At 60.1% G+C, this 922,746-nt stretch carries 782 protein-coding genes, 13 tRNA genes, 24 pseudogenes and 2 riboswitches (2 of these 821 running past the window's edge); of the genes and pseudogenes, 454 read left to right on the forward strand and 365 right to left on the reverse strand.

Annotated features, from left to right (window positions below):
- Nucleotides 1-195, reverse strand: partial view of a pyoverdine-tailoring dipeptidase-like protein PvdM gene (pvdM, locus tag BW979_RS12255; RefSeq protein WP_076383892.1) — the 5' end (the start) only. The gene continues 1,176 nt to the left of window position 1, outside the view; 195 of the gene's 1,371 nt are visible here — the first part of the coding sequence; the start codon lies at nt 193-195; its stop codon lies beyond the left edge, outside the window.
- A gap of 314 nt (nt 196-509) precedes the next feature.
- Here pvdM and pvdP point away from each other — a divergent pair, with 314 nt between their 5' ends.
- On the forward strand, nt 510-2,126 hold the full coding sequence (gene pvdP / locus BW979_RS12260; protein ID WP_076383893.1) for a pyoverdine maturation tyrosinase PvdP: 1,617 nt from the start codon (nt 510-512) through the stop codon (nt 2,124-2,126).
- A 199-nt stretch (nt 2,127-2,325) separates the two neighbouring features.
- On the opposite strand, the gene BW979_RS27290 is transcribed toward pvdP, so the two are convergent.
- From BW979_RS27290 to BW979_RS12280, 4 genes are all read right to left on the reverse strand, one after another.
- Complete coding sequence (locus tag BW979_RS27290) at nt 2,326-2,631, reverse strand: DUF6124 family protein (protein WP_172833820.1); 306 nt, start codon at nt 2,629-2,631, stop codon at nt 2,326-2,328.
- A gap of 96 nt (nt 2,632-2,727) precedes the next feature.
- Entirely contained in the window at nt 2,728-4,122 is a 1,395-nt protein-coding gene (locus BW979_RS12270) for an efflux transporter outer membrane subunit (RefSeq protein ID WP_076383895.1), read from the reverse strand.
- Between the two features lie 10 nt (nt 4,123-4,132).
- Nucleotides 4,133-6,103 carry a MacB family efflux pump subunit gene (locus BW979_RS12275; protein ID WP_076383896.1) on the reverse strand — a complete coding sequence of 657 codons (1,971 nt, stop codon included), beginning with the start codon at nt 6,101-6,103 and terminating at the stop codon, nt 4,133-4,135.
- Nucleotides 6,104-7,255: an efflux RND transporter periplasmic adaptor subunit gene (locus BW979_RS12280; protein ID WP_076383897.1), complete on the reverse strand. Its 1,152-nt coding sequence runs from the start codon at nt 7,253-7,255 to the stop codon at nt 6,104-6,106.
- A gap of 122 nt (nt 7,256-7,377) precedes the next feature.
- Between BW979_RS12280 and BW979_RS27415 the strand changes: the two genes are divergently transcribed.
- The 9 genes from BW979_RS27415 (at nt 7,378) to BW979_RS12320 (ending at nt 17,682) form a co-directional block, all read left to right on the forward strand.
- Entirely contained in the window at nt 7,378-7,695 is a 318-nt protein-coding gene (locus BW979_RS27415; protein ID WP_155417191.1) for a hypothetical protein, read from the forward strand.
- A 27-nt stretch (nt 7,696-7,722) separates the two neighbouring features.
- The gene (locus BW979_RS12285; protein ID WP_076383898.1) at nt 7,723-8,205 is read left to right on the forward strand and encodes a sigma-70 family RNA polymerase sigma factor; all 483 of its coding nucleotides are present in this window, start codon (nt 7,723-7,725) and stop codon (nt 8,203-8,205) included.
- 145 nt (nt 8,206-8,350) lie between these two features.
- Nucleotides 8,351-9,685 carry a lysine N(6)-hydroxylase/L-ornithine N(5)-oxygenase family protein gene (locus BW979_RS12290; RefSeq protein ID WP_076383899.1) on the forward strand — a complete coding sequence of 445 codons (1,335 nt, stop codon included), beginning with the start codon at nt 8,351-8,353 and terminating at the stop codon, nt 9,683-9,685.
- A 197-nt stretch (nt 9,686-9,882) separates the two neighbouring features.
- On the forward strand, nt 9,883-13,167 hold the full coding sequence (locus tag BW979_RS12295) for a transporter substrate-binding domain-containing protein (protein ID WP_076386588.1): 3,285 nt from the start codon (nt 9,883-9,885) through the stop codon (nt 13,165-13,167).
- Between the two features lie 128 nt (nt 13,168-13,295).
- Complete coding sequence (locus BW979_RS12300) at nt 13,296-13,730, forward strand: chemotaxis protein CheY (RefSeq protein WP_047229284.1); 435 nt, start codon at nt 13,296-13,298, stop codon at nt 13,728-13,730.
- Between the two features lie 115 nt (nt 13,731-13,845).
- Nucleotides 13,846-14,460: a response regulator transcription factor gene (locus tag BW979_RS12305; RefSeq protein WP_047229283.1), complete on the forward strand. Its 615-nt coding sequence runs from the start codon at nt 13,846-13,848 to the stop codon at nt 14,458-14,460.
- 180 nt (nt 14,461-14,640) lie between these two features.
- Nucleotides 14,641-15,507 (forward strand): pirin family protein, encoded by an 867-nt coding sequence (locus BW979_RS12310; RefSeq protein ID WP_047229282.1) that lies wholly within the window; start codon nt 14,641-14,643, stop codon nt 15,505-15,507.
- Between the two features lie 180 nt (nt 15,508-15,687).
- Nucleotides 15,688-17,112, forward strand: a complete 1,425-nt coding sequence (locus tag BW979_RS12315; RefSeq protein WP_076383900.1) for a mechanosensitive ion channel family protein — start codon at nt 15,688-15,690, stop codon at nt 17,110-17,112.
- Nucleotides 17,113-17,241: 129 nt separating this feature from the next.
- Nucleotides 17,242-17,682, forward strand: coding sequence for a carboxymuconolactone decarboxylase family protein (locus BW979_RS12320; RefSeq protein ID WP_047229280.1), 441 nt, complete (start codon nt 17,242-17,244; stop codon nt 17,680-17,682).
- Nucleotides 17,683-17,694: 12 nt separating this feature from the next.
- Here the strand turns inward: BW979_RS12320 and BW979_RS12325 are convergent, their stop codons facing one another.
- Nucleotides 17,695-18,459: an AraC family transcriptional regulator gene (locus tag BW979_RS12325; protein WP_047229279.1), complete on the reverse strand. Its 765-nt coding sequence runs from the start codon at nt 18,457-18,459 to the stop codon at nt 17,695-17,697.
- Nucleotides 18,460-18,554: 95 nt separating this feature from the next.
- Here BW979_RS12325 and BW979_RS12330 point away from each other — a divergent pair, with 95 nt between their 5' ends.
- From BW979_RS12330 to BW979_RS12345, 4 genes are all read left to right on the forward strand, one after another.
- The gene (locus BW979_RS12330) at nt 18,555-19,697 is read left to right on the forward strand and encodes an MFS transporter (RefSeq protein WP_047229278.1); all 1,143 of its coding nucleotides are present in this window, start codon (nt 18,555-18,557) and stop codon (nt 19,695-19,697) included.
- 170 nt (nt 19,698-19,867) lie between these two features.
- Nucleotides 19,868-20,368 carry a sigma-70 family RNA polymerase sigma factor gene (locus BW979_RS12335; RefSeq protein ID WP_047229277.1) on the forward strand — a complete coding sequence of 167 codons (501 nt, stop codon included), beginning with the start codon at nt 19,868-19,870 and terminating at the stop codon, nt 20,366-20,368.
- A gap of 37 nt (nt 20,369-20,405) precedes the next feature.
- The gene (locus tag BW979_RS12340) at nt 20,406-21,389 is read left to right on the forward strand and encodes a FecR family protein (RefSeq protein WP_076383901.1); all 984 of its coding nucleotides are present in this window, start codon (nt 20,406-20,408) and stop codon (nt 21,387-21,389) included.
- Nucleotides 21,390-21,487: 98 nt separating this feature from the next.
- Nucleotides 21,488-23,926, forward strand: a complete 2,439-nt coding sequence (locus BW979_RS12345; RefSeq protein WP_076383902.1) for a TonB-dependent siderophore receptor — start codon at nt 21,488-21,490, stop codon at nt 23,924-23,926.
- A 194-nt stretch (nt 23,927-24,120) separates the two neighbouring features.
- Here the strand turns inward: BW979_RS12345 and BW979_RS12350 are convergent, their stop codons facing one another.
- Entirely contained in the window at nt 24,121-25,272 is a 1,152-nt protein-coding gene (locus tag BW979_RS12350; protein WP_047229274.1) for an MFS transporter, read from the reverse strand.
- Nucleotides 25,273-25,449: 177 nt separating this feature from the next.
- Here BW979_RS12350 and BW979_RS12355 point away from each other — a divergent pair, with 177 nt between their 5' ends.
- The gene (locus BW979_RS12355) at nt 25,450-26,442 is read left to right on the forward strand and encodes a diaminopimelate epimerase (protein ID WP_076383903.1); all 993 of its coding nucleotides are present in this window, start codon (nt 25,450-25,452) and stop codon (nt 26,440-26,442) included.
- A 125-nt stretch (nt 26,443-26,567) separates the two neighbouring features.
- Here the strand turns inward: BW979_RS12355 and codA are convergent, their stop codons facing one another.
- From codA to BW979_RS12380, 5 genes are all read right to left on the reverse strand, one after another.
- A complete protein-coding gene (gene codA, locus BW979_RS12360; RefSeq protein ID WP_076383904.1) occupies nt 26,568-27,815 on the reverse strand; it encodes a cytosine deaminase in 1,248 nt (415 codons plus the stop codon).
- Between the two features lie 14 nt (nt 27,816-27,829).
- Nucleotides 27,830-29,101 (reverse strand): cytosine permease, encoded by a 1,272-nt coding sequence (gene codB / locus BW979_RS12365; RefSeq protein WP_076383905.1) that lies wholly within the window; start codon nt 29,099-29,101, stop codon nt 27,830-27,832.
- Nucleotides 29,102-29,272: 171 nt separating this feature from the next.
- Nucleotides 29,273-30,103, reverse strand: coding sequence for an alpha/beta fold hydrolase (locus BW979_RS12370; protein ID WP_076383906.1), 831 nt, complete (start codon nt 30,101-30,103; stop codon nt 29,273-29,275).
- A 78-nt stretch (nt 30,104-30,181) separates the two neighbouring features.
- Entirely contained in the window at nt 30,182-30,538 is a 357-nt protein-coding gene (queD, locus tag BW979_RS12375) for a 6-carboxytetrahydropterin synthase QueD (RefSeq protein WP_047229269.1), read from the reverse strand.
- Nucleotides 30,539-30,621: 83 nt separating this feature from the next.
- On the reverse strand, nt 30,622-31,701 hold the full coding sequence (locus BW979_RS12380; protein ID WP_076383908.1) for a hypothetical protein: 1,080 nt from the start codon (nt 31,699-31,701) through the stop codon (nt 30,622-30,624).
- Between the two features lie 163 nt (nt 31,702-31,864).
- Here BW979_RS12380 and BW979_RS12385 point away from each other — a divergent pair, with 163 nt between their 5' ends.
- The 7 genes and pseudogenes from BW979_RS12385 (at nt 31,865) to BW979_RS28120 (ending at nt 37,923) form a co-directional block, all read left to right on the forward strand.
- The gene (locus tag BW979_RS12385) at nt 31,865-32,170 is read left to right on the forward strand and encodes a PepSY domain-containing protein (RefSeq protein ID WP_047229267.1); all 306 of its coding nucleotides are present in this window, start codon (nt 31,865-31,867) and stop codon (nt 32,168-32,170) included.
- Complete coding sequence (locus BW979_RS12390) at nt 32,170-32,481, forward strand: PepSY domain-containing protein (protein ID WP_047229266.1); 312 nt, start codon at nt 32,170-32,172, stop codon at nt 32,479-32,481. The genes BW979_RS12385 and BW979_RS12390 overlap by 1 nt, the downstream gene beginning before the upstream one ends.
- Nucleotides 32,481-33,149, forward strand: a complete 669-nt coding sequence (locus tag BW979_RS12395; protein WP_076383909.1) for a response regulator transcription factor — start codon at nt 32,481-32,483, stop codon at nt 33,147-33,149. Before BW979_RS12390 ends, BW979_RS12395 begins: the two co-directional genes overlap by 1 nt.
- Nucleotides 33,146-34,459 (forward strand): ATP-binding protein, encoded by a 1,314-nt coding sequence (locus BW979_RS12400; protein ID WP_047229264.1) that lies wholly within the window; start codon nt 33,146-33,148, stop codon nt 34,457-34,459. Before BW979_RS12395 ends, BW979_RS12400 begins: the two co-directional genes overlap by 4 nt.
- A 248-nt stretch (nt 34,460-34,707) precedes the next feature.
- Complete coding sequence (locus tag BW979_RS12405) at nt 34,708-36,024, forward strand: Na+/H+ antiporter family protein (protein ID WP_160891366.1); 1,317 nt, start codon at nt 34,708-34,710, stop codon at nt 36,022-36,024.
- Nucleotides 36,025-36,243: 219 nt separating this feature from the next.
- Nucleotides 36,244-37,065 (forward strand): annotated as a pseudogene (locus BW979_RS28115) (cache domain-containing protein); the annotation flags it as partial.
- Between the two features lie 102 nt (nt 37,066-37,167).
- Nucleotides 37,168-37,923, forward strand: coding sequence for a methyl-accepting chemotaxis protein (locus BW979_RS28120; protein WP_371264138.1), 756 nt, complete (start codon nt 37,168-37,170; stop codon nt 37,921-37,923).
- A gap of 269 nt (nt 37,924-38,192) precedes the next feature.
- On the opposite strand, the gene trhP is transcribed toward BW979_RS28120, so the two are convergent.
- Nucleotides 38,193-39,518, reverse strand: a complete 1,326-nt coding sequence (trhP, locus tag BW979_RS12415; RefSeq protein WP_076386590.1) for a prephenate-dependent tRNA uridine(34) hydroxylase TrhP — start codon at nt 39,516-39,518, stop codon at nt 38,193-38,195.
- 146 nt (nt 39,519-39,664) lie between these two features.
- Between trhP and BW979_RS12420 the strand changes: the two genes are divergently transcribed.
- On the forward strand, nt 39,665-40,726 hold the full coding sequence (locus tag BW979_RS12420) for an AI-2E family transporter (protein WP_047229261.1): 1,062 nt from the start codon (nt 39,665-39,667) through the stop codon (nt 40,724-40,726).
- On the opposite strand, the gene BW979_RS12425 is transcribed toward BW979_RS12420, so the two are convergent.
- The 3 genes from BW979_RS12425 to BW979_RS12440 form a co-directional block, all read right to left on the reverse strand.
- Nucleotides 40,723-40,905, reverse strand: a complete 183-nt coding sequence (locus BW979_RS12425; protein WP_047229260.1) for a hypothetical protein — start codon at nt 40,903-40,905, stop codon at nt 40,723-40,725. The two genes, BW979_RS12420 and BW979_RS12425, sit on opposite strands and share 4 nt — an antisense overlap.
- An 88-nt stretch (nt 40,906-40,993) precedes the next feature.
- Nucleotides 40,994-41,188 (reverse strand): hypothetical protein, encoded by a 195-nt coding sequence (locus tag BW979_RS12430; protein WP_047229259.1) that lies wholly within the window; start codon nt 41,186-41,188, stop codon nt 40,994-40,996.
- 245 nt (nt 41,189-41,433) lie between these two features.
- Nucleotides 41,434-41,509 (reverse strand) — tRNA-Asn (locus BW979_RS12440).
- A gap of 234 nt (nt 41,510-41,743) precedes the next feature.
- Here BW979_RS12440 and BW979_RS12445 point away from each other — a divergent pair.
- Nucleotides 41,744-41,971, forward strand: coding sequence for a hypothetical protein (locus BW979_RS12445; protein ID WP_047229257.1), 228 nt, complete (start codon nt 41,744-41,746; stop codon nt 41,969-41,971).
- 108 nt (nt 41,972-42,079) lie between these two features.
- Here the strand turns inward: BW979_RS12445 and BW979_RS12450 are convergent, their stop codons facing one another.
- Entirely contained in the window at nt 42,080-43,276 is a 1,197-nt protein-coding gene (locus BW979_RS12450; RefSeq protein ID WP_047229256.1) for an amino acid aminotransferase, read from the reverse strand.
- 332 nt (nt 43,277-43,608) lie between these two features.
- On the opposite strand from BW979_RS12450, the gene uvrB reads away from it, so the two are divergent.
- The 11 genes from uvrB (at nt 43,609) to BW979_RS12505 (ending at nt 51,891) form a co-directional block, all read left to right on the forward strand.
- Nucleotides 43,609-45,624: an excinuclease ABC subunit UvrB gene (gene uvrB / locus BW979_RS12455; protein ID WP_076383911.1), complete on the forward strand. Its 2,016-nt coding sequence runs from the start codon at nt 43,609-43,611 to the stop codon at nt 45,622-45,624.
- Between the two features lie 231 nt (nt 45,625-45,855).
- On the forward strand, nt 45,856-47,337 hold the full coding sequence (gene gltX, locus BW979_RS12460) for a glutamate--tRNA ligase (protein ID WP_076383912.1): 1,482 nt from the start codon (nt 45,856-45,858) through the stop codon (nt 47,335-47,337).
- A 146-nt stretch (nt 47,338-47,483) separates the two neighbouring features.
- Nucleotides 47,484-47,559: transfer RNA gene (locus BW979_RS12465), tRNA-Ala, on the forward strand.
- A 79-nt stretch (nt 47,560-47,638) separates the two neighbouring features.
- Nucleotides 47,639-47,714 (forward strand) — tRNA-Glu (locus BW979_RS12470).
- 53 nt (nt 47,715-47,767) lie between these two features.
- Nucleotides 47,768-47,843, forward strand: a tRNA-Ala gene (locus BW979_RS12475).
- Nucleotides 47,844-47,918: 75 nt separating this feature from the next.
- Nucleotides 47,919-47,994, forward strand: a tRNA-Glu gene (locus BW979_RS12480).
- 180 nt (nt 47,995-48,174) lie between these two features.
- Nucleotides 48,175-48,714, forward strand: coding sequence for a TetR/AcrR family transcriptional regulator (locus BW979_RS12485; protein WP_076383913.1), 540 nt, complete (start codon nt 48,175-48,177; stop codon nt 48,712-48,714).
- A 28-nt stretch (nt 48,715-48,742) separates the two neighbouring features.
- Nucleotides 48,743-49,576 (forward strand): alpha/beta fold hydrolase, encoded by an 834-nt coding sequence (locus tag BW979_RS12490; RefSeq protein WP_047229252.1) that lies wholly within the window; start codon nt 48,743-48,745, stop codon nt 49,574-49,576.
- 85 nt (nt 49,577-49,661) lie between these two features.
- Nucleotides 49,662-50,111 carry an acyl-CoA thioesterase gene (locus BW979_RS12495; RefSeq protein WP_047229251.1) on the forward strand — a complete coding sequence of 150 codons (450 nt, stop codon included), beginning with the start codon at nt 49,662-49,664 and terminating at the stop codon, nt 50,109-50,111.
- Between the two features lie 247 nt (nt 50,112-50,358).
- On the forward strand, nt 50,359-51,318 hold the full coding sequence (locus tag BW979_RS12500) for a tRNA dihydrouridine synthase (protein ID WP_076383914.1): 960 nt from the start codon (nt 50,359-50,361) through the stop codon (nt 51,316-51,318).
- A 120-nt stretch (nt 51,319-51,438) separates the two neighbouring features.
- Nucleotides 51,439-51,891, forward strand: coding sequence for an Hsp20 family protein (locus BW979_RS12505; RefSeq protein WP_047229249.1), 453 nt, complete (start codon nt 51,439-51,441; stop codon nt 51,889-51,891).
- Between the two features lie 75 nt (nt 51,892-51,966).
- On the opposite strand, the gene BW979_RS12510 is transcribed toward BW979_RS12505, so the two are convergent.
- Nucleotides 51,967-55,245, reverse strand: coding sequence for an EAL domain-containing protein (locus BW979_RS12510; RefSeq protein WP_047229248.1), 3,279 nt, complete (start codon nt 55,243-55,245; stop codon nt 51,967-51,969).
- Between the two features lie 69 nt (nt 55,246-55,314).
- Nucleotides 55,315-56,205 (reverse strand): LysR family transcriptional regulator, encoded by an 891-nt coding sequence (locus BW979_RS12515; protein ID WP_047229247.1) that lies wholly within the window; start codon nt 56,203-56,205, stop codon nt 55,315-55,317.
- A 156-nt stretch (nt 56,206-56,361) separates the two neighbouring features.
- Between BW979_RS12515 and leuC (BW979_RS12520) the strand changes: the two genes are divergently transcribed.
- The 19 genes from leuC (BW979_RS12520) (at nt 56,362) to BW979_RS12610 (ending at nt 75,352) form a co-directional block, all read left to right on the forward strand.
- Entirely contained in the window at nt 56,362-57,780 is a 1,419-nt protein-coding gene (gene leuC / locus BW979_RS12520; protein WP_076383915.1) for a 3-isopropylmalate dehydratase large subunit, read from the forward strand.
- An 11-nt stretch (nt 57,781-57,791) separates the two neighbouring features.
- Nucleotides 57,792-58,436 carry a 3-isopropylmalate dehydratase small subunit gene (gene leuD, locus BW979_RS12525; RefSeq protein WP_047229245.1) on the forward strand — a complete coding sequence of 215 codons (645 nt, stop codon included), beginning with the start codon at nt 57,792-57,794 and terminating at the stop codon, nt 58,434-58,436.
- Between the two features lie 135 nt (nt 58,437-58,571).
- Complete coding sequence (locus tag BW979_RS12530; RefSeq protein WP_076383916.1) at nt 58,572-59,336, forward strand: class I SAM-dependent methyltransferase; 765 nt, start codon at nt 58,572-58,574, stop codon at nt 59,334-59,336.
- Nucleotides 59,337-59,387: 51 nt separating this feature from the next.
- Nucleotides 59,388-60,470, forward strand: coding sequence for a 3-isopropylmalate dehydrogenase (gene leuB / locus BW979_RS12535; protein ID WP_047229243.1), 1,083 nt, complete (start codon nt 59,388-59,390; stop codon nt 60,468-60,470).
- Nucleotides 60,471-60,524: 54 nt separating this feature from the next.
- Nucleotides 60,525-61,637 carry an aspartate-semialdehyde dehydrogenase gene (gene asd / locus BW979_RS12540; RefSeq protein ID WP_047229242.1) on the forward strand — a complete coding sequence of 371 codons (1,113 nt, stop codon included), beginning with the start codon at nt 60,525-60,527 and terminating at the stop codon, nt 61,635-61,637.
- Between the two features lie 250 nt (nt 61,638-61,887).
- Nucleotides 61,888-62,898 carry an aspartate-semialdehyde dehydrogenase gene (locus BW979_RS12545; RefSeq protein ID WP_076383917.1) on the forward strand — a complete coding sequence of 337 codons (1,011 nt, stop codon included), beginning with the start codon at nt 61,888-61,890 and terminating at the stop codon, nt 62,896-62,898.
- Nucleotides 62,899-63,106: 208 nt separating this feature from the next.
- The gene (locus tag BW979_RS12550) at nt 63,107-65,671 is read left to right on the forward strand and encodes a FimV/HubP family polar landmark protein (protein WP_076383918.1); all 2,565 of its coding nucleotides are present in this window, start codon (nt 63,107-63,109) and stop codon (nt 65,669-65,671) included.
- A 304-nt stretch (nt 65,672-65,975) separates the two neighbouring features.
- Nucleotides 65,976-66,800, forward strand: coding sequence for a tRNA pseudouridine(38-40) synthase TruA (gene truA / locus BW979_RS12555; protein ID WP_047229296.1), 825 nt, complete (start codon nt 65,976-65,978; stop codon nt 66,798-66,800).
- A gap of 62 nt (nt 66,801-66,862) precedes the next feature.
- Nucleotides 66,863-67,486, forward strand: coding sequence for a phosphoribosylanthranilate isomerase (locus BW979_RS12560; protein WP_076383919.1), 624 nt, complete (start codon nt 66,863-66,865; stop codon nt 67,484-67,486).
- Nucleotides 67,487-67,751: 265 nt separating this feature from the next.
- Entirely contained in the window at nt 67,752-68,672 is a 921-nt protein-coding gene (gene accD / locus BW979_RS12565) for an acetyl-CoA carboxylase, carboxyltransferase subunit beta (protein WP_047229238.1), read from the forward strand.
- On the forward strand, nt 68,669-69,976 hold the full coding sequence (gene folC / locus BW979_RS12570; RefSeq protein WP_076383920.1) for a bifunctional tetrahydrofolate synthase/dihydrofolate synthase: 1,308 nt from the start codon (nt 68,669-68,671) through the stop codon (nt 69,974-69,976). The genes accD and folC overlap by 4 nt, the downstream gene beginning before the upstream one ends.
- The gene (locus BW979_RS12575; RefSeq protein WP_047229236.1) at nt 69,960-70,628 is read left to right on the forward strand and encodes an SPOR domain-containing protein; all 669 of its coding nucleotides are present in this window, start codon (nt 69,960-69,962) and stop codon (nt 70,626-70,628) included. Before folC ends, BW979_RS12575 begins: the two co-directional genes overlap by 17 nt.
- Nucleotides 70,629-70,727: 99 nt before the next feature.
- A complete protein-coding gene (locus BW979_RS12580) occupies nt 70,728-71,288 on the forward strand; it encodes a CvpA family protein (protein WP_039593931.1) in 561 nt (186 codons plus the stop codon).
- A gap of 41 nt (nt 71,289-71,329) precedes the next feature.
- The gene (gene purF / locus BW979_RS12585) at nt 71,330-72,835 is read left to right on the forward strand and encodes an amidophosphoribosyltransferase (RefSeq protein ID WP_047229235.1); all 1,506 of its coding nucleotides are present in this window, start codon (nt 71,330-71,332) and stop codon (nt 72,833-72,835) included.
- Between the two features lie 56 nt (nt 72,836-72,891).
- Nucleotides 72,892-74,103 carry an O-succinylhomoserine sulfhydrylase gene (locus BW979_RS12590; RefSeq protein ID WP_047229234.1) on the forward strand — a complete coding sequence of 404 codons (1,212 nt, stop codon included), beginning with the start codon at nt 72,892-72,894 and terminating at the stop codon, nt 74,101-74,103.
- A complete protein-coding gene (locus BW979_RS12595) occupies nt 74,100-74,873 on the forward strand; it encodes an SDR family oxidoreductase (RefSeq protein WP_047229233.1) in 774 nt (257 codons plus the stop codon). The genes BW979_RS12590 and BW979_RS12595 overlap by 4 nt, the downstream gene beginning before the upstream one ends.
- A 102-nt stretch (nt 74,874-74,975) precedes the next feature.
- Nucleotides 74,976-75,051: transfer RNA gene (locus BW979_RS12600), tRNA-Val, on the forward strand.
- Between the two features lie 58 nt (nt 75,052-75,109).
- Nucleotides 75,110-75,186, forward strand: a tRNA-Asp gene (locus BW979_RS12605).
- Between the two features lie 89 nt (nt 75,187-75,275).
- A tRNA-Asp gene (locus BW979_RS12610) sits at nt 75,276-75,352 on the forward strand.
- A gap of 206 nt (nt 75,353-75,558) precedes the next feature.
- On the opposite strand, the gene BW979_RS12615 is transcribed toward BW979_RS12610, so the two are convergent.
- A complete protein-coding gene (locus BW979_RS12615; RefSeq protein WP_076383921.1) occupies nt 75,559-76,842 on the reverse strand; it encodes an NAD(P)/FAD-dependent oxidoreductase in 1,284 nt (427 codons plus the stop codon).
- Nucleotides 76,843-77,025: 183 nt separating this feature from the next.
- Here BW979_RS12615 and BW979_RS12620 point away from each other — a divergent pair.
- From BW979_RS12620 to BW979_RS12650, 7 genes are all read left to right on the forward strand, one after another.
- Nucleotides 77,026-77,102, forward strand: a tRNA-Val gene (locus BW979_RS12620).
- A 255-nt stretch (nt 77,103-77,357) separates the two neighbouring features.
- Entirely contained in the window at nt 77,358-77,660 is a 303-nt protein-coding gene (locus BW979_RS12625) for a hypothetical protein (protein ID WP_076383922.1), read from the forward strand.
- Nucleotides 77,661-78,141: 481 nt separating this feature from the next.
- Complete coding sequence (locus tag BW979_RS12630) at nt 78,142-78,396, forward strand: hypothetical protein (RefSeq protein WP_076383923.1); 255 nt, start codon at nt 78,142-78,144, stop codon at nt 78,394-78,396.
- A 3-nt stretch (nt 78,397-78,399) separates the two neighbouring features.
- Nucleotides 78,400-78,672, forward strand: a complete 273-nt coding sequence (locus BW979_RS12635; protein ID WP_076383924.1) for a hypothetical protein — start codon at nt 78,400-78,402, stop codon at nt 78,670-78,672.
- A 622-nt stretch (nt 78,673-79,294) separates the two neighbouring features.
- Nucleotides 79,295-80,107, forward strand: coding sequence for a hypothetical protein (locus BW979_RS12640; protein WP_076383925.1), 813 nt, complete (start codon nt 79,295-79,297; stop codon nt 80,105-80,107).
- Nucleotides 80,100-80,834, forward strand: a complete 735-nt coding sequence (locus BW979_RS12645) for a hypothetical protein (RefSeq protein WP_076383926.1) — start codon at nt 80,100-80,102, stop codon at nt 80,832-80,834. The genes BW979_RS12640 and BW979_RS12645 overlap by 8 nt, the downstream gene beginning before the upstream one ends.
- A 132-nt stretch (nt 80,835-80,966) precedes the next feature.
- Entirely contained in the window at nt 80,967-83,381 is a 2,415-nt protein-coding gene (locus BW979_RS12650; protein ID WP_076383927.1) for an NACHT domain-containing protein, read from the forward strand.
- Between the two features lie 430 nt (nt 83,382-83,811).
- Here the strand turns inward: BW979_RS12650 and BW979_RS12655 are convergent, their stop codons facing one another.
- On the reverse strand, nt 83,812-84,591 hold the full coding sequence (locus BW979_RS12655) for a recombinase family protein (protein ID WP_083714384.1): 780 nt from the start codon (nt 84,589-84,591) through the stop codon (nt 83,812-83,814).
- A gap of 643 nt (nt 84,592-85,234) precedes the next feature.
- Nucleotides 85,235-85,486, reverse strand: a complete 252-nt coding sequence (locus BW979_RS12665) for a helix-turn-helix domain-containing protein (protein WP_076383928.1) — start codon at nt 85,484-85,486, stop codon at nt 85,235-85,237.
- A gap of 599 nt (nt 85,487-86,085) precedes the next feature.
- Between BW979_RS12665 and BW979_RS12675 the strand changes: the two genes are divergently transcribed.
- On the forward strand, nt 86,086-86,508 hold the full coding sequence (locus BW979_RS12675; protein ID WP_076383930.1) for a hypothetical protein: 423 nt from the start codon (nt 86,086-86,088) through the stop codon (nt 86,506-86,508).
- A 750-nt stretch (nt 86,509-87,258) separates the two neighbouring features.
- Here the strand turns inward: BW979_RS12675 and BW979_RS12680 are convergent.
- The 6 genes from BW979_RS12680 to BW979_RS12705 all read right to left on the reverse strand — a co-directional run bounded on the left by BW979_RS12680 (nt 87,259) and on the right by BW979_RS12705 (nt 91,281).
- On the reverse strand, nt 87,259-87,849 hold the full coding sequence (locus BW979_RS12680) for a hypothetical protein (protein ID WP_076383931.1): 591 nt from the start codon (nt 87,847-87,849) through the stop codon (nt 87,259-87,261).
- Between the two features lie 427 nt (nt 87,850-88,276).
- Nucleotides 88,277-88,759, reverse strand: a complete 483-nt coding sequence (locus tag BW979_RS12685; RefSeq protein WP_076383932.1) for a hypothetical protein — start codon at nt 88,757-88,759, stop codon at nt 88,277-88,279.
- Complete coding sequence (locus tag BW979_RS12690; RefSeq protein ID WP_076383933.1) at nt 88,760-88,984, reverse strand: hypothetical protein; 225 nt, start codon at nt 88,982-88,984, stop codon at nt 88,760-88,762.
- Nucleotides 88,985-89,144: 160 nt separating this feature from the next.
- Nucleotides 89,145-89,387 (reverse strand): hypothetical protein, encoded by a 243-nt coding sequence (locus tag BW979_RS27420; RefSeq protein WP_156893497.1) that lies wholly within the window; start codon nt 89,385-89,387, stop codon nt 89,145-89,147.
- A gap of 397 nt (nt 89,388-89,784) precedes the next feature.
- On the reverse strand, nt 89,785-90,741 hold the full coding sequence (locus BW979_RS12695) for a tyrosine-type recombinase/integrase (RefSeq protein ID WP_076383934.1): 957 nt from the start codon (nt 90,739-90,741) through the stop codon (nt 89,785-89,787).
- Between the two features lie 252 nt (nt 90,742-90,993).
- Nucleotides 90,994-91,281 carry an antitoxin gene (locus BW979_RS12705; RefSeq protein WP_076383935.1) on the reverse strand — a complete coding sequence of 96 codons (288 nt, stop codon included), beginning with the start codon at nt 91,279-91,281 and terminating at the stop codon, nt 90,994-90,996.
- 526 nt (nt 91,282-91,807) lie between these two features.
- Between BW979_RS12705 and BW979_RS12710 the strand changes: the two genes are divergently transcribed.
- From BW979_RS12710 to BW979_RS12750, 10 genes are all read left to right on the forward strand, one after another.
- Nucleotides 91,808-92,131, forward strand: coding sequence for a DUF2388 domain-containing protein (locus BW979_RS12710; protein ID WP_047230558.1), 324 nt, complete (start codon nt 91,808-91,810; stop codon nt 92,129-92,131).
- 71 nt (nt 92,132-92,202) lie between these two features.
- A complete protein-coding gene (locus BW979_RS12715; protein WP_076383936.1) occupies nt 92,203-92,484 on the forward strand; it encodes a hypothetical protein in 282 nt (93 codons plus the stop codon).
- Nucleotides 92,485-92,783: 299 nt separating this feature from the next.
- On the forward strand, nt 92,784-92,915 hold the full coding sequence (locus BW979_RS27425) for a YHYH domain-containing protein (RefSeq protein ID WP_107322247.1): 132 nt from the start codon (nt 92,784-92,786) through the stop codon (nt 92,913-92,915).
- A gap of 401 nt (nt 92,916-93,316) precedes the next feature.
- Entirely contained in the window at nt 93,317-93,805 is a 489-nt protein-coding gene (locus BW979_RS12720) for a papain-like cysteine protease family protein (protein WP_076383937.1), read from the forward strand.
- A 207-nt stretch (nt 93,806-94,012) separates the two neighbouring features.
- Entirely contained in the window at nt 94,013-94,213 is a 201-nt protein-coding gene (locus BW979_RS12725) for a hypothetical protein (protein WP_007895617.1), read from the forward strand.
- Nucleotides 94,214-94,325: 112 nt separating this feature from the next.
- Nucleotides 94,326-94,832: an AAA family ATPase gene (locus BW979_RS12730; protein ID WP_076383938.1), complete on the forward strand. Its 507-nt coding sequence runs from the start codon at nt 94,326-94,328 to the stop codon at nt 94,830-94,832.
- Between the two features lie 181 nt (nt 94,833-95,013).
- Complete coding sequence (locus tag BW979_RS12735) at nt 95,014-95,211, forward strand: hypothetical protein (protein WP_047228562.1); 198 nt, start codon at nt 95,014-95,016, stop codon at nt 95,209-95,211.
- Between the two features lie 205 nt (nt 95,212-95,416).
- Nucleotides 95,417-95,785 (forward strand): hypothetical protein, encoded by a 369-nt coding sequence (locus tag BW979_RS12740; protein WP_076383939.1) that lies wholly within the window; start codon nt 95,417-95,419, stop codon nt 95,783-95,785.
- Nucleotides 95,786-95,946: 161 nt separating this feature from the next.
- Nucleotides 95,947-96,657 carry an AzlC family ABC transporter permease gene (locus BW979_RS12745; protein ID WP_047228560.1) on the forward strand — a complete coding sequence of 237 codons (711 nt, stop codon included), beginning with the start codon at nt 95,947-95,949 and terminating at the stop codon, nt 96,655-96,657.
- Entirely contained in the window at nt 96,654-96,962 is a 309-nt protein-coding gene (locus tag BW979_RS12750; RefSeq protein WP_076383940.1) for an AzlD family protein, read from the forward strand. Before BW979_RS12745 ends, BW979_RS12750 begins: the two co-directional genes overlap by 4 nt.
- A 49-nt stretch (nt 96,963-97,011) precedes the next feature.
- Here the strand turns inward: BW979_RS12750 and BW979_RS12755 are convergent, their stop codons facing one another.
- Together BW979_RS12755 and BW979_RS12760 are read right to left on the reverse strand one after the other, a co-directional pair.
- Nucleotides 97,012-97,218, reverse strand: a complete 207-nt coding sequence (locus BW979_RS12755) for a hypothetical protein (protein WP_047228558.1) — start codon at nt 97,216-97,218, stop codon at nt 97,012-97,014.
- Nucleotides 97,219-97,422: 204 nt separating this feature from the next.
- The gene (locus BW979_RS12760; protein ID WP_076383941.1) at nt 97,423-98,637 is read right to left on the reverse strand and encodes an MFS transporter; all 1,215 of its coding nucleotides are present in this window, start codon (nt 98,635-98,637) and stop codon (nt 97,423-97,425) included.
- Nucleotides 98,638-98,762: 125 nt separating this feature from the next.
- Here BW979_RS12760 and BW979_RS12765 point away from each other — a divergent pair, with 125 nt between their 5' ends.
- Complete coding sequence (locus BW979_RS12765) at nt 98,763-99,287, forward strand: anti-virulence regulator CigR family protein (protein ID WP_047228556.1); 525 nt, start codon at nt 98,763-98,765, stop codon at nt 99,285-99,287.
- Between the two features lie 99 nt (nt 99,288-99,386).
- Here BW979_RS12765 and BW979_RS12770 read toward each other — a convergent pair whose 3' ends face one another.
- Nucleotides 99,387-101,231: a sigma-54-dependent Fis family transcriptional regulator gene (locus BW979_RS12770; RefSeq protein WP_076383942.1), complete on the reverse strand. Its 1,845-nt coding sequence runs from the start codon at nt 101,229-101,231 to the stop codon at nt 99,387-99,389.
- A 418-nt stretch (nt 101,232-101,649) separates the two neighbouring features.
- On the opposite strand from BW979_RS12770, the gene BW979_RS12775 reads away from it, so the two are divergent.
- Genes BW979_RS12775 through BW979_RS12800 form a run of 6 tightly spaced genes read left to right on the forward strand, consistent with a single transcriptional unit; the run spans nt 101,650 to nt 107,599 of the window.
- Nucleotides 101,650-102,744 (forward strand): ABC transporter ATP-binding protein, encoded by a 1,095-nt coding sequence (locus BW979_RS12775; RefSeq protein WP_047228554.1) that lies wholly within the window; start codon nt 101,650-101,652, stop codon nt 102,742-102,744.
- Nucleotides 102,744-103,853 carry an ABC transporter ATP-binding protein gene (locus tag BW979_RS12780; RefSeq protein WP_047228553.1) on the forward strand — a complete coding sequence of 370 codons (1,110 nt, stop codon included), beginning with the start codon at nt 102,744-102,746 and terminating at the stop codon, nt 103,851-103,853. Before BW979_RS12775 ends, BW979_RS12780 begins: the two co-directional genes overlap by 1 nt.
- Nucleotides 103,850-104,716: a carbohydrate ABC transporter permease gene (locus BW979_RS12785; RefSeq protein WP_047228552.1), complete on the forward strand. Its 867-nt coding sequence runs from the start codon at nt 103,850-103,852 to the stop codon at nt 104,714-104,716. The genes BW979_RS12780 and BW979_RS12785 overlap by 4 nt, the downstream gene beginning before the upstream one ends.
- A 10-nt stretch (nt 104,717-104,726) precedes the next feature.
- Nucleotides 104,727-105,527, forward strand: coding sequence for a carbohydrate ABC transporter permease (locus BW979_RS12790; protein ID WP_047228551.1), 801 nt, complete (start codon nt 104,727-104,729; stop codon nt 105,525-105,527).
- Between the two features lie 10 nt (nt 105,528-105,537).
- Complete coding sequence (locus BW979_RS12795) at nt 105,538-105,810, forward strand: DUF2160 domain-containing protein (protein WP_047228550.1); 273 nt, start codon at nt 105,538-105,540, stop codon at nt 105,808-105,810.
- Between the two features lie 46 nt (nt 105,811-105,856).
- Nucleotides 105,857-107,599: an ABC transporter substrate-binding protein gene (locus BW979_RS12800; protein WP_047228549.1), complete on the forward strand. Its 1,743-nt coding sequence runs from the start codon at nt 105,857-105,859 to the stop codon at nt 107,597-107,599.
- Nucleotides 107,600-107,788: 189 nt separating this feature from the next.
- On the opposite strand, the gene BW979_RS12805 is transcribed toward BW979_RS12800, so the two are convergent.
- From BW979_RS12805 to BW979_RS12890, 17 genes are all read right to left on the reverse strand, one after another.
- Nucleotides 107,789-108,730 carry an alpha/beta hydrolase gene (locus tag BW979_RS12805; RefSeq protein WP_076383943.1) on the reverse strand — a complete coding sequence of 314 codons (942 nt, stop codon included), beginning with the start codon at nt 108,728-108,730 and terminating at the stop codon, nt 107,789-107,791.
- 96 nt (nt 108,731-108,826) lie between these two features.
- On the reverse strand, nt 108,827-109,621 hold the full coding sequence (locus tag BW979_RS12810; RefSeq protein WP_047228569.1) for a ChbG/HpnK family deacetylase: 795 nt from the start codon (nt 109,619-109,621) through the stop codon (nt 108,827-108,829).
- The gene (locus BW979_RS12815; RefSeq protein WP_076386594.1) at nt 109,593-110,771 is read right to left on the reverse strand and encodes a GNAT family N-acetyltransferase; all 1,179 of its coding nucleotides are present in this window, start codon (nt 110,769-110,771) and stop codon (nt 109,593-109,595) included. The genes BW979_RS12810 and BW979_RS12815 overlap by 29 nt, the downstream gene beginning before the upstream one ends.
- Nucleotides 110,772-110,776: 5 nt before the next feature.
- Nucleotides 110,777-111,466, reverse strand: coding sequence for a hypothetical protein (locus BW979_RS12820; protein ID WP_047228547.1), 690 nt, complete (start codon nt 111,464-111,466; stop codon nt 110,777-110,779).
- 214 nt (nt 111,467-111,680) lie between these two features.
- Nucleotides 111,681-112,370, reverse strand: a complete 690-nt coding sequence (locus tag BW979_RS12830) for a GNAT family N-acetyltransferase (protein WP_076383944.1) — start codon at nt 112,368-112,370, stop codon at nt 111,681-111,683.
- Between the two features lie 239 nt (nt 112,371-112,609).
- A complete protein-coding gene (locus BW979_RS12835) occupies nt 112,610-113,914 on the reverse strand; it encodes a lipopolysaccharide biosynthesis protein (protein ID WP_076383945.1) in 1,305 nt (434 codons plus the stop codon).
- Complete coding sequence (locus BW979_RS12840) at nt 113,911-114,915, reverse strand: polysaccharide deacetylase family protein (RefSeq protein ID WP_076383946.1); 1,005 nt, start codon at nt 114,913-114,915, stop codon at nt 113,911-113,913. Before BW979_RS12840 ends, BW979_RS12835 begins: the two co-directional genes overlap by 4 nt.
- Nucleotides 114,916-114,926: 11 nt before the next feature.
- The gene (locus tag BW979_RS12845) at nt 114,927-116,063 is read right to left on the reverse strand and encodes a glycosyltransferase family 2 protein (RefSeq protein ID WP_076383947.1); all 1,137 of its coding nucleotides are present in this window, start codon (nt 116,061-116,063) and stop codon (nt 114,927-114,929) included.
- Nucleotides 116,056-117,012, reverse strand: coding sequence for a glycosyltransferase (locus BW979_RS12850; protein ID WP_047228541.1), 957 nt, complete (start codon nt 117,010-117,012; stop codon nt 116,056-116,058). The genes BW979_RS12845 and BW979_RS12850 overlap by 8 nt, the downstream gene beginning before the upstream one ends.
- Nucleotides 117,009-118,379, reverse strand: coding sequence for an O-antigen ligase family protein (locus BW979_RS12855; RefSeq protein WP_076383948.1), 1,371 nt, complete (start codon nt 118,377-118,379; stop codon nt 117,009-117,011). Before BW979_RS12855 ends, BW979_RS12850 begins: the two co-directional genes overlap by 4 nt.
- Nucleotides 118,376-119,479, reverse strand: coding sequence for a glycosyltransferase family 4 protein (locus BW979_RS12860; protein ID WP_076383949.1), 1,104 nt, complete (start codon nt 119,477-119,479; stop codon nt 118,376-118,378). Before BW979_RS12860 ends, BW979_RS12855 begins: the two co-directional genes overlap by 4 nt.
- Nucleotides 119,476-121,068 carry a GumC family protein gene (locus BW979_RS12865; RefSeq protein WP_047228538.1) on the reverse strand — a complete coding sequence of 531 codons (1,593 nt, stop codon included), beginning with the start codon at nt 121,066-121,068 and terminating at the stop codon, nt 119,476-119,478. Before BW979_RS12865 ends, BW979_RS12860 begins: the two co-directional genes overlap by 4 nt.
- Before the next feature lie 2 nt (nt 121,069-121,070).
- Complete coding sequence (locus tag BW979_RS12870; RefSeq protein ID WP_047228537.1) at nt 121,071-122,120, reverse strand: polysaccharide biosynthesis/export family protein; 1,050 nt, start codon at nt 122,118-122,120, stop codon at nt 121,071-121,073.
- A 21-nt stretch (nt 122,121-122,141) separates the two neighbouring features.
- Entirely contained in the window at nt 122,142-122,786 is a 645-nt protein-coding gene (locus BW979_RS12875) for a CpsD/CapB family tyrosine-protein kinase (RefSeq protein WP_047228536.1), read from the reverse strand.
- A complete protein-coding gene (locus tag BW979_RS12880) occupies nt 122,787-123,533 on the reverse strand; it encodes a sugar transferase (protein WP_047228535.1) in 747 nt (248 codons plus the stop codon).
- On the reverse strand, nt 123,530-124,600 hold the full coding sequence (locus BW979_RS12885) for an NAD-dependent epimerase (RefSeq protein ID WP_047228534.1): 1,071 nt from the start codon (nt 124,598-124,600) through the stop codon (nt 123,530-123,532). Before BW979_RS12885 ends, BW979_RS12880 begins: the two co-directional genes overlap by 4 nt.
- Nucleotides 124,597-125,961, reverse strand: coding sequence for a UDP-glucose dehydrogenase family protein (locus BW979_RS12890; RefSeq protein WP_076383950.1), 1,365 nt, complete (start codon nt 125,959-125,961; stop codon nt 124,597-124,599). Before BW979_RS12890 ends, BW979_RS12885 begins: the two co-directional genes overlap by 4 nt.
- Nucleotides 125,962-126,339: 378 nt before the next feature.
- Here BW979_RS12890 and BW979_RS12895 point away from each other — a divergent pair, with 378 nt between their 5' ends.
- Nucleotides 126,340-128,091 (forward strand): sulfatase-like hydrolase/transferase, encoded by a 1,752-nt coding sequence (locus BW979_RS12895; RefSeq protein WP_076383951.1) that lies wholly within the window; start codon nt 126,340-126,342, stop codon nt 128,089-128,091.
- A gap of 156 nt (nt 128,092-128,247) precedes the next feature.
- On the opposite strand, the gene BW979_RS12900 is transcribed toward BW979_RS12895, so the two are convergent.
- The gene (locus BW979_RS12900; RefSeq protein ID WP_047228531.1) at nt 128,248-130,167 is read right to left on the reverse strand and encodes an acyltransferase family protein; all 1,920 of its coding nucleotides are present in this window, start codon (nt 130,165-130,167) and stop codon (nt 128,248-128,250) included.
- A 247-nt stretch (nt 130,168-130,414) separates the two neighbouring features.
- Between BW979_RS12900 and BW979_RS12905 the strand changes: the two genes are divergently transcribed.
- The 5 genes from BW979_RS12905 (at nt 130,415) to BW979_RS27600 (ending at nt 135,124) form a co-directional block, all read left to right on the forward strand.
- Nucleotides 130,415-131,083 carry an ABC transporter ATP-binding protein gene (locus BW979_RS12905; protein WP_047228530.1) on the forward strand — a complete coding sequence of 223 codons (669 nt, stop codon included), beginning with the start codon at nt 130,415-130,417 and terminating at the stop codon, nt 131,081-131,083.
- Nucleotides 131,083-133,551: an ABC transporter permease gene (locus tag BW979_RS12910; RefSeq protein ID WP_083714386.1), complete on the forward strand. Its 2,469-nt coding sequence runs from the start codon at nt 131,083-131,085 to the stop codon at nt 133,549-133,551. Before BW979_RS12905 ends, BW979_RS12910 begins: the two co-directional genes overlap by 1 nt.
- Complete coding sequence (locus tag BW979_RS12915; protein WP_076383953.1) at nt 133,541-134,614, forward strand: lipocalin-like domain-containing protein; 1,074 nt, start codon at nt 133,541-133,543, stop codon at nt 134,612-134,614. The genes BW979_RS12910 and BW979_RS12915 overlap by 11 nt, the downstream gene beginning before the upstream one ends.
- Nucleotides 134,615-134,679: 65 nt before the next feature.
- Nucleotides 134,680-134,922: a hypothetical protein gene (locus BW979_RS12920; protein ID WP_047228527.1), complete on the forward strand. Its 243-nt coding sequence runs from the start codon at nt 134,680-134,682 to the stop codon at nt 134,920-134,922.
- Nucleotides 134,923-134,953: 31 nt separating this feature from the next.
- Complete coding sequence (locus BW979_RS27600; RefSeq protein WP_171061341.1) at nt 134,954-135,124, forward strand: hypothetical protein; 171 nt, start codon at nt 134,954-134,956, stop codon at nt 135,122-135,124.
- 313 nt (nt 135,125-135,437) lie between these two features.
- Here the strand turns inward: BW979_RS27600 and BW979_RS12925 are convergent, their stop codons facing one another.
- The 4 genes from BW979_RS12925 to BW979_RS12940 form a co-directional block, all read right to left on the reverse strand.
- Complete coding sequence (locus BW979_RS12925; RefSeq protein ID WP_047228526.1) at nt 135,438-135,956, reverse strand: Hcp family type VI secretion system effector; 519 nt, start codon at nt 135,954-135,956, stop codon at nt 135,438-135,440.
- 230 nt (nt 135,957-136,186) lie between these two features.
- Entirely contained in the window at nt 136,187-137,563 is a 1,377-nt protein-coding gene (gene hglS / locus BW979_RS12930; RefSeq protein WP_076383954.1) for a 2-oxoadipate dioxygenase/decarboxylase HglS, read from the reverse strand.
- Between the two features lie 156 nt (nt 137,564-137,719).
- The gene (locus BW979_RS12935; RefSeq protein WP_047228524.1) at nt 137,720-138,649 is read right to left on the reverse strand and encodes an alpha/beta fold hydrolase; all 930 of its coding nucleotides are present in this window, start codon (nt 138,647-138,649) and stop codon (nt 137,720-137,722) included.
- Between the two features lie 16 nt (nt 138,650-138,665).
- A complete protein-coding gene (locus BW979_RS12940; RefSeq protein ID WP_076383955.1) occupies nt 138,666-140,120 on the reverse strand; it encodes a flavin-containing monooxygenase in 1,455 nt (484 codons plus the stop codon).
- Nucleotides 140,121-140,302: 182 nt separating this feature from the next.
- Here BW979_RS12940 and BW979_RS12945 point away from each other — a divergent pair, with 182 nt between their 5' ends.
- The 3 genes from BW979_RS12945 to BW979_RS12955 all read left to right on the forward strand — a co-directional run bounded on the left by BW979_RS12945 (nt 140,303) and on the right by BW979_RS12955 (nt 143,091).
- Nucleotides 140,303-141,388, forward strand: a complete 1,086-nt coding sequence (locus tag BW979_RS12945) for a diguanylate cyclase (protein ID WP_076383956.1) — start codon at nt 140,303-140,305, stop codon at nt 141,386-141,388.
- 124 nt (nt 141,389-141,512) lie between these two features.
- Nucleotides 141,513-142,199 (forward strand): cysteine hydrolase family protein, encoded by a 687-nt coding sequence (locus BW979_RS12950; protein ID WP_076383957.1) that lies wholly within the window; start codon nt 141,513-141,515, stop codon nt 142,197-142,199.
- Between the two features lie 4 nt (nt 142,200-142,203).
- The gene (locus tag BW979_RS12955) at nt 142,204-143,091 is read left to right on the forward strand and encodes a LysR family transcriptional regulator (protein WP_076383958.1); all 888 of its coding nucleotides are present in this window, start codon (nt 142,204-142,206) and stop codon (nt 143,089-143,091) included.
- A gap of 122 nt (nt 143,092-143,213) precedes the next feature.
- On the opposite strand, the gene BW979_RS12960 is transcribed toward BW979_RS12955, so the two are convergent.
- Entirely contained in the window at nt 143,214-144,131 is a 918-nt protein-coding gene (locus BW979_RS12960; protein WP_076383959.1) for an AraC family transcriptional regulator, read from the reverse strand.
- 247 nt (nt 144,132-144,378) lie between these two features.
- On the opposite strand from BW979_RS12960, the gene BW979_RS12965 reads away from it, so the two are divergent.
- The 3 genes from BW979_RS12965 (at nt 144,379) to BW979_RS12975 (ending at nt 147,127) form a co-directional block, all read left to right on the forward strand.
- Nucleotides 144,379-145,401, forward strand: a complete 1,023-nt coding sequence (locus tag BW979_RS12965; protein ID WP_076386596.1) for an alpha/beta hydrolase — start codon at nt 144,379-144,381, stop codon at nt 145,399-145,401.
- Between the two features lie 121 nt (nt 145,402-145,522).
- A complete protein-coding gene (locus tag BW979_RS12970) occupies nt 145,523-146,743 on the forward strand; it encodes an MFS transporter (protein ID WP_076383960.1) in 1,221 nt (406 codons plus the stop codon).
- Between the two features lie 123 nt (nt 146,744-146,866).
- Entirely contained in the window at nt 146,867-147,127 is a 261-nt protein-coding gene (locus BW979_RS12975) for a hypothetical protein (protein ID WP_177345114.1), read from the forward strand.
- 75 nt (nt 147,128-147,202) lie between these two features.
- Here BW979_RS12975 and BW979_RS12980 read toward each other — a convergent pair whose 3' ends face one another.
- Nucleotides 147,203-148,354 (reverse strand): mechanosensitive ion channel family protein, encoded by a 1,152-nt coding sequence (locus BW979_RS12980; RefSeq protein ID WP_047228517.1) that lies wholly within the window; start codon nt 148,352-148,354, stop codon nt 147,203-147,205.
- A gap of 192 nt (nt 148,355-148,546) precedes the next feature.
- Here BW979_RS12980 and arsN2 point away from each other — a divergent pair, with 192 nt between their 5' ends.
- A complete protein-coding gene (arsN2, locus tag BW979_RS12985; protein WP_047228516.1) occupies nt 148,547-148,978 on the forward strand; it encodes an arsenic resistance N-acetyltransferase ArsN2 in 432 nt (143 codons plus the stop codon).
- Here the strand turns inward: arsN2 and chrA are convergent.
- Nucleotides 148,975-150,330: a chromate efflux transporter gene (gene chrA, locus BW979_RS12990; RefSeq protein ID WP_047228515.1), complete on the reverse strand. Its 1,356-nt coding sequence runs from the start codon at nt 150,328-150,330 to the stop codon at nt 148,975-148,977. The two genes, arsN2 and chrA, sit on opposite strands and share 4 nt — an antisense overlap.
- Nucleotides 150,331-150,629: 299 nt before the next feature.
- Here chrA and BW979_RS12995 point away from each other — a divergent pair, with 299 nt between their 5' ends.
- The 4 genes from BW979_RS12995 to BW979_RS13010 all read left to right on the forward strand — a co-directional run bounded on the left by BW979_RS12995 (nt 150,630) and on the right by BW979_RS13010 (nt 155,693).
- Nucleotides 150,630-152,201 carry a sensor domain-containing diguanylate cyclase gene (locus BW979_RS12995; RefSeq protein ID WP_047228514.1) on the forward strand — a complete coding sequence of 524 codons (1,572 nt, stop codon included), beginning with the start codon at nt 150,630-150,632 and terminating at the stop codon, nt 152,199-152,201.
- Between the two features lie 107 nt (nt 152,202-152,308).
- Complete coding sequence (gene xth / locus BW979_RS13000; RefSeq protein ID WP_047228513.1) at nt 152,309-153,103, forward strand: exodeoxyribonuclease III; 795 nt, start codon at nt 152,309-152,311, stop codon at nt 153,101-153,103.
- 110 nt (nt 153,104-153,213) lie between these two features.
- Complete coding sequence (locus BW979_RS13005) at nt 153,214-154,032, forward strand: arylamine N-acetyltransferase family protein (RefSeq protein WP_076383962.1); 819 nt, start codon at nt 153,214-153,216, stop codon at nt 154,030-154,032.
- Between the two features lie 140 nt (nt 154,033-154,172).
- A complete protein-coding gene (locus tag BW979_RS13010) occupies nt 154,173-155,693 on the forward strand; it encodes a nucleobase:cation symporter-2 family protein (RefSeq protein WP_047228511.1) in 1,521 nt (506 codons plus the stop codon).
- Between the two features lie 96 nt (nt 155,694-155,789).
- Here BW979_RS13010 and BW979_RS13015 read toward each other — a convergent pair whose 3' ends face one another.
- Nucleotides 155,790-156,140 carry a hypothetical protein gene (locus tag BW979_RS13015; protein WP_047228510.1) on the reverse strand — a complete coding sequence of 117 codons (351 nt, stop codon included), beginning with the start codon at nt 156,138-156,140 and terminating at the stop codon, nt 155,790-155,792.
- Nucleotides 156,141-156,301: 161 nt separating this feature from the next.
- Between BW979_RS13015 and BW979_RS13020 the strand changes: the two genes are divergently transcribed.
- Nucleotides 156,302-157,120 (forward strand): shikimate 5-dehydrogenase, encoded by an 819-nt coding sequence (locus tag BW979_RS13020; protein WP_076383963.1) that lies wholly within the window; start codon nt 156,302-156,304, stop codon nt 157,118-157,120.
- Here the strand turns inward: BW979_RS13020 and BW979_RS13025 are convergent, their stop codons facing one another.
- On the reverse strand, nt 157,121-157,768 hold the full coding sequence (locus BW979_RS13025; protein WP_047228508.1) for a YceH family protein: 648 nt from the start codon (nt 157,766-157,768) through the stop codon (nt 157,121-157,123).
- Nucleotides 157,769-157,898: 130 nt separating this feature from the next.
- Here BW979_RS13025 and BW979_RS13030 point away from each other — a divergent pair, with 130 nt between their 5' ends.
- Nucleotides 157,899-158,408 carry a DUF1993 domain-containing protein gene (locus BW979_RS13030; RefSeq protein ID WP_047228507.1) on the forward strand — a complete coding sequence of 170 codons (510 nt, stop codon included), beginning with the start codon at nt 157,899-157,901 and terminating at the stop codon, nt 158,406-158,408.
- Nucleotides 158,409-158,594: 186 nt separating this feature from the next.
- On the opposite strand, the gene sstT is transcribed toward BW979_RS13030, so the two are convergent.
- Nucleotides 158,595-159,827: a serine/threonine transporter SstT gene (gene sstT, locus BW979_RS13035; RefSeq protein ID WP_047228506.1), complete on the reverse strand. Its 1,233-nt coding sequence runs from the start codon at nt 159,825-159,827 to the stop codon at nt 158,595-158,597.
- A 283-nt stretch (nt 159,828-160,110) separates the two neighbouring features.
- Here sstT and BW979_RS13040 point away from each other — a divergent pair, with 283 nt between their 5' ends.
- A complete protein-coding gene (locus tag BW979_RS13040) occupies nt 160,111-161,268 on the forward strand; it encodes an MFS transporter (RefSeq protein WP_047228505.1) in 1,158 nt (385 codons plus the stop codon).
- Here the strand turns inward: BW979_RS13040 and nhaR are convergent.
- Complete coding sequence (nhaR, locus tag BW979_RS13045) at nt 161,265-162,161, reverse strand: transcriptional activator NhaR (protein WP_076383964.1); 897 nt, start codon at nt 162,159-162,161, stop codon at nt 161,265-161,267. The genes BW979_RS13040 and nhaR overlap by 4 nt on opposite strands.
- Nucleotides 162,162-162,297: 136 nt before the next feature.
- Here nhaR and BW979_RS13050 point away from each other — a divergent pair, with 136 nt between their 5' ends.
- Together BW979_RS13050 and BW979_RS13055 are read left to right on the forward strand one after the other, a co-directional pair.
- Entirely contained in the window at nt 162,298-162,549 is a 252-nt protein-coding gene (locus BW979_RS13050) for a hypothetical protein (protein WP_047228503.1), read from the forward strand.
- A gap of 28 nt (nt 162,550-162,577) precedes the next feature.
- Nucleotides 162,578-163,327: a TerC family protein gene (locus tag BW979_RS13055; RefSeq protein ID WP_047228502.1), complete on the forward strand. Its 750-nt coding sequence runs from the start codon at nt 162,578-162,580 to the stop codon at nt 163,325-163,327.
- 76 nt (nt 163,328-163,403) lie between these two features.
- Here BW979_RS13055 and BW979_RS27605 read toward each other — a convergent pair whose 3' ends face one another.
- Nucleotides 163,404-163,571 carry a hypothetical protein gene (locus tag BW979_RS27605; protein WP_171061342.1) on the reverse strand — a complete coding sequence of 56 codons (168 nt, stop codon included), beginning with the start codon at nt 163,569-163,571 and terminating at the stop codon, nt 163,404-163,406.
- Nucleotides 163,572-163,794: 223 nt separating this feature from the next.
- Between BW979_RS27605 and BW979_RS13060 the strand changes: the two genes are divergently transcribed.
- Together BW979_RS13060 and BW979_RS13065 are read left to right on the forward strand one after the other, a co-directional pair.
- The gene (locus BW979_RS13060) at nt 163,795-164,472 is read left to right on the forward strand and encodes a peptidase C39 family protein (protein WP_047228501.1); all 678 of its coding nucleotides are present in this window, start codon (nt 163,795-163,797) and stop codon (nt 164,470-164,472) included.
- Nucleotides 164,473-164,571: 99 nt separating this feature from the next.
- Nucleotides 164,572-164,775 carry a DUF6021 family protein gene (locus BW979_RS13065; protein ID WP_076383965.1) on the forward strand — a complete coding sequence of 68 codons (204 nt, stop codon included), beginning with the start codon at nt 164,572-164,574 and terminating at the stop codon, nt 164,773-164,775.
- A gap of 45 nt (nt 164,776-164,820) precedes the next feature.
- Here the strand turns inward: BW979_RS13065 and pbpG are convergent, their stop codons facing one another.
- Entirely contained in the window at nt 164,821-165,759 is a 939-nt protein-coding gene (gene pbpG / locus BW979_RS13070) for a D-alanyl-D-alanine endopeptidase (RefSeq protein WP_076386598.1), read from the reverse strand.
- A 269-nt stretch (nt 165,760-166,028) separates the two neighbouring features.
- Nucleotides 166,029-166,883, reverse strand: coding sequence for a bifunctional methylenetetrahydrofolate dehydrogenase/methenyltetrahydrofolate cyclohydrolase FolD (folD, locus tag BW979_RS13075; RefSeq protein WP_047228500.1), 855 nt, complete (start codon nt 166,881-166,883; stop codon nt 166,029-166,031).
- A gap of 281 nt (nt 166,884-167,164) precedes the next feature.
- Here folD and BW979_RS13080 point away from each other — a divergent pair.
- The 11 genes from BW979_RS13080 (at nt 167,165) to BW979_RS27610 (ending at nt 177,866) form a co-directional block, all read left to right on the forward strand.
- Nucleotides 167,165-167,241, forward strand: a tRNA-Arg gene (locus tag BW979_RS13080).
- A gap of 41 nt (nt 167,242-167,282) precedes the next feature.
- A tRNA-His gene (locus BW979_RS13085) sits at nt 167,283-167,358 on the forward strand.
- 57 nt (nt 167,359-167,415) lie between these two features.
- A tRNA-Leu gene (locus BW979_RS13090) sits at nt 167,416-167,500 on the forward strand.
- 415 nt (nt 167,501-167,915) lie between these two features.
- Nucleotides 167,916-169,226 carry a trigger factor gene (gene tig, locus BW979_RS13095; protein ID WP_076383966.1) on the forward strand — a complete coding sequence of 437 codons (1,311 nt, stop codon included), beginning with the start codon at nt 167,916-167,918 and terminating at the stop codon, nt 169,224-169,226.
- Nucleotides 169,227-169,319: 93 nt separating this feature from the next.
- Complete coding sequence (gene clpP, locus BW979_RS13100; RefSeq protein ID WP_003183177.1) at nt 169,320-169,961, forward strand: ATP-dependent Clp endopeptidase proteolytic subunit ClpP; 642 nt, start codon at nt 169,320-169,322, stop codon at nt 169,959-169,961.
- Between the two features lie 107 nt (nt 169,962-170,068).
- Nucleotides 170,069-171,352: an ATP-dependent Clp protease ATP-binding subunit ClpX gene (gene clpX / locus BW979_RS13105; RefSeq protein WP_047228498.1), complete on the forward strand. Its 1,284-nt coding sequence runs from the start codon at nt 170,069-170,071 to the stop codon at nt 171,350-171,352.
- 161 nt (nt 171,353-171,513) lie between these two features.
- Nucleotides 171,514-173,910: an endopeptidase La gene (gene lon, locus BW979_RS13110; protein ID WP_076383967.1), complete on the forward strand. Its 2,397-nt coding sequence runs from the start codon at nt 171,514-171,516 to the stop codon at nt 173,908-173,910.
- A 148-nt stretch (nt 173,911-174,058) separates the two neighbouring features.
- A complete protein-coding gene (locus BW979_RS13115; RefSeq protein WP_047228496.1) occupies nt 174,059-174,334 on the forward strand; it encodes an HU family DNA-binding protein in 276 nt (91 codons plus the stop codon).
- Nucleotides 174,335-174,559: 225 nt separating this feature from the next.
- Nucleotides 174,560-176,431, forward strand: coding sequence for a SurA N-terminal domain-containing protein (locus BW979_RS13125; RefSeq protein ID WP_076383968.1), 1,872 nt, complete (start codon nt 174,560-174,562; stop codon nt 176,429-176,431).
- A gap of 221 nt (nt 176,432-176,652) precedes the next feature.
- The gene (locus tag BW979_RS13130; protein WP_076383969.1) at nt 176,653-177,603 is read left to right on the forward strand and encodes a DUF2242 domain-containing protein; all 951 of its coding nucleotides are present in this window, start codon (nt 176,653-176,655) and stop codon (nt 177,601-177,603) included.
- 116 nt (nt 177,604-177,719) lie between these two features.
- On the forward strand, nt 177,720-177,866 hold the full coding sequence (locus BW979_RS27610; RefSeq protein ID WP_171061343.1) for a hypothetical protein: 147 nt from the start codon (nt 177,720-177,722) through the stop codon (nt 177,864-177,866).
- A gap of 41 nt (nt 177,867-177,907) precedes the next feature.
- Here the strand turns inward: BW979_RS27610 and BW979_RS13135 are convergent, their stop codons facing one another.
- Together BW979_RS13135 and BW979_RS13140 are read right to left on the reverse strand one after the other, a co-directional pair.
- The gene (locus BW979_RS13135; RefSeq protein ID WP_047228493.1) at nt 177,908-178,945 is read right to left on the reverse strand and encodes an AraC family transcriptional regulator; all 1,038 of its coding nucleotides are present in this window, start codon (nt 178,943-178,945) and stop codon (nt 177,908-177,910) included.
- Nucleotides 178,946-178,949: 4 nt separating this feature from the next.
- Nucleotides 178,950-180,080: a carbon-nitrogen hydrolase family protein gene (locus BW979_RS13140; protein ID WP_076383970.1), complete on the reverse strand. Its 1,131-nt coding sequence runs from the start codon at nt 180,078-180,080 to the stop codon at nt 178,950-178,952.
- A gap of 209 nt (nt 180,081-180,289) precedes the next feature.
- Between BW979_RS13140 and BW979_RS13145 the strand changes: the two genes are divergently transcribed.
- The gene (locus BW979_RS13145; protein WP_076383971.1) at nt 180,290-182,329 is read left to right on the forward strand and encodes an oxidoreductase; all 2,040 of its coding nucleotides are present in this window, start codon (nt 180,290-180,292) and stop codon (nt 182,327-182,329) included.
- A 200-nt stretch (nt 182,330-182,529) separates the two neighbouring features.
- On the forward strand, nt 182,530-183,438 hold the full coding sequence (locus BW979_RS13150) for a 1-aminocyclopropane-1-carboxylate deaminase/D-cysteine desulfhydrase (RefSeq protein ID WP_076383972.1): 909 nt from the start codon (nt 182,530-182,532) through the stop codon (nt 183,436-183,438).
- A gap of 6 nt (nt 183,439-183,444) precedes the next feature.
- On the opposite strand, the gene BW979_RS13155 is transcribed toward BW979_RS13150, so the two are convergent.
- Complete coding sequence (locus BW979_RS13155; RefSeq protein WP_076383973.1) at nt 183,445-183,993, reverse strand: cytochrome b; 549 nt, start codon at nt 183,991-183,993, stop codon at nt 183,445-183,447.
- A 189-nt stretch (nt 183,994-184,182) separates the two neighbouring features.
- Nucleotides 184,183-185,589, reverse strand: coding sequence for a type VI secretion system Vgr family protein (locus BW979_RS13160; protein WP_076383974.1), 1,407 nt, complete (start codon nt 185,587-185,589; stop codon nt 184,183-184,185).
- Nucleotides 185,590-185,809: 220 nt separating this feature from the next.
- Here BW979_RS13160 and BW979_RS13165 point away from each other — a divergent pair, with 220 nt between their 5' ends.
- Nucleotides 185,810-186,514 (forward strand): YebC/PmpR family DNA-binding transcriptional regulator, encoded by a 705-nt coding sequence (locus BW979_RS13165; RefSeq protein ID WP_047228487.1) that lies wholly within the window; start codon nt 185,810-185,812, stop codon nt 186,512-186,514.
- Here the strand turns inward: BW979_RS13165 and BW979_RS13170 are convergent.
- From BW979_RS13170 to BW979_RS13205, 8 genes are all read right to left on the reverse strand, one after another.
- A complete protein-coding gene (locus BW979_RS13170; RefSeq protein WP_076386600.1) occupies nt 186,511-187,866 on the reverse strand; it encodes a leucine-rich repeat-containing protein kinase family protein in 1,356 nt (451 codons plus the stop codon). The two genes, BW979_RS13165 and BW979_RS13170, sit on opposite strands and share 4 nt — an antisense overlap.
- A 151-nt stretch (nt 187,867-188,017) precedes the next feature.
- Nucleotides 188,018-189,079, reverse strand: a complete 1,062-nt coding sequence (locus BW979_RS13175; protein ID WP_076383975.1) for an ABC transporter substrate-binding protein — start codon at nt 189,077-189,079, stop codon at nt 188,018-188,020.
- An 18-nt stretch (nt 189,080-189,097) separates the two neighbouring features.
- Nucleotides 189,098-190,213: an NAD(P)/FAD-dependent oxidoreductase gene (locus tag BW979_RS13180; protein WP_047228485.1), complete on the reverse strand. Its 1,116-nt coding sequence runs from the start codon at nt 190,211-190,213 to the stop codon at nt 189,098-189,100.
- Nucleotides 190,210-191,565 carry an FAD/NAD(P)-dependent oxidoreductase gene (locus BW979_RS13185; protein WP_076383976.1) on the reverse strand — a complete coding sequence of 452 codons (1,356 nt, stop codon included), beginning with the start codon at nt 191,563-191,565 and terminating at the stop codon, nt 190,210-190,212. Before BW979_RS13185 ends, BW979_RS13180 begins: the two co-directional genes overlap by 4 nt.
- A gap of 154 nt (nt 191,566-191,719) precedes the next feature.
- A complete protein-coding gene (locus BW979_RS13190; RefSeq protein WP_047228483.1) occupies nt 191,720-192,010 on the reverse strand; it encodes a (2Fe-2S)-binding protein in 291 nt (96 codons plus the stop codon).
- Nucleotides 192,011-192,017: 7 nt separating this feature from the next.
- Complete coding sequence (locus tag BW979_RS13195) at nt 192,018-192,812, reverse strand: ABC transporter permease (protein ID WP_047228482.1); 795 nt, start codon at nt 192,810-192,812, stop codon at nt 192,018-192,020.
- Nucleotides 192,813-192,818: 6 nt separating this feature from the next.
- The gene (locus BW979_RS13200) at nt 192,819-193,688 is read right to left on the reverse strand and encodes an ABC transporter permease (RefSeq protein WP_047228481.1); all 870 of its coding nucleotides are present in this window, start codon (nt 193,686-193,688) and stop codon (nt 192,819-192,821) included.
- A complete protein-coding gene (locus BW979_RS13205; protein WP_076383977.1) occupies nt 193,685-194,710 on the reverse strand; it encodes an ABC transporter ATP-binding protein in 1,026 nt (341 codons plus the stop codon). The genes BW979_RS13200 and BW979_RS13205 overlap by 4 nt, the downstream gene beginning before the upstream one ends.
- Before the next feature lie 246 nt (nt 194,711-194,956).
- On the opposite strand from BW979_RS13205, the gene BW979_RS13210 reads away from it, so the two are divergent.
- A complete protein-coding gene (locus tag BW979_RS13210) occupies nt 194,957-195,793 on the forward strand; it encodes an IclR family transcriptional regulator (protein ID WP_076383978.1) in 837 nt (278 codons plus the stop codon).
- A 44-nt stretch (nt 195,794-195,837) separates the two neighbouring features.
- Here BW979_RS13210 and BW979_RS13215 read toward each other — a convergent pair whose 3' ends face one another.
- Both BW979_RS13215 and BW979_RS13220 read right to left on the reverse strand, forming a co-directional pair.
- A complete protein-coding gene (locus tag BW979_RS13215) occupies nt 195,838-196,590 on the reverse strand; it encodes an anti-sigma factor family protein (protein ID WP_076383979.1) in 753 nt (250 codons plus the stop codon).
- Nucleotides 196,587-197,093, reverse strand: coding sequence for a sigma-70 family RNA polymerase sigma factor (locus BW979_RS13220; protein ID WP_047228477.1), 507 nt, complete (start codon nt 197,091-197,093; stop codon nt 196,587-196,589). Before BW979_RS13220 ends, BW979_RS13215 begins: the two co-directional genes overlap by 4 nt.
- A 164-nt stretch (nt 197,094-197,257) precedes the next feature.
- Between BW979_RS13220 and BW979_RS13225 the strand changes: the two genes are divergently transcribed.
- Nucleotides 197,258-198,340, forward strand: coding sequence for a catalase family peroxidase (locus tag BW979_RS13225; protein WP_047228476.1), 1,083 nt, complete (start codon nt 197,258-197,260; stop codon nt 198,338-198,340).
- On the forward strand, nt 198,337-198,873 hold the full coding sequence (locus BW979_RS13230; RefSeq protein ID WP_047228475.1) for a cytochrome b: 537 nt from the start codon (nt 198,337-198,339) through the stop codon (nt 198,871-198,873). Before BW979_RS13225 ends, BW979_RS13230 begins: the two co-directional genes overlap by 4 nt.
- Before the next feature lie 98 nt (nt 198,874-198,971).
- On the opposite strand, the gene BW979_RS13235 is transcribed toward BW979_RS13230, so the two are convergent.
- Entirely contained in the window at nt 198,972-200,123 is a 1,152-nt protein-coding gene (locus BW979_RS13235; RefSeq protein ID WP_047228474.1) for a M14 family metallopeptidase, read from the reverse strand.
- A gap of 491 nt (nt 200,124-200,614) precedes the next feature.
- A complete protein-coding gene (locus BW979_RS13240) occupies nt 200,615-200,956 on the reverse strand; it encodes a DUF6124 family protein (protein ID WP_047228473.1) in 342 nt (113 codons plus the stop codon).
- A 129-nt stretch (nt 200,957-201,085) separates the two neighbouring features.
- Between BW979_RS13240 and BW979_RS13245 the strand changes: the two genes are divergently transcribed.
- The gene (locus tag BW979_RS13245) at nt 201,086-201,733 is read left to right on the forward strand and encodes a LexA family protein (RefSeq protein ID WP_047228472.1); all 648 of its coding nucleotides are present in this window, start codon (nt 201,086-201,088) and stop codon (nt 201,731-201,733) included.
- Nucleotides 201,734-201,763: 30 nt separating this feature from the next.
- Here the strand turns inward: BW979_RS13245 and BW979_RS13250 are convergent, their stop codons facing one another.
- Genes BW979_RS13250 through BW979_RS13265 form a run of 4 tightly spaced genes read right to left on the reverse strand, consistent with a single transcriptional unit; the run spans nt 201,764 to nt 207,325 of the window.
- Entirely contained in the window at nt 201,764-203,713 is a 1,950-nt protein-coding gene (locus BW979_RS13250) for an acetyl/propionyl/methylcrotonyl-CoA carboxylase subunit alpha (RefSeq protein ID WP_076383980.1), read from the reverse strand.
- Nucleotides 203,713-204,528, reverse strand: coding sequence for a gamma-carboxygeranoyl-CoA hydratase (locus BW979_RS13255; protein ID WP_047228470.1), 816 nt, complete (start codon nt 204,526-204,528; stop codon nt 203,713-203,715). The genes BW979_RS13250 and BW979_RS13255 overlap by 1 nt, the downstream gene beginning before the upstream one ends.
- Before the next feature lie 13 nt (nt 204,529-204,541).
- Nucleotides 204,542-206,149 (reverse strand): carboxyl transferase domain-containing protein, encoded by a 1,608-nt coding sequence (locus BW979_RS13260; protein WP_076383981.1) that lies wholly within the window; start codon nt 206,147-206,149, stop codon nt 204,542-204,544.
- A 12-nt stretch (nt 206,150-206,161) separates the two neighbouring features.
- Nucleotides 206,162-207,325, reverse strand: a complete 1,164-nt coding sequence (locus BW979_RS13265; RefSeq protein WP_047228468.1) for an isovaleryl-CoA dehydrogenase — start codon at nt 207,323-207,325, stop codon at nt 206,162-206,164.
- Nucleotides 207,326-207,510: 185 nt separating this feature from the next.
- Here BW979_RS13265 and BW979_RS13270 point away from each other — a divergent pair, with 185 nt between their 5' ends.
- Nucleotides 207,511-209,208, forward strand: coding sequence for an AMP-binding protein (locus BW979_RS13270; RefSeq protein WP_076383982.1), 1,698 nt, complete (start codon nt 207,511-207,513; stop codon nt 209,206-209,208).
- Nucleotides 209,209-209,836: 628 nt separating this feature from the next.
- On the opposite strand, the gene BW979_RS13275 is transcribed toward BW979_RS13270, so the two are convergent.
- From BW979_RS13275 to BW979_RS13285, 3 genes are all read right to left on the reverse strand, one after another.
- Complete coding sequence (locus BW979_RS13275; RefSeq protein WP_047228466.1) at nt 209,837-210,736, reverse strand: hydroxymethylglutaryl-CoA lyase; 900 nt, start codon at nt 210,734-210,736, stop codon at nt 209,837-209,839.
- Between the two features lie 47 nt (nt 210,737-210,783).
- A complete protein-coding gene (locus BW979_RS13280) occupies nt 210,784-211,185 on the reverse strand; it encodes a MerR family transcriptional regulator (RefSeq protein ID WP_047228465.1) in 402 nt (133 codons plus the stop codon).
- Nucleotides 211,186-211,377: 192 nt separating this feature from the next.
- Nucleotides 211,378-212,307, reverse strand: coding sequence for a LysR family transcriptional regulator (locus tag BW979_RS13285; RefSeq protein WP_047228464.1), 930 nt, complete (start codon nt 212,305-212,307; stop codon nt 211,378-211,380).
- A gap of 178 nt (nt 212,308-212,485) precedes the next feature.
- Here BW979_RS13285 and BW979_RS13290 point away from each other — a divergent pair, with 178 nt between their 5' ends.
- Nucleotides 212,486-213,715, forward strand: coding sequence for an acyl-CoA dehydrogenase (locus BW979_RS13290; protein ID WP_047228463.1), 1,230 nt, complete (start codon nt 212,486-212,488; stop codon nt 213,713-213,715).
- A gap of 74 nt (nt 213,716-213,789) precedes the next feature.
- Here the strand turns inward: BW979_RS13290 and BW979_RS13295 are convergent, their stop codons facing one another.
- The 8 genes from BW979_RS13295 to BW979_RS13330 form a co-directional block, all read right to left on the reverse strand.
- Complete coding sequence (locus BW979_RS13295; RefSeq protein WP_047228462.1) at nt 213,790-214,659, reverse strand: isocitrate lyase/PEP mutase family protein; 870 nt, start codon at nt 214,657-214,659, stop codon at nt 213,790-213,792.
- A 234-nt stretch (nt 214,660-214,893) separates the two neighbouring features.
- On the reverse strand, nt 214,894-215,928 hold the full coding sequence (astA, locus tag BW979_RS13300; protein ID WP_076383983.1) for an arginine N-succinyltransferase: 1,035 nt from the start codon (nt 215,926-215,928) through the stop codon (nt 214,894-214,896).
- Between the two features lie 61 nt (nt 215,929-215,989).
- Nucleotides 215,990-217,006, reverse strand: a complete 1,017-nt coding sequence (locus BW979_RS13305; protein ID WP_047228460.1) for an arginine N-succinyltransferase — start codon at nt 217,004-217,006, stop codon at nt 215,990-215,992.
- A gap of 111 nt (nt 217,007-217,117) precedes the next feature.
- Nucleotides 217,118-218,467 carry an APC family permease gene (locus BW979_RS13310; protein WP_076383984.1) on the reverse strand — a complete coding sequence of 450 codons (1,350 nt, stop codon included), beginning with the start codon at nt 218,465-218,467 and terminating at the stop codon, nt 217,118-217,120.
- 74 nt (nt 218,468-218,541) lie between these two features.
- Complete coding sequence (locus BW979_RS13315) at nt 218,542-219,294, reverse strand: N-formylglutamate amidohydrolase (RefSeq protein WP_047228458.1); 753 nt, start codon at nt 219,292-219,294, stop codon at nt 218,542-218,544.
- The gene (locus tag BW979_RS13320; RefSeq protein WP_076383985.1) at nt 219,278-220,630 is read right to left on the reverse strand and encodes a glutamine synthetase family protein; all 1,353 of its coding nucleotides are present in this window, start codon (nt 220,628-220,630) and stop codon (nt 219,278-219,280) included. The genes BW979_RS13315 and BW979_RS13320 overlap by 17 nt, the downstream gene beginning before the upstream one ends.
- Nucleotides 220,627-221,271 carry an isochorismatase family cysteine hydrolase gene (locus tag BW979_RS13325; RefSeq protein ID WP_076383986.1) on the reverse strand — a complete coding sequence of 215 codons (645 nt, stop codon included), beginning with the start codon at nt 221,269-221,271 and terminating at the stop codon, nt 220,627-220,629. Before BW979_RS13325 ends, BW979_RS13320 begins: the two co-directional genes overlap by 4 nt.
- 2 nt (nt 221,272-221,273) lie before the next feature.
- Nucleotides 221,274-222,128, reverse strand: a complete 855-nt coding sequence (locus tag BW979_RS13330; protein WP_047228455.1) for a MurR/RpiR family transcriptional regulator — start codon at nt 222,126-222,128, stop codon at nt 221,274-221,276.
- Between the two features lie 299 nt (nt 222,129-222,427).
- On the opposite strand from BW979_RS13330, the gene BW979_RS13335 reads away from it, so the two are divergent.
- Together BW979_RS13335 and cobF are read left to right on the forward strand one after the other, a co-directional pair.
- Nucleotides 222,428-223,006, forward strand: a complete 579-nt coding sequence (locus tag BW979_RS13335; protein WP_047228454.1) for a histidine phosphatase family protein — start codon at nt 222,428-222,430, stop codon at nt 223,004-223,006.
- On the forward strand, nt 223,003-223,758 hold the full coding sequence (gene cobF / locus BW979_RS13340; RefSeq protein ID WP_047228453.1) for a precorrin-6A synthase (deacetylating): 756 nt from the start codon (nt 223,003-223,005) through the stop codon (nt 223,756-223,758). Before BW979_RS13335 ends, cobF begins: the two co-directional genes overlap by 4 nt.
- Nucleotides 223,759-223,806: 48 nt before the next feature.
- On the opposite strand, the gene ftrA is transcribed toward cobF, so the two are convergent.
- Nucleotides 223,807-224,781: a transcriptional regulator FtrA gene (gene ftrA, locus BW979_RS13345; protein ID WP_076383987.1), complete on the reverse strand. Its 975-nt coding sequence runs from the start codon at nt 224,779-224,781 to the stop codon at nt 223,807-223,809.
- 104 nt (nt 224,782-224,885) lie between these two features.
- Between ftrA and BW979_RS13350 the strand changes: the two genes are divergently transcribed.
- From BW979_RS13350 to BW979_RS13365, 4 genes are all read left to right on the forward strand, one after another.
- Nucleotides 224,886-225,320, forward strand: a complete 435-nt coding sequence (locus BW979_RS13350) for a rhodanese-like domain-containing protein (protein ID WP_047228451.1) — start codon at nt 224,886-224,888, stop codon at nt 225,318-225,320.
- Between the two features lie 187 nt (nt 225,321-225,507).
- The gene (locus BW979_RS13355; protein WP_047228450.1) at nt 225,508-226,287 is read left to right on the forward strand and encodes an ABC transporter substrate-binding protein; all 780 of its coding nucleotides are present in this window, start codon (nt 225,508-225,510) and stop codon (nt 226,285-226,287) included.
- Nucleotides 226,288-226,391: 104 nt separating this feature from the next.
- Nucleotides 226,392-227,504, forward strand: coding sequence for a M14 family metallopeptidase (locus tag BW979_RS13360; protein ID WP_076383988.1), 1,113 nt, complete (start codon nt 226,392-226,394; stop codon nt 227,502-227,504).
- A 64-nt stretch (nt 227,505-227,568) separates the two neighbouring features.
- The gene (locus BW979_RS13365) at nt 227,569-228,285 is read left to right on the forward strand and encodes an alpha/beta hydrolase (RefSeq protein ID WP_047228448.1); all 717 of its coding nucleotides are present in this window, start codon (nt 227,569-227,571) and stop codon (nt 228,283-228,285) included.
- Nucleotides 228,286-228,499: 214 nt separating this feature from the next.
- Here BW979_RS13365 and BW979_RS13370 read toward each other — a convergent pair whose 3' ends face one another.
- The 3 genes from BW979_RS13370 to BW979_RS13380 all read right to left on the reverse strand — a co-directional run bounded on the left by BW979_RS13370 (nt 228,500) and on the right by BW979_RS13380 (nt 230,929).
- A complete protein-coding gene (locus BW979_RS13370; protein ID WP_076383989.1) occupies nt 228,500-229,087 on the reverse strand; it encodes a hypothetical protein in 588 nt (195 codons plus the stop codon).
- 70 nt (nt 229,088-229,157) lie between these two features.
- Nucleotides 229,158-229,943 carry a hypothetical protein gene (locus BW979_RS13375; protein ID WP_047228446.1) on the reverse strand — a complete coding sequence of 262 codons (786 nt, stop codon included), beginning with the start codon at nt 229,941-229,943 and terminating at the stop codon, nt 229,158-229,160.
- A 53-nt stretch (nt 229,944-229,996) separates the two neighbouring features.
- Entirely contained in the window at nt 229,997-230,929 is a 933-nt protein-coding gene (locus BW979_RS13380; RefSeq protein WP_047228445.1) for a LysR family transcriptional regulator, read from the reverse strand.
- Between the two features lie 111 nt (nt 230,930-231,040).
- Here BW979_RS13380 and BW979_RS13385 point away from each other — a divergent pair, with 111 nt between their 5' ends.
- On the forward strand, nt 231,041-231,535 hold the full coding sequence (locus BW979_RS13385) for a DMT family transporter (protein WP_047228444.1): 495 nt from the start codon (nt 231,041-231,043) through the stop codon (nt 231,533-231,535).
- Between the two features lie 2 nt (nt 231,536-231,537).
- Nucleotides 231,538-231,990, forward strand: a complete 453-nt coding sequence (locus tag BW979_RS13390) for a DMT family transporter (protein WP_076383990.1) — start codon at nt 231,538-231,540, stop codon at nt 231,988-231,990.
- A gap of 5 nt (nt 231,991-231,995) precedes the next feature.
- Here the strand turns inward: BW979_RS13390 and BW979_RS13395 are convergent, their stop codons facing one another.
- Complete coding sequence (locus BW979_RS13395) at nt 231,996-232,280, reverse strand: hypothetical protein (RefSeq protein ID WP_076383991.1); 285 nt, start codon at nt 232,278-232,280, stop codon at nt 231,996-231,998.
- A gap of 139 nt (nt 232,281-232,419) precedes the next feature.
- Between BW979_RS13395 and selD the strand changes: the two genes are divergently transcribed.
- Entirely contained in the window at nt 232,420-233,454 is a 1,035-nt protein-coding gene (selD, locus tag BW979_RS13400; RefSeq protein WP_047228441.1) for a selenide, water dikinase SelD, read from the forward strand.
- Entirely contained in the window at nt 233,454-234,557 is a 1,104-nt protein-coding gene (gene mnmH / locus BW979_RS13405) for a tRNA 2-selenouridine(34) synthase MnmH (protein ID WP_076383992.1), read from the forward strand. The genes selD and mnmH overlap by 1 nt, the downstream gene beginning before the upstream one ends.
- 104 nt (nt 234,558-234,661) lie before the next feature.
- On the opposite strand, the gene BW979_RS13410 is transcribed toward mnmH, so the two are convergent.
- On the reverse strand, nt 234,662-235,336 hold the full coding sequence (locus BW979_RS13410; protein WP_047228439.1) for a hypothetical protein: 675 nt from the start codon (nt 235,334-235,336) through the stop codon (nt 234,662-234,664).
- A gap of 368 nt (nt 235,337-235,704) precedes the next feature.
- Here BW979_RS13410 and BW979_RS13415 point away from each other — a divergent pair, with 368 nt between their 5' ends.
- The 6 genes from BW979_RS13415 to BW979_RS13440 all read left to right on the forward strand — a co-directional run bounded on the left by BW979_RS13415 (nt 235,705) and on the right by BW979_RS13440 (nt 245,200).
- Nucleotides 235,705-240,555, forward strand: coding sequence for an RHS repeat-associated core domain-containing protein (locus BW979_RS13415; protein ID WP_076383993.1), 4,851 nt, complete (start codon nt 235,705-235,707; stop codon nt 240,553-240,555).
- A 2-nt stretch (nt 240,556-240,557) separates the two neighbouring features.
- Nucleotides 240,558-240,956, forward strand: a complete 399-nt coding sequence (locus BW979_RS13420) for a hypothetical protein (RefSeq protein WP_076383994.1) — start codon at nt 240,558-240,560, stop codon at nt 240,954-240,956.
- Between the two features lie 71 nt (nt 240,957-241,027).
- Nucleotides 241,028-241,726, forward strand: coding sequence for a glutathione binding-like protein (locus tag BW979_RS13425; RefSeq protein WP_076383995.1), 699 nt, complete (start codon nt 241,028-241,030; stop codon nt 241,724-241,726).
- Between the two features lie 8 nt (nt 241,727-241,734).
- Complete coding sequence (locus tag BW979_RS13430) at nt 241,735-242,580, forward strand: PhzF family phenazine biosynthesis protein (protein WP_076383996.1); 846 nt, start codon at nt 241,735-241,737, stop codon at nt 242,578-242,580.
- Nucleotides 242,581-242,693: 113 nt separating this feature from the next.
- Nucleotides 242,694-243,668 carry a porphobilinogen synthase gene (hemB, locus tag BW979_RS13435; RefSeq protein WP_076383997.1) on the forward strand — a complete coding sequence of 325 codons (975 nt, stop codon included), beginning with the start codon at nt 242,694-242,696 and terminating at the stop codon, nt 243,666-243,668.
- 437 nt (nt 243,669-244,105) lie between these two features.
- Nucleotides 244,106-245,200 (forward strand): DUF1615 domain-containing protein, encoded by a 1,095-nt coding sequence (locus tag BW979_RS13440; protein WP_076383998.1) that lies wholly within the window; start codon nt 244,106-244,108, stop codon nt 245,198-245,200.
- Nucleotides 245,201-245,349: 149 nt separating this feature from the next.
- On the opposite strand, the gene BW979_RS13445 is transcribed toward BW979_RS13440, so the two are convergent.
- Nucleotides 245,350-245,901, reverse strand: a complete 552-nt coding sequence (locus tag BW979_RS13445; protein WP_076383999.1) for a phage infection protein — start codon at nt 245,899-245,901, stop codon at nt 245,350-245,352.
- Between the two features lie 263 nt (nt 245,902-246,164).
- On the opposite strand from BW979_RS13445, the gene BW979_RS13450 reads away from it, so the two are divergent.
- A complete protein-coding gene (locus BW979_RS13450) occupies nt 246,165-246,794 on the forward strand; it encodes a glutathione S-transferase family protein (protein WP_076384000.1) in 630 nt (209 codons plus the stop codon).
- Between the two features lie 105 nt (nt 246,795-246,899).
- On the opposite strand, the gene BW979_RS13455 is transcribed toward BW979_RS13450, so the two are convergent.
- The 5 genes from BW979_RS13455 to BW979_RS13475 form a co-directional block, all read right to left on the reverse strand.
- On the reverse strand, nt 246,900-247,436 hold the full coding sequence (locus tag BW979_RS13455; protein ID WP_076384001.1) for a PqiC family protein: 537 nt from the start codon (nt 247,434-247,436) through the stop codon (nt 246,900-246,902).
- A 17-nt stretch (nt 247,437-247,453) separates the two neighbouring features.
- Nucleotides 247,454-249,112 carry a PqiB family protein gene (locus tag BW979_RS13460; RefSeq protein WP_076384002.1) on the reverse strand — a complete coding sequence of 553 codons (1,659 nt, stop codon included), beginning with the start codon at nt 249,110-249,112 and terminating at the stop codon, nt 247,454-247,456.
- Nucleotides 249,093-249,752, reverse strand: a complete 660-nt coding sequence (locus BW979_RS13465; RefSeq protein WP_047227758.1) for a paraquat-inducible protein A — start codon at nt 249,750-249,752, stop codon at nt 249,093-249,095. The genes BW979_RS13460 and BW979_RS13465 overlap by 20 nt, the downstream gene beginning before the upstream one ends.
- Nucleotides 249,749-250,345 carry a paraquat-inducible protein A gene (locus BW979_RS13470; RefSeq protein ID WP_047227759.1) on the reverse strand — a complete coding sequence of 199 codons (597 nt, stop codon included), beginning with the start codon at nt 250,343-250,345 and terminating at the stop codon, nt 249,749-249,751. The genes BW979_RS13465 and BW979_RS13470 overlap by 4 nt, the downstream gene beginning before the upstream one ends.
- 69 nt (nt 250,346-250,414) lie before the next feature.
- Nucleotides 250,415-250,855 carry a CBS domain-containing protein gene (locus BW979_RS13475; RefSeq protein ID WP_047227760.1) on the reverse strand — a complete coding sequence of 147 codons (441 nt, stop codon included), beginning with the start codon at nt 250,853-250,855 and terminating at the stop codon, nt 250,415-250,417.
- 247 nt (nt 250,856-251,102) lie between these two features.
- On the opposite strand from BW979_RS13475, the gene BW979_RS13480 reads away from it, so the two are divergent.
- Nucleotides 251,103-253,466 (forward strand): DNA polymerase II, encoded by a 2,364-nt coding sequence (locus BW979_RS13480; RefSeq protein WP_076384003.1) that lies wholly within the window; start codon nt 251,103-251,105, stop codon nt 253,464-253,466.
- A 144-nt stretch (nt 253,467-253,610) separates the two neighbouring features.
- On the opposite strand, the gene BW979_RS13485 is transcribed toward BW979_RS13480, so the two are convergent.
- Together BW979_RS13485 and BW979_RS13490 are read right to left on the reverse strand one after the other, a co-directional pair.
- Nucleotides 253,611-254,432: an aldo/keto reductase gene (locus BW979_RS13485; RefSeq protein WP_076384004.1), complete on the reverse strand. Its 822-nt coding sequence runs from the start codon at nt 254,430-254,432 to the stop codon at nt 253,611-253,613.
- Between the two features lie 108 nt (nt 254,433-254,540).
- Nucleotides 254,541-255,692 carry an aldose epimerase family protein gene (locus BW979_RS13490; RefSeq protein WP_047227763.1) on the reverse strand — a complete coding sequence of 384 codons (1,152 nt, stop codon included), beginning with the start codon at nt 255,690-255,692 and terminating at the stop codon, nt 254,541-254,543.
- Nucleotides 255,693-255,987: 295 nt separating this feature from the next.
- Between BW979_RS13490 and BW979_RS13495 the strand changes: the two genes are divergently transcribed.
- The 3 genes from BW979_RS13495 (at nt 255,988) to BW979_RS13505 (ending at nt 258,454) form a co-directional block, all read left to right on the forward strand.
- Complete coding sequence (locus tag BW979_RS13495) at nt 255,988-256,737, forward strand: hypothetical protein (RefSeq protein WP_047227764.1); 750 nt, start codon at nt 255,988-255,990, stop codon at nt 256,735-256,737.
- Between the two features lie 102 nt (nt 256,738-256,839).
- Nucleotides 256,840-257,625, forward strand: a complete 786-nt coding sequence (locus BW979_RS13500) for a sulfite exporter TauE/SafE family protein (protein WP_047227884.1) — start codon at nt 256,840-256,842, stop codon at nt 257,623-257,625.
- 280 nt (nt 257,626-257,905) lie between these two features.
- Nucleotides 257,906-258,454 (forward strand): DUF4174 domain-containing protein, encoded by a 549-nt coding sequence (locus BW979_RS13505; protein WP_076384005.1) that lies wholly within the window; start codon nt 257,906-257,908, stop codon nt 258,452-258,454.
- A 67-nt stretch (nt 258,455-258,521) separates the two neighbouring features.
- Here the strand turns inward: BW979_RS13505 and ampC are convergent, their stop codons facing one another.
- A complete protein-coding gene (gene ampC, locus BW979_RS13510) occupies nt 258,522-259,670 on the reverse strand; it encodes a class C beta-lactamase (protein ID WP_076384006.1) in 1,149 nt (382 codons plus the stop codon).
- A 252-nt stretch (nt 259,671-259,922) separates the two neighbouring features.
- Between ampC and BW979_RS13515 the strand changes: the two genes are divergently transcribed.
- Together BW979_RS13515 and BW979_RS13520 are read left to right on the forward strand one after the other, a co-directional pair.
- A complete protein-coding gene (locus BW979_RS13515) occupies nt 259,923-260,801 on the forward strand; it encodes a Dyp-type peroxidase (protein WP_047227767.1) in 879 nt (292 codons plus the stop codon).
- A 91-nt stretch (nt 260,802-260,892) separates the two neighbouring features.
- Nucleotides 260,893-261,639 carry an SDR family oxidoreductase gene (locus BW979_RS13520; RefSeq protein WP_076384007.1) on the forward strand — a complete coding sequence of 249 codons (747 nt, stop codon included), beginning with the start codon at nt 260,893-260,895 and terminating at the stop codon, nt 261,637-261,639.
- Nucleotides 261,640-261,789: 150 nt separating this feature from the next.
- On the opposite strand, the gene mapR is transcribed toward BW979_RS13520, so the two are convergent.
- The 3 genes from mapR to BW979_RS13535 all read right to left on the reverse strand — a co-directional run bounded on the left by mapR (nt 261,790) and on the right by BW979_RS13535 (nt 265,261).
- Nucleotides 261,790-263,199 (reverse strand): GntR family transcriptional regulator MpaR, encoded by a 1,410-nt coding sequence (gene mapR, locus BW979_RS13525; RefSeq protein WP_076384008.1) that lies wholly within the window; start codon nt 263,197-263,199, stop codon nt 261,790-261,792.
- Nucleotides 263,200-263,363: 164 nt separating this feature from the next.
- Nucleotides 263,364-264,776, reverse strand: a complete 1,413-nt coding sequence (gene ccoG, locus BW979_RS13530) for a cytochrome c oxidase accessory protein CcoG (RefSeq protein ID WP_047227770.1) — start codon at nt 264,774-264,776, stop codon at nt 263,364-263,366.
- Nucleotides 264,777-265,024: 248 nt separating this feature from the next.
- Entirely contained in the window at nt 265,025-265,261 is a 237-nt protein-coding gene (locus BW979_RS13535; protein ID WP_076384009.1) for a DUF3203 family protein, read from the reverse strand.
- Nucleotides 265,262-265,397: 136 nt separating this feature from the next.
- Here BW979_RS13535 and BW979_RS13540 point away from each other — a divergent pair, with 136 nt between their 5' ends.
- Nucleotides 265,398-265,898, forward strand: a complete 501-nt coding sequence (locus BW979_RS13540; protein ID WP_076384010.1) for an MgtC/SapB family protein — start codon at nt 265,398-265,400, stop codon at nt 265,896-265,898.
- 87 nt (nt 265,899-265,985) lie between these two features.
- On the opposite strand, the gene BW979_RS27615 is transcribed toward BW979_RS13540, so the two are convergent.
- Nucleotides 265,986-266,147: a hypothetical protein gene (locus BW979_RS27615; protein ID WP_172833790.1), complete on the reverse strand. Its 162-nt coding sequence runs from the start codon at nt 266,145-266,147 to the stop codon at nt 265,986-265,988.
- 221 nt (nt 266,148-266,368) lie between these two features.
- Here BW979_RS27615 and BW979_RS13545 point away from each other — a divergent pair, with 221 nt between their 5' ends.
- The 3 genes from BW979_RS13545 to glgB all read left to right on the forward strand — a co-directional run bounded on the left by BW979_RS13545 (nt 266,369) and on the right by glgB (nt 274,150).
- Nucleotides 266,369-268,369: an alpha-1,4-glucan--maltose-1-phosphate maltosyltransferase gene (locus BW979_RS13545; protein WP_076384011.1), complete on the forward strand. Its 2,001-nt coding sequence runs from the start codon at nt 266,369-266,371 to the stop codon at nt 268,367-268,369.
- Nucleotides 268,370-268,559: 190 nt separating this feature from the next.
- Nucleotides 268,560-271,904 (forward strand): maltose alpha-D-glucosyltransferase, encoded by a 3,345-nt coding sequence (gene treS / locus BW979_RS13550; RefSeq protein ID WP_076384012.1) that lies wholly within the window; start codon nt 268,560-268,562, stop codon nt 271,902-271,904.
- An 11-nt stretch (nt 271,905-271,915) separates the two neighbouring features.
- Nucleotides 271,916-274,150: a 1,4-alpha-glucan branching protein GlgB gene (glgB, locus tag BW979_RS13555; RefSeq protein ID WP_076384013.1), complete on the forward strand. Its 2,235-nt coding sequence runs from the start codon at nt 271,916-271,918 to the stop codon at nt 274,148-274,150.
- Between the two features lie 131 nt (nt 274,151-274,281).
- Here glgB and gudD read toward each other — a convergent pair whose 3' ends face one another.
- Nucleotides 274,282-275,625, reverse strand: a complete 1,344-nt coding sequence (gene gudD, locus BW979_RS13560; protein ID WP_076384014.1) for a glucarate dehydratase — start codon at nt 275,623-275,625, stop codon at nt 274,282-274,284.
- Between the two features lie 304 nt (nt 275,626-275,929).
- Here gudD and BW979_RS13565 point away from each other — a divergent pair, with 304 nt between their 5' ends.
- Complete coding sequence (locus tag BW979_RS13565) at nt 275,930-276,643, forward strand: FadR/GntR family transcriptional regulator (RefSeq protein ID WP_047227777.1); 714 nt, start codon at nt 275,930-275,932, stop codon at nt 276,641-276,643.
- Nucleotides 276,644-277,028: 385 nt separating this feature from the next.
- Here the strand turns inward: BW979_RS13565 and BW979_RS13575 are convergent, their stop codons facing one another.
- The 3 genes from BW979_RS13575 to BW979_RS13585 are packed head-to-tail and all read right to left on the reverse strand — an operon-like array spanning nt 277,029 to nt 279,621.
- Nucleotides 277,029-278,210: an acetyl-CoA C-acetyltransferase gene (locus tag BW979_RS13575; RefSeq protein ID WP_047227778.1), complete on the reverse strand. Its 1,182-nt coding sequence runs from the start codon at nt 278,208-278,210 to the stop codon at nt 277,029-277,031.
- Between the two features lie 11 nt (nt 278,211-278,221).
- The gene (locus BW979_RS13580) at nt 278,222-278,887 is read right to left on the reverse strand and encodes a CoA transferase subunit B (RefSeq protein ID WP_003180355.1); all 666 of its coding nucleotides are present in this window, start codon (nt 278,885-278,887) and stop codon (nt 278,222-278,224) included.
- A 35-nt stretch (nt 278,888-278,922) separates the two neighbouring features.
- Nucleotides 278,923-279,621 (reverse strand): CoA transferase subunit A, encoded by a 699-nt coding sequence (locus BW979_RS13585; protein WP_047227779.1) that lies wholly within the window; start codon nt 279,619-279,621, stop codon nt 278,923-278,925.
- 167 nt (nt 279,622-279,788) lie between these two features.
- Here BW979_RS13585 and BW979_RS13590 point away from each other — a divergent pair, with 167 nt between their 5' ends.
- Nucleotides 279,789-280,691, forward strand: a complete 903-nt coding sequence (locus tag BW979_RS13590; RefSeq protein WP_076384016.1) for a LysR family transcriptional regulator — start codon at nt 279,789-279,791, stop codon at nt 280,689-280,691.
- Between the two features lie 120 nt (nt 280,692-280,811).
- Here the strand turns inward: BW979_RS13590 and BW979_RS13595 are convergent, their stop codons facing one another.
- Nucleotides 280,812-281,651, reverse strand: coding sequence for an NAD-dependent protein deacetylase (locus tag BW979_RS13595; protein ID WP_076384017.1), 840 nt, complete (start codon nt 281,649-281,651; stop codon nt 280,812-280,814).
- Between the two features lie 246 nt (nt 281,652-281,897).
- Between BW979_RS13595 and BW979_RS13600 the strand changes: the two genes are divergently transcribed.
- From BW979_RS13600 to BW979_RS13645, 10 genes are all read left to right on the forward strand, one after another.
- Nucleotides 281,898-282,161, forward strand: coding sequence for a hypothetical protein (locus tag BW979_RS13600; RefSeq protein WP_047227782.1), 264 nt, complete (start codon nt 281,898-281,900; stop codon nt 282,159-282,161).
- 41 nt (nt 282,162-282,202) lie between these two features.
- The gene (locus BW979_RS13605; protein WP_076384018.1) at nt 282,203-282,397 is read left to right on the forward strand and encodes a metallothionein; all 195 of its coding nucleotides are present in this window, start codon (nt 282,203-282,205) and stop codon (nt 282,395-282,397) included.
- Nucleotides 282,398-282,688: 291 nt separating this feature from the next.
- Nucleotides 282,689-283,003, forward strand: a complete 315-nt coding sequence (locus BW979_RS13610) for a general stress protein (RefSeq protein ID WP_047227784.1) — start codon at nt 282,689-282,691, stop codon at nt 283,001-283,003.
- A gap of 331 nt (nt 283,004-283,334) precedes the next feature.
- Nucleotides 283,335-284,216 (forward strand): manganese catalase family protein, encoded by an 882-nt coding sequence (locus BW979_RS13615; RefSeq protein WP_047227785.1) that lies wholly within the window; start codon nt 283,335-283,337, stop codon nt 284,214-284,216.
- Between the two features lie 109 nt (nt 284,217-284,325).
- Nucleotides 284,326-285,255, forward strand: coding sequence for a ZIP family metal transporter (locus BW979_RS13620; RefSeq protein WP_047227786.1), 930 nt, complete (start codon nt 284,326-284,328; stop codon nt 285,253-285,255).
- 249 nt (nt 285,256-285,504) lie between these two features.
- Nucleotides 285,505-286,161 carry a hypothetical protein gene (locus tag BW979_RS13625; RefSeq protein ID WP_076384019.1) on the forward strand — a complete coding sequence of 219 codons (657 nt, stop codon included), beginning with the start codon at nt 285,505-285,507 and terminating at the stop codon, nt 286,159-286,161.
- A complete protein-coding gene (locus tag BW979_RS13630) occupies nt 286,158-286,589 on the forward strand; it encodes a phage holin family protein (RefSeq protein WP_076384020.1) in 432 nt (143 codons plus the stop codon). Before BW979_RS13625 ends, BW979_RS13630 begins: the two co-directional genes overlap by 4 nt.
- Nucleotides 286,586-287,386 carry a DUF3618 domain-containing protein gene (locus BW979_RS13635; protein ID WP_047227789.1) on the forward strand — a complete coding sequence of 267 codons (801 nt, stop codon included), beginning with the start codon at nt 286,586-286,588 and terminating at the stop codon, nt 287,384-287,386. Before BW979_RS13630 ends, BW979_RS13635 begins: the two co-directional genes overlap by 4 nt.
- 126 nt (nt 287,387-287,512) lie before the next feature.
- Complete coding sequence (locus BW979_RS13640; RefSeq protein WP_076384021.1) at nt 287,513-288,919, forward strand: saccharopine dehydrogenase C-terminal domain-containing protein; 1,407 nt, start codon at nt 287,513-287,515, stop codon at nt 288,917-288,919.
- 116 nt (nt 288,920-289,035) lie between these two features.
- Nucleotides 289,036-290,055 carry a hypothetical protein gene (locus tag BW979_RS13645; RefSeq protein WP_076384022.1) on the forward strand — a complete coding sequence of 340 codons (1,020 nt, stop codon included), beginning with the start codon at nt 289,036-289,038 and terminating at the stop codon, nt 290,053-290,055.
- An 8-nt stretch (nt 290,056-290,063) separates the two neighbouring features.
- On the opposite strand, the gene BW979_RS13650 is transcribed toward BW979_RS13645, so the two are convergent.
- Nucleotides 290,064-290,258 carry a hypothetical protein gene (locus tag BW979_RS13650; protein ID WP_047227792.1) on the reverse strand — a complete coding sequence of 65 codons (195 nt, stop codon included), beginning with the start codon at nt 290,256-290,258 and terminating at the stop codon, nt 290,064-290,066.
- A 279-nt stretch (nt 290,259-290,537) separates the two neighbouring features.
- Here BW979_RS13650 and glsB point away from each other — a divergent pair, with 279 nt between their 5' ends.
- Nucleotides 290,538-291,446 (forward strand): glutaminase B, encoded by a 909-nt coding sequence (glsB, locus tag BW979_RS13655; RefSeq protein WP_047227793.1) that lies wholly within the window; start codon nt 290,538-290,540, stop codon nt 291,444-291,446.
- A 54-nt stretch (nt 291,447-291,500) separates the two neighbouring features.
- Here the strand turns inward: glsB and BW979_RS13660 are convergent, their stop codons facing one another.
- Together BW979_RS13660 and BW979_RS13665 are read right to left on the reverse strand one after the other, a co-directional pair.
- Nucleotides 291,501-291,830 carry a hypothetical protein gene (locus BW979_RS13660; protein WP_047227794.1) on the reverse strand — a complete coding sequence of 110 codons (330 nt, stop codon included), beginning with the start codon at nt 291,828-291,830 and terminating at the stop codon, nt 291,501-291,503.
- Nucleotides 291,831-292,479: 649 nt separating this feature from the next.
- The gene (locus BW979_RS13665; protein WP_076384023.1) at nt 292,480-294,426 is read right to left on the reverse strand and encodes a DNA topoisomerase III; all 1,947 of its coding nucleotides are present in this window, start codon (nt 294,424-294,426) and stop codon (nt 292,480-292,482) included.
- 241 nt (nt 294,427-294,667) lie between these two features.
- Between BW979_RS13665 and BW979_RS13670 the strand changes: the two genes are divergently transcribed.
- From BW979_RS13670 to BW979_RS13685, 4 genes are all read left to right on the forward strand, one after another.
- On the forward strand, nt 294,668-295,075 hold the full coding sequence (locus BW979_RS13670) for a response regulator (protein ID WP_047227796.1): 408 nt from the start codon (nt 294,668-294,670) through the stop codon (nt 295,073-295,075).
- 113 nt (nt 295,076-295,188) lie between these two features.
- The gene (locus tag BW979_RS13675; protein WP_047227797.1) at nt 295,189-295,710 is read left to right on the forward strand and encodes a sigma-70 family RNA polymerase sigma factor; all 522 of its coding nucleotides are present in this window, start codon (nt 295,189-295,191) and stop codon (nt 295,708-295,710) included.
- On the forward strand, nt 295,707-296,666 hold the full coding sequence (locus BW979_RS13680; RefSeq protein ID WP_076384024.1) for a FecR domain-containing protein: 960 nt from the start codon (nt 295,707-295,709) through the stop codon (nt 296,664-296,666). The genes BW979_RS13675 and BW979_RS13680 overlap by 4 nt, the downstream gene beginning before the upstream one ends.
- 101 nt (nt 296,667-296,767) lie before the next feature.
- Complete coding sequence (locus BW979_RS13685) at nt 296,768-299,245, forward strand: TonB-dependent siderophore receptor (protein ID WP_047227799.1); 2,478 nt, start codon at nt 296,768-296,770, stop codon at nt 299,243-299,245.
- A gap of 42 nt (nt 299,246-299,287) precedes the next feature.
- Here the strand turns inward: BW979_RS13685 and BW979_RS13690 are convergent, their stop codons facing one another.
- Nucleotides 299,288-300,910, reverse strand: coding sequence for an MFS transporter (locus BW979_RS13690; protein WP_047227800.1), 1,623 nt, complete (start codon nt 300,908-300,910; stop codon nt 299,288-299,290).
- Between the two features lie 207 nt (nt 300,911-301,117).
- Nucleotides 301,118-302,761 carry a GMC family oxidoreductase gene (locus BW979_RS13695; RefSeq protein ID WP_076384025.1) on the reverse strand — a complete coding sequence of 548 codons (1,644 nt, stop codon included), beginning with the start codon at nt 302,759-302,761 and terminating at the stop codon, nt 301,118-301,120.
- Between the two features lie 129 nt (nt 302,762-302,890).
- Here BW979_RS13695 and BW979_RS13700 point away from each other — a divergent pair, with 129 nt between their 5' ends.
- From BW979_RS13700 to BW979_RS13715, 4 genes are all read left to right on the forward strand, one after another.
- The gene (locus tag BW979_RS13700; RefSeq protein ID WP_047227802.1) at nt 302,891-303,775 is read left to right on the forward strand and encodes a LysR family transcriptional regulator; all 885 of its coding nucleotides are present in this window, start codon (nt 302,891-302,893) and stop codon (nt 303,773-303,775) included.
- Between the two features lie 159 nt (nt 303,776-303,934).
- Nucleotides 303,935-304,306: a c-type cytochrome gene (locus tag BW979_RS13705; protein WP_047227803.1), complete on the forward strand. Its 372-nt coding sequence runs from the start codon at nt 303,935-303,937 to the stop codon at nt 304,304-304,306.
- A gap of 115 nt (nt 304,307-304,421) precedes the next feature.
- Nucleotides 304,422-305,720, forward strand: a complete 1,299-nt coding sequence (locus BW979_RS13710; protein WP_172833821.1) for a D-arabinono-1,4-lactone oxidase — start codon at nt 304,422-304,424, stop codon at nt 305,718-305,720.
- A 74-nt stretch (nt 305,721-305,794) separates the two neighbouring features.
- The gene (locus BW979_RS13715; protein ID WP_172833822.1) at nt 305,795-307,003 is read left to right on the forward strand and encodes a DSD1 family PLP-dependent enzyme; all 1,209 of its coding nucleotides are present in this window, start codon (nt 305,795-305,797) and stop codon (nt 307,001-307,003) included.
- A gap of 139 nt (nt 307,004-307,142) precedes the next feature.
- Here BW979_RS13715 and BW979_RS13720 read toward each other — a convergent pair whose 3' ends face one another.
- On the reverse strand, nt 307,143-308,081 hold the full coding sequence (locus BW979_RS13720) for a SphA family protein (protein ID WP_047227806.1): 939 nt from the start codon (nt 308,079-308,081) through the stop codon (nt 307,143-307,145).
- A 206-nt stretch (nt 308,082-308,287) separates the two neighbouring features.
- On the opposite strand from BW979_RS13720, the gene BW979_RS13725 reads away from it, so the two are divergent.
- The 7 genes from BW979_RS13725 to BW979_RS13755 all read left to right on the forward strand — a co-directional run bounded on the left by BW979_RS13725 (nt 308,288) and on the right by BW979_RS13755 (nt 317,805).
- Nucleotides 308,288-309,328, forward strand: a complete 1,041-nt coding sequence (locus BW979_RS13725; RefSeq protein WP_047227807.1) for an AraC family transcriptional regulator — start codon at nt 308,288-308,290, stop codon at nt 309,326-309,328.
- Between the two features lie 76 nt (nt 309,329-309,404).
- Nucleotides 309,405-310,022, forward strand: a complete 618-nt coding sequence (lexA, locus tag BW979_RS13730) for a transcriptional repressor LexA (protein WP_076384028.1) — start codon at nt 309,405-309,407, stop codon at nt 310,020-310,022.
- A complete protein-coding gene (gene imuA / locus BW979_RS13735) occupies nt 310,022-310,654 on the forward strand; it encodes a translesion DNA synthesis-associated protein ImuA (protein ID WP_047227809.1) in 633 nt (210 codons plus the stop codon). Before lexA ends, imuA begins: the two co-directional genes overlap by 1 nt.
- Before the next feature lie 7 nt (nt 310,655-310,661).
- Nucleotides 310,662-312,083 carry a Y-family DNA polymerase gene (locus BW979_RS13740; protein ID WP_076384029.1) on the forward strand — a complete coding sequence of 474 codons (1,422 nt, stop codon included), beginning with the start codon at nt 310,662-310,664 and terminating at the stop codon, nt 312,081-312,083.
- Nucleotides 312,059-315,157 (forward strand): error-prone DNA polymerase, encoded by a 3,099-nt coding sequence (locus BW979_RS13745; protein ID WP_197685216.1) that lies wholly within the window; start codon nt 312,059-312,061, stop codon nt 315,155-315,157. The genes BW979_RS13740 and BW979_RS13745 overlap by 25 nt, the downstream gene beginning before the upstream one ends.
- Before the next feature lie 159 nt (nt 315,158-315,316).
- Nucleotides 315,317-317,428: a hybrid sensor histidine kinase/response regulator gene (locus BW979_RS13750; protein WP_076384031.1), complete on the forward strand. Its 2,112-nt coding sequence runs from the start codon at nt 315,317-315,319 to the stop codon at nt 317,426-317,428.
- Nucleotides 317,429-317,523: 95 nt separating this feature from the next.
- On the forward strand, nt 317,524-317,805 hold the full coding sequence (locus BW979_RS13755) for a hypothetical protein (RefSeq protein WP_076384032.1): 282 nt from the start codon (nt 317,524-317,526) through the stop codon (nt 317,803-317,805).
- A 53-nt stretch (nt 317,806-317,858) separates the two neighbouring features.
- Here BW979_RS13755 and BW979_RS13760 read toward each other — a convergent pair whose 3' ends face one another.
- The gene (locus tag BW979_RS13760; RefSeq protein ID WP_076384033.1) at nt 317,859-318,380 is read right to left on the reverse strand and encodes a DUF4142 domain-containing protein; all 522 of its coding nucleotides are present in this window, start codon (nt 318,378-318,380) and stop codon (nt 317,859-317,861) included.
- A 217-nt stretch (nt 318,381-318,597) separates the two neighbouring features.
- On the opposite strand from BW979_RS13760, the gene BW979_RS13765 reads away from it, so the two are divergent.
- On the forward strand, nt 318,598-318,834 hold the full coding sequence (locus tag BW979_RS13765; RefSeq protein ID WP_047227816.1) for a YdcH family protein: 237 nt from the start codon (nt 318,598-318,600) through the stop codon (nt 318,832-318,834).
- A gap of 64 nt (nt 318,835-318,898) precedes the next feature.
- Here BW979_RS13765 and BW979_RS13770 read toward each other — a convergent pair whose 3' ends face one another.
- The 3 genes from BW979_RS13770 to BW979_RS13780 all read right to left on the reverse strand — a co-directional run bounded on the left by BW979_RS13770 (nt 318,899) and on the right by BW979_RS13780 (nt 321,116).
- Entirely contained in the window at nt 318,899-319,762 is an 864-nt protein-coding gene (locus BW979_RS13770) for a LysR family transcriptional regulator (RefSeq protein WP_047227886.1), read from the reverse strand.
- Nucleotides 319,763-320,036: 274 nt separating this feature from the next.
- Complete coding sequence (locus tag BW979_RS13775; RefSeq protein ID WP_076384034.1) at nt 320,037-320,354, reverse strand: SCP2 sterol-binding domain-containing protein; 318 nt, start codon at nt 320,352-320,354, stop codon at nt 320,037-320,039.
- Nucleotides 320,355-320,405: 51 nt separating this feature from the next.
- A complete protein-coding gene (locus tag BW979_RS13780; protein ID WP_047227818.1) occupies nt 320,406-321,116 on the reverse strand; it encodes a histidine phosphatase family protein in 711 nt (236 codons plus the stop codon).
- Between the two features lie 229 nt (nt 321,117-321,345).
- Between BW979_RS13780 and sohB the strand changes: the two genes are divergently transcribed.
- The gene (sohB, locus tag BW979_RS13785) at nt 321,346-322,377 is read left to right on the forward strand and encodes a protease SohB (protein ID WP_047227819.1); all 1,032 of its coding nucleotides are present in this window, start codon (nt 321,346-321,348) and stop codon (nt 322,375-322,377) included.
- Nucleotides 322,378-322,578: 201 nt separating this feature from the next.
- Here sohB and BW979_RS13790 read toward each other — a convergent pair whose 3' ends face one another.
- From BW979_RS13790 to metH, 4 genes are all read right to left on the reverse strand, one after another.
- Nucleotides 322,579-323,073 (reverse strand): DUF934 domain-containing protein, encoded by a 495-nt coding sequence (locus BW979_RS13790; protein WP_076384035.1) that lies wholly within the window; start codon nt 323,071-323,073, stop codon nt 322,579-322,581.
- Nucleotides 323,057-324,715: a nitrite/sulfite reductase gene (locus tag BW979_RS13795; protein WP_047227821.1), complete on the reverse strand. Its 1,659-nt coding sequence runs from the start codon at nt 324,713-324,715 to the stop codon at nt 323,057-323,059. The genes BW979_RS13790 and BW979_RS13795 overlap by 17 nt, the downstream gene beginning before the upstream one ends.
- Nucleotides 324,716-325,253: 538 nt before the next feature.
- Nucleotides 325,254-325,472, reverse strand: coding sequence for a DUF2970 domain-containing protein (locus BW979_RS13800; protein WP_047227822.1), 219 nt, complete (start codon nt 325,470-325,472; stop codon nt 325,254-325,256).
- 113 nt (nt 325,473-325,585) lie between these two features.
- Nucleotides 325,586-329,296: a methionine synthase gene (metH, locus tag BW979_RS13805; RefSeq protein ID WP_047227823.1), complete on the reverse strand. Its 3,711-nt coding sequence runs from the start codon at nt 329,294-329,296 to the stop codon at nt 325,586-325,588.
- A 154-nt stretch (nt 329,297-329,450) separates the two neighbouring features.
- Here metH and BW979_RS13810 point away from each other — a divergent pair, with 154 nt between their 5' ends.
- Both BW979_RS13810 and nfuA read left to right on the forward strand, forming a co-directional pair.
- The gene (locus BW979_RS13810; RefSeq protein ID WP_076384036.1) at nt 329,451-331,742 is read left to right on the forward strand and encodes a fatty acid cis/trans isomerase; all 2,292 of its coding nucleotides are present in this window, start codon (nt 329,451-329,453) and stop codon (nt 331,740-331,742) included.
- 94 nt (nt 331,743-331,836) lie between these two features.
- On the forward strand, nt 331,837-332,421 hold the full coding sequence (gene nfuA / locus BW979_RS13815; RefSeq protein WP_003182850.1) for a Fe-S biogenesis protein NfuA: 585 nt from the start codon (nt 331,837-331,839) through the stop codon (nt 332,419-332,421).
- A 192-nt stretch (nt 332,422-332,613) separates the two neighbouring features.
- Here the strand turns inward: nfuA and cobM are convergent, their stop codons facing one another.
- The 4 genes from cobM to BW979_RS13835 form a co-directional block, all read right to left on the reverse strand.
- Nucleotides 332,614-333,360 carry a precorrin-4 C(11)-methyltransferase gene (gene cobM, locus BW979_RS13820; RefSeq protein WP_076384037.1) on the reverse strand — a complete coding sequence of 249 codons (747 nt, stop codon included), beginning with the start codon at nt 333,358-333,360 and terminating at the stop codon, nt 332,614-332,616.
- Nucleotides 333,361-333,435: 75 nt separating this feature from the next.
- Nucleotides 333,436-333,840, reverse strand: coding sequence for a cobalamin biosynthesis protein (locus tag BW979_RS13825; protein ID WP_076384038.1), 405 nt, complete (start codon nt 333,838-333,840; stop codon nt 333,436-333,438).
- The gene (locus BW979_RS13830) at nt 333,837-334,532 is read right to left on the reverse strand and encodes a CbtA family protein (protein WP_076384039.1); all 696 of its coding nucleotides are present in this window, start codon (nt 334,530-334,532) and stop codon (nt 333,837-333,839) included. Before BW979_RS13830 ends, BW979_RS13825 begins: the two co-directional genes overlap by 4 nt.
- Before the next feature lie 11 nt (nt 334,533-334,543).
- Nucleotides 334,544-334,732 (reverse strand): CbtB domain-containing protein, encoded by a 189-nt coding sequence (locus BW979_RS13835; RefSeq protein ID WP_047227828.1) that lies wholly within the window; start codon nt 334,730-334,732, stop codon nt 334,544-334,546.
- 102 nt (nt 334,733-334,834) lie between these two features.
- Nucleotides 334,835-335,057, reverse strand: a riboswitch (cobalamin riboswitch).
- A 200-nt stretch (nt 335,058-335,257) separates the two neighbouring features.
- A riboswitch (cobalamin riboswitch) is annotated at nt 335,258-335,471 on the forward strand.
- A 99-nt stretch (nt 335,472-335,570) separates the two neighbouring features.
- On the opposite strand from BW979_RS13835, the gene cobW reads away from it, so the two are divergent.
- The 5 genes from cobW to BW979_RS13860 all read left to right on the forward strand — a co-directional run bounded on the left by cobW (nt 335,571) and on the right by BW979_RS13860 (nt 344,096).
- Nucleotides 335,571-336,635, forward strand: coding sequence for a cobalamin biosynthesis protein CobW (cobW, locus tag BW979_RS13840; RefSeq protein ID WP_047227829.1), 1,065 nt, complete (start codon nt 335,571-335,573; stop codon nt 336,633-336,635).
- A 3-nt stretch (nt 336,636-336,638) separates the two neighbouring features.
- Complete coding sequence (gene cobN / locus BW979_RS13845; protein WP_076384040.1) at nt 336,639-340,400, forward strand: cobaltochelatase subunit CobN; 3,762 nt, start codon at nt 336,639-336,641, stop codon at nt 340,398-340,400.
- Between the two features lie 194 nt (nt 340,401-340,594).
- Nucleotides 340,595-341,596: an ATP-binding protein gene (locus tag BW979_RS13850; protein WP_076384041.1), complete on the forward strand. Its 1,002-nt coding sequence runs from the start codon at nt 340,595-340,597 to the stop codon at nt 341,594-341,596.
- 53 nt (nt 341,597-341,649) lie between these two features.
- On the forward strand, nt 341,650-342,273 hold the full coding sequence (locus tag BW979_RS13855) for a vWA domain-containing protein (RefSeq protein ID WP_442962057.1): 624 nt from the start codon (nt 341,650-341,652) through the stop codon (nt 342,271-342,273).
- Between the two features lie 176 nt (nt 342,274-342,449).
- The gene (locus BW979_RS13860; protein WP_076384042.1) at nt 342,450-344,096 is read left to right on the forward strand and encodes a phospholipase D-like domain-containing protein; all 1,647 of its coding nucleotides are present in this window, start codon (nt 342,450-342,452) and stop codon (nt 344,094-344,096) included.
- Between the two features lie 157 nt (nt 344,097-344,253).
- Here the strand turns inward: BW979_RS13860 and BW979_RS13865 are convergent, their stop codons facing one another.
- On the reverse strand, nt 344,254-344,700 hold the full coding sequence (locus BW979_RS13865) for a thioredoxin family protein (protein ID WP_076384043.1): 447 nt from the start codon (nt 344,698-344,700) through the stop codon (nt 344,254-344,256).
- A gap of 349 nt (nt 344,701-345,049) precedes the next feature.
- Between BW979_RS13865 and BW979_RS13870 the strand changes: the two genes are divergently transcribed.
- From BW979_RS13870 to BW979_RS13905, 8 genes are all read left to right on the forward strand, one after another.
- Nucleotides 345,050-345,898 (forward strand): transporter substrate-binding domain-containing protein, encoded by an 849-nt coding sequence (locus BW979_RS13870; protein ID WP_047227834.1) that lies wholly within the window; start codon nt 345,050-345,052, stop codon nt 345,896-345,898.
- A 53-nt stretch (nt 345,899-345,951) separates the two neighbouring features.
- A complete protein-coding gene (locus tag BW979_RS13875; RefSeq protein WP_076386604.1) occupies nt 345,952-346,614 on the forward strand; it encodes an amino acid ABC transporter permease in 663 nt (220 codons plus the stop codon).
- A gap of 9 nt (nt 346,615-346,623) precedes the next feature.
- Nucleotides 346,624-347,286 (forward strand): amino acid ABC transporter permease, encoded by a 663-nt coding sequence (locus BW979_RS13880; RefSeq protein ID WP_047227835.1) that lies wholly within the window; start codon nt 346,624-346,626, stop codon nt 347,284-347,286.
- Nucleotides 347,283-348,074, forward strand: a complete 792-nt coding sequence (locus tag BW979_RS13885; RefSeq protein ID WP_047227836.1) for an amino acid ABC transporter ATP-binding protein — start codon at nt 347,283-347,285, stop codon at nt 348,072-348,074. The genes BW979_RS13880 and BW979_RS13885 overlap by 4 nt, the downstream gene beginning before the upstream one ends.
- 42 nt (nt 348,075-348,116) lie before the next feature.
- The gene (locus BW979_RS13890; protein ID WP_047227837.1) at nt 348,117-348,506 is read left to right on the forward strand and encodes a RidA family protein; all 390 of its coding nucleotides are present in this window, start codon (nt 348,117-348,119) and stop codon (nt 348,504-348,506) included.
- A gap of 145 nt (nt 348,507-348,651) precedes the next feature.
- Nucleotides 348,652-349,416 carry an IclR family transcriptional regulator gene (locus BW979_RS13895; RefSeq protein WP_047227838.1) on the forward strand — a complete coding sequence of 255 codons (765 nt, stop codon included), beginning with the start codon at nt 348,652-348,654 and terminating at the stop codon, nt 349,414-349,416.
- Between the two features lie 29 nt (nt 349,417-349,445).
- Nucleotides 349,446-350,663, forward strand: coding sequence for an amino acid deaminase (locus BW979_RS13900; protein WP_047227839.1), 1,218 nt, complete (start codon nt 349,446-349,448; stop codon nt 350,661-350,663).
- Between the two features lie 153 nt (nt 350,664-350,816).
- Nucleotides 350,817-351,740: a sugar kinase gene (locus BW979_RS13905; RefSeq protein ID WP_076384044.1), complete on the forward strand. Its 924-nt coding sequence runs from the start codon at nt 350,817-350,819 to the stop codon at nt 351,738-351,740.
- A 37-nt stretch (nt 351,741-351,777) separates the two neighbouring features.
- On the opposite strand, the gene BW979_RS13910 is transcribed toward BW979_RS13905, so the two are convergent.
- Together BW979_RS13910 and BW979_RS13915 are read right to left on the reverse strand one after the other, a co-directional pair.
- Nucleotides 351,778-352,053, reverse strand: a complete 276-nt coding sequence (locus tag BW979_RS13910) for a peptidylprolyl isomerase (RefSeq protein ID WP_076384045.1) — start codon at nt 352,051-352,053, stop codon at nt 351,778-351,780.
- Nucleotides 352,054-352,101: 48 nt separating this feature from the next.
- Complete coding sequence (locus tag BW979_RS13915) at nt 352,102-354,639, reverse strand: PAS domain-containing protein (RefSeq protein WP_076384046.1); 2,538 nt, start codon at nt 354,637-354,639, stop codon at nt 352,102-352,104.
- A gap of 134 nt (nt 354,640-354,773) precedes the next feature.
- On the opposite strand from BW979_RS13915, the gene BW979_RS13920 reads away from it, so the two are divergent.
- The gene (locus BW979_RS13920) at nt 354,774-355,892 is read left to right on the forward strand and encodes a PilT/PilU family type 4a pilus ATPase (protein ID WP_047227842.1); all 1,119 of its coding nucleotides are present in this window, start codon (nt 354,774-354,776) and stop codon (nt 355,890-355,892) included.
- Between the two features lie 151 nt (nt 355,893-356,043).
- Here the strand turns inward: BW979_RS13920 and BW979_RS13925 are convergent, their stop codons facing one another.
- The 4 genes from BW979_RS13925 to BW979_RS13940 all read right to left on the reverse strand — a co-directional run bounded on the left by BW979_RS13925 (nt 356,044) and on the right by BW979_RS13940 (nt 362,096).
- Nucleotides 356,044-357,999: an acetoacetate--CoA ligase gene (locus tag BW979_RS13925; protein ID WP_076384047.1), complete on the reverse strand. Its 1,956-nt coding sequence runs from the start codon at nt 357,997-357,999 to the stop codon at nt 356,044-356,046.
- A gap of 203 nt (nt 358,000-358,202) precedes the next feature.
- Complete coding sequence (gene hbdH, locus BW979_RS13930; RefSeq protein ID WP_076384048.1) at nt 358,203-358,979, reverse strand: 3-hydroxybutyrate dehydrogenase; 777 nt, start codon at nt 358,977-358,979, stop codon at nt 358,203-358,205.
- Nucleotides 358,980-358,987: 8 nt separating this feature from the next.
- Nucleotides 358,988-360,379, reverse strand: a complete 1,392-nt coding sequence (locus tag BW979_RS13935) for a GntP family permease (protein WP_047227845.1) — start codon at nt 360,377-360,379, stop codon at nt 358,988-358,990.
- 301 nt (nt 360,380-360,680) lie between these two features.
- A complete protein-coding gene (locus tag BW979_RS13940) occupies nt 360,681-362,096 on the reverse strand; it encodes a sigma-54 interaction domain-containing protein (protein ID WP_047227846.1) in 1,416 nt (471 codons plus the stop codon).
- Nucleotides 362,097-362,318: 222 nt separating this feature from the next.
- On the opposite strand from BW979_RS13940, the gene BW979_RS13945 reads away from it, so the two are divergent.
- Both BW979_RS13945 and BW979_RS13950 read left to right on the forward strand, forming a co-directional pair.
- Nucleotides 362,319-362,534, forward strand: a complete 216-nt coding sequence (locus tag BW979_RS13945) for a TIGR02450 family Trp-rich protein (protein ID WP_047227847.1) — start codon at nt 362,319-362,321, stop codon at nt 362,532-362,534.
- A 167-nt stretch (nt 362,535-362,701) separates the two neighbouring features.
- A complete protein-coding gene (locus BW979_RS13950; protein WP_076384049.1) occupies nt 362,702-364,036 on the forward strand; it encodes a methyl-accepting chemotaxis protein in 1,335 nt (444 codons plus the stop codon).
- A gap of 12 nt (nt 364,037-364,048) precedes the next feature.
- Here BW979_RS13950 and BW979_RS13955 read toward each other — a convergent pair whose 3' ends face one another.
- From BW979_RS13955 to BW979_RS13980, 6 genes are all read right to left on the reverse strand, one after another.
- Nucleotides 364,049-365,623: an ABC transporter ATP-binding protein gene (locus BW979_RS13955; RefSeq protein ID WP_047227849.1), complete on the reverse strand. Its 1,575-nt coding sequence runs from the start codon at nt 365,621-365,623 to the stop codon at nt 364,049-364,051.
- Between the two features lie 27 nt (nt 365,624-365,650).
- Nucleotides 365,651-366,673, reverse strand: coding sequence for an ABC transporter permease (locus BW979_RS13960; RefSeq protein WP_047227850.1), 1,023 nt, complete (start codon nt 366,671-366,673; stop codon nt 365,651-365,653).
- Nucleotides 366,673-367,731, reverse strand: a complete 1,059-nt coding sequence (locus BW979_RS13965; RefSeq protein ID WP_047227851.1) for a microcin C ABC transporter permease YejB — start codon at nt 367,729-367,731, stop codon at nt 366,673-366,675. The genes BW979_RS13960 and BW979_RS13965 overlap by 1 nt, the downstream gene beginning before the upstream one ends.
- Nucleotides 367,731-369,599 (reverse strand): extracellular solute-binding protein, encoded by a 1,869-nt coding sequence (locus BW979_RS13970; protein WP_047227852.1) that lies wholly within the window; start codon nt 369,597-369,599, stop codon nt 367,731-367,733. Before BW979_RS13970 ends, BW979_RS13965 begins: the two co-directional genes overlap by 1 nt.
- Nucleotides 369,600-369,729: 130 nt before the next feature.
- Entirely contained in the window at nt 369,730-370,011 is a 282-nt protein-coding gene (locus BW979_RS13975) for a peptidylprolyl isomerase (RefSeq protein ID WP_007898306.1), read from the reverse strand.
- 96 nt (nt 370,012-370,107) lie between these two features.
- Nucleotides 370,108-370,986 carry an esterase/lipase family protein gene (locus BW979_RS13980; RefSeq protein ID WP_047227853.1) on the reverse strand — a complete coding sequence of 293 codons (879 nt, stop codon included), beginning with the start codon at nt 370,984-370,986 and terminating at the stop codon, nt 370,108-370,110.
- A 326-nt stretch (nt 370,987-371,312) separates the two neighbouring features.
- Here BW979_RS13980 and BW979_RS13985 point away from each other — a divergent pair, with 326 nt between their 5' ends.
- Nucleotides 371,313-372,374, forward strand: coding sequence for a hypothetical protein (locus BW979_RS13985; protein ID WP_076384050.1), 1,062 nt, complete (start codon nt 371,313-371,315; stop codon nt 372,372-372,374).
- Nucleotides 372,375-372,405: 31 nt separating this feature from the next.
- Here BW979_RS13985 and BW979_RS13990 read toward each other — a convergent pair whose 3' ends face one another.
- Entirely contained in the window at nt 372,406-373,473 is a 1,068-nt protein-coding gene (locus BW979_RS13990) for a 3-deoxy-7-phosphoheptulonate synthase (protein ID WP_076384051.1), read from the reverse strand.
- A gap of 691 nt (nt 373,474-374,164) precedes the next feature.
- Between BW979_RS13990 and BW979_RS13995 the strand changes: the two genes are divergently transcribed.
- The 6 genes and pseudogenes from BW979_RS13995 to BW979_RS14020 all read left to right on the forward strand — a co-directional run.
- The gene (locus tag BW979_RS13995; protein WP_076384052.1) at nt 374,165-374,599 is read left to right on the forward strand and encodes a GNAT family N-acetyltransferase; all 435 of its coding nucleotides are present in this window, start codon (nt 374,165-374,167) and stop codon (nt 374,597-374,599) included.
- Between the two features lie 127 nt (nt 374,600-374,726).
- A pseudogene (gene gacA / locus BW979_RS14000) lies at nt 374,727-375,368 on the forward strand (response regulator transcription factor GacA).
- A gap of 2 nt (nt 375,369-375,370) precedes the next feature.
- The gene (uvrC, locus tag BW979_RS14005) at nt 375,371-377,194 is read left to right on the forward strand and encodes an excinuclease ABC subunit UvrC (protein ID WP_047227858.1); all 1,824 of its coding nucleotides are present in this window, start codon (nt 375,371-375,373) and stop codon (nt 377,192-377,194) included.
- 32 nt (nt 377,195-377,226) lie between these two features.
- Nucleotides 377,227-377,787: a CDP-diacylglycerol--glycerol-3-phosphate 3-phosphatidyltransferase gene (gene pgsA, locus BW979_RS14010; RefSeq protein ID WP_047227859.1), complete on the forward strand. Its 561-nt coding sequence runs from the start codon at nt 377,227-377,229 to the stop codon at nt 377,785-377,787.
- A gap of 63 nt (nt 377,788-377,850) precedes the next feature.
- Nucleotides 377,851-377,926 (forward strand) — tRNA-Gly (locus tag BW979_RS14015).
- Nucleotides 377,927-378,148: 222 nt separating this feature from the next.
- A pseudogene (locus BW979_RS14020) lies at nt 378,149-378,355 on the forward strand (Arm DNA-binding domain-containing protein); the annotation flags it as partial.
- Here BW979_RS14020 and BW979_RS14025 read toward each other — a convergent pair.
- The 7 genes from BW979_RS14025 to BW979_RS28125 form a co-directional block, all read right to left on the reverse strand.
- Nucleotides 378,330-378,866, reverse strand: coding sequence for a hypothetical protein (locus tag BW979_RS14025; protein WP_177345113.1), 537 nt, complete (start codon nt 378,864-378,866; stop codon nt 378,330-378,332). The pseudogene BW979_RS14020 and the gene BW979_RS14025 overlap by 26 nt on opposite strands.
- Nucleotides 378,867-379,554: 688 nt before the next feature.
- The gene (locus BW979_RS14030) at nt 379,555-380,832 is read right to left on the reverse strand and encodes an O-acetylhomoserine aminocarboxypropyltransferase/cysteine synthase family protein (protein ID WP_054070336.1); all 1,278 of its coding nucleotides are present in this window, start codon (nt 380,830-380,832) and stop codon (nt 379,555-379,557) included.
- A 1,024-nt stretch (nt 380,833-381,856) separates the two neighbouring features.
- Nucleotides 381,857-382,819 (reverse strand): GlxA family transcriptional regulator, encoded by a 963-nt coding sequence (locus BW979_RS14040; protein WP_076384053.1) that lies wholly within the window; start codon nt 382,817-382,819, stop codon nt 381,857-381,859.
- Between the two features lie 486 nt (nt 382,820-383,305).
- Nucleotides 383,306-383,635, reverse strand: coding sequence for a carboxymuconolactone decarboxylase family protein (locus tag BW979_RS14045; RefSeq protein ID WP_076384054.1), 330 nt, complete (start codon nt 383,633-383,635; stop codon nt 383,306-383,308).
- A gap of 52 nt (nt 383,636-383,687) precedes the next feature.
- Nucleotides 383,688-385,367: an FUSC family protein gene (locus tag BW979_RS14050; protein WP_076384055.1), complete on the reverse strand. Its 1,680-nt coding sequence runs from the start codon at nt 385,365-385,367 to the stop codon at nt 383,688-383,690.
- Entirely contained in the window at nt 385,364-386,245 is an 882-nt protein-coding gene (locus BW979_RS14055; protein WP_076384056.1) for an efflux RND transporter periplasmic adaptor subunit, read from the reverse strand. Before BW979_RS14055 ends, BW979_RS14050 begins: the two co-directional genes overlap by 4 nt.
- Complete coding sequence (locus tag BW979_RS28125) at nt 386,242-386,451, reverse strand: DUF1656 domain-containing protein (protein WP_076384057.1); 210 nt, start codon at nt 386,449-386,451, stop codon at nt 386,242-386,244. The genes BW979_RS14055 and BW979_RS28125 overlap by 4 nt, the downstream gene beginning before the upstream one ends.
- Between BW979_RS28125 and BW979_RS14065 the strand changes: the two genes are divergently transcribed.
- A complete protein-coding gene (locus BW979_RS14065) occupies nt 386,354-387,325 on the forward strand; it encodes an IclR family transcriptional regulator (protein ID WP_231990568.1) in 972 nt (323 codons plus the stop codon). The two genes, BW979_RS28125 and BW979_RS14065, sit on opposite strands and share 98 nt — an antisense overlap.
- A gap of 146 nt (nt 387,326-387,471) precedes the next feature.
- On the opposite strand, the gene BW979_RS14070 is transcribed toward BW979_RS14065, so the two are convergent.
- Nucleotides 387,472-388,017, reverse strand: a complete 546-nt coding sequence (locus tag BW979_RS14070; RefSeq protein WP_076384058.1) for a cysteine hydrolase family protein — start codon at nt 388,015-388,017, stop codon at nt 387,472-387,474.
- 97 nt (nt 388,018-388,114) lie between these two features.
- Nucleotides 388,115-389,005, reverse strand: coding sequence for an MBL fold metallo-hydrolase (locus tag BW979_RS14075; RefSeq protein ID WP_054070329.1), 891 nt, complete (start codon nt 389,003-389,005; stop codon nt 388,115-388,117).
- Nucleotides 389,006-389,138: 133 nt separating this feature from the next.
- Between BW979_RS14075 and BW979_RS14080 the strand changes: the two genes are divergently transcribed.
- On the forward strand, nt 389,139-390,167 hold the full coding sequence (locus BW979_RS14080; protein ID WP_076384059.1) for a GlxA family transcriptional regulator: 1,029 nt from the start codon (nt 389,139-389,141) through the stop codon (nt 390,165-390,167).
- 14 nt (nt 390,168-390,181) lie between these two features.
- On the opposite strand, the pseudogene BW979_RS14085 reads toward BW979_RS14080, so the two are convergent.
- Nucleotides 390,182-390,871 (reverse strand): annotated as a pseudogene (locus tag BW979_RS14085) ((Fe-S)-binding protein); the annotation flags it as partial.
- 20 nt (nt 390,872-390,891) lie between these two features.
- Between BW979_RS14085 and BW979_RS27800 the strand changes: the two are divergent.
- The 5 genes and pseudogenes from BW979_RS27800 to qhpG form a co-directional block, all read left to right on the forward strand.
- Nucleotides 390,892-391,009, forward strand: a pseudogene (locus BW979_RS27800) (O-acetylserine/cysteine exporter); the annotation flags it as partial.
- A 301-nt stretch (nt 391,010-391,310) separates the two neighbouring features.
- The gene (locus BW979_RS14090; protein WP_076384060.1) at nt 391,311-393,215 is read left to right on the forward strand and encodes a sigma-54-dependent Fis family transcriptional regulator; all 1,905 of its coding nucleotides are present in this window, start codon (nt 391,311-391,313) and stop codon (nt 393,213-393,215) included.
- The gene (locus BW979_RS14095) at nt 393,215-394,933 is read left to right on the forward strand and encodes an ABC transporter ATP-binding protein (protein WP_054068830.1); all 1,719 of its coding nucleotides are present in this window, start codon (nt 393,215-393,217) and stop codon (nt 394,931-394,933) included. Before BW979_RS14090 ends, BW979_RS14095 begins: the two co-directional genes overlap by 1 nt.
- Nucleotides 394,923-395,600, forward strand: coding sequence for a subtilisin-like serine protease QhpE (gene qhpE, locus BW979_RS14100; RefSeq protein ID WP_054068831.1), 678 nt, complete (start codon nt 394,923-394,925; stop codon nt 395,598-395,600). Before BW979_RS14095 ends, qhpE begins: the two co-directional genes overlap by 11 nt.
- Nucleotides 395,597-396,892: a flavin-dependent monooxygenase QhpG gene (gene qhpG / locus BW979_RS14105; protein WP_076384061.1), complete on the forward strand. Its 1,296-nt coding sequence runs from the start codon at nt 395,597-395,599 to the stop codon at nt 396,890-396,892. Before qhpE ends, qhpG begins: the two co-directional genes overlap by 4 nt.
- A gap of 121 nt (nt 396,893-397,013) precedes the next feature.
- Here the strand turns inward: qhpG and BW979_RS14110 are convergent, their stop codons facing one another.
- A complete protein-coding gene (locus BW979_RS14110; protein WP_076384062.1) occupies nt 397,014-398,504 on the reverse strand; it encodes an aldehyde dehydrogenase family protein in 1,491 nt (496 codons plus the stop codon).
- Nucleotides 398,505-398,970: 466 nt separating this feature from the next.
- Here BW979_RS14110 and peaA point away from each other — a divergent pair, with 466 nt between their 5' ends.
- The 11 genes and pseudogenes from peaA (at nt 398,971) to ccmI (ending at nt 412,203) form a co-directional block, all read left to right on the forward strand.
- Complete coding sequence (gene peaA / locus BW979_RS14115; protein WP_054068834.1) at nt 398,971-400,551, forward strand: quinohemoprotein amine dehydrogenase subunit alpha; 1,581 nt, start codon at nt 398,971-398,973, stop codon at nt 400,549-400,551.
- 81 nt (nt 400,552-400,632) lie between these two features.
- The gene (peaB, locus tag BW979_RS14120) at nt 400,633-402,063 is read left to right on the forward strand and encodes a quinohemoprotein amine dehydrogenase maturation protein (RefSeq protein WP_054068835.1); all 1,431 of its coding nucleotides are present in this window, start codon (nt 400,633-400,635) and stop codon (nt 402,061-402,063) included.
- A 1-nt stretch (nt 402,064) separates the two neighbouring features.
- On the forward strand, nt 402,065-402,388 hold the full coding sequence (qhpC, locus tag BW979_RS14125; RefSeq protein WP_008016081.1) for a quinohemoprotein amine dehydrogenase subunit gamma: 324 nt from the start codon (nt 402,065-402,067) through the stop codon (nt 402,386-402,388).
- A gap of 24 nt (nt 402,389-402,412) precedes the next feature.
- Nucleotides 402,413-403,531, forward strand: coding sequence for a quinohemoprotein amine dehydrogenase subunit beta (peaD, locus tag BW979_RS14130; RefSeq protein WP_054068836.1), 1,119 nt, complete (start codon nt 402,413-402,415; stop codon nt 403,529-403,531).
- A gap of 79 nt (nt 403,532-403,610) precedes the next feature.
- On the forward strand, nt 403,611-405,293 hold the full coding sequence (locus tag BW979_RS14135) for an AMP-binding protein (protein WP_054068837.1): 1,683 nt from the start codon (nt 403,611-403,613) through the stop codon (nt 405,291-405,293).
- A 196-nt stretch (nt 405,294-405,489) separates the two neighbouring features.
- Nucleotides 405,490-407,652 (forward strand): methyl-accepting chemotaxis protein, encoded by a 2,163-nt coding sequence (locus BW979_RS14140; protein ID WP_054068838.1) that lies wholly within the window; start codon nt 405,490-405,492, stop codon nt 407,650-407,652.
- A gap of 127 nt (nt 407,653-407,779) precedes the next feature.
- On the forward strand, nt 407,780-408,535 hold the full coding sequence (locus BW979_RS14145; protein WP_054068839.1) for a heme ABC transporter permease: 756 nt from the start codon (nt 407,780-407,782) through the stop codon (nt 408,533-408,535).
- Nucleotides 408,532-408,708 carry a heme exporter protein CcmD gene (gene ccmD / locus BW979_RS14150; protein ID WP_007939192.1) on the forward strand — a complete coding sequence of 59 codons (177 nt, stop codon included), beginning with the start codon at nt 408,532-408,534 and terminating at the stop codon, nt 408,706-408,708. Before BW979_RS14145 ends, ccmD begins: the two co-directional genes overlap by 4 nt.
- On the forward strand, nt 408,705-409,160 hold the full coding sequence (ccmE, locus tag BW979_RS14155) for a cytochrome c maturation protein CcmE (RefSeq protein WP_054068840.1): 456 nt from the start codon (nt 408,705-408,707) through the stop codon (nt 409,158-409,160). The genes ccmD and ccmE overlap by 4 nt, the downstream gene beginning before the upstream one ends.
- Before the next feature lie 3 nt (nt 409,161-409,163).
- A complete protein-coding gene (locus tag BW979_RS14160) occupies nt 409,164-411,152 on the forward strand; it encodes a heme lyase CcmF/NrfE family subunit (protein WP_076384063.1) in 1,989 nt (662 codons plus the stop codon).
- Nucleotides 411,153-411,210: 58 nt separating this feature from the next.
- Nucleotides 411,211-412,203: pseudogene (gene ccmI, locus BW979_RS14165) on the forward strand (c-type cytochrome biogenesis protein CcmI).
- Between the two features lie 165 nt (nt 412,204-412,368).
- On the opposite strand, the gene BW979_RS14170 reads toward ccmI, so the two are convergent.
- A complete protein-coding gene (locus BW979_RS14170) occupies nt 412,369-413,220 on the reverse strand; it encodes a 3-hydroxybutyryl-CoA dehydrogenase (protein WP_054068841.1) in 852 nt (283 codons plus the stop codon).
- A gap of 180 nt (nt 413,221-413,400) precedes the next feature.
- Here BW979_RS14170 and BW979_RS14175 point away from each other — a divergent pair, with 180 nt between their 5' ends.
- The gene (locus tag BW979_RS14175) at nt 413,401-414,441 is read left to right on the forward strand and encodes an AraC family transcriptional regulator (protein WP_076384064.1); all 1,041 of its coding nucleotides are present in this window, start codon (nt 413,401-413,403) and stop codon (nt 414,439-414,441) included.
- Nucleotides 414,442-414,620: 179 nt separating this feature from the next.
- Here the strand turns inward: BW979_RS14175 and BW979_RS14180 are convergent.
- Nucleotides 414,621-415,936 (reverse strand): annotated as a pseudogene (locus BW979_RS14180) (TonB-dependent receptor); the annotation flags it as partial.
- Nucleotides 415,937-415,938: 2 nt separating this feature from the next.
- On the opposite strand from BW979_RS14180, the pseudogene BW979_RS27805 reads away from it, so the two are divergent.
- Nucleotides 415,939-416,088, forward strand: a pseudogene (locus tag BW979_RS27805) (GlxA family transcriptional regulator); the annotation flags it as partial.
- A gap of 35 nt (nt 416,089-416,123) precedes the next feature.
- Here BW979_RS27805 and BW979_RS14185 read toward each other — a convergent pair.
- Both BW979_RS14185 and BW979_RS14190 read right to left on the reverse strand, forming a co-directional pair.
- Complete coding sequence (locus BW979_RS14185) at nt 416,124-418,109, reverse strand: TonB-dependent receptor (RefSeq protein WP_038436690.1); 1,986 nt, start codon at nt 418,107-418,109, stop codon at nt 416,124-416,126.
- Between the two features lie 202 nt (nt 418,110-418,311).
- Complete coding sequence (locus BW979_RS14190) at nt 418,312-418,701, reverse strand: DUF2946 domain-containing protein (protein ID WP_054069742.1); 390 nt, start codon at nt 418,699-418,701, stop codon at nt 418,312-418,314.
- 175 nt (nt 418,702-418,876) lie between these two features.
- Here BW979_RS14190 and BW979_RS14195 point away from each other — a divergent pair, with 175 nt between their 5' ends.
- Nucleotides 418,877-419,761, forward strand: a complete 885-nt coding sequence (locus BW979_RS14195) for a LysR family transcriptional regulator (protein ID WP_054069741.1) — start codon at nt 418,877-418,879, stop codon at nt 419,759-419,761.
- A gap of 183 nt (nt 419,762-419,944) precedes the next feature.
- Nucleotides 419,945-420,871, forward strand: a complete 927-nt coding sequence (locus BW979_RS14200) for an AEC family transporter (RefSeq protein ID WP_025214441.1) — start codon at nt 419,945-419,947, stop codon at nt 420,869-420,871.
- Between the two features lie 298 nt (nt 420,872-421,169).
- On the opposite strand, the gene metC is transcribed toward BW979_RS14200, so the two are convergent.
- The gene (gene metC / locus BW979_RS14205) at nt 421,170-422,360 is read right to left on the reverse strand and encodes a cystathionine beta-lyase (RefSeq protein ID WP_025214440.1); all 1,191 of its coding nucleotides are present in this window, start codon (nt 422,358-422,360) and stop codon (nt 421,170-421,172) included.
- A gap of 376 nt (nt 422,361-422,736) precedes the next feature.
- On the opposite strand from metC, the gene BW979_RS14210 reads away from it, so the two are divergent.
- The 5 genes from BW979_RS14210 (at nt 422,737) to BW979_RS14230 (ending at nt 427,079) form a co-directional block, all read left to right on the forward strand.
- On the forward strand, nt 422,737-424,221 hold the full coding sequence (locus BW979_RS14210; protein ID WP_025214439.1) for an amino acid permease: 1,485 nt from the start codon (nt 422,737-422,739) through the stop codon (nt 424,219-424,221).
- Nucleotides 424,222-424,328: 107 nt separating this feature from the next.
- Nucleotides 424,329-424,892 carry a TetR/AcrR family transcriptional regulator gene (locus BW979_RS14215; RefSeq protein WP_025214438.1) on the forward strand — a complete coding sequence of 188 codons (564 nt, stop codon included), beginning with the start codon at nt 424,329-424,331 and terminating at the stop codon, nt 424,890-424,892.
- Nucleotides 424,893-425,255: 363 nt separating this feature from the next.
- Nucleotides 425,256-425,810 carry an OsmC family protein gene (locus BW979_RS14220; protein ID WP_025214437.1) on the forward strand — a complete coding sequence of 185 codons (555 nt, stop codon included), beginning with the start codon at nt 425,256-425,258 and terminating at the stop codon, nt 425,808-425,810.
- A 172-nt stretch (nt 425,811-425,982) separates the two neighbouring features.
- The gene (locus tag BW979_RS14225; RefSeq protein ID WP_076384065.1) at nt 425,983-426,678 is read left to right on the forward strand and encodes a DsbA family oxidoreductase; all 696 of its coding nucleotides are present in this window, start codon (nt 425,983-425,985) and stop codon (nt 426,676-426,678) included.
- 71 nt (nt 426,679-426,749) lie between these two features.
- The gene (locus BW979_RS14230; RefSeq protein ID WP_054069743.1) at nt 426,750-427,079 is read left to right on the forward strand and encodes a thioredoxin family protein; all 330 of its coding nucleotides are present in this window, start codon (nt 426,750-426,752) and stop codon (nt 427,077-427,079) included.
- 370 nt (nt 427,080-427,449) lie between these two features.
- Here BW979_RS14230 and BW979_RS14235 read toward each other — a convergent pair whose 3' ends face one another.
- The 10 genes from BW979_RS14235 to BW979_RS14280 all read right to left on the reverse strand — a co-directional run bounded on the left by BW979_RS14235 (nt 427,450) and on the right by BW979_RS14280 (nt 437,341).
- Nucleotides 427,450-427,782, reverse strand: a complete 333-nt coding sequence (locus tag BW979_RS14235; protein ID WP_025214435.1) for a carboxymuconolactone decarboxylase family protein — start codon at nt 427,780-427,782, stop codon at nt 427,450-427,452.
- A 474-nt stretch (nt 427,783-428,256) separates the two neighbouring features.
- Nucleotides 428,257-429,789, reverse strand: coding sequence for a histidine ammonia-lyase (gene hutH, locus BW979_RS14240; protein WP_076384066.1), 1,533 nt, complete (start codon nt 429,787-429,789; stop codon nt 428,257-428,259).
- On the reverse strand, nt 429,786-431,477 hold the full coding sequence (gene hutU, locus BW979_RS14245) for a urocanate hydratase (RefSeq protein WP_076384067.1): 1,692 nt from the start codon (nt 431,475-431,477) through the stop codon (nt 429,786-429,788). Before hutU ends, hutH begins: the two co-directional genes overlap by 4 nt.
- Nucleotides 431,478-431,850: 373 nt before the next feature.
- Complete coding sequence (locus BW979_RS14250) at nt 431,851-432,615, reverse strand: ABC transporter ATP-binding protein (RefSeq protein WP_025214432.1); 765 nt, start codon at nt 432,613-432,615, stop codon at nt 431,851-431,853.
- 16 nt (nt 432,616-432,631) lie between these two features.
- On the reverse strand, nt 432,632-433,342 hold the full coding sequence (locus BW979_RS14255; RefSeq protein ID WP_025214431.1) for an ABC transporter permease: 711 nt from the start codon (nt 433,340-433,342) through the stop codon (nt 432,632-432,634).
- Nucleotides 433,339-434,058, reverse strand: a complete 720-nt coding sequence (locus BW979_RS14260) for an ABC transporter permease (protein WP_025214430.1) — start codon at nt 434,056-434,058, stop codon at nt 433,339-433,341. The genes BW979_RS14255 and BW979_RS14260 overlap by 4 nt, the downstream gene beginning before the upstream one ends.
- A 55-nt stretch (nt 434,059-434,113) precedes the next feature.
- Entirely contained in the window at nt 434,114-434,896 is a 783-nt protein-coding gene (locus BW979_RS14265) for a transporter substrate-binding domain-containing protein (protein WP_025214429.1), read from the reverse strand.
- Nucleotides 434,897-435,264: 368 nt separating this feature from the next.
- Nucleotides 435,265-436,002, reverse strand: a complete 738-nt coding sequence (gene hutC, locus BW979_RS14270; protein WP_025214428.1) for a histidine utilization repressor — start codon at nt 436,000-436,002, stop codon at nt 435,265-435,267.
- On the reverse strand, nt 436,002-437,138 hold the full coding sequence (locus tag BW979_RS14275; protein ID WP_054070170.1) for an aminotransferase class I/II-fold pyridoxal phosphate-dependent enzyme: 1,137 nt from the start codon (nt 437,136-437,138) through the stop codon (nt 436,002-436,004). Before BW979_RS14275 ends, hutC begins: the two co-directional genes overlap by 1 nt.
- Nucleotides 437,135-437,341 carry a hypothetical protein gene (locus BW979_RS14280; RefSeq protein WP_025214426.1) on the reverse strand — a complete coding sequence of 69 codons (207 nt, stop codon included), beginning with the start codon at nt 437,339-437,341 and terminating at the stop codon, nt 437,135-437,137. Before BW979_RS14280 ends, BW979_RS14275 begins: the two co-directional genes overlap by 4 nt.
- A gap of 462 nt (nt 437,342-437,803) precedes the next feature.
- Here BW979_RS14280 and BW979_RS14285 point away from each other — a divergent pair, with 462 nt between their 5' ends.
- The 4 genes and pseudogenes from BW979_RS14285 (at nt 437,804) to BW979_RS28135 (ending at nt 441,524) form a co-directional block, all read left to right on the forward strand.
- Nucleotides 437,804-438,151: a RidA family protein gene (locus BW979_RS14285; RefSeq protein WP_025214425.1), complete on the forward strand. Its 348-nt coding sequence runs from the start codon at nt 437,804-437,806 to the stop codon at nt 438,149-438,151.
- Nucleotides 438,152-438,163: 12 nt separating this feature from the next.
- Nucleotides 438,164-439,399, forward strand: a complete 1,236-nt coding sequence (locus BW979_RS14290; protein WP_054070169.1) for an NAD(P)/FAD-dependent oxidoreductase — start codon at nt 438,164-438,166, stop codon at nt 439,397-439,399.
- Nucleotides 439,400-439,646: 247 nt separating this feature from the next.
- Nucleotides 439,647-440,660 (forward strand): annotated as a pseudogene (locus BW979_RS28130) (HAMP domain-containing protein); the annotation flags it as partial.
- A 96-nt stretch (nt 440,661-440,756) separates the two neighbouring features.
- Nucleotides 440,757-441,524 carry a methyl-accepting chemotaxis protein gene (locus BW979_RS28135; protein WP_374046025.1) on the forward strand — a complete coding sequence of 256 codons (768 nt, stop codon included), beginning with the start codon at nt 440,757-440,759 and terminating at the stop codon, nt 441,522-441,524.
- A 210-nt stretch (nt 441,525-441,734) separates the two neighbouring features.
- Here the strand turns inward: BW979_RS28135 and BW979_RS14300 are convergent, their stop codons facing one another.
- From BW979_RS14300 to BW979_RS14320, 5 genes are all read right to left on the reverse strand, one after another.
- A complete protein-coding gene (locus BW979_RS14300; protein WP_076384068.1) occupies nt 441,735-443,885 on the reverse strand; it encodes a TonB-dependent receptor in 2,151 nt (716 codons plus the stop codon).
- Nucleotides 443,886-443,957: 72 nt separating this feature from the next.
- A complete protein-coding gene (locus tag BW979_RS14305; protein WP_041020387.1) occupies nt 443,958-444,347 on the reverse strand; it encodes a DUF2946 family protein in 390 nt (129 codons plus the stop codon).
- A 61-nt stretch (nt 444,348-444,408) separates the two neighbouring features.
- Complete coding sequence (locus BW979_RS14310; RefSeq protein WP_052239506.1) at nt 444,409-444,984, reverse strand: c-type cytochrome; 576 nt, start codon at nt 444,982-444,984, stop codon at nt 444,409-444,411.
- A complete protein-coding gene (gene soxC / locus BW979_RS14315; RefSeq protein WP_231990569.1) occupies nt 444,971-446,278 on the reverse strand; it encodes a sulfite dehydrogenase in 1,308 nt (435 codons plus the stop codon). Before soxC ends, BW979_RS14310 begins: the two co-directional genes overlap by 14 nt.
- 186 nt (nt 446,279-446,464) lie before the next feature.
- Nucleotides 446,465-447,082: a TetR/AcrR family transcriptional regulator gene (locus BW979_RS14320; RefSeq protein ID WP_054069184.1), complete on the reverse strand. Its 618-nt coding sequence runs from the start codon at nt 447,080-447,082 to the stop codon at nt 446,465-446,467.
- A gap of 192 nt (nt 447,083-447,274) precedes the next feature.
- Between BW979_RS14320 and BW979_RS14325 the strand changes: the two genes are divergently transcribed.
- The 6 genes and pseudogenes from BW979_RS14325 to BW979_RS14350 form a co-directional block, all read left to right on the forward strand.
- Complete coding sequence (locus BW979_RS14325) at nt 447,275-448,156, forward strand: DMT family transporter (protein ID WP_054069183.1); 882 nt, start codon at nt 447,275-447,277, stop codon at nt 448,154-448,156.
- A 259-nt stretch (nt 448,157-448,415) separates the two neighbouring features.
- The gene (locus tag BW979_RS14330) at nt 448,416-449,195 is read left to right on the forward strand and encodes an enoyl-CoA hydratase (RefSeq protein ID WP_054069182.1); all 780 of its coding nucleotides are present in this window, start codon (nt 448,416-448,418) and stop codon (nt 449,193-449,195) included.
- Between the two features lie 345 nt (nt 449,196-449,540).
- The gene (locus BW979_RS14335; protein WP_054069181.1) at nt 449,541-450,341 is read left to right on the forward strand and encodes a helix-turn-helix domain-containing protein; all 801 of its coding nucleotides are present in this window, start codon (nt 449,541-449,543) and stop codon (nt 450,339-450,341) included.
- Nucleotides 450,342-450,398: 57 nt separating this feature from the next.
- Entirely contained in the window at nt 450,399-451,823 is a 1,425-nt protein-coding gene (locus BW979_RS14340; protein ID WP_025214415.1) for an NAD(P)/FAD-dependent oxidoreductase, read from the forward strand.
- The gene (locus tag BW979_RS14345; protein WP_025214414.1) at nt 451,820-452,161 is read left to right on the forward strand and encodes a cupin domain-containing protein; all 342 of its coding nucleotides are present in this window, start codon (nt 451,820-451,822) and stop codon (nt 452,159-452,161) included. Before BW979_RS14340 ends, BW979_RS14345 begins: the two co-directional genes overlap by 4 nt.
- Nucleotides 452,162-452,205: 44 nt before the next feature.
- A pseudogene (locus BW979_RS14350) lies at nt 452,206-453,267 on the forward strand (polyamine ABC transporter substrate-binding protein); the annotation flags it as partial.
- Nucleotides 453,268-453,676: 409 nt separating this feature from the next.
- On the opposite strand, the gene BW979_RS14355 reads toward BW979_RS14350, so the two are convergent.
- From BW979_RS14355 to BW979_RS14405, 11 genes are all read right to left on the reverse strand, one after another.
- Nucleotides 453,677-455,272, reverse strand: coding sequence for a gamma-glutamyltransferase family protein (locus tag BW979_RS14355; protein ID WP_076384069.1), 1,596 nt, complete (start codon nt 455,270-455,272; stop codon nt 453,677-453,679).
- A 25-nt stretch (nt 455,273-455,297) separates the two neighbouring features.
- Nucleotides 455,298-456,170 (reverse strand): ABC transporter permease, encoded by an 873-nt coding sequence (locus BW979_RS14360; RefSeq protein ID WP_076384070.1) that lies wholly within the window; start codon nt 456,168-456,170, stop codon nt 455,298-455,300.
- Complete coding sequence (locus BW979_RS14365) at nt 456,167-457,114, reverse strand: ABC transporter permease (protein ID WP_076384071.1); 948 nt, start codon at nt 457,112-457,114, stop codon at nt 456,167-456,169. Before BW979_RS14365 ends, BW979_RS14360 begins: the two co-directional genes overlap by 4 nt.
- A gap of 34 nt (nt 457,115-457,148) precedes the next feature.
- Entirely contained in the window at nt 457,149-458,651 is a 1,503-nt protein-coding gene (locus BW979_RS14370; RefSeq protein ID WP_076384072.1) for an ABC transporter substrate-binding protein, read from the reverse strand.
- Nucleotides 458,648-459,766, reverse strand: a complete 1,119-nt coding sequence (locus BW979_RS14375; protein ID WP_076384073.1) for an ABC transporter ATP-binding protein — start codon at nt 459,764-459,766, stop codon at nt 458,648-458,650. Before BW979_RS14375 ends, BW979_RS14370 begins: the two co-directional genes overlap by 4 nt.
- Complete coding sequence (locus BW979_RS14380) at nt 459,763-460,767, reverse strand: ABC transporter ATP-binding protein (RefSeq protein WP_076384074.1); 1,005 nt, start codon at nt 460,765-460,767, stop codon at nt 459,763-459,765. Before BW979_RS14380 ends, BW979_RS14375 begins: the two co-directional genes overlap by 4 nt.
- Nucleotides 460,764-461,501 (reverse strand): FadR/GntR family transcriptional regulator, encoded by a 738-nt coding sequence (locus tag BW979_RS14385; protein WP_076384075.1) that lies wholly within the window; start codon nt 461,499-461,501, stop codon nt 460,764-460,766. Before BW979_RS14385 ends, BW979_RS14380 begins: the two co-directional genes overlap by 4 nt.
- A gap of 701 nt (nt 461,502-462,202) precedes the next feature.
- Complete coding sequence (locus BW979_RS14390; RefSeq protein WP_076384076.1) at nt 462,203-464,593, reverse strand: TonB-dependent siderophore receptor; 2,391 nt, start codon at nt 464,591-464,593, stop codon at nt 462,203-462,205.
- Nucleotides 464,594-464,711: 118 nt separating this feature from the next.
- Nucleotides 464,712-465,692: a FecR domain-containing protein gene (locus BW979_RS14395; RefSeq protein ID WP_076384077.1), complete on the reverse strand. Its 981-nt coding sequence runs from the start codon at nt 465,690-465,692 to the stop codon at nt 464,712-464,714.
- The gene (locus tag BW979_RS14400; protein ID WP_047229725.1) at nt 465,679-466,194 is read right to left on the reverse strand and encodes a sigma-70 family RNA polymerase sigma factor; all 516 of its coding nucleotides are present in this window, start codon (nt 466,192-466,194) and stop codon (nt 465,679-465,681) included. Before BW979_RS14400 ends, BW979_RS14395 begins: the two co-directional genes overlap by 14 nt.
- 232 nt (nt 466,195-466,426) lie before the next feature.
- On the reverse strand, nt 466,427-467,395 hold the full coding sequence (locus BW979_RS14405; RefSeq protein WP_076384078.1) for an AraC family transcriptional regulator: 969 nt from the start codon (nt 467,393-467,395) through the stop codon (nt 466,427-466,429).
- A gap of 101 nt (nt 467,396-467,496) precedes the next feature.
- On the opposite strand from BW979_RS14405, the gene BW979_RS14410 reads away from it, so the two are divergent.
- The 10 genes from BW979_RS14410 to BW979_RS14450 all read left to right on the forward strand — a co-directional run bounded on the left by BW979_RS14410 (nt 467,497) and on the right by BW979_RS14450 (nt 479,975).
- Nucleotides 467,497-468,747 carry an MFS transporter gene (locus tag BW979_RS14410; RefSeq protein WP_076384079.1) on the forward strand — a complete coding sequence of 417 codons (1,251 nt, stop codon included), beginning with the start codon at nt 467,497-467,499 and terminating at the stop codon, nt 468,745-468,747.
- 47 nt (nt 468,748-468,794) lie between these two features.
- Nucleotides 468,795-468,989 (forward strand): hypothetical protein, encoded by a 195-nt coding sequence (locus BW979_RS14415; protein WP_047229710.1) that lies wholly within the window; start codon nt 468,795-468,797, stop codon nt 468,987-468,989.
- A gap of 806 nt (nt 468,990-469,795) precedes the next feature.
- Entirely contained in the window at nt 469,796-473,551 is a 3,756-nt protein-coding gene (locus BW979_RS14420) for a type III effector HrpK domain-containing protein (protein ID WP_231990571.1), read from the forward strand.
- Between the two features lie 592 nt (nt 473,552-474,143).
- Nucleotides 474,144-474,305, forward strand: coding sequence for a hypothetical protein (locus tag BW979_RS27620; protein WP_163006721.1), 162 nt, complete (start codon nt 474,144-474,146; stop codon nt 474,303-474,305).
- A 126-nt stretch (nt 474,306-474,431) separates the two neighbouring features.
- Nucleotides 474,432-475,376: a SctD/MshK family protein gene (locus BW979_RS14425; RefSeq protein WP_076384080.1), complete on the forward strand. Its 945-nt coding sequence runs from the start codon at nt 474,432-474,434 to the stop codon at nt 475,374-475,376.
- Nucleotides 475,373-475,735, forward strand: coding sequence for a hypothetical protein (locus BW979_RS14430; RefSeq protein ID WP_076384081.1), 363 nt, complete (start codon nt 475,373-475,375; stop codon nt 475,733-475,735). Before BW979_RS14425 ends, BW979_RS14430 begins: the two co-directional genes overlap by 4 nt.
- On the forward strand, nt 475,732-476,067 hold the full coding sequence (locus BW979_RS14435; protein ID WP_047229706.1) for a tetratricopeptide repeat protein: 336 nt from the start codon (nt 475,732-475,734) through the stop codon (nt 476,065-476,067). Before BW979_RS14430 ends, BW979_RS14435 begins: the two co-directional genes overlap by 4 nt.
- Nucleotides 476,064-478,202 carry a type III secretion system export apparatus subunit SctV gene (gene sctV, locus BW979_RS14440; protein WP_107323290.1) on the forward strand — a complete coding sequence of 713 codons (2,139 nt, stop codon included), beginning with the start codon at nt 476,064-476,066 and terminating at the stop codon, nt 478,200-478,202. Before BW979_RS14435 ends, sctV begins: the two co-directional genes overlap by 4 nt.
- The gene (locus BW979_RS14445) at nt 478,202-479,536 is read left to right on the forward strand and encodes a type II and III secretion system protein family protein (protein ID WP_076384082.1); all 1,335 of its coding nucleotides are present in this window, start codon (nt 478,202-478,204) and stop codon (nt 479,534-479,536) included. Before sctV ends, BW979_RS14445 begins: the two co-directional genes overlap by 1 nt.
- Before the next feature lie 13 nt (nt 479,537-479,549).
- Nucleotides 479,550-479,975: a hypothetical protein gene (locus BW979_RS14450; RefSeq protein ID WP_076384083.1), complete on the forward strand. Its 426-nt coding sequence runs from the start codon at nt 479,550-479,552 to the stop codon at nt 479,973-479,975.
- Between the two features lie 11 nt (nt 479,976-479,986).
- On the opposite strand, the gene BW979_RS14455 is transcribed toward BW979_RS14450, so the two are convergent.
- Complete coding sequence (locus BW979_RS14455; RefSeq protein WP_047229702.1) at nt 479,987-480,766, reverse strand: tetratricopeptide repeat protein; 780 nt, start codon at nt 480,764-480,766, stop codon at nt 479,987-479,989.
- A 166-nt stretch (nt 480,767-480,932) separates the two neighbouring features.
- Here BW979_RS14455 and BW979_RS14460 point away from each other — a divergent pair, with 166 nt between their 5' ends.
- From BW979_RS14460 to BW979_RS14525, 14 genes are all read left to right on the forward strand, one after another.
- A complete protein-coding gene (locus BW979_RS14460) occupies nt 480,933-481,541 on the forward strand; it encodes a type III secretion protein (protein WP_083714391.1) in 609 nt (202 codons plus the stop codon).
- 65 nt (nt 481,542-481,606) lie between these two features.
- Nucleotides 481,607-481,819: a hypothetical protein gene (locus BW979_RS14465; RefSeq protein ID WP_047229701.1), complete on the forward strand. Its 213-nt coding sequence runs from the start codon at nt 481,607-481,609 to the stop codon at nt 481,817-481,819.
- Nucleotides 481,820-481,828: 9 nt separating this feature from the next.
- The gene (locus BW979_RS14470; protein WP_047229700.1) at nt 481,829-482,278 is read left to right on the forward strand and encodes a hypothetical protein; all 450 of its coding nucleotides are present in this window, start codon (nt 481,829-481,831) and stop codon (nt 482,276-482,278) included.
- Nucleotides 482,279-482,282: 4 nt separating this feature from the next.
- Entirely contained in the window at nt 482,283-483,065 is a 783-nt protein-coding gene (gene sctJ, locus BW979_RS14475; RefSeq protein ID WP_047229699.1) for a type III secretion system inner membrane ring lipoprotein SctJ, read from the forward strand.
- Nucleotides 483,062-483,700, forward strand: a complete 639-nt coding sequence (locus tag BW979_RS14480; protein ID WP_076384084.1) for a type III secretion protein — start codon at nt 483,062-483,064, stop codon at nt 483,698-483,700. Before sctJ ends, BW979_RS14480 begins: the two co-directional genes overlap by 4 nt.
- A complete protein-coding gene (sctL, locus tag BW979_RS14485; RefSeq protein ID WP_047229697.1) occupies nt 483,697-484,290 on the forward strand; it encodes a type III secretion system stator protein SctL in 594 nt (197 codons plus the stop codon). The genes BW979_RS14480 and sctL overlap by 4 nt, the downstream gene beginning before the upstream one ends.
- A complete protein-coding gene (locus BW979_RS14490; RefSeq protein WP_047229696.1) occupies nt 484,287-485,609 on the forward strand; it encodes a FliI/YscN family ATPase in 1,323 nt (440 codons plus the stop codon). Before sctL ends, BW979_RS14490 begins: the two co-directional genes overlap by 4 nt.
- A 16-nt stretch (nt 485,610-485,625) precedes the next feature.
- Nucleotides 485,626-486,102 carry a hypothetical protein gene (locus BW979_RS14495; protein ID WP_047229695.1) on the forward strand — a complete coding sequence of 159 codons (477 nt, stop codon included), beginning with the start codon at nt 485,626-485,628 and terminating at the stop codon, nt 486,100-486,102.
- Nucleotides 486,099-487,157 carry a type III secretion system cytoplasmic ring protein SctQ gene (sctQ, locus tag BW979_RS14500; protein ID WP_052915348.1) on the forward strand — a complete coding sequence of 353 codons (1,059 nt, stop codon included), beginning with the start codon at nt 486,099-486,101 and terminating at the stop codon, nt 487,155-487,157. Before BW979_RS14495 ends, sctQ begins: the two co-directional genes overlap by 4 nt.
- On the forward strand, nt 487,154-487,813 hold the full coding sequence (gene sctR / locus BW979_RS14505) for a type III secretion system export apparatus subunit SctR (RefSeq protein ID WP_047229694.1): 660 nt from the start codon (nt 487,154-487,156) through the stop codon (nt 487,811-487,813). The genes sctQ and sctR overlap by 4 nt, the downstream gene beginning before the upstream one ends.
- Nucleotides 487,813-488,082, forward strand: coding sequence for a type III secretion system export apparatus subunit SctS (gene sctS / locus BW979_RS14510; RefSeq protein WP_047229693.1), 270 nt, complete (start codon nt 487,813-487,815; stop codon nt 488,080-488,082). The genes sctR and sctS overlap by 1 nt, the downstream gene beginning before the upstream one ends.
- Before the next feature lie 5 nt (nt 488,083-488,087).
- Nucleotides 488,088-488,900 (forward strand): type III secretion system export apparatus subunit SctT, encoded by an 813-nt coding sequence (gene sctT, locus BW979_RS14515; protein ID WP_076386610.1) that lies wholly within the window; start codon nt 488,088-488,090, stop codon nt 488,898-488,900.
- A 25-nt stretch (nt 488,901-488,925) separates the two neighbouring features.
- A complete protein-coding gene (locus tag BW979_RS14520) occupies nt 488,926-489,972 on the forward strand; it encodes an EscU/YscU/HrcU family type III secretion system export apparatus switch protein (protein ID WP_076384085.1) in 1,047 nt (348 codons plus the stop codon).
- A 215-nt stretch (nt 489,973-490,187) separates the two neighbouring features.
- Nucleotides 490,188-493,142 (forward strand): type III effector HrpK domain-containing protein, encoded by a 2,955-nt coding sequence (locus BW979_RS14525; protein WP_076384086.1) that lies wholly within the window; start codon nt 490,188-490,190, stop codon nt 493,140-493,142.
- Here BW979_RS14525 and BW979_RS27295 read toward each other — a convergent pair.
- Together BW979_RS27295 and BW979_RS14535 are read right to left on the reverse strand one after the other, a co-directional pair.
- Nucleotides 493,058-493,282 (reverse strand): annotated as a pseudogene (locus tag BW979_RS27295) (GMC oxidoreductase); the annotation flags it as partial. The gene BW979_RS14525 and the pseudogene BW979_RS27295 overlap by 85 nt on opposite strands.
- Nucleotides 493,273-493,691 (reverse strand): annotated as a pseudogene (locus BW979_RS14535) (alpha/beta fold hydrolase); the annotation flags it as partial. The pseudogenes BW979_RS14535 and BW979_RS27295, both read right to left, overlap by 10 nt.
- Nucleotides 493,692-493,779: 88 nt before the next feature.
- On the opposite strand from BW979_RS14535, the gene BW979_RS14540 reads away from it, so the two are divergent.
- Nucleotides 493,780-495,219, forward strand: a complete 1,440-nt coding sequence (locus tag BW979_RS14540; RefSeq protein WP_076384087.1) for an HD domain-containing phosphohydrolase — start codon at nt 493,780-493,782, stop codon at nt 495,217-495,219.
- Between the two features lie 23 nt (nt 495,220-495,242).
- On the opposite strand, the gene BW979_RS14545 is transcribed toward BW979_RS14540, so the two are convergent.
- Nucleotides 495,243-496,160, reverse strand: a complete 918-nt coding sequence (locus BW979_RS14545; RefSeq protein ID WP_076384088.1) for a LysR family transcriptional regulator — start codon at nt 496,158-496,160, stop codon at nt 495,243-495,245.
- Nucleotides 496,161-496,266: 106 nt separating this feature from the next.
- On the opposite strand from BW979_RS14545, the gene BW979_RS14550 reads away from it, so the two are divergent.
- The gene (locus tag BW979_RS14550) at nt 496,267-496,599 is read left to right on the forward strand and encodes a nuclear transport factor 2 family protein (RefSeq protein WP_076384089.1); all 333 of its coding nucleotides are present in this window, start codon (nt 496,267-496,269) and stop codon (nt 496,597-496,599) included.
- Nucleotides 496,593-497,369, forward strand: a complete 777-nt coding sequence (locus tag BW979_RS14555; protein WP_076384090.1) for an SDR family oxidoreductase — start codon at nt 496,593-496,595, stop codon at nt 497,367-497,369. Before BW979_RS14550 ends, BW979_RS14555 begins: the two co-directional genes overlap by 7 nt.
- Nucleotides 497,370-497,444: 75 nt before the next feature.
- Here BW979_RS14555 and BW979_RS14560 read toward each other — a convergent pair whose 3' ends face one another.
- Nucleotides 497,445-498,494: a LacI family DNA-binding transcriptional regulator gene (locus BW979_RS14560; RefSeq protein WP_076384091.1), complete on the reverse strand. Its 1,050-nt coding sequence runs from the start codon at nt 498,492-498,494 to the stop codon at nt 497,445-497,447.
- A 162-nt stretch (nt 498,495-498,656) separates the two neighbouring features.
- Here BW979_RS14560 and BW979_RS14565 point away from each other — a divergent pair, with 162 nt between their 5' ends.
- From BW979_RS14565 to BW979_RS14580, 4 genes are read left to right on the forward strand one after another with little or no spacing between them, the layout of a single operon-like run.
- On the forward strand, nt 498,657-499,745 hold the full coding sequence (locus BW979_RS14565) for a fatty acid desaturase family protein (protein ID WP_076384092.1): 1,089 nt from the start codon (nt 498,657-498,659) through the stop codon (nt 499,743-499,745).
- A gap of 36 nt (nt 499,746-499,781) precedes the next feature.
- The gene (locus BW979_RS14570; protein ID WP_076384093.1) at nt 499,782-500,102 is read left to right on the forward strand and encodes a MocE family 2Fe-2S type ferredoxin; all 321 of its coding nucleotides are present in this window, start codon (nt 499,782-499,784) and stop codon (nt 500,100-500,102) included.
- A gap of 18 nt (nt 500,103-500,120) precedes the next feature.
- Nucleotides 500,121-501,353, forward strand: coding sequence for an NAD(P)/FAD-dependent oxidoreductase (locus tag BW979_RS14575; protein ID WP_076384094.1), 1,233 nt, complete (start codon nt 500,121-500,123; stop codon nt 501,351-501,353).
- A 1-nt stretch (nt 501,354) separates the two neighbouring features.
- Complete coding sequence (locus BW979_RS14580) at nt 501,355-502,221, forward strand: sugar phosphate isomerase/epimerase family protein (protein WP_076384095.1); 867 nt, start codon at nt 501,355-501,357, stop codon at nt 502,219-502,221.
- Here the strand turns inward: BW979_RS14580 and BW979_RS14585 are convergent.
- The 3 genes and pseudogenes from BW979_RS14585 to BW979_RS14595 all read right to left on the reverse strand — a co-directional run.
- Nucleotides 502,204-503,895, reverse strand: coding sequence for a thiamine pyrophosphate-binding protein (locus BW979_RS14585; RefSeq protein WP_076384096.1), 1,692 nt, complete (start codon nt 503,893-503,895; stop codon nt 502,204-502,206). The two genes, BW979_RS14580 and BW979_RS14585, sit on opposite strands and share 18 nt — an antisense overlap.
- Before the next feature lie 29 nt (nt 503,896-503,924).
- A complete protein-coding gene (locus tag BW979_RS14590) occupies nt 503,925-504,677 on the reverse strand; it encodes a molybdopterin cofactor-binding domain-containing protein (RefSeq protein ID WP_172833792.1) in 753 nt (250 codons plus the stop codon).
- Nucleotides 504,678-505,001: 324 nt separating this feature from the next.
- Nucleotides 505,002-505,343: pseudogene (locus BW979_RS14595) on the reverse strand (MFS transporter); the annotation flags it as partial.
- Nucleotides 505,344-505,505: 162 nt separating this feature from the next.
- Here BW979_RS14595 and BW979_RS28140 point away from each other — a divergent pair.
- Nucleotides 505,506-505,667: pseudogene (locus tag BW979_RS28140) on the forward strand (TetR/AcrR family transcriptional regulator); the annotation flags it as partial.
- 588 nt (nt 505,668-506,255) lie between these two features.
- Entirely contained in the window at nt 506,256-506,621 is a 366-nt protein-coding gene (locus tag BW979_RS28145) for a MarR family winged helix-turn-helix transcriptional regulator (RefSeq protein ID WP_371517147.1), read from the forward strand.
- On the opposite strand, the pseudogene BW979_RS14610 reads toward BW979_RS28145, so the two are convergent.
- A pseudogene (locus tag BW979_RS14610) lies at nt 506,590-506,888 on the reverse strand (hypothetical protein); the annotation flags it as partial. The gene BW979_RS28145 and the pseudogene BW979_RS14610 overlap by 32 nt on opposite strands.
- A 71-nt stretch (nt 506,889-506,959) precedes the next feature.
- On the opposite strand from BW979_RS14610, the gene BW979_RS14615 reads away from it, so the two are divergent.
- The 8 genes from BW979_RS14615 to BW979_RS14655 all read left to right on the forward strand — a co-directional run bounded on the left by BW979_RS14615 (nt 506,960) and on the right by BW979_RS14655 (nt 514,350).
- The gene (locus BW979_RS14615) at nt 506,960-507,307 is read left to right on the forward strand and encodes a hypothetical protein (protein WP_076384097.1); all 348 of its coding nucleotides are present in this window, start codon (nt 506,960-506,962) and stop codon (nt 507,305-507,307) included.
- Between the two features lie 486 nt (nt 507,308-507,793).
- The gene (locus BW979_RS14625; protein ID WP_076384099.1) at nt 507,794-508,093 is read left to right on the forward strand and encodes a hypothetical protein; all 300 of its coding nucleotides are present in this window, start codon (nt 507,794-507,796) and stop codon (nt 508,091-508,093) included.
- Nucleotides 508,094-508,364: 271 nt separating this feature from the next.
- A complete protein-coding gene (locus BW979_RS14630) occupies nt 508,365-508,871 on the forward strand; it encodes an RNA polymerase sigma factor (RefSeq protein WP_076384100.1) in 507 nt (168 codons plus the stop codon).
- Nucleotides 508,868-509,794 carry a FecR family protein gene (locus tag BW979_RS14635; protein WP_076384101.1) on the forward strand — a complete coding sequence of 309 codons (927 nt, stop codon included), beginning with the start codon at nt 508,868-508,870 and terminating at the stop codon, nt 509,792-509,794. The genes BW979_RS14630 and BW979_RS14635 overlap by 4 nt, the downstream gene beginning before the upstream one ends.
- A 131-nt stretch (nt 509,795-509,925) precedes the next feature.
- Nucleotides 509,926-512,325: a TonB-dependent receptor gene (locus tag BW979_RS14640; RefSeq protein WP_076384102.1), complete on the forward strand. Its 2,400-nt coding sequence runs from the start codon at nt 509,926-509,928 to the stop codon at nt 512,323-512,325.
- Nucleotides 512,326-512,676: 351 nt separating this feature from the next.
- Nucleotides 512,677-512,979 carry an ArsR/SmtB family transcription factor gene (locus BW979_RS14645; protein ID WP_076384103.1) on the forward strand — a complete coding sequence of 101 codons (303 nt, stop codon included), beginning with the start codon at nt 512,677-512,679 and terminating at the stop codon, nt 512,977-512,979.
- A 62-nt stretch (nt 512,980-513,041) separates the two neighbouring features.
- The gene (locus BW979_RS14650) at nt 513,042-514,016 is read left to right on the forward strand and encodes a zinc-dependent alcohol dehydrogenase family protein (RefSeq protein WP_076384104.1); all 975 of its coding nucleotides are present in this window, start codon (nt 513,042-513,044) and stop codon (nt 514,014-514,016) included.
- Between the two features lie 40 nt (nt 514,017-514,056).
- Nucleotides 514,057-514,350 carry an antibiotic biosynthesis monooxygenase family protein gene (locus BW979_RS14655; protein WP_076384105.1) on the forward strand — a complete coding sequence of 98 codons (294 nt, stop codon included), beginning with the start codon at nt 514,057-514,059 and terminating at the stop codon, nt 514,348-514,350.
- Between the two features lie 279 nt (nt 514,351-514,629).
- Here the strand turns inward: BW979_RS14655 and BW979_RS14660 are convergent, their stop codons facing one another.
- Nucleotides 514,630-515,523: a LysR family transcriptional regulator gene (locus BW979_RS14660; protein ID WP_076384106.1), complete on the reverse strand. Its 894-nt coding sequence runs from the start codon at nt 515,521-515,523 to the stop codon at nt 514,630-514,632.
- A 94-nt stretch (nt 515,524-515,617) separates the two neighbouring features.
- Between BW979_RS14660 and BW979_RS14665 the strand changes: the two genes are divergently transcribed.
- From BW979_RS14665 to BW979_RS14700, 10 genes and pseudogenes are all read left to right on the forward strand, one after another.
- The gene (locus BW979_RS14665) at nt 515,618-516,784 is read left to right on the forward strand and encodes an MFS transporter (protein WP_076384107.1); all 1,167 of its coding nucleotides are present in this window, start codon (nt 515,618-515,620) and stop codon (nt 516,782-516,784) included.
- 150 nt (nt 516,785-516,934) lie between these two features.
- On the forward strand, nt 516,935-517,408 hold the full coding sequence (locus tag BW979_RS14670; protein WP_076384108.1) for a carboxymuconolactone decarboxylase family protein: 474 nt from the start codon (nt 516,935-516,937) through the stop codon (nt 517,406-517,408).
- Between the two features lie 46 nt (nt 517,409-517,454).
- Nucleotides 517,455-517,832, forward strand: a complete 378-nt coding sequence (locus BW979_RS14675) for a MerR family transcriptional regulator (RefSeq protein ID WP_076384109.1) — start codon at nt 517,455-517,457, stop codon at nt 517,830-517,832.
- 412 nt (nt 517,833-518,244) lie between these two features.
- Complete coding sequence (locus tag BW979_RS14680) at nt 518,245-519,345, forward strand: ABC transporter substrate-binding protein (RefSeq protein ID WP_231990572.1); 1,101 nt, start codon at nt 518,245-518,247, stop codon at nt 519,343-519,345.
- Nucleotides 519,346-520,633: 1,288 nt separating this feature from the next.
- Nucleotides 520,634-521,683 (forward strand): annotated as a pseudogene (locus BW979_RS28150) (sensor histidine kinase); the annotation flags it as partial.
- Nucleotides 521,684-521,896: 213 nt separating this feature from the next.
- Nucleotides 521,897-522,232 (forward strand): annotated as a pseudogene (locus BW979_RS28155) (response regulator transcription factor); the annotation flags it as partial.
- A 519-nt stretch (nt 522,233-522,751) separates the two neighbouring features.
- Nucleotides 522,752-523,090: pseudogene (locus BW979_RS28160) on the forward strand (ATP-binding protein); the annotation flags it as partial.
- A 184-nt stretch (nt 523,091-523,274) separates the two neighbouring features.
- Nucleotides 523,275-523,889, forward strand: coding sequence for a TetR/AcrR family transcriptional regulator (locus BW979_RS14690; protein ID WP_047230136.1), 615 nt, complete (start codon nt 523,275-523,277; stop codon nt 523,887-523,889).
- 280 nt (nt 523,890-524,169) lie between these two features.
- Nucleotides 524,170-524,949 (forward strand): thioesterase family protein, encoded by a 780-nt coding sequence (locus BW979_RS14695; RefSeq protein ID WP_076384112.1) that lies wholly within the window; start codon nt 524,170-524,172, stop codon nt 524,947-524,949.
- A 50-nt stretch (nt 524,950-524,999) separates the two neighbouring features.
- Entirely contained in the window at nt 525,000-526,271 is a 1,272-nt protein-coding gene (locus BW979_RS14700) for an OmpP1/FadL family transporter (RefSeq protein ID WP_076384114.1), read from the forward strand.
- A gap of 101 nt (nt 526,272-526,372) precedes the next feature.
- Here the strand turns inward: BW979_RS14700 and BW979_RS14705 are convergent, their stop codons facing one another.
- Both BW979_RS14705 and BW979_RS14710 read right to left on the reverse strand, forming a co-directional pair.
- Entirely contained in the window at nt 526,373-527,158 is a 786-nt protein-coding gene (locus BW979_RS14705; RefSeq protein ID WP_047230133.1) for an SDR family NAD(P)-dependent oxidoreductase, read from the reverse strand.
- Between the two features lie 69 nt (nt 527,159-527,227).
- Entirely contained in the window at nt 527,228-528,688 is a 1,461-nt protein-coding gene (locus BW979_RS14710; RefSeq protein ID WP_076384116.1) for an efflux transporter outer membrane subunit, read from the reverse strand.
- Between the two features lie 222 nt (nt 528,689-528,910).
- Between BW979_RS14710 and BW979_RS14715 the strand changes: the two genes are divergently transcribed.
- From BW979_RS14715 to fabF, 3 genes are read left to right on the forward strand one after another with little or no spacing between them, the layout of a single operon-like run.
- Nucleotides 528,911-530,020 (forward strand): efflux RND transporter periplasmic adaptor subunit, encoded by a 1,110-nt coding sequence (locus BW979_RS14715; protein WP_076384118.1) that lies wholly within the window; start codon nt 528,911-528,913, stop codon nt 530,018-530,020.
- Nucleotides 530,017-533,097 (forward strand): efflux RND transporter permease subunit, encoded by a 3,081-nt coding sequence (locus BW979_RS14720; protein ID WP_076384120.1) that lies wholly within the window; start codon nt 530,017-530,019, stop codon nt 533,095-533,097. The genes BW979_RS14715 and BW979_RS14720 overlap by 4 nt, the downstream gene beginning before the upstream one ends.
- Nucleotides 533,098-533,153: 56 nt before the next feature.
- Entirely contained in the window at nt 533,154-534,443 is a 1,290-nt protein-coding gene (gene fabF, locus BW979_RS14725; protein WP_076384122.1) for a beta-ketoacyl-ACP synthase II, read from the forward strand.
- A gap of 11 nt (nt 534,444-534,454) precedes the next feature.
- On the opposite strand, the gene BW979_RS14730 is transcribed toward fabF, so the two are convergent.
- Nucleotides 534,455-536,158: an ABC transporter ATP-binding protein/permease gene (locus BW979_RS14730; RefSeq protein ID WP_076384124.1), complete on the reverse strand. Its 1,704-nt coding sequence runs from the start codon at nt 536,156-536,158 to the stop codon at nt 534,455-534,457.
- Between the two features lie 199 nt (nt 536,159-536,357).
- Between BW979_RS14730 and fhuF the strand changes: the two genes are divergently transcribed.
- Nucleotides 536,358-537,041 carry a siderophore-iron reductase FhuF gene (gene fhuF, locus BW979_RS14735; protein ID WP_083714393.1) on the forward strand — a complete coding sequence of 228 codons (684 nt, stop codon included), beginning with the start codon at nt 536,358-536,360 and terminating at the stop codon, nt 537,039-537,041.
- A gap of 214 nt (nt 537,042-537,255) precedes the next feature.
- On the opposite strand, the gene BW979_RS14740 is transcribed toward fhuF, so the two are convergent.
- The 8 genes from BW979_RS14740 to BW979_RS14775 form a co-directional block, all read right to left on the reverse strand.
- Nucleotides 537,256-538,902 (reverse strand): cyclic peptide export ABC transporter, encoded by a 1,647-nt coding sequence (locus BW979_RS14740; protein ID WP_076384126.1) that lies wholly within the window; start codon nt 538,900-538,902, stop codon nt 537,256-537,258.
- 1 nt (nt 538,903) lies between these two features.
- Complete coding sequence (locus BW979_RS14745) at nt 538,904-542,740, reverse strand: non-ribosomal peptide synthetase (protein ID WP_076384128.1); 3,837 nt, start codon at nt 542,738-542,740, stop codon at nt 538,904-538,906.
- Nucleotides 542,737-552,942, reverse strand: coding sequence for a non-ribosomal peptide synthetase (locus tag BW979_RS14750; RefSeq protein WP_076384130.1), 10,206 nt, complete (start codon nt 552,940-552,942; stop codon nt 542,737-542,739). The genes BW979_RS14745 and BW979_RS14750 overlap by 4 nt, the downstream gene beginning before the upstream one ends.
- Nucleotides 552,943-553,035: 93 nt before the next feature.
- Nucleotides 553,036-566,982, reverse strand: coding sequence for a non-ribosomal peptide synthetase (locus tag BW979_RS14755; RefSeq protein WP_076384132.1), 13,947 nt, complete (start codon nt 566,980-566,982; stop codon nt 553,036-553,038).
- A gap of 58 nt (nt 566,983-567,040) precedes the next feature.
- A complete protein-coding gene (locus tag BW979_RS14760; RefSeq protein WP_047225520.1) occupies nt 567,041-570,103 on the reverse strand; it encodes a non-ribosomal peptide synthetase in 3,063 nt (1,020 codons plus the stop codon).
- A 111-nt stretch (nt 570,104-570,214) separates the two neighbouring features.
- The gene (locus tag BW979_RS14765) at nt 570,215-571,261 is read right to left on the reverse strand and encodes a TauD/TfdA family dioxygenase (protein WP_076384134.1); all 1,047 of its coding nucleotides are present in this window, start codon (nt 571,259-571,261) and stop codon (nt 570,215-570,217) included.
- A 17-nt stretch (nt 571,262-571,278) separates the two neighbouring features.
- Nucleotides 571,279-574,707 carry a condensation domain-containing protein gene (locus tag BW979_RS14770; protein ID WP_076384136.1) on the reverse strand — a complete coding sequence of 1,143 codons (3,429 nt, stop codon included), beginning with the start codon at nt 574,705-574,707 and terminating at the stop codon, nt 571,279-571,281.
- 7 nt (nt 574,708-574,714) lie between these two features.
- Nucleotides 574,715-575,692 carry a TauD/TfdA family dioxygenase gene (locus BW979_RS14775; RefSeq protein ID WP_080962841.1) on the reverse strand — a complete coding sequence of 326 codons (978 nt, stop codon included), beginning with the start codon at nt 575,690-575,692 and terminating at the stop codon, nt 574,715-574,717.
- Between the two features lie 248 nt (nt 575,693-575,940).
- On the opposite strand from BW979_RS14775, the gene BW979_RS14780 reads away from it, so the two are divergent.
- On the forward strand, nt 575,941-578,001 hold the full coding sequence (locus BW979_RS14780; protein WP_047225523.1) for a TonB-dependent receptor: 2,061 nt from the start codon (nt 575,941-575,943) through the stop codon (nt 577,999-578,001).
- 109 nt (nt 578,002-578,110) lie between these two features.
- On the forward strand, nt 578,111-579,532 hold the full coding sequence (locus BW979_RS14785; RefSeq protein WP_080962842.1) for a diaminobutyrate--2-oxoglutarate transaminase: 1,422 nt from the start codon (nt 578,111-578,113) through the stop codon (nt 579,530-579,532).
- A gap of 115 nt (nt 579,533-579,647) precedes the next feature.
- Here BW979_RS14785 and BW979_RS14790 read toward each other — a convergent pair whose 3' ends face one another.
- On the reverse strand, nt 579,648-580,388 hold the full coding sequence (locus BW979_RS14790) for an NADPH-dependent F420 reductase (RefSeq protein WP_260990089.1): 741 nt from the start codon (nt 580,386-580,388) through the stop codon (nt 579,648-579,650).
- Nucleotides 580,389-580,498: 110 nt separating this feature from the next.
- Nucleotides 580,499-581,257 (reverse strand): SDR family oxidoreductase, encoded by a 759-nt coding sequence (locus BW979_RS14795; protein WP_076384138.1) that lies wholly within the window; start codon nt 581,255-581,257, stop codon nt 580,499-580,501.
- Nucleotides 581,258-581,379: 122 nt separating this feature from the next.
- On the opposite strand from BW979_RS14795, the gene BW979_RS14800 reads away from it, so the two are divergent.
- Entirely contained in the window at nt 581,380-581,949 is a 570-nt protein-coding gene (locus tag BW979_RS14800; RefSeq protein ID WP_047225855.1) for a TetR/AcrR family transcriptional regulator, read from the forward strand.
- A 70-nt stretch (nt 581,950-582,019) separates the two neighbouring features.
- Here BW979_RS14800 and dctA read toward each other — a convergent pair whose 3' ends face one another.
- Nucleotides 582,020-583,327: a C4-dicarboxylate transporter DctA gene (gene dctA / locus BW979_RS14805; RefSeq protein WP_076384140.1), complete on the reverse strand. Its 1,308-nt coding sequence runs from the start codon at nt 583,325-583,327 to the stop codon at nt 582,020-582,022.
- A 102-nt stretch (nt 583,328-583,429) separates the two neighbouring features.
- On the reverse strand, nt 583,430-584,599 hold the full coding sequence (locus tag BW979_RS14810; RefSeq protein ID WP_076384142.1) for a mandelate racemase/muconate lactonizing enzyme family protein: 1,170 nt from the start codon (nt 584,597-584,599) through the stop codon (nt 583,430-583,432).
- Between the two features lie 99 nt (nt 584,600-584,698).
- On the opposite strand from BW979_RS14810, the gene BW979_RS14815 reads away from it, so the two are divergent.
- The gene (locus BW979_RS14815; RefSeq protein ID WP_047225528.1) at nt 584,699-585,574 is read left to right on the forward strand and encodes a LysR family transcriptional regulator; all 876 of its coding nucleotides are present in this window, start codon (nt 584,699-584,701) and stop codon (nt 585,572-585,574) included.
- Between the two features lie 103 nt (nt 585,575-585,677).
- Here the strand turns inward: BW979_RS14815 and BW979_RS14820 are convergent, their stop codons facing one another.
- The 3 genes from BW979_RS14820 to BW979_RS14830 form a co-directional block, all read right to left on the reverse strand.
- Complete coding sequence (locus BW979_RS14820; RefSeq protein WP_076384144.1) at nt 585,678-586,604, reverse strand: sugar ABC transporter substrate-binding protein; 927 nt, start codon at nt 586,602-586,604, stop codon at nt 585,678-585,680.
- Nucleotides 586,605-586,685: 81 nt separating this feature from the next.
- Nucleotides 586,686-587,477 (reverse strand): TIM barrel protein, encoded by a 792-nt coding sequence (locus BW979_RS14825; RefSeq protein ID WP_076384146.1) that lies wholly within the window; start codon nt 587,475-587,477, stop codon nt 586,686-586,688.
- Nucleotides 587,474-588,496, reverse strand: coding sequence for a Gfo/Idh/MocA family oxidoreductase (locus BW979_RS14830; protein WP_047225856.1), 1,023 nt, complete (start codon nt 588,494-588,496; stop codon nt 587,474-587,476). The genes BW979_RS14825 and BW979_RS14830 overlap by 4 nt, the downstream gene beginning before the upstream one ends.
- 194 nt (nt 588,497-588,690) lie before the next feature.
- Here BW979_RS14830 and BW979_RS14835 point away from each other — a divergent pair, with 194 nt between their 5' ends.
- A complete protein-coding gene (locus tag BW979_RS14835) occupies nt 588,691-590,682 on the forward strand; it encodes a sigma-54 interaction domain-containing protein (protein ID WP_076384148.1) in 1,992 nt (663 codons plus the stop codon).
- A gap of 118 nt (nt 590,683-590,800) precedes the next feature.
- Here BW979_RS14835 and BW979_RS14840 read toward each other — a convergent pair whose 3' ends face one another.
- A complete protein-coding gene (locus BW979_RS14840; RefSeq protein WP_047225532.1) occupies nt 590,801-591,058 on the reverse strand; it encodes an Atu4866 domain-containing protein in 258 nt (85 codons plus the stop codon).
- Nucleotides 591,059-591,385: 327 nt separating this feature from the next.
- Complete coding sequence (locus BW979_RS14845; protein ID WP_047225533.1) at nt 591,386-592,150, reverse strand: SDR family NAD(P)-dependent oxidoreductase; 765 nt, start codon at nt 592,148-592,150, stop codon at nt 591,386-591,388.
- Between the two features lie 243 nt (nt 592,151-592,393).
- Here BW979_RS14845 and BW979_RS14850 point away from each other — a divergent pair, with 243 nt between their 5' ends.
- The 4 genes from BW979_RS14850 (at nt 592,394) to BW979_RS14865 (ending at nt 595,244) form a co-directional block, all read left to right on the forward strand.
- Complete coding sequence (locus BW979_RS14850) at nt 592,394-593,335, forward strand: helix-turn-helix domain-containing protein (protein ID WP_076384150.1); 942 nt, start codon at nt 592,394-592,396, stop codon at nt 593,333-593,335.
- A 209-nt stretch (nt 593,336-593,544) separates the two neighbouring features.
- Nucleotides 593,545-593,970: a YciI family protein gene (locus tag BW979_RS14855; protein WP_047225535.1), complete on the forward strand. Its 426-nt coding sequence runs from the start codon at nt 593,545-593,547 to the stop codon at nt 593,968-593,970.
- Nucleotides 593,971-593,993: 23 nt separating this feature from the next.
- The gene (locus tag BW979_RS14860; RefSeq protein ID WP_076384152.1) at nt 593,994-594,401 is read left to right on the forward strand and encodes a VOC family protein; all 408 of its coding nucleotides are present in this window, start codon (nt 593,994-593,996) and stop codon (nt 594,399-594,401) included.
- Nucleotides 594,402-594,599: 198 nt separating this feature from the next.
- Nucleotides 594,600-595,244, forward strand: coding sequence for a hypothetical protein (locus BW979_RS14865; protein WP_052915277.1), 645 nt, complete (start codon nt 594,600-594,602; stop codon nt 595,242-595,244).
- On the opposite strand, the gene BW979_RS14870 is transcribed toward BW979_RS14865, so the two are convergent.
- The gene (locus BW979_RS14870) at nt 595,239-597,092 is read right to left on the reverse strand and encodes a protein Hnh (protein WP_223194322.1); all 1,854 of its coding nucleotides are present in this window, start codon (nt 597,090-597,092) and stop codon (nt 595,239-595,241) included. The genes BW979_RS14865 and BW979_RS14870 overlap by 6 nt on opposite strands.
- A gap of 56 nt (nt 597,093-597,148) precedes the next feature.
- Nucleotides 597,149-597,829 (reverse strand): peptidoglycan-binding domain-containing protein, encoded by a 681-nt coding sequence (locus tag BW979_RS14875; RefSeq protein ID WP_076384156.1) that lies wholly within the window; start codon nt 597,827-597,829, stop codon nt 597,149-597,151.
- A gap of 373 nt (nt 597,830-598,202) precedes the next feature.
- Here BW979_RS14875 and BW979_RS14880 point away from each other — a divergent pair, with 373 nt between their 5' ends.
- The 6 genes from BW979_RS14880 (at nt 598,203) to BW979_RS14905 (ending at nt 606,130) form a co-directional block, all read left to right on the forward strand.
- On the forward strand, nt 598,203-598,871 hold the full coding sequence (locus tag BW979_RS14880) for a GntR family transcriptional regulator (protein WP_047225539.1): 669 nt from the start codon (nt 598,203-598,205) through the stop codon (nt 598,869-598,871).
- A 76-nt stretch (nt 598,872-598,947) separates the two neighbouring features.
- Complete coding sequence (locus tag BW979_RS14885; protein ID WP_047225540.1) at nt 598,948-599,754, forward strand: ABC transporter substrate-binding protein; 807 nt, start codon at nt 598,948-598,950, stop codon at nt 599,752-599,754.
- An 11-nt stretch (nt 599,755-599,765) separates the two neighbouring features.
- Nucleotides 599,766-600,542, forward strand: coding sequence for an amino acid ABC transporter permease (locus BW979_RS14890; protein WP_047225541.1), 777 nt, complete (start codon nt 599,766-599,768; stop codon nt 600,540-600,542).
- A gap of 2 nt (nt 600,543-600,544) precedes the next feature.
- Nucleotides 600,545-601,324: an amino acid ABC transporter ATP-binding protein gene (locus BW979_RS14895; RefSeq protein WP_047225542.1), complete on the forward strand. Its 780-nt coding sequence runs from the start codon at nt 600,545-600,547 to the stop codon at nt 601,322-601,324.
- A gap of 61 nt (nt 601,325-601,385) precedes the next feature.
- On the forward strand, nt 601,386-602,996 hold the full coding sequence (locus tag BW979_RS14900; protein ID WP_047225543.1) for a gamma-glutamyltransferase family protein: 1,611 nt from the start codon (nt 601,386-601,388) through the stop codon (nt 602,994-602,996).
- Nucleotides 602,997-603,235: 239 nt separating this feature from the next.
- Nucleotides 603,236-606,130, forward strand: coding sequence for a bifunctional diguanylate cyclase/phosphodiesterase (locus tag BW979_RS14905; protein WP_076384158.1), 2,895 nt, complete (start codon nt 603,236-603,238; stop codon nt 606,128-606,130).
- A gap of 17 nt (nt 606,131-606,147) precedes the next feature.
- On the opposite strand, the gene BW979_RS14910 is transcribed toward BW979_RS14905, so the two are convergent.
- Nucleotides 606,148-606,774 (reverse strand): LysE family translocator, encoded by a 627-nt coding sequence (locus tag BW979_RS14910; protein ID WP_076384161.1) that lies wholly within the window; start codon nt 606,772-606,774, stop codon nt 606,148-606,150.
- 303 nt (nt 606,775-607,077) lie between these two features.
- On the opposite strand from BW979_RS14910, the gene BW979_RS14915 reads away from it, so the two are divergent.
- On the forward strand, nt 607,078-607,770 hold the full coding sequence (locus BW979_RS14915; protein WP_047225546.1) for a type 1 glutamine amidotransferase domain-containing protein: 693 nt from the start codon (nt 607,078-607,080) through the stop codon (nt 607,768-607,770).
- A gap of 110 nt (nt 607,771-607,880) precedes the next feature.
- Here BW979_RS14915 and BW979_RS14920 read toward each other — a convergent pair whose 3' ends face one another.
- Nucleotides 607,881-608,777, reverse strand: a complete 897-nt coding sequence (locus BW979_RS14920) for a LysR family transcriptional regulator (RefSeq protein ID WP_047225547.1) — start codon at nt 608,775-608,777, stop codon at nt 607,881-607,883.
- A gap of 111 nt (nt 608,778-608,888) precedes the next feature.
- Between BW979_RS14920 and BW979_RS14925 the strand changes: the two genes are divergently transcribed.
- Nucleotides 608,889-609,716 (forward strand): SDR family oxidoreductase, encoded by an 828-nt coding sequence (locus BW979_RS14925; protein WP_076384163.1) that lies wholly within the window; start codon nt 608,889-608,891, stop codon nt 609,714-609,716.
- Nucleotides 609,717-609,761: 45 nt separating this feature from the next.
- Here BW979_RS14925 and BW979_RS14930 read toward each other — a convergent pair whose 3' ends face one another.
- Nucleotides 609,762-610,652, reverse strand: coding sequence for a LysR family transcriptional regulator (locus tag BW979_RS14930; RefSeq protein ID WP_047225549.1), 891 nt, complete (start codon nt 610,650-610,652; stop codon nt 609,762-609,764).
- 168 nt (nt 610,653-610,820) lie between these two features.
- On the opposite strand from BW979_RS14930, the gene BW979_RS14935 reads away from it, so the two are divergent.
- The 7 genes from BW979_RS14935 (at nt 610,821) to BW979_RS14965 (ending at nt 618,832) form a co-directional block, all read left to right on the forward strand.
- Nucleotides 610,821-611,903, forward strand: coding sequence for a 4-oxalomesaconate tautomerase (locus BW979_RS14935; protein ID WP_047225550.1), 1,083 nt, complete (start codon nt 610,821-610,823; stop codon nt 611,901-611,903).
- Between the two features lie 41 nt (nt 611,904-611,944).
- The gene (locus tag BW979_RS14940; protein ID WP_047225551.1) at nt 611,945-613,270 is read left to right on the forward strand and encodes a dicarboxylate/amino acid:cation symporter; all 1,326 of its coding nucleotides are present in this window, start codon (nt 611,945-611,947) and stop codon (nt 613,268-613,270) included.
- Between the two features lie 140 nt (nt 613,271-613,410).
- A complete protein-coding gene (locus BW979_RS14945) occupies nt 613,411-614,715 on the forward strand; it encodes a CitMHS family transporter (RefSeq protein WP_047225552.1) in 1,305 nt (434 codons plus the stop codon).
- Nucleotides 614,716-614,803: 88 nt separating this feature from the next.
- A complete protein-coding gene (locus tag BW979_RS14950) occupies nt 614,804-616,057 on the forward strand; it encodes an OprD family porin (protein ID WP_076384165.1) in 1,254 nt (417 codons plus the stop codon).
- Nucleotides 616,058-616,289: 232 nt separating this feature from the next.
- Nucleotides 616,290-616,748: a hypothetical protein gene (locus tag BW979_RS14955; protein ID WP_076384167.1), complete on the forward strand. Its 459-nt coding sequence runs from the start codon at nt 616,290-616,292 to the stop codon at nt 616,746-616,748.
- Entirely contained in the window at nt 616,745-617,749 is a 1,005-nt protein-coding gene (locus BW979_RS14960; protein WP_083714395.1) for a universal stress protein, read from the forward strand. The genes BW979_RS14955 and BW979_RS14960 overlap by 4 nt, the downstream gene beginning before the upstream one ends.
- Before the next feature lie 198 nt (nt 617,750-617,947).
- The gene (locus BW979_RS14965) at nt 617,948-618,832 is read left to right on the forward strand and encodes a universal stress protein (protein ID WP_076384169.1); all 885 of its coding nucleotides are present in this window, start codon (nt 617,948-617,950) and stop codon (nt 618,830-618,832) included.
- On the opposite strand, the gene BW979_RS14970 is transcribed toward BW979_RS14965, so the two are convergent.
- Nucleotides 618,829-619,632 (reverse strand): helix-turn-helix domain-containing protein, encoded by an 804-nt coding sequence (locus BW979_RS14970; protein WP_076384171.1) that lies wholly within the window; start codon nt 619,630-619,632, stop codon nt 618,829-618,831. The two genes, BW979_RS14965 and BW979_RS14970, sit on opposite strands and share 4 nt — an antisense overlap.
- Before the next feature lie 97 nt (nt 619,633-619,729).
- On the opposite strand from BW979_RS14970, the gene BW979_RS14975 reads away from it, so the two are divergent.
- A complete protein-coding gene (locus BW979_RS14975; protein WP_076384173.1) occupies nt 619,730-620,686 on the forward strand; it encodes a threonine dehydratase in 957 nt (318 codons plus the stop codon).
- On the opposite strand, the gene BW979_RS14980 is transcribed toward BW979_RS14975, so the two are convergent.
- Complete coding sequence (locus BW979_RS14980; protein ID WP_076384175.1) at nt 620,683-620,874, reverse strand: hypothetical protein; 192 nt, start codon at nt 620,872-620,874, stop codon at nt 620,683-620,685. The genes BW979_RS14975 and BW979_RS14980 overlap by 4 nt on opposite strands.
- 156 nt (nt 620,875-621,030) lie before the next feature.
- Nucleotides 621,031-622,308 carry a 3-(3-hydroxy-phenyl)propionate transporter MhpT gene (gene mhpT, locus BW979_RS14985; RefSeq protein WP_076384177.1) on the reverse strand — a complete coding sequence of 426 codons (1,278 nt, stop codon included), beginning with the start codon at nt 622,306-622,308 and terminating at the stop codon, nt 621,031-621,033.
- Nucleotides 622,309-622,584: 276 nt separating this feature from the next.
- Here mhpT and BW979_RS14990 point away from each other — a divergent pair, with 276 nt between their 5' ends.
- Complete coding sequence (locus BW979_RS14990) at nt 622,585-623,895, forward strand: OprD family porin (protein WP_076384179.1); 1,311 nt, start codon at nt 622,585-622,587, stop codon at nt 623,893-623,895.
- A 103-nt stretch (nt 623,896-623,998) separates the two neighbouring features.
- Here BW979_RS14990 and BW979_RS14995 read toward each other — a convergent pair whose 3' ends face one another.
- From BW979_RS14995 to BW979_RS15010, 4 genes are all read right to left on the reverse strand, one after another.
- Complete coding sequence (locus BW979_RS14995) at nt 623,999-624,499, reverse strand: lipocalin-like domain-containing protein (RefSeq protein WP_076384181.1); 501 nt, start codon at nt 624,497-624,499, stop codon at nt 623,999-624,001.
- Nucleotides 624,500-624,550: 51 nt separating this feature from the next.
- A complete protein-coding gene (locus BW979_RS15000) occupies nt 624,551-625,939 on the reverse strand; it encodes a tripartite tricarboxylate transporter permease (protein WP_080962847.1) in 1,389 nt (462 codons plus the stop codon).
- The gene (locus tag BW979_RS15005) at nt 625,936-626,424 is read right to left on the reverse strand and encodes a hypothetical protein (RefSeq protein ID WP_047225563.1); all 489 of its coding nucleotides are present in this window, start codon (nt 626,422-626,424) and stop codon (nt 625,936-625,938) included. Before BW979_RS15005 ends, BW979_RS15000 begins: the two co-directional genes overlap by 4 nt.
- Nucleotides 626,425-626,493: 69 nt before the next feature.
- The gene (locus tag BW979_RS15010; RefSeq protein ID WP_076384183.1) at nt 626,494-627,792 is read right to left on the reverse strand and encodes a hydroxymethylglutaryl-CoA reductase, degradative; all 1,299 of its coding nucleotides are present in this window, start codon (nt 627,790-627,792) and stop codon (nt 626,494-626,496) included.
- A gap of 137 nt (nt 627,793-627,929) precedes the next feature.
- Between BW979_RS15010 and BW979_RS15015 the strand changes: the two genes are divergently transcribed.
- The 5 genes from BW979_RS15015 (at nt 627,930) to BW979_RS15035 (ending at nt 635,261) form a co-directional block, all read left to right on the forward strand.
- Nucleotides 627,930-629,300: an aminotransferase-like domain-containing protein gene (locus BW979_RS15015; RefSeq protein WP_076384185.1), complete on the forward strand. Its 1,371-nt coding sequence runs from the start codon at nt 627,930-627,932 to the stop codon at nt 629,298-629,300.
- Nucleotides 629,301-629,947: 647 nt separating this feature from the next.
- The gene (locus BW979_RS15020) at nt 629,948-630,643 is read left to right on the forward strand and encodes a tRNA (adenine(22)-N(1))-methyltransferase (protein WP_076386616.1); all 696 of its coding nucleotides are present in this window, start codon (nt 629,948-629,950) and stop codon (nt 630,641-630,643) included.
- A 193-nt stretch (nt 630,644-630,836) separates the two neighbouring features.
- Complete coding sequence (locus BW979_RS15025; protein ID WP_076384187.1) at nt 630,837-632,582, forward strand: OPT family oligopeptide transporter; 1,746 nt, start codon at nt 630,837-630,839, stop codon at nt 632,580-632,582.
- 67 nt (nt 632,583-632,649) lie between these two features.
- Entirely contained in the window at nt 632,650-633,936 is a 1,287-nt protein-coding gene (locus tag BW979_RS15030; protein ID WP_076384189.1) for a DUF2254 domain-containing protein, read from the forward strand.
- Between the two features lie 83 nt (nt 633,937-634,019).
- Nucleotides 634,020-635,261: a cation:proton antiporter gene (locus BW979_RS15035; protein ID WP_047225572.1), complete on the forward strand. Its 1,242-nt coding sequence runs from the start codon at nt 634,020-634,022 to the stop codon at nt 635,259-635,261.
- Nucleotides 635,262-635,330: 69 nt separating this feature from the next.
- On the opposite strand, the gene BW979_RS15040 is transcribed toward BW979_RS15035, so the two are convergent.
- The 7 genes from BW979_RS15040 to ilvD form a co-directional block, all read right to left on the reverse strand.
- Entirely contained in the window at nt 635,331-636,695 is a 1,365-nt protein-coding gene (locus BW979_RS15040) for an MFS transporter (protein WP_076384191.1), read from the reverse strand.
- 52 nt (nt 636,696-636,747) lie between these two features.
- Entirely contained in the window at nt 636,748-637,977 is a 1,230-nt protein-coding gene (locus BW979_RS15045) for an OprD family porin (protein WP_076384193.1), read from the reverse strand.
- A 119-nt stretch (nt 637,978-638,096) separates the two neighbouring features.
- Entirely contained in the window at nt 638,097-639,461 is a 1,365-nt protein-coding gene (locus tag BW979_RS15050; RefSeq protein WP_047225575.1) for an MFS transporter, read from the reverse strand.
- Nucleotides 639,462-639,542: 81 nt separating this feature from the next.
- A complete protein-coding gene (locus BW979_RS15055) occupies nt 639,543-640,820 on the reverse strand; it encodes an FAD-dependent oxidoreductase (protein ID WP_076384195.1) in 1,278 nt (425 codons plus the stop codon).
- A gap of 91 nt (nt 640,821-640,911) precedes the next feature.
- Nucleotides 640,912-641,394 (reverse strand): aconitase X swivel domain-containing protein, encoded by a 483-nt coding sequence (locus tag BW979_RS15060; protein WP_076384197.1) that lies wholly within the window; start codon nt 641,392-641,394, stop codon nt 640,912-640,914.
- Nucleotides 641,391-642,674, reverse strand: a complete 1,284-nt coding sequence (locus BW979_RS15065; protein ID WP_047225578.1) for an aconitase X — start codon at nt 642,672-642,674, stop codon at nt 641,391-641,393. The genes BW979_RS15060 and BW979_RS15065 overlap by 4 nt, the downstream gene beginning before the upstream one ends.
- Nucleotides 642,671-644,383 carry a dihydroxy-acid dehydratase gene (ilvD, locus tag BW979_RS15070; RefSeq protein WP_076384199.1) on the reverse strand — a complete coding sequence of 571 codons (1,713 nt, stop codon included), beginning with the start codon at nt 644,381-644,383 and terminating at the stop codon, nt 642,671-642,673. The genes BW979_RS15065 and ilvD overlap by 4 nt, the downstream gene beginning before the upstream one ends.
- A gap of 122 nt (nt 644,384-644,505) precedes the next feature.
- Here ilvD and BW979_RS15075 point away from each other — a divergent pair, with 122 nt between their 5' ends.
- The 3 genes from BW979_RS15075 to BW979_RS15085 all read left to right on the forward strand — a co-directional run bounded on the left by BW979_RS15075 (nt 644,506) and on the right by BW979_RS15085 (nt 648,594).
- Nucleotides 644,506-645,438: a LysR family transcriptional regulator gene (locus BW979_RS15075; RefSeq protein WP_047225580.1), complete on the forward strand. Its 933-nt coding sequence runs from the start codon at nt 644,506-644,508 to the stop codon at nt 645,436-645,438.
- Nucleotides 645,439-645,540: 102 nt separating this feature from the next.
- Nucleotides 645,541-646,782: a thiolase family protein gene (locus BW979_RS15080; RefSeq protein WP_076384201.1), complete on the forward strand. Its 1,242-nt coding sequence runs from the start codon at nt 645,541-645,543 to the stop codon at nt 646,780-646,782.
- 57 nt (nt 646,783-646,839) lie between these two features.
- Nucleotides 646,840-648,594, forward strand: coding sequence for an acyl-CoA dehydrogenase (locus BW979_RS15085; RefSeq protein WP_076384203.1), 1,755 nt, complete (start codon nt 646,840-646,842; stop codon nt 648,592-648,594).
- 36 nt (nt 648,595-648,630) lie between these two features.
- Here BW979_RS15085 and BW979_RS15090 read toward each other — a convergent pair whose 3' ends face one another.
- From BW979_RS15090 to BW979_RS15100, 3 genes are read right to left on the reverse strand one after another with little or no spacing between them, the layout of a single operon-like run.
- Nucleotides 648,631-650,025, reverse strand: coding sequence for a sensor histidine kinase (locus BW979_RS15090; protein ID WP_076384205.1), 1,395 nt, complete (start codon nt 650,023-650,025; stop codon nt 648,631-648,633).
- Nucleotides 649,994-650,680, reverse strand: coding sequence for a response regulator transcription factor (locus BW979_RS15095; protein ID WP_076384207.1), 687 nt, complete (start codon nt 650,678-650,680; stop codon nt 649,994-649,996). Before BW979_RS15095 ends, BW979_RS15090 begins: the two co-directional genes overlap by 32 nt.
- Nucleotides 650,680-651,495 (reverse strand): MipA/OmpV family protein, encoded by an 816-nt coding sequence (locus tag BW979_RS15100; RefSeq protein ID WP_076384209.1) that lies wholly within the window; start codon nt 651,493-651,495, stop codon nt 650,680-650,682. Before BW979_RS15100 ends, BW979_RS15095 begins: the two co-directional genes overlap by 1 nt.
- Nucleotides 651,496-651,826: 331 nt before the next feature.
- On the opposite strand from BW979_RS15100, the gene BW979_RS15105 reads away from it, so the two are divergent.
- The 8 genes from BW979_RS15105 (at nt 651,827) to BW979_RS15140 (ending at nt 660,291) form a co-directional block, all read left to right on the forward strand.
- Nucleotides 651,827-652,531 carry a heavy metal response regulator transcription factor gene (locus BW979_RS15105; RefSeq protein WP_047225586.1) on the forward strand — a complete coding sequence of 235 codons (705 nt, stop codon included), beginning with the start codon at nt 651,827-651,829 and terminating at the stop codon, nt 652,529-652,531.
- Nucleotides 652,531-653,904: a heavy metal sensor histidine kinase gene (locus BW979_RS15110; RefSeq protein WP_047225587.1), complete on the forward strand. Its 1,374-nt coding sequence runs from the start codon at nt 652,531-652,533 to the stop codon at nt 653,902-653,904. The genes BW979_RS15105 and BW979_RS15110 overlap by 1 nt, the downstream gene beginning before the upstream one ends.
- A gap of 134 nt (nt 653,905-654,038) precedes the next feature.
- On the forward strand, nt 654,039-654,299 hold the full coding sequence (locus BW979_RS15115) for a DUF2790 domain-containing protein (protein WP_083714399.1): 261 nt from the start codon (nt 654,039-654,041) through the stop codon (nt 654,297-654,299).
- A 44-nt stretch (nt 654,300-654,343) separates the two neighbouring features.
- A complete protein-coding gene (locus BW979_RS15120; protein WP_076384211.1) occupies nt 654,344-655,399 on the forward strand; it encodes an oxidoreductase in 1,056 nt (351 codons plus the stop codon).
- Between the two features lie 69 nt (nt 655,400-655,468).
- The gene (locus BW979_RS15125) at nt 655,469-656,788 is read left to right on the forward strand and encodes an NTP/NDP exchange transporter (protein WP_076384213.1); all 1,320 of its coding nucleotides are present in this window, start codon (nt 655,469-655,471) and stop codon (nt 656,786-656,788) included.
- 322 nt (nt 656,789-657,110) lie between these two features.
- Nucleotides 657,111-658,523 carry an acyclic terpene utilization AtuA family protein gene (locus BW979_RS15130; protein WP_076384215.1) on the forward strand — a complete coding sequence of 471 codons (1,413 nt, stop codon included), beginning with the start codon at nt 657,111-657,113 and terminating at the stop codon, nt 658,521-658,523.
- Nucleotides 658,523-658,831, forward strand: a complete 309-nt coding sequence (locus tag BW979_RS15135) for a DUF4387 domain-containing protein (protein WP_047225592.1) — start codon at nt 658,523-658,525, stop codon at nt 658,829-658,831. The genes BW979_RS15130 and BW979_RS15135 overlap by 1 nt, the downstream gene beginning before the upstream one ends.
- An 83-nt stretch (nt 658,832-658,914) precedes the next feature.
- A complete protein-coding gene (locus tag BW979_RS15140) occupies nt 658,915-660,291 on the forward strand; it encodes an MmgE/PrpD family protein (protein WP_172833793.1) in 1,377 nt (458 codons plus the stop codon).
- Here BW979_RS15140 and BW979_RS15145 read toward each other — a convergent pair.
- The gene (locus tag BW979_RS15145; RefSeq protein ID WP_076384217.1) at nt 660,288-661,487 is read right to left on the reverse strand and encodes a citrate synthase; all 1,200 of its coding nucleotides are present in this window, start codon (nt 661,485-661,487) and stop codon (nt 660,288-660,290) included. The genes BW979_RS15140 and BW979_RS15145 overlap by 4 nt on opposite strands.
- Nucleotides 661,488-661,823: 336 nt before the next feature.
- Here BW979_RS15145 and BW979_RS15150 point away from each other — a divergent pair, with 336 nt between their 5' ends.
- The 7 genes from BW979_RS15150 to BW979_RS15180 all read left to right on the forward strand — a co-directional run bounded on the left by BW979_RS15150 (nt 661,824) and on the right by BW979_RS15180 (nt 669,829).
- Nucleotides 661,824-663,113 (forward strand): CitMHS family transporter, encoded by a 1,290-nt coding sequence (locus tag BW979_RS15150; RefSeq protein WP_076384219.1) that lies wholly within the window; start codon nt 661,824-661,826, stop codon nt 663,111-663,113.
- A gap of 90 nt (nt 663,114-663,203) precedes the next feature.
- Nucleotides 663,204-664,601: an OprD family outer membrane porin gene (locus tag BW979_RS15155; RefSeq protein WP_076384221.1), complete on the forward strand. Its 1,398-nt coding sequence runs from the start codon at nt 663,204-663,206 to the stop codon at nt 664,599-664,601.
- A 53-nt stretch (nt 664,602-664,654) separates the two neighbouring features.
- Nucleotides 664,655-665,683 (forward strand): phosphoglycerate dehydrogenase, encoded by a 1,029-nt coding sequence (locus BW979_RS15160; protein WP_047225596.1) that lies wholly within the window; start codon nt 664,655-664,657, stop codon nt 665,681-665,683.
- A complete protein-coding gene (locus BW979_RS15165) occupies nt 665,680-667,047 on the forward strand; it encodes an acyclic terpene utilization AtuA family protein (RefSeq protein WP_047225597.1) in 1,368 nt (455 codons plus the stop codon). Before BW979_RS15160 ends, BW979_RS15165 begins: the two co-directional genes overlap by 4 nt.
- A gap of 1 nt (nt 667,048) precedes the next feature.
- A complete protein-coding gene (locus BW979_RS15170) occupies nt 667,049-667,366 on the forward strand; it encodes a DUF4387 family protein (protein WP_047225598.1) in 318 nt (105 codons plus the stop codon).
- A gap of 84 nt (nt 667,367-667,450) precedes the next feature.
- Nucleotides 667,451-668,455 carry an alpha/beta hydrolase fold domain-containing protein gene (locus tag BW979_RS15175; RefSeq protein WP_047225599.1) on the forward strand — a complete coding sequence of 335 codons (1,005 nt, stop codon included), beginning with the start codon at nt 667,451-667,453 and terminating at the stop codon, nt 668,453-668,455.
- 156 nt (nt 668,456-668,611) lie between these two features.
- Nucleotides 668,612-669,829: an alpha/beta fold hydrolase gene (locus BW979_RS15180; RefSeq protein WP_076386622.1), complete on the forward strand. Its 1,218-nt coding sequence runs from the start codon at nt 668,612-668,614 to the stop codon at nt 669,827-669,829.
- Nucleotides 669,830-669,913: 84 nt separating this feature from the next.
- Here the strand turns inward: BW979_RS15180 and BW979_RS15185 are convergent, their stop codons facing one another.
- A complete protein-coding gene (locus BW979_RS15185) occupies nt 669,914-670,408 on the reverse strand; it encodes a DoxX family protein (RefSeq protein ID WP_076384223.1) in 495 nt (164 codons plus the stop codon).
- A 231-nt stretch (nt 670,409-670,639) separates the two neighbouring features.
- Between BW979_RS15185 and BW979_RS15190 the strand changes: the two genes are divergently transcribed.
- Complete coding sequence (locus BW979_RS15190) at nt 670,640-671,548, forward strand: LysR family transcriptional regulator (RefSeq protein ID WP_076384225.1); 909 nt, start codon at nt 670,640-670,642, stop codon at nt 671,546-671,548.
- 11 nt (nt 671,549-671,559) lie between these two features.
- Here BW979_RS15190 and BW979_RS15195 read toward each other — a convergent pair whose 3' ends face one another.
- The 4 genes from BW979_RS15195 to BW979_RS15210 form a co-directional block, all read right to left on the reverse strand.
- Nucleotides 671,560-673,695: a xanthine dehydrogenase family protein molybdopterin-binding subunit gene (locus BW979_RS15195; protein ID WP_076384227.1), complete on the reverse strand. Its 2,136-nt coding sequence runs from the start codon at nt 673,693-673,695 to the stop codon at nt 671,560-671,562.
- 42 nt (nt 673,696-673,737) lie between these two features.
- Complete coding sequence (locus tag BW979_RS15200) at nt 673,738-674,193, reverse strand: (2Fe-2S)-binding protein (protein WP_076384229.1); 456 nt, start codon at nt 674,191-674,193, stop codon at nt 673,738-673,740.
- Between the two features lie 286 nt (nt 674,194-674,479).
- Nucleotides 674,480-675,394, reverse strand: a complete 915-nt coding sequence (locus BW979_RS15205; RefSeq protein ID WP_076384231.1) for a hydroxymethylglutaryl-CoA lyase — start codon at nt 675,392-675,394, stop codon at nt 674,480-674,482.
- A gap of 58 nt (nt 675,395-675,452) precedes the next feature.
- Nucleotides 675,453-676,655 (reverse strand): CaiB/BaiF CoA transferase family protein, encoded by a 1,203-nt coding sequence (locus BW979_RS15210; RefSeq protein ID WP_076384233.1) that lies wholly within the window; start codon nt 676,653-676,655, stop codon nt 675,453-675,455.
- Nucleotides 676,656-676,837: 182 nt separating this feature from the next.
- Between BW979_RS15210 and BW979_RS15215 the strand changes: the two genes are divergently transcribed.
- From BW979_RS15215 to BW979_RS15225, 3 genes are all read left to right on the forward strand, one after another.
- Complete coding sequence (locus BW979_RS15215; RefSeq protein ID WP_047225606.1) at nt 676,838-677,758, forward strand: LysR family transcriptional regulator; 921 nt, start codon at nt 676,838-676,840, stop codon at nt 677,756-677,758.
- 119 nt (nt 677,759-677,877) lie between these two features.
- Nucleotides 677,878-678,885 (forward strand): TRAP transporter substrate-binding protein, encoded by a 1,008-nt coding sequence (locus BW979_RS15220; RefSeq protein WP_047225607.1) that lies wholly within the window; start codon nt 677,878-677,880, stop codon nt 678,883-678,885.
- A gap of 194 nt (nt 678,886-679,079) precedes the next feature.
- Nucleotides 679,080-680,021 (forward strand): LysR substrate-binding domain-containing protein, encoded by a 942-nt coding sequence (locus tag BW979_RS15225; RefSeq protein WP_047225608.1) that lies wholly within the window; start codon nt 679,080-679,082, stop codon nt 680,019-680,021.
- Between the two features lie 58 nt (nt 680,022-680,079).
- Here BW979_RS15225 and leuD (BW979_RS15230) read toward each other — a convergent pair whose 3' ends face one another.
- From leuD (BW979_RS15230) to BW979_RS15255, 6 genes are all read right to left on the reverse strand, one after another.
- Complete coding sequence (leuD, locus tag BW979_RS15230) at nt 680,080-680,688, reverse strand: 3-isopropylmalate dehydratase small subunit (RefSeq protein WP_076384235.1); 609 nt, start codon at nt 680,686-680,688, stop codon at nt 680,080-680,082.
- 1 nt (nt 680,689) lies between these two features.
- Nucleotides 680,690-682,111, reverse strand: a complete 1,422-nt coding sequence (gene leuC / locus BW979_RS15235) for a 3-isopropylmalate dehydratase large subunit (protein WP_076384237.1) — start codon at nt 682,109-682,111, stop codon at nt 680,690-680,692.
- 229 nt (nt 682,112-682,340) lie between these two features.
- Nucleotides 682,341-683,180, reverse strand: coding sequence for a glutathione-dependent disulfide-bond oxidoreductase (gene yghU, locus BW979_RS15240; protein ID WP_047225611.1), 840 nt, complete (start codon nt 683,178-683,180; stop codon nt 682,341-682,343).
- Between the two features lie 129 nt (nt 683,181-683,309).
- Nucleotides 683,310-684,044 carry a substrate-binding periplasmic protein gene (locus BW979_RS15245; RefSeq protein WP_047225612.1) on the reverse strand — a complete coding sequence of 245 codons (735 nt, stop codon included), beginning with the start codon at nt 684,042-684,044 and terminating at the stop codon, nt 683,310-683,312.
- A gap of 25 nt (nt 684,045-684,069) precedes the next feature.
- Nucleotides 684,070-685,413, reverse strand: a complete 1,344-nt coding sequence (locus BW979_RS15250; RefSeq protein WP_047225613.1) for a diguanylate cyclase — start codon at nt 685,411-685,413, stop codon at nt 684,070-684,072.
- A 1-nt stretch (nt 685,414) separates the two neighbouring features.
- On the reverse strand, nt 685,415-686,185 hold the full coding sequence (locus BW979_RS15255; RefSeq protein WP_076384239.1) for a substrate-binding periplasmic protein: 771 nt from the start codon (nt 686,183-686,185) through the stop codon (nt 685,415-685,417).
- Between the two features lie 261 nt (nt 686,186-686,446).
- Between BW979_RS15255 and treA the strand changes: the two genes are divergently transcribed.
- Nucleotides 686,447-688,078, forward strand: coding sequence for an alpha,alpha-trehalase TreA (gene treA / locus BW979_RS15260; RefSeq protein WP_076386624.1), 1,632 nt, complete (start codon nt 686,447-686,449; stop codon nt 688,076-688,078).
- 66 nt (nt 688,079-688,144) lie between these two features.
- Here treA and BW979_RS15265 read toward each other — a convergent pair whose 3' ends face one another.
- Both BW979_RS15265 and denD read right to left on the reverse strand, forming a co-directional pair.
- On the reverse strand, nt 688,145-689,551 hold the full coding sequence (locus BW979_RS15265) for a GntP family permease (protein ID WP_076384241.1): 1,407 nt from the start codon (nt 689,549-689,551) through the stop codon (nt 688,145-688,147).
- A gap of 59 nt (nt 689,552-689,610) precedes the next feature.
- A complete protein-coding gene (denD, locus tag BW979_RS15270; protein WP_076384243.1) occupies nt 689,611-690,567 on the reverse strand; it encodes a D-erythronate dehydrogenase in 957 nt (318 codons plus the stop codon).
- Between the two features lie 191 nt (nt 690,568-690,758).
- On the opposite strand from denD, the gene BW979_RS15275 reads away from it, so the two are divergent.
- The 5 genes from BW979_RS15275 to otnI are packed head-to-tail and all read left to right on the forward strand — an operon-like array spanning nt 690,759 to nt 695,096.
- Complete coding sequence (locus BW979_RS15275) at nt 690,759-691,475, forward strand: FadR/GntR family transcriptional regulator (RefSeq protein ID WP_230682588.1); 717 nt, start codon at nt 690,759-690,761, stop codon at nt 691,473-691,475.
- 21 nt (nt 691,476-691,496) lie between these two features.
- On the forward strand, nt 691,497-692,405 hold the full coding sequence (gene ltnD, locus BW979_RS15280; RefSeq protein ID WP_076384245.1) for an L-threonate dehydrogenase: 909 nt from the start codon (nt 691,497-691,499) through the stop codon (nt 692,403-692,405).
- 2 nt (nt 692,406-692,407) lie between these two features.
- Entirely contained in the window at nt 692,408-693,679 is a 1,272-nt protein-coding gene (gene otnK / locus BW979_RS15285; protein WP_076384247.1) for a 3-oxo-tetronate kinase, read from the forward strand.
- The gene (gene otnC, locus BW979_RS15290) at nt 693,676-694,314 is read left to right on the forward strand and encodes a 3-oxo-tetronate 4-phosphate decarboxylase (protein WP_076384249.1); all 639 of its coding nucleotides are present in this window, start codon (nt 693,676-693,678) and stop codon (nt 694,312-694,314) included. The genes otnK and otnC overlap by 4 nt, the downstream gene beginning before the upstream one ends.
- Nucleotides 694,315-694,319: 5 nt before the next feature.
- Entirely contained in the window at nt 694,320-695,096 is a 777-nt protein-coding gene (gene otnI / locus BW979_RS15295; RefSeq protein WP_076384251.1) for a 2-oxo-tetronate isomerase, read from the forward strand.
- Nucleotides 695,097-695,181: 85 nt separating this feature from the next.
- Here otnI and BW979_RS15300 read toward each other — a convergent pair whose 3' ends face one another.
- From BW979_RS15300 to BW979_RS15310, 3 genes and pseudogenes are all read right to left on the reverse strand, one after another.
- Entirely contained in the window at nt 695,182-696,405 is a 1,224-nt protein-coding gene (locus BW979_RS15300; RefSeq protein ID WP_076384253.1) for a zinc-dependent alcohol dehydrogenase, read from the reverse strand.
- 99 nt (nt 696,406-696,504) lie between these two features.
- Nucleotides 696,505-697,458, reverse strand: a complete 954-nt coding sequence (locus BW979_RS15305) for a sensor domain-containing diguanylate cyclase (RefSeq protein ID WP_076384255.1) — start codon at nt 697,456-697,458, stop codon at nt 696,505-696,507.
- 3 nt (nt 697,459-697,461) lie between these two features.
- Nucleotides 697,462-698,473 (reverse strand): annotated as a pseudogene (locus tag BW979_RS15310) (response regulator).
- A gap of 115 nt (nt 698,474-698,588) precedes the next feature.
- Here BW979_RS15310 and BW979_RS15315 point away from each other — a divergent pair.
- The 4 genes from BW979_RS15315 (at nt 698,589) to BW979_RS15330 (ending at nt 702,224) form a co-directional block, all read left to right on the forward strand.
- Entirely contained in the window at nt 698,589-698,831 is a 243-nt protein-coding gene (locus BW979_RS15315) for a hypothetical protein (RefSeq protein ID WP_076384257.1), read from the forward strand.
- Nucleotides 698,832-699,119: 288 nt separating this feature from the next.
- Complete coding sequence (locus BW979_RS15320) at nt 699,120-700,562, forward strand: coniferyl aldehyde dehydrogenase (protein WP_076384259.1); 1,443 nt, start codon at nt 699,120-699,122, stop codon at nt 700,560-700,562.
- Between the two features lie 18 nt (nt 700,563-700,580).
- The gene (locus tag BW979_RS15325) at nt 700,581-701,486 is read left to right on the forward strand and encodes an alpha/beta hydrolase (protein WP_076384261.1); all 906 of its coding nucleotides are present in this window, start codon (nt 700,581-700,583) and stop codon (nt 701,484-701,486) included.
- Nucleotides 701,487-701,549: 63 nt separating this feature from the next.
- Nucleotides 701,550-702,224, forward strand: a complete 675-nt coding sequence (locus BW979_RS15330; protein WP_076384263.1) for a TetR/AcrR family transcriptional regulator — start codon at nt 701,550-701,552, stop codon at nt 702,222-702,224.
- Nucleotides 702,225-702,231: 7 nt separating this feature from the next.
- Here the strand turns inward: BW979_RS15330 and BW979_RS15335 are convergent, their stop codons facing one another.
- Nucleotides 702,232-704,061, reverse strand: coding sequence for a sigma-54-dependent Fis family transcriptional regulator (locus BW979_RS15335; protein WP_076384266.1), 1,830 nt, complete (start codon nt 704,059-704,061; stop codon nt 702,232-702,234).
- Between the two features lie 277 nt (nt 704,062-704,338).
- Between BW979_RS15335 and BW979_RS15340 the strand changes: the two genes are divergently transcribed.
- The 7 genes and pseudogenes from BW979_RS15340 to BW979_RS28170 form a co-directional block, all read left to right on the forward strand.
- On the forward strand, nt 704,339-705,106 hold the full coding sequence (locus BW979_RS15340; RefSeq protein WP_076384268.1) for a coniferyl-alcohol dehydrogenase: 768 nt from the start codon (nt 704,339-704,341) through the stop codon (nt 705,104-705,106).
- A 94-nt stretch (nt 705,107-705,200) separates the two neighbouring features.
- The gene (locus tag BW979_RS15345) at nt 705,201-706,847 is read left to right on the forward strand and encodes a DUF1302 domain-containing protein (protein WP_076384270.1); all 1,647 of its coding nucleotides are present in this window, start codon (nt 705,201-705,203) and stop codon (nt 706,845-706,847) included.
- Between the two features lie 18 nt (nt 706,848-706,865).
- Nucleotides 706,866-708,227 carry a DUF1329 domain-containing protein gene (locus BW979_RS15350; protein WP_076384272.1) on the forward strand — a complete coding sequence of 454 codons (1,362 nt, stop codon included), beginning with the start codon at nt 706,866-706,868 and terminating at the stop codon, nt 708,225-708,227.
- Nucleotides 708,228-708,313: 86 nt separating this feature from the next.
- Nucleotides 708,314-709,393: a WD40/YVTN/BNR-like repeat-containing protein gene (locus BW979_RS15355; protein WP_076384274.1), complete on the forward strand. Its 1,080-nt coding sequence runs from the start codon at nt 708,314-708,316 to the stop codon at nt 709,391-709,393.
- A 120-nt stretch (nt 709,394-709,513) separates the two neighbouring features.
- On the forward strand, nt 709,514-711,871 hold the full coding sequence (locus tag BW979_RS15360; RefSeq protein WP_231990622.1) for an efflux RND transporter permease subunit: 2,358 nt from the start codon (nt 709,514-709,516) through the stop codon (nt 711,869-711,871).
- Between the two features lie 308 nt (nt 711,872-712,179).
- Nucleotides 712,180-712,857, forward strand: a pseudogene (locus BW979_RS28165) (PAS domain-containing protein); the annotation flags it as partial.
- A 111-nt stretch (nt 712,858-712,968) separates the two neighbouring features.
- A pseudogene (locus tag BW979_RS28170) lies at nt 712,969-713,445 on the forward strand (methyl-accepting chemotaxis protein); the annotation flags it as partial.
- Nucleotides 713,446-713,469: 24 nt separating this feature from the next.
- Here BW979_RS28170 and BW979_RS15370 read toward each other — a convergent pair.
- Genes BW979_RS15370 through napE form a run of 5 tightly spaced genes read right to left on the reverse strand, consistent with a single transcriptional unit; the run spans nt 713,470 to nt 717,538 of the window.
- Nucleotides 713,470-714,066 carry a cytochrome c3 family protein gene (locus tag BW979_RS15370; RefSeq protein WP_013692861.1) on the reverse strand — a complete coding sequence of 199 codons (597 nt, stop codon included), beginning with the start codon at nt 714,064-714,066 and terminating at the stop codon, nt 713,470-713,472.
- A gap of 9 nt (nt 714,067-714,075) precedes the next feature.
- On the reverse strand, nt 714,076-714,561 hold the full coding sequence (locus BW979_RS15375; protein ID WP_047225631.1) for a nitrate reductase cytochrome c-type subunit: 486 nt from the start codon (nt 714,559-714,561) through the stop codon (nt 714,076-714,078).
- A gap of 11 nt (nt 714,562-714,572) precedes the next feature.
- A complete protein-coding gene (gene napA, locus BW979_RS15380; RefSeq protein ID WP_076384280.1) occupies nt 714,573-717,077 on the reverse strand; it encodes a nitrate reductase catalytic subunit NapA in 2,505 nt (834 codons plus the stop codon).
- Nucleotides 717,074-717,334 carry a chaperone NapD gene (locus BW979_RS15385; protein WP_076384282.1) on the reverse strand — a complete coding sequence of 87 codons (261 nt, stop codon included), beginning with the start codon at nt 717,332-717,334 and terminating at the stop codon, nt 717,074-717,076. The genes napA and BW979_RS15385 overlap by 4 nt, the downstream gene beginning before the upstream one ends.
- A gap of 36 nt (nt 717,335-717,370) precedes the next feature.
- Complete coding sequence (napE, locus tag BW979_RS15390) at nt 717,371-717,538, reverse strand: periplasmic nitrate reductase, NapE protein (RefSeq protein ID WP_076384284.1); 168 nt, start codon at nt 717,536-717,538, stop codon at nt 717,371-717,373.
- Nucleotides 717,539-717,792: 254 nt separating this feature from the next.
- On the opposite strand from napE, the gene BW979_RS15395 reads away from it, so the two are divergent.
- Complete coding sequence (locus BW979_RS15395; RefSeq protein ID WP_047225867.1) at nt 717,793-719,115, forward strand: APC family permease; 1,323 nt, start codon at nt 717,793-717,795, stop codon at nt 719,113-719,115.
- Nucleotides 719,116-719,251: 136 nt separating this feature from the next.
- Nucleotides 719,252-720,031 (forward strand): EAL domain-containing protein, encoded by a 780-nt coding sequence (locus tag BW979_RS15400; RefSeq protein WP_076384286.1) that lies wholly within the window; start codon nt 719,252-719,254, stop codon nt 720,029-720,031.
- 71 nt (nt 720,032-720,102) lie between these two features.
- Here BW979_RS15400 and BW979_RS15405 read toward each other — a convergent pair whose 3' ends face one another.
- Nucleotides 720,103-721,305, reverse strand: coding sequence for an MFS transporter (locus BW979_RS15405; RefSeq protein ID WP_076384288.1), 1,203 nt, complete (start codon nt 721,303-721,305; stop codon nt 720,103-720,105).
- Between the two features lie 145 nt (nt 721,306-721,450).
- Here BW979_RS15405 and BW979_RS15410 point away from each other — a divergent pair, with 145 nt between their 5' ends.
- A complete protein-coding gene (locus BW979_RS15410; RefSeq protein ID WP_076384290.1) occupies nt 721,451-722,395 on the forward strand; it encodes a LysR family transcriptional regulator in 945 nt (314 codons plus the stop codon).
- Here the strand turns inward: BW979_RS15410 and BW979_RS15415 are convergent.
- Nucleotides 722,392-722,787 (reverse strand): VOC family protein, encoded by a 396-nt coding sequence (locus BW979_RS15415; RefSeq protein ID WP_076384292.1) that lies wholly within the window; start codon nt 722,785-722,787, stop codon nt 722,392-722,394. The genes BW979_RS15410 and BW979_RS15415 overlap by 4 nt on opposite strands.
- 67 nt (nt 722,788-722,854) lie before the next feature.
- Nucleotides 722,855-723,847 (reverse strand): DMT family transporter, encoded by a 993-nt coding sequence (locus BW979_RS15420; protein ID WP_076384294.1) that lies wholly within the window; start codon nt 723,845-723,847, stop codon nt 722,855-722,857.
- 91 nt (nt 723,848-723,938) lie between these two features.
- On the opposite strand from BW979_RS15420, the gene BW979_RS15425 reads away from it, so the two are divergent.
- Both BW979_RS15425 and BW979_RS15430 read left to right on the forward strand, forming a co-directional pair.
- Nucleotides 723,939-724,847, forward strand: a complete 909-nt coding sequence (locus BW979_RS15425) for a LysR substrate-binding domain-containing protein (RefSeq protein WP_076386626.1) — start codon at nt 723,939-723,941, stop codon at nt 724,845-724,847.
- A 149-nt stretch (nt 724,848-724,996) separates the two neighbouring features.
- The gene (locus BW979_RS15430; RefSeq protein WP_230682590.1) at nt 724,997-725,476 is read left to right on the forward strand and encodes a DUF488 domain-containing protein; all 480 of its coding nucleotides are present in this window, start codon (nt 724,997-724,999) and stop codon (nt 725,474-725,476) included.
- A 6-nt stretch (nt 725,477-725,482) separates the two neighbouring features.
- On the opposite strand, the gene BW979_RS15435 is transcribed toward BW979_RS15430, so the two are convergent.
- Nucleotides 725,483-726,430: a DMT family transporter gene (locus BW979_RS15435; protein ID WP_076384298.1), complete on the reverse strand. Its 948-nt coding sequence runs from the start codon at nt 726,428-726,430 to the stop codon at nt 725,483-725,485.
- A 74-nt stretch (nt 726,431-726,504) separates the two neighbouring features.
- On the opposite strand from BW979_RS15435, the gene BW979_RS15440 reads away from it, so the two are divergent.
- Nucleotides 726,505-727,359 (forward strand): LysR family transcriptional regulator, encoded by an 855-nt coding sequence (locus tag BW979_RS15440; RefSeq protein ID WP_047225642.1) that lies wholly within the window; start codon nt 726,505-726,507, stop codon nt 727,357-727,359.
- A gap of 32 nt (nt 727,360-727,391) precedes the next feature.
- Here the strand turns inward: BW979_RS15440 and BW979_RS15445 are convergent, their stop codons facing one another.
- Nucleotides 727,392-729,107: an amidase gene (locus tag BW979_RS15445; protein ID WP_047225868.1), complete on the reverse strand. Its 1,716-nt coding sequence runs from the start codon at nt 729,105-729,107 to the stop codon at nt 727,392-727,394.
- A 266-nt stretch (nt 729,108-729,373) separates the two neighbouring features.
- Here BW979_RS15445 and nhaA point away from each other — a divergent pair, with 266 nt between their 5' ends.
- Entirely contained in the window at nt 729,374-730,567 is a 1,194-nt protein-coding gene (gene nhaA, locus BW979_RS15450; protein ID WP_047225643.1) for a Na+/H+ antiporter NhaA, read from the forward strand.
- Nucleotides 730,568-730,661: 94 nt separating this feature from the next.
- On the opposite strand, the gene arsB is transcribed toward nhaA, so the two are convergent.
- A complete protein-coding gene (arsB, locus tag BW979_RS15455) occupies nt 730,662-731,747 on the reverse strand; it encodes an ACR3 family arsenite efflux transporter (RefSeq protein ID WP_076384300.1) in 1,086 nt (361 codons plus the stop codon).
- Nucleotides 731,748-731,981: 234 nt separating this feature from the next.
- On the opposite strand from arsB, the gene BW979_RS15460 reads away from it, so the two are divergent.
- The 12 genes from BW979_RS15460 to BW979_RS15515 all read left to right on the forward strand — a co-directional run bounded on the left by BW979_RS15460 (nt 731,982) and on the right by BW979_RS15515 (nt 742,233).
- A complete protein-coding gene (locus tag BW979_RS15460; RefSeq protein WP_047225645.1) occupies nt 731,982-732,395 on the forward strand; it encodes an arsenate reductase ArsC in 414 nt (137 codons plus the stop codon).
- An 8-nt stretch (nt 732,396-732,403) separates the two neighbouring features.
- On the forward strand, nt 732,404-732,775 hold the full coding sequence (locus BW979_RS15465) for a metalloregulator ArsR/SmtB family transcription factor (RefSeq protein WP_047225646.1): 372 nt from the start codon (nt 732,404-732,406) through the stop codon (nt 732,773-732,775).
- 65 nt (nt 732,776-732,840) lie between these two features.
- The gene (gene arsH, locus BW979_RS15470; protein ID WP_047225647.1) at nt 732,841-733,557 is read left to right on the forward strand and encodes an arsenical resistance protein ArsH; all 717 of its coding nucleotides are present in this window, start codon (nt 732,841-732,843) and stop codon (nt 733,555-733,557) included.
- A gap of 68 nt (nt 733,558-733,625) precedes the next feature.
- Nucleotides 733,626-734,630 carry an ArsJ-associated glyceraldehyde-3-phosphate dehydrogenase gene (locus tag BW979_RS15475; RefSeq protein WP_076384302.1) on the forward strand — a complete coding sequence of 335 codons (1,005 nt, stop codon included), beginning with the start codon at nt 733,626-733,628 and terminating at the stop codon, nt 734,628-734,630.
- Nucleotides 734,631-734,639: 9 nt separating this feature from the next.
- Nucleotides 734,640-735,869 (forward strand): organoarsenical effux MFS transporter ArsJ, encoded by a 1,230-nt coding sequence (gene arsJ / locus BW979_RS15480; protein ID WP_076384304.1) that lies wholly within the window; start codon nt 734,640-734,642, stop codon nt 735,867-735,869.
- A 69-nt stretch (nt 735,870-735,938) separates the two neighbouring features.
- The gene (locus tag BW979_RS15485; protein WP_047225650.1) at nt 735,939-736,616 is read left to right on the forward strand and encodes a thermostable hemolysin; all 678 of its coding nucleotides are present in this window, start codon (nt 735,939-735,941) and stop codon (nt 736,614-736,616) included.
- Complete coding sequence (locus BW979_RS15490) at nt 736,606-738,087, forward strand: AMP-binding protein (protein WP_076384306.1); 1,482 nt, start codon at nt 736,606-736,608, stop codon at nt 738,085-738,087. Before BW979_RS15485 ends, BW979_RS15490 begins: the two co-directional genes overlap by 11 nt.
- A complete protein-coding gene (locus tag BW979_RS15495) occupies nt 738,084-738,758 on the forward strand; it encodes a TenA family transcriptional regulator (RefSeq protein WP_076384308.1) in 675 nt (224 codons plus the stop codon). Before BW979_RS15490 ends, BW979_RS15495 begins: the two co-directional genes overlap by 4 nt.
- Nucleotides 738,745-739,554, forward strand: coding sequence for an SDR family oxidoreductase (locus BW979_RS15500; protein WP_047225653.1), 810 nt, complete (start codon nt 738,745-738,747; stop codon nt 739,552-739,554). The genes BW979_RS15495 and BW979_RS15500 overlap by 14 nt, the downstream gene beginning before the upstream one ends.
- Nucleotides 739,551-740,195 (forward strand): tetratricopeptide repeat protein, encoded by a 645-nt coding sequence (locus BW979_RS15505; protein ID WP_076384310.1) that lies wholly within the window; start codon nt 739,551-739,553, stop codon nt 740,193-740,195. Before BW979_RS15500 ends, BW979_RS15505 begins: the two co-directional genes overlap by 4 nt.
- Before the next feature lie 11 nt (nt 740,196-740,206).
- Entirely contained in the window at nt 740,207-740,869 is a 663-nt protein-coding gene (locus tag BW979_RS15510; RefSeq protein ID WP_047225655.1) for a response regulator, read from the forward strand.
- On the forward strand, nt 740,866-742,233 hold the full coding sequence (locus BW979_RS15515; protein ID WP_047225656.1) for a sensor histidine kinase: 1,368 nt from the start codon (nt 740,866-740,868) through the stop codon (nt 742,231-742,233). Before BW979_RS15510 ends, BW979_RS15515 begins: the two co-directional genes overlap by 4 nt.
- Here the strand turns inward: BW979_RS15515 and BW979_RS15520 are convergent.
- From BW979_RS15520 to BW979_RS15550, 7 genes are all read right to left on the reverse strand, one after another.
- Complete coding sequence (locus BW979_RS15520) at nt 742,230-743,345, reverse strand: ArsO family NAD(P)H-dependent flavin-containing monooxygenase (protein ID WP_076384312.1); 1,116 nt, start codon at nt 743,343-743,345, stop codon at nt 742,230-742,232. The genes BW979_RS15515 and BW979_RS15520 overlap by 4 nt on opposite strands.
- 84 nt (nt 743,346-743,429) lie before the next feature.
- Nucleotides 743,430-743,618 (reverse strand): YgaP family membrane protein, encoded by a 189-nt coding sequence (locus BW979_RS15525; RefSeq protein ID WP_047225658.1) that lies wholly within the window; start codon nt 743,616-743,618, stop codon nt 743,430-743,432.
- 13 nt (nt 743,619-743,631) lie between these two features.
- Nucleotides 743,632-744,051, reverse strand: a complete 420-nt coding sequence (locus tag BW979_RS15530) for a DUF6691 family protein (RefSeq protein ID WP_047225659.1) — start codon at nt 744,049-744,051, stop codon at nt 743,632-743,634.
- A 2-nt stretch (nt 744,052-744,053) separates the two neighbouring features.
- The gene (locus tag BW979_RS15535) at nt 744,054-744,488 is read right to left on the reverse strand and encodes a YeeE/YedE family protein (RefSeq protein ID WP_047225660.1); all 435 of its coding nucleotides are present in this window, start codon (nt 744,486-744,488) and stop codon (nt 744,054-744,056) included.
- 43 nt (nt 744,489-744,531) lie between these two features.
- Nucleotides 744,532-745,335 carry a sulfite exporter TauE/SafE family protein gene (locus BW979_RS15540; RefSeq protein ID WP_076384314.1) on the reverse strand — a complete coding sequence of 268 codons (804 nt, stop codon included), beginning with the start codon at nt 745,333-745,335 and terminating at the stop codon, nt 744,532-744,534.
- Between the two features lie 28 nt (nt 745,336-745,363).
- Nucleotides 745,364-747,034 (reverse strand): bifunctional protein tyrosine phosphatase family protein/NAD(P)/FAD-dependent oxidoreductase, encoded by a 1,671-nt coding sequence (locus BW979_RS15545; RefSeq protein WP_076384316.1) that lies wholly within the window; start codon nt 747,032-747,034, stop codon nt 745,364-745,366.
- A gap of 42 nt (nt 747,035-747,076) precedes the next feature.
- A complete protein-coding gene (locus BW979_RS15550; protein WP_076384318.1) occupies nt 747,077-747,955 on the reverse strand; it encodes an MBL fold metallo-hydrolase in 879 nt (292 codons plus the stop codon).
- A gap of 226 nt (nt 747,956-748,181) precedes the next feature.
- On the opposite strand from BW979_RS15550, the gene BW979_RS15555 reads away from it, so the two are divergent.
- From BW979_RS15555 to BW979_RS15580, 6 genes are all read left to right on the forward strand, one after another.
- On the forward strand, nt 748,182-749,507 hold the full coding sequence (locus tag BW979_RS15555) for a sigma-54 interaction domain-containing protein (RefSeq protein ID WP_047225664.1): 1,326 nt from the start codon (nt 748,182-748,184) through the stop codon (nt 749,505-749,507).
- Between the two features lie 144 nt (nt 749,508-749,651).
- Entirely contained in the window at nt 749,652-749,852 is a 201-nt protein-coding gene (gene cydP, locus BW979_RS15560; RefSeq protein WP_052915280.1) for a cytochrome oxidase putative small subunit CydP, read from the forward strand.
- Nucleotides 749,849-751,420: a cytochrome ubiquinol oxidase subunit I gene (locus BW979_RS15565; protein WP_047225665.1), complete on the forward strand. Its 1,572-nt coding sequence runs from the start codon at nt 749,849-749,851 to the stop codon at nt 751,418-751,420. The genes cydP and BW979_RS15565 overlap by 4 nt, the downstream gene beginning before the upstream one ends.
- A complete protein-coding gene (gene cydB, locus BW979_RS15570; protein WP_076384320.1) occupies nt 751,413-752,549 on the forward strand; it encodes a cytochrome d ubiquinol oxidase subunit II in 1,137 nt (378 codons plus the stop codon). Before BW979_RS15565 ends, cydB begins: the two co-directional genes overlap by 8 nt.
- Before the next feature lie 22 nt (nt 752,550-752,571).
- Nucleotides 752,572-752,694, forward strand: a complete 123-nt coding sequence (cydX, locus tag BW979_RS15575; RefSeq protein WP_047225667.1) for a cytochrome bd-I oxidase subunit CydX — start codon at nt 752,572-752,574, stop codon at nt 752,692-752,694.
- Nucleotides 752,691-752,978, forward strand: a complete 288-nt coding sequence (locus BW979_RS15580; protein WP_076384322.1) for a cyd operon YbgE family protein — start codon at nt 752,691-752,693, stop codon at nt 752,976-752,978. The genes cydX and BW979_RS15580 overlap by 4 nt, the downstream gene beginning before the upstream one ends.
- A 61-nt stretch (nt 752,979-753,039) precedes the next feature.
- Here BW979_RS15580 and BW979_RS15585 read toward each other — a convergent pair whose 3' ends face one another.
- The 5 genes from BW979_RS15585 to BW979_RS15605 form a co-directional block, all read right to left on the reverse strand.
- Nucleotides 753,040-753,957 carry a c-type cytochrome gene (locus BW979_RS15585; protein WP_076384324.1) on the reverse strand — a complete coding sequence of 306 codons (918 nt, stop codon included), beginning with the start codon at nt 753,955-753,957 and terminating at the stop codon, nt 753,040-753,042.
- A 10-nt stretch (nt 753,958-753,967) separates the two neighbouring features.
- Entirely contained in the window at nt 753,968-754,603 is a 636-nt protein-coding gene (locus tag BW979_RS15590) for a c-type cytochrome (protein ID WP_047225670.1), read from the reverse strand.
- Nucleotides 754,604-754,671: 68 nt separating this feature from the next.
- Nucleotides 754,672-755,106 (reverse strand): universal stress protein, encoded by a 435-nt coding sequence (locus BW979_RS15595; RefSeq protein WP_076384326.1) that lies wholly within the window; start codon nt 755,104-755,106, stop codon nt 754,672-754,674.
- A gap of 60 nt (nt 755,107-755,166) precedes the next feature.
- Nucleotides 755,167-757,944 (reverse strand): cation-transporting P-type ATPase, encoded by a 2,778-nt coding sequence (locus BW979_RS15600; RefSeq protein ID WP_076384328.1) that lies wholly within the window; start codon nt 757,942-757,944, stop codon nt 755,167-755,169.
- Between the two features lie 45 nt (nt 757,945-757,989).
- The gene (locus tag BW979_RS15605) at nt 757,990-758,913 is read right to left on the reverse strand and encodes a universal stress protein (protein ID WP_076384330.1); all 924 of its coding nucleotides are present in this window, start codon (nt 758,911-758,913) and stop codon (nt 757,990-757,992) included.
- A 236-nt stretch (nt 758,914-759,149) separates the two neighbouring features.
- On the opposite strand from BW979_RS15605, the gene BW979_RS15610 reads away from it, so the two are divergent.
- Nucleotides 759,150-760,394 carry an MgtC/SapB family protein gene (locus tag BW979_RS15610; protein WP_076384332.1) on the forward strand — a complete coding sequence of 415 codons (1,245 nt, stop codon included), beginning with the start codon at nt 759,150-759,152 and terminating at the stop codon, nt 760,392-760,394.
- 106 nt (nt 760,395-760,500) lie between these two features.
- Nucleotides 760,501-761,412, forward strand: a complete 912-nt coding sequence (locus BW979_RS15615) for a universal stress protein (RefSeq protein ID WP_047225675.1) — start codon at nt 760,501-760,503, stop codon at nt 761,410-761,412.
- A gap of 55 nt (nt 761,413-761,467) precedes the next feature.
- On the opposite strand, the gene BW979_RS15620 is transcribed toward BW979_RS15615, so the two are convergent.
- Nucleotides 761,468-762,031 carry a GNAT family N-acetyltransferase gene (locus BW979_RS15620; protein ID WP_047225870.1) on the reverse strand — a complete coding sequence of 188 codons (564 nt, stop codon included), beginning with the start codon at nt 762,029-762,031 and terminating at the stop codon, nt 761,468-761,470.
- 306 nt (nt 762,032-762,337) lie between these two features.
- On the opposite strand from BW979_RS15620, the gene BW979_RS15630 reads away from it, so the two are divergent.
- The 4 genes from BW979_RS15630 (at nt 762,338) to BW979_RS15645 (ending at nt 768,149) form a co-directional block, all read left to right on the forward strand.
- Nucleotides 762,338-763,231: a universal stress protein gene (locus BW979_RS15630; RefSeq protein WP_076384336.1), complete on the forward strand. Its 894-nt coding sequence runs from the start codon at nt 762,338-762,340 to the stop codon at nt 763,229-763,231.
- Between the two features lie 136 nt (nt 763,232-763,367).
- The gene (locus BW979_RS15635) at nt 763,368-765,740 is read left to right on the forward strand and encodes a phosphoketolase family protein (protein ID WP_076384338.1); all 2,373 of its coding nucleotides are present in this window, start codon (nt 763,368-763,370) and stop codon (nt 765,738-765,740) included.
- Nucleotides 765,741-765,801: 61 nt separating this feature from the next.
- Nucleotides 765,802-766,692, forward strand: coding sequence for a universal stress protein (locus BW979_RS15640; protein ID WP_047225679.1), 891 nt, complete (start codon nt 765,802-765,804; stop codon nt 766,690-766,692).
- A gap of 101 nt (nt 766,693-766,793) precedes the next feature.
- A complete protein-coding gene (locus tag BW979_RS15645; RefSeq protein WP_047225680.1) occupies nt 766,794-768,149 on the forward strand; it encodes an MBL fold metallo-hydrolase RNA specificity domain-containing protein in 1,356 nt (451 codons plus the stop codon).
- A 187-nt stretch (nt 768,150-768,336) separates the two neighbouring features.
- Here BW979_RS15645 and BW979_RS15650 read toward each other — a convergent pair whose 3' ends face one another.
- On the reverse strand, nt 768,337-768,873 hold the full coding sequence (locus BW979_RS15650; protein WP_047225871.1) for an Hsp20/alpha crystallin family protein: 537 nt from the start codon (nt 768,871-768,873) through the stop codon (nt 768,337-768,339).
- A gap of 88 nt (nt 768,874-768,961) precedes the next feature.
- Nucleotides 768,962-770,455 (reverse strand): arginine-ornithine antiporter, encoded by a 1,494-nt coding sequence (arcD, locus tag BW979_RS15655; RefSeq protein WP_052915282.1) that lies wholly within the window; start codon nt 770,453-770,455, stop codon nt 768,962-768,964.
- A gap of 264 nt (nt 770,456-770,719) precedes the next feature.
- Here arcD and BW979_RS15660 point away from each other — a divergent pair, with 264 nt between their 5' ends.
- Entirely contained in the window at nt 770,720-771,409 is a 690-nt protein-coding gene (locus tag BW979_RS15660) for a phosphoribosyltransferase (protein WP_076384340.1), read from the forward strand.
- A 29-nt stretch (nt 771,410-771,438) separates the two neighbouring features.
- Here BW979_RS15660 and BW979_RS15665 read toward each other — a convergent pair whose 3' ends face one another.
- Nucleotides 771,439-772,086 (reverse strand): BON domain-containing protein, encoded by a 648-nt coding sequence (locus BW979_RS15665; RefSeq protein WP_076384342.1) that lies wholly within the window; start codon nt 772,084-772,086, stop codon nt 771,439-771,441.
- A 237-nt stretch (nt 772,087-772,323) separates the two neighbouring features.
- Complete coding sequence (gene fnr, locus BW979_RS15670) at nt 772,324-773,076, reverse strand: fumarate/nitrate reduction transcriptional regulator Fnr (RefSeq protein WP_076384344.1); 753 nt, start codon at nt 773,074-773,076, stop codon at nt 772,324-772,326.
- Between the two features lie 390 nt (nt 773,077-773,466).
- On the opposite strand from fnr, the gene BW979_RS15675 reads away from it, so the two are divergent.
- The 3 genes from BW979_RS15675 (at nt 773,467) to BW979_RS15685 (ending at nt 777,915) form a co-directional block, all read left to right on the forward strand.
- Complete coding sequence (locus BW979_RS15675) at nt 773,467-775,269, forward strand: sensor histidine kinase (protein ID WP_076384346.1); 1,803 nt, start codon at nt 773,467-773,469, stop codon at nt 775,267-775,269.
- Nucleotides 775,266-775,628 carry a response regulator gene (locus BW979_RS15680; RefSeq protein ID WP_076384348.1) on the forward strand — a complete coding sequence of 121 codons (363 nt, stop codon included), beginning with the start codon at nt 775,266-775,268 and terminating at the stop codon, nt 775,626-775,628. Before BW979_RS15675 ends, BW979_RS15680 begins: the two co-directional genes overlap by 4 nt.
- Before the next feature lie 235 nt (nt 775,629-775,863).
- A complete protein-coding gene (locus BW979_RS15685) occupies nt 775,864-777,915 on the forward strand; it encodes a 2Fe-2S iron-sulfur cluster-binding protein (protein ID WP_076384350.1) in 2,052 nt (683 codons plus the stop codon).
- Between the two features lie 194 nt (nt 777,916-778,109).
- Here the strand turns inward: BW979_RS15685 and BW979_RS15690 are convergent, their stop codons facing one another.
- Nucleotides 778,110-779,015 (reverse strand): AraC family transcriptional regulator, encoded by a 906-nt coding sequence (locus tag BW979_RS15690; RefSeq protein ID WP_076384352.1) that lies wholly within the window; start codon nt 779,013-779,015, stop codon nt 778,110-778,112.
- A 110-nt stretch (nt 779,016-779,125) separates the two neighbouring features.
- Here BW979_RS15690 and BW979_RS15695 point away from each other — a divergent pair, with 110 nt between their 5' ends.
- The gene (locus BW979_RS15695) at nt 779,126-779,473 is read left to right on the forward strand and encodes a carboxymuconolactone decarboxylase family protein (protein WP_047225688.1); all 348 of its coding nucleotides are present in this window, start codon (nt 779,126-779,128) and stop codon (nt 779,471-779,473) included.
- Nucleotides 779,474-779,624: 151 nt separating this feature from the next.
- The gene (locus BW979_RS15700) at nt 779,625-780,068 is read left to right on the forward strand and encodes an HIT family protein (RefSeq protein ID WP_076384354.1); all 444 of its coding nucleotides are present in this window, start codon (nt 779,625-779,627) and stop codon (nt 780,066-780,068) included.
- A 30-nt stretch (nt 780,069-780,098) separates the two neighbouring features.
- On the opposite strand, the gene BW979_RS15705 is transcribed toward BW979_RS15700, so the two are convergent.
- From BW979_RS15705 to BW979_RS15715, 3 genes are all read right to left on the reverse strand, one after another.
- Nucleotides 780,099-781,349, reverse strand: a complete 1,251-nt coding sequence (locus BW979_RS15705; RefSeq protein WP_076384356.1) for an MFS transporter — start codon at nt 781,347-781,349, stop codon at nt 780,099-780,101.
- 119 nt (nt 781,350-781,468) lie between these two features.
- Nucleotides 781,469-783,235: a S8/S53 family peptidase gene (locus tag BW979_RS15710; RefSeq protein ID WP_076384358.1), complete on the reverse strand. Its 1,767-nt coding sequence runs from the start codon at nt 783,233-783,235 to the stop codon at nt 781,469-781,471.
- Nucleotides 783,236-783,346: 111 nt separating this feature from the next.
- A complete protein-coding gene (locus BW979_RS15715) occupies nt 783,347-784,243 on the reverse strand; it encodes an AraC family transcriptional regulator (RefSeq protein WP_172833794.1) in 897 nt (298 codons plus the stop codon).
- A 143-nt stretch (nt 784,244-784,386) separates the two neighbouring features.
- Here BW979_RS15715 and BW979_RS27440 point away from each other — a divergent pair.
- From BW979_RS27440 to BW979_RS15725, 3 genes and pseudogenes are all read left to right on the forward strand, one after another.
- Nucleotides 784,387-784,467, forward strand: a pseudogene (locus BW979_RS27440) (3-oxoacyl-ACP reductase); the annotation flags it as partial.
- Between the two features lie 16 nt (nt 784,468-784,483).
- Nucleotides 784,484-784,885 carry a VOC family protein gene (locus tag BW979_RS15720; RefSeq protein WP_076384360.1) on the forward strand — a complete coding sequence of 134 codons (402 nt, stop codon included), beginning with the start codon at nt 784,484-784,486 and terminating at the stop codon, nt 784,883-784,885.
- Nucleotides 784,882-785,859 carry a saccharopine dehydrogenase family protein gene (locus BW979_RS15725; protein WP_076384362.1) on the forward strand — a complete coding sequence of 326 codons (978 nt, stop codon included), beginning with the start codon at nt 784,882-784,884 and terminating at the stop codon, nt 785,857-785,859. Before BW979_RS15720 ends, BW979_RS15725 begins: the two co-directional genes overlap by 4 nt.
- Nucleotides 785,860-785,881: 22 nt before the next feature.
- On the opposite strand, the gene BW979_RS15730 is transcribed toward BW979_RS15725, so the two are convergent.
- The gene (locus tag BW979_RS15730) at nt 785,882-786,805 is read right to left on the reverse strand and encodes a LysR substrate-binding domain-containing protein (RefSeq protein WP_047225695.1); all 924 of its coding nucleotides are present in this window, start codon (nt 786,803-786,805) and stop codon (nt 785,882-785,884) included.
- A gap of 113 nt (nt 786,806-786,918) precedes the next feature.
- Here BW979_RS15730 and BW979_RS15735 point away from each other — a divergent pair, with 113 nt between their 5' ends.
- Complete coding sequence (locus BW979_RS15735) at nt 786,919-788,166, forward strand: cation:dicarboxylate symporter family transporter (protein WP_171061357.1); 1,248 nt, start codon at nt 786,919-786,921, stop codon at nt 788,164-788,166.
- 3 nt (nt 788,167-788,169) lie between these two features.
- Here BW979_RS15735 and BW979_RS15740 read toward each other — a convergent pair whose 3' ends face one another.
- The 3 genes from BW979_RS15740 to BW979_RS15750 all read right to left on the reverse strand — a co-directional run bounded on the left by BW979_RS15740 (nt 788,170) and on the right by BW979_RS15750 (nt 791,905).
- On the reverse strand, nt 788,170-789,765 hold the full coding sequence (locus tag BW979_RS15740) for an argininosuccinate lyase (protein WP_047225696.1): 1,596 nt from the start codon (nt 789,763-789,765) through the stop codon (nt 788,170-788,172).
- A 62-nt stretch (nt 789,766-789,827) separates the two neighbouring features.
- Nucleotides 789,828-791,069, reverse strand: coding sequence for an OprD family porin (locus tag BW979_RS15745; RefSeq protein WP_076384365.1), 1,242 nt, complete (start codon nt 791,067-791,069; stop codon nt 789,828-789,830).
- A gap of 329 nt (nt 791,070-791,398) precedes the next feature.
- Nucleotides 791,399-791,905, reverse strand: a complete 507-nt coding sequence (locus BW979_RS15750) for a transporter suffix domain-containing protein (RefSeq protein ID WP_076384367.1) — start codon at nt 791,903-791,905, stop codon at nt 791,399-791,401.
- Between the two features lie 116 nt (nt 791,906-792,021).
- On the opposite strand from BW979_RS15750, the gene BW979_RS15755 reads away from it, so the two are divergent.
- From BW979_RS15755 to BW979_RS15765, 3 genes are read left to right on the forward strand one after another with little or no spacing between them, the layout of a single operon-like run.
- Nucleotides 792,022-793,548 carry a TolC family protein gene (locus BW979_RS15755; RefSeq protein WP_047225699.1) on the forward strand — a complete coding sequence of 509 codons (1,527 nt, stop codon included), beginning with the start codon at nt 792,022-792,024 and terminating at the stop codon, nt 793,546-793,548.
- A complete protein-coding gene (locus BW979_RS15760; protein ID WP_047225700.1) occupies nt 793,541-794,680 on the forward strand; it encodes an HlyD family secretion protein in 1,140 nt (379 codons plus the stop codon). The genes BW979_RS15755 and BW979_RS15760 overlap by 8 nt, the downstream gene beginning before the upstream one ends.
- Entirely contained in the window at nt 794,670-795,698 is a 1,029-nt protein-coding gene (locus tag BW979_RS15765) for a DUF2955 domain-containing protein (RefSeq protein WP_076384369.1), read from the forward strand. Before BW979_RS15760 ends, BW979_RS15765 begins: the two co-directional genes overlap by 11 nt.
- A gap of 72 nt (nt 795,699-795,770) precedes the next feature.
- On the opposite strand, the gene BW979_RS28175 is transcribed toward BW979_RS15765, so the two are convergent.
- From BW979_RS28175 to BW979_RS28180, 4 genes and pseudogenes are all read right to left on the reverse strand, one after another.
- Nucleotides 795,771-795,992 (reverse strand): transposase domain-containing protein, encoded by a 222-nt coding sequence (locus BW979_RS28175; RefSeq protein ID WP_083714403.1) that lies wholly within the window; start codon nt 795,990-795,992, stop codon nt 795,771-795,773.
- Nucleotides 795,993-795,998: 6 nt separating this feature from the next.
- Nucleotides 795,999-797,009, reverse strand: a complete 1,011-nt coding sequence (locus tag BW979_RS15775) for a zinc-dependent alcohol dehydrogenase family protein (RefSeq protein WP_047225703.1) — start codon at nt 797,007-797,009, stop codon at nt 795,999-796,001.
- A 55-nt stretch (nt 797,010-797,064) separates the two neighbouring features.
- A complete protein-coding gene (locus tag BW979_RS15780) occupies nt 797,065-797,361 on the reverse strand; it encodes an ArsR/SmtB family transcription factor (RefSeq protein WP_047225704.1) in 297 nt (98 codons plus the stop codon).
- A gap of 278 nt (nt 797,362-797,639) precedes the next feature.
- Nucleotides 797,640-797,794: pseudogene (locus BW979_RS28180) on the reverse strand (DUF6124 family protein); the annotation flags it as partial.
- A 164-nt stretch (nt 797,795-797,958) separates the two neighbouring features.
- On the opposite strand from BW979_RS28180, the gene BW979_RS15790 reads away from it, so the two are divergent.
- Nucleotides 797,959-798,360 carry a GFA family protein gene (locus tag BW979_RS15790; protein WP_076384371.1) on the forward strand — a complete coding sequence of 134 codons (402 nt, stop codon included), beginning with the start codon at nt 797,959-797,961 and terminating at the stop codon, nt 798,358-798,360.
- Between the two features lie 86 nt (nt 798,361-798,446).
- Here the strand turns inward: BW979_RS15790 and BW979_RS15795 are convergent.
- The 4 genes and pseudogenes from BW979_RS15795 to BW979_RS15810 all read right to left on the reverse strand — a co-directional run.
- A pseudogene (locus BW979_RS15795) lies at nt 798,447-798,683 on the reverse strand (nucleotidyltransferase family protein); the annotation flags it as partial.
- A gap of 372 nt (nt 798,684-799,055) precedes the next feature.
- On the reverse strand, nt 799,056-800,057 hold the full coding sequence (locus BW979_RS15800; protein ID WP_076384373.1) for an NAD(P)H-quinone oxidoreductase: 1,002 nt from the start codon (nt 800,055-800,057) through the stop codon (nt 799,056-799,058).
- Complete coding sequence (locus tag BW979_RS15805; protein WP_047225708.1) at nt 800,054-800,392, reverse strand: carboxymuconolactone decarboxylase family protein; 339 nt, start codon at nt 800,390-800,392, stop codon at nt 800,054-800,056. Before BW979_RS15805 ends, BW979_RS15800 begins: the two co-directional genes overlap by 4 nt.
- An 11-nt stretch (nt 800,393-800,403) precedes the next feature.
- Nucleotides 800,404-801,840, reverse strand: coding sequence for an NAD-dependent succinate-semialdehyde dehydrogenase (locus BW979_RS15810; protein WP_076384375.1), 1,437 nt, complete (start codon nt 801,838-801,840; stop codon nt 800,404-800,406).
- A 242-nt stretch (nt 801,841-802,082) separates the two neighbouring features.
- On the opposite strand from BW979_RS15810, the gene BW979_RS15815 reads away from it, so the two are divergent.
- The 5 genes from BW979_RS15815 (at nt 802,083) to BW979_RS15835 (ending at nt 808,522) form a co-directional block, all read left to right on the forward strand.
- The gene (locus tag BW979_RS15815) at nt 802,083-803,009 is read left to right on the forward strand and encodes a LysR family transcriptional regulator (protein WP_047225710.1); all 927 of its coding nucleotides are present in this window, start codon (nt 802,083-802,085) and stop codon (nt 803,007-803,009) included.
- 383 nt (nt 803,010-803,392) lie between these two features.
- A complete protein-coding gene (locus BW979_RS15820) occupies nt 803,393-803,875 on the forward strand; it encodes a formate dehydrogenase subunit gamma (RefSeq protein WP_047225711.1) in 483 nt (160 codons plus the stop codon).
- On the forward strand, nt 803,869-805,428 hold the full coding sequence (locus BW979_RS15825) for a formate dehydrogenase beta subunit (RefSeq protein WP_076384377.1): 1,560 nt from the start codon (nt 803,869-803,871) through the stop codon (nt 805,426-805,428). Before BW979_RS15820 ends, BW979_RS15825 begins: the two co-directional genes overlap by 7 nt.
- Nucleotides 805,425-808,301: a formate dehydrogenase subunit alpha gene (gene fdhF / locus BW979_RS15830; RefSeq protein ID WP_076384379.1), complete on the forward strand. Its 2,877-nt coding sequence runs from the start codon at nt 805,425-805,427 to the stop codon at nt 808,299-808,301. The genes BW979_RS15825 and fdhF overlap by 4 nt, the downstream gene beginning before the upstream one ends.
- Entirely contained in the window at nt 808,298-808,522 is a 225-nt protein-coding gene (locus BW979_RS15835) for a formate dehydrogenase subunit delta (RefSeq protein WP_076384381.1), read from the forward strand. The genes fdhF and BW979_RS15835 overlap by 4 nt, the downstream gene beginning before the upstream one ends.
- 98 nt (nt 808,523-808,620) lie before the next feature.
- On the opposite strand, the gene BW979_RS15840 is transcribed toward BW979_RS15835, so the two are convergent.
- The 8 genes from BW979_RS15840 to BW979_RS15875 all read right to left on the reverse strand — a co-directional run bounded on the left by BW979_RS15840 (nt 808,621) and on the right by BW979_RS15875 (nt 816,719).
- Nucleotides 808,621-809,139: an AidA/PixA family protein gene (locus tag BW979_RS15840; RefSeq protein ID WP_047225715.1), complete on the reverse strand. Its 519-nt coding sequence runs from the start codon at nt 809,137-809,139 to the stop codon at nt 808,621-808,623.
- 303 nt (nt 809,140-809,442) lie between these two features.
- Nucleotides 809,443-809,805 carry a Na+/H+ antiporter subunit G gene (locus BW979_RS15845; protein ID WP_076384383.1) on the reverse strand — a complete coding sequence of 121 codons (363 nt, stop codon included), beginning with the start codon at nt 809,803-809,805 and terminating at the stop codon, nt 809,443-809,445.
- The gene (locus tag BW979_RS15850) at nt 809,802-810,080 is read right to left on the reverse strand and encodes a K+/H+ antiporter subunit F (RefSeq protein ID WP_047225717.1); all 279 of its coding nucleotides are present in this window, start codon (nt 810,078-810,080) and stop codon (nt 809,802-809,804) included. The genes BW979_RS15845 and BW979_RS15850 overlap by 4 nt, the downstream gene beginning before the upstream one ends.
- Nucleotides 810,077-810,565 carry a Na+/H+ antiporter subunit E gene (locus BW979_RS15855; RefSeq protein ID WP_047225718.1) on the reverse strand — a complete coding sequence of 163 codons (489 nt, stop codon included), beginning with the start codon at nt 810,563-810,565 and terminating at the stop codon, nt 810,077-810,079. Before BW979_RS15855 ends, BW979_RS15850 begins: the two co-directional genes overlap by 4 nt.
- A complete protein-coding gene (locus tag BW979_RS15860) occupies nt 810,562-812,244 on the reverse strand; it encodes a monovalent cation/H+ antiporter subunit D (protein WP_047225719.1) in 1,683 nt (560 codons plus the stop codon). Before BW979_RS15860 ends, BW979_RS15855 begins: the two co-directional genes overlap by 4 nt.
- A complete protein-coding gene (locus tag BW979_RS15865; protein ID WP_047225720.1) occupies nt 812,241-812,585 on the reverse strand; it encodes a Na+/H+ antiporter subunit C in 345 nt (114 codons plus the stop codon). Before BW979_RS15865 ends, BW979_RS15860 begins: the two co-directional genes overlap by 4 nt.
- Nucleotides 812,585-815,512 carry a monovalent cation/H+ antiporter subunit A gene (locus tag BW979_RS15870; RefSeq protein WP_047225721.1) on the reverse strand — a complete coding sequence of 976 codons (2,928 nt, stop codon included), beginning with the start codon at nt 815,510-815,512 and terminating at the stop codon, nt 812,585-812,587. Before BW979_RS15870 ends, BW979_RS15865 begins: the two co-directional genes overlap by 1 nt.
- 181 nt (nt 815,513-815,693) lie before the next feature.
- A complete protein-coding gene (locus BW979_RS15875) occupies nt 815,694-816,719 on the reverse strand; it encodes a DMT family transporter (RefSeq protein WP_047225722.1) in 1,026 nt (341 codons plus the stop codon).
- Here BW979_RS15875 and BW979_RS15880 point away from each other — a divergent pair.
- Nucleotides 816,714-817,277, forward strand: a complete 564-nt coding sequence (locus BW979_RS15880) for a helix-turn-helix domain-containing protein (protein ID WP_047225723.1) — start codon at nt 816,714-816,716, stop codon at nt 817,275-817,277. The two genes, BW979_RS15875 and BW979_RS15880, sit on opposite strands and share 6 nt — an antisense overlap.
- A 15-nt stretch (nt 817,278-817,292) precedes the next feature.
- Nucleotides 817,293-818,732, forward strand: coding sequence for an FAD/NAD(P)-binding protein (locus tag BW979_RS15885; protein WP_076384385.1), 1,440 nt, complete (start codon nt 817,293-817,295; stop codon nt 818,730-818,732).
- 157 nt (nt 818,733-818,889) lie between these two features.
- On the opposite strand, the gene BW979_RS15890 is transcribed toward BW979_RS15885, so the two are convergent.
- The 3 genes from BW979_RS15890 to BW979_RS15900 all read right to left on the reverse strand — a co-directional run bounded on the left by BW979_RS15890 (nt 818,890) and on the right by BW979_RS15900 (nt 822,077).
- Nucleotides 818,890-820,002, reverse strand: coding sequence for a Gfo/Idh/MocA family protein (locus BW979_RS15890; RefSeq protein WP_047225725.1), 1,113 nt, complete (start codon nt 820,000-820,002; stop codon nt 818,890-818,892).
- Nucleotides 820,003-820,217: 215 nt separating this feature from the next.
- Nucleotides 820,218-820,985 carry an SDR family oxidoreductase gene (locus BW979_RS15895; protein WP_047225726.1) on the reverse strand — a complete coding sequence of 256 codons (768 nt, stop codon included), beginning with the start codon at nt 820,983-820,985 and terminating at the stop codon, nt 820,218-820,220.
- 24 nt (nt 820,986-821,009) lie between these two features.
- Nucleotides 821,010-822,077, reverse strand: a complete 1,068-nt coding sequence (locus BW979_RS15900) for a phosphotransferase family protein (RefSeq protein ID WP_076384387.1) — start codon at nt 822,075-822,077, stop codon at nt 821,010-821,012.
- A 180-nt stretch (nt 822,078-822,257) separates the two neighbouring features.
- On the opposite strand from BW979_RS15900, the gene BW979_RS15905 reads away from it, so the two are divergent.
- The gene (locus tag BW979_RS15905; protein ID WP_047225728.1) at nt 822,258-822,653 is read left to right on the forward strand and encodes a DUF4280 domain-containing protein; all 396 of its coding nucleotides are present in this window, start codon (nt 822,258-822,260) and stop codon (nt 822,651-822,653) included.
- A 144-nt stretch (nt 822,654-822,797) separates the two neighbouring features.
- Here the strand turns inward: BW979_RS15905 and BW979_RS15910 are convergent, their stop codons facing one another.
- The 10 genes from BW979_RS15910 to tssB all read right to left on the reverse strand — a co-directional run bounded on the left by BW979_RS15910 (nt 822,798) and on the right by tssB (nt 834,419).
- On the reverse strand, nt 822,798-823,340 hold the full coding sequence (locus tag BW979_RS15910; protein WP_076384389.1) for a toxin-antitoxin system YwqK family antitoxin: 543 nt from the start codon (nt 823,338-823,340) through the stop codon (nt 822,798-822,800).
- 13 nt (nt 823,341-823,353) lie between these two features.
- Complete coding sequence (gene tssI, locus BW979_RS15915; protein ID WP_047225730.1) at nt 823,354-825,363, reverse strand: type VI secretion system tip protein VgrG; 2,010 nt, start codon at nt 825,361-825,363, stop codon at nt 823,354-823,356.
- 18 nt (nt 825,364-825,381) lie between these two features.
- Nucleotides 825,382-825,825: a hypothetical protein gene (locus BW979_RS15920; RefSeq protein WP_047225731.1), complete on the reverse strand. Its 444-nt coding sequence runs from the start codon at nt 825,823-825,825 to the stop codon at nt 825,382-825,384.
- Nucleotides 825,826-825,880: 55 nt separating this feature from the next.
- On the reverse strand, nt 825,881-828,424 hold the full coding sequence (gene tssH, locus BW979_RS15925; RefSeq protein ID WP_047225732.1) for a type VI secretion system ATPase TssH: 2,544 nt from the start codon (nt 828,422-828,424) through the stop codon (nt 825,881-825,883).
- A 1-nt stretch (nt 828,425) separates the two neighbouring features.
- Nucleotides 828,426-829,451: a type VI secretion system baseplate subunit TssG gene (gene tssG, locus BW979_RS15930; protein ID WP_076384391.1), complete on the reverse strand. Its 1,026-nt coding sequence runs from the start codon at nt 829,449-829,451 to the stop codon at nt 828,426-828,428.
- On the reverse strand, nt 829,415-831,205 hold the full coding sequence (tssF, locus tag BW979_RS15935) for a type VI secretion system baseplate subunit TssF (protein ID WP_076384393.1): 1,791 nt from the start codon (nt 831,203-831,205) through the stop codon (nt 829,415-829,417). The genes tssG and tssF overlap by 37 nt, the downstream gene beginning before the upstream one ends.
- Nucleotides 831,189-831,632: a type VI secretion system baseplate subunit TssE gene (tssE, locus tag BW979_RS15940; RefSeq protein ID WP_047225735.1), complete on the reverse strand. Its 444-nt coding sequence runs from the start codon at nt 831,630-831,632 to the stop codon at nt 831,189-831,191. The genes tssF and tssE overlap by 17 nt, the downstream gene beginning before the upstream one ends.
- A 13-nt stretch (nt 831,633-831,645) precedes the next feature.
- The gene (locus BW979_RS15945) at nt 831,646-832,143 is read right to left on the reverse strand and encodes an Hcp family type VI secretion system effector (protein WP_047225736.1); all 498 of its coding nucleotides are present in this window, start codon (nt 832,141-832,143) and stop codon (nt 831,646-831,648) included.
- A gap of 206 nt (nt 832,144-832,349) precedes the next feature.
- Complete coding sequence (gene tssC, locus BW979_RS15950) at nt 832,350-833,831, reverse strand: type VI secretion system contractile sheath large subunit (protein WP_047225737.1); 1,482 nt, start codon at nt 833,829-833,831, stop codon at nt 832,350-832,352.
- A 30-nt stretch (nt 833,832-833,861) separates the two neighbouring features.
- A complete protein-coding gene (gene tssB, locus BW979_RS15955; protein ID WP_047225738.1) occupies nt 833,862-834,419 on the reverse strand; it encodes a type VI secretion system contractile sheath small subunit in 558 nt (185 codons plus the stop codon).
- Between the two features lie 223 nt (nt 834,420-834,642).
- Between tssB and BW979_RS15965 the strand changes: the two genes are divergently transcribed.
- From BW979_RS15965 to tssA, 5 genes are read left to right on the forward strand one after another with little or no spacing between them, the layout of a single operon-like run.
- The gene (locus BW979_RS15965) at nt 834,643-835,104 is read left to right on the forward strand and encodes a hypothetical protein (RefSeq protein ID WP_047225739.1); all 462 of its coding nucleotides are present in this window, start codon (nt 834,643-834,645) and stop codon (nt 835,102-835,104) included.
- Nucleotides 835,105-835,156: 52 nt separating this feature from the next.
- Nucleotides 835,157-836,488: a type VI secretion system baseplate subunit TssK gene (gene tssK / locus BW979_RS15970; protein WP_076384397.1), complete on the forward strand. Its 1,332-nt coding sequence runs from the start codon at nt 835,157-835,159 to the stop codon at nt 836,486-836,488.
- An 18-nt stretch (nt 836,489-836,506) separates the two neighbouring features.
- Nucleotides 836,507-837,268: a DotU family type IV/VI secretion system protein gene (locus tag BW979_RS15975; RefSeq protein WP_076384399.1), complete on the forward strand. Its 762-nt coding sequence runs from the start codon at nt 836,507-836,509 to the stop codon at nt 837,266-837,268.
- Nucleotides 837,265-841,086: a type VI secretion system protein gene (locus BW979_RS15980; protein ID WP_076384401.1), complete on the forward strand. Its 3,822-nt coding sequence runs from the start codon at nt 837,265-837,267 to the stop codon at nt 841,084-841,086. Before BW979_RS15975 ends, BW979_RS15980 begins: the two co-directional genes overlap by 4 nt.
- Nucleotides 841,083-842,171, forward strand: a complete 1,089-nt coding sequence (gene tssA, locus BW979_RS15985) for a type VI secretion system protein TssA (RefSeq protein WP_076384403.1) — start codon at nt 841,083-841,085, stop codon at nt 842,169-842,171. The genes BW979_RS15980 and tssA overlap by 4 nt, the downstream gene beginning before the upstream one ends.
- Here the strand turns inward: tssA and BW979_RS15990 are convergent.
- Nucleotides 842,168-843,121, reverse strand: coding sequence for a 2-hydroxyacid dehydrogenase (locus BW979_RS15990; protein ID WP_047225744.1), 954 nt, complete (start codon nt 843,119-843,121; stop codon nt 842,168-842,170). The two genes, tssA and BW979_RS15990, sit on opposite strands and share 4 nt — an antisense overlap.
- Before the next feature lie 401 nt (nt 843,122-843,522).
- On the opposite strand from BW979_RS15990, the gene BW979_RS15995 reads away from it, so the two are divergent.
- Nucleotides 843,523-844,803 carry a serine/threonine transporter gene (locus tag BW979_RS15995; protein ID WP_076384405.1) on the forward strand — a complete coding sequence of 427 codons (1,281 nt, stop codon included), beginning with the start codon at nt 843,523-843,525 and terminating at the stop codon, nt 844,801-844,803.
- 256 nt (nt 844,804-845,059) lie between these two features.
- Here the strand turns inward: BW979_RS15995 and acnB are convergent, their stop codons facing one another.
- Nucleotides 845,060-847,660 (reverse strand): bifunctional aconitate hydratase 2/2-methylisocitrate dehydratase, encoded by a 2,601-nt coding sequence (gene acnB / locus BW979_RS16000; protein WP_047225746.1) that lies wholly within the window; start codon nt 847,658-847,660, stop codon nt 845,060-845,062.
- A gap of 408 nt (nt 847,661-848,068) precedes the next feature.
- On the opposite strand from acnB, the gene BW979_RS16005 reads away from it, so the two are divergent.
- The gene (locus tag BW979_RS16005; protein WP_047225747.1) at nt 848,069-848,539 is read left to right on the forward strand and encodes a DUF1289 domain-containing protein; all 471 of its coding nucleotides are present in this window, start codon (nt 848,069-848,071) and stop codon (nt 848,537-848,539) included.
- A gap of 27 nt (nt 848,540-848,566) precedes the next feature.
- Here the strand turns inward: BW979_RS16005 and BW979_RS16010 are convergent, their stop codons facing one another.
- On the reverse strand, nt 848,567-849,430 hold the full coding sequence (locus BW979_RS16010) for a universal stress protein (RefSeq protein WP_047225748.1): 864 nt from the start codon (nt 849,428-849,430) through the stop codon (nt 848,567-848,569).
- Nucleotides 849,431-849,589: 159 nt separating this feature from the next.
- Here BW979_RS16010 and BW979_RS16015 point away from each other — a divergent pair, with 159 nt between their 5' ends.
- Nucleotides 849,590-850,195: a tRNA-(ms[2]io[6]A)-hydroxylase gene (locus BW979_RS16015; protein ID WP_076384407.1), complete on the forward strand. Its 606-nt coding sequence runs from the start codon at nt 849,590-849,592 to the stop codon at nt 850,193-850,195.
- 135 nt (nt 850,196-850,330) lie between these two features.
- Here the strand turns inward: BW979_RS16015 and BW979_RS16020 are convergent, their stop codons facing one another.
- The 3 genes from BW979_RS16020 to BW979_RS16030 form a co-directional block, all read right to left on the reverse strand.
- Nucleotides 850,331-850,819 carry a GFA family protein gene (locus tag BW979_RS16020; RefSeq protein ID WP_076384409.1) on the reverse strand — a complete coding sequence of 163 codons (489 nt, stop codon included), beginning with the start codon at nt 850,817-850,819 and terminating at the stop codon, nt 850,331-850,333.
- Nucleotides 850,820-851,010: 191 nt separating this feature from the next.
- Nucleotides 851,011-851,628 carry a DNA-3-methyladenine glycosylase family protein gene (locus tag BW979_RS16025; RefSeq protein ID WP_076384411.1) on the reverse strand — a complete coding sequence of 206 codons (618 nt, stop codon included), beginning with the start codon at nt 851,626-851,628 and terminating at the stop codon, nt 851,011-851,013.
- Between the two features lie 23 nt (nt 851,629-851,651).
- Nucleotides 851,652-852,734 (reverse strand): bifunctional transcriptional activator/DNA repair enzyme AdaA, encoded by a 1,083-nt coding sequence (locus BW979_RS16030; RefSeq protein WP_047225752.1) that lies wholly within the window; start codon nt 852,732-852,734, stop codon nt 851,652-851,654.
- Nucleotides 852,735-852,878: 144 nt separating this feature from the next.
- Between BW979_RS16030 and BW979_RS27625 the strand changes: the two genes are divergently transcribed.
- Nucleotides 852,879-853,343, forward strand: a complete 465-nt coding sequence (locus BW979_RS27625) for a hypothetical protein (RefSeq protein WP_047225753.1) — start codon at nt 852,879-852,881, stop codon at nt 853,341-853,343.
- Between the two features lie 79 nt (nt 853,344-853,422).
- On the opposite strand, the gene BW979_RS16040 is transcribed toward BW979_RS27625, so the two are convergent.
- A complete protein-coding gene (locus BW979_RS16040) occupies nt 853,423-854,877 on the reverse strand; it encodes a TrkH family potassium uptake protein (protein ID WP_076384415.1) in 1,455 nt (484 codons plus the stop codon).
- A gap of 202 nt (nt 854,878-855,079) precedes the next feature.
- Here BW979_RS16040 and BW979_RS16045 point away from each other — a divergent pair, with 202 nt between their 5' ends.
- A complete protein-coding gene (locus BW979_RS16045) occupies nt 855,080-855,667 on the forward strand; it encodes a LysE family translocator (RefSeq protein WP_047225755.1) in 588 nt (195 codons plus the stop codon).
- A gap of 28 nt (nt 855,668-855,695) precedes the next feature.
- On the opposite strand, the gene BW979_RS16050 is transcribed toward BW979_RS16045, so the two are convergent.
- On the reverse strand, nt 855,696-856,520 hold the full coding sequence (locus tag BW979_RS16050; protein WP_047225756.1) for a helix-turn-helix transcriptional regulator: 825 nt from the start codon (nt 856,518-856,520) through the stop codon (nt 855,696-855,698).
- Between the two features lie 137 nt (nt 856,521-856,657).
- Between BW979_RS16050 and BW979_RS16055 the strand changes: the two genes are divergently transcribed.
- A complete protein-coding gene (locus BW979_RS16055; RefSeq protein ID WP_047225757.1) occupies nt 856,658-857,620 on the forward strand; it encodes a sensor domain-containing diguanylate cyclase in 963 nt (320 codons plus the stop codon).
- 254 nt (nt 857,621-857,874) lie between these two features.
- Here BW979_RS16055 and fabI read toward each other — a convergent pair whose 3' ends face one another.
- From fabI to gloB, 8 genes are all read right to left on the reverse strand, one after another.
- Entirely contained in the window at nt 857,875-858,669 is a 795-nt protein-coding gene (fabI, locus tag BW979_RS16060) for an enoyl-ACP reductase FabI (RefSeq protein WP_003202751.1), read from the reverse strand.
- A gap of 19 nt (nt 858,670-858,688) precedes the next feature.
- Nucleotides 858,689-860,299: an ABC transporter ATP-binding protein gene (locus BW979_RS16065; protein ID WP_076384417.1), complete on the reverse strand. Its 1,611-nt coding sequence runs from the start codon at nt 860,297-860,299 to the stop codon at nt 858,689-858,691.
- Between the two features lies 1 nt (nt 860,300).
- Entirely contained in the window at nt 860,301-861,320 is a 1,020-nt protein-coding gene (locus BW979_RS16070; protein WP_047225759.1) for an ABC transporter permease, read from the reverse strand.
- Nucleotide 861,321: 1 nt separating this feature from the next.
- Nucleotides 861,322-862,395, reverse strand: a complete 1,074-nt coding sequence (locus BW979_RS16075) for a microcin C ABC transporter permease YejB (RefSeq protein ID WP_047225760.1) — start codon at nt 862,393-862,395, stop codon at nt 861,322-861,324.
- 3 nt (nt 862,396-862,398) lie between these two features.
- A complete protein-coding gene (locus tag BW979_RS16080; protein WP_047225761.1) occupies nt 862,399-864,252 on the reverse strand; it encodes an extracellular solute-binding protein in 1,854 nt (617 codons plus the stop codon).
- Nucleotides 864,249-866,081 (reverse strand): extracellular solute-binding protein, encoded by a 1,833-nt coding sequence (locus BW979_RS16085; protein WP_076384419.1) that lies wholly within the window; start codon nt 866,079-866,081, stop codon nt 864,249-864,251. Before BW979_RS16085 ends, BW979_RS16080 begins: the two co-directional genes overlap by 4 nt.
- Nucleotides 866,082-866,243: 162 nt before the next feature.
- Complete coding sequence (locus tag BW979_RS16090) at nt 866,244-867,674, reverse strand: transglycosylase SLT domain-containing protein (protein ID WP_076384421.1); 1,431 nt, start codon at nt 867,672-867,674, stop codon at nt 866,244-866,246.
- 99 nt (nt 867,675-867,773) lie between these two features.
- A complete protein-coding gene (gloB, locus tag BW979_RS16095; protein WP_076384423.1) occupies nt 867,774-868,541 on the reverse strand; it encodes a hydroxyacylglutathione hydrolase in 768 nt (255 codons plus the stop codon).
- A 65-nt stretch (nt 868,542-868,606) separates the two neighbouring features.
- Here gloB and BW979_RS16100 point away from each other — a divergent pair, with 65 nt between their 5' ends.
- The 4 genes from BW979_RS16100 to BW979_RS16115 all read left to right on the forward strand — a co-directional run bounded on the left by BW979_RS16100 (nt 868,607) and on the right by BW979_RS16115 (nt 871,793).
- Nucleotides 868,607-869,365: a class I SAM-dependent methyltransferase gene (locus BW979_RS16100; RefSeq protein WP_047225765.1), complete on the forward strand. Its 759-nt coding sequence runs from the start codon at nt 868,607-868,609 to the stop codon at nt 869,363-869,365.
- Nucleotides 869,366-869,452: 87 nt separating this feature from the next.
- Nucleotides 869,453-869,905, forward strand: coding sequence for a ribonuclease HI (gene rnhA / locus BW979_RS16105; protein WP_047225766.1), 453 nt, complete (start codon nt 869,453-869,455; stop codon nt 869,903-869,905).
- Between the two features lie 239 nt (nt 869,906-870,144).
- Nucleotides 870,145-870,906 carry a DNA polymerase III subunit epsilon gene (gene dnaQ, locus BW979_RS16110; RefSeq protein WP_047225767.1) on the forward strand — a complete coding sequence of 254 codons (762 nt, stop codon included), beginning with the start codon at nt 870,145-870,147 and terminating at the stop codon, nt 870,904-870,906.
- A gap of 272 nt (nt 870,907-871,178) precedes the next feature.
- Complete coding sequence (locus BW979_RS16115; protein WP_076384425.1) at nt 871,179-871,793, forward strand: GNAT family N-acetyltransferase; 615 nt, start codon at nt 871,179-871,181, stop codon at nt 871,791-871,793.
- Here the strand turns inward: BW979_RS16115 and BW979_RS16120 are convergent.
- Nucleotides 871,759-872,652 (reverse strand): LysR substrate-binding domain-containing protein, encoded by an 894-nt coding sequence (locus tag BW979_RS16120; protein WP_076384427.1) that lies wholly within the window; start codon nt 872,650-872,652, stop codon nt 871,759-871,761. The genes BW979_RS16115 and BW979_RS16120 overlap by 35 nt on opposite strands.
- Nucleotides 872,653-872,738: 86 nt before the next feature.
- On the reverse strand, nt 872,739-873,002 hold the full coding sequence (locus BW979_RS16125) for a hypothetical protein (protein ID WP_047225770.1): 264 nt from the start codon (nt 873,000-873,002) through the stop codon (nt 872,739-872,741).
- A 184-nt stretch (nt 873,003-873,186) separates the two neighbouring features.
- Between BW979_RS16125 and BW979_RS16130 the strand changes: the two genes are divergently transcribed.
- Together BW979_RS16130 and BW979_RS16135 are read left to right on the forward strand one after the other, a co-directional pair.
- Entirely contained in the window at nt 873,187-873,744 is a 558-nt protein-coding gene (locus BW979_RS16130; RefSeq protein WP_047225771.1) for an NADPH-dependent FMN reductase, read from the forward strand.
- Nucleotides 873,745-873,849: 105 nt separating this feature from the next.
- Nucleotides 873,850-875,133 carry an arsenic transporter gene (locus BW979_RS16135; RefSeq protein WP_076384429.1) on the forward strand — a complete coding sequence of 428 codons (1,284 nt, stop codon included), beginning with the start codon at nt 873,850-873,852 and terminating at the stop codon, nt 875,131-875,133.
- 124 nt (nt 875,134-875,257) lie between these two features.
- Here the strand turns inward: BW979_RS16135 and BW979_RS16140 are convergent, their stop codons facing one another.
- Complete coding sequence (locus tag BW979_RS16140; protein ID WP_047225773.1) at nt 875,258-876,223, reverse strand: DUF1853 family protein; 966 nt, start codon at nt 876,221-876,223, stop codon at nt 875,258-875,260.
- A 103-nt stretch (nt 876,224-876,326) separates the two neighbouring features.
- On the opposite strand from BW979_RS16140, the gene BW979_RS16145 reads away from it, so the two are divergent.
- The 8 genes from BW979_RS16145 to BW979_RS16180 all read left to right on the forward strand — a co-directional run bounded on the left by BW979_RS16145 (nt 876,327) and on the right by BW979_RS16180 (nt 886,744).
- Nucleotides 876,327-877,217 carry an NAD(+) kinase gene (locus BW979_RS16145; protein WP_003202709.1) on the forward strand — a complete coding sequence of 297 codons (891 nt, stop codon included), beginning with the start codon at nt 876,327-876,329 and terminating at the stop codon, nt 877,215-877,217.
- Nucleotides 877,214-878,188: a metallophosphoesterase gene (locus BW979_RS16150; RefSeq protein WP_171061363.1), complete on the forward strand. Its 975-nt coding sequence runs from the start codon at nt 877,214-877,216 to the stop codon at nt 878,186-878,188. The genes BW979_RS16145 and BW979_RS16150 overlap by 4 nt, the downstream gene beginning before the upstream one ends.
- A complete protein-coding gene (locus tag BW979_RS16155; RefSeq protein ID WP_076384433.1) occupies nt 878,185-879,057 on the forward strand; it encodes a rhomboid family intramembrane serine protease in 873 nt (290 codons plus the stop codon). The genes BW979_RS16150 and BW979_RS16155 overlap by 4 nt, the downstream gene beginning before the upstream one ends.
- A gap of 44 nt (nt 879,058-879,101) precedes the next feature.
- Nucleotides 879,102-879,362: a YeaC family protein gene (locus tag BW979_RS16160; protein WP_047225776.1), complete on the forward strand. Its 261-nt coding sequence runs from the start codon at nt 879,102-879,104 to the stop codon at nt 879,360-879,362.
- The gene (locus BW979_RS16165) at nt 879,359-880,189 is read left to right on the forward strand and encodes a DUF2797 domain-containing protein (RefSeq protein ID WP_076384435.1); all 831 of its coding nucleotides are present in this window, start codon (nt 879,359-879,361) and stop codon (nt 880,187-880,189) included. The genes BW979_RS16160 and BW979_RS16165 overlap by 4 nt, the downstream gene beginning before the upstream one ends.
- A 13-nt stretch (nt 880,190-880,202) precedes the next feature.
- Nucleotides 880,203-882,860, forward strand: a complete 2,658-nt coding sequence (pepN, locus tag BW979_RS16170) for an aminopeptidase N (protein WP_076384437.1) — start codon at nt 880,203-880,205, stop codon at nt 882,858-882,860.
- 412 nt (nt 882,861-883,272) lie between these two features.
- Nucleotides 883,273-884,325, forward strand: coding sequence for a WD40/YVTN/BNR-like repeat-containing protein (locus tag BW979_RS16175; protein ID WP_047225779.1), 1,053 nt, complete (start codon nt 883,273-883,275; stop codon nt 884,323-884,325).
- 43 nt (nt 884,326-884,368) lie between these two features.
- Entirely contained in the window at nt 884,369-886,744 is a 2,376-nt protein-coding gene (locus tag BW979_RS16180; protein ID WP_047225780.1) for an efflux RND transporter permease subunit, read from the forward strand.
- A 62-nt stretch (nt 886,745-886,806) separates the two neighbouring features.
- Here BW979_RS16180 and BW979_RS16185 read toward each other — a convergent pair whose 3' ends face one another.
- From BW979_RS16185 to BW979_RS16195, 3 genes are all read right to left on the reverse strand, one after another.
- Entirely contained in the window at nt 886,807-891,504 is a 4,698-nt protein-coding gene (locus BW979_RS16185) for a dermonecrotic toxin domain-containing protein (RefSeq protein WP_076384439.1), read from the reverse strand.
- 136 nt (nt 891,505-891,640) lie between these two features.
- Nucleotides 891,641-892,360 (reverse strand): FadR/GntR family transcriptional regulator, encoded by a 720-nt coding sequence (locus BW979_RS16190; protein WP_076384441.1) that lies wholly within the window; start codon nt 892,358-892,360, stop codon nt 891,641-891,643.
- A 239-nt stretch (nt 892,361-892,599) separates the two neighbouring features.
- Entirely contained in the window at nt 892,600-894,336 is a 1,737-nt protein-coding gene (locus BW979_RS16195; RefSeq protein ID WP_076384443.1) for an IlvD/Edd family dehydratase, read from the reverse strand.
- Between the two features lie 193 nt (nt 894,337-894,529).
- Here BW979_RS16195 and BW979_RS16200 point away from each other — a divergent pair, with 193 nt between their 5' ends.
- From BW979_RS16200 to BW979_RS16235, 9 genes are all read left to right on the forward strand, one after another.
- Nucleotides 894,530-895,852: an MFS transporter gene (locus BW979_RS16200; protein WP_047225784.1), complete on the forward strand. Its 1,323-nt coding sequence runs from the start codon at nt 894,530-894,532 to the stop codon at nt 895,850-895,852.
- Between the two features lie 147 nt (nt 895,853-895,999).
- Nucleotides 896,000-896,992, forward strand: a complete 993-nt coding sequence (gene araD1 / locus BW979_RS16205; RefSeq protein ID WP_076384445.1) for an AraD1 family protein — start codon at nt 896,000-896,002, stop codon at nt 896,990-896,992.
- A gap of 12 nt (nt 896,993-897,004) precedes the next feature.
- Entirely contained in the window at nt 897,005-898,585 is a 1,581-nt protein-coding gene (locus tag BW979_RS16210; RefSeq protein ID WP_076384447.1) for an aldehyde dehydrogenase (NADP(+)), read from the forward strand.
- 235 nt (nt 898,586-898,820) lie between these two features.
- Complete coding sequence (locus tag BW979_RS16215; RefSeq protein WP_047225875.1) at nt 898,821-899,117, forward strand: DUF5629 family protein; 297 nt, start codon at nt 898,821-898,823, stop codon at nt 899,115-899,117.
- Nucleotides 899,104-900,279, forward strand: coding sequence for a lactonase family protein (locus tag BW979_RS16220; RefSeq protein WP_076384449.1), 1,176 nt, complete (start codon nt 899,104-899,106; stop codon nt 900,277-900,279). The genes BW979_RS16215 and BW979_RS16220 overlap by 14 nt, the downstream gene beginning before the upstream one ends.
- Nucleotides 900,280-900,434: 155 nt before the next feature.
- Complete coding sequence (locus tag BW979_RS16225) at nt 900,435-900,614, forward strand: hypothetical protein (protein WP_047225788.1); 180 nt, start codon at nt 900,435-900,437, stop codon at nt 900,612-900,614.
- A gap of 162 nt (nt 900,615-900,776) precedes the next feature.
- A complete protein-coding gene (locus BW979_RS27960; protein WP_256676792.1) occupies nt 900,777-900,902 on the forward strand; it encodes a hypothetical protein in 126 nt (41 codons plus the stop codon).
- A 114-nt stretch (nt 900,903-901,016) separates the two neighbouring features.
- Nucleotides 901,017-901,229, forward strand: a complete 213-nt coding sequence (locus BW979_RS16230; protein ID WP_047225789.1) for a hypothetical protein — start codon at nt 901,017-901,019, stop codon at nt 901,227-901,229.
- The gene (locus tag BW979_RS16235; RefSeq protein WP_076384451.1) at nt 901,226-901,483 is read left to right on the forward strand and encodes a hypothetical protein; all 258 of its coding nucleotides are present in this window, start codon (nt 901,226-901,228) and stop codon (nt 901,481-901,483) included. The genes BW979_RS16230 and BW979_RS16235 overlap by 4 nt, the downstream gene beginning before the upstream one ends.
- 19 nt (nt 901,484-901,502) lie before the next feature.
- Here the strand turns inward: BW979_RS16235 and BW979_RS16240 are convergent, their stop codons facing one another.
- From BW979_RS16240 to BW979_RS16315, 16 genes are all read right to left on the reverse strand, one after another.
- Complete coding sequence (locus BW979_RS16240) at nt 901,503-902,120, reverse strand: glutathione S-transferase (RefSeq protein ID WP_076384453.1); 618 nt, start codon at nt 902,118-902,120, stop codon at nt 901,503-901,505.
- A complete protein-coding gene (locus BW979_RS16245) occupies nt 902,117-905,758 on the reverse strand; it encodes an AAA family ATPase (protein ID WP_076384455.1) in 3,642 nt (1,213 codons plus the stop codon). The genes BW979_RS16240 and BW979_RS16245 overlap by 4 nt, the downstream gene beginning before the upstream one ends.
- Nucleotides 905,755-906,999 carry an exonuclease SbcCD subunit D C-terminal domain-containing protein gene (locus BW979_RS16250; RefSeq protein ID WP_047225793.1) on the reverse strand — a complete coding sequence of 415 codons (1,245 nt, stop codon included), beginning with the start codon at nt 906,997-906,999 and terminating at the stop codon, nt 905,755-905,757. Before BW979_RS16250 ends, BW979_RS16245 begins: the two co-directional genes overlap by 4 nt.
- Before the next feature lie 157 nt (nt 907,000-907,156).
- Nucleotides 907,157-908,794: a BatD family protein gene (locus BW979_RS16255; RefSeq protein ID WP_076384457.1), complete on the reverse strand. Its 1,638-nt coding sequence runs from the start codon at nt 908,792-908,794 to the stop codon at nt 907,157-907,159.
- The gene (locus BW979_RS16260; RefSeq protein WP_076384459.1) at nt 908,791-910,527 is read right to left on the reverse strand and encodes a vWA domain-containing protein; all 1,737 of its coding nucleotides are present in this window, start codon (nt 910,525-910,527) and stop codon (nt 908,791-908,793) included. Before BW979_RS16260 ends, BW979_RS16255 begins: the two co-directional genes overlap by 4 nt.
- Entirely contained in the window at nt 910,524-911,603 is a 1,080-nt protein-coding gene (locus BW979_RS16265) for a vWA domain-containing protein (RefSeq protein WP_076384461.1), read from the reverse strand. The genes BW979_RS16260 and BW979_RS16265 overlap by 4 nt, the downstream gene beginning before the upstream one ends.
- Complete coding sequence (locus tag BW979_RS16270; RefSeq protein WP_047225797.1) at nt 911,596-912,090, reverse strand: DUF4381 domain-containing protein; 495 nt, start codon at nt 912,088-912,090, stop codon at nt 911,596-911,598. The genes BW979_RS16265 and BW979_RS16270 overlap by 8 nt, the downstream gene beginning before the upstream one ends.
- Nucleotides 912,087-913,031: a DUF58 domain-containing protein gene (locus tag BW979_RS16275; RefSeq protein WP_047225798.1), complete on the reverse strand. Its 945-nt coding sequence runs from the start codon at nt 913,029-913,031 to the stop codon at nt 912,087-912,089. Before BW979_RS16275 ends, BW979_RS16270 begins: the two co-directional genes overlap by 4 nt.
- A 10-nt stretch (nt 913,032-913,041) precedes the next feature.
- Nucleotides 913,042-914,001 carry an AAA family ATPase gene (locus tag BW979_RS16280; RefSeq protein WP_047225799.1) on the reverse strand — a complete coding sequence of 320 codons (960 nt, stop codon included), beginning with the start codon at nt 913,999-914,001 and terminating at the stop codon, nt 913,042-913,044.
- A 208-nt stretch (nt 914,002-914,209) separates the two neighbouring features.
- Nucleotides 914,210-915,943, reverse strand: coding sequence for an ATP-binding cassette domain-containing protein (locus BW979_RS16285; RefSeq protein ID WP_047225800.1), 1,734 nt, complete (start codon nt 915,941-915,943; stop codon nt 914,210-914,212).
- 35 nt (nt 915,944-915,978) lie between these two features.
- The gene (locus BW979_RS16290) at nt 915,979-917,154 is read right to left on the reverse strand and encodes a YcaO-like family protein (protein WP_223194324.1); all 1,176 of its coding nucleotides are present in this window, start codon (nt 917,152-917,154) and stop codon (nt 915,979-915,981) included.
- Nucleotides 917,155-917,728: 574 nt separating this feature from the next.
- The gene (locus BW979_RS16295; RefSeq protein WP_047225801.1) at nt 917,729-918,706 is read right to left on the reverse strand and encodes a 2-hydroxyacid dehydrogenase; all 978 of its coding nucleotides are present in this window, start codon (nt 918,704-918,706) and stop codon (nt 917,729-917,731) included.
- 12 nt (nt 918,707-918,718) lie between these two features.
- Nucleotides 918,719-920,017: an MFS transporter gene (locus tag BW979_RS16300; RefSeq protein WP_047225802.1), complete on the reverse strand. Its 1,299-nt coding sequence runs from the start codon at nt 920,015-920,017 to the stop codon at nt 918,719-918,721.
- Between the two features lie 56 nt (nt 920,018-920,073).
- Complete coding sequence (locus BW979_RS16305; RefSeq protein ID WP_047225803.1) at nt 920,074-921,084, reverse strand: sugar kinase; 1,011 nt, start codon at nt 921,082-921,084, stop codon at nt 920,074-920,076.
- Nucleotides 921,077-921,859, reverse strand: a complete 783-nt coding sequence (locus BW979_RS16310) for a TIM barrel protein (protein ID WP_076384463.1) — start codon at nt 921,857-921,859, stop codon at nt 921,077-921,079. Before BW979_RS16310 ends, BW979_RS16305 begins: the two co-directional genes overlap by 8 nt.
- Nucleotides 921,860-922,008: 149 nt before the next feature.
- A protein-coding gene (locus BW979_RS16315; RefSeq protein WP_076384465.1) for a LacI family DNA-binding transcriptional regulator crosses the window boundary here: on the reverse strand, nt 922,009-922,746 show its 3' portion. The gene runs 288 nt beyond the window's last position; 738 of the gene's 1,026 nt are visible here — the last part of the coding sequence; its start codon lies beyond the right edge, outside the window — the gene reads right to left on this strand; its stop codon occupies nt 922,009-922,011.

Below are 922,746 nucleotides of genomic sequence, written 5' to 3' on the forward strand. Positions count from 1 at the left end.
CAGTGGCACGGAGATGTGGCTGTCGAAGGACAGCAGGCGCTCGTGCAGTTCCCTGGCCTCTTTCATCACCTTGACCGGGTAGCCAGGGTTGTCCCGCCACCAGTGGTCCCAGGCCGCCAGGCCGCCGCCGACCGCCAGTGCAAGGGCCAGGGGCACGCCGATGAAGAGAGCTTTTTTCGAACGTGGTGTTGTCATTGCCGATCTCAGTCAGGTTCGCTGCGGGGGGCTTTGCTATCTGGGGAGAACGAGTGATCGGCGGGGAAATTTAGGTGCGGCCAATGGCCCTATCGCGAGCAGGCTCGCTCCCACATTGGAACGTGCTCACCTGTGGGAGCGAGCCTGCTCGCGATAGCGGTCTGACGGTCGACCGATCTCTCGCGGATGTACCAGATCCATTGTGGGAGCGAGCCTGCTCGCGATGAGGCCCTCACAGCCCCTATAAATTTGTCAGTCCCCCCATCGTTCTAGCTTGGATAAAGCCCGCTCCAGGGCCGAACACAGGTAAGGCAATGACGATTTCTCGACGATGGTTCATGGCGGGCCTGGCGCTGACCGGTGCCGCCGTGCCTGCGGTGTATTACGGGCATCGCGAACTGACCCGGCCGGACCCCACCATCACCCCCGGCGAGGCCTCATTCGATGTGGCGGACGTGGCGGGGCAGCGCCGGGCCGATACGCTGCGGGGTATCTGGACGATCCGTTTTTCAGGAAGCGACGCGGGCCTGGACGGTTTGCCCGGCGACGGTCTGCAAGTGTTCCTCGACATCGCCCACAAAGGCCGTGGGCTGGTGGGCTGTCTCGACACCGCCGAGCGGTTGCGCGCCGATGATGAGCCGCGTTATCGAGTGCTGGGCGACTTGGCGGGGGATGACAAGAAACAATTGAGCTGGCGCCTGATCGGGACCCGGCAGGACGCGCCGGTCTACGAATTCATCATGACCCTGGACGAAGTCTGGGCCGGCTTCGGCAATGCCGGCACTGCCACCCTCAGCGGTCGCGTGTTGCGCCTGGATCGCCCGCTGGCGCTGCCGGAACTCGACAATCAGTTCATCGCCCGCAAGCTGCCGTTCCCCGAAGCCCGGGAACGCACGCCGCTGAGCCCGCCATTGCTGGCCTGGCTGGTGTCGCCGGAGCATCGGTTGTTCCATCAGCTCTGGCACGCCTCGCGGGACAAATGGCACAGCCTGGACGAAGACAAGCGCAATGCCTTGCGAGGCATCGGCTGGCAGCCCGGCCCACGGGACCATGAACGTGACGCTCGTGGCAAGCGTAAGGATCGCAACGGCTCGGGCGTGGATTTCTTTTTCATGCACCGGCACATGCTCGGCACGGCCCGTTCGTTCCAGCCGCTGCCGTCGTGGCCGCGCTTCCCGTTGCCGCAACCGGAGCTGGAGCGTGATCGACTGGGCTTTGCCCGGTATTTCGATAACCACGATGGCACAGCTTTGCCGCCCACCTGGCTGGCCAGCGGCGACGAGCAGTACGCCCAATGGGTGAGTGACATCAAGACTGCCGAGACCTATCACAGCAACTTCCAGGTCTGGGAATCGCGCTACCGCGACCCGCGCTACCTGTCGAAACTGACCCTCGGCCAGTTTGGCTCGGAAGTGGAACTGGGCCTGCATGACTGGCTGCACATGCGCTGGGCTTCGGTGCCCCGCGATCCTTCCAACGGCCACCCGGTGCCCTTCGCCCGCGACCCGGCGGACTTCGCCCAGCGCTGGTACGAACCGGAAAACGATTTTCTCGGCGACCCGTTTTCCTCCCATGTGAACCCGGTGTTCTGGGCCTTCCACGGCTGGATCGACGACCGCCTCGAAGACTGGTTCCGCGCTCACGAACGTTTCCATCCGGGTGAAGTGAGCCGGCTGGAAGTCAACGGTGTGCCGTGGTTCGCCCCCGGCCGCTGGGTAGAAATCGCCGACCCCTGGCTGGGCCCGGTCACCCACGGCTGCAGCACCACACCGGGGCTGCAAGCTGGACGTTCGGTGGAAATGGACCCGGAAACCATGAAACTGGCCCTGCGCATCACCTTCGGCAGCGACGACAAAAAACTCTCCGAACTGTTCCGCCGCGTGCCGCAGCGGCCGTGGTATGCGCGTAATCTCAAGAGTAAGCCGGTGTAAAGCGTCGCTTCCCAAAGAAAACCAAAGCGAACGCTGTTGTGGCGAGGGGATTTATCCCCGCTGGGGTGCGAAGCAGCCCCTTTAGCCGGCACCTCGGTGAGTCAGTTGCTTTGAGTGCGCTGGTTTGGGGCTGCTTCGCAGCCCAGCGGGGATAAATCCCCTCGCCACAAATATCATTGGCTTGAGAGGGCATGCGCCTTTAACGCGGCACTGCGATGTCCAGGGCGCGGTTCGCCAGCAGCTCACTCAGCTCGACCATCTGCTGGATCCCCAAGGCAAAACTCCGTCGCGCGCCGTCCAAATCAAATGCCAGTTCGTTGGCCATGACATTGACTGACGCAAGGGTTTCGCTGAGGTTGGCCAGCAGGCATTCCAGGTCCGCGCCTTCCGCAACGGTGAACAACTGGCCCGGCGGTGGAGTGGGGTTTTCAGGTTTGGGGTCGAGGTAGTAGGAGAGGGCGCGGTCGGCGGCTTCATCGTTCCTACGCTCTGCGTGGGAATGCAGCCAGGGACGCTCCGCGTCCCAAAGAGCAGAACGCAGAGCGTCAGTAGAGGCATTCCTTTGCTGCGCGTGGGAACGATAGAAACGTGTGTTCGACGCTCACATCACCCGCCAACCCCCACCCAGCGCCCTGTACAACGCCACGCTCGCCTGCACCCGCGCCAATCGCAATTGCACGTTCATGTCCTGGGCGGCGTACAGCGTGCGTTGGGTTTCCAGCACCGTGAGCAAATCTTCGGCGCCGGCCTGATAACGGCTCTGGGCGATGTCGAAGGCGCTCTGGGCCTGGTGCAGTTCTTCGCTTTGCCATTGTCGCTGCTGGTCGAGCCCGTGGATGCCGTTCAGGGCTTTTTCGACGTCGGCGAAGCCGTTGATGATGGCGGCGCGGTAGAGCTCCAGCAGTTCTTCCTGGCGCGCGGTGGCTCGGTCGCGTTCGGCCTTGAGGCGGCCGTTGTTGAAGATCGGCGCGGCCAAACCTGCGGTGAGGTTGTAGACGTTGTTGCGCAGCAACTGCTCGGCAATGTCGGCGCCGGTGGCGAGGCTCAGGCCCAGGGTCACGGACGGCAACATCGCCGCGCGGGCTACGCTGATGTCGGCCTGGGCGGCGGCGAGGCGGGCTTCGGCGGCGGCGATGTCGGGGCGGCGACTGAGCAGGTCGCTGGGCACCCCGGCGTCGATGGCGGGCCAGTGCAATCGGTCGAAATTTTCATCGTCGAGTGTGACCGACTGCACCGGTTGCCCCAGCAGCGCCGCCAGGCTGATCAAGGCTTCCCGGGCCTGCTGCTGCACTTGAGGCAACCTGCGCTGTTGCGCCGCCACCAGGCTTTTTTGCTGGGACAACTCCAGGGCCGTGGCACTGCCGGCGTCGTAGCGGGTCTGCACCAGATCGAGTACACGTTGGGCGTTGTCCAGGTTCTGTTCGGCGATGCGCTGTTGCTCGCGCAGGGACAACGCCTGGGTGTAGCTGTTGGCGACGCCGCTGAGCAGGGTCAATTCCACGGTCGCCCGATCGAACTGGCTGGCTGACAGACTGCTCAGCGCGCTGTTCCGGGCCGCCCGTTTGCCGCCCCAGAAGTCCAGCTCATAGCTGGCGCTGAGGTGGGCGTCGTAATAGTCGATGGTGCGGTTGTCCCGATTGACGTCCAGTTGGCTGTAACCCTTGCCCCGCAACAACTCTTGACGAGTGCCGTTGAGCCCGGCTGTGACCGCTGGCAGCAGCGGCGCGCCGGCGATCACTGCGCTGGCCTCGGCCTGGCGCACCCGGGCCATGGCGGCAGCGAGGTCGTAACTTTCCCGGCGCGCCTGCTCGATCAAACGGTTCAATTGCGGACTACCAAAGTGCGTCCACCATTGCTGGTTATCGGTTCGAGCGGTGGCGGTGTCGAAACTTTGCCAGGCCGGTGGCGGCTGGATGCCGCTGTCCGGCGTCGGCGCGGGGGTGCCGCAGGCCGCCAGTAACAGGCCTGCGGCCAGGAGGGTCAGGTGCGCTTTCATAAGGTGAGGTTCATTCACTGGTGAGGGCCGCGACCGGGTCGAGGCGGGCCGCCTTGCGGGCCGGCATGAAACCGAAGACAACGCCGGTGACCAGGGCGCAGCCGAAAGCGCCGAACACCGCCAGCCATTCGAAGGCCACGGCGATCTTGCCTAGCAGCAACGCACCGCCCACCAGCAAGGCCAGGCCGATCCCGGCCAGCCCACCGACCACCGAGAGCATCACCGCTTCGGTGAGGAACTGGCGCAGGATGTCCCGCTGGCGCGCGCCGGTGGCCATGCGAATGCCGATCTCGCGGGTTCGCTCGCGCACGGTCATGAGCATGATGTTCATCACGCCGATGCCACCCACTAGCAGCGAAATCGCGGCAATGGCCCCGAGCATCAGCGACAGTGTGCCCTGGGTGCGCGCCTCGGCCTGGATCATCGCGGCGTTGTTGGTCAGTTCGAAATCCTGCTTGCCGTCATGCAGGCGCAACAGGGCGCGGGAGATGGCCTGTTCGGCCTCCCTGACCTTGCCCGCGTCCCGGGCGGCGATCACCACGTACTCGGGATGCCGGCTGCCAAACAAGCGCACGCTGGCGGCGGAGTAGGGCACGGCGATGCGGTTGTCGGCGTCCGAATCCCCGGAGCTGGCACCTTTTTCCGCCAGCACGCCGACCACCTGAAAGGGCACGTTCTCAATCAGGATGTAGCGACCGATGGGGTCGTCGACCTCCTTGAGCAGCTTGTGCCGGACCTTGTGACCGATCACTGCCACTGCCGCCGCGCTGCGTTCATCGGCATCGGTGAAGTAGCTGCCCTGGGCCACCGGCCAATTGAAGATGGTCGGGAAGTTCGTATCGTTGCCGCCGACGTAGCTGGTGTGGTCGAGGTTGCCGAAACGCACGCTGGCGTCGGCGCCGTTGACCGGCATGATGCGCTGCACCTCGGGCAGGGCGGCGAGGGCCGCCAGGTCGTGTTCGCTGATGATGCCCTTGGCGGCGCGCGGGGTGGGCGCGGTGCCGTTGAGGTAGATGATGTTGGAGCCGAAGGCGCCCATCTGGGCCATGACCTGACGTTTGCTGCCTTCGCCCACGGCCAGCATCACCACCACCGAGGCCACACCGATGACAATGCCCAGCAGCGTCAGGGCGGTGCGGAAGCGGTTGATCCACATCACCCGCCACGCCGCTTGCACGGCGTCGAGCAGTTCGCCTTTCCAGGCGCCGTTGTGTTCGCTGCCGGCGCTCAGGCGCTGGCGCAGGTCCACCGCTTGCAGTGCCTTCGGATTGGCTTGCACGTGGTGCGGCAAAGCGCCGGCGCTGTCGCTGATGATCAGTCCGTCGCGAATCTCAATGATGCGCTTGGCCCGCGCCGCCACCTCGCGGTCGTGGGTGATCAGGATCACCACATGACCCTGGCTCGCCAGTTCGTCGAGCAACGCCATGACCTCGATGCCGCTCTGGCTGTCGAGGGCGCCGGTGGGTTCGTCGGCGAGGATGATGTGGCCGCCGTTCATCAATGCCCGGGCAATCGACACCCGTTGCTGCTGGCCGCCGGACAGTTGATGAGGGCGATTGCCGGTGCGGCTGGCCAGACCCAGGCGTTCGAGCAGGGCGCTGGCCCGGGCGTGGCGTTCGGCGGCCGAAGTACCGGCGTAGATGGCTGGCATCTCGACGTTTTCCTGGGCGGTGCCGGACGGGATCAGGTGATAGCCCTGGAACACGAAGCCGAAGGCTTCGCGCCGCAGCCAGGCCAGTTCGTCACTGCCCAGGCCGGCGACGTCTTCGCCGGCAAACCGGTAATCGCCGCTGGTGGGGCGGTCGAGGCAGCCGAGGATGTTCATCAAGGTGGACTTGCCGGAGCCGGACGCTCCGACAATCGCCAGGAATTCCCCGGCGTGAATGGACAAGTCGATGCCGCGCAGTACCTCCACCCGAGGGCTGTCGCCACCGCCGTAAACCTTGCGAATGTCCCGCAGTTCGATCAGGGGCGCGTCCATTCAGCCTCCGCTGCCGACGGCCGGACCGATCAGCACCCGGTCGCCTTCGCTCAGGCCGTCGAGAATTTCGGTACGCAGCCGATCGCTGACGCCGGTGCGAACAGTGCGCGGCTGGACATCGCCATTGTCGGCCACCACCTGCACTTGCCTGGCGTTAGCCTGCAACGCAGCGCTGGGCACGGTCAGGACATCGCGTGCCTGGGCGGCAACAAAAAACACCTGGGCGGTCATTTCCGTCATCAGGGCGCGGTCGGCGTTATCCACATCCAGCAACACGGTATAGAGCACCACCCGTTCGCTGCCACTGCGCCCGCCCGTGAGGCTGCCGCCCTGGCTCGCTTCCAGCGGGCGCGGCGGCACCGGCAGGATCTGGCGCACGGTGCTGCTCCAGCGCCGGGCGCCGCCGGCCAGGGTGGTGAAGTAGGCGGTCATGCCCGGTTTGACGTGGCCGATGTCCGCTTCCGAGACTTCGGCCCAGACCGTCATTGGCGACAGGCGCGCGATGCGCAGAATCAACGGGGTTTGCTGCTGGGCGTTAAGAGTCTGGCCTTCCCGGGCACCGACGGCGACCACGGTGCCGCTCATGGGCGCGAAAATGCGCGTGTAACCCAGCTCGGCCTCGTCACTGCGCAGGTTGGCCTGGGCCTGGCGGATCTGGGCCTGGAACATGTCGATGCGCGCCTGGGTCGCCCGCACTTCGGCCTGGGCGGTCTGCACGTCTTCCTCGCGGGTGGCGCCGCCGGCCTTGAGTTGCTGCTGGCGGCGGAATTTCTGCTGGGCCAGATCGTGCTGGGCTCGTTGTTCCTGGAGCTGGGCCTTGAGGTTTTCAATGGAGAAGCGTCCGGCGTCCAGCTTGGCCTTTTGTGTGGAGGGATCGATCTCAACCAGCAATTGGCCTTCGCGAACTTCGTCGCCGGCTTCTACATGAATCTTGCGGATCTGCCCGGACGCCTGGGCGCCGACGTCCACGTAACGCCGCGGTTGCAGGGTGCCCAGGGCGGTGACGCTGTTTTCGATATCGCCACGGGTGACGGGGGCGGTAATAAGCGATTCACGGCTCGGGGCCACCGCTTGCCAGGCGGCAAAGGCCACGGCTGGAAGCAGGGCGAAGGTTAAAAGCCAGGCGCGTCGGGTAGGGCGGGGACGTTTCATGCAGGGTTCCGGCCGGTGGTGTCGGGCCCGTTCCATGAGGGGCAGGGACGGGAGGCTGTCTTGGTAAACGAGCGCTTCGGACGGGAATTTACTGTGTGAAACACTTGGTAGCAGGATGGCGGATGGGCAACGCAACAACCAAGACAGGTGATGTTGTGGCGAGGGGATTTATCCCCGCAGGGCTGCGCAGCAGCCCCAAAACCTGCTACTCAAAACATCTGGCACACCGAGTTGTTGGCTATGAGGGGCTGCTGTGCAGCCCAGCGGGGATAAATCCCCTCGCCACAACATCAGTGTCGGTGCCAGTAGAAATGAACGAATCAGCCTTGATACAAACCAAAGCTTTAAATCTATATGAGAATTACTATAAATTACGCGATGAAATCTGCCACTATCGTGCCATTGCCGATTTCAGGCACGCCGATCTGGCACAGGGATAGCTGTCGCAGCCATTGCGCAGGGGAGTCATGTTGGAAAACTACTATCGCGAGCTGGTGTGTTTCCTGAACGCCAGGCTAGGCAACCGCCAGGTGGCCGAGGATGTGGTGCATGACGCCTATGTGCGGGTACTTGAGCGCGCCAGTGACACGCCCATCGAACAACCTCGCGCGTTCCTGTACCGCACCGCATTGAACCTGGTGATCGACGGGCATCGGCGCAATACCCTGCGCCAGGTCGAATCCCTGGACGTGCTGGACAGCGAAGAGCGTTTCTTCACGCCATCGCCCCATACCAGCCTTGACCACGGTCAGCGCCTGGACCTGCTCCAGCGCGCCCTGGCCGAATTGCCACCGCTGTGCCGCGAGAGTTTCCTGCTGCGCAAGCTCGAAGGCCTGTCCCACCCGCAAATCGCCGAACGCCTGGGCATTTCCCGGGCGCTGGTGGAAAAGCACATCGTCAACGCCATGAAGCATTGCCGCACTCGTATGCGGCAGTGGGACGCGCATTAATCCGTCCACGCCGGTCGCATCGCGGTAAATTTTTTTTCACTGTCCTCGTTCCTCTCAACAGACGACTTGCCGGCTTGCCAAAGATCGGTCGGGTCACCCCAGGCTTTTCGCGCCCTGTTGAGGGGCCCTCCAGAGGACACTGGACATGACACAGGCAATTGCTTCGCCCAACGTTCACGACTTGATCGGTATCGGCTTCGGCCCCTCGAACCTGGCGCTGGCCATCGCGCTGCAGGAGCGGGGCCCGGTCCAGGGCGAACTGGATGTGCTGTTCCTCGACAAACAGGCCGACTACCGCTGGCATGGCAATACCCTGGTGACCCAGAGCGAGTTGCAGATTTCTTTCCTCAAGGATCTGGTAACCCTGCGCAACCCCACCAGCCCCTATTCGTTCGTCAATTACCTCAAGCATCACGGCCGCCTGGTGGACTTCATCAACCTTGGCACGTTCTACCCGTGCCGCATGGAGTACAACGACTACCTGCGCTGGGTGGCCGGGCAGTTCACCGGGCAGAGCCGCTACGGCGAAGAAGTGCTGCGCATCGAGCCGGTGTTGCACAACCAGCAGGTCGACGCCTTGCGGGTGATTTCCCGCGACAGCCAGGGCGAAGAGCTCGTGCGCAGCGCCCGCTCGGTGGTGGTCAGTGCTGGCGGTACGCCGCGTATCCCCGACGCGTTCACCGCCTTCAAGGAGGATGCTCGGGTGTTCCACCATTCCCAGTACCTGGAGCGCATGGCGACTCAGCCGTGCGTGAACGGCCAGCCCATGACCATCGCCATCATCGGCGGCGGGCAGAGCGCGGCGGAAGCCTTCATCGACCTCAACGACAGTTTTCCTTCGGTGCAGGTCGACATGATCCTGCGCGGCTCGGCCCTCAAGCCTGCCGATGACAGCCCGTTCGTCAACGAGGTGTTCTCCCCGGAATTCACCGATCTGGTGTTCCAGCAGCCCCACAGCGAACGCGAACGGCTGGTCAACGAGTACCACAACACCAACTATTCGGTGGTGGACATCGACCTGATCGAACGCATCTACGGGATTTTCTATCGCCAGAAAGTCTCGGGCATCGCCCGTCATGCCTTCCGTACCCTCACCACGGTGGAGAAAGCCACGGCCACCGATGCCGGCGTGGAGCTGGCGGTGCGCAACAACGCCACCGGCGAGTTGAGCGTGCGCCGTTATGACGCGGTGGTGCTGGCCACCGGTTACGAACGGCAGATGCACCGCACATTGCTGGCGCCACTTGAGCAATACCTGGGGAATTTCGAGGTAGATCGCAACTACAAATTGATCACCGACGAGCGCTGCAAAGCGGCGATCTACATGCAGGGCTTCTGCCAGGCCAGCCACGGCCTGAGCGATACCTTGTTGTCGATCCTGCCGGTGCGCGCCGATGAGATCGCCGGTTCGCTGTACGAGCACAGCAAACATCGCGGACAGAGCCGTTCGGTGCGCGACCTGAAGCTGGCCACGGCGTAAGCAATCGGCAGTCTCGCCAGGAAATTCTTCAGAAACTTCCTACACTCACCTCACGTGTCCTGTCTTTCAGGCAGGCGCGTTGACGGTTCGCTGTTCCCTCGCTTTGGCAGTCTGAACCCATCAGCCGGTCTCCCTGACTTGACGTGAAGTCGGGGGTGTTCCGGGCCGACTACGCCAAACGAAACAACCTGAGCCAAATGACGCTGTTCTTACGCACAGGCCTGGTGGCGCTGTTGCTGGGCTTATCAAGTGTGACGCCGCAGGTTGGCGCGGCACCTGAGTCGCTGCAAGTGCTCGGGCGCTCCAGTGTGAGCGACTATTCGGTATCCCTGGGGGAGGCCGACTGGAACTGGCTACGCGGCAAGGGAACGTTGCTGTTGGGGGCCTCGGCGCCGGATTACGCACCGTTCGGTATCACCAGCAATGGCCGCGACTATGAAGGCCTCACTGCTGACTATGCCCAGTTGCTGGGGCAGATGTTGCACGTCGATGTGCGGGTGCAGCGTTACGCGTCACGGGAGGCATCGCTCCAGGCGCTGCGCAGCGGTGAGATCGACATGCTCGGCACGGCCAACGGCTTCGAAGCCAGCGACCCGGCGTTGGCGATGTCCCAGGCCTATGCCGATGACCTGCCCACCCTGGTGGCCCGCGTCGCGGATAGCCAGGACTTGCCCACGGACCTGGCGGGCATGCGCGTGGCGATGCTGTATCACTATTTGCCCACCGAGACAGTCAAGGCGTTTTATCCGGATGCGGCCTTGCAGTTATACCCCTCGACCTTGAGCGCTATCGGCGCTGTGGCGTTTGGGCAGGCCGACGTTTACCTGGGGGATTCGATCAGCTCCAATTACCTGATCAGCAAGAACTACCTGAACAACGTCCAACTGGCTGATTTCTCACGCATGGAAGTACAGCCGTTCGCCTTTGCGGTCAGCCGCGAGAACGCACGCCTGCTGCGCATTATCAATGCCGCGCTACAAGCTATCCCCGCCAGTGAACGCATGAGCATCCTGCGGCGCTGGAGCGCTGGCGGTGCGAGCATACCCGGTCAGCAACCCCTGCATTTCAGCGTCAAGGAACAGCGTTGGCTGAATGCACATCCGCGGATCACAGTGGCCGTCAACCAGAACTTCCCGCCACTCACATTTATCGATGAACAAGGCCATTTGCGCGGTATCAGCGCCGATGTGCTGGCCCGGATCAGCCTGCGCACCGGCCTGAAGTTCGATATCCAGCGGGGTAACTCGCTTCATGATGTGATCGGGCGCGTCAGAAGCGGTCGGGCCGACGTACTGGCCGCCGCTCCACCGAGCACCGAGCTTGAGGGGGCGTTGCGTTTTACCCGGCCCTACCTGAGCAATCCGTTCGTGCTGGTGGCACCCTTGAGGGGCAAGGTCCCGTTGACGTTGGACCAGATGGAGGGCAAACGCCTGGCGCTGATCCGGGGCAATGTGCTGCGTGAGTATCTGCTGGAACAGTTTCCCCGGGTGCACCTGGTGCCGGCTGAAAACGCGGCGGATGCGATGTCCATGGTCGCCGCCGGCACAGTGGACGGCGCGGTCAATTCGCTGATCAGTGCCCGCTATATGATTTCCCGCCAGTACCGCGGCAAACTGCAAATCACCAGCACCGTGGGAACGTTTCCGGAGAGCGTGGCCCTGGCGACTCATCGTGATGCGCCGGAGCTGCATTCGATCCTGGACAAGGCGCTGCTGAGCATTTCTCCCGAAGAAATGGACGAGCTGACCAATCGTTGGCGCAGTGAAGTGGTGATCGACGACAACTACTGGTTGCGCAACCGCACCACTATCGTCCAGGGGTTCGCCATCGCCGCGCTGCTGTTGCTGCTGGCATTGGGGTGGGTCGTTTACCTGCGGCGTCTGCTGGAACAGCTGCGCGTGGCCAAGCAAAGCGCCGATGATGCCAACCGGGCCAAGACCACTTTCCTGGCGACCATGAGCCATGAAATCCGCACCCCCATGAACGCGGTGATCGGCATGCTGGAGCTGGCCCTGAAAAAAGCTGACCAGGGTGTCATGGACCGGTTCGCCATCGAAGTCGCGTCGGGCGCCGCTCGCGGCATGCTCGACTTGATCGGTGACATCCTCGACATCGCCCGCATCGAGTCCGGCAGGTTGTCGCTGACCCCGCAGCGGGCCAACCTGCGGGAACTGATCGAGTCGGTGGCACGGATCTTTGAAGGCCTGGCCTGGCAGAAACAACTGCACTTACAGCTTGAACTCGACGCCGCGATCAACCGCGACGTATTGGTTGATCCGTTGCGTTTCAAGCAGATCGTGTCGAACCTGCTGAGCAACGCCATCAAGTTCACCGACCAGGGGCAGGTGCGCTTGAGTGTGCGAGCCGCACCGGGCGATGACGCGCAGTGCCTGCCGATCCGCCTGCGCGTCGAAGACACCGGCTGTGGTATTTCGGCCGAGGATCAGCGCCGCTTGTTCAGCCCTTTTACCCAGGCCAGCAACAACACCCAGTCGGCCCGCAGCGGCTCCGGGTTGGGGCTGGTGATCAGCCGCACGCTCTGCGAAATGATGGGCGGCACCCTGACGTTGAGCAGCGTGCCGGGGGAGGGCACGCAGATTGAAGTTCTGCTGAGCCTGCCGGCGCTCGATGCCTTGGCTCAAGCGCCGTCGGCGCAAGTCGAGGCGCTGGCACCGGTGCGGGCGCTGAACATTCTGGTGGTGGACGACTACCCGGCCAACCGTTTGCTGCTGTCCCAGCAACTGAGCTATCTGGGCCATCGCGTCCGCGAAGCCGACGATGGTGTCCAGGGGTTGCGCGCCTGGCGTGCTGAACGATTCGATGTCGTCATTACCGACTGCAACATGCCGTTGATGAGCGGCTACGAACTGGCCCGGGCCATTCGCGAGGCGGAGCGGACCGAGGGTTTGTCGCCGGGGGTGATCCTGGGTTTCACGGCCAATGCCCAGCCCGAGGAAAAGGCCCGCTGTGTCGAGGCCGGCATGGACGATTGCCTGTTCAAACCCATCAGCCTCAAGGAACTGAACAGCTGCCTGGCTTCGGTCACGCAGGATTGCGCTGCAGTGCCCGATGAGCGGGTGCCTGCGCCGACCACCGGCGACATCGACTTGAGCAGCCTTGAACTATTGAGCGCAGGTGACACGGGCTCAATCAAAAAACTGCTAGTGGAAATGGTCAACAGCAATGCCGAAGACCTGGCGCAATTGATGCGTCTGCTCGCCCGACAAGACCTGCCAGGGCTGGCGGATCTGGCGCACCGGGTCAAGGGTGGCGCGCTGATGATCAGGGCCCAGCGCCTGATTGCCGCCTGCGAAGCCCTGGAAAGTGCCTGCCGTGGCGGCGACCGGTCGTTGCTCGCCGCCGCGGTGGATGACGTGCGCCAAGCCATGGAGCACCTGACTGAACGACTGGAGGCCTATGTGGCGGGGGAGCTTGCTCCCGCTGGGGCGCGAAGTGGTCCCCGCGGGTCTTCTCATGGATAAGCGAGCCGCGTAGTCATCCCGAAGCTACATGCGAAGTACCTTTTTCCTCCCTTTTTTGGGATTCGTCCTACAGCGCCTCTCAAAAGCTTCCTCTAGCCTGACGCCCCTTAACGATTGGGATGCCTGTCATGCCGAACAAAGCATTACGTATCATGATTGCCGACACGCAACATGCTCATCGAATGAGGCTTGAGCACCTGTTCAATCAACAGGGTTATTTTCGGATCGCCCCCGTGAGTGGCCTGCAGGAGCTGTTGACGCTGGTGGAATACGGCAGCGAGCCGTTCGACCTGGTCGTGGTCAATGCCGGCTTGGCCAACGGCGCGCTGAACCTGCACGATTTCATTCTCGATAACCCCCAGCTTCGTCACGCGATGATTTACAACACACCACAGGTCGGCCTGTCCTCGGCGGCGGTCGCGCGGCGGCCGGGCATGCACTTGAGCCCGGCCCAGTTGCCTGACCTTGCGTCACTGGCAAGTCTGATGGAGCGGATTGATCCCCAGGCCAGCGAGTTGACGCGACCCTGGCTTCGCCCTCTCAGGCAAGGTCACGCAGGGTGAAGCTGCACCGTTGGTCGGCACTGTCAGACCTGACAGGTGGCATGGCCCGGCGCCTGTGCAACAGTCCGAAGCAGTCATGGCATCGGCGCCGTTTGCATTTACGTGGGGAGTTGCCTTGAAAGACGTATTGATCGTGGATGACCACCCTGTCATACGAGGGGCATTGCGGCTCATTTGCCAGAACGAGGGGTTTACCGGAGTCAGGGACGCGAGCGGTGTCGCCGACGCCAGGGCGTTGATCAAGGAAAAGGCCCCAGACCTGGTGATTCTGGACCTGGTGATGAACGGATTCGATGGCATGGATCTGTTGGTCTGGATCATGACCCAGTTCCCAGAGTGCGGGGTGCTGGTATTCACTTCCCAGGACGCGCAGCACTTCTGCAACCGCTGCATCTCGGCCGGAGCCAGGGGCTTTGTGACCAAGAAAAGCGACCTGAAAGAACTGATCAAGGCCATTCATGCGCTGAAATCCGGCTACTCCTATTTCCCTCAAATGCCAGTCAGGCTGGATTTTCAACAACGCACTGAACAGCAGACCCTGGAAAGTCTCTCGACCCGCGAGCTATCCATTCTGCGAATGCTGGCCATGGGAATGCGCGGCAAGGACATCGCCGAGGCCTTGTTCCTGAGTCCGAAAACCGTCAGCACCTACAAGACCCGTCTGCTGGAAAAACTCGGACTCAAGACGCTGGTGGGTCTGTCGGATTTCGCCAAGCGCAATCATTTGTGATCCCTGTGTGCGGGCTCATTGCAGCCCCGTGCGATGGCATATCAGTGAAGTTGGGGGTCGATCGTTCTCTCTATAGAACGCTAAGACTGATTTTTGCAGTCTAGTGCGGCTGCGTTCGTGGTTTTAATCTGTGTCCATCGAATCGCAACGTCTGATTCGCAACACGATTGGAGCCACCGCATGAAAAACATCATCGGCGTCTACACCAGCCCCCGAGCCCATTGGGTCGGTGACGGCTTCCCGGTTCGCACGCTGTTTTCCTACGACAACCTGGGCAAGCACATCAGCCCGTTCCTGCTGCTGGACCACGCCGCTCCCACGCAATTCGAACCCACCGCCGAGCGTCGCGGTGTTGGCCAGCACCCTCATCGCGGTTTCGAAACCGTGACCATCGTCTACCAGGGCGAACTGGAACACCGGGATTCCACTGGCAGCGGCGGCAAGATCGGCCCTGGCGACGTGCAATGGATGACGGCCGCTTCCGGGATCATTCATGAAGAGTTCCACTCCGAGGACTTCGCCCGGCAAGGCGGGTTCATGGAGATGGTTCAGCTGTGGGTCAACCTGCCCGCCAAGGACAAAATGGCCCCGGCCGGCTACCAGACAATCCTCAAGAGCGACATTCCGAGCATCGACCTGAAGGACAACGCTGGCAGCCTGCGCTTGATTGCCGGCCGCTTCGAGGGGCATCAGGGCCCGGCGAAGACGTTTACGCCCATCGATGTCTGGGACATGCGCTTGAATGCCGGGAAAAACCTGACCCTCGACGTACACGAGGGCCACAACACCGCACTGGTGGTGCTGCGTGGCACGGTTCAGGTCAACGGTCGCGAGCGGGTCGAAGCCGGGCAGCTGGCGTTGTTCGACCGGGCCGGCGAGCAGTTGCACCTGCACGCCAATCACGACGCGGTGGTGTTGCTGCTCAGCGGCGAGCCCATCGACGAACCCATCGTCGGTCATGGCCCGTTCGTGATGAACAGCGAGCAGGAAATTCACCAGGCCTTCAACGATTTCCACTCCGGTCGTTTTGGCGCGATGGACGACTGACCAGAGACAAGTCCTGTGGGAGCGAGCCTGCTCGCGATAGCGGTCTGACAGTCGATGCATCATTGACGGATACGCCGCAATCGCGAGCAGGCTCGCTCCCACATGAGTTTCTGCGGTGCTCTCTACGCCGCGTTCAATTTGTGCCAATCTTCGCCCCATGACCTTCCTGGAGCTGTCGCGATGCTGTCTCTGATCTCCGATCACCCACTGCTGAGTGCCTTGGTGCTGTTGGTGCTCGACATTCTGCTGTGGCGGCTGGTCAGCGCTGATCGGACTTATTGGAAGATCGGCGGGCGGCTGCTGATTTTTTCGTTGTTCAGCGCGCTGCTGTTCAACGAAGGCCTCAACCCCCTGCAACCGGCGCAGTGGGTTGACGACGTGCCACGCCACTTGGCGGCCACCGGTTTACAAATTGCCTGGTGGCTGTTCGCTGCGCGGACCCTGACGGTGATGATCGGCGCGGTGATGATGCAACGGGTGGGTCATACCGGGCGGCTCTTGCAGGATCTGATCGGCGCGGTGATCTTCCTGATCGCCGTCATCGCTGCCCTGGCGTATGTGCTGGACTTGCCGGTCAAGGGCGTCCTGGCAACCTCCGGGGCGATGGCGATCATCGTCGGCCTGGCCTTGCAGAGTACCCTCAGTGACGTGTTCTCCGGGATCGTGCTCAACACCACCAAGCCCTATCAAGTCGATGACTGGATTTCCATCGATGGCACCGAAGGCCGGGTCACCGACATCGACTGGCGCGCCACGCGGTTGCAGACCGCCCAGGGCAGCATGGCGGTGATTCCCAACTCCTTGGCGGCCAAGGCCAAGATCGTCAACTTCAGCCGGCCCAGCGATGTCCACGGGTTATCCATCAGCATCCCGGTCAGCCCGCATGCACGGCCACAAACCGTGATCGATGCGCTGGAGCGGGCGATGATTGGTTGTCGTTCCCTGCTTGCCAGCCCGGCTCCCTGCGTGACACTCAAGAGCACCGGCAGCACCGGGGCGGAATATGAAATCAGCGGGTTCGTCGCGTCCATGGGCCAGAAGCGCGAGGTGCGCAATCAGTTGTTCGACCTGGCTTTCCGGCATTTGCAGGCATCGGGCGTAAGCCTGTTGTCCACCAGCGAAAGCGCGTCCACCAATGGCGTGTCGCGGCCCCGTGCGCTGCTGGAAAGCTCGAGCATTTTCTCCACCTTGCGCCAGGATGAGAAAGACACCTTCAGCCAGAACATGACCCTGCAGACCTTCCGCGCCGGCGACATGATCCTGCCGGCCGGGGAGGTCAGCGATCATTTGTTCATCATCGAGTCGGGGGTGGTCAGCGTGACCCTGTTTCGTAACGGCCAGCCGTTCGAGGCCGGACGCATGGGGCCGGGAGAGGTTATTGGCGAAGCCGGGATCGTTTCCGACCAGGCCGCGCTGGCGAACTTTTCCGCCAAGACCTTCTGCACCCTTTATCGCATCGAGAAGAGCTACCTCAAACCCTGCCTGGACGCTCGCCGCGACATCAACGACGCGATGAAAAACCTGCTGGACGTGCGCATGCACCTGGCCCAGAACCTGACCCGCGACGTCCCCAAACCGGTGGCCAAGAAGCGCTTCCTGCAATGATTGCGTAGTCGGGCCTGAGCAAGTATCAAGGGCGTGCATTGGCCCCCCGAACTTCCCAATAATTGGCTATTTGTACCGCGCCACCGCGAGGCTAACGTAGCGCCACACCCAATTGTTCTGGAGTTCACCATGCAACCGCGTATCGATTTCTACACTGCCTCCCCTGAAGCTTTCAAAGCCATGCTGGCGTTCGAAACCGCTGTTTCGAAACTGGGCCTGGAAAAATCCCTGCTGGAACTGGTCAAGCTGCGTTCCTCGCAAATCAACGGTTGCGCCTTCTGCATCGACATGCACACCGCCGATGCCCGCAAGGACGGCGAGACGGAGCGTCGCCTGTATGCCGTGACCGCCTGGCGCGAAGCCCCGTTTTTCACCCCTCGCGAACGCGCCGCGCTGGCCTGGACCGAAGCGCTGACCCGCTTGAGCGACACCCATGCGCCAGACGCCGACTACGAACTGCTGAACCAGCATTTCACGCCCAAGGAAATGGTCGACCTGACCGTGGCAATCAACGCCATCAATGGCTGGAACCGCTTGGCGGTGGGCTTTCGCAAGATGCCTGAGGCGTGAGTCCACCGGCAATCAATCCAGATAGGTCCTCGGTGTACGACCGGTCATGTGCTTGAAAAAGGCGATGAAAGCGCTGTCACTGGCAAAGCCCAGTTCAAAGGCGCTGTAGCTCAGGCTGCGACCAGTGGCGAGCAGTTCAATGGCGCGCATCAGGCGCCATTGCTGGCGCCACTGTTGATAACCCATGCCGGTTTCCCGTTGAAAGATCCGTCCGATGGTTCGGCCGCTGGCACCGATCTTTTGCTCCAGCACCGCCAATGTTGGTGGCAGGTGGTCCAGGGTTGTGAGCAAAGGCGCGAGGCGTTTGTCCTGAGGCAGCGGTAGCAGCATCGGCTGTTCTGCCGCCTCACGGATTTCGTTCAGGCACAACCCCAGCAAGTGCAGGTTGCGACCTTGGGTCCAGTCGCTGTCGAACGCCGCGTCGGTGATCGGCTCGAGTACAGCGTGCAGCAGCGGCGAGACCTCAATGACGCAAACGCGTGAAGGCAGGTCCGCGCACAGCGTCGCCGTCAGGTAGATCGATCGGTAATCCACGCTCTGCTGCATCACCGCCCGATGGGGCGTCAGCGGTGGAATCCAGGCAGCTCGCGACGGGGGCAGCAGGCACAGCTGTTGCGCCAGTGTGATGCGCGCGCAGCCCTGTCGCGTAAATAGCAGTTGCCCGCGTTGATGCTGGTGTAGGCCAGAATCGTGGTGCCCCAGCGTCGCTGCAATGCCGATGACCGGCGCGCTATGACAGTCGGGGTCGAACCGGGCGTGAGCGCCGAGCCAAGCCATAAGTTGTCCGATTTCAAGGATCAGTTGTCAGGCTTTGGATAATACGACAGTCCTGGCTTCGTAGACTGCTCGTCGTTTTTCTAACGAGCGTGCCCATGACTTCTCGTCCGTTCCTCGGCCTGGCGATTGCCTTGGTGATGTTTCCGCAAATTGCCCAGACCCTCTATAGCCCTGCATTGGCAGACATCAGCCTGACCTTTGCCGTCAGCGCCGAAATGGCGGCGCAGATGTTGTCCGTATTTTTCCTGGGATTCGCCTTGGGTGTGGTGGTGTGGGGGGGCGTCTGTGACCGCATCGGCCGAAGGCCCGCCATGCTGGGTGGGTTGGCGTTGTATGCGCTAGGGACGGTGCTGGGCCTGAACGTCGACACCTTCGACGCATTACTGGCCGTCCAGGCTCTGGCTGCGTTTGGTGCGGCGGTCGGTTCGGTGGTCACCCAGACGATTCTGCGTGATCGCTACCAGGGCGCGGAACTGGGCAAGGTTTTTTCGATGATTGGCATTCCCCTCGCGGCCAGCCCGGCGATCGGTTTGTTCAGCGGTGCCAGCCTGGTTCGCTTCTTTGGCTATCAAGGCACACTCGGTGGCCTGTTGATGCTGTCGCTGATTCTACTGTGGTGGAGCGCGCGATCCTTGCCCGAGACGCTTGAGGGCAGTGTCCCGCCGCAACCCTTGTTGACGACTCTGTGGCGCATGCTGAAGGACCCGGACATCTGGCGCTCGTCGTTTTTGGTGGCGGCATTCAACGTCGCCCTGTTCAGCTACTACAACCTCGCTCCGTTCCAGTTCGAACGGCTCGGGTTGAGCCCTGAGCTGTTCGGCTACAGCGGGGCGATTCTGGCGTTGGGTTCGGGTCTGGGGGCGTGGCTGAACAAGCGTCTGCTTGCACGGGGTTTCGACGGCTCTCAGTTATCGGCTGTTGCGGCGATCGTGCTGCTGATGGGGGGGATAAGCGTTCAGGGCCTGCTCGACAGCGCTGGTTTTGTTGTGGCGATGCTGTTGATTGTCCTGGCGTTTGGCATGGCGATACCCAACGTGCTCGGTGCGGCATTGGTACGCTACGGTGATTGCCTGGGCACCGCTGGCGCGCTGTTTGGCCTGTTCTATTACTTGCTGATAGGAGGCGCGTTGATGCTAGCAGCCTGGTTCCAGGCGCTGGGCTGGACCCTGATTCTGTGCGGCTCACTGGCGGTGTGCCTGACGGTTCACCTGATGTGGGAGCGAGCCTGCTCGCGATGACGGTGTATCAGTCAACATCAATGTTGAGGGTCAGTCCGCAATCGCGAGCAGGCTCGCTCCCACAGGATTGTCTTAAGTTTGAAAGCTTCGGACGACAGGCACTGCAATAGGTTTGCTTCGGCTTAATAGGAAGCATTACTATTCACGCCCCGTCCCTACAGCGCAGTGCGATGACCCCCAAGCCGCCCCGCAGACCTGGCTTTTTCGAGCATTACGAAGAGTTGATCGGCACCTGGACTCGTCGCCTGCGCAATCGCCAGCAGGCCGAGGACCTGGCTCACGATACTTTCGTGCGGGTGCTCGAGTCCGATTCGGCTGATGTCCAGCAGCCGCGGGCCTATTTGCACCAGACGGCGCGCAATATTGCGGTGGATGGCTATCGGCGCGAAGATCGGCGGGGCGCCATGGAGGAGGTGGCGCTCGATCACAGCCAGTCGCTTTCGGGCGACCCGGAGCACTACATGCACGCGATCCAGTTGGCGGACTCCATCGAAAGGGCACTGGCCGAGCTGCCGGCCAATTGCCGTACGGTGTTTGTCTGGCAGAAGATCGAAGGCTTGACCCAGGCGGAAATCGCCGAGCGCCTGGGCTTGTCAAAAAACATGGTGGAAAAGTATATGATCCGCACCCTGCGGCATCTGCGCGATCGTCTGGACGGGGCTGGCCAATGATCCGTCGTTATCTTCCACCTGAGCCACAGGACCTTCCATGATGGATAACCGTGAATGCCCGTGCGGGCAGAACCGGGTTCGCGACGAGGCGGCGCAATGGTTCGTACGCTTGCAAGCTCCCGTCATGGGTGTCGATGAGCGCCAGCGTTACGAGGCCTGGCTGGACGAGCATCCTAATCACCGCGACGAAATTCTACTTCTACAGGGGATCTGGAGCGCCACGGATCTGCTGCCCAAGGAACGTCTGCAAGCGTTGTGCGAACCACCCGCCAAACGTCCCCAGCGTCGACCGCTGCTGCGCTTCGCCGTGGCCGCCGGGCTGTTGGCGATGGCGGTCGGGCTGGGCTTGTTCAGCGGCTTGGGTGCTTCCAGCGATTACAGCGCTGAATTTGCCACGGCCCTGGGCGAGCGCCGGCACATCGCGCTGCCGGACGGTTCGGTGATCGACCTCAACAGCCGCAGCCGCGTGCGTGTTCAGTTCGTCCACCATCAACGGCGCGTGGAACTGGCCGAAGGCGAGGCGTTGTTTCGCGTCGAGCATGACGCTGGCCGGCCGTTTACGGTGGAGGCGGGCAACGGCCGGGTGACGGTGACCGGAACGCGCTTCGATGTGCGCCGCGATGCCGACTCAACCCGGGTGGCGGTGGAGCAGGGCAGTGTCAAGGTTCAGGGGCGCGACGCGGCGCAGGCCGAGTTCGTCAGCCTCACGGCCGGCCTTGGCACCCGTATCGATGCGCAGGGCAAGGTCGCCGCACCTTATGGCATCAACGCCGATGAACTCACCGCCTGGCGCCACGGCAAACTGGTGTTCAACAACGCTCCCTTGAGCGAAGTCGTCCAGGAGGTTTCCCGTTATCGCGCTAAACCCCTGCGCGTCGGCAGCGCGGCGGTGGGCAACTTGCGCCTGACCAGCGTGTTTCGTGCCGATAACCCCGAGGCGCTGCTCAAGGCTTTGCCCAACATCCTGCCGGTGGCCGTGCGCACCCTGGATGACGGCAGCCAGGAAATAATTGCGCGGTAAATTCAGGTTTTTTTCGAGTTCTTCGTCTTCTTGTCCAACTGCAACTGGTTTGCATTAACAGACGCGTATTCTTGCGATTCAACAGGACAAGGTTCGACGTGAAAACCACCTTCAAAAACAACAACCGCGCCCCCGCCCGCTGGCTGCCGCTGGCCCTGACCCTGGCCGTCAGTGCCGCATTGCCCCAGGCCTTCGCCGATCAGGCGGCCACGTCCATTCACATCCAGGCGCAGCCGCTGGGCCAGGCCTTGAGCCAGCTCGGCCAGCAGACTTCTTTGCAGGTGTTCTTCAGCCCGGAGCTGGTGGCCGGCAAGCAAGCCCCGGCGGTGGACGGCAACTTGTCCCCAGAAGCGGCCCTGGGCCAACTGCTGCAAGGCAGCGGCCTGCAATACCAGATCAATGAAGGTTCGGTGACCGTGCTGCCGGCGCCCTCGGCGTCCACTGGCGGCCCGCTGGAACTGGGGGCCACCGACATCCAGGTGGTCGGTGACTGGCTCGGCGATGCCAATGCCGAAGTGGTGCAGAACCATGCCGGCGCGCGCACGGTAATCCGCCGCGAAGCGATGGTGGAGCAGGGGGCCATGAACGTCGGCGATGTGCTGCGGCGCGTGCCGGGGGTGCAGGTGCAGGATGCCAATGGCACCGGCGGCAGCGACATCTCCCTGAACGTCGGCGTGCGCGGTCTCACTTCGCGCCTGTCGCCCCGTTCCACGGTGCTGATCGACGGCGTGCCGGCGGCGTTTGCGCCTTATGGTCAGCCGCAACTGTCCATGGCGCCGATTTCTGCGGGCAACTTGGACAGCATCGACGTGGTGCGCGGCGCCGGGTCCGTGCGTTACGGGCCGCAGAACGTCGGCGGCGTGATCAACTTCGTGACCCGCGCGATTCCGGAAAAAGCCACCGGTGAAATCGGCACCACCCTGGAAACCTCCCAGCGCGGCGGCTGGAAGCACATCGACAGCGCTTTTCTCGGCGGCACGGCCGATAACGGCATGGGCGTTGCGCTCCTGTATTCGGGGGGCAACGGTAATGGCTATCGCCGCAGCAACAACGACAATGACATCGACGACGTCATCCTCAAGACCCATTGGGCGCCCACCGAGGTGGATGATTTCTCGCTGAACTTCCATTACTACGACGCCAAGGCTGACATGCCCGGCGGCCTGACCCAGGCGCAATACGACGCGGACCCGTATCAGTCCGACCGTGACTGGGACAACTTTGCCGGCCGGCGCAAGGACGTGTCGTTCAAGTGGATCCGCGAGATCAGCGAACGCACCCAGGCCGAAGTGCTGACCTATTATTCCGACAGCTACCGTGGCAGCACCATCGCCTCCCGGGACCAGCGCAACCTGGCGTCCTACCCGCGTACTTACTACACCTTCGGCATCGAACCGCGGGTGTCCCATGTGTTTGACCTGGGCTCGACCACCCAGGAAGCCAGCGTCGGTTATCGCTACCTCAAGGAAGGCATGCACGAAGAGGCCAGTCGCCTGGCGCTGCGCGATAACCAGCCGGTGGTGCGGCCGGGGTCCGATGGTCACGTCTATCAGGACCGCACTGGTGGCACCGAAGCCCATGCGGTCTACATCGATGACAAGATTGATGTCGGCAAGTGGACCATCACCCCGGGCATCCGTTTCGAACGCATCAGCACCCAATGGCACGACCGCCCGGTGCTCGACACCGACGGCAGTCCGGTACAGGAAAAACGCCGCAGCATCGACAGCAACGAACCGCTGCCGGCCTTGAGCGTGATGTATCACCTGTCCGATGCCTGGAAGCTGTTCGCCAACTACGAGACATCGTTCGGCAGCCTGCAATATTTCCAGCTCGGCCAGGGCGGCGACGGCAACAACACCGCCAACGGCCTGAACCCGGAAAAAGCCAAGACCTACGAGATCGGTACGCGCTACAACGATGACGTGTGGGGCGGGGAAGTGACGCTGTTCTACATCGACTTCGACGACGAGTTGCAGTACATCAGCAACGATGTGGGCTGGACCAACATGGGCGCCACCAAGCACCAGGGCCTGGAAGCCTCGGTGCGCTACGACATGGCCGCGCTGGACCCACGCCTGGAAGGCCTGAGCGCCAATGCCGGTTTCACCTACACCCGCGCAACTTATGAAGGTGATATTCCAAGCTTCAAGGGCCGTGACCTGCCGTTCTACTCGCGTCAGGTGGCGAACCTGGGGTTGCGTTATGAGATCAATCGCTGGACTTACAACCTCGATGCCTTTGCCCAGTCCAAGCAACGCTCACCCGGCAACAGCGTGAACCCCGACGGCAGCTTCAGCGACGATTACATCACCGACGGCAGCGCCGATGGACGCTACGGTGACATGCCGGGTTACGTGCTCTGGAACGTGCGCGCTGGCTACGACTTCGGATCGCAACTATCGAACCTGAAGGTCGGCGCCGGGGTGAAGAACCTGTTCGACCATCAGTACTACACCCGCTCCAGCGACAACAACTCGGGCATCTACGTCGGCGCACCGCGTACGTTCTTCGTGCAGGCGAGCGTGGGGTTCTGATGAAAAACCAGGATTGACGCGTACTCCTGTGGCGAGGGGATTTATCCCCGTTGGGCTGCGCAGCAGACCCAAAGCGGCAGACTCAATCTGCCTGACACACCGAGTTGGTGATTTTAGGGCTGCTTCGCAGCCCAACGGGGATAAATCCCCTCGCCACAGATAAATCTCCTTTCCACAGAGAGGGGTGTAACGCCTCAAACCTTCAACACTTTCCCACTGACCGCCACCGCCACCAACGACAGCGCGATCAACCCGAACGCAAAGCTCAGGCTGCTGCCATGGGCGACGAATCCGATCAGCGCCGGGCCTGCGAGGATGCCGGCGTAGCCGATGGTGGTGATGGCCGGTACGGCGATCGCTTCAGGCATCAGCGTCTGCTTGCCGACCGCGGTGTACAACACCGGCACGATGTTCGAACACCCGGCCCCGACCAACGCATACCCCAACAGCGCCGCCTGCCACATCGGTGCCAGGGTCGCCAGCAGGAACCCGGCCGCAGCGGTCGCGCCGCCGTAGATAATCACGCGTCTGGCGCCCAGGCGATGCACCACCGAATCCCCCGTCAAGCGGCCAACGGTCATGGTCAGCGCGAACGCGGCATAACCGAGCCCGGCATAGGCGGTTTCCACTCCACGCTCGGCCGTCAGAAATACCGCGCTCCAGTCCAGCACCGCGCCTTCGGCAAGGAATACGATGAAACACAAGATGCCGATAAACAGCACCACGCCGTGGGGAATGGCAAACGCCGGGCCCGAACTTTCACTGCCATAGGGCAGCAGATGCGGCGCCGCTTTGAACAGCGCCACCAGCAACAATGCATTGACCACCAGCGTCGCCCCCAGGGGCGAAAGGCCGAGGCCGAGCAGCGCGCTCACACCGGCCGCGCCAATGATCCCGCCGAGGCTGAACATGCCGTGAAAACCCGACATCATGGTCTTACCGCTGGCCCGCTCGACGATCACCGCCTGCAGGTTGACGGTCGAGTCCACGGTGCCGAGGCCGGCGCCAAACAAGAACAAGGCTGCCACCAGCCAGGGCAAAGACGTCATCGTTGCCAGCGCGGGCAAGGCCAGGCAGATCAGAATCGTGCCGCCACTGAGCACCCGCCGGCAGCCAAATCGCGCCGCCAGTGCGCCGGAAATCGGCATCGCCAGAATCGACCCCACCCCAAGGCACAACAGCAGCAACCCGAGAGTGCCTTCGTCCAGGTTCGCCCGCACCTTGGCGTACGGCACCAGCGGCGCCCAGGCCGCGATCCCGACACCGGCGATGAGATAGGCAATGCGGGTGGACATCTGTTCCAGGCGTCCAGGGATGAAGGTTGGCGGTGGCGTAATGGCAGTCATGAAACGTCCTTGGTTTGGCGAGGCGATGGTGCGGGCGGGCCCTATGCTTGCACATCCACTGACCGCGCCGCGACCTCAAGGTGCCGAAGAGGTGCGTGGGTGGCAAGCACGCTTTGCCTGCACAGCCTTGGCCGGAATAAAGTACCGGCTTTCGCTGGCTGAATCCGGGTCTGGTCCATGACGCAGTTCTATGATGCACGGGGCAATATTTATGGCGTGGTCTCACCGCAGCAGGTCCGTGCCCAAGGCATTGACCTGCCGCCGACAGCCGCCCAGGCTGCCCAGGCCCGCCAGGCCTGGACCCGCGCCGCAGTGCAGGCCTTCTGTAGTTGGGCGCCGCGTCAGGCGCCGCCGGATGCCAAGGCCCATTGCAGCGATGGTCTGCTGATCGGCCCGTTCCAGAATGAGCCACCTTTTGACCTGTTGATCGTCAACACCGATGGGACCCTGGCCGAGCGCAGCGGCAATGGCCTGACGATTTTCTCCCAGGCGCTCAAAGAGCAAGGTTTGATGCCGAGCGACGGCGAATGTGTGCTACAGGTTCATCACGACAAACGTGAAGGCGTGTCACCGCTGCAAACGGCGGTCCGCGTAGCGGAGTTCGAAGGTCTCTCGGGTTTCTGGCTGGACTTGGGAAAACCACTTTTCGGCCCCGGCGCTGTCGCGGCTCAAGGCGTGCAAAGCGTGATCGTCAACCAGCGCGAAGTCAGCCGTGTGGCTGCGCTTCATGCTTTGAATCCGGCCTGGGGCAGCAGTCAGTTCGTGAACATTGGCAACCCGCACTGCGTGACCCTGGTGGACAGCGCCGAGGCGTTGCCAAGTAACCCGCAGATGCGTGCCCCAGCGTTGGCCCAAAGCCTGACGCGCATTGCCTATGCGCCGCCCGGTGGGTCCGGGATTCCCTGCCCGGCGGGGGTGAATCTGCAGTGGGCCTGGCGCCAGGCCGAAGCAAGCATTGCCGCGCGGATTTTTGAACGAGGGGAAGGTCCCACCGCTTCTTCGGGCACCAGTGCCAGTGCGGTGGCGTGCGCCGCGTGGCGAGTGGGTTGGGTGACGGCGGGGGCGGTGAGTGTGGTGATGCCGGGTGGCACTGCACCGATTCTGCTGGAGGAGCAGGCGGGTGAGCTGCTGCGGGTCAGGTTGTTTGGTGTTGCGCGGTCTGTGTCATAGACGATCTGCGCCGCAGCCAATGACGCCATCGCGAGCAGGCTCGCTCCCACATTCGATCTTCAGCGGGCACAAAAATGCGCGTACGGCGCCGCTCCACTGTGGGAGCGAGCCTGCTCGCGATGACCTCAACCTGGCTGAACCGCAAACTCCACCATCGGCATCTGCCGCTTCATCAGCACTTCGCCATTGCGAATGGAGTAAAGCGGTAGGCCCTGGCTACGGATCACTTCGTAGTCACTGTCGGCCGAGAGGATCAGCAGATTCGCCGGACGCCCGGCTTCCAGGCCGTAGCGCTCGCCCAGGGCCATGGCCTTGGCGCTGTTATCAGTGACCAGGTCCAGGGCGCTTTGCAGGTTGCGGTAACCCAGCATGTGGCAGATGTGCAGGCCAGCTTCCAGCACCCGCAGGATATTGCCGTTGCCTAGGGGATACCACGGGTCGACGATGGAGTCCTGGCCGAAGCACACGTTCATCCCCGCTTCGAGCAATTCGTTGACCCGGGTGACGCCGCGGCGTTTAGGGAAGTTATCGAAACGTCCTTGCAGGTGGATGCTTTCGGTGGGACAGGAAACGAAGCTGATGCCCGAGTGCCCGAGCAGGCGAAACAGCTTGGCGCAGTAGGCATTGTCATAGGAGCCCATGGCCGTGGTGTGGCTGGCGGTGACGCGGGCGCCCATGTCGCGGCTGCGGGCTTCTTCGGCCAGCACTTCGAGAAAGCGCGAGTGCGGGTCGTCGGTCTCGTCGCAATGCACGTCCACCAGGCAACCGGTGCGCTCGGCCAGGTCCATCAGGAATTTCACCGAGCTTACGCCTTGATCCCGGGTGTACTCGAAATGCGGAATGCCGCCCACCACGTCGGCACCCATTCGAATTGCTTCCTCCATCAGTTCGCGGCCGTTGCGGTAGGACTCGATGCCTTCCTGGGGAAACGCGACGATCTGCAGGTCGATCAGGTGACGACTTTCCTCACGCACTTCAAGCATGGCTTTGAGGGCGGTGAGGTCAGGATCGGTGACATCGACATGGGTGCGCACATGCTGGATGCCATGGGCGGCCAATGCCTGGATGGTTTTTTTGGCGCGGGTCTTGGTGTCTTCCTGGGTGATGGTGGCCTTGCGCTCGCCCCAGCACTCGATGCCCTCGAACAGCGTCCCGCTCATGTTCCAGCGGGGTTCGCCGGCGGTGAGGGTGGCATCCAGATGAATGTGCGGTTCGACGAAAGGCGGCACCACCAGATTACCGCCGGCGTCGAGGTCTTGCGGGCCGAGGCTCGGGGCTTCGGTCTGGCGTGCAATGCTGGCGATCAGGCCGTTTTCCAGGTGCAGTTCATGCAAGCCTTCGCGGTTGCGCAGGCGGGCGTTGATGATGTGCATCAAGCGAGTCCTTCTCAAAGATCTTGGAGGGGGGTATCGGTGGCGCGAATTCCCAATAGGCCGATCAATATCACATACGTTAGCGCGCCGGTGGCGATTCCTACCAGTGGCGCAACCCAAGGCGAAGTGAACGCCGCGAGGGTGCCTGCGCCGTACGCAAACAGCCCCGGCCAGTTGAAGGCCGGCAGCTGCGCTTGGGCCAGACGCGGATAGCGGCCGCGCCAGCGGAAGAAGAAATCGGCCATGATCACTCCGCCAATCGGCGGGATCACCGTGCCCAGCAAAATCAGGTAAGGCACCAGCAGATCGTACATGCCCAGCAGGGCCAGCAGTGTGCCGATCGCCGCGCCGCCCAGGGTCACGGTTTTGCGCCGACGGGTGCGCAGCAGGTTGCAGCCGGCCACGGCAAAGTTATAGATGGTGTTGTCCTGGGTGCTCCAGATGTTGAGCAGCAGCATCGCCATCGCCGCCATGGCGAAGCCTTGCAACAGCAGAACTTCCACTACGTCCGGCTGCTGATAGACGATGGCTCCGTAGGCGCCGATCAATACCATCAGGCCGTTGCCGATGAAAAAGCCGATCAGGCTCGCCAGCACCGCGATCTTCGCCGAGCGGGAAAACCGCGTCCAGTTGGTCGCCTGGGTGGCACCGCTGACGAACGTGCCGAACACCAGCGTGATGGCGGTGGACCAATCGAGGCTGCCCGTCGGCACCACCGCCAGCAACCCATCCAGGCCACCGACCTTTACCGTCGCGACCCACATCGACAACATCAGCAACAACATCATGGCTGGCACGGCGATGTACGACAGGATCTCCAGCCCGCGATAACCGATGTAGGCGGTGACGCAGAACCCCAGGCCGAACAGCACCATCAGCCCCAGCACGGTGCCTTCGTTCAAATGAAAATACTTGCCCAGTACCACCGCCGCCGTCGCCGTGCCCCAGGCGTACCAGCCGATCTGGGTGAAACCCAGGATCAAGTCGCTGAGCTTGCTGCCCACCTCACCGAAACAGAAGCGACCCATCAGCACCGAATTGAGCCCGCTCTTGAAGGCGATATAACCCAGGCCGGCGGCGTACAGGCCCAACAGCAGATTGCCGATCACGATGACCGTGAGCATTTCGGCAAAACCGAACGCTACCCCCAGCTTGCCACCGGCAAACATCGTGGCGGTGAAAAAGGTGAAGCCCAGCAGCACCATGGCCGTGGAGGCCAGGCCCTTGCGGGCATGCATCGGGACTTCGCTCAAGGGATAGTCGTTGCCCGGATCGTTTTGAGTCATGTGGAGGTCCTTGCGCAGGAGGAAGATGTCGCAAGCGTGCAGCGCCCGTGCCAAGCGAGTGATCGCGAGGTTATTTATAGCCAATCCGTGGTATTGGGTAAGTGAAGAGAACGAAAGCGGTGCGGCGGTGGTTCAAGTTGGAACACAGTTTCCACTGCCTATGCGGTTTCTTCAGGTGGGAGAGTGCAGCGCTAGAAACCGCAACACTGCCGCGACGATGGCCTCCGGCGCGTCTTCCTGGACCAAATGCCCGGCATTGGGAATGGGATGAAACTGTGCGCCCGGTATCATCCGTTGCAACGCACGACCGCGTTCGATGGGGATCCACTGATCGTCTTCTCCCCAAAGGATCTGCGTCGGGCAGCGCACGGTTGCATACAGCGGTTCGACCTCGCGGGTATAGCGTTCGTCCATCTGCGCGATCTGCCGATAGAGCGCGGCCTGGCCGGTCTCGCCAAGCCAGGGCTGCACGTACGGCGCCAGTTCTTCATCTGGGATCTGCCTGTTGATCGCAGCCCGGATATAGGTCGGTACGATGGCCCGCTGAATGTAATCGGGCAGGCCGCTGAACGCCGCTTCGTACTGGCGCACATGCTGGACAAAAGGCGAACCCCAGGGCGACAGCGCCACCGGATCGATCAGGGTCAGGCTGCGGTAGTGCTTGCCGTTGAGCAGGTGCGTGCGCAGGGCGGTTGCGCCACCAAAATCGTGGGCCACCACGTCCGGGCAATCCAGGCCCCAGTGGTCCAGCAACTGTGCGAGCAACTGGTTTTGCACACCGAGGGAAACGTCGGCGTCCGGTTGTGCGGATTGGCCGTAACCCAGCAGGTCAAAGTAATGCACCTTGCGAGTGGCAAAGAACAGCGGGGCGATTCGGTGCCACACGTAGGAAGAGAAGGGCGTGCCGTGGACAAACACCAGCGGCGGGCCGTCGCCGTGGACGGCGTAACGGATGCGGTGTCCGTTGAAGTCGTATTCGTGATCCAGGGGCCAGTGGCTCATGGTCGCGTCCTCTTGGCATGTTCGAGCCAAAAAGCATAGACACAAAAAAAGCCAATGCCACAGGTCCCTGTGGCCCGCTTACTCGCCGCGGTAGATGCAACCGCTGGTGCAGGTCTCATGGATGCGAATGGCACTGAGTTCCGGCAACAATGGCTTCAACTGTTCCCAGATCCACTTGGCCAGGACTTCGCTGGTGGGGTTTTCCAGGCCGGGGATGTCGTTGAGGTAGTTGTGGTCCAGGCGCTCGTAGAGCGGCTTGAAGATCGCCTTGATCTCCGAGAAGTCCCGAATCCAGCCGGTGTGCGGGTCGATGTCGCCGCTCAGGTGAATCGCCACTTTGAACGAGTGGCCGTGCAGGCGGCCGCACTTGTGACCGTCTGGCACGTGGGGCAGGCGGTGGGCGGATTCGAAGGTGAATTCTTTGAAAATTTCCACAGGTTCAGGCTCTTTAAGGTAGCGGTCGCGAGGCAGGCGGCGGAGTTTATCAGTTTGGTTCCGGCGTTGCGCGACCGTGCTGACTAAAGGGTCAGCAAACGCCCGCCCAGCCCACCGTTGGCCGCCAGTTCAAGGAACTCGTCACCGAGCCGGCGGCTTTCGTCCATCGCCGTGCGCCAGTATTTGCGGCGGCTGGTGTCATCGCCCATGAAACGCTTGAAGTCGTTACGGTCCGGCAGCTTGCCGAAGGGCAGGCGCGCCAGGTATTCACGGGACGGCGCCAGTAACAGCACGTCCTGCAGGCGCTCGACGTTCCCCCGGCGCCATGGCAGGCCCTTGTCGAACCAGCCGGGAATGACCCGGTCGGTGAAGTGCGGATACAGCACGATGTCTTCGCCGCTGTAGGGCAGGTCCAGGTGGTAGTCCAACAGGCCGCCGTCGCGGTAGGTGCCAACGCCGGCGCCGGGTAGGTCGCGCACGCCCTCCATCACCATCGGGATCGAGCCGGATGCCAGCAGCGCCTGGCGCAGATTACCGGCCTCCAGCGGGACGAAGCGTGACGGAAAGTCGTTCAACGGGTGCAACGGCGGCGCCCGGCGTGGGTCGTGGACGATCAGCCGTTCGAAATGCCGCGACAGGCGCGCTCGGCCCCGCAGGTTGTCGGCGATCACCGACGACAATCCCAGGCCGAGTCGCCCGCGATGATCCTGGGCCAGCCAGCCGTGACTTTTGACCACCATGATGTTGAGTCGGTAATGCGGGTTGTCGAGGATCGACGTGTCGCGGCCCTGGAGCAGATCATCGAGCATGCGCTGCGAACTCTGGCTGACCCCGGCCATGGTCACGCCTTTGGCAAAGCTTTGCTCGTTGTACAGGGTGCCCAGGCGCCGGATCCCCTCGGCGGCATCCGGCAGGCAGGCGCTGGCGAAGCGCCAGGAGCCCACCGAAGCACCGATCAGCGAGCGCTCCCGGGGCGCGGCGGGCAGCCACTCGCCAAACAGCGCCAGGTCCAGCCCCTGAATGCCCAAGGCCTTGGGGCCACCAGCGGCGCCCGGCAGAATGCCGACATCGGCAGCGTTCAGGCCAGCCTGGCGAATGCGTGCCAGAGCACGAGGGCCGGCCTTGAGGGTCAGGGCAGGGAACTTGATGTGGATGGCGGTCATACCGGTCTCGAATGGTGCAACGGATAATTTAACGGCGTCAGCCCTGTGGCAGCGAACAGGTTCGCTCCCACATTGATCTGTGTTCAATGATGGCAATTCAGTTTCAGTTAAGTTCGCCCCGATACAGTTCCCCGGTGAAGATTACAAAAAAAGGAGACAACCCATGAACCGCCTGACTGCCTTTTTCATCGTTACCCTGATGGCCATCAGTGGCCTGGCCAGCGCACGAGACCTCACGGCCGACGAAGCCCAAAAGCTGCAGGACGCTGGTACCATTCTGTCGGTTGAAAAACTCAACGCCACTGCCTTGTCCAAACACCCTGGCGCCACCTTGACCGATACCGAGCTGGAGCAAGAATACGGCAAGTACATCTATCAGGTGGACTTGCGCGATGCCCAGGGCGTTGACTGGGAACTTGAATTGGACGCGGTTGACGGCAAGGTACTCAAGAATCATCAGGATCTGTAATGAAGCTTAATTTACGCCCCCGCAGCCGTTGGGGGCTGGCGCTGCTGGTGTTCTGTTCACTGGCCGTCGCTCGAGACCTGGACCAGGATGAGGCCCTGCAATTGCGGCAGCAAGGCGTGATCCTGCCCCTGGAACATTTGCTGCAACAGGCGCTGGATCGCCACCCCGGCGCCAAATTGCTGGAGGCCGAGCTGGAAGAAAAACACGGCGTCTATATTTACGAAGTCGAATTGCTGGCTACCGACGGCGTCGTGCGCGAACTGGACCTGGAGGCCGCGACCGGCCGTTTACTCAAAGATGAGGAAGACTGATGCGCCTGCTTCTGGTGGAAGATCATGTTCCCCTGGCCGACGAAGTGATGGCCGGGCTGACGCGGCAGGGTTACGCCGTCGACTGGCTCGCCGATGGTCGCGACGCGGTTTATCAGGGCAGCAGCGAGCCTTATGACCTGATCGTCCTCGATCTCGGCTTGCCGGGGGTGCCGGGGCTTGAAGTGTTGGCCCAATGGCGCGCGGGCGGCCTGAGCACGCCTGTGCTGATCCTGACCGCCCGCGGTTCCTGGGCCGAACGCATCGAAGGCCTCAAGGCCGGGGCCGACGATTACCTGACCAAACCCTTTCATCCCGAAGAGCTGCACCTGCGGATCCAGGCATTGCTGCGCCGCTCCCATGGCCAGGCCAACCAGCCGACCCTCCAGGCGGCCGGGCTGCATCTGGATGAAGGTCGCCAGTGTGTGAGCCGCGACGGCACCGAAATCCAACTGACCGCGGCCGAATTTCGCCTGCTGCGCTACTTCATGCTTCATCCCGAGCAAATCCTTTCCAAGAGCCATCTCGCTGAACACCTGTATGACGGTGAAACCGAGCGCGATTCCAATGTGCTGGAAGTCCATGTCAATCACTTGCGGCGCAAGCTGGGCCGCAGCGTGATCGAAACCCGTCGCGGCCAGGGTTACCTGTTCGGCGGGCAGGCGCAGTGAGATCGATCCAGCGGCGTCTGAGCCTGGGCCTGATCGGTGTGATGGTGGTGGTCGGCCTGGTTCTGGCGCAGACCAGTCTGTGGTTGTTCGAGCTGGGTCTGCAGCGGTATCTGGAGGCGGGGCTGCGCAACGACAGCGAGAACCTGCTGGTGGCCCTGGTGCGTGGTCCGCAAGGCCTGCAACTGGATGAGCGACGCTTGTCGCCGGCTTATCTGCGACCGTTTTCCGGGCATTATTTCCGCATCGATTTTGCCGATACGCATTGGCGCTCCCGCTCCCTGTGGGACCAGGAGTTGCCCCATCTCGACCATCCGGGGCTGCACAGCAACCTGCAATTGGGGCCTGAAGGTCAGAAGCTGCTGGTCCTGCGCACCGACTATCGGCGTCTGGGCCAGGCGATTTCCATCAGCGTGGCCCAGGACTACACGCCCGTGCGGGACACTTTCCTGCGCATGCAGCAGATCGGCCTCGGCCTTGGGTTGGCGGGGTTGCTGTTGATTCTGTTGTTGCAACGCATCACGGTGCACCGCGCCTTGCGCCCGCTGGACAAAGCCCGGGAGCAGATCGCCCAGTTGCAGCGCGGGCAGCGTTCGCAACTCGACGAACAGGTGCCGCGGGAACTGGAACCGCTGGTGGCGCAGATCAACCATCTGCTGGCCCATACCGAGGACAGCCTCAAACGTTCCCGCAACGCCCTGGGCAACCTGGGGCATGCCCTGAAAACCCCGCTGGCGGTGCTGCAAAGCCTGGCCTCGAATGAAAAACTCGACCCTTACCCCGAGCTGCGCAAGCTGTTGCTCGAACAACTGGAGCAGGTCCGTCAGCGCCTGAACCGCGAACTCAACCGCGCCCGACTGTCCGGCGATGCCTTGCCCGGTGCCCATCTTGACTGCGACGCGGAACTGCCGGCGTTGCTGGCCACGCTGAACATGATCCATGGTGAGCACTTGCACTTGGCTTACGTCGCGCCGCCCGGCCTGCACCTGCCCTGGGATCGTGAAGATCTGCTGGAACTGCTGGGCAACCTGCTGGACAACGCCTGCAAATGGGCCGACGCGCAAGTGCGCCTGACCGTGAGCGAGACAGCCGAAGGGTTCAGCCTGGCGGTGGAAGACGATGGGCCAGGCATTCCCGCAGACCGCCGCGATCAAGTCTTCAGTCGGGGCACGCGGCTCGATGAGCAGACCGACGGCCACGGTCTGGGGCTGGGCATCGTGCGGGACATCGTCGACACCTGGGGCGGGACGCTGGCGCTGGGCGACAGCGAGTGGGGCGGGCTGAAGGTCACGATCGGATTGCCTAAGCGCTGATCTCTGGTGGGAGCGAGCCTGCTCGCGATAGCGCCGGGTCAGCCACTTCAATATCAACTGACAGACCGCCATCGCGAGCAGGCTCGCTCCCACATTGTTTTGGGGCTGGACTCAAGATATCGGTGCGTTCCCGCTCTCATGCGGATATAAAACCCGCCGCATGACCCTTGCAGCTTCTCGCCGCTTCCTGCAAAGTCGCGACCTTTTTGTCCGGTGGCTCTCCATCGCTGTGCTTTGAGGTAATGATGATAAATGCAGTAATTGCCGCGGTTGGCGTGATGCTGGTGCTCAGTCTGTCCCGCGTGCATGTGGTGATCGCGCTGATTATCGGCGCTCTGGTGGGCGGTCTGACTGGCGGCCTGGGCATCGACGCCACGCTCAAGGCGTTCAATGCCGGCCTCGGGGGCGGGGCAACCGTGGCGTTGTCCTACGCTTTGCTGGGTGCTTTCGCCGTAGCGATTGCCAAGTCCGGCATGGCTCACGCCCTGGCCGACAAAGCCCTGGCCATGGTGGATCGCCAGGACGTCGCCGGTGGCTCGGGGGTCAAATGGGTCCTGATCGGCTTGCTGGGAACGGTAGCGGTCGCCTCCCAGAATATTCTGCCGATCCACATCGCCTTTATCCCGCTGTTGGTACCGCCGCTTCTTTATGTACTGACCAAGCTGCAGCTGGACCGCCGGTTGATTGCCTGCGTCATGACTTTTGGCTTGATCACGCCCTACATGTTCTTGCCGGTGGGCTTTGGCAACATCTTCCTCAACGAGATCCTGCTGGCCAACGTCGCCCGCAGCGGCGTGGACGTCAGTGACATCAACATCACCCATGCCATGGGCATTCCGGCGCTGGGCATGGTGTTTGGTTTGGTCATGGCGTTTTTCACGTATCGCAAAAAACGCATCTACGACCTGAAAACAATCGCCAGGGCCGAACAGGTGACCGTGCGCTACAACCCGTTGAGCCTGTTGGTGGCGGGACTGGCGATCGCGGCGGCGTTTGCCATTCAGCTCCTGCTGGATTCGATGATCATCGGTGCCCTGGTCGGGTTCCTGATTTTCTCGGTATCGGGGGTGGTGCGCTGGCGTGAAACCGACGACCTGTTCACCGAAGGCATGAAGATGATGGCGATGATCGGTTTCATCATGATCGCCGCCTCAGGCTTTGCCGAAGTGATGAAGGCAACAGGTGAAGTCCAGAGCCTGGTGGAAACCTCGGCGGCCTGGATCGGCCACAACAAGGGCATCGGCGCCCTGTTGATGTTGCTGGTGGGCTTGCTGGTGACCATGGGCATCGGTTCATCGTTCTCCACGGTGCCGATCCTGGCGACGATCTTCGTGCCGCTGTGCCTGCAATTGGGTTTCAGCCCGCTGGCGATCGTTTGCATCGTCGGCACCGCCGGAGCCCTGGGCGATGCCGGCTCGCCCGCTTCGGACTCGACCCTGGGCCCGACCTCCGGGCTGAACATCGATGGCCAGCACCACCACATCTGGGACACCGTGGTCCCGACCTTCATCCATTACAACTTGCCGCTGCTGGTGTTTGGCTGGGTGGCGGCGATGGTGTTGTAATTCGGGACCCAGTCGCCTTCATCGCGAGCAGGCTCGCTCCCACAGGGGTGTTCACAGAATATCCAATGTGAGAGCGAGCCTGCTCGCGATAAGGCCCCCAAAATCCAGCACCTCTTTAGCTGACCACTCGGCGCAAGCCCTTCACCTTGTCCTACAGTTTTCCCGCGCCGTGCCGTTAACACAGTTAACCACGCCATAAAACCGATAAGAGTGAACAGTATGCGCCTGAGCCTGAAGGCTAAAGTTCTGTCCTTGGCAATACTGCCTGTATTGCTATCCGCCGCTATTATCAGCCTGACCACGGCCTTCATCCTGAAGGAGCAGGCCGGCAAAGAGGTTCAGCAAACCCGCGAGCGCTTGCTCAGCGACGCTAAGGCCACCCTGCAGAATTACGTCGCGGTGGGGCTTACTGCCATCAAGCCGTTGTACGACGCGTCGGCGCCGGGGGATAACGCCGCGCGGGCCGAGGCTATCAAGCTGCTGTCGAACGTCACCTACGGCAAGGACGGCTATTTCTTCGGTTACGACTCCGAAACTGTTCGTCTCTTCAAGGCCAACAGCCCCGACGGTGTGGGCAAAAACTTCAAGGACAACCGCGATCCCAACGGTGTCTATGTCAACCGTGACCTGGTGAAAGTCGCCAAGGACGGAACCCACTATCTGGAATACAGCTCGCCACTGCCAAACAGCAAGGAACTGGTGCCAAAGCTCGGCTACACCGACTACTTGCCCAAGTGGGACATGGCGGTCGGCAGCTCGGTCAACCTGGACGGCATTGAAGCTCAGGTAGCACTGGTTGAGGCCAAGGTTCAAGAACGTCTGCAAGGCGTTCTGCTGAGCATCGTGGGTATTGCTGTCGTGGTATTGCTGGTGATTGCGGTGGTGGGCATGTTGCTGGCCAATGCCATCCTGCGGCCGCTGCACCTGATGAAAGACAACCTCGATGACATCGCGGCGGGCGAGGGCGACCTGACTCGCCGCCTGGCGATCACCAGCCAGGACGAACTCGGCCAACTGGCCGGCTCGTTCAACCGTTTTGTCGACAAGATCCACGGTCTGGTACGGCAGATCACCGAAATGACCTCGCAGCTGACTGGGCTGGTGGCGCAGGTTTCCGAGCAGGCACAGCGCTCCGAGCAGGCCATGGAGCGTCAGCGTCACGAAACCGACCAGGTCGCCACGGCGATCAACGAGATGTCTTCGGCCGCCCAGGAAGTGGCTCGTAGTGCCCAGGGTGCCGCCGTCGCGGCCCAGCAGACCGACGAAGAAGGCCAGTCCGCCAAGCGAGTGGTGGCCGGCAGCATCCAGCAGATTCATGCACTGGTGAACGATATTCGCAGCAGCGGCTTGTCCCTGGACAGTTTGCAACAGGACGTGGCTTCGATTGTCAGCGTGTTGGGGGTGATTCGCTCGATCGCCGAGCAGACCAACCTGTTGGCGCTGAACGCCGCCATCGAGGCCGCTCGCGCCGGGGAAGCGGGCCGCGGTTTTGCCGTGGTGGCTGATGAAGTGCGGGCCCTGGCCAGTCGGACCCAGCAAAGTACCCAGGAAATCCAGGGCATGATTGATCGCTTGCAGTCGGGCACCCACGCAGCGGTAGAAGCGATGCGCCGCTCCAGCGAAGCGGGCGATGGCACGTCGGTGCAGGCCAACGAGGCCGGGGCGTCCCTGGACACCATGGCGCAGTTGATCGGCACCATCAATTCGATGAACGCCCAGATCGCCAGCGCTGCTGAAGAACAGACCGCCGTGGCCGAGGAAATCAACCGCAGCGTGCACCAGATCGCCGTGGCGGTGGACAGCGTCGCCGATGAAACCCAACTCGGTGCCCAGACCTCCCGCAGCTTGGCCGATCTGGGCCAACGCCTGGGCAAACTGGTGGGGCAGTTCCGCATCTGAGTCGTGCAGCAGGAGCTGCCGAAGGCTGCGATCTTTCGTGCTCGATCCGGATGTTTCGCCTGGGCAACCGGGCCCTATCGGGAAAGGAGGATCGCAGCCTTCGGCAGTTCTTGCCGGACGCAGGCAAACACGACCTTGTGGGAGCGAGCCTGCTCGCGATGGCGGTAGATCAGTCAATAACGATGTTGACTGTGAAGGCGCTATCGCGAGCAGGCTCGCTCCCACAATTGTTTGGCGGTGTCTGCATTATTGGGGAGGCCGTGCAGGTGCTACGCTTCTCGCACATCCCGCATCAACAACCCAAACCGCAAATCCACCGCATCCGGAATCGGCACGTACACCACATGCCCGTCTCCCGGTGCCACGTCGATGCCCTGGCCGTTGACGTTCTGCAGTTGATGCAGGTCGAAGTGAAAGTTGCCCTTGGGGGTCATCAATTCCATGTGATCGCCCAGGCCAAAGCGGTTCTTGACCCGGACTTCGGCCAGACGCTCGCGCCGCTGGCCGGTCAATTCACCGACGAACTGCTGGCGCTCCGACACTGAGCTGCCGTTCTGATAGTTCTGGTACTCATCATGAACATGCCGGCGTAGAAAACCCTCGGTGTAGCCGCGCTGGGCCAGGGATTCGAGGTCGGTCATCAGGCTGCGGTCAAACTCCCGGCCGGCCACGGCGTCGTCGATCGCCCGGCGATAGACCTGGGTGGTGCGTGCGCAATAAAAGTGCGACTTGGTCCGCCCTTCGATCTTCAAGGAATGCACGCCCATGCGGGCAAGCCGCTCCACGTGTTGCACGGCCCGCAGATCCTTGGCGTTCATGATGTAGGTGCCGTGCTCATCCTCGAAGGCCGGCATCGATTCCTCCGGGCGGTTCGCTTCCTGAAGCAGAAACACCTGGTCGGTGGGCGCGCCGAGGCCCAGGGTCGGTTCGGCTGGCCAGGTCTGCACGATATCGCCCACCGCGTTTTCCTGCGCCGGTTGCGCCGAATATTTCCAGCGACAGGCGTTGGTGCAACTGCCCTGGTTGGCGTCGCGCCGGTTCAAATAGCCCGACAGCAGGCAACGTCCGGAATAGGCCATGCACAGCGCCCCGTGAACGAACACTTCCAGTTCCATGGCCGGCACCTGCTCACGGATTTCGGCGATCTCCTCCAAGGACAGCTCCCGGGACAGGATGATGCGGCTCAAGCCCTGCTGTTGCCAGAACTCGACGCTGGCCCAGTTCACGGTGTTGGCCTGCACCGACAGATGAATCGGCATCTGCGGGAAATGCCGGCGCACCAGCATGATCAAGCCGGGGTCGGACATGATCAGCGCGTCCGGTGCCATGGCAATCACAGGCTCCAGGTCTTTGAGGAAGGTCCGCAGCTTGGCGTTGTGGGGCGCTATGTTCACCACCACATAGAAGCGCTTGCCCATGGCCTGGGCCTCGCCAATGCCCAAGGCCAGGTTGGCGTGGTCGAACTCGTTGTTACGCACACGCAGGCTGTAGCGCGGTTGGCCGGCGTACACCGCGTCGGCGCCGTAGGCGAAGGCATAACGCATGTTTTTCAGGGTGCCGGCGGGGGCGAGCAGTTCGGGGGCAACGAAGGGCATGGTGGCGTCGGATCGCAAAAAGCGCCGAGAGTACGCCACGACGGGTACCGTGCAGTTGATCTGGATCAACACCGGATGCAAAGGGAAAGGCACTCCGGCGAATCCTGGCTGACTAACGTTTATCGCGCCAAGGATATGGAAAAGAAATGAACCGAAAGACCCTGCAAGACAAGTCCCAGATGCTGATGTTGATTCTGGTCACCATCGCTTTCATCTGGATCCTCCTGCCGTTTTATGGCGCCGTGTTCTGGGCAGTAATCCTAGGGATCGTCTTTGCCCCGATGCAGCGCCGTCTGCAACTGAAACTCGGCTGGCAGCGCAACCTCACTTCGCTGCTTACATTGAGTATTTGCGTGGTGATCGCGATCTTGCCGGTGATCGTCATCAGTACGTTGCTGGTCCAGGAAGGGGCGGCGTTGTACAAGAGCCTGGAAAGCGGAGAGTTGGACATTGCCGATTACCTGGCCCGCTTCCGGGATGCCTTGCCGCCTTACTTCCAGAACCTGCTCGACCGTTTTGGCCTGGGTAACCTGAACGGGCTGCGAGAGCGAATCGTCAAAGGCGCGATGCAAGGCAGCCAATTCTTCGCCACCCAGGCGTTCAGCTTCGGCCAGGGCACGTTTCAGTTCCTGGTGAGCTTCTTCGTCATGATTTATCTGTTGTTCTTTTTCCTGCGTGACGGCCCTGAGCTGGTGCGCAAGGTCCGTACCGCCGTTCCCCTGGCGGAGTACCAGAAACGTCGCCTGCAGTTGAAGTTCAACCGTGTGGTGCGAGCGACCGTGAAGGGAAACCTGCTGGTGGCCATCACCCAAGGGGCGTTGGGTGGGCTGATTTTCTGGATCCTGGGGATTCCCACGGTGTTGCTCTGGGCGGTGCTGATGGCCTTTCTGTCGCTGTTGCCGGCGGTGGGCGCGGGCCTGGTCTGGGCGCCGGTGGCAGTGTATTTCCTGCTCTCCGGGGCCATCTGGCAGGGCGTGGTATTGACCCTGTTCGGGATATTCGTCATTGGCCTGGTGGACAATTTCCTGCGCCCCATCCTGGTGGGCAAGGATACGAAGATGCCCGACTACATGGTGCTGGTCTCGACCTTGGGCGGGCTGGCGGTGTTCGGGCTGAACGGATTTGTGATCGGCCCGCTGATCGCCGCGCTGTTCATGTCGTGTTGGGCGCTGTTCGTCGAAAGCAAGCCGCGGGTGCGGTTGCCCTAGGCGGTCAGCAGATAAGGGCCGATGCGTTGTGACAGGGCTTGGGCGGCGGGCAGAGAAGTCAGCGGACCGCTGATGGTGACGCCGTCCTGCACCAGATACCAGCAGGCCAACAGACCACGCTCCCTGAGCGGGGCGGGCACGGCGCTGCCAATGACAGACATGATTTGAACCTTGGGCATGGGAACCTCCATCAATCGATGGAGTTACCTTACGACTCAGCAGGGGGGAGGAAAAATCAACCGCTTCAATAGTAGGAATCGATGCTGCTCAATCGACGACCAGATCGAGCATGTGCACCACTTCCTGCTCGTTGAGCAAGCCCTTGCGCACCAGGTGTTGCGTCAGCAGCGAAAGGAATTTGGCGCTGCGGTGGCCTTCCAGGTGCTTGAGTTCAGTCAGCGCGGTGTACACCTTGCTGGAGGTACACAGATCATTGTTGCGGTGCGGGTGTTGCGTGGGCATGTCTTCGTCCTTGTTGTTATGGAGATGTTTGTTGGCGGACAACGCCAGTTTGCGACGTCCTCATGACGTGCACGTGACGGTCGGGCCTGGCAAATTCAAGCAGGATTCAGACCATGATGCCTGTTCGGGCCTGACTGATTGTTCCGCCAGCGACATCGGCAAGCCTTTTCAATCAATCAGCCCTTTCTTTCGCCCACAAAAAAGCCCCTGAATCTTTCGATTCAGGGGCTTGATTTGCTGCTGTCTGGCTCCACGACCTGGACTCGAACCAGGGACCCAGTGATTAACAGTCACTTGCTCTACCAACTGAGCTATCGCGGAATGACGCGTATGTTACTGATTGGAAAAGAGAAGTCAAGCTTCTCTTGCCGGCCGGCACATTCCTCAGGTCCGTTGGCGATTAATCGGCGATTGGCGGTTACCGCAACGGCAGGAGAGGGCTACCATGGTCCCCCGGAAGTGGCTGAACGCGCTACCGGCCATTCGCCAAACAAAGGTTTGCGCCATGAATCATCTGTTACCGCTTCACACAGGCAACCACACTGAGGTGCGCCTATGAGTACCGCCCAGATCAGCTTGCCCAAGGGCGTGGGACCGCACGCGGAGAAACTCTACGATGCCATCACCCAGGCCAGCACCGCTGACGAACTGAACCGTGCCGGTGGCAAGGCCGAGGGTTTTGTCCTGGGGCTGGAAAGCACCAAGGCCATCAAGAGTCAGATTGCCGAGTCGTTGTATGTGATCTACGACGATGCCGCGAGTCAGCGGGCGACGGAGCTGTAATTTCGACGAGTTGCTTTTGTGGCGAGGGAGCTTGCTCCCTCGCCACGGGGTCAGTGTGAACGCAAAAAAAGGGAAGCCTTGGCTTCCCTTTTTTCATTCCGGCGGCCTTCAGATCACCTGAACAATGGCCTTGGTCACTGCATCGATGTTGTTCTGGTTCAGCGCGGCCACGCAGATGCGGCCGGTGTCCAGGGCATAGATGCCGAACTCGTTGCGCAGGCGCGTCACCTGTTCAACGGTCAGGCCGGAGTAGGAAAACATCCCGCGCTGGCGTGCGACGAAGCTGAAATCCCGGTGCGGAGCGGCTTTAGCCAGCATGTCCACCATCTGGTTGCGCATGCCGCGAATCCGCAGACGCATTTCGGCCAGTTCCGCTTCCCATTGGGCCCGCAGTTCCGGGCTGTTGAGCACTGCTGCGACAATACTGGCGCCGTGGGTCGGCGGGTTGGAGTAGTTGGTGCGGATCACACGCTTGACCTGGGACAGTACCCGGGCACTTTCCTCTTTCGATTCGCTGACGATCGACAGGGCGCCAACGCGCTCGCCGTACAGCGAGAACGATTTGGAGAACGAGCTGGACGCAAAGAAAGTCAGGCCCGACTCGGCGAACAGGCGCACGGCGGCGGCGTCTTCGTCGATACCGTCGCCAAAGCCCTGATAAGCCATGTCCAAAAATGGAACGTGGTTCTTGGCCTTGACCACGTCCAGTACGTTTTTCCAGTCTTGCGGGCTCAGGTCCACGCCGGTGGGGTTATGGCAGCAGGCGTGCAGCACGACGATCGAGCGGTCGGGCAGGGCGTTGAGGTCTTCCAGCAGGCCGCTGCGGTTCACGTCATGGGTGGCGGCGTCGTAGTAGCGGTAGTTCTGCACCGGGAAACCGGCGGTTTCGAACAGCGCGCGGTGGTTTTCCCAGCTTGGATCGCTGATGGCCACGACGGCGTCAGGCAGCAGTTGCTTGAGGAAGTCGGCGCCGATCTTCAGTGCGCCAGTGCCGCCCACGGCCTGGGTGGTGATGACGCGGCCGGAGGCGATCAACGGCGAGTCCTTGCCGAACAGCAGGGTCTGGACCGCCTGGTCGTAGGCGGCAATGCCGTCGATCGGCAGGTAACCACGGGAAACGTGTTGGGCCACGCGGATCGTCTCGGCTTCGACAACGGCGCGCAGAAGTGGAATGCGCCCCTCCTCGTTGCAGTAAACACCCACGCCCAAGTTGACCTTATTGGTACGGGTGTCGGCGTTGAATGCTTCGTTGAGGCCCAGGATGGGGTCGCGTGGTGCCAATTCGACAGCGGAAAACAGGCTCATTATTGCGCGGCTCTGAATGGAGTGTGAGGGGACGTGTAGCGCTCCAGCCGAATGCACTAGAGCGGTGCACAAACGGGGAGCTAGTATAGAGGCCATCACCGGGCGCGGCGACAGGCGATTCGGTTTTTAAGGCAAGTATTTTCGTTTTTTTTCGACCGTTAGTCCCCTGGCGGCGTCAAAGACTTCAAGGCGTGTAGGACGTTCGTCTTGAAAGCGAAGGCATTCACCTCCACATTGTATGCATCCCAGTTTTTTCCTCGGGCGACATCAGTCGTTTCGGTCTTTCTCGTTCCTGTTGGCTGGCCGACAGGGGTGAACCCAGAGGTTATGTTATGTCTGAATTCCAGCTAGTCACCCGATTCCAGCCCGCCGGCGACCAGCCGGAAGCCATTCGCCTGATGGTCGAAGGCATCGAGGCCGGACTGGCGCACCAGACGCTGCTCGGTGTGACAGGCTCGGGCAAGACTTTCAGCATCGCCAACGTGATTGCCCAGGTGCAGCGCCCGACCCTGGTGCTGGCACCGAACAAGACCCTGGCGGCGCAGCTGTATGGCGAGTTCAAGGCGTTTTTCCCCAATAACGCGGTGGAGTACTTCGTCTCCTATTACGACTACTACCAACCCGAGGCCTACGTACCGTCGTCGGACACCTTCATCGAGAAGGATGCTTCGATCAACGATCACATCGAACAGATGCGGCTCTCGGCCACCAAGGCATTGCTCGAACGCAAGGACGCGATCATCGTCACCACGGTGTCGTGCATCTATGGTCTGGGTAGCCCGGAAACGTACCTGAAGATGGTCTTGCACGTTGATCGCGGCGACAAGCTCGACCAGCGAGCCTTGCTGCGCCGCCTGGCGGACCTGCAATACACCCGCAACGACATGGATTTCGCCCGGGCAACGTTCCGGGTCCGTGGCGACGTGATCGACATCTACCCGGCGGAATCGGACCTGGAGGCGATCCGCATCGAGCTGTTCGATGACGAAGTGGAGAGTCTTTCGGCGTTCGATCCGCTGACCGGCGAGGTGATCCGCAAGCTGCCGCGCTTCACCTTCTACCCCAAGAGCCACTACGTTACGCCCCGGGAAACCCTGCTGGGCGCTATCGAGGGGATCAAGGTTGAATTGCAGGAGCGCCTGGAATACTTGCGGTCGAACAACAAACTGGTGGAAGCCCAGCGGCTGGAGCAGCGGACCCGATTCGACCTGGAGATGATCCTGGAGCTGGGTTACTGCAACGGCATCGAAAACTACTCGCGCTACCTGTCGGGTCGCCCGGCGGGCGCGCCACCGCCTACGTTGTATGACTATCTGCCGGCCGATGCCTTGCTGGTGATCGACGAATCCCACGTCAGCGTGCCCCAGGTCGGCGCCATGTACAAAGGCGACCGGTCTCGCAAGGAAACCCTGGTGGAATACGGCTTCCGTCTGCCTTCGGCCCTGGATAACCGGCCGATGCGTTTTGACGAATGGGAAAGTGTGAGTCCGCAGACGATTTTCGTCTCCGCCACCCCCGGCAACTACGAGGCCGAGCATGCCGGCCGGGTGGTCGAGCAGGTGGTGCGACCCACCGGGCTGGTCGATCCGCAGGTTGAAGTGCGCCCGGCGCTGACTCAGGTCGATGATCTGCTCTCGGAAATCTCCAAGCGTGTGGCGGTGGAGGAGCGGGTGCTGGTCACCACGCTGACCAAGCGCATGGCCGAAGACCTGACTGATTATCTGGCCGACCACGGTGTGCGGGTGCGCTACCTGCACTCGGACATCGACACGGTGGAGCGGGTCGAGATCATCCGCGACCTGCGCCTGGGTACGTTCGACGTGTTGGTGGGGATCAACCTGCTGCGCGAAGGCCTGGACATGCCGGAGGTGTCACTGGTGGCGATTCTGGACGCCGACAAGGAAGGTTTCCTGCGCTCCGAGCGTTCGTTGATCCAGACCATCGGTCGGGCGGCGCGTAACCTCAACGGCCGGGCGATTCTTTATGCCGATCGCATCACCGGTTCCATGGAACGGGCTATCGGCGAGACCGAGCGTCGTCGCGATAAACAGATTGCCTTCAACCTGGCCAACGGCATCACCCCGAAAGGGGTGTTCAAGGACGTCGCCGACATCATGGAAGGCGCCACTGTGCCCGGCTCGCGCAGCAAGAAGCGCAAGGGCATGGCCAAGGCCGCCGAAGAGAGCGCCCGTTACGAAGCCGAACTGCGCTCGCCGAGCGAAATCAGCAAACGTATCCGTCAGTTGGAAGAAAAAATGTACCAGCTGGCCCGGGACCTGGAGTTCGAAGCCGCTGCGCAGTTGCGTGACGAGATTGGCAAGCTGCGCGAGCGGTTGCTGACTGTCTGAGGTTGTGTGGCCACGGTAATGGCCTTATCGCGAGCAGGCTCGCTCCCACAATGGACCGCGTCCAGTCCGGACAACTCGGTTCTCTGTGGGAGCGAGCCTGCTCGCGATTGAAGGTGCCTCGGTCTGACAGGTGCCACTCAAATCCCCCTCTCACTGGAGCCCGCCCACCATCGCCTGTTACCATTCGCCCCCTGTTTCATCTTCGTTTTTATATTCTTTCCGAGACATGCCATGACCACCGTCCGCACCCGCATCGCGCCTTCGCCCACTGGCGATCCCCATGTCGGCACCGCTTACATCGCTTTGTTCAACTATTGCTTTGCCAAGCAGCACGGCGGTGAGTTCATCCTGCGGATCGAGGACACCGACCAGCTGCGTTCGACCCGCGAGTCCGAACAGCAGATCTTCGACGCCCTGCGCTGGCTGGGCATCGACTGGAGCGAAGGTCCGGACGTTGGCGGCCCGCACGGTCCTTACCGCCAGAGCGAGCGCGGTGACATCTATCAGCAGTACTGTCAGCAACTGGTAGACATGGGGCACGCCTTCCCGTGCTTCTGTACCGCCGAAGAGCTGGACCAGATGCGCGCCGAGCAGATCGCTCGCGGCGAAACCCCGCGCTACGACGGCCGGGCACTGCTGCTGTCCAAGGAAGAAGTCGCCCGCCGACTGGCCGCCGGCGAGCCCCATGTGATCCGCATGAAGGTGCCGAGCGAAGGCGTCTGCGTGGTGCCGGACATGCTGCGCGGCGATGTCGAGATCCCGTGGGATCGCATGGACATGCAAGTGCTGATGAAGACCGACGGCCTGCCGACGTATTTCCTGGCGAACGTGGTCGACGATCACCTGATGGGCATCACCCACGTCTTGCGCGGTGAAGAGTGGCTGCCGTCGGCGCCGAAACTGATCCTGCTCTACGAATACTTCGGCTGGGAACAACCGCAGCTGTGCTACATGCCGCTGCTGCGTAACCCGGACAAAAGCAAGTTGTCCAAGCGCAAGAACCCGACGTCGGTGACCTTCTACGAACGCATGGGCTTCATGCCTGAGGCGATGCTCAACTACCTGGGGCGCATGGGCTGGTCGATGCCGGACGAGCGCGAGAAGTTCTCGCTGCAGGAAATGGTCGAGCACTTCGACCTGTCGCGGGTGTCGCTGGGTGGTCCGATCTTCGATGTCGAGAAACTCTCCTGGCTCAACGGTCAGTGGTTGCGTGACCTGCCGGTGGAGGAGTTTGCTGCGCGTGTACAGAAGTGGGCATTCAACCCTGAGTACATGATGAAAATCGCTCCCCATGTGCAGGGCAGGGTGGAGACGTTCAGCCAGATCGCACCCCTGGCCGGCTTCTTCTTTGCCGGCGGCGTGACCCCGGATGCGAAGCTGTTCGAGTCCAAGAAGCTTTCCGGTGATCAGGTGCGCCAATTGATGCAACTGATCCTGTGGAAGCTCGAAAGTCTGCGTCAGTGGGAAAAGGACAGCATCACCGCGACCATCCAGGCCGTGGTCGAATCGCTGGAGCTGAAACTGCGTGATGCCATGCCGCTGATGTTCGCCGCCATTACTGGCCAGGCCAGCTCGGTGTCGGTGCTCGATGCCATGGAGATCCTTGGCCCGGACCTGACCCGTTTCCGTCTGCGCCAGGCCATCGATCTGCTCGGTGGTGTGTCGAAGAAGGAGAACAAGGAGTGGGAAAAACTGCTGGGCGCGATTGCCTGAGTGCTCGATGAGGCAGGACATACCCCGGTTTTCCGGGGTTTGTCGGTAAGTGATTGTTATCCCGGCAAAAAACTTTCAAATTTGTTGAAAATAAATTTGACAGCCCTCGGATACGCCCTTAAGATTCGCCCCGTCCTCAGCGATGAGGGGCTATAGCTCAGCTGGGAGAGCGCTTGCATGGCATGCAAGAGGTCGACGGTTCGATCCCGTCTAGCTCCACCAATTTACACTTCAAGGCCTGGCCACACCGGTCTTGAAGCGATCAACACTCAGCGTTGATCAGTTGTATAGAAGGGTTTGCGTCCCCTTCGTCTAGTGGCCTAGGACACCGCCCTTTCACGGCGGTAACAGGGGTTCGAGTCCCCTAGGGGACGCCAGTTTTACAGAAGCGATGTTGCAAGATGTCGCTCCGCCGCGAGGCGAAAAATCCGGGGCTATAGCTCAGCTGGGAGAGCGCTTGCATGGCATGCAAGAGGTCGACGGTTCGATCCCGTCTAGCTCCACCAATTACAGGTTCAAGGTTTGGCCACACCGACCTTGAATCGATCAGTTCTCAGCGCTGATCAAGTTAGAAGGTTTGTGTCCCCTTCGTCTAGTGGCCTAGGACACCGCCCTTTCACGGCGGTAACAGGGGTTCGAGTCCCCTAGGGGACGCCACGATTACCCGCTCTGCGGGATTTTATAAGGGTCATTCAATTCTTGAATGGCCCTTTTGTTTGTCTGGCGTTCGGCCAATCTTCAATTCCTTTAACGATGCTTCTGACCAGCGGTCAAAATTTCCGCTTGCGGAAAATTATTACATGGATAATATTTCAGTCGTAATATTCGGAGGTAACGATGAGCGATAAAAAAGCGCAAACCCGCGAACGCATACTCAAGGCCGCCAGTGCTGCGCTGATTCAGCGGGGTCCGGCCGAGCCGAGTGTCGGCGAAGTGATGGGCGCCGCCGGGCTGACAGTGGGCGGCTTCTATGCCCACTTCGAAAGCAAGGATGCCTTGATGCTCGAGGCATTCAAGCAACTGCTCAGCCAGCGTCGTGGCTTGATCGCTGACATGGATGCCGAGCTGAGCGGTGAGGAGCGGCGAACCCTGGCAGCCGCGTTCTACCTGTCGCGCAAGCACCGTGATACCACCGATCTGGCCTGCCCGATCCCGGCATCGGTCGGCGAGCTCGGGCGGCTGCCGGATGAGTTTCGTGAGGTGCTCAATGAGCATATTGAGCTGATGGTTGCGCAGTTGGCGGCCAGCCCGGAAGACGCCGACAAGGCCTTGGCTGACATTGCCCTGATGGTCGGCGGCCTGGCCTTGGCGCGAGCGTTGGGCCCGGGAGAGTTATCGGATCGGTTGCTGCGCGCTGCCAAGTCGGCGGTGCGATGAGCTAAGGCGCAAGCCCTGGAGATGAGCGATGAACAGGTTTAGCTGGATTCGTGGCGTCAATGGCACGCTGGGATGGGTGGCTCCGGGCCTGGTGGCGAAGAAGATGCGATCGCTGTTCATGCGTCCCCGGGACTTGCCGCCAAGGGATTGGGAGCTGCCATTGCTGGCGACCTCCGAGCGCATCACCTTACGCTTCGGTCTGTCCGCCTTGCGTTGGGGCAAAGGTCCGACCGTCTTGTTGATGCATGGCTGGGAAGGGCGACCCACGCAATTTGCCGCGCTGATCACGGCGCTGGTAGGTGCCGGCTACACGGTGGTGGCGTTGGACGGCCCGGCCCATGGCCGCTCACCTGGGCGCGAGGCCAATGTCCTGCTGTTTGCCAGGGCCATGCTCGAAGCCGCGGCGGAGTTACCACCTCTGCAAGCCGTGGTTGGGCATTCCATGGGTGGTGCCAGTGCCATGCTCGCGGTTCAGCTGGGGTTGCGGACCGAGACTCTGGTCAGCATTGCGGCGCCTGCGCGCATTCTTGGCGTGCTGCGTGGGTTCGCCCGGATGATGGGGCTGCCGCCCAAGGCGCGATCGGCCTTCATTCGCCAAGTGGAAAACGATGTGGGCATGCCGGCTTCGAGGATGGATGTCGCCCATTACCAACTGGACGTGCCCGGGCTGATTGTCCATGCCGAGGACGACACCTTCGTTTCGGTCAAGGAATCGCAACTGATTCACGAAGCCTGGTTCGACAGCCGCTTGCTGCGCTTGCCGCAGGGCGGCCACCAGCGGGTGCTGGCCGATCCTCGCGTCATTGATGGCGTGTTATCCCTGCTGGCCGGGCGCAGTCTGCAAGCACGGCAATCGGCTTGATCTGTGGGAGCAAGGCTTGGCCGCGATGGCGGTCAAGCTCGGATCCGTTACACTGGCCCCCACCAAATTCGACTGGGAGAGGGGCATGGGCTGGGATCGGGCAACGCCGTTCATTATTGATCTTCAAGTAAATGCTGAAGACATCGACGGGCTGGGCCACGCCAATAACGCGGTATACGTCACCTGGCTTGAGCGCTGTGCCTGGCGCCATTCCCAGCGCCTGGGGCTGGATCTGGTGGAGTATCGGCGGCTGGACCGGGCCATGGCGGTTGTGCGTCATGAGATCGATTACCTGGCGGCGGCCTACGAAGGTGACGAGTTGCAACTGGCTACCTGGATCGTCGACTGGGATCAGCGATTGAAGATGAATCGGCATTTCCAGCTGATTCGCCCCAGCGACAACACCACGTTATTGCGGGCCCAGACCACATTTGTCTGCATTGAACTGTCCACCGGCAGGCCCAAGCGCATGCCGCCGGAGTTCATCGAGGGTTATGGTCCTGCGCTGATGACATCCGGCATTCTCATAGACTGACCCAGCGCTATCGCGAGCAAGCTCGCTCCCACAGGGATCTGTGGTGGATGCAGAATCTGTGAACACGCGGGATCCAGTGTGGGAGCCGAGCTTGCTCGCGATGACGGCCGCACATTCGGTATCAATGCAAGCTGACCCAGCGCTATCACGAGCAAGCTCAACTCCCACAGGGGATTGGTGGTGAATTCCGATGTTGTGGGCAAAATCCGGTAAACTGCCGCACGTTTTTCGTTGAGTGTGTTTTTCCATGCAAATTGCCCTGGCGCCCATGGAGGGGTTGGTTGACAACATCCTGCGGGACGTTCTGACCCGTGTTGGCGGTATCGACTGGTGCGTGACCGAGTTCATTCGCATCAATGACCGTCTGCTCACACCGGCCTATTTCCACAAGCTTGCCCCTGAGCTGCTGACCGGTGCCCGGACCGCTGCCGGCGTACCGCTGCGGGTGCAATTGCTGGGTTCCGATCCGGTGTGCCTGGCGGAGAACGCCGCATTGGCCTGCGAGCTGGGTTCGCAGGTTATCGACCTGAACTTCGGCTGTCCGGCCAAGACTGTGAATAAATCACGGGGTGGGGCGGTGTTGCTCAAAGAGCCGGAGCTGCTCAACGAAATTGTCGAGCACGTGCGCCGCGCGGTGCCCAGGCACATTCCCGTTACCGCCAAGATGCGCCTGGGTTTCGACAGCCCGGATGGGGCGTTGGTCTGTGCCACGGCATTGGCCGAAGGTGGCGCGGCGCACATTGTGGTGCATGCGCGGACCAAGACCGACGGCTATAAACCACCGGCCCACTGGGAGTGGATCCCACGGGTTCAGGATGTGGTCAAGGTCCCGGTATTCGCCAACGGCGATATCTGGAGCGTTGAAGACTGGCGCCGGTGCCGCGAGATCAGTGGTGTGGAAGACATCATGCTCGGTCGCGGCCTCGTTTCCCGTCCTGATCTGGCCCGGCAGATCGCTGCGGCCAGGGCCGGTGAAGAGGTGATCGAGCTGTCCTGGGCCGAATTGCAACCGATGCTCCAGGACTTCTGGGTGCAGGTGGTCGAGCAATTGACCCCACGCCAGGCGCCCGGCCGGTTGAAGCAGTGGCTGGCGATGCTGACTCGCAATTATCCCGAAGCGGTAGAGCTGTTTACCGCCCTGCGCCGGGAAACCGACCTGGACGCGGTAGGCCATTTGCTGGGCGTGCAGCGCACCGAAGCGGCCTGAAAAAAATTTCAAAACAACCTCTTGAAAAGTTTTTGGCGGTCCCTAGATAGGGATTACGCGATGCCGAATTCGGGTCGCGGAGACAAAAAACCTTGCTGAACTTTTCAGGAGATTTGAATCATGAGTACTGCATTTTCCCTGGCCCCTCTGTTCCGTTCCTCGGTGGGCTTCGACCGTTTCAACGACCTGTTCGAAACCGCCTTGCGCAACGAACCGGGCAGTAGCTATCCACCCTACAACGTGGAAAAACATGGCGATGACGAGTATCGCATCGTGGTTGCCGCCGCCGGGTTCCAGGAAGACGACCTGGACCTGCAAGTGGAAAAAGGTGTGCTGACCATCAGCGGTGGTAAGCGCGAAGCGAGCAACGACAGCGTGACCTACCTGCACCAGGGTATCGCCCAGCGTGCGTTCAAGCTGTCCTTCCGGTTGGCCGATCATATCGAGATCAAATCCGCCGGCCTGAGCAACGGTCTGTTGAGCATCGACCTGTTGCGAGTGATCCCGGAAGAGGCGAAAGCCAAGCGCATCCCGATCAACGGGGCGCAGCAACAACCCGCGCTGCAAAACTGATGCATCGCAACTAATGAAGAAGGGCGCCATTGGCGCCCTTTTTCATTTGTGGAGCCCTCATTGCGGGCTCCTTTGTCAGGGCAACAGTCGCTCAAACGCGTCTAGCGGCAACGGCCGACTGTGCAGGTAGCCCTGGTACAAATGGCAACCCAGCCCCTGCAGGAAACTCAGTTGTTCCGGGGTTTCGACACCTTCGGCGATCACCTCCAGCTCAAGGCTGCGGGCCATGGCGACGATGGCGCGGATGATTTCGGTATCGTTGGGGTCGCTGGTGGCGTCGCGCACGAATGACTGATCGATTTTCAAGGTGTCCACCGGCAGACGTTTAAGGTAGGTCAGCGACGAATAACCGGTCCCGAAATCGTCCATGGCGAAGCTCACTCCCAATTTTTTCAGGCGACGCATCTTGGCGATGGTGTCGTCCAGATTCTGGATCACGATGCCCTCAGTGATTTCCAGCTTGAGCATGGCGTAAGGCAGGCCATAGGTGGCGAGGCAGCTTTCGATGCGCTCGACGAAGTCGCTCTGGCGGAACTGCCGTGGGCTGATATTCACGCACAGGCTGAATTGCAGCGGATCGATCTTGCCCTTGGCGATCAGTTGTTTGAAGCCGTTGCAGGCTTCATCGAGAATCCAGGTGCCAACTTCCAGAATCAGCCCGCTGTCCTCCAGCACTTTGATGAATTCATTCGGCGATTGGGCGCCCAATTCGGGGTGATGCCAGCGCACCAGCGTTTCGGCGCCGATGATGCGGTTGTCCCGGGCGTCGACCTGAGGTTGGAAATGTACGCTGAACTCCCCGCGAGCCAAGGCCTGGCGCAGGTCGGTTTCCATGCGCAGCCGTTCGCTGGCGGCTTTTTGCATGGTGGTGTGGAACATCTGCGAGGTGTTGCGCCCCGAATCCTTGGCGCGGTACAGCGCAATGTCGGCGCGCTTGAGCAGGTCGGTGGGGGTGGAGCCATGGTCGGGAATCAGCGCCATGCCGATGCTCGGCGTGACCTGCAACCGTTGGCCATCGAGAAACATCGGCTCCGACAGTAATTCGCGCAGAGTGTCGGCCAGGTTCTGTACCTGTTGGCTGACTGCGCTGCGGGTGCCTTCCAAGCCGCTGAGCAGCACCACGAATTCGTCGCCGCCCAGCCTCGCCACGGTGTCTTCCAGGCGCACGCTGGCTTCCAGGCGTGCGGTGATGATTTTCAGCACCGTGTCGCCCACCGGGTGGCCCAGGGAGTCGTTGATGTGCTTGAAGTGGTCCAGGTCCAGAAACAGCAGAGCGCCCCGCAGGTTATGGCGCTTGAGCAAGGCGATCTGCTGGCTCAGCCGATCCATCAGTAAGGCGCGGTTGGGCAGGTTGGTCAGCGGATCGTGATAGGCCAGGTGGCGGATCTGTGCTTCGGCATTGCGCAACAGGCTCACGTCCCGGGCGGTCAGCAGCAGGCAGGCCGTCTCATTGAGCATGATCGGTTCGACCGAGACCTCCACCGTGAGGATCTCTCCGCGTTTATTGCGCCCGAGCATTTCCTGGTGATGCACCCGGCCCTTGAGCTCCAGTTCGGCCAGCAATGCCATGCGTTGTTTTTCTTCGGCCCAGATACCGACCTCGTAGACCGTATGCCCGATCACTTCGTCGGCGCGGTAGCCGGTCAGGCGGCAGAAGCCGTCATTGACTTCGAGGTAGCGGCCGCTGTCGCGTTCGGTGATGGTGATGGCGTCAGGGCTGGAATGGAAAGCCTTGGCGAATTTCTCCTCGCTGGCCTTGAGGGCCGCTTCAGAGCGCTGCTGCTGGGAGATATCCCGCAGGGTGGTGACAATGCAGGGCTGGTTGCCGACGTTGATCTGGCGACTGGAAATCACGCATGTCAGCGGCTGGCCGTTTTTATGGTGGACGACGACGGCCACGTTGTTCAGGGAGCGCTCGCGTATCACCCTTTCGATGCGTTGCAGGCTGCTCCCCGAGGCGTCCCACAGGCCGATTTCGTCGGCGCTCAGGCCGATCACGTCGGTGGCTGACCAGCCGAAGGTCTGGGTGAAGCTGGAATTGATTTCGAGGAACCGGCCACTATCCTGATGAGTTACGCAGATCGGGTCGGGGCTGACCTGGAACAGGGTGGCGAATTTTTCTTCCGACGCCGCCAGGCTCTGTTCGCGTTCTACCTGGTCAGTGATGTCCAGCAAGGTACCGGCCATGCGCAGCGGGCTGCCGTCGTCATTGCGATAGAGACGTGCGCGGCTTTCCAGGTATCGGGCGCTGCCGTCCGGCATTTGTACGCGGTAGGTCAGTTGATAATTCCCCGCCGGGCCTTCCCGCAGGCTGCGGTAGGCGTTGCGCATGTTGTTGCGCTCGTCATCGGGCACCCCTTCGAAAAACGCATCGAACGACTCGTGGAACGGCTTGGGCTCCAGGCCATGCAACTGCGCCGCCCGGGCCGAGCCGTAGAGCATGCCGCTGGGAATATGCCAGTCCCAGGTGCCCAGTTGCGCCGAATCGAGGGCCAGATCAAGGCGTTCCTGGCTGTCCTTGAGGGCCTGTTCGGCGAGTTTGCGTTCGGTGGTATCGAGGAAGGTGCTCAGCAGATAAGGTTGGCCTTCCAGCTCGACCTTCTGGGCGCTGAGCAGGCCGCTGTGGATCTGACCATTGCTGGCCTGCAGTTCCACCTCCATGCTCGCCATTTCGCCGTTGGCCTTGATGATCTCCACCAGTTTTGCCCGCTGTCCGGGGTCGACCCATAGGCCCAGTTCCAGCGTCGTGCGGCCGATGATGTCGTGCAGCGGCCAGCCAAACAGACTTTCGAAATACTGGTTGGCCTCGATGATCAGCCCGTCTTCCTGGCGGGTCAGCAACACCATATTCGGACATAGGTGAAAGAGCGTGGCGAAGCGTTTTTCCGAGTTGCGCAGTGCCTGCTCCCGTTCGCGCTGGTGCGTGATCTCCCGGATTACTCCGATCATCCGCGGGCGGCCGTGTTTGTCGGGTAATACGCTGCCGTTGATTTCCAGCCAGTGCAGGCTGCCGTCGGGCCAGACGATGCGATGGTGCATGGCCTGTTCCAGCGGCGCACCGGCCACAGCCGCATGAAAGGCGCGGATGGCCTTTGCTCGGTCTTGGGGGAGCAACAGGTCCAGATAGTCCACATCCGCCGGCAATGGCTGGCGCGGATCGAAGCCGAACAGCGCCTGGGTGCCCCGTGACCAACTGATCCGCCCGGTATCAATGTCCCACGACCAGGCTCCCAGGCGCGCGCCGTTCAAGGCGGCCAGCAACTGGGGGGCGCTGTCCCAGCTTTGCTCGGACCGTTTCGGGTCTAGCGCCTGAATGCGCGGCAGGGGCGGGAATTGGTCAGCGGATTTGGGCATTATCTCGCGAGCCTTGGGCAATTTGGGGCGTTGGGCGCAGGCGTTTCGGCTCTATAGGAGTAGCACAACCTATGCCCTTTTCCCTGGCAGATCGATTTGTGCGTCCAGTAAGGACATGAAAGCCCGTGCAGCATTCGACAGCGTCCGTTCGGTGTGCAAGATATAGCCTAGCTGGCGACTGAGCTGTATGCCCGGCAAAGGAATGCGTGCCACCTGTTCATCGAGCATGGTGCGCGGCAGGACGCTCCAGGCCAGGCCGATGGAGACCATCATTTTTATGGTTTCCAGATAATTCGTGCTCATGGCGATGTTCGGCGTCAGGCCCTGGGCTTCGAACAGGCGTTGAACAATGTGGTGGGTAAAGGTATTGCCGCCGGGGAAAACCGCCGGATGCAAGGCGATGTCTGCCAGGCTGACCGGGCCGTTGTCCAACAGCGCGTGTTCCGGCGCCACCACGAAATCCAGGGGGTCGTCCCACACCGGCGTGGCGCGTACCAGCGTGTGCGGTTCCGGGGCCAGGGTGATGACCGCCAGCTCCGCCCGGCCGTGGAGAATTTCTTCGTAGGCCACTTCCGAATCGAGGAACTGAATATCCAGCGCCACCTCAGGGTAGCGTCGGGTGAACTCCCTCAATAGAGGTGGCAGCCGATGCAGGCCGATATGGTGGCTGGTGGCGAGCGTCAGGCGTCCGGTCACTTCGCCGGTCAGGTTGGTCAGGGCGCGGCGGGTGTCATCCAGCACGTTCAGAATCTGATAGGCCCGTGGCAGAAGGGCTCGGCCAGCCTCGGTCAGGCCGACTTCTCGACCGAGCCGATCGAACAGACGCACTTTGAGCTGTTGCTCCAGCCCGGCGATACGCTTGCTGATGGCCGGCTGGGTCAGGTGCAGGCGTTCACCGGCGCCGGAGAAACTGCCGGTCTCGGCGATGGCGATAAAGGCGTTAAGGCTGGCGAGGTCCATGGTCGTCCTGGTCGAATTCCAAATGGTTATGCAAAGCATGAAAAATATGAATTTGAGTTATTTAATGTAGCCTCATAAGATCAGCCTCACAAGCCAAGGGGTTATTGATTCACTCAAGACCCGGGGCATAGAAACAAGCTGATGAGGAACCGTCTGATGGCCGGCAAAACGCTCTACGACAAGCTCTGGGATTCGCATTTGGTCAAGCAGCGCGACGATGGTTCGGCGCTGATCTACATCGACCGTCACATCATCCATGAAGTGACTTCGCCGCAAGCCTTCGAAGGCCTGCGTCTGGCCGGGCGCAAGCCGTGGCGCATCGATGCCAATATCGCGACCCCGGACCACAACGTGCCGACCACACCGGAGCGCAAGGGCGGCATCGAAGCCATTGCCGATCAGGTGTCGCGCTTGCAGGTGCAGACCCTTGACGATAACTGTGACGAGTACGGCATCGTTGAATTCAAGATGAATGACGTGCGCCAGGGTATCGTCCACGTCATTGGCCCGGAGCAGGGCGCGACCTTGCCCGGCATGACCGTGGTCTGCGGCGACTCCCATACTTCCACCCATGGTGCGTTTGGCGCCTTGGCCCACGGCATCGGCACCTCCGAGGTCGAGCACGTGCTCGCTACCCAGTGCCTGGTCGCCAAGAAAATGAAAAACATGCTGGTGCGCGTCGAGGGCAAGCTGCCGTTTGGCGTGACCGCCAAAGACATCGTCCTGGCCGTGATCGGCAAGATCGGCACTGCCGGTGGTAACGGCCACGCCATCGAGTTCGCCGGCAGCGCCATCCGCGATTTGTCCGTGGAAGGGCGCATGACCATCTGCAACATGTCCATCGAAGCCGGCGCTCGTGTCGGGCTGGTGGCCGCCGATGAAAAAACCGTGGAGTACGTCAAGGGCCGTCCGTTCGCCCCCAAGGGCGCCGAGTGGGACATGGCGGTGCAAGCCTGGAAAGACCTGGTTTCCGATGCCGACGCGCAGTTCGACACCGTGGTCGAACTCGACGCGACGCAAATCAAGCCGCAAGTCAGCTGGGGCACTTCCCCGGAAATGGTCCTGGCCGTGGACCAGAACGTGCCCGATCCTGCCAAGGAGATGGATCTGGTCAAGCGAGACTCCATCGTCCGCGCCCTGAAATACATGGGTTTGAGCGCCAACCAGGCGATCACCGACATTCAGCTGGACCGTGTGTTCATTGGCTCCTGCACCAACTCGCGGATCGAAGACCTGCGCGCAGCGGCGGTGATCGCCAAGGGCCGCAAAGTCGCCTCGACCATCAAGCAGGCCATCGTGGTGCCAGGCTCGGGCCTGGTGAAGGCCCAGGCCGAAGCCGAAGGTCTGGACAAGATTTTCCTCGAGGCCGGTTTCGAATGGCGTGAGCCTGGGTGCTCGATGTGCCTGGCGATGAACCCGGACCGTTTGGAGTCGGGCGAGCATTGCGCCTCCACCTCCAACCGTAACTTCGAAGGCCGTCAGGGCGCCGGTGGCCGTACGCATCTGGTCAGCCCGGCCATGGCCGCCGCCGCCGCCGTCAACGGCCGTTTCGTCGACGTCCGTGAATTGATCTGAAGGAGCGCAGCATGAAAGCTTTTACCCAGCACACTGGTCTTGTCGCGCCTTTGGATCGTGCCAACGTCGACACCGACCAGATCATCCCCAAGCAGTTTTTGAAGTCGATCAAGCGCACCGGCTTCGGCCCGAACCTGTTTGACGAGTGGCGCTACCTGGATGTGGGCCAGCCCTACCAGGACAACTCCAAGCGCCCGTTGAACAAGGATTTCGTCCTCAACGCCGAACGTTACCAAGGCGCCAGCGTGTTGCTGGCCCGCGAAAACTTCGGCTGCGGCTCCAGTCGCGAACACGCGCCATGGGCCCTTGAAGAGTACGGCTTTCGCAGCATCATTGCGCCGAGCTACGCCGACATCTTCTTCAACAACAGCTTCAAGAACGGCTTGTTGCCGATCATCCTGAGCGACGCTGAAGTCGATGAGTTGTTCCAGCAGGTCGAGGCCAACCCCGGCTATCAACTGCAGATCGACCTGGCGGCCCAGACCGTGACCCGTCCTGACGGCAAGGTGTTGCGTTTCGAGATCGATGCATTCCGTAAGCACTGCCTGCTCAACGGTCTGGACGACATCGGCCTGACCTTGCAGGACGGCGAGGCGATTGCCACGTTCGAGGCCAAGCACCGGGCGAGCCAGCCTTGGTTGTTTCGGGATGCTTGATCTTGTGTAAGGCGTGAAGATGCCATCGCGAGCAGGCTCGCTCCCACATTGGATTTGCGGCGCTGACAAAATCCCTTGTGGGAGCGAGCCTGCTCGCGATGACGCCAGAACAGACCCAGCCAAAAGGAAGTCCCCATGACTAGCACCGCCCACAGTCAGGTCGTACAAAAGCAATTCGGTGAACAGGCTTCGGCCTATCTGAGCAGTGCCGTGCACGCCCAGGGCACTGAGTTCGCCCTGCTGCAGGCTGAGCTTGCCGGGCGCGGCGAGGCCCGTGTGCTGGACCTGGGCTGCGGCGCTGGGCACGTGAGTTTCCATGTGGCGCCGCTGGCCGGTGAAGTGGTGGCCTACGACCTGTCCCAGCCAATGCTTGACGTTGTAGCTACGGCGGCAGCGGATCGTGGCCTGAGTAACATCACCACGGTGTGCGGCGCCGCCGAACGCCTGCCGTTCGCTGACGCTGAGTTCGACTTCGTGTTCAGCCGCTATTCGGCGCATCATTGGAGCGACCTGGGCTTGGCGCTGCGGGAAGTGCGCCGGGTGCTCAAGCCGGGTGGAGTGGCGGCGTTCATTGATGTCCTGTCACCCGGCATGCCGTTGTTGGACACGTACCTGCAAAGCGTTGAGGTGCTGCGTGACACCAGCCATGTTCGCGATTATTCGGCCGGCGAGTGGTTGCGCCAGGTCAGCGAGGCGGGGTTGCATACCCGCAGCACCACGCGCCAGCGTCTGCGCCTGGAGTACCAGTCGTGGGTCGAGCGCATGCGCACCCCCGAAGTGATGCGTGGGGCGATCCGTGAGCTGCAGCGATCGATGGGTGTTGAGGTGCGTGAATATTTTGAGATTGAGGCCGATGGTTCGTTCAGTACAGACGTACTGGTGCTGTGGGCCGAGCGATAGCACTTTTTCCGGCCAGTCCAAGCGCGGGCCGACAGAGCAAACGAGGAAAACATGAGCAAGCAGATTCTGATTCTCCCAGGCGACGGTATTGGCCCGGAAATCATGGCCGAAGCGGTCAAGGTCCTAGAGCTGGCGAACGACAAGTACGGCCTGGGCTTTGAACTCAGCCACGATGTGATCGGCGGCGCTGCGATCGACAAGCATGGCGTCCCCCTGGCCGATGAAACCCTGGATCGCGCGCGTGCCGCCGATGCCGTACTGCTGGGCGCCGTGGGCGGCCCGAAATGGGACAAGATCGAACGCGACATCCGTCCTGAGCGCGGCCTGCTGAAGATCCGTGCGCAACTGGGCCTGTTCGGCAATCTGCGTCCGGCAATCCTCTACCCGCAACTGGCCGACGCTTCGAGCCTGAAGCCGGAAATCGTTTCGGGCCTGGACATCCTCATCGTCCGTGAACTGACCGGCGGTATCTACTTCGGCGCCCCGCGTGGCACCCGTGAGCTGGATAATGGCGAGCGTCAGGCCTACGACACCTTGCCGTACAGCGAGAGCGAAATCCGCCGTATCGCCCGGGTCGGTTTTGATATGGCGCGGGTGCGCGGCAAAAAACTGTGCTCGGTGGACAAGGCCAACGTCCTGGCTTCCAGCCAACTGTGGCGCGAAGTGGTCGAGCAGGTGGCCAAGGATTACCCGGACATCGAACTGAGCCACATGTACGTCGATAACGCTGCCATGCAACTGGTGCGCGCGCCCAAGCAGTTCGACGTGATCGTCACCGACAATATGTTCGGTGACATCCTGTCCGATGAAGCCTCGATGCTCACCGGCTCCATCGGCATGCTGCCGTCGGCCTCCCTGGATGCCAACAACAAAGGCATGTACGAGCCATGCCACGGTTCGGCGCCGGACATTGCCGGGCAGGGCATTGCCAACCCGTTGGCAACCATCCTGTCGGTGTCGATGATGCTGCGCTACAGCTTCAGTCTCAATGACGCGGCTGATGCCATCGAGAAGGCGGTCAGTGTGGTATTGGATCAAGGTTTGCGCACGGGCGACATCTGGTCGACCGGTTGTACCAAAGTCGGTACGCAGCAAATGGGCGATGCAGTAGTCGCCGCGTTGCGTAATCTGTAATCTTTGCGGCCCACCGCTTCGACGGTGGCCCACTTTTGTATAGGTGTAGTTGCGATGAAACGTGTAGGTCTGATCGGTTGGCGCGGCATGGTCGGTTCCGTGCTCATGCAGCGAATGCTGGAAGAGCAGGATTTCGATCTCATTGAACCGGTGTTTTTCACCACCTCCAATGTCGGTGGCCAGGGCCCGTCCGTGGGCAAGGACACCGGTGCGCTCAAGGATGCCTACAGCATTGACGAGCTCAAGACTCTCGACGTGATCCTGACCTGTCAGGGTGGCGACTACACCAGCGAAGTCTTCCCAAAACTGCGTGAAGCCGGCTGGCAGGGTTACTGGATCGACGCCGCCTCCAGCCTGCGCATGCAGGACGACGCCGTGATCATTCTCGACCCGGTGAACCGCAAGGTCATCGACCAGCAACTGGACGCGGGCACCAAGAACTACATTGGCGGCAACTGCACCGTCAGCCTTATGCTGATGGGCCTGGGCGGCCTGTTCGAGGCCGGTCTGGTGGAGTGGATGAGTGCCATGACCTATCAGGCGGCCTCCGGGGCCGGCGCGCAGAACATGCGTGAACTGATCAAGCAAATGGGTGCGACCCACGCCGCTGTCGCCGATGACCTGGCCAACCCGGCCAGTGCCATCCTGGACATCGATCGCAAGGTCGCCGAGGCGATGCGCAGCGATGCGTACCCGACCGAGAACTTTGGCGTGCCGTTGGCCGGCAGCCTGATCCCGTGGATCGACAAGGAACTGCCGAACGGCCAGAGCCGTGAAGAGTGGAAGGCCCAGGCCGAAACCAACAAGATCCTCGGTCGCTTCAAGAGCCCGATCCCGGTGGACGGCATCTGCGTGCGTATCGGTGCCATGCGCTGCCACAGCCAGGCGCTGACCATCAAGTTGAACAAAGACGTGCCGATCGCCGACATCGAAGGGCTGATCAGCCAGCACAACCCTTGGGTCAAGCTGGTGCCGAACAACCGCGAAATCAGCATGCAGGAGCTGAGCCCGACCAAGGTCACCGGCACCTTGAACGTACCGGTGGGTCGTCTGCGCAAGTTGAACATGGGCTCGCAATTCGTCGGTGCCTTCACCGTCGGCGACCAGTTGCTGTGGGGCGCGGCCGAACCGCTGCGTCGCATGCTGCGGATTCTGCTCGAGCGTTGATCGGTCTCTGCTGTGAAAGAGCCCGTGCCTTGTGAGAGGTGCGGGTTTTTTTATGGGAACGGTGTCGTCCGTGACATCGTCATCGCGAGCAAGCTCGCTCCCACAGTGGATCTTCAGTGGCCACAACACCTGTGGGAGCGAGCTTGCTCGCGATGGGGCCAGTACAACCACTGCAAACTCCCCTGCCAATTGCCTGCATACCCCCCACCCGGTAAAGTGCCGCTCCCCACGTTTTACCTGAGGTAGACCCATGAGCCAGTCCTTTGATATTGCCGTGATCGGCGCCACCGGTACTGTCGGCGAAACCCTTGTCCAGATTCTCGAAGAACGTGACTTCCCGATCGGCAACCTGCACCTGCTGGCCAGCAGCGAGTCGGCAGGAAGCTCGGTGATGTTTCGCGGCAAAAATGTGCGGGTGCGCGAAGTCGACGAATTTGATTTCGGCAAAGTCCAACTGGTGTTTTTTGCCGCCGGCCCGGCGGTGACCCTGAGCTTCGCCCCGCGTGCCACGGCGGCCGGTTGCGCGTTGATTGACCTGTCCGGCGCCCTGCCGCCTGAGCAGGCGCCGCAGATCGTGCCGGAAGCCAACGCCGGGCTGCTGGCGGGTCTGAGCAAGCCGTTTCAAGTCAGCAGTCCCAGTGCGTCGGCGACCGCGCTGGCCGTGGTGCTGGCGCCGCTGCGCCAATGCCTGGCGTTGCAGCGTATCAGCCTGACCGCCAGTCTCGCTGTGTCCGCTCAGGGCCGCGCCGCCGTCAGTGAGCTGGCCCGTCAGACTGCCGAGTTGCTCAATGCACGTCCCCTTGAGCCGAAATTTTTCGATCGGCAAATGGCGTTCAACCTGCTGGCTCAGGTGGGTACCCCGGACGAGCAGGGTCACACGCTGCTGGAAAAGCGTCTGGTGCGTGAATTGCGTCAGGTGCTGGAACAGCCTTCGTTAAAGATTTCCGTCACTTGCATTCAAGCCCCGGTGTTTTTTGGCGATAGCTTTAGCGTGACTGTGCAGGCAGCCGGCGCCGTCGACCTGGCGAAAGTCAACGCAGCCTTGGAGGCGGCACCCGGCATCGAGCTGGTGGAGGCGGGCGATTACCCGACCCCGGTGGGCGATGCGGTAGGGCAGGATGTAGTCTACGTTGGACGTGTGCGCGGGGGGATCGATGACCCGGCGGAACTAAATATGTGGCTGACGTCAGATAACGTACGCAAGGGCGCGGCGCTCAATGCTGTGCAAGTGGCTGAGTTGTTGATAAAAGACCTGCTGTAAAAGATACTTGGCAACAATTTGTCGAATGATTCTAGCTGGGCGCTATGCTTGGCCAGAGTGCTGAAGGCGAACCTCCCTCTCGGGGCTTTCCCCGAGCATGAGTGAAACGATCGCGCGCGCCGTTGCTTCGGGGGGCGCGCAATGCCTTACGGCAGCGGCATCAACACCTTCTCGCTGGCCGAGGAATGTTCAAACAAAGGAAGAGGCTATGGTTCAAGTTCGCAAACTGGTGTTAGCAATAGCGGCCGCCTCGGCGCTGTCCTCCGGTATGGCGCAAGCACTCGGGCTCGGGGAATTGACCCTGAAGTCGCCGCCGAACCAGCCTCTGGTCGCCGAGATCGAGCTGCTCGACGTCCAGCAATTGACCGCCGCCGAAGTCGTGCCGAGCCTGGCCTCGCCCGAGGAGTTTGCCAAGGCCGGAATCGACCGCCAGGCGTTTCTCAATGACCTGACCTTCACCCCGGTAATCAATGCCAATGGCAAGAGCGTCTTGCGGGTGACTTCCAGCCAGCCGCTGTCGGAGCCGATGGTCAAGTTTCTGGTGCAGGTGATGTGGCCCAATGGCCGTCTGCTGCGCGACTACAGCGTGTTGATCGACCCTTCCAAATTCTCCCCCCAGGCGGCTGACGCCGCCCGGACGAAGCCGTCCCAGGTCGTCTCCACGCCGGTGACGGGCGCCACCAAGCCTTCCCAATACACCACCACGCCGCGCGATACACTTTGGGAAATTGCTGCCAAGGTGCGCAACGGCGGATCGATCCAGCAAACCATGCTGGCGATCCAGGCGTTGAACCCGGACGCATTCATCAACGGCAACATCAATTTGCTCAAGACCGGCAAGGTATTGCGTCTGCCGGACCCGGTGCAAAGCACCGCGTTGCCGCAGCCCCAGGCTATCGCTGAAGTGGCTGCGCAGAATGCCGCCTGGCGTCAGGGGCGGCGGGGCGTTGCGCGTTCCGGCCAGCAGCAGTTGGACGGTACCAAGCGTGGTGGCAGTCAAGCTGCACCGGCCCAGGCGGCCGGTCGCGATAATCTGAGTCTGGTCTCCGCCGAGGCTGCGAAGGCCGGCGCCAAAGGCGCTGCCGGCGATGCCCAAGCCCTGAGCAACCAGCTCGCGGTCACCCAGGAAAGCCTCGATTCGGCTCGCCGCGACAATGAAGAACTCAAAAGCCGCATGGCGGATCTGCAGAGCCAGCTGGACAAGCTGCAGCGCCTGATCGAGCTGAAGAACAATCAACTGGCCAAAATGCAGGCTGATGGTGTCGCCGTACCGCCGCTCGATGAGTCGGCCCCGGCGATGTCGGCAGAATTGACGCCGGACCCAACGGCGCAAGCCCCTGCGCCCGCACCTGAAGCGACGCCGCCCGTGACTCCCGTGGAGCCAGCCCCGGCAGCGTCCAGCGAACAAAAGTACAACGATTTGCTGACCAATCCGATCCTGTTGGGTCTGGTTGGCGGTGGCGCGTTGATCCTGCTGTTGTTGCTGCTGTTGCTGGCCCGTCGCCGCAAGGCGCAACAGGAAGCCGAGAAGCACTTGCGCATGGCCCGAGCCCTCGAGGAGGAGGCTGATTTCTCCCCGGAGCTCGATCTGCCCCCGAGCAGCTTCGAGGGCATTGAAGTTCCACCGCCAAGCGTAAAGCTCGAACCAAAACCCGCTCCCGCGCCAGCGCCCAAGCCAGCCCCGGTGATTGCGCCCGTGATCGTCACGCCGCCGATCGCCGCGCCATTGGTGGCTCCGGCTGCCGAGCGTTCCGACGATGTGCTGGGTCAGGCCCAGTCCCACATTGATCGTGGTCGTTTGAATCAGGCGGCCGATCTGCTTGAGCAGGGCATCAAGGCCGAGCCTCAGCGCAGCGACCTGCGCCTGAAACTGATGGAAGTCTACGGTCAGCAGGGCGACCGCGACGCCTTTGTTGCCCAAGAGCGCCAACTGGTGGCCAACGGCGAAAACTATGCCCAGGTCGAACAGCTCAAAAGCCGTTTCCCGGCCATGGTGGTCGCCACCACTGCCGGTCTGGCCGCCGCGGCAGTCGCTGCCGAGCTGGACGCCCAGTACGTCAAGGATTTGCTGGAAGATACGCCGCCCACCGATGAGGAGCTCGACAGCGCCTTCGACCTGAGCCTTGAGGATCTGGAAGCCGCACCGGCAACGCCTGAGCCAGAGCCTGTCGTCGAGCTGGATGCATTCCCGTCCGATGATGACCTGGACTTCGAATCGTTGCTCAAGCAGCAGACCGAGGCCAATGAAAGCCTGGATGACCTGTCGGAGTTCGACCTTGACCTGGGTGCCGACGCCCCGGCGCCGACGCCGGCCCTGGCCGACGAAGACTTCCTGCTGGACCTGGATGACGACCTCAAGGGCCTGGATGAGCCTGCCGTCCAAACCCCTGCGGTGGCCGACACCCCGTCTGACGACCTTGAGCTGCCGGAAGATTTCGACCTGTCCCTGGCCGATGAAATGGACGTGCAAGACAAACCCAAGGACGCCTTCGAGTCCGAACTGGACGATGTCAATGCCGAGCTTGAGCGCCTGTCCGACAGCCTCGCTCAGCCGACTTTCACTGCTGAAGACGCGTTGGCCAGTGCCGACGATGAGCCGGATTTCGACTTCCTCAGCGGTACCGATGAAGTGGCGACCAAGCTCGATCTGGCCCAGGCCTACATCGACATGGGTGACAACGATGGTGCCCGGGATATCCTCGGCGAAGTCCTCAGCGAAGGCGATGCCACGCAGAAGAGCGAGGCGCAGGAAATGTTGTCGCGCCTGGCCTGAGGTGATCGGGTAAACAAAAGCGGCAGCCGGTGAGGCTGCCGTTTTTGTTTGGGCTGGAGTTTAGGGTGGCTGGCGGGCCTCATCGCGAGCAGGCTCGCTCCCACAGAGGTTCTCGGGTATTCACAAATCCTGCGCCCAGCACAAATCCCTTGTGGGAGCGAGCCTGCTCGCGATGGCGCCAGTACATTCAACACATGACCACCGGTTGGACTGGCATCCCATCCCGCCGGCCTTATAATGCCCGCCTTTGCGTACTTCAGCAGGCTGTAATTCCTTGGCAAACATAGACAACCCGGCCGCCGAAATGGCGGCCGACGGCTTTTTCCGGATCGCCCTGGGCGTTGAATATAAGGGCTCGCGCTATCGCGGCTGGCAGCGCCAGGCCTCCGGTGTGGCGACGGTGCAGGAAACCCTCGAAAACGCACTGTCCAAAGTCGCTGATTCGCCCGTGTCGCTGCATTGTGCCGGCCGTACCGATGCCGGCGTGCACGCCTGCGGCCAGGTGGTGCATTTCGACACCCAGGTCGAGCGTTCGATGAAGGCCTGGGTCATGGGGGCCAACATCAACTTGCCTCACGACGTCAGTGTCAGCTGGGCCAAGGCAATGCCGGCGCATTTCCATGCACGCTTCAAGGCCATCGCCCGGCGTTATCGCTACGTGATCTACAACGACCAGATCCGCCCCGCGCATCTGAACGAAGAAATCACCTGGAACCACCGTCCGCTGGACGTCGAGCGCATGGCTGAAGCCGCGCAGTACCTGGTCGGTGTTCATGATTTCAGCGCCTTTCGCGCCGGCCAGTGCCAGGCCAAGTCACCGATCAAAGAGCTGCATCACCTGCGGGTGACCCGCCACGGCAAAATGATCGTGCTCGATATCCGCGCCAGCGCCTTCCTGCATCACATGGTGCGCAACATCGCGGGCGTGCTGATGACCATCGGTGCCGGTGAGCGGCCGGTGGAGTGGATCAAGGAAGTGCTCGAAAGCCGCATCCGGCGTTCCGGCGGCGTGACGGCGCACCCGTTTGGCCTGTACCTGGTGCAGGTCGAATACCACGATGAATTCGAGCTGCCGCAGCGTTACATCGGGCCACATTTCCTCACGGGCTTCTCGGAACTCGACGGCTGACGCCCTGCGCAGCATTTGCTACCATCCGGGACTTTCACGGATTTGCCTGAGGTTTTGACGACATGCCGGCCGTTCGCAGCAAGATTTGCGGGATCACCCGCGTCGAGGACGCGCTGGCGGCGGTGGAGGCTGGTGCCGATGCCATCGGGCTGGTGTTTTATGCCAAGAGCCCGCGCGCGGTGACGGTGCAGCAGGCGAGGGCGATCATCCGGGCCTTGCCTCCGTTCGTGACCCCCGTCGGCCTGTTCGTCAACGCCAGTCGTTGTGAGCTGGGCGAGATACTCGACGCGGTGCCGTTGGCCCTGTTGCAGTTTCACGGGGACGAGACGCCCGCCGATTGCGAGGGCTGGCATCGTCCGTACATCAAGGCGTTGCGGGTCAAGGCCGGTGATGACATCGCGGCCAGTTGCGATGCCTTTGCCGGTGCCAGTGGCATACTGCTGGACACCTATGTGGAAGGCGTTCCCGGTGGGACCGGTGAAGCATTCGACTGGTCGCTGGTGCCCCAGGGCCTGAGCAAACCGATTATCCTCGCCGGTGGGTTGACGGCGCAAAACGTGGCCGAAGCCATCCGTCAGGTTCGCCCTTACGCGGTCGATGTCAGCGGTGGGGTAGAGCAAAGCAAGGGCATCAAGGATCCGGCCAGGATTCGTGCGTTCATGGCCGCTGTACGCAGCAGCCAGTAGTCAATGTGACGGCTGGCAGACTGCCGCCGTCCATACCAGCACTGTACAAAGCAGGCAGGCGCCGCCTCCGGGTGGGCCGATAGCGTAGTGGTAGCCGCGGTGCCGCGGTTGCCGGGATGGCTGAGGAGGTTGGGCTGCACGCAGGTCATGCTTCGCGCTGATCGTGGTGGTCCCTCGACCCTCGCCGCACAATGAATTTAGCTCAAGGGCATACGCGGGACCGCGAACCAGAGCGTTCGGGTCACCGGTACTGGAGAAAGAAAGCATGAGCAACTGGTTGGTAGACAAACTGATCCCTTCGATCATGCGTTCCGAGGTGAAAAAAAGCTCGGTGCCTGAAGGTCTGTGGCACAAATGTCCATCCTGCGAAGCGGTGCTGTACCGCCCCGAGCTGGAAAAGACCCTGGACGTTTGCCCCAAGTGCAACCATCACATGCGCATCGGTGCGCGTGCCCGTATCGACATCTTCCTGGACGCCGAAGGCCGTGTTGAGCTGGGTGCCGACCTGGAGCCGGTGGACCGCCTGAAATTCCGCGACGGCAAGAAGTACAAGGATCGCCTGACCGCGGCCCAGAAGCAGACCGGCGAAAAAGACGCCCTGGTGTCCATGAGCGGCACCCTGCTGGGCATGCCGGTGGTGGTTTCGGCCTTCGAGTTCTCCTTCATGGGGGGCTCCATGGGGGCCATCGTCGGCGAGCGCTTCGTGCGTGCCGCCAACCATGCCCTGGAAAACCGTTGCCCGATGATCTGCTTTGCCGCTTCCGGTGGTGCGCGTATGCAGGAAGCGCTGATCTCCCTGATGCAAATGGCCAAGACCTCCGCGGTGCTGGCGCGTCTGCGTGAAGAAGGCATTCCGTTCATCTCGGTGTTGACCGACCCGGTCTACGGCGGCGTTTCCGCCAGCCTGGCGATGCTGGGCGATGTGATCGTTGGCGAGCCGAAGGCGCTGATCGGTTTTGCCGGCCCGCGCGTTATCGAGCAGACCGTGCGCGAAAAATTGCCGGAAGGCTTCCAGCGCAGTGAGTTCCTGCTGGAGCACGGCGCCATCGACATGATCATCCACCGCCAGGAATTGCGTCCGCGTCTGGGCAACCTGCTGGCGCAACTGATGGGCCTGCCGACCCCGAAATTCGTCGCCGCCCCTATCGAGCCGATCGTGGTTCCGCCGGTGCCAGCGAACATATGACCCAACGTACCCTGGGCGATTGGCTTGCCTACCTTGAGCAGTTGCATCCGTCAGCCATCGATATGGGGCTGGAGCGCTCGCAAGCGGTAATGTCCCGCATGGGACTGGCCAAGCCGGCGCCCCGGGTCATCACCGTTACCGGCACCAATGGCAAGGGTTCGACCTGCGCCTTCGTGGCCTCGCTGTTGCGGGCCCAGGGGTTGAGCGTAGGTGTCTACAGTTCGCCGCACCTGTTGCGCTACAACGAGCGGGTGCAGATCAACGGCGTCGAAGCCTCTGACGCCGAGTTGTGCGAAGCCTTTGCTGCGGTGGAAGCCGGGCGGGGTGAGATTTCCCTTACCTATTTCGAGATGGGCACCCTGGCGGCGTTCTGGCTGTTCGCGGGTGCCGGTCTTGATGCCGTGGTGCTTGAAGTCGGCCTGGGTGGCCGGCTCGATGCTGTCAATCTGGTGGATGCGGACGTTGCGCTGGTCACCAGCATCGGTGTGGACCATACCGATTACCTGGGTGACACCCGTGAGTCCGTCGCCTTCGAGAAAGCCGGCATCTTCCGCCCGGGCGCGCCTGCGCTCTGTGGTGACCTCAATCCCCCTCAACCGTTGCTGGACAAGGTCCGCGAGTTGGGCTGTCCGTTCTTTCTGCGCGGGCGGGATTTCGACCTGGCAATGACTGAGCAGCATTGGCAATGGCGGGGCAGTGACGCCCGGGGCAATCCGGTGGAGTTGCGCGATTTGCCGCTGCTGGAGCTGCCGATGGAGAACGCCGCGCTGGCGCTCCAGGCCTACCTGTTGCTGGACCTGCCATGGCATGCCGGGCAAATTATCGAAGCGTTGCAAGCGACTCGCGTCGTCGGTCGTCTCGATCGCCGCCAGTTCGATTGGCACGGCAAACGCCTGAATCTGCTGCTTGATGTCGGCCACAACCCTCATGCGGCGCAGTATCTGGCCGAGCGCTTGGCGCGGCGGCCGGTAGCCGGGCGCCGCCTGGCGGTGTTTGGGCTGCTTGGCGACAAGGATCTGGATGGCGTTGTCGATGCGTTGGGTGCTAGTGTCCAGCATTGGGCGGTAGCACCGCTGGATTCTCCGCGCTCGCGCCCGGCTGCCGAACTACGGGAAGCCTTGCAGTGTCGCGGCGCTTGCGTAGAGACTTATGACAGCGTGGCCGCAGCGCTGGAAGGGCAGTGCGCCCTGGCGACGGTCGACGATGAGATCCTGCTGTTCGGATCATTTTTTTGTGTTGCCGAGGCCCTTCAATGGCTGGCCCGGCGCTCCACGGAGGAAGCTGCAGATGGCATTGCTGGATAAAGCGTACAAGCAGCGCATGGTCGGGGCCCTGGTATTGGTGGCCTTGGCGGTGATTTTCCTGCCGATGCTGTTTTCTCGTCAGGATGAGCAGCGCCAGGTTACGGTCGACGCTCCGGCTGCCCCTCAGGCGCCGTCTGTTGCGCCCGTGCAGGTCGAGCCGGTGCTGGTGCCTGAACCTGAAGCGCTACCCCAGGAACCCGTTCCGAGCGACGAGGAGCTGGCCGAGCAACCTGCGCCTTCCCTGCCGATCGAGCCTGCGCCGGCGGCGCCCGCCACGGCAGCGCCGGCTCCGAGCAAGCCGGCAGTCGCTCCAGCCCCGGCAGCACCGGTGGCCAAGCCGGCCCCGACCCAACCGATTACCCCAGCCCCGGCCAAGCCGGATACCACGCAAAGCCGCGTGGACGCCAACGGTCTGTCGGTCAGTTGGTCCGTTCAGTTGGCCAGCCTGAGCAATCGTGAGAGTGCCGAAAAACTGCAGAAAACCCTGCGCAGCCAGGGCTACAACGCCTATATCCGCACCGCCGATGGCAAGAATCGCGTATTTGTGGGGCCGCTGATCGAGCGTGCCGAGGCCGATCGGCTGCGGGACCTGCTCAGCCGCCAGCAGAACCTCAAGGGTTTTGTGGTGCGTTTTCAGCCTGAGCGCGGTTGACGGCGGTTTGCCTGATTTGAATCACACTGACAATCGCAGCTTACCGACAGCTCTGGCCTCTGCTAAAATGCGCCGCCTTATCCGTCTGTAGGCTGCACCGTGCCATTTACCTGGGTTGACTGGGCGATCGTTGCAATCGTCGCCATCTCCGCATTGATCAGTCTGAGCCGCGGCTTCGTCAAGGAAGCCCTCTCGCTGCTGACCTGGATCATCGCGGGGGTCGTAGCCTGGATGTTTGGTGGTTCGTTGTCCCAGTACCTCGCCGGATACATTGAAACTCCGTCGGCCCGCGTGATCGCGGGCTGTGCCATCTTGTTTATCGCCACCTTGCTGGTCGGCGCAATGATCAACTACCTGATCGGCGAACTGATTCGCGTCACCGGGCTTTCCGGGACGGACCGGTTCCTGGGCATGGCCTTCGGCGCGGCGCGTGGCGCGTTGCTGGTGGTCGTGGCTGTCGGGCTATTGAGCCTGGGGCCGGTACAGCAGGATACGTGGTGGCAGGAGTCCCGGCTCGTGCCACAATTTCTATTGGTCGCAGACTGGTCCAAGAACCTGATCCTGGGTTGGAGCAGTCAGTGGCTTGCCAGCGGTATCAGCGTACCCGCTGAAATACCGTTCAAGGAACAACTCTTGCCGATGGCCAAAACGCCGCAGTGAGTGTTGTTCAGTTCAGATCCATTAAGTAGGGGTTGTGTCGCATGTGTGGCATCGTCGGTATCGTCGGTAAGTCGAACGTCAATCAGGCGCTGTATGACGCGCTAACCGTGCTCCAGCACCGCGGCCAGGACGCTGCCGGTATCGTGACCAGCCATGACGGCCGGTTATTCCTGCGCAAGGACAATGGACTGGTGCGTGACGTGTTCCATCAGCGTCACATGCAGCGCCTGGTTGGTCACATGGGCATTGGCCATGTGCGCTATCCAACAGCGGGCAGCTCGACTTCGGCCGAAGCCCAGCCGTTCTACGTCAACTCGCCGTACGGCATCACGTTGGCGCACAACGGCAACCTGACCAACGTCGAGCAGTTGGCCAAGGAGATCTACGAATCGGACCTGCGCCACGTCAATACCAACTCCGACTCGGAAGTGATGCTCAACGTCTTCGCCCATGAACTGGCCCAGCGCGGCAAGCTGCAGCCTACCGAAGAAGATGTGTTCGCCGCTGTGACCGACGTGCATAACCGCTGCGTCGGCGGCTACTCGGTCGTGGCGATGATCACCGGTTACGGCATCGTCGGTTTCCGCGACCCCCATGGCATCCGCCCGATCGTGTTCGGCCAGCGTCACACCGACGAAGGCGTCGAGTACATGATTGCCTCGGAAAGCGTGTCCCTGGACGTGCTGGGCTTCACCCTGATTCGCGACCTGGCCCCGGGCGAAGCGGTCTACATCACCGAAGACGGCAAGTTGTTCACCCGTCAGTGCGCGACCAACCCGAGCCTGACTCCGTGCATCTTCGAGCACGTCTACCTGGCGCGCCCGGACTCGATCATCGACGGCATCTCGGTCTATAAGGCCCGCCTGCGCATGGGCGAGAAACTGGCCGACAAGATCTTGCGCGAGCGGCCGGACCACGACATCGACGTGGTCATCCCGATCCCGGACACCAGCCGCACCGCGGCCCTGGAGCTGGCGAACCACCTGGGCGTCAAGTTCCGCGAAGGCTTCGTGAAGAACCGTTACATCGGCCGTACCTTCATCATGCCCGGCCAGGCCGCGCGGAAAAAATCGGTACGCCAGAAGCTCAACGCCATCGAACTGGAATTTCGCGGCAAGAACGTGATGCTGGTGGATGACTCCATCGTGCGCGGAACCACGTGCAAGCAGATCATCCAGATGGCCCGTGAAGCCGGTGCCAAGAACGTATACTTCTGCTCGGCGGCGCCGGCCGTGCGTTATCCGAACGTCTACGGCATCGACATGCCGAGCGCCCACGAGCTGATCGCCCACAATCGCACTACCCAGGAAGTGGCCGACCTGATCGGCGCCGACTGGCTGATCTATCAGGACCTGCCGGACCTGATAGAAGCGGTGGGTGGTGGCAAGATCAAGATCGAGCAGTTCGACTGCGCAGTGTTTGACGGCAAGTACGTCACCGGTGACGTCGATGAGGCCTACCTGAACAAGATCGAGAACGCTCGTAACGATGCGTCCAAGGCCAAGACCCAGGCGGTCAGCGCGATCATCGATCTGTACAACAACTGAGTGACAAGCCGGCCCTGAGGGGCCGGTTTGCGTTTAATGACTACAGGAGCGACAGCATGAGTCAGGATTGGGATGCCGGTCGGCTGGACAGCGACCTTGAGGGTGTAGCGTTCGATACCCTGGCGGTCCGCGCCGGTCAGCACCGCACGCCGGAAGCCGAGCATGGCGATCCGATGTTCTTCACGTCCAGCTACGTGTTCCGTACCGCTGCCGATGCGGCGGCACGGTTTGCCGGCGAGGTGCCGGGCAACGTCTACTCGCGCTACACCAACCCCACCGTGCGGGCTTTCGAAGAGCGCCTCGCTGCTCTGGAAGGTGCCGAGCAGGCTGTGGCCACCGCCACCGGCATGGCGGCGATCATGGCCGTGGTCATGAGCTTTTGCAGCGCTGGCGACCACGTGCTGGTGTCGCGCAGTGTCTTCGGCTCGACCATCAGCCTGTTCGAAAAGTACTTCAAGCGTTTCGGCGTGGAAGTCGATTACGTGCCCCTGGCGGACTTGTCCGGTTGGGATGCGGCAATCAAGCCCAATACCAAGATGCTGTTTGTCGAATCGCCGTCCAACCCCCTGGCCGAGCTGGTGGACATCGCCGCGTTGGCGGAAATCGCCCACGCCAAGGGCGCCATGCTGGTGGTCGATAACTGCTTCTGCACGCCGGCGTTGCAACAGCCACTGAAGCTGGGTGCCGACGTGGTGGTGCATTCGGCGACCAAGTTCATCGACGGCCAGGGTCGTTGCATGGGCGGCGTGGTGGCCGGTCGTGGCGAGCAGATGAAAGAAGTGGTGGGCTTCCTGCGCACCGCCGGGCCGACCTTGAGTCCGTTCAACGCCTGGATCTTCCTCAAAGGCCTGGAAACCCTGGGCCTGCGTATGAAAGCCCATTGCGCCAACGCCCAACTGCTGGCTGAGTGGCTGGAGCAGCAGGATGGCATCGAGAAAGTGCACTACGCCGGCCTCAAGAGCCATCCGCAACATGACCTGGCCGCGCGTCAGCAGCGCGGTTTCGGTGCGGTGGTGAGCTTCGAGGTCAAAGGGGGCAAGGAGGGCGCATGGCGCTTCATCGACGCCACCCGGTTGATTTCCATCACCGCCAACCTGGGTGACAGCAAAACCACCATCACTCACCCAAGCACCACCTCCCACGGTCGCCTGACGCCCCAGGAGCGTGAAGCAGCGGGCATCCGCGACAGCCTGATCCGCGTCGCGGTGGGTCTGGAGGACGTGGCTGACCTGCAAGCCGATCTGGCCCGTGGGTTGGCCGCCTTGTGATCGAGCTGGCAACGCCGCACGGCGGCACTCATGGCCGGGTAGCTCTGGTGACAGGCGCCGCGCGGGGTATCGGCCTGGGGATTGCTACCTGGCTGATCTGTGAGGGCTGGCAGGTGGTGCTGACTGACCTGGATCGTGAGCGCGGCTCCAAGGTCGCCAAGACGCTGGGGGAGAACGCCTGGTTCATCACCATGGATGTGGCGGATGAGACGCAAGTCGCCACGGGAATCGCCGAGGTGTTGGGCCAGTTTGGGCGGCTTGACGCGCTGGTGTGCAACGCGGCCATCGCCGATCCCCACAACATCACCCTGGAAAGCCTGGATCTGGCCTACTGGAATCGGGTCCTGGCGGTGAACCTGGGTGGTCCCATGCTGCTGGCCAAGCATTGTGCGCCTTACCTGCGTGCCCACAATGGCGCCATCGTCAACCTGGCCTCGACCCGTGCCGCACAATCAGAACCCGACACCGAAGCCTATGCGGCGAGCAAGGGCGGCTTGCTCGCCCTGACCCATGCCTTGGCGATCAGCCTTGGGCCGGAGATCCGGGTCAATGCTGTCAGCCCCGGCTGGATCGACGCACGGGACCCGTCCCAGCGTCGCGCGCAGCCGCTCAGCGATGCCGATCATGCTCAGCATCCGGCAGGCAGGGTAGGCACGGTGGAGGATGTAGCGGCGATGGTGGCGTGGCTGTTGTCGCGCAATGCCGGTTTTGTCACGGGCCAGGAGTTCGTGGTGGACGGCGGCATGACCAAGAAAATGATTTATGAGTGAGAGCGGTTGTGCGTGCCGCTTGAACTGTTTTGAAAAAACTTCAACCCTGCTATTGACTTAGCTTCGGTACCTGCGTAAATTTCGCGGCCTCAACGAAGCAAAGGGTGATTAGCTCAGCTGGGAGAGCGTCTGCCTTACAAGCAGAATGTCGGCGGTTCGATCCCGTCATCACCCACCATGTTTTACGAGAGTTTTGCGAAAGCAAGACGGAAGCTGTCAAAAGCCTCCACCGACGCGCAGCGGTAGTTCAGTCGGTTAGAATACCGGCCTGTCACGCCGGGGGTCGCGGGTTCGAGTCCCGTCCGCTGCGCCATATTTTCCGAAGCAGGTTCGCCTGGTTCGAGATCCAAGCCCAAGGGGTTGGATCAGACGAGTTAACTGGACGCAAGTCCATAGCGATACGCAGCGGTAGTTCAGTCGGTTAGAATACCGGCCTGTCACGCCGGGGGTCGCGGGTTCGAGTCCCGTCCGCTGCGCCATATCTGCTTCGAGGCCCACTGAACGCCTTGAAGCTAAGAAGAAAGCTGAAAAGCTACTTCTAGTCGATAGCAAAGACCCTGGTCGAAAGACCGGGGTTTTTTGTTTTCGGGATAATGACACTGAAAGGTTGGAACACGCCTGTGGCGAGGGAGCTTGCTCCCGCTGGGCTGCGCAGCAGCCCTTTTCTATGAAGTCGTCCGACGCGTCAGAATCCAAGCCTATCCCGCAGCCCGTAATACCAAGCCCCCATCGCCGCAAACGGCGTACGCAACAACTGACCGCCGGGGAAGGGGTAGTGGGGCAGGTCCGCAAACGCATCGAAACGCTCAGCCTGACCACGCAGCGCCTCGGCCAGGACCTTGCCCGCCAGGTGCGTATACGTCACGCCATGGCCGCTGCAGCCCTGGGAATAATAAATGTTGTCCCCCAGGCGCCCGACCTGCGGAAGGCGCGATAGCGTCAGCAGGAAGTTTCCGGTCCAGGCGTAGTCGATCTTCACGTCCTTGAGCTGCGGGAAGGCCTTGAGCATCTTCGGACGAATGATCGCCTCAATGTTTGCCGGATCCCTCGCGCCATACACCACGCCGCCGCCGAAAATCAGGCGCTTGTCGCCCGTGAGTCGGTAGTAATCGAGCAAGTAGTTGCAGTCTTCAACGCAATAGTCCTGAGGCAGCAGGCTGCGAGCCAGCTCATCGCCCAACGGTTCCGTGGCAATCACCTGGGTGCCGCAAGGCATGGATTTGGCTGCCAGTTCCGGCACCAAATTGCCCAGATAAGCATTACCCGCCACGATGATGAACTTGGCCCTGACCTTGCCCTGCGGTGTATGCACAACCGGGCTGGCGCCACGCTCAATGCGCACCGCCGGCGACTGCTCATAAATCACCCCGCCAAGAGACTCCACCGCCGCCGCCTCACCGAGGGCCAGGTTCAGCGGATGAATATGCCCACCGCTCATGTCCAGCATCCCGCCCACATACTCCTCGCAGGCCACCACCTCGCGAATACGCCGCTGATCGAGCAACTCAAGCTGGGTATGCCCGAAACGCTCCCACAAACGCTTCTGCGACTCCAGATGGCCCATTTGCTTGGCGGTAAGGGCAGCGAATACTCCGCCATCCTTCAAATCACACTGAATCTGATACTTCGCCACCCGCTCGCGAATGATCCGACCGCCCTCGAACGCCATATTGCCCAGCAACTGCGCCTGCCGAGGCCCGACACTGCGCTCGATCACGTCGATGTCGCGGCTGTAACTGTTAACGATCTGCCCGCCATTACGACCTGAAGCGCCAAAGCCAACCTTTGCCGCCTCAAGGACCGTGACCTTGAAACCGTTCTCCAGCAGAAACAGCGCAGAGGACAGGCCGGTGTAACCAGCGCCGATCACGCAAACATCCGTTTCGACATCATCCTGCAGGGCAGGGCGAGCTGGAACCGGATTGGCCGACGCGGCGTAATAAGATTCTGGATACGGTGTGTTCGCCATTCTGCAACCTCTGTTTTATATTTTTTACGAATGCGCCGATCCTACCCGAGATAAAAATCAGCCGCCAGCCACCGCCAAATCTTCGGCGCTTTGGCGAAATTAAATATTTTGCATATTCATAGGGTTAGGTGAAAAAAAGGTATTGACACCCCTTCGGAATTCCGTAGAATGCCGCCTCACAGCAGGCACGTAGCTCAGTTGGTTAGAGCACCACCTTGACATGGTGGGGGTCGTTGGTTCGAGTCCAATCGCGCCTACCAAACAAAATCCGCTCTGCTGGGCGGTCTAGAAGGGTCAACCGAGAGGTTGGCCCTTTTTTGTTGCTTCGGATTCAGGCAGAACGTTCACAAAATATCGGGTTCGTTCACACGGGGCAATGTGAACGCCACATTAGCGAGTTTGCCGAGGTCATTTCTCCCGTTCATTCCCGCCGAACCACCGTTCATCCCCCTTGTCTTGAGTGTCCTTCGCTGTACGGATACTGTTCATTTGTACAGTATTTTGGTGTGACAGCAATGCAAGACAATCTGATCGATGACAGTGGTTTTGAGCTTGGTCTACCTAGCTGTGAGGAAATGCTTAAGCATCAGGTGGACATACTCTGTTCAGACCTGGAGCTGACCCGCCGTAACCTCAGAGCAGCCCACAGGGAGCTTGCAGGGCTGATCGTCATGTACCGGGGTGCACTGAAAGAGATTGGGATATTGAAAGCTGAGAATGAGAGGCTGAGGTGGACGCTGAGTGACATTTACCTCAGACAAAGCCAAGAGGCGACTAAGAGGATGGGGTATGCCTATGGGGATCACGGAAAGAAATAACTAACCCCCTCGCAAAACATGACTTCTCTCCATATTTTTGACGCGTCCATCGCCTGGAATCGAAGATGTTTTCAAGTCATCGTAATTGTTGAAAAAAGGTCTGTTTAAGCTATCTCGTGGCCTACAGAGCAGTTCTACCTTTCACACACAATTTACGCACAGGCATATCCACAGGTAGCACGTTGCAACACCCCGGAAAACGCATTATCTTGTATCTCAGCGGCGAAAAAACCCTACATGTTGGGGTTTGCCGTTAGCTTCTGACCTCGAACGAGGTGCTTAGAAAAGTCTGCGAATGGTCGTGTTCTAGTTGTGGAGACCGAAGCACAACCATCCGCACCAACTAAAGCTAAACAGTAGCGATTACGTTAGCCCTAGGGGGACTGCATTGAGCCAAACATTGACGGGATCGTCAACAGCTCTCTGCTGGCCGGCAATCCTTGGGGCTGACATTCTATCCTTTGCTACACAGGTAAATGTTATGTCGAGTAATCCAAAGCAGTCCTCTACTAAGGTTGCCAAGCTGGCTTCCGAAACCCTCCGCGATCCTCGTGCCTCTGCAATCGCCAAGAGTCTCGCTGCGTCCACGTTGGCCCAAGCCAACACTGGTAAGCAAACCAGTGCTGAGATGGAAGCGAAAGCTGGCCGGGTGCTTCAGAGTGAGAAGTACAGCGACGAGACGAAGACCCTTGCTGGTTCGGTCGTCTCTCAAGCCAACAAAGCGCGGGGGAAATGAGTCATGACCATTTTTGTAACCTTAACGGTGGACTTGAACGGCAACGTAACTCAGTCAGCGAGAGCGAAGTTTTACGAGTATCTCAAGGGTCAAAACTATTCAAAGCACAAGCTCACAACCTTGTGGACTGCGTGGTTCCTTCCCGGTAACACGATAGACAGTGCGGTCACTTTCACGAAGGCAACGGTGGCGGCTGCTGCACGTGCTGCCGGCATCTCGAATTATGAGGCGTTGGTCATGCCGGGGGAGCAAGGGCCAACAGAATGGCGGCAGTAACAGTTTTGGAGGTCTTGATGTGATGGAAAGCCCCGCTTCGGCGGGGTTTTTGTATTGCGGTATCTGCCTTCAGCCTACTGATGATTTCGACGCAGCTTTTTAACGGCTGTGGTGATCGCATGTGCACTAAACTCTAGTGTCCTAACGAGGTGGTGATGTTGTCTGTCGGGTGTGGCTGGTGGGGTTGCCTCCATAACGCAAGTCCTTGAATTATCAAGGATTTCTCAGTAAAAAAACTCAAAGTGTGACAGCGTGCAGGTACACCTAAGTGGTGCATTCCCTTGTTGGATTATATTCCACGCAAGCTTAGCCACCAAGTCCTGCCAGATATTCCTTTTTCGTCGCTGAGGGTGGGTATGCCCTTGTGATGTGCGGTCACGTCTTTTTGCTGGCTATGTTGGGTTTTCCGCTATCGCACGTTATAGTGGCAATGTGCCTAGGCGTGCTTGTTAGTGTCGCTATGCGGGAAAGGAATTCATGCAGACTGCCGCGTTTATGGATGAACAATCAGTAATCCGTTTTCTATAAACACCGTTATCTTGTTTCAAGTCTTCCTCGTAAAGGTCGGTTGGTTTCCTCGTTTCGAATGGTGCCTGATTTAATTTATTGAGGTGACAATAGTATGCAAGGTAACATTGTGGTGCCACTGGAATTAACATTTGATTCTGGTGAAAGTAAGTTTCATGGTCTGAATCTTTACTATGGGGCGGATGCTATAGGTGGTCTCGCGGAGGCCGTGGCGTTAACGACTCATGCTATTGTTAATGACAGTATGGTGAAGCAAACGCCTTCTGTTAAAGGATTTAGTCTAAATTTTAAAAATTCTTTTGTAGGCTCGTTCAGGCAGAAGATGGAGTTAGAGTTTAATGGTGAGGAATCCATTAGAGTTATCAAGTATATCGGTATGGATGCATATATCGAGTTGCTTAAACTTCATTTGCGGATTCCGGTGGGGGGTAGTACCAAGCTTGAATTTCGAAAAGCGAATCAGTGGTACAGACAAATGAAGCATTCAGATGAGTTATTAGAGCGGTTAAAAAGGCCGCTGGAAAGAATTCATCATCCTGTAACAGGTCAGGGTTATAAAGTTACTCTGAGTAAGGCAAGAACTCCGCTTTTGTCTTTTGATAAAAGTACTGGTAACTATCTTTTTGCAGAGACTAAGAACCCTAATGTGAAAACTATTGAGGTTGCGGTTAGTCGATTCAATGCAAGAAGAGGAACGGGAAGGTTTATTGAGGAAGAAGACTCCGAGTCCATAAGTTTTTCTCCAAAAAGTATTAAGTTGATGCCGAGAGCGCAAAAAAATGCATTGGCGGACAGTCTGAAGCGGTTGGCTAATGATGATTTTTATAAGATAAAGGCGCTTGTTACTGAAGTGCTGGCATTTGATGGTCGTATAAAACACTATATTCTTCACTCAGTCGATGCGTAAGTATAATCCTATTGTACTGGCCGTCGCCTTTCTATTTATAGTTTGGGGTGTCTACTATTATGTCTTTGGTGGCGAGCTGTCGTCCGAGCAGGGGGTTTGGGGGACTTTTGGCGATTACACCGGAGGTATACTAAATCCCCTGTTGAACTTTATTACTATTTATCTTTTGATAAAAAGCTTTAGCTCTCAAGAAAAGGCTCTGGAACAGGCAATAGGTCAGGCCGAGCAAGCGAAAGCGGATTTGGCCGAGGCACGCTACAATGAGAGGCTTAGAGCGTTTGAGGGGTCGTTATTCAATTTTTCTGAAATGGCCTTAGCTGAGTATCGAAGCTTAAAGTTGAAAGTTGGGCCGGGGAAGGACGATTTTATCGAGGCTGGTGAGTCGGTAGGATTCGTACTGAGGGAAATCACACAGAAAAAAAGGTCTTTTAACGAGGCTTGTGAACTGATAAATGAATTGGATGAGCAGACTCATGGTTCACTATATTCTGTGGTTAAAGCCTTCTGCGCTTTGTTCAAGATTGTCAAAGATTTGTGCCCGGAGGAGGAGCATTCTAGGTACGTAGATATGATTACAATAATGCTACCAGTTAAGGTTCATCATCTGCTAGGGATGGCTGAAGCGTACTCAGAATGGGCCATTTTAAGCTATCCTCGGGACCTAGGTTTTTTTGAAAAAGAGTCAATAAAAAATATGACAGTTCAATTTCGCTCCGTGTTAAGTTGATCCTAATTTACGCGTTTTCAAACGATTAGTTTAGGGGATACAGGCATTCCATTGGAGATTCGGCGCGCTTTGAGTTCTATACATGCTCAAGGTTAATAGTTGGTTGCGTATTTAAATTTCTAGAGGTGGTCAGTGAGTACGGTCAAAAAGGGAGATGAACTTAGAGATTATGTTGCTAAGTTACTGCGCGCTGCTCAATACTTAAATGTTGAGGTGGAGCGTAGAATTGGCTCGAAAAAAGTTGATGTGTATTTTGAGAGTAGTGCATGGCGTCGGAGTCTGCGTACAGTGGTTGAATGCAAAAACTACTTAAAGCCGTTAACTAAGGAATATGTTAGGCGGCATGTTATACCAGACTACCAGCAGTTAATTTCAAATAATTATGTCGATAATGTTTACGTTATTGCTCCTCAAGAGATTAGTCCTGATACCAGAGTTTATTTGCAGGAGTATAAAATTGACTTTTTTACCATTGAGGAGTTTCAGTCGTCATTAATGGATTTTACGGGATATTTGAATGGCTTACGCGCGGCGTATGATGAGGGAGGGCTTCGTGATTATTATATGAAGCCTCATTACGATAAAGGGGTAGATTTAGAAAATGAGCTATCTGAGTGGGTGGGAAATTCTGACTATCAGCCCATAGCAATTCTAGCTGGCTACGGGATGGGTAAAACAAGCTTCGCAAAACATTTTTCATCTAAGCTGTCCGACGAATATGTGGCAGGAGCTACTAATCGAATTCCAATATATATAAGGCTTGGTGATATATCTTCTGAGCAAAGTCTTGAAGGTTTGCTTGGGAAAGTCCTTGCTTCCTCTAAAGGTGTGGTGAGATATAATTATGAGCTTTTTATGGAGCTTAATCGAGAAGGGTTGTTTGTAATATTGCTCGACGGCTTTGATGAGATGAAACATGCTCTTTCTTGGGATGAGTTTAAGTTTAATTTTGAAGAGCTAAAAAAGTTGCTGGAGGGGAAATCAAAAGTTGTAATGCTAGGACGGCCCTCAGCTTTTTTAAGCGATTATGAGTATTCGCTGGTAATAAAGGGTGTTAAGAGAATAAAAGATAAGGAACTCCGATCTTTTGAGTGGGTGAGTTATCGTGAAATTGATCTAGATATGTTTACTGTTGAAAGGGCTTATGAATTTATAGGGAAATATATCGGATACAATGTTTGTTCGGTTTCTCGATCGAAAAGTTTGTTAGGAGATGTGAGCGCTTCTGAGTTTTTGGCGGCCCGAATATTCGAAATAAAACAGCTGAAAGTTCAGGAGTTAATTCAGCGCCCGGTTCAGGCGAAGATGCTGGCTGATATTGCGGGGAACCCTAAAAATGAGCTATGGAACTATTCACGCTATGAACTATATAAGATTTTTTTAGACGATATAATCGATAGGGAGATGAAGAAGCCTTCTCGTCGTGTTTTTGGTGCCGAACAACGAAGGACATTTATTCGCGAGGTCGCTTGGTGGCTTTGGAACGATTCGGCTGCAAGTGGATTTGGTTCCGGAGAGCTACCTAGAAGCCTGCTGCAAAAATACTCAGAAGGAAAGGAATTTAAGAACGACGAGATATTGAGGGATCTTATATCCGGATCGATACTTGAAGCGAAAAATGCAGATAATTTTTATTTCCCACATCGATCATATCAGGAGTTTTTAGTCTCAGAGTTTATTTTGAATGCCCAATGGTCCTCATCGAATTTAACCGATGTTAGTAGTGCGGTTAGTCCGGAGGTCGTGGCGTTCCTGAAAGAATCCGTAGATGGAGACTTTATAACTTCTATGTGTGAGTCCTTATTAGACTTTAAAGGTGGGATAAAATTTTTATTTTTGGAATATGTGGCTTCGGGCTTGAGAAGTGTAGGGAAAGGTAAAATTTCGGTTGATTTTTATGAAAGTCCATGGGGGGTGGTGATATCCTATTTGGAAATTCTGAATGTGCAATCTCTTGGGCAAAGCGTAATTGAGGTTCAGGATTCTCTATTCAGGATCTTCCAGAAAACCCATTCTCGAGATGTGCGCTTGATGGGTCTATTATGTTTGATTCTCAGTTTTTCGTATATTAAACCGGAAGCTAAGATCTCGCTTAAAACCAGAATAGCTGCCCTTATCTTGGTGTGCTCGATAGAGGATCTTAATAAGATTGTAGCTTCTGGTAAGGGTAAGAAGAAGAATCAAATAGCTATCCCTGATGGTCGATCTGCGCCGCTCATTAGATTAATACTGGTTGCCTTCAAGGCTGACTTTAATTCGGGAGAGCTAGTTCTTGAAATTGACTTTTCAGCTATTTTTTCCGAGCTGCAAGCCATACTATCTCCAAACTACAAAATTTTTGGATTGGATAAGATTGAGCAAGAAAAAGTCGTAGCGGGATATAGAATGCTTTCTGGTTATCATGAAGAGCTAACTATATCTGAAAAGGGTGCATTGATAGTCAATTACTTTAAAGAGTATCATGATCCTGAAAATATGGTCCAGGTGTCTCATAAGCTAGTTAAGAGAACGGGGCCAAGATTTTTAAGGGAGGATCGTGATGATTAGTTTGGTGTATAGTTTAATCGTATGTGAGCTTAGTTTGAGCTCGACTGTTATGTTATATAGTGGTTCATAGCTGTTCAATAACGCGTTGCCTTACTGGTTCAGACTTGCGGGGTGCTTAAAGATTACCTAAAAGTGAACCACGTAATCATCGAGTTGTTCATACTGAGACAATTGTACGGTTTCTATGCAGAATAGGTGGCTCAAGCTTCTGTATTAATTTTATTCCTACAACCCTGCCACTAATAAAAAGTCGGCATTTGGTGAAAAATTGTATTTTGATGGTGATGGAATCCGTGGATATTGATCGGCTAGACTTAACGGCCCTGACTTCTGAGGCGAAGGGCGGGCGGCTTAAATCGCCAAATCCGATGGAAGCGGCCTGCCACCCTTCTTGAGCGATCCTATGCAGACACCGGGCGCATGCACACACTCAGCATTGACCGTTGCTTCTATAGGCTTGGAGAGCGATTTGTTTCAAAGGGAACTGGAACCCCAAGTTCTTCATTGCTCGACTTACTTGGATTGATGACCATTCACCGCCCCGGCTTGTGGTGACACCCTTAACATTTAGGCAATCAGCAACTTGTTGAAGTGTGCGACCACCTTTGCGTATGCATAGATCAATCGGATCACGCACGGATTCTTGCCAGTGGTTCACACGCTCTCGGATCGCTTCACCAGCCTTCGCCCGATTGGTAGCGGTACGACCTTTCTCTAGTGCCGCAGTACGGCGTGCAATCTTTTCAACAGACTGTACGTCACCATCATCAGCACGAGCCTGTAGGGCTGCCAGAGCTTCCTTGGTGCGAGTGGCAATGAAGGTTCTTTCCTGTTCAGCCAGCGCTGCAAACAAGTGAAGTTCAAATGTCTTGGCATGGGACATAGTTGCCACTTTGAACTCTGTCTGCTCCATCAGGCGGGCTATGTGGTGAACCGAGCGGGATAGGCGATCCAGCTTGGCGACTACCAGTTGTGCTTTCAGCTTCTTACACGCTGCCAGCGCCTTCTTGCCTTCGGGACGGTCCTCGATAGCCAACTTACCCGAAACAACATCCACGAACTCACCAACGATGTTCCAACCATTCTGTTGGGCAGCACGAGCAATGTACTCGCGTTGAGCTTCAAGACCCAACCCACTTTCTCCTTGTGCTTGACTGGATACACGACAGTAGCTAACTACGTCGATTTTGTTGGTGGAGGTGTTGGTCATGTTCGCGCCCTCTAAATTCCGTCTGAGAGCAGTTATAACAAATCTAGAATGGTCGTTCTAGGTTTGTTATGAGTGGTTTAAACCGTGCTCTATTGCCTCAGATTGAGAATCGCATTGGTGAGAGCCGACGCGTTCATGTCAATGGTTTCCAGTGCCGCGATCACGTTGCCATGCACTTCGGGTGAGCCTTTTGACCTGACCCACACGGCTAGTTCTTCAATTGCAGCAGCAATCGCGTGCTGGTTGTGCAGCAGAAGGGTCAGCGCGTTGTGTCGATGTGGGCATCTGTATTGTCTGGCATGTCTTCATCCTTGAGCGTTGAGGAGATGGGCTTCAAGGCTCTTGCTCCAGATGTGACGGATGAGCGCAGGCCGCTACGATTTGCTTACGTTTTTTCGAAGATTTACTACAAATTTGGGTTGTGAGGGCGAGAATGCAGTGCGCTTAGCCTAAAGGTACTTCAAGCCCAGGTTTAATCAGTGTTGCAGCTTGATCGCTACAAAACGCCGACGCACAGCCCCTGTTATTCCCCCCTGATACTAGCTCTGTTCAAACGCCTGAAACTACTCGTTTCTGACTGGCTGACCGTCGAGGGATTAGCTTGGAGATGCGGTAGAAGAGCAGTGGTCGGCAAAGGGCTGAATTAGTTAGAAACCGCGATAGCGTTCTCTAGCTCCTGTACAAATTCGCAGAGACTGATCCCAAGCACCTTGCACAGGTCTCGGAGCTGAATAATATCCAGCCGACGTGTTCCACTTTCTACGTCACTCATGAACGATTGAGGGCGGCTCAAAGCCTTTGAGCACTCAGCCTGTGTCAACTTGGCTGCATTCCTGTGCTTCTTCAAAAGTGATAGCAGTACGTCGTGTTCGGGTCTATAGATCGTTTTTGGCATGGGGGAGGCCGTTTCGCGAGATTCAGCCCAGCAAGCTATATCTGGTTTTCAGATATCTGAAATTCAGATATTCTCGCTATTCTGCTTCCTCCCAATATGGGAAGACGCAGTCATCGTTGACCCTCCTGAAACTCATCTGGGTGACTACAGGCAATGAATAATCGGAATGAAATCGTTATGAGCACTCTAAAGACGTCGGCTGCAACTTTGATCTTGAGCATTCTGTGTAGCTCAGGTCTACAGGCAGCTAACAAGGTGTCATCGGTGCAAGGCGCTACGGAGCTTTACGCTCTTAAACTTGAGCTTTGTACAGGAGATTTGAGTTTCTGCCAGGAATTTCCAGTAACCGAGAAAACAAACCGAATTTACATGCATGACATACTATCTTGTACTCAGACAGGGAAAGGATTGGCACTGATTAAGGCTAATGAAAGCTCTAAAGAAAACGAGCTTACTTATAAGGTTACTTGCTCGGGTAAGAACTATGACGCCCCGATAATTAACACCTATATACCCTCTAAAGATTTCATGTAGAAACGCAAATTTCCTCAAAACAATAGCACTCAAATCTTCATTTCACCTAAAACAAGGAAGAACTCATGCGACCAATGTTTGCCGTTGCTGCGATTGCGATTTTGAACGGCTGCGCGTCACCTCAATCTGCCGGGGATGCTATACCTGTACCTGCAAATCGATTGCTTGCCTACCAATCAGAAGACAAGGGACGCGATGCCAGCGTCACCGTTATCAGGGAGGGAGACGTGAATGGTGTGGGTTGTTTATTTGCTATTTCTATCGATGGCAAGCTTGTAGCGCGTATTGGTGGAGACGAGAAAGCTCGTTTTTATTTGAAGCCGGGTAGAAGGCTAATCGGCGTTGGGCCAGACCCTGAAGCAACCGGACGGTGTGGCGGCTCTAGTGCGTTCAGAAGAGAACTGGCAACATGGATACAGATTGGTGAGAGCCAAATATTCAGAGTTGTCTTCCAGCCAATGATGGACATTCGTGCATCCTCGTACTAACAGCCTACTGATACATACAATACGCCGTAGAAACCTCTGAGCGTCGCTGGGCGCTCAGGGGGGGGGCGCATATTGCTTTAAACATAAAGTCCCTCAAAAGCGATTGTGGAGCCTTACTGCTATCGCACACAGACTAGATGTTAATCAATCGTCTGAAAATCAATGATGACGTATCATGTTCACCGATGACTTTGTGAAGTGGATACCTGGTTTTTTTGATCCACCGCTCCTCTTCCCCTGAAGGCCAGCAAGTAAATATTCTGTGTGTGTTCACACAGGAACTTGCTGACATGCTGTGATTGAAAATCAGGAATGACTTATAGAACTTGTAAGTCCCTATACAATCAGTGTTAGCAGTGAGCGACGAAGGAGTGAATGCTCTTAGGGAGAAAGGGTAATAACCCCTCCCGCCCGTGATCTTAACTCTGTGTGATAACACAGAATATTGTAACCACTGTCGTATACGATAGAATACTTATTCCAAAGAGAAAGTTTTTTGATTTGAGAGGTCTAACCTCTCCTCTTTTCCGACTTCACTAATATATATCCTGTGTGTCCCACACAGAAGACTATACTAATCTCAAATTAACCTATTCAAAGCTTACGCTTTAACAGTCGCTCGCTTTGCTCTCTCTTTCCGACGTTAATTAAAAAATGATCAATCGTGACCAAGGCTGGCGTATTGGTCACGTACGCAGGGTGTTCACCCTGAAGAAAAAGCATCGTTCGCTTTGCTCTCTCTTTCCGACGTTAATCCGTTCGCCGGAAATCGCGTAAGGCTTTTCCATAGCCGTAGTAGTCGCCCTGTCGATAAAGCTCAACTATCTCATCGGGCACTGGTTTGAGAGGGCGATATCTCTCGAGTCTAGTGGTGTAATAAGAATGACTAACCTCAAGCTCAGCATCAGCATTGAGGCGCTCGAGAGTTTTTGGCTGGCTGCGTTCGAGGTATTTGATAATGCCGTTCGCTACGAAGCGGGCAGCCTTAATAACTCTTTCCGACTGACGTTTTTCATACCCGAGCTTTTGTAGCGACACTGTTTCAAAAGTGGGAAGCCAGAGAGCGGCACGCACGTCCTTCATCGAAACATTAGAAACGCTCCGAGATTGTCCTACAGCGGTGAGGATGCTACCAAACAGAATATCATCAAGCCACGCAGGTCTTTTTTTCTCTGCCAACAGAGAAGGTAGAATCACAGACACTGGATTGACTGTCACGATACGTGGGCGACCAACCCTACGCTTGGTTTTTTCATCACGGATTGCGCAGGCGTCGTTTGCTGCGGCTTGAAAAGCGTTGCACCCATGTGCCAATGAGTTCGATGTAGCTTGTTCTTGCATGGTAATTCTCCTTGGTTCGTTCAGTTCATAGGCATTTCCTCTCGGGTATTGCCGGTTGTTTTGGTTAAATCACAGGCGTAAAAACTCCGCATGATGCACTGAGTCGGAATCGACTAATGATCACCATGAGGTTTTGAGCGGTCTGTTTGAGGGGGGCATTATACCAGAGTAGATACCGCTCGTCAAAAAAACTTGACATTTTGCTTTTCTAAAAAATCGTCCCTCTTCATGAGCTTGTCATGAGTCAGCATTCATAACCGTGAGGTGGGAGCTGCTGTGTTAAATCTGAGTAAACAAAAAGCCCCGCACAGACTGGGTAATCTGTCGGGGCCATCGTTGGGTTGGCTTGCATTTGGAATGTGCTCTGAACACGTTGTAGGAGGTTCTAGTAGGCGTTGCCCACAGCGCCTGTCACTAGATCATTCGTTTACCCAGGAATGACCAACGGGGAAAATGTATTGCTCACTTCTTTGTCAATTTCTAACATTCGCTTGTTGCGAGCGTCATCGATCTTCTTTTGTTCTTTCGCTTCCGCTGCTTGAATAAGTTGTTGACGTAGCAAGTCTTGATATCGAACGTATTCACTTTGTAGGAATTCAACGTACTGAGATTTCACTCGGATACGAATGTCATCAATATCCCTCTTCTGTTTTTCGTCTGGCTTTATCATCCAGCAAGAATGATTTAGGGCTTCATGTGTAACACCTTGATTGCGAGCGACTGTATAGCCCTCTGCCACTTTCGAAGCTACCGATTCGAGGAAATCATGGGGCAGTGGCGACCGCACAAGCTCCATGCACTGGGTAGTGCCTCGATAAACATTTACCCATCCATCAACACGGGCTTCGAATTCCGCATCATTCCACTTAGGTGGAGTTCCGCTCACTACAATCTTAGTCTTCTCGCTCATTTAATTTCCCCTCTTGTGAATTAGTGCGATAATTTTCTGCACTACGGCGGCTTGATAGTTTTTAGTGATGTAGGTGCTTTTTGTATCGCTAGTATCTACACTGATCAATGCATCACTGTCACTATGAACCGTTTCTACGACTTGGGTGGCCTGTTGCTGTGCCTTTGCACGTCGTTCAAATGCTTTTGCAATTCCACGACTGAAATAATCCAGACTAGCACTCATGGCAATTCATCCTTGTTATTCAGTTTCTTCCGACCAGTGCCTCTTAGGTTGTTTGCAATCGTCGTAAGCATTACTTGGAGCGTATGTTGCTTATTTGTGTAACCAGTACGATCCATGATGAACTCAAGCTGTGCGACCGCCCTGTCGTTCAATTGCACTCTCATTGCTTACATTCTGCAATTGCTTGAGCCTGTAGATAATCACTTACCGACACACCAACAGCTTCAGCATTGCCTTTAATAAATTCATATCTCGTGACGCTAAACATCAACTTAACTGAAATCATTGCTGATTGTTTTGCATACCATACTCGCCAGCGGCAAGTATTTGAGCAAGTACGGGCGTGACTCCTTTTATTGGCTAGCGTTGTTCCACAACTGGAGCATTGTTTTGTTTTGGGCATAATAGACCCTCCATTGGATTGGTGGTAATAAAGGATTGGTGTCTGTTAATTAGTCTGTTTTCGAGACATTAAAAAAGGTCTAACCGTTGAGTAAGACATTTTTTAATTAGGGGGTAAGGAAATGGCTAAGCTTGATAAATGGTGCTCAGATAGGCGGTGTTTCCTCTCTCCTTATACGTACCATTTTACACTAACAAGCGCACTTTTGTCAATGCGTTGAGAAACTTTGTCAAGCGCTTTCTTCAACTATCTTTCAGTGTAAAAGTTGAGTTGATGTCGCTTGGCAGCGAAAGGTGTCCCAATGCTTCGACCATAGCTTTTATCGGGATACGGCTGCCGTAAACACCGGGGAGAGGCAGCCAACTCCTATCTCATCATGGCTGCCCGCCCTGTTTGATCAGTCGATCAGGTGCAGCACGTCCCTAACATTGAGGTGGGAGTATCGCGCCACGGATCGTGTATCTCTATGCCCTGACACAATCATGATCTGAGCATTGTTGAAGCCTTTCTTTGCGACGTTGGTGATTCTGGTGTGCCTGAGTTGATGTAGCCTGACACTGCTGTCTAAGCCGGCCTTCACACGTGCCAAGCGCACGGCTTGAGTAACGGCGTGCGGTGTAACGGTAAACACTTGACCGTTTGGGTGGCGTGCCACAATGGCACAAAGTTGGGCGAGTTCAAGAATCTCTACCGCACGGTGGGTGAGGGGAACTGACCGTGTACCATTCTTCCCGTCGATAACATCAGCGATACGGTCCTTGAGGTGGAGGCAGTCTTTTGTCAGCTTCAGAATTTCGGATCGTCTCATGGCAGTCTCATAAGCCAGTTCAACGATGAGCTTCATGGTGGGTGAGAGCTTCGCCAATAGTCGCTCAAGCTCGCTCGCTCGGATCACCTTGTCAGAAGATCGGTCTGGCTTCGGTAGGGCGATATCACTCACAGGGTTGTGAATGTTGATCAGCAATCCGCGTTTAGCGAACCTGTAGAAACGTGACATGAATGCAAGCTGCGTCCTGCACGTCGATGGCTTCACTTTCTTCAGTCGCATGATCTTGAAGTCGTTGATCATCTGAGGCGTGATTTCGTGAATGGGCTGGGTGAAGTGTCTGCCCAGATGCTCCACGATTTTCAGTGCGTGATCGTAGCTGCTTTTGCCCTTGAGCATGGTTTCGCAGTAGGTCATGCCCAGCGTATATATAGTGTGATGCTTGCGATCCGCCGTCACGGCTTCGATCTGTCTCGCCCATAGTTCTGCTTCGGCTTTCGTGCTGAAGGTTTTTGACTGGGGGGATTTACCTTTAACCCGTACCTGAGCGTTCCAGTTGCCGGATGGGAGTAAGCGAAAGTTAGCCATTTTTGACGCCTCATGATGTGAATGGGCGTTCTGAGAAATCCAAGAGCAGCAGGGCTCGGAGCTCGCTCCTAGCAGACCTTGACATGGTGGGGGTCGTTGGTTCGAGTCCAATCGCGCCTACCAAACAAAATCCGCTCTGCTGGGCGGTCTAGAAGGGTCAACCGAGAGGTTGGCCCTTTTTTGCGTCTGGGGTTTGGGGAGGCTTGTTATAGTGGAAGCCACTGATAGCCGATACGCGGGCTTTTTCGCTACTCAACGGCCATTGGCGATATCTGCTTCGGCCTCGCCAATCAGATCGTCGAGAGATACTCGAACAGGTGTTTCGTTGGCGTCGAGACGTGCCTTGACCAGGTGTACGAGTTCCAGTTCGTCCAGGCGCTCGACCATCGCCTCATAGACATTCGCCGGGACCATGTAGCCCACAACGCGGTTGTGGTTCAGCACGGCCACAGGTAAGCCATTGGTGCTGCTCAAGGCGGAAGATGGGTTCTTCATGAGTTCAGATACGCTGACGGCCACATCGGCAAGAATATTTTGCATGGATATGACTCCTGAATAGGTCTTTATTCTGGTCTTTTTATTCTGGAGTGACCACTGCCCAGAATCTCCATGCGAGGCCCAAGTCCAGTCAAACCACGGGACATCGATCAGTCCGTCGTGCGTATGCCGCTGGCGTATTTGCTCCGCTACCTTCTTCACCAGTGAGCATCCCGACGCTTAGTTTTCATCCTTGCTGATTTATGTCAAAAGCGGGCGACTTATGAGTCGCCCGCTTTTTGTAGGTCTCAGTTTCTAAAAGCAAGGACTCGGTCCGATTGTCTACCGCTTGCGCTGACATCAATCCGCAGTAGAAAAGGGGACAGATTTATTTTTACTTCGCTGCGCTGAGAGTTTTCATCGAATGGATTCGCTTGGATCAACTGGCAGCCGGCTAGAAAATAAATCTATCCCCTTTTAGCCCGTCCCCTTTCAGCCCTTCGCCCGGCCCAGCGCCGAGCTTCTTGTTTGTGGTGAGTACCTACTCTGCTATCGTGGTGCCCCTAGATCGAAATGGAAGCATCAAAGAATGGATTCATGGATGACTGTGGCCGTCGCCATCATGGTGTCGATCAGCGCTCAAGCGGTAGCGGAAGATAAGGGCTCGTATCAAAACTCGATGATGATGATAACGCTGGCACCTACCTTCCTTCTTGCAGGAACGACCGGGCTCTCTCTGCAGGCTACAAAGAACTTCAAGCCCGCCAAGGCTGATGCGCTCGCGTTTATGGGTTCAGATGGCGAGATCCGCGGTGCACAGTTCGAACAGGCTTGCCGATATTACCGCGCGACCTACACGTCACCTCTGATGTCTGATATGCAACTTGCTCAGGCAATCGCGACGTCCTATTGAAGAAAGATTGGGAAGAGCTGCACAGTTGTTTACTAAAGCGGACCTGGTTTCACTAACGATATGGAAATCTCATGAATAAAGTCATCACAATTTTCGCTATCTTCGCTCTTACCGGCTGTGCCTATCAGAAATCCCAGTACGTTCTGGACATAGAAAACGCGCCAGTGCCGACGACTCCTGAAGCAACGACCAGCGAGTGTGCTCGCATCTACGATGAAATCGATAAGAATAACCAAGCTATGGCTCGCAGCTACCAAGACGGTAGCTTCACCATGAAGGCTCAGAACGAAAAAGATGCGCGTAACGAGGCGTTATCCATTCGGACATTCAAGATAGGCTGCCCTCGACGGTAACGGCTTTCTCCTGAACCCCAGCTGTGAGGTGGAGGAAACGGGACATACCACGATTATGAATCGGGCCGATTACAAGAGGCCCCAAAACCGTGGCCTTTTCCCAGTTTTACCCCCGCCCCTATGGCAATGGCCAAGCCCCTTTTATGCGACTCGTAGTGGCGAAGTAATGGTGCTAAATTCTATGCATTCAGCATGTATGAATCGCCTGACGAGGCGGGGAGATATAGGCCCCACGATCTACTCGCGTCGGTCAGCCAAATCGGCACAACCCAGGAACTCGCAATCACAGGAAGTGGACCATGAAAATCATCACCCTAGTACTGGCAGCAATTATTGCAGTCACCTCTGTATCCGCAATTGCTCATGGTGGCCGTACGGACAAGCAGGGCTGTCATAACGACAAGAAAGCTGGAACACGCCACTGCCATTGACCCGAACAGCACCGGGATCTGAAGAGGCTGCGGTCTTCTCAAGTGGACGGGCTTCGATCTGATCCCGTCTGTCGCGCGAATGTCGGAAGCCGGGCAGGAAAGACGAGGCCAATTGGAAAAGGGGGGACAGATATATTTCGCCGCGCTTAAAGCCCTTTGTTTTGGTTGGTTCGGGAAAAAACTGGCTGCCGTTAAGTTTTCGGAAACCAGGCGGAAGACGGGACCCGCGAGTTGACCGCGACCGCTGTCAGTTTTCAAGAATTGTGCGTGCATCCTGCCTCCGGTATAGGAATCCTCGAGATTGTGGAAAAATGTGCATTGATCAACTACAAGTAAATAGTTGGGCAATTACGTTTAACGTATGGATTGATCGATTGGCTTTCCAATGAAAGGGAGTTCATATGGCATATGAAGGTGTCACTCGAGAAAAGTTTTTTTCTATTTTTCCTAAGCTTGAGATACAAAAGGTGAGTCATAGTTGCTGGGCTGCGAGCTTTTCAGTGCTTATGCGATTAAATGATGTTCAGGTCTCGGAGCAGGCTGTAATTGGTTTTTATCCTGAATGGGTTCACGACGGGATAACTTTTCATCAGTTAGAAGAGCTGGCCAAATATTACAATACCTATCACTTTTCAAAGGAAACTGGACTTGTGCATGGGGCAAGAGAGCTTAAAGCTTATGCAAAGCTGGAGCCTATTTTGCAGTATGCAAGCCAATATTCAGGATTCTTGGTATTTGTTGAATCTCACTACGTGGTCGTATTGGGATATGATGATTCTGCTAATACAATCGATTATTATGACCCTTGGTTGGGCGTTATTGAGACGTGTGCCCTAGGATATTTTTTGGCATGGGGTACTCAGCAAACATTAGTTGTTGCAAAAGATTGATTCTTTCGTAATTAAAGCGAATAACGGGGCAGGTCACGATTTGAGACAGGTGGGTGATCAGAGACGAAGAATTGTGGTCTGGCCCTCCAGTTCTCTCTCCTTCGCCAAGAGGTAGGAGCGGCAGTTCTCCATTTTGAAGCAGGTGTTCCGGTTGGCGAAGTATTCGCACTGAAGCTGATGCAACACGCCCTGAGGAAGGGTTAACCAATGCCAAAGAAACATCAGGAAAGCAAAGCAGCGACGGCTGCTGACATTGAACGCTCTATCCAGGCACTGAACAAAATGGCTGAACGCCTCTGGGGTGATGGTCGGGAAGCTGAGGCCAAAGCTCTGCTCGATGCCTTGGATGCTTTAAACCGGGCGCTCGATAGAATCAGGATTGGGGAGAGCCGCAGGGTTCTTCATTGAGGCGTGAAGGAAAATGGGATACCTCCCACAATATGAAACGGGACGATTCCAACGGTCCAAATTGTGGTCGGGCCGCGGTTTTCTACCTGACGCATTAATCGAAGGATATGGAATGCTCATCGTCTTCAGCGGCCTTCCCGGCACCGGAAAAACGACTATCGCCAATGATCTCGCCGCGACAACAGGCGCCATGTACCTGCGGATCGATACTATTGAGCAGGCGATTCGAAACTCGGGCGCTCTTGCGCAAGATGTGGGGCGCAGTGGTTACATGGTCGCCAATGAGCTTGCGCGGAGTAATCTTCGTTTGGGCCGCACGGTCATTGTTGATTGTGTCAATCCCGTCCTCGAAAGCCGGATCGCGTGGAGCGAAATCGCCTCACAGGCCAGTGTCCGATTAGCAAATATCCAAGTGGTCTGTTCCGATAAAGATGAACATCGACGCCGGGTCGAAACAAGGATGGTTGATGTTCCAGGGCTGACTCCACCAACCTGGCAATCGGTACTGGATCATGAATATGAGCCATGGGAGGAAGCTTCGTTTTGCATAGACACAGCCTTGGTCTCTCCCGTGCAAGCGGTCTCGATGATCATCGACCGATTCCTGTCCCGTGAGTAACGTCGGCGCGCGGCGCAGTCCACTCAGAACTCCGTGTCCAGCGCCAACATCCCCTGAATCCACCGATTCAAACTCCGTTTTTTCTGTACCTGCCGTTCATCCATTGCCCGGCACTTGCAGTTGCCCAGACATCTCTGATGTTTAAGCGTGGAAATCCCTCGCGTCAGAACGGAGAGCCAACATGGAAATCGACGAGAATGCCCCTGGGAACAAATCCCAGCAGGACGTAACCCGTGGCACGGATAATGAAACAGGCCACGATCCCAAGAAGGACGGCCCCGAGGTTCCATTGCCGGCGGATGATGAGGCTCCTGTCGAGGAGGATATGTCTGATGTGGAGGCCGCCGATTCGGTGGCCAGTGAGCATCCCGACGCTTAGCTTTTGTCCTTGCTGATTTATGTAAAAAGCGGGCGACTTATGAGTCGCCCGCTTTTTGTAGGTCTCAGTTTCTAAAAGCAAGGACTCGGTCCGATTGTCTACCGCTTGCGCTGACATCAATCCGGGGATCTGCTTGATCTTGCGCGAAAAAATGATGCTGGTATGGTGGCGCCTCGTTTAAATCAGCGTTCAAGAGGGATCTTCTATGCACTCATTTTTCGCCAAGACCTTTGGGGGTCTTACTACCAGCTATTACATCCGTCAGTTCCTTTTTGGGCTGGTGTTCGCTGTGATGATCATCTCTTTGGCGGCCAATGGCCCTGGAGGAATCGGTGCCAAGCCTGGGCTGATTGTGTTGGCGGTCATCAACTCATTGCTCTATCCGTATTCTCGGTTCGTCTACGAAAGCGTTGTTGGCTACATCATGGGTAACAACGTTTTTTTCGTGAATGCGCTGTTCATGCTGATGGTGAAGGTTTTCACCATGGCGATGTGCTGGTCGTTGGCGATTTTCATAGCGCCGGTGGGGCTGGCGTACCTGTTCTGGCGTAACAGCCGGTCGGCGGTTGAGTAAGTCAGCAGTTCAGTGCGCTCGCAGTGATAACTGACGAGAATGGCTAAAGGAAGCCCTACATTGAATCGTAGGGCTCCCAATGACTTCTTTGCTGACACGGTTCCTGTCTTGCGGCCCTGGGTTGTTCAAGTGACGCAGCAAATATTTTAAGAGGCCATCTCTTGTCGAACGTAGAATCTCGTCTGCATGAACTAAAGCTCCATCACATCTACGACGGCTTCAAACAGCTGCTCCCCATTTCTCTGTTCGTCGTTGTATTCGGCGTCGCCTTTGGCCTGGCCGCAGCGCAGTCGGGGTTGAGTGATGTTTCAGCCGTGCTCATGAGCACGCTGGTATTCGCCGGCGCTTCTCAATTTGCTGCGCTGGATCTGTGGGGCCAACAGGTCCCGGTCGTTCCGTTGATGATCACCGTCTTTGCCATCAACGCCCGGCACCTGTTGATGGGCGCCACGCTCTACCCATGGCTACGGGAGCTGCCGGTTGCCAAGCGTTATGGGGTGATGCTGGTGGTCTCGGACGCCAACTGGGCCATGGCGATGCAAGCGTTCAGCCGTGGAAAACCTGGGCTGGGGCTTTTATTTGGCGGTGGCATCGCGCTCTGGGTCGCCTGGATCCTGGGCAGTTGGCTGGGGCTGCACTTTGGCAGCGCCATTGAAGACCCGGTCAGTTTCGGGCTCGACATGGTGATGGGGTGTTTCCTGTTGGCGATGGTCGTGGGCGGGAAGAAGAACCTGCGCATGCTCATCATCTGGACGGTGGCGGCCTGTTCATCGCTGTTGGCCTACTGGTATCTGCCGGCTAACAGTCATGTCGTGGTGGGGGCTTTGGCGGGAGGTATTCTGGGCGCGTTGTGGATGGAGAAAAAACAATGAATATCGACACGGCGGGCCATGGCACCCTGATGATCATCCTGATCATGGCCATCGTGACGTTGGCGACCCGCTGGGGCGGTGTTTTCGTGATGTCGTTCGTGCCGATCAACTATCGGGTGCAGCAATTCATCACGGCAATGTCCGGCTCGGTATTGGTGGCCGTGCTTGCCCCGTTGGCGATCGAGGGTGACAACGGCGCGCGCCTGGCTTTGCTGAGCACCGCAATCATCATGGTGATCGTGAAGAAACCTCTGCCGGCGATTGCGGCCGGGATACTTGCAGCCGCTTTGGTCAGGCAGTTCTGAAACCATGTCGCCCGCTCACAAGCGGGCGATGAATTCCAAGTAACACAGGTCAGAAGTTCAGGGCCAATGCCTCCCCAAACGAGTGGTCCTGAACGCCGGCCATGAAGTGCAGTGGCATCTTCTGTTTCGCCTCGACCGGCGCAATGTCAAAACTACCGACTATTTGACTGTGAAGTGCACGTAGCCGTATCGACTCTTCTTCCTTTGCCTTTGCCATTCTCGCGTGGTTCGCTGCGATTTCATTGAGAGTTGACACGGTACATCTCCGGTGACTGACCAGCAGTGATAAGACGGCCGCCGCGTCAGGGTTACGTCGCCCTGGGGCTGCCATGACAAGTCGGTGCAAACCCTGAGCCAGACGTGGCGGCGAAATGCGCGTCACCTTCCATTAGCGACGAATGGTGGGCACCGGGAAACTCTAACCGCCCACAGATGAATATTTAAAGACGCGGGGGACTTCTCAAGCGTCTGTGTCGGCGCCATAGCCGGCCGGCATGCCTGCCGTCTTGCTGAAGAACGCGACCACGGTGATGCCGATCAGGCTGGTGGCAAGCGCCAGCAGCAGGATCACCTGCTGCGTTCCGACGGGCGCTGCCAGCAGCGCGACCAACAGCCCCGCCAAGGGCTGTGACAGGTTGTTGAGCAGGGTAATGACGCCGACAGTCTTGCCAAAATCCCTGGCTGGAATGACCTGCTGGCGAATGCTGCGCATGTAGACGTTGAACATCTTGTCGAAGCCGACGATCAGCAGAAATCCGACGATGTAACCCCATACTGTCGGGCTGAGTGCTGTGATGAAGGCGCCGGCGGCGATCAGCGTGTAAGACATGCTGCCCAAGACTCTCAAGGGCAAGGTCACCCGCGCCAGGAAGAACAGAATGATGATGGTGGTCACGGCCCCGGCTGCCTGTAACCAGGCGTAGTAGTCCTTGCCGGCGCTGTACTCGCCGATCACCATGGCCGCCGAGGTGGCGAGGGTGACGCCGATGATCAGGTTGACCCCTACGGCCAGGCCGATGATTTTTTTCAGCTCGGCCAGGTTGCGGATGTGACCGAAGGCAATGCGCAGCGGGTTCAGCCAGACGTCGTGATGTTGTTCGAAGGTTTCCAGCGTCACCGCGCTGGTCCGCTGCCAGAACAGCATCGCCAGGTCCGCCAGCAGGAACAGTACGGCAATCGCCAGCACCACCCAGTGCCAGGCCCATACCTCCAGCATCAGCGCGGCGATCAGCGGGCCTAGCACCAGCCCGGTCTGGTCGGCGATCTGCGAGTACGACAAGGTCTTGGTGTAGGTGTAATGCTTGAAGATGTAGGGCATCACCACCTCGCGAGCCATGATGCCCTGGGTGGTCAATACACCGCAGACCGCCGAGAGGGCGACGATCCAATAAATGCCGCCAAAAATCATGAAGAGCACCACGGCGGCGATGCACATCACGGCGCGATAAACCTGGCTGATGTGCAGGATTCGAATGGGCGAGAACTTGTCGCACAGCGCCCCGCAGATCGGGAACGATAGAAAGCGTGGCAGGGATTCGACGAAGAAAGCCAGGCCCGCCCAGGAGACGCTTTGGGTGGTCTGGAAAACAATCAGCGGGACGATGAACAGCAGTATCTGGTCGGCCAGCCGTGAGAGGAACATTGAAACGAAAAAGGCCAGGTAATCCTTGCGCATGGAGCTCCTTGAAAACGTCGTTGTACGGTATCGGGCCTTGCTGTCAGCGCGCAGTATGATATGGAACTAATATCACTGTTAGCCTCTATATTCACAGGGATGTTCCCTTTTCAGTGAGAACCACCATGTTCAAATCGCGCTCGTTGATTGTTGCGGTTACCTGCTTCGCCCTCGTGGCGGGTTCTACCGCTGTAGTGGCGAACCCGGGTAACGACAAAGGGAACGCCAAATTCGATCAAGGCCAGGGTCAAGGACAAGGAAACAAAGGCGGGCAGGGCAACAAGGGCGGTCAAGGCAACCCAGGTAGCAATCAGGGCGGCAAAGGTAACCAGGGCGGCAAGGGCAATCCATCGGGGGGTGGTGGCGATTGGCACAACGGCCCCAGCATCGACCGCGGCGGCATTCTCGGCCTGGTGAGCGGTCACCGTGATTATTGGAGCCCCGGTCCGCCACTGCCGCCGGGTATCCAGAAAAACCTCGCCCGAGGCAAGCCGTTGCCACCGGGTATTGCCAAGAAGCTGGATGGGCGTTTGTTGGGGCGCCTGCCGCACTATGACGGGTACGAATGGCAGCAGGTGGGCACGGACCTGATTCTGGTGGCGATTGCCACCGGCATCATCTATGAAGTGCTGAACGGTGCGTTCGACTAAAGCGCCAATGGAATAAACAGCAGCCTCATTCGGAGTGATGCCAGTCAGTTAAGCGAATCGCCTGTGGGAGTGAGCAAGCCCGCTCCCACAGGTTTTGCATCAGCTTTCAAGTTGTCGCAGGCGCTTGTACAAGGTGTTGCGGCTGACCCCCAGCCGCCGCGCCAGGTGCGAAATGTTCCCGCCCACCGCCTGCAACTGGCGGTTCAGGTCCTCGACATCGTTCAGGTCGACCATCAGCGGCTCCGGTGTTTCCACCGGCTCCATTTCAAGATCAATGAAGAAGTCGTCTGGCAGATGTTCCGGGCGGATCGGCTGCTCTTCGGCCATCGCCAGGGCCACTTGCAGCACGCTGCTGACCTGGCGCAGGTTGCCTGGCCATGGATGGCGTTCGAACAGATCCAGCACTTCGCGGCTCAGGCCGGCCCATTGTGTGGGTTCGCGGTGGTGTTCCCAAAGACGTTTGAACAGGGCCTGTTTGTCATTGCGTTCGCGCAGGGGCGGCAGTTCCAGGGTCAGGCCGCCGATGCGGTAGTACAGGTCTTCGCGGAACCGGCCCAGTTGCACCTGTTCGCGCAACGAGCGGTTGGTGGCGGAGATGATGCGAATGTCCACCGGGAACAGCTCGGCGCTGCCCACCGGTTGCACGCAACGCTCCTGCAACACTCGCAGCAATCGGGCCTGGGTCGGGAGGGGCATGTCACCGATCTCATCGAGGAACAGGGTGCCGCGGTCGGCCTTGCGGATCAGGCCGATACTGCCTTTTTGATTGGCGCCGGTGAAGGCGCCTTTTTCATAACCGAACAGTTCCGATTCCACCAGCTCGGCGGGAATCGCCGCGCAGTTGACCGCAATGAACGGCTGCTTGCTGCGGGAGCTGGCCTGGTGAAGGGCTTTGACGAACACTTCCTTGCCGACCCCGGTTTCGCCGTGGATCAGCAGTGGAATGTCCTTCTCCAGCAAGCGCTCGGCCTGGCGTACGGCTTTTTCCACGCGGCTGTCGCCGAAGTGCAGGGTATTGAGGCTGATCACGTTCGCGGCGGGGGCGGACGAGGGCGCTGGCTCGCTGAAGACCCGGGCCTTGACCATCACCTGTTGCGGGCGTCTGAGCAAACACTGGAAGCGATTGCTCCCCGACGCTTGCAGGGCGAACGGCAGGCCGTCGGGCTGGTTCAGCAGCTCCAGCAGCGAAACCTTGAACAGGCTTTCGATGCTCACCCGTGACAGGCGCAGGCCCAGCAGATTGTCGGCGCGGCGGTTGGCGGAAAGCACCTGGCCGGTTTCATCGAAAATCAGCAGCCCGGCCCATTGGCTGTCGAGGTTGTTCAATCCGGTGTTGAAGGTCAGTTGGAAATGCTCACCGCGAAACAGGTTGAGGATCAGCCGGTTTTCCACGGTCTGGCTCATCATCTTGACCATGCCCAGGGTGTGGGAGGGCGGCAGGTAGCTGTCGCTGGAAACGTCCAGCACTGCGATGACCTTGCGCTCGGCGTCGAAGATCGGCGCGGCGGAGCCGGTCATGAAGCGGTTGGCCTTGAGGAAGTGTTCATCGTGTTCGATGTGCACCGCCTGTTCACAGGCCAGGGCGGTGCCGATGGCATTGGTGCCGCTGCAGCGCTCCATCCAGCTCGCCCCGGCGCTGAAACCATGGGCCAGTTTCGGTTCGATAAAGCGCTGGGTCCCCCACGAGGTCAGCACCTGGCCCTGGTTGTCGGCCAGCATGATCAGGCAATTGGAGTTGCTCAGGATATTCTCGTAATACGGCAGGACTTCCTGGTGGGTGGTCTGCACCAGCGAATGCTGGCTTTCCAGCAACTGGGCAATGCCTTCGGCGGGCAATTGATCGAAGGCAGGCACACTCTGGTGATTCAGGCCAAAGGCGCGGCAGCGGGACCAGGAGGCCTGGATGATGGCTTCGTGGGACAAGGCTGGAGCAGGTGCGGCCATGGGGCACTCTCGCAGATGTTGTTTTTATTGTTGTGATAAGTCTCGCACATCCTCCTTGTGCTGGGGCATGCCTGAATGTCACTTGATACACGAAACCTGTGGGAGCGAGCCTGCTCGCGATAGCGTTTGATCAGTAGCATTGATGTGCCTGACACAAAGCTATCGCGAGCAGGCTCGCTCCCACAGGATCGAAGTCAGGCCGGCCGAAAACCTTTATTCAGTGTTGTTCAAAATTGTTCATTGTCAACCAGTAATCTGTTCAGTTGTTCAGTCAGGTTGTTCATTTTCGTTCATCAACGAACGTTCTTTTCTGAAGGATAAGAGAAAAAATCAACAGGATCATGAGCTTGTGATTTCTGGCACGGCTTTCGCTTTTAGACTCGGGTCGCTTGACTCCAAATAATAAAAAGGCCGAGCCATGTCATTAACGCTTGAGCACATTTGTCGCACCGTCGAAGGCCAGACCTGGATCGACGATGCCAACCTTAGTTTCGAACCCGGATCGTTCAACGTTCTGCTGGGCCGCACGCTGTCCGGCAAGACCAGCCTCATGCGCCTGATGGCCGGTCTGGACAAGCCCGACAGCGGTCGCATCCTGATGAACGGCGTCGATGTCACCCAGCGCCCGGTGCGCCTGCGCAACGTGTCGATGGTCTATCAACAGTTCATCAACTACCCGACCATGACGGTGTTCGAAAACATCGCCTCGCCGCTGCGCCAGGCCGGTGTGTCCAACGAGGTGATCCAGAGCAAGGTGCTGGAAACCGCGAAGATGCTGCGCATTGAGAAGTTCCTGCAGCGTCACCCGCTGGAGCTGTCCGGTGGCCAACAGCAGCGCACCGCCATGGCCCGGGCGCTGGTCAAGGACGCCGAACTGATCCTGTTCGACGAGCCCCTGGTGAACCTGGACTACAAGCTGCGTGAGGAACTTCGCCAGGAAATGCGCGAACTGTTCCAGGCCCGCCACACCATTGCCGTCTACGCCACCACCGAACCCAACGAAGCCCTGGCTTTGGGCGGCACCACGACGATTCTGCATGAGGGCCGGGTGATCCAGAGCGGCAAGTCGGCCTCGGTGTATCACCAGCCGCAAACCGTACTGGCCGCCGAGCTGTTCTCCGAGCCACCGATCAATCTCATGCCGGGCCGCATCGCCGGCAATGAAGTAAGTTTCGCCAATTTCGTGCACTTTCCGCTGAACGTCGATCTGCGGCCGGTGGGCGAGGGTGAGTTCCGCTTCGGTGTGCGGCCCAGTCATATTTCCCTGGTGCCGAGCAACGACGACGACCTGGAACTGGCGGTGACCGTCGAGGTGGCCGAGATCAGCGGTTCGGAGACATTCCTGCACGTGCGCAACGAGCATTTCCTGCTGGTGCTGCACTTGTCCGGCGTCCATGAATACGACGTGGATGAGCCGATCCGCATCTACATTCCGACCCACAAACTGTTTGTCTTCGATGCCCAGGGCAAGCTGGTCCAAGCCCCAGGCCAGCGTATTGCGAGGGTTGCCTGATGGCTGAAATTCGTTTGCAGAACCTCGCCCACAGCTACACCAGCACCCCAGCGGGCCCAGAGGATTACGCGATCCGCGAGATGAACCACATCTGGGAGCAGGGCGGCGCCTATGCGTTGCTCGGTCCATCGGGCTGCGGCAAATCCACCTTGCTCAATATCATTTCCGGACTGCTGAGCCCCTCTGAAGGCCAAGTGATGTTCGACAGCAAAGTCGTCAACGACCTGACCCCGGAGCGTCGCAACATTGCCCAGGTGTTCCAGTTTCCGGTGGTGTACGACACCATGACGGTGTTCGACAACTTGGCCTTCCCGCTGCGTAACCAGGGCATGGCGGAGGCGAAAATCCACACCAAGGTGCAGGAAATCGCCGAAGTCCTGGACCTGCAGAACCTGCTGGATAAAAAAGCCCGCAACCTCACCGCCGACGAAAAACAGAAGGTCTCCATGGGGCGCGGGCTGGTGCGCGACGATGTGTCGGCGATCCTCTTCGATGAACCGCTGACGGTGATCGACCCGCACCTGAAATGGAAACTGCGGCGCAAGCTCAAGCAGATCCACGAGCAGTTCAATATCACCATGGTCTACGTCACTCACGACCAGTTGGAAGCTTCTACCTTCGCCGACAAGATCGCGGTGATGTATGGCGGTCAGATCGTGCAGTTCGGTACGCCTCGGGAGTTGTTCGAGCGTCCGAGCCACACCTTTGTCGGCTATTTCATCGGCAGCCCGGGGATGAACCTGATCGAGGTCACGGCACAACCCGGCGGCGTCGGTTTCGCTTCCACCCACTTTCCGCTGTCCGAAACGTTGCAACGCGGTATTGCCCAGGCCGAAGGCAAAAGCCTGAAGGTCGGTATTCGTCCTGAATTTGTCCATGTCTGGGACGGGCCTTACGACGATGCGATGCGGGCCGATGTGGTCCACGTCGAGGACCTGGGCACCTACAAGATCCTCACCCTCAACCTCGATGGCGCGCCGATCAAGGTGCGCTTGGCCGAAGACAAACCGGTGCCCGAAGGCACTGCGTACATCAGCTTTCCGGGCCAATGGCTGATGGTGTATGCCGATGAATACTTGCTGGAACCGTTGAGCGAGGTGCAGCCATGAACAAGGTGCAGAACAACAAGGCCTGGTGGCTGGTGTTGCCGGTGTTCCTGCTGGTGGCGTTCAGTGCGGTGATCCCGATGATGACCGTGGTCAACTATTCGGTGCAGGATATCTTCGACCAGTCCAGTCGTTATTTCGTCGGTGCCGATTGGTACAGGCAGGTGCTGCTCGATCCGCGGCTGCACGACTCGTTGCTGCGCCAGTTCATCTATTCGGCGTGCGTACTGCTGATCGAGATTCCGTTGGGCATCGCCATCGCCCTGACCATGCCGACCAAGGGCAAATGGTCGTCCCTGGTGTTGATCATCCTGGCGATTCCGCTGCTGATTCCATGGAACGTGGTGGGCACCATCTGGCAGATTTTCGGCCGCGCCGACATCGGCCTGATGGGTTCCACGCTCAACGCCATGGGCATCAACTACAACTATGCGGCCAACACCATGGACGCCTGGGTCACGGTATTGGTGATGGACGTCTGGCATTGGACGTCCCTGGTGGCGCTGCTCTGCTATTCCGGGTTGCGGGCGATTCCGGACGTGTATTACCAGGCCGCGCGAATTGACCGAGCCTCCAACTGGGCGGTGTTCCGGCATATTCAGTTGCCGAAAATGAAGAGCGTGCTGCTGATCGCGGTGATGCTGCGTTTCATGGACAGCTTCATGATCTATACCGAGCCGTTCGTGCTCACCGGCGGCGGGCCGGGTAACGCCACCACGTTCCTGAGCCAGACCCTGACTCAGATGGCCATCGGTCAATTCGACCTGGGCCCGGCGGCTGCGTTTTCCCTGGTGTACTTCCTGATCATTCTGTTGGTGTCGTGGCTGTTCTATACGGCCATGACTCATTCCGACGCCAACCGTTGAGGCCCGCGCCATGAGCAAGAGAAAGCTGATTCCGTTGCTGATCTACATCCTGTTCCTGCTGGTGCCCATCTACTGGCTGCTGAACATGTCGTTCAAGAGCAACACCGAGATCCTCGGCACCCTGACGCTGTGGCCCCAGGATTTCACCTTCCAGAACTACAAGGTGATCTTCACCGACCCGAGCTGGTACACCGGTTACCTGAACTCGCTGTACTACGTCAGCCTGAACACGGTGATTTCCCTGGCTGTGGCGTTGCCGGCGGCCTATGCGTTTTCCCGCTACCGGTTCCTGGGGGACAAACACCTGTTCTTCTGGCTGCTGACCAACCGCATGGCGCCGCCAGCGGTGTTCCTGCTGCCGTTCTTCCAGCTGTACTCGTCCATCGGGCTGTTCGACACTCATATCGCTGTGGCCTTGGCCCATTGCTTGTTCAACGTGCCGCTGGCGGTGTGGATCCTCGAAGGGTTCATGTCCGGGGTGCCGAAAGAAATTGACGAGACTGCCTACATTGACGGCTACAGTTTCCCCAAGTTCTTCGCGAAGATCTTCATCCCGTTGATCGGCTCCGGCATCGGCGTCACGGCGTTTTTCTGCTTCATGTTTTCCTGGGTCGAACTGTTGCTGGCGCGCACCCTCACCTCGGTGAATGCCAAGCCGATCGCGGCGGTCATGACCCGTACGGTCTCGGCATCGGGTATCGACTGGGGCGTGCTGGCGGCGGCGGGGGTGTTGACTATCCTGCCAGGCATGCTGGTGATCTGGTTCGTACGCAACCATGTGGCCAAGGGCTTTGCCCTGGGCCGGGTCTGAGGAGACGATGATGGAATGGATGAACTGGACCGGCCCGACGGCGGCCTTCTTTGGTGTCATCGCCTTGCTGCTGGCAGGCATGACTACGTGGGAACTGCGTTCGCCGAGTATCCCTCGGCGCGGTTTCCTGCCGATTGCCACCACCCGTGGCGATCGGTTGTTTATCGGTCTTCTCGGTAGCGCCTACCTGCATCTGCTGGTGATCGGCGCCACCGACTGGAGCATCTGGATAGCGTTCGCGTTGTCTTTGGTGTGGCTGTTGGCAGTGATGCGGTGGGGCTAGTCGAAGGTTCGACGATCAGGCTCTTAAACCCAAACAGGAGGTCTCTATGTTCGATAAAAACAATAAGCTGCGACATAGCGTTTCATTGGCAGCCGTGCTGGCACTCAGCGGGTTGAGCGCTGCGGCCTGGGCCGACGCCTATGAAGACGCGGCGAAAAAATGGATTGGCAGTGAATTCAAGCCGTCTACCCTGACAGCCGAACAGCAGCTCGAAGAGCTCAAGTGGTTCATCAAGGCGTCCGAGCCATTTCGCGGCATGAAAATCAACGTGGTGTCGGAAACCATCGCCACCCACGAATATGAATCCAAGGTGCTGGCCAAGGCCTTCAGGGACATTACCGGGATCGAGCTGACCCACGACCTGTTGCAGGAAGGCGACGTGGTGGAGAAGCTGCAGACCCAGATGCAGTCGGACAAGAACATCTACGACGGTTGGGTCAATGACTCGGACCTGATCGGCACGCACTTTCGCTACGGCAAGACCGCATCGATCACTGATATGATGGCCAACGAAGGCAAGGCCTACACCTCGCCGACCCTGGACCTCAAGGACTTCATCGGCACTTCGTTCACCACCGCGCCGGACGGCAAGCTCTATCAACTGCCGGACCAGCAGTTCGCCAACCTGTACTGGTTCCGCGCCGACTGGTTCGAGCGGGCCGACCTGAAGGCCAAGTTCAAGGAAAAGTACGGCTACGAGCTGGGTGTACCGGTGAACTGGTCGGCTTATGAAGACATTGCCAAGTTCTTCACTGAAGACGTCAAGGAAATCGACGGTAAGCGCGTCTACGGTCACATGGATTACGGCAAGAAGGATCCGTCCCTGGGCTGGCGCTTTACCGATGCCTGGTTCTCCATGGCCGGTGGCGGTGACAAGGGCCTGCCCAACGGCTTGCCGGTGGACGAGTGGGGGATTCGCGTCGAGAATTGCCATCCGGTCGGCTCCAGCGTGACTCGTGGTGGCGACACCAACGGCCCCGCGGCTGTGTTCGCCACCACCAAATACGTGGACTGGATGAAGAAGTACGCGCCACCGGAAGCGGCGGGCATGACCTTCTCCGAATCCGGCCCGGTGCCGTCGCAAGGCAACATCGCCCAGCAGATCTTCTGGTACACCGCTTTTACGGCCGACATGACCAAACCGGGCCTGCCGGTGATGAACGCCGATGGCACGCCGAAATGGCGCATGGCGCCGTCGCCGCGCGGACCGTATTGGGAAGAGGGCATGAAGCTGGGCTATCAGGACGTGGGCTCCTGGACGTTCCTCAAGTCCACGCCTGAGAAGCAGAGGCTGGCCGCCTGGCTCTATGCGCAGTTCGTGACGTCCAAGACCGTATCGCTGAAGAAAACCATTGTAGGTTTGACGCCGATTCGTGAGTCGGACATCAACTCTCAGGCCTTGACCGATCTGGCGCCGAAACTCGGTGGGCTGGTTGAGTTCTATCGCAGCCCGGCCCGTGTGCAATGGACCCCGACCGGGACCAACGTGCCGGACTATCCACGCCTGGCTCAGCTGTGGTGGAGCCACATCGCCGAAGCCGCCAGCGGCGAGAAGACTCCGCAACAGGCACTCGACGGGTTGGCCAAGGATCAGGACGCAATCATGACCCGTCTGGAACGCTCCAAGGCCCAGGCCACCTGCGCCCCGAAAATGAACCCTGAGCGCGACGCGCAATACTGGTTCGACCAACCGGGCGCTCCGAAGCCGAAACTGGCCAACGAGAAGCCTAAGGGTGAAACCGTGAGCTACGCCGAGCTGCTGAAATCATGGGAGGCGGCGCGTAAATAAGCTGGACCTGCAATGAATGAACGGCACCGTAAGGTGCCGTTTTTTTTTGCGGCCGGCCCCTCGACGCGCAAAACGGTGGGAGCAAGGCTTGCCCGCGATGGCGGTGGCACATCCCGCATTAATGCCAACTGACCCGCCGCCATCGCGAGCAGGCTCGCTCCCACAGGGGGATTGGGTGGCGGATTTGAATCAGCCCGCCTTGGCCGGGCTGATAGGAGGGTGTCCGGCCACTGGCGATGGCCCGGCTTTCATCAGGGCCTCCAATGCTTGGCGGTAGGTGCTGCCCGCCAGATTCATGCTGTTGTTGTGGGTTGCGCCTGGCACCAGCAACAGACGCTTTGGCTCCAGGGCGGCGTTGAATAATTGTTCGCTCAAGCGTGGCGGGACGTAGCGGTCGGCGGCGCCGTGCACCACCAGCAACGGCATGTTGATCTCGCGGATCTTGTCGATGGAGTCGAACTTCTGCGACAGCAGCCAGCGCACCGGCAGGGAGGTGTTCGCCATGGCGGTGGCGACATCGCCCAGGGAGGTGAACGTGGATTCGATGACCAGACCTCGGGCGGGCACGAGGCTGCCGTCTTTCGCCGCCTTCTGGCCAAGCTCCGCGGCGAGGTCTACCGCGACGGCGCCACCCAGTGAATGGCCGTAGATCAGCCGCAGGGCCGGGTCCGGTTGCAGCACTTCAAGACGCTGCCAGGCAATGCGCGCATCTTCATAGACGCTGGCTTCCGACGGCAGATCGCCCTGGCTTTTGCCGAAACCACGGTAATCGATGGCCAGCACCGAAAAGCCCAGGGCCCTTAACTGCCGAATACGAAACAACTGACCGGTCAGGTTCCAGCGCACCCCGTGCAGGTACAGAATCGCCGGCGCGTTCTTGCGTTCGGCCGGCCACCACCAGCCGTGGATATTTTCCCCGGCCTTGAAGCTCTTGGGCTTGAGGTCGAACTCCTGCACGTCGCCCGGCAAGCCGCTGAACCAGGTTGCCGTACCTGGCTCGATCCGAAACACCAGTTCACGTTCCTTGTGCTGCAACACGCCACAGCCCACCGGCAGCCCGACCACCATCGCGCTCATGCACAGCAAAGCCAGCCAGCGTCGCCCAAGGCGGGAGAGAAGAGACGAAGACATCGATGCGATTCGCTACTCAAGGCATGAAGGTGCTTTTTATCAGATTCGCTGGAAGGGTGGAGGGATTTCGGATGGCTTGTTGTCGCGTATCCTAAATCACTGCACATCCCCATATTGGGTCAATATCAAAGCCTTCACCGCCGCGCCGTACGCCACCCTAGGTACGCCCGACAGGCGTTTATGCAACACTTGGGTCAGTGAGTCCCCTGGCATCAGGCTCGCGTCGCCAAAGTCTTCATCCAGGTGCAGTGGATGAACGATTACCTCAAGCGAGCCGTGACCTGGCGGCGCGGCGTGGTGCAGGTCGGCGGGTGTGCAGACGTAGTCGGCTGTCGCGCCGCACAGGCTGCGCAGGCGACGGTTGAGCATGGTCTTGAACAGGCGCTTGGGCAGGTTGAGATTCGCCCCCAGGTTACGCGCCAACCGAATCGGCACGCCGTGTCGGGCGGCAAAGCGGGCCACCAGCTCTCCAATGGGCCAGATGTTATGTACGTGTTGATGAGAATCGAGGTGGCTAGGCCGCAGGCCGTGGTCCAGACAGCGTTGCCATTGGGCATCAAGCTCTTCCTGTACCGCGCGGAGGTCCTTTGAACCAAGGCGCAGGCAGTAGCGCGAGAGGTTCAGGTCGAACTCGCCGTTCGTGTCGCAAAACGCCGGTCGCGAAGCAATGGTCTGGCTCAGCGGGCGGCCGAAGCTGAGATTGAAATGCAGGCCGATTCGGCCGTCGAGTAGCGGTTTGCGGGCCATTTCACAAGCTTGCTCGAAAGCCGGCATGTTGGCCATGGCCGTGGCCGAACTGATCACGCCAGCCTCGAAGGCCCGCAGAATCAGGGAGTTTTCGTTGAGATCGAGTCCGAAGTCGTCAGCGTTGACGATCACTTGGCGTGGCATTCACATTCTCCTGGCGCTTGGGGGTAGATGACGAAGTCGCTGTCGCGCTTTGCCCGGTCGGGCGCTTGCGCAGTAACGGTTTCAGGCTTTTCCATAACCGCAAGGCGAGCCCCAGTACCAGGCCATCGGGCTGCCATGAATAAAAACTCCAACGCCAGTGCTCCAGTTGTCCGGTCATGCGTTCATGCAGTTGATGGCTCGAGTTCTCCAGGCTGACCCGCGAGGCATCGATCCAGCGCCAGTTGTCATCCAGCCCCCAGCGAATCCACTCCTCGAGCAGAACCCGACCACTGCCCAGGTCGGCATGCTGTGGCAGGAACGCCAGGTTGTAGTCGTACAGTCGTCCCTGATCCAGCAGGCCGAGGCGATAACTGATGCAGCGACCGTCCAGTTCCAGTATCACCACCCGCACCATGCCCTCGGCGGCGAGCGCAGTGAAGGCGTGATTCATCCATTGCCGACGGCTGGGGTCGGCGAAAATGCCGACACCTTCTTCTCCTTTCCAACTGGCTGCCTCGACTTCGGCAAGGTCGTGCAGCAGCAGCCCCATGCTGATGGCATCGGGTGTCACCCGGCGGATTTGGGCACCGCATGCGGCGATCCGCTTGCGCGCCCGGCGTAACTTGTAGCGCGGATCACCGGATATCTCCTGGCGGTCGCTGTCGCTGATCAAATGCACCGGCACCCGGCAACTGAGTCGCCGTTCCCCGGTCGAGCTCAGGGCCATCCAGGCACTGAGGACGCTTCCTTCACCCACCGGTTCGGTCACTTCATTCAACTGTAGTAACGCATGGGGCAGATGTTGGCGGATCTGCATCAGCGCCTCTGCCATACCCTCGGCTTCCAGACGTATCAGCGGCGCGATGCGGTCAGCCAATGGATAGCCCAAGTGACGCAATACCCGGAAACGCAGCCCACAGATACGTTCGCGCCCCGAAATGAGCGGCAGACACAGGCACAGTGTCTGATCCTGCCAGCCAAGCAGTATGTTGAGCTGCTGATCTGGCAGCAGCGCAAATTCCGCCGCTTGCAGCCAGGCCAATGTGTTGAACGGTGTAGTGTCGGGCACCAGGGTTCGCAGCTGTTCATAAGCTGTTGCAGGGAACTGCGCCGCGCCCAAGGAACGGCACCATTGGAACCTGATCGCCATGGACATCAGGCCGCCGCAGTGGTGGCGGACGGCTGGGCCGGTTTGCGAAACGGGTCCAGTAGTGAGCCGCTATAGAACGTGTCGCGGAAAAAACGCCAGCGGCCAAACAGGCAATACACGTGGGTGATTTGTCCGCGCTCCTGATAGTCCATGCGCAGGTGCAGTTTTACGGCTGGAATGTTCTCCAGATCGCAGACGTCGACTACTTTGTCGCTGCCTTTGTCGGCCATGGTCTTCCAGAGATCCAATTGCACATCCACCGATAGCTGACTGCCCCAATAGGCGCGGATCATTTCACCGCCGAACTCGAAGAACTCGCCCGGCTTGACCGGGAACCAGCAACCATAGAAATGGCGGTCGAAATAGTCGCGTTGACTGCCCCAGATGAAAGCGACGGTGTTGCCCTTGTCGTCCAGATACATCAAGCCGGTGTGGCCTTCGGCTGCCAGCTCACGCATGGTCTCGACACGGTCGCCGAAGTGAGTGGCGAAAGCGTCGGCGTTGCTGGTAGTGATGACTTCCCTGCGCAAAAGTGGATAAGGCTTAAGTTTGCAAGGCCGCACAGGACTGACCAGATCCCGCTCCATCCATATCAGTTGGGAGTGAAAAAACACGTAGCGTCTGCACAGCTTTTTGAGCACGGTGCGCAGGCCTTTCTTCTGAATGCGATCACGCAATTTTTGCAGAACGTTCATAGTGCCTCCTGACGGGTGGCGGGTTGGGAAATGGCCCCCATCGCGAGCTGGCTCGCGATGGGGTTTTGGCTGACGAGCGCACTCATGCTGATGTCCCCATCAGCCTCCGGCGCATCGGCAGCCAGTCGCTGGGCAGGATGATCTGTGTCTGCCACGGCGCCACACCGCTGGGACGGCAAGGAGCGACACCATTTGAGCCGGATCGCCATGGACATCAGGCCGCCGCAGTCGATGCAACCGGCTGATCCGGTTTTTGAAAAGCGCCCAGTGCCGAGCCGCGGTAAAACGTGTCGCGGAAAAACCGCCAGTGACCGAACAGGCGATACACGTGGGTGATCTTGCCGCGCTCCTGGAAGCCCATGCGCAGGTGCATCTTGATCGCCGGGATGTTTTGCAAGTCGCAGACATCGACCATCGTGTCGCAACCTTTGTCAGCCATGATCTTCCAAATTTCCAACTGCATGTCCGCCGACATCCTGGAACCCCAATAGGCACGGATCATCTCGCCACCGAACTGAAAGTACTCGCCAGGCTGGATCGGGAAGTTGCAGCGATAGAAATGGCGGTCGAAATAGTCTCGCGTACTGCCCCAGGCGAAACCCACGGTGTCGCCTTGAGCATCCAGGTACATCAAGCCTGTGTAGCCCTCCGCCGCCAGCTCGCGCATGGTTTTGACGCGGTCGCCGAAGTGCCGGGCAAACGCGTCGGCATTGCTGACCGTGATGAACTCCAGGCGCATTGGTGGGTAGGGTTTGAGGTTATGCGGGGGAAGCGGGGTCCGCACATCGTGCTCCAGCCACACCAGTCGGGAGTGGAAATACGCGTAGCGCCTGAACAGCTGTTTGAGCACAGCGCGCAGGCCTTTCTTCTGGATGCGATCACGCAATTTTTGCAGGGACTTCATGGTGCCTCCTGACGGGTGGCGTGGTGGGAGAAACGAGGTGTGTTCCAGTCCATGGCAAAACAGGGTGTCCCCGGGCAGGAGATACCCGATCTGAGGGGTTTGCATAAGCTCCGGGCCGACCCCATCGCGAGCAGGCTCGCTCCCACATTGGAGGTGTAGCGGCCGCAGCTCTTGTGTTCGGCGGCGAGCCACTGTGGGAGCGAGCCTGCTCGCGATGACGATCTGCCTGACGACGGCGTTCATGCGGATTTCCCCATCAGCATCTGCCGCATTGGCAGCAGGTCACTGGGCAGGATGATCAGCGTCTGCCATAGCGCCACGCCACTGAGGCGGCAGTACATCGTCAGTAGCGCGACGGTCACGGCCATATAGGCGATCGAAGACGCCGCGGCGGCCCCGACGATGCCGTAACGCGGAATCAGGATCAGGTTCAATGCCAGGTTCAATAACGCTCCCACACCCATCAGCAGTGAAACCGTGCCGGGCCGGTTCTTGCCCAGCAGATCCAGGCGCAGGATGCTCGCGTAGCACAATCCGAACAGCCCCGGCAGCAGCGCCAGCAAGGCGGGATAGGCTGGTTGGTAGGCCGCGCCGAACAGCGTGACGATCAGCCATTCACCAATCAGTGCCATGCCCAGGCAGGCGCCGAGCATGACCGTGGCGGTCAGGCGCAGGGCCAGAGGCGTCAGGCGTTTCATGTCGGAGTCCTGCTGCAGCAAACGCTTCATCAGCGGCGTGGTGACCGCCTCAGGCACAATCAGCAGCAGTTCGGCGGCGGCGCTGGCCATGGCGTAATGGCCCAGGGCAGTGCTGCCCAGCAGGGCGCCGATGAACAGGTAGTCCGAGCGCAGTACCACTTGCTGGAACAGTAAATCGGGGTGGCTGCGGGCACCGTAGCGCAACAGCTCCTTCTGGTTGGAGCGATCCCATTGCAGGGTGAACCTGTGGTCCCGCCGCAGCCAGACCCAACCGGCCAATACCACCAGGCTCAGACCCGCCAGCCAACTGATCAGTGCGGCCTCCAGGGCGGTGTCTTTCCACATCCAGAACAGCGCCAGAAACAGCAACAGCGGCGCCAGGGATTCCATCAGCCGCAGGGCATTGAAGGCGCCAACGCCGCCGGACGCATTGTGCAGTGTCAGCAGGCCGCTCTTGAGCACGGTCAACGGCACGGCCAACAGCAGCAGCCACGCCAACAGTCCCAACTGTGTGGTGATGTCCAGTTCGCCGCCGAATTCGCGCACCAGTGCCACCACCAGCACCGTCAATAACCCGGCCAACAGGCAGCCGAAGACCAGCACCTGGCTGAGCAGCAGGCCCATCGAGCGTTGTTGAGCCGCTTGATAGCCCACGGCCGAATTCAAGCCGCCACTGGTGACGGCGCTGATCAGGTCCGGCAGGGTGCTCAGCAGGGCGAACAGCCCGCGTTCACTTGGCCCCAGGATCCGCGCCAGCAGCACATTGCGCAGCAGGCGCAGGCCGATCATCGCCAGGCGCGTGCCCATGCTCAGCGCCAAGTGCTTGAGGTAGTGGCCGCGGCTCATGGGCGTGTCCCCCGGCGAATGCGCCAGGCCAGCAATTCAGGGTGCTGGGCATTGCGTTGGCTGACGCCGAAGCGTGGCAGGTTCAATGGATCGCCGTCGGTGCGATACAAGCCGGTTTCGGTGCCCAGGGCAAATGGGAAACCGTGGGCTGCCACCTGTTGACGCACGCGCTCATCGTGATCGCCGTTGGGGTAGCAATACACCGGCAGCGGCTGGGCGCAACCGTTCTCCAGGGCCGCCCGACTGCGGCTCAGCTCTTCGTGCAGACGCTGATCATCCAGCGCGGTGAGAATCGCGTGGCTGGCACCGTGGGGGCCGAAGCGGATGAGCCCGGAGTCTTCCAGCATTCGTACCTGGAACCAGTCCAGGGCCTGGGGCTGGGCGCCCGTGGGACAGGCGTCGGTGAGGTCGTTCAAGACCTGCGGGTCAAGGCTCTTGAGGCTCTGTAGATAGTGCATCAGCGACAGGCTGCGGCGCTGCTCATCCAAGTCATCGAGCATCACCGGCAATGGCCGGCCGACGTGCTGCAAATGCTCGATCAACGAGTGTCGCGCCACTTGGCCATGGCTGCCCCACAGGGTTTCGCCGATGCTTTCCCACCAGAAGTGCTGGCGGCTGCCGATGAAGTCGGTGGACAGGAAAATACTCGCCGGCACCTGGTATTGGCGCAGCAAAGGAAAGGCATTCATCGCGTTGTCGCGCCAGCCGTCGTCGAAGGTCAGCGCCACTCGCGGGCGATTCGGGACGCTTTCAGGATCGGCCAGCAGCAGGCTCATCAAGGGCACGCATTCGAAATAGCGTTGCAGCCAGATCAGCAAGCGCTCGAAAGCCTCAGGTCCCACGCACAATTCGTTGCGATGGGGCAGCTCGGCGGCGCGGTCATTGTTAAGGACCCGGTGCAGCATCAGAATCACGCCGGCGCCACGCAACGGACCACGGCCCAGGGACGTGTTCAGGTACAGCCAGCCGCCGGTGCGCTTGCAGACTTGTTTGATGGACATGGGCCGTCTCCTTAGCGGTTCTGCTCGGGGTTCCATTGGCTATAACGATGACCTCGCAGAAACTGCCACAGCCCGATGCTCATGCCCGCCAGCGTCACCAGCACGAACGCCGCCAGGCGAAAGGGCCTGGGCAATCGGTGGCCTACGTCCAGTAAGCCGATCATTGCAATGGCGTAGCCGAGCAGTTGCGCCACCAGGCTCAGGCGATAGAACAGATGTTCATTCCACAGCCAGGCGTTGCTCAGCAGCAGCGGCAATAGCAACACCGGCGCCAGACGGCGGATCAGTTTGTGACTGATCAGGCCGATGGCGTAGAGCCCGTGACGAAGAGGGTTGAGCAACTGCCGACGCTGGGCCAGGCTTTGCAGGCCGCCAACGGTGACCCGCTGGCGACGGCGAAACTGTTTGTCGGCTTCGTCCACGCCTTGGTCGGTGACCCGGGCCAGTGGCGCATACACGATGGACTTGCCCGCCGCCGGCGCACAGGTGCTGAGGAAGAAGTCGTCGTTGACCTGCGCCGGTATGGGTTCAAACAGTTCGCGCCGCAGGGCCAGCAAGGCGCCGTCGGCCGAGACCATGCAACCTGTGCGGCTCTCTACCTGACGCAGCCAGCCTTCGTAGTGCCGATACAGGCTATCGCCCAGGCTCAGGCCCTTGCCCGGCACGGGGATTTCCATATGCCCGGCACAGGCGCCGACTTGCGGATCGCCCAGCGGGGCCAACAGGTGGCCAAGGGTATCGGCGGCCCATTGGTTGTCGGCGTCGGTGAACACCAGGATCTCTCCAGTGCTGTGGGCCACGCCGGTATTCAGGGCGGCGGCCTTGCCCTGGCGCGGCAGGTCGAGCACGGTGATGCGCGGGTCGATGACCCGCCGAGCGCAGGCCACTGTGTCGTCGGTGGAGCCGTCGCTGGCCAGGATGATTTGCAGCGAGCGCGCCTGGTAGTCCTGGGCCAGCAAGGTGCGCAGTTTCTCTTCGATGTGCCGTGCCTCGTTGTGGGCGGCAATGACAATGCTGACGTCCATCGGCAACGCCGGCCCGTAGCGCCGGAGCGGAAAAAGTGGCGCCAGCAGGCTCAGCATCAACGGATAACCGAGGTAGGCGTACACCGGCAGCAACAGGCACGACCAGTAAAGAAATTCAGCCACGGGCAGGTCTCCTGACGTTCCAATGACATAGGTTGAGAAGCAATGCGGCGCCGGTCAGGTGCAAGCGCACCCCGTGCAAGGCCCACAGTTGCAGCGTCAGGCGCAGGTCACGCCCGCTTTGACGCAGACTGAGGAACAACGCGGGCAGAGAGGTCAGCAACAGCAGCATCAGCGCGATGCGCGGCTGGCCCTGGAACAGAGCGACCAACGCCAGAAAGTCCAGGCCCCAGGCACCGATGGACAGCGCCGGAAAACGCAGCAGGCGCAGACTCGGACCATGGCTGCGCAGCAACTGCAAATGGCTGCCCTGGCGCCACAGTTCCTTGCTCATCCACTCCCGCCAACTGCCTTCGTAACCCCAATGCAGGGCCACGTTTTCATTGACCAGCAGCAACTGCGCCCCGGCGTTGCGCAGGCGCAGGGAAAAATCCTTGTCTTCGCCCGTGCGCAGGGTTTCGTCGAACCCCCCGACCTGCTCAAACCACTGGCGACGCAACAACAGGTTGGCGCTGGGCAGCCACTGCACCCGGTGCAAGGGACGCGAGCCTGGCCGTTGGCTGCGGCGTTGCCAGGCTTGAGCGAACCAAGGCGCCTGAGCGGGGGTGTCCAGGTCCAGGCCCAGCACATCGCCCTGGCCTTGGAGTTCCAGCAGCAGCTTGAGCCAGTTGGCCGGCATCTCGATGTCGGCGTCGATGAACGCCAGCCATTCCCCATGGGCGATGGCCGCACCGCGGTTGCGCAGGGCGCCGATGTGCACGCCGGGCACGATCAGCACGCGCGCCCCCAGTTCGTTGGCAATGCGCGGCCCATGATCGTCCGAGCCGTTGTCCACCACGATCAACTCACAGTCCAGTTGCGCCTGGCGAGCGGCTTCCTGCGCCGCCAGCAACGTACGGCCAATGTGTCGGGCCTCGTTGAACATCGGGATCACAATGCTGATGCGGCTCATGGACGGGCCTCCTGCGGTGTTGCCTGTTCGGCGTCGTAGCGCAACACGCTGGTGATGGCGAGCATGATCCACAGCAACTTATGGTTGGGGGCGCTGAGGAACATCAAAAACAGCGCCAGCGACAGGAAACTCATGCCCAGGTGCGTCAGCAGGTCCGCCTGCACCCAGTCCCGACGTTGCAACCAGAGCTGGCGGGCGCGCCACAGGTTGTAGAGGCCCAGGCCGATCATGCCGACGAACATCAGCCCGCCAGGGATGCCGATCTCGCTGAAGATTTCCAGGTAAGTGTTGTGGGCCCGGCGATACAGATCCCCCAGCTTGCGATTGGCCGAGAACGCCTTGGCGTAGCCCGTGGGGGCGTAGTGCAGCGGGAACGTGCCCGGGCCGCTGCCCAGCACCGGGTTCTCGCGGATCATTTTGCTGCCGACCACGATGTACGAGGCACGACGGCCCAGGGATTCGTCTTTGTGGGCACTGGCGCCGGCGCTGAGGATGCTCAGCGACTGGATGCGCGCCACGTAGCCGGCCGGCATCACCGCAATCACCAAGGGAATCATGATTGCCAGCCCGAGCATGGCGAAGCCCAGGTGTCGCGGGCGGATGCGCGGCATTTGGGCACGATAGTGATAGAGACCAATCACCAGGCTAAGCAACAGCACCACCAGCCCCGAGCGCGATTCGGTCTTGGTCATGCCGCCCAGCAGCAGGATGAAACAGCCACCCCAGAACAATCGGTGCAGCAGGTTCGGGCTGCGCAACACCAGCAACAACGCCATCGGCACGGTAAAGGCGATCAACAGGGCAAAGGCGTTCGGGTCTTCCAGCAGGCCGGATGCGCGGCCCTGGTCCTGGTATTTGACCGAAAACATTGCCAGCACGCAGGTGGTGGTCACGCTCAGGGTCATCAGTCGGCAGAACAGGTCCAGGTTCAGCTCGCGCCCGATCAGCAGGGTAATCACGAACAGAATCAGCCCTACCATCAGTTCGCGCAGATGGGTCATGGACAGGCCCAGGTTCTGCGACAGCATCAGGCTCAGGCCATAGAGCATCATGAAGGCGATCAGCGGCCGCCAGATATTGCTGCTCAAGCGTGATGAGGGAATCTGGCGCAGGGCCAGTTGCAGCATCAGGATCAGAATCAGCGCCACGCCGAAGAATTTGCTGCCCGAAAAAGCATTCTCCTTGAACAGACCTTCGAACGGCACCAGCGCCGCAATGCCCAGCAAGCCCCAGCCGGGTTTGCGGTATAGCACGGCGACGCCCACCAGGCCGAGCACCGCTCCCGGCGCCAGGAAGGGATAGGGGCTGGCCAGCAACGCCAGGCAAACCAGGCCCAGCAGACTGACGATCGAGAGCGGGACAATCATGGACGAGCCTCCCGTGCCGTGCGGATATAGAGCTGCGACCAGCGTTCGGCCAGGGCGCGCAGGTCATAACGGTCCCGTTGGGTACGGCGCGCGTTATCGGCCAGGATCCGCGCCAGGGGCGGTTCGCCAAACAGTGTTTCGATCTGCCGGGCCAGTTCGGCGCTGTCGGCCGGCGTCGCGAGCAGGCCGTTGTGACGGTCCTGCAGCACATCGGGAATGCCCCCCACACCGAACGCCACCACCGGCACTCCGGCCTGCATCGCTTCGAGCAGAATCATCGGCGTGCCTTCGGTGCGCGAACTGATCACCAGCGCGTCGAGCTGACTCCACCAGGGGTTCATGTCGGTCTGATAGCCGGGCAGCTCGATGCGAGTAGGCAGGCCCGCGTCGGCAATGCGCTTGAGCAAGGCCTGACGTTCCGGGCCGTCGCCGAGCATCACCGCGTGCAGCGATGCATGCCGCTGGCACAGGGGGATCATGGCGTCGAGGAACAGGTCCGGGCCTTTCTCGTGGCTCAAGCGACCGACGTAGCCGACCCGCCAGCGCAGCCGGTCGTCACGATGAGGCAGCGGTGCTGTGATCGACGGCAGGCCGTTGGGGATCACGTCGAGTTTTTCCGCGCGCACGCTGGCCTGGCGGTGCAGCACGGCAATGCTTTCGGCCACGCAGACCACGCGCTTGACCGAGGCGGTGCGGCACAGTTGCAGGCTCAGCCACGTGTAGAACCGTTGCTTGGTGCTGCGAGGCGTAAAGCCGTGCTGAGTGATGACCAGGGGCAAGCGCAGCAGCGTGGCCGCAGCCCAGCCGAACAGCAGGCCCTTGAAGTTATGGGTGTTGATCAGCGGCTGCTCGTCCCGTCGCTGGCGCAGGTGCTGCAACAGCTCGGCCCAACTGGCGCAGTGGCGGCAATCGACCCCGGCCTGGCGAAAGCGCGTGATCAAGGTCGGCGGCGCCGCCAGGAACAGCACTTGGTGCTGCCCTGGCGTGGCCAGGCAATGATCGAGCAACATCCGCTCGGCCCCGTAGAAGCCGCCGCTGTCGAGCAAATGAATGATCGGCAGGGCGCTGCTGCGGCAGGTCGGGCCAATCGGCGCGTTCAATTGCGCACCCAATGGACAAGGCTGGGCAGGCTCCAATTGCGGTGCGGGTTGACCTGTTCGGGGTTCTGCTCGTTGATCACCAGCAACACCGGTACATCCAGTTGCTGGGTAATCTGGGCAGGGTGCTTGAAGCGATGGTCGAAGAACTCACGCACATAGACCAGGGCGATCGCCAGGAGCAAGCCGCTGAACAGACCGAACGCAATAATCAGCATCGGCTTGGGAAACGCCGGGGCGGTCGGTTCGAACGGCGGGCTGAGGACGCGAGCATTGGACAGGTCGTTGTCCAGCGCGCGGGCGGTGCTGCTCTCGGCGAACCGCTGGGCGTAGGTGGAAAATGCCGCATGCAGGGCATTGATCTCGGTGTCCATCTGCCGCAGCTTGCTCTGGGTTTGCTGCAACTGATGGATACGCTCCTTGAACTCGGCGATGCGCGCGGTTTTCTGGTCGATCACCGAGCTGACGACTGCCAGGTCGTTGGTGCGTTCCTGGATGCGGTTGCTCACCACTTTGAGAAACTGCTGGCGGGTGCGCGCGATCTGCTCCCGAGTCAACAGCATCGGCTCGCTGCCGGGCTGGAAGATCGCCAGATCATTCATGTAGCGGCTGACCTGAGTGGTCAGTTGCTCGCCCAGTTGTTTGATTTCCCGGTCTTCGAAGGCGATGTTGTCCATGGTGGTGGTGAAGGTGAACGGGAAGGTGTAGTCGTTGAACCGTGAGTTGTTCGCCGCTGCCAGGCTGGTCTTGAGGTAATCCAGCCAGCGTTGGCTTTGCAGCAGACGATCGCGGTACAGGTTCAAGGCCTGTTCTTCGGTGTTGATGGCGTTCAGGCGGAAGGTGATCTCCTCTTTGGGATCGGAGGAGCTGACGTCTTCAAGCAGCGCCAGGCGGGTGCCCTCCAGTCCGTCGAGGCGAGTCTGGTACTGGGTTTTCTTCTGCTCATAGAAGGCTTGCGGCAGCTCGATCGATTGCAGGTCCTGGCGACCGGAGAGGTAGTTCTCCAGCAGTTGCGCCACGAACCGGGTGCCCTGGGCCGGGTCGCCGAAGCTGTAGACGATGGAGATGACGTTGGAGCCTGGCAGGGTTTCGATTTTCAGGTTGGCGATGGCTTCGTCGGTCAGCATGTCGAGCGTGGTATCTCGCACCGGATCGACTTCCAGCCCCAGGCCGTCGCGCAGCGGGTTGACGACGTACTCGCGCAGCGGCGTGGTGACATAGTGCTTGAGCGGCTCGCTCACCCATTTGTTGAAGATGCCGGGGCTAGGGGTGTACTCGCCCTGATCGCGCAGGGTGCTGATGGTCTGCCGGATCAGGGCCGGCGAGCGCAGGATATTGCTCTCGGTTTCCATGTCCGCCAGGGACGGTGGAATGAAGGTGGCGTCTTCCTGGTTCAGCGAGGTGGTGGCGTCGCCCTGGGAGAGTTTTTTCGACTGGACGATGACCTGGGCGGTGATGTCGAAGCTCTGTTTGAGCATCAACGGCAGCGCCAGGGCGATCACGGCGAAGATCAGGAAGACGCGCTTCACCCACTGCTTGTTGGCGAAGAAAATCCTGAAGAACTCATGCAGATAGTTTTCCTTGGGATTCATGATCAATTACCTGCTGCAGAAGTGTTGGACCTGCCGTTGTCGCCTTTGCTGTCAAGGCGGTAGCCGAAGCTGACTCCCATGCCCTGGAACAGCACCACGTCGGCCAGTTGCCGAGCCATTTCACCGGCTTTGGCCAGCCCGGTCTTGGGCACGAAAAGCATGTCTTCGGGCTGCAGGTAGGCGATCTGCGAGGCGTCACCGCTCAGGGCTTTTTCCACGTCATAGTGGCGGGCTTCGACCTGATTGCCGTTGCGGCGCATGATCACCACCGAGTCGAGTCGGGCCTTGACGTTGGTGCCACGGGCCAGGGTCAGGGCCTCGAGGACCGAGATCGGCCGGCGGATCGGGTAGGAACCGGGCTGGGCCACTTCCCCGAGGACATAGATCTCGTTGCCAGCGGTGGATTTGAGCAGCACATCGACGGACATGCGCCCCGGCAATTGGGCGTAGCGCTCGTTAAGGTAGGTTTCCAGTTGATTGACGGTCATGCCTTGCAGCGGCACGGCACCGATTTCGGGGAAGCTTGCGTAACCATCCCGGCCCACGGTGATCTCCCGACTCATGCCGGTGCCCGGGTGGGTCAGGGTGTTGCGCAGTTTTGTCTCGTTGCTCAACGGGCTGGTGACATGCACCGTCAATTGATTGCGGTTGGGCTGGAACAGCATTTTGCGGTCATAGGCACGCTGTACCTCCAGGCGTGCTTCATCCGTGGTCAGCCCGGCGATTTTTACCGAGGTGTTGGCCCCCGGCAGTTCGATACTGCCGTCGGGCATTACCTGTTGTGCGCCGTTGAGCTGGCTGGCGGCGGTGAAGTTCAAGGCCACCTGGTCACCCGGCTGGACCCGGTAGGCATCCGGCCCGCTGGTGCTGATGTGAAAGATCACATCCAGCACATCCTGGGGACGCAGGGTCTGTTCGACCCGGGGCATGTCGGTGGCCTGGGCGTTGGCCGGTGCCGCCGTAAGGATCTGCACCGGCATGGAGCGGGTTTCGGTGTGGCTGGTGCAACCGGCAAGCGGCAACAGCAGCAGGACAAGCAATCTGGCGTTCATCTCGTCATCCTTTTTGCAGGCTTACAGGTTGTTGTAGAGCCACTTGGGCATGTAGTACTTGCGGCGGTTGAACACGCTGCCCACCACCTTGGCGCCGGCCTGGGTCAGACGCAGGCGAGCGGCCTGGGCCACCTCCCAGCGGGTGTCTTCACCGCGCACCACCAGCACCACACCGTCCACCTGGGTGCTCATGACCAGGGTGTCGCAGGCCGAGTACACCGCGTCAGCGTCGATCACCACAAAGCGGTACTGCCCGGCCAGTTGCTTGAACAGCGGGCGAAGCTGCTCGGGGTTCAGGCGCTCGGCATTGCGCCCCAGACGACCGTTGGGCAGCACGTCGAAGGGCAAGCTGGAGGTCTGCACCACGCAGTCCTGCAACAAGGGCGGTGCGAGGCTGTTGAACAGCAGGTCGCTGAAGCCGCGCTCCTTGTGCAGCGACAATTGCTGGCTGAGGTTGCGCGGCGACTGGCTGGCGTCCACCAGCAGTACGCGGCCGCTGCTCATCTGCGCCAGTTGAGCGGCCAGGGCCATGGCACTGGTACTGGTTCCGGTGCCGGTGTTGGCGGCCGTCAGAAGCAGAATCCGTATGGATGGGTCAAGCACGGTTGAGGTCAGGTTGGTCTCGCTCGGGCTTGCGATGCTCAGGATATTGGTTGAACCGTCCATTTAACTCGCTCCGTGGCCGCTGAAAACTTTGAAAGGGGTGATCATCAGGATCTTCAAGTCCAGCAACAGGCTTTGTTCGGCGATGTAGCTGAGGTCCAGTTCCACGCGCTGGTCGAAGTCGATGTTGCTGCGCCCGGAGATCTGCCACAGGCCGGTCAAGCCGGGGTAGATGCTCAGGCGGACAAGATGGTTGTCCTTGTAGCGGTAGGCGTTGAACGAGGTCGGCCGCGGGCCGACCAGGCGCATGTCGCCGGTCACCACATTGATCAGGTTGGGTAACTCGTCGAGGCTGCTGCGTCGCAGGAACCGGCCGACGGGGGTGATGCGCGGGTCGTTGTCGATCTTGAAGTCGATGGCATCGGCGCCGTGCTTGTTGAGGTGGCGCAGTGATTCTTTGAGCGCCTCGGCATCAGCAACCATGGTGCGGAACTTGTACATGCCAAAGACCCGACCGCGGTATCCGGTGCGTTTCTGCACAAACAGCACTGGACCGGGGCTTGAGAACTTGATCAGCAGGGCCAGGCCCAGCAGCAGCGGGCTGAGCAGTACCAGGATCGACAGCGCGCCGAGACAGGCCACCACCCGATTGGTGCGCGAGACCGTCCAGGGTCGACCGCCGTCGCGACCAGTCAGCCAGCCGCGGCCCTGACGATGGATGGCCGCGTCCAGGCGTCGGCGGTGTTCGGGATCGACACGCTTGTCGCCCCCGCGGGCGGTGATAGGAATGCATTGCTCATGTCGGGTCATAGACTCCTCCGCTGAAGGTTGGTCGCATGCGTTGGGCTGCAAGCGGTGTCGGCGATAGGCAGGGCGTAGTAATCGAGGAACCAGGCAATGAAGCGCCCCAGGCCCTCGTCCAGCTCGATGCGCGGCTGAAAACCGGTGACCCGCGCCAGGCCGCTGGCATCGGCGCAGGTGTTCAACACGTCCCCTGGTTGCAGGGGCAGCAGTTCGATCCGGGCGGTTTGTCCCAAGTGCTTTTCCAGCAACGCCACATAGGTGCGCAGCGCTACCGGGTGCTGCCCGCCGATGTTGTAGATCCGCCAGGGCGCTGCGCTGGTGGCCGGGTCCGGTTGATCGCGATCCCACTGTGGCATGGCATGGGGCGGGCGTTCGATCAGCCGGGCGATGCTTTCGACGATGTCGTCGATGTAGGTGAAATCGCGCTGGTGCTCGCCATGGTTGAACAACTGCAACACGCGGCCTTCGGCGATGGCGCGGGCGAACTGGATCGGCGACATGTCCGGCCGGCCCCAGGGGCCGTACACCGTGAAAAACCGCAGGCCGGTGCATGGGATGCCAAACAGATGGCTGTAACTGTGGGCCATCAACTCGTTGGCTTTCTTGCTGGCCGCATACAGCGACAGCGGATGGTCCACGCCGTCCTGTACTGAGTAAGGTGTGCGCTGGTTGGCGCCATACACGGAGCTTGAGGAGGCGTAGATCAGGTGCTTGACCGGATGGCGACGGCAGCTTTCCAGAATGTTCAGGAACCCGCTGAGGTTGCTGTCGACGTAGGCCCGTGGATTCTCCAGGGAATAACGCACGCCGGCTTGGGCGGCGAGATGAATCACCACGTCGGGGCGGTGTGACTGGAACAACTCATCGATGGCCGAGGCGTCGGTCAGGTCCACCCGGGCCAACGCAAAGTCCCCCGCCTGATCCTTCACCCACGCCACGCGGTCGTGCTTGAGCTGCGGGTCGTAGTAGTCGTTGAAATTGTCCAGCCCCCACACCTGATGGCCGTCGCGCAGCAGCCGCAGCACGCAATGGGCGCCGATGAAACCGGCCGCGCCGGTCACCAGAATGTTCATGCCCGTGGCCCCTGGGTCAGGCTGCTGGGCACGGTGTGACGCAATCCGATGCCGCGATACAAGAGGCCGGCGGCGGCCAGATGTTCGGGGTTGTACAGGTTGCGGCCATCGATGATGACCCGGGCGCGCAACTTGTTGGCCAACAGAGCGAAATCCACGACCCGGAAGTTCTTCCACTCGGTGCAGATCACCAGGGCGTCTGCATCCTCCAGGGTGTCGTCGCGGGTGGCGCACAGGTTCAGGTCTTTGCGGTAGCCGTAGAGGCGGCGGCATTCGGACATGGCTTCCGGGTCGTAGGCATGGACCCGAGCGCCTTCGCGCCACAGCGCTTCCATCAGGTAGCGGCTGGGGGCTTCGCGCATGTCATCGGTGTTGGGTTTGAAAGCCAGGCCCCAAATCGCAATCGACTTGCCGGCCAGGCCGCCGGAGAACTGTTGCGTCAGTTTCTCGAAGAGAATGTGTCGCTGGCTGTCGTTGACGTCGGTGACACTGCGCAGCAGGCGCAGGGGCATGCCGCTTTGTTCGGCGGTATGCAGCAGGGCGCGCAGGTCCTTGGGAAAGCATGAACCGCCGAAGCCGCACCCGGGGTAGATGAAGTGATAGCCGATACGAGGGTCCGAACCGATGCCCTTGCGTACCGCTTCGATGTCGGCGCCCAGCCTTTCGGTGAGATTGGCCAGTTCGTTCATGAAGCTGATGCGGGTGGCGAGCATGGCGTTGGCCGCGTACTTGGTCAGTTCGGCGCTGCGGTTGTCCATGAACATCAGCTTTTCGCGGTTACGGCAAAAGGGCGCGTACAGCTCGCTCATCTGATCGCGGGCCAGCGGGTCGGCGGTGCCGATGATGATCCGGTCCGGGCGCATGCAGTCGGCCAGGGCGCTGCCTTCCTTGAGAAACTCGGGGTTGGACACCACTCGCACGTTCAGCTGTTTCAGGCCCCGGCGAGCCAATGCCTGATGGGCACATTCGGCGACCTTGTCGGCGGTGCCGACCGGCACCGTGGACTTGATGATCAAGGTGCGGTCGCTGTCCATGAAGTCCGCGATCTGGCGGGTGACCGCCAGTACATGGCTCAGGTCTGCCGAACCGTCTTCATCGGCTGGCGTGCCGACGGCGATGAAAATCAGTTCGCCGTGATTGACCGCATCGCTGGCCTGATCACTGAACAGCAGCCGGCCACTCTTGATGTTCTCTTCGAGCAGTTCGGACAACCCAGGCTCGCTGATCGGTGGCACCGCTTGCTGCAGCTGACGGATCTTGTTGGGGTCAATGTCGATGCACAAAACACGGTGACCGACGTCGGCCAACGCAGCCGCTTGAATCAATCCCACATACCCCGTACCAAATACGCTCACATCCATTTTTGGCGTGCCTCGCAAGACGGTTGATGTAACTCGGATGAAACTGTTTAGAGGGGTATAGCGCAGCTTCAGAAAAGCGTGTCAGCAAAATGACAGTTGTCACTGTTGGCAAACTCGACAGAACTTGGCCTTTTGATATCAAGTCATTGACTGGTTTAGAAAAGTGCCGTTTTTAAAGGGCTGTAACGGCTTTTAACTAGGCGATGAACGGTATTTATCCATAGGTTTTTACGTTTAACTGGCTTCAAGTGTGTCATTTTTGGGCTAACTTTTTTTTGACGCATTGGCCGTTCGTCCCTTTTCTTGCGCTTTGCAAAGCCGCTGCTAACGTGCAGAAAACGACCCTCTATCCAACGCCGCCCTATCGCCGAGAAACACATGCTCCGATACCTCAAGGAACTGTTGCTGGTGCTGTACTTGATCAGGGGATATGACTATTACCTTGATCGTCTGAATGCCTTGGGTTTGGGATTTGCCACGTTGCTGTTCGGCGCGATGTTCGTGGTGTTGGTGGTGGCGCTGTGGATGAGTGCGTACATCCGCCAGACCTCCGTGCGCCACCTGTTTGCCCTGGCGATGTTTGGTTCGGCGGTGTTTTTCGAGGTTTACACGAGGGTGACCGATAGCTATCTGACGTACAGCCAGTTTGTGTCGCTGGTGTATTCGGGTGGTTTTATCGGGGAGGCGGCTTCGCAGTACCGCGAAGTGATTGTCAGCGCCGCCACCGGTGGCCTGTTGCTGCTGCTGGGACTGGGTCTCAAGCCTCGGCGGTCGGTGTCATTGCCCGGTTATTTGCCAATCGCCGCACCTGTGGTGGGCGTGTTGTTGCTCAGTGGTGTTCTGTTCGTCCGGGCGGGCGAGGGCGCACGGGGGTTGCCGGTGATGTACACACCGCTGGCCTATCTGAATCTGTTCGTTTACGAAGCCCTGCACAACACCGTCGGTCCTCGGGAGCCGATCCGCCTGACGCGGCCAACATCGCCGATCGAGCATGATATTGTGCTGATTATCGATGAAAGCGTCGCTGGGAATTATCTGGATATCAATACGCCGTTCGGCGTGCACACCGGCCTCAAGACCCCGCCCGATGGGGTGCAGGTGGTCAATTTCGGTTACGCGGCTTCCATTGCCAACTGCAGCGCCGACACCAACGTCACCTTGCGTTACGGCGGCACCCGGGCCGATTACGTGCGCATCAACAGCACGTTGCCGTCGATCTGGCAGTATGCAAAAAACGCCGGGTTGCGCACGGTCTATATCGACGCCCAGCGTACCGGTGGTCACCTTCAGAACCTGATGACCGACACTGAAAAAAACGATATCGACGACTTCGTGCAGTTCGACCGCACCCCGGTGTTCGAGCGAGACATGGCGGTTGCCGCACAACTGATCGAGCGGTTGGGCAATGACCGGGCCGAGCTGGTGGTAGTGAACAAGCTCGGTGCGCATTTTCCCGTGCACGACAAATACCCGGATGAGTTCATGAGCTATCGTCCCGCACTGCCGCGTGGGCGCTTTCTCGAAGTCGCCGATACCGGCCAGCGTGACGGTTTTGATGGCCGGACCCATGACTGGGAGCTGTACCGCAATGCCTACCAGAACACTTTGCTGTGGAATGTCGGAGAGTTCTTCAGGCGGATCTTCCAGCAGGCCGATTTGGGCAACGCCGTGCTGATCTACACCTCCGACCACGGCCAGGACCTTCACGAGCGCGGCAACCCTGGGCTCAATACCCACTGCGGCGGTGACCCGGTGGCGGAGGAAGGGCTTGTGCCGCTGGTGGTCATAGAAGGCGCGCGCTTGCAGACCCTGGATTGGCAGCGGGCATGGGCACAGAACAAGGACCGCTCCAGCCACTACAACATCTTCCCGACGCTGTTGCAGTTGATGGGGTACGACCCGGCCGGTGTTGAAGCGACCTATGGGAAATCCCTGAGCCAGCCGACCGAAGACGCCTTTACCTTCAACTACCGCTTCAATGCGCGGCTGGGGGCGCTGCCTGAATGGAAACACATCGACCTCAAGCACATTGTCACACCAGGCCCGGTTCAGGCCGAGATGGCGGCGGGTCAGGCGGGATCGATGTTGAAAGTGCCGCCGTCATCGCGAGCAGGCTCGCTCCCACAGTAGTCCGAGTTGTCCGCAGGCCTTGCATACCCCCGCAAATCCCCTGTGGGAGCGAGCCTGCTCGCGAAGGCGGTGGGTGGGCTTGCAGCATAGAATCTCCCACAGTAGTCCGAGTTGTCCGCAGAACTTGCATACCCCACAAACCTGCGGGGAGGGGGCTCACTGGGTTGTGGCGATCGGGCCGAGTCGGGCCGGGTCGTGCAGTAGGGAGAATCCCAGCTCGCGCAATGTGCGGCCGATGAAGCGTGAGCCCACGTCATTCAAGTGTGCGTCATCGCGGTACAGCAACTGCCCGTCCATGATCGGGCTGCATAGCCCCGCTGGGCAGATCACTTGATTGGGGTCGATAAAGCGCACCTGGGGCAGTCTGGCGCGTATCCCCTCCCAATACGGCGCGGTGACGTCCAGCGGGGCCGAGCATGGGCGATCGGTGCCGAACATCAAGCGGCGCACGGGGCAGGTCGCTGCATTGTCGATGTTCTGGTTGCGCAGAATCACGATGACCTGGCCGGTGTTGTTCGCCACGTGCTTGATGCTCGCTTCGATAATGTGCGCGGCCGCCGCATCCTTGGGCCAGGCGCCGGCCAGCACGACGTATGGGTAGTGGTTCTGCTTGATCAGCTCGAACACCCGGTCGTTGCGCGCCATGCAACGGTCGCCATACGCCTCGGACACCTCGGTGGCATAGCCGAAAATCGGCGGGCAGGCGTCCAGTGTGTAGTCCATTAATCTGATGCCGTTGGGTTTGGCCAGGATATCGACCATGCCCGTGAAATGATTGGCGAACGAGTCACCCACCATCATTCCGTCCAGTTGCTCCTTGTGTGCACCGAGCTGGCAATCCGGATCAGGTTCGGCGCTGTACCGCGCACTGGGCATATGGCAACCGCTGCGAAGCCTGTTCGGTTTGCTCAGCGCCATGGCCTCGAGCCTCGACACTTCAGGCGCAAAACGCTGTGGGAAGCCGTTCCATTGCAGGCTCAAGGTCGCCAGGACGGCCAGCCCCAGGGCCGGGACTATGAATCGGCGGACCAGTACGCGGGGAAACTGCAATTGCGCGCCAGTGCGCCGAAAGGGAATTTCGACATGCCGCCAGGACCACCAGGACAACAGAATCGACACCAGCACCAGTGACATGCCCACAGAAAGGGTTATCTCGATGCCCAGGTAATTCAGGTAGGCAATCAACGGCCAGTGCCATAAATACAGCGAATAGGAAATCAGGCCTATGAACACCATGGGCTGGTTGGTCAGCAGGCGGGAGCGAGCTCCACCGCTGCCGGCCAGAATCAGCAGCGCCGCGCCCAGGCAAGGTATCAACGCATTGACGCCGGGGAAGGGGGTGTCCCGGCTCAGGGCAAACAAGGAAAAACCAATCAGCCCATACCCCGCCGCTGTATAAGCCAGCACTTCTATCCTGCCGAGTGTACGTGGCTGATAAAGATAGATACCCAGTGCTCCGCCCAGCATCAGCTCGAAAAACCGTGTGGGCAGCAGGTAATAGGAAGCCGTGACGAAGACGTTCGTGGCGTATTCAGAAAGCCCCACCGCCGCCACGATACCGACGGCCAGCACCGGCAGGACATAACGCGGCGTCAGGCGATAGAGCACCAGGATCAGCAGCGGCCAGATCACGTAGAACTGCTCTTCAATCCCCAGGGACCAGGTATGCAGCAGCGGCGCTTCGCTGGCATCGGCGGCGAAATAGTTGCCGTACTTCATCCAGATATAGATATTCGAGACCCCCAGCAGGGAGAACAGCGCACTGACGTTGAGCCGCGTCAGGTCGGCGGGGGAAAGGATGAAGGCCCCTGCGATCACGCTCGCCAACAACACAGTGACCAGTGCGGGCACGATGCGATTGATGCGCCGCTGATAAAAGCGCTTGAGCGAAAAGCTGTTGCCCTTGATCTCGGAAAACACCTGGGAAGTGATGAGGAAACCCGAGATGACGAAAAAAATATCGACCCCCACGAACCCGCCTGGCAGCAGGTCGGCGTTGAGGTGATGGATGAGTACGGCCAGCACTGCAATACAGCGAAGCCCATCGATATCGAGGCGATATTTTGTTTGAGGCATGTCGGCGATCGTCCTTGAATAGGAGGCAATCCAGGTGCGTCATGTTTATGACGAATTGGCCGACTGCATGTAAACGGCACGTATTAGTCATTGATTGATAGCTGGAAATTTATGCTTTGCAAGGCGTCGGGCAAAACAAGGCGGGGCAGACGACCAGCGGTGTTTGCCCGTCGCCTGAGCGCATCCTTGGTCTGCCCGTCACCCAACTCCGCTATCCTGAGCCTCACGTTTACCCATGAGCCTTTTCATGCTTGAAGTTCGCGACGTATTTAAGAGCTATGCCACGCCGCAAGGGCCATTGCCGGTGCTGCAGGGTATCGACCTGACGTTGGCCCCTGGCGACAGCCTGGCACTGATGGGTGAGTCCGGCAGCGGGAAAAGCACCTTGCTGCATCTGGTTGCCGGTCTGGACAAGGTCGACCGTGGCAGCATTCGCTTTGGCGAGCGCAGGCTCGACGGCATGAGCGAAAGCCAACTGGCAAGCTGGCGACGTACACAGATCGGCCTGGTGTTCCAGCAGTTCAACCTCATCAGTAGCTTGCCGGTGGAGGATAATCTGGCGTTCCAGGCGCGTCTGTGCGGTCGCTATGACCCTGCCTGGCAGACCCATCTGGTGCAACGGCTCGGCCTTTCGCAACTGCTGCACCGCTATCCCGAACAACTGTCCGGCGGCCAGCAGCAACGGGTGGCATTGGGGCGGGCACTGGCCTCCCGGCCGCCCTTGTTGCTGGCCGACGAACCCACCGGCAGCCTCGACGAAGCCACCAGCGACGAGGTGCTGCAACTGTTGCTGGAGTTGCTGGACGGCAGCCCGACGAGCCTGCTGATGGTGACCCACAGTCCCCGGGTGGCGGCCCGTCTGAGCCGTCGAGTGGTCTTGCAAGGCGGACGTCTGGCGCAGGTGGCCCAAGGGTGATGATCCTTCGCCAGACGCTCAAGGCCTTGCTTAGCCATTGGCGCCAGCACCCGGTGCAGTTTTTCAGCGTCCTGACCGGGCTCTGGCTCGCCACCAGCCTGCTCACTGGCGTGCAGGCGCTCAACAGTCAGGCCCGGGACAGTTACGCTCGAGCCAGCCAACTGATTGGTGGCGAACCCCAGGCCAGCCTCAGTGCGCCCGGCGGCGGCACCTTTACCCAACAATGGTTTGTCGATCTGCGTCGCCTGGGATGGCCGGTGTCTCCCGTGTTGCAGGCTCGGGTGACGCTGCAGGGGCACGAGGATCAGCGCCTGCAGTTAATGGGCATCGACCCGGTGTCTTTGCCCCCCGGAGCGGCAGTGGCGGGGCAGGTCCGGGAGATGGCAGACGTGGTGGAGTTTTTCACTGAGCCTGGCCGCACCTGGATCGCTGCGCAGACCTTGCAGGCCTTGGGGCTGAGCGAGGGTGACCGGCCCCGGACGGTCGATGGACAATCCCTGCCACCGTTGCTTGTCCAGGCGGACATGGCGCCCGGCGTGCTGCTGATGGACATCGGCTTCGCCCAGCAGGTGCTTGGACGGCCGGACCAGCTGTCGCGCTTGCTATTGCCTGCCACGTTCAACGCGCCCTTGCCGACGGCGTTCAACGGCCGGCTGCAGTTCAAGCACGCCGATGAAGAAAACAATCTGTCGCGCCTGACCGAAAGCTTTCACCTGAACCTCGACGCCTTGGGGGTGCTGTCCTTCGTGGTGGGGTTGTTCATCGTTCACGCCGCCATTGGCCTGGCGCTGGAACAACGCCGCAGCTTGCTGCGAACCCTGCGGGCCTGTGGCGTCAGTGCGCGGTTGCTGGTCACCAGTCTGGCCCTCGAACTGGGCGCCTTGGCCTTGCTCGGCGCAATCGCAGGAGTGCTCAGCGGCTACTGGCTGGCGAGTCTGTTGTTGCCCGATGTCGCGGCGAGCCTGCGCGGCTTGTACGGCGCCGAAGTGGCCGGCCACCTGAACCTCAGCCCGTGGTGGTGGCTCAGTGGCGTGGGCTTGGGCTTGCTCGGTGCGTTATTGGCCGGCGCCGACAGTTTGCTGCGGGCGGCGCGCCTGCCGCTGTTGGCGCTGGTCAATCCCCAGGCCTGGCATCAGGCCCATGCCCGCTGGCTGCGGCGCCAGGGGTGGGTGGCGACATTGGCGGGGTTGCTCGCGGTATCGGCGTTGATCTGGGGTGACAGCCTGGGCAGCGGTTTTGTCTTGATGACGGCGTTGTTGCTGGGCGCTGCCCTGGCTTTACCGGTGTTGCTCAGTGGCACGCTGAAGTTGCTGTTGCGCCGCAGTCGTTCGGTACTTGGGCAATGGTTTCTCGCCGACTGCCGTCAGCAATTGCCGACGCTGAGCCTGGCACTGATGGCGTTGCTACTGGCTCTGGCGGCGAATATCGGTGCCGGCAGCATGACCGCAGGTTTTCGCCAGACCTTCAGTAACTGGCTCGAGCAACGTCTGACCGCCGAGCTGTACATCAATCCGCAAACCCCGGCCCAGGCGGGCGAGCTGCACGTCTGGCTCAAGGAGCAGCCGGCGATCAGCACGATATTGCCCAACTGGCAGGTCTCGATTCCTTTGCAAGGCTGGCCGACGGACATCTACGGCATCATCGATCACAGCGCCTATCGTCAGCATTGGCCGTTGCTGGAGTCGGTTTCCGACAAGCCTTGGGAGCAACTGGCCGGGGGTGACACGTTGATGCTCAGCGAACAACTGGCCCGGCGTCTCAACGTGAATATTGGCGATCGATTGACGATCCCGACGCCCCAGGGACCCTGGACGCCGCGCCTCGTCGGGATCTATGCCGACTACGGCAACCCCAAGGGCCATGTGCTGGTCAATGCCGACCACTTGCTGCGGCATTGGCCGCAACTGACGCCGAACCGCTTCAACCTGCGCATCGAACCCTCCGCGATCCCTGCGTTGCTGACGGCGTTGCAGGCCCGGTTCAGCCTGGATGACAGCCGAATTGTCGATCAGGCGCGGCTCAAGGGCTGGTCGACGCAAGTATTCGAACGCACCTTCGCCGCCACCGCCGCCCTCAATAGCCTGACGCTGGCGGTGGCCGGGGTGGCGTTGTTCATCAGCCTGCTGACCCAGAGCCAAAGCCGCCTCGGCCAGTTGGCGCCGCTGTGGGCGCTGGGGGTAACGCGCCGGCAGTTGATGTTGCTCAATCTGGGCCAGACCTGGCTGTTGGCGCTATTGACCCTGGTACTGGCCTTGCCACTGGGCATCGCCTTGGCCTGGTGCCTGGACGCGGTAATCAATGTGCAGGCCTTCGGCTGGCGCCTGCCGTTGCGGGTATTCCCGTGGCAATTGGCGCAGTTGCTGGGCCTGGCGATGCTTGCCACGCTGCTGGCATCGGCCTGGCCGCTGTATGCGTTGTACCGCACGCAACCGGCGGATTTGCTGAGGACCTTTGCCCATGAAGATTAAACTGGGCTTGATGCTGATAGCGCTACTGCTCTGCGGTTGTGATAACCGGCAACCGCCGCCGAAGGGCTTCGCCGGCCTGGGTGAGCAGGCCGGCGCATTCACGCCCGTGGTGCCGGGGCGGGTATTCAGTTTTCCCGCCGATCATGGTGTTCATGAGGGGTTTCGCATCGAGTGGTGGTACGTCACTGCCAATCTCAAGGATGCCGAGGGCCGCGATTACGGTGTGCAATGGACGCTGTTTCGCAGCGCCCTGAACGCCGCGCCCCAGGCCAGCGGCTGGCGCAACCAGACGATCTGGCTCGGTCATGCCGCGGTCACTTCCAGCGCCGTCCACCATGCCGCCGAGCGCTATGCACGGGGCGCAGTGGGGCAGGCCGGGGTGCAGACGACTCCTTTCGACGCCTGGATCGATGACTGGCGGTTCGCTACACAAGCGTCGGGGGCCGATCCATTGGCGGACATGCAGCTCAAGGCCAGTGGCCCACACTTCAGTTATGAGTTGCGCCTCACGTCGACGCGTCCGCTGGTGCTACAGGGCGATAAGGGGTTCAGCCAGAAATCCGAACAGGGCCAGGCGTCGTACTACTACAGCCAACCGTTCTTCCAGGCCAGCGGCCACGTGGAAATCGATGGCCAGCGTTATACGGTCAGCGGCCCGGCCTGGCTCGACCGCGAATGGAGCAGCCAGCCACTGACTGCGAACCAGACGGGCTGGGACTGGTTTTCCCTGCACCTGGACAGCGGCGAGCATGTGATGCTCTACCGCATGCGCCACAAGGATGGGGCGCCATACCTCACGGGCACCTGGATCGATGCCCAAGGCCAGGCGCAGACCCTGCATGCCGGTCAGATCAGCCTTGAACCACTGGACACCGCCGAGGTTGCCGGGCGCTCGATGCCGGTGCGCTGGACGATCAGGATCCCCGGCAAGCGACTCGACATCACCACCGATGCCTTGAACCCCAACGCCTGGATGAACCTGCGCATTCCCTATTGGGAAGGGCCGGTGCACCTGAGCGGCAGCCACAGCGGCAACGGTTACCTGGAAATGACGGGCTACTGAGAATCGCCGGAACTCCCCGGGAACGTCGACCCTCATACCTTATGAATGCCTCTGAGGAGTCCGTCATGAGTGATGACCTCACACTTCCCTCGCTGGCCGACTGGCAGCGCTTGTTCGACGACAAGACCTACTGGCAGCAGTCGCCCGACGTCCATTTCACCGAGCTGATGCGGGTGGCCGATGACCTGTTCGGCCAGGGCGCTATCGACCTGGCACAGTGGCAGGAACTCAAGGCCAAGGCCGAACAACTGCACCATCGTTCACCCGACGCCAACGTCGCTGAAGAAGTCGCCGATCCTGACGCCTGACGCGCAGGCCCGAAAAACCAAGGAGTTCGCCATGAAACCCAGTGATCAAACGTCGCACAATCCAGACGAGCCGGCGATGCCGGGTGAGGTGGAGCGTGACAACGACGCCCTGCGCCCCAACGATCCGGCTAAACGCAAACAGCAGGAAGGCGATACTGAAGCGGGGGAGACGGATGCACAAAAGACCGCGCGACAGGGCTGAGGATTGATAGACCGCGCGGTCTTGAAAACGCATTTGTTAATGCTGCTTTACTTGCCCGGTCTTGTTCGGCGTAGCGGATATGTTTTTTTATACTGCTGTTGGATTTTGTATAGCTGTTTGTATAGCTGTTATTGATTGGGCGTTAATAATGACGACTAAAGATAAATAATTATTTAAACAAGCTCCCGGACATATTTTGCAAGTTCCACTATTATTATGCCCGTTCGCCCAGTGTCAGGCTCTTTACCAGTGCATGGAATGCCGAGGCCGTCGCACTGGGCGAACACCATCCTGAATCAATATCTATCGACGACTATCCGGCGACCGGTGAACGCCAGTCATCGGAGCCCGACGTGCCGCTGACTTCGTGGGTCCAGGTGATCTTGCGGTAGGTGAAGTGCACATCTTCCAGATGGGTGAAGTGCGCGTTCGCCGGGTCCTGGCAGTTGAGCATGTAGTCCTTGATATCGACGATGATCGCGTCCTCCAGAGTGGTGGTGTAGTAATGCTCCTGGGTGCCGGCCGCCGAGGTGCGGTACCACTGGATCTCGACTTTGGTCAGGCGTTCTCCGCAGGTCAGGGCCGCCAGCAGCAGCGGCGAGGCCTTGTCGAACACCTTGGTGATGACCAGGGGTTTATGCACGCGCTGGCCGGTTGGCTGACCCGACTGAGGATCGCGGGGGATGATGACCTGGTGCTCGAAGCCTTGCACCATGACTTGATCTTCATGACCTTCCTGGTAGGTGTTGCCCACCGAGTCGGCCGTAAAGGCGCCGGCAGTGATCAGACCTTGTTTGGTGCCTTCGATGGACATGTAAGCGGGGGTAGCCAATGGATGCTCTCCTTGCGGGATAACTAAAGGGACCTGGGAAGGGAATCGTCCCCAGGTGGCCTGACGGTTATCAAGAGCTATGCCATCTTCTATAAAAGATATGTATATCAATAAGTTAGGATCAGGCGTCGATCCATGAGCGCTCCGGGTACAGAGGAATGCGCGCGAGGAGTTGCGTAGTTGGCAAGCCGAATGCGCAATTTCTTACGCATTCGGCTTTCCGGTTTTTCCTACATTCCCAGGGCGGACATGCACTCATCCATCGAGCGCTGTTGCGTTTCGGCATACAACTGCAGCTCATCGATGGTCGGTTGTCCCAGCGCTTGCTCGAATGCCTGGCGATTGGACTGTCCGACGTAGTGAATTTGAGCGGCATCGCCGAGGTTCGACTGGAAGATGCCGGCGGCGCTCACTGGCAGGAAGTCCTCGTACACCAGGGGTTCGGCGCGCAGGTATTGCGCTTCCAGCAAGCGTTCCAGCGAGACCGGTTGCTTGATCGTGCCTTTGGCAGCGAGGCCCTTTGGCGTCACGAAATAGCGAAAGTACGCCAATGCCTGTCGACGCAGCTCATCGTGGTTATCAGGGAACTGGGCAAAATGTTCGGTCATCAGTGCGTTATAGCGTTCGGCGTTGGCTTCGTTGGGAAACTCCCCCAGCGCATCCCGAGCGGCGTTCAGCAACTGATCGTAGAGTGCGCGACCTTTCGGGGTGAGGGCGGCGCCCCGTTGCTCGATTTCGCCGAAGCGGGCGCTGTGGCTGCCTTGGGATTGGGGCTGGTCGGTGAACGCTACAGGTTCGTCGAGCGCCTTGAAGCTGGTCTGCCGCAGTAGGATCGGGCAATGCCGACGAGGCGGGCCCTCGACGACTGCCTTCGGGGTAATGCCGTGCACGGGCATCTGGGCCTGCACGATGTCGATGTCCAGGGTGCGTGGCGTCAGGTGATTGATGTGCGGGCCCTTGAAAGCCACCACGTCGGCGATCAGCCGATGCTGGGCGCTCAGTTGCCGATATTGCTCGGCCGTGACGGTGGCGCTGTGGTGCCAGCGAAAGGTTTCCAGGGCCTGCAGGACGAAGTCATCAGCCTGTGGTTCGGTCAGACCACCTTGGCGTTCGGCCAGGTCGATGAGCTGGAGCGCCTCGGAGGTGAAGATCTGGCGCTTGTTCAGTACCGATTCGGCAAAGGCCCGGAGCTCGGCGTTTTCGATCAGTTCCAGACGCAGCAACGAGGTAAACACCCGGAACGGGCTGACCTGCAAGGCGCTTTCATGCACGGCTCGAAATGCCGTGGAATGCACAGGCACCCCGGCGGGCGTGAGGTCGTAGTAGCCCACCGGGTGCATGCCCATGACCGCGAACAGACGCCCCAGGGTTGCCAGTTCTGCGGCGGTGCCGACACGGATCGCGCCGTGGCGCTCCAGGTCCAGACGCTGGAGTTCACCGGTACTGCGCAAGTGTTCGGCCAAGTGCGGGTCGTTGACCAGCACCTGGGCATTGGTCTGTTCCACCAGGTTCATCAGTGCCCCGTACAGCGGCACCTCGTCGCGGTACATGTCGGACATCGCCTTGGAGAAGCGTTGGCGGATCAGGTCGGGACTGACGAAGCTCATTGTGAGAATTCCTGGCGCAAGCTGTGGGAAAGTGGAAGGAAAGATCGCAGCCTTCACCAGCGTCGACAAACGAAGAATCTTCAGGACTTCATTCTGTCAGGGACTGATCCGCCCACTTCACCGTGGCTCAGGCAGCCTTGAAGAGCGGCATCAAGGTCACTGGCCCAGGCCCTTGAGAAAGTCGCGATACAGCGCGGCGGTTCTCCCGGGTCGCTCGACCATGGGCATATGGCCTACCCCCTCCCAGATTTCCACACGCAAGTCGGCGATGCCCTTGCTCCATACGGGCACACTGCTGACGTCAATCAGCCGGTCCTTGCGACCCCAGAGCAGCAGCGAAGGCGCGCGGATGTCGGGCAGGCGCGGCTCCATCGGCGGGCTGGCGCGAAAATCCACGAAGATCTCTTCCAGTTCATCCCGGCGTTGCTCATAACGCTCGGCCAGCGCCGCCAGCACCACACTCGGCACCCACGGCGGCGAGGCCATCGTCATCGCGTAGAAAGGAGCGAAGTCGTCCCGCGAGCGCACCAGAAACGGGTTGTGGCCGGCTGCCAGGTGCCGCTCCATGTCGCTGGGTTCGGGCGCGGTGACGCCGGCCGGGTCGATCAGGGCCAGGGTGAGTATCCGTTCCGGGGAGGTCGCCGCCAGCCAGGCGGCGAGATGACCGCCCATGGAGTTGCCGATCACATGGACCTTGTCCAGGCCGCAGGCATCCAGCAGTTCGATCACCCGTCGGGCCTGGGTCGGGATGTCATAACCGCCGCCGGCCTTGAAGCCGGTTTCGCCATGACCGGCCAGGTCAGGAATCACCACCCGATAGTCGCTGACAAAATGCCGGGCAAAACGCAGCCAGAGGTTCTTGTCGGCGCTGTAGCCGTGCAGCATCAATATGCTGCCGGACGCTTCGTAGGGCCCGCCTTGCCAGGTCGACACGGTCATCTCGCTGATGGGCACCGTGATCTTGTGCAGTCGGTACAGACGCGCTTCCAGGGCCATGCCCATGTCGTACAGCACATGGCCGATGCCTGGATACGTCAGCCAGCTCCAGGCGATAAACACGGCGAGGACTACCCACAACACCAACATGCTTTGCCCTCCAGGGTCAGGACAGAATGTGATCGGCCAACCGGAGCCGACGAGTCAGATAGTGATAAGTGAAGCTGAAACCGGGGAACATCGCGACGACGTGGCCGCTTTTGCTTTGATACCAGCTGTGACAGCCGCCGGATTTCCATACGGTGCGTTGCATTTCCCGGTGGATCATTTCGGTGTAGCGCTGTTCGGCGGCAGGCTGCACTTCGATGCTGCGCAGGTTTTGCCGGTTCAAGGTGCGGATGCAGTCCAGGATGTAGTTCATCTGCGACTCGATGATGAACAGTGCCGAGGTGTGACCGATGCCGGTGTTGGGGCCGGTCACGATGAACAGGTTGGGGAAGTCCGGCAGGCTGGTACCCAGGTAGGCGCGCGGGTATTGGGCCCAGACGTCGTGCAGTCGGGTGCCGTTGCGGCCGGTGACGGGATAGGAAATCACCCCGTCGGTGGCGTCAAAGCCTGTCGACCAGATGATCAGGTCCAGTGGGATGTGCTGGCCGTCCCGGGTGATGATGCCGGTTTCATCGAGGGCGGCGATGCCGTGCTCCTGGCCATGCACGCTGACGTTGGCCCGGCACAGGGCCGGATACAACGTACTGGACAGGATGACGCGCTTGCAGCCGATCAGGTAGTCAGGGGTCAAGCGACGACGCAGAACCGGATCCGGCACTTGGCGTTCAAGCATGTTCAGGGCCTGGCGCTGGACCATGCGAACCGCCGGCCGTGAATATTTGAACGCAATCACCCGGGTTTCGAATTGCCAGTAGATCGACCAGCGCAACAGGGTGCGCATCGGCGCCAGGCTCAGCAACCAACGTTCGAGACGGTTGAACGTGCGGTCGCGGCGTGGCAGTACCCAGTGGGGCGTACGCTGAAACACGTGCAGATGGGCGACTTCTGGCGCAATGGCCGGGATGACTTGGGCGGCGCTGGCGCCACTGCCGACGATGGCAACGCGTTTGTGGCGATAGTCGTAGGTGTGGTCCCAATCATTGGTGTGAAACGTCTTGCCCTGGAAGCGATCCCGGCCTTCGAAATCAGGGATCACCGGTTGGCTGAGGGGGCCTGTGGCATTGATCAGGAATTGCGCATGAAAGGTCCCTAGGCTGGCGGTGTCGACGATCCAATGTCGGGCATTGTCGTCCCATGCCACCCGCTGCACATTCGCGCCCAGTTGTACCTTGTCCTGCAGGGCGAAGCGTTCGATCACGTGCCGGGTGTAGCGGTGCAGCTCCTCCTGGCCGGCGAACATCCGGCTCCAGTCGTAAGCGGCGAATGAGAGCGAATACAAGGGCGACGGCACGTCTACCGCCGCGCCGGGGTAGGTGTTCTGGCACCAGGTGCCGCCGAAGAAATTCCGTCGCTCCAAGAGCAGGAAATCCTTTATGCCCTCTTTGAGGAGATTGATTGCCGCGCACTGGCCCCCGAACCCGCTGCCGATGATCAACACCTGATAGCTGCGCATGGGCCTCCTTTCTGGTGGTGGTTGCCGATTCCCTTTGTCATGTATAGCCAAAATCCGAGGGGAGCCGTGCATTTGATGGCGAATAAATACCCCTTCATTGATGGTGGCTATTTGATGCTGCCCTGATAGACTTCAAATAACCCTATCCCACAACCCGGGAAGCCCTCGGTGCAGAGGCCTCTATGCAAAGAACGGGACGAAAGGGACTGTCATTGGCCAGGAGGCTTTACACCTCACGAATCCTGGGCCTGATGCTAGGGTTGTTGTTGGTGAGTGTCGCTGTCTATCCCCTTGACCCGGCACCCTGGGTCTGGTGGGCCATGCTGTTCAACGGCTTGTTATGGCCGCATGTGGCCTATCAGTGGGCCCGTCGCGCGGCGCAGCCGTACCAGGCCGAACGCCGAAACTTGCTGATCGACGCCTTTCTTGGCGGTTTCTGGGTCGTTGCGATGCAATTCAATCCGCTGCCCACGGCCGTTACGCTGGCAATGATGGCGATGAACAACGTCTCCATCGGGGGCTTGCGTTTTCTGTTCGCCGGGGCGGCGGTCCAAGTGACGGGCATCGCCCTGGGCCTGGCGATCTTCCCGTTGACCAGTGTGCCGATGACCAGTTCGGCGCAGCTCTATGCCAGTTTGCCTCTGTTGTGCATATATCCGCTGGCGTTGGGCTGGATCTGTTTTCGCCAGACCGACATCCTGGGCCGGCAAAAGCGCGAGTTGTTGGCCCTGAGCCGTACCGACAGCCTGACCGGTCTGCTCAATCATGGGGCGTGGAAGGACCGGCTTAACGAGGAGTTCCAGCGCTGCCTGCGACAGCCACACGATGGGGCTGGTCACGGCGTGATTGCGCTGATGGACATCGACCACTTCAAAGCCATCAATGACACCTATGGCCATGGCGCTGGTGACATCGTGTTGCGTCAGCTGGGCAAGATGCTCAAGCAAAACCTGCGGGCCACCGACATTGTCGGACGTTATGGGGGGGACGAGTTCTGCGTGATTCTGCCGGACCTGACGTTGCACAATGCCGTGCTGGCCATGGAGGCCCTGCGTGAGCGGTTCGCCCTGCTCGGCTACGAGCAGGCCCCCGCGCTAAAGGGCAGTCTGAGCATTGGCCTGGCCGCCTTCAACCCGGCCTATGGCGACGCCACTCTCTGGCTCAACGACGCCGACCAGGCGCTTTACGAGGCCAAGACCGGCGGGCGCAACCGGGTTGTTTGCCATCGGCAGTGCCAGATGCTCGAGGAACCGGCGGTTTCTTTCTGACCCAACCGAGGAAGAGGGTTTATTTGTGCTAAACACAAACAAGTCCTGTTCCAGCCGCACTGTGTTCCGGCCTGAACTATCCCCCTAGGATTGCTTCACTCAACCACTTGTGAAGGAATCCCTCATGCAACGTTTTACCCGTCGTTTGCTCGCCGCTTGTGCGTTCTCCGGTATTGTCGCCAGCACCGGCGCATTGGCTGATGCCCATCCCACCATTCGAGCCATGGCTGGCGCGGAGCCGGTCAACCAACTCCCGGCCGGTAAAACCGCGTTACTGGTAATCGATTTCCAGAACGAATATTTCACCGGCAAAATGCCCATCCCTGACGGCGCTGCTGCGTTGGCCAATACTCGCGAACTGATTGATTTCGCCGATGATCACCACATGCCGGTGTTCCATATCCAGCACATTGCGCCGGCCGGTTCGGCGGTGTTTGCCGAGGGTGGCGAAACCGTGAAATTCCATCCGGACATGCAGCCCCGGGCCCAGGATGTTGTCTTGCAAAAGACCACTGTCAGCGTCTTCGGCAGTACCGACCTGGACAAGCGTTTGAAGAGCGCTGGTATCGAAAACCTGATCATCTCCGGCCTCATGACCCACGCGTGCGTGGCCGGTGCTGCCCGTGATGCGGCGCCGCTTGGCTACAATGTGTTGGTCGCCTCCGATGCATCGGCTACCCGTGCGATCACCCGGGTCAGTGGCGAAGCGATCGACAAGGACGCCTTGCACAAGGCCGCACTGGCCGAGGTCGAGGATACTTTCGGTGATGTGATGACCACCGCCCAAATCATCAAGCTGCCGGTACGCTGAAAATATGAATCAGATGCTCGCCATGCGCGTGTTTCGCTGCATCGTGGAGGCTCAGGGGTTTTCAGCCGCGGCCGAACGACTGGATACCACTCATTCGTCGGTGTCGCGCAACTTGCAGCAATTGGAGTCTGTGCTGGGCGTGCGTCTGATCAATCGCAATACCCGACGCATGAGCCTTACGGCAGCAGGCGAGCGATACTACGCCGCTTGCGTGGATATTCTGGATCGCGTTGATGCCGCGTCCCAGGCGGTGACCCTGGAACAGGAACGGCCCTCCGGACTGCTGCGCATCAGTACCCCGCTGGTGATCGGTACGCTGGAGCTGGCCCGTTGGTTGCCGGGGTTCCAGGAGCGCTATCCGGACATCCAGGTCGATCTGTCCTGCTCGGATCCGCTTATCGATCTGGTAGCCGATGGGGTCGATGTGGCGTTACGGATTTGCGGGCCGCTGGCCGACAGCAGTCTTGTCGCGCGCTTGCTCAGCGTTTCGCCGCTGGTTCTGGTGGCGGCACCGGCCTATGTCTTCAAGCGCGGGCTGCCTCGCGGCGTTGCTGAACTCAACGACCATCGGCTGCTGACGTATGCCTCGGCCACGCAGTGGGTGCTGGTGGGGGAAGCAGGGGAGTCGAGCACGGTGGATTGCGCCAGCAGCTTTCACACGGACACCATCACCGCCTTGCACGCCTGCGCTCTGGCGGGCGGGGGCATTGCCGCGTTTACCCTGGCGACGGTGCAGGATGACTTGCTGACGGGAAGACTGGTGCGGATTCTGCCTGAGTACACGCTTGGGCAGCGGCACTACTATGCGCTTTACCCGCATGCGCGGAATTTGCCGGCCAAGGTTCGAGTGTTTGTGGATTACATGGCGCAGTATTACGGCGCCAGGAACTGATGGACCTTGGACTGAACAGCGCCGGGGCCTGAAAAGCCCGGACAACGTTGCGACGATTTGAACGATGTAGCTGAGCCGTGGCGAGGGAGTTCCCTCGTCACAATGGGGCAAGCCACAATGAATCAAACAGCCTTGGTGTGATCGGCTGGCCCGCGCAACGTCGCAATATCCCGCTTGGGCGGCATGCCAAACAAACGGCCGTACTCACGGCTGAACTGCGAGGGGCTTTCATAGCCCACTTTGAAGGCCGCACTCGCCACGTCCATATGTTCATTGAGCATCAAGCGCTTCGCTTCGTTCAACCGTAGCCACTTCTGATACTGCAGCGGACTCATCGCGGTGAGCTGGCGGAAGTGATGGTGGAAGGTGGGGGGGCTCATCTGCACACGCGCCGCGAGGTCCTCTACGCGGATGTGTTCGGTGTAATTCAATTTCAGCCAGTCGATGGCTTTGGCGATCCGGTAGCCCTGGCTGTCCACGGAGGCGATCTGACGCAGCCGCGAAGCCTGGTCGCTCATCAACAACCGATAATGAATTTCCTGTTGGATCAGCGGCGCCAGTACAGGGATCGCGTCAGGCTCATCCAGCAGCGCCAACAAGCGTGCGAACGGCGCCAGAAGCTCAGGTGTTGCTGTACCAATGCCTGCGCCAATTCCGATGGGCCGGTCTCGATACGGCGTCATGCCGCTCTGGGCGACCAGATCGGCGACCATGCGCAAGTCGAGCTTGAAGACCAGGCCCAGGCAAGGTTGCTCCGGGCTTGCCACAATCACTTCAGAATTGGCGGGGATGTCCAGCGAAGTGATGAGAAATCGTGTGGTGTCGTATCCATACGCCTTGCCACCTACCCATACCTGTTTCACGCCTTGGGCCACGAGCACGATGCTCGGTTCGATCATGCAGATGACGGGACGCGCCGGGGCTTCACGTCGAAAGAAACTAAGGCCGGCCACCGGCATATCAAAGTCCCCCGTCTGTGGGGTCCGGGCGTCAATGATTCCGGCGAGCGTCTCTTGCAGGGATTTGCGTTGGGTGGTCATGGCGGGTTCGGGGGTTGTCCAGGGCTGATAGCTATAGGCAGAACAGTAACTCGCCAAGCGAAGCGCTGCCTACCCGAACTGGGTGAACTCATAGGATCGGGCAAGAAAAGCAGCGCAATGCGCTACCTGAAATCCGGGTTGAGCGCTGAAAATTTGATCCGACCTGACTCAGGAGATCATTACTCAATGCATGTTCGAGCCTACGCGGGCGACACCCCTCGAATCACTCAAACAGAAGGACTATCCAGTGAAAAGAATGCTGCTTGCCCTCGGTCTGCTTATCGTCTCTTGCTCATCCATGGGGGCTGATATGTCCAACGGTGCTGACAACTTCTACAAAAGTGACAAGGTGACAGTGGAAAAGGTCGCCTTCAAGAATCAATACGGGATGGAGGTGGCAGGTAATCTGTTTGTCCCAAAGGGACTGGACCCGAAGGCGAAGAGCGCCGCCATCATCGTGGGTCATCCCATGGGCGCGGTGAAGGAGCAGAGTTCCAATCTGTACGCGACCAAAATGGCCGAGCAGGGTTTTGTTACGCTCTCCCTGGATTTGTCGTTCTGGGGGGAGAGTGAGGGTACGCCGCGCAATGCGGTGTTGCCGGACATGTACGCAGAGGATTACAGCGCTGCGGTGGATTTTCTCGGCACCCGGCCGTTCGTCAATCGCGAGCGCATCGGCATCATTGGTATCTGCGGCAGCGGCGCTTTCGTCATCAGCGCAGCCAAGATCGACCCGCGCCTGAAGGCCATCGCGACGGTCAGCATGTACAACCATGGCGACTTGTACCGCAAAGGCCTGGGTAACTCGACAACGGCGGAACAGAAAAAACAGTTCCTGGCCACGGCAGCCGAGCAGCGCTATGTGGAGTTTATCGGTGGAAAAACCGCGTACACCTCTGGCTCACCGCTGAAATTGACGGGCGATGCCATCGCGGATGAGTTCTTTGACTTCTACCGGACCCCGCGTGGCGAAGTCACTCCCGCCGGCGCTTCGCCGCAGACCACGACCATGCCCACGCTGTCCAGCAACGTCAAGTTCATGAACTTCTACCCGTTCGATGACATTGAAAGCATCTCGCCGCGTCCTTTGCTGTTTATCACCGGCTCCGAGGCGCACTCGCGTGAGTACAGTGAAGATGCCTACAAGCGGTCTGCGCAACCCAAAGAGTTGCTCATCATCCCGGGAGCCAACCATGTGGACCTTTACGACCGGGTGAACCTGATCCCGTTCGACAAGTTGGCCGGGTTCTTTCGCAACAATCTGAAGTAACTCCCTCAATCACGCCATCACTTGGCACCTCTTGTCCTGCGGCAGCGATCTTCGTTGCCGCAGTTCGTCCCCTCGAGTCTTCAGTGGACCCGACGCTCAAGAAACACAGGATTCATATCCCATGACCGATAGCGTATTGCCCATATCCCAAGACCGCCCCACGTGGAGCGCGGTGCTTGCCATGTCCCTCGCTACGTTCGCCCTCGTTGCATCGGAGTTCATGCCGGTCAGCCTGCTCACGCCCATTGCGGCCGATCTACACATTAGCGAAGGGCAGGCCGGTCAAGGCATCGCCGTGTCTGGCGCCTTCGCCCTGATCACCAGCCTGTTCATTGCATCGATTGCCGCTAGGGTGGACCGTAAAAGTTTGCTCCTGCTGCTGACACTGTTGATGATCATTTCTGGAACCGTGGTCTCATTGGCACCCAATTACGCGGTATTCATGGCCGGACGCGCACTGATCGGCGTTGCGATTGGCGGCTTTTGGTCGTTGTCAGCCGCCACGGCCATGCGGCTGGTGCCGGATCACCAGATCCCACGGGCCTTGGCGATCGTCAATGGCGGCAACGCGTTGGCGACGGTGGTGGCGGCGCCGCTGGGCAGTTTTCTTGGGCAGATAATCGGTTGGCGTGGCGCGTTCTTTTGCATTGTGCCTGTCGCCGCCACCGCTTTGGTCTGGCTGCTGTTACGCCTGCCCTCCATGCCGGCACAGACGAAGCAGGGCAGCGCCAACGTGTTCAAATTGATGGCGCGGGGCCCCATAGCCTTGGGCATGCTGGCTGCCAGCGCATTCTTCATGGGTCAATTCATGTTGTTCACCTATCTACGACCGTTCCTTGAAACGGTGACGCAGATGAGCGTGTCTTTGCTTTCGTTTGCATTGCTGGTGATTGGCGTGGCCGGTTTGCTGGGTACCTTTGTGATCGGTGCGTTCTTGAAAAATGGCCTGTATCGGACGCTCATCGTCATCCCGTTGCTGATGGCAGCGATTGCACTTGCCCTGGTGGGGTTCGGGGCGTCGGCAACCATCACGATTATCCTGCTGGGGCTTTGGGGGTTAGTGGCCACCGCTGCCCCCGTCGGCTGGTGGACCTGGCTGGCGCGAACGCTGCCAGATGATGCCGAAGCAGGGGGCGGATTGATGGTCGCGATCATCCAGCTTGCGATTGCGGCGGGTGCCACGGTGGGCGGCATCCTTTTCGATCTGAGCGGCTATCAGGCGACTTTCGAAGCCAGCGCGGCTGTGCTGGGTGGTGCAGCCGTTCTCGGTATCCTGGCTGCACGGGCCGCGGTTCGGGATTGCCCAGACATCCGCGCCCGGGCGCAGGCCAAGGCCGTTTGAGCAGATGACCGTTGAGCGCCTGCGGTTGGTGGCACATTGATATATTGGTAGGCTAGGGGCTCGTTACCTATCGAGTGGGTCAGTGTGACTACCGAGCGAATTTTCCAGTTGGAGCAAGCCCTTATGGCCGTGATCGCTGCGGCGGGAAAGATGGGGGTCTGCAGTGATGAACTGTGCGCGCAGGCGGTGGGCGGGTTGATGTTTGAACACCATTGGAGCTGGACAAACGCACAGTACGCGCAAGGGGCGGCCGACGAGATCGACAACGCGTTGAGCCTTCTCGTAGGGAAACCGCCGGTGGAAAACAGGTCGCCGGCGATTGAGACCGGCGCCAATGCGTTGCTCAATCCGCCAGCTAATTCGCGGTCTGTCAGTTTTATTTGATACGAGTGTGCGCCCATTTGCGTGTGCGCCCTCATCGCGAGCAAGCTTTGCTCCCACAGGGTAAATGCTTGGAGGTTAATGCTGCGAGCGATACTCCGGCGCGGCTTCCAGCGAGGTCTTGTGAGCGTTTTCCTTGGACGTTTGCCCCTGCGTATCGGGTAGCGAGGCGACATGAACGGTACGGGCCGGGATCGCAAATCGCACACCGATTCTGGCGAATTCTTCCATCATGCCCAGGTTGATCGCCTGTTGGACATCCATGTAAACGTTGTAGCTGGGGTCCAGCACGATGTACACCGTTTCGAATTCCAGTGCGCTCTCGCCGAAACCGCGAAAGTGCGAGCGGTCGAAGCGGGTCTTTTCCTGAGCCTTGATGATGTTCTCGACGATGACCGGCACTTGCCTTAGCTGTTCTGTCGAGCAGTCATGGGGCAGGGCGAATTCAAAGACGATCCGTCGTTCCTGAAGCCGTTTGTAGTTCTGAATGGTGGTGCTGATCATTCCGGCATTGGCCATCACGATCTGCTCGCCACCCAGGCTACGGATCCGCGTGGTTTTCAAGCCGACATGTTCCACGGTGCCGGCCAGGGAACCCACGACAATGAAGTCGCCGACCTCGAACGGTTTGTCCACGGCGATGGACAGCGAGGCGAACAGATCACCGAGGATATTCTGCACCGCCAGCGCCACGGCGATACCACCGACCCCGAGGCTGGCGATAAAGGCGGTGATGTTCACGCCCAGGTTGGAGAGCATCGCCAGGAGCACCACGGCCCAGAGAAACACCTTCGCGCCCCACAGGCTCAGGGTGGCCAACGCGCTTTTCTGGTGGATGTCGGAGTGGCTGTGGCGGGCGAAATAGTGCAGCAACGCCAGGGCAATTGCCCGGTTGGCCCAGAGCCCCACCTGCAAGGCTGCGACCACGAACCAGAGGCTGCTGACCCGGTCAAGCCAACGCTCCGGCAGGTCCAGGACGCCGACGCCAATGAGGATGGAGGCCAGTAACAACAGCGTATTGCTGGTGCTGGACAGGACTTCGACGGCGATGTGGCTGACATACGCATCGGGTTTCTGTGCCCGGGCCTGCACTTTTCTCAACAGCAAGCCGATGCCGGCCCTGACGATGATAAAACTCACCACCATCACACCCAGGGCCAGGAGCCAGTTGGCGATGGAGATGCCGAGTAATTGGGTATCGGTAAGGAACTGAAGAGAGCTTGAGTCCATGTGAACGGTCACCTGTGCCATTGCTGTTCAGGTTTTGGCCCTTGCCGACTTTGGTGTGAGAACCTGGGCAGGGCATGAACCTGGTTAGTTCGCGCAAAGCACGGGCCGTTCAATTTTGTTCTGCGCGAGCAGTTGCGTAGGAGAGTGCTGGCGGCGTAGTTTCCTGGGCAGAACCTCTGTCAGAGCAATGCCATGCACATGACCGAACTGAGCAATGAGGAGTTGGAGCCGTTGCGCCAGGCGCTGATCCTGGCGGGTCTGCCTGTGGACGACCTGAACCAGCAGGGCCGACGTTTTTTCAGCTTCAGGCAAGCAGACGCTCAGACAGCGTTTGGCGGGATCGAGGGGGAGGGCGCGGACCGATTGTTACGCTCTCTGGTGGTCCCTGAGGGGCTGCGGGGGCGCGGCATAGGCGCAGCGATGCTGGTCGCTCTGGAAGAGTTTGCGAAAAACCAAGGCGTAGAACGCCTTCACCTGCTCACTGCCAGTGTTGCTAGCTTCTTTGTCGCCCAGGGGTATCAGCCGCGTGACCGGTCGCTGGCGCCGATGTCGATCAGCGAAACGGCCCAATTCAGATCATTGTGCCCGGCCTCGGCGGCCTACCTGAGCAAATGCCTCATCTAACGCAGTAGATGCACGGCCAGGCCGGTCAGTCCGCATCCCAGTAGCACCTGGATGACGCCGCGTTTGTAGCGAAACAGCGCAATGGCGGCGGCGAGCGCGATGATTGCCGACGGCCAGTCCAGCGCACCGGAAAAACCGCTGGGCCAAAGCACGTGGTAACCGAAGAAGCAGGCCAGGTTGAGGATCACCCCGACCACGGCGGCAGTAATCGCCGTCAGCGGTGCGGTGAATTTCAGCTCGTTATGCGTCGACTCCACCAATGGCCCACCCGCGAGGATGAACAGGAATGAGGGCAGGAACGTAAACCAGGTCACCAGCGTGGCTGCAACCGCGCCAGCGAGGAAGGCCTGTTCAGGGCCGAACACCTGCATCACGTAGCCACCGACGAAGCCGACGAAAGCGACCACCATGATCAACGGGCCGGGAGTGGTTTCGCCGAGGGCCAGACCATCGATCATCTGTGTCGGGGTCAGCCAGCCGAAATGTTCGACAGCGCCTTGATACACATAGGGCAGAACCGCATAGGCGCCACCAAACGTCAGCAAGGCCGCCTTGGTGAAGAACCAGGCCATTTGCGTCAGGGTGCCTTCCCAGCCGAACAACAGGGCCAACACACCCATCGGCAAGGCCCACAGCAGGGCGCCGATGATCGCCAGCCGGGCCAGTCGCAAGGCGCTGAAGCGGGCATGCTCCGGGGGCGGGGTGTCATCGTCGATCAATGCCGGGCCAAAGGACTGATGCGTGGCGTTGTGGCCGCCCAGGCTGAACTTTTCCGGTGCCCAGCGGCCGCCGAAGTACCCGATGACCGCCGCTCCCAGCACGATCAGCGGGAAGGGGAGATTGAAAGCGAATATCGCGGTGAACGAGCCGGCGGCGATGGCCCACAGCCAACTGTTCTTGAGCGCGCGCGAACCTATCCGGTGGGCGGCATGCACGACGATCGCGGTCACGGCTGGCTTGATGCCATAAAAAATCCCGGCCACCACCGGCACTTCGCCAAAGGCGACATACAGCCAGGACAATGTGATGAGAATGAACAGCGAAGGCAGCACGAACAGCGCCCCGGCAATGATCCCGCCCCAGCTGCGGTGCATCAGCCAGCCCAGGTACGTCGCCAATTGCTGCGCCTCGGGGCCTGGCAGCAGCATGCAGTAATTGAGGGCATGCAGAAAGCGTCGTTCGGAAATCCAGCGTCGGCGCTCCACCAGCTCCTGGTGCATGATCGAGATTTGTCCTGCCGGCCCACCGAAACTGATAAAGCCCAGCTTGAGCCAGAACCAGAACGCCTCGCGCAAGCTGATGGCCGAGGGGCTGGACAACGGGTCGTCGACGGTCGGGATGGGTTTATTCATGGTCGGCCGGTGCTTGAATGGCAAAGGCGACCTACGTTATGGGGCGTTACGCAATTTTGATAGCCCTGGCAAAGCGATTCATGAAAAAAACCGGCTTTCCGGGATTGTCGCCATTGGGGGGATTTCCCGGCCAGAACGGGTGAATTTGACAGGGCCATGCGCAGGATTTTGGATCCATTGAGCCACCCATCGGCTATGCCACACCGGCAAATTGCCGCCCCCCCAGGCGGTAGGCTAAGCTCACGAATATTGGGGGCTTTGAGGGTTTCGCTCATGCTTTGCCCCCCTCAGGAATTCGCTTGCCTATCCCCCATTTTGATCCGTTCCATGTCCCCGGCGGTGCCCTCAAGCGCCTGCCGTTGCTCAAGGCAGCGGTGGCGTTTATCGCGGCGGTCTGCCTGTGCCTGTGTGGCCTGCTTTTTTTGCAACTGGAACAGTCTCGTCGCTACGATCTGGAGTCGGCGCGCACCGCCTCAGCCAACCTCACCCGGGCCATGGCCCAACAGGCTCAGGACACGTTCCAGCAGACAGACCTGGTCCTGACCAGCCTGGCGGACTGGATAGAGAGCGACGGTTTCGATCCGGCGCTGCAACCACGTCTGCAGAAAACCTTTGCCCGGCGCGTGCAAGCACTGGAGCAATTGCATGGCCTGTTCCTGTTCGACAAGCACGGTCAATGGGTCATTACGTCCTTTGAACAACTGCACAGGGGCCCAGGGGTGGCAGATCGGGACTACTTTACGTTCCATCAGCAGAACACCGCCCTGATCGCTCATATCGGGCCGGCTATCCGCAGTCGACAAAATGGCGAGTGGATCATCCCGGTGTCGCGGCGCTTGAATGATCAGGACGGCAATTTCCAGGGCGTATTGTTGGCCGGGATCAAGATGTCGTACTTCGATCGATTCTTCGAAAGCTTCAGCCTCGCTGATCAAGACGAGATGGTCCTGGCCTTGTCCGACGGGACCTTGCTGGCCCGGCGCCCCTTCGACGAGGCGAAAATCGGTCGATCCCTGGCTGAGGAACCGGTCTTTCAGCATGAGTTGTACAGCGAAGGCGCCGGTACCGCGACCATCCGCTCCGCTGCCGATGGCGTCCTCAGGCTCTATGACCACCAGCATTTACAGGCCTATCCGCTGGTGGTGACCGCCGCGATGTCCGAACAGGCGATCCTGGCGGGTTGGCACGACAGAGCCTTCAAATCCAGTCTCATCGTAGCGGTGGTGGTATTAGGTATCTGCCTGTTCGGCTGGGTGTTCGTGCGTCAGGTGCGCAACAGCGAACGGATCGAAGCGGACCTGCGCAAGGCCCAGGAAGCGTTGGAGCTGATTGCCACCCATGACAGCCTGACTGGGCTTGCGAACCGTCGGCTGTTCGAGCGGGCCCTGGACATCGAGTTCGGCCGGGGCGCCCGCCAGCGCAGCCCCTTGAGCCTGATCATGCTCGATATCGATTTCTTCAAGCGTTACAACGACACCTACGGCCACGTGGCCGGGGATCATTGTCTGGCAGAAATGGCGAAGGTGCTCAAGGGTTGCTGTCATCGCAAGGCTGACCTTGCCGTGCGTTATGGCGGCGAGGAGTTCGCGGTGCTGCTGCCCGATACCAACCTGCAAGGGGCCTTGGCCCTGGCCGAGCAGATCCGCCGCAGCGTTATCGACCAACACATCACCCATGCCGGCTCTCCTACCGGCTACTTGACGGTGAGCCTGGGCTGCTACGCGTTTGTGCCCAGCAGTCTGGACAGTATTGAAGTGTTCCTCCAGCGGGCCGACGCGGCGCTTTATCAGGCCAAGCACAGCGGACGCAACCGAGTGGCGGCGTTATCGATGGAAGACGGGTTTGATACGCTGGCGCGCTCGGATCGTTGAGGTCGCAGAAATCATCAAAATCGATGGCCGGGAGATCGTAAGTCGTTGCAACCACCACGGTGGCTTGTCGGTCACAGCTAGTGTCCTGGATCTGGAGCCCTGGCCCGATGAAAAACCTGCGCATAGCGACCTTCAATATCAACGGCATCCGGGCCCGACTGCCCAATCTGCTGGAGTGGCTGGAGCGGGAGAAACCCGACATTGTCTGCTTGCAGGAACTCAAGGCAGCGGACAAGGATTTCCCCACAGCGCAGCTGGAATCGGTCGGTTACGGATCGCTCTGGCACGGCCAGGCGTCCTGGAATGGCGTTGCGATCCTGGCCCGTGATGCGCAACCGCTGGAGAGCCGCCGTGGTTTGCCCGGTGGTGACGATGACCGCCACAGTCGTTACCTGGAGGCTGCGGTGCATGGCGTGCTGGTGGGTTGTCTTTATCTGCCTAACGGCAACCCGCAACCTGGGCCCAAATTCGATTACAAACTGGCCTGGTTCGAACGGCTGATCGCTTATGCCCAGGGGCTGCAGGCCAGCGATCATCCGGTGGTGCTGGCGGGTGATTACAACGTGGTGCCCACCGACCTGGACATCTACAACCCGCGTTCCTGGCTCAAGGATGCCCTGCTGCAACCCGAAAGCCGCGAGTGTTACCAAAGGTTGCTCGACCAGGGTTGGACCGATTCGTTGCGCCATCTGTACCCGGACGAGCGGGTATACACCTTCTGGGATTATTTCCGTCAGCACTGGCAAAAGAACTCCGGGCTGCGCATCGATCACCTGCTGCTCAACCCGGCGGCCAGTCCTTACCTGAGCGAGGCGGGCGTGGACGCATGGGTCAGGAATCAACCACATCCCAGCGACCATGCTCCGACCTGGATCCGGCTCGCTTCGCGAAAACGTCGGTGAGGGAGCGAGGTCTGCGGTCGGTTATTGTCTCGCAAAGGCGAATGCCTTATATCTGCACCCCAGCAGCGGACTTTTTGTAAGCCCTGCACTGGACAGGAAAGGACATCCTCATGAGCCAAACCCGACTGAATGATTCGGGCCGTTATCTGCAACGCCTGGGCTTCGACACACCGCCAGCCCCGACCCTCGACACCTTGCGCCTGCTTCAACGACGCCACACCGCCGAGTTCCCCTTTGAAACCCTTTCGACGCTGCTGGGCCAACCCGTCCCCATCGACCTCGAATCAGTGGAGCGAAAAGTCTTCGAACAAGGCCGCGGCGGTTACTGCTATGAGCTCAATCAATTGTTCCTGGCGCTGCTGTTGGAACTGGGCTTCGAAGCCCGGGGCATCACCGGACGGGTGGTGATGAATGCCCCCGAGGGTGCCTGGCCCGCCCGCACCCACCGCCTCAGCCTGGTGACGCTTGACGGCGTGCGTTACACCACCGATGTCGGCTTCGGCGGCATGGTGCCTACTGCGCCGCTGCTGCTGGACAGCCGTGACACCCAGGCCACTCCCCACGAACCCTATCGCATCGAGGTTCACCCGGACGGCTATCTGCTGCGTGCCTGCGTGGCCGACGAATGGCGGCCGATGTACCTGTTCGATCTGCAGCGCCAGGAAGACATCGACTACACCGTCGGCAATTGGTACGTCAGCAACCACCCCGAGTCGCCATTCATGGGCCGGTTGATGGTGGCTCGCACTGGCGATGGATTGCGCAAGACCCTGAACGGCAACAGCTATGCCTTGCACCGGATAGGCGAGCAAAGCGAGCGCCGGACAATCACCGACGCCGACGAACTGATCGACCTGCTGGAAAACGAGTTTGGTCTGCGCGTACCGCCACGTGAGCTTTTACGGCCCGCCGTGGTTGGGCTTCTGTAACGAAGTGGGGTAGCAGGGGAAGCGCAAGGATCCGCGGGAGAGGATGGCTGTGCGCAACAAGTTGTATACAACTCTATGGACATTTGTCCTGAGTTTTGAATACAGTGTGCGCATAACAAAAAACAGGGAACTCCCGAACCATGAAAACGCCCCATGTTTCACTCCCACGGCCCGAGGACGAAAACCTTGGCGTCGGCGCGAATATGGCTTACGGCCTGCAACATGTGTTGACCATGTACGGTGGCATCGTCGCTGTGCCACTGATCATCGGTCAGGCCGCCGGTTTGTCACCGGCGGACATCGGCCTGTTGATCGCGGCGTCATTGTTCGCGGGGGGGCTTGCAACATTGTTGCAAACCCTTGGCCTGCCGTTTTTCGGCTGTCAGTTGCCTCTCGTGCAGGGCGTTTCGTTTTCCGGGGTCGCGACCATGGTGGCGATCGTCGGCAGCGGCGGAGAAGGGGGGTTCCAGGCCATCCTCGGAGCGGTGATCGCCGCGTCCTTGATCGGCTTGCTGATTACTCCGGTGTTCTCGCGAATCACCCGGTTCTTTCCGCCGCTGGTCACTGGCATCGTCATCACCACCATTGGCCTGACCTTGATGCCGGTAGCTGCTCGCTGGGCAATGGGCGGCAATAGCCATGCCGCCGATTTCGGCAGCATGGCCAATATCGGTTTGGCCGCCGTCACCCTGGTTCTGGTGCTGCTGCTGAGCAAAATGGGCAGCGCGACGATCTCGCGGCTGTCGATTCTGCTGGCAATGGTCATTGGCACGGTCATCGCCGTATTCCTGGGTATGGCGGACTTTTCATCCGTCAGCCAAGGCCCGATGTTCGGTTTCCCCACACCTTTCCACTTTGGCATGCCGACTTTTCATGTCGCGGCCATTCTGTCGATGTGCATCGTGATCATGGTGACATTGGTGGAAACGTCCGCCGATATCCTCGCGGTGGGCGAGATCATCGATACCAAAGTCGACTCCAGGCGGCTGGGTAACGGCTTGCGGGCCGACATGCTGTCGAGCATGATCGCGCCGATCTTTGGCTCTTTCACCCAGAGCGCCTTTGCCCAGAATGTCGGACTGGTGGCGGTGACGGGGATCAAGAGCCGTTTCGTGGTGGCAACTGGCGGGGTATTTCTGGTGGTACTCGGGCTGCTGCCGTTCATGGGCCGAGTGATCGCGGCGGTGCCGACTTCGGTGTTGGGCGGTGCCGGTATTGTGCTGTTCGGCACCGTGGCTGCCAGCGGCATCCGCACGCTGTCAAAAGTCGACTACCGCAACAACGTCAACCTGATCATCGTCGCCACCTCTATCGGTTTTGGCATGATTCCCATCGCCGCGCCGAATTTCTACGATCATTTCCCGAGCTGGTTCGCGACGATCTTCCATTCGGGCATCAGCTCTTCGGCGATCATGGCAATCGTGCTGAACCTGGCCTTCAATCACTTCACCCGGGGTAACTCGGATCAACAGTCTGTATTCGCCGCCGGTACCGAGCGGGTGTTGCGTTATCAGGACCTGGCGGCGCTGCGTGAAGGCGACTACTTCAGTGACGGCAAGCTGCACGACTGCGATGGTAACGAGATTCCGGTGGTGTCGGAGGCAGCCCATGCTCCGGTAGAGCATGGCCCGGTACGATTGAAAAGCAGCGAGCACGTCTAGCCTCGTGACGACGGCGCTTGCTCGGCTTTATGTCTCTTAATAAGGAAAGGCCTGTGATCGAGGATCACAGGCCTTTCCTTTTGCCTCAGAGACTGATCACCAGCGCCCGTAATGACCGCGCGGTGGGCCGTAGTAATAGCCCCGTGGTGGCCCGTAATACACCGGCGCCGGACGATAGTAGACAGGGCGCTCGATGTAGACCGGCTGTGGCTGGTAGTAGACCGGTGGCGGCTGCTGCACATAAACCGGTTGTGGCTGGACGTACACCGGTTGCTGCACGTAGACCGGACGATCACGGTTGATGATCGCTGAGCCGACGATGGCCGAACCAACGATTGCGCCAAACACGGCGGGCCCCTCCCAACCACCTCGACCATGGGCGGATGCCTGGCCGGTGACCGCGAGTGCCCCCATGAGCAGGGCGATGATGGGGAGTTGACGGTTCATAACGATTCCTCGTTTTGGCCCCGGCGCCTGTGGTCTGCAACAGACCCGAATGAGGGTCGCGGGGATACTTGCTCTGACAGCGATTTTTTCAGAATTTGCCGTGCCGTTGGGTAAATATTGTGTAAGGTCTGTAGCGGTTTCTTTACTGCAAGGAGTCACGCATGCAGATCAACCCCAACAAAGACACTCAACTGTGCATGTCACTATCGGCGCGCCCTGGGAACTTCGGCCTGCGCTTTCACAATCACCTGTATGAGCAACTGGGGCTGAATTTCTACTACAAGGCATTCAGCAGCCAGGACTTGCCCGGTGCTGTAGGCGGCATCCGCGCCTTGGGCATCCGCGGGTGCGGGGTGTCGATGCCGTTCAAGGAAGACTGCATCGCCCTGGTCGACGAACTCGATCCTTCCGCCGCCGCGATCCAGTCCATCAATACCATCGTCAACACCGATGGCCATTTAAAGGCCTACAACACCGACTACATCGCGATCGCCCAATTGCTGCAAACCCATGCGGTGCCCAAGGATTCAACCTTTGCTCTGCGCGGTAGCGGCGGCATGGCCAAGGCCGTGGCCAGCGCCTTGCGCGACGGTGGTTACTCAAACGGTTTGATCGTGGCCCGCAACGAAACCGCCGGGCGAGCCTTGGCCGGCTCCCTGGGTTACGAGTGGCAGGCTGAACTGGGGCAGCGACGGCCGCAGATGCTGATCAACGTCACGCCGATCGGCATGACCGGTGGCCCGGAAGCCGATCAACTGGCGTTCGAGCCCAACACCATCGCAGCGGCCGAGACGGTGTTCGATGTGGTGGCGATCCCGTCGCAAACGCCGCTGATCGTGCGCGCCAAGGCTGAGGGCAAACGGGTCATCACCGGGCTCGAAGTGATTGCGATCCAGGCCCTGGAGCAGTTTGTCCTGTACACAGGCGTGCGGCCCAGCGCGGAACAATTCAAGAAGGCCGTGGCGTTCGCTCGATCCTGATTACTCCAGTCGCGCCAGCCGTTCTTCCAACGCCGCGATCCGCGCTTCGAGTTCTTCGATGCGCTCCAGCGACACGCCGCTGCCGGCACCACGCTCCACGGGATGCTGGCGGGCGGCGAGGATCGCTTCGATATCCGCCGGGTCGCCCATGGCGTGCATGTAACGGTCTTCCCGCTGGCCGGGCTGGCGCGGCACCAACAGCGCCAAGCCACGGGCGATCAGCCGTTCAAGCTGATGCACCACCTGTTCGGTGTCTTCGAAATCGTGCATCCGCCCGCTACGGGTCAGCAGTTCATTGACTGTCTGCGGGCCGCGCAAGAACAGCAACCCCATCAGAATCACTTGGGCCGGCACCAGCTCCAGGGCCTTGTCGACCCGATGCTCCCAGCGGTCGGCGCGGCTGCCCATCACCAGTTTGGTAAAGCCGCGACCTTCCAGCGCACGCAGGCTCTGGCCGACCTGGCCCGGATTGAGGTTCATGACCGGCTCACGGCTGGTCTTCTGGTTGCAGGCCAGCACCAGGGCGTTGAGCGTCAGCGGGTAGGTCTCGGGGTTGGTGGCCTGCTTTTCGACCAGCGCGCCGAGAATGCGGATTTCCGTGCTGTTGAGCCGCGGTTCTTCGGCCGGGCTTTGTTCTTCGATACTCATCGCGCGTTCCCTATGCTGTGGAAGCCGCCTAGCCTAATCCTTGCGCAATAAAAGACAAGGTGCGCAACAAGGCGTGGCTATAATCGCACCCGTTTGATTTGTCCTTTCCTGCCACCTGCATGAGATCGCCATGACTATTTCCCTGTACGCCGCTTCCATCCCGGTTTTCAAGCAGATGCTCAACGCCCTGAGTGATGTCCTGAACAAGGCTGAAGCCCACGCCACTGCGAAAAACATCGACCCTAACGCGTTCCTGCAAGCCCGCCTGTACCCTGACATGTTCCCCCTGGTACGCCAGGTGCAGATCGCGGTGGACTTCGCCAAAGGCGTGTCCGCGCGTCTGGCCGAGCTTGAAGTGCCGAAATATGACGACAGCGAAACCACCTTTGCCGAACTGCAAGCCTTGATCACCAAGGTATTGGCGTTCATCGACGGCATCAGCCCCGAGCAGATCGACGGCAAGGAAGGCATCGAAATCGTCACCCGTCCGGGCACGCCGAAGGAAAAACGCTTCACCGGCCAGAACTACCTCCTGACCTATGGTCTGCCGCAGTTCTTCTTCCACGTCACCACCACCTATGCGCTGCTGCGCCACAATGGCGTGGAAGTGGGCAAACGCGACTACATGGGCGCGTTCTAAACCCGCCAGCATGAAAAAGCCCGGGACGGTGTGGGCCGTCCCGGGCTTTTTTGTGGCGGTCTGTTTACACGGTGGCTGTGCCATCGCTATCGCGAGCAGGCTCGCTCCCACATTGGATTTGTATCTGCCACAAACCCTGTGGGAGCGAGCCTGCTCGCGATGACGGTCATACCTCCAGCGCCGCTGTCAGGCCACGCGTTCGCGCTTCTCTTCCTCACCCAAGCAAGCCGCCGCGGTGAACAGCACATCGGTAGAGGAATTGAGCGCAGTCTCCGCCGAATCCTGCAGGACGCCGATAATGAAGCCCACGGCGACCACCTGCATGGCGATGTCGCTGGGAATACCGAACAGGCTGCATGCCAGGGGAATCAGCAACAGCGAACCACCGGCCACGCCGGACGCGCCGCAGGCACAAATGGCCGCGACGACGCTCAGCAGCACGGCGGTCGGCACGTCCACCACGATACCCAGGGTATGTACCGCCGCCAGGGTCAGTACGGTGATGGTAATGGCGGCGCCGGCCATGTTGATGGTCGCGCCCAGCGGGATCGATACCGAATAGGTGTCTTCGTGCAGGCCCAGGCGTTTGCTCAGTTCCAGGTTCACTGGGATATTCGCCGCCGAACTGCGGGTGAAGAACGCGGTAATGCCGCTCTCGCGCAGGCAGGTAAAGACCAGTGGGTACGGGTTGCGACGCAGCTTCCAGAACACGATGAGCGGGTTCATCACCAGCGCCACGAACAGCATGCAGCCAATCAGCACGGTCAACAGGTGAAGGTAGCCCAGCAACGCGCTGAAGCCTGAGGTTGCCAGGGTCGAGGCCACCAGGCCGAAGATCCCCAGCGGGGCGAAGCAGATGACCACGCGCACGATCACGGTCACGCCGTTGGACAGATCCCCGAGCACGGTACGGGTGGTTTCGCCAGCATGGCGAATGGCAATGCCCATGCCGATGGCCCAGGCCAGAATGCCGATGAAGTTGGCATTCATCAGGGCGCTGACCGGATTGTCCACCACGCTGAGCATCAAACTCTGCAGTACTTCGCCGATGCCGCCGGGGGCGGTGACGGCGACGTCATGGGACACCAGGACAAGGCTGGACGGAAACAGGGTACTGGCAACCACCGCGACCACTGCGGCGGCGAAAGTGCCGAGCAGGTACAGGAAGAGAATGGGCCGGATATGGGTTTCCTGACCGTGCTTGTGGTTGGCGATCGACGCCATGACCAGCACGAACACCAGGATCGGTGCCACGGCCTTGAGCGCTGACACAAAGACCTTACCGATGAAAGCGGTGGACTTGGCAAGGTCCGGTGCCAGCCACGCCAGGATGATGCCGGCGATCAGACCGATGACGATTTGCGTCACCAGGCCGGTGCGTTTGAGGCGGTGTAGAACGGAAGGAGACAAAGCAGTCATAACGGCATCTCTGATTTTTTTTGTGTGCAACGGTCGACCCCTCAGGGCAACAGGCGGGCAGGCCACGTGAGCGGGACCGAAAAGAAAGTACAGCGTTTGCAGGCCGCGGACTTTATCACAGCCCGCGGAAAAACCTGACGGACCTGTGACGATCCGTCGCTTGGGCGTTCACACGCGTTTGTCTGAGGGGCGCATTCTGTTAGGCTTTGGGCCAATCCCCTTTCTACTCTGCCAGCGACCCTTTTGGGCTGACGCTGGTGTCGTTGTTTTGCTGGAGTTCTGCATGTTGTCTGTTTTTCTGTTGTCGGCGGCTGGTTTTACAGTGCTGACCACCGAATTCATTATCGTCGGCCTGTTGCCATCCATCGCCCGCGACCTGCAAGTCACGATTGCCCAGGCCGGGCTGCTGGTGACGTTGTTTGCATTTACCGTGGCGGCATTCGGGCCGTTCCTGACCGCCTGGTTCGCCCGCTTTGAGCGGCGCAAGCTGTTTATCAGCGTGTTGGTGATGTTTGGTCTGGCCAACACACTGGCGGCGCTGGCCCCCAATATCGGCGTAATGGCCGTCGCCCGATTGATCCCAGCCTTGGGGCTACCGGTGTTCTGGGCATTGGCCAGCGAAACGGCAGTGGACATTGTCGGGCCGCAGTTTGCCGGGCGGGCCATCGCCCGGATCGGGTTCGGCATTGTCTGTGCCACGGTGTTCGGTATTCCGGTAGGCACGCTGATTTCTGATGCGTTCGGCTGGCGCAGCGCCTTTGCTATCCTGGCGTTCGTTGCGTTCGCCAAGGCCTTGCTGCTGTTTGTCTACCTGCCCAAAACCAATCTGCATCAGCACCAGGTCAGTTTGCGCTCGCAACTCAAGATATTGCGCAGCCCGTTGATGCAGGGCCATGTGCTGCTGTCGATCCTGGTGTTCAGCGGCATGTTCACCGCGTACACCTACCTGGCCGATATCCTCGAGCGCCTGGCCGGGTTCGACGGCACACTGGTGGGCTGGTGCCTGATGGGCTTCGGGGCCGTGGGGCTGGTGGGTAACTCTCTGGGCGGCCGCGCGGTGGACCGACACCCTTTGATCGCCTCGATGGTGTTTTGTCTGTTCCTGATCGGCGGCATGGTGGCGCTGGTGCCGAGCATTCATTCGACCGTCGGGCTGGCGGCAGCGATGGGCATCTGGGGAGTGACCCAGGCGGCCCTGTTCCTGGTCAGTCATGTACGACTGATGAAGGCCGCGCCTGAGGCTCCAGCCTTTGCCGCATCGCTGAACATCGCCGGGGCCAATCTGGGAATTGGCTTGGGGGCGATGGTCGGTGGGCGCGTCATCGATACCCTGGGCCTGGGCAGCGTTGGTTTTGCCGCGTCCGGGTTCATCCTCATATCGATCCTGCTGGCGTTATTGCTGATGACCTTCAAGCCCCGTGCCGCCTGCGCGCAGTCCTAAGCGCTGAACAGCTCGCGTCGGGCACCTTCGGCGATGGCGACGATGCCCGGATGGCTGACCTTGCGCTCCACGGAAATGGCATAGAACGACTCGCTGACCGCATCGGTCTGGCCGATCACCTGTACGCCGTACTGACGCTGAACTTCTTCGGCGATCACGCTCGGGCCGATGAAAATTCCGCTGCCTGATTGCCCGAAGGCCTGCATCAGCGCGCTGTCGTCGAATTCGCCGACGATGCGTGGCTGGATCTGTTGCTCGGCGAACCAGCGTTGCAAGCGGCTGCGTACCACGGTTTCGGCACCTGGAATCAGCAGCGGGGCGTCATTCAGGCTGCGGGGGAAATCCTGCCCATAGCGCTCGGCCAGCGCAGCGGTGGCAAAGAAGCTGATCCCGCACTCTCCCAACTTCTGGCTATAACCCTTGATGTCCAGGTGGGTCGGCATCGGGCTGTCGGAAATCACCAGGTCCAGGCGCTGGATCGCCAGGTCCGCCAACAGCCGCTCGAGTTTGTCTTCGCGGCAGGTGATGCGCAGCGGCTCACTCAGCTCCATGGTCGGCGCCAGCAGCCGATAGACGATGGACTTGGGCACCACATCTGCCACCCCGACCCGGAACAGCGTCTGCTGCTCATTGGGTTGGGCCCGGAGCATAAGCTCCAGTTCGCCACCCAACTGGAACATGTGTTCGGCATAGGGCAGCGTCTGGCGGCCAGCCTCGGTCAGTTCCAACTGTCGCCCGACGCGGCGAAACAACTTGATGTTAAAGGTTTGCTCAAGCAGCGAAATCTGCCCGCTGATGGTTTGTGGTGTCAGGTTCAGTTGCTCGCAGGCCCGCACGATGCTGCCGGTCTTGGCCACCACCCAGAAGTAATGCAACTGTCGGTAATTGAGCATAAGGTACACCGATTCGTAAAAATCGAAGTATAACCGCTGAAAATACGAATTTTCCTGAAGTATTCACCTCTCTAGAATGCCGGGCCATCGGTGAGCCACCTTTGGTGCTCTGTTTAACCCTGAGAGGCATTTATCCATGACGTACAAAACCCTGGGTTTGGCGGCCTTGTTGGCAGTGTCTTCAATCGCCCTTGTTGGCTGCGAACAGGCCGAAAAAAGTGCCCAGCAGTTGATGGGGCAAGCCGCGGAAACGGCCAAGCAGGCAATCGATGACACCCATAAGGCTGCCGAACAGGCGATCAGCGAGGCCACTGGCGGGTTGATCAGCCCCAAGAAGCAGCCGGCGGATGAGGCTGAAGAATCCGAAACCTCCACCCAAACCATTTAACCCCGTCATATCGAGTCAGGACTGACCCATGGATTATCTTTTACAACTCGCTGCCAGCCCCACTGCATGGATCGCGCTGGCGACTCTGGTCGTCATGGAAATCGTGCTCGGCATCGATAACCTGATCTTCATTTCGATCCTGACCAATAAACTGCCCGAACAGCACCGCGCCAAGGCGCGGCGTATCGGCATTGGCATGGCGCTGATCCTGCGCCTGGGCTTGTTGAGTACCATTGCTTTCATCGTGCAGTTGACTGAGCCGGTTATCGAAATCCTCGGTCAGGCATTCTCCTGGAAGGACATGATCCTGATCGCCGGCGGCCTGTTCCTGCTGTGGAAAGCCACCACCGAGATCCACCACAGCATGGACCCGGCACCGAATGATCCGAAATCCGCCACCTCCGGCGTGACCCTCGGATTTGCCGCCGCGATCGGTCAGATCCTGATGCTGGACCTGGTATTTTCCATCGACAGCATCATTACCGCCGTGGGCATGACCGAGCATCTGCCGATCATGATCATCGCCGTCGTGATCTCGGTGTTGGTGATGTTGCTGGCGGCCGAGCCGCTGGCCAAGTTCATCAACGACAACCCGACAGTGGTCATGTTGGCGCTGGGCTTCCTGATCATGATCGGCATGACGTTGATCGCCGAAGGCTTTGGTGCTCATGTGCCCAAGGGCTATATCTACGCAGCTATGGCGTTCTCGGCAGCGATCGAGGTGTTGAACATGATGTCGCGTCGTCGTCAGCAAAGGGCGTTGGCTGACAAAGCCTGATTACAGGCACTCAAAAGCCGCCCGGGTCCATGCCCGGGCGGCTTTTTTTTTGGATTTTTGAAGGGCGGCGGGACGGTCAGTGTGCGGCGGCGTGGCGCCTGGCCGGTTTTGGTGCTTTTTCCGCCCGCGCTGGTCGTGGCGCAGGATGATGGCGGCGTGCAATGCGCAAAACGCCCCACAGCATGGCTGTGGCGACGCTTAACCAGCCGAATATCAGCATCAGGATTGTTGTGGTCAGGCTCATCTGTGCCTCCTTCTGCCCAAGTTCAGGGCGACGCACTCGTTACAATGGACAGTCTAGTCGCTAAAGTGTTGCAGGGAATCGATCGGTATTGATGACAGACGGACCGCTTCGTTCTATCGCCGCGATGGGACTGCTGTTTAAGGCTATACCCACGTCTGTCTGCACCTTATGATCGACGGCCCTTGCCTGGCCCGATGTCGGGTGCCTTAACAAGAGAGTCCTAATGTTTCCGGTAATTTCCTCTTTTCGATCACTGGTACTGGTGACGGCCTGCCTGGCGGCCCTGGCGGGTTGCGCAGGCAGTGTGTCGCCGCAGATTCAGCGCCTGCCCGAGCGGGTGGAACTCAACAGCGTGCCGTTCTTTCGTGGCGAAATGTACCAGGGTGGCCCCCAGTCGCTGGCCAGCCTCTTGACGCTGCAAGGCACGGTAATCACCCCGGGGCTGCTGGAGAAGCCTCTGCATCTGCCGGAAGGCGAGGCTCATTTGCAGCAGAACCTGCAGACCCTGGCGCGAGAATATGGGCTGGTGGTGTACCCCCTCGACAGCGAACTGCCGGCACTGTTGGAGCAAGTCGCGGCAGGTTATCCCGTGTTGGTGCGCTATACGGAGGGGTCGGCTTTCTGGTCTGGGCCCAGGTACGGCATTCTCGTCGGTTATGACCGCCAAAAGCAGACGGTCTTGCTGCGATCAGGGATGAACCGGCGGCTGCTGATGAGCTTCAGTGGGTTTGAGTCGGCTCTCAAGGATGCTGGAGGCTGGGCGGTATTGGTCCAGCGACCTACGCAGCTCCCGGCCAAGGTAGACTCTCAGCGCTGGCTGAAAGCTGCGGGCGAACTGGCCGGGGCAGGGCAGGAGCAGGCAGCGGCCCGGGCGACTCAAGCCCTGAGCGGCGCACACTGATCTCACCCCCGTTCGTCACTTGTCGGGCACCACCCGCCATGCCAGAGGCTCCTAACCTCAGGGCCGGAATATCCGGCCCATGCTTGCGAGGAGAAAAGCATGGCACAGTCGAAAACACCTACGGGGCCACATTCTTCCGAACATTCTTCAGGCGATGATTTGGGATTTGATCCCGATTCGCCGGATCTCGGCGATCCTCAAGTCGATCCGATAGGCCCCGCCAAGGCGCCTCTGGACGAAGAGGATGAGCAGGAAGAGCCCGGTTCCAGAGCGTATGACCCGCTGGGTGATCTAAAACCTTGAATAAAACAAAGCCCCGATGAGTCGGGGCTTTGTTTGCCTGATTAATTAATTCGACGCTTCGACTACACCGGTTTGGCGGCTCTTGAGGTTCTTGGCCGCCTTGTATTGAAGGGCCGCGGCAGGGACGCTGGCGCTTTTGCCGGTTTCCACCCAGCTACGGATCCGGCTGGCATCGGCGAAGTGGGTGTATTTCCCAAACGCATCCAGCACCACCAAGGCCATCGGTCGATTGCTCATTTTCGTCACCAGTACCAGGCAGTGGCCGGCCTGATTGGTGAAGCCGGTCTTGGTCAGTTGGATGTCCCAGCCAGCCTTATGGACCAAGTGGTCGGTATTGCGAAAGCCCAGGCTATAAACCGGTTTGCGGAAGGTTACGGTCTTTTCCTTGGTGGTACTCAGTTCGCTCAGCAATGGATATTTGCGTGCCGCGATCAGCAGTTTGGTCAGGTCCCGGGCGGTGGATACGTTGTGAATCGACAGGCCTGTGGGCTCGACATAGTGGGTGCTGCTCATGCCCAGCGCCTTTGCCTTGGCGTTCATGGCCGCGATGAACGCTGCGTACCCGCCCGGGTAGTGGTGGGCGAGGCTGGCGGCGGCGCGGTTCTCCGACGACATCAGGGCAATCAGCAACACGTCCCGGCGTGACAGTTCGCTGTTGAGCTTGACCCGGGAAAATACCCCCTTCATCTCCGGTGTATTGGCGATGGTCATGGAGATGTATTCATTCAGATCCTGCTTGGCATCCAGCACGATCAGACCGGTCATCAATTTGGTCACCGAAGCGATGGGCACCACTACGTCGGGATTGCTGGCATAAACGACTTTATTCGTCTGCAAGTCCAGCAGTATCGCGCTGCCCGAGGCGACTTGCAGTTTTGAGGTGTCTCGCGGAGTGGCGATAGTTTCCTGCGCCTCGACATTCTGCGTGATAAAGGTACCTGTGAAAGCGAAGAACAGGCTGAGGATAGAAAGACGGATTTTCACGCGAGTAGACTCGATAGAGTTGAAGGTGCCGTGCAGCAATGGCTTGTTAAAAATGCGCTGCATTTTATGAGTATGGGCGACGACAGCGCCATATGCCTGTACCGCCGGAGCTTGCGATTAAATAAAGTTTAATGAAGGGCGCAAAAACTCCTGTGGGAGCGAGCCTGCTTGCGATAGCGGTGTGTCAGTCAGCATGGATGAAGGCTGAGACAAAGCTATCGCGAGCAGGCTCGCTCCCACAGGGATTGGAACTGCGCTGAAAAGGCGTATCAGCTATGCAGCGTTTCCGCCGCATACAAGGTGTTTTCCAGCAGACAGGCACGGGTCATCGGACCTACGCCGCCAGGGACTGGAGTGATCCAGCCTGCACGAGGCAGGGCGGTTTCGTAGATCACGTCACCGACCAGCTTGCCATCGTCCTGGCGGTTGATGCCCACGTCGATGACGATGGCGCCTTCCTTGATCCACTCGCCCTTCACCAGGCCAGGCTTGCCGGCGGCAACGACCACCAGGTCGGCGCGGCCGACGTGTCCAGCCAGGTCCTTGGTAAAGCGATGGGTCACGGTGACGGTGCAGCCGGCCAGCAGCAACTCCATGGCCATCGGACGGCCAACGATGTTGGACGCGCCAACCACCACGGCATCGAGACCGTACAGGTCCACGCCGGTGCTTTCCAGCAACGTCATGATGCCTTTGGGGGTGCAGGGGCGCAGCAGCGGGATACGCTGGGCCAGGCGACCGACATTATAAGGATGGAAGCCGTCGACATCTTTGTCCGGGCGGATACGCTCCAGCAGTTTGGAGGCGTCGAGGTGTTCAGGCAGAGGCAGTTGGAGCAGAACGCCATCGATGTTCGGGTCGTCGTTCAGGCGATCAATCAGATCAGCCAATGCTTGCTGAGTGGTTTCGGAAGGCAGGTCGTAGGCCTGGGAAAGGAAGCCGACCTCTTCACAGTCTTTACGCTTGTGCGAGACATAAACCTGAGAGGCAGGATCGCTGCCGACCAGGATCACCGCAAGGCCGGGCGTGCGCAGGCCTTGCTGGCGACGCTCGGTGACTCGTTGGGCGATCTGCTGGCGCAGGCTGGCGGCGATCGATTTGCCGTCGATAAGTTGTGCAGTCATTGCGCGTGGTTAACCATCGAGAGGGGAAAAAAAGAGAACGCATTCTCGCATGCCGAGGCGTGAGGGCAAAGGCGCTTGGTCTGCAAATTCCCCTAACCCCTTTAATTAAATGAATTTTTTTTAAAAAAGAGTTGACGACCTATCAGGCCGTCTATAACATTCGTCGCACTTGTCGGGCACAGCCTAGCACTGGTTAAGAAGGTGGAGCAGAGTTGGTTGTTTTAACTCGGTAACACTGAAAGCACTTAGTTTGTAATCGTCCAAGAATACAGATTAAAAAGGCGCCCGTAGCTCAGCTGGATAGAGCATCCGCCTTCTAAGCGGATGGTCGCAGGTTCGAGTCCTGCCGGGTGCGCCAATTAGGCAGCTTTGGCACAAGTAAGGCAACAAGGCAATATGGTGGGCGTAGCTCAGTTGGTAGAGCACGGGATTGTGACTCCCGTTGTCGTGGGTTCGATCCCCATCGTCCACCCCATATTCTAGAAAGGCGCCAGATTAACAGTCTGGCGCCTTTGCTTTAAAAGCTTGATACGCGGATGTGGTGGAATTGGTAGACACACTGGATTTAGGTTCCAGCGCCGCAAGGTGTGAGAGTTCGAGTCTCTCCGTCCGCACCATACAAGTCGCTATTTAAATAGCAGAGAACGGCGCAGTACCTGAAGAGGGCTGCGCCGTTTTTGTATTCATGATTTTTTGTCGTCGGCCCTGGTTCAGGGTTGTGCGGGGTGCCCGGGTCGTCACGATTGTGTTTCCTGATGATGCGCGGCATGCCCGTTGGTCTCCTCGCGAGACCGGATGCCGGGCGCGCGGGTTTGCTGCTCCTATATATAGAAGCATTGACCCAGAGCCTTGCAGTGATCGACTGTATTTGCAATCCGGGCGAGGCATGACCGTATGTCCGCTCCTAAATTCGGCGCCTGTTTCCAGCCCTTTTTCAGTAGGGTGACTTCTTGAGTTTGACCTACTAGAATGCATGCCCTTGATTCTGGGGTCGGAAACGCCCGGCCAACGTCTGTGCAACGAGGAATATCCATGCAAGTTTCTGTTGAAAATACTTCTGCTCTTGAGCGCCGCATGAGCATCACCGTGCCGGCTGAGCGCATCGAGACTCAGGTCAACAAGCGTCTGCAGCAGACTGCCCAAAAGGCCAAAATCCCAGGTTTCCGCCCAGGCAAAGTGCCAATGAGCGTGATCCGTCAGCGTTATGAAGCTGACGCACGCCAGGAAGCCGTGGGCGATGTGATCCAGTCTTCGTTCTACGAAGCGGTCGTCGAGCAGAAGCTGAACCCGGCCGGTGCTCCGTCCGTCGAGCCTAAAGTGCTGGAAAAGGGCAAGGACCTGGAGTTCATCGCCACGTTCGAAGTGTTCCCTGAGTTCACGGTTGCCGGTTTCGAGTCCATCTCCGTCGAGCGTCTGAGCGCCGATGTTTCGGATGCCGACCTGGACAAGATGCTGGACATCCTGCGCAAGCAGAACACCCGTTTCGAAGTGGCCGATCGTGCTGCCCAGAACGAAGATCAACTGAACATCGATTTCGTCGGCAAGGTCGACGGTGAAGTGTTCGCCGGTGGTTCCGCCAAGGCTACTCAGCTGGTGCTGGGCTCTGGCCGCATGATCCCTGGCTTCGAAGATGGCCTGGTTGGCGCCAAGGCCGGTGAAGAGCGCGTTCTGAACCTGACCTTCCCTGAGGATTATCAGAACCTGGACCTGGCTGGTAAATCCGCCGAGTTCAGCGTGACCGTCAACAGCGTTTCCGAGCCGAAACTGCCAGAGCTGAACGAAGAGTTCTTCGCCCAGTTCGGCATCAAGGAAACCGGTCTGGAAGGTTTCCGCGCCGAAGTTCGCAAGAACATGGAGCGTGAGCTGCGTCAGGCCATCAAGTCCAAGGTCAAGAACCAGGTCATGGACGGTCTGCTGGCCTCCAACCCGATCGAAGTGCCAAAGGCTCTGCTGGACAACGAAGTGAACCGTCTGCGTGTACAGGCTGTTCAACAGTTCGGCGGCAACATCAAGCCGGATCAACTGCCCGCTGAGCTGTTCGAAGAGCAAGCCAAGCGCCGCGTTGTGCTGGGCCTGATCGTTGCTGAAGTGGTCAAGCAGTTCGAACTCAAGCCTGACGAAGCCCGCGTTCGCGAGCTGATCCAGGAAATGGCTTCGGCCTATCAGGAGCCTGAGCAAGTCGTGTCCTGGTACTACAAGAACGACCAGCAACTGAACGAAGTCCGTTCGGTTGTGCTGGAAGAACAAGTTGTGGATACTGTTCTGCAGAAAGCTAGCGTGACCGATAAAGCGGTCTCTTACGAAGAAGCGGTCAAGCCGGTGGAAGCTCCACAAGCCGATTGATCGTTCTGCGGTAAGAAATACACACCCATAAGCCAGCCTTCGCGCTGGCTTATGCGTATTCAAGACATAACTATTTGGGAGTGACTGCGAGACATGTCCCGCAATTCTTTTTATCAGCAGAGCTCTGACATCCAAGCCGCAGGCGGCCTGGTCCCGATGGTTATCGAGCAGTCTGCCCGTGGCGAACGTGCCTATGACATCTACTCGCGTCTGCTCAAGGAACGCGTCATCTTCCTGATCGGCCCCGTTGAAGACTACATGGCCAACCTGGTTGCGGCGCAACTGCTGTTCCTTGAAGCGGAAAACCCGGACAAGGATATCCATCTGTACATCAACTCACCTGGTGGCTCGGTGACAGCAGGCATGTCGATCTACGACACCATGCAGTTCATCAAGCCTGACGTTTCCACCATCTGCATCGGCCAGGCCTGCAGCATGGGCGCATTCCTGCTCGCCGGTGGCGCAGCGGGCAAGCGTCACTGCCTGCCTAATTCGCGCATGATGATTCACCAGCCGTTGGGTGGTTTCCAGGGGCAGGCGTCGGATATCGACATCCATGCCAAGGAAATCCTCCACATTCGTTCGCGCCTGAACTCGCTGCTGGCCCATCACACCGGCCAAAGCCTCGAAACCATTGAGCGTGACACCGAGCGTGACAACTTCATGAGCGCTGAGCGTGCGGCCGAATATGGCCTGATCGACTCCGTGATCAACAAGCGTCAAATGCCTGCCTAAGCCGCTCAAAATGCAGGTGGTTGGGATGACCGGCCGCCTGCGGGCTTGAAAAAGCCCGCAATTGCCTTCATCTTGTGTTGCAAGCCTATCGGATTTGGATCGATCGAATGACTGACACCCGCAACGGCGAGGACAACGGCAAACTGCTTTATTGCTCCTTCTGTGGCAAAAGCCAGCATGAAGTACGCAAATTGATTGCCGGCCCCTCGGTCTTCATTTGCGACGAGTGCGTCGACCTGTGCAATGACATCATCCGCGAGGAGGTGCAGGAAGCCCAGGCCGAAAGCAGCGCGCATAAGTTGCCTTCGCCTAAAGAAATCAGCGGCATCCTTGATCAATATGTCATTGGTCAGGAGCGCGCGAAAAAGGTACTGGCCGTAGCGGTGTACAACCACTACAAGCGCCTGAACCAACGTGACAAAAAGAATGACGAGGTCGAGCTCGGCAAGAGCAACATCCTGCTGATCGGCCCGACAGGCTCGGGTAAAACCCTGCTTGCCGAAACCCTGGCCCGTTTGCTGAACGTTCCGTTCACCATCGCCGACGCAACCACCCTTACCGAGGCGGGTTATGTGGGTGAGGATGTCGAGAACATCATTCAGAAACTGCTGCAGAAGTGCGATTACGATGTGGAAAAGGCCCAGATGGGTATCGTCTACATCGACGAAATCGACAAGATTTCCCGCAAGTCCGACAACCCGTCCATCACCCGGGATGTTTCCGGCGAGGGCGTGCAGCAGGCCTTGCTCAAGCTGATCGAAGGTACCGTGGCTTCCGTTCCGCCTCAGGGTGGTCGCAAGCATCCGCAGCAGGAGTTCCTGCAGGTCGACACGCGTAACATTCTGTTCATCTGCGGTGGCGCGTTCTCCGGCCTGGAAAAGGTTATTCAAAACCGTTCCACCCGTGGCGGCATTGGTTTCAACGCCGAAGTGCGCAGTAAGGAAGAGGGTAAGAAGGTCGGTGAATCCCTGCGTGAAGTCGAACCTGATGATTTGGTCAAGTTCGGTCTGATCCCGGAATTCGTGGGTCGCTTGCCGGTCCTGGCGACACTGGACGAGTTGGATGAAGCTGCACTGATGCAGATTCTGACCGAGCCGAAGAATGCCCTGACCAAGCAATATGCCAAGCTGTTCGAAATGGAAGGTGTAGACCTGGAGTTCCGTTCCGACGCGCTGAAATCGGTTGCCAAACGAGCCCTGGAGCGTAAAACCGGTGCCCGTGGGTTGCGCTCGATTCTGGAAGGCGTATTGCTCGACACGATGTATGAGATCCCCTCGCAGTCTGAGGTGAGTAAAGTCGTGATCGATGAAAGCGTTATAGAAGGTAAGTCCAAGCCTTTGTATATCTACGAAAACAAAGAGCCGGCTGCCAAGGCCGCGCCGGACGCTTAAGCGTCCCGGTGCCGGAATAAAGAAGGGGCCTTCGGGCCCCTTTGCTTTTTGCGCGTTTTAGACGTGTCTTTGCGCTTGTTTTTTTTCAAGGCTGCCCCCATCTTGGTTTCAAGCTTACTTCCATCTGTTTCCGGCCTTGTGGCCGCCGTAGAGGCGAAATCATGAAGACAACCATCGAATTGCCTCTCCTGCCATTGCGTGATGTCGTGGTTTATCCGCACATGGTTATCCCGCTGTTCGTGGGGCGCGAGAAGTCTATCGAAGCCCTCGAGGCTGCGATGACGGGTGACAAGCAGATTCTTCTGTTGGCGCAGAGAAATCCTGCTGACGATGATCCCGGCGAAGACGCACTTTATCGCGTAGGCACAATTGCAACAGTTCTGCAGCTGCTCAAGCTGCCCGACGGCACCGTCAAGGTCCTGGTCGAAGGTGAGCAGCGTGGCACGGTCGAGCGTTTCAGCGAAGTGGACGGCCATTGCCGGGCCGAAGTGTCGCTGATCGACGAAGTGGACGCGCCCGAGCGTGAGTCTGAGGTGTTTGTCCGCAGTCTTCTGTCGCAGTTCGAACAATACGTGCAGTTGGGCAAGAAGGTGCCTGCTGAGGTCCTGTCGTCGCTTAACAGCATCGACGAACCTGGGCGGCTGGTCGATACGATGGCGGCCCACATGGCCCTCAAGATCGAGCAGAAGCAGGAAATTCTCGAAATCATCGATTTGTCTGCCCGTGTCGAACACGTGCTGGCACTGCTGGATGGCGAAATCGACCTACTGCAGGTCGAGAAGCGCATTCGTGGTCGCGTCAAGAAGCAGATGGAGCGTAGCCAGCGCGAGTACTACCTGAATGAGCAGATGAAGGCCATTCAGAAGGAACTTGGCGATGGTGACGAAGGGCACAACGAAATCGAAGAGCTGAAAAAGCGCATCGATGCTGCGGGCCTGCCCAAGGATGCACTTGCCAAGGCCCAGGCCGAGCTGAACAAGCTCAAGCAAATGTCGCCTATGTCTGCCGAAGCCACTGTGGTGCGCTCCTATATCGACTGGCTGGTTCAGGTGCCTTGGAAGGCGCAAAGCAAGGTCCGTCTGGACCTGGCCCGCGCCGAAGATATTCTCGATGCCGACCATTACGGTCTGGAAGAGGTCAAGGAACGTATCCTCGAATACCTCGCCGTGCAAAAACGCGTGAAGAAAATTCGCGGGCCGGTACTGTGCCTGGTGGGGCCTCCCGGGGTCGGTAAAACATCGCTGGCAGAGTCGATTGCCCACGCGACCAATCGTAAATTCGTGCGCATGGCCCTCGGTGGCGTGCGCGATGAAGCGGAAATTCGGGGGCATCGCCGCACTTATATCGGGTCGATGCCAGGAAGATTGATTCAAAAGATGACTAAGGTTGGCGTGCGCAATCCGCTGTTTCTTTTGGATGAAATCGACAAGATGGGCAGCGATATGCGCGGCGATCCCGCTTCTGCGCTGCTCGAAGTGCTCGATCCGGAGCAGAATCACAATTTCAACGATCACTATCTGGAGGTCGACTACGACCTGTCGGACGTGATGTTCCTCTGCACCTCCAACTCCATGAACATTCCGCCAGCACTGCTGGACCGGATGGAGGTGATCCGTCTGCCGGGCTACACCGAAGACGAGAAGATCAACATCGCCGTCAAATACCTTTCGCCCAAGCAGATCCAGGCCAACGGCCTGAAAAAAGGCGAGCTGGAATTTGACGAGGAAGCGATTCGCGACATTATCCGCTACTACACTCGCGAGGCGGGTGTGCGTGGTCTGGAGCGGCAAATTGCCAAGGTCTGCCGCAAGGCGGTCAAAGAGCATGCGCTGGAAAAACGCTTCGCGGTCAAGGTTACTTCGGACCTGCTGGAGCACTTCCTGGGTGTTCGCAAGTTCCGCTACGGCCTCGCCGAGCAGCAGGATCAGATTGGTCAGGTGACTGGCCTTGCGTGGACTCAGGTCGGTGGCGAGTTGCTGACTATCGAAGCGGCCGTAGTACCGGGCAAGGGTCAACTGATCAAGACCGGTTCGCTAGGCGATGTGATGGTCGAGTCGATCACCGCAGCGCTGACGGTCGTGCGCAGCCGCGCCCGGAGCCTGGGCATCCCCCTGGACTTCCACGAGAAGCGCGACACCCATATCCACATGCCTGAAGGGGCTACGCCCAAGGACGGCCCGAGCGCCGGCGTAGGCATGTGCACGGCCCTGGTATCCGCGCTGACCGGCATTCCTGTGCGCGCCGACGTCGCCATGACGGGTGAAATCACCCTGCGTGGCCAGGTATTGGCCATCGGCGGTCTGAAGGAAAAACTGCTGGCGGCTCACCGTGGCGGGATCAAGATCGTGATCATTCCCGAGGAGAATGTCCGCGATTTGAAGGAGATTCCTGACAACATTAAGCAGGATCTTCAGATCAAACCGGTTAAATGGATTGACGAGGTCCTGCAAATTGCGCTGCAATACGCGCCGGAGCCCTTGCCGGATGTGGCTCCGGAGATAGTCGCGAAGGAAGACAAGCGAGAGTCTGACTCTAAGGAAAGAATTAGCACGCATTAATACGCATTTGCCTGGGGGGCTTCCTTGACAGTTTTTTAGAGCCCTTGTTATAAAGCGGCTCTTAAGTGTCTGTAGGCCATTCAGCACTCGTTTTTGCTTTCACCAAAAAAACTTAGAATCATCTCAAATAGATATAAGGGGACTTAGAGTGAACAAGTCGGAACTGATTGATGCTATCGCTGCATCCGCTGATATCCCGAAAGCTGCTGCTGGCCGTGCGCTGGACGCTGTAATCGAATCCGTCACTGGCGCTCTCAAGGCCGGCGACTCCGTAGTTCTGGTTGGTTTCGGCACCTTCTCCGTGACTGATCGCCCAGCGCGTACCGGCCGCAACCCGCAGACCGGCCAAACGCTGGAAATCCCTGCTGCCAAAAAGCCTGGTTTCAAAGCTGGCAAGGCATTGAAAGAAGCTGTTAACGACTAAGGTTTCACCGAGTTTATCCGGGTCGGGGTCATGCCTGGCTTGGCAGCGGAGCGGTCATACAGCCGGTTTGTAGCCGGTGTGTCACGCCAGGACTCGCGGGTTTGAGTCCGGTCCGCTCCGCCAGTTACGAGAAGGCGCATCCTCGGATGCGCCTTTCTTCTATCCGGATTCTACCCACGCTCCACGGTTGCCTAAATTTGAAGTTCAACCGTTTCTGGGGGACGCATGCTGCAGAATATCAGGGACAATTCACAAGGCTGGATTGCCAAAACCATCATCGGGGTCATCGTCGTATTGATGGCGTTGACCGGTTTCGATGCCATTTTTCAAGCTACCACCAACAGTAATGACGCAGCCAAGGTCAACGGCGAAGAGATCAGCCAGAACGAGCTGAGCCAGGCGGTCGACATGCAACGCCGCCAGCTCATGCAACAGCTGGGCAAGGATTTCGACGCTTCGTTGCTGGACGAAAAAATGCTGCGCGACTCAGCGCTCAAAGGCCTGATCGATCGCAAGCTGTTGCTGCAAGGCGCGCAAGATTCGAAATTCGCTTTCTCCGAAGCGGCGCTGGATCAAGTGATCCTGCAAACGCCTGAGTTTCAGGTCGATGGCAAATTCAGCGCCGAGCGTTTCGATCAGGTGATCCGCCAGCTGGGTTACAGCCGCATGCAATTTCGTCAGATGCTGGCTCAGGAGATGCTGATCGGCCAGTTGCGCGCAGGTCTGGCGGGGAGTGGTTTTGTCACCGACGCCCAGGTGTTGGCCTTCGCCCGTCTGGAAAAACAGACCCGGGATTTCGCCACCTTGAATATCCAGGCCGACTCGTCGACGGTCAAACTGACCGATGATGAGGTCAAGGCTTACTACGATAAGCATGCCAAGGAATTCATGACGCCCGACCAGGTGGTCATCGACTACCTTGAGCTGAAGAAGGCTTCTTTCTTCGATCAGGTCAGCGTCAAGGATGAAGACCTGCAAGCGGCCTATCAGAAAGAAATCGCGAACCTGTCCGAACAGCGTCGTGCTGCGCACATCCTGATCGAAGTGAACGACAAGGTCACCGAAGCCCAGGCCAAGGCGAAGATCGAAGAGATTCAGGCTCGTTTGGCCAAAGGCGAATCGTTTGAGGCGTTGGCCAAGGAGTTCTCCCAGGACCCAGGTTCGGCGAACAGCGGCGGCGATCTCGGTTATGCCGGTCCGGGTGTCTACGATCCGGAGTTCGAAAAGGCTCTGTATGCGTTGAGCAAGGATCAGGTATCGGCACCGGTGCGTACCGATTTCGGTTTTCACCTGATCAAGTTGTTGGGAGTCGAAGCGCCTGAAGTGCCAACGTTTGCCAGCCTCAAGGACAAGCTTGTTCGCGAGCTGAAAACCCAGCAGGTTGAGCAGCGTTTCGTGGAGGCGACCAAGCAACTGGAGGATGCCTCTTTCGAAGCCTCCGACCTGGCACAGCCGGCTCAGGACCTGAAACTGACCGTCCACACTTCGGCGCCGTTCGGCCGTGAGGGTGGGGAGGGGATCGCGGCCAACCGCGCCGTGGTGAGCGCCGCGTTCAGCCCGGAGGTACTGGATGAGGGTGCAAACAGCACCGCCATCGAGCTGGACCCGGAAACCGTGGTGGTGCTGCGTGCCAAGGAGCACCGCAAGCCCGAGCAAATGCCACTGGAAAGCGTGGACGGGGCCATTCGCGCTCAACTGGCGAAGGAACATGCCAGTGCGGCGGCCAAGACCCGGGCCGAGGAGTTGATTGCCGGTTTGCGCGATGGCAAGACGGCCCTGGATCAACCTGTCGACGGTCAGAAATGGAAGGTCATCGAGGCGGCGACTCGAAGCCAGGAAGGGATTGATCCGGCGGTGTTGCAGGCATTGTTCCGGATGCCTAAACCCGAATCGAAAGACAAGCCGACGTTCAGCAGTGTGACGTTGCCCGATGGCAGTCTGGTCATCGTGCGCTTGAACGGCGTGAACGAAGCGGCGGCACCGAGCGATGAGGAGAAGGCGCAATACCGCCGTTATCTCGCTTCTCGTGTCGGCCAGCAGGACTTCGCTGCCTATCGCAAGCAGTTGGAGAGTGAGGCGGACATCGAGCGCTTCTAAGTGCTCTGATGGTTTGCCCCACAACGACCCGGCCGAAAGGCCGGGTTTTTTGTGTCTGCTTGTTGCATCGGGCAGTATCTTCGTCGCTCCACCGAATTCGCGTCTTTTTCCCGCAAATAACCCCCAGTAGACTTGTAACCCGTTTGAGACAAGATTAGCCACGCGGCCTGGCAGCGTTCTGTTGCACAATACGCCCCGGATCGTTTTCCTCAGGATGTTCAATGTTCAAATCATTCCCTATGCGCACCGTCGGGCTGGCACTGGTGCTGGCCGCTGCAGCCGGTTGCTCGTCGAAGAAAACAGCTATCTACGAGCATGGAAACTTCGATGACTCCGGTACGTTCTCGCGTTCCTATTCAGTGAATGATGCGGCGACCTGCGAAGCCGGGCGCCGGGCATTGCTCAGCCAGGGCTACATCATTACCAGTAGCGATCCGAAGCTGGTCAGCGGTCACAAGAGTTTTCAGCAGACCGGCGAAACCCATATGGAGATCAGCTTCAATCTGGTCTGTGCGCAAGACAGTGGTCCCGGACACCGTGCGACCATGTTTGCCAACGCCTTGCAGGACCGTTATGCGCTGAAGAAAACCAACAACTCCGCCAGCTTGGGCGTGGGGGTGCTGGGATCGGTGTCGATGCCGATCGGCTCGTCCGATGATTCGATGGTCAAGGTTGCCAGCGAAACCGTGTCGTCGGCGAAGTTCTATGAGCGTTTCTTTGCCCTCGTGGAGTTGTTCCTGCCTCCCGAGGCGAAGAAACCCGTGGAAGAAACCGAAAAACCCAAGGCTGAGCTTGGCGTTCCGGAACCCCAGGTCGAGCCGGCGGCGTTGTCACCGGTTTCTACTCCGGTGCCGACACCGATGCCTGTTCCTGCACCAGAGCCGGCACCGATTCCTGTACCTGCTCTAGCTCCAGAGCCGGAGCCGGCTCCCGAATCGGCTCCCGAACCGGCAGCAGCGCCAGTCGCGCCGGTGGAGGAGGCCACGCCCGCGCCTGCCGAGACTTCTCCGGCCAGTTCGGAGCCGGTCGCGCCGCCGGCAGAGCCCGCGCCCATCGCACCCAGCGAGCCTCAACTATCCGAGCCTGAGTCGTCGACGCAAGCCATTACACCGCCGCCCCCCAGCGCCTTGCCGGCCCCCTCTGAGCCGATCCAGCCGCTTCCCGCCTCTTGATGTTCAGTGGCAAGGGTGGAAATCCCTTGCCACACCTGCACGCAGTAATTTCCCAGCGCTGTGCTACGTTTAATTCATGAAGCTTTTGCTTCATGTTTTGTTCATAAAGCGGCTTTATGCTGATTCCAGCGCCATCAGGCATCGGTTTCAACGTTACGTTATGGGAAGGATTCAAGATGGATGATTATCAGGAAGAGCTGCTGGAATATCAGGCGTATGAGCTTGATCCCCTGGAACCCGCCGAGGATGCGACAGAGCTGTAAATCCGCTAAAAACGACACGTTATCAGCGGCAGGTTTGCAGCTTAACTGCTTCTACGGCTGCGCCGAAACTCGCCCGGAGTCTGGTTGTTCCAGCGCTTGAAGGCGCGTTGAAAGGCTTCGGCTGAGGCGAACCCCAGCAGGTATGCGATTTCACCGAACGCCAGTTCAGTGTCGCGAATGTAGGTCATGGCCAGGTCGCGGCGAGTGTCGTTGAGGATTGCGCGAAATTGCGTGCCTTCTTCGGCCAGTTTGCGACGCAGTGTCCAGGTCGGCAGCTTCAGACGCGCCGCCACTTCTTCCAGGTCGGGTTCCCGACCGCCGTTGAGCAAGGGCCCCAGCAGTTGGATGATGCGCTCGCGCAGGCTGCGGGTGCGCGTCAATTGCTCCAGTTCCCGTTCACACAACTGAACCAGGTGTCGCCAGGTGCCGGGGCAATGTTGGGGGTTGCGTTGGGCGAGACTGTCGAGTCCCAGGCGTAGCTGATTATGTTCGGCACCGAACTGGATCGGGCAGTCACCGAGCGCGCGATAGGCCTCCAGGTATGCCGGTGCTTCGAACTCGATTTCCACCCGTTCAGCCCTCAACGCGACAGCACTCACGCAGGACAGCTGCGCCAGCCAGCCGGCGATGATCGAATCCACGACGAAGCGGTTGTAGGCGTTATAGGGGCTGATGGAATAGAACCGCAGCCACGCGCCTCGGGCATCTTCATGAAAACTCGACTGACCGCGATAGTTGGAGCCGTACAGCGGCTCGAAGCGGATCATGCACCGCGCGGCTTCGCGCACCGTCGGTGCCTGGGCCGCCGTCACGCCTGCCAGCCCGGCCTGGCTCAAGCGGCTAAGTTGGCCCATGCGCAAACCCAAGGCAGGGTCCTGGGTCTGTTGGATGGCGGCGTGCCCCAGGCGCATGTAGCGCGGGATCGACAGACGAGCACCGGGCTCGGCCAGGCGTGCCGCATCCAGACCGTATTGTTCAAGCAAAGGCTGGGGGTCGTGGCCATGGCTGGCAACCGCGTCGGCCAGGCTATGGACGAAGCTGACTGACAAGTCTCCCAGTCGCATCGGTTGCGGTTTCATGGTGTTACAGCCACAGGTTCAGCAGACGGGCGCCACGAGCTTCACCGTCGGGAAAATGCTCGCCGTCATGGCTGATGAAACTCTGCCCGGCGTTACCGTTGTCCCAGAACTGACCTCGCAGGAAGACACTGACGCCGCCCCTGGCCTGGCTGCTGGGCGGCTGGCTGGTCAGTGTCAGGCGATGCCAGGCCTGGCCTTCACTCACTTCCCCAGGCTTGAGGCTGACTTCGCTCGGTGTGGACAGGCCCCTATAGCCACCCCAGGGTTTTTCCCAGGTATGGCGACCGTTGACAAAGGCAGGCACTGCCACCAATTGCGCCCCCTGTTCATTCAACTGCCGATAATGAACCGGGTACCAACTGTCGCTGCCGATCAGCACGCCCAGGCGACCGGCAGGGGTGTCGACGACGCTGATTGTGTCCGGATGGTCTGGCCCCAGCACGCCCTGTTGCTCGAACATGGGGTGCTGTTGGCGCTGTGGCTGGCCCAGCGGCCGACCGTCGCGGCCGAACACCACGCTACTGTTGTACAACGGGCCCCGGCCAACTTTCAGTTGGCCATCGCTGACGCTTGGCTCGGGCAGCACGATGGAGCCGGCCACCAGAGTCACGCCGAACTCCTTGGCGAGTCCGCCGAACAGTGCCTGGTAGTCACGGGCCATGGTGTCGGCTTTCATGCGCAGGTAAGCATCGTCCAGCCGGTTGTCACCTTTTGCGCTGACCAGCGCCTGGATGAACGCCAGCGGGTTGCTGACCGCCAGCCAGTTCATCGCTTCCTTCAACGTGGCGGCCTGATACAACTCGTCTTTTTCCCCGGCGATCATCAACCAGGTGCCAATGTGCTCGGGCAAGACCACCACGGTTTTGTCATTGAGCAAGCCCAGGTCACGAGCGGTTTGCAAATAGGCCGCCAGTTTGCGGTGCAGGCGTTCGGGGCTCTGGTAGTCGGTGGGGAACAGTTCGGGCTGGATGCCCAGCAAGTTGCCTTGATCGGCAGGGGTGCCCTGGTTCACCGCCAGGTTGATGCGAAGGTCTGACAGGTAATGACCCGCCGGACGATCCACCGTCCACAGTGCGTAGGTGATCAGGGCGGCAATCAAGGCCAGTGACAACAGCAAGTACAGAAATTTGCGCATGGGGAACAGTCAGCGGCCGTGTGCGGATTCACTGACTAGGGTAGGGCCCACGATGGGGTGTTGCCAAGGGGCGTTGCGCATTTGGATCATTAAGTTGTCAGTTACGGCCATTGAGCACGCAGCTTCCCGCTCTTAGGCTGTCTGGCATGACTGATGGAAGCCGCAGAGCCTCCGCATTTTTTCCGTGATCGCCCGTTGTGGAGTTATCGATGACCACCCCTCATTACCCGCACCTGCTGGCCCCGCTGGACCTGGGTTTTACCACGTTGCGCAATCGCACCCTGATGGGGTCGATGCACACGGGTCTTGAAGAAAAGCCCGGTGGTTTCGAGCGCATGGCGGCGTATTTTGCCGAGCGCGCTCGTGGCGGCGTGGGGCTGATGGTCACCGGCGGAATCGGGCCGAATGACGAGGGCGGCGTTTACTCCGGCGCGGCCAAGCTGACCACCGAGGAAGAAGCCCTCAAGCACCAGATTGTGACCCGTGCCGTACATGAGGCCGGCGGCAAGATCTGCATGCAGATTCTCCACGCCGGGCGCTATGCCTACAGCCCCAAGCAGGTGGCGCCGAGCGCGATCCAGGCACCGATCAACCCGTTCAAGCCCAAGGAGCTGGACGAAGAGGGCATCGAAAAGCAGATCAGTGATTTTGTCACCTGTTCGGTCCTGGCCCAGAAAGCCGAGTACGACGGTGTCGAGATCATGGGCTCGGAAGGTTATTTCATTAACCAGTTCCTGGCGGCCCATACCAACCACCGCACCGATCGCTGGGGCGGCAGCTATGAAAACCGCATGCGCCTGCCGGTGGAAATCGTGCGTCGGGTGCGTGAGGCGGTCGGCCCCAACTTCATCATTATCTTTCGCCTGTCGATGCTCGACCTGGTGGAAGGTGGCAGCAGTTGGGATGAAATCGTTCAGTTGGCCAAAGCCATCGAGCAGGCCGGGGCGACGATCATCAACACCGGTATCGGCTGGCACGAGGCGCGGATTCCTACCATCGCCACCAAGGTTCCGCGGGCGGCGTTCAGCAAGGTCACAGCCAAACTGCGCGGCTCAGTGAGTATTCCGCTGATCACCACCAACCGCATCAACACCCCGGAAGTGGCCGAGCAGATCCTGGCCGAAGGCGACGCCGATATGGTGTCCATGGCGCGGCCTTTCCTCGCCGATCCGGAGTTCGTCAACAAGGCTGCCGCCGGGCGCGCGGATGAAATCAATACCTGCATCGGCTGTAACCAGGCCTGTCTGGACCATACCTTTGGCGGCAAGCTCACCAGTTGCCTGGTGAACCCGCGGGCGTGCCATGAAACCGAGCTCAATTACTTGCCGGTCACCCAGGTGAAAAAAATCGCTGTGGTCGGTGCCGGTCCGGCCGGTTTGTCCGCTGCTACCGTGGCGGCCGAACGGGGTCATCAGGTGACGCTGTTCGATTCGGCCAGCGAAATTGGTGGCCAGTTCAATATCGCCAAGCGGGTGCCGGGCAAGGAAGAGTTCTTCGAAACCCTGCGTTATTTCAAGCGCAAATTGCAGACCAGCCACGTCGAGCTGTGTCTCAACACGCGGGTGGATGTGGCGCAATTGGTCGCGGGCGGTTTCGACGAGATCATCCTGGCCACCGGTATCGCACCGCGAGTGCCGGCGATTCCCGGGGTGGAGCATGCCAAGGTCCTCAGCTACCTGGATGTGATTCTGGAGCGCAAGCCAGTGGGTCACAGCGTCGCGGTGATCGGGGCCGGCGGTATCGGCTTCGACGTGTCGGAGTTCCTGGTCCATCAAGGGGTTGCCACCAGCCAGGACCGTGAAGCGTTCTGGAAAGAATGGGGGATCGATACCCTGCTCCAGGCGCGCGGCGGTGTGGCGGGTATCAAAGCCGAGCCCCATGCCCCGGCGCGGCAAGTGTTCCTGTTGCAGCGCAAGAAATCCAAGGTGGGCGACGGCCTGGGCAAGACCACCGGCTGGATTCACCGCACGGGCCTGAAGAACAAGCAGGTGCAAATGCTCAACAGCGTTGAGTACCTGAAAATCGATGACGAAGGCTTGCACATTCGCATCGGTGAAACCGGCGAGCCGCAGGTGCTGGCCGTGGACAACATCGTGATCTGCGCCGGCCAGGATCCGTTGCGCGAGTTGCAGCAAGGCCTGGAAGCCGCAGGGCAAACCGTCCACCTCATTGGCGGTGCCGACGTAGCGGCAGAACTGGATGCCAAGCGGGCGATCAATCAGGGTTCGCGATTGGCGGCGCAGTTGTAAAAGACCGAATCTGCGGGGGCTGAGCCCCTGTGGGAGCGAGCCTGCTCGCGATAGCGATGAGTCAGTTGCATGAGTGTTTACTGACCCACCGCCATCGCGAGCAGGCTCGCTCCCACAAGGGGTTGCAATGAACACAGACACTGAGGTCATCCGCGACCTAGCTGTTAAACTTGCGGCTCGTCCCGACTCGGCCTGCTGCAATGTTGCTTTCCTGCCTCGACTGGCACCCCCAACCCCGCCTGGAACTCCTTCATCTGGACTGGCTCGCCCGTGCCGGAGTTGAAGTGGCGGTGCTGCGTCTGGACCAGATTGACCCCCTGATCAGCGGCAACAAGTGGTTCAAGCTGGTTCACCATGTGCGCGCTGCCCATGAGGCCGGTGCCAAGGGGATCATGAGCCTGGGCGGTGTCTATTCCAACCATCTGCATGCGCTGGCAGCGGCTGGCAAGCGCTTCGGGTTCCCAACGGTCGGGCTGCTGCGCGGCCATCCCCAGGAAACGCCGACGGTCCTTGACCTCAAAGCGTTCGACATGGACCTGCACTGGCTGGGTTATGGCGGATACCGAGGGCGGCACGCCGCGGATTTCTGGCAACCCTGGCAGGCGCAATACCCGCACCTGCATCCGGTGCCTGAGGGCGGTTCAGGATTGTCCGGCGCGCAGGGTTGCATGGATTGGGTGGCCGGGGCCCGTGAACAATTGGCGGCGTTGGGCTGGGTGGATTACCACGGCTGGTGGCTGGCCTGCGGTACCGGAACCTCCCTGGCGGGGCTGGTATTGGCTGAAGCGGGGGAGCACCCGGTCTACGGCGTGTTGGCTGTGCCTGCGGATCACGGCGTGGCGCAGCAGGTCGAAAGCATCGTGGGGCAAGCAGGTCTTTGCAACCCGCGTTATGAGTTGTTCGACGGCAGCCGTGGCGGCTTTGCCCGGATCGACGCCGAACTCGTCGCCTTCATCCACGCCACTGGCGCCATCGAACTGGAGCCGCTGTATACCGGCAAGGCGTTGATGCTGCTCAAGGCCCGGGTCGAGGCCGGACAGTTTAGCCGCGGCACCCGCTTGATTTTCGTTCACACCGGCGGCTTGCAAGGCCGCCGAGGGTTTGAATAACGGGCGTCAGCCGCGTTTGGGCATCATCCGCAGCAGGGTGTTATCGCGCACGATGTAGTGGTGGTACAGACCCGCCAGGGCATGCAGGCCAATCAGCCAGTAGCCAATGGTGCCCCCCAACTCATGCCAGCCCTCCAGTTGTTTGGCAAAGTCTTTGTCCTGATCGATCAGCAGCGGCAAGTCGAAACCATAGAACATCACCTGATGCCCTTCGGCACTGGTGATCAGCCACCCCAGCAATGGCATGGCGATCATGAACAGGTACAACGCCCAGTGCATCAGGTGGGCAAGGAAGGTCTGCCAGGCAGGCGAGGCGGGAAAGATGGCTGGAGTCTTCCCCATGCTGCGGGCGAACAGGCGTAGCCAGACCAGCACAAACACGGTCAGGCCGAGCATGAAGTGAGCTTCTTTGATCAGGGTCCGGCCGTCACTGCCTTTGGGGAATATCCCTCGCAGTTCGATGCAGGCATAAACCACGGCCAGTAGAATCAGCATCAGCCAATGCAGGGCGACCGTGACGGTACTGTAGCGGTTTTCCGAGCTTTTCCAGGGCATGCAGGTATCTCCAGTCATCAGGTAGAGCACCGTCTTATGCGGCGTAGTGCTCCTACTGTAAGCCCGTTTTTTCGGGTTCGCTTGAGCCAGATCAGTTTCGCCAGTATGGACAACCCCGATCAATGCATTCACAGGATGGCGGCTGTTGCGCCGCCGCGCGGGAGTAAGCGCCCTGGTCACGCAAGGAGGTCAGGGTGTCAGGTCTGGCGGATTCAGGAGCCAGTCCAATAGCAGCCTTGTGTCATTTTGACCCTGCACCGGTTTCGTTTGTATGGCGGGCTGCCCACCGCCGACATCGCCTACCCCCAGGCATAGCACCGGTCGGTCGGGGTCACCATCGAGAAAGCTCACCAGCACTACGCTGCCGGTCCTCAGGGCGGGCCGCTCATTCAGCGTCAGGCGTGACACCGGCAGGGTGATGCCTTCGTTATCCGGGGTCCACAGGCTGACAGTGACACGGCCGCGGTGATCGGGGCGTGTCGGCTGATGGTCAGGGTCGAGTACGTACGCGAGGTGATAGCCGGGGATGCAGGGTCTTGGATGCTTGAGGGCAGGCCTGAATACGGTGGACCATGGGATGGCCGAAAACCGGTTACGGTAATCGCGGGTCGCCGGTGTGGGCGACAGATTGGTTTCAAGGATGGAAAATTGCCGCCCGCGATGCTGGATATCGGTGATCAGCCACTGGTCGTTGAAAGTGGACTCTGGATGTTCACTGATCTGCACGATATGACCGCTGCGCAGGAAGGGCTGGTGGCTCTGGCCCTGGATTTCCCGCTGTCGACAGCGCAGCCGCTCAAGTCTGCGGCGGCCGGCCTGGTAACGATGAGCCAACGTCGGATTGCTGCGTATCGTCTCGTGATTTTCACCTTCGAAGGCGTGATTGGCCGCGCTGTCTCCGGCTTGGCTTGTGTCGCGATCACTGAAACCGGCCGGCAGGCCATGGGTCATTGCGCAGTGTCGCTGGTACACTTGCCTGAGGGCTGGTTGCTGGCCGGGATCAGGGCGCAGGTTCAGTTCGACCGGACGGGCGGGAAAACTTTTCGGGTCTTCGGCGAACACCAGGACATGGCCATGAACGGTGTGTTCGAAGTGGTAATGAATGCCTTCTTCTTCACACAACCGGTGCAGCAACTCCAGATCGCTCTCCTCGTACTGGATACAGAACGGACGGCACGGGTACTGCCCATGGGGCAGTTCAAAGCGGTAGCTGTGGGCCGGCAGCGCATTGTCTTCCAGCAGTCGATGCAGGATCTGCACAGCGCTGAGCCGGTAGAAAACCCGTCGCCGTGGGCCCTGTTCCAGACGCTGGAGATACGGCACCAGCGTCAAGCGATAGCCGATGCGCTGTGGGGCATGGCTCGTCACGCCGACGCTGTGCACAACGCCATGCACACCGCATTCGCCATCGAGGCGCAGGAAGGCAGGCTGGTCCAGCAACGTGTCGGGATTGATCGGCGGCGACAGCCCGATCAATTCAAGGTCGAAACGGTATGGCTGGTTGAGCGCTTCGCGACCGTTAAACCTCAGGACTTGCAGGCGCAAATCGCTTTGCGTGAGGGTCAGGCTGAAAGGACTTTCCGATTCGTTGCGCATCGCGGTTCTTACTGGCTGGGGAGATAAGTTCACGAGAGTACGAAACCGCAGGAGGAAAGGGGGGGCCAAATCGCCATTTCAGAAACTCCCTACAGCACGTCGGGGAAATGTTGATTCATCGGCGGTGATTTTTTGGTCGATCAGCCGGTTTAGGCCGTATAAACTTGCGTCACAGCGCCGGCCAGCAGATGTCTCGGCGCGACAGACAAGAGAGTGAGTAATGGGCGCACAGTGGAAGGTTAAACACAAAGAAGCGGCTGCCAACGCCAAGGGCAAGATCTTCGGCAAGCTGGTGAAGGAAATCACCATTGCCGCGCGCAACGGCGCTGACACTGCCACCAATGCGCATCTGCGACTGGTGGTCGAACAGGCGAAAAAGGCCTCGATGCCCCGCGAGACCCTGGAGCGCGCGATCAAGAAAGGCTCCGGCCAGCTCGGCGAAACCGTGCAGTACCATCGTGTGACCTACGAAGGCTTCGCACCGCATCAGGTGCCGCTGATCGTCGAATGCGTGACCGATAACATCAACCGTACCGTCGCCGAGATTCGCGTTGCGTTTCGCAAGGGCCAACTGGGCGCCTCGGGTTCGGTCGCGTGGGACTTCAACCATGTCGGCATGATCGAAGCCGCCCCGGACAGCCCCGACGCTGATCCGGAAATGGCCGCCATCGAGGCCGGCGCCCAGGATTTCGAACCGGGCGAAGACGGCGCGACGCTGTTCCTCACTGATCCTTCAGACCTGGATGCGGTGCAGAAGGCGCTGCCGGAGCAAGGTTTCACCGTGCTGTCCGCCAAGCTCGGCTACCAGCCGAAAAACCCGGTCAGTGGCCTGACGGACGAGCAGATGGCCGAAGTCGAGGCGTTCCTGGAGGGCCTGGACAATCACGACGACGTGCAGGACATGTTTGTCGGGTTGGCCGGTTAAGCACCACAACCCCCTGTGGCGAGGGAGCCTGTTCCTTCGCCACAGTCGCGCAGTAAGCCTTCAATCTCCTCAAACCCCGGCCGCCCCAGCACCTGCGGCTGACAGCAGCGCGCCTGCAGATCCTGCAACGTTGCCAGTTCCTCAGCATTGAGCCCCGGTTCGATCCGCGCCAGCAATTCCCCCAACAGAATCCCATATGCTCGCACTTCGATGCGTTGTAACGCACGGGTTTGCACTGTGTCGGCAGTGGCGTGGAAAGACGCCGCGCCAAAGTCGCCCAACAGGCAGTCGCCCTGGTCATTGCACAGAATATTGTGCCCGTACAAATCGCCGTGGGTAATGCCCTGGCGGTGCAGGTGCGCCGCCACCGAGGCGATGCCCAGGGCGATGCGCAAGGCCACGGGAGCGCTGAAACGCAGTGCGTCGGCATACACGTCGCGGGTGCAGGACTCCAGGCTCGGCAGCCCCGCCAGGTTGCGGTAGCTGGGCGCGATCAGGTCCATCACCAGTCCGGCCTGTTGCTCGGGGTGCCCGTTGATCTGGCCCAGCACGTCGATAAGGTTCGGATGACGACCTGCGGTGATGCAGGCGTGCATTTCATGCAATGGCGAGCCGTCGCTGGTCATCTGGCCTTTGTACAGTTTGAGCGCGACGTGTCGCGCGACCTGACCCGGTGGTTGCCATAGCGCCTGATGAATCACCCCCGAAGCGCCTTCGCCTAATTGTTGATGCACGTTCAGTTGCGACCAGTCGATGGGCGTCGTCCTCGCCAGGAGGTCGGCGTTGGCCTGGGTTTCCAGCGGGTTGCCGGCATAGGCCAGCCAACTCAGGCTTGGCAACTCGAGCAACCATTGCGGCAGCTCGGTCAATTGGTTGGCGGCGATGCGCAGCAGTTCGAGACGATGGCACTGCCCCAGGCTCGTGGGCAACTGCTGTAATCGGTTGCCGGCCAGCATGAGCTTTTGCAAGTGCGGGCGTTGGCCGAGCTCTTGCGGCAACTGACTGATGCGGTTGTCCGTCAGGATCAGCCAACGCAATAGTGGCGGCAGGGCAGTGCCGGGCACGCGTTCGATGCGGTTAGCCTTGAAACCGACCATGGTCAATGCCGCGCAGCGGCCCAGGCATTCGGGCAATTCAATGAAGTGGTTGTCCGAGCAGAACAACACCCGCAGGTGGGGCAACCGATGCAGATCATCGGGCAGCGCAGTCAATTGGTTGCCGCTGAGATTGAGGACTTCGAGCGAGTCGGCCAGGTCGAAAATTTCCCGGGGGAACTGTGTCAGGCCGCAGGACAGATCCAGCCGTTTGATGCCCGACAGCTGGCCGGCGCGCAGTTGAGCGAGGGTGTGCATGAGAGGTTCGCTGCTGATCAAGGGGCGGGCATCAAGCCCGAAGCCGCACAGTTAACCAATAATCAGTTCAACACAACACCCTGTGGCGAAGGTTTTATCTGTGGGAGCAAGACTTGCCCCCACAAAGTCCCCTCGCCAGCGTCGAAGGTGTCTAGCGCTCGACGCTGCGGTTCCATCGTGCGTTCCAGGCCGGGCGTTGCTCGTTGACCTGGTCCCAATCCACTGCAATCGCCGTTTCCAGGTACTGCTTCATTGCCTCTACCTGGCCGCGGGTTTTGTCAGTGGTCGGTGTGGTGGGGTTGGACGGGATCTGGTCGCCTTCTTCCAGGGCGATGGCCTGGGCTTCGGGTGTCAGCAGGAAGGCGGCGAGCTTTTGCGCCAATTCAGGCTGGGTGTTCTGGGCAATGGCGCACTCAGCGACATTGAGCACCACCGCGCCTTCTTTGGGTTGCGCGTACTCGACCGGCATGCCCTTGAGTTTGAGCGCGGTCACTTGGGTCGGCGTCAACGGGAACAGCGCGGCTTCGTCGGTTTGCAGCATTTCGGAGATCTTCGCTGAGCTGGGGATGTATTCCAGCACGTTGCGTCCGACGGTGTTTGGCCAGGCCTTGAAGCCCGGTTCGACGTCAGTTTCGCTGCCGCCCTGGATCCGGTTGAACATCAGAAAACCGTGCAGGCCGAAGGTCGAGGAAGCCAGGGACTGGAACACCAGTTTGTCCTTGAAGCGCGGATCGGCCATGTCCATCCAGGAGGTGGGCGCACTCCAGCCATTTTCCTTGAACAACCGTGTGTTGTAGGCAAGTCCCGTGACACCGAGGCTGACGGCCACGGCTTGATCCTTGATGCGGCCCTTGGCCGGAATCTGGGCCAGGGGCGGGCTGTCTTCGAGCTTGTCGCACAGCCCCATGGCGATGGCGCGGTACATGATGCCGTCGTCGAGGAACATCACGTGCATTTGCGGGTTGCCTTTACTGGCCTGGACTTTCGCCAGGATGTCGGCGGAGGTGCCGGGCACGATCACCACTTTGACGTTGTTGGCTTTTTCGAAGGCCGGCAAGACCTTGTCGGCGTAAAGCCGCTCCATGGTCCCACCGTTCATGCCCAGATAAAGCGTCGGCTCGGCCATCGCCTGGCTGACGGGGAGCAGGGCGCCCAGGCAGGAGAAACCCAGCGAGCAGAAACCGAACAGTGCACTGCGTTTGACGTTATTCATTGGCGCGACCTTCCTCTATCAAGCAACGGAGATGGAGTGAAACCGGGTGATTGAAAACGCATCCAGCGACGTTTTTGACGCGCCGCAGCAGATGATCTCGGTGAGCGCCTGGCCCACCGCGGGACCGATCTGAAAACCTGCGCCGGCAAAGCCGAACGCATGCAACAGGCCGGGTTGGGTGCTGCTGTGGCCGATCACCGGTTGGCGATCGGGCAGGTAACCTTCGGTGCCGCTCCAGGTGCGAATCGCCTGGGCACCTTCCAAAAAAGGGTAGAGCTCGACGGCTTGGCGCAGGATGTCGACCACTGCGTTCTGGCCGGGGCGGGCGCGGGCATTGTCCAGGGCGAAACCTTGGCCGCCCCCCAGCACGCAATTGCCACGGGCGACCTGGCGGGCATAGATACCGCCGCCCTCCACGCCGGTGCTGGCATCCATCACCAAGGGTAATGGCTCAGTGACCAGCATCGCTGGATGCCCGGCGTGCATCGGCACCGCTTCGCCAAATTGCGCGGCAAAATGGCTCGCCCAGGCGCCCGCGCAGTTCAGCAGCCAGGGGGCCTGAAGCACCAGGCCCGTTTCGGTACGCACACTAAAGTGCTGACCGTCATGCTCCACATGGCTGACTGCGCATTGTTCAAAGACCTGTGCGCCATGCCTGCGGGCCGCCTGGGCAAATGCCGGGGACACCAGTCGCGGATTGGCGTGGCCGTCGTCCGGGCAGAGGGATGCTCCGACTGCAACTGCGCCGACCCATGGGAAGCGGGCGCGCAACTGGTCACGATCCAGCAGTTGCAGATCAAGGCCGAAGCCCTGGCTGTTGGCGGCATAGTCGTGCAGGGCTCGCAAGTCGTCGGGGCTGCGGGCCAATTTCAGGTGACCGCTGCGCTGGTACTCCCCGTCGATGCCGATCAACTGCGGCAACTGGCTCCAGATTTCATGGGCCCGTTGCGACAACGGCAGTTGTGACAACGGTCGACCCTGGCGCCGCACGCCGCCGTAGTTGACGCCGCTGGAGTGCGAGCCGCAGAAGTCTCGCTCCAGCAATGCCACCCGGCGTCCGGCCTTGCTCAGGAACAGCGCGGCCGAGGCCCCGACGATACCGCCGCCAATGATCACGACATCCACTTCGATCATGGCTCGACCTCCAGGCCAAACGGTACGGGTTTGACCGGTGCCTGTGCCCGCATCCGGCCGATTTCGCCGACCGGACGCCCGCTCTCGCTGGCAATGATTTCCGCCGCTGCCGCACCGCACATTCTCCCTTGGCAACGCCCCATGCCGACCCGGCAATGGGCCTTGACCCGGTTGATTTCCCAATGGCCTTCACCCACTACCTGGCGGATCTCGCCTGCGCTGACTTCTTCGCAGCGGCAGATCATCAGGTCGTCAGCGGCGTGGGCGGCCCAATCCGTGGGAAAGACAAAGGCGCGCTCCAGGCCCTGTCGGAAACGGCCGATGCGTTCCAGGGATTGTTCCAGTTGGGCGCAACGCTGCGGGTCGACCAGGTAGCCGAGGTCTTCGAGCAAGGCCAGGGCCGCACGTTCGCCGGCGATTTCCGCGGCGTCGGCACCCATGATTCCGGCCCCGTCGCCTGCCAAGTAGATCCCCGGCACGCTGCTGCGACCGGCAGGGTCACGCTGCGGCAGCCAGGCGCGGTTTAGGGGGCTCCAGGAAAATTCGCAGCCCAGCAGGTCAGCCAGTTGGGTTTCGCTGCGCAAGCCGTGGGCGAAGGCCACCGCGTCGCAGTCGAGCGATTGCAAGCCTTTTGTGTTGCGCCACTGCAATGACTGGACGCGTCGTTCTCCGTCGATACGCGACAGGCTCGCACCCTGATGCACAGCAATGCCGTGGCTGCTCAGCCAGGCGCGATAGTAGAGCCCCTTGGCCAGTGTGGCCGGTTGAGCCAGCAGGCCGGGCAGGGCGCGGGCCTGGGCGCTCAAGGGCGAGCTGTCGAGTACCGCGACCACCTTGGCGCCGGCCTTGGCGTATTGATAAGCCACCAGATAAAGCAAAGGGCCGCTGCCGGCGAACACCACCCGTTCGCCGATGGCGCAACCCTGGAACTTCAGGGCGATCTGCGCCGCGCCCAGGCTGTACACACCTGGCAGAGTCCATCCCGGAGCGGGAAGGATTCGGTCAGTGGCGCCCGTTGCGACGATCACGCTGGCGTACTCCAGGCGCGCGGCGCGGCCTTCATGCAAGGTATCCAGCAGGCCCGACTCGGCGTTCCACACCAGTGTGTCTGGCCGGTAATCGAGCTGTTCGCGCAACGCGTCGAAGGTTTGGTGCAGGGCGCTGGCTTTGTGCGCCTCAAAGCCATACAGCTTGGCCGGCGAGCGCTTGAAGTTGGCCGGTTGTTGCCGATAGATCTGTCCGCCACCGCGTGCGGCTTCGTCCAGCAGGACGGGGTATACGCCGTGGGCGACCAGGGTCTGGGCGGCGCGAATACCCGCCGGGCCGGCCCCGATGATGGCTACCGGTTTCATAGCCACCTCGCAGGCGATGCTGTGGGATTTATGCTGCTATCGCCGCCGCCATCGCGAGCAGGTTCGCTCCCACAGGGGGACGGTGGTGATGCTTGCTGCAAGTCCCCTGTGGCAGCGAGTCTGTTCGCGATGGGGCCATTCCAGACGGCATTGTTCATGGCTGGCGCCCCGGTTCGCGGGTGATCTGCTGGCCGGCTTCAAGTAGCGTCGAGCAGGCGCGCACGCGGCGGCCATCGCCCAGCCGGACCCAGCAATCCTGGCAGGCGCCCATCAGGCAAAAACCGGCCCGGGGCTCGGCGCTGAAGTCGCTGCCGCGCAAGTGTTCACTGCAGGTCAGCACAGCGGTAAGCAGGGTATCGCCCAGCAGACCGATGGCCGGTTTGCCGTCGAGGATAAAGTCCAATGCCGGGCGGTCGCCTTCGGCCAGTCGTTTCAACAGAGCCATGGCGCCCTCATTGTTTGCCCACCAGAACTCGATCCAGGCCATAGACCCGGTCGAGCAGAATCATGGTCAGCGCCGTGAGCGCGATGACCAGCGCCGACACCGCCGCCATCATCGGGTCGATGGATTCGGTGGCGTAGACATACATGCGCACCGGCAGGGTTTGCGTGGCCGGTGAAGTGACGAAGATCGACAAGGTGACCTCGTCGAAGCTGTTGATGAACGCCAGCAACCAGCCTCCGGCTACCCCGGGCAGGATCATCGGCAAGGTGATTTGCCGAAACAGCGTGAAGCGCCCGGCCCCTAGCGATTGCGCGGCCTGCTCGGCGCTGCGGTCCAGGCCGATGGCCGAGGCCAGCACCAGACGCAGTACATACGGTGTAATCACCAGCACATGGGCGAAGATCAGCCAGGTGAAGCTGCCGTTCACGCCCATCAGCGCAAACAGCCGCAGCAACGCCACACCCAGTACCAGGTGTGGAATGATGATCGGCGACAGGAACAGGCCATTGAAAAAATCCCGGCCAGGAAATTCGAGCCGTGTGATCGCCAGCGCCGCCGGCACTGCGATCAACGTCGCCAACGACGCCGCACTGAATGCCAGGATCAGGCTGTTGTAGAACGCATCGATAAAGTCGGCGCGTTCGAACACCGCACGGAACCAGCGCAGGGAAAACGCCGTGGTCGGCAGGCTCAGGGTATTTTCCGGGGTGAAGGCAACAAGACAGACCACCACCAGCGGCGCCATCATGAACACCACCACCAGGGCATGAAACAACAGGGCGAAAGGACCGTTCCTGGACATGACGAGTTACCCCAATGACTTCTTGTAGCGGCCTTCGATCATGCGGTTCCACGACAGCATGATCAGCAGGTTGAGCAGCAGCAGCGCGACGGCAATGGCCGCGCCCATCGGCCAGTTCAGCTCCGACAGGTACTGGTCGTAGATCAGCGTGGCGACCATTTTCAGGCGGCGCCCACCGAGCAGGCCGGGAATGGCGAAGGAACTGGCGGCGAGGCCGAACACGATGAGGGTGCCGGACAAGACGCCGGGCATGATCTGCGGCAGCACGACCTTGCGCATCACCGTCAACTGGCTCGCGCCCAAGGACAGCGCGGCCTGTTCGGCGGCCGGATCGAGCTTTTGCAGCGAGGTCCAGACCGGGATGATCATGAATGGCAGCATCACATGCACCAGGGCGATGACCACGGCAAACGGCGTATAGAGCAGCTTCATCGGTGAGCCGCCGAAGGCTTGCAGCGTCTGGTTGACCAGCCCGTCGGCACCCAGCAGCAGGCTCCAGCCGAAGGCCCGCACCACCACCGAAATCAGCAGCGGCGTGAGAATCAGAATGAGGAAGATCGAGCGCCACGGCGCGCCCATGCGGCTGAGGATATAAGCCTCGGGCACGCCGATCAGCACGCACAAAATAGTGGTGAGTGCGCTGATCCAGAATGTGCGCAAGAAAATCTCGTAATAGTACGGGTCGCTCAGCAGGCTGGCGTAGTGGTCGAGGGTGTAGGCGTCCCCGTCGATGCCCGTGCCGTAGTCGAAGACATTGAACGACAGCACCAACGTCAGCCCCAAGGGAATGACCAGCAGACCCAGGTACCAGGCCAGGGCGGGCGCGGACATCAGATAGCCTTGCCTTCCCCGGCGCATTGCATCGATCAGCTTCATGCCGGCACCTCGTCCACGCTCAGCACCCGCAGCAGCGCCGGATCCCAGTCAAGACCTACCGCCGTGCCTTCGGTCATCGGCGCGCAGCCGTCGTTGCGGCGCACCACGCTGAGCTCGCCCAGGTTGGTCGAGACGCCGTACAGCCATTGGCTGCCGAGAAAGAAGCGGCTGACGATGACGCCTTGCAACCGACCCGAGCCGGCTTGGCACAGATCGATTTTCTCTGGACGCAGGCTCAAGACCAGTGGGCCGTGGCCCTGGCTGCAAGCTTGAACATTGCCCTGGTCGTCGCGCTCGCCGGGCAGCAGGTTGGCTTTGCCGACGAAGCCGGAAATGAATTCGGTGCGCGGGTGTTCGTAGAGGGTGTACGGCGCGTCGATCTGAGTGATTCGCCCGGCCTGCATCACCACGACTCGGTCACTGATGGACAGTGCTTCGGATTGGTCGTGGGTCACCATCAATGTGGTGATGCCGACTTCCCGCTGAATGCGGCGGATTTCGTACTGCATCTCCTCGCGCAGGTTGGCGTCGAGATTGGACAGCGGTTCGTCGAGCAGCAGCACTGGTGGTTCGATCACCAGCGCCCGGGCCAGTGCCACGCGCTGGCGCTGGCCGCCCGAGAGTTCCCGCGGGTAGCGCTCGGCGTGCTGGTCCAGACGCACCAGCTTCAGCACCCGATCCACCCGTTGTTGCAGCTCGGCGCCGGGCACTTTGCGCATGCGCAGGCCGAAAGCGACGTTGTCCTTGACGGTCATGTGGGGGAACAGCGCATAGCTTTGGAACACGACGCCCAGGCCCCGACTGGCGGGCTTGGCATGGGTGATATCGCGACCGTCCAGCAGGATGCGCCCACTGCTGACTTCGACGAAGCCGGCGATCATTTGCAAAGTGGTGGTTTTGCCGCAGCCGGAGGGGCCCAGCAGCGAGACGAATTCGCCTTTTTCCACCGAGAGATGGGTGTCCACCACGGCATCGATGGCGCCGTAACGTTTGCCAAGTCCTTCAAGTTGCACAAAAGCCATGATTGCGCTCCACCTGAGATTGTTATGCGTCGCCACAAGGCGCGCTTTTTTGTATGGGCAGATACGAAGGGATGCTGCGGGGTGCGTTGGCGCTCGACGTCAAGTCGGCTGCCGCTGTTGTTCGAATCGCCCCTGTATGGACGCAGAGTAGGACGAAGAATAGGATGGGCTCAATGGACTATTTCACTGAGACGATGACTATTTTCATTTTCATTCGGTGAGTAAATTTAACCAGCGAGAAACTTCATGCCTGATTCCACTGATCGGAATAGCGAAAAAAACGAAGTCGGGGTCGGCGCGGTCTCTCGACTGTTTGCCGTGTTGCGCAGCCTGGGTGACACCGTCGAGGGCGGGGAGCGGGTCACGCAACTGGCTCAGCGCATCGGTCTGTCTCAACCCACCACACATCGCATGCTGCGCAGCCTGATGGACGAGGGCATGGTCGAGCAGGATGCGCGCAGCAAGCGCTATCGCCTGAGCCTGGACTTTTTTGCCTTGGCCGCGCGTGCCGGGAACACCGGCAACCTGCGTGAGTTGACGCGCCCTGCCATGCTGCGGCTGTCGGCGTCCCTGGGGGATTCGTTGTTTCTGCTGGCGCGCAGTGGTTTCGATGCGATCTGTCTGGACCGCAGTGAAGGTCCTTTCCCGATCCGCACATTCACCGGCGACATAGGCGGTCGCGTGGCGTTGGGCGTGGGGCAGGGCAGCCTGGCGATCCTGGCATTCCTGCCGGAAGAAGAGCGCGACACGGTGATCCAGTACAACCTGCCACGGCTCAAGGATTTTCATTTGTACGATGAAGTCTTCCTGCGCACGGAAGTGGAGAGCGTGCGCGCGCTGGGCTACGCCGGACGCAACACCGGGGTGTTGCAAGGCATGGCCGGGGTGGCTGTGCCAATCCTGGACCGGGAGGGCCGCGCCGTGGCGGCGTTGAGCGTGGCGACCGTGAGTGATCGACTGGGGCCCGACCGGCTGCCGACGGTGGTGGAAATGCTCAAGCGCGAGGCCGCCCTGATCGGACCGCGAGTCAACCCGTTCGACCCGCTGCTGCGCAGACCTTCGCAGGTGTTTGGGCAGGGTTGAATTTCACGGGCATCCCCGACCTCTGTGGGAGCGGGCTGCAGCGCTCAGAAATTCAGGGTTTGCTTGAGCTTTTGCGCCGCTGGCGTATCACTGGGTATGACCATCGCATAGTTGTATCCCGGTCCGGACCAATACTCGGCTTGCAACTCGCCGTCACGACGGCTGCCGCGCGGTAGCAGGAAATTTTTCGGGCCTGGCGGACGCACGTAGAAGCTGATCTTCTGGCCGCTCGGGTCCTGATAAACCACCATCGCCGCCGCCCCTTGCTCGGTGCTCAGCAATCGTCCGCTGACCGGCCTGAAACCTGCCGCCGACAGATCTGGCAGGCGGTCGGCCCGGGTGAAGTAACGGTCGAGCCAGCCTTGCATGGTGCTCTCATCGCCGCCTTGGTAATCGGCCGGCAGGATGCCTTGCTGGGCAAACAATCGATACGCCTGCAAGGCGTCGCTCATGGGCAGCATAGCGCTGACGAGCGTCATCTCCCGGGCCTTCCAGCCGCTCAAACCGCCGACACTGACGGCCAACACCAACACTGCCGCGCTGGCCAGATGGCGATGGAACCGATGTTTCAGGCGTTGGCGGATCGCTGTCGGGTCGAGGTCCGGATTAGGCGCGTGTTGCAGGCCTGCGTTCAGGGCCGCGCGCAAGTGTTGTGCGTCCTGTTGCCAGGCCTGGACCCGGGCGGCGACTTCCGGGTGATTGGCCAGGTAGTTTTCCATCAGACGCTGGTCGGCTTCGCTCAGTTGACGATCGACGAAAGCGTGCAGGTCGTTGTCGCTGGGGGGCATGCTGATCATTTGAGTATCCGCAGGGCAGGGCGGGTGATTTCGCCGTCGCTGAGTTGGCGCAGGGCCTGGCGGGCGCGGGATAGGCGCGACATCACGGTGCCGGTCGGCACGTCGAGGATGTCGGCCACTTGTTGGTAGCTCAAGCCTTCCACCGACACCCACAGCAACAGCGCACGTTGTTCGGTCGTCAGTCGATCGAAAGCCTCGAGGGACGATTGGGCGATCACGCTGCGCTCGGCTGAAGGGTGAGCATCATCGCGACCGGTGAAAAATTCCAGCATGCGTGCATAGCGTCGGGAACGACGATGGCTATCGAGAAACTGTCGATAAAGAATCGAAAACAGCCAGGCCCGAAGGTCACCATCGGCCCGTTTGTCATTCCATTTTGACAATGCCCGCTCCAGGCACGCTTGCACCAGGTCGTCAGCATTGCTGGGGTTGCGCGTCAACGACACGGCAAAACGCCGTAGTCGGGGGATGAGCGTGCGCAACTGTTCGTCGAGTTCGTTCATGGCTGTGCTTCTTTGGCAGTCACTGCGCCGGGAGTGGAAAGACGACTCGCGAACGAGATTATTCCAGCCTGGGAAAAATAAATACGAAGTGTGGGAATAAAACCCTCTGGCTTTCGTCTGACGGGTCCTTTAGTACAAACGGCCTTGGGCCTTGGAGCTTCGTCATGGTTGACCCTTCCTTTGAACCGAGCCGGCCGCCGTTGAGTGCCGCCAGCCTGGCGCTGCGCCTGACCGGCATTGCTGTGATTGTTGCCGCGTTGGCCGGGACATTTGCCTACGTCAACGGAACCCTTGACCCACAACGCCTGACACCGAATGCGCTGGTCAACGTGCTGGAAAAGAACAACGGTGTGCACCCGGGCTTTCGTCGCAATCACTCCAAAGGGGTTTGCGTTGCGGGCTATTTCCAAAGCAGCGGTGAGGCTCGCCCCTATTCCAGTGCCCAAGTCTTCCTGGAGGCGCGCACGCCGGTCGTCGGGCGGTTTGCCTTGCCCAGCGGCAACCCCTACGCGCCGGACAACAGCGTGCCGATCCGCAGCCTGGCGCTGCGCTTCACCCAAGCCAACGGGCAGCAGTGGCGTACCGGCATGAACAGCATGCCGGTGTTTCCGGTGGGCACGCCCGAAGCGTTCTATCAGTTGCAACAGGCACAATCGCCGGATCCGGCCACGGGCAAACCCAACCCTGCGGCCGTACCCGCCTTCTTTGCCGCGCACCCGGAAGCCAAACCGTTCCTGCAATGGATCAAGACGGCCAGGCCATCGGCCAGCTATGCCACCGAAACCTACAACGGCATCAATGCGTTCTATCTGGTCAATCCTGCGGGACAACGCCAGGCGGTGCGGTGGGGCGTGGTGCCAGTGGCTTCGGATGGCACGGACGTGACGCCACCCCAGGGCGCTGACTTTCTGGAACAGGATCTGGTCAAGCGCCTGGCTGCGGGGCCGTTGCGCTGGCAGCTGAATATCACGTTGGCCAATCCGGGCGATCCGGTAAACGATGCCAGCAAAGCCTGGCCCGAAGATCGAACGGTGCTCAACGCCGGTACGCTGGTGCTGGAGCGCACCCAGTCACAGGACGACGGCGAATGCCGCGACATCAACTATGACCCGCTGATTCTGCCGAGCGGCATCGAAGGTTCAGATGACCCGCTTTTGGCGGCGCGCTCTGCCGCGTATGCCAGTTCGTACTTGCGGCGCACCAGCGAAGTCAGTCAATTGCCCGCCAACCAGGAGTCCCGCCCATGAGCGCCCCTCGACACTTCGCACCGCTGGCTCGACTGCTGCACTGGTTGATGGCATTGATGGTCATTGCCATGCTCTTTATCGGCGCGGGCATGGTGGCCTCGGTGTCCGAGCGCCATGAATGGCTGCTTCAGTTGCACAAACCCTTGGGCATCGCGATTTTGCTGCTGGTGATCGTACGCCTGGTGGTGCGTTTTACGACACGCCAACCACCATTGCCGGCCGATCTGCCAGGCTGGCAGGCGTTGGCGGCCAAGGCGTCCCATGCTCTGTTGTATGCCTTGATGTTGATTCTGCCCCTGTTGGGCTGGGGCATGATTTCAGCGGCGGGAGACCCGGTGATGCTCAGCAGCTCCCTGCAATTGCCTTCCATCGTACCGGCGGATGCCCAGACTTTCGCACTGTTGCGCAAGGCCCACGGCTACCTGGCTTATCTATTGTTCCTGACCGTGCTGGTGCATCTGGCGGCGGCACTGTTTCATGGTTGGGTGCGTCGGGATGAGGTGTTGGACAGTATGTTGCGAGGACGGGATTGAAGTCCCCGCCACCTGTCGACAAACGATAACTTGTGGCGAGGGAATGAATCCCTCGCCACCGAGTGCCCACCACGGGGAGGGCGTTGGATGATGGAGCGTTAGCGCAGCTCGTCGACCATGTCCGCTATGGTGCTCAATACATCCTTGCCCAATTGCATCGAACGCTTGCCGGACCAGCCGGTGCGAGGATCCGGGTGGTCGTCATGATCCTTGAACGGCATCTCCAGGGTCAGGGACAGGCAGTCGTATTTCTGGCCGACCGCGTTACAAGCCAGGGTCATGTTGGCCAGGCCCGGTGCGTCGCGGGTGTAGCCGTGAGCGGTCTGAAAGTCTTTGGTCTGGTGCTTGAGATCGCTGCGAAAGCGCTCTTCGAGTTCGGCAATGCGTGGCGTGTAGCCGGGGTTGCCTTCGCAACCGGCAGTGAAGACGTGAGGGATTTCCTCGTCACCGTGAACGTCCAGGAACAAATCTACGCCGTACTTTTCCATTTGCTGCTGTACGAAAAATACCTCAGGACTGATTTCCGGACTGGCGTTCTGCCACGCGCGGTTGAGATCCTGACCCATGGCATTGGTACGCAGATGGCCGTGGAAGGCACCGTCAGGATTCATGTTGGGCACCAGATACAGATCGGCCTTGGCAAGCAGTCGGTTCAAGCGCGTGTCGTCCTGATGCTGCAGGCGTTCGATCACGCCCTCCATGAACCACTCGGCCATGTGCTCGCCGGGATGCTGCTGGGCGATGATCCAGACTTTGCGTCGACCTTCGGCACCGCTGCCCTTGCGCAGTAGTTGAATGTCGCGGCCTTCCACGCTTTTGCCGACGGCCAGCAGTTCGGTCCCGGCCTTGTGCAGTGCCTGCTCGATCAACCAGTCGTGACGACCACGGCTGTAGGGTTCGAAATAGGCAAACCAGGCATGGGACTGTTCGGCTTCCAGGTGAAAGCGCAGGGCGTCGCCTTCGAACTGTGTGGGAATACGGAACCAGTTGACGTGATCATAAGAGGCAACGGCCTGGTAACCCGTCCATGCCTTGTTGTAGGACGATTGACTGGCATTGAGCAAACGAAAGGAATATTCCTGGCCGACATGCAAGCCACTGGCCTTGAAGTGGAACCACTGGAAGTGGGCGCTACGGGTGTCGGGTCTGATCTTCAGCAGTGATTGCAAAGGATTGCTGATGTCGACGATCTCGATGTTACCGCTGTCGAAATTGGCGCTGATATCAAAGGAAGATTTAGCCACGGTCACGATTCCTGTGATGGATTTTATGACCGTTACTTTACACGCAAGGAGGAGGATGTCGGGACGATTTGCGTGACAGAAAAGAGGGGGCGTCCTCCCTGGACGCTATTGGAGCTTAGTGAGTCCGCGATTGATTCTCAAGTGCTGCCTGTCGATAGTTTTCGTCGGTATGGCGTGGAGTGCTTGAAAAGGGATATTCATTTGCTATCATCGCCGCCATCGAATGAGCGACACCCAAAAGACTTCATTAGCCTGAAGCCATAAGCCGAAAAATCGGCAAAAAAAGACCCGGCAAAAAGCCGGGTCAAAAACCGTGATTAGCCTGATGAGGAGATATTCCAGAAGTCCGACCTAAGGTCTTCTGGCCTATCGACTGATCTCGCGACCAGCTGATGCAATAATAATCATTATCATTTGCAAGTCAAATGTTTTTATCCTGCCTATTGGAAAATATTTTCCTGGTCCCGCATTCGCGGTGCCATTCCCAAGTGTTACGCCTAGCGAGTAGGGTAGCCATCTAGTGACCGGTCAAGCATCACCTTGACCAGATCAATCATATGCACCACTGAAAAAGCCAGGTCGCGGCTCGACCCTTGTAGTCGACTGGCGGATTCCTGGGCGGTGGCGGCCGCACAGCGCAGCAGGTCGCAAGCATGGACCAAGGCCTCTTCTGCGCTGATGTTGCGGTTTACGTCGAAGAAGCGATGTTCTGCAGGCGCTTCTGACATACCCGGTTTCAAGTAGTAGTCCAGAGCGCGTTGGGCCGCCGGGCAGTCCTTCAGCGAGGTGAGTGTACTGTCGAAAGGGCGGGTGGGCTCATCGTTGTTGAGTCTGTCCATGGTGTCTAGATTCTCCGTGTAGGGGCTGAAATCCTGAATCCAGAATAGTACCTATCGTAATTGTGACGATAATTTAAATACTACATTTTGTGTTTTGATGGTCGGAGCCAGCCAAGTATCGTGCCGCTCATGGATAAATGGATAGAGTTGGTCAAGGCCAAGATGAAGGAGCTGCGCATCACGCAAGTGGTGCTCGCAGAACGTTTGGGGATGTCCCAGGGCGGCGTCGGCCATTGGCTGACCAAGCGCCGGCAACCCAGTGTCGACGACATGAACCGGGTCCTGCGGGAGCTGGGGCTGGAGTTTCTGGAAGTGGCGATGGTGATCCGCGAGCCGGACACCTCCACCGAGGAAGGCATGGCCCTGGCGCAGAAGTACAATCCGTACTTCCGCTACCCGGTAAGTGATTGGAGCGAGGTAGGCGGGATTCGCGAAGGCGATCTGGCGTCCTACAGCCAGGCGCGCTATGAGCTGACGGACTATCACGCTCAGGGGGACGCATTCTGGCTCGTGGTGGTGGGAGATGCGATGACGTCACCCAGCGGGTTGAGCATTCCCGAGGGTATGTCGATCCTGGTGGACCCGGCCATTGACGCGGTGCCAGGCAAACTGGTGGTTGCCCAATTGCCTGACAGCAGTGACGCCACCTTTCGCAAGTTGATTGAAGAGAGCGGGCAGCCTTACCTGGTCCCGCTCAATCCCACCTACCCGAAAACCCTGTACACCGAGCAATGCCGCATCATCGGTGTGGTCGTGCAGGCCACCATCAGGTTCTGACTGGATCGGCCCGTGGGAGCGGGCCGATACTTACTCTTCGAACTCCACCAACGCGCAGCCCTCGCTGACCATTTCACCTTCCTGGCAATACAGTGCCTTGATCACACCGGCTTGGGGCGCGCGAATGCTGTGCTCCATTTTCATCGCCTCCAATACCACCAGTTGCGCCCCGGCTTCCACCGTCTGACCGGCGCTCACCAGCACCCGAACGATACTGCCGTTCATGGGGGCGGTCAGGCCGCCTTGGTGGCTGTGGCTGGCTTCGGCGGCGGCCAGCGGGTCGTACACGTCGACTCGGTGCAGGTCACCTTCCCATTGCAGATACAGGCTGTCGCCCTGGCGAATGGCGCGATGCCTGCGCCGCAGGCCATTGTGCTCGGTCACCAGTTGCTCACCCCGGAATTCTGTACGACCAGCCGTGACGTCCAGGGTCAATGCTCGATCCTGGCCCTCACAGCTAAGGTGCACAGTGGTCTGTCTTGGCAGCCCCAGACGCAGTCCGGCGGTGTTGGCCCAAGGTGAGTTGGCGTCATCGGACCGTGCATGCGGCGTCAGACTCAAGGCGAAGCCATGGGCCGCCGCGAGCCAGAAGTCGTCATCCAATTCGCCGGGCTCTGGCAATAGTTGCGTCTGGTAACGTGGGATAAATCCAGTGTCCAGCTCCGCCGCCGCAAAGGCGGGGTGGGCCACGATGCGTCGTAGAAATCCGATGTTGGTTTTCAGCCCGCCGATGGCAAACTCATCGAGCATGCTCAAAAGCCGCAACCGCGCCTGTTCACGATCCTCGCCCCAGGCAATCAGCTTGCCGAGCATTGGGTCGTAGAACGGTGAAATCTCATCGCCTTCCTCCACGCCGCTGTCGACCCGACGACCCGGTGCCGCACTCGACTCGCGATACAACGCCAGGCGCCCGGTAGCCGGCAGGAAGTCGTTGGCCGGGTCTTCGGCGTACAGGCGCACTTCGATAGCGTGGCCCAACAGGGGCACTTGCTCCTGTGTCATGGGAAGCCGCTCGCCACGTGCCACGCGAATCTGCCATGCCACCAGATCGAGGCCGGTAATGGCTTCGGTGACCGGGTGTTCGACTTGCAGGCGCGTGTTCATCTCCATGAAGAAGAACTCACCGCGTGCATCCAGCAAAAACTCCACGGTACCGGCACCGACATAACCGATGGCTTGAGCCGAGCGCACGGCGGCTTCACCCATGGCACGCCGCAGTTGTGGGGTGAGGCCGGGGGCAGGGGCTTCTTCCACCACTTTCTGATGCCGACGCTGGATCGAGCAATCACGCTCATTGAGGTACAGACAGTTGCCGTGCTGATCGGCAAAGATCTGGATTTCCACGTGCCGTGGCTTGAGCAGGTATTTTTCCACCAGCATCCGCGAATCGCCAAACGACGATTGCGCTTCACGCTGGGCCGAAGCCAGGGCTTCGGCCAGTTGGCTGACGTCCTCGACCACTTTCATGCCTTTGCCGCCGCCACCGGCAGTGGCCTTGAGCAGTACCGGATAGCCAATGCGTTCGCAGGCGTCGCGGAAGGTCTCCAGGTCCTGGGCTTCGCCGTGATAACCGGGCACCAGAGGCACTCCGGCGGTTTCCATGAGGGCTTTGGCGGCGGACTTGCTACCCATGGCATCAATGGCCGAGGCGGGCGGGCCGAGGAAGATCAAGCCGGCGTTTTCGATGGCCCGGGCGAATCCGGCATTTTCCGAAAGAAAACCATACCCGGGATGGATGGCCTGGGCGCCGCTGGTCTTGGCCGCGTCGATCAGTTTGTCGATTTGCAAATAGCTGTCAGCGGCCTTGCTACCGCCCAGGTCAACGCGGATATCGGCTTCACGGCTGTGACGGGCATCGCGGTCGGTGGCGCTGTGGACGGCCACTGTGGTCAGCCCCATGGCCTTGGCGGTGCGCATCACGCGACACGCGATTTCACCACGGTTGGCCACCAGCAACGTGGTGAGGATGGGGGCGCTCATCAACGCGGCTCCTTGTTGTTCGATTCGGCCTGCCAGCTGGGCGAGCGCTTTTGCAGGAACGCTCGTAAACCTTCCTGGCCTTGCGCACTGACGCGGATGCGGGCGATGGCGTTTTCGGTGTAGCGCCGCAATGCAGGTGTGAGGGCGCCGTTGCCGACTTCACGCAACAGTTCCTTGCTGGCGCGCATGGCCGCCGGACTGTTGAGCAACAGGTTGTCGACCCATTGTTCGACCTGTTGGTCCAGTGTTTCGGCCGGGTAACTTTCCGACAGCAGACCGATTTCTTTTGCCCGTTGTCCGTCGAAGCGTTCCGCGGTCAGGGCGTAACGCCGCGCGGCCCGCTCTCCGATGGCTTGCACCACGAACGGGCTGATCACCGCCGGCGCCAGGCCAATGCGTACTTCCGACAGACAGAACTGCGCTTGATCAGCGCCAATGGCCATGTCGCAGGCGCTGATCAACCCCAGCGCGCCGCCAAACGCTGCGCCCTGGACCACCGCCACGGTAGGAATTTTCAACTTGGCGAGGTTGTACATCAGCTCCGCCAGTTCCCGGGCGTCGTCCAGGTTGGTGTGGTAATCGAGTTCGGCCGACTGCTGCATCCAGGCCAGGTCGGCACCGGCGCTGAAGTGTTTACCGCGACCACGGATCAGCAGAAAACGCAGGTTCGGATCACTGCTGACATGGTCCAGGGCAAGGATCAGCTCGCGGATCATTTCGGCGTTGAACGCGTTGTTTTTCTGCTCACGGCTGAGCCACAAGGTCGCAAAGCCGCGGGGGTCGCTGAGCAGTTCGAGGGTATTGAAGTTATCCATGTGCATTCCCCGTTTACATCCGGAACACGCCGAAGCGGCTCGGTTCGATGGGCGCGTTCAACGACGCGGACAAGGCCAGGCCCAGTACATCGCGGGTCTGGGCGGGGTCGATGACCCCGTCGTCCCACAGCCTCGCGCTGGAATAGTAGGGGTGGCCCTGCTCTTCGTACTGATCGAGAATCGGTTGTTTGATCTCAGCTTCCTGGGCGGCGCTGAACGGATGGCCGCTACGTTCGGCCTGTTCGCGCTTGACCTGCACCAGTACGCCGGCGGCCTGTTCGGCACCCATCACGCCAATCCGCGCATTCGGCCACATCCACAGGAACCGTGGGTCGTAGGCGCGGCCGCACATGCCATAGTTGCCGGCACCAAAGCTACCGCCGATGATGACCGTGAATTTCGGCACCTTGGCGCAGGCCACCGCCGTCACCAGCTTCGCGCCGTGCTTGGCGATGCCGCCGGCTTCGTATTTCTGCCCGACCATGAACCCCGTGATGTTTTGCAGGAACAGCAGCGGGATACCGCGTTGACAGGCCAGCTCGATAAAGTGCGCGCCTTTTTGCGCGGCTTCGGCGAAGAGGATGCCATTGTTGGCGAGAATCGCGATCGGGTAGCCGTGCAAGTGAGCAAAACCGCAGACCAGCGTCGTCCCGAACAGCGCCTTGAACTCATCGAACACCGAACCGTCCACCAGCCGCGCAATCACTTCACGCACGTCAAACGGCTGCTTGGCGTCCGCCGAAACCACGCCGTACAGCTCGTCGCTCGAATACAGCGGGGCGATGGGGGCACGTTGCTGCACTTCGCCGAGCTTGTGCCAGTTGAGGTTGGCAATGCTGCGGCGGGCAATGGCCAGGGCGTGTTCATCGCTGTCGGCGTAGTGATCGGCGACGCCGGAGATCTTGCAGTGCACATCGGCACCGCCCAGGTCTTCAGCACTGACCACCTCTCCGGTGGCCGCTTTCACCAGCGGTGGGCCGGCCAGGAAGATCGTGGCTTGCTGGCGAACCATGATCGCTTCGTCGGCCATCGCCGGCACATAGGCGCCACCGGCGGTGCAGGAGCCCATGACCACGGCAATTTGTGGAATGCCCATGGCGCTCATGTTCGCCTGATTGAAGAAGATCCGCCCGAAGTGCTCACGGTCGGGAAACACTTCGTCCTGGCGCGGCAGGTTGGCGCCGCCGGAGTCCACCAGGTATATGCACGGCAAACGGTTCTGTTGAGCGATGGTCTGGGCGCGCAGGTGCTTTTTCACGGTCAGCGGGTAATACGAACCACCTTTTACGGTGGCATCGTTGGCGACAATCATGCACTCGACGCCTTCCACCCGGCCGATCCCGGCAATCACGCCAGCGGCCGGCACGTCTTCGCCATACACCTCGTAAGCTGCCAATTGGCTGATCTCGAGAAACGGCGAACCCGGATCGAGCAAGCGATTGATGCGCTCACGGGGCAGCAGTTTGCCCCGCGAGGTGTGGCGCTCCTGCGCCTTGGGGCCGCCACCTTGTTGAACCTGAGCGAGCAGGGTGTGCAAAGCGTCGACCTGTTTGAGCATCGCCTCGCGGTTGGCAATAAATTCCGCTGAGCGCGGATTGAGCTGGGTATGCAGCGTGGCCATGGACAGCTCCGTTTAGCGGGTTTCGTTGAACAGTTCACGACCGATCAACATCCGACGAATCTCACTGGTACCAGCACCGATTTCGTACAGCTTGGCGTCACGCAGCAGGCGACCGGCGGGGAATTCATTGATGTAGCCGTTACCCCCCAGAATCTGGATCGCGTCGAGGGCCATCTGCGTGGCGCGTTCGGCGCTGTAGAGGATGACCCCGGCGGCGTCCTTGCGGGTGGTTTCGCCGCGCTCGCAGGCTTGGGCCACGGCATAGAGATAGGCTCGGCTGGCGTTGAGCTGGGTGTACATGTCCGCGACTTTGCCCTGGATCAACTGGAATTCGCCGATGCTCTGGCCGAACTGCTTGCGGTCGTGGATGTACGGCACGATCAGGTCCATGCAGGCCTGCATGATCCCGGTAGGGCCGCCCGACAGCACGACGCGCTCGTAATCGAGGCCGCTCATCAACACTTTCACGCCGCCGTTGAGCACCCCGAGGATGTTTTCTTCCGGGACTTCGACGTCATCGAAAAACAACTCGCAGGTGTTGGAGCCGCGCATGCCGAGCTTGTCGAATTTGTTGCTGCGACTGAAGCCTTTCCAGTCGCGCTCGACGATGAAAGCAGTAATACCGTGGGGGCCTTTTTCCAGGTCAGTCTTGGCGTAGATCACGTAGGTGTTGGCGTCGGGACCGTTGGTGATCCAGGTCTTGCTACCGTTGAGCACGTAGTGGTCGCCGCGCTTGTCGGCCCGCAACTTCATCGACACCACGTCAGAGCCGGCGTTGGGTTCGCTCATGGCCAGTGCGCCGATGTGTTCGCCGCTGATCAGCTTGGGCAGGTACTTGGTTTTCTGTTCGTGATTGCCGTTGCGGTTGATCTGGTTGACGCAGAGGTTGGAGTGGGCGCCGTAGGAGAGGGCGACCGAGGCCGAGCCGCGGCTGATTTCTTCCATTGTCACCACGTGGGCCAGATAACCCAGGCCAGCGCCGCCATATTCTTCCGGGACGGTGATGCCCAGCAGGCCCATGTCGCCGAATTTGCGCCACATGTCGGCAGGGAACAGGTTGTCGATGTCTATCTGGGCGGCCCGTGGCGCTAGCTCAGCTTTGACGAAGGCCTGCACCTGATCACGGAGCATGTCGATGGTTTCGCCGAGGGCAAAGTTCAGGGATGGGTAGCTCATGGGACACCTTTTGGATTTTTTGTCGGGTGTGGAGAGGGGATTGGCTCTCACCTTTACGTTAACGTAAGCCTGTGACGAATGGCTGTCAATCACCCTTTACGTTAACGTCAACTTACGCCAAAGTAAGTGCGCTTGAGTCAGCAGGTTCACCGATACACCCACTAATAAAGACAAGAGGGGTCATCATGGATCAACCCGGTTCGCAATCGCAGCTCAGCTACACCCGCGGCTCCCAGGACAAGACTCTGCTGGCGCACACCATCGGCGAGGCCTTTGATCAGACTGTGGCCCGGTATCCCGATGGCGAGGCGTTGGTGGTTCGCCATCAATCGCTGCGTTATACCTGGCGCCAACTGGCCGAAGCCGTCGACTTGCATGCCCGAGCCCTGTTGGCGCTGGGCTTGAAAGCCGGCGACCGTCTTGGCGTGTGGGCCCCCAACTGTGCTCAGTGGTGCATCAGCCAGTTCGCCAGTGCGAAGATCGGTGTCATTCTGGTCAACATCAACCCGGCGTATCGCAGTTCCGAACTCGAATACGTGCTCAAGCAGTCAGGTTGCCAATGGCTGGTCTGCGCCGCAGCGTTCAAAACTTCGGATTATCACGCCATGGTGCAAGCGCTCGCGCCTGAACTGGCGGAGCAATCGATAGGCCAGTTGCACAGCGAGCGTCTGCCGCTGCTACGAGGCGTGATCAGTCTGGACGCCCAACCACCGTCAGGCTTTTTACCCTGGTCACAACTGGCAGCCCTTGGCGCTGCGGTTTTGCCTGAGCAACTGGTCGAGCGCCAGGCCAGCCTGCATCATGATGACCCGGTGAATATCCAGTACACCTCCGGCACCACCGGGTTCCCCAAGGGCGCGACCCTCAGCCATCACAACATCCTCAACAATGGTTACATGGTCGGCGAAAGCCTGGGTCTGACGGCGAGCGACCGGCTGGTGATCCCGGTACCGCTCTACCATTGTTTCGGCATGGTCATGGGCAATCTGGGCTGCATGACCCACGGCAGCACCATGATCTACCCCAACGACGCCTTCGATCCGTTGCTGACCCTGCGTACCGTGGCCGAAGAAAAAGCCACGGCGCTGTATGGCGTGCCCACCATGTTCATCGCCATGCTGGACCAGCCGCAACGAGGCGATTTTGATTTGTCCAGCCTGCGCACCGGGATCATGGCCGGGGCCACTTGCCCTATTGAGGTGATGCGCCGGGTCATCAACGAGATGCACATGGCCGAAGTGCAGATTGCCTACGGCATGACGGAAACCAGTCCTGTGTCGTTGCAGACCGGTCCTTCAGACGAACTGGAATTGCGCGTGACCACCGTTGGCCGTACCCAGCCGCAGTTGGAGAGCAAGATCGTCGACGAGGCCGGCAATATCGTTGCCCGTGGCACCATCGGCGAGTTGTGTACCCGTGGCTACAGCGTGATGCTCGGCTACTGGGACAACCCTAGCGGCACTGCTGACGCCATCGATCAGGACGGCTGGATGCACACTGGCGACCTGGCGACCATGAACGAACAGGGTTATGTCTGCATCGTCGGACGCAACAAGGACATGATCATCCGAGGCGGCGAGAACATTTACCCGCGTGAGCTGGAAGAATTTTTCTTCACCCACCCCGCAGTGGCTGATGTGCAAGTGATCGGCATTCCGTGCTCGCGCTACGGTGAAGAAATCGTCGCCTGGATCAAGTTCCATCCCGGCCACAGCGCCACCGAGCAAGCCTTGCAGGCTTGGTGCAAAGAGCGCATTGCCCACTTCAAGACGCCACGTCATTTCAAGTTCGTCGAGGAGTTCCCGATGACCGTGACCGGCAAGATCCAGAAGTTCCGCATGCGCGAAATCAGCATTGAAGAACTGCGCGAAAAGGAAAGCTGAGAAAAATCCCCTGTGGGAGCGGGCTTGCTCACGAATGCGGTGTGTCAACCAAGGTGATATGGCTGACACATCGCCCCGGAAAACCCAAATCCCAGATAGCACAAAGGGGAGCCGAAGCTCCCCTTTAATTTTGTCGTTACGTGCTCTTTTTTTATTATTGAGGGGCGGCCTGTTGTTGTTTTTAGTAGCCGTGACCCTTTACCGCTGTTTTGGTGATCCCCATCCGGGATCAAGAGCAAACGTATTTTTTTGAGCGCTGACCTGCTTTTTCGCTTCGCGATCCAACCGATTCGGGGGCTACCTGAAGGTAGTTTTATTGTTCTCTGCCCGGTTGCGGGTTGCTCCTGAAAGCACCCTGAAAAGCCCATCTTCTCCAAAAAAATCTGTTAGCTGCGCCTCTGTCGTGTTGTTTTTGTTATGTCAGAGTCGTTTCGTCTTGTTTTTATTGGGTGTATCGCATTTTTTATTTTTGTTATGCCAAAGGTATAGCAGAGTGCGTGCCAACTTTTATGAATGCTTTATAAATCAATGACTTGGGTTTTTTGTCGGAAATATCCGCCCGTCCAGACCTGACAAATTGTTTCCGTGTTACTCGTTTCGTAGCTATTACACCGGGAGCGGTAACACCTCACTGTGCGGCGCGCGCCTTGGCTACCCGCGAACCGGTAGGGCGACCCAGTACGTCACAGATCTGCCGGCCGGCACCTATAAGTGCGTCCAGGTCGACGCCGGTTTCAATGCCCAGGCCATTGAGCAGGTACAACACGTCTTCGGTGGCAACGTTACCGCTGGCGCCCTTGGCATACGGGCAACCGCCCAGGCCTGCGACAGAACTGTCGAACACGGCGATGCCTTCCAGCAGACTGGCGTAGACGTTGGCCATGGCTTGGCCGTAGGTATCGTGGAAGTGCCCGGCGAGCTTGTCCCTGGGCACTTCAGCCGAAACCACCTCGAACATCTTGCGTGTGGCGCCAGCGGTGCCGGTGCCGATGGTGTCCCCCAAGGACACCTCGTAGCAGCCCATTGCGTACAGTTCGCGGGCGACCCACGCCACTTGTTCGGGCTTGACTGCGCCTTCGTACGGGCAGCCCAGCACGCAGGAGACGTAACCGCGCACGCTGACACCGTTCTGCCGGGCGGCTTCCATGATCGGCGCAAAGCGCTCAAGGCTTTCCTTGATGGAACAGTTGATGTTGCGCTGGGAGAATGCTTCGGACGCGGCGGCGAACACGGCGACCTCTTTCACGCCGGCTGCCAGCGCGTCTTCAAAACCCCGCAGGTTCGGCGCCAGGGCGCCATAGGTGACGCCGGGTTTGCGCTGTATCTGCGCGAACACCTCGGCGGAGCCGGCCATTTGCGGCACCCACTTGGGCGAGACAAAACTGCCGACTTCGATATAACCCAGGCCGGCGGCGCTCAGGGCATCCACCAGGTGCACCTTGTCGGCGACACTGATGGGTTGTGCTTCATTCTGCAGGCCGTCGCGAGGGCCAACTTCAATCAGGCGTACAAAGGAGGGAAGGGACATGGGGATTGACCTGTAGTGGGCTGCCAGTATCAAGAGGATGACGATGATTACTGCACGGTTTCCTGACCTTTGATCGTCTGCTCCAGGGCCTGGATGCAGCGTTCTTCGGCGGTGTCGAGTTCCAGCTTCATCTGTTCGATGTCCAGCAGTTGCTGTTCGAGCTGTTCCCGACGTTCGGTGATCTTCGCCAGCATGCTGTGCAGTTGTTTCTGATTGCCGCTGGTGGGGTCGTAGAGTTCGATCAGTTCACGGCACTCGGCCAGGGAAAAACCGATGCGCTTGCCCCGCAGGATCAGCTTCAGGCTGACCTTGTCCCGAGGCGAATAAATGCGTTCCTGGCCACGTCGTTCCGGGCTCAGCAGGCCTTGCTCTTCATAGAAGCGGATGGCCCGGGTGGTGATATCCAGTTCGCGGGCGAGGTCGGAGATGCTGTAGGTCTGGCTGCTCATGGAAGCGCTCGAAACGAAAGGGGCTGGCGCTAAGCTAATGGCAGGTTGACGTTCACGTCAAGCAATCAGATCCCAATGCAGACACACCCCTTGTGGGAGCGAGCCTGCTCGCGATAGCGGTATACCTGTCAGCATTAATGTTGACTGACCCGGCGCCATCGCGAGCAGGCTCGCTCCCACAATTTTGATCGCCTAAACCTTGTCGAGCTTCTTCTCATGCGCCGTCACCTGCTGGCACAGCTCGATCATCTGTTCGCGCATCCAGCGATTGGCTGGGTCCTGGTCGGTGCTTTCATGCCAGTAGAGATGGGTTTCCACGGGGGGCACATCGTTGACCGGCAACACGAAGGCATGCAGATCGTGACGACGGGCAAAGCGCTCGGGGACGGTCATGACCATGTCGGTCTGTTGCAACACCTGGGACGCCATCAAGTAATGCTGGGAGCGTAGGGCGATCTTGCGCTGGATGCCCATCTTGCCCAGGGCCAGGTCGACATAACCCAGACCGTTACGGCGGCTGGAAATATGCACATGAGTCTGGGCCAGGTAATCATCGAGGCTGATTTTTTCCTTGCCCGCCAGTGGGTGCCCCTTGCGCATGGCGCACACGTACCGGTCTTCCATCAGCTTGACGTGGCGCACTTGCGGGTCGGTATTGAGTGGCGCGTCGACGGCGAAGTCGAGGCGACCGGCGGCCAGTTCCTTGGTGGTTTCACGGCGCTTGGACAGGAAGCTCTCGATGGCCACGGTCGGCGCCAGGCGTCGCAGGCGCTGGAACAACAGCGGCAGGATCACGCCTTCGGTGAGGTCGGTCATGCTGATGCGGTAGGTCTTGACCGCCTGCAGCGGATTGAAAATCCGGCTTTCCTGCACCGACACCCGCAGCAACGATAAGGCATTGCGCACCGGGCCAATGATGTTCTGGGCCATGGGCGTGGGCACCATGCCCTGGGCCGTGCGCACGAACAGCGGGTCATTGAAGGTCTCACGCAAACGCGCCAGGGCATTGGACACCGCCGGCTGAGTGATGCCGACGATCTGTCCGGCGCGGGTCAGGTTGGCTTCGGTGTAGATCGCGTCAAAAACGATAAAAAGGTTGAGGTCGACCTTGCTCAGATTCATGGCGCTGCACTCTTGTTCTTGGGCTTGTTGTGAGGTGCCGGGTGGCGATGCAAATCAGTGAACCATATATCGGTGATGAATGTTAATACACGCCGAGAATAGGTTAGGTAAATTTTCGTAGCTGAACTAGCATCGATTTCATGACCTAAAAACAACCTCTGCCAAGAAGGTGCTTCTCATGGATTTTGCGTATTCCCCCAAGGTTCAGGAACTGCGTGAACGTGTCACCGCGTTCATGGACGCCTACGTATACCCGGCTGAAGCAGTGTTCGAACGACAAGTGGCCGAAGGCGACCGCTGGCAGCCCACCGCCATCATGGAAGAGCTCAAGGCCAAGGCCAAAGCCGAAGGGCTGTGGAATCTGTTCCTGCCCGAGTCTGAGCTGGGCGCTGGCCTGACCAACCTCGAATACGCGCCGTTGGCAGAGATCATGGGCCGTTCGTTGCTGGGGCCGGAGCCGTTCAACTGCTCGGCGCCGGACACGGGCAACATGGAAGTGCTGGTGCGTTACGCCAATGAAGAACAGAAACAACGCTGGCTGGAACCGCTGCTGCGCGGCGAGATCCGCTCGGCCTTCGCCATGACCGAGCCGGACGTTGCTTCTTCGGACGCCACCAACATGGCCGCCCGCGCCGAGCGCGATGGCGACGAGTGGGTGATCAACGGCAAGAAGTGGTGGACCTCCGGGGCCTGTGATCCGCGCTGCAAGATTCTGATCTTCATGGGCCTGAGCAACCCCGACGCGCCGCGTCATGCCCAGCACTCGATGATTCTGGTGCCGGTGGACACGCCTGGGGTAAAAATCGTACGTCCGCTGCCGGTATTCGGCTACGACGATGCGCCCCACGGCCACGCCGAAGTGCTGTTCGACAATGTGCGGGTGCCGTACGAAAACGTCTTGCTGGGCGAAGGGCGCGGTTTTGAAATTGCCCAGGGTCGCCTCGGCCCGGGTCGGATCCACCACTGCATGCGTTCCATTGGCATGGCCGAGCGTGCATTGGAGTTGATGTGCAAACGTGCCGTCAGCCGCACCGCCTTCGGCCAGCCGTTGGCGCGCCTGGGCGGCAACGTCGACAAGATCGCCGATTCACGGATGGAAATCGACATGGCGCGCCTGCTGACCCTGAAAGCGGCGTACATGATGGACACCGTCGGTAATAAGGTCGCCAAGAGTGAGATCGCCCAGATCAAGGTCGTTGCGCCGAACGTGGCCTTGAAGGTTATCGACCGGGCCATCCAGATCCACGGCGGGGCAGGGGTTTCCAACGATTTCCCGCTGGCCTACATGTACGCCATGCAACGCACCTTGCGCCTGGCCGACGGCCCGGATGAAGTGCACCGCGCCGCCATCGGCAAGTTCGAGATCGGCAAGTACGTGCCCAAGGAGATGTTGCGCAGCGGGCGCTAGGAAGTTAGCCCACTACGAGCCTTTGTGGGAGCAAAGCTTGCTTCCACAGGCTCATCTTGTGGGGGTGAGCTCGCTTACTCCTTGACGCTCATATATTCCTCGGCCCAACGGATGTAATCCTCGGGCTGGGTGTAAGTGTGGGTCAGCTCGGTGGCGCTCAGGTCTGACGCCTGGGTGAAGATCTGCCGCTGTTCGCGCAGGCTGTCATAGGTGGCCTTGATCGCGGCGAAGTAGGCACCGTGACCATCGATGGTGACGCGCACGCCGAGTTCCGCCAGGCGTTTGTCGTCACGCAGCAACGGATTGCCATAGGTGACGAGCATCAACGGCACGCTCAGGTTTTCGCTGATCTGCGCCAGGTGGTCGAAGTCCTGCACACCCACCATGCAAATCCCGTCGGCGCCGGCACGTTCGTATTGCTGGGTCCGACTGATGATTTCCTGGACCGGTAGGATCCCGGCGTTGGTGCGGGCGATGATCGCCATTTCCGGGTCGACCCGGGCTTCCAGCGCTGCGCGAATCTTGCCGACACCTTCGGCGACGCCGATCAGGTCGGTGGATTTGCGCCCGAACTGGGCCGGCAGCAGCGTGTCTTCGATGGTCAGGGCCGCCACACCGGCGCGTTCGAGTTCGATGATGGTGCGCATCACGTTCAGGGCGTTGCCATAGCCGTGATCGGCGTCGGCAATTACCGGCAGTTGGGCTACGCGGCCAATGCGCGTGGCCTGCTCGGCGAATTCGCTGAGTGTGATCAGGGCAAAGTCCGGCGCCCCCAACACTTGCAGCGACGCGACTGAACCTCCCAGTATCCCTACTTCAAAACCCAGGTCGGCGGCGATGCGCGCTGACATCGGATCAAACACCGAGGCGGTGTGGTAGCAGGTTTCGCTCGCCAGCAGTTGGCGAAAGTTGCGACGCAAGTCTTGATGGGAAAGCCTGGGCATATGAGTTCCACCATTGGAATGGAAAGGCTTGAGCAAAAGTGTCAACGCCGAAAGATCCAAAGGCTATCACGCGCAAGGCTTAAAGATGATGACGAATGTGCATGGGCTATGTGTGTGCCGGATTGCAGAGGATCCCGACAGGCTGTCAGCGATGATCGAGCTGACCAAGGTGCAGGCAAAGGGGGCGGAGGTTAATGCGTGTCAGTGGGTAAGGTATTTGTGCTCGAACCCAGCCTATGCCGCCGCCGCTTGCCGCCCCTGTTGAAGCAACGCCACGGCGCGCACCGTGTCACCTGGTTGCATTTGCAGACGTTTGGCCGTGAGACGGTCCACCAGCAGGCTGTGACCGTGCTGGTGGGCTCGGGCACTGGTAACGCGGCAACTCGCCAGCCGTCGGTTATGGATCAGCCAGACCGGTGCCTTTTCGTCCGGTGTGCCGATGGCCAGGGTCAGCGACTGGCTGTCGCGCACGGTCCGGATTTTCGCCACTGGCGCTTCGATCACCGGGCCACCATCGAAAATGTCGATGTAGCCTTTATGGGTAAAACCCTCGGCGCCGAGGATTTTCAGGGCCGGCTCGGTATTCGGGTGGGCCCTGCCGATAGCCGCCTGGGCCTGTTCGGTGAGCAGGCAGGTGTACAGGGGCTGGCGCGGCATCAGCTCGGCGATGAAGGATTTGTTGCCCATGCCGGACAATTGGTCGGCGTAGCTGAAGTCTTTCTGGAAGAAGTGCCGGCCCAGGCTGTCCCAGAACGGTGAACAGCCGTGCTCGTCGGCGTGTCCTCGCAATTCGGCGATCAGTTTTTCACCGAACAGCTGGGAAAACTCGGCCACGAACAGCAAGCGCGCCAGGGACAGCAGGCGTCCGTTATGGCCGCGGCGGTGTTCAGGATGCAGGAACAAGGAGCAGATCTCCGATTGCCCGGTCATCTCATTGTTGAGGAACAGCGTGGGTATCTGTCGCTGGATGCCCAGTTCAGGCGCGGAGCTGACGGTGACCCCGACTCGATAGTTGTACCAGGGCTCACGCAGCCCGACCGCACCGGTCAGGGCGCTGATACCGACTACTTGCCGGTCATCGTCCTCGAGCACGAACAGGTAATCGGCATCGGCGCGTTCGACTTGTCCGGCAAAGGTGCGCTGGGCCCAGCGCACGCGATGGGCCAGGCGTTCTTCGTTGGCCGGTAGGCTGGTGAACCCGGGGCCCGCGCAATGGGCCAGGTCCAGCAAGGCGGGCAGATCCGTCAGAGCGACCGGGCGCACAATCATGATGCAGCTCCTTCATCGTGCCAATCGGGGCGCTGATGCCAGGTGAGGAATCGCGTCAGGTTCATAACGCAACCACCCGGGCCCGCTCGCCGTCGGTGATACCCAGTGCTGCCAGCATCTGCGGTGTCAGGGACACGGTGCCCTCGGCACTGACGTCAAGCTCGGCCACGATGGCCCGGTAATTCTCCAGGCCGTCGTTGCTCAGCAGGAAGCGGCCGCCGAGGTCAATGTCTGAGCATTGTCGGGCCGTGGCTATACGGCTTTGGGTGATCGAGCGGATGTTCGCCACACGAGCATGCAGCGTCGGCCCGCCGTCGAAGATATCCACGTAGCTGTTGGTTTCGAAACCCTCGCGCTCCAGGATGTCGAAGGCTTCCTGGCCGTCGGGATGCACCCGGCCGATACAGGCTTGGGCCGCCTGGGACAGCATGGGTACATAAATCGGGTATTGCGGCATCAGTTCGGCGAGAAAGGTGCGGCTCTGCAGACCGCACAAGCGTTCGGCTTCGGCGTAGGGCAGGTCGAAAAAATGCTGGCCGACGGCATCCCAGAACGGCGACTGACCGTCATCGCTGCTGAAGCCAACGATCTCGGTGATCACTGATTCGGCAAAGCGTTGCGGATGGGCGGCGATGAACATCAGCCGCGCCCGGGACAGCAACTCCGATTCCGGCGTGCGCACCCGTCCGGCGTCGATATGAAAACCGCGCAGCAGCGTCTGGCCATTGAGGTCCTGGCACAGCGACAGCGCGGGTACGCCGTGCTGGATGTTCAGTTCCCGGGACTCGCTGGTAAACGGGCGATGCCGCAGGCTGTAGAACGGTTCATTGCAGCCGGTGCTGGCGAGAATCTCGGAACAGCCGGTCAATTGCCCGGATGCCAGGTCCTCCAGGACGAAGAAATAATTCTCTGCGCCAGGGCTCTGCACGTCGGTCTCGAACGAGGCACATGAATCGAGGATTTTGTCCCTCAGGCGTTCGGTATCGTCGGGAAGCGATGTGACGCCCACCAGGCTGTCACGGGCCAGTTGCTGCAATTGCGGCAGGTCGCTTAATTGAACTGGACGTAAGGCCAGCATGGATTGCACTCCTTTTCCAAAGAGCCCGGTGACATGCACCGGGCTTGACGATCACTGTCGATGTCCACGCATTGTGACGACGGCTGGTCGAACCCCTTCGACCGCCGATCCTCACTGTCCCGCAGGGTCAGGCAGGGCAGTATCGGTGCCGAACTTATTGAGCACGGCCAGATAGACCAGGCCTGCGGCAATCCATATCAAGCCGAGCTTCTGCGCATCCACGCCCATGTTGTACATGATGGCCGCGACGATGGCGAAGCCGATCAAAGGGCAGATCAGGTGGCGAATCACTTGGCCGGACCGCTGGCGGCGCCAGTGATGGTTGATCACGGTGATATGCAACAACATGAAGCCGCTCAAGGCGCCGAAATTGACCAGGGAAGTCAGGGTGTCCACGGCATCGATGAACAGGTAGCAGATCAACAGCGACAGCACTGCTACCAGATAGATGCTCAAGTATGGGGTGTTGTGTTTCGGATGGACCTTGGCCAGCACCTTGGGGAGCTTGCCGTCCCGGGCCATGCCGAACAACAGGCGCGACACCGCCGCTTGCGAGGTAATCGCCACGGCCACGCCCCAGGCCAGCGCCGTGGCGACGGCGGTCAAAGTGGCCAGCCAACTGCCGGCCGCCAATTCGGCGATTTCATAAAACGCGGTATCGGCGGACTTGAAGCCCATGCCGGCCGCCAGGTCGGTGGCAATCCAGGTCTGCACGACGAAAATCACCCCCATCACCAGCAGTGTGATCAACGCCGCCTTGCCCACGCTGCGCCCCGGATCATTCTTGATTTCTTCGGCCAGGGTGGAAATGGCATCGAAGCCCAGGAACGACAACACGGCGATAGACACGGCCTGCATCAACAGCGCGAAATCAAAACGTTCCGGGCTGTACAGCGGCGCCAGGGTCAGTTGGCCGTTACCGGCGCCCCCCTGCAAGGCATTCCAGGCGTAGAACAGGAAAATGGCCAGCACCATCAGTTGCGCCAGCAGGAAAATGATATTCATCCGTGCGGTGAAGGTGATGCCCCGCAGGTTGACGAAGGTCGCGCTGACCAGGAATGCCAGAATGAAACCGACCTTGGGAACGTCCGGGTACAGATGGTTCAGCGCCATGGCGGCGTAGACATAGAGCAGGGGCGGGATCAGCAGGTAGTCCAGCAGCATCAGCCAACCGGCGATGAAGCCCACGTGTGGGTTAAGGCCCCGTTGCGCGTAGGAATAGACGGAGCCGGCCACCGGAAAAGCTCTGGCCATGCTGCCGTAGCTCAAGGCCGTGAAGAGCATCGCCACCATGCCGATGATATACGCCAACGGCACCATCCCCGGCGCCTCGGCGTTAACGTAGCCATACACGCCGAACGGTGCGATGGGGATCATGAAAATCATCCCGTACACCACCAGGTCCGTCAGCGACAGGCTGCGCTTCAATTCCTGTTTATAGCCAAATGCCTCGATACTCATAAGCCGTTCTCCTTCTCAGCTGTGTGGGTGTGCTCTTGCTTGTCGCTTGCCGCTCGAACCTTGCCGCTGCTTTCCTACAACAATGGCGCCAGGTAAGCGCTCCAGGCCTGCACCGCTGTCGGGCTGCGTAGCAGGTCGTTGCGCACTTCGATCAACACCGAATCCAGGCCGCGTCCATCGCCATGTACCGGAACCGTCATATCGGTCGAAGGGTTGATCTTGTACGGCTGGTTGCCGGCTACCCGCAGCGAGTGCCGGCTTAGCCCGTCGACGATGCGCTGGGCATAGTCCTTGGCCTCGCCGAACAGCACGCCCGCTTCCAGGGCGCGCGGTTGGCCGTAGAACACCGGCGTAAAACTGTGGATGCCCACCACCCGCACCGTCCGGTTGTCGGCCAGGCGCTGGTCGATCAACGCTCGCAGTCGATCATGGAAGGGATGGAACAGGCACCGCTGGCGATATTCACGGGTGGCCTCATCCAGGGACTGGTTGCCCGGAATCTGGTAGATCTCGCTCTGGTGCGGGATGCTGTCGGCGACGTGAAGGGGACGGTTCAGGTCGATCAGCAGCCGTGAATAGTTGGCCGCGAGCAAGGTCGCTCCAAGGGTTTCGGACAGTTGTTCGGCCAGCGCCAGGGCACCTATATCCCAGGCAATGTGCTCCTGGGCCGCCGTCTCATCCAGGCCAAGGTCGTTCAACGCGGCGGGGATAAAGCGGTCGGCGTGTTCACACACCAGGATCAACGGGTGTTCGGCGTCTTCCCGGATCAGGCGATAAGCCGGCCCGGTATAAAGGCCCGATTCAGCACATTCAATAGATTCGCGCATAGTGCTCACACAGCTCGGCAGGTGACAGCGCCTGGGTCAAGGCCAGCTCCTGGGCCTTCAAGGCGAAATAGGTTTCGACCAGCGGGCCGGGCAGGGCTTCGAACAGCGCCCCGCTGTGGCGCAGGCAATCCAGCGCCTGGGCCAGGGTCGTCGGCAGGGCGATAATGCCACGGGCACGACGGTGTTCTTCGTTCAATTCATCGGGTATTTCATCGGTGACCGCCGTGAGCGCCAGCCGTTGCTCGATGCCCAGTCGCCCGGCGATCAACAGCGCCGCCAGCGCCAGGTGCGGCGAAGCGGTGGCATCCATGGCGCGAAATTCCAGGTTGTACTGGGTCGCCACCGGTTTGCCGCTCACGCTCACCGTCGGGCAGATGCGCAGCGCCGCTTCGCGGTTACGTTGCCCCAGGCAGGCGTAGGACGCGCTCCAGTGATGGGGTTGCAGGCGTTCATAGGACACCGGTGTCGGCGCGGTGATCGCGCACAGGGCGGGCAGATAGTGCAGCACCCCGGCGGCCCAGTGCTGGCCCAGGTCCGACAGCCCGTTGGCGCCGCCAGCATCATGCAGCACGGGGACGCCGTCCAGGTCTTGCAGGCTCATGTGCAAATGCACGCCGTTGCACACGGCATGTTCCGAAGTCTTGGGGGCGAAACTCACATCCAGGCCCATCTGCCGGGCGATCTCCCGGGTGATTTCCCGCACGTTCACCGCACGGTCGGCGGCGGCCACGCCCAGGGTCGGGCGGCAGGTGATTTCATACTGATGCTTGCCGTATTCCGGCAGGAACATTTCCGGTTCCACGCCGCCTGCCCGCAATGCGCTGAGCAACCATCCGGCGAACCCGGCCTGCTGGCGCTGGGCCTGGAGGCTGAAGGCCAGGCGATCCGGTTGGGGTTGAGGGGTATCGAGGCTGAATTCATGCTCGAACGCGGCGAACACCTGCAAGCCCAGCTCGGCGCGATAACGTTGCACTTCGTCATGCAGCAAGGTGCGAGGGCAAGCGGCCCAGGGCCGACCATCGGTTTCCCGCACATCGCAATGAATGAAATCCAGGGCAGGCGCCTGGGCATCCGGGCCATTGTCGACAGTGACCCGGCTGGCCAGGTCCGGGATCAGTCGCAGGTCGCCATAGGCCCCCCAAGGGTTGACCGATGCAATGATGTCCTGGGGCGTCAGCGCACTGTTGGCCGGCACCCAGCCACAACCGGCGTCGACGTAGTGGGGCAGTTCATCACTGGGGAACGAGCGGCCGCGGGTCACGCCGATCAGGTCGGTGCAGACCAGCGTGGACACGGGCAGCGGGGCCAGCGGCGTTGCGGCATCGAGACGGCTCACGGCTGCATCTCCTGCAACCGACCGAGCACGGTGTCGGTATCGGTGATCCAGCAATAACCTTTGATCGCGTTCAGGCAGGCCAGATGACGTTGTTCGCTGTAAGTGGCGCAGGCATCTTCCACCAGCGTGACCAGGTAGCCGCGGTCGGCGGCGTCACGCACGGCCATGTCGACACACTGGTCGGTGACGATGCCGGCGATGATCAGATGACGGGTCTGCAGATTGCGCAGCACGTAGTCGATGTTGGTGGAGTTGAAGACCCCCGAAGACGTCTTGGGCAGCACGATCTCGTTTTCCCGCGGCGCCAGCTCGGCGATGATCTGGGCTTGCGGGCTGTCTTTGGGCAAATGCATGTCCGACAGCTTGTGGTCCAGCGAGCGATCGCGACCATCGGCAGTCAGGCTCTGGATGTGGGTGTGCAACACGTTTTGCTGCGCCGCCCGCACGGCTTCGAGCAGGCGCTGCTGATTGGGGATCACCTGTTGGCGGGCACGGCGGATGAAATAGTCGGCCTCGGGCGTGGCCAGGTGGGCATCGAATTGCGGTTCCAGCCAGGCGCGTTGCATGTCCACCAGCAGCAAGGCGGTATGGTCGCAGGTGAATGGCAAATCCCGAGGGGAGTGGTGAGGGAGCGAGAACATCCTTATTTTTCCTCCAGCAGGTGCGTGTTGAACGCCGTGCGCAAGGTGTCGATACCTTCCAGGCGCTCGGCCAGATCAGGGCATTGCAAGGTCAGGCAGGCGATAAGCGCTTCGACCTGGGCCAGCGCCGGCACCAGGCTGTCGAAGGCCGAGATCGATTCCACCGGAGCGCTGATGATCAGGTCGGCCAGTTCCCGTAGCGGTGAGGTGTAGACGTCGCTGAACAGTACGACCCGCGCGTGGCGCTCCTTGGCCGCGCTGGCCACGCGTTGGGCCTGGGCCTGGTAGCGACGATAATCGAAGATCAGCACCACATCCTGGCGCTGCACGTCGAACAACCGGTCGGGTAACTGGGCGTTGTCTTCCAGGGCAAAACAACCCGCACGCAGCAAGCGCAAGTGGTTGAGCAGGTATTGGGCGAGGAAGCTGCTGAAGCGCCCGCCAAAACAATGCACCTGATGCCGGCTGTCGAGCAGCCATTGCACGAGAATACGCACGTCTTCGGGTTGAGTCAGGGCCTGGGTGTCGGTGAGGATGCGCTGGCTGGTTGCCAGGTACTGGCTCCAGGTGTCGCCTTGCTGCAATTTGGCCCGCGGTTGCAACAGGGTGCGAGGGGAGCGCAGGCGATGGTCCATGTCACTGAGCAGCGCATCCTGGAATTCGGCATAACCGCCAAATCCGAGTTTTTTCACCAGCCGCACGATAGTCGGGTCGCTGACCCCGGCATGATCGGCCAGGCGCGACATCGGCCCGAGGCCGTTGCGCGGGTAATGATCGAGCAGGGCCCGTACGACCTTGCGTTCCGACGGCGTCAAAACCAAGCCCGGATCGGTAATCAGGTCTCGAAGAGGCGGCATCCGTGCTCCTTGCCTGGATGGGTGTTGGATTTCTTTCATAACTCCTGAAAATAGTATTTATGTAGCGGGTACTACATGTCCAGTGGTTTTTACGTTCTGTTTAAAATGCACGAAAGTAGTGCGAAAGCCTTGTAGGACGGGGACTTGATCGCATAGATCCGATATGTCAGTTGATGCCTCTGTCGGTGTAAGACATAACGCCTTTTTGTCTCAGTTATTTGATTTCATATAAGGTGCTGTACAAGAAAAAGCCGGAGTATCACCTCCATGAAACCCGTTCGACTGTCTGAGTACCGTGTGTGCAAGCCACTCGCCTGACCCTGATCTGCCATGCCCGCACCGTCGCCCAGAAGCAGGCGCGTTTTGGCCTGGATGAACCGCTGGATGCCGACTGGCTGGGCAAACGCCCGGAGCCGGGCCACGGCTACCGAAATGTCCGGCAGTTGCTCTGCGGGCCGGAGTTGCGCACCCGGCAGACTGCCGCCCTGTTCGGCGACGACGCCCAGGTGGTCGCTGACCTGGCCGATTGCGATCTGGGTCGCTGGCGTGGCTTGTCCATCGACCAGTTGCTCAAGGTCGAACCGCAACCCCTGCAAGCCTGGCTCGACGATCCCGATGCGGCTCCCCATGGCGGCGAATCCGTCACCCGCTTGTACCATCGTGTCAGCGACTGGTTGGCCAGCCTGGAAGGCCGGCCAGGGCATGTGTTGGCCGTCACTCATCCGTTCGTGATCCGCGCGGCCGTGGTGACCGTATTGGGCTGTCCGGCAGCTGCCTTCAACCGTCTCGACATCGAACCGCTGTCGACTGTCGAGTTGCGTTTCAACGGTGTGTGGCGATTGCGCACCGAGGGTCCCGGCCAGGAGTCACTCGAATGAAAAAACTGTCAGTCATCGGTATTGGTGCCGGCGATCCGGATTACCTGACGATCCAGGCAGTGAAAGCCTTGAATCGGGTGGATGTGTTCTTTCTCATGGACAAGGGGCCTGCCAAGCAGGCGTTAGTGGATCTGCGGCGGGAAATCTGCCAACGCTACATCGTTGATCGTACCTACCGTTTCGTCGAAGCCTACAGCCCCGAGCGACAACGCGGCGACGTGGACTACGCCGCCAGTGTCGAAGATCTGAACCGGGCGAAGCAGGCTACCTTCGAGCGGTTGATCGAAGAGCAGTTGTCTGACGGGCAGTGCGGCGGTTTCCTGGTCTGGGGCGATCCGTCGTTGTACGACAGCACCGTGCGTATCTTGCAGTCGATTCTCGACGCGGGTCGCTGCGCCTTCGAATTCGAGGTGATTGCGGGCATCACCAGCGTCCAGGCCCTCGCGGCGCAACATAAGGTGCCATTGAACAGCATTGGCGGTTCGCTGGAGATCACCACGGGCCGCCGGCTGGCGGCAGGGCAGGTCGGTGACTCGGCAAGCGTGGTGGTGATGCTCGATGCTGAAGATGCGTATCGCCAGGTATCCGATCCGGATACGCACATCTACTGGGGGGCCTATGTGGGCACACCGGATCAGATCCTGATCGCCGGTCGGCTGGAGGAGGTGGCTGAAAGCATCGAACGCACCCGCAAGGCCGCACGGCAGGCGAACGGATGGATCATGGATACTTATTTGTTGCGCAAACCTTGATAACTCAACCCTTGATACGTCAGACCCCAATGTTCGACAGTTTCCACGTCAACTGACCGCCTTCGCCCCACGTCCAAACCGCTCCCGGTACACCGACGGCGCCAGCCCCACCACACTGCGAAATGCCACGCGAAAGCTTTCCACCGAGCGGTAGCCGCACAGCTGGGCGATGTTGTCGGTGTTGTCTTCGGTGCTTTCCAGCAACTCGCGAGCCCGGGCCAGGCGCTCATGTTGCAGCCAGGCCTTGGGCGACAGGCCGCAGGCCTGGGTGAAGTGCCGCAGGAAGGTTCGCTCGCTCATGGCCGCCTGGCTGGCCAGTTCGCGCACACCGAGCGGTTCGTGCAGGCGTTCGCGGGCCCAGTGCATGACGCCGGACAAATCGCTGCGTGGCGTGCGGCTGACCGGTGAAGGAATGAACTGCGCCTGGCCGCCCGTGCGTTGTGGTGACATCACCAGTCGCCGCGCCACGGCGTTGGCAACCTGGGTACCGAAATCCCGCGCTACCAGGTGCAGGCAGGCATCAATGCCCGCGGCGCTGCCGGCCGAAGTAATGACTTGCCCCGAATCCACGTACAGCACATCCGGGTCTACCAGGATGGCGGGAAAACTTTTGGCCAGTTCATCGGTGTAGCGCCAGTGAGTGGTAGCGCCCAGTCCATCGAGCAAGCCGGCGGCGGCCAGCACGAATGCCCCGGAGCAGATCGACAGCAGGCGCGCGCCCCGGGCATGGGCGCAGCGCAATGCCTCAAGCAGCGCCGGCGGCGGTGGTTCGTCGCGACTGTGCCAGCCGGGCACCACGATGGTTTGCGCCGTTTGCAATAATTCCATGCCGCCATCGGCCAGGATCTGGAAGCCGCCCATGGCCCGCATCGGGCCGTCATCGACGGCAACGATCCGATGTTTGTACCAAGGGAAATCGAACTCAGGTCGGGCAAGGCCGAATATCTCGATGGCGATGCCGAATTCGAAGGTGCACAGGCCGTCGTAGGCGAGGATGGCGACCAGACCGGGATTGGGCTGCATATGGCGGAAAATTCCCACAGAGTGTCTTGTGCGCCACTGTAGCGGTAAGCATCGGCCGGATAAAGTCTGCTCACCCCCCTCATTTGTCTGTGGAGTACACACTCATGACCAGCCTGGTTCGCCAAGTGCCTGCTGCCCCGTCCGACCTAGCCCTGCAACATTTCAGCCGGCGTCTGACGTTCGAAACTGATTGCTCCGACGTTCACGCCAGCCAACAGGCTGGAGAAGTCGATTTCGTCCTGGTGGACGTGCGCGGGCCACTGGCTTTCGAGCGCGGGCATGTGCCCGGGGCGATCAACCTGCCAACCCGCTCGCTGACCGCCCAGGCGCTGGCGGCTTATCCCAAGACTGCGCTGTTTGTGGTCTATTGCGCGGGCCCGCATTGCAATGGCGCGAACAAAGCGGCAGTGCGTCTGGCGACCTTGGGTTATCCGGTCAAGGAAATGATTGGCGGTGTCATGGGCTGGCTGGACGAAGGCTTCCGTCTGACTGGCGCAGTGCAATGCGCGGCGGACCAGGCTGTCGGTTGCGACTGCTGATCCTTTCCAGCCAGCAGGGTGCAATCCCTGTGGCCTGGTTGTTTCTATAAATATTTGTCGCCTCAACACAATTCGCCTCCTGAGTGCCCCTCTAGACTGCCGGCCACTTCGGTTTTTAATGACCGAACGCTGCCTAAGAATCTGCCGATAACCCGCTAATAAAAAACCTGCGCACTCAGGAGCAAAAATGAACAAGCTAGCAATGTTTGGTGCCTTGGCACTGTCCGTGTTGTCCTTGTCGGCCGTGGCCGAAGACGCCAAGCCGATCCGCCTCGGAATCGAAGCCGGTTACCCGCCGTTCTCGATGAAAACCCCCGACGGCAAGCTGACGGGTTTCGATGTTGATATCGGCGACGCGCTGTGCGAACAGATGAAGGTCAAGTGCACTTGGGTCGAGCAGGAATTTGACGGCCTGATCCCAGCGCTGAAAGTGAAGAAAATCGACGCGATCCTGTCGTCCATGACCATCACCGATGATCGTAAGAAAAACGTCGACTTCACCATCAAGTACTACCACACCCCGGCGCGTTTCGTGATGAAGGAAGGCAGCGACGTCAAGGACCCGCTGACCGAACTCAAGGGCAAGAAAGTCGGTGTGCTGCGTGCCAGTACCCACGACCGTTTCGCCACCGAGGTGCTGGTGCCCGCCGGTATCAATCTGGTGCGTTACAGCTCCCAGCAAGAAGCCAACCTGGACATGGTCGCCGGTCGTCTCGACGCCATGCTCGCCGACTCGGTCAACCTCGACGACGGCTTCCTGAAAACGGATGCCGGCAAAGGTTTTGCCTTCGTGGGCCCGACCTATGAAGATGCCAAGTACTTTGGTGGCGGCGCCGGCATTGCGGTGCGCAAGGGGGATAAGGCCCTGGCCGAGAAATTCAACGACGCCATCACGCAAATCCGCGCCAACGGCACGTACAAGAAAGTGCAGGACAAGTACTTCGCTTTTGATGTCTACGGGCATTAATCGCTGAAACCAAGGTGGCCCGCCGTTGACCCGGTCGGCCACCTTTTTCATGGGCGAGTGTTTTACCCCAGCGCCCGTCGAAATACCGTTATTGGGAGTTCCTCATGCAACGCATCGACCATACCCTGCCATGGAGCCACCTGGGCACCGAGCGCCGGCTCAGTGTGTTTCGTTACGGCCACGGTCCACGCAAGGCGTATATCCAGGCCAGCCTGCACGCCGATGAATTGCCCGGCATGCGCACGGCATGGGAGCTGAAACAACGACTCAACGAGCTTGAGACCCAAGGCTTGCTCAACGGCGTGATTGAACTGGTGCCCGTGGCCAACCCCATCGGCCTGGACCAGCATCTGCAGAGCGCGCACCTGGGGCGTTTCGAACTGGGCAGCGGCAAGAACTTCAATCGGGCTTTCGTGGAACTCAGCGCGCCGGTGGCCCAACGCATCGGTGATCGCCTGGGCGACGACCCGGCCGCCAATATCACGCTGATCCGCCAGACCATGGTTCAGGTGCTGGACGATTTGCCGGCGCCGCCCTCACAACTCGAGGCCCTGCATCGCCTGCTGCTGCGCCATGCCTGCGACGCCGATGTCACCCTGGACCTGCATTGCGACTTCGAGGCGGCGATTCACCTGTACGCCTTGCCGCAACACTGGCCGCAGTGGCGCTCCCTGGCCGCGCGGTTGAAGGCGGGCGTGGCGTTGCTGTGCGAAGACTCTGGCGGCAGTTCGTTCGACGAGTCTTGTTCCTCGCCCTGGTTGCGTCTGGCCAAGACCTTCCCCGAGGCCGCGATCCCGCCGGCCAACCTGGCGACCACGCTGGAACTGGGCAGCATGGGCGACACTCGGGTGGATCAGGCCCAGGCCAATTGCGAAGCCATTCTCGGGTTCCTGGCCGAGCAGGGTTTCATCGGTGGTGACTGGCCGCCCGCGCCAGCGCACTGTTGTGAAGGTTTTCCGTTCGAAGGCACTGAGTACCTGTTCGCGCCGCATCATGGGGTGGTGAGCTTCCTGCGCGAGGCCGGTGAGTGGGTGGAGCAGGGCGATCCGTTGTTCGAAGTGGTCGATCCGTTGAACGATCGGGTTACTACTGTTCGGGCCGGCACCAGCGGCGTGTTGTTTGCGCTGGACCGTGGGCGCTATACCCAGCCTGGAATCTGGCAGGCGAAAGTGGCCGGGCGAGCGCCGATTCGCGCGGGGAAATTGATCAACGACTGATAACTGCTGTCTATCTCAGCGCACGCGCGTTGCCGTGCGGCTATCGAATGATGGAGGAAGACTGATGTTCAAAGCGCTCGCCCTGTTGCTGTTGGTAGTGTCTTGCGGTTTGCAGGCTCAGCCTGCGCTGCACACCGATTTGCCCCTCAATTACCTGGCCCATGCCGATGAGCAGGCCAGAAACCGGCCGCTGGTGATCTTCCTGCATGGCTCCGGCGGCAGCGAACAAGACCTGTTCGACCTCAAGAATGAGCTGCCCAGTGACTACAACTACCTATCGGTACGAGCGCCCAAGACCGTGGAGCGGGGCCAGTATCAATGGTTTGCCAAGAAGGGCGAGGGCGCCTACGACGGTGATACCGCGGACCTGAAGGCCAGCGGCCAGATGCTGTTGGATTTCATCGAGAAGGCCCGGGTCAAGTACCCGACCGATGCGAGCAACGTATACCTGGTCGGTTTCAGCCAGGGCGCGATGATGAGTTACGAGGTCGCCCTGCGCCATCCCGAGGCCGTCGGTGGCATTGCCGCGCTGGGCGGGCGGGTGCTGTCGGTACTGCGGGCCGAACTGACACCCGACGAGTCGCGCCGGACGCTGGCGGTATTTATCGGTCATGGTACGGCGGACTCGGTGATCCCATACCATGACGGCACCGAGGCAGACAGCTTCCTCAAGACCCTGGCCCTGGAGCCCGAATTCCATGCCTATCCGGGCGTTGGCCACAGCGTCAGTGCCATGCAGGTGCGGGATCTGCGCGCCTGGCTGGAGCGGCTTAATCCCTGATTCAGTGACAGAGGGGTTGAGTGTGCCGCCGCCATCGCGAGCAGGCTCGCTCCCACCTTTTTCCCGAGTCGCTCCCAGAAACGAGGTTGCTTCCAGTCCTGTTGGGGCAAAGATTGCTCGCGATGAATAGCAGATTGGATATCAAGATTCATGTCGCCCCAGAATCTCTGTGGGAGCGAGCCTGCTCGCGATGAAAACCACCCGGTCCATCAAGTCACTGACCAGCGACAATCTGCTTCACCAGCGCCTCATGCCCGGCCTTGTCGCTGGCCCGGGAAATGATCTGTACCACTGCCATGCGCGTGCCGGAAGCGCCCAGCAACGTGGTATCGAGGGTCGGCCCACCGCCTTGGGTCGCCTTGGTATCGAGCTGGCGCAGACCCAGGCCGGTACCTTTTTGGGTCAGGCTTTTCTCGCTCAGGATCTTGGCATCCGGCAGGGCCTTGATTTTCTGGACGGCGAAGTCGGCCATGGTGGCATCGAGGAATGTGCTGTCGTCGTCTTTCACATTCGAGCCATCGATGATGGTGTTTTCAGCCGTGATCACCACGGTTTTGCTGGTGGCATTGCTGTACATCGTCCCCTTCGCCCCCGCCGTGCCCTGAGCGGCATCGCCGGCCGGAAGCGGTGTGGCAGTGAAGCCCTTGGGCAGGGTGAAGTTGAACTTGCTTCCCAGCAGGGAAACCTTTTGTGCCGGTGCTGCGCCGCCGGTTTTGGGCTGGGCGGCATAGGCAGGCACCACCACCAGACTGGCGATGGCCGTCAGCACCAGGGCGGCGACTTGTTTACTTACCAATGACATTGAAACGCTCCACAAAGGGGTGTGCTTGAGCGCGATCATCCCATGGGCGTCCAACCGGCTCCAGCGTCGGTCACGAGTGCGCCACATCATTGGCCCGTGGGGCAGAGGCGCGCACCAGCAGGCGGCGGGTCACCAGCAGCATGACCACCGACACCGCGACACTCACGACAAAGGCCGGCATGCCGAGCAGCGGCAGGGTGAGGGCCAGGGTCAGGCAGAACGCGGTGAAGCAATACATGCCAGTGGCCGTGGCCCGCAGCAACGCGGCGGTGAAGGCCGCGCCACGGGTTTGCTGGGAGAACACTGCCATGACGCTGCCCAGCACCGGGAACACCGCCAGTAGCCCGCTCCAGCGTTCACCCACGGTGCTGGCCAGCAGCGTCACCGCCAGGGTCAACAGCGCGCCGGCGACCATGCGTAGCAGCAGCTTGTCGGATTTGGGAGCCGGGCCGCTCATCACCGGTCGAACTGTCGGGAACAGATAGGGCGCGGCCAGCAATGCCACAATGGCGATCACGCTCGACAGCGGCAGCGAGGCCGGCAACCAGGACAGCACCATCGCCACCAGCGCCCAGACACCCAACGCGATACCCAGCGCCCAAGGCCAGTCACGATGCTGGGCGACCCGGGCGTACACCACACAGAATGCAATCATTGCAAACATGGCCGACAGCGCCGCTGTCGCCGACTGAGCGGCAAACGCCTCGCCCTGTTCCAGGGCCAGGAACAACAGAATCGGACCCACCACCACCGGCAACCCCGACAGCCAACCGGCCACGCTCGGTCCCCAACGCCGGCCCGCCAGGGAAATCAGCAGCAGGAAAGCGGGAATCACCAATAATTTGAGGAGCAGCACGGGGTTATCCTTGTCAGGCGACGGGTCGACACGTTAGCACCGACCTCGCAGTTTCAGCGATCCCAGTAAGGTACTTCGCCAAAACACTGCAGGAAAAAGTCGATCACGGTACGCACTTTCACCGACAGACGTCGGCTGCCCGGCCAGAGAATGGCGATCTGCTGGGGCTCAAGGCTGTTGGAGGCTTCGTAGTCGCGCAATACCGGCACCAGGGTGCCGTTGCGCACGGCTTCGCCGATCAGCCACGACGGAAACATCACCAGCCCCAGGCCTTGTTCGGCCGCCTGGGTCAGGGTGTCGGCATGGTTGCCGGTGATCGGCCCTTTGACGCTGTAGGGTGTCCAGGCCTGACCCGGACGGCGGAAAAACCAGCGTTGCTGGCCGGCCACGCCTTTGTAGGCCAGACACTGATGGTTCGCCAGATCCTGGGGTTTGAGCGGTGTGCCGCAACGCGCCAGGTACGCGGGGCTGGCGGCGATCTGAAAGCGGTGCGGGGCGAGGATTCGCGCCTGCATGCCTGAATCGTGCAGCGGGCCGATGCGAAACAGCAGGTCCGCGCCTTCCTGCAGCGGGTCGACGTAGCTGTCGGTTTGCTGGATGTCCAGTTGCAGCTTCGGGTAGCGCTCACACAATGACCCCAGCCACGGCGTCAGATGGCGCTGGCCGAACACCACCGGGGCATTGATCCGCACCAGTCCAGCCGGTTCACTGTGTTGTTCCTGCAGCGCCTGTTCGGCTTCTTCGAGTTGCACCAGCAACAGGCGTGCATGATGACCCAGCAGGCGGCCGGCTTCAGTGGGCGAAACAGCGCGGGTGTGTCGATACAACAACTGCTGGTTGAGGGCCTGTTCCATCAACTGGATCTGCCGGGAAATCGACGACGGCGCCAGGCCTTCGCGCCGGGCCACCTCCGAGAAGCTGCCGTGGTCGAGCACGGCGACAAACAACCGCAGGGCCTTGAAGCCGAGTTCATTGAGACCGTGCATGGACTGCTCCGCTGTGCGAGTTGCGCAAAAGTGTTGTCTGGATGCTCCCATTTATCGCACAGCTGCGCCAGCCGATAATCCCGCTCATTGTTCTTCTCAGAGGTTCTGATCATGCAAGCGTCTTCACTCAACGCCGCCGCCCCGGCGGCTGCCTCCAAACCACGAGCGCTTTTGCGCTGGCTGTTGCTGCCCCTGGTGATCCTGGCTGGCATGGGCCTGTCGGTAGAGGCCGGTCTGCTGGGGCCGCTGGGGGTTCAAGTGGGGCATCTCTGGGCAACCCTGAGCATATTCGGCGTCGGTTCGGCGATTCTGTTTCTGCTGTTGCTGCTCAGTGGTCCGCAACAAGGCCCCGCCTTGAATGAGTTGCCGCGCTGGCAATTGATCGGCGGTTTCCTGGGGCCGATCTACGTGGTCGTGCTGACGCTTGCCACGCCCCACATCGGCATTGCCATGACCATGGTCGCAATCCTTTCCGGGCAAGTGGGTAAAAGCGTGCTGATCGACCACTTCGGCTGGTTCGGTGCAACCCGCAAGCGGGTCAACGGCGAGCGCTGGCTCGCCTTGGCGCTGATCGTCGTAGCCCTTGTCCTGATTGCCCGAGGTTGAATATGAATCTGTTTTTGCTATTGCTGCTGGTCGTTGTTGCCGGTGCGGTGTTGAGCGTGCAGGCGGCCATCAACGGTCGCCTGGGCCAGACGGTCGGTGTGCTGCGCAGCAGTCTGCTGACATTCGTGGTGGGCACGGTGGTCACCGGGTTACTGATCGTGTTTTTTGAACCCGCTCACGCCCTCAGCCTGCTGGACGTGCCGAAATGGCAACTTGGCGGTGCCTTGTTTGGTGTGGTGTACATGATGGTCATGGTCGGCGCGGTGCCAAGGGTCGGCACCGCCGTGGCGACCGTGGCAGTGATCCTCGGGCAGTTGGCCATGGGCATGCTGATCGACAATTTCGGCTGGTTGGGCAACCCCGCTATTGAGTTGTCCGGGAGTCGGGTCCTGGCAATGGCCTGCCTGGCGCTGGCGCTGGTATTCATGTATCGCAGCAGTGCACGGCAGGCCTGAGAACCTCAGTCGGGCTCGACTTCCAGTCGCAGGCTGCCATCGTCCAGACGCTTGGCAAGCCGGACAATACCGCCAATGTGCCGGCCTTCGGTGCTGAAGACCACGATCTGGGCTTTTTCCAGATCATCCGGCAGCGGTGGCTGAACGTGCAGGGCGAACCACACCGGTTCACCGTCATCCAGGCGTTGGACATCGTAGCGGCAATCGACGCTTTGGGTCTGGCGACCAAACAGCGTGTCGAGGCCATACTTAAGGTCGGTGCTGTCGTCGGCAGCGGGGGCGAGGGACATCGGCGGTCTCCTGGGATGAATGCTCGGCTGGTCTTCTAGTGATTCCTCTGGTGGGGGAAAATTCAATGGGTTCGCGCCGGCACTGAACCGGCGGCGTTGCTGCTAGAATCGCCCACCTTGACTTACGAGAGGTATGCCCATGAGCGAGCCGATTCGCCTGACCCAGTACAGCCACGGCGCCGGTTGCGGCTGCAAGATTTCGCCACAGGTGCTGGAAGTGATCCTGGCCGGCAGCGGTGCGCAGAACCTTGACCCCAAGTTGTGGGTTGGCAATGCCTCCCGGGACGACGCTGCGGTATACGCCATCGACGAGGAGCGCGGGGTGGTCTCTACCACCGATTTCTTCATGCCGATTGTCGACGATCCTTTTGATTTCGGTCGCATCGCCGCCACCAATGCCATCAGCGACATCTACGCCATGGGCGGTGATCCGTTGATGGCGATTGCGATTCTCGGCTGGCCGGTCAATGTACTGGCCCCGGAAATCGCTCGCGAAGTGATTCGCGGCGGTCGTTCGGTATGTGACGAAGCAGGCATTCCCCTGGCGGGCGGCCATTCGATCGACGCGCCCGAGCCGATTTTCGGCCTGGCGGTCACGGGCCTGGTGCAAAAGCGTCATATGAAGCGCAACGACACCGCCACCGCCGGTTGCCGCCTGTACCTGACCAAGCCCTTGGGCATCGGCATCCTCACCACCGCGGAAAAGAAAGGCAAGCTGCGCGCCGCCGATGTTGGCCTGGCCCGCGACTGGATGTGCACCCTCAACAAGCCGGGCAGCCGCTTCGGCAAGCTCGACGGCGTGGCGGCGATGACCGACGTCACCGGTTTCGGCCTGCTCGGGCATTTGGTGGAAATGGCCGATGGCAGCCAGTTGACGGCGCGTATCCGCTACGACGCGGTGCCGCGTCTGCCGGGCGTCGAGTATTACCTCGACCAAGGCTGCGTGCCGGGCGGTACGTTGCGCAACTACGACAGCTACGCCAGCAAGGTTGGGCGCGTGCAGGAACTGCACAAGCGAGTGCTGTGCGACCCGCAGACCAGCGGCGGACTGCTGATCGCCGTCACGCCCGAGGGCAACGAAGCGTTTCTGGCGGTCGCCGCTGAACTGGGGTTTGCACTGGAGCCGATCGGTGAACTGGTCGAGCGACAGACCTACGCGGTCGAGGTGTCTTGATGACCCATGACATCACCGATTACCGCGACATTTTTCTCAATGACCGACCGATGATGGACACCCGTGCCCCCGTCGAATTTCTCAAGGGCGCATTCCCCGGCGTGGTCAATCTGCCGTTGATGACCGACATCGAACGGCAACGGGTCGGTACTTGCTACAAGCAGCAGGGCCAGCAGGCGGCCATTGTCCTGGGGCACCAATTGGTGTCCGGCGACACCAAGGCGCAACGCATCCAGGCCTGGGCCGAGTTCGCAACGGCCCATCCTGACGGTGTGCTGTATTGCTTTAGAGGTGGCTTGCGCTCACAGATCGTCCAGCAATGGCTCAAGGACGAGGCGGGCATTGACTATCCCAGGGTCGGCGGCGGCTACAAGGCCATGCGTACATTCCTGCTCGACACCGTCGAGCAGGCGGTTGCCCAATGCGACCTGGTGTTGCTGGGCGGCATGACCGGCACCGGCAAGACAGAAGTGCTGACTCAACTGGGCAACAGCCTGGATCTGGAAGGTTACGCCAACCATCGCGGTTCGAGCTTCGGCAAGCGCGCCACCGGGCAGCCTTCCAATATCGATTTCGAGAACCTGCTGGCCGTGGATGTGCTGAAAAAACGTGCCGCTGGTATCGAACAGTTCGTGCTGGAAGATGAAAGCCGCATGGTCGGCAGTTGCGCCTTGCCGCTGTCTTTGTACCAGCGCATGCAACAGGTTCCGATGGTCTGGCTTGAGGACAGCCTGGAGCGGCGGGTCGAGCGGATTCTGCGCGATTACGTCATCAACCTGTGCGGCGAATTTGTCGCAGTCCATGGCGATGAAGGGTTCTCGCTGTTTTGCGAGCGGTTGCTGGCAAGCCTCAATAACATCCATAAGCGCCTGGGTGGCGACCGCCATCGACGTTTGCTCCAAATCATGGAAGCGGCCCTGGCCGAGCAGGCGACCAGCGGCGCCGTCGACTTGCATCGTGGCTGGATCGAAGGCCTGTTGCGTGAGTATTACGACCCGATGTACGTGTTCCAGCGCGAGAAGAAGGGCGGGCGGATCGAGTTCGCGGGTGAGCAGGTGGCGGTGCTGGAGTATCTGCGTGAGCGAGCGGCCCGCAAAGGGTGATCGCTGCCCACCGCCAATCCCCTGTGGGAGCGAGCCTGCTCGCGATAACGGTGGGGACCAGTGGCGGTGATTGAGGAAGTATTGTCGAAAGTAATGTCCGCAGCCTATGTCGGACAAGTTTCCTGCCCGTTGTCCAGGCCTTGCTTGTAGTTCTGGCTGGTGAGACTGGCCTTGCCGTTGTGCCACGTCAGGGTCAGCACGTACAGCGAATCGAAATCCCCCGATTCCCAATCATCGGTAATCGTCTGCTTCTTGCCCATCGCGTCGCTGGCGACCTGGTTGATCAGCTCCGGCAGGTAGCCGTGCGACCAAGCGGTGTAGATGGTCGAGTTGTGGTACTTGTCGTGCAGCAGTTCGTCAGCCAGGTCACTGGTGTCATTGGCTGAATACTCGATGTTCACCGGCAGCCCGAGCTTGATGGCACTGGGGCTTATGGTCATCAGTGGGCGGATGTAGCTGTAGGAATTGTCCAGCTCGCCCTCTTCGACGTTGCGGGTAGGGTTGGCCGCGAACACATAGTCGGCCTTGCCGAATTTCTCCGGTAGCAGGGTGGCCAGGTCGATGGCGCGATTCAGCCCCTGGCAATTGAGCTGGCCCAGGCCGCCGGCGGGTTTCTCGGCGTGGCGCAGGAACACCAAGGTCTGGATACCGTCGGCCGGTTGGGCGCGACTGACGCTCGACTCCAGCAACAGCGCCAGGCCACAAGCGACAAGCAGCGTAGGCAACATCAGCCACGGTCGGCGCTTGAAGCGTTTGGCGAAATTCAGTGGGTTCATCATTGAATAATATTCTTCGGCTCTCTCAAGTCAGGCTGACAAACCTGGGCACCAGGAAGTTTTTGGCTTCCGGTGTTTTCCTTGTCGTGATGCCGCTTCGATTTCTCGGGGCATTGCTCAGAGTCCTCTGGCGCCCTTTGGTTCGATACCGACCGATTCCGTGCACTGTAAGGCCTCCTGCCAGGAGGTAGGGCGAATGTTAGCGACAGGATGTTGCGAATTTAAGAATGAAGGGTGCGAGTTTCGTGACGCGTTCATTTGGGTTTTGTATTTAAAGAATCGCCTTACACCTGCCGTCTCCTCCTCTGACTTATTTTCCCTGCCGTCCTCGGCAAAGTCTCGCGTCCGTCCCCGCACCGCGAGATTTCCGCATGTTCGCCCCCGACAAACTCCTGGCTTTGAACAACGTCATCGGCTCGCTGGTGATTGCGGCCATGGACTCCGAGCAGCCGGACATCGAAGCGGTGCTGGCGGACTTCCGCACTTGCCTGAACGACTACGACGCCTGGGCTGAAAGTTTCTGGACCGGCTGGGCGCTGGATATCGAGCAGGTGTTCAAGGTCGGCAACGAAGTATCCCTGGCGGCACCGAAGGAGCTTGATCAACCTGTCAGCGCCACGGTGGTCGCTTGTCCGGCGGAGGGGCCGCTGACGCTGGTGCACATGTTCCAGGCGGCGCGCTTCGTGCCGATTGGCGACACACCGGTGATGCTGGAACCGGTCACCGGGGGCGAGCCGGGGAAAGAAACCTTCGGCGAACCGGTTCATCACGTGATCGGCCCCAGCGGCATTCTGGAAGTCCCCGACTGCTGGCGGGGCCAGCGTTATCGCATCACCTTTTTTCCCCATGTGACGGCCGAGCATGTCAAGGCGCTGTACGCGTCCTACCGTGACGTGATTGCTCAACTGGAAGGTTGGCTGCAAGCGGAGTGGGATGAATTTCAACCGCTGTGGTTGGAGTTTTCCGACAGCGGATTTCTCGAGCGCTACAGCGCATTGCAGCAAGCTGATTGGCGCGGGTTCACAAACGCCCTGCATCAGTTGTGGGACGACGTCAAACAGGTCTTCGAACTGCTGGCGGACCTGCAGGCCAACAGCGAGAAGTTGTTGGAGTACCTGACTCAAGCCGAGCTTGAGCAGCTACTGAAGGCGTCCTCCGAGGCAATCGCCAAAGGGTTGATGGTGTTGAGCGACGAGCCGTTGCTCTTCGTGCATATGGCGGCCTTCGCCAGTTGGCTACGGATGTTGCCGCCCCAGCACGTCGCTGAAGTCGTGGGCGAGATGCGCGCCTCGGTGCTGATCAACTTCCTGCTGATGCGTTTGACCGGGGGGCTGGGCCTGGGTCTGCGCATGAGCGGTAAGGTGCTGGGCCGGGTCCGCTCGGAGCGGGCCCGGAAGTGGTTGCTGGCGTCGAGCCTGAGATTGGGCCAACTCACCCCCGACCGGCTCGATCAACATGCCGATGTGCTCAAACCGTTGGTGGTCAGTCAGCGTGCGCCTTTAAAACCGACGCCTGTCGGACCTTTGCACATTACCCCTGAGAAATCTGCGCCAGTGTCCGTGAGCAATCCGGCCGCCGTGGCGCGGGAAAAATCCCAGCCTTCTACACGCCTGAGCGAACACGAACCCCACGACGACGCCCCCAGCCAATCGAAAAACCCCAACGGTGACAGCGCCGACACCGCGGCCCTGACCCAGACCAGCGGCTGCCCGGTGTCGATGGTCACTGGCGAGGAGCTGCTGACCCTGGACGACGGTACCCTCGATGGCCGGCTGCCGTTTGTCTTCACCCGCTTGTACCGCACCAGCGCGGTGGACCTGGACATCGGCCTGGGCCGCGGCTGGAGCCATGCCCTGGCGCATCGCCTGTTGCTTGAAGGCGAGCAGGTCATCTGGATCGACCAGGAAAACCGCCGTACGACGTTTCCGCTGCCCAGCGAGCAACGCCCGGCGATCCACAACAGCCTGGCCCGCGCGGCCATTTACCTCGGAGTGGAACCGGACGAACTGATCATCGCCCAGCCGGGCGAAGACGCGCCTTTCCTACACTTTCGCGACGGCCATCTGACCGCCCTCAGCGACCGCTACGCCAACCGCCTGACGATCAAGCGCAACATCCATGGCGACATCAGCCGCCTGGACAACGGCGCCGGACGCGCTCTGCGCTTGCGTTATGAGCAACGTCACCTGGTTGCCATCGACTACCAGAGCTTTCACCCGGCCATCACCCTCGACGAAGCCTGGCGCACTGAACAGACGTTGGTGTCCTACCGCTACGACGGACGTTTCCGACTGATCGAAGCCACCAATGCCGCCGGTGAAAGCGAACGCTACGACTACGACGACCAGCACGTCATCCTGCAACGGCAACTGGCCGGCGGTGCGAGTTTCTTCTGGGAGTGGCAAGGGGCAGGCCGCGCAGCCCGCTGCGTGCGGCACTGGGCCTCGTTTGCGCAGATGGACAGCCGCTACACCTGGGGCGAGGACGGGCAGGTCACGGTCCAGCATCTGGATGGCAGCCAGGAGGTGTACGTCCACGACGAGCGGGCACGGCTGGTGCGCAAGGTCGAGCCCGATGGCGGCGAGCACCTCAAGGCCTATGACCCCCAGGGCCGGCTGATCGCCGAACAGGACCCGCTGGGCGCCGTCACCGAATACCGCTACGACGAAGCCGGACGGCTGGTGGCGCTGATTCCGCCGGACGAGGAACCGACGTCCTACGAATACCGCCACGGTTTCCTGCACGCCCGCTCACGCGGCAAGGCCGTGTGGCAATACCGGCGCAACGCCCAGGGCGATGTGATCGAGGCCATCGATCCGCACGGCCAGAGCACCGGCTATGACTACGATGCCCAGGGGCAGTTGCTGGCGATCCGTTACCCCGACGGTAGCGAGCATCGGTTTACCCGCAATCAACTGGGCCAACTGACCGAAGAAACCCTGCCTGACACGGGGCGCCGGTGTTTTTCCTACGACGCCTTGGGGCGTTTGCTGACCCGCCAGGACGAACACGGCGCCCTCACGCACTACCAGTGGGACGCGGTGGGCCGCCTGCTCGAAACCACCTTGCCGGGTGGTGCGACCCGCGCCTGGCACTACAACGCCTACGGCAAGGTCACCGCCGAGCGCGATGAGCTGGGGCGGACCACCCGCTATGAATACGCCGACGACCTGCACCTGATCAGCCGTCGCCTCAACCCCGACGGCAGCGAACTGAAATATCGCTACGATTCGGCGCGGCTGTTGCTGACTGAAATCGAAAACGAATCCGGCGAAAAATATCAGCTGGACTACACGCCGAACGGATTGATCCGACAGCAGATCGGCTTTGACGGCCAACGCACCGCCTACGCCTACGACCTCAATGGCCACCTGCTGGAGAAAACCGAGCACGGCGCGGACGGCGCCCAATGGGTCACCCGCTACCAGCGCGACGGGGCCGGGCGGCTGCTGGTCAAGACCTTGCCCGACGGCCAGGCCATCGAATACCGCTACGACGGGCTGGGCCGGCTGGTCCACGTCAACGACGGCACCGCTCACCCGCTGGCCTTCGAATACGACGCCCAGGACCGGCTGATCAGCGAACACCAGGGCTGGGGCACCCTGCGTTATCGCTACGACGCCTGCGGACGCCTCAATCACCTGCGCCTGCCGGACAACAGCCAGCTCGACTACCACCACGCCCGGGGCGGCGCGCTGACGGCCATCGACCTGAACGGCTCGCGCCTCACCGAACACCAGCTCAGCGGCGGGCGCGAACGCCAGCGCCGCCAAGGCCTGCTGCTCAGCCAGTACGACTACGACGAACAAGGCCGGCTCAAGGCCCAGACGGTGTGGCAGAACCAGCAGCAACTGTTCTGGCGCGATTATGCCTACAGCGCCAATGGCAACCTGCAGTCGATTTCCGACAAGCGCAACCGCCGCCATTACCAGTACGACCCGCTGGATCGCCTGATCGGCATCGACTATTCCCACAGCGAGCCGCCGGAACACTTCGCCCACGACCCGGCCGGCAACCTGCTGATGCAAGACCGCCCCGGCCCGACGACCCTCAAGGGCAATCGCCTGCTGATGGAGGGCGACCGGCACTACGACTACGACGCCTTCGGCAACCTGATCCGCGAACGGCGCGGCAAGGCCCAGTGCCTCGTCAGCGAATACCGCTACGACAGCCAACACCGACTGATCGGCGTCACCACGGCGCACGGGCGCGAAACGTCCTACCGCTACGACGCCTTCGGCCGACGCATCAGCAAGACCGTGGACGGCCTGACCACGGAATTTTTCTGGCAGGGCGACCAGGTCGTCGCCGAAAGCAGCCCGCGCCACCACCGCAGCTACGTCTACGAACCGGGCACCTTCCGCCCACTGGCCCTGCTCGATGGCAAAGGCCCGAACGCCTGCCCGTTCTACTACCACCTCGACCACCTGGGCACACCCCAGGAACTGACCAACTACGGCGGCACAATCGTCTGGTCAGCACGCTACAGCGGCTACGGCAAAACCACCGAACTGGTCCACGGCGGCGGCGAACAGCTTGAACAACCGTTGCGCTTCCAGGGCCAATACTTCGACCCCGAAAGCGGCCTGCACTACAACCGGCACCGCTACTACAATCCGGAAACCGGCCGCTACCTGACGCCTGACCCGAGCAAACTGGCGGGTGGCCTCAACGGGTATCGCTACACCCTGAACCCGACGGGGTGGGTGGATCCGTTGGGGTTGGTGGATTGTCCGGGGAAGGGTGGGTGCCGGTCGGCGGTTGGTAGTCAGGATCCGGCGGCTAAGGTTGGGGTGGATGAGGGTGAGTCTAAGCTCCCTCAAACCAAGCCAAAAAATACCTATACGTATCGGGGTGACACAAGGGAACCTTGGGAAATTTTTGACGTAGGTTTCGAGCCGTTAGGCTTCAGTACGGATTTGTACTTGCACGCTCAGGATAATCGAAAGCCTCCGAGTATTTATGTAAGTACCACTACTTCAAAGTCAGAGGCGGTAAAGTTTGCTACGAGTTTTGGTTTTCGATCAGGGTATGTGTATGTGCTCGAAAATGTGAGAGGTATTGATGTTAATAAAAAACTCGGTGTGCTGTCGCCGCATCGAAAAGAGGTGGAAATAGCTGTGCCTGGAGGCATAGATAAGAAAGATATAGTCGGAGCGACGCCCGTGAATGATGATGGGTCGTATGTGGGCTACTCGATACCCAATTTTGATAGGTGGTGAAAATGGATACGCAGGAAGTGGCGGTTGAGGTTGGTGGCATTGTGAAGCATGCAGTTGTTGAGTGTGCACGAAGAACTATTGAGATGCGGATTACAATGCCGGATGGGGAGGTTCGGGTTTATACAGGACTGGATTATTACGTGTGTCTAGGGAAAGTGAGAGAGGATTTTCCTGATGTGAAATTTTTATGTAAAGGCGCCAAACTAAACGTCCATACATCTCGGATGACTTCGCAGATGTCTGGGGGGATAGTTGCATACGAAGTTCGTTGGGGGGAGCCGGCTGACGAAGGCGATATAGTGAATATATTTGATTATGAAGATCAAAATCTAACAAGCAATATCAGGGAGCAGGTTGAATATCATCAGCGCTGGCTGCAATCTGTGATCGCAGGATCATGACTTGGGATCCAAAATCTCCGTCATCTGATTTATGCTTCAGCTCTCTCTAGCTAATACTGGGAATTCGCCCGATGCCCAACCTAACCCCATTCCCCATCACCCAAAAATGGCCCGCCCAGTTCCCGGAGTGGATCCAGCTCTACTCCCTGCCGACCCCCAACGGCGTGAAAGTCTCGATCATGCTGGAAGAAATCGGCCTGCCCTACGAACCCCACAAAGTGGACTTCGGCAGCAATGACCAGCTATCCCCGGAGTTCCTCTCCTTGAACCCCAACAACAAGATCCCGGCGATTCTCGACCCTCATGGGCCGGGGGATCAGCCGTTGGCGTTGTTCGAGTCGGGGGCGATTCTGATTTATCTGGCGGACAAGAGCGGGCAGTTGCTGGCCCAGGAGTCGGCGGCGCGCTACGAGACGATTCAATGGCTGATGTTCCAGATGGGCGGGATCGGGCCGATGTTCGGGCAGTTGGGTTTCTTCAACAAGTTTGCGGGCAAGGACTATGAAGACAAGCGACCTCGTGATCGTTACGTCGAGGAAAGCAAGCGCCTGCTCAAGGTGCTTGATGGTCGTCTTGAAGGCCGGGACTGGATCATGGGCGAGCGCTACACCATCGCCGATATCGCCACGTTTCCCTGGGTGCGCAACTTGATCGGTTTTTATGAAGCGGGGGATCTGGTGGGTATCCAGAATTTCCCGAATGTAACGCGGGTGTTGGAGCGTTTCCTGGCGCGGCCGGCAGTGGCACGCGGGTTGAAAATTCCGGAATGAGTGGACTGATGACGAGCTGTTTCAATTTCAAGCAATTGGACGTGTTCAGCGAAGTGCCGCTCAAGGGGAATCCGCTGGCGGTGGTGCTCGGGGCGGACGAGATCAGTGACGAGCGCATGGCCGCTTTTGCCAACTGGACCAACCTCAGCGAAACCACTTTCCTGCTGGCGCCGCAGCATCCGGAGGCGGATTACCGGGTGCGCATTTTCACCACCTCGACTGAACTGCCGTTTGCCGGTCATCCGACTTTGGGCAGCTGCCATGCCTGGCTGGAGGCCGGAGGCGTGCCGAAAGGGCCGCAGATCGTGCAGGAATGTGGCGTTGGCCTGGTAAGAATTCGCCGCAGCGATTTCGGGTTGGCTTTTCAGGCGCCGCCCTTGCTCAAGTCCGGCCCGCTGGAGGCTCAAGTGCTGGAGCGAGTGCGCAAGGGACTGGGGTTGCAGGCCGAGGCGATTGTCGAGACGCAGTGGGTTGATAATGGTGCCGGCTGGCTGGCATTGATGCTCAAGAATCGCCAGCAAGTGTTGGCACTCAAGCCCGATTACCAGCAGTTGCGGGATCTGGCCGTGGGCGTCATCGCGCCGTGGGAACCGGCCGTGGATGGCGATGAGGCGCAATTTGAAGTGCGCGGTTTCATTGCCGGCGACGGCATGCCGGAGGATCCTGCCACCGGCAGCCTGAACGCCGGGCTGGCCCAGTGGATGCTGGCCAAGGGGCTGGCACCGTCGCGCTATGTGGTCAGCCAGGGCTTGACCATGGGGCGAGCGGGGCGGATTCATGTTGAGCAGGTGGGCGAGGACGTCTGGATTGGTGGTGCGGTGGTGACCTGCGTCAATGGCTCACTGACCTTGTAAGCCGATTATTGCCCGGCCGGTAACACTCTGTTTTCCGGTCGGCGTTTGTGCCCAGGCGGGTGAGGGCATAAGCTTTGGCCCCTGCGATCGAGCACCCATTTTTCAGGAGTCCCATGTCCAGTCAGTTCCCCGAAGCACGTCCACGCCGTCTGCGTCGCAATGCGAGCCTGCGCAGTCTGTTCCAGGAAACCGAGTTCACCCTGAACGACCTGGTGCTGCCGATTTTCGTCGAAGAAGAAATCGATGACTTTGTACCGATCAAGAGTATGCCGGGCGTGGCGCGCATTCCTGAATCGAAACTCGCCGGTGAGATCGAGCGGTATGCCCGTGCCGGTATCAAGTCAGTAATGACCTTTGGCGTGTCCCATCACCTGGACAGTGATGGCAGCGACACCTGGAGCGAGCGCGGCCTGGTGTCGCGCATGGCCGGGATCTGCAAGGACGCGGTGCCGGAAATGATCGTGATGTCTGACACCTGTTTTTGTGAGTACACCGATCACGGCCATTGCGGGGTGCTTCACGGGCATGAAGTGGACAATGACCGGACCTTGCTCAACCTGGGTAAACAGGCCGTGGCGGCGGCCCGTGCCGGGGCTGATGTGATCGCGCCGTCCGCCGCCATGGACGGGCAGGTCCAGGCCATTCGCAAAGCCCTGGACGAAGCCGGTTTCAGCCAGACGGCAATCATGGCGTATTCAACCAAGTTCGCTTCAGCGCTCTACGGTCCGTTCCGCGAGGCGGGCGGCAGTGCCTTGAAAGGCGACCGCAAAAGCTACCAGATGAACCCGATGAACCGCCGCGAAGCACTGCGCGAGTCCTTGCTTGATGAGCAGGAAGGGGCCGATGCACTGATGGTCAAACCTGCTGGCGCGTACCTGGATATCATCCGCGATATTCGCCAGGCTTCGAACCTGCCCCTGTCGGCCTATCAGGTCAGCGGCGAGTACGCGATGATCAAATTCGCCGCCCAGGCCGGCGCCATCGACGAAGCTCGCGTCGTGCGAGAAAGTCTCGGCGCGATAAAACGAGCAGGGGCGGACCTGATCTTCACCTATTTTGCGATGGATCTGGCGCTAAGCGGGATCTGATCGACGCTGGATTTCCTGTGGGAGCCTGCTCGCGATAGTGGGGGGCCAGTTGGTATCAATGTCGGATGTGCCGCCGTCATCGCGAGCAGGCTCGCTCCCACATGGGACTTGTGGCGTGGACTAAAACTGTGAGCATCCGCGGTCAACCCTGTGGGAGCGAGCTTGCTCGCGATAGTGGTAGGCCAGCTTGCATCAATGTCGGATGTGCCGCCGTCATCGCGGGCAAGCCTTGCTCCCACAGACACCCACCCAAAATCTACTGTGGAGTCTTGCTCCCACACTGATGGTGTTAGGCCACCCATCTCTCACGTCAGCTTTTTGCTGCTGTCGAGCCTTCTTTGCTCTCAAGACCCCTTTTGGCTCTGATGAACAGAACATAGCCTGTACCGGCTTTTGATCGTATGGTTGCTGCGCAATAACAGACTTGATGGAGCAACATGCAACTCAATCGATTGATGATCAGCCTCACCGCGTTGTTGACCCTGGCCGGTTGCGGCAGCCGTCAGACCCAGGAACCGGAACGCCAGCCTGCCGAGGTCAAGGCGCAGATTGTGCGGTTGTTGCCGGCCAAGACTGTGGATCGCGAGGGCTGGGCGACGGATATCTACGTGGCTTTTGCCGCTCAGCAAATCTCACCCACGACGCAGAATATCTGTTCCGTCCTGGCGGTGACCGAACAGGAATCGACGTTCCAGGCTGATCCGGCGGTACCGGGGTTGGGCAAGATCGCCCGGCAGGAAATCGATCGTCGCGCGGCAAAGATGCACATTCCGGGTCTGTTGATCAGCGGCGCCCTCCAGGTGCGTTCGCCCAATGGCAAAAGCTACAGTGATCGGCTCAATGCCGCGCGCAGCGAGAAGGAGTTGAGTGCGATTTTCGATGACTTCATTGGCATGGTGCCCTTGGGCAAGACACTGTTCGGCAGCTTCAACCCCGTGCACACCGGAGGGCCGATGCAGGTCAGCATCGCGTTTGCCCAGGCAAATGCCCGGGATTATCCCTATGCGGTGGATGGGTCGATTCGTCGGGAGGTGTTCAGTCGTCGCGGCGGGATGTATTTCGGTATTGCGCATCTGCTGGGGTATCCGGTGAGCTACACCGAACCGCTGTATCGTTTCGCCGATTTCAATGCCGGATGGTACGCCAGCCGCAACGCGGCATTCCAGCATGCAGTGAGTCGTGCCTCAGGCATTCCCCTGGCTCTGGACGGCGATTTGATCTTGCATGGTTCCATCATGCCAGGCAGCACCGAGTTGGCGGTGCGCACCTTGGGCAGGTCGCTGGGGATGCGCAACCCGACCATTCGCGACCAGTTGGAGCAGGGCGACAGCCTGGCGTTCGAGGACAGCAAACTGTACAAGCGGGTCTTCGAATTGGCTGAGAAGGCCGAGGGCAAGCAATTACCTCGGGCGGTGTTACCGGGAATCGTGCTCAAGAGCCCGAAAATCACGCGCAAGCTGACCACGGCGTGGTTCGCCAAGCGAGTGGATGAGCGTTACCGGCGTTGTATGACGCGGGCTGCGGGACGCTAGGCAATCGGTGGGCAATGAAAAAGCCCGGCGGATAAGGCCGGGCTTTCATGGTGATGCGTTAGGTTCCAGAGGTGTTTGAAGCATTGTGGCGAGGGGGCTCCTTCGCCACACATTGAGTTGGGTTTCGTCACGCATTTGGATTGAACAACTCATACACGGTTCTGAGTCAGACGATCGGAACCACCTTCAGCAACGCGGTTCTGTTGCAGGCGATCGGAACCACCTTCAGCAACGCGGTTCTGTTGCAGGCGATCGGAACCACCTTCAGCAACGCGGTTCTGTTGCAGGCGATCGGAACCACCTTCAGCAACGCGGTTCTGTTGCAGGCGATCGGAACCACCTTCAGCGACGCGATTCTGTTGCAGACGATCGGAGCCACCTTCGGCAACGCGGTTCTGTTGCAGACGATCGGAACCACCTTCAGCGACGCGATTCTGTTGCAGACGATCGGAACCACCTTCAGCAACGCGGTTCTGTTGCAGGCGATCGGAACCACCTTCAGCAACGCGGTTCTGGATCAGACGATCAGAGCCACCTTCGGCAACGCGGTTCTGGATCAGGCGATCGGAGCCGCCTTCGGCAACACGTTTTTCGATCAGTCGATCAGAACCACCTTCGGCAACGACCGGGTGGGAGGAGGCGGCGAATGCGTTGGCTGCCAGTACCGAGAAAGCGAGGCTGAGGATGATTTGGCGTTTCATGATTGTGTGCTCCGGGGATGCAGTGGGTTGGTGTGGAGCCATTGTTGTCCGGAGCGACAATCAAGAGAACTTCATTGGCCTGATGGTGAATATCGACGGCGGTGATACCTCGCCGAGCGGTTGGCAAGCAATATTGATGTTGACTGATCCGCCGACATCGCGGGCAGGCTCGCTTCCATGGAGAGTGCGTGTCGTCTGCCGGGTGGAACACTGGCGGGCCCGCGGGTTCTACCGGCTACCCCCCAAGCGCAGGAGGCAAGTTCATGTATCAGTTATTCGGCTACAGGCAATCCGGCTCTTCGGCTGTGGAGATCGCCCTGTGCCTGTGTGGCGTGCCTTATCGCCGTGTCGATGCCTATTCGACCGAAGACAACGAGGCGTCGAAAGAGCTACAGGCATTGAACCCTCAGAAGCAGGTCCCGACCTTGCAATTGCCGGACGGTTCGGTGCTGACCGAAGCCGCGGCGATTCTGATCCATCTCGGGCTGGTGTTTCCTGAATCGAAGTTGCTGCCGGACGATCCGACCCAACGTGCTCAAGCCATACGGGGCCTGGTCTATATCGTCGCCAATTGCTACACGCCCATCGGCATCATCGATTTTCCAGAGCGCTGGCTGGTCGACGCGGATGAAGCGACCCGGCAGCAATTGGTGTCGGGCACCCGACAGCGGCTACATCGCAACTGGGCGCTGTTTGCCGACCAGTTTGCGGCTCGTCCTTTTCTCAGCGGTGCCGAGCCGGGAGCGCTGGATATCCTGGCCGCCGTGGTCACGAAGTGGGAAGACACGCGGGAGGCCATGCTGAATGCCCGACCGCCGTTCTACGAGCTACTGGAGCGCATCGACCGCCATCCGCGCATTGCGCCGGTGCTGTCGCTGCACTGGCCCTTGTAGGCGCTGTCGAGCGCAGCGAGGCTGCGGTTTTTCTGAGTAGCAAACGAAAGATCAAAACAGAAAGATCGTCCAAACGCGGCCCGAGCCTTCGGCAGCGCCTACGGGTCAAGGGCATGTCATTTTGGTGGCGGCTTGCTCAACGAGGCCGACAAACTGCCGCACATTTTGCTGATGGGCCGTCACCAGCTCATCGATGCTGCTCCCCGCCGGCGTTTGCAGGCTGTTACGGCAGGTCAGGGTATGGGCTTCGTTGCCCAGGTCGCGCAGGCGCCACTGCACGTCCATGCGGGCATATTGGCCGGGGATCGAATCGAAGCGCTGCACATCCACCCGCAGCAATAACCTCGCTGCGCCTGGGTTGCTCAGTTGTTCGTCCAGGCTGCTGCGCAGTTCATCGGCCAGACTGGCGCCCCACCATTGTGTTTCCAGGATCGCCAGCCCGCTGTTGCCTTGGCGGATGACCATTTGCGCACGGTCCACCTGAGGCGGAACGCTCACCTGCTCGAGCTGGATGTCCATGTTCGTGCGTGGCTGGCCGGCAGGTTGAGCCGGGCTTAGGGTGTGGTACTGGATCGGATCGCCGCGGCAGGCAGCAAGCAGCAGCACCAAGGCAACCAGGGGGAGTTTCAGCATCAGCGGCATGGGGCGTGCTCCTGTGGTCATTCGTTCGCCGGCAATGTGAGGTTTTGCGCCGGTGCATCCTTGGGACGGCCGCGAAGCAGTGATTCGGGATGGCGGCTCAGGTAGTCGGACAGCTCGCGCAACGAACGCGACATGCGCCCAAGATCGTCCAGGGTCTGCGTCAGTTGTTCGCGTTGCGGCGAATCTTCGGCCAGGGTCGAGTTGGCCGATTGCAGGGTCTTGCTCACGTCCTGCAGCGTGTTTTGCACGCTTGGCAGGGTCTTGCTGTTGAACTGGGCCAGGCCTTTGCGCAATTCCACCAGGTTGCCATTCAGGTTGCTGGCAACGCTTTCCAGGGGCAGCTTGTTGATTCGCTCGACCATCGCCTGCAGTTGTTCCTGCAGTTGCTGGAGACTGCCCGGGATGGTCGGTATACGGACCGGGCGGGCGTTGGCGTCGAAAGTGACTTTTTCGGCCTTGGGGTAGAAGTCCAGCGAGATGTATAACTGCCCGGTCAGCAGGTTGCCGCTACGGGCCTGGGCACGCAGGCCGCGTTCGACGAAACTGCCGATCAGGCGAGCGCCGGCAGCTTCGTCATCCGGGTTGTGATTGAGCGCCTTGAGCAGTTTTTCATGGGCTTTGCCCAGGCGCTGAGGGTAGAACACCACGCCGACATTGACCGGGAAGCTGCGCAGCTTCTCGTCGAAATCCAGATTGATGGCGACGACCCTGCCCACTTCGACGCCCAGGAATTCGACCGGCGCTCCGACCCGCAATCCGCGCAATGCCTGATCGAAGCGTAAAGCCAGGTATTGCGCCTTGCCATCCGGCGGGGCCAGGGCGCTCTGCTGGTCGGCAAACAGCTCGAACGTCTTGTCCTCGCTAGCGGGGCTGTCGTTGGGGCTGTATTCCGGTGCCCGAAACGCGATGCCGCCCACCAGCAGCGCCGAGAGTGACTCGGTCTTGACCGCAAAGCCGTTGGCGCCGACGTTCACGTCCACGCCGCTGACGTTCCAGAACCGGGTGTTTTCGGTGACGTAGACATCGTTGGGCGCATTGACGAATACGTCGATGTTGACCCCTTTGCCATCGGCATCCAGTGCATAGGACACCACTTGGCCCACCGGAATCTTGCGCAGGTACACCGGCGAGCCGATGTCCAGTGAACCGAGGTCCTGGGAATGCAGGGTGAAGCGCTTGCCCGGTTCACCGTAGGTGATCGGTGGCGGGGCTTCCAGGCCGGTAAAGGACTTGGCACGAACCTTCGATTGACCGGCGTCGGCCCCGATGAAATCCCCTGACAGCAGGGTATCGATCCCGGAAATTCCGCCGGCTCCGATGCGCGGGCGTACGACCCAGAACACCGAGTCCTCGTGCGTGAAGGTCTCCGCCGTCTTGGCCAGCTTGACCGTGGCGGTGACGTTCTTCTGGTCGTCGCTCAATTGCACGTCGGTGACCTGGCCGATGACCACGTTGCGATATTTGACCGGTGTCTTGTTGGCGGTCAGGCCCTGGCCGGTCTTGAAGGTGATGGTGATGGTCGGACCTTCCTGCAGCCAGTTGTTGACCACCAGGGACAGCCCTACCAGCACCGCGATGATCGGCACTATCCATACCAGCGACACCGTCCAGCGGCGGCTGGTGACATGGGCGCGACCTGGTGCCGGTTGCTGCCCGTCAGTGGCTTGCGACTTCATCCATGGCCTCCTCGGATGGTTGGGTGTCCCAGATCAGGCGCGGGTCGAAGCTCATGGCCGACAGCATGGTGAACAGCACCACGAGGCCGAAAAACAGGATGCCCGGTCGCGGTTCGATATCGCTCAGTGCCTGGAATTTCACCAGCGCCGCGACCAGCGCCACCACCAGCACGTCGAGCATCGACCAGTAGCCGATGACTTCCACCAGCCGATACAGTTTCGCCCGCTGGACCTGGGCCCAGGTGCTGCGCCGCTGCACGGTGACCAACAGCAAGGTCAGTACCACGAACTTGATGCCTGGTACCGCGATGCTGGCGATGAAAATGATCAGGGCGATGTCCCAGGCGCCGCCCTGCCAGAATTCGATGACGCCACTGATGATGGTGCTGTCGGCGCCATCCCCGAGCATCTGGGTATTCATCACCGGCAGCAGGTTGGCCGGAATGTAGAACACCAATGCCGCCAGCATGTAGGCCCAGGTACGGGTGAGGGTGTCGGGTTTGCGCCGGTGCAACGGGGCGTCGCAGCGGGGGCAGGTCTCGGGCTCGTCGCTCATGTCACAGGCCAGGCCACAGCTGTGGCACAGGCACAGGTTCAGGTCGCGGGCCAAGGGCGGGGGAGGCAACGGTTCGCGGTTCATAGGTTGTCCCACAAATCGCGCACATCGCGTCCGGCGATGCGGATCATCAGCAGGCTCAGGGCGGCCAGGGCAAACAGGCCGATGCCCGGCAGCACGTCCAGCAGCCCGGCGAGTTTGATCACCGCCACCAGCGCACCCAACAGGCACACCTCCAGCATGCTCCACGGCCGCAGTGCTTCCAGGCTGCGCATGCACAGACTGAACCCCGGCGCCCGTTGATTGGCGTAGGCGTAGGCCAGCACCCAGATCAGCAATACCAACTGAAAGACCGGGGCAATGATGATCGCCACCGCGGCCACCAGGGCGATGAAGGTGATGGGGCCCTGGCTCAGGGCCACGATGGAATCCCACAGCGTCGCGCTGTTGCTCAGCCCCTGGAGACGGATGCTCATCACTGGATAGATGTTGGCGAAAGCCCACAACACCGCTGCCGTCACACTCAAGGCCAGGCGCTGTTCAATGGTCAGGCCGTTGTAGCGCTGAATCACCGCGCCACACCGCACGCACGAGGCTTTCTGATGCGCAGCGAGCACCATCGGCTCGTACACCGCATCACAATGTTCGCAAATGATCAGTCGGTCGGTATCGGCCATCGGGATGCTCGGCAGGACAACTCCTTCAATATAGAAGGAGGTTGGGATTGAGCAACCCGCCCGAACGGGTCATTCGCCGCGAATGTATTGCTCCAGTTGTCGGATCAGGTCCGCCTGCTCGGCAATCGCTTCCTTGACCAGGTCACCAATGGACAGCAGACCGACGAGTTTGCCGTCTTCGACCACCGGCAAATGCCGCAAATGTTTTTCGGTCATGATGCTCAGGCAGGTTTCGACATTCTGGTGGGGGTCTATCGTAATCACGGGTGACACCATGATGTCGCTCACTTTGGTGCCTACTGAGGAGCGGCCATGCAAGACCATTTTGCGCGCGTAGTCGCGCTCACTGATGATCCCCAGTACTTCGCCGTTCTTCACCACCAGCAGGGCACCGACGTTTTTCTCGGCCATGCGCATCAGGGCCTGCAGCACCATGTCGTCCGGTGAAATGGTGTGCACTTGCTGGTTTTTCTCGTCTTTGATCCGGAGCAACTGCGCGACGGTTTTCATGGGGAAGCCTCAGGTGTTGTTTTTGCAGGTGGTTTAAGAATCGTAGACCCAACGGCGCAGAGCAAGCGGTAAAGCGGCAGTCAGTCGTCCAAAAACGTCATTGTCGGTGAGTTCACCACCGAAGTGAGGCCATGCACTGTTGGGGCGAGGGATTTATCGCCACTGTGGGGGCAGGCCTTGCTCCCACAGATAAATCCCCTCACCACAGGTAGAATCGTCGCTTACGCAAAAAATCGAGGTTGCAGCGGTGGATCTACAGCAGGGCTTCGTCCTGACCCGGCATTGGCGCGATACCCCGGCCGGCACCGAAGTCGAATTCTGGCTGGCGACCGACACCGGCCCCCGGCGCGTGCGCTTGCCGGTGCAGCCGTCGGTGGCATTCGTGCCACAGATTCAGCGCGGTCAGGTCGAAGCCTTGCTGCAAGGGGAGAAGGACGTTGAATTGCGACCCCTGGACCTGCTGGATTTCGAGCATCGACCGGTGCTGGGCCTGTATTGCCGGCAACATGCCCAACTGATGCGCCTGGACACCACCTTGCGCCGTGCCGGCGTGGAGGTGTTCGAAGCTGACATCCGTCCACCGGAACGCTACCTGATGGAGCGTTTCATCACCGCGCCGGTCTGGTTCGGTGGCACAAAGGCCGCTGAGGGCCTGCTGCTGGACGCCCAGATGAAACCGGCGCCCGAGTATCGTCCGCCTTTGCGTCTGGTGTCCCTGGACATCGAAACCACCGCCCAGGGCGATTTGTACTCCATTGCCCTTGAAGGCTGCGGCGAGCGTCAGGTGTATATGCTCGGCCCGCCCAATGGCGACGATACTGCCGTGGATTTCCAGCTCGAATATTGTGAATCGCGCACTTTGCTGCTGAAGAAACTCAACGATTGGTTCGCCCGTTTCGACCCTGACGCGATCATTGGCTGGAACCTGGTGCAGTTCGATTTGCGCGTGCTGCATGAGCACGCCCGGCGCCTGGCCGTGCCGCTACGCCTGGGGCGAGGCGGGGAGGAGATGCAGTGGCGCGAGCATGGCGCGCGCAACAATCACTTTTTCGCCTCGGCGGCAGGCCGGCTGATCATCGACGGCATTGAGTCGCTGCGTTCGGCGACCTGGAGTTTCCCTTCGTTCAGCCTGGAAAATGTCGCCCAGACGTTGTTGGGAGAGGGTAAGTCCATCGACAACCCGTACCAGCGCATGGACGAGATCAATCGCATGTTTGCCGAGGACAAACCGGCCCTGGCTCGTTACAACCTCAAGGACTGTGAGCTGGTGACGCGGATCTTCGCCAAGACCGAGCTGCTCAAGTTCCTGCTGGAGCGGGCCAGCGTTACCGGTCTGCCGGCGGACCGCAGCGGTGGTTCGGTGGCGGCCTTCACACACTTGTACATGCCACTGATGCACCGCCAGGGTTTCGTTGCGCCGAACCTTGGCCAGCGCCCGCCCGAGGCCAGCCCGGGTGGTTTTGTCATGGATTCCCAGCCGGGACTCTACGAGTCGGTGCTGGTGCTGGACTACAAGAGCCTGTATCCGTCGATCATCCGCACCTTCCTGATCGACCCGGTGGGCTTGATCGAAGGCTTGCGCCACCCGGACGAAAGCCAGTCGGTGCCCGGTTTTCGCGGGGCACGTTTCTCCCGCACGCGGCATTGCCTGCCAGCCATCGTGGCGCGGGTGGCCGAAGGCCGGGAAACCGCCAAGCGGGAACACAATGCACCGCTGTCCCAGGCACTGAAAATCATCATGAACGCCTTCTATGGCGTACTCGGTTCCAGTGGCTGTCGTTTCTTCGATCCGCGGCTGGCGTCCTCCATCACCCTGCGGGGTCACCAGATCATGCAGCGTACCCGGCAGTTGGTCGAAGCCCGGGGGCATGTGGTGATTTACGGTGATACCGACTCCACGTTCGTCTGGTTGCGCCGGGCCCACGGCCAGGAAGAGGCGGCGTCCATCGGCCAGGAACTGGTGGCATACGTCAATCAGTGGTGGCGCGAACACGTGCGTGATGAGTTCGGGCTGGAGAGCGCACTGGAGTTGCAGTTCGAAACCCATTTCAAACGTTTTCTGATGCCCACCATTCGTGGCGCGGAAGAGGGCAGCAAGAAGCGCTATGCCGGGCTGGTAACCCGCGCCGACGGCAGCGACGAGATCGTCTATAAGGGCCTGGAAACCGTGCGCACCGACTGGTCGCCGCTGGCCCGGCAGTTCCAGCAGGAGCTGTATGGGCGGATCTTCCACCGCAAGCCTTACCAGGATTATGTGCGCGATTATGTGCACCAGACCCTGGCCGGAGCGTTCGATGATCGGCTGGTCTACCGCAAGCGCTTGCGCCGGCCTCTGGAAGACTACGAACGCAACGTACCGCCGCACGTGCGCGCCGCGCGGCTGGCTGACGAGTTCAACCAGCGCCAGGGCCGTGCGCGGCAATACCAGAACGGCGGGTGGATCAGCTACGTGATCACTGTCGCCGGCCCCGAGCCGCTGGAAACCCGCAGCGCACCGATCGATTACGACCATTACGTGACCAAACAGCTGCAACCGGTGGCGGACGCGATTCTGCCGTTTGTGGATGACGATTTCTCGACCCTGGTGGGGGGGCAGATGGGCTTGTTCTGACGGATGCGCCAGTGTTGCGGGCGGGAGGCTTTTGTGGCGAGGGAGCTTGCTCCCGCTCGGTTGCGCAGCAACCGCCAGAAGGGGCCGCTACGCGCCCCAGCGGGAGCAAGCTCCCTCGCCACAAAAGCGCTTTGCTCGTGAGAACTAGACCATCGCCAAGCGCTGCTTGCCTTCGGGCTGCGGGAATATCAAATCCAGCGCCGCCAGATCCTGGGGTGCGAGCTTCAGGTTGGCCGCTTCGGCGTTCAAGCGCACATGTTCAGTCTGAACGGCTTTGGGGATGGCAATGACATTGTCCTGACGCAACAGCCAGGCCAGGGCGATCTGCGCTGGGGTTGCGCCATGGCGTTCGGCGATCTGGCCCAAGGTGTGGTCCTTGAGCAGTTGCCCGCCCTGGCCGACCGGGCAGTAAGCCATGACTGGCATGCGCTGCTGTTGGCACCAGGGCAGCAGGTCGAATTCGATGCCACGCTCCTGCAGGTTGTACAGCACCTGGTTGGTGGCGCAGGCCGGTGAAGCCAGTTCTTCAAGGTCCGCGACATCAAAGTTCGACACGCCCCAGCGGCCGATCTTGCCTTCTTGGCGCAGGCGTTCGAACGCTTCGACGGTTTCTTCCAGCGGGTATTGCCCGCGCCAATGCAGCAGATAGAGATCGATGTAATCGGTGTCCAGTCGGCGCAAACTGCGTTCGCAGGCAAGCGCAATGCCTTTGCGGCTGGCATTGTGGGGATACACCTTGCTCACCAGGAAAACCTGGTCCCGCAGGCCGGTGATCGCTTCCCCAACGACCTCTTCGGCGCCGCCCTCGGCGTACATCTCCGCCGTGTCGATCAGCGTCATGCCCAATTCAATGCCCAGGCGCAGGGCCGCCACTTCCTTCTTGTGAAGGGACGGTTCTTCCCCCATGCGCCAGGTGCCCTGGCCAATCACCGGTACGGCCTCGCCAGCCAGTTCCAGAGTCCTCATGTCTACCTCCTGTTTGCAGAACATCAGACGTGTGGCAGCAGGATAGACCAGGTGTTCAAGGTTGATCGTCCCCACCGCCGTGGGAACGATCTTTTCGAAGGGCAGGATTTATTGCGCGGAGAACTTCAACACCATGGTCTGGGTGTAGGTCTGGCCGGGGTCAAGCCGGGTCGACGGGAAGTTCGGCTGGTTTGGCGAGTCGGGGTAGTGTTGGGTTTCCAGAGTGAACGCGCCCCAATGCGGATAGACCTTGCCGTGCTTGCCCTTGATCGTGCCGTCGAGGAAGTTGCTGGTATAGAACTGCACGCCAGGCTCGGTGGTGTAGAGCTCCAAGCGCCGTCCGGACTGTGGGTCGTAGACATCAGCGGCCAGTTTGCTCACGTCACCCTTGGCGTCAAGTGCCCAGTTGAAATCGAAACCGCCCTGTTTGGGTTCGGCGAATTTGAGCTGCGGGTGATCGGCCTTGATATGGGTGCCGATGGCGGTGGGCTTGGTGAAGTCCATCGGCGTACCGGCCACGGGGGCCAACTCACCGGTGGGGATAAGCTTGTCGGTCACCGGGGTGTAATGGGCGGCATGCAGGGTCGCGACCTGTTTGAGTATGTCGCCGTTACCGGCACCGGCGAGGTTGAAATAGCTGTGGTTGGTCAGGTTCAGCACCGTGGGTTTGTCGGTGGTGGCTTGGTACTCGATACGTAATTCGTTCCGTTCATTGAGGCTGTAGGTGACATCTGTTTTCAGTGCGCCTGGGAAACCCATCTCGCCATCCGCCGACAGGTAGGTCAGGGTCACGCCCACCGAGTCCTTGCCGTCATGGGGTTCGGCCTTCCAGACGCGCTTGTCGAAACCTTGCGGTCCGCCGTGCAGGGAGTTGCTCTTGTCGTTCTGCGGCACCTGGTAGCGCTTGCCGTCCAACTCGAATGCGCCGCCAGCCAGGCGATTGCCGAAGCGGCCAATGGTTGCGCCGAAATACACATTGCCGTTCTTCTGGTAACCCTGCACATCGTCGAAGCCCAGCACAACATCGGCGGCCATACCGTTCTTGTCCGGCACGATCAGTGACTGGAGGATCCCGCCGTACGTGATGACAGTAGCCTCCATGCCGTGGCTGTTGCGCAGGACGAATTTTTCCACCGCGGTACCGTCGCTGGTCTTGCCGAACGCTGCGCGTTCATTGCTCAGGCCGGCGGCCTGGGATGCAGAGGTGGCGATCATCAGAGACACTCCGAGAGCCGTGAGCAGATGTCTGGATTCAAGCATGGTGTGACCTTCCTTCCTGTCTTGTTGTTGTTTGGAACGCGGGTCGAGTCCGGTGTTTAGTCGGACAGCGATGAAGGTATATTCGGTTAGTAGTCTTTCTATTTGAAAGGCTAGAAGGGATATATAGCCATTAATCGCGATTAATCAATTAAAAAGTCATACTAATTGAGTGGGGCGGATCTTTCCCATCTGTGTGGTTTTCCCTCGTCCATCGCACTTTTACGTTTTTTGCCGCTCTATCCATGGCCAGGAAGCGGCGACCCCCACCGCCTCCCCAAGCCCAGACCGAGACTCGATGGCCGGTGTTTTTCATTTCGTGATGGTGTCGCGACGTCGCTGTTCAGCGCTGTTGGCCGGCGTGTTGATGTTGCTTGGCGGCGGTTGCAGTCATCAGCAGGGGCAAGACATGGTCACGCAGTTCAGCAACACCAGGCCTCAGGAACTGCTGCAGACCAGCGTTGACCGCATGGCCACACTGGCGATGCATGACAACCTGCAAAGCCTCTATCTGCTGATGAACAAGCTTTATCTGCGCAACCCTGAAGAGTTGCGCAAGTCCGGATTTCTCGACGCCCGTGCCGCGGAAAAGCAGGTGCGCCTGGCCATCGAGCAGCAACAGCCGTTACCGACCCTGGGCGGCAAGAAGGACCTGGCTGCCCTGAGCTATGCCATGAGCCCTGAGTTCCTGGGGGATCGGGTGGGGGCGTTCATTTACGCCATTGGCAGCATGCTGGTCACGGCCCATGGCAATCGTCTCGAGTTCTACATGACCGACGCGATCGACCCGCGCTTTGTCAGTAACGCGGCGCGCAACATCGAAAAAGCCACTTGGATACTCAGCCAACGACTGGACAAAGACGGCAAACCGCTGCTGTTTTCCAATGAGATTTCGGAGGAGGGCAGCAATCTCAGCTTTGCCGTGGAGTTTGGAAAAATCGTTGCGCGCCTGGACCTGCTGACCCAAATGCTGGACGAGCGCTACCGGCGGATCGGTCTGAACTATGCCCAGAGCCTGCTCTTTCTTAACTTCCTGCCGGTTCAGTAATGTCAGAGGAAAAGGGAATAAAGATAGATCACATTGGTATAGGTGGTTATAAGAAAAATCGCTATGCTCGCGACCAGATTTTATTTCATGCGGTCGCGCTTAATGGATTTCGGTAATGTCGGTTTAGTCATAGCGGGCTTGGTTGTCGGTTTTATCGTCGGGATGACCGGCGTGGGCGGCGGTTCGCTGATGACCCCCATTCTGTTGTGGTTTGGTATCAACCCTGCAACCGCAGTGGGTACCGATCTGCTGTACGCGGCGATTACCAAGTCCGGCGGTGTATTGGTTCACGCCAAGAACCGCAACATCGATTGGGCCATCACCGGCTGGCTGACCTTGGGCAGTGTGCCGGCGGTAGGATTGACGCTGTGGTTTCTGAGCAGTCTGCACAGTTCGCCCGACGCCATGAACGCGATCATCAAGCAAGCGCTGGGTTTTGTGCTGTTCGCCACCGCCCTGGCGATTCTGTTCAAGAAACGCCTCCTGCAATTTGCCCATGATCGTGCGGGCGGCCACTACAATCCCACCGGCTCGCGGCTCAATGTACTCACCGTCGTCACTGGCCTGATATTGGGCGTCATGGTCGCACTGACCTCCATTGGCGCTGGCGCACTGGGCACTGTCGCACTGTTCATTCTCTATCCATTCCTGGTCACCAAGCGCCTGGTGGGCACTGAAATCGCCCACGCCGTACCGCTGACCCTGGTCGCTGGCCTGGGCCACGCCAGCATGGGCAACATGGACTGGCACATCCTGGGTTACCTGCTGGTCGGCTCGTTGCCGGGCATCTACCTGGGCAGTCACTTGTCGGGCCGCATTTCTGATGAGGTGCTGCGCCCATGCCTGGCAGTGATGCTGGCGATGATCGGGTTCAAGTTGGCGTTCTAAATAACCTGCGCACCAATCAATGTGGGAGCGAGCCTGCTCGCGATGAGGCCGGTACAGCAGAACATCTGCTTGATTGACTGTGCGCCATCGCGAGCAGGCTCGCTCCCACATAAGTTGTGCCCGACTCCTGTCACGAAATTGTTCATCTCCCACGCCACGGTTGCGCAATGACCCCTCTGGCCTAAGCTTCAAGGCAGGCAGGCGCGGTATTGGGCGACTGTCGCGGAACAATCGCCGCCATGCGCAATCAGTACAGCGTAGATATCAAAAGGAGAGGCGCATGCTCATTCGGTCGTTGACCTTCGCTACCTTGTTGGCCATTGCAGGTCCCTTGTTCGCCGCGGATGGCGACTCACCCTTGGCCGCGGACAAGGGCAAATCCCGCCCCTTGATTGTCATCGCGCCGAGCACCGTCGATCCTGCATGGGTCAGCCTGAAAAAAGCATTGGAGGAACCGGCCGGCAAACAGGGTTTTTCCGAGCGCAACCTGGTGCTTTACACCGTGCTCAACACGATGGGGCAGCGCGATGGCAAAGACCTGGACCCGCAAAGCACCATGGCGCTGATCCGGTCACTCAGGTTGGGGGCCGGTGCCCAGACCAAGATCATCCTGGTGGGCAAGGACGGAGAAAAGAAGCTTGAGCACTCGGGAGCGATTGAGCTGAAGGACATCTTCGACACCGTCGATAAACTGCCCCCAGCAGAAAAGGAAGCGGCGGCGCCAGCCCCGACTCCCGCGCCTGAAGCTGCGCCGGCCCAGGAAGGCAAGGGTGCCAAGGCAGGCAAGACGGGCAAACCGGTGACTGCGCCGAAGCCGCTGGAGGATTGATCGGGCAGGCGATGAGCTCCCTTTGTGGCGAGGGAGCAAGCTTCCTCGCCACAGTAATTTGCGTAGCCTATCGTTTCTCCAGCGCCGTCAGGATCTTGTGCGCGGCCTTCACCCGTTCCTCGATCGGGTAGTTTTTGTTTGCCAGCATCACGATCCCCATATCCTTTCCAGGAACGAACGCCGCATAGGCACCAAAGCCACCGGTCGAGCCAGTCTTGTTGATCCAGCTGTCGGCCGGCGCAGGCAGGGGTGGGTTGAGCGGCTCCACTTTTTGTGGCATCAGGGCCATCTGCGGTGCATTGCCGGCCAATAGTGCGTCAAGCGTGACGGGGTAGGGGTAGAACTCCCAACCCAACCCTTGGGTCATGCCATTGGCCTTGTAGAACCCGGTATGCGTCGTGGCGATGGCCTGTCGCAGATCGGCGTCCAGCTTTTCAGGCCGCAGGTTAGCCTCGATGAAGCGGATCAGGTCCGATGAACTGGTTTTCACGCCATAGGCCTCGGCGTCCAGCGCTCCCGGTCCGACCCGCACTGGCTTGCCGTCCTTCGCGTAGCCTTGGGCGTAACGGCTCAATTGATCCTTGGGCACCCGTACATAACTGTGCTTGAGGCCTAATCCCGGCATCAGTGTCTGTTCCATCACCTCATCGAACGGTCGTTCCAGGCTGCGGGCCGCCAGGTAGCCGAACAGGCCGATGCTCGGGTTTGAATAGAGCCGCTGGGTACCGGCCGGATAGAGTGGTTTCCAGGTCTTGTAGTAACTGAACATCCGGTCCGGATGGTCCGCTTCGCCAGGAAACTGCAACGGCAGGCCACCCGGCGTGTAGGTGGCAAGGTTGAGCAGGCTGATGCCTTGCAGGGCGCTGCCGCTCAGCTCGGGGGCGAAGCGACCGGCCGGGTCCGACAGCGACAGCTTGCCTTGGGCCTGGGCGTAGGCACCGAGGGTGGCGGTGAAGGTCTTGCTGACCGAGCCGATTTCGAACAGCGTCTGGTCGGTCACTGCCTGCTTCGTGTCCTTGGAGGCCACCCCGTAATTGAAGTAATGACGTTCACCGTTGTGAGTGATTGCCACGGCCATGCCGGCGATGTCCTGTTGTTTCATCAAGGGCTGGATCACGGCATTGACGGTGTCTTCAACGCGCTCCTGGGCAAAGCCCGTTGTCGTGCCGCAGGCGATGAAAAAAGCGCCCGTAAGTATCGATTTGGCAATGTGCATGTCTGACCGTTCTCCATGAGTCCTGAGGGTGCCAGCCGCTCTGCCAGCAGCTTTGGGGGCACCCAATCTAGGGAGTTTTCCGATGTCCGGCAATCGGGATCCTTGCAGTTCGAACCGGGTTCCGAGTCATCTGACCGGGTTGCAAGAGACTTCCTACGAAAATCTTTAGCGTCCTGGCCTTCGACAGCCCATGGCAAACCACACAAACCACTGGTCGCCGGGTAAACTTGCGCTCTTTCTAAAGGAGTCCACATGAGCTACTACCAGCCCGGCATTCTCGCCACCCCTGTTCCGCCTCAGGCCCGTCACTTGTTTTTTGCCCTGGAATCGGTCGAGGCGCTGCCGGCTGCGATCGATAAGCTTTTGTTGCAAGTCGATGATCGAGTAGTGATCGGCCTGGGCGAGTCGCTGGTCCAGGCGCTGGGTGCGCAGGTCGAAGGCCTGCGGGCGTTTCCGGCCCTGGCCGGCGTGGGCGTGGACAACCCTTCGACCCAGCACGCGCTGTGGTGCTGGCTACACGGCGAAGACCGTGGCGAGCTGCTGCACCGCAGCCGTGCCATCGAGGCCGCTCTGGCCCCGGCGTTGCGCCTGGTGCAGATGAACGAAACTTTCCGTCATATGACCGGCCATGACCTGACCGGTTATGAAGACGGCACTGAGAACCCTCACGATGAAGCGGCCATCGCCGCTGCCCTGGCTCAAGGTGTCGATGGAGTGCGCGGTGGCAGTTTTGCGGCGATCCAGCAGTGGCAACACGATCTGGATGGTTTCGCCGCCATGCAACCCCATGAGCGCGACAACATCATGGGCCGGCGCCTGAGCGACAACGAGGAAATCGACGATGCCCCGGAGTCGGCCCACGTCAAACGCACCGCCCAGGAAAGCTTCGCCCCGGAAGCCTTCGTCGTACGCCGTTCCATGCCGTGGATTGAAGGGGATCGCGCAGGCCTGATGTTCCTGGCGTTCGGTTTCTCCCTCGACGCTTTCGAGGCTCAACTGCGGCGCATGAGCGGCCTGGAGGACGGTATCACCGACGGCCTGTATCGCATGAGCCGGCCGATCACGGGGGGCTACTACTGGTGCCCGCCGTTGCTGGATGGACGTCTGGATCTGCGGGCCTTGAGCCGCTGAGGCCGGCGCCACGCGCAACGGCTTGTGCAAAAGCGCAGCGTGAACGCTATTCTTGGGCCGGACGTCTATCCGTGCAATGGGGAGAGCAAACGTGGATAAAGTCATCGTTATCACCGGTGGCGGCCGCGGGATCGGGGCGGCCACGGCGCTGTTGGCTGCCGACCTGGGCTATCGGATCTGCATCAATTACCAGTCTGATGAAGGCGCCGCGCAGGATGTGCTCGGACAGGTCCGGGCCAAGGGCGCCCAGGCGATTGCCGTGCGGGCGGATGTCAGCATCGAAGACGAAGTGGTCGCGCTGTTCGATCGTGTGGACGCTGAGTTGGGTCGCGTCACCGCTTTGGTGAACAACGCCGGCACGGTCGCCCACAAGTCCCGACTCGACGAAATGTCCGAGTTCCGCATTCTCAAGATCATGAAGACCAACGTGCTGGGGCCAATCCTCTGCGCCAAGCACGCGGTGTTGCGCATGTCGCCCAGGCATGGCGGGCAAGGTGGCAGTATTGTGAACGTCTCCTCGGTGGCCGCCCGCCTGGGCGCGCCGGGCGAGTATGTCGACTACGCGGCCTCCAAAGGCGCGCTGGACACGTTCACCATTGGCCTGTCCAAGGAAGTCGCTGGAGAAGGTATCCGCGTCAATGCGGTTCGCCCAGGTTATATCTACACCGATTTTCATGCCCTCAGCGGCGACCCGGACCGGGTCAGCAAGCTGGAGTCGGCAATCCCCATGGCCCGTGGCGGCCGTCCCGATGAAGTGGCTGAAGCGATTATCTGGTTGCTGTCGGACAAGGCTTCGTATGCGACCGGGACGTTTGTGGATTTGGGGGGCGGGCGCTGAGCTTTGAAATATCAGTTGTCTGTTCTGCCGCCATCGCGAGCAGGCTCGCTCCCACATGAGATCTGCTGAGTAGCTGAGAGATTCGTCTCGCCGCAAACCCACTGTGGGAGCGAGCCTGCTCGCGATGGGGCAATAACAGACAACCCCATATCAAAACGACCGAATAATCCGCCCCAACGTCTCCATGGCTTTCTCCGACACTTCGGTCCACGGGCTGCCGTAGTTCAAACGGATGCAATTGCCGAAACGCCGGGTCGGTGAAAAGATCGGCCCAGGAGCGATGCTGATGCCTTGGGCCAAGGCCATCTGGAACAGTTTCAGCGAGTCCATCTGCTCCGGCAGTTCCAGCCACAGGAAATACCCACCCGCCGGCTGGCTGACGCGGGTCTGTGCGGGGAAGTAGCGGGCGATGGCGGCGAGCATGGCGCTTTGCTGTTCTTCCAGGGCGTAGCGCAGTTTGCGCAGATGACGATCATAACCACCGTGTTGCAGGTAATCGGCGATGGCCGCCTGGGCCGGCATCGAGGCGCACAGTGACGTCATGAGTTTGAGCCGTTCGATCTTCTGTGCGTAACGCCCGGCGGCGACCCAGCCGATGCGATAGCCCGGCGCCAGGCTCTTGGCGAACGAACCGCAATGCATCACCAGCCCTTCGGTGTCGAACGCCTTGGCCGGCTTAGGTGCCTGCTGGCCGTAATAGAGTTCTGCATACACGTCGTCCTCGATCAGCGGCACCTGATGACGGCGTAGCAACTCCACCAACGCCTGTTTTCTTTCCTCGGGCATGGTCGCGCCCATGGGGTTCTGGAAACTGGTCATGCACCAGCATGCTTTGATCGGGTGGCGCTCCAGCGTCTGCTCCAATACATCCAGATCGATGCCGTCGCGTGGGTGCACCGGAATTTCCACTGCCTTGAGCTTGAGCCGCTCCAGCACTTGCAGGCTGGCGTAGAACGCTGGCGCCTCGATGGCCACCAGGTCGCCGGGCTCGGTGACGGCTTGCAGGCACAGGTTCAAGGCTTCCAGGGCGCCATTGGTGACCAGCAGTTCTTCCATGGGCAGCATCAGCCCGCCGACCATGTAGCGCAGGGCGATCTGTCGGCGCAATTGCGGATTGCCCGGTGACATGTCCGTGACCACCATTCGGGGGTCCATATCCCGCGTTGCGCTGGACAGCGAGCGGGACAGTCGTTGCAGGGGAAACAGGGTCGGGCTGGGGAACGCCGAGCCGAACGGTACGGTGGCTGGATCCTTGATCGAGTCCAGCACCGAAAACACCAGCTCGCTGACGTCGACTTCGGTGCTGTCGTGCACCTGGGTGCTGATCACCGGCTCGGCGAACGGATTCGGTGCATGGGCGTTGACGAAGTAGCCGGAGCGCGGACGAGCCCGGATCAGGCCACGACGCTCCAGCAGGTAGTAGGCCTGGAACACCGTGGACGGGCTGACGCCGTAGGTCTGGCTGGCATAACGCACCGATGGCACACGCTGCCCTGGGCCCAGCACGCCGGAGCGGATCAGCTCAGCGATGTCGTCGGCGAATTTCTCGTAGCGTTTCATAGCGGGCCCGCTCTTGAACAATTCAGGGGGTAACGCACGGCTTGCGCAGTTACCTGTGGGAGCGAGCCTGCTCGCGATGGGGCCGGTACATTCAATGTTGATATTGTTTGACCGTCCGCCATCGCGAGCAGGCTCGCTCCCACAAAGGTTCGGCATCTTAAGCCTCAACGATTTATCGGCGCCACAAAGCGGCTCGTGGCCTCACTGAAAGTCCCAGGCTCGTCACTGTCGGCCACCTTGAAGACCATTTCCCGGGAGCCGCTACGGGGCCGTTCGCTGAGCATTGCCACCGACACCGGTACGTCGAGGATTTCCCCCGGCGCCAGGCTCAGTTGCGTTTTGCCCTGCAGGACAAAACCTTCGGCGTCCGCCAGGGACAGCTGATAATCCTGGCGCTGCTGGGTCTTGTTGATGATTTTCAGGCTGTAGATGTTCTCGATCTGGCCCAGGCTGTTTTCGCGGAACAGCCCACGGTCCTTGGTCACGTCCAGCGACACCATGGGGCGTTCTGCCAGCGCCACGGCCAAGGCCCCGATCATCACCAGCAGCACGGCGGTATAGCCAATCAACCGCGGTCGCAGCAGGCGAGTCCGGCCACCTTGCAACTGATGTTCAGAGGTGTACTTGATCAGGCCACGGGCATAACCCATCTTGTCCATGATCGAATCGCAGGCATCGATGCAGGCGGCGCACCCGATGCACTCCATTTGCAGGCCGTCGCGAATGTCGATGCCGGTGGGACAGACCTGCACGCACATCTGGCAATCGATGCAATCGCCCAAACCCACATTGGCCGGGTTCACTTCGCGCTTGCGCGGGCCCCGGATTTCGCCACGGGCGGTGTCATAGGAAATGGTCAGGGTGTCTTTATCGAACATCACGCTCTGAAACCGTGCATAGGGGCACATGTGCATGCACACCGCTTCACGCAGCCAGCCGGCGTTGAGGTAGGTGGCGCCGGTAAAGAACAGCACCCAGAACAGACTGACACCGGCCATTTGCAGGGTCAGAAGTTCTTCGGCCAGCGGGCGGATCGGCGTGAAATAACCGACAAAGGTCAAGCCGGTGAGCAGGCTGATTGCCAGCCACAACGTATGTTTGGCTGAGCGACGCAGCAGCTTGTTCAAGGTCCAGGGCGCCGCCTGCAGCTTGATCCGCTGGTGCCGTTCGCCTTCGGTGATTTTCTCGCACCACATGAAAATCCAGGTCCAGGAACTCTGCGGGCAGGTGTAGCCGCACCACACCCGACCGGCAAATACGGTGATCGCGAACAGGCCGAAGGCGGCGATGATCAGCAGTGCCGACAGCAGGATGAAATCCTGGGGCCAGAAGGTCGCGCCAAAAATGTGGAATTTGCTTTCGGCGAGGTCCCAGAGCACCGCCTGGCGGTCGCCCCAGTTCAGCCACACCGTACCGAAAAACAGCAGGAACAGAAGCCCTGCACCGCTGATGCGCAAAGTGCGGAACAAACCGGTGAAGCTGCGGGTGTGGATCAGGTTATCGGTGGTCCGGGCCTTTATCTTCGTCGGCGCGGGTTCGAAGTGCTGTATCAACTGGACGGGGATTCTTTCGCTCATGGTCGGTCGCTCCTCAGCCTGTAACTGGCCGGCGCACTATGACCATCGAACTGTTTTCATAACAGACTCAGGTATATCGATAAAAACCGGATCAGATGCCGTGAGGCCCTGGCCCTGCGACACTTTGATGCATCCAGATCAGGCGAACAGATCTCGTTGGCGAAGACCGCCGTGGGAGCAAGGCTTGCTCCCACGCAGCCTCTCTGCACAGAGGACGATTTTCTCTTCAATCAAAGGGACAAAGGGATTCAGATCACCGAATCGCTATCAGTCGCCTTGAGGTTCTTACGCCCATCGACCGCCCCGGCCACGGTCAGGGCATCGGCTTGCGCCTCGGTGATGTACACCCGGCCGCCGTTGAGATCCACCGCCGACATGGCTTTTTCCGCATCAGTGATAACGGTCAACTCGTTGGCGGGCCGCTGTTCGTTGAACTCTTCGGTGTCGAAGGTGCAGATTTGGTTGCTATCGATATTGAAACTCATGGTCAGGTTTCCTTCTGGATGTCCTGAACGTTAGGCGTCGGCCCGCAGCCGCGGTTCGTTGCGTCTGATCAGCGGTCGAGCGCACCTCTGGCCTGGCTTGCGGTCCATCGTTTATCGACCGGAAAGAGGACCGTTCATGGACGCCTGGTGGCATGAAGTCTGGATAACCCTGCAATCGGAATTCGCCGATATCACCGATGCGCAGCAGATGACGCGGGTAACCGTACGCCTGCTGATGGCTGCGTTGTTGGGCGGCATCCTGGGTTTTGAGCGTGAACACAAGGGCAAGGCCGCCGGGGTCCGGACCCATATGCTGGTGGCCTTGGGGGCGGCGCTGTTTGTGCTGGTGCCGCAGATGTCCGGCTCCGAGGCTGACGCCATGAGCCGTGTGGTGCAGGGTGTTATCGCCGGCATCGGTTTCCTGGGCGCGGGCACTATCCTCAAGGGCAACGATAGTGACGAAAGCCATGTAAAAGGCCTGACCACCGCCGCCGGCCTGTGGATGACCGCCGCCATCGGCGTCGCCGCCGGGCTGGGGCGCGAGTCCACGGCAGTGCTCAGTACGGTATTGGCGCTGGCGATCTTCAGCGTAATGCCGCTGATTGTCCGGGCGCTGGAGAAGGAGGAAAAGCCGTGACCGCGATCTCCAGCCAGAACACATAATCCTGTGTGGAGCGAGCAAGCCCGCTCCCACAGGTTTTTTGTTATCCACTAGGCTGTTGGTTCAAACCCGCTCCGGCGCCTCGCTCGGCGGGTCGCCCAGAGGAGGCTGGGGATCAAGCGGCGGGTCTTTTTCCGGGATCGGTTCCGGCTCGGGGCCGGGTGGCGGCAGGGTGGGGTCGTCAATGTTGGGGTCGGGTGTTTCAGCCGGGATGGGAATATTCATCAGGACGGGTCTCCGTGACGCACATGGCTTGAGTCGTGCTTAACCTTGTTGACCACCCTGCGCCTGGTTTGATCCCGCTGCCATCGGGGCAAATCACTCTGAACTTTTAACCGTCGGTTCGGTTCGGAGTTTAAGTGAGTTTTTTCAGGGATCCATCCTTTCAAGGACTACTGGGCCTTTACCGCCACAACGTCCATGGGGCGTAAAAGGAGCGATGCTCGATGACTGCTGAACAACACCCGACTGACCTGTCGTACAACCCGCATTTGCCATTGTCCCAGGCCCTGTTACTGCCGCGTATTGCCATTGAAAGCACCATGCCGGTCATCGAAGGCGGGCAATTCGCCGCCAAGGCCGTGGCCGGGCAGGACGTGACGGTGACCAGCAAAGTCTTCGCCGACGGTCATGACAAATTGGCCGTGCATATCCTTTGGCGCGCGCTGAAGGATGAGTCGTGGAACAGCGCGGTCATGACCGAGCTGGGCAATAACGGCTGGCTAGGCCAGTTCAATGTGCCCGAGCAGGGCTTCTATGTGTTCCGCATCGAGGCCTGGATCGACCAGTTCGCCAGTTTCCGCTACGAGCTGGAGAAAAAATTCGCGGCCGGCGTGCCCATCAGCCTGGAATTGCAGGAAGGACGCAATCAGGTGCAGATGGCGGCCGAGCGCAGCGAAGGTGAGCTGAGGGAGCAATTGACCGCGTTGCACCATGAGCTTTCCGGCCTGTTGCCAGCCGAGCAGGTGGCATTGTTCCTGGCGCCCCGCAGTGCCGGTCTCATGTCCCAGGCCGATCATCGCCCCTATTTGAGTATCAGCCCGCAGTACCCTCTGGACGTCGAACGCAAGTTGGCCGAGTTCGCCAGTTGGTACGAGCTTTTTCCCCGCTCGATCACCGATGATCCCAAGCGTCATGGCACCTTCAATGACGTGCATTCGCGTCTGGCGGTGATCCAGGACATGGGGTTCGATGTGCTGTACTTCCCGCCGATCCACCCCATCGGTCGCAGCTTTCGCAAGGGCCCGAACAACTCCCTCACCGCCGGTCCCGACGATCCGGGCAGCCCTTATGCCATCGGGAGCGAGGAGGGCGGTCACGAAGCGATTCACCCGCAGTTGGGCTCGCGCGAGGACTTTCGGCGTCTGGTGGCCGCGGCGGCCGACCATGGCCTGGAGATCGCGTTGGACTTTGCTATCCAGTGTTCCCAGGACCACCCGTGGCTCAAGCAGCATCCGGGCTGGTTCAGCTGGCGGCCGGACGGCACGATCAAATATGCGGAAAACCCGCCGAAGAAATACCAGGACATCGTCAACGTCGATTTCTACGCCGCGGATGCGATTCCCAGCCTGTGGCTGGAGCTGCGGGACGTGGTGGTGGGGTGGGTCAATGAGGGCGTGAAGATCTTCCGTGTCGACAATCCCCACACCAAGCCGTTGCCGTTCTGGCAGTGGTTGATTGCCGACGTGCGGGCCCAGCACCCTGAAGTGATGTTCCTCGCCGAAGCCTTCACCACGCCGGCCATGATGGCGCGCCTGGGCAAGGTCGGTTATTCCCAGAGCTACACCTATTTCACCTGGCGCAATACCAAGACCGAACTGGCGACGTATTTCACCGAGCTCAACGAATCTCCGTTACGCGAGTGCTACCGGCCGAACTTTTTCGTCAACACGCCGGACATCAACCCGGCGTTTCTCCATGAGTCGGGGCGCGCCGGGTTTCTGATCCGCGCGGCCCTGGCGACCATGGGCTCGGGCCTGTGGGGCATGTACTCGGGGTTTGAATTGTGCGAATCGGCGCCAGTGCCGGGCAAGGAGGAATACCTCGACTCGGAGAAGTATGAGATCCGCCCCCGGGACTTCACCGCTCCGGGCAACATCATTGCCGAAATCGCCCAGCTCAATCGCATCCGCCGGCAAAACCCGGCGCTGCATACGCACTTGGGCCTGACGATCTACAACGCCTGGAACGACAACATCCTGTACTTCGGCAAACGCACCGCCGATGGCAGCAATTTCATTCTGGTGGCAGTGAGTCTCGACCCGCATACCCCGCAGGAAGCCAATTTCGAGTTGCCGCTGTGGGAAATGGGGCTGCCGGACGATGCCCAGACCCAAGGCGAGGATTTGATGAGCGGGCATCGTTGGACGTGGTATGGCAAGTACCAGTTCATGCGTATCGATCCGGCCTACCAACCGTTCGGGATATGGCGGATCAGCGTGGCGTAAGGCTGTGGGAGCAAGGCTTGCCCGCGATGAAGTTGACGCGCTCTTCAGGGGAATCGAGGCGCCTGTATCGCGAGCAAGCTTTGCTCCCACAAAGTGAGGATAAATCCCCTCGCCACAAAAAGGCCCCACGACACAAAAAGACCTTACAAGCCTGTTTCAGCGGCTTTACAGAATTTCTCAGGAGTTGCAAATGGCGAAGAAACCCCGGTCTGCCACCTTTATCAAAGACCCGCTCTGGTACAAGGACGCGGTGATTTATCAGGTCCACGTCAAATCCTATTTCGATTCCAATAACGACGGGATCGGTGACTTTCCCGGATTGATCGAAAAGCTCGACTACATCGCCGATCTGGGCGTCAACACGATCTGGCTGCTGCCGTTCTATCCTTCGCCCAGGCGCGATGATGGCTACGACATCGCCGAGTACCGAGGTGTCAGCCCCGACTACGGCACCATGGCCGATGCGCGGCGTTTCATCGCCGAAGCCCACAAGCGTAATCTGCGGGTGATCACCGAGCTGGTCATCAACCACACCTCCGACCAGCATCCATGGTTCCAGCGCGCGCGCAAAGCCAAGCCGGGTTCGAAGGCGCGGGATTTCTACGTCTGGTCCGACGACGACCACAAGTACGATGGCACGCGGATCATTTTCCTCGACACCGAGAAATCCAACTGGACTTGGGATCCGGTAGCCGGCCAATACTTCTGGCACCGTTTCTATTCCCACCAGCCGGACCTCAACTTCGATAACCCCCAAGTGATCAAAGCCGTACTGTCGGTGATGCGTTACTGGCTGGACATGGGCATCGACGGCCTGCGCCTGGATGCGATCCCGTACCTGATCGAGCGCGACGGCACCAACAACGAGAACCTGCCCGAGACCCACGACGTCCTCAAGCAGATCCGTGCCGAGATCGATGCCAATTACCCCGACCGTATGCTGTTGGCCGAGGCCAACCAGTGGCCGGAAGACACCCAGCTGTACTTCGGCGATGTCGACGCCCAGGGTTTGAACGGTGACGAATGCCACATGGCATTCCACTTCCCGCTGATGCCGCGCATGTACATGGCGCTGGCCCAGGAAGACCGCTTCCCCATCACCGACATTCTCCGCCAGACCCCGGAAATTCCGGCCAATTGCCAGTGGGCGATTTTCCTGCGCAACCACGATGAGTTGACCCTGGAGATGGTCACCGACAAGGAGCGCGACTACCTGTGGAATTACTACGCGGCCGACCGTCGGGCGCGGATTAACCTGGGCATCCGCCGACGTCTGGCGCCGCTGATGGAGCGCGACCGCCGCCGTGTCGAGTTGCTCAACAGCCTGCTGCTGTCAATGCCCGGCACGCCGACCTTGTACTACGGCGATGAAATCGGCATGGGCGACAACATCTACCTGGGCGACCGCGACGGCGTGCGCACGCCGATGCAGTGGTCGATCGACCGCAACGGTGGTTTCTCCCGCGCCGACCCGGCCAGCCTGGTACTGCCGCCGATCATGGACCCGCAATACGGCTACCAGTCGGTCAACGTCGAGACCCAGGCCGGCGATCCTCATTCATTGCTGAACTGGACCCGGCGGATGCTGGCGGTGCGCAAGCAGTCCAAGGCCTTTGGTCGTGGCACGCTGAAGATGCTCTCGCCAAGCAACCGCCGGATCCTGGCTTATACCCGCGAATACACCGGCCCCGATGGCAAGCACGAAATCATCCTGTGCGTGGCCAACGTGTCCCGTAGCGCCCAGGCCGCCGAACTGGACCTGTCGGCCTATGCCGGGATGGTCCCGGTGGAAATGCTGGGGGGCAATGCCTTCCCGCCCATCGGCCAGCTGAATTTCCTGCTGACCTTGCCGCCGTACGGCTTCTACTGGTTTGCCCTGGCAACAGAAAACCAGATGCCGAGCTGGCATGTGGAGCCGGCCCAGAGCTTGCCGGACTTCACCACCCTGGTGCTGAAGAAACGCCTGGAAGAACTGCTTGAAGCACCGTCGCGCACCACGCTGGAGCAAACCATCCTGCCGAGCTGGCTGCAGAACCGTCGCTGGTTTGCCGGCAAAGACAGCGCGATCGAGAAGGTCAATATTGTCTATGGCGTGCGTTTCGGCGATCCGCAGCACCCGGTGCTGCTCAGCGAAATCGACGTCACCAGCGCTGGCCAGACACTGCGTTACCAACTGCCCTTCGGTCTGCTGGCCGAAGACCAGGTGGGCGCGGCGTTGCCGCAGCAATTGGCACTGTCTCGGGTTCGCCGGGTTCGTCAGGTCGGTTTGATCACCGATGCGTTCAGCCTGGAAAGTTTCGTGCGGGCGGTTCTGCAAAGTATGCAGGCCAATACGGTGCTGCCTTGCAGCGAAGGCGAGCTGCGGTTTGAACCCACCGAAGGCCTGGCCCCATTGAACTTGGGAGACGAGCCGGAGGTGCGTTACCTGTCCGCCGAGCAGTCCAACAGTTCGGTGGTGGTGGGCGGCAGTCTGGTGCTCAAACTGATCCGCAAAGTGGCGTCGGGCGTACACCCGGAGCTGGAAATGAGTGCCTACCTGACAGCCGCAGGTTTCAGCAATATTTCGCCGCTGCTCGGTTCGGTGATTCGCCGTGACACCGAGGGCGAAGATGCGCTGCTGATGATCGCCCAAGGCTACCTGAGCAATCAAGGCGACGCCTGGGAATGGACCCAGAACAACCTCGAACGCGCCCTGCGTGATGAGCTGGCCGATGCCGTGTCCGAGCAGGAACAGCACTACAACGCCTTGGGCGAACTCAAGGACTTCGCCGGCATGCTCGGCCAGCGCCTGGGGGAAATGCACGAGGTACTGGCTCAGGCCACCGATAACCCGGACTTCGCGCCCCAGGCCACCAACGCCAAGGAGGCCCAGGCCATCGGCAAGGATGTGGCCGCGCAGGTTGAGAACGCCTTGCGCCTGCTCAAGCAGAACCAGGGCCAATTGAACCCGGCGGACCAGGCCTTGGTCGCCCGCTTGCTGGAACACAAGAAGACCGTTCTGGCGCACATCCAGGAACTGGCCGGCAAGGCTGTCGGTGGCTTGCGCATCCGCGTCCACGGCGACCTGCACCTGGGGCAGGTACTGGTGATCAAGGGCGACGCCTACCTGATCGACTTCGAGGGCGAGCCGGCACGACCACTGCATGAGCGCCGCGGCAAGCACAGCCCGTACAAGGACGTCAGCGGCGTGCTGCGCTCCTTCGATTACGCAGCCGCCATGGCGATCCACCTGAACACCGTCGACAGCACCGCCGACGCCGACGCGGCACGGCAACGGGTGGCTGATCGTTATTTGAAAGAGGCCCGTCAGGCATTTGTTGAGGCATATCGGCTGGCGGCAGCTAGTCTTGCCCATGAGTGGAAGGATGCTGAAGGCGAAGACGCCGCACTGGCGTTGTTCGGCCTGGAGAAGGCGGCCTATGAAGTGGCCTATGAAGCCGAGAATCGCCCCGCCTGGCTGCCCGTGCCATTGCACGGTCTGTACGGGTTATTGAGCGGGCTGAAACCCTTTTCCGACATAGCCGGACCGATTTAGTGGAGAGAATCATGAGTGTCTCGAACAAAGAACCACAGGGGCAGGCCAAAGAGTCGTTGCTGCCGTCCCCCCATGACATCGACGCGCTGGTGCGCGCAGAACATCAGGACCCGTTTTCCATCCTTGGTCCCCACGGCGATGGTGCCGGCGGGCAGTTCATCCGGGCGTACCTGCCCGGCGCCTTGAGCGTGCAAGTGTTGGCCCGCGATGGCGACGAAGTCCTGGGCGATTTGCAGCTCAGCGAAACCCCGGGGCTGTTTGTCGGCCATTTCGACCGCGCCCAACCCTACCTGTTGCGCACCCGCTGGGCCGGCGGTGAGCAGGTGGCCGAAGACCCCTACAGCTTCGGGCCACTGCTGGGGGAAATGGACCTATATCTGTTTGCCGAAGGCAATCATCGCGACCTCAGTTCCTGTCTGGGGGCGCAGTTGACCACTGTCGATGGCGTCGACGGCGTGCGCTTTGCCGTATGGGCACCGAATGCGCGACGAGTCTCGGTGGTGGGCGATTTCAACGTCTGGGACGGGCGCCGGCATCCAATGCGCATCCGTTATCCGTCCGGGGTATGGGAGTTGTTCATCCCGCGGCTTGGCGCGGGCGAGGGTTACAAATATGAAATCCTCGGCGCCCACGGCATTTTGCCGCTCAAGGCTGACCCGGTGGCGCTGGCCACTCAAATGCCGCCGGATACCGCTTCCAAGGTCGCCGCGCCGCTGAAAATCGAGTGGCAGGATGGGCAATGGATGCAAGATCGTCGCGAGCGGCAGTTGCCTGGCGCACCGCTGTCGATCTACGAATTGCACGCCGGCTCCTGGCAGTGCGAAATCGACGAGGCGGGAGAAGTTGCCCGGCAATACACCTGGCACGAAATGGCCGAACGGCTGATTCCGTACGTCAAGGACCTGGGGTTCACCCACATCGAGCTGATGCCGATCATGGAGCATCCGTTCGGGGGTTCCTGGGGTTACCAGCCGCTTTCACAGTTTGCCCCGACGGCGCGTTTCGGCACGCCGGACGATTTCGCGGCGTTCGTCAATGCCTGTCACCAGGCCGACATCGGCGTGATTCTCGATTGGGTGCCGGCGCATTTCCCCACCGATACCCACGGTCTGGCCCAGTTCGACGGCACCGCGCTGTACGAATACGGCAACCCGCTGGAAGGCTTTCACCAGGATTGGGACACCCTGATCTACAACCTGGGACGCACCGAAGTCCATGGTTTCATGCTCGCTTCGGCGCTGCATTGGCTGAAGCACTTCCACATCGACGGCCTGCGTGTGGATGCCGTCGCCTCGATGTTGTATCGCGACTATTCACGCAAGGCCGGCGAATGGGTACCCAATCGCCACGGTGGACGGGAGAACCTGGAAGCCATCGACTTCCTGCGGCACCTCAATGACGTGGTGGCGCTGGAAACCCCCGGTGCGTTGGTTATCGCCGAAGAGTCCACCGCCTGGCCCGGCGTCAGTCAGAGCACGCAACAGGGCGGCCTGGGTTTTGCCTATAAGTGGAACATGGGCTGGATGCACGATTCGCTGCATTACATCCAGCAGGACCCGGTGTACCGCGCTCATCATCACAACGAGCTGAGTTTCGGCCTGATGTATGCGTGGTCCGAGCGCTTTGTCCTGCCGATCTCCCATGACGAAGTGGTGCATGGCAAACGCTCGCTGATCGACAAGATGCCGGGCGATCGCTGGCAGAAATTCGCCAACTTGCGGGCCTATCTGAGTTTCATGTGGGGCCATCCCGGCAAGAAGCTTCTGTTCATGGGCTGCGAGTTCGGCCAATGGCGCGAGTGGAACCACGACCAGCAGCTGGACTGGTACCTGTTGCAATACCCGGAGCACCGTGGGGTGCAGAAGCTGGTGAGCGACCTGAACCGTCTCTATCGCGAAGAGCCGGCGCTGCACGATCAGGACGACGCGCCTCAGGGGTTCCAGTGGCTGATTGGTGATGATGCGGTGAACAGCGTCTACGCCTGGTTGCGTTGGAGCAAGGAAGGTCGACCGGTGCTGGTGGTTGCCAACTTCACGCCCGTGCCGCGCGCGGCATACCGCATCGGCGTGCCGTTCGCCGGGCGCTGGGTGGAATTGCTCAACAGTGACGCCGACACCTATGCCGGTTCCAACTACGGTAACAGCGGCGGTGCCTTCACCGAAGAAGTGCCCAGCCATGGCCAGGCGCTGTCGCTGGAACTCAACTTGCCGCCATTGGCGGTGTTGATTCTGCGGCCGGAGGGTTAGGAGCAGGTCCTATCATGCACTAACCCTGTGGGAGCGAGCCTGCTCGCGATGCGGTTGCGATGTTGGATGTGCCGCCTTCATCGCGAGCAGGCTCGCTCCCACCTGGATAGGTGCTCAGCCAGAAGGTTCGTTCAGCGCACCAGGCACGGCTGCTTGTTGTTGAACGTCCAGCCCGGAATCAGATACTGCATTGCGACCGCATCATTACGTGCGCCAAGCCCCATCCCTTTGTACAGTTCATGAGCCTTGGCCAATTGGTCGGTGTCCAGCTCGATCCCCAGTCCCGGTTTTTTTGGCACCTGTACGCAGCCACCCTGGATCTGCAACGGAGCCTTGGTCAGCCGCTGGCCATCCTGCCAGATCCAGTGCGTGTCGATCGCCGTGATTTCACCCGGTGCGGCCGCCGCTACGTGGGTGAACATCGCCAGAGAAATGTCGAAGTGGTTGTTGGAGTGCGAACCCCAGGTCAGGCCCCATTCGTTGCACATCTGCGCCACTCGAACGGAACCTTGCATGGTCCAGAAGTGTGGGTCGGCCAGGGGAATGTCCACCGACTGCAAGGTGATGGCATGGCCCATTTCGCGCCAATCGGTGGCGATCATGTTAGTGGCGGTTTTAAGACCGGTGGCGCGGCGGAACTCGGCCATCACCTCACGGCCCGAATAACCGTTCTCGGCACCACAAGGATCTTCGGCGTATGCCAGGACCTTGTGCTGGTCCCGGCAGAGGCGGATGGCCTCCTTGAGTGACCAGGCGCCGTTCGGGTCCAGGGTGATACGTGCCTGAGGGAAGCGTTCGGCCAGGGCGGTGACGGCTTCGATTTCTTCGTCGCCCTTGAGCACGCCGCCCTTGAGCTTGAAGTCCTGGAAGCCGTAACGCGAATGAGCGGCTTCGGCCAGGCGCACCACGGCGTCGGCGTCCAGGGCTTTTTCGTGGCGTACGCGGAACCAGTCGTTGTCGGCGTCCGGTTCGCTGCGGTAGGGCAGGTCAGTTTGCTGGCGATCACCCACATAAAACAGATAACCGAGCATTTTCACTTCATCACGCTGCTGGCCTTCGCCGAGCAGTGCGGCTACCGGTACATCCAGGTGCTGGCCCAGCAGGTCCAGCAACGCCGCTTCCAGGCCGGTGACCGCGTGAATGGTGATGCGCAGGTCGAACGTCTGCAAGCCACGACCACCGGCATCCCGGTCGGCGAAGGCCTGGCGTACGGTGTTGAGAATCTTCTGATAGGTGCCGATGGGGCTGCCGACCACCAGCGAGCGGGCGTCTTCGAGGGTCTGGCGAATGCGCTCGCCGCCGGGCACTTCGCCCACGCCGGTGTGGCCGGCGTTGTCTTTGAGAATGACGATGTTGCGGGTAAAGAACGGGCCATGGGCGCCACTGAGATTCAGCAGCATGCCGTCATGACCGGCCACCGGCACGACCTGCATGCTGGTGATGATGGGGGCTTTGGTGGCTTCTTGGGTCTGCATGTTTTTCCCACTCGTTGTTTTTATGCGGGGCATCGCAGGAAGGCGATGTTGATAGACATCATACAACTTGATTTTTTTATCTTACAAGGGAGGCTGGTCGGTTTTTTTGGATGAATTGCCTTAAGAAACTCGGAAACACCTTAATTTGCTGGATTTTTTAGCAAAGAAAAGAAACATGGGGAAGATCAGTTTAGCGCTGGCGGAACCGTTCGATGACTGAGATGATTGCACTTGTCATACAAGCTAAGGGGCGTGGAGTTTTTACCTCACGACCCGTCTGCTCCGTTTCGAGGACCCACGGCCCATGCACCCAGACATCGAGGCAACGCCGCGCAAACGCACCCACAACCTGGCCCATGACCTGGTGGCGAAGCTGAGCCAGAGCATTTTGCTGGGGCAGTTGAAACCGGGGGAAAAACTGCCGTCGGAAGGTGCCATTGTGCAGGCCCATGGTGTCAGCCGCACGGTGGTGCGCGAGGCGATATCCAAGCTGCAGGCCTCGGGGCTGGTGGAAACTCGCCACGGCATCGGCACCTTTGTGCTGGAGCAGACCGGTGAGCCGGGCCTGAGGCTCAATGTCGACACCGCCGCAGGTGTGCGGGGGATCTTGGAACTGCGCCTGGGCCTGGAAACCCAGGCAGCGGCCCTGGCGGCCTTACGGCGCAACGAACGCCAACTGCAGCAGATGCGCCAGGCCCTGGATGATTACCAGCGGTTGCTCAGCAATAACGACAGTTGCGTCGACGCCGACCGGCGCTTTCATTTGCTCATCGCTGAAGCCACGGACAACACCTGTTTTGTCGAAATCATGCAGCATCTGGGCAGTGCGATGATTCCCCGAACCCGAGTGAACGTGGTCGAACGCGGTCAAGCGGACCTGGGGAAACTGGCGCAGTTGGCTAATCTGGAGCACGAGGCCATTTTCAATGCCATCAAACGCCAGGACCCGGACGCCGCCCGCGCCGCCATGTGGCTGCACCTGACCAACAGTCGCGACCGGTTTGGCGCGGGGGCCTGAAAGCTCATCGTCGCCTGACCCACCGCCATCGCGAGCAGGCTCGCTCCCACAGTGGATCGGTGGTGTTCTTCGATTTTGTGCTTAAAACCCAATCCCCTGTGGGAGCGGGCTTGCTCGCGAATGGGCCGGCACATTCAGCATCGATGCAAGCTGACCCACCACCATCGCGAGCAGGCTCGCTCCCACAATGGATCGGTGGTGGACGCCAATCTTGCAACCGCCCGAGATCCCTGTGGGAGCGAGCCTGCTCGCGATGAGGCCGGCAGATCATGCTCAAAACCAGCAGGCAAAAAAAACCGGCGCAACCCAGGTTGCGCCGGTTGTGTTGCCAGTGGATGGGCGGATGTTCGTGGGTCCGCTCAACCACTGTTGAACCCTTTGCCGGTTACGCTCGTTCCAGCGCCAAGGCCACGCCTTGACCGCCGCCGATGCACAGCGTGGCGAGGCCTTTCTTGGCGTCGCGCTTGATCATTTCATGGAGCAGCGACACCAGCACTCGGCAACCCGAAGCACCGATCGGGTGGCCCAGGGCGATGGCGCCGCCATTGACGTTGACCTTTTCCATGTCCCATTTCAGCTCTCTGGCCACGGCCAGTGACTGGGCGGCGAAGGCTTCGTTGGCTTCGATCAGGTCCAGTTGGTCCAAAGACCAGCCGGCCTTGTCCAGGCAGCGGCGGGTAGCCGACACCGGGCCGATGCCCATGATTGCCGGGTCTACCCCCGCATTGGCATAGGCGCTGATTTTCGCCAGTACCGGCAAGCCCAATGCCTTGGCTTTTTCCGCGCTCATCAGCAGCACGGCGGCGGCGCCATCGTTCAGCGACGAGGCATTGCCGGCGGTAACGCTGCCGTCCTTCTTGAACGCCGGCTTGAGCTTGCCCAGGGATTCAGCGGTGGTGCCGGCCCGGGGTTGTTCGTCGGTGGCGAAGGCCACAGGATCGCCTTTGCGCTGGGGAATCAGGATCGGCGTGATCTCATCAGCAAACCGGCCACCTTCAATCGCCGCCACGGCCTTCTGCTGGGAAGCGGCGGCAAAGGCGTCCTGCTCCTCGCGGCTGATCTCGTACTTGTCCACCAGGTTTTCGGCGGTGATGCCCATGTGGTAATCGTTGAACGCATCCCACAGACCATCGGTAATCATGCTATCGATCATCTGCGCATGGCCCATGCGCAGGCCAGTGCGGGCAGCCGGCAGTACGTACGGAGCCAGGCTCATGTTTTCCATGCCGCCGGCAATGATCACCTCGGCATCGCCACAGCGGATCGCCTGGGCACCCAGGTGCAAGGCCTTGAGCCCCGAGCCGCAGACCTTGTTCAGGGTCAGCGCCGGCACCGCGTGGGGCAGGCCGGCGAGGATCGACGCCTGGCGCGCCGGATTTTGTCCGGAACCTGCGGTCAGCACTTGGCCAAGAATCACTTCATCGACCTGCTCGCCGGACAAACCGGTCTGTTCCAGCAACCGACGAATCACCGCGGCACCGAGTTGCGGTGCGGGAATGGAGGCCAGCGAACCCTGGAAACTGCCAATGGCGGTACGGGTGGCGGCGACAATCACGACTTCTTGCATCGAATCTCTCCTCACTGGGCAGCGAACTGCATTTCAGGCACGTGGTCCGGCACGATCAGTTTGCCGGCAGTCTTGGCGACGATTTCCTCGACGCTGACGCCTGGGGCACGTTCTTTGAGAATGAAGGCGCCGTCCTGGATTTCCAGGTAGGCCAGGTCGGTCAGCACGCGCTTGATGCAACCGGCACCGGTCAGCGGCAGGCTGCACCGGGGCAGCAGTTTCGACTCACCGTCCTTGGACGCGTGAGTCATGGTGACGATGATGTTCTCGGCACCGGCCACCAGGTCCATCGCGCCGCCCATGCCCTTGACCAGCTTGCCAGGGATCATCCACGAGGCAATGTTACCTTCCACGTCTACCTCGAAGGCGCCCAGCACGGTCAGGTCGATGTGCCCGCCACGGATCATGGCAAAGGATTCTGCCGAAGAGAAGATCGAGGCGCCGATACGTGCGGTGACGGTCTGCTTGCCGGCGTTGATCATGTCGGCATCGACCTCGGCTTCGGTAGGGAACGCGCCCATGCCGAGCAGGCCGTTTTCCGACTGCAGCATGACTTCCATGCCTTCGGGGATGTAGTTGGCGACCAGGGTCGGAATGCCGATGCCCAGGTTCACGTAGTAGCCGTCCTGCATTTCGCGGGCGACGCGTTGAGCCATTTGTTCGCGGGAAAGTGCCATGTTGTTATTCCTTCATTCGGGCCGGGGGCAGGGGATCACTTACGCACGGTGCGCTGTTCGATGCGCTTTTCGAACGTGCCGCAAATGATCCGGTCGACGTAGATGCCTGGGGTATGGATCTGCGTCGGGTCCAGCTCGCCCGGTTCGACGATTTCTTCGACTTCAACCACGGTGATCTTGCCGGCTGTGGCCGCCAACGGGTTGAAATTCTGGGCAGTATGGCGATAGACCACGTTGCCGAAATGGTCGGCTTTCCAGCCTTTGACGATGGCGAAGTCGCCGGTGATGGATTCTTCCATCAGGTACTGGCGGCCATGGAATTCACGCACTTCCTTGCCTTCGGCCACTGGCGTGCCGACCCCGGTGGCGGTGAAGAAGGCCGGAATGCCCGCGCCGCCGGCGCGCATTTTTTCGGCGAGGGTGCCTTGCGGGGTGAGCACGACTTCGATTTCGCCGCTCAGCAGCTGCTTTTCGAAAAGAGCGTTTTCGCCGACGTAAGAGGCAACCACCTTGCGGATCTGCCGATCTTCCAGCAATACACCCAGACCGAAACCGTCGACGCCGCAGTTATTGGAAACCACGGTGAGGTCGCGGATACCCTTGCGCTTGATCTCGGCGATCAGGTTCTCCGGGATGCCGCAGAGGCCGAAGCCGCCAGCGATCACCGTCATGCCGTCTTGCAAGCCTTCCAGCGCTTCTTCGTAGCTACTCACACGTTTGTCGAAACCTGCCATAGACACCTCTTTTATTCTTGATGGGGTCGCAATGAAACGCAGTGTTGCGCCAAGTCATATATTTGTTAAGTTGATTTTTAGGTTGGATTGATTGATAAAACTCACTAATTGCCGATATCCGTTTGCGGCTTGAAACTGACCGCTTGCCGCCGGGAGCACAGCGACCCATGACCCTCAAGCAAATCCGCGCTTTTCTCGCCGTGGCCCAAAGCCTGAGCTTCGCCGTGGCCTGCGAGCGGCTGCACCTGTCCCAGTCGGCCCTGAGCCTGACCATCAAGGCCTTGGAAGAAGGCTTGGGCGGGCGTCTGTTCAGTCGCAATACTCGCAACGTGGCGCTGACGCCTGAAGGCGAATCGCTGCTGCCCCTGGCCCGGCGCCTGGTTGCCGATTGGGACAACGCCGAGGATGAAATGCGCCAACGCTTCACCTTGCAACGCGGCCGCGTCACCTTGGCGGCAATGCCGTCCTTTGCCGGCAACCTGCTGCCGCCGATCCTCAAGACCTTCCGCGCCCGCTATCCGAATGTCAACGTCACGGTCAACGATGTGATCAACGAACAGGTGCTGGAAATGGTTCGTGATCGGCACGTTGAACTGGGGGTCGCGTTCGAGCCGATGCAGAGCTCGTCGCTGGCCTTTACCCCGTTGTATCTGGACCGCTTTGTCGCGGTGGTGCCGCTGGACTCGCCACTGGCGCAGCGCCGTGAGATCCAGTGGCAGACGCTGCTGGAGCAGCCGTTTATCACGCTGCAAAGGCCCTCCACTGTGCGGGTGATGCTGGAGGAGCATTTGCAAAACCGAGGCATGAAACTGCCGGTGGAATTCGAGAGCCATCAGTTGGCGACAGTTGGACGGATGGTCGCCAGCGGGTTGGGGGTGAGTGCGGTCCCGGCGCTGTGTGTCGGGCAGATGCATGAGCTGGGCGCCCGCTGCATCACCCTCAGCGATCCAGTGATAGAACGGGCCATCGGTGTGCTGACCAAGCCGGGGCATGAACTGTCGGCGGCGGCGCAGGCGTTGTTCGATACGCTCAGGGATCAGGACATCGGTGCGCAGTTGACCACGCGGTAAACCACGGTTCCCTTGTGGGAGCGAGCCTGCTCGCGATAGCGGTGGTTCAGCTAGCCTTTATGCTGGATGTGCCGCCGCAATCGCGAGCAGGCTCGCTCCCACAGGGGGGCTGCGGTGCTGTTAGAACTGGCGTTGAGTCAGCAGCGGCAGCAGTTGCTCACAAGGCTCTTCAAGCTTGAGATCCAGCAACTCATCGGCCCGTGTCTTGCCCCGGTTGATCGCCAGCAGCGGCTTGCCCCGTTCCTTGATCGCCCGGCACAGGCGAAACGCCGACCACGCCATCAGCGACGAGCCCACCACCAGCAGGCCGTCCGCCTGTTCGACGGCTTGCATGGCGCGAGCGGCGGTGATGGCGGCGACGTTTTCGCCGAAAAACACCACGTCGGGTTTCAAGCGCTCGCCGTCGCAATGAGGGCAGCGGGGCACCTGGAAGCGCGCCTCGAACGCGGCATCCAGCAGGGTATCGCCGTCCGGCGCCTGAACCGCGTCGACACCGGCCAGGTAAGGATTCTGCGCTTGCATCAACAGCTGGATCTGCTGGCGCTCACTGCGCTGCTCGCAATCCAGACACAACACCCGATGCAGGCTTCCGTGAAGTTCGATCACGTCGTGGCTGCCAGCCTGGTCATGCAGGGTGTCGACATTCTGGGTGATCAGGCCGCTGATGCGTTGGTGCGCCTGCAACATCGCCAACGCCTCGTGGGCCACGTTCGGCCGGGCCTGACGGACCCGCGGCCAGCCCAGCATCGCCCGCGCCCAGTAGCGCCGCCGTGCTTCGGGTTTGGCGAGAAACTCCTGGTACATCATGGGTTGCCGACCCCGTCGCACACCCTCGCTGTCCCGGTAGTCGGGAATGCCCGACGGGGTGCTGATGCCGGCACCGGTGAGCACCAGAAAACGGCGCCCGGCCATATGCTCCAGCAATTGATCGATCGGTTGACGGTGAAAGTCGTCGGGCATAGATGTCGCTCCGCTGGCCTGGAGTCGTTGAGGTTAGCACCGTGGCTCGTCGAGAGGGCTGTGGGAATGCCTTTCGTCGCACTGCGTTGTTGTTTCTTCAAACTTTCCCCGGTTGCGCGACATCCACCTCTATGAACGGCACTCAAAACTGTCGTGTTGCAATGCTGTGTCGACCCCAAGCGCTGAGTGTGAAAAATGCTGCCGCTGACGTGCTTCGGCATCTAACGCACCGAGAAGAGGAGGCGTATGAAACAGACCACCGGTGAAGTACGGGCCATCAATCGACAGAGAGCAATGGTCGGTGTGTACGTCGAGGAAGAAGACAACCACACAGTCCTTGAGCTCGATTCCGCCAACGACATCGATATTGGTGACGTCATGGAGTGGGACAGTGGCAAGGCCTTGGGCACCCAGTCTTATCGCAACCTGACCAAAGGCTGGACCGCCGAGGTTTATGTGGCGAACCATGGCGTTGCGGCGGCGAACCTTGAGGTTCAATTGCTGGTGTGATCCTGACGACAGCTTTAAAACCGGAACCCAGGAGAACGAACATGAGCGAGTTAAAGTGCGGTTGCCCCGATTGCCAATGCGATGTGGACCCGCAACAGGTGTTCAATCGCGATGGCGAGGCCTATTGCAGTCAAGCCTGCGCCGACCAACATCCAAACGTTGAACCTTGTCCGGCACCGGATTGCCATTGCGAACGCAGCGGCAAGAATGGCGGGCCAGACATGGATGGCAATTAACGGGATGAAGCGCTGGAGGACACCTTTGCGCCCAGCTATCCCATTTCATCCTGAATATAAACCGAGATTGCGGCCCGCTAACGATGGGTATCGCTCAAGTTGAGTAGTTGAATTCATTATTGGGCGTCATTTCTTTGAAAGGCCGTTGTAACTCGACGCCGCAGTGAGAGTGTGGGATTGCATGAGCCGTTCGTCGCTGTTTTCAAGATGTGTTTAAAACCTTGTCGGCGCCAGACTTTCAGATTGTGAGGAGTCAGCAGGTTCGCAACATCAACTAACGAGGTGAATGAAATGGCTAACACAGGAAATAAGAATCCTGGCAATTTCGCTAACGATCGTGAAAAGGCATCGCAAGCGGGGAAGAAGGGCGGCCACGTGTCAGGTGGTAACTTCGCGAATGATCCGCAGCGCGCATCCGAGGCCGGGCGCAAGGGGGGGCAAGCTTCGGGCGGCAATTTTGCCAATGACCCGGAACGAGCCGCCGCCGCCGGCCGAAAAGGTGGCCAAGCCTCGGGTGGCAATTTTGCCAAAGACCCTGAGCGGGCCTCCGAGGCCGGTCGAAAGGGCGGTCAGGCATCCGGCGACAACGTTACCAGCGACCGCTAGACAGTTTCCGAAACAAGTCAAAAAGGCCCTGGAAACAGCCAGGATCATGGGCGCAACTCTGAATACTCAATGACGTTACGGGCCCTGTGTTAATCGCATGGGGCCTGTCGGATTTATATACAACGGGATCGCGGCAAGGAATGTCTTCAAGCGTGAGGGGAGGGTAAGTTGTTCAGTTACCTGGCATTTCTGCAAGTGCGCCTTACCGATTACCGTTCGTCTCGTTTATTAAATAAAAGATAAATTTTAACTGTTTAACTTCTTCAGATTTTCTGTGGGCCTGCCCCCGGCAGTGTCCCTTTGGCTTGTGTCCTGAACGAGGAGTTTCATCATGTTCTTACATAACAAAAGACTGCAGTACACCGTACGTGTCGCCGAGCCTAACCCAGGGCTGGCTAATCTGTTGCTTGAACAGTTCGGCGGTGCCCAGGGCGAGTTGGCGGCGGCGTCGCGCTACTTCACCCAGGCCCTGTCCGAGGATGATCCCGGCCGCAAGGATCTGTTGATGGACATTGCCACCGAAGAGCTCAGTCATCTAGAGGTGATCGGCTCGATCATTGTGATGCTCAATAAAGGCGCCAAGGGCCGAATGGCCGAGGGTGTGGAAAAGGAAGGTCAGCTGTACCGGGACATCAACGGTGCCGGCAACGACTCTCACATCACCAGCCTGCTTTATGGCGCCGGTTCCCCGCTGACCAATTCGGCCGGTGTACCTTGGACAGCCGCTTACGTCGACACCATAGGTGAGCCGACAGCGGACATGCGGTCCAACATCGCCGCCGAGGCACGGGCGAAAATCATCTATGAGCGCCTGATGAATCTCACCGATGATCCTGGGGTAAAAGAAGCGCTGGGCTTTTTGATGACCCGTGAAATCGCGCACCAGATGTCCTTCGAGAAAGCCCTGCACTCGATCCAGCCGAATTTCCCTCAAGGTAAACTGCCAGGCATGCCAGAGTTCACCAACGTGTACTTCAACATGTCCCAAGGCGAGCCTTCGGTGCGTGGCCCATGGAACCAGGGCGATGAGTGGGAATTCGTCGAGAACCCAACGCCGGCGGTGGATGGCGGCGATGGTCTGGCGAGTGTGCAACTGAGCAAGAAAGACGAAGCGCTGCTGATGGACATGAAGGCGCGGACCATGTCCAACCCGGAAAGCGACCCCATGACAGGTGCCGACTTGGGTTCAGGGATGCAAGGTGACAAACTGTAGGAAACCGGCGAGGGGGCCTGGCTCCTTCGCCTGAAAATTGCGTTTGAGCGGACCCCTCGTTGGGGGAACGATCAGACATGACCTGGCGCAAAACCAGTAAGGATATTCGATGGACCAGCCCACCTCCCGGATCCGATCGCCCTGGCGTACCTGGCTGGATCCTGTGCAAAACAACCTGCTGCTGGGGGTAAGCTTCTGGCTGGGGCTGGCGGTGATCGCCGCGCTGTTGCTCTACAGCGGTTACAACGCATTGGTGGGGGCCGACCGGCACAACCTGGGCTACGCCGTTCTGGGCGGCACCGCCGGTTTCGCCGCCACGGCGCTGGGCGCGTTGATGGCGGTAGTGCTGCGTGATATCTCCTCGCGGACCCAGGACATCATGCTCGGTTTTGCCGCGGGCATGATGCTCGCCGCCAGTTCGTTTTCGCTGATCCTGCCGGGTATCGAAGCGGCACAAAGTATCGTGGGCAATCAACTGCTCGCCGCGTTTGTCGTTGTGGTCGGCCTGGGTCTGGGCGTGCTCCTGATGATCGGCCTTGACCGTTTCGTGCCCCACGAACATGAAGTGAGTGGCCGGCGCGGTCCGCAATCGGAACGCATCAACCGTGTCTGGTTGTTCGTGCTGGCCATCACCTTGCACAATTTGCCCGAGGGCATGGCCATCGGCGTCAGTTTTGCTAACGGTGATCTGCGGGTCGGCATGCCCCTGACCACTGCCATTGCGATCCAGGACATCCCCGAAGGGCTTGCCATCGCCATGGCGCTGCGAGTCACCGGGATCAGTGCGCTGCGTGCCGCGCTGATCGCGGTGGGCTCGGGGCTGATGGAGCCACTGGGCGCGGTGATCGGGCTGGGCATGTCTTCGGGCGTGGCCGTGGCGTATCCCATTAGCCTGGGGCTGGCGGCGGGGGCCATGATCTTCGTGGTGTCCCACGAAGTGATTCCGGAAACCCACCGCAACGGCCACGAAACGCCAGCCACGCTGGGGTTGATGATGGGGTTTGCGGTGATGATGTTCCTCGACACGGCACTGGGTTAGCAGGCCGTCGAGCACTGAACCACGAAGGGTATCAGCAGGATCGAAATCGGGCCTGGCGAATGCGCCAGCGCCCGATTTTTTTGTGCCCGCAGACAAACCAGCGGCCTGTGATACCGCACGGCGTCCCGCAGTGAAACTCGTTTGAACTACGCCTCAACCTGCTCCGTCATCTGTACTGAGAGGCACGTAGTCGGGCACCCCTCGGGGCTTCCCGGTATCGAGTATTCATCACGGAGGCGATGGGCAGACATGACTATCCCGGACAACAACCCCGAGCGAGAAAACGGCACGGCGGGCCAGGCCCGACCCGAGGATCACCTGAACCACATCAAGGAGGACGTGAGCGAGGCCATCGGCAGCGCTCGTGAGCAGGCCGATGCGCATTTCGGCCAATACCGCGATACGGCAGCGGATCAGATCGATGCACTGGCGCGTGGTGCCAAGTCAGCCGTGTCGGAAATCGAAGCCAACGACACCCTGGGCCTGTCCCACTATTTGGCAGACATGGCCGATTCGATGAGCGGCCTGTCCAGCAAATTACGCCACATGAGCGCCGAGCAATTGCTGCACGATGGTTCTCGACTGGCTCGGGAAAACCCGGGTCTGTTCCTGGTCGGCAGCGTAGCGGTGGGGTTTGGCCTGTCGCGGTTTCTGAAGGCCGGCAGCTCGCCTGTCCCGGCCGAAGTAGTCGATCCCGCCGCCGGCCACTCAAGCCCGCCAAGCGGAGGATTTGCCGCCCGTGGACCCTTTGATCCGAACCCGGATCCTATCGCACCGGGCGTCAATTCTGCCGGCGGCCACGCCACCGCCAGCACTCCCGCTGCGTCCGGCACCCAGGACCAGCCCAGTGATGCCACTACCGGCTCGTTGCCCGGTTCGGCCAATACCCGAGGAGAATTGCAATGAACCGACCAGACCCAGATATTCAGCGTCCCGTCGGGACGTCGGTGCCCGATAACGATGCGTCAGTGATGGGGCTGTTAAAGCAATTGACCCATGAAGTCCCCTCGCTTTTTACCAAGGAGCTGGCACTGGCCAAGGCCGAATTCCAAGCGAGCCTGAACACTTTGAAAGCGGGTATCGCCGGGGTGGCCGGTGGCGCGATGGTGCTGCTGGCCGGTTTTATCATCTTGCTGATGGCGGTGGTCTATGGCTTGAGCACGATCATGCAGCCCTGGCTCGCGGCGTTGATCGTCGGCGCAGTGGTCATGATCATTGGTTTCATCATGGTGCAGTCGGGCAAGAAGCAATTCGAACCGTCCCACTTCAAGCCTGAGCGAACGCTCGATGCGTTGAACAAAGACCAGGAAGCCCTGCGGAGGAAAGTCTCATGAAGGATGAATTCAAAACCGAATCCCAGAAGAGCCCGGAAACCATCGAGCGCGAGATCGACGAGCAACGGGCCCACATCAGCCATATCGTCGACGCCCTGGGCAGCAAGTTCACGCCGGGGCAGATGCTCGACCAGGCGCTGACCCTGGCCAAAGGCAACGGGTCGCAGTTTTTTGGCAACCTGGGTACCACCGTGCGCAACAACCCAGTGCCCACCGTGCTGACCACCGTGGGGCTGTGCTGGCTGATGCTGGGTCAGAACCGTCCGCCACGGGTCGGTTATCGCGTCGGGCCGGACCAGGATGCCAGCGGCTGGAGCGAAGGGCTTGCCGGTGGCCTGGACAGTGCCAAGGAGCATCTGCACAGCACCACCGACTCGTTGCGCGACGGGTTTCATCATCTCAAGGACAAGGCTTCGCATCTGGCCGACGGTTTGGGCGCCAGCGCCAGCCATGCCCGGAGCAAAGCTCACGAGACGGGTGAGCGCGTGGCCCATGGCTCGCAGGACCTGGGTGATCAATTCAGCCGTCTGCTCAAGGAGCAACCGTTGATGATGGCGGCCGCGGGAATCGCGCTGGGCGCCATGCTCGGCGCCGCACTGCCCAGTACTGCCACTGAGCAGCGGGTGATGGGCAAGACCAGCGCCGATCTGGCCGACAAGGCCAGGCAAGCGGCACGCGAGGGGTATGCAACGGTGCGCGATAGCGTGAGCAAGACCACCGAGCATCGTGACGAAACTTCACCGCGTGCTCAGGCGCGTTCCGGTACGGACCTGTCTGAGGGGCTGGGCACGTCTTAAGTTGAACGCGGTCCACGGCGCAGGGCCGGCAACGCCTGCGCCGGGTGCCTGTCGAGCCTGACAGTAGCCAAAGTCCGGTGACCGGTATTTCATGGCTCCATCGTCAACGTTCCGGGGAGACTGCACATGAAGCACCGGGTCAGGTTTTCGGGCCATCTGATCTTCATCGGATTTGGCTCCATTACCCGGGCCACGCTGCCGCTGCTGTTGCGGCAGGATCACGTCCCGGTCAATCAGATCACGGTCATTGCGCCCGTGATCGAGAAAAATATCTGGTTCAAGGAGCGGGGCATTTGCTTTGTCCGCAAAGCGCTGACTGAACACACCTTCACGCAGACCCTGGACCGCTTCATCAAACCTGGCGACTTCATCGTCAACCTGTCGGTGGAAGTCAGTTCGCTGGCCCTGATGACTTATGCCTTCGGCAAGGGCGCGCTGTACCTGGATACCTGCATTGAGCCTTGGGCCGGCGGCTACGATGACCCTTCATTGGATTTATCGCATCGCACCAATTACGCGTTGCGCTACCAGATGCTGGGCCTGCGCAAAAAACTGGGCCATGGCCCGACCGCCGTCGTGGCCCATGGCGCCAACCCCGGTTTGATCACTCATCTGCTCAAGGCTGGCCTGGTGGAACTGGCCGTGCAATTGAACCATCGCTTGCCACAGAACCGCGAAGGCGTGGACTGGGCCAGGCTGTGCATGGAGACCGGCATCAAGGTGATTCATTTTGCCGAGCGCGACACTCAGCGCTCCAGCCGCCTCAAGCAGGACGATGAGTTCGTCAATACGTGGTCGGTGGAAGGCTTGATCAGCGAGGGCCACCAACCGGCCGAGTTGGGCTGGGGCACCCACGAGCGCACCTGGCCAACGTCTGCCAGGCGCCACCGCTTCGGCAGTCGCAATGCCATCTACCTCGAGCGCCCGAGCGCCACTGTGCCGGTCAAGACCTGGACACCGTTGGGCGGGCCGTGCCTGGGGCTGATGATCACCCATCACGAAACCGCCTCTACAGCGGATCTGCTAACACTCAAGGACCAGCAGAAACTGATCTATCGCCCCACACTGCATTACGCCTATCACCCGTGCAACGATGCTTTGCTGTCGATCCATGAGTTGATCGGTCGAGACTGGCAGAGCCAACAGCAGCAACGCATTCTCAACGGTGAAATCGACAGCATCGGAGCCGATGCGCTGGGCGTCTTGCTGATGGGGCATGAACTCAATGCCTACTGGTTCGGCTCGGTATTGACCATCGATGAAGCCCGGGCGCTCTTGCCCTTCAACAATGCCACCAGTTTGCAAGTGGCGGCGGGGGTTTTGTCGGGGATTGTCTGGGCGGTGGAAAACCCGGATCGCGGCATCGTCGAGCCAGAGCACATGGACTACGAACGTGTGCTGGAAGTGGCCAGGCCTTACCTCGGTACCTTGGTGGGCAAGCAGACCGACTGGAGACCGACCGGCGCGGTGCACACGTGTTCCCTGGACGGGGCGGCGGATGATTGGCAGTTCGAGCATTTCACGCGGTTTTGAGCCGCCATCGCGAGCAGGCTCGCTCCCACATGGGTTGTGTGTATTCCTTCTAAGCCCGTGTTCCTCGCGACCTATACTCAACCCCGTGGATGACTTGACCTCGGGATGGCGCAATCGTGCTGCGTTCACTGATGCTGGCCGTTTTGTTGGTTCTGGCGGGGTGCGCCACGTCGCCGCGCGAGCAGCAGGTCGCCACCGTGGCGGTTTCCCAGGATACCTGGCGGCAGGTTGACCGGCAGATCGTCGCCGCGTCGAAAAGCGCTATCGAACAGGCCGGGCTCTACGCTCGTGGTTCGATGGAGCATTGGCGCCGGCTCGTGTATGAACGGACCGAGATTCAATTCATCCCCTGGTTCAGCAGCTACTGGACCCAGGAATGGCTGGCGGTGAAGGTCAGTTGGTATGCCGCCAGTGCCGAAGGCGAAGAGGACTCCGCGGCCAGACGTCTGACCGTTTACCTGCAAGAGCAGTACCGCGAGCAGGTGCTGGCACCTGTGGCGGTGGAAATCGACCCCGAGGCGATCAGGGCCAACGCGACGGGCTACTACGTGCGCCTGCTCAATCAACAGGTCCAAGTGATTGCCCGCCAGCACCGAATCCCGCCGGAGCTGATGAGTCGGCGCCTGCACGGCATTCCTGCCATCAGCCTGGGGCCGCCAGCGGCGCGTAACGCTTCGTTGTATGAGATGGCGCATACCGAGCCCCTCAATACATTGCCGGCGTACGCCGCGCTGATCGACCACGTCAACAAAGCCGCTGTGACAGGTTCGGGGCCATCGGATGCGGTGATCGCCACGGTGGCACAACGCACCAGTGAAAAAATCGAAGCGCAATTTGCCACGCGAGGTGCGGCCGGGGCGGCGGCGGCCGTGGCCGGGAAAGCGGCGGGGGCGTTGATCTCAGTTGGCGTGGCGGGGATTCGCGCGATCATTCATGAGGGCGAGCGTCCGGAAATGGAGACTCAAATCCGCAAGAGCCTCAGCGCAGCGTTCGACGAAGCCTGGTTCCAGTCGCTCAAGCATCCCCTCAGCGGGGTGATGGCACCGGTGTACTACCTGGCCGAGGAAATCGAAGGCAGCCTGGTGGCGGCGGACCTGGCCAATCGCGCGGTGGAGTTGCCAGCCATCAAACCGTGACGGACGGTTCATTCTGCCCCGAGGGTGACGCGGCAACCCTTGCGATGACGGATCTGTTCGTCCGAGGGCCGCTCCTTGATGAATTCGAAGCGCGGCTCTCCTTCGCTGTAGATCACCAGCCAGCCCCATTCCAGCTCACTTTCATCTTGACCGGGTCTGGGGGGCGAGGCCCACCAGGGTTCCTTCTGCATGATCTGTCGCATCGATGTCTCCTGCCGATTGATCCCTTCAACTATAGACCGCTCGATTGGATGACAAGCGCCCATGAAATCTCTTGAATTCTGTGGGAGCAAGGCTTGCCCGCGAAGCAGGCGATTCGGTTCCAGAAAGACCGCGTGAGCTTGATCGCGAGCAAGCTTTGCTCCCACGGATCGCCTCGCAACAGATGTTGCTGGTCTATTGAGTGTGCTCTGATCGCACCCATCAGCGTCTAGCGTCTGTATCCCCGCACTCGAACGGGGAATGATTGGACCCATGCGCATATGCAAGCATTGTTGAACGAGATCCTCGATGCGGTTCGCCCCCTGATCGGTCAGGGCAAGGTGGCCGACTACATTCCCGCCCTTGGCACCGTTGCGGCCAACCAGTTGGGCATTGCCGTCTACGGCAACGATGGCGAAATGTATTGCTCAGGCGACGCTGAAACGCCGTTTTCGGTGCAGAGTATTTCCAAGGTTTTCAGCCTGGTGCAGGCCATCGGCCATTCCGGGGAGGCAATCTGGGAGCGACTGGGCCATGAGCCCTCCGGCCAGCCCTTCAATTCCCTGGTGCAGCTGGAATTCGAACGCGGTCGGCCGCGCAACCCGTTCATCAACGCCGGCGCCTTGGTGATCTGCGACATCAATCAGTCGCGTTTTGCCGCACCAGCGCTTTCGATGCGTGATTTCGTACGGCGCCTGTCGGGCAATCCACAGGTCATGGTGGACGGCAAGGTCGCTGAGTCGGAATACCAGCACCGCGCCCGCAATGCGGCGATGGCCTACCTGATGCAGTCCTTCGGTAATTTTCATAACGACGTGGAAGCGGTGCTGCGCAGCTATTTCAGTCACTGCGCGTTGCGCATGAGCTGCATCGATCTGGCCCGGGCGTTCTGCTTCCTGGCCAACGACGGCTTCTGCAAGCACAGTGGCGAACAGATCCTGAGCGCCCGCCAGACCCAGCAGGTCAACTCCATCATGGCCACCAGCGGGCTGTACGATGAAGCCGGCAATTTTGCCTATCGCGTTGGCCTACCGGGCAAGAGCGGGGTGGGCGGCGGGATTGTTGCCGTGGTGCCGGGGCGTTTCACGGTGTGCGTCTGGTCGCCGGAACTCAATGTCGCGGGCAATTCCCTAGCAGGCATGGCGGCGCTGGAATTGCTCAGCCAACGAATCGGCTGGTCGGTGTTCTAACGCCCAAAAAAAGGCCCGTTCCAATCAGGAACGGGCCCTTTGTTTTAAGCGCGATCAGCAGAGGCGGTCGATGACCCGAACTTCAGAGGTGTTCTGCATCGACTGCCACGCCTGGGTCAGCGTTTGCAGCACGCGACCCATGAAGTCTTTGTCGGCCGCGGCCTTCTTGCCGACGTAGCCCTGGCCACGACGGTACATCTTCAACCGGGCACACAGGTCCTGCTGATTCTTCTCGAATTCGTCTTCCTGGGTGAACGGCGACAGGCAGTCCATATGGACCTGGCCATTCTTGCTGATCCACAGGATATGGCTGTCCAGGGTGTCTTTGTGTGCTGCGAACATGCGAGCCAGTTCATCAATAGATGGTTGATTATTCAGATTCATGTGTAAGCCCCTTGACCATTTGGTTGATCTGTCTGGTGGTTCGCAAAAACTTCGCTTCTTTCGGTAAGTGCCTGTCCAGTGCTGCATGGCTAGCACCGAAACCAGGCCGTCAGCACCCGGCCGTCTGACTTCGACGGGGTCGTGCATCGGTTGTGTAGTGTTATCGAAGGGCTGCTACGCAAATGCGCTACAACGAAGAGAAACAGCGAAGAACCTTCAGGCATTGTCAACTTTCGAGGGTCGACCACGCGCGTCATGAGGATCGTCGCCGACGTTTCTCGTCCTTGTCACCGGACGGTCATGCCAGGTCAGCACCTTCAATCTGCCTTGTGGGCAGTCCCTTATCCAAAAAACAGCTCGGCGGTCAGACGAGCTTGCTCAAGCATTTACCTGTACTCCCGATCGGGGAGACGTCTGCATCATGCAAGGCCAAATCGGAGGCGTCAACGGTTTTGTAGTGATTATTTTTGGTCACTACATATTGTCGGACAAAATGGTTTTGTTATGAAAATTCTGGATCAGGGCAGATATCCCTGTGGGAGCGAGCCTGCTCGCGATGGCGGTGTATCAGTCGGTATCCATGGTGACTATCATAACGCTATCGCGAGCAGGCTCGCTCCCACAGGGCGACGCGTCGAACATGTATTTATCAGGTCGTCTTGGCTTTGCTCGCCTTGCGAGGTGTACCGCTGGCCTTGCGCTTGGCCGGCTTGCGTTTGCTTTTCCATGGGGTGGCTCCACGGCCGGCAGGGCTGGCCGGGCCGTTGATGGTCAGGCTCATGCCCTGGCAGCGGGCGATGTGCTTGCTCATCCAGGCGGCCTGGCGGGTCACGAACTCTTCCAGGCTCATCTCTCCGCTTTGCACCATGTCCAGCGCCTGCTCCCAGATGGCGGTAGTGCCTGGATCGGCGATGGCGCGGGGCACCGCATCGATCAGGCTGAAGGCCGCCGGTGTGGCGGACAGGGCCTTGCCGTTTTTCACCAGGTAACCGCGGTCGAGCAGGCCCTGGATGATCGAGGCCCGGGTCGCTTCGGTGCCGATGCCGGTGGTGTCCTTGAGCTTTTGCTTGAGCTGCGGATCCTCCACCAGCCGGGCAACGTTCTTCATCGCCTTGATCAGGTCGCCCTCGGTGAACGGTTTGGGGGGCTGGGTCCACAGGTCCTTGAGTTTGACCTCGTCCACGGCGCAGTCGCGACCTTCGACCAGGGCCGGCAAGGTTTGTGGTGCCGGTGCTTCACGGCCTCGTGCCGGAGCCAGCGCTTCGGGCAGGGCGCGTTTCCAGCCGGGTTCGACGATTTGCTTGCCAACGGCCCGCAATGCCTGGGCGGCGCAGTCGAAGTCGGCCTGGGTCCGGTCGTATTCGTGGTTGGGCAGGAACTGCGCCAGATATCGCGCCCGTATCAGCGTATAGACGGCCCGCTGCTTGCCGGCGAGCTTGTCGAGGTTCTTCGCCGCAGCGGTAGGGATGATGCCGTGGTGGGCGCTGACCTTGGCGTCGTTCCAGGCCCGGGATTTGCGTTGGGGCTGCAAGTGCTCGCGCAGCGGCGCCAGACCCGGGTCGGCCTGGGCGAGGGCGGCGAGGATGGCCGCAGCTTCGCTGTGCTGGCTCAAAGGCAGGAAACCGCAATCGCTGCGCGGATAGGTAATGAGCTTGTAGGTCTCATAGAGCGACTGGGCAATGTCCAGGGTTTCCTGGGCGCCGAGGCCGAGTTTCTTCGAGCAGACTTCCTGCAGGGTGCCCAGGTCGAACGGCAACGGCGCCGCTTCGCGCAAGCGCTCGGTGCGCACTTTCATCACCCGGGCGGTGGCAGCGTTGCCCATGGCTTGGGCGGCGTCCTGGGCGAGGGCCTGGTTCAAACAACGTTCCTGATCGTCGCAGGCATCCGGGTCGGCGCGCCACTGGGCGGTGAACACAGTGCCGTCGTGGCGCAGTTGCACGTCGATGGCCCAATAGGCGACCGGTACGAAATCCGCGATGCTGCGGTCGCGATCCACCACCAGGCGCAGGGTGGGGGTCTGCACGCGGCCCACCGGCAGCACGCCCTGATAACCGGACTGACGCCCCAGCAGCGTGAACAGGCGGCTCATGTTCATGCCGATCAGCCAGTCGGCCCGGGAGCGGCCGAGGGCCGAATGGTAGAGGTTGAAGGTTTCGGCGCCCGGCTTGAGTGCGGCCAGGGCCTTGCGGATCGACGCTTCGTCCAGGGCCGACAGCCATAGACGCTGGATCGGCCCACGGTAGCGGCAATGCTCCACCAGTTCCCGGGCAATCATTTCGCCTTCACGGTCGGCGTCGGTGGCGATGACCAGCGTCTTGGCTTCCCCCAACAGGCGCTTGACCGCCTTGTACTGGCCCGCGGTTTTCGGCTTGACCGTCATTTTCCACTGCGTCGGCACGATAGGCAGGTCTGCCAGTACCCAGCGCTTGTAGCGGGCATCGTAGGCGTCGGGCGGGGCGGTCTCCAGCAGATGGCCGATGCACCAGGTGACTGTGATGTTCGCGCCCAGCCAGCAACCGTCACCGCGGCGCGTGGCACCGAGCACGGCAGCGATGTCTTTGGCCTGGGACGGTTTTTCACACAGGTACAGCTGCATAGCGCCCTTTTCCTAAGCAGATTTCATGGGGCTGTAGCATGGTCATGGATGGGCGTCGGAGCAAGTTTTATCTGTATGGATATACAGATAAAACGTTGCGATGCGTTGCTCCAGGGCGGTTATCGCAACGTTTGGCGGTGTATTTGCACGCAGAATGAATTTCTCGCAAGGGCATCGCTCATAACTTGCAGAGCGGTTGAAACCGCAAAGAACGTTTATGGGGTCAAGGAGAGTCACTTACATGAATTCGATGCCAAAGGGCAACGGACAGGCGGCCGCGCGTTTGATTCTCGTCGTTGAAGATGATCAGACCATTCTGGAGTTCCTGTGTGAGATCCTGCAAGACGAGGGCTTTGCCGTGGAGCCCCGGGAAAGCGCCGACGCGGCGCTGGAATTCCTCAAGCAGAGCGCTGACGATGTGGACTTGTTACTCACCGATATCACCATGCCCGGCAAACTGAACGGCGCGGACCTGGCCAATTTGACCGGCGACCGGTGGCCACAGATACCCTTGTTGATCATGTCCGGTTTCGAAACCCCGGAAAGCGCCGGGATCAAGCATCACGCCTCGTTCATCGCCAAGCCCTGGGCGCTGGGGCAGATGCTGGATCTGGTGGAGAGCACGGTGAAAAATCACTCTGTGCACTGAGCAATGCCAAGAGGGTGAGGTGGCAGGCCTGGGACTGTGCAGGTTTGGGTTGCAAGCGGCGATGCGCTCCATGACAATGCGAGTCATTATCAGTCGCGAATTATTCCATTGCCATGCCCGCCAACGATCTGTCCTTACGCAGTGCCGTCGACGTTCTGTACAGTGATCATCACAGTTGGCTCCAAGGCTGGCTGCGCAAGCGTTTGGGCAATGCTTTCGATGCCGCGGACCTGACCCAGGATACCTTCGTGCGCGTCATCAAGGCTCGCTCCGCGTTGGATATTCGTGAGCCGCGACCGTACCTGTCGATGATCGCCAAGGGGCTGTTGATCGATCTGTTTCGCCGCCGTTCGTTGGAACAGTCCTACCTCGAAGCCTTGGCCGCCATGCCGCAAGAGCAGCACCCGTCGCTGGAAGAACAGGCCATCCTGCTCCAGGCCCTGATGGAGATCGACCGCTTGCTGCTGGGGTTGGGGCCGCGAGTCAGGCAGGCGTTCATCCTGTCGCAGTTCGACGGCCTGACCTACCCGCAAATTGCCGAGCGCCTGGGCGTCAGCGTACGTACGGTGAATAACCACATGGCCAAGGCCATGGAACATTGCTGCCTGATGCAGATTCAATTGCAACTTTCATGAACCTGCCAGCCGAAGAGTTGCAAGCCATCCGTGTGGCGGCGCAGTGGTACGCCCGGCTTCATTCCGGCATCACGACCGACGCGGATCGAGCCGGGTGGAATGCCTGGCTGAGCGCAGACCCGCTGCATAGCCAGGCCTGGCAACGAATGACAGCGGTGGCTGAACAGATGGCGAGTGTGCCGGGCCCCCTGGCGGCACCGACCTTGAGCGAACGCCACAATCGATCCCGTCGCCAGGTATTGCGCAGCGCCTTGTTGCTGACGTCCGCCAGCGGCCTGGGTTGGTTGGGCTGGCGCAGCCAGGCTACGCAGAACCTGCTTTGCGATTACCGCACCGCAGTGGGCGAGCGCCGCGAGTTTCAGCTGGCGGACGGCAGCACCGTGCTGCTCAACACCGACACCTCGGTCAATGTTCGTTTCGATGGGCGCCAGCGGCTACTGGAGCTGTTGTGGGGGGAGATCCTCGTCACGACGGCGATCGATCCCTTGCAGCGGCCTTTCAAGGTCATCACCGGTCATGTCGAAGTGCTTGCGCTGGGCACGCGTTTTATCGTCCGAGGCCAGGCGCGGGGCGGTGAGGTGGCGGTGCTTGAAAAAGCGGTCGAGGTGAGTCTCCCGACGATTGGCTCGAGGATGCGCGTCGAAGCCGGCCAGCGCCTGGATTTCAATGACCGGTCGCTGGGTACGCTGCGCGGCAACGATGTGTCGGTCGGTGCCTGGCAGAAGGGAAGCATCATCGCCATTGACCGTCCTCTGGCGGTGCTGCTGGATGAACTGTCGCGTTACCGCAACGGCGTGTTGCGTTGTGATCCGGCCATTGCCGACTTGAAGGTTTCCGGCGTGTTTCCCGTCGATAACACCGATCTCGCCCTGGCGGCGCTGGAGAGTGGCTTTTCGTTACGCGTGACCCGCTACAGCCGATTTTGGGTCCGGGTATCGAGCGGCGATCAGCGCTGACGTGGCGGCGCGATAAAAAAGAACACTGTCCTGCACTTTTTATCTCCATCGTTCGGCTCTTCCTCAGTGAGTTTTTATCGACCGTTTGGGGGAGGGGAAGCATGTCTTGGGTAAGCGCGCCAGGTCGTCTGGTGTTTGCAGTGAAAATCGGCTTGCTGGCAGCCGTGACCGGCAGCGTCGGGGTCGTGAATGCCAGTCCGGCTCCAGGTGCCTCGGCGCAGCAGCGTTCGGTGCAGGCCTACGATATCGGGGCCGGCAGCCTGGTGGATGTCCTGACCCGGTTCTCCAGTGCCGCCGGTGTCGCCATTTCGTTTGATGCCCGGCAACTCCAGGGCCTGCAATCGCCCGGCCTGAGAGGTTCGTTCGGCGTGGGCGATGGATTTGCCCGCATTCTTGGCGGTAGCGGCCTGCAAGCCGACCGCCAGGCCAACGGCACGTACGTGCTGCGCTCCGTGCCCGCCAACGGTTCGGCCATGCAACTGGGAGCAACCACCATCGAGGCGCAGATGCTCGGAGCGACCACCGAGAACAGTGGCTCCTACACGACGGGGGCGGTCACGATCGGCAAAGGCGAGCACTCCCTGCGCGAGACGCCGCAATCGGTGACAGTGATCACTCGCAAGATGCTCGATGACCAGAACCTGAACACCATTGATCAAGTGATGGAAAAAACGCCCGGCATTACCGTCTACGACTCGACCATGGGCGGCAAATATTTCTACTCCCGTGGGTTCCGGATGTCCGGTCAGTATCAATACGACGGTGTTCCGCTGGACATGGGCAACAGCTATGTCCAGGCCGACAGTTTCAGCAGTGACATGGCGTATTACGATCGGGTCGAAGTCCTGCGCGGTGCCGCCGGGATGATGAAGGGCGCCGGCGGCACGTCCGGTGGCGTCAATTTCGTCCGTAAACGCGGCCAGGCCACGGCCCAGACCGAACTCAGCCTCTCGGGCGGCACCTGGGACAACTACCGCGGGCAGGTCGATACCGGTGGCCCGCTGAATGATTCCGGCACCCTGCGGGGCAGGGCGGTGATCGCCGAACAGAGCCGGCATTATTTCTACGACGATGCTCGGCGCAAGGACCAGATTTACTACGGTGCCCTGGACTTCGACCTGACGCCCGACACCACCCTCGGCCTGGGCCTGGCCTATGAGGATGTCGATGCGAGTCCTTGCTGGGGCGGGCAGCCGCGCTACAGGGATGGCAGCGATTTGAAACTCAGTCGCTCTACTTGCCTGGATCCGTCGTGGAACACTTGGCGTAGCCAGCGGACCACGGTGTTCAGCGATCTCAAGCATCAACTCAATGACGACTGGGCCGTGAAGGTGGCCGGTGTCTATACGAAAAACACCCAGGACATCAAATACGCCTTTGCATCCGGCTCGGTGACGCCGGGTGTCTCGACCACCAATGTGCTGGGCAGCATGTACGACTATGACCAGGTCGATTACGGCCTCGACGCCTATCTGGACGGCAAGTTCGACGCCCTCGGGCAGCAGCATGAATTGATCGTCGGCTTCAACGCCAGCCGTTCGGACAAGGACGATTTTTTCTCGGTCGCCTTCCTGCCGCAGCAACAGAACGTATTCGATCCGGATCGACACATTCCGGAACCGGATGACAGTTACTTCATCGAGAACTCAACGCGCGGTGGCCCGGTGAAAACCGTCACCCGGCAACAAGGCCTGTATTCGACCCTGCGCCTGAAACTGGCGGACCCGTTGACGTTTGTCGTGGGCAGCCGGGTGAGTTGGTACAACTCCAAGACCGACTCGGTGTTCCTCACCGGCGGTTCGGAACACGCCAAGAGCACGGAGACAGGCCAGGTCACCCCGTTTGCCGCCGTGTTGCTGGATCTCAACGAACACCTGACGGCCTACGCCAGTTACTCGGACATTTTCACGCCCCAAGGCAACTACCGTTCCGAAAGCGGTTCGGCACTCAAGCCCCTGGTGGGTGAAAGCTATGAGCTGGGGATCAAGGGCGAATGGTTCGAGGGACGCCTGAACAGCGCCTTCAACCTGTTCCGCACGTTGCAGAAAGACCAGGCCCAGACCGACTACAACTCAAGCTGTGCGTCCTCGGACGGTTACTGCTACGAGAACGCCGGCAAGGTTCGCGCCCAGGGTTTCGAAGCCGAGATCAGCGGTGAAGTCATCGAGCGCCTGCAACTGCTTGCCGGTTACACCTACACCCAGACCAAGACCCTGAACGACATTGATACCAGCCTCAACGGCGGCTCGTTCAACAGCTATGTGCCGCGTCATGTGCTGCGTCTGTGGGGCGATTATGCCCTGGGTGGGGCGTTCGAACGGTTCAGCGTCGGTGCGGGGGTCAATGCCCAAAGCGACAATTTCCGGGTATCGCCGGCGACGGGGGAGAAGATCACCCAGGCCGGTTATGCCGTGTGGAATGGTCGCGTCGGCTACCGCATTGATGACACCTGGTCGCTGGCCCTCAACGGCAACAACCTGTTCGACAAGCGCTACTACAGCACCATCGGGACCGAGAGCTTCGGTAACTATTACGGTGAGCCGCGCAACCTCACCATGACTCTGAAGGCGCACTTCTGATCCGCTGGCGAGGGAACAAACGCCCTCGCCACGGTTTTGCCCTCAGTTTTTATCCAGGTCCACGTTCCGGGTTTCCCGCAGGCAAATCATGCCCACCACCAGGCTCACCCCGGTGATCATCACCGGGTACCACAGCCCGTAGAAAATGTCCCCGGTGTAGACCACCAGGGCAAACGACACGGTGGGCAGGAAACCGCCGAACCAGCCGTTGCCGATGTGGTAGGGCAGGGACATGGAGGTGTAGCGGATCCGAGTGGGAAACAGTTCGACCATCAGCGCCGCCAGTGGGCCGTAGCACATGGCTGAAATGATGATCAGCGCCACGATCAGTGCCACGATCATCGGCCGGTTGATCTGCTGGGCATCGGCCTGTTGTGGGTAGCCCGCCAGGGTCACCGCGCCGCGCAGGGCGGCTTCGTCGTAGCCTTCAAGCTTCACATCACCGACGCTGACCTGCACATCACTGCCGGCCGGCGCCGCGACACTGCTGTAGGGCAGGCCTTGCTTGACCAGGAAGGTCTTGACCTTGTCGCATGGGCTATCGAAACGGGCCTTGCCCACCGGGTCGAACTGGAAGGTGCACGTGGCCGGATCGGCGATCACGGTGATCGGCGCCTGACGGCTCGCCAGGTCAATGGCCGGGTTGGCGTAGTGGGCCAGTGTCTTGAAGATCGGAAAGTACAACGCCGTCGCCAGCAACAGGCCAATCATCAGTACCGGTTTGCGCCCGACCTTGTCCGACAGCCAGCCAAAAAAGATGAAGAACGGTGCGCCGATGACCACGCTAACGATCAGCAGGCTGTTGGCCAGGGCCGGATCCATCTTCAGGAACTGGGTGAGGAAAAACAGCACATAGAACTGCGCGGCATAGAAGGTCACCGCTTGCCCGGCGTTGATGCTGAACAGCGCGATCAGCACCACCTTGAGATTTTCCCACTTACCAAAGGATTCGCGGATCGGCGCCTTGCAGCACTTGCCTTCTTCTTTCATTTTCAAGAAGGACGGCGATTCATGCAGGCTCAGGCGGATCCAGGTGGAGATGCCCAGCAACACGATCGACAGCAGAAACGGAATGCGCCAGCCCCAGACTTCGAACTGATCGCCCGTGAAATAACGACAGCCCAGTACCACCAGCAGCGAAAGCAGCAGCCCGAGGGTGGCGGTGGACTGAATCCAGCTGGTGTGGAAACCGCGCTTGCCCATCGGCGCGTGTTCGGCGACGTAGGTGGCAGCACCGCCGTACTCACCGCCCAAGGCCAGGCCCTGGAGCATGCGCAGCACCACGAGGATGATGGGCGCGGCAATGCCGATGCTGGCGTAGTTGGGCAACAGGCCGACGCAGAACGTCGCCAGGCCCATGAGTACGATGGTGGCCAGGAAGGTGTATTTGCGTCCGATCATGTCTCCCAGCCGTCCGAATACCAGTGCGCCGAAAGGCCGCACGATAAAGCCGGCGGCGAATGCCATCAGGGCGAAGATGAATGCCGTGGTGTCGTTGACCCCGGCAAAGAACTGCTTGCTGATCACCGCCGCCAGGGCGCCATAGAGGAAAAAGTCATACCACTCGAACACCGTCCCCAAGGACGAGGCGAAGATGACTTTCTGGGTTTCCTGGCTGGTGCCGGCGCTGCGCGTGGCTTCCAGGGACTGAACATGTTCAGACATTTGGGTATCCCTCACAGTGATTGTTTTTGTTGTTCCACTGTCGACGCCGGTACAGCGTCTCCTGTTTTGCTGCATACCTTGAATTCAAAGGGTTCTCCTTGTGGGAGCGAGCCTGCTCGCGAAAGCGGTATGCCGGTCGACATCATCGTGAGCTGATACACCGCCTTCGCGAGCAGGCTCGCTCCCACAGGGGGATTCTGTTGTTCTTCAGACCGTGGCAGGTTCCTTTTGGGGCGTGGTGCTGCGGATGTCCGCCTCGAGGATCATCTGCGCCGCCTTCTCGGCAATCATCAGCGTGGGCGAGCAGGTGTTGCCCGAGGTGATGCGCGGCATGATCGAGGCGTCGGCGATGCGCAGGCCGTTGATGCCGTGAACCCGCAGTTGCGCATCCACCACCGCGTCGCGGTCCAGGCCCATGCGGCAGGTGCCCACCGGGTGGAAAATCGTCGTGCCTATACGGGCGGCGGCCTGGTGCAGTTCTTCCTCGGTTTGCAGGCTTGGTCCCGGCAGGTATTCCACCGGCTTGAAGGCGCTCAACGCCGGGGCGGCGACGATGCGTCGGGTCAGGCGGATGGCGTCGGCGGCGACCCGCAAGTCTTCGGGATGGCTCAGGTAGTTGGGCTGGATCAGCGGCGCCTCGTGCGGGTTGGCTGAGCGAATGTCCACCCGGCCACGGCTTTGCGGACGCAGGTCACAGACCGACGCAGTGAACGCCGGGAAACTGTGCAGTGGTTCGCCAAAGCGTTCCAGCGACAAGGGCTGCACGTGGTATTCGAGGTTGGCCGAGGTCTGTTCCGGCCCCGAGCGGGCGAACGCGCCGAGTTGGCTGGGGGCCATGGACAGCGGGCCGCTGCGATCATAGAGGTAGCGCAGCCCCATGCCCATCTTGCCCCATAAAGTGCCGGCGATCTGGTTCAGGGTACGGGCGTTTTCCAACTGGTAGATCAGCCGCAGTTGCAGGTGGTCCTGCAAGTTGCCGCCCACGCCGGGCAGCTCATGAACCACGCCAATGCCCAGGCGTTGCAACAGGTTGCGCGGACCGATTCCCGAGCGCTGCAAAATACCCGGCGAGCCGACGGCGCCGGCGCACAGCACGATTTCCTTGCGCGCCTTGAACGTCATGCCTTTGCCTTGCCAACGGGCGCTGACGGCGTGGGCCCGGTTGTCACGCAACAGCACGCGGTCGACTTCGATATCGGTCATTACCGTGAGGTTGGGGCGCTGACGAACCGGTTTGAGGAAGGCCTTGGCCGCGTTCCAGCGCACCCCGGCTTTCTGGTTGACCTGGAAATAGCCGCAGCCTTCGTTGTCGCCGCCGTTGAAGTCGTCCACGCTGGGGATACCGCTCTGCTCGGCGGCGGTGCGAAACGCATCGAGAATCGGCCATGACAGGCGCTGGCGTTCGACCCGCCATTCCCCGGCGGCGCCATGGAGCTCGGAGTCTCCGGCAAAGTGGTTTTCGCTCTGTCTGAACAACGGCAGCACGTCTTTCCAGGCCCAGCCAGGGTTGCCCTCGGCGGCCCAGCTGTCGTAATCCGCGGCCTGGCCGCGCATGTAGATCATGCCGTTGATGGAGGAGCAGCCACCCAGCACCTTGCCCCGTGGGTAACTCAGTGCGCGCCCTTGCAAACCCGCTTGCGCCTCGGTCTTGAAGCACCAGTCGGTGCGCGGGTTGCCGATGCAGAACAGGTAGCCGACCGGGATGTGAATCCACGGATAGTTGTCGCGCCCGCCCGCTTCAAGCAACAACACCCGGTGCTGCGCGTTGGCGCTAAGCCGGTTGGCCAGCAGGCATCCGGCAGGGCCGGCGCCCACGATCACGTAATCGTATTCATCGACGACAGATTGCATTCGCGACCTCATTTTTGTTCTTGTGGGATGCATCCTAGTTGTTAGGTTTCGTCAAAAGAATGTTAGTTTTTGCGCAACCACTGTGCGTTTTTAAACAGTCCTGCCTTCAGGCGTGTTCAAGGATGGCCCATGTTCGACTGGAATGACCTGCGCTACTTTCTGGAACTGCAACGCAGCGGCCGTTTGCTCACGGCCGCACGACGCCTGAACACCACCCATGCCACTGTGGCCCGGCACATCGAAGCCATCGAGAAAAGCCTGGGCACTGCGTTGTTTGTCCAGCATGCCCAGGGTTATGAACTGACCCCCGCGGGCGAATCGTTGCTCAAGCACGCCGAAGCCATGGAAAACGTGGCGCTACTGGCTCAGGAGGACATCACCCAGTCCAGCGCGCCCTTGGGCAAGATCCGCGTGGGGGTGACGGAAGGGCTGGGCATCATGTTTTTAGCCAGCCGCATGGAGGGTCTATTCCAGCGCTATCCGGGACTGGAGGTGGAGTTGGTGGCGGTGCCGCGTTTTGTCAGCATCCTCAACCGCGAAGTGGAAATCAGCATTCACCTCGAACGCCCGGTGGCCGACCTGCTGGTGACCCGCAAGCTCACCGACTACAGTCTGGCGCTCTACGCCAGCCAGGCCTACCTGGACCGCTCGCCACCGTTGCGCAGTCGCGAAGACCTGGCCCGCCATGCCTGGATCGGGTATGTCGACGACCTGCTGTTCAGCCAGGAACTGATGTTTCTCAACAGCTTTTGCCGCAACCCTCGGGTGGTGTTCCACAGCACCAGTGTCATCGCCCAGCAACAGGCTGCACGCTCGGGATTGGGGATTGCCGTACTGCCTTGCTACATGGCCAGCAGCGACCCGGCCCTGGTCCCCTTACTGCCCGATGAAACCCTCCGCCGCAGCTACTGGATCAGCACCCGTCGCGAACTGCACAAATCCGTGCGTCTGCGGGTGCTCTGGGATTATGTGGTGCAGTTGTGCGAGCGCGAGCAGGGGCTGCTGCTGCCCTGATCGCCAATGTCCCTGGCCATCGATCATCCAGCGCTGGCCGCCCAAGTCCCCTTTTATGGCCCCCAATGACCTCAAGCCAACGCGCGGGCGTGCCTTAGTGTGAGTCTGTCTGACCCAACACAATAAAGGCGTGCTCATTGCGCCACCAAGAGGGGCCCCATGTCGGTACCAACGTCTTCAGCCTGGACTCACGCCGCGGCGATTCTTTCGCTTGGCGTATTGCTCGCCGGTTGCGGCGAAGAGGCCAAAACGAGCCCGCCCAGGGCCTTAACGAGTGTGCCCGCCGACGGAGCGCTGGCACAAATCTACGACAGCAGTTGCAAGCTCTGCCACGCCAACCCCGGCGCCGGAGCGCCCCTGACCGGCGACGCCAACGCCTGGGCGCCGCGAGTGGCCCAGGGCAGCGACACCCTGCTTGATCACACGATCAACGGCTACAACGGCATGCCGCCGATGGGGCTGTGCATGCACTGTTCCGAAGAGCAGTTCCTGGCCCTGATCGGCTTCATGTCCGGCCAGCCATTGCAATGACCAACAGGGGAACGACGGCATGACCATGGACTATTCACGGCGCCAGTGGCTGCAACGGGCCGCCGCTGTCGCGGCCTTCACGGCGCTGGGCAGCCAGGGCGCCCTGGCCGAGTTGATGCGCGCCCCGCGACTGATTCCGTGGCGCAATTGGTCCGGTGCGCAAAGTTGCCTGCCGGGAGCGCGTCTGGCTCCCAAGAATCTGGATGAACTGGTGCAAATCGTGGCCCGCGCCGAAGGGCGGATTCGTCCGGTGGGTTCAGGCCATTCCTTCAGCGCCCTGGTGCCCACGGACGGGACTTTGCTGTCGCTGAGTTTTTTCAGCGGTCTGCTGGATCACGATGTCGCCAGCCTGCAGGCTGAGTTCGGTGGCGGCACGCCCATGTCGCGCATGGGCCCAGCGCTCAAGGCCATCGGTCAGGCGCTACCGAACATGGCCGACGTGGATTACCAGACCCTGGCCGGGGCCATCGCCACCTCGACCCACGGCACCGGCAAGGCATTCGGTTCGTATTCGGCGCAGGTGGTCGGGCTGCAACTGGTGACGGCCGGCGGCGAGGTGCTTGATTGCGATGCCAACCGCCATCCCGAAGTGTTCAAGGCCGGGCGGGTGTCACTGGGTGCGCTGGGGCTGGTGACCCGTGTGCGTTTGCAGAACCGTCCTGCTTATCGGCTGCGCGAGCGCCAGTGGGTGGCGAAAACCGAAGAGTTGCTCGAGGACCTGGACACCAACACTCGGGACAACCAGCATTGGGAAATGCAGGTGGTCACCCATTCCGACTATGCGTTGTCGATTGCCTTGAACGAAACCACCGATCCGGCCACTGCACCGGTGAGCCCCGAGGAGGAGGGTGGCAACGAATTCGTCACCCTGATCGAAAAGCTCGACAAGTATGGCAGCGACTTTCCGACGATCCGGCGCACGTTGCTCAACAGCCTGCGACTGGTGGCCGACTTCGAGGATCGGGTTGGCGATTCCCACGACATCTACGCCAATGCGCGCACCGTGCGCTTCAACGAGATGGAATATTCGGTGCCAGCTGAACACGGTCCGGCGTGCCTGCGGGAAATCCTCAAACTGATCCGCGACAAAGACCTGCGCACCTGGTTTCCCATCGAATACCGCTACGTGAAGGCCGACGACATCGCCCTGAGCATGTTCGAAGGCCGCGACAGTTGTTCGATCTCCGTGCACCAGCATTACCAGATGGACCATCACAATTTCTTCGCCGCCATCGAGCCGGTCTTCTGGAAATACCAGGGGCGCCCGCATTGGGGAAAACTGCATTCCTTGAACGCCAGGACGCTCCAGGCGCTCTACCCACGCTGGAATGAGTTTGCCCAGGTGCGCCAGGCCCTGGACCCTGGCGGAAAATTCCTCAACGGGCATCTTTCAACAATTCTGGGAGCGAGCTGATGGGTTTCAATCGTCGAGGGTTCCTGGCTGGGACGGTGGGCGCCGGACTGTTGCTGGCCGGCGTCGGTGCCTGGCTGCGACCGCGGGACCAGGGCGGGCCGTACAGCGATTATTTCCGCCAGTTGAACCGGGAACTCAAGGCCCACGGTCCCATGCGACCGGTGATGCTGATTGACCTGGACCGACTCGATCACAACATCGACGTGGTAATGGCCTCGGTCCGGCGCGCCGGCAAACAGCTGCGCTTGGTGGAGAAGTCCCTGCCATCGCCGGGGCTGTTGAACTACATTGGCCAGCGAGCCGAGACTCGACGGTTGATGTCGTTCCACCAACCGTTTCTCAACCACGATGCGTTGCAGTTTCCCACGGCTGATATTTTGCTGGGCAAACCTCTCCCAGTGCGCAGCGCCGCGTTGTTCTATGAGCTTCACAAAGGACCCTTCGATCCGTCACGCCAGTTGCAGTGGCTGCTGGACACACCTGAACGGCTTGAGCAATACCGGGCCCTGGCCCAGGGGCTTGGTACTCGCTTGCGGATCAATATCGAACTGGATGTAGGCCTGCACCGGGGCGGAGTAGCCGACGATGCCACGCTGGAGGCGATGCTCAAGCTGATCCGGGCGAACCCGACGCACTTGGAATTTGCCGGGTTCATGGGCTACGACCCGTTCGTGGGCATGGGCGTGCCCGAGCTGCTGGCAACCCCTCAGGAGCTGCTGGCGCGGGTCATGGCGATCTACACCGCACGGGTGGATTTCGTGCGTCTGCGCTACCCCGACCTCTGGCATCCTGGCCTGACCCTCAACACCGCCGGCAGCCCCAGCTATCGCTTGCACGAACGGGAGAAACTGAGCAGTGAAGTCTCGGTGGGCACGGCCATGCTCAAACCCAGCCACTACGACCTGCCATCGTTGAGCGAGCACGTTCCGGCGGCCTACATCGCCACGCCTGTCTTGAAGCGCACCGGCCCGGTCAACATCCCCGCGCTGGACGACAAGTCGCGGATTTTTTCCTGGTGGGACGTGAACCAGCGCGGGACTTTTTTCATCTACGGCGGCAACTGGATGGCCAATCTCGAATCACCCTCAGGCTTGAAGCACAACGACCTCTACGGTCGCAGCTCCAATCAGGAAATGGTCAATGGTTCTGAAACGGTGGGGCTGGCGGTGGAGGACCAGGTGTTCCTACGACCGACCCAGAGCGAGTCGGTGCTGTTGCAGTTCGGTGATCTGCTGGCCGTGCGCGGAGGGCGGATAGTCGAGATGTGGCCGGTCTATAACTGACGACGGATCCTGTGGGAGCGAGCCTGCTCGCGATGACGGCGGTACATTCAGCATCAATGTAGGCCGATCCACCGCTATCGCGAGCAGGCTCGCTCCCACAAGGGATTGCTGGTGAGCCTGCCGGAACCGAATAGAGCGTTCACAACGCAAACGGAATACTGATCTTGGCCCAGAGCATTTCGCCTTCGGGGCGGTTCTCTACGTTGAACTCCTTGGCCCAGCGGATCTCGGCGCTGGCGTATTTGAGAAAGGTCAGGTGCAGCGCCGGACCGATGGCGAACACCTGGCCGCGCACGCCGTCATCCACGTCCTGACCGGCGAACTGCACGGTGCGGCCGTATTGTTTGTCGTCGGTGGTCTGCTTGAGGTAGTAACCGTTGAGCCCCAGCATCACGTTGTCCGTCAGCCGGTAACTGGCGGAATAATCGAAGTGGAAAATCTGCCCTGAGCGGTAGTCGGTGTCCTTGTTCTCGCGATTGAAACTGTAAGTGCTTTTCATCGACACCTCGGTGTTTTCCGTGGGCAACCAGGTGAAGGAAAACAGCGGCTTGTAGGTGTAGAAATTGGTGCTGGTGTTGGCCAGGCGGTCGGTGCTGTATTCGCCGGTCGGCACGGTGATTTCCAGTGCGGCGGCCAGGGTCAGGTTTTTGCCCATGTCCCACAGCACGATGGGCGAAATGGTGGTGTCGCCCATGCCTTCGCGAGTGTCCTGCAGGCCGAACACCGAGATTTCCTGTTTGATCCAGGGCTGGCCAACGTAGATACCCAGGCGTCCACCGGCCACCCGCAAAGGGCTCAGGTAATCGATCCGGGGGACCACCGCCGTGGATTCGATTTCGACATCCGGGACTTCGCCGCCCAACGAACTGATGTTGAATTTCCTGGCCTTGTAATGGTTGTAGTAGAGGTTGAACGCAAACATGTGGTCGGGAAGGTTGTCGACGTCCAGCGGCAACACGAAGAAACCGTCGGTGCCGGTGCCGATGTTATCGACTCCGGTTTCGGTGGCCAGGGCCGGCAGGGCACAGGCCAGGCCGAGGGTCAGTTGCAAGGCGAATGTCGTGCGGGTCGGGTTCATGCGGGGGCTCATTATTATTGTTGGAAATGCACCAAAGGTCCGAGCCATACAAATAAGCCGTTCGCCGCCGGTAGGGCAGGGTATTGGCGGCCACACAGGGGACATGGGCGGCCAGATTTTTGTGCCCCTCTATACGCTGGGTCATGCTAACGTTTATGAAACAACCGGTTACAAAAACGCCGCCTAACGTACCCCGGAACCCGCCCATGCAGATGAAAGTCATCGACCCGACCTATGAACTGGCGCTGGTGTCGCCGTTTCTTTTGCAAACCTTGGCCGACGTGGTGGCAGACCAGGGTTTCGATGCCGCCAGCCTGTGTCGCGGCCTTGGTTTCGGGCTCGACGATCTGCAGGATCCTGCCCAGCGGATTTCCTATCGCCAGGCCGTGGTCATGATCCAGCGGGCGCTCAAGCTGTTGCCTGATCGGGGCCTGGGCTTGTGGGTTGGCGATCGCAATGTATTGGGTACCCTGGGCCTGCTGGGCCACGTGTTGTCGCTGTGCGAAACCCTGCGCGATGTCTTTGCCCTGGGGATTCGGTATCAACACACCACCGGCGGTATCGCAGTCTCGAGTGTTGAAGAGGCCAGTGACCGGATCATGGTCGAGGCGACTTGCCGCCTGCCTTTTGCCGAGGTCCAGGTCTTTGCGGTCGAAGAGTTTTTCGCCAGCCTGATGGTGTACGGCAGGGCGTTGGCAGGGCCTGACTTCAGGCCCCAGGCCGTGGAGTTCATGCACGCTGCGCCGTCTTATGCCCAGGAATACCAAAGGGTCCTGGGGCCGGATGTGCGTTTCGGTTGTCGTCACAATCGCATGCTGATCGATGCCTGCTGGCTCGGCGTACGCCTGCCCAACCATCACCCGCTGGCCTTGCGTCAGGCCCTGGCCTTGCTGGAACAGGAGGCCACTGAGGTCCATCGCAAGATCGATCTGATCCAGGCGGTGGAGCGGGCGATTGCCCGGGACCTGACCCGTGGCAGCCACATCGAGAAAATCGCCAGCGACCTCAACATGAGCAGCCGCACCCTGCGCCGACGCTTGACCGAGCACAACCTGACCTTCGAAGCCTTGCTGGAACAGGTGCGTCGTGGCCGGACCCTGAACCTGCTGGCCAACCCCGACTGGTCCATCGAGCGCATCACCGAAGAGGTCGGCTACAGCGATGTGCGCAGTTTCCGCCGGGCGTTCCGGCGCTGGACCGGGATGAGCCCGAGCGCGTTTCGGACCGAGGGGTCGACACCGGCTTAGCCGGGACGGTCAATGGTCGGCTCCCTGTGGTTGACTGACTGGCGGTGCTTGTCAGAAAAAACCGACAAGAGTACAAATGTACTCCATGACGACTCTCACCCCCCGCCGTACCGCCATCCTGACCTTCATCCGCGAACGCATCGCCGAGCAGGGCCAGCCCCCCAGCCTCGCTGAAATCAGCGAGGCGTTCGGTTTCGCCTCCCGCAGCGTGGCGCGCAAGCATGTGCTGGCGTTGACCGAAGCCGGTTTCATCGAAGTCAATCCGCATCAGGCCCGGGGTATCCGCTTGCTGAACCAGCCGCCGCGTCCCGAGCTGCTGGACGTACCGGTGCTGGGGCGGGTGGCCGCCGGCCTGCCGATCGGTGCGGATGCCGAGGTCCACAGTCGCCTGATGCTCGAGCCGGCGATGTTCACCAAGGCGCCGGATTACCTGCTACGGGTCCAGGGGGACTCGATGATCGAGGATGGCATTCTCGACGGCGACCTGGTGGGCGTGCAGCGTACGCCCCAGGCCTCCAACGGCCAGATCGTCGTGGCGCGCCTGGACGGTGAAGTCACCATCAAGCGCTTCGAGCGAATCGGCGAGCGGATACGTTTGCTGCCGCGCAACCCGGCCTACCAGCCGATCATTGTCGAAGCCGACCAGGACCTGGCCATCGAAGGCGTGTTCTGTGGCTTGCTGAGGCAAGGCTGATGGGCGCTGTCGTTGCGCTGGACACGCTGTTCAACGGTGGCCAGGTCTGGAAGGGCCGGCCCGCGCCCCCGGCTGCCAGCCCGCAGCCCACCGGTCATGCGGCCCTGGACGCGGCGTTGCCCAGCGGTGGCTGGCCGGAAGCGGCGTTGACGGAACTGCTGGTCGCCGCGCCGGGCGTGGGCGAGTTGCAACTGGTCTGGCCAACCTTGGCGCGACTGACGGCGGCGGGGGAGCGGATCGTGCTGGTGGCGCCGCCATTCGTGCCCTATCCGCAGGCCTGGCAGAACGCTGGGGTGGACCTGCGCCAGTTGTCAGTGATCCGGGCCGATGAGCGCGATGCCTTGTGGGCCGCCGAACAATGCCTGCGTTCGGGCAGTTGTGGCGCGGTGCTGTGCTGGCCCCGCCAGGCTGATGATCGCGCCCTGCGCCGCTTGCAAGTGGCGGCGGAAACCGGCCAGACCCTGGCGTTCGCCTGGCGCTCGATTCAGGAAGCCATCAACCCCTCGCCGGCGGCCCTGCGCATCGCCATCGATGGCCGGCCAGGGCAATTGCGGGTGCTCAAGTGCCGGGGCGGGCTGGCCCGTTCGACGCCGATTGCCTTCGCCACGCTCAGCACACCGACCGAGCATTGAGGTTGCGATGCGCTGGGTCTGCATACTCTTCCCGCAACTGGCGCTGGACGCCGCGCTGCGTCAGCGTCCCGATCCCGACGAGCCCTTGGCGCTGTTGACCGGTCCGGCCCAGCGCCGGGTCCTGCAAGCGGTCAATGACCCGGCACGGGCCCTGGGTTTGCGCCCCGGCCAGACCATGACGGCCGCCCAGGCCCTGAGCAAAGGGTTTGCCACGGCCGAATACGATGCGGCGCAGATCGAACACTGGCAACAGTTCCTGGCGGCCTGGGCCTACCGTTTCAGCTCCCAGGTCAGCGTGCATTACCCGCGCACGGTGGTGTTCGAGATCGAGTCGAGCCTGGGCCTGTTCGGCCCCTGGCCGGTGTTCGAGAAGCGCCTGCGGGCCGAGCTGACGCAACTGGGATTCCGGCATCGCATTGTCGCCGCCCCCAACCCGGTGGCGGCGCGGGTGTTGGCCAATGCCTACGACGCCCTGGTGGTGCCCGATATTGAAACCCTGCAAGCCTGCCTGGGGCAGATGCCGGTGGAGCGTATCGGCCTGGAACCCGACGTCGCCACGGCACTGTCACGCATGGGGTTGCGCCAGTTGAGCCAGGTCCAGGCCTTGCCCCGACACACCCTGGCGCGGCGTTTTGAGGCCCAGGTGCTCAAGCATCTTGATGCGCTGACGGGCTGCCGCACCCTGGCGCTGTCGTTTTACCTGCCGCCGGACCGTTTCGATGTGCGCATCGAGCTCAATTACGACGTGCAATCCCACCAGGCGTTGTTGTTTCCGTTGCGCCGGTTGACCGGTGATCTCTCGGCTTTCCTGTGCGGTCGCGACAGCGGCGTGCAACGCTTTGACCTGCACCTGGAACACGCCGGGTTGCCGGACACGCTGATCAAGGTCGGCTTGCTCAGCGCCGAGCGGGATCCTGCGATGCTTTTCGAACTGGCCCGTGGTCGGCTGGAACAGGTGCAGGTCGAGGCACCGGTACGTGGCTTTCGTTTGTGTGCCGAAGACCTGCCCAGTTTCGTGCCCCAACGCCTGGAGCTGTTCGACGAGCGTCCTCAACAGTCCTTGCCTTGGGAGCAATTGCGCGAGCGGCTGCGGGCCCGGTTGGGGGACGACGCAGTGCAGGGCCTGGGGTTTCGCGATGACCATCGGCCTGAATGTGCCTGGCAGATGACCTCTCAGCGCCAGCCCCAGGCATGTCCGGTGCGCGAGGGCGTCCGGCGTCCCGGCTGGCTGCTGGACGAACCCCAGGCCTTGCAGGAGAGCCAGGCGCGAATCCTCATGGGCCCGGAGCGCATCGAGTCCGGCTGGTGGGACGGCGCCGACGTGCGCCGTGATTACTATCTGATCGAAACCCGCGCGGGCCAACGGGGCTGGGCCTATCGACCGGTGGGCGAGGGTGGCCCGCTGTGGCTGCAGGGCTGGTTCGCATGAACATCGAATATGTCGAGCTGCATTGCCTGTCGAACTTCAGTTTCCAGCGCGGTGCCTCCAGCGCCCTGGAGCTGTGCCGTCGTGCGCAACAACAAGGTTACAAGGCCCTGGCAATCACCGATGAGTGCACCCTGGCCGGGATTGTCCGAGCCTGGCAGGCTGCCAGGGAGCTGGACCTGCACTTGATCGTCGGCAGTGAGATCCAGATCGAGAACGGTCCGAAACTGGTGCTGTTGGTGGAGAATCTGCAAGGCTATCAAGCCTTGTGCCGGCTGATCACCCGCGCCCGCCGCCGCAGCGAGAAAGGTCGCTATCGCATCGTGCGAGAAGACTTCGACGAGCCCTTGCCGGGATTGCTGGTGTTGTGGGTGCCCGGTGACAACGATTTCGACGAGCAGGGGCGCTGGTTGCGGAAGATATTCGCCGAGCGCTTGTGGCTGTCGGTCCAGTTGCATTGCGGGCAGGACGACCGGCGTCGGCTGGCGGACTTGCTGGCGCTGGCCGAGCGTTTGGACCTTCCAGCCGTGGCCACGGGAGACGTGCACATGCATGTGCGCGGCCGGCGCGCCCTGCAGGACACCATGACCGCCATTCGACACCACGTCACGGTGGCCGAGGCCGGCCAGCGCCTGCACCCCAACGGCGAGCGCCACCTGCGCAGTCTCCCGGCCCTGGCCGAAATCTACCCGCGCGCCTTGCTCGACGAAACGTTGAACATCGCCCGGCGCTGTACGTTCGACCTTGGCCAACTGCGTTATCAATACCCCCGTGAACTGGTGCCTGAGGGGCATGATCCAGCGTCCTGGCTGCGGGAATTGACCGAACGCGGTATGCGCGAGCGATGGGCCAAGGGTGTGGAAGACAAAGTACGGGTACAAATCGATAAAGAACTGACTCTGATCGCCGATCTGGGCTACGACAGCTATTTCCTCACCGTACAGGACATCGTCAGCTTCGCCCGCAGCCGCAATATTCTTTGTCAGGGGCGTGGCTCAGCGGCCAACTCGGCGGTGTGCTACGCCTTGGGGATCACCGAAATCGACCCGAGCCAGACCAGCATGCTGTTCGAGCGATTCCTGTCCCGGGAGCGCAACGAACCGCCGGACATCGACGTCGATTTTGAACACGAGCGTCGTGAAGAAGTGCTGCAGTACGTGTTCCAGCGCTACGGCCGCCATCGTGCGGCATTGACGGCAGTGGTCAGCAGCTACCACGGTGCCGGCGCGGTGCGGGACGTCGCCAAGGCCTTGGGCTTGCCGCCGGATCAGGTCAACGCGCTGGCCGACTGTTGTGGGCGCTGGAGTGACGAGGCGCCGCCAGTGGATCGCCTGCGCGAAGGTGGCTTCGACCCGGACAGCCCGGTGTTGCGCCGGGTCCTGAGCCTGACCCAACAACTGATCGGTTTTCCCCGGCATCTGTCCCAGCACCCTGGCGGCTTCGTGATCTCCGAACAGCCTCTGGACACTCTGGTGCCGGTGGAGAACGCCGCTATGGCCGAGCGCACCATCATCCAGTGGGACAAGGACGACCTGGACGCGGTCGGGTTGCTCAAGGTGGATATCCTGGCCTTGGGCATGCTCAGCGCAATTCGTCGATGTTTTGATCTGATCGCGCAGTACCGCGGCCAGCACTACACCTTGGCGACGTTGCCCAAGGACGACGCGGCCACTTACGAGATGATCACCCGCGCCGACACCATTGGCGTGTTCCAGATCGAGTCGCGCGCACAGATGGCGATGTTGCCTCGGCTCAAACCCGAGTCCTTTTATGACCTGGTTATTGAAGTGGCCATCGTGCGACCGGGGCCGATCCAAGGCGGGATGGTGCACCCGTATCTGCGGCGTAAAAATAAGGAAGAAGCGGTGACTTACCCCTCCAAAGCGTTGGAAGAAGTGCTCAAGCGCACCTTGGGCGTGCCCCTGTTTCAGGAGCAGGTCATGCAGATCGCCATCGTTGCGGCGGATTACAGCCCCGGCGAAGCTGACCAGCTGCGTCGTTCCATGGCGGCCTGGAAACGTCACGGCGGCCTGGAACCGCATCGGGAACGCCTGGCGGCGGGGATGGCGAAAAACGGCTACACAGCCGAATTCGCCGCGCAGATCTTTGAACAGATCAAGGGCTTCGGCAATTACGGTTTTCCCGAGTCCCATGCCGCCAGCTTCGCCTTGCTGACCTACGCCAGCAGTTGGCTCAAATGCCATGAACCGGCGGCGTTCGCCTGTGCCCTGATCAACAGCTGGCCCATGGGGTTCTACAGCCCGGACCAGATTCTGCAGGATGCCCGCCGGCATCAGTTGCAGATCCGCCCGGTGGACGTGCGCGCCAGTGACTGGGATTGCAGCCTCGAACCCATGGAAGGCCGACAACCGGCGCTTCGCCTGGGTTTGCGCATGATCAAGGGCTTTCGCCAAGAGGATGCCCATCGTATCGAAGCGGCCCGCCGGCATCGGCCCTTCAGTGACGTGGCCGACCTTGGCGAGCGCGCGCAACTCGATGCCCGGGCCCAGGCGCAACTGGCCGACGCCGGTGCCTTGCGGGGCTTGGCCGGTGATCGTCATCGCGCTCGCTGGGAGGTGGCCGGGGTACAGAAACAGCTGGGCTTGTTCGCCGGTTTGCCCAGCCAGGAAGAACCGCCCGTGGACCTGCCAAAACCTACGGTGGGGGAGAATCTGTTCGCCGATTACGCCAGCGTCGGTACGACACTGGGCCCCCATCCACTGGCTTTGCTGCGCCCCGAACTGCGCGCCCGGCGCTGTCGCAGCTCGCGGGAGCTGCAGGATGTGGAGCATGGCCGCAACGTCAGCGTCGCCGGGCTGGTCACCGGCCGCCAACGGCCAGGTACGGCCAGCGGCGTGACTTTTGTCACCCTGGAGGATGAGTTTGGCAACCTCAACGTGGTGGTCTGGCGCGATCTGGCCGAGCGCCAACGCAAAGCGTTGGTGGGTTCGCAATTGCTCAGGGTCGACGGGCGTTGGGAAAGTGTCGGTGAGGTTCGTCACCTGATCGCCGGCCGCCTGAGCGACCTGACCGAGTTGCTGGCGGGTATCCAGGTGCATAGCCGCGATTTCCGCTGAACCCGGCTGCCACACAGCAAGCATGTCGCCAGCCCGGACAGGTTTGCATCATGACCTGCCCATGAAACCAAACGCCAGCGCAGCGCTCGAAGCTCTGAGCACAAGGGACTTGTGGTATGCCGATTCCCTGCTGGCATTTTCGAGGTTCAGAATCGACTCATGCAGTTCTTATCCCAGAATCATGGATGCCCCGGTTGGGGCGGTGAAATGGCCGGGCGTATCCGGTCGTTCGATTGGAGCCAGACCGAACTGGGTGCCATCGAGCACTGGTCCGCCAGTCTGCGCAGCGCAGTCCAGGTGCTGCTGGCGTCGCCTTTGCCGATGGTCATGTTGTGGGGCCGTCAGGGCTTCATGATCTACAACGATGCTTATGCCGAGTTCGCCGGCGGGCGCCATCCGTACCTGCTGGGCTGCGCGGTAGAGTTGGGCTGGCCGGAAGTGGCCGAATTCAATCGTCACGTACTGGATGTCTGCCTGGCCGGTGGCACCTTGTCCTATCGCAGCAAAGAGCTGGTACTGCTACGCAATGGCAAGCCTGAAGATGTCTGGATGGACCTTTATTACAGCCCGGTGCCCGACGATGATCAGTCTCCGGGCGGCGTTTTGGCGATCGTCGTGGAAACCACCGAGCTTGTGCTGACCGAGCGTGCCCGCCAGGAGGCCGAACGCAGCTACCGCGCCGTCAACGAGCGCATTCAGTTGGCCCTCTCGGCCGGGCCACTGCTGGGGTCGTTTGTCTGGGATATCCAGAACGACACACTTTCCGGCGATGAGCGTTTTTCCCGCACGTTCAATTACCCGCCAGACACGCCTCTGGATGCACTGCCTGTCGAGATTGCCCGCCAGAACATCCACCCCGATGACCTGGAGGAGGTGAACCGGCGGGTCGAACTGACCTTGCGTACCGGAACCCCCTACAACGCTGAGTATCGGGTGCGTCGACTCGGCGGTGATTACCTGTGGGTGCTGGCCAGCGGCCGATGTGAATTCGATACGTTGGGCCGGCCGTTGCGTTTCCCCGGTGTGCTGATTGATATCAACGAACGCAAGGCGGCTGAAGCATCGCTGCTCAAGTTCACCCGTGATCTGGAGCAGCGTGTCGCCGAGGAAGTGCATGCGCGGTTGACGGCCGAAGAGCAGTTGCGCCAGTCGCAGAAACTCGAAGCCATTGGCGGACTCACCGGCGGTGTGGCTCATGACTTCAACAACTTGCTGCAGGTGATCGCCGGCAACCTGCACCTGTTGGCTCGCCACGAACCGCACAACGCCAATGTGCAGCGGCGGGTCAGTGCCTCCATCGAAGCGGTGGAACGGGGCGCCAAACTGTCCTCGCAATTGCTGGCGTTTGCCCGCCGCCAACCGTTGTCACCGGCGGTCTACAACCCACGACGAATCTTCGACGGTCTGGGCGAATTGTTGCAGCGGGCCTTGGGCGAAACCATCCAGATCGAAGTGACCTTGCCCGCCGAGCCCTGGTGCATCCACGTCGATCGCAATCAGCTTGAAAACGCTTTGCTGAACCTGGCGATCAATGCCCGCGATGCCATGTGTGGTGAGGGCACCATCGGCCTGATCGGCGAAAACATCGTGCTCGACGAATCGTCCTGCGCCGGTAAAGACATTCCGGCCGGTGACTATGTGCGCCTGTCGGTGATCGACCGCGGCGCGGGCATGCCACCCGATGTCCTGGACCATGTGTTCGAGCCGTTTTTCACCACCAAGACTGACGGCCAGGGCACCGGGCTTGGGTTGAGCATGGTGTTCGGGTTCGTCAAGCAAAGTGGCGGGCATATCGAGATTACCAGTGACGTGGGAGAGGGCACGCGAGCGCAGATGTATTTCCCCCGCAGTCGGCAACCTGAAACAGGTGAAGAGGCCCCTCACAGCCCGCTTCTGACCGGTGGGCAAGAGACGATTCTGGTGGTGGAGGATAACGAAGAGGTGCGCAGCGCGTCGGTGGAGCTGCTGGAACAGTCCGGTTATCGGACCCTCACGGCCGCCAATGGTGACGAGGCCATGAAACTGCTGCTGGAGGGTGTCGTGGTGGACCTGATCTTCACGGATGTGGTCATGCCCGGGCTGATCAAGAGTTCCGACCTGGCCGCTTGGGCTAAGGTGCAGTCACCACCGGTACCGGTGCTGTTTACCTCGGGCCACACCCGGGACATCATCTCCCGCAACCACCAGTTGAGCCCCGACACTCATTTGCTGAGCAAACCCTACGGCTCGGACGCGCTGACCCGGATGGTGGGAACCGTGTTGGGGCGCTGAGCGCGGCACCGTAAACAAATGGAACCGAAGCGGCCATGTCACCTTCAAATGACCATGACCGGTCATCAATCCGGCCTGTCATGAATGAGGTGCCTATGAACCAAGATCCTGCAAACACCCAGCAACAAGGCCAGACGCAGGCCCCGTCACCGCGCAATGATCCGGCGATCGATCCTCAGGTTTCCCCTGAGCCCGCTGGCACCCAGCCAGTCAGCCCGGCTGGGGCAGGCCAAGCCCAAAGCGCCGACAGCGAAGTCGATCAGAAGAATCACCACCAGGACAACGACAACACCTTCAGCCCTGGCTTCAAGCCTGACCCGGACCGCCCGGAATCCGGTGAGAGCACTGATGCCGATATCGACACCGATGGCGGCTAGCAGAGCCCAGGAAAAGCCCGACTCGATGGTCGGGCTTTTTCAGGTTTCAAGCTTTATTTGCTCGGATGGGCTGCCTGGAGTTTCTTGGCCATCTGCAGATGTTTTTCCAGGTCTGGAAGCATTTTCTGCGCGAACGCCTTCAGCTCGGTGTTGCCGGGCTTCTTGTCGTCAGTGACGGTCTCGGCTTCTTTCTTGAACAGGGCAATGGTTTCTTCGTGGGCCATCACCTGGTTGTTGGCGTAGGCCGCATCAAACGATTCCTCGCGCATATCGAGAATCTTGGCCTTGGCCTTTTTCACCAGCGTGGTTTCGTCCGGCACTTCGATATCGTGTTTTTTCGCCAGCGAGATCAACTCCTCGTTAGCTTTGGTGTGGTCGGAAATCATCATGTTGGCGAATTCCTTGACGTCCGCCGAACTGCTTTTTTCCAGGGCCAGTTTGCTGGTTTCGATTTCCGCGATACCACCGGCCGCCGCGTTGTCGACGAAGTCGCTGGAAGTCGCGGCCCAAGCCATTCCCATACTGGTGCTCAAGGCAACTGCCAGGCCGAGTTGACGCAGGTTGAATCCGTCCATAGGTAAGTCTCCACACAGGTTGTACAAGGGACTTGTGTCGTCCTGTTCAATGGAGAGCGGCGGGCGGACAAAGGTTTGATTGCAAAGCGGTGCGGTACGACGAACGGTCACCGCTGGTCGGATTGGCGGTCGACAGAACCCCGTCGGCGAGGCCATTCTGATAGTCGACGAGCGCCGTAGAAGGCGTTAGCCATCGTTCTACCAAAGGAGGTGTTCCATGCCGGTGATCCACGATTTGTGCCAGGATCTCAACTGCACAAAAGACGACATCCAGCAAAAGCGCAGCGAGAATCCCAGGCTCGACTCGTTACTTCTCAAGTATTCCCAAATAGATGCCGAAGTGGTCGACGCCGAGAAACCGTCCTCCGCGGCACTGTCCGATGTTGCCCTGAAGACGCTCAAGGAGAAACGTTTGCAGGTCAAGGACGAGATCGCGCAGTACTTGCAGGGATAGTCCTAGGGCCGGGCTGTCGGTGAGGAGCCCTCTGCTTGCAGGAGGGCTTTTTTCGGCAGACTCGTCAGGTCAGCGGGTCCCAGCGCTGGGACCAGTCGCTGCCGGTCGTGACGATCTGGCGCAGCACTTCGAACGCTTGCTGCAACGCCGCCGAATCCCGATCCCTGGAGTACACGAGGTAAGTCGGGTAGTTGAATTCCGGCGCCTTGGGCACCCGCTCCAGGATGCCGCTGTCCAGGTAGCTTTGCACCACTCGGGTCCGGAAGTAGCCGCTGCCGCCGTTCTCCAGGATGTACTGCAGGGCCAGGGGGCCGAGGTTGAAGGTCACAGCCGCCTTGGCCTTGTCCGGCAGCGCAGTGTCGTGCTGACGACGGAAGTCGGCACTCCAGTCGATGTACACGTAGGGCTCTGGACGGGTCGCCAGGCGCACCAGGATCAGTTTCTCTTCCAGCAACTGTTCCACTTGCAGCCTCGGCCAGTATTCGGGCTGATACACCACGGCGGCATCCAGCAGGCCCAGTTCCAGTTGTTGCAGCAGTTTTTCGCCATCGCGGATGTCCATGCGCAGGGCATGGCCGGGGATTTTATGGCGCAGTTCCTCGGCCCAGGCGAGCATCAAGGGGTTGCATAGACTGACCTCGCCACCGAGGTGCAAAACGTTGCGAAAGCCTTCGGGCAAGGGCAGGTCTCGGCGGGCCGCTTCCCAGGTCTGCACCAGTTGATTGGCATACACCACGAACGTTTCACCGTCGGCAGTCAGGCGCGCGCCGGCACGGTTGCGCACAAACAGCACGCAGCCAAGCTGGCTTTCAAGCTTCTGGACTCGCGCCGTGATAGCCGTCTGGGTGACGTGCAGCTTGTCGGCCGCGGCGGCGAGGCTGCCGTGGCGGACGATTTCCAGAAAGGTGCGGGCGAGGTCGATGTCCATGGTCAGGCCGATACGGGGAAAGCGGGGATTGTACGACACCTGTGAACTACCGCAGGGTCCTTTGCTGAATGTACCGGCGCTATCGCGAGCAGGCTCGCTCCCACAATTGCTCCGGGTGATGAGGATTGAGCGTCGCTCCAGATCCCCTGTGGGAGCGAGCCTGCTCGCGATAGCGATGGACCGGCCAGTGGAAATGCTCAAGTAAAAACACAAATCCCGCCACAGAGGCGGGATTCGTTTGCAGCCAGGGCGCCCGTAGAAAGGGCAAGCAGACTCAGGCCGGGAACAATTCGGACAGCTTCATCGACAGCATCATGTCGCCTTCGACGCGCAGCTTGCCGCCCATGAACGCTTGCATGCCGTCGGTATCGCCGCTGACGATGCCCTTGAGGGTTTCGCTGTCCATGATCAGCGTGCAGTTGGCGTTCTCATTTTCGCCTTCTTGCAGCTCACAGGTGCCATCCTTGACGATCAGGGCGTATTGCTTGTCTTCGTCGGTGATGTTGAAACCAAATACCAGGTCCAGGCCGGCAGCGGCGGCAGGGTTGAACTTGGCTTTCATGGCTTGTACGGCGTCGGCTACGGAGGTCATGGTTTCGATCCTTATTTGGGTTATACAGCAAGGGTCTACAGTGATCCGGACTCAGCGAAAGGTGATGAGGTCCGGGGCCTTCAGCAGTTGCAGGTGGGCATGACTGTTGAAGGAAGCCAGGGCCACCTCGCGGCCCCTGAATTTCAGGTGGTTGAGCGAGGTGTTGACGATTTGCCAGTTCAGTTCGAAGGCCTGCCGCGCAGGCATCTGGGTGATCAGGTGGAGCAGGGCGGTGATGGTCCCGCCGGAAGTGAACACGGCGATTTTCTGGGAATTGTCGGCTTGCTCCAGAATGCGCTGCAGGCCGGTCTGCACGCGTTCGACGAAACCCAACCAGCTTTCCAGTTCGGGCGGGTCGTACTGGCCGCTGAGCCAGCGCTCGATGATCAACGCGAAGATGCGCTGGAACTCGGCGCGGTTCTGTGCGGCATTGCGCAGGATGTACAGAGCTTCGGGTTCCTGGGGCAGCATGTCCGGCAACAGGGCGCGGATCACCGCGTCGGCGTCGAACTCATTGAACGCCGAATCGATCTCCAGCCCGGGAACCGGCAGCCCCGCGGCGGACATCTGGCCCAGCGCACCGGTGGCGGTATCCTGCTGACGACGCAGGTCGCCCGAGAGGCAGCGATCGAACACGACACCCAGTTCGGCCAGATGGCTGCCCAGCACTTGTGCCTGGCGTACACCGTTTGGCGAAAGGACATCGTAGTCGTCCGCACCAAAGGAGGCCTGGCCATGTCGAATCAGATAGATACTGCCCACGTCCGCGTCATCCCGGTACGTTGAAGGTTTGGCGAGGTTATGAGGATGGCGGTGAGCTGTCAATGAAAAAACATACGCTTGTTTGAAATGCCTGTTACAGCCTTGTCCAGCTGCGCTCCCGTTAAGGTAACCACAGGTTTCACGGCTGGTCGTGGCGCAGGCGCATGGGTATGCTGAACGTGTTGAGTGCCCGCCCTTGAGCGGCGTTTTGAATTTATTAGGAGCCATCGTGGAGTTTTTCATCGAATACGCCAGTTTCCTGGCCAAGACCGTGACGCTGGTGATCGCCATCCTGGTGGTGCTGGCCAGTTTTGCTGCCCTGCGCAGCAAGGGCCGGCGCAAGTCTGCCGGCCAGTTGCAGGTGAGCAAACTCAACGACTTCTACAAGGGACTGCGTGAGCGCCTGGAGCAGACGCTGCTGGATAAAGACCAGCTCAAGGCCCTGCGCAAGACCGAAGGCAAGGCTGAAAAGGCCGCCAAGAAACACAAGGACAAGCCGGCGGCCAAGCCTCGGGTATTCGTGCTGGATTTTGACGGTGACATCAAAGCCTCGGCCACCGAGAGCCTTCGTCATGAAATCACCGCGTTACTGACCCTGGCGACCCCGAAGGATGAAGTGGTGTTGCGCCTGGAAAGCGGTGGCGGCATGGTCCACAGCTACGGCCTGGCCTCCTCGCAACTGGCCCGGATCCGTCAGGCCGGCGTGCCGCTGACGGTGTGCATCGACAAGGTCGCGGCCAGCGGCGGCTACATGATGGCGTGCATCGGCGAGAAGATCATCAGCGCGCCTTTTGCCATTCTTGGCTCCATCGGCGTCGTGGCCCAGTTGCCAAACGTCAACCGTCTCCTGAAGAAGCACGACATCGATTTTGAAGTGCTGACGGCCGGTGAATACAAGCGCACGTTGACGGTGTTCGGCGAAAACACCGAGAAGGGTCGGGAGAAGTTCCAGGAAGACCTGGACATCACCCATGAGTTGTTCAAGAACTTCGTGTCCAACTACCGTCCGCAACTGGCCATTGATGAAGTGGCGACTGGCGAAGTCTGGCTGGGCGTCGCAGCACTGGACAAGCGCCTGGTGGACGAGCTGAAAACCAGCGATGAATACCTTGCCGAACGAGCCAAGAGTGCCGAGCTGTACCACTTACACTACGCCGAGCGCAAAAGTTTGCAGGAGCGTATTGGCATGGCGGCCAGCGGTTCGGTGGACCGGGTGCTGCTCAGTTGGTGGAGCCGCCTGACCCAGCAGCGGTTCTGGTAACGGCTAACCCTGTGGGAGCGAGCCTGCTCGCGATGACGGTGGCACATCCAGCATCACCTGCTCAGGCGAGCCGCTATCGCGAGCAGGCTCGCTCCCACATTGGGTTCAGGGTGGGCTGAAGATCAGGTTCCGCACCAATCATCCATCCATAAAAAAGCCCTGAACCGGAACACCCGGATCAGGGCTTTTTTGTATCAGGTTTCAGCGACGACGAAACAACGGCAACGGGTCGTCAGTGGCAGCCTGGTAGGTCACCGAGAAGTCCTTGAGGCTTTCGAGGGCTTCAAAGGGGTCCTTGTCGGCGCGCAAGGCAAAGGCGTCGAAACCGCAACGGCGCATGTAGAACAATTGGTCGCGCAGCACATCGCCAATCGCCCGCAATTCGCCCTTGAAGCCATAACGCTCACGCAGCAGGCGAGCGTTGGAGTAGCTGCGCCCGTCGGTGAAGGCCGGGAAGTTCAGGGCGATGACCTGGAACTGATTGGCGTCATCACCGATTTCCTCCGCCTCTTCGTCGGCGTCCAGCCACACACCCAGGCCGCCATCGCGGGCCTTGAGGGCGTGAGCATGATCGCGCCACAGGGCCAGGGGCACGATCAGGTCGTCGCAGTTGGAAATACCATCGAGGGTCGCGTCCTTGGGCAGCAGGTGCCAGGTTTCGTCGATAACCTCGTCGTTCTTAATTATTCGCTGCATAGACGCGTTCCTTGAAGAGGTCGATGCCGATACGTTGATAAGTGTCGATGAAACGCTCGTCTTCGGTACGTTGTTCGATGTAAACGTCGATCAGCTTCTCGATCACGTCAGGCATGTCGTCCTGGGCAAACGATGGGCCGAGGATCTTGCCCAGGCTGGCGTCGCGGCTACCGCTGCCGCCCAGGGAGACCTGGTAGAACTCCTCGCCTTTCTTGTCCACGCCCAGGATGCCGATGTGGCCGACGTGGTGGTGACCACAGGCGTTCATGCAACCGGAAATGTTCAGGTCCAGCTCGCCGATGTCGAACAGGTAGTCCAGGTCGTCGAAACGACGCTGGATCGACTCGGCGATAGGGATCGACTTGGCGTTGGCCAGGGAGCAGAAATCGCCGCCCGGGCAGCAGATTATGTCGGTCAGCAGGCCGATGTTCGGCGTGGCGAACCCTTGCTCGCGCAACTCGCCCCACAGGGTGAACAACTGGCTCTGTTCAACGTCCGCCAGGATGATGTTCTGTTCGTGGGAGGTGCGCAGTTGACCGAAGCTGTAGCGCTCAGCCAGGTCGGCCACGGCGTCCAGCTGCTTGTCGGTGATGTCGCCCGGCGCGACGCCGGTCGGCTTCAGGGACAGGGTCACCGCGACGTAGCCAGGCTTCTTGTGGGCCAGGGTGTTGCGGGTGCGCCAGCGGGCGAAGCCCGGATGTTCTTTGTCGAGCGCGGCCAGCTCGGCGTCCTGGTTGCTCAGGGCCTTATAGTCCGGGTCGACGAAATGCTTGGCTACGCGATGGACTTCGGCTTCGGTCAGGGTGGTCTGGCCGCCGCGCAGGTGAGCCATTTCGGCCTCGACCTTTTCGGCGAACACTTCTGGCGTAAGGGCCTTGACCAGGATCTTGATCCGCGCCTTGTACTTGTTGTCACGACGGCCGTAGCGGTTGTACACCCGCAGGATGGCGTCTAGGTAGCTCAGCAGGTCTTGCCATGGCAAGAACTCGTTGATGAACGCGCCGACCACCGGCGTACGGCCCAGGCCGCCGCCCACCAGCACACGGAAGCCCAGCTCGCCCGCGGCGTTGTAGACCGTCTCCAGGCCGATGTCGTGGACTTCAATGGCCGCACGGTCCGAGGTCGAGCCATTGATGGCGATCTTGAACTTGCGCGGCAGGTAGGCGAATTCCGGGTGGAAAGTGGTCCACTGGCGAACGATCTCGCACCAGGGGCGCGGGTCGATCAACTCATCGGCCGCGACACCGGCGAACTGGTCGGTGGTGACGTTGCGCAGGCAGTTGCCGCTGGTCTGGATCGCGTGCATCTGCACGGTGGCCAGTTCAGCCAGGATCTGGGGCACATCTTCCAGGGCCGGCCAGTTGTACTGGACGTTCTGGCGGGTACTGATGTGGGCATAGCCTTTGTCGTAGTCGCGGGCAATCTTGGCCAGCATGCGCACCTGACGCGAGGTCAGTTGGCCATAGGGCACCGCTACGCGCAGCATCGGGGCGAAGCGCTGGATATACAGGCCATTCTGCAAACGCAGAGGGCGGAATTCTTCTTCGCTCAGCTCGCCTGCCAGATAGCGTCGGGTCTGATCACGGAACTGCTTGACGCGGTCCTCGATGATCCGCTGATCGTACTCGTCATATACGTACATATAAGTCTCGTTCTCAGGCTTGGGCCGATCAGAAACAGCTGCGTGTTGGCTCGCTGGAATCGGATTCTGCCTCGGCAATTCTGCGCGCACGGCCGCGCACTCCTACAGGAGCCGGTGCAAGATACCTGTTTTGAGTTATGCGCAAAAGTGATGTTTGAGTATATGTAAAGAACCAAATCGACTAATGGGATTGATTATTGCCTAACCCACATTTGTCGTGCGGGCAATCATCGTCTTAACTGTGGTCGAGTCCCTATGCAATCACCTACAAAACCGACAAGAGGCGATGCAATGAGCAATCCGACCAAAGCAAGGAAAAGCGACAGTACTGTTGATGCCTGGGCCATTTTGTTCCTGATTATCCTGGTGGTGGGCACCGCGGTGTTCTGGGTCAGTCACCAATAGAGCGGTGGTGAAAAAACGGTGGGAGCGAGCCTGCTCGCGATAGCGGTGGTTCAGTCAATCATGAAGTGACTGACAAACCGCTATCGCGAGCAGGCTCGCTCCCACAGGGGGGGGATGTGTGTCGTAGACAGATTTACAACCCCGCCAGATGCACCACCAGCTTGACGATGCCAAACAGTGTCAGGGCGAAGATCACCGTGAAGGCGATGCCCAATACCACGAAGTGACTCGGCTTGCCGTGGGTGAAATCACGGGCGCGGTTCTTGCCGCTCTGCACGCCGAAGGCGGCAGCCAGCACACTGTGCACCATCTGCCACAGGGTCGGCGGCTTGTTGTCGATCGGATCGTCCATAAATCCCTCGTCTGCCATGGGTTTGGAACAAGCATAGACAAAAGATCGCAACCTGCGGCAGCCCCTACAGCAATACACAAAACCCTGTAGGAGCCTGCGATCCTTTAAGGCTCTTAGTTGTCGTAACCCAAATTCGGCGCCAACCAGCGCTCAGTCACGCTCAAGTCCTGGCCTTTGCGCGCGGTATAGCTCTGGACCTGATCCTTGTCGATCTTGCCCACGGCGAAGTATTGCGCCTGGGGATGGGCGAAATACCAGCCGCTGACGGCTGCCGCCGGGAACATGGCGTAATGCTCGGTGAGGAATACGCCGCTGCGTCCAGCTTTCAGTTCGCTGGCCTCGGGGTCGAGCAGGCGGAACAAGGTGGCCTTTTCGGTGTGATCCGGGCAGGCCGGGTAACCGGGGGCAGGGCGGATGCCGGTGTATTGCTCCTTGATCAGGGCGTCGTTGTCCAGGCTTTCGTCCTTGGCGTAGCCCCAATGCTCCTTGCGCACCTGCTGGTGCAGCCATTCGGCGCAGGCCTCGGCCAAGCGGTCGGCCAGGGCCTTGACCATGATCGAGTTGTAGTCGTCGCCGGCTTCCTGGTAGGCCTTGGCGACTTCTTCGGCGCCGATGCCGGCGGTGGTGATGAAGCCGCCCACGTAGTCGGTCACACCGCTGTCCTTGGGCGCGACGAAGTCGGCCAGGGAGAAGTTCGGCTTGCCGTCGGTCTTGATGATCTGCTGGCGCAGGTGATGCAGGCGGGCCAGTGGCTTGCCATCCTCGCCATAGACTTCCAGATCGTCGTCATGCACCTGGTTGGCCGGCCAGAAGCCGAACACGGCGCGGGCGCTGATGAGTTTCTCGTCGATGAGCTTGCGCAGCATCGCCCGGGCATCGGCGTACAGGGCAGTAGCCGCTTCTCCGACCACTTCGTCGGTCAGGATGCGCGGGTACTTGCCGGCCAGGTCCCAGGAAATGAAGAACGGTGTCCAGTCGATGTATTCGGCCAGGACGTTGAGGTCAATGTTGTCCAGCACCTTGGCGCCGGTAAAGGTCGGCTTGACCGGCTGGTAGCTGCTCCAGTCGAACTGCGGTTTTTTCGCCACGGCGGCCGGGTAGCTCAAGCGTTCGGTACGGGCGCTGCGGTTGGCGGTGCGCTCGCGAACGTCGATGTACTCCAGGCGGGTTTTCTCGACGAATGCCGGCTTGAGTTCCTTGGACAGCAACTGGGTGGCCACGCCCACGGCGCGCGAGGCGTCGGTGACGTAGATCACCGCGTCGTTGCTGTACTTGGGTTCGATTTTCACTGCCGTGTGGGCCTTGGAGGTCGTGGCGCCACCGATCATCAGGGGCAGGTGGAAATCCTGGCGCTGCATCTCGCGGGCCACATGCACCATCTCGTCCAGGGACGGAGTGATCAGGCCGGACAGCCCGATGATGTCGCACTTCTGCTCCTTGGCCACCTGCAGGATCTTCTCTGCCGGCACCATCACGCCCAGGTCGACCACGTCATAGCCGTTGCAACCGAGCACCACGCCGACGATATTCTTGCCGATGTCGTGGACGTCGCCCTTGACCGTGGCCATGAGAATCTTGCCCTTGGCTTCTGGCTTGTCGCCTTTTTCCGCCTCGATGAATGGAATCAGGTGGGCCACGGCCTGCTTCATCACCCGGGCGGACTTCACCACTTGGGGCAGGAACATTTTGCCGGCGCCGAACAGGTCGCCGACGATATTCATGCCGGCCATCAACGGGCCTTCGATGACTTCGATCGGCCGGGCGAACGACAGCCGCGATTCCTCGGTGTCTTCGACGATGTGCGTGGTGATGCCCTTGACCAGCGCGTGTTCCAGGCGCTTGTTCACTTCCCAGCCACGCCACTCTTCGGTTTCCGCTTCCTTGACGCTGCCGTCGCCCTTGTACTTGTCGGCGATGGCGAGCAGGGCGTCGGTGCCTTCAGGCGTGCGGTTGAGGATCACGTCTTCCACCGCGTCGCGCAGTTCCACCGGGATCTGGTCGTAGATCTCCAGTTGGCCGGCGTTGACGATGCCCATGGTCAGGCCCGAGCGGATTGCATAGAGCAGGAACACCGAATGAATCGCCTCGCGCACCGGGTTGTTGCCCCGGAACGAAAAGGACACGTTGGACACGCCACCCGAGGTCAGCGCATAAGGCAGTTCGTCGCGGATGTAGGCGCAGGCGTTGATGAAATCCACGGCATAGTTGTTGTGCTCTTCGATACCGGTGGCGACGGCGAAGATGTTCGGGTCGAAGATGATGTCTTCCGGCGGGAAGCCGACTTCATTGACCAGGATGTCGTAGGAGCGCTTGCAGATTTCCTTCTTGCGCGCTTCGGTATCGGCCTGGCCGGCTTCGTCGAAGGCCATCACCACCACGGCGGCGCCGTAGCGTTTGCACAGCTTGGCGTGATGGATGAACTGCTCGACGCCTTCCTTCATGCTGATGGAGTTGACGATGCCCTTGCCCTGGATGCACTTGAGGCCCGCTTCGATCACTTCCCACTTGGAGGAGTCGATCATGATCGGCACGCGGGAGATGTCCGGTTCGCCGGCAATCAGATTGAGGAAGGTCACCATGGCCTTCTTCGAATCGAGCATGCCCTCGTCCATGTTGATGTCGATCACCTGCGCGCCGGCCTCGACCTGCTGCAGGGCCACTTCCAGGGCTTCGGTGTAGTTGTCTTCGCGGATAAGGCGGGCGAACTTGGCAGAGCCGGTGATGTTGGTCCGCTCGCCGACGTTGACGAACAAGGAGCTGCGATCGATGGTGAACGGTTCCAGGCCCGACAGGCGGCAAGCCCGCGGGATCTCCGGAATCTGGCGCGGTGCGTAGCCGGCCACGGCCTTGGCGATGGCTTCGATGTGCGCCGGGGTGGTGCCACAGCAGCCGCCGACGATGTTCAGGAAGCCGCTTTGGGCAAACTCTTCGATGACTTTGGCGGTGTCCACCGGCAGTTCGTCGTATTCACCGAATTCATTGGGCAGACCGGCGTTCGGGTGCGCCGATACGTGGGTGCTGGCCTTGTTCGACAGTTCTTCGAGGTACGGGCGCAGTTCGCTGGCACCGAGGGCGCAGTTCAACCCAACGGAGATCGGCTTGGCGTGGGCGACGGAGTTCCAGAAGGCTTCGGTGGTCTGGCCGGACAGGGTGCGGCCGGACGCGTCGGTGATGGTGCCGGAGATCATGATCGGCAGTTCGACGCCTAATTCCTCATACACCCCTTGCACGGCGAAAATCGCTGCCTTGGCATTGAGCGTGTCGAAAATGGTTTCGATGAGGATCAGGTCGGCGCCGCCTTCGATCAGGCCCTTGGTGGCCTCGGTGTAATTCTCCACCAGCTCGTCGAAGGTCACGTTGCGGTAGCCGGGGTTGTTCACGTCTGGCGACAGCGAGCAGGTGCGGCTGGTCGGGCCCAGCACGCCGGCTACGAAGCGCGGCTTGTCCGGTGTTTCAAGGGTCTTGGCGTCGGCGACCTTGCGGGCCAGGCGCGCGCCTTCCAGGTTCAGCTCGTAGGCCAGGCCCTGCATGCCGTAGTCGGCCTGGGACACCTGGGTGGCGTTGAAGGTGTTGGTTTCCAGAATGTCTGCACCGGCATCCAGGTAGGCTTTTTCGATGGCGCCGATCACATCCGGACGGCTCAGGACCAACAAATCATTGTTGCCCTTGACGTCGCTCGGCCAGTCGGCGAAACGCTTGCCACGATAGTCCTGTTCCTCAAGCTTGTAGCTCTGGATCATCGTACCCATGCCGCCGTCGAGGATCAGAATGCGTTCCTTGAGGGCCTGCTGGAGAAGATAAAGGCGAGCGCTGCGATCGGACATAGGACTACCTGGAAAAAGACCATTACGAAGGCGGGGATGATAGCAAACCTGTACAGGATTTGATCATGGGTGGCTTTTGCATGAATCCTGCTCATGTTTGCATCGCGATGGCGGCCCGGTAGAATCGCCGGATTATCTCTTAGGGACCCGAGACATGCCGTACCGCGTCTTATTCGGCAGTCTGTTGCTGCTGTTGTCTTTTCACTCAGTGGCAAAGGATCCCGCCCCGGCGATTTCCTACACTCGCGATATCCAGCCGATCTTCACGGAAAAATGCGTCGCCTGCCACGCCTGCTATGACTCTGCGTGCCAATTGAACCTGGGCAGTGGCGAAGGCGTGTCCCGGGGCGCGAGCAAGCTGCCGGTCTATGACGGTGAACGACGCCAGGCTGCCGAACCCACCCGTTTGTTCTATGACGCCTCCGGCCAGCGGGCCTGGCAGCGCAAAGGCTTCTATTCCGTGCTGGACGCTCAAGGCAGTCAGGCCGCGCTGATGGCGCAGATGCTCGAACTGGGCCACAACACACCGTTGCAGCCCAACGCCAAGTTGCCCCAGGACATCGTGCTTGGGCTTGAGCGTGACAACAGCTGCCCGATGCCGGGGCAATTCGACGAGTACGCCGCCGCGCATCCCAAGGAAGGCATGCCTCTGGCGGTCACTGGCCTGACCGACCAGCAATATCAGACCTTGCAGCGCTGGCTGGCCGCGGGTGCACCCATCGATCAGCAAGCGCTGGCGCCGAGCGCCGCCGAAGCTTTGCAGGTGGTGCAGTGGGAAAACCTGCTCAACGCCCCCGGCGCCCGGGAAAGCCTGGTGGGCCGGTGGTTGTTCGAGCATTGGTTTCTGGCGCACATCTATTTCAAGGATGGCGAGCCGGGGCATTTCTTCCAGTGGGTACGTTCGCGCACGCCTACCGGCCAGCCAATCGATCTGATCAACACCCGCCGCCCGAACGATGACCCTGGCACCCGTGTGTATTACCGGCTCTGGCCGGTACAAGGGGTGATCGTGCACAAGACCCACATCACCTACGGGTTGAGCGCGGCGAAAATGGCGCGGATCAAGAGCCTGTTCTACAGCGGCAGATGGCAGGTCACTGCGTTGCCAGGGTACGGCCCGGAGCGCCGGGCCAACCCGTTTTCCACCTTCGAGGCGATCCCGGCCCAGGCCCGCTATCAGTTCATGCTCGATAACGCCGAGTATTTCGTGCGCACATTTATCCGCGGCCCGGTTTGCCGGGGCCAGATCGCCACGGACGTGATTCGCGACAACTTCTGGGCGTTGTTCCAGGCCCCGGAACATGATCTGTACATCACCGACCCCAATTACCGCGGCCAGGCCACACCGTTGCTGGCGATGCCGGGGCAGAATGACGACGTGGGCAGCGTCCTGAGCCTGTGGCTGGACTACCGGGACAAGCGCAACGAGTACGAAGCCTTGCGTCGCGACAACTACGCCGACCTGCCTGCGCCCAGTTGGTCGACGCTGTGGGCCGGCAACGACAATGCCTTGCTGAGCATTTTCCGGCATTTCGACAGTGCTTCGGTCACCAAGGGCCTGATTGGCGAGGTGCCGCAGACGATGTGGCTGTTCGACTTTCCATTGCTGGAGCGCACTTATTATCAGTTGGCGGTGAACTTCGACGTGTTCGGCAACGTGTCCCACCAGGCCCAGACGCGACTGTATTTCGACCTGATTCGCAACGGTGCGGAGCAGAACTTCCTGCGCCTGATGCCAGCCGATTCCCGCGAGGACTACCTCAACGATTGGTATCAGTCGGGCGGAAAATTCAAGATGTGGCTCGATTACGAGGCTATCGACGACGATAAACCCACCGCGCTCAAGCTTGACGAAGATGATCCCAAGCGCGATTTCGTCCAGCAATTGCTGGTTCGTTATGGCGACTTGAACGCGCGGCCCGATCCGATCAACCGGTGTAATGGCGCCTATTGCTCGCGTCCGAACATTGATCCGCCCTTACAGAACGCCGAACAGGCCCTCAGTCGCCTGTCTTCCCGACCGGCGGCGGGCCTGAGCGTCATCAACCAGTTGCCGGAAGCGACCATGTTGCGCGTCGAAACCGTCAGCGGTCGCCGTGAGGTCTACAGCCTGCTGCGCAACCGCGCTCACAGTAACGTGGCATTTTTGCTCGGCGAGGCGCTGCGATACCAACCGGGGCTGGACACCTTGACGGTCTTTCCGGGTGTGCTGAGCAGCTATCCGAACTTCATCTTCAACATCCCCGCCGAGCAAGTGCCGGCCTTTGTCGACGCCATGGAGGGCGCCCGGGACGGGCAGGCGTTCGAGCGGATTGTCGAGCGCTGGGGCATTCGGCGCAGTCACCCGCAGTTCTGGCAGTACTTCCATGACCTGAGCCACTACCTGCAGGAGACGCAGCCGCTGGAAAGTGGGGTGCTGGACATGAATCGCTACCAGAACCTCTGACCAGGATATTCGAGTGCTTTCCTGACAAAAATACTAGGACTTTGTCCGGCGCGATGATTGGCGTAAACTGCCGACAAGCCTGCGAGGAGTTTCCATGACCGCCATTACCATTACCGATGCCGCCCACGATTACCTGGCCGACCTGCTGTCCAAGCAGAACACCCCAGGTATCGGGATCCGCATCTTCATCACCCAGCCCGGCACCCAGTACGCTGAAACCTGCATTGCCTACTGCAAGCCGGGGGAAGAGAAACCTGAAGACACCGCGCTGGGGCTCAAGAGCTTCACCGCGTACATCGACTCGTTCAGCGAAGCGTTCCTGGACGACGCGGTGGTCGACTATGCCACCGACCGCATGGGCGGCCAGTTGACCATCAAGGCGCCGAACGCCAAGGTGCCGATGGTCAATGCCGACAGCCCGGTCAACGAGCGCATCAATTATTACCTGCAAACCGAAATCAACCCTGGGCTGGCCAGCCACGGCGGCCAGGTTTCGCTGATCGACGTGGTGGAAGACGGCATCGCCGTGCTCCAGTTCGGCGGCGGTTGCCAGGGCTGCGGCCAGGCCGACGTGACCTTGAAGGAAGGCATCGAGCGCACCTTGCTCGAGCGTATCCCGGAGCTCAAGGGCGTGCGCGACGTGACCGACCACACGCAGAAAGAAAACGCCTACTACTGATAGGTGTTCGCTGCGGATAGAAAAAACGGCGCCCGTGAGCGCCGTTTTTTTATGGGTGGATCCGACATCCGCGCAAGCTGATCCACCGCTATCGCGAGCAGGCTCGCTCCCACATTGGGGCGGCGGTGACGTTCGATTTTTTTAATCGCCGCAAATTCCTGTGGGAGCAAGCTCGCTCTCAAAGTTGTGTTTTCAGGGTCTGTAGAGATGCGCGTGCCCGGCGCGGTAGAGCGACGACTCACTGAACACATCATTACCCAGCACGCGTCCCACCAGGATCAGCGCCGTGCGTCGAAAGCCCTTGGCCTGGACCTTTCTGGCAATGTCAGCCAGCGTACCCACCACCCAATCCTGGTCCGGCCATGTCGCCCGGTGAATCACTGCGATCGGACAATCCGCGCCGTAGTGGGGCAGCAGTTCGTTGACGATTTTTTCCAGATGATTGACGCCCAAGTGAATCGCCATGCTCGCCCCGTGCTGCGCCAGGCTGCCCAGTTCTTCGCCGGCGGGCATCGCGGTTTTGTCTGCGTAGCGGGTGAGGATCAGGCTTTGGGACACGTCCGGCAAAGTCAGTTCGGCGCCCAGCAGGGCGGCGCAGGCGGAGGTCGCGGTCACGCCGGGGATGATCTCGAACGGGATGTCCAGTTCCCGCAGGCACCGAATCTGCTCGCCAATGGCGCCATACAGGCTCGGGTCGCCGGAGTGCACCCTGGCCACGTCCTGGCCCTTGAAGTGAGCGGCCTTGATCAGCTCGATAATCTGCTCCAGATGCAGTTCGGCGCTGTTGACCACCTGTTCGGCGCTGTGGCCTTCCAGCACGGCTGTGGGCACCAGGGAGCCGGCGTAGATGATCAGCGCGCAGCTGCGGATCAGTCGCTGACCTTTGACAGTGATCAGTTCCGGGTCGCCAGGGCCGGCGCCAATGAAATATACGGTCATGACCGGTTCCTAAAGGTGAGTCGGCGACCCTTTGAATGAAGATCGCTCATGATCCAGGGCGCGAATTATCGGGTTTTACGACGTCACCGCCAATGCCAGTGTGGCGCTTGGGGTCTTTTGGCGAGGAATCAACAGCGTCGCAGGTGTCGCGCCCAACCGGTCGGCCAGGGCCAGGGCAGCGCTTTCGGCGATGCCATAGCAACCGGTGCGTTCAAAAGCGATCTCGGAGCGGTGACTGAGCCGCTGCTGGTAGCTGGACAATTGCTCGGCATTGAAACAGGTCAGCGGCAACTCCAGTTGCTCGGCCAGCTCCAGCAGGCCCGGCTCGTCACGCTTGAGGTCGATACTGGCCAAGGCGCGAACCTCAGAGAGCTCGATGCCGTGTGCCCGCAAAGTCTGATCAAGCAGTTCTCGCAGCGTGCTGGCCGGGCAGCCGCGTTGACAGCCCAGGCCGACCACCAGGATCGGCCCGGTGCTCATGCGTCGTGCTGAGCCTGGTCGCCACGCAGGAACAACCATGCGCTGACCAGGCCCAAGGCCAGCCAGAACGCGACGTTGGTCACTTGCGAGGCGAGCTTGAACTGGCTTTCAAGTGCTTCGGGCGCCAGCATCGAGTGGACCTCAGGCTGCGGCGCACCGATGACATGGGGCACCAGCAAGGTCGCCACGCCCAACAGTTTGAGCAACCAATGCCTGCCGAAGACAATCAGGGCGATACCTACCGCAGTGGAGGCCGCCGTGCCGATCCACCACATCTGCCGTTGGGCCAGATCGGCCGCCGCCGTACCAGGCAGCTCCGGTGGCAGGCCGAGGGTGGGGGCCAGGACAAACGTGGCATAACCGGCCAAACCCCAAAGCAATCCCTGGGACGTGCGAGTCGGCGCCCGCAGCGTGTACAAGCCCGCCAACATCAGGGCGAAACCCACTGCGACCACCAGATTGCCGCCGGTGGTGGAGAGCAGTCGTTGCCAACCGTCTTCCGGCTCCCACGCTTGGGCATCATGGGAGTGAACGGCCCCAGCGGCGTGCTCATGGTGCTCGGTAGCCGGTGCGCTTTCGTAGGTTTCGGCCTGCAGAATCAGCGGCGATACCCAGAAACTCTGGAGGAGGGTCAGCAGCAGGGCGGCCAGCAACCCGCTGAAACCGGCGGTTTGCGCGATACGCTTGATCATGTCGTCAGGTCTCAATGGCACGGGAATGCGGCGCTGTGGCGGGTGTCGTGGGCCGCGTTGTGCACCGCTTCGATGTGGGAGAAACCGGCGAAATAGACCAGGCCTGCACCGAGGATCGAGGCGAAAATCGCCGCGCTCAGGCGCTGGCTCAGGGTCGTGGAGCTGCTGGCGGTACGGGCGGTGCTGCTGATGGTCGACATGGCGCTTCCCTATGGTCTCTTGTCATCGGGTGAAGCGAGCGCAATGAAACCCCGGGCGCAGGCCCGCCAAGGTTCGAACAGCGCCCGCCCACCGCGGGTTTGTTGATGCATGAGTCATGGGCCGGTCTCCGGGCTCGCGAGGGGCAGGGCTTGTGCCTGGCCGACAAGCGTCACCTTCCCATGCCGTGAGGCACAGTGGATCTGACGCTTCTCTCGCTTACCGTTGCGGGGGCAGCACCGGACTGACGTGGCCTTGAAGTAAAGCACACGATTCACCGGTTTCCCGTTTCACCCTGTGAAGGGCACCCGTAACTAGGCGCACAGGAGAGCATGGGCGGGGGCGGGGCGTCAATTGGCTGATACCCGTTGCGCCCATCGCGAGCAGGCTCGCTCCCACAGTTGAGCTTTGTTGAACATGAATTTTGTGATCGGCGAGATTTACTGTGGGAGCGAGCCTGCTCGCGATAGGGCCCGCAAGACACCACAGAACTCACCTGCGGACATTGACCCGCCCCCACACCCTGCGTAGCCTTGCGCCTTCGAGGTTCTTCGGCATTGGCCGAAGCTAAGAAGGGAACGCGGTCCAAGCCGCGGCTGCCCCCGCAACTGTGAACGGTGATGTTTCTGCAAGGCCACTGTGCATGCTCTTGACCAAGGGTGCACGGGAAGGCGCAGTCACTGCCAGTCGAATGACTGGCCCGCCGTCAGCCAGGAGACCTGCCTCGACACAGATTCTCACTACAACCGGGCGGGGTGATCCGGTGGCGAAATCTTCCGCGTGCGCCCATGCGTGCGGGTTGTCGTCCCGTTTGCCCGCCACCTTGCCAAAGGGCATCCGATGAAAACACTGGCCAAACTCCCTGTCACCATCGTCACCGGCTTCCTCGGCTCGGGTAAAACCACCTTGCTGCGGCACATGCTCGACAACGCCCAGGGCCGCCGCATCGCCGTGATCGTCAATGAGTTCGGCGAGCTGGGTATCGACGGCGAGATCCTCAAGCAGTGCTCGATCGGCTGCACCGAAGAAGAAGCCAACGGTCGCGTCTATGAACTGGCCAACGGTTGCCTGTGCTGCACCGTGCAGGAAGAGTTTTTCCCGGTGATGCGCGAGTTGGTGGCGCGGCGCGGTGACCTCGATCACATCCTTATCGAAACCTCGGGCCTGGCCCTGCCCAAACCGCTGGTCCAGGCTTTCCAGTGGCCGGAAATCCGCAGCGCCTGCACCGTCGATGCGGTCATCACCGTGGTCGACAGCCCGGCCGTGGCCGCCGGCACGTTCGCCGCGTTTCCGGACCAGGTCGATGCCCAGCGCAAACTTGACCCCAACCTGGACCACGAATCACCGCTGCACGAGCTGTTCGCCGATCAACTGGCGAGCGCCGACCTAGTGATCCTCAACAAAGCCGACCTGATCAGCCCTGAAGACCTGGCCAAGGTGCGCCTGGAAGTGGCCGAAGAACTGCCGCCGGCGGTCAAGGTCATCGAAGCCAGCAGCGGCCGCTTGCCTTTGGAAGTGTTGATCGGCCTGGGCGCCGGCTCCGAGGAGCACATCGACAGCCGCCACAGCCATCACGATCATCACCATGACGGCGACGATGACGACCATGATCATGACGCGTTCGACTCCATTTCCATCGAACTGCCCCAGGCCGACGAAAGCCTGCTGCTGGACGCGCTGACCCAACTGGTGGTCCAGCACGGCGTGCTGCGGGTCAAGGGGTTCGCGGCCATTCCTGGCAAGCCGATGCGTTTGCTGATCCAGGGCGTGGGCACGCGCTTCGACAAACATTTCGACCGGCAGTGGGGCGCCGATGAAGCGCGGGTGACCCGTCTGGTGCTGATCGGCCAGGCGCTGGATGCCGGGCTGCTCGAAGCGCAATTGCGCGCCGCCCTCAGCGTCTAAGCCATGCACCTGCTCAGGACCCAGCCCGGCGGTTTCGTGTCGGACGACAACATTGCCGATCTCGGACAAACCCCCGCCGAGCTGGTGATCCTGTGCAGCGGCGACTCCAGCCTGGCGCTGCTGGCCGAAGCGGCGCGGCAGTTGCCGGACGACTATCCGCAGTTTCGCCTCGCCAACCCGATGCAGGTGCAAAACCACGCCTCGGTGGATCTGTATTTCGACGACGTGTTGCGTCACGCCAAGGTCATCCTGCTTTCCCTGCATGGCGGTATCGGTTATTGGCGCTACGGCATTGAACGTCTTATGGAACTGGCCGGGCGCGGGGTGAAGCTGATCCTGGTGCCGGGGGACGATCGACCCGACCCGGAGCTCAGCGACCTGAGCAACGTGCCCAATGAGGATCGGGATCGGCTCTGGCAGTTCCTGCGCCAAGGCGGTTTGGGCAATGCCCTGGACCTGTTCCATAACCTGGCCAGCCAATGGTTCGGTCGCGACTATCCTTGGGGCGAACCGCAAACCCTGCCGCGCACGGCGATCTACCATCCGGAACGAACCAACGCCAGCCTGAGTGATTGGCAAAGCGACTGGCGGGCCGGGCAGCCGGTGGCGGCGGTGCTGTTTTATCGCTCCCACCTGCAAGCAGCGAACACGGCGTTCATCGACGTGTTTTGCCAGCGTCTGCAAGCGGCGGGGCTCAATCCCTTGCCCATTGCCGTGGCGAGCCTCAAGGAGCCTGCTTGCCTGGCCTTGGTTGAAGACTGGCTGGATGAGGTGGCGGCGGGGGTGATCCTCAACACCACCGGTTTCGCCCAATCGAGCCCCGAAGCGCCGCACTTGCGACCGTTTCGCCGCAATATCCCAGTGATCCAGGCGATCTGCGCCCAGGACAACGAGCCTGGCTGGCGCGCCAGTGAGCAGGGTCTGGGCCCGCGGGACCTGGCGATGCACATTGCCCTGCCAGAACTGGACGGGCGGATCATCAGTCGCCCCATCAGTTTCAAGGACCTGGCCTGGCGCAGCGAGCGCAGCCAGAGCGATGTGGTCTGCTACCGGGCCGTGCCCGAGCGCATGGATTTTGTCGCTGAGCTGGCGTGGCGCTGGACTACCCTGGCGTGCCTGCCTAACTCGCAAAAGCGCGTGGCGCTGATCCTCGCCAACTACCCGACCCGGGATGGGCGCATCGGTAACGGCGTCGGCCTGGACACCCCGGCGGCGGCAGTGAATATCCTGCGGGCCTTGCAGGCCGAGGGCTATCCGCTGCCGGCTGAACTGCCTGCGAGCGGCACCGCGCTGATCCAGCAGTTGCTCGGCGGGGTAAGCAACGACCTGGACAGTCTTGACCAACGGCCCTGTCACCAGAGCCTGGCGCTGGATGCTTACCGGGCCATGTTCGACGCATTGCCCGAGGCCAATCGCCAGGCGGTGCTGGAGCGCTGGGGCGCGCCCGAACAGGACCCGATGTTCCGCGATGGCCGGCTGATGATTGCTGGCGTGCGCCTGGGCCTGACGTTCGTCGGCATCCAGCCGGCTCGAGGCTATCAGGTCGATCCGAGCGCCGTGTACCACGACCCGGACCTGGTGCCGCCCCATGGCTACCTGGCGTTTTATTTCTGGCTGCGCAACACCTACGGGGTTCACGCGCTGATTCATGTCGGCAAGCACGGCAATCTCGAATGGTTGCCGGGCAAGGGCGTCGGGCTGTCGGAAAACTGCTGGCCGGATGCGCTGCTGGGACCGTTGCCGAACATCTATCCGTTCATCGTCAATGACCCGGGCGAGGGCGCCCAGGCCAAGCGTCGCACCCAGGCCGTGATTATCGATCACTTGATGCCGCCGCTGACCCGGGCCGAAACCTATGGGCCGCTGCGTAACCTTGAGCTGTTGGCTGACGAATACTACGAAGCGCAACTGCTCGACCCACGCCGCGCCCGGGAACTGCAGCGAGACATTCTGAATCTGGTGCGCGAGACCCACATCGACCGCGAGTTGCAACTGGACGGCGACGCTGACGTGGCAATCTGGCTGCCGCGCCTGGACACTTACCTGTGCGATCTGAAGGAGTCGCAGATCCGCGACGGCCTGCACATTTTTGGCGAGTCGCCCACACAACGGTTGCGCATCGACACCTTGCTGGCGTTGCTGCGCATTCCCCGGGGGGATGGCAAGGGCGCGCAGTCGAGTTTGCTGCGGGCGCTGGCCAAGGCCTTTGCGCTGGGTTTCGATCCGCTGGATTGTGTGCTGGCCGAACCCTGGACCGGCGCGTGCCCCGAAGCCTTGGGTCGGCTCAGCGACGAACCTTGGCGGACCGCTGGCGATACTCGTGAACGTTTGGAATTGTTCGCCGGGCAATTGATCGAGCAGGCCCTGGAGGGCGTGGTCGCGCAACTTGAGGCGCCGGGTTGGGAAACGGTGAACAGCATTATTGAAAACCTGCGCGGCGTCGTGGCTCCGCGTCTGGACGCTTGCGGTCCGGCGGAAATGCGCGGTTTGCTCGATGCCTTGAGCGGGCGTTTCGTGCCGGCCGGCCCCAGCGGTGCGCCCAGTCGCGGGCGCCTGGATGTGCTGCCCACCGGGCGCAACTTCTTCTCGGTGGACGTGCGCAACCTGCCGACTACCACCGCGTGGCGCATCGGTTTTCAGTCGGCGTCCCTGATCCTTGAGCGGCACTTGCAGGACCACGGTGATCACCTGCGTCAATTGGGGCTTTCGGTGTGGGGCACCGCCACCATGCGCACCGGCGGTGACGACATTGCCCAGGCCATGGCGTTGATGGGCGTGCGTCCGGTGTGGGCCACGGGCAGCCAGCGAGTCGACGATTTCGAGATCCTGCCGTTGAGTCTGCTGGACCGGCCTCGGGTCGATGTCACGCTGCGGGTCTCCGGGTTCTTCCGGGACGCCTTTGCCAATCTGATCCGCCTGTTCGATGCAGCGGTGCAGGCCGTCGCCGCCCTCGACGAACCGGACGACATGAACCCCTTGGCGGCGAAGGTGCGCAGCGAGCGCCAGGCCCTGTTGGAATCGGGCCTTGACCCTGAGGTCGCGGCCCGTCAGGCCGGGTGGCGGATCTTCGGCGCCAAGCCCGGCGCCTACGGCGCGGGTGTGCAGGGCGCCATCGACGGCCGCCTGTGGCAGAGCCGCGAAGACCTGGCGCAGGTCTACCTGAATTGGGGTGGCTACGCCTACGGCGCCGGCGATGAAGGCACTGCCGCCCGGGAGCAGTTCTCCCGGCGCCTTAGCCAGGTGCAGGCGGTGTTGCAGAACCAGGACAACCGCGAACACGACCTGCTCGATTCCAACGATTACTACCAATTCCAGGGCGGCATGCTGGCGGCGGTGGAGACCCTTGGCGGCGCAACGGCGGCCAGTTACCACGGCGATCACAGCCAGCCGGACTTGCCCAAGATCCGCACGTTGAAAGAAGAGCTCAACCGCGTCATTCGTTCCCGGGCGGCTAATCCGAAGTGGATCGACGGGATCAAGCGCCACGGCTATAAAGGTGCGTTTGAACTGGCGGCGACGGTGGACAACCTGTTCGCCTTCGACGCCACCACGCAGTTGATCGACGATCACCAGTACGCCTTGCTGGCCGAGGCTTATCTGCTCGACCCCGATACCCGCGATTTCGTTCGCCAGCACAACCCCGATGCTTTGCGCGACATGACCGAGCGCATGCTCGAAGCGCAGCAGCGCGGAATGTGGCAGGAGCCCGGGGAGTATCGTGAGGCGCTGGAGAACTTGTTGTTGGATATAGAAGAAGACAGCTGACTTGCCCATTCGACGGGCTATACACAACCCCTGTGATGGGTTGACCTGTGGTGAGGGGATTTATCCCCGCTGGGCTGCGAAGCGACCCTCTTGTCCACATTGGGAGGCCTGCTTTGCAGTCCAACGGGGATAAATCCCCTCGCCACAAGTACTCTTTTCACACTGACGTTACCGACCACCTTTGAGAATTAGATATGACCGACACCCCTCATTTCCCGCTCTGCGCCGTGGTCGGGGCCGATGACCTGAAACTTGCCCTGTGCCTGGCTGCGATCGATCCGAAAATCGGCGGTGTGCTCATCGAAGGCCCACGGGGCATGGCGAAGTCCACGCTGGCCCGGGGGCTGGCGGACCTGTTGGCCAGCGGCCAGTTTGTCACCTTGCCTTTGGGCGCCACTGAAGAGCGACTGGTGGGTACCCTGGATCTGGACGCGGCCCTGGGGGAGGGGCGCGCGCAGTTCTCTCCCGGCGTTTTGGCCAAGGCCGACGCCGGGGTGTTGTATGTCGATGAAGTGAACCTGCTGCCCGACCACCTGGTGGACCTGTTGCTGGACGTGGCTGCCAGCGGCACCAACCTGATCGAGCGTGACGGCATCTCACACCGGCATCCGGCACGTTTTGTATTGATCGGTACCATGAACCCGGAAGAGGGTGAATTGCGTCCGCAGTTGCTCGACCGTTTCGGCCTGAACGTGGCCCTGGACGGCCACACCGCACCGATTGAGCGCGGGCAGATTATTCGTCGGCGGCTGGATTTCGACAGCGATCCGGCGGCGTTCTGCGCAGAGTGGGAACCGACCCAGCAGCAGTTACGCGAACGCTGCCAACAGGCTCGCGACCGGTTGATGCAGATTCCTCTGGATGACCAGGCGCTGGCGCAGATCACCGAGCGTTGTTTTGCCGCTGGGGTCGATGGCTTGCGCGCGGACCTGGTCTGGCTGCGGGCCGCCCGCGCCCATGCTGCGTGGCGCGGGGCGGATGCCATTGCCGTTGAGGACATTGATGCGGTCGCCGAGTTTGCATTGCGTCATCGCAGGCGCGAGCCTTCGGCCCCTGCGCCGTCCCAGGCGCCGCCAGCCACCGCCGATCAAACCGCCAGGCCTGACGAAGGCCAGGGCCAGTGGGGTGACCTGCCGGCCCGGGCATTGCCCATCGGCACTCGGCGTGACGTGCCGAGCTGGCCAAAAAAGCCCTAGGCATTCGCCCCCGTTCGCCCGCGGGGGTGAATGCCAGACCCCGTGCGGGACGGTTGGACCAGGGGCGCCAGGGCCGCAGCAAAGCGGCGGCCAGCGGGGCGGTGAACTGGCCAGGCACGTTGCTCGCTGGCCGTCCACGCCTGCGTGAAGACCTGCGTTTTCAGCAACGCCATCGTTCGCCCCATGAACTGTGGCTGGTCATCATCGACGCCTCGGCCTCGACTCGTCGTCATCAAGCCTTGAGCGATGGCAAAGGCCTGCTGGCGCAACTGTTCGATGACGCCTACCGCCAACGCGCCCGGCTGGCCTTGCTGACGGCCAGCGGCAGCGCACCAGCCTGGCAGGTGCAAGGGCTCAAGGCCTCGGCCGGGCTACGGGACTGGCTCGACGGCCTGGGCGCCGGCGGCGGCACGCCGTTGCTGGCGGCGCTGAACGAGGCCGGACGCTGGTTGACGGCCCGGCGCAAGCGCTACCCGACCGAGCAACAGCGGGTGTTGCTGATGACCGACGGGCGAGTCAAACAGCAGCTGACACTGCCGCCCCTTGATTGCCCAAGCCTGTTGATCGACATCGAACGCGGACCGATTCGCCTGGGCCGGGCCCGGCAATTGGCGGGGCAGTTGGGGGCGCAGTATCGGCATATTGATGAAGGACTACCGGGCTCGGATGTTCGCTGACTGACATGGCCTCATCGCGAGCAGGCTCGCTCCCACATTTGTTCTGTGGTGAACACTCGATCGATGAATCCCCTGTGGGAGCGAGCCTGCTCGCGATAGCATCGCCCCGGTGTCAGATCCGCACGCTCAATAAGCATCGCTGTTCTATGCTCAGCCAGACCTCACAGGAGTGAACCATGCGCGTACTCGTCACCAACGCCCAGGACGATTTTCGGGTCAAGGCCTACGCTGGCACCAACGGTGTATTGCTCGCCATGGACCTGGCCGAACCCCGGCGCAAGGGCTTGCTCGGCTTTGCCATCGAGAAGCAGCACGGCGCCAAGCCCTGGCTGTTCCTGTTCAACAGCCTGACCTTCCCCGACAAGGTGCACACGTTCCCGCAATTTCGCGCTACGCCGAGCGATAAAGCACCGTTGCAGAAATTTCGCTGGGCCGACTACGCCATCAACCCAGGCGTGGCAATTCACTACCGTGTGCACCTGGCCTATGGCAGCCCTGACGCGCCGCAACTGGGGGAATCACTTGAGGTGTCAGTGACCAGTGACGATGGTCAGCCAAGCAACCAGATGGTCATTTTCAATCGTGCCGTGGCCGCGAGCCAGGCCTTCCAGCGCAAATTTCCCGAGCTGGATGCGCTGATCGACGCCAACAAAAATCTGTCCATCGATGCTTGGCCCGACGCGCCGCGCCGCTGGCTGGAAAACGGTTTGCTGGGGCGCTTGACCGGTTTTATCGACCGGGCCCTGAACGCCAGTTGGGCCCTGGACGTCGCCATCTATGAATATGAACTGCCGGTGATCGTCGAGGCTGTGAACGCCGCTTTCGCACGGGGGGCGCGGGTACGGGTGCTGTACCACGCTGAGCCGGGAGACGACGGCACATTGCGCAACGAAGCCAGTCTGGCAGCGCTGCCGGCGGCCAACAAGCGCGGGCGCGTCACGCACAATATTTTCCACGACAAGTTCATCGTGCTGAGCAAGGTCGACGACACCGGTTCATTTCACCCCGAGGCCGTGCTGTGCGGCAGCACCAATTTCACTGCCAACGGCGTCTACCGCCAGGCCAACGTTATTCATGTGCTGGACGACGCGCGGGTCAGCAACAGCTATCGGCAGGTGTTCGAGCAGATCTGGGCCGCACCCGAGGACGTCGAGGCCACGCGGCAGTGGATCAACCGGAACAACCCCATGGTCCCCGAGGAGCCATTGTTCACCGGGTTCTCGCCGCGTACGGGAGAGGGCGACTTGGATCGCTTCGTCGATATCATCAATGGCGCTCGCAAGGACCTGCTGTTCGTCACGGCCTTCGCCTTGCCCGACCGGATCCTCGATGCCTTGCTCGGTCAACCCAACGACGACGTGCTGCGTTACGGCCTGCAGAACACCACCAGCCGCATCACTGGCTTTCATGCCGACCGCACCGCCGAATTCGCCGCCACCGCGCTGCTCAATACCGGCCTGGAGGGCTGGCTCAGGGAAAACATGAAAGGCCAGAAAGGCAATCTGCTGGTGCACACCAAAGCCGTCGTCACCGACTTCACCAGCGACACGCCGACCATCATCAGCGGCAGCCACAACCTGAGTGCCGCGGCCAGCAGCGGCAACGACGAGAACTACCTGATCATTCAGGGCGACACCGACCTGGCCGACCGCTACGGGCTTGAGCTGCTGCGCTTCTATGAGCACTACCGCTTTCGCTATTTCGCGAAAAAACTGGCGCTCAAGCAGGTCAAGCCGCTGGCGGTGGATGACAGCTGGACGGACGATTATTACCGCGACGGGGATTTGCGGATGTTGTCCAGAGTGAGGTTTTGCGGGCGCTAGGTGCAGTAAGTTACCCAGTGATGGCATGGGGCTGTTTATCGGCCAGGAAGCTGTCATGAACCTCTGTCACGGAAGGTACAACACTGCCTGACACTCCGCCATCGCGAGCAGGCTCGCTCCCACAGGGTACTTATTTGCCATTCCAAGAAACACGCCGTTATCCAAGCGTTGCTCGCAACCTTACAAGCTCCCGTGCCCGGCGGGTGGTGCACAAGGTTCGCAGTTGCTCGTGCAACCAGTGCAAGTCACGGCGAGGCGAACGACGCGGCCGTCTGGGTTTGGTTCGGCCGATGTGTTCGGCAAAGTTCTGGGTCAGCGAGGCCTGATCACCGACGCCCTTGAGCTTGCGGCGTAACTTCCCATCCTTATAAAACAGCACCGTGGGTGTCCCGGTAACGTCCGGGTGTCGGGGCGATTCGCTGGTACTCAATTTGTAGATCACCGCCCGATCCTTGAATGTCTCGGCAACGCTGCAAAACAGCGGCTCGGCCCAGCTACAGGCGTAGCAGTGGGGGTGGCCGAAATAGAAGACTACCGGGCGCCAGGTCTTGAGAGCCGTGCGGTAGTCCTTCGATGAGGCGATGTGAGTGATGAACGAACTCATGGCGGGCTTCCCTTCATCGACAGAGCGAGTGTTTGCCACCATAAGCAACACGGCTGGGCATCGCTACTGTCAGAGTTGACAGTTGAACGGCTCCCTTTTGGTGCGCAAAAGCCTCGCTTGCTCCCTGTCTGGGGCCTTGCTACCCGAGGCTGTAGCCAACAGTAGCAGTCCCTGCGCAGATGCCCGCGTTCCTATTGAAACGTCTGGGCGTGCCATCCTTTTGATTTCATTGGTTTTCCATTTCCCTTATCCATACACCGCATGCCTGTGGCACACTTTCTGCTGTCTATTCCGTTGTTACATACTAAGTTCCGGTATAGCGGAATAAACTGACTCAGGAGTGCTTGCCATGCATCGCCGACCTTCCTTGTTCAAAGCGTGTGTTTTTATCTTCGCGGCCACGACGGCTGCCATGGGTGTCGCTCAGGCGGCGGACAGCAAGCTCGATAGCGTGCTGCAGCGCGGGAAATTGATCGTGGGCACGGGCAGCACCAATGCGCCGTGGCACTTCCAGGGAGCGGATGGCAAGTTGCAGGGTTTTGATATCGACATCGCACGGATGGTGGCCAAGGGTCTGTTCAATGACCCGGAGAAAGTCGAGTTTGTGGTGCAGTCGTCCGATGCACGCATTCCGAACCTGTTGACCGACAAGGTCGACATGAGCTGCCAGTTCATCACCGTCACCGCCAGTCGTGCCCAGCAAGTGGCGTTCACCCTGCCGTATTACCGCGAAGGCGTGGGCCTGCTGCTGCCGGCCAACAGCAAGTACAAGGAAATCGAAGACCTCAAGGCCGCCGGCGATGACGTCACCGTGGCTGTGCTGCAGAACGTCTACGCCGAGGAATTGGTGCACCAGGCGCTGCCCAAGGCCAAGGTCGATCAGTACGACAGTGTCGATCTGATGTATCAGGCGGTGAACTCCGGCCGCGCCGATGCGGCCGCCACCGACCAGTCTTCGGTCAAGTACCTGATGGTGCAGAACCCTGGTCGCTACCGCAGCCCGGCCTACGCCTGGAGCCCGCAAACCTATGCCTGCGCGGTCAAGCGCGGCGACCAGGACTGGCTGAACTTCGTCAACACCACCTTGCATGAAGCCATGACCGGCGTGGAATTCCCCACCTATGCGGCATCGTTCAAGCAATGGTTCGGCGTCGAGCTGCCGTCGCCGGCCATCGGTTTCCCCGTCGAATTCAAATGATCCCGTGAGCCCGGGGCGCCCTTGAGGGCGCCCCGTTGAAGGTACTGCCGACCATGAATTATCAGTTGAACTTTGCCGCCGTCTGGCGCGATTTCGACACCTTGCTGGCGGGGCTCGGCCTGGGGCTTTCCCTGGCGCTGGTGTCGATCGCCATCGGTTGCGTGATCGGCCTGGCGATGGCGTTCGCGCTGCTGAGCAAGCACCGCGTGTTGCGGGTGCTGGCCTCGGTGTATGTCACGGTGATCCGCAATACGCCGATCCTGGTGCTGATCCTGCTGATCTACTTCGCCTTGCCAAGCCTGGGTATTCGCCTGGACAAAATTCCCTCGTTCGTCATCACGCTCTCGCTGTACGCCGGGGCCTACCTGACCGAAGTGTTCCGCGGCGGGCTGTTGAGCATTCACAAGGGCCAGCGTGAAGCGGGGCTGGCCATCGGTTTGGGCGAGTGGCAAGTGAAGGCCTACGTCACCGTGCCGGTGATGCTGCGCAACGTGTTGCCGGCGTTGTCGAACAACTTCATTTCGCTGTTCAAGGACACCTCACTGGCGGCAGCGATCGCTGTGCCGGAGCTGACTTATTACGCCCGCAAGATCAACGTGGAGAGCTACCGGGTGATCGAAACCTGGCTGGTGACCACGGCCCTGTATGTCGCGGCCTGTTACCTCATTGCCATGCTGCTGCGTTATTTCGAGCAGCGTCTGGCGATCCGCCGTTAGGAGTCTTTCATGTACGAATCCCCCAGTTGGTTGCATGAGTTGTGGGTCGCCCGGGAGACGCTGTGGGCCGGGTTCCTGACCAGCGTGCAGTGCTCGGTACTGGCGATTTTGTTAGGCACGCTGATCGGCCTGTTCGCCGGGCTGGTGCTGACTTACGGTCGCTTCTGGATGCGCGCGCCGTTTCGTTTCTACGTCGACGTGATTCGCGGCACTCCGGTGTTTGTGTTGGTGCTGGCCTGTTTCTACATGGCCCCGGCCCTGGGCTGGCAAATCGGCGCATTCGAGGCCGGTGCCTTGGGCCTGACACTGTTTTGCGGCTCCCATGTGGCCGAGATCGTGCGCGGTGCCTTGCAGGCCTTGCCCCGTGGGCAGATGGAGGCAAGCCAGGCCATCGGCCTGACGTTCTTCCAGGCGCTGGGTTACGTGCTGTTGCCCCAGGCACTGCGGCAGATCTTGCCGACTTGGGTCAATTCCTCCACCGAAATCGTCAAGGCTTCGACCCTGTTGTCGGTGATCGGCGTTGCCGAACTGCTGCTCAGCACTCAGCAGATCATCGCCCGGACCTTCATGACCCTGGAGTTTTACCTGTTCGCCGGTTTTCTCTTTTTCATCATCAACTACGCCATCGAATTGCTCGGGCGGCACATTGAAAAGCGGGTGGCCTTGCCATGACTGATGTTTCGACCTCTACCAATGCTCAACCGCTGCTGGACATTCGCGGTCTGCGCAAACAATACGGCCCGGTGGAAGTGCTCAAGGGCGTGGACCTGAGCATGCAGCGCGGCAATGTCGTCACCCTGATCGGCTCCAGCGGCTCGGGCAAAACCACGTTGCTGCGTTGCGTGAACATGCTTGAGGAGTTCCAGGGCGGGCAGATCGTGCTCGATGGCGAGGCCATCGGCTATGACGAGGTGGGCGGCAAGCGCGTGCGCCACCCGGAAAAAGTCATCGCCCGGCACCGGGCCATGACCGGCATGGCCTTCCAGCAATTCAACCTGTTCCCGCATTTGACGGCGTTGCAGAACGTCACCCTGGGCCTGCTCAAGGTGAAAAAGCTACCCAAGGACGAAGCCGTGGCCCTGGCCGAGAAATGGCTGGAGCGGGTCGGCTTGCTGGAACGGCGCAATCATTTTCCCGGTCAGTTGTCCGGCGGTCAGCAGCAGCGTGTGGCGATCGCTCGGGCGATTGCCATGAACCCCAGCCTGATGCTGTTCGACGAAGTGACCTCGGCCCTGGACCCGGAATTGGTGGGTGAGGTGCTGAACGTGATCAAGGGGCTGGCCGAAGACGGCATGACCATGCTGCTGGTGACCCACGAAATGCGTTTTGCCTTCGAGGTGTCCGACAAGATCGTGTTCATGAACCAGGGCCGCATCGAAGAACAGGGCCCACCGAAAGAACTGTTCGAACGGCCACAGTCGCCACGACTGGCTGAGTTTCTCAAGAACACCCGTTTTTAATTTTATTGAACCTCTGATTGATACAGGCAAGGAGAAACACCCATGAGCATTACGCGCTACGGCACCGGCAGCACCGCAGGCGGCGGTCAGCCACGGCCCTTCGCCCGAGCCGTTGAGGCCGACGGCTGGCTGCACGTGTCCGGTCAGGTGCCGGCGGTCAACGGCGAGATTATTGTCGGCGGGATCGTCGAGCAGACCCACCAGACCATGAAGAACCTGATCGCGATTCTTGAAGAAGCCGGATACGGCCTTGAAGATGTGGTGCGCTGCGGGGTATGGCTGGAAGATCCGCGGGATTTCTGGAGTTTCAACAAAGTATTTGGTGAATACTTCAGCCCCGAACATGCCCCTGCCAGGGCTTGTGTGCAAGCGAACATGATGGTTGATTGCAAGGTTGAGATTGATTGCATCGCCTACAAGAAAAAGGCCTGAGTCACTGAGGACTCATCGCGGGCACGCCTTGCTCCCACAAGGCAATGCAAACTCCTGTGGGAGCAAGGCTTGCCTGCGATAGCAATCTATCAGGCGGTGCAGCACTCTGGTTAAACTCCCGGCCAATTGAATGGGAACCCAAGACATGACCGAAGACACCATCAAACGCCGGGCCCGAGGGTTGGACCGGGCGTTCGATATCCTCGACTTCCTCAAGGAAATCGGCCAGCCGTTGCGCCCCAATGACATCGCCAGCGGCATCGGCAGTCCCAAGTCCACGGTCTACGAGCTGGTGGCGTCGCTGCTGGAGCGACGCATCCTGGAGCCGGTGGGCAAGGACGGCCACGTCTATCTGGGCCGCCAGTTGTACTTTCTCGGGCAGGCGCACCTGCGGCATTTCGACCTGAGTCGCGAGGCCGATCACGCCTTGCAGGAAATCGTCAGCCAGACCCGGGAAACCGCCCAGATGTGCCTGCTCAACGGGCGCAAATACACGGTGGCGCTGATGAAGGAGGGGGAGCGGCATTTTCGCATTTCCTCGGACATCGGCGAGAACGCGCCGATTCCCTGGACCGCATCCGGACGCCTGCTGCTGGCGCATCTGAGTGACCAGCAGATCGTCGACCTGATCGACCCCGACGACTTCATCCTGCCGGACGGCGAGCGCCTGCCCCTGGAGCGGTTTCTTGCCGAGATCCGCCAGGCCGGGCTCGATGGATTTTTCTCCTTCGACAGTGTGGCCGACACCTTCACCCACTGCTTCGCCGCGCCGGTCAAAGACGCCAATGGCGTGGCCATCGCGACCCTGTGCATCGTCGCCCCACGGGCCGACGCCAAGAACAACTACGCCGACTACCGCCGGGTGCTGATCGAAAGCGCCAACAACCTGGCCCGTCGCATCAATGAATAGACAGCCGCGGCTGTGTGAGGAGTGTGAACATGTCTTCTGCCATTCATAACGCTGCCGTGGAGAAGGGGGCCGCCCAAGCGGGCGATCACCTGCTGCGCGACATCAGCCTGCCGGCGCTGGTGCTGCATCGCCAAGCGTTGGAGCACAACATTGACTGGATGCAAAAGTTCGTCACGGACAGTGGTGCCGAACTGGCGCCCCACGGCAAGACCAGCATGACCCCGGCGCTGTTTCGCCGCCAACTCGAGGCCGGCGCCTGGGGACTGACCCTGGCCACCGCAGTGCAGACCCGTGCCGCTTACGCCCATGGCGTGCGCCGGGTGCTGATGGCCAACCAATTGGTGGGCACGCCAAACATGGCGCTGATCGCGGATCTGCTGGCAGATCCAGCGTTCGAATTCCATTGCATGGTCGACCATCCCGACAACGTTGCCGAGCTGGGCGCGTTCTTTGCCTCTCGCGGCGCGAAGTTGAACGTGATGATCGAATACGGTGTGGTGGGTGGCCGGTGTGGCTGCCGGACCGAGGCCGAGGTGCTGGCCCTGGCCGAGGCGATCGGGGCGCAACCGGCGCTGGCGCTGACCGGTATCGAAGGCTACGAAGGCGTGATCCATGGTGACCACGCCATCAGTGGCATCCGTGCGTTTGCCGCATCCCTGGTGGGGCTGGCGGTGCAACTGCAGGACAACGGTGCGTTCGCCATCGACAAGCCGATCATCACCGCCTCGGGTTCAGCCTGGTACGACCTGATTGCCGAGTCTTTCGAGGCTCGGAACGCCCACGGACGTTTCCTCAGTGTGCTGCGTCCTGGCAGTTACGTGGCCCATGACCATGGCATCTACAAAGAGGCCCAGTGCTGCGTGCTGGAACGGCGTAGCGACCTGCACGAAGGTCTGCGCCCGGCCCTGGAAGTCTGGGCCCACGTGCAATCGCTGCCTGAACCCGGCTTTGCGGTGATCGCCCTGGGTAAACGCGACGTGGCCTATGACGCCGGGCTGCCGGTGCCGCTCAAGCGTTACCAACCCGGCTCCGACTCCATAGCGGGGCAGGACCTGGCCGGCTGCAAGGTCACGGCGGTGATGGACCAGCATGCGTTCATGACGGTGGCGACCGGGGTGGAACTGCGGGTAGGCGACATCATCTCGTTCGGTACGTCGCATCCGTGCCTGACTTTCGACAAGTGGCGGGTGGCGTGCCTGGTGGATGAGCAGTTGCGGGTGGTCGAGAGCATGGAGACTTGTTTCTAGCCTTGAAACCGAGTCGCGGCTATCGCGAGCAGGCTCGCTCCCACAGTGGGGGCGGTTGTGAACAGAGGGTTTATGTTCACCAATATCCCCTGTGGGAGCGAGCCTGCTCGCGATAGCGGCCTGGCAGACACTATCGAAATATCAGGATCGCCCATGAGCTACCCCAACCCAAAACCTCGCATCGCCCTGATCGGCGAGTGCATGATCGAACTGCAGCAGCGCGCCGATGGCAGTCTGCAACAAAGCTTCGGCGGCGACACCCTGAACACCGCTGTGTACCTGTCCCGCGCCCTGGGTGAGAAGGGCGCGGTGGATTACGTTACCGCCTTGGGCGACGACAGTTTCAGCGATGCCATGTGCCAGAGTTGGGCCGCCGAAAATATCGGCCTGGATCGGGTCCAGCGCCTGCCCGGTCGTTTGCCGGGTTTGTATTGCATCCAGACCGACGCGGCGGGTGAGCGGCGGTTTTTGTACTGGCGCAACGAGGCGGCGGTGCGTGATTGCTTCACCACCCCGGCCGCCGCACCGATTCTGGCGGCGCTGCCGGATTACGACGTGCTGTACTTCAGCGGCATCACCCTGGCCGTGCTCGGTGAGCAAGGTCGTGGCAAGCTCATCGAAACCCTGATCCAGGCCCGCCGGCGCGGGGCCGAGGTGGTGTTCGACAATAACTACCGGCCAAGGCTCTGGGCATCAGTGGATGCAGCCCGTGCGGCCTATCGCAGTGTATTGCCTTACGTGGAGCTGGCGCTGCTGACGGTGGACGACGAGCAGGCGCTGTTCGGTTATGCCGACAGCGCTGAGGTGTTCGCCGCGTACGCGCAGTTGGGCACGTCGGAAGTGGTGCTCAAGCGCGGTGCCGAGCCCTGTCTGATCTGTTGTGATGGTGAGTCTTTCGAGATTCCGGCCCAGCGAGTGGAGCGGGTGGTGGACACGACGGCGGCGGGGGATTCATTCAGTGCTGCTTACCTGGCAAGCCGCCTGCTCGGTGGCAGCCCGGTGGAGGCCGCCGAGGCTGGACATCTGTTGGCGAGCCGGGTCATCCAGGTGCCGGGGGCGTTGATGCCCAAGGACTGAAGGGGCCGGGAAGCACCTGTGGGAGCGGGCTCGATCATTAGTCCCGGTAGAACACCTGCACCAGGTGATAGCCGAACTTGCTCTTGATCGGCCCATGCACCACCCGCAGGGGCTTTTTGAAGATTACCGTATCGATCGCACCGACCATCTGCCCGGGCCGTACTTCACCCAGATCACCGCCGCGTTTGCCCGAGGGGCAGGTGGAGTATTTCTTGGCCAGTACATCGAAGGCTTCGCCTTTGGCGATGCGTTGCTTGAGCTGTTCGGCTTCTTCGGCGGTTTTCACCAGGATATGGCGGGCTTGGGCTTTCATTGCAGCAGTGACCTGAACGGTGCGACGGGGCGGCGATTATGCCTCAAGTCAGGCGCCATGGTTGATCATCGTCCGAATCTTGTTCGCCAGCAGATCGAGGCTGAAGGGCTTGGCAACCATATCCATGCCCTGCTCGAGAAAGCCCTGGCGCTCGGCGGCCTTCTGCGCATAACCGGTCATGAACAGCACCTTCAGATCGGGCCGATGCTGACGGGCGATTTCCGCCAGTTGCCGGCCATTCATGCCTGGCAGGCCGACATCGGTCACCAGCAAGTCGATGCGCTGGCTGGACTCCAGTAGCCCAAGGGCAGCCTTGGCGTCCTGGGCTTGAAGGGTGGTGTAACCCAGGGCGTCGAGCAGATCGAGCACCAGCATGCGCACGGCCGGTTCGTCTTCGACCAGCAACACGGTTTCACCGGCGACTGCGGCCGGTGCATCCAGCGCTACCGGCGCCGCAGTCTGCTGGACAGACGCGACGTACAGCCGCGGCAGGTACAACTGCACCCGCGTGCCCTGGTCCGGCACACTGTCCAGGCTCAGCAGGCCACCCGACTGTTGGGCAAACCCGTAGATCATCGACAAGCCCAAACCGGTGCCCTGGCCGATGGGTTTGGTGGTGAAGAACGGATCAAAGGCCTTGGCCAGCACGGATGGGGTCATGCCGCTGCCATTGTCGCTGACGGCAATCATCACGTAGTCACCGGCCTTGACCGGTTCCAGGGCACTGAGGTCATTCCCGTCGAGGTAGACGTTGGCGGTTTCGATGGTCAACTCGCCCCCCTCGGGCATGGCGTCCCGAGCGTTGATCACCAGATTGAGCAGGGCGTTTTCCAACTGGCTGGCATCGGTGCTGACCGGCCACAGTTCATCGGCCAACTGCAGGCGCAGCACGATGTGATCGCCGGTGGTTCGGCTCAGCAAGTCTTCAAGTGAACGCACCAGGTCATTGGGGTCCAGCGGTTTGCGGTCCAGCGACTGGCGGCGGGAAAACGCCAGCAGACGGTGGGTCAGGGCCGCCGCACGATTGGCCGAGGACACGGCCGCTTCGGTGAAACGACCGATCTCGGCGGTGCGACCGCTGGCAATGTAGCGCTGCATCAGGTCGAGACTGCCGAGAATGCCGGTGAGCATGTTGTTGAAGTCATGGGCAATGCCGCCAGTGAGTTGGCCCACGGCCTCCATTTTCTGGGCGTGGCGCAGCGCCTCCTCGGCACGTTCGCGTTCGAACATCTCGTTTTGCAGGCGGTGGTTGGCTTCGGCCAGTTGCTGGGTGCGGGCGATGACGCGTTCTTCGAGCGTTTCGTTGAGGTTGCGCAGGGCCTCTTCGGTTTTCTTGCGCTCGGTCTCGTCGATCACAAAGATGTAGAAACCGTTCACCGCACCATCGGCCCCACGGCGCGGCAGGTAGTTGATCAAGGCATGGCGGGGACGGCCGTCGCGGTGATCCGATTGCACGGTGAAGCTGCACGGCTTGCCTGCCAGGGCGTCGGCGATCTGCTCGGCGCGGGCGGCGTAGGCTGAATCGCCGAGCACTTCGCGAATGGTCTTGCCATATAGCTCTTGGGGCGTCAGGCCATACCAATCCAGATAGGCGCTGTTGTTGAGGCGAAAACGTTCTTCCCGGTCCACATAGCTGATAAGGACCGGCATGGCGTTGATGATCAGTTGCAGTTCGGTCTGGCTCTGGCGCAGGGCCTGCTCGGTACGCTTGCGATCGGTCAGGTCCAGGGCCGCGCCGAGAAAGCGTTTGGGCCGGCCATGGCGATCCTTGTAGCAACGACCGCGCACGAACACCCAGCGCAGTTCGCCGTCAGGCCGCAGGAGACGGTACTCCTCGGCGTATTCAGTGCTGTGGGTGATGCAATGCTTGATGCTGCGGGTGACCATGGCCCGGTCCTGGGGATGCACGCCTTCAAGGTAAGCGCTGATGGGCAACTGGCGCGACAGGTTCGGGTCGACGCCATGCAGCACCGCGAAGTGCTCGTCGGCAACAAAGCGGTCTTCGCTGATGTCCCAATCCCAGGTGCCTAGCGTATCGGCAGCGGCCAGGGCCAGTTGCAGGCGTTCCTCGCTTTCCTGCTGGGCCTTGAGGCTGGCTTCTGAGCGTCGCTCGAACTCCAGGGCCAGGCGTCGTCGTTCACCGGTCTCGATGGCTGTGACCAGAATACCGGCCACGGCGCCGTCTTCATCGCGCACGGGGCTGTAGGTCAGGTCCAGCCAGACATCGCAGAGGCGACCGGCGAAGGGCACCCGCCATTGCTGATCGCGACAGGTGTGCATGTGGCCTTGCAACACGCGGTGATAAATCGGCCCGCTCAGGTCTTTGAGTTCGGGCCATGCTGAATGGGTCGGCTGGCCGAACGCCTGGGGGTGTTTGTCGCCCGTCAGGCGGGTAAAGGCGTCGTTGTAGAAATGAATCAGCTGTGGCCCCCACAGCAGGGACATCGGCAGCGGCGAGTGGAGCACGATGTCCAGGGCGGTACGCAGGCTCTGGGGCCAGGTTTGGGCAGTGCCCAGCGGGCTGTTGGCCCAGTCACGTCGGGCGAACAGGCTTTGTATGTCAATGCCGGTGGGTGTTGCGTTCATCACGCAAACCCTGCAAATCGTGTCGCAGCCACGGTGTCTACTATCCTCTGAAGAAGGTAAGCGCGGGTTGGTCTGAAAAGTTTGCTCATCGGGTCAGCTTGTTTCATTGAAGTCTCGCGGAAGTCAATCAGGCCATGGAAATCGATCCCTTGTTACGCATCCTGGCGAGCCAGGATGGCTCCGACCTCTATATGTCCACCGGTGCGCCGCCGTGCGCGCGTTTCGAGGGGGTGCTCAAACCCTTGAGCAACCAGCCCTTCAAGGTGGGCGACATCGCCGGGCTCGCCGAGTCTTTGATGGACGCCGAACAGCGGCTTGAGTTCGATCGAGAACTGGAAATGAACCTGGCTATCTCCCTGGCTGGGGTCGGGCGGTTTCGCGTCAATATCTTCAAGCAGCGCAATGACGTGTCCATGGTGATCCGCAACGTCAAGCTCGACATCCCTCGGTTCGAGGACCTGAAACTGCCAAATGTGTTGCTGGACACCATCATGCAGAAACAGGGGCTGATGCTGTTCGTCGGCGCGACAGGGTCGGGCAAGTCGACTTCCCTGGCGGCGCTGATCGATTACCGTAATCGCAACAGCAGCGGCCATATCATCACCATTGAAGATCCGGTGGAGTATATCCATCGACACAAGAAATCGATCATCAATCAACGGGAAGTCGGTGTCGACACCCGCAGCTTTCATGCCGCCCTGAAGAACACCTTGCGCCAGGCACCAGACGTGGTACTGATCGGCGAAATTCGTGATCGCGAAACCATGGAACATGCCCTGGCCTTCGCCGACACCGGGCACCTGGTGATTTCCACCCTGCATGCTCACAATGCCAACCAGGCGCTGGACCGGGTGATCAATTTCTTCCCGGAAGAGCGCCGGCCGCAGCTGCTTAATGATCTGGGCAACAACCTCAAGGCGTTCGTGTCGCAACGCCTGGTGCGCACTCGCACCGGCCAGCGCCGGGCCGCGGTGGAGGTCATGCTGGGCTCGCCCACGGTGGCCGACCTGATCCGCCGCAATGAGTTCGGTGAGCTCAAGGGCATCATGGAGAAGTCAGAAGAACTCGGGATGCAAACCTTCGATCATGCCCTGTACAACCTGGTGGTGGAGGGCGCTATCGATGAGGAGGAAGCCCTGAAAAACGCCGACTCGGCGAACAACCTGCGGTTGCGCCTGAAGTTGCATGCCGAGTCGGGGGCAGCGGTGCCCCCGGCCGATCCGGCGGCGGGGGAGTGGGGGTTGATGGATTGATGGTTCTACAGGCATACCGCGTTGTCGTTTATCGCGAGCAGGCTCGCTCCCACAGGGAATCGATGGTGATTGCCAATCCTGTGTTCACCACCGACCAATGTGGGAGCGAGCCCGCTCGCGATGAGGCCAGATGGCCCATACGGCTTTAACCTCAGGTGGTCAGTTCCAGCCGATCCCTGAACTGCTCCAGCGCCTCGGGATTGGCCAGGGCATCGGTGTTTTTCACCACCTGCCCATGCACCACGTTGCGCACCGCCAGTTCCACCACCTTGCCGCTGATGGTCCGCGGGATGTCGCTGACTGCCAGGATCTTCGCCGGCACATGACGCGGTGTGGTATTGGCGCGGATCACCTGGCGGATCTGTTGCTCCAGGGCCTCATCCAGGGTCACGCCGTCGCGCAGGCGCACAAACAGTACCACGCGCACATCACCCTGCCATTGCTGGCCGATAGCAACGCTGTCCAGCACCTGCTCGACCTTTTCCACCTGCCGATAGATTTCCGCCGTGCCGATGCGCACGCCACCGGGGTTGAGCACTGCATCCGAACGCCCGTGGATCAAGAAACCGCCGTGAGGCAGTTCCTCGGCGTAGTCCCCCTGGGCCCACACACCGGGGAACTGGCTGAAGTAGGAGGCCCTTAGCTTTTCCTGCTGCGGATCATTCCACAGGCCAATGGGCATGGCCGGGAAGTGCCGGGTGCAGACCAGTTCACCTTTCTCACCGATGACCGCCTGGCCTGCCTCGTTCCAGACCTGCACCGCCATGCCCAGGCTCTTGCCCTGCATCTCGCCACGGCGAACGGCGGACAACGGATTGCCATTGACGAAGCACGACACAATGTCGGTGCCACCGGACATCGAGGCCAGGCACACCTGGGTCTTGAAGTCGCGATACACGTAGTCGTAGCTATGGGGCGCCAGGGCCGAGCCGGTGGACAGGATGGTTTTCAGGCTGCCCAGGTCATGGGTCTGTCGCGGTTTCAAACCCTGGCTTTCCAGGGCCGCCAGGTATTTGGGGCTGGTGCCGAATACGCTGATGCGCTGCTGGTCGATCAGGTCCAGCAGGCGCTTGGGGCCAGGGTGAAAGGGCGAGCCGTCGTAGAGCACCACCGCACTGCCGACGGCGAGGGCCGACACCAGCCAGTTCCACATCATCCAGCCACACGTGGTGTAGTAGAACAGGCGATCTTCGGGGCCAAGGTCTACATGCAGGCCATGTTCCTTGAGGTGTTGCAGCAATACGCCGCCGGTGCTGTGGACGATGCACTTCGGCACGCCGGTGGTGCCACTGGAATAGAGGATGTACAGCGGATGATCGAACGGCACGTCAACGAACGCCGGTTCGCCGCCACAGCGGTAGAAGTCGCTCCACAACGCGACGCTGGCCGTTGTCTTGAAGTCTTCGACGCGGGCGTCAGGGCATGCATAGGGCAGGATGATCAATTGCTGCAGCGAAGGCAGGCGCTCGAGGATTTCGTTGACCTTGGCTCGCTGGTCGATGACCTTGCCGGCGTAGCGGTAACCGGCGCAGGTAATCAGCACCTTGGGCTCGATCTGGCCGAACCGGTCGATGACCCCGTGGGTGCCGAAGTCAGGCGAGGAGCACGACCAGATCGCCCCCAGGCTGGTGGTGGCGAGCATGCCCGCCAGGGTCTGCCAGGTGTTGGGCATGCACGCGGCTACCCGGTCGCCCTTGCTCACACCTGCCGCTTGCAGGCTTTTTTGCAGGCCAGCGACGTGGGCGGCAAGTTCGGCCCAGGTCAGTTGTTCTTGCCCGCCACTTTCGTCGAGGGCAACCACGGCCACGGCGTCATCGCGCCGGCGCAGCAGGTGTTCGGCAAAATTCAGTGTCGCCCCGGGAAACCACCGGGCGCTGGGCATTTGCTCACCTTCGACCAGCACATCGCTGGGCGCCTGGTGAAAACGGATCTCGAAGAAGTCGACGATGGCCTGCCAGAAGGCTTCACGCTGGTCGATGCTCCAGGCGTGCAGCGCCGGATAATCGCTCAGTTGCAGCTGATGCCGTTCGTTGATGAACCGGCGAAAGGCGTCCATGCGTGACTGGGCGATGCGATCGGGGGTGGGTTGCCAGAGGATGTCGGACATGGGGTGCCTCTTTTTCTTTTATGTACACACAAACTATAGAGCGACCCAATCTTGTGGCGAGGGGATTTATCCCCGACTTGTGGGAGCAAGGCTTGCCCGCGATGAACGAAAACGCGGTTTAGCTGTTAAACCGCGGTGCGGCCATCGCGGGCAAGCCTTGCTCCCACAGATAAATCCCCTCGCCACAAGGGATCGCAAGAAATTTACTGAGCCAGCCACCCACCATCAATATTCCACGCCGCGCCACGTACCTGGCTGCCGGCTTCGCTGCACAGAAACAGCACCAGTTCCCCCAGTTGCGGCGGGGTGACGAATTCCAGGGAAGGCTGTTTTTCGGCCAGCAGGTCATGCTGTGCCTGTTGCGGGTCGATGCCCGTGGCAATGCGGTCGTCGATCTGTTTCTGCACCAGCGGTGTCAGCACCCAGCCAGGGCAGATGGCGTTGCACGTCACGTTACTGGTGGCGGTTTCCAGGCCGACCACTTTGGTCAGACCGATCACCCCGTGTTTGGCTGCGACGTAGGCGGCCTTGCCCACCGAGCCGACCTGGCCGTGCACCGAGGCAATGTTGATGATCCGCCCCCAGCCCTTGGCGCGCATGCCCGGCAGGCTCAAGCGCGTGGCATGGAACACCGAGGACAGGTTGATGGCGATGATCGAGTCCCAGCGCTCCACCGGAAAATCTTCCACGGCGGCCACATGCTGGATACCGGCGTTGTTCACCAGAATGTCCACGCCGCCGAACTCCCGTTCGGCGTAAGCGAGCATGTCGGCGATCTGCGCCGGATCACTGACATCGGCCGGATGATGGCCGACCTTGCCGCCGAACTGTTTCACCTCGGCGATCACCGTCGAGGCATCGCCGAAGCCGTTGAGGATCAGGTTGGCGCCGGCCTTGGCAAGGCTCAGGGCGATGCCCAGGCCGATGCCGCTGGTAGAGCCGGTGACCAGGGCGGTCTTGCCCGAAAGAGGGGTTGTCATGGGGAGCCTCACACAATGCCAGTGGCGTAGAACACAGCGATCACGAAGAACACCGCGAGGGTCTTGATCAGCGTAATGCAGAAAATGTCTTTGTAGGCTTCACGGTGGGTCAGACCGGTCACCGCCAGCAGGGTGATCACCGCGCCGTTGTGGGGCAGGGTGTCCATGCCGCCGCTGGCCATGGACGCGACCCGGTGCAGCACTTCCAGAGGAATGTTGGCGGCGTTGGCGGCGCTGATGAACGTTTCGGACATCGCCGCCAGGGCGATGCTCATGCCGCCCGAGGCTGAACCGGTGATGCCCGCCAGCAGCGTCACGGTCACGGCTTCATTGACCAGTGGATTGGGGATGTTCTTGAGCCAGTCGGCCAGCACCAGAAAACCCGGCAAGGACGCGATGACCGCGCCAAAACCGTATTCCGAAGCGGTGTTCATTGCCGCCAGCAGCGCACCGCCCACCGCGCTCTTGCTGCCTTCGGCCAGCTTGCTGCGAATGGTGCTGAAGGCGAACAGCAGCACCAGGACAATGCCCACCAGCAACGCGGCCTGCACGGCCCAGATCGCGGTGAGCTTGGCGATGTCGCTGGTCACGGGTGTGGTCATGCCCGGCAGCGCCAGGCTGTGGGTCTTGCCATACCACTGGGGAATCCACTGGGTGAACAGCAGGTTCATGATCCCGACCGCCAACAGCGGCGAAATGGCGAGCCAGGGATTGGGCAGTTTGATGTCTTCGGCAGTCTCCGGCTCGTTGCGCAGTTCGGTGCCGTAGCCTTCGCCTAGGCGCTGGGCCTTGTTGCGCTGGCGTTGCAGGAACAGCATGCCGAAGCTGAACACGAAGATCGTGCCGATCACACCCAGCCAGGGCGCGGCCCAGGCGGTGGTGTTGAAGAAGGTGCTGGGGATGATGTTCTGGATCTGCGGCGTGCCGGGCAGAGCGTCCATGGTGAACGAGAACGCGCCAAGGGCAATGGTGGCCGGGATCAGCCGCTTGGGAATATTGCTCTGGCGGAACATCTCGGCGGCGAACGGATACACCGCGAACACCACGACGAACAGCGACACGCCGCCATAGGTCAGCAAGGCGCAGACCAGCACGATCACCAACATGGCCTGGCGCGTGCCCAGCAGGCGAATCGCCGCCGCGACGATAGAGCGGGAGAAACCCGACAGCTCGATCAGTTTGCCGAACACCGCGCCGAGCAGGAACACCGGGAAATACAGTTTGATGAAGCCGACCATCTTCTCCATGAACACCCCGGTGAAAGCCGGCGCGACGGCGGAAGGGTCAGTGAGCAGGACGGCGCCGAGGGCGGCGATGGGGGCAAAAAGGATAACGCTGTAGCCACGGTAGGCGGCCACCATCAGCAGCGTGAGGGCTGCCAAGGCAATGATCACACTCATGGTGTGTCTCCTGGATTGTTATTTTTGTGGTGAAGCGGTGGGGAGGGCTTTAGCGAGATTTGTGCCAGGTATGTAATTTATTGAAATATAAGAGAATTATTGATTTTGGTGAGGGTGGCTCGAGAGTTTTGTCTCTGTTTTGAGATTTTCAGGGGCTGTGCTGGCCTCATCGCGAGCAGGCTCGCTCCCACAGGTTGACCGAGTTCGTCAGGAAAGTACGGTCCACTGTGGGAGCGAGCCTGCTCGCGATGAGCGCGAAGCGCTCAAAAGGAGCTGTCTATATCTAGAGATATGCGTCTCTTTATTGAGACTCGGCAATCCCCAGCGCCACCATTTTCTTATACAAGGTCGACCTCCCCAGCCCCAACCGCTCAGCCGCTTCAACTACCTTGCCGCCGCATTGCGCGAGGGTGGTTTCGATCAAGTGGCGGTCGAATCGTGCCCGGGCCTGGCTGAAGGTTTCTTGCGGCAGCGGCTCCTGATGTGGATTCAACGCACGGGTGACCGGCGTGAAAGTCCCAATGGCCGCTCGAATATCGGCGGCAGTGAGCAGCAGGTCGTCGCTGAGCAGCGCGGTTCGTTCCAGCACATTGCGCAACTCCCGGATGTTGCCCGGCCAGGCGTGTTGCCCCAGCAGGTCGAGTGCGTCGTGGTTCAGTTCGTGCTGGCTGCGCAGTTCTTCGAGGATCGCCTCGCTCAGGGCCGGTAAATCATCCAGGCGTTCGCGCAGCGGCGGGACCTGGATCGGCAACACATTGAGGCGGTAATACAGGTCGGCGCGAAATTCTCCGCGTTTGATCGCCGCTTCCAGATCCATGGAGGTGGCAGCGATGATCCGCACGTCGCTTTGCAGCACCTCGTTGGAGCCCACGGGTTCGTATTCTTTTTCCTGCAAGACCCGCAGCAGTTTGCTTTGCAGCGGCAGTGGCATGTCGCCAATTTCGTCCAGGAACAGTGTGCCGCCCTGGGCGATCTGCAGCTTGCCGGCGCGGCCTTTGCGGTCGGCGCCGGTGAAGGCGCCCGGGGCGGTGCCGAAAAACTCGGCTTCCAGCAGGGCCTCCGGGATCGCCGCGCTGTTGATGCTGACGAACGCCTTGTGCGCCCTCGGCGAAGCACCATGGATCGCTTGGGCCAGCAGTTCCTTGCCGGTCCCGGTTTCGCCGAGCAACAGCACCGGCGAATCGGCGCTGGCGCTGCGCCGGGCACGACGCTTGACCTCCAGGCTGGCGCTGCTGGTGCCGATGAAGTGGGCGAAGTTGTACCGAGTCTGCCGTGCCCGCAACAGCGAGCGGGTGGAGGCCAGTTCCTCCTGCATGCTCAGGTAGCGCTTGAGCATCGGCGACAGGCTGCGCAATTCATCGAACAGGGCAAAACCGATGGCGCCGATCACCGCGCCCGCGCTGTCGTGGATCGGCAGGCGCATCACCACCAGCGGCTCCTTGGGCGTGTCCTGCATGTCCAACAGAATCGGTCGGCCAGTACGTACCACTTCGCGCAGCAGGCTGCTGGGGATCACGCTCTCGCACGCCCGGCCGATGGCTTCTTGCGCTGAGTTCAGGCCGAAGCGCCGGGCGTAGCGTTCGTTCATCCAGACGATGTTCGCGTCACGGTCGACAATCACCGTGCCTTCGCTGGACTGTTCGATGATCTCGAACAACGAACGGATCGCCAGCGTGCGCACGCGCTTGTAATCCTTGAGGCTTTCGGTGGGGTTCATCGGGCATTTCCAGAAGGTGGGATTTGCCGGCATCCTCCGATCAAAGGGGTTGCCAAAGAGCGGCATTATGCCGGGAGGGGCCGGCCGAGCACTACTCCGCCCGCATCCTTTGCCGTGGCGTATCAATGGCAAACCCTAAGCCTTAGTGGATCTGCTCAGTGGTGGGCAGTCTGATAAACTTGTACAGTTTTCACTAATATGTACATTTTTCTGAGAGCGCTCATGAATAAATTCAACCCTCGCAAGCTGCAGCTCTCCAAATGGACGGCCTGTGCGCCGACTGATCGGGAAAAGCATTTTCTCGTCACCAAGCTGCTCTGTGATGAGGAGGGGACACCCATTAAGATTGAGCTTGAGGCTGTATACAGCGCTCGTGTGACGTTGCTCGACTGGCGCGAGTTGCGCGACAGCAAGCATTGGAAAATGGGCTGGTGCTGAATGGCTTGGGCTGTGCCATAGAGATCCGTATGACTTCTTATAGTTATACACAATCATAAAGTTGTACAAGTTTTCCTGCGATAGTGGCTTAATGCAGCTATCTAGCGATGGCATCTCTGCCTTCGTGTGGCTACAGCCACGCATTCACGCCTCCGGGAGCGCCACCCATGTTCATTCGTACTCGCAAGCATCAGGACGCCTTGCACGAAATCCAGGCCAGGCAGGCTATTCTCGAAGCCGAACGGACGGCCTTGCAGCAATGCATGGCGATCATCGAGTTCACCCCGACGGGCGAGGTGCTCGACGTCAGCCCGGTTTTTTTGAAAATGATGGGGTATTCACTCAGCGAAACCCTCGGTCAGCATCATTCGATGTTTTGTGAGCCTGCCTATTCACGCAGTGCCGAATGCTCGGCGTTATGGCGGCAGTTGGGGCAGGGTTCTCCAGCCGACAGCCAGTTTCTGCATTTGCGGCGTGATGGAAGCTGGCTGTGGGTGCACGCAAGCTACGTCCCTGTGCTGGATCACCATGCAAAGGTGCAGCGCATCATCCTGATTGTTCGCGATATCAACGAGCGGGTGTTGCGCGCCCAGGCCGAAACCAGTTTCATGCAAGCGATCGACCGTTCCATGGCGGTTATCGAATTTGATCTGAGCGGTCAGGTCGTGAATGCCAACGAGAATTTCATGAACGTCATGGGGTACCGCCTGCAAGAAATTCGGGGCCAGCATCACCGGATTTTCTGCAAACCCAGCGAGGTCCAGAGTGAGGCTTATCGTGGCTTCTGGGCCGGGCTCAATCGCGGTGAATACAGGACCGGCCTTTTCGAACGCGTCGACAATCGAGGCGCGACTGTCTGGCTGCAGGCTACCTACAACCCTCTCTACGATGCACGGGGGCGCTTGTATGGCGTGGTCAAGTTCGCCACTGACAGCACTCGCGAAGTCGAGCAACGCCAAAGTGAATCAAAAGCCGCCGGACTTGCTTTCGAGACGTCCCGGCAGACCGATGAGCAAACCCGGCTCGGCACGTGTGTGGTTCAGCAAACCGTTACGGTGGTGCAAAGCATCGCCGATGAGCTTCAGCAGGTGTCAGCCGGGATAGGTGCCCTGAGCGCGCAGTCCGAAGAAATCGGCAGCATCGTCGATGCCATCCGGGGTATTGCCGAACAGACCAATCTGCTTGCCCTCAATGCCGCCATCGAAGCGGCTCGCGCCGGGGAGCAGGGACGCGGCTTCGCGGTGGTGGCCGATGAGGTGCGCAATCTGGCGCGACGTACAAGTCAGTCAACCGTGGCCATTACTCAGGTCGTCGCCAAGAACCGTGAATTGGCCAGGCGAGCGGTGAGCAGCATGCAATCGAGCACGCTCAAGGCAGAGCAGGGCGTGAAACTGGCTAACCAGGCCGGCACTGTCATTCTGGATATTCATCGAGGCGCGCAGCAGGTGGTGGAGGTGATGGGTGAATTCGCTCAAGCGCTGGATCAACGACGTGGTGCCTGAGCGAGCCCGGGATTACTGCGGCTGCGCCGCCGCCAACAGCTCCTTGGTGTAGGGATGCTGGGGCGAGTCGAACACTTCATGGCTGGCGCCGTGCTCCACCACTTTACCGTCCTTGATCACGATCATGTCGTGGGCCAGGGCGCGGACCACCGCCAGGTCATGGCTGATGAACAGGTAAGTCAGGCCATGCTTTTCCTGAAGCTGGCGGAGCAGGGCGACCACTTGCTTTTGCACGGTGCGGTCCAGGGCTGAGGTCGGTTCGTCCAGCAGAATCAGGGCCGGCTTGAGCACCAGCGCCCGGGCGATGGCGATGCGTTGGCGCTGGCCACCGGAGAATTCGTGGGGGTAGCGGTGGCGGCTCTGCGGGTCGAGGCCGACTTCCTGCAGCGCCTGGATCACCTGCGCTTCACACTGCTCGGAACTGGACGAGCTGTGGACCTCAAGGCCTTCACTGATGATCTGCTGCACCGACATGCGAGGGCTGAGGCTGCCGAACGGGTCCTGGAACACCACCTGCATCTGCTTGCGCCACGGTCGCAGGTCTTTCTGCGACAGATGATCGAGGGCTTGTCCCTGGAAGTGGATGCTGCCTTCGGATTCGATCAATCGCAGGATCGCCTGGCCGAGGGTGGATTTGCCGGAACCGGATTCACCGACGATGCCCAGGGTCTTGCCGCGCTGGATCGTCAAGCTGATGCCGTCCACGGCGCGCAGGTATTCCTTGCGCCGGAACAGCCCGCCGCCCAGGGCAAAGCTGACGCGCAGATCCTGCACTTGCAAGACGTCTTCGCGTTCGTCACGGGGCAGGGCTTCGCCTTCCGGTTCGGCGTGCAGCAACTCGCAGCTGTAGGGATGCTTCGGCGCGCTGAAGAGCGTTTCGCACGGCGCCTGTTCGACGATTTCCCCGGCCTTCATCACGCACACCCGTTGCGCGATGCTGCGCACCAGGTTCAGGTCGTGGCTGATCAGCAGCAGTGACATGCCGAGTCGTTGCTGCAGGGACTTAAGCAGCAGCAGAATCTTGCGCTGCACCGTCACGTCGAGCGCGGTGGTCGGTTCGTCGGCAATCAACAGTTCAGGTTCGCAGGCCAGGGCCATGGCAATCATCACCCGCTGTCGTTGGCCGCCGGAGAGTTGATGCGGATAGGCCTTGAGGCGTTCGGTGGGTTTCTGGATGCCCACCAGGGCCAGCAACTCCAGAATGCGCTGGCGCGCGGCCTTGCCGCCCAGGCCCTTGTGCAGCATGAGGGTTTCGCCAATCTGCTTTTCGACGCTGTGCAGCGGGTTCAGCGAGGTCATGGGTTCCTGGAAGATCATCGCGATCCGGTCCCCGCGCAGTTCGCGCAGGACCCTGGCCTCGGCGCCCACCAGTTCCTGGCCGCGATAGCGAATGCTGCCGGTGGTACGGCTGCCGGTTTGCGGCAGCAGTTGCAGAATCGAATGGGCCGTTACCGACTTGCCGGAGCCTGACTCGCCCACCAGGGCCAGGCATTCACCGGGGCGGATATCCAGGCACAGGTTGCGCACCACGGTTTGGTCGTTGAAGGCCACGCTCAAGTCGCGGATTTCGATCAGGTTGTCGCTCATCTCAGGGTTCCGCTTCATGGCCGTGGATCAGGATCGGGGGTCGAATGCATCGCGCAACGCCTCGCCAATGAACACCAGCAGAGAAAGAATCAGCGCCAGGGTGAAGAACGCCGTCAGGCCCAGCCACGGCGCTTGCAGGTTCTGTTTGCCCTGGCCGATCAACTCGCCCAGCGACGCGCTGCCCGCCGGCATGCCGAAGCCGAGGAAGTCCAGGGCGGTGAGGGTGGAAATCGCCCCGGTGAGGATGAACGGCAGATAACTCAGGGTGGCGTTCATCGCATTGGGCAGGATATGCCGCACGATCACCTTGCGGTCGGACAGGCCCAGGGCTCTGGCGGCCTTGACGTATTCAAGGTTGCGCCCGCGCAGGAACTCGGCGCGCACCACATCCACCAGGGCCAGCCAGGAAAACAGCGCCATGATTCCCAGCAGCCACCAGAAATTCGGCTCGACAAAGCCGGACAGAATGATCAGCAGATAGAGCACCGGCAGCCCGGACCAGACCTCCAGCAGGCGTTGCCCCAGCAGGTCCACCCAGCCGCCGTAATACCCCTGCAAGGCACCGGCGCTGATGCCGATCAGCGCGCTGATGGCCGTCAGGGCCAGGGCGAACAGAATCGACACCCGTGCCCCGAAGATCACCCGGGCCAGCACGTCCCGGGCCTGATCATCAGTGCCCAGCCAGTTCACCGACGAGGGCGGGCTTGGGGTCGGCTGGTTCAGGTCGTAGTTGGGCGTGTCGTCGCTGAACGGGATCGGCGGGAACAACAGCCAGCCGCCGTCCTTGTGGATCAGATCCTGCACGTAGCTGCTGCGGTAATCGGCCTGGAACGGCAACTGCCCGCCAAACTCCTGTTCGGTGTAGCGCTTGAACACCGGGAAATACAGCGACCCCTGGTAACTCACCAGCAACGGCTTGTCGTTGGCGATCAATTCGCCGCCCAGGGTCAGCATGAACAGGCCGATGAACAGCCACAGCGACCACCAACCCCGGCGATTCTTCTTGAAACGCTCAAAACGCCGGCGGCCCAAGGGTGACAACTTGAACATCAGGCGTTCCTCGCGGCGAAGTCGATACGCGGGTCCACCAGGGTGTAGCACAGGTCGCCGATGAGTTTGATCAGCAAGCCGAACAGCGTGAAGATGAACAGCGAACCGAACACCACCGGATAGTCCCGGGACACCGCGGCTTCATAGCTCATGCGTCCCAGGCCATCGAGGGAGAAGATCACCTCGATCAGCAAGGAGCCGGCGAAAAACACGCTGATGAACGCCTGGGGAATCCCTGACACCACCAGCAGCATCGCATTGCGGAACACATGGCCATACAGCACGCGTCGTTCGCTCATACCCTTGGCTCGCGCGGTGACCACGTACTGGCGGGTGATTTCGTTGAGGAACGAGTTCTTGGTCAGGATCGTCAAGGTGGCGAAACCGCCAATCACCAGCGAAGTGACCGGCAGGACTAGGTGCCAGAAATAATCGGTGATCTTGCCCAGTGTCGACAGCGACTCGAAGTTGTCAGACACCAGCCCGCGCACCGGAAACCAGTTCAACGACGTGCCGCCGGCAAACATCACGATCAGGAACATGGCGAACAGAAATGCCGGCATGGCGTAGCCGATGATGATCGCCGTGCTGCTCCACACATCGAAGGCCGAGCCATGGCGCACCGCCTTGCGGATGCCCAGGGGAATCGACACCAGGTAGGTGATCAGCGTGGCCCAGAGCCCGAGGGAAATGGTCACCGGCATCTTCTCCAGGATCAGGTCGGTCACCGTGGCGCCGCGAAAGAAACTCTTGCCGAAGTCCAGTCGGGCGTAGCTGCTGAGCATCAACCACAAACGCTCATGGGCCGGTTTGTCGAAGCCGTATTGTTTTTCGATGTCCTTGATCAGCTGTGGATCGAGGCCGCGACTGGCTCGCGAACTGCCGGTCATGGCAGTGCCCGAACTGCCGACGCTGGCGCCGCCGATGCCTTGCAGTTGGGCGATGGCCTGTTCCACCGGCCCGCCCGGAGCGGCCTGCACGATGACGAAGTTCACCAACAGGATGATGACCAGCGTCGGAATGATCAGCAGCAAGCGCCGCGCGATATAGGCCCACATCAATGCCGCCCTCCAGGGGAGCCGCGTTTGAGGCGTTCGGCGGCCATCTGCTCGTTGGTCAGCGGTGTGGTGCTCATTTCCCACCAGCTTTCGATGGCTTCGTCATTGCTGGCCTGCACTTTGGGTCTGCCAAAGCGGTTCCACCAGACGGTCGAACTGCCCGGCGGGTAGTAGTTGGGGATCCAGTAGTAATTCCATTGCAGCACCCGGTCGAGGGCGTGGGCATGGCGGAGCATGTCGCGCTGGGTGGTGGCTTTGACCAGTCCGTCGATCAGGGTATCGACGGCCGGATTCTGCAAGGCCATGTAATTGTTGGCCCCTGGATCGTTGGCCGCCGCCGAGCCGAAATAGTTGTAGAGCTCCATGCCCGGCGAAGTGCTGACGGGATAGCCGGTGATGATCATGTCGTAGTCGCGACTCATCAGGCGATTGACGTATTGGGAGGCGTCGATGCGCCGGATGCTCATGTCGATGCCGATCTGTGCCAGGGTGCGCTTGTAGGGCAACAACAGCCGGTCGAGGCCGTTCTGGCTGATCAGGAACGTGAAGCTCAGCGCTTCCCCCTCGGCATTGACCAGGCGGTCGCCGTCGGGTTTCCAGCCGGCCTGTTGCAGCAGTGCCAGGGCTTGCAGTTGTTTGTCACGGATCACGCCGCTGCCGTCGGTTTTCGGTGCGTGGAAGACCTGGCTGAAGACTTCCTCTGGGACTTTGCCGCGCAACGGCTCGAGAATCGCCAGTTCGTCGGCATCGGGCAGTTGCCGGGCGGCCAGGTCGGTGTTGGAGAAAAAACTCTGCTGGCGCACATAGAGGTTGCGCATCATCTGGCGGTTGCTCCACTCGAAATCCCAGAGCATGGCCAGGGCTTGGCGGACACGCCGATCCTGGAACTGCGGTTTTTGCAGGTTGAACACGAAGCCTTGGGCCGTTTGGGGAGCCTCGGTGGCCAGGTGGGCCTTTTGCAGGCGACCGTCATGCAGGGCTGGGCTGTCATAGCCGATGGAATAACCGGTGGCGGAGAACTCGCGATTGTAGTCATAAGCGCCGCCACGCAAGACCTGCCGCGCCACATCGGTATCGCCGAAATACTCGATGCTGAAATGGTCGAAATTGTAGAGCCCGCGACTGACCGGCAGGTCCTTGCCCCACCAGTCGGGGTTGCGCTCGAAGGTGATGCTGCGTCCCGAGTCGATCCGGCCCACCCGATAGGGGCCACTGCCCAGCGGGGCTTCGTAGCCACCTCCACTGGCAAAGTCGCGGGTTTTCCACCAGTGCTCGGGAAAGACCGGCAGTGTGGCGATGTCCAGAGGCAGAGTACGGTTTTCGTTGTTCTTGAAGTCGAAGCGAACGGTGCGCTCGGATTCCACTTCGACGCCTTTGACGGCGGCGAACTGGGTGCGATACCGCAGGCTGCCCTGGGTCATCAACAGCTCGAAGGTGTAGCGCACGTCTTCGGCGGTGATGGGCTTGCCATCGGCAAACCTGGCCTTGGGATTGAGGTAGAAGCGCAAGGACAGGCCATCGTCGGCGCGTTCCATCTTTTGCGCCACCAGGCCATAGACGGTATAGGGCTCGTCCAGCGAGCGCTGAGCCAGCGGCGAATACAGCATTCCATCGATCTGGCTGACGCCGATGCCTTTGTCGATGTAGGGCAGGACGTGGTCGAAATGGCCGATCTCGATGGCCGAGCGGCGCATGGTGCCGCCTTTGGGGGCCTGGGGATTGGTATAGGCGAAGTGGCTGAAGCCCTGGGGGTACTTGGCCGGTTCGCCATACACCGTCAGGGCATGTTGCGGTGTGGCATCCACACCGGCGGCACCTGTCAGCAGGACCACGGCATTGAACAGCAGTGAAGGGAACGCCAGTCGCATTGTCAGCCTTAAAGCCGGGTGATAGATGACCACGATTTGTACGCGAGCTACGCCTTGATCGCTAGCCCCTTGGCCTGACACAAACACAACGGCCCACCGAAGGGCGGGCCGTTATGTCGATAAGCCGGGATCAGTCCTGGCGGCTGGTCACTTCCAGCAGGTGATAGCCGAACTGGGTCTTGACCGGACCCTGCACCACATTGATCGGGGCGCTGAATACCACGGTGTCGAATTCCTTGACCATCTGGCCTGGACCGAACGAACCCAGGTCGCCGCCCTGACGGCTGGACGGGCACGAGGAGTTGGCTTTGGCGACTTCAGCGAAATCGGCGCCGGCTTCGATCTGAGCCTTGAGTTCGTTGCACTTCTCTTCGCTGGAAACCAGGATGTGGCGGGCAGTGGCTTTGGCCATGGGTAAAATTCCTTTCAATAGCTTTAAAGGTGTTGAGCCTACCGGAATCACTGACCGGTTGTTGTCAAAAATGCGTCAAAACCTTGAGTCTGTCGATCAAAGGCCGGCTTTGCGCAGGCGTTCGGCGTGGCGCACGTAAAGCTCCACCGGGTCTGTACCCTTGCGGCTGCAACCGGCTGTCTGGTTGATGGCGTCCATGTGGTCCAGTGGATAGTCAGAGCGAATGACCTTGCCCAGGTGCGAGCTGAAGCGTCCCACCAGGCCGTCGTTCTGCCCGGCTTCGGTGATGAAATACTCGGAAAAGGCCCGGCAGAAACCCTGCAGTGGGTCCATCGCATTGCACGCTCCGTTCTCGGAGTCCGGCAACGTGCCGCTCCATGAGTAGTAGCGCACCCCGTTGACCCTTTGTGCTCCGTTGCCGCCCCAGTGTTTGGGCAGGCCTTGGGGGTATTTGTCATTGAACGCGCCTACGCCTTCGGTGGTCAGCGCCGCCAGTGCTGCGATGGCCGCGTGTGGCAGTTGCGCCTGGCCGCCCAGCAGCGAGATGAAGTCTGCAAAAAGCGTGGCGACTTTATCCGCCACATGCTCTGGCAGGCGCCCTGGGGTCAGGGCTTTGTAGAGGAAATCAATCAGTTCGGAGCCATGATTCGGGCCGCTGACCGAGGTCACCGAGGCCACCCTGTCGGGGGCAACAGCGCCGGCGTATCGGGCGGCCAGCGCGCCCTGGCTGTGACCGATCAGGTTGACCCTGGTGGCGCCGGTGCCGCTCAGGATCCGATCGATCTGTGCCAGCAGTTGTTCACCACGGGCTTCATTGGAATGTGTCGCTGACAAATAGGGGATGAACACCCGGGCACCGGCGGCGCGTAATGCCTGTTTGATCCCGTGGAAGAGTTCGAAGCCGCCGACCCTGTCAAACCCGAACAACCCATGGACCAGCAGGATGGGAAATTGAGTGGTTGCATTCCGTTGCATGTTCGTACCTTTTTCGAAGAGGTTCCTGTTGAATTCGCGACGTCACTCTAATGCAGGCTTGTGCTGGACGGTGTAGGAAGAAACCGCAGTGCTCTGCTGAAAACGGAATAGAAGAAGTGGGAAGGGTCGGACTGGAGCCGGACGGATCTGAGCGTATCGGGATACTTCCGATTGCCCTTGGCGCTTGCGGCTACAACTTCACCGGCACCAGGCCACTCCCGTGGTCGTCTTGTCTGACTGTGGGTTTGGGACGGTCGAGGTTTAATGGCTTCATCGGGTGCCGCGATATGAACGCGGTGCCTTTATCCAAGGACTGGAGCCTATGTATGACCACTTACCCATCTGCCCCGCGAGCCCGGCTCGCACCCCTGACGAAATTGCCGGCCCCGTTTCTGGCAGCGGCCACGGCAGGGGTGATCAACCCCGCTTGGCGCAAGGTCGTCATCACCGTCAAGCCATATCCAATGATGACGTGCGGAGATGAGGTGCTGCTGTTCTGGCACGGACTCAATTCAGACGCCGAACCCTATCGGCATGAAGTGCGAAGGTTCATCACTGAGCGACATGTGGGGCGAGATGTCGTTTTTGTTGTGCGCGAGCCGCATATCACCGAGCTGGACGGCGGCTCGCTGGAGATCAGCTACCAAGTGACGAGCAAACGGCTGCCGGCCACGCTGGTCTCCCAGCCTTTGCAACTGGATATCGGCGATGTTTCCTTGCAACTGCCGGCCGCCGTTGCCAACGATGCCGTGGGCGGCAGCCTGGACCCGGCGCGGGTGCCCGAAGGAACGTGCGTGACCATCAAACCCTATTCCAGAATGGCCGTCGGCGACCGGTTGATCCTGATTGCCAGCAACGATTCCAGGGCCGTTTGGCGCGATGTGCTGGATATCGAGGCTCATGCCGTCGGCCGCGAGGTAGCGTTCTGGATCGATCATTCGCTGATTGCCCCTCATGAGGGTCAAAGCCTGAGCCTGACCTATGTCGTCCGGCGCGGACATTCGGTGCGTCGCGCCGAGCCCATGTCGTTGCACCTGGGGCCTTTGCGACGTCCTGCTCTGAAAGCGCCGCGGATTGCGGGATTGAACGCGGGCGGGCTGGATGTCGACGGGTTACAGGAAGGGGTGAGTGTCGTCATCGACGATGCCGGGCTTGAGGCTGGCGAGCTGGTCTGGTTGCAGTGCAACGGCAGTTACGCGCATGTCGCCGAGCGCGAAATCACCGCGGCGACGGCAGGTCAAGCGCTAACCTTTGTAGTGCCTGCGGCGTTCTGGCAGGACCAGCGCGGCAGGTCGGTGCACTTGTTTTATCAGGTCGAGCGCCTGGACGATGTGAGCCAGCATTCGGAGTGGGTCACCGTCCAGGTTCGCTCCGAGACAAAAAGCTGAGCGCCCTCGCTGGGGAGGGCGCTTTCAGGATTCAGGCCGACACCAGTTGGCGATGGGCCTGACGCAGCAGTTGCTCGGTGGACGACCAACCCAGGCAGCCATCGGTCACCGATACGCCGTAACGCAGCGACGGGCCCAACGACTGGCAACCTTCGAACAGGTGGCTTTCCAGCATCATGCCGATGAGGGAGTGGTTTCCTTGCAGGCGCTGTTCCAGGACGTCGTTGAACACCTGAGGCTGGCGCAACGGATCTTTGCCGCTGTTGGCGTGGCTGCAATCCACCATGATCCGGGCCGGTATTTTCAGGCGGGTCAGGTCATTGTGTATCTGTGTGACGCTCTGGCGGTCATAGTTCGGCCCGCGATGGCCGCCGCGCAGCACCAGATGAGTGTCGGGGTTGCCCTGGGTCTGGATGATCGCCGGATGCCCCTGGCTGTCGACGCCGAAATGTCGATGAGGATGGGCTGCCGAGCGCATGGCATCGCAGGCGATGCCAACACCGCCGTCCGTGCCGTTCTTGAAACCGACCGGCATGCCCAGGCCGCTGGCCATTTCCCGGTGGATCTGCGATTCGGTGGTACGCGCGCCGATGGCGACCCAACTGAGCAGGTCATCGAAGTAGTTGGCGGCCATGGGTTGCAGCAGTTCAGTGGCCACCGGCAGGCCCAACTGGAGCATTTCGCGCATCAGTTCCCGGGACAGCGTCAGGCCGCCGGCCATGTCATCGCTGCCATCCAGGCCAGGGTCGTAAGCGAGGCCTTTCCAGCCTACCGTCGTGCGGGGTTTTTCCACGTAGGCGCGCATCACCAGCAGCATGCTGTCGCTGACTTCATGGGCCACGCGCGCCAGGTTGGCAGCGTATTCGAGGGCCGATTTCGGGTCGTGGATGGAGCAGGGGCCGACAACGACCAGCAGGCGGGAGTCCTCACCGTCGAGAATCGCGCGGATTGCCTGGCGATGGACATTGACCTGTTGGCTCAGCGCCGAGCTGAGGGGCAACTGTTGCTTGAGTTGCAATGAGCTGGGCAGACGCAGGGTCAGGGCTTCATTGGCGGGGTTGAGCGTGGACAGCGGCAAAGCAGAGACGGACGAATTCATGATCTGGTTTCCTGGGCGGGCAGCGGGTTCATTCCCGCGCGCCGGCCCTATTGGGGTGTTCGACAATTGGCCGTATTGGCCCGCAACTGAGGCTTGCCACCGGTAGGTGACCGATCGGAGGCGGCAGGCTGTCCCGAGCGGTGGCTGGTAAATCGCCAGGCGGAAAAACTGTCGTAACGGTAATAAGTGGCGTAGTTCATGGCTCAATCCTCAAGTTTGTCTGGTGTCGCAAAATGTGTGGGGCTGAAAAAACAAAACCCCCGGTCGGGAGGCCGACCGGGGGTTAGAAAACTCTGGAAGGCGACCCGTTTAAATTGGGCGCCGGTTGGGTATCAGGCGCGCCAGTGGCTAAACCAATACCCAAAATAAAAGCTGACCGGAGTCTGAACACTGTTCGCCCAGGCAGCCGCAACCGAGCGCTGGGCGCTGGCGGTTTGAAGCGATGCGAGGGCGTTGAACATGGTCTGTCTCCGATGAATGGCCCTGAGCTTACTAGAGCAGGGCGGGCCGGTTCAATCAGAAAATTCTATCGTGGGCATGTGATTGTTCATCCTGGCTTGAGTCCGGCGGGCTTTATGACAAACTTTGGGTTTGCACCTTCTCTCGATCTGGCTTTCGGCCTGAGCGAGTTGCGGTGCCCGACGGTTATCGGGCTCAGTCGTATGGGTGACCATGCTTTGAAGAGGTACACATGAGTTTCCAGTGGCGTGCGGCAACGGCCGAGGACATCGCCTTTGCCCGGCAACTGACGTGCATCAACATGCTTCCCTATTACTTGCACCATGATTTGTTATGGCAGGACGAAGCATTCGATCTGGCCTGGATCATTCGTCAGAACTGGATCATCTGCCGCGAGGGGCAAGCGTTGGGTTTTGTGAGCCTGAGTCGTGATGCCCGGGCGTTGTATATCCGGGAGCTACAGATTGCCGAGGCGTTTCGGGGGCAGGGCGCCGGCACCTGGGCGATCGGTCAGGTTTGGGACATGATGATGCAGGAGCGTCGCCCGGCGTTACGCCTGACGGTTTTCAAGAACAATCCGGCCAGGGTGCTCTACGAGCGCATGGGGCTGCAGGTGGTCGGCGAGGATGAATGTTTCCTGAGGATGGAACGGGCCGCCAGGGCTTGAGGCCTCGGATTGCGTGCCTGTGAAAGACGCGTTGTAACTTTTATATGTCCCTTTGCGCTAGGTCTGCCGGATGGTTTTTGCTAAGGTGTTGGGCAACCCAAATAAGACCAAATCGTGAGGTGTCTGCTTGATTAGGGTGTTAGTGGTCGACGACCATGATCTCGTCCGTACGGGCATTACACGAATGCTGGCTGATATCGACGGTCTGCAGGTGGTTGGTCAGGCTGAATCCGGGGAAGAGTCCCTTATCAAGGCGCGTGAACTGAAACCCGACGTGGTACTGATGGACGTCAAGATGCCAGGCATCGGCGGTCTTGAAGCCACGCGTAAACTGCTGCGCAGCCACCCGGACATCAAGGTGGTCGCGGTGACCGTGTGTGAAGAAGATCCGTTCCCGACTCGCTTGCTGCAGGCGGGCGCTGCGGGTTACCTCACCAAGGGCGCCGGCTTGAACGAGATGGTTCAGGCCATTCGCCTGGTATTTGCCGGTCAGCGTTACATCAGCCCGCAAATTGCCCAGCAGTTGGCAATCAAGTCGTTCCAGCCGACCAATGAATCGCCCTTCGATGCGCTGTCGGAGCGGGAAATTCAGATAGCCCTGATGATTGTCGGTTGCCAAAAGGTGTAGATCATCTCCGATAAGCTGTGCTTGTCGCCTAAAACCGTCAACACCTACCGTTACCGAATCTTCGAGAAGCTGTCGATCAGCAGCGATGTCGAGTTGACGCTGCTGGCGGTGCGCCACGGCATGGTCGATGCCAGCGCCTGATAATGACTGAACTGTTTGATCCAAGTGCTTTTCTGTCCACATGCAGCGGTCGCCCAGGCGTCTATCGCATGTTCGACAGCGATGCGCGTCTGCTTTACGTCGGTAAGGCCAAGAACCTCAAGAAGCGTCTGGCCAGCTACTTTCGTAAAACCGGCCTCGCGCCAAAGACCGCCGCCCTGGTGGGGCGCATCGCGCAAGTCGAAACCACCATCACCGCCAATGAAACCGAGGCCTTGCTGCTCGAGCAGACGCTGATCAAGGAATGGCGGCCGCCGTACAATATTCTGCTGCGTGACGATAAGTCCTACCCGTACGTGTTCCTGTCCGACGGGGCATTTCCGCGTCTGAGCATCCACCGCGGGGCCAAGAAGGCCAAAGGCCGGTATTTCGGCCCTTACCCCAGCGCCGGGGCGATCCGTGAAAGCCTGAGTCTGCTGCAGAAGACCTTCTTCGTTCGCCAATGCGAAGACAGCTATTACAAGAACCGTACCCGACCATGCCTGCAATATCAGATCAAACGCTGCAAGGCGCCTTGCGTCGGGTTCGTCGAACCCCAGGTCTACGCCGAAGACGTGCGCCACTCGGTGATGTTTCTTGAAGGTCGCAGCAATGCGTTGACCGACGAACTGTCGGCGGCGATGGAGGACGCGGCGGTCAATCTTGAGTTTGAGCGGGCTGCCGAGCTGCGTGACCAGATCGGGCTGCTGCGCCGCGTGCAGGATCAGCAGAGCATGGAAGGTGGCAGCGGCGACGTTGACGTGATCGCCGCGTTCATCAACCCGGGTGGCGCCTGCGTTCACCTGATCAGCGTGCGCGGCGGTCGGGTGCTGGGTAGCAAGAACTTCTTTCCCCAGGTGGGTATCGAGGAAGACGTGGCCGAAGTCATGGCGGCGTTTTTGGGCCAGTACTACATCAGCAGCCCGGAACGCGACCTGCCTGCCGAGTTGATCGTCAATGTGGTCCACGAAGACTTCCCAGCCCTGGTCGAGGCCATTGACAAGCTTCGTGGTCGTGAACTGACCATCAGCCATCGCGTGCGTGGCACCCGGGCGCGCTGGCAGCAACTGGCCGTGACCAACGCCGAACAGGCCCTTGGCGCACGCTTGGCCAACCGCCAGCATGTGGCGGCACGGTTCGATGCCTTGGCCGATGTCCTTAACCTGGACGAGCCGCCGCAGCGGCTGGAGTGCTACGACATCAGTCACTCCAGTGGCGAAGCGACCGTGGCCTCTTGTGTGGTGTTTGGTCCGGAGGGCCCGATCAAGTCCGATTACCGGCGCTACAACATTGAGGGCGTTACCCCGGGCGATGATTATGCGGCGATGCATCAGGCGCTGATGCGCCGGTTCGGCAAGCTCAAGGACGGGGAGGGCAAGCTGCCGGACATCCTGCTGGTGGACGGCGGCAAAGGCCAGCTGTCCATGGCCCGCGACGTATTGAACGAGCTGATGGTCCCCGACCTGATCCTGCTGGGCGTGGCCAAGGGCGCAACCCGCAAGGCCGGCTTCGAGACCTTGTACCTGAACGATGCGGCCCATGAGTTCACCCTGAAAGGGGATTCGCCGGCGCTGCACCTGATCCAGCAGATCCGTGACGAAGCACACCGTTTCGCCATTACCGGACACCGCGCCCGCCGGGGCAAGACCCGCCGTACATCGACGCTGGAAGGTGTGGCAGGGGTCGGGCCGACGCGACGTCGCGATCTATTGAAACATTTTGGTGGATTGCAGGAGCTGTCTCGTGCCAGCATCGAAGAGATAGCCAAAGCTCCCGGTATCAGTAAAAAGCTCGCTGAGTCGATTTATGCAAGCCTGCATAGCGAGTAGAATGCCCGTCAACCTCGCAGCCAGTTGTGCCGATGAATATCCCAAATCTGATTACCGTACTCCGCGTCCTGCTCATCCCGATCTTCATTTTGCTGTTCTATTTGCCGTACCACTGGAGCTATGTGGCCTCCGCCTCGGTCTTTGCCTTCGCCGCCGCCACCGACTGGCTGGACGGCTACCTGGCCCGACGCCTGGAGCAGAGCACGCCTTTCGGCGCCTTCCTGGACCCTGTGGCCGACAAGCTGATGGTCGCGGTCGCCTTGGTTCTGCTGGTGCAGGAGCACGGCAACCTCTGGCTGACCCTGCCGGCGGCGGTGATCATTGGCCGCGAGATCGTCGTATCGGCACTGCGCGAATGGATGGCCGAACTGGGCGCCCGTGCCCAGGTGGCGGTATCGAACCTGGGCAAATGGAAAACCGCCGCGCAGATGCTGGCGCTGGTGATCCTGCTGGGCAACCCGGCCAACTTCAATTTCTGGGTGCTGTTGGGCTATGCATTGCTGCTGATCTCCGCAGGCCTGACATTGTGGTCGATGGTTCAGTACCTGCGCGCCGCCTGGCCGCATCTGCGCACTGACGTAGACCCGAAATAAAAGTTTTTTGAATCAAAGGGTTGACGGCGTAATCTGAATCTATAGAATGCGCCACACCAAGACGCGGGAATAGCTCAGTTGGTAGAGCACGACCTTGCCAAGGTCGGGGTCGCGAGTTCGAGTCTCGTTTCCCGCTCCAAATATTGCGCTACAGAGTTCCACTGAATTCTGTAAGTGATTGAAATCAGGGCCTTTAGGCCCTTTTTTCGTTCCAGCGGGAACCACCGAAATCCAGCACTATCCGGTGCGTGTAAGTCCAGAATTGAGTCCAGGATTCTGACGAGCACTGAATCGGTTTAATGCTGGAGCAGATTGTGTAGCGAGATGAGCATCTGGCCCTGACTCTGTTCAGGAGCTAGCGATGGCACTCTCAGAAATGACAGTTCGGCATGCCCGAATCACCGGTAACGACTACACCCTCGGCGACAGTGATGGTCTCACACTCAATGTGACGGCCAGCGGCGGAAAAGTCTGGCTCTTCCGCTACTACTGGGCAGGCAAGCAGAAGCGCATGTCCTTGGGTTGTTACCCACAAATCTCCCTCAAAGAAGCGCGTACACGACGTGACAGTGATGTATGTTCTTTCTTTCTAGTCCAATGGCTTCTAGATCGCTAAGTAATTGCTCATGAGCTGCCTCCAAAGCCTTTAGTTTTACTTGCAATGCTTCTCGATCCGCTTGCAATTCTAAGTATGTTTCAATGCTAATGCCATTTTTTTGATGGAGGGGCTCCCCAAAGAGAAATTCTGGTCGTTGATCAGGATAATATCGCGACATCCAACATTTTAGATCAGTGTGACGGACGGTTATGTGGTCGTAATTAACGGGAGTGCCAATGGCCACCGGTACGCCGAAACATCCATAAGCGAGCTCCCCATGTTGAATGGCATCGAGAATTTTTTCCGTGTTTACATGCAGGCAGGGCCACTGCGGGAAATTAGTTTTGAGCCTGCTTGGACAGTGCTGAGCCACTTCGAGTATTTCTCTTTCATAGGTGGTCAAGTTGCACCAGCGCAAGGCTGCATCAACGGGTCTGTAAAAGAGTTTTGCATAAAGGTTACAGCTTTGGTTTGCGTACATAACGAATCACTCCATTGAGATGTTTTGCTCCTTAGCTTGCAAGTGAACGTATGGTTATTTGGTGTGCTGCGAATCCCGAGTCTTAAAGAGAGGGGGTTGTCGCCACGGTTGAGATACATGATGATCGTTTCGTAATGGTGTATTTATATTTTGTATGATTATAGAAGAGGTGATTTATTGGTGTGTTTGTGGGAGTTGTTGTTCGTCGTGTGAGTTCTCTTGAGCTTGGCAGAAAAAAAACAGGGGGTTGAGGTCCGCGGCGTTGACGGGTTGCAAGTTTTAAACCGCGAGGTTGTTTTTTTGTATAATGTTCTTATGGGCCAGATTTATCTGATATTATTATCAATAGATGAAATTTATAAAATAAAATTTCTATTTTTATCATGATGCTACGTTCGCTTCTCGCAAAAATGTCAAATTATTGATTTTTTACGCCATATTGTACTTCGGGCTCGCCATTATTAGGATTGGGTCGATGGTATCAGAGGAGGGCGACGGCGCCAGGTGCCCGAACTGTTTCTCCGGGACTTGGCGACGTTCGCGAAAAATTTAGAACAGTGAATATACGGCGATTGTAGTCAAGCAAAGGGCATCACCACACAGTACATCTGCGGCTTCGCAGAACCTATGGCCGCCTACTGAATGAGCAATGCGGATAGGATATAACGCCCTAGCCGACCTTCTCGCCTCACATTTGAGACGAGCCCAGCGCCTGGCTCAGATCGTCGATAAGGTCTTCAATCGCCTCGATGCCTACCGACAGACGAATCATTTCGGGCTTCACGCCAGCCTTTGCTTGTTCCTGCTGGTTCATTTGCCGATGGGTAGTGGAAGCCGGATGGCAGGCAAGAGACTTGGCGTCACCGATATTGACCAGCCGCTTGAAGATTTGCAGAGCATCATAGAAGCGCACGCCTGCGTCATAGCCGCCCTTCAAACCAAACGATAGGATCGCCGACGGTTTACCCTGCATGTATTTTTGTGCCAATGCGTGATGAGGATGGTCCGGGAGGCCGGCGTAGCTGACCCATTCCACTTCAGCATGGCTCTGCAGGAATAGCGCAACTTTCAGGGCGTTGTCAGTGTGACGCTCCATGCGCAGCGCGAGCGTTTCCAGGCCTTGCAGCAGCAGGAACGCGTTCATGGGTGCCAGTGCCGCGCCGGTGTTGCGCAATGGCACTGTGCGGGCGCGCGCGATGAAGGCGGCGGGCCCGAACTTCTCGGTATAAATCACATCATGGTACGCCGGCTCGGGCTGGTTAAGGCTGGGGAATTTTTCCGGGTATTGGGTCCAAGGGAAATTGCCGCTGTCGATGATCACACCGCCCAGGGAGTTGCCGTGTCCGCCGACGTACTTGGTCACGGAATGCACAACGATATCGGCCCCAAACTGAATCGGCTTACACAGGATTGGCGTAGCCACCGTGTTGTCGACCATCAGCGGTACGCCGCGTGTGTGAGCAGCGTCAGCCAGAGCTTCGAGGTCAATGATGTTACCCGCCGGGTTGCCGATGCTTTCGCAGTACACCAGCTTGGTGTTGTCGTCGATCAGTTCGGCGATAGCCTCGGCAGAGTCATCTCGGGCAAAACGCACATCCACGCCAAAGCTTGGCAACAGGTGTGCGAAGAGAGTGTAGGTGCCGCCATAGAGCTGTGGAGTGGTGACGATATTGTCACCTGCGCGGGTTAACGTTTGGATCGCATAATGGATTGCCGCGCTGCCGGCCGATACGGCCAGCCCTGCCACGCCGCCTTCGAGGGCGGCCATCCTTTGTTCCAGCACATCATTGGTGGGGTTCATGATTCTGGTGTAAATGTTTCCCGGCACGTCCAGGTTGAATAGGTCAGCACCGTGTTGGGCGTTATCGAATTCGAAAGCAACATTCTGATAAATAGGCACTGCGACAGCCTTGGTGGTCGGGTCCGACTTGAAGCCATGGTGCAGCGCGATGGTGGCGTCTTTCATGATTGGTATTGATCCCTTTAAATTGTTCCGGATTTTGCGGCACGAAGATTTTTGTCGAAGTCGATTATGCCGACTTTCGAGTGCTTTGACCCGGTAAGTCCAAATCTGCCGAAGGGGGGGCGCCCACAACGCTGCGCGCAGAATTTATGTGAAGGCGTTCCACCATTTCTGGTGATCACGCGTTCGCGGCATGACATTAAACGCAGATCAGACAGCACACAATCTCCAGACACGAGTCGCCGTCATGACTTTGCCAGGAGGTGCGGGCAACTGCTTCCTGCGACTGTTTAAGGATCGTCTTGGACTCATGCGCGAGTGCATATCAAATCGGGGCCGCGTACGAACTGTGGGTACATGCGGAGCTCGGAGGATTTTTGGATTTTGGTTTGTGGCAGCGCCTTCCCAGAGCCGCGGAGTAGTCTTACCCTTCAGTGTTCAAGGTTTTTTCAAAGTAAAGTTTCGTACATCTGGAAGTTAATAACGTTAGAAGGGTCTGCAATGATTCAGAGGAAAAGTGATTATGCATTGAGGCTGCATCAATCCAAGTGAATTTTATAATCCAGCTTTTGAGGTTTGTACTTTGCGTGAGATCGTACTCAACGCATTGTGGCGAAAGTCTTTTTATGTTTTTTAGTCGCGATAAGATCTCCATGTGCAGGTTGTTATCCATTTTTACTTGTAGCTCGATTGTGTTGATTGCCAGTTTGGACATGGGGGAGTCTCTGACGCTGAACATGAAGGAAGGTATCCAAGCGTGTTATCTATACGGTGTTAGATGCTAAGGTTTGATCTCCAAGTCTTCGTCTCTGTCGCCTCTGAACAGGCTATTTGAGGTGGGGTAATTTAAAGAAAATTTTTCATGAGGAAATGACAAAATATTGATCATGTCCGCCAGATTTTGGCGGATGTTGCTTCAAGGCGATCAAGCTATTTAGCTCTTTGCTATTGATAGGTGAGATGACGCTCAGGATTGGGGAAGGCGTTTTTTGCCAAAAATATCGCTGCGTTGTGAGCGTTGGCAACGTTATTCGGTCGAATTGAAGCGTGCGCGATGCTCCTTGGGGGTGATGCCAAAATTCTTCACAAACCTTCTGATGAGGGTTGATTCGCTACCTAGCCCGCAGTGCTGGGCTATGGTTTTGAGTGGTTTGTTTGAGCTTGTAAGCATATCGCGGGCAGCGTCTAGTCGGAGCAGTTCCACCATTTTGCTTGGTGTTTTTTGCATCGATTCCGAGTATTTGCGTATGAAGGTTCTTTCGCTCATATTCATGAAGTTTGCGAGCACTGGTACTGTTAAATCGGTGCTTAGGTTTTCACTAATCCATGCATGCAAATCTGAGAATTGACTGCTCTTCGATTGCAGGGTTAGGGAAGAGCTGAATTGATTCTGATCTCCAGGGCGTTTGAGGAACATTACCAGATATCGAGCAACCTCCAGCGCAACGGTATGTCCCAAATCTTTCTCGACGATCGATAATGCTAGATCAATCCCTGATGTCACACCTGCTGATGTCCATATGTGGTCATCATTAATAAATATTGGGCCTCGTTTAATTATTATTGATGGAAAGTTTCTTTCCAGTTCGTCGTACGCCGACCAGTGAGTGGTTGCTTTCCGGCCGTCAAGTTTTCCGGCGCAGGCTAGTGCGAATATACCAGTGCAAACAGAAATCAGGCGCTCGGCTTTGTCTACATGGTTTATGAAGTGTGTGACGAACTTCGGGTCTTTACAGAAATCATATATGCCTGGTCCGCCGGGTACAATTAAGGTGTGCGGTGAAGAGGTTTCTGCTTGCAGCGTTTCAGTGTTTATTGAGAAATTTGAGCATATCTCAGTGGTTGGATCTAACGCTAAAATGGAAATCGTATACGGTTGATGGTTTTGGCGGGAGAAGCGGTTGGCTGCCGTGAACACGTCGAGAGGCCCTGCCAAGTCAAGCAAACTTACGCTCGGGTAGGTGATGAACTGTATGGATTTGGGGCGCATAAACAGCTATTCCAAGAGGCAAAGACTGGACACGTTCACTGACGACTTACGGAGCAATTTTGAGCACTCGATCGCCCTCTCGCAATAGATATCTATGCGCTTTTTCGGAACATCGTCATGATTTTTTGATGGACGGATTGCCTGAGCGCTAAAACAAGGAATTGCCCTACCTCGAACGCAGGTTGAGAAGGCGCTGCCTGGCGGCAATAGGCGTGACATTTAGCTCGGCAACGGCTGCAGAGAGCTTCGATATCGCGACGGCTTAGAGAGTTCGCAACGCTCAAAGTCACCAGGATTGCGCCGTATTGCCAGTCGGTGCTGCTTGGCAGGGCGTCACTACTTTGGAAAAGAGAGATCAATTGTAACGAGCGTCGGCTGCGCTGCAGGTGGCGGCTCAACCTTAAGCTCGTACCCGATCTCTCTGACAATAGAGCCGCTTTGCCTCAATCGTTAGGTTTTCATGGTCTGGGCAAAGCTCTTCGGCCTCTACTTCGTTTCAGCGATGTTTTTCATTGCTTGCCAGCCATGGGTAATACCTCCACCAGCACGAAGGGCCGTCGCCACCATGATTGCTTCAGCCACATCTTGCTTCGACGCACCCGCGTTGACTGCTCGCTTGGCATGGTCGGCAATGCAGTAGGAACACTGTGTAGTGACGGCTACTCCCACGGCGATCAGCTCCCGTGTGGCTAGGTTAAGGCTGCCGACATCTTTGTTGAAGACAGCTTTATCGAAGTTGAAAAAAGCTGCGACCATCTCGGGAGCGGCGTCTTGCAGGTCGCCCATGTAGTTTGCGTCAGCTTGATGGTTGTGCATTTCGGAGTACCTTTGAGTTCGGTGTTAAGGAGTGGAGGTAAATTCGAAGCTTTCATTGTTCATCTGATGCGAGCTTCATGCGGTGGCCAGACTCGAGTAAGTTGAGCCCGCGCAGCGTCAATGCCCTGCCGGTCGGCGTTTGCGGCTCGTATGCAGCGAGACAGGAAAGACGCTCGGCTGCACGTTGGTTGAGCCAATCGGCTGATCGCCCCTTCTTACCCATCTCTTTCAGGTCTAAGTAGAGTGCTCTGATAACTCGTCGCTGAAGCCATGTATGTTTGGGCGGCCCTATAAGATCAAATCCTGCGTATAACAAGCCGAGGCCTGCTGCGATTCCCAATCCAGTGGACAGGCACTGATCGATTGCGAATGTCATGTAGTTGCTTGGCTGAACAAGCACCGCCAGGGTGAGGCAAAAACCGAGACCGTAAGGTGCGAGTGACGGTGAAGTCATGCTCATCAGCCCCAGAAAAAGAGGCGCAGAAAGCACCAGTATCAACATCTCGAAATCGCCCGAACCCTGCGCAAGCGAACTGAGTACAAACAGGATGGCAATAGGGATGGCAATCAAGGCTCCCCCCAGTAACTTGGCGGTTGCCACGCGCGGCACTGGGTGTGAGGAGAATGCCTGGGAGAGCAAGGCAGGTAGCACGATCATCATGATGAGTGCGGCTTGTTCGCCTGACAGAATCCATATGGCGATAGCGCTCAGGAAAACAAGTGAGCTTCGCAGCGCCGCTCTCAGTCCGACGAGCCAGTCACGATGTCGATTGAACCGTGGAAAGCGCTGCGTCCCGTGCGATCTTTCAGCGATTGAATCGCAGGCCCCATGCATCGCTGAAAGTGCCTCGGATACTTTCTTCAGGCTCTCTGCCTCGAGCGAGCTGCAGCCATGAGCGTCGTGATCGACGAAACGGGCCAGCATCTCCGATAAACGCTTTGGGTTATCACTCAATATGCGCTCGATGGTTTGTCCCCATGCAACGATGGTCAAGGCGTTGCTGGCGGCGAGTAGGGCTGCATCGATATTGCTTGCCAGTTCATAGCGTCCTGCATTGGCGTCATCGTTTATGGAAGTGGACAAGGCGATGATGCCTATGCGCTGCTGATGGACAGCTGCTGGATTTGATTGAGCGTGAAGAATCGCCGAGACGTGGGTGAGGCTCAAATCCCGTAGGCGATTCATACCCGTCTCCAGCACCTTCTGCACCTTGAAGGGATAAAGCAGGACGCTGGTGAGGATGGCACTGCTGGCTCCGACCAGAACTTCGCTCAACCGAGCTCGAATCACCATAAAGATCGATCCGCTGCTGGTATTTGCAGGATCGGCCAAGGCGAAAAGTACAATCAGAATCGCTGTGACACTCACTAATGACGTTGCGAATTCAAAATTGACATGCCGCATGGTCGAGGCGATTGTAGAAGTGACGGCAACGCACAGCGCGAGTGCTCCGATAGCTAACACAGGATATGGCGTCAAATTGTCCAAGATCAGTACCGCTATCACGGCGCCAACCGTTGATCCCAGAGCAAGGCATACCGCTTTTTCGATGACCAATCCGGCCTCGGGGCGAGCCTGGAGCATCATTGACGCCACCATCGCCCAGAATGGCTTGTCCAGATCCAGGCTCATCGAAATCGCTAGAGCGAGCGTAACGGCACACAGCCCCTTGCAAGCGAATACCAAGCTGCGCAAGTCAGGCGCCAAGTAGTGCTTCAGTGCGTCTCTCATGGTCTGCCCCTCTCAGTGGGGCGCTGATGAATCCTCACCGATGCGCTCATGCCAGCGATCAAGCGCGTGCTCACAGCGTTCGCCTCCAGCTTTATGTCGACCGGTATGCGTTGCGCCAGTCGCACCCAGTTGAATGCCTGCTGTACTTGAGGCAGCAACATTGGATCTGCTTGTGTGTTGGTATTGGCGACGCCTCTGGCGATGCTTTGGACGCGGCCACTAATCGAAGGCCCTCCGGACATGAACGACACCTCGGCCATATCCCCCTCACGTATATCGAGAAGCTTCGTTTCCTCGAAGTAGGCAGTCACGTAAAACGAATCGTTTTTGATGAGTGAGAAGGCGGGAGCTCCCTGGGCTACGTAGTTGCCTTCCTGCAGTCTGACGTTGGTGATCGTACCGTTAGCTGGCGCAACCACAGATGTGCGGGCGAGGTTGATCCTCGCGGTTTCCCACTGCGCCTTGTTGACCTCATATTGGGATTTGGCCAGCAAGACTTGGGAGTGGGCGTTATCCAAATCCTCAGCGCTGATGGCGTTGATCCTGGCCAATGGAACACGGCGGCTCTCCAGAAGTGCTGCAAGCTCCCAAGCGTGCTTTGAGTGTTCCATTCGGGCTTTCGACTCGTTCCGGAGGGAGCGATAACGGACGGGATCAATTTCAAAAAGCAGATCGCCTTTATTTACCACCTGGTTGTCTCGCACGTCGAGCCTGGTTACCCAGCCCGCTACATCGGGTGCTACGACCACTACATCGGCCCGAACTCGCCCATCTCGCGTCCAGGGTGAGAGTTGGTAGTGCTTCCATGTCCACGACCCCGCCAGCACCGCGCAACTTGAGACCAGTAACGTCACGCACACCCGAATTGCCGAATTCATTTCCATCCACCATCGAGAAAGGCGAGAGCGCTGGCGATGTAGAAGACGAATAGGGAAAGTCCCAGCCATGAGCGCTTCCAAATCCACTGCTGTATTGCCCATTGCGGAATGAGCACATACGTAATCCAGGTCAGAAATGCCGCAGCGCCAACGCAGATCACCATTGGGGTAATCAGCAGGCCTGCGACTGAAAATTCATGCAACATCGTCAGCCTCGCACTTGATCTGTATCGCAATGCGATAACTGTACCGCAAAATAATATCGTATCGCAATATGGTACAGTGACCGAAATAGTGGAGGTGTCTATGGGCGAGCGGGTTCAAGCAGGCGTCAGCGATGAGCGTAGTGGGGGTATTCAGGTCATTGCACGCGCGGCAAAAATTCTGAATGTATTGGGAAGAAGCGTTGGCGGGATGAGTTTGGGCGAAATAGCCCAAGCTGTAGATTTGCCTCGCTCAACGGTGCAACGCATCGTAGGAGCGCTCGAAGAGCAGGGAATGATTCGTACTGAAGGCGCTGGCGGAATCAGCCTTGGCGCGGGTTTGTTGAGGCTCGTCGCGAACGCCCATGTCGACCGTATGACCGTCGTCCGCCCGTGGCTGCATAAGCTGAGCGAGAGGGTTCAAGAGACGGTTGTCTTTTCTAGACCTGCCGGAATCCAACTGATCGTTGAGGATCGTGTAGTTGCTGATCGTGAGTTGCAGGTGATGCCACGCCTTGGCCAACTGGATACGCCACTCTATGGAACGTCTGCTGGACGGGCTCTTCTCGCTTTAGACCAAGATGAGGATGTGAAAGAGTTGTTTGCAACTGAAAGCGCTACCCAGGAAAACACGTCGGAATTCCAGAGTGTTTTCAATCAGCTGGCCGATATTCGGAAAACAGGGCTTTCAAGCGATCACGGCGAACTCATTGAGGGCATCACCACTACAGCAGTCGCGCTAGATACCGTGTTAGGCCGTTTCGCAATATCAATGCCCATCCCCACATTGCGTTTCGAAAGGAATCGCAGTGTTTACGTTGAGGAGTTATTGAGCTGCAAGCAAGGGTTGCTCAAAGAAATAGGTATAGACGGTTAACGCGCGAACGGAGAGTTCCGAGAGGTCAGCTTGACCGATCCCGAGGCCATGGAAGTGTGGAGCGTTGCCGCCGCCATCAACTTATTTATGCGTTTACGATGAAAGCCAGGGCCCAATGGGTCCCGGCAAGTTGTGTCGTCACGCGGTCAGGCCGAGAGGTAATCTTCCACCGACTTGACGGTGGCGTAACCGAACTCGAACGCTGCCATCATCGTGGCGTGTGCGTGAGCAGCAGGAACGTTAACACCACCAAATGTGAGATCCAGGGTGGCGCAGGCGTCATGCAGCACCGTAACGGGGTAGCCCATGTCTGCCGCCGCGCGCACTACGGCATCGATGCACATGTGGCTCATTGCACCGATTACCACGAGTTCCTCGATGTCCGCTGCTTCCAACTGCTGCTTAAGATCCGTTTCCCGGAAGGCGTTGATGTGTGCTTTTACAATCACAGGCTCATTACCCAGAGGTGCAACAGCAGGCTGGGTTTGCGCACCGTTCGAGCCTTTGACGAAGATTGGAACGCGTTCATCATTGGACTCATGCCGTATGTGAAAAACCGGAGTTCCTATATCGCGCGAGTGGCTGATCACTCGGACAGCATTCGCTACAGCAGCTACGATGCCGTCTAATGGCAGTTTGCCTGTGGGCAGGTATTCATTTTGCAGGTCAACTACTACAAGGCCACGTTTCATGAACGATCTCCGATCGAATTAACCGAGCTAAGCATGCGGCTTGAAGGTTGAAGTCGACAGATAGAACACCTGCATTTCCAACCTCAAAAAATTTATGTCAGAACTCCAGTGACGCGCCATCTTCGGGTATCTCTACGCGATTCTCGATGCCGTGATCTTTGACGTAGGTACGCAATTCCTTGCGGGTCAGGGACATATGGTTAACTGCGTCCATGTGCACGGCGACGATTTTCGCGTCTTTGGCTGCCTTAGAAGCGCGAAGTACATCTTCCTCGCCCATGATGATCGCACCCTCAAACCCGTTCACTTTCGCTTTCCCGGCATTGAGTACGATGACTTCAGGGTGATATTTCTCAATAGTTTGGTCTACCTCTTTACGCCAGATAGTGTCGCCGGCTAGGTAGAGAGTTTTGTAGCCTGGCGCTTGAAACACAACGCCCATGGCCTCGCCCAGAAGTTTCGCGAGTGGGGGAGCGGCATACATCTTGTCTGTGCCGTGCTGGCCACCCGTCTTGGTGATTTTCACGCCGCCGAATTCCCCTTCGTCAGTAAGAACGCGTACGTTCTTGAAGCCTTGTGAGCGAATCAACTTCGCGTCTTCCTCGTGCTGTGTGAACAGCGGTATGTCTTTCGGAAGCGCTCTCTGTGCGGCATCGTCCCAGTGGTCAAGATGCGTATGAGTGACGATGACAGCGTCTACTCCAGAGATCACTTTTTCGGGCGACTCAGTCAGATCAACCAAGGGATTGCGCAGGTCACTACGGTAGGTATTTTCAAATCCTGGGTAAGTTCCCTTTTTGGACAGCATCGGGTCGATCAGAAAGGTCGTGCCGCCGTAGGAGATTTTTACCGTTGCGTTGCGAACTTGCTGCAAGTCGATTTTATGGGCCGCGTCCGGGGAATTGGGAGTGTCGGAGCTCGCAAATGCGGATGAGGTCGCGGCAGTGCAGGCAAGGCTAAGGGCGATTGGAAGTGTTTTAAAGTTCATCTCGTTAATCCTGTTATTGCATCAGTGATTCTATTCTTGCCCAAAGCTCTGGGACTCAACAGTGGCCTGAATGACAGATTCCGATATAATCGGGCCACGATACCTGCGCTGTTCTCGAATATGAGGCTGACTTATGCAATCCACACGCGTTGCTGTTCTGGCTTTTGACGGTGTCAGCCTGTTTCATCTTTCCGTGCCTGGAATGGTGCTAGGAACAGCTCAATCCGCACCCGGTGAACCTCATTACGAGGTCAGTTACTATGCAGAAACGCCGGGAATGGTGATAAGCGACCAAGGCATAGGCTTAGCGGTCGATCATGGCCTGGAACTGATGGAGACATCCGACGTAATTGTCATTCCGGCGTGGGGCGATCATTCTGTCGCAGCGTCTGCGCAGCTTGTGCAAGCCTTACAGCGTGCAAATGCCCAAGACAAGCTCATCGTCGGGCTATGTCTGGGAGCATTCGTGCTCGGCGATGCAGGACTTCTTGATGGCAAAGAAGCAACCACTCACTGGGCAGTCAGAGATGAGTTTGGGCGACGGTTCCCAGAAGTTCGTTTCAGGCCTGAAGTGCTGTATGTCAGTGATGGCAACATCATTACCTCTGCGGGAACCGTGGCAGCAATTGATTGTTGTCTGCATCTAATACGTCAGCGACTCGGTGCTGATGTTGCCACTCGCACTGCGAAGATGCTGGTGACGCCGCCGCACAGGCAAGGAGGCCAGGCTCAGTACGTAGAACATCCTGTGCCGCAGCTGTCTAGCGAGACTCACTTGTCTAATGTACTGGCGTGGGCCCGAATGAACCTTGCGAGTGATCTGTCGCTCGATTTGCTGGCGGACATGGCGAAAATGAGTCGGCGTACTTTTACCAGGCGATTTAAGGAGGCGACCGGCAGCACCGTCTCAAAATGGTTGAATGCTGAGCGAGTCGCCAGAGCACAACAGCTGCTCGAAACGACCGACTTACCTATCGAGTGTGTCGCCGGTGAGGCGGGTTTCGGAACGCCTTTGTCGTTGAGACAACAGTTCGGCGTTCACCTTGGCACTTCACCCTCTGAGTATCGGCGAATGTTTTTCCGTGAAATGAAGCCAGGCCCGAAGGCCGGCGGCAATGAGCACACGGCCGAGTCATTTACCCATTCCCAGGTAAAAATTTAATCATGCCTCGTGGCTCAGGCAGCAAGATTCCTGACGACAGCGAGCAGCTCCTGCAGCGGATGTGAGACGGTTACTCCATCCTGTCGTTTCACCTGGCTTCGGCAAGAATATCCGTCGGCCACTAACCGGCCAGAAGCATTAAATCTTTTCACAAGCGGCGCCCAGGATTGTTTGTAGATCACTACAGAAGTTCTGGTGTTCTTCGTCTCATGCCCATAGGTGCCGGACATGCCGCAGCACCCGCTGGCTTGAACGCTCATTTTCAGTCCCATGCGCTCATAGACTTGTTGCCAAAGGTCGATGCTGTTTGGCTCATTTGTCTTTTCAGTGCAGTGGGGAAGGAAATGATAGGGATCGGCATCTTTCACAATCTGCGACTGTGGAAGCATATTGGCGAGCCACTCCTGCGGCAGTAGTACGGTAGGAACCTTGTGACTGCCAAGCGTCTTCGCATACTCCTGGCGATACACCAACGTCATCGCGGGATCGAGGCCCACCAGCGGTATCTCGTGCTTCTGAAGCTGGTGCAACGCTTCACCGTTGAAACGTGCGGCCTTTTCAAAAGCTTTGATGACGCCTTGTACCTGAAGTGGTTTGCCATTGGGTGCAAAGGGTGCGATGTAAACCTGATAGCCAAGCCTCGAGATTAGTTCGATCCAGTCGGCTAGTACGGGGGGTTCGAAGTATCGGGTAGAAGCGGTTTCTCTCTGCCTCTGCGTGCGGCAAAATTGGCAAAGTTAATCGGGTCGGTTTAGTGGTGTGGAACAGTCTGGTTCCCGATTCCGTTCCTGGCATTGTCCTGGTGGCTGGAAAGGCCACAGGTGATCGAGGCGGCTCTGCGGCGAACATTTCGCTCTTCATGGTCGAGCCCCTTGATCGGCTAAGGCAGCGTGGGATTTTGACGGTGATTGGCATTTCCTAACCAGCAATTGAATACGATTTCTAGCTCGTCTGTGAACTCTTGGGTTGCGTTTGAGGCAGGAGTTTTTTAGAGAGCCCTAACCAACCGTTCGCTCAGCATGCTGAGTCAGCAAAACATCAGAGCGCGCGACACTTGAATCCAGAGGGGGTTGGCGCGATGCTTGCTGAGCGTAGCGTCAGCAAGTGCACATAGGTGGACGGATTAGCTAGGAACTCGCCAACATGCTCAAGAAAACAATAATAGATAGCCTTCGACCCGAAGCTCACCTGGCTCGTGAAAAACTGCACCACGACGGCGCCATTCCTGACGGATTATTACGTGCTGAAATTGATGCTTCCTGGCGCCGTAGCATGGAGCATGGTGTGCTTTTCAATGCTGGATATGATGAGCTGGAGCAGCAGTCCCGTTTGAGTGTTGAAGCGTTGGCTGCTAGCAACCGATTACTGATTGATGCAGCGCTACCCGCGATCGACTTTCTAGCCGAACGGCAGGGTAAGACAGGCGTGATTATTCTTGCCAATGCTGATGCCACCATACTCACTGTCGAAGGGCGCGCCGACCGCCTCAAAAGCTTGGGAATGGAAGACATCACTCATGGCGCCTGCTGGAGCGAGGCTGCTCGTGGCACCAATGCGTTAGGCACCGCGCTGGTCGAAGCCCGTCCTACAATGATTGATTGCGGCGAGCATTTCCTAGATCGCCTGAATGGTATTTCCTGTGCATCGGTGCCGATCTACTGCCCTCAAGGCAATATGCTCGGTGTGCTTGATCTAACCCGTGAAGGCCCGCTTGGGCGCGTACAAGACAATACAGCACTGTTGAACATGGCAGTCAGCCAAATTGAGAGTCGGGTTTTTTATAGCAGCTACCCTGACGAAATAGTGTTGGCATTTCACAATCGTCGTCAGTATCTCGAATCGTCATGGCAGGGACTCATGGCGGTGAGCTTGGCAGGGAAAGTTCTTGCGGCTAGCGCCCAAGCCTGTCAATTGCTTGATACCCAGCGCTCGGCGGTGATTGGTAAAGATTGTGAAGAGTTTTTTGGCGTCGACGGCATGCAGTTTCTGCTGCAGTCGTATCATGCTGGAATGGGTAGCTTGCAGACTCCTAGAGGAGAGTTCTTTTACAAAGTTCTGCGTGCGCCACAACGTTCCCTCACCGTTAGCGTGCCGTCTAGAAGCACTGTCAAGGTCACTCATGCACAGCCCAAGCTTGAAACTCTGGCCGGCAGCAATGCGCGCTACGCCCGGGCTTTGCGCATGGCTCGTCAAGGTCTGGCTAATGAACTACCGGTTTTGCTGCTGGGCGAGACTGGGACCGGCAAAGAAGTCATCGCCCGCGCTCTGCACATGGCAGGGACGCGCTGCGAAAAACCATTCGTGGCGGTGAACTGCGCGGCGATTCCAGAAGGTTTGATTGAATCAGAATTGTTCGGGTACCGCGAAGGAGCCTTCACGGGCTCTCGCCGTGGCGGTATGGTCGGTCGATTGCAGCAGGCGCATGGTGGCACGTTGTTTTTGGACGAAATCGGCGATATGCCTCTGGCTTTGCAAGCGCGGCTTTTACGCGTTCTACAGGATCGCAAAGTAGCTCCCTTAGGGGCCGGCGAAGAGCAGAGCATTGACATAGCGCTGATTTGCGCCACTCACCGTGACCTCAAGCGCCAGGTGGAAGAAAAACAATTCCGCGAAGATTTGTTCTACCGAGTTAATGGTATTAGCGTCGTGCTACCAGCCTTGCGGGACCGCGACGATGTGGGGCTGCTGATAACTCAGTTGTTGGAGAAGCTTGGCTCTCCGAACGTATCATTAGACGAAGGGCTAAATCGCTTGTTACTTGACTATCATTGGCCGGGTAACATCCGCCAGTTGGATACTGTTCTACGCACAGCGCTTGCCATGCGCGAGCCGAGTGAGTGTGTTTTGAAACTAGAACACCTGCCGGACAGTATGCTGGATGAGCTGAGTGCTGGCGAACGGCAGCCGTCCGGTAGCATACGCGAAAATGAGCTAGAACTGATTCGCCAGTCCCTCGACACTCACAACGGAAACGTCTCAGCCGCTGCCGATACTTTAGGCATTAGCCGTGCGACGCTGTATCGTAAACTTAAACAGTTGCGCTCTTGATGCTGCGCTTAATAGCAAGGCTAATAGAAGGTCAAAGCCCGGCTGCGCTGCAGACCTCGTTGGGTTGGCTTTATAGCTTTGTCAGGCCACACAGGTGGGCAATAGCTGGTTTACTCGGCTTGTCGATCGGCGCGTCGATGCTGGTTCTGGTTCAGCCATGGCTGACCAAACTGCTGATTGATGATGGGCTTCTGGCACGGGACTTCTCCATGCTTGTGCGTATTGCCTGCCTGATGATCGTGGCAGGTTTGCTGGGAACTGCGCTTTCGGGAGTCAATCGTTACCTGCACACGCGATTGTCCGGACGAATCCTTTTTTCGTTGCGTGACGATGTTTATCAGCACTTGCAACGCCTATCACCGGGATTCTATGGGCAACGACGCATTGGTGATTTGATGTCGCGTCTCGACGGCGATGTCGCGGAGATTCAGCGCTTTGCCGTCGATTCGATGTTCTCTGCGGTGTCGAGCGTGATCGGTCTGGTGGTCGCCGTGGCGATGTTGGTGACCCTGTCGTGGCAACTCTCGCTGCTGGCCTTGGTGCTGATTCCACTCGACGTGCTTTGGCTACGCTGGATGCGGCGTAAGGTCGAGCGCGATGTGCGGCAGTTGCGCGAGCGTTCGGCGGATATGTCCTCGTTCATGGTTGAGACCTTGCCGGTGATGAAATTCATTCAGTCCGCCGGTCAGCAACAGCGCGAGGCGCGGCGACTGGAGACGTTGGGCCAAGGGTATATGAGTCAGCTCTTGCGCCTGCAGGTCACTGAGTTTTTCACCCAAGCGGTGCCCGGCACGCTGACATCGTTGTCGCGGGCCTGTGCGTTTTTGATTGGCGGGTACTGGGTGGTGCAAGGGACTTGGCAATTGGGCGCGTTGATCGCCTTTTCCACCTATCTGGGCATGGCTGTCGGCCCGGTCCAGAGCCTGCTAGGGCTCTACGTCGCGATTCAGCGGATGACCGTGAGCCTTGGGCGGGTCATGGAACTGCGCGGTGAAGAGCCAACCGTCCTCACTCCGGTTGCGCCGCAGCCGATGCCGGTCTCTGGCGAACTGCGTTTCGACAACGTGCACTTCAGCCATCCCGGTCGCCCGACCACCTTGCGTGGTATTCAAGCGCGAATTCCCTATGGGTTGAAAGTCGCCCTGAGCGGCGGCTCTGGTGTCGGTAAGTCGACCCTGATCGATCTGCTGCAGCGGCACCACGATCCGCAGTCCGGTCGGGTCTTGCTGGGGGAGGTCGATCTGCGGGAACTGGACCTGTTCCAGCTGCGTCGGCGGATAGCCGTAGTCAGTCAGGACATCGTGCTGTTTCGCGGCAGCCTCGCCGACAACCTGGCCTACGCGGTGCCCGACGCCAGTCGCGAAGCGATTGCCGAAGTGGCGCGGCTGGCGCAGCTCGACAACCTGGTCGAGTCACTGCCCGAAGGCCTCGACAGCCCTTTGGGCGAGCGTGGCCAGCAGTTGTCCGGCGGACAGAAACAGCGCATCGCCATCGCCCGGGCGCTGTTGCAGGATCCGTTGATCCTGGTGCTGGACGAAGCGACTTCGGCGGTCGACGAAGCCACCGAGCGCGAAGTGATCGCGGCCATCGACCGGTTGTTCGCCGGGCGTACGCGGATCCTGATCAGCCATCGCCCCTCGACCCTGGCCGATGCCGATCTGTGCTTTGAACTGCTGGATGGCGTGCTCACGTCAAGAACGGTGCAGCATGAGGCCTGAGCTGCGGATTGGGGTGGTGGACAGTGGTCATTCGCCGGCGCAACGGGGGCGAGTGATTGCCGGTCGGCGGTTCTCGCTACAGGAGGATGGACTGGCCGAAAGCGATCTACGCGACGATCCGCTGGGCCATGGTAGCGCGGTGATCGAGGCCATCAGCCGGCGTGCACCGACGGCGGTTTTTTGCGTAGCCCAGGTGTTCGACCAGCGTGGCGTCACCAGCGCCTTGCAGATCGCTACCGCCATCGATTGGCTGGTGGCGCAGGACGTGCGGTTGATCAATCTGAGCCTCGGGTTGCGGCAGGATCGTCACCTGTTGCGTGAAGCCTGTGCTGCGGCGGTGGCGCGGGGCATTTTGCTGTGTGCGTCCAGCCCGGCCCAGGGCGAGGGGGTGTTCCCGGCAAAGTATCCGCAGGTGCTGCGGGTCACCGGCGACGCTCGTTGCACCGAGCAGCAATGGTCGTGGCTCAACAGCGCCCAGGCGGATTTTGCCGCGTGTGTTCACGGTACCTACCCGGGGCAGTCGGGTGCGAGCCTCGGCTGTGCGGCATTGAGCGGGCACATTGTGGGTTTGCTCATCGAAAATCCCGAGGCGAGCAACGAACACGTTGTCGAGTGGCTGCAAAAGAACGCCCGTTATCACGGCCCTGAACGGCGCGTCGGTGCATGAAGCCGATTGTGATTCTTGGTGCGGGGCCTGCGGGGGCGGCGGTGGCCCTGGGGTTGCGACGGCTTGGGTATCCCGTGACATTGGTCAGTGAATGGCGGCGCTTCGCGGCACTGGAAGGGGTTTCCGTGCGGGTATTGGATGCCTTGCGCGGTGCGGGACTGCATCAAGCATTGACGGATGCGGCGCAGCCTTCCCAGCGACAGGTGTCCTGGAACGGTCAGCAGCATGCTCAGAACATCGAATTTTTGCTGGATCGCCCGAGCTTCGATCGCGGCTTGCGCGAGGATTTGCGCCTGGCGGGGGTTGAGTTGATCGAGGGCCGAGTGCTGACGGTGCAGCCACACGCTTCGGCACATCGAATCGAACTGCAAGGGCGTGACGCGCTGCTCGCGGATTTCCTGGTGGAGGCCCGCGGACGCCAGGCACCTGCCCTTGGCAAGGGCTTGCGTGGGCCGGAGACGGTCAGCTTGCTCAATCGCTGGCAAGGTGCGCCGGGTACCAACGCCAGTGCTGTGGAAAGCCTTGCGGACGGCTGGGCCTGGATGGCGCGCCGGGCCGACGGCCAGTGTTATTGGCAATGGACGGTGGACGTGGCCAGTGCCGAGTTGCCGGGCAAGGCGCTGTTGCTCGACTACTGCCGCCAGCGGTTCCAGCAGTCGGCATTGACCCAGGCGTTTTTCGGGGGTGAACCGCAAACCGATCTGCACCTGCATGCCCGCAGCAGTACGGCGATCTTGTGTCCGCAGGTCTGCGGCGATCATTGGATTCGTGTGGGCGACGCCGCCATGGCGGTGGATCCGCTGTCGGGTAATGGCATCTTCCAGTCGTTGTCTTCGGCGTTGCAAGCGCCTGCGGTGATCAACACGCTGTTGCGCAAACCTGAGCGGAGGTTGCTGGCACAGCGTTTTCATCAGCAACGGGTGGAGCAGTTGTTTTTACGCTTCGCGCGCATTGGCCGGGACTTTTATGCCGATGAGCAGCGTTGGTCCAACCAGCCGTTCTGGCAGGCGCGGCGGCAGTGGCCGGATGCAGAGGTCGCCCATGCCGGGGCGGATTTTTCCACTCTTAGGATTGAGCTGGCGCCGGTATTGCGCGATGGATTTGTGGATGAGGCCGAGGTGGTGATCACGGCGGATCAGCCGCTGGGGATCTGGCATGTGCAAGGGGTGGAGTTGGCACCGTTGGTGCGGCGGTTGCGCAGCGAGCCGGCCGAGCGGGTGTTGGCGGGGTTGACAGTGGAGCAGGGCAGGATGGTTCGGGGGTGGTTGTTGGCGCAGGGATTCAGGCCCTGACATTTGGGTTGTCTGGGCTGGCCTATCGCGAGCAAGCTCGCTCCCACATTGAATTTGTGTTCGACGAAAAACACTGTGGAAGAGAGCTTGCTCGCGATGGCTGTCTGAAAAGCGCCGCTAATTACAACTTGATCAACACCGATTTCAACTCGGTGTAATGCTCGATCGCCGCATACCCCATCTCACGGCCGACCCCCGACATCTTGTAGCCGCCAAACGGCAACGCCGGGTCCAAGGCGCTATGGCAGTTGACCCAAACCGAACCCGACTTGATTCTCGGAATCATCCGGTGCACCGCCGCCATGTCATTCGACCAAATGCTCGCCCCAAGGCCATAAGGGCTGTCATTGGCCATGCGTAACGCATCGGCTTCGTCATCGAACGGTATTGCCACCAGGACGGGGCCAAAAATTTCTTCTTGTACCAGCGAATGCTTCTGATCGACATCGACTATCACTGTGGGTTTGACGAAATAGCCGGGCCCGTACTGCTCGCCGCCACAGGCAATCGTTGCGCCACTTTCGCGACCTTTTTCGATATACCCGTAAACCAGACCCTGCTGGCGGGCAGAGATTAACGGCCCCATCTCGACGGTTGTATCCAGTCCGTTCCCCATCTTCATGGCGTTGGCGATATCAGCGATATCGGCTACAACATTGTCGAAGTGTTTGCGCTGAACATAAAGCCTTGAACCGGCGCAGCACACTTGACCCTGGTTGAAAAAAATGGCGCTTGCGGCGCCCGCTGCCGCAGCTTTCATCTCTGCATCGGCCATAACAATGGTCGGTGATTTTCCTCCCAGTTCCAAAGTGACTCGTGTCATTGTCTCCATGGCGACTTTGCCGATCTGTTTACCAACGGCAGTGGAACCCGTGAAGGTCAGCTTGTCTACCAGAGGGTTATGGGTGAGTGCCGAACCGGCGGTGATTCCTGTACCGGTGACGACGTTAAACACACCTTCCGGGTAACCGGCTTCCAATGCAAGTTCGGCCAGCTTAAGGACCGAGAGTGGTGTTTCATCTGCTGGTTTGAGCACCATCGTACAGCCGGTGGCCAAAGCTGGTCCAAGCTTCCAACATGCTAGCAACAGCGGGAAGTTCCAGGCGACGATTGCGCCCACTACTCCCACCGCTTCGCGACGGATAAAACTGTGGAACTGGTCGTGAGGCATAAGTGGTACTGAAACCTCGACCGTTGAACCTTCGATCTTGGTTGCCCAGCCTGCCATATAGCGCAGGAAATCAATGGATAGCTGAACATCCATGGCCCGGGCCACCGCTACGCTTTTGCCGTTATTCAGGCATTCCAGTTGGGCGAGAACGTCGGCGTCACGCTCCATCAGATCAGCTAGTTTCCACAGCAGATTCTGGCGTTCTCGGGGGCGGGTTCGGGTCCAGGCCGAGTCATCGAAAGCCTGGCGTGCAGCAAGCACCGCACGATCAACGTCGTCAGCTGTTGCGCGTGGCACAACGCAGAGTTCTTCCCCCGTGGCTGGATTGCGTAAGGACATGATTTGACCATCGGCCGCTTCGACCCATTGACCCCCGATAAGCATGCGCGGAGCTCGTTGGATAAACGCCGTGGTGTCTGGATGCAGGTTTGTGAACGACATGACATAACCTCTTTCGTTAATGTGAAGAGGTTCATGGCAATGGTTGTGCCAGTTACGCTACTCATAGCGAAAGGCACGATTTTCCAAGGGTAAGGCCGTTATGCAGATTTATTTTTGAATGGCTGAAGGTCGTATATTGAGACTGCTTGAGACTGCGTGAGACACAAGGTCCGATCTTTTATAACAACCACCTGATGTCTCGTGGGTGCCTGCACTGACAATAGTCTGCCTGTCTCAACTTAACACAGTCGTCGCGAAGTGAAACACCTAGCAGTGAGGCTGGAGTAGTTAAGTAGCGGGTGTTGTCAGCGATACTCCGCGTATTGAGCGAGATGTCCAAGGTTGGCACGGTCTGTGTATTGGTGACTCCAGGCGTGTTCTGTTTCCACCTGCCGCAGTTCGTTGAAACAGGAACCGTATCCACGAATGAAAAAAATAAGAATGCACCGTGCGAGGTTCGACGTTGATGAAGAGAAAACTCCGACTAGGCTTGAGTGCCAGCCTAATGTGTGTAGCCGCTGTTATGACGCTGCATTCACCTTCCAGTCTGGCTGCTCGAGACGCCAAGACTATCCTCAACGAAACCTGTCGAGGCTGCCACATACCTGAAGGTAGTGACGCCCTGAGTCGTATTAGTCATCAGCGTAAAACACCGGAAGGCTGGCTTATGACTATTGCAAGAATGCAGACCATGCATGGCTTGCAAATCAGCGATGAGGACCGTCGTACGCTGGTTAAGTACTTATCCGACACTCAAGGCTTGGCGCCTATTGAAACGGATGGCGTGCGTTACGCTTTAGAGCGTCGACTAAATACTGTCGAAAAATTCGACGTTCAAACCAGCCAGATGTGCGCGCGCTGCCACTCAGGTGCGCGAGTCGCTCTTCAACGTCGTCCTGCAAAGGAATGGGAGGAGTTGGTTAATTTCCATCTCGGACAGTGGCCGTCACTTGAATATCAGCTTCTTGCGCGCGATCGTGAGTGGTTTGATATCGCCCGCAAAGAAATGGTGCCACTGCTCGCTAAACGCTACCCGCTAGACAATCCAGCCTGGAATAAATGGCTCAGTACCTCACCGAAGGCCGAAGCCTTTGTCGGCGAGTGGAGCTTCAGTGGTCATATGCCAGGTAAAGGAGAGTTGAGTGGCGTCATGAGCGTGACGGCTGATGGCGTCGACACCTTCAAGGTCAACATCAAGGGCCAGTACGCCGATGGCACGCTATTCAACGGCGACGGCAGCGCAATTCTCTATACCGGCTACGAATGGCGCGGCAACGTCACCATTGACGGGGTGACGATGCGCCAGGTGTTCGCCGCCCAGGGTAATGCGATGCAAGGCAGGATGTTCGAGACCGACCACGACGAGCGAGGCCTGGATTTCGTCGCTGCCAAAGAGGGCAGCAGTCGTCTGCTGGCGGTGCAACCGGGTTACCTCAAGGCTGGCGGTGAAACCGAAGTGACCCTGATCGGTACCGGCCTGACCGGTGAGCCGAACTTTGGCAAAGGCGTGGAAGTGGTCCAAGTGCTGGAGCAAAGCTCCGAGCGTCTGCGGGTCAAACTCAAGGCCGCTGCCAATGCGCAGTCGGGCCTGCGCAACGTCACGGTCGGCACGCTGAAAGGCCCGACGCTGTCGGTCTACAGTAAGATCGCCGAAGTCAAAGTCGTGCCCGAGTTCTCGGTGGCGCGGATCGGCGAGGGCGGTGGCTCGACGCCGAAAGTCCAAGGCCGTTTCGATGCTGAAGCCTGGGGCAAGGGGGCTGACGGCAAGCCATACCGCATCGGCGTGTTCCCGGCGCAATGGAAAGTCGAAGCCTTCGACGACCGCGCCAAGGAAGACGAAGACGTGAAGTTCGCCGGCACCATGCAGGCCGACACCGGCGTGTTCACTCCGGGCGATGCCGGGCCGAACCCGGCACGCAAGATGTCCACCAACAATGCCGGCAACCTCAAGGTCATCGCCGCCGTCGACGATGCAGGGAAATCCCTGACGGGCGAAGGCCACATGATCGTTACCGTGCAACGCTGGAACAATCCACCCATTCCATAAGTTGGCTGTTTTTAGCGGTTTCAGACACCTTTCGGAATGATCGCAGGCCTCGTGAATCGGGGCTTGCACAGGAGGTTTGCAATGGGCGCTATTTTGAATCTGGTCGAACGCAATTTGCACGAAGTGCATGTCGACGCCGACCGCATGCTGTTCCATATTCCCAGCAGCTCGCTGTTCGCCAGCGACGAGCTGACGGGCACCATCATCGATACTTTGCGCGGTCCCGGCTGTTCATCGGACGACCTGATCCAGCGCTTGGCGGCGCGTTTCAACGGCGAGGAAATCACTGAGACCTTGCGTGAGCTGATGGCCCTGGAACTGGTCAGCGACGGCTCGCCGCTGACCCCGGACATCGCCACCAAGCGGGTCGAGCGCACGGCTATCAACACCGTGGTGCTCAACGTCAACACCGGTTGCAACCTCAGTTGCACCTACTGCTACAAGGAAGATCTCGACAAGCCGTCCGCGGGCAAGAAGATGGACGTCGAGACTGCCATCGCCTCGGTGGAAATGCTGCTGCGCGAATCCCCGGACGAAGAACGTTTCACTGTGGTGTTCTTCGGCGGCGAGCCGCTGAGCAATCGCAAGCTGATCGAGTACATGGTCGACTACTGCGAGAAACGCTTCCGCGAGGCCGGTAAATTCGTCGAGTTCGTCATGACCACCAATGCCACGCTGCTGACCGAGGAAACCGTGGACTACCTCAACGCCCACCGTTTCGGGCTGTCGGTGAGCATCGACGGGCCGAAGACCGTGCACGACCGCAACCGCATCACCGTGGGCGGGCAGGGCACCTATGACGTGGTGCGGCGCAAGGCCGAGATGCTGTTGTCACGTTACAACAGCCGTCCAGTGGGCGCACGGGTGACCTTGACCACGGGCGTTACCGATGTCGAGACCATCTGGGATCACCTGTTCAACGAGTTGGGCTTTGCCGAGGTTGGTTTTGCCCCGGTGACGTCCGGTGACATCAGTACTTTCAACCTCACGAGCGATGAACTGGTGCAGGTGTTCGCCAACATGAAGGCGCTGGGTCGTCGTTACCTGGAAGCGGCGCTGGAGCACCGCAACATCGGCTTCTCCAACCTGCACCAGTTGATCACCGATATCCACGAAGGCCACAAGAAAGCCTTGCCGTGCGGGGCGGGCCTGAAAATGCTGGCAGTGGATCACAAAGGTGAGCTGAACCTATGCCACCGCTTTACCGGTTCGAGCTTGCCCACGTTCGGCAATGTTCACAGCGGTGTGAAACAGGTCGAGTTGAACGACTTTTTGTCCCAACGCCTGGACCGCACCAATACCGGTTGCGAGGACTGCCAAATCCGCAATCTGTGCTCCGGCGGCTGCTACCACGAGAGCTACGCCCGTTATGGCGACCCTACCCATCCGACCTATCACTACTGCGAGTTGATGCGTGACTGGGTCGACTTCGGTATCGAGGTTTACACCCGGATCATGGCTAATAACCCTGCGTTCATCAGCAGTTACATCACTCCGCGCAAGGCTCACTGATATGAAACATCTCAAGGCAATCAATAACAAAGCGTTGAAGCTCGACCAGGCCGCGGACGAGAACCGCATTGAAGAGGTGGTGGCAATGAGCTCGGTGGCGGGTTGTGCCTCGACCACCGACCCGGGCTGGGAAATCGACGCGTTCGGCGGTGTGTCGTCGCTGTGTCAACCGATGGAAGCCGACCTTTACGGGTGCTCCGACCCGTGCTGGTGGCCGGCCCAGGTGCCCGACATGATGAGCACCTACCCGGACTGGAACAAGGATGCCCAGGCGTCCAACGACAACTGGCGCAACCTCGGCACTGTCTTTCCGAAAGACAAGTGATCAAATAACAAGAAGGATTCCAGCATGCACAGCATCAAAGCCTGCGGCTTGGCCGCGTTTGCCGTCCTGAGCGCCAGTTCGTTCGGTGTTTTGGCCGATGAAGCGACTCCTCTTAAATCGGGTCATGAGTACATGGTGACTCCCAATTATCCGAATAATCTGCACGTTATTGATCTGGCCACTGACACGTTGTTGAAGACATGCAGAATGCCCGACGCTTTCGGGCCTGGGACAGTACAGTTGTCGCCGGATCGCAAAATTGCTTATGTCCTCAACAACCACTACGCCGATGTCTACGGCGTGGAGCTGGACAGCTGCAAGCAGGTGTTCCACGCCAGCATTGGGCATCAACCTGGTGAAAGCGCCAAGTCGATGTTTGCCTTTACGGTCAGCCATGATGGCAAAGAGCTCTTCGCCGTCGCCAATCCAACCTTGAAACTCAACGACCGGTATGTAGTGCAACAACCTCGCCTTGATGTTTATTCCACGGACGCGGGAATGAATGCCAAACCCGTGCGCAGCTTTCCTGCGCCTCGGCAATTGACCATCATGCAAAGCGGTGACGACGGCACTCTGTATGTGGCCGGGGCGGACGTCTACAAGGTCGATGTAAAGACCGGCAAGTTCGATGTACTGATTCCCAGTCGGCACTGGAAACGCCCTAACTACAGCGCACCAGATGTGCTTTATGTGTGGAATCAGCAGACCTATCGGCGTGACTTCTCGCTGCTCTACACCGCGGCGAAATACAAGGACAAGAAACAGGACCCGGCCACCGCTGAGTACGTGTATGGCCAGTTCAGTATCGACCTGAAATCCGGCAAGACCGAAACCACTGATTTTGGCCCGCTGACGGAAATCTATTTCACTGGCATGCGTTCGCCGAAGGATCCAAACTTAATGTTCGGTGTGCTCAATCGCCTGGATAAGTACGACGTCAAACAGAAGAAAAGACTCCACTCGGCCACGCTTGATCATTCCTACTATTACGTTGCCTTCAACAAGGACGGTAGCAAGATTTATTTGTCGGGTACGCTCAATGACATCGCTATTTTTGACGCTGACAGTATGAAGAAGATTGGTAATATAAAACTGCCTGGAGGTGATATGGCGTTGAATTCATCGCAAATTTTTATTCGTTGAAATTTCTTTTCCAATAATAAAAGTTACGGGCGCCGTTGCGGTCAACCGCGATGGCTGTCCTGAGTAAAAAGGGTTTGATATGAATACTCCAAGCTACAGTGTTGGGCCGCAGACAACCCCTCTATTGCCTATGACCATCGGGGCAGCCTTCGACTTGGCTGTTGAGCGTTATCCCGAGCGCGAGGCTCTAGTGGTTCGGCACCAGCAGTTGCGTTACACCTGGCAGCAACTGGCGATAGAAGTGGATCGCTGCGCGCAAGGGCTGCTTGCTCTGGGAATTAAAGTGGGCGAGCGCGTAGGGATTTGGGCACCTAACTGTGCTCAGTGGTGTATTGTGCAGTTTGCGACCGCTAAAGTGGGTGTGGTGTTAGTCAATATCAATCCTGCTTATCGTCCCAGCGAAATCGAATATGCGCTGAAACAATCTGGTTGTAGCTGGTTGATTTGCAGTGATGTTTTTAAAAGTTCTAATTACCACGATATGCTTTATGCTCTTCTGCCAGAACTTAGCTGCTCTGAGATAGGCGCTGTCAAGAGCGATAGATTGCCGGAGTTGCGAGGAGTGATCACGCTCGGCGAACAGCCCGCAGTGGGTATGTTGTCTTGGGCGGAGCTGTTGGAACGTTCCGTGATGATTGATCGCGAGCAATTGGTCGAGTGTGGAAGACAATTGCAGTTCGATGACCCTATTAATATTCAATATACTTCAGGTACTACGGGGTCTCCTAAAGGTGCGACGCTCAGCCATTACAGTATTTTGAATAATGCCTATATGGTGTGTGAAAGTATGCGCCTTACTGAACAGGACCGATTGGTAATACCGGTTCCGCTCTACCATTGCTTCGGTATGGTCATGGGGAATCTCGGTTGCGTCACGCATGGTAGTGCAATGATATATCCCAGCGCCTCTTTTGAACCATTAGCAACGCTTCAAGCCGTTGCAGAAGAAAAAGCCACCGCTATGTTCGGTGTGCCTACGATGTTTATCGCTATGCTGGATCACCCCGAGCGCACAGCTCTGGATCTAAGCAGCTTGCGCACCGGTATCATGGCCGGTTCCACGTGTCCCATCGAGGTGATGCGGCGGGTGATTGAGGATATGCACCTTACAGAGATGCAAATAGCGTATGGCATGACAGAAACCAGCCCAATATCAACCCAGACCGGGCCTGATGACGATTTTATTCATCGTATAACCAGTGTTGGTCGCACCCAGCCACATTTGGAAAGCAAAATCATCGACGAGCATGGGCGAATTGTGGCGCGTGGACAAATCGGGGAGCTCTGCACGCGCGGATACAGTGTAATGTTGGGCTACTGGAACAATCCTCAAGCGACTACGGCAGCTATTGACGCAGCGGGGTGGATGCATACTGGCGATCTCGCCACGATGGATGGGGAGGGTTATATCAGTATCGTGGGACGCAACAAGGACATGATCATTCGTGGAGGGGAAAATGTATATCCGCGAGAAATAGAAGAGTTTTTGTTTACTCATCCTGCTGTTGCGGATGTACAAGTAATCGGTGTGCCGGATGAAACCTACGGAGAAGAAATTATAGCCTGGGTTAAATTACACCCTGACCATCAAGTTGACGCAGATTCTTTGCGCGAATATTGCAAGGATAGAATTGCCCATTTCAAAGTTCCGCGAAGCTTCAAAGTGGTTGACGAGTTTCCTATGACTATCAGCGGTAAGGTACAAAAATTTGTCATGCGAGAGGTGAGTATCGCCGAGCGACGTAGTTTGGCGAAAGCATAAAAAATAAGCATTTCTAGCCTGTCCAACATCCGATTCTACTGCAACTCTAACACTGCGTGACTGAGCGGCGACGCTGGAGTATACGATTTGCATCGTGTACTCCAGGCGCTGTATTGCTCCGATAATGGTTGCGCTAGGTGCGCAGGACTGGATTTAGTGGCTGCGTTACGCTGCTTCTATACAGAGGGCTTTTCCCTTGTTTCCGAACCGACTACCCATTTTATGGAAAGTGACTATTCTGACCGGGCTCTGTCTTTTGGGGGTCGTGGCTTCGCTCGCAGGACATTCGGTTTACCGAATGAGCGAAGATACATCTTTGGTGAAAGCGAGCGTGACTCAAATGTTGGAAGCGGCAGCTCGAGAGCGCATGGAAAAAGAAGTCGAAGTACAAGCACTCACGATCAAGAATTATTTAATGTCCTCCTATCAGGAGGGGGTGAATTTTTCGAGGCATGTTCTGCAACAAAAAAAACAGATGCAAGCACTGGGGCTCGAAGCACAGACCTTGCGTGAGGGCCTCCATCATCAAGTCGAGCAGACTTTGACGGCTAACCCGCAGTTGCTTAGTTTGTATTTGGTTTTCGATAGCAATGGCCTCGATGGCGCAGATACTTTGTTTTTCAATCGAAATGAGCTGGCCAGCAATGAGGTCGGACGTTTTGCATCTTATTGGGCGCAGAAAGACGGGCACGCTACTAGCCAAGTATTACCTGAGACTTTGATTTTAGACACCACGCCCATGCTGGATGGCTCTCCTTTTAATATCTGGTTTCGGTGTCCGCAAAAAAAACTTGAGCCGTGTCTGATAAACCCGTATTTCGATGATACCTCAGGTCGACGAATGCTGATTACAACGTTGGCTTTCCCGGTAATCGAGAACGGTAAAGTTCTAGCCGTCCTCGGCATGGACATCAGTCTGGATAAGCTTCAGCAACTTGCTACATCTGGAAGTCATGATTTGTATCATGGACTTGGCTCCGTCAGCATTGTTAGTCCTGCAGGGATCCTGGCAGCGCACAGTCGAGAAGCAAGTTTACTTGGCCAGAATCTGGCAAAGGCATACCCCGAGAACGCTCATGCTTTATTAGAGTTGCAGCAACTCGGAAAGGTGAGCGAGCAGCAAAGTCGAGGTAGCTTGCAGCTGGTTGCTCCAGTAGTGCCCATTCCTAATAGCAATCCTTGGGCCCTAATCCTTGATGTTCCAATGCAATCGCTTCTTGGGCCGGCGTTGTCGTTGCGACAAGACTTGGATAATCGAAATGCAAGAAGCGTGGTGATGGAGTTGGTGCTTGGCGTCGCCCTAGCAGCTATCGGGTTGATATTGGTTTGGTTAACGGCTTCGGGTGTGACCCGACCAATTTCACGTGTAGCCGCGATGCTCAAGGACATCGCTATCGGCGAAGGGGATCTTACACGCCGTTTGGTTTACACGCGTCAGGATGAGCTAGGCGAACTGGTCGGCTGGTTCAACCGCTTCCTCGATAAGCTTCAACCGGTGATCGCAGAGGTGAAGCGCTCGGTTCAGGAAACTCGTGACACAGCAGATCAATCTACCATCATCGCGAATCAAACCAGTTCTGGTATGCAGCTGCAATATAGGGAGGTGGATCTAGTTGCGACTGCGTCCCAAGAAATGACCGCTTCTGCTCACGAGGTAGCGCGAAGTGCCGCGCTAGCTGCCAATGCAGCACAAGGGGCTGACTCGGCAACCGTAGAGGGCCTTGAGGTCATAAGCAGTACATCGGCCGCCATCGAGCGTCTGTCTCTCGAGATGAATGCGTCTATGGAAGACATACAAGACTTGACCAGTCGAAGTGATCAAATCAGTTCAGTTCTAGATGTGATACGTGCCATAGCTGAACAGATTAATCTGCTCGCGTTAAACGCAGCCATTGAGGCCGCTCGGGCTGGTGATGCAGGACGGGGTTTTGCGGTCGTCGCTGATGAGGTAAGAAACTTGGCCCGACGCACTCAGCGGTCCGTCCAAGACGTCCGCTTGGTGATCGAAGGACTGCAACAGCGTACCAAGGATGTTGTCAGCTCAATGCACAGTAGCCATTGCAAAGCGCAAAGTAGCGTTGGACAGGTGGCGTTGGCTGTTGCAGCGTTGCAGCGCATCGGCGATTCGGTATCCATTATCACCAATATGAATTTGCAGATAGCTAGCGCAGCTGAGGAACAGAGCATTGTTGTTGAAGAAATTAATCGTAACGTCGAAGCGATTCGCGATGTAACTGAATCACTCTCCGCGCAGGCGCAGGAGTCAGCGAAAATCAGTCACACCCTGAATGGCCTTGCTAACAATCAGCAGGTACTCATGGATCAGTTCGTAGTGACTTCAAACACCGGCCCCGCATGACTCATATCAGGGTTGCTCTTAAAAGTCGTGGACGAGATTTTCAGGAGCGGGCATCCGGTCCGCTTTGATAGTTGTCGGATACCATCGACGATAGCATGTGGCGCGTGAACGAAAGATGGAAACAGCAATGAACTGGACCTGGTTTCACAAGCTCGGCTCACCCAAGTGGTTCTACGGCATCAGCGGCAAGATGCTGCCCTGGTTGAGCATCGCTGCGCTGTTGTTGATTGGTTCTGGCGTGGTCTGGGGCCTAGCCTTCGCACCGCCGGATTACCAGCAGGGCAACAGCTTCCGCATCATCTATATCCATGTGCCCACGGCGATGCTGGCCCAGTCGATCTACGTGATGCTGGCGGTGTGCGGTGTGGTCGGGCTGGTGTGGAAGATGAAACTGGCCGACGTCGCCTTGCAATGCGCCGCGCCCATCGGCGCCTGGATGACTGCCGTGGCGCTGGTCACCGGGGCGATCTGGGGCAAGCCGACCTGGGGCTCGTGGTGGGTCTGGGATGCACGACTGACGTCGATGCTGATCCTGCTGTTCCTGTACTTCGGTCTTATTGCGCTGGGCAACGCCATCAGCAATCGTGATAGCGCCGCCAAGGCCTGCGCGGTGCTGGCGATTGTCGGCGTGATCAACATCCCGATCATCAAATACTCGGTGCAATGGTGGAACACCTTGCACCAGGGCGCGACGTTCACCCTCACGGAAAAACCGGCGATGCCGGTGGAGATGTGGCTGCCGCTCTTGCTGACAGCGCTGGGTTTCTACTGTTTCTTCGGCGCGGTGCTGTTGCTGCGCATGCGCCTCGAAGTGCTCAAGCGCGAAGCCCGGGCCAGCTGGGTGAAGGCCGAAGTACAGAACAGCCTGGAGGCCGCTCGATGAGTTTCGCGTCATTCGGCGATTTCCTCGCCATGGGCCATCATGGCCTGTATGTCTGGTCAGCCTATGGCATTTGCCTGGCGGTGCTGGCCCTCAACGTGGCGGCGCCGATCCTGGCCCGCAAGCGGTATCTGCAACAAGAGGCGCGTCGTCTGCGCCGGGAGAACGGTCAGTGAATCCGCTGCGCAAAAAACGTCTTGTCATCATCCTTGCGATCCTCGTCGGGGTCGGCGCTGCGGTCGGCCTGGCCCTGAGCGCTTTGCAGCAGAACATCAACCTGTTCTACACGCCGACCCAGATTGCCAACGGCGAAGCGCCCGAGGACACCCGCATCCGCGCCGGCGGCATGGTGGAACAGGGCTCGTTGGTGCGCTCTGGCGATTCACTGGATGTGAAGTTCAACGTCACCGACTTCAACAAGACCGTGACCATCACCTATCGCGGGATCCTGCCGGACCTGTTCCGCGAAGGGCAGGGCATCGTCGCCCTGGGCAAGCTCAACGCTGACGGCGTAGTGGTCGCCGATGAAGTGCTGGCCAAGCACGATGAGAAATACATGCCGCCGGAAGTGACCAAGGCCCTGAAAGACAGCGGCCAGTCGGCACCCGCGCCTGTGAAGGAGGGCTGACCGATGACGGCTGGTATCTTTATTCCCGAGTTGGGCCACCTGGCGATGATCCTGGCCCTGTGTTTCTCCCTGGTCCAGGCCGTGGTGCCCCTGCTCGGTGCCTGGCGTGGCGACCGACTGTGGATGAGCCTGGCACAGCCGGCGGCATGGGGGCAGTTCGCGTTCCTGCTGTTCGCCTTCGGTTGCCTGACCTACGCGTTCATGGCTGACGATTTTTCCGTGGAGTACGTCGCCAGCAACTCCAACAGCGCCTTGCCCTGGTATTACAAGTTCAGCGCGGTGTGGGGCGCCCACGAAGGTTCGCTGTTGTTGTGGGCATTGATTCTCGCGGGCTGGACCTTCGCCGTCTCGGTGTTCTCCCGGCAACTGCCACGCGTGATGCTCGCCCGCGTACTGGCGATCATGGGCATGATCAGCACCGGTTTCCTGCTGTTCCTGATCGTCACGTCCAACCCGTTCGAGCGCATCCTGCCGCAGATGCCGATGGATGGCCGCGACCTCAACCCATTGCTACAAGACATCGGCCTGATCGTTCACCCGCCGATGCTCTACATGGGCTACGTCGGTTTTTCCGTGGCCTTCGCCTTCGCCATCGCCGCGTTGCTCGGCGGGCGTCTCGATGCCGCCTGGGCACGCTGGTCGCGCCCGTGGACCATCGTCGCCTGGGCCTTCCTCGGTGTCGGTATCACGTTGGGCTCCTGGTGGGCCTACTACGAACTGGGCTGGGGCGGCTGGTGGTTCTGGGATCCGGTGGAAAACGCATCCTTCATGCCTTGGCTGGTGGGTACCGCGCTGATTCACTCCCTCGCCGTCACGGAAAAGCGCGGTGTGTTCAAGAGCTGGACCGTGCTGCTGGCCATCGCGGCGTTCTCGTTGAGCCTGTTGGGCACGTTCCTGGTGCGTTCCGGCGTGCTGACGTCGGTGCATGCCTTTGCCTCGGACCCTGAACGTGGCGTGTTTATCCTGATGTTCCTGCTGTTCGTCGTTGGCGGTTCGCTGACGCTGTTCGCCCTGCGGGCGCCGGTGGTCAAGAGCCAGGTCGGCTTCAACCTCTGGTCGCGGGAAACCCTGTTGCTGGGCAACAACCTGGTGCTGGTGGTGGCGGCGTCGATGATCCTGCTGGGGACGTTGTACCCGCTGGTGCTCGATGCACTGTCCGGCGCCAAGCTGTCGGTGGGGCCGCCGTACTTCAACGCGTTGTTCATCCCGCTGATGGCGATCCTGATGGTGGTGATGGCCATCGGCATGCTGGTGCGCTGGAAAGACACCCCGGTCAAGTGGCTACTGGGCATGTTGACCCCGGTACTGCTGGGCACGGCCGCCCTGGCCGTGGTGGCCGGCGTGGCCTATGGCGACTTCAACTGGGCGGTACTGGCGACGTTCGTGCTGGCGGCCTGGGTGTTGCTGGCCGGCGTCCGGGACATTTTCGACAAGACCCGCCACAAAGGCCTGATCAAAGGCCTGCCATCCCTGACTCGCAGTTATTGGGGCATGCAGATCGCCCACTTGGGCATCGCCGTCTGCGCCTTGGGCGTGGTGCTGTCCAGCCAGAACAGTGCCGAGCGCGACCTGCGCCTGGCGCCGGGGGAATCCATGGACCTGGGGGGTTATCAGTTCGTGTTCGAAGGCGCCAAGCATTTCGAAGGGCCGAACTTCACCTCTGACAAAGGCATTGTGCGGGTCATTCGCAACGGCCAGGAAATCACCGTGCTGCACCCGGAAAAACGCCTCTACACCGTGCAGAACTCGGTCATGACCGAAGCCGGGATCGATGCCGGGTTCACTCGTGATCTCTACGTGGCCCTGGGCGAGTCCCTGGGCGACGGCGCGTGGGCGGTGCGCGTTCATGTCAAGCCGTTCGTGCGCTGGATCTGGTTCGGTGGCTTGCTCACCGGTCTGGGCGGGGTACTGGCGGCGCTGGATCGACGCTATCGAGTCAAGGTGAGAACCCGGGTGCGTGAAGCTCTGGGCGTGACGGGAGCCACTGCATGAAACGTTGGTTGATGGTGTTGCAGCCAGCACCTCGATCAACTATTGGATAAAACCAAGCATGATTAATTTTTGGCTCGCCGCAGGTCTGCTTCTTTTGGTTGCCCTGAGTTTTCTGTTGATCCCTGTACTGCGTGGTCGTCGTGCTCAGCGTGAAGAAGACCGCACCGCGCTCAACGTGGCGCTGTATCAGGAACGAGTGGCCGAATTGCAGGCCGAGCGGGAGGAGGGCGTGCTCAACGCTGCGCAATTGGACACCGGTCGCGCCGAAGCCGCCTGGGAACTGCTCGCCGACACCGAAGGCGCCGATGTACCGCTTGAATCCCGGTTGGGTAAGCCATTGCCGTTGCTCGTTGCCGTGCTGGTGCCAGTGTTGGGCTTGTCGCTGTACCTGCATTTCGGCGGCAGTGACAAGGTCGAGCTGACCCGTGAATTCGCCCAGGCGCCGCAGTCGATGGAGGAGATGACCCTGCGCCTGGAACGCGCGGTGGCGGCGCAGCCGGATAATACCGAGGGCCTGTTTTTCCTCGGTCGGACCTATATGGCCGAGGATCGGCCGGCGGACGCGGCGAGGATTTTCGGGCGCATCGTGGAGGTCGCGGGGCGCCAGCCGGAGCTGCTGGGCCAGTGGGCCCAGGCACAGTATTTTGCTGATGGCAAGAAATGGTCGGATAAGGTCCAGGCCTTGACCGACGAAGCGCTCAAGCTCGATCCCAAGGAGGTCACTAGCCTCGGCCTGTTGGGCATCGCCGCGTTTGAAGGCGAGCGCTATCAAGAGGCGATCGACTACTGGGGGCGTCTTCTCGCGCAGCTACCGGAAGGTGAAAAATCCCGTGAGGCGCTGCAGGGCGCCATAACCCGGGCCACCGAGAAGCTGCAGGCCAGTGGCGGCCGCAGTTGAAACTGTCGAACTTCCCCCGAAGTCCAATTGATGGCGCGCGGACCCCGAGCCGGTCAGCCGACCGTCGGTGAGTGGATCGGCCTTGGTGCACCGCTGCCAAGCGGCACTGGCAGGCTGCAAAAGCTGACGATTGACACGTCGGAACGGCAATAGGCGGGATGTGCGTATCAATACATGGAAGGAAACGAGGCACTCTGTCTCGAGTCCTCGTCGCGTCTGGCCTCACGACTTCAGCCATCTATTAGCTTTTCATTGAGTTTGTACCAAGGGGCTTCCTCTGAACTGGCGCATAGATTTGGCTTTAACCGCTGATAATTTTCAGACGTAAAGGTGAAAACCACGTCCTGTTTTGCGTCCTAGATAGCCAGCAGCGACCATTTCTTTTAGTAACGGAGCAGGCCGATATTTACTGTCGTTGAAGCCTTCACAGAAAGTCTCAAGGATGGCCAGCACAGTGTCCAGGCCGATCAGGTCCGCCAATGCCAGCGGGCCAATCGGCTGGTTACAGCCCAAGCGCATACCCGCGTCGATGTCTTCGGCACTGGCAAGACCTTCCTGAAAAACAAATATTGCTTCGTTGATCATGGGTACCAGAATTCTATTGACTACAAACCCCGGACGATTGCCCGTCGTGACAGCGGTTTTCCCTAGTGTTGAAGATATGTTGACTGCGTAAGCATGAGTGGCATCGTTGGTTTGCAATCCTCGAATTATTTCAATCAGGCCCATTGTCGGCACCGGATTAAAAAAGTGCAGGCCTATAAAGCGCTCGGGGTGGCTCACGCCAGTGGCGAGGCGGGTGATGGACAGTGATGACGTATTGGAGGCAATCACACAACTGGCATCAACTCGCTCGGCGACACGCTGTAGAATCTTCAGTTTCAATTCGAGGTTCTCGGTGGCAGCTTCGACCACGATTTGGCTGGCGTGCAGACAGCCGTAGTCAGTACTTGTGCGAATTTTTTGGAGAGCGACCACCGTTTGCTGAGTTGTTAAGGTGCCTTTGACAACTTGTCGATTCATGTTGTTTTCCACGTTGGACAGGGCTTTTTGCAGGGCACCTTTGGAGACATCTATCAACGTCACATTAAAGCCGGTCAATGCACATATTTGCGCAATACCGTTGCCCATGGTGCCGGCGCCGATAATGCCGATATTGACTTGACTCATGGTCTGTTCCTCGTAGTGAAAGCCGTTCTGCAAACGTCTGTGGGAAGGGAAAATGCGCTCTGAATGAGCTTTTTATTGAGCTCAAGTTTAGAATCGGTAACGTCTATCGACCTATGCCCAAACTGTCCAAGGGCATTGGCGCTTTTCGCCACATTTGGGATCTATGAAAGAGGCATTTGGATGCGCGAGACGGATTCGGTGGCGGCGTATTTTATGTATCCGATGCTCCATGCATTGCGTGATAATCCCGAGCAGCTGGAATCAGTGCTTAAGCAGGTGGGTATCGATCCGGCGCTGATAGATCAGCCCAAGGCAAGGGTGTCGGCAAAGGCTTTTTCTGCCCTGTGGTTGTTGCTTATCCGAGAGTTAGACGACGAATTTTTCAGGATGGACTCCCATGGCCTGCCGCTGGGTAGTTTCGCTTTAATCTGTCGTGCATTGATTCAAGAGCCCACACTGGAAAAAGCCATGCGGCGATGCCTGGCTAATTTCGCTTTGTTCTTGAAGGATTTTCGGGGCACGTTGGGGGTTCATGGCCAGCATGCAGTCATCAGTTTGCAAACTCGTACACAAAATGACGAACTTGGCCAATTAGGTGAGGAAACGTTTCTTGTGCTGGTGATCAGTCTGATGTGCTGGTTGGGTGGGCGTCGCATTCCCATCGAACGTACAGACTTTCATTATCGACGTTCGTCACTGCGTGACGATTCCCTGCTTTGGGGACCGAACCTTACCTTCGGAACTGAACGAACCGAAATCGAATTCGCCAGTCACTACCTGCAACAGCCGGTGGTGCAGGATCTTGTTTCGCTGAAAGAATTTTTACGCTCCGCACCGCAATGGCTTGTCATCCGGTTCCGAAATCAATATGGGCTTGCCTCTAAGGTATTTCAGCGCCTACGTGATTGTCATTACAGCGAATGGCCGACCCTGCAAGCTTTCGCTCTGGAGCAGCACTTGAGTGCCAGTACCGTTCGCCGAAAACTAAAACTTGGTGGCTTTTCATATCAAGAAATCAAGGACGAGGTGCGCCGAGGATTGGCATTTGGACTGCTGCGCCAGGGTAAGGCGAGCATCAGCGATATAGCTGCTCAACTAGGCTTCCAGGAACCCAGTGCCTTTCATCGTGCGTTTAAGAAATGGACTGGGGAGAGTCCCGGACAATATCGCCTGCGACTTCAAGCGTGTGCCGATGAATCTCAAAGTTCTGAACCGTCATGAAAAAGAACGGGGCTATCGGTTGTGATGGCTGGTCGGAAGACTAATTGATTCCACAAAGTAGTCCCGTATAAATATGGCGGTGACATGTAAGCGCTGCTAGCGGGCCGTTCGCGTGTAGAACGGCCAGCTAATTGCGTCATGTTCGACCATAGCGCTGCAGCGCTATGGCACTTTGCTCGTCAATAATTCCACTGCATAGCGACCTCCAGGCTGCGCGGCTCCCCCAGGTAATATTGGGTGTTGCTCTGGTGGATGAAACGGGCGTAGAGCTCGTCGGTCAGGTTACGTAGACGCGCGCTGAGCTGCACGTGTTTGTCCGGGTCATGGACAAACAATAGACGGTGTACGAAGGCACCCACGTCGTATTGGCGGTATTGGCGTAGACCGACGATACGTAGCGCACGTCGACCCCAAGTTGCCAGTCAGGAGCCACGTCATAAGTCAGCCAGAGATTGGCTACGCGGTCGGGAATGTTCACCGGATTCTTGCCTTTGCGCGAGAACACAACACCGACGATGGTTTCATTGAACTCGTCGTACTCAGCCCTTACCCAACTGAAGTTACCGGCCGCCAATAGCTTGGGCGTGATCTTGAATGAAGCGGCCAGCTCTATGCCGGTGGAGGTTTGTTGACCCGCTTGTTCGGTGGTGTTGGGCACCGTCGAGGAGGGGACGGAGATGTTCTTGCGCACGATGCGGTAGGCCGCGGCGGTGGCCGAGCCGCGACCGTCAAGAAAATCGAACTTGCTGCCCACCTCGAATTGGCGACCGGTGCTCAAGTCGAAGTCGCTCACCTGGGCAATGGAGGCGCTGGTAAGCGTCCCTCCCGGCGGCTCGGCCGAGGTACCGTATTGGGTATAAAGGCTGACATTCGACGTCAGGTCGTACACCAGGCCCAGGCGTCCCGTGATTGCATCCCAACGCTTGTCGAGCCTGGCCTGCGCCGCATGATCGACGATCTCGAAGTCGATATGGTCATAGCGCAGCGCAGTGATCAGCGCCAGTTGCTCGGTCAGGCGCGTGCGGTTCTCGACGAACGCCGACGAGGTATCGGTCCACGTGCTGCGATCTTTAGTGCGCGGTGCATCCATCCCCGGAATGTCCAGGAAGTGGCCCGGCTCGAAGCCATCTGGATCGATGGTGTCGAAGGCGCCTTTGGACAACGGGTAATTGGTTTGCTGGTTGGTGTTGTAATCCACGCCCAGCGCCCAATCGCTGGCCAGGCCGAACAGTTGAGCCTGGTGAGTCAACTCGATTCGGTCACCGTTGACCTCCTGGTCGTGCCGCTGGCGGTAACCGCCGGAGCGGGCGATGGCGCTGTTGTCGCTGTTATAGCGGTAGACCTCAAGGTTGCGGTAATCGCGCTGGCCATCGTAGTGGTAGAAGGTATTGCGCAACTGGGTATTGTCGTCCAGCTGGTAGTCCGTGATCGAGCGTATCCAGCGGGTGCGCTGCTCGTAGCGGCCATCCTCGACGTTGTAGTTGTTGAAGCGGTTGAGCAGGTTTTGGCACCACCTTATCCTTGAGGCAACAATTCGGCGTTCAGCTCGGCACCTCGCCTTCTGAGTACAGGCGAATGTTTTGTCGTGAAATGAGCCCGGTCCGAAAGACGAGCAACAGTGAGCACACTGCCGAACTGTCTAGCTAATGACTGGAACCGAAAAGCTTCAGTCATTATCGCCCCTAGAAATCTACGGTCACTCCGGTATAAAACGCGCGACCATCACCTGGCGAGTGGAGGGATGCCTGAGCACCGTCCGGGTCGTACCAGACGTATTCGTAATATCGGTTTGTGAGGTTCTTCAGTTGCAGATCGACGCTCACTGACCGCGTTACCTTGTAGGTTGCGCCAAGGTTCATCAGCACGTAGCCGCCATAAGTTCCCTTCGTGTTTTCCCGTTCAAGGTAGTAGTTAGTCTGACCGTTCATCCAGGCGGTCAGCTGTAATGCAGGTGTCGCGTCATAGCTGATGCCCACGTTGTATAGGTGATGCGGGATATGGTCGATTTCCTGACCTTCGCTGTTAGGCAGAGTGGCGCTCGGCTGGAGGATTTTCGAATACTGCCAGGAGTACGCCATCCATATTTCGGTGCGATCGTTTGGGTGCAGGTTCATCTGCAAGTCATAACCCCACCGCCGAGTTTCACCAACGTTGTCTGACTCACCACTCGGGTCGTTCAGCCGGCGACTGACTTCACCTGAAGCCTCTTGCTGCCAATAGGCAACACGCCCGTCCACCCAGTCAGCCGGCGTGAACTTGATTCCGGTTTCCCAGCCTTCGTTGATCGACGGTGCTAGGTCGGTATCCCTGGGCGGAATCTTATAAGCCGCAGCCCCGGTGCCCACTTGAAAGGTACGTCCCCAATTCGCGTAGAAGCTGGCCACATCCCACGGCGAATACACGACGTTGATTTTCGGCTGTTTGATCAACCCGTAGTCGTTGATGTCGTAGTCCATGCCGGTCATCTCATTGGTGAAATCGCCTTGGATCTTGTCGACCCGATAGGCCGGTATGATCTTCAGAGATTCAAGCGGTTTGATCTCGGCCTGGACATAAGCGCCATAGGTATCGAAGTCGAACTGCTGGTCGCGCGTAGTCGCCAGACGCGCACGGTCTTTGGTGCGATAGCGCTCACTTTTGTTTTGCTGCTGTTGTATGTCTGTACCACCTTCCAGGGCGAAATCGTAAAGCCAACTGACTTCCGGGCGCCAAGTCAGAGAGGTGAGCGCCCCATATTGCGTTTCGTAGTTGTCACGCTCCTGCTGCGAGCTCGAACTCCAGTATTGTGTCCAGCGCCTGTCATCGAAGGTGTTGACGTAGCTCTTCGCTGACCAGGCAAGGGTGTCAGCCAGGTCTGTATCGAAATGCAGACTGACCTGGTTCATGCGCCGGGTGCCCTTGTCGGTTGAGTTGAAGCTGTTAGTCATTTCCGGATGATGTCGGGCATCATCCTCAGCCAGATAACCTGGCTCCTGAGCCTCGGTTTCGTAATGACGAGTGACCAATCCGATGCGGTAGCTGCCGTCGTCCGGCATATAGAACCATTTGCCTGACATTGAGAACTTGTCTGCCTCGGCATGATCCCGGTAGCCATCGGATTTTTGATAGGCGAAGAAGTAATTCTGAGTCCAGTTGCTGCTCTCAAAGCCCTTGGCGATTTGGGCTTCCTGAGTATTGAAGCTGCCATAACGCAGCCGCGCCTTGTTGTAGTCGCCACCCGTGCGGGTCAGCATATTGACGTTGCCAGCAATGTTATTCAGTCCATAACGCGCATCACTGGTGCCACGCACCACCTCGATGCTGTCCAGCTCCATGGGGAAAATCATGTCCATGTACGGCATGTTGCCGTCATTGCTGTTGCTCGGAATGCCGTCGATCAGCAATTTGACCGCGTTCACTTCCCCTTCGCCATTGAAGCCTCGAAAGGAGATTTTGCCAGAGGTGGTGCCTTGATTGAACTCGGTCAGCATCACCCCAGGCGCGCGGCTGAACAGCTCCCAACTGTAGTTGACCGGCATCTTTTCAAGGATGTCAGCACCCAGAATATCAACTGAGCTAAGCACGCTACTTGTGCTTAACGGTCCGCTGGCGGAACCTTGAATGCTGACTGCACCCAGGGTCAGGGTCGAACTTTCGACTCTGCTGGCTTCAGCTAATGCCACTGACATCGGGCTCAACGTGAGCACGCCTATTGAAAACAGGGGCCATAGGGGACGGTGCACAGACAAACGCGTTGCGGGGCGCAAAGTAGTTGAAGCAGGCATAGCACGCACTTCCTGATGATCAAGAAACTTTAAGGGCGTTCAGCGTCCATCGCAGGTCGCTAAAGAATTTAAAGATGGCAGCACCGCACTGTTAGCGGTGTTGTGATCAGGCGAAGGGGGAGGCGCGTGGACTCAAGCTGGGCCAACGGATCCGCGGATGCAGCGTCGGCAATTCAGGGTTTTCGAGGGCAGCGTTGGAAGTGTACTGCGGGAGAAAATGCCGGTAGTAGTTGGACGGTAACGCTGCCAATCCTGCATGGCCGCAACAACAGTCGCCATGCTGCATGACAGGTTTCGACTGGGGCAGCTGCAAGGCATCAATCATCTTGCCGAGGTCTGCTGGCAAGGCCCTCAAGTTCCCGCCCGAACAAAAACCACCCCAAAGCATCAGGCGCACGTCCGGCGTCTGCATCGCACGACTCATCGGCATGGCGAACAGATTGAGTAGGACGGCCAGACAGGCAATCCAGGGACGAATGCGTTTCAACGAACCCATAGATGAAATCGCCGCGAAGGGGCGGCTATTTAGCCCGCTTTAATGACTGAAGTAAATTTTACCCGGGTGCGCCATATCGCCTCAGGTCATTGGAGAGGCAGGAGCGAGGCTCCATCCAAACCATGCGCCTGCCCCAACTGGTAAGCTCGGCCACCAATTTGCAGGATGAATGGCTATGTCATTACGCGCGCTTCGAACACTGCTTGCCATTGCCCAATACGGTTCTTTTGTTAGAGCAGCGGACGCCGTGCACCTGACCCAATCAGCTGTCAGCCTTCATGTTCGGTCTTTGGAGGAGGATTTCAATACACGCCTGTTTGACCGCTCACGACGGTTGCCGGTGCTGACGGATGCAGGCCATATTGCCGTTGAGCGCGCGCGAGAAATTCTAGCCCTATACGACGGGATCTCCTCCGAGATTGGAGGCGACACTGAGTTGCGCGGCAGGCTCAGAATCGGTGCCATTCATACAGCGCTGGCGAGCGCCTTGCCCATCGCGTTGTCGGCAATGCGTGCTGAGCATCCTCACCTGCGCATTACTGTTGCGTCGGGAATGTCCGCTGAGTTGGCCACGCGCGTGGAGGCGGGCGAGCTTGACGTTGCGATCACCACGGAGCCGGTGAAGCCACACCCTTATGGCCTGGCAAGCACGGTACTTTACGAGGAAGGGTTCTGGATCATCGCGCCGGTGTCTCATGCGCATGAGGACTTGAAGCTTCTACTCAAAAGCCAGCCGTTCATTCGATTTGATCGTCGCGCCTGGGCAGGTCGAACGATTGAGCGAGAGCTTCGCGCTATGCGGCTGCGCGTGCAGACCAGCATGGAACTGGATAGCCAGGATGCGATTATCCAGATGGTCTCAAGCGGACTGGGCGTATCCATCATTCCACTCTCTGGACATCAAGTCGCAAGCTTGAAAACACTGGCCGTTGGGCCGTTCGGCATGCCTCAAAAAACCAGGCGCGTGGTATTGCTGGAGCGCGAAGATCGTCCCCTTGGGCGACTGGCGGCAGCCCTGGCGAACGCGGTGAAAGCGCATATCTTGCACGATAAACCATGAGTAATACTTGTTGATTGCTGAAGTTTAAAACGTTTTTATTTTGGAGTCCGACCTCTTATCGTGGTCCTCGTACAAGTGAGTTCTTGAGGGCACCATGATCACTGGACCTGCCGTAGACATGCCGCTGATGAGCCGACTGATTGTGGGATGTGAACCGTCGGCACAAAAAACCAAGGCACGCGTATGACCCTTTCCTTGTTGACTGCCTTGTTGCCCATCGCACTACTGATCGTGCTGGGCGCGTGGCTCAAGCGTCGTCAATTTCTGACGGATACTTTTTGGGCACAGGCAGAGCGCCTGGCGTATTACGTGTTGCTGCCTTCTCTTTTCTTTCACGGACTGGCGACCGCCAACCTTGATGGCGTGCCCTTTCAAAGCATGGTTTCGGTGCTCGTATTCTCGACTGTGGTGGTATCGCTAATGTTGTTGGGCGCGAAGTCGCTGATCACCATGGACGATGCTGCGTTCACTTCGGTTTTTCAGGGTGGGATACGTTTCAATAACTACGTAGGCGTGTCGGCAGCCGCGGGCCTGTTCGGTGTGCAGGGTATAGCCCTGGCAGCGGTCGCGAACGCGGCCATAGTGCCCAGCGTGAACATCCTGTGCGTAATGGTATTCGCGAAGTACGGGTCAGCCGGCAGGATGCCATTTAGCAAAGTCCTCAAGCAGTTGGCATTGAACCCACTGATACTCGCGTGCTTCGCCGGCGGATTGATCCAGGTCTCGGGCTGGGGACTGCCTGTCGGTATTGAGCCGATGCTCAAGGCCTTGGGACAAGCGTCACTGCCGCTCGGATTGCTCTGCGTTGGTGCTGCGCTTGAGTTCGGAAGCATAAGACAATGGTTTCGCCCGGTGGGTTACTCGTCGCTGACCAAGTTTATAATCATGCCACTGGTTACGCTTTTGGCGTGCCACCTATTCGAACTTGAAGGAAAGGCCGCGGTTGCAGCACTTCTATTCCAGGCACTGCCCACAGCCTCATCCTCCTACATCATGGCAAGGCAATTAGGGGGAGACGCCCCCCTTATGGCTGGGATCATCGCTTGCCAGACCATGCTGGCAGGATTAGCACTTCCAGCGGTTATCCTCGTGATGGCCCAGTGGGTTTGAGTGTCAAGTGTTTACAAACATTGAGTAAAGTAAGACCGACAAGAAAGCGCCTCTGGTTCGATCGAGTGTGTCAGGTGTTACTCATTGACAAACGAGAGATGAGCAGACCACTTCAGGAAACTTTGCATCTGCCCCCCCTCGAACACCGTACTCCTGTTTGGAAAACGACTTTTGCTGCCGCGACACCGGGTCGAGTTATGAAGCGAGAACATGAGTTGGTGCCGGGCGGCCAAACCCTTCGGGTTGATCGCCTTCACGCGTTAGGCACAGCCCATAATGCGCTGTGCCTAACACAGTTTCATGAGTATTCGATAATCTGCTGGCTACGTAACATATTGAACCTCGCAAAGCCTTCTTCGAGATCGGAGATAAGATCAGATGGATCTTCAAGACCGATATGAAGCCGCACCAGGTGCCCGTCGACTTCCCAAGAGGTCGCACTTCTGACGGGTTTGGGGTCGGCAATCATCGCCAAGCTTTCAAAACCACCCCAAGAGTAACCAATTGAAAACAACGATAGGCTATCCAAAAGTGCATCTGCCGCTACTTGTGTTGAAGGTTTGGTCACGAAGGAGAGTAAACCGGACGCTCCTTTAAAATCCCTCTTCCATAACTGGTGCTGAGGGTGAGATTCTAATGCAGGATAATAAACCGCTTTCACCTCCTCGCGTGTCTCCAACCACTTGGCGACAATCGTAGCGTTTCTGTAATGACGCTCCAGTCGCACATCAAGTGTTCTCATGCCCCGGAGCGCCAGCGTCACGTCATCTGGACTCGCAAATAAGCCCATGCTGAAATGGAATCGTTTGAGGCTGTCCCACGCGCGCTTGGAGGCTGATACGGTGCCAAGAACCGCATCGGAGTGACCGACGATATATTTCGTAGCTGCCATGATGGACAGATCAACACCAAGTTCCAATGAAGGAAAGTAAAGCGGGGTGCCCCAAGTGTTGTCTGCAATAACTAGGATGTCATGATCATGTGCAACCTTGGCTATAGCAGGGAGGTCTTGTATTTCCAAAGTCAAGGAGCCAGGAGATTCGGTATAGATCGCTTTAGTGTTCGGCTTGAGCAAGTCAACGATTCCGGCTCCTATTGTCGGATCGTAAAACGAGACCTCAATCCCCAGCCGTTGACCCACCTGCTCACAAAAAGCCCTTATCGGCGCATACACATTGTCGGCAACTAGCAGATGATCCCCAGTTCCCACGACAGACAGTATGGCAGTCGTGCATGCCGAGAGCCCTGAAGGACAAAGAACCGTGCCTTCCGCTCCCTCCAACTGCTGGAGGGCCTGAGTCAATGCCTCTGTCGAAGGGTTATTCCACCGGCCATACGAATATTTTTGGCGACCCTCGCGCATCGATTCCGATGTAGGAAAAGCTACGGTGGAGCCCCGGTAAACCGGTGTATTCACGAAACCATGATGCTGATTGGGGTTGATAGAAGCATGGGCGAGCAGGGTTTGCACGGTTTTATATTTCTTCATACAGGCTGCCATTTCTTGAGTAGTGGGGGCGTGTCGTTGCGCGTGTCACTGAGATTAAAGTACTAAATTTATTAAATGTCTACCATTTGGTTTGCGTTTAGTAAAAAAGTCTTTAGAAACAGAGAGTTATCCTTGTATTATAAAATCTATTGCATGGCTACCGAGTAGATGGTAGGTTTTTCGTGCCTGATGGTTTCGGCCTTTTCGACCGAAATGTGATGCTTATGGCGCGCGAGGACATTTCTAGAGCGAGGCCTAATAACCGTAATGGTGAAGGCGCGGTGCGCTCTCTTTCTTCTCTTTGAAGCTGGGGAGGAAAGACTTAAGTTTGCAAGGGATAAGAAAAATAACTGCAAATTAATTGTTTGGGTGACACATGAAAAAGAAAAACGTACAGCCCGCTCCAGCCGTTCAGTGTGAAAGCGAATTGAGAGACAGATCGAACTGGCTTGACTCTCATGAAAGTGGCTACTCAAAACACCTAAAAAAACGCCATGTGCAGATGATGGCACTCGGCGGAGCTATCGGCACTGGGTTGTTCTTGGGAGCAGGGGCCAGACTTCAAATTGCCGGGCCTGCACTTGCGGTGGTGTATTTAGTGTGTGGAGTTTTCGCCTTTTTCATACTAAGAGCATTGGGTGAGCTGGTTATGCACCGCCCTAGCAGCGGGAGTTTTGTATCTTATACTAGAGAGTTTATGGGGGAGCGCGCCTCCTTTGTAGCGGGCTGGATGTACTTCTTGGTTTGGGCACTAACGGGTGTAGTTGACATAACAGCGATTGCGATATACATGAAATACTGGAGCGTTTTTTCGGACGTTCCACAGTGGATATTCGCGCTTAGCGCCTTGGGCGTTGTGACATTGATGAACATGGTTGGTGTCAAATGGTTTGGTGAAATGGAGTTTTGGTTTGCTGTTATTAAGGTGGCAGCTATCAGCATTTTTTTGATTGTCGGCTCGTTTTTTTTTGCAACTGGCCACGAGGTGGCGGGGCACATCCCGGGTCTGCATTTGATCTCGGATAATGGAGGTGTTTTTCCCCATGGCTTTCTGCCGGCGATTATTATCGTGCAAGGCGTAATTTTTGCTTATGCGAGTATAGAGTTGGTGGGAACCGCTGCTGGTGAGACGGCAGATGCCAAAAGGGTCATCCCTAAAGCAATCAATGGCGTGGTTTGGAGAATAGGGCTTTTTTACGTAGGCTCGGTATTCTTGCTAGTCACTGTATTGCCGTGGACGGCCTACAGCGCTAATGTCAGCCCTTTCGTGACGTTCTTTGAAGCGCTCGGCATTCCTGGAATTGGCTCCGTTATGAATATCGTTGTAATGACTGCCGCACTCTCTAGTCTGAACTCAGGCTTGTACGCAACGGGGCGGGTACTGAGATCGCTAGCCATGGGAGGATCTGCCCCCAAGATGTTTAAACGTATGAGCACCCAAGGGGTTCCCTATATGGGGATCTTAGTGACAATGGGGATCAACGTATTTGGCGTGCTATTGAATTTTCTAATTCCGTCCCAGCTATTTGAGCTGCTGCTTAATCTAGTTTCTCTGGGGATCCTTTCCACTTGGGCATTCATTGTACTTTCTCAAATAATGTATCGTCGTGCGGTGAAGAGAGGTGAAGCCGAGATGGTCTCGTTTAGAATGCCAGGTGCTCCGTTTACTTCTTGGCTGACCCTGGGTTTCTTGCTCGTAGTGCTGGTGCTATTGGGTTTCGATTATCCTAATGGAACATATACTGTTTTATCTATACCGGTAGTCGCTGGAGCTCTAATGCTGGGTTGGGCAAAGGCCGTCCGTTCCAAAGCCGTGCGCTCGGAAAAAATAGAGAACAGTTCGAGCCATGTAGGAGTATAGCTTAATGCCAATGAGAGCACGGTTTATGACGTGCTTTCATCGCTTTAAGTTGAATCGTGGCTGTAAAGCAGTTAATATGCGTGTGTCAATAATGCAAGGTAAGATTTATGAGTACTCGTTCTGACCTTTTAACCACTGCCGAGCTGTTGCTGCGTACCAAAGGGTACGCTGCATTTAGCTATGCCGATTTGGCTGACGAAATTGGTATAAAAAAGGCGAGTATTCATCATCACTTTCCTACAAAGGAAGGGCTTGGAATTGCCGTTATTGATAGCTATCTTTTTAGGTTTGTGAAGAGTCTAGAATTGATAAATGAAGAGAGTACCGACACGATCGTTCGGTTGAGAGAGTTTTCTAAGCTGTTTATTGATAGCTCAAAAAATGGAATGCTACCCTTATGTGGTGCGCTCGCTGCCGAACTTTCTGCTCTGCCGGACAGTCTTAAGGATTTGACTAGGAGGTTTTTTGAAATCCATATTGCTTGGTTGGAAAATAATCTCGCATTGGGTCAATCTGAAAAGGTTATAAAGGCGGATCTTAATCCCAGAACAGTTTCACGGGCGATATTGAGCTTGCTTGAGGGTAGCAGTTTTGTATCTTGGGCGCTCAATGATACAGTTGTTGATCAGTCTGGGTTTGATTTGATATTGAATAGTATTGTCGTTTCGTAATATACACTGAGAATCAGATTACCAAAATCAGTAGGAAGCCTTTCACGTTGTGTTTGCCCATCTTATTAGGTGGGCTTCATATTTCTACCCCCTCTGCAGTCCACCTCAACAGCTGATCTAATCCCACAAATAGGTTTTCTGTTCGCACACACCTTCCAAGCGTTTCTCCGCCTGTCAGATCGGACAGGCGGTACTTCGCCATAAGCTACGTTTAATTAGGGATAGGAGCTGATCGCACCGTTAGCACGTGGGAGGTGGGGTACCAGGTCAAAGAATTTTATTGCTAGCAAACCTACTAATAGGTAGGATTGCTGTGCGTAACATTTATCCAGCCAAAAAATGCGTTCAATAGAGGGTTTTTTAATGACAACTAATCTGAATGGTATTGATGTCGTAGCTCTGCAGCAGTTTGCTCAAGGTGTTGCGGAGGATGCGAATAAGCGTCACGCGAGCTTCAACGTCAATACCCAGTGGAAAGGCCAGACGCGCTCTGTGGCGAAAGTCAGCCGTTACAGCTTAGCCGGTGAAACCTATTCGCGTGATTTCGAAATCGTCGCCGATGAGCCAATTGAACTGTTAGGTCAGAACTCGGCGCCAAATCCTCAAGAGCTGCTGATGGCCGCGCTGAACGCCTGTATGGCGGTAGGTTACGCAGCTAACGCAGCCATGATGGGCATTAAAATCCACAGTCTGGAAATTGAGACCGACGGCACTCTCGATTTGCGTGGTTTTCTGGGCATCGACGAGAGCGTAAACCCAGGGTACGACCAAGTGCGGGTCGTAATCCGTCTTCACACCGATGCACCTCTTGAGCGTGTAGAAGAACTGCACAAAAATGTAATTAAAACATCAGTTAATTACGCGAATTTCTCCAAAGCCATCCGCATGGTGCCAACCCTCGAGGTTCGTGAGGACTGATAATTATCAGATCTTTCATCTTTACAACCTTGAGAGCGCCAGTAGGCAAGGCCTACTGGCGTTGCTACCTTTGCTATTGTAATTGAGCGCGTTGCTTTCTGTTTTTAAACGGTTTTTGAACTTTGCTCAATGGGTAGCAGCGTTTTTTATTTATTTTAATATAGAGGGGTGTATGAGCGCTATTTCGAAAAAGTTTGTAGTGGATATTTGGTCTGATTTCGTCTGTCCTTGGTGTTGGGTCGCCAAGCGTCGTTTTGAGAATGCGCTTGAGGACTTTCCGTACAAAGACGATGTTCAGGTAAACGTGAGAGCGTATCGTCTTGCCCCTAACCATACTGCTGAGCCTATGGTGAGAGCCCTTAAAGTCAAATTAGGTAGTTCAACCGCTGCTTTGAATATGATGAGTGCGGTAAAGCAATATGGCCAATCTTCAGGGCTTGATTACCGTTTTGAAACCATGATGTTTGGTGACACCGCGGATGCGCATGTCCTCGTCAAAGCGATTGACGATGAAGTATTGAAGACGCACTTGGTGGAGGCGCTCTATGAGCAAAGTACTACCCAGGGTAAGTCACTATTTGACCGAGGTAGTTTAGAGTCGATTGCAAAATCTGTAGGTGTTTCTGATGAGTCGATTCGACTCGCGTGGTCATCTAATGAATTGTTTCACCGGATGCAGGAAGACGAGCGTGCTATGGGCCAATTTCACTCGGGCGTCCCGTTTTTTGTTTTCAATAGTTCATTTTCTATTTCGGGGGCTCAGCCTCAAGAGATCTTTTCTCAAGCACTCAATCAAATGTATTTCGAACCAAGTGACGAACATGAGTCGTCCAGCAGTCAAGTTTGCGGGCTTGATGGATGTAATTAATACCAGAGATGCTTCGGCACTGTTGGTGCCGCAATTTCTGGGTTTGGAATGATGTTGTGGGTGAAGTGCAGATGAGCCGTATTGTAGACGTGAAAGCCGGAGAGTTCGCCCGATTCGTTGCAAAAGGTAACTGCGCTGTGCTGTTTTCGGCGTCCTGGTGCAAGCCCTGTCAAGAAATGAAACCGGTTTTTAATGAGCTGGCAGAAAAGCTGCAGTCGCGCGCCGCATTCGGGAAGATTGATGTGGCTGTTTCGCCCACGATCTCCCAGATGCATGGTGTCCGGTCGGTTCCATCCTTGGCGATTTTCTACGAAGGGCGATTACGTTTGGTTTTGGCTGGCTCTCGATCGGCTGCCGCGTTGAAGAAAGCAGTCTTAGCTGACTTAAAGGATGTTCTGTAGGTCGGACTAAAATTTCGATGCGCTCTCAAATTGACTGTCCGAATGAGTGTAGGAAGCGCGTCAGGATGTTGCTGGGCTAAGTGTCCGACTGGCGTATAGGCAAGCTAAGCTCCGCTTTGCGACCGGCCAGGCCATGTTTAGCCCAGCGTAGCCTTTGCTTGAATACAGTTACGCTTCAGCCGGAGTATCAGCGATAACGAAGTTCGGATAATGTAAAGACTTTGATTTCATCGGCAGGCCATCAGCACAACGACGTGGTTGGCTAATGGCATGCAGAACAGCTTATAGGGCTTTAGCGACTTCTCAGATTTAACTGGCGACGGGGGTAGCTAAGCCTCTACTATTATTGATCCTTCCGCACTGCTGGGTATCAAGATTTATCGAATGCATCCAAAACGTGAGTGCTGTAAACCAATGCAGCGCCAGCGTTCATATTAATCGCAACGCCCAAAGCTTCTGAGACCTCTTCAGTCGTTACGCCGAGCTTTTTGGCCTCAGCTGCGTGGAAAGCGATGCAGCCGTCGCAACGGGTGGTGACGGCAACTGCGAGTGAGATCAGTTCACGAGTCTTAGCGTCGAGGTGGTTTGTTCTTTCGCCGGCGCTCCCTAAAGAAGCCAAACCTTTCATGGTCTCTGGGGATAGGCCATTCAGTTGCACTAGGCGGGCGCTGACGTCTTTTCGAGTTTGCTTCCAATCTTGCATGGGATATTCCACTTTGGGCGCGGTGCCCTGTAGGTGTAGGGGAGGTGTGAAACTGATCAAAACATACCATCCAGTTGGTAGGTATGCAAGTGTGTCCTACAAATGGCTTGATCGTGCGGTCGACGTAGAAGGGGTGAGCTGGTGTGATGAGAGGGCATTGACGTTAATGCCTTATTTGTAGTGATGAGCTCTCCCGGCTCAGAACCAGGAGATACTTGAGCGGAGTTCGCATGATCAGGGAATGCTGCTGGTATCAGAATTTTGAGCGCATAAGGAGCCTTAGGGGTGTAATGCTGTTGTCAAGCTAATTTTCCCGCGCACTTACATAAGACTATTACTGGGAAGCAATAAAAAGCTCCACAGCCAAAACGAGAATCTATCGTCATAGCTGTGGAGCAAAAAACTGCCTGGGCATTTAACGCGTACGGGACTATCAGCTAGAATAACTCACGCGATCATGGCGGATATCATCTATCAGATGCTGGGCAACAATGTGTTCAATACCAAGTCGTTCAAGCAGCCGGAAGCCAATAATTCACTGGCCGCATTGATATCCGGCGCGAAGAAGCGATCCTTCTCGTAATAGGCCACTTTGCTTCGCAGACTCTTCCTGGCCAGTTCCAGCTTGGGCGACGTCTTCAAGCCGTCACGCAAGTCCAGACCTTGGCAGGCCGCTAGCCACTCCACAGCCAGGATTCCACGGGTGTTTTCAGCCATTTCCCACAACCGTTTGCCGGCGGCGGGTGCCATCGATACGTGATCTTCCTGATTGGCGGATGTGGGCAGGCTGTCTACGGAATGGGGGTGAGCTAGCGCCTTGTTCTCGCTGGCCAGCGCTGCTGCTGTCACCTGAGAAATCATGAAGCCCGAGTTCACGCCGCCATTGGCTACCAGGAACGGCGGCAGTTGTGACATGTGTTTGTCCATCATCAACGAAATGCGGCGCTCGCTCAGCGAGCCGATTTCAGCAATGGCCAATGCCATATTGTCTGCGGCCATGGCCACTGGCTCGGCGTGGAAGTTGCCGCCAGAGATCACATCACCTTCAACGGCAAAGACCAGTGGGTTATCGGATACGGCATTCGCTTCGACGACTAATACTTCCGCGGCCTGACGGAGCTGGGTCAGGCATGCGCCCATGACTTGAGGTTGGCAGCGTAGAGAGTAGGGATCTTGGACCTTGCCGCAGTCTTTGTGCGAATCGGCGACCTCACTGCTTTGGCCCAGCAGGTCGCGATAAGCAGTAGCTGTATCAATCTGGGCCTTCTGGCCGCGAGCGGCATGGATACGTGCGTCAAACGGCGAGCGGGAGCCCAAGACAGCTTCGACCGTCAACGCACCGATGGCCAAGGCGCCTGCAAACAGGTCTTCGCCCTCGAACAAACCGCGCAGAGCATAAGCAGTGGACACCTGGGTACCGTTGAGCAACGCCAAACCCTCTTTGGCAGCCAGCGTCAACGGCGCCAAACCGGCCACCTTCAGTGCTTCGGTGGCTTCCAGCCATTCGCCCTTATGACGGGCTTTGCCTTCTCCCAGCAGCACGAGGGACATGTGCGCCAAAGGTGCCAAGTCACCAGATGCGCCGACCGAACCTTTTAACGGAATATGCGGATACACCTCGGCGTTGATCAATGCTATCAGAGCATCGATCACCACGCGGCGTATGCCGGAGAAACCACGGCTGAGGCTATTGACCTTGAGCACCATGATCAACCGCACCAGCGCATCGCTGATCGGCTCACCCACACCAGCGGCGTGGGACAGTACTAGCGAACGTTGCAGATTTTCCAGATCTTCACTGGCGATACGAGTCGAGGCCAGCAGGCCGAAACCGGTATTGATACCGTAGGCGGTGCGGTTCTCGGCGAGGATCTGCTCCACGCAAGCGACACTGGCTTCAATTTGCGCAGAGGCACTGTTGTCGAGGGTGATTTTTACTGGGTGCTGGTAAACGGCACGCAGTTGGGCAAGGCTCAATTGGCCTGGGATAACGTTAAGTGTTTTCATGCTTTGGCTCCTTTAACAAGAGTGATCATTGGCAGGTTCAAGCCTTGCTCATTCGCGCAATCAATGGCGATCTGGTAACCGGCATCGGCATGGCGCATCACGCCGGTCGCCGGGTCGTTGTGCAGTACACGGGCAATCCGTTCGGCCGCTTCGTCAGTACCGTCGCAGACGATCACCATGCCCGAGTGCTGGGAAAAGCCCATGCCGACGCCACCACCGTGGTGCAGTGACACCCAGGTCGCGCCGCTGGCGGTGTTGAGCAAGGCATTGAGCAGCGGCCAGTCGGAAACGGCGTCTGAGCCGTCCTGCATGGATTCGGTTTCACGGTTGGGGCTGGCGACGGAGCCGGAGTCGAGATGGTCGCGACCGATGACGATCGGCGCCGACAACTCACCGCTGCGCACCATCTCGTTGAACGCCAGGCCCAACTTGGCGCGCTGGCCCAGGCCAACCCAGCAGATCCGTGCCGGCAAGCCCTGGAAGCTGATGCGCTCGCGGGCCATGTCCAACCAGTTATGCAGGTGAGCGTCGTCGGGGATCAGTTCCTTGACCTTGGCGTCGGTCTTGTAGATATCCTGCGGGTCACCGGATAGCGCCGCCCAGCGGAACGGGCCGATGCCGCGACAGAACAGCGAACGGATGTAGGCCGGGACGAAACCCGGGAAGTCGAAGGCATTCTCGACGCCTTCTTCCTGGGCCATCTGGCGAATGTTGTTGCCGTAGTCGAAGGTCGGCACACCCATTTTCTGGAAGGCCAACATGGCTTTGACGTGCACGGCCATCGATTGCTTGGCGGCCTTCACCACGGCGGCGGGCTCGGTCTTGGCGCGGGCACGGTATTCGTCCCAGGTCCAGCCGGCCGGCAGGTAGCCGTTGAGGGGGTCGTGGGCGCTGGTCTGGTCGGTGACCATGTCCGGACGCACACCACGACGGACCATTTCCGGCAGGATCTCGGCCGCGTTCCCACACAGCGCGATGGAAATCGCCTTGCCTTCGGCGGTGTATTTCTCGATGCGCGCCAGGGCGTCGTCGAGGTCTTTGGCCTGCTCGTCGACGTAGCGGGTTTTCAGGCGGAAATCGATGCTCACCTGCTGGCACTCGATGTTCAGCGAGCACGCACCGGCCAGGGTCGCGGCCAGTGGTTGCGCGCCACCCATGCCGCCCAGGCCGGCGGTCAGCACCCAACGGCCCTTGAGGTTGGAATCGTAATGCTGGCGACCAGCCTCGACGAAGGTTTCATACGTGCCCTGGACGATGCCCTGGCTGCCGATGTAGATCCAGCTGCCGGCGGTCATCTGGCCGTACATGGCCAGGCCCTTGGCGTCGAGTTCGTTGAAGTGTTCCCAACTGGCCCAGTGCGGCACCAGGTTGGAGTTGGCGATCAGGACGCGCGGGGCGTTGCTGTGGGTCTTGAACACGCCCACCGGCTTGCCGGATTGCACCAGCAGGGTTTCGTCGTCGTTCAGGTTGGTGAGGCTTTCGACGATCTTGTCGTAGCACACCCAGTTGCGCGCCGCGCGGCCGATGCCACCGTAGACCACCAACTCCTTGGGGTTCTCGGCCACTTCCGGATCGAGGTTGTTCATCAACATCCGCAGCGGCGCTTCGGTCAGCCAGCTCTTGGCGGTCAGCGTGTTACCGCGAGGGGCGCGGATTTCGATATTGCGGAAATGGAGTGGTTTGCTCACCGGTAATCCTCTCGAAATGACTTGCAGCTTATTGTTGGTTTTCGCTACATCGGGCGAGTAAATATAATCATGTATATACAAGCCTAATCAAGCAGATTTTTGACCGCTATTGTTGTCGGCATGATTATCTTCACGTGATTAGTTTTTTTCGTTCGAATGGCATTGATGCAGGTTTTGCCATCAAGCTTTGCGCACTGGGCGCGCCGTGACAGTTTCAGCCAGGGATCATGAGCTGAGCCATAGCAAGACGCTGGGATTGCTCTCGCACGGGGCTCTTCTAGTCAACAGAACGGCGAACCATTCCGGCCGCAATCGCGCGCCTGAAAACATTTTTCAGGCGCGGTAAGTGTCCAGTCGGCTTAAGGCACTTCGGTTATTTCAGATTGCCGCTGAGAAATTGCTGCAAACGCTCGCTCTTAGGGTTCCCCAGCACTTCCTCAGGCGGCCCTTGCTCTTCTACGAGCCCTTGGTGCAAGAACAACACCTGGTTCGATACCTTACGAGCGAAGCTCATTTCGTGCGTCACCATGATCATGGTTCTGCCTTCTTCGGCGAGGCCCTGAATGACCTTCAGCACTTCTCCCACGAGTTCAGGATCCAGGGCAGAAGTGGGTTCATCGAACAGCATGATTTCCGGTTCCATGGCCAGCGCCCGGGCTATCGCGACGCGCTGCTGCTGGCCGCCCGAGAGAAAGGCCGGGTATTGATCGGCAACTCGCGATGGTAAACCAACCTTGTCCAGGTAACGCCGAGCCAGCTCCTCTGCATCCTTCTTGCTGACCCCCAACACTCGGCGAGGGGCCATTGTGATGTTGTCGAGCACGGTCATGTGGCTCCACAGATTGAAATGCTGGAATACCATCGCCAGTCGCGTGCGCAGCCGCTGCAGTTCATCTGCATTTGCAACGCGCATGCCGTGGTGGTCATGGATCATGCGTATCGGCTGATTGTCGAGGCTCATGGCGCCGTTGCTAGGGATTTCCAGAAAGTTGATACAGCGCAAAAAGGTGCTTTTGCCCGACCCGCTGGCACCGATCAGGCTAATGACGTCGCCGGCCTTTGCGTTCAGTGAAACACCCTTGAGGACTTCGTGGTCGCCATAACTTTTATGCAGGTTTTCTACGGTCAGTTTGTACATATTCAAGCACCCTGAATTAATGAGCTGGGCCGAGGAATGACAGCCAACGGCGCTCAGCCAGACGGAACAGACCGACCAGAGAGAAAGTGATAACGAGGTAAATCGCTGCGGCGATGCCGAACGATTGGAAGGTCAGAAATGTTGCTGAATTGGCATCTCTGGCAACCTTGAGGATGTCCGGTACCGTGGCGGTGAAAGCGACCGTGGTGGAATGCAGCATCAGTATCACTTCGTTGCTGTAGTTCGGCAGTGAGCGACGCAATGCAGACGGCATGATGATATAGGTGTAAAGCTTCCATCCTCGAAGCCCAAAGGCCTTCGCTGCTTCGACTTCACCATGATTCATGTTGCGAATCGCCCCGGAGAAGATCTCCGTAGTGTAGGCGCAAGTGTTCAAGGCAAAGGCCAGAATGGTGCAGTTCAACGCATCGCGAAAGAATGCATCAAGAAGCGGTTGGGAGCGCACCGCAGCGAGGCTGTAGATGCCGGTGTAGCAGATCAGTAGCTGTATATACAGAGGTGTGCCACGGAACAAATAGGTATAGAACTGCACGGGCCAGCGCACGAAAAGGTTGCTCGATACCCTGGCAATCGACAGCGGGACCGCCATCAAGAAGCCGAAGAAGAGCGAGGCACTGAGCAGCCATAATGTCATCGCCAAGCCCGTGATGTGATAACCATCGTGGTACAGGAAGGGTTTCCAATATTCTTGCAATAGCTCGATCATCGCACGGCCTCCCGAGTGCCTGCGGCGTAAAAACTTTCCAGCCTGCGCAAGACATAGTTTGATGCGGTGGTGATAACCAAATAGATCAACGCTGCAAGGACCAGGAAGAAGAACAGTTGATAGGAACTCTTTCCTGCATCCTGGGCAACCTTGACCAGGTCAGCCAGACCAATGATCGAGACCAGTGCGGTCGCTTTCAGGATCACCATCCAGTTGTTGCCAATGCCCGGTAATGCAAAGCGCATCATTTGCGGGAAAAGCACCAGGCGGAATCGTTGGGCGCGGGTCAGGCCATAGGCCGTGGCTGCTTCTAATTGCCCCTTTGGAACGGCGAGAATCGCTCCGCGGAAGGTTTCGGTGAAATACGCACCGTAGATGAAGCCCAGGGTGATGACCCCTGCGCTGAACGGATTGATTTCGATATATTCCCAGCCAAAGGCATCGGTCAGATTCGTCAGCCACGTCTGAAGGCTATAGAAGATCAGCAGCATCAAGACCAGGTCGGGCACGCCGCGGATAAGCGTGGTGTAGGCTTGCGCAGGGATGCGTAGCAAGGCTGACTTCGAGAGTTTCGCGCTGGCACCGATCAATCCCAGGCCCACGCTCAGCAACAAGCACAGTGCGGATAATTTGACAGTCATCCAGGAGCCTTGCAGCAACAGCGGGCCGAAACCCTTTAGGCTGAAGCCTAGAGTCTGCAATAGGTTTTCTAGCATTGGACAGCCCTTCGTCAATCAAGAAAAACGCCCATCCGAAAATGGGCGCAGCGTGTTATTTACCGCTGTAGATATTCTGATCACCAAAGTGTTTTTTCTGGATGGCTACATAGCTGCCATCCTCATGCAGTGCCTTGATGCCTTTGTTTATCAGGGCCTTGAGATCGGCGTTGCCTTGGGCGAGACCTACCGCGGTTTTCGCGGGCAACAGTTCATGCTCGACTGCTTTACTTACCTCAAAATTCGCCCCTTGCGGCGACTTCAAGAAGCCCATTTCGGCTTGCAACATATTCTGGATCGAGGCATCGAGACGGCCAGTCACCAAGTCCGAATAGACCTGATCCTGGTTGGCATAGGCTTGGGTTTTGACCCCGGCCTTGTTCAGTACGGCTTTTGCATAAGCTTCCTCTGTGGTGCCTTGCTCATAACCAACCGTCTTGCCGACGAGCGTCTTGATATCTTCGGTCAGGCCGGAGCCTTTCTTGAAAACGAAGGAGGTAGGAACGGAGAACAGCTCATCGGAGAAGTCGATGACCTTTTCGCGCGAGGATGTCACGGTCATGGCGGAGATCACGCCGTCGAATTTGTTGGCTTTCAGGCCGGGAATCATGCCGTCAAAATCACTCTCGACCCATTTGCACTTCACTTTCAATTCAGCACAAATCGCATTGCCTAAGTCGATGTCAAAGCCCACCAGGCTACCGTCGGCAGCTTTGGACTCGAAAGGGGCATAAGAGGGGTCAACGCCGAACCGCAACTCCTTGTACTCCTTGGCCGAGGCAAAGCTGCCAGCCACACACAACGCCAGTACGGAGAGGGTCAAAATAGATTTTTTCATTGTTTTTATTCCTAAGGACCAAAGAGCGCTTGAGCGCACGGATGCGGTACGGAGCTCGTGTGTGTCGCTATGGGAGTGGTACACAGAGCCCATTTTTTGGTTTAAGCGTGTCGAGGTGACGGATCGACTTTACCGCGTAAATACATACTTGTACATACAGGCATAGCCAATCAAGCAGCCATTTATCTGCTCGGATGTGCATGGGTGGAAGAAGGGCTGGAAACGCTGAGGGGAGGGGGGTGATCAGTTTCGTTTTTCCGGTCACTACGGGCGTAGGGCCTGGGTCTATTGTGATGTATGAATCAGAAAGCGACCGACGCCCTTTGGAAGCGGCGCTGGTCAAGTTTTACGGCAGATGTGTCGAAGAGTCAGACGTCTCTGTGAGCTGCATTCATGGGTAAGCGACTACCCAGTCGATAGCGGGAGGAGGGGTGGACGAGCCGCACAAAGGTGACAATTTTGTTTTGGCTCCAAGTCCGGCGTATGAGGGCCAGGCAAGGTTCAGTTGCATCGATTTGCAGATGTTTGCTCTCCTCTGCGCTGGGGTGGCAGGCCTCTACGATATGTTCCATTTCGTCGGGCTTGATGACTTGCAAAAGGTATTTGGCCGGTTGCAGGTGTTCGCCGAATTTTTGTTTCAGGAACTCTGGCACCAGCTCGGGATTGACGTAACGATCCTCAAGCTGCACTGGCACGTCTTCTTCGCTGTGCGCACAAACCAGATGAAAAACCGAAGAGCCCGTGGGCAGGCCCAGGGCGGAAGCGACTGACATCGATGCGGATTCGCGTCCCAGGTGCAGGACGCGACAGCCGTAACTATGACCCCGAGCGAGAATCTCGTCAGCGATGTTGGTGATGCGCAACAGGTTCGATTGCGGCTTGCTTTCGGCTACGAATGTTCCAACACCTGAAATCCGCACCAATAGACCTTCTTCGGTCAGCTCGCGCAGGGCTCGATTGACGGTCATGCGCGAGATGCCCAGCTCTTGCACCAACTGGTTCTCTGAGTAGATCAGGTCGCCAGGTTTCCAAACGCCCGCTCGAAGTTGGTCCAGCACAAATTCCTTCGCGCGTCGGTAGAGCGCTTGTGGTGCATTTTTGATCATCAGTCGGTCCGTGTCTCTTGTGCGGCAAGGACTCTTGCCAAGGAATGGAGGAAAAGATCGTTATCCTCACAGCTTCCTATAGATACCCGCAAGTACTGAGTATATCCCGCTTCGCGCCAAGGCTTGATGATGACCCCTTCGCGCAGCAATGCCTGGTTGATGACTTCGGCAGGATAAGGGGTGCTGAAAAAAAGGAAGTTAGCCATGGAGGGGGCAGTTGTGATGCCTTGCTCTTGCAGTGCGATCTCCAGTCGTCGGCGTTCGCTGGCGACGTGGGAGAGGCCAGCATTCAGATGATTTTCATCGGCCAGCGCGGCGACCGCAGCGGCTTGGGCCACTCGGTTTACGTTGAAGGGGGTGCGCAGGCGATTGATCAAATCGGCCAGTAGCGGGTCGCTGACAATGCCATAGCCGATGCGTAAACCTGCCAATGAATAGGCCTTGGAGAAGGTTCGAAGCAGGATAAACGGCTTGCCGCTGGCCTGGATCAAGCCGAGGCAGTCTGGGTACTCAGGCTCCCATTGGGCGTATTCGTAATAGGCTTCGTCAAACACCAGCAAGCACTTCGGAGGTAATGCATCGAGCAATTGCTTCAATTCGATTGCGCTCAAGGTGCAGCCAACCGGATTGGAGGGGCAGGAAAACATCAGCACATGGGTATGCGGTGTAAGGGCGGAAATCATGGCCGCCACGTCAAAAGTGCCTTGGTCGGTCATGGGGACACCGGTTACCCGAGCGCCGGCTGCCACTGGAAAAATAAAATGCAAGCCGAAGGAGGGCACTACGGTAACCACTTCATCATCATGGTCCAGAAACACTCGGCTGATGACACTCAGCAAATCCTCAGAACCGTTGCCGAACACGAAGCGATCTTCCGGAACATCAAGTTTTTCCGAGAGTGCGGAGCGTAGTGCCTGGCAGCCAGAGTCGGGGTACAGCGCAATCTCATGGCAGGCTTGGGTGGTCGCGGCGTTGACAGCGGGGGCGGTGCCCATTGGGTTTTCATTGCTGCCCAATTTAGCGACGCGTGTCAGACCGAAGCGTTTGCGCACTGCATCAGCGGCGAGGCCGGCGTTGTAACTGGCCAATTCGCGTACTTCAGCGCGAGCAAGCAGGGTCAGGTCGTTGGCGTTCATACAAGGCTAACCTCTCGGGAATTTTGCTGGAAGGTATTGCGATCTGGATGGTGCCGCAGGGGACGCTGCGGGCTCGGCTGTTCAGCGCTTTGAAGGATTTCGTGCGGGAGGCTGTAGTGGAAGAGTGTCGCCAATTCGGCGATCCGGTCTGCGAGGCTCATCCCTTCGGTAGTCGCGGCAGTCATCTGGTGCAGTTTTTTCATTGATTACCTCTTAGGTGCAGGGCCACAAGGAAGTGGTGCTGTATGATCCTGTATATATATGTAACGCAATGTTCAGGCCAAGCCTTATCTTTTCTGTTGATCGCTGCTCGTAAATGCCTTCCAGGCCAGGGGGTGCTCACATGAATATTTTTTCAGGTGTAACTGAAGGTTGCATCGGAGTGTTTCCGGTATCTCATTGATGAGTCGAAAGGAAGCGCATGGTAAGGCTTTCTGCGGACAGTATTTTGGACAGAAGCAGTGCTCGATCCACTTCGGATCAGGGGTCTGAAGGGGGTCCTTGTCTAACAGGCACGTTAAATGCTTAGTCCTGTATATACTTATCCATCGATAAAGCTTGTAGACCGATTTCCGATCTGCTGTGACACGCTCGGTCGAGTCGATGGCTAAAAATGGCGCCTGTTATAGGCGCGTTCATAAGTCCGCTTAGAGAGAATCACCACAATGACGGTTAGCAATCTGCCCTTTTCAAAAGTCCGCCACAGCCAAGGTCTCGTGTTTTTGTCTGGAGAGTTGCCGTTCAATGAGGATGGCAGCTTCCCGGAGGGTATCGAGGCACAAACGCGCCTGACCTTGATGCGCATTGCTCAAACACTGGAAGCTGAGTCACTGTCGTTGGATGACGTTGTGAGCGTCACGGTGTACTTGACCGAGCGGAGTAACTTCGCCGAGTTCAACAGGATTTATGCTTCGTTTTTCACGGCCAATTTGCCTGTTCGCGCTACCGTCTGTGCCGGCCTCGTGGTGGATGCGTTGGTTGAAATCAGTGTCATCGCGCAGCAGCGTGCTTGAGTTGGAGGCAGCGTGAACGACAAACAAGTAGTAGTACTGGGTGCCGGCATCGTTGGTATAAGCACGGCCCTGCATCTGCAACGCCGGGGCTGTGCGGTGACCTTGGTAGACAAGGGGTCGCCCGGGCGCGAGACGTCATACGGTAATGCCGGGATCATCCAGCGCGAGGCCGTTGAACCGTACGGGTTCCCAAGGGACCTGGCGAGCCTGATGAGAGTGGTGACCAAGCGCGATATCGGCGTCAATTATCATCTGCGTGCGCTGCCGGAGTACATGCCTACGCTGACCAGGTATTGGGCCAACTCAGCGCCAAGGCATTACCAAGCTATTGCGGACGCCTTTCGGACCTTGGTCGAGCATTCAATCAGCGAGCACTCCGAGTTGATCGAGCAAAGCGAGGCCCAACACCTGATCGTGCGCAAAGGTTGGATTCAAGCTTTTCGAACCCCGGAAAAATATGAAAAGGCGATGGAGAGCGCCCAGCGTGTGAGTGCGCACGGTGTATTGTCGCAAGCGTTGGACGGCGCCGGGCTCAGGCTCGCAGAACCCGCTTTGGGTGAAGCTCTCGTTGGGGGGATTCACTGGCTTCAACCTTGGACCTGTGTTGATCCGGGAGAGCTGGTGCAACGCTATGCCGAGCTCTTCTTGCGTGAGGGCGGACAGTTTGAACGCGGCGATGCCCGTTCATTGCGCCAAGCGGGAGCTGGCTGGCGAGTCTCCACCGAGTCCGGGCCGGTCGAAGCATCACAGGTCGTCGTGGCGCTTGGTCCTTGGGCCCAAGAGTTGCTGAGGCCCATGGGTTACCGCATCCCGTTGTTTATCAAGCGTGGTTATCACGCCCATTTCGCCGACGGGGCAAACTTGAGTCGCCCGGTGCTTGATACCGAGCAAGGCTACATGTTGGCGCCGATGAAGCGTGGTGTGCGTCTATCAACGGGGGCCGAATTCGCCCGTCTCGATGCGCCTCTGACCCCAGTGCAGCTAGGGAAGGCCGAAAGCGCGGCCCGACAACTCTTGGCATTGGGATCTCAGGTTGAGCGGACGCCATGGAGCGGTGCGCGACCTTGTACCGTTGATATGAAACCGGTCATTGGTGCCGCGCCGTCGCATAAGGGGCTCTGGTTCAACTTCGGCCATGCTCATCAAGGTTTTACGCTAGGTCCGGTCAGTGGCCGGCTGCTTGCGGAATTAATGATGGGAGAAACACCAGTGGTCGAGCCGGCACCCTTCGCTCCTGGGCGTTTCTGAATTGACGATGCGTCGGCCTTCTCGTCCCTCCTCTTGAGAGGAGGGCAGGCATTATCTGAAAGAAAAATGACGACCGAGTTGTCTCGTTTCCACGTCGTGTGAGCAACGTTTACGGCACTCGCCGCGGGCGCTTTTACCCATGGGCGCCCACGTTCCATCTGCCTGCCCAGGAATACTCATGAACATCAAACAGAAACTCACGTGGGCGTTTGCCGCTATCGCCTGCGCGCCAGTCATATTGGTCGCAATGGTTGTCGTACTGAACTTGCGTAGCGCAGCGCAAGCCAGTTTCCTGGATAGCAGTGGCCGCGAAATCAGGCAGATTGACCGCGGGATGCGGCAGTTTTTCGACAGCATCCGCCAAAACGTCGAATACCTTGCCAAAGACCCTCGGATCGCCAACGTTCAGGGATTGAAGAACTATACGGCCGCTGACGCCCCGAAAACGCCTGTGACGAAGGTCGATCGACAGATCCAGGTGGTATTCGACAGTTTCGCAGAAACCCACCCAACCACGGCTTCCATTTCCCTTGGACTCAATGACGGAGGTTTTGCAGGTTGGCCCGATGACCAGACAATGGCCAGCTACGACCCACGGGTGCGACCTTGGTACAAGGCTGCCATGGAAGCCGCACGAGGCTCAACCGTAAGGACGGGCGCGTATTACTGGGCACCCGATGACATGGTGCTGGTCAGCACGGTCCGCACGATCAATGACGCGAGCGGTGCCGCGGTGGGCGTCGTTGGCGTGGACGTATCGCTCAAGCAACTGACTGAATTGGTCAAAGCCATCAAGTTGGGCAAGAGTGGTTACCTGATGTTGGTCGAGGCCAATGGCAATGTCTTGGTCGATCCCGCAAATGCCAAAAACAATTTCAAGCCGTTAGGTGAGCTAGGACCCGGCTATGCCGAATTGGCCAAAAGCGCTGATGGGGTGACTCAAGTCGAGATCGATGGTGTGCCATACATGGTCAACGTCCTGAGTTCCGATGGCCTGGGATGGCGTTTTATTGGCCTGATCAAGCGTGATGAAGTGATGGCCGACGCCATGAGCCTGACCTGGTTGATTGCAGCCATCGCTGTTGCATTGGCGGTGGTGTTCGCCATCGTTGGTGCTGGTTTTGCCAGCATGATCGTGCGCCCGATTCGTGGCGTGGCTGATGGGTTGCAAGAGATTGCCGAAGGTGAAGGTGACCTTACACGTCAACTCCAGGTACGGGGCAAGGACGAAACTGCCAACCTGGCCGGTTGGTTCAATCAGTTTCTAAGCATGATCGCTCAGTTGGTGAAGCGTATTGGCAATGCGTCGTCCGATCTGCAAGTCGCTGCCGCTGACACCAACGAAGTCGCTAATAACATGAACCTGGCTGCCGGCCGCCAACGTGAGGCGGTGGAATTGGTAAGCACCGCTTTCAATGAAATGCTCGCCACTGCCAATGAGGTCGCACGTTCCTGCAGTGCCGCGGCGTCGAGTGCTGATGAAGGCTACCGCGACGTGCACGATGGCCAGAAGCAAATCAGCGAAGCCACCGGCAGCGTGCTTAAGCTCAGTGAGGAGCTGCAGGTATCGACCCAGACCATGCAGCTGCTCGAGCAAGACAGCAATAACATCAATGCGATTCTCGACACCATTCGCTCGATTGCCGAGCAGACCAACTTGCTGGCGCTCAACGCCGCCATCGAAGCCGCCCGTGCGGGTGATCAAGGGCGTGGCTTTGCAGTGGTCGCGGATGAAGTTCGCGCCCTGGCTCGTCGCACCTCCGACTCTACCGGCGAAATAGACAGCCTACTGGGTAACCTCGCTCGCCGCACCCAGGAAGTCACCCAGCAGATGCAAGGCAGCCTGCAAGCGTCCCAGGCTAGCGTGCAGCGGATCCAGCGGGCCCGCGACAGCTTTGACAAGATCCGCGCTTCAGTGGACTCGATTCGCGACCAGAACACCCAGATCGCCACGGCGGCAGAGGAGCAGCATCAAGTGGCGGAGGAGATCAATCGGCACATCGCACAGATCCACGCCGATGCGCAGATGGTAGAGGAGTTCGCGCATTCAGCCCATGCCGGATCGGGGCGAATGACGGCCATTTCTGGCCAGCTTCAAGGATTGGTCGGGCGCTTCAAGTTTTAGTCCGTACGAACAATGGACGTTCAATTGCCGATTAGAGGGTAAGCCCCATGAGCGTTGAGCCCAGAGAAAAAACAGTGAAAGCCGCCGTCCCTGGCGGTCCCGTCCAGCGGGCCATTCAAACAGGCTGATCAACGCGGGAAGGACTGCGCTCCGAATCATGATTAGACCTGTCAGGTCGCCAGACCGTGTGCTGCATTCCGTTCGGGGTCGTCAGTACTTCCACTGCACAGCGATTTCCAGACTGCGCGGCTCGCCCACGTAATACTGGGTGTTGCTCTGGTGGATGAAACGGGCATAGACCTCGTCGGTCAGGTTGCGCAGGCGCGCGCTGACCTGTACGTGTTTGTCCAGATCATGGGTCATGGACAAACCATAGACAGTGTACGAGGGCACCCAGGTCGTATTGGCGGTGTTGGCGTAGACCGACGATACGTAGCGCACGTCAGCCCCGAGCTGCCAGTCAGGAGCCACGTCATAGGTCAGCCAGAGATTGGCTACGCGGTCGGGAATATTCACCGGATTCTTGCCTTTGCGCGAGAACACAACACCGGCGATGGTTTCATTGAACTCGTCGTACTCAGCCCTTACCCAACTGAAGTTACCGGCCGCCAATAGCTTGGGCGTGATCTTGAATGAAGCGGCCAGCTCTATGCCGGTGGAGGTTTGTTGACCCGCTTGTTCGGTGGTGTTGGGCACCGTCGAGGAGGGGACGGAGATGTTCTTGCGCACGATGCGGTAGGCCGCGGCGGTGGCCGAGCCGCGACCGTCAAGAAAATCGAACTTGCTGCCCACCTCGAATTGGCGACCGGTGCTCAAGTCGAAGTCGCTCACCTGGGCAATGGAGGCGCTGGTAAGCGTCCCTCCCGGCGGCTCGGCCGAGGTACTGTATTGGGTATAAAGGCTGACATTCGACGTCAGGTCGTACACCAGGCCCAGGCGTCCCGTGATTGCATCCCAACGCTTGTCGAGCCTGGCCTGCGCCGCATGATCGACCACCTCGAAATCGATATGGTCATAACGCAGCGCAGTGATCAGCGCCAGTTGCTCGGTCAGGCGCGTGCGGTTCTCGACGAACGCCGAAGAAGTATCAGTCCAAGTGCTGCGACCTTTACTGCGCGGTGCATCCATCCCCGGAATGTCCAGGAAGTGGCCCGGCTCGAAGCCATCTGGATCGATGGTGTCGAAGGCGCCTTTGGACAACGGGTAGTTGGTTTGCTGGTTGGTGTTGTAATCCACGCCCAGCGCCCAATCGCTAGCCAGGCCGAACAGTTGAGCCTGGTGAGTCAGCTCGATGCGGTCACCGTTGACCTCCTGGTCGTGCCGCTGGCGGTAACCGCCGGAGCGGGCGATGGCGCTGTTGTCGCTGTTGTAGCGGTAGACCTCAAGGTTGCGGTAATCGCGCTGGCCATCGTAGTGGTAGAAGGTATTGCGCAATTGGGTATTGTCGTCCAGCTGGTAGTCCGTGATCGAGCGTATCCAGCGGGTGCGCTGCTCGTAGCGACCGTCCTCGACGTTGTAGTTGTTGAAGCGGTTGCGCTTGTCGATCTGCAGCTTGCCGGTCAGCGGTTGCAGCACCGGCGTGCCCCAGTAGGGACTGTCTTCCTTCTCCTCCAGGTACTCGATCGCCAGCGTATGGGAGAGTCGGTCGTTGATGTCGCTGAGCAGCGAGAAGGCCAGGTTGCCCGCACCGTTCTCCTGGCGATCTATGTAGCCGTTGCTGCTGGTGTGGCTGTAGTCGAGGCGCGCATAGTGGCGCGGGCCATCGCCGCTGTTGAGCGCTTTATTGAAGCCGACCGCGGTTTCCCAGGTGTCGTAGCGACCGTAGCTCATCCGGCCTTCGAAGGTATCTTCCTCGCGGTTGGCAAGCTTGGTGATCACGTTCAGGCTGCCACCCACGGCACCGCTGCCGTTGAGGAACGAGGACGGGCCGCCGAGCAATTCCACCCGGTCATAAATCCAGGCGCCGACCGGACGTGCTGCGCCGCCGTATTGCAGATTGATGCCGTTGAACAACTGGCTGATCTGGGCGCCGTTGAAGCCGCGGTACGATACATAGCCGCCCCAGCCGGGCGGCGCAGAAGCGTTAACCCCAGGCAGAGCGTTCGCCGCGTCTTGAAAGTTGCGTGCGCCGATACGTTCCATCGTCTTGCGATCGGCCACGCTTACAGAGGCGGGATTTTCCCGGGCACTGAGATTCAGGCGCGACCCGCTTTCGATGGGGGTATCCAGGTCCAGGCGGGTGGCCGGTTTCGGCTGGTCGGCCGAGGCATTGATGTAACTGGTGGGTAAGTTCAGGGCAGTGTCTTGCGCCCACGCGCAGGTGCTGCCCGCGAGCAGCGCTAAAGTGGTCAAGCGAAACATGAAGAGCTTCCTGGCTTAATTCGATGAGCACACACCCCGCCGCGCTTGATGCAGCGGCGGGTGGTGAAGATGTCAGAGCGCGGGAAGCAAGGCGGGGGAGGCGCGAGGATTGATCAAGGGCCATCGCTGCCTGGGTAGGCAACGGGTCGGTTGTGCGGGCAAGGGCTTGGCTGGCTCGCCGGCAAGCAGGGCGAGCAGCCCGAAAAACGCCGCCAGCAGGATCGCACCGAACAGGCTCGCAATGACGCAATCAGCGACGACGGGCAGCGAAGGGGCGGGCACATCCTGCAGGCCCTCGAATATTGCCCCGCCGTCAGTAGAGCAAAACAGTCCGCCGTCCAAACCGCTCAATCGCAAGCCGGCCATTTGTCCATGGCCCATCGCGCACAGCAACGAACCGAACAGGATGCTGAAGTACAGCACCCAGGCAATCATCGATTTTTCGCGGCTGGCCAGCTTCATCAGCAAAGCTCGTTGAGAAGGAACGGTTTATCGGCGAGCGGATTTTACATTTTTTGATCCGTCAGTGAGCTTTTAAACAGTTCGACATACAGGCAACCGCCTTGCTGTCCGGTCTGTCGTCGGTATAAAAACCGTCTCGATTCGGCATCTTTACATCCGCCAAGGTCGATGCATCCACGGTCGCGTTGGCGTCCAGCAGCTTGTTCATGTGCAGGATGTAGCCGGTCACCGCATAGACTTGTTCGTTGGACAATGACTGTGGCGCCTGGAAGGGCATGGCTCTGCGGATGTAGTCGAAAAGCGTCGTTGCATAGGGCCAATAGCTGCCGACTGTCTTGAGCGGTTTGTCAGTCGTCAGCGTTCCTGCGCCCCCCGCCAACGCGGGGCCGATGCCACCTTCGAGCTTCACGCCATGGCAACTGACGCAGCTGCTCATGTAGACCTTTTCCCCATCAGCCACCGTTGCGCGCCCTGGAGGCAAGGCCTTGCCGTCGGGCGCCACGTCGATGTTCCAACTGGCGATCTGCGCTTCGGTAGCCTTGGTGCCCAAACCGTATTGGGATTGTGCCGAGGCATGAGTCAGCGCACAGGCGCACAGCAAACCGATGAGAAACGATCCACCTTTAAGCCCGTCCATTGGTCACCTCCCCATTGCTGGAAACACGCCACGGTTGCACCGAATTGTTGTGGTAGAAAGAGACCTTGCCACGTTCATCAATCAACTGTTCCAGCATCGGCTGAACATAGCCGGTCTCGTCGATGGCGCGGCTCATGATCATCAATTCCTGGCCGTTCCATTCGAAAGGCGCCCTGAAGACAGTCAGCGCCTTGGTCAGAATGGGTTCTTGTAATTTGGCTTGCGTCCAGTTATTGCCGCCGTCGACGGAGACATCGACACGGGTGATTTTTCCGTGGCCGCTCCAGGCAATGCCACGCATTTCATGCAGGCCTTTGCGCGTCAGTTTCTGGGTGCCGGAAGGGTAGGTCACCAGCGATTTGCACTCCATGACGAAGGAAAACTTCCGAGCCTTGCCGTCCGCCATCAAGTCGGTGTATTTGGCGGTTTCTTCCCGGCTGTAGGCGGGCGAATCGGTGACATGAAGTCGGCGTAGCCATTTGATGTGGGTATTGCCCTCGTAGCCGGGGACAAACAGGCGCAGCGGATAGCCCTGTTCCGGCCTGAGACGCTCGCCGTTCTGGCTGTAGACGACCATCACATCGTCCAGGCATTTCTCGATGGGAATGCTGCGCGTCATTGCGGCGCCGTCTGCCCCTTCGGCAATGATCCACTTGGCTTGGGGCTTGAGCCCGGCTTCATCCAGCAGGGTCTTCAGGGTAACGCCAGTCCATTCAGCGCAACTCACCAGGCCGCTCACTTCCGCTGCGGTTTTACCCCAGGGAGGAAGAAACGATGGGTTGCCCGAACACTCCATGAAGTGCACGCGTGACACGGCGGGGAACTGGCGTATCTCGTCCACGGTAAAGATCAAGGCGTTTTCGGTGAGGCCGTGAATTACCAACCGATGTTGTGCCGGATCGATTTGTGGGACGCCCGCGTGATGACGCTCATAGAACAGGCCGTTCGGGGTAATGATGCCGTCCAGCTCCTGAAGTGGCGAGGTGCTGTAGGCGGACATCGTGTCCTTCAGGCCGGGATACAGATTCCTGACGGCTTTGGTTTCGAACGTTGAAGGTTTGCCATAAGGGCTTGCCGTCGGGGCGCCAAGACTGCGGGTCCATTGCGGAACTTCAAGAGGCTGGCTCGGATCAATCGGGGCGATGTTGGTCGTCTCTGCGGTGACCAGATCGCTATTACCCAGCGCATAGGCAGCAGTACCGATAACGGCCCCGCTTTTAATCAAGAAATCCCGGCGAGCCAAAGCTGTTTGAGACGTGTCTTGCTGGGCGGGGACCATGGATTTTTTTGTCATTGTTGTTCCCTCTGGTTCTTTGTCGGGATGGACCCAACGGCAAGCCTGTAGACTGATCGGTCGGTCTGCAGTCAGCCTAGAACGAAAAACGCGCGTGGTCCAGTCGCAAGGACAACCATCGGTGATGGGACGTGAATGAGGAGGAGGTCGAGGGAGGCGGCGCATTTGAAGCGCCGCGGATGACAGTCAAGCCAGGCGTGGCTCAACCTTCAGTCCGGGCAGGAGGGTGTCGCAGAAAAACGTCGCGATGGATTCCGGCGAGCGTGGGCCTCCGGGTTTGATCCACAAGTAGCTGTAGTGATGAATACCAAGGATAGCCTTCACGGCCAACGAGTCCGATGTGCGGAAGGTCCCCTCGCTCACGCCAGCCTTGAGGATATTCGACCAGAGCTTTTCATACTGTCGGTGCAGGTCGAGCAACTCGGTCTGGCGCTCGCCAATGACCGAATACACTTCCCGGAAACACACCGTCATTTCGGCCAGGTGGGTGACAATCGTGCGCATCACGATGGCCGAGAACTGGCGAAATTTATCTTCCGCAGCCAAATCGCTCTCGCACAGAGGCGTGCCTTCTGCGATGAGCACCCGCAGATACCGGCTGGTGATTTCGAACAGCAATTCTTCCTTGCTGCCGATGTGGTAATACAGCGCGCCGCGAGCCAGGCCAGTGGCTTTCTCCAACTCAGCCATGCCGGTCGCGTGAAACCCGCGCGTCGAGAACAGCTGCGCAGCGATCTTCAGTATCCGCTCCTTAGTGCTTGTTTCAGCAGGTTCGGCGGCGACGACGGCGTTCTTTTTTCCCATGGGTCAATTCCAACCGGTTGAGCGCCAATCATACCCATGCGTGCGCGGTGAAGGATACAGACGGGCGAAGCTCATCCCATGGTTGCAGGAAGATAGTTGTATTGACCGATCGGTACAGAGACGTTTAACGTGTTTTTAAGGGCGCGGTGGCGTCAAGAGTTCTGAGAGCCTGCCTAGGCATTGGGATCGACCATGACAATAAGCAACCCCGTAACGAAGGCGTCCAGCTCGTCAGCCTCTGCAAGATTGATCGCGATGATCTGTTTCGCCATGCTCGCCTTTGCCGCGAACTCCTTGCTGTGCCGCCTGGCGCTTAAGCACACCGACATTGATGCTGCGAGTTTCAGCGTTGTCCGGCTGGCCAGCGGGGCCTTGGTGTTATGGCTGTTGTGTGCCTTGAGGCGGACCTCAACCATAGGCAAAGGCAGTTGGCAGGGGGCCGCTGCCTTGTTCGTTTACGTCTTCGCTTTTTCCTTCGCGTACCGTCATTTGGAGACCGGGACGGGGGCATTGCTGCTGTTTGGCGCGGTTCAGCTGAGCATGGTTCTGTACGGCATGTTCAAAGGTGAGCGGATGCGCACGCGGGCAATCGTTGGATTTGTGTTAGCGCTTGCTGGCTTGGTCAGCCTGTTGCTGCCAGGCGCGGCATCCCCCGATGCCCTTAGTGCGCTCACTATGTTGCTATCGGGACTGGCGTGGGGAATTTACTCACTGTTTGGCAAAGGGGGCGTCGACCCTCTGGCGACTACTGCCGGCAATTTCATCCGCTCCATCCCCTTGGTCCTGATTGCTAGCTTGCCGTTTCTGTCAGGGCTGCACTGGGATTCGCTGGGGATGCTTTACGCCCTTCTTTCCGGGGCGCTGGCGTCAGGCGTCGGTTACGCGGTCTGGTATATCGCCGTGCGTGATCTTGCAGCGTTTCAAGCGGCAACGGTGCAGTTAAGCGTGCCGATTCTAGCTTCACTGGCAGGCATCGTTTTGCTTGATGAAAGCCTGAGCTTAAGGATGGTGTTGGCGTCCGTAGGTGTGTTGGGGGGCGTTGCGTTGGTGCTGGGCAGCAAGCAGCGTGCGTAATTCAGAGCCCCTTGGATGTAAGGTGTCTGTTTCATATGAATTACTGATGTTGACGAAGAGGGAGCATCGGCTGATTAGCTAGATCCATAGGACTGCTTTAACGCGAAATTCCCATGAGACGCTATACTCTTGCACATGCATTTACTCAGTAATATGTCTTATAGAAAACTCTACGAGGATTGCTGCTGGATGTTAATCCTTAGTTTGTAACTCGATGCGCAGGTTGCTGCGCGTGTGTCAATTTAAAAGGTGAAAGGTGATGGAAGATTTAAATAATGTTGTTTTGTGGGAGCGTCGAAATGACGTTGTGACCTTATGGCTCAATCGGCCACTACAGTACAATGCGTTGTCGGAAGACATGCTTAACATATTGAATGACAAGCTTAATTTAGTTGCCTCTGATTCCAGCGTTCGTTGTGTCATCTTGGCAGCTAAAGGAAATGTATTTTGTGCGGGCCACGACTTGCGCGAAATGCAAAAAAAACAGGATATTACCTTTTATCAGCGTTTGTTCAATCTATGCAGTAAGGTCATGGTAAGAATTCAATCGCTGCCCGTTCCAGTGGTTGCCCGGGTACAAGGGGTAGCGACTGCAGCAGGCTGTCAGCTTGTAGCTAGCTGCGACTTGGCAGTAGCTACGAGGAATGCCCGCTTCGCTGTCTCGGGTATCAATCTTGGACTCTTTTGCTCCACACCGTCTGTTGCGCTGACCCGAAGCGTGGCCGCTAAGCGAGCCTTTGAAATGTTGTTTACTGGGAAATTTATCGATGCTGATACCGCTGTAGAATGGGGCTTGATAAACCAAGCCGTCCAAAACGAAGAGCTTGATATGGCTGTGGAGGCTTTGACAGCTTCGATAATCTCCAAGAGTGCTGCGGCGATTAGATATGGTAAGTCCATGTTTTATCGCCAACAGGGTATGCGCCTTGAGGATGCCTACTCGTATGCGGCGAACGTCATGTCCTGCAATGCGCTGGAGGAGGATGCTATCGAAGGGATTGCAGCGTTCTTGGACAAGCATTTGATTAACAACCATTAGCAGTTGCGTGTTCTCAAGTCGCAATACTTGAAATATTCAATTGCGCACCCAGCAGTCCGTCGTCGTTTTTCATGGCTACGATGTCGTGAGCGGTATGCTTCCCCTGAACGGATGATTGCTGCTGCCTTGATGAAACTCAACACATTGTCGTCCATGCTGAGCAGGGTAGCGAGTCCAGTGAAAGCATCGCAAATTACGGCGTTCGTCACCCCGGTGCCTGCGACTTCCCGCGTAATCGAGGTAGAGATCCTTTAGCTTTGATTCGGAATGTGAGCTGCCTGAATTTGTTCGCTCAACCTCTCAAGGACTAGACTGGTGCCGCCCAGTCATAAGGCCCGTCAACCCATGCTCCTCGTCCCGTCAGATACCGCCGAACAGACAAAGCTCACCCTTGAGGTGGTGCTGCGCTATCACATGGCCTGGAAGCACCGCGACCTGGAGGCGATACTCGCGCTCTATCACCCGCATGTGCAGTACAACGATTTTTTCCAGAATCGCAGCATGGGCCTGACCGAGCTGCGCGCCTACATCACTGGCACATTGCCGCGCCATCCCGATGAATATCTTGAGCACAATGACCGCATCCGCGCTGACGGCTGCACGGCATTCATCCAGTACCAGACCGCTCTGAAGGGCAGTGGCGAGCGGGTGGTCTTTCGCACCAGCGAAGCGATCATCGTATGTGAGGGTCAGATCCTGCGTGTCAACGAATACGCGTCACTCGTGCGCGACGGCGAGCCGCACGCCGGGCGTCGCGCCCCCGCCATCAGTAAGCTAGGGCTATCGGCGCGCCAGTTGAGCTTCATGGCGCGAGACTTGGCTGATTACTTTACCCGCCAGCAGCCATTCCTGGACCCTGACCTGGATCTTGCACGGATCGCCAGCGCCACCGGGTACAGCCGTAATCAGTTGTCTTACTTATTGAATCAAGTGCTCGGGCAAAGCTTCTATCGCTACGTGACTCAGGCTCGCTTGGCCTACCTCCTTGAACGCCTCGCCAGTTACGACGAAAACGCACCCATCGATGCCCTCGCAGTGGCTGCCGGATTCAATTCCACCTCTGCGTTCTACAAGGCTTTCCGCTGCCATACCGGCTGCACACCAAAAGTCTGGTTGAAGGCCAATTGCGCGCGTACCCGCAGATAACACAGGCCCCTTCGCTGCGCATTAAGCTCTGTCGGCAATCAAACGATGGAGCAGGTAATGGCTGGTTGGGGTGGTGTGAGTTTGTGGATGGAGCAAGTCGACGAGGCGCTGACGCCGCGTCCGACGTTGCATCAGGATCTGCGAGCCGATGTGGTGATCATCGGTGCCGGCTACAGCGGCCTTTGGACGGCCTATTACCTCAAGCAGCAAGCACCGCACCTGGATATCGTCATAGTTGAAGCACAGATTGCCGGTTTCGGCGCCTCCGGCCGCAATGGCGGCTGGTTGATGGGGAATCTGCTCGGCGAAGACCGACTCCTGGGGCCCTTGCCCGCCGCCCAACGTCATGCAGGATATCAACTGCTGCACGGAATCCCCGATGAAGTGGCGCGGGTGTGCCACGTCGAAAGCATCGATTGCGAACTGCGTAAAGGTGGCGTGCTGTACTGCGCGGCGCGGTATCCCGAGCAAGAACGGCGCCTGCGCGAACAACTCGCTGCCGCCCGTGCCCAAGGCCTGGGTGAGGACGATTATCGCTGGTTGAGCGCTCAGGCCTTGTGCGAACAATTGAATGTGGCCCAGGCGTACGGCGCCCTGTATTCACCTCACTGCGCGACCCTTCAACCTGCCCGGTTGGTACGGGGGCTAGCCGATGTCGTGGAACGCATGGGTGTGCGGATTTTCGAGCAAAGCGCTGTGCTCGACTGGACGGCAGGCCAAGTTCGAACCGAGCACGGTCGGGTGAGCGCCGATTGGGTGGTGCCGGCAGTCGAGGGATATGCCAGTGCCTTGCCCCCGTTAAACAAATATCAACTGGCCGCCCAGAGCCTGATCGTTGCAACTGAGCCGCTCCCGGCCGATGTGTGGGCCGAAATTGGACTTAGCCGTGGCCAGGCTTTCAGCGAAAACAGCCGACAGGTCACCTACGGTCAGCGCAGCCGCGATGACCGCTTGGTATTTGGTGCCCGCGGTGGCTATCGCTTTGGAGGTCGCCTGCGCAGTGACTTCAACCTCAGTCAGGCCGAACGTGAGTTGCGTCAGTACTTGTTTAGCGAACTATTCCCGATTTTGCGCAATGTTCGTCTGACTCATGCCTGGGGCGGCAACTTGGGCGTCGCGCGGCGCTTTCACCCGCACATGCTGGCCGACCGCCGCCAGAAAATTGCACTCGCCGGTGGCTATGGCGGCGAAGGCGTAGGCGCCAGCAACCTGGGTGGTCGCACCGTGGCCGCGCTGATTCTTGGTCAGGACAACGAACTGACCCGCCAGCCTTGGGTGTGGTCCGACCGTCCGCTGGCCTCGTTGCCGCGCTGGGAGCCAGAGCCCCTGCGCTGGCTGGGTTACAACGCCATTATCCAGAGCTTTGTTCACGAGGATCGGATACTGGCCAACCTCCATGTACCGCGCTGGCGTCGCCGGATGGCCGAGGGCCTGGCGGGTTGCATGGAACGTCTGATGAAGTCCAAGGAGCCGTTCCCATGAAGATCGATCATTTTCGCGACACCCCACGCTTGTCTCTCGTGGAATCGGGCGCTGTCGGTATACCGCTGGGTGAGCCGGTTTCACAGGTTGCCACGACAAGCGTTGAGCGCGATGACGGCGTCGAAGCCGGGGTGTGGGAATGCACCCCCGGCCGCTGGCGGCGCCAGATCGTGCAACAGGAGTTCTGCCATTTCATCCAGGGGCGCTGCACCTTCACCCCGGATGGCGGTGAGATCCTTCATATCCAGGCCGGCGACGCATTGATGTTGCCTGCGAACACTACGGGAGTCTGGGACATACAAGAAACCGTTCGCAAAAGCTATGTGCTGATTTTCTGAACTGCCTTCATCCATAACGCTTAGAACAAAGGTTGAGGTCTCGTATGTTGAAATCGATCGTTCCGCTACTGTTGATCGCGTCCACCGCTCAGGCGGCAGACACGGTCAGGATCTACAACTGGAGCAGTTACATTGCCCCCGATACCCTGCAAAATTTTACCACCCATACCGGGCACCCGACTCAGTATGACTTATACGACAGCAACGAGGTCCTCGACGCCAAACTGATGGCCGGCCGTTCCGGGTATGACGTGGTGTTTCCCTCCAACCACTTCATGGCCCGGCAGATCAAGGCCGGTGCGCTGAAACCGCTGGACCGTAGCAAACTGCCGAACTGGCAGAACCTCAACCCGACGCTGATGAAAGTTCTGGAGGCCAACGATCCGGGCAACCGATACGGTTTCCCGTACCTGTGGGGCAGCACCGGCATCGGCTACAACGTCGCCAAGGTCAAGGCAGTCCTGGGCGATGTACCGATAGACTCATGGGACATCATCTTCAAGCCGGAGAACATGAAAAAACTCGCCCGATGCGGCGTAGCCATGCTCGACAACGGCCCCGAGATCCTTCCCATCGCCTTGAACTACCTGGGGCTTGGGCATCACAGCAAGGACAAGGCCGACTACGAGAAGGCCCAGGCCCTGCTACTCAAAGTGCGACCCTATGTGAATTACTTCCACAACTCCAAGTACACCAGCGATCTTGCAACGGGAGACGTGTGTCTGGTCGTCGGGTTCTCTGGCGATGTGATGCAGGCGGCCGCCAGAGCCAATGAGGCCGGCAATGGCCAACAGATTGCCTACGCCATCCCCAAGGAAGGCTCACCCATGTGGTTCGACATGGTCGCCATGCCCGCCGATGCTCCGAATGAAGCGGCCGGTTACGCGTTTCTGAATTACCTGCTGGACCCCAACGTCATGGCTGACATCAGCAACCACGTGCACTATGCCAACGGCAATGCTGCCGCTGAAGGCATGGTCGACAAGGCCATTCTCAACGACCCGATGGTGTATCCGCCTGAAAGCGTGATGAAGAAACTCTTCGTTCTGGAAGCGATGCCGCTAGAGACCGACCGGCTGCGCACGCGTGTTTGGAGTCGGGTTAAAAAACGGGCAATAAAGTCAATCGCCGATGATGCGGGCAGCCCGGATCATCGGCGGCAGGTCCTCGGTGCGAAAGCATGCCTCACACTGGCACCATGACCGCTTGATGTGCTCTAGAAACAAGTCCAGAATCAAGTCTTTTCCTGCTCCGGCTAGAAAAGAAACCCCTTAAATTTCAACGAGTCGGACACCAGATACGAGTCTCGTTTCCCGCTCCAAGATTCAGAAAAAAGCCACTCAGATGAGTGGCTTTTTTTTGTGCCTGTGGAATACAGACCCAATGCAAGCTCGCCACAGTTCTGAGTCCTGGGCGGCAAAGCATGTTGGCAATAGCGTGCAGTGGGATGAGAATTAGCGGTTTTCAGAGAATAATCCTACGCGCAACTCAGTTGCGCCTAGGATCTTCGTACTTTCAGTACGCGGCCACCAGACCATCCTTCCGGGGATCAGTGCCACCCACGTAACCATGAGTGGTGCGCTGGATAATCTGCGCGCCGCCAAAGGCGAATACGCCGTTAGGTTCTTCGATAACTATGTCGTGGCCTTTGGCACGCAAGGCTTCGACCACCTGTGGGTCGAATGTACGTTCCACTGCGACTTTCAGGCCAGATTCGAGCCTCCAGCGCGGTGCGTCTGCGGCGGCTTGCGGGTTCTGTTTGTAGCGCAGGATACGCATCATCATCTGCAAGTGACCCTGTGCCTGCATCGGGCCGCCCATCAGGCCGAAGGACATCAACGGCGTGCCGTCGGCGTTCATCACAAAGCCGGGGATGATGGTGTGGAACGGACGTTTGCGCGGTGCAACGTAGTTGACGTGCTGCGGATCCAGGGAGAAGCCCGCGCCACGGTTTTGCAGGCTGATGCCGGTGCCAGGCACCACGACACCTGAGCCGAAGCCCATGTAATTGGACTGGATGAACGAGATCATCATGCCGCTTTCATCGGCCGCCGACAGGTAAACGGTGCCGCCCGGTTTAGGCGAACCATGCCCCGGATTGGCGGCCTTGTCGGTGACGAGACCGGCGCGCTCCATCAGGTAGGTTTTGTTCAGCAGATGTTCGGAAGGCACGCGCATGTGGTCGTTATCCGCCACGTGTTCGTCCAGGTCGGCAAGGGCCAGCTTCATGGCTTCCAACACTGGGTGCACGGTTTCCAGGCTGTCCACTGGATGCTCGCCGACGCCCAATGCTTCGAGCATAGTCAGGCCGGACAGGGTAGCGATGCCCTGGCCATTAGGTGGCAATTCATGAACCACGGCGCCGGCGTAGGGCACCGACAGGGTGTCGATCCAGTCCACAGTGTGGGTCGCCAGATCGTCGAGGCTCATGACGCTGCCATTGGCGTTGGCATGGGCGATGATGGCTTGGGCCAGTTCGCCGCGATAGAACGCTTCGCCTTTGGTTTGGGCGATCAGCTCCAGGGTGCGGGCGTGATCCTTGAGCCGGATTTTCTCCCCGGCCTGTGGTGCTTGGCCGTCGGGCAGGAAGCACTCGGCAAAACCCGGCTGATCCTTGAGCCGTTCAGCGCCGAGCTTCCATAGCTGGGCTATGATCGGGGTGACTTGGTAGCCATCCCGAGCATAGCCGATGGCCGGTTCAGCCAGGCTGGCGAAAGGCAGTTTTCCGTAACGCTCGGACAGCTCGACCCAGGCCGAAACCGCCCCCGGCACAGTCACCGCTGGCCAGCCGCGCTGGGGCATTTTGCTCTGCCCGGCGAAAAACTCAGGGGTCCAGGCTTGCGGTGCGCGACCCGAAGCATTCAGGCCCTGCAACTTGCTGCCGTCCCAGACGATAGCGAAAGCGTCGCTGCCGATCCCGCAACCGGTGGGCTCGACCACGGTCAGGACCATGGCGGCTGCGATGGCCGCGTCGACGGCGTTGCCGCCCTTGCGCAACATGTCCAGCCCGGCCTGGGCGGCCAATGGCTGGGAGCAGGCGACCATGCTACTGCCCATCACTGGCGAGCGTGCCGAAGCGTAGGGTTGGCTGTAATCCAGATCATCAAACATTAGCGTTTCTCTTTGACAGAAAAAGTTAGCCCTTAGGGTCCAGCGCATCACGCAAACCATCCCCCAGCAGGTTGAAACACAGGACCGTAATGTAGATCGCCACGCCAGGCGCAATCGACATCCAGGGTGCCTGCTCCATAAAGTTTTTCGCGGTGTTGAGCATCGATCCCCAGGAAGGCGAGGGCGGTTGCTGGCCCAGACCGAGGAACGACAGACTGGCTTCAGCCAGAATCGCCGAGGCGATGGTCAAGGTGGCTTGCACAACCAATGGCGACATCACGTTGGGCAGCACGTAGCGCAGGATGATCCAGCGATCCGGCAAGCCAATGGCACGAGCACCTTCCAGGTAATCTTCGTGTTTGATGGCCAGCACCTGACCACGGGTCAGTCGGGCAAAGATCGGCATGGCTGACAGGCCGATGGCGATCATTGCGTTGGTCAGGCTCGGGCCAAGGAAGGCGCCCAGCGCAATCGCCAATACCAGAAACGGGCAGGACAACAGCGCGTCCATGACACGGGAAATCATCGCTTCGAGTTTGCCGCCGAAATAACCGCCCAACAGGCCCAAAGGCACGCCGATGGCCATGGCGATGACCACCGAAACACCACCGGCCAGCAACGAACTGCGAGCGCCCCAGAGCAGGCGGGAAAACAGATCGCGACCCAGTTCGTCAGTGCCCATCCAGTAGATCAGCGATGGTGCCTTGCGGACCGCGAGAAAGTTGGCTTTCAGCGGGTCATGGGGCGCAATCCAGGGCGCCAGCAAGGCCGCCAGGATAAACAGCAGCAACACCGCCGCGCCGAGTACCGCGCCTTTGTTGGCGAGGAATTTCTTCACGAACGGCGAGCGACTGCGGGGTGCGATCACGCTATGAGGGAGGCTGGAAATAGCGGTCATGAAGCAGTCCTCAGACGCGGATTAATCATCCGGTACAGCACGTCGGCGAGCAGGTTCAGCAGCAGGAAGCCAATTGCGATGCACAGCACCACGCCTTGCACCACGGCGTAATCACGATTGAACACGGCGTCGACAATCATCTTGCCGAAGCCAGGGATGCTGAAGACTTGCTCGGTCAGCACTGCGCCGCCGAGCAGTTCACCAAACAGCAGGGTGGTCAGGGTCACAATAGGCATCAATGCATTGCGCAGGGCATGCTTGAGGATCACCGTGCGCGGGCGCAGGCCCTTGGCCCGGGCGGTGCGCACGTAGTCGGTGCGCAACACTTCAAGCATGGCGCTGCGGGTATGGCGCATGAGAATCCCCGACAACCCTGCGCCGAGCACGAAGGCCGGCAGGATCAAGGTCTTCAGGTTTTGCCCGAAGTCCTCGCCCACGGGCACGAAACCCGAGGCCGGCAGCCATTGCAGTTTCACGGCGAAGACCATGATCAGCAGGATCCCCAGCCAGAAGTGCGGAATCGAGATCCCCGACAGCGCGATGACATTGGCCCCGTAATCCACGACGGTGCCTTTGCGTACGGCTGAGATAATTCCAGTGGGGATGCCGATCAGCAGTGCGATCAACAAGGCCAGCACTGCCAGCTCCAGGGTCACCGGCAACTTGGACGCCAACAGCGTGGTCACCGGTTGTTCGGTGCGCAGCGAAGTGCCGAAGTCGCCGGTCAGCACATTGCCGACCCAGTTCAGGTACTGCACGGGGATCGGGTCGTTGAGCCGATACTTGTCGCGCAGGTATTCCATCACCGCCGGATCGCGCTCTTCACCGGCCATGGCCAGCACCGGGTCACCCGGCAACAGTTTCTGCAGGGTGAAGACGAAGAGCGAAACCAGGATCAGTGTCGGGATCGCACTGAGCAGGCGTCGCAGGATAAACATCAGCATGCCGGACCCTCGTTTTTGCGGCGATCATTCACAGTCATGGCTTGAACGCGACGTTGTTCAGACGAATCAGGCCATCCGGGCTCGGTACGAAACCAGTCACGTTGTTACGCATGGCCATGATTCGCGGATCGAAATACAGATACGCGGTCGGCACTTCGTCAGCCAGCAAACGCAGGGCTTCGTTGTACAGGGCCTGGCGCTGGGCAACATCGTTGACAGTGCGGGCCTTGTCCAACAGCTCGTCGAGTTTGGCGTTGCAGTATTTGCCGTCGTTCTGGCCGCCCTTGCAGGTCACGAACTGGTGAATGTCGCCATCCGGATCAGGACGGCCCGACCAGGCGCTCATGCCGATCTGGAAGTTGCCGCTTTGCTGTTCGCTAAGCATGGTGGCGTATTCAGTGGCAATCAGATTGACCTTGAAACCCGCTTCTTCAGCCATGGCCTGAATGATCTGCCCGACCTGTTGTGCTATAGGGTTGTTGGCGACTTTCAGGTCCACTGCCAGTGGTAGCTTCACGCCTGCTTCGGCCAGCAAGGTCTTGCTCTTTTCCACATCGCGGGTCGGGATCGGCAGATCCTTGTCGTAGTACGGGCTGTTTTTCGGAAATGGCTGGGCGCTCGGCGCAAACAGGCCTTCGAACACCACCTGGTTGATCGCATCACGGTCGATGGACAGCTCGAATGCCTTGCGCACGCGCTTGTCTTTGCCCATCGGCGAGTTAGCCTTTTCGCCGTTGTTAATGTTGAACATCAACTGCATGTAGCCAAGCCCTGGCGTGTTATAGACCGCCAGCTTGCTGTCCGCCTTGGCGGTTTTCACGTCGGTGGGGGCAACCCGTTCGATGATGTCCAGGTCGCCGGAACGCAGGTTGGCCAGACGCACCGAGGTGTCCGGAATCGGCAGGAAAATCACCTTGTCGAAGTGATAAGCCTGCTTGTTCCAATAGTTGTCGAAGCGCTCCAGCACAATGCGATCCTGCTGCACGCGCTGGACGAATTTGTAAGGGCCGGAGCACACCGGTTTGGAGGCGAACTCACCCTGGGCGGCCTTCGGCGCAAGCATCATTCCGGCGCGGTCCGAGAGTTGGGAGACCAGGGTGGCGTCCGCTTGCTTGAGTTTGATGGCAACGGTTTTGACGTCGATCACTTCAACACTGTCCACCGAGGCCAGCTCGCTCTTGCGCAGGGAGTCGGGCAGGGTGCGAGCGCGGTCCAGGTTGAACTTCACCGAGGCAGCATCGAACGCTTCGCCGTCGTGATAAGTCACGCCTTCGCGCAGAGTCATGGTCAGGGTCTTGCCGTCTTCGCTCCAGTTCCAGGCAGTGGCCAGTTGTGGGGCGTAGGTCAGGTCCGGGTTCACATCCACCAGCTTGTCGCACAGTGCGGTATAGACCAGGCGGCCCGCATAGGTACGCGAACGATGCGGGTCGAGCCCATCAGGATCGTCCTGAATGCCGATGCGCAGGGTGGATTCGGCAAAGGCGGCGTTGGCGGCCAGCAATAACAAGGTTCCTGTCATGACGCGTGCAATTTTCATGGCTGGCTCTCCACTGCAAGGGATTGATGGTTCTTGAACAGATTCAGGCGCTGGGTGTAGGCAGCGCTGGGTGTCGGCAAAATCAGGGTGCCTGCACCGGCATTGGCGATTTCACGCCAGAAGTGGCACGCCACCTGACGCTCGGCCTCGACGGTTTCCATCACCGGCACCACTTCTTTGCACAGCGCCCGGGCGTGCGGGCAGCGGGTATGGAAGCGGCAACCCGATGGCGGGCGGCTCGGGCTCGGCATGTCGCCGCCCAGCAATGGGCGCGGCCGGCGCAGGTCCGGGTGGCTGACCGGCACGGCGGCCATAAGCGCCTGGGTGTAAGGGTGCAGAGGGTTTTCAAACAGGCCGTTGACCGGCGCCAGTTCGACGATTTCCCCCAAATACATCACGGCTACTCGGTCGCTCATGTGGCGGATCACGGCGAGGCCGTGGGCGACAATCATCAGGGTCAGACCGAATTGATGCTTGAGGTCTTCCAGCAGGTTGACCACTTGCGCCTGCACCGAAACGTCCAGCGCGGACACGGGTTCGTCACCCAGAATCAAACGCGGGTCAGACGCCAGGGCCCTCGCAATGCCGATGCGCTGACGCTGGCCACCGGAGAACTCGTGAGGGTGGCGGCCGCCGTGCTCGGGCGCCAGGCCCACGGTGCGCAGCAACTCGGCGACTTTGGCCTGGCGGTCGCTGCGGCTGGCATCGCTGTGCAGCCAGATAGGCTCACCGACGATGGATTCCACAGTCATGCGCGGATTGAGCGAGGCAAACGGATCCTGAAAGATGATCTGCAAATCACGCCGCACCTGGCGCAGCTTTTCCGGGGTCAGATTGGCCAGGTTGCGGCCTTCATAAATGATGTCGCCCGCCGTAGGTTTGAGCAGGTTGAGCAGTAGACGGCCGAGGGTTGATTTACCCGAGCCGGACTCGCCCACCAGCGCCAGGGTTTCCCCTTTGCGCACCGACAGATTGACCTGATTGACCGCTTGAACCGGCGGCTTCTTGCGCTGGAACAAGCCGCTTTCCACCCCGAAGTGTTTGCTCAGGCCGATGCCGTCGAGAATGATTTTAGGGCTTGCACGCTTAACTATTTGGCGTTCAGAAAGGCTCACGCGCTGACTCCCATATGCTGTTCCAGTGGCGCACGAATGCACGCGGCGAAATGTCCGGGGGAAAGCTCAAGTAGCGGCGGGCGCGCCTCGCGACATGCCTGAATCGCAAAAGGGCAGCGTCCGGCGAATCGGCAACCGGTAGGCATTTGCGCAGGCGTCGGGACGCGACCATTGATGGTTGCCAGGCGACCTTCACGCGGGCCAATCGATGGCATCGAGCCCATCAGGCCGATGGTGTACGGGTGCTGCGGGTCATCGAACAGGGTTTTTACCGGGCCGCTTTCCACCACTCGCCCGGCGTACATCACCATCACGTCGTCAGCGACTTCGGCGACCACGCCCAGATCATGGGTGATCAAGATCATGGCCGTGCCGGTTTCAGCCTGCAGATTGGCGATCAGCGACAGGATCTGCACCTGAATGGTCACGTCCAGAGCAGTGGTGGGTTCGTCGGCAATGATCAGCGCCGGATCGTTGGCCAGGGCCATGGCAATCATTGCCCGCTGCCGCATGCCGCCGGACAGTTCATGGGGGTAGGCGTCCAGGCGTTGCGCAGCGTCAGGTACGCGGACCTTTTCGAGCATTTGCAGGGCGCGCTGACGGGCGTCCCTGGCTGACAGACCCTGATGGCGGATCACGCTTTCGGCGATCTGCTCGCCAATGGTGAAGACCGGGTTCAAGGAGGTCATGGGCTCTTGGAAAATCATCGCCATGCGGTTGCCGCGCACATCCAGCAAGCGCTCGTCGGGCATGCCCAGCAAGGCTTCATCGAGCAGGGCGGACATACGGGCGGCGATCTTGGCGGTGTCGGGTAGCAAGCCCATCAGCGCCATGGACGTAACGCTTTTACCACATCCAGACTCTCCGACGATGGCCAGGGTCTTGCCTCGCTGGACCGAGAACGAGACGCCGTCCACGACATTGGCGGGCGCGCCTGCAAAGCACACGGTCAAGTTGCTGACACTCAATACCGTGTCGGTGGCCTGAGTTGTGGTGCTCATAAACTTGCCTCCAGATCTTGATTGATGACGTTGTCCAGCGCTTGTTGCAGCGCGCGCAAATGGCCACGCATGGCCGTGGCGGCCTTGATCGGATCACGGTTTTCGATAGCGTCGACAATGTCGTTGTGGTCGTGGCTGTAGGTGTCGAGGCGATCGGCGTTGCGAGCCCGCTGACGCAGCTCACGCCAGGCCGGGTCGAGCCGGATCGCATCGAGCATTTCAAAGATATCCAGCATCAGGCGGTTACCTGCGGCCTCGGCGATCCCGCGATGCAGGGCGCTGTCCCACAGCTCAATGCCCTCGGCATCGGCAGGCTCGGCGGCCTGTTGGTGTCTGGTGCGTTCGGCAAGGCGGCGCAAAATTGCTATCTGGTCGCCGTTGGCTCGAACCGCCGCCAGGGACGCCAGTGCCGGTTCCAGATGCAGGCGCGCTTCCATAACCTCGCTGAAGTTGGTCCGCCCGGACAACCGGGCAAAGCTCATGGCCGCACTCGGTGGCGTAGGGCCGACGAAGGTTCCTTTGCCCTGGCGCCGCCAGATCTGCCCTTCGGCTTCCAGCACCGCCAGCGCCCGCCGGATGGCCCGGCGACTGAGGCCAAAATCGGCGGCCAGATCCCGCTCGGTCGGCAATGCCCGGTGCGGGAAGGCAGCATGTTGCGCAACCATCTGCCGCAAGGCATCCAGCGCTAGTTTCGAAGTGTTGTCGATGGGTGTGTCAGGGTCGAACCTTTGCATTGTGGTACTCGCGCCAGAGTATAAAAAACGGCTCCGAGCTGACTGTGTGCAGGAGATCGAGGCAAAAGGGTAAGTGCAAGCGCGATGCCAATTGAAATTGGTTCGCCTCGGGATTAGCGCTATGTGCTTAGCTATTACTCAGGGGCGGCGGCGGCGGGGGCCGATAAGCAAGGGTTCGTCGGGTTGGTTCAGGGGATTAAAGAGGATTGGTTCGTGGATGATTGAACCAATTTCCGCCGCTTATGCAGATTGTGCATCGATTCGTGCGTAGTGCGCCGGGGTGGTGCTTGGTATTGATCACGGTGTGCGGCTTAGGTCGGTTGCAGTTTCAGAATCAAGTTCATTTGAATGGGCGGATGATGCCTATGCCGTCTATGGCGGCAAGCCCTCAAACGTCGCAGCCAGCGTAATCGGCTTCAATGGTCACGCTACGGACGCCTTGCTGACCTCTACATACCTAGACCCAGAAATGCACATCCTTACCCTGAGAATCGCTTCGCGTCACACTCCCGAGGCAGGAGCCGTATGCGGTAGTTCCGCACGTACGGATCTGTGCGGGGGGCGGCAGGTAACTGCCGTCCCTACCGCGACCGAAAGTCGAACGCCCTTGTTTTTCATCTCGCACAATGATGGCCAAGTTGACGGTGCCCGCCGTATAGCGGGCACCGCTTCCTACATGGGGAAAAGGCTTAAACGCCTGCTTACCAGCTGTAACTCACTTTGGCGGTAATCTCGCGACCCGGGTTGTAGAAGTTCGCTGTGCCGGAACCGACCACGTGCTGCTCATCCAGCAGGTTGCTGACGTTCACCGCAAGGTCGGTGCCCTTGGCGATCTCGTAGTTGAAGGCGGCGTCGAACAGCGTGGTGCCATCGCTTTTGCCGGAGTTGGCTGCATCGAAGTAATAAGAGCCGACGTAGCGCGCACCCAAGCCAACGCTGACATCAGTGCCAGGCACGTCGTAATAACTCCAGAGCGAAGCGGAATGCTTGGGTGCCGTGGTGAACTCATTACCCTTCAAGGAGCTGCCGTCGTACAACGAACCGCGCAGTACCTCGGACTCCATATAGGAGTAGCCACCAATCAGGCTGAGGTTCCGCGTCACCTGCGCCTTGGCCTCCAGGTCGAGGCCACGCGCCCGCGATTCGCCCACCGTCTGTTGCTCAATGATGCCGCTCGGCAGCACTACGGCGATGGTGACGTTTTCCTGGGTCAAGTCATAAACGGCTGCGGAGAACAGTGCGTCCATTCCCATCGGCGCATACTTCACGCCCACTTCGTACTGCCTGCCCGTCTGCGGTGTTACGCCAACCTGAGGCGGCGAGACGGATTCCACCATGCTCACATAGGTGGACACCTCATCGTTGACGATATAGGTCAACGCACCTCGGTAGGAGGTTTCGGAGAAGTTGTCTTTCTCAGTGGATTGCAAGCCTTTGCTGGTAAGGTCCATCGAGTCGTTGCGCATACCCGCGGTGACGATGAAACGCTCGTAGAACGATAGGTTCTGCTGAAGGAACACGGCCTTGGTGGTCGCGTCTCGCTTGTTGACGGCATACGGTGTGATTGAGCGTGGAACGCCAGTAAACACGGGATTTGCAATGTCAATCGGGGTCGTCAGGGCGTAGACCGAGCTTTCCTTGGTGGTCGAATCGAGGTACTCCACGCCCACCAGGCTACTGCTGTCGATGTTCTCGAAGCGGGCATCGTATTGCAGCATCAGATTGCCGTTGAACTGGTCGGCCTCACTGTCCGTTCCAAACAGATACCGGTCAACGCTAGTACCGACACGTGCGGCGCTGTCGCTGATGTAAACGTAGCCAAAATCATCGGTCAATTTGCTGTAACGCAGGTTGCTGCGCAGTACGAAGCCGTTGTCGAAGTCATGGGTGACGTTACCGCTGAGGCTGGTGCGCTCGACATCGTGAAAGTTGTAGCTGGGTTCACCATAAAACTTGCTGCGGTCGTATTCCTTGTCCAGCGGATAGCCGCCACTGTTGGGCGAACTTTCAGTTTTCAGATAGTCCAGAATCATGGTGGCTGACGTGTAATCCGTGGGCGCCCAGGTGAGGCCACCCATCACCAACCGGTTGTCGTCCTGTGAGTGATCGTACTCGCGGTCGCTGTTTTGGCCTTTGGCAGTAAAGCGGCCAGCCAAGGTTTTCTCGTCGTTCAGCGCATCCCCCACATCGATGCCTGTCTCTACATGGTCAAACGAACCGTAGGTCACATAGCCTTGGCCAAACTGCTCGAAGCGCGGCTGTTTGGTCACGAAATTCACCGAACCGCCCGGGTCCGCTGGGCCAAACAGCGTGGAGTTGGCGCCACGCAGAATCTCTATGCGTTCATAGGCGAATGGATCTTCGCGTACGCCGCGCATCGAACTCAGGGTCAAGCCGTCACGGTAGGTAGTAGCCTGGAAGCCCCGGATCTGGAAATAGTCGTTGCGGTCATCCGTACCATAGAAGTCACTGACCACGCCCGGCGTGTATTGCAGCGCCTCTTCCGTGGTACTGACGCTGCGTTGCTCCATTTCCTTGTTGGTAACAACCGACACCGAGGCCGGTGTATTGAGAATGCTGGTTGCCACCTTGCCGCCAACCCAGAGCTCCTTGGCGACCACCGAGTTGGCGTCGTCGTCGGCACTGACCCTGACCTTGGCATTGATGATGAGGGGGGCAAGGCGGTAGTCCTCGACGTCTGTTGCGTCGAGCTCCAGCGGGCCGGCGGGCTTTGGTTGAGGGAACAGTAGGTAGGCATTCGGACCTTGCCGTTCGATTTGCAATTCGCTCCCCTGCAGCAACGATGACAGCGCTGCCGACGTATCGAGCGTGCCATTCACGCCAGCAGTGGTGCGATTCACTACACTCGACGCATCGAAGGAAAGACTGATGCCAGCCTCGCGCGCAAAGCGGTCAAGCGCCGGTGCCAGTGGGCCGGCAGCGATGTTCCACTGTTTCACTTGATTGCTGTGGTCAGCGCTCGACGTTTGCGCCAGCGATGGCAATGCGTAGCTGCTTACGATCAAACCCAAAATCGCACCGTGCAAGGCACGATTTAATGGATGGCGCTGTGAAACAGGGGACGAACTCATTTTCTCGCTCCAAGAAAGGACATCGGCAGACTGGCCTGTATTCCGGCCTTCCTTAGAGGTCGAACGAGAATGAGAAGCTACCTCATTATTTTTCAGGTAGCACAAAGTTCTGATGGGCTCAGGTGGCAGCGGTCACGGTCACCCAATAACGGGTCCGATAATCAATGTGCAAGTGCAGTGACTGCGCGATCAATGCCAGGACCTGATCGTTGTCGGCGAGCTGGAAGGTGCCGGAAACGGGACGATCAGCGACCCCTTCGGCGCAGCGCAGTACCCCGGGGCGATAACGCGACAACTCCGCGATGAAATCATTGAGGCGCATATTGCGCGCACTGATTACCCCGTCACCCCAGCTCCATAGATCAAGGCCGTTGTCCCTGAACATTCGGGCGCCACTTGATGTGAACAGCAGGTGATTTCCTGCCTGGACGCTGCGGCTCGCAGGAGTTTGATCGGAGCCGGGGAAAACCGTGACTGATCCTTCCTGAGCCGCGACCAGAGTGCCATCGTCCAGCTCGCGTGCCAGAAAGCGTGAACTCTGAGCGCGGATGAGCCCGTCACGTGATTGCACCCAGAACGGTCGTGCTCGAGGCGAGTGTTGATCCGCGCCGACATTCACGATGATTTCCCCACGTCGCAGGATTATCAGGCGTCGCTGGGCGTCGAAATCGCTGTCGACGGCGCTATCGCTGTTGAGCTGGATAAGGCTGCCATCATCGAGTTGGAAGCGTCGTTGCTCGCCGGTACTGCTGCGCTGCTGCGCAAGCATGGCGGGTACGGGTGTATAGTCCCGGCCGAGCCAGGCTGCAGCGCTAACAGTCGCCAATATGCCCAGTAGCTTCAGGCTTTCCCGCCGCCGCATTCCATGATTGGTGCCATTCAGGGTTTGTCGGGCCAATTGAGTTGGCACGCCTGCGAATTCATCCCCAAGCGTTTCCACACGCTGCCACGCCACCACATGCTCCGGGTGCTGCTGCAGCCAGTGCTCAAAAGTGCGCTGTGTCTGTTCATCGGCTTGATTGAAGCGAAGGCGCACCAGCCATTGGATTGCCTGCTCAACAATGGCCGGATTGAGCGCCTGCGGCTCACGCCTCGACATAACGCAAGCGATAGCAGTGTTGCAGGGCCGTGGCTAGGTCGCGTTCCACCGTCGCGCGGGAAACACCCAGTTTTTCGGCTATTTGCGCGCAGGTTAGACCGTCGAGTCGGGCAAATAAAAATGCCTGGCGAACTCTTGGTTTAAGCATACCGAGCATGCGGTCTATGCGCTCGAGCGCATCAAGAATCATCAGCCGGCTTTCTTCCGAGGGAACCTCATGTTGAGGCAGCAACGTGATGCTTTCCAAGTACGCACGTTCGAGTTCGCGACGACGATACTGATCAATCATCAGTCCGCGGGCGATACTGCTCAAATAGGCGCGTGGTTCGCGCAAGGGGCTGGACTGACGGGATTTGAGCAGGCGTACGAAAGTGTCCTGCGCCAAATCTGCAGCGTTGTCGCGACATCCTATGCGTCGGATTAGCCAGCCGTGTAACCACGAGTGGTGGGTTCGATAGAGCAGCCCTAGATCTGCAGTACCTAGTGTTTCATCGCTACGCATCGGAATCCCGGCAAATACATGATTGATAATTAATCGCATTCTACTCACGCGATAGGCCTTAGGCAAATACGTGGTGCTCTGTGTCCGCTTTTGGGTGAAGGCGATCATTCTGTAGAGGCTGCGAGTGAAAGAATGCATCCAGCGTTTGGAAGATTTGAACGCTAGCCACCGAGCACTTTTGAATTTCAAAGTGCTTTTATTCCGCCGGCTCCTCCACGACTCCCGCTCGGCTTCAGGAAACAGCAGACCGCCTCGACTGACGACTTAACCCAGGCGTCTTGCCCGTAATGCGCTTGAATGCGCGACTGAACGCGGCCTGAGAGGTATAGCCCAAGCGCTGCGCCACCTCTTCAATCGGCAGCCTTTCGAGCGTCAACCACTGGCTCGCAAGCCGCATCCGCAACTCAGTCACGTAGCGCAGTGGGGCCATGCCAATAGTCGCCTGGAAACGGTCTGCGAAGACCGAGCGAGAGGTATTGCATTGCTCCGCCAACTGCGCAACGGTCCAGTCGCGTCCCGGTTGTTGATGGAGCGCGAGAAGCGCGCTTGCCAAGCGTGGGTCGCGTAATGCAGCGACCAGGCCAGAGGCATTACCGCAGGCGCACTCCACCCAACCGCGAACGACCATGGCGGCCACCACATCGGCCAAACGCGCGAGGATTCCGGCGAAGCCGACACGGGCGGCGCTGACCTCGCGTTCCATGGTGGTCAGGATAGGCACGAGACCGGGGTAACGCTGGCCGCCGGCATCAATCAGCATCAGGCCCGGCATCAGCCTGCCAAGGCCATGAATACTGCCCAGTTCAAACTCCATGCAGCCACTGAACAAAATGGTGGTCGGCGTGGCGCTGGCATCGGTTCCGGTATCCACCGCGCTGACCGTATCACCGAGGGGGGCGCCGTCTAAACGGTCGATGTCCTGAACAGGCACGTCCGTATGGGAAAGCAGTTGATGGGCTGCGCCATGGGAGATGAATACGGCGTTGCCGGCAGACAGCGCGTACGTTGTCCCGTCCTCCATCCGCAGCACCGCATTGCCGATCGCCAGGAAGTGAAACCAGGCATGCCCAGGTTTGTCGGCGAAGCTCAGGCCAAAGGCTGGACCGGCTTGGATGCGCCGGTACTCGACGCCACGCAGGCGCATGCCGCGCAACAGTTCGTTGATGAGATCCGAGGAGAGGGCAAACTGATCGGTAGGCATTGTTCGGTGTTTTAGTCAAAAAAACGAGGTTCTCGATCATAGATCATCCAGCTTCTCGCGCCTAGACTGCGGGTCGCAATGAAGATTGGGAGATCCGTGCAATGAATGACTGTGTTTGTAATGCCATATCCCACAACCGTCCCGGCGCCGCGCTGGATATGGAACCTGCGGCCCCTGCGTGGATGGCAGTCTTCTCGTTGGCAATGGGCGTGTTTGGATTGCTCACCGCTGAGTACCTGCCGGCCAGCCTGCTGACGCCGATGGCTACCGATCTGGGGGTGTCCGAAGCGCTGGCTGGCCAGGCGGTAACGGTGACAGCGGTGGTGGCACTGTTCGCTGGCTTGTTGGTGCCAGGCCTGACCCGCGGTATCGACCGCCGCTGGGTGCTGCTGGGTTTTTCCACGTTGATGATCGCATCCAATCTTTTGGTCGCCGTTTCCTCCAGTTTCGCGGTGCTATTGGTAATGCGTATCTTGCTGGGCATTGCCCTTGGCGGGTTCTGGAGCATGGCGGCAGCGGTGGCGATGCGCTTGGTTCCGGGGGCTTTGTTGCCCCGAGCGCTCTCGATCATTTTCAGCGGCATTGCCGTCGGGACGGTGGTTGCGGTCCCGCTGGGCAGCTACTTAGGCGGCCTATATGGCTGGCGCAGCGCGTTCTTTGCAGCGGCGGCGGTAGGTCTGGTGACCCTGGCTTTCCAGTCGTTAACGCTGCCGCGCCTTGCGCCGCGCACGCCGGCACGCCTGCGCACCGTACTTGAGGTGTTGCAGCGCCCGGGCATCGCCATGGGGATGTTCGGTTGTGTGCTGGTGCACAGCGGTCACTTCGCGATGTTCACCTATGTTCGGCCATTCCTTGAGGGGACTACCGGCATTGGTCCGCAAGGGCTGTCGCTGATGCTGCTGGGTTTCGGTGTGGCGAACTTCGGCGGCACGCTGTTGGCCGGGTGGCTGCTTGAGCGTCACCCGCTGGCCACTCTGGTGTTGATGCCCGCACTGGTGGGCGTTGCAGCACTGGCGTTGGTGCTGTTGCCGGCCTCGGTGCCGGGGCAGGCGGTGCTGCTGGCGATCTGGGGCTTGGCCTTTGGCGGTGTGCCGGTGGCGTGGTCGAACTGGGTGGCCAGCACAATACCTGATCAAGCGGAAAGCGCCGGGGGCATGGTGGTGGCTTCTGTGCAGTCGGCCATCGCAACGGGCGCAGCCGCTGGCGGTGCGATGTTCAGCCTCGGTGGCAGCGCAGGCGTATTCGTAGCGGCGGCCGTGCTGATGCTGCTGGCCGCGTTGCTGATTGCGTTGCGTGTCCGGGTCCCTTCTGCCCATGGCAGTGCCCAGGCCGGGCAAGCGCTGCACCTTTGATCCGGCTCCCCAGCCGCCCCGATTCCATCCGTAACCCGGAGATAGACATGAACAATACGACGTCTCACCAAGGACGCCTGAAATCCTTGCGCGCGGCAGGTATAGGCAATGCGCTCGAGTGGTTCGACTGGACGCTGTACGCAACCGCCACGTGCGAATGGGTACATGGGCTTATGCAGGCAGACATTTACACCGTGATGATCACAAAAAACGTGCTCGATCGTTTCTTGCGCAATACGTAGAAGGTTCGCCGATGTCCATGATAGGCGGTTGATGCTTTGGAATAACGTCAAGCTGCGATGCTCTAGGATTTCTCCGTGCATCACCAAGCATGCTTGGCACTTGGTTAGGCGGCGTAGTACGGCGTGAACGCGTCCAGCAGCGAAGTGAAGTCGGCTCAAATCACTGAGCTGACCACCGTTGCCAAGACCGAGTTGGATTCGTCTAAGCAGCGTCCGCAGAACTGATTAAATGCTATCGGTCAGCCTGGCCCCTGCTGGCTGATCCCCTGCCTACCGTCCGCCTCCCTTTCGAGCGCATCCTGCCCTGACCAACAGCCCTGCAAAGGATGGGGGCGCACGCTCTATTGGAACACCATCAATGGCGGTTTATGTCAGTGCTAAGTCAAGGTTATACGTAACGAAGTCTGGTCTTCAGGCAAGTATTACATTGCAAGATACACGCAGGATATTGGCGGCATTGCATCTGGATGAGTGCGAGGGCAGGGGCTTATAAGTTCAATGCGAACGCTGAATAACTGATCTTAAGTAGGGGGGAGCCAATAATTATAAGATAGTGGTGTGCCGAGGCGGCATATTGATATCAATTTAAAAGTGCAGTGAAAGCGTCATGTAAACTTAATGTGAGCGTTTTTTCATGCTGTAACACTCTCCCGTGATACTCCTTTGATGATGCTGGCGTATGCAGAGCTAATCATCCAGTTAATACCAAACTAATGGCACCTCTAAGCAGGCGTATTTTTGCTGGCTGATCTGCTGCAGTTGTTCAGCCTCTGCGCTTGTCCATACCCTAGAAAAAGGAGTCTTTCATGTCCGTTCAAGATGTCAGTTTTGTAGGCATAACTTCTAAGCCGCAAGACCCTAAACTTGCCGAAGCCTGGGACCAGGCGATCAAGCAGGCCAAGGACGCGGGCATTGAATGGGAGCGGCCAAAAGGCGACGACCGCTCGGCCCAGGACATCATTAACGACACGCCGGTGCTCAAGAACCTGGGTAACCAGAGCGATGTGAAGGATAACCTCAAGGACCGTGTCGGCGATTTTGAGACTGACCCCGATGCGGCCTACCGTGCCAAGCAGGTGCTGGAGCACGTGGAAAAATATGATGAAGGTGGTGAACGGATCGCCAGCAAGGACATCGATAACGGCCGGGTCGACGGCTTCACAAAGGGCGGCGACGCCAAGCATGGCACTGAGGCGGGTCGCCTGCAGGACTTTGGCCGGCAAGGGTTCTCGCACCTCAAAGGCGAGCTCAAGGATCTGTCCAAGCCCGGCGATGATCCCAAGGTACGCGAACAAGCCGAGGCCTTGGGCATCAAGTGGGAGCGCCCTGAAGGCGATGATCGCTCCGCGCAGGACATCATCGATGGCAATGCCTTGCTCAAGAACCTCGGCAATCAGAGCAGTGTCAGGGACATGCTCAAGGAGCAGGTCGGCGATTTCGAAAATGATCCGGACGCCGCTTATCGGGCGACCCAGGTGCTTGAGCACATCGAGACCCTCAATGGCGAAGGAGGCAAGATTGCTGGCAAGGACGTAGGCAACGGTCGTGTCGATGGTTTCACCAAGAGCGGTGAAGCGAAGCATGACACCGAAGCCGGTCGCCTGCAGGACTTCGGCAAGATGGGGTTTTCTGCCCTCAAGGGTGAAATCAAGGATTCGTCGTCGGCGGGCGACAACAAGGAAGCCCGCGAGCAGGCGGAAAAGGTTGGCATCGTCTGGAAGCGTCCGGAAGAGGATAAGCGCTCGGCCCAAGACATCATTGAAGACAACCCGCTGCTCAAGAACCTGGGCAACCAGAGTGGCGTCAAGGACATGCTCAAGGAGCAGGTCGGCGATTTCGAAAATGATCCGGACGCCGCTTATCGGGCGACCCAGGTGCTCGAGCACATCGAGACCCTCAATGGCGAAGGAGGCAAGATTGCTGGCAAGGACGTAGGCAACGGTCGTGTCGATGGTTTCACCAAGAGCGGTGAAGCGAAGCATGACACCGAAGCCGGTCGCCTGCAGGACTTCGGCAAGATGGGGTTTTCTGCCCTCAAGGGTGAAATTAAGGATTCGTCGTCGGCGGGCGACAACAAGGAAGCCCGCGAGCAGGCGGAAAAGGTTGGCATCGTCTGGAAGCGTCCGGAAGAGGATAAGCGCTCGGCCCAAGACATCATTGAAGACAACCCGCTGCTCAAGAACCTGGGCAACCAGAGTGGCGTCAAGGACATGCTCAAGGACCAGGTCGGCGATTACGAGAACGACGCCGACGCCGCCTACCGGGCTGCGCAGGTCTTGGATCGCATTACGATGTTCGATGACAAGGGCAATGCCCAGTCCGGTGGTGATGTGTTCAACAGCAGCGTGGACGGTTTCACCAAAAGTGGCGAAGCCAAGCACGGCACCGAGGCGGGGCGGCTGCAGGACTTCGGCAAGGGAGGCTTTTCGACTCTGCCGGAACTCAAGAAGACCGATGATATCGCCAGCTACAAGGATTACCTCAAGACCAACAAAGATGCCGATCCGGCGTCGCAGCAGATCGCCAAGTACGCAGCGATCCTCGATGAAAACTTTGAGGCGATCAAGGGCAAGACCGGTGCGGGCAAGTACCTGACTGCCGACGACATCAAGGAGTACAGGAACCAGAATTCACAGCTGAGCGAGGAGACCAAGCAGGCACTGGATTTCTGGTCTCAGCCAGGTGCGTTCAAGGTCATCGATAACGCCAAGAACCCACTGGACAAGAATCCTGATGGTGAACTGAGCAGGGGTGATGTCCAGGGTTGGCTCAAGAGTGCCAACGTGCCCAAGGATGCGACCTCCGTGACCGCACTGCTTTCTGGTATCGCTGGCAACAATGCCTTGGCCAGGGTCGATACCGCAGGCTTGAACAAGGACGTGTTCGATCACCCGGAGAAATACTCGGCAGAGGAAAAAGCCGCTGTTCTTCAGGATCTCAAGGCCGCCCAGCAGTTGATCATCCAGGGCAGCGCCGCCGGGATGTGGAGGGATGACAAGTCGCAGGTCACTATTGCCAATAAGGTGCGCAGCCATCCCGATGCCCAGAAGCTGCTGGACGATGTCAACAAGCACATTGGTATCTTGGAAAGTGACCCTGCGGTCAGTCAATACATGAGCGAGCACGGCTCCAGTGAGCTGACCAAGCTGGTGGACGATAACAAGGGGCTCAAGGAGTCCCTGCAAAAAACCTACGATGACGAAATCAAGTCCGGCAAGTCACTCGATACCCTGTGGGAGACCAAGTCCAAGGATGGCAAGACGACTCACACGGAAATTCTTGCCGAGTTCTTCGGTACGGCGCAGACCCTCCAGGGCGCGCTGGGCATCAATAATGCCGGTGAGATCCAGGCCGCCGTCAAAGGCTCCAAGGCGAATGCGGAGTTGGAAAGCTTTTACGAGAAGTCGCTGGCTTCAGGCGATCGCCTGAATGAGTTGCTCAAGGAGCATACCCCTGACGAAGCCATGAGTGCCTTCAGCCTTGAAGTCGCGCTTTACAACTCGGCGCTGGACCCCGAGTTCACCGGCAAGTTCGACACACAGCTCAACGATAACTTCACCAGGATCGCCAAGGACAATGCCTTCAAGGATGCGTCCTTCGACGACATGAAGGCGGCCTTCGGCGTCAATGGCGGAAGTGAGCTGGACGAGGAGAAGGTCAAGAAAATCATTGAGCAGATCAGTAAGGAAAACCCGCAGATGCTGGTCAATGCCGACGGCACCGTCGCCACGCCAGACCAGATCCTTGCTAACTTCAGGGGCGACTGGGACCTGCTTCGCCAAGGCACCAAGACCCTGGATGCGTTGGATGTATTCAGCAAAGACTCCTCGATCAAGGACGCTGCCAACAAAGGCGTCCTACACGGTGTGAGTGGGCTGTTCATGGCCGGCGTTACCATCGCCAAAGGCGCCAACAACGCCGGTAAGCTGACCGAGCGGCAGATCGTCGACATCGCCACCGGCTCAGTGCAGGCCGCCACGCTTCTGGCTGAAGGGGGCCTGAAAAACTATCAGGATTACCTCAAGGATGTGAAAGGCAAGCTGACAGGTGATCGGCTCGGCGATCTGGGCAAAAAGCTGGACGATCCGCTCAAAAGCGTGACTGCCAACCTCAAGGGTATGGAAAACGCGGCTAAGGGGATCGGTGGCATTGCCGCTATCACTGCCGGTGCCTACGGCATCTTCGATGGCGTCAAGGCGCTCAGGAAAGGCGATACGGTATCGGGTGGCATGAATATCACGGCCGGTTCGCTGGGGATCATGGCGGGCTTGGCTTCGGTGGCTGAGGTGGGCGCCAGCGCGATGAGCGTTTCGGCGATTGCCGCTTCGCGTATCTCGATGATAGCCGGTGGCCTGGGCTTCGCGGCGGCGGGTGTGGCCGCGCTGGCACTGCTCGTCCCGGGCTTGATCGAGGAAGGCAAGCAGGAGACCCGGGTGGGAAAATTCTCGGATGCCTTGAGCGATTACCTGACCCAGTACGAAATCGACGGTGTGCCGCAAGGCGATATCTGGGATATCCCTTACGAGGAGTGGCCGGGCGAAGATAGCACCATCGCTTCATGACGCCGGGCCAGTCGACCGCTGATGCGGCATGACGTGTGGAATAACCCCCGGGCGATTGCCTCAAGGCATCGCTCGGGGCAATCAGGGCACTGGCGAGTGTGCGCGTGTAAAAGACCGGTGCTGTCCGGGCAGTAAAACGTAACTGAATTTGTGTGAAGTTGATTGCAACTGGCCATCAATGCTGAGTTGCGTGGTGTTTACTCGGAAAAAGTTCCGTAGATATTTATTTTATTTTATCTCGAGCTTTGAATGTCGGTGTAAACGCTGTTTATGCCGTCTGCGCAAAGCCTGTAAGTAGTTGTTCGCCAGAGGTGTCAGGTGGCGTACTGATTTGAGCGGTGGTGCGGTTTAGCCTAATTAATGCAGGGCTTGCGACAGTCTCTGCACGCCGTGATTTAACTTTCTTCTGCCAAGCAAAATATTCCCCAAGTGTGATGCAGTTCTTGTTTTTCATTCGGCCAATATAGTGAGGGGGGCTGAGATTAAAACACGTGTTAGACGTTGAACTGTAATGTTTGGCCCTTACTCTTCGCTTGGCAACATTAGTTGGCCGCTTGGCGGCTCAAATATTTCTTACGTTAGGAGAAACAACATGAGCACAACTCCCCCAGTAAGTTCCGGCAACGCTGATTCGGCTATCGCTAAGATGGAAGCCACCTTCAACATGGCGATCGAGAAATCGGCCAAGATCACCGAGCTGTCCACGGCCAAGAAAGCTGAGCTCGACGCTACCAAACAACGGCCTCAGAACTGATGCCGTCATGCAGGCAGCCCGACGGCTGCCTGCATGTTTGTTGGTTGCGGTGCTAAATCTGGAAAACGACAGCTTCACCTGTGCCTCACGGGTGCCTCTCCGCATGCCTTATTCCGGTAATACACCATGACAGCCCTGACTTTTTTCGCCACGACTCCAGTCGTCGCGGCCGCGGACAAGGCTCTGCCAGTGCTGAGTATCACCCACGGTTTACATCAGGGGGTTTGCCTGTCCCTGGAGAAGCCCGCCTATCTGCTTGGCAGCGCCGCCAGTGCTGATCTGCTGCTCAGCGACGCAGGCATTGTCGAGCGTCATGTGGCGCTACGTTTCACCGACGGCCAGGTGGCCGTTGAGGCAATGGGCGGCGATGTGTTCGTGCGTGGTCCCCATGCCCGGGAAATTCTGATTCCCACAGGCAAGGGGCATCGAGCGCACTTGCCCGTGGATATCCGCATCGGCAAGGCCCGCCTGACCCTCAGCCACGGCACCGCGAGCGTGGAGCCGATAGCGGCTGCGATCACATCGCCCCCCCAGCACAAGACACGGTGGTTCATCGCGTTGCTGCTGATGTTCCTGTGCGTGGGCGCTTTTGCTTTTCGGGACGAGTCGGTTTCGCCGTTGGCGTTGAGCACCGCCGACAAGGTCGCTCTGCCGACCGTGCACCCTGAATCGACGAACACCGTCGCGCAGGCCAGGGCTTGGCTCGAGCAGCAGCTTGGCACGTTGGGCCTGCGCCACATCAAGGTCGGCGAAATCGATGGTCAGCTCAGTGCCCATGGTTTTTATGGCCCGACCCAGAAGAGCCAGTGGCTGGGTCTGCAGCAAGCCTTCGATAGCCGCTTTGGCCAGAAGGTAATGTTGCTCCCCGAGGTGGTGGCACGTAAAGAAATCGCCAAGCCTCGCGTGCGTTTTCAAGCGGTGTGGTTCGGCGATAACCCTTACGTGATCAACGACAACGGTGAACGCCTGTATCCGGGGGCCGCCCTGACCGATAACTGGATGCTCGAACGCATCGAGAACCATGAGGTGGTTCTCGCCCGCGGTGAAGAAAGGTTCACGTTAACCTTATGAGAATTGATCCTGGTGCTCCCTTACCGGCAACCGCCGAAAGAACCGCTGCGGTAGAAAGCCTTCAGCCGGCCAAGGCGCGCCAGGATGGACGCTTCGATGCGGTGCTGGGCAAGCGCGCGGTGTCGGCACGTCGTTCGCTGCGTGCCGACATTGAACAGTCGGGCATCGTTGAGGGCATGACCGCAGAGTTGTTCGGCAGTCGCCGCTCGATGGAGATTCTCGAATACGTCTTGGACAACGTGATCCCCACCCTCGATGCGGAGCCCGAGATCAAAGCGTTGGCCCATGAGCTCATCAGCGAAGAAATCGACCTGCGTCGTTTACTCGAAGAACAACGTGCCCAGGTGATCGAGTCATGAATCGCCAGGAGCAGGACTGCGTCGATCTGCTCAAGGGCATGGGTGAGCTCTATCGCCGTAGTGGCCAGTCGCAGCGTGCCTTGGTGCTGCTGTTGATCGCCGTCCAGATGACGCCCGCCGACACTGCGCTGCTGCGCAATCTGGTCATGGCCTTTACCGACAGCGGCCAGGCCGAGCGTGCCCTGTCGGCGCTGGATCGCCTGCTCGAACTGGAAGGCGAGTCCAGCGGCCTGTTGCTGTTGCGCAGTCGTGCGCTGTGGAGCGGTGGCCGCAAAGATGAGGCGCGTCAGTGCTTCAAACGTTATCTGACCGCCCGCAGAGCCGCGCAATAATGTTCCTCGACCGCCTCAACGCATTGGCCCGCATGGCCGCCCAGCGCAGTGACGTGATCGTTGTCGCCTTCATGCTGATGGCCATCGTGATGATGATCATTCCACTGCCCACCTGGTTGGTGGATACGCTAATCGGCCTGAACATCTCGCTGAGCATCCTGATCCTCATCGTCGCCTTTTACATCAAGCACTCGGTGGAGTTCTCGGCGTTGCCGCCGTTGATTTTGCTAAGCACCTTGTTTCGCCTGTCCCTGTCGATCACCACCACGCGCCTGATTCTGCTCGATGGCAACGCCGGTCACATAGTCAAGGCGTTCGGCGATTTCGTCATCGCCGGCCAGGTCGTGGTCGGTCTGGTGGTATTTCTGATCATCACCGTGGCCCAGTTTGTGGTTATCACCAAAGGTGCCGAGCGCGTGGCCGAGGTCGCGGCGCGCTTCACTCTGGATGCGATGCCAGGCAAGCAGATGAGCATCGACAACGACTTGCGCAACGGTGATATCGATCAGCATGAAGCCCGCCGTCGACGCTCGCGTCTGGAGCGGGAAAGCCAGATGTTCGGCGCAATGGATGGCGCTATGAAATTCGTCAAGGGCGATGCGATTGCCAGCCTCGTTATTCTGGCGGTCAACCTGCTGGGTGGCATGATGATCGGCATGGTCGAGCGCAATATGTCGTTTGCCGATGCGGCGCACACCTATTCGCTTCTGACCGTCGGTGACGGCCTGATCGCGCAGATCCCGGCGCTGTTGATCTCGGTCGCGGCCGGTATGGTGGTGACTCGGGTCAACAGTGGCACGACCGAAGGCAACCTGGGCAACGAGATCTTCCATCAGTTGGGATACAGCCCCCAGGCGTTGGGTTTGACCGCGTTTATCCTGCTGGGCGTGGCGTTGTTACCGGGCTTTCCGGCCATCGTGTTCATCGGGCTGTCGGCCTTGCTGGGCGTTGCCGCGTTCATGATCTACCGCCGCGACAAAGCGCCCCGGGAAGAGGTGGTCGAAGGCGCCAGCGAAGTCGCGGCACTCGAAGACGAACCGCTCGAACAATACGAAACCCTGGCTAAGCCACTGGACAGCCGCGTGCTGCTGAGCATTGGCCTGGCGCTGGCCCAGGCTGCGCCAGAACTGCCGTTGCGCCAGCGCATCGAAGCCTTGTGCCATGAGATTCGCGGCGACCTGGGGATCGACGTGCCGGTGCCGGACATCTACATCGACCGCAGCCTGCCCGCCAACGGCTTTTCGGTCGAACTCGAAGGCGTGCCCATCAGCGAGGGCGAGATACCGGTTGATTGCCTGATGCTCAAGGACGATCTGGTGCACGTTCAACTGTTGGAGATTCATGCGTTGGAGGCGCCGTCGCCGTTGCACAGTCGCCCGGCGCAATGGATTGAACGCACTCACCAGCCGCTGCTGGAGGAGGCCGGTATCGGTTTTCTCAGCGCCGCTGAAGTCCTGCGGGCCATCCTCGAGCGCAGTCTGCGCCGCAATGCCGCGACCTTTCTGGGCATTCAGGAAACCCGCAGGATGCTGGAGCGCATGGAAGCCAGCTATGACGAGTTGGTCAAGGAAGTCGCGCGCAGCGTGCCCTTGCAGCGTCTGGCTGAAACCCTGCGTTTGTTGGTCGCCGAGGGTGTATCGATTCGCAACCAGCGTGCCTTGCTCGAAGCCATGGTCGAGTGGGGCGCCCGCGAGCCGGATGCGGCGCGCCTGGCCGACCACTTGCGCGCCAGTCTGGCGCGGCAGATCAGCCATCAGTACGCCGACCGCAACCGGGTCATCACCGCCTTCGTGCTGACCCCCGCGGTGGAAGAACAATTGCGTGCTTACCTGCGCCGTGCCGATAACCCTCGCGAGTTGCTCAATGAGCATGCCAGCCGTTCATTGCTGATCCAGTTGCGTGCCGTTTGCAAGGACTTGGCCGAGGGGGATCGCACCGTCCTGTTGGTGCATCCCGAGTTACGTCGCAGCCTGCGTCGACTGGTGGTGCGGGGCGAGCTGGAGCTGGCGGTGCTGTCATTCCGTGAGCTGGCCGGCGAATACAACCTGCAGGCCATCGGTTCCATCAGCCTGACTGAAACGACCGGCCGCCGGACAGCCGACGGCGCTTCCCTTACTTCAATGGCGACTGCTTGATGATGTGTTTTGCGCTGTTTCGCGTCCCTGTCTATGTCGGCTTCTGGATCGCTGCCGCGTCATTTGTACTGCTGGCGCAACAGGCCAGCGCACAGTCCATCGCTCCGGGCAGCCGGGCCACGCTGGACCTGGCCCAGGGCGAAGGGCGGATCCTGCATTTCCAGGATCCGGTCGAGTCGGTGCTGGTCGCAGACCCTGGCATCGCCGATCTTCGGGTGGTTTCGCCTGGCGTGATCTACGTGTTCGGCAAGGCGCCCGGACAAACCAACCTGATTGCCTTGAGCGCCGAGGGTGAGGAACTGGCCAGCCTGAGCCTGGCGATCAACAGCGGCACCCAGGCCGTGACGCGGTCCATGAAAGACCTGCACCCCGCAAGCAATGTCCAGGTGAGCGGTGCCGGCAATCGCATGGTGGCCAAGGGAATGGTCCAGAGTGTCGGTGAAGCCACCGACCTCAACAGTCTGCTCAACACCGAAGGCCAGGGCTTGGGCTCGGCCCTCAACACGGCCTCCTACGTGGGCTCGGCCCAGGTGAACCTGCGGGTGCGCTTCGCCGAAGTCTCGCGCTCGGAGTTGCTGCGCTACGGCGTGAATTGGAATGCCCTTTTCAACAACGGTACCTTTTCCTTTGGCCTGTTGACGGGCGGTGCCCTGGCCTCCAGTGCGGCGTCTGGTGCCTCCAATGTGGTTAGCGCCGGGCTGACCTCGGGCAATGTCAACATCGATGCGATGCTTGAAGCATTGCAAAGTAACGGCATTCTGGAAATCCTCGCCGAACCCAACATCACCGCCATGACCGGCCAGACAGCCAGCTTCCTGGCCGGAGGCGAGGTCGCGGTGCCTGTTCCGGTCAACCGCGACACTGTCGGGATCGAATACAAACCCTATGGTGTTTCGCTGCTGTTCAACCCGACCCTGCTACCCAACGGGCGCATCGCCCTGCAAGTGCGCCCGGAAGTCAGCAGTCTGATGGGCTCCAGCACTGTGGACGTGAGCGGCTACCAGGTGCCCTCATTCCGCGTGCGGCGTGCCGATACCCGCGTCGAGGTTGGCAGCGGCCAGACCTTCGCCATTGCCGGGTTGTTTCAGCGCGAGAGCACCCAGGACATCGAGAAAGTGCCGATGCTGGGCGAGATGCCCATCCTGGGCAATCTGTTTCGCTCCAAGCGCTTCCAGCGCAACGAAACCGAGCTGGTGATTCTGATCACGCCGTATCTGGTGGAACCGGTTCGCACCCGCAACGTGGCCACGCCGCTCGATGCTCAGCCCGAGGGCGCGACCCATGCGTCTGGTGGGCCGCGCAGCAGTGACATGTTCGGTTTCTACATCAATTGAGCCAGGAGCGAGCATGAACCCTAAATCGTCCCATCTGTCTCTGGTCGCTGTGGCGTTCGGCGCGCTCGTGCTGTTGACCGCATGCAACACCCAGCTTGAACCGGTGAGTTATTCACCGAACTACCAGGCGTTCACCCACGCCGATGGGCGGATTGAGTGGGTGCCGGTGGCTTGCTTAGAGCCGCCGGTCGGAGACAACTTCTATACCGATGATGCGCGTTACGTGCGCCGGCTGCCGCCCGGTTGTGCGAATAACCGGACGCTGCTGCAGATGGTGGAGCAGCGCTCGGATGTGATCGAGGGCCGGGCAACCGGCCCAACGATGGCCGCGCCGGTGGGCCGGGCGGCCCAGGTTTACATCGAAGGTTATGACCGTGAGGAGCTGCGTCGCCGGCTGGCCGAACAGCAGGCCAAGGCCGACAAGCAGGAGGGCCAATGAAACCTTTTGGCTCAGCGACTGCCGACCAACCCCAGCTCCCGGGCCTGCATCGCAGGGTCCCGAATGGCCTTGATGCGTCGGGCCTCTGTCAGCAACCGGGCGTATTGCTTGGGCGTGATGTCTTCCAGGTTTTGAGTCTTGAGGTCCTCTTCGCGGCCGGCCAGCACCATGACCAGCAGGGCGTTGCGTTGGTGACTGGCTTGGGCGCGGGGCGAGTCGCGAACCTCCTTGATGGTTTGCAGCGCCTGTTGCGACTGGCCGCCCAAAGCGTAGGCCAGTGCCAGGTTGCATTGAGTGTCCAGGTTGGTGGGCGCCAGGACCAGACTTTGGCTGAATGCCACCTGGGCCGCTGCTGGCTCACCCCGCAGCATCTGCGCCACACCCTGGCGATTGAACGCTTCGGGGTGGTTGCCCGCGCTGGCCTGGGTCAGGGAAGTCACCGCTCGATCCAGTTTGCCCTGGTGCAGTTGGGCAGTGCCCACACCGAGCAATGCCGCGGCATTGTCGGACTGGCGTTCCAGCGCTTGCTGGTAGGCGCGCTCGGCGGCCCGCGCATCGCCGCTGGCCAGGCGCGCTTCGCCCAGTTTCAACCAAGCGTCGATCCGGGCGTCCGGTTCCTGGGTGGCTTTTTCGTACAACGCTGCGGCAGATCCCGCATCACCACGCTTTTGCAGGTCGCCGGCCAGTTGCATGTAGCGCTGGTAGCTGCCATCGGAGGCCGGTTGGTGGGCGCAGGAAGCAAGGGTGATGCTGGCAAACAACAACGATGTGCAGGCAAAACGATTTGGCATGAACAGAGCTCTTTCGGCGAATTTTGCAGTGGGCAAAACCAAGGAGTGTTGACCACTCAGACCGGACAGGTTGACCGACGTTTAAGTCATCTTCTTGACATCATCCATAAGAGTGCCCGTTTTTTGTTCGGGGCGTGTCTTCAGGCCGGCGGCGGAGGGCGATTTCATGCATAAGGTGTCGCGGGCGGCGATCGGCGTGGCGCTGATGGTGATCGCGCTTAACCTGCTGGCCGCCAATCAAACGCAAGTCGACGATGCCAACCCGCAGCCGGACTGGTTCGTTCGGCCCTATGCCTATGTGCTGGTCGAGCAGGACGTACGCGCCGCGCTGCAAGAGTTTGGCCAAAACATGGGCCTGAGCGTCGTCATGTCGGACAAGGTACGCGGCAAATCGCGCAGCCGGATACGTGCCGAGTCCGCCGGCGACTTCCTGACGGCGCTGTGCGACTTCAACGGTTTGACGTGGTACTTCGACGGCAATGTGCTTTACCTCTCCGCCGACTCCGAAACCGATACGCGACTCTTCAAAGCCCAGGGCCGGCAGTTGGAGCAGTTGCAGGATTACGTCACCAGCCGGGATGTCTACGGCACGCATATGTCGGTGCGCACCGGACCCGATGGCGATGAGTTGTTCGTTTCCGGGCCGCCGGCCTGGCTGGCCATGATTGAGCAACACTTCGACCAGCAGCTTACGCCGACGCCGACGCCGATGGCGACGACGACTCGCGAGCGCGGCGTGCGTGTGTTCAGGGGCGGTGCAGTGACACAAGAGTGAAAGCACTCGCCTGTAGGCTCCATTAACCGATCGATCTGTCATCAACCCCGTCAAGGAGAACCACCATGTCAGTTACCCCCATCAGCGAAAATACCGCTGTCACTGCTCACTCCGAAGCGCAGTTCAATGCAGCGGTGGACAACGCCAAGAGCGAGCTGAGCGATGAAGAACTCACTGAGGCCCTGATCACTCAGGCCGTCACGATTGGTGGCCAGTTCATCATCATGCCTCGTGCCCAGGAAATCCTGAATGAAGCCCAGTCGGATGATGACGAATAGGCCCACGCCATGACTGTAAGTCTCGGAACAACAGCCACGGCGGCGCTGCCGCCGTCAGGAGGGCAGGTCGATTTGCAGGCCTCCCAGAACTTGTTCGAACACATGACAAACAGCGCCAAGGGCATGCCTGCCGGCGCCAGTCCGCACCAGATTGGCGAAGGCTTGATGGAGCGCCTGAACGGTTTCATCGACCGTTCGCAAAACTTCGCCAAGCGTGCCGATGCGCTGACCAATGGGCCGACGGCTGGCAACGTTGTGGCTCCTCCCGGCACGCAATCGCTCGCGTCACTTCCTGAGGGGGCGGCGGGCGAGTCGGGGAAAAAGGTCGGCGATCAGCAGGTCGACCAGATCGTCCAATCGTTGGGCCGCATGTTCGATTACTCCATTGAAACTCAGATGGTCGTTCGTGGCGCGACGCAGATTTCCGGCGCAGCCAACACGCTCTTGAAAGGTCAATAAAGCCATGTTCCGCCGTTGCCATGCCGTGCGCCTGATGATTGTCCTCGCCTTTGCCTGCATGCTGCAGGGCTGCGATATCGACCTGTACACCAACCTCAGCGAGCGTGAGGCCAATGCCATGGTTGCAGTGCTGCTGCGTGAGGGTGTGCCGGCCTCGCGCAAGGTCCAGGAAAACGGCCAACTCACCGTGGTGGTGGACGAAAAACGCTTTGCCGAGGCCATGAGCCTGCTCGACGAAGCTGGCTTGCCGGGCCAAACCTTTTCCAACATGGGCGCCGTGTTCAAGAGTGGTGGCCTGGTGTCTTCTCCCGTGCAGGAAAGGGCCCAGATGGTCTACGCGCTCAGTGAAGAACTCTCGCACAGCGTCTCGCTGATCGACGGTGTGGTTTCTGCCCGGGTACATGTGGTGCTGCCCGACAATGACCTGCTCAAACGGGTGATTTCCCCGTCGTCGGCTTCAGTGCTGGTGCGCTACGACCCCAATACCGACATCAACCCCCTGATCCCGCAGATCAAAACCCTGGTGGCCAACGGCATCTCCGGCTTGAGCTACGAAGGGGTGTCGGTCACGGTAATCAAGGCCGCCACCGGCAGCGGCCGGGCCAACGCACAGCCGCGCCTGGCCAGCTTCCTGGGCATATGGATGCTCGAAGACAACCTGCCCCGTGCCCGGATGCTGTTCGGCGTCCTGCTGCTGGCCGCGCTGTCGATGGTCGGTGTGTTGGGCTGGCAGTACTGGCAACGACGCGCCTCCCGCGCCTTGTATGAGCTGGAGGACGTGAAATGAGTGCCGCCGCTTTGCCGCAGTGGCAAAACCTGCTCGAGCAGCCGCTGGATTTCGTCGGCACGCAGCCTCTTGCGGCGTGCTTCCCCGAGACCTCCGGCAGTGCGCTAAGCGAATTGCGCAAACAGCCGCGCTTCCAGGCGCGATTGATACGCTTGTTGCTCAGCCGTCATGAGCTGCAGGCTCCCGGTAGCCTGCCACTGCCCGATGTCGACGATCTACCGGTTCTGATGCTGCCTCCCGAGGCCTTCAAGCGCCTGCCGCGTCTGTGTGGCGCGATTTTGCATAGCACCACCCTGAGTCGCGAGATCCGTGGCGATGTGGTCAACCAGTTGCGCTATTTGCTGGGCAGTGATGTGTTTGCCCTGGCCCTGGCAAACCGTGCCCTGGGCAGCGGTGCCGACTTGCTGCGCCAGCCGGTCGAACTGCTTGAAGCCATCGACCATGATGGCGCCCGCTGCATCACCGCTTGGCTGAGCGCCCAGCCAGCGCCACTTCGGCCCTGGCTGCGCCTGCGTTTTGCCGAGCTGCCAGTTGAGAGCGGACCGGTAAGTGCCACACCTGTGGCCAATGCCTTGGCCATCGTGCGCAGCGCCGCCTCGAACCTTCCACAGCTTGAGGAGCAGGGGACCCGATGAGCGAGCTTCCGACCCGTCCTGCCGCCCGTATTCTGCGTGCCGAACAGGCAGACCTGTGGATAGACGGCTACGCCTTCCTGCAGGCTGCCCGTGACGAGGCTGAGGCCATCAGGCAAGACAGTGAGCAGTGGCTGCAACAAGCCCATGCCGAAGGCTTTGAAAGCGGGCGCCGGGAGGGTGCCGAACAGGTCAGCGCACTGCTGGGCGAAACGTCGTTGAGGATCGATGCCTGGCTGGCCGGGCTGGAAACGTCCCTGGCCGATCTGGCGCTGGGCATTGTGCGCGAAATACTCGATGACATGGACGATGCCGAGCGCGTGATGCGTTGCGCCCGCAAGGCATTGGGGGCGTTCCGCCAGGATCAGGCCCTGACCCTGTTCGTCTCCCGTCAGGACGCCGAAGCGGTGCGTCAGCAACTCAAACTGCAAGAGGACGGCTTGCCGACGATTGCCGTGGAACCGGACGATCGGTTGCAAGGTGGTCAGGCACGGCTGAGCAGTCCGGTGGGTTCAGTGGAGCTGGGGCTTGAAGCCCAGTTGCTCAACCTGCGCCGCAACCTGCTGCCGTTTGCCGACGAGGCACAGCCATGATCACGATCCCCCACGACCTGCTGCCGCGCCTGACCGAACGTCTGGCCAATGCCCGACCGCGCCCCATGAAGGGCACCATCCGCAGTATCCGCGGAGTGCTGCTGCGCGCTAGCGTCGCCGGTGTGCACATCGGTGAACTGTGCCAGTTGCGCGAACCCGGCAGCGGCCGCAGCCTGGCTGCCGAAGTCATTGGTTTTGAAGATGACGAAGCGATCCTTTCGCCCATCGGTTCGATGGACGGCCTGTCGACCCGCACCGAAATCATCGCCACCGGCGAGACCCTGGGGGTAAGCGTCGGCGATGCGCAGCTGGGCCGGGTGATCAGCCCCATGGGCGAATTTCTCGATGGCAGCCCGCCGCTGGGCGTGTTGCAGCGTTACCCCTTGCATGCCGAGCCTCCAGCGCCGTTCAGCCGCCAACTGATTGCCCACCCGATGTCCTTGGGGGTGCGCAGCATCGACGGCCTGCTGACCTTGGCCCAGGGCCAGCGCATGGGCATCTTCGGTGAACCGGGAGTGGGTAAGTCTTCGCTGCTGGCGAGCATCGTGCGCAATACCAGTGCAGATGTCATCGTGATCGCCCTGATCGGTGAGCGCGGCCGTGAAGTGCGCGAGCTGCTCGATGTGCAGTTGGGCGCCGAGGCCCGGGCGCGTACCGTGGCCGTGGTCGCCACCTCCGACCGTCCGGCTGCCGAGCGGGTACGCGCCGCCTTTGTTGCCACTGCGCTGGCCGAATATCACCGCGACCAGGGCCGCAACGTGCTGCTGTTGATGGATAGCCTGACCCGCTTTGCCCGGGCCCAGCGTGAAATCGGCCTGGCGGTGGGCGAGCCGCCGACCCGTCGCGGTTACCCACCCTCCTTTTTCTCCGCCTTGCCGCGCCTGCTTGAACGCGCCGGCCCCGGCGAGACCGGCAGCATCACCGGGTTGTATACCGTGCTCACAGAAGGCGATGCCTCGATGGACCCGGTGGCTGAAGAAACCCGCTCAATCCTCGACGGGCACATCGTGCTCAGCGCCGAACTTGCGCAACGCAACTTTTTCCCGGCGGTGGATGTGCTGCAAAGCCGTAGCCGGTTGATGGACCAGGTGTGTGGCGACGAGCAACGCCACCTGGCCATGCGCATGCGCGAGCTGATGGCGCGGCGCAACGAGATCGAAATGCTCATCCGGGTCGGCGAATACGCCGCCGGGAGCGACCCACTGGCCGACGAGGCGATTGAGCGGCATGACGCCATTGAAGCGTTCTTGCGCCAAGGGGCCAACGAGCCAAGCAACCCCAACGAAACCCTGCAACACATGCGCAGGGTGATGGCATGACAACCATGGAGGTCTTATGAAAACCAGTGACATGCGTAGCCTTCAAGCGTTGCGCAAGTTGCGTGAGCAACGTGCGTCCAGCCAACTGGTCGCTCAGCAGCGACGCTGCCGGCAGACCAACGTGGCGCTGGATGACGCCAAGGAAAACCTGCGCCTGCATCGTGAGGCCCTGGCCCGTGAAGCCGAGCGCATCTACGGCTCGATCAGCGAAGGCATGTCGATCAGCGACTGGCGTATGGCCCAGGAGCATCTGGAGGAGCTGTACGAGGGCGGACAGCGAAAGCTGGAAGTGAGCGTCAGTGAAGTGGCGCGCACCCTGGAAATCCACGAGCACGAGCGCGAAGTGTTTCGGGTTGCCCATGTGGCTCGACAGCGCCGGGCGCAAGCCTGCGACACCTTGCTTGAAGGCCGCGAGCGCGTCGAGCGCCTTGTCGACGAACACCGTTTGGAGGCCGACGAAATTCCTCGCGCTGCTATCGGAGGCCGTGCGTGAGCTGTCACCAGGACCCACTCTGGACACCCTTTGCCGAACAATTGACGCCTGTCGACCCCCAATGGGTGGACCTGCACAATCGCCTGCATCGTAGCCGCGAAACCTGGAAGGGAGAATGCGCAGGCCAGGTGATTGGCGTGCGCTGGGGCTCCGTTGCCGAACCTGACGTCACGGCAGTTGAGCTGTTGCTGGGGCTGGGCGAGGAGGGCGACGCGTCGGCCATCAGGCTGCACCTGCCAGCGCAGGCGCTGCACGCCCTGGGTGTGCCCGTTGCCCTGGACTTTCAAACCTTGCCTGGCGCGATGCTGCTGGAGCTGGCCCTGCTGAGCCTGATCGAACCGTTGGAGCGCCTGACCGGGCAATCGATGCGTTTCATTGACCACGCCGACCCGGTTCACGCCGCCCTGGCCGCGCAACCTTGCCCGTTGCGCCTGGTCACCCAAGTCCAGCTCGACGGCTCGTCCATGCTCGTTGTGCTGCACTTGAGTGCCAACGCTGGCGAGCAGGTCGCGCAGTGGCTCGATCGGTATGCACCGCCGGCTCCCCATGCGCTAACAGACCTGCTCCTGTGGCTGGCGGTCGAGGCCGGCGAAGCCGAGCTGAGTGTCGGCGAGCTGCGCAGCCTCAATCCGGGCGATGTGGTGATGCTCGATCCTTGGCCCATGGGCCAGGTGCGGCTGGTGGTGAACCATCGTTTGCACGCCCGGGCCGGCCAGGACGGCACCAGGCTGACACTGCTTGAAACACCGATGAGCATCAATCTTTCCAAGGAATTTTCTGTGAACGAAGCACCCACCATGAGTGAAACCGCTGACGGGCGAAACCTGGATTCGCGCTTGGACGAACTGCCACTGAAAATGGTTTGCCAGGCCGGCAGTGTCGAGTTGACCCTGGCGCAGCTGCGCGAACTGGGGGAGGGCAGCCTGCTGTCGTTCACCGAGCAACGCCAGGACAGCGTCGACCTGATGATAAACGGGCGTCGCGTCGGCCAGGGGCAATTGGTCAGGATCGGTCCAGGCCTGGGCGTGCGCGTGTTGAGCATCGCCGCGTCATGAATGGCTACCAGCCCAACCTGATTGAAATCATTGTGGTCGTCGCCACCATCGGTCTTATTCCGCTGGCAGTGGTGACCCTGACCGGTTTCATGAAAATCTCCGTGGTGCTGTTCCTGATTCGCAACGCCCTGGGCGTGCAACAGACACCGCCCAACATGGTGCTGTACGGCATCGCCCTGATCCTGTCGGTCTACGTCACCACGCCGTTGCTGGGCGACATGTACCGGCAGGTGCAGGGCCGTGATCTCAACATCGAGAGCATCGAGCAACTTACTGCCTTCGGGGACGCACTGAGGCCGCCATTGCAGGCGCACCTTTCGCGTTTCGCCAACGAAAGCGAGCGTGGTTTTTTCATCCAGGCCACGGAGACCATCTGGTCTCCTGAAGCCCGGGCCGATCTGCGCGACGATGACTTGGTGGTGCTGGTGCCGGCGTTCGTCAGCTCCGAACTGACCCGGGCGTTCGAAATCGGTTTTCTGCTGTACGTTCCCTTTCTGGTGGTGGATTTGCTGGTGGCGAACGTATTGATGGCCATGGGCATGTCCATGGTTTCACCTACGCTGATTTCCATACCGCTGAAGCTCTTTCTGTTCGTCGCCTTGAGCGGCTGGTCGCGCTTGATGCATGGCCTGATTCTTAGCTATGGGGGCACCTGATGGGCCAGGATGTATTTCTTTCGTTGATGAATCAGGCGCTGATGACGGTGCTGCTGTTGTCCGCCCCGGCACTGGCTGTTGCGATCATCGTCGGCCTGGGAGTGGGGTTGCTGCAGGCACTCACCCAGATCCAGGACCAGACCCTGCCGCAGGCGGTCAAGCTGGTGGCGGTGCTGCTGACGATCGTGTTCGTGGGGCCGCTGCTGGCGAGCCAGGTGGTGGAACTGGGTAACCAGGTGCTGGACAACTTCCCGTTGTGGACGCGCTGAATGGCATGAATATCGAGCTTGCCAACCAGTTCATCGAAGTCGCCTATCCGGTCATCAGCTCGGCGGCACTGTCCGCCAGCCGCGCCATGGGCGTGGTGGTGATTACCCCAGCCTTCAACCGCCTGGGCCTGACCGGCATGATCCGCAGTTGCGTCGCGGTGTCCATTGCCATCCCCATGTTTGTTCCGGTGTATGGCGCTTTCACTGCACTGCCAGAACATGGTGGGTTCTTCCTGGCCGGCCTACTGATCAAGGAATTCCTGATCGGTATCCTCATCGGACTGCTGTTCGGCATCCCGTTCTGGGCGGCGGAAGTGGCCGGCGAGTTGGTCGATCTGCAACGCGGTTCGACCATGGCCCAGTTGGTGGATCCCTTGTCATCGGGCGAGTCCAGTGTCATGGCCACCTTGCTGACGGTGATGTTGATCGCCCTGTTCTTCATGTCCAGCGGCTTCATCATGATGGTCGACGGCTATTACCACAGCTACCTGTTATGGCCGGTGACCGAGTTCACACCGTTGTTTGCCAGTTCGGCGTTGATGGCGGTGTTGCGGATTCTCGACCAGGTGACCCGCATCGGCGTGATCATGGTCGGGCCGCTGATCATCTGCATGCTGGTCACTGACCTGATGCTCGCTTACCTGTCGCGCATGGCGCCCAACCTGCACATTTTCGATCTGTCACTGCCGGTGAAAAATCTGTTCTTCACTGTATTGATGGTGGTCTACATCAGCTTCCTGATTCCGGTGATGATCGAGCAACTCGGCGAATTCCGCGGTACGGTGGAGCTCCTGAAGACGCTGGCCGATTCGGTATGACTTCCCTGTTTCGGGCGAAGCGTCCATGAGCGATAGCAGCGAAGAGAAATCACAGCCGGCCACCAGCAAAAAGCTCAGCGAGGCGCGCAAGAAAGGCCAGGTGTCCAAGAGTCAGGACCTGGTCTCCGGCATGGTCATCCTGTTTTGCACGCTCTGTATCTCGATCATGGTGCCCAAGGCCCAGGCACAGATCACAGCGTTGCTGGACCTGATCGCGCTGATCTACATCGAACCTTTTCACACCGTCTGGCCACGGGTGCTGGACATCGCCGGGCAGTTGCTCATCAACCTCACCCTGCCGGTGGTGGCCGTGACGGTGGGGGCGGTGATCCTGACCAACATCATCAGCATGCGCGGCGTGGTGTTCTCGGTCGAACCCCTCAAACCGGACATCAAACGTATCAATCCGATCGATGGCTTCAAGCGCATTTTTTCGATGCGCAGTTTCGTTGAATTCCTCAAGGGCGTGATCAAGGTCGTACTGCTGGGGCTGGCGTTCTACGTGATCGGGCGTGGGGCGTTGCAGGCGCTGATGGAGTCGTCGCGCTGCGGCGCCGGCTGCATCGAATCAACTTTCTACCTGGTACTCAAGCCTCTGGTGTTCACCGTGCTGGCTGCCTTTCTGCTGGTCGGGGCGGCAGACGTGATGATGCAGCGCTGGCTGTTTGGCCGTGACATGAAAATGACCCGCAGCGAACAGAAGCGTGAGCGCAAGGACAGTGACGGCGATCCGGTGATCAAACAGGAACGCCAGCGTCAACGTCGGGAAATGCAAGCCCTGGCCACCAAGCTGGGCGTGGGGCGTGCATCGTTGATGGTCGGCTCCGACCCTGGTTGGGTGGTGGGTATACGTTATGTACGCGGCGAAACTCCGGTACCGGTGGTGGTGTGCAAGGCCGAGCGCGAGGACGCGGCGCAGTTGCTTGCGCAGGCCCGGGGCCTGGGGATTGCCCATAGCCTCGATACCGTCCTGGCCAAGGACATCGCCCGACGGGCAGTGCCGGGGGACCCTGTGCCGGATAACACCTTCCAGGCAGTGGCGGATATCCTGGTGGCCGCTCGGTTGATTTGAGCGTACCTGCTGGTGAGTGCCTCACAAATGGACGGAGCGAGTTTGAAAGTCCCTGTAAACCGGCATGACGTTTGGTAGTCCAGCCGCTCTCCCGATCCATCGGGTCTTTTGCGCGTTTAAGGTTGCGATTCGAGCCGAGTCATTCCCCTGCAATGTTCAATGGTCAAAGTTGATTCCTCTAGCGCTATCGGCGCCATTGTCAGGAGGACGTCCCCTTGCGAATCGACAGCAATGCCCGCCCCACAGATAGCCAATCCCCTGATTTTGAAGCGGGTCAGCGCTTTGAGAAAATGCTTGGCGCGGCCCGCATGCAAATCAGCGATAAAAAGCCTGACCCACGCGGTGCGGCAGACAAAGAAGTTTTGCCGTCCCTGCCTGAGAGCGTGCTCTTGGCGTTGCGAGAAGCGGGCGGCGCCATCGCAGAAACGCTGAAGCAGTCAGATGGACGTACGTTACGCAACGACGAAACCGTACCGCTCCAGGATCTCGAGATTTTCATGGGGTGGTGGGTGGATGGCGAGGTGACGGCGTACTCCGCGCGAGACAAAGAGGGCAATGAATTCACCATCAGCAAAGAGGCGACGCCTGATTACTTCGCCAAGGTTGATGCGTTGCAAAAAGGTAACGACGAAGGCTTTTTGTTGCGCGCAGATGGCGCACTTCTATCAGCAGAAACACTGGCGAGCGCAGAAATTTTGCCCCCGGATGAACACACAGGCTTTATCCGCCTGACGATCAATGGCGAAAAGATCCATGTCTCGAAGGACGTGACGCCCGACCTCTACAACCAGGTGGTCTGGAAACAGGAAGGCTACCAGAGCAAGTTTTACGAGCAGAACAGCGAGATCATCGACACGATCCGTGATCGATGGGATGACTGGAACGCCTCCGACAGCATTGTCAGTGACAAGGATTTGAGGAAGTACGCTGCCGATGAAAATCGAAGCGCAGAAGATCGCGAGGCGGCGCAGTTCCTGCTCGATAACAAAGGATTTTTTGACCTGCTTGATACCAAGGCACACAACAACAAGGCTGACGGCAAAATCAGCAGCAACGACCTGAATGCATGGCTACGACCTGTTGCTGTCAAAGCCGAAGACATCGGTGCCTATAACGACTTTCTGAAAGCCTCCCCGAATGCTGACGCGACCTCCCTGGAACTTGCGAAGCATTCGGCGCTGCTGCTGGAGAACTTCGACGAGATCAGCGATCGGACGGAGAGCGGTAAATACCTGACGCGTGAGTCCTTGCAGAAGTACCTGGATGAAAACCCGAACATCAGCGATGACTTGAAGCAAGCCCTGACTTTTTGGTCGCAGACGGGGGCGTTCGAAACGCTTGAAACCAGTGGGAAACCATTGGAGAGCAAACCCGATGGCGCGCTCGACAAGCGCGACATCCAGAATTGGTTGAAGGCCTCCAGCCCCAAAACCGCTGGAGACGCTCTGCTGTTCATCAACCAGGTAGCGAATGCCAGTGGGGTCTCCGGCATTGATACCGGTGACCTGGGCAAGGACGTCTTTGAAAACCCTGGCAACTATTCCGCCGAACAGCGGGCTGCGGTGTTACAGGATCTGCTCAAGGCGCGACAGTTGATCATCGACGGTGCGGCTGCCGGTCTGTGGAGTGATGACTACGGTAAGGTGTCCATCGCCAACGCTGTGCGCAGCCATCCAGATCCCAACAAGCTGCTTGCCGATGTCAACAGCCACATTGAGCAGCTACAAAGTGATCCCGAGGTGGTCAAGTTTCTTAATGAAACCACCTCGACGCAGATGGCCAATCTATTTGAGGCAGTTCCTGGGTTAAAGGATTCGGTGCAAAAAAACTACGATGACATCAAGTCCGGTGCAGCTCTTGATGCGCTATGGGAAAAGCATACGAAAGACGGCAGCACCGACCAACAGGCGGTGCTGGCCGAATACTTCTCGACGGCAACGCTTTATCAGGAAGCGCTCGGCATCAATGATCGGGCAGAAATTCAGAAGGGGCTCGCTGCCTCTCAGCATGCCCAGGCGTTCCAGGATTATTACGAGCAGTCGCTTGTTTCCGGGACGCGACTGGAAGAACTGATGAAAACGGGCACCTTCGAAGAAGCGGTCGGCACCTTCTCCGCGGAGGTCGCGCTCTACAACGCGGCGCTGGATCCCAGCGTCACCGCAGGTTTAGACCCGCAGTTGAACGACAATTTCAGCCGGATCGGGCGCGACAACGCCATGAAAGACGGCACTTTCGAGGATGTCAAGCAAGCCCTGGGTATCAATGGCGGTGACGAGCTTGACGAGGCAAAAGTCAGGACGATGGCCGAGACGCTTATCCAGTCCAATCCAGAACTCGTGACCAATCCGGATGGCACCGTCGCAACGGCCGATCAGATCGTCGCGGGTGTCCGTTCGAATTGGGACATCCTGCGCCAAGGCACAAAGTCGCTTGCGGAATTGAAGTCGTCCTGGCTCAACCCCGACCTCAAGAACTTGTCTGACAAAGGGGGACTGCATGGCGTTAGCGGCATCTTCATGGCTGGCGTGACGATCGCCAAAGGCGCTCAGAATGGCGCAAACCTGACCGAACGAAACATCATAGACATCACCACCGGATCGGTCATGACGACGACCCTGCTCACCGAGGGTGGTGCCAAGAACCTGAAAAGCTACCTGAAAAACAAAGGAAACATTGATCTTGATCCGAAAATCAGAGCCTTTTTCGACGACCCCATAAAATCTCTCACTGGCACTGCCGACAAGTTTGAAAGCGGTGCCAAGGGTATCGGCGGTTTGGCCGGCATGGTTGCGGGTGCGTACGGAATCTTTGATGGCGTTCAGTCGATTCGAAAGGGCGACCCCGTCAGTGGTGGTATCAGCATCACTTCAGGCGCACTGGCGTCATTGTCAGGCCTGGCATCAGCGATTGAGGGCGGCGCAGGCCTTTTTGGCCATCTGGCAGTCAGGGCGGCGATGGCCCCGCTGGCTGGAATCCTAGGCACCGTGGCGGCGGGCGTCGGCGCGGTTGCCCTGTTGCTTCCGGGCCTTATTGCGGAGGGCAAACGGCAGACTCAGCAAGACCACTTCGGCGACCTGCTTGGCGACTATCTGACACAGTATGAAATCGATGGCGTGGAGGGCGGTGATTTCAGTGACGTTCCCGACGAGGACTGGCCGCAAACCGATTGAGGGCTGTGCTGGCTTGCGGTAATTCGCGGCATGATCGAGGCATCAGCGATGCGCAGTTTATCGATGCCATATACGCGCAGTTGATGGTCGACCACCGATATCGTGTCTCGGCCCATTTTCGCGGAGCAGGACTGGTGCCAGGGGGCGCTGGCGCGCCTTTACCTTGTTCGCCGCTGGTTTGCCCGGCCTTTGGCGCGAAGGCGGCGACATACACCAGCGCGCTGACCTTCGGATCGCTACCGGCCTCGGTAATCACGGTGCCACCCCAAGAGTGCCCGACTAGAACCACCTTCCTGCTGGTTGTTCAAGGCGCGGCGCGTCGCGGCAACATCGTCGGCAAGCGAGGTGAGCGGGTTTTGCACAACCGTAACGGCCACCCCCTTGGGCTTGGAGCAGTGGCACCACTTTGGCCCAATCGGAGCCGTCGGCGAACGTGCCGTGTACGATCACCACGGAGGGCGTTGTATCCTGCGCGTGACTGGCGCTTGCGGTGAAGGTACCGGCCAGGGCAAAAGCGACGGTAGCGATTTTCGATTTGATTGTTTTCATTGGATGAGCTCCTGTTCGGGAGTTCAAATTCCGCTGACCGGCCTGCGATGTGGGCATCGGTCAATTAGCCGACCCCGGGACATTTTTCATGGATAGTGAGTTGCAACTGGACATCTCCCTGGGTGGGGCACTGGCGACGATCGCCCAGGTCGGTGACCTCAGCATGGGACAACCTCTCGGTCATTCCCGGCGCGTTGCCGCACTGGCGCGGATGCTTGCGCAGGCCCAGCACGGCGACGGTGAGCACCTGAGGGTAGCGGAACAGGTTGCCTTGCTGCGCTGGTCCGGTTGCACCGCCAATGCCGAAGGCTTTGCGGATCTGCTGGGCGACGACGTCGATGGCCGCCGCGCGATGCTCGATTTGACGCTGGGCAATGAGCAAATGAACGCGGTGCATCAGGCAACCCCGCTTGCCGTTGTGCACTGTGAGGTGTCTGGAGCCATCGCCAAAACCCTCCAGCTCGGTGCCGCCGTCGAGGCGGGCCTGTGTCGCGTGTTCGAAACCTACGACGGCACTGGCCGGCCGCTGGGTCTGACCCATGAGCACATTCCGGAGGTCGCCTATCAGGTAGTACTTGCAGGCGATCTGGATATTCTCAGTCGTGCACACGGTCTGGATGCGGCGCTACGCTGGATCAGAGAACAGTCGGATCGGCGCTATCCAGCGTCGCTGGTATCGTTGCTTCTGGACAACGCAAAGGACTGGCTGGCGGATCTGGAAACGCTGTGGAAAACCGTTGACCACGGGCATGAGCAGCGTTGCGTCTCACTGACGTTGGTGGGAGACATAATCGACTTGAAGCTGCCGTGGTTGGCAGGGCATTCGCGGCAGGTCGCGCATGTCGCCGTGGAAGCTGCACGCCTGTGGGGGCTGCGTGAACCGACTTTGACAGACATTGGCAAGTCCGCGCTCATCTACGGTCTCGGCCGGGCAGCCGTTTCGAACCACCTGTGGAATACCGCAGGAACGCTGCCATACAGCGCTGTGGAGCGGGTGCGCCTTGTCCCTTACTGGACGCAACAGGCGCTTAGACCTATCACTGAACTGGCTGTGCCCGCAGAGATTGCAGCCCATGCCTATGAACGGCTCAACGGCAGTGGCTATTTTCGAGGCGTGGCGGGTGATGCGCTGAGTGCCGAGCATCGCCTGTTCGCCACATCGGTAGCCTGGGTCGCGCTAAGGGAAGCCAGGCCATGGCGATCGGCTTACGGCGAAGCGGATGCAGCCAGGCTGCTCAAACAGGATGCTGGCAATGGCTTGTTCGACAACGATGTTTGCGAAGCAGTCATTGCCGCCGCAGGTGGCGAGCGGCGGATGCGGCAACCGAAGGCTTCGTTACTCACGTCTCGCGAGTGCCGCATCCTGCTGGAGATCAGCCGTGGCGCCAGCAACAAGGAGGTGGCGCGGCTGCTGGACATCAGTCCGAGCACGGTTCGCACGCATATGGAAAGCATCTTTCGCAAACTGGAATGCTCGACCCGGGCAGCCGCTACCTTGAAGGGGCTGACACTGGGGTTGATTGCCTGAGCCAGGTCAAGGTCAAGCCTGAATCAGGCGAGCCCGTCCAGTTTGGCTTGACTGGCGCGTGCCAGGTCGATGAATGCCTTGGCTGCCGCGCTGGGGTTGCGGCGGTTCGGGTAGTACAGGCACAGCTTGTCTCTGGGCGGTGTCCAGTCTTCGAGAGTCCGCACGAACTGTCCGGTGCGGATTTCGTTGTGAACGTCCTGCTCCATGAAAAAACCGAGCCCCATGCCTTCCTGCACCGCCACCTTGACCACGCTGGATTCATCCAGCGTAAGCGGCCCGTTCACATCGAGGCGAGTCACTTCCCCGTCCCGCTCGAAATGCCACGGGAAAATCGCTCCATTCGGTAGTCGAACGCGGATGCAGCGATGCTGGAGCAGCTCGGATGGCGTTCGCGGTTTACCGTGTTTTTCGAAGTACGCCGGCGAACCGACCACCGCGTACCGTTGCGGAGGGCCGAGCGGGACGACAATCACGTCGTTCGGAACGAGGCTTGCTGAGCGCACGCCGAAATCGAAGCCGTCAGCCACGATATCCACCAGACGGCCTTCGGTGACGAGGTCGATGTGTACTTGCGGATGATGCTGCAAGAACTCCATCACCAGTGGCAGGAGCGCCGATCGGGCAGCGCTGGCGAACGCATTGATACGCAGCGTACCCGAGGGCCCGGCGTTATGCGATCGCACTGCATCGAGTGCAGCACGCAGATCCTGCAAGGCTGGCCCCACCTGCTCCAGAAATATCCTGCCGGCTTCGGTGATGGCCACGCTACGGGTCGTGCGATTGAACAGCCGCGATTCGAGGCGGGTTTCCAGTTGCGCGATGGTGTTGCTCAGCGCGGTGGTGGAGACGTCGAGATCGATAGCGGCTTGCCGAAACGAGCCCCTGCGTGCGACCGCTATAACAGCGTCCAGCTCACTGAGGCCTAAACGATCGTGTGGCATGGATTGTCCTGAATTTCGGGATTGGTCATAAAGGTTTGTCCCAGTTGAACAAACTATCCGTCAGGCAGCAAGATCGCTCCAGGACATTCATCCAGGAGATCGGCAAATGACCCTTCAGCTTCCCGACGTCGTGCAGACGTACTTTGCAATCAGCAATGGTGGCGATACAGCGCAACTTGCGAGCTGCTTCCGCTCTGACGCCACGGTTTGCGATGAAAGAAAAACGTACGAAGGAACGGCTGCCATCGAAGCCTGGCAACAGGAGGCACGCAGAGCCTTCATCTATCAGGTCCAACCACTGCAAGCCCTGCAAGGGCAGGGCGAGCTGACGGTCATTGCGCGCCTTGTTGGGAATTTCCCCGGTAGCCCGGTTCAACTGAGTTACCTCTTCACACTGGAAGACGGTCTAATCCGTTCCCTGGAGATCACGCCATGCTGAATCTAGGTTTGACTGGCAAGCGGGTCCTCGTCACCGGTGGCACCAAAGGCATCGGCAAGGCTGTCGTCGAGTTGTTACTGGCCGAGGGTGCGAAGGTCATTACCTCGGCCAGGCAGGTGGACGTGGAAATGCCGGGCGCTCTTCTGATTGCGGCTGATCTTTCGACCCGGGAAGGTTGTGATGTACTGATCGCCGCGATCCAACAGCGGCTGGGTGGCGTGGACATCATGATCCACGTCCTGGGTGGTTCGTCGGCACCCGGCGGCGGTTTTGCTGCGCTGGACGAGGAACAGTGGCAACGAGAGCTCAACCTGAACCTGTTGCCGGCGGTGCGCCTCGATCGCGCCTTGCTCCCGGGTATGCTGGTGCGCAGGGAAGGGGTCGTCATCCACGTCACCTCCATCCAGAGTCGGCTGCCACTGCCGGAGGCTACAACAGCTTACGCGGCGGCCAAGGCCGCGCTTTCGACGTACAGCAAAAGTTTATCGAAAGAGGTTTCGCCCAGAGGCGTCCGCGTGGTTCGGGTTTCGCCGGGCTGGGTTGAAACCGAAGCGTCGGTCGCATTGGCCGAGCGACTCGCGCAGGAGGCAGGTACTGACTACCAAGGTGGCAAAGAGATCATCATGAAAGCACTTGGGGGTATCCCGCTCGGCCGCCCATCGACGCCTTGCGAAGTTGCTGACCTGATCGGTTTCCTGGCTTCGCCGCGAGCGGCATCTATCACGGGAAGTGAGTTTGTGATCGACGGCGGAACAGTACCAACGGTTTAGCTGTGACGTAGATCCGACAGGCATAAGCAGGAAGGCCGTGCCATCAAAGACCGAGCAGGTTGTACCGCCAGCCCATCAGCTTTGGGTATTTTCCGATGTCACAATCTGCAGCGGAATATGCACCCGGTGACGCACAGGATCGAACTGCTGCGCAGTCTGCAATTCCACCAGTAGATTCACCAGCGCCGTTGCGGTCTGGCGCGGCTGAGAGTCGATCACCACGTCGACCAAACCCTGGGCCAGGGCTTGGCGTGACAGCTCGGTGGACTCCTGCAAAATGCAGCACAGCGTCGGGCGCTTGGGCAGTTGCGCCAATGCGTTGATGATCCCGTCGCCACCGCCGCCTACCACGCACAACCCGCGCAAATCGTTATGCCGAACCAGCAGGTCGAGGGTTGCTTCTTCGGTGATGTCGCAGTTATCCAGATTGATCAGCGGCTCCAGCGGGCGCAATCCAGGTGCGTGTTCGGCCAAGTAGTTGTGCAAACCTTCGACCCGCTCCTGGTGGCCAAGAAAACGATGGCCACCGAGCAGAATGCCGATGCTGCCTTTGCGCGCACCACAGGTGCGGGCCAGCAGCCACCCCATCGTGCGCCCGACTACTTGATTGTCCTGGCCGACATAGGGCTCGGTCGCCGCCTCATGAATGCCCGACAGCAGTGCCACCACGGGCACTCCGGCCCCGCGAATCTGGGCAAGGGCGGCGTTGATCAGCGGGTGGGCGAAGCTGACCACCGCCAGGCCGTCGCATTGCACTGCCAACTGTTCGATCTGGGCAATGATGGCGCTGGGGGTGCGATCAAAAACGTATTCGAATTGGCAGGTCAGGTTGGCTCCGGCCTGGCGCTGCGCGGCCTCGGTGATGGCTTGGGCCAGGTTGGCGTAGAACGCCTGGGCGGTGCCCAGCAGCAGGATGCCGAAACGGTACGTGGGGCGACGTTCGAGAATGCGTTGGCCGATCAGCCGCGCGGCAAAATAACCCACGGCTTCGGCGGCCTGAAGCACCTGTTCGGCAGTGGCTGGATTAACCGGGGCGCGAGCGTTGAGCACGCGGTCGACGGTGGCGACACTTAAGCCTGCGTGTTCGGCGACCGTGGCGATGGTGGGGCGTTTATTGTTATTCATGATGAACCTTCAAAGCGTCTTGATAGAAAACTATCAAGCCCCGCACGAGCTGGATGATAGCTTGATAGGGAATGTATTCAAGACCTTGAGGGGGTCTTCCACGCTCTCTATATTTTCTTACGCAAAGCACCTGACACCTCACGCTTGCGGAGAACAATAACAATGTCTCAAGACAACACCGCCTCTACTCGGGACTATCGCCTGACCGGCCCTGAAGCCGCACGCGCGGCTGAAAAAGGCCTTGTATCGGCCAGTTGGTACCAGTCGCCCATCTCCCGTCAACGCATGAAGCAACTGATGCAGCGCCGCGACGGTCCGGCCTTGCTCGACACCGCCATCTGGCTGCTGGCCCTGCTGATCACCGGCTTCGGCGGCTACTGGTTCTGGGGCACTTGGGCTTGTGTGCCGTTTTTTCTAGCGTATGGCGTTCTGTACGCCACCGCCTCCAACCCGCGCTGGCATGAAACCGGCCACGGCACAGCTTTCAAGACTCGCTGGATGAATGACGCGCTCTACCAGGTGGCGAGCTTCATGTGCATGTTCGAGCCCCATGTGTGGCGCTGGAGCCATGCCCGGCACCATACCGACACCATCGTCGTTGGCCGCGATCCGGAAATCGTCGAACCGCGTCCACCGAGCTTGTTCATGATGCTGCTGAGCCTGTTCCAGATCCCGTTGCTGCTGAAGACGATGGGAGGCGTGTGCCGGCACGCGGTTGGCAAAATGGATGCCCAGGAACAGACCTTCATCCCTGAGTCCGAATGGTCCAAAGTGTTCCTGGCGGCCCGTATCTGGCTCGTGATTTACGCCGTTGTCTTTGGCGCGGCGCTTTACCTGCACAGCTGGTTGCCGCTGATGTATATCGGCCTGCCCATCCTGTATGGCGGCTGGTTGTCCTACCTGTTTGGCCTCACCCAACATGTGGGCCTGGCGGAAGACGTGCTGGACCACCGCAGCAACTGCCGCACCATCTATATGAACCGAGTGCTGCGCTTTCTGTACATGAACATGAATTATCACCTTGAGCACCACATGTACCCGATGGTGCCGTACCACGCCCTGGCGCAACTCCATGAAGAGATCCGCCACGATTGCCCGCCGCCTTACGCCAACATAGGCGAGGCCTTCAGGGAAATCATTCCGACCCTCTTGAAGCAGCGTAAGGACCCGACGTATTTCGTGCGACGCCCCGTCGGTAGCTCAAGGCCTGCCACCGACGCTCATCCACAGGCTGAAGCCACGCTGGGCTGACACCTTCCGGCTGTACCCCGAACAAGAGAAAACGCCATGAACGATCAATGGATCGATGTATGCGCCGTGGGCGAAATCAATGAAGAAGACGTCATTCGCTTCGACCACGGTCCGCATACCTATGCCATCTACCGCTCTGCTGACAACGAGTTTTTCGCCACTGCCGGCCTGTGTACTCACGAGTCGATCCACCTGGCTGACGGCCTGGTGATGGACCACGTCATCGAGTGCCCCAAGCACAACGGGCGCTTTGACTATCGCAACGGCAAAGCCCTGGGGGCGCCAGTGTGCGTCAATCTCAAGACCTATCCGGTACGGGTCGACGGGGGGCGGGTTCTGCTCGCCATTTCGGCTTGACCGCCAGGAGTGCACGCCATGAATGCTCCACTGATTATCGTCGGCGCCGGCCATGCCGGTGGCCGCGCGGCGCTGACCTTGCGCGAGCAGGGTTATACCGGTCGGCTGATCCTGATCGGCGATGAACTCCATTTGCCGTACGAGCGTCCTCCGCTGTCCAAGGGCTTGCTGCAGGGCACGATGGACCTGGACGATTGTCGCCTGTGGAGGGATAGCCGGCTCACTGAACTGAACATCGAACACCTGGCGGGCAACCCGGTAAAAAGCCTGGATCCGCAGCACCACCGCCTGCAATTGACCGACGGACGTTGGTTGCCCTACAGCCGATTACTGTTGGCGACCGGGGGCAGAGCGCGTCGCTTGTCCCTGGTGCCTGAACCTCTGGCCAACGTGCTTTACCTGCGCACCCATGACGAAGCCCTGGCCCTGCGCAGCGCATTGATACCCGGCACGCGCCTGGTGATCATCGGCGGTGGCTTTATCGGCCTCGAAGTCGCGGCAACGGCCCGAACCTTAGGCTGTCAGGTGACGTTGCTGGAAGCCGGGCCACGACTGGCCGGGCGAGTATTGCCTGAAGCTGTGTCCCAGGCCTTGTTGGAATTGCATCGGCAACAGGGCGTAGACGTGCGGCTGAACGTAGCGCTTGAAAGGGTACAAGGCATCGAACGCGCTGAGGCGGTGCAACTGGTGGACGGCCAGGTGCTGCCCTGTGACTGGGTGGTAGTCGGTATCGGCATGCAACCCAACATCGAATTGGCCGCGGCCGCGGGGCTTGAGGTGGGCCAGGGGATTCGAGTCGATGCCCAGTTGCGCACCAGCGCGCCAGACATCTTTGCTGCCGGCGATGTGTGTGAGTTTCGCCTGCACGCCGACGCGTTATTCCAGCGCCAGGAAACCTGGCGCAATGCCGAGACCCAGGGCCGTCACGCGGCATTGAATCTGTTGGGCGGCGAGCTGCCGTTCGAGGGTGTTCCCGGCTTCTGGTCTGATCAGTACGACTGGGGCTTACAGACGGTGGGCGTGATCCCACCGACGCCACCTTCGGCTGTTCGCACCTTGGCAGGCGGTGGTCTGCTGCTGTTCTACCTGGACACCGAGCAACGTTTGCAAGGCGCCTGCGGCTGGGGGCAGGGCAACAGCGTTGCCAAGGACATCAAGTTGTGTGAACGGCTGATTGCCAACTTGACCCCACTCTCTGTGGACGCATTGGCCGACGCCGATGTCTCGCTCAAACATCTGCTAAGGCCCTGACATGCGTGAATTCCTGGTATTTCAGTCCCTGTGGGCCATGCAAGATCACCGTGGTCAATGCGATCTTTGCCTGGAGGCGCAGGTGGAGAAGATTGCCGCTGCTGGCTTCGATGGGATCACCGACCATTTCTGGATCGCGCCACAGGCCGAGCGTCTGCATGCCGCTGCCAAGGCGCAAGGCCTGCAAATCGAAGGTCAACTGTTTCCCCGCACCGTGAATGACTTGGCGCAAGCGCTTGAGGTGGCCTCCCGTTACGGCTGCCACCACCTCACGCTGCAAGCCGACGTCCGGCCGCGCACGCTGGCACAGGCGATCACTCTGATCGAAGGCTGGCAGCGTCTGGCCGAGCAGGTGGACTTTCCGATCCTGCTGGAAACCCACCGCTATCGTCTCACCAGTGACCTGTTGTTCACCCTCGACTTGCTCGCGCAGATGCCCGACCTCAAGTTGTTGGCTGACTTGTCCCATTACGTCGTGGGCCGCGAATTGCCTGAGCCGGCCGCGGTCGAAGACGACGAACAGATTCACACCATCCTACGACACAGTTGGGGTTTTCACGGGCGAGTCGCTAATAGTGAGCAGGTCCAGGTGCCCTTGACCTTTGCCCAGCATCGCCCCTGGTTGGACCGGTTTCTGGGCTGGTGGCGCTACGGAATCAAGGATTGGCTCGCGCGACCGAACACACCCACGAGCCTGTCCTTCACCTGTGAACTTGGCCCGCCACCCTATGCGATCACAGGGAGTGATGGGCGCGACATAACGGATCGCTGGAGCGAGGCGCTGCTGCTGAAGGAACTGGTGCGGGGTGTTTGGGGTGAGTGTCAGCAGGGACCAGGTGCGCCCATTCCTTCAGGGTATGATCGGTAGTTCAATGAGATTCGGGCAGCCTGAGCGAATACCTTCTTCGACAGCTCCTGCAATATCGCCGGCGCGCTCGATCCTGCGGGAAGGGATCCCCATGGAAGAGGCGAGGGCCAGGAAATCGATCGCCGGGTCGCAGAGGTCCATGCCGATGAACCGGTGAGTGCTTGCACTCAGATAGTGCGCCTGGCTACGAGCGTAACTCTTCAAAATATTGTATTCGCCGTTGTTCATGACAACGAACGTGATCGGCAGCCGTTCATGCGCCGCCGTCCAGAGTGCTTGCGGTGAGTACATTGCCGAGCCATCACCGACCAGACAGACTACCGGACTGCGGTCCAGGCCAAGCGACGTACCGACAGCCGCCGGCATGCCCCAGCCCAGGATGGCGCTGCGGGTAAAAAGATACTGGCGGGCCGAATGGGAGTCCAGGCAGGCACGGACGTGAGGAATCGTGGCAGGTGCTTCGTCGACGATCCAGACGTCCGGCCCGATTGCCCGGATAGCCTCGTGGGCAGCCACGAAAGGCGTTGTCACCGGCGTGTTGAATTCGCGACTGACGTGAGCGACGACGTCGGCACGACGTGTATCGCGTTCTTGGCCTGCGACGTTTCGCAGCGTTGCGATTGCCTCGCTGTGTGGGACCAATTTCTTGTCCAGTATCGGCAACAGCGTTTGCAAGGAGAGTCTTAAATCTCCGATCAGCCCTAGCGCTGTCTCGTGGACTCTGCCTAATTGGTGTCCATCGCCGGTCAATTGGATAAGGCGACAGTGAGATGGAATAGCGGGGCCCTGGGAATATTGATAGCTGATCAACGAATGGCCGCCGAGCAGGAAGACTGCGTCGAAGTCAGAGAGCGTCTCTCTGATATCGGAAGCCTTCGCAGGCAGCGTTCCCCGCCACTGCGGATGAGCCGTCGGAAACGGAATATGCCCGGGCCAGGATGGCCCGTAGACCGGCGCGCCGAGTGCTTCGGCGAGCTTCACGGCTTCAACTTCCGCGCTCGACTGGAACACTTCCTCTCCAACGATAATCGCCAGACAACCGGGGGTAATTGCCGCTAAGGCAGCGGCCAATTCCTCAATCGCCCCGGTCACGGCACCGCGCTCGATTCGCGATGGCGGGCCGGCCGTTACATCCGTGTGTTGCTCCATCACGTTTATCGGCAGGGAAAGGAAAACCGGGCCGGCCGGCCCCGTGCGACAGTCCTGAAACGCACGACGCAGCAGCATCGGGATGTGTTCGGGATGATGAATTTCTTCCGCCCATTTGACGCTCGGTCGGGCGAGAGCGACGAGGTCTCCGTGGAGCAGCGGGTCGGTCACGCCATGTCGCGTGTCTTGTTGGCCCGCCGTGACGACAAGCGGCGTATTCGCCATCTTCGCGTTGAGAATTGCGCCCATTGCATTGCCGAGTCCACCGGCCGTATGGAGGTTGACGAAGCCGGGGCGACCGGATGCCTGCGCATAACCGTCGGCCATCGCTACGACTGAGGCCTCTTGGAGGCCGAGGATGTATTGGATGTCTGAGGCGCCTGAGAGGGCGTCGAGCAAAGGCAGTTCGGTTGTTCCCGGATTGCCGAAGACGTAACGTACCCCCTCGCTGCGAAGCACTTCTACGAACAGGTCCGCGCCGCGTTGCCCGCGGCTGTTGAAAAAAACATTGGATCCTGAAGGCATGGCGCAGAACCTCATCTGATCTGGAAGCTTTAATTTAGCTGGCTTGCTGTGGCGACGGTTAGCTGGCTCCGGACCGAACCGTTACCCGTGGCCTTCAAAATCGCATTGCACAAGGCCCGGGCGACAGGTGCGTAACTGGTCTGGCTGGGCTGGCCGGCTTCGGGAGCCCCGGTGGGATTGATCAGGTGCACCGCGATCTGTCCTGGCAGCCATGAGACGAGTGGCCAACGGGTGCGATAGGCAGGTTTAGGCCGGGTATCTCCGAGGGTCGGCTCAAAATCGCAGGATGTCACAAACGCTATCCCCATCATGAAAGCGCCTTCGAGCTGCGAGCGCACGCGACCAGGATTTTTCAAGAAACCCAAGTCCGCGACAACGACCGCGTCATGAATGATCAAGCGGCCTTCGTCGCTCACTTCGATATCGAGAACGACCGCCATGCAGGTCTGCGCGTCATAGTGGGCAGCGATGCCTTGCGCCCGACCATGTCTTGGGGGCTTGCCCCAATGAGCTTTCTTTGCCGCTTCGGTTATAACGCTCCGCATTCGATGGCCGTCGACGCTTGATGAGTGCCGAGTGCCATCGTTCACCGTCGATGCCGGATCAATCAGCGAAAGCAGATAGTCCCTGTGATCCAGCTTGCAGGTTCGCACCTGCGCGGCCATGAATCGCTGTTCGGCGAACAGGCGGAGCAACAGGCCTTTTCTGTCCAGATTGCTGTCGAGCGTCGATTGCCAAGTAAATGGATCAAGAGCACTGACGTGCGCATCAGGATGGCTCATTGCGTTTCTCCTTCCGGCGGATGGCAAGAGGTCCAGCTAAAGCGATGTGTCCTTGGTGCCTGTAACGCTGGCACCGTAGGGCAGTCATTGGGAGTACTTTAGGGGCAAGGATCTGACGTCAGAGTGACCGGAGGCTGACAGGAACATGTCAGGCGTTGGGCTGGTCGGCTTTGGTCCAGGCGTCGTTAGGAAACGCATGATAGACGTGCACCGGCGTCCCAGGTTCACGCACCAGGTCGATGTTAGTTCATGGATTTCTGAACTAACTATTTGCTACAGCCTATTCAATCATTTGTCACGATGGCCTTAGGATCCTCCACATGGGCGTCCTGCAATCAGCGTATCGAGGGTGTTGGCAAGGCCTGCGATGACGGTGCCCACCACGAAGATCGCGAGTCCGCCCAACACCAGCTTCTGGCGCCCATAGCGGTCAGCCAGTGGCCCGACCACCAACTGGCCCAGTGCGAAGGTGATGAAGAAGCTGGATAGCGTCAGGCCAAGCGCGCGGGCGTCCACTCCCAGGTCTTCACCGATGACGGGGAATGCCGGGAGGATGATGTTGGTGGAGAGCATACCGATAGCAGCCAGGCCAGCGAGCAGTGCCACGATTTTTCCGGTCAATGGCTGGATGGCCTGGACGGGGGCATTCACAAAAGTTGTCGTCATGGATTTACATCCCTTGGCGCTTATGGAAGCGGTAGTCGTGGAATTGGCCGTCAGGCGGAAGTCGGCCCGCACTCTGGCTACGGCGTATGATGGTTGTCATATTTTCAGCCAAGCATGATGATCATCATGTTATTCGTCAAGCATAAATATCGAGGTCCACCGATGAGATATCCTGCAAGCCAGACTGCAGAACGGCGCGAGAAAATCCTTGAGGAGGCCTCCCGGTTGTTTCGCGGCAAGGGCATCGCAGGGGCGAGCATTGCGCAGGTCATGAAGGCATCGGGCCTGACTCATGGCGCGTTCTATGCGCACTTCGATTCGAAGGATGCGCTGGCTTGTGCCAGCCTTGAGCATGCGATGGACCAGCTGGCGCTACGTCTGCGCGACACTGTCTCCAGCAGCGATACGCCCAAGCAAGCCTTTCTGGACAGGTACCTGAGTCAGGGTCACCGCGACCACCCGGAAGCAGGCTGCGCAATGCCTGCGTTGGCCATTGATGTCGCACGGGAACCGGGGATGCGGCGTTCGTTCACGGGCCGGGTCGCCGGAATGATCGAGTCGTTCAGCGCCAGTCTTCCCTGGCGGCGTGACCGATCCAGGGAAGACCAGGCGATCGGTTTCATGTCGGCGATAGTCGGCGCCATGGTGCTCGCCCGAGCGGTCGACGATCAACCGCTGTCCGACCGCATTCTTCAAGCGACACGTGACGAACTGCTTGCGGGTGAGCAGGCTGGGGCAGCAGCAGTACAGGCCTTGGACAATATCCCCGACATCAGCCGACCAGTAGCTCCGAAAATATCTAGTGAGCTAGATAATATTGGGCTAAAAAAGCGAGTTCCTGCCAAAAAGGCTGCAGTGCAGCGGGAAGTCGGAACCCAACTGTCCTTTGCTCTGTACGGTGCCGCCAATCGGATGATTCGCCTGCACAAACCCTTGCTGGAGCCCCTTGGGCTGACGTTCCCCCAGTACCTGGTCATGCTGGAACTGTTCACTGACGCGCCCAGGACCGTGGGCGATCTGGGGGCCGCACTTGGGATGGATACCGGGACGATCACGCCCTTGCTCAAGCGTCTTGAAGTGTCGGGCATGGTGACTCGAGCCCGCGACAAAAGCGACGAACGCCGCGTGCTGATTGCGCTTACCGACGCTGGGGAAGGCCTGCGCGAAGAGCTTTGGGCCGTCACGGACAAGATCAAGACCGCCTGTCAACTGACTGAGGATGGGTTGGAAGCTCTTCGCGGCACGCTTAAGGCCTTTGCGCGTCCCGCTGGCGAATGAGGGCAGCTCTTGCGAAGATAGGCGTCGATGCGGCAAGTGCATTCTTCACGTCCAACCGTTTAGGCAACAGCTTGTTGGCATAAAACAGATCTGCTGTGGCCTGCTGCGCTTCGATGATTTTTTCATCCATGGGCAGTACCGGTGACGGCTGCCGATTATCCACGTAACGAGCGATCACGGCTTCGGGCAGCCCCATGGATTGAGTCAGCACCCGAAGGCTTGCTTCTCGTTGCTGCGAGTCAGGGCTTCGGCTGCGGTAAGCTCATCGTTTCGCGGGTAACGCGATACCTAATTCAATGTGTCAAGATTCGGCCACCAAGGATGAGTACCCATCGAATATGCCTACTCTGACCTCCAATGCCGATTTCATGCAGCTTGCCCTTGCCCAAGGGCGCTTGGCCTTACCTGACTGCCTTCCAAACCCGCCAGTAGGTTGCGTGCTGGTAAACAGCGGGGTCGATAAAGTTTTTGTTGGATTGCTTGATCCCGATCCAAGAAACTCGGGAGCGGGCATAAGAATGCTACGAGATGCAGGCATTACAGTCGTTGTCGGCTTACTGGCGGAGGAAGCTGCTGAGGACTTAGCTGATTTTTTGGTAAGTAATTGCGGTGGATCTTTGGATCGCAATGATCAGCAAATCGTTAGTCCCTCAGCGCAAGGTGGGATGCTCGGACGGTTACATTGAAAAGTATGTGGCTGGCGACGATCGTTGCTTGCGTCATCAGTGTGAGCTTTTGGCTGGCGGCGTCATGGTTCGCCGGAGTGAATGAGCCTTGGGACGCGCAATGTTATTGGGCTGTTCTATATCCTGCGTCCCTGGCGCTGACATTGACGCTTGGTCTGCTGTTTCAAAAACGCGGATGGCTGGCAGGCCCTATCGTAATGTTCGGGCAGATTCCGTGTGTGATGATGACATCTGGAGCGGGGCCGCTACTGGCAGTTGGCATTTTGTATTGCATTTTGCTTTCGATCCCAGCAGTGATGCTGTCTTGGGGCACGTGCGCGATCTATCGGCGGCTCGCCGCTAGCTGATGCAGATCGAACCGTGGTGAGCGCGCGGGGCGCAATTGTCCAGACGAACCAGCGCATCCCCTTGTCTCGATTCTGCTGGGGAACGACCCCCTGTGCTTGTAAGTCTACCTGTATCTACTCATTGGTAAGGTACAGCGCAATGGATAAGGCAATCACCGTGGATCAACTGGCTACCACTGACCTTGGATCATTCAATGAGATATGGCTCGGCGGGACTCATACCCAGCTATGCCTGTGGCGTGGCGCCCAAGTCTTCACTCACGAAATGCTCAGCGAAGGCACTCACGATCAGAATGTCCGACGCCTGTGCTTGCAGTTGGTCAACCCTGACGATCAGGCCGCAGTGGCCAGCGTTGAGCTGATTGCGCGCGAACGGCTGAAAAAGATGGGGAAGGAAGGCGAGTTTTATCCGGCTGAGGAGGCGGACACCCATCAATAGTCGCTCTGCAGTTCCGATAAAAAAAAGGAATACCGGCTAGTCATGAGGGTCTCAGTACGTCACATGATTTAGTGGCTACTGCCCCAGCGACCATCGCTTCTGGCCTAGAGTGTGGTCTCTCAATAACGATCCCTATCGTAGTCTCCCGATTGGTTGCCCCTTATTGTTCCACTGTTGGTCATAACCAACGAAATGTCGCAAACGCCTCATTAATTGAAAGTCATTATCATTTGAGATAATCTCGCGGTTCTTCCTCGCTTGAGTCGCTTGCGTGTCCTGGCCACCTGATCCTCATTCCGCTGACGGCGAGTTCGAGAGCCATTCGAGCGAGCTGCTGCGCTTCCTCACGCGGCAGGTGAAGTGCGCAGAACTGGCAGCCGACCTGCGCCAGGAGACTTGGTTGCGCTTTCGCCGGCGCGAGTCCGGGAAGGAGATCGGCAATCTTCGTGCTTTCCTCTATCGCATCGCGCGCAACCTGATCATTGACTACCGCCGTCAGCAAAAATCGCGCCCTGTCGAAGAGGAGATATCCGTCGAATTGGTCAGTGCCCAGCCTGGTCCGGAGCGAGCGGCAAGCGACGCCCAGCGCCTGGAGCTATTGCAGCGCGTAGTCCAGGATTTGCCACCGCATCTGCGTCAGGCGTTGTTGTGGAATCGCCTGGACGGGCTGACCCAGCGTGAGATCGGCGAGCGCCTGGGTGTCTCGGAAAGCATGGCCGGACGTTATATTTTGAAGGCCCTCGAACACTGCCAGCAGCAGATGGACCCGCAGCCGTGACTCATCCTTCGCTTCTCGATCAGGCCCGGCAATGGCAGGTGTTGCTGCATTCTGGTCGCGCCACCGCTGCCGATCGCGAGGCCGCGCAGGCCTGGCGCCAGGCGGCGCCCGAGCACGAGCAAGCATTTCGTGAGGTGGAAGGGCTGTGGTCTTTGCTCGGCCAGATAGAACGTCCGGCCGAGCAGCCTCAGGTGCGCGTGGTGCGTCGCCATCGACGTTGGGCAACTCCACTGGTCTGCGCCGCGATGCTGTTGCTCGCTCTGTGGCTACCGCGTGGCACCTGGATTGGCCTGTATGCCGATATCAGCACCCAGCCGGGCGAGGTGCGCGAGTTGCGTCTGGCAGATGGTTCGCTGTTGACCCTCAACGGTGATTCGGCGCTGGACTGGCAGTTTGTCGACGGTCGCCGCGAGGTCAGGCTGTACCGCGGCGAGGCGGATTTCCAGGTAGCCCATGACCCGGCTCGGCCGTTCACTGTCACTGCCGGCGAGGCGCGTATACGCGTCACCGGCACGCGCTTTGATGTGCGTCTGGAGGAGGGCGGTGTCGACCTCGCGGTCAGCGAGGGCCGAGTGTTGGCCTCCAGCGAGGGGCGCGACCCGCTGCCGGTGCTCGGCGGGCAACAGGTGCAGTGGCGCGGCGGCGAACTGCAGGTGCCGCAGGCATTGGATGCGCGCCAGCGCTTGGGCTGGCAGCGCGGCAAGCTGATATTCCGTGACAGGCCACTGGAGCAAGTGTTCGCCGAACTTGAGCGCAGCCAGTCTGCGCGCGTGCTGTTTGTTGACGAAGCCGCTCGCAGGGTACAGGTGACCGGTGTGTTCGCCCTCGACGATCCACAGGCGGTGTTAAGTGCTGTTGAAACCACCTTGCCTGTGCGTCTGGTGCGCTTGCCGGGGTTGATTCTGGTCACGTCACGCCGCTGAGACTCGCGCCGCGCCTGGGCCTTCAAGAAAACAGAAAATATTTAGGCGGCGATGGTTCAGAAATCATCGGCCCCTTCGTCTTCTGTTCCTGCAAATGCGACTTCTTCGCATTGATAGCCAAGGACATCAGCATGCGGTCGACCCCCTTCCTCGCGGCGCTAGCCGTACTCCCCCTGGCCATGGCTGCCGCACAGGCGCAAGCCGTACAGCTCGACGTGCCCGCCCAGCGACTCGACGCGGCGCTCATCGACTTCGCCGAGCAGGCCGACGTGCGTCTGCTCTATGAGGCCGGCCTGACCCGTGGCAGTGGTGTGGCGCAGGCGCTCAAGGGCGACTATTCGGTGGTCGACGGCCTGCAGCGGTTGTTGGAGGGCAGTGGCCTGAGCTTCCAGACTGGCGACGACGGCACCATCACTCTGGTGCCGCTGCCCGAGCAAGGTGTGTTGGAGCTGGGCTCCACCACCATCAGCGGGATCGCCGACGGCCGTGTCGATCTGCCGGCCGAGTACGCCGGTGGGCAGACGGCGCGGGGTGCCCGCATCGGCGTGCTGGGCAACCAGGACATGCAAGATGTGCCCTTCGCCTTCTCCAGTTACACCTCCGAGCTGATTGAGACGCGCCAGGCGCAGACTCTGGCCGAGGTGCTGGCCAGCGATCCGGGCGTGCGTCAGTCATTCGGCTTCGGCAACTTCTCCCAGGTGTTCGTTGTGCGCGGGTTCCAGCTGTTCAGCGACGATATTGCCTTCAACGGGCTGTACGGTGTTCTGCCGCGACAGATCATCTCCACCGAGTCGGTCGAGCGGGTTGAGGTGTTCAAGGGGGCTAACGCCTTTGTGAATGGCGTGTCGCCGTCGGGCAGCGGTGTCGGCGGGGCGATCAATGTGGTCTCCAAGCGTGCCGAGGACAGCCCCACGCGCCGCGCCACCTTGGACTATGCCAGCGACAGCCGAGTGGGTGGGCACCTCGATCTGGGCCAGCGCTTCGGCGAGGAAAACCGCTTCGGCGTGCGGGTGAACCTGGCCCAGCGCGAGGGCGAGACAGCGGTGGACGAGGAGCACTCGCGCTTCAGTCTCGCCACCCTCGGCCTGGACTACCGCGGCGACCGTCTGCGACTGTCTGCGGATCTCGGTTACCAGAAGCAACGGGTCAACGAAGGGCGCTCGGTGGTCTATCTGACCACGACGGGGCCTACCAGCACTCTCAACGGCAAGACGCCGTCGGCACCCGACTCCGACCACAACTACGCGCAACCCTGGAGCTGGTCGCAACTCGAAGACACCTATGGCATGTTCAGCGCCGAGTACGACCTGTCGCCCACTTGGACGGCATACCTAAGTGCAGGCGGCAAATACACGCGGGAGAACGGTATCTACGCCTCCAACTACGTCTACGGCGCGAACGGCGACGCACGTATCGGTCGCCTCTATTCGCCGCTGGACCAGGAGACCCTGAGTGCCGTTACGGGGCTGCGCGGCGAACACACCACCGGGCCGGTCAGCCACCGCATCAACCTGGCCGCCAACGGCATCTGGCAGGAGAAGCGCAACGCGTTCGAGTCCACCGCGGCGGGCAGTCGCGGCTTCGGCAATCTGTATGAGGGCCAGCCCATCGTCGAGCCGCCGGCCACCAGCATCTCCGGCGATATTCACGACCCGGACACCACCGCCAAGGTGCAGAACCGCAGCCTGGCGGTGTCCGACACCCTGGGCTTGCTCGACGACCGCGTGCTGCTGACCCTGGGCGTACGTCGCCAATCCATCAGCTCCGATGCCTGGAGCACGGCCAGCGGTGCCCGCACCTCAAACTATCAGGAAAGCATCACCACGCCGGCCTATGGCCTTGTGATCAAGCCCACCGAGTTCCTGTCGCTCTATGCCAACCGCGTCGAGTCCCTGCAGCAGGGGCCGACCGCGCCGGGCGCCGCGCTCAACAGCGGCGAGATGTTCGCGCCCTATCGCTCCAAGCAGATCGAGATGGGCGCCAAGCTCGACTGGGGCACCTTCGGCGGCAGTCTCAGCCTGTTCCGCATCGAACAGCCGCAGGGCGTGCTCGGCGGCGACGGCTATTACCGGGTGGATGCCGAGCAGCGTAATCGCGGCGTGGAGCTGAGTCTGTTCGGCGAGCCGCTGGACGGCCTGCGCCTGCTGAGCGGCGCCACCTGGACCAAAGCCGAGCTGCGCGGCACAGCTGGCGGCCGCGACGATAGCAACCAGGCGGTGGGTGTGCCGCAGTTCCAGTTCAATCTGGGCGCCGACTGGGATGTGCCCGGCTTGCCCGGGTTGAGCCTGAACGGCCTGCTGCTGCGCACCGGCGGTCAGTTCGTCGACAGCGCCAACGAATACAGCATCCCCGCCTGGACCCGTGTCGACCTGGGCGCGCGCTATCGGACGCAACTGGAGGGCCGCGCGCTGACCTTCAACGCGATGCTAGAGAACGTCGCCGACGAGAACTACTGGGCTTCTGCCAACGGAGGATATCTGACCCAAGGTGCGCCGCGCACGCTCAAAGTGTCGGCCACCGTTGATTTCTGAAGTTACCCTCGATAAGGAGGGCGCCGTTTGCAAGCTGTGTGAATACGCTAAAGGCGATTTCACCTGACGCTCCGAGAGGCTGCATTCGCGGCCTCTGTCGTCGTTGCTGCGATCGCACCAGAACCAGTCATGGGTAGCGTCAAAGAGGGCGGTGAATTCGCCCTTGACGCTTTTGACCTGCTTGGCCTGTTATCGTGGTTTTTTTTAAAAAAGCCTTCACTCATGGCCACAGGCTGCTTTCGGCTAGAAGCAGGCACTCGCTCCAGCCTGTGAAACCGCTGGCAATTCGAACTCCAAAATTATTCTAATCCCTCGTATTGACATATCGGTAAATCTCGATATCCTGAGCGCATGGAACTGATCGAAATATTCAAAGCCCTCTCGAACCCTACGCGTCTTCAAATCCTGAAAGGTTTGAAGGATCCCGTAAAGAACTTCCCTCCGCAGGATGAGGGTGACGTTCTCACGGTCGGCGTCTGCGTCAGTAGTATTCAAGAGGGTATCGGGCTGTCGCAGTCAACGGTGTCTGGCTATCTTGCCACGTTGCAACGAGTGGGCCTGGTCGAAGTCAGGCGTATCGGTCAGTGGACCTACTACAAGCGCAATGAAGCAACCATCAGCGCGCTTGCCGAGATCATAGGGAAAGATTTGTAATTTTTTTACCGCAACATATCGATATATCTCGATATGCCATTTTATAGATATGAGGATTTACCATGAAAGCGATGATACTGAAGTCATTTGGCGGTCCTGAGTCGTTCGAACTCCGCGACGTGCCCAAGCCCGTGCCGGGCGCGGGACAGGTCCTGGTCCGGGTACACGCAACCTCGATCAACCCGTTGGATTATCAGGTTCGACGTGGCGACTATGTCGACCTGGTGCCACTGCCGGCCATTACCGGACACGACGTATCGGGCGTTGTCGAAGAAGTCGGGCCGGGTGTAACGAGCTTCGCTCCGGGAGACGAAGTCTGGTACACCCCGCAAATTTTCGACGGCCCAGGCAGTTATGCCGAGTACCACGTTGCGGCCGAAGGCATCATCGGGCGTAAGCCGCAATCACTGAGCCACCTTGAGGCAGCAAGTCTGACCCTGGTTGGCGGGACGGTGTGGGAAGCACTGACCGTGCGAGCGGCGCTCAGAGTGGGGGAGAGCATTCTGATACACGGCGGCGCGGGAGGCGTAGGGCATGTCGCGATCCAGGTGGCAAAAGCCATTGGAGCGCGGGTCTTCACGACCGTGCGCGAAGCAAACTTTGAGTTCGCACGCAGCCTGGGTGCCGATGTGCTCATCGACTACGAAAAGGAGGATTACGTCGACGCCATCATGCGCGAAACCGGTGGTCACGGCGTGGATGTGGTGTTCGACACCATCGGCGGCAACACACTGACGCGTAGCCCCGACGTGCTCGCCCAACTCGGCCGCCTAGTCTCGATTGTGGATATTGCCCAGCCGCAAAACCTTGTTCAGGCGTGGGGTAAGAACGCGAGTTATCACTTCGTTTTTACCCGACAAAACCGCGGCAAACTTGATGAGCTGAGCGCATTGGTCGAGCGCGGCCAACTGCGCCCGCACGTTGGCGCGGTCTATTCGCTGGCCGACATTGGGCTTGCCCACGCTCGACTGGAGAGCCCCAACAACGGCCTTCAGGGAAAAATCGCGATTGCAGTCGAGCCATCGCTCATCTCGTGAGTGCGTACTTTTAGTCAACTGAGCTTGTTGGAGGAATGCCATGATTTATGAAATCGCTCTGCTCCCCGTTCACAAAGAACGCATTGAAGCGTTCAGACACGCATTTGCCGAGGTCGCCCCTTTGCTCACCCGCGCAAAGGGTTACGGCGGCCACTTGCTAGCGCAAGGGATTGAAACCCCCCAGCAATTCAACCTGATCGTGCGCTGGGATTCACTCGAAGACCACACGCCGGGCTTCGAAGCGAGTGAAGACCATCGGCTATTCATGATGGGATTGGAGGAATATTTTTCAGAAGAACCGAAGGTCTACCATATTGAGGGGGGGAGCTTTTAGGATTGACGAACATGATGCTTCCAACAATGCCGTCGGCATGGATGCTGCCGGCGCCTTGAGGGGCTTGAACTGGGACTAGGTGCCGGGTTTGAAGTCTTCTATGAAAGGCCCTAGATGTTTAGATTTAGACGTTTGAGCTGACCACCGTCCGCTTCTAGCCGAAAGCCGCCTCTCACCAATCGCCACCGGCCAATCTCGGCTATAGCTCCCGATTGTTCCAGTCAGGTAAAACTCCCACAGCATTACGAGCATCCGGAAGGGGCAGGTGACGTTACCCGTTTACATCCGGTGATGTTCCAGCAAGAAGTCCACGAATAACCGCACCCGCGCCGGCATTGCCGAACCACCTACGAACACCGCATGAATCGGCTCCCGGTCTCCGGGGTTCCAGGCTTCCAGCAGCGGTACCAGATCGCCGCGCCGCAGGTCCTCGGCTACGGTGAAATCGCCGATACGCGCGATGCCAGCGCCTACCCGTGCGAGTTGTGCCAGCGCTTCACCACTGCTGCATTCGATGTTGCCGCTGACCTTCAGGGAAAACTCATTTCCCTCGCGGATGAACGGCCAGTTGGGTTCGGCACGCCGGAAGTTGAAGCGCAGGCAGTTGTGCCGTAGCAGGTCTTCCGGTTCCCGGGGGATGCCGTGGCGCTGCAGATACTCGGGCGATGCCACCACGACCTGGCCGGTGTCGCCGATCCTTCGTGCTGTCAGCGGGCTGTCGGGCAGATGGCCAAAGCGTACCGCCACGTCGGCCTGACCGCCGAGAATGTCGACCACTTCGTCGCCGAGGGTGAGGTCGACGACGATGTTCGGGTAGCGGGCGCTGAATGCTGCCACCAAGGGAACGATGGTCTGGCGCCCATGGCCGAGGGCGGCACTGACCCGCAAACGGCCCCGGGGCACGCCCTGGTCGGCGATGGCTTCTTCGACCTCGGCCATGTCGGCCAGGATACGGCGGGCGCCGCGCAGGTAAGCCTCGCCCTCGGCGGTGAAGGTGATCGCTCGGGTGGTGCGCAACAACAGGCGAGTGCCAAGACGTTGTTCAGTACGCGCGATGATCCGACTGACCGCCGAGGGGGTCAGCCCCAATGCACGCGCGGCGGCTGACAGGCTGCCTTCCTGCGCCACGGTGGCGAACACGCTCATTTCACCTGATCTGCCGTTGAAGTCCATTTGTGCTCCGTACGCAAAGGTGATTGCCAGAAATGCTATCTACCGCCTGAAAAAGTTGGATCGTAGCATTGGCGGCATAGATAAGGAGCCTTCCATGCGTATCAATCCACCGCTTGTCGCACTCGCCATTGGTGCCTTTGGCATCGGCGTTACCGAGTTCGCCCCCATGGGCATGTTGCCGGGCATCGCTGCGGATCTCGGCGTATCCATTCCCGCCGCAGGTTTGTTGGTCAGTGCCTACGCCTTGGGTGTATTGCTCGGCGCGCCGCTGATGACCCTGACCACCGGCAGGATTCCCCGGCGCTATCTGCTGATCGGACTCATGGCGATTTTTACCCTGGGTAATCTGATGTCAGCCCTGGCTACCGATTACTACAGCCTCATGGTCGCCAGAGTGGTGACCTCACTGAACCACGGCGCGTTTTTTGGCGTCGGCTCCATCGTCGCCGCTAGCGTGGTCGCCCCGGAGAAACGCGCCGGGGCGGTTGCGGCCATGTTCTTGGGCCTGACCCTGGCCACCATCGGCGGTGTGCCGCTGGCCGCCTGGTTTGGCGAACTGTTCGGCTGGCGCACCGCATTCTGGGGTATTACCGGACTCGGCGTGGTAACCATGGCCGCGTTGTGGTTCGCGCTACCGAACCTGCAGGCGCCACAAAGCGTCGGTGTAATGGCCGAAATTCGGGTGCTGGGTCGTGGACCGGTGCTGGGTGCATTGGCCCTGACCGTAGTCGGCTCGGGTGCAATGTTTACCGTCTTCACCTACATCGCGCCGATCCTCAGCAGCGAAACCCATGCATCCACCGCGTACATCACCGCCATGCTGGTGCTGTTCGGTGTGGGGTTGACGCTGGGCAACATGTGGGGCGGCAAGGCCGCCGACCGTTCGATAGATCGCACCCTGATCGTTTCGCTGAGCGCGCTGATTCTCGTCTTGTTGGCATTCACCGTATTGATGCGTTGGCCGCTGCCGGCCGCCGTTGCCATCCTGATATGGGGTGTCGCCAGCTTCGCCCTGGTGCCGCCGCTACAGATGCGCGTCATGGAAGCCGCCAAGGACGCACCCAATCTGGCCTCGGCGGTGAACATCGGCGCCTTCAACTTGGGTAACGCGATGGGTGCGGCGCTGGGCGGAGCGGTGATCAATACCGGGCTGGGTTATCCGGCGATTTCCCTGGCTGGAGCGGCAATGGCGGGTCTGGGGCTGTTGATGGTGTTGGCTTTTGCCTGGCGTTCCAGAACGGTTGCAACTGCGGTGGTGTGACGATGATGTGAGGGGGGCTCCCTTTAGCTGCGGGCCCTTTTAGCTGAAAGCAACTGGCGCTTGACTTAGAGCGCGCTCTAACCAATAGCCTCCTTGTTGCACCGCCAAAACGGCCAGGTCCGTTGCGCGGCTTAAACAAGGAGACAGGTCATGACATTAAAAAAACTGAGCGCTGTAACCGGGCTCGTGCTTTCAGCAATCGCAATTCCGGCGTCGGCAACTGAACCGGATAGTCGACGAGTGAAAGGGGTCGAGACCCTGGAAAGAATCACCGGGACCACCGGCAACAACGTGGTCAAGTCGCTTAGCGATATCTCGCCCGAGCTGGGTGAATGGATAGTCGATTTCGCCTATGGTGATGTGTTTTCCAGGCCTGGTGTTGCTCTGTGCACACGCGAGTTGGCAACCATCGCGGCCCTCACCGCATTGGGGAACGCGCAACCTCAACTCAAGGTGCATATAGAGGGGGCGCTGAATGTGGGTTGCAAACCTGAGGAGATCGTTGAAATCATCATCCAGATGGCGGTGTATGCTGGTTTTCCAAGCGCGTTGAATGGCATCAGCGCAGCGCGGGAAGTGTTTGCCAAACGAGGCATCAAAATTGTTGCCGCACCTCCCGAGTGAGCGGGACGGGTGCATTACCGAACACCGATGGCCAAGGATTGTGCTTATGAACGCCTACCAGACGATTGACCAGGTCGCCAAGCGCACTGGCCTTACGGCCTATACCCTGCGCTACTACGAACGCATCGGCCTGTTGGCGCCGGTCGCCCGTGCGGCCGGCGGGCAACGGCTTTATGCGCCGACTGATATGGCGTGGCTGGAGTTTTTGCTGCGTTTACGCACCACTCACATGACCATCGGCAAAATGCAAACATTCGCCAAGCTGCGCAGCGCTGGGAACTCAACGATTGCCGAACGCCGCCAGATGCTGGAGAGCCATTTACAGGATGTACAGGCCGAAGTTGCTGCCATGCAAAAGGCCGTTGCTGCACTGCAAGTCAAGATTGACCACTACCGTGCGCTTGAGTCCAAGGAGGAAGGTTAGGATCTGCTCTGTTGGTCGACTCCCGCCCATCACGACAAGCAGAGTCTCGCTGAAATCCTTCATGGCCGCGAGCGAAGTGGGCACCTTGAGACTATGCTCAGTGTCACTGCAGGCAATGTACTGATTTCGGTTTTCAGCCGCCAAGGAAAGGAGTCTGTATGTCTCTGGTTCTTCGTGCCCGGTTCTATGATTGGAATGACCGAATGAGCAATCCGGTAACCGGTGCCCAGGGGCGCAGCTTGATCAATGGGCAATATCTCCTCAGTTCGTGAGCGTTTGGGCGCTTCATTCACAGGGTCGACGATCTCCAATCTGAAGGCCGACTTCTCCAACCAGGTCGAGCAGTCGATCCAGACTGTCGGCAAATGCAGGTGGATTACTTTTGGTAAATCCCAAGGACATGGAGAGCCGCATGAACACTAAACCACTCCACAAAATCTTATGGCGCCTCGCCGGCTGCGTGACCGGGCTGGCGATGGTTGTCGCCAATCCAGCCCAAGCTGCCGATGGCGGCATCGCCGGCGGCCCTACCTCAAGCTATAGCATTGCCTTCAGCAACTCCTACGCGGGCAGTGATTTCCGCAAAGTGATGGTGCGCAACTGGCAGGAGGTGGCGGCCCAAGCACAAAAGGATGGCTTGGTCCGCGAGGCTCCGGTGGTCAGCGCCAATAACTCCGCAGCGGAACAGGCGGCCCATATCCAGGACATGATCGTCAAAGGCGTGAACGCCATCGTCATCCTGGCCGCGTCCGACACGGCCCTCAACGGGGTGATTCGCGATGCATGCAACGCTGGCATCGTGGTGGTCGTCATGGCCAGTCTGGTCACCGAAAGCTGCGTCTATACCGTGGACTACAACTGGTCCGCCATGGGCCGCGTGGAAATGGATTATATCGCCGAGCGTCTCAAGGGGAACGGAACACTGCTGGAGATCCGCGGCATTGCCGGCGATGCCACCGATAAAAACATCAGCGACGGCATTCGCAAGGCCGCCAGCGACTACCCGGGCCTGAAGTTCGCCAAGACCGTGTACGGGAACTGGACGGCGTCCGTCGCACGCAAGGAGGTGGCGCTGGCACTGCCGTCGCTTCCCAGCATTGATGCCGTCGCGACTCAGGGGGGCGACGGTTATGGCGCGGCCATGGCGTTCAAGGCGGCGGGGCGCCCTTTGCCGATTATTGTGATGGGGAACCGTCAGGACGAACTTGCCCTGTGGAAGCAGGAGCGCGATGCCAATGGCTACGAGACCGTCTCGGTCTCCGCCTCCCCAAGCGTTTCCCAGGTGGGGTTCTGGGTGGCCCAGCAGATTCTGGCGGGCAAGCAAGTGCCGAAGTTCGTCGAGGTGCCGCTGGTACGCATCGATGCGAAGGACCTGGACGCGTGGCTCGCCACTATGCCGGTGGGCGGCGCCGCCAATCCTTTCTACAGCCAGGCTTCCGTTGCGGCGATGATCGACGCGGCCGTCAACCATACGGCGCCGCCGACGCCTTTGCCGGAGGTGACGAAGCAGTAGTGGTGGGCGGGGAGCGAGGAGGCGAGGCGCGGTGCTGACATTCAGGCCCACCACAGACAGGCCCATTGCCGTCAGGATCGGGCTGGCAGTCGCCGCACTGGTGTTTCTGATGCTGGCGGTATCGCTAGTGAACCTCTATGGCCTGCGAGGCATGGTTCGTTCGGTGGATTCGGCCAGCCATTCCGCAGAAATTCTGGCCTCGGTCAACGGGGCCACCGAGCGGGTGGAAAACTTCATCGCCACCCGCGACCAGGAAAGCCTCTCCCAAGCCGAGGGCATGGTGGCGACCGCTATTGCCGGCCTTACCGCCATTGCGGTGGCAGAGGCGCAATCGCTCAAGGGCGGTCTGGACAGGCTCGCCGCGGCGATCGCCGCTTTGCGGGCGGCGACCCTGACCATGGATGGCGAAACGGAGAACATGACAGCCCACTACGGTCGGATGCGAGAGGCGACGATCCTGGTCGAACAGGGCATCGCCGATGGGCTGAAGGGGCTTGACGCCCGCACCGCTGAGCACCAGGCACAGGTGAGCAACATTGAAGGCGCCCATCGCATCCTGGATATCCTGCGCAACGGCGAACGGATCATCATCGCCAATGTGGCCAAGATGCTGGTGACCGGTGATGGGGCGGCCGCAGCGCGCAACGCCTGCGCGGCACTCCCGCCGGTGGTCGAGCAATTGCGCGAGGTGATGGGGGAGCCGCAGGAGAGAGAGCCCCTCGACCAGTTGGCAACAGCGGTCGTTGCTACCTGCGTGACGGTAGAGCACCTTGGCGAGGCGCCCAAGTTGCGGGGAGGCGAGGCGTTGCGGCAGCTCGCCGTCGTCGGGGATGTGGTCGAGCACCTCGAGGCAATGTTGAGTGAGGTGGATGGGCGCGTTGCTCATGATGCAAGCGACATTCAGGCAGCCACCGGCTTGCTGCACAATGCCGCCGCGTTGTCCAAGCGTTTCGCCGAGCGTGTTGCCACCCTGGAGGCGCAGACCCTGTCGTTTCGCCTGTCACCGTCAGCGGAGGTCGCCAGCTCTGTCGGCCACATCCTTGATGAACTTTCCCGTCTCGCGCGCGTTCTGCCTTCGTCCGTGGGGCCGCAAGCCAAGGCTACGCCTCTGACGGTCAGCGATCAGATTGCCGGCTACCGGGCGGCATTCGCCAGGTTCCATCAGGCAAGCAACGCTTTGAGCGATGCACGCGATCAGGTTCGCGACGAGGCTCGCAGCGCCGGCCAGTTGGTTGCGCGCTTCGCTGGAGAGGCGCGCTCCGACGCCTTGGTCCACAATGATCGCGGCATGCTTGCGACGATAATTGCAGGTACCGTCGCCATCCTGCTAGCCGGCGCCATCGCCTGGAGCACGTCGCGATTTATCGCACAGCCCATCGTGGCCCTGGCCTCGGTCATGCGCAGGCTTGCGGCCGGCGACCTGAACGCCGAGATCGCCAGCGCCGGACGCGGCGACGAGATTGGAATCATGACCCGCGCCGTACGGGTGTTCCAGGAGAATGCCCTGCGCATCCGGGTGCTGGAGGCTGAGGCTGAAGCCGAACGACAGCAAGTGCAGGCCTCCTTGGAGAGAATGGTCGCCGAACGGACCGACACGCTGCATCAACAGACCGAGGTGCTGGAGGCGCAGGCCGTCGAGCTCATTCAGGCGCGCAACCAGGCCGAGACGGCCAACCAGGCAAAGAGCGATTTCGTCGCCACGGTCAGCCACGAACTGCGCACCCCCCTGACCCTCATTCTCGCCCCCCTGGAGCAGCTCTCGGCGGCGACCATCCCGCCGGCGGACTGGCATGTGCAAATCGACCGCGCCCAACGCAACGCACTGCGCTTGATGAACCGGGTGAATGACATTCTCGATTTCTCCAAAGCCGAAGCGGGCAAGTTTGAGGTGTGTCCGGCGCCAATTGACTTGAACAAGATGGTGGGTGTGCTGGCCGAGGATGCCGCCATGGTGGCCGAGGGCAAAGGCTGCACTCTGACCAGCAGCATCGATCCTGCGCTCGGCACGGTGTTCCTGGACCCCCGACACTTCGAGAAGATTCTTCTCAACCTGGTGAGCAATGCTATCAAGTTCACGTCCGCTGGCGGCACCGTGCACCTGGCAGTGACGCTGATTGATGGCGAGCGTTTTGAACTCGCGGTGCAAGACTCGGGGATCGGCATTGCGCCTGACAAACTGCCGTTGCTGTTCCAGCGTTTTTCCCAGATCGACAACTCCGCCACGCGCCACTACAGCGGCACAGGCATCGGTCTGGCCCTGGTCAAGGATCTGGCCGAACTGATGGGGGGCGAAGTGGGCGTGAACAGCGAGCCTGGACGGGGTTCGTGCTTCTTTGTTCGACTTCCGCTGGGGGCCGAGCAAAACACCGTGCCGAGCGAAGCCAGCAATATGCAGGAGCGATCGTCATCGAGCACAACAAGCACTATTGAGCAGCGCCACTTGCGTTTCGACGACGGCCACCAAGGCAGTCGCAACGACCAAGTCGTGACGCAAGGCGCAGGTGACGAGCAGCACCCGGAACACGCCTTGCGATCCAGAGTGCTGGTGGTCGACGACAGCCCGGAAATGCTCAGCTATCTCAGAGAACTTTTGCAAAACGATTACATCGTCGCCACCGCAGTTGATGGCGAGCAGGCCTGGGCACTCCTGCAGCGTCGACCCATCGATGTGGTCGTTTCGGATGTGATGATGCCGAAACTCGATGGCTTTGGCCTGACAGCCAGAATCAAAGCCAGCGCCGGTTTTGCCCATTTACCGGTGATCCTGGTGACCGCCCGTGGCGGTAGCGAGGCCTGCGTCTCCGGGCTGGAGAGTGGCGCCGATGACTATATCGCCAAACCCTTCTCGCCGCTGGAGCTCATGGCTCGCGTGCGCGCGGCGCTCCGCATGAGTCACGTGCAAACCGAACTGCATGCAAAATCCCGTCAGGCGGGCATGGCCGAAATCGCTACGACTGTGCTGCACAACGTCGGCAACGTCCTTAACAGTGTGAACGTATCGGCAGAACTGGTCAGCAGCCTGATGCGCACCTCCAAAGCCCAGGGGCTGGGCAAGGTGGCTCAGATGATGAACGAACACGTCCATGACTTGAGCGATTTTCTCACCACAGACCACAAAGGAAAGATGCTGCCCGGCTACCTGCTCAAGCTGGCGGAGGTGGTGGCGATAGAGCAACAGGGCATTATCGAAGAGCTCGGGCAACTCACCAAGGGCATTGACCACATCAAAACCATTGTCGCTGCCCAGCAGTCCTATGCCGTTGCTGTCAGTATCGTCGAGACAGTACCGGTCCCGGAGTTGATCGATGATGCCTTGCGCATGAGTGCTGGATCACTGGCGCGCCAGGAGGTGACGGTGGTCAAGGACATTGCCGACTTGCCCTTGCTGCCGCTGGACCGGCACCGGATGCTGCTGATTCTGGTGAACCTGATCCGCAATGCCAAACAAGCAATGAACGGCGTGATCGATCGCAGCCCGTGCATCACGTTCAGCGCCTTGCTGGCTGACGGGCCAGCATTGCGTATCACGGTGACCGACAACGGCAATGGGATTGCACCAGAGCATCTGGCGCGGCTCTTTTCCCATGGCTTCACTACTCGCAAAGACGGTCACGGTTTCGGCCTGCACAGCTGCGCGCTGGCCGCACAGGAAATGGGGGGCAGCTTGACCGTGCACAGCGACGGGGCTGGACAGGGTGCAACCTTCATCCTTGATGTTCCGCTCGATGGTCCGCAGACGCAGTGATGAGCACCAGATGTCAGGAAATCATTTGGAAGCGAGTCCCAGATAGACCCAGTACAGCAGGGCAGTTGCGCCGATGGCAGCTCCTGACATGCAAACGGCTATCCAGCCAAATCGCCAGATATGTGACTTAATTACAATGTGGTCACAAGTTGTCAACCGCCTTTGAGGTGAGTAAGCTGACCGCATGAACCAGCCAATATCCCCCAGCGTCCGTGGCCCAGTCGACCATGACATCCGAGACCAGATTGTCGCGGCGGCCAATGAGCATTTCAGTCAATACGGTTACGGCAAGACCACGGTGTCCGACCTGGCCAAGGCCATCGGGTTTTCCAAGGCTTACATCTACAAGTTCTTTGATTCCAAGCAGGCAATCGGCGAAGCCATTTGCAAAAATTGTCTGGCGCAAATCGTTGCCGCCGTGGAGCAGGCCATCAACGTGGAAGGCCTCTCACCTACGGAGCGCTTTAGACGCATGGTCAAAACACTGATGGTCACGGGCGCGGACCTGTTCTTCAACGACCGCAAGCTTTATGACATCGCCGCGTTCTCGGCCTCGGAGCGTTGGCCAAGCTCGCAGGTTTATAATGCCCGGATCAAAGACTTTGTTCTGCAGATCGTACGAGAGGGGCGAGAACTCGGTGAGTTCGAGCGCAGGACGCCACTGGACGAGACGGTAGACGCGATACATCTGGCGCTCCAGCCTTTCGTCAATCCTTTGCTGTTGCAGTACAACCTCGATCGCATCGAGGATGCCCCAACGCTCACCTCCAATCTCATCCTGCGTAGCCTCATGCCCTGAGTTTCGGCTGAGGGCTGCATTGCCATTGCAACCTATTCCCGCGTGGTCCCTGCGATTTTACCTTCTGAATGAAGGTATCTATTTGTCTGGATTGTGACTGTTGACACAAATGGTCACATGAATAAGTATGGCGCATCTGTTCTCAAGAGATCGCCATGATCCAGCGCCGCCTTCAGCTTAGGTCTTCACCGATTCCATCCACCCGTTTCGATTGGGAGAGGGCGACGCCTGCGTGCTGCTTGGTGGGGATCACGACGGGTCAGTTCAGGGGAGCGTTGATATGACCAGCTTTGCCCAGATGCTGCAGCAATTCGATCCAGACTCACCTTTTATTGCACCACCCAACTGGCTACAGGGGCGCACTGTCTTTGGGGGCCTGTCTGCGGCGCTGTCGCTGCAAGCGGTTTTGCGTGAGTGTCCGACAGATTTCCCGCCGTTCAGGTCAGCCCAGGTGTCGTTCATTGGCCCTGTCACACAGGCCCAGACATTCGAAACCAGCGTGTTGCGTCAAGGGCGGTCAGTCACCTCGGTAGCGGTCGACTGTATGTCGGGCGATGACCTGGCGCTGCGCACCACGCTGTTATTCGCTCAGCCGCGCGAAAGCAAAATCAGCCACAACTCCTGGGGAAGACCGCTTGTAGAGGGGCCATCCAAATACTCCACGCTGGTTCTGGATAGCAACGTCGCACCGGCTTGCGCCCATAACTTCGAGATGCGCGCGGCGGGCGGTTCATTGCCAGTATCTGGCGCAGAAAATCCCGAACTGTTGATGTGGGTGCGCCACCTGGATGCACAGGGCGTGGACCCGGCCGTCGCCTTGGTTGCGCTCGCTGACAGTTTGCCGCCGGCCGCCATGACCTGCTTCACCGAGCCCGCCGCCATCAGCTCTGCGTCCTGGATGATTGATTTACCGCAGCCGGCCGTTGCTGGTGAATGGTTTCTCATCAGTTCTTTCAGCCAGCAGGCTCTGGAAGGTTACTCATTGCAAGATATGGAAATCTGGGACGAAAGCGGTCGACGAGTGCTTTGGGCGCGTCAGACCGTGGCAATTTTCACATAACACAACCACCCGCTTCATTCACCTCAGCTACTGCTGTAAGAGTTCTAATAATGAAAAAAATATGGCTCAAGACCCCGCTAGGTCTCGCTGTTGCGCTCGCCACTTCTCATGTGCTGGCGAGCGGTTTCGCGCTCAATGAGCAAAGCATCAGTGGGATGGGATCCGGGTTTGCCGGTCGCTCGTCTTCTGCTGAAGATGCGAGCACCGTTTTTGGCAATCCGGCGGGCATGTCTCGCTTGAAGAGGGAGCAGGTCAGTCTGGGGGCGGCGACGCTTTTCGCCAAGTCCGACATCAGCCAGACTCGCAGCACCTTCGGTGGCCAGCAGGACGGCGATATGGTGCCAGCGACCACGGTGCCGATGGGTTACTACGTCAAACCCATTGATGAGCACTGGGCGTTCGGTGTTGGTTTTTATGTTCCTTTCGGCCTGATTACCGACTATGGCAGCGGTTTCGCCGGGCGTTATTACGCCAACAAAAGCGAGGTCACGACCCTTACGTTCCAGCCCACTGTAAGCTATGCCTTTAACGACAAAGTGTCGATCGGGTTCGGTCCTACCATCAACCGTATCAGCGGTGAGTTGTCCGGGATGGTGCCCAACCCTCTCAGCCCTGGGCGCAATGATGGAAAACTCAAAAGCACCGGCGACGACACGGCCCTGGGTTTCAACGCGGGGATCCTGGTGCAGGCTACTGACCGAACCCGCTTAGGTCTGACGTACCACTCCAAAGTCAGTTACCACTTGGACGCCAAGACTAAGGTTACTGGTGGAGTCTTCAGCTTGCTGGGCGTCAGCGGCCAGAGCTATGACGCTTCGCTGGATGTGGATACACCGGAGTCGGTGGACTTCTCGGTGACTCATCAGCTCAACGATGACTGGACGCTTTATGCAGGGACCACCTGGACACGCTGGAGTCGCTTCAAGGAACTGGTCATCCAGAACTCGGGTTTGCCTCCTTTGCTCAGTGGCTCGCTGGGCACCGTTGCCGAAGAGCAGAACTGGCATGACACGTGGGCCCACGCCATCGGTACGGCGTACCGGTTGAACAACCAGTGGGTGCTTCGCGCAGGCTTGTCGGTCGACCAGTCGCCCGCCAACAACACCGACCGCGGGCCACGTATTCCTACGGGCGACCGGACGGTGATCAGCTTCGGTGCAGGCTGGACGCCGGTGGACGATGTCACGATCGACGTTGCCTATTCTTATCTGTGGGAAGAGAGCGTGCAGGTCAATCACACCTCAGCGACCCGGGGCGCCTACAGCTCCACGTATAAGAACAGTGCCAGCGGCCTCGGTGCTTCTGTCAGCTATCGCTTCTGATTGATTGCCGCTTTACGATAACGAAAAGGCCGGGGCACAGGTTGCCTCCGGCCTTTTTGTAGGCATTCCTTTCCCTTCGGGAAGGCCTTCACATCGCCCACTCAGACGCCCATGACGTGCGCCATGATGCCTTGGTGAAACCGGCGAGGCGTGGCCCAGGTCAAGACCGTAATCGCTTTGTTGCCAAAGCCTGGCACGACACTCATGCGTCCGGCTTGCAGCGCACGGATTCCCGCAGCGACAACGGGCTGGGGCTGCATCATCACCATTTTCAGGGCCGGTGTGAGCTTTTGCCTGGCGCTTTGTGCAAATCCGGTGTCCGACATCCCGGGGCAAAGTGCGGTCACGACGACGCCGTCGGTTTTGAGTTCACGATGAAGCGCGTCAGAGAAGCGAAGCACATAGGCCTTCGCGGCAGAGTAAACGGCGAAATTCTTCACGCCCTGGAAGGCCAGCAGGCTGGCAACCATCAGGATATGTCCGCGTTTTCGGGCCCGCATGTCAGTCGCGAAGAGGCGCGTCAGGGCTGTCAGGCTGGCGATGTCCAAATCGATCATGGCCAGGGATTGTTCTACGGATTGATCCAGAAAGGGCCCTTGCAAGCCATGACCGGCATTGTTGATGAGCACATCGATCACGACACCGCGCTCGCTCAGTCGCTGATACAGTTCGATGATCGCCGGAATCGAGGACAGGTCGACTTGCTCGACGAGCACCTCAACGCCGAAGCGTTCGCGCAACTGCGCCGACAGCGCCTGAAGTTTATCCAATCGGCGTGCTACCAGGACCAGCGATTTCCCTTGTGCTGCGTACTGCCGGGCAAACTCCTCGCCAAATCCGCTCGACGCGCCCGTGATGAGCACCCAAGAGTTATCGTTCGTTTTCATATTGCTGTTCTCTGCTGGTTTTAGCTGAAGGAGGAGGGCGCGCAGGTGGTGCCACGTCACCTGGTTACGTCATCGACTTGCCACAGGCTCGGCGTGAGCAGGCTGCCAGCCACCACCCAGTGCCCTGAACGCGGCGACCGCCGCTCGTGCCGATTCGGTTCGCGCTTGCGCTCGGGCATCGGAAGCTCGCAGCAGTGTTTCGTCGGCTTGCAGGACGTCGATGAGGCTGGCGGTGCCTTTCTCATAGGCAATGAACGAGGATTGACGAGCCTGAGTCAGAGCTGTCTCTGCTGCGGTGAGGGTGGTTGCCTGGGCTTCGCGATTGACCAACGAGGAGAACGCGTTCTCGACATCCTCGCTGGCGCGCAGCGCGGACTGGCGATAAGCGGCCAGGGCCTCGGCTTCCTGCCCCTTGGCTTGATCGATCTGTGCGTTGATACGGCCAAAGTCGAAGAGCCTCCAGCGCAGTCCCAATACACCCGCCGACTGGCTGGCGCCGCCGGTAAAAAGGTTGCCGGCGGATACGGCGGTGGCGCTACCGAGCAGCGCGCTGAGGGAGAATTTTGGATAGTACTCAGCAACGGCCTCTGCGATGCGTGCATTGGAGGCCGCTAGACGGCGCTCGGCCACGATGAGATCGGGCCGGCGGCGCAGCAGATCGGCAGGCGTTCCCATGGCGGTTATCTGGGGTGCCAGAGGAATGCTTCGCGCATTGGCCAGTTGTGTGCGATGCGTGCCGGGCGGCGTGCCGAGCATGATGTCCAGTGCGTTCATCGCAGCATCCAGGCCAATTTGCAGGACCGGCACTGTCGCTTGGACCTGTGCCAAGGCGCCCTCGGTCTGGCGAACCTGATAGCTGGCGGCGAGGCCCTTGCTGTAGAGCAGTTGGACCTTCTCCAGCAGTTCCTGTTGCGTTTTGACCTGTTGGTTCGCAATGCCCAAACGGGTCTGCAATCCGCGGACAGTGATGTAGATGTCGGCGGTCTGCGCAGCGACGGCCAGGCGGGTGGCCGTGGCGCCCGCTGCGGACGCCTGGTATTCGGCCAGGGCGGCCTCGCGTGACCGGCGCAGGCTGCCAAACAAATCGACCTCCCAGCTGGCCCCGAGGTTGAGTTCGTAAGCGCTTCCATACCGATCATAGCCAGGCGTTGAATTCAGCACCTGGCCGAGTGGGGTTTCGACTGACTGATAGGCGCGCGCGGCCTGGCCGCTGATATTGCCCGAGGGCAGCAAAGCAGCATCGGCCGCACCCAGGCCGGCCCGCGCCTGCGCGACGCGCGCCGAGGCCTGCGCCAGGTCCAGGTTCTGCTCAAGTGCCTTGGCGACGAATTCGGTCAGCGCTGGGTCATCAAAGCCTTCCCACCAAGCTACGAGACTGGCCGGCATCGTCGCGGGCCGCTGTTCGACAGAGGGCTGACCGAGGAAACGGTCCGATAGCGCAGTGTCCGGACGGTGATAGTCCGGACCAACGGCGCAGCCTGCCATCAAGCTGGCACTCAGTATCAGAGCAGCGGGGTGGAGTGGCGACATGGAGATTCCTGAAGTGGAGATTGATGTGTGACCATATTATATATTGGTCACTTTCTGTCAATGAACTCCTCATGGGTGGGTGCTCTCGCTGGGGGCTATGGTCGCAATAAGTGTTGAGAAAATTGTAATTTAGTCTCTGGTCGCAATGGTTGTGACCATTGACAGTAATGGTCACACGCCAGAGAATGTGACACCTGTTTCTATTCTTCAAGTAGGGAATCTATGCGCCGGCTTCGACCTGTCACCCTTGCCGCTTGCTTGTTGCCTCTCGTCCTGACGGCGTGTGGCGACTCTTCCACCGTCCAAGATCCGCGCACGCTCGCTCCTTTGGTGAGGGTCTCTGAAGTTCAGGATTCGTCCGGCCTCTGGCGTTCATTCACCGGAGTCGTGGCGGCTCGCGTCCAGAGTGACTTGGGTTTCCGAGTGTCGGGCAAAGTGCTTGAGCGTCTGGTCGATACCGGGCAGACCGTCAAGCGTGGTCAGCCGCTCATGCGTCTGGATCCCATCGACTTAGGCTTGCAAGCACGAGCGCAGCAAGAAGCGGTCACTGCCGCCAAAGCCCGTGCCAAACAGACCGCAGATGACGAGGCTCGTTATCGTGAGCTGGTGGCCGCAGGCGCCATTTCCGCATCGGGCTACGATCAGATCAAAGCCGCAGCCGATACCGCGAAGGCACAACTCAGCGCCGCGCAAGCTCAGGCTGACGTGGCCCGGAATGCGTCGGGCTATGCCGTACTGCTGGCAGACGCCGATGGCGTTGTCATGGAGACGCTCGCCGAACCCGGGCAGGTGGTCAGCCCTGGGCAGCCGGTGGTTCGACTGGCACGGGCCGGTCAGCGCGAAGCCATCGTGCAATTGCCAGAAACCTTGCGTCCGGCCGCAGGGTCCACCGCTCAGGCGACGCTTTACGGCAACACCTCGGCTGCTGTCACTGCCAAGCTGAGGCTGCTGTCGGATTCGGCTGACCCTGTGACACGCACCTTTGAGGCGCGGTATGTATTGGCGGGCGGGCTGGCCAATGCGCCGCTGGGTTCGACCGTCACCCTTCGGATCGCCGAAGACGCCGCGCAAGGGCCGGTCCTGCAAGTTCCGATCGCTGCCCTCTATGACCCGGGCAAGGGAACCGGTGTGTGGGTCATTGCCGGCGAACCGGCGAAAGTCAGCTGGCGGCCTGTTCAGGTCCTGGGCTTGAGTGACGACGCTGCCCGAGTTGCAGGTGAGCTCAAGGTTGGCGAGCGCATTGTCGCGCTGGGCGCGCATCTACTGCGCGATGGCGAGGAAGTGCGACTGAGCCCACAGGGTGACGTGAAGGTTGCCGGGGGCCGTCAATGAGTCTCAATTTATCGGCACTCGCCGTTCGCGAGCGCTCCATTACCGTGTTCCTGATCTTTCTGATTGCCGTCGCGGGTACCTTGGCGTTCTTCCAGTTGGGGCGTGCCGAGGACCCGCCGTTTACGGTCAAGCAGTTGACCGTCATCACTGCATGGCCGGGCGCGACTGCCCAGGAGATGCAGGACCAAGTCGCCGAGCCGCTGGAAAAGCGCCTGCAAGAACTGAAGTGGTACGACCGCACGGAAACCTACACCCGTCCAGGTCTGGCTTTCACCATGGTCTCGCTGGTCGATCGCACGCCACCCTCGCAAGTCCAGGAGGAGTTCTATCAGGCGCGCAAGAAACTCGACGATGAGGCCACTCGGCTGCCGGCGGGCGTCATTGGGCCGATGGTCAATGACGAGTATTCGGACGTTACCTTCGCGCTGTTCGCCCTGAAGGCCAAAGGCGAACCGCAGCGCCTGCTGGTGCGAGATGCCGAAGCGTTGCGCCAGCGCCTGTTGCATGTGGCGGGCGTGAAGAAGGTCAACATCATCGGTGAGCAGCCCGAGCGAATCTTTGTGTCGTTCTCCCATGATCGACTGGCGACCTTGGGCGTCTCGCCCCAGGATATCTTCGCCGCGCTGAACAGCCAGAATCTGCTCACGCCTGCTGGCTCGATCGAAACCAAAGGGCCGCAAGTCGTCCTGCGGGTGGACGGTGCCTTCGATAAATTGGCGAAAATTCGCGACACACCGCTTGCGATCCAGGGGCGCACGCTGAAGCTCTCGGACGTCGCGACAGTCGAGCGCGGATATGAAGATCCGGCCACTTTCCTGGTTCGCAATAACGGCGAAGAGGCGCTGCTGCTGGGGATCATAATGCGCGAGGGCTGGAACGGCCTGGACCTGGGCAAGGCACTGGACGCCGAGACGACCAAGATCAATGAAGGCATGCCACTGGGCATGACGCTGACCAAGGTCACCGATCAAGCCGTGAACATCGACTCGGCCGTCGGTGAGTTCATGGTCAAGTTTTTTGTCGCGCTGCTGGTTGTCATGCTCGTTTGCTTTCTCAGCATGGGCTGGCGTGTAGGCGTTGTGGTCGCAGCCGCCGTACCGTTGACGCTGGCGATAGTGTTTGTGGTGATGGCGGCCACCGAAAAGAACTTCGACCGGATTACCCTGGGTTCGCTGATCCTGGCGCTTGGGCTGTTGGTGGACGACGCGATCATCGCGATCGAAATGATGGTGGTAAAGATGGAGGAGGGCTACGACCGGATCAAAGCGTCCGCGTATGCCTGGAGCCACACCGCCGCGCCGATGCTGTCCGGTACGCTGGTGACGGCGATTGGCTTCATGCCCAACGGCTTTGCGCAATCGACCGCCGGCGAATACACCAGCAACATGTTCTGGATCGTCGGCATTGCCCTGATCGCCTCCTGGGTCGTCGCGGTGGCTTTTACCCCTTATCTTGGGGTGAAGCTATTGCCGGATATCAAGCCGGTCGAGGGCGGTCACGCGGCTATCTACAACACGCGTCATTACAATCGCTTTCGCCAGCTCCTGACCCGCGTCATCGCGCGCAAATGGTGGGTGGCCGGCACCGTGGTCGCGACATTTGTCGTGGCGATTCTCGGCATGAGCCTGGTCAAGAAGCAATTCTTCCCGACCTCAGACCGTCCCGAGGTATTGGTCGAGGTGCAGATGCCCTATGGAACCTCCATCGAGCAGACCAGTGCCGCCACGGCCAAGGTCGAGGCCTGGTTGCAAAAGCAGGATGAGGCGAAAATCGTCACCGCCTATATCGGTCAAGGTGCGCCACGCTTCTACCTGGCGATGGCGCCGGAACTCCCTGACCCGTCCTTCGCCAAGATTGTGGTGCTGACGACCAGCCAGGAGGCCCGTGAAACCCTCAAGTTCCGTCTTCGCGAAGCGGTCGCCGAAGGGCTTGCCCCGCAGGCGCGGGTGCGGGTGACTCAACTGGTGTTTGGTCCGTATTCGCCATTCCCCGTGGCTTACCGGGTGATGGGCCCCGATCCGTCAACGTTGCGCGAGATCGCCGGTCGGGTACAGGACGTCATGCAAGCGAGCCCGATGATGCGGACCGTCAATACCGACTGGGGGCCACTGACGCCGACGCTGCATTTCAGTCTTGATCAAGATCGTTTGCAGGCGGTGGGCCTGACCTCGAATGCCGTCGCCCAGCAGTTGCAGTTCCTGCTCACGGGGGTGCCGATTACGGCGGTTCGCGAGGACATCCGTTCGGTGCAAGTGGTTGGTCGCGCCGCAGGTGATATTCGACTCGATCCCGCCAAGATCGAAGGTTTTACCCTGGTGGGCACGGCGGGACAGCGTATTCCGCTGTCCCAGGTCGGCGAGGTGGATGTGCGCATGGAGGACCCAATCCTGCGGCGGCGTGATCGCACGCCGACCATTACCGTGCGCGGCGACATTGCCGAAGGCTTGCAGCCACCGGACGTATCGAGCGCAATCCTCAAACAACTGCAGCCGATCATGGACACCCTTCCTGACGGGTACCGGATCGAGCAGGCGGGGGCCATCGAGGAGTCGGGCAAGGCCGGCCAGGCGATCGTGCCGCTGCTGCCGATCATGGTTGCCCTGACGCTGCTGATCATCATCCTCCAGGTACGCTCGATCTCGGCGATGGTCATGGTGTTCTTCACCGCGCCGCTGGGATTGATTGGCGTGGTGCCGACCTTGCTGATCTTCCAGCAGCCGTTTGGAATCAACGCCCTGGTCGGCCTGATCGCGCTCTCGGGTATTTTGATGCGCAATACGCTGATTTTGATTGGGCAAATCCACCACAACGCGCAAGAAGGGCTGGACCCGTTCCACGCGGTGATCGAGGCCACCGTGCAACGGGCCCGGCCGGTGCTGCTGACGGCGCTGGCGGCCATCCTGGCATTCATCCCCCTGACACACTCCGTCTTCTGGGGGACGCTGGCCTACACGCTGATCGGAGGGACCTTCGTCGGCACCATCATGACGCTGGTATTTCTGCCGGCGATGTATTCCATCTGGTTCAAGATCCATCCTGACAAACAGGTCCAAACCGAAACGGCGAGGCTGGCGTAAGTCAGCAAACGCATGCTGCTGTCAGTGGATTTCGACTGAAAAATGAAGAGGTTTTTATGATGACTGCCGAAGGTCAAAAGCGAATCGTCGTCACAGGCATGGGCATTGTCAGCCCCCTGGGTTGTGCAGTGGAAGAAGTCTGGCTGAGGTTGCTGGCAGGACGTTCCGGTATCCGTAACCTGTCTGGCGATATCACCGAGGGTACCGGCGTTGCGGTGGGCGGTCAGGTGCCGTCTCTGCAAGAGGATGCCGTTGCGGGGTATGACCCCGAGCGCTTCATCTCGGTCAAGGATCGCAAGAAGATGGACCGTTTCATCGAGTTCGCCCTCGTTGCTGCCGATGAAGCCCTGGCGCAGGCAGGCTGGCATCCGACGCAAGCCTCAGACCAGGAACGCACCGCGACAATCATTTCATCGGGCGTCGGTGGCTTTGGCGCAATTGCCGACGCTGTACGCACCACCGATGCGCGTGGCCCGCGCCGCTTGTCGCCATTCACCGCGCCGGCCTTTCTCGCCAACATGGCGGCCGGGCACGTTTCCATCCGGCATGCGCTCAAGGGGCCTCTCGGTGCGCCTGTAACGGCTTGTGCCGCCGGGGTGCAAGCCATTGGAGATGCGGCCAGGCTCATCAGAAGCGGTGAGGCGGATATCGCCATATGTGGCGGTACTGAAGCGGCGATAGACCGTGTGACCCTGGGCTGTTTTGCCGCCGCCCGCGCACTGTCCACGGGCTTTGCCGAGCACCCTCAGGAGGCCTCGCGTCCCTTTGATCGCGACCGTGACGGTTTCGTCATGGCCGAAGGGGCCGGGCTGCTGGTGATCGAGTCGCTGGAGCATGCCCTGGCCCGTGGTGCCAAGCCCCTGGCCGAACTGGTTGGCTATGGCACCAGCGCTGATGCCTATCACCTGACCGCAGGCCCGGAAGACGGCAGCGGCGCACGGCGCGCCATGCAGCAGGCTCTGCGCCAGGCGGGGGTCAGCCCTGCCGACGTGCAGCATATCAATGCCCACGCGACCTCCACACAGGTGGGCGATAACGGGGAGTTGGCAGCGATTCGCTCGGTGTTCGGGGCTGACTCCGGCGTGGCTATCACCTCGACCAAGTCCGCTACCGGGCATCTTTTGGGGGCGGCGGGGGGCATTGAAGCGATCTTCACCGTGCTCGCGCTGCGTGATCAGGTCGTACCGCCGACGCTGAACCTGCTTCATCCCGATGAAGCCGCAGAAGGGCTCGATCTGGTCGCCCTCAATGCCCGGAAGATGCCGATCACCCATGCGCTCTCGAATGGATTCGGGTTCGGGGGAGTTAACGCCAGCGTCCTGTTTCGTCGTTGGGATGCAAAATAGAGACGGCGAACTCACACCGGTTGTGTCACCTTCCGATGCACCCATCGTGCTTCGCTTTGCAGCTCCAGGACCTGCCAATGGAAGCGCTCAAGCGAAGCATTGTGGCCGACGCTGATCAGGATCGTTTCTGGCAGCGTCTCTTTGAGCAGTTGATAGCAGCGCGCCTCGTTGGTTGAATCCAGTGCCGAACTGCTCTCGTCGAGGAACAGCACCGTCGGGCGGGCCAGCAAGGCCCTGACGAACGCACAGCGTTGCTGTTCGCCGACGCTGAGGGTCTGCGCCCAGTCCCGCTCTTGCTCCAACAGATCGCTCAGGTGCTGCAGGCCAACTTGCTCCATGGCCTGGCGCAGCGCGGCATCTTCTTCGCGACGGGGTGGGTTGGGGTACCACAGCGCTTCACGCAGACTGCCCAACGGCAGGTAGGGTTTCTGCGCAAGCGTCAGGGCACGCTCACGGTCATAACAGCTTGAGCCGCGAGCGTGATGCCAAAGTCCGGTAATCGTGCGGATCAGCGTTGATTTGCCGTAGCCGGACGGCGCGCGGATCATCAGGCTGTCACCGGGCTTGAGCGACAGATTGAAGTCTTTGAACAACGGCCGGCCGTTCGGCAGCCAGATGTCCAGGTCCTTGATGTCGAGACCGTCGGCCTGTTGTTCGAGCCTGACCTGGGACTTGACCTCAACGTTATCCAGGCGCTCCTGGAAGCCGATCAAGCGGTCGATCACCGACTTCCATTCCGACAGCTCCGGGAACACGCTCACCAGGTAGGCGATGGCGGCGTGCACTTCGCCGAAGGCCGCGCTTATCTGTGTCAGGCGGCCGAGGGGAAAGGCGCCGGCGAAGAACTGTGGCGCCATGATGAACATCGGGATGACCGTCGCGCTGCGCAAGTAGAAGGTCGAGTAGCCCATGATCAGTTTCTGTTTTTTCACCAGCGCCCAGAAGTTTTCCAGCGCCGCCTCCAGGCGGTGGTTGAAGCGTTCGTTCTCTACGACTTCGCCGCGGTATTGCGCTACCGAGTCAGCGTTCTCCCGCAGGCGGATGAGCGAAAAACGAAAATCCGCTTCACGTCGCTGCTGCATGAAATTCAGGCTGGGCAGCGCGCGTCCCAGCCAGAAGGCCAGGCCGGTGCCCAGGAGCGCATACACCAGGGCGACCCACACCAGCAGTCCCGGAATGATGATGGACTGGTCGTTGAACGGCACGCTGACCAGGCTTGAGGCCTGCCAGAGGATATGCAGGAAGGAAAACAGCGACACCACCGACGTCAACAGGCCCAGGCTCAACTTGAGCGACTTGACGATGAACAGGTCGATGTCTTCGGCGATCCGCTGATCGGGGTTGTCGACCTCGGTTTCGGTCAGCTTCAGCTTCTGGTAGCGCTGGCTGCCCAGCCATTGATCAAGCATGTTGCGGGTCGCCCAGCGCCGCCAGCGGATGGTCAGCTTCTGCTGGAAGTGGAACGCGCCCACGGTGAAGGCGGCCGTGCCGATCTGCAGCAGGATGAACTGCAGGCTGCCGATCAGGAAACCGTGGTAGTCCAGGGCCTGCAAGGCATTATAGAAATGCAGGTTCCAGAAGTTGGTGAGGATGTTGACCCCGACCAGGCACAGGGTCATCAGCACGGTGGCCAACAGCAGTAACAGGGCCGGGTACTTTTCCTCGGATGCCCAGAAAGGCCGCGCGAGACGCCAGAAATTGCGGAGTGTGTGCATGTGGTCTTGGTGAGCCTGGTCGCTAACGACGTTGAGTTTGCAGGGGAGGGAGGATAGGATCAGCCAATGCTAATCGTTTGCATTAATTAGGGAAAGCCACGGGAGCCCCGTTATCGAATTTCCAGAATGGCTTAACCAGGCCTGGCCGCCGATACAGCGGGTCATTCGGCAGGAACCTGGTGATCAGCCTGCCATCGCGTTGAGCCAGCTTGCCGACCCTGGCGTACTGCAACCCTTGCTGACCCGGTTTGCCTTGCGTTACCCAGGGGTGAACCGCGCCGCCGTGGTTTCGCAGTGGTCGATGAACTACATGAGTATCGTCCTGCCGGCCACCCTGGCCTGTGTGCTGACGCGTCGCTGCGCGATCGAGTTCTGGGGCGAGGAGGCATTGCTGTTGCACGACGATGGCCAACCTGCGGCGCTGGGCCTGGCCGCCGGACTGTCAGCCTTGGACGCGGATGGCCGTGCGGTGTACTGGTCGCGGTTGATCCACGAGCACCTGGCGCCGCTGTTCAGCACATTGGCCGCCGCCGGTGGCCTGGCCCCGAAAATATTGTGGGGCAACTTCGTTGCTATCTGGGACGGTGCCTTTGCCAGAATGGACCCTGACCTGTCCAAAGACGGTTTTGCCGAGGCGCACCAGTGGCTGGAGCAGGTCACGGTGAACAACGGGCGCTTGAAGCTGCGAGGCCTGCAACGCATGGTCGAATCACCAGCGCCGCAGATTTGCCCGTGCTTGCCATTGCGCCGGCATTGTTGCCTGCATTACCAACTGCACGAGCCGGTCGAAGGCCAACCGCCGGTGCTCTGCGAATCCTGCCCCAAGCTGCACCGTCTGCCGCTGGCGGAGCAGGTGAGCTATTTGCATTACATCTATGAGTAGGGTTGGGCGCAGGTTTTGAACAGCCGCGGCCAGAAGAGCCCCACATTGTGTGGCTTGCATGAGTTCTTGTGGCGAGGGAGCTTGCTCCCGCCCGGCTGCGCAGCAGTCGTAAAACCTGGCAACTGTTTTTCCTGACACACCGTGCTCAATGGTTTTGGGGCTGCTGCGCAGCCCAGCGGGAGCAAGCTCCCTCGCCACAGGGTTTAAAGTTTCCTCACGAAAGCATTTGCGCCAGGGGCGCGGCGTCAGCCTGGGGAGCGACTTCACTGAGCTTGCCATGTTCGATGCGGATCAGCCGGTCGGCCAGGCCGAAGTAGGCATCGTCGTGGGAGATGACGATCAGTAATTTGCCGCGTTCGCGCAGGTCCGGCAGGATCCGGGTGTAGAAGAAGTGCTTGAACACCGGGTCCTGGTCGGCCGCCCATTCGTCGAACAGGTAGCAGGGGCGATCATCCAGATACGCACTGAGCAGCGCCAGGCGCTTGCGTTGCCCGGTGGACAACGCCAGCGTCGTCAGTTTGCCGTCCTCGATTTGTACCTTGTGGTCCAGCTGCAGGTGCACCAGGTAGTCCTGTGCCTGTTTCACCAGGTGCGGATCGTCGCCATCGAACAGGTTTTCGAACAGGCAGAAGTCGGTGAAGATCGCTGAGAAGTGCTGTCGGTAATGGTGATTGTCATTGCTCGAGGACACTTGTTCGTCGAGCATGACGTCGCCGCTTTCCGGCCGGTACAGCCCGGTCAGCAACAGCGCCAGGGTGGTCTTGCCGCTGCCGTTGCCGCCGGTGATGAACACCACTTCGCCGGCATTGAGGGTGAGGTCGATGGGGCCCAGGGTGAAGTGACCGTCCTCGCGCTCGCGGTAGTAAGTGTGGGTGACCTGGCGGCACACCAGGCTGCGAACCTGGGTCGGCGAGATCGTCTCGACGGTTTCGTCGGCGGTTTGCATCTCGCCTTCCAGGGCGCGGATCTTGTTCAGGGCCACGCTGGCCCGACCGAGGGTCGGCAAGGCGTGCATCAACTCCGACAACGGCGTGATCATGTAGAGGATCGCCAGGATATAGCCGGTGACCAGGCTCGCGCTCAGGTCGATGAAATGCGGCGCGGCGAACAGCACCACACCGATCAGCATGTAGAACACCGCATTGCCCCAGTTCAGGACCAGGGCGTAGATGCTCATGCCCCGTACAAAATCGCGGCGGTATTGCTGGCTCACCGGTATCAGCAGGCGGGTGAAGAAGTGCTGCCGGCGCGGATGGTTGAGTTGCAGTTCCTTGCTGCCATCGGTGAGCAGGCGGTACTGATTGAACAACTGGTCCTTGAGCTCGCGAGCACGGGAGATCGAGGTCAGCGCCCGACGTTGCGGCCAGTGAAAGCTCAGGCTGCCCAGGACGATCAGCAGCAGCGTCAGGCCGAGCAATGGCATGCTGAGCCAACCCAGGTAGCCGAGGCACGCGGCGATGATCCCGACGTTGACCAGCAGGATCGGCACCAACTCCACCGCCTGGCTGATGGTCTGCGTATCGTCGGTGAGCATCGCCAGCAGGCGATGCTTGCCCAGGCGCTGCAATTGCGCGTAGGGCGTGTCGATCAGCTTGGCGCTCAGGTGCAGGCGCATGTCGTTGACCGCAGCCTGGCCCAGGCGCAACAGGCTGATGTCGGAGATGATCCGCGACACCGCGACCAACACCACCAGGCCAGCGAAGAGCAGGCCATCCACCGGGCGCAGCTTGTCGAACACCTCCAGGCTGTGGTTGATGTTGGCGATCAGGCCGGCAGCCGCGAGGCCGCAGATCAACCCCGTCAGGGTCGCCACCAGCAGTGCGCGCCAGGAGCGTTTAGCCATGAGTAACAACAGATCCATTTCAAACCGCTCCGTGTGTAGCAATGGCCGTGAGACGCGCCGCCAATTGTTCGTGCAAGGCGCGTTGCTCAAGGATGGTCAGGTGTTGCGCCGTGATGACCTCGCGGGTCAACGGCCCGCTGCTCAGGTCTTCCCAATGCGGGTCGGCGAAGTCGGCCTGGGCCAGGGTGTCGCTGGCCCACCAGACATGCACCGGGCAGCTTAGCCGGACAGGCTTGAAGGTCGCCAGCAGATGCTGCGTGTGCTGCTGGTAGCGCAGCCGCGTTTGCAAATGCTCCCAACTGTCGCCATCGAGTTGCAGGCCTTGCTGGCGTGCCCACTGCACCAGCTCCGGCAGGCGTGCCGCTGGGGGCAGGGCGTCCAGTTGCTCCAGCAATGCGGCCATGATCGGCGGCGGCAACTGGCGCAACACGCTCTGGCTGTCCGGTGTCAGTGCTTGGGAGGCTGACTCCAGCAGCGCCTCGACACTGTCTTCTGGCGCTTGATGCTGGTACTGCGAGTCGATGACACCGAGAAACGCCACTGCTTGGCCCTGGCTTTCCAGGCGCGCGGCCGCGGCAATCGCCAGCAGACCACCGAGGGAGAAGCCCAGCAGGTGGTACGGCCCCTGTGGTTGCTGTTGGCGCAGGTGCTCGACATAGAGCGCGGCGAGGCGCTCGATATCGCCGCCCAGCGTTGTGCTGTCGTCGCTCAGGTACGCCGCCTGCAAGCCCCACAGATGCCAGGCCGACAGCGGCGCCAGCAGCGTGCGGTAATCCTGCACGTGGCCGGTGGAGGGGTGGAAGCAGAACAGATTGGCGGCTTCGACAGCGTTTGGCGCCGACAACCGCACCAGTGGCGAGAGTTTGAGCTCGGCCTGCACCAATGCTGCAAATGCCGAGACGCTCGGGGCGTTGAACACCGCATTGACCGTCACTGGTGCCGACAGCGCGGTCTGCAGGCGACTGGCAAGCGTCACCGCCGCCAGGGAATGGCCGCCCAGCTCGAAGAAATCATCGTCGATGCCCACTCGCTCCAGGCCCAGCACCTGTGCCCAGACCTCGGCGAGCAAGGCTTCCAGCGGCGTGCGTGGCAAGGCACTGCCGACCGTGTCGAGGACTTTGTCAGCCCATTGCTGCAAGGTCTTGCGGTCGAGCTTGCCGTTGCCCATCAGGGGCAAGGCTTCGACGATCCGCAGGGTGGGCAGCATGTAGTCCGGCAAGCAATCCTGGGCCTGGCCATGCAGCCTGGCGACTGTGGTCGAATGCCCGGGCGCCAGGGTCATGAAGGCGAACAGTTGCTGGCCGAGCTCGCCGCGAGGGATGCATTCGACAGCGGCCTGGGCCACACCGGGAAGGTTGGTCAGCTGCGCCTGGATCTCGTCGAGTTCCACGCGGAACCCACGAATTTTCACCTGGCGGTCGGCCCGCCCGGTGATCTCCAGGCTGCCGTCATGGCGATAGCGGGCCATGTCGCCGGTGCGATAGAGGCGTTCGCCCGGCCGATGTGCCAGCTCGATAAAACGTCCGGCGCTTTGTTGCGTGTCCAGGTACCCGCGGGCCAGTTGCGGGCCGGCGATATACAGCTCGGCGCTTTGCCCTGGGGCGGCCAACGCTTGCTGCTCGTCGAGCAGGTACAGGCGCATGCCGTCGAGGCGGTCGCTGAGGGGCAGGCGACGATAATCCACGCTCGGATCGGCTTTGTGCATCACCACCCCAACGGTGGTTTCGGTCGGGCCGTAATGGTTGAAGACCGTTAGCGCCGGAGCAAGGCTGCGAATGCTTTGCAGCAGGCGCCGCGAGCAGCTTTCGCCACCGAGGATCAATTGTTTGCGCGGCAACACGGCAGCGCTTTGGGCATGAATCAACCAGGCGTCGAGCAACGACGGCACGATCTTCAGGTGATCGATCGGGTACTGCGCCTGCCAGGCTGCCCAAGCCTGGGCGTCCATGGCCGTTTCCTTGTCCAGCAGGTGCAATTCGCCGCCGCTGAGCAGGGCCGGGAACAGCAACGTGTAGCCCAGGTCGGCCGCCAGTGAGGTGACCACTGCACTGCGTTCGCCTGCGGCCAGTTGCAAGCGCCGGGATACGCTGGCGACATAACTGGCCAGCTGTCCGTGCTCGACGATGACGCCTTTGGGTGTACCGGTGCTGCCGGAAGTGAACAGCACGTAGGCCGCGTCCTGTCCTTGGATCTCGACGTTGGTTGCAGTCGTTGGCGCTTGCTGCCAGGCCGCTTCCTCGCGCAGGTCGAGGCTGCCGATGCCCGGCAACGCAGGGGCGCTGCCGGCCGAGCCGCTGAGTATGAAGGTCGGCTGGGCTTGTTGCATAATCGCCAGCGAGCGTTGCGCTGGTTGATGCACATCCAGGGGAACGAACGCCGCGCCGCTCTTGAGCACGGCGAGCATGGCCAGGACCATCTGTGCCGAGCGATCCAGGTACAGCGCCACGCGATCTTCGCGACCCACGCCCTGTGCGCGCAGGAAATGCGCCAGTTGGTTACTGCGGGCCTGCAGTTGGGCATAGCTCAACTGCCCATTGGGGTCGCGCAGGGCCAAATATTCGGGAAACTGCGCGGCACATTCATCGAAACTCGCCGGCACGCTGGTAAACGGCAGTGCCGCAGCGTCGGATGGCGCCTGCAGGGCGGTCAGCGTTGCGGTAAAACTCGGCGCCTGCACGGACAGTTCGGCCAGGGGCTTGCCTGGGTTGGCCAGGGCATCGAGCAGCAGCGATTGGAGTTGCTCCAGCAGCACCAGAGCGGCCTGTTCGCTGTAGCGGCCCGGCAGGTGGCAGAGGTTCAGGCGATAGCCGCCAGCGGTCGTTTCGGCCACCAACAGCAGCTCCATACCGGCGGGGATGGCCTGTGCGTCCAGCACCGTGAGCGTCGACGCCATGCTGCCCAAGGTGTCGAGCCGATCGGGCAACTGCCCACCCCACTGGAAGCCGTACTGCAAAGTGTCGGCCGGCAGCGCAGCGCTGACGCCGCAGTATTCCTGCCATTCGGTGGCTTGCTCGCAGAGCACCTGAAGGTTCGCCAGCGCCTGGGCAAAGTGGCTGTCCGCCGCCGCTTGCCAGCGCAGGGGCAAGGGCTTGGCGAACAATCCCCAGCAATCGGCGAGTTCTTCATAGTCGTCGCGGCAATCGTGGACCCAGTTCAAGGTCAGTGCCGGGCTGTCGCCGCTACTCAGGCGCTGCAACAGCACGCCCCAGGCCGTCATCAGCACTTGTTCGGGCGATGCGTCGTGACGCTGGCAAAAGCTTTCCAGGGCCATGCTCAACTGTGGGTTGGCGCTCAAGCGAGTGGTCACCGGGGCGTCGGAGCGGTCGCTGCGAACCTCACGGTAGAGCAACTCGCTGGCGGCCGCTTCGTCCAAGGCTTGGCTGGCCCAGAAACGCCGGCCAGGCTCGGCGTCTTCATCGGCCTGCAACTCGTAGAGCCAGGCGCTGTACTGGGTATATGTCATCGCCTCGTCATCCACCGATGGCGCCTCTATCGAGCCCAATGCCTGCGCCAGGCGCAGCAAGGTCCCGCGATCCGCGCTCAGCGCCGGCAGTTGCAGCGTGACCCGCTGCCGATCGCCGTCGACCGCTTGCACCTCGACGCTGATGGCGTCCGTGGCCATGACCGTGGATTCAACCACTTGCAAGGGCATCAGCAAGCCTGGCTCTGGCCGTACTCGCAGGCGCAGGGCCTCGTGACACACGCTCAGGGCGGCGAGTCGTTGGTGAAGACGCTCCAGGGCCAACGGGCCTTTTATTTCCAGTTCCAGGCGCGCCGCTGGCAATCCCGCCAACCACTGGCTGCGTTGTTGGGGCGAGAGGGCGAAGGCTTCTTCGCGAGTTTCAAAGGCGCTCATGCCTGCACCTCCGCAGCCAGCGGCGGCTGTGCTTCGGGCAGGCAACCGGTCAATTGTTCGCGACGCATCATCTGGCCCATGGCGACACAGATCTTGCGCTCACCCTCGAAGGGATCCCGAGCGTGGGCCACCAACATATTGTCCAGCATCACCATGTCACCCTTTTGCCAACTGAAACGTACCGCGCAGTCTTCATAAGCCTCGCCGATCACTTGCATCACTGCGTCTTCAATCACGCTGCCATCGCCGTAGTACACGTTACGTGGCAAATGTCCGGGGCCGAACAGGCTGATCAGGTTGCTGCGCACTTCCGGCTCCAGGCAGGCGGTGTGGTGCAGTTGCACCTGGTTGAAGAACGACAGTTCCAAGGTCTCGGGATGCTCGACGATGGCCGGGCAGTGCTGGGCGATCCGCAGGTTGTCGGCCCCCAGCCATTCCCAGCGCATGCCCGACGCCAGGCATTGGCGCTCGACTTCCTCACGCTGTTCGGTCTTGAAGAAGTCCTGCCAGCGCACATCCAGCTTGTCGGTGAAGTGCCGCACGTACAGCAGCCCCAGGGCCTTGAAGCGAGCGACGATGTCCTCGGGCAAGCGCGCCAGCACCTGCCGGCAATCGACGATGGGCGTGCAACCGCCCCGCGGCGCCGGCGTTTCGCAATAGAACCACTGCTTGCGTGGCCACTGCGGCAGATGGGAGCTCTCGTTGTGGAAGAGAATCATGTGCTGTTCCGGGTACGGCGTGGAGTGGTAGATGTTCTTGCCGGACTTGTTTTTCGGCAGGTCACCGTAGGTCCCGTAGAGGTCGGGTTCGATGGCCTGGGCGAACTGTTCGAAAGCGCTGGCATCCGGCAGGTTGAAACCCCGGAACAGCAGGCCGCCGTGGGTCAGCAGCTGTGCATTGATCCATTCCCGCGCTTGCAGCGCCCAGTGCACCGGGTCCAGGTCGCCGAGCAACGGCTCAATCACCAACGGCAAGGCTTGCCCGGCGCTGAGGGTGCGGGTACGGACCTGCTCATGGGCCACCTGGCTCACAGCGGTTGCACGGGTCTGCTTGAGCTTGCTCAATTTGGACTGCTTGCGCGCGCTGCGGGCCGTGGCTTCGTCGAGCGACGAATCCGCCAGGGACGCTGCGCTGGCGTTGCCACCCTCAAGGCGCCACGACCAATTGTCCAGCGCTTGTCCCGGGGCCGAGACGATCTGCTCCAACAGGCTCTCGAAGCCTTGTTCGAGGCGCTGGATGGTCGGCTCGTGCAACACGCTGGTGCGATACACCCAGCGCACATTCAGGCCTTGATCTTCGTCCTCTTCGACAAATACGGCGAGGTCGAACTTGCTGCTTTCCTGGCGTGATACCAGGTGTTCCACCTCAAGGTCCGGCAGGCTGGCATTGCCGCTGGGGGTGTTCTGCATGACGAACAGCACCTGGACCAGGGGATTGACCCCTGGTGTACGCGGCGGTTGCAGTTCCTCGACCAGTTTGTCAAACGGCACCTGCTGGTGCTGGAACGCCGACAGGCAATCCTCGCGCAAGCGTTGCAGACGGGCGTCAAAGCTTTCGCCCTCGCTCAGGCGGGCACGGATCGGCAGCACGTTGACGAAGAAGCCGATGAGATGCTCCAGGGCCGGATGTTCGCGGTTGGCCAGGTCGGTGCCGACGATAAAGTCGTTGGTCCCGGTGGCCCGTTGCAACAGGCTGTTGAAGGCATTGAGCAGGACCATGAACAGCGTCGCCCGCTGCTGTTGAGCATAGGCCTTGAGCACCTCGGCCTGGGCCGGTGTGAAGCGTTGTTCCAGGGCCGCCCCCTGATAGTCGGGACGCGCCGGGCGTGGCTGGTCAAGCGGTAGCGGGATCAGCGTTGGCGCGCCGTCGAGTTGGCGGCGCCAGTAGTCGATGGCCCGTGCCAGCAGGCGCTGTTGGGTTTCGCTGCGTTGCCAGTAGGCATAGTCGGCGAACTGGATCGGCAACACCGGCAGCACCGGTGTCGAACCGCTGGTACGAGCCTGGTACCCGACGATCAGCTCCTGCATGAGGATGCCCATGGACCACGCATCGGTGGCGATATGATGCAGCACCAATTGCAGCACATGATCGACGGCGCCCAGGCGCAGCAGACTGGCGCGCAACATCGGCGCCTGTTGCAGATCGAACGGGCGTGCCGCCTGTTCATCAATCAAGCGTTGCAGGGTTTGCGCTTGTTCCTCGTGGTCGAGGTGACTCAGCTCGGTCGGCGTCAGGTCAACCCGCGGTGCCGGGCTGATGACCTGGCAAGGCTGGTCGCCGTGGAGATGGAACGCCGTGCGCAAGGACTCATGGCGTTCGAACACGGCCTGCAACGCCGCTTGCAGCGCTGCGACGTCCAGCGCACCACGCAGCCTGATGGCGGTGGTCATGTTGTAGGCGGCGCTGGGGCCTTCGAAGCGATCCAGGAACCACAACCGTTGCTGGCTGTAGGACAGCGGCAATGGCTGGTTGCGTGGCGCCAGGGCAATCTCGCTGTTGCCGTCGGCCTCGGTCTGGGCGTCGCGTTGCTGATCGACCGCTTCGGCCAATTGTTCCAGGGTGCCACGCTCGAACAGCGTGCGCAGCGGCAGGTTCACGTTCAACCGTCGGCGAATCCTCGACAACACCTGGGTGGCCAGCAACGAGTGACCGCCGATGGCGAAGAAGTCGTCGTGCACACCGACGGTGTCCAGGCCGAGAATTTCCTGCCACAGCTCGGCCAGGACCTGCTCGGTCGGCGTGCGCGGTGCCAAGCATTGCGCCTGCGCCGTTTCGTCCTGGGGCACACCCAGGGCGGCGAGGGCGCGACGGTCGATCTTGCCATTGGCGTTCAGCGGCAATTGCGCAAGGGCCAGCCAACGGGCTGGAACCATGTAGCTTGCCAGCTGCTGGCCCAGGTAAGCGCTCAAGACCTGTTGCGCGGACTCGCCGCCCAGGTTGGCCGTGTCGTCGAGCACATACCAGGCCACCAGTTGTAACGCCCCGCGCGCGTCGGGCAGTGCCAGCACCGCCGCGCTGTCCACCGCTGGGTGTTGCATCAGGCGGTTTTCGATCTCGCCCAGTTCGATGCGGTGGCCACGAATCTTTACTTGCTGGTCGCGCCGCCCGAGGTATTCGATCACGCCATCGGCGCGCATCCGGCCGATATCACCGCTGCGATACAGACGCGCATCGGCCTGGAACGGGTGCGGAACAAAGGCTTCGCGGGTGCGTTGCGGGTCGCGCAGGTAGCCGCGACCGACGCCGACACCACCGATGCACAATTCGCCGGGTACACCGACAGGGACCAGGCGCAGCGCCGAGTCGAGAACGAACACCTGGTTATTGGCGGTCGGCTTGCCGATGGGCATGTGCAGGCAGTCGTCGGCGGGCGCTTCGGTGATGGGGTAGAAGGCAACGTCGTCCGAGCATTCGGCGGGACCGTAGGCGTTCATCAACGGGATCGCCGGGAAGCGGGCGAACCAGTCCCGCGCCAGGGCCGGCGGCAATGCCTCACCGGTGGGCAGGAGCCAGCGCAGGCTCGCCAGGGTGTGGTGCGCCTGGCTTTCCTGGAGCATGCCGCGAATCAGCGCCGGCACGGTTTCCAGCAGTGTCAGTTGCTGTTCCTGAGCCGCATCGAGCAGAGCCACAGGGTCGTGGGCCTGGGCATCGGGAAGGATGTGCACGGTGGCGCCGAACAGCGGCGCGGCGAGGAACTGCCACACGCTGATATCGAACGCCGCCGAAGCCGTCTGGGCAATCCGGTCGTGCTCACCCAGGCCCAGGCTCGGGACCTTGCCGAACATGTTGTTGAGCATCCCGCGTTGTTCAACCATCACGCCTTTTGGCGTGCCGGTGGAACCCGAGGTGAAGATCACGTAGGCCAGTTGATCCGGGTTGTGCGCATAGGTGACCGGCGGCTGTTCGCGGCCTTGCCAGAGCGCCTGGGCTATCAGGCAGGTGGGTTGCTGGCGCATCTGCGGCAGGACGTAGTCCAGCGTCGAGCTTGCGTGCTCGCAGACCAGCAACAGCGGTGCTTCGCCCAGGTCCAGCAGCTCCGCCAGGCGTGCGTGGGGCTGTTGGATGTCCAGGGCCTGGAACGCCGCGCCGACCTTGAGCGTGGCGATCATCATCGTCAGCAAGGCCAGGCCACGCTCAGCGAACAGCGCCACCAGGGTTTCCGGGCCGGCACCGGCCGCTTGCAGCGCATGGGCGATGCTGTTGGCGCGGCGGTCCAGTTCGGCGTAGGTCAGCGATTGCCCCTGGCATACGGCGGCGAGGTGTTGCGCACGGTTGCGCACTTGTTCGGCGAACAGCGCCGCATAGCCGCGCTCCAGCGGGAAGTCGACGTCGCTGCGGTTGCAGTCGATCTGCAACTGCCGGCGTTCCGCCTCGGGCAGCATGTGCAGGCTGCCCAGTGGCGCTTGCGGCGTCTCCAGCATGCCCGAAAGCAGCTGCACCAGATGGCCGAGCATGCGCTGCACGGTGTCAGTGCTGAAACGCATGCTGTCGTAGGACAGGCGAATGCCCAGGCGGTCGCCGGGGTACAGCACCACCGTCATCGGGAAGTTGGTGTGCACCCGGTCTTCATAGATGTCGATGCTGAAGGCATCCAGTTTCACGCTGCTGATATCCAGCGGCGCGTTCTCGAACACCACCAGGCTGTCGAACAACTGCTGGCCGCGCGGCACTTGGCTGCAACGCTGGATGTCCACCAGCGAAGCGCTTTCGTGTTCGCGCAATTGCGCGTTGTGGGACAGCAGCGCCTGCAACCAGTCGGCCACTGGCACCTCGGGATCGACATCGATGCGCAGAGGCAAGCTGTTGATGAACAGCCCGACCATTTCTTCTACGCCGGCAAGGTCAGTCGGGCGGCCGGCGACGGTCACGCCGAACAGCACATCGCGGTTGCCGCTGTAGCGCGACAGCAACAGCGCCCAGGCGCCCTGGATCCAGGTGTTGGGGGTCAGTTGGTATTGCTGGCACAGCTGCTGCAGCCGCTGGGTCTGGGCGATGCTCAGGGTCTGGTCGAAATCGCCAACCTGTTCCGGTGCCTGCTCCGGACGCGCCACGGGGCTGTCCACATGCAGCGGTGTCGGTTCGCTGAAACCGGCCATTTCGGCCTGCCAGAACGCATGGGCGGCGGCCATGTCATGGCGTTCCAGCCAGCTCATGTAGCCGCGGAAGGAGCGCAGGCGTGGACGGGCCACCGGCTCCTGGCGCACGATGGCCTGATAGATCGCCAGCAGGTCTTCCATCAGCAGGCCGAAGCACCAGGCGTCGGTCAGGATGTGGTGGAAACTGCGCACCACGGCGAAGCGTCGCTCATCGAGTTGGAACACCCGCAGGTGGGTCAGCGGCGCACAGGCCATGTCGAAACCTTGCAGGCGCTGTGCTTCGAGGGCCTGGTCCATCGCCAGGCGCTGCTGTTCTTCATCGAGGTGGCGCAGGTCCTGCCAGTCGAACGCCCGATGAGTTTGGCGGTATACGCATTGCAGCGGCTCATGATCGTCCTGCCACCAGAAGGCAGTGCGCATCATGGGGTGGCGCTCAAGGAACAACTGCCAGGCCGCTTCCATCGCCGGGCGCTGCAGTACCCCGTCCCAGCTGTAGCGTTGCTGCATCAGGTAGATGCCGCTGTGGGGTTGCAGCAGGGTGTGCAACAGCATGCCCTGTTGCATGGACGACAGCGGGTAGACGTCTTCGATGTTCGCCCAGTCCAGCGGTTCGGATGCCAGGGTCGCCGCTTGCTTGTGGCACAGCGCAAATGCCTGGCTGGCGGGGCGCAGGTCGGCTGCGCTGGCCAATCCGGCGAGTTCGCTCAAGCGTTGTGCAAGGCGCGGTGCCCAGTCGGCGGCGAGGGCGCCGTGGCTGCGCAGGTGCAGGCAGTCATCCTGCCACCAGGCGTCCAGGGTCAGCGGGCAAGTCGAAGCTGTCGCGGGGCTTGCGGCTTCGACCTGGGCCAGGATGCCACGCTCTTCGCGATGGCTGTCGAGGTTGCCGAGCCAGCGAATGGCCACCGATGCCGCCGGCAGATCACGCAGCGGTTCTTGCAGGTAGGTGTTGTCCGACAGGAAACGCAGGGCGCCATAGTCGACGCCGTGCTGCGGGTAGGCGCGCATTTGCGCGGTCAGGGCATGCAAGCGTTGCAGCAGGCTGTCGCCTTCGGGCTGGAGGAAGTACGGCACAGCCAGGGCCAATGGTCCCATGATGCGTGCCGGGTCGAGGTCGGCCACGGCAATCGGCGCATTTACCGGCAGGCGCTCGGCGCTTGGACGGGCATCGTGCACGCTCAGCGCAACCAGGCCATTGCCGCACAGTTCACGGCACTGTTCGACCACGGCAGCGGCCAACAGGCTGTTCCAGTCCAGTTGCAGCACTTCGCCCAAACGCTTGAGCTCACCTGAGGTGGCGGCCGGCAGGGTCTGCTCGACCACGCTGGCCGGCTGCTGGCTGTTCGGCAGTTGCAGCGTTTCCGTGCCGGCGTATTGCAGCCAGTGTTCCCAGGCGTCGTCCAGGGCATCGCCCTGTGCATGGGCCTGCTGGTGCCGCGTCCACTGAGTGAAATCGCCACCGGTGTAGGACAGGCGCACCGGCCGCTGATAGCGCAGTTGCGCCAGGGCCAGGTTGAGGTCAGTCAGCAGCAGCGACCAGGATGCCTCGTCCAGACACAGCGGATGAGCGGCCAGCAGCAGGGCGTGTTTGCCGTCCACCTCCAGCAGGCGGGCATGCAGGGTTTGGCCGGCGTCCAGTGCCAGCGCGTCGACACCGGCCTGGGCCAGGGCTTGCAGTTGCCCCGGCGTGCAGGTCTCCAGTTTCTCGGTGGCGATGACCGGGGCCTTGGCCGCGACCAGTACCCGTTGCTGCCACTGGCCCTCCGGCAGGGCCTTGAGCGCCAGGCGCAAGGCCTGGTGGTGTTGCTGCAAGGCGCAGATGGCCTGGGTCAGCAGCTCGCTATCGAGCGTCTGGCTCAGCGCCACGCAACGCCAGGTGGCGTGCAACGGCCCTTGTTGCAGGCGCGCCAGTTGCCCGGCGGCCAGCGGCAGGTCATAGCCATCGGCAATCTCGTGTGCCACGCCATGGCTGGCATCGGCGCCCAGCACCCGGGCGATATCGGCGATGGTGCGGTTCTCGAAGAGCTGGCGGGGCGTGAGTTTCAGCCCTTGCTGGTTGGCGCGGGCGATGATCTGCAAGTTGATGATCGAATCGCCGCCCAGGGCGAAGAAGTTGTCGTGCACGCCGACACGTTCCAGCTTCAGGACTTCCTGCCAGATGGCGGCCAGATGCGCTTCGACTTCATTGCGCGGCGCGACATGGGTGGCGCTGTCGTCCGTGGGTTTTTGCGGGAGCGGCAAGCGCTGGACATCGACCTTGCCGTTGCGGGTCAGAGGCAGTTCGTCGAGGGTGATGAAGTGCGCCGGCACCATGTAGTCCGGCACCCGCGCACCCAGGTCGTTACGCAGTTTCGTGGCGGACAGCGACTGGCTGGCGACCAGGTAGGCCACCAGGCGCAAACTGCCGTCCAGTTCCACGGCACGGACCAGCGCCTGTTCGATCAGCGGCGACAGGCGCTTGAGCTGCGCTTCGACTTCGCCCAGCTCCAGGCGGTTGCCGCGGATCTTGACCTGACTGTCGACCCGACCGAGGAACGCCAGTTGGCCGTCCACTTGCCAGCGCACGCGGTCGCCAGTGCGATACCAGCGTTGCTGATCGGCGTCGAGATGGAAGCGTTCGGCGGTCAGGTCCGGGCGGTGCAGGTAACCCCGGGCCAGGGCGCCGTTGATCAGCAGTTCGCCGGATACCCCGGTGGGCACCAGGCGGCCGTTGGCATCGACCACTTGCAGTTGACGGTTCGGCAGTGGCCGGCCGAGGGCGATGCTGCGCAGGCCCGCCGGCAACTCGGTGGCAATCGCCCCGACTGTCGCTTCGCTCGGCCCATAGTGGTTGAAAACCCTGAGCCCTGGCGCCAGGCGGTTGACCTGTTCCAGCAGCGCCGGGCTGAGGGCGTCGCCGCCGAAGACCAGCAGGGCGCGGGGCAGCAGGCGGGCATCGGGCAACGCCTGCAACAGGCCGGCCAGATGACTTGGGGTGATCTTCAGCACATCCACCGGGTGTTGGTCGAAGAGTTCGGCCAGTGCCAGGGGGCTGAAACCGCTGTCTTCATCCACCAGCAACAAGCTGGCGCCGCTGCACAGGGCGCCGAACAGTTGGGTGTGGCCCAGGTCGGCGGCGATGCTGGACAGCAAGCCGTAGCGAGCCGCCGGTGGCGGGTTGAGCACTGCGTGCACCGCCGTCAGGTAATCGACGATGGACTGGTGCTCGACCACCACGCCCTTGGGGGTGCCGGTGGAGCCCGAGGTGTAGATCACGTAGGCAGCATCGGTCGGGCTGTGGACCACGACCGGTGGCGTGTCTGGCTGGGAGGCGATGGCGTCGGTCTGTTCCGCCAACCACAGCGTCGGCGTGTGCTCGGCCAGGTCTTTGAGCAGGGGTGAAGCGGCGGCACCGATCAGCAGTGCGGCGCGGCTGTCCACCAGCACGTCGGCCAGGCGCCCGGCAGGCTGCTTGAGGTCCAGCGGCAGATAGGCGGCGCCGGCCTTGAGGGTGGCCAGCAGGGCGATCACGAACTCGGCGCTGCGTTCCAGGGCCAGTGCCACCACGCTGTCGTGGCCGATGCCCTGGGCACGCAAATACTGGCTGAGGCGGTTGGCCTGCTGATCCAGTTCACGGTAAGTCAGGGCGCTCTGGCGGTCGCGCACCGCCAGCTGTTGCGGGTGGGCGGCCACCTGTTGTTCGAAGCGCTGGTGCAGGCACGTAGCGGCTACCGGCAGTTGTACACCACGGCCCTGCACGAGCAATTGCTGGCGTTCTTCAGGGCTCAGCCATTCAAGCTCGCTGACCCGGCACTGCGCGTGCGCCGTCATCGCCAACAGGATCGCGCGCAATTGGGCCGACAACACCGCGACTTCGGCATCGCTGAAGCGACTGCGGTCGTAGCTGATCAGGTAGTGCAGTTGTTTGTCCGGCACCACGATCAGCGACAACGGGAAGTGGTTGCGGCCTTGGGTGTGGGTAATGCCATCGACCTGCTGGTCGCTGCTCGGGGCACTGAAACTCAAGCCACCGGTGTCCTGGTTAAGTGCGTCGGTGACCGGGAAGTTCTCGAACACCAGGATCGAGTCGAACAGCGCTTGTTCAGCGGCGATGCGCGTCATCGACTTGAGTTTGCCCAGTGGCAGGTAGGCGTGGTGGCGCAGATCGCTGTTGGCTTGCTGCAAGTGTTGCAGCCAGTCCACCAGGGTCGGCTCGTCGGCCCATTGCACGCGCAGCGGCAAGGTATTGATGAACAGCCCGACGGTGCTGTCTACCGCCGCCAAGTTCTCCGGACGCCCGGCGACTGTGACGCCATAGACCACGTCGTCACGCCCGGCGTGTTGGCCCAGCAGCAGTGCCCAGGCGCCCTGGATCAGCGTGTTGATGGTCAGGTCATGCTGACGGGCGAAGTGCGCCAGTTGCTCGGTTTCGCTGGCGGCCAGCAGGCTTTCCCGTTCGGCGAACGGTGCCCCCGCAGGCGCTGGCTGGCGTACGGCGAAGCTGGGCAGTGGGGTCGGCTCGCTGACGTCCTGCAACTGTTCGCGCCAGAAGCTTTCGGTGGCGGCCATGTCCTGTTCCGCCAGCCAGGCGATGTAGTCTCGATAAGGGCGGGTCGGCGCCAAGTGGGCGGGGCGGCCATGGGCTTGTTCGTAGTACAGCGCCAGCCACTCCTGCACGGCGATGCCGACGCTCCAGCCGTCCATGAGGATGTGATGGAAGGTCCAGATCAGATGCCAGCGCTCGGGGGCCAGGCGCACCAGGCACACGCGCATCAGCGGCGAGTCATTCAGCTCCAGGGGTTGTGCCCGTTGTTCCAGTGCCAACTGTTCCAGCGCGGCCTGCGGCTCGGCGCGGTCCTGCCAGTCCAGTTCAGTCAAGGGCAACTCAACGTCCTGTTGCACCACCTGATAGGCATCGTCCAGTTCCTCCCAGAGAAAAGCACTGCGCAGCACCGCGTGACGCTGCATCAGCGCCTGCCAGGCACCACGAAAAGCGCTCAATTGCAGCGGGCCGTTCATGTCCAGGCTCAACTGCTGGTAATACACCCGCGAATCCGGTTCGTAGACGCTGTGGAACAACAGGCCGTGCTGGGTCGGCGAAAGGGAGTAGATGTCTTCGATGTTGTTCATGCTTGTTTGGTCCATTTCAAAGTCTTGAAAACTCAAGTGAGTCGATCAGGGCGCCGCGCCGGTCCGAGACCTGCGCGGGCGCGGCGTCGCTCGCTAGCTTTGGGAATTGGGTTTGGTCTTGAGTTTGCCCAGCAGCTTGTCCAGGGACTTCTGGTTCAGCGCCTTGGCCAGCGGGAAATCCGCTGGCATCAGCGAACCGGCCTGCGGGTCGAGGCAGTGCTCGACCAGCGCCTGCAAGTGTTCCAGCAGACGAGCGGGCAAACGGCTGTCGGCGTTCGGCGTGACGCTGTGCCATTCGACACGCAACACGCCGTCCTCCAGCCAGGCCACTACTTCACGGGCATGGGTCACTCGGTTCACCGGGGCCACCTCCGGCGGCGGGGTCAGGCTGCTGGCGCGTAACCAGCCCTCTGGCGTTTGCTCATGCCCCAGGTAGTTGAACAGCACATCACCGTGGCTGGCCGGCAACTCGCCGCGCTGACGCAGCAAGCCGTAGCCAAGGCCTTGGCCGGGTACGTCACGCAAGGCTTGCTTGGCGTTGCGCACCTGCTCGCCCGCGGCACCGTGGGCGTTCACCCGCAGTGGGTACAGCGTGGTGAACCAGCCGACGGTGCGGCCGACGTCCAGCCCGGCAAACGGTGCGTCACGTCCGTGGCGCTCAAGGTCCACCACGATATCGCTGCGCTGTTCGACCTCGGCCAGGGTCGCGGCGAGGGCGGCGATCAGCAGTTCTTCCGGTTGCGTGCGGTACGCCGCGTGGGACTCGGTCAGCCATTGCTGCGTGCGGCTGGCATCCCAGCAGGCCGCCAGTGTCTGGCGCTCGGCGACCGTGGCCATTGGCGGCCGGTTCGTGCCGACCTGGGCACTCCAGTAGCGATGCTCGGTAGCAGCCTTCGCGGCATGGGCTTGCAGGTGTTCGGCCCATTGACGATACGAGGTGGTTTTTGCCGGCAACGCCGCGCTTTCGCCACGTTCCAGGGCGGGGTACAGCTGTTGGAAGTCTTCCAGCAGCGGCGTCCAGGACACCGCATCGACCACCAGGTGATGGGCCACCAGGTACAGGCGCTGCGGCGTGCCCTCCAACAGGGCTGCGGCAAACAACGGGCCGTGTTGCAGGTCCAGGCTCTGCGCGACGTGCAGCAGTTGTTCCGGGCGCTCGCAGCGGGTCAGTTTGGCCGGGGCCACCGGCGCGATGTGCGCCTGCCATTGCCCGTCGATGTTGCTGAAACGCAAGCGCAGGGCGTCGTGGTGGGCCACCAGCCGGTCCAGCGTGGCTTGCACGATGGCCGGTTCCAGGCGACGGTCGCTGTCGGCCAGAACCGATTGGTTCCAGTGGGCGGCCTGGACCTGCTGCTGGTCGAAGAACCACTGGTGCAACGGCATCAGCGGCATTGGCCCGGTCACGTCGCCTTGCTCGGCCTGGGTCAACAGAGTCGTGGTCACGTGGGCCAGCGCCGCCGGGGTCGGCGAACGGAACAGGTCCCGTGGCGTGAGCGAATAGCCCTGTTCACGCAGGCGCGAGATCAGTTTCAGGCCGAGGATCGAGTCACCACCCAGGGCAAAGAAACTGTCCGAGGTGCCGACTTCACGGCCGCCGGTCAAGGTGTCGCCGAGCAGTTCGCCGAACAACTGGCAGAGCAGGCGTTCCAGCTCGTTGCGCGGTGCCGCGTAGTCTTTCTGGGTGCTTGGCAGGGGCAGGGCAGCCAGGGCCTTGCGGTCGATCTTGCCGTTGGTGCTCAGGGGCAGGGCCGGGATTTGCACCCACACCGCCGGCACCATGTACGCCGGCAGTTCGGCCGCAAGCTGGGTGTCGAGGTCCGACTGCGCGGTGCTACTGCTGTAGAACGCCACCAGGCGGTTGTCGATGACCAGGGTGCAGGCGCCGGTGATGGCCGGCAGGTTAAGCAGCGCTGAGTCGATTTCCCCCAGCTCGATGCGCTGGCCGCGCAATTTCACCTGATGGTCGAGACGCCCCAGGTACTCGATGTTGCCATCAGCCAGGAAGCGGCAACGGTCACCGGTGCGGTACAGGCGATCACCGGCCACGAATGGACTGGTGAGGAAGCGTTCCTCGGTCAGGTCCGGGCGTTTCAGATAACCCCGGGCCACGCCAACGCCACCGATGTACAGCTCGCCGATGCTGCCAATCGGCAACGGTTGCATGGCCTCGTCGAGGATGTACAAACGCAGGTTGGCAATGGGCTTGCCGATCGGCACGATCACGTCGTTGGCCGAGCAACGCCAGACCGAGACGTCGATGGCCGCTTCGGTCGGGCCGTACAGGTTGATCAGGGCCGCTGGGTGCTGGCCCATGAAACGCCGCACCAGATCCACCGGCAGGGCTTCACCGCTGGCGAACACCTGGCGCAGGCTATGGCAGTTGATCAGGCTCGGTTCTTCGACAAAGGCACGGAGCATCGACGGTACGAAGTGCAAGGTCGTGACCCGCTCCTGCTGGATCAACTGACTGAGATAGGCCGGGTCGCGATGCCCGTCCGGGCGGGCGACCACCAGGGTCGCGCCGGTGATCAGCGGCCAGAAGAACTCCCACACCGACACGTCGAAGCTGTACGGGGTCTTTTGCAGAACACGGTCGTTCGGGCCAATCGGGAAGGCGTCCTGCATCCAGTGCAGGCGGTTCATCAAGGCGCCGTGTTCGTTCATCACGCCTTTGGGTTGGCCGGTGGAACCGGAGGTGTAGAGCACGTAGGCCAGGTCGTGAGCTTCAACGCTGATCGGCTCGAACGCTGGGGCCTGGGGCAGAGTGTCGAGGGTCCAGGCCTGATGCCCGGCGGGCAGGCGCGCCAGCCACTGCGCCTGGGTCAAGGTGACCTTGGCATCGGCGTCTTCGATCAGGAACGCCAGGCGTGCAGCCGGCAATTCCGGGTCCAGCGGCAACCACGCGGCGCCGGCATGGACGATGCCGAGCAAGGCCACGACCATCTCCACCGAACGCTCCATGCACAGCGGCACGATGCTGTCGGTGCCTACACCGGCGGCGCGCAGGGCCCGGGCAACGGTTTGCGCCCGTTGATCCAGTTCGGCATAGCTCAGGCGCTGGCCTTCGAACACCAGCGCTGGGGCGTTGGGGCTCAGAGCTGCCTGTTGACTGAGCGCGGTGTGCAGGTTGGTCGGGCCGCTGTAGTGACGTTCGGTGGCGTTCCAGCGATCCAGTTGCTGCTGATCCTGCTGTTGCGGGAACAGTTCGACCAGCGTGCGCCCAGGGGTTGCCACCAAGGCATCAAGCAGCGCACACCACTGCGCGCTCCAGCGTTGCATCGTCGTTTCGTCGAACAAGGCCGATTGGTATTCCAGCGCCAGCGTCATGTCGCTGCCATCGTCCTGGACTTCCCAGCTCTGTTCGAACTTGGCGTCGATCACCGGCAGCATCTGCTCTTCGACGTTCAGCCCCGGCCATTGGCTGCTGTCCACCCGGCCATAGTTGAGGGAGAACAGCACCTGGAACAGCGGTGTACGGTTCAGGTCGCGGTTTTGCGCGACAGCACCGACCAGGGTGGCGAAGGGCAGGTCGGCATGGGCCTGGGCTGCGCGCAGGTCGGCCTCAAGGCTGGTGAGCAATTGCTCGGCCGGAGCCCGTTGGTCGACGTCGCTGCGGATCACCAGGGTGTTGACCAGACAGGCCAGCAGTGTCTGGGCTTGCGGTTGATCACGCTGGTCCGCCGGGGTGCCGAAGCGAATCTCCCGTTGACCGCTGTAACGCGCCAGCAGCGCGCTCAAGGCCGTGGCGAGCACCACATAGGTGGTGGTGCCGCGCTGACGGGCGAACTGACGGATGGCTTCGGCGCGCTGGGTGCCGAGACGGAGGGTCAGTTGCCGAGCGCGACGATCTGCTTCGGCGCCACGCGGATGGTCGATGGGCAGGTCGAGTTGGTAGTCTTCCTGGCCCAGGTGGTTTTTCCAGTAGTCCAGGCTGTCACTGCGTCGGGCCTGGGTGTCCGGGTGCTGTTGCCACAGGGCGAAATCGACGTAGTCGATCTCCAGCGGCGTCCAGGCCGGCGACTGCCCGTTGAGGCCGGCGGCGTAGGCCTGGGTCAGTTCGTCGATGAGCAACTGCATGGCCCAACCGTCGGTGGCACTGTGGTGCAGGCACACCAGCAGCAGGTTTTCGTCGCTGCCCTGACGTTGCAGCAGATGCGCGCGCCAAGGTGCGGCGGCGGCCAGGTCGAACGCTGTCATCAGTTCGTCCTGGGCGTTGGCGCAGGCCGAGGCCCAGTCCTGGGTCGCGACTTCAGTGACCGCGAGCGCCGGTCCGTGGTCGTCGATCAGCAATTGCGGCTCGCCGTCGACTTCGACAATCCGGCTGCGCAGCACCAGATGGCGCTGGCTGAGCTGCTCAAAGGCCTCGCGCAAGACCTGGACCTGCAGCTCACCGCGCAAGGTCAGGGCAAACGGCATGTGGTACTCGCGGGATTCCGGCACCAGGCGACTGAGCATCCAGAATCGGCGCTGGGCCAGACCCAGGGGCAATTGCGCCGGGCGCGGTTGTGCGCTGATCGACTCACCGGGCATGGCCGCGCGCAGATGCTCGGCCAGGGCCGCGACCGTCGGTTGGGCGAACACCAGCGGCAAGGGCAGGGAAACCCCAAGGCGCTCACGGACCCGACTGACCAGGCGGGTGGCCAGCAAGGAGTGGCCGCCGAGTTGGAAGAAGTGATCTTCGATGCCGACTGGCGAACAACCCAGCACTTCGCCGAACAGTTCGCAGAGTACGCTTTCAGTGGCGTTGCGCGGTGCTGTGCGCGGCTGGTCGCTTTGGCTCTGTGGCAGCGGCGTGGCGGCCAATGCCTTGCGGTCGAGCTTGCCGTTGCTGTTGAGCGGCAGGCTGTCGAGCTGCACGAACAGGCTGGGCTGCATGTGCGCGGGCAGGCTGTCGCTCAACTCGGCACGCAGGGTCGCCTCATCGGCGTCTCCGCACCAGAAACTCACCAGGCGCTGGTCGAGCAACAAGGTAGCGGCATCGCGAACACCGGCCTGCGCGAGCAGTGCGGCGTCGATTTCCCCCAGCTCGATGCGCTGGCCGCGCAACTTCACCTGATGGTCGAGACGCCCCAGGTACTCGATGTTGCCATCGGCCAGGAAGCGGCAACGGTCGCCCGTGCGGTACAGGCGGTCACCGGCCACGAATGGACTGGCGAGGAAGCGTTCCTCGGTCAGGTCCGGACGTTTCAAGTAACCACGGGCCACGCCGACGCCACCGATGTACAGCTCGCCGATGCTGCCAATCGGCAACGGTTGCATGGCCTCGTCGAGGATGTACAAGCGCAGGTTGGCGATGGGCTTGCCGATCGGCACGATCACGTCGTTGGCCGAGCAACGCCAGACCGAGACGTCGATGGCCGCTTCGGTCGGGCCGTACAGGTTGATCAGGGCCGCTGGGTGCTGGCCCATGAAACGCCGCACCAGATCCACCGGCAGGGCTTCACCGCTGGCGAACACCTGGCGCAGGCTATGGCAGTTGATCAGGCTCGGTTCTTCGACAAAGGCACGGAGCATCGACGGTACGAAGTGCAAGGTCGTGACCCGCTCCTGCTGGATCAACTGGCTGAGATAGGCCGGGTCGCGATGCCCGTCCGGGCGGGCGACCACCAGGGTCGCGCCGGTGATCAGCGGCCAGAAGAACTCCCACACCGACACGTCGAAGCTGTACGGGGTCTTTTGCAGAACACGGTCGTTCGGGCCAATCGGGAAGGCGTCCTGCATCCAGTGCAGGCGGTTCATCAAGGCGCCGTGTTCGTTCATCACGCCTTTGGGTTGGCCGGTGGAACCGGAGGTGTAGAGCACGTAGGCCAGGTCATGAGCTTCGACGTTGATCGGCTCGAACGCTGGGGCCTGGGGCAGGGCGTCGAGGGTCCAGGCCTGATGCCCGGCGGGCAGGCGCGCCAGCCACTGCGCCTGGGTCAAGGTGACCTTGGCATCGGCGTCTTCGATCAGGAACGCCAGGCGTGCAGCCGGCAATTCCGGGTCCAGCGGCAACCACGCGGCGCCGGCATGGACGATGCCGAGCAAGGCCACAACCATTTCCACCGAACGCTCCATGCACAGCGGCACGATGCTGTCGCTGCCCACGCCGGCCGCACGCAGGGCCCGGGCAACGGTTTGCGCCCGTTGATCCAGCTCGGCATAGCTCAGGCGCTGGCCTTCGAACACCAATGCCGGGGCGTTAGGGCTCAGGGCGGCTTGTTGACTGAGCGCGGTGTGCAGGTCGGTCGGGCCGCTGTAGTTGCGCTCGGTGGCGTTCCATTCGACCAGTTGACGCTGACGTTCTGCCGCTGGCAACGGTGACCAGTCGCCGAGACGGGTCTGTGGTGCTTCGAGCATGGTTTCCAGCAGTTGTTGCCATTGTTCCAGCCAACGCCGGGCCGTGGTTTCGCTGAACAGCGCGGCGCGGTACTCCAGCAACACAGACAGCACCTCGCCGTCGTGCACTTCCCAGTTCAGGTCGTACTTGGTGGCCTGGGCGGTCACCGCCCGTTCGCTGACCTGCAACTGCGGCCATGGCTGGCTCGACGAATCGGCGTTCTGCATGGCGAACAGCACTTGGAAGAGCGGCGTCTGGCCGAGGCTGCGCGAAGGTTTCAGGTGTTCCACGACCTGGTCGAACGGCACGTCCTGATGCTGCTGGGCATCCAGCACACGGTTGCGCACCTGGCCCAGCAAACCTTCGAAATCCAGCGTCGGATCCAGATCGGCGCGCATGACCACGGTGTTGACGAAGCAGCCGATCAGCGGTTGCAGCTCGGCGAATGGACGCTGGGCCACCGGGCTGCCGACCCGTACGTCGCGCTGGTTGGCGTAGCGCCCCAAGAGCAACTGCGCCGCACCGAGCATGAGCATGTACAGCGTGGCGCCGCGTTGCTGGGCGAACTGCCGCAGGCGTGCCACCAGGGCAGACGGCAATTGCAGTTGCACTGCGCCGGCCGCTGGGGCGAGCTGGTTCGGACGGCCCTGTTCGGTCGGCAGGTCCAGCAGGTAGTCGCCGTCCTCCAGTTGGTTGCGCCAGTATTCCAGTTGGCTGCTGAACATGGTCTGTTGACTGGGCTCGCGCTGCCAGAGGGCATAATCGGGGTATTGCAGCGCCAGCGCCGGCAGTGCCGCCGGAGTGCCCTGGCACTGGGCGGTGTAGAACTGTCGCAGCTCATCCAGCAGGTTCTGGCTGGAGGCGTCATCGGTGGCGCAGTGGTGCAGGCTGAGCAACAGCAGCGACTGGGCGCCGCCGCTGCGTTGCAGCAGTGTGGCACGCACGGGCACTTCGGCGGCGAGGTCGAAACGGCGGCCAGTTTGCGCGTGGATCGCCGCGTCGGTCAGTTGTTGCCACTGCTCGTCGCTGGCGGCCTGCAGTGGCGTGACTTGCAAGGTGATAGCGACTTGCGGTTCGACGATCAGCGCCAACTCACCGTCGCTGTCGCGCACGATGCGGCTGCGCAGGATTTCGTGGCGTTGGACCACATTGTTCAGGGCCATTTGCAGGGCCTGGACATCGAGTTCGCCGTCCAGTTGCACGGCGCTGACCACGTTGTATTCACCACCGCCGGCGCTCAGTTGTTCGAGGAACCACAGGCGTTGCTGTTCGAACGACAGCGGCAGGCGTACCGGACGTGCCGGTGCAGCGAAGGTCGCCGCCGGGGCTTGCAGGGGATCGCCCAGCAGCGCGGCCAAGGCTTCAAGGGTTGGGTGTTCAAATACCGAGCGCAACGGTGGCACGCTGGTGAACTGTTGACGCAGGCGGGCAAACAGCGCCGCCGCCAGCAGCGAGTGGCCGCCGAGGTAGAAGAAGTGGCTGTCACGGCCGATCTGCGACGACGGCACGTTCAGCAACTCGGCCCACAGGGCGGCCAGTTGCTGTTCGGCGGCGCTGCGCGGTGGCTGCAGAGCGTCTGGCGCGGCTTGGATGTCCGGGGCCGGCAAAGCCTTGCGGTTGAGTTTGCCGTTGTCGGTCAGCGGCAACTCATCGAGCAGCACGAATGCCGAGGGCACCATGTAGTCGGGCAGGGCGGCGCCAATGGCTTTGCGCCAGGCGTGAATATCGGCCTGCTGGTCGCAGGTCACGTAGGCCACCAGGCGCTTGTCGCCGGGCACGTCTTCACGGGCCAATACCACGGCCTGGCGCACGCCCGGTTGGGCGCCGATCAGGGTTTCAATTTCTCCCAGTTCGACGCGGAAGCCACGAATCTTCACTTGATGATCCATGCGTCCCAGGTATTCGAGCTGGCCGTCGGGCAGCCAGCGCACCAGGTCGCCGGACTTGTACATCCGCGCGCCGGGCTGCGACGAGAACGGGTCTTCGATGAACACCTTCGCGGTCTGCTCGGCACGGTTGAGGTAGCCCAGGGTCACGCCGGCACCGCCGATGTGCAGTTCCCCCGGGACGCCCACCGGCATCGGGTTGAGGAAAGCATCGAGCACGTAAGTGCGCACGTTGGCGATCGGCCGGCCAATGATCGGCCGCAGCGGGAAGTCATCCACCGCGCAACCGGTTGCATCGACCGTGCATTCGGTCGGGCCGTAGGTGTTGAAGAAGCGGCTGCCGGCAATCGACGGCAAGCGCTGCCATAGCTGCGCATCCACCGCATCGCCACCGAACAGCACGAAGCGCGGCAGGTACACCTCGCCACGACGAACGCCGTCACTTTCAAGCAAGGCCTTGAGCTGTGCGGGGGTGCACTCGAAGGCTTCCAGACGGGTGTTGCGGAAGAACCCAGCCAAGGCCTCGGGGTCGTAGCGCACGTCTTCCGGGGTCAGGTACAGGCTGTGGCCGTCGAGCAGCAGGATCAGCTCGGCCACCGAGCTGTCGAAGGCGAACGAGTAGTTGAAGCTGGTGCGCATCGGCTGGTCGGTGTAGCGGCGATACAAGCCATGGATGCGCGCCCAGGCCAGGTTGACCACCGAGCCATTGGTCACCAGGGTGCCCTTGGGCTTACCGGTCGAGCCGGAGGTGTACATGATGTAGGCCAGGTCTTGCGGGCCGGCGAGCGGGGCAGGGTTGCTGTCCGGCTGGTTGGCGAACAGTGCTGCGTCGCTGTCCAGGCGCAAGCGTGGCAGTTCGGCGCCCAGCTGTTCCAGCAAACCCTGCTGGCCGAGGAACAGTGCCGGCTGCGCGTCTTCAAGCATATACGCCAGGCGATCCACCGGGTAGGTCGGGTCCAGCGGTACATAAGCGCCGCCGGACTTGAGAATGCCCAGCAGGCCGACCAGCAGTTCCAGCGAACGCTCGACACACAGCGCCACCGGGCGGTTGGCATTGACACCACAGCTGCGCAGGTAATGCGCCACCTGGTTGGCGCGCCGATTCAGTTCGCCGTAGCTCAGGCTGCGGCCTTCGAAACACAGGGCGTCGCGTTCCGGGGTGCGCTCGGCCTGTTGTTCAAACAACTGGGCAAAGGTCAGGTGCGTCGGCACCTGCATCTCGGTGCGGTTCCACTCGACCACGGTGCGTTGCCACTCCGCGTCCATTAGCAGCGGCAAGGCGGCGACCGGGCGCTGTGGCTCGGCGAGCATGTGTTCGAGCAGATGCTCCAGGCGCGCGAGAGTCTGGTGGGCGCTGTCGGCGACGAACAGGTCTAGGGCGAACATCAGCTCCAGCTGGATCGGCGCATTGGCCGGGCACAGCACGTGCAAGTCCAAGTCGCATTCGGAGTGCCGCAGCGGCGTGTCCAGGGCTTCGAATTCCAGCCCGGGGAAGCGCAACCGCGACTCCATGGCCAGTTGCTGGGCGACCATCACCTGGTACAGCGGTGCATGGCTGAGGCTGCGTGGCAGTTGCAGGCTGTCGACCAATTGTTCGAACGGCAGGTCCTGATGCAGCAAGCCATTGCGCATACGCTCGGCCACTTGTTTGACCAGGGCGGTGAAGTCGGCTTGCGGCTCGAAGTCGGCGCGGATCGCCAGGTTGTTCAGCAAGATGCCCAGCAGGCCTTCGGTGCCCGGCTGTTCCCGGTGGGTGACCGGGGTGCCGACCAGTACCGTGGCGTCGCCGCTCAAACGGTGCATCAGCACGGCAAAACCGGCGAACAGGACGGTGAACGGCGTGGTGCCGAGGCGACTGGCAAAGGCTTGCACTCGACCACTGAGGTCGGCGCTGAGTTCACGCTGCACGATCCCGGCGCGGTAGCTTTGCACCGACGGCCGAGGATGATCGGTGGGCAAGGCCAGCAGCGGGCTGGCGTCGCTGTCGCGACGGTCCAGGGTGGTGGTCCAGTAATCGAGTTGGCGCTTGAGTTCCGCGCCTTGCAGGTGTTCGCGCTGCCAGAGGGCGAAGTCAGCGTATTGCAGTGGCAGGGCCGGCAGGGCGGCGGGCGCGCCGTTGCAACGGGCTTCATAACCCAGGGCCAGCTCGCGCAGGGCGATGGTGGCCGACCAGGCGTCCGAGACCAGGTGATGCAGGGCGATGCCGAGCACATGCTCGTCCGGCGCCAGGCGCAGCAAGCGCGCCCGCAGCAACGGAGGGCAGGTCAGGTCGAACGGCTGCTCGAAGGTGTCTTGCAAGGCATTGAACTGCGCGCCGGCGCGGGCGGTGGCGGTCAGGCTCGACAAGTCTTCGAAGGGCAGCGAGATGTCCAGCGTTGGGCTGATGCGCTGGCAGGGCACGCCGTTGTTATTGTGGATGCCGGTACGCAGGATTTCGTGGCGCACCAGCAGATCGTTCAGGCTGGCGTGCAGCGCCTGGACGTTGAGTTCACCCTTGAGGTGCAGGGCGAACGGGATGTTGAACAGGGTGGTGCCCGGCGTCAGTTGTTCGATGAACCACAGACGCTGTTGCGAGAACGACAGCGGTAGCAGCGGCGGACGAGGCTGGGCCTTGGGCACGCTGAGCGCGTTGGCGTGTGGTGCGGCGGCCTTGGCCTGGCGGGCGGCGATGGCTTTGGCCAGCAAGGCCACGGTCGGCTGTTCGAACAACACCCGCAACGGCAGGTCGAGCTTGAATTGGGTGCGCAGGCGGGCCACGATCTGGGTCGCCAGTAGTGAATGCCCACCGAGGGTGAAGAAGTTGTCTTCCACGCCTACTGTGTCGCGCCCCAGGACCTCGGCCCAGACAGACGCCACGCTGGTTTCCAGCGCGTTGCGCGGGGCGATGCTGTGCTGGGTGTCGGCCTGCCAGTCCAGCTCACGGGCGGCGAGGGCTTTGCGATCGACCTTGCCGTTGTTGTTCAGGGGCAGCTTGTCCAGGCAGACGAAGGCCGCCGGCACCATGTACGGCGGCAGTTGCGCGCGCAGGTGCTCGCTCAGGTCGTCGCTGCCCAGGGCCTGGTCATGGGCCGCCCAGTACGCCACCAGCCAGGCTTCGCCGACGGTGTTTTCCCGCAGCAGGACCACGGCTTCCCGCACGTTCGGGTGCTGCGCGAGACGGTGTTCGATTTCCGTCAGCTCGATCCGGTGCCCGCGCAGTTTGACCTGCTGGTCGCGGCGGCCGAGGTATTCGATCACCCCGTCTGCACGCCAGCGCCCCAGGTCACCGGTGCGGTACAGGCGACCTTCGAGTTGAGGGTGGTCGATAAAGGCGTCAGCGGTGCGTTGCGGGTCGTGCAGGTAGCCGCGGCCGACGCCGACGCCCCCGACACAAATTTCCCCGGCCACGCCAACCGGCACCGGACGCAGGGCTTCGTCCAGCACGTACAGGCGGTTGTTGGCGGTCGGCTGGCCGATGGGCATGTGGCTGACTTCGACCCCCGGTGCTTCGAAGATCGGCTGGAAGGCCACGTCGTCGGCGCATTCGGCCGGCCCGTAGGCGTTCATCAAGGCAATGTCGGGGAACCGGGCGAACCAGTCGCGGGCCACGGTCGGCGGCAGGGCTTCACCGGTGGGCAATACCCAGCGCAGGTCCGGCAGTTGCAAATCGCATGGGCACAGTGCGAGCAAGGTGCGCATCAGGCTCGGGACGATTTCCAGCACGTTCAGGCGCTCGCTGGCGAGCACTTGCAGCAGGCGTTGCGGGTCGTGGGCGACCTCATCCGGAAGAATGTGCACGGTGGCACCGAGCACCGGCGCGGCGAGGAACTGCCACACCGAAATGTCGAACGCCACCGAGGCGGTCTGGGGTATCCGGTCGGCGGCGCTGAGGCCCAGGGCCGGTACTTTGCCGAAGATGTTGTTGAGCATGCCGCGCTGTTCGATCATCACACCCTTCGGAGTGCCGGTCGAACCGGAGGTGAACAGCACGTAGGCCAGGCTGTCCGGACCGGCGAGCACCGGCAGAGGCGCGTCGTTGCCCGACGTCCAGCAGGCCTCGGCGAACAGCGCCTCGGGCGCCCGGTCGAGGTCGCTGAGCAGTTGATCGAGCAGGCCGCTGCAGGCTTCGCTCGCCACCAGCAGAGGCGCGCGGGACAGCCCGAGGATTTCCCGCAGGCGCTCGGGCGGGTGATTGACCTCAAGGGGCAGCATCGCTGCGCCCGCCTTGAACACGGCCAGCATCATGGTCAACAGCGCCAGGCCACGAGGGGCCACCAGCGCGACCAGTTGATCTGCACCGACGCCGGCCTCGCGCAGGGCATGAGCCAGGCGCGTGGAACGCAGGTCCAGCTCGGCGTAGGTCAGTGACTCACCGGCGCAGATCGCGGCGACCTGATCACCGCGCTGGGCGACCTGGGCGGCAAACAGCTCGGCGTAGCTTTGATCCAGCGGGAAATCGTGGCGGTTGAGTGCCCACTCGCCCAGCAACTGTTGGCGCTCCTCGGTGGCCAGCAATTCGAAGCTGGCCAACGGCGCGTCGGGGGCGGCGAGCATGCTGCGCACCAGGCTGGCGATGTGGCCCAGCAGGCGCTGCACGGTGGCGGCCTCGAAACGTTCGCGGTCATACGACACGCGGATGCCCAGCTGTTCCCCCGGCAGGATCACCACGGTCAAGCCGTAGTGGGTGTGCACGCTGTGGTCCATACCTTCGAGGCTGAACTGGAAGCCGCCTTCGAGGATCTGTTCGTCGATGGGCGCGTTTTCGAATACCAGGATGCTGTCGAACAGGGTCTCGCCCCGGGGGAAATCGCTCCAGCCCTGGATGTCGGTCAACGGCGTGTGCTCGAAGTCGCGCATGTCGACGTTGAGCTTTTGCAGGTCGCCCAGCCAATTGCCGAGCGTGGCATTCGGGTCCACCGACACCCGCAGTGGCAGGGTGTTGATGAACAGGCCGATCATTTGCGCGACGCCGGTCAGGTCGGCCGGACGCCCGGCCACGGTGACGCCGAAGACCACGTCCTGTTGCCCGCTGTAGCGCGACAGCAGCAGTGACCAGACGCCCTGGAAAAACGTGTTCGGGGTGATCCGCCGATTGCGGCAGAACGCCGCCAGCGCCTGGGTTTCCTGCTCGTTCAGGTGAATCAGTTGGTCGTCCACCAGCACCGCATCGGTGTAGCGGTCGCGGGTCACGCCGTTGTCCACGGTCAGTGGTGTGGGCGCGTTTAGCCCTTGCAACTGGCCGCGCCAGAATTGCTCGGCCTTGCCCGCATCCTGGCGTTGCAGCCACTGGATGTAATCGCGAAACGGCCGAGGGCTTTTCAGCTCTGGCGTGCGGTCGTTGCACAGTGCTTCGTAGACTTTGAGGAAGTCCACGGTCACCAGGGAAATGCACCAGGCGTCCATCAGGATGTGGTGGAAGCTGCGAATGAATTCGTAGGACTCGTCAGCCAGGCGCACCAGTCGAAAGCGAATCAGCGGTGGCTTGGACAGGTTGAAGCCGACTTTCTGCTCGTCTTCCAGCAGGGTGCGGATCCGTGCTTCCTGCTCATGGGGGGCGAGCCCGCGCAAATCGAGGGTGTCCAGCGGTACCTTGACCTGACGATGGATCACCTGCACCGGTTGCTTCTGGCTTTTCCACTGGAAGCTGGCGCGCAGGGAAGGGTGCAGCGCTACCACCTGGCGCCACGATTCGAGGAACGCGCCTTCATCGATGGCCCCGCCGATGCGGTAGCGATCCTGCATCAGGTAGACACCGGAGTCTTCGTGCAGCAGGGAGTGGAACAGCATCCCTTGTTGCAGCGGCGACAGCGGGTAAATGTCTTCGATCGGGTTGCCGGTGGTTTTTTCGCTGGTCATTGAAAGGGTCCTGCGTAAATAGGGGCGACGGTGGTGGCGTGGTGACGAGAAGAACCGCTCACAGGTTGGCCTCGTCCAGTTCGGCCATCAGCGCTTGCATTTCGTCATCGGACAGGCCCGAGGCGCTGAATTCGGTGCTGTCGGCTTGCGGCTCGGCGGCGCTCGGATGCAGCGGTTGCGCGACCTCGGCCATGGCCGCGACGGTCTGGCGTTCGAAGACTTGCTTGGCCGACAGCGCGATGCCTTGCTCATGGGCCTGGGCCACCACTTGCAGGCTCAGGATCGAGTCGCCGCCGATGGCGAAGAAGTTGTCGGTGACACTCACTGTCGAGAGTTTCAAGACCTTGGCGACGATGGCTTGCAGGGTGGTTTCCATGGCGTTGCGCGGCGCCACGTGGGCGCTTTCGTCGAGCTGCTCCGGGTCGGGCAACTGGCGGGTGTCGAGCTTGCCGTTGGGCGTGCGCGGAAAGCTCGTCAGGGTCAGCACCAGGGCCGGCACCATGTACGACGGCAGACGCTCGCCGAGGAAACGCTTGATCGCCTCCGAGTCCGGTGCGTAGCCGTGGGCGGCCAGGACATAGGCGAGCAAGCGCTTGCCGGCGGCGTGTTCCTGGACGATCACCGCGGCTTCGCGCACATCGCTGTGGCTGCACAATTGGCGTTCGATTTCGCCCAGCTCGATGCGGTAGCCGCGCACCTTGACCTGATGGTCCTTGCGCCCCAGGAATGCCAGGCGCCCGTCGGCTAGCCAGCACGCCAGGTCGCCGGTGCGGTAGGCGCGAGTGCCGTCGGCCAGGGTGACGAAGGCCTTGGCGGTTTCTTCGGGTTTGTGGCGATAGCCGCGGGCCAGGGTGGGGCCGGCGAGGACGATTTCACCCGGTTCGCCAATGCCGCAAGCCGTGTCGAATTCATTCAGCAGGCGCAGGTCCATGCCGGCGATCGGACGGCCGATGCTGACGTTCCGGCTTGGGTCCAACACCTCATAGGTGGCCCAGACGGTGGCCTCAGTGGGACCGTATTCGTTCACCAGATGTGCGCGTGGCAGGGTCTTGCTGTGTTGCGCGATCAGCGATGGTGGGCAAGCCTCACCCGCGACGATCCAGCAGGCCAGGCTGTCGGTTCCCCCGCTGCGCTGCAATTGATCGAGCAGGGCCTGGTACAGCGACGGCAGCGACAGGCCGTGGCTGACCTGGTGCTGGGCAATCAACTGCGCCAGGCGGGCCATCTCCAGCTCTTCGCCTGGGGCGGGCAATACCAGGCGTCCGCCTTGGGCCAGGGTCCAGAAAATCCCGGCGACCGAACTGTCGAAGGCAAACGACGACAACAACAGGTAGGCGCGCACCGGGGTCTCATAGGCCGCCATGCGCACTTGGGTCGAGAAACTCAAGGCGCCGTGGCTGATTTCCACGGCTTTCGGCGCACCGGTAGAGCCGGAGGTGTAGATCAGGTAGGCGAGGTCGTTGGCGTCCGGCAAGGGCAGTGCCGGACAGTCGCCGAGGTCCTGTGTTGTCAGCTCATCCAGCACGAAGCGTTGCAGGTTGGCCGGCACGCTGTCGGCCAGTTCGGCGCTGACCACGATGTGGGCGATGGCGCTGTCGGTGAGCATGTAGGCGCGGCGGTCGGCCGGGTAGGTCGGATCGACGGGCACATAGGCGCCACCGGCTTTCAAGACCGCGAGCATGGCGACAATGGCTGCGTTGCTGCGGGCGAACAGGATGCCGACGGGCACCCCTGGACCGATGCCGGCGGCGACCAGTTGATGGGCCAGTTGCGTGGCGCAGGCGTCGAGGCGGCTGTAGCTCAGGTCACCGTCCTGGTCGCTGAGGGCGATGGCGTTCGGTTGTTGGCGAACCTGACGGGCAATCAATTCCACCAGCGTCACCGGTTCGATGGAGGGTGCGCTCGCGCCGGCGCCGATCAACTGCGCTTGCAGCGCGCCACCCAGGGGCAATTGGGCCCAGCCCCGTTGCGGTTCGGCCAGGGCGCCGTGCAGCAGTTGCAGCCATTGTTCGGCGAGGCAGCCCACAGCGTCGGCGCTGAGGACATGGCGGTCGTAGACAACCTGCGCGTGCAGGCTGTCGGGCAACTGGCGGACGTTCAGGCAAGCCTTCAACGGGTTCATGACCGCACTGGCGTGGCGCTCCCGGGCATCGCCGGAGCGCCAGGCAAAAGCGTATCCGGCGTGGTGGTCGCCGGTGTAATAGTCTTGCCAGCCAATCAGCCGTTCCAGGGTGGCGGCCACTTGCGTGCTTTGCTCCAGCAGAGTCGCCTGGGCATCCAGTTCGATGCTCACGGGCAGGCACTGTTCGAACAGGCCCAGGGTGTTCTCCAGTTCCGCGCCGCGACTTTCATGGATCAGAGTGAGTGGCACCTGTTGCTGGCCGGCCAGTCGTCCCAGGACCGCTGCCCATGCCGCCAGCAGCAGTTCCGGGGTCAGGGCCGGGTGACGGGCGAGGTCGGCCGGCAGCGTCAGCTCCAGTCGGGTCGGCGCAAATCCACCATCGAGGGGCGATTCCAGCGGCAGCTGCAAGGTGGCCTGTTCGGTGTCGCCCGCAGGTTTCCAGAAGCTCACGCCCGGATGATCCGGTGCGTCTTCCACCAGGCTCCAGCGCCATTCGGCGTAATCGGCGTACTGCAGGGTTTCGGACAGGTCCGTGGCAGTGTCTTGCAGCAATGCAGCGGCCAGCCATTTCAGGCTGGCGAGGTCGAAGTGGCTGCTGGCCGCCGCGAGGTCCAGCACGCCTTGCTCATCGGACAGGCGCACCAGGGTCACCCACAGCGGGGTTGTCCAGTCACGGGGCTGGGTGGCGAGCTGAGCCAGTGCGGCGTCCTGGTCGGCGCGGCTGTGCTGGCGCAGGTCCTGGAGGTTCACCGCCAGTGAGCCGGCTTCGTCAATCACCTGCACCGGGTGGCGCAGGCCTGGCACGGGCATCAGGCGTGTGCGCAGGATCTCGCTGCCGGCCACCAGTGCCTGCAGGCGGTTGTTCAGTGCATCGACGTCCAGCGGTTGTGACAGCGACCATTGCAAATGACAGCTGAACGGGTGCTGCGCTGCGCCGTGGGTGTGGGGGTAAACCGATGCCTGTTGCGGGGAAATACGAAAACCTTGAAGTCCGCTCATGTTCATCTCGACTGGAAAAGGGCTTGAGCCTGGATCACCGCACAGACGTCGGGGCTTGCTGGACTCGTGTCAGGCAAGCCGCCTGCGAACGGCGGGTGGACCCGTTGAATGTCAGACGGCAACGTCGCTCGACAGCAGGGCTTCAGCCATGCCGGTCATGATGGCGCGCTTGCCGGTAAAGGGTTCGCGACCGTGCACAGCGAGCATGTTGTCGATGAACAACACGTCCCCCTGCTGCCAGCTGAAGCGCACCAGCGAGTCGAGGTAGGCCGCGCGTAGCGATTCCAGGACCTGCGGCTCGATCGGTTCGCCATCGCCGTAAAAGGTGTTGGTGGGCAGGTCGAGGTCGTTGAAGTTGCTTTGCAGCGAATCGCGGATTCGCTCGGGCAGGGTGCTGATGTGGAAGAACGTGGCGTGGTTGAACCAGACCTCTTCGCCGGTGCGCGGGTGGCGCACCACGGCCGGCCCGCGTTGGCGGGTGCGCAGGCGATTGTTGTCTTTCCATTCCACTTCGATGCCGACGCTGGCGCAGTAGGCTTCCACTTCGCGGCGGTCTTCGGACTGGAACACGCTCTGCCACGGCAGGCCGAAACCGTCGCCGTAGTTGCGAACGTACAGCACGCCTTTTTCCCGGAACCGCGCTTCGATCTGCGGGCTGATCCTGGCCTTTACGGCGCGGGTCGAGCCGATCGGTGTTTCACCGCCGGTCTCGGACGGCAGTTGGCAGTAGAAGAACAACCGCAGCGGGAAGCGCGGCGAGTAGGAGTGCTCGTTGTGGGGGAAAATCATCTGGTCGGCCGGGTAGTCGGTCGAGGTGTAGATGTTGCCGCCGACCCGTGTCCGGGGGGACGCGCGGAACATGTATTCCAGCGCTCCGGGGGAGAGGGCGGCGATCACCTGGTCGAACTGCTCGACAGACGCGACGTTGAAGCCGCGAAACAGCAGGGCGCCGTACTGCAGCAGTTTTTTTTCCAGCGACTCGCGTTCCCGGGCGGCCCAGGCGATCAGGTCAACGCCGCTGACCGCCGGTTCGATCACCAGGGGCAGCGCGTGGTCTGGACTGAGCAGGCGCTCGGTGACCAACTGTTGTTCCGAGACGTTCATGGCTTTGCGACGCACGGCGCCAAGGGCACGTGGCGATGGGGGCACGATAGACATAACGGCATCCGACTCGGTTAAAGGGACAAGGAGCGACGTTTGGCTTGCATCATCTGGCTGCGACCGGCCAGCGCCTGGGACTGCTGTCGCTCCCGGGTAAAGGCCTGATCCCAGCTGTCGATGCGCTCGGCCACTGCCGGCAACGGCTCGTCCAGCAGGCTGTGCATCTGCTCCAGCAGGCGCGTCCACAGGTGTTGCAGGCGCAAGGCACGGTCCCGGTCGAAGTATTCGCCGCGATACTTGAGGGTCGCGGCGAGGCCTTCGTCGCCGTGCACCAGGTCGAGCACCAGGTGGAAATCCCCCGGTGCCTGGGCCACCTCCAGCGCGGACAACTGCGCGCCAGCGATGGCGGTCGGGGTCACCCGTGACGGTTGATAGTTGAGCTTGACCTGGAACAGCGGCGAGTGACCGGGGCGGCGCTGCGGCGCGAGTGCCGAGACCACCAGATCAAAAGGCAGGCCTTGATGGGCATAGGCCAGGCGCGACTCATCGCGAACCTGCTCAAGGAAACCGGCCAGGGTCGCTTCGCCGCGCAAGTCACAGCGCAGGGTCAACTGGTTGACGAAGAAACCGATGACGTCGTTGTGCTCTGCCAGCGGTCGGCCGCTGACGTCGGTGCCCAACAGGAACTGCGGCTGGCCGCCCAGTTGCTTGAGGACCAGTTGGTAGCTGGCCAGCAACAACATGAACAACGTCATGCCTTGTTCACGGGCCAGCGCTGCCAAGCGCTCACAGCCGGTCTGCGGCACGTTGAAGTCCAGGCTGTATTCGCCCGGGGCCTGGCCGCTGCCACCCAGTTCCAACGTTTGCGGCATGCCGGCCAGGTGTTCGCGCCAGAAGCCTTGCTCGGTGGCGATTCGCTGTTCGCTCCAGTGCAGGGCTTCCCATTGGGCGAAAGCCAGGTATTGCCCCGGCAGCGCGGCGTCCGCCGAACCCGCCAGTTCTGCCAACAATATTTGCGCCGAGCGTCCGTCGAAGGCGATGTGGTGCAGCGTCAACAGTAGGTCATGCTGTTGGTCATGGCGGCTGAGCAACTGCGCTCGCAGCACTGGGCCGGCTTGCAGATCGACCGGGGTGGCGTGTTCTTGGGCCAGGCGTTCGTCCAACGTCTGCTGTTGCTGCGCTTGGTTCTGCTCACGCACATCATGATGGACCAGCGCCACAGCCGTGGCCGGCAACACCTGTTGTTGCGGGCCATCGACACTGTCGCGGTACACCGTGCGCAACACGCCGTGACGCTCGACCAGCGTGTTCAGTCGCAGGGCCAACGTCTCGATGTCCAGCGGACCTTGCAGGCGCAGGTGCAGTACCAGGTTGTGGCGGGTGTCATCCGGGTTCAGTTGGCGCAGGAACCACAAGCGACGCTGGGCGAACGACTGATGCCCCTGACTGGGGTTGGTCTGCTCGGTGGGAGCATCGGCCGTTGGCGTTGGATCATTGAGGAAAGCGTGCAGGTCCAGCGCCCATTGCCCCAGGGTGGTTTCCCCGAACAGGCTTTGGGTATCGAGGTTCCAACCCAGGTCCCTGTGCAGGCGCGCGGCAAAGTCGGCCACGCCGATGGAATCCAGGCCCTGGCCGATCAGGCTGAGGTCGAAGTCGGCGGAAAAATACGGATTGACCGCGTGCAGCGTCTGTTCCAGCCATTGGCGGCAGGCGGCTTGGGCCTGTTGCGACGTTTCGGTCGCCAGGCTTTTGAGCTGGGCAAGGTCAAGGGGCTCGTCGTTCGAGGCCAGCGTTCCACCGCTCTGGGCGATGATGCTCAACGTGCCGGCGGCCAGTTGTTTGCGCGCACCTTGGCGGGCGATCTTGCCGCTGGTGGTCATCGGGATGGTGCCGGCTTGCACCAGCACAATCTGGTCGATGCCGCAGTCGGCGGCTTCGCGCACAGCGTTTTGCATCGACGCGAACAGCGCCGGATGATGCGCCGGGTCGACGAACTTGCGCTGCGGCTCGGCGACAATCACCAGTTTCTCGCGGCCCAGTGCCGGGTCCATTTGCGCGAAGGCGGCGATGCGTCCGGTACGGATGCCCGGCTCGGCGTCGGTAATGGCGAATTCGATGTCGTGGGGGTAAAGGTTGCGCCCATTGAGAATCAACAGGTCCTTGAGCCGCCCGCAGATCACCACCTGGCCTTCGTGCATGAAGCCCAGGTCGCCGGAGCGCAGGTAATGCTCCGATGAGCCGACAATCCGTGCCTCAAAGGCCTCACGAGTGGCTTCGGGATTCTTCCAGTAGGATTCGGCGTTGCTCGGGCCCTTGAGCCAGACTTCGCCGATGCGATCGGCGGCGCAGCGCTCGAAGGTGTGCGGGTCGACGATGGCGATGCTGTGCAAGGCTTGCGGATAACCGCAGGCGACGAACTCCACCGCGGCGGCATCGGCAGCGGCCAGGGCCACGCGACCGCTCTCCAGCACGGCTTTGTCCAGGCGCAGCACCACCGGCAGCGCATCGGCCGGCGTGGCGCTGACGCACAGCGTTGCTTCGGCCTGGCCATAACCGGGGCTGATGGCCAACGGGTTCAGGCCGCAGGCGGCAAAACGCTGGGCGAAGGCTTCCAGGGTGCCGGGATGGATCGGCTCTGCGCCGTTGATGGCGTGTTTCCAGTTGCTCAGGTCCAGCTGTGCGATCAGGTTGTCGCTGACCACGCGGTTGCACAGGGCATAGGCGAAGTTGGGGGCGAAGCTGGCGGTGGCCCGGTAGCGACTCAATGCCTGCAGCCAGGTCGACGGCGCATTGACGAAGGTCTGGGAAGCCATCAGGTAGCACGGCATGCCGCTGTAGAGCGGAGCCAGCATACCGCCGATCAGGCCCATGTCGTGATACAGCGGCAGCCAGTTGACCATGGCGCCGTGCTCGTCGAAATCGTACGCCTGGCGCATCAGTTCGACGTTGGCGATCAGGTTGCGCTGACGCACCTCGACGCCTTTTGGCGAGCCGGTCGAGCCCGAGGTGTATTGCAGGAAGGCTACGGTCGAACCGTCGATAGCCGGGCGTTGCCACTGGCTGGTCGGTGGTGTGCCCAGGTGCTGGACGGTCAGCACCTCGACGCGGCCCTCCACCAGTTCCTGCAGGCTTTCGCAATGATCCGCCGGTGCCAGAATCAGCGCCGGCTCGGCATCCACTACCACGTTGCGGACGCGGTCGAGGTGGCGCGGTTTGCGCGACGGTGGCGGAAACAACGGCACGGCAATCAGGCCCGCATATAGGCAGGCACAGAAGGCGCGGGCGTAGTCGAGGCTGCTGGGCAGCATCAACAGCACGCGATCACCCGGCGCATAACGCGCTTGCAGCGCGGCCGCCAGGGACTGGGACTGCTCGTGCAGTTGGGCAAAGGTCAGGGTTTCGCCGATGTTTACACCGTCCGGCAAGAAATGCAGGGCAGCACGCTGAGGGAAGTGCTGGGCGTTGGCTTCCAGCACCTCGATCCAATGTTTGAATGAAAACATGTGCAATTCACGCCATGGCCACGATGACTTTGCGGTCACCGGTGAAAGGATTGCGACCGTGTGCCACCAGTCGGTTGTCGAGCATCAGGATATCGCCCGGTTGCCAGGGGAAGCTGATGGCAGTCTCGCGGTAAACCTCGCGCACGGTGTCGAGCATGTCGTCGGCAATGGCCGAGCCGTCGCCGAAATAGACATGGCGCGGCAGGTTCTCTTCACCCACCGCTGCCAGCAGGCTGGCGCGTACGCTCGGTTCGATGGCCGAGACATGGAACAGGTGCGCCTGGTTGAACCAGACCCATTCACCGGTATCGGGATGCTGCTGCACGGCGGCGCAACGCTGGCGGGTGCGCAGGTCGCCATCGGCTTTCCATTCCCACTCGATGTCATTGTCCCGGCAGTAGCGTTCGACCTGGGCACGGTCCTGGGTGTTGAAGACTTTTTCCCAAGGCAGGTCCAGGGCGCCGCTGTAGTTGCGTACGTAGAGCAACTCGCGGCTGGCGAACAGCTCGCGGATCTCGGCGGGCATGCGCTGGTAGATCAGGCGGCTGTCGGCAATCGGGGTCTCGCCGCCGGTTTCACTGGCCTTGATGCAGTGAAACCAGATGCGCGAAGGCCAAGGGCGGGTGTAGGCCTGCTCGTTGTGCAAGGGTATGAATTGATGGGCCGGGTATTCCGTGGAGCTATAGACCCCGGCGAAGACCTTGCTGCGTGGCGTGGAGCCGAATTCGTAACTGGCCAGCGGTGTACCGAAGCTGGCGGCGAAGCGCTTGAAATCGATGGGCGTGGCGACGGTGAAACCGCGAAACAACACGCCGCCAACCGTGGTCAGGGCATGAGCCAGGCGGTCGCGAATCGAGGCGTCCAGATCGTGGATCGACTGTCCCGATGCCCCCTGCACCAGCAGGGGTAGCGACTGGGCGCTTGCATCCGTGGGCGCCATGGAAAAAAGCTCGGAACGCCCGTTCAGGTGTTCGATTGAGGTCATCCTTGTACATCCTCTTTTGTCTTCTTCGACCAGTCACAAGACCTTGAAAGCAGGGCAGCGGTCGGTTGTGTAGGACTCGTCTGTAATGTATTCAAATCAATACAAGACGTCATACTAGGTACAAATGAGATGGATTATCAATACTATTTATTTAATTTTTTTTTTGGATTAGACTCCGCTCCGCTGGCGCCACACAGCCTTCGGCCAGCTCAAAAAACCTAAAAATATCTGTCGCAGGGGAGCGGGGCGTGAATTTCAAAAAGAACACAATTGCGTTGGCTGTAGGGTCGGCCATAGGCCTGAGCAACGCTGCATGGGCGGCCGAAGAAGCCGGCACGATGGAGATTGCTCCGATCACCGTGACGGGTGAAAAAATCGACCGCACGCTTGAGCAGACCCAGTCCAGCGTCGTGGTCCTCACCGACAAGAATCTGCGAGAGCACGGCGACAAGGACCTGGTGGATGTATTCGCCCGCACGCCCGGTGTCTATAGCCAGGCCGGCAATGAAAACTGGGGTATCCGTGGTGTGCCGGTGTCCGGTTTTGACGATCAGGGCCCAGCGACCCTCAATGGTGCCGTATCCGTTTATGTCGACGGTGCCGTACAGCCGAACCGTGCGCTGACCCTCAGCCCGGTCCCGCTCTGGGATGCCGAGCAGGTCGAAGTATTCCTTGGCCCGCAATCCACCACCCAGGGCCGTAACTCCCTGGCCGGCGCGGTGGTTATCCGGACCAAGAACCCAACTTTCGAACCGAGCTTCTCGGCACAAACCAATGTGGGCAATTACGGCGAGCGCGGGGCGGCGGTGGCCGGTGGTGGTTCCATCGTCGACGACAAGATCGCCGGGCGTATCGCCGTGGACTATGGTGAAGGTGACGGCTACATCCGCAACACCACGCTCAATGACGACGCCAACCCGCGTCGCACCAGCAACACCCGCGGCAAATTGCTGATCCTGCCCAACGACGACACCGATGTCCTGCTGACCTACGCCCACAGCGAGCACCGCCAGGGCGACCGTTCGACCATGCGCGTCAACGGCAAGCCGAGCTATTACGATATCGCGTCCAACACCAAGGCTTTCGACAACCTCAAGCAGGACACCCTCAGCGCCAAGGTGGATTATCGTCTGAACGACGACTGGTCGCTGACGAGCATGACCGCCAATACCAGTACCGACTACAGCAACCGTCTGGACTTCGACCAGAATGCCGTGGACAACGAGGTCGTTCTGCGCAAGCAAGACGGTAACCTGTTCAGTCAGGAGCTGCGCTTGAATTACACCTCGGACACGGTGAAGAGCTTTGTGGGTGCGTACTACGGCCACAACAGCAACAACTTCCACGACCGGCTGTTTTTCGATGATGTGCTGTTCGGTACGGTCAAGGGCGATACCACGATCGAGAACAAGGCCGTGTTCGGTGAAGTCAACTGGACATTCGCACCGCGCTGGACCTTGATCACCGGCCTGCGTTACGACCACGAGACCAACGACACCGACGTCGAGCAGGACGATTTCTCCGAGCCCGCCAAAGTCAAAAAGTCATTTGACGCCGTGCTGCCGAAACTCGGCATCGACTATGAGCTGGCCGCGAACCAATACCTCGGTTTCATGGTGCAAAAAGGCTACCGCGGCGGTGGCGTCAACCTGCGTTCCGGTAGCGGTCACCAAGCCTACGATCCGGAATACACCACCAACTACGAGCTGTCCTACCGCGGTTCGTTCTTTGACCAGACCCTGCGTACCCGCGCCAACCTGTATTACACGGATTGGAAGGACCAGCAAGTCAGCGTGCGGCAGAGCGGAAGCTCCGTCATTGATGTCTTCAACGCCGGTCGCAGCGACATCAAGGGCATGGAAATCTTCGTAGAGAAGGACATCACCGAACAGCTGACCTTGAATGTCGGTGGCTCCGTTACCGATAGCAAATACAAGGACTTCGTCACAGGCAGCGGTCAGGACATGAGCGGTGAATCGTTCCTTTCCTCGCCGAAATACAAGATGTCGGTGGGCGGTGTCTATCGCTTCGACGATCGTCTGATATTCGGTACTGACGTTGTCTACCAAAGCACCGCGCCTTCGGAATATCAGTTCGATGCCAACGGCAAGGTCACCGGGGAGCGCCGCAGCGACAACTATGTATTGGTGAACTTCAACACCGAGTACAAAGTCACCAAGAACGTCGCGGTGTCTGCTTACGTGAAGAACGCCTTCGACAAGGAATACGTCACCAACAACCGCAGCGACGACATCATCGACGTCGGCGCGCCGCGCACGGTGGGGATGATTTTGCGCTACGACATGTAAAACCCAAAGGCGCGGGGAGGCAATCTCCTCGCGCCTGTCCTGCAACGTATCGGATGTTTGTTTCCAGGCTGTTCGTTCCCTTCCAAACCCAGCCTCCATGGAGGAAATCATGAGTGCTTTTTCGAATGTCACAGCGGGTGGCGCGCAACAGCTGCGCCTGTTGCACACCGGTCTGTCGAGTCCTTACTGCCTCGATTCGACCCCACTGCTGGACCGTCAGCAACAGCAGGAATCCAACGCCCGCAGTTACCCGCGACGCATTCCGCTGGTGCTTGAAAGAGCCCATGGCATTTATGTGCAGGACAGCCGGGGGCAAGTGTTTGTCGATTGCCTGGCCGGTGCCGGCACCCTGGCGCTGGGCCACAACCACCCGGTGATCATCGAGGCCATCACTCAGGTCATGGCAGCCGGTGTGCCGATGCACACCCTGGACCTCATGACGCCTGTGAAGGACGCATTTGTCCAAGAAATTTTCGCTTGCCTGCCTAGCGAGTTCGCTCGCCATGCACGCATCCAGTTCTGCGGCCCGAGTGGGGCCGATGCGGTCGAGGCCGCGCTCAAGCTGACCCGCACCGCCACTGGGCGGCATTCGGTCCTGGCGTTCGAAGGGGCCTATCACGGGATGACCCTGGGTACGCTGGCCATCAGCGGCAACCTGTCACCGAAAAATGCCCTCGGCGCATTGATGCCAGGTGTGCAGCGCCTGCCGTTCCCGCACGATTATCGTTGCCCGTTCGGGGTGGCCGGCGATCAGGCAGTCACGTTGAACGTGCGTTACCTGGAGCACTTGCTCAACGACCCTGAAAGCGGGGTGACCGCACCGGCGGCGCTGATCCTGGAGCCGATTCAAGGGGAGGGTGGGGTCATTGCCGCGCCGGACCGCTGGCTGCAGGAACTGCGCCGATTGACCCAGGCCCACGGCATCCCGCTGATCGTCGACGAGATCCAGTGCGGCATTGCCCGCAGTGGCCGGATGTTTGGCTTCGAGCAATCGGGTATCACGCCGGATGTCATCACCCTGTCCAAAGCCATCGGTGGCGGGTTGCCGATGTCGGTCATGGTCTACCACGAGTCGCTGGACGTCTGGCAGCCGGGTGCCCACGCCGGCACATTCCGCGGCAATCAGTTGGCGATGGCGGCCGGTACCGCGACCTTGCGTTTCATCCGCGATGAAGGCCTGGTCCAGCACGCTGAAAAGGTCGGCGCTTATCTGCAAAAACAACTGCAGGCGCTGCAAAACGAGTTCGCCTGGATCGGCGATGTACGGGGTCGCGGCCTGATGCTCGGGATGGAAATCGTCGACCCGCAGGGCACCCTTGATGTACAGGGCCATCCGCCGGTGGACACAGCCCGGGCCAAGGCCTTCCAGCAAGCTTGCCTGAAGCACGGCTTGATCGTCGAGCTTGGCGGGCGCCATGGGGCGACGGTGCGCTTCTTGCCGCCGCTGATCATCACTGAGCAGGAGATCGATTTTGTGGGGCAGATCCTGTTTCAGGCAGCAAGCACGCTCAGCGAAGGCTCCGCGCAATAATCATTTGATCCGCCGATGCGCGCCCGCCGTAACGGATTGTGCTTTGCCGGCGTTGAGATTGAGCGACGGCTACCGCCTAATCTGGCGGTGGCCGCGCGATTTAGCAGTTCGATAGTCAGGCTGTCATTGCACGATTCGTGGCAACAATTTGCTCATGTGTAAACTGACCACCGGGAGCCATGAATCTGGCCAGAAGTGCGTCCCGGTTTTGAGGCGCCCTGATTTTATCAGCCGCACACAAGGCCGATTTTAGCTCCGGCAGGGTTAGTTCGGTGCAGTATGCAGGCGTGCCTGGTTGCTGATGCCATGAACTCTCAAGGCTGCCAGCGGCAAGCGCGGTGAACCCGGTATCCTCGACAAGATCCTGCGCGATCGCCTCGGCATAGGGGTCATCCCCAGCCACGGGTAAGGCGATGCGTGTTGAAGACCCGGCTGGTTGGCCTTTGTCGGCAAGAGTCGCTGCGAGAACGGCGTTCCATGCCTTGACGACTGGGCGACCAATCTGCTCGCTTACCCAGATGCTCTCGGGCTTGCCGTCGTCTACCTCCTTGATCGCCCCGTCTCGTCCCGGATAGTAATTGGACGTGTCAATGACGACGACCTTCTCGGGAACATGACTTAACGTTTGGCGCAGATCGGGGTACTTCGCGAAGGGGATCGAGAGGATAACCGCATCCACATCCGACACAGCGTCTTCCTTGGTCACCGCCCGTACACCGATTTCGTTGGCGAGGTCCTGAATACTTTGAGGGTTCTTCGAGTTGGCCAGTTTCACTTCATGGCCGCATGCAGCGAGCTTACGGGCAAGAGTAGCCCCAATGTTGCCCGCGCCGATAATTCCGATTTTCATGTCAATAACCTCCTCGCATACAAACAATATTCAATTACCGTTGCCTGGGTGTGCGAGCGAATTAAGTGTGTGGCGAAGATCCAGCAATACTTCAGGTGTCATCCGCACGGTTGAGATCATTCTGCCGGTGGTTTGTATCCCGCAAGCATTTCGAGTACCTCAGCATGTGAACCGCTCGCTTCAGCAAACCGTAGTGGCTTGGCGCGCTCGACGACCAGTTCTTTTGGGGTCGGAGCGATCTCGAGCAGCTCGAAGATTTGATTCAGGAACTCGTCCAAGGGCATGGCGTGTTCGTCATTTTCCTGTCCAAGCAAAGTGGTACGCACTCCCGGTGGCGCAAGCTCGATGACCTCGACTGATGAGTTCTCCAGCTGCACTCGAAGACTTTGAGTGAATGAATGAACTGCCGCTTTGGTTGCGCTGTAGGTCGGTGTCGCAGGCAGCGGGACGAAGGCCAACGCCGAACTGACATTGATAATCGTGGCACTGGGCTGCTTGAGCAACTGGGGAGTAAATGCATACACCATGCGGATCGTGCCCAGTAAGTTCGTTGTCACGATATCTTCGGCTGTGCTCAGGTATTGGGCATCAGCCAGATCCTCCCAGTGCATGATGCCCGCGTTGTTTATGAGCACGTTCAGATTGGGGTGACTGAGCGCAAGCGCTTCGCTGGTGCGCTGGATGGATTGCGGATCGCAGACGTCCAGCACTACCGATTCAATGCCTGGATGTTCCGACACGATCTTGTCGAGCAGAGCCTTGCGCCGTCCCGCGATGATTACGTTGTTTCCCGCCTGGTGAAGCCTTAGCGCCAGACCAAGGCCTATGCCTGAGGTGCTGCCGGTAACCAGAATCGTGTTGCCCGTGCTGTTCATAGTAAACTCCAGTAAGAGAACAAAAGCGGACAGCTGTCCACTTGTGTTAAAAATTACCGGACAACTGTCCGCTTTGCAATGCAGCGAAGGAAATAACTTTGCCCAGGAATGACGAAGTGGCGATGCGTTCTGACGCCAAGAAAAATCGAGAACGAATTCTGAAGGTCGCTGTGGCAGAGCTGACGCTCGATCCTGCGGTCCCGCTGAGTGCGATTGCGAAGAAGGCTGGAGTGGGACAGGGCACGTTCTATCGCCATTTCGCCAACAGAGAGGCGCTGGTATTCGAGGTCTACCAATTCGAAATGCAGCAAGTGGCCTCGTTGGCCGAACAGTTACTCGCCACAAAACCCCCTAAGGAGGCCCTCCGAGAGTGGATGGACTGCCTCGTTGAATATGCAATGACCAAGGCGGGACTTGCGACCGCGATACGGCAAGCAGCCTCTACTTACGAATTTCCTGGGAAGTCGGGATACGCGCCGGTCCAGGCAGCCGCCGAGTTGCTTTTGAGGGCTAATGAAAAGGCCGGAACGATTCGTAGCGGGGTTACCCACGACGACTTTTTTCTAGCCACTGCTGGAATATGGCAAATAGATTCCCAGAGCGAATGGCGCCCACGTCTCGCCAGATTGATGGACTTGGTGATGGATGGTCTATGCGCAGGTAGCCCTGAAAGCCTGAAGAATAACGTGTAGCTTTCGTCCAAACGCAAACCACTACCGGTCATGCCGTGGTTTAAACGGAATGACCGGAGCGCCTTACGGATTATTTTTGCGCCAGCAATGCCTTTCTTGTCGCCTTTTGGTGTTTCATGGCGGCGATCTCACGCTCGCAGGCCTCGACATCGAACGAGTTGTCCCACTTGGCAATGGCGATGGTGCCGATACCGTTACCGATCAGGTTGGTCACGGCTCGCGCTTCGTTGAGGAACCGGTCAATGCCCAGGAGCAAAACGAGGCCGACCAGAGGAATGGAGTGAATGGTTGTGAGCGTTGCAGCCAGTGTCACAAACCCCGCACCCGCCACCCCAGCCGAGCCTTTTGAAGTCAGCAGGAACACGCCTAGCAGAATCATCTGATCCACAAAGGTCAGTGGCGTATTGGTCGCCTGTGCGATGAAGATGGCGGCCATGGTGAGATAGATACAGGTGCCGTCCGCATTGAAGGTGTACCCCGTAGGCAACACCATGCCCACTACCGATTTTTTGCAGCCAAGCTTTTCAAGTTTCACCATCATTCGTGGCAGCACGGCTTCGGTTGAGCAGGTGCCAAGGGTGATGAGGATTTCATCTTTGAAATAACGAAGAAATTGCAGAAGCGGCATGCCCGACCATCGAGCAACCGTACCCAGCACGACCACGATGAAAAACAAGGTCGTGATGTAGAGCGCGACCAGCAACTGGCCGAGTGACAGCAAGGTGCCAATCCCGTATTTGCCGATCGTGAAAGCCATGCCGGCACCCGCGCCAATCGGCGCCAAGCGCATGACCATTGCAACGATCTTGAACAGGCCTTGCAGGAACAGGTCAAGGGTGTTGATCAGTGGCTTGCTGGTTTCACCCATTTGAACCAGGGCGACACCCATCAATACCGAAAGCAGGATGACCTGAAGCATGACGCCATTGGAGAATGCGCCGATGAAGGTTTGCGGGATGATATTGAGAAAGAAATCAATGGTGCCGCCTTGCTCACTGGCAGCTTGGCTGTATTTGCTAATGGCACCTCCATCAAGCGCGCTGGCGTTGATGTTCATACCGACGCCAGGCTTCACGATGTTGACCACAATGAGGCCGACGACCAGGGCGATGGTTGAAAGAATCTCGAAGTAGATCAGCGCTTTCACGCCAATCCGGCCGACTTCTTTGATATTGCCCATCTTTGCGATACCCACAACGACCGTACCGAAAATAATGGGCGCCAACAGCATTTTGATCAGTTTGATGAAGCCATCGGCAAAGGGTTGCAGCTTGGCTCCGATATCAGGCACGAAGTAACCGATTGCTGCACCGATCACGATGCCGATCAGCACTTGCACATACAGCTGGCCATACCAGCGGGACTTGGAGATTTCCACGGAAGCACCTCATTTTATTGTTGTGATGGGCATGTGGCTCGGCGTCAGTGGGTGACGCCGGGGGCTGCGGCCTCTTTCAAAGAGACCGCAGATCGAGGTTGATCAGCCTTCGCCCAACTCACGCATCACTGCGTACAAAGCGGACTTGGCCTCGAAGCCAACACCTGGAATATCCGGCAGACCGACATAGCCGTTTTCCACGCGGATGCCGTCAGCGAAGCCGCCGAACGGCTGGAACACATCCGGGTAAGATTCGTTGCCGCCCAGGTGCAGACCCGCTGCGATGTTCAGGGACATCTGGTGACCGCCATGGGGCACTACGCGGCGGGAAGACCAACCCATTTCTTCCATCACCTTCAGGGTGCGCATGTACTCCACGAGCCCGTAGGACAGAGCGCAGTCGAACTGGAGGTAGTCGCGATCGGGGCGCATGCCACCGTGGCGCAGCAGGTTACGGGCATCCTGGTGAGAGAACAGGTTTTCACCGGTAGCCATGGGCAGTTCATAGTGATTGGCAAGCTCGGCCTGGAGTGCGTAGTCCAGCGGATCGCCAACCTCTTCGTACCAGAAGAGGTTGTACTTCTTGATGGCTTCAGCGTACGCAATACCGGTCTGAAGATCGAAACGACCATTGGCGTCGACCGCCAACCGACGGCCGTCGCCAACCACTTCAAGTACCGCTTCGATGCGACGGATATCTTCGTCCAGCGGTATCGCACCAATCTTCATCTTGACGACGTCGTAGCCACGATCCAGATAGCTCTGCATTTCTGCCTTGAGCTTGGTCTGGTCTTTGCCAGGGTAGTAGTAGCCGCCCGCTGCATAGACCCAGACCTTGTCATCGGCCACGCCGTTACGGTAACGGTCGGCCAGCAGGCGATACAGCGGTTTGCCTTCAATCTTGGCGACGGCATCCCATACCGCCATGTCGATGGTGCCAACGGCGACAGAGCGCTCGCCATGGCCGCCTGGCTTTTCGTTGGTCATCAAGGTTTTCCAGATGGCGAACGGATCCAGGTTGTTGTTTTCATGGTCGACGAGCGTGTCTGGATCCGCTTGCGTGATACGCGCCAGGAAACGATCACGCATCAGTGCGCCCTGGCCATAGCGACCATTGGAGTTGAAACCGTAGCCAATGACAGGCTTCCCATCACGAATTACATCAGTGATGACCGCGACAACCGAGCAGGTCATTTTCGAAAAATCGATGTAGGCGTTAGCGATTGGGGAGGCAATGGAAACAGTTTTTTCACGAATGTCTACGATGCGCATGACGGGGTCCTCTTGTTGTTTGTAGGCCCACGTTAGGCTTTGCGATGGCACCCGCCCAATGCTATTAATGCCGCACCCTATGCACAGGAGGCATGGCCCTTGGAACTCGTCTGGCTTGAAGATTTTTCAGCGCTTGCGGAGTACGGCAGCTTTGTTCGGGCGGCTGAAGCGCGGCACGTTACCCAGCCGGCATTCAGCCGCAGAGTGCGCTCGTTAGAGAGTTGGATGGGGGTGCAGTTGTTCGTTCGAACGCCTCAAGGAGCGACGCTTACTGAAGCCGGCAGGCAAATTTTGCCAAGTGCCCAAGAGGCTGCCAGGCGCTTGTACAGAATGCGCAACGAGGCTCAAGAGGTTGCTGGAATGGCCGCCAAGTCGCTTCAATTCGCGGCAACTCACTCCCTGTCGTTTACATTTTTTCCCAAGTGGCTGCGAAGCTCAGAGAACGGTGCCCCCATTGAGGCTGTGCAACTGCACTCAGACAGCATGGCTGCCTGTGAGCAAATGCTGATACATGGCCAGGTTCAGTTTCTGCTCTGCCACCGCCATCCCGATGTTCCACCGCTACTGGCCCCTGATCAGTTCATCGGCAAGAAGGTGGGTGAAGATGTTCTCGTTCCTCTTGCGAGTGCCTGCGCTAACTTCGGCACCTCGCCTGCGGCATTGCCGTACCTCGCTTACACCCATGAATCCGGTTTGGGGCGTATCGTCGCGCACAGACTGCGTGGCAAAGAAGATTACCTTCACCTCAAACCACTTTTTAGCAGCCACCTTGCAGCGGTGCTAATGTCCATGGCCCTGGAAAGCAAAGGCGTGGCCTGGTTGCCCAGGAGCCTCACCGAGCAAGAAATACTGGATGGGCGCCTGGTCAGAGCGCTCGACGAAAGCTGGGATATACCGCTGGAAATTCATCTGACCCGTCCAGTAGCGCCACTCAGTCCATCTGCCGAAGAATTCTGGGCCAGGGTGGGGCAGTGACTCGGCGGGTTTTATATGACGCGCTGTGTTGCTCAATAGGGTTTGGGGTTGTGAATCGCCGCTGATCCCTTACCGGGATCGCGGCGAAGTGTTGAGCTTTTCGCTACTTGTAATGTTGTTCAAACACCGCCAATTGCTCAGGCTTGATCAACTGAAAGGGTACCCAGACGTCCGTTTCCACCGGCTCTCCCTTGATCATCTTGAGTGCTGCTTGTACCGCGCTGCTCGCCTGGGCCTTGGGGTCCTGGAATACCGAGGCGACCAGCATCCCGCGCTTGATTGCCGCCAGACCGTCAGGCAAGCCGTCGATGCCGACAATCGCGATCTCGCCCTTGGCTTTGCCGGCCTGTTGCAGTGCCATGGCCGCACCGATGGCCATCTCGTCATTGTTGGCGACGATGGCATCGAAACGGCTCCCAGCCAGCAACCAGTTGCTGGTCAGGTCCATCCCTTTGCTGCGCTGCCACTCGGCACTTTGCTGCTCGACAATCTTGATCCCGGGATAATCCTTGAGCACCTGTTTGACGCCTTCGGTGCGGTCGTGGGTGGCGTTTTGCGCCAGGTCGCCCATGATGATCGCAAGGTTGCCCTTGCCTCCGAGCTTTTCGGCCAGATAGCGCATTTGCAGCTGTCCGGCCTCAATGTCATTGGACGCTACCGTGACCACTCCTTTGGGCAAGGTGCGCTCGTCCGGGTGACGGTTGACGTAGACCAGCGGCGTCTTCGCTTCGACCGCGGCGCGGGTGATGTTGGCCGTGGCGGAGGTGTCCACCGGCAGGACAATGACCGCATCCACTTTCTGGTTGATAAAGCCCTGGACCTGGTTGAGTTGGCGTACCACATCGCCTTGGGCGTCCTCGAATTGAATCTGCACGTTTTCCTTTTTCGCGGCCTCGTCCAGGCCGTTACGCACGTAGGTCATGAAGTTGTCGTCGACCCTGGCGATGCTGACGCCGATGCGATAGTCGGCGATGGCCCATTGGCTCAAGAGCAATAGCAGGGTGGCGAAAAGCAGTGTGCAACGACGCATGATGGTTTTCCTTTTGTTGTTATGAGTGGTACGTCACCAAGAGCTGAAAATCTGCCGCACGTATTGAGTTCGGCGCGGGCTTCATCCATCAAGCGTGAAGGCCTGCCGGAAACGCTCAAGGGCGATCTCGCTGTCACCGCTGGCCCAGCCTTCGAGGCCGACGACACCGCTGTATCCCATACCGAACAAGGCCCTGGCAATGGCGGGATAGTGGATTTCACCGGTGCCGGGTTCCATGCGGCCCGGGACGTCGGCGACCTGGATTTCGCCGATGGCGCTGCCGGCGCGCTGGATCAGTTCGATGAGGTTTCCTTCGCCGATCTGCGCGTGATAGAGGTCCAGGTTCATCTTCAGGTGCGGGCTGCCCACGGCCTCGATCAGTGCCAGGGTATCGTCGGCGCGGGCGAACGGCGTGCCCGGGTGGTCGACCTCGGTATTGAGGTTTTCCAGCAGGAACACTCGGCCCGCGTCTTCGCCCAGGCGGGCGATTTTTTCCAGTGTCTTGCAGGCGCTCAACCACATGCGGCCGGTGGTCTGGGCAACGGGTTTGACTGGCAATCCTTGATCACCCAGGCCGGTGCCGTGCAGGTTCAGGCTCGGGCAACCCAATTGGGCTGCGACGGCTAGAGATTCCTGGGCGCTGTCGAGCAATTGCTGGATACCCTCGGGATCGGTCAGGTTGCCCGAGATGTAGCCGGTCATGGAGGTGAAATCCGCGCCAGTCGCGACGAGAGCCTGGATGTCTTTGGTCGTCCAGTTCCATATCTCGACGCTGAAGCCCAGCGCATGGATGCGTTTGACCCGCTCGGTAAAGGGCAGGTCGAGAAAGACCATCTCGGCGCTGATCGCCAGTTTGAACGGTATGAAACTCATGAATGAGCTCCTTGTACGCGCACCGGTTTGCCCAGTTGGAAGGACTCGATACAAGCGCGAGCAATGGCCAGTGCCGCACGGGCGTCTTCACCGCTGGCCAGAGGTTTTTCGCCACTGCGTACGCAACTGACAAAGTGGTTGAGCTCAGCCACATAGGCATCACGCAGCAAGTCAGTGTCCATGCGCTGGGTGTCGGCCTGAACCCCATTGGCCAGGTAGCGCAGCAGGTCGGAGTCGTTGACGTTGCCCATGGTCAGCATGCCGGCGCTGCCGAACACTTCGCCGCGGACATCGTAGCCATATACGGCCTGGAAATTGGCCTCGGCCGTGGCGATGGCGCCATTGTCGAAACGGATCGTGACCACCGCGGTGTCGAGAAATCCTTTGTCTTTGTAGGCCGGTGCGATCAGGGCATCGGCCATCACAAAAACTTCAACCGCCTCGGCGCCCGGATTCAGGTAGCGCAGGGTATCGAAGTCATGGATCAAAGTTTCGAGGAAGATCACCCATTGCGGTGACGCGGCGGGGTTGTTCAGCGCCGGGTCGCGGGTCAGCGAGCGCAGCAGTTGTGGCGTACCGATCCGGCCGGCAACCACGTCCAGATGAGCGGTGCGGAAACTTCTGGCAAAGCGCCGATTGAAGCCGACCTGGAGTGTCACCCGTGCATCGGCAGCCGCAGCTATGGCGCGATCGGCTTCGTCCAGGGTGATCGCCATCGGTTTTTCACAGAACACACTTTTGCCGGCCCGGGCCGCACTGATCACCAGTTCGGCATGGCTGCGCGCCGGGGCGGCAATCAACACGGCGTCGATGTCCGGGTCATCAAGCAGTTGCTGTGGATCGGCATAGACCTTCTGCACGTCCAGTTCTGCCGCCAGGCGCGCGGCCTGGCCGGGAGTAGGGTCGGCGATGGCAGCGAGGCACGCGCCGGGGATGTGACGGGCGGCGGTGAGGCCGTGAAAACTGCCCATGCGGCCGGCGCCGATAAGGCCAAGGCGGATGATCCTGGATGTACTCATGAACATGACTCCCTTTATTGTTTTTACGACTCGGCGCTAAGAATGTCCTCGTCTGGATAAGCAGGGAGCAAGCGCTGTGCCAATAATCAACTCATTGATATTAAACAGATTTTATTCATTGTCGTTTGTATTCATGTTCATTTTGATTACATGTCTATACTGACATGTCGAAAATATGAACATATGGCCGAATAATGAATCAGCAACCTGCCGCCTTGAGCGCCGAAGACCGCGATTACCTCACCGCGCTTGGCCCAGCGTCGTTGAACGAAGGGCCCGGCACTGCGCTGGATGAGGCCTGGCGAGCGTGCTTGCAGGGGGTAATCGATCGCCCTGCCGGAATCAGGCGGGTGATTTGGGAGTCCTGGTTGCGCAGCGTCCATGCCGGCCTTGATCCAGAAGACGGTGAGTACCGTTTTGTCGCGCCCGACGACCTCGCCGCGACACTGGCAGCCAACCGGGTGCTGATCGCCGCGGCGGCGCAGGTCATGCGCGGTTTGCTCGCCTACAACCCCAAGGGCCATATCAATCTGACCGATACCCAAGGCACGACTTTGTACTTTTGTGGCCTGGACCTCACCCCCATAGGCAGTCGCCTGCTGGAGTCGGTACAGGGCACCAATTGCACCGGGCTGGCGATCGTTGAAGACCGTTTGGTCTATGTGCTGGCCGAGGAGAACTTCGGGCTTGGCCTGCGCCAGCGCCGCATGCATTGCGCCGCCGCGCCTATCCGGGATGCCCAGGGCCGAACCTTGGGTATGTTGACCTTGACGGCGGAGCCAGGCTGGTTTCATTTCCATACGCTGGGCACCGTCCAGGCCGCAGCCGAGGCGGTCTCGAGGCAGATGGCGCTGCAGGCCTTGCTGGAAGAGCAACAAACCGTGCTTGAAGTGCTCAACGAGGGCTTGGTGGTATTGGATGAGCAGGGCTGCATCAAGGCGCTCAACCATTACGCCCGGCAGTTGTTCCGCGTAGGCCATGACTTGCTCGGCAGTCCCTTCAAGAGCCTGGGACAAAGTGAGTTGACCGATGCCGTCCTGCTTGCCAGCGGGGAGGGCGTACGGGACCTGGATTGCACCTTTGAACTGCACGACCACAGTCATCTGGCCTGCCTGGTGTCGGTCTGCCCGCTGGAACAAGGCGGGCGGATTGTTTCGTTGCGCGAAAACCGACGCATTCGGGAAATCACCCGGCGGATCATGGGCACCCAGGCCAGCTACACCTTCGAAACCATCCTGGGCCATTCACGGGCGATTCAGGATGCAGTGCACCTGGCACGGATTGCCAGTCGCAGTGATTCGACCACGCTGATCCTCGGCGAGAGCGGCACAGGCAAGGAGCTGTTCGCCCAGGCGATCCATAATGCCAGCGACCGTTGTGGCGGTCCTTTCGTGGCGGTCAATTGCGGCGCCATTCCCCGTGACCTGGTGCAGAGCGAACTGTTCGGTCATGTCGAAGGCGCTTTCACCGGATCGGCTCGCGGTGGCTCGGCAGGCAAGTTCGAATTGGCCGATGGCGGGACGATTTTCCTCGACGAAATCGGTGACATGTCCTTTGATGCGCAGGTCAGCTTGCTGCGCGTCCTGCAGGAAGGCGAGGTGACACGGGTGGGGGCAAAAAAATCGCTGCGGGTCAACGTTCGCATCATTGCCGCCACTCACCGCAACCTGAGCCAGGCGGTGGCCGAGGGCGCCTTTCGTGAGGACCTTTACTACCGGCTCAACGTCCTGAACCTGACCGTGCCGCCACTGCGAATGCGCCGCGAAGACGTGCCGTTGCTGGCGCGGCATTTTCTCGCGCGTTGTGCCCGGTCGCTCCGCAAATCGACGCAGGACCTTTCTCCCGTGGCACTGGATATGCTTGGCGCCTACGATTGGCCGGGCAATGTTCGCGAGCTGGAAAACGTCATTGAACGGGCGACCAACCTGGCGATGAGCGAACTGATCCAGCCGAGCGATCTTGCGCTGGAGATCAGGCAGCGAGGGCGACTATCGACGTGGGCGAGCGTCCCTGAACCTCGGACGGCGCCGGACCTTGGCACCCATGAAATGAATGCAATCATTGCCGCCCTCACAGACACGCGCGGAAACATCCGCCTGGCGGCTCAACGGCTGAATGTGTCGCGTGGGGGGTTGTACAACAAGATGAGTCGGTATGGGCTCAAGGTTGATGCGTTTCGTTCTTAGCCGGTGGTGCAACGCTGGCGATGAAACGGACGACCAGTCTCCGCTCGAGGGTGGTTTTATGCATCCTTCATGCTGGCGAGACGAGAAACGCCCGGCCAAAAGGAGCCGGGCGTCTCTGTTACTTGCGATAGAGGACCATCCCGGCGTGGTAGAGGACGCCGTCCCGAAACGTTCCATCGGCAGTGAAGCCCGTGTCGTCCCAGTAGCGGATGTAATCGCCTTCCACCTCGTAACGCCCCTGATAAGCGCTTTCGCGATTTCCGCGAGCCTCGTCGTAGCGCCCATTTGGCAACAGCTCATGGCGAATATTCCCATCAGCGGTGATCCACATGCCGGTGTAGGGGTGACTGGCGGTAGTAGGTTGAATACGTTGCATGTTCCATTCTCCTTCTGCGGTTAGATCAGCCGAGACGACAACGGCGCTCAAAGCGGTACCGATCAACAATCGGCTGATGCTTTTCATGTTCTGCCCTCACATTTGAACAGCGAGTTCGGATGGCCCTGTCCGGGCCGTCCGGTGTCATCCGTTTCGTGAGTCCAGATTAGGGAGTGGATCCGCTTGGCCGTTATGTCAAAAATGTCGCGGGTTTGCCTGATCCTGTATGGCGTAACCGACACCGAACCGGCTTATCGATCAAGACCAAAGTCAACAGACGCCGGCCGAGGGCATCCTTGCCCCGGGGTGTGCAGCGACAACGCCGCATTAGCCCGCGGTGACGGTCATGCCGCCATCGGCCATAACCACCGAGCCGACCATGAAACTCGCGCGGTCCGAGGCGAGGAAGGCGACGATTTCGGCAATTTCCTCCGGCTGCGCAGCGCGGCCGATGGGTGCCGCTTCGCCGTGTTTGGCCAGAAAGCCGGGGCCGTCGTCGACCACGTCATTGAGGATGTTGGTCACCACATCGCCGACGCCGATGGCATTGACGCGGATGCCATGCTCGATCACTTCGAGCGCCAGCGTGCGGGTCAACTGGGCCAGCGCGCCCTTGGACGCGGTGTAGGCTGCGATCGTCGGAAAGGCAAAGTAGGATGCGTAAGAGGCGATGTTGACGATTGCCCCGGATCTGTTGGGCATCATCGCTTTCACCGCCTCGCGGCAATGCATGAAGGCCGCGGTGGCGTTGACTGCCTGAATGCGCTCCCAGTCTTCACGGGTCATGTCGATGACAAGCTTGTTGATGATGATCCCGGCGTTGTTGACCAGGATATCCAGCCGGCCGAACTGCTCGACGGCCAGGCCGACCGCGCGCTCGGCGGCTCCGTCTTCGCTGATGTCCGCCACCAGCGGCACCAGCCCGGGACGGGCGAGCTCTTCGACGGCGGGGTTCAGGTCTTCAGCAACGACCTTGGCGCCACGAGCGTGCAGCAACAGTGCGATGGCTTTGCCGATGCCACTGGCCGCGCCGGTGACCAGCGCGACTTTGCCTGCGACTTCGTGGGGGATGCTGTAGGTGATATCAGTCATGATGCTCTCCTGCGTTGCGAGCCGAGGAGACATTCGCCGGCTCCGCGCCCGTGAGGCGCTGTCGTTATCGACGGCTTCACTGTCTCTCAATGTGCATGTTCGGGCTTTCGCAGGCTTGCCTGGACTGTTGGGGTTTTGCTCCAGCATGCGAGGCTGCGGCGCACACGGTCTGTCGCGCAACCTTGCTCATGGCCGCCGCCGCGTTATCCTGTTGGCACCAGTCCTCGTCAGAGGGCTTTGTCGATGGAGCATCCTGTGCACCAACCCGATCCGCAAAACCTCGCCAGCGATGCTCAACGCATTACGGGCGAATCGATGCTGCACTATTTGCCGGGAACGCCGCAGACGTTACCGCCGCGCCCGCAGATGCAGGACGTGGTGATGTTGCGGTTCAGCCATCACAGCATCGTCGAGCCCATCCTGGTGCCCGCGGTGGTCGAGCCTCTGCTGGTGTGGGTGCTGGCGGGCGCGGCTCGGGTCGAGGAGCGCGTTCTGGGTGGGGAATGGGTCGCGTCCGACGTCAAGACCGGCGACTTCTTTCTCACCAACACTGGCGAACCCTACGAGATGCGCTGGCAGACCCAAGGCTGCGACGCTTTTGAGGTGATGCACCTGTATCTCGGCCTGCCATTGATTGATCAAGGCGCGCGCGAGGTACTGGGCGAACACGCCGACCCGGTCAGCTTCCTCGATGTTTCCGGTGACCGGGATGAACGAATCAGTTTCCTGTTGGAGCAACTGCGCCAGGAACTCATCGACGAGCGCCAGCCCAGCCCCTTGTTTGCCCACAGCCTGGCTCAGGCGCTGGCCGTGCATTTGGTGCGGCGCTACCTTGACCCAAACCGCAGTGCCCGGCGCAACAACGCGTTGCAGGCCTACAAACTGCGCCGCGTTATCGAGGCAATGACCGAGGGGCTTGCCGCCGATTTCAGCCTCGCGAACCTTGCGCGGGTTGCGCAACTGAGCGAGTACCACTTCAGCCGCATGTTCAAGCGCGCCACCGGGCTTTCACCCTCGCAGTACTTCATTCGCTTGCGCATGAGCCGCGCCCGGCATCTGCTGCTGGAGACGGACCGAAGCATCATCGATGTCGGGTTGGAGGTCGGCTATTCGAGCCCCAGCCATTTTTCCCAGGTGTTTCGCCGCGAAGTGGGGGTCACGCCCAGCGTCTATCGTCGGGCATGACGGCTGTTTAAGCGTTTCTGCGGTTTGCAGTGTTCATTCGGATGGTGTGAAAGGCTGCGCCGTTGGTCCGAGTGATCCATGGCTGAAGCCGCAACGGCCTGCCAAAAAAATAATTGCGTCAGGCTGTCGATTTCGACCCTTGCCATCCGATTAGTCCGTAGAGCCACCACAAGGGCGGCTTAATCCATCCACTCTCAGGAGACAAGCGCATGCGATTTATGGTGATCGTCAAAGCCAGCCCGGAATCGGAAGCCGGACAGATGCCCAGCGAAGAATTGCTCGCCGACATGGGCGCCTACAATGAAGAATTGCTCAAGGCCGGGGTGATGCTCGCCGGAGAAGGGCTGCATCCCAGTGCCAAGGGTGTGCGCGTGCAGTTTTCCGGCAAAAACCGGACCGTCGTCGAGGGGCCTTTTGCGCAAACCAGGGAATTGATTGCCGGCTTCTGGATCTTCCAGGTCCAGTCGCTGCAGGAAGCCATCGACTGGGTCAAACGCTGCCCGAACCCGATGATTAGTGACAGTGAAATCGAGATCCGCCAGATCTTCGAAGCCGAGGATTTTGGCGAGAGCTTTACCCCCGAGTTGCGCGAGCAGGAAGAGCGTCTGCGGGCGCAGTTGTCCAATCAATCGTGAAGCCGACTACAGGAGTTGCGAGCATGAAAATCATCCCTTACCTGACCTTCAACGGCCGCTGCAAGGAAGCCTTTGCGTTGTACAAGGACGTCCTTGGTGGCGAGCTGTTTTCCATGTCCTTTGCCGAGGCGCCGGAGGACGTCGGCATGCCCAAGGACGCCGACCTGATCATGCACACCTGCCTGATCGTGGGCAATTTCAGCCTGATGGCTTCCGACTGCCCGCCAGGCCAGCCGTATCGCCAGCCGCAAGGCGTGTCGGTTTCCCTCAACGTCGACAGCGTGGAAGAGGCCGAACGGCTGTTCAATGGCTTGAGTGCAGGTGGCACCGTGCAGATGCCCCTGGCGAAGACCTTTTGGGCGGAACGTTTTGCGATGTTCGAAGACCGTTTCGGGATTGCCTGGATGGTCAATTGCGAGGGGGGAAAATAAGCGGCTGTATCTCGCAGCGGTTTACTGGACATCTATCGGAAAAAGATCAGTACAAAGGTGCGCGCCATCCTGGACCGGAACTCCTGTCCGGTTGGCGCGGCATTCCGAATGGTCGCCGGGTTTCGCAACACACCCTGAGTTGGGATGCCTGGATCATCTACACTGCCTTTTCATCCTCCTGCCCGGGACTGGCAGCCTATGCGGATTTGTTTTTTTGACGGGGCCGATCGCATCGAGCTGGGTACTCGATCCAACCTTGCTGATGGCCAGTCCGTGCTGCGAGAGGGAAGCCCGGCGACCAGGATCGATGCGCGTGAACCATGGCAGGCAGAGCACTTTGTTCGCCGACATTTTGCCGGGGCCGGTGAAGTACCCCGTCTGCGCGGGCTATTGTCCGCCCAGGGGGTTCTGGTCCATCTGCTGGACGATGACGAGGTTCGTCATCAGGTCGCGGGCAAGCTGTCGAGTGGCGAGTTGTGTGCTTACCTATATCCACATCAACGACCGATGCCCGTTCGCGTACCGGCCTCGGTCGCTGTGGAAGCGGTTGTTGCACCGGTGTCCGCCGCGGCTCGCAAGCGTGCGCGGGTAAAAACCTCGTCCGAGTCCGTCAATCCACTTGAACCGGTTGCGCTGACCTTCGTGGAGATCGAGTTACTGGATATGCAGGGGCAGCCCGTCAGCGGGGAGCCCTACGTCATTGTGCTGCCCAATGGGACCCAGCGCAGCGGTGTGCTTGACGAACTCGGCCGGGCGAGAGCGGAAGGGGTTGATCCCGGCAACTGTCAGGTGACGTTTCCCAAACTCGATCAGCGTGCCGTCGAGCGATGCCGCGGCTCATGAATTGGATCGCAAACGAATGTGCTTCCACGCGGCGTCCAGGTCTTGGGGCATGCCGGCGCGCTTGCGCAGCCCGGTGGCCTTTGGCGTGATCCAGGGCTTCGGCGGGGCTGGCAATTCAAGTGGCGTCACTTCTCGGGGAATGTCGCCCGCTTTCAGCTTGGCGACGGCGTTGGCGATTTTCGTCAGCGTGGTGCGCATTTCAGTGGTGCTGTTGCTGGCATCTTCGTTCCCACAGGCTTGGCAACGGCGGTCGAGCTCAGCGGTAAGCTGTTCAGCATCCTGTCCTATCTTGACCACTTCGTTGCACCAGGGCGGTGTCTTAGTCAGGTTTCGATCCTGGTCGAACGCTTGCGTCACCACCTTGAGTCGGGCGACGACCTGATTGCAATGGGGCGTGAGGTCTTCTGCGAGATCCGGCCCGTATCTATTGAGGTTTCGCCTCATCGCGTCTATCGCATTGCTCCACGTACTCTTGTCGCACTCATAGGTTTCCAGGGCGTTGTAGACATCCAGGAAGTTGCGTTCGTGGGTCAGATAGCCGGCGACGAAAGCCGGGTCGTAACGGGTATAGTTCTTTTGCCACAGGAAAAATTGGGCGTGTTCAGCCATGACTTTTTCCAGGCGATCCCGGCAGACGTATTCGATGTGCGTTTGCTCAAAGCCGGCATTCCATAGCGGAGCATACACCTCAAGGGTGTCGCGCAATGCTTGCAGCGCCTTCATGTCCGCCTTGTAGGTAGCGAGGATGGTCGCATGCAGACTGAGCCGGGGGAGTTCGTGGACGCTGCGGGTGGCCGGGGCTATCCCGCTTTGTGCGGCCTGCAGCTGAGTGATGTGCTCGCGCAACTGCATCACGTGCCGAGCCAGTTCCAGGCTCCAGCAGGCAAAGGCGTCCATTGCCAATCCAGAGAACGGTGCCTGGGGCGTTGTCGAATAGAACAAAAACTCGATAGCGCAGCGCGTTGGATTGTCCGATACCTGATAAGCGTCGGGGTATTTCACCAGGTGGCGCAATGTCGGTTCCTGCAAGGTCTTGAACCACTCTTCTCCACGTTGCCATTTCAGGAATTCGATTGTCAGGTCGAGGCTGTGGGTCATCTCCAGAAAAACGCCTCGCAACATTGTCAGATGCCGCATGCGGGCGAACACAAGCTCCTTGCGGTTCAGACCGAGCACAAGGATATTCTTGCCACCCCTGTCGCTGGTGGGCTGCATTTGTTGGTTGAGGTCATTCAGAGGGGCGGGGATGGCCAGTCCTGTCGCGCAATTGAAGTTGATGTGCTCGCGGGGATTCTCGGTGACAGGATTGATCAACACCGGTTTCTCGGCGTTGTGCGGGTCGTCCCACGCGTCGTGGCGCGGTGGCCTAAACCGGCCCCATTCGCCAATGGCGTCCCAGAACTCATCCTCGGTGTTGAAGTCTTCCAGTCTCGGCGGCGGTTGCGCCAGGTTGTCCGGTATCACGTCAAAGTAGTTCTTCTTGTAGGTCTCGTTGCACTCCTTGCATGACCACAAGTGGTTGCTCCAGTCGTACACGTACTGAAAATAACCGAGGTTATCCATTGCCTTGTCGTTCACTGGAACGAAACCGTCGTGGCGTTTTTTCGGCCGGAAATGTTCAACATCCCCGCCTGCGGTGTCCATGAAGCGTGCCTCGCAAAAGGCGCACTTGCCATATTGGTCGACCTTGAGCAGCGCTTTGGCGTGGGGCGGTTTGTATTGGTCGTCATCGATGACGACCTTCACCGAGCCTTTGGGAACACTTTTTGTTTTGGCGGTGTTGGTGCCTTTGGTGCAGAGGACCACCGAAGCGCCAGCCTGGACAGCCTGCAGGACGTTGTTTTTCATGGCATCGTGCGAGCGCTGTAGCGCGGGAGGGGCCGTAGGCGTTTTGCGAACCCTGATCATACGGGGGCCTCGCCGTGGTAGCCGTGGAGCGCGGTGCGTACGGCATCGCCGAGTAAGTCATTGTCGTCGGGCAATCCGGCCTGCATCTTGAACGCACCGATGGCCACACGGGTCGCGTCATCCATCTGACCATCGCAGTCGCCGTTGAAGTAGCCAAGGCCACGCAGACGCTGCTGCACGCCTTTGAGGGTACTGATCGGGTCGAGCGCGCGCAGCCTCAGATGATAGTCGCGGGAGAAGCCGTCAAAGGTTACGCGCACGGTGATGTCGTCGGCGGTGGGCTCCAGAGGCCAGACGATATCGCCGTTGGCTTCGGCTTCGCCACTGCCCAGCAGCGTGTCACCGCGCAGTACCTGAAAGTGCCGGGCCAGGCCCTGTCCGGCGAGGGCATAAGGGCGAAACCTGAGCATGGCAGGGGTGTTCAGTACGCGGAAGGTGTGTCTTTGCCCGGTGGCGTTCTGTTCGAAGGTCGCTTTCACACGCGGCGGGACGAACAACGAATCACCCGCCGCGAGCGCCGTCCCGTCCGGGTGTTGACGGCGCAGATCGGCATTGCGCGGGTGATCCCAGAGTGTCTCGCGCGCATGCCCGTAGGCGTAGGCCACACTGTCGACGCTTTCGGTGGCCCCCAGTATAAGGACGATGCCGTCACCGCCCGGGTCCGATCTGGCATTCATACGGTTTCTCCTTCCCTGGAAGTCGCACGGTGGTCATCTGGGGGCGCAATCGCGCCGATTCAGCAGGCGATTAAAACCTTAGTAGGTTATGGCCGTTTTGGAAGGTCATTACCGAGCGCTGTTTGGTGAGTCACCTTCGGACACTCCCAGGGCTGGCTGATTGAGTGTTACCTGGCTACCACTGTGCACACTAATGGGCGTCGCTTGAGCCATTTGGTAGCACGTCTACCCAATTGACGCCGGGCCCATGCACGCCCCATAGCAAGACCCTTTCCTTCAAATCAATCACTTGCACATCGATCCATTCAGTTGGCACGCATTCTGCTTTTTGAATTTATGGATAATTGGATACAAAAATTCAAAAGGTGCTGCCATGCAATTCGCTCCGAGTTACGTTGGGCGCCCGTCGATGACGGCCGAGGAGGAGGCTTACAACTTCCTGCTGGACGCCATTTGCGGGGGACGATTGCGCAAGGGTGACCGGCTGATCGCTGAAGACATCGCCAGCGAGATCGGTATGAGCCGGATGCCGGTGCGCGAGGCGTTCCGTCGATTGGACGCCCAGGGCCTGGTGACCCTTAGACCCAATCGCGGGGCCGTTGTCAGTGGCCTGGATATCGATGAGCTGCACGAAGTCTTCGAGATGCGCAGCGTCCTCGAAGGCCTGGCGATCCGTGTCGCGGTAGCCAGGATAGGCGAGCGCCAATTGGCAGCCTTGGAGCGTCTGCTGGACGAGATGGACGATTACCGCGAGGAAAGCGCCGAGTGGGTCAGCCGGCATCGCGCCTTTCATGAATACCTGTGCAGCCTCAGCGGTCGTCCCCGGTTGCTGAAGCAGATCAGTGCCCTCTATTCCTTGATCGAGGCGCCCATGCGCCTATGGCTTGAGCACGTGGAAAAACCGCTGAGTGCGCGCCAGGAACACGCGGTGATTCTTGAGGCGATTCGTACTGGCGACGCCGATAAGGCCGAGGCAGTGGTGCGCGCGCACATCGAAGGCACCGTTCCTGAGTTGATCCAATTTCTGCAATCGAAAAAATAACCAGAGCGGGCCCCGAGCCTGCCGTTGTTTTGACTTTGAGTACTGCCCGTTACTAACTGAACTGGAGTGTCTGGTCATGCATAAGCCTCGCCTGTTGGTTGCCGCCCTATCCTTGGGATTCTGTGCTCAGTGGGCGGTTGCCGCGCCCGTTGTTCCGGAGCGCTTGCTCAAGGTCGAAAAACTCGTCTATTGCTCAGGCATGGATTCGCCGCCCCTGGTGTCCTTCGATGAAGCGCAGAAACCCAGGGGCTTGACCGTTGACCTGGGCCTGGAAATCGCCAAACGCCTGGGCGACAAGAAAGTCGAGTGGCGGGTGATTCCCTTTTCCGGGCTGCTCCCGGCTTTGCTCGCCAAGCAGTGCGACATGATCGTCGACCAGTTGTTTGACAAGCCCGAGCGCCGTGAGGTGATCGATATCGTCAACTACATGTACTCCAGCCAGGCGGTGGTCGTGCCCAAGGGTAATCCGAAGGCAATCAAGACGCTGTCGGACCTGTCCGGGCATAAAGTTGCGGTGCTCAATGGCTCCACCATCAAGACCCTGCTCGACGCCGAGAATGAAGCGCTGGCCAAGGCTGGCAAGCCTGGAATGAAACTGGTGGTCTACAACACCGACACCGATGCATTCCAGGCCTTGCGCATCAGCCAGGTCGATGCCTACGGCACCACGGTGGAAACCGCCGGTTATTACGCCACCATGGCCCCTGATTTGTTTGAGGAAGGGGTGCCTGCCTTCAGCCGGATTCTTACCGGACTGGGTATTCGCAAGGACGACACGCAACTGAGCGCCGCAGTGCAGCAGGTGATCAACGACATGCGCAGTGATGGCAGCTACAGCCAACTGCTCAGCAAATGGCATGTCGCCAGTGACACTCTTGATTGAGGTGAGCGTTGATGAACTTCAATTGGGATGTGTTTTGGCAGTACCTGTTGCAGCCCAGTGATGTTTACCTCACCGGGCTCTGGCTGACCTGCGTGATCAGTGTGTTGGCGATGCTGCTGGGCTGCTTCCTGGGACTGGCCGCGGCGTTGCTACGGTTGTCGAGCAATCCGTTGCTGCATTTACCGGTGCGTTTTTATGTGTGGCTGATGCGCGGCACGCCGTTGCTGGTGCAGATTGTCTTTCTCTATACAGCACTGGCGGCAGGGGGGATTTTCCGCTTCGAAGACATCGATCTGTTCGGCCTGGTGATTCCCGGCAATATCCAGGCGGCGATCATTGCCCTGGGGCTCAACGAAGGTGCCTATATGGCCGAGATCATCCGGGCCGGCATCGGCGCGGTGGACAAGGGCCAGTACGAAGCCGGGCGTTCCCTGGGCATGACGTTCGCCAAGCTGATGCGCCGCATTGTCTTGCCCCAGGCGTTCCGGGTCATCGTCCCGCCACTGGGCAACGAGTTCAACGTGATGCTCAAGAACACCACGTTGGTCAGTGTGATCGGCGTACAGGAGCTGTTGCTCAGTACCCAGATGGTCACGTCGGCGACGTTCCGGGTGTTCGAGTTGTACCTGGTGGTGGCGATCTATTTCCTCTTGTTGACCACTCTCTGGGGCTTTTTCCAGCGCTGGCTGGAAGCCCGTTTCGGCCAATCGGACCGACCCTCGTCACCACCGCCGGCGTCGACGCGGATGTTCGGACGCAGCACCCTGAACCTGCTGAGGGCACGTTAACCATGGCGCACAAAAGTGAAGAGCTGATCATCGAGGCGCTGGATGTGCACAAGTCCTTTGGCGAGCTGCAGATCCTCAAGGGCATATCCCTGCAAGTACGGCGCGGCGAAGTGGTGGTGCTGATCGGTGCCTCCGGCTCGGGCAAGACCACCTTTATCCGCTGCATCAATCTGCTGGAAGACATCCAGGGCGGGCGCATCCGCGTCAATGGCCGGGCCATGGGCTATCGCGAGCGGGCTGACGGCAGCCTGGTGCGTGAGTCGGAGCGCAACATCGCCCGCCAGCGCCGGGACATCGGCATGGTGTTTCAGCGCTTCAACCTGTTCCCCCACATGACGGCCCTGGAGAACATCATCGAGGCGCCGATCCAGGTGCTCGGGATGCCTCGCGCCGCGGCGCTGGAACAGGCCCGCAAGCTGCTGGAGCGGGTCGGTCTGGCGGACAAGGCCAACCACTACCCGTCGATGCTCTCCGGCGGCCAGCAGCAACGGGTGGCGATTGCCCGGGCCCTGGCGATGAAACCCCAGGCCATGCTGTTCGACGAACCCACCAGCGCCCTCGACCCGGAAACCGTTGGCGAGGTGCTGCAAGTGATGAAAGCGTTGGCAGAGGAAGGCATGACCATGGTCGTGGTCACCCATGAAATGGGCTTTGCCCGCGAAGTGGCAGACCGTGTGGTGGTGCTGGACCAAGGTGAACTCATTGAGCAAGGCCCGCCGGAGCAGATCTTCAGCCATCCCACGCACCCGCGAACTCGGGCTTTCCTCAGTCGCGTGTTATGACCGTTCCAGGGTGTTCGCCCTGAGTCCCGCCAATGAATCCTTGTGTTGAAGAGTCTTTGCCATGCTGAAATTTTCTGCTCACGAGTACCCTTATCCGTCGCAACGCCAGAGCGTTTTTGCCCGCCGGGGCATGGTCGCCGCGTCCCAGCCTCTGGCTGCCCAAGCGGGCATCGAGATCATGCAAAAGGGCGGCAACGCCATTGATGCGGCCATCGCCACGGCGGCGGCGCTGACGGTGGTCGAGCCCACGGGTTGTGGCATCGGTGGCGATGCTTTTGCCTTGGTCTGGTGCAAGGGTCAGTTACATGGCCTCAACGGCAACGGCCATGCACCGGCGGCCCTGAGTATCGAGGCGGTCAAGACGGCCGGTCATGAACAGATGCCGCTCTATGGCTGGACACCGGTAACCGTCCCGGGTTGCCCATCGGCCTGGGCCGAGTTGTCGCAACGCTTTGGCAAGCTGCCCTTTGCCGTGTTGCTGCAGCCGGCGATCAGCCTGGCGCGGGACGGTTTTGCGCTGTCGCCGGTGGTTGCCCATCAATGGCAGATCGCTTTGAACGAATTCACGCCTCATCGTGATCAGGTCCTGGATGCCTGGTTCCAGACCTTTCTGATTGACGGTCGCGCACCACGGGCCGGGGAGATTTTCCGCAACCCGGCCCAGGCCCGTACCCTTGAAGAATTGGCTGCCACCCGCTGCGAGAGCCTGTATCGCGGCGCCTTGGCCGAACGCCTGGATGCCCACTCCCGGGCCAGCGGCGGCTACCTTCGTGCCACGGACCTGCAGGATTATCGCGCCCAATGGGTGGCACCGATCCACGTCAACTATCGAGGCGTCGATGTCTGGGAAATCCCGCCGAGCGGACAGGGGCTGGTGGCCTTGATGGCGCTGAAAATACTGGAGGGCTTCAGCTTCGATCACCGCGACAGCCAGCAGACCTGGCATCGCCAACTGGAGGCCATGAAGTTGGCCTACAGCGACGGCCTGCACTACATCACCGACCCTCTGCACATGCGTGTGGCGGTGACTGACCTGTTGAGCGAGGAGTACAGCGCCTGCCGTCGCGCCCAGATCAGTGAACAGGCCCAGGCACCCAAACCCGGCGATCCCCACGCCAGCGGCACGGTGTACCTGGCGACCGCTGACGGGGAAGGCAACATGGTCTCGTTCATCCAGAGCAACTACCACGGATTTGGCTCTGGCGTGGTGCTGCCTGACAGCGGGATTGCCTTGCAGAATCGCGGACAGGAATTCAGCCTGGATCCGAGCCACGCCAATTGCCTGGTCCCGGGCAAGAAGACTTTTCACACCATCATCCCTGGTTTCCTCACCCAGAATGGCCAGGCCCTTGGCCCTTTCGGCGTGATGGGCGGTTACATGCAGCCCCAAGGCCATGTGCAGATGGTGATGAACCTGGTGGACTTCGGCCTGAACCCGCAAGCGGCGCTGGACGCTCCGCGCTGGCAGTGGCTTGGTGAGATGAAAGTTGGCATCGAGCAGGGTGCCTCCGGCGACTTGGCCAATGCCTTGGCGCGGCGCGGTCATGAAGTGCAGATCGCCAGTGACCGGACTGATTACGGACGAGGCCAGATCATTCTCCGCGACCCGGTCAGCGGTGTCCTGTGCGGCGGCACCGAGCCCAGGGCGGATTCTCATATTGCTGTGTGGTAGGCACGATGAACCGGCCGTGCTTGCAGGGACTCCCGGGGGCGTATGGTTGAGAACCCGGGAGGACGAGCGCCGCCGCAGGCAACACTCCATGACCGATGAAACACTCATTGCGTCGTGATAGCACTCAAGTGAATAAAAACGATTGAAAAAACCCTCTGGACGCTATACACCGAAGGCTCACTGGCATATTGCCCGGCAATCAGTCATTCAATCTCGCCACTGTGGCGCAGGGAGCGCTGATGAGTTTTCGCCCATTGAGCGATCCCCCGCAGCCATCGAACCATTACGGTGTGGCAATTCACCTGCAAGAAAACCCGGATGCGGCCGGCATGGCATACGTTGGCAAGGAAGACGCGATCGAACAATTGCTGGAATCAGCGCGCACCTGGGCCCACACCACCCAGTGGGTGGTTTATCGCGCCGGTGAACAACTGCATCTGCTGGGGCAGGGCGACCCAGGGCAACAGTGGCCGGCCAGCGTTGCGAACGCCGAGTTCGAGACCTTCTGCCGGACCAGACGGTTGTGCCGCTGGCCGACCGGTCGGGGCGAAAGTGTGCTGGGTTGGCTACTGGCGCCAGTCACCGATACCGAGGAGCCGGCCCTCGCCGAGTTTGCCCGATGCCTGGGCATCCAGGTACAGACCAATACCCTGGCCCGGGCCCAGATTACTCAGCGTGTGCTGTATGAAATTACCTACCTGGCCAGTTCCACCCGCGACCGCTCCGTGTTCCTGGTGGGGGTTCATCGGCTGCTCGCCAGCCTGATCGATGCCGAGAACTTTTATCTCGCGCTGTATGACCCCCACAGCGGAAAAATCGACTACCCGTACTACGTCGACATCATCGACGTCGATGCCGTGGAGTCCCAACACTACGAATACCTAGACCCTTCGCGTCTGTCGTTGACCGGCCAGGTGCTGACCTCGGGCCAGCCGTTGCTGATCGATGCCGCCGGCATTTGCGCCGCTCAGGCCGAGGGTCGTTTCTATTGCGTAGGTGATCGTCCCGAATTCTGGATGGGCGCTCCGCTGAAAAATGCCGCCGATGAAGTGTTTGGCATGCTTGCCATGCAGGTCTACGACGTTGCACGCACCTACAGCGCCGAAGACCGCGCGCTGTTTCTGGTGGTGGCCCGGCACGTGGCCATGGCGCTGGACCGGATTCTGCACCGTGAGGGCATGGAAGAGACGGTGATGCGTCGCACGCTGGAACTGTCGGCAGTCAATGACGCGCTGAGGCAGGAAGTGGCAGATCGAGAGCGCGCCGAACACCTGCAGAGTGCGCTATTTCAGATTGCAGAACTGTCGAGCCAGCCTGGCGACATGGCGGAGCTGTTCCAGACCTTGCATGGCATTGTCGGGGATCTGCTGTTCGCGGAGAACTTCTACATCGCGCTGTTCGACGACGCGATCGGTGAAGTGACCTTTCCGTATTATGTCGATGAGCGCAAAACCACCCTGCCTGAGGCACGCCGTGGGTGCCGGGGCCTGACTGAGTACGTTATCCGCCAGCGTCGTCCTTGCCTGATTGATCCTTTCGACGCGGATCGGTTGTCTGCACAGGGTGAACTCGAAGTGGCCTACGAGTCGGTCCGCTTCCATTCCTGGCTGGGCATTCCGTTGTTCGATGGCGATGTGGTACGGGGTGTGCTGGCGGTGCAAAGCTATACCTCCCAGGTGCGCTACACCTTGCGCGACCAGGAACTGCTGACGTTCGTGTCACGGCACATTGATACGGCATTGTCGCGCCGCACGGCCGCAGAAGCGATCCATGCCGCCAACCTCAAGCTCGAAGCCAGGGTGCAGGACCGCACCCGCGAACTGGATCACGCCAACGCCAAGCTGCAACACGAAAACGCCCATGATGCGCTGACCGGGCTGCCGAATCGCTCCTACCTGCAGCAGCGCCTCAATGTGGCCTGGGCGCGGTTCGAGAGCGAAGGCGGGCAACTGTCGGTGATGTTCATCGACCTCGACCGCTTCAAGATGGTCAACGACAGCTTCGGCCACCATTTTGGCGATTTGCTGTTGATGCAGGCCGCCCACCGCTTGCGCAGTTGCCTGCGTGACACCGACATGCTGGCCCGCCTGGGGGGCGATGAGTTTTCAGTGCTGGCGCCCGAGGCGACACTGGAGGCGGTGATCGAAATCGCCGAGCGGATTCTGTCGGTGTTCGACCTGCCGTTTCTCATCAATGGCCACGAAGTGTTTTCGTCTTGCAGCATCGGTATTGTCAGCGCCGACAGTCAGTTTCACCACGAACCCGCGGACTTGCTGCGCGATGCCGATGCGGCGATGTACCGGGTCAAGAATGCCGGGCGCGACAGTTACGCGGTGTTCAACCAGGAAGTGCGTCGTGAAGTCTCGGACCAGGTTGAGCGTGAAGGGCACCTGCGCAATGCGCTCAAGCGTACCGACGAACTGCTGCCGTATTTCCAGCCGATTGTCAGCGTCGAAAGCGGCGAGCTGGTGGCCCTTGAAGCGCTGATCCGCTGGCATCAACCGGGTGGCCGGATCATCGCGCCGGGCGAGTTTCTGCCCGATGTCGAGGGGTTGCGTCTGATCGGTCGACTGGATCTGTACATGCTCACCAGCATCGTGGCGATCCTCGCACTACCGCAACACGCCAATTGGCCACCGGTGCATGTCAATTGCTCCAGCTACAGCATGACGCGCCCGGATTTTGCCGATGATGTGCTGGCACTGTTGGCCCGTTACAACGTCGCGCCGTCGCGGATCTGCCTGGAGTTGACCGAAGGTGCGCTGGTGGCCGAGCCCGCCATTGCCCGACTGACCATGCAGCAATTGGCCGACAACGGCATGTCGGTGGTGCTCGATGACTTTGGCGCAGGATTTTCCTCCCTGAGCTATGTGCATCAATACCGTTTCAGCGGTTTGAAGATCGACAAGTCGTTCATTTTCGAACTGACCACCAGCCCCCGCAGTCGCGCGATCGTCCGGGCGATCGTGCGTATGGCCGAATCACTGGACCTTAGCGTGGTGGCCGAAGGTGTCGAAGATGAAGCGACGTTGCTCTTGCTGCGGGAGATGGGGGCAGGGCAGGCCCAAGGTTATTATTTCGCCAAGCCGATGGGGCTGGAGGCATTGCTGGCGACTTCGCTGGTTGGTGGCTAGGTGCGTGGAACGGGCGGTTATTTCTGCCTGAGGGCGGCGATGGACAGGCCTGAGACGATGAAGGTCAATCCCGCGCCCAGGTTCAGTCCGTTGGCAAGGCGAGGGCGCTGACAGATGTATTGCGACAGGCGCGTGGCGAAGACCCCCATCAACGAGAACCCCACGGCCGTCAGCAGGGCGAACCAGAACCCGTAGACCAGCATCTGTACGGTGACCGAGCCGAGCGCGGGGTTGATGAATTGAGGGATGAACGCCAGGACGAACAACCCGGGTTTGGGGTTTAGCGCCGCCGAAAGAAAGCCTGTAAGCAAAATGCTTCGCAGTGGCTGTCGTGCGGCGGGCGCGAAGGTTATCAGGCTTCTGGAGCGCAGCACCTTGATCCCGAGCCAGACCAGATAGGCCGCCCCTACCAATTTGACGACCCAGAAGGCAACCGTCGAGGTCTGGATCAACAGCGTCAGCCCCAACGAGGCGGTGGTGACGTGAAACAAAATGCCCAGCCCAGACGACAGGCCGGACACGATGGCGGCCAGGCGACCCTGGCTCAGCCCCCGTCCTATGGCCAGCAGATTGTCAGGACCGGGTGACAAGACCAGCAGCACGCAGGCTGCGGTGTAGGTGAACCAGATATCCATCGGAAACACGGTGAAGCTCCCTGTGAGGTATGAATGGGGTCAACGGATGATGTCCGCGAGGCTGTCCTGGATTGTGGCGCTGGCAGAGACAAGGCCAAGGTCTTTCATTTCTAGCAGCGGTGAACCGGTTCGGCAACTCAATAACGGGCCCCGAACTCCTCGGCAGCGGGGCTGATGGGGGGAGTAACGCTGGGATCAACGACCGTTTCATGAGGATTCGCTTCACCCACTTGAACGTCTGCTACCACGCGGCCTCTGACGTAATGCAGGGCGAACATACGCCGCTCATTCCGACTTGGAGGATAGGTTTACATGAACATTCTAATGGTCCTGACGTCCCACGATCAGTTGGGTGACACCGGCAAGAAAACGGGGTTTTGGCTGGAAGAATTCGCCGCGCCCTATTACGTGTTTGTCGACGCCAAAGTGACGGTTACGCTCGCCTCACCAAAGGGAGGGCAACCGCCGCTGGACCCCAAGAGCGACGAGGAACAGGCCCAGACGGACGCCACTCGCCGCTTCAGCGCCGATACCCGGGCCCAGGCAGCGTTGGCCGACACGGTGCCGCTGGGCGAAATTGATCCCTACGACTTCGATGCCGTGTTCTATCCCGGAGGTCATGGGCCGCTGTGGGATCTGGCCGAGGACACTGATTCCAAGACCCTCCTCGAAGCCTTTTACGCCGCGAATAAACCCATCGCGGCCGTCTGTCACGCGCCTGGGGTGCTCAAGAACGTCAACGCGCCGGATGGCCATCCAGTGGTCAAGGGCAAGAAAGTGACCGGGTTCACCAACTCTGAAGAAGAGGCCGTGGGATTGACCCAGGTGGTGCCATTTCTGGTGGAGGACATGCTCAAAGCCAGAGGTGGCGAGTATTCAAAGGCGGCAGACTGGGCGAGTTACGTGGTCGAGGATGGCCATCTGATCACCGGCCAGAACCCGGCTTCTTCCGAAGCCGCCGCCAACGCGCTGCTCAAGCGCTTGCAGCAAGAGCAGAAGGCTTGAGTCAGCTCAAACAAGGGCCGGATCGCAACCGACGCGTCGGCCTTGAGGCCGTCGCGCGTTCACCTCGCAAGGGCGCATGCCGTTATGTTCGAATGCACAGTCGCGGACAATCAATGAGACTCGCGCAAGACCTCGATGAAGGCCTGCAAGCCTGATGGGATATAGCGGTGCCCCGGATAATACAGAAACAGCCCAGGAATCCTGGGGCACCAATCCGCGAGGACCTCGACCAGACGGGCGTCTGCCAAAGGTTGCGATACCGTCTGCTCTGGCACGTAAGCGATGCCGAGCCCGGATATGGCTGCATCGACCATGATTTCGGCATTATCGAGGGTTAGCTGTCCTTTGGGCTCGATGACCAAGGATTGTCCGTTCCTGGAGAATTCCCATCTATAAGGTTTACCACTGGGCATCCGGATGCAGATGCATTGATGTCCTGGCAGATCATCCGGCGTAAGGGGGACAGGATGAGTCTTCAGGTATTGGGGGGACGCCACGGTAATAAATCGCGTATCCGTTCCTATCGGCACGGCGATCATGTCTTGGGGGATCGCTTCACCTAAACGGATACCGGCGTCGAAGCCCTCGGCTACGATATCGATCAGACGGCCCTCGGTCACGAGGTCAACCGACATCTGGGGGAAGCGTTCCAGGAATATCGGAAGGGCAGCTTTCATCAAAACGCGCGCGGCCTGTTCGCTGGCATTGATCCGTAAAGTGCCGCTGGGAAGATCCCGGTATTCATTGACTTCCTCAATCGCCAGCTCGAATTCGCGCAACACAGGCGCCAGTCGTCTTAGCAGACGCTCTCCCGCTGCCGTCGGTGAAACGCTGCGCGTGGTGCGGTGCAGCAAACGCACCCCAAGACCGGCCTCCAGCGTTTTCATCATATGACTCAGGGTAGAGGCTGACAGGCCCAACTCATCGGCCGCTTTACGAAAGCTGCGATGAGCAACGATGCGGGTCAGCGCGCGTAAATCGGCAAGCGAAAGGGGCAATTGATTCATGGCTATATTTCATTAGCTCATCCGAATTCTGCCCCATAGTAGCAGCAGTCCGGCTGACGTAGTTTGGTCTCACATCGATGGCAACTCACCCTTCATTCGGAGATCAAGCACATGAGCAAAACTTGGTTAGTGACTGGAAGTTCGTCCGGCATTGGTCTGGCGGTGGTCGAACAATTGCTGGAACGGGGGGACCGTGTGGCGGCTACTTTGCGTAAGCCTCAGGCCTTGAGTCACTTGAAGACACGCTACGGCGAGCAACTGTGGACAGCGTTGCTCGATGTAAACGACGCATTGGCCATCCGCGCTGTGGTTCATCAGGCGTTCACCGAGCTAGGACGTATTGATGTTGTGGTGAGCAGTGCGGGCTACGCGTTGTTTGGTGCGGCGGAGGAAGCCAGCGATGAACAGATCGACCAGCAGTTGCAAACGAATCTGCTCGGTTCTATTCAACTCATCCGTGCCTGCCTACCGTTTCTGCGCAAACAGGGGGGCGGTCGAATTCTTCAAGTGTCCTCGGAGGGCGGGCAGCTCGCTTACCCGAACTTCAGCCTTTACCACGCAAGCAAATGGGCCATTGAGGGATTCGTTGAGTCGGTCGCTCTGGAGGTTGCGCCTTTTGGGATCGAGTTCACCCTGGTAGAGCCGGGCCCGACACGAACTAATTTCGGCGCCGCGCTGGTTCGTCCGCCCGCGATGGCTGAGTACGAGCAAACGCCTGCCGGTGAAGTGCGTAAAGCAATCGCCGAGGGTACTTTCCCGCTTACCGGAGACCCGCAGAAAATGGCCAGGATCATGCTCGAGATTGTCGACGTCGATCCCGCACCCAGGCGTCTACTGCTAGGCAGCGGGGCTTACGAGCGTGTTCGCAATGCCCTGGTCCAACGGCTGGCTGAGCTGGAGCAATATCAAGCGCTTGCAATGAGCACGGAGGTTGACTGAGCTCGGCCCGTTTCTCATCCAGTCCTGATCATGGACCCCGAAAAATCAGTGTTCCCATTGTTCAAGCAATATCGAGACAAATTTTTCCGCGGCCGGGGAGAGCGATGCGCCCCTTCGATAGACCAGGCCCAGCGATCGGTTTACCACCGGATCAATCAACGGCACGCTGACCAATGTCGGGTGATCCTCGGCTGGCATTGCGAGGCTGGGCATGGCCGACACCCCGAGGCCGGCCTCGACCAACCCCAACGATGTAGACAAGTGCTGCACTTCGTAGAACCACTGCGGACGCCAGCTCAAACCCGACAAGGCGTGGTCCAGCAGCATTCGGTTGCCGCTGAGACGACCGACACCGATCAGTCGGTAATCGCTGAGCTCAGACCAGCTTACCGAGCTGCGTCTGGCCAGTTCATGGTCGCGTCGACAAGCTAAAACGAAAGGTTCGTTGACCAATGGCACGAACTCGATATCCGGGTGCTGGCCACTCATCATATTGATACCGAAATCGGCTTCGCCACGCAGTACCGCCTCGAGCCCTTCGTTTGCGCTGAGGTCGAGCAGGCGGATGCGGATTTTGGGGTAGCGCTCGTTATAGAGGCGGATCACCGAAGGCAGGAAATAGAAGGCCGCGGTGGGGATGCAGGCCAAGGTCACCCGACCGATCTGGCGCTCCGCCAGTTCGCGAATATTGAGAATCGAGTCGTCGAAATCATCCAGCAAGCGCCGCGCCTTGGGCAGGAAATCGCGCCCGACGCTCGTCAGGCTGACCTTGCGGGTGGTGCGATCCAGCAAGGCGGTCCCCAGGCCTTCCTCGAGTTTTTTCATGCGCCGGCTCAGGGCCGGTTGAGAGAGATGCAACGCATCGGCGGCTTCATGAAAACTGCCTAGTTCAGCGATTTTCACGAAAGATCGTATGTCCTGAAGCTCGTATTCCATGTTCTTTCTCACCGGGCAAGAGCGATGCGCTGGGAAATCATCGTAAATTAATTCATTCGTGAAACGCAATAATTGCTCTGATCTTTGCATTGGAAACACTTTTAGAACCCTGCCACTCTTGTGTCCAGAACATCAATTATCCAGATTGATCAACAAGAGTTAGTGTTCATGCAGCGAATTCCTTGTGTGCTGATGCGCGGTGGTACTTCCAAAGGGCCCGTATTTCTTGCCTGGGACCTGCCCAGTGCCATCGCCGAACGTGATGAGCTGCTGCTCAACCTGATGGGGTCCGGCCATGAGCTGGAAATCGACGGCATCGGTGGCGGCAGCCCGCAAACCAGCAAAGTGGCAATCGTCAGCCCATCGTTGCACCCGGACGCGGATGTCGACTATCTGTTCGTCCAGGTCATGGTTTCCCAGCGCCGGGTCGATACCGCGCCCAACTGCGGCAATATGCTGTGCGCCGTCGGCCCGTTCGCCATCGAGCAGGGGCTGGTCAAGCCTTCCGGCGATCTGACCCGCGTGCGGATCCGCAACCTCAATACCGGGACCTTCGTAAATTCAGAGGTGCAAACCCCTGAGGGCAAGGTCAGCTATGAAGGGGACACCGCCATCGACGGCGTGCCTGGCACGGCGGCTCCGGTGCAACTGACCTTTCTGGATGCGGCTGGCAGCAAGACCGGCAAGCTCTTCCCGACGGGGCAATCGCTGGACCTGATCGATGGTATCCCGGTGACCTGTATCGACATGGCGATGCCGATGCTGATCGTCGAGGCCAGTCAGCTTGGCAAGCGCGGCGATGAAAGCCCCGCTGAACTGGACGCCGATAAAGCGTTCCTGCAACGCCTGGAGTCCCTGCGACTCAAAGCCGGCCTGGCCATGGGCCTGGGTGATGTCAGTGACAAGGTCATCCCCAAGCCGGTGCTGGTGTCTCCTGCCAAGTCGGGCGGGACGGTCCAGGTGCGCTATTTCATGCCGCACAACTGTCATCGCGCCTTGGCGATCACCGGCTCCATCGGTCTGGCTACCGCTTGCGTGACTGAAGGCAGCGTAGTGGCGCAGTTGCTCGGCGGCATCAGCGAGCCGCGTCTGCAGCAGGTTCGTATTGAGCACCCAAGCGGCGGTATCGATGTCGTGCTGTCCTATACCGGCGAAAAGGGTGAGACCATTCGTGCCTCGGTGGTGCGTACCGCCCGCCGGCTTTTCTCAGGTTTCGTCTACGCCACCGCTTCACACCGGCTGGCCGGATAGTCCAGGCAGTCATTGTCGTTTGCATCAGAACAATTCTAAAAATGGGTGATGCCATGAAAGTTGTTAAATCGCTCTACTTCCAGATCATCTGCGCCGTGCTGCTGGGCGTGCTGGTCGGGCACTTCTGGTCGCAACAGGCGATTGCCTTGAAGCCGCTGGGTGATGCTTTCATCAAGTTGATCAAGATGATGATCGCGCCGGTGGTGTTCTGCACGATTGTCACCGGCATCGCCGGCATGAGTGACAAGCGCTCGCTGGGGCGCTTGTTGAGCAAGACCATGCTGCTGTTCCTGGCGCTGACGGTGATCAGCCTGATCATTGGCCTTGTGTCGGTCTACCTGTTCAAGCCCGGTGCAGGCATGAACATAGACCCGACCCAGTTGAGCACCCAGGGCCTGTCGCAATACACCGACTCCGCTGCGAAGCTGAGTGTGGTGGACTTCTTCATGCACATCATTCCCGACACCTTTATTGGCGCTTTCAATAAAGGCGAGGTGCTGCCGGTGCTGTTTATCGCAGTGCTCTGCGGCTTTGCCCTGTCGTCCTTGGGCGAGCGCGGCAAGCCAGTGCTGGATGTGCTGGAATCAGCTTCGCACATGGTGTTCAAGATATTCTCCTACCTGATGCGTTTTGCTCCGATCGGCGCTTTCGGAGCCTTGGCCTTCACTGTCGGGCAGTACGGCATCACGTCGCTGGGCTCGCTGGCCAAGCTGATCATGACCCTGTACGTCGCTTGCGCCTTCTTCGTCTTCGTTGTGTTGGGCAGCATTTGCCGTGCACACGGCTTCAGTTTGTGGAAGCTGTTGCGTTATCTGCGCGAGGAATTCCTGGTGGTGCTGGGCACTTCTTCGACTGAACCGGTGATGCCGCGGATGTTGGAAAAGCTCCAGGCCCTGGGTTGCAAGAAGGGAGTCGTGGGGCTGGTGCTGCCAACCGGTTACTCGTTCAACCTCGATGGCACGGCGATCTACCTGTCGCTGGCGGCCATTTTCATTGCACAGGCCTGCAACATCGACCTGACGCTGACCCAGGTCATCACCATGCTGGCGATCATGTTGCTGTCTTCCAAGGGCGCCGCAGGTGTTACCGGCAGCGGCTTTGTCGCGTTGGCCTCGACCCTGACCGTCATCCACGATATTCCTCTGGCCGGTTTGGCCCTGTTGATCGGGATCGACCGGTTCATGTCCGAGGCGCGGGCGCTGACCAGCCTGGCGAGCAACGCAGTGGCGACCGTGGTGATCTCCATCTCGGAGAATGCCTGCGACCGCGATGTGCTGTTGCAGACCCTGGATGGCAAACCCTCCCCGAGGCACATCCAGGCAACGGAGCACGCCTGGGACGACACAAAGGTCGCGAATCACATCTAACCGGTCACGGCTGACCCGACATCACCGCGTTATCTTCCTGAATACCTGCGCCAGGCAATCATTCGAGTGTCGCCTGGCGAGTGGGATGGCGTGCGCCTGAATGTCGGTCAAGCTACTCATAACAACAAGAGATCTGACTTATGCTCGCTTTACTTGGCTTGGCCATGGTGGTGGTCTTCACCTTCCTGATAATGACCAAACGTTTGTCACCGATCGTCGCCCTGACGGTGGTGCCAATAGTCTTCGCGGTGATCGGCGGGTTTGGCGGTACCACCGGCAAGATGATGCTGGACGGCTTGAAGATGGTCGCGCCGTCGGCGGCGCTGCTGTTGTTCGCAATTCTGTTTTTCGGCCTGATGATCGATGCCGGTCTGTTCGACCCGCTGATCCGCAAGATCCTCAAGCGAGTTAACGGTGATCCGATGAAAATCGCCGTGGGCACGGCGCTGCTGTCGCTGTTGGTGGCGCTGGACGGTGACGGCACGACCACGTACATGATCACCTGTGCAGCGATGTTGCCGCTGTACAAGCGCATCGGCATGAACCCGATGATCCTGGCGACCATTTCCATGCTCTCGTTGAGCATCATGAGCGGCATGACGCCCTGGGGCGGCCCGGCGACCCGTGCGATCGCAGCGCTGGGCCTGGATGCCGGTGAGTATTTTGTGCCTTTGCTGCCGACCATGATCGGCGGTGCGATGTGGGTGGTGTTCACGGCGTTTCTGCTGGGGCGTGCCGAACGCAAGCGCATCGGCAACACCCATCTGCAAAGCGGTGGGGGTAATTGCTACATCAAGGCGATTATTGAAGACACGCCGCACAAGCGCCCGAAACTGGCCTACGTCAACCTGCTGCTGGTGACGGCGGTGATGGTTGCGCTGGTCATGGGCCTCATGCACTCGGCGATCCTGTTCCTGATCGGTTTTGTCCTGGCGTTGATGATCAACTATCCGCAACTGGATATTCAGAAAGAACGAATTCTCGCTCATTCGGGCAACGCCATGACCGTGGTTCTGCTGGTGTTTGCCGCGGGTATCTTCGCCGGGATCTTCTCTGGGACGAAAATGGTCGATGCGCTGGCGCAAACCCTGGTCGACTGGATCCCGCCATCCTGGGGCCATTTGTTCCCGTTGGTGGTTGCCATTACCAGCATGCCGCTGACCTTCGTACTGTCCAACGATGCCTACTACTTCGGTGTCGTGCCGATCCTGGCCAACGCCGCAGCGGCCTATGGCATTGATCCGGTCGAGATTGCACGGGCCTCCATTCTCGGCCAACCGGTACACCTGATGAGTCCGCTGGTGGCCTCGACGCTGCTGCTGGTCGGCATGGTGGACCGTGATCTGGGCGACTTCCAGAAAGCCACCGTCAAATGGGCGGTGCTCACTTCCCTGGTCGTGACTGCGTTGGCCTTGCTGACTGGGGCAATCAGTCTGTTCTCCTGATTCTCCAAACCTCTTTGACACCTGACGCCCCATGCCAGTGGGGCGGACGGTCAGCTGCATTCCAAATAACAACAATGAGTAGTTTGATATGACCTCTGTTTATAACCGTGGAGCTTTATTGACTCTCCTGGCTTTGTTGCCGCTGGCCAATGCCAATGCGCAAGGCTTTATCGACGACAGCAAACTCAAGCTGCAATTGCGCAATGTTTACATCAATGAAAATTTCCGCGATGAACATGGCATGAGTGCGCGAGCGGCAACGACCGCCAAGAGCGAGCGCACCGAATGGGGCCAAGGCTTTTTGCTTGATTATCAGTCGGGATTCACGACCGGCAGCCTCGGTTTGGGTATTGATGCTTTGGGCCTGCTGGGGGTCAAGCTCGACTCCGGCCGCGGTCGTAGCGGCACCGGCCTGCTGCCTGTGCATGATGACGGTCGTGCCGCCGATGAATTTGCGAGCTTCGGGATGACCGCCAAGGCTCGATTTGCCAAGACCACCGTCAAGTACGGTACGTTGCTCCCTAAAACGCCGGTGCTCATTTACAACGATGCCCGACTGCTGCCTCAGACCTACCAGGGCGGCCAGTTCACTAGCACCGACATTGATAACCTTAGCCTGACGGGCGGCTATCTTGATCGTTTCAAGTTGCGAGATTCGAGCGACAGTATGCCCATCGTGCCAGACGGCTACAGTGGCGATAAGTCAGGGGACTTCAGTTACCTCGGTGCCGATTACAAGTTGGGCAAGACGATTCGCCTCAGCTACTTTCATGGTGAACTGGAGAACTTCTATCGGCAGAACTTTGCGGGTGTCCAACATGATCTGCCGCTCGGCCCAGGCGTGCTGACCAGTGATCTGCGCTACTTCCGCAGCGCTGATAGCGGTTCTGCCTATGGCGGTAAAATCGACAACCATATGCTCAGCGGCCAGCTGACTTACGCTATCGCAGGCCATACCGTAGGCGGCGGCTATCAAACACTGAAGGGCGACGCCGGGCTGCCCTACATCAGCGGCGCGTCCGTTTATTCTTTCAGCAACGCCGGCATAGGCAAGTTCGTAGAGGAAGACGAGAAGACATGGATGCTCAACTACGGCTACAACTTCGCGGCCCTGGGCGTCCCCGGCCTGACGTTCTCCACGCGTTACCTTAGCGGCGACGATGGAGAGTCCAACACCACCATCAAAGAGTGGGAGCGCGATGCTGAACTGGCTTATGTGGTGCAGCAAGGTTCCTTCAAAGGGTTGGGCGTGAAGCTGCGCAATTACGTCTACCGCTCTGAATTCTCGAGGGGACGGGACAGTAACCGGATCTACCTTACCTACGATATCGCCCTTTGGTGATCGTTCGTCGCCCGCCTGATGGCGGAGGGGTGGGCGGTCATCGTCGATTTTCCAGGGCCGGGCAGGGTGGCCCAGCAAGGGCCACCAAGCCTGCAACGGTCTACTCCTGAACGCCCACCGCGTGTTGCTGTAGCCAGAAAAATGGCAAACAGCAGCACGAGGTTGATCCAGATCAAACGGCATTCGTTGATCGGCGCCATTCTTTTGATAAGCATGGGGCAGAGATACGGTCATGACAAACAACAGACCCATCAGCGGGGCGCAGGTGGTTCAGGACCGGAGCAAATCCGCATTGCCCGGGTTTTTGCATCTTCGGGGCACACGCTCGAGAAAACGTCAGGCAGCCATTTTGCTGTCGATTCTGGCGGTGCTGACCTCGGGATATTTCACGGTGTCGTATTTCGCCACCCATGCGATGCAGGATCTGGCAGACACCTGTACCGAGCGTTATGAGCTTGAGCTGGAGAATGCCGATATAGGCCCGCTGCCAGACGCGCTGCCGCGCTCCTTGTGTGAATGTCTGGCAAGTTCGCTTCTCGACAAAAACGGAATCATGCGTCTGGCATTGGTCGACAGGGGCCTGCTTGAACCGCTGGCCCTTGAACCTGTGACGCAGAAGGACGCTTCGGCCTGCATTGATGCCCTGTGGGTGCCGAATGTCGAACTGGCCACGGGCTTACCCCATGAATGAAGTTCATCAGGACTAAAGAGCCGCTCTATGCGGCAACTGTCCACCCAAGCAGGAATGCGCAGGGACGCCATTTTTATCATCGGATGCCGAGGTGTGAAATGACTCATCCATTGCGTTTACTGTTTCTTGCCCCCCCTCAGGCAGCTCACTCTCCCGGATTGGAGTATGCTGGCGATCTGGCACGCGCCCTGGGCGTCCCACTGCACGTGGCGATGTTCACTGAGCCCCACGGTGTAGAGCCGCCCGGCCATGCAGTCACCGAGAGGCCCGACATCGTGCGCGATAACTTAATGTCGTCGCGTCGCAAATGGCTGGAAAGTGAAAGTGCGCACCTGCAGGAAAAAGGCGTGGATGTCCATCCAGAGCTGGTATGCGCCAGTTCCTCGGCAGTCGAATGCGTTGCCTATGCGCAGCGTGTTGAAGCGGACTTGATCATCAAGGACATCCAGGAACGCCCAGGCCTGGCGCAGCGCGGTTTGTCAGCACTGGACTGGGAACTCTTGAGCGTCAGCCCGATTGCCGTGCTTTATGTGTTGCCGGGCCCGATTCAGACACCCAGCAAGTTTCTGGTAGCGGTTGACATGGAGTCACAGGCGAAAGGAAACCGCGACAATCATTCGCTCATCGAGGCGGCCAGGCACTTGGCAAACGCCTGCGGTGCCTCATTGCACGTGATCAGCGTTTACGACTGTGCCGCTGCCAGCCACGGTGACCTGTCCCTCTATGAGGCCCAGGTACAGGCGTTCGATGCCTTGGCCAGCCAGCATGGTATTGCCAGCCAGCATCGGCACTTCATTCCCGGCGCTCCGGCGAATGCAATTCATGCTTATCTGCAGCGCAGTGCTTACAACCTGTTGGTCATCGGTGCGGCCGATCATCATACGCAGGCCTCTGATATCGGCTTGACAGCTGAAGGGATACTCGAAGACCCCATGTGCAGCGTCCTGATGATCAAGTTGCCAGCCGACGCAGCGCCGCAGCAGGCCAAACGATACGGTTAGACCGCTGCCTCTATGCCGCTGTGGCCTGCCGGCGGCGTGAAGAACGGCAGCCTTGCTCCGGTTGATATTTATCAACGTCAGGCACCTTCCGACGGCGCAGTCTGAAATGGCGCTGGTGCCCGATCCGGCGCAGATGTCACGGCTGAATGTGTAGCTGGCAGTGGCAGAGGTTGAGTTTCACCTGTCTGGAGGCAGATCATGGGCCGGTATCAACAGCTGTTACTCATCACCCACCTGGCCCTGCGCCATTCTCCGGTGATCGACCATGCCGCAGCGCTTGCCAAGGCCAGCGCTGCACGCTTGCATATAGCGGCGTTGATTCCTGCCTTGAACCTGTTGTCGCTGCTTGAAGAGGGTGACCGTGAAAAGACACGCGAGCGTTACCTGCAGGACCACCGCGACTGGTTGGGGGAACAGGCGAAAAAGCTACATGCCAGAGGGGTCGATGTGACCACCGAGCTGGCGTGGGCTGATGACATGGAAAAGGACATCCTGGACCACTTCAGCGAATTGCAGCCTGACCTGTTGATCAAGGAAATCCAACATGAGTCGGTGCTCAAGCGTGCTTTTTTCACCCCGTTGGACTGGCACCTGCTGCGTTACTCACCGGTACCGGTGTATCTGGTGGGCGGGGTTCGACCTGCCTTGCCGTGCAAGGTCGTGGCGGCGGTAGAGGCGTCGCTGGCCGAGCCTGGACAAAATGAACTCAATGATCGCGTTATTCGCCAGGCCTGCAGTCTCGCCGAACAGTGTGATGCTGAACTGCACTTGCTGTATGCCTACGACATATCCCAAGACTACCAGGCGTCAGACCCAGGCTTAACGCTGTCGGAGCTGACCCGATGGCAGCGCAAAGCGTTGGAACAATCGTTTCTGAAACTGGCCAGTCGATACAACGTTCCGCCTGGCCGCAGGCATTTCGTTCTGGGACACCCGGTTGCGGCGCTGAGTGAGTTTGCCAACACACATCACATGGATGTCATCGTGATGGGCAGAGTCCAGGATCCAGGCGGAGAGAAACTGCTTGGCAGCACCACCGAGCATATCTTGTATCAGGTGCCTTGCAGTGTTTTGGCGGTCTAGCGCAACTGCATCGGGCTCACCCCGAGCCGTTGCTTGAACGTGGTTGCCATGTGCGCCTGGGAATTGAACCCGCAGGCGAGGGCGATTTCCGACAGCCTGGCGGTGGAATCACGCATCAGTGCCCGGGCCTTGGCCAGACGCCGGTCGATCAGGTAGCTGTGCGGGCTTTTGCCCGTGGCGAGCTTGAAGGCCCGCATGAAATATCCTTCGGACAACCCCAGCAAACCTGCCATCGCTGACACGCCCAGCGGCCCTTCAAGATTTGCTTCGATAAACTCATCAAGCAGGCGCATGCGCCGGGGAGTGATAGCGCCTTGGTCCGGTGTCGACAACGCGCTATCACCGGTTGCCCGTTGCGCCAGCGCCAAGGCCCAGGTTTCCCAGTCATCTTCCACGCAGGCACGTAACAGCGCGCCGCGCATTCGCAGCGCGAGGTCAATGGCCTGTTGATCGATGTGATTGTTGAATGGGCGATCCCCGCTCAGGGGGATACCGTCGGTCCGCGTTACGCGCAGGTATTCACCGCCCATGAGCGACTCGGAGAACACGTCGCAGCCGGCGGGAACGAATGCCAGGCCGTTGGGCATGGCCTCGAAAGGATGCACCCGGTCGCTGCCCAAGGCGTGCAGGCCGCGCTGGCTGTCGAAGGCAAACCCGATGGAGGCCTGGGCCGCCACATAGCGGGTCGAGTAAGCGGCGCTGGGCAACAATTCGATCGCCCAGGGCCCAGTCTCGACACGGCGGACCGGTTCAGACAAGGGCGATGGCTGTAGGCGGTTTTGATGGTTCATGAGCGCCATAGTAGTGAAGAAGCGGCGCAAAAGTCAGGTCGGTTTTTTGAAAGCCGACCCACGGCGGCGATGCCTAGACTGGCTAACCACTCAGGGAGATAGCTTCATGTACCGACTGACTCGTGACGATATTGAACAGGCGGCTCGCCATGTGTACCAGGTGATGCCCGCCACCGCCCAGTATGCCTGGCCCTTGCTAGCTCAGCGGCTGGGCTGCACGGTGTGGGTCAAGCACGAGAACCACACTCCCACCGGCGCTTTCAAGATACGCGGCGGCATCACCTTCATGCATTGGCTCAAACGTGAACATCCCGGTGCGAAGGGCATCGTCACCGCCACCCGCGGCAATCATGGCCAGAGCCTGGCGCTGGCGGCGAGCGCGCTGGGTTTGAAGGCGTTGATTGTCGTGCCGCAGGGCAACTCGGTGGAAAAGAACAATGCCATGCGCGGCTTTGGCGGCGAAGTCATTGAGTGTGGGCGGGATTTTGATGAGGCCCGTGAAGAGGCCGCCCGTTTGGCGCAAGCGCATGACCTGTTCCTGGTGCCACCGTTTCACACGGAACTGGTCAAAGGCGTGGCCACTTACGCCCTGGAACTGTTCACTGCCGCGCCGCATCTCGATACCGTCTACGTGCCGATTGGCTGCGGATCGGGCATTTGTGGCGTGATCGCCGCCCGCGACGCGCTGGGTCTGAAAACCCAGGTGGTGGGCGTGGTGTCCAGTGAAGCCGCGGCGGCAAAGTTATCTTTTGAGGCGGGTCAAATACACGAAACCGCTTCGGCAAATACCTTCGCCGATGGCCTGGCCGTGCGCAAACCGATTCCCGCGGCCTTCGCCCTCTACGCAGCCGGGGCCGCACGGATCGTAGCGGTCAGCGAGCAGGAAATTGCCGAGGCCATGCGCGTCTATTACACCGACACCCATAACCTCGCCGAAGGAGCCGGAGCCGCCGCCTTGGCGGCGCTTATTCAGGAACGTGAAGCTCGGGCGGGGGAGGCAGTGGGGGTGATTCTGTCGGGTGGCAATGTCGATCGAACGGTGTATGCGGGCGTAATCGGTTAGTGGCCGTCAGCCACCTTGCGCTCTATCTCCGCGATTTTTCGACTGAGTTCCTCTGCTTCCTGCTCCTTGGTTTGAGTTGAGGGGGGCGTAGCGCTGTCCTCAAGATTCTTCTCGACCGGTTTGCCAGATGTGTCGGTCGGCGGGGTACTCGAGGTTGCTTCTGATTCGATGCCGTTATCGCTGTTCATAATCGCGTTACCTCTGTTGATCTACACATTAGAGGCAGGGGTATGGAATGAGTTCGAGATTATTGCAGACGATAAAGTCAGGAATTGACGCCTTTGAAACAGCTTCATCTTGAGCCCCCACAACAGCACCTGTTTACCTACGCCGCTCGGATGGCCTCAGGCCTTGGCCTTATTCATCGACACGTTCAACGAAGTCGAGCGGGCAATGACGCTGATGATCGTCAATGCTGCAATTACCAAACCGGGCGAGGTAGCCAGCAAGACACCGGTGGTGCCGGCTCCGGCCGCCAGAATCTGCCCGGCCGCCAAAGGCCCGGCCACCGAGCCCAAACGACCGATCGCTACCGCTGCGCCGACGCCGGTGGCGCGCACTGAAGTTGGGTAGGAAGGCGGGGCCAAGGCGTAAAGCACCAATTGCGCAGCCATCACAAACAACCCCGCGGCAAAACCGGCGATGGCCATGGGGATGATGCCCACGGACAGGCCAACCCCGCCCAGCGCTGCCAGCAAGCCGGTGTACACAAACAGCACCACCTTGATGCCGTTGCAGCGATCCAGCAACACTCCGCCGAGCAGGGAGCCGAGGGCGCCGCCGATATTGAAGAGCATCTGTACCAGGCCTGCCTGGGGTTTGCTGAAACCTTGTTCCAGCAGTAACGAGGGCAGCCAGTTGAGCAACATGTACATCACGGTCAGGGTGAAGAAGTAGCTCAACCATAACGCCAGGGTAACGCTGGCGCGGCCTTCGCCGAACAAGGCCTGGCCGGTTGAAGTGCGCGTCGGGTTGACGCTGTTTTGTTGTTGGCGAAAGGCGTTGGATTCAGGCAGCAGCACCATCATCAGTGGCACCACCAGCAATGGGACAAGGCCGCCGATGATGAAGGTCGTCTGCCAATGTTCGGGAAACAGCATGGCGACCACCGCCGCCAGTGCCCCACCCAATGGCACGCCGGCATACATGATGCTGATGGCCGTACCGCGACGTTGCTCTCCCACGGCTTCGGCACACAGGGCGATCAGGTTGGGCAGGGCGGCGCCCAGGCCCAGGCCAGTCATGAAACGCACCAGCAGCAGGCCGGAGAAAGAGCTGACGTAGGCGGTGCTGAGCGAGAACACGCCAAACAGCAGCACCGCTGCGATGAGGATTTTCTTGCGACCGATGCGATCGGCAATCCAGCCACCGAAGAAGGCGCCCGGCAGCAAACCGATGATGCCGGCACTGAACACCCAACCCATCATTTTCGGGTCCAGGGCAAAGGTCTGACGCAACCCTGCGGCGGCAGTGCCGGCCGCTTGCAGGTCAAAGCCTTCAATCAGAGCGACGATAAAACACAGGGCAATAGTCAGCGTCGTGCGACGTGATGGAGTGTCCATGGCAAACCTCTTTATTGTTTTTGTGAGTGTGCTGACGGGCGCACGCAGGCTTGCTCGCATCCAGCAATGCAAAGCCGCAATTAAGATTAACAAAGATAACTAAAAAGTGAACGCTAACGGAAAATGTCCAAATGCATCGACATAAACCTATTCAAATCAACAGGATGTCCTGTGTTTTTTAGGTTTTCTTGGAAATAGATACGAATATTAATGTTCGATTATCGGCCAGTGTGGATTGACGGCACCTCCGGCTTTTCCCACTCTCTGGCCCGAGATCGCGGCTGGATGGCTGGCGATCACGTTCAAAAAAACAACAACAATAAGTGGACATAGGACATGACGAATTCACCCCGGGGCGTCCTTGCGACGACCTCAGACTTACCTCTTTGCGCACGCGGTTTCGTCCTGTTGGGCTTATGTGCGGTCGCCACTCCAGCGCTGTCGGAAGGTTTCATCGACGATAGCCGCGGCACATTGACCTTACGCAATTTCTACCTGGACCGGGATTACAAGGATGAGGGGGCGAAAACCGCGGCCCGGGAGTGGGCTCAGGGTTTCATCATGAATGCGGAGTCGGGTTTTACCCCGGGCGCTGTCGGCTTCGGCCTGGACGCCCGTGCATTGATCGGGGTCAAGCTGGACTCGTCACCGGACCGCAGCGGCACCGAATTACTGCCGGTATCCAGCAGCGACAAGCGCGCGGCGGATGAATATTCGCGCCTGGCCATGACTGCCAAAATGCGCTTTGCCCAAACCACGGTGAAGACCGGCGATGTGTCGATTTTCCTGCCGTTCGCCTTTGCCAGCCCGTCGCGGTTGCTGCCGCAGACTTTTCGCGGCACCACGCTCAGTTCCAAGGACATCGACGGACTGACGCTCAATACCGGCTATATCGATCGCATCAACAGGCGTGACTCCACTAACTACCAGCCGATGAGCATCGCTTCGCCGAACGGGCGTTTCAACGGTGCGGCCACCTCATCGCACATGGCTTATGTCGGTGGCGATTATCAGGTAAACAAAGACCTCAGCCTGCGCGGCTACCACGCCGAAGTGGCCGACCTGTACCAGCAGAACACCCTGGCCTTGCTGCATAACATGCAAGTAGGCGAGGGCACGCTGACCACTGATCTGCGCAGTTTTTTCAGCGACGAAGATGGCAGTGCCAAGGCTGGCAAGGTGGACAACCGCAACCTGTCGGCGCTGTTCGGCTATCGCCTTGGCGGGCATCACCTGAGCCTGGGTTACATGCACGCCAGCGGCGACACAGCGACGCCTTATGTGTCAGGCACTGAGTTGATGGGCATGAGTGAATTGACCATGAGCTCGGACTTTCTCAATGCCAAGGAACGGACCTGGCAGGCAATCTACGACTATGACTTCGCCGCCGCCGGGGTGCCCGGCCTGAAGAGCCGGCTGCGTTACGTGCGCGGTGACAATATCGCGCTGGTGGCGCTCAATGCCGACGACCGCAAGGAGCGGGAGTTCCAGATGGAGCTGGGGTATGTGATCCAGAGCGGTCCGCTGAAGAATGTCGGGTTGATGGCGCGCAAGTCGATCTATCGCAACGACTTCCCGAGCGGCGCGGCATTTCGTGATGAAAACCAGACCCGCTTCCTGGTGCTCTACACGGTGCCGATCTGGTAAGCCGTGGGGCGAGTGGATATCAGCAGTGCGCAAGCGTGGGCTGAGCAGTGCTCAGCCCACTCATGAACTGAGTCGGCCCCGCAGGGCTGCTCGCGATGTAGAGTTACTTTACCCGCTCCCAGATGATGTGAACCTTCGTGCCATCGGGGCGCTGGAAGTTTTCCACCATCCGGTTGCCGTCGACTTTCAGTTGCAGGTCATCTTGAGTACGTGTCGCACCCACCCAATTCGGGAACGTAGATCCTTCGACGGTATTGCCGGTGAACTCGCCGTTCTGGTCGACGGTATATCGTCCGAAAAAACCGATGCTCCCAGCCATCGCTGCCCGGTTTTCCTCATCGGTTCCTTCGCCCCGAGCGTTGGATCGAAACGCGGGCACTCGCGGATCGGTGAGCACCTCGACGAACGTCAACTCTTCAGTGAACACCAGCCATCCATGTGGATTGGGGCCGTACGCATCCGATCTGGTGCCCTGGCGCTCAATGGTTGCGCTGACCATTTTCCATGTTCCGACCAGCGGGCTTTTCATGGCGGAAAACGCTGCCGTGCAAACCGAAAGGGCCATGATCGCACCTACCGTCAGTAGCGATATTTTCAGGGTCATTGGAATCACCGTTGTTGGTTATCTGAACACTGTTGTAGAGAGTTAAAAACATCACGCATTCATCAGGGCAACCAGGGCAGGCACAGACAGTACGGCTGTGTAATAGCCCATGAACTGCACACCGATGTTGAAACCCAAAAAGCGTGAGAGGAAACCGCCCAGCAGGCCGATGGTGACGATCACCAGCAACCCCAGCAGGCCACCTTCCCAGATGCCGATCACCAGGATCAGGCCAACAAAGGTCGAGATCACCGCTTCGTGACTGATCTTGCGCGACACGTAGGATGCGGCTCTGTGGGCGTAATTCATGGTGAAGGGGTAAGCGATCAGGATGGCCACGACCACCGCCAACACGCCGTAGCCAAAAAATTCCCAGGTGCTGAGCAATGAATGCAGGTTGTTCACCTGGCCTGTCGTCGCGTCGACGCTAAAGCGCGGCGGGGCGTTGAACAATGGCGCTGCCGGGCCTGCTGCGACAGGGCTCAGGGGCAGGCCGAAGGCGATCAGCGGGATCAATGCTTCGGCCAGGTAGGTTGACTCCGTAACGCCGTTTCGAGCGGTGATGACCGTGGTCAGGCGATGGTAGACATGCTTGACCCTCGAACCGACGAGCTCGCCCATGATCACGGTCATGGCCACCGGGCTGAACACAAAGGTCGCGCTGGAGATCACCGCCGTAATGGCCGTCCACATGCTCTGCTTGCTGTCCAGCACCTTGAGCGGATTAGGAAAGAATCCACCCCAGCTTTTTACGTCGGGCGACAGGGAAAACGTGCGCACTTGCTGGCGTCGCATGGTGTCCCGTTCGGCGGGCGCGAGCAGCGAGAACAGCGCGGCGATCAACGGGCCAATCGCGATGCCCAGAAAGTAACTGACACTGAGCTTGACGCCGAACTGCGCGGTCATGGTTTGCAGGCCAACAATGATCATGACGAACGGGATCAGCGTCAGCACGGCCGCCAGACGGCCTTTGGAGAACCACGCGATCGCCACCGCGGCAAGCAGGAACACCCAAGGCGCAGCCTGCTTGATCATGTCGCCGAACGGCGCGAGCATCAGCGCGAACAATACGGCCATTGGCACCGCGATCAACGCAGCAATGACCGCCCCGGAAATCATCTTGCGCAGGGCAATGTGGGGCACGCCCAGATTGCGCAGAAAATTGGCCTCGCGCATCAGTGGTGTCGCCATGGTGTCGCCAGGAATACCCAGTAGCGCCGTCGGTACGGCGTGGGTCATATGTTTGGCGACGGCGCCGGCGAGAAAGAATGTCAGCACGCCGGGGGCAGGTACGCCCAGCAGGACGACCAGCAAGGTCAAGGGGGCGAGGGTGGTGGTTTCATCGCTCCCTGAGATCAGCCCGATCCCGGCGAAAATCACCGCCCCCAGGATCCCCATGCCCAGTGCCATCAGGACCTGATCCATCAGTGGAACGATCATGATTGACCTCCATTGCCACTGACTGCGCGACTGACTGCACCGACGCCAACAGTGGGTGTTGCAGCCGGGCTTTTCTCAGGAGCGACAAGGCCTTTCTCGTAATCGGCGAACAGCTCATAAAGATCCATTTCCCGCAGTTCCGCGATCGTGGCCGGCGGCAGATCAGCCAGACTGCCCAGTGGGCCGTACTCGTTCTGCAACTCGATGAGGATTTTTGCGCGCCAGGCCGGATCAGCCAGATGTTCGATGACATTGCGCTTGGGTTTGAAAAGCAGCGCACTGATGGCGCCACCTGCCAGGCAGCCGACAATACCTACCAGCATCGCGTAGGCGCGGGCCATCTGCACGGAATCCACCCAGCCGACAAACAAGTGCTGGGCGATAAAAAAAGCGCCGAGGCTGACGGCTGCACCGATGCCTATGGAGTAGAGCAGGTGGCGACCGTCAACCGTGTCGCCCCATACTTCGAACAGTTCGGGTTTCATAAGGATTCTCCCACCTCCCCTGAGGGGTTTTATTGTTATGAACGTGAAGAGATGTGGTTGAGTTCGTGACTACGAGCCCGACTCCTGCGCGCGTTTTTGCTCAAGCAGCTCAGCGGCTTTGTCCGAGCGCACGTCCCGGGCTTCGACCATCTGCGCGACCAGCCAATTGACCTCGTCGCCCCTGGCCCCCGCTGAAAGCGCAATGTTGCGTGCATGCAAAGCCATGTGCCCGCGTTGTATCCCCTCGGTCGACAGCGCCCGCAATGCGCCCAGGTTTTGCGCGAGGCCGACCGCTACCGCTATCTCGGCAAGTTCCTGGGCGCTCTTCACTCTCAGGATGCGTAACGACAGTTGCGCCAGCGGGTGAGTCTTGGTCGCGCCGCCGACCAGGCCGACGGGCATGGGCATTTCCAGCGTTCCCACCAGATGGCCCTTGCAATCTTTTTCCCAGGTCGTCAGTGAACCGTAATGCCCGTTGCGACAGGCATAGGCGTGTGCCCCGGCTTCCACCGCGCGCCAGTCGTTGCCGGTGGCGACGATCAAAGGGTCGATGCCGTTCATGATGCCCTTGTTGTGAGTGGCTGCACGATAGGGATCGACGACCGCAAAGTTGTAAGCATCGAGGATGCCTTCAATGACGTCCTCGCCCTTGTAGGCCTTGGTGGTGAGATGTTCAGGTGCAATGCGGATCTGGGCCCGGGCAAGCCGCAGGTCGGCGAGGTTCGACAGAATGCGCAGCCGTACCTTGCCGCCGGTAATCTGCTCCATCAGCGGGGCCACCGCTTCAGCCATCGTGTTCACGGTATTGGCTCCCATCGCATCGCGTACATCCACGATAAGGTGGGCGACCAGCATGGGGCCGCGAGGGCTCTGGGCGAAGGTATGCACTTCGATGTCGCGGCAACCTCCACCTAGCTGGTTCAGCAGTTGATCCTTGCGGTTGGCCAGTTCGATGATTTCGTCCTTGCGGCGCAACAGACTCAAACGGGCATTGAAGGGATCGTCGATTTCCACGATCTGCACTTGCGCGCGCATCAGCGGCAGCGAGCTGGAGGTCTGAAAACCACCGGCTTCGCGCGCCAGTTTGGCCATGAACGAGGCGGCGGCGACCACCGAAGGCTCCTCGACGACCAACGGCACGATGACGTCGCGTCCATTGATCTGGAAGTTGCTCGCCACAGCGTAGGGCAACTCAAATTTTCCGATGACGTTCTCAATCATGCCATCGGCTATTTCCAGGGGCAGGGCGCCAGCGTCGCGGAGCAGGGCAACGTCATCTTCTGCAAGCTCAAGCAGTTGTTGCAAGTGGCTCAGGCGTTCGGCGGGCGACAGGCTGCGGAACATCGGGAGGCGGGAGTCGATACTCATGGTGGCAATCCAGTTGCAGTTATTGTTTTCGAATGCCTGCCACCCTATGCGTATGTGTCCTGGCAAAAAAGGTACAGTTTGGACAGACAGTACCTAAGCTGTACCCTCTGCGAATAATTCATCCAGGACTTCGTACAATGGCGCGACTGACGCTTGCCCAAGAGCTGACGGCCTCCTTGGTGACGCAGATCGGCAACGGTACCTACCGTGTGGGCGACCGTTTACCGTCCCTGCGCGAGTGCATGCGCTTGTTTGGTCATTCGAAAAACACAGTGATCAACGCTTATGAATCGCTGGCCTCCCAAGGACTGGTCGAGGCGCGTCACGGGCAGGGTTTCTTCGTGACACGAGGCGCCCCGAGCAGCAGCGAACCGGAAGAGCCGCTGCCCTTTACCCGGGCGATGGACACCATCTGGCTCATGCGCCAGCAATTTGTCCGTGAGCCGGGTCACTCGCCGCTTGGGGAAGGTTTTCCGCCCGTAGAGTGGCTGATGGATCTGCGATTGGACAAGTTCACCCGTCAGATCATGCGCATGGGGGTGACCACGCTCTTTCGCTACGGCAACCGGCTGGGCAATGCTGCACTTCGTCAACACCTGGTGCAAAAACTGGCGAGCTATTCGATTACCGCCAGTGCTCGGCAAATCGTCACGACCCATGGGGCCAATCACGCACTGGATCTGATCATCCGCCGCTTCATTGCCCCCGCAGATTACGTTTTCGTCGAAGACCCGGGTTATTACCCGCTGTTCGGCAAGCTGCAACTGCAAGGGGCGCGAATGTTATCCGTACCCCGATTGCCGGACGGGCCGGACCTGCAAGTGCTGGAGCAGCATCTTCTGTTGCACAAGCCGAAATTGTTCTTCCTCCAGTCGGTTGGGCACAATCCGACGGGCTCCGATATTTCCCCCGGCAAGGCTCATCGACTGGTGCAGTTGGCCCATGAGCACAACTTCATTCTGGTGGACGACGACGCTTTGGCAGATTTCAAACCCGCGTCGGCCATCAAGGTGTCTGCGCTGGATCAGTTGAGCCGATCACTGTACGTGGGCAGTTTTTCCAAATCGGTTTCTGCGGCATTGAGGGTGGGGTTTATCGCCGGGAGCAAGGAGGTCATCGATGAACTGGGTGATCTGAAAATGCTCCTGCATACCAGCACCTCGGAGCTGTGTGAGCGAACCATCGATGTCATCCTGACCGAGGGGCATTTTCTGCGACATCAGATCCGCCTCCAGGAGCGACTCAAGAGTGCCACTGCGGCAGGTTTGCAGATGCTCGATGAAATAGGCGCCGAGGTGTTCTTTCGGCCAGAGCAGAGTCTGTATTTGTGGGCCAGGTTCGCCCACATTGACGACGCCAGGGAGCTGACCCGGCAACTACTGCCGAAGGGATTCATGATTGCTCCCGGCCATATTTTTTCACCGGAGCAGTCGCGTATAAATCCCTGGACCAGATTGAATGTCGCCTACCTGAATGACCCGTTGCTTAAAGCCGAGTTGAGTGGCTGAGGGCTCACCACTCATGCTGCTAAGGCTGGGTTTGCGTTCCGGTCGAGACCACGCTTTCGTGCCGATTCACACCGCGCGCCTCAACAGGCACCCATAGGCGTTCACTGCGACATTTGAATTTCACGCCTTTGCGCGGCGCCATCGTCCTGGCTGAGTCCATGCACACAGCCCTGGACGCGTAAGTCGGCCCCGGCTTTCGCTCTTCTACACAACCTTCCACGCCGCTGCAGATAGCCATAACCACAAAATAAACAGTCATCATCCTGAATGCTCCTATAGAGCGATGCGATTAATACATCTGCGTCAGGCCTGAAAATGCTGGCTGTGACAGACGGATGATGAGCCTGCATTCAAATCCCCAGCAATGGCTTGCACGGGCCAATCGTCGGAAAAATGTCGTTAGTTCAGGTTTATTCAGATTTGGATTTTTCGACGCCAATTCGTTGGCGTTTTTTACCGCTTCAGTGGGTATTCCCTATGGGAAAAGCTGCGTGGCAAAGGAGCGTGGGCGGTAGCGCGGCTCACTCGAAAAGATTGAAATGGGAACAGTCCGAGTTTAAGGTGCGCGCGTGATTTTTGAGCGGTCACGCGCTCCAAGGCGAATACAAGACGGGACCGTGGGCAACGGTATTGAACAGGAGCAGCCGTTGAACGAACAGACATTGTCCCAGCGCCTGGAGCGTGTGGCCGCGCATATACCCGCAGGTGCGAGCCTGGCCGATATTGGCTCGGATCACGGCTACCTGCCGGTGGCATTGATGCGCCGTGGTGTGATCGCAGCGGCGGTGGCTGGCGAGGTGGCGTTGACGCCGTTTCGTTCGGCTGAACGCACCGTGCGCGAGAACGGTTTTACCCAGCAGGTCATTGTCCGCCTGGCCGACGGCCTGGCGGCGATCGAGCCAGGAGACGGGATCACGGCAGTCAGCCTGTGCGGCATGGGCGGCGAGACGATCCGCGACATTCTCGCTGGCGGCCAGGCGCACCTGAGCGGTGAGGAACGGCTGATCCTGCAGCCCAACGGCGGCGAGCAACCACTGCGTCAATGGCTGATGGAAAATGGTTATCGCATCTGCTTCGAAGAAGTGCTGCGGGAAAACCGCTTCTACTACGAAATCATCGTCGCCGAGCGCGCCGGGCCGGTGACGTACACCGCGCAGGAGCTGTACTTCGGGCCATTGCAGATGCGCGCCCGCAGCCCGGCGTTCCTGGCCAAGTGGCAGCGCATGCTGCGCCTCAAACAGCGGACCCTGACTCACTTCGCCCGGGCGCGACAAGCCGTGCCCGAGCAGAAGGTGCAGGACATCGCTTTGCAAACCCGCTGGATCACCGAGCTGCTGGCCTGAGTCCGGTACTCGGAAAATAACGAAGCAATCATCCCTCGTCGACCTCGTCACCGCCCCCGGAAAACTTCGATATGAGCGTTAAGCGCTCGCAAGGGCTTGCCCCTGTCATGTGAACCTTCCGCCCATGCAGCGCTCACTTGTTAAGTCGCCGCGTTGAGTGATCGCGCTGTCTCATTGCCGATAAGGAATTCGCATGCACCCAACCTCGCCAACCATCGCCCTGGATTACCCTGTCGAACGTGAGCTGAGCCTGCGAGCGGTCAGTACGGGAATCGTGATCGGTGTCCTGTTGACGCCTTCCAATGTGTACGCCGGCCTCAAGATTGGCTGGTCGTTCAACATGTCGATCATTGCCTTGCTGATCGGCTATGGCATCTGGCAAGGCCTGGCCAAGCGTTCGGCCGCTCAACAGCCCTGGACGCTGCACGAAAGCAACATCAACCAGACCGTGGCCTCGGCCGCAGCGTCAATCATTTCCGGTGGGCTGGTTGCGCCCATCCCGGCCTACACCTTATTGACCGGTCAACAGTTGGACGTCATCCCGATGATCGCCTGGGTGTTCTCGGTGAGCTTCCTGGGGATCTGGATCGCCTGGTACCTGCGACCCTCGCTGCTCAATGACAAAGCACTGAAATTCCCCGAAGGCATGGCGACCCTGGAGACCCTTCTGCACATATACAACCAGGGCCACGAAGCGGCGAAGCGCTTGAAGGTGCTGCTCAGCGCTGCGCTGCTGTCCGGGCTGGTCAAGTGGGTCGATACCTTCATCTGGGTTTTCCCGCGCTGGTCGCCGACCCCGCAGTTGGAACGCCTGACGTTTACCGCGGACCCTTCGCTGTTGTTGGTGGGTTTCGGCGGGATCATCGGGATTCGCGTTGGCCTGACCCTGCTGCTTGGCGCCTTGTTGGCGTGGGGTGGATTGGCGCCGTGGCTGCTGGAGCAAGGCTTGGTGCAACTGCCGCCGGACAGCAGTGGCCCGCAGTTCGCGGCGTTGGTGGAGTGGCTGCTGTGGCCGGGCGTGAGTCTGATGGTCTGCTCGACCCTGACCTCTTTGGCGATTCGCTTGTGGGCATTGCACAAGTCCACCAAGGCGGGCGGTGGCGCGACCTGGGTGGTGCCCAAGACCGGACCTGCCAGCGGTTTCCTGGTGGCGATCGTGTTGGTGGTGAGCCTGCAAGCGCTGTTGTTTGGTATCAACCCCTGGATGGCGTTGTTGACCATTCCCTTGGCCATCTGCCTGGCCGCCGTGGCCGCCCGGGTGGTGGGGGCCACGGGCATTGCGCCCATCGGCGCCATCGGACAATTGTCCCAACTGAGTTTTGGCATCGTCGCCCCGGGGCAGGTGCCGATCAATTTGATGAGCGCCAACACCGCGGGCGGTTCGGCTGGGCAATGCACGGACTTGATGAACGACTTCAAGGTGGGCCGGGCGATTGGCGCCACACCGCACAAGCAGTTGATCGCCCAGACCCTGGGGATTTTCGTTGGAAGCATCGTTGGGGTGTTGGCCTACCTGGCCCTGATCCCCGACCCACAATCGATGCTGCTCACGCAAGAGTGGCCGGCCCCGGCGGTCGCTACCTGGAAAGCCGTGGCGCAAACCCTGACCCTGGGGCTGGACTCGCTGTCAGCAAGCATTCGCTGGGCGGTCATCATCGGCGCCGTGGCCGGCTTGTTGCTGGGGATTCTCGACAGCGTACTGCCCACCCACCGGGCCCGTTATTTGCCAAGCACGGCGGCTTTGGGCCTGGCGTTCGTCTTGCCGGCCTCGGTGTCGCTGATGATGGCCTTCGGCGCGGTACTCACCTGGCTGGTGAGCTGCCGCTGGGCGAGCCTTACAGAACGCTTTGCCATCACCGCGGCGGCGGGGTTGATTGCCGGGGAGAGCATTACCGGGGTGGGGGCGTCGTTGTGGCAGATGGTTGGGAATGGCGGATGATCTCAAACCGGCACGCATGAATGAGCGGGTATTTTCCCGCCTGGAACCGTACTGAGAAGGAGACAACATGATTGCTCGCTGGCGCTGGCTGTTGACGCAGCTGACTAAACAGCTGTGGTTCAAGGCTACGTTGTTTTCGCTGCTGGGCGTGGTCACGGCGTTGCTGGCCATCGCGCTCAAGGAATGGATTCCGTTCTCCTTGTCTGCCCGGATAGGCGCCGATGCCGTCGACAACATCCTTGGCATCATCGCTTCCAGCATGCTCGCGGTGACCACCTTCTCTTTGAGCATCATGGTTGCGGCGTATGGCGCAGCAAGTACGGGCGCCACGCCCCGTGCCACAACGCTGGTGATTGAAGACACCACGACGCAGAACGCACTCGCCACTTTTATCGGCTCTTTCTTGTTCAGTCTGGTCGGCATTATCGCGCTGAGTACCGGCGCTTACGGCGGGCAAGGGCGCGTCTTGCTGTTCGCAGTGACGATCGGCGTGGTGATTCTGATCGTGTACATGCTTTTGCGCTGGATCAATCATCTGTCCAAACTGGGGCGGGTCGGCGAGACGATTGATCGCGTAGAGAAGGCGACCATCGCCGCGATCAACCATCGAGTTCGATGGCCGTTTCTTGGCGGTTGTGCATACCCCGACGGCTGGGTCATGCCGTCGTCTGCGCGGCCGGTCGTCAGTGGCACCACCGGTTATGTCCAGCATATCGATGTACAGGCACTCAATGAGGTTGCCAGGGGTTGCGAGGCGCAGTTATTTCTGGAGATCTTGCCCGGAAGTTTTGTCCACCCAGGTATGCCGCTTGTCCATATCGCGCGAGCCAGCGAGGAAGGGCTCGACGGGGACGACCCGCTTGCCAGTAAAGTTCTCGCCTGCCTGAGCATCGGCGTTCGACGAACCTTTGAACATGATCCGCGTTTCGGGCTGTCAGTGCTTTCGGAAATCGCCTCACGGGCTTTATCAAGTGCGGTCAACGACTCCGGAACGGCCATTGACGTGCTGGGCCGTGGTGTTCGCAGCCTGGCCTGCTGGGGCACGTTTGAGCTTCATGAAGCGGTAACGCAACCGGAATGTGACCGCGTGTTCCTGCATGGCCTGAACGTTGACGACCTGTTTGATGATTTTTTTGGTCCCATTGCCAGAGATGGCGCCGGCATTGTCGAAGTGGATATTCGGATGATGAAGGCGCTGATTGCTCTCAGCCAGATCAATCCTGGATTGTTCAGCGCAGCCGCGACCAGGCAGGCTGATCGCTTGCTCGCGCGAGCCGATGCCGCGTTGGTGCTCGATGAAGAGAAGCAGCGGCTCAGAGCGCTTGCCGCAAGGCTTGTTTGCGCAACGGCTTAGTTTTTTTGTCGGTGCCAGGCGCAGCGCTTTGTGAACGCAACGTTAGCCGCACTTGAAATGTACCCAATGGACCCCTCTGCCCAATGCTAGACATTATTGCAATATTCCTCTGCATCACAGCAGTACTCGCTTACCTCAATCGGCGCTACGTAGGGCTACCCCCGGCCATTGGCGTGATGGGTATTGCCTTGGGCTTATCGTTACTGAACATGGCCTCCGATGCGCTGGGCTTTCACTCCCTGCACACGCTCGAGCAATCACTGGTGGAGTCCATCGATTTCTCCGAGTTGCTGATGGAGGGCATGCTGTCATTGCTGCTGTTCGCGGGGGCCCTGCATGTCGACTTGTCGCAACTGCGCGCCTATCGATGGCAGGTGGCGTCCCTGGCTGTGGTTGGCACGACTGTGTCGACGCTGTTCATCGGCTTCGGGCTATGGTGGCTGCTGTCTTTTACCGACCTGGAGTTGCCGCTTGCCTACTGCCTGGTGTTCGGTGCGCTGATTTCACCCACCGATCCGATTGCGGTCATGGGCATTCTGAAATCCGCCGGTGCTCCAAGTAGCGTGGAACTGGTGATTTCCGGAGAGTCGCTGTTCAACGACGGGGTCAGCGTTGTGCTGTTTTCACTGATTCTGGCGATGATCGCCAGTGGCGACGCGCCCTCCGTTACTGGCGTTTCGCGGCTCTTGCTGGAGGAGGCGGGCGGCGGTGCGCTTTTAGGCGCGGTTGTTGGGTACGTCACGTTCCGCATGCTCAAGAGTATCGACAGCTATCAGGAGGAGGTGCTCATCACCCTGGCCGCTGTGCTCGGCGGATATGCCCTGGCCACTCATTTGCACGTGTCCGGCCCGTTGGCGATGGTGGTGATGGGGTTGATCGTCGGTAACCATGGACGCTCTTATGCCATGTCTGAGCAGACCGAGAAAAACCTGGACATGTTCTGGGAGTTGATTGACGAAATACTCAACGCGGTCCTGTTTGTACTGATCGGTCTGGAAGTGATTCTGATCCACTTCACCAGCCCGCTCATTGTCACGGGCTTGATGGTGATCGTGCTGACCTTGTTCTCGCGTCTGTTGACGGTAGGCGTCCCGATAGCGATCTTGGGGCAGCGTTTCCGTTTACCTGAAGGCTCCTGGAGCGTGCTGACGTGGGGTGGGTTGCGCGGCGGGATATCGGTGGCCCTGGCGTTGTCGTTGCCACCGGGGGATGCTCGCGATGTCGTGGTTGGCATGACCTACCTGGTCGTGGTGTTTTCGATTCTGATCCAGGGTATGACCATCGGTAAGCTGGTCAAGCGCGTGATCCCTTGCTCGGGCGAATAGCGCTCATGCAAGTCGTGGACGTGACTCCTTGACTTGCATGATCCTGCGTCGCTGCTGCGTTGAATGTTTCTAGGGCTGCGATGTGGTCAGAAGCTCGGCGCTCACGGTTGAGCGCCGATCAATGCGTGCCACGACATAGGCACACACTCCAAGTACCGCAGGGCATAGAGCCAGTACTGCGAAGCTTTTCACCACGGGCATGCCGCTGTTGAGCACGTAGGCCCCGAGTAACGGCCCGCATACAGAGCCGATCTTACCCATTGACGCTGCCCATCCGGCGCCGTTGCCGCGAATGGCACTTGGGTAGAAAACCCCGGCGATGCTGGTGATGCCGTAGTGGCTGCCTTTGACGAAAATAGCGCCCATCAGGCTCAGTGCAATAAAGGCGTCTCCTTGCAGTTCGCCAATGCCCAGGACCAGCAGAAAAGGTAATGACAGCAGGGGATAGATCATCACGGCGTAGGGCCCCCGGGTGTCGACCACTCGCATCAATACGAGCCCGGCCATGGCGCCGCTGAACGAGGCGAAGGAGCTCACCCATGATGCAGTCGCCCGGTCGAAACCGGCGTACTGGTACACCAGCGGGCTCCATGACGCGAGAAAATACATGGCCATGGAGCTTGCTCCAAAGCCAATCCAGATCATGGGAGTGATCCATTTCAGTTTGCCGATGAACAACTGTCCGACACGGAAAGGTCGGTGACCGATGTCGATTTCATCGGCAAGAAAATAGCGGTCCCCGGCGCGAAGATCGATGTCCGGATCCAGGCGCCTGAGGATCCGCGCCACGGTTTCGGGGCGTCTTTGCTTGCTCACCAGAAATCGCACCGATTCTGGCAGGGTGAAAAACAACAGCACACTGGAAAGCAACGTTGCGATGCCGCCCAGCGCGAACACACTGGCCCAGCCATAGTGGGGAGCCATCCACACGGTTAGAGGGCCGGCAACCGCGCCACCCAGGCTGAAGCCAACCATGATGATTGTGATCACGGTTGCACGGTAGCGCTTGGGCACAAACTCGATATTCAGCGCCCAACAGAGTGGCAACATGGCGCCCAAGGCAAAGCCATTGAGAAAGCGCAAGATCAGCAGCGAGGCGTAGCTATCGGCCAAGGTGAACAGCAACGTCATCAGGCCAAAGGCGCTGGTGGACAGGATGATGGTCGGGCGACGGCCGATCCGGTCACCCAGATAACCGAAAAAGAATCCACCCAACATCATGCCGAACAAACCTATGGAAAAGATGTTGCCCAGTTGCAACTTATCCAGGCCAATGTCCTCGGCCATGTAGGCGGCGGTGTGGGAGAGCATCAGCAAGTCGAAGCCATCGAGGAAGGTGATCAGCACCGACACACAGATGATCAGATAGTTGAAACTCGACAGTCTGCGCCCCTCAATCAAGGCGGCGAGGTCAATTGCGCGTGACGGGATCATGATTGCTCTCCGCACAGTAAGATCCAAGTGAGCGTGTTCCGGCTTGCCGGACTCACCACAGTTTCCAGGTGTAACCGACGATCAAGCGATTTTCATCGAGCTGCTGGGTCAGACCATCCCCAGAGCGGTACGTGACGTTGCGCCAGCGCAGGTTCAGGCCCTCCAGGGCACCGCTCTGGAAGACGTAGGTCAGGTCGGTGTCACGTTCCCACTCACTGCCGTCGTTGACCGTACGGGTGCGGATATCGCTGCCTTTCACATAACGGGTCATGAACGTCAGGCCCGGTATCCCAAGCGCGGCGAAGTCATATTCGTAACGCAGTTGCCAGGATTTTTCGTTGGCTTTGGTGAAGGAGTTGTAGGTGACGAGGTTCGCCACATACGGCGTACCGGTGTCGATCACGGGGAACACACTGTCTCCGGATAGGTGCTGGAACGCGGCGGCGAATCGCTGGGCCCCGACGGTCAAAGTGAACATGCCATTGAAGTTGCGGTTATCGATCTTCCCGGCTTTTGCCGCGCCTGTGTCGCTACTGTCGACGTAGCGCAAATCGGAGCGCAGGCTCATGCCTTCCCCCAGTGGCAGGACGTGAATCACTCCGGAAAAGTGCTGGCGGTAGATGTCCTGCAGCTCACCCTGGTGGTAGCGCAGGGTCAGGTTCTTGCCCAGCGTATAGTCGCCGCCGAGCAGGTCCAGATGATCGCTGCTCTGGCCGGCATAGCTGATGTCGTCATTACTGGAGGAGTCGCGACCGTTAGCCTCTGTCAATCTCGCTGCGGTGACGGTCAGGTTCTCGACTTCGCTCGACGTCAGGTAGGCACCGGTGAAGGTCGAGGGCAATAGTCGGGTGTCGCTGTAATACGCCAGCGGGTGAATCGGCATCAGGGTTCCTACCTTGAGCCGGGTCTGGGACAGACGCATTTTGGCGGTCAGCCCCAGTTCGCTGTACTCGTCGACAGGCTGGTTGCTGTCGGGCCCGTAGGGCAACAGTGCGGTGCCCCGTCGACCTCGGCCCGAGTCGAGCTTGATCCCCAGTTCACCCAAGGCGTCGAGACCAAATCCAACGGTACCTTCGGTGTAGCCAGACTGAAGTTCGGCGAAGAAACCTTGGGTCCATTCTTCGGCCTTGGCCTGGGGGGCGCCACTCTGGCGAAAGTCGCGATTGAGGTAAAAATTGCGCGTGGTCAACGTCGCGCTGCTGTCCTTGAGAAAGTCTGCCTGGGCGTAGCTGCCGTGGCAGAAGAGGGCAAATGCGGTGAAGATGGCTAGATTCCTGTTCATTTTTTTATTGCTCTCAGGAGAGGGAATACGATTATTCAGGGCGAGTTTTGCCTGACCGCGTCGGTGACGACGCGGCACAGCAGGCGTGGCTCAAGGTGTTGTGAATCAGAGGCAGGCGGTCACGTCTGTGACGGGGCGGGCAATGGATCCACCGCAAGGTCGTGGCGGGTCAGGTGACCGATTGCGAATGCACAGGCGGCCAGCATTGCCGGACATATGGCCAGGACCAGGAAGCTCTTGACCACTGGCATTCCGCTGTTCAGTACATAAGCGCCCAGCAATGGGCCGAGGATCGAGCCGATCTTGGCGATCGAGGTGGCCCAGCCCGCGCCATTGGCGCGGATAGCGCTGGGGTAGAAGACCCCGGCGATACTGAGGATTCCATAGTGGGAGCCTTTGACGAACACGGCCCCGACCAGGCTCAGCATCAGGAACGCGGTGCCCTGCATGCCGGTGATGCCCAATACCAGCAGGAAAGGCAATGCCAGCAGCGGATAGATCATCACCATGTAAGGGCCTCGGGTATCGACGAAACGCATCATCGCCAAGCCCGCCATTGCGCCGCTGAACGAGGCGATCGAACTGACCCACGAAGCTGTCGCGCGGTCAAAGCCTGCGTACTGATAGACCAGTGGACTCCACGAGGCGAGAAAGTACATGGCCATGGAACTGGCGGAGTAGCCCAGCCAGATCATCGGGGTAACCCATTTCAGGCGGCCGATAAACAGCTGGCTGACCCGAAATTCCTTGCGGCCCAGATCTGGTTCGTCCAGTAGGACGAAGCGGTCGCCAGGTCGCACATCCAGGCTTGAATCCATACGCTTGAGCGTTGCCGTGATTTTTTCCGGGCCTTTGCGTTTGCTGGCCAGAAACCGCACCGATTCGGGCAGGGTGAAAAACAGGAGCACGCTGGCGGCCAGGGTCAGTACACCGCCGAACACGAACACGCCCTGCCAACCGATATGCGGCGCCAGCCAGACGGTGATCGGGCCGGCCATCGCGCTGCCCAGGCTGAATCCGACCATGATGATGGTCACCACCGTCGAGCGATAACGCTTGGGTACGAACTCAATGTTCAAGGCCCAGCACAACGGCAGCATGGCACCTAGGGCGAAGCCGTTGAGAAAGCGCAGGACCATCAGCGATTCATAGCTGTTGGCCAAGGCAAACAGCAAGGTCAACACGCCAAATGAGCAGGTGGAAAGAAGAATGGTGGGACGCCGCCCGATTCGGTCACCCAGGTAGCCGAAGAAGAATCCACCGAGCATCATTCCCAGCAGGCCGATGGAGAAAATCTCACCCAGCTGGATCTTGTCCAGACCGACCTCATCGGCGATGTAGGAGGCCGTGTGCGACAGCACCAGCAAATCGAAACCATCGAGGAAGGTGATCAGAACCGAGACCAGAATCACCACGTAGTTGAAGCGTGAAAGTTTGCGACCTTCTATAAGCGCCGCTACGTCCAGGGTGCGGGACTGTGACATGTGCGTTCTCCACTGCATTTTTTATTTTTGTTGGAGTGGCGCCCCCCTATGGATGGTGGGCGCGTCGAACTGCTTTAAGCACTATTCCAGATTGAACGCCAGCCGCTCGCGCAATGCCGGGGCAGGTATATCACTCAACCTGCCATCGGGGCCCGCGAGGTCCAGCGCGTGGGCCGCAGCGGCCCCCATTGCGATACAGGGGCCCATCACCCGGACACTCGACAGCGCGGCCGCATCGGCGTCGATGCAGCGACCGGCCACGACCAGGTTATCGCTGCCTTGGGCAAGCATGCTGCGCAACGGCACACTGTGAACGTGATCGTCACCAAAGGGCTCCCACTGGTAACCGCTGGTATTGCCGTGCAATTCCACCGGCCAGGAGGTGCGAGCTACCGCATCCGGGAATATCGTTGCCGCCCGCACTTCGTCAGTCGTCAGATGGTGATGTCCGACGATCCAGCGGGTCTGGCGAATACCTGGCAGCGCGTACGCCCGTACCTTGGCCTTGCTGTAGGCCTCGGGGTATTCCGACTTGAGGAAGTTGATGACCTGGTCCACCTGCTGGCGTCCGGCGATCGCGACATGGGAAGCGGCCACCGGATCCAGAGGCGTTTCGATGTGAGTCATGTTGAAGGCTGCGGTGCCACGGCCGGGGAACTGAAAGAACAGTCCGTCGTCGCGTTCGATACCGTAGCTTTTGGCTTTTTGTTTGACCCGTTCGGTGAACTGCGCGCGGGTGGGCAAGTGCGCTTCATTGATATGCTCAAGGACGAACATCTGGGTGCCATAGATGGGTGTGTCTGGCTCGCGACAGGCAAGTCCGGCATTCCAGGCTAACGCCGCGTCTCCGCTGGCGTCGATAAAGCCGTTGGCTGCGACACGCACATCGCCGTAGCGGGTGGCCAGTTCCACTTCGCGGATCCGCGGACCTTCGCGCACGACATCGCGTAACACCGCACCGAGCACCACGGTGATCCCGGCGTCGAGCACTTTCTGGCCAATCCATCGACCCAAGGCAACTTCGTCGTAGTAAACAACAGTCGTCAGGGGGCCAATGGCCTGGTGCAAGTCCCCCGAGGCGCCCAGGTCACGAAGGATGTCGTCGGCGATTCCGTGGGTCAGCAACCGGCGGTTAGGACCATTGGAGAACAGCCCGCAGAAGGTCCCGATAATTGAGCCGACCGCCTGACCGCCGAGCATCGGCAGGGCATCGAACAGCACTACGCGTTTGCCGAGCGCAGCGGCCTCCAGAGCGGCGGAAATACCGGAAATACCCGCGCCGGCAATGCATACGTCGGCCTGCAAGCGTTGAGCGGTGGGGGCGCTGGTACGGCGTACCGTGCGAATGACATGAGCCATAAAACTACCTTTGAGATGTAAAAAGGGCAGCCGATCCCGAGCCCGATAACCAAGGGGCACGGGAGCGGTTGTTGCGGCTGGCAGATTCCGGTTACGACAGGTCTCGCCTTCGCTCCGACCCGGTCGGGTGTTGCGATACGAACTGATCGGTTTGCAGCTGACGCGGAGTCACTTCAACGGTCCCGGCGTCGGCGTCGACGCGAACCCAATCCCCGGTTTGAATCCAGCTCAACGGGTCTTCGGTGAAGTCGGTCATGGCGGGCGCACGGACGACCACGGCGCCAAGGCCCATTTTTGCGGTCATTTCGTTGAACAACATGGCGCCAGGGGCTACGCCGGCGAGACGGGCGATATGGAACTGCGAGGACCAGCCGGACGAACCTTTGGCGCCGGGAAACACCAGCACTTTGCCGGCGAAACTGATGCCCTTGAGTTCGTGACGGGTCTCGATGACGGTGCCGCTGCGCGGGTCGATACCGCCCCAGCCGGAGATGCGGTCCCGGGTCACCAGGGCCTCGCCTTCGAAACAGCCGCCGACGACCTTGCGGCCTTTGAGGGTGAAGGTTGTGCTCATCTCAATACTCCTTTCCAACGGCCCTCGATGGCGGCCTGGACGCAATCGGCGGTGCTACCGAACCACGCCTGGATACCCATGATCGCCGGCAGGTAGTGCGCCTGTTTGGCCGAATCGACTGCCGCCACCCGCGTGCCCGTGGGAAGTACCTTGCCAATGGCTGAGCAGGTATCGGTCATCAGATGCCCGCCGGCCTGTTCGATGATGCGGGTGTAGCCGGCGACGTCGGCCAGTTGTTTGATCGACGCCGCCGTAAATATCCAGAGCTCGGTATTCGGACTCAGGCGTTGGCCTTCCAGCAATTGGCAGACCTCCCAGATCTGTTCGAGGCTGTAGTGCGGGCAACCGAGCATCACGAAGTCAATCTCGTCATCGCGAGCGGTGATATTGACTTGCTCGTAGGCCCAGCGCCGTTCGGCCTCGCCGAAGCGCATTGCGGCCAGGGGAGGGGACGCGCCAAACGCCTGCTCGCTGGTTTGGGCTTCAGGCGTCACCCCAACCAGGTGATACATCTCCACCCCACCGCTGGAAGCCGCCGCCGCCCCGAAGTGCTTGAGGCGAGCCAGGTTGGGTTGGTGACTCACGCCTTGGATGACCGGGATGCGGTCCTGCACCTGCTCGCCGACCCAGTAGCCGAGCAATCCCCAGTCCGCCGTGGTACTCACGTCTATGTCCAGCTGGATCAGGTGGGTACCGCGACGGTTTTCCTCGATGTGCAGGCCCCAATAGGGGATCTTGCCGGTCAGCATCGCCGCGCCCGTGCTTTCCCGGCCTTCGGCATTGGTGCGGGCACCGAGTACCGAGTTGATATAGATCACCGCAGAGGATTCCATCCATGCGCAGTGTTCGCCTTTTACCGGCACGTTGCCAACTTGATAGGGCGTACAGGTATTCAGGGGTTGTACCCCCAGACCGCTGCTGTAAGCCTGACCTGTTTCATAGATGCGGACCACGTCTGGCGAGATGCCTTGGCGTACAGCATGCCGGGGGTCGATGCCTTGCTGCAGGTGGCTGCTCGGGACCTTGACCCGAGGAATCTTGACCAACTCGGCGCTGTCGAGGTTGAACTCGCTGAACACCGCATCCATGCCGCCATTTTGGTCTGCGTACTGACGCAGAAAGGGCGTGGTGGCTCCGATGGTACCGGCGACATTGCGCGTATCCACCAGACATTGCGCATCCAGGGCTTCGCCATAGCGCACCAGCAATTCCATGGCTTTTTGCACCGCCGGACCTTGATCGCCAGCGAGCATGGCTTTTTCGTCGTCGCGCAACTTCATTGCGGTTGCTCCCCGGGATGGGTGATATCCAGTGGCTTTATCAACACCGCACCGTGGTCCATGGAGGACACATTGTGGCGGTATATATCCAGCCAGCCACCACCGAACTGGGGGGCCGCAGGTATCCAGCGGGCGCGTCGGGCTTGCATTTGTGTTTCGCTGATATTGGCGTCAAGGGTGTTGAGATCCAGGTCGATGTCGATGATGTCCCCGTCTTCCACCAGTGCGAGGGGGCCACCGACGGCTGCCTCAGGAGCCACCTCCGCCACGACCAGGCCTTTGCACACCAGCCCCGAGAGGTGACCGTCGGTCAGCATTGCCACGTGGTCACCCAGCCCGGCCCCGTCAATGGCGAACACTACCTTCGAGGCGCCACCGCCCATGGCGGGCCCGCCCTGTACACCTGCGCCCCGCATGACCACGACATGGCCGGGCTGAATGCGTCCATCCTGCAACGCTTGGATGGCATCGGCGGAGCGCTCGAAGCAGATCGCGGGGCCCTTGAACTGGCGTGGCTTGCGCGGGTCGATGCCGTATTTGACGATGCCGGCCTGCGGGGCAATGTTGCCGCGCAGCATCACGATGGCCGGTTGCGTGGCAAAGGGAGCGTGCAACGGGCGGATCACCTCGTCGTCACTGACGGTCACCCCCTGCAGGTTTTGCGTCAGGGTTTTGCCGGTGACGGTCAGCACGTCACCGTGCAACAAAGGTTCAAGGCGCTTGAGCAGCCCACGGCCACCCCCCGCTGCTTCCATTTGCTCAATGCTGTGTTCGCCCACTGGTCGTACGCCGACCAGCACCGGTATCTTTTTTCCCAGTTTCCTGAAGAGTTGGTACACGTCCACGTCAATGCCACCTTCAGCCGCCACCGCCTGCATATGTTTGATGGTGTTGACCGAGCCTCCCGCAGCAAGAATTGTCGCAACGGCGTTGGCAAAGGCAGCAGGCGTCAGGATGTCGCGAGGTTTGAGATCTTCCTCGATCATTTCCACAATGCGCTTGCCTGCCTGGTGAACGAAATCGAACATCTGCGGGCTATTTGCTGCAATAGGGGAGCTACCGGGCAAGGCCATGCCCAAGGCTTCACATACCAGATGCATGGAGTTGGCGGTGCCCATGCCCGAACAGACCCCAGGCCCTCTGATGGCGTTGCGTGCCATGCCAGCCAGTTCCTCGACGGGCAGTTTGCCGGTGACCACGTGCATGGAGCTGATGAATACATCTTCGATATCGACGTGCTGGCCATTGTATTCGCCGCTTGGCTGATACCCGCACACTACGATCAACGTCGGGATGTTCAGCCGGGCAGCTGCCATCAACTGACCGGGTACTGTTTTGTCGCAAGAGGCCAGGCAGATCATGCCGTCGAGCTGAGCGCCTTCGACCGCGACTTCGATGTCATTGGTGATGAGGTCTCGGGCGGCGAGCATATAGGCGCCTCCCGCACCGGCACCGGTGATGAAGTCACTGGGCGCGGCCGTACGAATTTCGAAGGGCAGCGCACCGGCATCGCGTATCGATTGCTTGAGGCTGGCAGCGATACCATCCAGATGACTGAAGCAAATCGCCAGGTTCGAGGACGAGTTCACGATGGCGATTTTCGGTTTTTCCAGCTCGCTCTCCTCAATGCCCAAGGCGCGCCACTGGGCGGCGCGCACAGCCCACAAGTAGGATCCGTAGGGGAAATTACTGCGTAGCTTCTTGGGCATGATTCGCTCCGTTGTTTTTATTAGATGTCGATTCGGTTAATTACCTTAACGATCTTGTACCGAGTCTAGGCTTCGACCTAGAATCCGAAAACCTTATTTTACTTATAGATAAAATCCAAAATATGGATATCAAGGACGTCGATCTCAACCTGCTGAAAGTCTTCGATGCGCTGCGCAAAAAGCAAAGCGTGACCCTGGCCGGTGATCTCATGGGGCTTAGCCAGCCAGCCATGAGCTTCGCGTTGGCCAAGTTGCGCACGCTGTTCGATGACCCATTGTTCATTCGCACTTCACGTGGCATGCAACCTACGGCCAGGGCCCTGCAGATCGCTGAGCCGGTGCAACGGATTCTGGAGATGGTCAGCAGCGAGGTGTTGCCATCCACCGGTTTCGTTGCCGAACACTCCGAGCGACAACTGGTGCTGTGCATGTCGGATATCGGCGAAATGGTGTTCCTGCCCAGGTTGATGCGGATGCTCGACAGTAAGGCGCCCCAGTTAAGAATCCGTACCCTGGCGTTGTCCTCGGAGCAGTTGGAGGAGGGGCTGGATGCCGGCGAGGTGGACGCGGCAATCGGCTATTTTCCGCGCTTGCTCAATACCTCGATCCGGCATCGCGCGTTGTATCGCCATTCGTTTGTCTGCATCGTTCGTCGTGATCATCCCACCATCGGTGACAGCATGAGCGCCGAGCAATACCAGAGCGCAATGCATGTCGCGGTCCAGCCTGACGGGCGTGGAATGAGTGGACTGGATCGTGAGCTGGCGAGCCACGGCATCACCCGTCGAGTGCGTTTCAGCCTGCCACGGTTTATGGGCGTGCCATTTCTGGTGGCCGAGTCCGACATGATCGCCACTGTACCCTTGGCAGTCGGACGCAGGTTTGCCGACATCACGGATGTGCGCCTGGTGCCGCTGCCTTGGGATATTTGCGGATACGACATTCACCTTTACTGGCATACGCGGTTCCATCATGACCCGGCGAACCGCTGGTTGCGACAATCCTTCATTGAATTGCTCGATGACTTTTCTCCCGCAGACCAGATACAGATTTAATAGGTATCGGAAATAGTTAATTGACATAACTAATATGGCCGGTTAGTTTTTTGCTCACCTTCAAGTGCGCAACAAGAGAGCAGAAGCCATGGAACACAGGGCGTGAGCAGTGCAGGGCAATATTCAGCCTTTGTCGATGTAGCGATTTTCGATGCGGTGCGCACCCCCTGGGTTGATCTTGGTGGTGCCCTGGCCCAGGTTTCGCCTATCGATCTTGGGATCAAGGTTGCTCGTGAGGTGCTGGCCCGGGCCGGCATCGATCCTATGGCCGTAGACAGCGTGCTGGCCGGCTCCATGGCCCAAGCCAGCTTTGACGCCTATTTGTTGCCGCGGCACATCGGGTTGTACAGCGGCGTGGCGCAAACGGTTCCTGCGCTGGGGGTACAGCGCATCTGCGCCACCGGCTTTGAGCTGCTGCGCCAGTCTGCTGAACAGTTGCGCGATGACGTTCAGTTAGCCTTGTGCGTGGCCAGTGAATCGATGTCACGCAATCCGATCGCCGCCTACACCCACCGGAACGGGTTTCGTCTCGGTAGCGAGGTGCAATTCAAGGATTTTCTCTGGGAAGCCCTGTACGACCCGGCCCCCGGGGTGGATATGATCGCCACCGCCGACAACCTGGCGCGACGCTATGATCTGTGTCGCGAGGCGGTGGACCGTTATGCGTGCGACAGTCATCAGCGAGCCTTGCAGGCCCAGCGCGCAGGTGCCTGGTGTGAGGAAATCGTCCCCATCGATAACCAGGTGTTCGAACTGGAAGGCTATCAGCCAAGGGGCATCAGCCTGCCGCGCGGCACCGGTATCGTCACCCAGGACAGCCATCCACGACCTACTGACTTGTCGGCTCTATCGCGCCTGCGGGCGTTACATGTGGGGGGTGTACAAACCGCCGGTAATAGCTGCGCAGTCGTCGATGGTGCGGCGGCGGCCCTGGTAGGACGAGGCTCGGCCTGCACGCGTGTGCCCCTGGCTCGCTTGCTGGCCAGCGCGGTGGTCGGTGTGGCCCCGGAGTTCATGGGCATCGGCCCGGCACCAGCGATCCGTCTGTTGCTGCAACGCAGCGGATTGAGCCTTGATGACATTGCCCGTTTCGAGATCAACGAAGCCCAGGCAGCCCAGGTACTGGCTGTCGCGCAGGAGTTGGAGCTGGATCATACGAAGCTCAACGTCCAGGGGGGCTCTTTGGCCGTCGGGCATCCACTGGCTGCTACCGGCCTGCGGTTGGTCATGACCCTGGCCAGGCAGTTGCGCCAGCACAATCTGCGCTACGGGATAGCCGCAGCATGTGTCGGTGGTGGCCAGGGCATGGCGTTGTTGATCGAGAATCCGACCTGCCACACCTGAGTTTATGCCCGCCCGCAGTGGTGGGGCGGTCTGTTTTATATCCTGACGAGGTGACTTATGTGGAGCTACCAGGCGCCTCTGCGCGATATGCAATTTGTGTTTGAGCATTGGTTGCAGGCGCCCGCCACATGGCGTCGCTGTCAGGCGTTCGATGCGCTTGATCTGCCGTTGGCGATGCAGGTGCTGGAGGAGGCGGGGCGCTTCACTCAGAACGTGCTGGCCCCGTTGAACAGCAGTGGCGATCGCCAGGGTTGCCGTTGGAGGGCAGGCCATGTCAGTACCCCGGACGGCTTTGCCAGTGCCTATCAGGCCTACGTTGACGGTGGCTGGCCAGCGCTGGCTTGTGGCGAGGCGTTGGGTGGACAGGGGTTGCCGCAATTGCTCGATGCCGCGCTGCAAGAGATGCTCTATGCCAGCAACCATGCCTGGGCCATGTACACCGGCATCGTCTACGGTGCGTACCTGTGCCTCAAGAGCCATGGTGCTCCTTGGCTGCAAGAGCGCTATCTGCCCGAGATCGTCAGTGGCCTAACCCTGCCTACCATGTGTTTGACCGAGCCCCAGGCAGGCAGCGATGTCGGCCTGCTGCGCTGTCGCGCCGAGCCTGGCGTAGATGGCAGCTATCGCCTGCATGGTAACAAGCTGTTTATCTCCGGCGGCGAGCACGACCTTACGGAAAATATCCTGCACTTGGTCTTGGCACGCTTGCCCGATGCGCCGTCGGGCAGTCGCGGCATCTCTCTGTTTCTGGTGCCCAAGCGACTGGACGATGGCCAGGCCAACGGTGTGCGCTGCGACGGTCTTGAACACAAGATGGGTATCAAGGGAAGTGCTACTTGCTCCCTGGTGTTCGATGGCGCTCAAGGCTGGTTGATCGGCGAAGCCAATCAGGGCCTGGCGGCGATGTTCGTGATGATGAATTCGGCGCGCTTGCATGTCGGCCTGCAAGGCTTAGGGCATACCGAAGTGGCGTGGCAGAACGCGAGGAAATATGCCGCCGAGCGCTTGCAGATGCGCGCACCGCTGAGACCCGAAGGGGTGCAAGCGCAGGCTGCCGACCCGCTTCACTATCATCCGGCCATGCGCCGGGTGTTGCTGGAGTTGCGCGCTGCCAGCGAAGGCATGCGAGCCATCGGCTATTGGGCCGCCCATTTGCTGGATCAGGCCGAACATGCCGTGGATCCACAGACCCGACAGCATGCCAGTCAACTGGCGCAGCTGTTGACGCCGATCATCAAGGCGTTCTTTACCGAACAGGGTTTCCGCCAAGCCAGCAGCTCCTTGCAAGTGTTCGGCGGTTACGGCTATGTCACCGAGTTCGCCATTGAGCAGACCTTGCGTGATAGCCGCATTGCCATGATCTATGAGGGCAGCAACGAAATTCAGGCCAATGACCTACTGCTGCGCAAGGTGCTGGGAGACCATGGCCAGGCGTTTGGCTTGCTGCTGGCGCAGCTGCGCGAAGAGGCGCGGCTGGGTGGCGACTGGGTTGAGTGCCAAGGGTTCGCCGCGGCCCTGGAAAATCTCTGCAACTCGCTGGCGGCTGTGGTCGAGGACGTGGTCGAACGGACACGAGAAGACCGCGAATACCCCTATCGAATCGCAGGGGATTTCCTCCAGTTATGTGGCGTAACGCTGCTGGCCTTGTCCTGGGCGCGGGCAGCACGGGTCTCCAGGGCATTGCCTGAAACGGATCCGCTACGTGCCGGCAAGTTGCAAAGCGCGGGGTTCTTTTTTGACTACCTGCCGTCCAGGCTGGCACAGCATCTGGCTGCTATCGTTGATGCTCGGTCTACCCTGGCGTTTATCTGAGGGGCGAGGGCGGGGTGTTCGCCCGAGCGCGAGTACTCAAACCCGGATAGGGTCAACCAACCGCTGCGGCCAAGACAACTCAAACAGCAGGCCCGGCTCCGCGCGCTTTGCAGACAGCATCCAGCCATGGGCCCGGGCAATTTCCTGGCAGATCGTCAGGCCAAGCCCCGCGCCATGATCACGGCGATGTGGCCCACGCCAGAAGCGCGTGAACAGGTGCCGCAATTGCTCGCGATCAACGCCGGGGCCCCAATCGCGCACCCTGAGTGCGCCCGCGCTGACGTGCATCCTGACCTCAGTACCGCGGGGGGCGTGTTGAATGGCATTTTCCAGCAGGTTCTTGAGCAACGTGAAGAGCGCGCTTCGATCGGCCTGCCATTGGCCGCCTTCAGGCGTTTCGTCAACCAGAACAAGACGTACGTCGACGGCCTCGGCCATACGCTGCAGATAGCCGCAGGCTTCCCTGGCGACATCGGCTATTTCCACTGTGGCAAAACTGTAATTCTGAACCTCACTGGCTTCGGTCAGGAGCAGCAGTTGCTGGACTTGCCGTGTCATGTGCGCCACATCATCGAGCAGGGCATTGTGCGCGTGACTGTCTTGCATCAGTTCGATTTGCGCGCGAATCAGCGCCAGCGGTGTTTTCAACTCGTGCGCGGCGGTTGCAAGAAACTCCTGCTGGACACGATAACCTCGCTCCAGGCGCGCAAGCGCCTGGTTGAAGCTGGTGACCAGCGGCTCGACCTCGGACGGCACGGTTTTTACCTGCAACCGCGAGTGCAGGGAGCGAGGGGAGATGGCCGCCGCTGACTCCGACACTTCACGCAAGGGTTTGAGGGTGTAGCCCAACGTGAAATAAGCGCAGGCGCCGAAGACGAACAGCAGCACCAGGCTGAACAGCGCGATCCCGGCCCCCATGAATGGCAAGGCAAATCCCCCATGGAGCAAATCCATTAGCCTTTCGCTGGCGGCAAATTGCAGATACCAGGTCTTGCCTTGGTGCTCGACAGCCGCGGTGGCAGCGTACATGACGATGCCTTCACGTTCGAACTTGAATCTCGGTTGTTGCGATGGAGGATTCGATGCGACTGAAGACCAGAACGTCGCGTCGGTGGAGGTCAGGACCACATTGCCCGTTGAATCCAGCACGCGGTGGCCGATTTCCCGCCCCAGGCTATCGAAGGTCCAGACTCGGTCACCCTCGCTGCTGTCGAAGCCGTTGGGCCGGCCAGTGGCATCGAACTGGAGCTTGCCGGCCAGTTCATGGGTGCGCTCGGCGACGTCGGTGGTCAATAAAATATCGCTCTTTGAGGTGACGAGCGCGAGCACCCCTAATGCAATCAGCAGAATACTCAACCCCACGCCGACCACGTAGGCGAGCAGCACCTTGAAGCTGATGCTATTGCGCCACGTCCTCTTGACGAAGGGCATAACCGAGACCTCTGAGGTTGATGATTCGTTGGCGGGAGCCGATGGCAAGCAGCTTGCGGCGGATCCGGTGAAGGGCCACATCCAGTGCGTTAGGCGTCACGGCTTCGCTCAAGCCCCAGCCTGCCGCTTCTATCGCGGCGCGACGCACGATTTCTCCTGGCTTTCGCAACAGCAACAGCATGATCTGCATTTCCGCCGGCGCGAGAGGAATGCTTTGGCCGGCACAACACATGACGCCGGTATCGGGTTGCAGGCTCAGGTCACCATGACTCGGCGCGAGTGGACGACAGTCCACGGGACGCCTTAGCAACGCCCGCACACGCGCGACCATCTCATCCATGGCGAATGGCTTGGGCAGATAATCATCTGCTCCAGCATCCAGGCCTGCGACACGGTCGTGCAGCGCGTCGCGCGCCGTGAGAACAAGGCAGGGCAAGCCATGCCCGGCGTTGCGCAAGCGCTGCAACAAGACGAGCCCGTCGCCGTCCGGCAAGCCGCGATCAAGAATCAGCGCCTGGTAAGGGACCCGCCCGATAGCCGCCCACGCGCCATCGATGCGGTTGACCACATCGACGGCGATGCCGGCGCTCGCCAGGCCTTTGCACACCAAATGCGCCAATCGCTCGTGGTCTTCGACCAGCAGAATACGACTCATCAGAAGCGGTACAGGTAGCCGAAGAGCACGCTGTTTTCAGTAGAGCGGTCTACCAGCGGGCTGTCCTTGATCTCATCGGCGAGGCGGGTGGCCTTGACGTCAAGGAACACGGAATGATGGTCATCGAACATATAGTTTCCACGAACGCCAAGTTCGGTATTGAGGCCGGATTTTCCATCATAGGCCGCTCGATCAATGCGAGCTTCACTTTCGCGAACACCAAAATAATAATCAACGTACTTTTGGTCCTGCCATATCGCCGCCACTCGTGGCGTGAGGGTGAGGTGTTCACCCCATTGCCAGGATCTCTCAAGACCCAGGGTGAAGCGCTGGCCCTTGCTGTTGCCCGATACGTCCGTCAGCCACTGGGCGCTGACATCGGCCAGAGGGTTGCGCCACTGCACCTTGGCGCCGGCCCAGAAGCCACCTTTACGATCACTCATGCCATCCAGGAAGCGGGCATCGTCGTCGTCATAACCACTGAAGTCGTATTCACCGACGATGCTCAGATCCAGTTGCTGGGAGTCGTTGAGAGTGAAACCCGGCAGCTTGATCTCGGCGGTAGGGCCGAATACTCGTACGTAGTCATTTTTAAAGTAGATCAATGGTATGGCCTGAGTTTCACGGTCGACGCCCTTGTACGGCTGCTGGCTGCTGACCGCCCCGATGCCAACGCCCCAGGATGACGTCGACTCGGCGTTTGCCGACTCAGCGGCGAGCGCGACCATGGATGAGCACAGACCGAGCACCAAGGCTTGGGTGGTGGCAGTCAACCGGATCGCACTTGAAACGGTAGACAGGGGCGTGCAATGCATGGGGTTCTCCAGATCGATAGGATGAAAGCGACCCTATCGTCGAAAAGTTCTTCTTACTGGACACTTACCCATCAACCGACATCGATCCCTTCCTGGTAAGAGTCGCCAAGGATTCCCTATCCGATAGTGGGCACCGGTGCCCTGCAGCCCTTTGAATATGCTTGTCAGCCGATTCTGACAAGAATGTCAGCAAGCGGTCAGTTTGCGGACACCTTGATTGTCTAGACTGGTGGAGGGTAGCTACAGGCTACTTTGCAGGTCGTGTGCAAAAATTACCCAAACCTGGATCCCTGATTGCCCGGTTGTCCCGCTTCCCGAGAGGAGTTACCTGATGCGCTTGCTCATCGTCGAGGACGAAGAAAAGACGTCCTCCTATGTGCATCGTGGCCTGAGTGAGCTCGGCTACATTGTCGATGTGGCGAGTAACGGCATCGATGGGCTGCACTATGCGCTGGAAATGGACTATGACGTCGTGATCCTGGATGTCATGTTGCCGGGCAAGGACGGTTACAGCGTGCTGGAGGGTTTGCGCCAGCAGAAGAAAACCCCGGTCATCATGTTGTCGGCCAGGGGGACGGTGGATGATCGCGTTCGTGGGTTGCGCGAGGGCGCTGATGACTACCTTGGCAAACCTTTTTCCTTTGCCGAACTGGTCGCCCGCGTTCAGGCATTGATCCGTCGTCGCACCGCAGACACGGCTGACCTGACCCATCTGCGCATCGACGACCTGGAGGTCGACCTGCAAGCGCGCAAGGTGACCAGGGCCGGGCTGCGGCTGGATCTGACGGCCAAGGAGTTTTGTCTGTTGAGCCTTCTGGCGCGGCACCAGGGAGAGATTCTTTCCAAACTGATGATTGCCGAGCAGGTCTGGGACATGAATTTCGACAGTGACGCCAACGTGGTCGAGGTTGCGATCAAGCGCGTCCGGGCCAAGGTCGATGTGCCTTATTCGCGCAAACTGCTGCATACGGTCCGGGGCATGGGCTATGTACTGGAAAGTCGTGAAGCCGATGCCAGTCAAGGCAGTACCCGCTGATGAAGGGGTCGATAGCCAAGCGGCTGGCATTGATGTTTGCGCTGGCGGTCTTGCTGATCATCTCTATCAGCGCGACGCTGCTGCGCTGCTCATTGAAGACATCGCTCGAAGATCAGATGCAAAACGAGTTGATCCTGCGCCATTCCGTACTTGATCCCGTGCTCACAAAATACGATTCACCGGCATTCTGGGTCGGTTTGCGTGAAAAGCTCGATGGCCTGACGCCCACGGATCAGCGGGTGCGTTATTGGGTCCTGGTTGACGACCCGGCCTACAGCTATGGCGGAGCGATGCCGGACGGCCAGGATTGGTCGAAGCGCCCGGATGGATTTTTCAGCATGGCGATACCTGAACGGGATCGTCCCATGGTGCTGCAAGTCAAGACTATCTCTGCCATGGGTAACCGCCCGGAGTTGCGCTTTATCGTGGGGCTCGATTCAACGCCGTTCATGAAGACCCTGGACCATTTCACCAAGACGCTGATCCTGACTTCGGCGCTGGGCATCGTACTGGTCGCGCTGCTGGGTTACTGGATCGCGCGTTTCGGCCTGGGGCCGGTCAGGCGCCTGAGCCGTCAGGCCAACAGCCTGCCGCCGGGTGATTCAAAGCAGCGACTGGACACCGAGGCACTGCCCGACGAGTTACAGGAACTGGCGGTGTCGTTCAACGGGGCCCTGGCTCGCCAGGAGGCCGCCTGGTGCCAGCTCGAAGGGTTCAATGCCAATGTCGCCCATGAGCTGCGAACGCCGCTGACCAACCTGATCGGGCAGACCCAGGTCGCGTTGGCCCACGGGCGTGATGTGGCTGAGCTTCAGGATCTGCTGCAATCGAATCTGGAAGAGCTTGAGCGCATGGGCACCATCGTCAATGACATGCTGTTCCTGGCGGGCGCCGAAAGCGGGCAGCGTGCGACCGAGCTCAGTGATGTCTCGCTCTACGAGGAGGCGTCCAAGACGGTGGAATACCTGGAGCCTGTCTTGCACGACAAACAGTTGGACGTGGTGATCAAAGGCGACATGCGCGTATGCATCGACCGACGCCTTTTTCACCGCTCTTTGGCCAATCTGCTGCAAAACGCGGCGCGATACGCGGTGCCGCAGAGTACCATTACTGTAAGCCTGGAACGTCTTGGCGCGCAGGCCAAGGTAAGTGTTTCCAATGCGGGTGAGCCCATTGACGAGGTGCACCTGCAGCGCTTGTTCGAGCGTTTCTATCGCGCCGATGTCGCCCGGGCGCGAAGCGACGCACACCATGGCCTGGGGCTTTCCATTGTGCGGGCAGTAGCGTCCATGCACGGTGGCCGTGTGTTCGCCCATAGCAAGGATGGCTTCAATACCTTCGGATTCTCCCTCACCAGCCAGGCAGCCCGCTAGTCGCCGTCAACCGATGGCCGGCGTGGCTCGCCGGCGTTTGACATCTTCCTGTCAGTCAGCAGTCACCTTGACGTCAGTCACCTCCCCCTAGAGTGCTACGACCATCCCGGTAAAGGACAGTCGTGGAGTCCACTATGAACATTCAAAACGTGTCGATCGCCAGTCTTCTGGCATTCATCACTCTGAGCGGTTTGCCTCTGTTCGCCGAAGAGAAAGCGGATGTGCCTGCCTACGAATATGGCATGCCGCTGGATATCGCCAGGGTCATCCGCATTGAAGAACCGGAGTCGCGGGTGTGCGAGGTCGTGCGCGCAAAGATGACCTACGTGAATACACAAGGGGTCACAGAGCGCGTCAGCTTTCTGAAGCAGTCTGAGGTGTGCGTGCTCCAGTGACCGTTCGGCAGTGCTGGTTCTTCATCCAAATAGAGAGCTCAACCATGTGCATCAGAACAGCAGCAACCGAAACGGGCCTTTCAAATAACTTGAGCCGACTGGTGAAGCTGGCTCGAACACTGACCGTTGGCGCCGTGCTGCTAAGCGCGGTCAGTATCGATGCGTCCAGCCGCGTCGCGCCGAAACCGGACTGGTCGACCCGCGACATGCCTTCTCAGGAAGGTCGAATCGTCCTGATCACCGGCGGCACGAGCGGCATGGGGTACGAGGACGCACTGGCACTGGCCCGGGCCGGCGCCGACGTCATCATTGCTGCGCGCAACCCGGAGCGTGGCGCGCAGGCCATCGCGCAAATCAAAACATCCGTACCCGACGCCAAGGTGCAGTTCGAGGCCGTGGATCTGGCCAATCTTTCATCGGTGCGCAGCCTGGCCCAGCGTCTGAACCAGCGACTGCCGCGCCTGGATGTGTTGATCAATAATGCCGCCGTCATGGCGCCTCCTGAGCGGGGTACCTCCGCGGATGGCTTCGAGCTCCAGTTGGCGACCAACTACCTGGGGCACTTCGCACTGACCGGCCTGCTGGTGCCGTTGTTACGGCAAAGCCAGGACGCTCGCGTGGTGAGCCTTTCGAGCATCGCCGCGGCTCGCGGAACAATGAACTTCAACGACCTGCAGGCTGAGCAGCAGTACCAACCTTTGGCCGCCTACGCGCAGTCCAAGCTGGCCATCCTGCACTGGACCTTTGCCTTGCAGCAGCGCAGCGAGGCCGCAGGTTGGAACATTCGCAGCATCGCTGCGCATCCAGGCGTCGCCGTCACCGAGTTGGTCGCGCGTGGTCCGGGTCTGAACAGCGAGTTCGGCCAGCGATGGGCCAAGGATCGCGACGAATACCATTCAGCTGCCCAAGGGGCGCTGCCCACGCTGTATGCCGCCACCGCGCCTGAGGCGGTTGGCGGTGCCTACTACGGCCCCACCGGCGACGAGGAAAAGCGCGGCCCGTTGGGCTTCGCCAGGATGCCGCCGGCCGCCACCCATGAGGCGGATGCCGAACGGCTCTGGACCGTCTCCGAGCGACTGACCGGCGTCACCTACCGCTGATCATGCCTTGGGCACGGCAATCCGTTGCGTGCCCACTCTCTTGCCTGTTGTCGTCTTCCAGGAGTCTCCATGAGTGCGCCTTCCTACTTGCATCGACTGAGCCTTGCCGTGAACGCCCGTGATGATGAACTGCGTCCGGCGCTGTGCGGGTTCTTGTTGTTTCTCTGCCTCTTTACCGGCTACTTCATGCTGCGCCCGATACGTGAATCGATGGGCATCGCGGCGGGCGTGGAGAATCTGCAATGGCTGTTCACTGCCACGTTCCTGGTGATGCTGGCGGCCGTTCCGTTGTTTGCCTGGGTCAGTTCCCGGGTCCCGCGCCTGCGCCTCGTTGATTGGGTGTACGGCTTCTTCGGGATCAACTTGCTGATGTTCGTTGAATTGTTCGAGTTTCAATCGGACAGCGTCTGGCTCGCCCGTACTTTCTACGTATGGATATCGGTTTATAACCTTTTCGTGGTGTCCGTGGCCTGGAGCCTGATGGCGGATGTATTCGACAGTGAACAGGCCAAGCGGCTGTTTGCCTTCATCGCTGCCGGCGCCAGCATCGGCGGTCTGCTGGGGCCGGCCCTGAGCGCGGCGCTTATTGAGGCCATTGGTGCCTCGGGCTTGATGTTTCTGGCCGCGCTGTTGCTGGGTGTCACATTTGTATTGAAGCGGGCGCTGATGGGCTGGCGCGAAAAGGGCGGGGCTGGGCGGCCTGGTGCGGCACCGACGCAAAGCCCCGGGCAGCCACTGCAGGGCAATCCGTTCAGCGGTTTGACGGCGGTGCTCAGGTCACCCTACCTGTTGGGGATCGCCGGGTTCGTCGTGCTACTGGCGACGGTCACCACCTTTCTCTACTTCGAGCAGGCGCGCCTGGTGGCCGAACATTTTCCGAGTCGTGAGGCGCAGGTCCGGGTTTTCGGCACCATTGACTTCATCGTGCAGGCTGGCGCTCTGGTGTCTCAGCTGTTCATCACCGGGCGCATTGCGCCGAAGCTGGGGGTGCGTGCGTTACTGGCGATCGTGCCGCTGCTCATGTGCATCGGGTTCGTGGGTCTTGCGCTGGCCCCCGGCTTCGCACTGCTTGCCGCCCTGATGATCGTGCGGCGAATCGGTGAATACGCGTTCGTCCGGCCGGGCAGGGAAATGCTCTTCGCACCCTTGGATGCCGAGAGCAAGTACAAGGCCAAGAACTTCATCGACACCGTGGTTTATCGCGGCGGTGATGCGCTGAGCGGTTGGGCCAAGAGCCTGCTCGACATGCTGGGGCAGGGCACTGGCCTGGCGGCTCTGATCGGCGCGGGCTGCGCGCTGCTGTGGGCCTATCTGGGATGGCAATTGGGACAGCATGCCGATAACCAGCAGCAGGCACGGGGAGTGGGCGCCAGCGCCGTCGAAACATAACCCGGAGTACACAAAAGGCCACGCGGCGGGAGTGCGCGGGGTGGTTCATCATCGCATGAGTCCTGCCGGTCATCGCGTTCCCGGAATGCGCTGGAGATCAAAGTTTTATTCTGAAAAGTGTGCAGGCTCAGACGAACTTTCAGTGGTGTTGAACTTAATCGATAAAAGTATATTTCGGTCAGCGAATTAATGGAGGCGAATGCTCGGAAAGAATACCCGGCAACCCGTTGGGTAACGGGCCTATATTGATAATTTTTGTCCACTTGTCAACACGATTACAGCCCTTATTATTGCCTGACTGAGTGAATCGGAAGAGGGTTTTATGGGGCAGGTATTTGAAGGTTGCGTCAAAGTGATCGTTCCTTGTGGTTCATTAGGGGCGGGCGTTCGTGAAGAAGAAATTACTTATGGACTGGTGGCCGGTGCGCAAGCAATTGCCACGGACGCCGGTTCTACCGATAGCGGAGCAGCGTATCTCGCACTTGGAAAATCGAAGAATAACCGCGGGGCGGTCAAACGCGACTTGACGATATTAATGAAGGCGCAGGCCTGGTCCGGGGTGCCGATAATTGTCGGCACGGCAGGACAGGCCGGTGGCGATCTCAACCTGGACTGGACGCGCGATATAGTCCTGGAGGTTGCAGGAGAGTTGGGCGTCACACCAAAGATTGCGCTCATATATTGTGAACAGGACAGGGATACCGTTAAGCAACTGAACGCACAGGGGCGTATCAAACCGCTGCCGCCTCACGGTGAGCTCGATGACGCTACGGTGGACAGTTGTGAACACATTGTGGCGGCGCTGGGTGTAGAACCGTTCATTGCCGCGCTTGAAGCAGGCGCCGATATCATTTTGGCGGGTCGTTCGACCGACACGGCGGTCATTGCCTGTTATCCGATCTGGAAGGGCGCGCCCTGGGGGCCGTCCTGGCATGCCGGCAAAACGGGGGAGTGCGGTGTCCAGTGCGCCGTTAACCCGACATTGGGCTCGGGAATATTGCTCAGCGTTGATGCGCAGGGTTTCGACGTTGAGCCATTAAGTAAAGACAATCAGTGCACGCCCCATAGCGTCTCTGCACACATGCTTTATGAAAATAGCGACCCGTTTCGATTAGTGGAACCCGGCGGTATCCTGAACGTCGCACAAGCGCGCTACCAGAAGCTGAACGAGCGAGCCGTTCGTGTCGTAGGGTCTGAATGGGAGACGATGCCCTACACAATGAAGCTGGAGGGCGCCGCGGCCGGTCTCTATCAGACAATCATGTTAGTGGGTATCCAGGACCCTGATGTACTCAATGATATTGATGGGTTTCATGACCGCCTGCTGGAAGCCCTGTACACCCGGACCCGTCAATCCATCCCGCCGCAGGAGTTGGGAGAGTTTCATATCTCGCTGCGAATGTATGGCTGGAACGGCGTCACCGGCGTAAACCCCCCCGTTGGAACTTTGCCTCCGCCGGAAATAGGCATGCTATTTGTCGCCACAGCAGCGACTCAAGAAATGGCAAATACGATTGCCCAAGCATGCAATCCCTACTTTTTTCACTACCCCAGCGTAATGGGCAAGGAATTGCCTTCTTACGGCTTTGCTTTCACCCCGGCTGATATACCTCGCGGTCAGATTTATGAGTTCAAGTTAAATCACGTAGTGCAATTGGAGGACCCATTTGAGTTGGTGCGTATTCAATGGATCGATCTTTCCGAGTCAACGTTGGCTGTGAAGGAGTTGAGTTAATGGTTAAGTTGCGTGATGTATGCCGACATGTTCGATCCAAACAAGCCGGGCCGTTCTGGATTACCTTCGATATATTTTTTGACGGGCGTGAAAACTTTGAGCGTTACTCACAAAGTGCAGCACTTTCATCGGCGCAATTCGCAAGGCTCTATGGCACCGATCCGGCACGGGTGAAACATATTCCCGTTGCTGACCTGGAAATGGTCAAGATTTCCTACCCTCGCGCTACGCCGCAAGGCGGGATGGTGGAGCGCGACATGCATGCCGGCCAGCAATACGTACGTTTACTCGACGTCATTCTGGACTGAGAACCGCACGCGTCACCTGGCAACAGGTGATGCCGTCGCCGCCATCGGCGCAGACCCAACCCTGGTGCAGAACAGAGGCAACCATGAGCAATACGACTATTGCGCTGCAACTTGCAGAGTACGCGCATAAATTCAGGCATCAGCGACTGCCCGAAGAGATCATCGCGTTGGTGCGACAGCGCTTCATTGACAGTCTGGCGTGCATATTGGGGGCCTACGGAGCGGCGCCTGTGAATGCCGCTGTGTGTTATGCGGTTGCCAATCCCGCGCAGGCGTCCAGCGTGTTCGGAACAACTATCCAAACAACGCCAGAGATAGCGGCGTTTGCCAATGGCGTGATGGTCCGTTTCCTGGACTACAACGATGGCTATATGGGGCTGGAGCCGGGCCATCCGAGTGACAATATTCCGGCCTGCCTGGCGCTAGCAGAGGCCGAGGGGGCCACCGGGGCAGAACTCATTTCGGCCATTGTGCTGGCCTATGAGATCCAGATGCGACTGCAGGACGCGGCCAGCCTGAACAAGCGCGGCTGGGACCACGTCAATTACATAAATGTGGCGATGGCCGCGGCGGCTTCCAGTCTGATGAAGCTGGATGTGGCGCAGACCGCACAGGCAATCAATATAGCGTTGAGCGCTCATCTGGCCATGCGCCAGGTTCGCAGTGGATCCCTGTCGGACTGGAAGGGCTGCTCGGCCGCAAACGCTGCACGTAATGCGATCTTCGCTGCCCAGCTATCGCGTCACGGCATGACAGGCCCGTCGCCGGTGTTCGAGGGGGACATGGGGTTCTTTAAATTGGTCTCAGGCCCGTTCGACCTGGATACGGATCGTTTTGGTACGCCCGAGAATGGTGATTACGCTATACGGCGCTCCCTGACCAAGACCTTTCCCACCAACGGTGAGCTGCATACCGCGGTGTGGGCAGCCCTGGACATACGTGCCCGGATTGACGATCTCGATGATATCGCTTGCATCGTTATCCAAACGTCCGAGTTCAACCGTCGAGTGTTGGCTGACACCCCTGAAAAATGGTTGCCCAAAACGCGAGAGACGGCGGATCACAGCTTGCCCTACAACGTGGCCCGGGCGCTGCTCGACGGTGACATCACCATAGACTCTTATTCGCCGGAAAAAATGGCTGATCCCATGGTGGTTGCCCTGATGGGCAAGATCAGCGTGGTGGAGGATGGCGCGCTCACCGCGTTGTTTCCGCGTCATCTTGCCAACCGGGTCAGCGCCACGCTGGTGTCAGGCGAAATCGTCGTAAGCGAGATGATCAGCGGGCCGGGGTCCGTCGAAACACCGATGACCGATAGCGATTTTGAACGAAAATTCAGGAGGATGGCCTCACCTCATCTTGAAGAGTCGGCGCAGGCCAAGGTGCTTGGGTATGTGGCTGAACTTCAACACCAATCCGAATTCACATCGCTGTTTGCGGCCATGGTTGCTTCTGTCTAGTCACTGGCGAGGTGGGTCGCTCTTGGCAGAGTCCCCGTGTACCGAGCGCGGGGGCGAGCGTCATGATGCTGGTTGTATTGCTCGCTGGCGTGGGCTATCCAGCCGATCAATCTTCCGACACCCGCCAGTGCGATTTCCTGCCGATGCAACCCAAGCTTTCTACCGATGAAACTCACCAGGAGAATGAACTCCGGGGGGTATGCGACGAGTTCCGAGGCGACCGAAAAAGCTTTCTGCAGCTTGGCAAATTCGGGGTCGCCCTCGAAGGCAGCGGTCAACGCTTTCATCAGATTGGTAGCACGTGGGTCACTGACTGAGTGGACATTAGGTCCGAACCCGATGATGTGCCCCTCCTGACTGTACCGTTGCAATATCGGTTGGGTGGGATCGGTAGCTGTACAGATTTCCTCGATCATCCTGCTGGCGGCTTCGTTTCTGCCATAGGCGATCTTATGACCCCTGGCGGCCGCGAGTCCCGCGATCGCTGCGTAGTAGGGGGTGGCGCCGGTCGTGGCGGCAACGCGAACGCTGTGAGTGGCGTGGTCCAGTTCATGATCGACGCTGAGGATCAGAAGACGCCTGATCAGATCGGCGTGGGCTGGCGGGGCTGCGCAGGCCTGGGTAATGAATTCGTGCAAGGGTTGTGTGCTTGGTTGGGTCGCGCCCACGACCAACGCGGCAAACCATCTCACGACATCGGCGCCGGTGCGTGCATAGCTGTCGATGGAAAGATCGAAGGCTTTGGGGTTCTCCCTTTGAACCAGCGGGAAAAGCGCAATTGCCTTCTCCGGCGCTGACATGTGCTCATAGATCTTCAGCAGTTTGACGCTATCCTTCGGCGCGCGCGGCAGCGACGGTCCGAAGGCCGATGGCACCTGCCACATCAATCCGGCGACCTCCTCGACCGTGGCGTGGTCGGCGAGCTCGACGACGTCGTGCCCCCTGTAGAAGAGGCCGTCATCGGTGATCAATGTAATGGCGCTGTCCGATGACGACGAGCGCTTTGCAGCGTGCCCCGCGGGGCTTTTCACCAAGCGCTGGATGTCTTCGGCCCAATAGCGACGCTTGGGCGTATTGGCGATCTTGACGGACCGAATGTTCTTCCGGCTGACGTAGGCATAAAGGGTTGGAAGGCTGACCCCCAGCATTCCAGCCGCTTCTTCTGCCGAAAGGTAAAGGTCTTCTTGATCAGGCATGACGGATCCGAACAGGTTGATGGGGGGTTGTACATATTCATTAAATATACCTGCCTTGCGTCAATGTCTACCAGGATATCCATTTCGTCGTGTTTTCAAAGGGAGTCAGCAATGGACGGTCTACACAGAGGGACCGACGGACGCGGGCATCGAAATCCGACCAACTTCCCTGAGATATCTTTTAACGACCACGTTTGCCCCAGTATTTGCGGGATGTTGACGAAAAAAATCAAGATTTACAGGGTTTTCTCCCCTATGTAGATTCCTCGGGAGTGGCCGGTCGTTCACATTGATTTGCTACGACATTGATAAAAAAAACAAGAAAAGGTGATAGGCATGGCTTGGTTAGGTTTCGCAATGGTCATCACGTTTATGGCGTTGATCATCAGCAAGCGACTTTCTGCTGTGACGGCGCTCATCCTCATCCCGATCGCTTTCGGGCTGGCCAGCGGCGCCGGACCGGAGTTGGGCGGCATGGTGATGGAAGGCGTCCAGCAAGTGGCACCAACGGCATTGATGTTGATGTTTGCAATCCTGTATTTCGCAATCATGTTCGACGCCGGGCTGTTCGAACCCGCGGTTCGCCGGATTTTGCGTTATGTGGGAAACGACCCCCTTCGTGTGGTGCTCGGCACCGCTTTGCTGTCGTCGGTCATCTCCTTCGATGGGGATGGGGCTACGACGGTGCTGATCGTGACAACGGCGTTTTTGCCGCTTTACCTTCGCCTTGGGATGAACCCGCTCATCCTTGCACTGATGCTTCTATTGACCAATACGGTGGTTAACATCATCCCTTGGGGTGGGCCGGTAGCACGGGCTGCCAGCGCGCTGCATCTGGATGTCAGCGAGATATTCCTGGGCCTTGTACCCGCCATGTTTGCAGGTCTGGCCTACGCGTTCATCGTGGCAGTGTGGATAGGCCGCAAAGAGCGACGCCGTTTGGGGTGGACGCCCATGGCAAAGGACACTGTGTCTGAAGAGCTGCCTCTACCCCTTATCGAATCGGCCACGCAAAACCCCAGGCTGTTCTGGGTCAACCTGGCACTCACGGCCGCGCTGATGTACGCCATGGGTACAGGACTGGCACCGTTACCCCTGGTGATGATGGTGGGGTTTTCCCTGGCGTTGCTGATCAACTATCCACGTTTGGCGGACCAGAAAGCGAGAATCGCCGCTCATTCCGACAGTGTGTTGACGGTCATTGCCCTGATATTCGCTTCAGGGGTTTTCACTGGCATTCTATCCGGCACGGGAATGGTCGATGGGATGTCGGCGCGGATCGTGCAGATGATTCCTGATGGCGGCGGGCAGTACTTCAGCATCATTACCGCCCTTGTCGCGCTGCCGCTTAATTTCCTGCTTTCCAATGACGCGTTCTTCTTTGGGATCTTGCCGGTGCTTGGCGCGGCGGGCGCGGAATATGGCATAGACCCGATGCACATCGCCCGCGCCTCGGTGCTTGGGCAACCGGTTCACGCATTAAGTCCACTCGTTGCCGCTGTTTATCTCATCAGCGGGATTATCCAGCGGGACATGGGCGAGATGCAAAGATATTGCTTGTTGTGGGCAATCGGCAGCAGCCTCACGCTCATAGCAACCGCCATCGTTACAAGAGCAATTATTTAAAGATCCACCTGTATCCCTGCACTGCTTGTTTAAAGCAGTGCCAGCTCACGCCTGCTCATTGAGAAAATAAAAATAATAATTGAGGTGATCATGAAATCGACTAAAGCCGTCGCAATGACATATCTCGCTACGCTGTTTGCATCGGGCAGTTGTTTTTCTGCGAGTATCAGCTATCCGGATAGATTTCAGCATGAAGGCAAGTTGAATGCTTATCTTCGATCCATGTACATCAATACGCGAATATCCAACGACCTGATTGAGGACAGCTTCGGCGGGTTTTCGACTGGCTCCGAATTAGGTGGGGTAGGGGTCGGCGCGATCCTGGATTACAACTCTAACTACTGGGGCGGCGTCGTAGGCTTTGATGCATCCTTGTACGGTGTGGCAATGATCGATTCCGAGCAGGACAGCCGCGACCTGTTTGATAATGACGATGGTTCTAACGGTGGCTTTGCAAAAGTCGGGCAAAGTTACTTGAAGTTGCGCCACGTCGGCGAGGGATGGAACGCAGACTCACAAATAGGCCGAGGTCGATTTGACGCGGGCACCCTGGTCAGCAATGACACGCGACTCGTGCCGGGTTCCTATCAGGGCGCGCGTGCCCATTTCAACTTGACTGACGTGGGCATCGGCCCGCTACCCGGAACGATGGCTTTCGAAGCGGCTTATATCGATCGAAGTTCTCCGCGGGACAGGCAGGCGTTTGGAAAGCTGCTAAGCCAGTCGGGTGAGGACATAAGCAACGTCTTCACCTATGGGGTCAACTACGATCTAAAGGCCGTTGAGTTGAGCTATGCCCGTGGTGTGTCAAAGGACTTCAATGAAAATACCCGTTATGGCTTGACCCTGCAGGCACCTATCGGTGAAACGGCAGGGGTCATTTTAGACACCCAGTATTATCAGTTCCAAAAAGCGGGACGGCTGTGGGAGCAAGATTGGTCCGCCGGTGACGCGGCCTATGATAAAGAGGCCACGTGGTTAAACGTCAATCTTGGTTTATTGCTCGATAAGTTGCGCCTGGGTGTTTCTTTCTCCGAGACACACGCCGAACTGAGTAATGGCAACCTTGGCTACGCCTACTTCGATCACGCGGATAACGTGGACGGGAGAATGGATGCGTGGACCCGTTCCGGCAACGATTTCAACAATCATGGTGAAAGAACCTGGCAGCTAGGGGCCGAGTACGACCTGAGCGGTATTTCACTCTTGGGGGCGTCATTGGATGGGTTTAAAGTCATGGCGCTCTATAAGCAGGGAAACTTTGACGCCGTGAACCCGTTCAGTGGTCAGAAGACGGATGTTTGGGAAAGGCAAAACGAATACCGCGTTTATTATCGATTCGATGACAAAGAGTACGCCGGCCTTTCCGTTGGTTTGATTTATCTCGATTACAGAATCGACCAGGATTTTGTTGCGCTTGTTTCCGCCCAACCCAATAACGTTGTCAATGGCTCAGAAGCCCGGGTGTACCTGGATTATGCGTTTTGAGTGGAGTGTGCTCATGGAATACGGGTTATTTAAACTATGTCGGGAGGTGCGCGATGCCTAAAACTCGTCATCGGGTTGTCGTCACACAACGTTTTTTTGATTCGGCGACCCTTGATTTTCTCAAGCATTGCGGTTGTGAAGTCATCATCGCAGAACTTGCGCCGGGAGTTGCCGACGGAAGTTTGAGTGAGCGGCAATTGATCGACCTCCTGATTGACGCTGACGGGTGGATTTTAGGGCACGCGAATGTGACGGCCAGCCTGCTCGGTTCGCTCCCTCGGCTCAAGGTGATCTCCCGCCGTGGCGTGGGGTATGAGCGCATTGATACGGTGGCGGTGGAAGCGGCCGGAAAGGTCGCAACGATCGCCGTCGGTGGAAATGATGCAAGTGTCGCTGACCATACGATTGCGCTGATGCTCGCGGTGTGTCGCAAGCTAAAACAATGTCAGGCGGGGCTGTCTGCCAACGACTGGAGCATTCCCTTGGGCGGTGACCTGTATCGCAAAACGGTCGGAATCGTCGGATTGGGCAGAATCGGCAAAGGCGTCTTGCTGCGCCTCGCCGGGTTCGAAGTCAAACCCCTGATTTATGCCCCTCGCCCAGACAGTTCACAAAAAGCCAACGGGGGGCAGAGCTGCTTCGTAGATCTGGAGACCCTGTTTCAGGAAAGTGACTTCATTACGCTTCATGCCCCCCTTAACCCGCAGACCCGGGGAATGATTGACAGCCGCGCTTTAAAGTCGATGAAAGCTGGCGCCGTGCTGATCAATACCGCCCGAGGTGGCCTGGTGCGCGACGCGGATCTGTTGAAAGCCCTGCAACAGGAAGACATCGCCGGGGCAGGACTCGATGTGTTCGAAAGCGAGTCCGACCCTTCACTGTCGGCAGTGACAGAGCAGCTCATCAAACTTCCCAACGTGGTCGTGACCCCCCATGCCGGCGCCTCTACGGTGGAAGGCTTGAATCGCACCAATTTAATTGCAGCCCAGTGTGTGGTGGCGGTCCTGGAAGGGCGGAGCCCGCCTGGGCACTGTGTCATCGCAGACGGCCGTCGACATACCGTTGCAAAGGAAAATACATGAACGTCAAGATCAAGGTGCTTACGCCAACGGGTGCAATCGGCACCGGATTCCCGAGAGATGCGTTTGAGAAGGCGCTTCTGGAATGTCCCGATGTGATTGCAATGGATGCGGGGTCCACCGACTCGGGTCCGCACTATCTCGGTACTGGCACGACGAAGTCTTCTGCTTCGATATTGCGCGCAGAGCTTCGGGTCTTCATGCAGGCCCGGGAAAAGCTGGGGATCCCGCTCATCATTGGCAGCTGCGGAACCTGTGGTTCCGACGCGGGTGTCGATTTGATGCGCGGGCTCTGTGAGGAGGTCGCGGCAGAGCTGGGGCAGACCGTACGTATCGCGGGCATCTACAGCGAGCAGCCAGCAAGTTCTGTGAAAACAGCACTTTTGGAGAAGCGGATCAAACCGCTGCAGCTTGATTTTATTGATGATGCCTTGGTGGATCGCTGTTCTCGAATAGTCGCGCTCATGGGCGTGGAACCCTTCATTCATGCGCTCCAGGAAGGCGCGGACATCATCCTGGCCGGTCGCTCCACGGACACCGCCGTCATGGCGTCGCTCCCGATCATGCGAGGGGGGCATCCAGGGGCCGCCTGGCACGCCGGGAAGATTCTAGAATGTGGCGCATCCTGTACCACCACACCCGCCCAGGCCGTGGTCATGGCAACCATTGACGAAACGGGATTCACCATCGAGGCGATTGGTGAGGGTGCCCGGCTTACGCCACGATCGGTGATGGCTCACATGCTCTATGAGAACAGCAATCCCTACGTGCTCGTCGAGCCGGGTGGTGTGCTGGATGTCGAGGGGGCTGTGTACACCGCGATCGACGAGCGAACGGTGCGGGTAGAAGGCTCGATCTGGAAACCCAGTGAAGACTACACCGTCAAGCTGGAAGGTGCGGCGCCTTGCGGGTTTCAATCGGTTGTCATGAGTATTGTCCGGGACACCGAGTACCTTGAGCGCTTCGATGAATGGCTCGCCTGTCTCGATTCGGTGATGCGCCAGCGAATAGAAAAACATCTGAATATCGGATCGGGCGACTACGACCTGCAGTTTCGCGCGATTGGCAAGAACGCGGCGTTGGGGGATTTTGAATCGCGATCCGCCACCCCAGTGGAAATAGGCGTCATGGCCCTGGCGACTTCCGCAACTGCCGAACGCACGAAAGACATCGTCGCTTTGCTCAATCCTTACCTGTTGCACTTCCCGTTGCCAGGTGACAAAGACCTGCCCACCCATGCGTTTCCATTCTCTCCAGCCTCGATGGACCGGGGAGTGGTTTATGAGTTCGTGCTCAGCCATGTGATGGTCGTGGCGAATCCGTTGGCACCTTTTCGATTTGACATGAAAACCATTGAGGCGGCGTGAGATGAATACCATGGAAGCACTCGGCTACGAAATCCGCTCCAAGAACGCCGGCCCCTTTTCTTTGACCATTGATGTGTTTTGTCAGGACTCGGATGTTTTTGCCCAGCTGGCGGGCGAACCGAAACTGCAAGCGCCGGCCATTGCTCAGCTCTTTCGCCGGACCGTCGAGTCGATCAGCGTGTTTCGGATCGATGCATTGAATGTGATCAAGATCAGCCTGCCGCGTCCCGTGGTGCAGGGGGCTCTGCAGGATCGTGATATGCACGGCGCGCAATGGGCCTTCATGGTGAGGGACGCGATCCTGGAATCCGAACAATGACCAGCGCCAGCCATTCATCAAGGCAGGCTCTTAATGGCGCCGTTGTTCAACGTGGCGGCAGACAACCGATAATCAGAGGTGGCGATGTCCAGGCTCGGTGAGAAGTGCGACAACCCGAAAGTGGGCGGTGAGGGGACAGACGTGGTGCTCGTCGATCCTAACGAGGTTCATCCAGACCTGGTCAGCGTCGCGGCGACGTTACGCGAGCTGGGTCTGCTTCCTGTCGTCGAAGGAGAGATTCAGAAGGTTCGCGCGCAGTTGCAACGAATCAGCGCATGGGCGTCGCGACCCAGTGTGCCTTTGTCCTGCGAGCGCATGTTGGAGTTTTCGGTCAATTGTCGGGTTGTTCCGTGCAAGCTGTATTGGCCGGAAGACGATGAGACGCCCTTGCTGCTGTTCTATTGTCACGGCGGCGGGTTTCGACACGGAGCACTCGCCGATTGGGACGCTCCTCTGCGCCAGTTGGTGCGTGACAGCGGCTTGGCGGTGTTGTCCATCGGCTATGCCCTCTCGCCGGAATACCGTTTTCCAGTGGCGTTTAACGAGGTGGTGTCGATAGTCAGCAGGGTCATCAACCTGGGGACAATCACTCATTGTCCTGTGCGGGGGTATGCCCTGGGTGGGGACTCGGCGGGCGCCAATCTGGCCCTGGGCGCCGCCCTTGCGCTGCGCGACGCTGGAATGGATGCGGTGCGACAGCTGATGCTGTACTACGGCTCCTATTCCCGAGGCGTTTCTTCCGATTCGTGGCAGAGACTCGGTGGGTATGGCGGGCAAAACTTGTCTGCCAAAACGATGAGCGCTTATTGGGCGAGCTACCTGGCCGAGGATGAAGATGACTGGCGGGTGCAGCCGATCACCGCTGATCTGGCTGGGCTCCCGCCTGTGCGCTTGATCGTCGGAAAACTTGATCCGTTGTACGACGAAAACTGTGAGCTGGCGGATAAGTTGCACGCTGCCGGTGTGGCGACGCACCTGGAAGTCCTTGCGAACATGACCCACGGGTTCCTGCGATTCAATGAAGTTGCACCTGTCGTACGGGATGTGATTTTCACCCAAGCCACTGCGTTGCGTCAGGCACTGGCGTAGTGCGCCGTCCGGCCAGTCATCCTGATCCTGAACACTGACTCTCGTGGTCTCCAGACCATTGTGCTGGGGCCTTCTTCATCATGAGGCGAACGCTAAATGCTGATTCTTCGAACCCTTGCTTCTTCACTTGTGACGCGGATCTGTCTTGGGAGCATCATGACCCTTGCGTTCAACGCAATGGCTGCCGGTGAACTTCCGGTCGGGCGTGCCGCAGGTGATATGGAGCTTTCTGCGTTTTATCGCTGGCAGGATCCAATGCCCACTGTTTCCGGTGTCTTGCTGAGGAGCGAAACGCTCAAACCGCAGGAGCGGGTGCCAGCCGCGGCGCAAACCATACGCATGCTCTACAGTTCCACGGACCAGCGTTGGCACTCAGGCCAGGTGCCTGTCAGCGGCACGCTGTTCCTGCCGAGTGGTCCTGCTCCGTCTGAAGGTTGGCCGCTCTTGGCCTGGGCCCACGGTACGCTGGGGATCGCCGACATATGCGCGCCCTCGTGGACCGGGTTCAGAGCGCGTGACGCTGCGTACATCAATCGTTGGCTGGAGCGCGGATTCGCCGTCGTGGCAACTGACTATCAAGGTTTGGGGGGGCCAGGGCCTCACCCGTATACGGTCTGGCAGGCCGAAGGCAGCTCTGTCCTGGATGCAGTTCGTGCCGCTCGTGCACTCAAGCCCGGTGTGATTGCCAACCGCACGATCCTGGCGGGGCAGTCCCAGGGGGGCGGCGCCGCTCTGGGCGCGTCGATACTCGCCGCCAGCTATGCACCTGAACTCAATATTCTCGGTGCGGTTATCACAGCGCCCAATAGTACATTCCCCGACGGGCCCATCGCGCTTGAGGCGCGCCATTCCAATACGATCTTCCTGTCGTTGGCCACTGGCGGGTTACGCGACAACGCGCCCCGAATAGACGACCTACTGACGCCTGAAGGGCTGCAGCTTCTCGACGTTGCCCGGCAAAGCTGTACGCGGGAAATTGCCCTCAAGTCGCGGGAGCTGAAAATCGGTTCGTTTTCGCAGTTGCTGACCATCAGTGCGCAAGCGTTGAGCGCTCTGCGCACGCCCACGACCGATATGCCCCAGGCAACGATCGCTTTTCCATTGCTGATTGCCACCGGCCAGGCCGATGAGACCATCACCCCGGTACGACAGTATGCGGTGGCGGCGGCGCTGTGCGCGGCTGGAAACCAGGTCACCTGGAAAACCTATGAAGGATTGGGGCATGACGGGGTGATGCACGGCTCGTTGAATGAAGCGTTTGCGTTTGCACGCGCCCAACTCGAGGGGCAGGGCTATGATTCGAACTGCGCCACGATCCAGCGACCTGGGGCGCCGGGTGAAAGGGATCCGAGCGCTCCATTCAACGATGATTGAACACGGGTGAATCCTTCGCTCATCATCTAACCGCCATCCTTATCGACTGTCAGCCGATGCCGGTCGATAAGCGCTGCGAAGGCGTCAGAATTCACGCCCCCATAGGCGGTCCAGTGAGTGACGACCGGCCCCCTTGAAGGCGATATAAGTGAAAAGAAAGCCCATCAATACCGGGTATTCGATGCCACGGTCTATCCAGGGCCAGTTCGGGCCAAGGATGTAAGCGATCGCCGCCATCTGTATGGCCATCGCCACCGCCAATGGCCGGGTGGCCAACCCTAGCGCCAGCAGCAACCCACCCAAACCTTCAAGCCAGGCGACGAACAGACCCAATAGCGCGGGGAATGGCAAATGCAGCACGTTTGCGATCAAGTGAATCGAACCCGCCATGGGATCCGCCATCGAGCCGTGTGAAGTTCCCAACAGCTTGGGCAAGCCATGGGTCACCATGATGATCCCCAGGCATAACCTGAGCATTGCATAGGCGAGAGGCTCGCCCCATTGATAAAAAATACCCAGGGCCGGGATGACCAGCTTCGAGGGCTGTTCAGCATTGGGAGCATGAGATGTCGGTTTCATCTGAATGATGTCCTGGAGTCGTTTATCAAAAGGTTGACGGGGACAGTGTGGTGTCTTCCTGGCGATGGATAAATCGACGGGGCTGCCATGACCATTCACCTGCCATAAACAATCGGCCTACGCTGGACCTTGCACCGTCGTGAAAGTGATACTGGTTGCTTCGATGGGGTGGATTAGTCAGGCATCGCGGGTAAGACTGTTCATCTCTCACCAATAAAAGGGCGTCACACGATGGACAAATTCGATGCCTTGCAACTGTTCATTCGCATCATCGAGCAAGGTAGTTTTACTCGTGCAGCCAACGGTCTGAATATCCCGCGGGCCACAGCTACGCTGGCCATCAAGGAACTGGAGCGGCAACTCGGTGCGCGTCTGCTCGAGCGTACAACCCGGCGGGTGCGGCCGACACTCGACGGCCAGGCCTTCTATGAGCGATGCAAGGCTGTGCTCGCAGATCTGGAGGACGCCGAGTCTTCACTCAGCACGGTCGTGGCGAATCCGCGCGGCACTTTGCGTCTGGATTTGCACGGGACCCATGCGACTCGGATCATCCTGCCGAACATCCAGGATTTTCATCGGCGCTATCCCCAAATCAACCTGGTCATCAGCTGCGGCGACCGGCTGGTGGATCTGGTGAGCGAAGGCGTCGATTGCGTGGTCCGTGCAGGTAACCCGCGTGATTCTTCGCTGGTGGCCAAGCGGCTGGCGTTGATGCCTGAAGTGGTCTGTGCCAGCCCCGGCTATCTGGCCGAACACGGCACGCCTATGTTTCCACAGCAGCTTGCTGAACATCAGGCCGTGGGCTTCTTTGCCAGCAATCATGACATACGTTACCCGTTCACCTTTGTCATTGACGGCCAAGTGGTCGAGCTGGAGCCGGGGGGCTGGATTTCAGTGAATGACGCCGAGTCTTACTGCTGCTGTGCGTTGAACGGCTGTGGACTGATCCAGGTGCCGCGCTTTCGCGTGGAGCAATACCTGGCGTCAGGGGAGTTGGTCGAGGTTCTCGGTGACTGGCCCAGTCCAGGACTCCCGGTTTCGGTGTTGTATCCCTATCACCGCCAGCTCTCTCCACGACTCAAGGTGTTTGTCGAGTGGGTGGGTGCCCTGTATGCCGAACGCTTTGGCCCGCTGACCTGAAGGCCTTCGCTTCATGTACTGCTCGATGGACGCAACGGCAGTTCGCGCAAGCGTTGACCCGTCAGGGCGAAGACCGCGTTGGCCACCGCCGCAGCGATGGGGGGCGTTGCGGGTTCGCCTACACCGCCAGGGCTCTCGGTGCTGGGCAGCACATGCGCCTCGATCTGCGGCATTTCGTTGATGCGCAGCACCCGGTAATCGTGAAAGTTGGACTGTTGGATACGACCCTCCTTGATGCTCATCTGCCCGAACAGCGCTGCGCTGAGGCCGAAGACAATAGCGCTTTCCATCTGTGCCTTGATGTTGTCAGGGTTGACCGGGATGCCGCAGTCGATCGCGCACACCACGCGATGAACGCGGATATTCCCACCTTCGATGGAAACCTCCACCGCTTGAGCACAGTAGCTGCCAAATGATTGATGTACGGCGAGGCCGTGGCCGCGTCCCGGTGCTGGCGTGCGCCCCCAACCGAAGCGTTCGGCGGCAAGGTTCAACACGCCCAGGTGCCGTGGGTCCGATTCAAGCAGCAGGCGGCGATACGCCAGTGGGTCCTGTCCGGCGGCGTGTGCCAGCTCATCCACCGCGCTCTCCATGACGAAGGCGTTGTGGCTGTGTCCAACGGAGCGCCAATACCACACCGGAATGTTCGACCGAGGGGCGTGCGCTTCGACCCGATAGGCCGGGCTGCGCATGATGTAGGGCGAGTCGCTCATGCCTTCGACAGACGTCGGGTGAATGCCCGACGCATCCGGAAATATCGATTGCCCCGCCGTGGTTTGCGACCAGGCCACCGGTCGCCCGTCCGCCCCCAAGGCAACGCGCAGGTGTTGGGCGAAGGCTGCCCGGTAGTAACCACCCTGCATATCATCCTCGCGACTCCAGAGGGTTTTCACTGGCACATTCACAGCCTTGGCGACTTCCACCGCTTCGGCGATGAAATCCTGCAGGGCACGCCTGCCAAAACCACCGCCCAGGAAGGTGGTGTGAATACGGATTTGCTCAGGGGCAAGACCGGTGATCTTTGCCGCGGTTCGTTGATTGAACGTTTGCATCTGGCTGCCGACCCAGATGTCACAGCCATCGTCGCTGAGCTTCACGGTGCAGTTGAGTGGCTCCATTGTGGCGTGCGCGAGGTAGGGCACGCTGTACGCCATCTCGACTACCTTGCGGGCAGACTTCAGGGCTTGCTCCACCTCGCCGCGTTGCGTGACGACTTCACCCGGTGTGTGGGTCAGGGCGGTTAAATCCTGGCGTTGCTGGTCGCTGTCGAGGATGACGGTGCCGCTTGCAGCCTCCCATTGCACTTGCAGCGCATCGCGCCCGCGCTTGGCCGCCCAGTAGTGATCAGCGACGACCGCAATGCCGCTGGGGACCTGAACCACATGGCGTACGCCGGGCAGGGCCTTGGCCTGGGTCGCATCGAAGGCGCGGACGCTGCCGCCGAGCATCGGCGCCCGTGCAACCACGGCGCAGAGCAATCCTTCGAACTGGACGTCGATGCCATACTTCGCGCGACCGCTGATCTTTTCTGGCGAGTCCAGCCGTAGGGCGCCCTTGCCGATGAGCGTCCAGGCTGCCGGATCTTTCAGGGGCAGCGTCGCCGGATCCGGCACCGGGAGCGTGGCGGCCTGTTCGGCCAGTTCGCCATAGCGCAGACGGGTGTTGCCGGCGATGACCTCTCCATGTTCTGTGCGCAATGCGCTGGGGGCCTGGCCAAGACGAATGGCCGCTGCCTGGATCAACAGCGCCCGCGCCATTGCGCCCGCCCGGCGATAACGCTCGAACTCATCACGAATGCTGGAAGAGCCGACCGTGCCCTGAAACCCACGCCGCAGACTGGCATAGACGGCGGCGGCCGGCGCATGCTCGACCTTGAGTGTGTTCCAGTCAGCGTCCAGTTCTTCGGCGATGAGCAGGGTCAGGGTGGTCCAGACCCCCTGACCCATCTCGGAATGGGCCAGGAAAATGGTGATGCTGTCATCCGCGGCTATGCGCAGAAATGCATTGGGCGCGAATTCGGCGGACTCCAGGTCTTGCGCCATCAGGCGTCTGCCAGCGGGCACCGTGAAACCGACAATCAGGCCAGTGCCGAGCACGGTGCCAGACTTAAGAAAACTGCGACGAGAAGAGACAATCATGGCATTCATTGCAGAGCACTCCCTGGCTGAAAGGTGGCTGAGAGGATGGGGTCAGGCTTTGCTCAGTTCGGCGGCCCGGTGGATTGCCAAACGAATGCGCTGGTACGTACCGCAACGACATAGATTGCCGGCCATGGCCTGATCGATGTCGGCGTCGGTGGGGGCAGGGTTGCTGGTCAGCAATGCAGAGGCGGCCATGATCTGACCGGACTGGCAATAGCCGCACTGGACCACATCCAGTTCGGTCCAGGCACGCTGAACCGGATGGCTGATATCGGCTGACAGCCCTTCGATAGTGGTGATTTTTTTACCGGCCAGGGCACCGACCGGCGTGATGCAACTGCGCTGGGGCGAGCCGTCGATATGCACGGTGCAGGCGCCACATAGGCCCATACCGCAACCGAACTTGGTGCCGGTCATGTTCATGAGGTCTCGAATGACCCATAACAGCGGCATATCGGCGGGCGCATCCACCTCCAGTTCGCGTTCATTGACCTGTAGCTTCATCGTTGACTCCCAGTCTGCGAAGAGAAGATCCGTGGCGACATTGAAGACACCGATGGCGACGGATACCGGCGCGCTCAAACCGGATCGATGATCGGCAATCACTCACCGGCTTTGTCGCCAATGGGGATCGAGAGGGAGCTTACAAGGCAGCTGCTCCGGCTATAAAGCCAGCAGATTTGAATGGTCTGTGCAGGGCGCAATAACAATATCGGCCGATTCTGGAGGGGGCGGTGAGGCGCTCGACTATCGGCGCGGTAGCCTCGGCCCGAGGCTACCGGCTTGGTATCTATTGAGCTTTTGCATAGCGTCGGTCGGACTTGCCGGCCTTGAGAATTGCCCCTGGCACCGGGTGACCGACCAGCGTTGGCAGGGTGGCCGCCGCCGCCAGCAGTTTGTCCAGGTCGACACCGGTGTCCAGGCCCATGCGCTGGAACATGTGCACCAGATCCTCGCTGCAAATATTACCGCTGGCGCCAGGTGCATAGGGGCAGCCGCCCAGCCCTCCGAGCGAGGCATCGAAACGATCAATACCGGCGTCCAGTGCCGCCAGGGCATTGGCCAGTCCCATGCCTCGGGTGTTGTGAAAGTGTAGGGTAAACGGGGTCTGCGGCCAGCGCGCCAGGGCTTCACGGCAGATGCGCGCGACCTGCGCCGGATCGGCCATGCCAGTGGTGTCACACAAGGTCACGCCCTGCACGCCAATGTCCAGCAAGCGTTGGATCAGCCCGTGGACCCGCGCTTCGGCGACCTGACCTTCGAACGGGCAGCCGAAGGCGGTCGACAACGAGGCATTGATGAACACGCCGCTTCCCTGGCTGACGGCAATGATCTGGCGGAACTGCTCGAGCGATTGTTCGGCAGTCATGCGCAGGTTGGCCACGCCGTGGCTGTCGCTGGCCGACATCACCAGGTTGATCTCGTCAACCTCGCAGGCCAATGCCCGCTCACAGCCCTTCACATTGGGCACCAGCACGCTGTATTCCACCCCTGGCACGCGACGGATGCCGCGCATCACCGCTTCGGCATCGCGCAGGCTGGGAATCGCTTTGGGCGAGGTGAAGGAGGTGACTTCGATCTTCGCCAGACCGGTTTGTGCCAGGCGATCGATCAGGGCGATCTTGTCTTCGCTGGGGATGAACTGGGCTTCGCTCTGGAAGCCGTCGCGGGTGACGACTTCCTGGATGTACAGGCGTTTGCTCATGGGGCGGTTCTCCGGGTAACGGTGAGGAGCGCAAGCTGTTTTGCAGGCGCGTCCTTGTTCAGATGATGCCGCGCTCGCGCAGGCCGCGGACCTGTTCGCCGCTCAGGCCCAGACCGGCCAGCAGGTGGTCGGTGTGCTCGCCCAATTGCGGGCCGCCGGCGCCGAGACGCCCTGGGGTGCGGCTGAGTTTGGGCAGTACACCCGGCACTTTCAGCGCGCCGGCGCTGGTCTGCACGGTCTCGATCATCTGGCGCGCGAGGTAGTGCGGGTCCTTGACGATATCGGCGGCGGTGTAGGGGAAACCGGCCGGCACCAACGCCTGATTCAGTGCTTCCAGGACCTGGTCCCGGTCGCGTTGCCGGGTCCACTCGGCGATGGCAGCATCGATGCGCTCGGCATGTTCGCCGCGTCCGTCGTTATGCGCCAGGCGCGGGTCCTCGGCCAGATCCGGGCGGCCGATCAGGTGCATCAATCGTTTGTAGATACTGTCGCCATTGCCGGCAATCAGTACGAAATGCCCGTCGTTGCAGGGGTAGGAGTTGGACGGCGTGATACCCGGCAGAGCGCTGCCGGCGGGCTCGCGAATGTATCCGCAGGCGTCGTACTCCGGCACCAGGCTTTCCATCATCGCAAACACCGATTCGTACAGCGCCACGTCAATGAACTGGCCCATGCCGCTGTTCTGGCGCTCCTGCAAAGCGAGAAGCACGCCGATGACCCCATACAGGGAAGACAACGAATCGCCCAGGCTGATGCCGACCCGTACCGGTGCCTGACCCGGATAACCGGTGAGGTGACGCAGGCCGCCCATGGCCTCGCCGATGACACCGAAGCCGGGGCGGTCGCGATAGGGACCGGTCTGCCCGTAGCCGGAGATGCGCAGCATGATCAGGCGCGGGTTGATCTTCGACAGCGTGTCCCAGCCCAGTCCCCAACTTTCCAGGGTGCCGGGGCGAAAGTTCTCGACCAGTACATCGGCTTCGGCCACCAGCCGGCGAACAATCTCCTGACCTTCCGCTGCTTTCAGGTTGAGGGTCAACGACTGCTTGTTGCGTGACTGCACATGCCACCAGAGCGAGGTGCCGTCCTTGAGCTTGCGCCACTTGCGCAGCGGGTCGCCAACACCCGGCGGCTCGATCTTGATCACCTGGGCACCAAACTCACCGAGCATCTTGCTGGCGAACGGGCCGGCGATCAGTTGGCCCATCTCCAGGACCTTCAGGCCCTGCAGCGCCATGCTGCTTGCGTGTTGTTCTGTCATGTCTGCACCTTTGGGTCGTGCGCTGTTCTTTGTCAGGCAGGATGGCTCAGGCCCATGGACTGAACAATTGATCAATGACCAAGCCAGGCTTCGTATCCTGCGAAGTACCACCTGTGAGAACCTTGAAACTGTTCTTCATCGTGCTGCACGTCGTGATACACGACTGACAGGAGGCCGCGCCTATGCGTCGTATCGATTTCGTCACCCTCAAGCTGTTTGTCGCCATCGCCGATGAGCGCAGCCTGACCAAGGCCGCCGAGCGCGAGCACCTGGCCCTGGCGGCGGTGAGCAAACGGGTCAGCGACCTGGAAAACCAGCTGGGAATCGCCTTGCTCTACCGCCAGCCCAAGGGCGTCGAACTGACGCCGGCCGGGCATGCGCTGCTGCATCACGCGCGCAATATGATGGACAACCTTGCGCAGATGAATGCCGACCTCAGCGAGTTCAGCGAGGGGGTCAAGGGGCATGTGCGCATTCACGCCAACACCTCGGCGGTGATCGAATTCTTGCCCGAGGACCTCAGTGCTTTTACCCGTTTGCACCCGCAGGTCAAAATCGATCTGGAAGAGCGGGTCAGCAGCGAAGCCATCCGTGCGGTGCGCGAAGGGCTTACCGATATCGGCATTTTTGCCGGCCATGTGCCCGCCGATGAACTGCAGGTGTTCAACTACCGCCACGATCGGTTGGTGCTGGTCACTCCACGCGCGCATCCGCTGGCCGAGCGCAGCCGCATCAGCCTGCACGAAGCGGTCAGCTACGACTTCATCGGGTTGCAGCAGGACGCCTCGTTGCACGGCCTGCTGCAACAGGCAGCGCGTCATTTGGGTACGCCACTGCGCCTGCGTATCCAGGTGCGCAGCTTCGAAGCCATTTGCCGGATGATCCACACCGGCATGGGGATCGGCATCCTGCCGGAGCTTGCCGTGCGGACCTATCTGCCGGCGCTCGATGTGCAGGTCATTGCGCTGGACGATCCCTGGGCGCGTCGCGAGTTGAAGATTGCCGTGCGCAGCCTGGAAGCGCTGTCGATGACGGCACGCCAGATGCTCGAACACCTGATGAGCAGCGAACAACGGGAGGCTTCCATGGTCGAGCCTTCGTGAAAGCCGAAGGCAGCATTGTTCAAATATGAATTTCAGTGGCGTAGGGACGGGGGGTAGAGTCCAAACGGACTGAGGGGGATACGTCCCCAACGCTCGAACAAAAACAATAGGAGCTCACCATGAAGTATCCATCCGTGCGTCGTGGCCTGACCGGGGTGCTTGCCAGCTTTGCCCTGGTCGGTGCGTTGTCTGTCCAGGCCGCCGAGCCGATTCTGATCAAGTTCTCCCACATCACCGCCGACAGCACGCCCAAGGGGCAGGGCGCCCTGATGTTCAAGAAGTTGGTGGAGGAGCGCCTGCCGGGTAAAGTCGAAGTGCAGGTCTACTCCAATTCGTCGTTGTACGGCGATGGCAAGGAGATGGAAGCGTTGCTGCTGGGTGAGGTGCAGATGTTGGCGCCGGCACCCTCGAAACTGGAGCAGTACACCAAGCAATTGCAGTTGTTCGACTTGATGTTCCTGTTCGACGACGTGGCGGCAGCGCAGCGCTTTCAACAGTCGGACAAAGGCAAGGCGCTGCTCAGGTCAATGGAAGGCAAGGGCATCACCGGGCTGGCCTACTGGCTCAACGGTATGCGCCAGTTGACCGCGAACAAGCCGCTGGTCAAGCCAAGTGATGCCCGCGGGCAGAAGTTCCGCGTGCAGCCCTCTGACCTGCAGGCCGCGCAATACAGCGCATTGCGCGCAGTGCCGCGCAAGATGGCGTTCGCCGAGATCTACCAGGGCCTGCAGACGGGGGTGGTGAATGCTCAGGACAACCCCTGGTCGAACATCTATTCCCAGAAATACTATGAAGTGCAGAAGTACATGACCGAGTCCAACCATGCCATCGGCAACTACCTGCTGATCGCCAACACCAAATTCTGGAATGGTTTGCCGGCAGATGTACGCGATGAGCTGGAGCAGATCATCGATGAGGTCACTGTCGAAGTGAACAAGCAGGCCGAGGTGCTCAATCAGAAGGCCAAGCAGGGCATCATCGATTCGGGCAAGAGCGAGATCATCAGCCTGACCCCACAGCAACGTGATGCCTGGCGCAACGCCGTGCGTCCTGCCTGGAAAGCCTTCGAAACGCAGATCGGTACCGAACTGATCGAAGCGGCCCAGGCGGCCAACCAATCCAACTGAAGTTCCCCAGCCACGGTCGCCCGTTCGGGGTGGCCGAAGGCGTCTCTCGAAGTTTGCCTTGCTGCTGGTTCTGATCGTGATCACTGACATCCCGGCCATCTCCCTGGGGCTGCCGAACGGGTTGGGCATAAGCTGACGGGGGGCGGATCAGTAGATGCTATTCTTCGCAAAAAAGTGGAGCAGGCCGGGCAGTCATGACACCAGAAAACACATTTCGTGTTCAAACGCCTCTGCCGGAGGACCTTCGGGTCTTCCTGACCGTCATTCGCAAATCCAGCTTTGCCGGTGCCGCGGATGAGCTTGGGCTCTCGCCGGCCTTCGTGAGCAAACGGATTCGCGTGCTCGAGCAGACGTTGCGCACGCGGCTTTTGCATCGCACCACTCGACGCATTGCGCTGACTGAAGCGGGAGAAAAAACCCAGCGCTGGGCGATTCGCTTTCTCGACGACATGGATGATTTCGTTGGTGAGCTCACCGAGATTCGCCAAGCCCCTCGTGGCCTGCTGCACATTTGCAGCAGCTTCGGTTTTGGGCGCAATCATGTTGCCCCTGCGATTGCAGAGTTGTCATCGATCTACCCGGAACTGGAGGTGCGGCTGGATGTGTTCGACCGCGTGGTAGACATCGTTGCCGAAGGCTTTGATCTGGAGATCCGCGTGGGTGACGACTTGCCGGGCCATCACATCAGCCGCAAGCTGCTCAGTAACCACCGAGTGCTCTGTGCCACACCGGATTACCTGGAGCGGCGAGGGGTCCCGATCACTCTCAAGGATCTTGCTCATCATGATTGTCTGGTCCTGAAGGAGCGGAACAATCCATTCGGTGTGTGGCATTTGAATCAGGCCAACCGCGATGAGGTTGTACGGGTCAGCAGCAGATTGTCATCCAACAGCGGAGAAATCGTACTGCAATGGGCCTTGGCTGGGCGCGGGGTGCTTCTGCGGTCGTTGTGGGATGTTCAGCCACTGTTGGATCAAGGCAAGCTGGTCCGCGTGCTGCCCGATTACACCCAAAGCGCGAACGTCTGGGCGGTGTATCCGACCAGGCTGGCGGATTCGGCCAAACTTCGCGTGTGCGTGGAGTTTCTGGAGAGCTATTTGAAAAGGCTGCGGCTACCGGAGACGGCCCGCGCCTGACGGCAGTTCTGTCCGGCCCCGCAGGCCCGCAGGATGCAGGCCCTTGTTCGCTCGAGGCTCAGGCAAGCCAGGGGTTCAAACGATGGTGCAGTGCCTCGAAGTCGCGGATTCGTGACGTGTGCTCAAGCGTTGTACCAATCGCATCGAGACCTTCCAGCAGCGCTTTTTTACGTAAGGGGTCCATCTCGAACCCAATTATCTTTCCGCTCTGAAGGTGAATCTGCTGGGCATGCAGATCGATCGTGATCTGCGAGTTTTCAGGTGACCCAACGAGATGGCTGATCTCCTGCTGTTCTGACTCCTTCAACTGAATGAGCAGAACACCATTGCGCTGGCAGTTGTCGGAGAAAATACCAGCGAAACTCGTGCCGATCAGTGCGCGTATACCCAATTGCTTCAGCCCCCAGACCGCGTGCTCGCGGCTGGAACCACAACCGAAATTAGGTCCGGTGATCAGGAAACTGGCGTGATCCCAAGGGGCCTGATTGAGAATGAACGCCGGATTGGGGACGCCATCGGCCAGGAAACGCAAGTCAAAGAAGACCCCGCGGTCCAGCCCATTGCGATCGATGCCCTTGAGGAACTGCTTGGGCATGATGACGTCGGTGTCCACATTCGCGGCGGGCAGCGGTGCGGCGATACCGCGAACGATGGTGAATGGCTGCATTTCAGCTCTCCATGGACAGTTGACGAACGTCGGTGAGGTGGCCGCAAATCGCTGCGGCGGCGACCATCGCCGGGCTCATGAGGTGAGTTCTTGCTCCGGCGCCCTGACGGCCCTCGAAATTTCGGTTGGTACTGGAGGCACAGCGATCTCCCGGCGACAGCACATCATCATTCATCGCCAGGCACATCGAGCAGCCGGACTGGCGCCATTCGAAGCCGGCATCCTTGAAGATCTGCGCCAGCCCCTCCGCTTGTGCCTGATCACGCACCAGCGTGGAACCCGGTACGATCATCGCGCGCACGCTCGCCGCTACTTTGCGACCCCGAACGATGCGCGCGACATCGCGCAGATCCTCGATGCGCGCGTTGGTACAGGAGCCGATAAAGGCGTGACTGATCGGCACCCCGGCCAGTCGGGTTCCCGGCTCAAGGCCCATGTAGCGCAGTGCACGCTGCAGGTCCTGCCTGCGGATCAGGTCGCTCTCCAGGCGCGGATCCGGTACGCACTCACCAATCGGCGCGGCCTGGTCAGGGCTGGTTCCCCAAGTCACCATCGGCTCCAACGCGCTGGCATCGAGTTCGACTTCCTTGTCGAAATGCGCTCCAGGGTCGGAATAAAGCGTCTTCCATTTCTCGACAGCCTGCTCCCATAGCGCCCCTTTCGGGGCTCGCGGTTTGTCTTTGAGGTAGGCGTACACCTTTTCGTCCGGCGCCATGAAAGCCCCACGGGCACCGGCCTCTACGGCCATGTTGCAGATGGTCATGCGCGCTTCGACGCTGAGGGACTCAATGGTGGGGCCGGAGAATTCGATGGCGTAGCCCGTCGCACCGGACGCACCGATGTCGCGGATCAAGGCCATGATGATGTCTTTGGAGGTGACGCCTGCGCCCATCCGCCCGTGCACATTCACGCGCAGGGTCTTCAGACGTTTATAGACCAACGTCTGTGTGGCGAGCAGGTGTTCAATTTCCGAAGTGCCGATACCAAAACCAAAGGCGCCCAGCGCGCCATAGGTCGTTGTGTGGCTATCACCTGCGGCCACGACCATCCCGGGAAGAATGAAGCCTTGCTCAGGGGCAACCACGTGCTCAATGCCTTGTCGCTTGTCCAGGACATCGAACAACTCGATTCCGAAGTCTCGACAGTTCTGCTCGAAGTAAGAAACCTGAAGCGCGCCACCCGCATCCGGCATGGCCGCGACGCGATCAGGCGCGGTCGGGTTGACGTGATCGACCACGCACAACGTTGATGACGGGCGCCATACCGTTCTGTTCGCCTCTCTCAAGCCGCTGAAGGCCTGGGGGCTGGTGTATTCGTTGGCGACCTGGCGGTCGATGTAGAGCAACACATGGCCATGGTCGTCCAGCGTACAGACGGTGTGGGCATCTATATGCTTCTGGTAGAGCGTTCTGGGGCCTTTCATGACGGTTCTCGCGAGTGATCGGAAGGCGCGCCGGGAGGGCCTCACGATGCGCCGCGCTCAATGAGCAGTCATGCCAGCATAGGGAATGTGATTGCAGGTTCAATGGCTGAAAAGTCAATCATCGATTCACGATTCGTGTTTAATCCGCGCAGCGGTCAGCGATTCGGATAGCGCCCGGCCCACCGCGGTTGCTATCCGGTGCTGACAGGAAAAGACCGGCCCGGCCCCTTCAATCCAGATCCTCAGCCCGATGCCGCTCCGGCACTTGGCTCGCTTCATCACCCCACGTGCGGTTCACTCGTTGCCCCCGGATCACTGCCGGTCGATTGGCGATCTCCTCGGCCCAGCGTTGCACATGGGTATATTCGTGGGCAGCCAGGAACTCGGCAGCCGAGTACACGTTGTCGCGCACCAATTGACCATACCAGGGCCAGACCGCGATATCGGCGATGGTGTAGCTGTCTGCGGCCAGGTATTGGCTTTCGCCAAGACGGCGATTCAGGACGTCGAGCTGGCGTTTGGTTTCCATGGTGAAACGATTGATGGGGTATTCAAGTTTATCGGGCGCGTAAGCGTAGAAATGACCGAAGCCTCCACCCAGATAGGGGGCTGCGCCCATCTGCCAGAACAGCCAGTTCAGGGTTTCGGTGCGTCCGGCCGGGTCGGTGGGCAGGAAGGCGCCGAATTTTTCTGCCAGGTACAGCAGGATCGAACCGGACTCGAAAACCCGGATTGCAGGCTGTACGCTGCGATCAAGCAACGCCGGGATCTTCGAGTTCGGGTTGATCTGGACAAAGCCACTGGAGAACTGGTCGCCCTCGTTAATGCGAATCAGCCAGGCGTCATATTCGGCGCCGGTGTGCCCCAGCGCCAACAGCTCTTCCAGCAGGATGGTCACCTTCACGCCATTGGGCGTGGCCAGTGAATAGAGCTGCAGCGGATGTTCGCCCACTGGCAATACTTTTTCATGGGTCGGCCCGGCGATAGGGCGATTGATGTTGGCGAACTGGCCGCCAGACGGGGCGTTGTATTTCCAGACTCTGGGCGGTACATAGGGCGCTTTGCTCATGGGAGGGGCCTCATTGCCGACTTGCAGTGACCGCGTGAACCGCGGAAAAAAGCTCTGGCCCAAGCCTGCCATAGGAGGGTCAGCGTCAGCAAATCACCCCGCCTGCACGTACTGCATTAGGCTTACCCGCTAACGCTCTTCAGTCATGATCCGATCCACTTCGCCTGAAGCCTTGAGCTTCGCGAAAGCTTGTTGAGCCCGGGTGACGATTTCGTCTGGGGTGCTCAGGCTAAACGCCATGTGAACTCGGTGGGGTTGTTCATCCAGGGAAAAGACCTCCTCCAGAGTGGTGAAATCCACTTGGGCATCTTTGCTCATCAGGCGCGCAGTATTCTCGGGCATCGGCAGCAACTGAATCTGCTGATTCAACAGTTTCTGAAAGTTATCGTGGTTGTCCGCCGATACCACCAGCCGGGTAAAGCCTTTCTGCTGCAGGTAAACCTGCTTGGCGTCATTGCGCACCACGCCTATGGTGTACTGCTTGGCGTCTTCAAGGTTGTCAACGGCGATGCCGCCACGTCCACGCAGCTTGTAGAGCTTGGTCGTCGCCCGATGGATTTCACCCACCCACTTGAACATCTGCTCACGGGCCGGGGTGCGATCGAGCGGGAAGATCATCACATTGGGTTCATGCAGCGCTTTTTCGTAAGCGCGTGCCCATGGGTACAGCAACATGCGGTAATCGCTGATCCCTGCGCCTCTCAAGGTTTCGTCGGCTATTCGAGTGCCCGGGCCGACGAGCGCGCCTTCACGCAGGTAGGCGTATAACGAGTCTTCGGTCACGACTTCGATCGCCTCGGCGTGACTTTTCACGCTGATCAGGGCCAGGAGCAAGCAGGAGCAGAGCTTCAGACGGTAGTGCATACAGACCTCGCAGCACACGGTGGTTTTATAAAGCGACGCAATTGCGCCCCTGGCGTTTGGCCCGGTACAACGCCTGGTCGGCGCGTTGCAGCAGTTGATCGAAGTGATCCATGGTTTTGGTGTCCAGCTCGGCGACGCCGATGCTCAGGGTGACAAAAGGGGAAACCGCTGAGCCGCCATGGGGCAGTGCAAGTTCAGCCAGGCTTTCACGAAACCGCTGGGCTGCCTCGCATGCCTGGCTGGCGTTGATATTGGGCAATACCACGACAAACTCCTCACCCCCCAGGCGAGCAGTCAGTTCGCCGGAGCGGCCGAAGACACTGCGCAGGGTCCCGGCGATCTGTTTCAAGCACTCGTCCCCTTTGATATGGCCGTAGGTGTCGTTGTAGATCTTGAAGAAATCCACATCGCACATCAGCACGGCCAGCGGGGTGTTGTGGCGGATCGCACGGCGGAATTCGACATCCTTCAGTTCATCGAAGTAACGACGGTTGGCCAAGCCCGTCAAGGCATCGTGACGCGACAGCGCTTCGAGGGCCTGGTTGGCGGCCTTGAGTTCCGAAGTGCGCGCCTCGACCAGTTCGGCCAACTGGTCGCGACTGGCTGCAAGGGCCAGTTCGTCCGAGTGCTGGCGCTCCAGATGGGCGTGGAGGTTGTCTTGCAGTGCATTGACTTTGGATTCGAGCAGGCTCAACTCGTCCTGGCGCCGGACCGAACGTTGCAGCTTGAGGTGGGAGTTGAGTGTTTGTGGTGAGAGTTTCCCCAGATGCCGGGCGATATGGACAACGTGCACGGTCACCAGGCGGTTGAACATGGTCATGACCAGGCCGGCCAGCAGCAACGACTGGATCACCTGCGTGATGACGATGCTGCGGGCTTCGTCCCAGAGGCGTTCCCAAAGCAGGTTGTTATCGCCCTCGATGGTCAGTTCACCGACCTTTTCGTTGGCGCCGATGTAGGGCTGCGCGACGAGCTGGCGATGCAGCACCGGCGCCACGCTGGATGCATTGCTGGCATATCGATTGAACTCGATGATTTCTGGCGCCTGTCCGGGTCGCAGGATATTGAGTGCCACGCGTCCCACCGGCGCCGCATTCGCAACGCTGGTGATCTGCTTGTCCAACGATTCACGGTCCATTTCCCAAATGGCATGGGCCAGGGTGTTCTGGAACACCTGGTCGATCAGGACCAGCTCGGAATTCATCTGCGCCAGATTGTTTTCCCAGGCCTGCCAGGTACGCAGCGTGACCATCGCCAAGGTAAAGCACAGGCAGAACACCAGCGTGGCCAACACCAGACGCCGTCCCAGCGAGCTGAACGTCCTGGTTTTTGGCGGATGGATGGGGACAGTCCGAAAATCGTCGGCCATGTCATAACCACTTGCGCATGATGGCGTCGTAAACGCCATTACGGCGGATGGTCTCCAGGCCTGAGCGGAATTTCTCGACCGTCGCGGCCGGCGTCTTGCGACTGAACGCCATGCTCAAGCCATCCTGACTGCTCAATTCGGGAAGCGGCAGCGAGCGGATCAACACTTTATCCGGGTCTTCACCATTCTGGCGGGTCAGGTACAGCGCGTTGAGCTCGTTGGAAATCCATAGCTCCACGTGATCGACCTTGAGCTTGCGGTAGTTGTGTTCGTACTTGTTGCTCGACTGCAGGTCTGTACCAATGCGGAAACCCTTCGACACCAGGTATTGCTCACCCACGTCCTGATTGACGGTGGCAATCTGGTGACCGTGCGCATCGTCCAGCGAGTTGAGTTTTACCGGGCGCTCAGCCAGCGAATACATGTACCACTGGGTTGGGGCGATGGCCCCGACCCACTGGAAAAGTGATTCACGCGCAGGCGTTCGAACGATTGAATAGATCAACACGTTACTTTCATTGAGCGCCAGTTCGTAGGCCCGCGCCCAAGGCATGGGCTGGATGGACGCCTCTACGCCGACCTCCTTGAGCACCGCCTGGACCACCTCGGTGCTCATACCGGTCACTCGCCCGTTCTGCGTCATGTTATAAGGCGGCAGTTCTTCCGTAACGATGCGCAGCGCAGTCTCTGCGGCGGCGTTTGGCACGGCTGTGCTTGCAGCCAGGAACACCAGGACGCAGCTCATCAGCAGACGGTTAAACGGCAAAATCATCGAGAGTTACCCTATGCAACCAGCAGTGCCGGCGCGGCCTGGGGGCCGTTGACTTAATGTGTTATCGGCTGGGCCTATACGCGCTTGAGTGTCATCCGTCGAAACCGGGGGGCATTGAACCTGGGGCGGTCGGGCCAGACCCTGTGAAAATTTGAGTGTGGCCTCTCTTGTTCCAGCTGTCGATTCGGCGACATTTAATGAACCCGGGTTTGTTCGGCCGTGTCAGTCGTTTGTCAGGAACGACAAATGATGGAGCCGCTGATGCGACCACTGTATTTCACCAGCCTGTCCTTCGCCGCGTTGCTGTGCGCGGCTTGCTCAAGCCAACCGCCCGCGACCTGGGGCTACATGGATGCCAAGGAACGGGCCAATCTGCCGCCCGACCAGGCATATCCCGAGTTGTTCGAAGCCGTGCAGAACAACCAACTGTTCACCGACCAGAAGCATTTCGTCGACGCACTGCCCACCCGCGACCCCTCGAAAATCCGTGCCGAATACCTGGCTCGTCGCGACAACAGCGACTTCGATCTCGAAACCTTCGTGAAGGACAACTTCATCGAGTCCGGCGCAGCGCAAAGCCCGGCACCAAAACCGGGCGCGCCCATACAAGAGCACATCGACAGCCTTTGGCCCGTGTTAAGCCGTACCTATCGCCAAGTGCCGCCCTACAGCAGCCTGTTGCCCTTGCCACAACCCTATGTCGTTCCAGGCGGACGCTTTCGCGAGATGTACTACTGGGACTCCTACTTCACCATGCTCGGGCTTGAACAAAGCGGTGATCAGGCCCAGGTGCGCCAGATGACCGATAACTTTGCCTACATGATCGCCACGTACGGGCACATTCCCAATGGCAATCGCACCTACTACCTGAGCCGCTCACAACCGCCATTCTTCGCTTACATGGTGCAGTTGCAGGCGCACATCGAAGGTGACCAGGCGTTTGGGCGTTACCTTCCACAACTGCAGAAGGAATACGCCTATTGGATGCAGGGCGCCGAGGGGCTCAAACCGGGTGCCGCCGCGCAACACGTGGTCAAGCTCGTCGATGGCAGCGTGCTCAATCGCTATTGGGATGCCCGTTCGACGCCGCGACAGGAGTCCTGGCTGCAAGATGTCAAAACCGCTGAACAGGCCTCGAACAGATCCAGGCAAGAGGTCTGGCGTGATCTGCGTGCCGGGGCGGAGAGCGGTTGGGACTTCAGTTCGCGCTGGCTCGGCGACGGCCAGAACCTGGCAACCATACGCACCACATCCATTGTGCCCGTGGACCTGAACAGCCTGCTCTATCACCTGGAGCGCACCATCGCCAAGGCGTGTGAAACCGTGCAAAACACGCCATGCGTCCAGGCCTATGGTCAGCGCGCGGACCGGCGGCAGCGTGCCATTGAGCAACATTTGTGGAATGCCGATGCAGGGTTTTACGTGGACTACGACTGGCAGCAGCGCCGTCAACGCCCGCAACTGACAGCCGCCACGCTGTTTCCTCTTTACACCGGCCTTGCCTCCGCGGACCACGCCAATCGCACGGTCGAGGCAGTCCGTGATGGTCTGCTGCGCCCTGGCGGCATTGCCACCACGCAGGTCAGCAATGGCCAGCAGTGGGACGAACCCAACGGTTGGGCACCGCTGCAGTGGGTGGCGGTTGAGGGGCTGGATCGCTATGGGCACACCGCGCTGGCGCAGCAGATTGGCACTTGCTTCCTGCAACAGGTACACAATCTTTACCGCAAGGAAGACAAGCTGGTAGAGAAGTACGACGTATCCGGGCGAGGAGATGGCGGGGGAGGTGGCGAATATGAGTTGCAGGACGGTTTCGGCTGGACGAATGGCGTGACGCTGAAACTGTTGAGCAAATATGGCGAACATTCCTCCGCAACGACTGTGGGTGAATGAGCAGGCGCTAAGAGCAAGGGGCACCTGGGCAGGATTTATCAGTTCCTGCCCAGGTGCCCGGCACTGTTATCCGAGAATGGCGTTGAAGAGCAACAGGGTGAGCAGGGAGGTGAACCAGCCGATCGTGGTCGGAATCGACCAGGTCAGCATCTGATGCTTGGCGTTGGTGACCCCGAGCATGCGGTTGACTACCCAGAAATAGCTGTCGTTGAAGTAGCCAAAGACCATCGAGCCAATGGCCGCCGCCTGGGCGGCGAAGACCATGTTAACGTCGGGAATCGAGGCCAGGATCGGTGCCGAAATCGAGGCGCCGGTGATCATTGCCACGGTGCCGCTGCCCTGGATCAGGCGCACCAGGGACGCGATCACGAAGGGGATCAACACCGCCGGCAGCGGCAAGGTGGCGACCCATTCGCCCATGTACTGACCCGCACCGCTGTCGCGCAACACGGCACCCAATGCACCACCGGCACCGGTGACCAGCAGGATGATGCCGGCGCTTTCCACGCCTTTCTCCATGTGCGCGATGACTTCCTCACGCGGGCGCCGCGGTACCAGTCCATACAGTGCCGCCACCACCCCGAGGCCGACAGCGATGACCGGGTTGCCGACGAAAGCGATGGTCTGACCGAACAGGCTCTGGGTCAGGGTGCTGTCGCCGTTGAGTTTGCCGAGGGCGACGACCAGGGTGTTGGCGAAGATCAGCAGGATAGGCAGCACGATCGGCAGCATCGACAGCCACAGCGGCGGCAGTTCGGCCTCGCGGGCATCGGCGCGTTCGAGCACTTCACGATAGGCGGTGGCGGGTTCGACCGGTGTCTGGCCGCTTTGCGCGATCATCGCCTCGATGCGTGGGCCCATGAAGCGGGCGTAGGCCACCAGCACGAAGGTGCCGGGAATGGTGAATACCACGCCCCAGAAAATCATCAACCCCACGTCGATATTGAAAATCCCGGCAATCCCCAGTGGCCCTGGCGTCGGTGGAACCGCATGGTGGGTCAGCATCAGGCCGCTGGCCAGGGCAATACCCAGGGTCAGCATCGATTTGCCGCTGTTGCGCGCCAGTGCCCGGACCAACGGGTTGAGGATGACGAACGCCGAGTCGCAGAAGATCGGCACCGAGACGATGTAGCCGGTCACCATCATCGCCCACTCTTCGCGTTTGTTGCCCAGCCAGCGCACGAAGGTATAGGCCATCCGCTCGGCGGCGCCGGAGACTTCCAGCAGGCGGCCCATCATCACACCGAAACCGATGACCAGGCCGATGGTCGACAGCGTGGCACCGAAGCCGGTGGTGATGGATTTGACCAGCGCGTCGGGCGCCATGCCGCCACCCAGGCCGGCGATCGAGGCGGCGATGATCAGCGCCAGCAGGGCGTGGATGCGGGTCTTGAGAACCAGCACGATGAGGATGACGATGGCCAGGACCAGGCTCACCATCAGCTGTGGGCCGGCGATAGAAGTTGCGTCCATTGGGTAATCACTCTTGTTGTTATTGGATGGAACGACGGCACCGCACGGCGCCGCCTGGGTCAGCGATTCATGCTGTGCTGGTGCGCCCTTACCACGCTGTCGAAGTCGGCATCACCGCGAAAGCCCAATTGCAGCGGCCGCTGGATGTCGAAGTCGCCGGGCCAGCTGCAAACGATGCGCTGGATCCGCTCGTCCGGCTCAAAGCTGACCCGCGCGCGCGCCGCCTCGCCACCGACACGGGCGAGACTGTCGAGCATTTCGCTGACCCGCACGCTGATGCCGGGCAGGTTGAGGGTCCGCCGCAGGCCAAGCGCCTGGCCGTCCAGGCGCGCGGCATGGACCAGATTGTCGACCACGGTCTGCGGCGAAGACAGCCACATGCGGGTATCCAGTGGTACCGGACAGTTGCTCATCTCGCCGGCCAGGGGCTCGCGCAGGATGCCGCTGGCAAATGACGAGGCCGCTGCGTTGGGTTTGCCGGGGCGAACGGAAATGGTTGGCAGGCGACACACCCGGCCATCGATGAAGCCCTTGCGCGAGTAGTCATTGATCAGCAGTTCGGCCATGGCCTTCTGCGCGCCATAAGACGATTGCGGCAGCGGTGCGAGTTCTTCGGGTACCTGCTCGGGCATCGGCCCACCAAATACCGCCAGTGAACTGGCGAACACGAAACGCGGCGCCTGGGCCTGTTGGCGGCAGGCTTCGAGCAGGGCGCGGGTCGCATCGAAATTGACCCGCATGCCAAGGTCGAAGTCGGCTTCGGCCTGGCCACTGACAATCGCGGCCAAGTGATAGACCAGGCAGGTCTCTGGGCCGATCAGCGATTTGATAAAGGCCGGGTCGCAGATGTCGCCTGTGTGCGACACCACCCGAGGGTCATTGATGGGGCAGGGCGCCAAGTCGACCGAGACGAGGCTGGCACCGGGGGGCAGCAAGTCACTCGCAGTGGGCGCCAGCAGCGCTTCGATCAGGCGGGCGCCGAGAAAGCCAGCGCCGCCAGTTACCAGGATCTTCATGTATTGCACTCCGCTTAAGGAGAATATTCGGGGCAGGGTGCCGAACGCCCCGTATTCTTGTTATTTGACGAACCAGGTGACAAGTAGTTGTCATGTTGTATGATGAATTTAACGTGGACGCAACCGTTGCGTGTTTTCTTCTTGCCCACAGCGGGTGGCAAGGCAGCGCGACGATTGCCGGGAGAATTTGAGTGGACAGTCTGAACGACGTTACCCCCAAGCTGGCCGAACGGCTGGCCAAACGCCTGAGTGCAGCGGTCCATGACGGCCAGTTGGCCGCCGGGAACCGCCTGCCCACCGAGCAGGCATTGTGCGAGCAGTACGGTGTCAGCCGCACGGTGGTGCGCGAAGCGATTTCGATGCTCAAGCGCGAAGGCATGCTCACTTCGCGCCAGGGCAGCGGCACCTTCGTCGTGCCCAATCCCAGTGTCGCGCTGCGCCTGTCTCCACCCCAGGGCAACTTCGAGGCGGTGGTGGAGATCCTCGAATTGCGCAGCGCGCTGGAGATCAAGGCCGCCGAACTGGCTGCAGCGCGGCGCACCAATGCGCAATTGCGGGCGATGCAAAACGCCTTGGCCGAGCTTGACGAAGCGGTCGAGCGGGGTGAAGACGGCGTGCGCGAAGACCTCGCCTTCCACCGTTCGGTGGTGGCCGCCACCGGTAACCAGCACTTTCTCGAAACCATCGATTTTCTGCATCAGCTGCTGCAACAGGCGATCAGAGTGACCCGTCGCAACGAGGCGCGTAACGCCCAGTACATGTGTCAGGTCGATCAGGAGCACCACGCGCTGCTCGCCGCTATCGCCGCAGGTGACAGTGAGGCGGCACGTACCGCGGCCTCCTCGCATCTGCGCAACGCCGAAGTCCGCCTGCGCGAAGCGCGAAGCGAGGCCGACGCGTCCGGATAACAACCACAAGAGGATTCACCCGTGACAGCAATATCCAGTATTGGTGTGGTCGGCCTGGGCTCCATGGGCCTGGGCATGGCGCGCGCGCTTTTGCGCGCTGGTCTGCCCGTATGGGGCTACGACATCCGCGAGGACGTGCGCCAGGCCTTCATCGCCGAAGGTGGCCAGCCGGTCAGTGCCCTGAGTGACAGCGCCGCGCTCAGCGACCTGCTGTTCATCGTGGTGGTCAATGCCGCGCAAACCGAGCAATTGCTGTTCGGCGAGCAGGGTATTGCCGCGCGGTTGCGTCCGGGTTCCGTGGTCATTGCCTGTGCAACCATCTCGGCGGCGGCTGCGCGGCGCATCAGTGGGCGCTTGGCCGAGCATCAAGTGCTGATGCTCGATGCGCCCATTTCAGGCGGGGCGGTGCGCGCCGAAGCGGGCGAGTTGACCATCATGGCCTCGGGGCCGGAGGCCGCCTTCGAACGGGCGCAAACGGCACTTGCCGCCGTCGCCGCCAAGGTCTACCGGCTGGGTGAAGAGGCCGGGCAAGGTTCGCAGATCAAGCTGGTCAACCAGTTGCTCGCCGGGGTCCACATTGCCGCGGCGGCCGAAGCCATGGCCTATGGCATTCGTCAGGGCTGCGATCCCGAGGCGCTCTACGAGGTGATCAGTCACAGCGCCGGTAATTCCTGGATGTTCGAAAACCGCGTGCCGCATTTGCTGGCGGGTGATTATCGACCGCGCTCGGCGGTGGATATTTTCGTCAAGGATCTGGGCCTGGTGCTCGACAGCGCCCAGGAGGCGGTCTTCCCGCTGCCGCTGACCGCCAGCGCCCACCAGATGTTCAAGCAAGCGTCGGCTTCCGGGCTGGGGCGCGAGGATGATATCGCCGTGGTGAAGATATTCCCCGGTATCAACCTGCCTGCCGCCGCCAACGAGGAGATTTGACCATGCCCCTGATCGGATGCATCGCCGATGACTTCACCGGAGCGACCGACCTTGCCAGCATGCTCGTGCGCGGCGGCGCCCGTACTGTGCAGACCATTGGTGTCCCACACGGGCCCTTGGCGGTGGGCGACGCCGACGCCCTGGTGGTGGCGCTCAAGTCGCGCAACCTGGCGCCCGATGAAGCCGTCGCACAGTCGCTGCAGGCGCTGGAGTGGTTGCGCCAGCAGGGCTGCCGACAGTTCTACTTCAAGTATTGCTCGACGTTCGACTCCACCGCTGAGGGCAACATCGGCCCGGTCAGCGATGCACTGCTCCAAGCCCTGGGCAGCGACTTCACCGTGGCCTGTCCGGCCTTTCCGGAAAACCGCCGCAGCGTGTTCAACGGTTACCTGTTCGCCAATGACGTGCTGCTCAACGAAAGCGGGATGCAGGACCATCCACTCACGCCCATGCGCGACGCCAACCTGCTGCGCGTGTTGCAGCCGCAGACACGCCACCCGGTCGGCCTGATCGACTACCGGACCCTGCGCGCCGGCGTCGAGGCGACCCGTCAGCGGATCGCCGCGTTGCGCGCCGAGGGCGTGGGCATCGCTATCAGCGACGCTATCGATAATGAAGATTTGCAGGTGCTCGGCGCCGCCTGTGCCGATCTGCCGTTGGTCACGGCCGGCTCGGGGCTGGCGCTGGGCATGGCCCAGGATTGGCAGGCCAGAGGGCTGTTGCAGGCCAACGGCGAAGCCAGCCGGCTGGGGGCAGGGTGGGGGCGCCAGGCGATTCTCAGCGGTAGCTGTTCGCGAGCGACCCTCGGCCAGATCGAGCAGGCGGCAGCGGTCTATCCTGCCTTTCGTCTTGAGGCCGCCGAGCTGATGGCCCGCGGTGATGCACTGGTGGCCGAGGCCTTGGCCTGGGCTGCCGGCCACCAGGGTCCGGTGCTGATCTATGCCAGCAGTCCGGCCGACGAGGTACGCCGGGTGCAACAACAGTTCGGTGCGCAGCAGGTCGGTGAACGCATTGAATCGGCCCTGGCGGCGATTGCCCGTGCGCTGGTCGAACAGCAGGGCGTGGGCCAATTGCTGGTGGCCGGTGGCGAAACCTCCGGCGCAGTGGTCGGCGCGCTGGGTATCGAAGGTTTGCGCATCGGGCCGAGCATCGACCCCGGCGTGCCTTGGACCCAGACGCTCGGCCAATCCGGTCGGCCGCTGACGCTGGCGCTCAAGTCCGGTAACTTCGGTAGCGCCGATTTCATGATCAAGGCCTGGGAGATGCTGGCATGACAGAAAGCCAATTGCGCGAAGAGATCGTCGAGATCGGCCGTTCCCTCTACCTGCGTGGGCTCAGCCCCGGCTCCTCCGGGAATATCAGCGTGCGTCTGGGCGATGGCTGGCTGCTGACACCGACCAACGCCTGTCTCGGTCGCCTGGACCCGGCCGACATCGCCAAGCTCGACTGGCAAGGTAACCACCTGGCTGGCAAACCTGCCTCCAAGGAAGCATTCCTGCACCGTGCCGTCTATGAAGGCCGTGAAGATTCGGGTGCCATCGTGCACTTGCATTGCACGCACTCGGCGGCGGTCTCGTGCCTGGATTGCCTGGACGCAACGTCGTGCCTGCCACCGCTGACACCCTATTTCGTCATGCGTGTGGGACGCTTGCCGCTGATTCCGTACCACCGGCCCGGTGATCCGCGGCTGGGTGAGGCGATTCGCGGGCTGGTCGGGCAGCACAGCTCGGTGTTGCTGGCCAATCACGGGCCGGTCGTTTCAGGCAAGAGCCTGGAGGCGGCCACCTATGCCATCGAAGAGCTCGAAGAAACCGCCAAGCTCTACCTGTTGCTGCGCCAGCAGCCGGTACGGGCGCTGGACGACGAACAAATCGAAGAACTGCGCCAGACCTTCGGCGCCCAATGGTGACTGCAATGCCACGTTTCGCTGCCAACCTCAGCATGATGTTCAACGACGCACCTTTCCTGGATCGCTTCGGCCGAGCCGCCAAGGCCGGCTTCAAGGGCGTGGAATACCTGTTCCCTTATGAGTTCGCACCGGCCGAACTGGCCGGACGTTTGGCCGAGCACGGGCTTAGCCAAGTGCTGTTCAACCTGCCACCGGGGGATTTTGCCGCAGGCGAGCGCGGCATCGCGGCGTTGCCGGGGCGCGAGGCGGAATTTCGTGAAAGTGTCGACCGGGCCATCGAATACGCCCACGCCCTGGGCTGCCCCAAACTGCACGCAATGGCCGGACTGGTGAGTGACGAGAGCCAGCGTCCGCGCATGCGCGAGGTCTATCTGGAGAACCTGCGTTACGCCGCACGACGTTTGGCCGAGCACCAACTGACACTGTTGATCGAGCCGATCAACACCCGCTCGATTCCGGGTTACTTCATCAATCGCCAGACCGAGGGCCATGCAATTCTGGCCGAACTGGGCGAGCCGAATCTGCGTGTGCAACTGGACCTGTTCCATGCACAAATCATGGAAGGCGATCTGATTGCCGGTTTCCAGCGCTTCCAGGCCGGTGTCGGGCATATCCAGATTGCCGGCGTGCCGGATCGGCACGAACCGGACCTGGGAGAAGTGAACTACCCGTACCTGTTCAAACTGCTCGACGAGGCCGGCTACGATGGCTGGATCGGCTGCGAATACAACCCCCGCGGCCTGACCGAGGATGGCCTGGGCTGGTTTGCGCCCTGGCGTTGAGCTGAGATGGAGTAGGGCGCCCAGGAAGGGCGTGAGGGCATGCGATGAATACAAACCCTCTCGCCCCAGACGCCGGATAAGTCCCCTACGTACTTAGCAGAACGGCCTGGTCATCATTGACCGGTAAGGCAATATCGGGCTCGCCGGGTGTCAGGATGACTTTGCGGCAATCTTCCTGTTTTTTGTCGAATAGCTTGTAGCCCTCGGCGGCCTGTTCCAGGGACAGGCGATGGCTGATGATGACTTCAGGGCTAAGGCGACCGGTCTCGATATGGCCAAGCAGCTCGGGAAGGTATCGCTGCACGTGGGTCTGGCCCATTTTGAAGGTCAGGCCTTTGTCGAATGCGTCGCCGAACAGGAAGCCGTGGATGAAACCGGCATACACGCCCGGTACGCTTACGACCCCACCGCGCCTGACCGCCGCAATGCATTGGCGTAACGCCTTGCCGCTGCTGCCTTCGAGTTTAAGCGTAGCCAGCACTGTTTCGGTGGTGCTGCCTTTGGCTTCAAAACCCACGGCATCCACCACGCCGTCCACGCCCCGCATGCCCTTGGTCTGGCGAATGATCGTGTCCGCCGGGTCGTCGTCTTCATCAAAATTGATGGGAATAACGCCATAGGTTTTCTGTGCATAGGCCAGACGATAGGGGTGATGATCGACCATGAAGATCTGGTCGGCGCCCAACATCCGCGCGCAGGCGGCGCTCAGTAAACCGACCGGCCCGGCGCCATAGATGGCAATACTCGAGCCGTTGCCGATCCCGGCGTTGGTCACCGCTTGAAAGGCGGTTGGCAAGATGTCCGAGAGGAACAGCACCTTCTCGTCCGAGAGGGTTCCCGGCACTTTGAAAGGCCCGGTGTTGGCCTTTGGTACCCTTACATACTCAGCTTGTCCGCCAGGGATACCGCCGTACAAATGACTGAAACCGAACAGAGCTGCCCCGGGCGGGATTGCCTTCTTGTTCAGAATCGCGCCACGACCCGTGTTGGTCGTTTCGCAAGCGGCGAACAAATCCATCTGACAGAAGAAACAGCTGCCGCAGGCGATAACGAAAGGCACCACCACTCGATCGCCGGGTTGAACGGCGGTCACCGCTGAACCGGCCTCTTCAACGATTCCCATGAACTCATGGCCGAAGATGTCGCCATGTTCGACAGCGGGAATTTTTCCGCGATAAAGGTGCAGATCGGAACCACAAATCGCCGTTGCCGTGACACGCAGAATGATGTCGTCACTGTCCTCCAGGACCGGGTCGGGGACCGTGTCGACTTTCACACTGTGTGCACCGTGGTAAGTGAGTGCTCTCATGACTTCCTGCCTCTGGGTCGCGTGGTGATATAGGGCAGAGGCGGGAGGCTGGATGGAAGTTCAGAGCATTAGCGCGGGCACGTGACTGGCGGTCATCATCTACTCATGCACCGTCACCCGATTGCGCCCGGTTTTTTTGGACGTATACAACGCCTGGTCGGCCCGGGCGATCAGTTCGGAGTGGCCGGTCGAGGGCTGGCTCAGGTCTGCCACTCCAAGGCTGATGGTGAAACGGATGCTCTGGTCGTTGTACAGCACCTGCAGTTCTTCGACGGCCTTGCGCAGGCGCTCGGCGAACATCCGGGCACCGGTCTGGTCGGTGTCCGACAGCACCACGCCGAACTCCTCGCCGCCATAACGCCCGGCCACGTCGGAGTCGCGTACGTGTTCGTGCAGAAGCCTGGCGACCTGCTCGATGACCTTGTCCCCGGCCTGGTGGCCATAGGTGTCGTTGACCCGTTTGAAGTGGTCGATATCGAGCATCACCAGGCTCAAGGCATTGCCATAGCGCTGATGCCGCGCATAGGCAGCTTTCAGGTTCGCCTCCCAATGACCGCGGTTGTACAGCCCGGTCAGTCGATCGGTACTGGAGAGCTGCTGCAATTGCGCATTGGCGGCCTGTAGTTGATGCCGGTTGGTGGCGACGTCGGTGACGTCATAGATCACCAGGCAGATGTGACTGATCGTGTTGTCGGGCGAGCGCAGCGGTAACAGCGTGGTCTTCTGGTACATGAACTCTTCCTGGCCGGTGATCGGCTGGTAGCTCTTGAACCGCACCAGATAGGGACGCTGCTCCCAGACAGTGAACGCTGGGGTGCCCAGGGCAGCGACGCTTTCTACCTTGCGGCTGAACCACTGGCGATCGATTTCCGGGAACAGGCTGAAAAAATGCTGGTCGTGGGCGTCCTTTGGCTGCACCCCGGAGCGGTTCTCCATGAACGTGTTCCAGACCTGCACGCGGTAGTCGCGGTCCAGCACCACCACACCGACATCGATGCTCTGAACAATGGCCAGCAACCAGTGAAACTCGTTCAGATCAATGGAATCAGGCATGGCTCAGGTCATCAGGTAGGTGAGTTTTTGGGTCAGCCGCTCGATCGAGTCTTCCGTGAACAGTAACAATAGATCGAAACGAATATCGTGCCCTTCCAGGCTGTAGCTGATTTCCACCGCCAGGGTCTTTTTTCCAGTGCTTGCGGTTGACTTGAATCAGCTCCTCGATGGCCGCGTGCTGGCCGAGAATCTGCGGATGCCCCTGAGAAAACACCACGTCGATCTGTTCGGCAATGCTGCTCAGGCAAGCGCCGATCAGAACACTGGAGAGGTCCAGCAGCATTTCCAGGTCCGAATAGTCGCTGCTTTGGCGTTGCATCAGTTGCGCTATGTCAGCAATTTCCGACTCGTGAAATATCAGCAGGGCTTCGCCGGCAATCCCGCTGCCAATAAAGCCCTGGCAGATGGCGGTGAGTTGTTCAGAGCTACCGGCATCGTTCAGCGCCATGTGCAGCTCACCCACCTCAAGGATGTTCACGTTCGGTACCGGTAACTGCACAAACACACCCAGCACCTTGGCGATCAGGGCGGCGGCCTGGCCGATGGCAACGTTGACCGTCTCGCGAAACGCATCGTGAAAACTGATGGCCGTGTTCGTTGCCGGACGATTTTGCGGCGGCGTCTGGCCGGGTTTCGTCAGCAGGCCCAACTGGCTGAGCGTCTGGCGCAGTTCGTTTTCGTCGAAAGGTTTTTTCAGGAATGCCAATGCGCCCAGCTCAAGCACGCGGCGTACCGCCTGCTCCTGCACGTCACCGGAGATCACAATGACTTGCGTCTGCAAGCCTTCGGCGCGCAAGGCGCTCAACACCTGGTAACCATCCATCTCCGGCATGGTCAGGTCCAGCAGCACCACCTGGCCCAGCCCCTTGCGTATGGCGTCCATGGCCTGGCGACCATTGCTGGCCTCGGTGACCGAGACCGGCCAGTCCGCCGGCAGCGCCCGTAGCACCTGCTTACGGGCCATGTTGGAGTCGTCACATACCACTAAGGGAATCACTGACACTGGGGCGCCCATTTGAATTGAACGGCAGCCGAGGCCTTCAGGCAGGCCACGCATTGCATTGAACTAAAAACTGGACCAATAAGTCAGGCTAGTCAAATGCACTTCATCCATTTCGGGAGTCTGTCCAATGCGCAACTACACGGTGAATTACCTGTTCAACGACGCGCCTCGCACTCACGCGTTCGAGCTCAAGCAGCTTCAACTGCCCGTCCATGAAGCCGCGATGCACCTGCTCCAGCTGCATTTTGGAGATGCAGAGAACGGCCTGATCATGCCCGCCGCGGATGCGCCGCCTGCGCAGATCCTGGAGCAGGCCGAGCGGGTAGGGCTGACGCAAATCAGGGTTGTCGATCAGCACATAATTGATTAATTAAAATAACCAGTTGTTCTGGTTTTTTGATCGTGAACCGTGTTTTACCGCCCATGAAAAACACCCACTACGGGTTTCCTTCTTTGCTGGTCTGAACCGGATATTATCGGTACTTCCGTTTGTTTATAGGGCTTATAGCCTCGCGTCTGGATATTTGTAAATTAAGAAACCTAGTGGTTTCCTTTCTGTTGTTTTTTGGCATACTCACCCAGCGAGTCGACATAGATGTCTGCTCGAAATGGTATTTAGTGCTGTCTAATAACAATATAACCAGCAGGAACCCACGCCATGCACAGTCCCGATCACCACGCTACGCCAGTCGGCGCCGAACAACTCACTGCCACGCTCGCACGGATGAAACAGGCCCACTTGGTTGACGGACCGGCCAGCCTGGAGCTGCGCCGCGACCGCCTCGATCGGGCCATTGCGCTACTGCTGGACAATCGTGACGCCATCGTCGCAGCGGTGTCGGCGGACTTCGGCAATCGTAGCCGCGAGCAGACGCTGCTTTCCGATATCGGCGGTTCGGTGGCAAGCCTCAAGCATTGCCGTGAGCATCTGGCCGAGTGGATGCAAGCGCAATCGCATCCGTCACCCTTCCCCGGCAGCGAGGCGCGGGTCGAGTACCAGCCGTTGGGCGTGGTGGGCGTGATCAGCCCCTGGAATTTTCCCATCGTACTGGCGTTCGGGCCGCTGGCGAGTATCTTCGCCGCTGGTAACCGGGCCATGCTCAAACCCTCGGAACTGACCCCGCGCACCTCGGCATTGATGGGCGAATTGATCGCCCGATATTTTGACGAGAATGAACTCACCACGGTGCTGGGCGATGCCGAAGTCGGCGCGCTGTTCAGTGCCCAGCCGTTCGATCACCTGATCTTTACCGGTGGTACGGCGGTGGCTCGGCACATCATGCGTGCAGCCTCGGACAATCTGGTGCCGGTGACCCTGGAGCTGGGCGGCAAGTCGCCCGTGCTGGTGTCCCGTAGCGCCGATCTGGCGACGGTGGTGCAGCGGGTCATGACCGTGAAGACCTTCAACGCCGGGCAAATCTGCCTGGCCCCGGACTACGTGCTGCTGCCGGAAGAATGCCTGGAAGACTTTGTCGCCGAGGCGGTGCGCTTCGTCGGTGCCATGTACCCCTCCTTGCACAGCAACCCGGACTACACCTCCATCATCAACCCACGCAATTTCGACCGCCTGCAGGGTTATCTGGCCGATGCTCGCGCCAAAGGGGCGCGGCTGATCGAGATCAATCCGGCGCAGGAAGACCTGGGCGATCGCCAGACCCGCAAGATCGCTCCGACGCTAGTGCTGGATGCCACTGAACAGATGCAGGTGCTGCGCGAGGAAATCTTCGGCCCGCTGTTGCCGATCAAGACCTATCGCGATTTCGCCACGGCGATTGACTACGTCAACGGTCAACCTCGGCCCCTTGCCGCTTATTACTTCGGCGAGGACGCCGGTGAGCGCCAGCAGGTGCTGGAGCGCACGACTTCGGGCGGTGTGGTGATCAATGATGTCATGAGTCATGTGGTGTTCGAGGCGCTGCCGTTTGGCGGTGTCGGTCACTCGGGTATGGGGGCGTATCACGGTGTCTACGGTTTCCGTACGTTCAGCCATGCCAAGGCGGTGGTGGTGCAGAGCCCGCTCGGTGAGTCCAACCTGGCAATGCGCGCGCCTTACGGCGCAATGATCCATGGTTTGCTGGATCAATTGCTGACTGCCCACTGAGTCTTCAGGAGTTTGATCATGAACGTGTTGTCGACTCTCAAGGCCAAGCTGCTGCGTGCCTTTGCCAAGCGCATGAAAGCCAAGTTCACCTATGACGCGGCGCAGTATCCGTTGCGCCTGTTCGAGGAGAAGCTCATCCCCACGGCGTGGGGCCCGGCACGGGCCTTGTTCTATTGGCCCCAGGCGCCGTCCAGCGAACCTTTGCCCGTGTACCTGAACCTGCATGGCGGCGGTTTTGTGGCCGGGGTGCCGGAGCATGACGACAGCTATTGCCGGCGGTTGGCCCACAACCTGGGTTGCCTGGTGGTCAATCTGGATTATGTCCTGGCCCCCGAGTTTCCCTTTCCCGCCGGCTTGCGACAGAGCTTCGCGGTGCTTGAGTGGCTGGCCGACCAGGCCGCGACCCTGGGCATCGACCCACAACGCATCGCAGTCGGTGGGCACAGCGCCGGCGGTAACCTGGCCACCGGCGTGGCCAATCTGGCGCGGGAGCACCAACGGCTGCGGGTGGTGCATCAGGTCATCGACTATGCGGCCGTGGACTTAGCCGCGGATCCCGAACTCAAGCGCTCGACCTCTGACAAACCCTTGCTCGGCCCGGGCCTGATGCGCTTCTTCAATCGCTGTTACCTGAGCGATCCGGCGCATGCCCGCGACCCTCTGGCATCGCCGTTACTGGCGACGGTCGAGCAATTGCAGGGCATGCCCCCCGCGACGGTGATCACTGCCGAGTACGATATCCTGCTCGCCGAGGGGCAGGCCTACGCGCAGAAACTGCGTCAGGCCGGTGTGGCGGTGACCGAGAGAATGTTCACCGGGTGCGACCATATGTTCACTCACCTGGGACCGGATGCTTCGGCACAGCAGGCGTGGCAGCTCATCGAAGACTCCCTGCGCGAGGCGTTTTCGAGCAGGCTGCACTAAGCTGGGCACCTTTGTGAAACCACCATCAGGACACGCGCACCATGCCGTTCAACAGGACCCGTAATGCCTGAAACCGTAATGCCTGAAACCACTGCGCTGCCCACCCGGCGCGGTCGTCCGCCGGTGCGCAGCCGTCAGGAGCAGATGGCCTCGCTGTTGGATGCGGCGGCGCAGGCGCTTGGCAGCGGCAATTTTGCCAACGTCACCATGGATGCCATCGCCCGCGCCGCCGGGATCTCCAAGAAGACCCTGTACCTGTTGGTGCCGAGCAAGGAAGCGTTGCTCTCGCAACTGGTGGCCAGGGACTTGTCCACCCTTGAACTGCTGTTGGAAAGCGGCATCGACTGCGCCGAGGACCTGCTCAGCGAGTTGCGCATGTACCTGACGTTATGGGCGCGCCTGACCCTGTCGCCGTTGGCGCTGGGGCTCTACCTGTTGGCTGCCCAGGGACGCGAAACGGCGCCGGGCCTTGCCAGGATCTGGTATCAGGAAGGTGCCGGGCGCTGCCTGAGCTTGTTGCGCGGCTGGCTGGGCAAGGCCGCCGGCAAGGGATTGTTGGCACACGAAGATGTCGAGTCAGCGGTGGAGCTGATCGACTCGCTGTTGATTTCCCAGCCGCTCAAGCTGTTCACCCTTGGGGTCCAACAGGCCTGGTCCGACGAGCAGATCGAGCAGCGGGTCGAGGTGACCTTGGGCCTGTTCGGCCGCTGCTTTATCCATCGACCATCTACGCCATGAGATGCGCCTATTCGCTGGTCGAGCGACGCGACAGGCGATAGGACAACTGAGCACGGGTCAGACCCAGACGGCGGGCCGCTTCAGAGACGTTGCCTTTCACTTCGCCCAGGCAGTGGTCAATGATGGTGTCCTCGATCTCTTGCAACGACAGCCGGCTCGGATCCTTGCCGCCGAACAGTTTCAGACTCGCACCACTGCCGGTACTGGCTGCGGCGCTCGTTGCATGGCGGGCCGGCGGCGGGTCGTTGGGGCTCGCAGCCAGTTGGCCACGGGTGCCGATGGAGAACATGGGCTGGGCCAGGCGTTCACCACTGGTAAACAAGTGCGCCAGGTCGATGGCGCCGCCGTCCGGGGCGCTGATCACGCCGCGCTCCACCAGGTTCTGTAACTCGCGGATATTGCCCGGGAAGTCATAGGCCAGCAGCGTATCGGCCGTGCGCGGCGTGAAGCCGCTGATCTGCCGACCATGGCGCTGGGTGAAGCGATGCAGGAAGTGGGTCATCAGCAGCGGGATGTCTTCCTTGCGTTCGCGCAGCGGCGGCAGATGGATCGGAAATACATTCAAGCGAAAGAACAGATCTTCACGAAACTCGCCACGTTGCGCGGCGGCGCGAAGGTCGACGTTGGTCGCGGCGACCACCCGCACATCGACCTTCAACGTGCGGCTGCCACCGACTCGCTCGACTTCGCCCTCCTGCAAGGCGCGCAGCAGCTTGCCCTGGGCCACCAGGCTGAGGGTGGCGATCTCGTCAAGGAACAGGGTGCCGCCATCGGCGCGCTCGAAGCGCCCGGCGCGCGATTGAGTGGCACCGGTGTAGGCACCGCGCTCGACGCCGAACAGCTCCGACTCCATCAGGTTTTCCGGGATGGCAGCGCAGTTTATGGCGACGAAGGGTTCATCGTGGCGCGGGCTGATGCGGTGCAGCATCCGCGCAAACATTTCCTTGCCGACACCGGACTCGCCAGTGAACAGCACCGTTGCCTGGGTCGGCGCGACCCGTCGCAACATGTGGCAGGCGGCGTTGAAGGCCGAGGAAATCCCCACCATGTCGCTGTCTTGTGCCGGTGTGGGATCAACCAGCAAGCTCGTCGGCAGGGCGCCTTTATCGCTGCGGCTATGGGCTGTCACGCTGCGTCCGCCGGTGCTGACGAAAGGTTCGGCGTTCAGGTCGGCCAGGTCCGCTTCGGCGTCGTCCCATTCCTCCGCGGGTTTTCCTATCAGCCGGCAAATGCTGGAACCGGTGGAGCGGCATTCGACCTCGCGGTAGAGAATCAGCCGGCCGACCATCGCCGAGGTGTACCCGGTGGCATAGCCGGTCTGCATCCAGCAGGCCGGTTCGGTGCCGATGCCGTATTGGGCGATGTGCTCGTCGTCCTCGCTGGAGTGATGCCAGAGGAATTCGCCGTAATAGGAGCCCAGGTTCATGTCGAATTCGAAATGCACCGGCTCGACCTTCACCGCGCCTTCGATCGCATGAATGATCGGACCGGCGGCGAACAGCGCCAGGATGTCGGCCTCGGGGAAGCGCTCCTTGATCAGGGCGGCGTCCCGGGCGCCGCAATGGTAGCCGGTGCGCAACATGATGCCTCGGGCGCGGGCCAGGCCCATGCTTTCAATCAGTTCTCGGCGTAGCGCGCCGATGCCGCTGTTGTGGATCAGCAGCATGCGCGCGCCGTTCAACCAGATGCGGCCGTCGCCCGGACTGAACATCAGGCATTCAGTCAGGTCCTGCAGGGTAGGCGGCGCCCCTGGTGGCAACTGCTCGCTGGCACCCCGCACGGGTTTGTTTGGCGTTGCGCGAGAGAGTTCGGCCAGGGAAATCAGCTTGTTCGCCATCACAAATCCTTAAACGGGATAATCATAATCCGCATATTGCAGCATGAAATTGCTGAAATCATCACTTTTTTTACCCGCCTGAATCCCCCCTCCAGATACCCACATGCCTCTGTTTGCGCTGGATGCCGCGTGCTTGAGCGGTTGCCTTGCGATTACTCAGAGATGGCATATCGCTTGCTATAACTAGTTACCGAGATTAACTAATTCGGCAATAACAATATGGCTTGGCTGTCGCCGCCTTCGAGCAGGCAGTACAAGCAAGAATCGGGAAGCCCGTATGAAGTTGACCAACAAGAGGATAGTCGTGACCGGGGTTTCCTCGGGCATCGGCGCCGAAACCGCGAGGATCCTGCGTGCCCACGGGGCCATCGTCATCGGCATGGATCGCAATGAGCCCAACCTGAGCCTGGACGATTTCATCCAGGCTGATCTCAGCCACCCGGATGCCATCGATGCGGCCGTGCAGCAGTTGCCGCAGGCGCTCGACGGCCTGTGCAACATCGCAGGAGTCCCCGGTACCGCCGATCCGCAAGCGGTTGCCCAGGTCAATTACCTGGGGGTGCGCCATCTCTGTGGGGCGGTGCTGCCGCGCATTGTTGCCGGAGGCAGCATCGTCAATGTCGCCTCGATTCTTGGTGCGCAATGGCCGCAGCGCCTGGACCTGCACAAGGCCCTGGCCGATACCCAAAGCTTTGCCCATGGCCAGGCCTGGCTGGCCGAGCATCCGGTGCCTCGGGAGAGCTGCTACCAGTATTTCAAAGAGGCCTTGATCGTCTGGAATTACCAGCAGTCCCAACCCTGGTTCCTGCAGACCTCTGTGCGCATGAACTGCGTGGCGCCGGGCCCGGTGTTCACGCCCATCCTGGGTGATTTCGTCAGCATGCTCGGTCAAGAGCGCGTCGAGGCTGACGCTCATCGTATGAAGCGCCCGGCCTACGCCGATGAAGTGGCGGCTGCCATCGCCTTTCTGTGTGCCGACGAATCGCGCTGGATCAATGGCGTCAATCTGCCGGTCGATGGCGGCCTGGCGTCCACCTACATCTGAACGAGGAGCCCTGGGCGAGTGACCACCGGCCGACTACGAGCGAACGGCCAGTTCAAAAAACATGTTTCCAACAACAAGAACAATGAGGAACACCATGCACAACTCTCGATGCTATCCAGGCTTCAAGCGTTCAGCCCTGGCACTCTCGGTCTGCCTGGCCGGCTGGGCCTCCCAGCCCCAGGCTGCGCAAATAGACTTGGGCGACAGTCAATGGCGCCTGCGCTGGGATAACACCCTCAAGTACAGCCAGGCGTGGCGTCTGCAAGGGGCCGACGACAATCTGGTCAACGCGCCGACTGCGGGGGGCCTGTACCCCTCGATCCAGAGTCAGGGCGACAAGAACTTCAGCAGCGGCCTGGTCTCCAACCGCCTGGACCTGTTCAGTGAGATGGACCTGAGCCGGGAAAACTATGGCCTGCGCCTCAGCGGCGCAGCCTGGTACGACGATATCTACAACAAGAACACCGACAGCAGCGAGCAACGGCACTTTCTCGACGATACCCGCGAACTGCACGGGCGCGACGCCGAATTGCTCGATGCCTTCGTGTTTGTGCGGGGTGATGTCGGCGAGTCGAGCCAGGGCACCGTGCGGCTGGGCCGGCATAGCCTGATTTATGGCGAAAGCCTGTTCTACGGGGGCAACGGCATTGCCAATGCCCAGGGGCCGAGCGATATCGTCAAGCTGCTCAGCGTACCCGGCACCCAGTTCAAGGAAATCCTGCGTCCGGTCAATCAGGTGTCCGGGCAGTTGCAGATCAACCCGCAGTTGTCTGTGGGTGCCTACTATCAGTTCGAATGGGAGCGTTCCAACTTGCCGGGGGCGGGCAGCTACCTGAGTGACAACGATGGTATCGGCGAAGGTTCCGGCGACTGGACCCAGGTGTTTGGCAACACCACCGTGCATGCCTCCGATATCGAGGCCAGGAACTCCGGCCAAGGCGGCATGCAACTGCGCTACAAGCCCGAAGGCACCGAACTGGAACTGGGCTTCTACGCTGCCAAGTATCACGACAAGGCGCCGAGCGCGCTCTATGCCTATCTGGACGGTGCAGCGGCCGCGGCCACCGGGCTGCCGATCCTGGGGTCCTATCGCCAGGTTTACGCCGAAGACATCAAAACCCTCGGCGCCAGCTTCTCCACGGCTTATGGCCCGTTCAATTTCGCCGGCGAAACCTCGGTGCGCTGGGACGCACCGCTGGTGAGCAACCTGCAGGTGGTGACACCTGCCATGGCGGCGGACAACAACGGCGATGCGCTCTACGCCAAGGGCAAGACCGCCCACGTCAACCTCTCGACCATCTATCTGCTGTCGCCCGGCCCGCTGTGGGATGGTGGTTCGGTGCTCGCCGAACTGGCCTGGAACCGCACCCTCAGCGTCACCGACAACCGCGCGGCATTGGACGCCAACACCACCCGGGACGCCACGGCGCTGCGCGTGCTGGCCGAACCGGCTTATTTCCAGGTGGCCGATGGTCTCGACCTGAGCGTACCGATGGGTTTTGGCGTGGTCCTCGATGGGCGCTCCTCAGCGGTCAGCAAGGCCGGGTTCGGCAATACCCACGCAGGCGACTGGAGTGTCGGTGTCAAAGCCACTTACCTGCAACGCTGGGACTTCGGCATCAACTACGTGAACTTCTTCGGCAAGAAAGAGGCGGGGCTGCGCGAGGACGGCAACTTCAGCTACGGGCAATCGCTGGCCGACCGTGACTTTGTCTCCATGTACGTGAAAACCACATTCTAATAAGAGGTTTCATTCGTTATGCACAGTAACCTTTCCTTGCGTATTTCGGCCTTGGCCATTGCCTTGCTCAGTGCCGGCCTGGTGCACGCGGCCGTTTCCCCGGAGCAGGCCGCACGCCTGAACTCGGACCTCACCCCCCTTGGCGCCGAGCGCGCCGGCAACAAAGACGGCAGCATTCCGGAATGGACAGGTGGCTACACCACAGCACCGGCCGGCTACAAGAATGGCGATAAACGCGCTGATCCGTTCGCCGCCGACAAGCCGCTGTACTCGGTCAGCGCGTCCAACATGGCGCAGTACGCCGACCAATTGGCCGAAGGCACCAAAGCCCTGTTGCAGAAGTATCCCGCTTACCGTCTGGACGTCTATCCCACCCGGCGCAGTGCCGCGTCGCCTCAGTGGGTGTATGACAACACCCTGAAAAACGCTACCCGCGCGAACCTTGAGGTGGCCACCGAAAAGGTCAGCGGCGCCTATGGCGGGATCCCATTTCCATTGCCGCAAAACGGCGCCGAGGTGCTGTGGAACTACCGCCTGTCCTGGCAGGGAGGAGACACCTTCTATTCACCTTTTGACACCTGGCTGATGACCGCAGGCGGCAAGAAAATCCAGGCCACCCGCGCGCGTTTCTGGTACCAGCAACCCTACTATTTCAAGGAAGGCAGCCTGGAGACCTTCGCGGGCAAGTTTCTGATCGGCAAACTGGCCACGGAGCAACCGTCCTCCAAGGCCGGCGAGGGCCTGATGACCCACTGGGACATGGACCCCGGCAAACGTGCCGCCTGGCAGTACCTGGTCGGCCAGCGCCGGGTGCGTCGTGCGCCGAACGTTGCCTACGATACGCCGGACTTCGTCACCTCGGGCGTCGGTTTCTTCGACGAGGCCTTCATGATCTTCGGTCCGACCGACCGCCACGACCTCAAGCTGGTTGGCAAGAAAGAGTTGCTGGTGCCCTACAACAACAACCGCGCGGCAGCAGCGAGCAGCGACGAGTTGCTCAAGCCAGGTTTCCTCAACCCGGATCTGGTGCGGTGGGAGAAGCATCGGGTGTGGGTCGTGAGCGCGACACTCAAGGATGGCAAACGTCATGTGGTGCCCAAGCGCACCTATTACGTGGACGAGGACTCCTGGCAAGTGCTGCTGCTCGACGGCTATGACGCCCAAGGCAAGTTGGGGCGGCATAACTATTCGCTGACGTTGCTGGCGCCTGAAATGCCCGCGCTGACCGCTCAGATGATGTGGGGCAGCTACAACCTGGAGACCGGCGCCTACTTCCTGAACTCCTCGGCCAACGACCTGGATGTGCAGTACCAGAGCTATCCGCGTCCGCCGTCCGCGTTCTTCACCCCTGACGCCATGGCCAGCGACAGTATGCGCTAAGCAATTGTGCAAGGCGCCGGAGCCCAGGCATCGGCGCCTTGTGCGATCAGCGGTTGGATAATTCTTATGCGGCGGTTGGAGCGGACATGATCGGTAATTTTTCACTCATGCGGGCGCTACCGGTGGCCTTGCTGCTGGCTGCGTTATCAGTGTCAGGCTGGGCGACGGCCAGCCCGGGCATAGCACTACTCAACCAGCCGGCCTTGCAAAGTGCCAAGGCACCCCGTGCGGTACTGCTGGCGGTAACCCGGGCGGGCGATCGGCTGGTGGCGGTCGGCGAACGCGGCATCGTGCTGCTCTCTGATGACTCGGGCCAGAGTTGGCGCCAGGCCCGCGTGCCGGTCAGCGTCAGCCTGACGGCGGTGCAGTTCGTGGATGCCGAACGGGGCTGGGCTGTCGGTCATCTGGGCGTGATTCTTCACAGCACCGACGGTGGCGAAACCTGGGTCAAGCAACTCGATGGTGTCGCAGCGGCGCACCTGGCGCTGGTTTCGGCTCAACAAGGCAACGACGCCAAGCGGCTCAAGGATGCCGAGTGGCTGGTCGCCGATGGCCCGGACAAGCCGTTTCTCGACCTGTATTTCAGCGACCGTCGCAACGGCTATGTGGTCGGCGCCTATGGCCTGATTCTGCGTACCGCTGACGGTGGCGACAGTTGGCAGCCGTGGATGCAGCAGGTGGATAACCCCGAGGGCCTCAACCTGTACGGCATTCGCCCGGCGGGCAGTGCGCTGTTCATCGTCGGCGAACGCGGTCTGCTGCTGCGTTCAACTGACAACGGGAGCCGCTTCGAGGCCCTCGATTCACCCTATGACGGCAGTTTTTTCGGTGTGCAGGGCAGTTCGGCCGGGGAGTTGCTGGCCTTCGGTCTGCGCGGCAATGCTTATTGGTCGGGCGACCAGGGTGTCAGTTGGCGGCGGATCGAGACGGGGCTGGAAGTGGCCTTGTCGGCCGGCACTCGCTCGCCTGATGGCGCGTTGATCCTGGCCAGCCAGGCCGGCGATCTGCTGCTCAGCCTCGATCGAGGCCGCAGCTTGCGGCACTTGAAAGGACCGACCGGCACCTCGCTCGCCGGGCTGGTGGCCGCCCCGGACGGCAGCTTGATTGGTGTCGGCCTCAGTGGCGTGACCCGCCTCAAGCATGACCTTTACTCGGCGCAACGTTGAAACACTTGCCAGAGCCCTATGCGGCCGTATTCGGAGTCCGATGTGAACGACCATAATCCCGCCCTCGAACAGCAAGTGGTAATCGCCCGTCTGGAGGATTTCGATCCGCGTTCCGGAAACATGGGCGAGCGGGCGATTTTCAATCATCGCCCCTGGGTGATTCTGCTCTGCCTGCTGACCACCCTGGTGCTGGGTTACCAGGCCAGCAAGATCGGTCTCAATGCCAGTTTCGAAAAAACCATTCCGACGTCGCACCCTTACGTCGCCAATTTCCTTGAGCGACGCAGCGAATTGAGCGGCCTGGGTAACTCAGTGCGCATTGCCGTGGCGGTCAAGGACGGCAACATCTTCGACAAGGATTACCTCGACGTTCTCGCCAGGCTCAACGACGAGATCTATTTGCTGCCGGGTGTCGACAAGCCTTATATGAAGTCGCTCTGGACGCCGACCACGCGCTGGACGGCCGTGACAGAGGAGGGCCTTGATGGCGGCACGGTGATCCCGGACACCTATGACGGTTCCGCCGCCAGTCTGGAGCAGGTGCGCACCAACGTTGCCCGCTCCGGCGAGATCGGCCAACTGGTGGCGGGCAACTTCCAGTCCAGCGTGATATTCGTGCCGCTGCTGGAAATCAATCCCGTGACCGGCAAGGCGCTGGATGCCGGCGAATTTTCCCGGCAGCTGGAAGCTTTGCGCGACAAATACCAGAGCGATCGAATCCAGATCCACATCACCGGGTTCACCAAGATCATCGGCGACCTGATTGCCGGACTGGTCCAGGTCATGCTGTTTTTCGTGGTTGCCGTGCTGGTGACGGTCGTGGTGCTCTACTGGTACACCCGTTGTGCCCGCAGCACCGCGCTGGTGGTGCTCTGCTCCCTGGTGGCGGTGCTCTGGCAGGTCGGGCTGCTCGCCAGCCTTGGTTACGACCTGGATCCCTATTCGGCGTTGGTGCCTTTTCTGGTGTTCGCCATCGGCATGAGCCACGGCGCGCAGAAGATGAACGGCATCATGCAGGACATCGGTCGTGGCACGCACCGGGTGGTCGCCGCGCGTTATACCTTCCGCCGCTTGTTTGCCGCCGGCATGACCGCGTTGCTTTGTGATGCGGTGGGGTTCGCGGTGCTGATGGTGATCAAGATCCGCGTGATCCAGGACCTGGCGATTACCGCCAGCATCGGCGTGGCGGTGCTGATCTTCACCAACCTGATCCTGCTGCCGATTCTGCTCAGCTATATCGGTGTCGGCGCCAAGGCGGCCGAGCGCAGCTTGCGGGCCGAAACCGCTGAGTTGAAAGCAAACGTCAAGCATCCGCTCTGGAGCTTCCTCGACCTGTTCACCCGGCGCTCCTGGGCTTACGGCGCTTGCCTGGTGGGCCTGGCGCTGGCGGTCGGCGGTTTCGCCGTCAGCCTGCACCTGAAAATCGGCGATCTGGACCCAGGCGCTCCGGAGCTGCGTCCAGACTCGCGCTACAACCGCGATGCGGCTTTCATGACGCAGAACTACGCGGCCAGTTCGGACATTTTCGTGGTCATGGTCAAAACCCCGGAAGACCAATGCACCCGCTATCCGACCCTGGCGGCGGTGGATGCTTTGGCCTGGCAACTGGAGCAATTGCCGGGCGTCGAGTCGACCAACTCCATGGCGGCCCTGAGCAAGATCGCCGCCGCCGGGTATAACGAGGGCAACTTCAAATGGTACGAGTTGATTCCCAATGACGGGGCCCTCGGCGCGGTACAGACCCGTGCGCCGCGTGAGCTGTTCAACCAGGGCTGTTCGCTGCTCTCGCTTTACGTCTACCTGGCCGACCACAAGGCTGACACTCTGGAGCGGGTGGTGCAGACCAGCGAAGCCTTTATCGCCCAGCAGCAACTGCCGGACGTGAAGTTTATGCTCGCTGCGGGGAGCGCCGGCATCGAGGCGGCGACTAACATTGTGGTGAAGAAGGCCATGCGCGAGATGCTGTTCTGGGTCTACGGTGCCGTGATCCTGCTTTGCTGGGTGACCTTCCGTTCCTGGCGCGCGGTACTCGCCGCGGTGCTGCCGCTGATGCTCACCTCGATCCTCTGCGAGGCGCTGATGGTGGGTCTGGGCATGGGCGTGAAGGTGGCGACTTTGCCGGTGATCGCCCTCGGGGTGGGCATTGGGGTCGACTACGCGCTGTATGTGCTGAGCGTGATCCTGACCCACATGCGCGCCGGCGCCACGCTGTCCGAGGCCTATTACCGCGCGCTGCTGTTCACCGGCAAGGTGGTTCTGCTGACCGGCGTCACCCTGGCTATCGCCGTGGCGACCTGGGCTTTCTCGCCGATCAAGTTCCAGGCCGACATGGGCATCCTGCTGGCCTTCATGTTCCTGGTGAACATGCTCGGCGCGCTGATCCTGTTGCCTGCACTGGCGTACTTCCTGTTGCCACAAAGGCTGTTCGCAAAAAAGCCTGAGGCCGCCGGCGTGTTGCAGCCGGTCGGGGAGGGCTGACTGACGGTCCGCTGGCAACCGAAGGGCCAGACCAGGCAGGCCAATGCGGCTTGCCTGGTCTGGCCATTTCCACGATCCGATGGAGACAAGTCAAAACGGTTTTTCTGCCGTTTATCTGGCGTCAAAACATAATCTTTCACGCCGTATTTAGCCTTCAGCCAACTCGCCGATACCCTCAATAAGGTCCGATCGATTTGTGGGTTCGCCGAGGGTACGTCATGTTTAATTCAACGCTGAAAAGTGAATTGATGGCTAGGACAGCCGAATTGGCAACGTACAAAGGATTGGTGGGTGCTCTGGAGCGGTCGATGGCCGTTGTGGAGTTCAGCCCAGATGGCAAGGTACTGCGCACCAATGAGAATTTCTTGCATACGATGGGGCATCGGGCAGATCAACTGGCCGGTATGTCTCATCGGGATTTCTGCACGCCCGCGCTGGTCAGCAGCGCCGAGTATCGTCAGTTCTGGGACCGCCTGCGGTCCGGTCAATTCGTGTCCGGCACTTTTCAGCGAGTCAATGGCAAGGGTGGGAATGTCTGGCTGGAGGCCAGCTATAACCCGGTAGTGGACGAACAAGGCCGCGTTGTAAAAGTGGTCAAATATGCACTCGACGTCACCGCGCGGGTAGCAAACGAGGCGCAAACCCAAGGCAAGCTGGCCGCACTCGATCGCGCTATGGCGGTGATCGAATTCGATCTGAACGGCAACATCCTGACCGCTAACGACAACTTCCTCAGTGTCATGAATTACTCGCTGGCGGAACTCAAAGGCAAGCACCACCGGCTGTTCTGCGAGCAGGAGCTGGTGAGCAGCTCCGAATACAGCGATTTCTGGCGTCGCCTCAATAGCGGTGAATTTTTCAGTGGTCAATTCAAACGTCTGGGCAAGCACGGCAAGGTTGTCTGGTTGGAGGCCAGTTACAACCCGGTCTACGATGCCGAAGGCAAGCTGAGCAAAATCATCAAGTTCGCCAGTGACATCAGCGAACGAGTCGAGAAATTCGAAGAGGATTCGCGCGGCGCTTCCCGTGCCTACCACATCTCTGCCGAGACCGAGAAAGTCGCTGAACAGGGCTCGCAAGTGATTCAGCAGACGGCCAAGGAAATGCGCCAGATCGCTGACAATATCGGGGCCTCTGCACGATTGGTCGGCCAGTTGGGCGCGCGTTCTGAAGAGATCACGGCCATCGTCAATACCATTCGCGGCATCGCCGACCAGACCAACCTGCTTGCCCTTAACGCGGCCATCGAAGCGGCGCGGGCCGGCGATCAAGGGAGAGGGTTTGCGGTGGTCGCCGATGAAGTCCGGCAACTGGCCGGGCGCACCAGCCGTTCGACGGCCGAGATTGCCGAGATGATCGGCCTGATTCTGTCTGAAACCCGTGACGCCGTCGCCAGCATGACGGTGACCCAGGAGGGCGCCCTGCGTGGCGTAACCCTGGCCGATCAGGCCGGATCGGTTATTCTGCAGATCAGAACCGGTACCAGTGACGCACTCGAAGCGGTGAGCATGTTTGCCTCCAAACTCGATGAGTCCGAGGTCATCCCGAAAACGGCCATCGGCTGGGTAGGTTGATGCGTATGGGCGGCCCGAACCTCCTCACCAGCCTTTGACGCCGCTCATATCAGGCAACTTGTGAGCGATGCCCTTGTGGCAATCGATGCAGGTTGCCTCGCCATTGGCCAGTGAGGTCGAGTGCATGCTCGAGGCGCGCTTGCTTTGCCGGGTGAAGTCCATGAATTCGAAGTTGTGACAATTGCGGCATTCTCGCGAGTCGTTGGCCTTGAGTCGGGCCCATTCGTGCTCGGCCAGTTCACGTCGCAGGGCGAGGAATTTGTCGCGGGTGTCGATGGTACCGAAAATCTTGCCCCAGACCTCCTTGGAGGCCTGCATCTTGCGCGCGATCTTATGGGTCCACTCGTGTGGCACGTGACAGTCCGGACAACTGGCGCGTACGCCGGAGCGGTTGGTGTAGTGGATCGTGTCCTTGAGCTCGACAAACACGTTGTCACGCATTTCATGGCAGGACACGCAGAACGTCTCGGTATTGGTCGCCTCCAGTGCAGTGTTGAAGCCGCCCCAGAAAACGATACCGGCGATAAAGCCCCCAAGCGTCAGGAAACCCAGGCTGTAATACAGGCTCGGACGACGCAGGACGCCCCAGTAGTCCTTGAGCAAGGCGAACAGTGCTTTCATGTTGCCTCCTCAAGGTTTCTTCGTGGCGTTGGCGTTGTCTTGCAGCAGTTTGTCGATTGTCTCGAAATTGTTTCCCACCAAAGGCTTCACGTCCGCCTGCGGTACATGGCACTGGTTGCAGAAGTACCGACGTGGTGAGACGGCCGCCAGCGCTTGGCCATCGCGGTCCATGTAGTGGGTGATGCTGATCATCGTTGCCTGGGTCCGTGCGCTGTTGGCACGGCTGTGACAGGACAGGCACTTGTTGCCGTTCGCGTCGACCTGATAGCCACGGATGGTGTGGGGAATGGTCGGCGGCTGATCCGGGTAATTACGCTCGCGTTTGAGGTCTTTGTTTTCTTCATCGGTAATGGGCGGGGCGGGCATGTTCTGGGATAGAGTGCCGCCGGGGCGACGCCCATCCGGAGCTGGCGCGTCGAGCGGGTAGTTGATTTCAGCCGCGATCACCACGCCAATCGCGGCAAGCAGAAACAAGGGCAGCATTCGAAAAAGCATCAGGGTTCTCCTCAGGCCACGCTGACCAACTCGATGCGTATCGCGCACTTTTTGTAGTCGGTTTGCTTGGAGATCGGGTCGGTGGCATCGAGCGTGACCTTGTTGATCAGCTTGTTGGCGTCGAAAAACGGCACGAATACCAATCCTTGAGGCGGCTTGTTGCGCCCGCGGGTTTCGATGCGCGCACGGATCTCACCGCGTCGGCTGATCAGCTTCACTTCACTGCCGCGCCGTGCTTTCAAGGCCTTGGCATCCTCGGGATGCATGTACACCAGCGCATCCGGCACGGCTTTGTAGAGTTCTTCGACTCGCTGGGTCATGCTGCCCGTGTGCCAGTGTTCAAGAACGCGCCCGGTGCTCAGCCAGAACGGGTAGTCCGCATCCGGTGCCTCGGCCGGCGGTTCGTAGGGGAGGGCGAAAATGATCGCCTTCTTGTCCGGATAGCCATAGAACTGCACCTCGCTGCCTTTCTCCACATAGGGGTCCAGCCCCTCGCGATAACGCCAGCGGGTTTCCTTGCCATCCACCACCGGCCAGCGCAGGCCCCGTTCACTGTGGTAACGGTCAAATGCGGCAAGGTCATGTCCATGGCCGCGACCGAATTGGGCGTACTCCTCGAACAGCCCCTTCTGCGGGTAAAACCCAAAGGCCTTGGCTTCATCGTTTTTGTAGCCGGCTTCCAACTGCTCGACGGGGAACTGGTCCACCTGGCCATTTTTGAACAGCACCTCGAAGAGGGTCTTGCCCTTGAGCTCAGGTGCCTTGGCGAGCAATTCGGCGGGCCAGGTTTCATCGGTGGTGAAGCGCTTGGAAAATTCCATCAACTGCCACAGGTCCGACCGGGCGTCTCCCGGTGCCGTCACCAACTGATGCCAGAATTGCGTGCGTCGTTCAGCGTTACCGAAGGCGCCTTCCTTCTCCACCCACATGGCGCTGGGCAGAATCAGGTCGGCGGCCTGGGCGGAAACGGTGGGGTAGACGTCGGAGACAATCATGAAATTGTCGGGGTTGCGCCAACCCGGCAGGACTTCCTGCATGATGTTCGGTCCGGCCTGCATGTTGTTGCTGGCCTGGGTCCAGCACACGTTGAGCACACCGTCCTTGAGCATGCGGCTCTGTTCCACCGCGTGGAAGCCGGGCTTTTCCTGGATGGTGCCGGCGGGCAGCTTCCAGATTTTCTCGGCGGTGACGCGATGCTTGGGATTGGTGACCACCAGGTCGGCCGGTAGTCGGTGGGAAAAAGTCCCCACTTCACGTGCCGTGCCACAGGCCGACGGTTGACCGGTCAACGAGAACGGGCTATTGCCCGGCTCACTGATCTTGCCGGTAAGCAGGTGGATGTTGTAGATCAGGTTGTTGGCCCAGACGCCACGCGTGTGCTGGTTGAACCCCATGGTCCAGAACGACACGACCTTACGCTTGGGGTCGGCATACAACTGTGCCAGGCTTTTCAGTCGCTCAGGGGCAACCCCCGTCTCCCTGGCGGTTCGCTCCAGCGTGTAAGGCTTGACGAAGGCGGCGTACGCCTCGAAGTCAATATCCGTCCAGGTGTTGGCCTTGCCGGCATTCTTCGCGCTGGTTTCCCGTGGGTCGTCAGGACGCAGGCCGTAGCCGATGTCGTCGGCACCCCGGGCAAAGCGAGTGTGCTTGCTGATGAAATCCTGGTTCACCGCGCCGCTTTCAATGATGTGGTTGGCGATGTAGTTAAGAATCAGCAGGTCGGTTTGCGGCTTGAACACCATGGGGATGTCGGCCAACTCGAAACTGCGATGTTCGAAGGTGGACAGCACCGCCACTTTCACATGGGGCTGGCTCAGGCGGCGATCGGTGACCCGGCTCCAGAGCACCGGGTGCATCTCGGCCATGTTCGAGCCCCAGAGCACGAAGGCATCGGTGGCTTCGATGTCGTCATAACAACCCATGGGTTCATCGGCGCCAAAGGTGCGCATGAAACCCATCACCGCCGAGGCCATGCAATGGCGGGCGTTGGGGTCGATGTTGTTGGTGCGAAAGCCGGCCTTCATCAGTTTGTTGGCGGCGTAGCCTTCCCAGACCGTCCACTGTCCGGAGCCGAACATACCGACCGATTCCGGCCCCTTGCTTTTCAGGGCCTGCTTGAACTTCAGCTCCATGATGTCGAAGGCTTGCTCCCAACTGACCGGCTGGAATTCGCCCTGCTTGTCGTACTGACCGTTCTTCATGCGCAACAGCGGCTGGGTCAGGCGATCGACGCCATACATGATCTTTGAAAGAAAATAGCCTTTCACGCAGTTGAGCCCACGATTGACTTCGGCCTTCACGTCGCCATGGGTGGCGACCACCCGGTTATCCCGGGTCGCGACCATCACGCTGCACCCGGTGCCACAGAACCGGCAAGGCGCCTTGTTCCAGTCCAGGGTGACCATGTCCGCTTCGGTCACCAGGTTGCTGGCAGAGGTTACGATCGGCAGGCCCGCAGCGGCGGCTGCAATGGCGGCGGCCTGGGTCTTGACGAATGCACGGCGGGTCATGCTCATTCGATGTCTCCTTCGGGCTCGAGGAGTTCGTGATAGATCAACGCCGCGTTGAGTACGCCGGGCAGGTTGTTGATCTGGTCGATGCGTTGCAGGATCTGGTCTTCATGCACGGCTTCAAGCACTACCACCAGTTTTCCGGCGGCACTTTCCTGATGCAGCTCCAGGCCATCGAGCAGGCGCAGGTTGGCCTTGACCGTGTCGAACATCTCCGGTCGGGCAAGTACGACAAGACTGGCGATATGCAGGGTTTCGTCCATGAACGGGCTCCAATAGCCTCAAGAAAAAGCCACCGGTCAGTGGGGTGGGCCAGGAGGGCCATACAGCATCTGGAAAAACCAGACGAGGAAACCGTAGCCGCCGACGATGGCGACCGACAGCAGCGGAAAGAGGAACACGACAAGGAAGAGGAACAGCCGGGTTTCCTTGCGGCGTTCAGGTTTGCGTTCTTCAACCAACGACATTGGGGCTTCTCCAGCCGAACCTGCGTTGATACTAGATCACGATTGCTGGACTGGCCTGTGTGCCCGATTTGCTTTCGACCAACGGTCCCACCAAGGGCCAGTAAATGACTCTGACGATTGACCCGGACGGCGCGATGATGGGGAACATTTCTGAACTTTCACTGGGCAAATACTTCCACTACTCAGAGAGTCATACCACTGCCTGGCGCAACGCGAGGTACCCAACACGTGCATGTTTGAAGCAGAGCCAGAATATGAAAGTAACGCCCCCTAAATCCCGGACCTCCTTGCGCCGGGCGGTGACAGGACCGATGCTGTTTCTTTTCATTCTTGGCGATGTACTCGGCGCCGGTGTTTATGCGCTCGCCGGCACGATCGCGGGGGAGGTGGGCGGCGCGATCTGGATGCCGTTGCTGGTAGCATTATTCTTCGCAATGCTGACGGCCGGTTCGTATGCGGAGCTGGTCACCAAATACCCCCATGCGGGAGCGGCGTCGGTGTATGCCGAGAAGGCATTCAAGTCACCGCTTATTTCGTTTTTGGTCGGGTTCTGCATGCTGGCTGCGGCTGTCACAAGCGCTGCCGGTCTTTCGCTGGCTTTCGCGGGTGATTATCTGGGCGCATTTGTTCAGGTCTCACCGCACGTCGCGGCCCTGGTGTTTCTGGTGGTCATAGCGCTCTTGAATGCCAGGGGAATAAAAGAGTCTCTGGGGGCGAATCTGGTGATGACGCTCATAGAACTGTCAGGCCTGATTCTGGTCGTTGTGGCTGCCGCCTGGTTTTTCCGTTCCGGTGATGCTCACCTGGAAGCCGCGTTGCAATTCAAGCCGGGGGTCAGTCCGATGCTGGCGGTGTTGGGGGCGGCATTGCTGGCCTTCTATTCGTTTGTCGGCTTTGAAACATCCGCCAATCTGGCTGAGGAAATACGTGATGTTCGAAAGGTCTATCCGCGCGCCTTATTTGCGGCATTGTTGACCGCCGGGGTCGTCTACATGGCCGTTGGTGTCGCAGCCTCTTCAGTGCTGCCGATGGAGCAACTGGTCGCAACGTCGGCCCCGTTGCTGGAAGTCGTCCGGGCATCGGGATTGAACATTCCACCTCGCGTGTTTGCCTTTATCGCGCTCATCGCCGTGGCCAACGGAGCGTTGCTGACTCTGATCATGGCCAGTCGACTCGCCTATGGAATGGCGTGTCTGGGGCTGTTGCCGGAGGCCTTGGCGCAGGTACTGCCCAACAGACGTACGCCTTGGGTCGCTATCATCGCCACGACCCTTGTATCTATTGCGTTGACACTGACCGGCACCCTTGCTGCATTGGCCCAGACAGTTGTTCTGCTGTTGCTTTTCGTATTCCTCAGCACAAATCTGGCGGTATTGGTGTTAAGGCGTGACACGGTTGAGGAAGCGCATTTTCGGGTGCCAACCTGGGTGCCCGTTCTGGCTATCGTTTCGTGTTTGATATTGCTCAGTCAGCAAAGCCTGGAAACCTGGCTTCGCGGTGCAGCCTTGATGGTTGTCGGAATATTGCTTTACGCCTGCACGCGTATCGCGATGCCCGTGGCGATAAAGCCTGGCTAGCGGGCTGGAGGAGTCCCGTCGGTAATCATGGACTCAAACGTCCTCCAGAAAGCTCGGACTGTGCCGATTCAAACGGTGTCGACTACAGTTCCTTGCATGTGCAGGGGATGCCCCGTTAAGCAACGGAATACTGATCATGACCCAAGACTCCTCCGACCCAGCCTTCAAATCCCTCGGTTGCGCCGAATGCCGCAACCATGAGGCGCTGGGGTTCGACTTCACAATGGCCTTTCAACCCATCTTCAATGTACGAACGCGCACCGCGTTCGCTTATGAGGCGTTGGTGCGGGGCGTCAATGGCGAATCGGCAGGCTACATTCTTGGACTGGTCAATGACGGTAACCGCTACCGGTTCGACCAGGCGTGTCGCGTGAAGGCGATCGAGGAAGCCGCCCGGCTGGGCATTCTGGACATTGCCGATTGCCTGCTCAGCATCAATTTCCTGCCCAATGCCGTGTACAGGCCCGAGACCTGTATCCGGGCAACCCTGGAAGCCGCACGTAATACAAACTTCCCGCCAAACCGACTCATGTTCGAAGTAACGGAAGGCGAGAAGGTGGTAGATCCCGACCACCTCAAGTCGATTTTCGTGGAGTACGAGCGCCAGGGTTTCACCACCGCCATTGATGATTTCGGCTCCGGTTACTCAGGGCTCAATCTGCTGGCCATGTTTCAGCCGCAAGTGCTGAAGATTGATATGGCGTTGACCCGCACGATTGATCAAGACACCGTCAAGCAAGCGATTGTCGAGGGTATCGTCCTGGTCGCCAAACGCCTGGGCATTACCGTCGTAGCCGAGGGCATTGAGACGCGAGGGGAAAGCGCCGCGCTTCTGGAGCTGGGTATCGATCTGATGCAGGGATACCTGTTCGCAAGACCTGAGGTCGGTCGCCTCCCGCCTGGCAGTTTTGACTGAGGCGTACGGGCCGTTCAAGGAGTTTTCCAAAGACAGCTTTTTTGTTCGCTGGGTGAGATGGCAGAGGCTTTTCACGATTTTTGTCGGCCGTGGTTGAGCCAGCGGGAAGCGCCCAATATATAAAAGGCTCCTCCCGCGATAATAAAGAGCGCGAGCATGTAGAAAATGCTGTGGGGCGGTTGCGTGGCCAGGACCACGCCGCAGAGCAACGGCCCGGCTGCGGCCCCCAGGTTGCCGAGGTTCTGCGCGGCGTAGTACATGCCGCGCAGATGGTTGGGCGCGATGTTGTCGATGAACATGTATTCCGCGGGGAATACGATTATTTCCCCGACAGTGAATACAGCCATGGACATCACCCAGAACATCACCGAGTTGGACAGGGCGAAACCGGCCAGGCCCATGAGGAACATTCCCAGCCCGGCCAGCAGCCAAAGATTCAGATGCCGATGGGATATTTTCTTGCCGATGGAATATTGCAGGCTGATCACCATCAGCGCATTGGTCGTGACGATAGCGCTGATGATTCGGTAGGTGTCCTCCGGCGTGGTTGTAACCACCAGATACTGCGAGAGATAGGCGGTGAACTGGCCGAAGACCACGGCGCTGAGCAGGCCGCCGAGGGTGAAACACACCAACCGGTAATCCTGGAGCAGAACCTTGCCCACCGCCAGGAAAGGCACAGGCGTCTGGCCTGCGTCGACGGGGGCGGAATGTCTGTCGCCCCAAACGAAGTAAATGAGAAAGAAGCCGGCACCGAGCCCGGCAGACAATAGAAAGGGCAAGCTGATCCCTAGCTTGGCTATCCCCGCCCCGAGAAACGGTCCGACGGCATAGCCGATGTTGGTCAGCGTATATTTGATTGAGAACACTTCGCTGCGTTCGGCGGCGGGGAGCAAGCTGCCAAATCCCGCTTTGACCGCAATATCGATGACGGCATATGCCAGATTGATCAGCACCAGGCAGATGAAAAAAAGCCAGAGTTCGCGGGTCACGACTGCCCCAAGGAACCCCAGGCTGAACAACCCACTGAACCCAAGAATGAGTCGGTAGCTGGAGAGCCTGTCCACCAGGAAACCGCCATAGAGGCTCAATAGCGATCCAATGATCAGTGTGCTGCCGATGACCACTCCGATATCCGCCACACCCATGGCGAAGTTTTCGGACAGATAGATAACCAGATAGGGCAGCGTGATCGCTCGGCTCAACGTCAGTATCGAAGACGCGCAAAGCAGCAGGTTGACGGTCGTGGGGTAGTTTCTAAGGGTAGCGAGCATCCTTGCCTCTTTGTTCAATCGATCATTGCCAGGGGCGCAGCGTGGCGCAATACGCTCGCGGCAAGTTTACTGAGGAATCCAGTTCTGATTTATGATGGATTTTCCATTGCAGGTTGAACTCAATTCATCAATAACAGGACGCCTAATGTTTTCCTCCGAGCGATTGAAGGGGATCGATGTCTTTGTCTGCGTCGCCGAATCCGGCAGCTTCAAGGCCGCCGCAGAGCGGATGAGCCTCACGGGCTCGGCCATCAGCAAAAGCGTCGCCCGTCTGGAGAGCCGTCTTGGCGCTCGATTGTTCGATCGCACCACCCGGCGGGTATCGCTGACGGACGCTGGGACGGCGTTCTATCGCACCTGCACGGGGGTGCTTGCAGACCTTGAAGAGGCCGAGCTGTCGCTGCGTGCTGAAGACGCCGAGCCACAGGGTAGGGTCCGGCTTGACCTTCCGGCAGCCTTTGGTCGTTCGCAAGTGATGCCCATCATCTTGCGGTGTATCCAGGACTATCCGCGGCTGGTGCCGCACATCTCGTTCACGGATCGTTTCATCGACCCTCTCCAGGAAGGCGTGGATATCGTCGTCACCATTGGCGGCTCACAGGTTTGGCCTGACGCGCTGGGGCATCGTTACCTGGGTCGTGAATGGCATGTCTTCTGTGCCTCACCCATGTACTTGGCCAAGCATGGCATCCCCATGACCGATCGCGATCTGGAACATCACCAGTGCATCGCCTACGGCTGGCCGGACGGCAAGCTCAGTCCGTGGAATTTTGCCGGTGAGCGTCCCGGCGAGACGGTAAGAAAACAGGTGTCGCCAGCGTTGGTCGTGGGGGACGGTGAAGGGCTGGTTGCTGCGGTATCGGCCGGGTGCGGGATTGCACAGTTACCTTCATGGTTGATCCAGCGGCAGCTTGAGGAGGGCACGTTGATTGAGGTGCTTGCCCATCTGGCAACCGACGGAATGGTGATCAACCTTGCCTGGCAGAAAAGCCGTGAGAAGCTTCCCAAGGTCAGTGCCTTGCTGGAAGCACTTGCGGCCAATTTGTGTCAGCCGGTAGAAGGCAAACCCCGCAAAGCCGTGGACGTCTAACCCAGCGGATCATGGCAGCAGACACACAGCTTGTTGCCGTCGAGGTCGCGAAAATAGGCGCCGTAATAGTCGGGGTGGTAATGGGGCCTCAATCCAGGCGCTCCCTCACACGTTCCTCCCAGGGCCAGCGCCATTGCGTGGCTGCGTGCGACAAGCTCCCGGCTGGGTGCCAGCAGCGCCACCATCTGACCGTTACCGGGCGCGCTTGGGTTGCCGTCAAATGGTTTTCCAATCACGAAGATCGGCCGAGGCGAGCCCTCGCAAACCCAACCGGCCCAGCCTTTAGTGGCGTCGCAGAACTTCAACGTAAGGCCCAGCCCGGCCATTATCTTTGAATGGAAAGCGAACGCGCGGTCGAAATCGCCTATGCCTAGGAAAACGTGAGAGATCATGCTGGCTATCCTTGCGGTCAGGGAATCGAATGAGTCTGGCGCGAAACGATGATCAGTGAAAGATGCATCACCGGGTGCGCCTGGCGATGTTCTCCTCCTGTCGGGCGCGGTCGGTCGATTCGCTGGATGTCAGGATGATACGAACGGCCACAACCACGCCGACAAGAACACCGGCTAGCCCTGAGGTTTCCCAAAGAGTGGGCAGTCGCTGATGAAACATCAGGCCCAGTATCGTCGCGAAGAGTGACTCCAGGGATATCAGTTGCCCGCTAAGCACCATGGGCAGGCGACGGGACGCGGCATTCCACGCCCAGGCCCCGACGACCGATGACATCAGCGCGATAAAGAGCCCCCAGGCATACAACGGCCCAGCCACGGAAACACTGAAGCCCAGACTTGGCAGTTTCAGAAGATCAAGCACCAGTACGGCGGGTAAGGCGATCAAGGTGCCCAGCCCGGCGCCTGCCATCATCAAGCCGGTCCAGGCCCCTGATGCGTTGACGGCAAGTTTTTCCAGGCCCCTTTGATTCAACGCGGCGAATACGAGCCAGAGGATCACTGCGCTGATTGAAAAGAACAGCCCCTTGCGCCAGGCACTGTCGCCAGTTGGGAGGTGATTGAGACTGCCGACGTTCAACAGCAACAGCCCGCCTGTCATCAACGCCAGTGGTATCACGAGCTTGCGCCATTCGAGGGTTCTGCTCGTGGCGTTGCCGAGCACGGCCTGCAGAAGCGGCACCATGCCAATAAGTGCAGGGGTCAGTACCGGCCCTCCGTAAATCACTCCGGCGGCAATGCAAGTGCTATAGCCGAGGTACCCGATAATTCCCAGGCTTGCGCCAAGAAGCTGCTGTTCGCGGCTCAGGCGTCGAAGTCGAGCTCGATAGAACACCATGACGCCCATACCCAGCGTCCCGGCGATCAGAAACCGAACGATCATCAAGTCGTAGATCGAATAGGCACCGGTGACGTAGGGCGCTACGAAATTCAAGGCCCAACTCAGAGTGGCGACGACGGCGAGGGCCACGCCTGCGGTGGTGTTTGAGTCATTCCTGAGCATCGGTCTATCCATGAGATATTCAGCTCATGTTGCGCAGCGTCAGGGCTATGCTACAAACGAGTTCTCGGCCACGGATGCATTACCGGTGATTATGAATACGCTTGGAAAGTCTTTACCGCCGCTCGCCAGTTTATTGCCTTTTGAAGCGGCGGCGCGGCTGGAGAGTTTTTCGAAGGCCGCCGAGGAGCTGCACATTACCCAAGCGGCGATCAGTCGGCAGATACGGGGACTTGAAGAGAATCTTGGGCTAAAGCTCTTCAGTCGGCGCAACCGCGCAGTGTTTCTCACCCAGGAAGGACGCGAGCTAGGGCGTGTGGTGAGCAGCGCCTTGCGCAGTATCAGCGATGTCGCCGAGACCCTTCGCCAGGCGCCTGGCAAGAACCGTGTCGTTCTGCTGTGCCAATTGTGCGAGGCGTTCTACTGGCTGATGCCGCGCCTTTCGTCATTCCACCAGCAATACCCGGAGATCGAAATCCAGGTGGCCACTTCAACCCGGCCGCTGACTGAATTCAATGAGCATTTTGACGTGGCCTTGCAAAGCACCGGGCGCCCCAGTGGTGCACATGTTCTGGTCTTTACCGCTAGCGATGAGGTGTTTCCGGTGTGCAGTCCGCAATACCTCAATGTCCAAGCGCCCATGCAGGTCAGTGAGCTTGCTCGCCACACGCTTTTGCACTATCGCACTACGCCGCCTCACTGGATGCAGTGGGAGGGTTGGCTAAAAGCGTTTGGACAGATACCGGCTGTTGATCTTCAAGGCACTGTATTTGACAGCTACCCCTTGATGCTTCAGGCGGCGGTGGAGGGGCACGGAATTGCACTGGGATGGCGCCGCACCGCCGCAAGGCTGATTGAGCGTGGGGCTTTGGTGAGGCCTTGCGCGCAAAGTGTTCCCTTGCCTGAAGCGATATCGGTTTTCAGAAATTCGCACGCAGCAGATCGCGCTGAAGTGAGCGCACTGATCGAGTGGCTTGAGGGGGAGTTGGCAAGTGAGGGCTGACGGCTGTCACCCTGGCGGATTTGCGTGAATCCACTAGAACCTGGCTTGCTTGCACAGGTCATCTGAAAGAAATCAGGTGTGGATTAGTATTTATGCAAAGTGTCTGTGTTTACACAGTGGGTCATTCGACCCGAACCCTCGAACAGTTCGTGGAGATCGTCAGCGGTTTTGGTGTCGATACCATTGTCGATATCAGGACCGTCCCGCGATCACGGACAAATCCTCAATACAATCTGGATACGCTTGCACACCGACTGGCCGAATTCGATATCGGGCATCAACAGATTCCGGAGCTTGGCGGATTACGAAAAAAATCAAAGACCGTTGCCGATGAGGTCAACGCATTCTGGGTCAATCGAAGTTTCCATAACTACGCGGACTACGCCCTTTCGCAAGAATTTGAGGTCGGTCTGAATCGCCTCCTCGCGCTCAGCAAGACTCACCACTGCGCCATCATGTGTGCGGAGGCTGTTTGGTGGCGTTGCCATCGCAGGATCGTCGCCGACTATCTGTTGCTTCGCGGTGTAGAAGTCATCCATATCATGGACAAAGATAAAGCCAATACAGCGGTGTTGAGTCCGGCTGCGAAGGTTCACGGGCTGAAATTGACTTATCCCGCTGGAGAGTGAACAGGGCTACTGAGCTGTGTCGGCCACTGGCTGCCGAGCTTCGGTGCGCACCACCATCCAGATGCCGATCCCGGACACCGCCATGCCCGACACCATTTGCCAGGAAAGAGGTTCGTTGAACATCGCCCAGGCCCACAGCATCGTAACGGGGGGGCTGAGGTACAGGACGCTGGCGACCCGGGTGGCTGACGCGCGGCGCAGGCACAGCCAGTAGAGCCCATATCCGCCAATCGTAGACAAGCCCGCGGTCCACAGGACACTCAAGATAAAACCTGTGCTGGGTATCGGTGCGAGGCTGCCCTGTAAGCCCTCGACCAAAGCGAAGGCAAAGCCCGAAACACAGCATTGCAGCCATAGGTTGGGGAGTAGGCCCAAGGACTGCGATGGCGGGAGGTGCTTTTGCCACAATGTCGCGACGGCGAGTGAAAGCATGCCAAGCAGCGGCAGCGCATAAGCCCATAAGGGCGCATCGCCCCAGGCCAGCGCGCCATGTGTCACCAGCGCGGCCCCGATCAGGCCGATGACCAGGCCGGCCCAAACCGGCCAGGCCAGTCGCTGTCCCAGGACGCCCGCGGCCAATAAAGCCAGGCCCATGGGCAGAAGGTCGGCGAACAGGGCAGCGAGCCCGGCCGGTACGCCCAAGGCAATGCCTTGGGTAATACCCGCCAGATACCCCGCCATGGCCAGCAAACCGATGCCGGCGTTTTTCAGCAGCACGGCAGCCGAGGTTCGCCTCAAGTTCCTGGCGACAAACGGGAACAGAACGAGCGTGACCAGCACGCAGCGCCAGAACACGACCAGTAACGGTGGCGCGTAATCAAGCGAGAAGCGCGCGCCGATGAAGCCTGAACTCCAGCTCAACACCAGCGCCGCCTCGAGTAAGAACAGAGGTATCGCCTGGTGCCATTGAGGTTTGGAGAGAGCAGGGCATGAGATCGATCGGTATGCATTCATGCCCACAGGCTACGAAAGCAGGCTAATCTAATAAATCAAAATATAGTGCAGCAGTCATTCACAAAGGTTGAATTATGCCGGCCATACTCGATATCGAACTGATACGGACTTTTCATGCGGTGGCGCGCATCGGCAAATTCAGTGCGGCGGCGGAGCAACTGCACAAAAGCCCGGCAGCGGTGAGCGTGCACATCCAGCGGCTGGAAGCGGTCGCCGGTGGACGATTGCTCAACCGTGACAATCAGGCGGTTTCCCTGACCGCACTGGGCAAGCGTTTGCTCCTGTCTACCACCGAGTTGCTCAGTACCCACGACCGGGTCTTGGCCGATCTGCATGGCACCCGTCTGGCGGGGCGTATCACCTTGGGCGTGCCGGATGAATATGCGGACCATGTCATCCGCGACATCCTTCCGACATTCGCAGCCGCCTGGCCGAACGTGGTACTGGAGCTCAGGACGGCGCCAAGCTACGCGCTACGTGATCAGGTTCAACGTGAAAAACTCCAGGCTGCGATGATTGCCCGGCCGAAGGAGCTGCCGGACACAGAGTCGCTGCGGTTAACCTCCACGACACCTGTTTGGGTCGGCCCGATCAATAGCGTGATTGCCTCGACGCAGCCGCTGCCACTGGCCGTGCATGCGGCGCAGTGCCCTTATCGACAAGCCATGGTGGAAGCGCTGAAGCAATGCGCTCGCAAGTCGCGCATTGTCCTGGAAAGCCCCTCCACCCAGGCCGTCAAGGCGTGTGTGGAGGCCGGCTTGGCGATCAGTCTGATAGACCGGGCCCGGGTGACGGACAAGATGCAGATCCTCGATGATCTGCCCCGGGTGCCGGAGCACGAGGTGGTGTTCATTCGAGCGCAGGCGTCCCATGCCGATGAGGCGGTGAACCTGCTCTCCCGAGCCATGCAGCAATATTTTCGGCTTTGATGAAAGGGGCGGGGCAATCCCGCCCACCAGGTTTATTTTTTACTGCCCGACAACGGCGGCGTACGCGGTGGGACCACCCGTTTGGAGCCCAGCGACTCAAACGCCGAAGCCAGGCGCAACAGGGTCGAATCGTCATAGGCACGTCCGGCAAACGTCAGCCCTACAGGCATGCCAATGTCCGCCATCACGCCCATCGGCACAGTAACGGTGGGCACGCCCAGGTGCCGGATGGCCAGGTTGCCATTGGCGACCCAGACCCCGTTGCTCCAGGCGATATCGGCGGACGCCGGGTTGATATCTGCATCTGCGGGGCCAACGTCGGCGACTGTCGGGAATATCACCGCATCGAGCCCTAGCCGGTCCATCCAGTCTTCAAGATCGATTCGACGTGTCTGTTCAAGGCCCCGCAGTCCGTCCGCCAGGGTGGGGATCTGGTCCCACGGCGTAATGCCGCGTTCGGCCATCCTGACGTATTCATCCATGCCAGCGGCCAGGTCGTCCTCACGGTTGGGCAGGGTGCCCGGGTCGTGGGGGAATATCAGCGGTCCGTCAACATCGGCCAGGCGATTGAGTTTCGGATCACCGTTGGCCCGCAGAAAGTCATCGAACGCCCAGGCCGACAGGTCCCACAACTCATGGTGCAGGAACTCCTTGGACACCAGGCCCCGAGTGAATACGGTCGGCGCGCCCGGACGATCACCTTCGCAGTTGGACACCAGCGGGAAATCGACCTCAATCACTTGCGCGCCACAGGCTTGGAGCGCCTTGCGGGCGTCTTCCCACAGGGCCATGACCGAGGCTCGGGTGTTGATTCGCTGCCCCGTCGGCCCGCCAATGCCGGGAGCCTCAGCCGTGCCCGCTTCGGGATCGGCGTTGATGTACATGCGCGGAACTCCGAAGCGGACCCCAGCGAGTGCTTCCTTATGCGCGGCAAGGCCCGGGTATGAGGCGGGGCGAACCGAGTCGACAGGCGGGAGGGGCACCCAGGGTTGCATGCGCCACAGATCGCCCCGGGTATCAGGATCGTCCGCCACCACGACGTCGAGCACTTCGAGAAGATCCGCCATCGTCCTGGCATAGGGCACGACGACGTCCATTGTTGGCGTCAACGGCCAGTTGCCGCGTACCGAAATCACCCCGCGCGAAGGTGTATAGGCACACAATCCGTTGTTCGAGGCCGGGCCCCGGCCGCTCGACCAGGTTTCTTCGGCAAGGCCGAACGCGGCGAAACTGGCTGCCGTTGCAGTGCCTGCACCGTTCGAGGAGCCCGATGCGAAAGGGGCGGTGAGGTAGTCCGCGTTATAGGGGCTTTCAGCCCGGCCATAGACACCGCGCTGCATGCCGCCATTGGCCATGGGCGGCATGTTGGTCTTGCCCAGGCAGATCGCCCCGGCGGCGCGAAGCCGTTCGATGGTGAACGCATCGCGATAAGCGATCAGGTTCGCGAACGCCGGACTGCCAGAAGCCGCCGTGAGCCCCTTCACCAGATAACTGTCCTTGGCGGTATAGGGAATGCCATCGAGCGGACCGAGGGTTTGTCCCTTGGCCCGACGGGCATCGGACGCCTGTGCTTCTTCCAGGGCATCGGGGTTTCGCACGACCACAGCGTTGAGGGCGGTGGACGTGTCGGCGCCGTCATAGGCATCGATCCTGGCAAGGTAGGCCTGGACGAGTTCGACCGCGGTCGTCTGACCGGACTGGAGCGCTGCGCGCAGTTGTGCGATGGAGACTTCGGTAATTTCGATCATGCTGTTACCGTTGCGGCTGACTGGGGGTGTGACGCGCGGGGCCATTCAAACTGGGTCTTGGGCACTTCAGACATCTCAAAGTGGGTTCTCATGTCGGTTGCATGCACTTTACTACGGGATAACCGCCAGAGGGCCTAATTAGAAAACCGCCCACACTCGGGCAGTACCTTTTGTATAGAATACGGCCCAAGGGTGTCACCGCAAAACGCGGCAGGGCAGGTTTAATCAAGCGCAGGTCGGGCCGCCAGCGCGGAGTCGCTGTGCCTATGAGCCCGGAACCGTTGCGCCTGAATAATAAAAGTGAGTCACCTTCCGCCATGGCTTTCCTCTCCCGTTTTTTCGCCGCTGAATCCGCTGGCGGCCTGATTCTGATGGCTTCCGCCCTGGCCGCGCTGATCGTAGCCAATTCGCCCTGGTCAGAAGTGTACTTCTCCACGCTGCACATCAAAGCCCTGGGGCTTTCGGTGGGGCACTGGATCAATGATGGCCTGATGGCTCTGTTCTTTTTACTGGTCGGCCTTGAGATCAAGCGTGAAATGCTTGAAGGCCAGTTGTCGAGTTGGGGCCAACGAGCCCTTCCGGGATTTGCGGCGCTGGGCGGTATGCTGCTGCCGGGCTTGATCTACGTGGCGATCAACTGGGGTAATGCACAGACTTTGAGCGGCTGGGCGATTCCCACCGCAACTGACATCGCGTTTGCTTTGGGGGTGTTGTCGCTGCTGGGCAAGCGTGTGCCCATCTCCTTGAAAATCTTTCTCTCCGCGCTGGCGATTCTGGATGACCTTGGGGCCGTCCTCATCATCGCGATCTTCTACACCAGCGATTTGTCGACGAACATGCTGCTGGCGTCCCTGGGCGTTACGGCACTGCTGGTGGTACTCAACCGTTGCGGCGTCAAGCGGCTGTTTCCCTATGTGATAGCCGGTGCACTGCTCTGGTACTTCATGCTGCAATCGGGCATCCATGCGACCTTGGCCGGGGTCATTCTTGCCCTGTGTATCCCCCTTGGAGACTCCAACGAAGGCGGGTGGTCGCCACTGCTCTACCTCGAAGAAAAGATGCATCCATGGGTGGCTTTTGCGGTCGTGCCCATCTTCGGCTTCGCCAATGCCGGCGTGTCCCTGGCCGGTATTTCGCCGAATAATCTGCTTGATCCGGTACCGATGGGCGTGGCGATGGGGCTGTTGCTGGGCAAGCAGCTTGGGGTGTTCGGGTTGGCGGCGCTGGCCATTCGTTTCGGCTTGGCCAAACTGCCTGAGGGGGCCAGATGGTCGCAGATGTACGGCGTGGCGCTGTTGTGCGGGATCGGATTCACCATGAGCCTGTTCATCGGTGCGCTGGCATTTCCCAATGCGCCGCATCTGGTCGATGAGGTCAAAGTCGGTGTGCTGCTGGGCTCGACCCTGTCGGCCATCATCGGCGTCATGTTGCTGATGAAAGTAGGTCCCAAGAAAAACTGATGTGAGACGCGGCAGGGGCATTGTCCATGCCGCGTTATCCAGTTCGTCTCGCCTGGGTTAACCACAGTATTTCTCGTTCGCAGCGATGCTGTGGTCATGGTGAGGCGGTTGGCGTCATCTCTACGCCTTCTTTCGGGAACCAGGCCTGGGTCCGGTTGGCAAAAGCCACCAGCGACAGCATCACCGGCACTTCCACCAGCACCCCGACCACGGTGACCAGGGCCGCCCCGGAGTTAAGGCCGAACAAACCAATTGCCACCGCCACCGCCAGCTCGAAGAAATTCGAGGTGCCGATCAGGGCGCAGGGTGCCGCCACGTTAAAGGGTACTTTCCATAGCCGCGCCGCCGCGTAAGCAATGGCAAAAATGCCGTAGGACTGGATCAGCAAGGGCACGGCAATCAAAGCAATCAGCAGTGGTTTATCCAGAATGATCTGCCCCTGAAACCCGAAAAGCAGCACCACGGTGCCCAGCAGGCCGAGTATCGACAGGGGTTTGACCCGAGCGTTGAAGCGCGTGACCGCATACTCGGCCTCGCCGGCGTTTTGCGCCGAGGCACTGAGCTTCAGCCGGGTGAGTACCCCGGCAATCAGCGGGATCAACACATACAGCCCGACCGAAAGGATCAGGGTTGCCCAAGGCACCTCAATGTCAGTCACGCCGAGCAACAGCGCCACCAGCGGCGCGAAGGCGAAGATCATGATCACGTCATTCAGTGCCACCTGCGCCAGGGTGTAGGTGGCGTCGCCGCGTGTCAGCTGCGACCAGACGAACACCATGGCAGTACACGGCGCGGCACCGAGCAGGATCAGACCGGCGATGTACTGGCCGGCATCGCGAGGATCGATCAGGTCGATAAAGAAATAATGAAAGAACAACACCCCCAGCCCGGCCATGGTGAACGGTTTGATCAACCAGTTGACCACCAGGGTGATGATCAGCCCCTTGGGCCGTTCGTGAATGCGCTTGAGGCTGGAGAAGTCCACCGACACCATCATCGGATAGACCATCAGCCAGATCAGTACCGCGACAATGAAATTGACCGAACCGTATTCATAATCGGCCATGGTCTGGAACAGCCGTGGGAACAGACTGCCCAGACCAATGCCGGCGGCGATACAGAGGGCGACCCACACTGACAGGTAGCGCTCGAAAAAGCCGATGGGCTGGCGGGTGCTCATACTCAAACCTCTTCTTTGTACGTCTGCGCGCACAGGTTCCGGATGCAGAGCGTATATGGAAAAAAACATATATTTCTTAACTGAGCGCGATCCTGTTCAGAGAATACCCCCAAGAGGATTCTATCTCGTTCTGATTGTAGACGTTGCGTGGCAGGGAAAATAAACGGCGGGGGCTTTACCTTATATTCGGATAATCATATATTCGGTTTTCCGTATATTGGATGAGGCTTCATCATGACTGGCAAAGCCCGCGTTCTCTTCGTCTGCACCGCCAACGCTGCTCGTTCCCAGTTAGCCCAAGCGCTGCTCAGGCACACGGATTCGGAACATTTCGAGGCGTTCAGCGCCGGCACGGTTCCGACCGCGGTCGACCCGCGCACCTTCGAGGTCTTGTCGCACCTTGGAATCAGTACTGACGGGTTACGCAGCAAGTCGATTGATGAGTTTCAGGGAGAGCGTTTCGATTACGTGATTACCCTGTGCGATAAAGCAACTGCGCAGTGCCAGTCGCTCCCCGATGCTGGCGAGGCGTTGACCTGGAGCTTTGAAGATCCGGTCACCAGCACCAAGCCCGACGCGTTCCGTCACACGCTTCACGAAATTCATGAGCGCATCAAGATGTTTGTCTTGGTGAAAACCAAACACTGAGAACTGAAATGGCTGACCATCTGACCCCGACCACTGTCTTCAAATGCCTGGCCGACGACAATCGGGTGCGCATGATGCTGCTGATCACCCGAGAGGGGGAGTTGTGCGTCTGCGAGCTGACCTGTGCGTTGAACGAGAGTCAGCCCAAAGTCTCCAGGCACTTGGCGCAGTTGCGCACCTGCGGTTTGCTCTCGGACCGTCGGCAAGGTCAATGGGTTTACTACCGACTGCACCCCAATCTTCCTGACTGGGTGCTGCAGGTACTGACCGTGGTACTCGAAACCAACAAGCACTGGTTAAGCCCCGATGCCAAGCGTCTGGAAGCAATGGGGGACCGTCCTGAACGGGTCGCCATTTGTTGTGAGAGCAAAATTGCCTGACGAGCCCCGGTAGACGATGCCGCTGGCTCGATGATTCCCAAAGCGCCGTCGCGCAGGAAAAGACTATGTTTGATGACTCTATTCCCCAACTCGAAACCGAACTGGCCGATCTTCCGTCGACAGACAAACTCGGTATCGAAACCACATCCAGCCACAAGCCACGCATTTTGCTGCTGTACGGATCGACGCGCGAGCGTTCCTTCAGTCGCCTGCTGGTAGAGGAGGCCGCTCGGTTGTTGGAGCACTTCGGCGCCGAGGCGCGGATTTTCAATCCGTCGGGGCTGCCGCTGCCGGATGACGCGCCGGTCGATCATCCCCGGGTCCAGGAACTGCGCGAGCTGATGCAGTGGTCCGAAGGCCAGGTCTGGTGCTCGCCGGAACGCCACGGGTCCATGAGCGCGGTGTTCAAGGCGCAGATTGATTGGGTACCGCTGGCGATGGGCGCGGTACGCCCGACCCAGGGCAAAACCCTCGCTGTCATGCAGGTATGCGGTGGCTCGCAGTCATTCAACGTGGTCAATCAGCTGCGGGTGCTGGGACGCTGGATGCGCATGTTCACCATTCCCAACCAATCTTCCGTGCCGAAGGCCTATATGGAGTTTGACGACAGCGGCCGGATGAAGCCTTCACCGTTCTATGACCGCGTGGTGGATGTGATGGAGGAGTTGGTGAAGTTCACGCTGCTGCTTCGCGACCGCCAGGATTACCTGGTCGACCGCTATTCCGAGCGCAAGGAGTCGGCGCAAGAATTGATGAATCGCGTCAATCAGCGCTCCATCTGAGTCAAGCCCAACGCCTGGTTCGACCGGCAGTCGAACTCCATAGACACCAGCCACAGGAGCACAACAACATGACGATCAAAGTGGGTATCAACGGTTTTGGGCGTATTGGTCGCCTGGCATTGCGGGCCGCCTGGCATTGGCCGGAGTTCGACTTCGTGCAGATCAACGACCCGGCGGGTGACGCCGCGACCCATGCGCATCTGTTGAACTTCGATTCGGTGCATGGTCGCTGGAATGCAGAGGCTGGCTCCGAGGGCGACAACATCGTCATCGATGGCAAGCGGATCAAGGTCACGGCCAATAAAGCGATTGCCGACACCGATTGGTCGGGCTGCGATCTGGTGATCGAAGCCAGCGGAAAAATGAAGACGGTTGCCGTGCTTCAGGGTTATCTCGATCAGGGTGTGAAGCGCGTGGTGGTCAGCGCCCCGGTGAAGGAAAAAGGTGCATTGAACGTCGTCATGGGCGTCAATCATCAGCTGTTCAAACCCGACGACCATGCCATCGTCACCGCCGCTTCATGCACCACCAACTGCCTGGCGCCGGTGGTGAAAGTCATCCACGAGAAGCTTGGCATACGCCACGGTTCGATCACCACCATTCACGACCTGACCAACACCCAGAGCATCCTTGATCAACCCCACAAGGACCTGCGCCGTGCGCGGGCTTCGGGCATGAGTCTGATTCCCACCAGCACCGGCTCGGCCACCGCCATCGCGGAAATCTTCCCGGAGCTGCGCGGGCGCCTCAATGGTCACGCCGTGCGCGTGCCACTGGCCAACGCTTCGCTGACCGATTGTGTCTTCGAGGTCGAGCGAGCCACCACCGTCGAAGAAGTGAATCAGTTCCTCAAGGACGCTTCCGAGAACGAACTCAAAGACATCCTCGGTTTTGAAGAGCGCCCATTGGTGTCCATCGATTACCGAACCGACCCGCGCTCGTCGATCATTGATGCGCTGTCGACCATGGTTATCAATGGCACCCAGGTCAAACTCTACGCCTGGTACGACAATGAATGGGGCTATGCCAACCGCACCGTGGAACTGGCCCGGATGGTCGGTCGGACAGTCTGAGGAACGGTCATGAAAGCGTTGTCAGCCCTCGCTCCGCAAGTGCGGCAGTACCTGCTCGTCACCGGCAATTACTGGGCCTTCACCCTTACCGATGGCGCCTTGCGCATGTTGGTGGTGCTGCATTTTCATGCGTTGGGCTACAGCCCGCTGCAAATCGCCGCGCTGTTTTTGTTCTACGAAATCTTCGGTGTGATCACCAACCTGGTGGGCGGCTACCTCGGTGCCCGGCTTGGCCTGAACCGGACCATGAATATCGGCCTGGGGATGCAGGTCGTGGCGCTGTTGATGCTGACAGTTCCCTTGGCCTGGTTGACCATCCCCTGGGTGATGGGGGCTCAGGCGCTGTCCGGGATCGCCAAAGACCTGAACAAGATGAGCGCGAAAAGCTCGATCAAGCTGCTGGTTCCCGATGGTCAACAGGGGCAATTGTACAAGTGGGTGGCGATTCTCACCGGCTCCAAGAATGCCCTCAAGGGCGTTGGTTTCTTCCTGGGGGGCGCCTTGCTGGCCCTCATCGGCTTCAAAGGTGCGCTGCTGGCGATGGCCGGCGTACTGGCGTTGATCTGGATCGCCAGCCTGATCCTGTTGAAAAAGGATCTGGGTAAAGCGAAAGCCAAGCCCAGGTTTCGCGACATCCTCTCCAAGAGCCGCGCGATCAACATTTTGTCGGCGGCACGGATGTTCTTGTTCGGTGCCCGCGACGTCTGGTTCGTGGTGGCCCTGCCGGTTTACCTGAGCAGTGTTTTCGGTTGGGACTTCTGGAAGGTCGGCGGTTTCCTCGCGGCTTGGGTGATCGGCTACGGCATCGTGCAGTCTTTTGCGCCCAACATCACTGGCAAGAAACGTGGGCACGTGCCGGATGGTCGCGCGGCGTGTCTGTGGGCAATGGCATTGGCGGGTCTGCCCGCGGCCATTGCGCTAGGACTCGACAGCGGGTTGGCACCACAGACGGTGCTGCTGGGTGGGCTCATGGTCTTTGGAGCGCTGTTCGCGGTGAACTCTTCGTTGCACAGCTACTTGATCGTGTCTTACGCCAAGGAAGACGGCGTGTCGCTGGATGTGGGTTTTTACTACATGTCCAACGCCATGGGACGGCTGATCGGAACGGTGCTTTCTGGCTGGGTTTATCAAGTGTACGGGCTGCAGGCGTGCTTATGGATCTCCAGCGCCTTCGTGCTGCTCGCCGCTTTGATTTCCATTGGATTGCCTCGTCACGCCAGTCCGGCGGTCGATCTTTAACCACCTTCAGACTTCGTTAAGAAACGGCCTCGATACTTTCTCCCCATACCCAAGGGAGAACGTTGACCCATGCCCGATTCTGACTGGAACATCCATCTACCGCTGGCTTTCGGCAATGCCGGCCAGCCGGTTCGCCACTTGCACCGGGCTATGCCGGGAGAGCCCCGCCGGGATGAGTTCGAAGCCTTCATCCACCGGCGTTTCCACCAGGCGCACGGCGCCGAGATTCGTCACTTCATGCCCGAACTGTTCGGGCTCGATGATGCTGACGGCAGGCTTTGCGCCGTGGCAGGCGTGCGTCTGGCCGCCCAGGGACCGCTGTTTCTCGAGCATTATCTGGACGATCCCATCGAGCCTTTGATCAAGGCCGATGCAGACTGCGCAGTGGATCGCGCCGGCATTGTCGAAGTTGGCAATCTGGCCGCCAGCGACACCGGCAGCGCTCGCCTGAGCATTATCGCGATCACCTATCTGTTGGCGATGGGCGGGCTGGAGTGGGTGGCGTTCACCGGCAATATCGGCCTGGTCAACAGTTTCCATCGCCTTGGCCTCAAGCCCGTGACCCTGTGTCCGGCCGACCCGCAGCGCCTGGGGGAAGACCGTCACCTCTGGGGCCGCTACTACGAGAGTCAGCCATGGGTTCATGTCGGCAACATCCGTGCAGGCTTCGTTCATCTGCGCGACGCCGGTCTGTTCGACCGCCTGGGGTTCTCACAGACCTATGGGGAGGCGTGCCATGTTGCCTGAAGTGGAGCGCTTCAAACTCACCCTGCGTGAGCATGCCCAACGCAAGGGCTACGCCGTGGCGCTGTGGGGCGATAACTTGCGGCTGGACTACGCCACGCTTTATTCCGAAGTGGTGTACCGCCAGCAACGCCTGCGCGATGAACACATAAAGGTTGTTGCCCTGGCCCTGGATAACGGTGTCGAAGCCATGCTTTGGGACCTGGCGGCTTTGTTCGAAGGTCTGGCTTGCGTCATCCTGCCGGGTTTTTTCAGTCCGGCTCAACGCTTGCACTGCCTGGAGCAGAGCCAGGCGCAGCGGGTGATTGCCGAGCCGGGACTGGCAGACGAACTCCAGGCCGCCGGTTACCACTACAGCGGCGAGTTCTGGCACAAAGATTACCTCGGACCGAGCCACCTGCCGGCGGGCACCGCCAAGCTGACCTTTACCTCGGGCACCACCGGCACGCCAAAAGGTGTCTGCCTGAGTGCCGACAGCCTGCTGCGGGTCGCCCGTGAGCTGGAACAGGCCAGTCAGCCGGTCAACCCAAGGCATCATCTGGCGCTGCTGCCCCTGGCGGTGCTTCTGGAAAACCTCGGGTGCTACGCGGCGCTGTATGCCGGGGCGATGCTCAGCCTGCCTGGCCAGAAAACCCTTGGCATCCAGGGCGCCAGTGGCGTCGACCCGGCGCGCCTGTTGGCGTGCCTGACCGAGCGCCGGGCGCAGAGTCTGATCCTGGTTCCACAATTGTTGCTGATGCTGGTCACGGCCGCCGAGCAGAAAGCGTTCTACCCACACGCTTTGCGGTTCGCCGCCGTGGGCGGTGCGCGGGTATCCCATGATCTTCTGCAACGAGCCCAGCGTGCTGGCGTGCCGGTATTTGAAGGCTACGGACTGTCGGAATGCGCTTCGGTGGTGTGCCTCAACCGGCCACAGGCCAACCGCGCCGGCAGTGTCGGTCAGCCGTTGCCCCATGTGCAGGTTCGTCTGGCCGAAGACGGCGAGGTCATGATCAAGGGCTCGACCTTGCTCGGATACCTGGGGGAGCCTCCGCCGCCCGACGACTGGTGGCCCAGCGGCGACTTGGGGGAGTTCGACGCCGACGGGTTCCTGTACCTGCGCGGGCGCAAGAAGCACCAATTCGTCACCAGCTTCGGTCGTAACGTTAACCCTGAATGGGTCGAAGCCGAACTTACCCAAGGCGGCACCATCAGTCAGGCCTTCGTCTATGGCGAAGCCTTGCCGCACAACCATGCATTGCTGTGGCCCACCCGCGCTGACTGCTCTGATCAAGCGCTGGAGCTGGCGGTGAGCAAGGCCAACGAGGCGTTGCCCGATTACGCGCAGGTCCATCACTGGACGCGACTGGCGCACCCCTTCACCGCAGCCAACGGCCTGCTCACCGCCAACGGCCGACCGCGCCGTGAAGCGATTGTCGAGCATTACCGCGGGTTGTTCAGCGAATCCATTCTGTCCGAGGAATATCCGTCATGAGTTTTTTCGACACGTTGCAAGAAGCCACCCATCAGGAACGTCAAACGCTGTTTAATCTGCCGATTATCCGTGACGCCCTCGACGGCCAGGTCAGCCTGGCCAGTTACCGGGCGTTTCTGATCCAGGCCTACTACCACGTGCGCCACACCGTACCGTTGATGATGGCTTGCGGTGCACGCCTGCCAGCGCACTTGGAATGGCTGCGCAAAGCCGTGTGCGAGTACATCGACGAGGAATACGGTCATGAGCAATGGGTGCTGGATGACATCGCCGTGTGTGGAGGCGACAAGGATGCGGTGCGTGATGGTCAGCCGTCGCTGCCTATCGAATTGATGGTCAGTTACCTGTATGACTTGATCGCCCGGGGCAATCCGGTGGGGCTGTTCGGCATGGTCAATGTGCTCGAGGGCACCAGCATCGCTCTGGCGACCCACGCCGCCGACGCCATTCGTGAACACCTGGAACTGCCACCCACCGCTTTCAGCTACCTCAGCTCCCACGGCTCGCTGGATATCGAGCACATGCAGACCTATCGCGGCCTGATGAACAAGCTGGAGGATCCGGCCGACCAGGCGGCGGTGATCCACGCCTCCAAAGTGGTGTACACGCTCTACACCGAGATGTTCCGGGGCCTGCCCCGTGACAAGGGGGACCAGCATGCGCCTGTGTGACGCCCGGATCGTCTTGACCGGTGCCAGTGGCGGAATTGGCCTAGCCATCGCCCAGGCCCTATGCGCCAGTGGCGCTCGGGTGTTGGCCGTGGCCAGGCATCGCGAAGCGCTGGAACCCTTGATCGAACGCTACCCGCAGCAGTTGTACTGGGTTGGCGCAGACCTGACTGTGCCAGGTGATCGGCGCAAGGTGCTGGCCGCCGCCGAGGCCTTGGGCGGCATCAACCTGCTGATCAATGCCGCCGGTGTTAACCACTTTGCCATGCTCGAACAACTCGAGGACAGTGAGATCGACGCCATGCTGGCGTTGAACATCAGCGCGCCGATCTGTTTGAGCAAACTGTTGCTGCCACTGCTTAAACAGGCCGCCAGCGCCATGGTGGTCAATGTCGGCTCGACCTACGGCTCGATCGGCTACCCAGGCTACGCCAGTTACTGCGCCAGCAAGTTCGCCCTGCGCGGGTTCTCCGAAGCACTGCGCCGGGAGTTGGCGGACACCCGGGTCGGCGTGCTCTACGTGGCGCCCCGGGCTACGCGTACGTCGATGAACAGCCCGGCGGCCCAAGCCCTCAACCAGGCGCTTAAGGCCAACGTCGATGATCCGCACGCGGTGGCCTCGGCGGTCATACATGCCATTACCGGCGACCGTCGCGAGCTGTATCTGGGCTGGCCCGAGCGTTTTTTCGTCGGTCTCAACAGCCTGCTGCCCAACCTGGTGGACCGTGGCCTGCGCAAGCAACTGCCACTGGTTCGCCGTCTGAGCCATAAACCTGAGAACGAGCACCTCAAACCATGAAAAAAATTCTGATCTGTTTACTGTTCGGCGCCCTGGCTCAAAGCGCCTGGGCCTTGGATGACGCCGACCAGCAGCGTCTCACAGGCATCCAGCAAAGCTGGGCGCATATTCAATATGAGTTGCCTGAGGGGCAGCGTGCCGATGCCTTTGAAAAACTCGCCGCCCAGGCTTCGGCGTTCAAGCAGCAACGCCAGTCAGTGGCCGAGGCCTGGATCTGGTCGGGCATTGTCAAAAGCAGTTGGGCAGGGGCCGCAGGCGGGATCGGTGCGCTGGGCAAGGTCAAGGACGCCAAGGCCGATCTGGAACAGGCCCTGGCCCTGGATCCCAAAGCCTTGCAAGGCTCGGCCTACACCAGCCTCGGCGCACTCTATGATCGGGTTCCCGGCTGGCCCTTGGGGTTTGGCGACTCGGACAAGGCCGAGCAACTGCTCCAGCAGGCGCTGCAACTGAACCCAAACGGCATTGACAGTCTGTACTTCTGGGGCGATCACCTCTACCGTCAGAAACGCTACGCTGAAGCCCGGGTTGCCCTGCAAAAAGCCTTGCAGGCAGCGCCACGGCCCGGCCGGGAAACCGCTGACGCGGGGCGCCGCAAGGAAATCGAAGCGTTGCTGGTGGATGTGAACAAAAAACTTGGCTGAGAGGAGTGTGCGTGCGCTTATTACTGATCGAGGATGACGTGGCCCTGGGCGAAGGCATCCATCAGGCCCTGAGCCGCGAAGGCTATACCGTAGACTGGTTGAAGGACGGGAGCAGCGCCTTGCACGCACTGCTCAGCGAAACCTTTGACCTGGCTGTGCTTGACCTGGGCCTGCCACGGATGGACGGCCTGCAGGTGTTGCGTCGCTTGCGTGACAGCGGTTCCAACCTGCCGGTGCTGATCCTCACCGCCCGGGACGCCACCGAAGATCGCATTGCCGGGCTCGATGCCGGGGCCGACGACTACTTGATCAAACCCTTCGATCTGGCGGAACTCAAGGCCCGGTTGCGGGCCTTGTTGCGCCGCAGCGCCGGTCGTGCCCAGGCGCTGATCGAGCATGCCGGCATCAGCCTCAATCCGGGGACCCAGCAGGTCAGCTATCAGGGCAACCCGGTGGCGTTGACGCCCAAGGAGTATCAGTTGCTCCATGAATTGCTGTCGCCGCCGGGCCGGGTCATGACGCGCGATCATCTGATGCAATTGCTTTACGGCTGGAACGAGGAGGCCGAGAGCAACACCCTGGAAGTGCATATTCACCACCTGCGCAAGAAATTTTCCACCGACCTGATCCGTACCATTCGTGGCGTCGGGTATCTGGTGGAGGAGCGCCGATGACTTCAATCCGGCGGCGCACCCTCACGCTGATCCTGGGGCTTTTGTTCGTTGGCCTGTTGATCATCACCGTATTCAATCTGCATGACAGCAACCACGAGATCGCTGAAGTCTACGATGCTCAATTGGCCCAGAACGCCCGGCTGTTGCAGGGTGTCATGCGCATGCCCATGGCCAGCAAGGAACATGCGCAGTTGTATCAGGCATTCAATTCGGCCTTGGCGTCGGCGGTTCCCAAAGTCGATGGACATCCCTATGAGAGCAAAATCGCCTTTCAGGTCTGGGATTCAAAAGGTGCGTTGCTGGTTCACACCTCCAGTGCACCGACATTCACCTCACCGCCGATTGCTCCTGGTTTCAGCGACGTGATAGACCAAAAGGACCGTATGTGGCGGGCGTTCGTACTGGATGATACACAGTACGGCCTGAAAATCTGGGTAGGGGAGCGTGATGATGTGCGGTCCGATCTGGTCGATCGTATTGTCCGTCACACGGTGGTGCCTAATCTGATCGGCAGCCTGATTCTTGCCGCCGTGATCTGGTTGGCCATCGGCTGGGGGCTCAAGCCTCTGGTCGACATGGCAGCCAAGTTGCGTGCGCGGCATCCGGGCTCACTGGAGCCTCTGCAATTGGTGCCGCTGCCCAGCGAACTGGAGCCCATGCAAGCGGCGCTCAATCGGGTGCTGGCGCAGATTCAGGAGTTGATGGGCCGAGAACGGCGTTTTATTGCCGACGCAGCCCATGAGATGCGAACCCCCCTGGCGGTGCTCAGGGTTCATGCGCAGAACCTGATGGAGGCGGGGAATGAGCAGAGCCGGCGTGAGTCCCTGCAACACCTGATCGTCGGAGTGGATCGCACCACGCGCCTGGTCAATCAGTTGCTCACCATGGCACGCCTTGAACCGCAAGCCGGCGTGCCTGCACCCGCTGTGATCGATCTGCCCGCCACGGTGCGTGAAAGTCTGGTTCAGATGACTCCCTGGTTGCTCAGCAAGGGGCTGGAGCTGGTCCTGGACGTCAGTGATGACATTGACCCGGTGAGGATTGATCCGGTGTCCATCGATATTGCCTTGAACAACCTGGTGACCAATGCGGCCAACTTTTCTCCCCCCAACGGCTTGATCACGGTGCGACTGGCCCGACAGGGAGATCATTACGAGCTGGCGGTCGAGGATCAGGGGCCAGGCATAGACGAGGCCGAACGGGACCGGCTTTTTGAACGCTTCTACAGCCGCGGCAACGACCAGGGTGCCGGGTTGGGCTTGACGATCGTGCGGACCATCGCCAATCGGCTTGGCGGGCAGGTTCGGTTGGAGAATCGCCCCGAGGGAGGTCTGCGCGCCACGTTGCAGATGGGCCGTCTTTAACCTTGCTCGTCGCGTGCCGGTAGTGTTTGGGCATCGGATGGACCGACGAGGAAAGCGGCAATTTCGTTGACCGTGCTGCGGGCCGTGCGTGTTACGCCGATCAGCGTAGCGGAGGCCGCACCGGTCCATTCGCCATAGCCCACCAGCCATAGCCTGGGCTCTTGAATCGAATGAGTCCCGTCAACGTCCACGCGTCCTTCAGCGTTGAGCACACCCAGTGGCTCCAGATGCTGCAGGGCGGGTCGGAAGCCGGTACACCAGATCACCACGTCCACCGCAGACTCGCTCCCGTCGGCCCAGATTACGCCGTTGCGGGTGAAGCGTTCGAAAGGTCGGACTGATTTGAGCGCGTTGCGCGACCGGGCCTCGACAACGGGCGGTACCATGACGATGTCACCCAGCCCACCCACGGGCTGTTCGATGACGCGACCTTCCTGTTGCGCTTTCCAGCGCTGCGTGGCGCGCTCGAACAACACCTGCCCATCCACTTCATCAGGCAGGAACAGGGGTTCAACAGGTGTTACCCATGTGGTTTCGGCAACCCTGGAAACCTCGGCCAGAATCTGCGCCCCTGAATTGCCGCCACCGATGACCAGGACTTTTTTTTCGGTGAACGGCTGCGCTTGGAGGTAGTTTGCCGAGTGCAGCTGTTGACCGGCGAATAATCCCGCGCCGGGGTAGTGGGGGATGAACGGGGTACTCCAGGTGCCGGTGGCGCTGACCACAACCTTGGCGTCCCAATGTCTATCGTGCGCCTTAACCCGCAACCCGGTTTCTGTACGCTCTACAGAAGTGACGCGCACGGGACGCACGATGGGCAATTGATAGCGCTGTTCGTACTGCTTGAGGTAGTCGATCACATGGTCGCGTGATGGGTAGCCATCCTGCGTGGGCGGCATCATCCAGCCTGGGATCGAGCTCCAGGTGGCGGGGGAGAATAGACGCAAAGAGTTCCAGCCATGGCGCCAGGCACCTCCTGGCCCTTGCTCGGCATCGAGAATGACGAACGAAAGTCGGGTGCGCCGCAGGAAATACGCCACTGCCAAGGCGGATTGGCCTCCACCGACAATCACCACGTCATATTGACTGGCAGTGGCAGGCGAATGAGTCATGACGGTGGTCTCCGATTGAGGTGGGAAAACAAGCCGGTGTAATTGCTGACAGTACCGTCATTTGCAGGCGCGGCAGCACCCGCCTCAGCAGCGTTTGCAGGTCCTGATGCCCAGTAATGTATAGACCGGGCAGAAACGGAAGATCCCCGTCGCCAGCGGCACCAGGCCGATCCAGCCCCACAAGCCGATCACGCCGCTCAGGCTGAGGGCAATGAGGACAAGTCCCGCGGCAATACGCAAGCTACGGTCGATGGTTCCGATATTGGCTTTCATGACGATCTCCCGATCAGTGAGTGCGCCGGTTCTCCAGCGCGGTGAACAACAACATGCCAGCCAGCATGGCCGCCATGAATACGATGATTTGCCAGTGCCCGGTGAGCAGGATCGCCACGGCGGGCCCCGGACAGATACCGGCTATCCCCCAACCGATGCCAAACAGCAGGCTGCCGCCGATCAGGCGAGGGTCCAGCTCACGCTTGACCGGCAATTGCATCGGGTTTCCCAGCACCGAACGGGTCTGGCGGCGGGCCCAGGTCAGTGGGCCGATCGCGACACCAATCGCTGCGAGCATGACCAGGGCCAGGGAGGGGTCCCAAGTGCCGGTCACATCCAGGAACGCCAAGACTTTGCTCGGATTGGCCATGCCCGCCAGGAGCAGACCGAAGCCGAACACCAGACCGGCCATGAATGCAGTCAGTTTGAGCATGTTCAACCCTCCAACATATGACGCAGGACAAAGACCGTGGCGAAACCGCTGAACATGAAACATGCCGTGGCGATCATCGAACGCGGTGAAAGGCGCGACAGGCCACATACGCCGTGGCCGCTGGTACAGCCCGACCCGTAGCGGGTGCCGATGCCCACCAGCAGGCCGGCGACGCTGAGGCCGAGCCAGCCGCTCTGAAACTCGATCTGCGGCAACGCGGTGAATAGGCCCCATAGCAGCGGCGCAACGAGCAGCCCCAACAGAAACAGCGCTTTCTCGCTAACCCCCTCGCTACCACGCTGCAGCAGGCTGCCGAGTAAACCGCTGATGCCGGCGATACGCCCATTGGCGACAACGAAAAGGCTGGCAGCCAAACCAATCAACGCACCGCCGGCAAGGGCTGACCAGGGCGTGAAGTTGAGCCAGTCAATGTTCATGAGATTTCTCCGATACAAACCACGTTGAGACTCCAGCAGGCGATTAACCCAGGGCTTTTACAACCAATGCCAGGGCCACCAGCGCAGCCAGAATGGCGAAGCCTTTTTGCAGATAGGGCTCCGGCAGTCGGGCGGCGAGCAAGCGGCCGCCGGTCATTCCCAACAATGCGCCAAGGGTAAAAGGTACGGCAATCGCCCATTGCAAATGACCCGCCGCCGAGCTCGCCACCACGCCGGAAATTGAAACCAGGGCAATGACCGTCAGCGACGTGGCGAGCACCGATTGGGTGGTCAGATTGGTGTAGCGCTGGAGTGCCGGGACCATGACAAAACCGCCGCCCACACCCAGCAGGCCGGACAGCGCGCCGGCGACCATGCCGGAGACCGTCAGCGCCCAGGCACAGGGTGCGGTCCAATGGAGCTTGCCGCGGTTTTCGTCCAGTACACAAGGCGGGGGTTTGCGCTTCGACGTGGCTTTGCAATCGGCGCGCGAGGGCAATGATTTTTGAAAGGCTCGGAAGGCCACGTACATCAATAGAAGGGCAAACAGGAGCGCCAAAGGACGGTTAGGCGTGCGCTGAGCCAGCCAGATCCCCAGTGGAGAGCAGATGATGCCCGCGCCTGCGGTCAGCAGCGCAGCCTTATAGCGTACGGTGCCGTTTCTAAGGCCCATCACCGCACCCAGGGACGCGGCCAAACCCACCGCCATCAAGCCAATGGGCCCGGCTTCGGCCATGCTCAGGCCCGCGCCGAAGACCAGCAGGGGAACCGCCAGTATTCCCCCGCCAGCGCCGGTCAGCGCCAGAATCACACCCACGGTCAGGCCGAGCAGCAAGATGATGATCATCCCTCTCTCCTTGCCTTGAGGTCTGGTTTCATAGATCCGCCAACTCCGGTTTAGCCAGCCACTCATGTCCCTTGAGCATGCCCTTCCAATACAACGGAGGGAGAATCCGCTCCTTGAGTAGCCAGGCCAGCCGCGATGGCCGGGTACCGTCAATCAGCCAGGACGGGAAGCTGGGGGCGACGGTGCCGCCATAGGTGAACTCCGCCAGGACGATCTTGCCCCGTTCGACTGTCAGCGGACAGGAGCCGTAACCGTCGTAATGAGCGTTGCCCTTGGCTTTCCCCATGGCTGCCAGCACGTTATGGGCGACCACGGGCGCCTGCTTGCGAGCGGCCGCGGCGGTCTTGGCATTACTGGAGTTGGTGGCGTCGCCCAGTGCGTGAATATTCGCCCAGGTTTTATGGCGCAGCGTGTCGGGGTCGACATCAATCCAGCCGGCGGCATCGGCGAGTGGGCTGACGCGGATAAAGTCTGGCGCAATCTGTGGGGGCACCACATGCAGCAAATCGAAGTCGCGCGTGACAAGCTGGCGTGTGCCATCGGGCTGGGCGCAACTGAAGGTGGCGGTTCGCGCGGGCCCGTCAACGCTCGTCAGCGTGCTGCCGAAGTTCAGGTCGATGCCATAGGCGCGGATGTACTCCATCAGGGCCGGCACGTAATCGGGCACGCCGAACAGCACAGCTGCGGCACTGCAGAAATCGATCTTGATGTTGCCGAGTACCCCTTCACGCCGCCAGTGGTCGGCAGAGAGATACATGGCTTTTTGCGGCGCCCCGGCACATTTGATCGGCATCGGCGGTTGCGTGAAGATGGCCCGGCCACCGCGCAGTTGCTGCACGCACTCCCAGGTATAGGGGGCGAGGTGATACAGGTAGTTGGATGTAACGCCGTTGCGACCCAATGTCTGCGGCAGACCTTCAATGGCATTCCAGTTGAGTTTCAGGCCAGGGCATACGATCAGTTGTTGATACTTGACGACTCTGCACCCATCGAGAATGAGCGCATCTTTCTCGGGTTCAAAAGCGGCCACGGCGGCTTTGATCCAGTGCACGCCGCGAGGAATGGTCGAGCCCATCGTATGGGCGGTCCGGGGGGCATCGAAGACACCGCAACCGACCAGCGTCCAGCCGGGCTGGTAATAATGCACATCTGCCGGGTCAATGATGGCGATGTCGAGCCCCGGTTCCCTGGCCAATAAGCTGGATGCCGCCGCAATGCCCGCTGCGCCGCCCCCGATAATGACCACCGCATGTTCGGCCTCGGCCACTTCGATCGGGGTCTGCCCCTTGTTTGCAATCCGGCGGATAACGCCTTTCATGTCAAACCCGGCATCTTTGGCTGTTTCGACGATCTGCGGCAGAGGAAGCAGGTTCGCTTGTGACAGCGCCCACATCGTTGTCGAACGCATGCCGGAGCGGCAATACGCCAACACCGGTTTTGGCAGCGATTCAAATAGCCGGCCGAAGGCAACGCCTTGCTCGTCGGTGACCTTGCCCGATTCCGCGGGAAGATAGTGAGCTTCAATGCCCATCGCTTCAGCCGCGCGCTTGATTTCGGCAAACAAGGGTTGATCGCTGCCTTCGCCATCCGGGCGATTACACACGATGGCGCGAAAGCCGGTGTTTTTCAGTTCCGTCAATTGATCGGGGAAAATCTGCTCTGATACCGCTAAGCCTGGCGCAAGGTGGCGGATGTCCATGGTGGTCTCCGTGATGGGATTTTCTTATAGGGGGAGGGGACGTCAGAGCACGTTGAGCGGGATCTTCAGATAGCGTGTGCCGTTCGATTCCGGCTCAGGAAAGTGTCCGGCGCGCATGTTCACCTGAACCGATGGCAGGATCAGCGTGGGCATTTCCAACGTGCTGTCACGCTTGGTGCGCATGGCCACGAACTCTTCTTCACTGATGCCATTGCGCACATGGATATTGTCGGCGCGCTGCTCGGCAACGGTACTGGCGAACAGTACCTCGCGGTCGTCGGGCTGGTAGTCGTGGCACATGTACAGCACCGTATCGGCCGGCAGGCTCAGTACCTTGTTGATGGACCGGAACAAGGTGCGGGCATCGCCACCAGGAAAATCACAGCGCGCCGTACCGTAGTCGGGCATGAACAGGGTGTCGCCGACGAATGCCACCGTTTGCCTGGCGTCGCTGACGACGTACGTCATGCAGGCGGGTGTATGGCCCGGCGTATGCAGTGCGCGGCATTGCAGCGAACCAATGGAGAACGTGTATTCATTGACGAACAGATGATCGAACTGACTTCCATCCTGGGCCATGTCATCACCGGTATTGAACAGCGTGCCAAAGGCTTGCTGCACGGTGGTGATGCGACTGCCGATGCCGATCTTGCCTCCCAGCTTTTCTTTGAGGTAAGGCGCTGCCGTGAGGTGGTCGGCGTGGACATGGGTTTCAAGAATCCATTGAACCTTGGCGTCCAGCTCGGCCACCCTGGCGATCAACGTGTCGGCAGACGTCGTCGTGGTATGGCCGGACTTGGGATCGTAATCCAGTACGCTGTCCACGAGTGCGCAGTGGCGGGTCGCCTGATCAAGCACGATATAACTGACAGTATGAGTATCGGGATCGAAAAATCCTTCGACGTGCAGTGTAGCGGTCATGATCGGTCTCCTGGTCTTGTTGCCGACTGGTTTAACCTGACATAGCAATAAGTCTGCCATGGACCGAGTGAGCGAAAAATCAAAACTATCTATCTGAATTTGTTGTGTTTATTTTTGTAGGTTGGATGCGGCATTTTCACGCACACGAATAAACAACTGCCATTGGCAGTGTTTGTTGGCATAGTGGCAGTGTCGCTTGCGTCCGGATGAATCCACAGGAACCCCGATGAGCACTATCCTGCCAACCCCGAACAATTCGATCCCCCCGCCGGACCAGGTGCAGTCTCTGGTTTCGTTTCTCGAGCACGAGCCGCAGCCGATGATCGTGCTGGACCCGGACTACAACATTCTGGCGGCGAACACCGCCTATCGGCGCCAGTTCGGCAGTGCCGATCAACCGTTTATTGGTCATAAGTGCTATCGGATTTCCCACCATTACGATGTGCCTTGCGATCAGGCGGGGGAGAACTGCCCGATGAAGAAGGCCAGGGAAATGCGCGGCCCGGACCGGGTCCTGCACATTCACCACACCCCCCGCGGGCCTGAACATGTCGACGTGGAACTGCGGCCGATCCTCAATGACCATGGCGACATAACCGCGTATGTGGAGCGCCTTACCCTGGTACGCAGCGCCTCAGCACGGCCCAGCAACGAGGGCCTGGTGGGCAGCTCTCCGGCGTTCAACCGTGCACTGTCGGAACTGCAGCGGGTCGCGCCGTCCATGTTGCCGGTGCTGCTGTTGGGAGAGTCCGGTACGGGCAAGGAACTGTTTGCCCGTGCGGTCCATGAAACCAGCGAGCGGGCCAACGGGCCCTTTGTGGTAGTGGACTGTTCCGGGTTGACTGAAACGCTGTTTGAGAGCGAACTGTTCGGCCACGAGAAAGGCGCGTTCACCGGGGCCACCCTGCGCAAGCAGGGCCTGGTCGAAACAGCCCAGGGCGGTACGCTGTTTCTTGATGAAATCGGCGACGTTCCCCTGGCCATGCAGGTGAAACTGCTCAGGCTGATTGAATCGGGAACCTATCGCCGTGTTGGCGGCGTGGAAACCTTGCATGCAGATTTCCGATTGGTTGCCGCCACCCATAAGCCCTTGGAACAGATGATGGCCCAGGGTGAGTTCAGGCAAGACCTGTACTACCGCATCAGCGTATTTCCCATTCATTTACCGCCTCTGCGCAATCGCATGGAGGACATCGCGCTGCTGGTCAATTCGTTATTGCAACGTTCCGGTACGGGCAAGCGCCGGCTGACCATCGACGCCGATGCCTTGATGCAACTGCAGCGATACTCCTGGCCGGGCAATATCCGCGAGCTTCGTAATGTGCTGGAAAGAGCCAGCCTGTTTGCCGATGACGGGGTCATTCATTCCGTGCATTTACCCCAGGTCCCCGATGCGACAGCCCAACGACTGGCTAACCCGGCTGTTGCTGATGGCCACTCGTTGGCCCAGATCCTGTCTGCGTTCAAAGGGACCCGCAGTGAGCTGGCCCGGCACTTGGGTATCAGCGAACGGACTTTGTACCGGCGCTTGAAAGAGCAGGGTTTGGCCTGATCAGCCGCTATGACACCTGACTGCCAATCACTGCCGTCATGGCAGATTGGCAGGCTCTGAGGTTGGCGCAAAATCCCCCTTCTACCAGGTTACGTTCCTAATCTGCTGTTATTTAACGATAAAAACCTGACCCTGAGCCTTGGCATGGCGCGTGCTAACTGCACCGACATGACTATTTCCGACAAACGACTGCGCCGTCATCTGCTCACAGCAGTGCTTATCAAGCTGCTCGTGCTGGCAGTGCTGTGGTGGCTATTCATCCAGGATTTCCACGTCAGCGTCGATTCCAACGCGGTCGGCAACCGTTTCGGTGTACCCACCTCGGCTCAAGGGGCAAGCAAGTGATCTCAGAACAACTGGTGGATTTGTCGCGGCTGCAGTTCGCAGCCACGGCGCTTTATCACTTCCTTTTCGTACCGCTCACCGTTGGCATGGTGTGGCTGCTGGTCATCATGGAAAGCGTCTATGTGATGACCGGTAACGTCATCTGGAAAGACATGACGCGCTTCTGGGGCAAGCTATTTGGCATCAACTTCGCGCTGGGGGTGACCACCGGGATCACCCTGGAATTTCAGTTCGGCACCAACTGGGCCTACTACTCGCACTATGTCGGTGACATCTTCGGTGCACCGCTGGCAATAGAAGGCTTGATGGCGTTCTTCCTCGAATCGACCATGATCGGGCTGTTCTTTTTTGGTTGGGACCGTCTCAAGAGACAGCATCACTTGCTGGTCACGTTGTTGATGGCAATCGGCACAAACCTGTCGGCGCTGTGGATCCTGATCGCCAATGGCTGGATGCAGAACCCGGTGGGCTCAGAGTTCAGCTACATCACCATGCGCATGGAAATGGTCGATTTCTGGACGGTGGTGTTCAATCCGGTGGCCCAGGCCAAGTTTGTCCATACGGTTTCGGCCGGGTATGTCACCGGTTCGATGTTTGTGCTGTCGATCTCCAGTTGGTATTTACTCAAAAATCGTGATGTCGAGTTTGCCAAACGTAGCTTTCGGGTCGCCGCAGCGTTCGGCCTGGCCTCTGTGCTGAGCGTCATCGTACTGGGCGATGAGTCCGGTTACACGGTGGGGGAGGCGCAGCAGACCAAGCTGGCGGCCATGGAGGCCATGTGGGAAACAAAGCCCGCGCCGGCTGGCCTGACGCTGATCGCGAGCATCGATGAAGCTCAATCCCGAAATAATTGGGAGGTCGAGGTGCCATGGTTGATGGGCCTGATCGGGACCCGCTCGGTCAGCCAGCAGATTCCCGGCATTCATGAGATCAAGGAAAAGAACCGCGCCCGAATCATCCGCGGTATTAGCGCAGTCAATGCGCTGGAAGCACTGAGAGCCAATCGCAGCGATCCGGCGGCGTTCAAGACGTTCGAAGAATACAAAGCTGATCTGGGCTTCGGGTTGCTGCTCAAGCGCTATGTCGAGGACGTCAACCAAGCCACACCGGCCATGATCGAAACTGCGGTGAACGATACGGTTCCACGCGTGACGCCTATGTTTTGGGCGTTCCGGATCATGGTCGGCCTGGGTTTTGCGATGCTGATGCTCTTTGCACTGGCATTCTGGAGCACGCTGAAGTCGAACCGCACCCGCCATCGAGGGTTGTTGCGTTGGGCACTCTACATGCTGCCGGCGCCCTGGATCGCCTGTGAACTGGGCTGGTTTGTCGCCGAATACGGCCGTCAGCCCTGGACGATCTACGGCGTATTACCGACCCACATGAGCGTGTCCACGCTCAGCGTCAACAACCTGTATGGCTCGCTGGCCGGGTTCATCGTTTTCTACACCGTGTTGCTGGTGGTGGAAATGTTCCTGATGGTCAAGTTCGCCCGCCAAGGGCCTGGCAGCCTCGGTACAGGCCGTTATGTTCACGACGCTCATCTGAAGGAGCTTCACCATGCTTGATTACTTCACCCTGAAAATAATCTGGTGGGCGTTGGTCGGCGTCCTGCTGATCGGTTTTGCGATCATGGATGGTCATGACATGGGCGTCGGCACGCTGCTGCCATTCGTTGGCCGCAATGACCTGGAGCGGCGCGTTGTCATCAATACTGTCGGGCCGCATTGGGATGGTAATCAGGTCTGGTTCATCACCGCTGGCGGCGCCTTGTTCGCGGCCTGGCCTGTGGTCTACGCCACTGCCTTCAGTGGTTTCTACTGGGCGATGATTCTGGTGCTCTGGGCGTTGTTCTTCCGCCCGGTGGGGTTTGACTACCGTAGCAAGATCCACAACGCCACCTGGCGCAGCACCTGGGATTGGGGGCTCTTTATCGGAGGGGCGGTGCCTCCGCTGGTGTTCGGGATTGCGTTTGGCAACTTGCTGCTGGGCGTGCCGTTTCACTTCAATGACTATCTGGTGTCTACCTACACTGGCAGTTTCTGGCAACTGCTCAATCCTTTCGCGCTGCTGTCCGGTGTTGTGAGCAGTGCAATGATCACCCTGCAGGGCGGCACTTATCTGGCCCATCGCACTGAGGGGATTATCCAGTCCCGGGCAGTAAAAGGTGCGGTGGCGGCGGCGATCGTGCTGGTGTGCTCATTCATCGTGGCCGGCATTTGGCTGCAATGGATTGACGGCTACCGCATCACCTCGCTCGTTGATACCGCGGCGCTGCCGGACATCCTCAGCAAGACTGTGGTACGTGAACCTGGCGCCTGGATGGCCAACTACGAACGCTATCCATTGCTTTGGCTGCTGCCCGTCCTTGGATTGGGCGGGGCTGTAGCTGCCGCGTTCTTGTTGATGGTGCGCCGTACGCTGTCGGCGTTTGTCGCCTCATCGCTTGCGGTGATTGGCGTGATCAGCACGGCAGGCGTCTCAATGTTTCCGTTCATCATGCCTTCATCAACCATGCCCGCGGCAAGCCTGACGGTGTGGGACAGCGTCTCCAGCCACCTGAGCCTGGCGATCATGTTCTGGGCCACGTTGATCTTCATGCCCCTGATCGTGATTTATACCTCTTGGGCGTATCGCGTCATGAGCGGAAAAGTCACCGTTGCCCAGATCAAAGCCAACGAGCATTCGGCCTACTAGTGCCGGCAAAGGAGCAAAGAATATGTGGTATTTCGCCTGGATGTTGGGAGTCGGCTTTGCGCTGTTGCTGGCGATATTGAATGCAATGTGGGGGGAGAACGAAGCGAACCGGGCCTTGAGTGACAATGACGAGCAGCAGCGATGATTCAGCAACGCTCAGATGCCCAGCCGTCTTCACGCATTCATCTGGCGAGTCTGATGATTGCCATCACCATCATGCTTGCCTGCACACTGTACCCGCCGATGATGGCAACCCCGGAGGGTAAAGCTGATCACGCACTGGCGGGTGCTTTGTTTGCGGCGATGAGTGTGGCTTTCGTCAGGGGCGTGGGTTTTATCCCGCGCCGGTGGCTCTGGCGCTGGCTGTTTTCAGGTTGGACCTGCACTGCGGCATTGGTGCTGGCCGGATGGCTGATGTTCGTGCGGTAAAGGCGGGCTTACGTTCAATAACGCTGCACGAGAACGGCGCCAGTAGTATTGGCTGCGCCGTTCATTCAGTTCCCTGGCCAAGTATCACGCCGTTCACTTCTTTGCCATAAAGATTGATCCCGTCATTGGCATGGAATTTCAACCGGGTCTGCTCGATAGAACCGGCAATCATCCTGGGGTCTTTCGGCCGTTCGTGGCTGTTCATGTAGGCAGCAACGTGCCAGGCCTCATCGGCGGACAGGGTGGCGCCTTTACCTAATGGCATATTCGACTTTATGAACCCGGCTGCGGTATTGATGCGATGCATCCCCGCGCCCCAATTGAATGAGTCTTTGCCCCATAACGGTGGGAATACGTAATCGCCCCCGGCCTTTTGGCCTTCGCCCTCGTTGCCATGACACACCGCGCATTGCTGGGCGTAGATGACCTTGCCCTTGGCCAGATCGAAGCCTCCCGCCGGTTGCGGCACCTCAGGATAAGCTCGCCCGGGCAGTTCCTGGCCTAGCGGTGCTCCTGTTGCCAACCAGTAGGAAAAGGCAGTCAGGGCGGCGATGACCTGCCCGTCGGCCGGAGGCGGTTTTCCGTTCATGCTGAACTCAAAGCAGCCTTGTAGGCGCTCGGCGTAGGTATTGACCTTGTCGTTCTTTTTTCGATAAGCCGGGTACATCGTGTAAGCCGCCCAAAGGGGCGCCGAGTCGGCTTTTCTGCCTTGGTCCAAATGACAATTGGTGCAGTTCATCCCGTTTCCCACGAACTCGGGGGCGTTGGTTTTAGTATCGACAAAGATCGCATGCCCTTGCCGGACCAAACGGCCAAAGGCGTTATCAGGCAGCGTGTCCTCTGCTGGCGGAGTAAATGTCGCCGTCCGCTGTTGTGGGGCGTCTGGGCCGGGCGAAGGGGGCGATGCATCTGCCACATCAGCAGCGCCAGCCATCGATACCATATTCAAACTGATGAGTGCCGCGATGAATGATTTCATGGCCAGACCTCTATTGACTGAGCTCAGCGAAATACCGGGAAACAGCCTCGACCTCGGCTTCAGTGAGGGACCTCGCGATGTGGCCCATGAGATCGTCCGGATCATTTTTCCGGGTCTTCTGCCGCCAGGCATTCAGTTGCGAGACCAGGTACTGAGCCGATTGGCCCGCCAGCGGTGGAAAAGAGGCACCGACCCCGATTCCGCCAGGGCCATGACAGGAGACGCACTCGGGTATGTTTCGATCCCATGCGCCTCTCAATGCCAGGGTCTGCCCCAGGCCCTTGGCCGCCTGCGCACGATTGATGGGTTTGACAGGTGGGCCTGGCATGTTGGCGAGCATGCTGGCGAGGGCTTGTACCTCGTCCTCGCTCAATGCCTGGGCGATAGGAAGCATGATTGGGTTGGCCCTGGAGCCTGAGCGAAAATCCGCGATTTGTTTTGAGAAGTACTCAGCAGGTAACCCTGCAAGCCTTGGGAAGCCAGCCGCGGGCATCCCTGTACCGTCCGCACCATGACAGGTTGAACAGGCAATGGCGGCGGGGTTGGTCCCGCCCTGGGTGAAGGTCTTTTGCGCGTCCGCTGCATAAGCGGATGTTGCCAGCGCACCGGATAAAGCAAGGACTGATCCCCATCGCGACATACCCATCGTTCTGCCTCGCAGACGTTATGGGGGACAGGCCCCCTGGTGCGCCATCAACTGCAACTCACCCTCGGTTATTTGACCAAGGTAATCGGGATACTGGACAGCTGGATCACTTTGGCCGCGACAGAGCCCAGGAAAATGCCTTCGAGAAAACCACTGCCGTGCGAACCCAGGATGATGCTGTCGCACCCCAAGGATTTGGCGCACGCCACGATTCTGCTGGCCGCGTCGCCGTGCAGTGTATGGAAAGTAAAGGCGATGCCTTGCTGTTTCAGAAGAGTGATTGCCTTATTCGCATCTTCGGCACTTTTGCCGTCGTAGTAGCGGTCAAGTTCATCCTTGCTCATGGTTTGCGCGATGCGAGTGGGTAAAAATGACTGCACATTGACCAGGTGCACCTCCACGCTGCCTCCCAGCAATCCGCCGTCCTGGATCAGTCCAATGAGGTAATGCACCACACGTTCGGAGTGCTCTGAACCATCGACAGCGACCAATACTTTGTGCATTTTCCGAGTCCTCTTTCAGTAACATCCAGCGGCTGGTCGAACACCATGCCAGCCGCAGCGTCAGGGTGACTTCGGGGTCTGTCCCACTATGAGCGTAGCGCCCTTGGGGTCGGTTAACCGTAGCCGAATCTGTTTTTCAGTTTCGATGATCGCAAAGAGCGCGATGCCCACTGCGATAATCAATAGCCCATCCATAAAGGGGATCGCTTGAGTGGCAAACACCCTTTGCAGGGGCGGCGCGTAGGTGATGGCGAACTGAGCGAAGGTTACCACTGCAACGGTCAGCCACACGACCTTTGTACCTCTGACAGCCTCCCAAGTCAGTGACGTGCCATAAAGATTGCGAATGAAGAACAGGTGGAATATTTCCATCACCACCAGCGTGTTAACGGCGATGGTGCGGGCCAACTCCACCGGGTAGCCTCGGTCGAGTGCGTAGGTAAAAATGCCGTAGACACCGCAAAGAAACAGGATCGAAACCAGCACCATGTGCCAGATCAACGCGCCGCTTATCAACGGCTCGTGCCTTGAGCGCGGCGGCCTGCGCATGGTGTTTTCTTCGGTCGGCTCGAACGCCAGGGCGATACCCAGCGTGATCGCGGTAATCAGGTTGATCCACAAGATTTGAATCGGTGTCACCGGCAGGGTGAGGCCAAACAGCAGCGCGACAATGATGGTCATGGTTTCGCCCGCGTTGGTGGGCAACGTCCAGCTCAGCACTTTCTTGATGTTGTCGTAGACCGTCCGCCCTTCACGTACGGCGGCCACGATGGAGGCGAAGTTGTCATCGGCCAGTACCAGGTCCGCCGCCTCTTTTGCCGCCTCACTGCCTTTGTCACCCATGGCGATGCCGGCGTCGGCGCGTTTGAGCGCGGGTGCGTCGTTGACCCCGTCGCCGGTCATGGCCACGGTCATGCCGTTCGATTGCAGCAACATCACCAGCCGCAGCTTATGTTCAGGGCTGGTGCGGGCGAAGATATTCACGTCCTTGAGCGCTTCTTTGAGCGTGCCGTCGTTCATCGCGTCCAGGTCGACGCCCGTCAGCACCTTGTCGGGATTTTGCAGGCCGATTTGCGCGCCGATGGCGGCGGCGGTACCGGAGTGATCGCCGGTGATCATCTTGACTGCGATACCGGCAGCCTGGCATTGCTGGACCGCCTGGATCGTCTCGGGGCGAGGCGGGTCAATCATGCCTGTCATGCCAAGCAGGGTCAGCGAACCCTGCACGTCGCCAAACTCCAGAACGGTGTGCTCGGACGGCACGGGGCGGCTGGCAAACGCCAGCACGCGCTGACCTTTGCCGGCAATGGTGTTTGCCTGTTGGTGCCAGTAGTCAGCATTGAGCGGCTCCGTGGCGCCGGTACTGCCACGCTGCTGCGCGCACATGGCCAGGATCTGTTCCGGCGCGCCTTTTACATAGATTGACGCCTGTCGCTCATGGTTGTGGTGCAACGTCGCCATGAAGCGGTGTTTGGCGTCAAACGGAATCGCGTCGGTGCGGGGCCAGGTGCGTCGCTCTTCTTCGCCATCGATTCCAGCTTTCACGGAAAACGCCAGCAGTGCGCCCTCCATGGGATCGCCCTCGACCTTCCATGTGGCATCGTGCAGTCTCAACACCGCGTCATTGCAAAGCGCGGCGGCGCGTCCCAGTTCGGCTAACGTGGGGTGATTGGAGGTGTCGATCAACTGGTCAGCCAGGTTCATGTTTCCCGACGGCTGATAACCGGCACCGTCGACCGTGAACGTCAGATCACGGGTGACCACTGATGCGACCATCATTTCGTTGCGGGTGAGGGTGCCGGTCTTGTCCGTGCAGATGACCGAAACCGATCCCAGGGTTTCGATGGCGGGCAAGCGGCGTACGATGGCGTTGCGACGGGCCATCGCGCGAACCCCGACCGCCAGGGTAATGGTGAGAACGGCGGGCAGTCCTTCGGGGATGGCAGCGACCGACATGCCCACCACCACCATGAAGATTTCGTTGAATGCGTAATGGCCGACAAAATGACCGTAAACCAGTAGCAGCCCGGCGACGAGCAGAATCAGGATCGTCAGCCAGCGCGCGAAGACGTTCATTTGCTGGACCAATGGCGTGGTCAGTGTCTCGACTTCCGACAACAGATTGCTGATGCGCCCGATCTCGGCGGCGGTCGCGGTTGCAACGACAACCCCGGTGGCCTGCCCACAGGTCACCAGGGTTCCACTGAAGGCCATGCAGGCACGATCACCCAGGGGCGCTCCAAGGCGCACAGGTTCAGTGTGCTTTTCCACGGCGGCGGATTCACCGGTCAGGATGGCTTCCTGGATCTGCAGCCTGTTGGCGTGCAGCAAGCGAAGGTCTGCCGGGACTTTATCGCCGGCCTCCAACAAGACGATATCGCCGGGTACCAGCGCTTCACCCGCGATGCTCAAACGTTCACCAGCACGAATCACGGCGGCGCGGGGCGCCAGCATCTGCCGGATCGCGTCCATGGCTTTTTCCGCTTTGCCCTCCTGGACATAGCCAATGATGGCGTTGGCCACCACCACCGCCAGAATGACCACCGTATCCCAGAGGTGTTGCAGCAGCGCAGTGATCACCGCGGAGCCCAGCAGCACATAAATCAGGATATTGTGAAACTGCAACAGAAAACGCAGCCACGCCGGTCGCCGCGCCGATTCCGGCAGGCGATTGAAGCCTGTGCGCGCAAGCCGGGCTTGAACTTCTGCATCGTTCAGCCCGGTGTGCTCATTGACCTCCAGCCGTTCGAGCACCTGCTGCGCAGGCAACGTGTACCAAGCCTCGACATCTGTGGGAATCGGATCCCGCTCGGTCGGTGCGTTGCTCGCTCGGTTCATCAGGCCGCTATCCCTGCGCTCATTATGCTGTTGGTATTCATGCGTTCAATCGAACTGCTGCGGTGCAATCACCCACAAGCTGCACGGCATCTTGTACAGCAGGCCTTCCACGGTGCTGCCGATCAACTTGTCCAAACCTTTGTAGCGCACGCGCCCCATGACAATGACATCAATGTCATGGGATGCCGCGTAGCTGGCCAATACCTTGGCCGGGTCGCCCATGACCATGCGTCGTTGTTCCGGCGCGATGCCGTTGCGCTCGGCCAACGCGTCAAACGCCTCGCCCTGGGATTCATAGAGCTGCCGGGCCAGGGTGGAAGAAAAGAACATCGAGCCGCTGCCGAAACCATATTCGGAGGCGGTGATGGACGACAGGTCATAGGCGTAGATGACTTCCAGGCTCGCGTCGCAGGAGGTGGCCAGTTTGTTGGCTTCGCTCAGGATCCGGTCGTTGAGGCCTTCGTAGCGGCCGTCGAGATGAAAGGGGTCAATGGCCGCCAGAATCTTGCGCGGACGGGCGTGAGTGACTTTGTTGACGAAATGCAACGGCACTTCGCTTTCGCGCAGCAGGTGCACATCCAGCGGGGTGAACATCAGGCGCGAGAACCAGGATTCATGCTCCACCGTCTTGATCAGGGCATCCATCGGCTGCTCCTTGAGGTGGACCAGAATCTCCTGCAGCGGTCGCTCGACCCACGCCACTTCGGTCGTGACTTCAATGCCCAGCTTGCGCAGTGGCCGGGCCTGGTCTTCCAGCCAGTGGCGATGGCGTTCAACGTAACCCAGGCGCATCTGTTCCAGGGCCTGCTCATTGACCAGGCTAGCGGTGGCCAGGCCTTCGAGGTAGTCGAAGGCAACGATGTGCAGCGCGGCGCCTTCGGCCTTGGCCAGCGCCGCTGCCCGGTCGAAGGCCGGACTGTGTTCCATCAGCGGCGAGACGACCAACATCAAACGTGATTGCGTGGACATGACAAACCTCCCGAGCATGGACGTATGGGTACCCGACGGCCTTCGCGCCGCGTGGAGCCAGGGTTTGATCATGATCGTATCGGGCATCGGTCACTTGATTTGCATCAAGCTCATGCCAGAAGCGTGGCATCAATGCACACGGCGCCTGGCAATAGCGTTATGTTTGATCATGAAATCCTCCCAGGGACTACCCTGGACTCAGGTACAACCGGAACACTCAGTATAGAACCGAGGCCATGAGCGAAACCCTGGGCTTTGCCAATGCCGCCGCTGCGCTCGGAATCGGCTTGTTGATCGGGCTTGAACGCGAGCGACGCAAGGGCGAGGGCGCCCGGCGCGACTTCGCCGGCCTGCGTACCTTTGCCATTACCTCGTTGCTGGGGTATGTCACGGTCCAGGCTGGCGGAGTCTTGCTGCTCGGGTTCGTGGCGCTTGCGCTGGGGGCACTGGTCACGGCGGCGTATTGGCGAAACCTCGACCAGGACCCCGGTATCACCAGCGAAGTGGCGTTATTCGCGGCGTTGGCGTTGGGGGCGCTCTGCATGACCGCCCCGGCCCTGGCGATCGCGATTGGCGTGGTGATGGCCGGTCTGCTCGCCAGCCGCCAGGCGCTGCACCATTTTGCACGCAACCAATTGACCGCAGCGGAAATGCGTGACGGGCTGGTGCTGTTGATCGCCGCGCTGGTGGTGCTGCCGCTGGTGCCGGATCGCTTCCTCGGACCTTACGATGCGATCAACCTGCGCACCATCTGTATGTTGACGGTCATGTTGATGGCTGTGGGTGCGCTGGGGCATGTTGCGGTGCGGACCCTCGGCACTCACTACGGTTACGCCCTCAGCGCGGTTGCCTCGGGGTTCGCCTCGGCCACGCTGACCGTCGCCACCATGGGTAACATCGCCGCGAAAGAACCGGCCAATCTCAAGGTGCTGAGCGCCGCTGCCGTGTTGTCCAATCTGGCGACAGTGGCACAAATAGGGCTGATCCTCGGTGCCGTAGAACCGGCCCTGTTGCTTTGGATGTGGGGTCCGCTACTCTGTGGCCTGCTGACAACATTGATCTACGCCGGAATGCTGATGTTTCCCCGACCCAGGGCTCGGGCGGATGAACCGATCAAGCGCGGCGGGGCCTTCAACCTCAAACTGGCCTTGACGGTAGTCTTGGCGATGGCCGGTATCACGCTCCTGTCGTCGGCGATGCTTGCCGAGTTCGGCCAGACCGGGGTAACCGTAACGGCGGTTTTCAGCGGGCTGGTTGATGCTCATGCTTCAATTGCCTCTGTTGCTTCCCTGGCGAAGGCCGGATTGTTACCCCTGGATGGCATCGCCATACCGGTCTTGATGGCGATGAGCAGCAATTCCCTGAGTAAATGCGTAGTGGCCTGGCTCAGTGGCGGACGGCGTTTCGCCGGGTATTTCATCCCCGGCCAGGTGCTGGTGACGCTGGGAATGTGGGCCGGCGTTCTGCTCCCGAATCTGTGAGCCTGTGTGGTGGCAGTTTGATGAAGATCAAGTCCTGCCCGTGGCATACGTTCATTCTGGAACCCTCAATCCTTTAAGTGGCTGCCGCCACGTGCCGAGGTGTTCCATGTCCCAGACCCAACGTTTGTTGTTATTGGCACCCGATGCCATGACCCGTTCGCCTGCGTTCGACCGCGCCACCGAACTGGCCCTGGCGCTGGATCTGCCCCTGCACATCGTCGCCATCGATTATCTGGAGGTGCTCTCGGTGGCCGGTCTTTTTGCGCCAGAACAAGTCAAGAAGGCCCGTGACGGGTATCTGGAAACGCACCGGCACTGGTTGTGGCAACAGGCTGAGCTGGCGCGCCGCCATGGAGTGGAGGCGACGAGCGAGGTGGTCTGGGGCAAAGACGCTTATCAGGCCTTGCAGCAGTACGTCAAAGAGATGCCACTGGCGCTGATCATCAAGGACGCCGAGCCTGAACCGGCAATGAAGCGGATTTTCTTCACACCCATGGACTGGCGCCTGCTGCGCGACTGTCCGGTGCCGGTGCACCTGGTCACCGACGCGCGTCATCCGCGGCCCCGGCAGGTCCTGGCGATCGTCGATGTGCTGCGCAGCGAGGAGCAGGACCTGGTGTTCAACGACCGGATCGTCGATGCCGCCGTGAAACTGGCCGATCAATGCAACGCCCAGGTTGAGTTGTTGCACGCCTTCGACTGGACGGCGGTGTACGCCGCCGACATGGGCGTGGGTGCGCTCCCGCTCGCCACTGGGCTCTATGAAGCATTGGGGCAGGCGCAGCACGAAGTGTTTGAATCCCTGGCCGAGCGTCACGGCGTGCCGCCGCAGCAGCGTCACTTCATCGAAGGTGCGCCGCTGAGCAGCATCTGCACATTCGCCACCGATCATCAGTGCGACGTCATTGTCATGGGCACGACACAGCATCGAGGTCTGGACAAGCACTTGGGCAGTACTGCCGAGCAGGTGCTGCAACGGGCACCTTGCAGTATATGGGCAATCAAGCCGGGCGAGTGACGGCAGGGTGACCTTGCGCGGGGCCTGGCCCCGGGTCCCGCGCAATGCACTGTGGTTAAAGATAGAGCCGGTGGATGACCTGCCGGGCATCATCGGGGTCGGTGCGGGTATCAAACCCAAGGCTATGGGCCAGATCCCGCATAGGGGCGTTATCGGCGGCGTCGATGGAATACAGCTGGCGATAGCCGTTCTTGCGGGCCGCCTCTATCAAATGCTCCATCAACAACGTCCCCAGCCCCAGATGCTGCCATTGATCGGCCACGGTCACGGCGCACTCGCATTCGTGTTCACTGGTAGCGCAATAGCGGCTGACACCGATTTCGATCAGTTGGCCGTTGTCGTGGACCAGGGCGATGTAAGCCATGCGCGTCTTGCAGTCGACATCCATCAACTGGTCGAGCATGGCCGCGCCGGGCTCATTGATTTGCGCCAGGAAACGCATGTGCCGGGACTCCGGTGACAGACGCTTGATGAAGTCATACTCACGCTGGCGATCTTCTTCCTTCAGTGGCCTGATCAAAACGTGCCGGCCATCTCTGAGGGCCTGGATCCAGTGCTTGCCGCTGATGCTGGCATACAGGGCAGCGGCGCGTTCATTGTGGTCTTTGACGTTGAGCATGATGCGTTCCTCCATCGGGTGTGAACCTTCGGCGCGGCAAAGGCCGTGCATTCGCTACTGTTCTACGCCGGCGTGGCAGATCGATTCTGATCTGGATCAGTGCTCGCGAATCCGCTCGTCGATGATCAATGCCGGGGAGCAATTTCTGTGGGAGCCAAACCTGTGGGGGGCAAGCTTTGCTCCCACAGGTATGTGCATGCAGTTGATAAAGATCAAGCCGCCCCGGGGTGACAAGCGCAGGCTGTTGCACATGCCAGAGAGGGACCGCTGGGGACCGGATGGCCAACAGACCAGTGGAGGTGTGTAATGGGACAGTACCAACGTTTGCTATTGATCGTTGAAGCCGACCTGCATCCGTCTGCCGCGCTGCGTCGCGCCTGTGCCCTGGCCAGGGTCAGTGGCGCGGCCTTGCACCTGTGCGCATTCGTTCAACCACCGCCTCACACGCATTTGTGGGGCGAAAAGAACGATGAAGCGACAGCTCAGCGCTATATGCACCACTACCGTCGCTGGATGGTGGAGGAGGCGGCGCTGCTCAAGGAGCAAGGACTGGATGTGACGACCCATGTGGTCTGGACCACTCATCCATTACTGGACATCCTGCGCTACGTCGAGCAGTTTCAGCCCGATTTGCTGATCAAGGATGTGACCCTTGAGCCGCTGCTCAAGCGTGTTTTCGTGACGCCCCTGGACTGCCATCTGCTGCGCGATTGCCCGGTGCCGGTGCATCTGGTCAATCGCGCCACCCACAGCTTGCCGCGCCGGGTCGTGGCGGCGGTGGACCCCGCCAATCCGCAGGCCAACGCCTTGAACCAGCGCATTATCGAGGCCGCCGGGGCAATGGCCCTGCAATGCAATGCCCCGCTGCATCTGCTGCACGCCTGCGATCTGTCTCCGGCCTTCAACGGGGAGGCTTCGTTGGTGGCTGGGGCCTGGGATGAAGATTTTGCCGAGGCCTTGCGAGAGTCGCTGCATGCGGCGTTCATCAATTTGGCCGAGCGGTGGAGCATTCCACCCGAGCGCCGTCATTTCGTCATTGGCCTGCCGGTGCCGGTGATCCATGAGTTCCTCGATGAGTTCGAGGCTGATGTGGTGGTGATGGGCACCGAGCAACGCGCTGGGCTGGACCGTCTGATCGGTAGCACGACGGAACGGGCCCTGTATTCGGTGTCGGGCAGCTTGTTGGCAGTCAGGGTATGAGCAGGGCGCGTTGACTCTGATGTAAATCAAGTCGGGTTTGTTCAAGCGCTCCAGAATCAGTCGTGGCAGACCGTTCGATATCGGTTCAAGCGACCAGGGCAGTTCGCGGGTAATCCAGCCTCTTTGGGAGAATGTGATGAGTGATTTTCTTAGCCCCGACCAACTGGAAGGCATTGACGCCTATTGGCGTGCTTCCAATTATCTGGCTGTGGGGCAGATTTACCTCAAAGACAACCCATTGTTGCGCAAACCGCTGCTACTGGGCCACGTCAAGCCGCGCCTGTTGGGTCACTGGGGCACCACGCCGGGATTGAACCTGATTTACGTTCACCTCAATCACCTGATCAAGACCCACGACCTGAACATGATCCTGGTCACCGGCCCCGGACACGGCGGCCCGGCCATCGTCGCCCAGAGCTATCTGGAGGGCAGCTTCACCCAGTGTTATCCCTCGGTGGAACAGAACGAGAACGGGATGCTGCGCCTGTTCCGGCAGTTTTCCTGGCCCTACGGGTTGTCCAGTCATGTCTCGGCGCAGATCCCAGGGTCCATTCATGAAGGCGGGGAACTGGGGTATTGCCTGGCCCACGCCTACGGTGCGGCGTTCGACAACCCTGACCTGATCGTGGCCTGCGTTATCGGCGATGGTGAAGCCGAAACCGGTACGCTGGCGGCGAGCTGGCATTCCAACAAGTTCCTCAACCCCCGGCGTGACGGTGCGGTTCTGCCCATCCTTCACCTCAACGGCTTCAAGATCGCCAACCCCACGCTGCTTTCGCGTATCAGTGAAGACGAGCTGTCAGCCCTGATGTACGGGTATGGCTACGATCCTTATTTTGTCGAAGGCGACGACCCCCACAGCGTTCACCAGCAACTGGCGATGGTCCTGGACGCCATGCTGCTCAAGATCCGCGAAATCCAGCGTACGGCCCGTGCAGACTCGTCGGCACATGAACTGGAGCGGCCACTGTGGCCGATGTTGGTGCTGCGCACGCCCAAGGGCTGGACCGGTCCGAGATTCGTCGACGGTCAGCAGGTCGAGGGCACCTGGCGCGCCCATCAGGTGCCACTGAGTCATTTCGAGCAGCCCATGCATCTGACGCAACTGCAACAATGGCTCGAGAGTTACCGGCCACAGGAGCTGTTCGACGCCAGTGGTGCATTGCTGCCGGAGATTGCGGCGCTGGCGCCCACAGGGCATCGGCGTCTGGGCGCCAATCCCCATGCCAATGGCGGCTTGCTCCTCCAGTCACTTGAGCTGCCTCGATTTACCGATTACGCCGTGCAGTTCTCCGCGCCCGGCAGTGTGCAGGCGGAGTCCACCCGGGTGTTGGGCGGTTTTGTCCGGGACGTGATGAAGTACAACCTCAAGGCTGGCAACTTTCGCCTGTTCGGCCCCGACGAAACCGCCTCCAATCGCCTTGATGCGGTGTACGAGGTCAGTGGCAAGACCTGGATGGCGGCACTTGAAACGGGGGACACCAACCTGGCCTGCGAAGGCCGGGTGATGGAAATCCTCAGCGAGCAGGTGTGTGAAGGCTGGCTAGAGGGCTATCTACTGACGGGCCGTCATGGCCTGTTCTCCTGCTATGAGGCGTTCATCCATATCGTCGATTCGATGTTCAATCAGCACGCCAAGTGGCTCAAGACCGCTGCGCAGATTCCCTGGCGCGCGTCGATCGCTTCGCTCAACTACCTGCTCACATCCCACGTCTGGCGCCAGGACCACAATGGTTTCTCCCATCAGGATCCGGGATTTATCGATCATGTGGCGAACAAAAGTGCCGATGTGGTGCGTATCTACTTGCCGCCGGACGCCAATTGCCTGTTGTCGGTGGCCGATCACTGTCTCAAGAGCCGCGATTACATCAACGTGATCGTGGCCGGCAAGCAACCAGAGTGGCAATGGCTGGATATCGATTCGGCCATCAGGCACTGCTCCATTGGCATCGGTCGCTGGGCCTTCGCCTGCCAGAACGATGACGACCCGGATGTGGTGATGGCCTGCGCCGGTGATGTGCCAACCCTGGAAACCCTGGCCGCCGTGACACTGTTGCGCCAATACGTGCCGGATCTGCGCGTGCGGGTGGTGAACGTGGTGGACTTGATGGCCCTGCAACCGCCGCAACAGCATTGCCATGGTCTGCCGGATGCCGGGTTCGATGAGTTGTTCACCGTGGACAAACCGGTGATTTTCGCGTTCCACGGCTATCCTTCATTGATCCATCGTCTGGTCTACAAGCGCCATAACCATGACAATTTCCATGTGCGCGGTTTCATGGAGGAGGGGGCCACAACCACCCCGTTCGACATGGCGGTCATCAATCACTTGGATCGCTACCAACTGGCATTCGATGTCATCCAGCGAGTACCGCGCTTGCAACCGTTGGTGGAGGGCGCCCGGGACCGCTACTGGGCCACCATGGAGAAGCACCAGCTTTACCTGATCGAACATGGGCAGGACATGCCCGAGGTCTTGAACTGGCGCTGGACGCCGGCGCCGGGTTGACTGTCCGCCTTGTCACGACTTCGACATCGCGCCGTTCGCCCTGACTTTTTGGAGATCCATCATGAGCCAGTACCAGCGCTTACTGCTGATCCTCAACCCGGCACAGCGACACTCTCCGGCCCTTCATCACGCAGCGGCCCTGACGGCGGCCAGCGGGGCGCACTTGCATGTTTCTGCGTTGGTGCCGTCACTGGACATTCTCAAACTGTTGGAGCAGGAGCCCCGTGATGAAGCGCGTCAGAATTACCTGCAGGACCACCGTCACTGGCTGGAGGAGGAGGCCGACAAGATGCGGCGCCGAGGCCTGAGGGTCACCACGCAGGTGGATTGGGTCGACGGCATGGACGAGCAGATTCTGCAGCACGTTACGCAAATCCAGCCTGATCTGCTGATCAAGCAGGTGCAACACGAGCCCCTGCTCAAACGGGCCTTCCTTACTCCGCTGGACTGGCGTCTGTTGCGCCAGTGCCCGGTTCCCATGTACCTGGTGGGCGCCACCGGCCACGCCTTGCCGCGCAAAGTGGTTGCTGCGGTGGACCCTTCCAGCGACTTTGCGCAAAACAGTGGGCTCAACGACCGGATCATTCGCGAGGCAATCGGCTTGGCCTTGCAGTGCGACGCCGAGTTGCATCTGGTTCACGCCTATGAGGTTTCGTCGGTCTATCTCGGCGATGTCGGCGGAGGTGGCCTGACGCTTAAACAGCTCAGCAATGAACTGCGCAGGAGCCTGGAAAAAACATTCCTGGAGCTGGCCAACCTGTTCGGCGTGCCGGCCGAGCGCAGGCACTTCGTGCTGGGCCATCCGGTTTCAGCCTTGAGTGAGTTTGCCCTGGAGCATGAGGTCGATGTCGTGGTCATGGGGCGCTCGCAGAAGGGTGGTTCGCACGGGCTGTTGGGTAGCACCACGGAGCATATTTTGTATCAGGTGTCGTGCAGCGTACTGGCTGTGTGAAGAAACCGGTGCTCATGGCTGTGTCCTTGATGAAAATCAATGGCCCGCTGGGCGAATAGTGCGACCAATGGAACGCCAATCGATTGTTCAGGAGCACGCTCATGCGCATGACGTTTCTAGGGGCGGCCGGCACAGTCACCGGCAGCAAGTACCTGCTGGAGCATGACGATCAACGCATCCTGATCGACTGCGGGCTGTTTCAGGGCTACAAACAATTGCGCTTGCACAACTGGGACCCCTTCGAACTGCCAATGCGTGACCTGGACGCGATCGTGCTGACTCACGCACACCTGGACCACAGCGGTTACCTGCCAGTGCTGGTGCGAAACGGTTATCGCGGTCCGGTCTATGCCACGTCGGCCACCTGTGAACTGGTCAAGATCCTCTTGCTCGACAGCGCCCGCTTGCAGGAGGAAGAGGCCGAATACGCCAACCGCAAGGGGTTTTCCAAGCATGATCCTGCCATGCCGTTGTACACCCGGGAGCATGCCGAGCGGGCACTGAAACTGTTACGCCCGATAGCGTTCGATCATCCGGTGGATATCGCCCGTGGGGTGGGGATTGTGCTGCGCCGTGCGGGACACATCCTGGGCGCAGCCACGGTGCAGGTGCAGGCCGCTGGCGTTACGTTGGTGTGCTCCGGCGACCTGGGGCGCCCCGAGGACCCGGTGATGTTTGCCCCGCAAACCATCGAGCAGGCGGATTACCTATTGGTTGAGTCCACCTACGGCGACCGGAGGCACCCAAGCCAATCGCCCGAAGATCAACTGGCTGAAGTCATCACCCGCACCGCATTGCGCGGCGGCATCACCTTGGTGCCCTCGTTCACGGTCGGTCGGGCACAACTGCTGATGTATCACCTGTATCGCCTGAAACAGCGGATGGCGATCCCGGACATCCCCATCTACCTGAACAGCCCCATGGCCATTGATGTAACCCGCTTGTATCAACGCTTTGGCGATGAGCATCGTTTGTCCAGGGAGGAGTGTGAGGGCATGTGCCACATCGCGCACCCGGTGCGCTCGGCCAGGGATTCCATGAACCTGGACCTGCAACGCACCCCGGCGGTGATCATCGCCGCCAGTGGTATGGCTACCGGAGGGCGGGTGTTGTTTCACCTCAAGAGCCTGGCGCCCAACCCGATCAATACCTTGCTGATGCCAGGGTTCCAGGCCGGGGGGACGCGTGGCGCAAGGATCGTGGCGGGTGAGCCTGCGGTGCGCATCCATGGCAAGGACGTGCCAATCAACGCCGAAGTGGTGCCGATGCAAACATTGTCCGCCCATGCCGATGCCGATGAAATCATGCAATGGTTGCGCGGCTTCAAGACACCGCCCCGGCATACCTATGTCGTGCATGGCGAACCCAACGCGTCCGATGTCTTGCGCCATCGCATTCGCGATGAGTTGGGCTGGTCAGTATCGGTGCCGGAGTATCGCGACAGCGTAGAGCTTTGAGGCCTCCTTCGCGAGCAGGCTCGCTCCCACAAAGGTCCTGAGGTGTACGCGGTATTTGTGTTCATCATCGCCCCTGTGGGAGCGAGCCTGCTCGCGAAGCGGCCCATCAGCTTCAACAACACATCTAAATGCACAGGCAAAAAAAAAGCCCCTCGTCGTTGGCCGGCGAGGGGCAGGGTGCACAGCGTCAGTCAGCCTTGATCGGCACGACTTTTTCCGCTTTCAGCGCTTCCGGTTTTTTAGGCAGCGTCAGGGTCAGCACGCCTTTGCTGAACTGAGCTTCGATCTTGTCGCTATCGATGCCTTTTGGCAGGTTGAAAACCCGTTCGAAGGAGCCGTAATGGCGTTCGGACAGGTGATAACCTTTTTTCTTTTCTTCCTTGGCTTCTTTCTTCTCGCCCTTGATGATCAGGTTGCCATTGGCGAGCCGGATTTCGATGTCTTTCTGATCCATGCCGGGCAATTCGGCTGTGATTTCAAAGCTCTTTTCCTTCTCGCTGATGTCCACGGCCGGCAGGCTCGTGGAGAACTCCCTGCGCCAGAATGGCTCGACATCGAACAGTCCGCGACTGAAAGGAGAAAGACCTGTACCCCGGTTGAAGTCATCGAACAGGTGATCCACCTGCTGACGGAGTTTTTCCAGTGGATGCCAAAGGTCATTCTTGGCCGGATGTTGAGTGTTGTCTTGGGTATCGACCGGCATTTTTTTCACTGAATTGGACATTTGATTTTCCTCTTTGGTGATGTCCGGGCGGGACTTGGCATCATTGCCAGGGACCGGTTCCGGACGGGTCAATGCACGCTTGCAAGCCTTACAACGAGAGCTGGCCGGACCAGAGCATCCAGCCGGCGAAAATCGCCGCCACCCAGATCACCAGCAGCAACCCCCAGCCGAAACCATTGAGCGCATGCCCGGTCCTGGCCCGTTGGGCGCTGAGGTAAATCAGCGAACCGGGGGCATAGAGCAGGGCGCTGAGCAGCATGTAGCGAGGGCCAGCGGCGTAGAGCAGCCAAATGCAATAGGTGGTGGCGACCAAGGCGATGGCCATGTCGCGCAATTGCAGGGCGCGGTGCCCGGCGTAGGTCTGGCCTTGCCAGGTCATCTTCAGCGCGTATAGGCCGCTGAACAGATAAGGCAGCAGGATCATCGAGGTGGCGAGCGAGATCAGGGCCAGGTAGCTGGCGCTCGAATACAGCGTCAACAACAGGAACAGCTGAATGCAGCCGTTGGTGATCCACAGCGCGTTGGCCGGCGCGCCGTGCTGGTTTTCCGAGGCCAGCGCGCGGGGCATGACCTTTTCCCTGGCCGGCGTGAACACCGATTCCGCTGCCAGCAGGGTCCAGGCCAGCAACGCACCACCGACCGATACAATCAGGCCGATACTGATCAACACCGCACCCCAGGGACCGGCCACCGCCTCCAGAACACCTGCCATGGAGGGGTTCTTCAGGGCAGCCAGTTCAGGTTGTCTGAGGATCCCCAGAGACAGGAGCGACACGGCAATCAGCAGCAGCAACGTCAGGACGAAACCGATCACCGTGGCCCTGCCCACATCCGCCCGGTCGGCGGCACGGGCGGAAAACACGTTGGCACCTTCAATGCCGATAAAGACCCAGACCGTCACCAGCATGGTGCTCTTGACCTGATCCAGGGTACTACCCAATGCCGGCGTGCCCCAAAAGTCGACCATGAAGGTGTCTTTGGAGAATCCAGCGATCACCAGGCCGATGAACAGCAGCAAGGGCACGACTTTGGCCACAGTGGTCAGGGCGTTGGCCTTGGCCGCTGTGCGCATCCCGCGCAGGATCATCCAATGCAACGACCACAGCACCACCGACGCACCGGCAATCGCGGCCTTGTTATTGCCTTCGCCGAACAAGGGAAAAAAGTAACTGAGCGCCGCGAACAGAATCACCAGATAACTGACGTTGCCAATCCACGCACTGATCCAGTAGCCCCACGCCGAATTGAAGCCCAGGAACTCACCCCCAAGCGCACGAGCGTAGGCGAACACGCCATTATCGAGTTCCGGTTGACGATTGGAGAGGGTCTGATAGACCAGGGCCAGTGACAGCATACCCACGCCAGTGATCAGCCAGCCGATCAGGATAGCCCCGGCACCCGCGCTGGAGGCCATGTTCTGGGGCAGGCTGAAAATGCCGCTGCCGATCATCGAACCCACCACCAGCGCAACCAGCAGGCTCAATGACAGGCGTTTGGGTTCGACCTTTCGCAAACTGCCGGCCAAAGGATGAGGTTTGACGGCCGGGATGACCGGCTCAGTGCCTTGCAGGTGCGTTGCCATGATTGAAGCCTCCACGAGACGAAGGGGTCGACGACCTTCGCCGAAGCGAAGGTTCTAGCGCTGGTTATTAATCTCTGCGTGAAGAGGCTGGGTAGCATTGATTTAGATCAGAGGTTATGCAGGGCGTGCGTGCGTGAATTTCATAGGAGAAGGGCTGAGCTGCCTTGCAGGGAAATTGACATAAATCAACGCCGAGGCCGCTCTATCAGAGGACGCTGGATTGACGCTGAACGACGGGGCGCAACAGCCTGTGGAGGTTTTCCAATGAGTCAGAGTCCCTCAATGCAAACAGTGTGGAAGGACCGCAGCGCAGCGGGGCAAGGGCTGGTGGAACATTTGTTCAAATACGCCCATCGACCCGATGTCATCGTCCTGGCCTTGCCCCGCGGCGGAGTTCCAGTGGCTTATGAAGTGGTCACCGCTCTGCACGTGCGCCTTGATCTGATGCTGGTTCGCAAACTGGGTGTGCCGTCCAACCCTGAGTTCGCGATGGGTGCCATTGCCAGTGGTGGCATACAGATCCTCAATGACGACGCTCTTCGTGCCCATCCGATTGATCAGCCCAGTTTCGACGCCGTGGTTGCCCGGGAAACCCGGGAGCTGTTGCGTCGTGAGCAGGCGTATCGAGGCACTCGTGAGCCTGTACAACTCAAGGACCAGGTGGTCATCCTGATTGATGCCGGTCTGGCGACGGGGGCCTCGATGATGGCAGCGATCCACGCGGTCCGCACGCAAGGGCCTTCGCGCGTTGTGGTCGCCGTGCCGGTTGGGCCGCTTGAAACAGTGGAGGCGCTACGCAGTGAAGTGGATGAGGTGATTTGTCCGCTTATTCCTGACTGGCTGGTTTCCATAGGCTATTGGTACAAGGACTTCCCTCAGACATCCGATGAAATCGTCATCGATTTGCTGCAGCGAGCCTGGCAACGGGAGTCGACCGCCGCGTCTCAGGGGTAGAGCGGCGGGACTGCGAACGGGCCTGCGACTCAGACAAGCAACAGGTGATCGTCCACCTCTCTGACCCCCGGCACCGACCACGCCGCCCGTTCCGCGATTTTACGCTGGCGCCATAAATGGACTTTGCCTTCGAGCCTCACCACATCCCCATCGACCTTGACGTGAATGGCCTTGGCATCCACTTCGGCATTGCGTTTAAGGGCCTCTTCGATACGACGCTGGATGTTGCCAGCGTCCACTCGAGGGCGCAGGGTCAGCCGATTGTTCACGCCCACCACGCCGGACAGCTTGAACACGGACCGCTCCACGCTTTCTTTCTGGTATTGCCATTCCACTTCGCCTTCCAGGCTGACCCAGCCGTTCTGCACGATGACTTTTATGTCGCCTTCAGGAACGTCGCAGCTCCAGTTGATGATCTTCAAGGCGCGATTGGCAATGGTGTCGTCTGCGGTGCCGGCGTTTTTATTCAGTCGGACCTGGATTTCCTCAGCTACGGCGCGCACGCCCTCGATGCTTTTGACGGCGCGTTCGGCGCTGATCTTTTCTGCATAACTGCCGACATGACCGGAAAGGGTGACGACGCCATTGTCCACGGCCACGCCAATATGGGCTGCGTTGAGGTCGGGTTGGAATTCCAGTTCTTCCAGAATGGTCTTGCGCAGGGTCAAGTCGCTCATCGTGGCGTCCTCCAGGTAATGCGAAGCGGGCGGGGCTATCAGCGCCCGGTCTGCTTTTTCTACGCCTGGGTGATGCCGACACATTGAGCTAAATCAACAAGGGTGTAAGTGGGGCAACGCGCTGTCGGGGCAACGGCCTGTGATTTGATGAAAATCAGCAGGGCGGTCGACCGTGCCAGCGGAAGGGGCGATCAGGTGACGGCACGTGATCAGTGATGCAAGCGCCTCGAGAGGGTTTCACCGCTCTGAATGGCGATGGCAACCAGCCACTTTTTGCTTGAGACCGGGCAGGTCCAGGATGGTGACGTTGCGTCCGTGCATGTCCACCAGTTCCTCTTCTCGCAGGTGCGCGATACCCCTGCAGATCGTTTCCAGCCGCAGGCCCAGATAAGAGCCGATAGCCTCACGGCTCATGCGCAAGACGAATTCCCTGGAGGAGTAACCGCGCATGTTAAGTCGCTGAGACAGGTTCAGCAGAAACGCCGCAAGACGTTCATCGGCATTCATGTTGCCAAGCAACAGCAGCATGCTGTGGTCGCGCACGATCTCCTGGCTCAGGAGCTTGTTGAGGTTGTGCTGTAAAGAGGGCAAATCGTGGGCAAGTTTTTCCAGGTTGCTGAAAGGAATCGGGCAAACTTCGCTGTCTTCCAGCGCTATTGCATTACAGGCGTAATGATCGGTGCTGATGGCGTCCAGACCGAGCATTTCGCCTTGCATCTGGAAACCGGTGATTTGTTCGCGTCCGTCCATCGACAATACGCTGGTCTTGAAGAAACCCAGCCGCACCGCATACAGAGAGCGCAGCGGATCGCCGATGCGGTACAACGCCGCGCCTTTTTTGACCTTCACACGCTGTGAGATCAAGGTGTCCAGGCGCTCGACTTCGCCGCCCGTCAGCCCGATAGGCAGGCACAGCTCAAGCACGCTGCAGTTGGAGCAAGCGGTTTTAAGGGAATGCACGCGCAGAAGTCGTGCTTCTGATTCGCTCATCGGAATAAACTCCTTTGCTGGAGCAATCATAGAAGATCAAATCCGTTGCGCCTGTTCTTTGTCGTATATAGATAGACCGGCTGTCATGTTTCAATCTGCAAGCACAGGTCCTGAAGCGAATGGTTCGACAAACACGAGGCCGACTACACTCAATTGCTGCTCTTTAGCGCGCTAGAAAAGATCCCTGTCCAGGTTCAAACACCGAACCTGTTGAACTTTCATGAACTAGCGCGGTGAATAGGGATCTAGACCTCCAACACAACGGCTCTATGAAACATATCCGAACCCGCATTCAGAAGGATTATCCGAGCTGGAATCACCGACTCCGGCCATAAACCGGGGGCGATGGAGAGCGTGGGCGTTTCAGCCAGGCGGATTGAGGATTACCAGATGTCGAACATTGAAGAGCTTGCCGTGGAGGTTTGCGCTCCGAGCGAGTACCAGAGCCTGCTCACCCTGGGCGCGAGCGCGCTAGACGCCATACCGGGGGCGGTATACCTCTGTGATCACGAGGGTTGGCTCGTCAGGTACAACAGTGAAGCGGTCGAGCTATGGGGCAGGGCGCCCATTATCGGGAAAAACGGTGACCGCTTCTGCGGCTCGCACCGGCTTTTTTTACCGGATGGCACGCCGCTGGCTTTCGAAGACTGCCCCATGGCTTCGGTGCTTATTACCGGCGCTGCGACACGCAATCAGGAAGTGATCATTGAGCGTTCGGATGGAACGCGGCTTATGGCGCTGGTGAACATCCGGGCCCTCAGGGATCGGTGTGGGGTCATTGAAGGGGCGATCAACTGTTTTCAGGATGTCTCGGCGCGTCATGCGATGGCCGAAGAGCTTCGTCGCAAGAGTGCCGACCTCGAGGATTTTTTTGAAAACAGCGCGGTGGGGCTTCACATTGTCAGCAACGCGGGCATCATCCAGCGTGCCAACAAGGCCGAGCTGAACATGCTGGGCTATACGGCTGATGAATATATCGGTCGCCACATTACGGAGTTTCATGTGGATGAGCCCGTTATTGGTGACATCCTCAATAAACTGGGCAGCGGCGAAAGCCTGGACAGCTACCCGGCGCGGTTGAGGGCCAAAGACGGCACGATCCGGCATGTAGCGATTACCTCCAATGGGCGTTTCGAGGACGGTAAGCTCTTTCACACACGCTGTTTCACCATCGACGTCACGCTCGCCCAGCAAATGGAAAGCCAGATTCGCGAAAGCGAACGGCATATGCGCAATCTTCTCGAGGCTCTGCCCGCTGCGGTTTATACAACCGATGCACAAGGGCGCATCACCTTCTTCAATCGGGCGGCTGTCGAATTGTCTGGTCGAACCCCACAGTTGGGGGACATGTGGTGCGTGACCTGGAAAATATTCAATACCGATGGAAGCGCGCTTCCCCACGACCAGTGCCCGATGGCGGTGGCCTTGAAGGAAAACCGCCCGATACGTGGTGTCGAGGCCATTGCCGAGCGGCCGGATGGCACTCGTGTGCCGTTTGCGCCTTATCCCACACCGCTGCATGACGCCGATGGCAACCTGGTGGGCGCTATCAACATGCTGGTGGATATCACCGAGCGAAATCAGGCGCAGAACCGGCAGAAGACCCTGATCGACGAACTCAATCATCGGGTCAAGAACACCCTGGCCACTGTGCAATCCCTGGCGGCACAAACGGCGCGCAATGCCGAGGATGCGAACGACGGTTACAGGCGTTTCGAAGCCAGGCTGCTTGCGTTGTCCCGGGCTCACGATCTGTTGACCCGGCGCCATTGGGGCCATACCCCGCTGGGGTCCCTTGCCCATGAAGTGCTGATGCCGATATTTGGCCAGGAACCCAGTCGAATCGTGGTTGAGGGCGACCCTGTCGATGTCGGCACCCGCGTTGCGCTCAACCTCACCATGACCCTCAATGAACTGGCGATCAATGCACTGAAATACGGCGCGATGTCAGTAGAGACGGGCACGCTTTCAGTGAAGTGGGTTGTGCAACCACAATCCGATGGAATGCTACTGACCCTGGACTGGCGCGAGCAGGGCGGGCCACGGGTGGCCCAACCCAAGCGGGAAGGGTTGGGTTCGCGTTTGATGAAGCGCTGCATCGAGCGCGATTTGGGCGGGACATTTGACCTGACCTTCGACCCGAAGGGCGTTTGCTGCCGAATCTCGTTTCTGATCCAGGCGTCCAGCCCATGAGTTCGTTCCCCGGAGTCAGGGTGCTGCTGGTTGAGGACGAAGGCACCATCGCCATGCTGGTCGAGCAAATGCTGGAAGAGCTCGAATGCGTGGTGGTGGCGTCAGTGGCACGGCTCGCTACGGCCTGCGAAGTGGCGAATCGGGTGGCAATTGACCTGGCCATTCTCGATGTCAACCTGGCCGGTGAGCGGGTTTTTCCGGTTGCCGAAATTCTCCAGGCGCGCCAGATTCCGTTTTTGTTCAGCACCGGATACGGTGCCAGCGGGCTGCCGAATGAGTTCGCCCATCGTCCTGTGTTGCACAAGCCATTCTCCGAAAACGAGTTGCAACTGAAAATCGCTCTTGCGCTGGGGCGCTGACCTTCAGCGATGAGCGGGCACGCTGTCCGGCCCTGGTGATTCCCCGCAGGCGCCCTGGACGTGTTCATTCCAGTTTATGAAACAGTGGATTGCAGTTCGTGCGTATTCCTCCCCAATCCCTTTGGGAAGAAGATAACCCCACCTGCAATGCACCCTCGGCAAGAGGCGTAGCGCAGTCCCCCTGACCGTAGCGTCTTAACGCAGCCTGCAAGGCTGCGGGCGCGAGGAGTAGCTGATGGACGAAGCCGCGAAACCACAATCCTCACCCTGGCATGAAGGCGAACTGACCTTGCAACGCTCGGTCGGTGCGGTCGACATGATGACCAGCGTCGGCCAGCGACAATTGGCGCGCAACTGGATGCCGGACCAGCACCGGGAGTTCTACGCACAGTTGCCTTTCGTGGTATTGGGCGCCGTGGATCGGCAAGGTGACGTGTGGGCGACCTTGCGCACCGGCAAACCCGGTTTCATGAGCTCACCTGATCCGCAAACCTTGCAGATCAATCTCAAGCCACAACCCAGCGATCCGGCCCAGGAGGGCATGGGCGAGGGGGCTGCCATCGGCATGCTGGGTATCGAGTTGCACACCCGTCGGCGCAATCGCATGAACGGCAACATTCGCCGTTTGCTCGATCACGGGCTGGAGATTTCCGTCAGCCAGGCCTATGGCAATTGCCCTCGCTATATCAACCTGCGCCAATATTCCTTTGTCCGCGAACAGGCCGGTGACGTTCGGCACCTGGTGGCAACGGACCCATTGGCTCGACGCCTGATCACGGCGGCTGATTCGTTTTACATCGCCACCTATGTGGAGCGCGACGGCGAACGGCAGGTCGATGCGTCCCACCGCGGCGGCAAGCCAGGTTTTGTGCGCATGGACGAGGACGGCACGCTGACCATCCCGGACTTCTCTGGAAACCTGTTCTTCAACACCCTGGGCAACATCCTGCTCAATCCCCGCGCAGGCCTGATCTTCGTCGATTTCAAGACCGGCGATCTTCTGCAAATGACCGGTTCCGCCCAAGTATTGCTGGACGATCCCGAAATTGCCGCGTTCCAGGGCGCCGAGCGGCTGCTGCGCTTCAAGCCGCAGCGCGTGGTTTACCGCCAGGCCGCGATCCCGTTGCGCTGGAAGGACCAGAGCGCGGGTGACTCGCCCAATTCATTGATGACTGGCAGTTGGGAGCAGGCCGCCGAGCGCTTGCAGGCCGAAGCCCTGCGGACCCAATGGCGCCCATTGCGCGTGGTTCGTGTGGTGGATGAGAGCCACAACATTCGCTCCTTCTACCTGCAAGCAGCCGACGGAGCGGGCGTGCCCCGGTTTGACGCTGGCCAGCACTTGCCCGTGCGGATTTCGCTGGAGGGGCAGAAAACACCCTCGATTCGTACCTACAGCGTGTCCAGCGCACCGTCGGATGATTTCCTGCGCATTAGCGTCAAGCGCGAGGGCTTGGTCTCCTCGCATCTGCATGACCGGATTGAGGTGGCGCAGCAGATCGAGGCGCGAGCGCCCCAAGGGCATTTCACCGTTCAGGCCGCTGAGCGGCGGCCCTTGGTGCTGCTGGCGGCGGGCGTGGGTGTGACGCCGCTGTTGTCGATGTTGCGCGAGGTGGTTTATCAGGGCCTGCGCATGAGTCGGATGCGTCCGGTCTGGTTGGTGCAAAGCGCGCGCACGGTTGCCGACCTGGCATTTCGCGAGGAAATCAATGAGCTGGTCAAGCGTGCCGCAGGCAAGGTAAAGGTACTGCGCCTGGTCAGCCAGCCGCCTACGGAAGGTGTGGGGCAAGGCTACGACGCGACGGGCAGGATCGATGTGGAACTGCTCAAGCAACTGCTGGCGCTCGATGACTACGACTACTACCTGTGCGGGCCCGGCAGCTTCACCCAGTCGCTGTATGACGGGTTGCGCAAATTGCGCATTCCAGACGATCGCATTCATGCCGAAACCTTCGGCCCATCCACACTGGTACGCGACGCCGAAGTCAGCGTGCCAGCGGCCCCGCAAGTGCCTGCATCGAGCGAGTCGGTGAAGATCCTGTTCGCCAGCTCCGGCAAGGAGGCCCGTTGGGAGCCGGGCAGCGGGACCCTGCTGGAACTTGCCGAGGCCCGGGGCCTGAGCCCTGAGTTCAGCTGCCGCGGCGGTTCGTGCGGCACCTGTAAAACCCGGCTAAGCCAGGGGCAGGTGCATTATCTGAACAGTCCGGCCGAGCCGGTTGTCGAAGATGAGGTACTGATCTGTTGCGCAGTACCGGCACAGGGGAGTGAGACCGTGGTTCTGGACGTTTGAGCAGGTGCTACACCCTCGCCAAAAGAGCAGCTTTTTGATCGTTCCCACGCTCTGCGTGGGAATGCATCCCGTGACGCTCTGCGTCACCTTCCAGAAGCGGAACGCGGAGCGTCCCTGGCGACATTCCCACGCAGGAGCGTGGGAACGATCGAATCTCTGGCTCCAATCGCCCAGCCCAGCGCCCTTGCCACAGGCTATATCGTACGTCGCACTTTTCCTGGTGCTTGCCCATAAATCTCCTTGAACTTCTTGCTGAACGCCGCCTGGGATTGGTAACCGACCTGCACGGCAATATCGCTCAAGCCCAAATGTGAATGGCTCAGAAGACTGAACGCCAACTCCATGCGTATTTGCGTCAACAACACCCAAGGCGATACCCCGGCCACGCGAACGAACGTTCGCATGAAGTTCGCGCGGGACATGTTCGCGAGGTCCGCCAGGCCTTGAATCGTCCACTCGTAGGCCGGATTTGCGAGCATCGCCTGCCAGGCTCGGCCCAGACGTTTATCGCCCAACAGCGCCAGCGAGCCGCTGTCCTGGCCGTGATTTGCCAGATGCGCACGCAGAATAAGCGTGAACAATGCCTGGGAAAGCGCATCGAGCAGAAAACGGGCACCGACCTTGGCCTCATCGGCTTCCGCACGAATGACTTCCACCAGCGCGGGTAGCGGACCGTTGGCCGGCAACGCGCCGCTGGGGATGACCAGGTATTCGGGCAGGGAGGCAAACAGCAGTGAGGCCCGATTGAAGTGAAAGTCGCCACACAGCATGTCCAGTTCGGCACTGGCGTTGCCAATACGATGGACCGGCAGCGCGCCACCTGTGACGAGTTTCGGTGAAGTTGGCGCCACTGTTTTCCCAGGGCTGTGCATCAGGTGTCGCGCACCACGGGGCAGAAGCAGGATGTCACCTGCGCGCATGGGCAAACGCTGCCCATCGGGAAACTCCACCCGGCACTCTCCCGCCAACACGATGTGATAGGGCGCTCTGCCCAGGGCTTGCTGTTCATGATCCAGAGCCCAGTCACCCTGGAACTGACAGCGTAGATCCAGACTGCCGCGCACATTGGCCAGGCTGATGAGTCGATCGATCGCATTCATTTGAGAGCATCGCCAAAAAAACTGAGCGGATTGAACAAAATCGACCCGCGCCGGAGTGAAAAACTGAGGGCGTCGAAACAGTACACCCAACCCACTCAGGAGTTAATGCCATGTTCAATAACTGGTCTGAAATGTTGCCCACCATTCAAAAAGCCTTTGGCGCGCTGGGCAAGAGCAACCCGAAAATGGTCAAGGCCTACATGGCCCTTGGGGAGGCCGCCAGCGAAAACGACGTACTCGATGCCAAGACCCGCGAGCTGATTTCGATTGCCGTCGCGGTGACCACCCGCTGCGATGGCTGTATCGCCGCGCACACGGACTCGGCGATCAAGGCTGGGGCGAGCCGCGAGGAAGTGGCCGCCGCCCTGGCAACCGCGATCTCGCTGAATGCAGGCGCCGCGTACATCTACTCGCTGCGTTCGCTTGAAGCCTATGACACGTTGAAAAACCGCGCGTGACGCCACGCAACGTCAGGCCCCGGCACTGCAAAGTACCGGGGCTTTTGCCCGTTTTATGGAAAACAGCCAGTTGATTGTGCTAAACCTTCTGATCGTTCGATGCCGGCTTGCTGGCAGTCAACTGTCCTGACAACCGCTTAAGGGAATGATCATGAGCCTGCACGGCGATTACGATCCGCAGAACATCTTCGCGCTAATCCTTCGTGGCGACGCGCCGTGCTACAAGATTTACGAAGACGCCGATGTACTGGCTTTTCTGGATATCTTTCCTCAATCGCGCGGCCACGTCCTGGTGATTCCCAAAGCGTCCCAGGCCCGGAATATTCTTGATGTCGAGCCTGCGGCCCTCGGCGCGATGATGTCTGCCGTGCAGCGGCTCACACGGGTCATCGTGGACGAGCTGAAGCCCGATGGTGTGCAAATCGCGCAGTTCAACGGGGCTCCGGCCGGGCAGACGGTCTACCACATTCATGTACACATCGTCCCTCGCTGGGAGGGCGAGGAGGCGGGCATACATGGGCGGGGCAAGGCCGACCCCGAGGAGCTCAAAGTGCTGCAGGCACGTCTGGTCGAGCGCATCCGTGCAGGGGGCTAGCGCTGGCCCGATCCTGACGTAGGTAGCGAGTCAGTACACGGTTTTCTTGAAAGGGCGGGTGACCACGCCCGTGTAAAACGCCAGGATCGCGAGGCCTTGCACCACGACAGCGGCAATCACGATAGCGACGATGGCCTGGCTCGGTTCGGCAAAGACTGAACGGACTAGGCCGAAGAATGCTGGAGCGAAGGCATAGGTGGCTTGACTGATTGCGACCATCAGCGCAATCACCCTGGCGGTCTGTTCGCGGCTGAACTCAGTCTGGGCGATCAACGGCGGCAATGAAGTGGCGTTGCCGATTCCCGAACCGATCAACACCACCGCCACCCAGGCGACCGCCGGATGGATATCCAGGCCCAGGAGCATCAGTGTTCCAAGCATCTGAATCCCATAACCCAGGCAGGCCAGTTGACGGCGGTTGACGCCTTGGGTCATCAGGCGTGCGGCCACGTAACGCCCGCCCATGGCGCTGGCGGTGGCCAGGCCCATGGCGAATGAGGCGTCATGGGCGCCCATGCGTCCCGCCAGAATCGAATACAGGTGGGCGATCAAGCCTATTTGGGCGAACAACCCCAGGGACATGCCCGCTGCCAAGGAACGGAAACTGGCCGATTTGAGGGTTTGCGCCGCAGTCCAGGGTGTGGCGCTCGTGCCAGTCGCTATCGGTTCTGGTTGGTCGGCATTGTCCGGATGTTGGCCGAGGCTTTGAGGGCTTTTATTGAACACCAGAAAGGCGAAGCAGCCGAGCAGCACCACGGCTGCGAGGCTGATCACCAGCGCCGCCGTGGCAAAGCCAAAACGCTCGATCAGCAACACCCACAACGGCGAGAAAATCACCCCACCCATGCTGGCGCCGTTGTAAGCCTTGCCCAAGGCTTTGGGCCGCTCCTTGATATACCAGGGCGCGATCAGGGTGTTAACGGCAGCGGCGCCTAATGTCACCCAACCGATGCCCGAGCAGATGGCCCCGGCATACAGCACCCATAATTGGCTGGCCTGAGCCCAGATATTCACCCCGACCCCCAGCACCACGCTGCCCAGCAGGGTAATGGCCGGTACACCGAAGCGCGCGTAGAGCCTTGGTAGGTTGGCGATGACCAGCGTGCCGCTGAGAAAGTGCAGCGTAACGGCCGCCGACACCTGTGCCACCGGCCAGCCGGTGCGATCCATCACGGCCTGCATATAGATCGGCGGCCCATAGAAACCGACCCCCCATCCGATCATTGCCAGGATGAATGTGCAGGTCAGTACGGTCTTTCCAAAAAAGCGGGTGGGTTTCATTGCCATCTCCTCCATGTGGGCTCACAGGTTATGCACCTGAGGCATCGCTCACTTCGAGGAGGGTCAAACTATGGATGTCGCTGCTGCCAGTACTTTTTATCCCACACCCGATGCCAGGTTCAGCGCACGCGCGTGCGGCTCTGCTCCGCCAGGTCCAGCGCTTTTTGCATGTCCAGCCGCGCCGAACGCCCCACGTCCTTGTCGTTAAGCTGATAGCTGCGCTCCGACGGCAGGATAGGGGCGGTGAGGTCCTCGCCATCCATCCGTTCGAAGTCATGGTTTTCACCGATGGTCATGGCGCTGCGCCGTAGCAGCATGCGTAGTTGCTCGGGCTGAAGTTGCGGGTTGATGGACAGCATTGCCGCCAGCAAGCCCGCGACCATGGGCGTGGCATAGGATGTGCCGCAATGCACTGCGCCGTTTTCGCCGGCGCTGGTGGTCGAGGCGTGGGCGCAAGCGGCGGCGGTGATGTCCACGCGCATGTCGATATTCGAGGAGCTGCGCTTGACCGCATAGGCCGGATCGTCGACGGCAACCCCGGCGCGCTCGTTGCGCTGGTGCCCGCCGACCACCAGCAGTTGTTCGGTGATGAACGAAGAGGGCAGGCGGTATTCATCGGTGCCCGAGAACGAAGACCCATTGCCGGCGGAGTTCACCACCACCACGTCGGGATGCTCCTTGCGCAGCCACAGGAAAAACTCTTCCAGCAGTTCCTCGTAACCGCTCATGGCGATGCCTGAGCGCAACAGCGAGTCGACTTCATCGCCTTTGACGTTTTTCGCGCCAACGCGGTGAATGCCCCAGCTCCAGTTGAGCACCCGCACGCCGTCCTCCACAAGGTTGACCGAGGCGGCGATGTTGGCGGTGATCCCGGCATCGGAGTTGCGCTCGACAATGACTTCGAAACCACCGCTGGCTCTGTCCAGCCCCCGGAGAAAACCGGTGTTTCCACCGTCATCCCAGCGCGCGGCGAGAATGCCGGCGACGGTGGTGCCGTGGTTGTCTGGCGTACTCGCATCGCGCGCATAGACGCAGGTGCGCGGCATCGAGCAGCCGCCGAGGTAGTCGGCGAAATCGGCGGTGTCGAAATCCACGTTACGTTCGATCAGGCCAATGCGCACCGGTTGCGGCGGGGTGGGCGGTTGCCGCGCAGGAATGCGCCGCTGGTAGTAGTTCACCGCGTCGAGAAAACGGTTGGCGGCCCATTCATCGGAGTCCAGGGCCGGCTTCTTCGGCTCTTCGGGGTGAGCGCTGGTTTGCTCGGCCTCTTCTGCCGCCGACTCCTCGATCACCACGGCATCGACACTGGTCTCGCTGCCCATCCGTAGCACCAGCGCGTCGCGCTGCACCAGATCCTTGGCAGGTAGCCGAAGCTGATACAGGTTCAGGGGAGCAATACTGCCGACGACCTTGGCGCCGTATTTTTGGGCAAGACGCTCAGCTTCCTGGCGCCCATCGTGATTCTCCTCGATCAACAGGCTCACCAGATCGACGTAGGTGCTCAAGCCGTCCATGTTCTTCGCCACTTCGTCCGGCCCGGCGGCCAATACGTGTCTGTTGCGCAGGCTCAGCCAGGCTGCATTGCTGACGCGCTGCCCGTCTTCCAGCCAAATAGGGCCGCTCTGATAGGCGGCGCTGTCCAGGCGCACGCGCAGGTCTTGCCCTTCGCGCTGGACAATGAGCGCGGGTAGCGTTTTTTCACCGAGTTTCAGTTGTGGCGTTTGAGTATCCAAGCCGTGCACCGTCAGGCACCAGTCCTGATGCTGGCTTTGCAGCAGGTCACCACAGCGGTCCAGGCGTTCCAGGCGCAGCGGTTCTTGTGCGGCGGCCGCCGTGCTGGCGGCCAACGTGAGCAACGTAGCGAGGACAGCAGATCGTAAGGACATGAGTCAGGTTTCTTTGCCGAGGGGCCTGGTGTTCCGACTGCCCCGTGGCCTGTTTCGTTCAGCGCGAACAGCAACGGTGACTGACTCACAGCATCCGGGGGAAAAACCGTTTCATCTGATCTGTTCGCCGAGGATTTCACCCTGAATTCTTGCCGCATCGCGTGCTGGGGGCAGTCCGAATACTCGTGCGTAATCTCGACTGAACTGTGTAGCGCTTTCGTAACCGACCTCCAATGCCGCGCTGGTAACGCTTTTGGCATGGGCGACCAGGAGTGTCCGAGCCTGAAGCAAACGCACTCTTTTTTGGTACTGCAGAGGGCTCAGCGCGGTCACGGCTTTGAAGTGACGGTGAAAGGCCGAAACGCTCATCGCAGCGCGTTGTGCCAGCGCTTCCACGCGAATGGACTCGGCAAATTCCCGGCGAATGTACTGGATCGCGAGGCTGACCCGAGCCATGGCGCTATCGGGTGCTGCGATATCACGCAGCATCCAGCCGTGAGGGCCTTGTAACACCCGGTAGAGGATCTCTCGTTCGTAAACTGGGGCAAGGGCCGCAATGTCTTCAGGCCGGTTCATCAACCGCAGCATGCGGACCCAGGCATCCATCAACTCGGGCGTGACTGAGGCTACCGAAAAGCCCGCATCCTTTTCGTATTGGCCGACAGGCTTTGGCAGGTCGGCGAGCAAAGTTGCCAGGACCGTCGGGTCGAGTGTCAGGCTGACCGCCAGGTAAGGTTCGCCGGACGCAGCGGGATGGACTTGGCCGACCGCTGGCAATTCGATGGACATGACGAAATAGGTCGCAGGGTCATAGTCCAGCGTACGGTCGCCGATGGTCATTGACTTACTGCCTTGCAGAATCAGATTGATCATCGGTTCGTAAACGGCGGCCAGCAAATGCGCCGGGATTTCACCCTGGACCATGGCCAGGCGCGGTATGCCCGTTTCCGTGCGGCGGTTCTCGGCCCGAGCAGCCAGGGCGCGCAGTTCATTGAGTGGGTTGGTCATGGGGCCATCTGAACGCAGGCGGATGCGTCCACGCAAGCAAAAAGTAGAAACAGGCAGGATTCGAGCAGGAACGGCTGCGCTCGCTACCAAGGCGATGGTTACTGTGGTGACTCAACTCAGTGACAGTGGCGCAGCGAATGAGCGTGATCGCCATGCTGCTGTCCGAAGAAGGACGCTGGATCAATGCTCAGACGATCGAAGTCGCGGGCGGCTACAACATCTGAATAGCGAGGCTAGCGCATGCTTGATCATATTTTTATCTCAGTCAGCGACATTGAGCGTTCCATCCGTTTCTACACCGCGACACTGACCCCGCTGGGCATTACCGCGCGACTTGATTACGACGGCAAGGACGGACTGCCAGGCCACCCGGATCTCAAGGGCTTCGGCGCCAATGGGCGGATGTTCTTCTGGTTGCGCGAGGGCGTGGTCGAGGGTAGAGCCGTTCATGTTGGTTTCGTGGCGAGCAGCAAGGCCGAGGTCAACGCGGCGTATGCGGAGGCCATGGCCAGTGGCGACCGCGACAACGGCGCCCCCGGCGCACGTCTGCATTACGACCCCGATTACTACGCAGCCAATGTCCTTGACCCGGATGGCTACAGCCTCGAATTCGTCTACAAGAACTGGCAGCACAATCAATGAAAAAATTAATGATCTACGGCGCGACGGGCTACACCGGGCGCATGGCTGCCGAGCATGCCAAAGCGTTGGGGCTGGAATTTGTCATCGCCGGACGCAATGGCGAAAGGTTGCAGGCTCTGGCTGCTCAACTGAACGTCACGTACCGAGTGTTCAGCCCGGATATACACGCAGCACAATCCCTGGAAGGCATCAGCGTGCTGCTGAACTTCGCCGGGCCTTTTGCACAGACAGCGCACGCCCTGATGCAGACCTGCATCAAGGCTGGGGTCGACTACCTGGACATCACCGCCGAGATCAACGTCTATCGGCAGGCCGAACAGCTTGGCACACAGGCCGCCCAAGCGGGTGTCATGTTGCTGCCCGGCGTCGGCTGGGACGTGGTGCCGACAGACTGTCTGGCCATGCATGTCGCTCGCCGTGTACAGAATCCGCAGTCGCTGGAGGTGGCGCTGCAGGTCGCAGGTTCCATGTCCCGGGGATCGGCTTTGAGCGTCAGCGAGATTATCGGCGCAGGGCTCTTGGCGCGGGTGGACGGATTGCTGGTTGCAACCCCCGACGCGCAGCCCCGGCATTTCGATTTTGGCGATGGCCCGGCACTGTGCGCACCGCTGTCCTTCGGTGATCTGATCACCGGGTGGCATTCCACCGCAGTCCCGAATATCGCCATGTTCGTGAATATCACCGGTGATGCCTTTCCCGAAGGCGACCTGTCACAACTTCCCGACGGCCCAAGCGCTGCGCAACGTGAGGCCAACCGCGCCCGCGCCGTGGCAGAAGTCACAGGAGCTGACGGCACGGTGGCGTGTTCAATGATCGAGACGGTCAACGGCTATACCTACACCCCCCAGGCGGCCGTGGAGGCTGCGCGGCGGGTGCTGGACGGTGAGCGGCGGGCAGGCTTTGAAACCCCGGGCCGGATGTTCGGTGTCGGTTTCGCCGAGACGATTGCAGGGACGACAATCACTGATTTATAGGGCGCTATAGCGCTCCACACGATCACCCTACGGCCTGCTTGCGATATCCCTTCGCCAGGTCCCGAGCCAGCACGACGAAATTGCGCAATGCGGGCGATTCGTTGTCCTGGCGGCAGACCAGCGTCAGCGGTGCGACAAGGCGGGGGCGGGCGCCCAGGATGCGACGGTAGACGACACTTTCCCGGTGAATGTCGCGCATCGAGGCCGGCACGACCGAGACACCCTCACCAGCCGCAACCAGGCTGACATTGGTCAGCATTCTTTCCACTTCGAAAGCGACTCGCGGTTCGAAGCCGACCGCCTCGCAGGCGCGCAACAGATTGGCGTACATTCCCGGCGCGCCGGGCCGACGAACCAGGATAAAGGGCTCGTCACGTATGGCCCGCAGCTCTACGGCATCGGGGTGCTCGGCCAATGCGGGGTGGCCCACCGGCAACACCATCAATAATTCCTCCACCAGCAGGCGATGGAACTCGATCCCGTCTGGTCGGCTGACCGGCGCACGAAGGATGCTCACGTCCAACTGGCCGGCGCTGGCACGTTCGGTCAAGCGACCGGCGTTGCCTTCGGCGAGCGTGATTGCCACCGCCGGGTACTGTTCGCGAAAGGCACGGATGATGCGCGGGATCAGCGGGTGTGCCGCGGCTGACGAGGTGAAACCAATTGCTAATGTACCTTCCACGCCCTTGGCCACCCTTGCAGCCCGACGCGAACCGTCCTGCACGCGGGCCAGGATGGCTTTGGCCTCCTCCAGAAACACTGCGCCACCGGTGGTCAGGTCAGCGCCCTTGGGATGGCGTTTGAACAATTCGAATCCGAGTTCGGTTTCCAGCGCGCGGATCTGTTGGCTCAGCGGGGGTTGTTGCATGTTCAGGCGCGCGGCGGCGCGGGTGAAATGCCCTTCTTCGGCGACCATGACGAAATAGCGGAGATGGCGAAGTTCCATATAAACGGGAGTCCTGGTGGGGCGGGAGCAGACCGGTGGCGCAACTGCGGCTCTTGATCGGTTAGGATACGGGGCACTGAAGCGACTAAAACAACAATATTGCGCGACGGCCCATGATTTTAGCCAAGCTATACCGCAACGATACCCTGCTGATCCTGATCGCGATTGCCCTGGGCATATCGCTTGGTGTCGTGCAGCCGCAATGGGCGACGCGGATGAAGCCGCTGAGCGATGTTTTTCTCGGCGTGATCGGCCATGCGGTACCCCTGGTAATGTTCGTGCTGGTGTCTTCTGCGGTGGCGGGCTTCGGCGAACGCGGGCAAAAGACGCGGTGTGCCAGCCGCGTGCTGGCTTACTTCCTGCTGATGACCGTGCTGTCGCTGATCACCGGGGCGGCACTGGCGATATTGCTCGCGCCTGGCGTCGGCGGTGAGTCGCTCCCGGCTTCCATCGCGCGGCCGATCAGCGATCTGCCCTCGGCGGTGATGACCAGTCTGGCTCAGATAATGGCTCATACCGTCATTCTTCCCGTGTTGTTGGCTGCATTGGTGTTCGGCCTGGGGCTTGGCTATGCCGGTGATGCGGGCGAGCCGCTGCGGCGCAGGCTGGATGCGCTGGTCGGCTGGCTGCTGTGGGCGTTGCGCAAGGTGCTCAGATTCGCGCCGCTGGCCGCCTTCGGGGCGATGGCCTTCACGGTGGGGCGCTATGGGCCAGCATCCGCCTGGTCGCTGCTCAAGTTCGTGGGCACTGTCTACTGCGCCTGTTTGTTGTTTGTCACCCTGGTGCTGGGCCTGACGGCGCGGTGCACCGGCCTGGGGTTATGGCGTCTCATCGTCTATATCAAGGCCGAACTTTGTCTGGTGGCCTTTACCGGCGCTTCGGTGGCGGCGGTGCCAGGGCTGATCGAAAAGCTCGAGCGGGCCGGATGCGATCAGCGGGTGGTGCGGCTGGTGCTCAGCACTGGCTACACCTTCAATCTCACCGGCTCGAATATCTACCTGACCTGTGCCCTGGTGTTTCTCGCCCAGGCCGCTGGGGTAGTGCTGGATGGACCGCTTCTGGTAATGCTGTTGTTGGTGACGCTTGTGACCTCGATGGGCTCGACCAGCGCGGCTGGCTCTGCCTTTTTGACGCTTGCCGCCACGGTGGCCGGCCTGAATCTGGTGCCGCTGGAAAACCTCGGGCTCCTGCTCGGTGTCGAGCGATTGATGAAATGCCGATCACTGACCAATGTGATCGGCAACAGCCTGGCGTGTGTGGTGATCTCGGCCTGGAGTGGTGCGCTTGACCGCTTGGCCCTGCGCGAGGCGCTGATGCCTGGGAAGGCGACGCTTCCCGACGCTGTGGCCGGGAAGCGCTAGGGCTCAGTTTTTCAGCAGTGCGCCAAAGGCATTGCCCAGACTGGTCTCAGCCTTCGCCAGCCGCTCACGACGACCATTGGCCCAGTGCTGATCACCGGCCAGCGCGTCGTTCGCTTCCTTGAGCATGCGCTTGACCTCGGCTGGTTGCGGGCCGCCCGTACCGACGCGGGTCTTGACCATGTTCTGTGGCGATAGGGTAGCCCGCAAAGCCGACTCGCTCAGCGGCAGTGTATGGGTCTTCCAGTTGTACTTCTGCGCCGCTTTGGTGAACAGTTGCTGCGCCTCGGCGTAGGGGAAGTTGGCTGGCACGAAACCTTCCTTGCGCGCATGGCCTACCACCAGCGAGGCGAAACTGTGACCGATACGGAAGGGCACCTTGTGCTCGCGCTCCAGGGTGTCGGCCAGCTCCATCGAGGTTGTCCATTCGCCCTCCAGCTCCTCCAGCGCACGCTGCGGATTGATCACCAGCGCATCCAGGACCTGGCGCGTGCGGACGAACATCTGCTGCGCATTATCGAACAGCCCGAGTGCGTCGAAGGCGAACTTGTAGTCGGTCATGCCGGTGGTCACGTTGTGCGCACGCAGAGTGACGGTCTGGGCAAGACCGACCACATCAGTGGCCGATTCCCGCGCGCGCATGATCAGGCCCGGGTTGCGCTTCTGCGGCATGGCGCTGCTGGTGTAGGTGGCGCCTTCCTCAAGCAACAGCCAGGGCCGAATCTGATGATATTGCGTATGGATGTCGCCCAGCATCGCGCCGATACGAATCGCCGAGGATGAGGCAATCCCGGCCGCCTCAATAGGAATGTCATAGGTCGAGACCTGTCCGGCATCCAGCGAGTTTTCCCGGACGCCATCGAAACCGAGCAATTCGGCCAGGCGTTCACGGTTGAGTGGCCAGCCGGAATTGGCCAGCACCGCCGTGCCCATAGGGCTGAGATTCAGACGCTCATACAGCTCGCGTATACGCTGGGCGTCGCGCTCGAACGCGGCCTCATAAGCCAGCAGGTAATGGGCGTAGGTGATCGGCTGCGCCTGCACGCCATTGGTGTAGGCGGGGATCAGCGTATCGACATTGTCCTTCGCCAGCTTCAGCAGTTGCGCGCGAGTGTCATTCATTGCGTCGGTGTAATCCAGCAGTTGGCTGCGCAAGGTCGCGAGACGGTAGGTGGCGTACATGTCCTGGCGACTGCGGCCGGAGTGAATCAGCGAGGCCTGCGGGCCGATCTTGTCGATCATGATGCGCTCGATCTGTAGCACGTCGCTGGGCTTCTTGCCGTCGGGTTTGCCGGCCTGATCAATCACGTACTGAACGCCGCGGGCGATCTCTTGCCCTTGTTGGCGGCTGACGATGTCTTCTTCAGTCAGCATGACGATGGACGCCTTGTTGATCCGGTTGACCCAGGTGAACTGGTTGTCGTGCTTGCTGTGCTTGGCACCAGCACGATCGACCGTCGCGCCAATCTTCGCCGCCTCGGCCGCGCATTCGGCTGTGGTGCGGCAGGGCAGGTCGGCAGTGTCTGCCGCCTGTGCGCTCAGCTGGGTGGTGGCCAGGGCGCACGCCACGGCCAGGCAAAGCAGTGTTTTTCGCAAAGTCATGATCAATATCCTGTTCAGCAAAACCGTTGCCCGCTCGGGCAACGGTGCGGTGTGGGCGGGCGTTAGAGCAGCGACAATGTGTAGCTGAGGATGAAGCGGGTCTGATCGATGTCATTGCCCGTGCTTCGGTAGGTGCCGTTGCGCAGCTTCACGCCGAAGTTCTTCAGCGCGCCTTGCTGGAACACGTAGCCGATATCGGTATTGCGTTCCCACTCACGGCCGTCACGTCCGCCAGGGCCGTCGAAATCGTCGCCCCGCACATAGCGGGTCATGAAGCTCAACCCAGGCATGCCCACGGCCGCGAAGTCGTAGTCGTAGCGCAACTGCCAGGACTTCTCGCCGGGGCTGGCGAAGTCCGGCGAGATCATCACGTAGTTCACCAGATACGAATTGGTGCCATTGATATGCGGAAAACCCGTCTCGCCACTCATCTTCTGGTACGCCGCCCCGAACGCGTGACCGCCAAGCTCATAGGTGAACTTGGCGCCAAAGGCATCGTTGTCGACGTTGGTGTTTCCGGCCTCGGTGGAACGGGCGAAGCGCAGATCGCTCTTGAACGCCTGGTCCTCGCCCAGCGCCAGCACGTGCGCCAGGTTGAAGATGTGCTGCTTGTAGTTCTGATCCAGATGGCCGTAGTGATAGCCCGTGGTCAGTTTGGGCGTCCAACGATAACTGGCGCTGGCGAAATCGAACCGGTCACTGGCCTGACCGCCGCTGATGCCCTTGCCGGCCACCAGCATGTCCTCATTAGCGGGGGAGTTGCGCAGGCTGTTCTGGGTCAGGCGCCCCGCGTTCAGCGTCAGCCCGCTGATTTCCCGCGAGGTCAGCATCCCGCCGCGAAAAGTCTGCGGCAGCAGGCGCGAGTCGTTGGGCAGCACGGTCGGCAGCTTCGGCACCAACGTGCCGGCGTACAGCGTGCTTTTCGAATAACGCGCCTTGGCTGTCACGCCCAGCTGGCTGTACTCATCCGGTGCCTTGTCATCGCCGACCGGCAACAGGCCAGAGTTCTGCCGGTCCGGCCCCGAGTCGAGCTTTACCCCCAGCAGGCCAATCGCATCGATACCGAACCCCACCGGCCCTTCGGTGAATCCGGACTCGTAGTTCAATAGAAAGCCCTGCGCCCATTCTTCGCGTTTCGACTGGTTGGCGTCTTCCTGTCGGTAATCGGCGTTGAAGTAGAAATTGCGCAGTTCCAGCGATGCCTTGCTGTCCGCAAGAAAGTCGGCCATGACCACGCCCGGCAAACTCGCGCCCAGCGTAGCGGTCGCAATTGCCGCGGCGAGCGGCTTCGATGACCTGTGCATTGATGTCTCCTGATTATTTTTATTGGAGGTAGACGCCGCAGATAGAAGGCCACGCAGCGTCCGGGCGAATGCTAGTCACCGGTGCGAGGGAATTGAAAATATATGTTATGTACTGAGTTCAGATGTTTTGCGTATGGGTGGGGCGAGTTAGGGTTTTTTGCGGACTACTTACCGTGCTCAATGTTCATGTGTCGTTGGGGTTTGGGAAGCCAAGGACTGGCTTGCGAAGTCGCACCGCTGGACGTGCCAGCGATCGGGGGCGCCGGTCCTGATTGACGCTGGGCAGCTAACGTCCGCTAGGGTTGAAAGCCTTCGTTTCTATCGTCGACTCACGTCGCACTTGAGTCCGAGACACGTGCAGTTCGCACAAATAACGCGTGCACCTTCTCCCAGAAATTCCCCCCGAGTACAAAAAAGCTGCCAATCAGCATGACGTCACCCAGCAATTGGGCCTGCCAGAGGTTCGGTCTGAGACCTGGCCAGAAGGCATCGACGTAAGGCTCGAGGAATGAGGAGATCAACGGCAAGCAGAACATCACGATGCCGATTCGATGACGAACCGGGCCAACTTCGTCCTTCATGGAAGGCACAAGCCCGGACACGTAACCGACCAAGCTGCCCTTCAACTGCTGGAAGCCGGCCTTGCCCATGACGGCGATGACGAGAATCAGCAGGACTTTGTTGCTGATAAACAGGACCCCAGTCAGCGCTGCGATCTTTGATCCAGGCACATCGAGCGCCGCCGCGACTGGCACCATCAGCCAGGAGCCTAGCATCAGACAAATGATGGCTATACCCAGTTTGAAGCGCCATTTAGCGGTATGGGGGGAGTTCATGGCTGCCGTACCTTTTTGACGGGTCTTATCAAATATAACGATGCTGAAAAGCTTAGCAGTCTGCGGGCGATCAGGGCGTCTATGCTCCTGTAATCTTCCTTGACTGGAAAAAACGCATGCATCTGACGCGATCGGGCCAACTGCTAGTGTTTGGAGTGCTCGGCTTGAGCGGCTGCGTGCGCCTGGGGCCAGACTTTCAGTCACCGAGGGAGGCGTGGCCAGGACACTGGACTACTCCTGCCCTTGAGCAAGTCAGCCAACGCAGCCGGGCCCCGGACTTTCGTCAATGGTGGCAAGTTTTCGGCGATCCGGTTCTCAATCGTCTGATTGCCGAGGCGGATGCCAACAATTCAGACCTTAAAGTTGCCGGTCTGCGGGTGATTGAGGCGCGGGCCCAGTTGGGTATTGCCCAAAGCGGGCGTTACCCCCAACTGCAGCAAGCCAGCGCCGACAGTCTGTACTTCAACCGTCAGCAATCCGGCGGAAGTAGTCCGCAAAACAGTCATTTCTGGCAATACAGTGCGGGGTTCGACATTGGTTGGGAACTGGACTTCTGGGGGCGCTTCAGTCGCGCCATTGAATCATCCGATGCCAGTTACTTCGCCGCCCAGGCCAATTTCGAAGACGGGCTGGTTCTGCTGCGCGCCCAACTGGCCAGTACTTACTTTTCGCTGCGTACCACCGAAGCACGTTTGCGCGTGGCCAAGGAAAACGCCAAACAGCAAAAGCGTAACTTCGAGATAACCGAGAAGCTGTTCAAGAGCGGCCAGAATGCAGAGCTCGACCTGCAACAAGCCAGAACCCAATACCTGGGCACCCTCAGTACCATCCCCAACTTCGAGGATCAGGTTCTTCGTACCCGTAATTCGTTGGCGGTACTGATTGGACGGCCGCCCGGCGCTCTGCCGCAACTGGTCGAAAATGAAGGATGGATTCCGCTGGTGGACCGTACCGTGCTGCAGGATGTACCGGCCAACCTGCTGCTGCGCAGGCCCGACGTGCGTGCCGCAGAACTCAATGTCGCGGCCCAGTCGGCCCTGATCGGCGTGGCCGAAACCGATTTCTATCCGTCGCTGACCTTGCTGGGCAGCATCGTTTGGACGACTGATACGCTCAATGGCACCCCCAGGAGTCTGGACCTGATCGGTGGCCCGAGTCTGCGCTGGAATCTGTTCGACCATGGCCAGATCAGTAATAACGTGCGCGTGCAGGATGCGCGGTTGCAGCAACTGATCGAAGGGTACCGCGAAAAGGTGCGCCAAGCGGCACGCGAGGCAGATGACGCAGCCAATGGACTGATCAAGTCCTTGGAGCGCGAAGCAATCCTGCGTGAGGCCGAAGTCGCCGCCAAGCGATCACTGGTGCTGGCCAACGCCCTGTATCGGGAAGGGTACTCGGACTTCCAGCGGGTGCTCGACTCGCAACGCGCACTGCTGGAGCAACAGGACAATTACCTGGTCAGCCGAAGCAATGCCGTCAGCAATGTGATTGCCCTATACAAAGCGTTGGGCGGCGGTTGGTACAGCGTCCAACCGAAAGTCGCCCCGGCCACCCGCCAGCAAATGGAAGGGCGCACGGACTGGGGCAACTTGCTGGATGAGCCTTCAGCAGCGGAACCGAAAAAGGTCAACAATCATGAGTGAAGCCGCGCAGTCTTCCACCGATGCCTCTTCCCCCGAGGCGCCAGAACCGCCAGTTGAATCCGGCTCAAAAGGCATCAAGTGGGTACTGATCTTGATCACACTGAGTCTGGTCTGGTACTTGTTGGCGGACCGCTTCACGCCTTATACGCAACAGGCTCGAGTCGGTGCTTTTGTGATACCGGTGGCTGCGGAAGTGGCTGGTCGAGTCATCCGCGTCAACGTGCGTAACAATCAGGACGTCAAGGCGGGAGACGTGCTGTTCGAAGTGGATCCTCAGCCATATCAGATTGCCGTCGACCGTGCGCATGCAGATCTTGAGTCCACCCGTCGACAGATCGGTGCCAGCACCGCTGGCATAGCCGCGGCACAAGCCAATTTGCGAGCGGCCCAGGCGAATGAACTCAAGGCGCGGCAGGACAACCAGCGGCTCGAGGGTTTGTACCGCGAAGACCCAGGCACCATTTCCGTACGCTTGCTCGAAGTATCGCGCGCCAACTACCAACAAGCGCTCAGCCAGGTCGCCGCCGCCCGTGCCGAGGTCCAGCGCGCGCGCGAGCAAGAAGGTGGCAGTGCGGAAAACAACGCTTTGCTGCGCAGCGCCGCCACCGCGTTGTCGAAAGCTGAACTCGACCTGGCTAATACACAGATTCGCGCACGTTCGGCAGGTTTGATCACCGATCTACGCACCGACGCGGGGCAGTTCGCAGCCATCGGCAGCCCAGTCATGACCCTGATCGCCATCCATGATGTGTGGATCAGCGCAGACATGACCGAAAACAACCTCGGTCTGGTCAAGCCCCAGACACCGGTGGCGATCGTCCTGGATGCATTGCCAGGCGAAGTGTTCGACGGGCGTGTACGCAGTGTCGGCTACGGCGTCAGCGTGGGGCCGACGACAGCGCCCGGTACATTGCCAACTGTGCAGAACAGCCGGGACTGGCTTCGTCCGGCACAGCGTTTTCCGGTGATCATCGAATTTTCCGAGGATTCAATGGCCAGGCTGCGTGACACTCGCGCGATACGTGCCGGTGGCCAAGCCGAGGTCATGGCATTCCCCTCTCAAGGCAACCCGCTGAATCCACTGGGCCGCATATTTCTGAGGCTGATGAGTTGGCTGTCTTATGTCTACTAAGCGGACGCCGAGGACTCAGCGGGCGTTGCGCCTGGCTACAGGCACCGCGCTGTGCCTTGCGGTCAGCTTCGGCGTAGCCTTGCCGATTCCCTTTATCGCGCCCGTGCTTGCGGTACTTTTGATCGCCACCCTCAATCGTCCGTTGCAACTCAAGGCCGGACTGACACTGGCCCTGGTCGCGATGTTGACCACCGGTGTCGGCCTATTGCTTATCCCAATCCTGCGCTACTACCCGTTCAGCGGCGTTCTCCTGGTCGGCGTGAGCCTGTTCCTGGTTTTTCGATTGGGTCTGCGTGGCGGCAATAACCTGATCGTCACGTTTCTGGTGATTGGCCTGACCATGATCTCCTCAGCTGGCTTCGTCGATTTTGACTTGGCGATGATGATCATCGGTGCATTGGTTAAAGGCTTGATCCTCGCTGTCATCGTGCTGGCGATAAGTCATTGGCTGTTTCCCGAGTCAGCCAATACTCCGTCACCACCTGCGGCCCCGGCCTTGCGGGCGGAAGACGTCGACAGGGTTGCGCTACGGGCAGCGCTGATTGTATTGCCGGCGTTTCTGGTGGCCCTGATTGATCCGGCCACTTACCTGCCCATTGTCTTGAAAGCGGTCAGCCTGGGTCAGCAGAGTTCGACAACGACGTCGCGCAATGCCGCTCGAGAATTGATTGGCTCGACCTTGTTGGGAGGCCTACTGGCGGTATTGTTCTGGTGTGCACTGAGCCTCTTTGTACATCTATGGATGTTCTTCCTTTGGATGCTGCTGTTCGGCCTCGTGCTGGCGCGCAAGCTATATGGGCTAAGCCCTACACGGTTAAGCCCAGGGTTCTGGCTCAACAGCCTGATCACCCTGATTATTCTGCTGGGCCAGTCGGTTCAAGACAGCATTGCAGGCAAGGACGTCTACACGGCGTTTGCCGTACGCATGGGACTGTTCATTCTCGTGACGCTGTACGCCTGCCTGATGGTTCATATTCTGGATCAGCGACAACCAAGACGAGCTCAAGAATTAATCTGATGGATAGACCGCTTCATGGGCAATCCTTGCGATGAAATCCTCAGAAATCATGGCAAGGGGTGGCAAAAGCGTTTACTCACTTTGGGGCGATGCAGACTGCCGGTCGTGAAAGTCCACTATCGACTCATACTGTTTTAAACCGCAGGTCTTGAACTGCTCGGCGGTGTTTTCACACAGCCTGGACCCCTTGCTGCCGGTTGTGACAGGCAGCAAGGGGCCAATCTCTCTCGTGCGCTGCGTCGGCAGCCGTGGCAGCACATCTATGAGATAGGCATACGGATCATGCCCATGCATGCGTGCTTAGATATCCAGGCAAATTTTGCCGAAATGCTGGTTGGTTTCCTGATACTTGAACGCTTCGACAATCTCGCTCATAGGGAAATGACGATCAATAATCGGGCGCATGCCATTAGCATTGATGGCTCGGATCATGTCCTGCTGCTGGCTGCGGCTACCCACCAATACACCCTGCAGACGCACTTGCTTGATCAGTGCCGGTACAAAATTCATTGCACCGCTTACGCCACTCAATATGCCGATGACGGAGATGTGACCAGCAACCCGAATGGCACTCATCGATTGCTCAAGCGTCGCAGGGCCGCCGACTTCGATGATGTGGTCAACACCACGGCCACCCGTTAGCGCGCGTGCAGTTTCGCCCCAGTTGAGGTCTTTGCGGTAATTGATCACATGATCAGCGCCTAGCGCTTTCAGACGTTCAAGTTTTTCGTCGCTTGAAGAGGTCGCAATAACGGTAGCGCCGGCCATTTTAGCGAACTGCAGGGCGAAAATTGAAACGCCACCAGTGCCTTGGACGAGCACGGTGTCGCCCGGCTTGAGTGAGTCATCGGCCATCAGGGCGCGCCATGCAGTCAGGCCAGCGGTGGTAAGCGTCGACGCTTCAGCATGGCTGTAGCCAATAGGCGCGAGGGTGAACGATGTGGCGTTGGCCGTTACTTGCTCACGAGCGTAGCCGTCAATGCCATCACCTGGCACGCTGACAAAGCCTTCAACCAGTGGCGTACCGTTGATCCATTCCGGGAAGAAGGTGCTGACGACCGAGTCACCTACCTTGAATTCAGTGACATCTGGGCCGACAGCAATGACTTCACCTGCACCATCGGCCATGGGGATGCGTTTTTCGCTAGGGCCCCACATACCGCTGACCACCGCGAAGTCGTGGTAGTTGAGCGAGTTTGCATGAAGACGTACGGTGATTTCGCCACGCGCTGCGGCTCGGACTTCGCTGCTGCCAACCACAACCTTTTCATAGCCGCCACCGGGTTCAACGAAGATAGTTTTGCTGCTCATAGGGGTTCCCTCATGTTTTCTCATTACGCGAAATAACGAAATGAATGTTTAAAAATTACAATTCGATGATCAGCCTAGCCGCAAAGTCATTAATCGCCTGCTCATTGCGCCGGTAGTAAGTCCATTTTCCGATGCGGGTGGTCAGCACGAAGCCTGCACGTTGCAAGATAGCTAAATGTGCAGACGCAGTAGAAGGTGAAAGCCCCGCCTTGTGCTGCAAATGGGTGACGCACACGCCTATCGCAGGATCGCCATGATCCTGAGGGGGGAAATTACTGAGTGGGTCTTTGAGCCACTCCATCATTTGCATGCGAGTGTCATTGCCCAGGGCTTTGAGCTGTTCGAGTATCATGGGCGGCAATGTTACGCTTTTTTACGAAATGTTCAATAAGTCATCTATGGCCCAGCGCAAAGGGTTGAAATCAAAAAACGCATCCAGCCGAATCGACCCCGCTCCGGTAGACATCCCCGGTCTATGCCTGAACGACTGCTTCTGGCCGCAAGCCGCCTCTCGCAATCAACGGTTCTCGCTGTTTTTCACTCGCAGTTTGAGCAGAGTGACAGTGAGACGAAATGAAACAAACCCGAGATAAGATACCGGGTTTGTTTTATTAGCAGGATGCTCACCTGCTATCGCGGATCCACGTTTTCCAGCACCCGGTTCGCCAGCATCGCACTCAGTTCGATCAGTTGCTGAATGCCGAGGGCAGCGTGACGTCGTGAACCATCCAGCTCGAAGCCAGGTCGCTAACCATTGCATCGGCTGAGGCCAGGGTCTCGCTAAGCAACGAACCATGCTCCGAGGAACGCGTACATTTTCGTGGCGAAAGCTTGACCACGCTCGGAGACGCTGCGGTCGTAAGCCGGATGACCTCCGTTCAGAAATGGCCTGTCGACTGACTAGGCCTGGACAGTTACGCTGACGTTTTTCACCGGCACGGATGAACTTATGCCAGAGGTTTACCAAGGAAGCTGCCTGTGCGCAGCCGTCAGTTATGAACTGCTCGCCCCACCGAAAGCAGTGAGTCATTGTTATTGCAGTCAGTGTCGCAAAAGTCACGGAGCAGCGTTTGCTTCCTACGGCAGCGTTCCGCGTAACGCGCTTCGAATACTCAGTGGCGCCACCAGCATCAAAACCTATGCATCTTCACGGACGGTATTACGAGAGTTCTGCGTGCAGTGCGGTTCGACGCTGTTCTGGTCACGTTCTCAAGGGGAGTTTGCCAGCTGGGTTTCGGTAGCACTGGGTACCCTCGATACGCCTTTTCTGCCCCAAAAGCAGAAACACGTTCATTTCGATAGCGCAGCTCCTTGGTACACACTGTCGCAGGAACGCTTGGGCAGCCAGTAAAGTCATCAATATCGATATGTCTCACGCTGAGCAAAGGTGAGAGGGTTGCCGCTTTTGCTTGGCCGGGATATGCCAAGCGCTCCGATTCAACTTTGGGTTTCTACGATCCTGAGCCAAGGCCAGCGAGCCTGATAACTTTTCGCCTTCTGATCGAACAGATCTGGCTTGGGATTCTTTGGGTTGATGCGAAGGAGTCCTTGCTCAGTGTCGGCTAGGCCGTTGGGGGCATAAACTTCGCCGGTTTCTATATCCAAACCAATGCAGGTACCCGAAACCAGGTAGCGATCAACTCCGTCTTTAGCCGACTCAAGCTGGGGATAGTCCCATACCGTTAAAGCAACGACGAACAAAAGGGGCGGCGCTGCCAGAGGGCATGAAACAGTGGGCGGCTGCGTTGATGAGTTTGAAGTTCGATAGGGGTAAGAAATGGCGAATCAACCCGACCCCGAGTCATGCATGTTGCGCCATGAGGTGCAGGGGGAAGCCTCAACAGGGGAAACCTATGGGCCAGGAAATGAGCCGGGTAATCAGGAGTCCGGGATGCTGATGCTGTTATCCGAGTTACTGAGAAGGCGAATACGACCGTAGTACCTGAGAAACCATGGAACAACGGGCCTAGTCCTGTGAAGATGGTTTTTCATCCTGAAGGGTGCCCACCAGGGGCACCGTTTCAGTTCTATCGCAAGACGCCAGACTCAAGCCAAGTCTTCAGGCTGCATGGTCAAAATGATTTTCCCGACGCTCTTGCAAGATTCCATCCGGCGATGTGCATCGGCGGCACGTGATAACGGGAACGTGCTGTCAACGACAGGCTCGAGGCTTGCAGCGCCATCGAAGCGATCAAGCCAATGCTCACGGAAGCGCCTGATCATGTCGTGCTTCTCCGGCTGCGTGCGGGACTTCATGACCGTGCCAATGATTTGCAAGTGACGGTAGAGGATATGCTCCAGCTCTATAGTTACTTTGCCGCCACCGCCGAGGATGCCAACCTGAATCAGGCGGCCGCCATGCGCAAGGGACGCGACGTTGCGTGCGAAGTAGGGCTCGCCGACGAAGTCGATGATGATATCGACGCCTCGACCGTTGGTTTTATCGGCAATGACTTCGGCGAAGTCCTGTGTCTTGTAGTCAATCGCGACATCTGCCCCCAAGTGTTCGACGCGAGACAACTTGCTGCCTTCAGTTGTCGCATACACCGTGGCGCCTGTGGCGTAAGCCAGCTGCACGGCGGCAGACCCAACGCCTCCAGCAGCAGCGTGAATCAGCACCGAGTCGCTGGCCTTGAGCCGAGCCAGATGCATCATCGCTTCATGGGCGGTGACGAAGACCTCCGGAATTGCTGCCGCGTGCACATAGTCCAGTTGGGCAGGGATGTGCATGGCCATGCGGTAGTCGATTCGAGCCAGTTCGGCATAGGCGCCGCCTCCAACAACGCCCATCACTCGATCACCCACCTCAAATCCGATCACCTCACTGCCTGCCTCGATCACCTCTCCGGCGATCTCCAGCCCGATGATCAGGGAGTCACCGAAATTAGGATGGCCATAGCCACCCGTTCGATGAGTCAGATCCGCACGGTTTACCCCCGCGGCATAGACACGCACTAGCAGGTCGGTAGGACGCACTTCAGGAGTGGCAACCTCTGCGAGTTCCAGAACGTCTGCGGCACCAAATTCTCTGATGTTGATGGCTTTCATGCTTGGTTGTTCTCTGATTCGGTAAACGTGGCGTTGGCGATAGCAGACGCGGTAATGGCGCCAGGGAATCCCACGTAGAAAGCCAGGTGCGTGATCGCCGCTGCAATTTCGTCATGGTTAACGCCATTACCCACCGCCCGGCGTAAATGAGCGGGCAATTCTTCCGAGTGGCCCCCGGCGATCAATGCGGCCACGGTGATCAGGCTGCGGTCGCGGGGGGACAATGCCGGATCGCTCCAGATCTGCGGATAAAGCGTTGAGTCGACGAACTGCGACAGCTTGGGAGTGAATGCGCGCGCCGCCTCGCGGGGACTGCTGAAATTGATCTTGGACATGGGAATTACCCTTAAACCTGGCTGATGAATTTGTGGGTCAGATAGTGCTCGATGCCTTCAATGCCGCCTTCCGAGCCATGACCGCTTTCTTTCATGCCGCCGAACGGAAGCTCGGTGGCGACGATGCGGTATTGGTTGATCCCGATCATTCCGGCCTCCAATCCGTCAGCGACGTCAATCGCGGTTCGCGCACTGGATGTGAATGCGTACGCTGAGAGCCCGTAGGGCAGGCGGTTCGCTTCTTTCAGTCCATCCGCCAATTCATCGAACGGCATCAGCACTGCGATCGGGCCAAAGGGTTCTTCGTGCATGACTCGGGCGTTCAGCGGCACATCCGCCAGAACGGTGGGCTGGAAGAAGAAGCCTTCACGTGACAAGGCTTCGCCCCCGATCAATACCCGAGCACCTTTCTCGACGGCATCGGCCACCAGTTCTTCCATCTTTGCCAATTGCCTTGGGTTGGCCAAAGGGCCCACTTGAGTGTCTGGATGCAGGCCATCACCGATTCTCAGGGCTTTGGTTGCAGCGACAAAATGATCGACAAAAGCTTGATAGGCACCGCGCTGGATCAGAAAACGAGTGGATGAAATGCACACCTGTCCGGTCCCGCGAAACCGATTCGCGACACCTTCGGTTGCAGCCTTTTCAATATCTGCATCTGCGAATACGAGCACGGGGCCGTGCCCACCCAACTCAAGGGTGATGGGCTTAACGCCTTCGGCAGCTCGGGCAGATAGCAGGCGACCGATGGGCATTGAGCCGGTAAAGGTGACTTTGCGAATGATCGGTGAGGCGATCAGATGGCTGGACACTTGATCCGGTACGCCGAAGACCACCTGCAGCACCCCTTTGGGCAAGCCTGCGTCGTCGAGCGCACGAGCCAGGGCCAGCGCTGTGGAAGGACTTTCTTCACCTGGCTTGAGGATAACGCTGCACCCGGCGGCCAAGGCTGCCGAGAGCTTGCGGGCTGGAGTAATGGCCGGGAAGTTCCAGGGTGTGAACGCTGCCACTGGGCCGATGGCCTGGCGTTTGACCAGTTGCAGTACGCCAGGACGGTTGGCCGGTACCACGCGGCCATCAATACGCCGGGCACTCTCGGCGAACCACTCGAAGTATTCCGCCGCACGTATCACTTCATCCATGCTTTCACCCAGCGGCTTGCCTTCTTCCAGTGTCATTTGCGCGGCGATGTGCGGTGCTCGTTCAATGATCAGGTCGGCGGCCCGCTTGAGGATTTTTGCGCGTTTGTCAGGTACGGTCTGGCGCCATTGCTCGAAGCTCAGTCGAGCCACCTCAAGGGCGTTATCAAGGTCACCTGCGGTGGCGAGGGGGACGCGCCCGATCATCCGTCCGGTTGCCGGGTTAACGACAGCAGCAGTGTCGCGCCCTTGGTCACTGATCCATTCACCACCGATGAAAAGATAAAGCGGGTCGTAGGGAGTGTTCATGATGTGGCCTTCATTTGGTTGTCAGGGTTTGGTATGACGCTCGGCGCCTGAGTGGCTTTGCCGCAGGCCTGTTGAGGCGGCCTGTGCAACCAAGTCTATGGAAGGCGACACCGTTGATTTAGTCGGCCCAGAGGGAATCATTGTTGTCAGCAGAGGTAATATCGAGCATCGGGTCGAGCGTGTAGCATCATGGAAAAATGCGTGTTGTCACGGGTATGCGTCAGATCTGAAGGAAGGTCGCAATGGATAAGCTTTCGAACATGTCGGTCTACATAAAGGTTGTCGAGATGGGCAGTTTCACTGCCGTGGCAAATCATCTGGACTCCACAGTAGGTAACGTATCGCGTGCTGTTTCTGCGCTCGAAAATGTGCTCGATGCGCGTCTGTTGCAACGCTCGACCCGGCGCCTGTCGGTCACTGATGCGGGGCGGCGGTTCTATGAGCGGTGCACGAAAATTCTGGCTGATCTTGAGAGTGCGGAAGCCGAAGCAAGCAACGCGGCCTTGCAGCCCAGGGGAACACTCCGTGTGCATTGTGTACCCGGACTGGCTCGGCATCTGGTCACGGGGGCCGTGCTGGAATACCGCAAACATTTTCCGGATGTCACTGTGGATCTATTGCTTTCCCAGCGCATGCCTAACCTGCTTGAAGACCAGCTCGATGTCTCGATTCTGATTGCCCGAACGCTGCCTGATTCGGCGTATGTCAGCCAAAAGATCGGTGTCAGCCATTGCGTTCTGGTGGCGTCACCAGACTATCTGGCTCGACATGCGCCGCCCGTGACGCCGAAGGATCTCGATGATCACCAGTGTCTGCTGCTGGGCACCGTGGACTATGTCAGGGATGAGTGGCAACTGAAGAGCAAGGCGGGCGACGCGACATTTGTCCCTGCCGGGCCAAGTTTCAGCGTGAACGATATGGATGCGATGGCGGTGGCTATTCGGGAGGGGGCCGGAATTGGGTTGCTGGCCGGGTTTACGGCGGTCGAGGATTTGCGCTCCGGGAAGCTGGTGCGGGTTCTGCCTGACTTCCATACGTATGAGCGCAACGTCTATGCCATCTACAACTCACGACAATTTGTCGATGCAAAAATCACCCGCTTCATCGACACGTTAAAGGATCGGGTTGGTCGTCAATTGGCAGCCACCGCTCAGGAACTCATCCATTGAAATACCGCGAGTCATAAGTATTTGCACCTCGACAAGACAACTTTCGAGCAGTTCGCCTAAGCGCGAGGATATGTAGCCCCCCAAAAACCACCACCGGTAGCATCGACTGGCCAATACCCAATAGTGAATTAAGCTATGAGGGCTGACTGCTTCCCGGCTCAAGTCGCTTTCAGGATACGTTAAGTCGTCTGTGTGCAATCGCCGCCCCCCGGGAGTGGCAAGCTGTAACGATGCCCCGGACCTGGTGCGCCTAGACACTTGGCCGGAGAGCGAGAATGGTGACTGGATCAGCCACGCGTCCGTGACGTGGCCCGGCACCGCAGCCAAGACTCCGGACGGTCGTCGCGTTGCGGCGGTATCGTTCGAGATGCCGAGGTACGTTTATGCCTGATGAGACGCTTCACCTGCCTCTGATTCATAGCGTGTTGCAGCGCGAAAAGGACACTCCCGGTGCCTTGCTGCCGATTCTCCACGCTATCCAGGAAGGCTGCGGGTACGTTCCCGACGCCGCCGTCCCGGAGATTGCCCATGCCTTGAACCTCAGCCAGGCTGAAGTGCGCGGCGTAATCAGCTTCTACCACGACTTCCGTACCTCGCCGCCGGCGCGCCACACGCTACGTCTGTGCCGGGCCGAGTCCTGCCAGAGCATGGGGGCCGAAGGTCTGGCTGCGCAGTTGCGTGAGCAATTGGCGCTGGATGACCATGGCACCAGTGCCGATGGCAGCATCAGCCTGCGTCCCGTCTATTGCCTGGGTGCCTGCGTCTGTTCACCTGCTCTGGAACTGGACGGCGAGCTGCATGCACGGTTAACCCCCGAACGCTTGCGCGAGCTGGTGAAGGGCTGTCTGGAGGAGGGCGCATGCTGAAGCTCTGTATCCCCCGTGATTCAGTGGCCCGCGCCGTGGGGGCGGACAAGGTCGCCGTGGCGCTGGTGAGTGAGGCCGAGCGTCGACAACTGCCGCTTGAACTGCGCCGCACCAGCTCCCGTGGGCTCTACTGGCTGGAGCCGATGCTGGAGCTTGAAACCACCGAGGGTCGGCTGGGCTTTGGCCCGATCACGCCGCAAGACGTGCCGAGCCTGCTCGATGCCCTGGCGGGAGATCCCGCCAGTCATCCGTTGGCCTTGGGGCTGGTCGAGGAAATTCCGTACCTCAAAAGCCAGCAGCGTCTGCTGTTTGCGCGTGCCGGCATCACTCAACCGCTGTCCCTGGACGATTACCGTGCCCAAGGTGGCTTTCTTGGGCTTGCGCGGGCGATCCAGATGGACGGCGCCGACGTGGTCGCCAGCGTGCTCGATTCCGGCCTGCGCGGCCGCGGTGGCGCGGCGTTCCCGGCGGGCATCAAGTGGCGCACCGTTCGAGATGCGGTAGGCGCACAGAAGTATGTGGTGTGTAACGCCGATGAGGGCGACTCCGGCACGTTTGCCGACCGTATGCTGATGGAAGGCGATCCGTTCCTTTTGATCGAAGGCATGATTATCGCGGGTATCGCGGTCGGCGCGACCATGGGCTACATCTACGTGCGTTCGGAGTACCCGGACGCGGTAGCTACCCTCAATGCCGCCCTGGGCATCGCTCGCCAGGCGGGTTATCTGGGGACGAACGTGGGCGGCAGCGGGCGCGCGTTCGAGCTGGAAGTCCGGGTGGGCGCGGGGGCCTACATCTGTGGTGAGGAAACCGCCTTGCTGGAATCGCTGGAGGGCAAGCGCGGCACCGTTCGCGCCAAACCGCCATTGCCGGCGCTGCAAGGTTTGTTCGGGCTGCCGACACTGGTCCACAACGTGCTGACCCTGGCCTCGGTGCCCGTGATCCTGGAGAAGGGCGCACAGTTTTACCGTGATTTCGGCATGGGCCGTTCCTTGGGCACGATGCCTTTTCAACTGGCGGGCAACATCCGTCACGGCGGCCTGGTAGAGCGCGCCTTCGGTTTGAGCCTGCGTGAGCTGGTGGAAGGTTATGGGGGCGGTACCGCCAGTGGGCGGCCGCTCAAGGCCGCGCAAGTGGGCGGGCCGTTGGGTGCCTGGGTGCCGCCTTCGCAGTTCGACACGCCGCTGGACTACGAGGCATTCGCCGCCATGGGCGCCATGCTCGGCCACGGTGGTGTGGTGGTTGCCGACGACAGCCTGGACATGGCCCGGATGGCCCGTTTTGCCTTGCAGTTCTGCGCCGAGGAATCCTGCGGCAAGTGCACGCCGTGCCGGATCGGTTCCACCCGTGGCGTGGAAGTGGTGGACCGCTTGATCGCCAGCACCGATGCCGCTGCGCGCCAGGAGCAGGCACGGCTGCTGCAAGACCTTTGCGACACCATGCAGTACGGCTCGCTCTGCGCCCTGGGTGGGATGACTTCCTTTCCCGTCGGCAGCGCCCTCAAGCATTTTCCCGCCGACTTCGGTCTGGCGACCACGGAGGCCGACCAATGATCAATATCTTCGACCCAAGCAGCGATATCGACCTCGGCACCCCGGCGCGTGAAAGCGACGTGCAGGTCAGCCTGACCATTGATGGCCGCGAAATCAGCGTCGCCTCTGGCACCTCGGTGATGCGCGCGGCGGCCATGCTCGGCACCACCATTCCAAAACTCTGCGCCACCGACAGCCTGGAAGCCTTCGGCTCCTGCCGCATGTGCCTGGTGGAGATCGACGGTATGCGCGGCTACCCGGCCTCCTGCACCACGCCGGTGACACAAGGCATGGTGGTGCGCACCCAAACGTCCAGACTGGCCGATCTGCGGCGCAACGTGATGGAAATGTACATTTCCGATCACCCGCTGGACTGCCTGACGTGCGCCGCCAACGGCAACTGTGAATTGCAGACGGTGGCGGGGCAGGTGGGCCTGCGCGAGGTGCGCTACGGCTACGAGGGTGCCAATCACCTGGCCGAAGCCAAGGACGTCTCCAACCCTTATTTCGAGTATGACCCGAGCAAATGCATCGTCTGTAACCGTTGTGTGCGCGCCTGTGAGGAAATCCAGGGCACGTTTGCCCTGACCATCACCGGACGCGGCTTCGATTCCCGCGTGGCAGCGGCCGGCGGTGACAACTTCCTCGACTCCGAATGCGTCTCCTGCGGCGCCTGTGTCCAGGCCTGCCCGACGGCGACCCTGATCGACAAGAGCGTTGTGGAGATTGGCCAGCCGGAGCGCAGCGTCATCACCACCTGTGCCTATTGCGGTGTAGGCTGCTCCTTCCGCGCCGAAATGAAAGGCGAGCAACTGGTGCGCATGGTCCCGGACAAGAACGGCCAGGCCAACCATGGGCACTCCTGCGTCAAGGGCCGTTTCGCCTGGGGTTACGCCACCCACCCAGACCGCATCACCAAACCGATGATCCGCAAGCACATCAGCGACCCGTGGCAGGAAGTCAGCTGGGAAGAGGCGGTCAACTACGCGGCCAGCGAATTACGGCGTATCCAGCTCAAATACGGGCGCGACTCCATCGGTGGCATCACCTCCAGCCGCTGCACCAACGAAGAAACCTACCTGGTGCAGAAACTGGTGCGCACCGCTTTCGGCAACAACAACGTCGACACGTGCGCCCGGGTCTGCCATTCGCCCACCGGTTATGGCCTCAAGCAGACCTTGGGCGAATCCGCCGGCACCCAGAATTTCGACTCGGTGATGAAGGCCGACGTGATCCTGGTGATGGGTGCCAACCCCACCGACGCTCACCCGGTGTTCGGCTCCCAGCTCAAGCGTCGCTTGCGCCAGGGCGCACGGCTGATCGTCATCGACCCGCGTCGTATCGATCTGGTGGACTCCCCCCATGCCCGTGCCGAACTGCACTTGCAACTGCGTCCGGGGACCAACGTGGCCATGCTCAATGCGCTGGCCCATGTGATTGTCACTGAGGGGCTGGTCAACCAGCCTTTTGTCGAGGAGCGCTGCGAGGCGGCGGACTTCGCCCGGTGGCGCGACTTCGTCAGCCAGCCGGAAAACTCGCCCGAAGTCCTCGGACCGGTGTGTGGCGTGCCCGCCGAGCAGATCCGCGCCGCCGCGCGGCTTTACGCCAGCGTGGACAATGCCGCTATCTACTACGGCCTCGGTGTCACCGAACACAGTCAGGGCAGCACCTCGGTGATGGGTATCGCCAACCTGGCCATGGTCACCGGCAATATTGGCCGCGAAGGGGTCGGGGTGAATCCGCTGCGCGGGCAGAACAACGTCCAGGGTTCCTGCGACATGGGTTCTTTCCCCCACGAGCTGCCGGGCTATCGGCACATTTCCAACGAGACGGTACGCGCCCAGTTCGAACAGGCCTGGAACGTGACCCTGCAACCTGATCCAGGGCTGCGCATTCCCAATATGTTCGAAGCGGCCCTGGACGGGACCTTCAAGGCGCTTTACTGCCAGGGCGAGGATATCGCCCAGAGCGACCCGAACACCCAGCACGTGACCGCGGCCCTGTCGGCCATGGAATGCGTGGTGGTGCAGGATATCTTCCTCAACGAGACGGCCAAGTTCGCCCATGTGTTCCTGCCGGGCAGCTCGTTCCTTGAGAAGGACGGCACCTTCACCAACGCCGAGCGCCGCATTTCCCGGGTGCGCAAGGTGATGGAACCGCTGGCCGGTAAGGCCGACTGGGAAGCCACCGTGGCCCTGGCCGATGCCTTGGGCTACAAGATGCACTACAACCATCCTTCGCAGATCATGGACGAGATCGCTCGCCTGACCCCTACCTTCAGCCGCGTCAGCTACGCCGAACTGGATCGTCACGGCAGCCTGCAATGGCCGTGCAACGACGCCGCGCCCGACGGCACGCCGACCATGCACATCGAGCAGTTCGTGCGTGGCAAGGGACGCTTCATGCTCACCGGCTATGTACCCACCGAGGAGAAGGTCAACAGCCGTTATCCGTTGCTACTGACCACCGGGCGGATCCTTAGCCAGTACAACGTCGGCGCCCAGACCCGACGCACCGACAACGTGGCCTGGCACGAGGAAGACCGGCTGGAAATTCATCCGACTGACGCCGAAAACCGCGGCATCGTCGAAGGTGACTGGGTCGGTATCGGCAGTCGCGCCGGGCAGACCGTGCTGCGTGCGAAAGTCACCGAGCGGGTGGCGCCAGGGGTGGTCTACACCACCTTCCACTTCCCCGAATCGGGCGCCAACGTCATCACCACCGACAACTCCGACTGGGCCACCAACTGCCCGGAATACAAAGTGACGGCGGTCGAGATCGTGCGGGTCAGCCAGCCTTCCGAATGGCAGAAGCGCTACCAGGCCTTCAGTGATGAACAGGGACGTCTGCTCAGAGAGCGTCGCCATGCCGAGAAAGCCGAGGTGCGGCGATGAGTTCCGAAAGCCTGATCAAGATGGCCAACCAGATCGCGCAGTACTTCGCCAGTGAACCGGATCACGCACAGGCGGTGAACGGCGTGCGCCAACACATGAAGAACTTCTGGACGCCGGCCATGCGTCGCCAGCTGAGTGCTTGGCAAACCGAGCATCCAGGCGCAGTACTGCATCCTTTGGTGCTGGCGGCACTGACGGAAACGACAGAGGGGGCGGTCTAGCGGGGCCTGCGATGGCGGGAACGGGCACAGCCCTGGCCGGTTCATCGTCGAAGACGTATGACAAAACCGATCAGGGCTGTGGTCAACTCAGGGATCTGTCAGTTGACAGTGATGTAGGGGTCCCAGCTGTAGTTCGGACCAATCTGGTTCAGGTTCCGGTCCAGCAGAACGAAGGTAACGGTGTACCAGAGTTTTCCTGCGTTCAGGGCCGTGGACTGCCAGAAGGTGTAGGTCACGTCAGTTTTGGCGATGCCGTGGGGGGCGCCCTTGTCCAGGTACGGCACCGGGATATTCGGGATGTTGTAGGAGATCGGGGTCGACATGGAACCTGGGTAATCACCGCCCTGGTGAGGATTGCCTTGCTGGACGTTGGTGATCAGTGCGACGCGGTCGAAGTTGCGCGACAGGGTCGTTGCGCGCCAGCGGATGTTGTCGCCGGGGTTCACGTCGATCCACAACTCGTCGCCACCTTCGCCGGTGTTGCCGCTGGCTTGCTTGTCGACCGCATCGCGGCTCACCAGCATGGCCACTGCGCCGCCGACATCGCCAGGATGGGCGATCAGGTAATCGGCATCAATCGTGACAAGCACATCAATTGTTTGGGTCGCTCCAGACATTTTGTTGCTCCTTGATCGTAGTGACATCGACGACCGCGCCCTCAAAGGGCGTCCGGGCCACCCGGTCCCTGGGTGCGGTCTCGGGGGGAACGATAGAAGACGGCTTTATGGAGTCAAATTTCGATTTCTTGACGCTGAAAAAGCGCAGCGAAGCGCGACGGCGGCATGTCCTTGATTCGGTTCCGAACCGGACATTTTCGTAAGATGCATCGGGTGAAATTCTGGCGGCATGCGTAGGTGAAGGCGCACAGCGCATGTCTGTCTTTGCCTTCAATGCCGCCACGGACACGCCGCAGGAATTGGTCAGTCGCCGTGCTCGGTCCTGCGGCTGCTGACTTCCGCCGGTACGTCATCCCCGGCCATGCGTTTGCGAAACAACGCGGCGCGGGCCAGCAACAGGGTGGTCACCGGTACCGTGATGGACAGCAGGATCGGTATCAGCCAGGCATGCAGAACCGGCGCGGACTTGAGCGCTGAAAAATAGATGATCGAGGCCAGCGCCACGCACCAGGCGCCCAATGTTGAAGCCAGGGCCGGCGGGTGCATGCGCTGGAAATAATCCTTCAAACGCACCAGACCGATCGCTCCGGCCAGGGCGAACAGGCTGCTGAGCACCAGCAGGATCGCCACGGGAATTTCGACCCACATCGACAGTTCGCCGCTCATTCAATCACCTCGCCGCGCAACAGGAACTTGGCCAGGGCGAACGAGCCGACAAAGCCGAACAGGGCGATCATCAGCGCCGCCTCGAAATAGGTGTCACTGGCGTAACGAATGCCCAGCACCAGCATCATCAGCATCGCCACGATGTACAGATAGTCCAGGGCCAGTACCCGGTCTTGCGCTGACGGTCCCTTGAACAGGCGCAGCAAGGTCAGCACCATCGTCAGGGAGAACAGGAACAGGCTCAACAGGATCGCGTTGGACAGCAATGGGCTCATTCGAAAATCTCCATCAGCGGCCGCTCGAAGGTGGTCTTGAAGTGCGTAATGAATGCCGCTTCGTCTTCCAGATCGAACACGTGCAGCAGCAGGACGCTGCGATCCAGGGCCAGTTCCGACCAGACCGTGCCGGGAATCACTGTGGTGATCATCGACAGCGCCGCCAGGCCATTGGCATCGTGCAGGTCCAGCGGCACCTTGATGAACCGCGAGCGAGGTGGGTGGTGTCCAGCGTTGATCACACTCCAGGCCACGGCCAGATTGGACACCAGCACTTCGCGACCCACCAGCAGGAACAACCGCAGCACTGCCCAGGGCCGCCGAATATGGATGGGCCTGGGGCGCAACGGGCGCATCATTAAAGGTGCCAGCACGCCCAGTGCCGCTCCCAGCAGCAGATGCCCTGCACTGAGGGACAGGTTCAACAGCAGCCAGAGCAACCAGAGTGCCAGGGACAACCACGGAGCAGGAAACAGACGTTTCATGGTTGCACCTCTGTCAGTGTGCTGTCCGCTTTCGGGCCGGGGACGGGGCGGGTAGCGAGCACCGACATCACATAATGTTCGGGGGTGTTCAGCCCGGCGGCCGCCTCCTGGGTGTAGCGCAGCAGTGGCTCGGCCTTGAAGGTCAGCGCGATGCCCAACCCCAGGAGCACGATGATCGGCAGGCATTCGGAAGGTCGCAACAAGGGGGACGGTCGTTCTTGCGGCGTCCAGAAACGCTGGATACCCAGGCGCGAGAAAGCGATCAACGACGCCAGCCCCGACAGGATCAACAGCGCCAACAAGCCCCACGCCTGGTTCGACACCGGTTCCACACTGTCCCCAAACCCCTGAGGATTGAGCAATGCGCTCATGAGCCCCAGCTTGCCGATGAACCCCGAAAGTGGCGGCATGCCCACCACCAACAGCGTGCAGGCGATGAAACTCAAGCCGAGGAAGGCCATGGTCCAGGGAATGACTTGCCCGATGACGGCTTTCTGTTCGTCATCGAGGTTGATGCCCTTGGGCGGTTGCAAGGATTCCAGTGGCCGAGGCAGGACATCGAGATCGTCCTCCAGCGACGGTTCATTGGCCGAGCGCGAGCGTTCGATCAGCTCGGCCAGCAAGAACAACGCACAGAGTGCCAGGGTCGAGCTCACCAGATAAAACAGCGCCGCACCCACCAGGTTTGGCTGGGCAAAGCCGATGGCCGACAACAGGATTCCGGCGGACACCAGGATACTCAGGCTGGCCATGCGCTCCAGGCGCTGGGCCGCAAGAATGGCGATGGCGGCACAGATGATCGTCGCCATGCCGCCGTAGATCAGCCAGTCGCCGCCGAAATATGCCGAGGCACCGGCTTGGCCGGAGAACAGCAACGTCCACAGGCGCAGGATCGTGTAGACGCCCACCTTGGTCATGATCGCGAACAGGGCCGCCACCGGCGCACTGGCGGCGCTGTAGGCCGGCACCAGCCAGAAGTTCAGCGGCCACATGCCGGCCTTGGCCAGGAACGCCACCGCCAGGATGCCCGCCCCGGCGTGCAGCAAGCCCCGGTCGGCTTCCGGCACCAGGGGCACCTTCAACGCCAGGTCAGCCATGTTCAATGTGCCGGTGACGCCATAGATCAGCGCCGCGCCGATCAGGAACAGCGAGGAGGCCAGCAGGTTGATGGAAATGTAGTGCAACCCCGACGACACCCGCGCCCGGCCCGAGCCGTGCAGCATCAAACCGTACGAAGCTGCCAGCAGCACCTCGAAGAACACAAACAGATTGAACAGATCCGCGGTCAAGAAGGCCCCATAGAGGCCCATCAACTGGATCTGGAACAGCGCATGGAAACTCGCGCCGGCGCGATCCCAGCGGGCTGTGGCGAACAGCAAGGCACTGACGCCGATGATGCCGGTCAACACCAGCATCAACGCCGACAGACGATCGACCACCAATACGATGCCGAACGGCGCCTGCCAGTTGCCCGGCAGGTACACGCCGATGGAGGCGGGCAGGGCCTGGTCCTGGGTCCAATGCAACAACAGCATGGCGATGCCCAGGCCCAGCAGGCTGGAAAACAGATTGATCCGCGCTTTGAGCGGGCGATGCTTCTCACCCAGCATGAGCATCAGCGCAGCGGTCAAAAGCGGCAGCAGGATCGGCGCGGCGATCAAATGAGGCGTCAACATCATTCCTTGGGCTCCCGACCGTCCACATGGTCCGTGCCGGTCAAGCCCCGGGAAGCCAGCAGGACCACCAGGAACAGCGCGGTCATGGCGAAGCTGATCACAATCGCAGTGAGGACCAGCGCCTGGGGCAGTGGGTCGGTGTAATGCAGCAGGTCCTGGGGTATGCCGTCCTTGATGATCGGTTCCTTGCCGATGAACAGGCTGCCCATGCTGAAGATGAACAGATTGACGCCATAGGACAGCAGGCACAGGCCCATGACCACTTGGAACGTCCGTGGCCGCAGCACCAGCCAGACCCCGGAGGCGGCCAGCACGCCGATTGCTATTGCGATGACTTCTTCCATCAGGCCGCGCCTCCCGCTACCGGTTGTGCAATGGGTTTTGGATGCAGGCCAGGCTTGTGGGCCCGCACCGACTGGTGAGCCAGGGCGGTGAGAATCAACAGGGTCGAACCGACCACCACGGCGTAGACGCCGATGTCGAAGAACAGCGCGCTGGCCAAATGAATATCACCCAGCACCGGCAACTCGAAATGCCAGGTGTGGGTGGTCAGGAATGGATAACCCACGGCCATCGCTCCAAGCCCCGTGACCGTGGCGAACAACAGCCCCGTGCCCATCCAGCGCAGCGGACGCAGGCTCATTTGCGCTTCGACCCATTGGGTGCCGGCGACCATGTATTGCAGGATGAACGCCACCGACATCACCAGCCCGGCCACGAAACCGCCACCGGGTTGGTTGTGTCCGCGCATGAACAGGTAGAACGACACCACCAGGGAGATCGGCAGCAGCAAACGCACCAGCACCGACGGCACCATCATGAACCCCAGCGCGGTATCACTGGCGTGGCGCGGGTTGACCAGGTCAGTGACCACGTCGGGCGCCAGCAGACGCTGTTGGGCCGGTAGCTGCATGCTTTCCTTGGGTGGCCGGAAACGTCGCAGCAGGGCGAAGACCGCCAGGGCCACCGCCACCAGCACCGTGACCTCGCCAAGGGTGTCGAAGCCACGGAAATCCACCAGCATCACGTTCACCACGTTGCTGCCGCCGCCCTCGGGCAAGGCCCGGCTCAGGTAAAACGATGAAATATCGTTGGGTGTCTGACGGGTCAGCATTGCGTAGGACAGCAGCGCCATGCCGCCACCCACGGCGATGGACAGCAGTAAGTCCCGCAGGCGGCGGATGCGCGCGCGTCGTTCGCTGTTGGGTCGCGGCGCTGCATCCTCGATCCGCCGGGGCAACCAGCGCAGGCCCAGCAGGATCAGCACGGTGGTGACCACTTCCACGGCCAGTTGCGTCAGGGCCAGATCGGGGGCCGAGAACCAGACGAAGGTCACGCAGGTCATCAGGCCGCAGACGCTGACCATGGTCAGGGCCGCGAGCCGGTGATACTTGGCTTGCCAGGCCGCGCCCAGGGCACAGGCAATTGCCAGCAGCCACAGGGTCACGAACACGATGGAGCCAGGGATCTTCGGCCGGTCACCCCACACCAACGTGCTGTTGAGCATCGGGATCAGCCCGGCCAGTACGGCGGCCAGCACCAGCCAGAACAGCTGCGCTTGCAGGCGCCGGGTGCTGATCTTGCGCTCCAGCCGTCGGCCCTGGCGCATCATCAGCACCAGGCAGCGCTCGAACAGCCGCTTGCCGCTGAATCGGCCAATGAACGGTGGATGCTTGATGTGGCCCAGTTTGAACTGATTGCGCAGCAGCAGATAAAGCACGATGCCGCCGGACATCGCCACCAGGCTCATGATCATCGGCGCGTTCAGGCCATGCCAGATCGCCAGGCTGTACTCGGGCAACGGGCCGCCCACCACCGGCAACGCAGCGGCGGCCAGCAACGAGCCGACCACCTGGGCCGGGAAAATGCCCACCAGCAGACAGGCGAACACCAGCAACTCCACCGGTGCTCGCATCCAGCGTGGCGGTTCATGGGGGGTATGGGGCAGGTCGGTGGCCGGGGGGCCGAAGAACACGTCCACGGTAAAGCGCAGGGAGTAGGCGACGCTGAAGGTCCCGGCAATGGTGGCGATGATGGGTAGCGCCAGCTCGACCCAGGCCGTGGCGGAGATAAACACGGTTTCGGCGAAGAACATTTCCTTGGACAGGAACCCGTTGAGCAGCGGCACCCCGGCCATCGCCGCGCTGGCGACCATGGCCAGGGTGGCGGTGAACGGAATCAGCCGCACCAGGCCGCTGAGCCTTCGAATATCGCGGGTGCCGCTTTCGTGGTCGATGATCCCGGCGGCCATGAACAGCGAGGCTTTGAAGGTGGCGTGGTTAAGAATATGAAACACCGCCGCCACCGCCGCCAGCGGACTGTTGAGGCCCAGCAGCAGGGTGATCAACCCCAGATGGCTGATGGTGGAGTAGGCCAGCAGGCCCTTGAGATCGTTCTGAAACATCGCGCAGTAGGCGCCCAGCAACAACGTACAGGCCCCGGCGCCGCCGACGATGTAGAACCATTGTTCACTGCCCGACAGCGACGGCCACAACCGCGCCAGCAGGAATACGCCGGCCTTGACCATGGTGGCCGAATGCAGATACGCCGATACCGGAGTGGGCGCGGCCATGGCATGGGGAAGCCAGAAGTGGAAAGGGAACTGCGCGCTTTTGCTCAGCGCGCCGATCAGGATCAGCGGCAGCAGGATGGGGTAGAGGGCGTGGTCACGGATCACGTTGCCGGCAGCCAGGACCTTGTCCAGGTCATAGCTGCCCACCACATGGCCGAGGATCATCACGCCGGCCAACAGGCACAGCCCGCCGGCCCCGGTCACCATCAAGGCCATGTAGGCACCGCGTCGGGCATCGGCGCGGTGATGCCAATAGCCGATCAGCAGGAATGAGAACAGGCTGGTCAGTTCCCAGAAAAACACCATCTGGATCAGGTTGCCGGAAATCACCAGGCCAAGCATGGCGCCCATGAAGGCCAGGAAAAACGCAAAGAAACGCGGTACCGGATCGTCCGGCGACATGTAGTAGCGGGCATACAGCGACACCAGCGTGCCTATGCCCAGCACCAGCATCGCGAACAGCCAGGCGAAACCGTCCAGGCGCAGCACGACATTCAGGCCCAGGCTCGGTAGCCAGAAGTACTCCTCACGAATCACACCGCCGTCGGCGATTTGCGGGTACAGCAAAGCCACCTGAACGGTGCCGACCAAGGCCACGAGGCCTGCCAGCAAGGATTCGGCGTTACGGGCGTTATGCGGCAGCAGCGCCGCGACACAGCTGCCGATGAAGGGCAAAAGCAATAGAACTATCAGTGACATAGGCTTCTATTCGGCGGGAGTTTGTCAGGGATCATACGTGGCGAGCGTCCGATCACCAACCGCCAGCCTGTCGCAGAATCCTACAAGGCCGGTGGAGTTTTCCTATTTTGCGTGGGGTAGGAGCCGCCGAAGACGGCGATCTTCCTAGAGGCAAAACTTCTCGAAAGGTTTTTCGATTGCCTCAGCGTTCGCGCTCGAGCACCTCATCCGCCTCGTTGACAATTTTGCCGCGGGTTTTCAGTTCACTGACGATCACCGCCGCCACGATCAACACCGCACCTACCAGCGCAATCGCCGGCAACCGCTCGCCGGCCAGGCGCCCGGCGATACCGGCCCACACGGGCTCGCCGGCATAGATCAGCGTGGCGCGGGTGGGCGAGACGCTTTTCTGCGCCCAGTTCATCGCCACCTGGATCGCCGCGCTGGCCGCCCCCAGGCCCACGGCGCTGATCAGCAATAGCCAGGAAAAGTCCGGAATTCTTTCCTGGGTGGGCACGACCATCAAAAATGCCAGCACCGCCGTGCTTGCCAGTTGCACCACGGTTACCCGGCGCACATCGACCTGGCCGGCGTAGGCACTGATCAGGATGATTTCGGCGGCAATGGCGATGGCGCTGATCAGCGTGGCGATTTCACCGGGGCTGAAATTCAACGATGCCCCGGCCGGGCCCGACACCAGCATCAACCCGGTGAAGGCCAGCATGATGCCCAGGCTCGGCATCAAGCCGGGCCGACGGCCCAGCACCAGCCACTGCAACAGCGGCACGAACGGCACGTAAAGTGCGGTGATGAACGCCGATTGGCTGCTGGGAATGGTCTGCAGGCCGACGGTCTGCAAGCCATAGCCGAGCATGATCGCCACGCCGATGAAGCTCCCGGCCTTGAGTTCGAACAGGGTCAGGTCCCGCAGATGCCGCCACGAAAACAGCGCGACAAAGGCAGCAGCGGCGGCAAACCGCAGGCCCACGAAAAACATCGGCCCGCTGACCGTCATGGCGTGTTGCACCAGCAAGAAAGTCCCGCCCCAGATCATGGTGATCAGCACCAGCACGCATTCGGCCTTGCTGAACCTTGAGAAACGGGAGGAAGCTTGAGGGGAGTTCACCGATGCCATGACCTTGCGCGCCACTTGAGGCGGACGCACAATGCGCCCGAAGAAGGTGGGCAGTATAATGCGCAACCCCAGCAGATGAGCAATATAGTGCACAAAGAAAACGGCCAGCGGGCATCCGTCCTGCAACACGTCAGCCAGAACGTCCGCCGCCTGCGGCACGCCGCGCAGCTCAGTCAGACAACCCTGGCCGAACTTTCAGGGGTCAGCCGGCGCATGTTGGTGGCCATCGAGGCCGGCGAAAAGAACGTCAGCCTGACCACCCTTGACCGTGTCGCCGAAGCCCTCGACGTGGCCTTTAGCGACTTGATTCAGGCCCCCGATGCCCGCGACCCGAGTCGCATCAACGAACTGGCCTGGGCCGGTACCATCCCCGGCAGCAAAGCCGTGCTGCTGGCCAAGGCCACCGCCAGTCGCGAAGTCGAACTTTGGGAATGGCGCCTGGAGCCCGGTGAGCATTACCCATCCGAACCTGATGCCGATGGCTGGAGCGAGCAGCTCTATGTGTTCGAAGGCTGCCTGACCCTGACGCTGGGCAGCGCAGAGCACCAGATAGGCGCCGGTGAGTTTTTCATGTTTGCCAGCAACCAGCCCCATGCCTATCGCAATGAGGGTCCGGTGGCGACGAGATTCGTACGCAACGTGGTGATTTGATTCCTGGAGAGCGACATGCATACAGCGCTGGATCGACCTGGCAGCAGCATCACCCGCGAGGCCGATGTCCTGATCATCGGCGGTGGTCTGAGCGGAGCCATGCTGGCGGCGCAGCTACTGCGCCTGCCTGGCCGGCGCAACGTGCTGATCGTTGAGCCGCGCAGCGAGTTGGGCCGGGGCGAGGCCTACAGCGCCGTGGAGCTGGGCCACACCTTGAACGGCAACGCCGCGCGAATGAGCGTCGATCCGGACAACGCCGATGACTTGACTCAATGGCTCGCCGAATTCATCGAAGCCGGTGGTTGGCCCGAGTCGGATCAGCAGCATGTACCGGTCAGCGAGCTGTTCCCGCCCCGGGGAATCTTTGGTTTATATGTGCAGCAGCGTCTGGCCGAAGCCCGGGCGCTGGGAGCCCGCAATGGCTCTGTGGCGGAGCATGTGCGCGGGGAGGCCGTGGATCTGCAGGTCGCCGGTGATGCCGTGCTGCTGACGCTTGACGATGGCCAGACGTTGCGCGGACGTTGCGCGGTGCTCGCCACCGGCATGTTCCCGGCGGCGCGCACCCCGCAGACCGAATCCAGCGGCTTGAATGCCGCCGCGCTGGACCCTTGGGATGTAGCGGCGATGCGTCGGCTCGATCCGCAATCCACGGTGTTGATCATTGGCTCAGGGCTGACGATGGTGGATGCCGTGGTGTCCCTCGAGCAGGCCGGGCATCGCGGACCTATCGAAGTGTTTTCCCGCCATGGCCTGCTGCCCCATGTGCGTCGACAACCGCCTGAGTGGGTGGACTTTCTCGCCGCCGATCACAGCCTCCGCTCGCCACGCCAATTAATGCGCGCTCTGCGTGAGCAATGCCGTCAGGCCCAGGCCGAAGGCATCGACTGGCAGGCCCCTCTGGACACGGTGCGTGCGCACATCGGGCGCTTGTGGAGCCAGGCCAGCGAGGTGCAGCGCCGGCAATTCGTGCGGCATGTACGACCCTGGTGGGAGAGCCATCATCATCGTTCGCCGCCTTTGAGCGCTGAGCTGGTGGCGCGGTTGCACGAGGAAGGGCGGTTGCGGATCCAGGCAGCGTCGTTCAAGGGGCTGGCGCCGTCTGCCGAGGGAGCGGTGAACATCCGCATTCGCCGAAGGGGCGAGGCAGACCTGACGGTGGTGCAGGGGGCTGCGCTGATCAACTCCAGTGGCATTGAATACGATTGGCGCCGGGTTGCACGACCGTTGCCCCAACAACTGCTGGCTCGCGGATTGGTCCAGCCCGGCCCGCTGGCCCTGGGCATCGCCGCCCGTCCCGATGGCGCGGTGCTGGATGCCCAGGGCGAGCCTGCCAGTCGTCTGTTCGCCATGGGGCCACCGTTGCGCGGGATGTGGTGGGAAAGCACCGCCGTGACCGATGTGGCGAGCCAGGCCAAGGCGCTGGCGGCACGGTTGGTTCAGTTGCAATCAACCTGAACATTGTCCCCCGTGGCGAGGGGATTTATCCCCGCTGGGGTGCGAAGCGCCCCTAAAGCTGACGCCTCGGTGTATCAGGCAGATTTTTTGGGGCCGCTGCGCGACCCAGCGGGGATAAATCCCCTCGCCACAAAGGGCGGCACAAATCGGCAGTGTGTCAGCCAGTCACGGTCACCCAGCGCTGTTCCCTCGCCGCCAGGCGAATCGCCGCCGCCAGCCGCTCCACTTCCCAGGCTTCTGCAAAATCGGTCCCGTCGCCGCCTTGGCCAGCGAGGGCCATGATCAGTTCCTGGACTTCCAGGGTCTTCAATTCGTTGTACCCCAACTGATGCCCGGCCGCTGGGCTGAACGCGGCATAGCCCGGCAGATCCGGGCCGGCCAGCAGACGTTGGAAGCCCCCGTGGCCGACGCGGCACAGGCGCAGTTCATTCAGCCGTTCCTGATCGAACGCCAAGGTGCCGAGCGTGCCGCTGATCTCAAAACTCAGGTGATTCTTGTAGCCGTGCTTGAGCCAACTGCTGCTGACCGTGCCTCGGGCGCCGCTGGTGAAGCGCAGCAGGGCGTGGACCTGGTCATCCACGGCGATGGTGCGCTGCTCAGTGTTGCCGGCACTGGCGGGGCGTTGGCTGTGTACGGTCTGGCTGTCGGCACACACGGCCTCGACATCGCCCAATAAATGACGGGCCATGGCCAGCAAGTGACTGCCCAGGTCCGCCAATGCGCCGCCAGCGTGGGCGGCTTCGCAGCGCCATGACCATGGTGAGGTCGGATCGGCCATGAAGTCTTCGCTGAACTCGCCCTGGAAACTGATGATCTGCCCCAGTTCCCCGCGCCGGATCATGTCACGCGCCCGTTGAATGACTGGATTGTGCTGGTAGTTGTAGCCGACCCGCGTGACCACGCCGGCCGCCTTGGCTGCCCGTTGCATCTGGTCGGCCTGTTCCAGCGACACGGCCAGGGGCTTTTCACAATAAACCGGCTTGCCCGCTGCCAGCGCAGCCATGGCCATCGGGAAGTGCAAATGGTTGGGCGTGGTGATGGCGATCAGGCCGACCTTCGGGTCGTCGATCAGTTGTTGCCAGTCGCTGTGGGCCGTCTCGAACCCCCAGCTCTGGGCGCACTGCCGGGCACGCTGGGGATCGGCATCGGCCAGCGCCGCCAGTGTCAGGTTCAGGGGGAGGTCGAACACCGCTTTGGCATTGTGAAACGCCAAGGCATGGGCACGGCCCATAAAGCCAGTGCCAATCAGACCGATGCCGAGTTCGCGCATGAGAAAGAGCCCTTTGAGTTTTTATTTTCAGAAGGGCTCTTTATGGAATAAATATTCGCATATTGCAAATACTGGAATAAATATTCTTTTGTTGGCGCTCACTGCACCACCCCCTGTGGGAGCGAGCCTGCTCGCGATAGCGGTGGATCAGTGACATCAATGCTGGCTGATCCAACGTCATCGCGAGCAGGCTCGCTCCCACAGGGGAAACATCATCAGGAGAGGAAACCCCCATCCACATTCAGCGCCACACCGGTGGTATAGCTGGACGCATCACTGGCCAGGTACAGCACCGCGCCGGCCATTTCGCTTGGATCGGCCACGCGCTTGAGCGGGATCTGCGCCAGGGCGGTTTTCAGGATCGCGTCGTTCTTGACCAGCGCCGAGGCGAACTTGGTGTCGGTAAGGCCCGGCAGCAAGGCATTGCAGCGGATGCCGAATTGCGCGCATTCCTTGGCGAACACCTTGGTCATGTTGATGACCGCGGCCTTGGTCACCGAGTAGATGCCCTGGAAGATCCCCGGCGAGATGCCATTGATCGACGCCACGTTGATGATGCTGCCGCCACCGTTTTCGCGCATCAGCTTGCCGGCTTCGACCGACATGAAGAAATAGCCGCGAATGTTCACGTCGACGGTTTTCTGGAATGCCCCCAGGTCAGTGTCCAGCACGTTGCAGAACTGCGGGTTGGTGGCGGCGTTGTTCACCAGGATGTCCAGGCGCCCGAACTGCTCGCGGATACCGGCAAATACCTGGCTGATCTGTTCCATTTCACCGATGTGGCAGGCGATGGCGGTCGCTTTGCCGCCAGCGGCGATGATGGCATCGGCCACGTGCTGGCAACCCTCGAGTTTGCGGCTCGAGACGATCACATGGGCGCCTTGCTGGGCCAGCAGTTTGGCGATGGCCTCGCCGATGCCGCGGCTGGCGCCGGAAACGAAAGCGATTTTACCGTCGAGGTCGAACAACTGAGTCTTGGACATGCTGTTTCCTTGTTATAGATGCGCTCAGAGCGTGGATTTGCTGATGACCTGCAGGCTCATCTGCTCCAGCAGTTTGTTCATCTGAACGAACTGCGCGAAGCGTTTGTCCTGGGTCTGGCCATGGAAGAAGCGGTAGTAGATCTGTTGGACGATGCCGGCCAGACGGAACAGGCCGTAGGTGTAATAGAAGTCGAAATTGTCGATGCGGATCCCGGAGCGTTCGGCGTAGTAATCGACGAACTCGCGACGGGTCAGCATGCCCGGTGCATGGCTGGGCTGGCGGCGCATCAGTTGTACCGGGGCCGGATCGCCGGCTTCGATCCAGTAGGCGAGGCTGTTGCCCAGGTCCATCAGCGGGTCGCCAATGGTGGTCAGTTCCCAGTCCAGCACGCCGATGATCTGCATCGGGTTTTCTGGGTCGAGGATCACGTTGTCGAAGCGGTAGTCGTTGTGCACGATGCTGGAGGTGGGGTGGTCGGCAGGCATCTTCTCGTTGAGCCAAGCCTTGACCGCCTCCCATTTCGGCGCGTCCGGGGTCAGGGCTTTTTCGTAACGGTCGCTCCAGCCACGGATCTGCCGGGCCACGTAGCCTTCGGGCTTGCCCAGGTCGGCCAGGCCGCAGGCCTTGTAGTCAACCTGATGCAGTTCGACGAGGCGGTCGATGAAGCTCTTGCACAGGGCTTCGGTACGGGCAGCGTCAAAACCCAGTTCCGGCGGCAGGTCGGAGCGCAGGATGATGCCTTTGACCCGCTCCATCACGTAGAACTCGGCGCCCATCACCGACTCGTCGGTGCAGTGCACGTAGGCTTTCGGGCAATAGGGGAAACCTTCGCGCAACTGATTGAGGATGCGGAACTCACGACCCATGTCGTGGGCGGACTTGGCTTTATGGCCGAACGGCGGACGCCGCAGGACGAATTCCTGTTCAGGGTATTCCAGCAGGTAAGTCAGGTTCGAAGCACCACCGGGAAACTGGCTGATCTGCGGCGTACCGGTCAGGCCTGGAATGTGGGCCTTGAGGTACGGGTCGATCAGACTGGCATCGAGTTCTTCACCGTCGCGGACACGGGTGGACTGATCAGTAAACGCCATGCTTATCCCTTCTGCTTATTTTGGAGGCCATCGATCATTGGCTAATCTAATGGCAGGTGAGAGGCGTCACAAGCACGCCAGGGTCTTATAGGTTAGCGTGTTGCAGGATAATCAGCGGGCCTGATGCCGGGTGGATGAGCTATGGTTTCAGCGTCTGCCGCTTTTCAGGGAGCCATCGCGATGGGATGCCCGCAAGTCTGTGGCACCGCAACCTTGCAATGCAGTTTCGGCGCCGCCCCGGCGGTGCTCAATGTGCTGCCGGTCAATCGGCTGCTGACCGGCGGGATGCCGGCGGCGAATATCATGGATCACATTCCTCTGGTGAACATCACCACCTTCGGCATGTGTCAAAGCCTGGCTAACCCGACCGTCGCCGCTGCGACTGCCGCGGCATTGGGCGTGCTGACACCCATGCCGTGCATTCCTGCCACCGCTACGCCCTGGATCCCCGGCGGCCCACCGACCTTGCTGCTGGGCAACATGCCGGCCATCGATGCCAACAGCACCCTGATGTGTACCTGGGCCGGGGTGATCAAGATCGTCGTGCCGGGGCAGGTGCAGATGCTCATTCCTTGATTGGTTCGGACCTACAGGTAGGGAAGATTTCCTGTGGGAGCGAGCTTGCTCGCGATAGCGGCGGTTCAGTTGGTGGAGATGTTGGCTGTACCACCGTCATCGCGAGCAGGCTCGCTCCCACATGGGTAAGGGGAAAGATAATAATTATGCTTGCGCCGGATCACTCCAGCGCCTGAACCACCAGCGCACCCTGGAAATCGGCTTGCCCTCGGCGTCCAGTGGTCGGCCGTCTTCGGCATAAGCGTGTGCCGGTTCCAGCAGTTGGCCGTTGAGGTAGCGGGCGTCGACGGCGGGGTTGCCATTGGGGTGCATGCGTCGATAACGACCGTCACGCACACCGTCACGATAGAACTCGGACTCGGCCAGTTGCCCATCGGGGAAATAGTTGTTCGCTTCACCGTGCAGCAACCCACCCCGATAAGTGGCCTGGCGCTGCAGCCCGCCTTCGGCGGCGTAGAAGCTTGCCACGCCCTGCAGTTTGCCTTTGACGAAGGGCAACACCGCGGAGACTTTACCGTTGGGGTGATACAGCGTGCTGGTGCCTTGCAGCTCACCTTGCTGATAGTTGAGTTTCGCTTGCGGGCGCTGGGCCTCCTCAATCTGCAGCGGGCCGTCGAGGTGGCCGTCGACCAGTTGCCCGCTCAGGTGACTGTCGCCACGCTCCACGTCGAGTTTTTTCGAGGTCATCGGCGCGCTCCCGTCAGTTGACCTTCACCAGGCCGCCCTTGATGGTCAGCATGCCGCCGCCGTCCACGGTCTGTTCGGCGGCGGCCTTGTTCACCAGGCTGATGCCGGCGTCGTTGGTCAGGGTGGTGCCGGCCTTGTTTTCCAATGACGTACCGGCCTGGTTGCTCAGGGCGGTTCCAGCCTTTTGGCTGATGGACGTGCTGGCCTGGGCCGCCAGGTCGGCACCGCTCTTGATCGCGAAACTGCCGCCGCTTTGCAGGGTCAGGGTGCCACTGACCTTGATGGTCAGGTTGCCGTCCACCGTCAGTTCATAGTTACCGGTGACCTTGTGCGCGTAGTTGCCCCCGGTGCTGTGGTTCTGGTCCGAACCCACGGTCACGGTGCGAGTGTCCTTCACATCGAGGCTGTCGCTGCCGGTCTGGATGGTCACGCTGCGTTTGCCCTTTTCCAGGGTGACGGTTTCGTCGCCTTCCTTGACCGTGCGGGTGCGCGCGTTCTGCACCGTGAGGGTTTCATCGTGACCGACCGTGGCGGTGGTGTCGTTGAGCACGTTGATGTTGAAGTCTTTCTGGGCCTGGAGAAAAACCTCCTCGGCGTCCTTCTTGTCCTCGAAGCGCAATTCGTTGAAACCGCCGCCGCCCTTGGACGAGTTGGTCTTGATCCCGGACTGGGTCTGGTTGGCCGGCAGCGCGTAGGGCAGGGCGTTGTCGCCGTTGTAGACACAACCGGTCACCAGCGGCCGGTCGGGGTCGCCGTCGATGAAGGTGACGATGACCTCCTGGCCGATGCGCGGCACGAACTGCATGCCAAACCCCTTGCCGCTCCAGGGCAAAACCACACGAACCCAGCAGGATGAACTCTCGTCGTTCTTGCCGGTGCGGTCCCAGGGGAACTGCAACTTGATCCGCCCGTATTCGTCGGTCCAGATTTCTTCACCGGCCTTGCCCACCACCAGTGCCGTCTGGGTGTGCATGCGGGGTTTTTGCGTGGTGCGGGGCGGTCGATAAGTCGTGGCCTTGGGAATCGCCTCGAAGCGGTTTCGGTAGCTATCGTGGCTGGCTTCGTGGCTGACCGAGGTCACCACCCAATCGATATTCAGCGTCGAGTCTTCATGGCCGGCGAGGGTGAACCAATACCCCGGCACCAGCCAACGGCAGTCGCTTTCGCCGACAAACCGCTTCTCCTGACTGCGCAGGCCATCCACCCGTTGTTTGGTCAACGCATCGCCCTGGCCCTTGGCGTCATAGCCGCCCGGATGCTCGTATATCGAACTCGGCCCGGCGACGGCTTCGGCCTGGCTGTAGAGCGAAGTCGTTGGCGTGGTGAATTGGTAGTCGGTTGCCTGGTAGACCCCGGCCACCGCTTGCAGGCACACCTGGCCTGAGCGGATGCCATGCAGTTCCCGATCACCTATTTTCTGCCCGAGATAATTCACCGTCGGGCCATTGGGGATCGGCAAGAACGCATCATTGTTGTCAGCCAGCACCAGCGTGTGCGTGCCTTGTTCGTGGCTGAAAAACCAGAAGATTCCGTCTTCTTCCATCAACCGCGAAACAAAGGCCAGATCGGTTTCGCCGTATTGCACACAGTATTCGCGTGGTGTGTAGCTGCCGGTGAGTTTGAGCTGGAAATCGGTGAAACCATGGGCCTTGAAAATCGTGGTGACGATGTCCGAGGTGGCGAGGTTCTGAAACACCCGATTGTTGCTCGCCAGGGTCAGCCACCAAAGCCACGGGCGCAATAAAAGTTGATAGCGTTCGGCGGTGGCGTCGGCGGGGAGCTGGCGGATCTCCGCGACCAGAAAATCCAGCGGGCGCAACAAGGCGTCCTTGTGCAGCGTCATGGTGACATGGCTGGCGACAGCGCTGGTGAGGGTCAGCGAGGGGCCGTCGTTGATGCCGTTGAGGATGTGCGAGCCCAACGCATTGAGGCTCTCTTCGCCGGACAGCGATTCCGGATACAGCGCCGACAGCGTGGCCGCGGTGAGGGAGAGGGTGGTGTTGCTGTCGGTGGAGCGGGGCATTGATTGTCCTCAGCGCCTTTAAATATCGTCAGGAAATCCTTCGACCGGGCCTGCCCATAAACATGACTCAACCGGGAAAGGAACATTGTCCAGTTGATTGGTATTGACCCCAATGCGTTGAGCGCAAATTTTGTCAGGCTCGCCAACTTTTTTAATCTTGATGAATCCGCTATTTACGTAATCATCCACTTTCTTCATCTGTTTTGGTTTTATCCATGCGAGGTTGAAATACAAAACATAGACTTCTGACAGTTTGCTAATGCCGAGTTTTTCTTTTTTCTCTCGTATTTCAGACGGTGGTATGGTCGTTAAATAGAAACCTTCTTCATGCTGCTTTTTGAACCAGGCCCACTTTTGAGGTTGATTCATCGTGCATTTCCACTCCCGGACGGCGGGGGTGCCGATTTGATTATCAGTGATGGATTTGGCCGCTGACTGGGTGGTGTAGTGATAGAACTTCATAAGGGCTCCGGTCCAACTCAGAAAGTCTTAACAGGCGATGAACCACGACGGTTTGTCACTCCAACACCCACTCCGCCAACTTCCCCGTCACCTGCGTCATCAACACATTCTCCACATCCCTTGCTCCTGCCGCGCTGCACTTGGCCAACACGGCCTTGACGATCCCTGCGTCGAACTCGAACTGCTTGCCGGTCGCGGCCTTATACCGCCCACGCAGTTTCTCCAGCTTGGCCAGGACAATGGCTTCCAGCGTCGCCTCATCCAGCGGCCGATACGCCACCACCGTCATGCGCGCCAGGAATGCGGGGCGAAACGCTTGCAGCAAGACTTTATGCAAGGCTTCGTTGAACGCGTCGCTGCCCAGTTGCGCGGCTGGCGTGTCCAGTAGCAGTTCGGCGCCGACGTTGCTGGTGGCGAGCATCACCGTGTTCTTGAAGTCCACCACCAGGCCGGTGCCGTCTTCCATCAGGCCTTTGTCGAAGACGTTGTAGAAGGCCTCGAGCACATCCGGGTGGGCCTTTTCGATTTCATCCAGCAACACCACCGAGTAGGGTTTGCGCCGCACCGCTTCGGTGAGCACACCGCCGCTGCCGTAGCCGACATAGCCGGGCGGGGCGCCCTTGAGCTGGCTGACGGTGTGGGCTTCCTGGTATTCCGAAAGGTTGATGCTGATCAGGTTACGTTCGCCGCCATAAAGGGCATCGGCCAGGGCGTAGGCGGTTTCGGTCTTGCCCACGCCGGTGGGGCCCACCAGCAGGAATACGCCGACCGGCTTCTGCGGATCGGTCAGGCCGGCGCGGTAGGCTTGCAGGCGCTGAGCGATGGTGTTCAACGCGGTGTCCTGGCCCATAACCCGCAGGCCCATGCGCTGACCGAGGGTGCGCACGGCGTGGGCTTCGTCGGCGAGCATCTTGCCTACCGGGATGCCGGTCCAGCCGGCGATCACGGCGGCGACGGTCTTGCTGTCCACCTGTTCGGGTACCAGCGGATCGTCCTGGCGAATGGCATCCAGGCCGGCCTCCAGACGCAGCAGTTCGGCAGCCAGGTGGTCGATGCGGTTATCGATCTCGGTGTCGGGCTTTTCACCGTCGGCGCGCTCGCTCAAGGCCAGCAGCTCGCGGCGGGTGTCGAGCAGTTCGCGCACCGCTTCGCGCTCTTCACCCCAGCGGGTCTCCAGCTCGCGGATGGCCTGCACGTTGCCGCTCGACTCGGTTTCCAGCAGGGTGATGCGCTCGCGGTGATCCAGCCCGGTGGCCTGCTCACGGCGCAAGCGTTCGACTTCGTCCTTGAGGCTGTTCTGGCGGTGGCGCAGGCTTTCCAGGGGCGGCGGCACATCGTGTTGGCCGAGGGCGACCCGCGCGCAGGCGGTGTCGAGCACGCTGATGGCTTTGTCCGGCAACTGTCGCCCGGAAATGTAGCGGTGGGACAGTTTCACCGCCTCCTGAATGGCCGCATCCAGCACGTGTACGCCGTGATGTTGTTCCAGTTTGGTCGCTACGCCACGGAGCATTTCCACGGCGGTGAGTTCGTCCGGTTCTTCGACCTGCACCAGTTGGAAGCGACGGGCGAGGGCCGGGTCTTTCTCGAAGTATTTTTTGTATTCCAGCCAGGTGGTGGCGGCCAGGGTGCGCAGTTCACCCCGGGCCAGGGCCGGTTTGAGCAGGTTGGCCGCGTCGCTGCCACCTTCAGCGCCGCCGGCACCGATCAGGGTATGGGCTTCGTCGATAAACAGAATGATCGGTTTTTCAGCGCTGCGTACAGCGTCAATCACGCCTTTGAGACGCTGTTCGAACTCGCCCTTGACGCCCGCGCCGGCCTGCAACAGGCCCAGATCCAGCACGCGCAAAGTGACCTCCTGCAACGACGGTGGCACGTCGCCTGCGGCAATGCGCAGGGCCAGCCCTTCCACCACGGCGGTTTTGCCGACGCCCGGCGGGCCCACCAGGATCGGGTTGTTCTGCCGACGTCTGAGCAGGATATCGATGCACTGACGAATCTCACCGTCGCGTCCGACGATGGGATCGATGCGTCCGTCCCGAGCGTCGGCGGTCAGGTCCTGGGTGTATTGGTCGAGCACCGGGTCCTGTTTCGGTGGTGCCTCACCGGGTTTTACCGGGCGCACGCCGCCGACATGTTCCCGCGAGCTTTCGGTCCATTCCAACAGATGGGCGCGCAAGGCCTCCCGGGGAATGCGCAGCAGCGACGAGGCACTGTTGAGCAACAGGCTGCGACGCTCATCACGGTCCAGCAGTGCCAGCAACAACAAGCCGGAACGAATGCTGTCCAGGCCCAGCACGCTGGCTTGCACCACGGCGTCCTCCAGCAGGCCGATGGTTTGCGTCGACAGGGCCGGCGTGCGGGTACTGCCGGATTTGAACAGCTCCAGGGCCTTGTTGATTTCTGCCGCCACCGCGTCGCGCTCCAGGCCAAAGCGCGGCAACAGACAGGCGAAGTCACCGCCTTCGATGTCCAGCAGTTCCAGCAGCAGGTGCTCGATTTCCACATAGTGATGGCTGCGTTGCAGGCAGCGTTGCGCGGCGCGTTCCAGGGCGCGACGGTTGTCCGGGTTGAGGCGTCCGATCAGGCTGGCCAGTTCCATTTCAGGCGATCTCCGGCTGACGAAGGCGAGTTTCGATCCGTTGTACGGCAAGGTTCGGCTGGCGTTGCAGGCCACCGTTCCAGCTCAATCGTGGCGGCGCCTGGCGAACCAGTTGCAGTGGCCCGGCGCCACGGATCAGCAGCACCAGGGTGCAATCCAGATCGGGACCGAAGTACAAGGCGTAAAGGCTGGCGAGTAACGGATGGGTCTCGCCGGTGGGCAGCAATGCATTGGCCTGAACCGCGGTCAGCGGGCCGAGGGTCAGGCGCACGCCGGCATGTTCGTCCCAGACCCGAGTGCCGGCGACCGCGCTGTGGCCCAAGCGCAAGTTGCGCCCGCCGGGCTGCAAGCGGCTGCGGCTGGCGGGAGGAATTTCGCGCCAGCCACCTTTGTAGGCGGTCAGTTCCACCGGCAGCCCGAACTGTTCGCGCACGATGGCTGCAAACCCGGCCAAGGAGCGCCGGCCATCGGCGTACAGTGCGGTACACGCCAGCACGCCCGCATCGGGTGCGGCCTGGCGTTCTTGCAACGCCTTGGGCAGCAGGCCGGTCAATGCACGCAATTGCGCCTGCACGGCAGACGCCGCCGGTGCGGTAAAACCCAGGGCGATGCGGTGTTTGCGCATCACTTTGTAGAGCAGGCTGAGCAGACGATGCTGGAACAGGTCGAGAAACTCCGCCGGCGCATGATCGCGCGCCCGTGCCCGTTGTTGCAGCCATTCCTGATAGGCGTAGGGCAAGGGGCCGTCGGGGCCGCCGAGGCCAAAGATCGGCGTGGTCAGGATGGGTGCCGTGCCGGGCTCTTGCTTCAGGCTTTCGACTTCACTGGCGGCGAACAGCGGTGTCAGCGGTCCCCGCAGGCGCAGGGCTTCGGCGTGGGGCGCGGTGCCGCTGCCCAGGGTTTCGGCCTGGGGCTGTTCGCGCTCCAGCACCAGCAATGCCTGAAGCCATTCGAAACGATGCGGGTCGCGCCGCAAACGTTCGCTCAGGTTCAGAGCGTCAGGGGTTTGCCGGCTTGGGGTTGCCATGTTTTCACCTCCCTGTCCGACTGAACGAGTACGGTGCGCACGAAACGATTGGCGGTGGCATAGAGGGAAAAGAACTGCGCCAGCACCCCGGAGAACAGCACGGCACTGCTGCCGACGAAGTGTTGCGGGTCTAGTTGCAGGCTTACTTGCAACCCGTTGCGCCACCCGCGCCAGGCGTCTTCGCCGACATGGGCGATGACCCGGTCACAGGTCAGTTCCAGCACCCCGGCGATCTGTCGCCGGGCGCTGGCCTCGTCCCGCAGATTGTGCAATTCGAGAATTTCCCGCAGCGCGTCGAGAGCCTGGGGACCTTCCACCAGCGACAGGTGGTTGAGGGTCAATTGCGACACCAGTCTCCAGCGCGATTCGCCATCCAGGCGTGGCAGGCTTTGCGGGCTGGGCGGGTTGCGCAGGCGAGCCCAGGCCACCGGCCCGGGACGCTCAAAACCCAGCGCGGTGCCGGACGGTAGGCTCTGGGCCAGATGGCGGTTGGTGCACAGCAACTCGGCGGTGAGGCTGTAGTCCCGCGTGTCAGCCAGCGGGTCGAACTGAGTGTCCACCAGGCTGACCATCAAATCGGTGCCCAGGCGATTGGGGCTCATGCCGCTGACTCGTCGCGCATGCCAGTAATAGGCCTGATCGTTGCCGTGCTGGCTGCCGTAATAGGCCGGTAGTTTGCGCACCCCCTGGCTCGACGTCGCGCGCATGCCGCGGATGCTGTGGATCTCGACGCTGTTCTCTCGATGACTGTCGGCCACCAGGCGGTATTCGCTGCGGGTGCCGTCCGGGCGTAGCGGCTCGGACGTCCTGGGGAACAGGTTGATCACTGGCGCGCAGCCCAGGGCGATGTCGCTGGCCTGGAGCGGAAGGCGGCTGACGGGGGCACGGTCGAACACGATGTACAGGTACAACGCTTGGCTGTCGCTGGACGCTCCGGCCAGTGGCAGGTCGAAAAAGCCGAATTTGTCGGGGAAGGCAAAGTATTCCGCCAGCAGGCGCATGCCGGGATGCACCCCGTCCTCGTCCGGCAGCAAGGCTTGATCACTGGCGAAACCGACGATCTCCGGCAGGCCGGTCAGGGGTTCCGGCACGCTGCCCGGTGGGCCGGCCAGGACCTTCACGGCATGGGCGCCGAGCAGGTCATACAGCCAGGCGTTGATCATTGGTGAGGCTGCCAGGTGCACCCGCAGAGAATCGATCCCCAGCGTCGACCATTGGCTTTCCCCCAGGCAACGCAGGTTCAGGCGCAAGGCGGAACGCGCCTGCACCACCCCCGTCAGCGCCTGAGCCTCATCGCTGCCCAGCAGCAACGCTTCACTGACTTCGACCGGCCACAGGCGCACGGCGGCCGTGGTGCGAAAATGAATGCTCTGCCCCTTGTCGGTGGTGACGAACAAGGGCGTGTCCCGGGGCAGGGGGTAGCCTTCATTGAGGTTGCCTTTGCTCGGGTCGGGCTCGAACTGCACGATGGCGCAGGACGGCAGAGGACGCAGGGCCAGAGGGTAAAGCTGTTCGAGCAAGGCATCGCTGAACTCGGCGTAGTCGTCGTCCAGTCTTCGCTGCAAGCGGGCGGCCAGCAGTGCGAAGCCCTCCAGCAGTCGCTCGACATGCGGGTCCGGGCATTCGCCGGGAGACAGCTCCAGACGCCTGGCGACCTTGGGGTAACGCTCGGCGAACAGGCTTCCGGCATGCCGCAGCCAGGTCAATTCACGCTGGTAGTAATCCAGCAGTTGCGGGTCAATCGAGTCGCTCATGTCGTACCTCAAGGCCGTCGCCGGCGGGCTCGATGACAAATGCCACAGGCCATGAGTGCTGATCACCGCGCAACTCGCCCAATAGCCGTATGTTCAGTTGCTGGGGATGACCCGGCACAGGGTTGACCTGGACCTCGCCCAATCGCAGGCGCGGTTCGAAGTGGTTGATGGCCTGACGGATCTCGCGAGTCAGTTGGCGACGGTCATCGCTGCGCTGCTGTTGTAGCGCCGTCCAGTCAGCGATGCCGTAATCCAGAATGCTCGGCGGCTCGGTCAGCGCCTTCGGGCCGCGTCGGGTGTTGAACAGGCGCAGCAGTTCGGCATGAACCGAGTCCTGCAGCGCCTGCCGGTCGAACGCCCGCTCAGGGTCTTGCGCCGGGCTGGCCAGGCGTTCGAACAGAGGAGGGCGAAGCCCGAAGCCAGCCATGGGCGCGGCTTCCTTACTTGGTCATCTTGTTGGCCGCCAGGTCCCACGTCGTGCCCGCCGTGCCTTCCTTGGTGCCGTCGTCTTTCTGCGCGGTGAGTTCCCATTTGATCTTGGTGAAGTTCAGCGACAGGGTTTCCACCGGTTTGCCGCCTGTACCGCCACTGACGCTGACGTTGGACAGCACGACGTTGGTCAGGGTGTAGACGATGAACGGCATGATCTGACCGCTGCCTTCGGCAGCGTTGCGACCGATGGTGATGATGGCTTCGGGGATCGGTTTACCGGCGCAGCAATATTCGTTGAGGGTGGGGGTAGAACTGTCGACGAATTTAGTCAGGGTGAATTCGCCGATGTGGGGCCTGCCGGACGTACGTTCCGAGTTGCTGACGTCATTGGTGACTTGCATCGCCACGTTGTGGCTGTAGGACATGACTTCGATTTTGTCCGTGAAACCCTCAAGCAGGCTGTCGCCCTTGATGTCGCCGCCGAGGTCGAGAATGATCGCATCCATTGTGTGGAACTCCTGAATAAGACGAGATGGGGGGGCCCAATACCGTTAAAAACGAACGCCGAACCTGTGGCGAGGGGATTTATCCCCGCTGGGGCGCGAAGCGGCCCTAAATCTGACCACCCTAAGTGGACCGCTTAGGGGGCTGCTGCGCAGCCCAGCGGGGATAAATCCCCTCGCCACAAGCTCCTCGCCAAAGGTTTCGGCCGTCAGGCCGCTACCGGCGGCGGCAGGGTCGCCACCAGGCGGATGGAAGCAGTCAGCTCCTCCAACTGGAAGTGCGGCCGCAGGAACACCGTGGCCTTGTAGGCCCCTGGCTTGCCCGCCACTTCCGTGACGTCCACCCGCGCTTCGCGCAACGGGTACTGCGCCTTGATCTCTTGCGGCGCGTTGTCGTTGATCAGCACGTAATCGGCGATCCAGTTATTGAGGTAGGTCTGCACGTTGTCGCGGGTCATGAAGCTGCCGACTTTGTCGCGCATGATGACCTTCAGGTAATGGGCGAAACGCGAGGCAGCGAGCACATACGGCAACATCGCCGAGATTCGCGCGTTGGCGTTGGCCTCGTTGGTGTTGTAGAGCTTGGCCTTGTTGGTGGTCTGGCCGCCGAAGAACACTGCCACGTCACTGTTTTTCTTGTGGCACAGGGAAATGAAGCCCAGGTCGTTGAGTTCTTTTTCGCGCCGGTCGGTGATCGCCACTTCGGTCGGGCATTTGAGCGACAGGTCCCCGGAGCTGGTGCGGAAGGTATGGGCCGGCAGGCCTGCTACCGCGCCACCGCCTTCGGCCCCGCGAATCGCCGCGCACCAGCCATATTTGGCGAAGGCTTCGGTGATGCGTTGCGACAGCGCCCAGGCGGCGTTGCCCCACAGGTATTTACTGTGGTCGGTGCCGTTGACGTCCTCGACGTAGTTGATGCCTTCCACCGGCAGTGTGTCCGGGCCGTAGGGCAGGCGCAGCAGAAAGTGCGGCAGCACCAGGGACACGTAGCGCGAATCCTCGCTTTCGCGGAACGAGCGCCACTTGATCAGCTCCTGGCTTTCGAAAATTTTCGACAGGTCACGGGGCACGGCCAGCTCGGTGAAGCTGGTCATGTCGAACAACCGGGGGCTGGCGGCGGCAATGAACGGCGCGTGCGCGGCGGCGGCGACGTTCGACAGTTTTTCCAGCAGGCCGATATCCTGGGGGTGGCGTCCAAACGTGTAGTCGCCCACCAGCAGGCTGAACGGATGCCCGCCGAAGGTGCCGTATTCTTCCTCGTAGATCTTCTTGAACAGCGCGCTCTGGTCAAACTCGACGGCTTTTTCCAGATCGTTCTGCAGTTCTTTCTGGGTCACGTTGAGCAAGCGCAGTTTAAGCCGCGTGCTGGTTTCAGTGTTCTGCACCAGCAGATGCAGGCCGCGCCAGGAGGCTTCGAGTTTTTGCAGTTCGGGGTGGTGCAGCACTTCGTTGAGCTGGGCGCTGATCAACTGATCGATCTGGCTGATGCGGTCGTTGATCATGGCCACGGTGTCCTTGTCGATGGCCATGCCTTCGTCGAGGACCTGGGTGGCGAATTCGGCCAGCATGTCGCGGGCGTAGTCCTGCTGGCTGTCGTCGTGGGCCATGCGGCCTTCGGCGATGATCTTGTCCAGCAGGGACAGGGTCTGGGTCGTGCTCTCGCTGGTTTGAGCGCTGGATGAAGCAGGCATGGCTTTATCTCCCTTGAGTGATGAGCGCGATCAGGCCTGTGGTTCGGCCGGGGCTGGGTCATCGTTGGCGGCTTCGGTCGGCAGGTCTTGCGCATCCTGAGGGCGGGCTGACTTGATCTCTTGCAGGCCTTCGGTGTTGGCGATCACATCGCGCAGCAGCTTGTCCAGGTCGTCGTTGCCATCAAGCTTGGTCAGCAGGTCCCGCAGACGCTGGCGGGCTTCGAACAGTCGGCGCAGGGGCGTGACCTGCTCCACAACCTTGACCGGATCGAAGTCGTCGATGTGGCGGAAGTTGAGTTCGATGTTGAGCTTGCTGTCGTCACCGCTGAGGGTGTTATTCACCTGGAGCGTGGCGCGAGGGGAGATGGAGGCCAGTACCTCGTTGAAATTGTCGCGATCGATTTCGGTGAAGCGCCGCTCGTTGAGCTTGGGCAGCGGGTCCAGTGGTTTGCCCGAGAGGTCGGCCAGAATGCCGACCACCAGTGGCAATTCTTTCTTTTCGATGGCATTGCCGATTTCCACGTCATAGGTGATCTGGACGCGGGGAGGACGGACTCTGTCGAGCTTGTGCTGGGTACTTTCTGCCATGGCGGCCGACTCCGATGCATGTAGGGAGCAATGCATCGGGGGGCCCGCTCATCGCATTCCCTTGCTGATCCGCAGGTTGCAAATGGAGGGCAGTAGACCTGTCATTCCCTTGACGAACCTGGTGCATTCGACTGTGTGGGTCGAACTACCCAAGACGCTAGAACAGGTCTATAAAAATGCAAGCAAAAACAATTTTTGACCGCTGAGAAAAGGAAGATTCATTTTGCGTGTTCTTTTTTCCGGATTTTTTTTGAGCGTCGCGCTCACCGGTTGTTCGCTGTTTGCTCCCAGTGTCGACCTCGACAGCCTGACCCTGGACGTCGCGCCCCGAGCCAATGACGACACACCCATCGCAGTGGATTTTGTCGCCGTGAACGACCCGGATCTGCTCAAGCAGCTGTCGGGAATCAGCGCACGCCAGTGGTTTGCCGAGCGCGAACAGTTCCAGCGCGACTATCGTCAACTCATGTCGGTGTGGGGGCTGGAGCTGGTGCCGGGGCAATTCATCGACCGTCAACCCTTCCCTCTGGAGGGCAGGCGCGCCGCTGGACTTTTGGTCTTCGCCAGCTATAACACTCCCGGAGCCCACCGGCTTCGGCTGGACGATCAGCGCCAGGCTTGGCTGAAGTTCGAAAGTCGTGAGATGACCCTGGTGAACGATGGCCAACTTGCCAGTCAGCCTTGAGTGACCGCGGGCCGCCCAGGGGCGGCGTCATTGGGATGTCGAAGGGAGTCGTATGAGTCTGTTACCTGACGCGGTTTGCTGGCACGAGGGCATGCAGTTGCTGCCCCAGCACTTCCAATTGCAAGGCCTGCGCGCCGAAGCCCTGGCCGCGCATTTTGCCGGCGCCTGCAACCCCTGGTTCTGGGGTGTCAGCCAGTTGGAGGTCGACCCTTCGGCCCTCAGCGCCGGCCAGGTCAGGCTGTTGCAGCTGCAGGGCACCTTGCCGGACGGGTTGCCGGTCAACGTGCAGGCCGGGGTCGGGCCGACCCTGGAGCTGGACATCACCGAAGCGGTGAACAAGACCGATGACGCGACGGTGACCGTGTACCTGGCCATCAGTCCGCTCTGGCGCGCCGGGCAATTGCTGCCGCTCAAGGGCCGGCTGCAATCGGTAGTGGGTGAAGCCTTGCCGGATCTCACCAGCGGCGAGTTTCCCGAGTCCATCACGGTGTGGCGGCCGAACCCTCGGCTGTGCACACAACTGAGCAAGGCCGACTCGATCTGCCTGCCGCTGTTGCGCATCCGCAAGGAGGGCGGCGGCTTCCTGCGGGTGGCCTACACACCGCCGACGCCGATCCTGTTGCCGGAATCGATTCTAGGTCGGCGAGTGGCCGGGCTGTGTGCCAGGGCCCGGGAGAAATGCCTGTTCCTGGCCGGGCGCCTGCGTCAGGCCCAGGCGGCCGGTAACCAGGACGATGCCATGGAGATTCGCCGTCAATTGACTGCGTTGTGGGCGCGTTTGCCGGAAGTCGAAGGCGCGCTGAACACCCGGGTGGCGACGCCCCAGGCATTGCATGGTCTGCTGTTGGGGCTGGCTGGTAGCTGGTCGGCGCTCGATCCGCTGGCCGGTGTCCCGGCCTTTGCGCCATTGGATTTTCTTGAGTTGCAACGCGGCTATGAGCCGCTGCTGGACTGGTTGGAAAACACCCTGGAGCTGGTCCGCGCCGGTTATCGCAGCCTGGCCTTCGAGCGCGATGACCAGGTGTTCTCGATCCAGTTGCCCGACGACCAGCCGAACCAGCGCCTGGTGATCGGCCTGCGTATGCCCAACGGCGCCAGTGAGCAAGCCGCCGCCGAGTGGTTGCGGGGGGCGATCATCGCGTCGGCGCCGCACATCCCGTTGTTGAGTCGCCAACGCATGAGCGGTCTGCCCCATCAGGCCATGAGCCGCAACGAACAGGTGGCCTACAGCGTGGGTGACGACACCCGGTTGTTCGTGGTGGCCGCCAGCGGGCAATGGTTCGATGGGCAATTGCCGTTGCACATCGTAGCGCCGGCCTCGCATCAGGCCAGCAGTCCGTGGCAAGTGGTGTTGTTTGTGGCGCAAGCCGGTGAAAGCGCCTGATCGTAAAAGGGGAGTCGTATGCCTGACGGAAGTGGCGGGGCGGTTCGGAGTCTGCATGAGGCACCGCTGAGCAGTGCGTTTCGTCAGGCTTGGCTGAAGTGGTCCCAGGACTGGCAGGACTTGCCCAAGGACAGCGCCCCCGCGGTATTGGTCAGCCGGGTGGTGGAGTTTTCCGGTCGAAGCGCCCAGCGGTTGTGGCGGGTGGCCTTTGCCACCGTGGGCGATGCGGCCACCGAGCAGGTCAAGGCATTGGTCTACGCCTTCGTGGCGCTGGTGGACGAGACCTTGCTGTTCACCCCATGGCCGGGACAACTGGCCTGGCAGCAGCATCCCCTCGAGTCGCGCATGTACTCCAGCCGTCAGGCCGGCGAACGGTTGCCGGCTGCGATCAAGAAACTGCTCGATGAGCAGATGCCCGGCACCCGTGACCTGGCCAACGTGTACCTGCAGTGTCTGATTCTCGGTTTTCAGGGCCGATTGCGGGGCGAGCCCGGTCAGGTCCAGCACGAAAAATGGCGGGTGGCGCTGTTCACGTTCGCCTGGCAGCACGAGCCCGATTATGTCGATGTCAGCCAGCGCCTGGCGATGTCTGCGGCGGCCACACCGATACGTGTCCCGGTTCAACAGTCGTTGCCGGACGGTTTGCGCCTGGGCCTGGTGATCCTGGCGATGGTGTTGCTGTTGACCGGGTTGGGGCAGGTGTTCTGGCGTGACATCCAATCAGAGCTTGAACCGGTGCTGCAACTGAACGAGTCGGTGGTTCAGGAGCAGGACTCATGAGCCTCTTGAGCATCGTCGCCCTGGTGTTGCTCGCCATTGTCGCGGTGCTGCTGATTGCGGCGGCGATCTGGTGGCTGCGCACCCAGGGCGGCGCGGCTATCCGCAGCTTCTATGGCGCGGTGCGCCACATGGAGCAGGAGCAAGGCACTCGGGACCGCTATCAGATGCCCTGGTTGTTGATGCTGGGCAACGAGGCCGATGGCGCGCAGTTGTGCGCCCAGTGGCGTTTGCAGCCGACAGACAAGGCGGCGTGGTTCGGCCGCTGGTGGTCGGATGCCGAAGGCGCGGTGCTGGTGGTGCCCCAGGCGCTGTTTTTGCCCGATGAGGGCATGAACATGCAGCGGGGCAACTGGTGGCGCCTGTTGGGATTGATTCTGCGCCTGCGCAGCAGACGGCCGCTGGATGCGGTGATCTGGACTGTGCCGTTCGGCAAGCTCGATGACATCGAGCAGACGACCGAGCTGAGTCTCAAGGTCCGGCGCTGTTTCATCGACCTCTTGCAACGGTTCGGTCTGAGCTTGCCGGTGTACGTGGTGATCACCGGGATGGAAGAACTGCCGGGGTTCCAGGAACTGGTCAGCGCCTTGCCCGCCCAGGCGCGGGAATCGACGCTGGGCTGGTCGTCGCCATATTCGCCCGAGGCGGCGTGGCAATCGCAATGGAGCGATCAGGCGCTGGATCAGGTCAACGCCGCATTGTCCCAGTCGATCATCGAAATCGGCGCGCTGTCGGGGCAGTTGAGCAGCGATCTGTATGGGTTGCCGGAGCGTTTCGAAGGGTTGCGGCGCGCCATGCAGCTGCTGCTGGAACCGGTTTTCCAGGGCAACGCGCAAGGCGAGGCACCACGCTTTCGTGGCGTGTATTTCACCGCCAGCCAGGCGCCCGCCGTCACTGGCGATGGGTTGACCGCCAGCGACAGCGTTTTGCGCCAAACGGTGTTCGCCCGGCAATTGTGGTCGCGCCGGCTGGTGGCCGAGCGGGGGCTGGCCCAGCCGGTGCCACGCCTGCTGCGCTTGCGCCAGCGCTGGCATCGGCTGGGCGGTGGGGTGGCGCTGGTGGTCGGCGTGGTCTGGCTGGGGAGCATGGTCTGGGTCTGGCACGATTCGGTCGAGCAAGCCGAGGGCTTGTCGCGGTTGGTCCTCAGCGCGCACAAAAACCATGTCGTGGTCGACCCCGACAAGCCGCAACTGGAGCCGACCCGGCACAACGTGCAGAACTACTGGAACGTGCTGGAAAAAGCCCCGCGCTGGCGTTTCGTCTCGGTGGTGTTTCCGACTTCCTGGTTCTCCGCCGTGGACGTACAACTGGACAACGGCTTGCGCATGACCGCCCGCCATCATTGGATATTGCCGCTGCGTGACCTGCTGGTCTCGGACCTCGAACAACTCAAGGGCATCCGCAATACCGAGCGGCGCGGCAACGTGGAAAGCGAAGATCCGGCCCAATGGCAAAGTTACGTGAAAGCCAAGGACCTGGTTGAGCGTGCGGTGCGCCTGGAACAGCACAACCAGATGTTCAGCCAGGCGGTGAACAACCCCAAGGCACCGTTGGACGAGCTGGTGCAACTGAGCAACAACGCCCTGTCGTTGAACCTCAACACCGGGACGTTGAGCCGGGCGCGTTTTTACAATCGGGTGCTGTTCGATGCCCAGAATAGCGATTTGAAAGGCCTGGACCTGAACGCCGCGCGCCCGGTGATTGCCGATAACTTCATGGGCCTGATGCAGCGCTGGCTGGATCATTACTTTCTGGCGGACAACTTCGTGCGTCAGGCCGGTTACCTGAAGCTGCATCTGCAACGGCTTGAGGCCGGCGGCGGCAACTCCTTGAGCGAACTCGAAGAGCTGATGGCGTTGGTCGATGACCTGCAAAGGCTCGTCAGCCTGACCAACTCGGCCTGGGGCCGGGGCAAGGGGCAGGACCTGGTGCCCGGTTACACCCAGTTGATGGACAAGGTGGGCCACAGCACGCTGCTGGGGCCGGATCTTGAGCAGGATCTGCAGAGCCAGGCGGCAAAATTGCAGCAGAGCTTTCGCGACCAGTGGATCGTCCAGACCGGTTCCAGGGACAATCTGTTGGTCCAGCAGGGCAGCGGTTTGCTGGTGCTGCAGGAGCATGTCACGGCGCTGGACGGCGCGGTACAAGCGCTGTTCAAGCGTGACTTCGTGGCATTGGCCATGCAGAAGGCGCCGTCGGACAGTAACGCCGACTCGATGGGCCGGGGTGACAGCGACGATTTCAGCGTTGCCTTGAACTACTTCGCCAGCTACCAGAGCTACGCCAATGAAGAACTGCCGCGCATCCCGCCGGATTATCGTGGGGCGCTGATGGAGGCTGCTGAAAGCGCGGCGGCGCGGGCCATGTGGCTGAGTCTGGATGACAGCGAGCAACCGCTACCGGGCATGAGTTTCAATGTGCAGACCTCCCAGGCCGTTGCCCTGCAAAAAGCTTTCATGGATGTGAAGCGCAGCGATCTGGCGATTCGTTTTCAGCGCCTGCTCAACCGCCGAGCGTTGGCGCAGATCCAGAGCGGCCTGAACGAAATCGACGCCCAGCCACTGTTCACTCAACGTGCCGATGTCCAACGCTGGGACGGCTCGAAGAACTTCGGCTTGCAGTTGTACGGCGCCACTGATCCTCAGGACTTGAAGCTGAACCTCAACCAGCAGTTCGGCGCCATGCTACAGATCGCCGAGCATCGTATGCCTGCGCTGGAATGGCTGATTGTCCAGCAGGACAACCTGTCGGCCCTGGAGCACGATCAGGTTGCCCGGTTCATGGCGCTCAACGACGAACTGCTCAAATACAAAAACCAGAACCCGGCCAGTGCGGCTGCCCAGCTGGAGCAATTGGTAAGTCGCGATTTCATCGAAATGGACACCACGTCCTGCGCGCAGATTCTGCAAACGTCCAGCCTGCCCGGCGGACGTGGCGACCTGGCCGTGCGCACCGTTACGCTGCAACAAAGTGCCTTGCAGCGCTGCCTGTATCTACAACAGAACCAGGCGGCGACCGCCTGGAATGACCTGGCCAATTATTTCAATCAGTACCTGGCCGGGCGCTTTCCGTTTTCCCAGGACGTGCGGGCCAGCGATGCCGACCCGGCGCGGGTCCAGCGCCTGCTGGAGCTGATCGACACGCGGCTGCCTCAGGCACAGGCCGGACTGGCATTGAGCCGGACGCCGGAGCGATTGGCGGCGGAGGATTTTCTCAACCGTTTGAAACAGGCCGGTGCCTGGCTCGGGCCGCTGTTCGTGCGGGACAAGAGTGGCTTGCTCGGCGTGGAAATGGACGTGCGCTGGCGAACCGATCGCGAGCAGGAACGCGGCGCGGATCAGGTGATCGCCTGGGGGCTGAACGCCGGCAACCAACAGATCAGTTACCCAGGTGAAACCGGGCAGAACCTGCGCTGGATGGTCGGCCAGCCGGTGAGTTTGACCCTGCGCTGGGCCCGTAACGGTTACCAGCGTCCGGCCAACGACCCCTTGCAACCCGACCTGGTGGTGCGCGATCTGGAAGCCGGCTGGGAGTATCAGGGGCCGTGGGCGTTGCTGCGCCTGATGCGCTCACTGGGGTCGAGCCAGCGCCAGCCGAACGCCGACTACACCGACTTCCCGCTGACCCTGCAACTGCCCGTGACGGCCCAGACCCAGGCGACCACGGCGCAACAGACCCAGATGTTCCTGCGTTTGTCGCTGATGAGCCAGGGTTCGAAGCTGCCGCTGTCGATTGCGCCGCTGCCGACCCAGGCCCCCCGTTCACCTTTCATGGCGACCTCATCGAGCACCGCCATCGCAACCCGCGAGGAGGGCTTGTGAGTTTGCCGATATCCCCTTTGCCCGAACTCATCCCCCGGTTGCTTGAGCCGATCAGCGCCGAATCGCCCTGTGGCCAGGATCTGCGCTACGAGCCGGAGTTCGACCAGTTGCGCGAGTTGCGCCGGGAGGACGACACCAGCCTGCCCACAGGTGTGTGGCAATCGTCGATCAAGCGCGCCCAATGGCCGGAACTGGAAAGACTTGCCACTGTGTTGCTGCTCGAGCGCAGCAAGGATTTGATGATCAGCGCCTGGCTGGGGGAGGCCTGGTTACACCTGACCGGGCTGGAAGGACTGCCGGGCAGCCTGGCGTTGGTGGCGGGTCTGTGTGAGCGCTACCCCGAGCAGCTGTATCCCCGGGCCGATGACGGTGACCCGTCGTGGCGGGTCATTCCGCTGGAGTGGCTGGCCCGTCGCTACAGCGAAGTGTTACTGACACGGGTGCCCTTGTTCGATGGCCGGGACCCTGATTTCGACGGTTTCTGCCTGGCCGACTGGCAACGCTTGCAGCGCCAGCAGGTGTTGGTCAACGACAGTAAAAACGCCAAGGCCTCGGCGGAAGCGGCGCGCAACGACCAGAAAAAACTTAGCGAACTGATTCGCACCACGCCATTGTCGTTCTGGCTGCATCGCCAGGGCAGCCTGATGCTGAGCCTGCAGCACCTGCAACGGCTCGAAGCCTGGAGTGATGCCTACCTGGGCGATCAGGCCCCAGGCTATTCCTCCCTGCAGGACGTGATACAGGCCTTGCTGACATTGATAGAGGAGTTCATTGCGATGAACCCACAGCAACCCACCGTCGTGCCGGTGCAAGCACCACCGCCGGTGACGCCGCAAACCGCCCCGGCACAGGCGGGCGCCGGGGCAACCCTGGCTTTTCAGGAGCCGGCCAGCCGCGAGGAAGCCTATCGCCAGTTGCTGGTCATCGCCGGCTACCTGGCTCGCACCGAACCCCACAGCCCGGTGCCCTATTTGATCCGGCGCGGCGTGGAGTGGGGCAACAAACCGTTGAACGAGCTGCTGGGCGAACTGATCAGTGCCGATGCCGAATCCCGGCGCGTGTGGACGCTATTGGGCGTTCTCTAACGCTCCTCGTCGGGCAAGCGCACCGGCGTCAGTACCGGTTTGCCGGAAAAGAACGCGGTCAGGTTCTGGCCCACCAACTCCACCATAGCGCGGGTGGCTTCCGGCGACAGGCCTGCCACGTGGGGTGTGAGGACGACGTTGGGCAGGTTCTTCAGCGCCTGCGGCACTTCGGGCTCGTGATCGAACACATCCAGGGCCGCTCCGGCAATTCGCCGTTGTTCCAGGGCGCTGATCAGGTCGGCGGTGGCAACCACGCTGGCCCTGGCGACGTTCACCAGAAATCCTTTTGGACCGAGCGCATCCAGGCTCTGCTTGTTTATCAACTGCCGGGTATCCAGGCCGCCTGGTGTGGCGACGATCAGGAAGTCCGAGACCCGCGCCAGTTCCGTGGGCGTGGCGCAGAAGGTGTAGGGCACGTCGTTGCGTACCCGGCGATTGTGATAGCTGACACTCATGTCAAAGCCCAGGGCGGCCCGTTTGGCGATCGCCATGCCCACTGCGCCAAGGCCCAACACGCCCAGCCGCTTACCGGCCAGGGAAGGGCGCGCGCTCCTCGGCCATTCGCCCCGTCGCAGGGCGGCATCGCAATGGGGGATATCGCGCACCAACGCCAGCAACAGCGCCATGGCATGGTCGGCTACCGACGACGCATTGACCCCGGCGCCATTGGTCACGACGATGCCGCGCTGATGGGCGGCCTGCAGGTCCACCTGCTCGTAGCCGGCGCCGATCACGCAGATGATTTTCAGGTTGGGCAGGGCGGCAATTTCCTCGGCCGTCAAACCCAGGGGACCGCGGGTCAGAACCGCGCTGAACCGTTCTCCATGTTCGTAAATCGCCGTCTTGCGCTCGGCAGGCGTTGGCGCCAACTCCAAGTGATAGCCCTGACGCTCAAGAATCGGCAGGTATTCGTTGACGGTTTCAACCAGTACAAGAACGGTTGCGGTCATGCTGTGCTCCTGTGGGCAATAGGACTGACGAAAAACCTGTGGGAGCGAGCCTGCTCGCGATAGCGGTGTCTCAGGAAATACCATGGCTGGCTGTTCCATCGCTATCGCGAGCAGGCTCGCTCCCACAGGGTTTTGTGCATTATGGCTTATCCTGCGCTGGTAACTGTTTCATCTGTTCTGAGTGTAGGAGTTGGCGCAAAACGGCGATAGGTCGGCGGCTTCATTCCCCGGCGTTATTTGCCGCAGATGCACCGTCCTCACAACCGCTCCTCAGCTAAGTCTTTGCTTCTGCTCGTTAATCCCGGACAATCGCGCCCCTGTTTCGGCCAGGGCGCTGCCTGTCGGGTTTTCCGACTCGTCCTGGTCGGGTGCATGTGACCGGAATGCGGAGATCCGACCGGATGAATGATCAGGCCACTAGCGTCGAAGAACGCTTTGAAACGACAGCCCCAGCTACGCTCAGCCAGTGGGGGCGGCATGACACTACTTGGATGTTGGGCCTGTTTGGCACCGCCATCGGTGCAGGTACTTTGTTTTTGCCCATCAACGCCGGCCTCGGCGGTTTCTGGCCGTTGTTGATCCTGGCGTTGCTAGCCTTTCCCATGACGTTCTACGCCCATCGGGGCCTGACCCGTTTCGTGTTGTCCGGCCGTGAAGGCGCGGACATCACTGACGTGGTGGAGGAGCATTTCGGTATCAAGGCCGGTGCACTGATCACGTTGCTGTACTTCTTTGCAATTTTCCCGATTCTGCTGATCTACAGCGTGGCGCTGACCAATACGGTGGGCAGCTTCCTGGAGCATCAACTGCATATCCAGCCGCCACCTCGGGTGGTGCTGTCGCTGGTGTTGATCCTGGGTTTGCTGGCAGTGGTGCGCTGCGGGGAGCAGGCGATCGTCAAGGCCATGAGCCTGATGGTCTATCCGTTTATCGTAGCGTTGCTGTTCCTGGCGGTGTTTCTGATCCCGCACTGGAACGGTGGCATCCTGACCACTGCGTCCACGCTGCCTGAACCTTCGGCGCTGCTGCATACCTTGTGGCTGGCGATTCCGGTGATGGTGTTCTCGTTCAACCACTCGCCGATCATCTCGGCGTTTGCGGTGGATCAGAAGCGTCGCCATGGCGATAACGCCGAAGTGCGCAGCTCGCAGATCCTCTCGCGCGCCCATGTGCTGATGGTGGTGATGGTGCTGTTCTTTGTGTTCAGTTGTGTTTTGACGCTTTCCCCGTCGCAACTGGCCGAGGCCAAGGCGCAGAATCTGTCGATCCTGTCGTACCTGGCCAACCACTTCAGCAATCCGACCATCGCTTTTGCCGCGCCATTGATTGCGTTCGTGGCGATCTCCAAGTCCTTCCTGGGGCATTACATTGGCGCCAGCGAAGGCCTCAAGGGCCTGATCGTCAAGAGCGGTCGACGTCCGGCGGCAAAGACCCTGGACCGTCTGACCGCAGCGTTCATGTTGGTGGTGTGCTGGATCGTCGCCACCCTTAACCCGAGCATCCTGGGCATGATCGAAACCCTGGGCGGCCCGGTAATCGCGGCGATCCTGTTCCTGATGCCGATGTACGCAATCCAAAAGGTCCCAGCCATGGCCCGTTACCGCGGCCAGGCGTCCAATGTGTTCGTGACGCTGGTAGGGGTGGTGGCAATTACCGCGCTGGTCTATTCCCTGACATCCTGACCGGATTCCCTGTGGGAGCGAGCGCGCTCGCGAAAGCGGTGGGTCAGCTTGCATTGATGTTGGATGTGCTGCCGTCTTCGCGAGCAGGCTCGCTCCCACATGGAGTCTTGGGTGTTCATAGATTCGTCATTCACCACAAGTCTCTGTGGGAGCGAGCCTGCTCGCGATGGCGTCAGTTCAGGTTGCATCGAAAACAGGCATAAAAAAACGCCGCCCCTCGCAAGAAGGGCGGCGTTTTTAGTCGAGCGTTGAAGCCTTAGGCTTGAACGACCGGGATGTTGGCATTGGCAGCCGCTTCACGGAACTCGGCGATCTGGTCGAAGCTCAGGTAGCGGTACACGTCCGCTGCCATGCTGTCGATCTTGCCGGCGTATTCCATGTACTCCTCGACGGTCGGCAGGCGACCCAGGATAGACGCCACGGATGCCAGTTCGGCCGAAGCCAGGTAGACATTCGCGCCGTCGCCCAGACGGTTCGGGAAGTTACGGGTCGAAGTCGATACCACAGTGGAGTTCGGTTCCACGCGTGCCTGGTTACCCATGCACAGCGAGCAGCCTGGCATTTCCATCCGTGCACCGGCCTTGCCGTAGATGCCGTAGTAGCCTTCTTCGGTGAGCTGGTGAGCGTCCATCTTGGTCGGCGGCGAGAGCCACAGACGGGTTGGCAACTGACCCTTGACCTGTTCCAGCAACTTACCGGCAGCGCGGAAGTGGCCGATGTTGGTCATGCACGAACCGATGAACACTTCGTCGATCTTCTGCCCAGCGACGCTGGAGAGCAGGCGGGCATCGTCCGGGTCGTTCGGCGCGCAGAGCACAGGCTCCTTGACGTCGGCCAGGTCGATCTCGATGACTTCGGCGTATTCGGCGTCCTTGTCGGCTTCCAGCAGTTCCGGGTTGGCCAGCCAGGCTTCCATCGCCTGGGCACGACGCTCCAGGGTGCGGGCATCGCCGTAGCCTTCGCCGATCATCCAGCGCAGCAGGGTGATGTTCGATTGCAGGTATTCGGCAATCGATTCCTTGGACAGCTTGATGGTGCAACCGGCAGCCGAACGTTCGGCCGAGGCGTCGGACAGTTCGAACGCTTGCTCGACGGTCAGGGTTTCCAGGCCTTCGATTTCCAGGATGCGGCCGGAGAAGGCGTTCTTCTTGCCTTTCTTCTCGACGGTCAACAGACCTTTCTGGATCGCGTAGTAAGGGATGGCGTGAACCAGGTCACGCAGGGTGACGCCTGGTTGCAGCTTGCCCTTGAAGCGAACCAGGATCGATTCCGGCATGTCCAGCGGCATGACGCCAGTGGCGGCGGCGAACGCCACCAGGCCAGAACCGGCCGGGAACGAGATACCGATCGGGAAACGGGTGTGGGAGTCGCCACCGGTGCCGACGGTGTCCGGCAGCAGCATGCGGTTCAGCCAGCTGTGGATGATGCCGTCGCCCGGACGCAGGGACACGCCGCCACGGGTCATGATGAAGTCAGGCAGGGTGTGGTGGGTGGTCACGTCGATCGGCTTTGGATAGGCCGCGGTGTGGCAGAAGGACTGCATCACCAGATCGGTCGAGAAGCCCAGGCACGCCAGGTCTTTCAATTCGTCGCGGGTCATCGGGCCAGTGGTGTCCTGGGAACCCACGGTGGTCATCTTCGGCTCGCAGTAGGTGCCCGGACGAACGCCGGTCACGCCGCAGGCCTTGCCGACCATTTTCTGCGCCAGGGTGAAACCCTTGGTGCTTTCGGCCGGGGCTTCCGGCTTCTTGAACAGGTCCGAAGCGGGCAGGCCCAGCTCGGCACGTGCCTTCTCGGTCAGGCCGCGACCGATGATCAGCGGGATACGGCCGCCGGCACGCACTTCGTCCAACAGGACCGGGGTCTTCATTTCGAAGGTGGCCAGGACTTCATCAGTGCCGTGCTTGCAGACTTTGCCAGCATGCGGGTACAGGTCGATCACGTCGCCCATGTGCATGTTGGACACATCGAATTCGATCGGCAGGGCGCCGGCGTCTTCCATGGTGTTGTAGAAAATCGGGGCGATCTTGCTGCCGAAGCAGAAACCACCGGCGCGCTTGTTCGGCACGTAAGGCACGTCGTCACCGAAGAACCACAGCACCGAGTTGGTGGCTGATTTACGTGACGAACCGGTACCGACCACGTCACCGACGTAGGCGATCGGGAAGCCCTGGCCGCGCATCTCTTCGATCTGCTTCATCGGGCCGGTCTTGCCTTGTTCATCCGGCACGATACCGTCACGGGCCATTTTCAGCATGGCCAGGGCGTGCAGTGGGATGTCCGGGCGGGACCAGGCGTCAGGAGCCGGGGAGAGGTCGTCGGTGTTGGTTTCGCCGGTAACCTTGAACACCCGAAGGCTGATCTTGTCGGCCAGCACGGGGCGGTTCTTGAACCACTCGCCGTCGGCCCAGGATTGCAGCACGCCCTTGGCGTGAACGTTGCCATTGCGGGCTTTTTCAGCCACGTCGTGGAAGGCATCGAACATCAGCAGTGTGTGCTTGAGTTCTTCGGCGGCTACGGGCGCCAGTTCGGCGTCGTCCAGCAGGTCCACCAGGGTCACGATGTTGTAGCCGCCCTGCATGGTGCCGAGCAGTTCAACGGCGCGCTTCTTGTCCAGCAGAGGGGATTGGGCTTCGCCTTTGGCCAGGGCGGACAGGAAACCGGCCTTCACGTAGGCGGCTTCGTCGACTCCAGGCGGAACGCGATTGGTGATCAGGTCAACGAGGAAAGCTTCTTCGCCAGCCGGAGGATTCTTCAGCAGCTCGATCAGGCCTGCGGTTTGTTCGGCGTTAAGCGGCTGGGGAACGATACCCAGTGCTGCACGCTCTTCGATATGTTTGCGGTAGGCTTCAAGCACAGTTATTACCCTCATCAGTGGTCCCAAATGGGTGTCCGGGACGCTCATCCAGAAACCCACGGTACTCATGCGCGTCGGAGGCTTTTTGAGCCACCACGCCAGAGTTTCCGCGAGTTCCTCACAGAAGCTGCTTTCAAAGTTTTACGCCTGCAGAACGGGGAGCTGATGAGGGTTGGCGTTGGGCTTTCCCCGCTGGAAAGACCCTCGGCCAACACCGCTCTGAAGGAACGACTGTGCTCGTGACGCTTTGAAAACAGCTTCTAACGGACATTGGCGCCTTAAAAGGCTGGCTGATTCTACGGCAAAAAAAAAATAAACGTAAGTTGGCCCCTGAAGTTTGAGGGGTGATCAATCTTAGACAAAGGGCTAACATGCCGGCCTGTCCTGCTTTTGCGTGTGTTTTTCCTTATGCCCAACCAGCTCATCAAGACCCCCTGCGTCGGCCTTTGCTCCACTGTCTACGGTGACCTGGTGTGCCGTGGCTGCAAGCGGTTCCACCATGAAGTGATTCATTGGAACGGCTATAACGAGGACGAAAAACGCGCGGTGTGGATGCGGCTTGAGCAGTTGCTGGTCCAGGTGATGGTGGCCAAACTGGAGGTTTTTGATCCTGCGCTGCTGCGCCAGCAACTGGAAACACGCAAGATTCGTTTTGTGCCGCACCAGTCGGAATATTGCTGGGCTTATCAATTGATCGCCCGTGGCGCGCGGGTGATCAACAACCTGGAAGCCTACGGCATGGTGCTGATGCCCGAATTTCGCGACTGGGACCTGCCGGACCTGCGCGACGCCATTGATCGGGAATTCTTCCTGCTGTCCGAAGCCCATTACCAGCGCTACATCGCGCCGGGCTTCCTGAAGGATGCCATTGGCGGCTGAAGGAGATGGCTTTTGTGGCGGGGGGTGTCAGTCCTTGACCGCCAGCTCCACCAGATGATCCTCGACCTCCTGCGGTTTGAGCACCAGCACGTCGCTTTCCAGCGTGTCGAGCACCGCTTCGGCGGTATTGCCGATCAAGACCCCTGACAACCCGGAACGCGCCACGGTGCCGATCACTGTCACCGCTGCCTGCAGCTTGCGTGCCATGTATGGAATCAGGACGTCCGCCGGACCTTCTTCGATGTGCAGGTGTTGGTCGTCGATGTCGAACTCAGCCTGGAACGCCCGGCATTGTTCGCGGTATTTGGCCTCGATGGTTTCCTTGAGCTGGAACGTCGGATCGGCGGAGGACAGCATCGGTGTGGGATGGGCGCTGATCACGTGCAGGTGCGCCTTGGCCAGGATGGCAATGTCGTAGCCGTGATCGATGATGGTGGAGTGCAGGTGGCGGTGCTCGCCGTCGGCATTGCCCACGTCGACGGCGGCGAGGATCACTTTGTCTTTCCAGGAACCGGCGGTTTTCACCAGCAGCACTGGAGTCGGGCAATGGCGCAGCAATTTCCAGTCCGCCGGGGTGAGCAGGGCTTTTTTCAGCGGGCTGTCGGGAAAATGTTGCTTGATCACCAGGCCGCAACCTTCGGCCTGCTGTACGTCGATGATGGTTTCGTAGAGGCTTTCGTTCCAGGCCTGTTCGGTGGTGACACTGTAGCCGTCGGCCAGCAACGCGGCCTTCAGCACGCTGAGCATGCCGGCATGGTCATGCTTCTTGTCACACACCAGCAGATGCAGGTGGGCCTGGGTGACACCGGCAATCAGCTTGGCGCGCTTGAGCGCGAGGCTTTCCGAATGTTCGGGGTCGATGACCACCAGAATGCTGCGAATGGCTTGCATGATCGGCGTCTCCAGCAATAAAAAGGCATGGCGTTGCTCAACTATAGTTGTTGTATGGCAGTCGTCGACTTGATGCATATCAACGGCGGTGGCTGGTGGTCTGGAGGCAGGCCGGTATAATCGGCGCCCTTCGCTCGACTCTCTTTTTCCGTGAGCCCCATGATCCTTCCCGAAATTCATGAATTCCTTGGTTGCCGCACTCCCGATGCCTGGGTCCAGGCGGCGCTGGCCGACCAGGAGACGCTGCTGATCGACCACAAGAACTGCGAATTCAAGGCCGCCAGCACCGCCCTGAGCCTGATCGCCAAGTACCACTCCCACGTTGACCTGATCAACCTGATGTCACGTCTGGCCCGGGAAGAACTGGTGCATCACGAACAGGTGATGCGCCTGATGAAAAAACGCAAGGTCGGCTTGCGCCAGCTCTCTGCCGGGCGTTACGCCTCGGGGCTGCGCAAAGTGGTCCGCAGCCACGAACCGGTCAAACTGGTGGACACTTTGGTGGTCGGCGCTTTCATCGAGGCCCGCAGTTGCGAGCGTTTCGAGGCCCTGGTGCCGCACCTGGACGAAGAATTGGGCAAGTTCTATTTCGGTTTGCTCAAAAGCGAAGCCCGGCATTTCCAGGGCTACCTGAAACTGGCCTACCAGTATGGCGACGCCAAGGACATCGCCCAGGTGATCGACAAGGTTCGTGACGCCGAGCAGGCGCTGATTGAATCGCCGGATGTGGAGTTTCGCTTCCACAGTGGTGTGCCTGCGGTATAGGGCTGTTTGCCCTGACGCCATCGCGAGCAGGCTCGCTCCCACATTTGATCTTCAGTGAACACAAGTAATGAGTACACCGAAAATCCCTGTGGGAGCGAGCCTGCTCGCGATGAGGCCTCACGCAGCTCTACATCCTTAATCGCTCAAACCCAGGCGCTCATGCCATTGGGCAATGGACTCCTGGGGATAGATCTCGAACCGCTGATCGCCGGCGTGCGCCTCGACTTCCACCCACGGCGCCTTGGAGCCCAGCATCAGATGGGTGTGCTCAGGCGGTACCGGCAACGGCGTATCGATGGCAGAGGCGAACGGGTGGATCAGCTCAGGCCATTCGGGGCTGAACAGCCACAAGCCTGAACCGCAAAGGGAACAGAAATGCCGTTCGGCGCTACTGCGGTGGGCGCGTTTATCCCCGTCATTCTTGAGCCGCGCATGATAGATCGAGATGTGCTTGCGACCGCGTACCTTCAAGCTCCGTGCATCGCCCCCCAGGTTGATCGCAAAGCCGCCTCCACCCTGGGTCTTGCGACAGATCGAGCAGTAGCAGCGCTGATAAGGGTAGGGGTGGGCGCTGTCGAGGCTGAACGACACCGCGCCGCAATGGCAGGATCCTTCGAGCTGCATGAGAACCTCCGGTTGGCAATTGGGAAGTGGCTCAGGACAGCCTAGACGGTCGGCATTTTTTGACAGCTGAATTCAGGCCGGCCATGCGGCAGCCATCGCGAGCAGGCTCGCTCCCACATTTGATCTTCAGTGAACACAAACACCGAAATCCCTGTGGGAGCGAGCCTGCTCGCGATGAACGATGACGCGCTCTAGCGACCGGGCACCCGCCACAAATACCACGCCGCCACCGTCCGATGTGGGCTCCACGCCTGTCCAATCCCACCCATCTGTTTGCGCGTCGGTTGGACGTCCAAACCCTTGAGCCGCCGATACCCCTCACGCACTCCAAAGTCATCCGCCGGCAGGATGTCGGGTCGCTCCAGGCTGTAGATCAGCAGCATCTCCACGGTCCAGCGTCCGACGCCGCGCAGGGTGATCAAGCGTTCGATCAAGGCCTCATCATCCATGGCCAGCGCCGCGGGGTAGTCCGGCACCACCTCGTCCAGCGTCGCTTGAGCGATGCCCTGTATGGTCGCGATCTTGCTGGCGGAAAATCCGCAGTCGCGCATCTGTTGGAAGTCAGTCGCCAGGATCTGCTCAGGCCTGGGGAATATCGCTCCCGGAAACAGCCGCAGAAAGCGACCGAGAATCGCATCGCCGGCTTTAGCATGCAATTGTTGATAGGCAATCGCCCGGACGAGTGCTTCATACGGGTCGCGGGCCGGTTTGGGTTGCAGCAGACAAGGGCCGATTATCTCGACATGACGGCGCCAGTCTTCGTCGAGGCTTGCCAGAAAGGTGCTGGCATCGTGGTACGGGACAGGCATCAGGTGTTCACTCGGCAGGCTGATCAGAATGCCAGTGGCAGGGACACCTGCACCGCAGCTTTTTCCAGCCGCAACAGAAAAGCCTTGCGTGGCTGCCCGCCACCATAGCCGGTCAACGAGCCATCCGCACCGATCACCCGGTGGCAGGGGATGACGATGGCCAGGCGATTCTGGCCGTTGGCCAGTCCCACCGCACGGCTGGCACCAGGACTGCCGAGGGCAGTGGCGATGTTGCCGTAGCTACGGGTTTCGCCGTAGGGGATTTTTTCCAGTTCAGCCCAGACCCGGACGGCGAAGGCGCTGCCGGGCATGTGCAGCGGCACGCTGAACGAGGTGAGCTTCCCAGCGAAATAGTCGGCCAGTTCGGTTTCGATCTGTTGCAAGTGGGGATTGTGCCCCGGGGCGACGGTATAGCCGTAGCGTTGTTGCAACTCTTCAATTTCCCGGGTCAGGGCCGGGCGGTCGAGGAACTCCAGCAACACCAGGCCGCGCCGTTCGGCCATGGCCAGCATCGGCCCCAGTGGCGTTGTCAGGCGGGTGAACAGCAGGGGTTCGCTGTGGGCGGCGCGGCCCGGTGTGATGTGGAAAGACTTCACGAAGGCGTCACGAAATCCGCTCAGGGACTCGTAGCCTGAGTCAAAGGCCGCATTGTCGATGGAAATCCCTTCTTTGATGCCCCCCAGGGCGATGCCCAGCCGTCGGGTGCGCAGGTAGGCATGGAAAGTCATGCCGAAATGCTGCTTGAACCAGCGCCGCAGCTTCAGCGGTTCAATGCCTTGTTCCAGCAACAAGGCGTCGGTCCAGCGCAGGTCGGGTTCGGCGTCCACCGCCTTGAGCAGCGCCTGGATCCAGGCGGGCGCGATGGCGGCGGCATCCAGCGGCTTGCAACGCAGACAGGCTCGATAGCCGGCCGACATGGCTTCGTCAGCGTGGGCGAAAAATTCGACGTTTTCCGGCTTCGGCTTGCGCGCCGTGCAGCTGGGGCGACAGAAGATGCCGGTGGTCTTGACCGCCGTGAAGAACACCCCCTCGTAGGCGGTGTCTCGTTCGAGCATGGCGCGGACCATCTCGGCATGGGGTGGGAGCAGCGAGTCGTGTAGGTTCATGGGAGGAGCATAGAGCCAGGCCCGGGATGGCTCCACCGGAAAATCGACAGTGAATTTCCATTCACTTGGTCGGCTGCTTACGAACAAAAGTTGAACCCCTGAGTCTTAAAGGTTCAACCGTTGTTTTTGTCTTTCGGAGACATCATGTCCAAACATAAGAAATCCCTGATCGCCGTCGCTGTGTGTGCCTTGATGCTGAGTGCCTCAGCCTTGTTGCCCGCCGACCTGTCGCCTATTGGCGCGAGCTACGCTGCCGGTGGTGGGAATGGCGGGGGTGGCGGTAAGGGCGGTGGAAACGGCGGCGGCCACGGTGGTGGTGTCGGCGGTGGCCAGGGCAGTGGCAAGTCCAGCGCTTCCAGCGGCCTTGGTAAAGGATTGACCAGCGACCACACCGGCACCCGGACTCGCGATCATGGCCTGAGCGGCAAACACACCGGTACCACCCGCACCGACCGGACCAGCAAGGCTTCGCTCACGTCGAACATCGCCAAGGACCGTGACACGCGCGGCTTGACCAAGGCGTCGGCCATTTCCACCACTACGCCAGGCACCCACAACACCAAGGGACTGACCAACGCGACCAGCTCTTCGATCAAGAACGACCGCTGATCGCTTGAAAAAAAGCCGCGACGTTATGGATTGGCGTCGCGGCTTTTTTCGTTTATCGGCTTCGCATTACCCGAAGTGTTCAATACTTCCAGAACACCGGCGTGAACAACACCAGCACGGTCAGAATCTCCAGACGACCCAGCAGCATGCCAATGGTCAGCAGCCATTTGGCCGCATCCGGCAAGGTGGAGAAGTTGCCGGCCGGTCCGATGATCGAGCCCAGCCCTGGCCCGACGTTGCACACGGCCGTGGCGGCACCGGTGAGGGCCGTCGTCCAGTCCAGGCCGATCAGCGCAAGCCCAAGGGCGATAGCGCCGATGGTAATGGTGAAGAAAAAAGAAAACGTCAGCAGCGAACGGACGATCTCTTCGTCGATGGGGTGCTTGTTGTATTTTTTTTGAATCACCGCCCGCGGATGGATCAGTTGTTTCAAACTGCCCATCAGTAAGGCGCCGGCCACCTGAAAACGAAAAATCTTCAGCCCGCCGGAGGTGGATCCCGAACAACCGCCGACAAACGTCAGGTAGAAAAATAGCAGCAGGGCAAAGCTGCCCCATAGCGAGTAGTCACCCAGCGCCACACCGGTGGTGGTGACCACCGAAGTCACGTTGACGGCCACGATACGCACCGCGTCCAGCCAGGCGTAGTCGCTGTTCAGGCTCAGCCAGGTGCCCACCACGAGCCAGGTAATGACCAGGAACCCGAGGAATCCACGGACCTGATGATCCCTGAGCAACGCTCGTTTGTTCCCGCGCAACGTGGCGACATACAAGGTGAAGGGCAGTGCGCCGGCGATCATGATAATCACCGAGATCCAGTGGATGGCCGGTTGAGACCAGTTGGCCAAGGACGAATCCGAAGTGGAGAACCCTCCGGTGGAAATCATGGTCATCGCATGGTTGATCGCTTCGAAAGGTGTCATGCCCGCCAGCCACAAGGCCAGGGCGGCCAGGGCACTCAAGCCTAAGTAGAGCCACAGGATGTAGGTCGCCGCGACATGGGAGCGCGGTGTGACTTTTTCCGACCAGTCCGATGATTCGGTCTGGAACAGTCGCATGCCGCCGACCCGCAACAGCGGCAGGATGGCCACCGCCATGCCGATGAAGCCGATCCCTCCGAGCCACTGCAACATCGAGCGCCAGATCAGCAGGCCCGGGGAGGCATTGTCCAAGCCGGTGAGGATGGTCGAGCCGGTGGTGGTGATGCCGGACATCGTCTCGAAGAATGCGTCGGTGTAGCTGATGTGCTGGATAAATACCATCGGCAAGGCGGCGAAGGTGCAGACAACCACCCAACTGGCAGTGGTCAGCAGGTACATGTCCCGCGGACGCAGTTGTATGTGCTCTGGCCGACCACGTGCTACCAGCAAGATGCCGCAGACAGAGGTGATCAGGCTCGACCACAAGAACGCCGAGAGGTCATCGTTTCGCTCGTACACCATCAGCGTGAGAAGCGGGATTGCCATGCTCGCGGCCAGGGTGATCAGGAAAATGCCGAGGATGAATCCGATAAACCGCACAGCCGCAAGGGACATAAAACACGCCTGAAAGAATGAGCCGCCCAGTATCGATTTCGTTGACCGGACGCTGCGTAAAGTTTGCGTAAAAAAAAGCCCGAAACAGCACCTGTTCGCACGGCGCGCGGTGAGTCGTCGTCATTGGGCAGTTTTGTTCAATACCGCCAGTGGCGTGCAATTTACCTTGAACGCCACCTCACGGACATGAAGAAGGTATGCAATGAGTCTGATTATTTCCATGGCTGCGTTTGCACTGGTCGCGTCCATCACTCCCGGGCCGGTGAATATTGTAGCCCTCAGTTCCGGGGCGCGATTCGGCTTTCGTGCCACCTTGCGTCACGTGGCCGGGGCCACCCTGGGGTTTGTCTTGCTGCTGGTGTTGATGGGGCTGGGGTTGCACGAAGTGCTGCAGCGCTGGCCCGGCCTCACGCGAGTGGTGCAACTGGGGGGCGTGGGTTTTCTGTTGTTCATGGCCTGGAAACTGGCGATGGACAACGGGCAGCTGGGCGCCGGAGACGAGGAGCGGGCGCCGTCGATGTTTTACGGCGCGTTGATGCAGTGGCTCAACCCCAAGGCGTGGCTGGCCTGTGTGGCCGGGATGGGAGCATTCGTGGCCGATGGTGAGGCGCGGTTGGTGTGGCAGTTTGCGGCTATCTACCTGGTGATCTGTTATCTCTCGGTGGGCTGCTGGGCCTATGCCGGCAGTTTTCTGCGGGTCTGGCTGGGCAACCCGGCGACCATGCGCCTGTTCAATCGGACGATGGCGGCGTTGCTGGTGGTCAGTGCGGTGTATTTGTTGTTGCCTTGAGCCATCCCCGCGAAAGCAGGATCGGGAATCAACCGCGATATTGGCCCGGTGTGGCGGCCAGGTGTTGTTTGAACGCACGCTGGAAATGCGCCTGGTCGGCAAACCCGCTGTCCAGTGCGACATCGGCAATCAGCTTGCCTTCGCGTAACTGCCGACGGGCGAACTGGATCCGACGATTGACCAGGAAAGCATGGGGCGTCATGCCGTAATGGCGCTTGAAGGCCCGGCTCAGGTACGACGGCGAAAGTTGTGCGGCGGCGCAGATGTCTTCAAGTTTCAAGGCCTCGCTGCAATGGTCATGGATAAACTGCGCCGCTCGCATCAATCCCGGGTGGCTGCCACGGTCCGGGCGCCCGGCTGGGTTGAGCCGGTGTTGCAGGTCGATGAAAAACGCTTCGGCGGCGGCGTGTTTGCGGGCGATGTCGATCCGCTCATCCACCAGTTGGCCGTACAAACCCTGTAAGGCGGCAAACAGCTCGATGTCGCGGCTGTGGGTGGTGGCGAAGCCCTGAAAACCCAGGGTCTCGTCAAAGCCGATTCGGCGCTGCAAGTCCGTCAGCCACTGGGTGTCGACGTACAGCATTACATACGACCATGGCTGATCATTGATCGGGTTGCACGCATGGACATCGCCGGGGTTCATCAATACGACCGTACCGCTCTCTACCTGGAAATTCGATTGCTCATGAAGGTAGGTGCTGCGCCCGGCCGTGATCGCCCCGATGGAAAAGTGGTCATGGGAATGACGCGAATAGCAGACCTTGCGTCCATCGGCGATGCCCCGGGCTTCGATGAAGGGCAGCGCTGCATCACGCCAGAAACGTGGGGCGGCATCATGGGGGGCGGGCTTCATCGGTCGGCGTCCTCGTCTTGAACCTGTGTCGCAGTGTATTCGGCCCCGTCGAGAAATGCCTGTCTGATTTGGCCGTTCGGTTTGAAGAGGAGAGGGCCTGGGCTAGACTTCAACAAGCCCTCTCTATGGAGTTTCCGATGCTTGCGCCTGGTAAACCGGATAACGAAGCCGTTCGCCTCAAGAATTTGCACTCGCTCAAATTGCTCGACACTGCGCCCGAGGAGCGCTTCGACCGCCTGACTCGCCTTGCCCGGCGTTTGTTCGATGTGCCCATTGCGCTGGTGTCGCTGGTGGATGCCAACCGTCAGTGGTTCAAGTCCAACGCGGGCCTGGACGCCAGTGAGTCCGGACGCGACGTTTCATTTTGTGCACACGCCATTTTGCAGGATCAGATTCTGGAGGTTTGCGACGCGGAGCAGGACGAGCGGTTTCGCGACAACCCGTTTGTCACCGATAAACCCGGCATTCGTTTCTACGCCGGGCAGCCGTTGGCACTGGATGACGGCAGCAAGCTTGGAACCCTGTGCTTGCTGGACACCAAGCCGCGCAAGCTCAATGACGAAGAGCGCGAACTGCTGCGCGACTTGGCCAGCATGGCCGAGCAGGAAATGATTGCTGTGCAGATGGCGAGCATGGACGAACTGACCTTGCTGTCCAATCGACGTGGTTTCAAGACGTTGGCCCAGCATGCGCTGAGCGTTTGCGAGCGCCTGTCGCGTCCGGCAACACTGCTGTTCTTCGACCTCAACGACTTCAAGCTCATCAACGACCGCTTTGGACACGCCGAGGGCGATACGGCACTAAAAACGTTTGCCGACGTGCTACGCATCGCCTTTCGCGAAAGTGATGTGATCGGTCGTTTGGGTGGCGATGAGTTCGTGGCGCTGCTCACCGGCTCTGCCCATGTCGAAACCTCGGCGATCATGGCGCGACTCAGGGAAATCCTTGATGAGCGCAATGCGATGTTGCAGCGTGGCTATGACATCCGTTTCAGCGTGGGCCAGATCGACTATGACCCGAAGCGTCATCAGTCCATCGACAGCCTTTTGGCGGATGCTGATGAGGCGATGTACATTCAAAAACAGGCTGGCTCGCGCTGACGGCGTCACATCAAGCCCTTATGTGTGCAGGTCCATCGTCATCGCGAGCAGGCTCGCTCCCACAGGGGATTTGTGGTTTGCCCGAAGTCTATGAGCAACTCGGAAAATGTGGGAGCGAGCCTGCTCGCGATAGCGGTGGCCCATTCAACCCGAATGCAAGCTGACCCGCCGCCATGACCAGAGCGGAATAAAAAACGCCGCTTGTCCCTTTTCAGGACAAGCGGCGTTTTTACGCAGCGGATGTGACGTGAAGATTACTCTTCGATGTTACCCATGGCGGTGGTGTTGAAGCCGCCGTCCACGTACATGATTTCACCGCTGATGCCCGAGGCCAGGTCCGAGCACAGGAAGGCGCCGGCGTTGCCGACTTCCTCGATGGTGACGTTGCGACGCAGCGGAGTCTGCGCTTCGTTGGCGGCCAGCATTTTGCGGAAGTTCTTGATGCCGGAAGCGGCGAGGGTACGGATTGGACCGGCCGATACGCAGTTGACGCGGGTGCCATCCGGGCCCAGGGAGCCGGCCAGGTAACGCACGCCTGCTTCCAGGGAAGCCTTGGCCATGCCCATCACGTTGTAGTTCGGCATGGTGCGCTCGGCGCCCAGGTACGACAGGGTCAGCAAGCTGCCGTTGCGGCCTTTCATCATTTCACGACCGGCTTTGGCCAGGGCCACGAAGCTGTAGGCGCTGATGTCGTGGGCAATGCGGAAGCCTTCGCGGGTGGTGGCTTCGGTGAAGTCGCCGTCCAGTTGATCGCCCGGGGCGAAGCCCACGGAGTGCACGATGCAGTCCAGGCCGTCCCACTTCTTGCTCAGTTCTTCGAAAACCTTGGCGATTTCTTCATCGCTGGCCACGTCGCACGGGAAGCACAGCTCAGGGCTCGAACCCCAGCCTTGTGCGAACTCTTCGACGCGACCCTTGAGTTTGTCGTTCTGATAAGTGAAGGCAAGCTCAGCGCCCTCGCGATGCATGGCGGCGGCGATGCCGGATGCGATGGACAGCTTGCTGGCGACACCGACGATCAGTACGCGCTTACCGGCGAGAAAACCCATGTGTTGCTCCTCTTTCAGGTTATTCGGCAGTTGTTGGGGCCAGGAAAGCGGCCTCCAGCAACTGCTGTGTATAGGGGTGTTGCGGCGCGGCGAATATGCTGCGGGCATCACCTTGTTCGACCACTTGGCCATGCTTGACCACCATCAACTGGTGGCTCAGCGCTTTGACGACAGCCAGGTCATGGCTGATAAACAGGTACGTCAGGTTGTACTTGGTTTGCAGCGACCGCAACAGCTCCACCACCTGGCGTTGCACGGTACGGTCCAGGGCCGACGTCGGTTCATCCAGCAGAATCAACGCCGGCTTGAGCACCAGGGCCCGGGCAATGGCGATACGCTGCCGCTGCCCTCCGGAAAATTCATGGGGGTAGCGGTTCCGAGTCTCCGGATCCAGGCCTACCTCCTTCAATGCCGCGATTATCGCTTGTTCCTGCTCGGCTGCGGTGCCGATCTTGTGGATCCGCAGGCCTTCGCCGACGATCTGGCTTACACACATCCGTGGGCTCAGGCTGCCGAACGGGTCCTGAAACACCACTTGCATCTCCCGGCGCAGTGGCCGGACCTGTTGCTGCGACAGGCAGTCCAGCTGCTTGCCTTCAAAGCGGATCCCCCCCTGGCTGCCGATCAACCGCAAGATCGCCAGCCCCAGGGTGGACTTGCCGGAGCCGCTTTCGCCAACGATACCCAGGGTCTGGCCCTGGGGCAGGCTGAAGCGGATACCGTCCACGGCCTTGATGTAGTCCACCGTGCGTTTGAACAGGCCTTTCTTGATCGGGAACCAGACTTTCAGGTCCTCGACCTGCAACAGCGGCGGGCCGACCACGTTGGTCGCCGGGTTGCCGCTGGGCTCGGCGGCCAGCAGTTCCCGAGTGTACGGATGCTGCGGCGCGCGGAACAGCTCTTCGCACGATGCCTGTTCGACGATGCAACCGCGCTGCATGACACATACGCGATGAGCAATTCTTCGCACCAGGTTCAAATCGTGGCTGATCAACAGCAGCGACATACCCAGCCGCGCCTGCAAATCCTTGAGCAATTCGAGGATTTTCAGCTGGACGGTGACGTCCAGTGCCGTGGTCGGTTCGTCGGCAATCAGCAGCTCCGGCTCGTTGGCCAGGGCCATGGCGATCATCACTCGCTGGCGCTGGCCACCGGACAGTTCGTGGGGCAGGGCCTTGAGGCGCTTGTGCGGCTCGGGGATGCCCACCAGTTCCAGCAACTCCAAGGTGCGACGGGTAGCGACCTTACCGGATAGCCCCTTGTGAATGCCCAGCACTTCATTGATCTGCTTCTCGATGCAATGCAGCGGATTGAGGGACGTCATCGGCTCCTGAAAGATCATCGCGATCCGGTTACCCCGGATGTGGCGGATAGTCTTTTCTTTCAACCCGAGCAAATCCTGGCCGGCGTACTGGATGGTCCCGCTTGGATGGTGGGCCAGCGGGTAGGGCAGCAACCGCAGGATCGAGTGGGCGGTCACCGACTTGCCTGAGCCGCTTTCGCCGACCAGGGCCATGGTTTCGCCACGCTTGATGTCGAAACTGACGCCTTCGACCACCCGTTGCCGACGTTCGCCGACGATGAACTCCACGGCCAAGTCGCGCACTTCGATCAGATTGTCCTGATTCATTTCATTTCCTCGGATCGAAGGCATCGCGAGCTGACTCGCCGATGAACACCAGCAGGCTCAGCATGATCGCCAGTACGGCGAACGCGCTGATGCCAAGCCACGGCGCCTGCAGGTTGGATTTGCCTTGGGCCACCAGTTCACCCAGGGACGGAGCGCCCGGAGGCAAGCCAAACCCGAGGAAATCCAGGGCCGTGAGGGTGCCGATGGCCCCGGTGAGAATGAACGGCATGAACGTCATGGTCGAGACCATGGCGTTGGGCAGGATGTGGCGGAACATGATCGCGCCGTTCTGCATGCCTAATGCCCGCGCGGCACGCACGTATTCCAGGTTGCGCCCGCGCAGGAACTCGGCGCGGACCACGTCCACCAGGCTCATCCAGGAGAACAGCAGCATGATGCCCAGCAACCACCAGAAGTTCGGCTGCACGAAGCTGGCCAGGATGATCAACAGGTAAAGCACCGGCAGCCCCGACCAGATCTCCAGGAAACGCTGGCCGGCCAGGTCGACCCATCCGCCGTAAAAGCCCTGCAAGGCGCCGGCGATCACGCCGATGATCGAGCTGAGGAGGGTCAGTGTCAGAGCGAACAGCACCGAAACACGGAAACCATAGATCACCCGGGCCAGCACATCGCGGCCCTGGTCGTCGGTGCCCAGCCAGTTGACCGAGGAGGGCGGTGCCGGGGCGGGGACCTTCAGGTCGTAATTGATGCTCTGGTAGCTGAACGGGATCGGTGCCCACAGCACCCACGCGTCCTTGGCGGCCAGCAGTTCGCGGATGTATGGGCTCTTGTAGTTGGCTTCCAGCGGAAATTCGCCGCCGAACGTGGTTTCCGGGTAGCGCTTGAGTGCCGGGAAGTACCAGCCGTCGTCGTAGTGCACCACCAGCGGCTTGTCATTGGCGATCAACTCGGCGCCCAGGCTGAGCCCGAACAGGATCAGGAACAGCCACAGCGACCACCAGCCACGCTTATTGGCCTTGAACAATTCGAAACGGCGGCGATTGAGGGGGGACAGGTTCATCTCAATGCTCCCGGCTTTCGAAGTCGATGCGTGGATCGACAAAGGTGTAGGTCAGGTCACCGATCAGTTTCACCACCAGCCCCAGCAAGGTGAAGATGAACAGGGTGCCGAAGACCACCGGGTAGTCACGGTTGATTGCCGCCTCGAAACTCATCAAACCGAGGCCATCAAGGGAAAAAATAACCTCTACCAGCAACGAGCCGGTGAAGAAGATTCCGATGAACGCCGAAGGGAAGCCGGCAATCACCAGCAGCATGGCGTTGCGGAACACATGACCATAGAGCACCCGATTGCGGGTCAGGCCCTTGGCCTTGGCGGTGACCACGTACTGCTTGTTGATTTCATCGAGGAAGCTGTTCTTGGTCAGCAGGGTCATGGTGGCAAAGTTGCCGATCACCAGGGCCGTCACGGGCAAGGCCAGGTGCCAGAAATAGTCGAGGATCTTGCCGCCCATGCTCAGTTCATCGAAATCGTTGGACGTCAGCCCCCGTAGCGGGAACCAGTTGAAATAGCTGCCGCCGGCAAACACCACGATCAGCAGGATGGCGAACAGGAACGCCGGGATGGCATAGCCGACGATGATCGCCGAACTCGTCCAGACGTCGAAATGACTGCCATGCCGCGTCGCCTTGGCGATCCCCAGCGGGATCGACACCAGGTACATGATCAGCGTACTCCACAGCCCTAGCGAGATGGAGACCGGCATTTTTTCCTTGATCAGGTCGATGACCTTGGCGTCTCGGAAAAAACTGTCACCGAAATCCAGGCGAGCGTAATTCTTGATCATGATCCACAGGCGTTCCGGCGCCGACTTGTCGAAGCCGTACATGCGCTCGATTTCCTTGACCAGCGCCGGGTCCAGCCCCTGGGCGCCGCGATAGGCGGAGCCGGCCACCGACACTTCGGCACCGCCACCGGCAATGCGGCTGGTGGCGCCTTCGAAACCTTCGAGTTTGGCGATCATCTGCTCCACCGGCCCGCCGGGCGCGGCCTGGATGATCACGAAGTTGATCAGCAGGATGCCAAACAGGGTCGGGATGATGAGCAATAGACGCCGAAAGATATAAGCCAGCATCGGTTACTCCACACTCGCCGGGGCGACGATTTTTTGCTCGATGACCTGTTTTTCCACCTCGATGGAAGGCTTGACCTCTGGCTTGACCCACCATGTGGTGGTGCCGATGTCGTAGGTCGGGGTGATTTTTGGATGGCCGATGTGGTTCCAGTAGGCTACGCGCCAGGTCTTGATGTGCCAGTTGGGGATCACGTAGTAGCCCCATTGCAACACCCGGTCCAGCGCCCGGGCGTGGGCCACCAGGCTCTTGCGTGAGTCGGCGTTGATCAGTTGCTCCACCAGTTGGTCGACGGCGGGGTCCTTCAGGCCCATGGTGTTGCGGCTGCCGGGATTATCGGCGGCGGCCGACATCCAGAACTCGCGCTGTTCGTTACCCGGCGAGCTGGACTGCGGGAAGCTGCCCACGATCAGGTCGAAATCCCGCGAGCGCACGCGATTGATGTATTGGGACACGTCGACCCGGCGGATCACCAGTTCGATGCCCAGGTCACTGAGGTTACGCTTGAACGGCAGCAGCACCCGCTCGAATTCGGTCTGGGCCAGCAGGAACTCCAGCACCACGGGTTTGCCCTGGGCATCGACCATCTTGTCGTCGACGATGCGCCAGCCGGCCTCTTGCAGCAATTGATAGGCCTTGCGCTGCTGGTCACGAATCATGCCGCTGCCGTCGCATACCGAAGGCTGGAAGGCCTGGGTGAACACCTGCTCGGGGATCTTGCCACGCAACGGCTCGAGGATCTTCAGCTCGTCTTCGCCGGGCAGGCCGGTGGCGGCCATCTCCGAGTTTTCGAAATAACTGCGGGTGCGGGCGTAGGCACCGTGGAACAGTTGTTTGTTGGTCCATTCGAAGTCCAGCAGCAGGCTCAAGGCCTTGCGCACCCGCACGTCCTGGAAGACCGGGCGGCGCAGGTTGTAGACAAAGCCCTGCATGCCGGTGGGGTTGCCGTTGGGGATCTGTTCCTTGATCAGCCGGCCTTCGGTCACGGCCGGGATGTTGTAGGCGTTGGCCCAGTTCTTGGCAGCCATTTCCAGCCAGAAATCGAACTGCCCGGCCTTCAGTGCCTCGACCGCCACGGTGTTGTCGCGATAGTAGTCGGTGGTCAGCACATCGAAGTTGTAGAAGCCGCGGTTGACCGGCAGGTCCTTGCCCCAATAGTCCTTCACGCGTTCATAGCGAATCGAGCGGCCAGCCTTCACTTCGGCGACCTTATACGGGCCGCTGCCGAGGGGGATCTCCAGGTTGCCCTTGTTGAATTCGCGCCCGGCCCACCAATGCTTGGGCAATACCGGCAGTTGGCCGAGGATCAGCGGCAATTCGCGGTTATTGGTGTGCTTGAACTTGAACAGCACCTTGAGCGGTTCTTCGGCGATGACTTCGGCCACGTCGTTGTAATAACCGCGGAACATCGGAGCGCCGTCCTTGGTCAAGGTCTGGAAGCTGAACACCACGTCCTCGGCGCGTACGGGATGGCCGTCGTTGAAGCGGGCTTCGGGCCGCAGGTAAAAGCGCACCCAGGCATTGTCCGGGGCCTTCTCGATTTTTTCGGCGATCAGGCCATATTCGGTGAAGGGTTCGTCCAGGCCTTGTTTGGCCAGGGTGTCGTAGATCAGGCCGATGTCATCGGCGGGGACGCCCTTGCTGATAAAAGGGTTGAGGCTGTCGAAGCCACCAAACCCGCCCTGACGAAAAATCCCGCCCTTGGGGGCGTCAGGGTTCACATAATCGAAATGCTTGAAGTCGGCCGGATATTTCGGCGGCTCGTTGTACAAGGTCAAGGCGTGCTGCGGTGCGGCACAGGCCAGTCCGGCGAACAACAGGCCGCTGGCCTGCAGGAGCAGGGCGCGTAAAGGCTTCATTGATCTTTCTCCGAAGATTTCAGCCACCATGCGCTCAAACCCAGGGTGTAGGGCGGCGTAGTGACAAAGGCAAACCGGTTACGGTAGGCCAGGCGATGATAATTGAGATACCAGTTAGGGATGCAGTAGTGCTGCCACAGCAGCACACGGTCCAGGGCTTTGCCGGCGGCGACTTGTTCGTCACGGGTGCGGGCAGACAGGAGCTTTTCCAGCAGGTGATCGACCACCGGGTTGTTGATGCCGGCGTAGTTCTTGCTGCCCTTGACCCCCGCCTGGCTGGAATGGAAGTACTGCCATTGCTCAAGACCCGGGCTGAGGGTTTGCCCCAGGGTCAGCAGGATCATGTCGAAGTCGAACTGGTCCAGACGCTGCTTGTATTGAGCGCGATCCACCGTACGCAGGCGGGCCTGGATGCCGATGCTGGCGAGGTTTTCCACGTAGGGCTGCAGGATGCGCTCCAGGTTCGGGTTCACCAGCAGGATCTCGAAGCGCAGGGGCTGGCTGTCGGCGTTGAGCAGGCGCTGGCCGTGGATGGTCCACCCGGCTTCCTTCAGCAATCCCAGGGCTTTGCGCAGGGTTTCCCGGGGGATGCCCCGCCCGTCGGTCTTGGGCAGGCTGAAGGGTTGGGTGAACAATGCGGGCGGTAGTTGTTCCCGGTACGGCTTGAGCAGCAGCCATTCGTGGCCCACCGGAAGACCGCTGGCGGAGAATTCACTGTTGGGGTAGTAGCTGAGGGTGCGCTTGTAGGCACCGCTGAAGAGCGTGCGGTTGGTCCACTCGAAGTCGAACATCAGCCCCAGGGCTTCACGAACCTTGACCTGGGCGAACGTGCTGCGCCGGGTATTCATGAACAGACCCTGGGTCTGGGTCGGGATCTGGTGAGCAATCTGCGCCTTGATCACCTCGCCGCGATTGACCGCCGGGAACCGGTAGCCGTTGGCCCAGTTTTTGGCCTGGTGTTCAATGTAGATGTCGAATTCCCCGGCCTTGAAGGCTTCAAAAGCCACTTCACTGTCGCGGTAGAACTCCACGTCCATCCGGTCATAGTTGTATTTGCCGCGATTGACCGGCAGGTCCTTGCCCCAGTAATTCTTGACCCGCTCAAACACCAACTGGCGACCAGGCTGCACTTTGGTAATCCGGTAAGGGCCGCTGCCCAAGGGCGGTTCGAAGGTGGTGGCCTTGAAGTCGCGGTCTTTCCAGTAATGCTGGGGCAGCACCGGTAACTCACCCAGGCGCAGGATCAGCAGCGGGTTGCCCGTACGCTTGAACACAAAGCGGATTTTCAGCGGGTTGAGGATGTCGACCCGTAGCACTTCCTGAAGGTTGGTGCGGTACTGCGGATGACCTTCCTTGAGCAGCGTTCTGTAGGAGAACGCCACGTCATAGGCGGTAATCGGCACGCCGTCGTGAAAACGGGCTTCGGGTCTGAGGTTAAACACCACCCAACTGCGGTCTTCGCTGTATTCCACTGACCGGGCGATCAGGCCATAGCTCGACGTCGGCTCGTCGCCGGACGGTGCATACTGACCGGTGCCAACCATCAGCGGTTCGTTCAACTCGTTGATGCCGTATTGCAAGAAGTTGGGCGTCGAAACCGGGCTGCTGCCCTTGAAAGTGTAGGGATTGAGCGTATCGAAGGTGCCAAATGCCATGACCCGCAAGATACCGCCCTTGGGCGCTTGCGGGTTGACCCAGTCGAAGTGGGTGAATCTGGCCGGGTACTTGAGCGTGCCGAACTGCGCATAACCATGGCTTTCGCTAATGGTTGCGCCGGCGGGAGAGCTCAAGGCCAGGCTGATCAGGAGCAGGAGGAGGGGACGTATCAAGTCTGAGATCCGATCCAGGCGGCTTGGGCTTTATGGCCCGTACAGTAACAGCTTGTATCGGCAGGAAAAAGGCGGGAGCCGAAAGCTTCAGGGATTACCCGAAACCGTGGCGAGGGAGCTTGCTCCCGCTGGGCTGCGAAGCAGCCCTCTCTTCAGTCAGGCTTAGTGCGGAGAGTAAACCGTCAGCATCTGCCCAGGCTTCAGTGCCTTGCCTACCCGTGGATTCCAGCGCTTGAGGTGCTGCATTTCCACGTTGAAGCGTTTGGCGACCACGTACAGCGAGTCGCCTTGCTTGACCTTGTACTGGGTTTGTTTCTTTTTATTCTTGCTGCTGGCAGCGACTACCGTGTTGACGCGTTTGCGGGTGTCTTGCATGACCAGGGTCTGGCCGATCTTGAGTTTGTTGCCGCTCAATCTGTTCCAGCGTTGCAAGTCTTTGATCTGAACGTTGTTGGCCTTGGCGATCAACCCCAGGTTATCGCCACGCTTGACGCGATAGGTGCGCTTGGCGCCCGCCACCGTGCTTTCTTCGGCTGAGTCAAAAACCGGTTGGAGCGATCGTTTGCTGATCAGTTCTTCCGGACGCATGGTGGACAGGCTGGCGGTCAACAACTGGGCCTTGGACGTGGGCACCAGCAGGTGCTGCGGGCCATCGATGGTGGTGCGCTGCTTGAAAGCCGGGTTGAGCTGGAACAGCTCGTCTTCGTCGATGTCAGCCACCGCCGCGACTTTGGACAGGTCCATGCGCTGGTTGATCTCGACGACCTGGAAGTACGGTTCGTTGGCGATCGGGTTGAGGTTGACGCCGTAGGCCTCGGGAGAAAGTACGACCTGGGACAATGCCAGCAACTTCGGCACATAGGCCTGGGTTTCGCTGGGCAGCGGCAGGTTCCAGTAATCGGTGGGCAGGCCAAGTTTTTCGTTGCGCTCGATGGCGCGGCTGACCGTTCCCTCGCCTGCGTTGTAGGCAGCCAGCGCCAACAGCCAGTCGCCGTTGAACATGTCGTGCAGGCGCGTCAGGTAATCCATCGCGGCCGTGGTAGAGGCCGTGATGTCGCGACGCCCATCATAGAAGCGGGTCTGGCGCAGGTTGAAGTAGCGCCCCGTGGACGGGATGAACTGCCACAGGCCCACCGCATGGGCCCGGGAATAAGCCATGGGGTTGTAGGCGCTTTCGATCACCGGCAGCAGCGCCAGCTCCAGGGGCATGTTGCGTTCTTCAAGGCGTTCGACGATGTAATGAATGTACAGGCTGCCGCGTTCGCCGGCGTTTTCCAGAAAGGATGGATTGCTGGCGAACCACAGGCGTTGCTGCTCGATACGCGGGTTGACGCCGGCGGTTTCCTGCAGCTGGAAGCCCTGGCGCATACGCTCCCAGACGTCCTGAGGCACTTGAGGGACGGGTTTTTCAGTGAGCCAGATGGGCTTCTGTTTGGCGCGAGCGGCGATGTTCGGCGTGTGCGCCACATCGCTCTGCGGCACCTGGCTCGTGCTCTGGCAGCCCGCAAGGGTGGCGGACACAGCCACTGCGACAGCTTGAGCCAAGCGGGTCAATGTGTCTGACTGGACGGACTTACGTATAGATGACGACATTGGCTGGAAGTAAGTTCCGGGCAAAAATGTCGGCCGATTCTAGGAAGCGCACCCCAACAGGTCAACCTTTCAGAATTTTTGTATCAAACGCCAGCGGCCTTAGAACTTATCTTTCCACGCCCTCAAGGCCGCAAAAACCTCACTCGGCGTCTGGTTACGCTGGCCATTCCGTTCGTCTGCTTTTTGTTTAACGGATGTTTCAGCGGTACGCAGGAACGGATTGGTGAGCTTTTCAAGTGCCAGGGTCGAGGGCAGGGTCATGACGCCGGCGTTGCGTTGCTGGCTGACTTTTTCCAGGCGCGCGGCAATGTCCGGGTTGCCCGGCTCTACCGCAGCGGCGAATCTAAGATTGCTGAGGGTGTATTCATGGGTACAGTAGACCAGCGTATCCTCAGGCAGAGAGGCCAGGCGGCTGAGGGACTGATGCATTTGTGCAGGCGTGCCTTCGAAGAGTCGCCCACAACCGGCGGCAAACAGGGTGTCGCCACAGAACAGCAAGCCATGATGGTAATACGCGATATGCCCCAGGGTGTGGCCGGGTACGGCGTAGACATCGAAGTCCCAGCCGAGGACGCTGAGCTGGTCGTTGTCCTGCAGCGCCACGTCCCGCGCCGGGATGTTTTCACTGGCCGGGCCGTAGACGGTGGCGTGTGTCGCGTTTTTCAGTGCCTGGACGCCGCCGACATGGTCGTGATGATGGTGGGTGATCAGGATGTCGCTCAGGACCCAGCCTGGATGGGCGTCGAGCCAGGCCTGCACCGGCGTGGCGTCGCCGGGGTCGACGACGGCGCAGCGTTGAGTGGCGTGGTCCTGTAACAACCAGATGTAGTTATCGGTGAACGCGGGCAGGGCACTGATCTGTATCATCGCGGAATTCGCCAAGCAGAAAACAAAGGCGCATCTTAGAACTTCCTGACGCGTTGGAGAATGCAATGACCGATGAAGCGTTCGCTCAGGCTGATCCCGACTGGCTTGCGTTGATCAGCGCCGCTCGTGAGTGGCTGTCCGGCCCTGTCGGGCAATTTTTGCTGGAAGAGGAGCGGCGCATGCTCGAAGACGAGCTGGGCCGTTTCTTTGGTGGCTATCTGGTGCACTACGGGCCTTCGGCGCAGACCCCGCCGTCGGCGCCGCAGGTTCAGCGCAATGTGCGCCTGGGGGCACCATTGCCTGGCGTGGAGATCGTTTGCGAAGAGCAGGCCTGGCCGTTGAGCGAGCATGCCGCCGATGTGGTGGTGATGCAGCACGGGCTGGATTTCTGTCTCTCCCCGCACGGGCTGCTGCGCGAAGCCGCCAGCAGCGTCCGTCCTGGCGGGCATCTGCTGATCATTGGCATCAATCCCTGGAGCAGTTGGGGGTTGCGTCACGTGTTCGCTCACGATGCTTTGCGTCAGGCTCGCTGCATCTCGGCGTCAAGGGTCGGTGACTGGCTCAACCTGCTGGGCTTCGCGCTGGAGAAACGTCGCTTCGGATGCTATCGTCCGCCGCTTGCGTCGCCCAAGTGGCAGGCCCGTCTGGCCGGCTGGGAGCGCAAGGCCGGTGAGTGGCAACTGTCCGGCGGCGGCTTCTATTTATTGGTGGCGCGCAAGATTGCGGTCGGGCTGCGCCCGGTTCGTCAGGCGCGACGCGAGCCGATGGGCAAGCTGATTCCCTTGCCGATGGCCAAGGTCAATCGTCGCCACATCGAGCCTTAACCCTTTTCTTATGGTCTGGCGGCATCGGTTGCGGGCGTTGTCGTTCCCGTCCGGCAGGCCTTTGCATTTTTTTCTGGATGGATTGGCATGAGCGATAGTGTAGAACTCTTCACTGACGGCGCCTGCAAGGGCAATCCCGGCCCGGGTGGCTGGGGGGCGCTGCTGGTATGCAAGGGTGTCGAGAAGGAACTCTGGGGCGGTGAAACCAATACCACCAACAACCGTATGGAGCTGATGGGCGCTATTCGGGGTCTGGAAGAGCTTAAGCGGCCTTGCGACGTATTGCTGGTGACCGACTCGCAATATGTGATGAAAGGCATCAATGAGTGGATGGCCAACTGGAAGAAGCGTGGCTGGAAAACCGCTGCGAAAGAGCCGGTGAAGAACGCCGATCTGTGGAAGCTGCTCGACGAGCAGGTCAACCGTCACAACGTCACCTGGAAATGGGTGCGCGGTCATATCGGCCATCACGGAAACGAACGGGCCGACCAGTTGGCCAACCGTGGGGTGGATGAGGTGCGGGGTTTCAAGCAGGCCTGATACGAGTGGTGTCGGGGCCTGAACAGGATGATCTGTGGCGAGTGAGCTTGTGTGGGAGCAAAGCTTGCTCGCGACACAGGCGCCCTGGTTTTCCTGAAAGACCGCATTATCTTCATCGCGAGCAAGCTTTGCTCCCACAGCTTCGCTCCCATAAGCCAGGTTTCAGGTAAGTCCCCTCGTTACCGGAGCGTGTTAACATCGCCGCTTTTGCAAGCATGCCCGTTGAGAGCTGAACACTGATGGCCAACAGATCTGTTGTACTGGATACCGAAACCACCGGCATGCCGGTGACCGATGGTCACCGGATTATCGAAATCGGCTGTGTCGAGCTGATCGGCCGACGCCTGACCGGTCGCCATTTCCATGTTTACCTGCAACCGGACCGCGAAAGTGATGAAGGCGCCATCGGCGTCCACGGCATCACCAACGAGTTCCTGGTGGGCAAGCCGCGCTTCGCTGAAGTGGCCGATGAGTTCTTCGAGTTCATCCAGGGTGCGCAGCTGATCATCCATAACGCGGCGTTCGACGTTGGCTTCATCAACAACGAGTTTGCCCTGATGGGGCAGCACGACCGGGCCGATATCACCCGGCACTGCACCATCCTCGATACCTTGATGATGGCTCGGGAACGGCACCCGGGGCAGCGCAACAGCCTCGATGCCTTGTGCAAGCGCTACGGCGTCGACAACTCCGGTCGTGAACTGCACGGCGCCTTGCTTGACTCGGAGATTCTCGCCGACGTCTACCTGACCATGACGGGTGGCCAGACCAGCCTGTCCCTGGCCGGCAACGCCTCCGATGGCAATGGCACGGGTGAGGGTTCAGGTAACCAGGCAACGGAAATCCGTCGTTTGCCCGCTGACCGCACGCCAGGCCGGATCCTTCGCGCCAGCGAAAACGACCTGGCCGAACATGCCGCGCGTCTGGAAGCTATCGCCAAATCTGCCGGTGCTCCGGCACTGTGGACGCAACTGGTCGAATCCCAGGCCGCGGCGAACTGATCTTGCGCCACGGTCGTACCCTTTGTGGGAGCGAGCCTGCTCGCGATGCAGGCGGCTCGGTCTGTCTGTTGGACCATGGAGATCCCATCGCGAGCAGGCTCGCTCCCACAAGGGCAGTCTTCATTCATTTCTCGCCACAATCGCCAGTACCTTCTAACCTGAGGTAACGGGCAGGCTACGGATACCCGCTTGATGTATGAAGTTTCGAGAGGCAAGGGCAATGGATGGCAGAGCGCCGTTGGTTGTCTCAAGGAATGAGGACTTTTCCCAGTATGCAGCCGGTCATGAATCCCAAGCACCCCGGCCTGTCGGTGCGTGTCGTCGATGACGGCTTTGCCGCCTACATCTGGGGCAGCGACTTCAGTTTCGAGGTCAGCGCCTATGGGACGGCGCAGGTGGGTCGGCAGGTGAGCCAATGGCCAGTGACGCCCATTGCCCCTTATCGTAAATGCTATGGCATTGATCCTGAGGAATTCAGCAGTTTCCGGGACGCTCCGGACAGCGAGATCTTCATGGCTTACCTCGATGACCAACCGGTAGGACATCTGGTGGTGAGTACCAACTGGAACGGTTTTGCCCACATCGATGAGCTTGCCGTGCATGCCCCGGCCCGTCGCCACGGTGTGGCCAGGGCATTGCTGGATGTCGCTCATTTCTGGAGCCGCAAGAAAAAACTGCCGGGCATCATGCTCGAAACCCAGAACAACAACCTGGGCGCTTGCCGGCTCTATGAGCGTTGCGGTTACGTGCTGGGCGGGATCGATCACCTGCGCTACCGCGGCATTGACCGTCATACCGCCGAGGTGGCGTTGTTCTGGTACCGGTTGTTCGATGATCCGCTGGGCATGGCGATCAGTGGCCCAACAGCGCCTCGGCTTGTTCCGTAATCAGTTCCAGCAGCGACTGGAGGGTGGGAGAGGCCGCCGTGCCATTCAGACTCAGCGCATACAGGCAGATGGGAATGGCGGGCGATACCGGGCATACGTCCAGCCCGCCGTCCTTGGCACCTGAAGCGGTGAAGGGGTCGACGATGGCAAGCCCTTCACCAGCCTCGACCATGGCGCGCATCATCTGATGGGTCTGTACGCGGATCTGGATGACCGGCGCGGGGCGTAGCGCCGCCAGCTTATGGTCGAACGCAGGGCTCAGCGGGTCGTGGCCATCCAGGCCCACCAGCGACTGGCCGGCCAGATCCTGAACCGAAATGTATTTTTGCCGCGGTTGCAGCCAGCCGTGGGGCGCCAGCAATTGCAGTTTGCCCTGGGCGATCATCTGGCACTGGATGTCGGAGTGTTCGGGGTCGTGCAGACTAAGGCCCAAGTCACTGTCGCGCAGCAGAAGGCTCTGAACAATGTCTCGGGTCGGTTGGCTGAGCAGGGTGCAAGGGGCGTCCGGATGGCGTCGACGCAGGGCAGCGATACTTTGAGGCAGTAACTGCTGGGCCAGCGGTGGGGTGCAAATGATGCGCAGGGGCGGCGCCTGATAGTGTTTCAGGCTGCTGGCCAGGCGTTGCACCGGTTCGAGGGTGTCATACACGCGGGTGATGCCGTCGCGCAACTCAAGGGCTTCGCGAGTCGCCTGCAATCGCCCGCGCACACTGGCAAACAGCATGAAACCCAACTGCAGCTCGGCATCGCGCAGCGTCGCCTCCACCTCTGCCACCGGTAATTGCAGCCATTCAGCCGCCGTGCCGAGGTGGCCGGTCTGCAACAGCGCCTGGATCACTTCGATGTGGCGTAAACGCATGCAAGCAGTCCATGTTGGGCGGGAGAGCCATTGAGTGGCTGAATCCTAACCCAAGTCCGGGCATGACTTCTGCTCATAACAACAGGTTATGAAGCAATTAGCGTTTCAGCGGGCGTTTGAGCGGGCGGTAGCGTTTCCGGTTCGCGGGTTAATTCAATCTGGGACTGCACCAGCATGAATTTGCCGTCTTCGAGTTGGTTGACGCGATCTCCGATCGCCAGCTTGAAAGTGGTCACAGGCTCCTTGCCGTTACCGTCGGGCGACGGGGTCGATTCTTGGTATTCATGCACTGAATAGACGCGACCTTCGGCGTCCCGTGCATGAAATTGTCCGACAAGTACTGCTGCCATTGCTTAGAACCTCTGGAAATAAATCACTCGATTTGCGGTTCTGTAGACCTTGGTCAAGCGCGGTAAGTTTTCCTACATGAAAAAAATAGTCCAGTCGGAAGGTTTTCGGTTCTCCGCTGGTCCAATTGTTCGCCCGATCATCTATAAATGGGGCTCCCTTGAACCCATCGTCGAGAAGTGTCCAATGAGTAATGTCTACACCGTGGCCGTTTTAGTGGGGAGCCTGCGCAAGGCTTCGATCAATCGCAAGCTGGCTCTGGCCCTGGCGGATCTGGCGCCGAGCAACCTGAAGCTGGAAATCATCGAGATAGGCGACCTGCCGCTCTACAACGAAGATATTGACGTCACACCCCCACCAGCCTACAGCACTTTCCGTGAGCAGGTTGGCGCGGCCGACGCATTGCTGTTTGTCACGCCTGAATACAACCGCTCGGTTCCGGCCCCGATGAAAAATGCCATTGACGTCGGCTCGCGGCCTTACGGCAAGAGCTGCCTGAGCGGTAAACCGGGTGCGGTGATCAGTGCCTCGCCGGGAGCCATGGGTGGTTTCGGCGCCAATCATCATTTGCGCCAGTCCCTGGTTTTCCTCGATGTGCCTTGCATGCAACAGCCGGAGGCTTATCTGGCCGGTGCGGGGAGCGCGTTCGATGAGCAGGGCGAGCTGTCTGAGTCGGTGAGGCCGTTTCTGCAGAAATTCATTGATGCCTATGGCAAGTGGGTTGAACAGCACAAAAAGGCCTGATGCCCGGCATTTTCAGGCATGCATAGCGGGTGAGGGGTTTATCCCCTCGCCACAAGGCGACCCTTCTTTTCCCCTACTAAATCCCTTCTTTCAAGGCTGTTGCGCATGCTCCTCGCGTCGTTGATTTTTCTGCTGACCATTACACTGGTGATCTGGCAACCCAAGGGCCTCGGTGTTGGCTGGAGTGCAACGCTCGGTGCGCTGCTGGCGTTGTTGAGCGGGGTGGTGCAGGTCGGTGACATTGCCCTGGTGTGGCAGATCATCTGGAACGCCACCGGTACGTTTATCGCGCTGATCATCATCAGCCTGTTGCTGGACGAGGCTGGGTTCTTCGCCTGGGCCGCCTTGCATGTGGCCCGCTGGGGCCGAGGCAGCGGGCGCAAGCTGTTTGCGTTCATGGTGCTGCTGGGCGCGCTGGTGTCGGCTTTGTTCGCCAATGACGGCGCGGCGTTGATCCTGACGCCCATCGTAATTTCGATGCTGCTGGCCTTGCGTTTTTCTCCGGCGGCAACCCTGGCATTCGTGATGGGCGCCGGCTTCATTGCCGATAGCGCGAGCCTGCCGCTGGTGGTGTCGAACCTGGTGAACATCGTCTCAGCCGACTTCTTCGGCATTGGCTTCAACCGTTACGCGGCGGTCATGGTGCCGGTGAACCTGGTCAGCGTCGCGGCCAGCCTGGCGATATTGTTGTGGTTCTTTCGCCGCGATATCCCGCGCGATTATGACCCGCATCAACTGGATGCCCCGGCGAGTGCCATCCACGACAGGGCCACCTTCTTCGCGGGCTGGGCGGTGTTGGCGATTCTGCTGCTTGGTTGCTTCGCCCTCGAGCCGTTGGGCATTCCCATCAGCGCGATTTCGGCGGTCTGCGCCGCGTTATTGCTGGCCGTCGCGGCCCGCGGTCACAAAATCTCCACTCGCAGGGTCATGAAGGAGGCACCGTGGCAAATCGTGATCTTCTCCCTGGGCATGTATCTGGTGGTCTATGGCTTGCGCAATGCGGGGCTGACTGGCTACCTGGCGCAATGGCTCGACGGTTTCGCCGCCTATGGTGTGTGGGGGGCGGCGATGGGCACCGGGCTGTTGACGGCTTTGCTCTCGTCGGTCATGAACAACCTGCCGACGGTGCTGATCGGTGCCTTGTCCATCGATGCCAGTCAGGCCACCGGGGTGGTGAAGGAGGCGATGATCTACGCCAACGTCATCGGCAGCGACCTGGGCCCGAAAATCACTCCGATCGGCAGCCTGGCGACTTTGCTTTGGCTGCACGTGCTGGCGCGCAAGGACATCCGGATTGGCTGGGGGTACTACTTCAAGGTCGGGATTGTGCTGACCGTGCCGGTGTTGTTGGTGACGTTGGCGGCGTTGGCGTTGCGGTTGTCCATTTAGACCGCGTTGGCTTTATCGCGAGCAGCTTCCACATCGATGCGTTGTTGCCATTGAGATTGCAAACGCCGCGGTCACTGTGGGAGCGAGCCTGCTCGCGATGAGGCCCGGACAGACGCCGCCCATCTCACCCATTCCCCGGCACATCCGGCCAAAGATCCGCCACCAGGAACGCTCGCTCGGTTTCTTCCCACTCACCCTCGGCATTTTCACTCAGGCGCACCATCAATTGTGCGGGGGCCATGGGGTCGAGGGCCATTCGCCAGGCATCCAGTTGCCCGGCGCTCCAGGTCTGGTCCGCCGGATAATGGGCCGGGGCCAGCCAGCCAGCGCGGGGCAGGGGTTGCCAGCGCCCCGGCGGACGCTGGGCAACGAACGCCGGCCAGTCCCGCTGATGCAGCCACCTTCCGCGCAAATGCCTGGGATGGGCGCCGGTTGGGGGTTCGGCATGGCCGGGCCACGGGTAAAGCAGATAACCGCCCAGCCAGAGTTCCGAGCGAAACAGCTCGATGCCCGAGGGTTCAATGCCCAGCGTTGCCAGGGCCTCCCGGCTTTCCGGGCGAGCGGAGATTGGTAGCTGGTGTTCGCGCAAATGCGCCAGTTTAAGGTCGAGCCGGTCATGGCAGCCCGGGCCAAGCCATTGTGCGGTGTCCTGCCCGTGGCCGTTTTGCGGCCCGAGGTACAACTTGATCGCCAGTTCCAGGTGGTGGATGCCGTCGCCATCGCGCAGCAGCAGGTCCAGTTCACCCAGGGTCTGGCCCTGGTGGCGGATCGGCAGGTTGGCGGCGATCAGCTCAATGCCCGGCGCGTGCTGCACCGCAAACTGCCACAACCGTTCGTAATACAGACCCAGGCGCCGGGTTCTGCCCTGGGACAGGCAATGCAGTAACGGATAGCTGTCGCGGTCCAGTTGTCGCAGCCAGTGTTCCAGTTGATGAGGCTGTTGCACCCAGTCGCTGCCGGTCAGGGGATGGCGTTGGGGCCAGGGCGTGTCGATCAGCATCGGCGGGGCAAGGATCGCCCACGCCAGGTCGCGCACTTCGGGATGGCGCAGGCGGCGGGGCAAGTCGAGCAGTTCGGGGAACAGGATCATTTTGCGAGCATAGCCTGCGTCGAAGGCTTAAAGAATTTTGTCTATGGGCGGCTTTCGCCCATAATCGTGTTTTTCGCCCGACGCAGACCCTCGCAGGAGCCCCATGGAGCAATTTCGCAATATCGGCATCATCGGTCGCCTGGGCAGTTCGCAGGTGCTGGACACTGTTCGCCGACTCAAACGTTTCCTCCTGGAGCGGCACCTGCATGTGATCCTCGAAGATACCATCGCCGAAGTCTTGCCCGGTCACGGCCTGCAGACTTCGTCGCGCAAGATGCTCGGCGAAGTCTGTGACATGGTGATCGTGGTCGGCGGCGATGGCAGTCTGCTGGGGGCCGCCCGAGCCCTGGCGCGGCACAACATTCCGGTACTGGGCATCAACCGGGGTAGCCTGGGGTTTCTGACCGATATCCGCCCCGACGAGCTGGAAACCAAAGTGGCCGAGGTGTTGGACGGTCACTATCTGGTGGAGAATCGCTTCCTGCTGCAAGCCGAGGTGCGCCGTCACGCCGAAGCCATCGGCCAGGGCGATGCCCTCAACGATGTGGTGCTGCACCCCGGCAAATCCACGCGGATGATCGAATTCGAGCTGTATATCGACGGTCAGTTCGTCTGCAGCCAGAAGGCCGACGGCCTGATCGTCGCCACGCCCACCGGCTCCACGGCCTATGCGCTTTCCGCCGGTGGCCCGATCATGCATCCCAAGCTCGACGCTATTGTGATTGTGCCCATGTACCCCCATACCTTGTCTGGGCGACCCATTGTGGTCGATGGCAATAGTGAGCTGAAAATCGTCGTGTCCAAGGATATGCAGATCTACCCGCAAGTGTCCTGTGACGGCCAGAACCATTTCACCTGCGCGCCGGGTGACACCATCACCGTCAGCAAAAAAGCGCAGAAGCTGCGCCTGATCCACCCGCTGGATCACAATTACTACGAAGTCTGCCGGACCAAGCTCGGCTGGGGCAGTCGGTTGGGGGGTGGAGGCGACTGATGCTCGATCCTGCGCGCAGTTACGACCTGATCGGCGACGTGCACGGATGCGCCCTGACCCTGGAACGCCTGCTGGACCGCCTCGGTTATCACAAGCAGGGCGGCGTCTGGCGGCACCCGTCGCGCATGGCCGTGTTCCTGGGGGACATCATCGACCGTGGTCCGCGGATCCGCGAAGCCCTGCACATCGTCCACGACATGGTGGTGGCCGGTCAGGCGCTGTGCATCATGGGCAACCACGAGTTCAACGCCCTGGGTTGGAGCACGCCGGCGTTGCCGGGCAGCGGCCAGCGCTACGTGCGTGAACACACCCCGCGCCATGCCCGTCTGCTCAACGAAACCCTGACCCAGTTCGAGCAGCATCCGGGCGACTGGCATGACTTTCTCAAGTGGTTTTACGAGTTGCCGCTGTTTGTCGATGCCCAGCGCTTCCGGGTGGTCCACGCCTGCTGGGACAACGGTCTGATCGAGCCGCTGCGAGGCTTGTTCCCGGACGGCTGTATCGACGAGCATTTCCTCCAGGCCTCGGCGGAGCCGGGCAGTTTCGCCTGCACGGTGTTTGATCGCCTGCTGCGCGGTACCGACATGCGCTTGCCCCATGGCCTGACCCTCACCGGCGGCGACGGCCTGACCCGTTCGTTCTTTCGCACCAAGTTCTGGGAAGACGATCCTCAGACTTATGGAGACATCGTGTTCCAACCCGACGCCTTGCCCGAACCGGTGGCTCGCACGCCGCTGTCGCCCGACGAAAAGAATAATCTGCTGCGCTATGGCGTGCATGAACCCATGCTGTTCGTCGGTCATTACTGGCGCAGCGGCAAACCCGCGCCGATCCGCTCGAACCTGGCCTGCCTGGATTACAGCGCGGTGCTTTACGGAAAACTGGTGGCCTATCGTCTCGACGCAGAAACCCGACTGGACCCGCATAAATTTGTCTGGGTCGATGTCGAACGGCCGGAGGAACTGCGATGAGCGTCGTGGCGGTCTTGCGCTTGCCCTTGGCCGAGGATCTGAGCGGCTTCGTCAAATTGCTGCAACGCATGCAGGTGCCCCATCGGGTCAGCGAGGAGGCGGGCGAGCAGGTGCTCTGGGTGCCCGATGAAATCAGCGAAGACGTGCGCTCGTTGTATGCACGCTTCCCGAGCGGCGATCCCGAGCACCAGTTGGAGTTGCCGGGCACCGGCAGCACGTCGCGACGGCCTGGTTTCGTCCAACAACTGACCCGCAGCCCGGTTACAGCATTGGTGTTGCTGCTGAGCCTGATCGTCGGCGCCGTGACGTTGCTGGGGGAAAATCTCGAGACCTTGCGCTGGCTGACATTCCTGGAGTTTCGCGTCGTCGGCGACTATATCCATTTCACGCCCCTGGCCGACAGCCTGGCGGCAGGGCAGTGGTGGCGCCAGGTGACGCCGATGCTGATCCATTTCGGTTTCCTGCACATCGCCATGAATGGCATGTGGTACTGGGAACTGGGACGGCGGATTGAAGCGCGCCAGGGCGGCATCAACCTGCTGGGGCTGACACTGCTGTTCAGCCTCGTGTCCAACTTCGCCCAATATTTCTTCAGCGGCCCGACCTTGTTCGGCGGCTTGTCCGGCGTGCTCTATGGTCTGTTGGGGCACTGCTGGATCTTTCAACTGCTGGCGCCGAACCCGGCCTATCACTTGCCCCGTGGGGTGCTGGTGATGATGCTGGTGTGGCTGGTGCTGTGCCTGTCCGGGCTGATCTCGCTGATCGGTTTCGGCGAAATCGCCAACGCGGCCCACGTCGGCGGGCTGCTCATCGGTTGCTTCACGGGTTTGTTGGGCGGGCTGTTCGCTCGTCGTAAAATGGCCCTCTGACGGCGCCTGTAATATTTGAATATGCGCGATTGCGCGGAGAACCCATGTCCTCGTTCAACGAAATGATCAAAAACATCACCCCCGAGATCTATCAGAGCCTGAAGCTGGCGGTGGAAATCGGTAAATGGGCCGATGGCAACAAGCTCACCGCCGAACAGCGCGAATTGTCGCTGCAGGCGATGATCGCCTGGGAGATGCAGAATCTGCCCGAAGAGGAACGCACCGGCTACATGGGCCCGCAGGAGTGCCAGTCGAAGGCCACAGAAGTGCCGAACATCCTGTTCAAGTCGGATGCCATCCATTGATCGAGATTGGCCGCGGTGCAATCAGCAAGATGTCGGCACGCCTTGACGGGCCGACCGTTCAATACGCCTTTCGCCTGGGCGATACCGAGGTGCCAGTCAACCCGTTGATTGGCAGCACGGTGCGCCTGGAGTTTCTCGGTGCGATCCACTGCAGCCATTGCGGACGCAGGACCAAGACCAGCTTCAGCCAGGGTTATTGCTACCCCTGCATGACTAAACTGGCCCAGTGCGACCTGTGCATCATGAGCCCTGAGCGCTGCCACTTCGATGCGGGCACCTGCCGCGAGCCGGCCTGGGGCGAACAGTTCTGCATGACCGATCATGTGGTGTACCTGGCCAATTCCTCGGGCGTGAAAGTCGGCATCACCCGCGCCACGCAGCTGCCGACCCGCTGGCTGGACCAGGGCGCCAGCCAGGCGCTGCCGATCTTGCGGGTCGCCACTCGCCAGCAATCGGGCTTTGTCGAAGACCTGTTCCGCAGCCAGGTGGCGGACAAGACCAACTGGCGCGCATTGCTCAAGGGCGACGCCGTGGCGGTGGACCTGCCGCAGATCCGCGATTCGCTGTTCGAGAGCTGCGCCGAAGGTCTGCAAGGCTTGCAGGAACGATTCGGCCTGCAAGCGATCCAGACCATAGCGGACGTCGAGCCGATCGAGATCCGTTATCCGGTGGAGCAATACCCGGCCAAGATCGTCAGCTTCAACCTGGACAAGAACCCGATTGCCGAAGGCACGCTGCTGGGGATCAAGGGCCAATACCTGATTTTCGACACTGGCGTGATCAATATTCGTAAATACACGGCTTATCAGCTCGCCGTGCATCAGTAGAAGGATTTGCCCCATGCGCACCGAACAACCGAAGATGATTTACCTGAAGGACTATCAGGCGCCCGAGTACCTGATCGACGAGACGCACCTGACCTTCGAGTTGTTCGAGGACCACAGCCTGGTCCATGCGCAACTGGTGATGCGCCGTAACCCCGAGCGCGGTGCCGGCCTGCCGCCCCTGGTGCTCGATGGCCAGCAGCTGGAACTGCTCTCGATCAAGCTCGATGACACCGACCTCAATCCGCTGGACTATCAGCTGGACGCCAGCCACCTGACCCTGCAACCCAAGGCCCCGGCCTTCACGGTGGACACCACTGTCAGGATCCACCCGGAAACCAACACCGCCCTGGAAGGCTTGTACAAGTCCGGCAGCATGTTCTGCACCCAGTGCGAGGCCGAAGGTTTCCGCAAGATCACCTATTACCTCGACCGCCCGGATGTGATGAGTACGTTCACCACCACGGTGGTGGCCGAGCAGCACAGCTATCCGGTGTTGCTGTCCAACGGCAACCCGATCGCCAGCGGTCCCGGCGAAGATGGCCGGCACTGGGCGACCTGGGAAGACCCGTTCAAGAAACCCGCCTACCTGTTTGCCCTGGTGGCCGGCGACCTGTGGTGCGTCGAAGACACCTTCACCACCATGACCGAGCGCACCGTGGCGCTGCGCATCTATGTCGAGCCGGAAAACATCGACAAGTGCCAGCACGCCATGACCAGCCTCAAGAAGTCGATGCGCTGGGATGAAGAGGTCTATGGCCGTGAGTATGACCTGGACATCTTCATGATCGTCGCGGTCAACGACTTCAACATGGGCGCCATGGAAAACAAGGGCCTGAACATCTTCAACTCCAGCGCAGTGCTGGCCCGCGCCGAAACCGCCACCGATGCCGCGCACCAGCGGGTCGAAGCGATCGTTGCCCACGAGTATTTCCATAACTGGTCGGGCAACCGCGTGACGTGCCGTGACTGGTTCCAGTTGTCCCTCAAGGAAGGCTTCACTGTGTTCCGCGACGCCGGTTTTTCGGCCGACATGAACTCAGCCACGGTCAAGCGTATCCAGGACGTGGCGTACCTGCGCACTCACCAGTTTGCCGAAGACGCAGGTCCCATGGCCCACCCGGTGCGCCCGGACAGCTTCATCGAAATTTCCAACTTCTACACCCTGACCGTGTACGAAAAGGGGTCGGAAGTGGTCGGCATGATCCACACCCTGCTGGGGGCCGAGGGCTTTCGCAAGGGCAGCGACCTGTACTTCGAGCGCCACGACGGCCAGGCCGTGACCTGCGATGACTTCATCAAGGCCATGGAGGATGCCAACGGCGTCGACCTGAGTCAGTTCAAGCGCTGGTACAGCCAGGCGGGTACGCCACGGCTGGCGGTCAGCGAGTCCTACGACGCTGCTGCCCGAACCTACAGCCTGACCTTCAGCCAGAGCTGCCCACCGACCCCGGACAAAATGGAAAAACTGCCATTTGTGATTCCCGTGGAGCTGGGTTTGCTGGACAGCAAGGGCAATGAAATCCCTCTGCGCCTGGCCGGCGAAGCGGCGGCAACTGGCACGTCCCGGGTGATCTCGGTGACCGAAGCCGAGCAGACCTTCACCTTTGTCGACATCGCCGAAAAGCCGTTGCCTTCGTTGTTGCGCGGCTTCTCGGCCCCGGTGAAGCTTAGCTTCCCGTACGATCGGGACCACTTGATGTTCCTGATGCAGCACGACAGCGACGGCTTCAACCGCTGGGATGCCGGCCAGCAGTTGTCGGTGCAGGTGCTGCAGGAACTGATCGCCCAGCATCAGAAAGGCGAAAATCTGGTGCTGGACCCGCGTCTGGTCAGCGCGTTGCGTAGCGTGCTGTCGGACGAATCCCTGGATCAGGCCATGGTCGCGGAAATGCTCTCGCTGCCAAGCGAGGCCTACCTGACGGAAATCAGCGAAGTGGCCGACGTGGAGGCGATCCATGCCGCGCGGGAATTCGCCCGTCAGCAACTGGCGGACAATCTGTTCGAAGCCCTGTGGCTGCGCTATGAGGCCAACCGTGACCTGTCCAAGCGCACGCCGTACGTGGCCGAGGCCGAGCATTTCGCCCGCCGTGCCTTGCAGAACATCGCGCTGTCGTACCTGATGCTGACCGACAAGCCGGAAGTGCTCAGTGCCACCCTGGAGCAGTTCGACACCGCCGACAATATGACCGAGCGTCTCACGGCCCTGGCGGTGCTGGTCAATTCCCCGTTCGAAGCCGAGAAGGCCAAGGCGCTGGAAGTGTTCGCGGAGAACTTCAAAGGCAACCCGCTGGTCATGGACCAATGGTTCAGCGTCCAGGCCGGCAGCCCGTTGCCGGGCGGCCTGGCGCGGGTCAAGGCCTTGATGGAACATCCGGCGTTCAATATCAAGAACCCGAACAAGGTACGCGCTTTGGTGGGGGCGTTTGCCGGGCAGAACCTGATCAACTTCCACGCGGCTGACGGTTCAGGTTATCGCTTCCTGGCGGATCTGGTGATCCAGCTCAATGGCTTCAACCCGCAGATCGCCGCACGGCAACTGGCGCCACTGACCCGCTGGCGCAAATACGACAGTGCCCGCCAGGCGCTGATGAAAGCCGAGCTGGAGCGCATCCTGGCGTCCGGCGGGCTGTCGGCCGATGTGTTCGAAGTGGTGAGCAAGAGCCTGGCGTGACCTTGGCACCGCGGTCTGCCTGGCAGGCCGCGGTGTTCCCATCGCGAGCAGGCTCGCTCCCACAGGTGATCTTCAGTGAGCATATATCTTGTGTTCAACATTGATCCCTTGTGGGAGCGAGCCTGCTCGCGATGGCGTCAGACCTGTCTACACAACAACCGCCTCGATAGCCTGCCATAACCTCCCCGAATACCCCTTCATTCACCCCCGACCGCACTGCGCCACGGTTAACAAAAGATAACGCGGCGTCGATTGTCAGACCTTTCCAAAGCCCGATAGGATAGGTCAGCTTCCGAAGTGGCTCTAGATTGCAGGTTTCAGGACTATGCTCCAGAACAGTCAATCACCATGAGCCCGCTTACGGCGCCCTGAAGGGTTGAATGACCTAACAATAATAATGGGGGAAAGGTCTATGAATGAGCCTGTCATGGCTGTGGGCCGCTGCCGGCCGCCGGTACTGCGCAGAGTCGCGTTGCTGGTCTCGGCGCTCTCGCTGCTGGGCTCTGCCGTGTTGTCTGCACCGGTGATGGCCGTAGCGGCTTCGACATCCGATGTCATCTATTCCGTCGAGTCGGCCAAGGCCAGCAAAACCCTGATGCTCGATGTGGTCCATGCCGGCAAACGCCTGGTGGCGGTCGGTGATCGCGGGCACATTGTCTATTCGGACGATCAGGGCGGTTCCTGGACTCAGGCCAAGGTGCCGACCCGCCAGTTGCTCACCGCAGTATTTTTCGTCGATGACAAACACGGCTGGGCCGTGGGGCACGACGCGCAGATACTGGCCAGCGAAGACGGTGGCAGCACCTGGACCAAGCAATTCGAAGACCTGACCCGTGAATCGCCGCTGCTGGACGTCTGGTTCAAGGACGCGAGCAACGGTTTTGCCGTGGGCGCCTACGGGGCGCTGTTCGAAACCACCGACGGCGGCAAGCACTGGGAAGAGGTCGGGGATCGTCTCGACAACGAAGACCAGTTCCACCTCAACGCGATAGCTGCGGTGAAAGACGCCGGGCTGTTCATCGTCGGTGAGGCCGGCAGCATGTTCCGCTCCAGCGATTGGGGCCAGACCTGGGAAAAGATCGAAGGCCCATACGAAGGTTCGCTGTTCGGCGTCATCGGCACCGCTCAGCCTTCAACGCTGTTGGCCTACGGCCTGCGCGGCAACCTCTATCGCTCCACCGATTTTGGTAGCACCTGGGAGCAGGTCGAACTCAAGGCCACCCGCGGTGCCCTGGAATTCGGCCTGTCCGGGGCCACGCTCTTGCCAGATGGCTCCATCGTAATTGTCGGCAACGGCGGCAGTGTGGTGCGCAGCAGTGATGACGGCGTGACCTTCAGCGTGTTCAACCGCCCGGATCGGATTTCCGTGGCGGCTGTCACGGCGGCGGGCAACGGCAATCTGATCCTGGCAGGACAGGGTGGCGTTCATGCCACCACCCCCACCGGCGCTGAATTGAGCAAATGAGCCGCAAACATCCGGCGGGCACAATAACAAGAAGGCGGACCCCATGAGCAGTCATCACCAAGACAAGGCGACGTTCCTCGAACGCCTGATTTTCAACAACCGCCCGGCAGTGATCGTCATTTGCCTGTTGGTCAGTATTTTCCTGTTCTGGCAGGCCACGCTGATCCGGCCGTCCACCAGTTTCGAAAAGATGATCCCCCTCGAGCACCCCTTCATCGAGAAGATGCTCGAACACCGCAATGACCTGGCGAACCTGGGCAACACGGTGCGGATTTCCGTGGAGGCCACCAACGGTGACATTTTCTCCAAGGATTACATGGAGACCTTGCGCCAGATTCACGACGAGGTGTTCTACATTTCCGGCGTCGACCGCTCCGGCCTCAAGTCGTTGTGGAGCCCGAGCGTGCGCTGGACCGAGGTGACGGAGGAGGGCTTTGCCGGTGGTGAGGTGATTCCCCAGAGCTATGACGGCTCGGCAGACAGCCTCGACCTGTTACGCAACAACGTGCTCAAGTCAGGCCAGGTCGGACGTCTGGTAGCCAACGATTTCAAATCGAGCATCATCGATATCCCGCTGCTGGAGTCCTATCCGGACCCGCAGGACCAGGGCAAGCTGCTGGCCCTGGATTATCAGAAGTTCTCCCACGAACTCGAAGACAAGATCCGCAACAAGTTTGAAGCCCAGAACCCCAACGTAAAGATCCATATCGTGGGCTTCGCCAAGAAGGTCGGTGACTTGATCGACGGCCTGACCATGGTGGTGATGTTCTTCGGCGTGGCCTTCATCATTACCCTGGTGCTGCTGTACTGGTTCACGAACTGCATGCGCAGCACCATTGCAGTGCTGAGCACGACCCTGGTGGCCGTGGTCTGGCAGTTGGGGCTGATGCACGCCGTCGGTTTCGGGCTCGATCCTTATTCGATGCTGGTGCCGTTTCTGATCTTCGCCATTGGTATCTCCCACGGCGTGCAGAAAATCAACGGTATCGCTTTGCAATCCAGTGAAGCGGACAACGCCCTGACGGCGGCGCGGCGCACATTCCGCCAGTTGTTCCTGCCGGGGATGATCGCAATCCTGGCGGATGCCGTCGGCTTCATCACCTTGCTGATCATCGACATCGGCGTGATCCGGGAACTGGCCTTCGGTGCGTCCATCGGCGTGGCGGTGATTGTGTTCACCAACCTGATCCTGTTGCCGGTGGCGATTTCCTATGTCGGCATCAGCAAGCGTGCCATCGAGCGCAGCAAAAAGGATGCGACGCGGGAGCATCCGTTCTGGCGCCTGCTGTCGAAGTTTGCCAGCGCCAAAGTCGCGCCGGTGTCGATCATCCTGGCCTTGATCGCCTTTGGTGGCGGCCTCTGGTACAGCCAGAACCTGAAGATCGGTGACCTGGACCAGGGCGCGCCGGAGTTGCGTCCGGACTCGCGCTACAACCAGGACAACAACTTCATCATCAGCAACTATTCCACCAGCTCCGATGTCCTGGTGGTGATGGTCAAGACCAAGGCTGAAGGCTGCTCACGCTATGAAGCCATGGCTCCCATCGACGAGCTGATGTGGAAAATGCAGAACACCGAGGGGGTGCAGTCGGCGATCTCCCTGGTCACCGTGTCCAAGCAAATGATCAAGGGCATGAACGAGGGCAACCTGAAATGGGAAACCCTGTCGCGTAACCCAGACGTGTTGAACAACTCCATTGCCCGGGCCGATGGCCTGTACAACAACAACTGTTCCGTGGCCCCGGTGTTGGTTTTCCTCAACGACCACAAGGCCGAGACCCTGGACCGCGCCGTGAAGGTGGTGCAGGAGTTTGCCAAGGAAAATAATCGCGACGGCCTGGAGTTCATCCTCGCCGCCGGCAACGCTGGCATTGAGGCTGCAACCAACGAAGTGATCAAGGAATCGGAACTGACCATCCTGGTCCTGGTGTACATCTGTGTGGCAACCATGTGCATGATCACTTTCCGTTCCTGGGCGGCGACGCTGTGCATCGTGCTGCCGCTGGTGCTGACCTCGGTGCTGGGGAACGCCCTGATGGCCTTCATGGGTATCGGTGTGAAGGTCGCGACGCTGCCAGTGGTGGCGCTTGGCGTGGGGATAGGCGTGGACTACGGCATCTATATCTACAGTCGCCTGGAAAGCTTCCTGCGGGCCGGCTTGCCGTTGCAAGAGGCGTACTACCAGACGCTGAAGTCCACCGGTAAGGCCGTGTTGTTCACAGGCCTGTGCCTGGCTATCGGTGTGTGCACCTGGATCTTCTCGGCCATCAAGTTCCAGGCCGACATGGGGCTGATGCTGACGTTCATGTTGTTGTGGAACATGTTCGGGGCACTGTGGCTGCTGCCGGCGCTGGCGCGGTTCCTGATCAAGCCTGAAAAAATGGCAGGGCAGAAGAGTAAGTCGTTGTTTGCCCATTAATACATGTGGCGAGGGAGCTTGCTCCCTCGCCACAATGAATTACGCCAGCCTTTGAACAGAGATCAAGGCGCCAACGGCAAGAACTTGCTCTGCGCCAACGGCCTGCCGATCTGTCCTCGATGCACATTCACCACCGCATAAGGGCTTTTCGCCTTGGCCAGCATCGAGTGATAGTGCTCCCGGCGTTGCTCCTTGGTTTTCAGATGCGCGACGCTGAAATCCGCTTTCGGCGTATCGGCCGCCTCGTAGTGAAAATGCGCATACCACAGCGGCCAACCGTCGCGGTCATTGATGGCGTACTCCTGAAGGAAATCCTTGCGCTCGCTTTTCAAGGCTTTGCGTTCGCCGAGCCGGGCAACCTGTATCAGGTTCTTTTCGAACAGGTAGCGCAGGTTGCTGTCGGTGGGCGGCAATTTGAAACTCAGTTCGGTACGCAGGGCGCTGCCCCGGGTAGCCAGGCGGGAAGCTGCGTTTGACAGTTCATCGATCAATGTTTGATCTGCTGGTGTGCGCGGTTTTGTCGAGGCGGTGAAGGCCCTTTCCAGTTCTTCGCAGCGTTTGCGGTAGCGACTCGCCTCATTGTTCATGATCTCCTCGATTTCCTGAGGAAAGCGGCACTGGGTTTTATACCGCTCTGCGCTCAGTAAACTGTTTTCCAATTGATCCAGCAGCTTGCGCGCTTCGCTCTTGATCGTTTTGATCGCTCTGGTGCGCGGTGGTGGCGGAACCGGTCGTTGTACTTCGACGATGTCCCAGACGTCATCGTGTTGTGAATACGTGGCGAGTAACTCGTCATCGACTTCGGAGCGTAACTCGACGACTTCAATCGGCAGGGAGGTGCCGGCGGGTTTCAGATCACCAATCAACACGCCGCCCTTACGGGTTTTGATCACCTTTTTTTGCGGATGCCCGCTCGCCGTTTTGGTGCGTTTTTGCGGACGCTTGCGCGGTTGCGGCGCCGGTTTTAGCTCGGCGGACAATGTCTTGGAGGCTTCGTCATAGAGCTGTTCGATCAGCTTGAACAGCCTGTCGAAATAGGATGGGTCAATGTCGCTGGCATTGAGTGCCTTGATGCCCTGCATGGCATCAAGGGAAGCGCCATAGTTTTCGGTCAGACTTTCCAGCACTTCAAGCCGCTCCGAAGGGGGCAGGTCATATGTTCCCAGGTCGGAGTGGGAGCGCACCTGTTCCAGCAAGAACTTGATGAGGTTATGCAGACTGGCGGGAAGGTCGGAGTCGGGGTTTTTGACCAGCAGGGCCCCGAGTATGGGTAACTGCACGGCCTTGGTGGCCAGCGCCGTTCTTTCTTCCTCGGGACGGTCCTTGGTCAGCCGCTCGAATATCTGCGCGCCTTCGGCATCCAGGTTCAATAGCGCGTCCAGGTGTCGATCTTTGAGTTCCAGCCAATAGATGGAACGATCGTTGATGACGCTCATTGCGTCGAGGTACGCAAAGTAGCCTGCGGGGTTGTCGGCGACAGCCTCCTTCAACGCCGGTCCGTTTTTTATGAATTGGATATTGGCGGCATCCAGGGCCAATAAATCCAACTCGACGACAAGAAAGGCTTTACGGGCATTGTTGACCACGTTTTCCATCAGGGCGCGAAGCATTTCCGGGGGCAATGTCATGTCAAGGCCGGCATATTCGGTTGCTTTGTTCAGCAGCCGCAGATAGTCGTCAGTCTGGTCCTGGAGCAATTCATAAAACTGCGTACGTTTTGCCGCACGTTGCTCCTCGGTAAAGGCGCCTTCCTGAGTTCTGCTCATGACTTCCTGGGCAACTTGCACGGCCTTTAGCTTATCGGCTTCCTGTGCATGATAATTCGCCAGCTCCCGGCTCAGTTCCATCCCCCGCTGGGCCCTGAGCTTGCGCAGTTCGGCCACCCGCTTTGGGGGCATACCCCCGCGCAGACGCAGGCGTAGATCCATGGACCAGTTGCCTTGGGTATCCGATTTCAACACCGGACCATTTTTTGCCGAGTCTCGTGGAGCCTGCGGGTCGACGATCACCGTATTGCCGTCCGGCTCCGGACTGATCCGATAGAGTAGGTCTTCCACCAGTGCGTGCCATTTGTTCTGGATGACGTACAAGCCTGTGTAGGGGCCATATTTGATCGGTTCAGGCATTGAAGTGGGACGTGGCACCTGTAGCCGCTGCAGCCGGTTACGTTGTTCCGCTGTCAGGCGCTGGCGGGCACTGGCGAAACTGAGGTCCAGGTGCCTGCTGGCGCCCTGCAAGTGTTCGCCGGGCAAGCCCACCGGCCCTTCGAGAATGCGAGGCGACGCAGGCGCAGGCCATTGCTCAGGGATGACGCGCGGTGCTGGGGGACGCATCGCCTGTTCCTTCAGCGCATCGGGCAACGGTGCATGGGACAAGGCGCTGATGGCGGGAAACTGGTGCACCAGCATGCCGAGGTTGAGCAGCAGATCGACAGCGGCGAGCTCCCGGGTCACCGGGTCTTCGCTGCTCAGTGCCGGGATATCCTGGCTGGCGCTAGCCATCAGGCTCCACAGCCAGAAGGTGGCCATGACCGGGCCACGCAGCAAGGGCATCAGCAACGTATTGAACAGCAGGCTGCCGCCCTTGAGGAGCATGGCCCAGCGGCTCTCGCTGTTGGAGACTGAATCACGGTCGGCCTGGGAGATCAGGGCGCGGGCATTGCTGCCGTAAAGATACAGCATCAGCTCGCCGTTGCGCAGGAACTGCCGCAGTTCGTCGTTCGCACCGTCGATGGCCAGCGTCGCAGGGGCGGGCTTTTGTGGAAGATTGAATTCGTCGCCTTGGAAAAACCGCACGATGTGCGGCTCCTGGAAGCCGCCATTGGCATAGATCGGCCGTGCGGCATCAGTCATCCAGGTCAGGATGCTTTTTTGCAGGTCCCCTGGGGTGACGACGGCCTTCAGCAGTGCCTCGCGCGTCGGGAACTCTTGCAACGAGGGCGCGTAAAGTGGGCGATACAGCAGGTGCGGTCCGGTTTGGACATCCTCCGGCTCGATAATGAACATATTGTTCACGATGTCGGGGTGGGCCTCGGGTTTGCGCAGGAAGGCCAGGTGGCGGATGACCACCGACTGGCCGCTGACCTGTTGGCTATCTGCGTCGGGATTGAGGAGCGCTTCAACCAGGCCCAGTCCTTGGCGGGTCACACCGTTTTCGTTGTTGAGCATTTGCTGGAAGGCTTCAAGCGGCAACTGTGCCGCGATCTGTTCGGCAAACATCCGCTGGCGTTCCTGGGCTTGAGGTACATCGTCCAACAGCCGTTGTTGCAGGTAGCGGGGATAGGCCGAACCAATGTCGACCTGTTCGATCAGCCCGTTCTTGCGGGTAATGAAGTCCGGCGTCAGCCACCGGGGCAGCGTCAGGCCCAAGCGATGGCTGAGGATCAGGTTTGCACTCGGTCGGGCGATGAGGTTGTTGATGGCCAGCTCGGTCAGGCTCATCGTTCTTTTTTCGATGATCCCGCTAGTTCCGGGATAACCGGCCGCCACGCTGAAGGTCAGTTCTATATCATCAGGCTGGTATTGGCTGGGTTGAGCCTTGTCCGGGTGGCTGTCGTTGGTTAGCCGCATCTGCTTGAACAGGGCGTCGGCGGTAAAGGCCTTGATGTCTTCAATGTCGCTGAGAAAGGTGCGGCCCTGGTGGCGTTTTTTCGCGCTGGCCAATGTCAGGCTGTAGTGTTGAAATTTCGTTTGATCGACGATGGAAGCTTTTTTCAACCAGTCGGGCAACAGCGGCTCGATCCGTGCCGACGTTTCCGGCGTCAGACGCGGCGCGTCAAGCAGATAACGGGCAGGGTCGCTCAGCTCCTGGTAGAGCGTCGACAGGTCTTGCAGGCCAATCCGCGAAGGCAACTGCACTGCGTTCAGGTCGGCCAGTTGCTGCTCCAGCACCATAGCCGCCTGGGTGTCGAAGACATTGCCACTGATCTCGTTGCGTTGACAGGTGAGCGTGTCGACCACGTACCGGCTGGCGATCAGTGCGCCCCAATGGTGATTGAAGGCTTCCAGGGATGCAAACGACTGCACGGCGCCGCCAGGGCTGCATAGCAGGAAGGTGGTCGCGCCTTTTGTGGCGTGAGTCAGGAGGATTTCGTTGCCGATCAGCACGCTGCTGGAGCCGTCTCGGATGAGCTTGGTTTCCAGGCTGTAGGCGTAGACGGGGGACGGGTTGTTGCGGCGAAAGCGCTGCTCGCGCTCCGGCCAGCGGACGATCTGGTCAAGGGCTTCGCGCGCCTGGTCAGTGAGGCCGGGTTGTCGCAGCCTGCGGATAGACAGCGTGTTCTTCAGTGCATCGCTGAGCCAGCGCCAGCGGCTGAGGTTATTGCTTGTGTCGATTCCGGCGTTCCAATAGCGGGTCAGCGCATCCTCCAGCCCGATCGGTACGGTCCAAGGCAGTTCAAGCAGCAGTTTTTCGATGACCTTGATGTCCAGCTTCCCGTCGTCTGGTGAGAGCTCGCGGGGCGGGGTGTCGGTAAGAAAACATCGACGTCCACCGCGTTCCGGGAAATCCAGAGGGGTGCCGAGGGCCAGGTATTCGAGGACGCGGGGCATGAACGGTTGGAGCGTAAAGCCGCGAGAGGCTGGGTCCGGTGTGGCCAATCGGGTCTTGGACAGGTCGAAGGTCAGCGAGGGGTATTTTTCCTTGATGGCTTGCTCGAGCATGCGTTGCGCGATTTCTTCGAAGGTCGGGCGGCTGGCAAATAGCAGGCTGACCCTTTGCGCCAACGCGGGGAGCGTATTGGCTGGAGCGGGTGCGGTCATATGAAATCCTTTTCATAAATTCATGGCCGCCGGGAGTGACGACGAGGGAAGTATCGACATCCCGCTCCTGCGAGGGCGGTAAATAAATACCACCCTGGCGAATGCGGGTTATGCCTGGCCTCGTCGGGAGGGAAGATCAGGAAGGATCGGCGCCCAGCACCACATTCAGTGCGCTGCGGGCATCGTCAAGCTGCACCAGCGTGGCATGGCGGGCGCCGAGGGCGTCGCGGTTCTCGATGGCGGTGAGGATCGCCTTGTGGCGCGGCATCGCCAGTTCATGCAGGTTGGGCCGCTGGTTGGAGTGCTTGAGGGCTTCGGCGATGGCCACCGACAACATGTTGCACAGGTTGGCGAGCAGGTCGTTGTGGGTGGCATCGGCGATGCGGCTGTGGAAGTCCAGGTCCGGTTGCAGGACGGCCTCGGGGGTCGGTGCCGCCTCCATGCGCTGGTAGGCCTCGCGGATGGCGGCGATGTCGGCATCGTTGGCGAACTGTGCAGCGAGGGCCGCGGCGGCCGGCTCGATGATGCTGCGCACGCTGGTCAGCAGATTGAAGAACTCATTCTGCGGGCTGCTTTGCATCAACCAGTGCAGCACATCGGGGTCGAGCATGTGCCATTCCCGACGCGCCTTGACCACCGTGCCAACCCGTGGCCGCGAATACACCAGACCCTTGGCTACCAGCACGCGCGTGGCCTCGCGCAACACCGGACGGCTGACGGCATACTCCTCGCACAACAAAGCTTCGGCGGGCAGTTTATCGTCGGGTTTGAACCGCCCGGAAACGATCTGCATGCCCAGTTCCTGGACGATGCGCGCGTGCATGCTTTTGCGGTCGGAGGGTTTACGGTAGTCCATGGGGGGTGGCGCGATCCTGTGCGAAGGGGATGCAGCGCATGATAGCAGGCGCGGCGAGGGCGGGTCGCTAGTGCGATTTTGATGTAGACCCGAGCCCATTGTGGGAGCGAGCCTTTGTGGGAGCTGAGCTTGCTCGCGATGAGGCCCTGCCAGTCAATATCTCTGTTGTCTGTTACACCGCTATCGCGAGCAAGCTCAGCTCCCACAAAAAGCTTGCTCGCGCAAGGGGATGAGTGGGGTCAGTGGGAGTGACGCGGCACCTCGGCGCCGCGGCAACCGACCAGGAAGTCGAAGTCACAACCCTGGTCCGCTTGCAGCACATGGTCGATGTACAGCTGGCGGTAGCCACCCACCAACAGGTTCTGCGCTGGCGGCAGGTCGGCCAGGCGGGCGGCCAGTTCGGCGTCGCAAATGTCCAGGTGCAGACGCCCGCTGGCGCAGTCCAGTTCGATCCAGTCACCTTCCTTCACGGCCGCCAGTGGTCCGCCGGCTGCGGCTTCCGGGGCCACATGCAGCACCACGGTGCCGTAGGCGGTGCCGCTCATGCGCGCATCGGAGATACGCACCATGTCGGTCACTCCCTGGGCCAGCAACTTGGCCGGCAAGCCCATGTTGCCCACTTCGGCCATGCCTGGATAACCCTTGGGCCCGCAGTTCTTCATCACCAGAATCGAGCTGGCATCGACATCCAGCTCCGGATCATTGATCCGCGCCTTGTACTCGTCGAAGTTCTCGAACACCACCGCGCGACCACGATGTTGCATCAGCTCGGGCGTGGCGGCGGAGGGTTTGAGTACCGCGCCCAGGGGCGCGAGGTTACCGCGCAGCACGCAGATACCGCCGTCGGCCCGGATCGGGTTGTCCAGGGTACGAATGACTTCGTCCTGGCCATAGATCGGTGCGTCCTTGGTGTTCTCGCCAAGGCTCTTGCCGTTGACGGTCAGCGCGTCGGGGTTAGGGATCAGGTTGGCTTCGCCGAGACGGCGCAGCACGGCGGGCAAACCACCGGCGTAATAGAACTCCTCCATCAGGAAGCGCCCGGACGGCTGCAGGTCGACGATGGTCGGCATGCCTCGACCGATGCGGGTCCAGTCGTCCAGGTCCAGTTGCACGCCGATGCGTCCGGCAATGGCCTTGAGGTGGATCACCGCGTTGGTCGAGCCGCCGATGGCTGCGTTGACCCGGATGGCGTTCTCGAAAGCCTCCTTGGTCAGGATCTTCGACAGCTTCAAGTCTTCACGGACCATTTCCACCGCACGCATGCCGGACATGTGGGCCAGCACATAACGGCGCGCGTCCACCGCCGGAATCGCGGCGTTGTGCGGCAGCGACGTGCCGAGGGCTTCGGCCATGCAGGCCATGGTCGAGGCGGTGCCCATGGTGTTGCAGGTCCCGGCCGAGCGGGACATGCCGCCCTCGGCCGCAAGGAAATCATCGATCGTGATGGTGCCGGCCTTGACCTGTTCGCTCAACTGCCAGACCACTGTGCCCGACCCGATGTCCTGGCCCTTGTGCTTGCCGTTGAGCATCGGTCCGCCGGTAACGACAATGGCCGGCAGGTCGCAACTGGCTGCCCCCATCAGCAAGGCTGGGGTGGTCTTGTCGCAACCGGTGAGCAGCACCACGCCGTCAATCGGATTGCCGCGAATGGCTTCCTCCACGTCCATGCTCGCCAGGTTGCGCGTCAGCATGGCGGTGGGGCGCAGGTTCGATTCGCCGTTGGAGAACACCGGAAACTCCACCGGGAAGCCCCCGGCCTCGATCACGCCGCGCTTGACGTGTTCGGCGATCTGCCGGAAGTGCGCGTTGCATGGCGTCAGCTCCGACCAGGTGTTGCAGATGCCGATGATTGGCTTGCCATGAAACTGATGGTCGGCGATGCCCTGATTTTTCATCCAACTGCGGTACATGAAGCCGTTTTTGTCGGCGGTGCCAAACCATTGGGCCGAGCGCAGGGAGGGTTTCTTATCAGACATGATCGATTCTCTTATTGTATGACTATATGGTTTTAGCTTGCGCCTAACATAAGCGCAATTTGCTCAGTTTGGAAGTGTTGTTGGGTAAATAGTATTACTATATAGTCCGATTCAACGGAGGGATTGTCCTGGCGCTCATTGGTCAGAGAAATCCCCCAGGGTTCTATAACAACAACAATCGGAGACCGGTCCCATGAGCCAGGAATTGCGGCTTATTCGCCGCATCACGCTGAAACTGATTCCTTTCCTGATCCTGCTATACCTGATCGCCTACGTGGATCGCTCCGCCGTGGGTTTCGCCAAGCTGCACATGGGCGCCGACATCGGCATCGGCGACGCCGCCTACGGCCTGGGCGCGGGGTTGTTTTTCATTGGCTACTTCCTGCTTGAGATCCCCAGCAACCTGATGCTGGAGCGCTTCGGTGCCAGGCGCTGGTTCGCGCGGATCATGATCACCTGGGGCGCCATCACCATCGGCATGGCGTTTGTGCAAGGGCCTTACAGCTTCTATGTGATGCGCTTTCTGCTCGGCGCGGCGGAAGCCGGATTCTTCCCCGGCGTGTTGTACTACATCACCCAATGGTTCCCGGTCCGCCATCGCGGCAAGATCCTGGGCCTGTTCATTTTGTCTCAGCCCATCGCCATGATGATCACCGGCCCCGTCTCCGGCGGCTTGCTGGGCATGGACGGCATCCTGGGCCTGCACGGCTGGCAGTGGTTGTTCATCGTCATCGGTCTGCCGGCGGTCTTGCTGACCTGGCCGGTGCTGCGTTATCTGCCGGATGGGCCGCAACAGGTCAAGTGGATGGACCAGACCGAAAAGGACTGGCTGACCGCTGAACTGAAAAAAGACCTTGAGGAATACGGCCAGACCCGGCACGGCAATCCGCTGCACGCCTTGAAGGACAAGCGTGTCCTGCTGCTGGCGCTGTTCTATCTGCCGGTGACCCTGAGCATCTACGGGCTGGGCCTGTGGCTGCCCACGTTGATCAAGCAATTTGGCGGCACTGACCTGGTGACCGGTTTCGTGTCCTCGGTGCCCTACATCTTCGGCATCATCGGTTTGCTGATCATTCCTCGCAGTTCCGACCGCTTGAACGATCGCTACGGTCATCTGGCCGTGCTCTATGTGCTGGGCGCCATCGGTCTGTTCCTCAGTGCCTGGCTGACGGTGCCGGTGTTGCAACTGGCGGCGCTGTGCCTGGTGGCGTTCGCGCTGTTTTCCTGCACCGCGGTGTTCTGGACCTTGCCGGGGCGTTTCTTTGCCGGCGCCAGTGCGGCGGCGGGTATCGCGCTGATCAACTCGGTGGGCAACCTGGGTGGCTACATCGGGCCGTTCGTGATCGGTGCGCTGAAGGAATACACCGGCAACTTGGCGTCGGGGCTGTACTTCCTGTCCTGCGTGATGGTGTTCGGTCTGGTGTTGACCGGCGTGGTGTATCGCCTGCTGGAGCGCAAGCATGTGCTGCCGGCGGAGCAGTTCGCAGCCAGTGCGCGGGGGGCGACGCGGACCTGAGGTGATTGAAATCCCCTGTGGGAGCGAGCCTGCTCGCGATAGCGTTGGGTCAGCAACATTGATGCGACTGACAGATCGCAATCGCGAGCAGGCTCGCTCCCACAGGGATCAGCGTGTTATTCAAGCTTTGTTTGCAGGGAGAAAAATATGCGTTTAGTTCAGTTCGAATTGAATAACGGCGAACGTCGCGTCGGCGTGGTCGATGGCGAGAAAGTGCGCGAAGTGCAGGGCGCCCGGACTGTGCGCGACCTGGCTCTGGCGGCCATCGAGGCGGGTGTGAAGCTTGAGCAGCAGGTCAACAGCCTGGGCCTGGGAACCGCCCATGATTACCCGCAGTTACTCAGTGAACTGCGCATTCTGCCTCCGCTGGACCACCCGGACCCGGCGCACCTGCTGGTCAGCGGCACCGGCCTGACCCATCTGGGCAGTGCTTCGGCCCGGGACAAGATGCATCAGCAGGCCGGCGACGAAACAGCCATGACCGACACCATGCGCATCTTCAAGTGGGGCGTGGAGGGCGGTAAGCCTGAGAGCGGACAGGCCGGTGTGCAACCGGAGTGGTTCTACAAGGGCGACGGCAGCATCGTGGTCCGTCCGGGCCATCCGTTCCCGCTGCCGCCGTTTGCCGAAGATGCCGGCGAAGAGCCGGAAATCAGCGGACTGTATGTCATCGGCCACGACGCTAAGCCATACAGACTGGGCTTTGCGGTGGGTAACGAGTTTTCCGATCATGTGATGGAGCGCAAGAATTACCTGTACCTGGCCCATTCGAAATTGCGCAGCTGCAGCTTTGGCCCGGAACTTCGCCTGGGTGAACTGCCTCAACATCTTTCCGGGACCAGTCGTATCCTGCGCAATGGCCAGGTGCTGTGGCAGAACGAGTTTCTCAGTGGCGAGGCGAACATGTGTCACAGCCTCGAAAACCTTGAGTTCCACCATTTCAAGTACAGTCAGTTCCTGCGTCCGGGTGACGTGCACGTGCATTTTTTCGGCACCGCGACCCTGTCGTTCGCCGACGGCATCCGCACGCAACCGGGGGATGTGTTCGAAATCAGCCAGACCGAATTCGGCGCACCGCTGGTCAACGGCATTGCCCCGGTGGACGCGGTGTTCAACCCGGGTACTATCGGCACACTTTAAAGGAGACTTTCGATGAACCAGATCCTTGGCCACAACTACATTGGTGGCGCGCGCAGCGCGGCCGGCCAGACACGCTTGCAGAGCCTTGACGCCAGCAGCGACGAAGCCTTGCCCCATGAGTTCGTCCAGGCGACGGCCGAAGAAGTTGACGCTGCCGCCAAGGCTGCGGCTGCCGCTTATCCGGCCTACCGCAGCTTGAGCGCAGTGCGCCGGGCCGAGTTCCTCGAAGCCATTGCCGATGAACTGGATGGCTTGGGCGATGAGTTCGTGGCCGTGGTCTGCCGGGAAACCGCCTTGCCGGCGGCGCGGATCCAGGGTGAGCGCGGTCGCACCAGCGGCCAGATGCGTCTGTTCGCCAAGGTCCTGCGTCGCGGCGATTTCTACGGCGCGCGCATCGACCGGGCCTTACCGGAACGCACGCCGTTGCCGCGTCCGGACTTGCGTCAGTACCGCATCGGCCTGGGGCCGGTTGCGGTGTTTGGCGCCAGTAACTTTCCTCTGGCATTTTCTACAGCGGGTGGCGACACCGCGTCGGCCCTGGCCGCGGGTTGCCCGGTGGTGTTCAAGGCCCACAGCGGCCACATGGCAACGGCCGAATGGGTGGCTGATGCGATTATCCGCGCGGCTGAAAAAACCTCGATGCCCGCCGGCGTATTCAACATGATCTACGGCGGTGGTGTTGGCGAATGGCTGGTCAAGCATCCGGCGATCCAGGCGGTAGGCTTCACCGGTTCCCTCAAGGGCGGCCGCGCCCTGTGCGACATGGCCGCCGCGCGGCCCCAGCCGATCCCGGTATTCGCCGAGATGTCGAGCATCAACCCGGTGATCGTGTTGCCGCAAGCGTTGGAAAAGCGCGCCGACAGCGTCGCCCGCGATTTGACCGCTTCGGTGGTGCAGGGTTGTGGCCAGTTCTGTACCAACCCCGGTTTGGTGATCGGTATCCGCTCGCCGCAATTCAGCGCCTTCACCCAACAAGTGGCCGCGCTGATCGGCGATCAGGCCCCGCAAACCATGCTCAATGCCGGCACGCTGCAAAGCTACGGCAAGGGCCTGCAGAAGTTGCTGGCTCACCCGGGCATCGAACATCTGGCCGGACGTGCGCAACAGGGCAACCAGGCCCAGCCGCAGTTGTTCAAGGCTGACGCCAGCTTGTTGATCAACGGTGACGAGGCGCTGCAAGAAGAAGTGTTCGGCCCGACCACGGTGTTTGTCGAAGTGGCGGACCCAGCCGAGCTCACTGCCGCGCTGAACGGCCTGCACGGTCAGTTGACTGCAACCATGATCGGGGAGCCAGCGGATTTCGAGCAGTTCAGCGAATTGACTCCGTTGCTGGAGCAAAAAGTCGGTCGCATCCTGCTCAACGGTTATCCAACCGGCGTCGAGGTTTGCGACTCGATGGTCCATGGCGGGCCTTACCCGGCGACGTCCGATGCCCGTGGGACTTCGGTGGGTACGCTGGCGATCGATCGTTTCCTGCGCCCGGTGTGCTTCCAGAACTACCCCGACAGCCTGTTGCCCGAGCCTTTGAAAAACGCCAATCCGCTGGGCATCCAGCGATTGGTCGATGGGGTGCCGGGGCGCGAGGCGCTCTGATCGCAGTCAGGCAGTTGCATTGAAGTTCAATGGGTTGCCGCTATCGCGAGCGGGCTCGCTCCCACAGTGGATGGGTGGTGAATACAAGATGTGTGTTCGCTGCAAATCCAATTGTGGGAGCGAGCCTGCTCGCGATGGCGATCTGGCAGTTGACCGTGCTTTCGAACCTTTTGGCCCAAGGCCCACTCCCACATTGGGTTATCATGAGCACTTTCCCAACGACCGACTGATCGCCATGACTGCCTTGACCGACACCCTGCTGCACGCCCTCGAAACCTGCGACATGCTGATCATCGACGGGCTGCACGCATTCGATTTTTCCCTCGACGAACAAGACCAGTTGCACGTCGAGTGCATGAACGGTCGCACTCTCGAGCATTGGCGCTTCACGCCTGCGCAGATGGAGGCCGCGACGTTCGACGAGGTCAAGAAACACTGGATCATCACCAGCGATTCGGGCGACCACCACTTGGAGTGCGTGGAAGCGACCAGCGGCCACGACGATGAGGAAGACACACATGAGGATGCGTAGTTTCTGGCCCTTGTTGATGGCCGGTAGCGTGGGTGCCATGGGCGTCCAGGCAGAGACCGATGAGCGCCATCAACTGTTGGTGGGTTCATATACCGCCGGCCAGAGCCAGGGCATCTACCGCCTGCAATTCGACAGCCGCAACGGCCAGCTCGATGCCCAGCCGTTGCAAGTGATCAAGACCGACAACCCATCGTGGCTGACCCTTTCCAAGGACATGAGCCGGCTGTTCGTGGTGAATGAAAACGGGCCGGGGCAAAAAGACCCGGTGGGCAAGGTCAGCAGCTACGCCATTGATCCGAAGACCCATGAGCTGAGCCTGATCAGTCAGGTGCAGTCATTGGGCAACGAACCGACTCATTCGAGCCTCAGCGGCGATGGTCGACATTTGCTGGTCAGCAACTACTCGGTGGTGGAAGACCCGGGAGGCACCCTGGCGGTGTTGCCGGTGGGAACCGACGGTAAGCTGTCGCCGGTGGTGCAAGTGAGCAGCCATCAGCCGAGTCGGATCAATCCCGAGCGGCAGATGTCCGCCCATGTGCACTCGGCCGTGTCTTCGCCCGATGGCAAGTACGTGTTCGCCAGCGACCTGGGGGCGGACAAGGTGTTCATCTACCGCTACGACCCCAAGGCCAACCCCGAACTGTCACTGACCGCCGCCGATCCGGCCTTCGTGCAGTTGCCGCCCGGCAGCGGCCCGCGTCATCTGCTGTTCAGCGCCGACGGCAAGCATGCGTGGCTGACCATGGAAATGAGCGCCCAGGTGGCGGTGTTCGATTATCAGGACGGGCGTTTGACCCAGCGGCAACTGGTCGACTTGGCAGCGGGCAAACCACAGCCCGGTAGGGCGGCGGCAGCGCTGCATGCCTCCAAGGATGGCAAGTTCCTGTACGTCAGCAATCGTGGCACCACCAACGAAGTGCTGGTGTTCGCCATCGACCCGACTGCCGGCACGCTGACAGAGCTTCAGCGCCGCTCTGTGGAGGGGGATCATCCGCGGGAATTCAGCCTCGATCCGAGCGGGAAATTCCTGCTGATCGCCAATCAGAAGAGCAACCAGATCGTGGTTCTCGAGCGTGACCCCAAGACCGGCCTGCTGGGTAAAACCGTGCAAAAGCTGGCGATGGATGCGCCGAGCGACTTGAAATTCATGCTCCCTCAGTAAAGCGCAGGCCCCGATTTTCGGGGCCTGCGTCGCTGTATCAACAAGACTGATATTCGCTAGTGTTGCAAAGCATTTCAAAGCGAGATGCCTCGGCGCGTAAGTTTGCTTCACGGCCCAACCGGGCAGGCAAGTCAACTCATCCGAGGACTATCGACATGAATCTGAATCTCTTCTCCGTGATCGCTGCTTCCGCTATCTCCGCCACCGTAGCGCTGCCAGCCAGTGCCAACATTGAAATCAGCGACAAGAAAAATCGCACCCAGAGCTATACCGAAAAATACCTGCAACAGAGCGCCAACTTCTACGCCGCCCTGGACCACAAGACCCAACACTGAACCGCGCTGAAGACTGAAGCCTGCGATCTTTTCATCTTTGAAAAAGAGAAAAAATCGCAGGCTTTGCCTGCTCCTACGAAAAACCCGCTGTAATATCACATGGCCATGTGTTTAAATTTGACGCTAGTAAATTGACTCCTTCTCCAACAAGAGATCGACACTATGGCGATGCGTCTGGCAATGATGCTGCTGTTTCTCTATTCCACCCCCATTGTTTCGGCCGCCCAGCCGACCCCCGGCGAGCCGGACGCTGCTCGTGAGCGATTATTGAGCCTGCTTAGGGACTGATCTGTTTGGATTAGTAATCAATAAAACTGATAGACACTATGCGTATTTGTCGCTATTAAAATCGGTTTAGTTGATTGATTCTGTGGGCACTGAAACATGCCCACGGAGAACCCCATGGCCAGCGCAATCCTATCTTCTGCCAGACACGGCGCGTACATCGCCATCGGCCTGTACGTGGCGATGGTGTTGGTGGTCAGCCTCGGTGCCCAATACCAAGGCTCTGTCGAAACCTCTCTCCAGGCCGCCCGGCCTTCTGTTCATTATGGTTCCCCGGTTGCCCGCGCCGCGCTCGAGCATGGCGCCGCAAAAGGGGCGGTCGGCGCATGAACAGAAGCAAGTTTTGGGTGATCGCATTCCTGGCGTTCATCACCAATGGTTTTTCATTGCTGGGTCTGGGGCAAGCCTCGGCGGGATCTCTGGCGCGGACCATCGAGTGCAACCACAACATCGCGCACAACATCCTGACCGCCAAGGCTTTGGGGGCGTTGGTGGGGAATCCGCCGGTCAAGCCTAGGCTTGCCCTCTTCGGGCCTTTTCAGGTCGATTGTGCAGTGGTGCGCATGTGCAGCGTGGCTGCCTGAAGCAAGCCACAAAAGCTGTTCACCGGGTGGGTGATTGCTTGGCCATGATCGCCACGAACAACTCGGAATCCAGCAAGCCTTGCAGCCAACGCTGTAGGCGAGGGTAGGGCGCTGCGGCAAACCATTCCCGGTCGACATGAGCAAACTGCCGTACGAACGGCATCACCGCCACGTCGGCCAGGCTCTGGTGAGCCGCTGCCAGAAATGCTCGGGTTTCAAGCAACGCTTCCAGCCTGCGCAAGAAGACCTCGCCCTCGGCCCGATAATGTTCCAATGGATACTCGGGATGGCGCTCGGGGTATTTGTAGCGGTTCAGATGAAGCTTGAAGACCTGGTCGTTTTCCTCGATCAACGCGGCCGTCAACGCCTGGCCTTCGAGGTCGCCAAGCAATCTCCAATTATCCGGATCATGCTGCGCCAGGGCCCAGTGCATGATCTCCAGGCTTTCATCAATCACCTTGCCATTGACCTGCAGCACCGGGACCGTGCCCTTGCTGGAAAGCGCCAGCATCTCGGGCGGCTTGGCCTTGAGGCTGACTTCGACAATGTTCAAATCGACCGCGCTGTAGCGCAACGCCATGCGCGCTCGCATCGCGTAGGGACAACGCCGGAACGAGTAGAGCGTGGCGCGGCTCATTTCACCTCCACGGTACTCAAGCCATTCCCTTGACGACGAACCTGGATCTGCACCGGGATCCGCTCATGCATTTCCTGCACGTGGGAAATCACCGCAACCTTGCGTCCCTGGGCTTGCAAACCGTCGAGAGCATCCATGGCCAGTTGCAGCGATTCGGGGTCCAGGCTGCCAAAGCCTTCGTCAATGAACAGCGATTCGATTTTCAGCGTGCTGGACGCCATCGAGGCCAGGCCCAGCGCCAAGGCCAGGGAAACCAGGAAGGTTTCACCGCCGGACAACGAATGCACCGAGCGCAGCTCATCGCCCATCTCTGTGTCCATCACCAGAAGCCCCAACATGCTGCCACCGCGTTTGAGCCGGTAGCGGCGCACCAGTTGTCGTAGCTGCACGTTGGCGTGATGCACCAGCAAATCGAGGTTGTACGCCTGCGCCAGCTTGCGGAAGCGGTCGCCGGTGGCCGAACCGATCAGCGCATCGAGCCGTGCCCAGCGCTGGTACTCGGTATAAGCCTGTTCGATCTGCTGGGCCAGGGCCTGGTTGGCGTTCTGCCTGCGCTGGTCCTCGGCCTGTTCGGCGCGTAGTTCGGCGCAGTGATGCTCGCTGGCGGTAAATTGGCTTTGAAGTTCGGTGAGGGCCTGGGCCAGTTGTTCAGATTCCAGGTTGCCGTTGTGCTGGGCCTGATGGTGTTGCAGGCGCTGCTCGCGCTCAGTGAGCAACACGCGGGCTTGCTCAATGGCTTTTTCGCTGTTGAGCAGTTGTTGACGCAGTTGGCCGACACTTTGCTCGTCCAGGTCAAGCAAGGCGGCCAGAGAGGCATCATTCAGTTCCGGGTGGCTGGCGCGCCATTGTGCGATGCTGGCGGCCAGGGCCGTGTGTTCAGTGTCCAGCGCTTGGGTCTGTTCCTGGCGGGCCTTGAGTTCGGCGGCCAGTTCCACCCGGTTGTGGCGTAGCGCTTGCAGTTGTTGATTGGCCGCTGTTTCGGCGCTGTGGGCCTGTTCCAGGGCTTGGTCGAGTTGCTGCTGCCACTGTTCGGCGCTGGTGTGTTCGCCCAGCAATTGCTTGAGCCGCTGCTGGCAGGCCTGCTGTTGTTCCGTCAGGGCGCTCAGTTGCCGTTGCGCCAACTCCAACTGTTGGAGGCGGGTTTGCTGGCGATCCTGCTCTTTCTCCAGGGCCTGCTGACGCTGAAGCTGCTCGCTGAGTTCGTCGCGTTGCTGTTCCAGGTGCGCCAGGCGTTGAGCGATCTGCTGGTCAAGCTGCATGAAGGTCGCGGCCGGCTCGGTGCGCAGGGCCTGTAGTGTGTCTGCCGGCAACAGCGTACTGAAGTGGCTCAGTTCCTCGTCCAGGCGCTGGCGATCCCGGGCCAGCTCCTGTTGTTGGTTGTTCAGGTGCAGTGATGCCTGCTGATGCGCAGTTTCAGCCTCGCGCAATTGCTGCGCCAGGCGCGCGGCGTCCTGTTGCAGCGTCAGCAGGGCGGCCTGGCGTTGTTCGTCCTGGCTGATACGCAGGTTGAGCTGACTGCTTTGCTGGTCCAGCCAGGCGTCGCGTTTGGCCGCATCCTGGGCCAGCAGTTGCGCCGAGAGCGGATGGCCTTCAAGGCTGGGCACCAGACTTTGATGCTGGCTGGCGAGCTGTTCCTGTTGCTGCTTGAGTTCTTTGAGCTGGGCGATGACGCCGCTGTATTGCGCGCGCAGGTCGATGACTTTTTCATGGAGCGACTCGACGGCTTTGCGTGCATTGGCCTCTTCGGTTTCATCAAAACGCCCCAGGTTTTGCAGCAAGGCTTCGGGCTGATGGTAAGGATGCTCGACGCTGCCACACACCGGGCATGGCTGGTCATCCTTGAGCTGTTCACGCAATTGTTCGACGCTTTCGCTGCGGGCCAGGCGCTGACGCTCCAGCAGTTGGCGGGTGACGCTCAGGGTCTGTTCGGCAATCGCCAGTTCGGCCTTGGCTTCGCTGCCTTCGCGTACCAATCGGTCGCGTTCCTGCAACGCCTGTTGCTGGCGCTGTTCAAGCTCGGCACCTCGCTTGTCCAGCTCTTGCTGGCTGGCCCAGAGCCGCGTCAGATCCTCGAATGCACGCAGTTGCTTGCGATTGTCTTGCAGCAGATTAGCGAGCAACTGGATCTGCTCGGCCACCGCTTGCGGTTCGGCGTCGGCTTCCTTGTAGAGCACTTCGAGGTTTTGCCGGTGGGTTGCCAGGTGCTCGGCGGCGTGGGCGGCATTTTGCTCCAGGGTGGCGAGTTCAACCTGACCCTGGTTCAGGCGATTGCCAATCAGCATCAGCTGTTGGAGGCGATCACGATAGGCCTGCCAGGCGTCGCTCAACGGCGCCAGGTGAGTGCTTTGTTCAAGCTCCCCGGCGATTCGCTGCAAGCGCTCGGCCACCTGTTTTTGCTGCTCAAGCAGCGTGTCGATGGTGCGCTGGCCTTCGCTACAGGCGTGTTGTGCCTGCTCCTGGCGTTCGGCGCTTTGGCGAGCCTCCTTGTCGAGGCGGGCGAGGGTGCCTTGTTCTTCAAAGGCCTGGCGCAGCAAGGGGGCGCTGTCGGTGCTTTGTTGTCGGGCTGCGGTCAGCGCCAGTTGCGCAACGCCCAGGCCTTTCTCCAGCTCGGCCTGGCGTTCATGCAGATCGATCTGTTGCTGGTTGAGCTGCTGAACCTGTACCGCCAGGGGTTCGAGCTGCCGGGTCAGTTCCGTCTGGCGGATGAACTGATGCCGTTGCGGCGCGAGTTGTTCCAGGCGGGTCAGCTTCAGGCGTTCGTCGGCCAGGGCGTCCCAGTCAGCTTGGGCCTGTCGCAGTTGCTCGGCGGCGCTGGCCCGTTGCTCTTGCAACTGGCGCAGTTCCTTGAGCCAGGTGTGTTGCTGCTCCAGTTGCTTGAGTTGCGCCTGTTGGGTCTTGAGCTGTTGCTGGGCTTCGTTGAAGCGCTGGTCCAGTTCGGCGCGGGCCTCTGGGGCCAGGGGTGTGACGCCCGTGGCCTGGTCCTGCAATTGCTTGTGGGACTCTTTGGCTTGCTTGGCCTTGTCGAAGGCGCGCCGGCCCAATCGGGTATACAGGGCCGTATCAGTGAGCTTTTCCAGCAGCTCGCTGCGGTCGTTGTCGTCGGCCTTGAGGAATGCACTGAACTCGCTCTGGGCCAGCAACACGGCACGAGTGAACTGTTCAAAGTTCAAGCCCAGGGCGGCTTCGAGCTGGGCCTTGTATTCGCCTTTCTGACTCGCCAGCAACTGATCGTTGTCCAGATCCCGCAGGCTTTGGCGGCTGGCTTGCAGCTTGCCAGCGGCCTTTTCCCGGGCGCGATTGGCTTCCCAGCGCGCCCGGTAGCGACGACCGTCGATGCCGCGAAAATCCACTTCGGCGTAACCATCGCCGGTACCACGGCGCAACAGCGTACGCGGATCGCCCGTAGCGATTTCGCCGTCGGCGTCCGGCACCTTGGCGTCGCGCCCGGTGTTGTTGAGGCGCGGCACGGCGCCGAACAGCGCCAGGCACAACGCGTCGAGCAGGGTGCTTTTACCGGCGCCTGTGGGGCCGGTGATGGCGAACAGGCCTGCACTGGCAAGCGGTTCGGCGGTGAAGTCTATTTCGAAGGGCCCGGCCAGGGACGCGAGGTTCTTGAGACGGATCGCGAGAATTTTCATGGCTGCTCGCCCTCCATCTGCACGTCTTGCAACAGCACGGCAAAATCCTTGAGAGTCTGTTCGTCCACTTCGTTGCCGTAGGTGTCCTGCCAGGCGCGGCTGAACAATTCCTGCGGGCTCAACTGATCCAGTTCCACCAACGCGGCGCCGTCATCGACGTTTGTGCTGCCGCCGTTGCCGGCGTATTCGGCGGCGATCCGCACCAGGCGCACGGCTTTGCCTTGCAGGGCGGTTTCCACTTGATGGCGCAGGTCAGGCTGCGGCTCATCGAGGCGCACCCGCACCTCCAGCCAGGGCTGGCGCTGGACATCGGCCAACAGGTCGATGTCCGGCAGGTCCTTGAGTTGCACCAGAATATCGGCCAGGGGTGCCGGGCCCAGGCGCTGCAGATTGACGGCCCGGGGAATCAGCCGTGGCTCGACTTTGACCAGGGTTTCGCCTTCCAGGGTGATATCGAGAATCTGATGCTGATAACCGATTTCCGAAAATGACAATGGAATCGGCGAGCCGCTGTAGCGGATGCGCTCTTCGCCGTTGACCTTTTGTGGTTTGTGCAAATGGCCGAGGGCGACGTAGCTGATGCTCGGGCCGAACAGGCTGGCGGGCAGGGCCTCGGCGTTGCCAATGATCAGGCTGCGCTCGGAATCCTCGGACACCGAGCCGCCGGCCATGTGAGCGTGGCTGATGGCGATCAGCGCCTGGCCCTTCTTGCGTTTGTCGTTGGCGGCGGCGATCAGCCATTCATGGACCTGACCGATGCCCCGCAGGTAATCGTCACCCAGTTGTGCGCCGGTCACCTCGGCAGGCCGCAGGAATGGCAGGGCCAGGCACCAGGCCTTGACCTTGCCCTTGGCGTCGGGCAACGGCAGCAGCAAGCGCTCGACGTCCAATTGCCCGTCGTCCAGCCACAACACCCGGCCCAGGGCATGGGTGCGCAACCGACGCATCAGCGGCGCTGGCAGTTCGATGCGCGAACCGGAGTCGTGGTTGCCGGCGATCATCACAATGGTCAGGTTGGCGTTTTGTTCATGGGCACTGACGATGAAGTCGTACAGCCGCTCCTGGGCTTTGACCGGCGGGTTCACCGTGTCGAAGATATCCCCGGCAATCAGCAGCACGTCGGGCTTTTCACTGGTCAACTGACGCAGCAGCCAGTCAAGGAAACAGGCGTGTTCGAAGTCGCGTTCCTGACCGTGCAGGTTTTGCCCAAGGTGCCAGTCGGAGGTGTGGAACAGACGCAAGATGAACTCCAGAAAACAGATGATGGCCGCGGGAAGAGAGGCGGCTAAAAGATGGAGAGTTTACTGGGAAACAGAGGAGAGAAACCGGGCAACTTCTCCAAATGAGTTGGCACCACTCCTGTGGCGAGCCACAGAAGCGCTATGTCCCGCAAAGGGATCACTTGGGGTAGAGCGGTGGCAAGCCACTGTCGCCGGCCGGGTCCTGGAAGCCTTCCGCAGCGGGAATGGTACGAATGGCTCGCCACAGATCTTCGCCCTGCCAATACTGACCCGTTTCGCTGTAGAGCGCGCCGTTGAGGCCATCCAGGGCGTCGGACAGTGGCACGAAGCGCGCGGCCATGTCGGCCAGGGTTTCCGGTTGCTGGCGAGCCCAGGCGTCCAGCGCCTGGCGTGTAGCGTGGGAGTCGTTGGCCAGGCAGGCACGCTTGAGGTCGTCCAGCAAGGTCCGCGGGCTCGGCCCGGCCTGGGTCGCGCGCAGGATGGCCGGCTGCGAACGGGCGCGCCACCACAGGCCCAAGCCCAGCAGCGTGGTGCAGGCCAGGATGAAAGTGCTCAATTGCCAATACCGCAAGGTGTCGCTGTCGACGATCGTCACAATCTGAGGTGTGCTTGTTGGCGTGTCCACCATCAGGCTCGGGTTGTTCGCCACTTGCAGGGTCCGCGCTGGAAGGCTGGTGCGGTCCAGGTGGTCTTCCCGGGTGTTCCACCAAACCACTTCCACCGGCGGCAGTTCAATGGTGCCGCTGCGGTTGGGCACCAGGGCCTCGCGGTCTTCACGGCTGCCCACCAAACCGCGCTCGCTGCTGCGACTGCTGAGTACCGGTTGGTCGGGGTAGCGCCGCAGGCCACTGATTTCAGTGGCTGGCAGGGGCGGTAACTGGGCGCTGGCCAGGCCCTCGGCTTCCAGGGTCAGGCTGCGCGTCAGGGAGTCACCCACCTGGCTGTGGGTTGGTTCCGGGCTCCAGCTCTCGCTCAAGGAAAGGCTGCGCGCCGGCAGCCAGGGCACATCTGCCGGGTAGCTGGCGGGCTTGGGGTTGACGGTCAGGCGCAGTTGCTCGGAACTGACCCGCATCAACTGACCGGGCTTGGGTCCCGACGGCGTGGCCCCCTGGGCCACCGGCTCGACCAGGGTGGCGCTGAAGGTCTGGGCCGGGATCATCAGTTCGCCGCTGCGTTGGGGGTAGATGCCGTAGCGCAGCTCGATCACGCCGTGGCGTACGTTGTTGATGACCTTTTCGTAGGTGCGCGATTCGCCCAGTTGTTCGGTACGGGCATCGGGAATGTGCAGCGGTGTCAGGCTGCTGTCGTCGTACAGCGACACCGAATGGTAGATGCGCAAGGTCAGGATCGCCTGTGCCTGCACATAGACGTCGGTCTGGTCGAGGCTGGCCTCGATGAACACCGGGGCCAGTTTGCCCGGCTCATTGCGCGTTTCGCTTTCGATCACTTGCAGGGTGATCGGCTGGCTGGTCACTTCGCCCAATTGCAGGGGCGGGATGACCACGGTGCCACTTTGGCGCGGCAGCAGGGTGACGATCCAGCGGGTGGTGGCGCGATTCTCGCCGTCAAGAGTCGTCAGTTGGTTGACCTGGCGGGTGCCGCGCACTTCGAACAGCGCCTGGAGCGGGCTCAGGTCGGGTTTGCCGAACAGTGTGGCGTCATTGGACTCCAGGGTCAGTTCCACGGTCTCCCCGGAATTCAGGCGCCCGCGATCCACACTGGCAGTCAACTGTACGGCCTGGGTTCCAGATGCCCAGAGCAGCAACACGAGGAGGTAGGCGGTGAAGCGGGTCATGGGGTTTTTCCCTGGGCCTGATGGCTTTGCTGTTCATACCAGAATTTACGTCTGAGCAGTTCGCCCGGATTATCCGGGATCTGGCGCAGCCATTGTTCCAGTGCCTGGCGCTGTTCTTCGTCGTTGCGCTGGCCGGCCGCGGGGCGCAGTGGTGGGGTCGTGGTCCGCTCATCAGGCAACTCGCTGCCCGGCACATCCTGGGCACCAGGCGGTTGCGCTGCCTGGGGTCCCTGGGATTGTTCCGGTGTCGCGGTCGCTTCGGAGGAGGGCTGTCCCGGCGCAGAAGTTTGTGCCTGGGCATTGGCGTTCGGTGCTTGCTCGGCGGGCCCTGGCTGCTCACTTTCACTGGGTTCAGGTTCGGCAGGTTTTGCTGTCTGCTCTTTGAGCAGGCTCTGCACCAGTGCTTTGTTGGTTTGGGCCGGACGCAGGTCCGGTTGCAACTCCAGCGCTTGCTCGTACGCATCCAGCGCGGCGTCCAGTTCGCCGCTTTTGGCCAGGGCGTTGCCGCGGTTGTAGTGGGCGCGGGCGTCGTTGCCCTCGGCAAAGCGGCGAGCGGCTTCGCTGTAGGCACCGGCTTCATACAGGGCCACACCTTGCCATTGGTGGTCCTCGAAGTGGACGGCAGCCTCGGCCGGACGCTTCTGCTTGAGCAGGTGCTGGCCTTGTTGATCGGGGCGCAGCCACAGGTCCTGGAGTTCGAAGGCATGACCGGTTTGCGGCACCATGAACACCCACGGCAGGCAGAACAGCCAGCCGCGCCGTCCGGCGCAGGCGGCCAGCAACAACAGCGGCAGGAGCAGCCAGTAGCCATGGTCCGCCCAGGTATCCAGGCGCAACGTCTGACCGTCGCTGCGCAAATGGCGAGGGCCGTCCAGCAGCCCCAGGCCACGCAGGTCGCTATCGTCCAGGCGCGCCGGGCGATAGCGGCCGTCCAGCTCATTGAGGAAGGACTTGAGGCTCGGGCTGTCCAGGCGCGGTACCAGAATCGCGCCCTGGGCATCCTTGAGGTAACTGCCATCTTCCTGGGTTACCGGGGCGCCTTCGCGTGTTCCGATGCCCAGCATCAGCAATTGCGTGGCAGATCCATCGAGGATCTGGCGGATATGCTCGCGTTCCTGTTCGTTCAACGATGAACCTATCAGCAGGATCCGACCGTGACCAAGTCCGCTCTGATCCAGCAGGGCCATGGCCTTGTTGACCGCCAGGTCGGCGCGATGGCCGTTCTGGGGCATGATCGAGGGGGTGAGTGCTTCCAGGAGGTTGGCGCTGGTGGACAGGTCGTCGGACAGCGGCACCAGCGTATGGGCACTGCCGGAATAGACGATGATTGCGGTCTGAGCATCGCTGCGGCTATGCAGCAAGTCCAGCACCTTGCGCCGGGCTTGTTCCAGACGCGTGGGCGGGACGTCGGCGGCGAGCATTTGCGGTGTCAGTTCCAGCACCACCACCAGCGGATCGGCAGGTTTTTGGCTGGTCTGTTCGACCCGTGCCCAACTGGGGCCCAGCAGCGCAAGCACCACCAACAGCCAGCCCAGGCCAAGGGCAACCCACGGGAGTTTGCTTTCGCGGCCGTTGCCGCCACTGAGCAGCACGGCATGAAACGCCGGCGGCAGGATCATTTGCCAGCGGCCCACGCGTTTCTGCCGGTGCCACAGGTGCCACAGCAGCCACCCCAACAAAGGCAGCAGCAATAGGAACCAGGGACGCAACCAGTGTGGCCAGAGAGCGATCATCGGCGTTTCCCCAGGCGCATGCGCTTGAGTCGACGGCGCCACTCGGAATGCTCTGCCGGTTGGAACAATGGCTGGGTGAACAGCCGCTGCAGAGGGTTGTCCGGCCAGCGTTCCCGGGCTACCAGCAAAACGCTCAGCAGCAGCGCAACGGCCAGGGGCCATTGGTAAAGTGCCTGGGCGGGGCGCGCCTGGGTCGGCTGTTGGGTCACCGGTTCGAGCTGGTCGAGGGTGGTCTTGATCGCCAACAGTTGTTGGCCATCCTGGGCGCGGAAATACTGGCCGCCCGTGGTTTGGGCAATTTCCCTGAGTGTCGCTTCGTCGAGGTCCAGGCTCGGGTTGACCCCGACAAACCCTGCTGTGCCACTTTCTTCCGGATCGGCGCCAATGCCAATCGGGTAGATCTTCACGTCTTCTTCGGCGGCCAGCCGCGCGGCGGTCAGCGGGTCGATTTCCCCGCCGTTGTTGGCGCCATCGGTCACCAGGATCAGCACGCGGCTGTTTGCCGGACGTTGACGCAGGCGCTTGAGCGCCAGGCCGATGGCGTCGCCGATAGCGGTGTTCTTGCCGGCGATGCCGATGCGCGCTTCATCCAGCCACAGCCGCACGGTGCGACGGTCGAAGGTCAGCGGTGCCTGGAGGTAGGCCTGGCTGCCGAACAGGATCAGGCCGACCCGATCACCTTCGCGGCTCTCGAGAAAATCTCCCAGCAGGTGCTGGACCAGCGCGAGGCGACTGATTTCCTCGTCTTGCCAGCGCATATCGGGAAAGTCCATGGACCCCGAGACATCCACCGCCACCAACAGGTCACGACCGCTGGCAGCGATCGGCAACGGCTCACCCAACCATTGCGGGCGGGCAGCGGCAATCAGCAACAGCAGCCAGAGCAGGATGAAGGGTGCCTGCTGACGCCAGGTCGGCAGATTGCTTCGGGCCCGGCGCCCCACGAGACCTTCGAGGTCGCCCAGGAAACTGACCCTGAGGGCCGGCTCGCCACTGTCGGCCGCCGGCAGCACCAGGCGCATCAGCCAGGGCAGCGGCAACAGCGCGAAAATCCACGGCCAGGCGAACTCAAACATGTTTGCGAATCCAGATTTCGACGGCCTGGGTCAGGCCGGCAATGGCTTTGTCATCGAGCTTGCATTCGGGCTTGTAGGCGCCTTCCACCAGCACCATCCAGCGGGTCAGGCCTGCCGCCGGGCAGCGGTTATCCAGGAAAGCCAGCCATTTACGTCCGTTGAGGGTGTGACTCTGGCTGTACGGGTAGTGGTTGCGACACAGGCGCTTGAGCAGCCCGTTGAGCTGTTGCAGCCAGGCGCCGGCAGGGGCGCCATCGTAGGGTTTGGGCAGTTGGGCGAGTTCCGCCAGCGCGGCCAGGCGCGCCGGGTCCAGGGGTTGCTCGGCGCGCACGGTGGAGCGCTTGGCGGGAAGGAACCGGCGCAATTGCCACAGTCCAAGCCCCAGCAACGGCAATACCACCAGCAGCAGCCACCAGCCCGGCGCGGGAGGCCAGAAGCCGATGGGTGGCGGCGTGATCAGTGGCTGCAGTTGATCGAGACTGCTCATCGGCTTTTCCCCGACCGCTTGGGGTTCAGGTATTCGCGTAGCTGTTCGACCATGTCGCCCTGGGTGCTCAGGGGCATGAGCAGAATCCGCAGCTTCTGGGCCAGCAATTCCCAGCGCTCCTGGCGCGCCTCGGCCTGGGCGCGATAGGTCTGGCGCAGTTCGAAATTCAGGGTGTCGAGTTCCAACTGCGCGCCGCGCTGGGCGAAACGCAGCAATCCGGCGGCGGGCAGGGCGTGATCCAGCGGATCCGAAAGCGGCAACAGCAACAGGTCGCAATGGCGTGACAGCAGGCTCAACTGTTGCTCGGCGCTGTCGGACAGCGCGCGCTCATCGCAAATCACGATCACCAGGCTGCCAGGGCGCAATACTTCCCGGGCCCGGCGCAAGGCGTTGCCGAACGAATCGCGGTCCGCTTCGCCCTCGGTATGCAGCGATTGATTGACCCGCACCAGGCGGTTCAGCAGTTGCAGAAGGCTCTGTTTGCTGCGCCGAGGCTTGACCTCGTAATGGGTGTTATCTCCGAACACCAGCCCGCCGACCCGGTCGTTGTGCCCCAGCGCGGCCCAGCCGATCAGGCTGGCGGCCTGGGCCGCGAGCACCGACTTGAACATCAGCCCCGAGCCGAAGAACAGCCGATGGCTTTGCTCGATCATGATGAAGATCGGCCGCTCCCGCTCCTCATGAAACAGCTTGGTGTGGGGCTCCTGAGTACGAGCGGTCACGCGCCAGTCAATGGTGCGTACGTCGTCGCCGGCCTGATAGACCCGCACCTGATCGAAATCCACGCCGCGCCCGCGCAGTTTGGAGTGGTGCAGGCCGATCAGTGGGCTACGTTGGCCCGGCGTCGAGAACAACTGCACTTCACGCACGCGATGGCGCATCTCGATCAGCTCCGAAAGGCTGACGCGGATGCCCGGTACGGGCGCCAGTGGGTTGTTCATGGCTGGCTACTCAAGCGACGGCGACGACGTCGAGAATCCGCTGCACGACGCGGTCCTGGTCAATACCGGCAGCTTCGGCTTCGAACGACAGAATGATGCGATGGCGCAGCACGTCGAACAGCACGGCCTGGATGTCTTCGGGGCTGACGAAGTCGCGGCCGGCGAGCCAGGCGTGGGCACGGGCGCAGCGGTCCAGGGCAATGGAGCCTCGCGGGCTGGCGCCGTAGGCGATCCATTCGGCCATTTCCGGGTCGAACTTGGCCGGCGTACGGGTGGCCATGACCAGTTGCACCAGGTATTCCTCCACGGCGTCGGCCATGTACAACCCGAGGATCTCCTTGCGTGCGGAGAAAATAGCCTGCTGGCTCACGCGGCGCTCGGGCTTGGTTTCGCCGTGCAGCGCTTCACCTCGGGCCTGCTGCAGAATACGACGCTCCACCGCGGCATCCGGGAAGCCGATCTTGACGTGCATCAGGAAGCGGTCGAGCTGGGCCTCGGGCAGCGGGTAGGTGCCTTCCTGCTCGATCGGGTTTTGCGTGGCCATCACCAAAAACAGGGGCGACAGCTCGTACGTGCTGCGCCCGACGCTGACCTGGCGCTCGGCCATTGCTTCGAGCAAGGCCGACTGGACCTTGGCCGGGGCACGGTTGATTTCGTCCGCCAGCACCAGGTTGTGGAAAATCGGCCCCTGCTGGAACACGAAACTGCCGGTTTCCGGGCGGTAGATTTCCGTGCCGGTAATGTCGGCGGGCAGCAGATCGGGGGTGAACTGAATACGATGGAACTGCGCTTCAATGCCCTCGGCCAGCTCTTTGATGGCCTTGGTCTTGGCCAGCCCCGGCGCGCCTTCCACCAGCATGTGGCCGTCAGCGAGCAGGGCGATGAGCAGACGCTCGATGAGTTTTTCCTGGCCGAGGATCTGCGTTGAAAGAAAGGTTCGCAGCGCCAGCAGCGCTTCACGATGTTCCATCGGTGACTGTTCCTGGAAAGGGTGGCCCAGGCGTTCGGATAACGTCGGGGCTGGGGGCGTTACTTTAATGCATGGCGGGGGGTGGCGACTAACGGGATTTTGTTTGGTGTGCGGATTTGTGATCGGTTTGGATTCATTGTGGGATCTGAGGTGAACACCGACTCTATGAACACCCCTGATCGGCTCCCGCAGGGACTGGCGTTTAGATCTATTCCTGTATGCCTGCTAGTGCCGTGTCCTGAAAGTCATTGAGCAACAATTTGATTGCCGGTCTGTCGGCCAGCTCCTGCCAACACCCGTCGTCAACAATCGCGCCGTCGCGCAGGACGATGACCCGATCAAAGCGCTGTAGATGCTCGAAATCATGAGTGACACAAATTAGCCCGCGTTCTGCGAAGGTATCGAACAGCAAGTCCCATAGGGAGTCGGTCAACCCGGGCTCGATTGATGCACTGGGTTCATCGAACAAATTGAATCGCCCAGGCCTGTTGATCAGACGCAGCAGTGACAGACGCTTGGCTTCACCGCCAGAAATATTCGATGCGTGTTCACTGATGTTCCGTTCACAGACAATGTCCTGTAGCTGCAGTCGTCGTATTGCCTGGTCGAGGTGAGGCGACGCTTTAACGCCAAACAGAACGGACCTTTCAAAGAGACCTTCGAGAAAACAGGGCTGCTGAGGGCAGTACCTCAATGCACTCAAGTGGGCGCGAGGATTCAGTTGCGAAACGGGAGTTGCGTCGATGCTCAACTGATTTCGCGTTTCTTGATCAAGACCAGCGAGAACTTCCAACAAGGTGGATTTGCCCGCACCGCTCTGGCCGATGATCGCCACGGATTGACCTTGAGTAAATCTCAGGCTTTGCGTGATCGACAAGCGAACGTCGCCATTTTCGGTCAGTACGCACGGATCCAGAATCAGTGTCGATGCCCCTCGAAAATTGACTTCCGATTGCCGATTGCCATGGTCAAAATTTGGGAGCAAAAGCAGGCTTTGAAGTCGACGCTGATCGGCAAGAAACTGATCCAGCACACGATAGCCCTCCGTTAACGCGGCGATATTGAGTAAGTAACTGCCGGCGATGGAAAAAATGGCCACCAGTTGTCCGACACTGATACTGGGCTGGTTCGACAGTTGATCAACAACCCCCCATCCCAGTAATCCGCCCGTGGAGAGGCTGACGAACAGAATCTTGGCAGCGCTCAAGAAACCACCCGAGGTTGCCGCGGTCACCGCAGTATTGGCATAGCATTTGAAGGCCTCATTCAACGGCTGTGTGGCGGTTGACTCGGCGTTTTCCAGCTTTATTGCTTTGCCTGCATTGAGCGTGTTGTATAGGTGGGCGCTCAATTCATCTTCCTGCTCGTTGACAGCGTCAATGTGCTTCCTGCGCCATCTGATAATTTTGTGGCTGACAATCAGGTAGATAAATCCTAGACCCGTCATGCTCACAAAAACTTCAATGCCACCCATGTAAAAAAAAGCGCCGCCAACGATCAAGAACTCCAGGCACAGCGGCAGTCCGACGGTAACAAAAAACGTCAATAGTTGTTCGTGAGCGGTAATTCCACGCTCCACCGACTTTATGAAGTGACCGATTCGCCATGAATTGAACCGGGCAAATTCCTTGCGCATAAGGTTTGCCAGCCATTCAATAGATGCGGCCATGATAATTTGCTGGACAAGCTTGGATAGGAAATGGATCTGTAGCGGGCTGATAATTGCCTGCACGCACCCAGCGAGCACAAGGCCTGCCGTAAGAGTGAGCATTAGGTTGACGGTTGCATGTTTCTCGCCGTACAGGGTGTCGACGATTGCCCCCAGGAGCAAAGGTGGGGCGAGTGCGATGAGCTTGAGCACCAGGATTGTTGCAATGGTGGATGCCAGAAGAGTCGTATGTTTTTTGCAGGCAGTTCTAATGAGCGTTTGCATAGGATGCATACGACCGTCCGTTATTGTTTTATGGGTGGCTGGTTTCAACTGCTGAGTAATACATGCTGAGGTACAACGAGTTGCCCATTTCTAATGATGTTGAAGCGTTCAAGTCCAGGGATGTAAGCCTGGGTAACGATGCTGTTGTTTGGGAAGCGCGCTACAGTTCTATAGAATATTTTTTTGTCGGACTTCGATGTGGCTTTGTGCAGCGTGTCTAATTGTGTCGGGACAGTTTCATTGTAGTCGTGTGGTGGGCATTCAAGCTCAGGAAGGTTCAGGTCCCTAACAGGTGCCAAGTCGATTAAATTTTTAAGGATTTTTGAGTGCGACAATAACTTGACAGTTTTTCTGTCCATGGAATCTTCAAAGACATCATATAGACTCTCGGATTGGAGTTGTTCAGTCACCGCTCTCTGAATGGCGGTGCAAATGTCCATCGAACAGCCTGAGCCAATAGCTGAGAGAGGCTGGTCTCCAGGGCCGGCTTTGGGAAAGGCAACGGCAAAGTAAACAGATAAGACATCTTTGATAATGATGATCTGCAGTTTATTGGCGGGTTCTAAGGCGGAAGGGTCGTTGAGGAGCGCCTTGTTAAGCAAGCTCGTCGACGGTTTGTATAGGTCCATCTTGGGGCCGATTCCGCATATCGCCATGAAAAAAAGAGATAAGACATGTCGTTCGATTATTTCCTGAATGCCATGCAATAAAGCTTCATTTTCGGTGCAGCCAAAAGCAATGCCTGAGTTGGATGAGTAACGTGCCAAGAATTGCATGGTAGAACGCGTGTCGTTGGAGTTGCTTCGGGCAGCAGCAGGGCAGAGTAGAGCGCTTGGAGCAATCAGGTGTTCTTTTTTATCCAGCGATGTGAGAGTGAAGCAGTCTATTGGTTCGTCGCTGTATGGCAGGCGGGTGAAGAAACCGTCGTATTTAGCTGCTTTCTGACTGGCAATACTGTCGGTGCTGTGCCATGTCGACTCATGATTAGGGGCTAGAAAAGAGCTGGCATGCTCGATGGTTTCTGCCAGCGCACCTATAAGTGCGTCCGGCCCTTTACCCGCACCTGACTCAATAAAATGATTGTCACTATCAAAAAGCTCCGCCGTTGCCACTAGCCTGGAGGGTGTCGTATAGCGGGCCTCGGCTCTAAAACCGAGCGTGTGCAGGGTGGACATGATATTGAATAGAGCTTCGGTAGATGTTAGTTCGCGTTCTGGCATAGAAACCTCTAGGTTTAGGCGCCGAAAGGTGGAAACCTTTCGGCGCCTGTTCACAGGCACTTAATCGATCAATGATTTCAGTTGATCAGAGATGCAAAAAAGTTGGCTTCGGTTGTCAGAAGCCCTTTGGAAAAGCCCATTGCCTGCGGCAGAACATCAAAGGTGTTGATTTCAGAACGCTTCCTACCCATGTCATATACTCCTTTATTGATTATTCAGTGTCGCTTAGCGATCACCTAACTTGCGCGTTTTTGTGCAAGTGCATAATTAATAACACTGGGCTTTTGGATGGGCTAGGATGCAACTTCCGATGCTGGTGTAGGCCTGTTCTTGACGATCGGTAGGACGTGCCTGAGGGAAGGTGGTTTTTTGTTGAAGTTTGCTTTTCTGGGCTATCTACTCAATGGGTTGAGTGGTTTATTCATCCCGGGATGAAGTGCCGCTAGAGTAATTGAGCAAGATTCAAAGGAGGGGTGTTGCCAGTCGGCTATCCAGTACTGGCAGAACCGGTGGCGAGGGGAGAGATTCCCTCGCCAAAAAGCTGCGCTTGGCTTCATTCTCGTGGACGAACGAATCAACCCTCCCACGCCTCCGGATTCACCAGATTCACCGGTCGCTCTCCCGCCAACGCCATCAGGAGATTATCCACCGCACAGCGCGCCATTGCCTCCCGTGTCTCGTGGGTGGCCGAACCCATGTGCGGCGTTGCCACTACGTTATCCATTTGTAATAACGGTGAGTCCGCACTCAGGGGTTCGCGCTCGAACACATCCAGCCCCGCGCCACGGATCTGTCCGTTGCGCAGGGCGTCGATCAGAGCGGCTTCGTCCACCACCTTGCCTCGGGAGATATTGATGAAGATGCTTTCGGGACGCATCTGCGCGAACGCTTGTGCACCGATCAGCCCTTGGGTTTCTGCCGTCAGAGGCAAAGTCAGACAAATGAAATCCGCCTGTCGCAACAGCGTCTCGAGGTTGCAATAACGGGCCCCGAAACGTTGCTCGACCGCGGGCTTGGGCGAATGGCTGTGGTAGAGCACCGGCATGCCGAAACCGAAATGCCCGCGCTGGGCCAAGGCTTCGCCGATGCGGCCCATGCCTATTATGCCGAGGGTCTTGCCATGGACATCGGTGCCGAAATGTTTGGAGCCGATGCTCTGTTGCCACTGGCCTGAGCGGATCAGGTTGGCCAACTCCACCACGCGCCGAGCCGTTGCCAGGATCAGTGCAAAACCGGTGTCCGCGGTGGTTTCGGTCAGCACGTCCGGGGTATTGGTGAGCAGGATGCGGCGTTCGGTCAGATAGTCGATGTCGTAGTTGTCGACCCCCACCGAGACGCTGGCGATGGCTTGCAGGTTCGGCGCTGAGTCCAGTAGTGGCGCATCCAGTTTCAGGCTGGCCCCCAACAGGCCATGGGCGCCAGGCAAGGCGTCGCGCAATTGGGCCAGGCCTGGCGCATCGAGGTGCTCGATGAGGGTGACCTGGGCCTGAGCTTGCAGACGGTCCATCAGTTGCGCCGAGAGCGCTTTGTACAACACTACGTGCTTTTTCATGGAGGGCTCGATTCAGGACTGTGCGGACGCCGGGTGTGGCGTCGCGGTTTGAGACACGGCGCGGTCGCTGGCGCCGGGCTTGAGGGCCAGGGTCAGTACCACCGACAACAGCAAGGCGCCACTCATTAGTAGAAAGGACATACCGGGAGAGCCGGTGGTGCCGTTGAGATAGCCCACCAGGTACGAGCCGCCGAACGAACCCAACGCGCCCATGCTGTTGATCAGTGCCATGGCACCGCCGGCGACGTTGGCCGGCAGGATCTCTGGAACGATGGCAAAAAACGGCCCGTACGGCGCGTACATGCAAGCCCCGGCAACCACCAACAAACTGTAGGACCACCAGAAATGCTCAGGCCCCAGCAAATAGGAGGCGTAAAACGCGACGGACGCGATCAGCAGCGGCGGCCAGACGAAACGTTTGCGCTTCTGCGCCTTGTCCGACGCCCAGGACACGACCAGCATGGCGACTACTGCCGCCAGGTATGGCAACGACGACAGCCAACCGGCCTCGACAATGCTCATTTGCAGGCCAGCCTTGAGGATTGACGGCAGCCACAGCACGAACCCGTAGACCCCAATGCTCCAGCAGAAAAATTGCAGTGCCAGGATGATGACTTTGGGTGAGCGGAAGGCTTCGGCATAGTTTTTCACGGCCTTGATACCGACCTGTTCAGCCGCCAGCGCGCTTTCCAGGTCTTGTTTTTCCTGGTTGCTGAGCCACTTGGCCTGGGACGGACGATCATCAGCCAGGCGCCACCAGATAAAGGCCCAGAGCACCGCCGGCAGACCTTCGATGATGAACATCCAGCGCCAGTCGAATTGTTGCACCAGATAGCCGGACACCACGGACATCCACAGCATGGTGACCGGGTTACCAAGGATCAGGAAGGTGTTGGCACGTGAGCGTTCGGCCCGGGTGAACCAGTGGCAGAGATACACCAGCATGGCCGGCATGACCGCAGCTTCGACCACGCCGAGCATGAAGCGGATCACGATTAGCCAGTAAGCATTGGAGACCACGCCCGTCAGGGTCGCCAGCGAGCCCCAGAGGATCAGGCTGACAAAAATCAGCTTCTTTACACTGTGTCTCTGCGCGTAGATCGCCCCCGGTACCTGGAAGAAAAAGTAACCAAGGAAAAACAGTGCGCCCAGCAATGAGGACAGCCCCGGGGTGATCATCAGATCCTCGGCCATGCCCGAGGCGGCGGCGAAGCCGTAGTTGGCCCGGTCCAGGTAAGCCAGGCTGTAGGTGATGAAGACGATGGGCATGATGTACCACCAGCGGCGGGTGGCGAGGTTGAGCGTTTGCATGTCGTTGACTCCTGAGCTTGTTGTTTTTGTTGCAGCAGGTGTGTTTTGTGGTGGTTCTAATCGCGAGCAGGCTCGCTCCCGCATGAGGATGCGTCGACCCTGTGGGAGCGAGCCTGCTGGCGATTGGCATCATTAAATTCAGCCAGTAACTCAATGCGCGTCGGCAATCCCTCCATGTCTCCACGGCTCTGCACTGCGCGGCTACCAATCCAGTTGGCGCGCTGTACGGCTTCGGTGATGGCGCGGCCTTCGAGTAACGCACTGATCAGGCCGACCGCGAAGCCATCGCCGGCGCCCACGGTGTCCACCACCTGGGCCACCGGCACGCCGGCAACTACGCCCTGGCCTAGCTGAGTGCGGAAATAGGCGCCATCCGCGCCGAGCTTGATCACGACGATTTCGGCACCCAGGTCCAGATAGAACGCGGCGATGTCGGCCGGGTCGTCGAAACCAGTCAGCAAGCGACCTTCGCCGAGCCCCGGCATGACCCAGTGGGCGAGGGCGGCGAGGCGATTGATTTCGTGAATCATCATCGACTCGCTAGCCCACAGGCTCGGCCGTAGGTTGGGATCGAAGGACAGGCTGCGGCCGGCCTCGCGCATCCGCATCATTAATTCAGAGGACATCTCACGGGCCGTGACCGACAAGGCCGGGACGATGCCGGTGGCGTGCAAGTGGCGGGCTTCGAGCTGCGAGGGGGCGATGGTGTCGATCGACAGATGACTGGCCGCCGAGCCGCGACGGAAATATTCGACTTGTGGGTCGCTGCCATCGTCGCTACGGGATTTGAACTGGAACCCGGTGGGGTGGGCTGGATCGACCGTCACGTGGCGACAATCCAGGCCTTCGTTTTCCAGCGTCTGCACCACGAAGCGTCCTAGGGAGTCAGCACCCACCCGGCTCAGCCACGCCACTTTGAAGCCCAGTCGCGACAGACCGATGGCCACGTTACTGTCGGCCCCGGCGACGCGCTTGTGGAACTGCTCGACATTGGCCAGGTCACCGCGCTGGTCGGCCACCAGCATCGCCATGGTTTCGCCGAAAGACAACACATCGAACTCAGGCATGGGCTGGCTCCCGGCATGATTGGCCTAGGCGGGCAAGGGTGGCGACATGTCCCGCAGTCAACTGCAGCAAATCATCGTCTTGCAGCGGATATTCGGCTGCGCGCATTACACCAGCGGGCATGTGTTTGAACAGTTGTTCCCACAGATGCAGGTCTGTCATCGCCGGAGGCACCGCGACCAGTTTGCCGTCGGCGCGCCGGGCCACGGCCTTGCAATGCACATAAGCCACATACCGCCCAAGCTGTCGGGCGGCCACAGCGGCCGATTGGTCCTGCCATTGCCAGTTGCCAATGTCGAAGGTCATACCGATGGGCAGCGCTTGCTCCTCTGTCGCAGCAAAAAAACGCTGTAATGGTTCGATCCGCCCGCCTTGCAGGGTCTGGTCGTTTTCCACCAGCAATCGCACCGGGCTGGCGGCCAGCGCATCCGCCAGGGCTGGCAGATCATGGGAGTCGGTGAAATAGCCGAGAGAGACTTTCAGCCATGCCGAGCCAAACGCCTCGGCACGTCGCAAGGCAAGTGACAGGGCGGGATTGGGCTTGGGCTGGCCGGCGAGCCACAGCTCAAGTGGAGAGGAAAAAATACTTTGCAGTCCTTTGGCCAAGGCACCGGCGGCCAGTTTAGCGGGCTGTTCAGTGGTGAGCAGTTCTTCGCGCCATTCGATCCGTGAAGCGCCAGCGGCAGCCAGCAGATCGATAAAACTGCCTTGGCCCTGTTGCCGTACCAGATCGGCACCGTAGCTGGAAAGGCTGATGGAGACGGGTGGGTTGTGCATTGTTTTTATACCTCTGAAACCGGTTTCAGTTTTGTGCAAAAAAAAGTTGTGCTTGAGAGGGCCCTATCGCGAGCAGGCTCGCTCCCACAGGGGACTCCAGTGCGATGCAGATCCAGTGTGGGAGCGAGCCTGCTCGCGGTAGGGCTTTATCACCGACCATTTCCCCGCGTGGACCCACGCTCGATCAACCGCGCCGCAAAATCCAGGGTTCGCACCGGCCCGTTATCGCCACGCAAGCGCTTGAGCAAACATTCGAACGCGCTGGCGCCGATCTCGGCCGTCGGTTGGGCCAGGGCGGTGATGCCGCTGCCCACCAGCGGGTACCAATCCAGATCATCGAGGGCGATCAGGCCTACATCGTCGAACAAGTGGCAACCCAGTTCGCGCAGCACCGTCGTGGCGGCCAGGGCGGCAATGCCATTGGCGCAGAACAATGCTTTGGGGCTATGTCCCGGCGGGGCAAGAAAGTTCTTGATGTGCGTGGTCAACTGATCACAGGTTTCCACAACGGTGCCGGCCAGGGCAGGCCGTCGTTGAATGCCGGCCTTGAAACTCTCGACCCGTTCGATCCGCGAGCTGGTGCCGTCGAATGGTTCGGTCACCAGCAACAGATCGCGGTAGCCCCGCTGTTCGAGATGATCGAGCGCCATCTCGACGGCCGCCGGATTGTCCAGGCCCACCAGGTCGCTTTCCAGTCGATCGACCTTGCGATCGACCAGCACCAGGGGCATTTCACTGCGCAGTTCCAACAATTCATCACGGTGGTGGCCGAGGGTGTTAACAATCAGCCCTTCGATGTTATAGGCGCGCAACAAGGCCAGATGCTGGCGTTCCTGCTCATCGTCGCGGTCGGTGTTACACACCACCAGGCTGTAGCCGTGGCGACG

Origin of the sequence: Pseudomonas sp. A214 (assembly GCF_900156295.1) — a bacterium.
GTDB lineage: Bacteria > Pseudomonadota > Gammaproteobacteria > Pseudomonadales > Pseudomonadaceae > Aquipseudomonas > Aquipseudomonas rhizophila.

What these genes read in the sequence shown, in the direction of transcription:
- BW979_RS14325 (WP_054069183.1), top strand. Translation starts at nt 447,275, where the DNA reads ATGACAATAAGCAACCCCGTAACGAAGGCGTCCAGCTCGTCAGCCTCT.
- BW979_RS16265 (WP_076384461.1), bottom strand. Translation starts at nt 911,603, where the DNA reads ATGTTTGAGTTCGCCTGGCCGTGGATTTTCGCGCTGTTGCCGCTGCCC.
- BW979_RS14785 (WP_080962842.1), top strand. Translation starts at nt 578,111, where the DNA reads ATGAGTGCTTTTTCGAATGTCACAGCGGGTGGCGCGCAACAGCTGCGC.
- BW979_RS15975 (WP_076384399.1), top strand. Translation starts at nt 836,507, where the DNA reads ATGCCTGACGGAAGTGGCGGGGCGGTTCGGAGTCTGCATGAGGCACCG.
- leuC (WP_076383915.1), top strand. Translation starts at nt 56,362, where the DNA reads ATGGCCGGCAAAACGCTCTACGACAAGCTCTGGGATTCGCATTTGGTC.
- BW979_RS14300 (WP_076384068.1), bottom strand. Translation starts at nt 443,885, where the DNA reads ATGTTTCGCTTGACCACTTTAGCGCTGCTCGCGGGCAGCACCTGCGCG.
- BW979_RS13890 (WP_047227837.1), top strand. Translation starts at nt 348,117, where the DNA reads ATGAGCATTACGCGCTACGGCACCGGCAGCACCGCAGGCGGCGGTCAG.
- BW979_RS13720 (WP_047227806.1), bottom strand. Translation starts at nt 308,081, where the DNA reads ATGAACCCGACCCGCACGACATTCGCCTTGCAACTGACCCTCGGCCTG.
- soxC (WP_231990569.1), bottom strand. Translation starts at nt 446,278, where the DNA reads ATGACAAAAAAATCCATGGTCCCCGCCCAGCAAGACACGTCTCAAACA.
- BW979_RS14365 (WP_076384071.1), bottom strand. Translation starts at nt 457,114, where the DNA reads ATGCTGATGTTTATCCTGCGACGCCTGCTCAGTGCGATCCCGACACTG.
- BW979_RS12770 (WP_076383942.1), bottom strand. Translation starts at nt 101,231, where the DNA reads ATGGCCGCACCTGCTCCAGCCTTGTCCCACGAAGCCATCATCCAGGCC.
- BW979_RS15900 (WP_076384387.1), bottom strand. Translation starts at nt 822,077, where the DNA reads ATGGCGTTTACTGATCAGTCCACCCGTGTCCGCGACGGTGAAGAACTC.
- BW979_RS12970 (WP_076383960.1), top strand. Translation starts at nt 145,523, where the DNA reads ATGACCGATAGCGTATTGCCCATATCCCAAGACCGCCCCACGTGGAGC.
- BW979_RS13145 (WP_076383971.1), top strand. Translation starts at nt 180,290, where the DNA reads ATGACCACCCCTCATTACCCGCACCTGCTGGCCCCGCTGGACCTGGGT.
- metH (WP_047227823.1), bottom strand. Translation starts at nt 329,296, where the DNA reads ATGTCCGATCGCAGCGCTCGCCTTTATCTTCTCCAGCAGGCCCTCAAG.
- BW979_RS12835 (WP_076383945.1), bottom strand. Translation starts at nt 113,914, where the DNA reads ATGAGCCGCGGCCACTACCTCAAGCACTTGGCGCTGAGCATGGGCACG.
- BW979_RS14745 (WP_076384128.1), bottom strand. Translation starts at nt 542,740, where the DNA reads ATGAGCGCCTTTGAAACTCGCGAAGAAGCCTTCGCCCTCTCGCCCCAA.
- BW979_RS12330 (WP_047229278.1), top strand. Translation starts at nt 18,555, where the DNA reads ATGACTTCTCGTCCGTTCCTCGGCCTGGCGATTGCCTTGGTGATGTTT.
- BW979_RS15370 (WP_013692861.1), bottom strand. Translation starts at nt 714,066, where the DNA reads ATGAAAGCACTGTTCGCCTTGCTCAAGGACTACTGGGGCGTCCTGCGT.
- BW979_RS13945 (WP_047227847.1), top strand. Translation starts at nt 362,319, where the DNA reads ATGAATAAATTCAACCCTCGCAAGCTGCAGCTCTCCAAATGGACGGCC.
- BW979_RS16235 (WP_076384451.1), top strand. Translation starts at nt 901,226, where the DNA reads ATGAACAGAAGCAAGTTTTGGGTGATCGCATTCCTGGCGTTCATCACC.
- BW979_RS15175 (WP_047225599.1), top strand. Translation starts at nt 667,451, where the DNA reads ATGTCCAGGCTCGGTGAGAAGTGCGACAACCCGAAAGTGGGCGGTGAG.
- BW979_RS15460 (WP_047225645.1), top strand. Translation starts at nt 731,982, where the DNA reads ATGACTGGCAAAGCCCGCGTTCTCTTCGTCTGCACCGCCAACGCTGCT.
- ilvD (WP_076384199.1), bottom strand. Translation starts at nt 644,383, where the DNA reads ATGCCCAAGAAGCTACGCAGTAATTTCCCCTACGGATCCTACTTGTGG.
- BW979_RS13150 (WP_076383972.1), top strand. Translation starts at nt 182,530, where the DNA reads ATGTTGCTTTCCTGCCTCGACTGGCACCCCCAACCCCGCCTGGAACTC.
- BW979_RS14280 (WP_025214426.1), bottom strand. Translation starts at nt 437,341, where the DNA reads ATGAAAAAACTGCACCAGATGACTGCCGCGACTACCGAAGGGATGAGC.
- folD (WP_047228500.1), bottom strand. Translation starts at nt 166,883, where the DNA reads ATGACTGCACAACTTATCGACGGCAAATCGATCGCCGCCAGCCTGCGC.
- BW979_RS14025 (WP_177345113.1), bottom strand. Translation starts at nt 378,866, where the DNA reads ATGTACGCAAACCAAAGCTGTAACCTTTATGCAAAACTCTTTTACAGA.
- BW979_RS12750 (WP_076383940.1), top strand. Translation starts at nt 96,654, where the DNA reads ATGAATATCGACACGGCGGGCCATGGCACCCTGATGATCATCCTGATC.
- BW979_RS13060 (WP_047228501.1), top strand. Translation starts at nt 163,795, where the DNA reads ATGTTTCCGGTAATTTCCTCTTTTCGATCACTGGTACTGGTGACGGCC.
- BW979_RS14905 (WP_076384158.1), top strand. Translation starts at nt 603,236, where the DNA reads ATGAGTTTTCGCCCATTGAGCGATCCCCCGCAGCCATCGAACCATTAC.
- BW979_RS15465 (WP_047225646.1), top strand. Translation starts at nt 732,404, where the DNA reads ATGGCTGACCATCTGACCCCGACCACTGTCTTCAAATGCCTGGCCGAC.
- BW979_RS14355 (WP_076384069.1), bottom strand. Translation starts at nt 455,272, where the DNA reads ATGTTTGATGATCTGGATTACAGCCAACCCTACGCTTCGGCACGCTCG.
- hutH (WP_076384066.1), bottom strand. Translation starts at nt 429,789, where the DNA reads ATGAAAACACTTAACGTTATCCCAGGCCAATTGAGCCTTGCCCAACTG.
- BW979_RS14460 (WP_083714391.1), top strand. Translation starts at nt 480,933, where the DNA reads ATGCATAAGGTGTCGCGGGCGGCGATCGGCGTGGCGCTGATGGTGATC.
- BW979_RS15140 (WP_172833793.1), top strand. Translation starts at nt 658,915, where the DNA reads ATGAGCAATACGACTATTGCGCTGCAACTTGCAGAGTACGCGCATAAA.
- BW979_RS14650 (WP_076384104.1), top strand. Translation starts at nt 513,042, where the DNA reads ATGAAAGCGATGATACTGAAGTCATTTGGCGGTCCTGAGTCGTTCGAA.
- BW979_RS13370 (WP_076383989.1), bottom strand. Translation starts at nt 229,087, where the DNA reads ATGTCATTGGTAAGTAAACAAGTCGCCGCCCTGGTGCTGACGGCCATC.
- BW979_RS14830 (WP_047225856.1), bottom strand. Translation starts at nt 588,496, where the DNA reads ATGAGTACATCCAGGATCATCCGCCTTGGCCTTATCGGCGCCGGCCGC.
- BW979_RS13695 (WP_076384025.1), bottom strand. Translation starts at nt 302,761, where the DNA reads ATGCAATCTGTCGTCGATGAATACGATTACGTGATCGTGGGCGCCGGC.
- BW979_RS15190 (WP_076384225.1), top strand. Translation starts at nt 670,640, where the DNA reads ATGGACAAATTCGATGCCTTGCAACTGTTCATTCGCATCATCGAGCAA.
- BW979_RS14425 (WP_076384080.1), top strand. Translation starts at nt 474,432, where the DNA reads ATGACAGCCCTGACTTTTTTCGCCACGACTCCAGTCGTCGCGGCCGCG.
- BW979_RS13445 (WP_076383999.1), bottom strand. Translation starts at nt 245,901, where the DNA reads ATGAAACGCCAAATCATCCTCAGCCTCGCTTTCTCGGTACTGGCAGCC.
- BW979_RS14885 (WP_047225540.1), top strand. Translation starts at nt 598,948, where the DNA reads ATGCATAAGCCTCGCCTGTTGGTTGCCGCCCTATCCTTGGGATTCTGT.
- BW979_RS15160 (WP_047225596.1), top strand. Translation starts at nt 664,655, where the DNA reads ATGCCTAAAACTCGTCATCGGGTTGTCGTCACACAACGTTTTTTTGAT.
- BW979_RS13895 (WP_047227838.1), top strand. Translation starts at nt 348,652, where the DNA reads ATGACCGAAGACACCATCAAACGCCGGGCCCGAGGGTTGGACCGGGCG.
- BW979_RS13950 (WP_076384049.1), top strand. Translation starts at nt 362,702, where the DNA reads ATGTTCATTCGTACTCGCAAGCATCAGGACGCCTTGCACGAAATCCAG.
- BW979_RS15375 (WP_047225631.1), bottom strand. Translation starts at nt 714,561, where the DNA reads ATGCTTTTTCGAATGCTGCCCTTGTTTCTGCTTGCCGCGATTGGCGTG.
- BW979_RS14925 (WP_076384163.1), top strand. Translation starts at nt 608,889, where the DNA reads ATGAGCAAAACTTGGTTAGTGACTGGAAGTTCGTCCGGCATTGGTCTG.
- BW979_RS13450 (WP_076384000.1), top strand. Translation starts at nt 246,165, where the DNA reads ATGTATCAGTTATTCGGCTACAGGCAATCCGGCTCTTCGGCTGTGGAG.
- BW979_RS13590 (WP_076384016.1), top strand. Translation starts at nt 279,789, where the DNA reads ATGACCCTCAAGCAAATCCGCGCTTTTCTCGCCGTGGCCCAAAGCCTG.
- BW979_RS14320 (WP_054069184.1), bottom strand. Translation starts at nt 447,082, where the DNA reads ATGGGAAAAAAGAACGCCGTCGTCGCCGCCGAACCTGCTGAAACAAGC.
- BW979_RS16155 (WP_076384433.1), top strand. Translation starts at nt 878,185, where the DNA reads ATGAGCGTCGTGGCGGTCTTGCGCTTGCCCTTGGCCGAGGATCTGAGC.
- BW979_RS14385 (WP_076384075.1), bottom strand. Translation starts at nt 461,501, where the DNA reads ATGCAAAGGTTCGACCCTGACACACCCATCGACAACACTTCGAAACTA.
- BW979_RS12675 (WP_076383930.1), top strand. Translation starts at nt 86,086, where the DNA reads ATGCGACCAATGTTTGCCGTTGCTGCGATTGCGATTTTGAACGGCTGC.
- BW979_RS12320 (WP_047229280.1), top strand. Translation starts at nt 17,242, where the DNA reads ATGCAACCGCGTATCGATTTCTACACTGCCTCCCCTGAAGCTTTCAAA.
- BW979_RS12500 (WP_076383914.1), top strand. Translation starts at nt 50,359, where the DNA reads ATGCAAATTGCCCTGGCGCCCATGGAGGGGTTGGTTGACAACATCCTG.
- BW979_RS15580 (WP_076384322.1), top strand. Translation starts at nt 752,691, where the DNA reads ATGATTCAGCAACGCTCAGATGCCCAGCCGTCTTCACGCATTCATCTG.
- BW979_RS15105 (WP_047225586.1), top strand. Translation starts at nt 651,827, where the DNA reads ATGCGCTTGCTCATCGTCGAGGACGAAGAAAAGACGTCCTCCTATGTG.
- BW979_RS15740 (WP_047225696.1), bottom strand. Translation starts at nt 789,765, where the DNA reads ATGACTTTGCGAAAAACACTGCTTTGCCTGGCCGTGGCGTGCGCCCTG.
- BW979_RS16080 (WP_047225761.1), bottom strand. Translation starts at nt 864,252, where the DNA reads ATGAAGCCTTTACGCGCCCTGCTCCTGCAGGCCAGCGGCCTGTTGTTC.
- BW979_RS12800 (WP_047228549.1), top strand. Translation starts at nt 105,857, where the DNA reads ATGTTCGATAAAAACAATAAGCTGCGACATAGCGTTTCATTGGCAGCC.
- BW979_RS12725 (WP_007895617.1), top strand. Translation starts at nt 94,013, where the DNA reads ATGCCAAAGAAACATCAGGAAAGCAAAGCAGCGACGGCTGCTGACATT.
- BW979_RS13200 (WP_047228481.1), bottom strand. Translation starts at nt 193,688, where the DNA reads ATGAAGCTGATCGATGCAATGCGCCGGGGAAGGCAAGGCTATCTGATG.
- BW979_RS15115 (WP_083714399.1), top strand. Translation starts at nt 654,039, where the DNA reads ATGAACATTCAAAACGTGTCGATCGCCAGTCTTCTGGCATTCATCACT.
- BW979_RS12420 (WP_047229261.1), top strand. Translation starts at nt 39,665, where the DNA reads ATGAACCGAAAGACCCTGCAAGACAAGTCCCAGATGCTGATGTTGATT.
- qhpC (WP_008016081.1), top strand. Translation starts at nt 402,065, where the DNA reads ATGAAACATCTCAAGGCAATCAATAACAAAGCGTTGAAGCTCGACCAG.
- cobN (WP_076384040.1), top strand. Translation starts at nt 336,639, where the DNA reads ATGCACCTGCTCAGGACCCAGCCCGGCGGTTTCGTGTCGGACGACAAC.
- sctS (WP_047229693.1), top strand. Translation starts at nt 487,813, where the DNA reads ATGGGCCAGGATGTATTTCTTTCGTTGATGAATCAGGCGCTGATGACG.
- BW979_RS14445 (WP_076384082.1), top strand. Translation starts at nt 478,202, where the DNA reads ATGATGTGTTTTGCGCTGTTTCGCGTCCCTGTCTATGTCGGCTTCTGG.
- BW979_RS12625 (WP_076383922.1), top strand. Translation starts at nt 77,358, where the DNA reads ATGCAAGACAATCTGATCGATGACAGTGGTTTTGAGCTTGGTCTACCT.
- BW979_RS14570 (WP_076384093.1), top strand. Translation starts at nt 499,782, where the DNA reads ATGAACGATCAATGGATCGATGTATGCGCCGTGGGCGAAATCAATGAA.
- BW979_RS12765 (WP_047228556.1), top strand. Translation starts at nt 98,763, where the DNA reads ATGTTCAAATCGCGCTCGTTGATTGTTGCGGTTACCTGCTTCGCCCTC.
- BW979_RS13190 (WP_047228483.1), bottom strand. Translation starts at nt 192,010, where the DNA reads ATGGCTCTGTTGAAACGACTGGCCGAAGGCGACCGCCCGGCATTGGAC.
- BW979_RS15760 (WP_047225700.1), top strand. Translation starts at nt 793,541, where the DNA reads ATGAGTGAAGCCGCGCAGTCTTCCACCGATGCCTCTTCCCCCGAGGCG.
- BW979_RS13040 (WP_047228505.1), top strand. Translation starts at nt 160,111, where the DNA reads ATGTTGTCTGTTTTTCTGTTGTCGGCGGCTGGTTTTACAGTGCTGACC.
- BW979_RS15825 (WP_076384377.1), top strand. Translation starts at nt 803,869, where the DNA reads ATGCTGAAGCTCTGTATCCCCCGTGATTCAGTGGCCCGCGCCGTGGGG.
- yghU (WP_047225611.1), bottom strand. Translation starts at nt 683,180, where the DNA reads ATGAGCAAAGCGCCCTATGTACCGCCCAGAGTCTGGAAATACAACGCC.
- BW979_RS14670 (WP_076384108.1), top strand. Translation starts at nt 516,935, where the DNA reads ATGACATTAAAAAAACTGAGCGCTGTAACCGGGCTCGTGCTTTCAGCA.
- BW979_RS27425 (WP_107322247.1), top strand. Translation starts at nt 92,784, where the DNA reads ATGAAAATCATCACCCTAGTACTGGCAGCAATTATTGCAGTCACCTCT.
- BW979_RS14415 (WP_047229710.1), top strand. Translation starts at nt 468,795, where the DNA reads ATGAACAATACGACGTCTCACCAAGGACGCCTGAAATCCTTGCGCGCG.
- BW979_RS13680 (WP_076384024.1), top strand. Translation starts at nt 295,707, where the DNA reads ATGAACCTGCCAGCCGAAGAGTTGCAAGCCATCCGTGTGGCGGCGCAG.
- BW979_RS13975 (WP_007898306.1), bottom strand. Translation starts at nt 370,011, where the DNA reads ATGGCCAAAGCCACTGCCCGCCACATCCTGGTTTCCAGCGAAGAGAAG.
- tssH (WP_047225732.1), bottom strand. Translation starts at nt 828,424, where the DNA reads ATGGAACTGGCCAGCCTGATCGGACGCCTCAACCCGGACAACCGTCGC.
- xth (WP_047228513.1), top strand. Translation starts at nt 152,309, where the DNA reads ATGAAAAACCTGCGCATAGCGACCTTCAATATCAACGGCATCCGGGCC.
- BW979_RS12815 (WP_076386594.1), bottom strand. Translation starts at nt 110,771, where the DNA reads ATGGCGATCAGGTTCCAATGGTGCCGTTCCTTGGGCGCGGCGCAGTTC.
- BW979_RS12960 (WP_076383959.1), bottom strand. Translation starts at nt 144,131, where the DNA reads ATGACCACCCAACGCAAATCCCTGCAAGAGACGCTCGCCGGAATCATT.
- BW979_RS16245 (WP_076384455.1), bottom strand. Translation starts at nt 905,758, where the DNA reads ATGAAAATTCTCGCGATCCGTCTCAAGAACCTCGCGTCCCTGGCCGGG.
- BW979_RS12850 (WP_047228541.1), bottom strand. Translation starts at nt 117,012, where the DNA reads ATGAGCCGCATCAGCATTGTGATCCCGATGTTCAACGAGGCCCGACAC.
- BW979_RS16005 (WP_047225747.1), top strand. Translation starts at nt 848,069, where the DNA reads ATGCCCAACCAGCTCATCAAGACCCCCTGCGTCGGCCTTTGCTCCACT.
- BW979_RS14230 (WP_054069743.1), top strand. Translation starts at nt 426,750, where the DNA reads ATGAGCCGTATTGTAGACGTGAAAGCCGGAGAGTTCGCCCGATTCGTT.
- BW979_RS15700 (WP_076384354.1), top strand. Translation starts at nt 779,625, where the DNA reads ATGAGCCTGCACGGCGATTACGATCCGCAGAACATCTTCGCGCTAATC.
- sctR (WP_047229694.1), top strand. Translation starts at nt 487,154, where the DNA reads ATGAATGGCTACCAGCCCAACCTGATTGAAATCATTGTGGTCGTCGCC.
- leuB (WP_047229243.1), top strand. Translation starts at nt 59,388, where the DNA reads ATGAGCAAGCAGATTCTGATTCTCCCAGGCGACGGTATTGGCCCGGAA.
- gloB (WP_076384423.1), bottom strand. Translation starts at nt 868,541, where the DNA reads ATGATACAGATCAGTGCCCTGCCCGCGTTCACCGATAACTACATCTGG.
- fnr (WP_076384344.1), bottom strand. Translation starts at nt 773,076, where the DNA reads ATGAGCGAATCAGAAGCACGACTTCTGCGCGTGCATTCCCTTAAAACC.
- BW979_RS14640 (WP_076384102.1), top strand. Translation starts at nt 509,926, where the DNA reads ATGCGGTCGACCCCCTTCCTCGCGGCGCTAGCCGTACTCCCCCTGGCC.
- cobW (WP_047227829.1), top strand. Translation starts at nt 335,571, where the DNA reads ATGAAAACACTGGCCAAACTCCCTGTCACCATCGTCACCGGCTTCCTC.
- BW979_RS12730 (WP_076383938.1), top strand. Translation starts at nt 94,326, where the DNA reads ATGCTCATCGTCTTCAGCGGCCTTCCCGGCACCGGAAAAACGACTATC.
- BW979_RS13270 (WP_076383982.1), top strand. Translation starts at nt 207,511, where the DNA reads ATGGATCAACCCGGTTCGCAATCGCAGCTCAGCTACACCCGCGGCTCC.
- BW979_RS15695 (WP_047225688.1), top strand. Translation starts at nt 779,126, where the DNA reads ATGTTCAATAACTGGTCTGAAATGTTGCCCACCATTCAAAAAGCCTTT.
- BW979_RS13850 (WP_076384041.1), top strand. Translation starts at nt 340,595, where the DNA reads ATGACCGACACCCCTCATTTCCCGCTCTGCGCCGTGGTCGGGGCCGAT.
- BW979_RS13140 (WP_076383970.1), bottom strand. Translation starts at nt 180,080, where the DNA reads ATGCGCAAATTTCTGTACTTGCTGTTGTCACTGGCCTTGATTGCCGCC.
- BW979_RS15835 (WP_076384381.1), top strand. Translation starts at nt 808,298, where the DNA reads ATGAGTTCCGAAAGCCTGATCAAGATGGCCAACCAGATCGCGCAGTAC.
- BW979_RS13600 (WP_047227782.1), top strand. Translation starts at nt 281,898, where the DNA reads ATGAAACAGACCACCGGTGAAGTACGGGCCATCAATCGACAGAGAGCA.
- cydX (WP_047225667.1), top strand. Translation starts at nt 752,572, where the DNA reads ATGTGGTATTTCGCCTGGATGTTGGGAGTCGGCTTTGCGCTGTTGCTG.
- BW979_RS15685 (WP_076384350.1), top strand. Translation starts at nt 775,864, where the DNA reads ATGGACGAAGCCGCGAAACCACAATCCTCACCCTGGCATGAAGGCGAA.
- BW979_RS15420 (WP_076384294.1), bottom strand. Translation starts at nt 723,847, where the DNA reads ATGCTCAGGAATGACTCAAACACCACCGCAGGCGTGGCCCTCGCCGTC.
- BW979_RS12545 (WP_076383917.1), top strand. Translation starts at nt 61,888, where the DNA reads ATGAGCCAGTCCTTTGATATTGCCGTGATCGGCGCCACCGGTACTGTC.
- BW979_RS13700 (WP_047227802.1), top strand. Translation starts at nt 302,891, where the DNA reads ATGTTCGACTGGAATGACCTGCGCTACTTTCTGGAACTGCAACGCAGC.
- BW979_RS12635 (WP_076383924.1), top strand. Translation starts at nt 78,400, where the DNA reads ATGACCATTTTTGTAACCTTAACGGTGGACTTGAACGGCAACGTAACT.
- BW979_RS15215 (WP_047225606.1), top strand. Translation starts at nt 676,838, where the DNA reads ATGCGTCGTATCGATTTCGTCACCCTCAAGCTGTTTGTCGCCATCGCC.
- BW979_RS15890 (WP_047225725.1), bottom strand. Translation starts at nt 820,002, where the DNA reads ATGCGCGAACTCGGCATCGGTCTGATTGGCACTGGCTTTATGGGCCGT.
- BW979_RS16220 (WP_076384449.1), top strand. Translation starts at nt 899,104, where the DNA reads ATGAGGATGCGTAGTTTCTGGCCCTTGTTGATGGCCGGTAGCGTGGGT.
- BW979_RS14575 (WP_076384094.1), top strand. Translation starts at nt 500,121, where the DNA reads ATGAATGCTCCACTGATTATCGTCGGCGCCGGCCATGCCGGTGGCCGC.
- BW979_RS12920 (WP_047228527.1), top strand. Translation starts at nt 134,680, where the DNA reads ATGAGTGATGACCTCACACTTCCCTCGCTGGCCGACTGGCAGCGCTTG.
- BW979_RS15055 (WP_076384195.1), bottom strand. Translation starts at nt 640,820, where the DNA reads ATGGCTCATGTCATTCGCACGGTACGCCGTACCAGCGCCCCCACCGCT.
- BW979_RS15650 (WP_047225871.1), bottom strand. Translation starts at nt 768,873, where the DNA reads ATGTCCAATTCAGTGAAAAAAATGCCGGTCGATACCCAAGACAACACT.
- tssB (WP_047225738.1), bottom strand. Translation starts at nt 834,419, where the DNA reads ATGGCAGAAAGTACCCAGCACAAGCTCGACAGAGTCCGTCCTCCCCGC.
- BW979_RS13430 (WP_076383996.1), top strand. Translation starts at nt 241,735, where the DNA reads ATGACGAGCTGTTTCAATTTCAAGCAATTGGACGTGTTCAGCGAAGTG.
- BW979_RS13905 (WP_076384044.1), top strand. Translation starts at nt 350,817, where the DNA reads ATGAGCTACCCCAACCCAAAACCTCGCATCGCCCTGATCGGCGAGTGC.
- BW979_RS15505 (WP_076384310.1), top strand. Translation starts at nt 739,551, where the DNA reads ATGAAAAAAATTCTGATCTGTTTACTGTTCGGCGCCCTGGCTCAAAGC.
- BW979_RS12840 (WP_076383946.1), bottom strand. Translation starts at nt 114,915, where the DNA reads ATGTCCATCAAACAAGTCTGCAAGCGCACCGGCGGCTGGCTGTACCTG.
- BW979_RS14680 (WP_231990572.1), top strand. Translation starts at nt 518,245, where the DNA reads ATGAACACTAAACCACTCCACAAAATCTTATGGCGCCTCGCCGGCTGC.
- BW979_RS15515 (WP_047225656.1), top strand. Translation starts at nt 740,866, where the DNA reads ATGACTTCAATCCGGCGGCGCACCCTCACGCTGATCCTGGGGCTTTTG.
- BW979_RS13440 (WP_076383998.1), top strand. Translation starts at nt 244,106, where the DNA reads ATGCAACTCAATCGATTGATGATCAGCCTCACCGCGTTGTTGACCCTG.
- BW979_RS15405 (WP_076384288.1), bottom strand. Translation starts at nt 721,305, where the DNA reads ATGCTCGCTACCCTTAGAAACTACCCCACGACCGTCAACCTGCTGCTT.
- BW979_RS13885 (WP_047227836.1), top strand. Translation starts at nt 347,283, where the DNA reads ATGACTGATGTTTCGACCTCTACCAATGCTCAACCGCTGCTGGACATT.
- BW979_RS15645 (WP_047225680.1), top strand. Translation starts at nt 766,794, where the DNA reads ATGCGCATGACGTTTCTAGGGGCGGCCGGCACAGTCACCGGCAGCAAG.
- BW979_RS12760 (WP_076383941.1), bottom strand. Translation starts at nt 98,637, where the DNA reads ATGCGCAAGGATTACCTGGCCTTTTTCGTTTCAATGTTCCTCTCACGG.
- BW979_RS13660 (WP_047227794.1), bottom strand. Translation starts at nt 291,830, where the DNA reads ATGAATCTGAATAATCAACCATCTATTGATGAACTGGCTCGCATGTTC.
- BW979_RS14545 (WP_076384088.1), bottom strand. Translation starts at nt 496,160, where the DNA reads ATGCCACACGATCGTTTAGGCCTCAGTGAGCTGGACGCTGTTATAGCG.
- BW979_RS12855 (WP_076383948.1), bottom strand. Translation starts at nt 118,379, where the DNA reads ATGATTGTCCCGCTCTCGATCGTCAGTCTGCTGGGCCTGGTTTGCCTG.
- BW979_RS14405 (WP_076384078.1), bottom strand. Translation starts at nt 467,395, where the DNA reads ATGCCTACCGATCAGTTTGCCCTCTCCTCGGATCTCATCAACGAACTG.
- BW979_RS13490 (WP_047227763.1), bottom strand. Translation starts at nt 255,692, where the DNA reads ATGCTTGAATCCAGACATCTGCTCACGGCTCTCGGAGTGTCTCTGATG.
- BW979_RS16040 (WP_076384415.1), bottom strand. Translation starts at nt 854,877, where the DNA reads ATGTCCCTTGCGGCTGTGCGGTTTATCGGATTCATCCTCGGCATTTTC.
- BW979_RS14145 (WP_054068839.1), top strand. Translation starts at nt 407,780, where the DNA reads ATGAACTGGACCTGGTTTCACAAGCTCGGCTCACCCAAGTGGTTCTAC.
- BW979_RS15220 (WP_047225607.1), top strand. Translation starts at nt 677,878, where the DNA reads ATGAAGTATCCATCCGTGCGTCGTGGCCTGACCGGGGTGCTTGCCAGC.
- BW979_RS14975 (WP_076384173.1), top strand. Translation starts at nt 619,730, where the DNA reads ATGTACCGACTGACTCGTGACGATATTGAACAGGCGGCTCGCCATGTG.
- BW979_RS15675 (WP_076384346.1), top strand. Translation starts at nt 773,467, where the DNA reads ATGTCGAACATTGAAGAGCTTGCCGTGGAGGTTTGCGCTCCGAGCGAG.
- BW979_RS14305 (WP_041020387.1), bottom strand. Translation starts at nt 444,347, where the DNA reads ATGAAGCTGGCCAGCCGCGAAAAATCGATGATTGCCTGGGTGCTGTAC.
- BW979_RS13280 (WP_047228465.1), bottom strand. Translation starts at nt 211,185, where the DNA reads ATGAGCAGCCAGACCTACAGCATCTCCGACCTCGCCCGCGAACTGGAT.
- BW979_RS13175 (WP_076383975.1), bottom strand. Translation starts at nt 189,079, where the DNA reads ATGAATAACGTCAAACGCAGTGCACTGTTCGGTTTCTGCTCGCTGGGT.
- BW979_RS14625 (WP_076384099.1), top strand. Translation starts at nt 507,794, where the DNA reads ATGGATAAGGCAATCACCGTGGATCAACTGGCTACCACTGACCTTGGA.
- BW979_RS14075 (WP_054070329.1), bottom strand. Translation starts at nt 389,005, where the DNA reads ATGAACTTTAAAACACTTCCAATCGCCCTTAGCCTTGCCTGCACTGCC.
- BW979_RS14110 (WP_076384062.1), bottom strand. Translation starts at nt 398,504, where the DNA reads ATGTCGTTCACAAACCTGCATCCAGACACCACGGCGTTTATCCAACGA.
- BW979_RS15485 (WP_047225650.1), top strand. Translation starts at nt 735,939, where the DNA reads ATGCCCGATTCTGACTGGAACATCCATCTACCGCTGGCTTTCGGCAAT.
- BW979_RS15850 (WP_047225717.1), bottom strand. Translation starts at nt 810,080, where the DNA reads ATGAGCCCATTGCTGTCCAACGCGATCCTGTTGAGCCTGTTCCTGTTC.
- BW979_RS13810 (WP_076384036.1), top strand. Translation starts at nt 329,451, where the DNA reads ATGCCGTACCGCGTCTTATTCGGCAGTCTGTTGCTGCTGTTGTCTTTT.
- BW979_RS13565 (WP_047227777.1), top strand. Translation starts at nt 275,930, where the DNA reads ATGCACCCAGACATCGAGGCAACGCCGCGCAAACGCACCCACAACCTG.
- BW979_RS13180 (WP_047228485.1), bottom strand. Translation starts at nt 190,213, where the DNA reads ATGATCGAAGTGGATGTCGTGATCATTGGCGGCGGTATCGTCGGGGCC.
- BW979_RS14055 (WP_076384056.1), bottom strand. Translation starts at nt 386,245, where the DNA reads ATGAATTCGGCAATTCGGGTGTGCGTGACGTTACTGGTCTCAAGTTGC.
- pvdP (WP_076383893.1), top strand. Translation starts at nt 510, where the DNA reads ATGACGATTTCTCGACGATGGTTCATGGCGGGCCTGGCGCTGACCGGT.
- BW979_RS14310 (WP_052239506.1), bottom strand. Translation starts at nt 444,984, where the DNA reads ATGGACGGGCTTAAAGGTGGATCGTTTCTCATCGGTTTGCTGTGCGCC.
- BW979_RS27415 (WP_155417191.1), top strand. Translation starts at nt 7,378, where the DNA reads ATGGGCAACGCAACAACCAAGACAGGTGATGTTGTGGCGAGGGGATTT.
- BW979_RS14965 (WP_076384169.1), top strand. Translation starts at nt 617,948, where the DNA reads ATGGGCCGGTATCAACAGCTGTTACTCATCACCCACCTGGCCCTGCGC.
- BW979_RS16135 (WP_076384429.1), top strand. Translation starts at nt 873,850, where the DNA reads ATGCTCCTCGCGTCGTTGATTTTTCTGCTGACCATTACACTGGTGATC.
- BW979_RS15710 (WP_076384358.1), bottom strand. Translation starts at nt 783,235, where the DNA reads ATGTCCTTACGATCTGCTGTCCTCGCTACGTTGCTCACGTTGGCCGCC.
- BW979_RS14360 (WP_076384070.1), bottom strand. Translation starts at nt 456,170, where the DNA reads ATGACCGCTATTTCCAGCCTCCCTCATAGCGTGATCGCACCCCGCAGT.
- glgB (WP_076384013.1), top strand. Translation starts at nt 271,916, where the DNA reads ATGAGTGTCTCGAACAAAGAACCACAGGGGCAGGCCAAAGAGTCGTTG.
- BW979_RS13615 (WP_047227785.1), top strand. Translation starts at nt 283,335, where the DNA reads ATGTTCTTACATAACAAAAGACTGCAGTACACCGTACGTGTCGCCGAG.
- BW979_RS13790 (WP_076384035.1), bottom strand. Translation starts at nt 323,073, where the DNA reads ATGCAGCGAATAATTAAGAACGACGAGGTTATCGACGAAACCTGGCAC.
- BW979_RS12395 (WP_076383909.1), top strand. Translation starts at nt 32,481, where the DNA reads ATGCGCCTGCTTCTGGTGGAAGATCATGTTCCCCTGGCCGACGAAGTG.
- glsB (WP_047227793.1), top strand. Translation starts at nt 290,538, where the DNA reads ATGCAAGCATTGTTGAACGAGATCCTCGATGCGGTTCGCCCCCTGATC.
- BW979_RS13755 (WP_076384032.1), top strand. Translation starts at nt 317,524, where the DNA reads ATGAACCAAGATCCTGCAAACACCCAGCAACAAGGCCAGACGCAGGCC.
- tssG (WP_076384391.1), bottom strand. Translation starts at nt 829,451, where the DNA reads ATGGCAACCCCAAGCCGGCAAACCCCTGACGCTCTGAACCTGAGCGAA.
- BW979_RS12390 (WP_047229266.1), top strand. Translation starts at nt 32,170, where the DNA reads ATGAAGCTTAATTTACGCCCCCGCAGCCGTTGGGGGCTGGCGCTGCTG.
- BW979_RS15635 (WP_076384338.1), top strand. Translation starts at nt 763,368, where the DNA reads ATGAGTGATTTTCTTAGCCCCGACCAACTGGAAGGCATTGACGCCTAT.
- asd (WP_047229242.1), top strand. Translation starts at nt 60,525, where the DNA reads ATGAAACGTGTAGGTCTGATCGGTTGGCGCGGCATGGTCGGTTCCGTG.
- BW979_RS16065 (WP_076384417.1), bottom strand. Translation starts at nt 860,299, where the DNA reads ATGAATCAGGACAATCTGATCGAAGTGCGCGACTTGGCCGTGGAGTTC.
- BW979_RS14430 (WP_076384081.1), top strand. Translation starts at nt 475,373, where the DNA reads ATGAGAATTGATCCTGGTGCTCCCTTACCGGCAACCGCCGAAAGAACC.
- BW979_RS12355 (WP_076383903.1), top strand. Translation starts at nt 25,450, where the DNA reads ATGACGCAGTTCTATGATGCACGGGGCAATATTTATGGCGTGGTCTCA.
- BW979_RS14400 (WP_047229725.1), bottom strand. Translation starts at nt 466,194, where the DNA reads ATGCGTAGCGATGAAACACTAGGTACTGCAGATCTAGGGCTGCTCTAT.
- BW979_RS13350 (WP_047228451.1), top strand. Translation starts at nt 224,886, where the DNA reads ATGACCAGCCTGGTTCGCCAAGTGCCTGCTGCCCCGTCCGACCTAGCC.
- BW979_RS14955 (WP_076384167.1), top strand. Translation starts at nt 616,290, where the DNA reads ATGACAAACAACAGACCCATCAGCGGGGCGCAGGTGGTTCAGGACCGG.
- BW979_RS14030 (WP_054070336.1), bottom strand. Translation starts at nt 380,832, where the DNA reads ATGAAAGACGCCACCATCGCGCTGCACCATGGCTTCAAGTCGGACCCG.
- BW979_RS14840 (WP_047225532.1), bottom strand. Translation starts at nt 591,058, where the DNA reads ATGCAACGTATTCAACCTACTACCGCCAGTCACCCCTACACCGGCATG.
- BW979_RS28120 (WP_371264138.1), top strand. Translation starts at nt 37,168, where the DNA reads ATGGAGCGTCAGCGTCACGAAACCGACCAGGTCGCCACGGCGATCAAC.
- BW979_RS14765 (WP_076384134.1), bottom strand. Translation starts at nt 571,261, where the DNA reads ATGTCTATCGTGCCCCCATCGCCACGTGCCCTTGGCGCCGTGCGTCGC.
- BW979_RS13900 (WP_047227839.1), top strand. Translation starts at nt 349,446, where the DNA reads ATGTCTTCTGCCATTCATAACGCTGCCGTGGAGAAGGGGGCCGCCCAA.
- BW979_RS14705 (WP_047230133.1), bottom strand. Translation starts at nt 527,158, where the DNA reads ATGAAAACGAACGATAACTCTTGGGTGCTCATCACGGGCGCGTCGAGC.
- BW979_RS14740 (WP_076384126.1), bottom strand. Translation starts at nt 538,902, where the DNA reads ATGGATCTGTTGTTACTCATGGCTAAACGCTCCTGGCGCGCACTGCTG.
- BW979_RS15615 (WP_047225675.1), top strand. Translation starts at nt 760,501, where the DNA reads ATGTCCCAGACCCAACGTTTGTTGTTATTGGCACCCGATGCCATGACC.
- otnI (WP_076384251.1), top strand. Translation starts at nt 694,320, where the DNA reads ATGCCACGTTTCGCTGCCAACCTCAGCATGATGTTCAACGACGCACCT.
- BW979_RS13770 (WP_047227886.1), bottom strand. Translation starts at nt 319,762, where the DNA reads ATGGACATCGACCTCGCCCGCACCTTTCTGGAAATCGTCCGCCACGGC.
- BW979_RS15845 (WP_076384383.1), bottom strand. Translation starts at nt 809,805, where the DNA reads ATGAGCGGCGAACTGTCGATGTGGGTCGAAATTCCCGTGGCGATCCTG.
- BW979_RS15775 (WP_047225703.1), bottom strand. Translation starts at nt 797,009, where the DNA reads ATGAGCAGCAAAACTATCTTCGTTGAACCCGGTGGCGGCTATGAAAAG.
- BW979_RS12385 (WP_047229267.1), top strand. Translation starts at nt 31,865, where the DNA reads ATGAACCGCCTGACTGCCTTTTTCATCGTTACCCTGATGGCCATCAGT.
- BW979_RS15245 (WP_047225612.1), bottom strand. Translation starts at nt 684,044, where the DNA reads ATGCACTACCGTCTGAAGCTCTGCTCCTGCTTGCTCCTGGCCCTGATC.
- BW979_RS12820 (WP_047228547.1), bottom strand. Translation starts at nt 111,466, where the DNA reads ATGAACGTTCTGCAAAAATTGCGTGATCGCATTCAGAAGAAAGGCCTG.
- BW979_RS13865 (WP_076384043.1), bottom strand. Translation starts at nt 344,700, where the DNA reads ATGAGTTCGTTCATCACTCACATCGCCTCATCGAAGGACTACCGCACG.
- BW979_RS15445 (WP_047225868.1), bottom strand. Translation starts at nt 729,107, where the DNA reads ATGATCGAAATTACCGAAGTCTCCATCGCACAACTGCGCGCAGCGCTC.
- arsH (WP_047225647.1), top strand. Translation starts at nt 732,841, where the DNA reads ATGTTTGATGACTCTATTCCCCAACTCGAAACCGAACTGGCCGATCTT.
- BW979_RS12940 (WP_076383955.1), bottom strand. Translation starts at nt 140,120, where the DNA reads ATGCGCAGCTATCAGGTGTTGATCATCGGCAGCGGGTTCGGGGGCCAG.
- BW979_RS14655 (WP_076384105.1), top strand. Translation starts at nt 514,057, where the DNA reads ATGATTTATGAAATCGCTCTGCTCCCCGTTCACAAAGAACGCATTGAA.
- BW979_RS27615 (WP_172833790.1), bottom strand. Translation starts at nt 266,147, where the DNA reads ATGAATATTCCCATCCCGGCTGAAACACCCGACCCCAACATTGACGAC.
- BW979_RS15035 (WP_047225572.1), top strand. Translation starts at nt 634,020, where the DNA reads ATGCTAGACATTATTGCAATATTCCTCTGCATCACAGCAGTACTCGCT.
- BW979_RS16195 (WP_076384443.1), bottom strand. Translation starts at nt 894,336, where the DNA reads ATGTCTGATAAGAAACCCTCCCTGCGCTCGGCCCAATGGTTTGGCACC.
- BW979_RS13765 (WP_047227816.1), top strand. Translation starts at nt 318,598, where the DNA reads ATGCCGGTGATCCACGATTTGTGCCAGGATCTCAACTGCACAAAAGAC.
- BW979_RS14260 (WP_025214430.1), bottom strand. Translation starts at nt 434,058, where the DNA reads ATGCTAGAAAACCTATTGCAGACTCTAGGCTTCAGCCTAAAGGGTTTC.
- BW979_RS13030 (WP_047228507.1), top strand. Translation starts at nt 157,899, where the DNA reads ATGACTATTTCCCTGTACGCCGCTTCCATCCCGGTTTTCAAGCAGATG.
- BW979_RS16185 (WP_076384439.1), bottom strand. Translation starts at nt 891,504, where the DNA reads ATGACCGCACCCGCTCCAGCCAATACGCTCCCCGCGTTGGCGCAAAGG.
- BW979_RS14540 (WP_076384087.1), top strand. Translation starts at nt 493,780, where the DNA reads ATGGATAGTGAGTTGCAACTGGACATCTCCCTGGGTGGGGCACTGGCG.
- BW979_RS15125 (WP_076384213.1), top strand. Translation starts at nt 655,469, where the DNA reads ATGAGTGCGCCTTCCTACTTGCATCGACTGAGCCTTGCCGTGAACGCC.
- BW979_RS12510 (WP_047229248.1), bottom strand. Translation starts at nt 55,245, where the DNA reads ATGCCCAAATCCGCTGACCAATTCCCGCCCCTGCCGCGCATTCAGGCG.
- BW979_RS12785 (WP_047228552.1), top strand. Translation starts at nt 103,850, where the DNA reads ATGAACAAGGTGCAGAACAACAAGGCCTGGTGGCTGGTGTTGCCGGTG.
- BW979_RS16130 (WP_047225771.1), top strand. Translation starts at nt 873,187, where the DNA reads ATGAGTAATGTCTACACCGTGGCCGTTTTAGTGGGGAGCCTGCGCAAG.
- truA (WP_047229296.1), top strand. Translation starts at nt 65,976, where the DNA reads ATGGCGGCCGACGGCTTTTTCCGGATCGCCCTGGGCGTTGAATATAAG.
- BW979_RS15780 (WP_047225704.1), bottom strand. Translation starts at nt 797,361, where the DNA reads ATGATACTCGAACAGCTCAAAGCCCTGGGCAATGACACTCGCATGCAA.
- BW979_RS14070 (WP_076384058.1), bottom strand. Translation starts at nt 388,017, where the DNA reads ATGAAACGTGGCCTTGTAGTAGTTGACCTGCAAAATGAATACCTGCCC.
- BW979_RS14755 (WP_076384132.1), bottom strand. Translation starts at nt 566,982, where the DNA reads ATGACCAGCGAAAAAACCACCGGCAACCCGATCGAAGACATTTACCCG.
- BW979_RS14855 (WP_047225535.1), top strand. Translation starts at nt 593,545, where the DNA reads ATGCGATTTATGGTGATCGTCAAAGCCAGCCCGGAATCGGAAGCCGGA.
- otnK (WP_076384247.1), top strand. Translation starts at nt 692,408, where the DNA reads ATGCCCCTGATCGGATGCATCGCCGATGACTTCACCGGAGCGACCGAC.
- metC (WP_025214440.1), bottom strand. Translation starts at nt 422,360, where the DNA reads ATGAAGAAATATAAAACCGTGCAAACCCTGCTCGCCCATGCTTCTATC.
- BW979_RS13265 (WP_047228468.1), bottom strand. Translation starts at nt 207,325, where the DNA reads ATGAGCTACCCATCCCTGAACTTTGCCCTCGGCGAAACCATCGACATG.
- BW979_RS14340 (WP_025214415.1), top strand. Translation starts at nt 450,399, where the DNA reads ATGGCTGGTTGGGGTGGTGTGAGTTTGTGGATGGAGCAAGTCGACGAG.
- BW979_RS15385 (WP_076384282.1), bottom strand. Translation starts at nt 717,334, where the DNA reads ATGGACGAAACCCTGCATATCGCCAGTCTTGTCGTACTTGCCCGACCG.
- dnaQ (WP_047225767.1), top strand. Translation starts at nt 870,145, where the DNA reads ATGGCCAACAGATCTGTTGTACTGGATACCGAAACCACCGGCATGCCG.
- BW979_RS14710 (WP_076384116.1), bottom strand. Translation starts at nt 528,688, where the DNA reads ATGTCGCCACTCCACCCCGCTGCTCTGATACTGAGTGCCAGCTTGATG.
- BW979_RS16125 (WP_047225770.1), bottom strand. Translation starts at nt 873,002, where the DNA reads ATGGCAGCAGTACTTGTCGGACAATTTCATGCACGGGACGCCGAAGGT.
- BW979_RS15410 (WP_076384290.1), top strand. Translation starts at nt 721,451, where the DNA reads ATGTTTTCCTCCGAGCGATTGAAGGGGATCGATGTCTTTGTCTGCGTC.
- peaB (WP_054068835.1), top strand. Translation starts at nt 400,633, where the DNA reads ATGGGCGCTATTTTGAATCTGGTCGAACGCAATTTGCACGAAGTGCAT.
- BW979_RS15735 (WP_171061357.1), top strand. Translation starts at nt 786,919, where the DNA reads ATGATTTTAGCCAAGCTATACCGCAACGATACCCTGCTGATCCTGATC.
- BW979_RS13750 (WP_076384031.1), top strand. Translation starts at nt 315,317, where the DNA reads ATGCAGTTCTTATCCCAGAATCATGGATGCCCCGGTTGGGGCGGTGAA.
- araD1 (WP_076384445.1), top strand. Translation starts at nt 896,000, where the DNA reads ATGCGTTTAGTTCAGTTCGAATTGAATAACGGCGAACGTCGCGTCGGC.
- BW979_RS14195 (WP_054069741.1), top strand. Translation starts at nt 418,877, where the DNA reads ATGTCATTACGCGCGCTTCGAACACTGCTTGCCATTGCCCAATACGGT.
- BW979_RS13875 (WP_076386604.1), top strand. Translation starts at nt 345,952, where the DNA reads ATGAATTATCAGTTGAACTTTGCCGCCGTCTGGCGCGATTTCGACACC.
- BW979_RS13500 (WP_047227884.1), top strand. Translation starts at nt 256,840, where the DNA reads ATGGATTTCGGTAATGTCGGTTTAGTCATAGCGGGCTTGGTTGTCGGT.
- BW979_RS14960 (WP_083714395.1), top strand. Translation starts at nt 616,745, where the DNA reads ATGAAGTTCATCAGGACTAAAGAGCCGCTCTATGCGGCAACTGTCCAC.
- BW979_RS16175 (WP_047225779.1), top strand. Translation starts at nt 883,273, where the DNA reads ATGAATGAGCCTGTCATGGCTGTGGGCCGCTGCCGGCCGCCGGTACTG.
- sctL (WP_047229697.1), top strand. Translation starts at nt 483,697, where the DNA reads ATGAGCGAGCTTCCGACCCGTCCTGCCGCCCGTATTCTGCGTGCCGAA.
- ampC (WP_076384006.1), bottom strand. Translation starts at nt 259,670, where the DNA reads ATGCACATTGCCAAATCGATACTTACGGGCGCTTTTTTCATCGCCTGC.
- BW979_RS15210 (WP_076384233.1), bottom strand. Translation starts at nt 676,655, where the DNA reads ATGACAGAACAACACGCAAGCAGCATGGCGCTGCAGGGCCTGAAGGTC.
- BW979_RS13925 (WP_076384047.1), bottom strand. Translation starts at nt 357,999, where the DNA reads ATGTCCGACATCCTCTGGCAACCCACCCCCGATCGCATCGCCCAGTCA.
- BW979_RS13355 (WP_047228450.1), top strand. Translation starts at nt 225,508, where the DNA reads ATGAACAAGCTAGCAATGTTTGGTGCCTTGGCACTGTCCGTGTTGTCC.
- BW979_RS14345 (WP_025214414.1), top strand. Translation starts at nt 451,820, where the DNA reads ATGAAGATCGATCATTTTCGCGACACCCCACGCTTGTCTCTCGTGGAA.
- BW979_RS12945 (WP_076383956.1), top strand. Translation starts at nt 140,303, where the DNA reads ATGCAAAGAACGGGACGAAAGGGACTGTCATTGGCCAGGAGGCTTTAC.
- BW979_RS16305 (WP_047225803.1), bottom strand. Translation starts at nt 921,084, where the DNA reads ATGCCTGAGTTCGATGTGTTGTCTTTCGGCGAAACCATGGCGATGCTG.
- fdhF (WP_076384379.1), top strand. Translation starts at nt 805,425, where the DNA reads ATGATCAATATCTTCGACCCAAGCAGCGATATCGACCTCGGCACCCCG.
- BW979_RS15155 (WP_076384221.1), top strand. Translation starts at nt 663,204, where the DNA reads ATGAAATCGACTAAAGCCGTCGCAATGACATATCTCGCTACGCTGTTT.
- BW979_RS13125 (WP_076383968.1), top strand. Translation starts at nt 174,560, where the DNA reads ATGCTGCAGAATATCAGGGACAATTCACAAGGCTGGATTGCCAAAACC.
- BW979_RS27625 (WP_047225753.1), top strand. Translation starts at nt 852,879, where the DNA reads ATGTCCAAACATAAGAAATCCCTGATCGCCGTCGCTGTGTGTGCCTTG.
- BW979_RS12495 (WP_047229251.1), top strand. Translation starts at nt 49,662, where the DNA reads ATGGGCTGGGATCGGGCAACGCCGTTCATTATTGATCTTCAAGTAAAT.
- BW979_RS15990 (WP_047225744.1), bottom strand. Translation starts at nt 843,121, where the DNA reads ATGACCGCAACCGTTCTTGTACTGGTTGAAACCGTCAACGAATACCTG.
- BW979_RS27420 (WP_156893497.1), bottom strand. Translation starts at nt 89,387, where the DNA reads ATGCCCAAAACAAAACAATGCTCCAGTTGTGGAACAACGCTAGCCAAT.
- mnmH (WP_076383992.1), top strand. Translation starts at nt 233,454, where the DNA reads ATGACCCATGACATCACCGATTACCGCGACATTTTTCTCAATGACCGA.
- BW979_RS14390 (WP_076384076.1), bottom strand. Translation starts at nt 464,593, where the DNA reads ATGAGTTCGTCCCCTGTTTCACAGCGCCATCCATTAAATCGTGCCTTG.
- BW979_RS12300 (WP_047229284.1), top strand. Translation starts at nt 13,296, where the DNA reads ATGCCGAACAAAGCATTACGTATCATGATTGCCGACACGCAACATGCT.
- BW979_RS13160 (WP_076383974.1), bottom strand. Translation starts at nt 185,589, where the DNA reads ATGCGCAACGAATCGGAAAGTCCTTTCAGCCTGACCCTCACGCAAAGC.
- BW979_RS13870 (WP_047227834.1), top strand. Translation starts at nt 345,050, where the DNA reads ATGCATCGCCGACCTTCCTTGTTCAAAGCGTGTGTTTTTATCTTCGCG.
- BW979_RS15130 (WP_076384215.1), top strand. Translation starts at nt 657,111, where the DNA reads ATGGGGCAGGTATTTGAAGGTTGCGTCAAAGTGATCGTTCCTTGTGGT.
- BW979_RS16255 (WP_076384457.1), bottom strand. Translation starts at nt 908,794, where the DNA reads ATGACCCGCTTCACCGCCTACCTCCTCGTGTTGCTGCTCTGGGCATCT.
- BW979_RS14715 (WP_076384118.1), top strand. Translation starts at nt 528,911, where the DNA reads ATGCGCCGGCTTCGACCTGTCACCCTTGCCGCTTGCTTGTTGCCTCTC.
- BW979_RS12690 (WP_076383933.1), bottom strand. Translation starts at nt 88,984, where the DNA reads ATGAGTGCTAGTCTGGATTATTTCAGTCGTGGAATTGCAAAAGCATTT.
- BW979_RS14795 (WP_076384138.1), bottom strand. Translation starts at nt 581,257, where the DNA reads ATGAACAGCACGGGCAACACGATTCTGGTTACCGGCAGCACCTCAGGC.
- BW979_RS15065 (WP_047225578.1), bottom strand. Translation starts at nt 642,674, where the DNA reads ATGAAGTTGCGCGACGACGAAAAAGCCATGCTCGCTGGCGATCAAGGT.
- BW979_RS15180 (WP_076386622.1), top strand. Translation starts at nt 668,612, where the DNA reads ATGACCCTTGCGTTCAACGCAATGGCTGCCGGTGAACTTCCGGTCGGG.
- BW979_RS16290 (WP_223194324.1), bottom strand. Translation starts at nt 917,154, where the DNA reads ATGCCAGAACGCGAACTAACATCTACCGAAGCTCTATTCAATATCATG.
- BW979_RS14435 (WP_047229706.1), top strand. Translation starts at nt 475,732, where the DNA reads ATGAATCGCCAGGAGCAGGACTGCGTCGATCTGCTCAAGGGCATGGGT.
- BW979_RS15810 (WP_076384375.1), bottom strand. Translation starts at nt 801,840, where the DNA reads ATGAACACTCCCTACGACCCGCTTTATCTTTTCATCGGTGGTGAATGG.
- BW979_RS15490 (WP_076384306.1), top strand. Translation starts at nt 736,606, where the DNA reads ATGTTGCCTGAAGTGGAGCGCTTCAAACTCACCCTGCGTGAGCATGCC.
- BW979_RS15800 (WP_076384373.1), bottom strand. Translation starts at nt 800,057, where the DNA reads ATGAAAGCCATCAACATCAGAGAATTTGGTGCCGCAGACGTTCTGGAA.
- BW979_RS15100 (WP_076384209.1), bottom strand. Translation starts at nt 651,495, where the DNA reads ATGCATTGCACGCCCCTGTCTACCGTTTCAAGTGCGATCCGGTTGACT.
- BW979_RS12270 (WP_076383895.1), bottom strand. Translation starts at nt 4,122, where the DNA reads ATGAAAGCGCACCTGACCCTCCTGGCCGCAGGCCTGTTACTGGCGGCC.
- BW979_RS15555 (WP_047225664.1), top strand. Translation starts at nt 748,182, where the DNA reads ATGAGCACTATCCTGCCAACCCCGAACAATTCGATCCCCCCGCCGGAC.
- BW979_RS14945 (WP_047225552.1), top strand. Translation starts at nt 613,411, where the DNA reads ATGCTCGCTTTACTTGGCTTGGCCATGGTGGTGGTCTTCACCTTCCTG.
- BW979_RS15605 (WP_076384330.1), bottom strand. Translation starts at nt 758,913, where the DNA reads ATGTCCACGCAATCACGTTTGATGTTGGTCGTCTCGCCGCTGATGGAA.
- BW979_RS13315 (WP_047228458.1), bottom strand. Translation starts at nt 219,294, where the DNA reads ATGCGCGAATCTATTGAATGTGCTGAATCGGGCCTTTATACCGGGCCG.
- BW979_RS12515 (WP_047229247.1), bottom strand. Translation starts at nt 56,205, where the DNA reads ATGGACCTCGCCAGCCTTAACGCCTTTATCGCCATCGCCGAGACCGGC.
- BW979_RS13980 (WP_047227853.1), bottom strand. Translation starts at nt 370,986, where the DNA reads ATGCAACGGAATGCAACCACTCAATTTCCCATCCTGCTGGTCCATGGG.
- BW979_RS15860 (WP_047225719.1), bottom strand. Translation starts at nt 812,244, where the DNA reads ATGATGTTGACGCCTCATTTGATCGCCGCGCCGATCCTGCTGCCGCTT.
- BW979_RS16270 (WP_047225797.1), bottom strand. Translation starts at nt 912,090, where the DNA reads ATGAGCAGTCTCGATCAACTGCAGCCACTGATCACGCCGCCACCCATC.
- clpP (WP_003183177.1), top strand. Translation starts at nt 169,320, where the DNA reads ATGTCCCGCAATTCTTTTTATCAGCAGAGCTCTGACATCCAAGCCGCA.
- BW979_RS14930 (WP_047225549.1), bottom strand. Translation starts at nt 610,652, where the DNA reads ATGGAATACGAGCTTCAGGACATACGATCTTTCGTGAAAATCGCTGAA.
- BW979_RS12380 (WP_076383908.1), bottom strand. Translation starts at nt 31,701, where the DNA reads ATGACCGCCATCCACATCAAGTTCCCTGCCCTGACCCTCAAGGCCGGC.
- BW979_RS13705 (WP_047227803.1), top strand. Translation starts at nt 303,935, where the DNA reads ATGTCGGTACCAACGTCTTCAGCCTGGACTCACGCCGCGGCGATTCTT.
- BW979_RS15305 (WP_076384255.1), bottom strand. Translation starts at nt 697,458, where the DNA reads ATGCCTGATTCCATTGATCTGAACGAGTTTCACTGGTTGCTGGCCATT.
- BW979_RS13910 (WP_076384045.1), bottom strand. Translation starts at nt 352,053, where the DNA reads ATGAAAGCCCAAGCCCGCCATATCCTGGTGAAAACCGCCGAAGAAGCC.
- BW979_RS14970 (WP_076384171.1), bottom strand. Translation starts at nt 619,632, where the DNA reads ATGGCGCTCATGAACCATCAAAACCGCCTACAGCCATCGCCCTTGTCT.
- BW979_RS14775 (WP_080962841.1), bottom strand. Translation starts at nt 575,692, where the DNA reads ATGACCTCAATCGAACACCTGAACGGGCGTTCCGAGCTTTTTTCCATG.
- BW979_RS15120 (WP_076384211.1), top strand. Translation starts at nt 654,344, where the DNA reads ATGTGCATCAGAACAGCAGCAACCGAAACGGGCCTTTCAAATAACTTG.
- BW979_RS15360 (WP_231990622.1), top strand. Translation starts at nt 709,514, where the DNA reads ATGGGCGAGCGGGCGATTTTCAATCATCGCCCCTGGGTGATTCTGCTC.
- BW979_RS12560 (WP_076383919.1), top strand. Translation starts at nt 66,863, where the DNA reads ATGCCGGCCGTTCGCAGCAAGATTTGCGGGATCACCCGCGTCGAGGAC.
- BW979_RS12955 (WP_076383958.1), top strand. Translation starts at nt 142,204, where the DNA reads ATGAATCAGATGCTCGCCATGCGCGTGTTTCGCTGCATCGTGGAGGCT.
- BW979_RS13470 (WP_047227759.1), bottom strand. Translation starts at nt 250,345, where the DNA reads ATGGCCGATACCGACCGACTGATCATTTGCGAACATTGTGATGCGGTG.
- BW979_RS14040 (WP_076384053.1), bottom strand. Translation starts at nt 382,819, where the DNA reads ATGCGCCCCAAATCCATACAGTTCATCACCTACCCGAGCGTAAGTTTG.
- BW979_RS14255 (WP_025214431.1), bottom strand. Translation starts at nt 433,342, where the DNA reads ATGATCGAGCTATTGCAAGAATATTGGAAACCCTTCCTGTACCACGAT.
- BW979_RS14950 (WP_076384165.1), top strand. Translation starts at nt 614,804, where the DNA reads ATGACCTCTGTTTATAACCGTGGAGCTTTATTGACTCTCCTGGCTTTG.
- BW979_RS15715 (WP_172833794.1), bottom strand. Translation starts at nt 784,243, where the DNA reads ATGACCAACCCACTCAATGAACTGCGCGCCCTGGCTGCTCGGGCCGAG.
- BW979_RS13065 (WP_076383965.1), top strand. Translation starts at nt 164,572, where the DNA reads ATGGCACAGTCGAAAACACCTACGGGGCCACATTCTTCCGAACATTCT.
- qhpE (WP_054068831.1), top strand. Translation starts at nt 394,923, where the DNA reads ATGAGGCCTGAGCTGCGGATTGGGGTGGTGGACAGTGGTCATTCGCCG.
- BW979_RS14465 (WP_047229701.1), top strand. Translation starts at nt 481,607, where the DNA reads ATGTCAGTTACCCCCATCAGCGAAAATACCGCTGTCACTGCTCACTCC.
- mapR (WP_076384008.1), bottom strand. Translation starts at nt 263,199, where the DNA reads ATGAAACGCTACGAGAAATTCGCCGACGACATCGCTGAGCTGATCCGC.
- BW979_RS13230 (WP_047228475.1), top strand. Translation starts at nt 198,337, where the DNA reads ATGAGCGCCCCTCGACACTTCGCACCGCTGGCTCGACTGCTGCACTGG.
- BW979_RS13365 (WP_047228448.1), top strand. Translation starts at nt 227,569, where the DNA reads ATGTTCAAAGCGCTCGCCCTGTTGCTGTTGGTAGTGTCTTGCGGTTTG.
- BW979_RS27620 (WP_163006721.1), top strand. Translation starts at nt 474,144, where the DNA reads ATGAGCACAACTCCCCCAGTAAGTTCCGGCAACGCTGATTCGGCTATC.
- BW979_RS13955 (WP_047227849.1), bottom strand. Translation starts at nt 365,623, where the DNA reads ATGAGCGACAACCTGATCGAAATCCGCGACTTGAGCGTGGCCTTCAAC.
- BW979_RS14555 (WP_076384090.1), top strand. Translation starts at nt 496,593, where the DNA reads ATGCTGAATCTAGGTTTGACTGGCAAGCGGGTCCTCGTCACCGGTGGC.
- BW979_RS13940 (WP_047227846.1), bottom strand. Translation starts at nt 362,096, where the DNA reads ATGAACCCCACCGAAAGCCTCAAGGATTACAAGCGCGTGCGCACGCTG.
- BW979_RS12780 (WP_047228553.1), top strand. Translation starts at nt 102,744, where the DNA reads ATGGCTGAAATTCGTTTGCAGAACCTCGCCCACAGCTACACCAGCACC.
- BW979_RS16020 (WP_076384409.1), bottom strand. Translation starts at nt 850,819, where the DNA reads ATGCAGCTCGAAGGATCCTGCCATTGCGGCGCGGTGTCGTTCAGCCTC.
- BW979_RS12895 (WP_076383951.1), top strand. Translation starts at nt 126,340, where the DNA reads ATGCTCCGATACCTCAAGGAACTGTTGCTGGTGCTGTACTTGATCAGG.
- BW979_RS14690 (WP_047230136.1), top strand. Translation starts at nt 523,275, where the DNA reads ATGAACCAGCCAATATCCCCCAGCGTCCGTGGCCCAGTCGACCATGAC.
- BW979_RS15200 (WP_076384229.1), bottom strand. Translation starts at nt 674,193, where the DNA reads ATGAAGCTACAGGTCAATGAACGCGAACTGGAGGTGGATGCGCCCGCC.
- BW979_RS12865 (WP_047228538.1), bottom strand. Translation starts at nt 121,068, where the DNA reads ATGAATCCCAAGGAAAACTATCTGCATGAGTTCTTCAGGATTTTCTTC.
- BW979_RS15895 (WP_047225726.1), bottom strand. Translation starts at nt 820,985, where the DNA reads ATGTCCAAGACTCAGTTGTTCGACCTCGACGGTAAAATCGCTTTCGTT.
- BW979_RS15150 (WP_076384219.1), top strand. Translation starts at nt 661,824, where the DNA reads ATGGCTTGGTTAGGTTTCGCAATGGTCATCACGTTTATGGCGTTGATC.
- BW979_RS16280 (WP_047225799.1), bottom strand. Translation starts at nt 914,001, where the DNA reads ATGGAACATCGTGAAGCGCTGCTGGCGCTGCGAACCTTTCTTTCAACG.
- BW979_RS16300 (WP_047225802.1), bottom strand. Translation starts at nt 920,017, where the DNA reads ATGCAAACGCTCAACCTCGCCACCCGCCGCTGGTGGTACATCATGCCC.
- BW979_RS15920 (WP_047225731.1), bottom strand. Translation starts at nt 825,825, where the DNA reads ATGAAGTTCTATCACTACACCACCCAGTCAGCGGCCAAATCCATCACT.
- BW979_RS12445 (WP_047229257.1), top strand. Translation starts at nt 41,744, where the DNA reads ATGAGTACCGCCCAGATCAGCTTGCCCAAGGGCGTGGGACCGCACGCG.
- BW979_RS15040 (WP_076384191.1), bottom strand. Translation starts at nt 636,695, where the DNA reads ATGATCCCGTCACGCGCAATTGACCTCGCCGCCTTGATTGAGGGGCGC.
- BW979_RS14220 (WP_025214437.1), top strand. Translation starts at nt 425,256, where the DNA reads ATGACAACTAATCTGAATGGTATTGATGTCGTAGCTCTGCAGCAGTTT.
- BW979_RS15350 (WP_076384272.1), top strand. Translation starts at nt 706,866, where the DNA reads ATGCACAGTAACCTTTCCTTGCGTATTTCGGCCTTGGCCATTGCCTTG.
- BW979_RS13015 (WP_047228510.1), bottom strand. Translation starts at nt 156,140, where the DNA reads ATGAACCGTCAACTCCCCATCATCGCCCTGCTCATGGGGGCACTCGCG.
- BW979_RS12950 (WP_076383957.1), top strand. Translation starts at nt 141,513, where the DNA reads ATGCAACGTTTTACCCGTCGTTTGCTCGCCGCTTGTGCGTTCTCCGGT.
- BW979_RS16055 (WP_047225757.1), top strand. Translation starts at nt 856,658, where the DNA reads ATGCTTGCGCCTGGTAAACCGGATAACGAAGCCGTTCGCCTCAAGAAT.
- BW979_RS13740 (WP_076384029.1), top strand. Translation starts at nt 310,662, where the DNA reads ATGCGCTGGGTCTGCATACTCTTCCCGCAACTGGCGCTGGACGCCGCG.
- BW979_RS12335 (WP_047229277.1), top strand. Translation starts at nt 19,868, where the DNA reads ATGACCCCCAAGCCGCCCCGCAGACCTGGCTTTTTCGAGCATTACGAA.
- BW979_RS13410 (WP_047228439.1), bottom strand. Translation starts at nt 235,336, where the DNA reads ATGATGAACCCACTGAATTTCGCCAAACGCTTCAAGCGCCGACCGTGG.
- BW979_RS12870 (WP_047228537.1), bottom strand. Translation starts at nt 122,120, where the DNA reads ATGAACGCCAGATTGCTTGTCCTGCTGCTGTTGCCGCTTGCCGGTTGC.
- BW979_RS12695 (WP_076383934.1), bottom strand. Translation starts at nt 90,741, where the DNA reads ATGGCTAACTTTCGCTTACTCCCATCCGGCAACTGGAACGCTCAGGTA.
- BW979_RS12885 (WP_047228534.1), bottom strand. Translation starts at nt 124,600, where the DNA reads ATGAACATTCTGGTGACCGGCGCGGCCGGTTTCATCGGCGCCCATTGC.
- BW979_RS14730 (WP_076384124.1), bottom strand. Translation starts at nt 536,158, where the DNA reads ATGCACACACTCCGCAATTTCTGGCGTCTCGCGCGGCCTTTCTGGGCA.
- BW979_RS13960 (WP_047227850.1), bottom strand. Translation starts at nt 366,673, where the DNA reads ATGTTCAAGTTGTCACCCTTGGGCCGCCGGCGTTTTGAGCGTTTCAAG.
- BW979_RS12830 (WP_076383944.1), bottom strand. Translation starts at nt 112,370, where the DNA reads ATGAAGTCCCTGCAAAAATTGCGTGATCGCATCCAGAAGAAAGGCCTG.
- BW979_RS15255 (WP_076384239.1), bottom strand. Translation starts at nt 686,185, where the DNA reads ATGATTTTGCCGTTTAACCGTCTGCTGATGAGCTGCGTCCTGGTGTTC.
- BW979_RS13225 (WP_047228476.1), top strand. Translation starts at nt 197,258, where the DNA reads ATGGTTGACCCTTCCTTTGAACCGAGCCGGCCGCCGTTGAGTGCCGCC.
- BW979_RS13330 (WP_047228455.1), bottom strand. Translation starts at nt 222,128, where the DNA reads ATGCCGCCTCTTCGAGACCTGATTACCGATCCGGGCTTGGTTTTGACG.
- BW979_RS15725 (WP_076384362.1), top strand. Translation starts at nt 784,882, where the DNA reads ATGAAAAAATTAATGATCTACGGCGCGACGGGCTACACCGGGCGCATG.
- BW979_RS12935 (WP_047228524.1), bottom strand. Translation starts at nt 138,649, where the DNA reads ATGTTGGTGTTGTGGGTAGTCCTCGCCGTGTTTATCGCCTGGAGCTGG.
- BW979_RS13420 (WP_076383994.1), top strand. Translation starts at nt 240,558, where the DNA reads ATGGATACGCAGGAAGTGGCGGTTGAGGTTGGTGGCATTGTGAAGCAT.
- leuD (WP_047229245.1), top strand. Translation starts at nt 57,792, where the DNA reads ATGAAAGCTTTTACCCAGCACACTGGTCTTGTCGCGCCTTTGGATCGT.
- BW979_RS15185 (WP_076384223.1), bottom strand. Translation starts at nt 670,408, where the DNA reads ATGAAACCGACATCTCATGCTCCCAATGCTGAACAGCCCTCGAAGCTG.
- accD (WP_047229238.1), top strand. Translation starts at nt 67,752, where the DNA reads ATGAGCAACTGGTTGGTAGACAAACTGATCCCTTCGATCATGCGTTCC.
- BW979_RS13010 (WP_047228511.1), top strand. Translation starts at nt 154,173, where the DNA reads ATGAAAACGCCCCATGTTTCACTCCCACGGCCCGAGGACGAAAACCTT.
- BW979_RS15995 (WP_076384405.1), top strand. Translation starts at nt 843,523, where the DNA reads ATGAATGATCAGGCCACTAGCGTCGAAGAACGCTTTGAAACGACAGCC.
- BW979_RS14645 (WP_076384103.1), top strand. Translation starts at nt 512,677, where the DNA reads ATGGAACTGATCGAAATATTCAAAGCCCTCTCGAACCCTACGCGTCTT.
- BW979_RS14565 (WP_076384092.1), top strand. Translation starts at nt 498,657, where the DNA reads ATGTCTCAAGACAACACCGCCTCTACTCGGGACTATCGCCTGACCGGC.
- codA (WP_076383904.1), bottom strand. Translation starts at nt 27,815, where the DNA reads ATGCACATCATCAACGCCCGCCTGCGCAACCGCGAAGGCTTGCATGAA.
- BW979_RS15250 (WP_047225613.1), bottom strand. Translation starts at nt 685,413, where the DNA reads ATGGCCGACGATTTTCGGACTGTCCCCATCCATCCGCCAAAAACCAGG.
- BW979_RS12425 (WP_047229260.1), bottom strand. Translation starts at nt 40,905, where the DNA reads ATGCCCAAGGTTCAAATCATGTCTGTCATTGGCAGCGCCGTGCCCGCC.
- BW979_RS14080 (WP_076384059.1), top strand. Translation starts at nt 389,139, where the DNA reads ATGCAATCCACACGCGTTGCTGTTCTGGCTTTTGACGGTGTCAGCCTG.
- BW979_RS16030 (WP_047225752.1), bottom strand. Translation starts at nt 852,734, where the DNA reads ATGAACCTACACGACTCGCTGCTCCCACCCCATGCCGAGATGGTCCGC.
- BW979_RS13640 (WP_076384021.1), top strand. Translation starts at nt 287,513, where the DNA reads ATGAAGCACCGGGTCAGGTTTTCGGGCCATCTGATCTTCATCGGATTT.
- BW979_RS12310 (WP_047229282.1), top strand. Translation starts at nt 14,641, where the DNA reads ATGAAAAACATCATCGGCGTCTACACCAGCCCCCGAGCCCATTGGGTC.
- BW979_RS13830 (WP_076384039.1), bottom strand. Translation starts at nt 334,532, where the DNA reads ATGATCAAGCGTATCGCGCAAACCGCCGGTTTCAGCGGGTTGCTGGCC.
- BW979_RS14215 (WP_025214438.1), top strand. Translation starts at nt 424,329, where the DNA reads ATGAGTACTCGTTCTGACCTTTTAACCACTGCCGAGCTGTTGCTGCGT.
- BW979_RS15595 (WP_076384326.1), bottom strand. Translation starts at nt 755,106, where the DNA reads ATGCACAAAGTATTGGTCGCTGTCGATGGTTCAGAGCACTCCGAACGT.
- BW979_RS14550 (WP_076384089.1), top strand. Translation starts at nt 496,267, where the DNA reads ATGACCCTTCAGCTTCCCGACGTCGTGCAGACGTACTTTGCAATCAGC.
- purF (WP_047229235.1), top strand. Translation starts at nt 71,330, where the DNA reads ATGTGTGGCATCGTCGGTATCGTCGGTAAGTCGAACGTCAATCAGGCG.
- BW979_RS15840 (WP_047225715.1), bottom strand. Translation starts at nt 809,139, where the DNA reads ATGTCTGGAGCGACCCAAACAATTGATGTGCTTGTCACGATTGATGCC.
- BW979_RS27960 (WP_256676792.1), top strand. Translation starts at nt 900,777, where the DNA reads ATGGCGATGCGTCTGGCAATGATGCTGCTGTTTCTCTATTCCACCCCC.
- tssE (WP_047225735.1), bottom strand. Translation starts at nt 831,632, where the DNA reads ATGGCTGGCTTCGGGCTTCGCCCTCCTCTGTTCGAACGCCTGGCCAGC.
- BW979_RS14835 (WP_076384148.1), top strand. Translation starts at nt 588,691, where the DNA reads ATGAATCAGCAACCTGCCGCCTTGAGCGCCGAAGACCGCGATTACCTC.
- BW979_RS13880 (WP_047227835.1), top strand. Translation starts at nt 346,624, where the DNA reads ATGTACGAATCCCCCAGTTGGTTGCATGAGTTGTGGGTCGCCCGGGAG.
- arcD (WP_052915282.1), bottom strand. Translation starts at nt 770,455, where the DNA reads ATGGCAACGCACCTGCAAGGCACTGAGCCGGTCATCCCGGCCGTCAAA.
- BW979_RS15345 (WP_076384270.1), top strand. Translation starts at nt 705,201, where the DNA reads ATGCACAACTCTCGATGCTATCCAGGCTTCAAGCGTTCAGCCCTGGCA.
- BW979_RS12590 (WP_047229234.1), top strand. Translation starts at nt 72,892, where the DNA reads ATGAGTCAGGATTGGGATGCCGGTCGGCTGGACAGCGACCTTGAGGGT.
- treA (WP_076386624.1), top strand. Translation starts at nt 686,447, where the DNA reads ATGCGACCACTGTATTTCACCAGCCTGTCCTTCGCCGCGTTGCTGTGC.
- BW979_RS14185 (WP_038436690.1), bottom strand. Translation starts at nt 418,109, where the DNA reads ATGTCAGTGGCATTAGCTGAAGCCAGCAGAGTCGAAAGTTCGACCCTG.
- trhP (WP_076386590.1), bottom strand. Translation starts at nt 39,518, where the DNA reads ATGCCCTTCGTTGCCCCCGAACTGCTCGCCCCCGCCGGCACCCTGAAA.
- gltX (WP_076383912.1), top strand. Translation starts at nt 45,856, where the DNA reads ATGACCACCGTCCGCACCCGCATCGCGCCTTCGCCCACTGGCGATCCC.
- BW979_RS12715 (WP_076383936.1), top strand. Translation starts at nt 92,203, where the DNA reads ATGAATAAAGTCATCACAATTTTCGCTATCTTCGCTCTTACCGGCTGT.
- BW979_RS14210 (WP_025214439.1), top strand. Translation starts at nt 422,737, where the DNA reads ATGAAAAAGAAAAACGTACAGCCCGCTCCAGCCGTTCAGTGTGAAAGC.
- BW979_RS16145 (WP_003202709.1), top strand. Translation starts at nt 876,327, where the DNA reads ATGGAGCAATTTCGCAATATCGGCATCATCGGTCGCCTGGGCAGTTCG.
- BW979_RS14065 (WP_231990568.1), top strand. Translation starts at nt 386,354, where the DNA reads ATGAGCACATACGTAATCCAGGTCAGAAATGCCGCAGCGCCAACGCAG.
- BW979_RS15905 (WP_047225728.1), top strand. Translation starts at nt 822,258, where the DNA reads ATGGGATGCCCGCAAGTCTGTGGCACCGCAACCTTGCAATGCAGTTTC.
- BW979_RS13325 (WP_076383986.1), bottom strand. Translation starts at nt 221,271, where the DNA reads ATGTTCTCGCTCCCTCACCACTCCCCTCGGGATTTGCCATTCACCTGC.
- BW979_RS15495 (WP_076384308.1), top strand. Translation starts at nt 738,084, where the DNA reads ATGAGTTTTTTCGACACGTTGCAAGAAGCCACCCATCAGGAACGTCAA.
- BW979_RS13250 (WP_076383980.1), bottom strand. Translation starts at nt 203,713, where the DNA reads ATGAGCGCCCCCATCCTCACCACGTTGCTGGTGGCCAACCGTGGTGAA.
- BW979_RS13990 (WP_076384051.1), bottom strand. Translation starts at nt 373,473, where the DNA reads ATGAATTCGTCCGTCTCTGCTTTGCCGCTGTCCACGCTCAACCCCGCC.
- BW979_RS15600 (WP_076384328.1), bottom strand. Translation starts at nt 757,944, where the DNA reads ATGAACCGAGCGAGCAACGCACCGACCGAGCGGGATCCGATTCCCACA.
- BW979_RS13725 (WP_047227807.1), top strand. Translation starts at nt 308,288, where the DNA reads ATGCAGATGAAAGTCATCGACCCGACCTATGAACTGGCGCTGGTGTCG.
- BW979_RS16120 (WP_076384427.1), bottom strand. Translation starts at nt 872,652, where the DNA reads ATGCGTTTACGCCACATCGAAGTGATCCAGGCGCTGTTGCAGACCGGC.
- napE (WP_076384284.1), bottom strand. Translation starts at nt 717,538, where the DNA reads ATGTCGTTGGTTGAAGAACGCAAACCTGAACGCCGCAAGGAAACCCGG.
- BW979_RS13795 (WP_047227821.1), bottom strand. Translation starts at nt 324,715, where the DNA reads ATGTACGTATATGACGAGTACGATCAGCGGATCATCGAGGACCGCGTC.
- BW979_RS12295 (WP_076386588.1), top strand. Translation starts at nt 9,883, where the DNA reads ATGACGCTGTTCTTACGCACAGGCCTGGTGGCGCTGTTGCTGGGCTTA.
- BW979_RS15640 (WP_047225679.1), top strand. Translation starts at nt 765,802, where the DNA reads ATGAGCCAGTACCAGCGCTTACTGCTGATCCTCAACCCGGCACAGCGA.
- BW979_RS16190 (WP_076384441.1), bottom strand. Translation starts at nt 892,360, where the DNA reads ATGGACTACCGTAAACCCTCCGACCGCAAAAGCATGCACGCGCGCATC.
- leuC (WP_076384237.1), bottom strand. Translation starts at nt 682,111, where the DNA reads ATGAAAGGCCCCAGAACGCTCTACCAGAAGCATATAGATGCCCACACC.
- BW979_RS12740 (WP_076383939.1), top strand. Translation starts at nt 95,417, where the DNA reads ATGCACTCATTTTTCGCCAAGACCTTTGGGGGTCTTACTACCAGCTAT.
- BW979_RS12275 (WP_076383896.1), bottom strand. Translation starts at nt 6,103, where the DNA reads ATGGACGCGCCCCTGATCGAACTGCGGGACATTCGCAAGGTTTACGGC.
- BW979_RS16010 (WP_047225748.1), bottom strand. Translation starts at nt 849,430, where the DNA reads ATGCAAGCCATTCGCAGCATTCTGGTGGTCATCGACCCCGAACATTCG.
- BW979_RS13800 (WP_047227822.1), bottom strand. Translation starts at nt 325,472, where the DNA reads ATGGACGATCCGATCGACAACAAGCCGCCGACCCTGTGGCAGATGGTG.
- BW979_RS28145 (WP_371517147.1), top strand. Translation starts at nt 506,256, where the DNA reads ATGATTCGCCTGCACAAACCCTTGCTGGAGCCCCTTGGGCTGACGTTC.
- BW979_RS12290 (WP_076383899.1), top strand. Translation starts at nt 8,351, where the DNA reads ATGACACAGGCAATTGCTTCGCCCAACGTTCACGACTTGATCGGTATC.
- BW979_RS13535 (WP_076384009.1), bottom strand. Translation starts at nt 265,261, where the DNA reads ATGAGTTTCAATATCGATAGCAACCAAATCTGCACCTTCGACACCGAA.
- BW979_RS16230 (WP_047225789.1), top strand. Translation starts at nt 901,017, where the DNA reads ATGGCCAGCGCAATCCTATCTTCTGCCAGACACGGCGCGTACATCGCC.
- BW979_RS15865 (WP_047225720.1), bottom strand. Translation starts at nt 812,585, where the DNA reads ATGGAAGAAGTCATCGCAATAGCAATCGGCGTGCTGGCCGCCTCCGGG.
- sctT (WP_076386610.1), top strand. Translation starts at nt 488,088, where the DNA reads ATGAATATCGAGCTTGCCAACCAGTTCATCGAAGTCGCCTATCCGGTC.
- BW979_RS12340 (WP_076383901.1), top strand. Translation starts at nt 20,406, where the DNA reads ATGATGGATAACCGTGAATGCCCGTGCGGGCAGAACCGGGTTCGCGAC.
- cydB (WP_076384320.1), top strand. Translation starts at nt 751,413, where the DNA reads ATGCTTGATTACTTCACCCTGAAAATAATCTGGTGGGCGTTGGTCGGC.
- BW979_RS13630 (WP_076384020.1), top strand. Translation starts at nt 286,158, where the DNA reads ATGAACCGACCAGACCCAGATATTCAGCGTCCCGTCGGGACGTCGGTG.
- BW979_RS16050 (WP_047225756.1), bottom strand. Translation starts at nt 856,520, where the DNA reads ATGAAGCCCGCCCCCCATGATGCCGCCCCACGTTTCTGGCGTGATGCA.
- BW979_RS15315 (WP_076384257.1), top strand. Translation starts at nt 698,589, where the DNA reads ATGCGCAACTACACGGTGAATTACCTGTTCAACGACGCGCCTCGCACT.
- BW979_RS13245 (WP_047228472.1), top strand. Translation starts at nt 201,086, where the DNA reads ATGGATAAATGGATAGAGTTGGTCAAGGCCAAGATGAAGGAGCTGCGC.
- BW979_RS12685 (WP_076383932.1), bottom strand. Translation starts at nt 88,759, where the DNA reads ATGAGCGAGAAGACTAAGATTGTAGTGAGCGGAACTCCACCTAAGTGG.
- BW979_RS14420 (WP_231990571.1), top strand. Translation starts at nt 469,796, where the DNA reads ATGTCCGTTCAAGATGTCAGTTTTGTAGGCATAACTTCTAAGCCGCAA.
- arsN2 (WP_047228516.1), top strand. Translation starts at nt 148,547, where the DNA reads ATGCACATGACCGAACTGAGCAATGAGGAGTTGGAGCCGTTGCGCCAG.
- BW979_RS15225 (WP_047225608.1), top strand. Translation starts at nt 679,080, where the DNA reads ATGACACCAGAAAACACATTTCGTGTTCAAACGCCTCTGCCGGAGGAC.
- fabF (WP_076384122.1), top strand. Translation starts at nt 533,154, where the DNA reads ATGATGACTGCCGAAGGTCAAAAGCGAATCGTCGTCACAGGCATGGGC.
- hutC (WP_025214428.1), bottom strand. Translation starts at nt 436,002, where the DNA reads ATGATCAAAAATGCACCACAAGCGCTCTACCGACGCGCGAAGGAATTT.
- BW979_RS14135 (WP_054068837.1), top strand. Translation starts at nt 403,611, where the DNA reads ATGAATACTCCAAGCTACAGTGTTGGGCCGCAGACAACCCCTCTATTG.
- BW979_RS13650 (WP_047227792.1), bottom strand. Translation starts at nt 290,258, where the DNA reads ATGCGACAGATCATGCAGAAGGAACCCTGGTGGGCCTCGCCCCCCAGA.
- qhpG (WP_076384061.1), top strand. Translation starts at nt 395,597, where the DNA reads ATGAAGCCGATTGTGATTCTTGGTGCGGGGCCTGCGGGGGCGGCGGTG.
- BW979_RS16295 (WP_047225801.1), bottom strand. Translation starts at nt 918,706, where the DNA reads ATGAAAAAGCACGTAGTGTTGTACAAAGCGCTCTCGGCGCAACTGATG.
- BW979_RS13455 (WP_076384001.1), bottom strand. Translation starts at nt 247,436, where the DNA reads ATGCCGCTGATGCTGAAACTCCCCCTGGTTGCCTTGGTGCTGCTGCTT.
- BW979_RS27610 (WP_171061343.1), top strand. Translation starts at nt 177,720, where the DNA reads ATGCTGATTCCAGCGCCATCAGGCATCGGTTTCAACGTTACGTTATGG.
- BW979_RS13155 (WP_076383973.1), bottom strand. Translation starts at nt 183,993, where the DNA reads ATGCCCTGGAAAAGCTCGGAAAACCGCTACAGTACCGTCACGGTCGCC.
- BW979_RS13310 (WP_076383984.1), bottom strand. Translation starts at nt 218,467, where the DNA reads ATGAGTATCGAGGCATTTGGCTATAAACAGGAATTGAAGCGCAGCCTG.
- BW979_RS12710 (WP_047230558.1), top strand. Translation starts at nt 91,808, where the DNA reads ATGGATTCATGGATGACTGTGGCCGTCGCCATCATGGTGTCGATCAGC.
- BW979_RS14520 (WP_076384085.1), top strand. Translation starts at nt 488,926, where the DNA reads ATGAGCGATAGCAGCGAAGAGAAATCACAGCCGGCCACCAGCAAAAAG.
- BW979_RS12485 (WP_076383913.1), top strand. Translation starts at nt 48,175, where the DNA reads ATGAGCGATAAAAAAGCGCAAACCCGCGAACGCATACTCAAGGCCGCC.
- cobF (WP_047228453.1), top strand. Translation starts at nt 223,003, where the DNA reads ATGAAAAAACTGTCAGTCATCGGTATTGGTGCCGGCGATCCGGATTAC.
- hbdH (WP_076384048.1), bottom strand. Translation starts at nt 358,979, where the DNA reads ATGACAACCCCTCTTTCGGGCAAGACCGCCCTGGTCACCGGCTCTACC.
- BW979_RS27600 (WP_171061341.1), top strand. Translation starts at nt 134,954, where the DNA reads ATGAAACCCAGTGATCAAACGTCGCACAATCCAGACGAGCCGGCGATG.
- BW979_RS12350 (WP_047229274.1), bottom strand. Translation starts at nt 25,272, where the DNA reads ATGACTGCCATTACGCCACCGCCAACCTTCATCCCTGGACGCCTGGAA.
- BW979_RS12915 (WP_076383953.1), top strand. Translation starts at nt 133,541, where the DNA reads ATGAAGATTAAACTGGGCTTGATGCTGATAGCGCTACTGCTCTGCGGT.
- BW979_RS13605 (WP_076384018.1), top strand. Translation starts at nt 282,203, where the DNA reads ATGAGCGAGTTAAAGTGCGGTTGCCCCGATTGCCAATGCGATGTGGAC.
- codB (WP_076383905.1), bottom strand. Translation starts at nt 29,101, where the DNA reads ATGACTCAAAACGATCCGGGCAACGACTATCCCTTGAGCGAAGTCCCG.
- BW979_RS12615 (WP_076383921.1), bottom strand. Translation starts at nt 76,842, where the DNA reads ATGGCGAACACACCGTATCCAGAATCTTATTACGCCGCGTCGGCCAAT.
- BW979_RS13425 (WP_076383995.1), top strand. Translation starts at nt 241,028, where the DNA reads ATGCCCAACCTAACCCCATTCCCCATCACCCAAAAATGGCCCGCCCAG.
- BW979_RS15855 (WP_047225718.1), bottom strand. Translation starts at nt 810,565, where the DNA reads ATGAAACGTCTGTTTCCTGCTCCGTGGTTGTCCCTGGCACTCTGGTTG.
- BW979_RS14850 (WP_076384150.1), top strand. Translation starts at nt 592,394, where the DNA reads ATGGAGCATCCTGTGCACCAACCCGATCCGCAAAACCTCGCCAGCGAT.
- BW979_RS13620 (WP_047227786.1), top strand. Translation starts at nt 284,326, where the DNA reads ATGGACCAGCCCACCTCCCGGATCCGATCGCCCTGGCGTACCTGGCTG.
- BW979_RS15750 (WP_076384367.1), bottom strand. Translation starts at nt 791,905, where the DNA reads ATGAACTCCCCCCATACCGCTAAATGGCGCTTCAAACTGGGTATAGCC.
- BW979_RS15060 (WP_076384197.1), bottom strand. Translation starts at nt 641,394, where the DNA reads ATGAGCACAACCTTCACCCTCAAAGGCCGCAAGGTCGTCGGCGGCTGT.
- BW979_RS15135 (WP_047225592.1), top strand. Translation starts at nt 658,523, where the DNA reads ATGGTTAAGTTGCGTGATGTATGCCGACATGTTCGATCCAAACAAGCC.
- BW979_RS15050 (WP_047225575.1), bottom strand. Translation starts at nt 639,461, where the DNA reads ATGTCACAGTCCCGCACCCTGGACGTAGCGGCGCTTATAGAAGGTCGC.
- BW979_RS15590 (WP_047225670.1), bottom strand. Translation starts at nt 754,603, where the DNA reads ATGGGTATGTCGCGATGGGGATCAGTCCTTGCTTTATCCGGTGCGCTG.
- uvrC (WP_047227858.1), top strand. Translation starts at nt 375,371, where the DNA reads ATGACTGAACTGTTTGATCCAAGTGCTTTTCTGTCCACATGCAGCGGT.
- BW979_RS15400 (WP_076384286.1), top strand. Translation starts at nt 719,252, where the DNA reads ATGACCCAAGACTCCTCCGACCCAGCCTTCAAATCCCTCGGTTGCGCC.
- BW979_RS13685 (WP_047227799.1), top strand. Translation starts at nt 296,768, where the DNA reads ATGTCTTGGGTAAGCGCGCCAGGTCGTCTGGTGTTTGCAGTGAAAATC.
- BW979_RS12370 (WP_076383906.1), bottom strand. Translation starts at nt 30,103, where the DNA reads ATGAGCCACTGGCCCCTGGATCACGAATACGACTTCAACGGACACCGC.
- BW979_RS16140 (WP_047225773.1), bottom strand. Translation starts at nt 876,223, where the DNA reads ATGATCCTGTTCCCCGAACTGCTCGACTTGCCCCGCCGCCTGCGCCAT.
- BW979_RS15690 (WP_076384352.1), bottom strand. Translation starts at nt 779,015, where the DNA reads ATGAATGCGATCGATCGACTCATCAGCCTGGCCAATGTGCGCGGCAGT.
- BW979_RS15945 (WP_047225736.1), bottom strand. Translation starts at nt 832,143, where the DNA reads ATGGATGCGATCATTCTCGACCTCGGCGGCGACATCAAGGGCGACAGC.
- BW979_RS13020 (WP_076383963.1), top strand. Translation starts at nt 156,302, where the DNA reads ATGCAGATCAACCCCAACAAAGACACTCAACTGTGCATGTCACTATCG.
- BW979_RS15520 (WP_076384312.1), bottom strand. Translation starts at nt 743,345, where the DNA reads ATGACTCATTCGCCTGCCACTGCCAGTCAATATGACGTGGTGATTGTC.
- BW979_RS15680 (WP_076384348.1), top strand. Translation starts at nt 775,266, where the DNA reads ATGAGTTCGTTCCCCGGAGTCAGGGTGCTGCTGGTTGAGGACGAAGGC.
- BW979_RS15435 (WP_076384298.1), bottom strand. Translation starts at nt 726,430, where the DNA reads ATGAATGCATACCGATCGATCTCATGCCCTGCTCTCTCCAAACCTCAA.
- BW979_RS16285 (WP_047225800.1), bottom strand. Translation starts at nt 915,943, where the DNA reads ATGCATCCTATGCAAACGCTCATTAGAACTGCCTGCAAAAAACATACG.
- BW979_RS14090 (WP_076384060.1), top strand. Translation starts at nt 391,311, where the DNA reads ATGCTCAAGAAAACAATAATAGATAGCCTTCGACCCGAAGCTCACCTG.
- BW979_RS12900 (WP_047228531.1), bottom strand. Translation starts at nt 130,167, where the DNA reads ATGCCTCAAACAAAATATCGCCTCGATATCGATGGGCTTCGCTGTATT.
- BW979_RS13985 (WP_076384050.1), top strand. Translation starts at nt 371,313, where the DNA reads ATGACCACTTACCCATCTGCCCCGCGAGCCCGGCTCGCACCCCTGACG.
- BW979_RS13210 (WP_076383978.1), top strand. Translation starts at nt 194,957, where the DNA reads ATGCCTGATTCCACTGATCGGAATAGCGAAAAAAACGAAGTCGGGGTC.
- BW979_RS15610 (WP_076384332.1), top strand. Translation starts at nt 759,150, where the DNA reads ATGAGCGAAACCCTGGGCTTTGCCAATGCCGCCGCTGCGCTCGGAATC.
- chrA (WP_047228515.1), bottom strand. Translation starts at nt 150,330, where the DNA reads ATGAATAAACCCATCCCGACCGTCGACGACCCGTTGTCCAGCCCCTCG.
- BW979_RS13275 (WP_047228466.1), bottom strand. Translation starts at nt 210,736, where the DNA reads ATGTCCCTTCCCTCCTTTGTACGCCTGATTGAAGTTGGCCCTCGCGAC.
- BW979_RS14895 (WP_047225542.1), top strand. Translation starts at nt 600,545, where the DNA reads ATGGCGCACAAAAGTGAAGAGCTGATCATCGAGGCGCTGGATGTGCAC.
- BW979_RS15805 (WP_047225708.1), bottom strand. Translation starts at nt 800,392, where the DNA reads ATGTCCAAGATCAATTTCAGCAGTCCCCGCGAGGCGGCGCGCGCATTC.
- BW979_RS16180 (WP_047225780.1), top strand. Translation starts at nt 884,369, where the DNA reads ATGAGCAGTCATCACCAAGACAAGGCGACGTTCCTCGAACGCCTGATT.
- BW979_RS12505 (WP_047229249.1), top strand. Translation starts at nt 51,439, where the DNA reads ATGAGTACTGCATTTTCCCTGGCCCCTCTGTTCCGTTCCTCGGTGGGC.
- imuA (WP_047227809.1), top strand. Translation starts at nt 310,022, where the DNA reads ATGGGCGCTGTCGTTGCGCTGGACACGCTGTTCAACGGTGGCCAGGTC.
- BW979_RS15330 (WP_076384263.1), top strand. Translation starts at nt 701,550, where the DNA reads ATGCCTGAAACCGTAATGCCTGAAACCACTGCGCTGCCCACCCGGCGC.
- BW979_RS16210 (WP_076384447.1), top strand. Translation starts at nt 897,005, where the DNA reads ATGAACCAGATCCTTGGCCACAACTACATTGGTGGCGCGCGCAGCGCG.
- BW979_RS14820 (WP_076384144.1), bottom strand. Translation starts at nt 586,604, where the DNA reads ATGCGTCGTTGCACACTGCTTTTCGCCACCCTGCTATTGCTCTTGAGC.
- BW979_RS15660 (WP_076384340.1), top strand. Translation starts at nt 770,720, where the DNA reads ATGAGTCAGAGTCCCTCAATGCAAACAGTGTGGAAGGACCGCAGCGCA.
- BW979_RS14490 (WP_047229696.1), top strand. Translation starts at nt 484,287, where the DNA reads ATGATCACGATCCCCCACGACCTGCTGCCGCGCCTGACCGAACGTCTG.
- BW979_RS12575 (WP_047229236.1), top strand. Translation starts at nt 69,960, where the DNA reads ATGGCATTGCTGGATAAAGCGTACAAGCAGCGCATGGTCGGGGCCCTG.
- BW979_RS15620 (WP_047225870.1), bottom strand. Translation starts at nt 762,031, where the DNA reads ATGCTCAACGTCAAAGACCACAATGAACGCGCCGCTGCCCTGTATGCC.
- BW979_RS12315 (WP_076383900.1), top strand. Translation starts at nt 15,688, where the DNA reads ATGCTGTCTCTGATCTCCGATCACCCACTGCTGAGTGCCTTGGTGCTG.
- BW979_RS13395 (WP_076383991.1), bottom strand. Translation starts at nt 232,280, where the DNA reads ATGTCCCTCGCCCCCGCTGCCGACGACAGCACCGACCTTAAGTATGGC.
- BW979_RS13595 (WP_076384017.1), bottom strand. Translation starts at nt 281,651, where the DNA reads ATGCCCGACGACTTTCACCGTCAACCGATCGATCAATTGCTGGAGCAT.
- BW979_RS12640 (WP_076383925.1), top strand. Translation starts at nt 79,295, where the DNA reads ATGCAAGGTAACATTGTGGTGCCACTGGAATTAACATTTGATTCTGGT.
- BW979_RS12530 (WP_076383916.1), top strand. Translation starts at nt 58,572, where the DNA reads ATGACTAGCACCGCCCACAGTCAGGTCGTACAAAAGCAATTCGGTGAA.
- BW979_RS12705 (WP_076383935.1), bottom strand. Translation starts at nt 91,281, where the DNA reads ATGCAAAATATTCTTGCCGATGTGGCCGTCAGCGTATCTGAACTCATG.
- BW979_RS13545 (WP_076384011.1), top strand. Translation starts at nt 266,369, where the DNA reads ATGACTGCTGAACAACACCCGACTGACCTGTCGTACAACCCGCATTTG.
- BW979_RS14380 (WP_076384074.1), bottom strand. Translation starts at nt 460,767, where the DNA reads ATGAGCACCACAACTCAGGCCACCGACACGGTATTGAGTGTCAGCAAC.
- BW979_RS13305 (WP_047228460.1), bottom strand. Translation starts at nt 217,006, where the DNA reads ATGCTGGCCTTACGTCCAGTTCAATTAAGCGACCTGCCGCAATTGCAG.
- BW979_RS14495 (WP_047229695.1), top strand. Translation starts at nt 485,626, where the DNA reads ATGAAAACCAGTGACATGCGTAGCCTTCAAGCGTTGCGCAAGTTGCGT.
- BW979_RS13460 (WP_076384002.1), bottom strand. Translation starts at nt 249,112, where the DNA reads ATGAAGTCGCAAGCCACTGACGGGCAGCAACCGGCACCAGGTCGCGCC.
- BW979_RS15545 (WP_076384316.1), bottom strand. Translation starts at nt 747,034, where the DNA reads ATGGACATCCGCCACCTTGCGCCAGGCTTAGCGGTATCAGAGCAGATT.
- BW979_RS13135 (WP_047228493.1), bottom strand. Translation starts at nt 178,945, where the DNA reads ATGAAACCGCAACCGATGCGACTGGGAGACTTGTCAGTCAGCTTCGTC.
- BW979_RS15030 (WP_076384189.1), top strand. Translation starts at nt 632,650, where the DNA reads ATGATTGCTCGCTGGCGCTGGCTGTTGACGCAGCTGACTAAACAGCTG.
- BW979_RS12910 (WP_083714386.1), top strand. Translation starts at nt 131,083, where the DNA reads ATGATCCTTCGCCAGACGCTCAAGGCCTTGCTTAGCCATTGGCGCCAG.
- BW979_RS13920 (WP_047227842.1), top strand. Translation starts at nt 354,774, where the DNA reads ATGGAAATCGATCCCTTGTTACGCATCCTGGCGAGCCAGGATGGCTCC.
- arsJ (WP_076384304.1), top strand. Translation starts at nt 734,640, where the DNA reads ATGAAAGCGTTGTCAGCCCTCGCTCCGCAAGTGCGGCAGTACCTGCTC.
- BW979_RS14870 (WP_223194322.1), bottom strand. Translation starts at nt 597,092, where the DNA reads ATGAAAAACAACGTCCTGCAGGCTGTCCAGGCTGGCGCTTCGGTGGTC.
- BW979_RS13665 (WP_076384023.1), bottom strand. Translation starts at nt 294,426, where the DNA reads ATGCAGCTGTACCTGTGTGAAAAACCGTCCCAGGCCAAAGACATCGCT.
- BW979_RS13970 (WP_047227852.1), bottom strand. Translation starts at nt 369,599, where the DNA reads ATGCGACTGGCGTTCCCTTCACTGCTGTTCAATGCCGTGGTCCTGCTG.
- BW979_RS12280 (WP_076383897.1), bottom strand. Translation starts at nt 7,255, where the DNA reads ATGAAACGTCCCCGCCCTACCCGACGCGCCTGGCTTTTAACCTTCGCC.
- BW979_RS13055 (WP_047228502.1), top strand. Translation starts at nt 162,578, where the DNA reads ATGGATTATCTTTTACAACTCGCTGCCAGCCCCACTGCATGGATCGCG.
- BW979_RS13935 (WP_047227845.1), bottom strand. Translation starts at nt 360,379, where the DNA reads ATGAGTGTGATCATTGCCTTGGCAGCCCTCACGCTGCTGATGGTGGCC.
- BW979_RS15815 (WP_047225710.1), top strand. Translation starts at nt 802,083, where the DNA reads ATGGATAAGCTTTCGAACATGTCGGTCTACATAAAGGTTGTCGAGATG.
- BW979_RS15335 (WP_076384266.1), bottom strand. Translation starts at nt 704,061, where the DNA reads ATGGCGAACAAGCTGATTTCCCTGGCCGAACTCTCTCGCGCAACGCCA.
- pgsA (WP_047227859.1), top strand. Translation starts at nt 377,227, where the DNA reads ATGAATATCCCAAATCTGATTACCGTACTCCGCGTCCTGCTCATCCCG.
- BW979_RS16215 (WP_047225875.1), top strand. Translation starts at nt 898,821, where the DNA reads ATGACTGCCTTGACCGACACCCTGCTGCACGCCCTCGAAACCTGCGAC.
- BW979_RS12680 (WP_076383931.1), bottom strand. Translation starts at nt 87,849, where the DNA reads ATGCAAGAACAAGCTACATCGAACTCATTGGCACATGGGTGCAACGCT.
- BW979_RS13505 (WP_076384005.1), top strand. Translation starts at nt 257,906, where the DNA reads ATGCTCATTCGGTCGTTGACCTTCGCTACCTTGTTGGCCATTGCAGGT.
- peaA (WP_054068834.1), top strand. Translation starts at nt 398,971, where the DNA reads ATGAAGAGAAAACTCCGACTAGGCTTGAGTGCCAGCCTAATGTGTGTA.
- cydP (WP_052915280.1), top strand. Translation starts at nt 749,652, where the DNA reads ATGGCGCGTGCTAACTGCACCGACATGACTATTTCCGACAAACGACTG.
- BW979_RS14995 (WP_076384181.1), bottom strand. Translation starts at nt 624,499, where the DNA reads ATGACCCTGAAAATATCGCTACTGACGGTAGGTGCGATCATGGCCCTT.
- BW979_RS15550 (WP_076384318.1), bottom strand. Translation starts at nt 747,955, where the DNA reads ATGACCGCTACACTGCACGTCGAAGGATTTTTCGATCCCGATACTCAT.
- lon (WP_076383967.1), top strand. Translation starts at nt 171,514, where the DNA reads ATGAAGACAACCATCGAATTGCCTCTCCTGCCATTGCGTGATGTCGTG.
- BW979_RS16200 (WP_047225784.1), top strand. Translation starts at nt 894,530, where the DNA reads ATGAGCCAGGAATTGCGGCTTATTCGCCGCATCACGCTGAAACTGATT.
- BW979_RS16045 (WP_047225755.1), top strand. Translation starts at nt 855,080, where the DNA reads ATGAGTCTGATTATTTCCATGGCTGCGTTTGCACTGGTCGCGTCCATC.
- BW979_RS14095 (WP_054068830.1), top strand. Translation starts at nt 393,215, where the DNA reads ATGCTGCGCTTAATAGCAAGGCTAATAGAAGGTCAAAGCCCGGCTGCG.
- BW979_RS13515 (WP_047227767.1), top strand. Translation starts at nt 259,923, where the DNA reads ATGAGCTACTACCAGCCCGGCATTCTCGCCACCCCTGTTCCGCCTCAG.
- BW979_RS14370 (WP_076384072.1), bottom strand. Translation starts at nt 458,651, where the DNA reads ATGAAAATTGCACGCGTCATGACAGGAACCTTGTTATTGCTGGCCGCC.
- BW979_RS14265 (WP_025214429.1), bottom strand. Translation starts at nt 434,896, where the DNA reads ATGAAAAAATCTATTTTGACCCTCTCCGTACTGGCGTTGTGTGTGGCT.
- BW979_RS13415 (WP_076383993.1), top strand. Translation starts at nt 235,705, where the DNA reads ATGTTCGCCCCCGACAAACTCCTGGCTTTGAACAACGTCATCGGCTCG.
- BW979_RS13165 (WP_047228487.1), top strand. Translation starts at nt 185,810, where the DNA reads ATGGGCGCACAGTGGAAGGTTAAACACAAAGAAGCGGCTGCCAACGCC.
- BW979_RS15630 (WP_076384336.1), top strand. Translation starts at nt 762,338, where the DNA reads ATGGGACAGTACCAACGTTTGCTATTGATCGTTGAAGCCGACCTGCAT.
- BW979_RS12630 (WP_076383923.1), top strand. Translation starts at nt 78,142, where the DNA reads ATGTCGAGTAATCCAAAGCAGTCCTCTACTAAGGTTGCCAAGCTGGCT.
- tssF (WP_076384393.1), bottom strand. Translation starts at nt 831,205, where the DNA reads ATGAGCGACTCGATTGACCCGCAACTGCTGGATTACTACCAGCGTGAA.
- BW979_RS15095 (WP_076384207.1), bottom strand. Translation starts at nt 650,680, where the DNA reads ATGAGTCGTATTCTGCTGGTCGAAGACCACGAGCGATTGGCGCATTTG.
- BW979_RS13380 (WP_047228445.1), bottom strand. Translation starts at nt 230,929, where the DNA reads ATGCACGGTCTCAATGAACTCGGCTTCAAGGCCCTGCGGTTGTTTGTC.
- hglS (WP_076383954.1), bottom strand. Translation starts at nt 137,563, where the DNA reads ATGAGCTTCGTCAGTCCCGACCTGATCCGCCAACGCTTCTCCAAGGCG.
- BW979_RS14580 (WP_076384095.1), top strand. Translation starts at nt 501,355, where the DNA reads ATGCGTGAATTCCTGGTATTTCAGTCCCTGTGGGCCATGCAAGATCAC.
- BW979_RS15755 (WP_047225699.1), top strand. Translation starts at nt 792,022, where the DNA reads ATGCATCTGACGCGATCGGGCCAACTGCTAGTGTTTGGAGTGCTCGGC.
- treS (WP_076384012.1), top strand. Translation starts at nt 268,560, where the DNA reads ATGGCGAAGAAACCCCGGTCTGCCACCTTTATCAAAGACCCGCTCTGG.
- ftrA (WP_076383987.1), bottom strand. Translation starts at nt 224,781, where the DNA reads ATGCAGCCCAATCCCGGTCTGGTCGCCATCCTCGCCTACGACGGCCTG.
- BW979_RS15585 (WP_076384324.1), bottom strand. Translation starts at nt 753,957, where the DNA reads ATGAAATCATTCATCGCGGCACTCATCAGTTTGAATATGGTATCGATG.
- BW979_RS14890 (WP_047225541.1), top strand. Translation starts at nt 599,766, where the DNA reads ATGAACTTCAATTGGGATGTGTTTTGGCAGTACCTGTTGCAGCCCAGT.
- BW979_RS15415 (WP_076384292.1), bottom strand. Translation starts at nt 722,787, where the DNA reads ATGATCTCTCACGTTTTCCTAGGCATAGGCGATTTCGACCGCGCGTTC.
- BW979_RS14470 (WP_047229700.1), top strand. Translation starts at nt 481,829, where the DNA reads ATGACTGTAAGTCTCGGAACAACAGCCACGGCGGCGCTGCCGCCGTCA.
- BW979_RS13540 (WP_076384010.1), top strand. Translation starts at nt 265,398, where the DNA reads ATGGACGCCTGGTGGCATGAAGTCTGGATAACCCTGCAATCGGAATTC.
- rnhA (WP_047225766.1), top strand. Translation starts at nt 869,453, where the DNA reads ATGAGCGATAGTGTAGAACTCTTCACTGACGGCGCCTGCAAGGGCAAT.
- BW979_RS15015 (WP_076384185.1), top strand. Translation starts at nt 627,930, where the DNA reads ATGGCGCGACTGACGCTTGCCCAAGAGCTGACGGCCTCCTTGGTGACG.
- BW979_RS14450 (WP_076384083.1), top strand. Translation starts at nt 479,550, where the DNA reads ATGAACCCTAAATCGTCCCATCTGTCTCTGGTCGCTGTGGCGTTCGGC.
- BW979_RS14235 (WP_025214435.1), bottom strand. Translation starts at nt 427,782, where the DNA reads ATGCAAGATTGGAAGCAAACTCGAAAAGACGTCAGCGCCCGCCTAGTG.
- BW979_RS15005 (WP_047225563.1), bottom strand. Translation starts at nt 626,424, where the DNA reads ATGAAACCCGAACTGTTCGAAGTATGGGGCGACACGGTTGACGGTCGC.
- BW979_RS12890 (WP_076383950.1), bottom strand. Translation starts at nt 125,961, where the DNA reads ATGGATGTGAGCGTATTTGGTACGGGGTATGTGGGATTGATTCAAGCG.
- BW979_RS14660 (WP_076384106.1), bottom strand. Translation starts at nt 515,523, where the DNA reads ATGGACTTCAACGGCAGATCAGGTGAAATGAGCGTGTTCGCCACCGTG.
- BW979_RS14770 (WP_076384136.1), bottom strand. Translation starts at nt 574,707, where the DNA reads ATGTTTTCATTCAAACATTGGATCGAGGTGCTGGAAGCCAACGCCCAG.
- BW979_RS13690 (WP_047227800.1), bottom strand. Translation starts at nt 300,910, where the DNA reads ATGTCTGAACATGTTCAGTCCCTGGAAGCCACGCGCAGCGCCGGCACC.
- nhaR (WP_076383964.1), bottom strand. Translation starts at nt 162,161, where the DNA reads ATGCTCAATTACCGACAGTTGCATTACTTCTGGGTGGTGGCCAAGACC.
- BW979_RS15000 (WP_080962847.1), bottom strand. Translation starts at nt 625,939, where the DNA reads ATGATCGTTCCACTGATGGATCAGGTCCTGATGGCACTGGGCATGGGG.
- BW979_RS14750 (WP_076384130.1), bottom strand. Translation starts at nt 552,942, where the DNA reads ATGAACAACATCGAAGACATCTACTCCCTTTCGCCGACCCAGCACGGC.
- BW979_RS15730 (WP_047225695.1), bottom strand. Translation starts at nt 786,805, where the DNA reads ATGGAACTTCGCCATCTCCGCTATTTCGTCATGGTCGCCGAAGAAGGG.
- BW979_RS14330 (WP_054069182.1), top strand. Translation starts at nt 448,416, where the DNA reads ATGGAAGATTTAAATAATGTTGTTTTGTGGGAGCGTCGAAATGACGTT.
- BW979_RS13635 (WP_047227789.1), top strand. Translation starts at nt 286,586, where the DNA reads ATGAAGGATGAATTCAAAACCGAATCCCAGAAGAGCCCGGAAACCATC.
- BW979_RS15500 (WP_047225653.1), top strand. Translation starts at nt 738,745, where the DNA reads ATGCGCCTGTGTGACGCCCGGATCGTCTTGACCGGTGCCAGTGGCGGA.
- BW979_RS14720 (WP_076384120.1), top strand. Translation starts at nt 530,017, where the DNA reads ATGAGTCTCAATTTATCGGCACTCGCCGTTCGCGAGCGCTCCATTACC.
- BW979_RS28175 (WP_083714403.1), bottom strand. Translation starts at nt 795,992, where the DNA reads ATGCATGGGCATGATCCGTATGCCTATCTCATAGATGTGCTGCCACGG.
- BW979_RS12980 (WP_047228517.1), bottom strand. Translation starts at nt 148,354, where the DNA reads ATGGACTCAAGCTCTCTTCAGTTCCTTACCGATACCCAATTACTCGGC.
- BW979_RS14865 (WP_052915277.1), top strand. Translation starts at nt 594,600, where the DNA reads ATGCGGATTTGTTTTTTTGACGGGGCCGATCGCATCGAGCTGGGTACT.
- BW979_RS14760 (WP_047225520.1), bottom strand. Translation starts at nt 570,103, where the DNA reads ATGAGCGGACTTCAAGGTTTTCGTATTTCCCCGCAACAGGCATCGGTT.
- BW979_RS16260 (WP_076384459.1), bottom strand. Translation starts at nt 910,527, where the DNA reads ATGATCGCTCTCTGGCCACACTGGTTGCGTCCCTGGTTCCTATTGCTG.
- nhaA (WP_047225643.1), top strand. Translation starts at nt 729,374, where the DNA reads ATGAGCCCGGAACCGTTGCGCCTGAATAATAAAAGTGAGTCACCTTCC.
- BW979_RS14695 (WP_076384112.1), top strand. Translation starts at nt 524,170, where the DNA reads ATGACCAGCTTTGCCCAGATGCTGCAGCAATTCGATCCAGACTCACCT.
- BW979_RS14900 (WP_047225543.1), top strand. Translation starts at nt 601,386, where the DNA reads ATGCTGAAATTTTCTGCTCACGAGTACCCTTATCCGTCGCAACGCCAG.
- BW979_RS15870 (WP_047225721.1), bottom strand. Translation starts at nt 815,512, where the DNA reads ATGTCACTGATAGTTCTATTGCTTTTGCCCTTCATCGGCAGCTGTGTC.
- BW979_RS15395 (WP_047225867.1), top strand. Translation starts at nt 717,793, where the DNA reads ATGAAAGTAACGCCCCCTAAATCCCGGACCTCCTTGCGCCGGGCGGTG.
- BW979_RS15025 (WP_076384187.1), top strand. Translation starts at nt 630,837, where the DNA reads ATGCACCCAACCTCGCCAACCATCGCCCTGGATTACCCTGTCGAACGT.
- BW979_RS12905 (WP_047228530.1), top strand. Translation starts at nt 130,415, where the DNA reads ATGCTTGAAGTTCGCGACGTATTTAAGAGCTATGCCACGCCGCAAGGG.
- gudD (WP_076384014.1), bottom strand. Translation starts at nt 275,625, where the DNA reads ATGCAGACCCAAGAAGCCACCAAAGCCCCCATCATCACCAGCATGCAG.
- BW979_RS13670 (WP_047227796.1), top strand. Translation starts at nt 294,668, where the DNA reads ATGAATTCGATGCCAAAGGGCAACGGACAGGCGGCCGCGCGTTTGATT.
- BW979_RS13390 (WP_076383990.1), top strand. Translation starts at nt 231,538, where the DNA reads ATGAATCTGTTTTTGCTATTGCTGCTGGTCGTTGTTGCCGGTGCGGTG.
- BW979_RS13025 (WP_047228508.1), bottom strand. Translation starts at nt 157,768, where the DNA reads ATGAGTATCGAAGAACAAAGCCCGGCCGAAGAACCGCGGCTCAACAGC.
- BW979_RS13005 (WP_076383962.1), top strand. Translation starts at nt 153,214, where the DNA reads ATGAGCCAAACCCGACTGAATGATTCGGGCCGTTATCTGCAACGCCTG.
- BW979_RS13580 (WP_003180355.1), bottom strand. Translation starts at nt 278,887, where the DNA reads ATGGCACTTTCCCGCGAACAAATGGCTCAACGCGTCGCCCGCGAAATG.
- BW979_RS13625 (WP_076384019.1), top strand. Translation starts at nt 285,505, where the DNA reads ATGACTATCCCGGACAACAACCCCGAGCGAGAAAACGGCACGGCGGGC.
- BW979_RS13585 (WP_047227779.1), bottom strand. Translation starts at nt 279,621, where the DNA reads ATGGCAGGTTTCGACAAACGTGTGAGTAGCTACGAAGAAGCGCTGGAA.
- BW979_RS14615 (WP_076384097.1), top strand. Translation starts at nt 506,960, where the DNA reads ATGCCTACTCTGACCTCCAATGCCGATTTCATGCAGCTTGCCCTTGCC.
- BW979_RS16160 (WP_047225776.1), top strand. Translation starts at nt 879,102, where the DNA reads ATGTCCTCGTTCAACGAAATGATCAAAAACATCACCCCCGAGATCTAT.
- BW979_RS14335 (WP_054069181.1), top strand. Translation starts at nt 449,541, where the DNA reads ATGCTCCTCGTCCCGTCAGATACCGCCGAACAGACAAAGCTCACCCTT.
- BW979_RS14875 (WP_076384156.1), bottom strand. Translation starts at nt 597,829, where the DNA reads ATGAATGCCAGATCGGACCCGGGCGGTGACGGCATCGTCCTTATACTG.
- BW979_RS14675 (WP_076384109.1), top strand. Translation starts at nt 517,455, where the DNA reads ATGAACGCCTACCAGACGATTGACCAGGTCGCCAAGCGCACTGGCCTT.
- BW979_RS12880 (WP_047228535.1), bottom strand. Translation starts at nt 123,533, where the DNA reads ATGACCCGACATGAGCAATGCATTCCTATCACCGCCCGCGGGGGCGAC.
- BW979_RS15705 (WP_076384356.1), bottom strand. Translation starts at nt 781,349, where the DNA reads ATGAAACCCACCCGCTTTTTTGGAAAGACCGTACTGACCTGCACATTC.
- BW979_RS14920 (WP_047225547.1), bottom strand. Translation starts at nt 608,777, where the DNA reads ATGAATCAATTGCCCCTTTCGCTTGCCGATTTACGCGCGCTGACCCGC.
- BW979_RS16075 (WP_047225760.1), bottom strand. Translation starts at nt 862,395, where the DNA reads ATGCTGGCTTATATCTTTCGGCGTCTATTGCTCATCATCCCGACCCTG.
- BW979_RS13385 (WP_047228444.1), top strand. Translation starts at nt 231,041, where the DNA reads ATGCAAGCGTCTTCACTCAACGCCGCCGCCCCGGCGGCTGCCTCCAAA.
- selD (WP_047228441.1), top strand. Translation starts at nt 232,420, where the DNA reads ATGAGCGAGCCGATTCGCCTGACCCAGTACAGCCACGGCGCCGGTTGC.
- BW979_RS14585 (WP_076384096.1), bottom strand. Translation starts at nt 503,895, where the DNA reads ATGCCTTCAGGATCCAATGTTTTTTTCAACAGCCGCGGGCAACGCGGC.
- BW979_RS15355 (WP_076384274.1), top strand. Translation starts at nt 708,314, where the DNA reads ATGATCGGTAATTTTTCACTCATGCGGGCGCTACCGGTGGCCTTGCTG.
- BW979_RS14275 (WP_054070170.1), bottom strand. Translation starts at nt 437,138, where the DNA reads ATGAACGCCAACGACCTGACCCTGCTTGCTCGCGCTGAAGTACGCGAA.
- BW979_RS15265 (WP_076384241.1), bottom strand. Translation starts at nt 689,551, where the DNA reads ATGGACGCAACTTCTATCGCCGGCCCACAGCTGATGGTGAGCCTGGTC.
- BW979_RS13825 (WP_076384038.1), bottom strand. Translation starts at nt 333,840, where the DNA reads ATGAGCACCGGGCCGATCCTGGTGGTCGGCCTGGGCTGTCAACGCGGC.
- sctJ (WP_047229699.1), top strand. Translation starts at nt 482,283, where the DNA reads ATGTTCCGCCGTTGCCATGCCGTGCGCCTGATGATTGTCCTCGCCTTT.
- BW979_RS13835 (WP_047227828.1), bottom strand. Translation starts at nt 334,732, where the DNA reads ATGTCGACCATCAGCAGCACCGCCCGTACCGCCAGCAGCTCCACGACC.
- BW979_RS15910 (WP_076384389.1), bottom strand. Translation starts at nt 823,340, where the DNA reads ATGACCTCGAAAAAACTCGACGTGGAGCGTGGCGACAGTCACCTGAGC.
- BW979_RS15320 (WP_076384259.1), top strand. Translation starts at nt 699,120, where the DNA reads ATGCACAGTCCCGATCACCACGCTACGCCAGTCGGCGCCGAACAACTC.
- BW979_RS12325 (WP_047229279.1), bottom strand. Translation starts at nt 18,459, where the DNA reads ATGGCTTGGCTCGGCGCTCACGCCCGGTTCGACCCCGACTGTCATAGC.
- BW979_RS15820 (WP_047225711.1), top strand. Translation starts at nt 803,393, where the DNA reads ATGCCTGATGAGACGCTTCACCTGCCTCTGATTCATAGCGTGTTGCAG.
- BW979_RS15195 (WP_076384227.1), bottom strand. Translation starts at nt 673,695, where the DNA reads ATGAATGCCATGATTGTCTCTTCTCGTCGCAGTTTTCTTAAGTCTGGC.
- BW979_RS13760 (WP_076384033.1), bottom strand. Translation starts at nt 318,380, where the DNA reads ATGGACGGATTCAACCTGCGTCAACTCGGCCTGGCAGTTGCCTTGAGC.
- BW979_RS14480 (WP_076384084.1), top strand. Translation starts at nt 483,062, where the DNA reads ATGAGTGCCGCCGCTTTGCCGCAGTGGCAAAACCTGCTCGAGCAGCCG.
- BW979_RS15340 (WP_076384268.1), top strand. Translation starts at nt 704,339, where the DNA reads ATGAAGTTGACCAACAAGAGGATAGTCGTGACCGGGGTTTCCTCGGGC.
- BW979_RS14190 (WP_054069742.1), bottom strand. Translation starts at nt 418,701, where the DNA reads ATGGGTTCGTTGAAACGCATTCGTCCCTGGATTGCCTGTCTGGCCGTC.
- BW979_RS13295 (WP_047228462.1), bottom strand. Translation starts at nt 214,659, where the DNA reads ATGCCCAGGCTTTCCCATCAAGACTTGCGTCGCAACTTTCGCCAACTG.
- BW979_RS14455 (WP_047229702.1), bottom strand. Translation starts at nt 480,766, where the DNA reads ATGCCAAATCGTTTTGCCTGCACATCGTTGTTGTTTGCCAGCATCACC.
- BW979_RS14170 (WP_054068841.1), bottom strand. Translation starts at nt 413,220, where the DNA reads ATGAGTCAAGTCAATATCGGCATTATCGGCGCCGGCACCATGGGCAAC.
- BW979_RS13050 (WP_047228503.1), top strand. Translation starts at nt 162,298, where the DNA reads ATGACGTACAAAACCCTGGGTTTGGCGGCCTTGTTGGCAGTGTCTTCA.
- BW979_RS15765 (WP_076384369.1), top strand. Translation starts at nt 794,670, where the DNA reads ATGTCTACTAAGCGGACGCCGAGGACTCAGCGGGCGTTGCGCCTGGCT.
- leuD (WP_076384235.1), bottom strand. Translation starts at nt 680,688, where the DNA reads ATGCAGCCATTCACCATCGTTCGCGGTATCGCCGCACCGCTGCCCGCC.
- BW979_RS12450 (WP_047229256.1), bottom strand. Translation starts at nt 43,276, where the DNA reads ATGAGCCTGTTTTCCGCTGTCGAATTGGCACCACGCGACCCCATCCTG.
- BW979_RS13915 (WP_076384046.1), bottom strand. Translation starts at nt 354,639, where the DNA reads ATGAACGCAACACCCACCGGCATTGACATACAAAGCCTGTTCGCCCGA.
- BW979_RS13240 (WP_047228473.1), bottom strand. Translation starts at nt 200,956, where the DNA reads ATGGACAGACTCAACAACGATGAGCCCACCCGCCCTTTCGACAGTACA.
- BW979_RS13710 (WP_172833821.1), top strand. Translation starts at nt 304,422, where the DNA reads ATGCGCGCCCCGCGACTGATTCCGTGGCGCAATTGGTCCGGTGCGCAA.
- BW979_RS15170 (WP_047225598.1), top strand. Translation starts at nt 667,049, where the DNA reads ATGAATACCATGGAAGCACTCGGCTACGAAATCCGCTCCAAGAACGCC.
- ccoG (WP_047227770.1), bottom strand. Translation starts at nt 264,776, where the DNA reads ATGAGCGAAAGAATCCCCGTCCAGTTGATACAGCACTTCGAACCCGCG.
- BW979_RS13220 (WP_047228477.1), bottom strand. Translation starts at nt 197,093, where the DNA reads ATGAACGAACTCGACGAACAGTTGCGCACGCTCATCCCCCGACTACGG.
- clpX (WP_047228498.1), top strand. Translation starts at nt 170,069, where the DNA reads ATGACTGACACCCGCAACGGCGAGGACAACGGCAAACTGCTTTATTGC.
- BW979_RS15145 (WP_076384217.1), bottom strand. Translation starts at nt 661,487, where the DNA reads ATGCCTGATCAAGAAGACCTTTACCTTTCGGCAGAAGAAGCGGCTGGA.
- BW979_RS15205 (WP_076384231.1), bottom strand. Translation starts at nt 675,394, where the DNA reads ATGAGCAAACGCCTGTACATCCAGGAAGTCGTCACCCGCGACGGCTTC.
- nfuA (WP_003182850.1), top strand. Translation starts at nt 331,837, where the DNA reads ATGACCGCCATTACCATTACCGATGCCGCCCACGATTACCTGGCCGAC.
- pepN (WP_076384437.1), top strand. Translation starts at nt 880,203, where the DNA reads ATGCGCACCGAACAACCGAAGATGATTTACCTGAAGGACTATCAGGCG.
- ccmD (WP_007939192.1), top strand. Translation starts at nt 408,532, where the DNA reads ATGAGTTTCGCGTCATTCGGCGATTTCCTCGCCATGGGCCATCATGGC.
- BW979_RS14050 (WP_076384055.1), bottom strand. Translation starts at nt 385,367, where the DNA reads ATGAGAGACGCACTGAAGCACTACTTGGCGCCTGACTTGCGCAGCTTG.
- BW979_RS27605 (WP_171061342.1), bottom strand. Translation starts at nt 163,571, where the DNA reads ATGAGCCTGACCACAACAATCCTGATGCTGATATTCGGCTGGTTAAGC.
- BW979_RS12975 (WP_177345114.1), top strand. Translation starts at nt 146,867, where the DNA reads ATGGCCGTGATCGCTGCGGCGGGAAAGATGGGGGTCTGCAGTGATGAA.
- BW979_RS16015 (WP_076384407.1), top strand. Translation starts at nt 849,590, where the DNA reads ATGATCCTTCCCGAAATTCATGAATTCCTTGGTTGCCGCACTCCCGAT.
- BW979_RS15790 (WP_076384371.1), top strand. Translation starts at nt 797,959, where the DNA reads ATGCCAGAGGTTTACCAAGGAAGCTGCCTGTGCGCAGCCGTCAGTTAT.
- BW979_RS12720 (WP_076383937.1), top strand. Translation starts at nt 93,317, where the DNA reads ATGGCATATGAAGGTGTCACTCGAGAAAAGTTTTTTTCTATTTTTCCT.
- BW979_RS15440 (WP_047225642.1), top strand. Translation starts at nt 726,505, where the DNA reads ATGCCGGCCATACTCGATATCGAACTGATACGGACTTTTCATGCGGTG.
- BW979_RS14200 (WP_025214441.1), top strand. Translation starts at nt 419,945, where the DNA reads ATGACCCTTTCCTTGTTGACTGCCTTGTTGCCCATCGCACTACTGATC.
- BW979_RS12665 (WP_076383928.1), bottom strand. Translation starts at nt 85,486, where the DNA reads ATGCCAAAAACGATCTATAGACCCGAACACGACGTACTGCTATCACTT.
- BW979_RS14590 (WP_172833792.1), bottom strand. Translation starts at nt 504,677, where the DNA reads ATGAGCCATCCTGATGCGCACGTCAGTGCTCTTGATCCATTTACTTGG.
- BW979_RS13130 (WP_076383969.1), top strand. Translation starts at nt 176,653, where the DNA reads ATGTTCAAATCATTCCCTATGCGCACCGTCGGGCTGGCACTGGTGCTG.
- BW979_RS16275 (WP_047225798.1), bottom strand. Translation starts at nt 913,031, where the DNA reads ATGAACAACCCACTGGCGCCCGTACCGGGCATCCGCGTCAGCCTTTCG.
- BW979_RS15720 (WP_076384360.1), top strand. Translation starts at nt 784,484, where the DNA reads ATGCTTGATCATATTTTTATCTCAGTCAGCGACATTGAGCGTTCCATC.
- BW979_RS13465 (WP_047227758.1), bottom strand. Translation starts at nt 249,752, where the DNA reads ATGAACCGCGAACCGTTGCCTCCCCCGCCCTTGGCCCGCGACCTGAAC.
- lexA (WP_076384028.1), top strand. Translation starts at nt 309,405, where the DNA reads ATGTACTCCATGACGACTCTCACCCCCCGCCGTACCGCCATCCTGACC.
- BW979_RS14160 (WP_076384063.1), top strand. Translation starts at nt 409,164, where the DNA reads ATGACGGCTGGTATCTTTATTCCCGAGTTGGGCCACCTGGCGATGATC.
- BW979_RS15090 (WP_076384205.1), bottom strand. Translation starts at nt 650,025, where the DNA reads ATGCCCTTCGTCAAGAGGACGTGGCGCAATAGCATCAGCTTCAAGGTG.
- BW979_RS12490 (WP_047229252.1), top strand. Translation starts at nt 48,743, where the DNA reads ATGAACAGGTTTAGCTGGATTCGTGGCGTCAATGGCACGCTGGGATGG.
- BW979_RS14935 (WP_047225550.1), top strand. Translation starts at nt 610,821, where the DNA reads ATGCAGCGAATTCCTTGTGTGCTGATGCGCGGTGGTACTTCCAAAGGG.
- BW979_RS14395 (WP_076384077.1), bottom strand. Translation starts at nt 465,692, where the DNA reads ATGTCGAGGCGTGAGCCGCAGGCGCTCAATCCGGCCATTGTTGAGCAG.
- BW979_RS12810 (WP_047228569.1), bottom strand. Translation starts at nt 109,621, where the DNA reads ATGCCACGCCAAGTGATCGTCAACGCTGACGACTTCGGACTCGATCTC.
- BW979_RS12790 (WP_047228551.1), top strand. Translation starts at nt 104,727, where the DNA reads ATGAGCAAGAGAAAGCTGATTCCGTTGCTGATCTACATCCTGTTCCTG.
- BW979_RS15745 (WP_076384365.1), bottom strand. Translation starts at nt 791,069, where the DNA reads ATGCACAGGTCATCGAAGCCGCTCGCCGCGGCAATTGCGACCGCTACG.
- BW979_RS13215 (WP_076383979.1), bottom strand. Translation starts at nt 196,590, where the DNA reads ATGATCAGCATGCCCCCCAGCGACAACGACCTGCACGCTTTCGTCGAT.
- BW979_RS14045 (WP_076384054.1), bottom strand. Translation starts at nt 383,635, where the DNA reads ATGCACAACCATCAAGCTGACGCAAACTACATGGGCGACCTGCAAGAC.
- peaD (WP_054068836.1), top strand. Translation starts at nt 402,413, where the DNA reads ATGCACAGCATCAAAGCCTGCGGCTTGGCCGCGTTTGCCGTCCTGAGC.
- astA (WP_076383983.1), bottom strand. Translation starts at nt 215,928, where the DNA reads ATGATTGTGCGCCCGGTCGCTCTGACGGATCTGCCCGCCTTGCTGGAC.
- folC (WP_076383920.1), top strand. Translation starts at nt 68,669, where the DNA reads ATGACCCAACGTACCCTGGGCGATTGGCTTGCCTACCTTGAGCAGTTG.
- BW979_RS16115 (WP_076384425.1), top strand. Translation starts at nt 871,179, where the DNA reads ATGCAGCCGGTCATGAATCCCAAGCACCCCGGCCTGTCGGTGCGTGTC.
- BW979_RS15165 (WP_047225597.1), top strand. Translation starts at nt 665,680, where the DNA reads ATGAACGTCAAGATCAAGGTGCTTACGCCAACGGGTGCAATCGGCACC.
- tssK (WP_076384397.1), top strand. Translation starts at nt 835,157, where the DNA reads ATGAGTCTGTTACCTGACGCGGTTTGCTGGCACGAGGGCATGCAGTTG.
- BW979_RS16225 (WP_047225788.1), top strand. Translation starts at nt 900,435, where the DNA reads ATGAATCTGAATCTCTTCTCCGTGATCGCTGCTTCCGCTATCTCCGCC.
- BW979_RS15300 (WP_076384253.1), bottom strand. Translation starts at nt 696,405, where the DNA reads ATGAGAGCACTCACTTACCACGGTGCACACAGTGTGAAAGTCGACACG.
- BW979_RS14940 (WP_047225551.1), top strand. Translation starts at nt 611,945, where the DNA reads ATGGGTGATGCCATGAAAGTTGTTAAATCGCTCTACTTCCAGATCATC.
- BW979_RS14845 (WP_047225533.1), bottom strand. Translation starts at nt 592,150, where the DNA reads ATGACTGATATCACCTACAGCATCCCCCACGAAGTCGCAGGCAAAGTC.
- BW979_RS14800 (WP_047225855.1), top strand. Translation starts at nt 581,380, where the DNA reads ATGCGTTCTGACGCCAAGAAAAATCGAGAACGAATTCTGAAGGTCGCT.
- napA (WP_076384280.1), bottom strand. Translation starts at nt 717,077, where the DNA reads ATGAGCATGACCCGCCGTGCATTCGTCAAGACCCAGGCCGCCGCCATT.
- arsB (WP_076384300.1), bottom strand. Translation starts at nt 731,747, where the DNA reads ATGAGCACCCGCCAGCCCATCGGCTTTTTCGAGCGCTACCTGTCAGTG.
- BW979_RS15475 (WP_076384302.1), top strand. Translation starts at nt 733,626, where the DNA reads ATGACGATCAAAGTGGGTATCAACGGTTTTGGGCGTATTGGTCGCCTG.
- BW979_RS13995 (WP_076384052.1), top strand. Translation starts at nt 374,165, where the DNA reads ATGAGTTTCCAGTGGCGTGCGGCAACGGCCGAGGACATCGCCTTTGCC.
- BW979_RS13185 (WP_076383976.1), bottom strand. Translation starts at nt 191,565, where the DNA reads ATGAAACCGGTAGCCATCATCGGGGCCGGCCCGGCGGGTATTCGCGCC.
- BW979_RS12550 (WP_076383918.1), top strand. Translation starts at nt 63,107, where the DNA reads ATGGTTCAAGTTCGCAAACTGGTGTTAGCAATAGCGGCCGCCTCGGCG.
- BW979_RS13775 (WP_076384034.1), bottom strand. Translation starts at nt 320,354, where the DNA reads ATGACCTCCGTAGCCGACGCCGTACAAGCCATGAAAGCCAAGTTCAAC.
- BW979_RS15325 (WP_076384261.1), top strand. Translation starts at nt 700,581, where the DNA reads ATGAACGTGTTGTCGACTCTCAAGGCCAAGCTGCTGCGTGCCTTTGCC.
- BW979_RS13360 (WP_076383988.1), top strand. Translation starts at nt 226,392, where the DNA reads ATGCAACGCATCGACCATACCCTGCCATGGAGCCACCTGGGCACCGAG.
- sstT (WP_047228506.1), bottom strand. Translation starts at nt 159,827, where the DNA reads ATGACTGCTTTGTCTCCTTCCGTTCTACACCGCCTCAAACGCACCGGC.
- BW979_RS13485 (WP_076384004.1), bottom strand. Translation starts at nt 254,432, where the DNA reads ATGAGGACTCTGGAACTGGCTGGCGAGGCCGTACCGGTGATTGGCCAG.
- BW979_RS16090 (WP_076384421.1), bottom strand. Translation starts at nt 867,674, where the DNA reads ATGTCGTCATCTATACGTAAGTCCGTCCAGTCAGACACATTGACCCGC.
- BW979_RS13860 (WP_076384042.1), top strand. Translation starts at nt 342,450, where the DNA reads ATGCGCGTACTCGTCACCAACGCCCAGGACGATTTTCGGGTCAAGGCC.
- BW979_RS13965 (WP_047227851.1), bottom strand. Translation starts at nt 367,731, where the DNA reads ATGTGGGCCTATATCGCGCGGCGCTTGCTGCTGATCATTCCGACGCTG.
- BW979_RS13205 (WP_076383977.1), bottom strand. Translation starts at nt 194,710, where the DNA reads ATGGCTTTTGTGCAACTTGAAGGACTTGGCAAACGTTACGGCGCCATC.
- BW979_RS15665 (WP_076384342.1), bottom strand. Translation starts at nt 772,086, where the DNA reads ATGAGCGACTTGACCCTGCGCAAGACCATTCTGGAAGAACTGGAATTC.
- BW979_RS12645 (WP_076383926.1), top strand. Translation starts at nt 80,100, where the DNA reads ATGCGTAAGTATAATCCTATTGTACTGGCCGTCGCCTTTCTATTTATA.
- BW979_RS14825 (WP_076384146.1), bottom strand. Translation starts at nt 587,477, where the DNA reads ATGAGTTTCATACCGTTCAAACTGGCGATCAGCGCCGAGATGGTCTTT.
- BW979_RS14410 (WP_076384079.1), top strand. Translation starts at nt 467,497, where the DNA reads ATGAATGACTGTGTTTGTAATGCCATATCCCACAACCGTCCCGGCGCC.
- BW979_RS15540 (WP_076384314.1), bottom strand. Translation starts at nt 745,335, where the DNA reads ATGATCATCATCTTGCTGCTCGGCCTGACCGTGGGTGTGATTCTGGCG.
- tssC (WP_047225737.1), bottom strand. Translation starts at nt 833,831, where the DNA reads ATGCCTGCTTCATCCAGCGCTCAAACCAGCGAGAGCACGACCCAGACC.
- BW979_RS12875 (WP_047228536.1), bottom strand. Translation starts at nt 122,786, where the DNA reads ATGGACGGTTCAACCAATATCCTGAGCATCGCAAGCCCGAGCGAGACC.
- BW979_RS15075 (WP_047225580.1), top strand. Translation starts at nt 644,506, where the DNA reads ATGGATATCAAGGACGTCGATCTCAACCTGCTGAAAGTCTTCGATGCG.
- tig (WP_076383966.1), top strand. Translation starts at nt 167,916, where the DNA reads ATGCAAGTTTCTGTTGAAAATACTTCTGCTCTTGAGCGCCGCATGAGC.
- BW979_RS14990 (WP_076384179.1), top strand. Translation starts at nt 622,585, where the DNA reads ATGACGAATTCACCCCGGGGCGTCCTTGCGACGACCTCAGACTTACCT.
- tssI (WP_047225730.1), bottom strand. Translation starts at nt 825,363, where the DNA reads ATGCCCCGCTCCACCGACAGCAACACCACCCTCTCCCTCACCGCGGCC.
- BW979_RS15045 (WP_076384193.1), bottom strand. Translation starts at nt 637,977, where the DNA reads ATGAACAGGAATCTAGCCATCTTCACCGCATTTGCCCTCTTCTGCCAC.
- BW979_RS14880 (WP_047225539.1), top strand. Translation starts at nt 598,203, where the DNA reads ATGCAATTCGCTCCGAGTTACGTTGGGCGCCCGTCGATGACGGCCGAG.
- hemB (WP_076383997.1), top strand. Translation starts at nt 242,694, where the DNA reads ATGTCCAGTCAGTTCCCCGAAGCACGTCCACGCCGTCTGCGTCGCAAT.
- BW979_RS14665 (WP_076384107.1), top strand. Translation starts at nt 515,618, where the DNA reads ATGCGTATCAATCCACCGCTTGTCGCACTCGCCATTGGTGCCTTTGGC.
- BW979_RS14810 (WP_076384142.1), bottom strand. Translation starts at nt 584,599, where the DNA reads ATGCGCATCGTAGACATTCGTGAAAAAACTGTTTCCATTGCCTCCCCA.
- BW979_RS12430 (WP_047229259.1), bottom strand. Translation starts at nt 41,188, where the DNA reads ATGCCCACGCAACACCCGCACCGCAACAATGATCTGTGTACCTCCAGC.
- BW979_RS14285 (WP_025214425.1), top strand. Translation starts at nt 437,804, where the DNA reads ATGACGGTTAGCAATCTGCCCTTTTCAAAAGTCCGCCACAGCCAAGGT.
- BW979_RS13475 (WP_047227760.1), bottom strand. Translation starts at nt 250,855, where the DNA reads ATGAAAACCGTCGCGCAGTTGCTCCGGATCAAAGACGAGAAAAACCAG.
- BW979_RS16025 (WP_076384411.1), bottom strand. Translation starts at nt 851,628, where the DNA reads ATGCCTGTCCCGTACCACGATGCCAGCACCTTTCTGGCAAGCCTCGAC.
- BW979_RS16100 (WP_047225765.1), top strand. Translation starts at nt 868,607, where the DNA reads ATGACCGATGAAGCGTTCGCTCAGGCTGATCCCGACTGGCTTGCGTTG.
- BW979_RS12795 (WP_047228550.1), top strand. Translation starts at nt 105,538, where the DNA reads ATGGAATGGATGAACTGGACCGGCCCGACGGCGGCCTTCTTTGGTGTC.
- mhpT (WP_076384177.1), bottom strand. Translation starts at nt 622,308, where the DNA reads ATGCGAGCAAGCCTGCGTGCGCCCGTCAGCACACTCACAAAAACAATA.
- fabI (WP_003202751.1), bottom strand. Translation starts at nt 858,669, where the DNA reads ATGGGTTTTCTCGCCGGTAAGCGCGTACTGATCGTCGGTGTCGCCAGC.
- BW979_RS14915 (WP_047225546.1), top strand. Translation starts at nt 607,078, where the DNA reads ATGAACATTCTAATGGTCCTGACGTCCCACGATCAGTTGGGTGACACC.
- BW979_RS13260 (WP_076383981.1), bottom strand. Translation starts at nt 206,149, where the DNA reads ATGGCCACGCTGCATACCCAGCTCAATCCGCGCTCAGCGGAATTTATT.
- BW979_RS13575 (WP_047227778.1), bottom strand. Translation starts at nt 278,210, where the DNA reads ATGCAAGAAGTCGTGATTGTCGCCGCCACCCGTACCGCCATTGGCAGT.
- BW979_RS13290 (WP_047228463.1), top strand. Translation starts at nt 212,486, where the DNA reads ATGGATTTTGCGTATTCCCCCAAGGTTCAGGAACTGCGTGAACGTGTC.
- BW979_RS14225 (WP_076384065.1), top strand. Translation starts at nt 425,983, where the DNA reads ATGAGCGCTATTTCGAAAAAGTTTGTAGTGGATATTTGGTCTGATTTC.
- BW979_RS15525 (WP_047225658.1), bottom strand. Translation starts at nt 743,618, where the DNA reads ATGAAAGCCAATATCGGAACCATCGACCGTAGCTTGCGTATTGCCGCG.
- BW979_RS15085 (WP_076384203.1), top strand. Translation starts at nt 646,840, where the DNA reads ATGTGGAGCTACCAGGCGCCTCTGCGCGATATGCAATTTGTGTTTGAG.
- BW979_RS16070 (WP_047225759.1), bottom strand. Translation starts at nt 861,320, where the DNA reads ATGAACCTGTCCCCCCTCAATCGCCGCCGTTTCGAATTGTTCAAGGCC.
- BW979_RS15110 (WP_047225587.1), top strand. Translation starts at nt 652,531, where the DNA reads ATGAAGGGGTCGATAGCCAAGCGGCTGGCATTGATGTTTGCGCTGGCG.
- BW979_RS13495 (WP_047227764.1), top strand. Translation starts at nt 255,988, where the DNA reads ATGGCCGGTGTTTTTCATTTCGTGATGGTGTCGCGACGTCGCTGTTCA.
- otnC (WP_076384249.1), top strand. Translation starts at nt 693,676, where the DNA reads ATGACAGAAAGCCAATTGCGCGAAGAGATCGTCGAGATCGGCCGTTCC.
- BW979_RS15980 (WP_076384401.1), top strand. Translation starts at nt 837,265, where the DNA reads ATGAGCCTCTTGAGCATCGTCGCCCTGGTGTTGCTCGCCATTGTCGCG.
- BW979_RS12735 (WP_047228562.1), top strand. Translation starts at nt 95,014, where the DNA reads ATGGAAATCGACGAGAATGCCCCTGGGAACAAATCCCAGCAGGACGTA.
- denD (WP_076384243.1), bottom strand. Translation starts at nt 690,567, where the DNA reads ATGAAGATCCTGGTAACTGGCGGCGCTGGCTTTCTCGGCGCCCGCCTG.
- cobM (WP_076384037.1), bottom strand. Translation starts at nt 333,360, where the DNA reads ATGACCGTATATTTCATTGGCGCCGGCCCTGGCGACCCGGAACTGATC.
- BW979_RS28135 (WP_374046025.1), top strand. Translation starts at nt 440,757, where the DNA reads ATGAACCTGGCTGCCGGCCGCCAACGTGAGGCGGTGGAATTGGTAAGC.
- BW979_RS13170 (WP_076386600.1), bottom strand. Translation starts at nt 187,866, where the DNA reads ATGCACACCCTCGCTCAACTGCGCGCCGGCCAGCTGTCGGGCATCAAA.
- BW979_RS14700 (WP_076384114.1), top strand. Translation starts at nt 525,000, where the DNA reads ATGAAAAAAATATGGCTCAAGACCCCGCTAGGTCTCGCTGTTGCGCTC.
- BW979_RS15535 (WP_047225660.1), bottom strand. Translation starts at nt 744,488, where the DNA reads ATGAACATTGACTGGCTCAACTTCACGCCCTGGTCAGCCCTTGCCGGC.
- BW979_RS16240 (WP_076384453.1), bottom strand. Translation starts at nt 902,120, where the DNA reads ATGAGCCGCGCCACGCTCTACTCGTTCCGGCGTTGTCCCTACGCGATG.
- BW979_RS15885 (WP_076384385.1), top strand. Translation starts at nt 817,293, where the DNA reads ATGCATACAGCGCTGGATCGACCTGGCAGCAGCATCACCCGCGAGGCC.
- BW979_RS13675 (WP_047227797.1), top strand. Translation starts at nt 295,189, where the DNA reads ATGCCCGCCAACGATCTGTCCTTACGCAGTGCCGTCGACGTTCTGTAC.
- BW979_RS16310 (WP_076384463.1), bottom strand. Translation starts at nt 921,859, where the DNA reads ATGCACAACCCACCCGTCTCCATCAGCCTTTCCAGCTACGGTGCCGAT.
- BW979_RS13195 (WP_047228482.1), bottom strand. Translation starts at nt 192,812, where the DNA reads ATGTCCAGGAACGGTCCTTTCGCCCTGTTGTTTCATGCCCTGGTGGTG.
- BW979_RS13610 (WP_047227784.1), top strand. Translation starts at nt 282,689, where the DNA reads ATGGCTAACACAGGAAATAAGAATCCTGGCAATTTCGCTAACGATCGT.
- BW979_RS13285 (WP_047228464.1), bottom strand. Translation starts at nt 212,307, where the DNA reads ATGAATCTGAGCAAGGTCGACCTCAACCTTTTTATCGTTTTTGACGCG.
- BW979_RS28125 (WP_076384057.1), bottom strand. Translation starts at nt 386,451, where the DNA reads ATGTTGCATGAATTTTCAGTCGCAGGCCTGCTGATTACCCCAATGGTG.
- BW979_RS12655 (WP_083714384.1), bottom strand. Translation starts at nt 84,591, where the DNA reads ATGACCAACACCTCCACCAACAAAATCGACGTAGTTAGCTACTGTCGT.
- BW979_RS15010 (WP_076384183.1), bottom strand. Translation starts at nt 627,792, where the DNA reads ATGAGTATCGACTCCCGCCTCCCGATGTTCCGCAGCCTGTCGCCCGCC.
- BW979_RS14860 (WP_076384152.1), top strand. Translation starts at nt 593,994, where the DNA reads ATGAAAATCATCCCTTACCTGACCTTCAACGGCCGCTGCAAGGAAGCC.
- BW979_RS12775 (WP_047228554.1), top strand. Translation starts at nt 101,650, where the DNA reads ATGTCATTAACGCTTGAGCACATTTGTCGCACCGTCGAAGGCCAGACC.
- BW979_RS14980 (WP_076384175.1), bottom strand. Translation starts at nt 620,874, where the DNA reads ATGAACAGCGATAACGGCATCGAATCAGAAGCAACCTCGAGTACCCCG.
- BW979_RS14175 (WP_076384064.1), top strand. Translation starts at nt 413,401, where the DNA reads ATGCGCGAGACGGATTCGGTGGCGGCGTATTTTATGTATCCGATGCTC.
- BW979_RS15530 (WP_047225659.1), bottom strand. Translation starts at nt 744,051, where the DNA reads ATGCTCAAACTGACTGCATTCATGGCCGGTCTGGTGTTCGGCTTCGGT.
- BW979_RS14560 (WP_076384091.1), bottom strand. Translation starts at nt 498,494, where the DNA reads ATGAATAACAATAAACGCCCCACCATCGCCACGGTCGCCGAACACGCA.
- BW979_RS13255 (WP_047228470.1), bottom strand. Translation starts at nt 204,528, where the DNA reads ATGGATAACTTCAATACCCTCGAACTGCTCAGCGACCCCCGCGGCTTT.
- BW979_RS14250 (WP_025214432.1), bottom strand. Translation starts at nt 432,615, where the DNA reads ATGTACAAACTGACCGTAGAAAACCTGCATAAAAGTTATGGCGACCAC.
- uvrB (WP_076383911.1), top strand. Translation starts at nt 43,609, where the DNA reads ATGTCTGAATTCCAGCTAGTCACCCGATTCCAGCCCGCCGGCGACCAG.
- BW979_RS15425 (WP_076386626.1), top strand. Translation starts at nt 723,939, where the DNA reads ATGAATACGCTTGGAAAGTCTTTACCGCCGCTCGCCAGTTTATTGCCT.
- BW979_RS12805 (WP_076383943.1), bottom strand. Translation starts at nt 108,730, where the DNA reads ATGTCTTCGTCTCTTCTCTCCCGCCTTGGGCGACGCTGGCTGGCTTTG.
- BW979_RS12285 (WP_076383898.1), top strand. Translation starts at nt 7,723, where the DNA reads ATGTTGGAAAACTACTATCGCGAGCTGGTGTGTTTCCTGAACGCCAGG.